The following is a 922,746-nucleotide window of genomic DNA, read 5'->3' as shown; positions in this document are numbered from 1 at the left end:
CGCCGATCACCGTCGCGGCATGGGCGGCGCTGCCCTTGCCGCCGTGGTGGCCGTCCTCGACCAGCTTCTTGGCGTTGTCCCAGGCGCCGCCGGAGTTGGCCAGGAACACCGCCATCAGGGTGCCGGCGCCGATCGCTCCGGCCAGATACGAGGCCAGTGAGCCGACCCCCAGCGAGAACCCGACCGCGATCGGCGCGAGCACGGCCAGCAGACCCGGGGTGGCCAGTTCACGCAGCGCGTCCCTCGTACAGATGTCCACCACCCGGCCGTATTCGGGCAGTTCGGTGCCGTCCATGATCCCCGGATGTTCGCGGAACTGGCGGCGCACCTCGTAGACCACCGCGCCGGCCGACCGCGAGACGGCGTTGATGGCCAGCCCCGAGAATAGGAAGACCACCGCCGCGCCGAAGAGCAGTCCCACCAGGTTGCTCGGCTGGGAGATGTCCAGCGAGAGCCAGCGGGCGTCGGACGCCGCCGGATGCGCCTTGGCCACCGCGGTGTCGACGGCCTCCTTGAACGAACCGAAGAGGGCGGTGGCCGCCAGCACCGCGGTGGCGATGGCGATGCCCTTGGTGATGGCCTTGGTGGTGTTGCCGACCGCGTCCAGGTCGGTGAGCACCTGGGCGCCCGCGCCGTGCACATCGCCGGACATCTCGGCGATGCCCTGGGCGTTGTCCGAGACCGGGCCGAAGGTGTCCATGGCGACGATGACGCCGACCGTGGTCAGCAACCCGGTGCCGGCCAGCGCCACCGCGAAGAGCGCCAGCCACACCGAGGTGCCGCCCAGCAGAAACGCGCCGTAGACGGACAGGCCGATCAGCAGCGCCGAGTACACCGCCGACTCCAGGCCCAGCGAGATCCCGGAGAGCACCACGGTGGCCGGGCCGGTCAGCGAGGACTTGCCGATGTCGCGCACCGGACGCCGGGTGGTCTCGGTGAAGTAGCCGGTGAGCTGCTGGATCAGCGCCGCCAGCACGATCCCGATGGCGACCGCCACGATGGCCAGGGTGCGCGGGTCGCCCGAGTGGGAGGTGATGTCGGCGCCGACGCCCTTGAGGTCGGCGTAGGAGGACGGGAGGTAGGCGTAGACCGCGATGGCCACGCCCACCAGGGAGATAGCCGCGGAGAGGAAGAAGCCGCGGTTGATGGCCGTCATACCGCTGCGGTCCGCGCGGCGCGGGGCCACGGCGAAGATGCCGACCATCGCGGTGAGCACCCCGATCGCCGGTATGAGAAGCGGGAAGGCCAGTCCGGCGTCGCCGAAGGTCACCTTTCCGAGGATCAGCGCGGCCACCAGGGTGACGGCGTACGACTCGAACAGATCCGCGGCCATACCCGCGCAGTCCCCGACGTTGTCGCCCACGTTGTCCGCGATGGTGGCGGCGTTGCGCGGATCGTCCTCCGGGATGCCCTGCTCCACCTTGCCGACCAGGTCGGCGCCCACGTCGGCCGCCTTGGTGAAGATGCCGCCGCCGACCCGCATGAACATGGCCAGCAGCGCCGCCCCGAAGCCGAACCCCTCCAGCACCTTCGGCGCGTCGGCCTTGTAGATGAGCACGACGGCGGAGGCGCCCAGCAGCCCGAGCCCCACGGTGAACATGCCGACCACGCCGCCGGTACGGAAGGCGATCTTCATGGCCCGGTGCGACACGGTGGTCAGATCGGCGGCGGGTTCCCCGGCCGGCTCGTCGGCGGGCGGGGTGGCCGCCCGGGCCGCCGCGGCCACGCGCACATTGCTGCGAACCGCGAGCCACATTCCCACATAACCGGTGACCGCGGAGAACACCGCACCCACCAGAAAGAAGATCGACCGGCCGATTCGCTGCGACATATCGTCGGCGGGCAGCAGCATGAGCAGGAAAAACGCCGCCACCGCGAAGATCGCCAGGGTACGAAACTGCCGTGCGAGGTAGGCATTAGCGCCTTCCTGCACGGCAGCGGCGATCTTTTTCATGCTGTCGGTGCCTTCGTCGGCCGCCAGCACTTGACGTACCAACACCGCGGCGAGCCCCAGAGCGGCCAGTGCGACCAGCGCGATGATCACGACAAGCAGCCGGTTACCACTGGTCAATACCGGATCCGCGGCAAGCGTGTGATGAGTGAGTGGCCCCGCCATTCGTCCTCCTTGACGTTTGGCGCATGGGCGTGCGGCTCCTCTGGCGCACAAGCCGCCACGCTCAGGCGAGCTGAGCAGGATGGACGGATTGTAGGGAGGAGCCGATGATCAAAAAAGAGTCCCCGACAGGAATTGGCGCGGAAACTCGTGGAATCCCGCAATACATGCGGGAGATGATGGGCGGAGTGGCGGAAACTCATCCGAAGAACTCAGATGACCGGAGAGCTCGGACGATCGGAGGGCCGGCTGCCCAGGTGGTCCTGATGCCCCTGATGGCTCGGCGGGCTCGGCCGGCGCGGCGGGCCGGATGGAGAGGCCGGCCCCGACGGAGCGCCTCCGCTCAGATGGAGACGGTCGGCCAGCTCATCCGGATGGTGCCGCCGCTTGCGCCCTCGATGACCTCGACGTCATCGACCAGGCCGCTGATCACGGCAAGACCCATCTCGCCCTCGTCATCGGCCGCCGCGTCGTCACCGCTGTCCGGCGCCGAGCCGGAAGCGTTGCCGGGCACCTCGTCGACCACCTCGATGGAGAATTTCTTCTCCTCCTCGTTGAGCAACACCCGCACCGGCTCCTGGACGCCGTTGTTGCGGTGCAGCCCGACAGCTCGGCTGCACGCCTCGCCCACGGCAAGCCGCACCTCGTCGAGAGCCGCCTCGTCCACCCCCGCTCGGCGCGCCACTTGTGCCGCGACGAGCCGTGCGGTGCGCACATGCTCGGGCTGGGCGCTGAAGAGCAGTTCCACGGTGGGCACGGTCTGGCCTCCCCCTCGGTTCTATGGGTGGGCATCGCGGGGGCCCGGACGGCTGCCCGCCCGGTACCCCACTCGTCTCGACAAACGTCAGTCGGTCGCCGCGACGGCCTCGTCGACCGAGGTGTGGATAGGGAACACCTTGGTCAGACCGGTGATACGGAAAATTTTGAGGATGCGCTCCTGGTTGCACACCAGACGCAGCGATCCTTCATGGGCACGCACCCGCTTGAGCCCGCCGACCAGCACGCCCAGGCCGGTGGAGTCCAGGAAGTCGACGCCTTCCATGTCCACGACCAGGTGATAACTCCCGTCGTTCACAAGCTCCACGAGCTGCTCTCGCAGCTTGGGTGCGGTGTACACATCAATCTCGCCGCCGACCTCGACGATCGTTCGATCGCCGACGGTTCGGGTCGACAGGGACAGGTCCACGGATCCTCCAGCACCTTGCATCGACGCGGCTCCCCCCAGAGCCCCTCCCACCCAACGGTAGTGGGGTTCTCCCCACCGTAAGGCAGGTAGGAGCCTCTCCCACCGAAGGTAGGGGAAGGATCGGCAGCCGCGATGGCATTCAATCACTTCGCGGTGGGCCAGCACGACGCCTTACTGCGATTGTCCGTCACACCGGTGACACACTGAGTGCCGATGGCCCCGGATCAACATTCGCAGTCGGCGCACGGTCGCCCGTCCCCTCGGACCGCTTTGGAGCGGCTCGCCGAGGGGGCGGACCGTGCCGTGCGCGTCACCCATACGGAGCACGTGCCCGCGCGGGTCGGTCGCCATGCGTCCTGGCCGGACTCCATTCGGCCGGAGGTCGTCGAGGCGATCCGGGCGGCCGGTATCGACCGTCCGTGGGAACACCAGGCCCTCGCGGCGGCCCACGCGGCCCGCGGCGAGTCGGTGGTCGTCTCCACCGGCACCGCCTCCGGCAAGTCGCTCGCGTACCTGGCGCCGGTACTCAGCGCGCTGCTGGACGGGGCCGACGCCGGGCCCCGGGGGGCCACCGCGCTCTACCTGTCGCCCACCAAGGCGCTCGCCGCCGACCAGCGGCGGGCGGTGAGCGCGCTGGCCGCGCCGCTGGGCAAGGCGATCCGGCCGGCCGTCTACGACGGGGACACGCCCTTCGAGGAACGTGAGTGGGTCCGCCAGTACGCCACCTACGTCCTCACCAACCCCGACATGCTCCATCGCGGCATCCTGCCCGGCCACGCCCGCTGGGCCTCCTTCCTGCGCGGGCTGCGCTATGTGGTGATCGACGAGTGCCACACCTATCGCGGGGTCTTCGGCTCCCACGTCGCCCAGGTGCTGCGCCGGCTGCGGCGGGTCTGCGCCCGCTACGGCGCCGAACCGGTGTTCCTGCTCGCCTCCGCCACCTCCGCCGACCCCGGCCGGGCGGCCGGACGGCTGACCGGAGTGCGGGTGGCCGAGGTCACCGAGGACACCTCGCCGCGCGGCGAACTGGCCTTCGCACTGTGGGAGCCACCGCTCACCCAGCTCTCCGGTGAGCACGGCGCCCCGGTCCGCCGCACCGCCACCGCCGAGGCAGCCGAGCTCCTCACCGACCTCGTCGTCCAGGGCGTACGCACGGTCGCCTTCGTCCGCTCCCGGCGCGGCGCCGAACTCATCGCCCTGATCGCCCAGGAACGCCTCGCCGAGATCGACGCGTCCCTCCCCCGCCGGGTCGCCGCCTACCGGGGCGGCTATCTCGCCGAGGAACGCCGCCGCCTCGAACGCGATCTGCACTCCGGCCGCCTGCTCGGCCTCGCCTCCACCTCCGCGCTAGAACTCGGCGTGGACATCTCCGGCCTCGACGCGGTGCTCCTCGTCGGCTACCCCGGCACCCGGGCCTCGCTGTGGCAGCAGGCGGGCCGCGCCGGGCGCTCCGGCCAGGGCGCCCTCGCCGTCATGGTCGGCCGGGACGACCCGCTGGACACCTACCTCGTCCACCATCCCGAGGCGATCTTCGAGCGGCCCGTCGAGTCGACCGTCCTGGACCCGGACAACCCCTACGTGCTCGCCCCGCACCTGTGCGCGGCCGCGGCCGAGCTGCCGCTCACCGACGCCGACCTCGAGCTCTTCGGCCCGGAGGCGGCCGATCTGGTGCCGCAGCTCGTCCAGCGCGGGCTGCTCAGACGACGCGCCGCCGGCTGGTTCTGGACCCGCCGGGAGCGGGCCGCCGACCTCACCGACATCCGGGGCGAGGGCGGTACGCCGATCCAGGTGGTGGAGTCCGCCACCGGGCGGCTGCTCGGCACGGTGGACGCCGGTGCGGCGCACACCACCGTGCACGACGGCGCCGTCCACCTCCACCAGGGCCGCAGCTACCTGGTCCGGCGCCTGGACCTGGACGACAACGTCGCCCTGGTCGAGGAGGCCGACCCGTCCTACTCCACGATGGCCCGCGACACCACCGAGATCCGCGTCCTGTCCGACGAGCTGACGGAGCCGTGGGGCGAGGCCCGGATCCACTTCGGCTCGGTCGAGGTCACCCACCAGGTGGTGTCCTACCTGCGCCGCCGGCTGATCACCGGCGAGGTGCTCGGCGAGACCAAGCTCGACCTGCCGCCCCGCACGCTGCGCACCCGGGCGGTGTGGTGGACGATCACCGACGACCAGCTCGACGCGGCCCGTATCCACCCCGAGGAACTCCCCGGCGCCCTGCACGCCGCCGAACACGCCTCCATCGGCCTCCTCCCGCTCTTCGCCACCTGCGACCGCTGGGACATCGGCGGCGTCTCGATACCCCTGCACGCCGACACCGGCCTGCCCACCGTCTTCGTCTACGACGGCCACCCCGGCGGCGCGGGCTTCGCCGAACGCGCCTACCGCACCGCCCATTCCTGGCTCACCGCCACCCGCGAGGCCATCGCCGCCTGCGAGTGCGACTTCGGCTGCCCCTCCTGCGTCCAGTCCCCCAAGTGCGGCAACGGCAACGACCCCCTCGACAAGGCCGCCGCGGTCCGCCTCCTGGACTCCCTCCTCTCTTCGGCCCCAGACTCCGACCTCCCGGAAGCCGCGCCGGACCGGTTGACCGCGCCGGGCGCCGACCTCACGGAAACTCCGCCCGAGCGACTCCCCGCTCCGGGCGCCACCCCGGAGCCGACTCGCCCACCGCTGCCCGCCGCCCGGTCAGAGGGCGAGCCCCTGGCGAACGAGCGGCTGGCCCACGAGGCCGCCGACGGCGAGTGACGCCACCCCGACCTTCCGGAGGGTTGGTCGGCGCTGCGCCGCACCCGACGGCCGACGGCTGACGGCTGACGGCTGACGGCTGACGGCTGACGGCTGACCCACGACGAAGATCAGGCGGACCAGCGGCTGCCCTCGCGGACGGCCGGCGGCGGAGGCCAGACGCCCAGCCCGCGACATCCCGCCGGTGAGGATCAGCTGTGCGCCGCACCCGGCGGACTCCAAAGGCCGCGCGTACCAGCGGCGGCCGACGACCACGGTGCCCCGGACGGGACCGGCTCCACGGGGGGGTGAACATGCCCCGCCACCCGTACGACGCCGGGTACCCGGCCCTGGTCCACGGGCCCGATAGAGAGCACCCGGGCTGCCCGTTCCCCGTGCAAAACGGCATCGGCGGCGGAGCCCGCAGCGAGCGAAGGGCCCGCCCGGGAAGCGACCCTCGCCCCACCGACCTCGGCGACCACATCCGCGACCTCACCCGTCAGCCGACAACCCGTCAGCTCCGCGCCTTGGGTCTTGGCTACCTGGGCGGCCAGGGCGCAGGCCGCCGCCTCACCGTCCAGGGCGTGATCCGCCGCCGCGAGGGCCGCCAGGTCGGCGGCGCCGCCCGCGCGGTGTCGGGCGACGACCGCCCGGTCGAGCCAGAGCACCGCCGCGAAGAGCGCGAGCAGCACCCCGATCAGCCCCAGCGACCACACCGTGGCCGAACCCCGGTCCGCCCGCCGCCCGGCACGGCCGGTCACGGACCGCCACCTCCCTCCACCGTCTCCAGCGTGCTTTCGTCGAGCGCGTCGGCCTGGGCGGTCAACTCGACCGGGAAGCGCGGCAGCGGCACCGTGACCCGCACCCGCACCAGGTCCCCCGTCCTTCCGACGCTCACCTCCGCGCCTTCCGGGGCCGCCGCCCGGGCCACCCGCAACACCTCCGCCGGCGTCTCGGACCGGGCCGCGGCCCGAGCACCCGCCCGGGCCGCGTCCACACACCGCACCTGCGCGGCGCCCGCCAGCAGCCCCCACACCAACAGCGCGGCCAGGCCCACCAGAACGGGAATCACCACGGCCGCCTCCGCGGTCACATACCCGCCGTCCCCGCCACCCGGCGGCCCACCCCGCTCAGAACGGCGCATGGAGGGCCTTCTCGATCACCCCGGTGAGCGCGGCCCGCACCGCACCGCTCGTCACGATCTTGTAGAGCACCGCCGCGAACCCGCACGCCGCGATCGTGCCCACCGCGTACTCGGCCGTACTCATCCCGGCCTCCGCCGCCGCGGCCCGGCACCGCCGCACCCGCCGCCTCACCCTGCCGGTCGACGCCTCGTCCTTCTGCGCCGCCTCACGTGTTTCCTCCGTGCGGATCTCATTCGCGATCTTCGTCATGTCGGATCTCTCCCGTTTCTTGATTCCGCCGGCTCGAACACCGGCTTCAGTGGGTTCTTCTTTCGCATCAGCGCAGCTCAAAGTCCGGAGCCACGCTGTTAGTGCGTCGGCCTGCCAGATGTCGCCGGCTCGGCCCACCCAGCAACCGCCTGGGCGCGCGCCGCCCCAACCACGGGCCCCCACCGGGCCAACCCCACCCGCCCCCAGGCCCACCCGGCGCACCCACTCCGGGCGACACCCCGGGCCCGGGACAACCAGCACCCTCCTGACGGCCCCGCCTGCCCGAAAGCCCGCACCCCGCACGGCTCAGCACTCACCTCAGCGCGGGCGGCCAGAGCGAGGGCGGCGCCCGCCCGGCCGCCAGGGCAAGAGGCCAGGCGGCACGGCTTGGGGGTTGCCGGCGGAGGGGTGGTCAGTGGAGTCGGGGGCCCAGGACTGTGGTGGCCAGGCCCATGACGACGGGGGCCACGCCGACCAGGAGGAAGGCGGGGAGGAAGCAGACGCCGAGTGGAGCTGTGGCCAGGACTGCGGCGCGTCTGGCTCGGGCGAGGGCCGAACGGGAGCGGAGGGCGCGGCACTCGGCGGCCAGCCGGGCCATTTCCGCTACCGGGGCAGTGCCCGTGGTCGCCGCCCGGGCCAGGCAGCGGCCCATCTCCCGGGCCGCCGGGAGCTTGCCGAACCGCTCCCAGCACTCGGCCGGTTCACCGCCGAGCCGCAATTCGGCCGCAGCCCGTATCAGCGCGTCGCCCAACCACCCGCCCAGACAAGGCCCGACGGCTCCCGCCGCCTCGCCCGGTGTGGCGCCCGCTGCCAGGCAGGCCGCCATCAGGTCGGCGCAGAGCGGCAAGTCGGCCCCGTCCCCCTCCCCGTCGCTCCCGGGGCGCTCAGCGGCCGTCTGCCGCCTTCTGAGCCACTTCCTGGCCGCGACGGCCGTCCCCATTCCCGCCAGGGTGCCCAGCGGCCCGCCGAGCAGTCCCGCGGCCGCCAGCCCGACGGCGATCACCGGCGCCCACTCCCGCAGTGGCTTCGGCAGCCGCCGGAGGCGACCCGCCCTCGCCCGCGGTGGTCCAGGCGCTCGCAGCACTCTCCGCAGCCGCCGCAGCCCGCTCGCTCGCCGCCGCGCCTCGGCCAGCGCCAACAGCCCCGCCCCCACAGTCGCCACGACCACCGTTGTCCCCAGGCTGTGGACAATCCAGCCGCCGCCGATCACGACGGCCTCCCTTCCACGGTCGGCGTCGCTCCGAGGCTCCCGGGTCGTTCTTCCGCTCCCTTGGTCCATCCCTCGCCCGAGCCGGGGCCGTTCTCGGCCTCCCGGATGATCCGCGCGGTCCAGGCGAGACCCGCCCACTCCAGGGCCGCGCCCACCAGCAGGCAGCCAATGCCCGCCGGGGTGTGCAGCAGCACCGCGGAAGGGTGTGCGCCAAGCCCCGTGCCCAGGACCAGCCCGAACAGCGGCAGCAGGGCGAGCATCACGGCGGTGGAGCGTGGGCCCGCCAGTTGGGCGCGCAGGTCGTCCCGCTGGTCGGCCTCGGCACGCAGCGCGGCGGCCACCCGGTCGAGGGCGGCGGCCAGTCCCGCGCCGCCGTCAACCGCGACCTGCCAGCAGGCGGCCACCGCGGCCAGCCCCCGGGTACCTTCCCGGAGCTGCGAAGCCGCTCGCAACGCCCGTGGCACATCTCCGCCGAACCGGGCGGCCGACACCATCAACCGTGCCGCTCCGGTCAGTTCGGGCTCCCGCGCCCACCCCGCCGACTCCACCGCCTCGGCCAGGGCGACATGCGGCGGCCGTCCGGCCCGCAGGTCGCCGGCGACCGTGCCGCACAGTGTGCTCACCGCGACCAGCCCGCGCTCGGCGGCGGCCCGTGCCCGGCGCCTTCGCCATGCCCGGCCGAGCAGCGGCGCGCCCGCCACGCCGGCCGCCACCGGCAGTGGTGACCGGGTCACCAACCCCACGGCCAGGCCCACCGGCAGGCACACCACCCCGGGTCTGTCCGCGAGCATCCGTCGCACCCAGCCGGCGCCTTCCCTGAGCCACCGCTCGAACAATCGCCCGGCCTCGTTCTCCGAGTCGCCGACCAACCGCAGCGCCCGTCGGCGAACCGCGCCGCCCGGCCGGGACAGCCTCGACAGGAGTGCCAGCGCGCCCAGGACGGCGGCCCAGGCGAGGGCGACCGGGGTGGGTCCGGGGCTCATCGCGCACCCGCCGCGCACAGTTGGGTCAACCGCTGCCATCCAGGGCCGCGTTCGGCGCCGGACCGACCGTTTCGGACCAGCGCGGGCACGGTGCTGACCAGGCCGTCGGCGCCCCGCCGCAGGACGTGGATCTCCGCCAGGCGCCGCCGCCCCGATCCGTCCCGCACCAGGTGGACGACGACCGACAGCGCCGCCGCCAACTGGCTGTGCAGGGCGGCCCGTTCCAGGCCCGCGGTGGCGCCCAGCGCTTCCAGCCGGGCCGGCACATCGGCCGCCGCGTTGGCATGCACGGTGCCGCAACCGCCTTCGTGCCCGGTGTTCAACGCGCCGAGCAGATCCGTCACTTCGGCGCCACGCACCTCACCGACCACCAATCGGTCCGGCCGCATCCGCAGGGCCTGGCGGACCAGGTCCCGGAGGGTGACCTCCCCCGCGCCCTCCTGGTTGGCGGGCCTGGTCTCCAGACGGACGACGTGCGGGTGATCCGGACGCAACTCGGCCGAGTCCTCGGCGAGCACGATCCGCGCCGCCGGGTCCACCAGGCCGAGCAGGCAGCTCAGCAGCGTCGTCTTCCCGCAGCCCGTGCCGCCACTGATCAGAAAGGAAAGCCGGGCGTCGAGCACGTCCCGGGTCAGCGCCGCGGTCTCCTCGTCGAGGGTCCGGGCGGCGACCAGTTCGGCGAGGGTGAAGGCCCGTGACCGCACCACCCGCAGCGACAGGCACGGCGAGCCGACGACCACCGGTGGCAGGACGGCATGCAACCGGGTGCCGTCGGGCAGCCGGGCGTCCACCCAGGGCCGCGCGTCGTCCAGCCGCCGGCCGGCTGTGGTGGCCAGGCGCTGGGCGAGGCGGCGCACCGCGGCCGTATCGGCGAATCCGATGTCGCTGCGCTCCAGGCCGCGGCCCCGGTCGATCCAGACCTGGTCGGGCGCGTTGACGAGGATGTCGGTGACGTCGGGGTCGGCCAGCAGGGGCTCGAGCGGTCCGGCGCCGACGAGTTCGGATCGCAACGCCTTCACCACGTCGAGCACTCCGGCGTCGCCGAGCAGCCGCCCTCGGGCCCGCAGCGCCGCCGCCACCCGGGCGGGAGTCGGCTCGCCGCCGTGCTCGGCGAGATACAGCCGCACCGCGTCGAGGAGTTCCGCGCTCATACCGGCGCACCCCCGCTGACCGGCAGGGCCTGGGCGAGGAAGGCGCCGCAGAAGCGGGCGAGGGGTCCGCGGCCGGAGGCGCCCGGCGGCCCGGTGCCGCCCAGCGGGTCGGCGAGCGACGGCTCGGCCGGCAGCCCGCCGGCGAGCGGCAGGCCGACGAGACGGGCGATCTCCCGGTCGCGCAGGCCGGAGTCGAAGGGTCCACGGGCGACGATCCTGAGGTCCTTCAGGACGATCGAGATCGCGGACGCCACCCGGGTGGCGGCGGCAACCGCCCGCAGCTCCGCCGGGACGACCAGCAGCCCGACATCGATCTGGGCGAGCGTCTCGGCGACGGCCTCGTCCACCCGGCGGGGCAGATCGACCACGACCACCCCGCCGCGCCGCCGGGCGGCGCCGAGTACTGAGCGCATGGCCTGCGGCGGGATCAGCACGGAATCGCCGCGGTCCCAGCTCAGCACGCTGAGCGAGTCGAGCCTGGGCAAGGACTCCTCCAGCGCCCCGCTGTTGACTCTTCCGCGCGAGTCGGCGAGGTCGGGCCAGCGCAGGCCGCCGGTGCGTTCGGCGCCGAGCAGGATGTCGAGGCCGCCGCCGAGCGGGTCGCCGTCGATGAGCATGGTCCGCCGGCCGGTGCGGGCCGATGTGACGGCGAGTGCGCACGCCAGGGTGCTGGCACCGGCGCCACCGCGACCGCCCACCACACCGATGGTCAGGGCCGGTTCGCCGGTTCCCTCCGCGATGTCGGCGATCCGGTCGACCAGCCAGCTCTCGGCTTCGGGCAGAAACAGCACGTGATCGGCCCCGATCCCCACACCTTGACGCCAGACCTCGGGGTCGTCCAACTCCCGGCCGACGAGCAGCACGCCCTTGCGGCGGGGTGCGTCACGGAGTCTTCCGGACGCTTCCGCTCCGACCAGGACAAGCGGCGCATTGTCCCAACTCGTGGCGCATGGCGGGCTGGAGAAGACAACTTCCGGTTCTGTCCCGGCCGCCGCGCAGAGTCGCAGCAGATCATCCAGCAGACTTTCGTCCTCGGCGACAATCAACGGTCCGCCGGGGCGATCTCCCGGAGTCGCCAACCGGTCGGTCCTGGTGGCTCCTGTCATTTTCCTGTCCCCCGTCGCTTGTGTTGCGAGCACGGTGTGCTGCGCCTGCGATCAGCTTGGGACAGTGCGAGGAATTGAGACGGTCTCGGTCGGAATCTGTGGACAACTCGGCCTTTGTGGATAACTCCACCACCCGGACGGGTGAGTTCCGCTCGACCGGAGAAGCGATTACAGTGAGTCACACGTCATGCACAGTGACCGCACACCCATGCGAAGGAGAGAGCCATGCGCAAACCGGCGGCGGACACGGCCGAGAAGCGGCAACACGTGTCCGGACATGCGACGACCCCCGCCGGGGGGGAGAGCGGGGGTCGTCCCCACGATCTGACTCGGGGGGGGAGGAGCCAGACCGGGTTAGCACGGTCGCGAACGATCCGTGACTTCCATGGTGTACCCGAAGGCCTTCTCAGGCAAACCCACGCGCCTGAGCTTACGCCGAATGGTGGTTGCCTATGCTCATCCCGTGGAAAACCACCTGCCACCGCGCACCGCGGCGTTCTTCGATCTCGACAAGACCGTGATCGCCAAGTCCAGCACCCTCGCCTTCGGGCGCTCCTTCTACCACGGCGGTCTCATCAACAGACGAGCGGTATTGCGTACCGCGTATGCCCAGTTCGTGTACTTGGTCGGCGGTGCGGATCACGACCAGATGGAGGGCATGCGCAAATACCTCTCCGAACTGTGCCGGGGCTGGAATGTGCAGCAGGTGCGAGAGATCGTGGCGGAGACCCTCCATGACCTGATCGACCCGATCATCTACGACGAGGCGGCCTCGCTGATCGAGGAACACCACGCCGCCGGCCGCGATGTGGTGATCGTCAGCGCCTCCGGCTCCGAGGTGGTGGAGCCGATCGGCGAGATGCTCGGCGCTGACCATGTGGTGGCCACGCGTATGGTCGTCGAGAACGGCGCGTACAACGGCGAGATCGAGCACTACGTCTACGGACCGGCGAAAGCTGACGCCATCGCCAAGCTGGCGGAGTCCGAGGGCTACGACTTGGAGAGGTCCTTCGCCTACAGCGACTCGGTGACCGACATCCCCATGCTGGAGACCGTCGGCCATCCGTACGCGGTCAACCCCGACCGCGGGCTGCGCAGGGAAGCCATCGCGCGCGACTGGCCGATGCTCACCTTCAGCCGCCCGGTGCGGCTGAGACAGCGCATTCCGTCGCTGTCGATGCCGACGGGGCCGACGCTCGCGGTCGTCGCGCTCGGGGCCGCGGCCGCCACCGCAGGCCTGGTGTGGCTGGCCGCGCGCCGCCGGCGCCCGATGGTCCTGTCGTGACGGCGAACTGAGTCGACGTCAGGCCGCGCCCCGCTGGAGCGCCTCACAGACGGCGACGCTCTCCCGCACGCCGAGTTCCAGCGCCCGGCCGCAGTGGGCGATCCACTCGGCCATTCCCCCGGGCGTTCCGGTGGAGTAGCCGTCCAGGGCCTTGAGATAGTCCGCCCGGCCCAGCTCCGCCCAGCCGACCTCGGCCGGACAGATGGACTTCGGGTCGAGACCGCTGCCGACCAGCACGATCCGTTCGGCGGCGCGGGCGACCAGGGCGTTGAAGGAACCGAAGGGACGCAGACAGAGCAGTTCGCCGTGCACCACCGCACCGACCACCAGCGCGGGCGCCGCGGTCCCGGCCCGTAGCAGTCCGGCGAGGCCGTCCAGCCGGGCGTTCACTTCGCTGGGTTCCGGCAACGGGATCTCGGCGAGCCCGACCAGCGGCTCGGCCACCGGCTCGCCGGTCAGCCGGGGCCGGCCCACCGTGGGCTCCTCGGCGACGCCGCCGGCCGCCACCAGATGCAGCCGGGCCAGCGCCTGGAGCGGTGACTGCCGCCAGACAGTGATGAGTTGGCCGGCCTCTGCGGTCAACCGGAGCGCCGCGCCGACCGTCCGGGCCTCGTCGTCGGCGGAGAAGTCACCGCGCCGGCGCACCTCTTCCAGCGGCCAGTCGGCGCTGGCCAGAGCTGCCGAGGCCCGGGCGCCGCGCAGGGCCGCCTCGGAGGTCACCTCGTCGGATCGGCGGCGCATCACCCGGTGGCCGTAGACCCGGTCCACCGCCTGCCGTACGGACTCCACCGCTTCGGGCACACCCGGCAGCGCACCCAGCACGGCCAGCGGATCGGCCGGTTGGGGAGCGCCGGATGAAGCTGTGTTCGTAGCCATGCGTCCGACCCTACGCATCCCCTGAGTAGCGCACGACCACGATCGAGTGGCCTTTGCCACTCGGAGTCGGCGGCGGAAAGAGCGCGCCACTACGCTTACCGAACATGAAGATCGCTTTCGTCGGAAAGGGCGGCAGCGGCAAGACCACGTTGTCTTCCCTGTTCATCCGCCATCTCGCCGCCGGGCGTGTCCCGGTCGTCGCGATCGACGCGGACATCAATCAGCACCTCGGCCCCGCGCTCGGTCTTCCCGAGGACGAGGCCGCCGCGCTGCCCGCGCTCGGCTCGCATCTGACGGAGATCAAGGAGTACCTGCGCGGGGCCAACCCGCGGATCGCCTCCGCCGAGGCCATGATCAAGACCACCCCGCCCGGTCATGGCTCCCGGCTGCTGCGATTGGTGGAGGACAACCCCATCTATGCCGCCTGCGCCCGCCCGGTCGTTCTCGATGACGGTCCGGGCGTCCGGTTGATGGTGACCGGGCCGTTCGACGAGGCCGATCTGGGCGTCGCCTGCTATCACTCCAAGGTCGGCGCGGTGGAGCTGTGCCTCAACCATCTGGTCGACGGGCGAGGCGAATACCTGGTCGTCGACATGACCGCCGGCAGCGACTCCTTCGCCTCCGGGATGTTCACCCGCTTCGACCTGACCTTCCTGGTGGCCGAGCCGACCCGTAAGGGCGTTGCCGTCTACCGCCAGTACAAGGAGTACGCCGCCGACTTCGGCGTCAATCTTGCGGTGGTGGGCAACAAGATCCAGGGCGAGGACGACGTGGCTTTTCTGCGTGCCGAGGTGGGCGACGACCTGTTGGTCACCGTGGGCCACTCGGACTGGGTGCGGTCGATGGAGAAGGGGCGCCCGCCGCGCTTCGAGCTGCTCGAAGGGCCCAACCGGCGGGCGCTGCGGACGCTGCACGAGCGAGCGGACGCGGCCTACGAAACCCGGGACTGGGCGCGCTACACCCGGCAGATGGCGCACTTCCACCAGCGGAACGCGGAGAGCTGGGGCAACGCCAGGACGGGCGACGATCTGGGCGCCCAGATCGACCCCGCGTTCGTCCTGGACGAGTCGCTGTCCGCCGCCACGGCGGGGGTCCGAGCGGGAGTCTGACCGCCGGCACCGCGTCTCCCCGCGGTCGCGGGCGCACCTGACGAAGTCCTTACGGCCGGGTCCGACGCGGACCCGGCCGTTTCGCGCTGCCGGGAGGTTCTTGGGGACCGAATCGCCCTCCGACCGGCTGCCGACCGGCCGCCGGTGAATACGGCCGCACCAGCGAGGCCACCGATTTTGCATACTTACTCACCGTATTCAAGTCAGCCAGCTTGGCACACCATTAATTCACTCGATAGGGGCAAATAAACGGCTGATCCAAGCTCCACACTTCACTCTCCGCAGTCAGTCCATTACTCTCCATTTACTGGCACTTGAGAGTAGCGATGACATCACGTCGCGCTGACTCCTCCCGCCGTCCACCGAAGGAGACGGGACATGAGACTCCAAGCACTCGACCGATTCACCTCCCGATTCACCTCCCGCGTCACCCCTCCGCTTACCTCCGACACCACCCCCCGATGGGCTTCCCATCGATCCGATCTGTCCGCCTCGATCACGGTCTTCCTGATCGCCGTCCCCCTCTCGCTCGGCCTCGCGCTGGCGACCGGCGCCCCCTTGCAGTCGGGCCTGGTCGCGGCGGCCGTCGGCGGTATCGTGGCCGGTCTGCTGGGCGGCGCGCCGCTCCAGGTCAGCGGCGCCGCCACCGGACTGGTCGTGGTCACCGCCGGCCTCGTCCAGCGCTACGGATGGCCCGCCACCTGTGCGATCACCGTCCTGGCCGGCCTGGCCCAGCTGCTGCTCGGCGTCTTGCGGGTGGCCAGAGCCGCCCTCGCGGTCAGCCCCGCCATCGTGCACGGCATGCTCGCCGGCATCGGTACGGTCATCGCCGTCGGCCAGCTCCATGTGGTGCTGGGCGGCAGCCCGCAGAGCTCCGCGATCGCCAATATCGCCGGATTGCCCGGCCAGTTCATGGACAGCCACCCCATCACGCCGGTGATCGGCGCCCTGACTCTGGCCGTGCTGCTCGGCTGGCCACGGCTGCGGGGCAGAGCCGGGGCGCTGCGGGCGATCCCCGCCCCGCTGGCGGCGGTGGCGCTGGCCACCGCGGCGAGCATCGGACTGTCCATGCCCAGGGTCGAACTGCCGCGCCTGGCCACCCCCGCACTGCCCACGCTGCCGGAAGGACCGGTGCTCGGAGTGATCGCGGCGGTTGTCACCGTCACCCTGGTGGCGAGCATGGAATCCCTGCTGTCGGCGGTCGCGGTGGACACCCTCCGGGCACAGCGCCCCGGCCCGCCCGCCCCCTCGGCCCGGCTCGACCGCGAACTGCGCGGGCAGGGCGTCGCCAATCTGATCTCCGGGATGCTCGGCGGCATGCCCATCGCGGGCGGCGCGATGCGGGGTTCGGCGAATGTCGAGGCCGGCGCCCGCACCCGGCGGTCCACGGTGCTGCACGGTATCTGGGTGCTGCTCTGCGCCGGCGCCGCCTCCCAGGCGCTGGAGGCGATCCCGCTGGCCGCGCTGGCGGCCCTGGTGATGCTGGTGGGGGTACGGATGGTGAGCTTCGCGCACATCCGGCACATCCACCGGCACCGGGAGTTCCCCGTGTACGCGGCCACGCTGGGCGGGGTAGTGGTCTTCGGGGTGCTCCAGGGCGTGCTGCTGGGCGGCGCGGTCGCCGCCTTCCAGGCGCTGCGCAACCTCACCCACACCCGGGTCACCATCACCGAGGAGCCGGGCTGTCACCGGGTGCGGGTGTCGGGGCAGTTGACGTTCGTGGCCGTGCCCCGGCTGACCCGGGCCCTGGCCCAGGTGCCGGAAGACGCCGATGTGGTGCTGGAGCTGGAAGGCACCTTCATGGATCACGCGGCCTACGAGGCGCTGGACGCCTGGTGCGCCCGGCACCGTTCACGCGGTGGGCGAGCCGTCCTGGGCGACGGCGCCGGACGGACCGTCAGCGAACCGGTGAGCGCGCATGCCTGCCGCCCCTGGACTCCGTGGCGCAACCACCACTGCACCCGCCCGACCGCCGTCCCCGCGACCAGCGGCAGCCAACTGCTCGGCGGGGTGAGCGCGTTCCAGCGCAACACGGCTCCGCTGGTCCGCAAGGAATTGGCCCGGCTGGCGCGGGAGGGCCAGCGCCCCGGCCAGCTCTTTCTGACCTGCGCGGACTCCCGGCTGGTCACCAGCATGATCACCTCCAGCGGCCCTGGCGACCTCTTCACGGTCCGCAACGTCGGCAATCTGATGCCGCCGCCGGGGTCCGACGCGTCCTGCGACTCGGTGGCCGCCGCGGTGGAGTACGCGGTGGAGGTGCTGGCGGTCTCCAGCATCACGGTGTGCGGCCACTCCGGGTGCGGCGCGATGCAGGCGCTGCTCGGTTCGAACCATGAGCCGGGCGCGCAGACCCCGTTGGCCCGCTGGCTGCGGCACGGCCGGCCGAGCCTGGCGCGGCTGGCCAGGACCGGCGCGCTGGGCCGGGGCGATGTCGCGCTCGCCGACCGCGAGATCGCCGATGACCAGGAACGGCTCGCCCTGGTCAATGTGATGACGCAACTCGACCACTTGATGGCCCACCCATGTGTGGCCCGCCGGGTGGCCGAGGGCTCCCTCCAGCTCGATGGCATGTACTTCCATGTGGCCGAGGCGCAGGCGTACATCCTGGACCGTACGACCCATGTCTTCGCCGCGGTGCGGCCCGATGTCCCCCTGCCCGGTGCCGCAACGGCGTTCGGCGCCCCGGCCGCCGCGGCCGACTCCGCTCCGGGCAGCGAGCCGGAGGGAAGGGAGGGCCTCACAAAGGTCTAAACCATTTCCCGGGAGCTCTTGTCAGGGTGGTCAAGGACTGGTGAGGTAGTGCTGGGACGAGTGGGACACCCTGACAAGGAGTTGGTGTGAGCAGCAACGAGAGCCTGGCCAACCTGCTGAAGGAGGAGCGGCGGTTCGCTCCTCCGGCCGAACTGGCCGCCGCGGCCAATGTCACGGCGGCGGCGTACGAACAGGCCAAGGCCGACCGGCTGGGCTTCTGGGCCGAGCAGGCCCGCCGTCTGACCTGGGCCACCGAGCCCACCCAGACCCTGGACTGGTCGAACCCGCCGTTCGCCAAGTGGTTCGCGGACGGGAAGCTCAACGTCGCCTACAACTGCGTCGACCGCCATGTCGAGGCGGGAAACGGCGACCGGGTGGCGATCCACTTCGAGGGTGAGCCGGGCGACAGCCGCACCATCACGTACGCCGAGCTGAAGGACGAGGTGTCCCGCGCCGCCAACGCGCTGACCGAGCTGGGGGTCCAGCAGGGTGACCGGGTCGCGGTCTACCTGCCGATGATCCCCGAGGCGGTCGTGGCGATGCTGGCCTGCGCCAGGATCGGCGCCGTGCACTCCGTGGTCTTCGGCGGTTTCTCCGCCGACGCGGTGGTCTCCCGGATCGACGACGCCGACGCCAAGATCGTCATCACCTCCGACGGCGGCTACCGGCGCGGCAAGCCGGCCGCGCTCAAGCCGGCCATCGACGACGCGGTGTCCCGCACCCCGCAGGTCGAGCATGTGCTGGTGATCCGCCGGACCGGCCAGGACGTGGCGTGGACCGAGGGCCGGGACATCTGGTGGCACGAGATCACCGGTCGCCAGTCGGCCGAGCACACCCCGGAGGCGTTCGAGGCCGAGCAGCCGCTCTTCATCCTCTACACCTCGGGCACCACCGGTAAGCCCAAGGGCATCCTGCACACCTCGGGCGGCTACCTCACCCAGGCCAGTTACACCCACCACGCGGTCTTCGACCTCAAGCCGGAGACCGACGTCTTCTGGTGTACCGCCGACATCGGCTGGGTCACCGGCCACTCGTACATCGTCTACGGCCCGCTCTCCAACGGCGCGACCCAGGTCATCTACGAGGGGACCCCCGACACCCCGCACCAGGGCCGCTTCTGGGAGATCGTGCAGAAGTACGGCGTCTCCCTCCTCTACACCGCGCCCACCGCGATCCGCACCTTCATGAAGTGGGGCGACGACATCCCGGCCAAGTACGACCTGAGCAGCCTCCGGTTGCTGGGCAGCGTCGGCGAGCCGATCAACCCCGAGGCGTGGGTGTGGTACCGGGAACACATCGGCGGCGGCCGTACGCCGGTGGTCGACACCTGGTGGCAGACGGAGACCGGCGCCATGATGATCGCACCGCTGCCGGGTGTCACCCAGGCGAAGCCGGGCTCCGCGCAGACCCCGCTGCCGGGCATCTCCGCCACCGTGGTCGACGACGAGGCCCACGAGGTGCCGAACGGTTCCGGCGGCTACCTGGTGATCACCGAGCCGTGGCCGTCGATGCTCCGCACCATCTGGGGCGACGACCAGCGCTACATCGACACCTACTGGTCCCGCTTCGAAGGCCGCTACTTCGCCGGCGACGGGGCCAAGAAGGACGACGACGGCGACATCTGGCTGCTCGGCCGGGTGGACGACGTGATGCTGGTGTCCGGGCACAACATCTCCACCACCGAGGTCGAGTCGGCGCTGGTCTCGCACCCCAAGGTCGCGGAGTCCGCGGTGGTCGGCGCGGCCGACGCGACCACCGGTCAGGCCATCGTCGCCTTCGTCATCCTGCGCGGCACCGCCGAGGACAGCGCGGAGCTGCTGGTCGAGCTCCGGGACCACGTGGGCAAGGTGCTCGGCCCGATCGCCAAGCCCAAGCGGATCCTCACCGTCTCCGAGCTGCCCAAGACGCGATCCGGCAAGATCATGCGCCGCCTGCTGCGGGATGTCGCGGAGAACAGGGCACTGGGCGACGTCACCACCCTCACCGACTCCTCCGTGATGGACCTGATCCAGTCGAAGCTGCCGTCCGCGCCCAGCGAGGACTGAGCCCCGGCGCCCGAGGCCATGTCGAAGGCCCGCACACCTGACGGCCTTCGCGGCCGAAGAAGCCGAGGGAGCCGAGAGAGCCGAGAGATCTGAGGGAGGGGCGCCCGGCCGACCACCGGGGCGCCCCTCGCTCGTTCGGGTCACTCGTTCGGCTCAAGCGGGCGCCCGCCACGGCCGGGACAGGGCGACGCCCAGGGCCGGATACCCGCAAGGCCGCCCGGATGACACGCCGCCCCGACCCCCGGCCGGCAGCCTCGTCCGACCGGCCGTCCCATCCGGCCGTCCCGACTGGCCGCCCCGAGTGGCCAAGGACGCCGACGAGGAGCACGACCCGTAAGGCATGATCGGGGGACTGACGGACCGAATCGATGACGGAGGACACGATGAGCCCTGCCCCAGAGCACGACGGCGACGGGCGCAGCATCGGGCAACTGTTCGCCGCCGCCACGGCGGAGGTGTCCGCCCTGGTGCACGACGAGATCGCCCTGGCCAAGGCCGAGTTGCGGGCAGACGCCAAGCGCGCCGCGATGGGCAGCGCCGCGCTCGTGGTGGCGCTCGCGCTGGCCGTCTTCGCGATGCCCATGGGCTCGCTGGCGCTCGCGTACGTGATCCACCGGTCCGGTCTGCCGCTCGACGCTTCGTTCGGCATCGTCTTCGGCGGCTTCGTGCTGGTGGCGGTCGTGCTCATCCTGCTCGCCATCGGCCGGTTCAAGAAGGTGAAGAAGCCCGAGCTCTCCATCACCTCGGCCAAGGAGACGGCGGCGGTGCTCCAGAAGGCCAAGCCCCACCCGCGCCCGGCGGAGCCCACGGACGCCAAGGCGATCGAGGCGAAGATGTGACACGCTCTGGTCATGACTGCCGCCGCCCGGACGCCCGGGTCGCACGATCCCTCCCACCCGGAAACCGCCGCTGACGCGGCGTCCTCGGCATCCTCCGCACCGGCTGGGCCGGCTGAGGCCGCGTCAACGGCGGAGCCCACATCACCCGCCGGACCCGTATCACCCGTCGGCGCCGCGTCACTGGCGAAGCCCGCACAGACCCCGATAGGGCCGATGCCACGGATCGACGGACCGTGGACGCACCGGGAGGTCGCCGCCAACGGCGCCCGCTTCCACATCGCCGAAATGGGCGACGGCCCGCTGGTTCTGCTGCTGCACGGCTTCCCGCAGTTCTGGTGGACCTGGCGGCACCAGCTCACCGCCCTCGCCGAGGCCGGTTTCCGCGCGGTGGCGATGGACCTGCGGGGGGTCGGCGGCAGCGACCGTACGCCGCGGGGGTACGACGCCGGCAATCTGGCCCTCGACGTCACCGGGGTGATCCGCTCACTGGGCGAGCCGGACGCGGCGCTCGTCGGACACGACCTCGGCGGCTATCTCGCCTGGACGGCGGCGGCCATGCGGCCCAAGCTGGTGCGCCGGCTCGCGGTCTGCTCGATGCCGCATCCGCGCCGCTGGCGTACGGCGATGCTCACCGATCTCCGGCAGAGCAAGTCCGGCGCCTACATCTGGGGCTTCCAACGGCCCTGGCTCCCGGAACGCCAACTCATGGCGGACGACGCGGCGCTGGTCGGCCGGCTGGTCACCGACTGGGCCGGTACGACGGTGCCGGACCAGCGGTCGGTCGACGTCTACCGGCGCGCGATGCTGATCCCGTCCACGGCGCATTGCGCGGTGGAGCCGTACCGCTGGATGGTGCGCTCGATGGCCCGGCCGGACGGCATCCAGTTCAACCGGCGGATGAAGCGCCCGGTGCGGGTGCCGACGCTGCAGATGCATGGCGCGCTCGACCCGGCGATCGGCACCCGGAGCGTGGCCGGCAGCGGGGAGTACGTCGAGGCCCCGTATCGCTGGCGGCTCTTCGAGGGACTGGGGCACTTTCCGCACGAGGAGGACCCGGCGGCGTTCTCGGCGGAGCTGATCAACTGGTTGAAGGACCCAGAACCGGACCGCTGAACCCCGTCATCGCCCGGCTGAGCTGCGACAAGTTCGGCGGCGCTTGACATGGCCAGGACGGGGCGGGGCAAACCTGCCGATTCCACCACCGGCGAGACCCCCGAGGATCGCGGCATGATCGCCCAAAATGCCGGGCGCATAAGCCAATCGGGCGACCAAACGGCGATTACCGACCCTGAGGCGCGGGCACGTTGCTTCGTATGGGTTGGACGCACGACTACCGTGACGTATCGCGCAATCGCCGCAGCAGCTTCTCCGCCGCCGATCGAGGGGCGGTCACCGCCGTACTCGCCCCGGCGGACAGTCGGCTCGGCATCCCCCGCATCCTCGGCCGCAGAGCCCGCTGGGTCAGTGCCCGGCTGCGGCATCCGCGCGACTGAGCGCGGATGCCGGCTCGGCACGGACCTCACGGCCGAACGCCGGCCTCACCACCGAGCGCCGACCGTACGGCCGAACGCTGACCACACCGCCGAACGCCGACCTCACAACGCGCAGCCTTCGCTGTCCACCTGCCGGTTGGCGGTGTTGCCGGCGGTCGCGTCCGGGGCCACTTCGCCGGCGGTCAGCGCGTAGCCGGTATTGGCGTCGTCCAGCGACTTGGCGAAGACCACGCCCGCGACCCTGCCGTCCGCGGTGAGCAGCGGGCCGCCGGAGTTGCCCTGCCGGACGGTCGCGTACAGCGAGTAGACATCGCGGTGCACGGTACCCCGGTGGTAGATGTCCGGGCCGCTGGCCTCGATCCGGCCGCGGACCCGGGCCGCCCGGACGTCGAAGCCGCCGTTCTCCGGAAACCCGGCCACGATCGCGTCGTCCTTGGAGCGCGCGTCGCTGCCCGCGAAGGAGAGCGCGGGGGCGTTCAGCCCCGGCACGTCGAGGACCGCGATGTCGCGCTGCCAGTCGTAGAGGACCACCCGGGCGTCGTGCAGCCGGCCCACGCCGCCGACCTGCACGGTCGGCTCGCGGACGCCGCCGACGACGTGGGCGTTGGTCATCACCCGGTCCTTGGCGAAGACAAAGCCGGAGCCCTCGAGCACCTTGCCGCAACTCGGCGCGGTGCCGACCACCTTGACGATGCTGCGCCGAGCCTGGGCGACGACCGCGCTGTGCACCAGCGCCGGATCCGGCGCGGGCACCGAGGTGATCGGCTCGGAGCCGAAGGTGCCGAAGACCTGGGGCAGGCCGTTCTGCGCGAGGGTGCTGCCGAAGTTGTCGAACCAGGTGTCGGCCTGGGCCGGCACCACGTGCGAGACGCCGAGCAGCACCTTCGACGAGCGCACCTCGCGCCCTATGGTCGGCAGGGTGGTGGTCGCCAGGGCGCTGCCGATCAGCCAGGCGACCACCAGCATCGCCACCACGTTGACCAGCGCGCCACCGCTGGCGTCCACCGCGCGGGCCGGTGACCAGGTGATCCGGCCGCGGAGCTTGTTGCCGAGATGGGTGGTGAGCGCCTGGCCCACCGACGCGCAGACGATCACGATGACCACACCGACGACCACCGCCGCCGAGCCGGGGGTCGCGTCGCCGGTCGCCCGGTCCCAGATGATCGGCAGCAGATAGATCGCGGCGAGGCCACCACCGAGGAAGCCGATCACCGACATGATGCCGACGACGAAGCCCTGCCGGTAGCCGACCACGGCGAACCAGACAGCGGCGAGGATGAGCAGGACGTCCAGCACGTTCACGGAGAACACGGTCTCACGGCGAACTGTCAGCGGGGGACCGTACGGGGCGGGTGATCGTCCTCATATGCCCGGACCGGTCGGACGATACGAACGCACCGGTCGAACGGTGCGGCTGCACGGGTCGAACGGCGTGCGGCCGCACGGGCCGGACGACAGGGGGCCGCCGGTCGGATCGCAGGGCTTGCACTGATCGGCCGGCAGGACCTGGGCCGGTCGGACGGCAGGACCGGACGGGACCGGACCGGTCGGACGATACGACTCAGCCGAGCGGCACCGTACGGTCCCGGTCCCAGGGCCGCTCCCACCCCGCGTAGTGCAGGATCTTGTCGATCAGGCCCGCGGTGAAGCCCCAGACCAGGGCGCCCTCGACCAGGAAGGCCGGGCCGCGGAAACCGCTGGGGTGAACGAGCGTCGCGCGGTTCGCCGCGTCGGTGAGATCGCTCAGCGGCACCCGGAAGACCCGGGCGGTCTCGGCCGGGTCCACCGCGGCGACCGGGCTGGGCACGCGCCACCAGCCGAGCACCGGGGTCACCACGAAACTGCTGACCGGGATGTAGAGCCGTGGCAGCACCCCGAAGATCTGCACGCCCGACGGGTCGAGGCCGGTCTCCTCCTCGGCCTCGCGCAACGCGGCCCGCAGCGGCCCGTCGCCCTCGGGGTCGCCGTCCTCCGGATCGAGCGCTCCGCCGGGGAAGGACGGCTGCCCGGCGTGGGACCGCAGCGCCGCGGAGCGCTCGATGAGCAGCAGGTCAGGGCCGTGGTCGCCCTCGCCGAAGAGGATCAGCACGGCCGACTGCCGGCCCCCGCCGGGCGGCGGCAGAAAGCGGCTGAGCTGCTCGGGGCGCACCCCGTGGGCCACCGCGACCGCAGGGCGCAGCCAGTCGGGCACCCCCGCGGCGCTGACCTCGACGCCCGCGTCCGCTCCCGGCACCTGAGTCATGAACCGGCCAGCGGTGGCGCGGGCTGCCCCGGGTAGTCCGGCGGCGGCTTCAGCCGCTGGCCGGGGAAGCCGCCCTTCTCGTACTTGAGCAGCTTCTTCGCCTTCTCCGGGTCCGTCTCGCCCTCGCCGAAGGAGGGGCAGAGGTGCGCGATCGGGCAGACCCCGCAGGCCGGGTTGCGGGAATGGCACATCCGGCGGCCGTGGAATATCACCAGATGGGAAAGCATGGTCCAGTCGGACTTCGGGAAGAGCCGGATCACGTCCTGCTCGACCTTCTCCGGGTCGTCCGAGGTGCTCCAGCCGAAGCGGCGGGCGAGCCGGCCGAAGTGGGTGTCGACCGTGATGCCGGGGACACCGAACGCGTTTCCCAACACCACGTTGGCGGTCTTGCGGCCGACGCCGGGCAGCTTGACCAGGTCCTCAAGGCGGCCCGGCACCTCGCCGCCGAAGTCGTCCCGCAGGGCCGCGGAGAGGCCGAGCACGGACTTGGCCTTGGCCCGGAAGAAACCGGTCGGCCGCAGGATCTGCTCCAGCTCCTCCGGGTCGGCCGCGGCCATGTCCTCGGGCGTCGGGAACTTGGCGAAGAGCGCGGGTGTCGTCTGGTTGACCCGCAGATCGGTGGTCTGCGCGGACAGCACGGTCGCGATCAGCAGCTGGAAGGGGTTCTCGAAGTCCAGCTCGGGATGGGCGTACGGATACACCTGGGCGAGTTCGCGGTAGATGCGACGGGCGCGCCGCACCAGCGCCACCGGAGGAGCCTGTTCGCTCACGGCTGAATCGCGTTTGGCGGCCACCCGTTTGGCCGTCTTGGCAGCCCGTTTCTTCTGCGCGCTCGGTGTTTCAGACACCCGGCCAGCCTAAGCCTCGCCACTGACATCCGCCCTCGAACCGCCCACGGGCGCGAAGATCCGATGTCTTTTCCGACCCCCCGGGGGCGGGTGTCCGCTCTGATAAGACATCCTTGTGATTGATCGCACTGTTTGAGACGTCATGCATCATGGGGTAGACCCAGCGATGTCGACAAGGAGAGAGCTCGTGGACGACGTTCTGCGCCGTGCCCCGCTTTTCGCGGCGCTCGACGACGAGCAGGCCGCTGAACTGCGCGCCTCCATGACGGAGGTCACGCTGGCCCGTGGCGATTCGCTGTTCCACGAGGGTGACCCCGGGGACCGGCTGTACGTCGTCACCGAAGGCAAGGTGAAGCTGCACCGCACCTCGCCCGACGGCCGGGAGAACATGCTGGCCGTCGTCGGACCCGGCGAGCTGATCGGCGAGCTGTCGCTCTTCGATCCCGGGCCCCGCACCGCGACCGCCACCGCGCTGACCGAGGTGAAGCTGCTCGGCCTCGGCCACGGCGACCTCCAGCCGTGGCTCAACGTAAGGCCCGAGGTCTCCACGGCCCTGCTACGTGCCGTCGCCCGGCGCCTGCGCCGCACCAACGACGTCATGTCCGACCTGGTCTTCTCCGACGTGCCCGGCCGGGTGGCCAAGGCGCTCCTCGACCTCTCCCGCCGCTTCGGCGTGCAGTCGGAAGAGGGCATCCACGTCGTCCACGACCTCACCCAGGAGGAGTTGGCCCAGCTCGTCGGCGCCTCCCGCGAGACCGTGAACAAGGCGCTCGCCGACTTCGCCGGCCGTGGCTGGCTCCGGCTGGAGGCCCGCGCGGTGATCCTTCTCGACGTGGAGCGGCTGGCCAAGCGGAGCCGCTGAGCCCCGGCGGTCGTCGAATCGGCGGTGCCGTGCCGCCGTACGGCGTCGAGCGGCGGCCCCGGCATCGGCCGGCGGACCCGTTTGGCCCCCGTCGACCCCCGTTCGCCCCGGTCGTCAATCCCAGGACCGCCGTCACCCGCCCAGTGGAACGCCCCTCGTACAGCCCGGCCGCTGCCGGAGCGCTGTGCGGGGGGCGTTTCGCTGCTCGGGGCCGGTACGGGGCCGCGCTACCAGATCAGTTGGCCGATCTCGTTGATGACGGTCACCACCGCCGGATTGGCCGGGTCGATCAACGGAAAGTGACCGGTCGCCGCGAGCCATGCGACCGTCGGCGGCTCCCCCGCAGCCGTCGCCGCCTTCGCGAATTCGTCGCTGACCTGCGGTGGAACCACATTGTCAGTGGTGCCGTGCACGATGGTTGTAGCGATTCCGGTGGGAAGCAGTACGGCTGGATCGGCGTGGGGAATACGGACGGTGACGTGGCTGGTGCCACCGAGCAGTTCGAGGACTGCGCCGGAGCACACCCCCAGCCGGATCGACGAAGCGAAATCGGCGATCGGGGCGAGGGCCACGACGCCGCGGAACGGTGGAGGGGATGAGCGATGCCAGGGGGAATCGGGGGGCAGCACATGACGTGCGGCGGCCCACAGGGCGAGGTGACCGCCCGCGCTGTGTCCGGTGATCACGGTGCGGCAGGGGTCCACGGTGTCGGCGTCCAGCGCCTGGACGGCGAGTTCGGGGAGCCCGTCGAGGGCGGCGGCCACATCGTCGAAGGTGTCGGGCCAGCGGCCGGCGGGCGGGTGCGGACCGCCCGCGCCGGGGCTCTCACCCGGGTCGTTGATCACGTCAGTGGTCGGGTCCGCGGGTGGCGGAAGGGTCGCTTCCGGGCTCTGGGACGGGCCCTGGGCGGTCTGTGGGGAGCCGCCGCGCCGGTATCCGAGCGACGCCACCGCGAAGCCGTGGGCGGCCAGGTGGGCGGCGAGCGGGGAGACATGGGCGCGGTCGTAGGCGGCACGCCAGGCGCCGCCGTGCAGGAGAGCCACCAGGGGCGCGGGCCGGTCACCCGCGATCCGCGGGCGGTAGAAGTCGATCACCTGGTCAGGGTGGTCCCCGTACGCCGCGGTGGCGTCCGGCGGCACCGGCTGGTGTCCGAAAACCGACGCCTCCTCTGCTGCCGACCGATCAACGGGATCGGCTATGGCAGGAGCGGAGGTACGGGGACCGGCTGCGGTCATCGGTTACGCGGTTCCTTCCAGTACGGCGGCCAGGACGCGTGCGGCACGCAGCGCGTCGGTGTAGCGGGTGTAGAGCGGGGTGAAGCCGAAGCGCAGGACATCGGGCCTTCGGTAGTCGCCGACGACACCCCGGGCGGTCAACTCGCCCATCACGTCCGCGGCTTCGGCGCAGCGCAGCGACACCTGGCTGCCGCGTTCCGCGTGCGCCGCGGGGGTGACGGACTCGACCCGCCCGGCCGGCACCAGCGCGGCCACGCACGCCAGGAAGAAGTCGGTCAGGCGGAGGCTCTTCTCCCGCACGTCGGACACGGCCACACCGTCCCAGGCGTCCAGGGCCGCGTCCAGGGCGAGCAGCGAAAGGATCTCTGGAGTGCCGACCCGCCCGCGCGGCGCGCCGTCGGCCGGTTCGTAGCCGGGGGCCATGCCGAAGGGGTCGGCGTGCGAGTTCCAGCCGGGAAGGGGCGAGTCGAAGCGTCCTTGCAGTTCCCGCCGCACGTAGAGGTAGGCCGGCGCTCCCGGTCCCCCGTTGAGGTACTTGTAGGTGCAGCCGACGGCGAGGTCCACCCCGTCGGCGTCCAGGAGCACCGGGAGTGCGCCCGCGCTGTGGCACAGGTCCCATACGGCCAGGGCGCCGGCCCGGTGCAGGGCCTCGGTGACACCCCGGAGGTCGGCCAGCCGGCCGGTGCGGTAGTCGACATGGTTGACCAGCGCGGCAGCGGTACGGGGCCCGGCCTCGGCGGCGATCTCCCCCGCCGGCACCGCCCGTACGGTGCGGCCGGTGAGGCGGGCGGCGGACGCGGCGATGTAGCCGTCGGTCGGGAAGGTGGCGGCGTCGACCAGGATCTCGTCCCGCTCCGGCGGTGCCATCCGTACCGCGGCCACCACCGCTTTGAAGACGTTGACGCTGGTGGAGTCGCCGACCACGATCTGGCCGGGCGCGGCGCCGACCAGCGGGGCGATCCGGTCGCCGATCCGCTCCGGCGCCGTCCACCAGCCGCTCTCCGTCCAGGAGCGGATCCGCAGCTCGCCCCACTGACGGTTCACCACGTCGGCGAGCCGGGGCAGCACGCCGGTGGAGAGGACGCCCAGCGAGTTGCCGTCGAGATAGACGGTGCCGTCCGCGTCGTCCAGCACGAAGCGGTCCCGGACTGCGGCCAGCGGGTCGGCGGCGTCCAGTTCCGCCGCGCGAGCGGCGAGCGCGGCCTCGCCTGGGACGCTTCCTTCGGCCGCTGTTCCTTCGGGGGCGGTCCCGGCGGGGACGGTCCCGGCGGGGACGGTGGTGGTGTCCGGCCGGGCAGCCGGGAGATCGAGGGGCGGTGTGCGGTCGGCGGCGGTGCCCGTGGCGCCCGAACCCGGGAGGGTGCCGTCCGTGCTCGTCTCAGACATGGCTGCGGGCCGTCCACAGCTCGGGGAAGACGTTCTTGGTGGCCCGCTTCTCCAGCCAGGCCACCCCCGCGGAGCCGCCGGTGCCGGTCTTGGCGCCCATCGCCCGGCGGGTCGCCACGAGATGGTCGTTGCGCCAGCGCCAGACGAGTTCGGCGACATCGGTGAGCGCCTCGCCGAGCCGGATCAGCTCGGAGTCCTGGTCGTCCTCGGCGTAGATCCGCTGCCAGACGGCTTCGACCTCGGGGTGCGGCTCGTAGCGCAGTACCGGGTCGCGGTCGAGCACCTCGGCGGGCACGGCGTGGCCGCGGCGGGCGAGGAGCCGCAGCACCTCGTCGTAGAGGCTCGGTTCGGTGAGCGCCTTCTCCAGCTCGGCGTGGGCGCTCGGGGTGCCCCGGTGGGGGACGAGCATCGACGCGGACTTGTCGCCGAGCAGGAATTCCAGTCGACGGTACATCGCGGACTGGAAGCCGGAGCCCTCGCCGAGGGCCGAGCGGTAGGCGTTGAACTGGGCGGGGGTGAGATGGGCGATCGGTTTCCAGGACGCGTTGAGCGACTCGAGTTCCGGGAGGCTGCGCCGCAGCGCCGCCATCGCGGTGGGCAGGTCGTCCCGGCGCAAGGCGCCGGCCGCGGTGCTCCACTCGTGGACGAGCAGGGTGAACCACAGCTCCATCACCTGGGTGGTGACCAGGAACGCCATCTCACCGGGTTCGTCCGAGAGTGGATGCTGCATGTGGGTGAGGGCGGACGCCTGCACATAGTCCTCGTAAGGAGTCGTGCCCTCGAACGCGAGGTTCGGGATCGCCGCCTCGTCGGTCGGTGCGTCGGACATGGGGGTACCTCCTGAGCGTGCCCTCCCAGGATCGCTGGGCCGTGCGGAGATCATCTGCGGTGACGGAGGATCCGGCAAGAGGAGTCAGGCGGTCGGCGGCCCGGAGATGTAGTGCCCGTGGCTGTCGTAGGGCCAAGCGTTGGCCACGCATCCGTGCAGCCCCTTGATCTGCTGCATCATCACCGGGGCGAGTTTGCCGGGGCCGGGGCAGCCCTCGTGGCCGTGGCCGATGCGGTGGCCGACCTCGTGGTTGATGATCAGGGCCCGGTAGTCGTGCAGTGGCCCGGTGAACTCGGGCGAGCCGAGTTCCCACCGCTTGAGGTTGACGACCACGACCGCGCCGACGTCGCAGTTGACCTCGCCTCCGGTGTCGAGCCCGGCGGCGCCGCAGATGGCGTCCACCGTGTCCGGAGTGGCGATCTTGATCACGAAGTCGGCGGGACCGGAGCTCACCAGTTGGAACGCGTCGTGGCCGTCGTCGGTCCAGCCGCGCGGGTCGGCGAGGATCGAGGAGATCTCCCGGGCCGCGTCGGTGGCGGAAAGATCGATACCCCCTTCGACCTCGACCTTGTAGCGGCGGACCTCGCCGTGCCCGGCCGCCTTGCCGGAGGCGTGGGCGGTGCTGAAGGTGCCGGTACCGGAGGCGGGCACCGAGGTCGGCCGGCTCGGGGTCGGGGTCCGCGGCGGAAGGACGTTGGAGCGGCTGGCGGGGGCGGTGTGCGAGGCACCGGGCGTGGTCCGGGGGCCGCCGGGCCGGGCGTCGAGGCTGGCGGCCGCGGCGCCGTTCCTGGTCGCGTGCCAGGCGTATCCGGCGCCGACGACCAACACGATCACGAAGAGGACGACGAGGGGCCCGGTGAGCGCGGCCCGGCCCTTCGCGGTGTGGATGTACTCGCGGCGGCCTTTCGCGGCCAAGGTTCTCCCCTTGCGGCGGCGCAGCCGCGCCCCGGCCTCCGGCCGCTCGTGCGTACTGCGGATCGATCTGACGATGCGCGGCGCGCACGGTGTGGGTGTCGTCTCGTATGCCGATGCATGCGGACGACAGCGCTCACGATCGCACATCCGTACGCGGGCCGGTCGAGCCGGGGCCCGTCGGCAGAGGTCCCGGCACGTCCGGTCACCGCAGGTCACCGCCGGTCGCCGGAGATCACGGTCGGGGCGACGCGTCAGCTCAGCGTGTCGGCCGCGGTCGGGGAGCTGTCGCGGAGGAAGACGGCGCAGCGCTCGTACTCCTCCTGCTCACCGATCGCCTGGGCGGCGCGGGAGAGGGCGTGCAGTGCGCGGAGGAAGCCGCGGTTGGGCTCGTGCTCGAAGGGGATCGGGCCCTGGCCGCGCCAGCCGGCCCGGCGCAGGGCGTCGAGGCCGCGGTGGTAGCCGGTGCGCGCGTAGGCGTAGGACTCGACGGGCTTCCCGGCGTCAAAGGAGTCGTCGGCCAACTGGGCCCAGGCCAGTGAGGAGGCGGGGTACTTGGCGGCGACCTCGGCGGGCGCCGCGCCGGCGGCCAGCAGCTCGCGCGGCTCCGGGTCGTCGGGCAGATGGGTCGGGGCGGGGCCCCCGAGCAGGTTTTCGTGAGTGGCCATGGCCCCCAGTCTGCCCGAGGCGGTCGGCGAAAAGCCCCCGGCGGTCGCCGGGGGCCCCGATCCGCCCGCGAGGGCGCGTCACTTGCGCTTGTTGCCCGCCGACCGCAGGTCCTGCGCGGCGACCACGACCCGCTCGGCCATGCCGGCCTCGGCGGCCTTGCCCCACACCCGCGGGTCGTAGACCTTCTTGTTGCCGACCTCGCCGTCGACCTTCAGCACACCGTCGTAGTTGCTGAACATGTGGTGCACGACCGGCCGGGTGAAGGCGTACTGGAGGTCGGTGTCGATGTTCATCTTGACGACGCCGTTCTCCAGCGCCTCGTTGATCTCGGCGGTGGTGGAGCCGGAGCCGCCGTGGAAGACGAAGTCGAAGGGGTCGGACTTGCCGTACTTCGCGGTCACCGCCTCCTGGAGCTCCTTCAGGATGCTCGGCCGCAGCACGACGTTGCCCGGCTTGTAGACGCCGTGCACATTGCCGAAGGAGGCGGCCAGCAGGTAGCGGCCGTGCTCGCCGAGGCCGACCGCCTCGACCGTGCGGTAGACGTCGTCGACCGTGGTGTAGAGGGAGTCGTTGATCTCGTGCGAGACGCCGTCCTCCTCGCCACCGGTGGGCGTGATCTCCATCTCCAGGATGATGTGGGCCTTGACCGCCTCGGCCAGCAGTTCCTTGGCGATGGCGAGGTTGTCCTCCAGCGTCTCCGCTGAGCCGTCCCACATGTGCGACTGGAAGAGCGGGTTCCGGCCGGCCGCGACCCGCTCCTGCGAGATCTTGAGCAGCGGACGGACGTAGCCGTCCAGCTTGTCCTTGGGGCAGTGGTCGGTGTGCAGCGCGATGGTGACCGGGTACTTCTCGGCGACGACGTGCGCGAACTCAGCGAGCGCGACCGCCCCGCTCACCATGTCCTTCTTGTACTGGCCGCCGAGGAACTCGGCGCCGCCCGTGGAGATCTGGACGATGCCATCGCTCTCCGCCTCGGCCAGGCCCCGCAGCGCGGCGTGCAGCGTCTGGGACGAGGTGACGTTGATGGCCGGGTAGGCGAACTTGCCGGCCTTCGCCCGGTCCAGCATCTCGTTGTAGACGTCGGGGGTTGCGATGGGCATCGTGTCCGCTCCTCAATGGTCTGCGGGTTGTTCGGCTGGCAGTTCGGCTGCCATACGGCTTGGTGGCGCTGTCGGTCACACAGCGACGTCGTCGTCGCTCTCATCTTTCCAGACGCGAACGACGAGACTCCGGGAGAGTTCGCCGGTCACACGGGACATACGTCGCCCCCAGGAGTGTTTCACGTGAAACATCCAGGGCCGCAGAATCCCATCCTGGAGAGCGGACGTCGAGTGACGATCCGGGGAAGGATCAGGCCCCGATCCGGTGGCGATCCGACAGCAGGGCATCGGGACCGGCGGGTGACCCAAACGGTCGAAGGGGGGTTACGGACCGTCGTCGTCAGAGAATACCCAGGTCGGAGAGGGTATAGGCGGCGAGATACGGCAGACCCGTCTCGGTGATCTTCGCCTCCGCGCCGCGATCGACGATCACCGCCACCGCCACGACTTCCCCGCCGGCCTCCCGCACCGCCTCCACAGCGGTCAGCGGCGACCCACCGGTGGTGGAGGTGTCCTCGACCACCAGCACGCGCCGTCCCTTGACGTCGGTGCCCTCGATACGGCGCTGAAGACCGTGCGTCTTGGTGGCCTTGCGGACCACGAAAGCGTCCAGCCGCCGGCCGCGCGCGGCAGCCGCGTGCAGCATCGAACCGGCCACCGGGTCGGCGCCGAGCGTCAGACCGCCCACCGCGTCGTAGTCGAGGTCCGCGGTCAGGTCCAGCATCACCTGTCCGGCGAGCGGCGCGGCCTCCCCGTCCAGGGTGATCCGGCGGAGGTCGATGTAGAAGTCGGCCTCGAGCCCGGAGGAGAGGGTCACCTTGCCGTGCACCACGGCCTTTTCCTTGATGTGCCGCAGCAGCGCAGCGCGTACGTCGTCGCTCATGGGCACGAGATTAGCCGAGGGCCCGATGGGCCCCCGGCCTCGGTTCGGACAGGTCCGGCGCCTCAGCCGATGTCAGCCGATGCGCTGCCAGGACCAGGTGGTGGTGATCTCCAGCGGGTCGATGGGGGTGACCAGACGGGGGGTGGTGTTGAGGCCGTTCGGCGGCCCGGACTGCGGCTCCACACAGACCGCCTCGGGCTGCTCGGTGTAGATCACCGCCCACTCGGTGGGGCTCTCCACCCGCACCCGCATCTCGCCCGGCCAGGTCAGGGTGACCTCGACGCCGTCGGGCATGCCGAAGCAGTCGTCCCACGGGCCCGGCTTGGGGTCGATCCGCTTGCCGGTCGGCAGGTGGTCGGCGCCGCGCTCCTCCTGCCAGGCGGCGGTGAAGGCGAGTTCGACGTCCTGACCGCCCTCGCCGAGGTTGCGCAGCCACCACGGGTGCCAGCCGGCCTGCGCCGGGAAGGAGTCCCCGCTCGCCTCGACGCCGAGCGTCAGCTTGACCGAGTGCGGCAGCAACTCGACCGTCTGCGTCACCCGGCCGGGGTACGGCCAGGGGTCGGCGAGGTCGAAGTAGTAGGAGGCGGTGGTCTCGGTGGCGGGTGCCGCCTCATGCCAGGGGACGTGGCGACCGGTGCCGTGGATGGCGTGCGGTGCGGCGTCGACCGGGAGTTGGTGGGTCACCCCGCCGTTGCGGAACACCCCGTTCTCGGTACGGCCGCACCACGGCACCATGATGAAGGCGCCGAATTTCTCGCCCTGGCGCAGGAGTTCGGTCCCGCCGACCTTCAGCGAGGCGATCCGGCAGCCGTGCTCGGGCTCCAACGTCAGTTCGGCGTCGCCCGCCGTCAGTTTCTTCTCGTTCTCCACGGGACGAGCGTAGCGGCCGTCACTTGCGGCGCCGTAGCACCCGGCCGACGACCACAGCGGACGCGAGCAGGGCGGCTGCCGCCGGCGCGGCCCAGCGCAGGGTCGCGGTCGCGGTTCCGGCGTCGGGTGCGGGGACGGGGGCGTACCGGCCGCGGGGCGGCGCGTGGTCGACCTCTTCCGCGCTGCGGCCGATCATCGTACGGCGGGCGTGGGCGGCTTCGGCGGGCGGCACCAGGTCGTCCAGCGCGGCGGCGCTCTCCGGGACCTCCACCTCGACCTCGACCTCGACGAGTTCGAACTCGTCCAGTTCGGAGGCGGGCAGGGGGTCGCCGAGGTCGTCCACGACATCGGACTCCTCGCCGTCCGCGTCCAGGTCGGCCTCCGGGTCCAGGTCCGCGTCGGCGTCGCTCTGGGCCAGGTCCGCGAGGGCGGACAGATCGGCGAGCTCGGCGATTTCGGCCGGGTCCACGCTGTTGACCTCGTCGAATTCGCTCGGCTTGTCCATCTCGTGCACCCGGTCGGCGCTGTCCGGCCTTTCCGCGGTGTCCGGCCGTTCCGTTGCGTCCAGCCTCTCCGCCGCGTCCAGCCCGTCCAGCCCGGCCGGCTCGGCGTCGGGCTCCGGCAGGCTCGCGGTGGCCTCTTCCGGTACGGCCGCGGTGTCCGGTACGTCGGATACCGGGTCGGCCGGTGGTTCGGGGTGAGCGAGCGGCTCTGTCTCCGCGAACGGCTCGGCGAGCGACTGCGCCCCAGTTCCCGCCCCCTCCGGCCCGGAAGCGGCGTGCTCCCGCCCGGCCACCCCGCCGTCCGTGGCCTCCGACGTCGTGTCCGGCCCGTGCGGCGCCGCGTCCGGGGCGTGCGCGGCCAACCCGGCGGCGAACCGGTCGAGCAGGCGGCGCAGCGCGGCCTCCACCACCGCCGCCTCGTAACCGGCGAGGCGGCCGCCGGCCCGCGCCGTGCCCTGCCAGGTCAGCGTCGAGCCCGGCCCGGGGCGCGTGGTCTCCGCCACAGCGAGTACGGCGGTCGCCTCGACCGTACCCGCGCCGCGGACCTCGGCGCCTTCGGCCACCACGGTGAACGCCGGGCCGTCACCGGTGACCCGGACGGTGCCCCGGTAGGTGATCGTGGAGCCCCCGACGCGCAGCCGCAGCCGGCCCCGCGGCGCCGCCGCCCCGCCCTCGCTCCCGTCGCCCTCGTCGGGCTGCCAGCCGGGCAGACTCGCGGCAACCACACTTGGCGTGCGCAAGGCCCGCAGCAGCCGGGCGGGCGGGATCGGGACGAAGGACTCGTGCTCCATGCGGCGGAGCCTACCCAGGAGTCGCGTGGCATGGCGGCTGCGGGCGGCCATTTTTGTTACCGTCCGCCCCCGTCCCGCCCCCGTCCGGCGTTCGGGAGACCCCTTGGCAGGCTGCCCGGCGACCGCTCGACGCCGGTGCCCCGCACGGGTGGCGCGACCAGGCCGACAACCGGGCCGACAACCGCGCACAGCCGCCCACGGCCGCCCACAGCCGCGCCTACAACCGCGGATGCAGCAGTGTCGACGGCGGCGGCGCGCTCGTGGGCCGGGAGCGGGCGATGCCGAGGGCCGCCGGGCCGAAGGAGGCGGGGAAGGGGCGGGCGGAGGGCGCCGCCAGCAGGAAAGGCCAGCTCGTCGGGGTGGGGCGAAGTCCGGGCGGCGCCGGACAGGCGGGCGCGGCCAAGCGGTACGGCACCGGGTGGAGATGGGCCGCGCGGAGGGTCGCGTCGACCGTCCAGAGCGCCTGGGCGGCGTGCACCGCGAGCCGTCCCGCGGGGCTGAGGGCACGCGCGGCGAGGCCGTAGAACTCCTGGGAGTAGAGCTTGGCGCTGCTGGCCACACCCGCGTCGGGCAGGTCGGCGAGGATGACGTCGTAGGAGCCGGGGGCCCTGATGGCCGCGGTGCGCAGCCAGCCGAAGACATCGGCCGTCGCCGTGCGGACCCGGGGGTCGGCGAAGGCGTGGCCGTTGAGCGCGGTGAGGCCGGGGTCGGTGCGGCCGAGCCGGAGCAGTTCGGCGTCGGTGTCCACCACCGTCACCCGCCGTACGCCGGGGAACCCCAGTACCGCCCGGACGGCGAGCCCGTCGGCCCCGCCGAGGACCAGCACCCGGCCGCGCGGGCCCGCGGTCATCGCCGGGCCGGTCAGCGCCTGGTCGTAGCGGGCCGCGGCCACCCCGCAGACCCGCAGCCGGCCGTCGAGGTAGAGCCGTAACGACGCCGCCGCCCCGGGTTTCCCGGTCAGTACGATCTCCTGCACCGCGGTCTGTTCCGCGACCCGGACCGAGCCGCCGTACATCGCGCGCCGGGCGGCCCGCTCGAAGGGCCCCGCGGTGACGGCGGCGCCGATCAGCACCGAGAGCACGGTCAGGTTGGCGACGATCAGCCAGACCCGCGCGCGCAGCGTGAGATCACCCCGGAAGAGCCACAGCACGGTGGCGCCGCCGGCCACCGCGTTGACGACTCCGGTGACCAGCGCCCCCGTCAACTGCCCGAATTCCGGCAGCAGAAGGAAGGGGAAGGCGAGGCCGCCGACCAGCGCGCCCACGTAGTCGGCGGCGAAGAGATCGGCGACCGCGCCGCCCGCGTCCTGGCGTCTGATCCGCTGCACCAGCGTCATCAGCAGCGGCACCTCGGCGCCGATCAGCACGCCGATGGCGAACGAGCAGCCGACGATGGCCGGTTTGGCCTGCCCGTACCAGGCGAAGACCGCGTAGAGGGCCAGCACCGACAGGCCGCCGACCAGCGCGAGGGCCGTCTCCACGGCGCCGAAACCGAGGGCCGCGCAGCCGCGCAGCCGCTTGGCCAGCAGAGAGCCGCAGCCCATCGCGAAGACCATCACCGAGAGCACGATCGACGCCTGGGTGACCGAGTCGCCCACCAAGTAGGAGGCGAGGGCGACGAGTTCCAGCTCGTAGACCAGGCCGCAGGCGGCGCAGACGAAGACCGCGGCGAGGACCAGCGCACGGGCCGCGCCGGCGGGCACGGGGAGCCGCGGGGCGAGTCGGGGCACACGGGCGGGACCTCGCTGGTCGATCATGAAAGCACGCTAAGTCAGGCGGGCGCCGCTACAAGTCACCCACACGAGTGTAATAAGCGGCCGTGGACGGCGGTTGTGCGCGTACCGCGGCGTAACAGGTCCTGGGTGGTGCGCCCCGCTCGCACTACGGCGGTCGGACCGGTCCGGCTCATGCCGCCTCCGTATTCCGGTGGGCGGGTCCGCCGACGCTCGCGGTCACTTGCGTCCGGGTCGTCACCAGGCGTCCCTCCTGCGGGTACGCGTGCCAGGTGCGCCAGCGCACGCTTCCCTCCGCGCACTGCACCAGCATGGCGGTGAACGCGTGCGGGTCACCGGGAAAGGTGCCGGCCAGGCCGTGCGGATGGTCGGCCACCAGCGCGAGCAGTTCCTGGGCGCGGCGGGCGAAGGAGCCCTGTGACATCGTCTCGATCCGGGCCGCGAAGTCGTAGTCCCACGGTCCGATCCGCTTGGCCACTCCGACTGGCAGGGGAACCTGCCGGCCGGGTATACAGGCCACCGTCTCCGAGCAGTCGCCGTGCGGCGACTCGACCAGCACTTGATGGGAGGCGCCGAGCAGCCGCAGGGCGACCTTGGCCCGCAGATCATGGCCGTCACCGATGTCGACATCGAGCACCGCGAGGGCGGGGAGGGGCTCTTTGCCGAGGCACCACGCGAGGTCTCCGGCACGAGTGTCCGTATAAGCGGTATGAAGGCTGGTGAGCATGGGTCGGCTCCGCAAGCACGCAGTGGATGATGGGCCGACCACACCTGTCCCCCGAATGGGGGGGTGTCCCGACTCGTGCCCACGTGGGGTCCGTGGAGCTACGAAATCACGAAAACCCGATGTTCCTCAGGCTTTTTACCCATCTGAGCCGACTTTCCATCCATTGGAGCGTTTAAGGGTTCAGGTGTTCACGTTTGGCGGGTGTGTTCGCCGTCGGGTTGGGCCGGGACTCGCCGTCGCGCTGGGCTGGGCTGGACTGGGCCGGGCCGGGCCGAGTTGGGCTGGACTGGGCCGGGCCGGGCTTCTTCAGGTGGGGGCCACTTTCGGCCGCCGGACCGCCCGATGCGACAGGATGAGGTGCTGACGCATCGGCTCAAGAGGCGAGGGAACTGGGGGCGACATGAGCGACAGGCCACTGCTCAACCGCGGGCTGCACGGGCTCGGCACGACGATCTTCGCGGAGATGTCGGCGCTCGCGGTGGCGACCGGCGCGATCAACCTGGGCCAGGGCTTTCCCGATACGGACGGCCCGGAGGCCGTCCGCGAAGCCGCCGTCCGCGCGCTGCGGGACGGCCGCGGCAACCAGTACCCGCCGGGCCCTGGAGTGCCGGAGTTGCGCGTCGCCGTCGCCGACCACCAACGGCGCTTCTACGGGCTCGACTTCGACCCCGACACCGAGGTCCTCGTCACCGCCGGTGCCACCGAGGCGATCGCGGCCGCGCTGCTCGCCCTGCTCGAACCGGGCGACGAGGTCATCGCCTTCGAGCCGTTCTACGACTCCTACGCGGCCGGTATCGCCATGGCCGGCGGAGTCCGCGTCCCGCTCACCCTGCGCGCCCCCGACTTCCGCCCCGACCTCGACGCCCTCCGCGACGCCATCACCCCCCGCACCCGCCTGCTGCTCCTCAACTCCCCGCACAACCCCACCGGCATGGTCCTCACCCCCGCCGAACTCACCGCGATCGCCGAACTGGCCGTGGAGCGTGACCTGTTGGTGGTGACCGACGAGGTCTACGAACACCTGGTCTTCGACGGCGAGCACGTTCCGTTGATCTCGTTGCCCGGCATGCGCGACCGCACGGTCTCCATCTCCTCGGCCGGCAAGACCTTCTCCTTCACCGGCTGGAAGGTCGGCTGGGTGACGGGTTCGCCCGAATTGGTCGCGGCGGTCCGCACCACCAAGCAGTTTCTGACGTACGTGGCTTCAGGCCCGTTCCAGTACGCCATCGCCGAGGCACTCGCCCTCCCCGACACGTACTACGACGCCTTCCGCGACGACCTGCGGACCAAGCGCGACCTGCTCGCCGCCGGCCTCACCGACGCCGGCTTCCGCGTCTTCACCCCCCAGGGCACCTACTTCATCACCACCGACATCGCCGACCTCGCACCCGACACCGACGCCCTCACCTTCTGCCGCACCCTCCCCCAACGCGCCGGCGTCGTAGCCGTCCCCAACTCCGTCTTCTACGACCACCCCACCACCGGCCACACCCAAGTCCGCTTCGCCTTCTGCAAACGCGAAAACGTCCTCACCGAAGCCGCATCCCGCCTCCGCAAAGCCTTCAACGGCTGAGCACCACCCTCACAAGGCTGGGCTCAGCCAGGCTGATGCGGACCACGGCGACCCCCGCTACGGCAGGCGGGTGAGCGAGTGCTCCCACGTGATCGGGCTTCGCGGCCGAGCCGCGGTTCCTCAGCCGGTTCTGGTTTCGTGGACCTTTTTCAGCGGGCGTCTGCCTCGGGGCGCGGGAGTTCGTCGAGGTCCAGGGTGAAGGTGCGGCCGTCAGCAAGCGGGATGGAGAGCTTGCCGGTGCCGTACTTATGGGTGTGCGCAGCGATGTAACCGGTGGCGGTCGGCTCGGTATGGAGGACGACTTCCTGGGCGTACGGGTCAACCACCAGGTAGGCGGGAATGCCGTACCGGCCGTACTTCGCCGTGCAGTCGTCGTAGTCCTTGCGCGCCGAGGACGTGGAGACCACTTCCGAGATCAGCAGGACGTCTTCGAAGCTGTAGCGCTTGCCTTCTCGATGAGCATCCTCGCGGAGGATCGCCAGATCGGGCGCTGAGTTCTCATCGGCGGGGAAGTCGATGTAGACGTCAGAGGTGACTTTCGCGTGGCGGCCGAGAGCGAGAGCCGAGTCGATCTGCATCGACCTGATGGTGCTGGAGTGCTCTTCACTCTGCGGGGTCATGATCACCTTTCCGTCGGCCCCGAACAGGACCGTGTACCCCTTGGGGAACTCGGTGTGCACGATCGCATCGACGCTCATGGACGACTCCTTCCCGTGTGTGGTCAGAATACGGCGAACAGTCCGGCCTCACCGGACTCGACGAGTCGGAAACGAGGTCGATCGCACCAGGTGCATCAGGCCGACCGCCGGATGAGGACGGCCGCCCCCTCGTATGTGCCACTGATCAGCGGGCGGTACGTGCTTCGAGCCAGCGTGCCGCGGAGGTCTCATCCACCGAGTAGAACGCCTCCGCCGACTGCTTGCCGTCCACCTCCCCACCCCATGTGAAGGTCATGGGCCAGTTCCCGCGGCCGTAGTGCGCGTGGATATGCCGTGTGAGAGCAGCAAGCGATCCGCGCAGTTGCTCGCGCTCGATGCCGAGCCGATCGACGAGGACCGTCGTGCTGAATCTCGTACCGGGGTGGCCGGCCAACACATCGAGGACCGCCGCGACCCGGCTGATCGACGGCAACTTAGTGGCAGCCAAGGAGCGGAGGTCTGCCACCTCCCACTCGGCATACGGCCGGTTCGCGTCCGGATCGGCGCCCTTCGTACCTCCAGGCAGGGGACTTTCCGCTCCGAGGTCTGCGCTCCCGTCCAGTTCGGCGATGAACGCGTACACCTTCATGACGTACTCCTGCGGCACATGAACAGCGACAAACTGCCGATCTCGGTCTTCCATGACCCGCCTCCTCTCCTGGTACACCATCTACCTAAATAATAGACAGTATATAGACGACAAGATGCTGTCTACAGCATCCAGCAGACGGAATTTCCCGAGGACTGCCATCCGCCGTTTCGTGAGCCCCGCACCGGGTGCCGAGCGTTCACTTGAATGGGTGTGTGAACGAGGAGTGGCCTGGGTGACGGGGTCGGCGGATCTGGTCGCGGCGGTCCGGACCACCAAGCAGTTCCTGACGTACGTGGCTTCAGGCCCGTTCCAGTACGCCGTCGCCGAGGCACTCGCCCTCCCCGACACGTACTACGACGCCTTCCGCGACGACCTGCGGACCAAGCGCGACCTGCTCGCCGCCGGCCTCACCGACGCCGGCTTCCGCGTCTTCACCCCCCAGGGCACCTACTTCATCACCACCGACATCGCCGACCTCGCCCCCACCGACGCCCTCACCTTCTGCCGCACCCTCCCCCAACGCGCCGGCGTCGTAGCCGTCCCCAACTCCGTCTTCTACGACCACCCCACCACCGGCCACACCCAAGTCCGCTTCGCCTTCTGCAAGCGCGAGAACATCCTCACCGAAGCCACATCCCGCCTCCGCAAAGCCTTCAACGGCTGAGCACACCTCACCGAACCAGCACGCGCGGTGGACCACTGGGATGGCCCATGAGTAGAGACCTGGACACGGAGTCCATCGGTCAGAACGACTCTCCGGCGAGGGCTCAGGCTCCGAGTTGGCGTCGGCGCCGTTCGCGGGTGCAGGGCGAGTGTGGAGTGCGCGGGGTACGCGGCCGCAGGACTAGCGAGCGGGTGACTCGGGCCCATGCACCACCAATGGTACATGGACTAGTATTGGTACATGTCGATGAAACGTACGAACGTCTATGCGGACCCTGAGGATCTCGCGATCATCAAGGAGGCCGCTGCCCGCCGCGGTATCAGCGAAGCCGAGATCATCAGGCAAGGCATCCACCTCGCAGCCATGGCAAACCGGGTCTGGGACGAACCACTTTTCTCCCGGACCTTCGAAGGGCCTGGGCGTACTCCGTCCAAAGAGGACGTCCGCAACGCCGTGGCTGATGCCGTCCGGCGTGAGGGCGGCTCCGGAGTGACAGCGTGATCATCGTTGTGGCCGACACCTCGGGCCTGCTGGCCGCGCTGGACTCCACGCACCCCGAGCACCAGGGAGCCAACGAGGCGATCATGGCCGCCGGCCTCCTCGTGATGTCCCCGCTACTGCTCGCTGAGATCGACCACGTCGCGACCCGCGAACTGGGACGGGAAGCAGCCGTCAGCGCGATCGACGACATCCGGCGGTGGATGCGAGCGGGCCGGATCGTCGTACCGGAGATCACCGAGGCCCACCTCTCCGCCGCACAGACCCTGCGAGCCCGGTATGCGGCGCTCAACCTCGACCTCGCGGACGCTGTGAACGTCGCCCTCGCGGCTGAATATGACACGGACGCCGTCCTCACCCTCGACCGCCGCGACTTCCGTGCGGTGCGCCCGCTCGGTCGCCACAAGTCCTTCCGCCTTCTACCTGACGACTTGCCCCTGTGACCGAATGGGTGTGTGGACGAGGCGTGGCCTGGGTGACGGGGTCGCCCGAATTGGTCGCGGCGGTCCGGACCACCAAGCAGTTCCTGACGTACGTGGCTTCAGGCCCGTTCCAGTACGCCGTCGCCGAGGCGCTCGCCCTGCCCGACACGTACTACGACGCCTTCCGCGACGACCTGCGGACCAAGCGCGACCTGCTCGCCGCCGGCCTCACCGACGCCAGCTTCCGCGTCTTCACCCCCCAGGGCACCTACTTCATCACCACCGACATCGCCGACCTCGCCCCCGACACCGACGCCCTCACCTTCTGCCGCACCCTCCCCCAACGCGCCGGCGTCGTAGCCGTCCCCAACTCCGTCTTCTACGACCACCCCACCACCGGCCACACCCAAGTCCGCTTCGCCTTCTGCAAACGCGAAAACGTCCTCACCGAAGCCGCATCCCGCCTCCGCAAAGCCTTCAACGGCTGAGCACCGCCCTCACAAGGCTGGGCTCGGCCAGGCTGGCCTGGACCAGGGCAAGGGGGAGACGGGCGGAACGATCACAGGTGGCGGGCTGCGGCCCGCATGACGTGGGTGATGCGCGTCGATTCCGCTTCGCCCGGCTTTGACGAGTTGGTCTGGGTCGAAAGCCCAACCCCTCTGTTCCGGATGCGGCTCGGGGAGTAGCCTTCCCGGGTCGTTCCACGGCACCGGCGACAGGCCCGGCGGCCGGGGCCGCCCTCAGATGCGGATTCGCTGGTCCGACGGCTTGCGGGTGCGGGACGCTCGTCAACTGACGCGCTCGGCCTCCGATCCGCCGACACACACCTCCGCCGGTCCGCTGTCCAGCTGACCGTTCGAGCAAAGGATCCACACATGGTCAGGCTCTTCCGCGCGCGGGTGATCACGGTACTCACCACCGCGCTGGTCGCGATCGGGATCAGCGCCGCCGCCCCTGCGCTGGCCGATCCGTCCGCGCCGCCCCAGACTCCGACGGCGACCGCGTTCGACGGCACATCCACCGTGGGCCCGCTGTTCCGCGACGGGCTTGGCCAGTCCCATGGCTGCACCGCCAGCGTGGTGGCGAGCCCCCGGCATGATCTTCTCCTGACCGCCGCGCACTGCGTTTCGGGAACGGCCGCCGGCTGGCAGTTCGCCCCCGGCTACCGCGACGGGGACACCCCGGACGGTGTATGGACCGTCACTCACGCCTACGTCGACCCCCGGTGGAGCCGCGGCCAGGACCCACAGTACGACTACGCGATCCTGCAAGTCGCCGACCGGTCGATCAACCGCAAGAGGACAGCGATCGAGGACGTGACAGGCGCCAACGTCCTCGGCCCCGCGCCCCGCGCGGGCCAGACCATCACTGACGTCGCCTACAACGAAGGCATCGACGACCTGCCGATCCATTGCTCCAGCGCGGTCTCCTACACCGCTGAATTCCCCACCTTCAACTGCCACGGCTACGTGGGCGGCAGCAGCGGCAGCCCTTGGCTGTCGGAGGTGCCGGGCACCCGGCTGACCGAGGTGAACGGGATCATCGGCGGCCTGCACCAGGGCGGGTGCTATGAGTACACCTCCTACTCCTCGCCGTTCACCTGGCAGGCGGACACACTGATCCTTCGCGCCACCCTGGGGCTGCACCCCGATGTCGTACCGGCGGCCGGCAGCGACGGCTGCTGAAGCGCCGCCCACCCCGAGCCCGTGGGGTGGGCGCGACAGCAGCCACGAGTCCTGGTCCGGTCGAGGATGTCTTCTCGTGCGGCGTCTGGGTCTCCCTGAGCAAGGACAACTTCACCCGCGCCCTCGAGATGTGGAACACGGAGGGCCGCGAGGCCGAGAAGCCATACTCCGGCCGGCTCAGCACCGAACTCCGCTATCGTGCGGGCGGCGCACCGCGGAAGGAGCAGGGTGGGATCTTCCGGGGATTTGGTCTTTGGCCGCAGTGAGCGTGCGCTGGTGAAAGCGCCCGTTTCCAGCGGCCTCCATCAGGAGGTTCGGGACGGCATTCATGCGTGGCGGCCTCGGCCGGGCGGCTGGCAGACACTGCAACTCGACCACGGGCTATGGGAAGCGGCCGACCTTGCCGCGCTGGTCCAGTGGACCGGAGCCGCGGCCTGTTGTGCCTCCGTCTTCGACAGCGACACTGCGCTCATCACGGGGCTGGGGACCGACGGCCGGCAGTGGGACGCCTACCTGCACTTGGAACTGCTGGCGGCCAGCGAGGCGGGAAACCTCTGGGAGGAAGAGCCCGAGGCGCGGGTGACATGAGCGTATGGGTGACCACCCCCGCCTACGCGGCAGCCACCCGGCGCAAGTTGGCGGAACTGGATGCGACAGTGCCGGCCGATGCGCGGGCCGCTCTCGCCTGGGCCGCCAACGCCGGCTTCCACCGGCAAGGCCGACCCGGCCTCGATCGAGGCAATTCTGCGCTCCCACGAGGTCTTCGTGGAGGAGTCGTTCACGGCGCTGCTGAACAGACTGGGGTTTCCTGAGGCAGCAGAACCTGCTGACCAGGCCACGGTCTGACTGATCTTTTCGGGCCCGCCCGAGAACCGGAGGCGTCGGGCCCCACTGCCCCACCGTGCACGCGGATCTCTTCATACTGCGCGCCGCGAACTGATGTCACGGCAGGAGGCCAGCCGGCTCGCCGCACACGGAGACTGAGCGGGGATCGTCCGTCAGCGAGGCCCTCGGGCAGATATGGCTGCTGCCGAACGGGAGCCGCCTCCCACTTCCTACGCCGGGCCGGGCCGCGCCGGTGAGGCAGCTTTCAGCTGTGGACGATGCCGGCGGCGCGCGCATCGGCCAGCCACTGCGGGAACTCCCCAAGCAGCCGGTCGTAGAGGTCCGCGTCGGCGATGGATTTGGGAGAGCCCCCGGCGGCGAAGAACCCCGCGTTGTCGACCACGCGGCGGCCCGGCGCCGGGAGGTCGTCCAGCTTGTGCAGGAAGCGGAACTCGTCGTCGCCGAACCCGACGAACTGCCAGAAGATCGGCAGCCGAGCGGCCGTGCACAGGACATGCTCGGCCGCGGCCTTGGACGTGGGAGAACCGTCGGTCTGGAAGATGACGAAGGCCGGGTCGTCGGCGCCGCACGCCTCGTAGTGATCGATGACGGCCTGCATGGCGACGTGGTAGTTGGTACGCCCCATGTGGCCCATGGAGTCGTGCAGGGGATTGATCCGGTCGCGATACGCGTCGAGGCTGATCTCGGCGGTTCCGTCGATGTCCGTGGAGAAGAAGACAACGGGCACCACCCCGTCGTCATCGAGGTTGGCGGCCAGGGCGAGAGTCTGCTCGGCCAGGTGCTGCACGGAGCCGTCGCGGTAATAGCGGCGCATACTGCCGGAGCGGTCCAGGACGAGGTACACGGCGGCCCGCTCGCCGCCGATCCGGTTCTTGACCAGCGAGACCGCAGCGGTCTTGTACAGATCGACCAGGCCGGGAGCGTGGTCCGTGACCTTCTCCAGGTTGCTGGCGGAGGCGGTCCCGCCGGGTCTCTTGCGGTAGTCGATCCGCGCCGGCTTGCGGTAGTCGATGGTCATGAATCGTGATTCTCCTCCGATCGAGCCGCCTTCGTCCGGTTTCGCAGGACTCTCTCGGAGGACACCCCCTACCGCTGAGGCGGCGCGTGCACGCATCAGCGCACGAACGTCTACGCCGATCCGGAAGACCTCGCGATCATCAAGGAGGCCGCCGCTCGCCGTGGTATCAGCGAGGCCGAGATCATCCGGCAGGGGATCCATCTCGCGGCCATGGCGAACCGGGTCTGGGACGAACCGCTGTTCTCCCGAACCTTTGAAGGCCCGGGGCGTACTCCTTCCAAGGAGGACGTCCGCGACGCGGTGGCCGACGCGGTCCGGCGCGCAGACCTTGCGAGCCCGGTATGCGGCGCTCAATCTCGACCTCGCGGACGCAGTGAACGTCGCCCTCGCCGCCGAATACGACACGGACGCCGTCCTCACCCTCGACCGCCGCGACTTCTGTGCCGTCCGCCCACTCGGCCGCCACAAGTCCTTCCGCCTGCTGCCCGATGACTTGCCCCTGTGACGGGATGAGGGTGTGAACGAGGCGCTCGCCCTCCCACCCCACCACCGGCCGCACCCGAGTCCGCTTCGCCAGCGGCGGAAGGACGCCTATGGATGATGGCGGCGCCGTGAGCCGAATCCCGGGTGCTGGGTGGTCGCTAGGCTCGCGCCATGTCTGACGATCTCGGCTTTACGTGCTCACACTGCGGCGACCACCACGCAGAGCCCCCCATGGGCTATTCGGCCGAGGCTCCCGACGTCTGGGATCCCAGCTTTGAGACCGATCCGGACAGCATGCTGTCGTCCGACCAGTGCGTGATCAAGGGCTCGCACTTCTTCATTAGGGGCCTGATCGAGATACCGGTGATCGGCGGCGAGGACGTCTTCTCGTGGGGCGTCTGGGTCTCCCTGAGCAAGGACAACTTCGCGCGGGCCCTTGAGGTGTGGAACGCGGCGGGCCGCGAGGCCGAGAGGCCGTACTTCGGCTGGCTCAGCACCGAACTCGCGCTCTACTCCGAGAGCACCACCAACTTGAAGACCAACGCCCATACGCGACCGGTCGGAAGCCGCCCCTTCATCGAACTGGAGCCCACCGACCACCCACTCGCCGTCGAGCAACGCACCGGGATCACGCCGGAACGCGTGCGCGAGATCGCCATGGCTGTGCTGCATCCGGCGTGACCGCTCACCGGGCACGTCCGCGCCCGTCGTCAACACGGGAGGGAGTTCGGCGACCAGTCGCGGTGGGGGCATCCGCTATCGCACGGGGGCGCCCCGTCTCAGGCGGTGCGGGTGAGGACGGCTGCGGTTGGGGTGAGTGAGGTGACCTTGAAGGTGGCGCCGGCGAATTCCAGGGTGTCGCCCACGGCGGCCTGCTTGTAGGCGGCGACCGGGATCGCCGCGCAGTTGGCGCGGATCACCGCGGTTCCGGCGGTGGCGTCGACGGAGTAGAGGGCAGCGGACCAGCCGGTGGGGAGGAGCCGGCGGCCGCCGTTGTTCGACAGGGTCCAGGCCGAGCCCTTGGGCGGGAAGCCGTCGGACGCGGCGGCGCGCACGGCGGCGCCGGTGCTGAAGCACAGGCCGGCGTCGGCGCGGCCGCCCACGGCCTTCATCGAGGCCGGCGCCGCCGCCAGGGCGGTACGGGCGGCGGCGTCCTGCGGGACGAGCACGACGCGGTAGGAGCAGACCTGGGCGACGCGGTAGGTGTGTCCGGAGACGGCGATCCGCCCGCCCGGGGCGACGGTCCGGGCCGCCTGGCCGTCCTGGTAGCTCGCGCCGTCACGCAGCGTCGCGGTACGGGTCCTGCCGTCCGCTGTCGCCGCCGCGTACTGGACCCCTCCGCCGCCCGGCAGTACGAAGCCGCCGCCGCGCAGCACGTGGACGCTGCCCTCGGAGTCGGTGCCCGCGCACTCGGGGCCCTTGTCCCGGACCGGGGCCCCGGTGGCCGACGTGCTCGTGGGCCCGCCGGCGGGCGGGGCGTCCCCTCCCGAGCCGGAAGAGCCGCAGCCGGTCAGCGCCAGCAAGGCGGCGGCAGCCGTAAACCAGTACGCGGAGCGCCGGCCGGCGGGATACGGGTCACGCATCTGCGACCTCCCCGCGCGCCAGGACGATCCGGGTCCGGTACTCCACCTCGGCGACCCGCCAGGTGTCGCCGGTGATCTCGATGACGTCGCCGACCGTCATGTCGTCGTACCGCGCGACGGGCCGACCGCCCAGGGACACGAGGATGCTGCCGTGCACCGCGGGTTTCTGGTAGATGCTGGCCACAACGCCGTAGGTCTGTCCGTCGTGCTCGACGGTATACGGGATGTGGTAGAGCACCGCCCAGCGGCCGGCGTCGTCTTCGAACGGGTATTTCACGTGCTCGGCCATGGGCTCTCTCGTCGATACGTCGGGCGGCGGCTCGGTAGGGGCGAGGGTAAAGGGCAGGGGCATTCGGCACCGGGCAACCAAGGCGCCCAGGATGCTCAGGGCACCCAGAGCACCCGGCGCACCCGGCGCACCGAGTACACCTAAGGCACCTCGTACGCCTCAGGATCCTGAAAGTACTGGTCGAACTGGTCCTGCGTGACGTAGATCGGCGGATAGCCCTGATAACCCCACGGGTTGCCGAGGATGATCCTGCCGTCGGAGGTGAACCCGCGCACGTAGTACGCGTGGTTGCTGTGATACGTACCGCCCCACTCCTCGGGATGGTCCTTGTCCAGGCTCTCGTCGTCGGGCGTGGAGACCGTGACGGCCTTGCCCGCGTCGAACTGCTTCTTGAGCGTCGAGAAGCGCGTGTCCGCCACCGACTGAAGGCCGAGGAATCCGCCGCTCTTGTCGATGTCCGAGCCGGAATGGCCGGTCAGGAAGGGCGCGGCGTTCTTCGGGTCGTCGCCTTCGATCCCGCCGTAGCCGCCCGCTCCGTTCTCGTCCCTGTAGGTCTGCGCGAAGGCCTTCTCGTAGTACGCCGGCCAGGTGTCGCCATTGCCGTACGTGCTGATCGGGTCGCCGTTGGTGTCGCTGGGCAGGTCGGCGGTCACGGTGACCCACCTGGAGTTCCCGCTCTTGTCCCAGATCCGCACGCTGACCGTGCCGTTGGGATTCTGCTTGATGCCGTCCTGGATGAACCGCGGGTCCTTCAGGGCGACGGCGGACAGCGAGGCGACGAACCAGCAGTCGCCGAACTGGCGCTGGTTCACGTCGTTCGCCGAGACCGGGCCGTTGAAGAGCGGGTCGGTGGGGGCCTGCCAGTGGATACCCGAATTGTTCTGGCCGTTCTGGTTGTTGCCGTGGTTCGTGTACGCCGCGGAGTTCTCGAAGGTCGGCTGGATCTCCGGGAAGGCGGTGGTGAATGTGCCGAGGTTGTCGGCGCCGACCTTGGCCAGCATCAGGCTGAGCGCGTTCTCGCGCTCAGCCTCGGGCAGGCCGTTGTGGTCGAACGGGCTGAAGAAGGAGTCGCCGGTGTCGGACAGCAGCTTGTTGTAGTGCGCGAGGTCCGCCGGATCGGCCTTGGTGAACAGCGCGTCGAGCTCGGCCGACGTCAGGCCGGTCAGCTCCTTGGTGACTTTCTCCAGGTCGTCCCGGTTGCCGTTCACGCCGAAGTCGGCCCCGTTCAGGGCTTTGAGGGCCTTGAGGGCGTCGTCGACCTTCTTCCCGTCCGGCCCCGTCTCGTCGAGGAAGGCGACGCTCGGGTCGACGGGGTAGCCGAGCCCGGCGAACTTCTGCAGCGACTCCAGTTGGGTGATGCGGCGCTTCATCGAGGCCTGCATGTCGCCGAGTTCAGCGGTGAGCGACCCGGGCAGCCGGCTGGTCCCTAAGAGCGGGATCTGCGCCACGCCGCCGACAAGGTCCTGCAGATCGGGGTCGCGGGAGGCGCTCTGGCCGGGCGGCAGGTTCTGCTGCGCGGTGGTCAGTACGGTGGCGAGCCTGCTGTGGAGGCTGCCCGCGTTACGGGAAAGGCTGTCGAGTTCGGCCGCGAGGTCCGTCAGCTTGACGGGGTCGAAGCCCTGGAAGCCCATCAGCGGCCTCCCACCGTGCTGGTGGCGTTCTTGGCGGCCTTCGCCTCGCCCTCCAGTCGAGTGGCCTCGCTCTCCCACCGGACGGAATCCGTCAGCAGTGCTGACGCCATGGCGGCGAGTTTCGACTGGCGCTCCATCAGGGTGTGCGTGCACTGGTCGGCGAAGGGTCCCGCCCATATCGCCGGATTCCCGCCGGTGGCTCCTCCGGAGGAGTCACCGGAGGAACCGCCGGCACCGGACCTGCTTTCGCCGCCCCGCGGTGCCGCCTTGCTCACCGCCGCGTCCAGATAGGGCCCCAGGCTCCGCGCGATCGTGCGCGCCTGCGTGGCGCACTCCCGCAGTGTGTCCGCCCGTCGTTTCAACTCCGTGGCGTCGTCCGTCGCTCCCACTCACGTCCCCCGTACTCCGCCGCGGAGCCCGTCGGCTCACCTGGCATGAACCCTCCACAACTCCAGGGGAGCATAGTCACTGCCGCTCGGCCTGGCAGGAGACCGCACGTGTCGATCTATGTCCGGCCGGGTGTGTGAACGAGGTCTGTGCCGGGGTGACGGTGGCCGCGAGGCCGCCGGCGGCCGTGACGCCATAGCGGCCGGGACGGTGGCGAGGGGCTACGGCAGCAAGCTGAAGGCGGCCACGTGCACCGGTCTGACAGCGCCGAAATGCCGTCGGTCCAGTGTGGCTACGCGGTCCACACCGAAGCGCTCGGCGACGGCGATCACTGAGGCGTCGACTCCGCCGAGGGGGAAGTCCGCGTACTGGAGAATCAGCTCGCTCATACGCGTGAGGTCAGCGGGTGTGAGGTGGACAAGCTCGAAGGTGCCGCGGGCGACCTCGGTCAGGAACGCGGCTTCGACCTTCGGCCACCGCTCCAGCAGCCAGCAGACTTCGGTCAGGACCGGGCTGGGCAGCAGGCGGCGCCCGGTGAGCGAGGTCAGCAGCTCGGCGCACTCGGGGTGCCGCCGGTCCGTGGAATTGAACGCGGCGGCCAGGGGACCCGTATCAAGGACCGTGGCGATCACGCCGAGTCGCCGAAACGCTCGCGCATGCGCTCACGGATGTACTCGTCGTGTTCTTCGGCCAGATCTTCCGGGCCGTTGACACTGCCGATCAGGGCCAGGAGCCCGGCCGGCACCGACTCCTCGGCCTCGCGCCCTTCGACAGCGGGCAGCGACCGGGCCACCCGCGACAGCTCCTCGTCCTGAGTGACGAGGAGGCGCAGGCGGCGTACCTGGGTCGGCGTCAGCCGGTCCACCAAGTGGTGCATGTCCTCGTAGTCGAAAGCAGCGCTCACGGGCACAGTCTAGTGCCGCGAAGGGCAATGTTTGCCCGTGAAGGAGCGTCGTCCGGTGCTCCCCCACCTGCCTTCGCGTGGGGGCACCCCCAGATCGCAAGGCGGCCGGAAGTCCTTGTAGCGGAGCTACCAGGGCTTTCGGCCGACGCGGCGAGCGTGCGTGCCGGACGGCGCGACGGGGCAAAGCTTGCCGGGAGGGGCACTAGATCCGCCGCCCAGCTCCGCGAGCGGCACCGCGAGCGTTCATCCGAACGAGTGTGCGCACGAAGCGGGGCTGGGGTGCCGGGGTCCGCGGAGCCGGCCGCTCCCGGCGGTCCGCACCGCCAAAAGGTTCCCCAGCTTCGCCGGCACCGGCCCCTGCCTGCCGGTACGCGGTCACCGAGACCCTCGCCCTGCCCCACACATGAAACAAGCCCTCCCGCGAGGACCTCCGCTGTTCCGAGGTCAGGGACCCGCGTTCGGACAGGCCGGACAGGGCGGCCCGCGAGCCGGGCGCGGCGGTAGGTCCGGGGGGAGGCGCCCATCCTCCTGCCGCACCCTGCGTCACCGCGCCGCTCCCGTGGGTGCTTCCCGCGCCTGCGGGGGCTGGTTTACGATCCGGCGTGCTCTTGGAACACAGCCTGACAATCGCCGGCCGGCTACCGTCGCCGGACTTCGTCGCGGGGAGCAGAAGATGCCGTTGAAGGTGCCGTTACCCAGACCTGCTTCCTTGGCCGCCCACGTGCCGGCTCACGGCGTCGCCTGATGGACGTGTGGGTCGCGGTGGGAACACTCGTGGGAGTCGCCACGGCAGGGACCGCCGCCTGGGACCTGCGGATCCGTATCGCCGAGGCGAACGTACGCCGTCGCGCCGCGTCGGCCGGCCTCGCGGGGACATCGGTGACGCCGCCGCTCGGCGGAGCACCGGAACGGGTGCGCGGACGCGAACAGGTACTGACCCAACTGGAACGGTGGCTCCGCAAGCCGTCAGGATCCGTGGTCGTGATCGGCGGCATGGGCGGTACGGGCAAGTCGACCGTGGCCATGGCCCTCGCCCGCCGTGCCACGCGGACGCGGCGGGCGGTTGGGCGCCGGCACCGGCCTGTCTGGTGGGTGCAGGCCGCCGATTCCATCAGCCTTTCCGCGGGGCTCGCTTCCGTCGCGAGGCAGCTGGGCGCCGAACACACGGAACTCGACGCGATCGTCACCGGTGCCGCCGACGGGGCGGACCGCTTCTGGGAACTCCTGGACAAGGCGCCAGCCGGTTGGCTGCTGGTCCTCGACGGCGCCGACTCCCCGGGGATCCTCGCCGGCACCCGGGGCAGCGGGCTTCCCCCGGCGCCGGTGGGCGACGGGACGGGGTGGGTACGGCCGTCGCGCCGCGGACTGACCCTCGTGACCAGTCGCGACGCCGCCCAGGAGACGTGGGGACGGCACGCGCGGGTGGTGCGGCTGGGGCCGCTCGGCGAGGCTGAAGCCGCCCGGGCACTCCGCGACCTCGCACCCGAAGCGGGCGATGACGCCCAGGCGCGAAGGCTCGCTCGGCGCCTCGGCGGACTGCCGCTCGCCCTCCATCTGGCCGGAACGTACATGCGGTCCTCCGTCGTACGGCTGCCGACTTTCGCCGCTTACGGCGCCGCGCTCGACGAAGACGGGGGCCTGCGGCTCCTCGACCGCTCGCGGACGGACGACCGAGCGGTCGTAGCGCGCACCTGGGAGATCACCCTGGACGAGCTGGCGCGGACCGGAACACCTCACGCGCGTACGCTGCTCCGCCTCCTGTCGTGCTACGCCGCTGACGCCCCGATCCCGCTTGACCTGCTCGACAGCTCACGCGTCAGCCCCCTTCTCCCGGCAGAGCCGTCAGGCCGGGCCATCGATCGCGACCTCCACGTGGAGGACGGCCTGCGCGGACTCGAGAGGCTCGGGCTGATCGAGAGCCGACCGGCCGGCACGGAGCGCGGGATCGCGCTCCACGCGCTGGTGGTGGAGACGAACCGGATGCACTTGCCCGCGATGGTGGCTCCGACCGCCGCCGCCGTGCGGCAGACCGCCGTCGATCTGGTGGTCGACGCGCTGTCCGGACTCGAAGTCGACGCACCCGCGGACTGGCCGCGCTATCGCGTGCTCGGCGTCCACCTGCGCGCGCTGCTCGACACCGCCGCCCCCCACCTCGCAGGGGAGGGTCTGGCCACCCTCCTGCGCGCGACGTGGCTGACAACCCGCGCCTTGGACGAGAGCGGAGCGCACGATGTCAGCGAGCGGCTGAACCGAGCCGCGCTCGCTCATGTGCCGGGACCGGAGGATGTGGTCGGTCTCCACCTGCGCCATCAACTCGCCTGGCAGATAGCCGCACGAGGCGAGTACGCGGCCGCGGCGGCACTGTTCACCGAGGTGAGGGCGCTACGTACGCGGTTGCTCGGCGATGACCACCCGGACACGCTGGGCAGTAGTCACGAGCTGGCCTGGGTGGCCGGCTGCCAGGAGCGGTGGTCGGACGCGGAGGCGCAGTACGACCGTGTCCTGGCGGACCGTCGGCGCGTTCTGGGCGAGCGGCACCGCGACACGCTGCTGACCAGATTCGAACGCGCCTGGTCCATAGCCAACCAGCAGCGGTTCGATGAGGCGAAGGCCGAGTTGGAGCAGGTGTTGCGGGAACGCACCGCGCTGCTCGGCGCAACACACGACCGGACCGTGGGAACCCGTCACGAACTGGCCTGGATCGCCGCCAAGCAGGGACGTCTGGTCGAGGCGGAGCGGCTGTATCGCCAGGTGCTGGCCGACCGCCGGGGTGCGCTCGGCGAGGAGCACCTGCTCACGCTGACGGTTCGGCAGGAGCTGGCGTGGGTGCTGGCCTGTCAGGGACGCTTCCGCAAGGCGAAGGCCCACTACACCCAGGTGCTTGACGCCCGCCGCCGGCGCCTCGGCGCTGAGCACCCCGCGACCAGGGAGACACTCCACGCCCTCGAAGAACTCGGTCACCGCTGTACCGTGGACGCGCGGCATCTCGTCTGAATCAACGACCGAACCGTGCGCTCGGCCGACCGCCCGCGGGAAGCTTGTTCGGCCGATCGTCCGCCGGGCAGACGGCTCGGCTTCCGGTCGGCCGTGTCCGCTTCCATGCCGTCTGTCCGGAGTGACTCCCTTGTGGCATCCTGCTGTTCCGCCCGCGGGGGCCTCGCCCACGGAGCCGAAGGAGGCCGTGCTGTGCCGATATCCACTGGGCAGTTGACGAGTGCGATGGACGATCTCGGCCTCGCCGACCGGCCCGTCATGGTGCACTCATCGCTCCGCTCGTTCGGGGATCGCGTCGACGGTGGCGCGGACGCGCTGCTCGACCTCTTTCTCGCGCGCGGGTGCACGGTGCTGGTGCCCACTTTCAGCGAGTCGCAGTTCGGCGCGGTACCGCCGGCCGCGATGCGTCCGGAACGCAACGCCATCGATTACGCGGAGCTGCCCGCCGACGCGCCGGCCGTCCAGGACGTCCCCGAGTACACAGTCGACTCCACAGTCGTCAACGAGGGTATGGGGATTCTGCCGGCCCGCCTGCTCGCCCGCCCGGACGCCGAGCGCGGCCGGCACCCGCTGAACTCCTTCGCGGCGCTCGGGCCACAGGCCCACGATCTCATCGCGGCGCAGAGCGCGGCCGACGTCTACGGCCCGCTTCGGGAACTGGCCGGACGCGGCGGGGCGGTTCTGCTGATGGGGGTCGGACTGGACCGTATGACGTTGCTGCATCATGCCGAGCAGGCGTCCGGCCGGCGACTCCTCGTCCGCTGGGCGTGCGACTCCGGGGGCCGGGTCTTCATGGTGGAGACGGGGTCGTGCTCCGAGGGTTTCCCGCGGCTGGAGCCCGTTCTCCGACCGCTCGCCCGCACCGCGCGGGTGGGGGAGTCCGGTTGGGCGGCCTACCCGGCGAAGGAAGTGATCGACGCCGCCCGCGACGCCATGTGCGCCGACCAGACGGTGACACGGTGCGCGGACGACAGTTGCCTGCGCTGCCGCGACTCGATCGCCGGCGGCCCGGTCGGCCCCGCCCCCCTCGCCTGCCCCTCCCTTGAGCGTCGCCCTCGCCGCTGAGTACGTCACGGACGCCGTCCCCGCTCTTCGGCCGCCGCGGCTTCCGCGCCGTACGCCCCATCGGCCGGCACGAGGTCTTCCGGACTGCTGGCCGATGGGCTGTGCCTGGAGCCGGATGAGGGTGGGGGCGAGGCGGGAGATGGAGAGGTCGAAGGCTCCGGGGCGGTGGCCGGCGGGGCGAGGGGCTTCGGGTGGGGGCGGGGGGAAACTCGGCTGCGGTGGCGGCGGGGGGGCTTTACGCTCTCGGGCGGGATGGGGCGGGACGCCCGGTCGGTGGGCGTCGGTCAGTGGATTAGGGATGCGTGGGGCAATGGCCTGTCAACTGTTCGCGCTTTGCGTCGATGCCGGCCGGCCGCTGCCGCTCGCGCGGTTCTGGTCCGGGGTCCTGGGGTGGGAGGTGGCCGACGATCCGCGGCACGGGGTCGCGGTGCTGCCCAGCGATGACACCGGGTTCCGGATCCGTTTCCTGCCGAGCCAGGAGCGGAAGGCCGAGCAGAACCGGATGCACTTCGATCTGACGAGTACGTCCCTGGCGGACCAGGAGCGGACGGTGGCCAGATCGCTGGAGCTCGGCGCGCGGCACACCGATGTCGGCCAACTCCCGGAGGAGGGTCACGTGGTGCTCGCCGACCCCGAAGGCAACGAGTTCTGCGTCATCGAGCCGGGCAACAACTTCCTCGCCGAGTGCGGCTTCGTCGGGGCGCTGGCCTGCGACGGTTCGCAGGAGGTCGGGTACTTCTGGAGCAAGGCGCTCGGCTGGCCGCTGGTCTGGGATCAGGACCAGGAGACCGCGATCCGCTCGCCGCACGGCGGACCGAAGATCACCTGGGGTGGTCCGCCGCTGATGCCGACGACAGGCGTGAACCGCCTGCGTTTCGAACTCGCTCCAGCTCTCGACGGTGATCAGCGGGCGGAGGTCGATCGCCTGCTCTCCCTCGGGGCGACCCGGATCGACCCCGGCGAGGGCGTGGAGGACCGGGTGGTGCTGGCCGATCCCGACGGCAACACGTTCTACGTCTCGGCACCCCGGTAGCGCGGCGAGGCCGGCTACCGGCTGGCCGGCGGGGACATGACGGTGCCCCCGAGGTGGGGCTCGGGGGCACCGGGGGAAGCAGGGGCAGGCCGGAGAAACAGGGCTAGCTCTTGATGGTGTAGGTGTCCCCGTAGGTCTTCCAGGTCAGCGGCGGGGTGAGGTCGAAGTTGCCGTTGTTCAGGAAGACGCGCTGCTCGGTGTCGACGCGGCTGGTGTCGTCGTGGGCCGCCTCGGTGAGCATCGCGGCCTTGCGGGCGTCGAGGAAGGCGTTGAGGTACGTGGTCTCGTCGCCGCCCTGCGCCGGGGTCTTGGCCTTCTTCATCGCGGCCTTGCGGATGCCGCCGAAGCTGACACCGTCGTCGCCGGGGCCGTGCATCACGATGGCGTCGTAGTAGATGAACTGGCCCAGCGCGCGCAGGCCGTCGGCCTTCGCCTGGTTGACCGACGGGTTGAAGTAGACCCGGTCGCGCTCGTTGTTCTGCGCGGTCTGGAAGACGGTGTCCTTGGCGGCGGTCTTCCAGTCGTTGACGAAGGCGGTGCCCAGCCCGGTGTGGGAGTCCGTGCCGTCGACCTTCCGCAGCGCGGGCAGGTACTTCGCCAGCGGGTTGCCGGGCTCGGCCGCGGTGTACGCCTGGACCAGTTCCAGCATGTCGCCGGTGCCCGAGCAGAAGCCGATGATGCCCGCCGTGTAGCCGCGGCCGTCACCGATGTCCTCGATGTACGCGTACTGGGCCTTCCAGTCCAGTGAGGAGTTCTCGGCGGAGCTGACCAGCTCCATCGCGATCTCCTTCTCGTGCGGGTCGGCCAGCCCGGTGCCGGGGGCGGCCGTCGTCGGGGCCGCGGTCGGCGTCGCCGAGTGGGTCGGGGTGGGCGTCGCGCTGGGCTTGGGGGTCGCCGAGGCGCTCGGGGCCGGCGTCGGGGTGGCGGTCGGCGGCTTGACCGTGGCGATGTTGGTCAGGCCCTTCCCTCCGCTGGCGGTGTTGGAGGTGGTCACCGTGTTCTTGGTGGCGCACTGGCTGTTGTCGGTGACGTTGATGCCGTAGCCGGGGGCGCCCGACAGGGTGAACTTGTTGCCGCTGAAGGCGTTGCCGCAGCCGTACGCGGCGTTCACGTTGTGCACCTGGAAGCCGTCGGTGTAGGGGTGGCTGACGGTGTTCCCGGAGACGGTGTAGCCGTCGCCCTTGACGTCGATCGTCGAGTCGCCGGAGTTCTGGTTCTTCTCACCGGTGCCGTCGAGGGTGTTGCCGCTGATGGTGCCGGCCTTGGTGCCCTCCTTGACGTCGATGCCCTCGGCGGCGACGTTCGGGCCGATCCGGTTGTCGAGCACCTGGACGTGGTCGGAGGCGTCCACGCCGGTCGGCCCGGCGAACTGGTCCCAGTTGCTGTTGGCCGAACCGATGTAGACGCCCTCGCCGTACTGCGGGGCGGTGGTGCCGGTGTCGTGCACGTACGAGTCGCGGATCACCCCGTACGAGCTGCCGGAGCGGAAGTGCACGCCCTCGGCGTCGATGTGGTGGACGGTGACCGTGTCGATGGTGACGTGCGAGGAGGCGTCCAGCACGATGCCCTTCTTCGCGTGGTCCACGGTGAAGCCGTCGAGGTTCCAGTACGGCGCGCCCTTGAGCCACAGGCCGTAGCCGTTGCCGCCGTTGGAGGTGAGGACGGCGCCGGCGCCGCCGGTCAGGGTGATCGGGGCCGCGGCGGTGCCAGGGCGGGTGATCTTGAACTGGCCCGAGTAGGTGCCGTCGGCCAGCTTGATGGTGGCGCCGGGCTTCGCCGCGGCCAGCGCGGTCCGCAGCTCCGCGGCGGTGGCGACGCTGGTGGTCGCGGCCTTCGCGGCCCTTGAGGAGGCGGCGGAGCCGGCGGACTTCGGGGCGGACGTCGACGCCATCGCCTGGATACCGGTGAGCGCGAGGGCGCCGACGCCGAGGATGGCGGCTCCGGTGATCACCGCGGGGTGCTTGACGCCGCGGCGCCGGTGGCCTTGTGCACGAGGGGCCATGAGGGTGGTCTCCTGTGGGGGTTCCGGGGCGGGCGGGAGCCGCCGGCGCCGCTGTGGGCACCGGGGCCGCGCCGCCGCCTCGACGGGGAACGTTCGGCGGTCCGGCCGGTCGGCCGGATCCTGGCGCAGGGGTCGACGCGGGGGTGCGGACTCCTACGATTAGGAAACTTTCCTAACGCATAGTCGGAGATCCTGGCGGGTCCGCCGGAAGCCCGTCAAGCACGGGGGAAGCGCTCCGGCGCCCCCACCCGCACCCTGGCCGTACCCCTGCCACCGCCCCGGCCGAGCCACGAGCCGATCGGCTTCCAAGCCTCTGACCAGCCATTTCTCGTCCGCCGCCGTCGGCCCCGACCGTACCGATCCTGTCAGGCCGATCCGGCGCCGAGAAATGGAGCGGCCCAGCCCTCATCAGATTTACGTCCTGCTTAAGGCGGGCTTAACCCTCGCGGATGCCCGGCAGCAGACCCCAAGGGGAACTCAGAGAGCGGGAGTTGGGTCCGAGGCGAGCCGGGCGTGCAGGTGGGAGTCGTGGCGCTCGCCCGCCGGGTCGAGGAAGGACTGACGGGCCGTCCCCTCGGGGCGGAAGCCGGCCGCGAGGGCGACGCGGCAGGACGCCTCGTTGGCGAGGGAGTGGTCGAGGCTGAGGCGGTGCAGGCCGAGGCCGTCCGCCGCGGTGGGGGCGAAGGCCCAGCGGGCGACGGCATCGAGGGCGCGGGCGCCGATACGGCGGCCGCGCGCGGCCGGGGTCACCCAGTAGGCGGCGACGGCCTGGTCGGGGACGCGGTTGATGTCCCGCAGACCGACATAGCCGAGCAGGGTGCCGCCGGGGCCGGGGCCGGGGCCAGGGTCGGAGCCGCCGGTGTCCACGACGGCGAAAGGCGCGACCCCGGCCGACCAGCCCGTCAGCCGGGGCAGCAGCCAGACCCGGGCCCGGTCGGCGGCGGGCGCCGCGTTGACCGCCAGACCCGCGGCCCACCGCAGGACCTGCGGATCGGCCATCGCCTGCGCGACCGCGGCTTCGTCGGCCTCATGCAGCGGGCGCAGCCGCAGTTCCCCGTCCACCTCAAGGGTGCGAGGGGCGAGCGGGGCGGTCGACGCCCAGGGTCGCGGCGAGCGTGGAGCAGAAGCCATGGCCAAAGTTTAGAAGCCCGCCGGGGTGGGCGGTCCGGGCGTGTCTTTCGGTCCCCGCCCATCCGATGATCGATAGTCGATTTGTTCGACTTGTCCGACCAGCGCATGGTACGCACCCCGAGGAGTGCTCGTTTGTCCACCGCCGGACCGGCTTACGGACCCCTCTTCGAACCGGCGCCGAAGCCGCGCCCGCCCCTCGCCCGGAACCACCGCGACGCCGAGGACCCCACCGGCGCCGGCCCCTCCCCCGGCCCGCACCCCGCCACCCCCGCCGGGAGCCCCACCGCCACCCCCGCAGAACATCCCCCCGGCACCAGCACCTGGCCCTCCCCCCGCCGTGCCCTCCCCGCACTGATCGCCTTCGCCGTGGCCCGCCTGGCCGGCCTCGTCGCCGTGACCCTGTGGGCGCACTACCGCGGCGGCCACCCCCGTGATCTGCTCGGCCTCACCTGGGACGGCCTCTGGTACCACCGGATCGCCGGCTGGGGATACGGCACCTTCATCCCCGGCGCGGAGGCGCCCGGCCTGCGCTACAGCGACCTGGCCTTCTTTCCGCTCTATCCGATGACCGTACGAACGGTCGACACGGTGCTCCCGATCGGCTCGGTGACCGCCGCGCTGCTGGTGGCCTGGGTCTGCGCGGGGCTCGCCGCCTGGGGCGTCTTCGCCGTCACCGACCACTGCTACGGCCGCCGGACCGCCACCGCGGTGGTGCTGGTGTGGGCGCTGCTGCCGCACGCGATCGTGCTGTCGATGGCGTACACCGAGTCGATGATGTGCGCGCTGGCCGCCTGGGCCCTCTACGCCACGCTGACCCGCCGCTGGCTCGCGGCCGGTCTGCTGAGCGCGCTGGCCGGGCTCTGCCGGCCGAACGCGGCGGCGGTCGCGTCGGCGGTCGTGGTCGCCGTGCTGGCGGACGCGTGGCGTCGCCGCCGGGACGGGCTGCCGCAGCAGCCGCGGGCCTGGCTGGCCGCGGTGATCGCGCCGCTCGGCTGGCTCGGCTACGTCGGCTGGGCCGGCTGGCAGACCGAGGGCGGGCCCGGGGGCATCCCCGGCGGCTATTTCGCGCTGCAAAGGCGCTGGGGCTCGCGGTACGACTTCGGGCGCTACGCGCTCGGCTACCTCGAGCACCTGGCGCTCGCCCGCGGGCCGCTCGCCGCCTACCCGGCCGCCGCGGTGTGCGCGGCCGCCGTGCTGCTGCTGGCGCTGGCGGTGCTTGACCGGATGCCGCTGCCGCTACTGGTGTACTCGGCGGCGCTGGTGGCGATCGCGCTCGGCGGCGCCAATTTCTTCTTCTGCAAGCCGCGCTTCCTGCTGCCGGCCTTCCCGCTCCTGGTGCCGTGCGCCGCCGCACTGGCCAGAGCCCGGCCGCGCGCCGCCGCCGTGGCGGTGGTCACGCTGGCCGGGCTCTCCCTCGGTTACGGGGCCTATCTGCTGACCCTCGTGACCGTGCCGCTCTGAGCGGGGGTCCGGCGACGAGGCCGGCGACCGGGCCGGGGTTCAGCGGATGGGCCGGGACCCACGGGCCGGGGTTCAGCGGATAGGCCGGGCCCCGCGGTCCGGGGCGGCCTACGACTCGGCGTCGTCTCCGCCCTCGGGTCCTTCGCCCTCGGGCCCGCTGTCCGCGTCCTTCTCCAGGCCGAGCGTCTCGCCGACCCACTTGTCGAACTCGATCGACGCCCGCACCCAGCTCACCGTGCTGGACACGAAGTGCTCAAGGCTGACGCCCATGCCGACCACGGTCTGCGCCTCACCGATGAGGCGGACACTGCCGTCGTCGTGGGTGTGGGTGTAGACCTTCGGCCACAGGGTGCGCCGGTTCCAGTCGTCGATCACCTCGTGCAGGTGCGGCTTGTCGTCCACGCTGTACGCGCGCTCGTAGAAGGTCCGGACGGCGAAGACCGCCTGGTCGTCCTCGCCGCGGAACATGAAGTAGGTGCGGAACTCTTCCCAGGGCGCCGCGAGGTCGCCTTCCTCGTCGACCAGGTACTTCAGCTCCATCTGGTCCAGAAGCTGCTTGACCAGCTCCTGGTCCGGGATGACCACGCTGGGGGCGGGTCCGGTTGGCTCGGGGTCCGGCTGGCCCCCGAAATTAGGAATCGAGGACGGATCGATACTCACCGTGAAGTCCCTTCGTGACGTTTCCGCTTCCATCCTCCCCCATCCGCCCCCGCTCGTGACAACCCCCGCCGGTACGCGTTCGGCGTACCGGCGAAGGCCCGGACATGGCCCTGTCACAAACGGCCGGCCCTGGCGCTACCGGGTGCCACCACCCGCCCTCACTTGGTGAGGTCGGGCCCGGTCGCCGCCCCCACGATCAGCCCGTCGAGGGCCTGGTCGACCCGTACGGTCTGGCCGTCGAGCACCTCGCCGGACAGGATCGCGCGGGCCAGCGGGTCGCCGATCGAGGTCTGGATGAGGCGGCGCAGCGGCCGGGCGCCGTACGCCGGGTCGTTGCCCTCCCTGGCGAGCCAGTCGAGCGCCTCCTCGGTGATGTCGAGGGTGAGGCGCCGGTCCCGCAGGCGGGCGGCGAGCCGGTCGGTCTGGAGCCGGGCGATCCGCCGCAGCTCGTCCTTGGCGAGGGTGGAGAAGACCACGATGTCGTCGAGCCGGTTGAGGAACTCCGGCTTGAAGGAGGCCCGCACCGTCTCCAGCACGCTCTCCCGCTTCTGCTCCTCGCCGAGCGTGACATCCATCAGGTACTGGCTGCCGAGGTTGGAGGTGAGGATCAAGATGACGTTGCGGAAGTCGACCGTACGGCCCTGGCCGTCGGTGAGGCGGCCGTCGTCCAGCACCTGGAGCAGCACGTCGAAGACCTCGGGGTGCGCCTTCTCCACCTCGTCGAGCAGCACCACGCTGTACGGGCGGCGGCGCACCGCCTCGGTGAGCTGGCCGCCCTCCTCGTAACCGACGTATCCGGGCGGGGCGCCGACCAGCCGGGCGACCGAGTGCTTCTCGCCGTATTCGCTCATGTCGATCCGGACCATCGCCCGCTCGTCGTCGAAGAGGAAGTCGGCGAGCGCCTTGGCCAGCTCGGTCTTGCCGACGCCGGTCGGGCCGAGGAAGAGGAAGGAGCCGGTGGGCCGGTCGGGGTCGGCGATGCCGGAGCGGGCCCGGCGCACCGCGTCGGAGACCGAGCGGACGGCCTCTTTCTGGCCGATCAGCCGCTTGCCCAGCTCCTCCTCCATCCGCAGCAGCTTCTGGGTCTCGCCCTCCAGCAGCCGCCCGGCGGGGATACCGGTCCAGGCGGCGACCACATCGGCCACGTCGTCCGGGCCGACCTCCTCCTTGACCATCTTCTCCGCGGCGTGCGAGGACTGGGAGGACTGCGACTTGGCTTCCTCCTCCTCGCGGGTGGCCTCCGCCAGCTCGTCCTCCAGCCTGGGCTTCTCGGCGTAGAGCAGCTTGGAGGCGGTCTCGAAGTCGCCATCGCGCTGGGCGCGCTCGATCCGGGTGTCGATGTCGTCCAGGCGCTCCTTGAGCTCACCGACCCGGTTCAGGCCCTGCTTCTCCTTCTCCCAGCGGGCGGTCAGGCCGCGCAGCTCCTCCTCGCGGTCGGCGAGGTCCTTGCGGAGCTTGTCCAGCCGCTGTACGGAGGCGGCGTCGGTCTCGTTCTTGAGCGCCATCTCCTCCATCCGCAGCCGGTCGACCGAGCGCTGGAGCTCGTCGATCTCGACCGGCGAGGAGTCGATCTCCATCCGCAGCCGGGACGCGGCCTCGTCCACCAGGTCGATGGCCTTGTCCGGCAGGAAGCGCGAGGTGATGTAGCGGTCGGACAAGGTGGCGGCGGCCACCAGGGCCGAGTCCGCGATCTGCACCTTGTGGTGGGCCTCGTACCGCCCCTTGAGGCCGCGCAGGATCGCGACGGTGTCCTCCACGGTCGGCTCGGCGACCAGCACCTGCTGGAAGCGGCGCTCGAGCGCGGGGTCCTTCTCGATCCGCTCGCGGTACTCGTCCAGCGTGGTGGCGCCGACCATCCGCAGCTCACCGCGGGCCAGCATCGGCTTGAGCATGTTGCCCGCGTCCATGGCGGAGTCGCCGCCGGCGCCCGCGCCGACGACGGTGTGCAGCTCGTCGATGAAGGTGACGATCTGTCCGTTGCTGTCCTTGATCTCGCCGAGTACGGCCTTCAGCCGCTCCTCGAACTCGCCGCGGTACTTCGCACCGGCCACCATCGCGCCGAGGTCGAGCGCCACCAGCCGCTTGTTGCGCAGCGACTCCGGCACGTCGCCCTTGACGATCCGCTGGGCCAGACCCTCCACGACGGCGGTCTTGCCGACACCGGGCTCACCGATCAGCACCGGGTTGTTCTTGGTACGGCGCGAGAGCACCTGGACGACCCGGCGGATCTCCTGGTCGCGGCCGATCACCGGGTCGAGCTTGCCCTCGCGGGCGGCGGCGGTGAAATCGGTGCCGTACTTCTCCAGCGCCTTGTACGTGCCCTCCGGGTCCTGGCTGGTCACGCGCTGTCCTCCCCTGGCCGTCTCGAACGCGGACAGCAGCGCCTTGGCCTTCGCGCCCTGTCCGGCGAGCAGGTCCGCCGCCGGGCCGCCCTTGACGGCGATCCCGATCAGCAGGTGCTCGGTGGAAAGGTACGCGTCGCCCAGCTCCTTGGCGCGCTGCGAGGCGTCGGCGATGACGGCCAGCAGGTCGCGATTGGCCTGCGGCGGGGCGACCGTGGAGCCCTGCACCTTGGGCAGCGTCGTCACCAGCCGCTCGGCGCCGGTGCGGACGGCGGCCGGGTCGGCGCCCACGGCGGTCAGCAGGTCGAGCACGTTCTCGTTCTCCGCACCGCTCAACAGGGCGAGCAGCAGGTGCGCGGGCGTCAGATCCGGGTTTCCCTCGGCGACGGCCCTGGTGTTGGCGGCGCTCAGCGCTTCCCGGCTCTTGTTGGTCAGCTCGGCGTCCACGGGCGTGACTCTCTCCCTCGTGCGTTGGTCTGTGCGATGGTCAACCTGACGTAAGCAACGTGCAGTAAGTTGAGTCTATTCCACTCAAGGTGAGTTGGCGGCAGACTGGCCGGGTCTGGTTCACCGCGGGCGGCCGATTTTGCGTGATCATTGAAGAAGCCGTCCGGGCGGTGCAAGAATGCGGCCACAACTTCCGGATGGATCAAGGGAGTTGCTCACAGCGCCACCGCGGAACGCGGTGCGGGCCCCCACATCCCGCGCGCCCCGCCCGCTCTGCCTTGCCGCGCACCCCGCACATCTCGTACGCCCCCGCTTATCTCGCGCACCTCGTACGCCCCGCACACCGCGCCACACGTATCGCACACCTCGCAGGTCCCGCAGGTCCCGTACGCCGTCCCGGTGCGCTCGTACCACGTACGTCCGCACCGTCCGCACCGTCCGCACCGTCAATGCCGTCGGCATCGTCGACGCCGTCGGCATCACCGGCATCACCCGTATCGTCCGTGCACTCGTCGCCCATCGTCCGTACGCGCCCGTACCTCCTGTTTGCCCTCGCCCGTGAGGATGCCCATGACCCCCGCCCACGCCATGGACCCGTCCGGCGCCGCCGTCCAGGCGGACGCCGCGAGCCTGCGGGAGACCGCGGCGGCCTGCCCCGTCCTGCTGCCCGACGGCGTACCCGGCATGATCGTCTCCCGGTACAAGGAGCTGCACGACTTCCTGGCCGATCCCAAGGTCGCCAAGAACGTCCGGCACTTCGCCGCCTATCAGGACGGCGCGGTCCCGGCCGAGTGGCAGCTCAACGCCTTCACCCTGGCCAAGGGGATGACGACGGCCGACGGCGACGACCACCGGCGGCTGCGGGGCCTCGCCACCAAGGCGTTCACCCCGCGCCGGGTGGCCGCCATGCGTCCTTCGATCGACCGGCTCACCGCCGAACTGCTGGCCGCGCTGCCCGGCCGCGCGGACGCCGCCGGAGTGGTGGACCTGCGCCGGCACTTCGCGTATCCGCTGCCCATGGGCGTGATCAGCGAGCTGCTCGGCGTCGCCCCCGCCCTCCGGGAGGAGCTGCACCGCCTCACCGGCACGATGGTCGCGACCGCGAGTACGGCCGCCGAGGCGAGGGCCGCGCAGGACGCCGTCGAGGCGATCCTCGGCCGGGTCGTCGCCGAACGGCGGGCCCGCCCCGGCGAGGACCTGACCAGCGCGCTGATCGCGGCGCGCGACGACGGTCTGGACGGCGGCGCGGAGCGGCTCGACGACGCCGAGCTGACCGGCACCCTGCTGCTGATGATCGTCGCCGGACACGAGACCACGCTCAATCTGATCGTCAACGCGGTCCGGGCCCTGTGCGGGCACCCGCGGCAGTTGGCCATGGTGCTCGCCGAGGAGGTGCCCTGGAGCGCGGTGGTCGAGGAGACGCTGCGCTGGGACAGCCCGGTGGCGAACATCCCCTTCCGCTACCCGACCCTCGACATCGACGTGGACGGCGTCACCGTGCCGCGCGGCACCCCCGTACTGGCCGCTTACGCGGCGGCCGGCCGGGACCCGCGTGAGTATGGTCCGACCGCCGACCGCTTCGACATCACCCGCCCGCCGAGCCGCCACCTGGCCTTCGGACACGGCGCCCACTACTGCCTCGGCGCGCCGCTGGCCCGCCTCGAAGCGGTCATCGCGCTGCGCGCCCTGTACGCGGAACACCCGGGGCTGACGCTCGCGGTGCCGGACACCGCGCTGCCGCCGCTGCCCGGGTTCATCGGCAACAGCGTGGCGGAGTTGCCGGTACGGCTGGGGTGAGGGGTGCGGTACGGCTGAGAGTGGGCTGCCGGTACGGCTGGGGTGAGGGGTGCGGTGAGGCTGGGGAGCGGGCTGCCGTACGGCTGGGCCGCCCGGGATGGCGGCGCGGCTTGCGGCGCGGCGGCCAGGGGCAACCGTGCGATCCCACACTTGCCGGAGCCGAACGCGGTGGACTGACCACATTGAGCCAGCCGTCGCGGCGGTGCGAGACTGCGGCTTCACCTCATCCCGAACCGAACCGAAGCGACCTGATCTGACCTGATCCGGACCCGGCCTGATCTGATCCGGCCTGATCCGGCCATGACCCGAGCAGAAACAGCATCGCCTGTTCCACGCCTTGTCCGCACTTTGACTTCCGTCACTTCTGCCGCGCGTGAGGACTCCCGTGACCATTGAGCTGGACTCGACCGGCGCCTCCACCCACCAGCACGCCGCCGAGCTGCGCGAGACCGCGGCCGTGTGCCCGATACTCCTGCCCGACGGCATCCCCGGTGTGATCATCGCCCGCCATCAAGAGCTGCGCGATCATCTCTCCGACCCCCGCGCCATGCGCAACGCCGCCTACTTCACCGCCTACACCGAAGGCCGCATACCCGAGCAGTGGCAGCTCAACGCCTTCACCCTGATCCAGAGCATGACCACGGCCGACGGCGAGGACCACCGCCGGATGCGGGGCCTGACCAACCGCGCCTTCACCGCCCGCCGGGTCGCCGCCCTGCGGCCGTGGATCGAGGGCCTGTCCGGCCGGCTGGTGTCCGAACTGCCCAAGCACGTCGACGCCGACGGCGTCGTGGACCTGCGCCACCACCTGGCGTACCCGCTGCCGATGGGCGTGATCAGCGAGCTGCTCGGGGTGAACCCGGTCTACCGCGAGCGGCTCCACCAGTTGAGCACCCGGATGGTCAGCACCGCGAGCACCGCGGAGGACGCGATGGCCGCGCAGACCGAGATGCACGCCATCCTCGACCAGGTGGTCGCCGAGCGGCGGGCCGAGCCGGGCGAGGACCTCACCAGCGCGATGATCGCCGCCCGTGACGACGAGGGCGCCCGGCTCAGCCAGGACGAGCTGACCGGCTCCCTGGTGCTGATGGTGGTGGCCGGCCACGAGACCACCCTCAACCTGCTCACCAACGCCTTCCGGGCGATGTGTGCGTTCCCCGAGCAGCGGGCCCTGGCGCTGGCCGGCGAGATCACCTGGGACCAGGTGGTGGAGGAGACGCTGCGCTGGGACGCGCCGGTGGCGAACTTCCCCTTCCGCTACCCGGTGACCGACATCGAGATCGACGGCATCCCGGTGCCGAAGGGCACCCCGATCATGGCCGGTTACGCCGGGGCGGGCCGCGACCCGCGCGAGTTCGGCCCGACCGCCGACCAGTTCGACGCCACCCGGCCGCCGGCCCGGCACCTGTCCTTCGGGCAGGGCGTGCACTTCTGCGTGGGGGCGCCGCTGGCCCGGATGGAGGCGCAGATCGTGCTGCGCGACCTCTTCACCGCCTTCCCCGACCTGACGCTCGCCGTGCCGAACGAGGAACTGCCGCCGCTGCCGGGCTTCATCAACAGCAGCGTCGCGGAACTTCCGGTCCGACTGGGGTGAATCCGTACGGTACGCGAGCGCCGCGTACCGTACGCTCCGGCTACCTTCGGTGCCATGGCACCCCTGGATCCGCGCGCCCCCGAGCCCGGCTACCTCGCCTTCTGGCGCGAATACCACCTCTGCACCCTGACCACGTCGCGCGCCGACGGCACGCCCCATGTCGTACCGGTCGGCGTGACCTACGACCCGGCGGCCGGGCTGGCGCGGGTGATCACCCGCCGGTCGAGCGCCAAGGCCGCCCACGTCCGTGCCGCCGGCCCCGGCGGCGCCCCCGTCGCGGTCTGCCAGGTGGAACGCGGCAGATGGGCCACGCTCGAAGGGCTCGCGACCGTCTCCGAGGACCCCGAGCGCGTCGCCGACGCGGTCCGCCGCTACGCCGAGCGGTACGGCCGGACACCGGCGCCCAATCCCGAGCGGATCGTCATCGAGATCGCGCTGACCCGGGCGATGGGCCATGCCTAGCCGGGCGCACCATATGGCGGGTGCGCCACGTATCACGTATCGCGACTTACGTATGGCGACACATAGGGCGGACACGTATGAAGAACGGCCCACACCCTCGGTGAAGAGGATGCGGGCCGTTCCCCGCCTCGTACCGGCCCTTCGGCCGTGCGCTCAGCCGTCCCGCTTGGGCCGCCACACCACCAGCGCGCTGGCCTGCTGCACGTCCTGGTAGGGGACCAGATCGCGGCGGTAGGAGGCGTGGACCGCCGCCTCCCGCTGCTGGATGACGGCCGCGGCGCCCTCGACGGCGGCGGTGAGTTCGGCGACCCGGGCCTGGAGGGCGGCGACCTGGTTCTCCAGCTCGATGATCCGCTTGATGCCGGCCAGGTTGATGCCCTCGTCCTGCGACAGGCGCTGGACCTCGCGCAGTTGCTCGATGTCGCGGGCCGAGTAGCGGCGCCCGCGACCCGCCGTGCGGTCCGGGGAGACCAGCCCGAGGCGGTCGTACTGGCGCAGGGTCTGCGGGTGCAGCCCGGACAGTTCGGCCGCCACCGAGATGACGTAGACCGCGGACTCCTCGGTCAGCTCATACGGATTCCGGCCCCGGGGCCCGCGTACCCCGCCACCGTCGATGCTCATCGCCTCACGCTCCCTTAGCGGCCTTGAACAGCTCCGCCCGCGGATCGATGTCCGCGGTCGCCTCCCGGTAGGACTCCAGTGCGTCGAGCGCCTTGCCTTCGGTCGCGGCGGGCACCGCCACCTCGACGGTGACGAGCAGGTCGCCCCGCGAGCCGTCCTTGCGCAGCGCGCCCTTGCCGCGGGCGCGCATGGTGCGGCCGTTGGGCGTACCGGCCGGGAGCTTGAGCGTGACCGGGGGCCCACCGAGGGTGGGCACCTTGATCTCCCCGCCGAGCGCCGCCTCGACGAAGCTGACCGGCACGGTCACGGTGAGGTTGGCCTCCTTGCGGCCGAAGACCGGGTGCGATCCGACGTGTACGACCACGAAGAGGTCGCCCGCCGGGCCGCCCCGCTCGCCGGGCGCGCCCTTGCCGCGCAGCCGGATCCGCTGCCCGTCGGTGACACCGGCCGGGATACGGACCTGCATGGTGCGCGAACTCTTCGCCCGGCCGCTGCCGTGGCAGACCTCGCAGGGGTTCTCCGCGATCAGGCCGCGGCCCTTGCAGTCCACGCACGGGTCGGTGAGTGAGAAGCCGCCACCGCCGCCGCGCGAGACCTGTCCGGTGCCGACGCAGGTCGGGCACACCCTGGGGGTGCCGTTCTTGTCGCCGGTGCCGGAGCACGCCTTGCAGGGCGCCTGCGAGGACATCCGCAGCGGGACCGTGGCCCCGTCCACCGCCTCGGTGAAGCTGAGCGTCACCTCGGACTCGATGTCCTGGCCGCGGCGCGGCTGCACCCGGGTGCCGGTGCCCCGGTTGAAGAGGCCGCCGAACATGTCGCCCAGGCCGCCGCCGAAGCCGCCGCCCTGGCCGGTGCCGGTGCCCGGGGCGCCGGGGCCCTGGGCGCCCCCGAAGAGGTCGCCCAGGTCGAAGTTGAAGCCACCGGTGCCGCCCGCGCCCGGACCCGGGCGGAAGCCGCCGTTGCCGAAGAGCGCGCGCCCCTCGTCGTACTCCTTGCGCCGCTTGGCGTCGGAGAGCACGTCATTGGCCTCGGAGATCTCCTTGAAGCGCTCCTCGGCCTTGGCGTCGCCCTTGTTGGCGTCCGGGTGGAACTCGCGGGCGAGCTTCCGGTACGCCTTCTTGATCTCGGCCTCGGTGGCGTCCTTCGGGACGCCGAGGACCTTGTAGAGGTCCTTCTCCAACAGATCCCTACTGATGCTCATCCGCGACGTCCCTCCTTCCGGCTTTCATGGCTGTCACCACTGTCACGCTGTCTACCGCTGAAACGCTCTTTCCCACGGACCACCGCGGACGCTGTCGCACCCGCTGTCACCCCGTCAGCCCTCGTCCGGGCCACCGGGCTCCTCGCCGTCGGCGTCGTCCTTGTTCTTGCCCGGCTCGGCGCCGGCGGACTCCTCCTTGCCTTGGATCCCCGCCTGGGCGCCCGGCTGCGGTTCGGCGACCGCGACCCTGGCGGGCCGCAGGTTGCGCTCACCGAGCCGGTACCCGGGCTGGAGGATCCGCACGCATGTGGTCTCCGTGACATCCGGCGAGTAGCTGTGCATGAGGGCCTCGTGCACCAGCGGGTCGAAGGGCTCGCCCTCCTTGCCGAACTGCTGGAGGCCCAGCTTGGCGGCGACCGTCTCCAGCGACTCGGCGACCGACTTGAAGCCGCCCACCAGCTCGCCGTGCTCCCGGGCCCGGCCGATGTCGTCGAGCACCGGAAGCAGTTCGGTGAGCAGGTTGGCGATCGCGATCTCCTTCACCGCGACCCGGTCCCGCTCCACCCGCCGGCGGTAGTTCTGGTACTCGGCCTGGACGCGTTGCAGATCACCGGTGCGCTCGCTGAGAGCGGTACGCACCTGGTCGAGCTGCGCCCTGACGGCCGTCAACTCCTTGGCGTCCCCGCCGGGGGCCGCCGGGCCCGCCTCACCGGGTGTCCCGGCGGCGGTCCCGGCATCCTTCGCGGACTCCGGCTGCTCACTGGCCTCGGAAGGGACGTCGGGCTCCTCGAAGCCCTTCGGCTCCTCCGTCACGCGGCACCATCCCTCTTGTCGGCGTTCTCGTCGTCCACGATCTCGGCGTCCACCACGTCGTCGTCGGCGGCGCTCTGCTCACCGGCGGGCGCGCCGGGGCCGGCCGGGCCGGCGCCGTCGGCCTGGGTGTTGGCGTAGAGCGCCTGGCCCAGCTTCTGGCTGACGGCCGCGACCCGCTCGGTGGCCTCACGGATCGACGCGGTGTTGCCGTCGTCGGGCGACTCGTTCTTCAGCTTCTCCTTGAGGTCGCCGACGGCGCTCTCGACCTCGGACCTGATGTCCTCGGGGAGCTTGTCCTTGTTGTCGGCGATGAACTTCTCGGTCTGGTAGACGAGCTGCTCACCCTGGTTGCGGGTCTCGGCGGCCTCGCGGCGCTTGTGGTCCTCGTCCGCGTACTGCTCGGCCTCCTGGCGCATCCGGTCGACCTCGTCCTTGGGCAGCGAGGAGCCGCCGGTGACGGTCATCCGCTGCTCCTTGCCAGTGCCCAGGTCCTTCGCGCCGACGTGCATGATGCCGTTGGCGTCGATGTCGAAGGTGACCTCGATCTGGGGCATCCCGCGGGGGGCCGGCGGCAGACCGGTCAGCTCGAACATCCCGAGCTTCTTGTTGTACGCCGCGATCTCGCGCTCGCCCTGGTAGACCTGGATCTGCACCGACGGCTGGTTGTCCTCGGCGGTGGTGAAGATCTCGGAGCGCTTGGTCGGGATCGTGGTGTTGCGCTCGATCAGCTTGGTCATGATGCCGCCCTTGGTCTCGATACCGAGGGACAGCGGGGTGACGTCGAGCAGCAGGACGTCCTTGACCTCGCCCTTGAGCACACCGGCCTGGAGGGACGCGCCGATGGCGACGACCTCGTCCGGGTTGACGCCCTTGTTGGCGTCCTTGCCGCCGGTCAGCTCGCGGACCAGCTCGGCGACGGCCGGCATCCGGGTGGAGCCGCCGACGAGGACCACGTGGTCGATCTCGGAGAGCTGGATCCCGGCGTCCTTGATGACGTTGTGGAACGGCGTCTTGCAGCGCTCCAGCAGGTCGGCGGTGAGCTGCTGGAACTGGGCGCGGGTGAGCTTCTCGTCCAGGTGCAGCGGGCCCTCGGCGGACGCGGTGATGTACGGCAGGTTGATCGAGGTCTCGGTGGACGAGGACAGCTCGATCTTCGCCTTCTCCGCGGCCTCACGCAGGCGCTGGAGGGCCATCTTGTCGCGGCCAAGGTCCACGCCGTGGCCGGACTGGAACTGCTTCACCAGGTAGTCGACGACGCGCTGGTCCCAGTCGTCGCCACCGAGGTGGTTGTCACCGTTGGTGGCCTTGACCTCCACCACGCCGTCACCGATCTCCAGCAGCGACACGTCGAAGGTGCCGCCACCGAGGTCGAAGACGAGGATCGTCTGGTCGTCCTTGTCCAGGCCGTACGCCAGAGCGGCGGCGGTCGGCTCGTTGACGATGCGCAGCACGTTCAGACCGGCGATCTCACCGGCCTCCTTGGTGGCCTGCCGCTCGGAGTCGTTGAAGTACGCGGGAACGGTGATCACCGCGTCGGCGACCTTCTCGCCCAGGTACGACTCCGCGTCCCGCTTCAGCTTCTGCAGGATGAACGCGGAGATCTGCTGCGGGTTGAAGTCCTTGCCGTCGAGGTTGATCCGCCAGTCGGTGCCCATGTGGCGCTTGACCGAGCGGATGGTCCGATCGACGTTGGTGACGGCCTGGCGCTTGGCCACCTCGCCGACGAGCACCTCGCCGTTCTTGGCGAAGGCGACGACGGACGGCGTGGTCCTGGCGCCCTCTGCGTTGGTGATGACGGTGGGCTCGCCGCCTTCGAGAACGCTGACGACGGAATTAGTCGTGCCCAGGTCGATGCCGACCGCACGTGCCATGGTGAATCCTCCAGCAGACAACTGACTTGAGTGGAACTCGCTCAAGTGTGCATCAGTCGCGATCTCCTGTCAAAGGAGGTGAGTCGACTGGACTCAACTAAGCGGCGCGGGCCGCGCGCATGCGGGCTTCGGTGGGCTTCGGTGGGCTTCGACGGGCTCCGGCTCGGCGGTGAGCCCGGCCGCCGGAGCCGGGGGCAGGGGCGGCGCCACCTGGGAGCGGTCCGCGACACAGATCACCAGCAGGGCGGCTTTATGGGCCCGGAATTCCCGGGTAACCTCAGCCGAGACCGGAGTAAGTTACCGCTTAGTACGTTTCAGCTCGCGCAGGCCCGAGGAGCCCCCATGCAACTCGCCGCGATCATCGTGTCGCTGGTCCTCACCGCGGTCGGCGTCGCGCTGATCAGCCTCGCCGTCGGACAGATCTACCGGTTCGTCCGGCTGGGCCAGCCGGTCCCCGCGGGCAGCCGCACCAACGACCCGGCGGCGCGGACCAAGACGCTGGCCAAGGAGTTCGTCGGCCACACCCGGATGAACAGGTGGGGCGTCGTCGGCGTCGCCCACTGGTTCGTGGCGGTCGGCTTCCTGACCCTCGGCCTGACGATCGTCAACGCCTACGGCCAGCTCTTCCAGGCCGACTGGATCCTCCCGGTGATCGGCACCTGGCCGCCGTACGAGGTGTACATCGAGTTCATCGCGCTCTTCACCACCCTGGGCATCCTCGTGCTGATGGCGATCCGGCTGCTGAACCTGCCCGCCCGGGCCGGCCGCAAGTCCCGGTTCGCCGGCTCCACGGCCTGGCAGGCGTACTTCGTCGAGTACGTCATCCTGGTGATCGGCCTGGCCATCCTCACCCTGCGCGGCCTTGAGGGCGCCATCCACGGCGTGGACCACTACGAGGCGTCGTACTGGGCCTCCTACCCCCTGGTGGCGGCCTTCCGGGGCCTGAGCACCGGCACCCTGCAAACCCTGATCTACCTCACCGCGATGATCAAGCTGGGCACCACCATGGCCTGGGCGATCACCGTCGGCCTCAACACCGACATGGGCGTCGCCTGGCACCGCTTCCTCGCCTTCCCCAACATCTGGTTCAAGCGGAACGCCGAGGGACCGGTGGCCCTCGGCGCCCTCCAGCCGATGACCTCCGGCGGCGTACCGATCGACTTCGAGGACCCCGGCGAGGACGACGTCTTCGGTGTCTCCCAGGTCGAGCAGTTCTCCTGGAAGGGCATCCTCGACTTCTCCACCTGCACCGAGTGCGGACGCTGCCAGTCGCAGTGCCCGGCCTGGAACACCGGCAAGCCGCTCTCCCCGAAGCTGCTGATCATGTCGCTGCGGGACCACGCCCACGCCAAGGCGCCCTATCTGCTGGCCGGCGGCGGCAAGACGGCGGAGGGCGAGGAGAAGGCGACCGAGGAGCAGCTCGCCGGGGTCCCCGCGACCGCGCTCGCCGAGGCCGAGCGCCCGCTGATCGGCACCCTGGCGGACGGACCCGGCGGCCTGGGCGGCGTGATCGACCCCGATGTCCTGTGGTCCTGCACCACCTGCGGCGCCTGCGTCGAGCAGTGCCCGGTCGACATCGAGCACGTCGACCACATCGTCGACATGCGCCGCTACCAGGTGATGATCGAGTCGGCCTTCCCGTCCGAGGCGGGCACGATGCTCAAGAACCTGGAGAAGAAGGGCAACCCCTGGGGGCTGCCGAAGAAGCAGCGCCTCGCCTGGGTCAAGGAGGTCGACTTCGAGGTGCCGATCGTCGGCGAGGACATCGAGGACCTCACCGAGGTGGATTACCTCTACTGGGTCGGCTGCGCCGGCTCCCTGGAGGACCGCGCCAAGAAGACCACCAAGGCCTTCGCCGAGCTGCTGCACATCGCGGGCGTGAAGTTCGCGATCATGGGCGGCGAGGAGAACTGCACCGGTGACTCGGCCCGCCGGCTGGGCAACGAGTTCCTCTTCCAGCAGCTCGGCATGGAGAACGTCGCCATGCTCAACATGGCGTTCGGCGAGGAAGAAAACGACACGTCGACGTCGACCTCGGCCACCGCCCGCCCCAAGGCGTCGAAGAAGATCGTCGCCACCTGCCCGCACTGCTTCAACACGATCGCCAACGAGTATCCGCAGCTCGGCGGCGAGTACGAGGTGGTGCACCACACGCAGTTGCTCCAGCACCTGGTGGACGAGGGCAGGCTGGTGCCGGTCACCCCGGTCGAGGGCCTGATCACCTACCACGACCCCTGCTACCTGGGCCGGCACAACAAGGTCTACACACCGCCGCGGGACATCATCGCCAAGGTGCCGGGACTCAGGAACGAGGAGATGCACCGCCACAAGGAGCGCGGCTTCTGCTGCGGCGCGGGCGGCGCGCGGATGTGGATGGAGGAGCGGATCGGCAAGCGCATCAACAACGAGCGGGTGGACGAGGCGCTCTCCCTCGACCCCGACATCGTCTCCACCGCCTGCCCGTTCTGCCTGGTGATGCTCTCCGACTCGGTCAACGGGAAGAAGAACGAAGGGGCGGCGAAGGAGTCGCTCCGGGTGGTGGATGTGGCGCAGTTGCTGCTGGATTCGGTACGGGTGCCGGTGCCGGTGCCGGCGGGCGTCGGGGCGGGGTCCGCGGAAGCCTCCGCAGGGGCGGATGAGGCGGGGCCGGAATCCGCCACGGGGCCGGTCGGAGGCACGGGGCCAACCGCCGGTCCGGAATCCGCCGCCGGGCCGGACGGGGGCACGGGGCCGACGGCCGGTCCGGAATCCGCCGCCGGGCCGGACGGGGGCACGGGGCCGACGGCCGGCTCGGGGTCGGCCGAGGAGCCGGCGGGGACGACGGGGCCGGGCGCGTAGACAGCAGAAGACAAGGGGCCGGGCGCGTAAGGGACGGCCTCCCTTGGCTGGCGGTCCTTACGGAGGGGCTCCGGGCCCGGAACCCCGATCCCCTGGCGCCGGAGGGCCGCCCGAAACCCCCCGTCCGGGTGATGTCCGCAAGCCCCGGCGAGCGTGTCACAGCTTGGCCCCAATGAACCCCGCGTCCACAACGCGAGGGCACAAGAACGGGGCGCACCAGGTACGTTCGAAGACGTGGCAGGTTTCAAGGGACGACAGGGAAGCGGCGGCCGGCGGGGCGGTTATCCGCCGCAGTACGGGCAGCAGCAGCCGCCAGGACCGTACGGCGCGCCGGGTCAGCACACGGGTCGCCCGGGTTCCCCCGGTGCGTACGGACCCGGTGGCGGCTACGGACCCGGCGCGGGCCGTGGCCCCGGCGGCGGCGGTCAGGCGCCGACCGGGGAGCCGGAGTACTACGCCCCCGCACCCGGTTACGACGACGCCCCCGGGCAGACCCGGGCCTTCACCCTCGGCGGCGACGCGGCGCTCGCGGACCCGTACCCCGGCGCTGAAGGCGGCGACGGCCCGTACTACGGCGACGACCACGTGGCCACCTACCGCGCCGGCCAGGCCGCGGCCCCGCCCGTAGGACCCCGGCTGCACTGGAAGGACCTGCTGCGCGGCATAGCGCTGCATCCGAGCCGCACCTTCTGGCAGATGCGGGACCACAAGGTCTGGGGCCCCGCCCTCACCGTCACCTTCGTCTACGGCCTGCTCGCCGTCTTCGGCTTCGACGCGGCGCGCAGCGACATCCTCAGCGCCACCCTGGCCAACAGCGTCCCCTGGGTCCTGGTCACGGGCGTCGCGGTGGTCCTGTGCGGTCTCACGCTCGGCGCGGTCACCAACACCCTGGCCCGCCAGCTCGGCGGCGACGGCGCCTGGGCCCCCACGGTCGGCCTGGCGATGCTCATCACGTCGCTGACCGACGCCCCGCGGCTGCTCTTCGCCCTCTTCCTCGGCGGCGGCAACAGCTTCGTGCAACTGGTCGGCTGGCTGACCTGGCTCGGGTGCGCCTGGCTGCTGACCTCGATGGTGAGCACGTCGCACGACCTGCCGCGGCTGAAGGCGCTCGGGGCGGCGTCAATACAGCTGCTGGCGCTGCTGGCGCTGTTCAAGCTGCCGCTGATCTAGAGGGCGCGGGGGCGAGGGGGCGCGGGGCGCGGGACGCGGGGGCGCGGGCCTTCTCAGGTCGGCGGTCGAGCCGTCGCCCGGGTCGGCAAGGAACGTACAAGACGGTGCCCGGTGGCGGGCCGGAAGCTTGCCCCCATGAACAGTGAAGCGCCCCTCGCGCCCTCCGCCGCCCCGCCCGTCCGCTTCGACACGAAGATCGCCGTACTGCTGCGCGTGGACCTGGAGCCGTGGCAGCGGCTGAACGTGACCGCCTTCCTGGTCAGCGGCCTGGGCTCGCGACTGCCCGAGGTGATCGGGGAGCCGTACGAGGACGCGGACGGGACGCCGTACCTGCCGATGTTCCGCCAGCCGGTGCTGGTCTTCGAGGGCACGAAGGAGATCCTCACCGCGGCCCACAGCCGCGCCCTGTCGAGGGCGCTGCCGCGTGCGGTGTTCACCGCGGACCTCTTCGCCACCGGCCACGACGAGGCCAACCGGGCCGCCGTCCGGGCCGTCCACCGCGAGCAGTTGGACGTGGTGGGCCTGTCCGTCTACGGCCCGCGCAACGCGGTCGACAAGGTGCTCAAGGGGGCGCGGATGCATCCCTGATGCCTGCGGGGGCGCTGGGGGAGCGGGGGCTGGGCGCGGCGCGGCGGGGGCCGGGGGCGGCGGGGCCCGGCGGGGGCCGGGCGGACCCGTCAGACCTGCGTACGGTGGAAGTTGAGGTACGAGCGGGAGGCGGTCGGCCCGCGCTGCCCTTGGTAGCGGGAGCCGTACTGCTGCGAGCCGTACGGGAATTCGGCCGGCGACGTCAGTCGGAAGAGGCAGAGCTGGCCGATCTTCATGCCGGGCCACAACTTGATCGGCAGCGTCGCCACGTTGGACAGCTCCAGCGTCACATGCCCGGAGAATCCCGGGTCGATGAAGCCGGCCGTCGAGTGCGTCAGCAGCCCGAGCCGCCCCAGGCTCGACTTGCCCTCCAGCCGCGAGGCGACATCGTCCGGCAGCGTGATCACCTCATACGTGGACGCGAGCACGAACTCCCCCGGGTGCAGGATGAACGCGTCGTCCCCTTCCGGCTCCACCAGCCGCGTCAGGTCGGCCTGTTCGACCGCGGGGTCGATGTGCGGATAGCGGTGGTTCTCGAAGACGCGGAAGAACCGGTCCAGCCGCACATCGATGCTGGACGGCTGCACCATCGACACTTCGTACGGGTCCACGCGCACGCGCCCGTTGTCGATTTCGGCCCGGATGTCCTTGTCTGAGAGAAGCACGCCCCGAGACTAACGCGGCCCCACCCGGGGCCGCGCCACCAACCCCTACTTCACGTACTTCACGTACTTCCCGTGGGTCCCGTGGGTCCCGTACTTCCCGTGCGCCGGGGCTTCCCCTGCTTCTCGCGCTCGCCGCGCTTGGCGTGCGCCGGGGGCTTCCCGTACTTTCCGGTACTCCCCCGGGCTCCCCACCACCGTCCGGCTACTTCTGGGGACCCGCGCCCAGCGGCACCGCGTGCCGCAGCCGCGCACACTTGGGACACCTCAACAGCCGCCCGGGCCCCAGCCGGTCAGCCCCCAGATTCTGCATCGGAAACGAGGCCGTACTGAACACGTGCCCCTCCGCACAACGAACCACAGTGCGCTCCATGAAGTCCCTTCCCCAACTCCGCGTGGCAGACAAACCCACACATTAGGGGATCCCCCACCCTGCTCCAGGACCACCACACCGCACCCCAACCTACCCCCGCTTCCCCTCCCCCACCCACCTCCACCCATGCGCTAGACTCTCCTCCAGACCCCTTCCCCAAGGCCGGTCTAGCGCGGATGTAGTTTAATGGTAGAACATGAGCTTCCCAAGCTCAGAGCGCGGGTTCGATTCCCGTCATCCGCTCCAAAGAAAAGGCCCAGGTCGAAGACCCGGGCCTTCATTGTTGTCTGGACCAATTCGAGGGATGCGTGCCCTCTGCGTGCCCTATCTCGATTAATCGGCGCCTCCAAGGCGTGATGGGCGCACCCATCGAGTTCCGCCGTCTTCAACCGCCTCGGATGGCGAGTCGTGGAACTCCGTTTGCCATTCCTCGCATATGCCGACGTCGGCGAGCCCCCCGATTGATGTCCCCACGGCGGCAGATCCTTGTGCGCTTGGCACCGGTGTCCGCTGCGCGGGTATCGCCGGTGTGGTGTAGGTCCTAAAAGCGGAACCGTCCGGCGCCTGACCCACTCGAACGCCGGGGTGGCTCGTGCCGCCGCGGCAGAGGGTGCCCAGGCGGTCGGCGCCATGCCGCGCGAACGGCCGCGCTGCGACTCTCACGCCGCCGCGACCGGTCTCTGGCCAGCACCTGATCTGCAATCAGCATCCGACGGCTCCGCGGGCGTTGGGCACCATTTGCGTGGTACGTTCTGTGACCGACGAACTCAATAAGGTGACCCCGGCAGCGCGCCAACGCTCCGGGGTCCGGCACAAGGAGCGAACTCTCCTCATGCAGATTCATCGTAGCCGCCATGCGTGCGGCTTCACGGTCCTGCCCAACATGCTGCTGCAAGACCGGCGGCTGTCCTACACCGCCCGAGGTCTGCTCGCTGACCTCCTCTCCCGGCCCGACGGCTGGTCCGAGGACGGCCGGCGGATGGCCGACACCAGCCCGCAGGGCCGCCTGGCCGTCGCGAAGGCACTGCGTGAGCTGACCGCCTTCGGGTACTACCGGGTTGACCGGGTCCGGCGCGGCGACGGGACGTTCGTCAGCGAGGCCCACGTCTACGACATCCCGCAGTCCTCACCTCCGGGTCTCACCCGTCCGGGATCCGGTACGTCGGCGGCCGATGATCGTGGCGCCAACCCCGTTAAGAACCGTGGGAAAGAACCCACCCTCCCCGCCCAGCGGGCACGTCCCGCCGAGGAGTGGCCCGCGACAGGGGAGGACGGGCGGGCGAAGCCCCCGCTCGCACAACCCGCATTGGACAATGCGAGCGGACCGTTCAGCGAGGCGGTCTCGACGCTGTTCCGGGTGATCCGGCCTGAGCCGCGCCTGCGACTGGGCACGGCAGAGGCGATCGAACTCGCGCCAGAGGTCAGCGCGTGGCTGGAGCGCGGCTACGGCGAGCGCGACCTGTCCGAAGCCCTCCTCGGTGGGCTGCCCGCCCGCGTCCACAGTGCCCCGGCGATTCTCCGGGACCGCCTGACCCGCAAGCTCCCTCCGGCACTCGAGCCGGTCGCCGCGGCCAAGCCACGCTGGACGGAGTGCGGCGGGTGTGCCCGCCCCATCCCGCACGAAGGGATCTGCCACACCTGCGCGGGCCTGGCGGACGAGCCCGCCGACACGGCGGTACGCGCGAACATCGCCGCCCGAGGCAGAGCCAGAGTCCGCGCCCAACTGAACGCGAACCCCGACCGTCTCCTTCCCAGCAGAGCGTGACCACCACAGCGTTCGCCGTCACCGCACACAGCGGCTGACAGGCCGACGTACCCTCAGGTCCACGCCCTGACCCGCGCCGGTAGCCGCTGGTCACGCGCCGACACCCCCGTGCGCCCTCGCCGCCCCGCCTTCCTCCGGGATGTCCCGGGGCACTCCGCCACCAGCCCGTCCCTGGAGCCTTCGTACCCGCCACCGCCCAACTGCCCCCTGCCCGCACGGCCACCGCAGCGAGCCTGTGAGCCAACGCCCTGCCCTCGCCGAGTTCCGCTCCCCGCAGCCCGGCACCACACCCGCACCGCTAATCCGGGCGTGCGGACAGACGGCCCCGCCCAGCCAAGAAGCTGGGCGGGGTGGGAGAAGGTGGCATCAGGCAGGATCCAGGGCAGGCCGGCCCTCCGACGTGCCTCGGTCCGATGCGCGGTGCAGGCCCAGAGCGAGAGGCATCCGGGTCGACTCACGGTCGGCCCAATCAGCTCGCACGGCCACCAGTTGCGGACGTATTTCGTGGTCCAGGCGGTCAGCCTGGGCACGTAGCTGGGCCGCGACTTCGGCGAGTCCGTCCGGGTCGAGGGGCCTTGACCCGCACCCCATCCTCCAGACGCTCGTACCGGGTTTCGACCAGCCGATCCTGAGGCGCCCGCACGTGCCGCACCGCGTTGGTGAGCAGTTCCGACAGCACGATCTCCGCCGCATCCGCCAGCTCGACCAACTCCCACCCGACAAGGGCGAGCCGCAGCTCATGCCGGGCCAAGGAGACGCACCGGGCACTACGCGCCCACCTCCTCACCACGGGTGTCTCCGCACCACGTCCGCGCTTTCGAGAGATCACGGCGGCAGTCACCGGGCCTCTCCCCAAGGAGGCCGCGACGTACGGACGCACCAGTCCCAGCGCATCGCCGTCCAGCGCCGCCGCCACGCCGTTCGACGGGCCGCGTAGGTGGATGTGAGGCAACCGAACAACCCCGTCTGAAGGGGAGGTTGAGGCGATCCGATCAGGCGGAGAGATGCCGAAAACGGCCTTCCCCCACCCGAGCAGACGCCCGATAAGATCACGCATGCCAGCCTGCTTTCCGAGAAGCGTCAGGTTCACCACGCCCCCGGACCGTTCACGCGGTCGCGGGGGTCTCGTGGCAATTACTCCGGGGCCGCTCCAAACGAGCCCCGACCCGAGTAGCGTTTCTCGTCAGGAAAGTCCGGCGCATTAGTTACGTGTCCACGCTTGTCCGCGGCTCTGCGGACACAGCGGACAACGGAGAACTCATGAACGAGTCATTCGGACAGGCGTTAAAGCGGCTCCGCGGCAGCCGATCCGTCCGCGATGTGGCCCAGTTGGCCAATTGCAGCAAGAGCCTCGTATCCGATCTGGAGAACGGCAAGCGCAAGCCGACCCCGCAGTCAGCGGCTGCTGTCGACAGGGCGCTCGGCGCCCAGGGCGAGCTGACCGCGCTGGCCGACGCGACGTCCAACCCCACCCCGCTGGACCAGGCGGACGCTCTGCAACGCGGCCTCCACGAAACGCTCGCCGCCGGCCCCCTCTCCGACGCAGGCCTCGACGAGGTCGAGTGGACCGTCACCCGCCACGGTCGAGCAACCCGGTACCGGCCCGAGTCCGAACTCCTCCCCGACCTCATCGCGGACTTCAGCCACCTCCGACTGCTGATGACAGGCCGCCAATCGGTCCCCGTGCGCCGCCGCCTCACCATCGCCGCAGCCCGCATGTCGGGCCTTGTCGCGCTCACGCTGCTCAAACTCGGGGACGAACGGTCGAAGAGCTGGTGGCGTACGGGCCGGACAGCGGCGGCAGCAGCCGAGGACCGGGCCACCCTCTCCTGGATCTACGCCCAAGCGGCGTATCAGCTCTACTACAACGGAGACCTCTACGGCGCCGTCGAACTGGCCATCCGCGCCCAGCAATGCGCCGGCGCCTTCCCCTGCGTGGGACCTGCACTCGCCGCCCCACTGGAAGCACGAGCACACGCCCAACTGTCGCGCCGCGACGCAACGGCCTCGGCCCTTTCCAACGCCCGCACCGCCCTGGACCGGCTCCCGGAAGACGAACGCCAGGAATCGGCGTTCGGCTACTCCGAAGCCCAGTTCGCCTTCCATTCCGGCAATGCCTGGACCCACCTGGAAGACACCAGCCGCGCCGGCACCGAACTGGCGCAAGCCCTCCACCTCTGCCCGAAGTCCGACCACACCGACCGCGCCCTCGTCCGCCTGGACCAGGCGATGTGCGCGGCCATCTCCGGCCACCCGGCATCAGCCGCTGATCAGGCCATGTCCACGGTGGTCGAACTTCCCGAGCAGCACCGAAGCGCCTTGATCATCTTCCGTGCCCGCGAGGTCGCCGATAAGGTGCCAGAGGCCCGAAAAGTGCTGGAGATGAAGGCCCTGCGCGAGATCCTCGCGCTGCCCTCGGAATGAGAGAGGACCGCGGACACCATGCACATCAGCCCGGCCACGGAAGCCGACACCGACGAACTGTCCCTCCTCGTCGCCGAGATCGAGCAGTACTACGGCGGCAACCCCGTTCCCGGCGACCCCGACCAGATCCGCCGTGCCCTCTTCTCCCCCCGCCCGGCCGCCACCGTCCTCCTGGCCCGCGACGGTGACCAGATCCTCGGTCTCGCCTCCTATTCCCTCCTCTGGCCAGCCGCAGGTGCCGACACCTCCCTCTACCTGAAGGAGCTCTACGTCCGCGAGCACGCCCGCCGGCGGCGTCGCCCGAGCCCTCATGACCGAACTCCGCAAAACCGCCGCCAACGCCGGCTGCTCCCGCATCGAATGGACCGCCGACACTAACAACCCAGCGGCCCTCGCCTTCTACGAGGCGCTCGGCGCGGAGCCGCGGGATGGCAAAGTCTTCTACCGAGCCGCGCTCTAAGGGCGTGCAGATTATTAACCCGTCGCTTCTCGTTCAACGGATCGTTTGCCTGGTATGGGTGTTCCGGAGGGTCAACGGGAAGCGCTGGCAGCCAAGTTCGGTGTGATCCTGCCGCATCTCGACGAGCGGCAGAGGCGTCTGCTGATAGGCGCGGAGGCCCGGTCGCTCGGCCATGGCGGGATCAGGGCGGTGGCTCGTGCAGCCGGTGTCCGCGAGGGGACGGTGTCGCTCGGAGTACGTGAACTCGAGTCCGGCCAAGCTCCGCTGGGCCGGTCCGCAGGACCGGAGGTGACCGCAAGCGGGTCGTCGATCTGGATCCGCGTCTTCGGACCGCACTACTCACCCTGGTCGAGCCCGATGTCCGCGGCGATCCCGTGCCGCCGCTGCGCTGGACCACCAAGTCCACCCGCAAGCTCGCGCGGGAACTGGCCCATCAGGGCCACAGAATCCCCCGCGGACACCGTCGGCGACCTCCTGCGCGAGGAGGGCTTCAGCCTGCAGAGCAACGCCAAAACCCTGGAGGGCAGGCAGCACCCCGACCGGGACGGCCAGTTCCACTACCTCAACGAGCAGGCCCGCGAACACCGGGACAGCGGGGCCCCGGTCATCACTGTGGACACCAAGAAGAAGGAACTGGTCGGCCCGTTCAAGAACAACGGCCATGAATGGCAGCCGAAGGGCGAGCCCGTGCGCGTCGACACCCACGACTTCCCCGACCGGGAGCTGGGAAAAGCGGTTCCTTATGGCATCTACGACGTCGCCGCGAACACCGGCTGGGTCAACGCGGGCAACGACCATGACACCGCCTCGTTCGCCGTCGAATCGATCCGCCGCTGGTGGAACAGCGCCGGACGGGCCGCCTACCCACAGCCGACCGGCTGCTGATCACCGCCGACGCGGGCGGCTCCAACGGCTACCGCACCCGCACCTGGAAGACCGAACTCGCCCAGTTCGCTGCCGAGTCGGGCCGGGCAGTCACCGTCTGCCACCTGCCCCCGGGAACGTCGAAGTGGAACAAGATCGAGCACAAGCTGTTCTCCCACATCAGCATGAACTGGCGCGGGAGGCCTCTGACCAGCCACGAAGTCATCGTCGCGAGCATCGCCGCGACCACCACCAGGACCGGCCTGACCGTGCACGCCGAACTCGACACCGACCACTACCCCGCCGGCATCCAAGTCACCGATGAGGAGATCGCGGCCCTCCCGATCACCCGGCACCGCTTCCACGGCGACTGGAACTACACCCTCCAAGCCCAACTGCCCCGAGACGCGGCACCGGTCATCAGCACGACCGACCCGCCGCCGGCGAACGAGCCACATCGCCCGACGCCACGCGCACTTCAAGACCCTGAACTGACCGGTATGACCAGCCAACAGCTCAGCGACCTCATCAGCACGCTGACCCCCGCGCTGGAGGTCCAAGGCGAGCAAGCACTTCACACCCGTCGCGGTCACGAGCGCCTGGTCGCTCCCGGAACCGGTGCCAAGGCCAGACTCGCCCCCGCCGAGGGGATCCTGGCCACCGTGCTGCACCTGCGCAAGCTGGCCACCATGGACCTCTTCGGCCAACTCCTCGGAGTCACCGCCATGACCATCAGCCGGGCGAAACAGGAAGTCCACCCACTTCTCCAAGCACACGGCCATCACATCGACGCACCGCCAGCTTCCACACACCAGCCGACGTCGCAGCATTCCTCGCCCAGAACACCGACCAGGACAAGATCAAGAAAGCATGTTGATGATCTGCATGCCCTAAGGGGTTACTTCTTTCCACCACCGGTCATCGAGAGTCGCCTCATCCAATTCGACAAGTCGATGAAAAAGATGTTCCATAAACTCACCGGGAAGCCTCACCGAATGGGCGAACACATAATGACTCAGCCCCGTCGGCCAGACATACTCTCCGTCCGTCAATTCCGAACTACCATTTGATTCACCACAAATCCGGCAGCGAGAGGAACCCATAAAATTGCGCGCGACTTGCCCATGATCTAGATAATCCGAAACCACAAGGCGCTCCGATTCATCCCACGAAACATCGACCATCGCCAAGGGATCTGGGAGATCTGGCGCCCCTTCCGACCTCCAGTAGCCCAACAGCCTCAGATTCACGACGCCCCTCACCTTTCTGGATCGAAAGGGATCCACCTTCCTTCCACAACCTTCCCATTTTCATCCCACAATACCACCTTGCCACTGTTAGTAATACGAACATCCTCCATGGGAGCCGTGACCACTGTATCGAGTTCGTTGGCGAGCTCCTGTGCGCCCGTTCCGCACGCCGCCCTGCACGCAAGCAACCGGACGGGCTCACCATTCCATCCGGCAGCTCTGATTTCCTGGGCCAACTCCGCAGGGGATACTGGAGTCGAATCGAGCTCAGGGTCTCTCATGAAACCATTCTCGTTATCACCATGAACGGCCACGTCCCACGCCCCCTCAGGCGTCTTAACCTTCGCGAATGGGCTGTATTGACCGCCTCTAATAGGGTAGCGCTTAGGAGGAACGTGCGCCGACTTACCCATCGTAATTCCGGATGTGTCGTGACCCCGTGAGGTATGCCGAGATGCCGGCGTGACCCCATCGTGGACTGACAGCCGATACTCGCGAACGAGGCGCCGTGGAAGACCCGATCACAGGGTGTGGCTGAGGGCTGGACGCTGTCTCGATCCTTGGGCAGCGCCGTCTCTGTGTTCAGGTGGAGTCTGTTGCCTGCTGTGTTCGCGCGCACTCGGTCCCCGCTCTGCACAGTCGCACCACATGCAGAGCCACCGGACGGGACCATCGAATGGGCGGTCATACGGGTGAACTGGACCCGTGTTAGGACTTGCGGCGCCACTCGACATTCGGCTACCGCGGTCCGTCTGGCCTGGGACCCGCCCGGAACCGGTCCTCCCTGTACGAACGTGCGGCCGATTCGGCAAAACATCACCGTCGATCTCGGCATTATGGGGCCGACCGATCTGGCATAATGCCACGTGATCGTTGGGAACTCCCAGGAAATGAGCATGATCGTGGAACACTCTGGCCTGGTCGAGCGGCACCTCGCTGCGGTGATCAGTGAGCTTCTCCAAGAGGAGCCGGTCGTTGTCCTGACGGGTGCCCGCACAGTCGGCAAGAGCACCCTGCTGGCCGCCTGCGCCGCCGCGCACGGGGTCGGCGTAGTTGATCTCGACGAAGTCCAGACCCGTCGCGCGGTGGCAGCGGACCCCGGACTGTTCGTCAGCGCTGACCGCCCCGTTCCGGTCTGCATCGACGAGTTCCAGCACGTTCCGACCCTCTTGGACTCGATCAAGGCCGAGCTCAACCAGGATCTCAGGCCGGGCCGCTACTTGTTGACAGGGTCCACCCGTTACGAGACTTTGCCCGCGGCCAGTCAGTCCCTGACCGGACGCGCCCATGTCGCGACCATGTGGCCACTCTCCCAGGGCGAACTGCGCGCCCGGCGCGAAACCGCCCTCGATACCCTGGTGTCCGACCCTGCCGCGCTGATCGCCGTTGAACCCGCCGAGACGACAAGGGCGGACTATGAGCGGATCGTCCTGACCGGTGGCTTTCCGCTGGCGCTGGCACGACCGGCGGGCCGCTCACGCGACCGGTGGTTCCGCGACTTTGTCACTCTCGTTATCGAACGGGACGTCCTGGAAATCCGCAAGGTGCGCCAGCGCCAGGTCCTCCCCCAGATCCTGCGCCGGCTCGTCGGCCAGACCGCGCAGGTCCTCAACGTCAGCCACGTAGCAGACGCCGTCGGACTGGAAAGCAGCGTCGTCCACGACTACATCGGCCTGCTCCAAGCCGTATTCCTGGTCCACCGGCTTGAGGCGTTCGGACGCTCCGCCACCAGCCGGTCCACCCGCACACCCAAAATCCACGCGGTGGACACCGGCCTGGCCGCCTACCTCCTGGGCGTCACGGAACAGAAGCTCGCAGCCCGAACACCCTCCGTACTCACGCAGTTCGGGCACCTGGTCGAGACCTTCACCGTCAATGAACTCATCAAACAGGCCGGATGGGCCGAAACAGCCGTCACTTTCTCCCACTACCGCACCAAAGACCAGCAGGAGGTCGACCTTGTCATCGAAACCGACGCGGGCGCGGTTGCCGGAGTCGAAGTCAAAGCAGCCTCGACCATCACCGACCAGGACTTCCGTGGCCTCAGAGCACTGCGGGACAAACTCGGTGACGGCTTCGCCGGCGGCGTGCTGATCAACCTGGGCACACGCTCGTACACCTACGAAGACAAGCTCCACGTCATCCCCCTGGAAGCCCTGTGGCGATGACAACCTCACCAGCCACGCACCAGAGCAACCGCTGAACCGCCGGATCGTCCGGACCGCCGTCCGGCGGCGGCCTGTCGAAGCCCTCAACGTAGGAACCACCCTTCCCGCACCAGCGCGCAGGGCCTATCTTTTCCGGCGAGACTTCGACGCTTCCCGCGCCGAGTAGGAAGCCTGAGACCCACGTAGGCTCCGCACCGCATCCGCACCACACACAGCGGTACGGCATGGTCAGCCGCGGTCCCCAACTGCACCGCTCCCGGTGAGCACGTCGGGACCGCACATGCTGCTGACCAGTACGGACGCCGACAAGGCCCCCGTGATTCCCAAGCTCAGAGCGCGGGTTTGATTCCCGTCATCCGCTCCACAATGAAGGCCCAGGTCGAAGACTTGGCCTTCATTTCGTGTTCAGGCGCCGCCCTCTACCGGGTCGGCGGCATCGCACGGCGTGGGTGTGACCGTTGGCCCTCCATAGATCCCGGCGCGGAACTTCAGCTGGAGTTTGAGCTACGCAAACAGGGTCTCACCCAGCTCAATCAGAACCGGGCCGCCTCTTCAAGGACGCCGACGAGAGGCGCGCACGACATAACGTGCAAATTGCGGATGTGCACTTGGGAAGGTTTTAGGAAATACATCCATGCGAACATCGCCGGACAGCACTCCAACCAGGAAACTTACAATACCTCCCTCAAATTTTGGCCAGTTTCTATTACGGGCTCCATTGGCAGTGATTGTCCAGGCTCCGGGGTCCGTATCAGCGGATCCGACCCAATAAATGGTGTCTCCGTTGTCACTGGTCGCCACAGGGTGAAGTGTGTCGATCGGATAAGGGATATCTTCGCCCTCACTTAGCAGTTCCAATACCTCAGTGGATCTCTTCCAGGAATATTCAAGCTGAATCGAAGGAAATGGAGAGGTGGGCTGCAGCACGTGCATAAAGTCGTCAAATTTTCCTGCACCATACGTACTCACCAGCCATTTATAATCCTCTGGGAGCGTTGTGGCCAACCGACCTTCAAGCGAAGTCCAGTCAAAATCAAGCATAACTCCCTCAGGGGGAGGAACCAGTCGGATGAGGTCATCTGCAGAAGACATGAGCAACCTCTACTTGTCGAATCCAAACATACCTGCAGGGTTTTCGATATACCGAGAAAGCCTGAATCCCTTACTTCCATACGCATCAATCTGCAATCCGACCGGCGGCACGTCTCCTTCCTCGCCATATACAACCCTGACGTTGGCCGCTGCCTCGCCGACCCCGCCGCTAACCCCGCACCTGGCACCCAGCAGATCATCTTCACCTGCGGCGCGGGCGGCCAGAACTGGACCGGCGGCACCTCCAATTCGCTGCCGACGGGGACGGCGCAGACCGACCTCGGCCCGCTCCTGCCCGCCCGGGACTATCCCACCATCGCCTCACCGGGCGACATCAACAGCGTGGCGGGACCGGCGGACGGCAACCCGGACCTCTACGCCGTCGACACCGACGGCCAGCTCACCGAGTACCTCGGCGGCACCCCCAGCGGAAACACAGCTCAGCTCACATCCGCACCGACCCCGCTGGGACCGGTCACCGACACCGCGAACCACTGGTGGAACCTGAACGAGGCCACTGGCGCCACCGCCGCGGACTGCGCGGCAGCCACGGACTCCGGGTGCGCAGGCGGTCTGGACGCCACTCTCGCCGGGACCTACGGCCGGACCACCGACGCCACCCGCGGCACAGTCCTGAACCTCACCGGCACCACCGGATACGCCGCGACATCGGGTCCCGCACTGGACACATCCCAGAGCTTCACCGTATCCGCCTGGGTCAAGCTCACCTCGACCGCCGCCAACTCCACCTTCGTCTCGCAGTCCGACACCGCGGGCAACGCCAACGGCATGCAGCTCTACTACTCCTCGGGGACGCAGGTCTGGGCCTTCGGCCGCCACAACGACGACACCACCAGCACGTCCTTCTCATCCGTCTACGGCACCCGCGCCGCCGCCGGCCAGTGGACCCACCTGGTGGGCGTCTACGATGCCGCGTCCGCGCAGCTCAGCCTCTACGTCAACGGCCGTCTGGCCGGAAGCCACGACTACACGGGTGGCGTCTGGAACGCCGCCGGACCTCTCCAGATCGGCCGCCGCCTTTACCAAGGCTCCTACGGTGAATACGCCAACGGCGAGATCAGCGACGTCCGTACCTACCCGACCGCCCTGCCACCCGCCGACGCCGCCGCCGTAGGTGACATCCCGGCCGCGGTCCAGCTCGACTGATCCAGCTCCAGGCATCTGTACGCCCGGTCCCGCCCCGCAGATCGCGGGGCGGGACCGGCCGACTTCCGGCCCGTCGCAGCGCGCCTTTTGCCTGGCCGCCTGCACCTGCACCACTTCCGCACCACGTACAGCGGTACGGTGCGGCCAGCCACGGCCAGCGCTGGAGGCTGCGGCACACCCGCTGGTCAGCCCGAAACCGCGCTGCCCGGCACCTGCTTCACGACGGCTCATGTGATTCCCAAGCTCGGGGCGCGGGTTCGATTCCCGTCATCCGCTCCAAAGAAAAGGCTCAGGTCAATGACCCGGGCCTTTGTTGTTGTCCAGACCAATTCAAGAACCCGCACCACATCTGGCGGTCAATTGGGGCACTCGCTACGGTCATCCGGCCAGCAGCCCGGGTCGCGATACCGCGCGACTGCGCTTGGTCATCTGATGGTGACGACACGCGCCCAGGGCGGCGGGGTGTCCGGGACGTAGTCGGGGTTCTCCTCGTCCACGGGACGGGTGGAACGGGGGAAGAGACCGACGACGGTGCGGCAGGGTGGCTGCGCGGAGGGCCACGGCGTCTGTCCGTCCGTCAGGGCGACGATCACGTCTGGGCGGAGGCGGCCGCGGAGCGCCCGGGAGAACCCGGAACGCAGATCCGTTCCGCCCCCGCCGACCAGTTCGATGTTCTCGGCCCGGCAGAGCGGGACGGCGACTCCGGCCGCCGCGTCGCAGGAGATCACCGAGACCAGGTCACGCCCCCCGCCCACCGTCCGCGAGATCGCCGCCACCTCCAATAGCGCGCTGCCCAGCTCGGCATCGCTCACCGACCCGGAGGTGTCGATCACGACGCAGACCCAGGGCGGTGTACGGCGCAGGCTCGGCAGCAGCACGCCGGGGACACTGGCCGATCGCCGGGACGGGCGCCGGTAGCTGTGGCTTTCGCCCGCCCCTGGCGCGCCCGTCGCGGAGCGGATCGCCGCCCCCAGCAACTTCCGCCACGGTTGCGGTGGATGGAACGCCTCGTCCGCCCAGCGGCGCCATCCCTCCGGAGCGTCGCCGGGCCGGCCCCTGATCCCCTCGGCGACCCGGAAGCGGACCGCGTCGCGCTGCTGCCTGCTCAACCCGTGTGCCCCGTCGGGCCCCAGCTCCCACGGCCGGTGCTGCCCGTCGGCGCCACCGCCGCAGTCCAGCCAGGCCAGCTCCGCGGTGAGCCCTGACATCGACGCCGTCCGCAAGTACTCCTCCATCAGCAGCCCGTCGGGCAGCCGCAGCAGCGACGGCAGCACCGCCCCGGCAGGCAGGGGCAGACCGTCACCATAGATGTCGTCGTTGATCTCGAAGTCGGCGGCGATGTTCCTCCGCAGCCTCCCCCAGCCTTCGGCCGGGGGGACCCCCATCTCGCTTCGCTCGCCCGGCCCGTGCTCCTCGTGCTCCCGCGCATACCGCTCGCCCCGCCCGTGGTGGTCCCGGAGCAGATGGGAGACCTCGTGCACCCAGACGCCCGCCAGCTCCTCCACCGGCATGCGCGCCACGAAGCCGGGGGAAACGTAGCAGCGCCAGTGCGCGTCCACCGCCATCGTCGGCACCGACCGGTCCTCCACCACGTGCAGCGCGAAGAGTGCGCTTGCCAGGTAGGGACGGACCTTCACCGCGTGCAGCCGGGCGGCCAGCAGCTTCTCCAAGTCCAGTGGGAGGCGGGGTGAGTCGTACGGCGTATCGGAGCCCGCCGGCGGCGCCGGAACGGTGGCCCGCACCGGACGTGGCGGCGCGGGCCGGGACATCGGGCGCGGCAGCGGGTGCTTCGCGGCCCCCGTCATCGACTCGCCCCCCTGGCACGCCCGGCGTCGGCCGCCGCCGCGGCCCGACCCACCGACCTGTCCGCCCGTCGGGCGAGACCGATCACCCCGACCAGTCGCTCTATCGCCTCTGGCACCTCCCAGTCGTCGCGCCGCAGCGCGGCCAGCGCCGTCGCCGGGGCGACCAGCAGGTCGGGGGCGCCGGTCTCCAGCGCCCGGACCAGTACCGCCCAGCCCGCCGTCCACCGCTCCCGCTCCGGCCGCGCCCCGACCGCGGCCACCACCGCCTCCAGCGTGGCCTGCCGCAGATCGCCCCGCACCGGCAGCTCCGCTGAGGCCGGATCGGCCAGCAGCGACTCCGGATCCGGCAGCTCCATCCGGTCCAAGTGGGCGAGGAGTTCGAGCCCCGGCCCGTCCCCCACCGCGCCCCGCACCAGCAGGGCCAGCACCTCTCGGGAGACGGAGGCCGCCGTACCGAAGGCCAGCAGGGCCAACGCCGCCTCCCAGCTGCGGGGCGACGGCCAGGGACCGCCGCGCCGCGTCTCGGTGCTCGGCAACCGGTGGATCAGCGTCGGCCGGGCTTCCAGGAATCCGCAGACCGCGCGCCGGGCGAAAGCCACCGCCTCCGGCAACCGCTCCGGCACCAGCCGGGGCAGCTCCGCCCGGGGCCAGACCCCGCCCAACCCGCGCACCACCACCTCCCGGTCGTGCACCCAGTACAGATGCACGAACCGGTTGGCCAGCGGCGGGCTCAGCTCCCAACCGTCCGCCGCCGACGCGCTCGGATTGGCCGCGGCCACGATCCGCACCTCCGGCGGCAGTCGCAGCGCACCGACCCTCCGCTCCAGGACGACCCGGAGCAGCGCGGCCTGGACAGCCGGGGTGGCGGTGGAGAGTTCGTCCAGGAAGAGCAGTCCCCGCCCGGCCCGTACGAGTTCCACGGCCCACTGCGGCGGCGCCATCGGCACCCCCTGCACCGCCGGGTCCTCGCCGACGATGGGCAGCCCGGAGAAGTCGGTCGGCTCGTGGACGCTGGCGATCACGGTCGTCAGTGGCAGGTTGAGGGAGGCGGCGAGCTGCGTCAGGGCCGCGGTCTTGCCGATGCCCGGCTCGCCCCAGAGCAGTACGGGGAGGTCCGCCACGACGGCCAAGGTGAGCGCTTCGAGTTGCTCGTCAGGGCGCGGCTCGGTGGTGGTTGACCGCAAGAGGGCCAGGAGGTCATCGGCGAGGGCGAGTTGGGCGCCGGTTTCGGACACTCCGGCGTTGGCTTGGGCGGGTGCGGACCTGCCGGCGGCCGGGACCGGCGTGGGCAGGAGAGTGCTGGAGGTCATGGGCATCACCTGGAATGGGAGAAGGGGAACGAGACGGCCCGTCCCGGATGTCGTGGGGCGTGCGGCGCCGAATGCGCGGCGCGATCAGGGGACTTGGGTGGGGGCAACCGGTTGGGAGGTTGCCCGGTCAGCAGGTCTGGCCGGTACGGGGCCGGGCCCGGCTGTTCCGCTTGCTGCGCATTGCCTGAGGCGTACGGCGGTCGAGTCGGGGACGGCGGCCCGCCTCCGTGTGCCTCACGTCCGAGGCGTTTCCGCCCCTGGTTCCGCCCCCTGCCGCACCAGCACCGGGGTGCGCGGCCACCAGCCCCGAGCGGAAGAGCCCGTGGTCGACGCGGCGGGCCACGGCCGACTCCAGTTCCTCCCGGAGCGGCCCGTCGCGCAGGACCGCACCGGAACCGAGCAGTTCCTCGACTACGGCCAGCGCCCCGGCGACGTCACCGTGGCCCAGTCGCTCCCGGACCGCGGGCAGTGCCTCCGGGTTACGGTGCACCTCGTCGATCGCCCGCAGGCAGGACAGCGCAGGGCCGCCGAGCGCCACCAGCAGCTTTTCCCGGCGCAGTTGTGCCGGGTCGTGATCGATCGCCGTCAGGGCCCCGTCCCGCAGCGCGATCCGGTGGACCTCGCCCCGGCACTCCACCCGGTGCGGATCGTCGGGCTGGGGGGCGGGGCCGGCCGCCGGTCCCGAGCAGGCCGCCGTCACCGAGCCGGACACCGCCAATGCTCCGGCAACGAGCGGATGCAGCCGATCGGGGGCGACCAGTCCGGCGCGCAGCAGCTCCAGATCCGGAAGGACCCGGGCCGCCGCCTCCGGCAGCACCGGAAGCGCCGCGACCTGCTGCGACGGCAGCGCCTCCCGCAGCGGCCGGAACGTCGGGGCATGGCTGTCGTCGGGGGCGACGACTTCGAGCACAAGGCGGCTCCGCGCGCCGAGCCGCACGGTGAAGGCCCCACCAGCACGACCCTCGGCCCGCAAGAGCAACTCCGCCTCGGCGGCCCAACGTGCCGACGCCCACGCGGAATCGTGGACGGCGGGCCGATCCGGAGGGCCGGGCCGGTCGGGTGCGTGGGGCCGGTCGGGCAGCGCCATGGACGGTGCCTCGCCCGCGCCGCACCGCCGCGCCAGTTCGCCGCTCCGCTCGGAGTCCCAGAGATGCCGGTGCAGGTCGAGCCGGAAACGCCGGTCGGGATACGGGTGCGGGTGCGGATGCGAAAGGTGCCCGCGAGCGCCGTTCCCGGACTCCTCCCACAGGGCCAGGGACATCCGCTGTCCGCCATCCGCCCAGGCCGGCGGCGTCCGCACCACCAGTTGCAGCGGCGTGGCGCCGGAACTCCGGTAACGGGCCAGGGAGATGGTGAGGCCCGGCCGGAGCCACCCGTCGGGGGCGATCCGGGGCATGTGCCAGCGGAGCAGATCTGGCGCCAGCCGGCGCAGATCCGCACGGAGGTGAGTGGTGAGATCGGTGCCGTGGCGGTCACGCACGGCGCGCAGATCGAGATCGACGTCGACCCGGGTGGCGGCGCAGGCTCCCGCCCAGTCACCGACCGCACGCCGTGCGGTCGCGCTCGCGATCATGGACGGTGGCACGGCATACTGGCGCACGCGCTGCCACATCAACAGGTGGGCCGGAATCTGGTCGGCGAAGTGATGTGCCATCAGCACTCACCTTGCGCGAACGATTCCCCCGATCCGTACGAGGAGTAGTTCTTCATCCCCGGCATCATAACCACCACGCTGAGGAGATGTCAGTCCCCCTCGACCGCCCATCGAACTTCCTGGACGGCCGCCGCAACGCCAGGAGCCGCGCGGTGAGTACAGCCGTCGCGGCCCGTTACGGACCGTGCAACCGCACCACATCCGCGCCACGCACGGCGGCACGGTGCGGTCAGCCACGGCCACCAACGGCACCCTCGCGGGCACTTCAAGACCTCACGTGTCGCCGACCTGCATGGACGCCAACAAGGTTACCGTGATTCCCAAGCTCAGAGCGCGGGTTCGATTCCCGTCATCCGCTCCAAAGAAAAGGCCCAGGTCAGTGACTTGAGCCTTTTTTGTTGTCCAGACTAATTCAAGAATCCGCACCACCTACACACCGCCTCTGGCAGTAGATATGCCTACCGATCCATTGCGTGTCGATATCCGCCGGGCAACTGGACGAAGGGTCCACGGCTGATCGGCCGGGATGAGATTCCGCGCCTTGGGGCCTCGTTTGGTTCATCAGGGCTGACTGCGACCGACTCGCCTGCTTCGTCCGCAGCCTCAGGGTGACGAGGTACACCAACCACCACGCCCGGGGCTAGGTTCTGTTTCTCGGATCGGCTGACGTGTGCTGGTGTGCTGGTCCAGGCTGTGTGGTGTGGCTGGTCGAGGAGCTTTGACGAACGCGGAGTGGGAGCGGCTTGAGCCGCTTCTCCCCGGTGGTGGGACGCGTGGCGGTCGGTGGAGTGATCACCGCAGGGTGATCGACGGTGTGCTGTTCCGGGTCCGTACCGGGGTGCAGTGGCGTGATCTGCCGGAGCGTTTCGGGCCGTGGATGACGGTCTACAAGCGGCATCGCCGCTGGTCGGCGGATGGCACGTGGGAGCGTCTGCTGACGCGGGTGCAGGCGGAGCAGGACGCCGAAGGACTGATCGACTGGGAGGTGTCGGTGGACTCCACCACCGCACGGGCCCATCAGCATGCGGCTGGTGCGCCGAAAGCTGCGCCGCCGGCGTTTCCTGCGCCAAAGGGGGCCCATGGCCGGACGAAATCGGGCGATCCGGTATGGCGGAGCCTGTCCGTCCGTCTGGCGGAGGTGGTTAGACAGGCGTGTGCTTAGGGCGCTCGCGAGGTGGGTTCAGCACCAAGATCCACCTGTCCGCCGAGGGACGGTGCCGCGCGCTCTCCCTGTTGCTGACGCCCGGTCAGTACGGCGACAGCCCGCAGTTCGAGGCGGTGCTGGAGAAGATTCGCGTCCCCCGCCTCGGGGCGGGCCGGCCTCGTACCAGGCCCGGCAGCGTGAGCGCGGACAAGGCCTACAGCTCCCGCGGCAACCGGGCCTACCTGCGTAGACGCAAGATCCGGCACACCATTCCCGAACCCCGCGACCAGCGGGCCCATCGCCGCAGACGCGGCTCGGCCGGCGGGCGGCCGACCGGCTTCGACAAGGAGCGGTACAAAAAACGCAACGTCGTCGAGCGGGCGATCAACCGCCTCAAGAACCACCGGGCCGTGGCCACTCGCTACGACAAACGCGCCTACGTCTACCTCGGCACCGTCACCGTCGCCGCACTGATCATCTGGCTCCGCACTTGATCCGAGAAACAGAACCTAACTGCCGGTGGCCTCATGCGGCCGGGTCCCCGTGCGTGAGGGCGGAGAGCCTGCGCCCGGCGTCCATCGTGACCGCGCGCCCGTACCCCGCGAAGTACACACCCGAGGTTGCCACGCCCATCAACGCGCCGTTTCCAGCGGCCCGCTCGTTCACCACTGCCTCGCGCCGCGCGCTGTCCGGCCTTCTCCACTCGAAGGGCGGGGCGGTTCGCGCCGCTGCGGCCGACATCGCCCGCCGCATAGTTGCCGGTGACAAAGGACGATTGGGCCAGTGCGTTACCCCGACACTGGCCGGTGCGGCCGACCGACCAGCTCTCAGTCTACTCGACGAATAATCAGGCCAAGCCTGTCTCTCACGTCGTTCACAAACTCCTCGCCGCCCTTATGCGGAATAATTTTGTGCCACCAGTTCGGAGACTCTCCATCGTCGGCCGAAATAGGCGTGGACGCAATTTCCCTGAACCGACCGTCGATGGACTCGACCATTCTCCGAAAATCATCGTAATCACTCGTGAGATGCAGCGCCTGGCTATCGATCGCTTTCTGCAGACGGTCTCTGACGTAGAGATCGAAGTCATACTCCGACAACGAATCAGAGTAGCCAGATTCACATTCCTCAACGAACTCGAGCCACGATTGGACGTCTGCTTCTGGATCAGCTTCGCCGAGACGTTCATCGCCACCCAAGACATTTGCATAGCAGCGCAGAAATACTTCCTCAAAATTCATCCGCGAGACCCGATCCATCTCCGTCTTGATCTTCATGGCCGCAGGACGCGACCGAGTCCCGGCCACGCCCCGCGGAAACACACCTACAGAATACTTCCTCCGTACTTGGCCTGCTGCGTACTCAGATAGTGTGCGACATCGGATCCACGACGGAAGAATGTCGAGATTTCCCCGGCGGGCGTCCTGAGGCCGTAAAGCCCGTCGACAGGATCAATCCTGTGCAAATAGCCACTTCCGTCAACCAGATCACCCGCCCGCGCGGGACCGTCCATGAACGTTCTGGCATGGTCGACGTACTCGTTGTATCCATCAGGCGTCTGATACTCCGGCATATCGGCCCCCTTTTTTATGTTACTGAACCCGGAGTTGGTCTTCTTCACACCGTATACATGCTTTGAGAAATGCCCCTGCGCCTTGTCCTGCGAGAGGAAATCTGGTCGGCTATCGTTGACCACCGCGTCCTCCGCGACATCGGCGGCTTCCTTGTCCGCGAGGTCCTCGCCCGCTTCGAGCGCGGCGATCTCCAGTTCGTCCTCGCCGCCGGTGACGACGAAGCCCGCGACGAGGGCGCCGGCCTTGAGGCAGCCGCCCAGGGAGGGATCGGAGACACAGCCCACGACGTCGGACGCGCCCGAGGCGTGGTAGACGAACTTGCCCGCGTTCTCCGCGATGCCCGAGGCCTTCTGCCACCAGTGCTTCTTCGGCTTGGGCTTCGCCTTCGGCTTCGGCTTCGGGTGCGTCAGCTCGTACTGGCCGACGTAGTACGAGACGGCCTGCCGGTACACCAGGTTCGCGTACTTCTGCGTGGCGTGCCCGTGGCTGTCGGTGTAGCCCTGGTCGTGATACCAGTCGTGCATGCCCTGGACGGTGCCGAAGCCCATCCCGGACACATCGTCGTAGAGCATCGTGCCGGTCGGGTCGGAGCCGGTGACCGGGTCGTTGCCCGCGTAGTCGTAACCGCCCAACTGCGTCGGATCGTCGGCCTCGAAGACCGGGTCCGGTGACAGGAACCGCCCGCTGGACGGGTCGTACTCCCGCGCCCCCAGATTCTCCAGCCCGGTCGCCGGGTCCGGGGTCCCGCCCACATAACCGTCGTCACCCCCCGGCCAGACCGAAGGCGCCGTACGGGACTGGCCGAACGGCAGGTACGAGCGACGCGTCGGCGCCAGGCTCTGGTAGTCGATCGCCAGGGTGTCGGTGCCCTGCCGGTCCGGAATCAGATACTGCACATCGCCGGTGCTGGAACGCTCGGCGACGGTGTCGCCGCCGAGTTCGTAGTAGCGCGTGCCGGACAGCGCTTGCGTGCCGGTGTTCTCCACGATCTGCTGGCCGTCGGCGAAGAGGGTGGCCTGTCCGGGGTCGGTGCGCAGCACGAGGTTGCCGTCGGTGTCGTACAGGTAGCTGGTGGTGCCACCGGTCGCGGTGTCCGTCAGCGAGCCGAGTTTGCCCTGGTCGTTCCAGGTGAGGGTCTGCGTGCCGGCCTGGGTGGTGATGCCGGTGTCGTCGCCCGCCCCGTCGTAGGTGTAGGAGGCGGTGTGCGCGGTGGCGCCCGGGCCGGTGGACGTCGTGTTGAGCAGGCTGTGCGGGCGGACCGCGTCAGCCCCTTGCGCCGGGTAGTTGTACGTGGTGGTGGTGTCCCCGGCGACCGTCCCGCTCGTGTCGTGGTCGGTCTGGGTGTGCCGGTCGCCGGCCGCGTCGTAGGTCCAGGACTGCCAGTACGGCTGCGGGCCGCCGACCGTCGCGCTGTTTCCCGGTGCGGGCGTGGCGGCGCAGGCGTCGTCGGCGGTCCACGCCGCGGAGAGCCGGGTGGCGTAGTCGTACTGGAAGCACTGGGTGTCGGTGGTCGCGCCGCTGTTCTGCTGGTCGGTGGTCGAGGTGACCAGGCCCGCGCCGCCGGAGACATCGGCGTTGTCGTACCCGTACTTGGTGTCGTCCACGACGGTCGCGGATGTGGCGGTGGTGGTCTGGGCGTCGGTGAGCCGCTGGGTCTGCTCGTCGTAGGTCAGCTTCAGCGCGGCCCAGCTGCCGGAGGTGCCCATCGTGTACTGGAGGGGCTTGCCCAGCTCGTCGTACCCGACAGCCGACACGTAGTCCCACCCGACGGTGCCACTGCCGCTGGCGACGCTGGTCGGCTGGCCGTAGAGGTCGTAGCCGAAGAAGACCTGCTCGGTCGGCAGTCCGCCGGCCGCGGCATAGGAGTGGCTCGCCAGAACGCCCTGGGGGGTGTAGGTGTCACCCGTCACGTAACCGGCTGTGGGAGCGAGCGGGGCCTCCGCGGCGGGCAGGTTGGCCAGCGTCTCCTTCTGGGCGGCCGGCAGTTCGAAACTGTTGTAGCCCAGCACGGCGGTGGTCACCGATGGGCTGGTCGTGCCCTTCTGGTACGACGTGGACGAGGTGAGCAGGCCCTTCTTGACGGTGTCGTAGGTCCAGGCGCCGGTCTCGTTCGCCGCCGAGGGGGTGGCGTTGCCGGTGGTGTCGTAGGTGAACGTCTTGCGGCCGTCGGCGTCGTAGCTGTAGGTGGTCTGCTTGCCCCGGGCGTCGGTCGAGGTGATCAGCTGACCGGCGTTGTCGTAGGTGGACGAACTGGCGCCGGCGTCCGGGTCCGTGGTCGAGGTCTGGTTGCCGAGGAGGTCGAAGCCCCAGGACCACACGTTGCCGGCCGCGTCGGTCTCGCCGATCCGGTTGCCGCTCGCGTCGTAGGTGTAGTGCAGGGCTGAGTAGTCGGCCGCCGGATCGTTCACCGGATCGGCCGGCCCGCCCTTGTGGTATTGGTATTCGGCGATGCTGTTGCCCCGGGCGTCCACGAACGTGCTCTGCGCGACCGCGCCCTGCGGCGGGATCGTGGTGGTGACGTTGCCGCCGTAGACGGTGGTGGTCCGCCAGGTCTCGGTGGCGAGCTTGTAGGAGATCGCCGCGGTCTGCCGGCCGGCGCCGTCGTACAGGTAGCCCGTCTCCGAGGGCACGTCACCGGACTGGGCAGGGTCGATGATGGCCGAGAGCGGCGACCCGTTGTAGTAGGGATCGGTGGTGCTGGCCTGCTGGCCGATGGTGTTGTAGACGGTGTCGGTCAGGACCCGGCCGCCGTCCTGCGTGCTGGCCTGGGTCTCCCGCTGCCGCAGCAGTGTGTCGTAGAGGACTTCGCTGGTGCGGTAGGTGTCGTTCGCGTCGTTGTTGAGCGTCTGGGTGGTGACGATCGACGGACCGGTGTTGGAGATGGTGTACGTGTGCTTGTCGGCCGCCGCGGTGACACCGGGTTTGAAGTCGGCGGTCACCCGGCCCAGCGCGTCGTACTGGTGCGTGGTGACATAGCCGGCCGGATCGGTGGTCTGGAGGGCGAGGTCACGCAGCGGGTCGTAGGTCGTCACCGTCGCGTAGGTCTTGGGGTCGGTGACCTTGACGGAAGTCGGTGCTGCCCCGGTCGCCGGTGTGTACGCGGTGACGGTGGTGCGGTTGTCCGCGTCGGTCGAGTTCAGCGTGCGGCCGTACTCGTCGACGGTGCTGCTGGACATGGTGACGAACGACGGCGTGGAGCCGCTGTACGACGCGGCGTTCTGCTTCATCGTCATGCTGCCGGCCGTCGGCGCCGCGCCGAAGGTGGTCGAACCGTCGTAGTACGTACGGGTGTCGGAGACGGCGTCGCGCGGGAAGACCGGCGTGGTCGCGCACTTGACGGCGACGGTGACGTTCTCGTCCGGGGCGTCGAGGATCCACGCGGTGGTGTTGTCGGCGAACGTCGTCGTGGCGCACTGGTCGTCGGCCGAGGTGGTGACGTCACCGAGGTCGTCCGTCTTGCTGACGCGGCCGTAGGAGTCGTGGGTGTAGTCCGTCTCGATGGCGCCGGTGGTGCCGTCGGAGAACGGTGTGTAGACGCGTTCCTTGCTCTGGCCGGTGAAGTAGGAGTGCTGGGCGGGCAGCGTGCTGCCGAGGCTGTGGGCGGCCTGGGAGGCCGAGGTCCACGGATCGGTGATGGTGTCGGTGACCACCTTGCCGCTGCCGGCGCCGTTGTACTGGATGGTCTCGTAGGGCATGCCGGCGTACTGGTCGAGGTCGGTGACCGCCGGATCGCCACGGGAGTCGGTGACGGTGGCCGAGCGGGTGCCGTTGCTCGGCAGGGTGTCGCCGTCCATACCGCGGAAGTAGGTGTAGTCGGTCTCGGTGACCGGGTCCGGGGCATTGCCGGTGGTGACCTTCATGCCCGGGAAGCCGCGGAAGTCGTTCCAGGTCCGCTGCTTGGCGGGGGTCAGCGGGTTGTCGTCGTAGTGCCAGGCCGGGGTGCCGATCGGGGTGTAGTGCGTGGTGATGTCGTCGTTGTCCGCGGGCAGGCCCTTCGGGCCGATCTTCGTCTGGTCCTGCTCGGTGACGGCGGTGACGACGTACTTGTTGAACCAGTCCAGCGCCGGATCGCTCGCGCCCGGCCGGGTCCAGTACGAGGGGTAGCAGAGCTTGGTGTTCTGGCTCGGGTCGCTGGGGGTGCCTGAGCCGCACGCCGCCGAGGAGTAGTCGACGCTGATGATCTCGTTGGTCTCGGTGGTGATCGTGTTCAGCCGGTGCCGGGTGATCGGAGGGTATCCGTCGGTGACGTCGACCCGGTTGGCCAGGGCCTGGCCGTCCAGGGTGACCGGGGGCAGCGGCACCGCGGTGGTGGGACCGGTGCCCTTGTTGTCCTGACCGGTGCGGACGATGGTCGACAGCCAGAGCGACGGCGTCGTGGAGTCCCCGGTGGGCGGGAAGGAATGAGTGAACGCGTAGGCGTCGACGTTCGTCAGGGTGGTCCCGGTCAGGGCCTGTGTCTGGATGCCGGTCAGCTCGTACTTCGACCAGAAGGTGGGGCTGGTGACCGTGCAGGCGGCGTTCTGGGCGCACTGGAGGTCGAAGGGAACGTCCGGCCAGTCCTTGGCCGTGGACGAGCTGAGGGTGGAGATCGCGCAGCCGGTGGGGGAGGTGTCGCAGCGGCCGTTGACGGAGAATCCGACGCGCCCCGCGGGGGTGGTGGCGTACACCTGGCCGGCCCGCTGACCGTAGTCGATTCGGCTCAGGTAACCACCCCGTGTGTAGGGGGCTTTCGCGGTGGTGCCGTTGTCGGCGGCGTAGTAGCCGGTGTCGTCGGTGTACCAGTAGGACACCGCGTCCTGGTGTGCGTCGACGACGTAGTCGAGGTTCCAGCGATAGGCCTGCTGGCACCAGGAGTTCGCGAACGTGGCGTTGTAGCAGGGCTGTGTGGAGCCGGTCGCGTAAACAGGCTCCGTCCAGACCGAGTTGGTGGTGGTGCCGCCGGAGGCGTAGCCGGGGAGCTGGTTCAGGCCGAAGTAGTACTGGGTGCCGTCATCGGTGGTGACGACCCAGTACTCGCCGTTGTGGGCGCCGTTGACCGCACCGGACTTGAAGTCGATCCGCTCGTTGGCGTCGTCCTTGGCGTGGTATTCACCGGTGGTGTCGTCCTTGATCAGGACGGAGGAGCGGCCGGCCAGCGACAGTGTGAGCGTGTTGCTGTCGGACCAGCAGTTGTCCTCGGTTTTGGTGGACCCTGCCGGGTTCTGGTCGCAGGACTGGTAGGACCGTTCGACGAAGCCGGGGTCGTAGTCGAAACCGTCGCCGATCACGGACGCCTGGTTGTTGGTCGAGGAGGTCAGGCCGTCTTGCGACTGGGAGTTGTAGTCCAGCGAGACCTTCGGGGCCAGGCCGCCGGGGACGGTCGGTGTGACGATGGGGTAGGACCAGTCGAAGCCGTCGGAGCTACCGCCCGCCTGCCAGGTCGATGACTGCTGGAGCGAGGTGGCCGCGAAGTTTCCCCCGCCGCCCGCGGCCGCGCTCGCCGCGGCCAGAACGGTGGCGGGCGACACGGTGGACAAGGCGACATCGGCGGTCAGGGTCTTGCCCGAGGCGTCGTTCGTGGCCGCGATCGGGGTCTGGGTGCGGCAGTCGGCCCGCTCCGGAGTGGTGAGGGCACACGCGGGAAGCGAGACAAGCCGCAGACGTGACGCCCAATCACCACCGAAGCCTTGGGCGAACGCGCTGTAGTCGAGGGTGAGTCCGATGGTCGCGGCGGGCGACGCCCTGTGCTTCCCGGCCGTCGTGGCGGCGCCGGCGGGCTCTTGGCCGGCGGCCGTGCTGTTGCCGTTCGCGGCCCGGCTGGAGGAGCCGGTCGCGCCGCTCCCGGTCAGCGAGAGCAGCACACCGGCGATGCCGGCCGCCTGGGCGTCAGCGCGGGGCAGCACGTGGACGTCCACCGATGTGGGCGCCGCTGAGACCGACCGCGTGGCCCCGGGGGCGGCCCCGGCAGCGGCGCCGGACACCGGGTGCTTGTCGGCGGGGGCGGCGCCGCGCTCCGCGGGACCGACCCACACCGGGAGGGATCCAGCCCTCCTGGCGACGGCCGCGGCACTTGTGGCCAGGTCAACGTCCGCCCTTCCGCTGGGCCATGAGACGGTGCCCGCCTTGACGGAAGGCATGAGCGCCGGCTTGCGGTAGTGCTGGGTGACCGCCGTCACGGGCACGGACGCGGTCTTGGGCGGGCTCGGCGGCCCCGCGGGTGCGGCCGCTTGGGCCGGAACCACTTGCAGGAGCCCTGCGCACACCGCCATCGCGCCGACGACGGCAGTGACCGCTCGCAACGGAAGGCTCTGGCGCCGGGGCGGCGTCGTCGCAGCAGCCGACCGCGCCCTACCCCGCCGGTACCAACTCCCGTGGAAAACCACGTGTCCCCGCCCCTCGCGATCAGCGCAGTCCGCCCTGGACCGAAAGGGAAGCTACCAACGGCCGATCACCTCCTACCTTCCATTGCCAAGTAACCACCAACTCTTTACCCTCACCACTTCACCACACTTCCGCCACAATCAGGCGGAACTGATTGCTCCGTACAACAAGCGCTCTGGTCTGCGGAGTCTCCCTCTCCTAGCGTCGATGCGACCGGAACTCCGGCTTGTGGAACAGGAGAAGTCGTGATGCGCACGCACCACATACCAGCCCGGAAGCGCGAGGGCAGGCGATCAACCCGAGGGAGAACGGGCATCGTGGCCGTCCTCGCGCTGCTCGCCTCCGCGGCCGTGGCGGTCCCCGCTCTCGCCACGGCGCCCCAGCCCTCCACCGGTCCCCAGGGCACCTCCGGTCCCGGCCGGACCGCACCCGTCACGGCGAATCGCGTGGCCGCTCCTAGCGTGCCCCGTCTCGCGAACGGCTACGGACCCAGTGCCGCACAGCAGAAGGCCATGCAGGCGGCCGCGGCCACTGCGAAGACGACCGGCAAACCCACGGTCGTCGCCGCCCTCACCGCCCCCGACCAGCAAGTCACCGCGATGCCGGAAGGCGGTTTCCAGCTCAACGCCACCCCGCTGCCGGTACGTACCGTCAAGCACGGCACCTGGGTCCCCGTGAACACCACCCTCCAGGCGCACGAGGGCGGTTGGATCCCTGCCGCGACGGCCTACGGTTCGGTCTCCTTCTCCGGTGGCGGCTCGACGGCTCTTGCGACGACCAGCTACGGCGGGGTGACCGTGACCGTGCGCTGGCCGCAGCCGCTGCCGGCACCGGTGATCCACGGCAGCACGGCCACCTACCCCGAGGTGTTCCCCTCGGTCGACCTTCGGGTCAGTGCCACGGAGAGCGGCGGCTTCAGTGATGTCCTTGTCGTCAAATCAGCGGCCGCGGCGGCGAATCCGGCGTTGGACCGGCTGCGGGTGAGCACCTCGGTGACCGGGGGCAGCCTTCAGCCGGCCAAGGACGCGCTCACCGTCCTCGACAGCAAGGGCGATGAACTCCTCGCCGCGTCGAGCGCCTTGATGTGGGACTCCAACAAGAAGCTGCCTGCCGCGCAGCATTCGACCACGCCTACGGCGGCGGACCCCTCGGACGCCGGCCACCCCGGTCTCGCCGCACGGGTGGCGCCCGTCGGCACGACGGCCACCTCCTCGGCCGTGACGCTCACACCCGACCGCCGGCTGCTCGACGCGCCGTCGACCGTGTTCCCCGTGTACATAGACCCGACCTTCAACTGGCACCCGACCACGGGCGGCGCCCCGTCGTTCGACGAGGTCAAGCAGGGCTGCCCCAGCGTCTCCTTCTACAACAAGACGACGGACCTCGCCGACAGCGGCAATCTTGGCGTCGGCTACAACGGGTGGCAGGAGGGCGACTGCCACACCGGCGACGAACACGCCGTCTACCAGTGGAAACTGCCCGCCACCCTCTTCGGCGCGCACATCGGCGACGCCACCGTGGAGGCGAGCGAGATCTACACGGCGGCCTGCTCGGGCACGTACCCGGTGAACCTCCACTGGTCGGGCGGCATCGGTTCCGGCACCGACTGGAGCAACCGGCCCAAGTACAACAGCTACTCGACCTCGCTGGACTTCAAGCGCTCCTACAACCCCGACCTGTGTCCCGGCAACGACACGCAGAAGCAGGGCTTCAACGTCCTCACCCCGATCAAGGCCGACGCCTCCGCGCACGCGACGTCCTTCACCGCCACCCTCAGTGAGGACAGCCTGGAGAAGTCCCACAACGACATCGGCTTCTCCCGCTTCTCGCACAACCCCACGCTTGAGATCGACTACAACACCGTCCCGTCGGTGCCCAGCGCCTCGACCATGGCGGCCGTCTCCGGTGGCAGCGACGCGGCATGCGACACCACCGCGCCGTATCCCTACATGGGCAAGACGCTCGCCAGCACCCCGCCGGTCCTCGAAGCCAAGGTCTCGGACAAGGACGGCGACAAGCTCCGCGCGACGTTCCAGTACTGGGTCGACGGCACCACCACCAAGACCACCGGTCTGAGCAACGACAACCTGGCCAGCAACACGTACGCCAAGTACACACTGCCCGCCGCCTTCATCGCCGGCCTCACCAACGGCAAGACCGTCGACTGGCAGGCCGAGGTCACCGACGGCGAGGACTCCACCACCTTCGCCCAATCCCCCACCTGCCACTTCACCGCCGAACCCACCGCACCCGACGCCCCGACGGTCACCTCGGAGAACAACCTGTTCCCCAACACCGACCAGGACGGCGGCGCGGGCGCGACCGCGGGCACCGCGGGGAAGTTCGACCTCGCCACCACCGGAGGCACCAGCGCGACGAAGTTCGTCTGGTCGGTCGACATCCCGCCGGCCACCAGCAACCCACCGGCCGCCCAGACCGTGACGGCCGGCGCGAACGCGGCGACCGTCACCATCACCCCGTACTCCCCCGGGCCGCACACCCTGTGGGTGTACGCGGTGGACGGGGCCGGTGACGACTCCGGCACCACCGGCTACCCGTTCCTCGCCACCGGTAACCCCGGCAAGACCTGCGCCAGTCTGACCGCGTGCTTCGACAACACGGGGATCAGCTCCGACACCAACACCGCGCAGGCCGACATGGACGGCAGCGGCGACAGCTACTCCGCCACCGACCTGGCCGGCGCCGGTTGGGCCAGCGGCGGAAAGGTCACCGTCGACGGCGCGACCTTCACGCTGCCCGCCTACGGAGCCGGGCAGAAGGACAATGTCCTCGCCGCCAACCAGACCGTCGCGTTCAGCGGTTCCGGCAACGCCCTGGAGTTCCTCACCGCCGCCACCGACGCCGGACTCGCCAATCCCGGCGCGATCGACGGCGACCAGACCGCGCCCTACGTACCCGACGGCAAGATCGTCTCCGGCTCCTACTGCTTCGACGGCACCGACCCCCAAGGCCCCTGCGCCGCCCATGGGTCGGTCAATTACACCGACGGCACGTCAAAAGCGTACGATCTGACCGTCCCCAACTGGTGGGACATGAGCGGGTCGCTGCCGGCGGTCTCCCTGCCGCACCGCAACGACAGCACCGGAACACACACCAGCCCGCACGGACTCTTCGCGTTCTCCGTGCCCACCGACCCGGCCAAGACCATCGCCTCCGTCACCCTGCCCGACGTCGGCAACCACATCGGCTTCCAGAGCCAGACGCTCCACATCTTCGGCATGGCCACCCGCGACACCACCACCGGCACCCCCGAGGCCAACGGCACCTACAAGACCCCGGCCGCGGGGCAGTCCTGGACCGGCGCCTGGGCCAACCCCAACGAGAGCAACTCCAATCTGCTCAGCGGCGGGGCCAACTACAGCAACGAGACCTTCAGGACCGTGCTCCAGCCCTCGATCTCCGGCGGCACCGTCCGCGTCAAGCTGGACAACGGCGAGGGCACGAGCAAATTGAGCGTCGGCCACGCCACCATCGCTCTCAGCTCGAACGCCACCGCCTTCACCCCGGTGCCCTCGGGCACTCCGACGACGCTCACCTTCGGCGGCGCGCAGTCGGTGACCGTGCCGGTCGGCGGCATGGTGTACAGCGACCCGATCAACTTCACCGTCACCGCGGGACACTACCTCCTGCTCTCCTACCAGTTGACCAACTCGGTGCCCTACGTGGTGACGCACTCCTACGCCAACGGCTCGTACACCTACGTCTCCGCCGTCGGCTCCGGGGACCTCACCACGAGCACCAGCGCCACCCCCTTCACCACGACGGCCGCCGCCTACGGCAACTTCACCCAACTGGTCAGCGGGCTGGACGTACAGAGCGCCGGCGTACCGACCGAGGCGGTGCTGGGGGACCACCTGGTGGACCCGTTCCAGCCGAACACCACGCCCCCGAACTCCAACGGCTACCGCGTCTCGGACGCCCTGGCCGCGGCCGAGCCGACGACCGCCGCTCCCTTCGGCGTGCTGGCCGAAGGCATCGAGGCGAACCAGCTCATGACCGACAACCCCGAGACGTACCAGGGCGGTCCGATCGGCGGACCGGCCGTCCTGTCGCGGATCGACCGCGACATCCTGGACCAGCCGGGTATCAACACCGTGATCGTGGACGAGGGTCTGGAAGACCTGCTGGGCGGCACCACGACCGGTGCCGACCTGGAGACCAACGGATACACGGCCCTGGTACAGCAGTTGCAGGCCTGGGGTATCAACGTCGTCCTGACCTCCCTGACCCCCTGCCAGGGCTACAGCGGCGACGGCGCCAGTCCCAACAACCCCTGCACCTCGACCGTCGACGACTACCGCACCGACGTCAACGCCTTCCTCGGCGGGATGAACCTGGGGAGTCCCTGGGCCGCCCCTGCCACATACTTCGCGGACCTTGACTCCGCTGTCGCGGTGCCGGACGCCTACAGCGGTGAGGAACGGCTGGCACCGTTCGCGGACAGCGGCGACCATGTCAACCTGAGCCTGCGCGCTTACGGCTCCATCGCCAACGCCCTGCTGACACCGCAGGACACCTGGGCGATGGACGACGGGACCGGCATGCCGGTAGCCACCGACACCGCCGCCACCGACACGGCCCAGACCCCGGGCACCGTGCTGAACCCCAACACCGGCAGCAACACACTCACCCTCTCCGGAACCGGGGCCACGTGGGGCGACGACGCGGTGCGGGGCACCGTGCTGAACCTCGACGGGACCGCCGGCACCGCCACCAGCACAACGCCGACGCTCAACACCAGCGGCAGCTTCACCGTCTCCGCCTGGGTCAAACCGGCCTCACTGCCCACCCGCAACATGACGATCGCCGCCCAGGAGGGAACCCAGGCCAGTTCCTTCTACCTTCAGTACAACTACTCGCATACCAGCGCTCCTACCTGGGCCTTCGCCACCACGAGCGGTGACGTGGCCGCCCCGGCCTTCACCTACGCTTACGCCACCGGCCCGTCCGCGAGCATGTGGACACACCTGGTCGGCGTGTACAACGCGGCGGCCAAGACCACCCAGCTCTACGTCAACGGCGCGCTCGCCGGTTCGGCGAGCGGGGTGACGCTATGGAACGCGCCCGACGCCTTCACGGTAGGCCGTGGCCTCTACAACGGCGCTCCGACCGACTTCCTGTCCGGCTCCGTGAGCGGCGTCCAGGCCTTCGACTACGCCTTGACCGGCAACCAGGCCGGCGCCCTTTACCAGCAGGGCGTCGCGGGCGGCGGACCGTACACCTTCGCCGACACCGTGGACTACAACGGGGACGGCACGCCCGATCTGGTCGCCGAGACTCCGTCGGGAGACCTGTGGATGTTCCCCGGTGACGGCACCCACGGCCCCGACACCACCCAAGGCACCCTGGTCGGCTGGGGCTTCGCCGCCTACACCTTCGCCGGGATCGCCGACTTCAACGCGGACGGCTACCCGGACATCGTGGCGGAGGACGCCGCCGGCCTTCTCTGGCTGTATCCCGGCGACGCCAACCACGACACCTCCACCGCGCGGGTCGAAATCGGCACCGGCTGGGCCAACCACCCCTTCGCCGGGGTCCGTGACTGGAACGGTGACGGGCATCCGGACGTCGTCGCCGCGGATTCCAGCGGCAATCTCTGGATGTACCCCGGCAGCGGCGGCATCAACGGCACCGGCACCCTCAGCGCCCGCGTCCAGATCGGCAGCGGCCTGAGCACCTACACCCTGGAAGGAATAGCCGACTGGGACAAGGACGGGCACGCCGACCTGCTCGCCATGGACTCCACCGGGGTCCTCTGGCTCTACCCCGGCGACGCCGCCCACGACACGTCCACCGCCCGCGTCCAGCTCGGCACCGGGTGGACGAACTTCCCCTTCGCCGGCATCGCCGACTTCAACGGTGACGCGCGTCCCGACATCATCACGCGCGGCCCCGGCAGCATCCTGTGGGACTACCCGGGACAGGGCACCCGGACGACCTACGGCGCCCGCTTCCAGCTCGGCCTGAGCTGGTGACCGGGCCCGACCGGCTTCGGTAACGCCCCGGGGCGGGGCGGACCCACGGGTCCGCCCCGCCCCTGAAAGGGCATCAGCCCCAGGGGCGCACAGCTCGAAGCGGTAATCTGCCGCTCCCAGCACCGGCCGCGCGCGGCCGGCGGGCGGCGCCACCCCCGACGCCCCACTCCGGGACGTCCACCCGACGACAAAAGGCCACCACGATGAACGCCTCCTCCGGACGCCACGCCAAACCCCGCACCCCCGCCGCACGCCGCGCCACCGTCACCGCCGCACTCAGCGCCGCCGCGGCCGTCTCCGCCGTCGCCACCTCGAACAGCGCCCAAGCCGCGAGCACGCCGGCCGGCACCACCCCCGTCACCACTTACACCGTCGCCTCCGGCGACACCCTCTCCGGCATCGCCGTCAAAGAACACGTCCCCGGCGGCTGGACCAAACTCGCCTCCACCAACCACATCGCCTCCCCGTACACCATCCATCCCGGCCAGCACCTCACCCTCCCCGCCGGCTCCTACATCACCACCCCGAGCCCCTTCCCCGTGCCGGTCACGGTGGGCAACGCCACCCAGGTCATCACCGTCAAAGCGTCCGGCACCACCGCCACCGTCACCCTCTGGCAGAAAACCGGCACCACCTGGAAGAAGCAGACCGCCACCACCGGCGCCCGCATCGGCTCCCACGGCATCACCAACGGCGCCACCCGCACCCAGGGCACCGACACCACCCCCACCGGCACCTACACCATCACCCAGGGATTCGGCGTCGGCGCCAACCCCGGCACCAAAATGCCCTACCACCAGGTCACCACCCACGACTGGTGGGTGGAAGACCCCACCTCCGCCTACTACAACCAGATGCGCACCGACACCCAAGGCGGCTTCCACCTCACCGAGGCGGGCGACGACGGCAGCGAACACCTCGTCAACTACCCCACCCAGTACCACAACGCCCTCGTCATCAACTTCAACACCAACCCCGCCGTCAAAGGCCGGGGCGCCGGCATCTTCCTCCACGACCTCGGCCCCCAAGCCGGCCCCACCGGCGGCTGCGTCGCCGTCCCCGCCACCTTCCTCACCCAGATCATGAAATGGATCAACCCCGCCGACCACCCCGTCATCGCCATCGGCTGACCTTCCTGCCGACCGTGCACCGGAAGCTCGCCCCACGGTGCACGCCGCGGTTAGGCGCCCAAGCAGCCTGCGCCACCGTCGGCTGGGCCACCCCCAGAACGTCAGGCGGCCCACCACTTCTACCCGAGTTCCAGCGGTATGGGACCGTTGGCCACCGTCAACAACGGCTCGCGAAGGGTTGGCACTTCAAGCCAGCACGTCACTGACCGGCGCGGATGCCGACAAGGGCCCGTGATTCCCAAGCTCAGAGCGCGGGTTCGATTCCCGTCATCCGCTCCATTGATAAGCCCCAGGTCAAAGAACCTGGATATTTTTCATGGCCGCAAACCACTATCGCCGCTCTGGGGATCCCGGCGATTCTTCGAACAAGCCGCAGGCCGTCCTGATGCCTGTGGAATTACGGCGAAGGCTCACCGCCCAAGGAGCGCACGGCGTTATCGACCAACTCCTTGTAGGTAGGCACCTCCACGCGATTCACATGGGTATTGAAGATGCGAAGTGCCTCGTTGACCGACTCCTCCGGAACGGAGGGCTGAATCGACGGGTGTCCGATCAGCACCATCGCGCTGGTCCGCCGCGTCTCAATGCCGAGTTCCTCGCGGAGCCGCTGACGGTTCTCGTCCATTCACCTGCAAATCCAGAGAAAAATCCGATCTGACACTCATGAGGCGATTCTGATCGCCGGATCTGACAGTTACGGCCCCGAAGTCGCCCGTACACCAGACCCCCGCTCGCAACCACGCGCAGAGCAAGCCTGAGATCTCCGGTCACCTACGACCGGTCGCAGCACGCCGTGCTACGAGGTGCTACCGTGGAGAAATGCCAGCTCAGCCCGAGATTACCCAGCGCGACCTGCGCAGCCGGTCCAAAGAGATCATGGACGCCGTCCAAGGCGGGCAGTCCTTCACCGTCACCCGCGACGGGCACCAGATCGGGGAACTGATCCCGCTGCGCCGGCGTCGGCGGTTCGTCCCGCGCTCGGAGTTCGCCGCGATGTCCCGTACCGCGTCGGAGGTCTCTCTGGAAGCGTTCCGGGCCGACCAGGACGCCACGGCCGAGCAGGAGACGGACGACCCCTATGCCCGCTGAGTACTCCCAGGGCCTGCTCGACACCAACATCGTGATCCTGCGCAAGTGGCTCGACCCCGAGGAACTGCCTGCCGAAGTGGCGATCAGCGCCATCACGTTGGCGGAACTCTCCGCCGGCCCCCACGAGGTGCGCAGGAACGAAGAGCAGGACGACTATGACGAACACGCGGAGCGGGCCCGCCGCCTCGACATCCTGCAACGCGCCGAGAACGAGTTCGACCCCATCCCCTTCGACACCGAAGCCGCCCGCCTCTACGGCCGAGTCTGCGCAGCCGTCATCGGCGCCGGCCGCAAACCACGGCGCCGCGTCGCCGACCTCATGATCGCCGCCATCGCCATCGCCGAAGAGCTACCGCTCTTCACCACCAACCCCGACGACTACAAGGGCCTCGACAACCTCCTCACCGTCGTCCCCGTGACCCGGCCCGTCGTCCTGCACGACCGGTAGCACTCGGCCGCCGCACCACTTCCGCACCAGGTCAGGCGGTACGCACCGGACAGCCACGGACAGCTTCGGGCGCCCGCTCTCGGTGGGGCGACGCCGACACATAGCGTCTGACCTGCGGCTGACCCACGAAAGCCCCCGTGATTCGCAAGCTCAGAGCGCGGGTTCGATTCCCGTCATCCGCTCCAAACAGAAGGCCCGGGTCAATGACCCGGGCCTTTGTTGTCGGCCGGACCAATTCCGGGGCCAGGCACCACTTGCGCGCCACATCTGGCGGCCAATTGGTGCAACAAAGCGGGCTCCGAAGAGCCATCGAATGTCCCTTCGGATGGCCTTGGGCGGGGTTCGGGGGCTGACGCGGCGTCGCGTCAGCCCCCGATCGGGCGGTCGGTCCGGCGTCAGGCCGGGCGCACCACTTCCGCACCAGCGAGGCCGCCATCGCCCTCATCCTGCCGTTCGGCACGCACGAGGGCGTCGAGTCTGGCCGCGACCTTCTTCTGCCGCTCCAGCGGCGAGCGCTGGTAGATCAGGGCCGCCTTCTCCGAGGCTTGGCTGGCGCGAGCCATGGCGTCGTTGAGGGTGCTGCCCGACTGGGTGACGAGCGTGTTCCCGGTGTGGCGGAGGTCGTCGTGAGCACCGGCGGGGTCATGCCCGGGGTTTGTGCGCGAAGATCCACCGGTTGCCCTCCAGTGCGTCGTTGGGCTCGGGGAGGGGGCCACGTCGGTGCCGGCGGGTGAAGTCGAACGGCGTGTACACCGAGGTGGACCAGCCCCGCGCCGTCAGGGTGCCCGCGGAGTCCGGTCGTGGTCCCCTGTCGAAGAGGTCGAGCAGGTCGATGCGGGTCTGTTCCCGCGTCGCCGTGTAGACCGGGCTGTCGCGGTAGGCCAGCAGGTCCTTTTCCAGCTTGGCCTCGAAGGCCAGCGCGCTGCCCGCGGTGGTCAGCCTGTCCACCGTGTCGATGAGGGATGTCTCGGCGGGGCCCGGCAGGTAGAACAGGAGTCCCTCGGCCAGCCAGACGCTCGGTGCGGCCAGGTCGAAACCGGCGGTGGTCAGCGCGCTGACCCAGTCCGCACGCAGGTCGGCCGGTACGGGGACGCGCTCCACCGTCGGCTTGGCCGCCAGGTCCGCGAGCACCCGGTGCTTGAAGGCCAGCACGCCCGCCCGGTCGATCTCGAAGAGCGCGCAGCCGGACGGCCAGTCCAGCCGGAACGCGCGGGTGTCCAGCCCCGCGCCCAGCAGCACCACCTGCCGGGGGCCCGTCCGGACCGATTGGAGCAGGAAGTCGTCGAGGACCCTGGTCCGCAGGCCGAAGTAGCGGGCGAAGCGCCCCCACAGCGGATTGCTGTCCCCGTCCGGGACCTGCTGGATGCGCACCGGCCAGTGCGCGCACGCCGGCGCGGCGCGCACGAAGTGTTCCGCGTAGGGGTCTCGGGCCAGGCTGTCGTCGCGGTGGGTCTCGATCGCCCGTGCCGCGGCGACCAGGAGGGCGGTCAGGCCGACGCCTCCGTCGACCCCTTCCTCGTCCGTGTGCTGCGGCGCCGTACCGGTCATGTCTCCTCCGTTGACGGGAGTGGGGAAGGCGGGCTTCCTGGTCGTCGGATGCGGTGGCTCCCGGTGCCGCGTGCCGCGCTCACCGGCTTCTTCCGGGTGGGAGCAGCACGGGTTTGACCACGCGGCCGGCGTCGCAGTCGCGCTCGGCCTCGTTGATGTCGGCCAGCGGGTAGGTGCGGACGAGCTGGTCGAAGGGGAAGCGTCCGGTCTGCCAGAGCCGGATCAGCAGCGGTATCAGCAGGGCGGGGACGGCGTCCCCTTCGCAGATGTGGCGGATGCTACGGCCCCGGTCGAGCGTGCCCGGTTCGAGCGGCAGCGCGGTGTGGAGCCGTGCCACCAGGCCGAGGCTGCCGGTGGGGCGCAGCGCCCGCAGCGCGTCGTTGATGAGCAGGGCGCAGGCCGTGGTGTCGAGCGCGTACTGCGCGCCGCCCCCGCCGGTGAGCTGCCGGATCCGCTCGGCCAGTCCGGTCGTCGCGGCGGGCAGCGGAATCGCGCCGAACCGCGCGGCCAGGGCCAACCGCCGTGGGTGCCGGTCGACGGCAACGGTCAGCGCGCCGGCGGCGGTGGCCGCCATCACCGCGGCCAGGCCCACCGCTCCCGCGCCGAAAACGGCGAGAGTGTCGCCGGGGCCGACGGCGAAGGTGTTCAGCACGGCCCCGGCACCGGTGAGGAAGCCGCAGCCGAGCGGCCCGAGCAGTTCGAGGGGCAGCCCCGGGTCGACCCGGACGGCGTTGCGCGCCGGGACGAGCGCGTACTCGGCGAAGGAGGACTGGCCGAACCACCGGGGGGCCAGCGCTTCCCCGGCCGCGTCGGTGAGCGGCGGTGCGCCCTCCTCGCGGCCCCCGAAGAGGTTGAGGGAGGCGAAGGACTCGCAGTAGGCGGGAGCCGCGCCGCGGCAGTTGCGGCAGTGCCCGCACGAGTCGAAGCTCAGCACGACATGGTCGCCGACGCCGATCGCGGCGTCCGGGCCGGCGCCCGTCCGCACCACGACCCCGGATCCTTCGTGGCCGAGCACCGCCGGCAGCGGGCTGCTGCCGGCCGATCGCCGGACGGCGAGATCGGTCCGGCACATCCCGCAACCGGCGATCTCGACCAGGATCTCACCGGCCGCGGGTTCCGCGGGCAAGGTCACCTCTTCGACCGCGAACGGATCCCCGTACGAGCGCAGGACTGCCGCCTGGAACCTCAGGACCACGCCTCCTCCCCCGGGCGGTGGACGACGAAGGGCCGCAGGTTGCCGTACAGCCCCCACGGTCCGCCCGCCACGCCGACGCCGCTGTCCTTGACGCCCGCGAAGGGCTGGCCGAGGGACAGTTCGGCGTGGTGGTTGATCCAGGCCGTGCCGCATTCGAGCCGGCCGGCCACCGCCTCGGCCCGGTCGGGGTCGCTTCCCCAGACGGAGCCGCCCAGCCCGAAGCCCGTTCCGTTGGCGGCGTCGAGGGCCTCGTCCAGGTTCCGGTACGGCAGCACCGGCAGGACCGGTCCGAACTGCTCCTCGGTCACCACCTGGCTGTCGGGCGGGACGTGGGTGAGGATCGTGGGTGCGAAGAAGTAGCCCGGTCCGGACAGCCGGTGGCCGCCGGCCGCCACCCGGGCGCCGTCCGCCAGGGCCCGCTGCGTGAGCTGCTCGACTCGGGCCAGCTGGGGGGCGTTGTTGACCGGTCCCAGCCGGGTGTCCGGGTCGAGGCCGGGGCCGACGACGACGGTTCTGGCGCGCTCGGCGAGGGCTTCGACGACCTGGGCGTGGAGCCGCGCCGGTGCGTAGACGCGCTTGACCGCCATGCAGACCTGGCCGCAGTTGCGAAACGCCGACCAGAACAGCCGGTCCGCGATCCGGTCCACCTCCACGTCGTCCAGCAGGACGGCGGCGTCGTTGCCGCCCAGTTCCAGGGTGACCCGGGCGAGCGAGGCGGCCGCCGCTTCGGCGACGGCCCGCCCGGTGGGCACCGAGCCGGTGAAGGTGACGTGGCGGATGCCGGGATGGGAAGCGAGGCGGGCGCCGAGCGGTTCGCGGCCGGTGACGACCGTCAGCACGTCCTCGGGCAGCACGGCGGCGAGGACGGAGCCGAGCAGCCGGGTGGCGAGCGGCGTGAAGGGGGACGGTTTGAGGACCACGGTGTTGCCCGCCGCGAGCGCGGGGGCGAACTTCGCCGCCGCGAGCTGGAGGGGGAAGTTCCACGGCACGATCGCGGCGACCGGCCCGAGGGACCGCCAGCGGATCTCGCTGTGCACCGGCCGGCCGTCAGCGATCCGCCGGGTCTTGGGGGCCAGGTCGGCGAAGTAGCGCAGACGGGCCGCCGTGCGGGCGACCTCCGCGTACGACTCGGCCAGGGGCTTGCCCTGTTCCCGGGTGAGCAGCCGGGCCAGGTCGTCGCCGGCGGCCTCCACGGCGCCGGCCGCCGCGCGCAACGCGGCGGTACGGGCAGCGGGATCGCCGCGCCAGGAACGCCAGGCGCGGCGGGACCGGTCGACGACGGTGTCGAGCAGGTCCGGTTGCAGGTCGGGAGCCTCGTCGAATGCCTCCCCGGTGGCCGGATCGACGACGGCGAGTTGCGCGGCCCGCTGTCCGGGGAGGCGGTCGGGTTCGCGTTCGGGTTCGGGTTCGGGTTCGGGTTCGGGTTCGGATTTCGGCATGCCGGCGGTCAGCTCACGGCGGTGACGCCGGCCGCGTGGACCCGGTCCTGCCGGTCCATCTCCGCGCGGAAGGCGGCCACCAGGTGCGGCTGGATCCGTCCGGCGTTGCGGTCACCGCCCTCGCAGACCGCTCCGCGTACCCCGACGATGTCCGTGCCGATGCGCGTCAGCGGGCCGAGGTCGGCCTGCTTGACACTGCCGGCAAGCGCGGCGAGCAGGCCGGCGGCGTGGGCCAGCCGGACGAACTCCGCGCAGGAGTCCGGCGGCACGTGGTCGAACAGCCGCGTCCCGTCCTTGATCGCGGTGTCGAGCATGGCGGCGTCGGCGCCGGAGCGGGCGGCGATGTCCGGCAGGGCGAGCGGGTTGACGCAGCCGATCCGGTACGCGTCGGCGTAGCCGGAGGCCACGACGAGCGCTTCGGGACGGTGGTCCTTCACCGCCCGGACGACCGCGCGCATGACGTCGACGCCCTGATCGGGCGTGGTGCAACCGTAGAGGCCCACCTTGATGTACGTGGCGCCGGAGACGACCGCGCCGAGCGCGGCCTGCGCCACCGTGCCGGGCTTGTACGGGACGTCCCCCACGGTCGCGGAGACCGGCTTGTCCGCCGGTACCGCGTCGCGGATCTCCCGGATGACCCAGGGGAAGTTCGCGCCGAGCGAGCCCTCGTCAGGCTTCTTGACGTCGACGATGTCGAGATGCTCCGCCGCCTTGGCGCAATCCAGAGCCTCATCGATCCCGTCCGGGGAGATGAGAAGCAGCACGTGAACTCCTTCCGCCGCCGGTCCGCCCGGCCCGAGGACAGGGGGACCGCGGATCACCTGGCTCATACGCGGTCTGCTCATCATTTCCGTCACTCATGGGAACCGAAAGGGCGCACAGAGTATCGACCAGCGCTCGTATCCACCTGCGGAGCGCCGTGCATAACATGGTGAATCGGCATGAGTACTGAGGTTTTCCTGGGTGCGATGGACGGCGTGGGGGCCGACACCGCCGGACGCGGTGGGGAACAGGACGTGGTCGCCGGGCCGCAAAACCGACTGCGGCGGGGACGCCTGGACATCCGCCCGCCCGCCCGCAGGCACACAGCGGCACGCATAGCCACGACCGCCCCCGGCCAGCACCTACGTCGAGAGAGCCCCCGGTGATTCCCAAGCGCAGAGCGCGGGCGGGCCGGTTCGCCGGACAGCGGATCGAATCGATCCGGCGAGGTGCCGGTGTTCACGCGCCGGCGTTTTGCGTCGAGAACGAGTTCGGCCCCGTCCCCTTCGACACCGGAGCCGCGTGCCTCACTCCTGATGGTCGACGCGTCGCAATTGGTCGGCGAGGACCGAGAAGTGGAGCTGGCCGCGCCACGAATCGTTGTCGCCGATCACGATGAAGCGGCGCTTGGCGCGGCTGACTGCGACGTTGAGGAGGTTGGGCTTGGCAGCAGCCCAGCGCCGGGCGCCGTTCGCGTCGGGGTGAGTGCCGAGAACGAGGATCACCACGTCGGCTTCCTTGCCTTGCGCCGTGTGGACGGTACCCACTCGGTCCCACGGCACCAGGCCCCGCAGCCGCTCGGCTGCGTGCGTCGCCACGTCCCGGAAGGGGCTGATGACGTAGAGCTGGTCATTGGGCAGGCCCTCCCTCCGCAGTCGCTCGACAGCCGTGACAAGTGCGCGCCCCTCGGCGGGGACCCACTTGCCCTCCGCCTGTGAGGACCGGACGTGCCACCAGAAGCTCTCCCGCGGCGGCCGGAAGTCGCCCCGGTCGCCGACTCCGTGCACCATCAGACCGCCATAGGCGATGGTGTTGCTGACGGTGAACATCGGGTCGTCGCAGCGACGGTGGACGCGCAGCGGGGAACCGACCCACACCTGCGTCGGACCGTCCGGCGACGACGCCGGCAGGGTCGTGCCCCAGCGTCCCAGGCGGTCGGCCACCTGCTGCGCGGACGTCCACGACGGCGCCCACTCCTGAGCGACGTGCAGGTGCTCGCGCAACCGCTGTTGAGCTGTCCACGGCAGCACGACGACCGGTTCGAGCTGCAGCGGATCACCGACGACCACCGCGCGGCGGGTTCGCCACAACGCTCCCACCGGCATCTGCGGCGATGCCTGCCCGGCCTCGTCGACGAACAGCCATCCCAGGTCCTCCCGCCCCAATCCGGCGAACAGCCGGTCGTAGGAGGCGAAGGTGGTGGAGACCACCGGGACGGTGAGGAAGAGGGTCTGCCATGCGGCACGCACGGCCGCGGGCGCCAGGTCCTTCGGGGCGCCGCCACCGACGACCTCCATGGCGGCCTGCAGGTTCCTGGCCATGGTGTCGCCCGCCGCGCTCAGAAAGGCCCGGTGCAGGCGTAGCGCCTCCAGGAAGAGCCGGGTCCGCGCCTGGGCGAACTCCACGTCGGCCCAGGGTGACGACTTCTCCCGGCGCTCGACGGTCTGCCGATCGGCGTCCGCGGTGAAGTCCGTGGGGGCGGGCATATGAGGGCCCCAGCGGCCCTGGGCTCCTCTGACCTCCTGCTCCACGGCGTCGACCGCGTGTCGCCGTGTTTCCGCGGCATCCACCAGCCGCTGCGCCGCGGCGATCGTGTCCGCGGCATCCTGATACCGGCCGCGCGCCGCCGAGGCGGCCTGCGCGGCGCGCTCGACATCGGCGGAGAGACGTTCGTACTCGTCCTGCCAGAGCCGGTTGCTGCGACCGCCGGTGAAGATGCTCTGGAGGAGGCGCGGTTGACCGGCCTGATGGTCACGGCGGCGTTCGCGACATACCCGCTCGGCTTCTTCCAGGCGCTCGGTCTCGCGTTGAGCGTCGGCGCCCTGCTGCCGCAGTGCGGGCAGGTCCTCGGCGGCCGCCGCGGCGTTCCGGACTGCCTCGGCCAACTCCTGCCGTAAGCCCGCCAGTCCGCCCAACGCCTCTGCCGCCCGCTGCCGTCGGTCTCGAAGCTCTTCGACCTGGCGCCGGGCGGCTTTGAAGCGCCGTGCCGACTCCGCCCAGTCGACCGGTGCGGCCTGCCGGCCGTCGAGCGCGCCGTGCGTACTCTGCCCAACAGGTTTGCGCCTCCCGCCGAGTTCGTGCCACAGGCCCCGATTGGTCGGGGTGGCCCTGCTGTGCGCACCGTTCGAAGTCCTGGTGCGAAGGTTTCCCCACCAGAAGCTCTGCACGAACTCGCCGCGGTTCTTCCGGTTGCCGAGGCGGGCCGCGATGGCTCCCCAGGCCGGCTCTCCCCCAAGCATCAGGCTTGCCTGCTCGGCCAGATAGTCGGCCTCGCCGTGCCACTGCGCCGCTATGGCACCACGGGAAGGTATCTCGTCGGTGATGTTCTCCACCGCGCCGTTGTTGGCCGACGCGACCACTATCTCGTAGCCCGCCAGTTGAGGCGCCAACTCACGCACCGTCCGCGCGTACTGCTCGCTCCGCCAGGTGTGGGTCTCGCCGAACGCCTCTTGCGGGGAACGTAGTTCGGCCAGCGCACAGGCGCGCTGAGTGACCAGTGCGGCGATGACGTCGCGCAGCATGGTCGTCTTGCCGGTGCCAGGAGGCCCGTTCACGGAGAAAACCCCGCTGGCGGCGCCCAGTTCCCCGAGCAGCCGGTTCACGGCGAACTGCTGGCTGAGCACGAGCGACTGGTCGGACGCCGACGGCCACCTCCCCAGCGGGACATGCTGGGGAGAGATGCCCTCCAGCACCTGCTCCGGGTGGTCCTGTACGTCCCGGCGTCGCCCGATGTCAATCCGGTCCGCCTCGGTCAGGTAGGCCGCCAGCGCCCTGCCGGCGCGTCCTTCACCGAGTTCGTCCGCGACCCGGCTGAGGTCTTCGGCTATGAAGCTGTTGAGGAAGCCCTCGCTCACCGTCTCGTCGCCGCGGTTCCCCCTGACCTGGACACTCCGCACCCGCGCTGCGTCCGGCGCCAGGTCGACGGTCACCTTGAACCGCTCAGCGAGCCAGGCGGTAATGGCCGCGACGCCGTCGAGGGTGACCGGGCAAGTACCGAGCTTGACCGGTCGTTTCGGCTCCTCGTCCTCGTCCTCGTCCTCATCCGCCTCTGCATGCTCTGCACGGGCGTCCGCTCCGGGCTCCCCGGTCTCCCGGCCGCGAAGCCGGTCGAACGTTCCTTCCGCGAGCGCCTCAACGGTCTGGCCTGCCGCAGTCTGGACCGCCTGCCCCACGACGCCGCCGACCGCCTCGCCCACCAGGCCGCGTGCGAGCACTCCCAGACCGGAGACCATGCCGCCGGTCACCGAGTCCGCGACCAGCGTCCCCGCCATGGCGAGCAGCCCGGCGCCACCGGAGCGCCCGCCCCGCACGGTGAGCCTGCCGTCCCCCAGGTCCAGCATCCGCTGCTCGCAGGCCGCCGCCTCTTCGTCGAAGTCCTCCAGCCACCGCGCGTCGTCGGGCCCCGGGGCGCGGGTGCGACCGACCGCCCAGGCGCACGAAGAGACGCAGACAGAGTCCTCCAGCAGCAGGCCGTCCTGGTTGACGGTGAAGGACATGAGGGCACTGGAGCCGCCGAGCCTGCCGTCCCGGTCCTCGGTGGCCGCGTCGGGAAAGACCTCGGCGAGTACGTCCCGGACCCGATCGACGGGGAACACACCGCAGTAAACGGTGTGCTGCCAGGTGTGCCTCGGACGGAGAGCCGGCAGTTCCGTCGGGTCCTCCCAGGGGAGGGGCCGGCCCGGCCGGACGGCGAACACCTGCTCCTGCGGCCTGACAGCGGGAACCTTCTGCGGGGAGAAGAGTTCGACCGCCCGCCAGAACCGCACCACGTCGGCCATCCGCCGCCGCTCGCCGAGCCTCGCCGCCAACGGACCCCCTCGAACTCGAAACAGCCTGAGGACGGCCACCCTAGCCACTCGCCGGAAGGCCGGGGAAGTATTCGCTCCCGGCCACCGGGCAGGCCGACAGGCCGGCACTCCGGCTCCGAGTCCAGCCGCATCCTTGGGCAGCCGCTTCGTTGGGGAGCCGCCTCCTTGGGCAGCCGCTTCCTTGCCGGCGACCACCCGCTCGGTACGCCGGGAGCCCCGGACGGACGACCGACGGCCGTCCACCGGACACATGGCTGGGTCACCGGACTCCGTCGAAGCCGCCCGCAGGACCCTCGTCCACCTCCAGGGCGCCTACGAACAGACGGCAGCAACACCCCTGGCCGCCCTCGTCCACCGACGACCTCCCCAGCCGGCCGCCGCAGGCTGGGCACACCAGCTACGCCAGTCCCTGCCCGCCCACGCCGAAACAGATCCTCACCGATTCCGCCTGGCCCGCCCTCGCCACCGCCCTCGCCGATGCCGAAACCGCCGGCCATGACCCAGCAAGCCTCCTCCAGCAAGCCACCGATCAACGCGCTCTCGCCGACGCCCGCTCCCCGGCCCAAGTCCTCGGTCCATCCCCGCGGGCGCGGGGAGCAGACGGCGCGTCCAATGGAGGGGCACCCGTGCCCGGGTCCATCCCCGCGGGCGCGGGGAGCAGGGGTCACCACGACTCGCGCGGCTCACCCATGTGGGTCCATCCCGCGGGCGCGGGGAGCAGCCGATCGGCAGGTGGTCGGCGGCCAACTGCGGGGGTCCATCCCCGCGGGCGCGGGAGCAGGCCCGCTGACCTGGGGTTTTCCTAGCGAGCGAGGCCGCTTCGAGCAAGCTCTAGGGAAATGGACAAATTGGGCAATGCCTGCTCAGAATCCGATGCGAATGTCTCCAGGAACAGGGTACGACCGCCCGCCAGGGCGCCTTTGACCTCCGCTTGCCTGGATAGCCGGGCGGGGCAGCCAGGTTGACCACCTGCGGAGGCACGCCGCCAGCCACCGCACTATCGCCGCACCTGTAACTGCGGCACATCAGGGACAGCCACGGATACACGCCCGCCTGCACACGACAGCCCCAAAGCCACGACAGCCCTCCGACCAGCACCTAGGCCGACAGAGCGCCCAAGATTCCCAAGTTCAGAGCGCGGGTTCGATTGCCGTCATCCGCTCCAAAAGAAAGGCCCAGGTCGAAGACTTGGGCTTTTGTTGTTGTCCAGCCGATTCGAGAACCCGCACTCCACACCAGAGCTGGCGGTCAATTGGCGTACTCACCAGGCTGACGTTGCCGGGTGGAGGGCGAGAGCAGAATTGTTCCGCTCCTGGACGTTGGCTCTGCTCCAGCGTGGCTGTTACAGGTTGAAGTCCCAGGGATTGATTACCGTGGCGCCGGTGCGTTCGAGGTGCTTGATGTTGCGGCTGGCCACGGTCCAGCCGTTGGCCAGTGCGGTGGCGGCAATGAGCGCGTCCGGCGGGTCGATGCTCGTGCCGGCGGCCTTCAGCGCTTTGTGGACGGCGAGGTAAGCCGCCGCCTCTCGCTCGCCGATCGGCGCGATACGGTCCCGGTACTCCAGCCGGGCAGCCGCGAGGACCTCGGCGTACCGGCCTTGCCGTACCGGGTCCGGGGTGGCCGCTACGCCGGCTTCGATCTCGGCGATGGTGATGACGCTCAGGAAGCGGTTGGGCCGCGCGGTCGAACGCAGCCAGGCCACGACACGGGGATCGGGCCGAAGGCGCGTGGTCAGTTCCGCGACGACGTTCGTGTCGAGCAGGTAGATCACCGATCGCCCGCCTGATCGTCGTCGTAGGAGCGCGCGCCGAAGTCCAGCCCCTCGAAGGGCTGGGACAGCAAGAACTCCTCGAAGCCGTCGGTAGCCAGCCGGACCCACCGGCTCAGCATCTCCGGCAGCGCCTCAAGCTCCGTGTCCGCCAGTTCCCCGTCGAAGTGCCGGGCCTGGTCCTCCGGCAGGGACTCGCGGATGTCACGGATGGTCCGCAGCGGATGCGCCGTGCCCGCGGAACCGGACGAGCGCGGTACGCCGCCAGGTGCAGTGGTCATGTTCATCCCCTTCGCCGCATGCGGGCTGCCGTCCCCTACCAGGTTAAGGGCACCAGCCACCTCCACAGGAGAGGATCGCGGCCGAGGGCGCCCCGGGCGGAGAGTCGCCGCACCACCAACGCACCAGTAGCAGGGGTACGCCAGGGCCAACCACAAACACCGCGGACCCGTACCCGCTCACCCTCATCGCGCAGCCTCAACGAGGGTGAGCTGGGCAAACGCGTACCGGGCCCCCGTGATTCCCAAGCTCAGAGCGCGGGTTCGATTCCCGTCATCCGCTCCAGAGAAAAGGCCCAGGTCATTGACCCGGGCCCGTGTCGTTGCCCGGACCAATTCAAGGACCGCACCACTTCCGCATCACATCTGGCGGTCAATTGGTGCACTCACTCAGCGCCCGACGGCAGCCCCGCAGAGTAGCTGGCCACTATTAATTCTCGGGCCTTGACCCAAGGCCCGACGGAGACACCGCCTGACACGTTCCCTGCCCTCGCCGGCAACGTGATCGTCCCCTCACTGCTTGGGCAAGCCTGTTGCGGGCACCGCGGGACGCCACGGGCCGTCACGGTCAGGGGTGTTCACGCGCCAGCGTTCCCGCTGCTCCGCTCGATCGGGATCCACAGCTGGGAGTCGGTATCTTCGCCGATCTCCACCGGCCGCGTCCGCAGGAGTTCCGGGCCTGGCCGGGTCGCGTACGGGTTCGAGGGGAACCACTGGGTGAACACGTCCCGCCACAGCTCTTGGAGCGCGTGTGGATAGGGCCCGTGGTTGTCGAAGACCGCCCAGGTTCCGGCCGGCACATCGAGGGCGTCGAGCTTGTCGGCGGCCGTCTCCGGGCTGGTGGCCACGCCGATCCAGTAGTCCGCCTCGGCGCCCTCTTCCCGGCGGTCGGTCAGGTACGCCGCAGCCGACAGGATCCCCTCCGGCTCACGGTCAGACAGTTCCTTCATTGTGGCGATCGCCTGCTCGTCCAGGCTTTCCACGTGCGCCGCGGCGGCCGCGTTGAGCCCCTCGTGCACGAGGGGGACCCGGGCCTTCCGGCCGACGACCCGAAACGCCTCCTTCTCCACGATCCGGTACCGAATGGTCGTGCTTCCTTCGACCACGACACGGAAGGACATGCGCGGCTGTGCCGTGAGAACCCCGCCCATGCGCCGGGCCTCGCCCGGCCCGATGCCGTGCACCGACCGGAATGCCCGGGCGAACGCCTCGCCCGAGCCGTACCCGTACCGCACCGCGACATCGAGCAGCGTCAGTTCTCCGGCCAGCACGTCGGCCGCAGCAAGCGTCATCCGTCGACGCCGCACGTAGACCGGGAGTGGCATCCCGGCGAGGGCGGAGAACAGCCGCCGGAAGTGGTACTCCGAGACCGCGGCGATCCGGGCCCCCTCGGCCACGTCGACTTCCCGGTCGAGGCATGCCTCCAGGTGGTCCAGCGCCTGATTCAGCCGCTCCAACACGCGCATCTGTCCTTCCTTCCTGTTCCTCACCCGTAAAAACGCTCACCCAGCAGCAGGAGCTGCGGCGGCCGGGCCCCGATCCCAAGCCCGAGCCGTCTGCCACGTGGCCGTCGGACCGCCTTCAGGTGGAGAGACGATTCATTCGCGCCCTGCCCGACAGAATCCGTGCGGGAACTGTCGGGCAGGGAGCCCCGGCGTTATCCCAGGCTTGCGCCCATGACTGATATCAAAGGGCTGTGCGAGCCCCGCTTCACCGCGGTCCGTGCGGCCCTCGCGGCTTCTCTCGGCAAGGATGACGTGGGCGCCTCGGTCGCTGTCTACCTCGACGGCGAGCCGGTGGTCGACATCTGGGGCGGGTATGCCGACGCGGACCGCTCTGTCAGCTGGGAGCGCGACACCCTCACGGGCGTCAACTCGACGACCAAGAACATGACCGCCTTGTGCGCGCTTGTTCTGGCCGACCGAGGACAGCTCGATCTGTCCGCGCCGGTCGCCTCCTACTGGCCCGAGTTCGCCGCGGCGGGCAAGGAGAATCTGCTGGTACGGCACGTGCTGTCCCATACTGCGGGGCTGCCGGACCTGTTGGGGCCGCCGGCGGTCGAGGACCTCTACGACTGGCAGAGTGTCACGGCAGGGCTGGCCGCGCAGGCCCCCGAATGGGAACCGGGGACGGCCGCCGGGTATCACGCGCTCACCTTCGGGTTCCTGATCGGTGAGGTCGTCCGCCGCATCACCGGCCGCAGTCTCGGCGAGTTCTTCGCCGAGGAAGTGGCCGAGCCACTGGGCGCGGACTTCCACATCGGGCTCCGTGCCGACGACGACCGCCGCGTCGCACCGCTCATCCCGCCGCCGTCACTGACCGACGAGTACGCCTCCAGCGCACCGCCCGGACCGGACGGCACCCGTCGGGAGTACGCCGGTGCCGCGATCCGGGTCAGGGATGCCAACTCCGTGGCCTGGCGGCGGGCGCAGATCCCCGCAGTGAACGGCTTCGGCAACGCTCGGTCAGTCGCCCTCATCCAGTCGGTACTGGCGAACCGGGGTTCCGCCGGCGGCGTGCGGCTGCTGTCCCCCCGGGGCTGTGAGCCCGCGTGGCAGGAGGTGTTCCGTGGCGAGGACCGTGTCCTGCGAACGTCGATGTCCTGGACCGTGGGCTTCGGCAAGTTCGGCAGCACCTTCGGCTGGGGTGGATGGGGTGGCTCGCTGGTCGCGAGCGATCCTGATGCACGTATGACGGTGGCCTACGTCATGAACCAGATGATCGACCGAGAGCAGCAGGAGGACAACCGCGGCTTGGAGATGATCATGGCCGCCTACAGCGGACTGCGATGACACCCCCCGTGCGGGGGGAAGTTTGTGCGGGCAGGGACTTCCCCCCGCCGTTCTCGGTTCCGCAAGTGAGCCTTCTCGATCATGATCGCCGCCATCGCCATCGCCGAGGAGCTCCCCCTCTTCACCACCGACCCCGAGGACGACAAAGGCCTCGACGACCTCCTCACCGTCGGGTTCGATTCCCGTCATCCGCTCCACAAACAAGGCCCAGGTCATCGACCCGGGCCTTTGTTACTACCCGGACCAATTCGAGGGCACCTGCCAGTTCCGTGCCACACGGACCTACCGCATCCGCCTTCCCGTCGAGAATCTCCGCGCTTCGGGATCGGTGACGCCGTTGCTCAGCGAGCTTGCTCATGAGGCGGTCTGCCTGCGAGTCTCCCGGCGTGACCGTAGTCCTGGGCAAGAGGCACCGGTTTGCCGTGGCCGTCGGCAGGTGGGACAACCAGCTGTGCCAAGTGGACCTTTGGGCTGCGGGAAAATGGCTGACCTGCGATGACAACATGGCTTTCGTCCAGCAGTTCCGCCTCGCCGTACTGGACACGGCCGCGTGGCTGCGCTCCGGTCAGGGTTCTCCGCTGCCGTTCGAGGGCCTGACTCCCGAGGCAACGCACCGTCGGCTGATGCTCCGTGCCGGAGCTGAGGATGAGCCGCCGAGACTCCGGATGTCGAGAGGCAGAACCATCCCAGCGATCGCGGTCACGCAGGGTCGGCAGCCGGGGTCGTCTCCTCCTCGCCTACTGCGTAGGGATGGACGTAGCGGCCTTCGTTGAAGGGCGTGAACCAGTCCTTGATCCCCATGGGCGCGATTCCCATCTGGGCCAGCGCGGGGTCCTCCTCGATGCCGTCCGCGGCCGGCTCGTAGAGCCATTCGTGATCCAGATCCTCGTACACCCCGTCGGCGAACACGCCCAGCGCGGTGCCGACCTCGTCGTCGAGCAGTCCAAAGGTGTCCGCGGTCACGTTCGCCTGGATGAGGAGCAGCCGCAACAGCAACTCCTCAGCGACGCAGCTCAATTGCACAAAGCCAGACTGCGTGAGGCGGGTGGTCAGCACCACGGCCGTCGTGACCAGCCGCCGGACGAACAGGACGTCGTACTGGAGGACATACCGCTCGGGAAGCTCCTCCAGAACCATGAAGACGGCGTCGCTCTCGGCCACCGACCCGGCGTCGTCGTCCTCTTCGAGTCGCGCGAGGTCGCCGAACAACTCGTCCACCAGGACGTGGATCGCCCAGACGACCGCGCCCGCAGCGACCTCGGCCGCCTCCTTGCTGATGAGGGATCCGTGCTCCTCACCGTCGTTGTCACCGTCACTGTCACCTTCGTCTTCGCTGTAGCCGAAGGAGTCGAGAGAGAACGCCTGGAGTTGGGGCGCCATCGCGCGCAGCCTTCGCCCCATGGTGGCGACTTCCGCATCATCGAGCTTGCCGGACTCCGGCCCCGGGCCGCCTTCCGCGTGCCGTCGGGCCCGCTCGGCGGGATCGTCGGGTGGAGCGTCCGGTCCGTCAGCCGCGTGAAGGCTCTCCTGGGCAAGGTCCGGATGCAGTTCGACCTCACACCGGACGATCGTCCAGTCCGCCAGCAACTCCGTCTGCTCCAGCACATCCGTCATCACCGCACGGACAGCCTCCTCGGCGAACTCCAAGGCCGGCGCATCCACCACCACCTTCACCAGGGCGCCGCCGGGATGCACGGCGATCAGGTGGTCGAGGACATCGACCTCCACCCCGTCCGGCCCCTCGACCGCATCCAGTGCGTGGAGATGCCTCCCCAACAGATTGCCCACACCCTCCCGCTGAAGAGGGTCCAGGTCCGGAGCGCCTGCCGGAATCTCCGATTCCACCGTCACTTCGTACGTCACGCGCCCATCGTGCCGGAAGCGTCAACCATCCGGACCGGATCCCGCCAACGCGGCGGCCGGCAGCAGGGTGAACTGCTATAGCCGCCGCCAAGCGCCAGGCGCCGGGCCTCACGCCTCCCGGGCAGCACTCCCCGGAGACTCCCGCCGAGCGCGGACGTACGCGTCAGACCCAGCCCGTTCGTACGGCAGGCCCGAGCTCGATCAAACGGCTACGCTATGCGGTCCACTGGTGGTCTTCCCCATACGAGGTTGTCAATGAGTGGTTCGCGATCTCACTCACAGTCCGACGACGAGCGGTTAGGTCCCTTCAGCTCCCCAGCCAAGGGCAATCCTCCGCGGCAACCGGCAGGATCCGCGGCGTCCTCGCAGAACACGCGTGCCGAACTGCGGCGCCTGGTAGCTGAACTGACTCGTGCGACCGGACTGAACAAAGGTGTGGTCAATATCGAGATCAACAAGCGGCTGGGGGTCCACAGCAGGGTGGGCGCTGATCTTGAGGTGATCCGCCGGGGGGTCGAAGTGGCGGAGGGTTGGCTGACCGAGCTCGCCGCCGAGGCCGCCCCGTCACAGGAAACGGCCACGAACGACATGGCCTCGCTTCATGTCCCCGCGCCGACCCACGCGGCCTCAGCGGCAAAGCGCCCCGGCATGTCGTGGGTTCCCCCACAGCAAAGCACACCGGGTCTGCGGACCACCGAGGAGCAGGAAGTCGCCGTGGAGATGTTCCTGTCCCGGCAGCACTTGGCCCTGCAGGCAGGGGCGGGGACGGGCAAGACAACGACGTTGACCTTGCTGGCCTCGGCGGACCGGCGGCGCGGCCGATATCTGTCCTTCAACAAGTCGATCGCTACGGACGCGGCTCAGAGATTCCCGTCCTCTGTAGCCTGCCGCACGGCCCACTCGCTGGCCTTCGAGGCCGTCGGTCACCGCTATGACCAGCGGCTGCGGGCACCGCGCAAGCCTGCTTGGAGAGCCGGCGCGGCGTTGGGGATCACGCCGAGGATGCAGGTACGGATCGGCGACCGCACGGTCACCAACAACGGGCTGTCGTACGCGGTTGTCCGCACGGTGCGGCGGTTCTGCCAATCCGCGGACACGGTCCTACGCCCCCACCACGTTCCGCGGCTTCGGGGCCTGGCGGCGGAGGACCTCCACGACCAGCTCACCAGGATCGTTCTGCCGTACGCGCAAAGAGCCTGGGACGACCTCCAAGATCCGGCAGACGGCGCGATGCGCTTCGAACACGATCACTACTTCAAGATGTGGGCAATGGGACAGCCCCTGATCAGCGGCGACTACCTGCTGCTGGACGAGGCCCAGGACACCAACCCGGTCCTGGAAGAGGTCTTCAACGCCCAGCGCGCCCACGCCCAACTCGTCATGGTCGGCGACTCCGCGCAGGCCATCTACGGCTGGCGCGGAGCCCGGGATGTGATGGCCGGCTTCGACGGCGAGCAGCTCACCTTGTCCCAGTCGTTCCGGTTCGGCTCGGCGCTGGCGCGGGAGGCGAACCGCTGGCTGACGGTGGTGGACTCCCCCATACGGCTGATCGGCGCCCCGTCGCTGACCACCACCATCGGCCCGTCGGACACCCCTGACGCGATCTTGTGCCGGACCAACGTCGGCGCGATGGTCGCCATCCTGCGGCTCCTGGCCGACAACCGCCGCGTCGCACTGGTCGGGGGCGGCAAGGCACTGGAAGACCTGGCGGTAGCCGCCGGGCAGCTCAAGGCCGGCCGGCGCGCCACCCACCCGGAACTGGTGTTGTTCAGTACCTGGGGCGAACTCCAGGACTACGCCGAGTTCGACCCGTCCGGCCAGGACCTGCTACCGCTGGTCGACATCATCGACGAGCACGGTGTCGAGGTAATCCTGACCGCCGTACGACGGCTCTCCGACGAGCACGATGCGCACATCGTGGTCTCCACCGTTCACAGGGCCAAAGGCCGGGAATGGCCCTGTGTGCAGATCGCTCCCGACTTCGAACCGCTCCCCGGCGAGGAGACCGACGCCCAAGGGCAGCCGGTCCCGAAACCTATCGACCAAGGCGAAGCCCGCCTGGCCTACGTCGCCGTCACCCGTGCCCGCCGCCACCTCGACCCCGGCGGCCTGGCCTGGTTCGACCGCCACCCCGACGCTCCCCCGCGCGAAGACTTCGCGGCGAAGCCCCCGGTGGTCCCCTGACAGCCGGAGCCGGCGAATAGCCCCGCGATCGCCATCGCCGTCGCCGTCGCCGTCGCCGTCGCCGAAGAACTCTCGCCCTTCACCACCGACCCCGACGGCTGCGAGGGCCTCGACGGACTGCTCACCTTCGTACCTGTACCCGGCCCACCGTCCTGCACGACTGGTAGGACTCGCCCCGTCGCACCACCTCCACACCGTGTACAGCGGTCCGGCACGGTCAGCCGGGGTCACCAACGACCCCGGCGCAGTCGGCACTTCAGGACCGCACCTGCCGCTGAACAGCACAGATGCCGACAGGGCGGCGTGATTACCAAACTCCACACGGCGATCTCGGCCCGTCCGCGGAGAACGCGATACCGCCCCGGGCGGTCCTCCGGCGCGTCAAGGAACCGTGCTTCCTCCGCTAGCGAGCAGGAGTATGCGATCAAATCGTCCACTCCCGCGGGCGCATCTCGTGGTCAGGTCGGCCAGCCAGCGCCCCTGGCTCGGCGACCCTGCGGCGGACGCTCGCCTGACACGGGTAACCAATGCCGGCCGGTGACGCCCGGTACTGAATACCACGGGCGTCACCGGCCGATGCGGTTCTTAACCGATGCCCGTGACGCTGAGGGCGGTGGTCCAGTTGTTCTTGATCGCGGTGCGCGCGGCGGACAGGGTGATGGTGCCCTTGCAGACGGCGTTCTTGAGCTTGGTCTCCACGCCGTCCTTGGTGGTGGCGGTCTTGGTGCCGGAATACGGCTCGGGCCACAGATTGCCGGGATCGCGGGGGGATCCGCCCAGTTCAAGGGGGATATCGTGGTCCTCCTCATAGGAGGACAGGCTCTTGTCCGCGTAGCCGTAGTCGGCGATTCCCTGTGTTTTCAGCGCATTGGTGTACGAGGTGGGCGGGCGTACGGTCGCCGTCCAGCCGGAGACGCAGATCGTGGAGTTGATCGTCGACTGGGTGACGTCAGGGTTGTACACACCCGGCGTACAGTGCGGGTCGGGCAGTGGCAGGTAGGACTGTGAGCAGGTGCTGGCCTGGGCCGTACCGGCACTGAAGCCGAGGATGAGGCCACTGAACGCCAGGGCGAGAGCTGAACCGGCTGCGACCGGTATTCGGGGGATGCGGCGCATGAGCGTCTCCAGGGACATGAGGTTCGACGGGGAACGACGAGGTCATGCCCATGACACTCCCTCCGGATGCTACGCGAGTAGACTTCGGAGGTGAATTCCTTGTGACCGGACAGTTACCGGCTGGTCAACCCCGTTGTGGGGGCGGCTATCCGCCCAGTCGGCGCGCTTCGCGCCCCTCAGCCGGCCCACCGCCCGGCCCAACCGGCAATGCCTGGAAGCCGCGCCACAACAGAGAGGAGCACGTGGTAGCACCCGGTACTACAGTGCGGATATGTCAGCGCAGCCCGAGATCACCCAGCGCGACCTGCGCAGCCGGTCCAAAGAGATCATGGATGCCGTCCAGAACGGGCAGTCCTTCACCGTCACCCGCGACGGGCACCAGATCGGCGAGCTGATCCCGCTGCGTCGGCGCAGGCGCTTCGTACCGCGAAGCGAGTTCGCTGCCATGTCCCGCAGCACATCGGACGTCTCCCTGGAAGCCTTCCGAGCCGACCAGGACGCCACCGCCGAGCAGGAGACGGACGACCCCTATGCCCGCTGAATACGCACAGGGCCTGCTCGACACCAACCTCGTGATCCTGCGTAAATGGCTCAACCCCGACGAACTCCCCGCCGAGGTGGCGATCACCGCCGTCACGCTGGCCGAGCTCTCGGCAGGGCCCCACGAGGTCCGCCGCAACGAGGAGCAGAGCGACTAAGACGACTACGACGAACACGCGGAACGGGGCCGCCGCCTCGACATCCTGCAGCGCGTCGAGAACGAGTTCGACCCCATCCCCTTCGACACCGAAGCCGCCCGCACCTACGGCAGAGTCTGCGCAGCAGTGATCGGCGCCGGCCGCACACCCCGTCGCCGGGTCGCGGATCTCATGATCGCCGCCATCGCCATCGCCGAGGAACTCCCCCTCTTCACTACGAACCCCGACGACTACAAAGGCCTTGACGACCTCCTCACCGTCGTCGCCGTCACCCGCCGCACCGTCCTCCACGACCGATCAGGCGTGCCCGGCGCACCACTCCCACACCATGCGTCCGTCGTCGCAGCCGGTGGGGACGGTGGCGCCGTCCGGGGCGAGGGAAATGGAGCGCACCGCCCCTGGTGTCCCGTCAGTTTGGCGACGTGCGAACCGGTGCCGCGCCACCACAGGCGGACCGAGTCGTCGTCGTTGGCGGTGGCGATCATGTCTCCGTTCGCACTGAACGTCTCCGCCCAGGTGTGATCGGTCCCCACGTCCAGCTCGCGCAGGAAGGCGCCGCTCTCGGCGTTCCACAGGTAGACGTGGCCGGTGCTGGCCGCGGTGGCGAGGAAGCGTTCGGCGGGCGTCCGCTCCGGCCGGCTCGATCCCGCCATACCGGGGCACGGGGAGTGCCTCCGGCGGGGGTGACGGCAGACGGGAGGCTCCGCAAAAAACCGGTTGGTGGGCCGGCACGGCCGCTGCTAGATTTCCGGAGGCCGTGCGAGAGATCGAGGAGGTGGTACCCGTGAACGCAGTATCGACGTGGGTGCTCCCCTCCGGGGTCATGGTCGGGCGATAGGCAGGTCGTCCGGGAGCGCCGTTCCAGTGCGCTCCCGAAAGGTATGACCATGCGTTTCACTTCTGAACAGCGCCTCGACGACGGTGTCCTCGAACGCGGATTCGCCCTCGGCCTCGGTGAGATCCCCGGCCTCCTGTGGACACCCGCCTCGGCATCCGCATCCGCATCCGCGCCGGTGCCGCTGATCATGCTCGGCCACCCTCCCCTCGGGCTGCGCAGGATGTACCCCCGGCTGGTGGCCCGGGCCCGGCACTCCGCGGCGGATGGCTTCGCCGCGGCCACCATCGAGCTTCCCGGAAGCGGCGACCGGCCCCGTTGGGCCGCCGTCGAGCAGGCCCGCGCCGACCTGCGCCGGGCGATGGAGGCGGGCGAGCCGGTCAGCGACGAGATCGTGGACGCTCTCATCCTCCCGTTGGTCGACAAGGCGGTCCCGGAGTGGCAGGCCGCCCTGGACGCCCTCCTGGCGCTGCCCGAGATCGGCGGCCCGGTCGGCTACTCGGGGGGAGTGATCTCCATCGGCATCCGGCTGGCGGTGGTCGAGCCGCGCATCGTGGCCGCCGGTCTGTTCGCCGGGAGTTTCGTGCCGCGCGCCATGGTCGAGGAGGCCCGCCAGGTCACCCTTCCGCTGCACGTCCTGATGCAGTGGGACGACGAAGGGAACAGCCGGCAGGCGGCGCTGGATCTGTTCGACGCCTTCGGCTCCAAGGAGAAGTCCCTGCACGCCAACATGGGCGGGCACACCGGCGTCCCGCAGTACGCGGGGGACGCCGCGGCCCAGTTCTTCACCCGACATCTGAAGTGAGGCGGGGCCGTGGGGCCGGCGGCAGCCGGTAGCTGATGCCGGCCGGGCCTGCCACTCATCGAGGGCCAGGCCCGGCCCGCCGCGGCTCTCTGCACCGCGGGTCCCTTCCGTGGGGCGCGGCGGTCGGCTATTCGCCCGCGGCACCGTCGATGGCCTCTCGGAGGAGGTCCGCGTGGCCGACGTGGCGGGCGTACTCCTCGATCACGTGCGCAAGGACGAACCGCACATCGGTGTCACCGAATTCCGGGTTCGGCACGATGCGCGCGAGGTCTGTGGTCACCGTCGCGAATATCTGCCGCGACTCCTCGCACGCCTTCAGGTAGTCCGCGTAGACGTCCTTGGCCGGCGCCGGGTCCGACTCGTCGTACCACTCGCCACCGTCGGCGGTGGCGTAGGTCCGATAGGGGAAGAAGCGAGGTGTCGCGCCGGCCAACGCCCGCTGGAACCAGGCACGTTCGACCCCCTGTAGGTGGCGCATGAGCCCCAGCAGGGTCAACGCCGACGACTGGACGGGGCGTAGCCGCAGTTGTGCGTCCGAGAGACCCTCGCACTTCCACAGGAAGGTCGCTCGGTGGTAATCGAGATTCGAGGCGATCACCTCCAGCCAGGAGCCCGATACCGCGCGCTCAGGCCTGACGATCTTCTGGACCACGATGTCGCTCACGCTGGGGTCTCCTTACCGGTCAGCAGGCTTGGCCGAGTTCTGTACGCGCCCGGGGTCCGAGGGCGTGGGCGGCCTGCTCGCGGACGGCGTCGGGTCCATCCCCGCGGGGGGCGGGGAGCGGATGGTCGCCGGCGCGGTGCTGCTGATCCGCACGGGTCCATCCCCGCAGGGGCGGGGAGCGGGGTGGCGGGCCTGCGGGTTTTCTGGAGGGGCGGGGTGCTCTGGACCGGCTGGGGGGAAAGCGGCATTTAGGGCATCGAAGCTGCGAAGGCACCCGCCAACTTGTCCTTGCACAGACTACGGTTACGCGAGGCGCACCACTCGGCTCCCAGACAAAGCAGCAGGCATGCCGGTTCGATCCGGCGCTGCCGTGCGTTGTGCAGCGTGCGTTGCTGCCGGACGCACAGCGGGTGAGAGGCCCCCGGGGACGATCCGGGAACCTCTCGCGTCGGGGCGGGTGGCAAGCGGGGTACGGCAACCACGCTGCGGCGCCGCCCCCGTCGGGGGACGGCGCTTGCCGGGAGGCGTGGGCGCCACGCGGTCCGGGAGCACCTCAGGATCGTTCGGCAAACTTCGGCTGTGCGAGCCGCACGAACGCGGGAGACCGGGGCCGGTCCGTCGGCCCCCATGACCGCCCACCGCGCAGGTCACCTCACATCGACGAAGTCGGCCCACCCGATCGTGGCCGTGGTGAGGCTCGTGCCGGCGAAGTTGTAGCGGTAAGCGCCGTCCGCCGTCGCCTTCACGGTGGCCGAGGCCCAGCCGTTGCGGTCGGTCTTGATCTTCTTCACCGTGACGAAGGGGCCACTCGTGCCCTTGCGGTACTGGAGCAGCACCTGGTGCCCGATGAGGGGCGCGTCCGCGCGCTTCTCCCAACTGGCCACCGTCATCCGGGCCTTGACCGTGAGGTTCGCGCCCTTCTTCACCGGCTGCGGCGTGGCGACGGTCTGGGACATGGAGGTATGGCGCGTGATGCGCGCGAGGTAGGCGCCGTTTCCCCGGGTGACATTGCCGTCGCCGTCGACGGCGACGGGGGTGATGGTCCAGACCCCGGCGAGGGCGTTGCTGCGGAGGTTGACCTTCGGGTCGGCGGTCACGAGGGCCTCGCAGAAGGAGGCGGTCTCGTTGAGCGGCACGCAGTGGGCGGCCCCGACCATGAGCCCGTCCGCGCTCGCCCGGCTCTTTCCGTGCCACAGCTCGTACGACACGCTCCGGACGCCGGACGGGTCGGTGACCGTCGCACCGACCGTGAAGACCCTCTTCTGCGTGCTCTCGACGCTGACGGTGTAGTCGCGGTTGTGGTTGACGTCGATGTTCCAGAACTTCGTGCCCGAGTCGATCTTGGGAGCCCCGGTGGCCGGTGCGGCGAGAGCGGTTACGGCGAGGACGGCGCTGAAGGCGGTGGCGGCGGTGGCGGTGGCGGTGGCGGTGGCGGCGCGTCTGCGCATGCTGTTGTTTCCCCACGCTCGATGAATCGGGTGATCACTTCACGAGGTCCAGACCGGAGGGACACCCGGGGGGTTGTGCCCCTCGTGGACCCGACCCAGCTCTTAACCCTGCGGTCGCCCGGGGTTGCCGCAATCACGGGCCGCCGGCCAACTTCCCTGTGCGCGGGCACGGGAGGATCCTGGCCCGCCGCCCGGGGGCACAGGTGGGGGTCGCACGGCAGCCACGGATCGGCCCGGTCCTCACCCCAGGGGGGTGGGGCGCGTCGGTCAGGTCAGGAACCCTTGGCGAATGTGGTGGCGTGGTCGGCGGCCCACTGGCGGAAGGTGTGCGGCGCCGTCCCGAGGATGTCGGCCACGGCGGTGGTGACGTAGGCGGGCTGTCCGACCGCCGCGCTCCATGCGGCGAGCAGCATGTCGACGACCGCGCTGGGCGCCGCGCCCTCCGACAGGCGCCGGAACTCGTCCGGCGTCATCTCCTCGAAGGCGATCCGGCGCCCCAGGGCGTCACCGATGACGCCCACCTGCGCGGCCTGGGTCAGCGACTCGGGGCCGGTCAGGACGTAGTCCCCTCCGGCGTGGCGGTCCTGACAGAGCGTCCGCGCCGCGACGGCCGCGACGTCGCGGTCGTCGACCGGTGCCGTCTCAGCCGCGCCGTAAGGCCAGCGGACACCCTCGCCGGCCCGGATCGCACGCGCCCACCAGGCCAGCGAGTTCGACGCGAGCATCCCCGGCCGGATGATCGTCGACTCGATTCCGGCGGCCGCGATGAGCCGCTCGATGGCGGCGTGCAGCACCGCCATGGGATTGGGCCGCTGGAAGAAGGGGTGGGGCGTCTGGTGCGGGGAGGAGAGGAAGACGACCCGCCGCACGTGGGCCGCCAGCCGCTCGACGACCGCCGCGGCGGTATCGGGCGGGACGGTCCAGACGAGGAAGACCGCCCCGGCGCCCTTCAACGCCGGGTCGAGCGACTCGGGCACGGTGAGGTCGCCGGTGAAGACCTCGACCCGCGTCGGCAGTGTCACCTCCGCCTCGGAGCGATGGGTGAGGGAGCGGACCGGCACGCCCGCGTCCAGGAGTCGGTCGATGACGAGGCGGCCGATCCGGCCGGTCGCCCCGGTCACGAGCACGGGGGACACCGGGGAGGCGGGGGACACGGCGGAGATGTCCTTCGGATGCATGCCGCCCATGAAAACGTTACCCGGTCAAAAAAGCAACCCGGTCATGAATGTTACGGTAGCCCGGTGAGCGAGCCGACGGGACTGCGGGCCCGTAAGAAGGAGCGGACGCGCGAAGCCATCGGCAACGCGGCCGTCTCGCTGTTCCTGGCGCGCGGCTTCGACCGCGTTTCGGTCAACGACATCGCGGCGGCGGCCGAGATCTCCAAGCCGACGCTCTTCCGGTACTTCCCCACCAAGGAAGATCTCGTACTGCACCGGTTCGCGGACCACCAGGGCGAGGCCGCACGTGTCGTACGTGGCCGCGAGCCCGGCGCCGGTCCGGTGGCGGCGCTGCACGGGCACTTCCGGGCCGGCCTCGATCGGTACGACCCCGTCACCGGCCTCAACGATCACCCCGAGGTGGTGGCGTTCCATCGGCTGGTGTTCAGCACACCGAGTCTGGCGGGACGGCTCACCCGCTACCAGCTCGAGGACGAGGAGGCGCTGGCGGACGCCCTCGGTGAGGGCATCCAGGCACGCCTGCGAGCCGCGCAGGTACTCGCGGTCCAACGGGTGCTCGCGCGGAGCAACTGGCAGAAGGTCGCGGACGGTCGAACCGCCCGCGACGTCCACCCCGAGGCTGTGGCCGACGCCGACCTGGCGTTCGGCCAACTGCGCTGACCGACGAAGCTTCAGGTCGCGGAAGGCTCCGGCGCCCGGTGCACGCCTTGGCACAGGCCCGGTCACTGACACCGGTCCCCCGTCCCGCGGTTCCGCCGCCGAAATGCGAGCAGTGGTTCATCAGCGGGCACCGCTCCGGTCGGACGACCGTCAGGAGCACTTTCCGTACGGGGCCTGTCGTTTGGGATGTCCGAGGTGAGAGGAGGCCGCCGATGGCTGCCGACAGTGCGGCGCGGCCCGGCCGGCAGACGCGGCCCGGCCAGGAGTGGTGGCGGTCCGCAGTCGTTTATCAGGTCTACCCCCGGAGCTTCGCGGACTCCGACGGCGACGGCATAGGCGACCTGGCCGGCCTCACCGGCCGGCTGGACCACATCGCGGGCCTGGGCGTCGACGTGCTCTGGCTGTCCCCCGTCTACCCGTCGCCGCAGTCCGACAACGGTTACGACATCAGCGACTACCAGGACATCGACCCCGTCTTCGGAGACCTGGCGGCTTTCGACCGCCTGCTGGCCGCGGTACACGAACGGGGCATGAAACTGGTCATGGACCTGGTCGTCAACCACACCTCCGACGAGCACCCCTGGTTCCAGGAGTCGCGCGACCCGGGCAGCCCCAAGCGGGACTGGTACTGGTGGCGCCCACCGCGCGACGGCCGCGAGCCCAACAACTGGGGCTCGTTCTTCACGGGTTCCGCCTGGGCGCGCGACTCCGCGAGCGACGCCTACTACCTTCACCTCTTCTCGCCGAAGCAGCCGGACCTCAACTGGGAGAACCCGGACGTACGACAGGCCGTCCACGCCATGATGCGCTGGTGGCTGGACCGGGGCGTGGACGGCTTCCGGATGGACGTCATCAACCTCATCTCCAAGGACCCGGCGCTGCCCGACGGGGTGCTGCGCGGCGACGGTCTGTACGGCGACGGCTCGCCCCACTTCGTCTGCGGACCGCGCATACACGAGTACCTCCAGGAGATGCACCGCGAGGTGATGGCCCACTATCCCGAACGGCTGCTCACCGTCGGGGAGATGCCGGGGGTGACCGTCGAGCAGGCGCGGCTGTTCACCGATCCGCGCCGCGCCGAACTCGACATGGTCTTCCAGTTCGAGCACGTCGGACTCGACCACGGCCGCGACAAGTTCGACCCGCGCCCGCTGCGGCTGACCGACCTCAAGGCCTCCCTGGGCCGTTGGCAGACCGGTCTCGCGGACGTCGGGTGGAACAGCCTGTACTGGAACAACCACGACCAGCCCCGGGTGGTCTCGCGGTTCGGCGACGACAGCCCTCGGTACCGCACGCGCTCCGCGACCATGCTGGCCACCGTGCTCCACCTGCACCGGGGTACTCCCTACATCTACCAGGGCGAGGAACTGGCCATGGCCAACGCGCCCTTGCGCTCCATCGAGGACTTCCGGGACATCGAGTCCCTGAACCACTACGCGGAGGCGCTGCGCGCGGGGGCGAGGCCCGAGGATGTCCTGCCCGGGCTGCGGGCGATGGGCCGGGACAACGCCCGGACCCCCATGCAGTGGGACGCCTCGCCGCAGGCCGGATTCACCACGGGCACCCCCTGGCTGCCGGTCAACCCCGACCACACCGAGGTCAATGCCGCCGCCGCCCGCGCGAACCCCGATTCCGTCTACCACCACTACCGCCGGCTGATCGCGCTGCGGCACAGCGAACCGGCGGTCGTACACGGCGACTTCACGATGCTGCTGCCGGACGACGAGCGCGTCTACGCGTTCACCCGCGCGTACGGCGGCACGACCCTGCTGGTCGCCGGCAACTTCACCGGCGACACGGTCACCGCGGAGCTGCCGGCCGGCTGGGAGGGAGCCGAACTCGTCCTGGGCAACGGGCCGTCCGCCGCGGCGGTGACCGGCCGCCTCGCTCTCGCGCCGTGGGAGGCGGTGGTGCGCCGGCTGACCCGGTGACCGTCACGGGGCTCGTCACCGCCGCCGATCCCGCATCCCCCTCGCCCATCCGCGTCCCCGGCACCGATCCCGTATCTGCGAACCGACCCCGTACCCGCCACCGATCCCGGTCACATCCCGATGATCCCGGTGGCAGCGGGTACGCGGACGTCATGACCGCCTACGGATGCCATGTCTCATCAGCGGAGTGTGCCCGATGAGACTGACCCGCACCTCGGACCTGTGGTGGAAGAACGCCGTCGTGTACTGCCTGGACGTGGAGACGTACCAGGACAGCAACGGCGACGGCATCGGCGACTTCGCGGGCCTGACCCAGCGGATCGACCACCTCGTGCGCCTGGGCGTCACCTGCGTGTGGCTGATGCCCTTCTATCCGACCCGGGAGCGCGACGACGGCTACGACATCACCGACTTCTACGCCGTCGACCCGCGGCTCGGCACGCTCGGCGACTTCACCGAGTTCGTACGGACCGCCCGTGACCGGGGGATCCGGGTCATCGCCGACCTGGTGGTCAACCACACCTCCGACCACCACCCGTGGTTCCTGGACGCCCGCTCCAGCCGTACCTCCGCGCACCGCGACTGGTACGTCTGGTGCGACACACCGCCCGAGGACGGCCCCAAGGGCGTGGTCTTCCCCGACGCCGAACAGAGCGTGTGGGAGTACGACGAGGCCACCGACCAGTACTACCTGCACCGCTTCTACAAGCAGCAGCCCGACCTCGACATCGCCAACCCCGCGGTGCGCGACGAGATAGCCCGCATCATGGGCTTCTGGACGCAGCTCGGGCTGTCCGGCTTCCGCGTCGACGCGGTCCCGTTCCTGCTGGAGACGGCCGGCCAGGCCGACGCGGACCAACTGCCCGACCCGCATGAGTACCTCGCCGACCTGCGGGCCTTCCTCGGGCGCCGCTGTGGTGACGCGGTGCTGCTGGGCGAGGTCAATCTGCCTTACCCCGACACCGCGAAGTTCTTCGGCGACCCGGAATCCACCCGGGGCGACGAACTGACCATGTGCTTCGACTTCATCGGCATGCAGCGGATGTACCTGTCGATGGCCCGCGGCGAGGCCGCGCCGCTGGCCGCCGCCCTGCGGGACCGCCCCGCGGCGCCCCGCGACGCGCACTGGGCGACCTTCGTCCGCAACCACGACGAGCTGACGCTCGACAAGCTCGACGAGGACGAACGCGCCGAGGTGTTCGCGGCCTTCGGCCCCGACAAGGACATGCAGCTCTACGGGCGCGGTCTGCGCCGCCGGCTGCCGCCGATGGTCGACGGCGACCCGCGCCGGGTGGAGTTGGCCTACAGCCTGCTCTTCACCCTGCCCGGAACCCCCGTGCTCTTCTACGGCGAGGAGATCGGGATGGGCGAGAACCTCGCCGCCGAGGGCCGGCAGGCCGTGCGCACCCCGATGCAGTGGACGTCCGACAAGGGCGGCGGCTTCTCCACCGCGGACGCCGGCGCCCTGCCCAACCCGGTGGTGGCGGGCGCCTTCGGTCCGAAGCGGGTCAACGTGCACGACCAGGCGCACGACCCCGACTCGCGGCTCGGCCGGATGCGGACGATGGTCGAGCGCTACCGCGAGGCGCCCGAACTGGCCTGGGGCGCCTACGAGATCCTCGACGCCGGCGACCCCGGCGTGCTGGCCCACGTCAGCTCGGTACCGGAAGGAGCGGTGCTGGCGCTGCACAACTTCTCCGACCGGCCGGTTGCCGTGACCACGACGGTCCCGGGACTCAAGGGCGGCCGGCTGCTCACCGACCTCTTCACCCGCGCCGCCGTCAAGTCGGCCGCCGGCGGCCGTGTCGAGGTCGACCTGGAGCCGTACGGGTACCGCTGGCTGCGGGTGAACACACCCCTGGACGACCCGGACCGTACGACCGCGGTCTGAGGGGACACCGCAACGGGGGCGCGGCCGGGCCCCCGTTGCGGTGGGCGGCGGACCTTCCGGCCCACACACCCTGGGCGGGCCCACTGCCGTCGCCCGGCTCTCGGGAATCCCTACCCGGGCCACTCTCACCAGATGCGCGCCACGCACAGCGGTACAGCGTGGGGCTCCGGGCGGTTCGGTGGAGGGGGACGGGAGCGGCTGGGGGATCGGGGCCGCGCCGTAGACGCGGGGTGATCGGCCGGGTCAGTGGGCGAGGCGGTGGAGCCAGTCGTGGAGGAGGGCGGTCTCGGGTGGGCGCAAGGGGAGGGCGGCCTGGTCCGCGGTGGTGAGGGCCGCATCGAGGGCGAGGGCCCGGGAGGCGAGGTCGGGGTCCGCGGTCGGGGGCGGGGGCCGGTCGGTGGTGAGGGAGGCGATGAGGGTGTCGCGCATCCTTCCGGAGATCTCCGGGTCGCGGTCCTCGGCGGGCGTGCCGATGAGCGTCAGGGTGACGCCGGTGACCGCGGCCAGGGTGAGGCGCGCGGCGAGCGCGGGCGGGACCCGGAGGCGGCCCGCGGCGGCGGCGCGGTCGAGGAACTTGAGCAGGAGCTCGTTGGCCTCGTCGGCGGCGGACGGCCGCCGGCCCGGGCGGTCGGTGCCGAACATCAGCAGGTAGAACGCGGGGTGGCGCAGGCCGAAGTCGACATGGATCTCCCAGCCGCGGCGCATGTCGTCCACCGGGTCGTCGGTGTGCGCCAGCGTGTGCTTCTCGGCCAGGTAGATGTCGAAGGCGTGGATGGCCAGGGCCGCGAGGAGGCCGTCCTTGTCGCCGAAGAGCTGGTAGAGGGAGGCGGCGCGAATACCGGCCGCCGCGGCGACCGAACGGGTGGAGACCGCCTGGGCGCCCTCCCGTTCCAGGAGGTCGGCCGCCACCTCAAGGATCTGCTGCCGGGTGCGGGTCTTCGCGTCGTCCACGGTTGCAATGCTACGGCATTCGGCGTATCACTGATTCGTGCAGTGCTACGCGGATTGGCGTGGCAGCGATACATCGAGGGAGAAGCCAGTGAACCGTGTCGGATACGGCGCCATGCAGCTCGCCGGGCCGAACGTATGGGGACTGCCGGACGACCTCGAGTCGGCGCGGCGGGTGCTGCGCCTGGCGGTCGAGCTGGGAGTCACGTTCTTCGACACCGCGAACGCGTACGGGCCGCGTACGGTGAACCGCCTCATCGGGGAGGCGCTCCGGCCGTTCCCGGAGGGAGTGATCGTCGGCAACAAGGTGGGTGCCGGGCGCGGCCCGGGCGGGTCGTGGATCATCACCGACCGCCCGGACACGGTCCGCCGGCAGGTCCACGAGGCGCTGGCCGACCTGGGCACGGAGGCAAGCGAGTTGACGTACCTGCGGCTCGGAGGTGACTATCCGGGACCGCCGAGCGAGGTGCCGCTGGAGGACTCGCTCGGCGTGCTCGTCGAGCTGCGCGACCAGGGGCTGGTCCGCCGCATCGGCCTGTCCGGCGCGTCGCCGGAGATGCTGGCCCGCGCGCAGAAGATGGCGCCGATCAGCGCCGTGCAGAACCGCTTCAACCTGCTCGACCGCAGCGGCGTCCAGGTCCTCGCCGACTGCGAGGCGCAGGGGATCACGTTCGTCCCCTACTACCCGCTGGCCTCGGGACAGCTCAGCAGCTACGACGAGCTGACGGGCCCGGCGGAGCGGCTCGGTGTCACGCCGGCTCAGGTGGCGCTGGCATGGCTGCTGCGCCGCTCCCCCGCCGTGGTCGTCATCCCCGGCACGAAGAACCCCGATCACCTGCGCGCCAACGTCGCCGCGGCCGAGGTCGCCGAGAACCTGACCGACGCCGAGGTGGCCCGCCTGACCGGCCTGGTCGACGAATCGAAAGCCGCCCTCGGCCGCCCGCACCAGTCCACCCTCGACGCGCTCGGTTCCCTGACGGAGCGCGGACGCTGAGCCCCCGGCCGGCTGCGCGCCCGGCGGTCGGCCGTGGCAGTCCGTACGGGTCGCCGTGGTGCGGTTGTTCGGCGGGCTCGGGCCGAACACGGGCGAGGCGGCCGGTCCGGCTCAGGTCGACCCGCCGGCCTTCGACTGATGGGCCGCGGGCTGCTCGGCGGTCGGCAAGTGGTGAATGCCGGGTGCCGGCGGAGCGATGAGTTCGGGGGCGCCCGCGGGTCTACCGTCTGAAACAGGACAACCAACGCAGCGGGAGTACGGCATGGGCCTCATCCACATCGAGATGTTCGCGACCCTCGACCTTGTCGGGCAGGCGCCCGGCGGTCCCGAGGAGGACCCGGCGGGGTTCCCGTTCGGCGGCTGGCAGGCGCCGCTGATCGACGAGGTCGCCGGGGCGCAGGTCGGCGCCGCGTACGAGGGCACGGACGCGCTGCTGCTCGGCCGGCGGACGTACGACATCTTCGCCGCCTACTGGCCGCACCAGAAGGATGGCGCGGACGCCGGGATCGCCACGCTCTTCAACAGCGTCCCGAAGTACGTGGCCTCCCGCGGCGAGCCGGATCTCTCATGGGCCGGGTCCACGCTGCTCGGCCCGGATCTGGCCGCCGCGGTGCGCGAGATCCGCGACCGGCACGAGCACGTGAAGGTCGTCGGCAGCCTGGACTTCGTCCAGTCCCTGCTGCGCGAGAAGCTCTTCGACCGCCTCGACCTCTGGCTGCACCCGATCGTGCTCGGCGTCGGCAAGAAGGTCTTCGACGGCGGCGAGGTCCCCACGAACCTCACCCTCCTCGAACCACCCGCGGCCAGCCAGAAGGGCACCGTGTTCCTGCGCTACGGCCTCGCCGACGGCACCCCGGGCACGGGGGACATGACCGCACCCGATCGCGGCGTCGCGCCCGACGCCTGAGCCCGGCCCTCAGAGCGCCGGCTGTCAAGGGCGCCAGGAGTGGGCGTGGGTCCGTAAGTAAGCCGCCAGCTCGGGGGGTTGGAGGTCGAGCGCGGTCAGTGCCGGGGCGTGCAGCGGGACGCGGATGGGGGTGAAGTCGCCGAGATCGGGATCATCCAGCTCGGGGCCGCCGCGGCGGCTCACGTCCAGGTCCAGCACGTCGGCGCGGAAGTAGTGCTGGACGACGGTGACCCGCTCGCCCGGTTCGGTCAGAGTCAGGAACTCGGTGGCCGGGCCGATGGTGGCGCCGATCTCCTCCATGACCTCGCGGCGCAGGGCCGCTTCGAGGTCCGCGTCATCAGCTTCGACGCCCCCGCCGACGGTCGTGTAGAAGGAGGGGATACCCGGCCATCCCCGGCGCAGGAATATCAGGTGGTCGCCTTCGAGCAGAACCGCGCGAACGTTGCGTCGGACCTTCATGCCCGCCGACGATAGTGCGTCCGCGCTCCCCGCGAGAGTGAACGGCCGAGCCCTCGGTCACCAGGCGGTAGCCTCCCGTGCGCGATGGGTTGACGTGGACACGGCATGGATCAACACTCGGTTCGATCCAAGCGAGAGCGCTCTCAGAAAAGCACGGCGCAACGAGGCAGCCCCCCACCCTGGTGCGCGCGTACCTGTCTCCGCGCCGTGTCCGGCCTCACCACGATCCCGCGCACCCGTAGAAAGGTCAGGATCCGCCGTGAAACCCATGCCGTCGTCCGATGCCGCGCCCGACAGCCCCTTCCGCCCCGCCCACCGCCGCGGGCGCAGCCACCGTCACCATCCGGGCCACCGCCGCGCGCTGCGCGGGCCGCTCGCCATCGCCAGTGCCCTGCTGCTGCTGATCGTGGGCGCCTTGACCCTGGCGGTCTCCGGTGGCTCGGAGGCGGTGGCCGCGGCGGCGCCCCCCACCGGGTGGACCACCGTCTTCAGCGACGATTTCAACGGCGCCTCCGGCACCGGACTCAACCGCGCCAACTGGCTCTACGACCTAGGCACCGGCTACAACTATCCCGGCGCCGCCGGGAACTGGGGTACCGGCGAGCTCGAGACAGCCACCGACTCGACCACGAACGTCTATCAGGACGGCGCGGGGCACCTCGTGATCAAGCCCGTCAAGAACGCCGCAGGGCAGTGGACTTCGGGCCGGATCGAAACCCAGCGGACCGACTTCGCGGCACCGGCCGGCGGGCAGTTGCAGATCAGCGCGTCGCTCCAGCAGCCCAATCCCCAGCACGGACTGGGCTACTGGCCCGCCTTCTGGGCGATGGGCGCGGCGGCCCGACCGGTCGGGGCCACCAACTGGCCGGGCATCGGCGAGCTGGACATCATGGAGGACGTCAACGCGCTGAGCCAGCACTCCACCACCTTCCACTGCGGGGTCTGGGCCGGGGAGTGCCACGACCCGGACGGCATCAGCAGCGGCCTCCAGGCGTGCGCCGGCTGCCAGACCGGCTTCCACACGTACTCGGTGATCGTGGACCGCACCAACACGTCGGCGGAGCAGTTGCGGTTCTACCTCGACGGCAGCCTGACCTACTCCGTCAGCGAGAACCAGGTCTCGACCGCCACCTGGCAGGCCGCCGTCGACCACGGCTTCTTCGCCATCTTCGACGTGGCGATCGGCGGCTCGTACCCCAACAAGGTCTGTGGCTGCACCTCGCCCTCGGCCGACATCAGCTCCGGCGCGGGCATGAGCGTCGACTGGTTCGCGGTCTACCAGACGACCGGCGGCAGCGGCGGCACCACCACCGGCACCACCACGGGCGGCACGACCACCGGCGGAACCACGACCGGCACGACCACCGGGGGTACGACCACCGGCGGCACCACCACCGGGGGCACCACGGGCGGCACCACCACCTCCGACTTCACCGCGGGCGTCACCCGCGTCGACGCCACCCACGCGCGGATCAGCTTCACGCCGACCACCGCCGCGGCCTACGTCGATGTGCACTACCTGGTCAACGGCGCCAACCAGCAGAACTTCCGGATGGCCAACAACGGTGGTACGTGGACCCAGAGCGTCGGCTCCCTGACCGCCGGCTCGGTTCTCACCTATTGGTTCACCTACGAGAAGAACGGCCCCCAGTACGACTCCCCGCACTACACCTACACCCAGAGCTGACCCGACCCGACCTGACCTGGCCTGGCCTGGCCTGACCAGTGACCTGACCGGCCGGCTCCCCCCGACGCACGCGCGCCCGATCCGGACGAGCGGTCGGCGCCGGGGGGAGGACGGCGGCGGAGGGAGAACGTCGGTCAGGCCGGCTCGGTCAGGTGGTGGTGCACACCGTGCCGTTGAGGGTGAAGGCGGTCGGCGGCGGTGCGGCGCCGTCGTTGGCACCGGTGAATCCGATGGACGCTGAGTTGCCGCCGCCTGCGGCGAGGGTGGTGTTCCAGTCGACCGGGGTGGCCACGACCTGCTGGTCGTGTTGCACGATGGTCGAGTTCCAGAAGCCGCTGACGGTTTCGCCGGCGCTGGGGAAGGTGAAGGCGAGGGTCCAGCCGGTGATGGGGTTCGGGCCGGTGTTGGTGACTGTCACGGAGGCGTTGAAGCCGTTGCCCCAGCCGGCGGTGGTCCGGTAGGCGACCTGGCAGGTTGAGGCGGCGGGTGTGCCGGTGCGTACGGTGACCGGGTCGGAGGGCGCTGACAGCCGGCCGTTGGCGTCGCGGGCCAGCACGTTCCAGGTGGAGGTGGAGCCGGGGGTGAGGTTGTGGACGGTGGCGGAGGTGCCGGTGGTGTCGGTGAGCAGTTCGCTGGTGGTGCCGGCCTGCCGGTAGACCTCGTAGCGGGTGGCCGGGCCCCCGGTGGACGGGGTCCAGCTCACGGTGGCGGTGGTGTCGCCGGCCGCGGTCACCTTCGGGGCGCCGGGCGCGGACAGGGCCGATCCCGTTGCGGCCTTGGGGTGCAGGGTGAGGGTGGTCAGCGAGTAGGGCGGCAGGGTCTGGTCCGCGCTGTACGCCGGGGTGGCGGTGGTGATCGCGTCGGCCTGGTCGCGGTAGGTGGCCACGGTCATCGGCGCCGAGGTGTCGGGGGTGAAGCCGGCGTAGTGCAGTGTGACGGTCCGCGCGGCGGCGGGGTCCTTGTTGATCAGCAGGACGCTCAGATCACCGTTCGCGCGGTGCACGGCGTGGACGGCCACCGTGGCGCTGCTGCTGCCCGAGCCGGCCAGCACGTCGCCGGGGCGGCCGAGCTGGCTCAGCATCCTGATCGCGTGGTACGCCGGGAACGGCGTGTTCAGCGGCGGTTCGCACACCGAGCCGACACAGCCGGCGCTGGAGAGGATGCCCCAGTCGCCGTAGTCGGTGGCGCCGTCGGGCGAGGTGGAGATCTGCTGGGCGCCGTTGTGGGTGTCCCACCAGTCGACGGTGAACACCCCGTTCTGCAGGGCGGTGAGGTAGGCGTCGGCGCCGAAGAGGGCGTTGGGCTGGGTGTCCACGCCGGTGCCGCCGTTGACCTCGGTGAGGGCGACCGGGGTGTCACCGGCGCCGGCCGCGGCCAACTCGTCGTGGAGCTGGGCGAGTTCGCCGCTGAGCTGGTTGGGGGTGGCGAGCATGTGCGCGGTGTCCTGGCTGGTCGGGTACCAGTGCACGATCACGAAGTCGGCCCTGCCCGCGATCAGCGGGATCACGGTGTGGTTCCAGTCGGCGGTCTCGGCGCCCGCCATCACCCCGTCCGGCCAGTTGCCCGGCATGGTGAGGACGGCGCCGACCTTGACCGACGGGTCCACCGCCTTCATCGCCGACACGTACTGGAGCACGCTGGCCGCGTACGCGGCGGGTGAGGTGTCCGGGTGGTCGTCGTGCTCCCAGCCGGAGCCGTAGTGCCCGTTGCCGTAGAGCTCGTTGCCCACCTCCCAGTACTTCGCCCCGTACCCCTTGGTGATGTTGGCGTACCGCACCCAGTCCGCGGCCTCCTGCGGCGTGCCCGAGCCGTAGTTGGCGATGAGGATCGGCTGGGCCCCGATCGTGCGCACCGTGCCCATGAACGCGTCGAAGTCCGTGCCGGGCGCGACGTAGCCGCCCGGCGCGGAGTTGGTCTGCCAGTGGTAGATGTCGCCGTAGGAGCCGCCGGGATAACGCAGCATGCCGATATCGGCGGCCTTGAGCAGGTCCTGCACCTGGGGAACGTTCATCTGCGCGTCCCATACCGCGCTGTTCAGGCCGTACGCCGTACCCGGGATCGTGCCCAGGCCCTCGTTGGCGTTGACCGTCACATCGGCATCGGCGGCGGCCGCCGTGGTGGGGGCCGGGCTGGGGGACGGCCCCGCGGCCCGCGCGGACGTGCCACCGACCAGCAGGGCGCCCAGGACCGCGGCGGCCGAGGCGCCCGCGAGAAGACGCCGGCGCCGTCGTAAGGACCGGCCGCGCGAGGGGGCGGCGGAACCAGAGCCAGGGGAACCGGTGAGGCGTGGGGGGAGGAGGAGACGCACGGCGTTCTCACCTTCGAGCGGCGGGATGGGGGGAAGTGTCCGCGTACGCGCTGGGGCTCCATGGCTATGGGAGCGCTCCCACCATGCGGGCGACCGGCCGCACTGTCAATGCTCCGCACACGCCGCCGACGCGGCGGCCACGTCGGGCAGGTCGCGTCGGGCACGTCTCAGCGGCAAGGTCCAACCCACCTGGCCGGCCGACGGAGTGATCAAGCTCGCACCCGCCCCGCCCGCACGGACGCACCGTCCCTGGAAGACTCGGGCCATGAGCGTGGCCACCAGCGCGGCGGGCGCTGCCGCGGACGGCCGCGGCGAGGTCTTCGTCGGGCGCCGTCGCGAGTCCGACCAGCTCGCCGCCTGTGCGGCCAAGGTGCGCGACGGCGAGGCGTGGCTGGCCGTCGTCGAGGGCGAGGCCGGCATCGGCAAGACCGCTCTCGTACGCCAAGTGACAGCCCCGCTCGCGGACTTCACCGTCCTGTGGGCCACCGGCGACCCTTCGGAGACCGACCTTCCCGGCGGTGTCCTCGGCCAGTTGACGCGGCGCGTGGACCGCGATGTGCTGGCCGATTTCCCGCTGCTGGCACCGGTGAGCGCGGTCGGGGTGTCGCCGTACGCCATCGGCGGGCAGTTGCTGCTGCTGCTCGGCGCGCTCCAGGAGTCCCGGGGCCCGGTCGCGATCGTCGTGGATGACGTGCACTGGGCCGATCCGCTCTCCCTCCAGGTGCTGGGATTCGTGCTGCGCCGGCTGTGGGCGGACCGGGTGCTGACCGTACTGCTGGCGAGGTCGGACGCGGAGCGCACCGCCGAGACCCTCGACCGGCTGGTCCGGTCCCTGGACCGGGCGATGCGGGTGGAGGTCGGCGGACTCGACGCGGCCGACGTGGAGTCGATGGTCCGGCGGCTGCTCGACGCGCCTGCGGCGCCCGGCCTGGTCCGGCGCCTGCACGACTACACCAAGGGCCATCCCCTCTATCTCCGTACGGTCCTGGCGGAGGTGCCGGCCCACACGCTGCGGGACGAGGCGGCCGAGCGGTGGCCGGTCCCCCGCACGCTCCGGGTGGGGATCAGGACGCTGCTCGACCGGCTCCCGCCCGATTCCGTCGCCCTCCTGGAGGCGATGGCGGTGCTGGACGCCCGGCTTCCCCTGACGACCGTCGCGCGGGTCGCCGCGCTCCCGGACCCGGCCCGGGCCCTCGGACCGGCGCTGGCCGCCGGGCTGGCGCAGTGGTGGCCGACCGAATCCCAGAGCCCCGTCGCCATGCCGCACGCCCTGCAACGGGACGCGGTCTACGAGGCGATCGACCCCGTACACCGCCGCACCCTCCACGCCGCCGCCGCCGAGGTGGCCGGGACGGCCGCGGCCTGGGCGCACCGGGTCGCCGCGGCCACGTCCGCCGATCCGGGCCTGGCCGCCGAACTGGAGCGGTCCGCGCGGGCCGAGGCGGTCATCGGCCGCAACGCCCTGGCGGCCACGCGGCTGCTGTGGGCCTCGTCGCTGTCCGACGAGCGCGCGGACCGCGAACGGCGCCTGATGACGGCCTGCGCCCAGTCGCTGCTCACTCTTCAGCCGGTGGCGGCCGCGAAGCTCAGGACGCAGGTCGAGGAGTGCGCGCCCGGCACCCTGCGCGCTTGCGTCCTCGGCGTCATGGACCTGCTCGACGGCCGGTTCGCCGCGGCCGAGGAGCGGCTCACCGAGGCCTGGCACCAGGCGCTCGCCGACCCGGACGCGAGCTGGGTCGCGCTCCTGGCCGGTACGTTTCTGACCGTCATCACCATCCGGCACTGCCGCGGCGCCGAGACGGTGGACATCGCCGGCAAGACGCTGGCCATCGGCGACCTCGATCCCGCCACGTCCGACTTCACCCGCGCGGTGCTGGCCACCGGCCGGATGTGGGACCAGGGGCCCCGCGCCGCGCTGCTCGACGTGGCGCACCTGCCGGCCGAGGCCGCCGAGGCGGCCGACCACCAGCTCTCGACGCTGGCCACGCGCGGAGTCATGCACCTGTTCCTGGGCCGGCTCCCGGCGGCGCGCGCCGACCTGGCCACGGTGGCGCACCGTGACCAGCAGGGCGCCGGGTCGAAACTCAGCCATCTGTCCCTGTCGCTGCTGGCGATCACGGAGTATCTGGCGGGCGACTGGAACGCCGGCGAGTCCGCGACGGACCGGGCACTGGCGATCGCCGCGATCCAGGACCATGTGCTCGGGGACGCGGCCACCTGGTTCGCGGCCGTGTGCGTCGAGGCCGGCCGTGGACAGTGGGACGCCGCCCAGGGCCATGTCGACGCACTGACCCGGATCACCGAGGCGCTGGGGTCGCCGCCGGCGGAGACCGTCTACGCCGGGCTCGCCCGGGCGGTGCTGGCCCAGGCCCGGGCCGACCACGCCGCCGTGCTGAGGTCGCTCGAGCCGCTGACCGAGCGCGTGGCCCACCGCGACGGCCCGCGGATCCGCCCGCGGTTCAAGCCGTTCTGGCTGTGGCAGCAGTCGCTGCTGGTCGAAGCGCTCACCGGGACAGGGCAGTTGGCCGCCGCCGCCGGCGCGCTCGATGATTTCCGGCAGGGCTACGACGGGACGGGTTACCTGGGGGTGGTGCTGGCCCGGCTCAGCGGCCAACTGGCCGAGGCCCAGGGCCGGCCGCGCGACGCGCTGGCGATCTACGCGCGAGCCGTCGCGGAGACGGCGGACGAGGGCGGTGCGACGGCTCCGCTGTTCCGCGCGATGCTGGAACACAGCTACGGCAGGCTCCTCGTGGCGACCAACTCAGGCTCCCGGCGCGAGGCGGCGCGGTGGTTCAAATCGGCCCACGACCGGTTCGGCGCGCTGCGGGCGACGCCGTTTCTGGAGCGCTGCGACGCGGATCTGGCGGCGATCGGGCTCACCGCCCCGGCGCGGACCGGCAGCCGCGTACTCGCCCTCACCGAGCGGGAGTTGTCGGTGGCGTACCTCATCGCCGGGGGCCGGACGAACCAGGAGGCGGCGGCGGAGCTGTACGTCAGCCAGAAGACCGTGGAATACCACTTGTCGAACATCTACCCGAAGCTGGGCATAGCGTCCCGCCGCCAGTTGGGGGACGCGCTGCGGGCTCAGCGGCCGGAGCCGCGCCGACCGGCGGACTAGCCGGCAACCAGCCGGTTGGCCGGCCGGCGGACTAGGGATCGTCCCCAGGGTCCCCCAGGCGTCCAGGTGTTTACCTGGGCGGGATGGCCGCAAACGCGCCGGCCGGCACCCGTACCCGCCGGGTCCCGCTCACCGGTCGACACGAAGAGCTGCGGGTCCTGACCGACGTGGTGGCGGGCGTCCGCGACGGCATGAGTTCGGCGCTGGTGCTCGGCGGCGAGGCCGGCATCGGCAAGACCAGGCTGCTCGACCACCTCGCCGAGGCGTCGAAGGACCTGCGCGTCGTCCGCGCCGCCGGGGCCGAGTCCGAGGCGCGGCTGGGCTTCGCCGCCCTGCACCGCCTACTGCGGCCGTTCCTCGGCGGCCTCGACGCGCTGCCGGCTCCGCAACGCGCGGCCCTCGCCTCGGCGTTCGGGCTGCTCGCCGCACCGCGGGCCGACCGCTACCTCGTCGGCATGGCGGCCCTGACGCTGCTGTCCGACGCGACCGCGGCGCACCCGCTGCTGTGTCTGGTCGACGATGTGCAGTGGCTCGACCGCGAGTCCCGCGACGCGCTGGCCTTCGTCGGCCGCCGGCTGGGCGCCGAGGCGGTCGGCCTCGTCGTCGCCGGCCGGGACAGGCTCCCGGCCTCCGCTGCGTTCGAAGGGTTCGCCACGCTGCCGGTCCGCGGCCTGACCGACGCCGACGCGCACGAGCTGCTGGGACGGAACGTGCCGGGACGGCTGGATCCGGCGGTGGCCGCGCGGATCGTCGCCGAGACCGGCGGGAATCCCCTGGCGCTGATCGAGACCGCCGACGCGCTCAGCCCGGCCCATCTGGCGGGGACGGCCCCGCTGCTCGAGCCGCTGCCGGTCGGGGCCCGGCTGGAGAACCACTTCGGGAAGCTGGTCCGGGACCTCCCCGCGGAGACCAGGGCCTTCCTGGTGCTGCTGTCGGCGGCGCCGCCGGACGACGCGCCGCTCCTGTGGCGCGCCGCCGGGGAACTCGGCGTCCCCGCCAAGGCCGCTGACGCGGCGATATCGGCGGGCGTGCTCACCCGCGGCCGCCTCGCCGGGTTCCGGCATCCGCTGATCCGGTCGGCCGTCTACGGCGGCGCCGATCCCGCCGAGCGCCGCCGCGTCCACGCCGCGCTCGCCGCGGTCAGCGATCCGGTCCGCAGCCCCGAACGCCGGGCGTGGCACCGCGGCGAGGCGACGATCGGGCTGGACGACGAGGTGGCCGGCGAACTCGACCGGGCGTCCGAACTGGCCAGGGCCCGGGGCGGCTACGCGGAGCAGGCCGCCTTTCTGGCGCGGGCGGCGGAGCTGTCGGGCACCGACCGGGCGGTCCGGCTGGTCGAAGCCGCGCGGGCGCACCTCGTCCTCGGGGACCCGGCCACCGCGCGGGCCATGCTGGAGCGGGCCGAGCCGCTGCTGGTCTCCGGCGACCCGGTCCGCCGGGCCCGGGCGGCGCACACCAGGGCGACGACCGACATCTACTTCGAGCGGATCGGCGGCGTCCTGTCGCGGCTGCTGGCCGCGGCCGGCACGGTCTCGGCCACGGACCCGGCGCTGACCCGGTCGATGCTCATGGAGGGGCTGCTGGCGACGTTGTGCGGCGACCACGCCACGGAGCCGCGCGCGGAGTTCGCGGCGGCGGTGCTGGCGCTGCCGACCCCGAGGCCGACCACGGAGCCGACCCCGGGGCGGGACATGGGGCGGGACATCGGGCCGGCGATGGGACCGGCTCGGCCGACCAGCGTCGATCTCCTCCTGCGCGGCTTCGCCCTGCGGGTGAGCAGCGGCTACCCGGCGGCGGTGCCGGTGCTCCGGGCGGCGCTCGCCGCCATGGGCCGCGACCGCGAGGTGATCGAGCACGGCGTACGCCCCGCGACCCTCGCGCTCTACGCGGCCGAGGAGGTCTGGGACGACGCCGGCGGCGACGAGGCCGCCAGGCTCGTCGAGGCGCACGAACGCCGGATCGGCGCCTTGGGGGCGCTGCGGTCCACGCTGGTGGTCCGGTCCACCTGGGAGCTGCGGGCCGGCCGGTTCGCCGCGGCCACGGCCTGTCTGGACGAGGCGGAGGACCTCGCGGCCGTGGTCGGACAGCCGTCGCCCGGCCTGGCCTTCCGGGTCGAGATGCTGGCGTGGAGCGGCCAGGAGGAACGCGCCAGGGCGGCGGCGGACGTACTGCTCCGCGACCTGGCGACGCGCCACGGCCACGGTGGCCTGGGCGACTGGGCCCGGAACTGCCTGGCCGTGCTGGACCTCGCCCTCGGGCGCTACGCCGAGGCCGCGGCCCACGCGCGGGTGGCCTTCGCCCACGACAGCGCCGGAGCCGTGCCCCGCGTCCTGCCGGACCTGGTCGAAGCCTCGGTGCGCTGCGGCGACCACCGGACGGCGAAGGAGGCGCTGCGACGGCTTGAGGAGCGCGCGCCGCTGGCCGGTACGCCGTGGGCGCTGGGGCTGCTGGCCCGCTGCCGGGCGCTGATGGCCGACGACGACCAGGCCGAGGCGTTCTTCGCGGAGTCCGCGACCCTGCTCGGCCGCACACGGGTGCGAACGGATCTGGCGCGGACCCGGCTGCTCTACGGCGAGTGGCTGCGCCGGCGCCGGCGCCGCGCTGACGCCCGGGTCGAACTGCGCACCGCGCACGAGATGTTCGCGGGGATGGGCGCGGCCGCCTTCGCCGACCGCGCCCGGGTCGAGCTGCTTGCCACCGGCGAGCGCGCCCGGAAGCGGACCGTACGCACCGAGCACGATCTGACCCCGCAGGAGCGGCGGATCGCCGGACTGGCCGTGAGCGGGTCGACCAACGCCGAGATCGCGGCCCGGCTGTTCATCACCCGGTCGACCGTCGAATATCACCTCAACAAGGTGTTCAGGAAGCTGGACATCACCTCTCGGCGGCAGTTGCGCTCCGTGCTGGACGACGAGGGGTGAGTTTTCGCGGGGCGCCGGGACCGGTTCAGCGGCGGCCGAGGAAGTCGAGCAGCAGGGCGGTCAGTTCGTCGGGGTGCTCCTCGTAGATCCAGTGGCCGGAGTCGGGGATGACGACGCCGGTCACGTCCGAGGCGTACCGCTCGGCCTGGTCGCCCTCGGACGCGCCGAGGCTGCCCGAGGCGCCGATGGCGAGGACCGGCATCCGCAGCGGGGTGCGCTGGAAGCGGGCGTCGTCGCGGATGTCCTGGGGGAACACGCGGAACCAGGCCAGGCTCGCCGCCAGATGGGCGGGGTCGCGCAGGTAGTGGGCGAACACCCGGATGTCGGCCGCGCTCACCGCGCCCTTGACGCCCTCGAACCCGCCGATGAAGCCGGCGGTCCAGGCGACCTCGCGACCCTTGATCATGTTCTCCGGCAGGCCGGAGGTCAGGTTGAAGAACCCGAAGTTCCAGACGCCGGGTCCCTTGGCGGTCAGCGAGGGGATCGTGTAGATGCTCGGGTCCGGGATGGGCGCCTCGCTCAGGACGAGCTTGGTGACGGTGGCCGGGTACTGGGCGGCGTACGAGTAGGCGACCATCGTGCCGATGTCGTGGCCGACGATCCGTACGTCCCGGTCCTTGCCGATGGACGCGAGCAGCGCGTGCAACTCGGTGGCCATCGTCTTCTTGTCGTAGCCGGCGGGCGGGGCGTCGCTCTGTCCGGCGCCGGGCAGATCGGGGGCGATGACCGTGTAATGCCGGGCGAGCGCGGGCATGATGCCGTGCCACTCGTACCATGTCTGCGGGTAGCCGTGGATGAGCAGCAGCGTCGGTCCGTGGCCGCCGATGACGTAGTGCAGGCCGATGCCGGCGACGCGGGCTTTGTGCTCGCGGAAACCGGCGGGGAGCTGCTCGCCGGCGGAGGAGGCCGAGGCGGGGGAGGCGGTCGCGGCAGAGGGCGCGGGGGGCGCGGCGGCGGTGATCGTGGTCGCGCCCGCGACGACGGCGACGGCGAGGGCGGCGCCGAGTAGCTTGCGGTTGCGGGGCGGACGGGGGTTCGCGGGCCGGCGGTCTCCGCGGAGGCGGGGCTGACGGTTTCCGGGCCGGCGGTCTCCGGGCAGGGGAAAGCTCACTCGGTGCTCCAGGATCGGTGGGGGGTGACGGACGGTCGGCGGGGCGGACGGCGCCTCGCCGCGACGATCAGAGGGCGTCGGTCATGCCGCCGTCGATGACGAAGTCGGCGCCGGTGATGTTGCCCGAACGCCGGCCGGCCAGGAACACGACCAGGTCGGCCACTTCGGCGGGCAGGGTGAAGCGCCCGGTGACCGCCGCGGCCGCGGCCTGGTCGGCGACGGCGCTCGGGTCGAGGCCCAGGCCGGCCCCCACGGTCGCCGCGACCCCGCCCGCGCCCTTCCACAGCGAGGTCTCTACGGGGCCGGGGCTGACCGAGTTGACGCGTACGCCCTGCGGGCCCACCTGCTTGGACAGCGCTTTGCAGAAGTTGGACAGGGCCGCCTTCGCGGCGCCGTAGTCGATGACCAGCGGGTCGGGAAGCCGGGCGTTGACGGAGGAGACGGTGACGATACGGCCGTCGCCCGTGGCGATCAGGTGCGGCAGGGCGCTGCGGGTGGCCCGGACGGCGGCCATGAGGTTGATGGTCAGCGTCCACTCCCAGTCCGCGTCGGTCGTGGCCAGGAAGCCGTCGACCCGCGGCCGTACCGCGCCGACGTTGTTCACCAGGACGTCGAGCCCGCCGTGCAGGTCGGCCGCCGCGGCGACGAGCGTGCCCGGGCCGTCGGTGGTGGCCAGGTCGACCTCCACGACGGTCAGTGCCGCGCCCCGCTCGACCAGGTCGTCGAGTGCCTCCGTACGCTTCGTCGTCCCGGCGACGACGCGGGCGCCCGCCGCCAGCAGGCCCTCGGTGACCGCCAGGCCGATGCCCCGGCCGGCGCCGGTGACCACGGCGCGCTGACCGGCCAGGCCGTGATCGTCGGCGGGCGCGGTCACTTGGCCGTCTCCAGGCTCTGCCGCCGCAGCCAGCCGAGTGCCGCGTCGGCGACCTCGCGCCAGCCGCCGTCGATCGTCAGCGAGTGCCCGCGGTCCGGGAAGGTCATGAACTCGGTGACGGCCCCGGAGTGCCGGTACTGCGCCAGCGTGGCGCGGGTGACGCTCTCGGGGACGGTGTGGTCCTTGCCGCCGGACATCAGCAGCAGCGGCCCGCGCCCCGGGTTGGCGGTGTCGACCTTCGCCGGCGAGTGCGGGTTGAAGTTGGCGGCGGCGGCCTCGAACAGCGGCTTGCCCGGCGCGGGGATGGTCCACCGCTCGTACAGCGCGTCGGACTCCTGCTCGGTCAGCGCGTTGCCGAACGCGAAGCGGAACTGCTCGGCGGTCAGGGACACGGCGCGGTGCCGGTTCGCCGGGTTCTTGAACACCGGCAGCGTCGAGCGGAGGGCGGAAAGCGGCAGCGGCAGGACCCCCTTGATCTGGGCCGCGTCGATCGCCACGGCGGCCGCGGCCAGGTCCTGGCCGAGCAGCTTCTGGGCGATCATGCCGCCGAAGGAGTGCCCGATGAGGATCGGCAGCGTGTCCATGCCGCGGATGATCGCCGCGTAGTGGTCGACGACGTCGTCGATGCCGTGGTCGGCGATGCTCTCCGGGTTCTGCCGCGCCTCGTCGACGGTGTCGGGATCGCCGGGCCAGCCGGGGGCGGAGGGTTCATAGCCTTCGCCGCGGAAGAGGTCGATCCACGGCTGCCAGGACGCGCTGTGCAGCCAGAGGCCGTGGACGAAGAGGACGGGGGTCGGGCTGGTCATGGGGGCCTTTCGGGGCGGGGGAATCGGGGGTACGGGTTCGGTCGGGGTGAGGGCGAGGCGGCTCGGGTCGGGGCGGGTCAGCTCGGGTCGGTGGGTCGCACCAGCAGGACACCACCCGGCCGGGCCCGTTCGAACCGTGGAAACACCCCAGTCATCGCGCCCCCCGCTCGCCCGCCGCCGCTGGGGACCGGCCGACCGGGCCCGCGCCGCACCCCCAGCCGACCCCCACGGCCGCCCCCACCTGGTGGGCTCGGCGCGGCCCTGGTGTCTTTCTGGCCGTCGGTCATGGGACAGGTCGTCGCACGCGGGTGTTCACGTGGCGTTGACAGGGTGGCCGGGCGGTCTCACCACGGGCGTACCGGTCCGGCCGGGCGTGCCGTAGAAGCCCCGCGCGGGCGCGTCCGCTGCCCGGGATGCCCGCGTTCGGACGTCAGTTCGGACGTCAGGAGATGAGGAGCCGCCGTGCCCAACGTCGACCGCCGGAGGTTCCTCCAGCTCGCCGGAGCCACCGCCACCGCGTCCGTACTGAGCGGCGGCATCGCCAAAGCCGCCGCGATCCCGGCCGCCACCGGGACCGGCACCCTTCAGGACGTCGAGCACGTCGTCGTCCTGATGCAGGAGAACCGCTCCTTCGACCACTACTTCGGCACCCTGCGCGGCGTCCGCGGCTTCGGCGACCCGCGTCCCGCCACCCTCCCCAGCGGCAAATCCGTCTTCCACCAGGCGAACGCCGCCGGGCACGAGACGCCGCCCTTCCGGCCGACCGCCGACAACCTGGGCATGCGGTTCATCCAGGACCTCGACCACAGTTGGTCCGGCACCCACCAGGCGTGGAACGGCGGCAACTACGACCGCTGGATCCCCGCCAAGACCACCACCACGATGGCGTACCTCACCCGCGCGGACATCCCCTTCCACTACGCCCTCGCCGACGCGTTCACCATCTGCGACGCGTACCACTGCTCGATGCTCAGCTCCACCGATCCCAACCGCTACTACCTGTACACCGGCTTCACCGGCAACGACGGCAAGGCCGGCGGCCCGGTGCTGGGCAACGAGGAGGCCGGCTACGGCTGGACCACCTTCCCGGAGATCCTGGAGAAGGCGGGCGTCTCCTGGAAGGTCTACCAGGACACCGGCACCGGCCTCGACGCCGCCGGGAGTTGGGGCTGGACCAGCGACGCCTTCATCGGCAACTACGGCGACAACTCGCTGCTCTACTTCAACCAGTACCGCAGCGCCCAGCCCGGCAGCCCGCTCTACGACAAGGCCCGCACCGGCACCCACGCCAAGAGCGGCGACGGCTACTTCGACCAGCTCAAGGCCGACGTGCTGGCCGGGAAGCTGCCCCAGGTCTCCTGGATCGCCGCCCCCGAGGCCTTCTGCGAACATCCCAACTGGCCCGCCAACTACGGCGCCTGGTACGTCTCCCAGGTGCTCGACGCGCTGACCGCCGACCCCGACGTGTGGAGCCGTACCGCCGTCTTCCTCACCTACGACGAGAACGACGGCTTCTTCGACCACGTGGTGCCGCCCTTCCCGCCCGCCTCCGCCGCCCGCGGCCTGTCCACCGCCGACGTCACCCAGGACCTCTACACCGGCGGCCTGTCCGGATACGCCGCCGGACCGTACGGGCTCGGGCCGCGCGTACCGATGCTGGTCATCTCGCCCTGGAGCACCGGCGGCTGGGTGTGCTCCCAGACCTTCGACCACACCTCGATCGTGCAGTTCATCGAGAAGCGCTTCGGTGTGCGCAACCCGAACGTCTCGCCCTGGCGGCGCGCGGTCTGCGGCGACCTCACCGCCGCCTTCGACTTCACCCGGGGCAACACCGCCGCGCCCACGCTCCCCGGCACCGCCGGCTACGCCCCGCCGAACCACACCAACCCCGGCGACTACGTCCCCACCCCGCCGGCCGCCGGCGCGGTGCCCAAGCAGGAGCCAGGCCTGCGCAACGCCCGCGCCCTCCCCTACAACCTGGCCGCCGACACCAAGCCGGTCAGCGGGCGGACGCAGTTCACCTTCAGCAACCTCGGCGCGGCCGGCGCGGCCTTCCTCGTCACCTCCGCGGTGCGCACGGACGGCCCCTGGCCCTACACGGTCGAAGCGGGCAAGACCCTCACCGACACCTGGGCGCTGCCCGCCGCCGCCGCCCGCTACGACTTCTCGGTCGCCGGGCCGAACGGCTTCCTGCGCCGCGTCGCCGGCACGGCGGGCTCGGTCGGCCCCGAGGTGACCGCCCGGCACGACGCCGTCACCGGCCACGTCACCCTGGTGTTCGGCAACCCCGGCACCGGTTCGGTCACCTTCACCGCCGCCGACGCCTACGCGCCCACCCAGCACTACACGTACACCGTCAAGGCGGGCGGCTCGCAGAGCGTCCCCGGCTGGGGCGTGGCGGCCGGCAACCGCTGGTACGACATCACGGTCACCTCCAGCGCCGACCCCGCATACGTGCGGCGCTTCGCCGGGCATGTGGAGACCGGCGCCGCGAGCACCAGCGACCCGGCCACCGCTACCACCTGACGGGCTGTCCGCTGCCGCTGCCGGCGTTCAGCATTCGGTGCTCAGCGCCAGGCACTGGAGCCGGCCGTGTGCGGGGTGAGGCCCCCGGAGTAGGCGGCGCACAGGCCGCGCCAGCGGGCCGCCTGCTCGGGGGTGGCCCGTCCCCGGAGGTGGGCGAGCTTGAGCAGACTGGCCTCGGCCGCGCTGCCGAGGGCCTGGGCCTCGGCGAAATAGTGCTCGTCCAGCAGGGCCTGGAGCTCGGCGTCGTCGAGGACCGGGTCGACGCGGGCCGCGAGTTGAGCCATCGTCCGATAGGAGCCCTGGAGCAGGAACGGCGGCTCCACGCGGTCGGCCTCCTCCTGCCCGGCCGAGGCCACATAGCAGCGGTTGACGGCCAGTACGGTGCGCTGGATGGTACGCAGTGCGGCCAGGGTGGCCACGATCCGCGCCAGATCCCCGACCGGGCGGGCGAGTTGGTCGGCGCGGGCGGCGGGGTCGCCGTCGGCCAGCGCGACCAGCAGCCGCAACTCGGCCGGATCGCACCCCGCCAGCGGAGCCAGCACCGGATTGGCGGCGAGCGCGTTCTCCAGGAAGGAGAGCGCGAAGAGGTCCTGGCGCGCGGCCGTCACCTCGCCCAGGTTCCACAGGTCGGCGCGGTTGGCGAGCATGTCGGGGACCTGGAAGCGCCGCCCGCTCGCGGCGTAGGGGTTTCCGGCCAGGCAGACGGCGAAGCGGCGGCCGCGTAGGTCGAAGCTGCGCGGCCGGCCGTCGCTGACCGCCTCGATCCGGCGCTGGGCGTCGCACAGCGGGATGAACTTCTCCAGCAGTCCGGCCGAGACGTGCTGGATGTCGTCCAGATGCAGCAGGACGTTGCTGCCGGCCTCCAGGGCGAAGACGATCTTCTCGACCTCGGCCCGGGCGGCGGCGTCCGGGGCCCGGTCGGGGTCGAGTGAGGTGGTGCCGGCGCCGAGGGCGGGGCCGTCGACCCGGACCATGAGCAGACCGAGGCGGTCGGCGACGTATTCGAGCAGCGTGGTCTTGCCGTATCCGGGTGGCGAGAGGAGCAGCAGCAGGCCGCTTCGGTCGGCGGTGCCGCCGGGCGTGCCGAGCTGCTTGGCCAGGTTGTCGCCGATGACCGGGAGGTAGACCTCGTCGATCAACTGGTTGCGGACGAAGCCGGCCAGCGGGCGGGGGCGGTAGGAGTCCAGGCGCAGCCGGGCGCGTTCGGCGGTCAGCACGTCCGTCCGCCGCCGCTGGAAGGCGCGGAAGGCCGGGGCCCGCTTCTCCCTGAAGTCCCTTGCCCGCTGCGGAAGTCGGTCGACGCGGACGGTGAGCCGGCCGGCGCGCACCCGGGGGTGGGTGCCGAGCAGGCCCTCGACGGTCTCGCTGAGCGGCGCCGCGATGTCGTAGCGGGGCAGGGCGGGGGCGCAGAGCTGGCTGACGGCTTCGGGCAGGCCCTCGTCCGCGCCGACCGAGGCCGCGTACGAGCCCAGCCAGGCGGTGGCGAGCTGGTGGCGGGCGGGCAGGTCGTCGGCGAGAGCGGCGAGGTCGGCGGCGAGCCGGGCGGCGGCGGAGGTGCGCCGGAAGGCGTCGAGCAGGCTTCGGGAGGCGGCGCTGGTGGCGAAGCCCTCGTCGGGGTGGGCGAGCTCCTCGACCAGGTATGCGCCGGCCGGCGGGGTCGCGGGCAGGCCGTTGGCGTGGGTGAACTCGGCGACGGCGGCGGACAGTTCGGCGGCGAGGGCGGTCAGGGCGGTGAGCGGTCCGGGGGCGGACGGTTCGGGGGTGGATGGTGCTGGGGTGGGCTGGTCGGTCGGCTCGGCGGCTGGACCGGCAGCCGGGGCGAAGGCCCCGCGGGCCAGGGTGAGGGAGCCGGCCCGGCGTTGCCAGGCGGCGCGCCGGCCCTCACCCGCCCCGTACGCCCAGAAGAGCTGCGCCGCCGCCCGTACCTCGGCGGGGTGCGCCAACAGGCCCGCGCCGGCCCGCAGTCGGAGCAGCGCGTCGAGGATGAGGGCCGCGTCGTGATCGTGGACGCCCCGCTCGTACCCCTCGTCGTACGCCCGCTCCGCCAGCCGGCGGACCTGGACCAGCGGCGGCTCGCCGGTGGCCGTCGCCAGCAGGCCGCCGGCCAGGTACTCCGCGCGGTAGAGCGCGGGAGACTCGCTGATCAGCGGCTGGTGCCAGAATTCGCGGCCGGCCAGCAGCTCGGGGACGCGGGCGGCGCGCCGGTAGGCCGTCCCGGTGATCGAGAAGACCAGTTCGTCGCCGTCCGGCTGGAGGGTGAGCTCGACCGGTTCGCGGCGGACGGCGAAGCGGTGGCGGCCGAAGCGGACGGTCGCGCCGCCGTCGGAGGAGAGGTCCGCCCGGTCGCGCAGGACACGTAGGGCCGTCCGTCCGGCGCCTGCCAGGCTGTCGGTAAGCTCCTGGGCCCGTACCTGGTCGTCCAGCGTGCGCAACTCGGCGGCGGCGGACCGGACCCGCAGCGCCATGGGATCGGTGGCCAGCGCGGCGTTGACGTCCTCCGCCGAGCCGAGGCCGGAGAGCCGGCGACGCAGCGCCTCCAGTGCGCGCAGCGCGGCGGCGGCGAGGCGGTCGGCCCGGGCGGCGGACTCGTCCAGCAACGCCTGCCTGCGGACGGCGAAGGCCTGTCGCACCTCCTCGCGGCGTACGGCCAGGTCGGCGGCGAGGTCCTCGGCCTCGGCGAAGCGGGCCTCCAGGCCGTCGAACCGCAGCAGCAGCCCGGCCAGTTGGTCATCACAGCCGGCCGGGCTGTCGGCGGCGGCCAGGGCGGCGGTCGTCGCCTGCGCCAGGAGCGCGGACTCGGCGGCGTGGGCGGCGCGGTGCTCACTGTCGAGCAGGGCGCGGCGGCGGGTCTCCAGGACGGCGCGGGCCCGGTTGGCGGCGGCCAGCACCTCGCCGATGGCGAGCAGCACCGCGGTGCCCGCGCTCGGATCGGCGGTCACGGCGCCGGTGACGAGGTCGGTGACCAGGGCCAGGGAGTCGGCCTGCCCGGCGAGGCGGTCGGCCAGCCGGGCGGCTTCGGCGGCGGTGGCGGTCTCGGCGGCCGCGTCGGCCGCCGAACGGGCGGCGGCCAGCGGCGCGGCGAAGGCGTCGGGACCGGCGAAGTACGCGAAGGCCCGCTCGGTGGCCGCCGCCAGCTCGGCGGACAGCCCCGCCTCGACGGAGTCGAGGGCGGCGAGGTCGAGGCGGGGCAGCTCGCGCAGCAGGCGAGTGCGGCCCTGCGCGCGGCGCAGGTCGGCCAGCAGGGCGGTCCAGGTGTCGGCGTCGGTGGGGGGCTCGCCGTGCGACCGGCGGATCAGCGCGGCGGCCTCCGCCGCCGTCCGGCTGAGCGCCTCGGCGGCGCGGGCCGCGAGGAGGTCCATCCGGGCCTGTTCGGCGGCGAGTTGTTCCGCCGCGGCGCGCAGCTCGGTGAGCGGTTCGAGCAGGCCGGCCTCGTCGAGCCAGTAGTGGCGGTCGCCGAGTTTGGCGCAGCCGTCCAGGATCAGGGTGGGCAGGGCGGCTGTGAGGTTCGGGCCGGCGGCCGGGTCGGCAGCCGGGTTCCCTAGGGAGGTCGCCGCCGGGTCGGGGGTCGCGTCCTGACGACCGGCCGACGGGCCCGAACTCCCCGGCGGACGCGCGGCCGAGGCGTCCGATCGGGCCGAACTCCCGTGCGGGCCGCCGTCCGGGAAGGCCCGAGCGGCCGAACCCGCCTCGCCACTGGCCGTGTTCGTAGTGTGCGCCGTGCTCGCCGCGCCCGCCGCCTTCGCCGTACGGACGAGGTCGAGGCAGTCGGCGATGCCGCGTACCAGGTCGGCGTTGCCGATCCGGGCCAGCGGACCGTCACCGACCGGCTGGGCGGCGGCGTACTCGGCGGACAGGAACGGGGTACGCCAGAGCTGGAGTTCATGGGTGCGGACGGGTTCGCGGTCCGGCTTCAGCAGGGTCAGCGTGCCGTCGGGCAGTACGGCGTAGCCCGCGCCGTGCAGCGCGGCGCCGGCCTCGCGGCGGACGGTGTTCCAGGGCAGCAGCAGGGCTTGGGCGCGGCCGGGGCGGCGCAGGACGTAGAGCAGGTCCTCGCCGTTGGGGGAGGCGAGCACCGCGTCGAAGCGCAGTTCGTCCGCCGGGCCCGTCGGGTACGGCGCTGTCGAGGAGGCCGGGCCCGCGGCGGGCGCCGCCGCTCCCGCCGTATGGTCCGGGCCGACCTCGTCCAGGTGGAACGTCCGGTGGCCGCCGGCCGCCAGCTCGTAGCCGCCGGGGAAGATCAGCCCCTGTTCGGCCGGCAGCAGCCTGGCTCCGCGCCCGAGCGAGTCGTGGCGGCGGACGGTTCCGGTGCGGAGGTTGACGACCAGGAAGCGGTCGACGGGCTCGTTGTAGGGGCGGACCCGGAGCAGGAGCAGCGGCCCGGTCTCGGCGTACGCCACCGCCGCGTCGGCCAGGCTCTGGAGCGGGTCGTCCACCGGTTCCTCGAACAGCGGCCTGCCGCCGGGCAGCGCGCGGACGGTGAGGGCGCCGCCGGTGTTGGCGACCGACACCGTACCCGCCGCGCCCTCGATCCTGATCCGCCCCTGGTCGTGGTGGTCGCGCCCGGCCGTCCGCCACGGCAGCTCGAAGGCCGGGGGCAGGGGGAGGTCGCGTTCGCCGTGGTTGTCCAGGTAAGCGGCGCCGGTCTCGGTCACCTGCCAGCGCAGGACCCGGATGTCCCCGTCGTTCTCGCCGGTACGGAAGACGGCGAGCAGCCGGCCCGCGGGGCTACGTACCAGGTCCACCAGCCGGGAGCCGCGGAAGTAGCGGAGCAGTTCGGCCAGGTCGCGATGGAACCGCTCGTCGTCCAGCAGGCCGGGGACGGCGGCTTCCGGCAGCGGCGTACCGTCCGGGCCGTGCAGGGAGAGGAGGCCTTCGGCCAGGCTCGGGGCGGACGTCCCCAGCAGCAGGACGTCCGTCCTGACGACCACGACACCGCAGGCGGTGGCGGCGCCCTGGGTACGCGGCCGGACCGCCCCGGTCAGCTCCAGCGGGCGCGACCCGAAGACCTCCTGCCGCCGAACGTTCAGCTCAGCGGCCCGCCGCCCCAACTCACCGGCTCGCTCCGCGAGACGCCCGCGCAGGATCTGGTAGGTGCCGTCCTCGACGCCCATGGCTCGGGTGCTCCTTGCTCTTTGTGGTGACCGCTGGGGGGTGGGTGGGTGCTCGGGGCGCCGGGGCGCGGCCCCCGGGGCCCGGGATGGGCCTCCGGGTTTGCGGCCCCGGGCCCGGGGCGGGGTCCTTTCAGGGCCCGGTTGACCCGCCGGCTCCTGGCCGCGGCGCTACGCGGGCGGCTGCCGCTTGCCGTTGCTGTTGCCGTTGCCGTTGACCAGGGCCGCCGGGTCGGCGGGGATCCCCTCGGCCGGTCCCGTGCCGGCCAGCAGTTTCATCAGCATCGCGAGGTTCCACGGACCGCCGGCCGCCAAGCTGCCAAGCACCTCCGTCGCGTCCGCGCCGAAGCTCCGTTCCCCGTCGAGCCAGTCCGCCCCCAGGGTCCGTACCGTCTCCGAACTCCGTACCGCCGCGTCAAGGCCCTTGCCGAAGGACACCGCACCGACCAACCGGTCCAGGAACATGCTCTCGCCGCCGACGATGTCGATGTCCGCACTCTCAAGTCCGGCCGCCAGTACCGTCGCCTGCGCCTCGGCCACCTTCTGCTGTACGTCCAGCGCGGCGAGCCGTACCTCCTTGTCCGCGGCCAGCCGCAGCCGGAACTCCTCGTGCGTCCGCGACACCTCGTCCAGCGCCGCCATCGCCGCCGCCTTCTCCTTGAGCCCCACCGCCTCGCCCAGCAGCCGCTCCCTGATACCGGCCGCCTCCGCCCTGGCCTTGCTCTCGGCCACGGCCGCCTCGGCCAGGCCCACCTTCTCGATGGCGATCGCCTTCTGCTTCAGCCCCTCGGCCTCGCCCTCCAACCGGGCCCGTATGCCGGCCGCCTCGGCCGCCGCCTGGCGCTCCGACACCTCGGCCTGCGCCAGCCCCGCCGCGCCCGCCCTGGCCCGCTCGCCCTGCGCCATGAGCGTCGCGGCCGCCGCGTCGAGCTCCGCGCTCTTCTGCGCGGCCTCGGCCAGCACCAGTTGCTCCCGCGCCCGGAAGTGCGCGGACTGCTCGCCGGCCTCGGCTCCCTTGATGTCCTTGACGAGCTGTTCCTGCGCCTCCGCCTCGGCGGCGATGATCACCGCCTGCCGGGTGCGCTCGGCCTCCTGCACGACCCGGACCCGCTTGATCTCCTCCTCCTGCTCCGCGACCGTCCGCTCCACGGCGACCCGCTCCCGTACCACCTCCGCGACGCCGCGCCGCTCCACCTCCACCTGCTTCGCCATCTCCGCGCGGGACAGCTCGACCTCGCGCTCCCGGTTGACGACCTCCAACAGCCGGTCCTTCTCGATGCGCTCGCTCTCCACCGAGATGACCCGCTCGCGGTTCTTGCCGGCGACGGCGATCTCCCGCTGCTGGTTCTCCCGCTGCACGCCGAGCAGTTCCTCGGTGCGCAGCAGCGCACTGTGCGCCTTCAGCCGCTCCTCTTCCTGCACCTGCGCCGTGGCCGCCTCCTCCTGGGCCCGCAGCGTCTCGATCCCCTTGCGCTGCCGGATCTCCGCCTCCGCCCGGCGGCGCTCCAACTCCAGTACGGCCTCGCGGGCGTCGACGTCCTGCCGGGTGATCTCCATCTGCTCGTTGCGCTGGAAGTCGTTGGTCTTGATGTGTTCGAGCGCGGTCAGTTCGGTGATCTTGCGGATGCCCTGCGCGTCCAGGACGTTGGCCGGGTCGAGCTGCGCCATCGGGGTCTGTTCGAGGTGGTCGATCGCGGCGTCCTCGAGGTGATAACCGTTCAGGTCGGTACCGATGGCCGCGATGATGCGGTCCCTGAACTCCTCGCGCTTGGTGTAGAGGTCGATGAAGTCGAGCTGCTTGCCGACCGTCCGCAGCGCCTCCGCGAACTTCGCGCTGAAGAGGGTTTGCAGGGTCTCCTGGTGGCTGGCCCGGTCCGTGCCGATCGCCTGCGCGACCTTGATGACGTCCTCGACCGTCTTGTTGACCCGGACGAAGAAGGTGATCTGGATGTCGGCGCGGATGTTGTCCTGGCAGATCATGCCCTCGCGGCCGGTGCGGGAGATCTCGATGGTCTTCACCGAGATGTCCATCACCTCCGCCCGGTGCAGCATCGGGACGACCAGCGCGCCGGTGAAGGTCACGTCGACGGTCTTGGGCCTGGAGATGATCAGGGCCTCGCCCTGGACCACTTTGCGGAACAGCCTGCCGAAGAGCAGCAGGGCGCCCAGGCCGATGAGCAGGAGGACGGCGATGAGCACGCCGATTCCGATGGTGACGACAGACATGGCTGTTCCCTTGGACGGGCTTGCTGAGGATGGGTGAGGGGTTGTGAGGTGACCGGTTGGGGGCTGGCCGCTGGCTGACGGCGGGGTGGCCGGGCGGCGGCTGGCGGCTGGCGGCTGGCGGCTGGCTGACGGCGGGGTGGCCGGGCGGCGGCTGGCGGCTGGGCGGTGTCGCGGCGTCACCGGGGTGCGGGTCCGAGTGCGGGCCGGGGGCACGGGCGGGGTTCCGCCGCGGCCTCAGCCGGGGTGCGGGTCCGGCTGCGGGTCCGGGTCCGGATACCGACCGGGCTACAGGCGGGGTTCGGCCGCGCCGTCAGCCGGGGTGCGGGTCCGAATACAGGCCGGGGTACAGGTCCGGGTACAGATCGGGCATGACCCGGAAGAACTCGCCCTCGGGGTCGTAGTCGTAGATGAGGGCGGCGGCGCCCGACCTCAGCCCGCCGCCCGGCCCGGCCGCTTCGTCGAGGCTCTGCCGCACCTGTACGAGGGCTGACGAGCCATCAACGGCGTGGACCTCGGCCTGCCCGAAGTCGGGCCCGACGCGGCCGGTGCGGATGACGCAGGTCCGGCCGACGAAGTCGCGCCGCGAGGGCGGCGGGGCGGGCGCGGGCATGAGGCGGCGCAGCGGCCACACCAGGATCCGGGCCCCGGCCCATCCCCCGACGAGGGCGACGCCCAGCACGACCCCGCCACGGGCGCCGCCGTCCCCACCACTTCCGCCGCCGCCGAGCACGACCCGCCCGGCGAGAGCGCTGAACCAGCCGAAGGCGATGAGCAACGAGACCGCCACGGTAACCGGCACTCCCCCGAGCCCCAGCACCTTCTGCATACCCCCGCGCCCGCGCCCCCCGCGGCCCCGCCCGCGCCCGCGAACCGGCCCGCTGTGGCCCTGACCACCGTGAGCCCGACCACCCAGGTGCCCCCGACCGCCACTCCCGTGAGCGTGGCCCTGACCGCCGCCCCCATGGGGGGCGTGCCCACCCCCGGCACCGCGGCCTCCGCCGCCGTGGGCGTGCCCACCTCCGTGAAGGTGCACACCGCCTACGAGCACCACCACCCAGTACGCCACGACGACGCCCAACGCAAAGGTGAACAGCACCGTGGGGAACCTGCTGACGGCCCCCAAAAAATCATCCACCGCTATCCCCCGCCTCGCCGAATCTCCCCCGACCACCCCTCCGGCCGCCGGCCCAGCGTGGCACCACGAACACCCCCCACACACTGCTCGATCCCGGCAGTCTCACCCCCCTCTTAACGTCCCGATTCCCCCCTCCCGGCGCCCCAGTTCACCCCTGATGGGGGGCGGTCCCCGCAGCCGCGAGGAGCAGGCCACCGGCTATGGCAGCGTGTTCACCCTGTGGGGTCCGTCCCCGCAGGCGCGGGGAGTTGCGGGTGCTGCTACCACCCGGATACGGCAGCCGGCGGGTGGTGCTGTACTGCTGCGGCTGTCAGGCCGCCGTGACGCCGACGCACACCAGCACGATCTGCACGACCAGCACCGCGCACCCGGCCAAGGCCCGCCGGTCGTGCGGGGTGAGGTCGCCTCTCCGGCAGTGCGGGACTTCCCCCAAAAGTGGCAGGGCCCGCCATGCGGCTCCCGCCGCCAGGAGCAGGCAGCACGCCGCCGCTCCGGCCAGGCACGTCACTATCCGCAGCACCCCGGGCGGAACGTAAGTGAGGTCCACCCAGTCGAACGCGGCGGGTATCAGGGCCGCGATCGCCCCGCCCAGCAAACCGACATGCGGATGGTCGCGGGCCAAGCGCACGGAATCATCGACCTCTTCGTCGCGCCTGGTCGGCCGCTCGTACGGATAGCAGTCCGGACAGCGGGAGTCGGTCCCGCACTGGACACACAGAACCAGTACCGCACCGCAGTCCTCGCACGGGTCGCCAACCGCCTGCCGTGGCTTGCTCGGGCGCAGCGCCCGTACGACATCCCGCGCGCTCACAGCGGCACCCGGGTGCCGTCGTCGGCGCAGACCGCCCAGACCACTTTCCCGGGGCCGTTCCGGTCGCCAACACCCCAGTGCCCGCCGGTCAGCGTGTCCACCATGCCTAATCCGCGGCCCGACTCCTCCTCCGCGGACGCCTCCCGGCACTCGGGCTTGTGGTCGCTCGTGTCGTGCACCTCGATGCGCACCCCGCACGGCAGCCGCTCGAACCGCGTAGCGATCAGGTTCCCGTACGGCGGGTGCGCGTGCGTAACCGCGTTGGTGATCAACTCACTCAGGATCAATTGGGCGTCATCCCCGAGGTGCGCCAGCTCCCAGGCGTCGAGGTACTGCGCCAGGAACTGACGCGCCCTGCCCACCGAAATAGGCGCCGGCGGCCACATCTTCTCGACAACGGACGGACATTCCCCGGCCGGAACCGCCGGCACAGGCAGGGTCATGACGAGACCCCCGGGCATGCGAACAGGTGGCGGTTACGCTCGTACATGTCTGCGCTCCCTTGAAGCGTGGTCCATGCCCCCGGGCCGGTCGCACGGTCGCGGGGGTCTGTCTTGCTCTAGGCAACCGGTCCGCTACACACAGCGGTACCGTTGAGACGCAGGGCGCTACTAAGAGCGCTAAGCGCGGGGAGTGGGAGCGGGGCACGCACGTGGGCGACCGACAGCCGAACGAGGGTCTGAGGCGACTGCACGCCGCTACGGGTTGGACGCTGCGGCAATTCGCCCAAGAGGTCAACAAGATCGCCACCGAGCGAGGCAAGCCAACCCGTTACCAAAGCCCGTCGGCACACCAGTGGCTGGACGGGCACCTGCCCAGAGAAGAGGTACGCCCCCTCATCCTCGAAGCGCTCGCCCGCCGTCTCAAGCGTCCGGTGACCCACGCTGAGGCTGGCTTCCCCGTTCCCGCCCACGCGGGAAAGGACGTCAGCACAGTTGAGGGCTTACTAGACCTGGGCCGACAGGACATGGACCCTTCACGCCGCAGCGTCATAGGAGCAGGCGCAAAGCTCTTCTCGGTGGCTCTGGCCATTCCCGGATGGCAAGACGTCGTAGGACGTATGGAATCGATCCAGACCGGGCGCATGCAGCGTATCGGAATGCCGGAGGTCGATTCCGTTATCGCCATGACGGAGCGACTTTCCGACCTAGACGATCAATTCGGCGGGCGATACGCACGGCCGATGGCCGCCGCTTTTTTGGTGAACATCGTCGCCCCTTATATGAGCGCAGACGCTCCGAACGAGGTACGCAGGGCGATGATGTCCGCCGCATCCTTCCTGTGCTACCTCACGGGCTGGATGGCGGTAGATGAAGGATCACACGGCACCGCGCAACGCTATTACGTAAAGGGGCTGGAGCTTGCTGGCGCGAGCGGCGACCACTTGACGTACTGCCACATTCTCCGTGGAATGTCGGTGCAGTCGGTCGACCTGGGCCATGGCCCGACGGCGGTGAACTGGGCGAATGCCGCAAGCGAGGCATCCCCCACTACTGGCCCTAGAATGATAGCTTTCATGGCAGGACAACAGGCGCACTCCTACGCCATTGCAGGGGAGCGTGCTAACGCTCTGCGGAGCATCCAGCAGACCGAAAGCGCCATGAGTAAGGCCGAGAGCCAGGCGCAGACATTCGGAGGCTACAGTCCGGCCACACTGGCGTATCACACCGCTCAAGTCAGGCACGCACTGGGTGACGTAGCGGGGAGCGTCGAATCTCTACAACTGCACTTCCGATTGCGGGAGCCCAGCAATGAGTCCCATCGGAGCGGGATGCGGTTCACTTCTATGTTGGCGGAGCGTCAACTAGCAATAGGCCACCTGGATGCCGCATGCAAAACATGGGGTACGGTCCTGGACGATTACCCTGGAATTCAATCCGGTCAAGTCGACAAGCATGTTTCTGAGATGTTCCGACTGATCCGCCCGCACCTCAAGAACGCAGCGGCGCGGGATCTCCACGAACGGGCACGGCTGGTCGCACCGACGCTTGCCGCCTGATCGCTTCCGGCGTGGCGCAATCTTGCGGTTTCCCGCACCTACTTCGCAAGCTTGTGCATGTGCGCCACGGACCGGATAGCGCGGTCGGACCGCCACCACACCAGGGCGTCAAAATCATCGGGGCGCGCGAGCCACCTGCCCAACTCCGGTTGGTCGAACGGGCTCGTCTTGGACGCTCACGTCCAGGTCCGCCGCTTCCCGAAACTGTTCGCCCGCGCCGAAGTCGATGTTGAGCGACGCTGCTGCCCGGTCGTCGGCCTCGCGCTGCCGCTCGGGACTGGTGATCTCATCCGTCAGCACGGACAGCCGGATGCGCCGGAGTCCGCGCAGCCGGTTCGCGCGCGTATCCCTCCCGGCACCCCGCCGGCCCGCGTCTTCTCCATGCCTTCGGTGCGGGAACCTTCGCGCCGCGTGCTGCCATGCCCCAGCACTCCACAACGGTAACTCCGGTGTGTTCAGAGATACGGGGAGCAGCTCGCGATGTCGCCGGAGCCGATGACGTCCTTGGGTCCATCCCCGCGGGTGCGGGGAGCAGTGCGGTGGCTCAGGTGGGGGCGGGGGCGGAGGATGGGGGGTATGCGATACGCGGGATCGTCGAGTTGGCAGATAACGATCGGGGCTCCCTGGCGGCTCCTGGTGGGCCTCTTCGTACGGGACGCCGCCGGTTTGAGCCCGGTGACCGGGATCGATGTGCCGTCCCTTGTGCCGGCCGTCGAGGTGCGGGCGGGGCTGGCGCCATGGGCGGTGGGTGAGGCGGCCGGGCAGTGGGCGCGGTGGTGGGAGGGGGAGTTGGGGCGGCGGGAAGGGTTGGCGCGCGGATTCTCGCTATCGGATGGCGGGTTCGGCGCTGGGCCGGAGCTTGACGCGCTCATGCGCGAGTGTTTCGACGACGCCGTGCGGTGGGGTTCGGCCCGGCGCCGAGAAGAGGTCGAAGCCGTGACGCGGCGCGGATCCGTCAACTCCGAGGCGGAGTTGGTTCGGACGGTCGAGGCGGAGATCGGACGTACCGTCCGTCCGTTCGAGCTCGACGTGACGGAGCTGCCGGTCGCCGGTGCGTACGGTCGGCGGGTCTCCTCCGGGCATGTGGTGGTGAGCCGGGCGCTGCGGGCGGACGCGTCGGCTTATCAGCGGTGGCTGCTGCCGGTGATCCGCGAACTGGCGTAAGCCGCCAGGATGTTGCTGCCCCTTGAGCACCACCCGTCACGGCGGCATGCTGGGGGACGCCGCGGGTGCGGCTGGCAGGGACTCGAGCGGTGAGCGAAAGGGCAACGACGATGACTTCGTCCTCCTCCACCTTTGACTCCACCTTTGACCGGTCAGAACGGTCAGAACGATCCGAGCGGTCCGACCGTTTCAACAGCCTTGACCGGCGCACGCTGCTGCGCGGCGCCTTGGCCGCGGGCGCCGGGGTGGCGCTGGGGCCGGCGCTGTTCGCCGGGTCGGCGTACGCGTACTCCTGGTCGCGGACCCTCACGCAGGGGATGACCGGCGCCGACGTCACCGAATTGCAGATCCGGGTGGCCGGTTGGGCCACCAGCAGCGCCGGGCACACACGGGTGGCCGTCGACGGGGACTTCGGTCCCGGCACCGCGACCGCAGTCCGCCTCTTCCAGTCCGCCTACGGTCTGGCGTCCGACGCCGTCGTCGGGCCCGGTACCCAGGCTCAGCTCAACGCCCTGGAGCAGTCGGACGGCTCCACCGCGCACTTCGACTTCAGCGAGTTCACCGACCGGGTGAGCGGCACCTTCGCCGGCGGCAAGGTCAGCGCGGCCGCCGCCAAGGAGAACGCCCGCCGCACGATGTACAAGCTCGAAGCGCTCCGCAAGAAGCTCGGCAACGTCCCGATCACCGTCAACTCCGGCTTCCGCAGCATCGCGCACAACGCCTCGGTCGGCGGTGCCAGCGACAGCATGCACCTGTACGGCAACGCCGCCGACCTCGATGTCCCCGGCGTGGCCAACAAAACCGTCTACACGAAGGCTGAGACCTGCGGCTTCTCCGGCCTGGAGACCTACACCGAGGACCACCAGCACGTCGACAGCCGGGCGGACCTCGGCCGCGCCTGGTGGTGGGAGAACGGCACCATCTGACGCGGACGCGGACGCGGACGCGGACGCGCGGCCCGCGGACCGCACACCGCGGGCCGCGGGCCCGCGCCGCGCCGGGCACCACAAGTGCCCGCGACCCGGCGCCACCCCGGCCCCGGCCGGACCCCCGAAAGGCCCCAACCCGGCCTCAGGCCGGCCCCCTGAAGGCCCCAACCCGGCCCCGGGTCAGCCCCGTTCACTCCTGGCGGTCGACCCGCCGCAACCCCTCGGCCAGGACGGAGAAGTACGGCTGCGCCCGCCAGGAGTCGTAGTCCCGATCACGATGAGGCGGCGCTTGGCGCGGCTGACCGCCACGTTGAGCAGGTTGGGCTTGCCGGCGGCCCAGCGCCGGGCGCCGCCCGCGTCGGGGTGCGTGCCGAGCACGATGATCACCACGTCGGCCTCCTTGCCCTGCGCCGTGTGCACGGTGCCGACCCGGTTCCACGGCACCAGGTTCCCCAGCACCTTGGCCGAGCGCGTCGCGACCTCACGGAACGGGCTGAGGACGTAGAGCTGGTCACCGGTCAAGCCCTTCTCACGCAGGCTCTCGACCGCCTCGACCACTGCGCGCCCCTCTGCGGCGACCCACTTGCCTTCCGCTTCCGCCGACCGCACATGCCACCAGAAGCTCTCCTGCGGCGGCCGGAAGTCGCCCCGGTCGCCGACTCCGTGCACCATGAGACCGCCGTAGGCGATGGTGTTGCTGACGGCGAACATCGGATCGTCGCAGCGGCGATGGACGCGCAGCGGTGCGCCGACCCACACCTGCGTCGAACCGTCCGGCAGCGACGCGGGCAGCGTCGTACCCCAGCGTCCCAAGCGGTCCGCCACCTGCTGCGCCGACGTCCACGACGGTGCCCACTCCTGCTCGACGCGCAGATGCTCGCGCAACCGCTGCTGAGCGGTCCACGGCAGCACGACCACCGGTTCGAGTTGCAGCGGGTCACCGACGATCACCGCGCGGCGCGAACGCCACAGGGCTCCCACCGGGCTCTGCGGGGACGCCTGCCCGGCCTCGTCGACGAACAGCCAGCCGAGATCCTCCCGGCCGAGGCCGGCGAACAGCCGGTCGTAGGAGGCGAAGGTGGTGGAGACCACCGGGACGGTGAGGAAGAGGGTCTGCCATGCGGCGCGAACTGCGGCCGGCGGCAGGTCCTTCGGCGCGCTGCCGCCGACGACCTCCATGGCTGCCTGGAGGTTCTTGCGCATGGTGTCGCCCGCCGCGCTCAGAAAGGCCCGGTGCAGCCGCAGCGCCGCCAGGAAGAGCCGGGTCCGAGCCTCGGCGAACTCCTCGTCAGCCCAGGGCGACGACGTCTCCCGGCGTTCCACCGTCCGCGGATCGGCCTCGGCGGTGAAGTCCGCGGCGTCCGGCATGTGCCGGCCCCACCGGCCCCGCGCTCCCCTGACGTCCTGCTCGACGGCCTCGACCGCCGCGCGCCGGGTTTCCGCGGCGTCCACGAGTCGCTGCGCCCCGGCCACCGCGTCGTCGGCGGCCTGGTAACGGGCGCGTGCCGCCGAGCCGTCCTGAGCGGCGCTTTCGACGCCGGCGCAGAGGCGTTCGTACTCCTCCTGCCAGACCCGGTTGCTGCGTCCGCCGGTGAAGACGCTCTGCAGAAGGCCGGGTTGGGCCGCCTGGTGGTCCCGGCGGCGTTCGCGGCATATCTGCTCGGCTGCCGCCAGGCGTTCGACCTCCCCACCTGCTGCGGCGACTTGTTGCCGTAGCCCGGGTATGTCCCGCGCGGCAGCCTCGGCATTCCTGACCGCCTCGGCCAATTCCGTACGCGCGTCGGTCAGTTGGCTCAGCGCCTGGGCCGCCCGCTGCCGCCGGTCACGAAGCTGTTCGACCTCGCGCCTGGCGGCTTTGAAGCGCCGTACCGACTCCGCCCAGTCGACCACCGGGGCAGGCCGGCCGCCCTGGCCGCCGCGGCCACCCTGCCCGCCGAGTACGTGCCACAGGCCCCGCCCGGTCTGCGCGGACCGGCCGGACGGGCCGGACGGGCGTGCCGGGCCGGACGGGCGTGCCGGGCCGGACGGGCGTGCCGGACGCGTCAGACATGCCGGACGCACCCGATGGACCGGCCGGCGCGTTCGTGCGCGCGGTTCCCCACCAGAAGCGCGGCACGAACTCGCGGCGGTTCTTGCGGTTGCCGAGCCGGGCCGCGATGGCTCCCCAGGCCGGCTCTCCCCCGAGCATCAGGCCCGCCTGCTCGGCGAAGTAGTCAGCCGACTCGGCCTCCTCGTGCCATTGGGGCGCGATGGCGGCGCGGGACGGGATCTCGTCGGTGATGTTCTCCACCGCGCCGTTGTTGGCCGAGGCGATCACCATCTCGTAGCCGGTCAGTTCGGGTACCAGCTCACGCACCGTCCGCGCGTACTCCTCGCTCCGCCAGGTGTACGTCTTGCCGAACGCCGCCTGAGGGGAACGTAGTTCGGCCAGTGCGCCGGCCCGCTGGGTGACCAGCGCGGCGATGACGTCCCGCAGCATCGTCGTCTTGCCGGTGCCCGGCGGCCCGTTCACGGAGAACACCCCGCCGGCGTCCGACAGTTCGCCGAGCAGCCGGTTCACCGCGAACTGCTGGCTGAGCACCAGCGACCGGTCGGACGCCGACGGCCACCTGCCCAGCGGAACGTGTCGCGGAGCAACTCCGGCGAGCACCTGCGCCGGGTCATCGCGTACGTCGGTACGTCGCCCGGTGTCGATCCGGTCGGCGCCGGTCAGATAGTCCTCAAGTGCCTTGCCTACGCGCCCTTCGCCGAGTTCGTCGGCGACCCGGGCGAGGTCGTCGGCGATGAAGCTGTTGAGGAAGCCCTCGCTCGCCGTCTCGTCGGCACGGTCCTTCCTGACCTGCACGCTCGACACCCGCGCGGCGTCCGGGGCGAGGTCCGCGGTCACCTTTAATCGCCCTGCCAGCCAGGCGGTGAGGGCGGCGATGCCGTCGAGGGTGACCGGGCACGTGCCGAGGTTGGCCGGCGGCTCCTGAGCGTCATCGGGCCCGGCCGAGCCCCCCGCCGAGCCCGCCGGTGAGCCGAAGCCCGCCGAGTCCGCCGGGTCCGCCGGGTCACCGCCCTCAGCCGTACCCGACTCCCCCTCCTCCCGGCCGCGCAGCCGGTCGAAGGTCCCCTGCGCGAGGCTCTCCACGGTCTCGCCCACCGCCGTCTGCGCCGCCTGCCCTACGACGCCCCCGATCGCCTCGCCCACCAGGCCGTGGGCGAGCACGCCAAGGCCCGAGACCAGCCCGCCGGTCACCGAATCGGCGACGAGCGTCCCGGCCATGGCGAGCAGGCCGCCGGCGCCGGCCCGGCCACCCCGTACCTTGCGCCTGCCGTCGCCCAGGTCCAGCATCCGCTGCTCGCACGTCGCGGCCTGGTCGTCGAAGCCGTCGAGCCACCTCGGGTCGGCGGGCCCCGGGGTACGGGTGCGACCGACCGCCCAGGCACACGAGGAGACGCGGACGGAGTCCTTCAGCAGCAGACCGTCCTGGTCGACGGTGAAAGACATCAGGGCACTCGATCCGCTGAGCCTGCTGTCCCGGTCCTCGGCCGCGGCGTCGGGGAAGACCTCGGCGAGCACGTCGCGCACCTTCTCGACGGCGAACACCCCGCAGTAGACGGTGTGCTGCCAGGTCTGTCCGGAACGCAGTGGCGGCAGTCCCGTCAGGTCCTCCCAGGGCAGGGGCCGCCCAGGCTGGACGGCGAACACCTGCTCCCTCGGCCTGACCTCGGGCACCTTCTGCGGAGCGAACAGCTCGACCGCCCGCCAGAACCGCACCACGCCGGCCATCCGCCGCCGCTCGCCGGACCTCGCCTCCACCAGATCGCCCCCGCCCCTCGAAACCGCGTAGGGCGGCCACCCTAGTCACCGAGCGGTACACGGGGCGAGGTTTTGCCCTCGGCCGCCCGGTGGGGCCGCGGACGAGCGCGGCGGCCACCATCCCGTCCGCCGGGATCCCGGCCACCGCGATCCCGGCCACCGCGATCCCGGCCACCGCGATCCCGGCCGCGCGCCAGGAGACGAACCCGGGGACCCTGTCGACGAGCACCCCGCCCCCGCACCGCCGCGGCCGCGCCGAGCCGCGCGTGGGCCGCGACCTCGGTGGCGCCGAGGGCGACGACCGCGCCACCGGACGTGTCGGCGGACGTGTCGCCGAACGTGTCGGCGGTCAGCCGTACCCCGGGGTCGAGCCCGCGCGGCAACCCCTCCGAAGTCGCCCTGGCACGCCGCCGCCAGGAACGCGTGGACCACCTCGCGCCGGCCGCTGACGGAAGGCGGCGACCGCCCCACCGCCCGTGCGGGCAGCGGGGCGGACGCCCGGGCGCGGCGCCCGGTGGATCAGTGGTGCCCGTCCCCGGCCAGGACGCACACCTGGGAGCAGGCGACGGCCGACGAGGGCTTCGAGGTGGCCGGCACCGTGCCGGCCGGGCCCCGCGCGGGGAGGAACGTCGCGCTGGCGGTGTTCGTGAACGGCAGCGCGTTGACGACCGAGCTGCAGTAGACCTGCCTGCTCGCGCCGGCCGGCAGGTCGAAGACGCCCGCGGCGAAGTGGCATCCCGGCTCCGCCGGGTCGTTGACCGTCACACCCAACGCGCCCATCGGCCCGGAGTTGGCGACGGTGATACGCCACTGGACGACCCCCGGCAGGTGGGTCAGGCCGACCGGACCGGCCTTCGCCCACGGTCCGCCACCGCTGAGGCTGCAGTGCGGCGACGGCCCCGGGGCCACGCAGACCTCCTTGTTCACCGACACGTGCGGCCCGCACAGCTCCCCGGGATCGACGTCCAGGGACACCGTGGGCGAGGTGAACGCGCCGGTGCCGTCGGAACCGGTCGCGGCGTCGGCGACCTTGGTCACGCCGCAGTCGGCGGCGACGACGGTGCGCAGGCACACCTGCGGGTCGTCGCCCTCGAAGGCCACCGTCAGCCCCGGGTGGTTGGTGTCGGTGAAGTCGCCGGTGCCGGTGAGCACCAGTTGGACGGTGACCGTGATCGACGGGTGCTGCGCGGCGGAGACGCCGGTGAGGTCGACGCTCCCGTCCGGCTCCAGCGGGGGCGCCGCGACGACGGCGCCGTCCGGGTCGGTCACGGAGACGTGGGAGTCGGCCAGGTCCGCGTGGCTGACGTCGAAGTCCTCCAGTCGCGCCCGGGTGTACCCCCGGACGTGTCCCGCCGCCCCGTCGCAGTAGAAGTCGGCGGGGCTCAGGGTGACGGAGGCGCCGCTGTGCACGCACGGTGAGGCGCCGGTGGCCGGGTCCATGGAGAACAGCACGCCGGCGTCACCGAGCCCGATCAGGCAGCGGGTGGTGGCGTCGTAGGCGTAGCCGTAGTCGCGTGTCGTGCCGCCATTGACCGACGGGTGGCCGGCCGGCGCGGGGAAGCCCGCGCACGGCTGGGCGTGGGTCCAGCTCCAGCACAGGGTGTCGCCGGGCAGCGGCCCGCCCCACACCGCGAAGTAGCTGCGGGTGTCGCCGCCGGCGGCGACGACCTCCGGGTTGAACACCAGCGTCCCGGAGGGCAGGCTGTCCAGGCCGGTCGCGGCGGGCGCGGCCGGGGTCCCGTCCAGGGCGTAGCAGAACGTGGCCGGCACGCCGCCGCTGTCGGTGGTGCAGACCTTGGTGGGGGCGCCCCCCGCGTCATAGGCGGCGAAGGCGTTGTACGTGTACTGGCCGTTGCTCGACCCCGCCGGGTGCGGCGTGGTCCAGCCGGCGCACACCGCGCCGGTCGCCGGGTCGAAGCAGCCGAGCGCGGGCGGTCCGTTGACAGTGGAGGCGGTCTGCGGCGCGGACGACGCGAACACCTTGCCCGCGGCGGTCACCATGGCTCCCTGGTAGAGGGCGTACGTGGACCCGGGCAGGTCGTGGTTGGCCGGCACGATCGCCGCGAAGGGCTGGCCGGCGCAGGGGGCCCGGTCGGCGAGTTCCATGCACAGGACCTGGCCGGTGCTGGCCACGCCGTACACCTCGCCGCCGACAGCCACGATCCCGGCCAGGCCGTTGGCCCGGGAGGAGGCGCCGTCCGAGGCGAGCAGCGGGACGTAGCCGCAGTTGGCGCGCGCGCTCATGTCGAGGCATCCCACGCCCACGGAGGACGCGGTGACCGCCGGGTAGTAGACGGTCCCGGGCCGGGCGGGATCGGTGACGTACTGCGGGGTCAGCGGGCTGTAGACGTCACCTGTGGCGCCGCTGCCGAGCGGGCCCGCCGTGGTGTTGAGCGGCCGCGGCCAGGGTCCGCCCGCGCACGGCTCCCCGGTGGACAGGTCGTTGCACACCACGATGGGGGCGGCCGGGCCGGTGTGGTGGTAGATGTTCCACGCCTCTACGTCGCCCGAGGGCGCGCGGTACAGGATCGGGGTGAACCCGTCGCCGCCCGTGGAGCGGGCGGCGGCCTGCACCGGCGGCAGCAGATCGCCGCGCAGGGAGGTGCCGGCGCCGCTCACCGCGGGATGGGAGGCCCGCACCGCCACGGTGGCGGCGCCCTGGTCGGCCGGCCCGAAGCTCGTTCCGTCGGTGGACCACGAGGGGGTCCAGCCGGGCGGCACGTGCAGCGAGCCCGGTACGTACGACTGGGCCGCGCCCGCCCCCTGCACCGGGTCGGTGATCGTGACGGGGGACGGTCCGCCGGTGGCGGCGTTGTGGTAGCCGACGGCCCAGTTCAGGGTGTCGCCGTGGTCGGCCGTCGGCCGGCCGGGCCGGTTGACGTCGCTGACGGTCTTGGTCAGCGAGGAGGCGCCGGCGTCGGCCGCCGCCCGGGTGGCCAGGGGCGGCGCCGATCCCACGGCGACCGCCAGGAGCGCGGCGCCCAGAGCGACGGCCGCCTGACGTAACGGGGGCCGGTGCCGGGTGTCGGACAAGAGGGATCTGAACACAGATGTGCCCACCTTCGTCTCGGACGGGCGGACCTCTCGGCGAGTCCGCCGGATCACCGTAGGGACGTGCGGTGGGCTGGTCATCCTATTAAGCCGAATCGGTCAACTAATGAGAGCAATTGATATCGTGTGAGCCCTTTCACCCGACTACCGCTTCAAGCCGATCGCCCGCTGGCGGCTTCTGTCGCCGCGCTCCTCCACGCGCGCGGGGCGCGTACCAGCGCGTTCGTTCTGCGGCGCTCCGCCGCCGGCGACCTCACGGCTCAGCCCCGGAGGCGCGCGGGCGAACGCCGCGCAGGCGGGTACTGATCGTTTCGAAACGAGGTTCGCGGGCGGCGGAGGCACCGGCCCGGCGGTGGGCCGGGAAAGCGCGGGGCCGCACCGCGGAAGCGCCGACCCCCGGCTCAGGCCCCCTTGACGGGGCTCCCCGCGCCGCCGGTGCCGATGCCGGTGCCCAGGTCGGCATCGACATCGACGCCGCTCTCGTCGAGAAACCCACCCGACTGGTGCTGCCACAGCTTCGCGTACGCGCCCTCCGACGCGAGCAGCTCCTGGTGCGTGCCCTGTTCCACGATCCGGCCGCGGTCGAGGACGACGAGCCGGTCCATGGTGGCGACCGTGCTCAGCCGGTGGGCGACCACCAGCGCCGTACGCCCCGCCATGAGCTGCCACAGCGCCTCCTGGACGAGCATCTCGCTCTCGGAGTCCAGCGCGCTCGTCGCCTCGTCCAGCAGCAGGATCGGCGCGTCGCGCAGGACGGCGCGGGCGAGGGCGACCCGCTGGCGCTGTCCGCCGGAGAGTTTGACGCCGCGCTCGCCGACCATGGTGTCGAAGCCGTCCGGCAGCGTGTCGGCGAACTCCGTGACGTGCGCGACCTCGGCCGCGCGGCGGATCTCGGCGGGGGTGGCGCCCGGCCGGGCGAAGGCGATGTTGTCGCGCAGGGTGCGGTGGAACATCGCGGGGTCCTGCGGTACGTAGGCGATCAGGCCGCGCAGGTCGGCCTGGCGCAGCCTGCTGATGTCCTGCCCGCCGATCAGGATCCGGCCGGCGTCCACGTCCGTCATCCGCAGCAGCAGCCGGGTCAGCGTGGTCTTGCCGCCGCCCGAGCGGCCGACGAAACCGAACTTCGCGCCGTTGGGCACGGCCAGTTCGAGCCCCTCGAAGAGCGGTTCCGCGCCCTGGTGGGCGAAGGTCACCCGCTCGAAGCGGACATCGGCGGGCCGGGCGAGCAGCGGCTCCGGCGCGGCCGGGTCGAGCACGGTCGGCGGCGTCAGCAGCAGTTCGGTGAACTGCGCCGCCTCCGTCATCGAGCTCTCCAGCCGGCGGTAGATCTGGTTGAACTCGAACATCACCCGGGTGGCGTTGGTGTAGTACGTGAAGGCGACCACGACCTCCTCCACGCCGTGCCGGCCGCCGCCGAGTGCGATCGCGAGCAACAGGCCCAGCGCGTTGGTGAACACCGACAGCGGCGCGACCAATGTGTCGATGCGCAGGTTGCCGTAGTCCCAGGAGCGCAGGGTGAGCCGCCGCGACTCGGCGACGCGGGAGCGGTGTTCCGCGGCCTCGTCCGCTTCCGCGGCGAACGCGCGGACGGTGTCGATGTTCATCAGGCTGTCGGCGACATGGCCCGCGACCCGGGCGATCGCCTCCTCACGCCGGCCGACGAGCGCCTGACGGCGGCGGATGAGGGGCGCCACGCCCACCGCCGTCAGCGCGATCATCGCCAACAGCCCGACGACGAGCAGCGGTTCGTAGCTCCACAGCACCACGGAACCGAAGATCAGCGGTACGAAGCTGCCGACGACCGAGAAGGTCAGCGTGTCGAGGAACTCCTCGAAGCGGGAGGCGAAGCTCAACACCCTTTTGGTGAGCGAGCCGGCGAAGTTGTCGTGGAAGAACGCGGCGTCCTTGGCGAAGAGCCGGTCCATGCCGATCACGTACAGGTGCTCGATGCCGAGGGCGTCCACCCGGTTGAGGCAGTGCAGGCCGACGCGCCACAGCGCCTCGGCGAGCAGCAGGACCCCGGCGAAGGCGAGCACGTACGGCAGCACCGGGCCGACGGCGAGGCCGGCGCCGCCCCCGGCGTGTGCGTCGTCGGCGATCCGGCCGACGAGCTTCGCGACGACCAGCGGCGCGATGTAGTTGATCCCGATGTTGCCGAGCGCCGGCAGCAGCATCGCCGGCGCCGCGAGCCACCGGAGCCGGGCCAACTCCCCTCCGTAGTAGCGCAGTGCGAGGACCACCGAGCCTCGCCCCGGCGAACTGCCGCGCGCTTCAGGCGTTCCCATCCCGTCCTCACCCTGCCTGCTCCACGACGGCGCCCCCGCTCCACCGCCGACACATTACGTAATCGGTTCGTCACCGAAAGACCGGAACCCGCAGTCTCCCGTGCGGACGCGTGCGGCGTCCAAGCGTTTTCGCCCGGCGTTGACGTTTCCGGCCCCAGCGGCCCCACCACGATCGGTGAAACGGTGGAAAGTCACGCGGGATCGGAGAAACAGCACTTTTCGCGCCGAGGGTTCACCCGGGGTCGGCTCGGCGTTCACCCTCGGCCGGGAGGTTCCGGGTATGACTTCACGATTGACTTCACGATCCTTCTCCCGCAAGCGCGCCCGGCTCGCCATCGCGATCGGTGCCACCGTCGCCGTGGTGGGCGCGGGCACGGTCGCGGCGCAGGCCCATGGCTGGCTGTCGGCGCCGTCGCACGACTTCGGCGCGAGCGCCGACTCCTTCTCCGGCCACGGCACGGTGACCGGCGACGTGCTGCGCAACGACCCCGGCGCGACCGCCGTCGTACGGCACACCGACCCGTCCGACGGCAAGGTGGCGGTCAACGCGGACGGCACCTTCACCTACACACCCGACGCCGGCTTCAAGGGCACGGACACCTTCACGTACGCGACCACCGACGCCGTACGGCTCTTCCAGGACACCCGGGCGAACGGCGCCCCGCTGCCGCCGCTCGCGGAGGTCGCCGGGCCCGGTGGCACCACCACCCGGATCTCCGGCGAGGGCTACGGCTCGTCGCTCGCCCCGGTGCCGGGCCACGCCGGCTACTTCTACGGACTCACCGACCGCGGTCCGAACGCCGACGCCCCCGACGGCAACAAGTCCGAGATGGTCCCGGACTTCACGCCCCAGATCGGCGAGTTCAAGCTCGTGGGCGGCAAGGCCGAAATGCTCAGGCAGGTCACGCTGAAGGGGCCGAAGAGCCTCGGCGGCGTGCGGTACAGCGGCCGCCCGCCGCACGACACCAGCGAGGTGATCGACGACGTCGCCGCCACCAACGCGGCCGGCGGCAAGCCCACCCCGATCGCCAGGGATCCGTACGGCTACGACTCCGAGGGCCTGGTGGCGCTGCCGGACGGCACGTTCTGGGTCTCGGACGAGTACGGCCCGTACGTCACGCACTTCGACGCGAGCGGCTACGAGTTGGGCCGGCTGACCCCGTACCGCGACAGCCAGGACAACGCGTCCCACAAGATCGTCGGCTATCTGCCGGCCGAACTCGCCTTCCGCGCCAAGAACAAGGGCATGGAGGGCCTGACGATCACGCCCGACGGCTCGACCCTCGTCGGTGTGATGCAGTCCGCGCTCCAGCAGCCGGACCTCGGCAGCACCAAGGCCGCCAACGTCTCGCCCACCCGCATCATCACCATCAACCTGCGGACGTACCAGACCAAGCAGTATCTCTACCTGCTGGACAACCCGGCGAGCACGGGGGACGCGGGCAGCGAGATCACCGCGCTGTCCAACACGAAGTTCCTGGTCGACGAGCGTGACGGCGGTTTCGAGCCGTTCGCCCAGAAGACGCTCGACGAGGTCGACATCAACGGCGCGACGGACGTCAGCGGCCTGACGATCGGCGGCAAGTCGCCCGAGGCCTTCGTCGGTACGGACACCACCAACGCGGCGCTCACCGCGCTCACCGGGGCCGGTGTCAACGTCGCGCAGAAGCAGCCGTATCTCAACGTGGGCGCGCTGGTGAGCCAGTTCGACCCCAGCGGTGCGTTCTTCGCCCACGACAAGGTCGAGGGCGTCGCCACGACGGACGCCGGCAAGACGCTCTACCTCTCCAACGACGACGACTTCGGCATCGACACGATCGCCGTCGACCCCGACGGCACGTGGACCGTCCACCAGAAGGTGCTGCCGCCCACCGGCCGGAGCGACAACGGCGAGATCCTGAAGGTCGACACGACGAAGCTCCCCGCGGTCATCAAGACCGTCACGGTGACGATCCACGTCCGCTGACCCCTCCCCCTCACCCCCACTCACCCTTTCCCCTCCCCCGCCCCCTCCCGTCGGGCCCGCCCACCCCCGTGGGCGGGCCCGACGGGCGAGCGGTTCGTACGACCGGCTCGCCAGGGCGCGCTGGGAGCCGTCCCGGCGGATGAGACACCAAATGGTGTCCATTGACACTCGGTTGCCCGTGCCCCCAAGATGTGCAGCATGCTCACGACGCACCCCGGTGTGGTGTGCCGCTACGTGGACCTGCGGCGCACTTCCAGCGCTCTCTGTTGCTGACCACTCGCCGCGCACGGCCCGCCGGCGTCTGACCGCTCCTGGCGGTGAGAGCCGTCCGCCGTACGACTGAGCCGCGCTCGCGGCCCGCGGTTTCCGAGCAGCTCCGAGCAGTTCCCGAGCCCACCGTTTCCGGGCCCACCGTTTCCGCGTCGCCGCCGCCGCGCACCGGTGCGTCTCCTTCGCCGGCTCCGCCTCCGCGAACACGCCCGGCCTCGCCCTGCCTTGGGCGCGGCGCGTCTGTGGCGTGCCCACGACCCGTACCGGCCACCCCCTCCGCCTGAGCCCGAGCCCGAACCCGCCCTGCCGCGCCCCGCCATGCCCCGCCGCCCCGGCCGGGCGGGCCGAACGGAACGCGCTGCGCGCACTGCTGCGCACCTGAGCACACCTGACTCCTGGGAACCCTCAGACCCCTGAGACACCCAGCGGCGCCCCACCACACCTCGGAGAGGGAGACACATGTCCCGCAAGATCCACCTCGCCCTGCACCCCTACGGCGTCGGCGGCCCCGGCCAGCACGGCCTGTGGAAGGACCCCCGGGTCGCCAAGAACGCCAGCATCGACATCAACTACTACATCCGCCAGGCCCAGGCCGCCGAACACGCCCTGTTCGACGCCCTCTTCATCGTCGACAGCCAGTTCATCAACGCCACCTACCCGGCGCACTACCTCAACCGCCTCGAACCGCTCACCCTGCTCGCCGCGGTCGCCACCCACACCAGGCACATCGGCTTGGTCGGCACCGCAAGCTCCACGTACAACTCCCCCTTCAACCTCGCCCGCCGGTTCGCCTCGCTCGACCACATCAGCGGCGGCCGGGCCGGCTGGAACGTCGTGACCAGCTTCGACAGCGGCGCGTCCAAGAACTTCGGGCTCGAAGAACACCTCGACTACGCGACCCGCTACGGCCGCGCGCTGGAGTTCGTCCAGGTCGCCCGCGGGCTGTGGGACTCCTACGAGGACGACGCCTTCCCGGCCGACGTGGCGCGCAACATATTTCTCGACCCGGCCAAGCTGCACGCGCTCAACCACACCGGCGAACACCTGAAGGTGGCGGGCCCGCTCAACCTCTCCCGCTCGCCGCAGGGCCAGCCGGTGATCTTCCAGGCCGGCGTCTCCGAGGAGGGCCGCGACCTCGCCGCGCGGGTCGCCGAGGGCATCTACGCCCCGGGCGGCTCGCTGCGGCAGGCCCAGGACTACTACGCCGACATCAAGAAGCGCACCGCCGCGTACGGCCGCGACCCCGAGCACATCAAGATCTTCATCCACGGCAGCCCGATCGTCGCCGCCACCGACGAGGCCGCGGGGCGCCGCGAGCGGGAGATCTTCGAGGAGGACGACGATTTCGACCGCAACCTGGCGCTGCTCGGCCGCTCCTTCGGGGCGTACGACTTCAGCCGGCACGACCTGGACGCGCCGTTCCCCGACGTCGCGCACCTGGCCGAGAAGGGCGGGCGGACCGGCGCGGCGCGGATCATCGAGCGGGCCGCGGCGGACGAGCTGACCTTGCGTCAAGTGGCTGAGTCGCTGCGCGAGTTTCGCCGCTCGCCGTTCGTCGGCGCGCCGCGGACCGTCGCCGACAGCATCGAGGAGTGGTTCAACGCCGGCACCTTCGACGGCATCAACCTCGCCTTCCGCACCGACGACGAGGTCACGGCCTTCGTCGACGGCGTGGTGCCGATCCTCCAGCAGCGCGGGCTGTTCCGCACCGAGTACGAGGCCGACACCCTGCGCGGCAACCTCGGACTGCCCGTCCCGGCCAACCAGTTCACCCGCGAGCCGCAGCTCGCGAACGACTGAGGGCGGGGTCATGACCGAACCCTCGCCGGCGGGCGGCCCCTCGTTCAAGCTCGGCTTCCTCACCCACGTCCAGGGTCGCGGCGACGGCTGGGCCCGGACGTACCGCCACGCCCAGGAACTCTTCGTCGCCGCCGACGAACTCGGCTTCGACGTCGGCTGGGTGGCTCAGCACCATGTGGGCCTGGGCGGCGGCGGGCTCTCCTCGCCGTGGCCGTTCCTCGCCCACGCGGCCGCGCGGACCCGCCGGATCCGGCTGGGCACCGCCGTGACGACGATCCCGCTCGAAGATCCCGTCCGCCTCGCCGAGGACGTCGCCGTCGTCGACACGCTCAGCGGCGGGCGGGTCGAACTCGGGGTGGGCAGCGGCGCCAGCGACACCGAGTACGCCGCTTTCGGCAAGGACCTCGGCCGACGGCGCGAACTGACCACGGAGAACCTCGCGTTGGTCCGCCGCACGCTGGCGGGCGAGGAGGTCCGTACACCCGGCTTCCGTATCCAGCCGGCGCCGGGCGACTTCACCGACCGGATCTGGCAGGGCGTCTTCAGTGAGGCCGGCGCCCGGCACGCCGCCGCCGCGGGCTCGAACCTGCTGCTCAACCGGGCGGCCTACGGCTTCGACGCGCCCACCGACGAGGTGCAGCACCCGTGGGCGGACGCCTACCTCGCCGCCTGGGACCAGCCGCGCCGCCCGCGGATCGGGCTGTCCCGGTTCGTCTTCCCCGCCAAGGACCGGCGCACCGCGCTCAAGCAGATCGGCGACGACGTGCACCGCGCGGCCCTCCGCTTCGCCGCCCGCGGCGCCTTCCCCGAGGGGCCTGGACCGCGACGAGGCGCTGCGCCGTTTCCACTCCTTCTACGGCCACCCCGACGAGATCATCACCGCCCTGCGCGAGGAGCAGGTCCTCCCGGTGGCCACCGATCTGATCACCCAGTTCAACCCCGCCGTCCCCGACCACGACGCCGCGATCCGCGCCCTCGAACTGATCGCCACCGACATCGCCCCCGCCCGCGGCTGGAAACCCACCCCGGCCAACCAGCCGCCCGACCCCGCACCATGAGGTGATCCCCCACCACCCGCTGGTCGGCCGGCGGCATCCTCCTGCCGCCGGCCGACGGCGTCCAGTTGATGTGGGCCGTGTGGCCGCGGCCGGCCTGGACGGTCGTGGTGTCGCCCCAGTTGAAGGCGTACGTGTAGCTCACCAGGAGCCACTCGCCGTTGGTGCCGTCGAGCGTGAGCCGCACCTTTCCGGTGCCGTCCGCCGACGCCTTGACCTCGACGGTCTTGTCGCTCTGGCGGCCGAGCGTGGTGACGGAATAGCGCACGATCGGGCTCTTCGCCGGCGAACCGGGGCGTGCCGCTGGATGTCCGGGAACCCCGAGCCGGGGCCGCGGGGTTTCCGCCGCGTCGCGCCGGTCGCCGGTCGGCGACGTCAGCGGAATCCATTGACCGCGCGGTGCCGGGCTTTATGAATTCACAACTCCAGCTTAAGCAGGAGCTGTTATCAGAGATCATGCGGCAAAAAGTCGTTGGACCTTTTGCAGGGCTTTACCCTTGACTGGCTTCTGGGCCCGTAGTTGAATTCTACTTGCTAGCAAAGGATAGCAAGGGAATGACCGGGAATTCCGTCACCCACCGGGCGCCGCACCGCCCAGGACCCCGGTGACCGGCATACAGCGACCGGAGTCCGTCGCCGCGCCGCCGCGCCGTGTCCGTAGGCCCGCCCCTGCCCTCGGCGGGCTCCCGGCACCCGACTCGGCACCCGCCGCGGGCGCTTACCGCGACTTCCCAGACTGCCCGGTACGGCCCGCTACTGCCCGGTACCGGCCGGTACTGCCCCGGCACACCCCGCACCTCCTGCACATCCCACCCCGGATACGAGGAGACAGCGTTGGCTACCGAAATCATCCGTGGCGCCTCGCGCGGCCGCGACTGGCTGCGCGGCAACGACCAGCCCTACAGCGACGAGATCCCGCTGGTCGCGTCGACCAGCGAATTCCAGGGCGGCGGCCAGTACGGCGTCGAGGTCCCCGTGATCAACTCACTGAAGGTGCTCGAACAGACGGTGGACCTCCTCAAACGGGAGGGCCTTCCGGTCACCCGCTTCAACGAGACGCTGGGCGCCTTCCTGCTCTCGGACAACGAGGTCAGGGAGATGCTCGACGTCTGCCGGGAGAACGGGGTGGGCATGATGTTCGCCCTCGGCCCCCGGCCGGAGTACGACCGCAAGGCGTCCTTCTACCGGGGCGGCTTCGGGGGCTCCCAGGGCCGTCGCGTCAACAACAACGACGCGCTCGCCGTCACGGCGGACGAGGCGATCCGGCTCACCGAACTCGGCTGTCGCGGCCTGATCTTCTACGACCCCGGTGTGCTCCGCATGCTGCGCACGATGCGCGAGCAGGGTGTCGTTCCGGCGGAGACCCAGTTCAAGGCGTCCTCGCACTGCATCGTTTCCAACTCCTACACCTCGCAGCTCTACGCGGAGAACGGCGCGGACAGCGTCACCACGATCCACGACAGCGGACTGCCGGTGCTCCAGGAGATGCGCAAGCACTCGCCGAACCTGGTGCTCGACATCCCGACCGACGTCTACGGGCAGAAGGGCGGGTTCATCCGCTTCACCGAGGTGCCGGAACTGGTGCAGATCGCGGCCCCGATGATGCTCAAGCTGGGCGCCAGCGCCCAGGGCCACCCGGCCGACCCGGTCACCCAGGCCACCGTCGAAAAGCGGGTGCAGCGCGTCGCGTTGGGCCTGGAGCAGCTGGAGCGGTCCGGGGTGAAGGCCAGCTACATCGGTGACACCTCGCTCCAGCGCGCGCTGCCCGTCAAGGCCTGACGGCTCCGCCGCACCGACCGCGGCTGGCCCGCCCCGGGACCGCGGGACGGGACAGCCGCGGCCAGCCCCGCTCAGGGCCCGTACCGGCCCGCACACCGCGGTGCCCGTGCTGCCGAAGTGACCGTAGCCACACACAGCGCCACATAGCCACACATAGCGACCCGCAGTGACCGTAGCGACCCGTAGTGAAGGAGCCCGCCGCCACCATGGATTTCACATTCACCGAAGATCAGGCGCGGTTGAGGAGCGAAGGGCTCAGCCTTGCCGGGCTGGTGCCCCCGCCGACGGATCTTCCCCGCTACCGTGTCGACGGGACCGTGGTCACCGCCCTGGCCGGCAAGGGACTCGGCGGTGTCGCGCTGCCGGTCGGCGAAGGCGGGCGCGGCCTCGGCATCACCGAGGTCTGCGCGCTGTGGGAGGGGTTGGGCGAGGGCGCCGCGGACGCCGCCACCCTCCTGGCGCTGAGCGCGCACGCGCTGCTGACCGCCGTACCGCTGTGGAAGCTCGGCACCGAACAGCAGCGGCGGTACCACCTGCCGCGGGTCGCCGACGGCAGCCGGCTGGGGTCGCTCTCGCTGCGCGAACTGGAGGGCGGTTCCTCGCCCGCCAACCGAGCGGTGACCGCGAGCCCGCTGGCCGACGGCGGTTGGCTGATCGACGGCGCCAAGGACCAGGTGCTCAACGGCGGCCACGCGAACCACTTCCTGGTCACCGCGGCCACGGGCGACGGCGTCGCCTCCGCCTTCGTGCTCGACCAGGACCTGCCGGGACTGCGGATCGAGCAGACCACCGACGGCCTCGACCGGCTGGTCCTCTCCCACGTGCCCGTCCCGGCGGACGCGCTGCTCGGGACCCCGGACGCCGCGTACCGCGAAGTGCTGCCCCTGCTGCTGGCGTTGGACGCCACGGCGGTGCTGGCCCCCTGGCTCGGGGTCATCCGGGCGCTGGCCGACCGGGCCCAGCGCGCCGCGCTCGAAGGCCGCCTCTTCGACCGGCCGGTGGGCCGGTTCCAGAACGTCCGGTTCGCCATCGCCGACATGCGCGCGCAACTGGAACTCAGTACGGGTGTGTTGTACCGCGCAGCCTGGGAGCTGGACCAACTGGCCCAGCCGGGGCGGCAGGACGCGGCCGTGTCCCGGCTCTTCGTCACCCGCGCCGCGCGGTCCGCCGTGCACGCGGCCGCCGAAGTGCTGGCCCTCGCGGGCCGGTTCCCCGATCCGGTCACCGGACGAGCCGCCTGCGATGTCGCCCGGCTGGAACTCGCGGGCGGCGGCGCCGGCCAGGCGCGCTCGGCGGTCGCCGCGTCGCTGCTGAGCCTCGGCTGAGCGCCGGCTGCCGCGCGGCGCCCCCGGGCCGGCGCCGCCCGGATCCGCCCGCACGCGCCCGCACCGCCTCGCCGCCCCGCCGGACCGACACGGACCTCAAGGAACTCAAGGAGCAGGAATGGACTTCTCGCCCAGCGGCGTGGACACCGGTCTCGTCGAGGAACTCGACCGCCGTTTCCGGTCCGGGATCGCGCTGCGCGCCGCCGAGGCCGACCTGGCCGGCGGCGTCCCGCCCGAGAGCTGGCAGGAGATCAGGGACAGCGGCTACCTGCGCGTCTTCCACCCCAAGGAGATCGGCGGCCTCGGTGTCGACGGCGTCACCCAGGCCCAGGCGATGGAGACCCTGGCCCGCGCGTGCTCCGGCACGTACTGGTCGGCGACGATGTCGACGCTGCTCTGCGGCAAGCTGATCAGCGGCTACGGCGACATCGTGGAGCACCGGCGGCTGCTCGACCCGATCCTCAGCGGCGAGAAGATCGGTGCCTTCGCCGTAGTCGAGCGCACCTCGGGCAGCGACGCCGGCACCTACCGCACCCATGTGTCGCGGGCACCGCACGGCGACGGCTGGGTCATCAACGGCGAGAAGGCACGGATCACCAACGCGCCCAACGCGGACATCGCGGTGGTGCTGGCCCGGTTCGACGGCGACGGGTCAGGTGAAGGCGACGGCGAAGGCGAAGGACCGCCGCCGGCCGGTGGCGCGGCCGCCGAGACGGACCCCGCCGTCTCTGAGGACTGGTGTTTCGCCTTCGTCGACCTGCGCCAGGACGGTGTCGGCCGCTACGACATGCCGCACATGGGTCTGCGGGCGATGCCGTGGGGCGGGGTGACCTTCGAGAACGTGCCGATCCGGCGGGAGGACGTCGTCCCGGTGCCGTACACCGAGTTCGCCCAGGGCATGGCCTGGGGTTGGCTGTTCATCTCGGTGGCCGCCATCGCCACCGCCGAGAACGCGCTGCGGGAGACCGTCGAACACGCCTCCCGGCAGGTCGCGTTCGGCCGCCCGCTGGCCCACATGGAAGGCGTGCACGCCCAACTCGCCGACGCCCGGGCCGAGATCGACGCCGCCCGGCTGCTCGCCTGGCGCACCTCGTGGCACCGCACCCAGGGCCGGTCGGTGCACGAACTGATCGCCATGCTCAAGGCGCACGCCACCGAACTCGCCGTCCGCGTCACCCAGGCGGCGGTGCAGATCCACGGCGCCTGGTCGCTCGGCCCCGGCCACCCGGTCGAACGCCACTACCGGGACGCGCCGATGAACGTGATCGGCGGCTTCACCTCCAACCGGCTCAGGGAACTCATCGTCGAGTCGTACGGCATGGACATCAGCACGTACCAGGACTTCGACTGGCTCGCCCCGGCCGGACTGACCGGCGCGCCCGGCGACATCCCGGCGACGTCGCTCGCCACCACGACGGCGGGGGCGGGCGCGTGAGCCGGGATCCGTACCGTGTCGTCCTGCTGCCCGGCGACGGCATCGGGGTGGAGGTCACCGCGGACGCGGTGAAAGCGCTGACCGAGGCCGGGCGGCTGACCGGCTCGCGGTTCGCCTTCGAGGAGATCCCCGCGGGCGCGGACCACTACCGCCGCCACGGCCGTGACTGGCCGGCGGGCAGCGAGGAGCGGTGCGCCGCGGCCGACGCCATCCTGCTGGGCGCCATCGGGCTGCCGGCCGGCGACGGCGCGCACGGCAGCCTGCTGCGGTCGGACGGCCGGATGGCGGGCTGGTCGGCGATCGTCGGCAACCGGCTGAAGCTCGACCTGTTCGCCAACGTCCGCCCGGTCAGGCTCTTTCCGGGCGTCGAGCACTTCATCTCCGGTACGCACAAGCAGGTGTGGGAGCCGGCCAACGTCGACATGGTCTTCGTCCGGGAGAACACCGAGGACCTGTACGCCGGTTCCGGCGGCATCCTGGCCCCCGGCGGGGTCGGGCAGGTCGCCACGGACACCCGTATCGTGACCCGGGCCTCCTCCGAACGCGTGATCCGGCTCGCCTTCGAGCACGCGATGCGGCGCGACGGCGCACCGGCCGACGGGGTGCGGCGGGTGACCTGCGTGGTCAAGGACAACATCCTGCACGGCTGCCGGCTGTTCGTGTCGGTGCTCGACGAGATCGGCGCCGAGTACCCCGAGGTGGAGCGGGAAACCGTGCTGGTGGACGCGTTCACGCAGTGGCTGCTGCGCCGGCCGGAGCACTACGACGTCGTGGTGGCCACCAACATGTTCGGCGACATCGTCACCGAGCTGGCCTCGGCCCTCCAGGGCGGTATGGGCATGTCGGTCGGCTGCAACGTCGGCACGCGGCACGGCATGTTCGAGCCGATCCACGGCTCCGCCCCCAAGCACGCCGGACACGACCGGGTGAACCCCCTCGCCGCGATCCTCAGCGCCGCGGAGGCCGCCCGCTGGCTCGGCGCCCGGCACGCCGACCCCGACGTCAGCAGGGCGGGGGACGCCATCGAGGCCGCGGTCCGTGCCGTGCTCGCGGCGGGCGGTCCGCTCACCTACGACATGGTCGGCCATGACCGGGCCGCGCCCAGGTCCGCGGTCACCGAGGCGGTGCTCGGCCGGCTCGCGGACCACGCCGGGCCCGCGGATCCGGGCGCGCCGACGGACCGGGGACGGGCCGCCGCGCTCGCCACACCGTGATCGTCGACGCCCAACTGCACCTGTGGGGAGCCGACCGCGCCGCGCGGCCCTGGCCGCCCGGCGGAGCGGCGCTCGCCCACCGCGCGGAGCCCTGGGGCGCCGGGGAACTGATCGCCGCCATGGACGCCGCCGGGGTCGACCGGGCGGTGCTGGTGCCGCCGTCCTGGGAAGGCGATCGCAACGACCTCGCGCTCGCCGCCGCCGACCGCCACCCCGACCGCTTCGCGGTGATGGGCCGGCTGCCGCTGACCGACCGGGCGGCGGCCGTGGCCTGGATACGGGAGGTCCGGGACCGCCGGGCGGCGCGGACGGCGGGCGGGCGGCCGGGCCCGCTGCTGCTCGGCCCGCGCTTCACCTTCCACCGCCCACCGCTGCGGGGTCTGCTCGCCGCCGATGAACTCGAATGGCTCTGGGCGGAGTTGGCGGCGTCCGGGCTGCCGGTGGCGCTGTATCCGCCGGGCCGGCTCCGCGCTGTCGCCGCCATCGCGCGCCGCCATCCGGGGCTGCGGCTGGCCGTCGACCATCTCGCGCTGCCCGTGGACGTGCGCGGCCCGGCCGCGTTCGCCGAGCTCGACGACCTGCTCGCGCTGGCCGTCCACCCCAACGTGGCCGTCAAGGCGACCTGCGTATCGGCCAGTTCGGCGCAGCCCTATCCGTTCGCGGACACCACGGCCGTACTCCGGCGGGTTTTCGACGCGTTCGGCCCCGACCGCGTGTTCTGGGGCTCCGACCTCACCCGCCTGCCGCACACTTACCGCTCGTGCGTGGCGCACTTCACGCGGGAGCTGCCGTTCCTGTCCGGCCCCGACCGGGCGCGGGTGATGGGCGGGGCGCTGCTCGACTGGGTGGGGTGGCCGGCCTGACGCAATCCGCGGGCGCACCCCCGCACCGGCACCCGTACGCCCGCCCGCACCCGCACCCGCACCCGCACCGGACACGACGAGAGGGACCCGCAGGACATGGCACTGACCGTACGCTTCCACGAACTCGGCGGCCCGGAGGTCCTCACCACCGAGGATCTGCCGGTGCCGTCACCAGGACCCGGCGAGGTCCTGGTCCGGGTCGCGGCCATCGGGCTCAACCGCGCCGAGGTCAACTTCCGCCGCGGGCGCTACATCGACAAGCCGCGGGCGCTGCCCTCGCTGATCGGCTACGAGGCCGCCGGCGAGGTGGCGGCCACCGGCCCCGGCGTGCCGGGTCTCGCGGCAGGCGAACCGGTCAGCGTCATCCCCGCGTTCTCGATGCGCGACTACGGGGTGTACGGCGAGTACGCGATCGTCCCGGCCACCGCGGTGGAGACCGACACCCAGGTCGGCAAGGTCCTCGTCACCGTCCCCTGAGGCCCCGGCCCCGCCCGCCAACCCGAGGCCCCCGCCCCACCCGTCAAGGCGCTCAACACCCTTGCGGCGCTGAGCCGTTGCGCTACCCTCGCGCACACAGCCTCCGCGAGAGAGCCGGACTCCCATGGCAGCAGCCGACCTTGGGCGCGGCGACGGGTCGGCGCCCCAGCCGCTCGGGCCCTCCTCGCTGGCGTGGCGCTACTTCAGCGACTGGCGGGGCATGCTGGTGAGTCTGTGGGCCGGTTCGATGCAGAACATGCACCCCGGTCTCGGCGCCGGGGTCGAGGAGCACTCGCGGTTCTTCGACGAGCGCTGGGAGCGGCTGTTCCGCTCGCTCTACCCGATCGCCGGGGTGGTGTACGACGGCCCGGGCGCGGCCCGGACCGCGCGCGAAGTGCGCGACTACCACCTCGGCGTCAAGGGCACGGACCGCCACGGCCGCCCGTACCACGCGCTCGACCCCGACACCTTCTTCTGGTCGCACGCGACCTTCGTCATGGTGCCGGTGCTGGTCTGCCAGTACTTCGGCCGGCCGCTGACGGAAAGTCAGAAGGACCAGCTCTACGCCGAGAGCCTCCAGTGGTACCGGCTGTACGGGGTGAGCGACCGGCCGGCCCCGGCCGACTGGCGCGGCTTCCGCGCGTACTTCGACCGGATGTGCGCCGAGGTGCTGGAGGACAACTGGGCGACCCGCGCGGTGCTCGACATCCGGCGGATCGGCAAACCCCCGGCGCTGCCGTGGCTGCCGGACGTCGTGTGGCGGGCGATCCGGGTGCCCGTCACCCGGTCCCTGCTCTGGGTGACCGTCGGGATGTACCCGCCGGCCGTGCGGGCCAGGCTGGGCTACCGCTGGTCGCGGCGGAGCGCGTCAGCGCTGTGGCTGCTCGGCCGCGCGGTCGCGGCCGGGTGGCACCTGGTGCCGTTCGAGCGGCGCTACCACCCCCGCGCCCGCGCCGCCTGGCAGCGGGCCCGGGGCGTCTCCGTACCACCGGTGGAGACGCCCCCACGCAACCTCCCGCCCGCCGAGCACCGGGACGATCCCCGGCACTACACACCGGACGGGTGAGCGGGCGGCACGGGCCGAGGGGCCCGTGCCCCGTGCGCTACTTGGTGAAGTAGAGGTACTTCCACGCCCCCCATGTCGTGGAGTTCACGCTGTCACCGGCGGGACCGCTGACGTAGGAGGAACGCACCCGGGCGCGGATGCCGGACTCACCAGGGGCGCCGAGGCGGACCGCGGACCTGCCGTTGGTGCCCAGGGCGAAGTACTCGGCGCCGGCGTCGTACCACTTGCCCTGGTAGTAGACCTGGAGGTCGAACTGCTGCTTACGGCCCTTGTAGTAGGTCATCGTGGTGGTGAAGACCGGGTCGGTGTTCTTGTGGAACCAGTAGTACGTGGTGGCGCCGATCCTGGCCGTCTTGTAGTGCTTGGCGACGGTGGTGGAGAGCTTCACCCGGGCGAAGGTGTTGATCCGCAGCGTCTTCGGCGCGTTGACGGCGTCGCCCGCGAAGACGGCGGAGACCGCGGTGCTCCGGGTCATGGCCAAGGTGACCGCGAGGTTGCCGCTGGAGTTGACGGTGCCCTTCTTGACCAGCCTCTTCGGTTGGTCGGCGCCGAAGGGGTCGGCCCAGATCTCGACGACGCGGTTCTTGTACGTCTTGCCGAGGTGCGCGGTGAAGGAGACGCGCGTCCCGTAGGCGTAGACACTGCCGTTGTGGTTCAGCGAGAGGGTGGTCGCCGTGCGGGACACCTGCACCGTGGCGGAGCCCGCCGCGCCGAGGTGGGTCGCGTCACCCGCGTACGACACCCGGTAGGTGACCGTGCCGCCGGTGGTCGGGCTGTCCCCGAAGGAGAAGGCGCCGCCGGACGTGGTCCTGACCGGGGCGAGCGCCTTGCCCTTGGGGTAGGTGAGGTCGGTACGGGTCACCGTGAGCGGCGTGCCGGCCGGGACCGTGGTCTTCGACGTCAACTTCCCGCTGACGGTGAGCCTCTTGACCCGGCCGGAGGTGGCGGGAGCCGTCACCTTCAGCGCGGGCAGCTCCTTGGTGGGGTCGGTCAGGGCCCGCAGGGTGTACGTGCCGAGGTCGTTCTCCGACACCGCGAACACCCGGCTGCGGTCCGGCGCCCAGGCCAGCGCGCCGTCGACGAGGGTGTCGGCGCCGCTGCTGTCACCGGTGTTGGGGAAGTCGTACTCCCGGGTCGGCGTGGTGGCACCCGGCTTGAGGATGTGCACATCCGGTTCGTACCAGGAGGAGCTGCCGCCGGCGATGGTGCCGTCCGGGGCGACCGCGACGGCGTTCGGATAGGCGTCGGTCGCGTATCGGCCGATGTGGGTGAGGTCGGTGGCGGAGTAGACACCGAGGGCGTAGCCGTAGCCCCCGGTGTCCCAGGAGGTGAGCACCTGCTGCCCGTCGGGCGTCAGGTCGATCTGGTGCACGCCGCTGTCCATGGCGCCGGTGGCCCGCAGGACCGCGCCGTCCGCCGAGACGTCGAACACGGCGAGTTCGCTGCCGCTGCCGGCCGCCAGGACGCCCGGCACCGCCGGGTCGGCGGCCAGGAGCGGCGCCGCGCCCAGGGTGTCGGCGTCCTGGTCGAGCTTGACGACGGGATCCGCGCCGGAGAGGTCGAGCGATCCGAGACCGTCGGCGTAGCCGAACCACAGCCGGCCGTCCACGATCTCCAGGGTGGTCGGTGCGTCGGCGCCCAACGCGTAGCTGCCGGAGGGCGCGTAGGTCTGGGTGTCGACCGAGACGATACGGTCGTCGCCCTTGACCGCGGCGTACACCTGGCCGGAGTCGGCGGACAGGGCGAGGCCGGACACACCGGGGAGACCCGCGAGGGTGGCCTTGACCGCGCCCGCGTAGTCGGTGACGACGATCTTGCCGCCGGCCGGATCGGAGACGTAGACCCGCTGGTGGCTGCCGTCCACGAGGAGGCCGCCGACGGACCTGACGGCCAGCACCTTGGCGGCATCGGCCGCCGCGGGGCCCGCCGTGCCCACGGCGAGGGCCGCGGAGCCGAAGAGGACCGCGAGCGCTGTCGCGGTCGAGATGGTGCGCGTACGCACAGTGATTCTTACCCCCCACGAAGAAACCCGGCGGTCGCGCCGGGCGAGCACAAGGAGGCCGCGCTTTTCCCCCCGGCACCGACGATCACGGGCGCTCGGCGCGCGGCCGACGCGGGCAGCCTATGACACACCTCCGACACCGGATAACCGGATTTCCCGCCGCCACCTGCTGTTCACCCCCGCGCTGACCTCGCTTTTCCTCTCCGCCGGCCGGCGAACCCGGCGGCGCGGGCACCTGCGCGAGGCGGGGTCGCCGGCTGGTGGCAGGCCGGCTGCGAGTCAGTCGCGGATGTCGGGGTGGGGGTCTTCGCCGGGGGTGGGGTGGCGGGCGTAGGGGTGGACGTGGCGGTCGGTGTGGGAGGGGGTGAACCAGTCCTCGATGTCCATGGGGGCGAGGTCCAGGTGGGCGAGGGCGGGATCCTCGTCGGGTTCGTCGGGGGGCGGTTCGTAGAGCCACTGGTGGCCCATGTCCTCGTAGACGTGCTCGACGAAGATCCGCAGGGCCGAGGTCAGCTCCTCGCCATGCAGTCCGTGGAGTTCGGCGGTCACCTCGGCCTGGGCGACCAGCAGGCGCATCAGCAACTCCTCGGCGACACACGTCAACTGGCCGAAGTGCGGCTGGACGAGGCGGCCGGTCATCGTCACGGCGGTGGTGATCAGCCGGCGGACGAAGCCGACGTCGTAGTGGTGGACGTACTGTTCGGGCAGTTCGTCGAGGAGCATGAACGGCGCCGCGCTCTCGCCGACGTCGGGGCCGTCCCGCTCCAGCCGGGCGAGGTCGCTGAAGAGTTCGTCCACCAGCAGGTCGATGGCGTGGACGAGGGCGCCGGCCGCGGTCTCCGCCGCTTCCCTGCCGACCGGCGACCGCCCGGCGTCGTCGCCCTCGGGCCCGGCGCAGCCGAACGCCGCCAGCGGGAACGCCTTGAGCCGCGGGGCCAGCGCGCGCAACATCCGCCGCATCCCTTCGTCGTCGGCGTCGTCGGCGTCGGCGACGTCATCGGCGGCGTCGGCGACGTCGGCGTCCGCGAGCGGTACGGGGCCGCTCGCGCCATGGCGCCCGGTCCGCTCGGCGGGATCGTCCGGCGGGGCGTCGGGCCCGTCGGCGGCGTCGAGGCTGCGCTGGGCGAGGTCGGGGTGCAACTCGACCTGGCAGCGGGTGATCGTCCAGTCCGCCAGCAACTCGGAGCGTTCCAGCACGTCCGTCATGGCCGCGTGGACCGCGTCCTCCGCGAACTCCAGCGCGGGCGCGTCCACGAAGATCTTCAGCAGGGCCCCGCCGGGATGGACCGCGATCACCCGCTCGAAGACATCGACCTTCACACCGTCCGGCCCCTCGACCGCCTCCAGCGCGTCAAGGTGCTTGTCCAGCAGGTTGATCACGCCCTCGCGTTGGAGTGGGTCCAACTCCGATGCGCCTACCGGGATTTCCGTGTCCACCGTCACCACATACGTCACCCGGTCATCGTGCCGGACGCGGAAATCGCCCGGACCGGTTCGCGGCAACTCCGCGTGCCGCGGCGGCGCGACCTGCTATGGCCGCCGGCGAGTCAACTGCTCATACCGCCGGTCCGAACGGCCGCGCCGCGGGTCGCGGATCAGCCGGCCGTACGGCGGCGGCGGTTGACGACGGCGATGAGGGCCGCTCCGGCGGCGGCGAGGGCGACGGCCAGACCGGCGAAGAGGCCCGAGTGGGAGGCGCCGGTGTGCGCCAGCCGGCCGGTGGCGGCCGGCGGCGGCGTGGACGAGGCGGCGGGGGTCGACGGTGTCGCGGAGGCCGCCGGAGCCGCCGCAGCGGCCGACGTGGCAGCGGACGATGCGGCCGGGGAGGTCGGCGCGGGGGTCGCCGACACCGGGGAGGGCGGGGTGGAGGCCGCCGAGGAGGCCGGTCGGTAGTGCAGTACGGTCTGCGCCGAGGTGATCGGGTTCCCGATCCATGTGGTCGCGGAAAGCCCGAGGTCCTGCGCGGACTTGGGGTTACCCGGGCCGGCCGCCAGGGTGAAACGCAACTGGAAGTCGCGCTCTTGACGGTAGGCGAATCCGGCCGGGATGGCGGGCAGGGACCATTCGCTGCCCGCCACGATCACCCGGGCCTTCTGCCATGGCCCGTTGCCCGTACGGACCTCCAACTGGAGTCCGGCCAGCGGTACTCCGCCGTGGCCGGATGTCCCGGCCGGCCTGGCCTCGACAAGCGTCGAGAGCGGGCTGGTGAAGCTGCCGCCCGCCCCGTTCTTCGTCTCCAGCGTGGTCTGCCCGGGGCGGCCGGGCGACACCGTGGCCGCCTGCGTGAAGTGGTCCGTGAGCTTGCCGTCGGGAAGAGCGGGCGGCAGGTCGAAGTGGACCGGGGTGGACGACCCGTTGACGTCGACGTCGAGGCCGTCGTCGTTGCCGGGGTAGTCCGCGGCGAAGCCGAAGGTCACCTTCCACCGGTAGCTGGACTTGGCCGGGACCTGGAACTGGTCGCGCGAGGCGCTGCCGCCGTGCGGGAAGAACTCCGCGAACAGCCCAGGGGCCTGGCCCCGCACCGCGCTGTCGGTGGCGGGCGCGCTGAGCGGCTCGACGCGGGCCGGCACCTGGCCGACGGCGAGCGGGCTGGGCCCGCCCGTGGGCAGCAGGGAAACATATCCGGTGTACGCCTGCGGGATGTCGGTCGTATTGGTGACGGTGACCGTGAAGCTGTCCTCGCCGTGCCCCCGGGTCAAGGGGCCGCGGACGACGTCGCCGACCGCGACCGTCAGGCCCGAAGCCTTGGGCGCGGCGGAGGCGGCGGCGGGTATCAGCAGGGCGCCGCAGACGGCGGCGGCGACAACGGACGCGGACAAGGTGACAGATCGAGAAGACATGAGGATCCCCCCCAGGGAACACACGGGCGAACGCGGTGGTGAACGCGGTTGGTGACCGCGGCGGTGAGACGCCGCCCGCCGAGCGGTCGTCGGGGCGGCACTCCATGGTCTGCGGTGAACGGTTACCGACACACAAGTGAATGGTCCCTACCGCGCAACAAACACCACGGTTCCGGCACATCCGCCAGCTCTTGAGGTGGGCGAAGCCGTGTTCGACTGGTGCGCGTCCGACGGCGAGGACGCGGTTGGCTTCCTTCTGCCCCGGGGTCAGTGTGTGGGCCGCGACCACCGCGCGCGGCCACGCGGACACCTGGCGGGCTTCATCGGTGAGCGGACACGGGTCGGCCAAGGACCAGGGGGGTATCCCCACCACGGTCGCTGGTATCAACAGCACCACCAGCCGACGTGCCAGCCGGATTCTGTGGGCAGCCAGGTTCCCGAATGATCGGACAGGTACCACAGCGCCCTCAAGCCGTCGAAGGATCAATCGTGTCGCGCACCCCCCGTATGAGCCGTTCCACGTCCCGCGTGCTGTCCTCCCTCGCCCTGCTGGCTTTGGGGGCCGGTGGCATCACTGCCTGCGGCGACAACGATTCCGCCGCCAGCCCCACGGCCTCGTCGTCCGCCTCCACGGGATCGGCCAAGGCGGCCGAAACGAAGCTGCACATGGTCGACAACGGGGGTCACCGGGTTGCCTTCTACGTCACGCGGGGCAACGGCTCCACCATCGTCCTGGACTCGGGCGGCGGTGAGTACTCCACGCAGTGGAAGGACATCGTCCCCAAGCTTCACGCGGCCACCGGTGCCACCGTCATCACGTATGACCGGGCCGGCCTCGGCAAGAGCGACGTGGTGCCTGGCGCGTGGAAGGTTCGGAGCGCCGTCAGCGACCTCAAGGCGGGACTCAAGCAACTGGGCATCGCCAAGGACGTGACCTTGGTGTCTCACTCCCAGGCCGGGGAGATCGCGAACTACCTCGCCCAGGGCAACCCGGAGATGCTCTCCGGCGCGGTCCTGGTCGATGCCAATCTCCCGCAGTTCTTCACGGACGAGGAGATTCCCCGTCTCGTGGCCGGGGCTCAGCCGGAAGTCGATGCGGCGAAGAAGGACCCCGAGAAGCCGGAGAACCGCCAGTTGATCTCCACCGCAGAGGGTTTCGCCGCGGCGCACAAGGCATTCCACCAGGTGACGTGGCCGCCTTCGGTGCCGGTAACGGTCATGGTTTCGGAGAAGACTCCGTTCGCCGGTTCTCCTGAAGACGCCCAGCGCTGGCGCGACGCCGCCGCCTCGTTCGTCCAGCAGGCACCGAACCGGACACTCGTCACTGCCAAGGGCACTTCCCACGAGCTGCCGACGGACCGTCCCGACCTCGTGCTCAAGGAGATCGAAGCCATGTTCGCCGCACAACACTGATCTCCGGGCCCGGGCGCGTCCGCCCGGGCACGCCGCGACCGTTGTTCAACGACCGTTGTTCGGGACGAAGAGGCCGTGGGATGCGCGTTTCGGCCCTCCGGCAAGTGGTCACCCCTCACGTGCTCGCCGAGACCCGGGGCAGCCTCCGGCTCGTCGAGCAGGAGGACGACGGCGAGGCCATGATCTTGGTGGACCCGGAGACGGCCCGCGCGAAGGTCGCCAGCCCCCTCACGAAGAACAGCAACGAGGCGGCCGACCTCCTACATCGGGCCACCGACACGGGCTTCGGCGGGCCGCACAGGCAGGTGCGGCGGATGCTCGTGGAGACTCCCATCGTCCACCTCGACGAGTTGACCGACGCCGACGCTGACTGGCCGCGTACCCGGCAGCGCCACGAGGCTCAGGCCTTCTGCGAATTCCCGGGCCTGGACGCGAGATCCGGGACCCCGCAGCTTTGGGGCCATTGCGTTCTCGCGGGGCTCCGTCGACCACAGGCTACTGCCCGGAGTGGATGAGCCTAATCCCCATAAATGGCATACGCGTGCGATACCTCTCCGTCGGAAGCGACGGGAAACGGCTTGGACGTACAACCTCAGGCTGCTTTCATGTATCTCACATCTTGTACGACTGCCCGTGGGGCCGTCATGTGTCCAAAAGGGGACTCAGTGAGCAGTGTCGGAAGATCCCGTCTGGCTGCCGCGACCGCGGTCGTGGTCACGCTGACGGGCGGTCTCGTCGTGAGCGCCACCTCGTCGGCGTCGGCGGCGGCGTCGTGCGCGACGACGAACACCTACACCCGACAGTTTTTCGCGAACACGGTCTTCTCTGGCGCGGCGAAGCGCACGGACTGCGACGCTGTGATCGGCGAGAACTGGGGCAAGAACTCGCCCGGCGTGTCCGGTGTCGGCAAGGACAACTTCGGCGTCCGGTGGATCGTGAACCGTGACTTCGGCTCCGGTGGCCCCTTCACGTTCGCCGCGTCCGGCCAGGACGGCATCCGCGTCTACCTCGACGGCGCACGCAAGATCGACCTGTGGAAGAACGGCACCACCACCGTCTCCAAGACGGTCAACCTGACCATCCCCAAGGGCACGCACACCCTCCGCGTCGACTACGCCAACTGGAACGGCTCCGCCGCCGTCAAGTTCGCCTACACCCCCCGTACCGGGGACGCGGTGGACCGGGTCGCCCCCCTCACTCCGACCGGGCTGTCGATCGCCCGGGACGCCGGCGCCAAGCGGAACGTCCTGCGCTGGTCGGCGAACAAGGAGATGGACGTGGCCGGTTACCGCGTCTACCGCCGCACTCCTGCCCAGACCTCGTTCGGCAGCCCCATCGGCACGGTCACCGGCACGACCTTCACCGACACCACCGCCGGCACGACCACCCACCTCTACGAGGTCCGCGCGGTCGACAGGTCCGGCAACGCCTCCGTAGGAACAGCCGATGTCTCCGTCACCGGCAACCCGACCTTCCTGCGCCAGTACTTCGCCAACGCCACCTTCACCGGCACCCCCAAGCGCACCGACACCGACACCTCGATCAGCGAGAACTGGGGCGACAACTCGCCCGGCGTGTCCGGTGTCGGCAAGGACAACTTCGGGGTGCGCTGGCAGATCACCCGTGACTTCGGCTCCGGTGGCCCCTTCACGTTCGCCGCGTCCGGCCAGGACGGCATCCGCGTCTACCTCGACGGCGCACGCAAGATCGACCTGTGGAAGAACGGCACCACCACCGTCTCCAAGACGGTCAACCTGACCATCCCCAAGGGCACGCACACCCTCCGCGTCGACTACGCCAACTGGAACGGCTCCGCCGCCGTCAAGTTCGCCTACACGCCCGGCGGCTCCGCCCCGGACAAGGTCGCCCCGCTCCCCCCCACCGGCGCGAAGGTGGTGTACAACGAGGCCACCGAATCCGCCACCCTCACCTGGGCGCCCAACAAGGAGATGGATCTCGCCAATAACCCCTACCGGGTGTACCGGCGGATCGGGGATGGCAACTGGATCTTCCTGGACCTGATCAACAAGACCACCTGGACCGACCCCGACGTGCCACACGACGGCAAGCTCCGCCAATACGCCGTTGAGGCCGCAGACCGCGTGGAAAACGAATCCGTGGGAGCCCCGGTGCTGACGGTCACCCCACGCGACACCATCGTACCGGGGGCGCCCGTCCTCACCGTGTACCGCGACCTGGACGTCGCCCACACCGTCGACATCAACTGGCTCCAGGCCCCCCAGTACACCCAGAGCGAGCTCCAGGACGGCGGCACCCTCACCATCTACCGCTCCACCGGCGACACCCTCGGCGACAACCCCGAACTCATCGCCACGGTGACGGCGGCCTCACCATCGGTCGGCGAATACGTGAACGAACTGCCGGCGTTCGACGGCACCACCTACACCTACGCCGCCGTGGTCACCGACGCGGCGGGCAACGTGTCCCCGATGTCGAAGCCGGTCACCGTGACCCCGGACAGTGTTCCGCCGCCCGCAGTCACCGGCCTGACCGCGACGCCGCGCGCGGACGGCGTCGTACTGAGCTGGGACCCCCTCCCTGCCGAGAGCGGTCTGTCCTACGTCGCCACCCGCGTCATACGGCGCCCTGACGGCAGCATCCACTACAACAGCACCGGGTGCCTGGACGCCGCGACGCCCCAAAAGGATGTGCCGAACGCGCTGCTGTGCGCAGGCCCCCTGGACGGCGAGACGGTGACCTTCTTCGTCGCGGCGATCGACCCGTGGGGCAACCACATCGCCTGGACCGACGCCCCCACCGTCACCATCACCGAACCCGACAACAGGCCCGACGACGCCCGCGGCGAGGAAACCGGCCCGCTCACCATCGTCAACCCCACCACGGCGGGCATGTATGGAAACGTGCAGTGGACGTGCGACGACGCGCCCCTCTGCGCCAGCATCACCGAGTACCACGTGGACAGTTGGAACCCGTCCACCCACACCTACGTACGAGTCAAGACCGTCGCGAGCTCCAAGGGCCCCCACTACGAGGCGAGCCTGCCAGTGGTCCACGGTGGTACGACGTACTTCCGGATCACCGGAGTCCGTGCCGACGACACCACCGCCGCCGTGACGCACGGCGCGGGATACTACGGCGCCACACTGTGAGGACGTGGCCCGTCGTCACCGCTGAACGCCACACCTCCTCGTGGTGATTGGTCTCGGTGCGACCACGCCGAGGACCGCGCTTGACAAAGTCGCGGTCCTCGGCGGCGGTCCGGCCACTCCCCGACGGCAAGCCATTCGGTGAGTTCGGGGTCTCCCCGCACGAGCTGGTACAGCTCTTCGCACACAGACCTCGTCACGGCGCCCGTTCCCGCTGGTGCGAGCAGCGAATACCGGTGGGCGACGCTCGAGTGGACGACGTGGCTCGGACTGGACAAGGCGACACATGGGCGCGACGCGGCGGACGGAACTCTGGGGAGCACACAGAAGTAGGTCCAGACCTGCCTCCGGGAGTTCCGCAGCCCCCTGGCCGAGGCAGTTCTCTCCCGCATCGGCAGGAGCGACGCCCCGCGGACCAAGCCGTCAAAGACTGGCTGCGGGACAGGGGCCGGTTGCTCCAAGGAACCCGGCCATCCATTGGCAGGACACCTTCACCACCAACGCTGCCGGCCAGTACGGCTTCTACGCACCGCCGTTCGGCGAGGGGACCTGGGTCGCGTACGGGCAGACCGACGCCGCTCACGTCTACAGCCAGTCGAAGAGCGTCTGCGACAAGTGTGTCCTCGACATCGGAAACACGCGCCGGATCATGGTCTCCCAGAGGCTCGTCGGCCGGGGCACACCACCGCCCGCGCGAACGTGGTCACCCTGGCGGGCCACCCGCTGCTCGGTCCGCAGCCCGGCGCCCCCGTCAGCGGCGGCCCACCGGTCCTGGCACCCTGCCAAGTTTTCCGCGGCGGGCCGCGCCCTGCCGATGTGGGGTGACCGCCGGAGGCCTTCGTGTGCCCGGCCGTGAGAGGGCGGTTGGCGTTTCCATCTCACGGCCGGGCGGGCCGACGGCTCAGCGCGTGACCATGACGGCGTCGAGGGTGACGGTGGATCGCCCGGATGCGCTGCCGGACAGGACCCGCAACTGCACGTGGTGGGTGTTGATCACCGTGCCGAGCCTGCGGGTGAACACCACTTGCCGGTAAGCGGCCGCGCTCCGCGACGCCTTCACGGCACGACCTGACTGCCACCCGCAGCCGCCACTCTCGTCTGAGCACCCCGCCCCGCACGCCGATGACCACTGATCACCGGCCGTCATGTCACGCCCGAAACCGCCACGCCCCGCGATCACGGTGAACGTTTACATGTTAATCTCAGCCAGTTTCACCGTATCGGACGCGGTGTCGAAGTGACAAAGAGACGGGTTCATGGCAATCAGACGGGCCAAACAGAAGGCTCAGGTCATCGAGAAGCTCTCCCAAGTCGCGCCCGCCGGCGAGACATTCGTCGCCTGCGTGCACCTGGAGACGGGCCCGAGCCCCTGGCTCAATGCGATATTCGACGAGATACCCGTGGTCGGCCTCGTCGTTGCCCTCACCCGAAAGTTCTACTTCGTCACGCTCACCAACTCCTCGGTCGTGATCAACAGCGCGAACCGGTTCACCAACCGTCCCGGCGACATCATCGCTGCCTTCCCGATCGCCGAATTCCCGGTGAGCCAGGTCAAGCGGGCGACGGTGTGGAGCCGGATGTACGTGCGGTTCCCGAACGACGCCAAGCCTCGTCGGCTCAACATCCACCGTTACTGGCGCGGCGAGTTCGACCAGTTGCTGGCCGCCCTCCCGCAAGCCGCGGCCGAGCCCGTGCAGGTCTGACAGGCGGCTCAGCCGAACCTGAGCCGGCCGGTACGGGTGCGCATCGGCTCGAAGACGTCCGGGTACGAGGTCAGTGCTCGCGCCGTCGAAGATGCGGGCGGCTGATGCGCACCGTGCCGGCGGCCGCGTACCTGGTCAAGCGGTTCGGGCGAGACGGGCAACGGCTTGGCGGCGTGCCCTCACCGGTTCCGGCCACCCAGCGGACAGCCGGGCCGCACCCTGATCCGGTCACACCGTCGACGTTCACCCGACCGCCACCGGACGGGCCTTGGCATGCCCCGCAACGGGATCAACAGACGATGTTCTGGCTGAAGGCTTGCCCCCTCAGGACCGGCCGGGGCCAGGTCTGACTCGCTGATCGCGGTTCCGACAGCGGCCTCAGCCACGCCGCGCCCGGCTCCCGCACCTGGTACCTGGACTGGCTCACCACTCACGAGACCGCCCCCACGCTCAGCCCTCGCCCGGTTCGAGGCTGAGCTGACGCGTACGGCAGCGGGCACGCGGGAGGCCGGCCACGACCTCGTCGTCGCGGTACGCGCCATGGACGCTGCAGGCGCGACCCCCGCGGTGCTGCGTCTCCCGGCGGAGCGCCCTACCACGGTGCTGCGCCTCGACGCGGCCGTACAACGGACGCACCCGTACCTCTACGGACACGTTGCCCCAGGTGACGATCAGAGGCGATCTCCGCCCGGTGAGAGCCTCACCCGGCCTGAGCTGGGCAGCCCCGCCGGGCGGCATCCGGTCCGGCATTCTCCCCTGCTATTCCACCGCCGTCGTCACCGTCATTGCCGCGTCCCGGACATCGGGGTGCGCGTGGCGGCGGAGGGCGCGCAGGTGGGTACGCCAGTCCTGCGTCCAGCCGGTGCGGTAACCCAGTGCCTGGGTGATGGCAACGGCGAGCAGGCCTTCGGCATATCGGGCGTTCGCGGTGAGTCGGTCGACCGCGCTCAGCAGTACGAGGGGGTCGCCGGGGCGGCGGGCGGTGTTGAGCCGGTGGCGGAGGGTCTCCGCCGTGCGAACGGCCAGGGCCGGCCGGGAGGCATGGAGGCCCGCCACATGGTCCAGCGCGTCGAGCACTTCGACCGGTCGCGCATCGAAGTTGAGGGCCGCGGCGGCCAAGTGAACGCCCTGAGTCCGGAACTCGTCAGTCGAGCAGAGAAGTTCGGCTGCCCGGACAGCCACCGCCCGCGATGCCTCGGCCTCTCGCGCCAGTACCGCCGCCGACAGCCGCGTGACCAGGTGCCGTATCCGCTGCCGGGCGGGGCGGTCCCGGTCGCCCGCCGCGTCCAGATTGAGGGCGGGGGCCTCGGCTTCAGCGGTGACGAGCTCCGCCAGCGCCGCCAACAGCGGCCCCGCGCCGTCGGCTGAGGCGGTCAGCGCCACCAATCCGTCCGCCGCCGCCCGCCACGAGCGGTTGTCCAGGTCGACGGTGCGCTCCAGCAGCAGCGGTACGGCCTCCGGGTACCACGGCGACCAGCGCCCGAGAAGACCCGTCGCGGTATCGGCGGTCTCCGCGTCGCTGCTCCGCGACACCTCACCCACCAGGCGCGCGTAGCGGGACCGGTCACCGGGCTGGAGCTCGTACGGCTGGATCCGCAGGACCGCGGCCTGGGTGACGGGCGGGCCATCTGCGGCCCCTTCCAGCAACGACCAGGCCGCCGGTGAACGCAAAAGCTCGGCGGCGACAGGTGCGCAGGCCGCCCGCACGTCGGGGTGCTGCCCGGGGATCGCGAAGGCTTCGGCGAGGATCGCTGCCGCGGCGCCGACGGGCAGCCGGGAGGCGGCGAGCCGGACGAATTCCTTGCGGCTGGTGACCTTGGCCGCCGGAGCAGGCGTGCCGTCGCCGGCAGGCAGCAGCGCGGCGCGCAGAACCGTCTCCAGCTGGGACGGGGCGACGAACGCGGTCACTCGGTTGGCTGCGTAGATCGCGACTCTCGCCCGGTCGTCCCCGGCGTGCGCGAGCAGCAGTGGCAGTGCTTCGGCGGGACGGTCCGTCCACGCCAGGGCCCCCAGGGCGGCCTCGGCGAGAACCGTGTCCCGGGAGTCGAGATGGCGGCAGACGACCTGGAAGCCCAGTTCGGGAATCTCGGCGGCAGCGCGGATGTGTCCGGCCCGCGCATGCTTGGGCAGCGAGACATCACCCGCTGCCCGGGCCAGCAGCCCTGCCACGGCGGCCTGTTGACGCGGCAGCCAGGCGCGGATGCCGTCGATGGGCGGGATCCAGCGGGCCCCTGGGACGAGAAAACGCCCGTAGGGTGGCCTGTCGGCGAGGAGCACGTCCAGCAGGTCCGTGCGGCCGCGCGTCAGGACCCGCAGCACGGGGTGAAGCACCGCGGCCGAAGGTTCGAGTTCCAGCACTTGGACGGTCCGCTCGTCCCTGGTCGCGGGGTCGTCGAGCCACAGGTCCACCGCACGGATCACGGTGGAGTCATTGCCGAACTGGACGGCCTGCCAGAGAAGTTCCTGCAGCTCCAACATGTGACGGGCGCGGCGCCCGAGAGCACGCGCCAGCGCGAAGGTCAGCGAGTGGTCGACTTTGTCGGCGCCCGCTTCGAGCCACGGCCGGAGCGCCTCGAAGACCTGGAACTCCTGCCCACGGCGCAGAGTGGTGTCCAGACGGCCCAGGTTGGCGCCGCCGGTGTGTCCGGACAGTTGCGTCAGGGTAGTCAAAGCCCACCCCACCAGGGGCCGTTCGCCGCTCACAGCGTGTTCGCGCAGCATCGCGAGAGCCAGCTCCGACAGGACCTGCCGAGTCCGCCAGGAGCTGTCGCGCGCTTCGATGGCGTCGGTGGCGATGCGGTCGAGCAGGGCGGTGTCCGCGCCGGCGAAGAGCCCTGGCGGGACCTCCGAGAGCGCGGTGAGCGCGGGCGACCGGACAGGTTCCTGCTCGTTGCGGAGCCGCTGCACGTCGTCGAGGAGGGTGGCGATCGCGGCGGCCTCGCCGGACCTGGCCGCGTTGCGGATCAGCAGCGGATACGCCAGCGCCCGGTCCTCTGCCGCGGGGCGGCGGGTGGCGGCAATCAGTTGCGGCCTCGCCTCGGCAACGGGCAAGTAGGAGACGGCGGCCAGCACGGTGGTCCAAGGCTCTCCGCGTTCGGCGGCCTGCGCGGCCATCCGCCGCGCCTCGGACTGCGCGCGACGGCGGGGCAGCGCGTCGAGAAGGCTGCCGCTGAGCGTGCTGTGGCGGAGATCCTGGCCGGCGGTCACCGCGTCGTAGAAGACCTCGCGCCGGGACGGCGGCAGCGCGCGGAGCACCTGTGCGAGGAACTCCGGGGCATGACTCCAGGCCCGGCCGAGGTCGATGAGCTCCGGCGGTGCCTGCCGGGCGAGACGGCTCAGGGCAGTACGGGACACCAGGCCGCGCGTGTCGGGGACGAGACATGCCCGGGCGCTGACCAGACCGATCGTCCGTCCTGGGGCCGCTTTCAGCAGGTGGCCGAGGCAGTCGCTTACGGGGCCGGGTAGGTGTGGAGGGCAGTGCCGTTCCAGTAGTTCCAGAACACGCAGCGGTCGGGCTTCGACGGTGGCCGGGAAAATGTCCGCGTTGCGCCGCCACCAATCCGCGCGCGACGGTTCGGGCAGCTCGGCGAGCTGACGTGCGGCCTCGTCCAGCACCAGGTCCGGGTAGCGACGGCCCAGGGCGTGCCAGCGTGCCACGGCCAGGAAGAGCCCGGGAAGCAGCCGCTCCACGGCTTCGGCTCCGCACCCTGGCAGCAGCCGGGCGGCTTCCTCGTCGCCCCACTGCTCACGTACGGACACGATGAGCCGCTCCGCGAGAGCGGTGCGTCCGCCGGCGACGACCACGGTGGCGACCTGGCGGCGTACGGCCTCCGGGGCGTCGTCCATCGCCCGTTCCAGGGCGGCGTCACTGACCGGCAGGTGGAGCGTAGCTTTGAGCGCGCGGCCACGGACGGTGGCGTCGAGGTCCGCGAGCCGGGCCTCCAGAAAGCCGACGTCCCCTCCGATAACCGCCGCGACGACGGCGAGCCTGCAGCCGTACGCTCCGCGCGTGTCCAGCTCGTCCAGCAGCGGCCGGATTCCACCAGGCCCGGCGCCCTTCCCGACCTGGTTCCGCGTCCACGCGGCGAGCCCGCGCATGCGGGCCGGGTACGCGAGTGGGTCGAGGGTCGCGAAGAGGTCGTCGACGGCTATGCGGGGATCGTGGGGCTCCATGGACATGCGAGCCATTCTGGTGGCGCCGAGCCTCCCGCCCGTAGCGGTTTTAGCACGTCACGCAGACCGAGAACGCCGGAGATCCCGCGCCCCGGCCCGGGTTCCGCCAGTCGCACCGGCAGACTGAGGATTTCGACGAGCTCCTCCGACGTGAAGGTCCGGCCTGGGCGTCCGCGGTTGTCAGTGCGCGCCGATACCGTGGCGGACATGGGGACGAAGATCGACTACGTACGCGGTGACGCGACGACACCGCTGGGCAAGGGCCCGAAGGTGATCGCCCACGTCTGCAACGACATGGGCGGCTGGGGCAAAGGCTTCGTCCTCGCGATCTCCAAGCGCTGGCCCGAACCGGAGGCCGCCTACCGGCACTGGCACCGGGAGCGCGCGAGCAACGACTTCGCCCTGGGCGCCGTACAGGTCATACAGGTGGACCGGCTGCTGTGGGTGGCCAACATGATCGGCCAACACGGCACGCGCACCGGTAGCAAGGGCGTACCCGTGCGCTACGAGGCCATCGACACCGCCCTCGCAACTGTCTCAGCCCGGGCCCGCGAGTTGAACGCGTCAGTCCACATGCCGCGCATCGGCTGCGGCCTGGCAGGCGGCAAGTGGGAGCGCGTCGAGCCTCTGATCCTCGCGCGTCTCGTGTCCGACCACGTACCCGTCACCGTCTACGACCACGGGTGACGGCCCGCTCAACGGTCCACCCGAAGGGTGAGCTGCCCCCGAGGATCGAGCCACCTCAGCCCCCGTCTCTTGCGGGCACGGCCGAAGCGGAGGCCTGGCGCAAAAACCTCGGGTAAGCCCACGCCGAGCGCGAGGAGGGGGCACGGAGAACATCCGGCAACTGCGCGCAGACCGCGTGATGCCCGTCAAGCCCTGGCTTCCGAGCTCCGACGTCCCCCGCCGCGTCGCCGAAGTCGACCAAGCTCCGAACCGATCATGAACGCCGAAAATGCCGGAGCCTCGTTCTGACTCGTCCGGCACGATGGGCCCATGTCCAGGACGCACGAGCCGAAATCCTCCTCCCTCTCCCCATTCGAAGCCCGCGTGGCCTTCGAAGCCGAGCTGACCCGAACGGCAGCCGCCGCCCGCGGGACGGACCGTGAATTCGTCAATGCGGTGCGCGCCATGGACGCCACAGGACAGTCCGCGAGGGCCCTGCGTTCCCTGTCCGCACACCCGCGCATGGTGCTGCGCCTTGACGAGGCCGTACGGCGCGTATCCCAGCCCGCCTACGGGCACGTGGGCTCTACCGGCCGAGCCGAGGTCGACCAGCCCGCCCTGACCGCGGAAACCAGCCCACTCGGCGTCGCCCTGGCGTCCTGCCATCCGGACGGCCGGGTACGCGAGAGGGCCGTGCGCAGGCTGGAGGCGCTGCTGGGTGAACGCGGGCGCCCGGTGGAGCTGTTGCCGTTCCTCGTCCTGCGAACCGCCGACTGGGCCGGGCCGGTGCGCAACCGTGCCCGCGCCGCACTGGCAGTGCTCTTGCACGACGATCCGAAGTCTCTGGTCCCTGCCGCCGTACCGGTCACGCTCCTGATCAGCCGACGGGAGCGGGGAACCTTCGCCCAGCACCAGCTCCTGAGCGCGCTGTTGTCCTCGCCCGGGACCGCTGCCTTCGAACCTCTCCTCGCCTCACCGGCCCCGCGCATTCGACGGTTCACCCTGGAGGCCGCGCTCGCGAGCCGTCGGCTCCCGCTCAGGACGCTGGTGACGATCACGAAGCGGGACGGTGACCGCCGTTGCCGGGGGCTGGCGGCGGAAGCCGCCGTACGCGAAGCCGTATGGACCGAACAGACCGACCTGCTTCGGCAACTCGCGGCAAGTACCCATCCGGAAGTACGCGTCCTGGCGCTCGTCGGACTCCTGAGAGGGAGACTGGCACCCGAGGTCACGGCCTACCTCGGCGACACGTCTGCGCTCGTCCGCGCCGTCGCCCGGGACGCCGCCCGCCGCGCGGGTACGGACGCCGTCGGCTGGTACCGCGCCGCAGTCCGAACGCCCACTCCGGGCGCGATCGCCGGCCTGGCCGAAACCAGCCGCAAGGAGGACGCCGGCCTGCTGACTCCCCTGCTCGGCCACCACCACTCGCCGATCCGCGTTGCTGCCGTTCGTGGCCTGCGCATCCTCGACGCTGTCCCGGTCGAGCAGACCGTCGTGCTGCTGCGCGATCCGTCCACGAAGGTGATCCGAGAGGCCACCGCCGCCCTGCGTACCCGCCTCGACCAACTACCGCCAGGGCTCGCGGAGTCCCTGCTGGCCGACCGCGACCGCCCAGCCGTCCGGCGTGCGGGATACCGCCTGCTCAACGAACCCGACCCACTTCGGCGGCTCCGCACAGCCCTCAGCATCGCTGCGGACCCGGACCCCCGGCTCGCCCGCTGGGCAGCCGACGCGGCCGCCGCACTCATCCGCGGCTTCCACTCCTCGCCCTGGCGCGCCAGGACCAGCAAAACCGTCCCTGCCTTCCAACCGACCGCCGACGAGCGGAGCGAGCTACTCGCCCTCACGGAGGCCGCCTCCGCGCTCCTCCCCTACCGGACTCGTCAACTCCTCCAGGAGCGCCTCGACCCCACCGCCCCCTCGACCGAACTCCTCAGAGTCCGCTACGGCCCGCACCCCAACACAAAGAACCCGCTCATGGACCTGGAGGCCACGTTCACCGCAGAAGACCCCCGCGCAACCGTCGCCCTGATACGCGAGGTCCTGCTCGCCGTCCTTCCGTACGCGGCCGACCCCGACGCCGAATGGCCCGCCGACGAGAAGTGGACAGAGATCCTGCCGACGTGGTTCGTTCAGCGCTGCGCCCCGGAGGCGCCCGAACGCCAGGGCGCCGCCGCCGACTGGCTCACCCGTTGGCGCGGCCTCACAAGGCAGCAGCGCGAGACCGAGACGCAGACGGACGCGGTCGCCGACTGGCGACTGCTGGACTGGATCAACCTCTTCGACCCCGACGGCATGGCCGACAGCCGTAGCTGGCGCTGGTGGCACGGCGGAGTCAGCGGCCGCAACACAGGCTGGGTTCGGTTCGGCACCGACGGGCACCCCTACGGGGGTGGCGGCGCCCTGCGCTGGCTCATCGAAGCGGCCGGCGGATACGACATCGCACTGCCGTGAGGCGGAGCGGCGTTGCCGCGTCGCGCTCGATTATCCGGTGCGCGTCCACGCGGAGAGCCGCCCGGCCGGCGAAAACGGCTTACGAGATGGAGGGGGAGGGCATCGCGTCTCGAGGGGGAGTGGCAGTCGGCCAGTCGCCGCCCGGCGCGAGGCTCACATTGGCCGATTTTCCCTACGGTGACGGCCGCTTGCGTGGGACCAGTGGGTCGGCAGAGGCATTGCCCTACTCGGCCCGGTGTTTCTCACTCTGCCCGTTCGCGATGTCACTGGACGAGGTAAGACCCTGGACGAATGATCCGAAGTTCGGGGCGAGAGCCAACTCCGTTTTGTCGTCGGCGTCGAACCAGGTGACCGACGGCTCCCGGTGCCGACCACAGCCCATCACCCGAATCAGCACCGTCCCAGAAGGAAGGTCCCATTCTTCGACCAGATACGGGCTGTCGAGCATGGACGGCATTCGCTCACGGTTACCGATGCCCATCACGGCATCAAAGGGGACGTGGTCGGCGCTCCACGAGGTCGGCATGCTCGTGGGGAAGACACTGCGGCTGTCGCTGACCTGGCCCCCATTCCGAATGCGCAGCAGGTCGAGTAGGGAGCCAGGAAGTGTGACCGTCAGCAGCCCCTCGGCCTCCACAATCGCCTGATCGGTCAGGGGCGGCTGTACTCCGTAGTCACTGTCTGTGTCCCACAAAGAGCGCCGGAGATCCTCAAAACCTGCCATGGCCAGCATCATAGGTAGCACGCCTGACGCTTCACCGTCCGGTCCGGACCTCACGAGCATCATCAGCGGGTGGCTGCACGCGGGCTTGCCGGACCCGGTCGTTGACTGCTGGGAGCTGGGGAGGCCGACCGGTGGGCTGGGGCTCTGTGTCAGCCCCGACATCTACGATCCGGACCATGAGCATGATCGGTGAGTACGCCCGCCTGACGCCGAGCGAGCTTGAGCGCGCGGTCGCGGATCCAGGCTGGGCCCAGGAATTCATCGAGGAGCTGATCGATGCCGGGATGGACGAGCCTGGCGCCTCCCAGCCCCGCTGCCTCGACGTCGACAAGGCGTGGGACGCCCTGGCCCTGATGCTGCGGCGGATCGACTTCCCCGTCGACATCGTGCATGGCGAGGACGAGATCCCCGGAGCCGACGACTGGGGATACGGGCCGCCTCGCTACCTCACCCCCGAGCAGGTCCGCGCCGCTGCCGCAGCGCTGGCCGGCACACCGACCGACGTGCTCGCTCGGAACGTCACCGCGGCGGACCTTGCCCGAGCCGGCCTGTACCCGGGCATCGCGGTGGACGAGGCCGAGCAGCGGGTGAAGGACGTCGTCCACCACTATCGAGCGCTCGTGCCGTTCTTCGAAGGTGCAGCTCGTGACGGCGACGCGATGATGATCTGGCTGGACTGACCCGCAGGGGACCCGCCCCTGGGCACACATGGCCTCCCTGGCGGCGGGCAGCCATCAGGGCTGGTGGGCGTCGGCTGATGCTGGCATCGCGGTCACACCGGCGGTATGGTCGGTGGTATGGCAACGAAGAAGTACACCGTGACCTTGCCAGAGGAGCTCGCCGAGGAGATCCGCTCCGAGGTCGGCCCCGGCGGTTTCAGCCGCTACGTCACGCAGGCCGTCGAGCGCCAGCGCGAGCGGGAGCGGCTGCACGAGGCCGTCGACTGGTGGGAGACCGAGTACGGTCCTGTCACGGCGGAGGAGCTGGCGGAGGCGGAGACGGAGCGCAGAGACATCGAGCGAGCCCACGCCGAACGCGAGGAGCGAGTTCGGAATACGGCCAATCCGCCCGGAGCGGCCGCGTGAGCGACGGGCAGGTCTACCTGCTCGACAGCGAAGGCCTCTCGCAGTGGGTACGCGGCGACCGCCGCATGGGTGCCCGCCTCAAGGACGCCGACCGCTCTGACATCCCCGTGGTCACGACGTCGATGACCCTTATCGAGGCCTACCACGGCAAGCTCCATCGGCCGGCCTGGCGCTGGGCACTGTCGCGGCTGCGGGTGGAACCGGTGACCGAGCAGATCGCCAACGGCGCCATCGACCTCCTCCAGGAGGCCGGATTGCACGGCCACAAGTACGCGATCGACGCCGCCCTGGCCGCTGTAGCCCTGCGGCAGCCCGGCCGGGTCACGATCTTCACCTCGGACGAGGACGACATGCGCAAACTCTGCGGGGACCGCGTGGTGGTCGTGAAGCTTTGACGCCCGGCGCTCCGGCACCGCACCGCGAATCGGCAGGACACACCTCCGAGGTCGGCCCAACCGAGCAGGTCAGGCGCTGGATTCCCTGGGAGCCGTTTGGGAGCCGAACCGCTCCCCGAGCCCCCGCGACACCGCCCCAGACCCAGCCAGCCCAACCCGCTGACCAGCAACAACGCCAAACGCCCAGCTAGCGATCTTGCCACGACGGCATTCACGGCGAAGTCACGGTGCACTCACGGTGCACGGACCGGGAGGTGCGGGGGCCGGCCGGCCGCCGGGTGGTGCCCGGGCCGGGCCGTGGTGGGCGAGGGCCGGCGCGGCGCCGGTACCGCCACGCCCTGGCGCCCGCCCGACACCGCCTCCTGGGCCAGCGCCGCCAGCGAGCGGCGGTCATGCCCCTCGGGCCGCAGCGCGGGATGCGCGGTGACCAGGACCGAGAGCCCACGGGCGGCCGCGACCCGGCGGAAGGACGCCGTGAAGGTGCCTTCGCCGACGTAAGCGGGGAGCGTGCTGGGGACGCCCTGGCTGGCGTACGTGAGGGTGACCGGCCGCACCGGCGCGCCCGCGTCGAGCGCCGCCTGGAAGGTGGCCCGGCGGAACACGCCCCCAGGCGCCGAGCACCAGGTCGTGCCCTCGGGGAAGACGATCACCGTCTCCCCCGAGCGCAGCAGCGCGCCCAGTTCCCGTACCGTCTCCGGCAGACCCCGAAGACCCGTCCGGTCGATGAACCGGGTGCCGGCCCGCCGGACGAGCGGGCCGACCAGCGGCCACCGCGCCACCTCTCGCTTGGCGAGCAGCGTGGCGGGCTGCACCGCGAGCAGGGCGAGGGCGTCGAGCCACGAGATGTGGTTGGCCACCACGAGCGTGCCGACCCCCGTAACGGGTTCCGGCACCGCGAGCCCGTCCGTCCCGCCCAGCAGGGACACGCCGAGGTCGGCCAGCAGCGCGCGGGCCCGCCGGCGCAGTTCCTCCCCCTCCTGGAGCCGGCCGCCGGCCGCCGCGGCCCCGGCGAGGGTGCTGACGAAGGCCGCGTACCGCCGCGCCGTCAGCGCCCTGGCCGCGCGCGACCGCGGCGGTTCCCCGGTGACGCACGCGGCCGTGCACGGCGAGAGCGCGGCCCAGGGACTGCCGATCACCGGTCCTCGCCGAGGTAGTACCGCCGGTAGCGCTCGTTCATCCGCTCCAGGTCGAGCAGGACGAAGAAGTCGGCGTCCCCGAAGTCCCGGTCGTGCGCGGGCGCCCCGCACATCCAGGCGCCGACCCGCAGATAGCCGCGGAGCAGGGCCGGCAGCGAGGACAGGTTCGGCTCGGCGGACAGCGGCCCCGGCGGCATCCACGGGTCGCGGGGGTGGACGCGCAGCTCGGGCGGGCAGGCGTACTTCCTGGTGCCGAGCAGCCACGCGGCGGCCGCCGCCTCGCCCCCGTCGTCCAGCGGCACCGAGGCGCAGCCGGCGAGGTAGCGGTGGCCGGACAGCAGTACGTAGCGGGCCAGCCCGGACCACATCAGGTTGATGACGGCGCCGTCCCGGTGGTCGGGGTGCACGCAGGCGCGGCCGGTCTCGACCATGGAGTCCCGCAGGCCGTGCAGTGCGCCGAGGTCGAACTCGGCGTCGGAGTAGAGCCGGGTGGAGCGGCCGGGCGGCAGCAGCCGGTAGGTGCCGACGACTTCGCCGCTGGCGCGTTCGGTGACGATCAGGTGGTCGACGAACCCGTCGAACTCGTCGATGTCGTGGCCGGGGAGCGGCGTGTGCAGGACGGCGCCCTTCTCCTCGGCGAAGATCTGGTAGCGCAGGCGCTGAGCGGCGCGGATCTCTTCCTGGGTGGCGGCGATCGAGGTGACGTAGGAGCGGGTCGGCAGTGAGGTGACCATGTCAGAACAACAACTCCCGTGGTCGGAGCCGGGGGTGGCCGGGCGGGGCGAGTTCGAGCCCGCGCCCATTGATGCCCGGGCCCGGTGCCGGGCCGTCGTCCGCGTGATGTCCACCCGATGAACGCCGAACGGGCGGCACCCCCAGCGGCGGGCCCCGGGGGCCCGCCGACCCCCCACGGGCGGCCGCCCGGCGCCCAGCGGAGGCGTGCCTACGGCCCACCGACCCACCACGGGCCGCTACGGTCGGCCGACCCGCGCCGTCGGCGTTGACGCGCGGCGTTCAGCGGTGCCCATCAGGGGCGCGGGGACTGGGCCGGATACGGCAGGAACAGCCCCTCCGGGCCGGTGACGACCTGCGGGTGCGTCGTGGCTGAGCGCGCAGTTCCTCGCACCCCTTCGGGGCACGGCGCCTCCCGCGGAGGTGAGGGTGGCGCCCGCCAGGGGTGCCCCGGCGCACGGCGGCAACCCCCAGGCGAAGCTCTGGGGGCGGAACTGCGCGCGCAACCCACCACCGGCCGGTGGACCGGAAACGACAGCAACAGCCCCTCCGGGCCGGTGACGACCTGCGGGCCGCGTCGTGGCTGAGCGCGCAGTTCCTCGCGCCCCCTTGGGGCACGGCGCCTCCCGCGGAGGTGAGGGTGGCGCCCGCCAGGGGTGCCCCGGCGCTCGGCGGCAACCCCCAGGCGAAGCTCTGGGGGCGGAACTGCGCGCGCAACCGGCCACCGGGCCGGTGGGTCGGAAAGTCCCTACGGGCTACGCCGGGACGACGTAAGGGAAATCCTTGGGGCGGAGGTCCTTCGCGATCGCGGGGGTCAGGCCGGAGGGGACGGGCATGTTGGTGACCAGCGAAAGCATCGCCTCGGGCGCGTTGTCCGCGTGGGTGCGGCCATTGCGGGTGGCGAAGCCGAAGCTGGCGGGGGTGCCGACCACGTACGGCAGCACGTCGGGGAAGAGCTGCCCCGCGACGGTCTGCCCGTAGCCCTTGGGGTCGGCCGACGTCCCGGTCTTGCCCACGACCGCGGCGACCTGGTCGGCGATGACCCCGCCGGCCGCGCCGAGGTCCTCCGACGGATGCCGGGTGTTGGCGGGGTTGGCGAAATCCGTGTCGCCCGGCCAGAAGATCGGCCACATCATGGGGTGCCCGGCACGGTTGATCTGCCGCCAGCCGCCGGCGTCGGTGGCCAGCTTGGTCGCGCTCCACACCCCGATCCGGGCGCCGGGCCGCAGCGGAGCGTGGTCGTGCGGGACCTCGATGACGATCGTCTCCACCGACGTGTCGGCGAACGTGTTCTTCGCATCCTGCGGGCGCCACGCCGACAGGTCCACCGCCGTGCCCTTCCCGACGGCCCCGTTGACCATGGCCAGCAGGGTCAGGTCGATGTAGAACGGGTCGGCGACCCGCCCGGCCCAGACCCGGATACCGTTCACGGTCGCCGGCTGCCCGGTGCGGCCTTCCAGCACCAGCTCGCCCTCGGCCGAGTCCTCCCGCGCCTCGGGCCCGGTCAGCGTGTGCAGGCGCAGCGCCTGGTTGCCGTCCGCGTCGGCGTCGCCGAAGGAGAAGCGGTAGGTCAGGGTCTCGAAGTCGGCGCCGTCGAAGTGCACCTTGAACTCGTAGCGTGCCTCGGGGTGGAAGCCGGGCTGCGCGTAGACGCCGGTGACGTTGGAGTTGACGTCCATGGCGAACACGGTGCTGTTCTCGCCGGGGAAGACGAAGAGGTCGTCGAGGTAGAGCTGGCCGTTCTGGGCCGCCAGGGGTGTGTCGAGATGGTGAGACATGAAGGGTCCGTTCGTGTCGTGGTCTCGGTCTTCTGGCACTGCCGAGCCGCCCGCCCCGCCGGGCCGACCGGCCGTCGCGCGGTCACCCCGACGGCGGAATCCGATCCTCGGTGCTGTCGCGTTCCGTCCCGCCGACAAGCGGCGGGCACCCATGCCGCCCACTGTGCCGCACCTGTCACCGAGCCGCGACATATCGGACGTACCCCTCCAGACGGCTCCGCGGATCGCCGCGGGCCAGCGCGCCGTTCCGCCGGGAGGCGGCGACGGGCTCGCGCCAAGAGGGCCGGCGGGGGCGGCGGGGCCGGCAGGGGCGGCAAGGGCGGCAGCACAATGGCCCGATCCGGTGAAAGGCGGGGGGAGGCACGCGCGAGGACAAGGCGGGGCGGGCGATACCGGGCGCGCGAGAGGCGAGAGTGGGCTCGCCCTGCACCAGTGGTCACTCCCCTGAGGATCAAGAATGCGAAGAAGTATCGCGGCCGCTTCACTCGTCACCGGTGTCGTGACGACCGCGCTGGCCTGCCCGCTGCCCGCCTCCGCCGAACAGAGCGGGACCACGCCGGTGACGCTCTCGGTCACCAGCGGAACCCTCGACATCAGCGTGCCGACGGGGCCGGTCGCCCTCGGTTCCGTCGGCACCAGCGCCACCCCGCAGACGATCAGCAACCAGCTCGGCAACGTGACGGTCACCGACAGCCGCGGCGGTACGGCCGGCTGGGTCGTCACGGCGAACGGCACCGACTTCGTCGGCCCGCAGAACATCTCGGTCTCCGCCCCCGGCTCCAGCAGCTACACCACCCCGGCGGCCAACACCACCGGCACCGTCAACGTCACCCCCAGCAACCTGAGCCCCCTCTACCCGCCGGGCCCCGTCCAGACCGCCACCGGTGTGTCCGGGAACAACACCGCCACCTGGAACCCGATCATCTCCGTCACGATCCCGGCGAACGCCCTGGCCGGCACCTACAACGCGTCGATCACCCACTCCGTGGCCTGATCGCGGCACCGACAACCCGGGGGATGTCCACTTGCGCAGCTTCGCTCCCGTCCTGGCTCCGGTGGCCGCGGCACTGATCGCGGTCGCCGGACCCGCGTCACCGGCGGCCCACGGGGCGGCTCGGGCGACGGCCCCGGCTACGGCTTCGGCGGCGGCTTCGGCCATGGCCCCGGCTCCGGCCGCCGCCATCGCCCACGCCGACCCGCCGGACCCTGGCGACGGCAGCTTCGGCGTACGGCTCGTGGACGTCCCGGCCGCCCTGGTCAACGACCCACGAGCCCGGCACTACGTCATCGACAACCTGACGCCCGGGACGGGGGTGCGCCGCCGCGTCGAAGTGGTCAACTCCTCCGATGCCACCCTGCGGGTGGACGTGTATCCGGCCGCCGCCCGTATCAGCCACGGCTCCTTCACGGGGGCGGCCGGCGCCACACCCAACGAGCTCTCGTCCTGGACCAGGCCGAACCGAAGGACGCTCGACATCCCCGCGCACGGAAGCGCCCGCGACACCGTGACGATCACGGTGCCCCGTGACGCGGCTCCCGGCGAGCGGTACGCGGTGATCTGGGCGCAGGTCACCGGCCAACGGAGCAGCGGTATCTCCCTGGTGAGCCGCTCCGGCATCCGGATGTACCTCTCGGTCGGCGGCCACAACCCCCCGGCCTCGAACTTCACCGCGCACACCATGACGGCCGAACGCGGTCCCGGCGGGCTCCGGTTGGTCCATGCCCGGATCACCAACACCGGGGGTCGCGCCCTGGACCTGTCCGGCGCCTTGACGCTTTCGTCGGCGCGGGGAAGCCTGCACGCGGGGCCGTACGCCGTCGAGTTGGGGACGAGCCTGGCGCCCGGTCAGTCCGAGCCGGTCACCGCCCCGGTCACCGACGAGGTGATCGACGGCCCGTGGCACGCCACCCTCGAACTGAGAAGCGGGCTGCTCGACAAGAAGATCCGGGCGACCATCACCTTCCCGCCCCAGCGGGGCATCACCACCGCGGCGGTCACGGCCTCGAACAGCCCCGACACCCTCGAACTCGGCATGCTGGCAGCGGGCGTGACGCTCATCGCGGGTTCAACGGCCCTGATCGCCACCACCCGCCGCCGCCGACGCCAAGAACCCCGCTGACCCCCGCCACCCGGCGTGCCCCAAAGGGGCGCGAGGAACTGCGCCACCAGCCACAACACACCCCCAGCCGGCAAGCAACCGCAACCCGCAGCACCTGCCCCGAAGGGGCGCGGGGAACTGCGCGACAAGCCACGACGCACCCGCAGCCGACGACGGCCCGCAAGCCGCAGGGCCTCCCGGTAAGCCCCGGCCGGACCCGCGTTCAGTCCACGCAAAGCACCAAAAGGCACAGCCCGTGATGCGTATGCCCCGGCCTTCCCGGTGCGGTACTCGCGGTCGGCGCGGAGGTCGCCGGAGCAGCAGAGTCGGCGGGCGCGGCCGACGAGGTCGCGGCGGGGGCGCCGCCGCTGGCCGCACCGCCGCTGGCGCTGGCGCTCGGACTCGCCACAGGCACCGCCGTCGTGGCCGTCGGCCGCGCCGAGTGACCGTACGCGACCGGCACGGACGACGGGCCCCCGCCGGGCAGCGCCGCCGTACCGGCGTCATCGGTGACCGGGCGCGTGGCCGGCGCGGTCGGCGCGACCGGCCGGGTGGACGTGCCCGCACCAGTGTGCCGCTGCGGCGCCGCGGCGCTGTGCGGCCCCGCCCCGAGCGCACTCTGCCGGGGCGACGACACGGGCGTGGCGGGGAGCGAGCCGTCGGTCCGCAGGGTCACCGGCGCCACCGTGTCGTACGACGAGGCCGCGGCCGTACCGCCCTTGCCCGCGCCGCCGGCCTGCGTGGCCGCGACGGTCACGCCGCCGCCGAACAGCGCGAAGGCCGTGGCCACCCCCGCCCGGCGCCGGTTCTTCTTCCACCGCTCCACCTGGCGGCGCCGGGCCGCGCGGCCACGGTGCAGGGTGGGGGCGATGGACACCGGTCCGAGGACCGACTGCGTCACGTCCACATCGAGCGGCGGCCCCACGACCGGGGTGAAGGCGGCGGGTTCGTACGGGGCCGGAGCCGGCACGTACGGGACGTACGGCGCCTCGGCCGCGTATCCGGTGAAGGCGCCGGCCCCCGGCAGACCGGGGAGCCCGCCGTCCGCCGGATGCGTACCGCCGGGGTGGCCGCCGGAGATGGCGGCAGGGACGTCCACGTCAGGACCGTGGGCCCCGCACCCTGGGCACACCAGAGCCCCGTTGAGCGTCCGTCGGCACGTGTAGCAGTAGTCCATTCGCGGTCTTTCTGTGCTGTTCGCGCAGCCGAGGAGGGCCGCTGGCCTGTCCACGTCCCCCACCAAGGGGCAGCGGCCTGAAGCTAACAGCCGAAACAGCGGAGGATGAAGTCATGTTGTGAGGTTTTTGAAAAACCTCACACCGCGGCAGGCCGTCGATCGAAGCCGGCCGGCTCGGTGGGAGCCCCCGCGGCGAGAAGAACGCGGGCCGGGCGCCCGCGGGGCCGACGGGACGATAGGGGTGCCGTCGGCCCCGGGCGCTCGGGGTTACGGGGCTGCCACGGGGGCAGCGGGGGCGGCTTCCGCCGGGGCAGCGGCAGGGGCGGCGGGGGCCGGCGCGGCAACCGGGTCGGCCTCGGCCGCCGCGTCGTCGGCGTTCAGTTCGGCTATGAACTCCTCACCGAGCACCTCGCGAGCCGCCTCCAGGTGGTCCAGGTCCACCTCGCCGTGTTCGGCCGCGTGGCCGTCGAGGGCGAGCAGGATGCGCTCGACCGGGACGTGCGAGCCGTTGAGGCGCTGTTCCGCGTAGACGGCGATACCGAGCTTGAGGAAGAGCTTCGCGGCGCGGCGGTGCTCGACGTACTCCTCGACAGCCTCGTCACCCGCCTCGAAGCCCTTCGCGGTGACCTCGACCAGCTTCTGGATAAAGCTCATGCTGCACTCCTGGACACGGTGTTTGGATGCCTTCTGCCGGGTGACCTGCTCAGCGCCGCCGCTCCCGTACGCGGCGACCTTATGGCAAAGAACCGTGGCACTCCGCCGCAAGGTCGACTCTTCTGAACCGGCGTCATATTTGCCCTGTTTGAGGCAAGTTGGGGCGGTGACGCGGAACGGTCCGCCGCGGCGACGAGAACGCCGACGAGAACCGCGGACCGTCCCACAAAGCCCCATGAAGCCCCATGAAGAGGGTGCGGAATGCGTACGCCACCGGTTGTGTTTGACCAGGAATGAACGATTCGTCCGCCGACAAGGGATCCCCCCGGGTCGACCGCGACGCCGTCCGGGAGCGGCTGGCGGCCGAGCGGGCCGGTACGCATACCCAGATCGCCGCACTGAGCAGCGACTTCGAGTCGATCGTCGAGGCGAACGCACTGGTGGCGGTAGACGACGAGCACGACCCCGAGGGGTCGAGCACCGCCTTCGAGCGGGCCCATGTCGCCGCCCTGCTGGCCCGGGCGCGGGACCATCTCACCGACCTGGATCAGGCGCTGAAGCGGCTGGAGCTGGGCGACTACGGACGGTGCGAGGTGTGCGGCGAGCCGATCCCGGTGGAGCGGCTGGAGGTACGCCCGGCGACCCGTGTGTGCGTACGGTGTGCCGCGGCCCGGGCCCGGTGATCCTTTCCGGTGGCGGCACCATTGTGTCCCGCGCCACACCCGCCCTATATTCATGAGAGCGAACTCTCATGAAGGGGCAACTCGATGGAAATCGGTCTGCACGTCCCGGACTTCAGCTATCCGAACGGTCCCGGCGGGCTCGCCGACGACCTGACGCGGGTGGTGACCGCCGCCGAGGAGGCCGGGTTCGCACGGGTCAGCGTGATGGACCACGTCTGGCAGATCGACATGGTGGGTCCGCCGGAGCAGGCGATGCTGGAGGCGTACACCACGCTGGGTTACCTGGCCGCCCGCACCTCGCGCGTCCAGCTTCTCGCCTGGGTGACGGCCGTCAGCTACCGGCAGCCGGGCCTGCTCGCCAAGCTGGTCAGCACGCTCGACGTCCTGTCGAAGGGCCGCGCCTGGCTCGGTATCGGCGCCGCCTGGTACGGCGAGGAGGCCGCCGGGCTCGGGCTGCCGTTCCCCGGCACGGCCGAGCGGTTCGAGCGGCTGGAGGAGACCCTCCAGATATGCCTCCAGATGTGGAGCGAGGACGAGAGCCCGTACGAGGGGCGGCACTACCGGCTCGCCCGCACGCTCAACTCCCCGCAGCCGATCCGCCGCCCGCCGATCCTCATCGGCGGGGGCGGCGAGAAGAAGACGCTGCGCCTGGTCGCCCGCTACGCCCAGGCGTGCAATCTCTTCCCAGGACCCGACCTCGAACGCAAGCTCGACGTGCTGCGTGCGCACTGCGAGGCCGAGGGCCGGGACTACGACGACATCGAGAAGACCGTCATGCTGCCCCTCGACCCGGGCGAGAAGGGCGAGAACATCGACGGCCTGCTGACGCGGCTGCGCGACCTCGCCGCCCTGGGCGTCACCGAAGCGCACGGCCTGATCCCGAGGGTCTGGGAGACCGACCGGCTCGCCCTGCTCGGCCGCGAGGTCATCGCGCCCGCCGCCGATTTCCCCACACCCCCCGCGACCCCCCGCCCCACCACAGACCTGCCCGCTGCCCCTCCCCAGCCCTGACCGGGCCGGGCCAGCGCTGGGGATCGGGCCGGGTGGGGGTGGGGCCGCCGAATTTCTCCCACCCCGAGCAACCCCCCGCCCCACCACAGCCTCCCCCGCTGCCCCTCCCCAGCCCTGACCGGGCCGGGCCAGCGCTGGGGATCGGGCCGGGTGGGGGTGGGGGGTTAGGCGAGGGCGGAGGTGAGGGAGATCGTCGTACCGGTGAGGGCTTGGCTGACCGGGCAGTTGACGCTCGCCTCCTCGGCGGCCTCGCGGAAGGTGTCCTCGTCGATGCCCGAGACCTGGCCCTCGACGGTGAGGTGGATGCCGGTGATGCCGGTGCCCGGCTGGAAGGAGACCGCGGCCTTGGTCGTGAGCAGCGTCGACGGGGTGCCGGCTTTGGCGAGGCTGTTCGACAGGGCCATCGAGAAGCAGCTCGAGATGGCGCCGGCGATCAGCTCCTCGGGGCTGGTCTTCCCGTTGGCCTCCTCGGCACGGGAGGCCCAGGTCACCGGGAAGTGACCGACTCCCGAGGAGTCGAGGGTGATCTCGCCCGTGCCCTTGAGCAGGTCGCCTTCCCATTCGGTCTGAGCAGTGCGCGTAGTGGCCACGAACGGTCCCTCCGGTGCTCGGCTGGCTTCTTTTCTCGTTGTCTTGTCTCGGTGTCCGGGTCGTCGGGTCGGCGGGGGCGTCGGGGGCGTCCCGGTTGTGCCGATCAGCCCGCTCGCCCCGGCCCATCCGATCATCGGTGATCATCCGGTTCAACCGGCTTCCCGGCACGCCGGATGGCTCCCCGGGGAGCCATCCGGGGGCTCCGGGCCGTACGTCCGGGCCGTACGTGGCCCCGGGTCGCGCCCGGCGGGCCCGCGCACGGCTCCCCGCGGCCGCCCGGCCGGCGTGCTGTTGAATGAACAACGGGCTCGCGCCGACCCGAGGCGGAAGACCCCTGGTCCGGAGGCTGTCGGCACGACGATTGGCACTGCGCGTGGATCCGCGTCCCGTTTCCCTGAAGAGCCTGATACCCGCGGTGTTCCTGCCCGTCCTGATCTTTGAGACGGGCATGGGCGCCCTCGCCCCCGTCCTCGCGCTCAGCGGCCGGGCGCTCGGCGCGAGTGTCGGCGCCGCCGGGCTGGTGCTCGCGCTGGTGGGGGTCGGCCAGATCCTCGGTGACATACCCGCCGGGGCGCTGGCGGCGCGGCTCGGCGACCGCAACGCGATGCTGATCGCCTCCTGCGTGACCGCCGTGACGCTGAGCGGCTGCGCCCTGGCGCGCAACGTCTGGGAGCTGGGTGTGGCCGTCACCCTGACCGGGGCGTCCAACGCCGTCATCGTGCTGGCCCGCCAGTCCTATCTCACCGAGGTCGTCCCGCCGGCGCTGCGGGCCCGGGCGATGTCGACGCTCGGCGGCATGGGCCGGGTGGGGGCCTTCGTGGGGCCCTTCCTCGGCGCGGCCGTCCTCGCCGGGCATCCGGTACGGGACATCTACTGGCTGGCGCTGCTGTGCACGGCGGTGACCGCCGTGGTCCTGCTCGCCGTACCGGACGTCGGCGGCGCCGCGCCCGCGGCGGGCGGCAAGCCGGTGCCGGTCCGCTCTGTGCTGCGCGACCACCGCCGGGTCTTCCTCACCCTCGGGCTCGCGGTGCTGCTGGTCGGCTCGGTCCGCGCCACCCGGCAGACGGTGCTGCCGCTGTGGGCCGAGCACCTCGGCCAGAGCGCCTCGTCCACCAGCGTGGTCTTCGGGATCGCCGGGCTGATCGACACGCTGACCTTCTACCCGTCGGGCAAGGTCATGGACCGGGCGGGCCGGCTGTGGATCGCGGTGCCTTCCATGCTGGTGCTCGGCGGGGCGCAGGCTTTTCTGCCGCTGACCCACTCGCTGACCACACTGACCGTGGTGGCGATGGTCATGGGCTTCGGCAACGGAATCGGCAGCGGCATCCTGATGACCCTCGGCGCGGATGTGGCGCCGAAGGAGACCCGCTCGCAGTTCCTCGGCGTGTGGCGCCTGTGCGCGGACTCCGGCAGTGCGGGCGGCCCGTTGGTCGTCTCCGCCGCCGCGTCTCTGGGCAGCTTGGCGGCGGGCATCACGGTGATGGGAGCGGTGGGGGTGGCGGCGGCGGGGGCGTTGCTGCGGTGGGTGCCGAGGTATTCCGCTTTTGCGGTGAGTGGTAGCACGGGGCGGGGGGGGTGCGCCTTGCGGCGCGTTGCCGTCTGCCGGACGCGTCGTGGCTGAGCGCGCGGTTCCTCGCGACCCTGACGGGGCACGTGAGAGCCCCTAGCGCGATTTCCCCGTCCGCGGGCCCGCTGTGGCTTGTCGCGCAGTTCCTCCCCCAGAGCTTCGCCTGGGGGTACCCCCAGCGCCTCCTGACGGGGCACGTGACAGCCCCCTCCGCTTGTACCCCGTCCGCCGGGTGCGTCGTGGTTGCTCGCGCAGTTCCTCCCCCAGAGCTTCGCCTGGGGGTACCCCCAGCGCCTCCTGACGGGGCACGTGACAGCCCCCTCCGCTTGTACCCCGTCCGCCGGGTGCGTCGTGGTTGCTCGCGCAGTTCCTCGCGCCCCTTGCGGGGCTCGTAGAAGTGCCGTCGGCGGGTGTGCCCTGGCTGAGCCCGCAGGTGCCTGTCGGGGCGGGGGAAACGTGCCTGAAAGGGGCGCGGGGAACTGCGCGACAAGCCACGATGCGCCCGCAGACGGGGAAAATCGCGCAAGGGGCAGGTACGGGCCCCGCAAAGGGCACCGTGCCGTGCGGGGTGGGGCGGGGCGGGGGAAGATGGCGGGCGGGGGTCGGTGAGGGAGGCGGGAGCGTGGTGTATCGGGACCGTCAGGACGCCGGCCGGCGGCTGGCCGGCGCGCTGCGCACGCTGCGGGACGAGAATCCGCTCGTGCTGGCGCTCCCCCGCGGCGGCGTACCCGTCGCCGAGGAGGTGGCCCGCGCCCTGGACGCCCCGATGGACGTCTGCCTCGTCCGCAAACTCGGCGTGCCGTTCCGGCCCGAGCTGGCCATGGGAGCGGTGGGCGAGGGCGGCGCCCGCGTCGTCAACGACGAGGTCGTACGCGCCACCGGCGTCTCACCGGCCGAGCTGGCGGACGTCGAGGCCAGGGAGCGGGCCGTGCTGGAGCAGCGGGCCGGGACCTACCGGCAGGGCCGGCCGCCCGCCGACCTCGCCGGCCGTACGGTGATCCTGGTCGACGACGGCATCGCCACCGGCGCCACCGGCCGGGCCGCCGCCCAGGTGGCCAGGGCGCGCGGCGCGGCCCGGATCGTGCTCGCAGCGCCGGTGGCACCGCCCGGGTGGACCGATCGGCTCCTCGACGCCGCCGACACGTATGTGTGTCTCTCCACGCCGCCGCAGTTCACGGCCGTCGGCCAGTTCTACACCGACTTCTCCGAGGTCGGCGACGCGGAGGTGATCGCCACGCTGGCAGCCGCCGCCGACCGGGCGGCCGGCCCGACCGACCCGGCCCGCCCAACCGACCAGGCCCACCCGACCGGCCCGACGGAATCAGCCCCCGCCACGCCGCCCCGGCACGGCGTGCTCCCGGCCGGCTCCCTGCACCTGCCGTACGTACTGACCCTGCCGCCCCAGGCCCCCGCCGTCGTGGTCTTCGCCCACGGCACCGGCAGCGACCACCGCAGCGTACGCAACCGGTCGGTCGCGCGGGCGCTCAACGACATCGGCCTGGGCACCCTGCTCCTCGACCTCCTCGCCCCCGGCGAGAGCCCCCTGGCCGGCGCCGACGCGGCGCTCCTCGCCGGCCGGGTCGCCGCCGCCGTCCGCTGGCTGCGCGAACAGCCGGACACCCAGGGGCTGTCGATCGGCTGCTTCGGCGCGAGTACGGGCGCGGGGGCCGCGCTGTGGGCCGCGACCGAACCGGGCACGGACATCGCGGCGATCGTGTGCCGGGGCGGGCGCCCCGATCTGGCCGAGTCCAGGCTGGACCAGGTCACCGCGCCCACGCTGCTGATCGTCGGCAGCCACGACGCCACGGTGGTCGACCTGAACCGGCAGGCGCAGACCCGGCTGCACTGCCCCAACGACCTCGCGCTCGTACCGGGAGCGGGCCATCTCTTCGAGGAGCCGGGGGCGATGGACGCGGTCGCCCGGCTGACCCGTGACTGGTTCGCCCAGTGGCTGGGCGGGGCGGCGACGCCCGGATCGTGAGCGGAACCGGCCGGCGGCGGCCGCGTACCGGCGCTCACGTACGCGCCCCGCACCGGTGGCGCGGCGAAGAGCTTCCGCCGCGCCACCGGTCGCTCAGGCGGACTGGCAGTCGATCGTGAGGCTGGTCGGCGGCGGCCCGCCGTTGACCACGTACCCGAAGGTGGTCGACGCGCCCACCGCCAACTGCCCGTTGTACGCGGCGTTGTGCGCCGTCGTCCGACCGTCGGACGTGCCCTGGACGGCGTTCCACAGATTGGCGATGGTCTGACCCGACGGCTGGGTCCACGCCGTCGTCCAGCCCGACAGCGCCCCGGAACCGGAGTTCAGCACCGACACCTCGACCTGATAGCCCCCGGTCCAGGCGCTCACCAAGCGGAACGCGGCGGTACACCCCTGCCCGGCCGGCGGCGTACCCCCGCCGGTGGCGCCGCCGTTGGTGGTGCCACCGTTGGTCGTCCCGGTGGATGTCCCGCCGTTGGTCGTTCCCGCCGACGTGCCGCCGTTGGTGGTGCCGGCCGACGTGCCGCCGGAGTCCGAACCGCCGAGGGCGGTGAGGACCGCGGTGTAGGCGGCCTTCTTGGCGTAGTTGCCGTCGAAGAGCAGCGGGGTGTCGCCACTGCGCCAGGAGTACTTGTCGGTGATGCCCCACACCGTCATCCCGGTGCAGCGGGAGACGGCCAGGCACGCGTTGACCACCGTGCTGTAGCTGTTGGCCTGCGCGGTGCCGGAGCCGGCCACGTCCAGCTCGGTGATCTGGACGTCCACGCCGAGGTCGGCGAAGCGCTGGAGGTTCTGCTGGTAGTCACCGGGCACCGGGGACTGGCTGTTGAAGTGGCCCTGGAGACCGACGCAGTCGATCGGCACCCCGCGGGCTTTGAAGTCCTTGACCATGGCGTAGACCGCGTTGCTCTTCGCGTTGACGCCGTCGATGTTGTAGTCGTTGTAGCAGAGCTTGGCGTCGGGGTCGGCGGCGCGGGCGGTGCGGAACGCCTCCTCCATGTAACCGTCGCCGAGCTTGTCCTGGAAGGGTGAGCTGCGCCGCGCGCCGCTGCCGCCGTCCTGGAAGGCCTCGTTGGCCACGTCCCAGGCGTAGATCTCGCCCTTGTAGTGGCGCATGACCTGGGTGATGTGGTTGTCCATCGCCGACTTGAGGTCGGTGGCGTTCAAACTGCTGACCCAGCTTGGCAGTTGGGAGTACCAGACCAGCGTGTGGCCGCGGATCTTCATGCCCTTGCTCTGGGCGTGGCCGACGATCTGGTCGGCGGCGGAGAAGGTGAAGGTGTTGCGGGACGCCTCGACGGCGTCCCACTTCATCTCGTTCTCCGGCGTCACCGCGTTGAACTCGGCGTCCAGCGTGGCCGCGTAGGACGCCTCGCCGAGGTGGTTCGCCGCGACGGCGGTGCCGAAGTACCGGCCGCCGGCCGCCGCCGAGGCACCGAGGGTGCTTGCCGCGTGGGCCGTTCCTGACAGAGCGATCAGGCTGACCGCGGCCACCGCGCCGGTGGTGACGGCGGCGAGGGCGATCCGTGGGCCGTGCCGCCGGGCGGGTTTGGTCCGACCTCGGCCGTGGGGGGATTGCTCGGTCACTTCCGATCCCTTCCTCTGGTTCCGCTGGCGGTCGGGCGGCGCGCGGACGCGACCGCCGGACCGGTGGGGGGCCATTCGCGAGGGCCTTGGCGGCCACGGGAGGTGGTGCCGCGGTACGCGGCGTGGCCGGCGAGAGGTGGATCGTTGGCAACAGTGAACCCAGGGCATCGAAATGTCAACGACGTGGATCCGAAACATTCGGCCAGTGAAGTCGGCCCATCAACGGCACGTCACCGGAAAGGACCCGGAGGACTTGGGAGGACTTCGGGACGCATCCCTTGACGGCCCGTCAGGCCCGCCCTATGGTGCCCGAAACATTCGCGAGAAGGTCGAAAACTTTCGAGAAGGTGGCGGGCGCCGAGCGCTCGCCGCGCCGCCGTCGGGTGAGCGGGAGTCTCCCCCGACGGCGGCACCCGGAAAGGACCGCTTGACACCTACGAGGGCCCGCCAGGATCAGCGGGGGACCCCCGAGCACCCGCGGAGCGACACCGCGGCGGACCTCAGCCCGCTGCCGCCACCGCCGTCGCCGCGGCCGGCACCGTGACCGCGGTCGCGGCAACCGCCGTCGCCGTAGCGGCCGCCGCGGCAACCGCCGCGCCCGCCGCCTCGCCGTGCGGGGCTTCGGCGAGGACCGGTGCGCGGGGCGCCACCACCCGGCCGCCGTCGAGACCGGTAAGCGAACGGAAGACCTCGTGGTGGGCGGCCGGGCGTTCGGCGCGGCCGGGGACCGGGGTCACCTCCACTTCCGTCGCGGACTCGGTGACCGCTATCCGGGCGCCGAGCCGGGGCCGGGGAAGCGGGCCGGCGTCGCCGCGCAGCAGCAGCCGGACCGCCGCCCACGGGAGGTTGACGCCGGTGAAGGCGGTCTGGAAGATCCCGGCGGACGCCCGGGGGTTGGCCTCCAGGAGTACGGGTTCGCCGGCCCGGTGGCGCAGTTGGACGTTGGAGAGATAGGCCAGCTCGAAGTGGCCGACGAGCCTGCGGGCGATCGCGGTCACCGCGGGATCGTCCAGCAGCAGCCGGTAACGGCCCTGTTTGGAGCGCGCGATCGCGGTGATCGTCGAACCGCCGGGAGCCGAGAGGCAGTCGACACTCACCTCGGGTCCATCGAGGTAGGGCATCACCAGGAACTCGGGGATGGACTCGCCCTCGTCGGCGGCCCGGCGGAGCGCGTCCGTCACCGCGCCGACCGAGGCCAGCGGGGCGGCCGGCGCCAGCAGATCACGGACGCGCAGCGGCCGGTCGTCCAGGATCCGGAAGCCGAACGCCGAGTACTCACCGGCGGGTTTGAAGCAGACCCGCTCACCGTCCGCCGCCAACTCGGCGGCCGCCGCCCGGAAACCCTCGGCGTCCGAGACCAGCCGCCACGGCGGTACCGGGACGCCCGCGGCGCCGGCCGCCTCGTACGTACGGCTCTTGCTGGTCAGTACGTCGATCGCGGGCGCCGGCGAGCACATCAGGTGGGTGCCGATCTCGGCGAAGGCGCGGGTCAGGCCGGCGAGCGCGGCCAGCCGTCTGGGCGGGATGAGCACGTCGATGCGGTGCCGACGGCAGAAGTCCAGGGCGAAGGCGCCGTATTCGTCGTCACCGACGTATCGGGGCTCGGCCTCACGGACCTCGCAGGCCGTGAGGGCCGGGGCGTCCCGGTCCACATTGGTTCCGTAGATCTGGACGCTTGCGGCGTCCGGGTTGTCGCGCAGCATCCGCATCACCTGGGTCGAGGCGACCCCCGCGCTGCTGAGCCATATCCGTAGGGCTATCGCGAAGCTCCTTCGTCATCGAGGCGGACCCGGGGCGGGGCATGACCCGTCAGACCGCGGAGCGCCCCCTCGGACGCGGAACGAAGGGGGCACACGGTCATCACCGATCATGTGTGGAGCGGATCGTAGCCTGAATCCGTGTCGCCCAGATTTCACCCGCGGGTCGTGCCTGTGCGGGGGCCGTCCGGGGGTGCGCTTGCGGTCGTCGCCGGACCGTCCGGCGGTACGTGGGTGGGCTTCGCCTGGGGGTGCCCCCGGCCCCTGATGGTGCACTTTGGCCGTGAGGGCCGGCCACCAGGGGGCGCGAGGAACTGCGCGAGCAACCAGCCACCGGCCGGTGGTCCGGCGGCCACCGCAAGGGGCACCCCGAGCGGTCCGAGGGCAACCTGGCATCATCGGGGCGACCCATGCCTGGACGATGGAGGTACCGTGCCGCTGACCTCGGAGCCGCTGCGGAAGCTGGGGTTCTTGACGATCGGATTGTTCGACGAGGCCGATCCCCGGCGCGGGCACGAATCGACGCTGGAGATCATCGAACTCGGCGAGCGGCTCGGCTTCGACAGTGCGTGGGTACGGCACCGTCACCTCCAGTACGGCATCTCCTCACCGGTCGCCGTGCTGGCCGCGGCCACCCAGCGCACCAGCCGGATCGAACTCGGCACGGCGGTCATCCCGGTGGGCTGGGAGAATCCACTGCGGCTCGCGGAGGACCTGGCCACGGTCGACATCCTCTCCGGCGGCCGGCTCAACCCGGGGGTCAGCGTCGGCCCGCCGATGCACTGGGACCGGGTCAAGAGCGCGCTCTACCCGGACACCGCGGAAAGCGAGGACTTCGGCTACCAGCGGATCCGGCGGCTGCTCGGCTTCGTCCGCGGTGAGTCGGTGACGGACTTCAGCGGTACGGAGGGGTTCGAGGTGTTCTCGGACCGGGTGCAGCCGCATTCCCCCGGGCTGGGGCGGCGGCTGTGGTACGGCGGCGCGAGTGTGCGGTCGGCCCGGTGGGCGGGCGAGCAGGGGATGAACTTCCTGACCAGCAGCGTGGTGAAGGCGGAGGAGGCCGAGGACTTCGACGAGATCCAGCTCTCGCACGTCCGGGCGTTCCGGGAGCGGCACCCCGATGGTGAGCGGGCCCGGGTGTCGCAGGGGCTGGTGGTCATCCCGACCGACCACGCGACGGCGGAGCAGCGGGCGAAGTACGAGGAGTTCGCGAGGAAGCGGTTGCCGCGGACGGCGGCGCCGCAGGGTCCGGCCCGCATGCTTTTCGCGCCGGACCTGGTGGGGACGTCGGCGGAGATCGCGGAGCGGCTCTACGCGAGGGCGGCTTTCCGGGAGATCGACGAGGTGGCTTTCGCGTTGCCGTTCACCTTCGAGCGGGAGGACTACGTCCAGATTCTGACGGATATCGCGACGGGACTGGGTCCCGCACTCGGTTGGCGACCGGCTGCGCCGGGGGACGAGCGGTAGCCCGACCGCGGGCGGTCGGAAACGACCGGCACCAATGGGGGGGTTCGCGCCGGTTGCCCGACCGCCGGTCGGTGGGGGCTGAGCGCGCAGTTCCCCGCGCCCCTGGGTTGGCGCACCTTGCCCCCGCGGTTCCGTACCCGGCGCGGTTCGCGCCCCAAGTGGAACCATGCGGCACGTCAGGGGCGCGGGGAACTGCGCGACCAGCCCACCACCGGCCCGCACGGGGCCACCGACGGCCCGTTATCCGGCGCGGTCGTGGGTCGCGGCGGCCTTCAGGAAGAGATCGTGGAGGTCGCGGGCGGCCTGGGAAACCGTGCCGGAGATGCGCCGCTGGATGACCATGAGAATCTCGGTCGTACCGTCGTCGAGCGGGCGGCAGGTGATCGCCCCGCTGCGTTCCAGCGGATCACCGATGACGCTGAAGTCCGGCAGCACGGTGGCGCCCAGCCCCTCGGCCACCATCAGCTTGCCCATCTCCGCGCCGTCGGTGGCGTAGGAGAAGGACGGCGCCCGGCCGGCCAGCAACCGGTGCAGGTAGCGGTGCATGACGTAGCCCGCCCGCATGACCACCAGCGGCTCGGTGAGCAGGTCGTCCACCCCGACCGTACGGAGCGCGGCCAGCGGGCTGTCGGGGCGCACGCAGACCACCGGCCGGCCGCGGAGCAGCTCCGTGGTGTGGAACTCCGGCGGCATGTCGTCGCCGTGCAGATAGTTCACCAGGCCGAGGTCGAAGCGGCCCTCGGTGAGTGCCCGGTGGATCTCGGCGCCCTGCGCCGTGACCACCTCGACCTGGGTCACCGGGTGGTCCGCCCGGAACGCCCGGATCACCGGCACCAGCAGCGGCACGGTCGCCGCGTTGACCGTGCCGAGGCGGACCGTACGGCTGGTGTGGTGCTGGTGGTCGGCGGCCCGCCGGAGCCGGTCGACCGCGTCGAGCACCCCGATGATGTGCGGCAGCAGCTCCCGGCCGTCGTCGCTGATCTTCGCCCCGGAGCGCCTGCGGTCCAGCAGGTCCACCCGGAGCTCGCGTTCGAGGTTGCGCACGGTCTCGCTCAACGCGGGCTGCGACAGGTGGAGTTCGTCCGCCGCGCGGCGCAGCGAACCGAGGCGGGTGACCGCCTCGATGTATTCGAGCTGCTCGATCCGCATCCCGGGGCCACCGTCCTGGGGTCCGTCCGGCGCCGCCGTCAAAGGGCCGGTGAAAGGGAAACCCTATCAACCCTTCGCCAACCCCGACTCGACCCCCGCTCCGGCAGACGCCTACTCTGGCTGTTGGACGGACACCCGCGTCAATCGACAGCCGGGACCGCTCCCTACCGGTGAGAGGGGTGATCGATATGCGCAGCCTGACCAAGCGGCTCCACATCGACCTCGCACGCGTCGCCAGCGCCTGCTGTCGCTGACCCCGCCCGACCGCCGCCCCCGGCCCGCCGGGACCCCGCCGTCAATCACCGGTGGGTGACCCGCGCCCGGCCGCCGCGCGGGTCACCCACCGCGGCCCCCGGTCCCCCGCCCGCCCCGCCGTCCGCGGCCGCCGTCCGGTGGGCGTACCAAGCCCCGGAGCCGCCGCCGTATCCGGGCCGGCGCCCGCCGCGGGCCCGAGCACCGCATGACGAATCGAGGGTTCACACCACATGGCCACCGTCCTGTCCGTCTCCGGAAGCCCGTCCGCCACCTCGCGGACGGCGGGGCTGCTGCGCCGGCTCGACGCCACGCTCGCCGCCGACGGCCACACCGTGGTGCCGCTCGACGTCCGTACGCTGCCGGCCGACGCGCTGCTCGGCGCCGCCCTCGGGCACCCGGCGATCGTCCGGGCCACCGAGCTGTTCGCCGCGGCCGACGGGTTGGTCATCGGCACACCCGTCTACAAGGCCGCGTACTCCGGGCTGCTCAAGACCCTGCTCGACCTGCTCCCGCAGTACGCCCTGGCCGGCAAGACCGTGCTGCCGCTGGCCACCGGCGGCTCGACCGCGCATGTGCTGGCCATCGACTACGCGCTGCGCCCGGTGCTCTCCGCCATGGGCGCCGCGCACATCGTCCCCGGCTGGTTCGTCCTCGACCGGCACATCACCCTCGGCGCCGACGGCGCCGTGGCACTCGACCCCGCCGCCGCCGAGCCGCTCGGCCGTGTCGTCGCCCAGTTCTCAGCCGCACTCGACACCCAGGAGACCCTTCGTGACCGCTCCACCCCGGCCTTCCGCTGACCACCACGCGCACGTCATCGCCGACGAGGCGGAGGCGCTGGCCGTCGCCGCCGAGCTCGCCGCCGAGTTCCGGGCGGGCGCCGCACGCCGCGACGCCGAGCGCGAGCTGCCGCGGGCGGAACTGGACCGGCTCACCGCCGCCGGGCTGCTGGCGATCACGGTCCCGGCCGAGTACGGCGGCGCCGATGTGAGTACGGCCACGCTCGCCGAGGTCTTCCGGCTGCTCGGCTCCGCCGACGCCAGCCTCTCGCAGATCCCGCAGAGCCACTTCGCGTATGTGAACGTGCTGCGGGCCCAGGGCACACCGGCGCAGCGGTCCTTCTTCTTCGGGGAGCTGCTGGCCGGCCGGCGCTTCGGCAACGCGCAGTCCGAGGCGGGCACCAAGCACGTCCAGGACATCCGCACCCGGCTGGAACCGGCGCCGGACGGCGCGGGGTACGTACTGACCGGGCAGAAGCACTACGCGACCGGCGCGCTCTTCGCCGACTGGATCCCGGTGCTGGCGCGGGCCGAGGGTGACGCGCTGCATGTCGCCTACGTGCCGGCCGACGCGGACGGCGTCACCGTGGTGGACGACTGGGAGGGCATGGGTCAGCGCACGACGGCCAGCGGCAGCGTGCGGCTCGACGGCGTGCTGGTGCCCGAGGAGCGGGTGGTGCCGCACCACCTGACCTTCAACGGTCCGCAACTGCACGGCGCGGTGGCGCAGTTGCTGCACGCGGCTATCGACGCGGGGATCGCCGGCGGGGCGCTGGCGGAGGCCGGTGAGTTCGTCCGTACGAAGAGCCGCCCGTGGTTCGAGAGCGGCTTCGAGAAGGCCACCGAGGATCCGTTGCTGATCCAGCGGTTCGGCGAACTGGCCATTCAGGTCAGGGCGGCGGACGCGCTGCTGAAGGAGGCGGCCCGCGCGGTGGACGCGGCCCGCGCGGGGCTGACCGACGAGAGCGCCGCCGCGGCGTCGATCGCGGTCGCGGCGGCCAAGGTGTTCGCGGCGGGGGCGGCGGTCGAGGTGTCGGCGGCGCTCTTCGAGGTGGCCGGCACCCGTGCGGCCGCGCAGTCGCTCAACCTGCACCGCCACTGGCGGGACGCGCGCACGCACACCCTGCACGACCCGACACGCTGGAAGGTGCAGCACATCGGCCGCTACGTCCTGAACGGCACGGTGCCGCCGCGGCACGGTTTGCTGTGACTCCGCCGAAACCGCCCGGGGTGCGACCTGCTGTCGTCGCCGGCCCCCCGGCCGGTGGTGGTTGCTCGCGCAGTTCCTCGCGCTCCTGGGGGGCGCCACCCTCACCCCGGCGGGAGACGCCGTGCCCCAAAGGGGCGCGAGGAACGGCGCGACCAGCCACAACGCACCCGCAGGTCGTCACCGGCCCAAAGGGGAGCAACCGCACGACCTGTCGACCCGCAGCGCACGTATGAAACGCCGTAGTGACCAAGCCGATCGGAGAGCTCTCGTGACCTTGACCTTCCACTGGTTCCTTCCCACCTACGGTGACAGCCGGCACGTTGTCGGCGGCGGGCACGGCACCCCGGTCGGCGGGGCCGGCGGGGACCGGCCGGCGACGCTCGGGTATCTCACCCAGATCGCCCGTGCCGCCGAGGAGCTCGGCTTCGTCGGCGCGCTGACCCCCACCGGGGCCTGGTGCGAGGACGCGTGGCTGACCACCGCCATGCTCGCCCAGACCACCGAGCGGCTGAAGTTCCTGGTCGCCTTCCGCCCCGGGTCGGTGTCGCCGACGCTGGGCGCGCAGATGGCGGCGACCTTCCAGCGGCACTCCGGCGGCCGGCTGCTGCTCAATGTGGTCACCGGCGGCGAGAGCCACGAACAGCGCGCCTACGGCGACTTCCTCGACAAGGACGCCCGCTACGCCCGCACCGGCGAGTTCCTGCACATCGTCCGGGAGTTGTGGGCCGGCAAGACCGTCGACCTGGACGGCGAGCACCTGCGGGTGGAGGGCGCCAAGCTGGGCCGGCTGCCCGACCCGGTGCCCGAGGTGTACTTCGGCGGCTCCTCACCGGCGGCCGGCGACGTCGCGGCCCGCTACTGCGATGTGTACCTCACCTGGGGCGAGCCGCCCGCGGCCGTCGCGGAGAAGATCGCCTGGATCCGCGGGCTCGCCGCGAAGGAGGGCCGCACGGTCCGGTTCGGCATCCGGCTGCACGTGATCCCGCGCGACACCGCCGAGCAGGCCTGGGCCGAGGCGCAGCGGCTGCTCGACGGCTTCGACCCGGCCGCGATCGCCGCCATCCAGGCCGGCCTGGCCCGCAGCGAGTCCGAGGGGCAGCGTCGGATGCTGGCGCTGCACGGCGGCACCACCGGCGATCTGGAGATCTCGCCGAACCTCTGGGCCGGCATCGGCCTGGTCCGGGGCGGCGCGGGCACCGCGCTGGTCGGCAGCCACACCGAGGTGGCCGACCGGATCGCCGAGTACCACGCCCTGGGCATCGACGAGTTCATCCTCTCCGGCCACCCGCACGTGGAGGAGGCCTACTGGTTCGGCGAGGGCGTGCTGCCGCTGCTCAAGGCCCGCGGGCTGTGGACGCACCCGCTCGACACGGTCCCCGGCGGCCGGGACACCGCCCCCGCGGCGGTGCCCTTCGCCGGGCAGCGCTGAGGCGCGGGCGCCGGAGCGCCGGTACGGACGCCCGCTCCGGTCCGTCGGTCGGGCCGCCGGGCGGCTCTGCGGCGCCCGGCCGCACCGGTCAGCGGCGCCCGGCCGGCATCCGGAGGAAGAAGCCGGCCACCGAGCCCCGGACATGGTCGCCGGCGTGCGGCTCCACCTTCTTGATCATGTGCGGCACGCCGGAGCGCATGACGACCAGCCGGTTGGGCCGCGGCGCCACGTAGTGGCCGATCCGCGTGGTGAGGTGGGCGTTCTGCTCGGCGGGCCGCAGTCCGGGGGCGGCGGCGGAGATCAGCAGCTCCGCCCCCCAGGACGCCTGCCACTCGGGGTGGGCGTAGAAGACGAAGGACGCGGCCCGGTCGCCGGAGTCGTCGTGCCAGGCGAGCCCGGCGCCCTGCGGGTAGAGGAAGGAACGGCAGCTGAAGGCGTGCCAGTCCGCGCCGAACCTGCCGGTCCACGGCTCGATCTCCGGTGCCGCCTCGGTGAGTTGCTTGACCACGCTGTCGGTCGCGGTGCCGGACGGATACACGGCGTGGTCGGGGAAGCGCCCGGCGAAGAGGTCGGCCGGGTCGTTGAGCGTGCCGGGGCCGCTGAGCGGGCTGCCGTCGAGCAGGCCGTAGACCTTGTTCCACGAGCCGTCCCGGCGCCCGTGCACGAAGTGGTAGTCCTCGGTGCGCAGTTGGTCCCACAGCGCGGCCGCGGCATCGTGGCCGAGGAAGTCGTCGAAGACGGCGAAGTCCTCGGTACGGAAGGTCAGCTCCATGGGTGTCCTCCGGTGAGTCGGGGCGGGCGGCGGATGGGTGCCCGGGCGGCGGCCCGGGTCAGGCGGTGAGGGCCTCGGCGGGGGCGGGGACCGGCGGGTGGGCCGGCTCCGACGGCCGCGCGGCCGGTGCGGCCGGTACGGCCGGCGTGGCGACCTGCTGGAGCAGCCGCTGCGCCATCCGGACGCCCAGGCCGTCACCGGAGCGCAGCACCAGCCGCAGCATCTCGGCGGCGGCGCCGGCCCGGCCGTGCGCGAGGTGCACGGTGGCCACGTTGAGCGGGCGCAGCCAGGCCGGCTGCCGGGCCTCCTTCACCGGGCCCTCGTCGATGAACCCCACGTTGGGGCAGTCGGCGAGCCGCTCGGAGAGGTAGGCGGCGAGCTCGCGCGGCGGCATCGGTTCGCAGTACACCAGCGGCGTCAGCAGCTCGGCCGGCGTCAGCACGCGCGGCGCCGCGCTCGCCGGTGCGAGGGGTCCGGCCGCCCGGTAGAGGTGCCGCGGGTCGAGCGGGGTGCGGGCCAGCGGGGTGTGCGGATAGACCCGCAGCCCGCAGGAGTACGCCACCGATACCCCCTGTTCGGCGAGGCGGCGGATGCGCTGGATGGCGTTCTCCAGGGTGGCTGCGCTCTCGCCCGGCTGGCCGAACAGCACCCCGACCTGTGCCTCCATCCATGCCGGCTTGCGGCGCAGCAGCAGCCCGAAGGTGTCGTCCAGGTCCCGCAGCCGGTAGTTCTTGTGGTGGCCGCGCAGCATCCGGTCGTCGAAGGCGTCCACCGAGAAGCTGGGGCGTACGCAGCGGGAGCGGATCAGGGCGTCCATCAGCCGCTCGGAGAACGGCTTGACGTTGAAGTAGCCGTGCCAGGTGATCGCGTCGCCGTGCCGGCTGCCGGCCAGCGTGTCGCACACCTCGATCAGCGCCCGCTCGTACGGCAGGTTGACCTCGGGGGCGGCCAGGTGGAAGTGGGTCAGACCGTACCGCTCGACATACCGCGTCGCCTCGGCGGCGACCGCCGACGCCGGGCGCTCGTCCACCCGGCGGGCGTTGAGCGGGTCGATGCAGTAGGAGCAGCGCAGCGGGCAGCCGGAGTGGCTGCGCAGGGCGGTGGGGATGGCGCGGGCCTTGGCGAAGAGCACGTACTCCGGCGCGATGCTCGGCAGGGTGAGGGACGGCCGGGACAGCACGCCGGGCTCGGGCCGCTTCTCGAAGCTCAGCACGCCCGCCGCGGTACGGACCAAGCCGCCGGGCAGGTCCGCCAGCGTCTCGGCGATCCGCCGCCTGACACCCGCCGGGCCGCCGCCCGCCCCCACGGTCGCGGCCACCCGCGCCACCAGGGTGGCGAAGCCGCTCTCGCCGGGACCGGCCAGACCGAAGTCGAGCCCCAGCCGGTCCATCACCTCCACCGGGCAGGAGGTGAACGCCGCGCCCCCGGCCACCACCGGCAGGGCCGGGTTCCAGGCGCGCAGCACCTCGGTCAGCCCGGCGATCGGCGCGAGATAGTCCACGACGTCGATCCACCGGCCGTCCGGTCCGGGCTCCGGGTCGCAGGCGACCACCGCGTTGTCCATGTTGCGGACCGTCATGGCCACCAGGTCCGGCCTGACCCGGTCCAGCACGTCGGCGAGCAGGCCCGGCGCGTCGAGCGATTCCAGGAACGGGTTGCACAGGGTGATCTCGACCGGCAGCCCGAGGTCCACCACCGAGGCCCGCAGGATCTCAAGACCGTACGGGCTCACCGGCAGGACCTGGTGCGGATTGGCGTACAGCAGCAGCAGGCGCACGGGCGGCAGCTTTCTGTCGGGGGACGTTTCCCGGCGGGGACGGCGGGGACGAGGGGGACGGCGGGGACGAGGAGGACGGCGGGGACGGGGCCGGGCCGGGGGTCCCGGCGCAGCCGGCCGGCGTCATGGGGCGCCGGGCGGCCCGGTGGTGGGCGGGGTCATGGGAGCGGGCGGGGTCACGGGAGCGGGGCCGCACCGCCGATGGGGACGGCGCCGCGGTCCTCCTTGGCGGTGAGGGCCCGCTGGAGGGCGGTCCTGGCGCGGTCGGCGATGGGCAGCCCGGTGTGGCGGGCGAGGGCGGCGGCGCACAGCAGCGGGGAGATGACGGCGCCGCTGCCGCGGACGGTGGCGAGGTGGTGCAGCGCGGTGTCCAGGTGGGCCGCGGCGGTTTCCGGCTCGCCGGCGCCGAGGGCGCGGGCGGCGCGGGCCTGGATGACGACGGTGTGCTCCGCCCACGCCTCGGCCGGGGTGCCGGCCGCGGCGACGATCTCGGGCAGCGTCCGCGGGTCGGCCGGTTCCGCGCCGCCCGCCGCTCGGGCCAACTCGGCCTGGAGCCGGGAGATCGACGCCTGCCGGGCCATGCCGAGCGCGTCGCACCGCGCCGCCTGGACGGTCGACCACTCGGCGGCGGCGCCCCACTCGCCGGACCGGGCGGCGAGCACGGCGCGCCAGCCGGCGATGGTGGCGGCGCCGGTGCCCTGGCCGAGGTCGCGCAGCACCCGCTCGGCCTCGTCCATCGCGGAGTCGGCTCCGGCGCGGTCGCCGGACATGTGCCGGACCAGCGCGAGGGCGACACCGATCGCCGAGCCGAGCAGCCGGGAGCCGGCCACCTCCTGGTGCAGCCGCTCGCAGTCGGCGAGCGCGGTGGGGACGGGGGTGTCGCCGTTGACCAGGGCCATCGCCAGGTTGGCGTAGACCTCGGTCAGGCCCAGGCAGTGGCGTACGCCGTCGGCGGCCCGCAGCGCCGAGCGCAGCGCTCGCTCGGCGGCGGGGTGGTCGCCGGCGCGCAGCGCCTGGAGCCCGGCGTAGAGGTGGGCGCCGAGCCGCGCCTCGGAGTCCGGGGCATCGACGGCGGCCAGGTAGTGGGGGTCGTCCAGTACGGCGGGCGCGGCGCCGGTCAGATAGGTGCGGGCGTAGAGGGCGTTGAGCCGGGCGTGGATGCCGGCCGCGGGGGTGAGCCGGCCGGGGTCGACCGACAGGACTCGCTGGACCCGTTCGAGAGCGGCCTGCGGCCTGCCGCGGCTGCCGAGCGCGTACGCCTCCAGGACGTCGAGTTCGTAACCCTCGGGGCCGTCCTCGGTGGCGAGCCGGCGGGCCCGGTCGGTGAGCGAGAGGACGAGTTCCGGGCGGCCCCGGGAGAGGGTGAAGCGGGCGGCGGCGCCGAGCGCGGTCACCGCGGCGGTGGCGGCTTCCGCCGTGGTCCGCGAGCCCGGCGCCACCCCGCGCAGCGCGGTGTGCGCGGCTTCCCAGTGTCCGGCCAGCAGTTCGGCGGCGGCCGGGCGCTGTTCCGCGACCGGTTCGAGGGAGCGGGCCAGGCGGGTGTGGACGGTGGCGGTCTCGGCGAGGGTCAGCCGGCGCAGCGCCACCTCGGCGACCACGGGGAAGGCGGGGGCGAGCCGGCCCTGGTGGGCGCCGTCGGCGGCGAGCAGACCGGCCTCCTGGAGCGCGGCCACGGCGGCGGCGAGCCGCACGGCGGGCATCAGGGCGGTCAGGTCCTCCAGCGAGAGGTCGCGTCCCGCGGCGGCGAGCAGGGTCAGCAGCTCCCTCGCGCCGCTGTCCAGTTGATCGAGCCGCGCGCCGAGCGCGGCATGCGCGCTCGGCGGCACCCAGTCGTCCCCCGGCTGCGCGAACCGCCGCAGCGCGACCATCTGCTCGATATACAGCGGGTTCCCCCCGGCCCGCCGCGCGATCTCATCCGCGGCGTCCCGCACCCCGGCGCCCCCCACCGCACCCGCCCCCGGAGCGAGGTGCGCGACCAACTCGTCGTCCCTGGCGGCCGACAGCGGGCCGGCGGCGGGCTGCGGCGGCGCCGACGGATCGGAGGGGGCGGCCGGTGGCGTCCCCGCGGCCGGCGGAGCCGCGTCGGCGGAATGGGTCACCGCGCCCTGCTGGGCGGTCAGGAGGCGGTCCGCCAGCAGGCGGGCGTCCGGGTGGCGGAGGGGTGGGACGGTGACGTGGCGGGCGGCGCGGGCGGAGAGGGCGGGCGGGGTCTCGACGCCGACGAGGAGGACCACCGTGCCATGGCGGTCCGGCGCGGTCAGCTCACCGAGCAGGTCGGCGAGCACCTCGGGTATCCACTCGCTGTGCTCGATCACCAGCACCAGCGGGCGGGATCGCCGAAAACGTTCCAGCGCGTCGGCGAGCGCGCGCCCCAGCTCGCCCCGGTCCTGCGCGGGCGCCAGCTCCGCTCGGCTTAAAGGACCGGTGAGATGGGCCGCGATGTCCGCGTGGTCCACGCCGCGATGGGCGGCGGCCTCGATCTCCTCAAGGAAGAGGTAGCAGGCCAGCAGGCCGAGCCCCGCCCCCACCGGCGGGCAGCGGAGCACCACCGTGGCACTTCCGGGACCCCGGTCGAGCGTCTCGGCGACCAGCCGGGTCTTGCCCACGCCGGGCGCGCCGCCGACCACGATCAGCGCGGGTCCCGGCGCGTCGACGGCCGCGCCGACCGCGGCGGCCAGTTCGCCGACGAGTTCACCGCGTCCGACCGTCCCGACCGCGCCGGGACGCGGCGCGGCACCGGCCGGGCTGACCACCCAGGCCGGTACGGCCTGGCTGAAGCCCTTGGCCGCGACCGGTTCGACCGCCCGCAGCGGCAACTGCTCGGGAAGCTGCAACCGGGTGGCCAGGTCCACGATCACCCCGTCGTCGGGGGCGTGGCTCTGGAGCCGGGCGGCCCGGTTGAGCACCGAGCCGATCACGAAACTCGATGTGCGCGCGCTGACCGCGACATGCCCGGAGGCGACCGCCGCCCGCACCGGGAAGTCACCCAGCAGCAGCTCGCCGAGCCCGGCCGCGTACTCCCCGGTGCCGCGCACGATCGCGGACGCGGCGGCCACGGCGGTGGCGGCGGCGGACTCCCCGTGCCCGTCGACCCCGAAGACCGCGACCACCGCGTCACCGATGAATTTCTCGACCTTGCCGCCGTAACTCTCGACCAGCGAACCGACCAGCGTGAAGTAGCCGTCGAGCACCGCCGCCCACCGGTCGGGTTCGAGGGCGGTGGCCAGCACGGTGGAGCCGACCACGTCGCAGAAGACGACGGAGACGAAGCGCAGCCCACTGGCCGGCGCCGCGGAGCGGACGATCTCGGCGCCGCAGGCCATACAGAAGCGGGCGGCTGACGGATTGTCGACGCCGCAGCTCCCGCAGGGGCCTATCGTGGAGAGGGTGGGACCGGTCGGATTGCTCATGCTCTCCTGCCCGTTCGCTCAACGACGACCGGGTGGTTCACGGCGCTTGCACCGTCGTGAACCACCCGGTCTGTGCGACATGTCCGTGACGTCGGCGACCTGGGCCGGGGTCACAACCGCCGGTGCGCGCTCCGGCGGCGGGTGGCGATTACCAGAGGTAGCCACCGCTGGGGTCCGAGACCGCGACGTGGCCCTCGACGTCCGAGGCGGCGGCCTCGACACGGGACTTGACGCTGAGCAGTACGCCGATCTCGTCGTCGCTCAGGGACTTGAGCACCTCCTGCTGGGCGGGGTTGGCCTGGTCAAGGGCGAAGCCGGCCTCGGCGAGCTTGTCGATCTTCTCTGTCATGGCGTTCTCCTCAGGTGGCGTGCCCGCGCGTTCGACGCGCGGAACTGCGGTTTCCCGGCGTGACGCGCCGGAGTTCAGGGGGGCCGGGCCGGGTTCGGCGGCCGGCCGGTGCGGGTTGGGCACGTCGCCCAGGCGGGCGGCGACCACGAGACTGGTCAGCAGCAGGGCCGCGCCGGCGCTCAGCAGCAGCCACCCGAGTCCCATCCAGGACACGAGAGCCGCCGCGAGTGCGGGGGCCAGCACATTCAGAACGGCGGGCACCGAATTCATGAGCGCCCATACGCGGCCGGTCAGTTCGACCGGTGTCTCAGAATGTACGACGCTCGGGAAGGTAACCAATATCCCGGCACTCGCAATTCCCAGAACGAAAATAGCACACACCCACACGGCGGCGTCAACACGAATTTCCTGCCGAATCGCGATACCGATGACGGCGATGACGCAGCCGATCACCAGCACCGCCCCCGCCATCGTCAGGAACGGCCGCAGACGGGCGGTGAAGCGACCCATGAGCAGGGAACCCAGCACGCCGCCCAGGCCCACGGCAGAGACCATGTAGCCGATGTACGACGACCCCATACCGAGCGCGGGCACGATCAGGGCAGCCATCGAGTCATAAAGGAAGACCACAAACATGAGGCAGCACATGACGAGCAGCAGAGAACGCAGCACACGCGATCCGAATACGTGCCTGAATCCTTCCCCGAGTTCCGCCAGATAATGCGACTCACTTTTTCCGGCCGGTACGGAAGTGGCCCGCAGCGCCCGCGCGGCGAACACCGCGACGACAAAAGTGCAGGCATTCGCGGCGAACACCGTACGCGGCGACATCAGGACGACCAGCACACCGCCGAGCGCGGGACCGAGGATCTTCACCGACTGCATCGCCGTTTGCAGCAGCACGGTGGCGGACGGGATGTCCTCCCCCCGCACCGACACCCGCAACTGGGTCTGGCCGGCGACGCCGCTGAGCGAGCCGAGCGCCGAGCGGACCAGCACCAGGGCCGCCGCCCAGCGCACCCCGGGCGCCACCACCAGGCCGAGGGTGAGCGCCGCCTGTGCCAGATCGGTGAGCACCAGCACCTGACGGGACGGCCGGCGGTCGATCAGCACCGCCAGGAACGGCGTGGCCAGCAGCGGCAGCATGCTCGCGCTCACCACCAGCGCCAGATCGCTCGCGCCGCCGTGCCAGACGGTGGTGACCAGCACGAGCAGCGCGACCTGGTCGAGCCAGTCGCCGAGTCCGGAGATCGCCGAGCTGACGAAGAGCAGTCGGAAGTCCCGGCCGGCGAGTAAGCCGAGGGCGCGCGGGGGTCTCATCCGGCCAGCGCCACCGGGGCGTCCCGGTGCACCCGGTCGAGGATGGCCTCCATCACCTCGATCAGCCCCCGCATGGTGTGCAGGGCGCTCAGGCCCAGCAGCTCGTTCTGCGCGGCGTCGAGCGGCAGCCGGTCGATCAGCCGGTGCACGTCGTCGCGGTGCTGTACGTCCAACTGGGCGTGCCGGGCGATGGTGCGGAAGGAGTCCTCGGGCAGTCCGGTCCTGGCCGCCAGGTCGGGAGCCAGGCCGGGGCCCGGCGGGTTGCCCTCCAGCACCGCGATATGGCCGATCAGCGCCACCGGGTGCACATGGCGCAGCCAGTAGTACTGCGAGCCGACCAGTGCGGCGATGGCGGGCCCCGGCAGCGCCGAGCGGAGTTCCTCGGGGTCGCCGCCGGCCACCACGTAGTCGTCGGCGACCCATTGGTCGTGGCCGTACTCCTCGCGGATGTGCTTGGCGAGGTAGCGGCCGAGCAGATCGGCCGCCGGGTCGCCCTGGCGGGCCACGCAACTCTCGGTGGCCGCCAGCATCAGCGGCACGGTGGCCCGGATCATGCCGTGCAGCGCCTTGAGCCACTCCAGGTAGACCAGGTCGTTGCGCGGATGGGTCCACATGCGCCGGGACGTGGCGTCCACGGTCGGCATCAGCAGCCCCACCTTGCGGCGCAGCGCCTCGGACCGCGACCGCTCCGGCGAGGCCGCCCCCGCCGTGCCCGTCATAGCCGCCATATCCGTCATCCCCTTCCGTTCAGGGTTCCGTTCAGGGTTCCGTTCGGACTGCCGATCGGACTGCCGTTCAGATTCCCGCTCAGACCGGGTCCGGGTCCGGGGCGAGCCCCGGTGAGAGCCGCGCCCAGTGCCTGGACCGAGTCGGCGGCCCGCGCCGAGCCGCGGGCGATGTCGTACGCCTTCCAGCAGCCGCCGCAGACGTTCTCGAAGCGCTCCTCGCGCAGCGCCTCGAACCCGGGCAGATCCGCCGCCGCCCCGGGCCCGAGGCTGCCCATCACCGTCAGCAGCGGGTCGCCCCCGAAGGCCTCAAGCGCGTCGGCGACCCCCTGCGGGCCGCGGACCGGGGCCCGCAGCGCCACCGGGCCATGACCGGTGATCAGCCCCTCGTTGCAGCAGGGGATGAGCACCCCGTCGTAGCGCACGGTCGGTGAGCCGAGCAGCGAGCAGGCGGCCAGCGTGCCCACTTCGTGCCGGCTGCGGATGGCGAAGACGCCGGAGCCGCGGCCGTAGCGCAGCGGGGTGATGACTTTGGTCTCCGCCCACTCGCTCCACCCCGGGCCGAGCGCCTCCTTGAGCAGCGCCTCGGCGGCGGCGCCGCCGTCGCCCGCGCCGCCCGGCTCGCCCCCCTGATCGAGCGCCTGCACCACGATGTGGCTCCCCGCGTCCCGGACCGCCCGCAGCGCGGAGACGAACCGGGCGCCGGACACCCCGCCCATGTGGAAGCCGTCGGTGCTGAGGAAGACGGTGGAGATCCGCGGCAGCAGCTTCCGTACCCAGCCAGGTGTGCCGCCGTCCTCGCGGGCCCAGTAGCCGCTGGTGAAGACGACCGTGTCGAGCCCCGCGTCGGCGAACGCCCCGATCGCGTACGGCAGCGCCCGCTGCTCGGCGAAGGGCTCGCCGCCGGAGACCGCGACCGAGCGCAGCCCCGGCAGCGCGACGATGCCGGCGACCACGTCCCGGAAGACGTCCCAGTCGGCGACGCGTCCGCCGTCGGCGCGGGCGTCCACCGAGCAGTGGGCGCAGCCGACCGGGCACTGGTCGGTGATGTACAGCAGAATCGATTCTCCACGGCGGCGGCGCATCGCCTCGGTGTCAGCCAGCGAGGGACGGCTGTTCACGGCCCGCCTCCGATCCCAGGGCGACCAGATCCCCGTAGCGCCCGGAGCGACGGCCCGAGAAGGCGGTCGCGGCCTGCCGCTCCACCACTTCACGCGCGGCGATCTCCAGCAGCCGGCCGGATTCGGTGCGCAGATACTCCGCCAGCCCGCGCTGGGCCCGCTCGTCCCCGGCCAGGGAGACGCAGTTGCCGCACATCCCCTTGTCGCAGGCGCCCTCGGAGAACCGGCCGGCCACGAAGCTGGGGCCGAGCACCCGCAGCGCCCGGAACAGCTCGCGCTCCAGGAAGATCCGGCGCAGCTCCGGCCAGGACTGGCGGGCCGCGTGCCCGAGGATCAGGTGCTCCGGCTGCCGCCGCTCGACCAGATCCTGGTTGCAGCAGGCGTAGACGGTCCCGTCGTAGGTGACCAGCGGCCAGGTGACCCGGTCGCACGGGTCGACCGCCGCCACCGGGACGTTGGACGTGGGTGTCGCGGTCAGCCCGGCGAGGTCGCGGCCGCGGCCGATCGCGCTGAGGGTGCCGACCAGGATCGGCACCTGGTCATCGAACTCGCGGCGCACATCGGCGATCAGATCGGCGAGGTAGGGGTCGTCGTCACCGCGCCCGGTGAGCTGGAAGCTCACATCCGGCACGATCTCCCGGACCTGGTGCATCGCCCGGAAGACCTCGGCCCGGCTCACCTCGCGCTCGTGGAACTCGTCCAGGCTGGCGGCGAAGTGGTCCACCTCGCGGATCGCGGCGGCCACCGGCGCCGGCAACCGCCGGTCCTCACGGGCGAACCACATGCCGGAGAGCACATAGGACCGGGTGCCGACCGCCCGGGCGGTACGGGCCAGGTCGGCGACGAGCGCGGCCCGCAGCAGCGCCTCACCACCGGACATCAGCAGCAGATCGGGCCGGGTCTCCCGGTCGAAGGACTCCACCAGCTTGCGGAACGGGGTCTCGGGATGCTGCTCGCTGGTGGACGAGGAATCGGTCGAGCAGTGCGCACAGGACAGCGGGCAGCGGCGGGTCAGCGCCAGATAGAGGCCAGCGGCGGGCTTGTTGCGGCGAGCGCCGATTTCCAGCAGATGCATCTGATCACCCCTTTCTCAGCGCCAGCGCGCTGGCGATCTCCTCCAGGGAGGCGAGTGTCCGCGCGGCGGACGGATCGTCGGTACGGGCCAGTCCGGCCACCAGTGCGGTCAGCCGGTCGGCCGCCGCCGCGTGCCGGGCGGGCGGGCCCGGTAGTTCGCCCGCGAGCGCCAGCGCCGCGGAACACTGGCGGGCCAGCTCCGAGACCAGCTCGATCACCGCCGTAGCGCTGCGCGAACCCAGGACCGGATCGAGGATCTCCATCGTGCCGAAGACCGAACCCCCGGTCTCCAGCGGCGCGGCGATGATGCTGTTGGGCACCAGGCCGGTGGAGACGGCGAAGTCCCGGTTGAACTGCGGATGATGGTCCAGATCGTCGGCGATCACCGCTTCCCCGCTCTGGAAGACCCAGCCGGCGATACCGCTGTAGTCGGGGATCTTCCACCCCAGCAGATGGTCCTCGAGCGGGTCGGAGGTCGCCTCCAGGACGAGGGATCCGGCCCCGGGGTCGTGCAGGAAGATCGACGAGGCGGGCGCGCTGAAGACGAGCCGGGCCAGCCGCACGGTGGAGCGCAGCACCTCGTCGCGCCGGGACAGCGGGGCGCCGTCGTGCGCGGCGCCGTCCTGCGGTCCGGGGAAAGGGTCTTCATTCGCCGGTGGGGGCATGGCCGGCTCCTTCGGCGGAGTGGTCGGGTTCGTGGATTGCGTCGCGTTGATCAGGTCGAACTGGTCGGCCGAGCCGGTCGGGGGTGTGGAGTGCGCTGAGTTCGTCGAGTGACGTGAGCGCCCCGAGTTCGGAGCGGGCGCCGATTTCCTTGAGTTCGCCGGATTCCCCGGATTCACCGGATTCACCAGGTGGAACAAGTTCGATGAGATTGTCGGAGAGAGCGGCGAGCACATGTTTTATCTCGCCGACCGGAAGATGTGGGTGTTTGCCGAGAAGGCGGGCCACAAAACCAGCGACATGAGGCGTGGCGAAACTGTTGCCGGAAAGTGTCGAATGCCCTCCGTTTGTCCACGGGACGTCGATGTTGACGCCGGCCGCGAAGAATTCCACCGGTGGCTCGGGGCTGACCTCGATACGTTCCCTGTCATCGCTTTCGTGCGATCCGACGGAGATCACGGAGGGGAAGGTCCAGGGGTAGCTGCGCACCGGGCTGTTGTGGGCAGCGGCCACGATGGCCACCCGGTTGAAGTACGCCTCGTCGGCGATCTCGTGCAGGGACGCCTTGAAGTCCGGCTTGCGTGAGGAGAGGCTGAGATTGACCACGTCGAAGCGCTCCGCGACCGCCCAGCGGAGCGCGGCGAGCAGCGCGTTCCCGTCGCCGCCGAGGCCGGGGCCGAGGATCCGTATGCTGGTCAGCGCCACATCGGGGGCCACCCGCCGGATGATCGCGGCGCACGCGGTGCCGTGTCCCGCGGCGTCGCCCTCCTCGTCGGGAACCAGCCGGTAGCCGCCCGCGGCACCAGCCGGATCTCCCGGGTCTCCCGCGTCGAAGCGCTCCACCGCGTACGCCGCCACCAGTGGACCGATTTCCGGGTGCCCCTGAGTGACGCCGCTGTCGATGACGCAGACCCTGACCCCCGCGCCGCGTGAACCTCCCCAGGCCCATTCCCGGTCGACCGCCGCGGCGGCCGGGAAATGGGACCGGTCCACCGATTGACCGGCATTCATATGGGCGAAACGGACAGAAGCGCGACGTGTTCCGGTTGTCAAGTGCACCGTCCAGTTCAGTCAAGAAAAACCCACATCGAACCGGCGATTGTCCAGTTCGACGTTCTTGCGGAAGCGAGGTGCTGACTTGACCGGCCGAGTCGATCGACCGCTGGCTGCCAGGAAGAGACTAAGGCGGTTTCCATGGACCTTGCAAGGGCTGTCGGATTATTTGGTTCCGATGATCTCCAGGGCCGCCGAGCTACCCGTCCCCTCTTCGATCCAAACCTCGGGCCAGATCACCGTTCGGCGCTTGGGAAGCACGGGTGCGCCGCTTTGTGCGCCCTCTTTTTTTGCCATCCGGGGCGGGCGGCAACACCACCGCTGTAATCTAATTCATCCCCAGGCGAATCTCACGCATCAAGAGTAACTCGAACACCAACGTACGTCATCGTCCGCGTAATTGGCGGAACATGCGGACCCGGCAATGGCGGCGCCGGGATTCAGCCGGACGGCCGGATCGCGCGTGCGAACACCGGCCACAGGGAAGGTCGATGAGAACCCGCGCCCGGACCCCCGCCGACCGACCAGTCCCGCACCCCGCACCGCACCCGCACCCGCGCCCGCACGGCACCGTTCAGCCCTTTCGTCCCCCGCCTCGTATGAAGGGACCGTGCCATGTCAGCAACCACCACCCCCACCGACCGGACCGGCGATCCCGGCGACCGCGTCGAACTCCCCGAAGGCGCCGCCCCCGTAGGCCGCTACGCCAACGCGGACCTGCTCCCCGTCCCGCTCGCCCAGCGCCGCTGGACCACGTACAACTTCGCCGCGCTGTGGGTCGGCATGGCCCACAACATCGCCTCCTGGACGCTCGCCTCCGGCCTGGTCGCCCTCGGCATGGACTGGAAGCAGGCGGTCCTGACCATCGCCGCGGCCAACGTGATCGTGCTGGTGCCGATGCTGCTCACCGGGCACGCCGGGCCCAAGTACGGCATCCCCTTCCCGGTCTTCGCCCGCGCCGCCTTCGGGGTGCGCGGCGCCAACCTGCCGGCGCTGGTGCGCGCCGCGGTCGCCTGCGCCTGGTTCGGCATCCAGACCTGGATCGGCGGCTCCGGCATCTTCCTGCTGGCCGGGCGGCTGCTCGGCGACTGGTGGTCGGGCGCGGGGCACATCGGCGGCTACCCGTGGACCCAGTGGCTGTCCTTCCTGCTCTTCTGGGCGGTGCAGATCGCCATCATCGTGCGGGGCATGGAGACGGTCCGCCGCTTCGAGAACTGGGCCGCGCCGTTCGTCATCGCCGGCGCGCTCGCCCTGCTGGCCTGGATGAGCGTCAAGGCCGGCGGCCTCGGCCCGCTGCTCGACCAGCCGTCCAAGCTCGGCTGGGGCAGCGGCTTCTGGAAGGTCTTCTTCCCGAGCCTGATGGGCATGATCGGCTTCTGGTCGACGCTCTCGCTGAACATCCCCGACTTCACCCGCTACGCGGCCACCCAACGCGCCCAGTTGTGGGGCCAGTCGCTCGGGCTGCCCACCACGATGACCGCCTTCGCCCTGCTGTCGGTACTGGTGACCTCCGGCTCCCAGGCCGTCTACGGCACCGCGATCTGGGACCCGGTGGCGCTCGCCGCGAAGCTGGACAACTGGGCCGCGATCCTCTTCGCCCTGGTGACGGTCCTGGTGGCCACCTTGTCGGTGAACATCGCCGCCAACACCGTCTCGCCCGCCTTCGACCTCTCCAACGTGGCGCCGCGGCTGATCAGTTTCCGCGCCGGGGCGCTGATCACGGCGGCCGTCGGCATCGTCATCCTGCCGTGGAAGCTGATCTCCAGCCCGCAGGCGTACATCTACACCTGGCTCGGCACGGTCGCGGGCCTGCTCGGCACGGTCGCCGGGGTGCTGATCGCCGACTACTGGCTGATCCGCCGCACCCGGCTCGACCTGCCCGATCTCTACCGGGCCGGGGGCCGTTACTGGTACGACGGCGGCTGGAACTGGCGGGCGGTGCTCGCCTTCGCCGTCGGCGGTGTGCTCGCCATCGGCGGCTCCCACTCCGCCCCCGGCGCCGGCCCCTTCCCCTCCGGCGGCCTGATCCCGGCCCTGAAGCCGCTCGCCGACTACGGCTGGGCGGTCGGCCTCGGCGCGGCCCTCGTCCTGCACACGGCGCTCAGCCGGCTCATCCCCGACCGCCGGGCCGCCCAACTGGACGGTCTCGCCGAAGCCCCGCTGACGGAGCCGCGCGGCTGACCACCGCGGCCGTGCCCGCCGCCCCGGTGGGGGTGGCGGGCACGGCGGGCAGCGGGGACTGCGGGCAGGGGGGACGGTCTGGACGGCGTACCGCTCAAGAAGATACCTTTGCAAAGGTTTCTTCCCTGCACGGCAGGCCGAGAGGACGTCCCCACGTGACCGTCACCACCGCCACCGCCACCGCCGCTACCACCGCCACCCATCGAGTGCCGTACCTGGTCTTCAGCGATGTCGACGAGACCCTCGTCAACGCCAAGAGCATGGTCGAATTCCTCCGCTTCCGGCTGACCCGGCGTTACGGCGAGGCGGAAGGCACCAACCGTTTTCTGGGCATCGCCCGGGAGTTGCAGGCCCAGGCGGCCGCCGGCACGCCGCGTGACGAGATCAACCGCGCCTACTACCGCCACTACGCGGGGGAGGACGCGGCGGCGACCGAGCGACTGGGCGAGGAGTGGTTCGCCGAACGGTCGGCGCGGCCGGATTTCTTCATCGGGTCCACGCTCGCCTCGCTCAGCAGGCACCGGGCCGCGGGCGCGGGGCTGGTGCTGGTCTCCGGCTCCTTCCGCCCCTGCCTGGCCCCGATCGCCCGCCATGTCGGAGCGGCCTATGTGCTGGCCACCACCCCGCTGGTACGGGACGGCAAATACACCGGCGAGGTGGCCGAGCCGATGATCGGCAACGGCAAGCGGGCGGCGGTGCTGCGGCTGCTCGCCGAGCACCCGACCGTCGATCCGCGGGAGTGCTACGCCTTCGGTGACCATCCCTCCGACCTCCCGATGCTGGAGTGCGTCGGGAATCCCCGCGTGGTCGGCGACCATCCGGAGCTGGTTCGGCACTTCCGGCCGAGCGAGCCGGTGGCGGCCGACGGCTGCGGCGGCCTGCGGTCCGCCGCCATGTGAGAGCTTCGCCTGGGGGTACCCCTGGCGGGCGCCGCCCTCACCCCGGCGGGAGGCGCCGTGCCCCTAGGAGGCGCTGGGGGTACCCCCAGGCGAAGCTCTGGGGGCGGAACGGCGCGACCAGCCACAACGCACGCGCGGGTCGCCACCGGCCGGGTGGGGCTGTTGCTGTTGTTGCCGGTCCACCGGCGGGTGGTGGGTTGCTCGCGCAGTTCCTCGCGCCCCTGCTGGGCGCCGCCAGGCGCCGCGGCGCCCCCGGATGGGCGTGGCCTTCACCTGGGCGGGAGGTGCCGTGCCCCAAAGGGGCGCGAGGAACGGCGCGACCAGCCACAACGCACGCGCGGGTCGTCACCGACCCAAAGGGGCTGCCGCTGCCGCATCCGGCCCACCGGCCGGTAGGTGGCTGAGCGCGCAGTTCCCCGCGCCCCTGGATGGTTGCCGCCAAGCGCCGGGGCGCCCCTAGGAGGCGCTGTGGGTCCCCCCGGGCGCTACGCCCCGCCCACTGCAAAAAGTGCGGCCGCGTACGCGCCGGCGGCCGGCTCGAGGCGGAGCACACCGTGCGACCCGATCGTGTGCACATCGCGCCACAGCCGCTGGAGTTCGCCCCCGCCGTCGCGGACATGGGCGCCGCCGGTGCGCAGGAGCCGCTCCACCACCGTGACCAGCAGATCCGCCGCCACGGCGGCATCGCGCCAGTTGCGGGCGACGGCCAGTTCCGTGACGGGCTCGTCGTCGGCGCGGCGGGCGGCCTCGGCGAGCAGCAGATGCGCGGCGTCGATCCCGGCCGACGCTCGGGCCAGCGTCTCCCGCACCGAGGGGTCCTCGTGGTTGGGCCGGCCGTGCGCGTCGGCCTTGCCCGCCGCCCAGTCCGACCAGAGCTGAAGGGCCCGCCGGGCGGCGCCGAGGGCGGGCGCGCAGAAGAGCAGCCCGCCGGCCAGGTGGGTGGGGGCGGTGTGGCACCTCGGCGCGGCCGGATCGGAGTCACCGCGGGTCAGATCGGCGAGCAGGAAGGACCGGTGACCGGGGACGAGTACGTCGTCGGCGAGCACGGTGTTGCTGCCGGTGCCGCGCATGCCGACGCTGTCCCAGGTGTCCCGTACCGTGACCTCGCTTCGCGGGACCGCGAAAACGCGCGGGCCGCGGCCGCTGTCGTGCGCCTCCCGCGCGGTCAGCAGCACCCACGCGGCCAGGTCCACCCCGCTGGCACGACCCCACTCGCCGCTCAGCCGCCAGCCACCGCCGTCACCGGCCGCGGCCGGCACGGCCGTGCCGAACGGCGGCGCGACGGCCGCCGCGATGCGCACATCGGGCGAGGCCCCCCAGATGTCCCGCTGCCCCGCCGGCGGAAGATAGCGGGCGAAGCGGGCGTGCGCCGCCCACAAGGCGGCGCACCAGGCGGCGGAGGCGCAGCCCTCGGCCACCTCGGCGGTGCGCTCGGTCAGTTCGGCGAAGCCGCCGTCCACCCCGCCCCAGCCGCTGGGCACGAAGTGCCGGGCGAAACCGGCCGCCGTGAGGACATCCGCGACCTCGGCGCCCAAGCGCCGCTCGCGCTCGGACCGTTCGGCGTGCGCTGCCACGGTCCTGGTGGCCCGGCCTATAGGGGAATCGTCCATGTTCCAGCTCCTCGTTTCGGGGATGCGACCTATTTCAACAATTCCTTTGCGAAGGTATCTTTGGTGGAGACTCCACGGCTTCAGGGCTTCGGGAAAGGAGACCCGGCATGGCGCAGCAGGCGCGTTCCCCGGTGCGGATCGGGTCCGACGCGGGTCAGGCGGAGTGATGAGCGAGCAGCCAGCCGGTGGTGGAGGTGGCGAGCACCTTGCCGTTCTGCACGGCGTCGATCACGAACCGGCGGACCGGGGCGCCGCGGTCGTCCGGCGCGGTGCGGTCCTCCCGTACGACGAGGCCGATCGGCGCGTCGAGTTCGCCGAACGCCAGGCAGTCGGTGGCCAGCGAGACCAGGGCGGGCGGTTCGCCGGGAGTCCCGGCGCCCTGGGCCGACTCGCGGACCAGCAGGTGGCCGAGCTGGCGGAACCCCTCCAGGGTGGCCATCAGCGGTGTGTGGTCGGACGGGTGGTCGAAGAGGATGGCGTGATCGAGGTCGAGGGCCAGCCACCACTGGTTGAACTCGTCCTGTCGCGGCACGGGTTGACCGGGCTGGGCGGTCTGGCCGGACTGAGCGGGCTGGTCGGACTCAGCGGTCTGGCCGGACTGACCGGGCTGAGCGGGCCGACCGGCCGCGCCGGGTGCGCCCGCCTCTCCTGGTACGCCCACCCCTCCTGGTACACCCGTCGCGCCGTACGCCTCATGCGCGCCGCGGGCCAGCACGCTGTCCTTGACGCGGAGCCGCCCGACCGCGGCGGCCGGCATCTTGCGGCCGGGCGTGCGGTACGTCGCCGCCGGCCCGGATCCCCCGGCGCGAGCGGTCGCGTGACTTCGGGCGGCCTTCCCGCGCAGCAGCGCGTACCGCTTGTCGTCGACGGCGATGACACGCAGCCCGCCCCGCCCGCATGCCTGTCCGTCCACGGTCAGCGTGACCTCCAGCCGCATGCCGTACCGGTGCGGCGGCTTGTTGGCCGCCCAGGTCCAGTGCGCCTCGAGCACCACCGGTATCGGCGCGGCGCCGACCCGCAGCCGGGCGGGGTCGGTGATCTCGAAGTCGATGTCGGAGCCGATGAAGCGGTGGCTGAGCGGTACTCCGTAGTACCGGTGCGCCAGGTACACCAGCGCCTGCCGGATGGTTTCCGCGAAGAGCAGCGGATCGCTGATCCCGGCCTCGTCCGGGTAGTACATGGCGTGGTCGCGCGGCCATTGCGCGGCCACCAGGAAGCGGTCCTCGGCCACCGCGACCGCGTCCGTGATGAACACCTCCGCCACCGCCTGGCGGTGGACCAGATAACGCGGGATCGGCTGGAGGAAGCTGAGTTCGCCGCCGCTTTCCGGCAGCGGACCCTCCGGTCCCCGCGGCGGCTCCGCGCGATGACCGATCCCGGCGGTGGACGCGATTGCGGGCTGCTGAGGCATGACTTCCCCCAAAGTGAGAACTCAGGTAACTGGGCGTCAGGTGCGGTTGCGTCTCCCGTAAAATATACCTTTCGGAAGGTATATTTCAAGGTGTCGTACGGCAGTGCCCGACAAGGCCCGACGACGTGAAACACGATCCGCGACACCGAGCCGGAGATGAAGCCATGCCAACTGGAAGCGATCGACGGCCCCCGGGCGGGAAACGCCGCCTCACCACGGACCGCGCCAGGACCGGCCTCAAGCAGGAGCGCGCGGTGCGCACCAGGGGCCAGGTCCTCGACGCGGCGGCGCAGGCGTTCGCCGCCAAGGGCTTCCCCGGCGTCACGATCCTCGAGGTCGCCGAACGCACCGGTATGACCAAGGGAGCGGTGTATTTCCACTATCCGAGCAAGGAAGCGCTGGCCATCGCCGTCGCCGAGGAGTTCTACGACCGGCTGCCCGCGATCGCCGCGACCGTGAGGGAACGGGCGCTGCCGCCGCTCGAATCGGTCGCCGAGCTGCTGACCTCCACGGCGGTGGCGTTCCGGGACGACACGGTGATCCAGGCCGGCGCGCGGTTGCAGATAGAGCGCTCGCTGATCGGGGCGTCCCTGCCGATGCCGTACGTCGGCTACACCGAGACGGTGACCGCCTGGCTCCAGGAGGCCAGCGACGCCGACGAGTTGACCGCCGCCGACCCCGGCCTGGTCGCACGCGTCCTGATCTCCGCGTTCTTCGGGGCGCAACACCTTTCGTGGGTGCTCAATGACCGGGTGGACATCGCGGAACGGGTCAACGAGATCGTCGGTGTCGTCCTCGGCGTCCCCCGGCCCGGCTGACCGGCCCCGTGGTCAGCGTTCGAAGGTGCCGGTCAGCCGGCCTCGGGCCAGGACGGGTGCGGTGAGGGAGGAGAGCAGGGCACGGGGCCGGGTCCGCTCGGGCGCCGCGCGGCCGGGGGCGGCGCCCAAGGCGTCGGCGAGCGCGAAGAGCTGGAAGGTGTAGTGGTGCGGTCCGTGGCCCTTGATGGGTGCGGGGCCCTGGTACCCGCGGCCGATGGTGGAGCGCAGCACCCGTACGCCGGCCGCGGGCTGCCCAGCGGCGAGGGCGCCGGAGTCGAGGTGGGTCAGCGCCGGATCGATCAGGGCCACGCAGTGCGCGGCGGGCCTGGCCATGGGTACGTCGATGTCCTCGACGACCAGCAGCAGTTGCGCGGCGCCGGCCGGCGGCGGGCTCCAGGCGAGGTGCGGGGACAGGTTCCGGCCGCCGATCGGCTTGGCGCAGTGCTCAAGCGGGATCGGACCGCCGTCGGCGAACTGATCGCTCGTCACGGTGAGCAGGTCGGGGCCCTGGAAGTGCGGCAGGTTCCACGCGGCGCGGGCCTCGCCCGCTCTGCGGTTCCGCAGCAGCCGGCCCAGCGGGCTCATCGCGCCGCCTCGACCGTGTCGGTGCGCTCGACCATCGCCGTGATCTCGGCGGTGGTGGCGCATTCGCCGGTCTTGGGGAAGATCCGCTCGACGCTGTTGCGGTGCGCGTCGGGGTCGGAGTCGCTCATGGCGTCGGTCGCCAGGACGACGTGGTAGCCGTAGTCGTAGGCCGCGCGTGCGGTCGATTCGACGCCGCTGCTGGTCGAGAGGCCGGCCAGTACGACCTGGGTGACGCCCAAGTCGCGCAGGAGCGTGTCGAGTCCGGTGTCGTGGAAGGCGTTGCGCCGCCGCTTGGTGATCAGGTGGTCGGTCGGTCGTACGTCGAGCTCGTCGACGAGGTCGGCCCAGCCGGGCGGGAACGCGGTGATGCCGGCACCACCTGCGCCGTTTCCGCCGCCTGGGCCGCCTGCGCCATTTCCGCCGGACCGGCCGGACCCACCGTCGGTGCGTCCTGGGGCCCGACCGGTGACGTTGACCAGGACCACCGGCAGGCCGCGCCGGCGGAAGGCGGTCGCCAGCTCCGCCGCACGCTGGACCACCGGGTCGGCGGGAGCGTCCTCCCGGGGCCGGACGATCCCTTTTTGCAGGTCGATCACGACGAGTGCGGACATCGGGTCGATTGTTGTCAGCGCCATGGTGCTCTTTCTGTGGGCGTCGGGGTGTCGGGGCCGGCCGGGGTCGCCGGTTCGTCCGCCGCGGGGGCGGAGTTGGTGCCGCGCAGTGCGGAGGCGATCGCGGCCAGGAGGGCGAGGACCGCGCCGAAGGCGAACACGACGACCAGGCCGGAGTGGAAGGGCCCGGAGATCAGGTTCGGGAAGAACTCCCGTCCGGTCAGGGCGTGTTGCTGCGCGGGCGTCAACCTGGCCAGCACGCCGCTGGGTTGGAGCAGGTGGCGGACCGGATTGACACCCAGTTGGGCGGCGAACAGCGACGAGACCGGGGGCAGGCCGCCGACCTGGCCGGCCACTTGGGCCGGCACACCTTGCTGCTGGAGCCCGCTGCTGAGGCTGTGCGGGAGGTTGCCCGCCAGCCCGGCGATCATCAGGGAGAAGAACACGCCGATCGAGACGGCGGTACCGGAGTTCTGGAAGGTGGCGCGCATGCCCGAGGCGACGCCGCGCGAGTGGGCGGGGACGGAGCCCATGATCGAGGAGGAGTTGGGCGAGGCGAACATCCCGCTGGCTATCCCGTTGAGCGCGATGAGCACCGCGAAGATCCAGTAGCCGAAGTCGATCGGCAGCAGCATCAGACCGATGAAGCTGGCACCGAAGAGCAGCGCGCCGCCGGTGGCCAGGCCGCGGGAGCCGATCCGGTCGGAGAGGTATCCGGAGACGGGTCCGGCGGCGAGGAACCCGGCGGTCAGTGGCAGCATGAAGATGCCCGCCCACAGCGGCGTGGCGCTGTAGTCGTACCCGTGCAGCGGCAGCCAGATGCCCTGCAACCAGATGATCAGGACGAACTGCATCCCGCCGCGGCCGATCGAGATGCCAAGGCCCGCCAGGTTGCCGAAGGTGAAGGCCCGCAGCCGGAAGAGGCCGAGCTGGATCATCGGCGCGGCGACCCGGTTCTCGATGGCCACGAACGCCGCGAGCAGCGCGAGGCCGCCGCCGACCATGGCCAGTACCAGCGGGTTGGTCCAGCCCATGGTGTGGCCGCCGTAGGGCTGGAGGCCGAAGGTGACCGCGATCAGGACCGCGCTCAGGCCCACCGCGAAGGTGACGTTGCCCCACCAGTCGATCCGGCCGCCGCCGCGCCGCCCGCTCTCGCGCAGGGTGCGGTAGGCCCAGACCGTGAAGAAGACGCCGACCGGCACGTTGACCCAGAACACCGCCCGCCAGTCCCAGGCCGACAGCAGCCCGCCGGCCACCAGGCCGATGAACATCCCGCCCAGCCCGGCGACTTGGTTGATGCCCAGGGCGAAGCCGCGCTGCTCCTTGGGGAAGGCGTCGGTCAGGATGGCGGCCGAGTTCGCCATCAGCATCGACCCGCCGACCGCCTGGACCACCCGCCAGCCGATCAGCCACAGCGCGCCGTGGCCGCCGTCGAAGGGGTCGAAGGAGAGCAGGATCGAGGCGAAGGTGAAGACCGCGAATCCGGCGTTGTAGATCCGCACCCGGCCGAACATGTCGCCCAGGCGGCCCACGGTGACCACCAGGACGGCCTGCACCAGCCGGTATCCCATGATCATCCACAGCAGATAGGCGATGTTGCCCGGGGCGAGCGGGTCCAGGTGCACGCCGCGGAAGATGGCCGGCAGCGCGATCAGCACGATGGAGCCGTCGAGGGCGGACATGAAGACGGCGGCGGTGGTGTTGGTCAGCGCGGTCCACTTGTAGCGGTCATCGGCCGTGCGGGGTGCGGTGCGGGGCACCGCGGGAGCGGTCATCGGGGTTCACTCCTCGGCCTGCGGTTCTGCTGTCTTCGCTCTGTCCGGTACGTCAGATGTTCTGCGCCAGCCGCTCCAGCAGCGGCGCGGCGGCGGCGAGTTGCTCCTGCTCGGCGGGGGTGAAGCCGCCGGCGAGGGTCCGGGAGATCAGTTCGGCCCTGGCGTTGCGCTTGTCGCTCAGCTCCTGCCGCCCCGCGTCGGTCACGGTCAGGATCACCCGCCTGCCGTCGTCGGGATCCGGCCGCCGTTCGACCAGCCCGCGCGCCTGCAACGCGCCGAGCGTGGTCCCCATCGCCTGCGCGGTGATCTGCGCCTGCCGGGCCAGCTCCGACGAGGTGGCGGGCCCGCCGCGGTCGAGCTGCGACAACGCCTGCCGCTCGGGCATCGTGAGCCCACCTTCGACGGGGACCTGCCGGATCCGCCGCACCAGCAGGCTGACGCTCGCGAACAGGGCCGCGGCGATCCCGTCGGTGTCCACCTCTTCACTCATATTATCAACCTACCTTATCAACCTCCCTTAGCAAATCCCCCACACCAGCCTCGTCGGCGGCGCCGCGGATCCAGCAGACGCGGGAGCCGGCGGCGCCACGGATGGCCCGGGCCGGGGCTGGAATAGGGCGGAGGCCTGACCAGGTTAGGGTGGTTGAAAGTTTGATTAAATCGGGGGCCGGTGAGGTGGGAGGGGTTATGGGCGAGCGGTTCGGCGGGTACGGGGCCGACGGGGAAGCCAGTGAGGATCGGTGGAGCGGGGCGGTGCGGCTTTTCGCGGAGGGGGGCGGGGAGGCGGTGCTGCGGGAGGAGGAAACGGCGGAGCGGTGGGAGCGAGCGGGGATGCTCTTTGGGGAGCGGAAGTACGCCGACGCCGCCGCCGTGCTGGTTGACGTGGTGGCGGAGTTTCCCGAGCAGGTCGCCGCGCGGATGCTGCTGGCCCGCGCCTACTACCACTCGGCCCAGCTCCGGCGCGCCGAGCGGGAGCTGCGGGCGGTGATCGAGCGCGATCCGGTCGAGCACTACGCGCATCTGATGCTGGGCCGCACCCTGGAGCGCCAGGGACGGAAGGACGAAGCGGCCCCCTGGCTCCGGCTGGCCGGCGCGCTGTCCGGGGACGCCGACACCTAGAACGCGGGCCGCCGGCCCTCGGCCGCCGCGCTCGGACTCTTTGCGGGCCGGCGGGGGCCGCCGCCCTGTCGGGTCCCGCGGGCGTCCCCCTGCGTGTGCGCGGGGAAGGAAGCAGACGGGCGTTTTACGGTGGTCTGATGCGACTTGTAGCGTGGCCGGCCCTGCTCTCCTCCAGCTTCGCTCCCGTCGTACTGATCGTGGGCTGGACGACCGGCGCGATCATCGAAGGGCGCAGGTACAACCCCGTCACCGAGACGATCAGCGTGCTGGCGGCCGGCGGCAGAACGGGCTACTGGGTGCTGACCGGGACCCTGATCGCCGAGGGGGTCTGCCATCTGGTGACCGCGTGGGGGCTGCGGGCGGCCAAGCGCGCCGGACGGCTGTGCCTGGCCGGCGGCGGCGTGGCGGCGATCCTGCTGTCGCTCTTTCCGGCCCCGCGCACCGGGGGCTCGCTGCCCCACGGCTGGGTGGTCGGGGTCGGGTTCTCCCTGCTGGCGGTGTGGCCGGTGCTGGCGGTCGATCGCCGGCTCGACCGCGACCGGATGCGGAGCACACCCTGGGGGCTGCGGCTCAAGCCGTCGGTCACGGCGAGCGTCGTGATGTGGGGCCTGGCCCTGTGGTTCGTGATCCAGCTCGAATTCGTGCACGCCGCCATCGGTGTCGCCGAGCGGGTGGTGACCTCCGTGCAGTCCGTCTGGCCGCTGGTGGTGGTCGCCTCCTGCCTACGGGTACGCCGATCCGGCCGGGAAGGGCAACTGCCCTGATCACGGCCGGCGGCAGCGTCTACCGCCGGTCAGCCGCGCCGAAGCATCATGACGACGAGGACGATGACGACGATGAGGACGATGGTGCCGAGGCCGATGTACATGTGAGGCTCCTTCAAGCGGTAGGTCGTGCTGACGGGTTCCTCAGAAGAGCTGCCCCCTGTTCACTCGTCCAAGTGAAAGTCGCCCAAGCTGGGTTGGCCGACGAATTCCCGGGTAGTCCGGCGTCGGCCCTGTCGCCCCGCCCTCGCCCCCGCTCTACGACGAAGCCCGCCGATCCCGCACCGCGATGCGACGCGGAACCGCCGGGCCCGTGAAGCGACGTAAGGCACTCCGAGGCACCCTCAGGCACCCCCAGCCGATGTAAGGACAAACTGCTCAGCCGGTCACACTGTCCGAGCCGTCCTCCAGGTGGCCCACGTACCGCCGCGACCAGGACGCGTCACCCCCGAGCGTCACCGACAGGTCGTACCAGCCGTCGCTCTTGGCCCGCGCGTCCACCGTGTGGGTGGTGTGGCCGTGCGCGGGGACGTGGTAGGTCGCCGGACGGTCGGTGCCGTAGTGGTTCGACACCACCGTGAAGGTCACCGGGCGCGAGCCGCCGTTGGTCAGCTTCAGCGACAGCTTGGGCCGGGCGCCGCGGTCGTCCTCGTAGTACGCCGCGCTGACCTGCGCGGACTTGCCCGCGGCGGCGACATCACCGGTGAAGTGCCGCAGGAAGCGGTTGGGGCCGACGACCGTGATGTCGTACGCGGAGGCGGCGGAACCCGCGGAACCCGCAGAACCCGAGGAGCCCACCCCTGCCGTGCCGACCGGCGCCGATCCGCGTACGGTCCTGGACAGCCGCCGCGAGGCGTCCACCGTGTACTGGCCGGGGAACTTCGCCGGGTACTCGGTCAGCGCCGGCGCGCCCGCCGTGTTGTCGTAGACCGAGAAGTGGCTGGCCTTGCTCACCCGCGGCCCGTTGTTGCTGAACTCCAGGTCCGCGGTGACCTCGCCATGGGCGTCCGTGGTGAAGCCGACGAGGTTGGCGTTGGGCTGGTAGGGCAGCGCCCGCGCCCGCTTGGTGCCCGGCTCCTGGCGCGGCAGCGCGTTGGTGGTGACCGGCGGGTTGTAGCCGGCCGGCTCGCCGATGGGGGCGAGCTCCGGCAGCTTCGGCAGCCCGTAGACCGGCGCGGTGAAGTCGAAGGCGCCGGTGAGGTCGCCGCAGACCCGGCGGCGCCAGTCGCTGATGTTCGGGCAGCGGGCCGGCTTGCCGTGCGCGTCGGTCCACCGCTCCAGGAACTGGATGACCGAGGTGTGGTCGGAGACCTCCGAGGTCACCCAGCCGCCGCGGGTCCACGGCGAGACCAGCAGCAGCGGCACCCGGAAGCCCAGGCCGACCGGCGCCGGCGCGGTGAAGCCGTACTGGGAGAGGTCGGTGCCGGCCACGAACTCGTCGGTCTCGCCAGGCGCGGGCACCGGCGGGGGCACGTGGTCGAACTGGCCGTCGTTCTCGTCGAAGTTGATGATGACGAGAGTGGAGTTGAAGACGTCCGGGTCGGCGTTGAGCGCCTTGAGCACCTCGTGCACGTAGTACGCGCCGTCGGTCGGGGCGCCGTCCGGGTGCTCGGAGTAGCGCTGGTTGGTGACCACCCAGGAGACCTCGGGCAGCGTGCCGGCCAGCACGTCCTTCCTGATCGCCAGCACCAGGTTGTCGGCGTTGCCGGTCTCCGGGTCGTTCGGCTCGGGGACGACCGCGACGCCGTTGTCGTAGAGCACGTTGCCGGGCGCGGGCGTGCCGCCCTGCTCGGGGTCGTACTGGGCGAAGCTCTTGAAGTACTCCAGGCCGTTGTCGCCGTAGTTGTCGGAGCCCTGGTAGACCTTCCAGCTCACCCCGGCCTTCTGGAGCGTCTCGGCGTACGACTCCCAGGCGAGGTTCCGGCCCAGCTCGTCGCCGCCGCTGTACGCGGTGAAGGTGCCGTACTTCTTCCGCGCGTCGATCGTGCCGCCCCAGTGGTAGGTGCGGTTCGGGCCGGTCGCGCTGAGAACCGAGCAGTGGTAGGCGTCGCCGATCGTGTACGCGTCGGCGAGCGCGTAGTGGAAGGGCAGGTCCCGGCGGTCCAGGTAACCCAGCGTCGTCGGGCCGCCCTTGCTGACGTACCAGGCGTTCATCAGACCGCCGTACCACGCCGTGTGCTGGCTCTCCCAACTGTGGTCGGTGCCGCCGTAGTTCTGCGCGCCGACCTCGGAGCTGGGCGGCTGGTGCCCGGCGGGGTAGGCCGAGACGGGCGCGTCCGCCAGCCGCCAGGGGAACTGGGTGGCGGTGATCGGCTGCCCAGGGGTCGTCGTGGGCTGCTCGAAGACCGACAGGCCGCCGGGCAGCGTGATGGTGGAACGGTCGCCGAAGCCGCGCACACCGCGCAGCGAGCCGTAGTAGTGGTCGAAGCTGCGGTTCTCCTGCATCAGGATCACCACCCGCTTGATGTCGCGGATGTCGCCGTGCGGTCGCGGCTTCGGAGCCGGCTTGTGCTGCGGCTTCGCGTCCGACGCGGCCTCGGCCGCCGGCGCGGTGACGCCGATCGCCGCCGCGCCGGTGATCGCGGTGGCCGCGCCGAGGAAACCTCGTCGGGACAGTTCCGACATGGATCAACACCTCCGGGAGGGATGTGGGGGGTGTCGCGAACCTATTGATCACATCGGGCGGCCCGGAGAAGCGGGGATTAATGGCAGCGGAAATTATCTGTCCGCCGGTGGCTTTTCCACCCGGCGTACAGATCGGTTCCCCGCGGCGGTGCGGCGGAAATGAGCGTGCGTCAGCGCAGGTGGGGGCAGGGTGTCGGCGCCGGTCGGGGCACGGGTCGGGGCGGGGGTCGGCGCGGGTCGGGAACGCCCCGGGAGTCGAATGCCCGGTCAGTAAAGATCCGTTCGCCGGTCGGCGAAGAGGTGATTACGAGGGGTGATCGCCTTGTCCCGGCCCTCGATGAGATCCGTCTCCGCGCTCGCCACATGGCTGCCGCCCGCCGCCGAGACGATCCAGCCGTTGTGGTCGACGATCGCGGTTCCCTCGGTCCAGCGCTGGCCGCGTTCGGTTCCGGTCCGGTCGCAGCAGGCGATGGTGACCCGGTTGACCCGCGCCGCGGCCTGCGCGATGACCACCTCGGGCGGCCGCTCCCCCTCGGGGACCCGGACGTGCGGCCAGTTGGTGGGGACGGCGATGAGGTCGGCGCCGTCGAGCGCGATCCGCCGGGTGTACTCGGGGAACTCCAGGTCGTAGCAGATGAGCACGCCGATCCGGCCGAAGCGGGTCTCCACCACCGGCGGGCGCCCGGTGCCGGGGGTGAAGAAGAGTTTCTCCCGGTCCCAGAGGTGGGCCTTGCGGTAGTCCGCGAGCACCCCGCCGGAGTCGAGGACGACCGCGCTGTTGTAGACCGCGCCGTCGTCGCCGCGCTCGGCGTAGCCGCAGACCACGACCGACGGTCCCTGGATCGCCGCCGACCAGGCGGCGATGAGCGGGTCGCGGGAGGGGATCGCGCACGTGTCGACCTCGGTGCGCGAGGCGAAGACGTAGCCGCTGCTGGCGAGTTCCGGCAGGACGAGGATGTCCGCGCCGGCCGCGGTGGCCTCGGCTATGGTCCGCAGCATCCGCTCGTGATTGGCCGCCAGATCCCCCACCCGCGGGGCGATCTGGCGGCAGACGATCCGGGTCACTCCGCGTCCTGGAGGGCGGGCTCGGGGGCGGCGCCGGGCTCGTCGGCGACACCCGGGTCGGCGATCCGGCCGCGTACCCGCTCGGCGAGACCCGGCACCAGCGCCACCACGGCCGTGGCCACGACCAGCACGCCGAGGACCACGAACGGGAAGACGCGGTACGGGCCGTGCACGCCGACGGAGTTCTTGTAGATGGTGTAGAGCACGAAGGCCAGCGCCAGCACCGGGATCACGGCCTGCCAGCGGGGCGCCTTCGGGGCGCCGCCCAGGAAGAGGAAGCGGAAGGCCCCGACGGTGGACATGGCGTACGCGACCAGCAGGGCGATCGAGCCGATGGTGAGCCAGTAGAAGGTGGCTTCCAGTACGCCGGTGCCGGCCAGCCGCTGACCGACGGCGAAGCACAGCACAAAGGTGCAGGTCAGGCTGATGGTGCCGATGGGGGCGCCGCGCTTGCTCAGCTTGACGAGCGGGCCGGAGACCCCGGCGTCGCGGATCAGCGCGTAGCCGACCCGGGCGGCGCCGTTGACGGTGCCGAGGGTGATGGCGAAGAGGCTGACGCTGGCGACGAGGTCGAGCAGGACGCCCATCGCGGTGCCGATGTACTGGCCGGCCAGGTCGCCGTACGGGTCCTCCGCCCCGGCGAACGCCTTCACCCCGGCCGGGTCGGTGCCGTAGCCGACGGCCTGCCCGACGATGGTCAGCAGGAAGAAGGCGCCGACCACCAGCATGGTGATCTTCAGCGCGCGGGGTATCTCCCGCTTGGGGTTGAGGGTCTCCTCGCCGAGGGCGGCGGCGCCCTCGAAGCCGGCGAAGGCGAGGAAGCCGAAGACGGCCGCGGCGGCCACGGTGCCGAATCCGGTGCCCGCCGGCAGGTGGATGAAGTCCGCGTTCAGGTGCCGGCCGTGCGGGGCGTCGCCGACGCCCACCCGGACCAGGATCACCACGCTGAGCACGACCACGAGGGCGGCGCCGACCAGTTCGCAGATCAGCAGGATCCGGGTGATCACCCGGATCTCGCTGAGCGACAGCGCGACGACGAGGGCGAGGGCCACCAGACCGGTCCAGATCCACTCGGTCGAGCCGTCGCCGATCACATTGATCCTGGCCAGCACCTTGTCGAAGAAGAGCGCGATCTCGATGGTGGAGCCGGTGCCGATGGTGGCGTAGGCGGTGAAGAGGGCGCAGCCCGCCACGAAGCCGGCCCGGGGGCCGAGGGTCCGGCCGACCAGCGCGTAGACCGAGCCGGTGTGCGAGATGTGCTGGGAGAGCTTGACGAAGCCGTAGCCGACGAGCGCGACCCCGAGGATCGCGAAGACGAACGCCCAGGTGGCGCCCTGTCCCAGCAGGCCGGCGGCGCCGACGCCGAGCAGCGCCATGGCGCCCACCGGGCCGATCAGCCCGACCGAGAAGGCGGCGGCGTCGGTGACCTTGAGTTCGCGGCGCAGCCCGGTGGGGGCGGGCGCGGCCTGTTCCAAGACGGTTCTCGCGGACATGTGGGGACCTCGTCCTCGCTCCGGTGCGGCCAAATGGCTTGGCCAGACCCTAGAGAGGGTGATCGCCGGGGGACAGGGGGCGGGTCCACCGAAAAAGCGGTCGGATCTTACGGGGTTGGGGAGTTGCCGGGGGCGGGTGCGGTGCGGCAGGGCGAGGGGGGTTCGGCGGGGCGGTGCGGCCGGGCGGTACGGCAGGCGCGGGCCCCGGGTCGGACGGTCAGAGCTCTCCGGCGGCCCGGCGGCGCGAGGCGTCGATCTCCTCGTACGCCCGGTCGCGTCCCTCCCAGTGCGAGCCGGCCACGGACTTGCCGGGCTCCAGGTCCTTGTAGACCTCGAAGAAGTGGGTGATCTCCAGCAGGTCATAGGGCGAGACGTCGTCGATGTCCTGGAGCCCGGCGTAGCGGGGGTCGTGCGCGGGTACGCAGAGCAGCTTCTCGTCGGGGCCCATCTCGTCGCTCATCATGAACATCGCCACGGTCCGGCAGTTGATCACGCAACCGGGAAAGGTCGGATCACCGCCGAGCACCAAGGCGTCCAGCGGCTCGCCGTCGCCGCCGAGGGTGCCGTCGACATAGCCGTAGTCGGCCGGGTAGCGGGTGGCGGTGAAGAGCATGCGGTCGAGCCGGATCCGGTGGAGCGTGTGGTCCATCTCGTACTTGTTCCGCGATCCCTGGGGGATTTCCACGGTGACATCGAAATCCATGAGGCCCTCCCGGTGCGGCACTCGTTCCCCCCGACCGGCGGTGCGGTCCCGCGGTGACGTGCCCTTCCAGTGTGCCGCAGATGGGTCATTTCTGGTGATATTGACCCTCCGGGCTACCCCTCGCCGCCCCGGTAGGCGCCGCCCTCACCTGGGCGGGAGGTGCCGTGCCCCGAGGAGGCGCTGGGGGTACCCCCAGGCGAAGCTCTGGGGGCGGAACTGCGCGACCAGCCACGACGCAGCCCGCGGGTTGTCACCGTCCCGAGGGGGCTGTTGCTGTCGTTGCCGGTCCACCGTCCGGTGGTGGGTTGCCCGCGCAGTTCCCCGCGCCCCTGGGGGTTGCCGCCGAGCGCCGGGGCGCCGCCTTGTCCTGCGGTACGGGGTGGGTGGGCGGGATTGGTCCTGGCAGGGCGAGGACTCGCAGCGGGCGCCGGGTCACGCTCGACACTGGTGGGCCGTGTGCCGGATCCGTGCGGGCGCGGGCGCTCACCGGTGCGCGTCGGGGCGGTGACGGACGGCGACGGAGGAGAACCAGGATGGCGAAACCCACAGGCCCCACCAACGCGGGGACCGCCGAGCCGACGGCCGCCGCACTGGCCTACCGGCTGCACAAGAAGACGTACGAGACCGTACTCGTCCTCGACCTCGGCGCCCGCACCTTCGACGTCACCGTGCTGGACGTCGGCGACGGGGCGGTGGACGTACGCGGCACGGCCCGCGACCCCCACCTCGGCGGCGACGACTTCGACCGGCGGCTGGCCGACCACCTCGCCGAGGGGTTCCAGCGGGCCGAGGGGATCGATCCCCGCGAGGACCCGCGGACCTCGCAGCGCCTGTTCGAAGCGGCCGAGAAGGCCAAGACCGAGCTGAGCTCGGTCACCCGGACCCAGGTGAGCCTGGCGTTCGCCGACGCCGACACCGCCAGCCCGAAGCACCTCACCGAGACGCTCCACCGGCCCACCTTCGAGCAGCTCACCGCCGACCTGCTGGAACGCTGCCGGGAACCGGTCAAGCAGGCGATGTCCGACGCCGGGGTCAGCGCCGAAGACCTCGACAAGGTCATCCTGGTCGGCGGCTCGACCCGGATGCCGGCCGTACACAGCCTGGTGAAGCGGATGACCGGCGGCCGGGACCGGCGGACGAGCGTCAACCCCGACGAGGAGGCGACGCTGGGCGCCGCCGCCCGGGCAGGCGTGCTCACCGGCGAGGTCACCGACGTCCTGCTGCTCGACGTGACGCCGCTGTCCCTCGGCGAGGAGACCGCCGGCGGTGTGATGACCAGGTTCATCGAGCGGAACACGCCCCTCCCCGTGCGCCGTTCGGAGATCTTCTCCACCGCCGAGGACGACCAGCCCGCGGTGGACGTCGTCGTGCTCCAGGGCGAACGCGAACTCGCCGCGGGCAACCGGGTGCTCGGCCGATTCCGGCTGGAGAACCTCCGGCCTGCGCGGCGCGGCCGGACCCGGATCGAGGTCACCTTCGACGTCGACGCCGACGGCATCCTCACCGTCGGAGCCAGGTACGCCGAGGACGCCAGGGACGCCGGGCACGCCGGGCACGCCGGGCACGCCGAGAACACCCTCGCCGGCGGCGAACAGTCGATCACCGTCAACGAGAACGCCAACCTCGACCCCTACGACGTCGAGCGGATGATCGCCGAGGCCGACCAATGCCGGGGCTCCGACCTGGCCGAGCGGGAGGCGATCGACGCCCGCAACGAACTCGACGCCGCCGATCACCAGGTCGAACGCCGCCTTGCGGGACTCGGCGACCGCGCGCCCGAGCAGGAGAAGGCCCGCGCCGAGAGGCTCGTCGGTGAGGCGCGTGCCGCCGTCGAGGAGGAGGCCCCGGCCGACCGGGCCCGCACCCTCACCTCCGAACTCCAGCGGGTCCATGCCGGGCTGGCCGACCGCGCCGCCGAGCGGCCGGCGTCCGAAAGCTCGGCCGCGAGCGGGTCCACGACAGCCGACGACGACGTCATCGACCCCGTCTTCCATGGGAGCTGAGGCAGCGCCATGTCAGAGCCAGCAGAGCAGCAGAGCCGTCCGGCCGAGGACGTTCCGCCGCCGGAGGGGCCGGCCGCGACCGGGCCCGTACCTCCCGTACCGCAGCGCCCGGACGGCGCGGACGGTGAGAGCGCCGGGACGGCTCCCGGGCCCGAAAGCCCGCAGGCCACCGGGACCGTACCGCGGGCCCCCGACCGCGCCGAAGCCCCCGACCGCGCTGAGCTGGCGGACCGGTGGAAGCGGGCGGTCGCCGACCTGGACAACCTCCGCAAGCGGTACGCCCGTGAACTGCCCCGCGAGATCCAGGCGGAACGGGCCAAGGTGGCCCGCGCGTTCCTGCCCGTCATCGACCACCTCGACCTGGCGCTCGCCCACGCCGACGTCGACTCGGGGGCGATCGTCCAGGGCGTCCAGGCGGTACGCGATCAGGCCGTCGAGGTGCTGCGCGGCCTCGGTTACCCGCGCCACGACGAGACCGGTATCCCCTTCGACCCGGCGCGGCACGACGTGGTGACCGTCATCGACACCCCTGGTGCCGACCCCGGCGCCGTCGTCCAGGTGCTGCGCCCCGGGTACGGCGACCCCGGTCGCCAACTGCGCCCCGCCGCGGTGGCGGTCAGTCCCAGGGAGGAGTAGGTGCCTGATGGCACGTGAGCGCGTGCCGCCCCGGGCGGCGAGGAGCGGACCCCGTGAGCCGGCGCTCCGAGCGTCGGCATCCAGGACCAACGGAACCGGCAGGACCAACAGGACCGACGAGAGGAGTCGCCATGAGCGCGACACCGGCTGAAGGCACGGGCCATCCCGGGCAACCCGAGCGGCCTGAGCAACCCGACCGGGACAGCCGAATCGTCCGCTGTGCCACCTGCGGAAAGAGCAACCGCGTACCCGCCGCCGCCGACGGCCTCCCCACGTGCGGCAACTGCCACAGCGCGCTGCCCTGGATCGCCGAGGCGGGCGACGCCGAGTTCGGCGTGGTCGCCGACCAGGCAGACCTGCCGGTCCTGGTGGATCTGTGGGCCACGTGGTGCGGCCCCTGCCGTATGGTCAGCCCGGCCCTTGAGCAGGTCGCGTCGGAGTTGGCCGGCCGGATCAAACTGGTCAAGGTCGACATCGACACGTCGCCCGCGCTCGCGGAGCGCTTCGAGGTACAGGCGGTGCCGACCCTGCTGGTCCTCGACCACGGCAGGACCATCGCCCGCCAGGCCGGCGCCGCCCCGGCGCCCGTCCTGCGCCAGTGGGTGGCGGACGCCCTGGGGGACGACGCCCGTGCCGCCTGACCACGACCGGAAGGTGCATCGCATGCCTGTCATGGGAGCCGCCGAGTTCGAGCGTTTCTTCGAGGCCGCCGCGGACCTGGAGGTCAGTGGGCGGGACCTCGGGCGCTACAACGATTTCGTGGACCGCAAGCTTTACGATTTGCTCCTCGTCGGGGCGGCGCACGCCGGGGCCGGCCGCCGGGAGGCCATCGAGCCGCGGGACCTTCCGGTCACCAAGGGGCTCCAGGAGAGCGCGCACGCGTACCGGAAGATGGCGGAGGTTGTCGGCGGCGCCGGCGACAGCGGGGGTGACCGGCCGTGGACCGAGCCCGGCCCCCTGCTCGGCTCCGACCCCGGCCTGGCCCTCGCCGAGGAGACCGCGGCCCGCCTCCCCGAACTCGCCGGCGGCATCAGCGTCGCCCTGGCCCGCGCGCTCCGAGCCCTCGACACGGCGGACCGAACCCCCACCACCGAGGACTGGGACCTCGCGTTCGAACTCTTCGACCTCCTCATCTAACGCTTCCCGCCTCCGGCGCGCCGATCGGCAACCCCAGGGCGCCCCGGCGCTCGGCGGCAAACCCCCAGGAGGCGCTGGGGGTCCCCCCAGGCGAAGCTCTGGGGGCGGAACTGCGCGAGCAACCCACCACCGGCCGGTGGGCCGGGCACGACAGGAACCGCTCCTCAGGAGGGATTCGACCTCACCAGCCACAGCCCGGTGAGCACAGCCGCAGCCAAGGTGACACCACCGGCCACAACAAAAGCACTGGTGAGCCCCGCCGCGAAGGAACCGCCGCCCGATTCCTCGCCGCGCACGATCGCTCCGAGCAGTGCCACGCCGAACACCGCGCCGATCTGCCGGGTGGTGCTGCTGATCCCCGAGGCGAGGCCGCTTTCCTGGGGGCTGACGGCCTGGATGGCGGCGCCGGTCAGGGGGGACAGGGTCAGCGCGAAGCCGATGCCGATGACGGCCAGCCGCCACCACACTTCGCCGTAGCCGGTGTTCGCGTGCACGAAGCCCAGGGCCAACAGTCCCAGCCCGGCCAGTGTCAGGCCGGTGGTGACCACGATCCGGAAGCCGTACCGGGCGGCGAGCCGGCCCGCGTAGGGGCTGAGGATGACCATGCCGAGTGAGGTGGGCAGGGTTTGCAGGCCGGCCCGCAGGATCGAACTCCCCTGCACGTAGACGAAGAACTGGGAGAAGAAGAACGACGAGCCCATCAGGGCGAACCCGACCACGACCATCGCCGTGTTGGCCACCGTGAACAGCCGCTGCCGGAACAGCCGCAGCGGGAACATCGGCGCCGCCCGACGGCTCTCAACAGCGAAGAAGACGCCGACGAGTACCACCGCCGCCGCGAAGCTGCCCAGGATCAGCGGCGAGGTCCAGCCGCGGGAACCACCCTCGATCATGCCGTAGGCCAACGCCCCCACTCCCAGGACGGACAGGACCGTCCCAGGGATGTCGATGGCGGGGGCGCTCGGATTACGGGACTCGCTCAGGAACCGGCGGCCGGCCGGTAGCAGGGCGACACCGATCGGCAGGTTGACGAGGAAGATGGCGGGCCAGCCGAAGGCGTCCGCCAGCACTCCACCGGCCAAGGGCCCGGCGGCCAGGCCGATTCCGCTGATTCCGGCCCACAGCCCGATCGCCTTGACCCGCTCCTGCGGCACTGGAAACGCGGCGACCAGCAGCGCCAGCGAGGCCGGGCTGAGCGCCGCGGCACCGATGCCCTGGAGCACCCGGCCGGTAAGCAGCCAGCCGATCGAGGGTGCGAGGGCGCACACCGCGGATGCGGCGGTGAACAACGCGATGCCGGACAGGAACACCCGCCTGCGGCCGAACCGGTCGGCGAAGACGCCGCCGGACAGCAGCAGCATGGCGACGAGCAGCACGTAGGCGTCGACGATCCATTGCAAGCCGGTCAGCCCGGTGTGCAATCGCTGCCCCATGTCAGGCAGCGCCGCGCCGACGATCGTGTTGTCGAGCAGCACCATGAACTGCCCCAGGCAGGTCACCGTGAGTAGCGCGACCTGCTTCGAACGGCTGCCTGCCGCCACCGGCGGGGTAGCCGTCGTCGTGCCCTGAGATGCCGTCAAAACCGTTCCCTCCGTGGGGCTGTGGCCTTCGGCACGAGGCAGGGAAATCCGTGGGAGCCGCCAAACGCGGCTCGCTCCTGCGTTAGTGGATAGTAGGGAGGCTGCGACGCAAACGCAAGGGCGAGCTGCGTTAAGCTGGCCACCGTGGACGATCGACAGCCGGTCAAGAGGCCCGGCGGGCGCAGCGCCCGCGTCACCGCGGCGGTGCATCAGGCTGTCACCGACCTGGTCGGTGAGCGCGGCTACGGCAACTTCACGATCGCCGACGTCGCCGCTCGTGCGGGCGTGGCCGACAGCAGCATCTACCGCAGGTGGGACGGCATGGAAAAGCTGCTCGCCGACGTGCTGCTCACCTACCTCAACACGCAGTCGCCGATGCCCGACACCGGCAGCCTGGCCGGCGACCTGCGCGCTCTCGCGGCCAACACGGCCCGCGAGATCACCGGACCCGACGGCCTGGCGCTGCTGCGGCTGATCGTCGCCCTGACCAGCAGCGGCCGGCAGGGCTTGCGGGCACGTGACGACCTCCTCGCCGAACGCTCCCTGCAAGTGCAGACCGTGCTCGATCGCGCCCGGGAACGCGGCGAGAACCCTCCCGACGCGCACGGCGTGCTGGACCACGTCATAGCCCCGATGTACATCCGCGTGCTCTTCGGTGCGGACCCGCTCACCCCGGAGTACGTCAACGGACTGGTCGACCGGCTGCTGTAAGGCAAACCGGCGTTCAGACACACGACACGACACGCGGCCGGCCCCGCCCGCCGGAGGCGATCCCGGCCCCGCCCTCCGGGGCGAGGCCGGCCGAGCCGCCAGTGCCCGGGAAGGCCTCGCCGCCCTCCCAGGAGGTCTCCAGCGGCAGCCGCTGCCACGGGCCCATGGCCGGCGCCCCGCGCGGCGAGATGCCGAAGAGCGCCGAGTCGAACTCGGTGGCCCGGCGCAGGAGGCCGCCCTCGTCTCCCACCCCGCCCATCGCATGCCGCTGTCTCGGATGACGGTCAGGGCCGAGACGCCTCACCCCCTGTCCGGCCCCTACCTCGGCCGCAGCGACCAGGTCGGGTGCCCGGCGGGGAGGGACGAAGGGGCCGGGGCCGCACCGGATGGCAGCTACCTGATCGGGTACACCGGTGGCCCATGCGGGGGCCCGGTCGAGGGCCCCGTTGGCCCCTTGGCGCTCGGCCCGGCTGCCGGGAGGCTGACCACCGTCCGTGCAAGACGGGGGTCTCCATCGGGGGCTTCCGCGCATCGAATGGAGGTCGCGATGGTCGATCCGGCCGAGTTACCGACGGGCGGCTACGTCGCCGAGATCCTGGCGGTCCTGACTGCCGATCCGGACCGCACCGTGCTGCGCCGGCACGGCGAGCCCGTGTCGGCCGGCGAGTTCGCCGATGCGGTGGCGGGCGCGGTCCAGGTGCTGCGCGGCCTCGGGGTCGGCCCCGGCACGATGACGGGCATCCTGGTGGCGCCCAACAGCCCCGACATGCTCGGCGCGCGTTACGCCGCCCACCTGCTCGGCGGGGCGGTCTGCTACCTGGGCACCACCAACCCGGGCTCGGCCAAGCGGCTGCTGCCGATCGAGGGTCAGCTGGAGATCCTGCGGAACACCGGCGCCACCGTGCTCTTCACCGACACCGAGAACGCCTCCCGCGCACAGGAGTTGGCCGAGTCGCTGACCGGCTCACTGGTGCTCACCGGCTTCGGGGTGGACGTGGCGGAGGCCGTCCCGGTGACCCCGGTGCCGGCCGCGGAGCTCGGCGACCCGGCCGAGGCGCAGGTCGCGGTGGACGAGCAGGATGTCGCGGTGGTCGCGTTCACCAGCGGCAGCACCGGCCGGCCCAAGGGCATCCGGCTGTCGAACCGGGCCTGGCACAGCATCGTCGCGATGAACCGGAGCTTGATGCTCGAGGCCGACCACCCCCGGATACTGGTCACCACCCCGCTGAGCCACACCGTCGCGCCGATGGCCGACGCGGTGCTGATGGCGCGCGGCGTGGTCGTGCTGCACGAGGAGTTCGAGCCCGGCGCGGTGCTGCGCGAGATCGCGGAGCAGCGGATCACCCGGACCTTCATGGCAACCGAACACCTGTACCGGCTGCTCGACCACCCGGACACCCGCACCACCGACCTGACCACGCTCTGGCTGCTGATCTACGCCGGCAGCGCCGCGGCCCCGGCCCGGGTGGCCGACGCCGTCGAGACGTTCGGGACCCGCCTGTCGCAGGCCTACGGCGCCAGCGAGGGCGGCCCGATCACCAGGCTCAATCCGGTCGAGCACCTGGAGCCGCGGCTGCACTCCTCGGTGGGGCGCCCGTTCGCCGGGGTCGAGGTCAAGGTCTGCGCCCCGGAGACCGGCGCGGAGATCAAGATCGGCGACACCGGCGAGGTCTGGTTCCGCTCCCCGCACATGATGGACTGCTACTGGGGCGAGCCCGAGCTGACCGCGAAGGTGCTGAGGGACGGCTGGATCCGCACCGGCGACATCGGCCGGCTCGACGAGGAGGGCTACCTCTATCTGGTCGACCGGATGGCCGACGTGGTGAAGACCAAGGGCGTCAAGGTCCACCCGGCGGTGGTCGAGCGGGAGATCCTCACCCTGCCCGGCGTGGCGCACGCCGCGGTCTTCGGCATCCGGGACGCGGACAACATCGAGCACCTGCACGCCGCCGTGGTGCTGCGGCCGGGCGCGCCGACCACCGTGGAGCAGATCCGCGCCCACGTGACCGAGGCGCTCTCGGCGGTGCACGCACCCGAGCAGATAGCGGTGCTCGACGAGCTCCCGCTGAACTCCGCCGGCAAGCCGGACAAGCCTCGGCTGCGCGCCCTGCGCACCGTCACCTCAGAGAGCGAGTGACCACAATGACCGCACACCTGGACTTCTTTACCCAGGAAATGCAGGAGTTCGCCCAGGAGAGTCGGCAGTTCCTGGAGATCGGCCGGCACGCCGGCCGGTTCCCGAGCGCCAGCGTGCGCGAGGGCCACGCGGGCGGCGAGCGGGAGATCAGCGTTTGGTGCAGCAACGACTACCTCGGCATGGGCCAGCATCCCGCCGTGCTGGCCGCCATGAAGGAGGCCGTCGACGCGTTCGGCGCCGGCTCCGGCGGCTCCCGCAACATCGGCGGCACCAACTACTACCACGTCCTGCTGGAGCAGGAGTTAGCCGCGCTGCACGGCAAGGAGGCCGCGCTGATCTTCAGCTCCGGCTACACCGCCAACGACGCCGCGCTGACCGTACTCGCGGGCCGAATGCCGGGCACCGTGGTCTATTCGGACCAGCTGAACCACGCCTCGATCATCGACGGCCTGCGGCACGCCGGCGCCGAGAAGCGGATCTTCCGCCACAACGACGTCGCACACCTGGAGGAGCTGCTCCAGGCCGACGGCGACCGCCCCAAGCTGCTGGTGCTGGAGTCGGTGTACTCGATGTCCGGTGACGTCGCGCCGCTGGCCGAGCTCGCCGCCGTGGCCAAGAAGTACGGCGTCACCACCTACATCGACGAGGTGCACGCGGTCGGGATGTACGGTCCGCGCGGCGCGGGCATCGCCGCCCGCGAGGGCATCGCCGACGAGTTCACCGTGGTGATGGGCACCATGGCCAAGGGCTTCGGCACCTCCGGCGGCTACATCGCCGGCCCCGCCGCGATGGTGGACGCGGTGCGCAGCTTCGCCCGCGGCTTCATCTTCACCACCTCGCTGCCGCCGGCGGTCGCGGCCGCCGCGCTCGCCGCGGTGCGCCACCTCACCGGCTCGGACCAGGAGCGCGAGCGGCTGGCCGCCAACGCCCAGTTGCTGCACCGCCTGCTGACCGCGCGTCAGATTCCCTTCGTGTCACCGATGTCGCACATCGTCTCGGCCTTCGTCGGCGAGGACGCCCGCTGCCGCCGGGCCTCCGAGCTGCTGCTGAAGCGCTACGGCATCTACGTGCAGTCGATCAACGCCCCCAGCGTCAAGGAGGGCGAGGAGATCCTGCGGATCGCGCCGTCCGCCACCCACACCACCGCCGACGTGGAGAAGTTCGCCGAGGCGCTGAACACCGTGTGGGAGGAGCTGGACATCCCGCGCGCCCGGGCCTGAGCCCCGCGCCGGCGGTCGGAGCGATCGCGCTGCCGACCGCCGGCGCCCGTCCTTTTCCGACCAGCCATCATGAGCGGAGGAACGGTGACCTTCTCACTCGCGGCCGTGCTCGCCGAGTCGGCGGCGCGACGGCCGGACCACCCGGCGATCGACTTCGCCGGCGAGCGCCTGACGTACCGCCAACTCTGGGTCCGCGCACGGCAGTACGCGACGGTGCTGGGCGAGCAGGGGATCGGCCCCGGCGACCGGGTGGCGCTGCTGCTGCCGAACGGTCTGGAGTTCCCCCCGGTCTACTTCGCGGTGCTCTCGCTCGGCGCGGTCGTGGTGCCGATGCACGCGCTGCTCAGGGCCGGTGAGATCGAGTACGTGCTGCGCGACAGCGGCGCCCGGGCGCTGGTCTGCGCGGGTCCGCTGCTGGCCGAGGGCCGCAAGGGCGCGGCGGTCGCCGACGTGCCACTGCTCACGGTGCGGGCCGAGCAGGAGTACGAGGCGCCGCGCCTCGACCTGCTGGCCGAGCGGGCCGAGCCGATCGCCGCCCATCTGCCGTGCGCGCCGGACGACTTGGCGGTGATCCTGTACACCTCCGGCACCACCGGCCGGCCGAAGGGCGCGATGCTGACCCAGTTGAGCGTCACCATGAACGTCACCGTCGGGATGCTCTCCCCCTTCGACTTCCAGCCGGACGACGTGCTGTTCGGCTGCCTGCCGCTGTTCCACACCTTCGGCCAGATCTGCGGGATGCTCACCTGCTTCCGGGCCGGCGCCACGATGGTGCTGACGGACCGCTTCGAGGCCGCGAGCGCGCTGGAGCTGATGACCGAGCACGGCTGCACGGTGTTCATGGGCGTGCCGACGATGTACCTGGCGCTGCTCGACGCGGCCGCCCGCACTCCCCTGCGCCCGCCGCTGGACCGGGCGTTCTCCGGCGGCTCGGCGCTGCCGGTCAAGGTGCTGGAGGAGTTCCAGGCCACCTTCGGCTGCACCATCTACGAGGGCTACGGGCTGACCGAGACCTCGCCGGTGGTCGCCTACAACCAGCGGGCCTGGCCGTGCAAGCCGGGCACGGTGGGCCGACCGATCTGGGGCGTCGAGGTGGAGATCGCCCGGGCCGAGCTGGAGGGCCGGATCGAGCTGCTGCCGGCCGGCACGGTCGGCGAGATCGTGGTGCGCGGCCACAACGTGATGGCCGGCTACCTGGGGCGGCCGGAGGCGACCGCCGAGGTGCTGGTGGACGGCTGGTTCCGCTCGGGCGACCTCGGGGTCAAGGACGAGGACGGCTACCTGTCGATCGTCGACCGGAAGAAGGACCTGGTGCTGCGCGGCGGGTACAACGTGTACCCGAGGGAGATCGAGGAGGTGCTGGTTCACCACCCGGCCGTCGCGCAGGTCGCGGTGATCGGCGTCCCGGACGAGCGGCTCGGCCAGGAGGTGTGCGCGGTGGTGATCCCGCGTGCGGGGTTCGCGGCGGACGCGGTACTGGGCGCGCAGATCGTCGCCTGGAGCAAGGAGCGGCTGGCGGCGTACAAGTACCCGCGCCTGGTGGAGTTCGCCGACGCTTTCCCGCTGGGGCCGAGCGGCAAGGTGCTCAAGCGGGTGTTGGCCGAGCGGATCGACAACGCCGGTGCCGTCGCCGTTCGCTGAGGCCGTGTCAGACCGCGAGCAGCCCGTCCTCTAACGCGCGCACCACGGCCAGCGTGCGGTTGGGGCAGTTCAGCTTGGTCAGCACGTTGCCCACGTGCCGCTTCACACTGTGCTCGGAGATCTGCAGCTCGCGCGAGACCTGCTTGTTGCTCATCCCCTGCGCCACCAGTTGCAGCACGTCCAGCTCGCGGGCCGTCAGCGCGGCCCCCTCGGCGTCGGCCGGCTGCTGGCTGCGCGGCGGCGGCATGCTGGCCCGTACCAGGAGCTGCTGGGCCAGCGCGGCGGAGACGTAGAACGCGCCGGCCAGCACGGCGGAGACCGCCTCGCGCAGGGTCTCCGGCTCCAGCTCGGACCAGGTCAGGAACCCCTGCGCCTCGCACCGCGCCAGCGCCTGCGGGTCGATCTCCTCGGGCCCGTCGACCAGGAGCAGCAGCAGCCGGGCGCCGTCGGCGCAGAGCGCCTGGACCAGCTCCGGGGTGCCGTCGTTGCCCAGCTCGGCGGCGGCGGTCAGCACCAGGTCGAAGCGCTGCCCGGCGGCCGGCCGGGAGTTCAGTAACTGGACGGTGCCGGCCCCGTCCAACACCCGGATCATGCCTTCCAGGGCGAATCGGTGCAGCGTGTTCTCCAGCACCAGGGCGATGCTGAGTCCGGACTCGTCCAGCTGAGTTCCCAATGTTTGCGTTCCTTCGACGGAGGTGCTCGGGGATGTGCGGCCAGCACCGGCCAAGGCTAGCCGTGGATCAGCCGACCGCCCACCCATTTAGACCCCGTGGCCGCGCGCGCAGTTCCGCCCCCGGAGCTTCGCCTGGGGATACCCCCAGTGCCTCCTGAGGGCACGACACCTCCCCCCAAGGTGAGGGCCTCGCCCATCAGAGGCGCTGGTCAGAGCGGCGGGAGCGGAGCGCTATTGGCCCGCGCTGACGTACATGTGAGCAGGGAGATCAAGCCACCAGCGGGCAGCGGAGCGGACCGGGGCGAGGGGGTGAACCGCGGCGATGCGGCGCAGCTCCTCGGTGTGGCGGCGGATCGCCAGCGAGTACACCGCGTGATGGAGCAGATCCCTGCTGCCCTCGCTGCCGCCGGCGGTCGCGGCGGTCGTATGCCGGGCCACCAGGCCCCGCCACAGCTCGGGCCGACTGGCCCCGCCCATGTGCCCGAGCGCCTGCACCGCCGCCGTGGGCACGGCGATCGGCAGCCCCGGCCGCGCGGCCAGCGCCTCCACGGCGGGCCGTTCGACGGGCGTGCCGACCACCCGCAGCGCTTCCAGCAGCCGTACCGTCCACGCCACGGCCTGCGCGGGCCGCTGCCGCCCCAGCTCCCACACCAGCGCGTCGGCGACGGACGCCCGGTAGGGCGTGGCCCGGATCAGGAAGGCCGCGTAGAGGCGGTCGTCCGACACCGGGGCGTCCAGCAGCTCGCCGATCAGGACCGGGAGCAGCAGATCCTCGAAGCCCGGGTTCTCCCGGGGCAGTAGGGCCGTGCTGCGCGCGGCCACCAGCGAGTGCGGCCGCCCGTCGGCCGGTCGGCCGGCCGGCGGCCGCGCCCCGGGAAATCCCGCGGGTACGGATCCGGGCAGCCGCAGCCGCCCGGAGAGCCGGCGGGTGGCGTCCGGCGGCAGCAGCGCCAGCGCCGCCGTGGCCAGCGGATAGACCGGGTCCTGCGTACGTGACGGGTCGGCCAGGATGTCCAGTACGGCCTCGGTGACCTTCTCCCGCTGGGCGGGCGAGAAGTGGTGGTCGCGCAGTTTCCGTACGCAGGCGAGCAGCGCGCCGACGAAGGCGTCACCGTTGGTGGGCGCGTTGAGCTGCGCGACCACATGCCGGGCCGCGTCGGGGTGCGCGCTGGCGTCCAGCATGCTGATGGTCTCGATGTAGACCTGGCTGCCGGGGCTGGCCGCCCAGTCCGCGCAGGTGGCGATGGCCGCCTCCCGGCTGCCGGGATGGTTCAGCAGCCGCAGGAACGATTCGAACCGGGGTTTCCACGCCTCGCCGTCGGCCGCCACCGTCTCCACCAGCAGCCGGTGGCAGATGCTGTCCCACTCCCTGCGGCGCAGCCGCAGCCCTGGCTCACTGGTGATCCAGGCGGTGGCCTCGTCCCAGACCTGTCCGGTGACCGTGTCGGTGGAGTCGAGCCGCTCCAGCAGCTCCTCGCCCCGCTGAGCGGCGCCGCCCCGGTCGCTCCGGCCCCGCCCGCTCCCGCCCCGCCCGGGTTCCACCGCCGCCGGGGCGGCGGCCATGTAGCGGGTGATCACATCGACCGTCGACAGCAGACTGCCGGTCTCCAGCGTGAGGAGTTCCTCGTAGCGGCGGACCGCCTGGCGCGGCACCGCCACCAGGCCGTTCTCCCACCGCGAGATCTTGCTGGTGCTGACCGCACCGGGGTGGGCGCCGCCCGCGAAGGCCGCGGCGAAGGTCGCCGCGCGGGTCCATCGCTCCTCCGCCCCGTAGAGCCGGTTGACCCGCAGCAGCCAGCCGACCCGGCTCCGTAAGTCCCCGGCGCCGCCGCCCCCGTCGGCCCCGTCACCTCCACTGCCGCCACCGGCCTGGCCCGCCGGTTTCAACGGCCGCCCTCGCATCGCCATATACCACCCCAGGTCACTCGGCCCCTGATTTATTGCAGGCGGATTCTCACCGTGCAACGCACCCGCCCCACCCCGTGCGCGGCGCCTAGTCTCGCCTAGATCCGCGGGCCATTCCCGCATTCCCCCCATTCCCACACCATTTCCCCCGCCGGCTGCGGTTCGCCGCCGCGGCCGGGGGCAGCAGACCACGCCCGCGCCGGCCCCGCGACCTGGGGGGGAACGCGAGAGGTGCCGGCGGGCGGGCGTGCGGGGTGGCGGCGCCCCTCTCCTGCGGGGCGCCGCCCCCAGTCGCGGCCGGGCGCCCGGCGCGCGCCTACCGGGGGTGCCTTTGCGCTCGGCGGCAACCATCAGGGGCGCGAGGAACTGCGCGCTCAGCCACCCACCGGCCGGTGGGCCGGATACGACAGCAACAGCCCCTTTGGGCCGGTGACGACCCGCGGGCCGCGCCGTGGCTGGTCGCGCAGTTCCTCGCGCCCCTGCGGGGCACGACACGTCCCGCCGAGGTGAGGGCGACGCCCACCAGGGGCGCCCCGCGCTCGGCGGTAACCCCCAGGAGGCGCTGGGGGTCCCCCCAGGCGAAGCTCTGGGGGCGGAACTGCGCGCTCAGCCACCCACCGGCCGGTGGGCCGGATAACCAAGCAAACGCCCCTTTGGGCCGGTGACGACCCGCGGGCCGCGTCGTGGCTGGTCGCGCAGTTCCTCGCGCCCCTGCGGGGCACGTCCGCCGAGGTGAGGGCGGGCGGGGCGGCGTAGCGTGGGTGGGGTGGGGGGAAAGGGGGGCGGGCGAACGGACGTGCGATGGGAACTGTGCCCTCTCGGCTGGCCGCCTACCAGCGGGCCCTGAACTTTCGGCCGCTTCCGGACACCGGCCCGTGCGACGCGCTGTGGGCCGCGATGGCGGCGGTGCCGGCCGTCGGGCCGGTCGAGGCGAGGAACCACGCGAGCAACCGCCCACCGGCCGGTGGTCCGGCAGCGACCCCGGGGCGCACCGCCGGGCGCGCGCTCGTGGGCGGGGCGGCGACCACGGAGAGTAGCCCGCCGCCCGCGTTTTATGACGCACTGCTGCGTGCCGCCGCGTCCGGGGACGCGGAGGAGGGGATCCTCCGGACCCTGTACGACGGGACCGGGCTGCCCGCCCTCACCGAGGACCCCTTCGGCAACCCGCGGGCCCGGGCCGGGCCCGGCGCACCCGACGGAACCCACGAACGCGCCGGCGCCGCCGCTCCGCACAAGGGATACAGCGGCTCCGAGGTGTATAAGGCGTACGAAAACCACGACAGGTGCGACGGGGAGCGCGGCCGGCTTCTCCAGAGCGCCCGGCGGCGCTCCCGCGCGGTGCGCGACCGGGACCGGCTGATCGCGCCCGTCGAGATGGCCGGTGACCTGGTCGGACTGGTCGCGCTGGTCGATCCGGACCGCCGGGCCGGGCCGCAGGACATGGCCGCCCTCGAACACGCCGCCCTGGCGCTCGCCCCCGGCCTCGCCCACCAGCGCGGGCTCGCCGCGCTCCAGCCCCGGTTGCGGCACGACCTGGTCGAGCGGCTGATCTCGGGCGGCGGGGCCCACGGCGACCAGGGCAACCACGCCGACCTCGGCGAGTTCGGCGACCTCTGCGCCCACGCCGCCGCGCTCGGCCACGACCTGCGGCGACCGCACCGGGTCGCCGTACTCCAGTGGTCAGGGCCCACCGAGCGAGCCCGGCTCTGCGACACCGTGCCGCGGGTGGCCGGGCGGCTGCGGCTCGACGTGCTGGTCAGCACCCGGGGCGAGACCACCGTCGCGCTGGTGGCGGGCGCGGATCTGCCGACCGCAGGGGAGCGCCTCCACACCGCCCTCGCGGCCGAACTCCGTACCGGCGCCGGGGCGATCGGCATCGGTGGCCAGTGCGACCTCCCGACCGGCCTGCCGCACTCCTACGCCGAGGCCGTACGGGCGCTGACCGTGCGGCGCCGGTCCCACGACCCGGCGGGCAGCACCAGCTTCGAAGAACTCGGCCTCTACCGGATGATGGGCACCGGCGACGGCCAACGCGAGGCCGACACCTTCGTCGCCGAATGGCTCGGCCCGCTGCTCGACTACGACGCCCGCCACCACACCGAGCTGGTCACCACGCTGTCGCGCTATCTGGAGAGCGGCGGCAGCTACGACACGACCTCGGAGACGCTGCTCATCCACCGCAGCACCGTCCGCTACCGCCTTCAGCGCATTCGCGAGATCACCGGCCACGACCTGGGCGATGTGGAGACCCGGCTGAATCTGCACGTCGCGACGCGGATCAGGAACGTGCTGGTCGACCCGCGCTGAACCGCGCCCAGGCAGCGGTGAAGCGGGCTTTGGCGAGACTTTGGCGAGGCGCTGGCGGGCGCGCGCACTCTGGGGACCCACCTTCATTCCCCTACGACCTGGAGACGGCGATGAAGGACATCGTGATCCACACGGCCGGTACCGAGGCACGACCGCCCAGAGGCGGCCCATAAGAGGGGCCTCCGTACCCCCGACACACCCGCCGCACCCACTGCATCAGCTACACCCGCCCCACCCGCCCCACCGTCCCCGCGCTCACCTTCCCAGGATTCCCGTTCGCATTCACATCCTCATCATTCATTCATTCGAAAGGCAGGCCCATGCGCAGCCACCACTGGATTTCGGCGCCGAGGCGCGCGGAACGCGACCGGCTGCGGGCCGATCTGGCCCTGCCGCCCGTACTCGCCGAGGTCAGCGCGCACCAGAATCTCCGTGGCCCGTACACGGCGGTCGGCACGATGCTCCGGCAGATCGGCCCCGACATCATCAGGGAGCGGCCCGAGCTGGCGCACCGCCACCGTGTCGAGTTGCAGGAGACCACCCCCGAACTGGCCGACCTGGTACCGGCGATACCCAGCCTGCTGGAGAAGTCCGGGCGTAAGCCGGCCTCGGTGACCCGCTACCCGAACCGGCTGCACACGCTGCGGGTGACCCACGGCCTCATCGACTTCCTTGAGACCTACCTGGGCGAACTCGCCGGCGGCCCCCGTACGTTGATCGTCGAGGATGTCCACTACGCCGACCCCACCGACCAGGAGTTCCTCGCGGTACTCCTGCGGCGGATCTCGCCCGATCTGCTGACCGTGGTGATCGCCACCGGCGCCGACCTCCCCGCCGAACTGCCCGGTACCAGGACGGAGTCGCTGCCCCAGGCGCTGCTGCGCTACACCGCGCGGACGACCGGCACGGTGACGGACCTCACCTCCGCCGACGCCTGGGCCGACACCGAGCGGATGGGCTGCGACTACGTCATCTCCGACGGCACCGACGACGACCCGGCGCTGATCACCGCGTACGACGACCTCGACCCGGTGCGGCGGGCCAAGATGCACGACATCCGGGCCACCCAGTTGGCGATGGCCGCCGAGTCCGAGCCGTCGCTGCGGCTCGGCGCGCTCCCCTACCACCTGGAGCGCGGCAGCAACCGGGCCACCGCCGGGGTCGAGGCACTGCGCTTCGCCCAGACCCGCAGCAAGCAACTCGGCTTCTACCGGGCCGCGGTGTCGTTCGGCGAACGCGGACTGCGGCTGGTCGACCCGAAGAAGAACCAGCAGATCTGGTGGGCCTTCACCCGGGACACCGCCGTCTCGCTCGCGTCGGCGGGCCGGCCGGAAGAGGCCGCCACGCTGCACGACATCGCCCGGCGGACCACCCTCGACCCGCTGGTGCACATGAAGCTCGCCTACGAGACCGGCATGCTCTACGCCCGGCACTTCGCCCCCGAGAAGCGCGACCCGGCCATCGCGCGGGCCTGGATCAACCAGGCGATCGCCATCGCCGCGCTGCTGGAGGACCCGGAGGAGCGCACCTTCTTCTCGGTCTTCAACCGCAGTGGGCTCGCCCTGGTGGCGACCCGCACCGGCGACACCGACGAGGCGCTGCGGCTGCTCAACGAGGGCATGGACATGCTCGACCAGGACATGGCCCTGGACGGGCGGAGCTGGTGCCGGGTCGGCCTGCGCTACAACCGCGCCCAGGTCAACACGATGCGCGGCAAGCTGGACGAGGCGCTCGCGGACTACGACACCGTGATCGACCTCGACGAGGACTTCTCCGACCACTACTTCAACCGCGGCAACATCCTGCGCAGGATGGGCCGTACGGAGGAGGCGCTCGCCGACTACGAGCGCGCCCAGCGGCTGGAGGCGCCCTTCCCCGAGGTGCACTTCAACATCGCCGACGCGCGGCTGGAACTCGGCGACCTCGAAGGGGCGCTCGCGGAGTTCGACCGCACCCTGGTCCTCGAGCCGGAGAACGTGGACGCGCTGCTCAACCGGGCCGGCATCCACGCCGATCTCGGTGACCGGGAAACCGCGCTGCACGATGTGGAGACCGGCTTGGCGCTGGCCCCGAACCACGCCCGGCTGCTGTCGCTCAAGGGCCGGCTGCTCGCCGAGCAGGGCCTGATCGTCGAGGCGCTCGACACGCTCACCGCGGCGGTGACGAGCGACCCGAAGCTCGCCGAGGCCTGGGGCCTGCGGGGCGAGGTCGAGTTCGGACGGGGCGATCTGGAGCGGGCGCGGGCCGACTTCGACCAGGCCATCGGTCTCGGGGACAGCCCGGAGATGCGCTTCAACCGCGGTCTGGTGCACGAGGCGGCGGGCGATTTCGCCCTGGCCGCCGCCGACTTCGAGGCGGTGCTGGCCAGTGGAGCGGACGCGGAAGCCGACGCGCACTACAACTCCTGCGTCCGTGCCGGAGGCCTGCACGCCGAGCGCGCCGGGGTGTGACGCGTGACGGCGGAGGCGTACACACACCGGCCGGTCGACCAACCGGCCGGTGTGGCGGCGGCGTTCACCGAGGCGATGGCTCACCTCGCCTCGGGGGTCGCCGTCGTCACCGCCCGGCAGCCCGACGGCGCCCCCTGCGGGCTGCTGATCTCCTCGGTCTGCTCGTACAGCGTGGCGCCCCCGTCGGTCCTGATCGCCGTCGCCGAGCAGGCACGCTCCTACTTCGCCCTGGTCGGCTCCACGGGCTTCGGTGTCCATCTGCTGAACCGGTCGGACACCGATCTCGCCGGGGTGTTCGCCGGCCGGGGTGACGACAAGTTCCGTCACCTTCGGTGGAGTTGGGACGGACCGGTGCCGCGTATCGCCGGCGTCGGCGGCTATCTGCGGTGTGCGCCGAGCGCCGTCTTCCACCACGGCGATCACGCCATCATGGTCGGCGAGGTGCTGCACTGCCAGGTCGAGGCGGGCGAGCCGCTGGTCTACTTCGGGCGGCGGCTCGGCTGGTCGCTGGCCATGGCCGACGACCAGGACCGCGCCGCGAACTCCGCACCCGTGAACTCAGCACCCGTGATCCCGTCGCGCGATCCCGCCGGCGGACCCGGTGAGACCCGCCCGCCCCATGGATCACCGCGGGCGCGGTGACGGCTCACCCACGAGACACGCTTCGGGCCGGCGCCGTCGGTGGCCGGCACCGGCCCGAAGTGTTGAGCCGGTTCACCTCCCCGGCTGATCGGGGGCGAAACAGGCGGTCACCGCGGCGGCGTAGATCCGCTCGGCGGTCGCGTGGTGTTCTTCTGCCTGGTCGCTGAAGTGCTCAAGGGTCACCCCGCTGTTGACCTCGATGACGGCGAGCGCGCCGTCGACCTCGACGATGTCGACGGAGCCGAAGGCGAGGCCGAGCGAACGCATCGCCCGCAGTGCCAATTCGGCCAGCGCGGCCGACAGTTCCGGCTCCTGCCTGGCGGTGACCGGGATCGCGGCGGCGCCCCGGTTGAGATTGTGCCGCCACTCACCTGACTCGTCGCCCCACGCGTCGGCGTCGGATTCGGCATCGGTTTCGGCGCGCGCCGGCCGCGCCGGGACGCGCTTTTCGAAGACCAGCTCGACGCGGCCGTTCAGCGCGATGATCCGGTACTCATGGCCGACCGGCACCCAGGGGGACACCGCGAGCGCCGGATAACGCCCGGCGAGGTGGTGCAGTTCGGCCAGCAGCCCGGCGCGCGAGCGGGCCCGGCGGACGTCATGGCCGCCGCTGCCGCTGAGCGGTTTGACCACCAGCGGCAGTGGCAGCCGGTCGGCCCAGTGCGCCAGCTCCTCTTCGCCGCGCGGGCGCAGCAGCGCGTGCGGCACGTTGGGCACGCCGTCATCGGACAACAGGGCCGACGTGGCGACCTTGTCCGAGGCGATGGTGGCGGAAGCGGCGTCGTTGAGCGGGAAGTTGTAGCCGACCACGTGCCGGCGGCGCCCGTCGGCGCGCAGCTCGGCCACCCAGTGCCCGGAGTGCCAGCGCAGCTCCGCGCCGGCGAGCTCGGCGGCCCGGCCCAGACACGCGACGAAGTGCGGCCGTCTGGACACGCCGGGCCCCGCCCCGGCCGCGGACAGCGAAAGCGCCAGCCGCTCCATCGCGCTCGCCGCGTCCGCCACCTTCGCCGCGTTCGGTGCCACCGGGTCGACCCCTTCCCGCACGCTTCCTCCCCGGCCACCGCCGTCCGCCCAGCCACGGACAGCGGCGACTCTAACCGAGCGGCGGCCTTCGGAGCGGAAGGCGCCGCCCTCGGCAAAGCGGCCCCCGGGCCGGGCGGGACCGGGACCAGGGCCAAGGTCGGCGCCGGGCGCTGCCCCGGCCTGGGCGGACGGGTCAGAGCTGGTCGTCGGACGGGGGACAGGGCAGGTGCCAGACGCCGGGCCGTACCTCGATCGTGGCGTCGAGATCAGGGCCCTCGCCGGCCGACAGCCACTCGGCGAGCTGCTCCGCGTAGCCGGTCCAGCGCCGGTCGCCGACCGAACGGGCGCCCTCCGCGCAGGCGTCGAGGGCCCGCAGCGCGGCCGGGATGTTGCCTGAACCGGCCTCCACCAGGGCCAGGCCGCGCAGCGCGTCATAGGCGCTGTGCGGATGTTCCTCGCTGCGGCTCAAGGTGAGCGCTTTGGTGTAGAGGCGGCGGGCCGGGGCGAGGTGGCCCCAGCCGTAGTCGGCGTCGGCCAGCCCGATCAGCGAGAGGATCTCGCTGTGCCGGTGCGAGGTGTGGCGGGCCCGCCGGTGGGCGAGGTCGAAGCGGGCGGCGGCCAGGTCGAACTGGTGCCGCTGCCAGGCCAGGCTGCCGCGGGCGCACAGGGCGACCGCCTCGGCGCGCGCGTCCCCGTCCCGGCGGGCGGCGTCGAGCGCCAGTGAGCTCACCTGGTCCCAGGTCTCCCAGAGCGATCCGGCCTCGCAGTAGGGCACCAGGCTCTCGGCGAGCGTCCCGGTCCAGGTCCACAGCCCGGCCTGGTGGGCCAGGCCGGCCAGGTCGAGCAGCCCGTCCCGCTCCTCGCGGAACCAGCGCAGCGCGGCGGCCGTACCGGACGGGCCGGTCCTGGCCGCGGCGATGCCGGGCTGGTGGGCCGGGCGCCAGCCGGGCAGCAGATGCCGCAGCGCCTGCCGGGCGTGGGCGGTGTAGGCGGCGCTGAGGCGCTGGATGGCGGCCCGCTTGAGCCGGCCGTCCGGGTCCAGCGGGGCGGGCAGTTCGTTGGCGAGCACCCGGACCAGCCCGTTCATCCGGTAGCGGACAGGGCCGCCCGGCATCGCGGTGGCCTCCAGCAGCCGGGCCTGGAAGAGCGTTTCGAGCACGCCGGCCACCCGCGCGGTGCCGGGGGACGGCGCGTCGAGCAGCGCGGCGGCGCCCCACGCCTCGAAGCCGGCGGCCGGTGCCAGCGCCAGCAGCCGCAGCGCCTGGCAGACGGGGGACGGCACCTCGTCCAGCGCGGCGGTCAGCCGGGCGCGGACGTCGACGTCGCCGACGGCCAGCGCGTCGAGCCGGGTGTCCGGGTCCCGCAGCCGGGTGAGCAGCACCCGGGCCGGCCAGGAGGGATGGGTGCTGAGCCAGTCGGCCGCCGCCCGCAGGGCCAGCGGCAGGTGCTCGCACAGCTCGGCTATCTCCGCGGCCGTCTCCGGGTCCTGCTGCACGGCGGGACCCGCCGTCCGGGAGAGCAGGCTGACCGAGTCGTCCGGCTCCAGCGGGCCGATGGACACATGGACGGCGCCTTCGAGCGCGAGCGCGGCCCGGCGGCTGGTCAGCAGCAAGGTCGCGTCGGTCAGGGTGAGCGGGCGGACCTGTGCCTCGTGCCGGACACCGTCGAGGGCGATCAGCACCCGGCGGCCCAGCAGCACCGAGCGCAGGTGGTCGGCGAGCTCCTCGGTGTCGGGCTCGCCCGTCCCGGCGTACCGCTCGGCCTGGTCCGGCGCGAACTTGCGCAGCAGCCGCAGCATGATCCGGCCGGGGGTGAGGTGTTCGCCGTCCGGTGTCCGCAGCGGCAGGAAGACCCGGCCGTCGGGGAACAACGCGGCGGTGCGGTGGGCGAGTTCAGCGGCGGCGGCCGAGGTTCCTGAGCCGGGTCCGCCGGTGAGGACCAGGATGCCGGGGGCGGGATGGGGTTCGCGCAGCGCGGCCTCGGCCTCGTCGAGTTCCCGCTTGCGCCCGGTCAGCGCCGGGGAGGTACGCGGCAGGTACACCACCGGCGCCACCGGCACCGGCGGCCCGCTGGGGGCGACCAGCACCCGGGAGCGTACGGGGGCGGGCTGCGGGGTGAGGCACTGCTCGATGTGCCGCACCTCGGCCGACCGCAGCACCCGCAGATGCAGCTCGCGCAGCGCCGGTCCCGGGTCGGTGCCGAGCTCGTCGGCGAGCCGGCTGCGCAGCGCCTCGTACCTGGTCAGAGCCTCGGAGGTCTGCTGGGAACGGTAGAGCGCCACAATGAGATGGGCGTGCAGCGACTCGCGCAGCGGATGGGCGCGCGCCAGCGCGGTCAGCTCCGGGATGAGCTGCCGATGGCGCCCCAGCCAGATATCGGCGGAGATGGCTAGCTCAAGTGCCTCCAGATGGAGCAGATCGAGCCTTTCCGCGGCGGCGCGCAGATGCACGCCCTGCGGTATGTCGGCGAGCGCCGGCCCGCGCCACAGGCCGACGGCCTGCCGCAGTTCCAGCGCCGCCCGGTCGTAGGCGCCGGCCGCGTAGGCCCGTTCACCTGCGGCGCTGAGCTCCAGGAAGCGGTGCAGGTCCAGCGAGCCCGGCTCGGGGTCGAGCCGGTAGCCCGACGGCCGGGTGAGCAGGGTGGCGGCGGCTCCGTCGGCCAGGTTCTTGCGCAATTGCGAGACGTAGACCTGGAGGGTGCCGCGAGCGGTGCGGGGCGGGGTGGCGCCCCACAGTTCCTCGATCAGGGTGTCGGTCGAGACGAGCTGGCCGGCGTCGACGAGCAGGCAGGCCAGGATGGTCCTCGGCTTCGCCGCGGACGGGGTATGCGGGTGGACCTCCAGCGGCCCGAGGATGCGCAGCCGCATCGGTCAGCAGTCCTGGACCACGGTGACGGTGACGGTGCCGACCGGGGCGTCCTGGCCCCAGAGGCTGATCTCCACGGTCGTCGCCGGGCGCCCGTGGGCGTCGCGGACGACGGGACCGAGGACCGCCCGGCAGCGTGTCGGCAGGCCCTGGCGGGCTCCTGAGAAAGGCAGTTCGGCGCTCCAGTGGGTGGGGACGCAGTGCGCGGGCAGGAATCCGTGCACCTCGCCGGCGGCGAGTACCGCGGCCTGCCGGGTGGCTTCCGCGACGAGGGCGGTACGGGCCCGGCCGGTCATCGCCGGGTCGAAGGCGGCGTTGGCCGGGTCGGGCGCGATGTCGGCGCGCAGCTCGCGGTCGGCGCCGAGCCGCGCGGCGGCCAGCACCACATTGCGGGCGTCGTGCCGGCCCACCTGGGACGGGGACGGCCGGTCGGCCGTGCGCCCCGGCGTGCGCTCCGCCGACAGGCCGACGCCGGCGCCGATGTCGCCGCCGTCGCCGATGTCACCGCCGGCGCCGTGCAGCAGCAAGTAGGCGGTGGCGTACGGGATGTCCTCGATGAAGAGGCAGGCGTCGCACCGGAGCGAGGCGGGTTCGGCCGAGGGGAAGGAGCCGCGCAGGCGCAACTCCATCGTGGCGTGCCCCGGCTTGCGGGTGCGCCGCCAGAGCTCACCGCCCTCGATGGTGACCCCCGCGCGGACCGCGGTGAGGGCACCGAGGCCGGGCAGGCCCGGTATCCGCCGGGCGGCGAGTGCGGCGACGCTGTGCATCGCCTCGGTCACGTAGTGCAGATCGAGGGTATGGCCGACGGGCCCCTCGAACGGCAGTTCCGCACGGGGCAGTTGGTCGGTGAGGGCGAACCGGCCGTCACCCGGGGACACGGTGCCGAGCAGGAACTCCTCGGGCGTGGTCGGGCAGTGGGCGATCCGCCGGAAGCCGGCCACCGACCGGCGATGGCGCGGTGGCGCTGGAGCGGTCGTCATGGCTCATTCCTCTCGACTTGGGGAGACGGGAGAGCATGCCGGGCTAACGTAGTCCACCACAGTAACCAACCGCGCATGCGGTTTTTAAGAGCTTCTGCTTTAACGTCTGGTTAAAGCCCTCCGCAGAGCCTCGCTCAACCCGCCGCCTGGCGCGCCGCGGCGCGCAACCCCTCGGGCCGAATGCGCTCCAGCCACGACTCGGTGACCAGCCCAGGCAAGGTCATCCGCCACATCGCGGTCACCTTGGACTCCAGGTCAGCCCGGTGAGTCAGTACATCCGAGACCAATTGGACACCGGTGAAGGACGCCACGAGCACTTGAGCGCTCTGGTCGATGTCGACGTCCGGCAGCAACTCGCCACGCTTGCGCGCCTCCCGTAGCAATTCAGCCACTTGGCCGATCCAGGAGAGGTACGGACCGGGGTCGGGTTCGGCGAACGAGCCGTGCTCGATGGCGAGCCGGACGGCGCCGCGGGCGATCGGGTCGTCCTTCAGCCGGCGGGCGAAGGCGTGCGCGGTGTCCACCACGGCCTGCACGCCGCCGTAACCCGGCGGCAGGTCGAGCGGTGGTTCGGCGCCGGGCCCGAACCCCCCGTCCTCGCCGGGGTCACCGGCCTCGGCGTCGCCGTCGGCGCCGTCGCCGTCCAGCGCGGCGAACCCGGGATTCTGGAACTGCTCCTGGACCACCGCTTTGGCCAGCGCCTCTTTGCCGGGGAAGTGGAAGTACAACGCCCCCTTGGTGACTCCGGCGGCGTCAAGGATCTCCGCCATGCTGGCGCGGGCGAAGCCCCGCTGGGCGAAGACGCCGGCCGCCGCTACGAGAACCCGGCGTCGTGTCCGCTGGGCTCGCTCCTGTATGGGCATGTACCTGAGCCTCTCTCGACCATCACAAACCGCTCAGATGGTTTGATCGGACCTTACCCGGCCTGCGGCACCAGGCCAAGATCCATCACCGCGCCGGACGCTTCCGGCCAGCACCGCCGGGCGCCGCCCGGGCCCGCCCACACCCCCCGAACGGCCGCCGGTTGGGCCGACCGGCGCGAGGGCCCCGGAAGCGACGCTGCCCCATTTGGCGGGAACTCAGCCCTGAAGGTGTTGCGTCATCGATGATGTGTGATGCATGATGAGACATCGATTCCGCATCATCAATGCGGCGTCATTGAATTGGCTTACCGACCGACGTGATCCCCCACCAGACATCGGACCGCCCGCCCGCCGGGCACCACAGGGCCTGACCCAGGAGCAGAGATGAACAAGCTGACCACGTTTTCCATCGCACGACCCAAGGCGGTCATCGCCGCCTGGTTGCTGCTGCTCTTCCTGGCCGCGCCGTTCGCGCTCCAACTCGAAGGGGCGTTGAAGACGGGCGGCTTCTCCAATCCGCGTGGCGAGTCGGTGCACGCGCAGCACACGCTTGAGACCGCCTTCAAGGAAGCCCCGAACTCCCTGCTCGTCGTGCTGCACGACAAGGCCGGCGCGGTGCAGGGCTCGATCGACGAGGCGCGCAAGGCGGCGCAGCGTACCGGGGTCTCCGCGATCGTCGATGACAGTGCCCATCCCGAATGGCTCTCCAAGGACGGCCGGACCACCTTCCTCCAGGTCGGCTTCACCAGTGACAGCACCACGGTGCAGAACCTGGTGCCGGACGTGGAGAAGGACGTCCAGCAGGCCGTCGGCAAGGACGTCGAGGTCGACGTCACCGGCGCCCCGGCGCTCGACCGCGCGCTGAACGTGCACTCCAAGGAAGACGTCACCCGGGCCGAGATGATCGCCTTCCCGGTGCTCTTCGTGGTGCTGCTGCTGGTCTTCCGCTCGGTCGCCGCGATGGCGGTGCCGCTGGTCATGGCCGGTGTGACGCTGGCGTCCACCCAGGCCATCGGCTACGGGATGACCAAGTTCACCGACGTCAACAGCCTCTTCGCCAACATCGTCTCCATGGTCGGCCTGGCGGTCGCCGTCGACTACTCGCTCTTCATCATCAAGCGCTTCCGGGAGGAGCTGGCCGAAGGCCGCAGCGTCCCCAGCGCACTTGAGCGCACCATGCGCACCGTCGGACACTCGGTCCTCTTCAGCGGTATCGCCGTCGTGGTCGCCCTGTCCGCCCTCTTCATCCCGCGCGCCATGTCCTTCACCAGCATCGCGCTGGGCGGTGTCGCCGTCGCGGTGGTCGCCGTCGCCATGGCGATGACCCTGCTGCCCGCCGTGCTGATGCTGCTCGGCCACCGGATCAACTGGGGCTCCCTGCGCCGTCGCGGCAAGGCCGCCGCGGCCACCCAGGACGTCACCACGGCCGGCGCCCCCGCCCCGGTCAAGGGCGGCCGGTTCGTCAAGCGTCCCGGTCTGGTCCTGGTCGGCCTGCTGATCGCCTTCGTCGCCCTCGCCTCCCCCGCCGCGATGCTCACCCTGCGGGTGCCGGTCGCCAGCGCCAACATCCTGCCCGCCGGCGACAGCGCCCGGGTCGGCATGGAGCGCGTCAAGCAGGACATCGGCGTCCGGGCCATGTTCCCGGTCGAGGTCGTCCTCACCGCCGACGCGAAGAACTCCCCCTCGCTGCTCAAGGCCGCGTCCGGCATCGCCGGCTACGCCAAGACCGCCAAGGGCGCTGACGGTGTGCAGGCGGTCACCACGCTGGGCGTGCCCGCCGCGGCGCTGCCGCAGGCCCTCGCCGACGGCACCGGACTCGACGCGGCCGGCAAGGCGGCGCTCAGCCAGGTGTGGACCCACGACGGCGGCAAGGTCGTCACCCGGGTGGTCGTGACCCCGGCTTCCGACCCGGACAGCGCCTCGGCCCACCACCTGGTCGACGAACTGCGCTCGCAGCTCAAGAAGGAGACCGGCCCCGGCGTCAAGGGTGAGCTGGCCGGTGCCACCGCGACCGGTTCCGACTTCGACACCCTGGTGCTGCACTCGGTCCCGCTGGTCGTCATCACCGTCGCCCTGCTCAGCTTCGTGCTCCTCTTCCTCGCCTTCCGCTCGGCGCTGCTGCCGCTGCTCGCCCTCGGCTTCAACTTCCTGGTCGTCGGTGGCGCCCTCGGCTTCCTCGCCCTGGTCTCCAACACCTCCGACCACTCGATCAACAGCGTGACGCCGCTGATGCTCTTCGCGGTGATGTTCGGTCTGAGCATGGACTACATGGTGATCATGTTCGGCCGGATGCGGGAGATGTACCTGGGCGGCGACTCGCACCGTGAGGCGGTCCTGGGCGGCCTGGCCCGTACGGCGGGTCTGGTCAACGGCGCGGCGGCCATCATGGTCGCGGTCTTCGTCTCCTTCACCAGCGCGCAGATCAGCATCGTGCGGGAGCTGGGCATCAGCCTCGCGGCCGCCGTCATCCTCGACGCGATCGTCATCCGCCGGCTGCTCATGCCGGCCGCGATGCTGCTGATCGGCGACCGGATCTGGGGCCACCTGCGCCGCACCTCGGACGAGGCGGCCAGCGCCGCGGACCAGAGCACCCCGGTCACCGGCACGCCGACCGACGCGGAATCCCCGGCGGCCCCTGTCGTCCAGGCGGCCCAGGCGGCCCAGGGCACCGGGCAGAACACGGCGGAGGTGAGCTGAACCGTAACGCCGACACCCGTCAACGGACCCGCTGCAACCACCCGCCCACAACCCACCGTCCACCCCCAACCACCTACCCGCCCACAACCCACCGTCCACCCCCCACCACCTACCCGCCCACAACCAATCATCCGACCACCGGCCCACCCGCCACATCACTTCTCCACCGAGTCCACCCACCCACCCAGCCGCCGTTCCGTCGGCCGGCCCGCGCAACGGCGGACGGCGGAACGGCGCCCGATCCCACCACCGGCCCGCTCAGGGCCCCCGCACCGTCCGGCCGACGCAATTGCACCGCCCGCCTCGGCCGGCCCCCGGCACGTGAGACAACCGCAAGCCAGTGCGGAACCAGCGCCGCGAGCCAGTGAAGAGCCAGAACCCCGCAGGCAGCCAGACCCCAGCAGACAGCCGGCACCCCGCAAGCAGCCGGCGCCCCGCAGCTCCCCGCCCAGCCCGGTCTCTCCGAGAAGAGGTTGACTCCCATGACGACAGCCCTCGCCCCCCAGCCCCAGGCCACCACCACCCCCGCCCCCGAACTGCGCGGCATCTTCCAGCGCAGCGCGGCGCTGATCGCCGAGCGCGGCTGGTGCAAGGGCGCGGAACTCCTGTACGTCGGCAGTCCGCACAACCCGCAGGCGGCGACCCTGGCCGGCGCGCTCCAGTGGGCCGCCACCGGACACGCGGAGCAGCCCAACTCCGAGTCCGAGCAGGCCCTGGCGATACTGCGGGACCGGATCGACCCGGACCGCAAGGCCCCCTTCGACGACTGGGAGCTGTTCTGCGCGTGGAACGACTCGCCGTCCAGGACCCGGGCCCAGACCATCGCCCTGCTGGTGTCGGCACGCAACGCCGTCGAGCGGGACGGCCCGGGCGGCGGCCTGGTCTACCGGCGGGCGCTGCCCGCTTCGCTGAGCCAGGTCCCCGTCTCGCGGACCGTCTGAGCGAAGAAGGCCGCCGGATCCTCGACCACCTGGTTGAAGTGCCCGAAGAGCTCGAAGCTGATCAGGCCGAACAACTGGGCCCAGCACTCGACCAGTCGAGCCGCGGCCCAGCCCGGCAGCCCGGCGGCGGCCGTCTCGGTGACACCGCCCCTGGCACTGCCGCCCGCGACACCGCCCGCCGTACCGCCCGACCGCTCCACCGGCCGCAGCGTCCCCCGCAGTTCGGCCTCGCGGACCAACTCGGTGAGTACCAGGCCGACTCGGGCCGCGGGGGCCACGGTGTCCGGGGGAGCCGCGTAGTCCGGCACCGGCGAACCGTAGAGCAGCGCGTACTCCTGCGGATGCTCGACCGCCCAGCCCCGTACCGCCGTCCACACCGCCACCCAGCGATCGGCCGGCGCGCCACCAGGCGCGCCGGCCGCGGCGCGTTCCGCGCACCCGCCGAGCGCGTCGAAGCCGTCCACCAGGAGCGCGGTCAGCAGGTCGTCGCGGCTGGGGAAGTAGCGGTACACCGCGGAGGAGGCCATCCCCAACTCCCGTGCCACCGCCCGGAGCGAGAGGCCGGTCGCGCCGTGGACGGCGAGTTGCCCGCGGGCCGATTCCTTGATCTCCCGGATCAGTTCCGCGCGGGCCCGGGCTCTCGCGGTGCGTATGGCGTCCATTGCACGGATGCTGGCAGTCCGGCCGGGGCGCGGCAAGGTAGGGGCGCGATAGGGGCGCACTCGACGGCGAGAAGGGCGCATTGAGGGGCGGTTGAGGGTGGTTGGGGGCAGTCGGGCGGGAAGTCCGGTTCTCACCAGTTCGCACATGCCATGAGCATGCTTATTCAGCCGTTAACCCGAAGCGACTTGTAAAACCGCACGGCTGGTATTTATTTTCGTCCGGCAGCTCTCTGTTGTGTGATGCCGAACTGGGGGTCCCGCCATCGTGCCTTACGTGCCCACCATGCCTTCGAGAGAGACCGTCTCCGCTGTAGTCCCGTCCGTGGCTTCCGCGCCGTCCGTGGCCACCGTGCCAACCGTGCCGTCGATCACCACCGTGCCAACGATGGCCGCCGCGCCAACGGTGGCCGCCGCGCCGTTGATCGCCACCGTGCCCCTGACGGACTCGTCTCTCCTCGCCGTCGGCCCCATGCCGGACGACGTGCTCGACATGCACCAGCAGACCGTGCCCCGACGCTTCGTACACCGCGGCGACATCTCCGGTGTGCTGCTCACCGGCTTCCGGAACGACGGGGGCGACCGTTTCACCTTCGGCGTCCAATGGCCGCGCAGCCACGGGTTCTACGGACCCGTCAACGGGCGCCACGACCCGATGATGGTCGCCGAGACCGTCCGCCAGGCCGGCCTGGCGCTCGGCCACCTCGGCTACGGGGTGCCCGAGGGGCACGTCTTCATGATGCAGAACCTCCGCTACCGGATGACCGCCCACGGGCTGTCGCTGACCGGTACGCCGAGCGACGTGCTCGCCCGTGTGGTCTGCAAGAACGTCCGCAGGCGCGGCACCCAGCTCGTCAGCCTCACCTTCGACATCTGGTTCGAGCGGGAGGGCAGCGTCGTCGGCAGCGGCAGCGGCTCCTTCCGCTGCGTCGCGCCGCAGGTCTACACAAAGCTGCGGGCGAGCCAGGAACGGCCCCCGACGCCCGGAATCCCGGGCTCGCACCCGCTGCCGCCGGCCTCCGTGGGCCGCCTGTCGCGCGGCGACGTGGTGGTGGCCGCGACCGAGCAGGAGGGCCGCTGGCTGATCCGGGCCGACCCGCGGCACCCGGTGCTCTTCGACCACCCCGCGGACCACATCCCCGGCATGCTGCTGATGGAAGCGGCCCGCCAGGTGATGGTGCTGGTCTCAGGACCGGGCGCCGCGGCGCCGCTCGCCCTGCGGGGCACCTTCGAGCACTACGTGGAACTCGACGAGCCGGCCTACCTGCGGCTGGTCGCCGACCAGCGCGGCGGCGGCGACGCCGGGGCGCGTTTCCTGATCGAGCAGCGGGGCTCGGTATGCGCGGAGATAACACTGAACGCGCCGACGGATCCCTCATGACCGCCGCCGACCGCGTTCCGCTCCGGAAGACCCGGCTCGCGGTCGCCGGCGGTACCGGGTTCCTCGGCGGATACATCGTGCGCGCCCTGCTGGACGCCCGGCCCGCCGGCATCACCGTACTGAACCGCCGTCAGCTCTCCGGCCCGCCACCGGCCGGTGTGACGGCGATACGGGGCGACCTGGACGACGAGAGGTCGTTACGGCGGCTGTGCGCCGGGGCGGATGTCCTGGTGCACGCCGCCAGCCGGGTGGACGGCACCCTCAACGAGTGCGCCGCGGTGAACGTGCGCGGTACCCGGACACTGCTGCGCGCCGCCGCCGGGGAAGGCGTCGGCCGGGTGATCTACATCAGTACGACGGGGGTCTACGAGGACGGCGTCCATCGCGGGCCCGCGGAGGACGCGCTGCCGACGCGGCCCGCCTCACCGGCCAGTGTGACCCGGCTGCGGGCCGAGAAAGAGGTACTGGCGGCCGGCGGCACGGTCATCAGGCCGCACCTCGTGTACGGGGCGGGGGACCGGTGGGTGGTGCCGGCCGTGGCCGGTCTGCTGCGGTCCGTGCCGGCCTGGATCGAGGGGGGACGCAGCCGGATGTCGCTGATCGCCGCCGACGACCTCGCCGGGGCGGTGGCCGCGCTCGCGGTGTCGCCCCCGGCGGACCCAGACCCGCCTGCCGTGCTCCACGCGGGCCACCCGGCGCCTGCCAGCTCCCGTGAGCTGCTGACCGCCGTGGCCGACGCGCTGGGCCTTCACACGCCCAGTGGTGACATCTCCCTGGCGAAGGCAGGGGCCTTGCTCGGTACGGATCGGTCGCCGCGCAGGGCCAGGTTGCTGTCCCTGCTCGCGGTGGACCACTGGTACGACTGCGACAAGCTGTGGACGGTGACGGGCCGCGCGCCCGGTGCCGATCTCGCCGCCGGGTTCGCGCGCCATGCTTCCTGGTACCAGCAGGCGTACGGCCTTCAAGTCGCCGCCTGAGGACTTCCGTACGGCGCCACGTCCCGTGCCGGGGTGGCGCCGTACCAGCGGCGGGTCGCCCGACGCGGCGGCCCGCCGCCGCGTCCGGTGCCCGCCCTGGCCGCCGACCTGGTCGTGCCCGTCGCCGTTCTCGTCGCCGTTCTCGTTGCCGTTCTCGTTGCCCCGGCCGCTGTCCTAGCTGTGCCGGGGGAAGCGGACCGTAAGCGCGGTCCCACTGGCGGTACCGTCGATGATCTTGCGAAGCGCACGGATCATCACACCCTTCTCGTCCGGCCCCAGCGTGGACGCGATCATCGCGTCCACCCCCATGTCGACCTCCCGCAGCTCGGGCAGCAGGTCCTCGCCGTGCGGCGTCAGTCCCAGGTAGACGACCCGGCGGTCGATCTGTCCGGGCTCCCGGCTGACCAGGCCCCGCTTGACCAGCGTGTCGACGATCCGGCTCGGGCTGTGGCTCTCGCAGACGATCAGACGCCCCACCTCCGCGAGGGTGAGCGGCGCGCGCTGCGAAAGCACCAGCAGGATCTCCGCCTGCGCGGGCGTCAGACTCAGCGACTTGAGCAGGCCGGCCATGTAGCGGGCCCCCTCTCGCTGGGCGGCGAGCACCAGGTAGCGCAGTTCCGTGTCGTCCCGGCCGCGCGCCGCGAACTGCGCCTCGCCTGGTGGCGCGTCGACTACAGCCTGTGAAGATGCCATGTCAATGACCTTCTCTCGGTGGATCCCGGTGGGTTCTTCGGGGTTCTCTGGGGTTGCGATGCGGTTGTTCTGCCGACTACCGCCGACCGCTGACGGACGGCGTGCCCGCCCCGTTGGTCGCGGGCTGGCTGTCCAACCCATAGTCAACCATTCGTTTCGATGATGCAACATCCATGCGCTGTCATTCGATGACGCGCAACACATAAGCCTTGCCGACACCCCTAACCGGAGAGTTCTCTCTCACTTCGGGAAATCGGACCGAACAGTGTTGCATCACCGATGACATGACATGCATGATGAGTCATCGGTGCTGAAGCATCGATGACCAAACAACGGTTACCTGAAGATCACCCACTACGAGAAAAGGACCCCTCCCATGACCGTTCAGCCCCTGGACAGCACTTACGCCGTCAACGCCGAGGTCGAGTCGGCCCTCCCCGTCATCCTGGACGAGGCCGAGGTGGCCGTCGCCGCGATCGGCCGCGGCGAGCTCATCGTGGTCGTCGACGACGAGGACAGGGAGAACGAGGGCGACCTGATCGTGGCCTCCGAGTACGCGGACGCCGACGCGATCAACTACATGATCACCCACGGCCGTGGCCTGGTCTGCGTCTCCATCACCCCGGAGCGCGCCGCGGAACTGAACCTGCCGCCCATGCTCGAGTACAACGAGGACCACAACGGCACCGCGTTCACCGTCAGCGTCGACGGCACCCTCGCCCACGGGGTGACCACCGGAATATCCACCTGGGACCGCGCCAAGACGATCGAACTGGTCGTCAAGGGCACCGCGGACGACCTCCAGCGCCCGGGCCACATCTTCCCGCTGATCGCCCGTCCGGGCGGCGTGGTCGAGCGCCCCGGCCACACCGAGGCCGCGGTCGACCTGGCCCGCTTCGCCGGCCTGGAGCCCTCCGGCGTGATCGTCGAGATCATCAACGAGGACGGCACCATGGCGCGGCTGCCGCAGCTCGCCGAGTTCGCCCGCCGCGAGGGCCTCGTCCTCACCAGCATCGAGAAGCTGCGGGAGTACGCCGCCGCCCGCCAGAACGCGCAGGGCAAATGATCCGCATCAACCGGCTGACGGCCGGTGCCACCTCGGCCGTGATCCGTCCGGCAGTCGTGCACCGGTCCCCCGCCGGTGCACGACGAGCACAGCACATATCCACGGGCAGACCCTTCCCGGCCGGCCGCCGGGAGACCTACTTCCGTCTTTGTGAGGTGAATTGCTGATGAGTTCGTCACCGACCCTGCGGTGCGGCAACACGCTGGTGGTTTTCGACGGCAGCCGCCGGCTCGTCTGGTCCGCCTCCTCCACCACCAACTACACGCCCGTCGCCCTCTGGCCCACCCCCGAGCAGGCCGCCGAGGTCCTCGACCATCTGGCCGGTGGCGGAAACCTGCTGGTGATGGTGGAAGAGGAGACCACCACCGTCCCGATGTACGCCGAGGAAGCCGCCAGGATGCCGGCCGAACTGACCGAGCGGATCTCGCTCACCAGCGACGGCGTACTGAGCGAACTCCAGATCCCCGCCCTCGACTGGCTGCCGGAACCGCTCCGGCAGCGGGGGCTCCGCTTCCTGCGGGACTCCGCCCGCAGGCTCGCCCACTACCCCGACCTGCTGCTTCCGCCCCTGCTGATGGAGGAGCCCGGAACTGAGCCCGAATCGGCCGACACCCTGGACAGCGCGGACACCAACGTCCGCTTCGCCCGCCGCCGCACCGTCCGCCCCTACTCCGACGACCGTCTCGCCCCCGTCAGCGACCACCTCTTCCCGAGCCTTTCCTACGAACCCTATGAAGCCGTACTGGAGACCACATCATGACCACCGCCCGAGGCCCGGCCTCGACACTGATCCCGCCCGGCCCCCATGACGGGCGCGTGGTCGTCCTCACCGGAGCAGGCCGCGGCCTGGGCCTGGTGACCACGCAGACCCTCCTCGACCAGGGCGCGAAGGTGGTCGCCAACCACCGCTCGCCCTCCGACGAACTCGCCACGCTGGCCGAGAAGTACACCGACCGCCTGCGGCTCGTCGCCGGAGACGCGTCGAGCGACGAGGTCGCGGCCGAGATGGCCGCCGAGGCCCGCCGGTTCGGCCGGCTGGACGCCCTGATCCACAACGCCGCGATCACCCGCGACCAGCCGCTGGTCCGGATGCCGGTGGAGGACTGGGACGAGGTGCAGCGGGTCAACCTGCGCGGCGCCTTCCTCACCACCAAGCACGCGCTCAAGATCATGATGCGGGCCCGCTACGGCCGGATCATCTACGTCTCGTCCGTCACCGCCTGGACCGGGAACGCCGGCCAGTCCGCCTACTCGGCCTCCAAGGCCGGCCTGCACGGTCTGGCCATGGCCGTCGCCCAGGAGTACTCCTCCTACAACGTCCGCACCGTCACCTTCGCCCCCGGAGCCCTCAACGCCGGGCTCGGTGCCGCACTGCCCCCCGCACAGCGCCGCCGCCTGAGCGACCGCTCACTGCTCGGACTGGGTGAGGCCCAGCCGACCTCCGAGACGATCGCGTTCCTGGCCAGCCCGGCCGCCGACTACATCAACGCCACCCTGATCCGCGCCGATGGAGGAATGAGGTACTGATGAACACCTTCGACTCGCACATACTGATCGACGCACCGGTGCACGTGGTCCGGCAGCTGCTCCTGCAGCCCACCGGAATGAGCGACTGGAACCCCACGTTCCTCTCGGTCTCCGGCTCGCAGCAGGCGGTCCTCGGGGAGCAGTACGCGATCCAGACCCGTGGCGGCCTGACCGGCCACTTCGAGTACCGCAGCATCGTCGGCACCCGGATCGAGGCCCACTGGGCGGTGCCCGGCTTCAGCGAGACCCAGCGCTGGGAGCTGAGCCCCTACAACTACGGCACCCACGTCCGGCACACCTTCGAGCACCACGGTTCGCTGACCTCACTGAACCGCCCGGCCTTCGCCGAGGTCGCCCCGCTGCGGCTGAACCGGCTCGCCGCCCGCGCCGAGAGCCGCGTCGCGGTGGAGAGGGTGGCCTGACATGGAATCCACCGCCCTGTTGAGCCCGTCGGCCGTGGCCGCCACGTCCGCGACGCTCGCCGAGACCGACACCGCCGACCACTGGTCGCACCCGCTGCCGCTCCACTTCGCCCGGCTCGCCGGCGACCCGGCGGAACCGCACATCCTGCGCGGTCTGGACTGACCACGAACAGCGAGCTTCCTTCCAGCGCCCCAGCCCCATCGATCCAACAGCTTGGGTACGTGAGCCACTTGAGCCACTTGAGCCGCATGAACCGTTACAGCACGTACAGCACGTACAGCCCGTACCACCACAGTCATCTTCCCCAAGGAGATCCGCAGTGTCCGCCCTGAACCCCTCGCTCCGCCCGCCGGTCGGTCCGGCGCACGCCCGCATCCTCGGAGTGGGCGGCTACCGCGCCTCGCGTGTGGTGCCGAACGACGAGATCGCGCCCCGGATCAACTCCAGCGACGAGTGGATACGCGAACGCTCCGGCATCGTCGAACGACGGTGGGCGGAAGCGGACGAGACGGTCGCCGAGATGGGAGTCGCGGCAGCGGGCAAGGCACTCGCCCAGGCCGGCGTCACCCCTGAGGACATCGGCGCCGTGATGGTCGCCACCTCCACGCACTTCAAGCAGATCCCCGCGGTCGCCACCGAGATCGCGTACAAGGTCGGCGCGGTCAACGCCGCCGCCTTCGACATCTCGGCCGCCTGCGCCGGCTTCACCCACGGCGTCGCGCTCGCCGGTGACATGGTCCGCGGCGGCAGCGCCGACTACGTCCTGCTGGTCGGTACCGAGCGGATGTCCGACCTGATCGACCACGACGACCGCGGCACCTCCTTCCTCTTCGGCGACGGCGCCGGAGCAGCCGTGATCGGCCCCTCGCCCACGCCAGGCATCGGCACCGTCGTCTGGGGAGCCGACGGCTCCCAGCGCGAGGTGATCGACCAGAGTTCGTCCTGGCTGGAACAGCGCGGCCCCGGCATCCCCGAACGCTTCCCCGCACTCACCATGCAGGGCCCCACCGTCTTCCGCTGGGCGGTGTACGAGATGGCCAAGGCCGCCCAGCAGGCGCTGGACGCGGCGGGCGTCACCGCCGACCAGCTCGCGGCGTTCATCCCGCACCAGGCGAACCTGCGGATCATCGAGACGCTCGCCCGCACCCTCAAACTGCCCGGGAACGTGGCCATCGCGCGTGACGTGGTCGACAGCGGCAACACCTCCGCGGCCTCCATCCCGCTCGCCATGGAGCGCCTGCTGGAAACCGGCCAGGCCCCCAGCGGCGGTCTCGCGCTCACCATCGGCTTCGGCGCGGGCCTGTCCTACGCCGCCCAGGTCGTCACCCTGCCCTGAGCGGGCATACTCCCCGTGTCCCTTCCGTCACTCAGATACCCCCTGAACCTCAGGAACCCGCAGCAACTCTGAACTCTCCCGCCCCACACAGCACTTCCGCCCCATAGCTCAAGCACCACCCCGGCGCCATCGCCTCCGAAGCCTATTCACCCGCCGTCAACATCCCCGTCAACATCCCCGGCCAACCCCGCCAACCCCGCCGACCGTCCCCGGACACGTGCGTACCAGGAGGTCCCCATGTCCGACGCCTTCACCCCCGAGGCGATCATCACCGCCGGACTCGTGGAGATCATCCAGGAGATCGCCGACGTACCCATCGAAGGCATTCTCCCCGAGACCGATCTCACCGACGGCCTCGGCATCGACTCGCTCACGCTGGTCGAAGTCGTGGTCGCGGCCGAGGAGCGCTTCGCGGTCAAGATCCCCGACCACCGAGTCAAAGACCTCAAGACAGTCGGCAACATCGTCGACCACATCCTCGGTATCGCATGAGTCCCGCTGATCCCGGCCGGCGACACCCGGCTCCGCCCCGCACCGCTCAGCCATTTTGTCCGCACCCCTGAAAGGACCGAGATGCCCACCACCGACCGCACCGTGCTCGTCACCGGACTCGGTGCCACCACCCCGCTGGGCGGCGACGTACCCACCACCTGGGAAGCACTGCTCGCCGGCCAGTCCGGCGCCCGCCCCCTCACCGAAGACTGGGCCACCGACCTCCCCGTCCGCTTCGCCGGCCGCGCCGCCGTCGAACCCGCACCCCTCATCGGCAACGCCCTCGCCAGAAAAACCGACCGCTCCGCACACTTCGCCCTCACCGCCGCCCGCGAAGCCTGGAAAGACGCCGGCACCCCCCACATCAACCCCGAACGCCTCGGCGTCGTCGTCTCCTCCGCCCTCGGCGGCCTCACCTCCCTCCTCACCTCCTACGACTCCCTCAACAACCGCGGACCCCGCCACGTCTCCCCCCACATGGTCCCCATGTTCATGCTCAACGGCCCCTCCGCATATGTGGGCCTCGAACTCGGCGCCCGCGCCGGCATCCACGCCACCGCCTCCGCCTGCGCCTCCGGCGCCGAAGCCATCGCCTACGGCATAGAAATGATCCGCTCCGGCCGCGCCGACATCGTCGTCGCCGGCGGCACCGAAGCCGGCATCCACCCCGTCGTCATCAGCGCCTTCGCCAACATGATGGCCATGTCCAAACGCAACAACGACCCCCAGACCGCCTCCCGCCCCTACGACAAAGACCGCGACGGCTTCGTCATGGGCGAAGGCGCCGGCATCGTCATCCTCGAATCCCGCGAACACGCCCACGCCCGCGGCGCCCGCGTCTACGCCGAAGCAGCCGGCCTCGGACTCACCTCCGACGCCCACCACATCGCCCAACCCGAACCCCACGGCCGCGACGTCGCCCGCGCCCTCCAAGCCGCCCTCACCGACGCCCACGCCAACCCCACCGACGTCATCCACATCAACGCCCACGCCACCTCCACCCCCCAAGGAGACCTCGCCGAACTCCAAGCCCTCCACCACGTCCTCGGCCCCACCGCCGGCCAAGCCCCCATCTCCGCCACCAAATCCATGACCGGCCACCTCCTCGGCGCCACCGGCGCCGTCGAATCCATCGCCGCCATCCTCGCCCTCCACCACCGCATCGCACCCCCCACCATCAACATCGACACCCTCGACGAACGCGTCGACCTCGACATCATCCGCGACAAACCACGCGAACTCCGCGCAGGCGACGCCATCGTCCTCAACAACTCCTTCGGCTTCGGCGGACACAACGTCACCCTCGCCTTCAGGAACCACTGATGCCCCGCGCACTACCCGTACGGCCTCGGCAGGAGAAGCGGTGACACGAGCCCCTCGGGCTCCGTGTCACCGCTTCTCCGCTTCTTCACGTTCCGCGCTTCTTCACGTTCCGCGCGTCTCCCGGCTTCGCCGGCCGCCGGGTCAGGGAGCGGCGACCTTGTCATGTGCCTGGAGGTGTCCGGCGGTGGTCCCGTCCGGGGCCGACGACCGCTGGGCCGACGACCGGGCGCCGATGAGCTGGTCGGCGAAGATCTCGGTGAGCCACAGGTGCATCTCCTGCTTGCTGAGCAGGACGGGAAGCTCGGAGTTCTCAGGCATGACGCTCTCCTTCGGACGGAACGGGAGGGACATGTGCGTAAGCCCTGCGATGGGACGTGATCGTGGGACGGAGGATCAGGAAGGCCGGCGAGACCGGCAGGACCGGCGAGACCGCGCGGATCGGGGAGACAAGAGGTGGGGGGACCCGGGCGGGGGGGACCGGGTCCCGGGGCCGACCCGGCCTGGGCCAGGGGGGCACTGAGCCCAGGGGGCCGTTCAGTGGCCACCGCGCCGTTCCCCGGCGAGCCGGGGGGAGATCTTCGGCGGCCGGCGGGGGGTTCGCCGGGGGGCGTGGCGACTGGGCGGGGAAGTGCCGGGTCGGGGATGCCGGTGGGGGACCGGCTGGACGTGATGAGAACTTTCCGGGCGGCCGGTTGGGAATCGCTTGGCCCCCTGGCGGCGCGTCCGCACAGCCCGCGCGCAAGAACGGCTTTCTAACGTCGCGTCCGCGCCACTGTGTGCGACGACACCGCCCCGCCGAGCGACTAAGAACGGACATGGAGACAGACCGGGCCCGTCATCGCCCACCTTTGCCGTTTCATTCCGGCCCGGGCCCGCTGCGCCGACGGCGGACCGTCCGCGGCCTGCCGAATTCAGGAGAGCAGCATGCACGTGATGGAGGTATCGATCTTCCGCTCGCACCAGCCCCGCGCCCTGTGGTGCGCCCTCACCGTGCACGGCGCGGGCGGCCCCTCCGTCGGGGAGAGCGGCCCGTCACAAGTACCGGAGACCCCCGACGGCTGGCTCTTCGCGACCGGTTGGGCGCCAGGCAGGGGCGGCGCCGAGACGCCGCTTGAGGATCACCCACTCGGCGACACCACCGAGGCACGGCATCTGGTGACCCGGCTCGTCGGGCACGCACTGCGGGAGGCGTCGCCGGTGCCGCGCTGGTATCTGCTGGGCGAGCCGGAACAGGATGCCCATCCCGGCATCCTGGACGACGCGCTCGGCCTGCTGGGCTCGGCCTTCAGCGACCACGCCTTCCACCACGACGCGGTGGAGGCACTGATCGCGCGGGCCGAGCTGACCGTCATGTGCTCGGGACGCTTCGAGCCGCCCGGTCAGGCGGGCGGCGCCGCGACGCATCCCGACTACTACCCGCTGCTCCTCGAGCGCATCTCCCAGCTGGCCGAACAGGGCCTGCGCACCCCGGAGATCACCCGGCTGCTCCGGCAGGAGGGGTTCACCCTCGCGCCCGGGCGCGCGGACAGCATCAGCCTCACCGCCGTCCAGCGGCTGCTGCGGGAGGACGTCAAACCGGCCACCGCCGTACGGGCCAGGCCGGAATCACCACCGGGCGAGGCCCCAGGCCCCGGCGAGTGGTGGCTGCACGACCTGGCGGCCGAGCTCAACATGCCGATCATCACGCTCTACGGCTGGATGCGCCGCGGTTGGGTGACGGCTGTACGCAAGGAGAGCCACCCGCCGTACCGCTGGATCCTCCGCGCCGACCAGGCCGAACTCGACCGGCTCCGCCAGCGCCGCTCCCCCGGCTCCAGGGCGGTCGTTCCGTCGCCCACCCGTCTGCCGCCGACCGAGGCGACCCCGATGCCGCCGGCGACGCCCGACGTGCTGCCGCCCGCGCCATCGCTGCCGCCCGTACCGCCGGCGCCACCCGGCTCGCCGGTCCTGCCCGCACTGCCCATACCACCTGTTGTCATCCCGCAACCGAGCACGGACCGCGGCGCGGACGAGCCGCCCCTGCTCGGCGAACCGGCGGATGCCTGAACGCCACGTCCGGCGGCCCGACCGCCGACCGAGTCGCCGACCCCCCGTTAGGAGCCCGGGTCCGCACCATCCCGCGCCACCCCCCACAAGGCCCAGGTCACCGACCCGGGCCTTTGTTGTCCGCCGAGCCGTCCGCCGCGCTGTCCGTCGTGACGCCTGGTGTGCGTGCCGCTCCCGGCGCGGGAACGCCCGGCGGCGGTGCGCCGAGCGCCCGGGTGTAGCGGGTCCAGATGGAGATCGGGTAGGTGCTGCCGCTCCTGGTCGCGGCCGGCTGCCCGCTCGTCCCGGTCAACGGCATCAGCTCCTGCGTCGCCGGATCGATCCGGAAGAGCGCCACGGCCGTCGCCATCTTCGGTGTGTAGCCGACGTACCAGGCGGCCATGTCGCCGAGCGCGGTGCCGGGGATCCCGGCAACACCGGGACCGGCCGCCGCGGCGGGTGACGCCGCGCCGCCGCTCACCGCGGCGTGCAGCGCGTCGTCCACCTCACCGGCGACCTCGGGGGTGAACGGGTGCCTGGCGGTGGGCTGTCCGCCGCCGGCCGGCTGCCCGTCGTGGGTGATCCGCAGCACCGAGTACGGATCGGTGTGGGCGCCGGCCGCGGCGAAGGTCCCGTAGGCGCCGGCCATCCGGATCGGGCTCGGGGTGGCGGTGCCGAGGGAGAAGTCGGGGATCTGCTCTCCGAAGCTGTCCGGCAGCAGCCCAGCGTCGACCGACGCGCGCCGTACCCGGTTGAGCCCGGTGTCCATCCCGAGTTGGACGATCGGGCTGTTGACCGACTCGGCCACCGCCCGGCGCAGCGGGATCGGACCCCAGGAGCGCCCGCCCTCGTTGACGGTCGTGACGATCTTTCCGTCCCGGCTCCAGTACGGGCCTTCCGGCGTTTGGACGGGCGCCTTGTTGTCGCCGTCGTAGACGGCCTCCGGGGTCACCGGGGTGCGCGGCGCGTCGCGTTTGAGCAACACACCGTCGCGCAGGGCCGCGGCGTAGACGAAGGGCGCGAAAGTGGTGCCGGCCGGCACGATGGCGATGTTGGCGTCGTCGAAGCCCTGCCGGACGTAGTCGGGGCCGCCGTAGAGGGCCACGATCCGGCCGTCGGTGGCGACCGAGGCGGCGCCGACCCGGACATCGCGGTCGGCGGCCCGGGTCGTCGGGCGCAGACCGGCCAACTGCTGCTTCACCGCCGAGGTCAGGGCCTCTTCCTCGGGCCGCCGGAAGGTCGTGTAGACCTGGTATCCGCCGAGGTCGAAGAGCTCGTCCGAGATGCCGCCGTGCGCGGAGATCCAGGCCCGGGCGGTGTCCACCAGATAGCCGGTCTGCCCGCTGAGACCGGCCGGCCTCGGCGGCTCCTTGGGCTCGGGGAAGACCGTGTACGAGGCGCGCTCGGCCGGTGAGAGCCGGCCGATCTTCACCATCCGGTCGAGCACCCAGTTCCACCGCAGCACCGCGCGGCGGTGGTTGGCCGGGCTCACCGAAGGGTCGTAGAGCCCGGCGCCCTTGAGCAGTGTGGCGAGGAAGGCGCCCTGGCTGGCGTTGAGTTGGGACACGTCCTCGCCGTAGTACGCCTTCGCGGCGCGCTGCACCCCGTAAGCGCCCCGGCCGAACCAGCTCGTGTTGAGGTAGCCGTCGAGGATCTGCGGCTTGCTCATCTTGTCGTCCAGCTTCACCGCGATGAAGATCTCGCTGATCTTGCGGCTCAGCGTCTGGTTCTGGTTGAGGTAGACGTTCTTCACGTACTGCTGGGTGATGGTCGAGCCGCCCTGCGTCTCACCGCCGGTCGCCATGGCGGTCACCGCCCGCGCGATACCGCGCGGCGATACGCCGTGGTCGGTGTAGAACGAGGCGTTCTCGGCGGCGAGCACCGCCCATTGGACCGAGGAGGGGATGCGGTCCAGGGGCATCGCCTGCCGGTCCACCGGGCCGACCCTGGCCATCTCGGTGCCGTCGGCCCAGTAGTAGACGTTGTCCTGCTGGGTGGCGAAGGCGTTGAGGTCGGTGGGTACGCGGGTCCGTTCGTACGCGACGAGGACCAGCGCGGTCAGGGTGAGGGCGGCCCACGCGCAGAGCAGCAGTGACTGCCGCGCCGAGGGCAGCCAGCGGCGAAGGCCCCGGCGGCCGGGGCGCGGATAGCGCGGGCGCAGCAGGGTGAGCACGCGGCGCGGTCGGGCGGCAGGCGCGGAAAGTACCGATAAAACCCGCCGCAATGTGCGACGACTTTTCGCCATGAGCCGCCTCGGAAACATCCGCAACTCCCGCCACATCCACGCAATGGGCTCGCCGCCCGGGAGCGCCCACGGTAGGCAGGCATTGGGCGGGGCATTCGATGAAAGTGCGACGGATCTGTAACAGCGGTCGCTCGCAGGCCTGTTACGGTTCCGTGACGGTACGGGCCAAAGGCTGTCATGCGCCGGATTCAGCGTGGACGCCACCCAATGAACCGGCCGCCATACGGGGCCGGCCGCCCGTATTCGAGCGGCGCTCGTATGCCCTCATCCGTCAAGAGAGCTGCCATGCGCCGTTTACGGAATCGCGAATTCCGCATTTCCGCGAGGACCGAGACCGCGACCGAGACCGCGGCCGTGCCGGAAAACCGGACCCGGGCGCCGGGCGCCCGGCGGTATCTGCGGCGCGGCACCGCCGTGCTCTGCGGTCTGCTGTCGGCCGGTCTGCTCGGCGCGGTGGCCGTGGCGGGTGACGGGGACTCCGCCGCGAACGGGACCGCTTCGGCCGACCGGGCGGCCGCGGCCCGGCACCCCGGCGCCCTGCCGCCGACCCGGGTCCCGGTCCGCCACGCCCCGACCGCCGCCCCGAGCCCGAGCTGGGACGGCACGACCAAGGTGATCGGGGACGGTTCCACCTCGGACACCGGGCCGCAGCCGCACCAGCCGAAGCCGGAGAAGCTCAAACCCGGCGAGGAGCCACCGCAGTTCGTGGTCTTCTCCTGGGACGGCGCGCTGGAGAACGACGACCACCTGTTCTCCCGCTTCCGCGAGGTGGCCAAGGAGAACAACGCCGATATGACGTTCTTCCTCAGCGGCCTCTATCTGCTGCCGAAGTCGAAGCGGACCCTCTACCACCCGCCGCGGCACGCCCCCGGCGAGTCCGCCATCGACTTCCCCACCGACGAGCACATCAAGTGGACCCTCCAGCAGCTCCGGCTGGCCTGGGCGGACGGTGACGAGATCGGCACCCACTTCAACGGGCACTTCTGCGCCCCCGACAAGGGCGCGGGACTGCACTGGACCACCCAGGAATGGCGGAGCGAGATATCCCAGGCGTACTCCTTCGTCCAGAACTGGAAGACCGACACCGGCTTCACCGACATCCCGCCGCTGCCCTTCGACTACGCCCAGGAACTCGTCGGCGGCCGCGCCCCCTGTCTTGAGGGTCAGCAGAACCTGCTGCCCGCCGAGAAAGCGCTCGGCTGGCGCTACGACGCCAGTTCGCCCGGCGACTTCCAGATCTGGCCGTCGAAGGAGGACGGCGTCTGGAATTTCCCGCTGGAGCTGATGCCGTATCCGGGCGAGAACTTCCAGGTCCTCTCGATGGACTTCAACTTCCTTTACAACCAGTCCGGCGGCGATGTCACCGAGGGCGACCCCGCGATGTATCCGACCTGGGAGAAGGAGACCCGGCAGGGCTATCTCAACGGCTTCGAGCGGGTCTACAACGGCAGTCGGGCGCCGCTCTTCATCGGCAATCACTTCGAGACCTGGAACGGCGGGATCTATATGCAGGCCGTCGAGGACGTGGTGAAGGACGTGTGCCACAGAAAAGGCGTGCGGTGCGTGTCGTTCAAGGAACTCTGCGACTGGCTCGACGTGCAGGATCCCCAGGTCCTGGCGAAATTGCGGAATCTGGACCCGGGTGAGGCGCCGGACTGGACGACGTTCCTGAAGAAGTGACCACCCTCCCCCGGCACGCCGGACCGGGTTTCAGCCGGCGTCGGCCGCGACGTAGACCGTGTTGGTGGAGGTGCCGCCCCGCAGCGGATTGTCGAAGGTGACGATGTGCGCCTCGGCGTCGGGGAAGACCGAGCGGAGCGTGGTGGTGAAGTGCTCCTCGGGCGGGTCGTTGGACCAGAGCGCGAACACCCCGCCGGGGCGCAGGTGCTGGGCGAGGCGGCGCAGGCCGTCCGGCTGGTAGAGGGCCGCGTGGCGCGGGTGCAGTACGTGGTCGGGCGCGTGGTCGATGTCCAGCAGCACGGCGTCGAAGCGGCGGCCGGGAGCCGCCGGGTCGAATCCGGCCGGATCGGCGGCGAGGGCGAAGAAGTCGCCCTGGACCAGGCGGCAGCGCGGGTCCGCGGTCAACCGGGCGCCCAGCGGCACGAGATGCTTCTCATGCCAGCCGATCACCTCGCCCAGCGCCTCGACCACGGTCAGCGAGCGGACCCGCGGGTCGTCCAGCGCGGCGGCGGCGGTGTAACCGAGGCCGAGGCCGCCCACCACGACGTCCCACTCGCCCTTGCCGTCGTCTTCACCTTTGCCTTCACCTTCACCCTCACCTTCACTCGCCGACAGCTTCGCCAGGCCGAGCCGGGCGAGGGCGATCTCGCCCGCGGTGAAGAGGCTGGACATCAGGAAGTCGTCGCCGAGTTTCACCTCGTGGATGTCCTCGCCGGTGCCGGGGTCCCGGCGGCGCCGCAGGCTGATCTCGCCCATCGGGGTCGGACGCCAGTCGATCTCCTCGAAGCGGGGGGTCATCGGTTCTTCCTTCGGCTCGGCGGTGGCGTCAGCCGAAGTGGAGGTCGCCGTTGATCGTGCCGGTCTGGATGACCGGGCCGCGGATGTCCCCGCCGCTGACGGTGTTCTGCACAGTAGTCGTGCCTGGCTGCTCCGCGTGCGCGATCAGCGCGCGCAGGGCGTCGGCGGCGGCCGGCTCGTCCCGCAGCAGGAGCAGCAGCCGGGCCTGCCAGTGCGCCTCGATTTCGGCGAGGGTGCCGTCGGCTTCGCCGTCATCCGTGGCGGCCAGCAACTCGACTCGGGTCTGGTCGAGTTCGGCTTCCACCGCCTGGGCGGCCGCGGGCCCCGACCGGCCGAACAGCGCCCGTACCCGGCTTCTGGTCGCGGCCCAGGCGTCCCCCACGATCAGTTGCACCAGCGAGTTCGCCCCCGCCGCGGCCAGCGCGGTCAACTCAGCCTCCACAACCCCTCCCGTCTTCCCCCGCCCAGCCTAGAACCCCGCCCCTGCGGGTCGCCCCGACCGGAAGGGGCTGTTGCTGTCGTCTCCGGCCCACCGGCCGGTGGGTGGTTGCCACCGGACCAAAGGGGCTGTTGCTGTCGTTGCCGGTCCACCGGCGAGCGGTGGGTTGCGCGCGCAGTTCCTCGCGCCCCAGGGATGCCGCCGAGCGCCAGGGCACCCCCGGTGGGCGCTCCCCTCACCTCGGCGGGAGGTGCCGTGCCCCGAGGAGGCGCTGGGGGTACCCCCAGGCGAAGCTCTGGGGGCGGAACTGCGCGACCAGCCACAACGCACCCGCGGGTCGCCACCGACCAAAGGGGCTGCTGCTGCCGCATCCGGCCCACCGGCCGGTGACCGGTTGCCCGCGCAGTTCCTCGCGCCCCTGGGGGTTGCCGCCAGGCGCCGGGGCGCCCCCGGATGGGCTCCGCCCTCACCTCAGCCGGAGGGCGCCGTGCCCCGAGGAGGCGCTGGGGGTACCCCCAGGCGAAGCTCTGGGGGGCCACGACGCACCCGCGGGTCGGCAGGGTTTGTCCAGTAATATGCTGCTATCGGACCCTCGGGCAGGAGCGAGAGTGGACGCAAGGAGACACGCCGTCGTGCGGCTCGGCGCGCGGGCCGCCGCGCCGCTGGGCGCGGCCCTCGCGGCCCTCGCCCTCCTGACCGCTCCCGCCACGCCCGCCGCGCCCGCCGCCGCGCAGGCGACCGTCGACACCGTCGCCGCCGCACTGCGGAAAGGGCCCGTCTACGTCGACCCCCGCGCGGAGCGCCAGCTCTCGCCGGCGCAGGCCGCCACGCTGGCCGACCGGATCAGCCGGGCCGACAAGCCGCTCTTCGTCGCCGTCCTGCCCGCCGCGCCGGAGTTCCCCGCGGCCACGGTGCTCCAGGACCTGCGGTCCGCGGTCGGCATCACCGGTGTCTACGCCGTCCACCTCGGCACCCGCTTCAACGCGGGAGCCGACCCCCAGGTGATGTCCCGCACCGCGGTGGTCAACCTGGTCGGCCAAGTGCAACGCTCAGGCGGCGGCACCGCCGCCGAACTCGAGAGCTTCGTCGACCAGGCCCTCCCGCAGGCGAGTGGCAGCGCGCCGACGTCATGGCGGGGCGACCCGGCCGGTTCCGGCTCCCTCGGCGCGGGCCCGACCGCCCTCATCGTCCTCGCGGGCCTGGCCCTCCTCGCCGCCGGCGGCAGCTACGTGTTCTTCGGGCGCCGCCGCAAGGCCAGGGCCGAACGGGAGCGGGCCCAGCTCCAACGGCTGCGCACCGTCATCGACGAGGACATCACCGCCTTCGGCGAGGAGCTGGACCGGCTGGACTTCCGCCCCGCGGAACCGCACGCCGACGACCTGATGCGGAGCGACTACGCCCGGGCCCTGGACTCCTACGAGCGGGCCAAGTCGCAGATGGCCGCGGCCCGCCGGCCCGACGACGTGGAGCCGGTCACCGAGGCGCTGGAGGACGGGCGCTTCGCGCTGGCCACGCTGGACGCCCGCCGGGCCGGCCGGCCGCTGCCGGAACGCCGGCCCCCCTGCTTCTTCGACCCCCGGCACGGCCCCTCCGTCCGCGACGTGGCGTGGGCGCCGCCCGGCGGCATCCCCCGTGACGTACCCGCCTGCGCCGCCGACGTGGTCAGGATCGAGGACGGCGAGGCCCCGCTCTCCCGCAAGGTGCAGACCCCGTCGGGCCCCGAGCCGTACTGGAACGCCGACCCCGCCTACGGCCCCTACGCGGGCGGCTACTTCGGCGGCGGCCTGCTGCCCGGCCTGCTGATCGGCACCCTGCTGGGCGGCTCGCTCTACGGCCCGGGCTACGGCGACGGCTACGGTTACGGCGGTTACGAGGGCTACGACGGCGGGCCGGGAGACGGCCCGGGCGGCCCGGACGGCGGCGACTCCTCCGGCTCCGGCTTCGACCCGGGCGACTTCGGCGGCGGCTCCGACGGCGGCGGCTCGGACGGCGGGGGCTTCGACGGCGGCGGCTTCGGCTGAGGGCGCGCCGCGTGCGGTCAGCCGGCCGCGCTCACCAGCGGCGCGAGCAGCTCCAGCGCTTCCTCCCAGCGGTAGCCGGCCGCGGCGTCGCCGGTCCCGGGGGCGTGCGGCGGCCGGCCGCCGATGAGGACGCCCATGCCGCGCAGCCGCGCCAGGCTCTCGCCGTACGCGGGGTGGGCGGCCATCGCCGCGCTGACGCACGGCAGCGCCGCGGTGGGGACGCCGAGCCCGTACGCCTCGCAGAGGATGCCGAGGGCGAGGGTGTCCGCGACGCCGGCCGCCCACTTGTTGACGGTGTTGAAGGTGGCCGGCGCCACCGCGATCGCGTCGGGCGGCGGCAGCGGACGCGGCTCCCCCGGCTTCCGCCAGGCCGACCGGATCGGCAGCCCGGTCCGCTCCTCGATCGCCGCCGCGTCGATGAACCCCATGGCCAGGGGGGTGGCGACCACCCCCACGTCCCAGCCTCGGCGCTGGGCCGCCGTGATCAGCGTCCCCACGTCGCCGGCCACCCCGGCGGCGCACACGACGACGTAGAGAAACGGCCGCTTCGGTTGATCACTCACGCGGGGACTCCCAACGGGGGCGGGCGGGAAAACTGACGGGCTGACGGGCACGGCACCGGCGCCGGCGCCGTACGAGAACCGGCACCGTGCGGGCGCCCGCACCCCACCGGCACCCTACGAGACGCTTCCCGGCGGCGGCACGGGGCGCCCGCGTGCTGGGCGGTAATCACCTGGGCCGGTGGCGACCCGCGCGTGCGTCGTGGCTTGTCGCGCGGTTCCGTCCCCAGAGCTTCGCCTGGGGGTACCCCCAGCGCCTCCTAGGGCGTGTTTTAGAAGTCCCGTCTGTCTCACGGCGTCTGGCACGCACGCTCGCTGCGTTGTCGGGCTCGTCCGAGTACGCCCACTACGAGGACGACCCTCCGCCTTGCGATCGCACGCACCAGACGCCGTGAGCCCCGCCCTGCGGGCGGACGACGCTACTTCTAAAACACGCCCTAGGGTCACGACACCTCCCGCGGAGGTGAGGGCGAGGTGGCCCCGCCCCATGCCGCCGTCCGGGGCGGTGGTCACCTGCCTGCATCACCCGGCCCGTCCGGTTTGCTGACGGCGGGAAAGCTGACGCCGCCCCCGGAACGACGGGCCTGACCGTCCCTCACTCCCCGCCGGAACGCCGTCCGGACCGCGTCGGCCGCCACCGGTTCCGCTCCCGGCCCGCCGCCCTTCTGATCCAATGGTCACGCCGGGTGCTTTCCTACCGGTTCGCCCGTATACGTCCTGGGCCGCCACGCCCGCGCCAAGGAACGAACCCCACCTTGGAGACACACATGCTCGACACCCGACGCGTTTCACCCCACCGATCACCGCTGCGCCGCTCACTCACCGGAGTCGGCGGCGCCCTGTTCGTCCTGCTGGTCCTGGTGACCGCCGTCCCCGGCGCGGCCACCGGCGCCACCCCGGTCAGCCGCCACGAACCGGCCCACCCCGGCCGCGACTGGATGGGTTCCACCGTCGCCGCGCACGAGGGCAGGTCGGGGACGGCCGGCACCACCACGTCCGCGACGAAGACCCCGGGCTTCGACGTCAGCAACTGGCAGGGGACCGTCGACTGGGCCGGTGCCTACAAGAAGGGCGCCCGGTTCGCGTACATCAAGGCCACCGAAGGCACCACGTACCGCGATCCCAGATTCAACACCAACTACACCGCGTCGTACAGCGCCGGCTTCATCCGCGGCGCCTACCACTTCGCCACCCCGGACAGCTCGACCGCCAAGGCGCAGGCGGACTACTTCGTCGCGCACGGCGGCAACTGGTCGAAGGACGGCAAGACGCTGCCGCCGATGGTCGACGTCGAGTACAACCCCTACGGCGCCACCTGCTACGGCCTGAGCAAGACCGCGATGGTCAACTGGATCGCCGCCTTCATCAACGAAGTGCACACCAAGACCTCGCGCTGGGCGACCATCTACACCTCCACCGGATGGTGGACGAGCTGCACCGGCAACAGCTCCGCCTTCGCGGCCAAGAGCCCGCTCTTCGTGGCCCACTACGCCGCCACGGCCGGCACCCTTCCGGCCGGCTGGCCCTTCTACTCCTTCTGGCAGTTCGCCGACGCCGGCACCTTCCCCGGCGACCAGGACTACTTCAACGGTCCGGTCAGCGGGCTGAAGAACCTCGCCAACAACACCTGAGTCGCCGGCGCCGCTCGACCTGGCAGCCGAAAGCCCCAGGCGGCAGGCCTGGGGCTTCGCTGTGCTGAGCGATCCTCCACGGGTGCGCGGCACACCGCGGGTCGCGGGGCGGGTGTCAGACCCGCGGGGCTCCGTAGTACGAGCCGACGCTGTCGTGGTAAGTCGGGTCGTCCGTGTGCTTGTCCTTGTCGAACTCCGGGGAGTCCTTGATCTCGTCCTTGGTGCGGGAGACGAAGACCTGGCGGGCGTCGACGTCGATGGACTGAATCGTGCCGGCCGGGAGCAGTACGCTCTTGCCGAAGATCCACGGTCCGGTGTCGACGACGATGTAGGCGGACCCCACGAGGTCGGAGTGCTTGTCGACCTTGCCGATGCTGCCGTCGGTCGCCTCGACCTTGAAGCCGGTCAGGTCCATGCCGTCCTGGTACCCGGTCGTAGCCTGGTATGTCCACATGGTGTCAGTCATCCTGCGACCACCTTTCGTTGCGTGATGTGCGCTCCGCCGAAATCCTTGCGGGAGACCGGTGAGCGCCCCTCAAAAAGGCGCCTGCCCCGCCTTCTTCGGCATACGCACATCACCACCCATCAATTCACCGGCGGCGCCATTCCGGTGGGCTTTCCCGGTGGCCCGTGCGCCAATTCAGCGGACGCGACCTGGGAATGCGCAATGCGCCACCGATGGCCCGCGGAAGGGGTCGCGGCCGGGATCACGGCCGGGATCACGGCGGCAGTCCACCCCATACCTCCTGCCGGGCGGCTGCGGAGGGTTATGCTTCGGGTGCGTCCCAGACCCCGGCGGCACTCTTCCCATGAACCGATGCCCGGCGGCAGGGATCCGTCTGCGTGCCGGTGTGTCCTCGAAGGGAGCCGGCCCATTCCCGCCAGCCCTGTCGCTCCGCGACAAAGGCCGCCGGACCGGTCATCGACCTGCCTGACGACGTCTGGCCGCGCCGGAACCATCGGACGGCCTCGTGAACCGAGGCGCACCATGACCCCGCCCAGCCTGCCCAGCCTGCCCAGTCCGCCCGGCCTGCCCAGTCCGCCCCGCCCGCCCCGAGCGGCCTCGCTGCTGCACGTCCACCGCCGCGATACCAAGAACCGTGCCCTGATCACCTTCACCGGCGAGATCGACATGTCCTCGGCCCATCTGGTGCGGGAGTCACTGGCGCGCTGCCGCCGCGACGGCATAGGCGTCATAGACGTCGACATGAGCAAGGTGACCTTCTGCGATTGCAGCGGCCTCAACGCCTTTCTCGAGGCGTCGACGCTCTCCTACGCGGCGGGCGGCTTCCTGCGCCTCCAAGGCCCGGGGCCCCTGACCGCACGCCTGTTCCAACTCACGGGTTCCGCGCTGCTGCTCAGCCGGTCCCCCGACTACCAGCGGCCGGCCGCCGGGCCGGCGCGTTCACCCGTACGGCAGCGCGAGTCGCCGGCCGCCCAGCGGTGCGCGGGTCCCGGCGACCCCAACAGCCCAAAAGAAGGTGCCCACCATGGATGAACGCCTCCTTGCCAAGACGTTCGTCCAACTGGCGGACAGCCTGGTGGCGGACTTCGACCTGATCAAGGTGCTGCGGCTGCTGACCGACCGGTGCGTGGGCGTGCTGGGCGTCGCGGGGGCCGGCGTACTGCTCGCCGACCAGAAGGGCGAGCTGCGGGTGATGGCCGCCTCCGACGAGCGGGTCCGCCTGCTGGAGCTCTTCCAGGTCCAAAGCGGCGAGGGCCCCTGCGTGGACTGCTTCCAGCACGGCCTGCCGGTCACCGTTCCCGACCTCGCCGCCGAGGCCCACCGCTGGCCGCGCTTCGCGGCCGAGGCCGGACGCGGCGGATACGGCTCGGTGTGGGCGCTGCCGATGCGGCTGCGCGACGAAGTGGTGGGCACCTTGAACCTCTTCGGCACCGGGACGGGACCTGACGACCCGGCCGGCCTGCAGGTCGGCCAAGCGCTGGCCGATGTCGCCACCATCAGCCTGCTCCAGCACCGGTCGAGCCAGCGCAGCCGCCTGCTGAACGAGCAGTTGCAGACCGCCCTCAACAGCCGGGTGCTCATCGAGCAGGCCAAGGGGAAGCTCGCCGAGCGCCTGGGCGTCGACGTGGAACAGGCCTTCAGCGCGTTGCGCCGCCATGCCCGCGCGCACAACCTCAGGCTCGCCGATCTGGCCCGCTCCTTCGTCGACGGTGAGGAACCGCTGACCGATCTCAGCGCCTGACACCGCCAAGGGCCGACGGCGGGCTCCTGACGGCGGTTCACAACCGACGGGCCGTCGGATCGGGTGGCTCGCCCGAGTCTGCGCCGATATAAGGACGTCGCATTCTTTTTATTCGGTAAAGGCCCGGCTCGGGAACCCGGACGACTGTTTCCAGCCGCTACGTGTGGCGTGCACACTACAGCGCAAACGCTCAGGCAGCGGTCGTCCCGCATACGACTCGGTGCTGTCCCTACGAACTTCACGTTGGAGTCGTCATCACCGTCATACAAAAGCCCGGCGTCGCGCGGACGCGCATCGGCGTGGTCGCGGCGGCCTCGTTCGCCCTGGTCTCCGGCTCGCTGATGCTCGCCGTGCCGTCACAGGCCGCCGGGCCGACGCCGGCCGCCAAGACCATCGCCGGCAGCCACCCGGACTGGGCCACCGCCTCGGCCGACGCGGGCGCGCTGCCCGCCGCCACCGAGATCACCGGCACCGTCTACCTCGCCGGCCAGGACGCCGCGGGGCTCACCGCGTACGCGACCGGCGTCTCCGACCCGGGCAGCGCGAGCTACGGCCACTACCTGACCCCGGCGGCCTACCAGGCACGCTTCGGCGCGACCGCGGCGCAGACGTCGGCGGTCAGGACCTGGGCCGAGCACTCGGGCCTCAGCGTGGTGCGCACCACCGACCACGCGATCACCGTCCGGGGCACCAACGCCGCGATCACCAAGGCGTTCGGCGCCGGGATCCACCAGTACCGGGTGGCCGGCAAACTGCGCCACGCGCCGACCCGCGATGTCGTGGTGCCGGCCGCCGTCTCCTCAGCGATCCTCGGCGTCACCGGCCTCACCTCGGCCGGCGCCAACGTGGTGAAGCCGGACTCGGTCAAGGTCAGCGGCGGCGCGCCCGCCGCCGGGCTGCCGACCGAGGCCACCTGCTCCGACTACTGGGGCCAGAAGATCGCCACCGGCGCCCCGGCCGGCTACACCAAGGCGCCGTCGCCCTTCGACCAGTGCTCGTTCTACCCCTCGAAGCTGCGCAAGGCGTACGGCATCACCGCCTCCGGTCTGACCGGCAAGGGCGCGACGGTGGCCATCGTGGACGCGTACGGCAGCTCCACCATGCTCGCCGACGCGAACCAGTACGCCACCGGGCACGGTGACAAGGCGTTCCGGCCGGGCCAGTACCGCGAGGTCGTGGACCCGTCCCAGTGGAGCGACCAGACCCTGTGCGGCGGCCCCGAGGGCTGGGCGCCCGAGGAGGCGCTCGACGTCGAGATGGCGCACGGCCTGGCGCCGGACGCCAACGTCGTCTACGTGGGCGCGAACTCCTGCAACGACGACGACCTGCTGGGCGCGATCAGCACCATCGTCGACAACCACCTCGCCGATGTCATCTCCAACTCGTGGGGTGAGATCATGCACACCACGGACGACGCCGACGTCACCGCCTCGGAGATCGCCGCCTACGAGCAGGTCTTCAAGCAGGCCGCGGTCGAGGGCATCGGGATCAACTTCTCGGCCGGCGACTGCGGTGACAGCAGCCCGCTGGCGGCCGCCACCGGCGCCAACTGCCAGCCCGACACGGCCCGGGCGCAGGCCAACTGGCCCGACTCCGACCCGTGGGTGACCTCGGTCGGCGGTACCGCGCTGGGTCTGGCGAGCAAGAGCGGCGCCTACGGCTTCGAGACCGACATGGGCACCCAGCGCTCCGCGCTCTCCGCCGACGGCAAGAGCTGGACCCCGCTGCCCGCCCCCTTCTACTTCGGTGGCGGCGGCGGCACCAGCGAGGACTTCGCGCAGCCGGCGTACCAGCGCGGTGTCGTACCGAGCGCGCTGTCGCACACCCTGATGACCGGGGCGAGGAGCCGGACCGCCCAGCGCGTCACCCCGGACGTCTCGATGAACGGCGACCTGTACACCTCGGTCCTCGTCGGCATCTCCGACGGAGCCCCGTACAGCGAGGGCGGCTACGGCGGCACCAGCGTCTCCTCCCCGGAGTTCGCGGCGGTCCAGGCCGACGCGATCCAGGCCAGGCACCGGCCGGTCGGCTTCGCCAACCCGGCGATCTACGGCCGCTCCGGCCTCTTCACGGACGTGGTGGACCAGCAGGCCCGGCACAGCAGGATCCCGCTCACCAATGTCACCGACTTCGGTGTCGTCAACGGGACGCTGTCGGTCCGGCTGATCGCCTTCGGCCAGGACACCTCGCTCAACGCCGTGCGCGGCTTCGACGACGCGACGGGTGTCGGTTCGCCGACGCTGTCCTTCCTGCGGTCCTTCCGGTAACCCAACGCTTCACCCAGGACGCACCGCGGTTGGCACCGGGCCCGGCGGGGATCACTCCCCGCCGGGCCCGGTGCCGTGCCGGGCGCCGGCCGGCGCCCCTGTGCGGCTCAGCCCTGGTGGGGGTGCTGGCCCTGGGCCTGCCCGTACGGCTGCTGCGCGGCGCCCTGCTGTCCGGGCACCTGCTGCGGCTGGGCCTGGGCGCGGGCCTGGGCCTGGAGCTGCTCGGCCTGCTCCTTCGGCAGCTTCTGCTGGGTCCCGCAGAAGGTGCACTGCGTCGTGTACTTGACGCCGATCGGGAAGAGCGGCACGAAGAAGAGGGTGAACTTGGTGACCCGCTTCTTGAGCGCGTGGGCGGCGGGGTTGCCGCAACTCCCGCAGACCAGCGTGATCATGGCCAGGGTGTAGAGATAACTGCGGGTACCGAAGATGATCATATGAGTGTGCCCTGCTCCCGTGGTCTAGCGTGGCCGCGTCTGCTGACGGGCCCGGCGGTCCGGTGTGTTCCCGCTCGCGCGGGAGCCTCGCTGTCCGTGCCGAGTGTGCCGTACCTGAATGAAGATCAGATGATGGGGTGGCCTCACTCGAAAGGGTGGGCGGAGGCGGCTCGCCGGTGGCGGCGCGCTCGGCCGTACTAGCGTGACGATGTGCCGACGTGCCGCTGCTCGTATCGGGTCCGGTCCGCCTGGGCACGGGCGCGATACCGCTTCGACACCGTCATGGCCCGGGGCACCCCCGCGCTGCTGGGCTGGCTGCTGCTGCTCGGCCTGACGGTGGTGGTGCCGGCCAGCGTCGGCCTGGTCTGGGCCGAGCGGAACACCCCGGCCACCCGGTCGGCACAACTGGTCGCGGTCTGGCAGCAGGTGACGACCACCCTGCGGCTCGGCGGCGCGGTCGGGCCGCCGGTCTACGTGGTGCTGTCGGTGCTGCTCGCGCTGGTGACGCTCTTCTTCGTCTCGACGCTGGTCAGTGTGATCACCAGCGGGCTCGACCGGCGGATCATGGCGCTGCGGCTCGGGCGTTCCACCGTGCTGGAGAAGCGGCACACTGTGCTGCTCGGCTGGTCGGAGCAGGTCTTCCCGGTGCTCGCCGAGCTGGTGGCCGCCAACGCCAACCGGCGCAAGGCGGTCGTCGCCATCCTGTCGGCCAGGGACAAGGTCGGCATGGAGGAGGAGATACACACCAGGGTCGGCCGGACCGGCACCACCCGGGTGATCTGCCGCAACGGCTCGGTCACCGACCCCGCGGTGCTGGTCCGGGTCAGCCCGCAGACCGCCGACGCGGTCGTGGTCCTGACCCACGGCACCGGAAACGACGACGCGCTGGTGGTGCGGACGCTGCTGGCCCTCAACGCGGCGGTGCCGGACTGCGGGCGGAAAGTGGTGGCCGCGGTGCGCGACGGCCGCCACCATCTCGCGGCCACGCTGGCCGCGGGGCCCGGCGGGCGGGTGCTCAACATCGACGAGATCACCGCCCGGCTCATCGTGCAGACCTCGCGCCAGCCCGGACTCTCGCTGGTCTACCTGGATCTGCTCGACTTCGCCGGGGACGAGTTCTACACGGTCGGCGAACCGGCCCTGGTCGGGCGGACGTTCGGCGAGGCGCTGCTGGCTTACGCCACCTCGTCGGTGGTCGGGCTGGTCCGGCCGGACGGCACGGTCGAGCTCAACCCAGTGTCGGCCGAGGTGATCGGGCCGCAGGACCAGCTCGTGGTGATCAGCCGGGACGACGACACGGCGGTACCGGCCGGTCACCCCCTCGCGGTGGACGAGACCGCGATCGCCGAGCCACGGCCGCGGGCGCCGGCGCCGAAACGGCTGCTGCTGCTCGGCTGGAACCGGCGGGCCCCGATGATCGTGGACCAGCTCGGCGGTTATGTGGACCCCGGCTCCGTGCTCGACGTGGTGGCGCGCCGGCCGGCCGGGCTGGACGAGGCGGCCGCCCGCCGCGACGGCGTGCCCGAGGGGTTGGCGGGGCGCCACCTCTCGGTCGTCTTCCACCGCGGGGACATCGCCGAGCCGCACGTGCTCAATCGGCTGGACATACCGTCGTACGACCGGGTCATCGTGCTCGGGTACGACCCTTTGCCGTGGGCCTCGGGCGGGGTGGGTGGGGTGGGCGCGGGTGGCTTGGGCGGCGCGGGCGGCTTCGGCGGGTGCGGGGGTGCCGGTTCCGCCGGCCCGTGCGGGGCTCTTGGGACCGGTGACTTCGGTGACGGGGGCGGCCCCGACGACGCGACGCTGGTCACCCTGCTGCACCTGCGGGCCCTGGAGGACGCGACCGGGCAGGAGTTGTCGGTCGTCACCGAGCTGACCGACGACCGCAACCGGCTGCTCGCGCCGCTGCGCGAGGGGGCGGACTTCATCGTCAGCGGCCGGCTGATCAGCCTGCTGATGACGCAGATCTCGCAGAACCGCCACCTCGCGGATCTCTTCGACCGTCTGCTGACGGCGGGCGGCAGCGAGATTCATCTCAAGCCGGCGAGTGATTATGTGCGGTCCGGGCGGGAGGTCACGTACGCCACCGTCGTGGAATCGGCCCGCCGCCGCCACCACTGCGCGATCGGCTACCGCCTCCAGCGGGAGGCGCCCTTGGCGCCGGCCTACGGGGTGTACCTCAACCCCGACAAACGGGCCCGCGTCCTTCTCGGCGAACGCGACTGGCTGATCGTCCTCGCCGAACGCTAGCCCCGACGGTGCCCCCACGGCACCCCCTTTCCGCCCGCACCTCGACTGCGCGCCCGCCGTGGTTGCCCGCGCCCCCTTCGGGGCCCGTGACAGCCCCCACCGGCCACACCCCGTCCGCGCCGCCCGCCGTGGTTGCCCGCGCAGTTCCCCGCGCCCCTTTTAGCCACGCTTCCCCCGCCCCAACAGGCACCCACGGACCCCGTCTGGAGGCGCTGGGGGTACCCCCAGGCGAAGCTCTGGGGGAGGAACTGCGCGACCAGCCACAACGCACCCCGCACACGGCAAAACCACGCACGGGGCACGCACCTGCCCCGAAAGGGGCTACCGCCGCGGAGCGGACCCGTGGGCGTAGAAGGGAAGACTCGCCGCGAGGGTCGAGAAGAAGGGGTGCGCGCTCCACGCCGTGTGGTTGCCGATGACGACGAGGCGGCGTCGCGCGCGGGTGACGGCGACGTTGAGCAGGTTGGGCCGGGCGGCAGCCCACCCCCGCGGCCCCGGCGCCGCCGGATGCGTGCCGAGGATCAGGACGACCACATCCGCCTCCCTCCCCTGAGCCGTATGCACCGTCCCCACCCGCCCCGGCGGAACCATCCCCCGCAAAACCTCCCGCGCCCCGGCCGCCACCTCGCGAAAAGGGCTGAGCACGAACAGCCCGTCAGCCGGCAACCCATCCGCGGTGAGCCGCCGAACCGCGTCGGCCAGAGCGACCCCCTCCGCCGGCACCCACGTGCCGACCGCCTCGCGGGACCCCACATGCCACCAGAAGCTGCCCCGGGGCGGCGCGAAACTCCCCCGCTCGCCAACCCCGTGGACCATCAGCCCGTCGTACGCGATCGCATTGCTCACCTCGAACATCGGGTTGTCGCACCGGCGATGCACCCGCAGCGGCGCACCCACCCACACCGGCGCCGCGCCATCCGACACCGCACCCTCCGAGACCGTGCTCGCCACGCCCGCCGCACCCGCCAGCACCGTGCCCCAGCGGGCCGACCGGTCGGCGACCCCCTGCGCCGAGGTCCGCGACGGCGCCCACTCCGGCGCCACCCCCTGGTGTTCGAGCAGCGTGCGCTGCGCCCGCCACGGCAGGACGACCACCGGTTCGAGTTGGCGCGGATCGCCGAGGAACACCGCCCGCCGCGACCGCCACAGCGCCCCGACCGGCAACTGCGGCGCCGCCTGCCCCGCTTCGTCGACGAACAGCCAGCCCAGATCCTCCCGGCCGAGCCCGGCGAAGAGCCGGTCGTACGAGGCGAACGTGGTGGAGACGACCGGGACGACGAGGAAGAGGCTCTGCCAGGCGGCCCGTACGGCGGCGGCCGGCAGGTCCTTGGGGGCGTGGCCGCCGACCACCTCCATCGCGGCGTCGAGATTCTTGAGCATGGTCGGGGCCGCCGCCCGCACAAACGCCTCGTGCAGCCGCAGCGCTTCGAGGAAGAGCCGGGTCCGCGCGGCGGTGAACTCCTCGTCGGCCCACGGCGACGACCGCTCGCGCCGCGCCACGGTGTCGGCGTCGGCCGCGCTCGTGAACGCCGCCGGATCGGGCACCCGCTCGCCCCAACGCGCTCGCGCCGCGAGCACCGTGTGCCACGGCCCGCTCTCCTCAAGCACGGCCTGCTCGGCCCGATGCCGCCCCGACGTGCCCCCTTCCGACCCGGCGCCGTCGGCCGCCGGACCGGTGACGGCGGCGTCGGCGTTAGCAGTGGCGGCGTCGGCGTCGGCGTCGGGCAACGCCTCAGCGACCCGCTGCCGCGCGCGGCGCAGCCGCTCGACCTCCCGCCGCGCGGCCTTGAAGCGGCGTACGGCGGCGGCCCAGTCGACCGGCTCGCCCGCTCCCTCGGCGAGGACCTGCCGCAACCCCCGATCCGTACCGGCGCCGACGCCGGACCCGCGCGGCCCGCGCGCCGCTCCCCACCAGAAGGCGGCGGTGAAGTCGTCGCGGTTCGCGCGGTTGCCGAGCCGGGCGGCGACGGCGCCCCAGGCCGGGACCCCGCCGAGCATCAGCCGGGCCTGCTCGGGCAGATACCCGGCCTCGTCCCACCACTCCTCGGCGACGGCGGTCCGCGCCGGGATCTCGTCGGTGACGTTCGCCACCGCCGCGTTGTTCGCCGAGGCCACCACCATCTCGTAGCCGGTCAGTTGGGGCCGCAGCTCGCGCACCGTCCGGGTGTACTCGCCGCGCCAGGTGTGGGAGCCGCCGAACGCCTGCTGCGGCCGGGCCAGTTGGGCCAGGGCGCAGGCGCGGCGGGTGACGAGCGCGGCGATGACGTCCCGCAGCATCGTGGTCTTGCCGGTCCCGGGCGGCCCGTTCACCGGGAACACCCCGGCGGCGCGTGCCCCGCCCAGGCTGTCCAGCAGCCGGTTGACCGCGAACTGCTGGCTGAGCACGAGGGGTTGACCGGTGGCGGACGGCCAGCGGCCGAGCGGGACGAGGGCGGGCGCGACCCCGGCCAGCAGCGCTTCCGGGTGCGCGCGGAGGTCCTCCCGCCGGGCCAGGTCGAGGCGTTCGGTGCCGGTCAGATAGGAGGTCAGCGCCCGGCCGGCCCGCCCGGCCCGCAACTCGGCCGCGACCAGGTCGAGATCGGCGGCGACGAAGCTGTTCAGAAAATCCGGCCCGGCCGCTTCCCCGGTCCGGTCCGCCCGCACCTGGACGCTGCGGATCCGCGCCCCGGCCGGCACGAGATCCCCGGTCACCCCGAGGTGGCCGGCGAGCCATGCGGTCAAGGAGGTGAGTGCGGCGACGGTCAACGGGCGGCGGCCCGGCTCCTCTTCGGTGTCGTCCGCGCGGCCTTCGGTGTCGTCCGCGCGGCCTTCGGAGTCGTCCGCGCGGCCTTCGGAGTCGTCCGCGCGGCCTTCGGCGTTCGGTGGGCCGGCCGCCGGCGCGTCGTCGCGGGGCGCCGTACGGCCCTCCGCCACGTCGAAAACCCGCCGTTCGCAGCGCGCGGCCGCCGCCGTAAACCCTTCGAGCCAGCGCGGGTCGGCCGGTCCCGGTGACAGGGTGCGGCCCACCGCCCAGGCGCAGCTCGACACGCTCACCGAGTCGGCCGCGAGGAGGCCGTCCTGATCGACGGTGAAGGCCAGCAGCGCGCTCTCCCCCGCGGACCGGCCGAGGCGTGCACCGCTGTCCCGCGCCCCCTCGGCGTCCTCGGACTCGGACTCGGGGTCGGAGTCCGGGTCGGGGAACACCTCGGCCAGCACCCGCCGTACCCGGTCCACCGCGAACACCCCGCAGTACACGGTGTGCCGCCACACCGAGCGCGGCCCGGCCGCCGGCAGCCCAGCCCCGTCCTCCCACGGCAACGGCCGCCCGGCCCGCACGGCGGACACCCGCTCCCCCGCGCCCACCGCCGGCACCCGCTGCGGACCGAACAGCTCCACCGCCCGCCAGAAGCGGACCACTTCCGCCATCCGGGCCCGCTCCGTACCCCCCTTCCCGCCCATCCCGCGCCGCCCCTCGTCTTGCCGCCTTCCGCCCAGGCTGACCAGCCTAAACGGCTCCCCGCGCGGCGGCGGCCCCAGCCCGGGGCAGCCCCAAGGCCGAGCCCGGGACCGCTGTGGCAGGGTCGGGGGATGCCGTTCGACCACAACGACCACTACCACCGGCTGCTGTCCCGCCATGTGCCGCGCGGCGGCGGCAGCGCGCTGGACGTCGGATGCGGGACCGGCCGGTTCGCGCGGCGGCTCGCCGCGGCCGGGCTGACGGTGGACGCGATCGACCCCTCGCAGGAGGCGATCACGGAGGCGCGGGCCCGGTCAGGTCCCGGCGACGGCGGCCCGCGGTTCGAGCGGGCCGATATCAGGGAGGTCGAACTCCCCACCGCGCGCTACGACCTCATCTCCTGCCTGGCCAGCATCCATCACCTGCCGTTCGGCACGGTGACCGCGCTGCGGGAGGCGCTCGCCCCCGGCGGGGTGCTGCTGATCCTCGGCTGCTACCCGGAGCGGACCCGCCTGGACTGGGCCTGGAGCCTGGCGGCCGTGCCGGTCAACGCGTTGGCCCGGCTGGCCGTTGCCGCGGTGGACGCGGGCCGGCCCCGCCCCCGGGACCGGGTACGGGCGCCCGTGGCGCCGCCGACCATGTCGCTGGACGAGATCCGCGCGGCGGCGGCCGTCCTGCTGCCCGGGGCGCGCGTCCGCAGGCTCCTTTTCTGGCGCTACCTGCTCGTCTTCCGCGCCGGCGGCTGAGCCGACCGCCGGGCCGCCCGGCCACCCCGCCGGACTTCAGTGCCGGGCCGCGCGAGCGGACTTCAGTGCCGGACCGCGCGCCTGGACCGGCGGACGGGGGCGGCGGTGAGCGATGTGCTCAGCGGGCGAGCCCGCTTGGGCGGGGCGAGCGAGCGGGCCAGGGAGCCGAGGCGTTCGAGGAAGATGCCCTCGCGCAGCGCCCACGGGCAGACGGTGAAACGCTCGACGCGCAGCAGGTCCATAACGACGTCGGCGACGACCGCGCCCGCCAGGATCTGGGCGGCGCGGGACTGGGAGACGCCGGGGAGCTGGGCGCGCTCGGCCGGCGTCATGGCGGCGAGCCGCGGGATCCAGCGGACGAGTTCGGCCCGGTCCAGGGTCCGTACCGCGTACGGTCCGGCCTTGGCCGCCGGCGCGCCGGTGAGCCTGGCGAGTTGGGTGAACGTACGGGAGGTCGCGACCCGCAGCTCCGGCAGCGGCTCCTCGGCGAGGGTCGCCACCGAGTCGGCGAGCACCGACCTGACATGGTCCTGGAGGATCCTGAGGTCCTTCTTGCCGTACGGCGGTTGGGCCTGGGCCAGCAGCCGCCGGGTGAGATGGCCCGCGCCCAGCGGCAGCGACACCGCGAAGGCCGGCTCGACACCGCGGCCGCAGGCGATCTCCAGCGTGCCGCCGCCGAGGTCGGCCAGCAGCATCGGCCCGGCCGACCAGCCGAACCAGGAGCGGGCGGCCAGAAACGTCAGCCGGGCCTCCTCCTCGCCGGTCATGGTGGCGAGTTCGACGCCGCACGCGGCGCTCACCGCCCGCAGCACGTCGTCGCGGTTGGCGGCGTCCCGTACCGAGGAGGTGGCGAAGGTGTAAAGGGTGTCCACCCGGTTCTCCCGAGCGGCGGCCACCGCCCGGGTCACCGCCCCGACCAGGCGGCGGATCGCCTCCGCCCCGATCACCCCGGCCCCATCGGTGCCTTCGGCGAGCCGCACGGGCTGCTTCACCGTGGCCACCGGCTGCGGCGGCAGACCGGGCTCCAGATCGGCGATCCGCAACTGCGCCGACTGCGAACCGATGTCGAGAACTCCTACCCGCATGGACACCGGCTCCCCCCAAACAAGCAGATCAGACCCACATCACCTAGGGCACCTTCGCATTACCAGAAAATACGAGCATACGTGCTGAGCTTGTGAACGCCATGGGGTGATGCCGGACAACCACCCATTCAGGCGCCAACCATGCCCCGTCCCTTCGCCGCCACCTCCCCGCCCACCCCGAACACCAACGCCACCGCCAATGCGCACAAAGCCCCCGCAAACCCGCCCGCCCGGCGCTACTGTGCGGCACACCGCGCCCGGGGGAACGCGGGCACGGACACAGAGCAAGCGTGGGTGGGGGCGGACGTATGCGGGACATGGTCAAAGGGATGAATGTCGGACTGGCCGAGCTGAGCGAGGACGCGGGCGCGGTGATCGCCGGCCTCGGCTGGAGCAGCGCCAGCGGCGACGGGGACGCCGACGTGTCGGTGCTGCTCCTCGACGGCGACGGCAAGGTCAGCGGCGAGGACGACTTCTACTTCTACAACCACCCCTCCGCGGCCGACGGCAGCGTCCAGCTCCTCGGCAAAGCGCCCACGGCCAACGGCAGCGAGGACCGGATCAGCCTTGATCTGGCCGCGATGCCGGCGAGGGTCGAGCGGATCGTCCTCGCGGCCAGCCGCTACGGCGGCGCCGGCTTCGGCGACCTCGACGATCTGCGGCTCACCCTCGCCGACCGCGGCGGCCAGGCGCTGCTCGGCTTCTCCGTCGACGACGCGGGCGCGATGCGCGCGGTCATCTTCGGCGAGCTGTACCGGCGCGCGGGCGGCTGGAAGTTCCGCGCGGTCGGCCAGGGTTACGACTCCGGTCTCGCCGGGCTCGCCACCGACTTCGGCATCGACGTGGACGACGACGGCGAGACGGCCACGGAGCCGGGCCCGCTGACCGAGGCGGCGCCGCCGCCGGAGCCCGTCGCACCCGGCCCCCTCCCCGGGAAGGTCCTCGTCCCCATCCCCGAGGCGCCGGCGGCCCGCCGACCGGAACCGGCCACCCCGCGACGCCCCCGCACCGCCCGCAAAAAAGTCACCCTGCCGGCCGTCGCCCGCACCTCGCTCGCCGAGAACGCCTCCTGGCGGTCGGCCCGCCTCTTCCCCGCCGGGTCGCTGAAGAGCGATCACGAGCGGGAGACCCGGGCCACGTCAGTGCTGCTGGCCGTGATGGCCCAGGTCCCGGAGCTCGGCCGGCGGCTGACCGCCGGGTTCGGCGCGCCGGCCGGGCGGATGGAGACCTTCACCGAGGTCTCGCTGCCGCACGGGGACACCCCGCGGCGGCCGGACGGACTGCTGCGGGTGGAGCGGGCCGGCAAGCTGTGGACCGCGCTGGTCGAGACGAAGACCAACGGCAACCCGCTGCGGCCCGCCCAGGTGCAGGACTACGTGGACATCGCCGCCCGCCGCGGCTACGAGGCGGTGATCACCCTCTCCAACGACGTCGCCCTGGACGGCAGTCCGCTGGTGAACGTACGGATCGACGGGCGCCGCAAGCACAAGGTCGCGCTGTGGCACCTGTCCTGGGCCGAGGTCGCCCACCAGGCGCAGTTGCTGATCCGGCACGAAGGCGTCGGCAACGCGGCGCACGCCTGGCTCCTCCACGAGCTGCTGCTCTACCTCCAGCACGACAACTCCGGTTGCCACGGCTTCCAGAACATGGGACCCGCCTGGGTGCCGGTCCGCAACGGCATCGACACCGAGACCCTGTGCGAGGGCGACCCGAGGGCCGTCGAAGTGGTCGAGAGCTGGGAGCGGCTGATCCGCCAGGTCTGTCTCCGGCTCGGCGGCGAACTCGGCCAGAAGGTGCTGCCGGTGCAGAAGGCGCGGCGCGGCAGCGACCCGCACTCGCGCCGGGTCGCGCTCGCCGACCGGCTGTGCCGTGAGGGGCTGCTGCACGCCGAGGTGAAGATCCAGGACACCCCCGGTGTGCTCGCCCTCGGCGCCGATCTGCGCACGGGCAAGCTGCGGACGTCCATCGAGATCCCGGCGCCCGACCAGGGCCAGCCGCTGACCTGGGTGAAGCGGCTGGTGCGGCAACTCGCCGACGCGCCCGCCGACCTGCATGTGGAGACGCTGGTGGAAGGTCCCGGCGGCGGCCCGCGCGGCACCCTGGAGAAGCTGCGGCCCGAGCCGGCTGATCTGCTGCCCAAGCCGCCCGCCGTCATCACCGGTTTCCGGCTGTCCCTCTTCAAGGGGATGGGCAGCACCCGGGGAAACGCCGAGTCGGGCTTCATCCGCAGTGTGGACGAGGCGGTGGACCGTTTCCACGCGTCCGTCGTCGTAGCGCTCTGACCGAGGCCGCTCTGGCGGAAGCCGACCCGACCGAAGCCGCCCCGACCGGAGCCGTCCGCCGGATCTCCGGTCAGGACTGGGGCGTTGAGGGGAGGCGGATGCGGAAGGTGGCGCCTTGGGCGGGGGTCGTGTCGAGTTCTACGTAGCCGGCGTGGGCGGCGATCAGGGCGGCGGCTATGGAGAGGCCGAGGCCGGCGCCGCCGCCCTGGTGGCGGCTGCGGGAGGCGTCGACGCGGTAGAAGCGTTCGAAGACGCGGGCGGCCTGGTCGGGGGTGAGGCCGGGGCCCGCGTCGGAGACCTCGAGGATGCCGTGGCCGGCCGCGGTGCCGACGCCGATCCGGACCGGGGTGCCGGGCGGGGTGTGGGCGACGGCGTTGCCGACAAGGTTGGCGACGACCTGCCGCAGCCGGGCCTCGTCGCCGAGGACCGGGGCGGGGCCCGGCGGGGTGCCGGGGCCGCCGGGGCCGGTCAGCGAGACCGCGCGGGACGGGTCGAGCGCTGTGGTGTCGTGCAAGGCGTCGACCGCGAGGGTGCGCAGGTCCATCGGGGCGAGCTGGAGCGGCCGCTGTTCGTCCATCCGGACCAGGGTCAGCAGGTCCTCGACCAGGCCGCCGAGGCGGACGGCCTCGCTCTCGATCCTGGCCATGGTGCGTTTGACGTCCGCCTCGTCCGGGAGGGCGCCCATCCGGTAGAGCTCGGCGAAGCCGCGGATGCCGGCCAGCGGCGTGCGCAGCTCATGGCTGGCGTCGGCGACGAACCGCCGCATCTGCTCCTCGGAGGCTGCGCGGGCCGCGAACGCGGACTCGATCTGAGCGAGCATGCCGTTGAGCGCGGCGGAGAGCCGGCCGGTCTCGGTCCGCGGTGACGCGGCCGGCATCCGGTGCGAGAGCGGGCGGCCGGCCGCGATCTCGGCGGCGGTCGCCTCGATCTGCCGCAGCGGCCGCAGCCCGGCCCGGATCGCGAACCAGGCCGCCACGCCGAGCAGCGCGGCCACCACCGCGCCGATTAGCAGAAAGCCGGTGCTGAGCCGGCTCGTGGTGGACGACACGTCGTCGAGCGAGGCGGCGACCACCACCCCGGCGGGCGGTGCGGAGACCGTGCCGCTGCCACCGGTCACCGCGCCCGAAGCGCCCGAAGCGGCGCCGACGGGCGCCTTCACCGGCACGATCAGCACCCGCCACCGGCCGCCGCCATGGTCGCTGGAGACGTCGAACGGCTGGTCCAGGTGGGCCCGGAGGCTGCTCGCGTCCATGGTCGGCCACAGCGGGCGCGGGTCGCCGGCCGCCACCGGCAGCCGGAACTGATCGGAGACCGCGCCGTCGGCCGCCGCGACGGCCACCACGAACTGACTGGGCAGCCACGGCCGCGCCCCGCCCCGGCCCGCCCCCGGCTGGACATAGCGCGGCGCCGGGATGCCCTCGGTGCCGAGCCGCCCGGCGAGCGGGCGGCCGTACCGCTGGAGTTGCTGGTCCACCCGCTGGACCAGCCGGCCGCGCACCGAGCCGAGCACCACGGTGTCGCTCACCGCGAGCCCGAGCAGCACCAGGACGAGAGAGAGCAGCACCAGCCGGGAGCGCAGGGATATCGCGGAGGGCTCCAGCCGGCGGCGCGACAGCGGCGCCCGGAGCCGGGAGAAGGGGGACACCTTCACGGGCCCCGGCGGCCGCGACGGCACCGGCGGCACGGGCGGTACGTTCCCGGGCGCCCCCGACGGCACGGGCGGCCGCGACGGCCCCGAAGGCCCCGGCGGCACCTGCCTGGACACGGACATGACCGCCTCAGCCCTGCGCCACCGGAGCGGGCCGGCGCAGCACGTAGCCGATCCCCCGCACCGTATGGATCAGCTTCTGCGCCCCGTCCGCGCCCGAGTCGACCTTGCGCCGCACATACGAGATGTACGACTCGACGATGCTGAGGTCGCCGCCGAAGTCGTACGCCCACACGTGGTCCAGGATCTGCGGCTTGGAGACGACCCGGTCGGTGTTGGCCATCAGGTACGCGAGCAGCTTGAACTCGGTCGGGGAGAGCGAGATGGGGCGCCCGGCGCGGGTCACCTGGTGGCCGACCGGGTCGAGTACGAGGTCGCCGGCCATCAGCCGCCCGTCGTCGGTGGGGCCGCCGGTACGGCGCAGGATCGCCCGGATGCGGGCGATCAGCTCCTCCAGGCTGAACGGCTTGGTCACGTAGTCGTCGCCGCCCGCGGTGAGCCCGCTGATCTTGTCCTCCACACCGTCCTTGGCGGTCAGGAACAGCACCGGCAGCCGGTCGGGGACGCCGGCCGCGGTGCGGGCGTGCGGGCCCGACTCCTCGCGCAGCCGCTGGACGACCGCGAAACCCGACATGTCGGGCAGCATCACATCGAGGACCACCAGATCGGGCCGCTCCCGGGCGACGGCGGCCAGCGCGTCGGCCCCGCTGGCGGCGGAGACCACCTTGAAGCCGACGAAGCGCAGGGAGGCGGAGAGCAGTTCCCGGATGTTGGGTTCGTCGTCCACGACGAGCAGGCTGGCCTCGGGTGCGGTGTCCATGGATCAACCTCCTTGGGGCCGTGCCGTCATACCGGAGCGGGGGCCGGGTGGTGCGGGCGCGGGGGGGTGATGTGGCGGAACCGGGTCGGATCACGTCAGATCGGAGCACGTCACGGTCAGATCACGTCAGGGTCAGATCAGGTCGGCGAAGGTCAGGTCGGGTCGTCCGGTGACCGGTCCGGCCGACGGGATCGCGGGCCCGTAACGCCGGACGGGGCGTACGGCGCCGCGCCGAAATGTCGGCCGCTGCACCGTACGCCCTGGAAGGTAAGCGCGGAATCAGTTCCCGCCGCCGCTTCCGCCGGCCGCGCCCGTACCGCCGCCCCGGCCGCCGAAACCGCCGAACCCGGCGAAGCCGCCGGTGCCGCCCTGGGTGACGGTGGTCGCCGCGATGTCGCCGTTGGACCCGGCGGTGCCCCGGACCGTCACCGTCTGGCCGGCCTTGAGGTCGGAGACCTTGCCGTCCTTGGTCTCGCTCACCTTGGTGGAGCCGCCGGTGGTGACCTTGACGATGTCCCCCTGGGCGTCGGTGACGTAGAGCGTGCTGCCGTCGACCAGCTTGACGGTGCCGAAGGTCACACCGCCGCCCGCGCCCGTACCCGTGCCGGTTCCGCTGCCCGTACCCGTACCCGTACCGCCGCCGAAGCCGCCGAACGTCCGGCCGCCCGCTCCGGTGCCGCCACCGCCTCGCGCGCCCGCGGCCGCCGCGAACGGGTTGGCCCGGCCGCCGCCCGGCAGGTTCTGGAGGTGGTTCTTCTCCACCAGCGCGCCGCCCGCGAAAGCGCCCGCGGCGACGACGCACGCGGATAGCACCAGCGTCAGCCACGGCAGCTTGCGCCGCGGCGGCGCCGCCAGCTCCGCCGAGATGTCCCGGGCGTCCGGCGGCTGCGCCAGCACGTCCTCCGGGCGCTCGGCGGGCGGACCGCCCGGGCCCGTCATGACCTCGCCCCGGCCCAGGATCTCCAGGCCGCCGCCGTTCTCCTCCTCCGGGACCATCGGCAGCAGCTCCGTCGGGGCCTCACCGGTGTCCGCCTTGATCAGCTCACCACCACCACGGCGTCGCGCCATCTCCGCTGCTCCCTTGCTCCCTCGTCCGTACTCCGGGTCCGCCGGCCGCGCTGTGCGCGCGGTTCGCGCCGATCTCGTCCCGCCGGTCCGCTCACTCATGCCGCAGCGCCTCGATCGGCCGCAGGCTCGCCGCCCGGTTGGCCGGGTAGCTGCCGAAGAAGAGTCCGATGGCCACCGCGATCACGAACGCGCCCACCACCGATTCCGGAATGACCACCGGCTTGATGCCGACGATGGTGAAGCGCGAGCCGATCAGCCCGGCCACCACCCCCAGACCGCCGCCGACCAGTGACAGCAGCGTCGACTCGGCGAGGAACTGGCCGAGGATCACGCCCTTGGGCGCCCCGATCGCCTTGCGGATACCGATCTCGCGGGTCCGCTCGGTCACCGTCACCAGCATGATGTTGGTGATGCCGATCCCGCCGACCAGCAGCGAGATCGCGGCGACCGCGCCCAGCAGCACGGTGAAGGTCTTGTTGGTGTCGGCCTGCGTGCTCAGCAGCGACGCCTGGCTGCTGACCCGGAAGTCCAGCGCGTTGGCGTCCCTGATGCCGTGCGTGCCCATCAGCACGGTGGTGATCTCGTTCTGCGCCGGTGTGGTGGCGTCCGCCGACTTGGCCTCGACCAGGATCTGGCTGACCGGGCCGAAGCCGGTGAACGCGTTCTGCACCGTAGGCAGCGGCGCGATCACCGTGTCGTCCGGGTCCTGGAAGCCGGTGCCGCCCTTGGTCTCCAGCTCGCCCACCACGGTGAAGGGGGTGCCGCCGATGACGATCTTCTTGCCGACCGGGCTGGCCGTACCGAAGAGGTCGGTCGCGGTGGTCGAGCCGATCACCGCGACCTTGCGGGAGTTGAGCACGTCGTCGGCGCTGAAGTAGTCGCCCTTGCCCTGGGCGACCTTGCTGTTGGACGCCTTGAAGTAGGCCGGGTAGGTGCCGACGACCTGGCCGACGGTGTGCGAGGTGCCGTCGTAGAGCGCGGTCTGCGAGGTGGTGACCTCGGGCGCGACCGAGTCGACGTCGGGGGCGTCCGCGGGGTTCGCCAGCGCCCGGGCGTCGTCCACGGTCAGCGGCTTGGTGCTGGTCGCCCCGCCGCCGGAGCGGCCGCCGGCGCCACCGCCGAAGCCGCCGGACGAGCCACCGGAGGAGACGGTGAGCGAGTTGGTGCCCAGCTTCTCGATGGAGTCCTTGACCGACTGCGAGGAGCCGTTGCCGACCGCCAGCAGGATGATCACCGCGGCGACACCGATCAGCACGCCGAGCATGGTCAGCCCGGAGCGGACCTTGTTGGCGGCGAGCCCGCCGACGGCGAACCGCAGCGTCTCGAACGGGTTCACCGGACACCCCCGGTGAGCGCCCGCGGGTGGTCGGCGGCGAAGCCGGCCGGGTCGCGCAGCGCCGGCGGCGGCCCGTCGGCCGGCCCCTGCCGTACGTCCGAGACCACCTGTCCGTCCACCAGCCGGATCACCCGCTTGGCGTGCCGGGCCACTTCGTCCTCGTGGGTGATCAGGACGACGGTACGGCCGGAGGCGTTGAGCCGGTCGATGATGCCGAGGACGTCCTCGGTGCTGTGGCTGTCGAGGTTGCCGGTGGGCTCGTCGGCGAGCAGCATCGCCGGGGCGGTGACCAGGGCACGGGCCACGGCGACGCGCTGCTGCTGGCCGCCGGAGAGTTCGTTGGGCCGGTGGTCGACCCGGTCGGCGAGGCCCACCAGGGAGAGCGCGGCCAGCGCCCGGCGGCGCCGCTCGGCGGTCTTCACCCCGGCGTAGGCGAGGGGCAGTTCGACCTGGGCGAGCGCGGGGGTGCGCGGCACCAGGTTGAAGGACTGGAAGACGAAGCCGATCTTGCGGTTGCGGACCAGCGACAACTGGTGCTCGTCCAGACCCCCGACGTCAATGCCGTCCAGCAGGTAGCGGCCCGAGGTCGGCACGTCGAGGCAGCCGAGGATGTTCATCAGGGTGGACTTGCCGGAGCCCGAGCTGCCCATGACGGCCACCAGGTCGCCCTGCTGGACGACCAGGTCGACGCCGGGGGACGTACCGGTGCGCGGGTCGGGCGGGCCGCCGAGAGCGCGGACGGCCGCGTCACCGTGGCCGTACGTCTTCAGCAGCGCGCGGACCTCGATGACGGGGGCCGGGCCCCAGAGGCTGTCGCCGTCCGGCACCTCCCGGGCGGTGGCCTCTCCCTTGGAGGCGTCCCTGTCGTCGGCGTCCGCCGGCCGGCGGTGCAGGCCGGTACGGGCCCGGCCCAGCCGCTCGGCCAGCGTCTGTTTTCCCCTCACTGGCGGCCTCATTGGCGGGCACCTCCGCCGCCGAAGCCGCCGGTACGGGCGCCGCCGCCGAAGCCACCGCCGAACCCGCCGGTACGGCCGCCGCCGAAGCCGCCGGAGAACGCGCCGCTCGGGAAGCCGCCGTTGCCCGACGTGGCGACCTGCGGGATCTGCACCTGCTGGCCCTGGCTGAGGCCGCTGGTGATCTGGTCGGCGCTGTCGCCCTCGACGCCGACGGTGACATTGGTGCGGGTGGCGGAGCCGTCGGGGTTGACCACCAGGACCGTACGGTTGGCGCCGGTGCCGGAGACGGCGGCGGTCGGCACGCTGAGCGCGTTGTCCGCCTGGCCGGTGGTGACCTGGATGCTGGCGCTCAGGCCGGTCCGCAGGTTGGCGGTGTCGCTGGTGATGGCGAGGGTGGCCGCGTACTGCACGGCGCTGCCGGTGGACGCGCCGCCGCCGGAGCCGGAACCGCTGGAGACCGGCAGCGAACTGATCGACAGCACCTTGGCGTCGAGTACGGTGCCGGGCTCGGCGTTCAGGGTGACGGTGGCGGTCTGGCCGGCCTTGATCTTGAGCGAGTCGGCCTCCGAGAAGTCGGCCTTCACCTGCATGCCGGCGGGGTTGGTCAGGACGATGAAGCCGGTGGTGGTGGTGGACGAGGTGGTGCTTGAGCCGCCGGAGCCGCCGGAACCGCTGGAGCCGGCCGCCGAGCCGGAGCCCGAACCGCCGCCCGCGCTTGAGCCGTTGCCGCCCGTCCCGGAGACCGTGTCGCCGGTGGCGCCGGCCACCGAGGCGACCGTGCCGGCCACCGGGGCCTTCAGCACACAGCCGTCCACCGCCCGCTGGGCCGCGTCCACCGCGTTCTGCGCCTGGCTCAACTGAGCCTCGGCCTGCGCGAGTTGGGCCGGGTCGACGGTGGGGGTCGGCGCGGGGGTCGGGTCCGCGGCGCCGCGGCCACTGCCGCCGGACGAGCCGGAACCGCCGGTGGACACGGGCAGTTCGCCGGCCTCCACCTTCGTGAGGTTCGCCTGGGCCGCGGTCAGCGAGGCCTGGTCCTCTTGCAGCGTCTCGTCCGCCGCGGTCGGATCGACCTTCGCCAGTACCTGGCCCTTCTTCACCTTGTCGCCCGGCTTGACGTCCACCGCGCTGAGCGTGCCGCCGGTGGTGAAGTTCACCCCGGCGTCGCTGGGGGAGGCGAGGGAGCCGGAGCCGGAGACGGTGGAGAGCACGGTGGCCCGGGTGACGGTCGCCACGCGGGCGGTGCCGCTGCCGGCGGAGCTCCCGCTGCCGTCGCTGTGCACCGCCGCGTAGGCACCGCCGGCGCCCGCGAGGACCACCACGCCGAGCACCGAGTTGATCAGGACGGCCCTGCGCCGTCGTGGGAGCACCTTCATGCCCCGCATCTTGGTCGCCATGGCCTTTGAAGCCCTGGGAGAACCCTGGGAGTTCGCTGGGAACGGCGGCTTCGCGGAGGGCGCTGCGCAGGGTGACGAATCGGGGCCTTACCGGCATAACGGGCCGGAAGCCGGGGTTCCGGGGGCGGGTGGGGCGGGATGTTCCCCGGGAACTCACAGCTCGATCCCGGACAGTCCCCACGTGCGTGGGGTTCATTGTGGTCCGTCGCCTGTGTGCACCCGTGTCCCGCGCGTGCGCATGGGCGACGCGACGCGGACGGTTCGGCCCGGTCGGCCCTGGCGGCGCCGCTCGCCGAACGCCGCGGAGCTTTTCCGTGCCGAGACTGGGATTCACCGAGGGGACCTGCGGACATGACCTGGAAGACCGGCAAGGCCGGCAAGGCTCGAAGCGCGGTACGGGCCGGCGTGTCCGTGACGGTGCTCGCCGCGTCGGGAGCGCTGCTGCTGACCGCGTGCTCGTCGTCGTCCGGCTCCAGCGCGGACGCGGCGAAGCCGTCGGGGTCGGCGTCGGCACGCGCCGCGAGCCCTTCCGGGGCGGCGGGCGGGGCGAACAACGCGGCGGCGATGGACAAGTACCGGCAGTGCCTGTCGCAGCACGGGGTCAACCTGCCGACGTTCAACCGGCCCTCGGGCGGGGCGCGGCCTTCCGGCCGGCCGTCGGGCGGGGCGGGGCGCGGGGGTTACGGGGGTTACGGCGGCGGCTTCGGGGGTGGTGGGGGCGGCGGGTTCCCCGGCTTCGGCGGGGCGTCGCCCGACGCGGCCACGCAGAAGGCGCTCACCGCGTGCGCGTCGCTGCGGCCGCAGTTCGGTGGGCGGGGCGGGGCCGGCGGTGGCGCCGGCGGGGCCGACAGCAGCGCGTTCCAGGCGTTCACCAGTTGCCTGAAGGACCACGGCGTCGTCCTCCCCACGCCCAGCACCACCAACCGCCCCGGCGCAGGCGGCGGCTTCGGCGCTTTCCGCGGCCTCAACACCAGCGACCCCAAAACCGCCAAGGCCTACACCACCTGCAAGCCCCTCCTCCCCCAACGCCCGCCCGGCGCATCCTCCGCAAGCCCCTCTGCATAGCCCTGCCACCGGCCGGCGACGACCCGCGGCAGCATCGTGGCTGAGCGCGCCGTTCCTCGCGCCCCTACAGGCCACGGGCCCCTCCCCCCGAAGCAAGGGCGCCGCCGAAGGGGCGCGAGGAACGGCGCGAGCAACCCACCACCGGCCCGCGGCCCGGCAACGACCCCAACAACCCCACCCGCCCGGTGACAACCCGCAGCAGCACCGTGGCTGAGCGCGCAGTCCCTCGCGCCCCTTTTGGGCCACGACACCTCCCCCCGAGACGAGGGCGCCCCCGGTGGAACCGGGCCCGGCCCGGGGACGTGGGTGCTGGTGTAAGAAGAGATGTGACTTCGGGGGATGTCGACATGAGCGAGCCTTGGGGTTTGAGCGGGCCCGAGTTCCTGGGGGTCTACGCCGCAGCCCTCCTCGTCGCGTCATCGGCGGCGCTGGTGGTGCGGGCCGCGCTGCGGGCGGGGCCGAGGAAAAGCGGGCCCGCAGGGCCACCGACCGTGGACGTATACACGCTCGCCCTGCTCAGAGGCGGCACCGCCCGAGTCATCGACACAGCCGTACACGCCCTGGTCGACGCCGACCGCCTGCGGGCCGCACGCGACCACACCATCACACCGTGCGGACACCGCACCCCCGACGAACCCGTCCAACGCGCCGTCCTCACCGCCGTACAAAAAGTACGCAGCACCAACCTCCGCGGCGTGCGCCGCCTGGCCGGCGCCACCGACGCCGTGCGCGACGTCACCGACACGGCCGTAGCCCGCGGCCTGCTGCTCAGCCGGTCCCGGCTGCGCGCCGTCCGCGCCACCACCCTGCTGCCCGCCGCCGTCTTCGGCCTCGGCATCGCCCGGCTCGTCAACGGCATCCGCCTGCACCGACCGGTGGGCCTGCTGGTCCTGCTGCTGCTCGCCACCGCGGTCCTGCTGCTGGTCATGGCGATCCGCCCACCCCGCCTCACCCTGCCGGGAGCCCGAGCCAGGGACCGCGCCGAGACCCGCTCCAAGGAGACCCTTCGCGCCTACGCCTTCTACGGGACGACCGGAGCCACCGTCCCGGTGACCGTACTGAGCGTCGCCGCGCTGGGCGCCGCCGGCATCGAGGATCCGGTGCTGCGGTCGGCGGTCTACGGTTCCGTCGCGTCGTCGGGGTCCGGCGGGGGCGGCTCCTCGTGCGGCGGCGGCTCGGGCTGCGGCGGTGGCGGCTGCGGAGGAGGGTGCGGCGGTGGCTGCGGCGGCTGAGAAACCCCCGGTGCCCGCCGACCTCGGCTTCGGCATCGGCTGGCGGCCGGAGATCGACCTGACGGTGGAGCGGCTGCCGGGCGTCGACTTCGTCGAGGTGGTGGCCGAGAACGTGGATCCGGCGCGGCTGCCGGAGTCGCTGATCGCGCTGCGGAAGCGGGGCACCGAGGTCGTACCGCACGGGGTCTCGCTCTCGCTCGGCGGGGCCGCCCGGCCGGAAGCGCCGAGGCTCGCCCGACTCGCCGCCTGCGCCGAGGCGTTGGGCGCGCCGCTGGTGAGCGAGCATGTGGCGTTCACCCGGGCGGGCGGCCTGGACGCCGGGCATCTGCTGCCGGTGCCGCGGACCCGCGCCGCACTCGGCGTGGTCGCCGAGAACGTACGCATCGCGCAGGCCGAACTGCCCGTGCCGCTGGCCCTGGAGAACATCGCCCCGCTGCTCGCCTGGCCGGAGGAGGAGTTGACGGAGGGCGAGTTCCTGGCCGAACTGGTCGAGCGCACCGGGGTGTCGCTGCTGCTGGACGTCGCCAATCTGCACACCGCCCGCGTCAACCTCGGCATCGATCCGCTGGCCGTGCTCGACCGGCTGCCGCTGGAACGGCTCGCCTACGTCCATGTGGCCGGCGGCACCGAGCGGGACGGTGTGTGGCACGACACGCACACCCACCCGGTGACCGCGCCCGTCCTCGCCCTGCTCACCGAACTCGCCGGGCGCACCACTCTCCCCGGTGTCCTGCTGGAACGCGACGGCGACTATCCGCCGACCGCCGAACTCACCGCCGAACTCGCCTCGATCCGGGCGGCGGTGGCCGTAGGAGCCGCCCAAAACCGGGTCGGCGCGACCCGGGTCGGCGCAACCCGGGTCGCGGTCGAAGGGCCGTGCCGGTGACCGGGGTCGACCCCCGCGAGGCCCTCGCCGCGTCCCAAGAGGCGCTGCTCGCCGCCCTGGTGGGCGACGGCGGGATCCCGCCGGGCTTCGACGCCGACCGACTGCGGATCCAGTCGCTGGCCCTGCTCATGAAACGGTCGCGCACCGCCGCCGCCCATCACCCCTGGCTCCGCCTGGCGTTGGGCGACACCTACGTCCCGGCGTTCGTGGAATTCGCCCGCGCGCACCCCAGAACCCCGGGCACCCGGGGACACGACGACGCGACGGCCTTCGAACAGCACCTGCGCGCCCGCGGCGAACTCCCGGCGCGCCCGCGCGAACCGCTGCTCGGCCGGCTTCGCCGCGGCCACCCGACGAACTGACGGTACGTCAGTCATGACCGCCGCCGGCCCGGAGCGAGCCCGGCGGCTCCCCGACGCCCCGGCCGGGAAGCCGCCCACCAAGGAGCCGCCGGAGAGCCACCAGAGAGCCACCGGGAAGCAGCCGAAAAGCCGCCGGGAAGCTCGTAGGAAAGCCGTAGCAGAGCTGCCAGACCCGTGGATCAGACCAGGCTCACCCGATACACCTGCTGCGTCCCATCCCGCTGCGTCCTGGTCGCCGCACGGTCGCTGGTGAAGACGACGACGCCCCGGTGCAGCGCGGGCCAGGTGTTGTTGCCCCGGGTGGTCACCTGCCGGACGGCGGACCAGCCGGCCCCGGCGTCGAGCGTCGCGGTGAGGATCTTCCAACGCCAGTCCGCCGCGCGGGAGTCGTACCAGACCGCCCGTACCGTACCGTCGGGGTCCGCCGCGAGCCTGGCCCGCTGGCTCATCGCGTCGGGCGCGAGCGCGACCTGCTCGAACGCCGCCCAGGTGGCGCCGCCGTCGGTCGAACGGCTCGCCCGGAGCTGGAGGTTGACGCCCGAGCTCTGGAGCGCGCCGCTCTCCCAGATCGCCACGAGGGTGCCGTCGGCGCCGAAGGCCAGCCCGGGATGCCGGTCGGCGCGATCGGTCACCCGGCTGACCTGGACCGGAAGGCCCCAGCTCTTACCCGGTGTCTTGCGGACCGCGGCGAGGATCTGCCAGTTGTCGGGGTCGGTGCCCCCACTGGCCGGCTGACCCGCGGGCGGGGTGTGGCCGGTCCACAGCGGGTCCGGGTCGTAGCGGTCGTCCTGCCAACTCACCACGGCGTGCTTGTCCGGGCCGACGGCCACCACGGGGAAGAGCGAGGCCGGGCAGCGGGGCGAGCGGGCGTCGGTGGCCACTCCGGCGCTGACCGTCTTGCCGGCCGCGGAAAGGTTCACCGCGGCCTTGTCGATCCCGATGATCCGCGCGTAGACGTCGAACGCGCCATCGCTGTTGTCCGACCAGGCGACCAGCGGGTGCGCGTCGTCGATCAGCGCGAGCGCCGGGTTGATCGCCCGGCCCTTGCCCTTGCTCACCTTGCTCGGCGCCTTGAAGGACTGCCCGCCGTTGGTGCTGTGCGCGAGCAGGATCACCGGCTGGTGCGGCTGCTCCTTGCCGAGTTCGTCCTGCCACACCACCCATACGTCGTGGCCTGCGGCGGCGATCCGCGGGAAGCGCGCGGTGGCCGAACGCCCGGACAGCGTCAGGGACTTGCCTGCCCTGCCCTTGGCGTCGAGCCGCCGGTAGACCACCTTGGTGGCCTGCTTCTCGTGCACTTCGGCCACCACGTGCGTGAACTTGCCGACGACCGCCACATCGGCGAAGCCGGTGAAGCCGCCCTGGTCGCCGGTGACCAGGACCGCCGGATCGGCGCTGGTGTCGGCGGCCGGCAGCGCGATCTCGGGCCGGGGCTCCGCGAGCGCGCCGACCGAGAGGAAGATCGGCGAGGTCGCGCCGCGCAGTTGGTCGGGCAGGGTGGGGTCGGCCTCGGAGCCGGCGGCGCTGCCGGGGGAGCGCGCCTCGACGCGGTACCAGGTGTGGTCCGCGCCCTTGAGCACCAGCGGCAGTTCGTACGTCTCGTCGGACTTCTGCGGGGTGAAGGTCGCGACCGGGCCCGCCGAGCGGCCGGGCGCCGCGTAGACATGGACGGTCATCCCCTTGGCCGCCTTGACCCGGACCCGCAGCGTCGCCTTCTTGGGCAGCTTGCGGTCGGCCACCAGCACCTCGTCGCCGCCCATCGCCTCGAACACCCCGTCACCGTCGGCGTCGGCCGCGACGGTGAGGAAGGGGCCGGTGATGTTCTGCGACACCGTGGTCCGGCCGCCGCGGAAGCCGTCGAGGATGCCGCGGACCGAGCGCGCGGCGGTGAAGACGTGGGTGGTCGGCTCACCGGGGCTGTCGATGTCCCACAGCTCGCGGAAGTGGCAGTCGCTGGCGGCGGACACGCCGAAGCGGAAGCCGGCGTTCCAGCGGTTCTCGGCGTAGTCGACCTCGGCGTCCGGGTCGCTGGCCACGTTCAGCACCTCGACCAGATCGGCGCCCTGGACACTGGCGTTGTCGTTGACCCCGGCGGCCGGGGTGTACTCGCCGTCGTCGGGGTGGGCCTGCGACCACACCGCGTCCTGGGCGTGCGCGTCCCAGACGGACTGCTGCACATGGCGGAAGCTCGCGGAGCCGGGCGGGTTGGCGCCGTCCACGATGACGTCCACATTGCCGAGCACGATGGCGTGCGGGGAGCCGTTGGCCTCCTCGCCGGGGAGCAGCAGCAGCTTCGAGGACTTCCACTGCGGGTCCCACACCTGGTCGTACGTGCGGTGGTCGGTGAGCGGCATGAAGTCGAGACCGACCTTCTCGCCCTGCCCGATCTGGTCGCCGACCGGGAGGTTGCCCGGCAGGGTCTGCTTCGAGGTCTGCCGGGGGCCGCTGCCGTCCGACGAGTGGTCGTCGTGGACGTGGGTGTCGCCGGCCAGCCACTGGCCCTTGGGCGCTTTCACCTTGGCGGCGGCCTTGGTGGTGGCCGTGGTGGTGCCGACGGTGCTGGTGGCCGGGGCGCCCGTGTCCGCGCCTGCCCCCGTGCGCCCGGCTCCGGTCGCCGCTTCCGCGCTCCCCGCGCCGATACCGGCCACCGCGACCGCCGCGCCCGCCGCGACCACGAATCTGCGGCGGCTCAGCTCGGCCGGCTCGACCGGTTCGGCCGCTGTCTCCGAACCGCTGGGTTCCCTCGGTGTTTCCATCTCGCGCGCGCCTTTCGTCCACCGCTCCCCTGCGGAGCGGTGTGCATCTTTAGTGACGCTAAGAAAACTCATATGCCGCGAAATGAACCCGCCCCGAAGCGTTCGTGCCGATCACCGGAACATCGCGAGCGGCGAAGTGTCCGGATCGCGCCCCCACGGGCCCGGCGACGTGAACACGCGGTGTACGCGGCACAACTTTCCGGTACGGACGCGGGTCTATCCATCGATCCCGATAGATGACACAGCGTCAGAAGGCGGTCCGATGAAGACGATGCGGCGGGTGGCGGCGCTGATCACGGCCGCGCTGCTGGTGTTCTGCGGCGAACTGGCCGGCGGTATCGGCACGGCGCGGGCCGCCGACCCGGGGCTGTCGATCTCGATCGCCGGGACGTACTACATCCCGACGGCGGCCAGTCCGCCGGACCGGGCCGACTCCTTCATCTTCACCGATCACAACGCCGACGGATCGACGCCGGCCGAGAGCGACGTCACGATCGACGCCTCGGCGTTCGCCGGCAAGGTCGGCCTCTCCGACGTGGAGTACGGCTGCGGGCACACCGGGCTCGTCTCCACCTGCGTGCTCGACGCCTCGCACACGTACGTCGAGCCCTTCACCATCCAGGCCCTCGACGAGAGTTCGATCGGTTTCGCGGCGGACATCGTACTGACGCTGAGCGCCCCCGGCGCCGCGCCGGCCACCGCCCGCGTCCACGCCGTCATCGGTCTGCCCGACCTCCAGGCGCCGGAACTGCCCGCCCGTACGGACGTGGCGCCGGGCACCCTGATCTCCCAGCAGCCGGTGATCGCCAACACCGGCCAGGTCGCCGCCACCACGAGCTTCAGCTTGATGTTCACCACCTCGGACACCCAGACCAACCGCGAACAGCCGGGCTTCACGCCCGTGGGCACGCGGTACAGCAACTGCCATTACCGGCAGCCCGCGGCCGTCGACTTCGTCTGCGTCTTCACCCAGGCGCTCGCCCCGGGGACGGCCTGGACCACGGACGCGCCGATCACGTACCGCACGGAACCGCCCCTGATGGTGGGCGACATCCAGTACCTGCCGGCCCTCAACGACGGTTATACGAGCTGGCGGGTGGGGCCCGGCACGTCCTTCCCCGAGACCGGCGACGGACCGGCACTCGGACTGGTCCCGGCGGCGGTTCCGACGGACACGACCAACACCGGTTATCTCAAGGTCACGTCCACCCAGAGCGCCGACTTCCAGGCAGTCGGCGCCGATCTGGCCGGCAAGCCGGGCGACACCGCCGAGATCTCCGTCGGTGTCCGCAACGCGGGTCCCGGCGTCCTCGGCATCGCCGCCCTCGGCGGCTTCTACGAGATCACCCTCCCTGCGGGCGTCACCCTGACGTCGAGCGCGCCGTGCGAGCCGTGGACCAAACCGGCCGACACCTACCACTGCATCACCGCGGGCTCGCTGCCCGTCGGCGGGAAGAGCACCGTACGGCTGACGGTCCGCCTCGACCGCGCGGTGGCCGGCGCGGTGGGCGAGGTGAAGGTGATCCAGCCGGTCGACACGGACACCGGCGAGGTGCTCACGCACGACCCGGACCGGGCCAATGACGTAGCGCCCATCACGGTGCGGGTGACCGGATCGGGGAGCACGTCCGGTGCCTCCGGCGGGGGTACGGACGGGGGCGGTACGAACGGCGGCGCCACGGCCGGCACGGGGGGTTCCGGCGGGGCCGGTACGCCGCCGCCCACCACCGGCGCCCCCGCCCCCGGGTCCGCCGGCGGCCCCTCGGCAGGCCCCGGCGGCTCCCCCGACGGCTCACTGGCGGCCACCGGTTCCGGCGAAACCTGGCCGCTCACCGCCGCCTCGGCCGGTGCGCTGCTGCTCGGCACCGCGGTCTTCCTGGCAGCACGCCGCCGCCGGGTCTAGGTCGTCACCGGGCCGAAGGGGCTGTTCCTGTCGTCCCCGGACCACCGGCCGGTGGCCGGTTGCCCGCGCAGTTCCTCGCGCCCCTGACGGGGCACGACACCTCACCCGGAGCGAAGGCGGCGCCCACCAGGGGCGCGACCTCGGCGTTGCGGGTGGCGGCGCCCACCAGGGGCGCGAGGAACCGCGCGCTCAGCCACAGCGCGGCCCGCAGGTCGTCACCGGGCCGAAGGGGCTGTTCCTGTCGTCGCCGGACCACCGGCCGGTGGCCGGTTGCTCGCGCAGTCACTCGCGCCCCTGACGGGGCCCGACACCTCACCCGGAGCGAAGGCGGCGCCCACCAGGGGCAGCGAGGAACCGCGCGCTCAGCCACGACGCGGCCCGCAGCTCGTCACCGGTGTAACCGGACCACCGGCCGGTAAGCGAAGGGTGCCCTATATGCGGTGAAAAGATAAAAACTTCCGTTTCCGCCCGCAGCAATTGGAAAGCCGCACGACAGAAGCCGGGTCGTCCCGGGTACCGCCTGGCACGGACGACGGTGAATTCGGAGGTGACGGCCGTGACGTATGTGGACGGCTCCGACCGCTCGGTCGGCACGCTGGTCAAGCAAGGCACCGAGCAGCTCTCCCTGCTGGTCCGCCAAGAGCTCAAACTCGCCCAGGCCGAACTGACCAAGAAGGGCAAGCGGGCCGGCGTCGGCGGCGGCCTCTTCGGCGCGGCCGCCCTCTTCGCCTTCTTCGGCGTCGCCGCCCTCGTCGGGACGGTGATCGCCGCGATCCCGCTGGCGGTCTGGGCGGCGACCCTGATCGTGGCCGGCGGCCTCCTCCTCCTCGCCGCGATCCTCGCGCTGATCGGAAAGCGCGAGGTCAAGCAGGCCGTACCGCCGATGCCCGAGGAGACGGTCGGCAGCATGAAGCACGATGTGGAAACGCTGAGGGAAAGGGCGAAGCGATGACACAGGGTGAGGAGAGGACGCCTCGGTCCGCCGTCACCGGCCGGTTCGGCGATTCGGCCATGGCGGAGCTGGAGGAGCAGATCGCCCAGACCCGGGAGCAGCTCGGCAGGACGGTCGAGGAGCTTGCCGCCAAGGCGGATGTCCCGGCCCGCGCCAAGGCCAAGGCCCGGGAGACCGCGGCCCGGGTCCGGGCGAGCGCCCACCGGGGCGGCGAGAAGGGGGCCGGCCCCCGGGCGGGAGCTGACGGCGGGGCCGCGGGTCAGGCGGCCGCCCAGGCCGCCGTGGCCAGGGAGAAGGCCGCGGCGAAGCTGGCCGCGGCCAAGGAGAAGGCGGCCGGCCGGGTCGACGCCGTCCGGCACCACCAGAACGGCGAGGCCGCACCCGACGAGCACGACAGGGGCGGCAAGAGCGGGGGCCGGCTGGCCGCCGCTTCGGGCGCGGCGCACTCCGCCGGCTCCCATCTCGCCGGCACCGCCCACGCGGCCGGCGCCAAAGCCGGGATCTCGATGAACGGTGTGTCGCAGGACCAGTGGCGCGGGACGTACCTCCCCGCCGCCGCGGGCGTCACGGCCGCCGCCGGGGCGGGCGCGATCTACTGGGTCACCCACCGGGGAGGTCACTGATGGAAGCGGCCAAGGTTGCGTACTCACCGGTCGGACTGCTCGCGCGCTTCGCGGGCGGCATGCTGGCCGGGGTGGTCTTCACCCGGCTCTGGAAGCTGGTCACCCACGGTGACGCCCCTGATGTACTGGACGAGGAGCGCGGCTGGGGCGAGGCGCTGGCCGCCGCCGCCCTGCACGGGGCGATCTTCGCGGTGGTCAGGGGCGCGATCAAGCGCTCCGGCGCGGTGGGCGTCCGCGGCCTCACCGGCACGTGGCCGTCCCACTGACCCGCCGGGCCGTTCCCGGCCCGGCCCCACCACCGGCCGGTGGCCCGGCAATAGCCCCTCCGGGCCGGTGACGACGCGGTGGGCCGCGCCATGGCTTAGCCCGCCACTCCCGCACCCCGAACAGGGGCCCCAAAGGGCGCGAGGAACTGCGCGAGCAACCACCCACCGGCCGGTGGCCCGGCAACAACAGCAACAGCCCCTTTCGGCCGGTGACAACCCGCACCGACGCCGTGGCCGAGCACCCCACTCCCGCGCGCCTACGGGGGCGACCCCTCCGATATCCGGCGATGTATAATCAATCGCATCCTTGATATCTAGGGAGGTATCCGCGTGAGTCGAACCGTGATCGACCTCGATGACGAACTGCTGGCCGATGTGGCGCAGGCCCTGGGAACGAACACCAAGAAGGACACGGTCAACACCGCCCTTCGCGAGGTGCTGGACAACCGGCGGCGCGCCCTGGCACTCACCCGGCTGCGGGCATCGGCCGACGAGGGCGGCTTCGACCTGGATCTGTTCGAGGACAAGAGGAACTACCGCCGGTGAGCGCGGCACAGTTCCTGATCGACACCAGCGCCCTGGCGCGCTTCCTGCGCGGGGACGCCGAGCAGTACGGCTGGGACCGGGCGGCGTCAGCCGGACTCATCGCGACCTGCCCGGTCACGGAACTGGAGTTCTTCTACAGCGCCCGTTCCGCCGCCGACCGGGCCCGAGGCATCGACGACATGCGACTGCTCTTCGGCTGGGTACCGGTGGACGACAGAACCTACGAGCGGGCCTGGCGCGTTCAGGACCTGCTGACCCGTAAAGGGCAGCACCGCAGCGCCGGCCCCGTGGACCTCATGGTCGCCGCGACCGCGGAACTCCAGGGACTGACTCTCCTCCACCGCGACCGGGATTTCGAATGCATCGCGGCCATCACCGGCCAGGCCCTCCAGTGGTACGGCCCGGACCCCGGCAAGTAAGCCGGGGTCCGGGCAACACGGTGCGGAGAGCCTCGCCGTACGGGCCAGGCGGGCGCCTCGCCCGCCGCTATCCGCCGAAAACGGTCAGTAGCGCTTATTGCTCAAGGTGACGTGCTCCGCCCCCTTCCCGCTGACGTTGTGGCACACGTGATCGGGCAAGCTGCCGTCATAGCCCCACACGGCCGTCAGGCAGGAGGCGAGGGCGCGTTGGCCGTAGAAGTTGGGGTGGACGGACTCGTCCTGGTCACCCTGCTTGAGGGGGCCGGCCGCGTCGAGGAAGCGGGCCCACTCCGCGTTGTTGCCCAACTGCGGTTTCAACCGGTAATTCTCGGACGCTGCCTGCTCCGCCCCCTTGGCACAGACCTCGTGCCCGTCGAAGAGGTCGGTGACGTCGAGGTATTCGGCGCCGCTCTGCCCGGCGGCGTAGCCGACCACATTGCCGATCAGTGGCACCACGTCCCCGCGCACCCACGTCGCGTCGGAGTCGAAGACGGGGCATCCGCCGTTCAGGGCGCGGCCGTTGTACGTGGCGGGGTAGCGGAGGTCATCGCCGTCCGGCAGGGGTGAGGGGTAGGACTGGATCACCAACCGGTAGTCGCCGTTGGCGTAGCCGGCCGCGCCCATGACGGACCTGACCTTGGCGATGGCCGCCGCGATACCGGTCTTGGCCCGGTTGACGCCGTCCATCAGCACCTGCTCCTGGGTGGACTGGCAGGGGGCACTGCCGTAGAGGAATGCCTCGACGCACGCCCTGATGACGCCGCGGAAGCCGATGTCGTTGCCGCCGATGTCCAGCACGACCATCTTGACCTTGTAGTGCGCCGCCAGCGCCGCGAGTTGGACGGACTGGGCCGGCTCACCCTTGAGCGGCTGGTCGATGATGTTCTCGGTCTCGGCGCCCGAGCAGGCGATGTTGATCTTCCGGTACACCGGAACGTCGGCGCTCTGGGCCTCGGCGGAGTACGAGCGCATGCACCCCGCGGCGTCTTTGTAGGAGGTTCCGTAGACCAGCCGTGGATCCGAGCTGCACACCGAACTCACGCCGCTGGTAAGGCAGTTGTAGACGGACCGGTCCGTGCCGTGCACATCGGTGTAGGCGGAGGAGCGCTGCCCGTTGCCCTGCCAGCGTCCCGCCACGCCGGAGATGAAGCTGTCGCCCATGGTCACCACCGCGGACAACTCCTGCGGCACCCCGGTGGCCACCGCCGCGGGACCGCTGTCGACGTCCGAGGTGCTGACGCTGTTGTCGTCGGTCTTGATGACCGAGGTCTTCTTGCCGCCGTTGTCGGGGACGTAGACCTTCTCGCCGTCCGGGCTGACCGCCACGCCGAGCGGATGCGACCCCACGCCGATGGTGGCCCCGCGGTCGATGGAGTACACCTGCTGCACGTCGGACTTCAGCACGGTGACGTCGTTGGAGTCCACGTTGGACACGTACGCGCGGGTGCCGTCAGGGGTGACGGCGATACCGGAAGGGCCGCTGCCGGCGGCCACGGTCTGCGTCACCTTGTCGGTGCCGACGTCGAGCACGGACACGTTGTTCGACCCGTTGTCGGCCACCAGCACCTTGCTGCCGTCCGGCAGCACGGCCAGGGCGATCGGGCGCTTGCCCACGGAGTCGTCGGTGAGCTTGGTGTTCGACGAGGTGTCGATCACGCTCACCGTGTTGGCGCTGTTGTTGGCGACGTACAGGCGCGTCCCGTCCGGGGTGACCGCCATCGCGCTTGGCCCCGAGCCCACGCCGATGGTGGCGACGACGCGCCGCTGAGCGGTGTCGATCACCGAGACGGTGTTCGCCCCGGCGTTCGCCACGTAGGCCCGGGTGCCGTCGGCTCCGAAGGCCACACCGGACGGCCGGGAGCCGACCGGAATGGTGGCGACCTGGCGCTTGTCGCCGGTGTCCAGGACGGAGACGCTGTCGGACCGCCCGTTGGCGACGTACGCCTCCTCGCCGTTCGGCGCGATGGCGACCGCGGTCGGCCCGGTGCCGACCTTGATGGTCGCGGTCCCGCCGGTCGAGACGCTGATCGTGGTGACACTGTCGGACTGGTTGTTCACCACGTAGGCGAAGCCCTTGGGCGTGTCGGCACGGGCCTGGTGGGCGACCGGGCCGGCCAGCCCGGTCGCCGTCAGCGCCGCGCCCAGGGCAGCGACGGACAGCACTCGGGAACGTAAACGTAAGCGCATATGCGCCTCCATGAGCAGCTTTCAGGATGGAAAGCCCAGAACACGAAAGAACGGTACGGGTAACCGCTCAAACTATTTTTCCGGGACGATCCGCCAGTCTGGCCGCCCCTCGCCCGCCCCACCAGCGCCACGGCCCCCACACTCGCAGCACGCACGGCGCAGAGCCGACGCTCGCGATCTGGGCCGCCCGCCCCCACCACGCGCCGGGACACGCCCCGGTTGACCACGGGAGCGCGGCTTCACCACCCGCCGGGACCGACGAGGGCCCAGACGAACTTGCCGATCGCGCCGGCGCCCTCCCGGGGGGAGCGCGGCAGAACTCCCCAGCGGCCGTCGGTCAGCGCGTCCACGATGGACAGGCCACGGCCCGACTCGTCGTCCTCGGCCGCGCGGCGCATGACCGGGAGCCGGTCGTCGTCATCGTGGACCTCGATGCTGAGGCTGCCGTCCGGCATCGGCTGGTAGCGGATCTCGATCAGGCGGTCCGAGTTGTGGGAGTGCCGTGCGGCGTTGGTGACCAGCTCCGACAGCACGACCTCGGCGGTCTCGCTGATCCTGGCGGTGCCCCAGCGGTCCAGAACCCCGCGGAGGTGACGTCTGGCCAGGCCCACCGACTCGGGGTGCTTGGGCCAGTTGCAGACCACCACCGGGGCGCAGGGCGGTACGTTCATGATCTTTCGTTCCGTTCCTGGGCCCGGGGCGGACCCCGGCGGCATACGGCGGTCGCTCAGCGGTGCCGACCCGAAGGCCGGCGGCTGAAAGGGGGTGCTCTTCCCGGACAACGTCAACTCCTCTCCGTAGTGGTTCCACTACCAAGGCGCTTCAGCGTGACGTAGAGTCAGAGTCCCTTCAACTGATCGTGAACGAAGGAAGGGCGGGGGGACCCCATGGTCAACCGCAAGGAGTTGAACCCGGAGAGCAGTCCACGAGCGGCCTACGGTGCGCGGTTGCGCAGATGGCGCGAGGACCGCGGCTGGAACCAGGAAGAATTCGCCGCAGCCGCGGCATGTTCAAGTCAACACATTTCGGCCGTCGAAACTGGTCGCAAACCTCCGACCCTCCCGTTCTGCCGCAAGGTCGATCTGGCCTTCGGGACAGCCAACTCCGTGGACTCCTTCGAACGCGAGTGGCATGAGATGCGGCGCGGCTCGCTGCTGGAGGGCTTCCCGGAGTACGTGGCGCATGAGGGCCGGGCGTCCGAGATCCGGGTGTTCGAGATCGGGATCGTGCCCGGCCTGCTCCAGACACCGGACTACGCCTGGGTGTTGGCGAACAGCGCCGTCAAGCGGGGAGCCATCACGCCCGAACAGGCTGACGAACGCGTCTCGTTCCTGGCGGAGCGGCAGGCGGCGCTGCTGCGGGCCCAACCGCCCATGCTGTTCGTGACCATGGATGAAAGCTGTATCCGTAGGCCCGTCGGTGGAGCTGCCGTGATGGACGCCCAACTGGCACGGCTGGTCGAGTTCGCCGAGCTGCCGAACTCGCTGCTCCAGGTCGCACCGTACGGGATCGGCGAGCGGCGCACGTTCGACCTGCCCGTCTACCTTCTGACGCTGCCGGATCGGTCCGTAGTCTCCTATGCCGAATCACAGGCCCAGGGACACCTGGACCGGGTAAGTGCGTCTGTCCTGCCCATGTTGACGGCCTACCATCAACTACAGGCCGAAGCGCTATCCCAGGCGGACACCGTGGCCATGATCACAGAGGTACGAAAGGGCACCCCGTGACGACCGAGTCCCCCCGTTGGTTCAAGTCCTCGTACAGCAACAACGGCGGCGCCTGCGTTGAAGTCGCCGCCAACCTCGCCGCCACCCGCGGTGTCATCCCCGTCCGCGACTCCAAAGACCCAAGCGGCCCGGTACTGGCCTTCCCCACCGACTCGTTCACCTCCTTCGTGACCAGCGTCAAGGCAGGCGAGTTCGGCACCGTCTGATACCGCGCCCCCGGATCGGCAACGCCGATCGGCCTCGCTACCCGTGACTGGTAGCGAGGCCGATCGGTTGATGCCCACCTCCGGACGGGAGCCCGGAGGTCAGTCGGTGGGTGGGGGAGCCGCAAGGGTCGGGAGGCCGAGGTCGACCGGGCCCGCCGCAGGCGACTTGCAGGCGTCGTGGCAGTTCTTGTCGAGGCTGCAACACAGGGAGCAGATGGCGCCCGCGTGGAAGGGGCAGCCGGCGATGTCGGGCCGCTCGAACTCCTCCGCGCAGACCGCGCAGGTCATCAGCTCCGCCGAGAGCAGCCCGTTCTCCAGGAAGAGCGGCTCCTCCTGGTCATCGACGCGGGCGATGTAGTACTTGCCCTTGGTCACGACCGCGAGGAGCGGCGAGAGCACCATCGCCACCGCCAGCGCGATGAAGGGCGAGAACGCCTTCCCGTAGGCACCGAAGGCGTGGAAGTACGCGGCGATGGAGATGCCGGAGGCGATCAGCATCGAGCCGAAGCCGACCGGGTTGAAGTTGTAGAGGTGGGCCCGCTTGAACTCGATGAACGAAGGACTCAGCTTCAGCGGCTTGTTGATGACGAGGTCCGCGACCACCGCGCCGATCCAGGCGATCGCCACGTTGGAGTAGAAGGCCAGCACGGTGTTGAGGAAGCCGAAGACGCCGAACTCCATCAGGGCCAGCGCGATGCCGACGTTGAGGAAGATGTAGACGACCCGGCCGGGGTGCCGGTGGGTCAGCCGGGAGAAGAAGTTCGACCAGGACAGCGAACCGGAGTACGCGTTGGTCGTGTTGATCTTGATCTGGGAGAGGATCACGAAGAACGTGGCCAGGCCCAGCGCGACCGGCGCGGCGAAGGTGTGGATGCCGGAGACGTACTGCTGGATCGGCTCATTGGCCTTGGCGAGGCCGACGCTGTCGGCGATGTAGAAGGCGAGGAAGGCGCCGCCGAGTTGCTTGGCCGCGCCGAGCACCACCCAGCCGGGTCCGGCGCTGAGCACCGCGGCCCACCACCTCTTCGCGTTGGCGGCGGTCTTGTCCGGCATGAAGCGCAGGTAGTCGACCTGCTCACCGATCTGCGCGATGAGCGACAGCGCGACACCCGCGCCCGCGCCGACCCCCAGCAGACTGAGCGACGAACCTGTGGGGGAGTTGCCGGCGAAGTGGGTGAACCGCTCGTACTTCTCCGGCTTCTGGATCGCGATGGAGACAAAGGGCGCGACCATCAGGATCAGCCAGACCGGCTGCGTCCACACCTGCATCTTCGACAGCGCGGTCATCCCGAAGAAGACCAGCGGCAGGATGATCAGCGAGCAGATCAGATAGCCGACCGCCAGCGGGATGTGCAGGCCCAGATCGAGTGCCTGGGCCATGATCGAGCCTTCGAGCGAGAAGAAGATGAAGGTGAAGCTGGCGTAGATGATCGAGGTGAGGGTCGAGCCGAGATAACCGAATCCGGCGCCCCGGGTGAGGAGATCCATGTCGATCGAGTACTTCGCCGAGTAGTACGAGATCGGAATTCCGGTGAGGAAGATGGTGACCGCGGCGGCGAGAATCGCGACCAGCGCGCTGTGGAATCCATTGGAGATCGCGATGGAGCCGCCGATGGCGAAGTCGGCGAGATAGGCGATGCCGCCGAGCGCGGTGGTGGCGACGACGTAGGGCGTCCAGCGGCGGAAGGACTTGGGCGCGTAGCGCAGCGAGTAGTCCTCGAGGGTGGTGTTCTGCGTCCAGCCGTTGTAGCGGCGGGTGGTGGCGCCTTCGCCGGCGCCCGGCGGTGCTTGCGTGTCGATGATCTCCGTCACGGTGATCCCTCTTCCGCCCACAGGGTTTTCGCCGCCCGGACACCCCGGGTGGCGATGGAAGAATCCCGCCGCTTTGTTTCTCCGCAGTTTCCGGTCCTTTAAATTGCCGGACCCGGAAAGGGGGTTTGGCGACGCGCGTAGATATCGCGCGACAGCAGGCATTTTCATACGCGCGCGGGGCTTTTCGGCGAAATGACCGCGCGCATTGGGGTCGCGCCTGTCCGGCCGAACTCCTCCGGCCGAGCCCTACCAGCCGAGCCCCTTCGGCCCAGCCCTTCCAGCCGAACCTCTTAGGCCGTCCCCGGGTCGGCGGGCACGGGCCCCCTCGGCCGGGCCCGCCGGATCCTTCCCGTAGAAAATATTTCGTGGGGAAGTTATTGTCAACGCCCGACCCCCGGAGGGGAGTTCACAGTTGGGCGATGACGTCGAAGTCGAAGCCGTCCGCCCGCGCGAGGTAGACCCGCTGGTCGAGGTGGTTGCCGCGCAGCCGCAGCATCCCGCGCGGGCCCTCGTACGCGACCGGGCCGCGCACCGCCCGCATCGCGCCCACATCCAGCGAACCGGCCCGTTCGGCCAGCGCGGCCAGCAGCCGCACCCCCTCGTAGCAGGACTCCCCCAGGCTGCCGACGACCGGCGCCGACACCCCGAAGCGCTGGGCGTAGCGGCGGTTGAAGTCGAGCGACTCGGCGGTGGCCAGGGTCTCGAAGTAGCCGGCCGCCGCCCAGAGTCCGGCGGTCCCTTCGACGCCCGTGGCCAGCAGCATGTTCTCGTCCATGTGCGTGCTCAGCCGCAGACAGCGCTCATGCAGTCCGTACCCGGCGAAGGCCCGGTTGAAGCGGACCGCGTCCGCGCCCACCAGCAGCATCAGCACGGCGTCCGCCGAACCGCGGTCGATCCGGCGCAGCACCGGGGTGAAGTCCTCGGTGCCCAGCGGTACGAACGCCTCGCCCAGCATCCGGCCGCCGCACTCCCGGGCGTAACCGCGGGCGGCGCGGGCCGTGACGCGCGGCCAGACGTAGTCGTTGCCGACCACACACCAGCGCCGCACGCCGGTCGACTCGGCCAACAGCCGCATCGCGGGCAGCAGTTGGCGCAGATCGGTCTCGCCGGTCAGAAACACCCCGGGGGTGCGCTCGCCGCCCTCGTACTGCGCGGTGTAGACATACGGCACCAGGTGCGCGATCCGCGGCGCGAGCGCCTCGCGGACCGCCGAGATGTGCCAGCCGACCACCGCGTCCACCGCGCCGAGCCGGACCAGCGCGGACACCTCGGTGGCCACCTGCTCGGGGGCGCCGCCGCCGTCCACCGGCACCAGCCGCACCTCACGGCTCAACACGCCGCCGTCCGCGTTGAGTTCCTCGGCGGCCAGCCGGGCGGACAGTTCGCAGGAAGGCCCGAGGATGCCGCCGGGCCCGTGCAGCGGCACCACGAGCGCGACGTTCAGCGTGTCGTCCGCGCCGAGCCGTACGGGGGCCGCCTGCGGGGCGGCTCTCGGGTCCCGTACCGGCCGCGCGGGTCCGTCCGGGCGGACTTGCGGTCGGCTGTTCGGTCGGCCCTGTCCCGGGATCAACAAGCCACCTCCGGGCGGGAGTCGTGGGCGGGCGGGCATCGGCCCGGCCCCGCCTCCCTCGCCAGGACCCCTAATGTGGCCGAACAGTAGACCTACGGAAGGACCCCGGCAATCATGCGCACCGAGTCGTCGCACCAGCGGGCCGCCGAGCTGCCGTACGACCTCGCGCACCTGCTCAGCCACGCCGAACGGCGGCTGGTGCGGCGGCTCGCCGAGCTGCTCGCGGTCGAAGGCTGCACGGTGGAGCAGTGGCGGGTGCTGTCCGCGGTGGCCGACGGCGGCGGGCATCCCATGACCGAGATCGCCGAGTACGCGCTGCTGCCCGCGCCGAGCCTCACCAAGCTGGTCGACCGGATGGTGGCCGACAACCTCGTCTACCGCGGGCCCGACCCCGAGGACCGCCGCCGGGTGCTGCTCTATCCGGCCGCGCGCGGCCGGGCCCTGCACCGGCGGGCGGCGCAGCGGATCGCCGCCGATCAGAGCGCCCTGCGCGCCGCCCTGCCGGCCGACCCCGCCGATCTGGCCCGCGCGCTCGCGGACTTGAGCGAAGCCCTCAACTCCTCGTTCGACGCGACGACTTCGCCGGGCGGACAGGGGGGTTGAGGGCTTCACGGAGCGGTTTGCGGACCGGTTCGCGGACCGGTCATGGTGGCCGGCGGGTCAGCGCCGGGTCGGGCCGGTCAGGACCAGCGGTAGAGCTCCTTGAGGCGGTTGACCACCAGGTTGAAGCGGCCCCGGTCGAGGGCGCAGGCCTCGCGCCGCATGCCCTCTTCGTACAGGCGCATGACGCGGTCCACGGCCACCCAGGAGTCGCGGCCCTCGCGGTCCCAGGGGCCGGCGCCGATGGCGACCCAGTCGCGGTCGCGGTCATGGCGCTTGCTGGAGAGCTGGACGGCGAGCAGCGTGCCCGCGGGCTCGCGGGCCACCACCAGCACCGGGCGGTCCTTGCCCCGGCCGTCGTTCTCCTCGAACGGCACCCAGGTCCATACGATTTCGCCCGGATCGGGATCCCCGTCGTGCGCCGGGGCGAACTCGGTCCGAACCGGGCCCACATCGAGCGGGTCGGCCTCAGTGGTCGCATACGGGCCGCTCGCGCCCGGGAATTCGGCGTGGTCGTCAGTGAAGGTCGTCACCCCGAAGACGGTAGAGCGTCCGAACCCACCCTCGAACACCAGGGGTTCCCTCCGGGGGAACAGGGGGCGACGGTGCCCGATGCTTTTCAGGGGCGCGGGGAACCGCGCAACGGCACCCCCGCCGCCGGGCAAGCTGACGCAGGGCGGTGCGAGAGCTTTTCAGGGGCGCGGGGAACCGCGCAACGGCACCCCGGCCGCCGGGTGAGTCAGCGTCGGGCGGCACCCGAGCTTTTCAGGGGTGCGAGGAACCGCGCGACGGCACCGTGGTAGGCCGGTGAGCTGACGTCGAGCCGCACCCAACGCTTCTCAGGGGCGCGAGGAACCGCGCAACGGCACCCCCGCCGCCGGGCAAGCCAGCACGGGGCGGCACCCAGCGCCGCCCCGCTGAGCCAGCGCCCAGCGCCCAACTACCAGCGACCGTGCACCTGCCCCCGCACCCGCCGATCATAAAGATCCCGCACCGCGTCCAACGTGCCCTGATCCAGCGGATCAATCCCCGCGGCCGCCGCGTTCCCGCGCGCCTGCTCCACCGAGCGGGCGCCCGGGATGACCGAGGTGACGCCGGGCTGCTGAATGACCCAGCGCAGCGCCGTCTGCGCGGGCGTAGCACCCGCGGGCGCCAGCCCACTGAACTCCGCCGCCGCTTCGAGACCGGTCTCGTAGTCGACGCCGGAGAACGTCTCGCCCTGGTCGAACGCCTCGCCGTGCCGGTTGTAAGTGCGGTGGTCGTCGGCGGCGAACACGGTCTCGCGGGTGTACTTGCCGCTGAGCAGCCCGGACGCCAGCGGCACCCGCGCGATGATTCCGACGCCGGCCGCCTCCGCGGCGGGCAGCACCCGCTCCAGCGGCTTCAGCCGGAAGGCGTTGAGAATGATCTGCACGCCCGCCACGCCGGGACGGGCGATCGCCGCCAGCGCCTCGGCGACCGTCTCGACGCTGACCGCGTAGTTGGCGACGCGCTTCTCGGCGACCAGCGTGTCCAGCGCGTCGAACACCGCGTCGGTGGAGTAGACGGCGGTCGGCGGGCAGTGGAGCTGGACCAGGTCGAGGGTGTCCACGCCGAGGTTGGCGCGGGAGCGGTCGGTCCAGGCGCGGAAGTTGTCCAGGCTGTAGTTCTCGGGGCGCTGCTCGGCGCGGCGGCCCATCTTGGTGGCGACGAAGAGGTTCGCCTCCGGCCGCTGCCGCAGATACCGTCCGATGAGCTGCTCGCTGCGGCCGTCGCCGTACACGTCCGCGGTGTCGAAGAAGGTCACGCCCGCCTCGACGGACGCGTCCAGCACCGCGAGCGCGTCCTCCTCACGTACGTCGCCCCAGTCGGCACCCAACTGCCACGTGCCGAGACCGACCACCGACACGGTGCGACCCGTCCTGCCCAGTACTCGCTGCTCCATGCCCCCGACTCTACGTCGGGCGCCCGCCCCCCCGGCAACCGCCCACCGGCCCGGTGGCCCGAACCCGCCAGCAATTAGGACACAGTCGGCGAGGGTGTACGACTCCGCTTACGCAGATGATGAGCGCGGCGGCTCCATGGCCTCTGTCGGGTCGACGTCCGTGAGGTGAGCCGCGACGGCGGCCGGCACGCGGCCGGCGAGCACCGGCGGGTCTTCGGCGATGTCCGGGGCTCGCCCGGCGGCCGGGGTTTTTTTGCTGGCATCACCTCGGCCGAGGGGCGACCGCGCGCCGTCCGTGTGTCCCTCCGACGGCTGTCCTCGGGTCGCGGGCGTGCTCCGGGCGGGTTTGTCTGAGGCGGGTACGAGTTTCAGGCAATCGCGAGACAGGGAACGACGTGACGATCAAGACCGCGCGCTCGACGATGACCATCGGCGACTTCCTGCTGCGCCGCCTGCGCGAGGCGGGCATATCGCATCTGTTCGGGGTGGCCGGAGACTACAACCTCCAGCTCCTGCTACAGATGGAGAACAGTGACGACTTCACCTGGGCGGGCAACTGCAACGAGCTGAACGCCGCCTACGCGGCAGACGGGTACGCGCGGCTCAACGGCATCTCGGGACTCGTGGTGACCCACGGCGTCGGGGCGTGGAGCGCCATCAACGGTGTCGCCGGGGCCTACAGCGAGCACGTGCCCGTCGTCTGCGTCTGCGGGTCCGTTCCGCTGAAGGCGCTGGACCGGAAGCTGCTGATGCACCACACCTCGGGCGACAGCGAGTACGACGACGTCATGCGCGGCTACACACAGGTCACCGCGGCGCAGGCGAGGCTGACACCGCAGAACGCCGTCACCGAGATCGACCGGCTCATCACCACCGCCTGGCAGCGCAAGCTCCCGGTCTACCTGGAAGTGCCGTCCGACATCTCCTACCTGGATGTCGAGGTCCCGGAAGAGCCGCTGCGGCTCACCATGCCGGCGAGCGATCCCGAACGGCTGAGCACGTGCGCCGACGCGATCGTGGCCCGGCTCGCCAACGCCGGCTCCCCCGCGATCCTCCTCGACATCGACGCGGACCGCTTCGACGTGGCCGGCGAGGTGGTGGAGCTGGCGGACAAGATGCGTCTTCCGATCGCCGTCATGAACACCGTCAAGGGCCTCATCGACGAGACCAGCCCCCGCTTCCTCGGCCTGTACGCCGGCGCCGGCAGCAAGCCCGAGGTCCGCGAGACGGTGGAGAACAGCGACGGCCTGCTGGCGATCGGCGTGCGGCGGGTGGACACGACGTCCGGGAGCTTCAGCGACGCGCTCCCCGCCGGACGCATCGACGCTCGCGGTGACGCCGTGGACATCGGTTCGGACAACTACCAGGGCGTGTACCTGAAAGAACTGATCCGCGAGGTCGTCAACAAGGCTCCTTCCAGGAGCTCCGGATACTCCAGGCAGGCCGAGAAGGCGCAAGGACCCAGCTCAGCCGTGATGAGCAGCCCTCTCACCCAGGCGGCGTACTGGAGCATCGTCCAGGACTTCATCCGCGAGGGCGACGTGCTCATCTCGGAGGACGGCACCTCGGAGGCCGGCTGCTGGGGGCTGCAACTGCCGCCGAAGTGTCCGATCGTCACCCAGGCCGTATGGGGCTCGATCGGCTACAGCGTGGGATCACTCCTCGGCACCCTGATGGCGGCGCCCGAGCGGCGGCACCTGCTCTTCGTGGGCGACGGTTCCTTCCAGCTCTCCGCGCAGGAGGTGTCGACGATCCTGCGGCACGACCTCAAGCCCATCATCTTCCTGATCAACAATGGCGGCTACACGGTCGAACGCACGATCTGTGGCAAAAAGGGGAAGTTCAACGACGTCGCCAACTGGGCCTACGCCGAACTACCGAAGGTCCTGCACCCGGGGACGACCGCCCGGACCTTCGTCGTGAAGACACCGGGCGAACTGAAGGAGGCCCTGGCCGCTCCGCACGACGGCATGATCTTCATCGAGGCGGTCATGGACAAATTCGACGCGCCGCCGCTCATCATGGACTCCGGCCACGGCATGGCGGAGACTGACTACGGCTCCCGCGGCCCGCAGCACAGCGCCGGTGTCCAGCTCTGACAACAAGGACCACGAACCGGAGGACTCCGGGGAGGGCGTGCCCACGGGATACGCTCCAACCGGTATCCCGAGGGGCCTCCCCGCCCGGTGAAACGGGTGCCCGCGACCCGTACCCGCGTCCAGGTGTGCGGAAGGCCGATCAGCCCTCTTTTCCGTCCAGGGCGTCGTCCAGCGCCCTGGCGGCGCTGATCAGCGACAGGTGGGTGAACGCCTGCGGAAAGTTGCCGAGTTGCTCACCGGTCGAGCCGATCTCTTCGGCGAAGAGGCCGACGTGGTTGGCGTACGTCTGCATTTTCTCGAAGGTGTAGCGCGCCTTACGCAGGCGTCCGGAGCGCGCCAGGGCGTCGACGTACAGAAAGGTGCAGAGGCTGAAGGTGCCCTCTGATCCCCGGAGGCCGTCCGGGGACGCGGCCGGGTCATAGCGGTGGACCAGACTGTCCGAGACCAGGGTTCGTTCCATGCCGTCCAGGGTCGACAGCCACGAGGGGTCCCGCGGGGCGAGAAATCCCATCCCTGGCATCTGCAGCAGCGAGGCGTCCAGCACATCGGGTCCGCCGTACTGCTGGACGTACGCCTGCTGCCGGTCACTCCACCCCTGCTCGGTCACCCGCTGGAGCAGGGCGTCACGAGCACCGGTCCAGCGCCGTGTGTCCGCCGGCCGGCCGAACTGCGCCGCTATTTTGACGCCGCGGTAAGCCTTCGCGACTGAATAGAGCGCCTCGCCGTAGATGTCCAACTGGAGTTGGTCGGAGGCGGCGTTGCCCACGCCGAGACCTCGCCCGGTCGCTGAGCGACCCCCGCCTGCTCCGATCGACCGGGCGGCGGGTCTCGGGGATCACCCGGGGACTGGACGTGGATCCGACCGGAAACGCCGCCCATCTCACGGCCCAGTCCATTCTCCAGGTGGTCGAGAGGGATGTGCTGGTCTTCAGCGGAAATGCCTCGACGGCCGGACCGGGATCCCGACGGTCGGAGGTCTACTGATACTCCGTTTCGCCGCGGCGTTCACGTATCAACCGAGTGGCATCGGCGAGGCAAGTACGGCGAAATCCACCGGCCGGGTGTGCTGAGAGGCCGACGCCCCCGGAGGCGGTGCACTGGAACGACCGTGCGTGCAGCCACTTACGACGCCCCGCAGGTGACACGGGTGAGGAAGCCTGCGCCCGGCGCGAAGTGGGCCGAAAGACACCCTGCGCGGCGCGATCGTGTGCCGGATAGTGGGATGCCCGATCCGGGTCGAGTCAAGGAGCCCCCGTGCGGACACCTCGATTACTCCTCGCGGCGGCACTTGCCGCCCTGCCTCTGCTTGCCTGGACGCCGAACGCGTCAGCCGACCCAGCCCCGGAGGCGGTGTTCTCTTGCTACACACCCGCACCGGACTATTGGGACGTCGACCTCACGCCCGAGCATCCCACGGCGACCTTGGTCTTCCCCGAGGAGACCGTAAGTGCCGACTGCTACAGCCTGCTGGACCAGAACGCCGCGATCTCCATGACCGAGGACATCACCTTCACCGTTCCATATGTCCACTACGGCCACGGCACCGGAGCCTTCTCGGGGACTTGGCACGAAGTCCTCGGCGCACCGACCGCCGGCTACGTTACCGGTGTCACCTTCACTCTTCTCTGACAATGGCGAGCGGTCGGGATTCAGTGAGGCTTTTTCAGGATGCTTGCTGATCGGGTAGGCATGGCGCGACTGAAGGCGACCCGCGGGCCGCGGTCTGGCCGAGCGGGCCGCCCCTCGCATCGGTGGCGGGGCGCGGGCCTACGCGGTGAGGAGCGACGCGGTCTCGCGCAAGCGGTGGTGGAGGTCGCGGTGGGGGGTGCCGGGTGGGAGCCATGCCTTGCGGATCTTCGACAGCGCCGTGTAGTTCGTGTCACAGACGTTCGCCAGCGGCGACTCCCCCGCCTGGGTAAGGAACTGGTACGCGTCCAGCTCGGCGAAGCCGTAATCCCGCTCCAGCCACCGCACCATGTCGAGCTGGGCGATCCGAAACGCGTCCTCCAGCGGCCGGGCCGAACCGGTCGACATGATGTACGTGTCCGACTCCAGCCGGGGCCACGGCGTGGCCACCCCCTTGAGCAGCTCCACCACGACCACCGTGTTCATCGCGCACTCCACCGCCACCCCGCAGGTCTCCCCCTCACCCTGCCGGGCGTGGCCGTCGCCCAGGCTGAGCAGCGCGCCCTCGACGTTCACCCCGAGGTAGCAGGTCGTACCGGCCCGCATCTCGGGGGTGTCCATGTTGCCGCCGTGCGCGTCGGGGACGAGCGCGGAACGTACCTCCAGATTGGCCGGGGCCACCCCCACCGTGCCGTGCATCGGGTCCATCGGCAGTTCGAGCCGCATATCGCCGTCCCGGGTGGTGAAGGCGCAGGTCCGCCGCTCCCGGTCGAGTTCCCACATCCAGACCACCTCGGGCAGCGGCGGCTGGAGGGTGGCGGTGGTGTGGGTGGAGGTCAGCGCGCCGAAGAGCGGCACGGTGGTGGAGGCCGCCCAGTCGCGGGCCGGCTCCACCGAGACGAAGTGCACCGCCACCGTGTCGCCGACCTCGGCGCCCTCGACGTAGAAGGGCCCGGTCTGCGGGTTGAGGAACGGGAACTCGCACACCTCGGAGACCAGATCCCGCGCGGAACGCACCCGTCCCGCGAAGCAGTCCTCGGTGTAGAGGTCGAGTACGGTCCCGGGCGCGATCCGCGCGACGGGCGCGGCGCCGCCGAAGGTCCAGGCGTACGAGCCGGGTTCCGGGCGGACGGTGAGGATGATGGGGTCGGCCATGGGCACGGAGCCTAGGCCCTGGCGGTGGCCTCGCTGAAGGGGCCGGGTGCCCGGGACCGGCGGGGGTCCGGGGTGAGCGCGGGCTCGGGGCCCGCGCGGGCCCGGGGTCAGCGGAGGTCGGCGGACTTCAGGAGGGCGCGGGCCTCGGCGGTGTCGATCTCGTCGGTGAGGACCCGCAGGCCGCGGGTGTCGTGCAGGAGTCCCGCTGAGCGGGAGCGGCGGGCGCCGCGGTCGAGTTCGTGCCACAGGAAGGGGTTGGCGGCCAAGGCGCGGGGGTCGACCTGCGCGCAGGAGCCGAGCGCGTCCCGTAGGTAAAGCCGGCGGTCTATTGCTCCGTCCAGGCGGAGGGTGACCAGCAGGTCGGTACGGACCCGGCGCTTGCGGAAGAGGCCGCGCACCGCGAGCCAGCCGTCGCCTGCGCTGGTGCGGGGCGGCAGCAGGACGGCGAGGAGCAGGCCCGACAGGGCCGTCCAGAGGGCCGCGCGCGGCCAGGTGAGTGAGCCGGCGAGCCCGTCGAGGACCAGGGTGAGGGTGAGCATGATCCCCGACGAGAGGAGGGCCGTCCGCAGCCGACCGGTCCAGCGGCGGTCTTTCGCGCGGGGGGCGCTACCGCCGTTCCGCTCGGAGGGACGGTGGCTGACCTCGGAGAAGGGGTGGCCGTGTCTCATAGGCTCGCACGGTAGGGCTTGTGCGGCCCCGGGAGCAGAGCGTTGGCGCTGCGTTGACGGTGCCCTGACGCGGGGCTCGCGGCTCTTGTCGCCAGCCTAATACGTGGCCTGGCCTGGCGGGGGCTCCCGCGAGCTTGGCGGTGGAGCGGGAGCGGCAGGTGCAGCCCCTTCGGGCCGGTGACGACCTGCGGGCCGCGCTACGGCTGAGCGCGCAGTTCCTCGCGCCCCTTCGGGCCACGGCACCTCCCCCTGGAGCGAGGGCCAAGCCCCAAAGGGGCGCGGGGAACTGCGCGAGCAACCACCCACCGGCCGGTGGACCGGACACGACAGCAACAGCCCCGCCCGGCCGGCGACGACCCGCGGGCCGCGCTACGGCTGAGCGCGCGGTTCCTCGCACCCCTTCGGGCCACGGCACCTCCCCCCGGAGCGAGGGCCAAGCCCCAAAGGGGCGCGAGGAACTGCGCGAGCAACCACCCACCAGCCGGTGGACCGGACACGACAGGAACCCCATCCGGCCGGTGACAAAGCACGGCTCAGGGGACGAGGTGGCCCGCCGCGCGGAAGAGTTCGTACCACTCGGCCCGGGTGAGCGGAAGTTCGGAGCCCTGAGCGGCGCCCGCGACGCGCTCGGGGCTGGTGGTGCCGAGCACAACCTGCATCTGAGCGGGGTGGCGGGTGATCCAGGCGGTCGCGATCGCGATGGCGGGGACGTCGTAGTGGCCGGCGAGCCGGTCGATCACGGCGTTCAGCTCGGGGTAGTCCGGCGAGTCGAGGAAGACACCCGTGAAGAAACCGGCCTGGAAGGGCGACCACGCCTGGATGGTGATGTCGTTCAGCCGGCAGTAGTCGACGATCCCGCCGCCGTCGAGGGTGACCGACTGCTGCTCGGCGAGCATGTTCGCGGAGACGCCCTGAGCGACGATCGGCTGGTGCGTGATCGAGAGCTGGAGCTGGTTGGCCACGATGGGCTGCCGCACGTGCTTGCGCAGCAGGTCGATCTGGCGCGGGGTCTGGTTCGAGACGCCGAAGGCGCGGACCTTGCCCGAGGATTCGAGCTCGTCGAAGGCGCGGGCGACCTCTTCGGGCTCGACCAGCGCGTCGGGGCGGTGCAGCAGGAGGATGTCGATGCGGTCGGTGCGGAGGGCGGCGAGTGAGCCCTCGACGGATTCGATGATGTGCTCGTAGGAGAAGTCGTAGTACGGGCCGTCCGTCACGATTCCCGCTTTGGTCTGGATCGTGATCTCGTCGCGCTGCGAGGGGGTCAGGGCCATCGCGTCGGCGAAGCGGCGTTCGCAGTCGTGGAGTTTGGCGCCGTAGACGTCGGCGTGGTCGACGAAGTCGATGCCCGCGTCGCGGGCGGTGCGGACGAGGTCGCGGACCTCGTCGTCTGTCTTGTCGCCGATACGCATGAGGCCGAGCACGACGTTGGGGGCGAGGATGTCGGTGCCGGGGAGGGTGAAGGTCTTCACGAAGCTTTTCCTTTCAGACGCTCAGCTCCGCACACTACGCGCGCCCCCTCCGCGCGTGGGTTTTGACCGGGGCTCGCGCCCCCGGCGGGGCGCCCCGCAGCAGCGCGGGGCAACCCACCACCGGCCGGTGGTCCGGATACGACCGGAACAGCCCCACCCTGCCGGTGACAACCCGCGGCAACGTCGTGGCTCAGCGCGCAGTTCCTCGCGCCCCTGGCGGGGGGCGCCCCCGCCGGGAGGCGCTGGGGGTACCCCCAGGCGAAGCTCTGGGGGCGGAACGGCGCGAGCAACCGGCCACCCGCCGGTGGACCGGCAACGACAGCAACAGCCCCACCCTGCCGGTGACAACCCGCGGCAACGTCGTGGCTCAGCGCGCAGGTTCTCGCGCCCCTGCGGGGCACGGCTATTCGCTGACGTCGCGCGCGCTCATGTCCTCGAAGGACTCGCGGCGGATCAGGAGGCGGGGGTGGGCGTGGGAGACGGCGACTACTGGGGGGCGGCCGACCATGTTGTACGTGGAGGCCATGGAGAGGTGGTACGCCCCCGCCACCGGGAGGGCGAGGAGGTCGCCGGGGCGTACGTCCTCGGGCAGCGGGACATCCGCCGCGAGGATGTCGCCCGCCTCGCAGTAGCGGCCGACGACATCGACGTTCGCGCGCGCGGCGGCGTGGGTGCGGCCGACGAGCCGGGGCGCGTACCGCACGCCGTAGAGAGCCGGCCGCGGGTTGTCGCTCATGCCGCCGTCGACCGCGACCAGCGTGCGACCCGCCGCGCGCTTGACCGTGAGGACGCGGTAGACGGCGACCCCCGCCGGACCGATCACCGCCCGCCCGGGTTCGAGGGTGAGCCGCGGCACCGGCAGCCCGGCCCGCGCGCAGCCCTCGGCCAGCTCCGCCCGGATCCGGGTGGCGAGCGCGGTGATGTCGAGCGCGCTCTCCCCTGGCCGGTAGGCCACCGCGTGGCCGCCGCCGAGGTCGAGTTCCGGCAGCACCACCCCGTACTGGTCCCGGATCCTCGCCATCAGCCCGATCAGCCGCCGCAGCGCCGCAACGTACGGCTTGACCGTGGTGATCTGCGAGCCGATGTGGCAGTGCAGACCGGCCAGTTCGAGGCCCGGCTGGCCGAGAACCCGGTCCACCGCGTGCTGCGCGGAGCCGTCGGTGATCGACAGGCCGAACTTCTGGTCCTCGGTACCCGTACGGATCGACGGGTGACCGCCCGCCGCCACCCCGGGCACCACCCGCAGCAGCACCCGTTGCCGGTCGCCCGGCGGGACCAGGGCGGCCAGCCGGGCGATCTCGCCGGCGCTGTCGATGACGATCCGGCCGACGCCGAGCCGCAGCGCCGTCCGCAGGTCCTCCGGGCTCTTGGCGTTGCCGTGCAGCAGGATGCGGTCCGGCGGGAAGCCGGTGGTGACCGCGAGTTCCAGCTCGCCGGCCGACACCACGTCGAGGCCGAACCCCTCCTCGCGCACCCAGCGGGCCACCGCCCGGCACAGATACGCCTTGGCGGCGTAGACCACGTCGGCGTCGGGGAAGGCGGCCCGGTACGTACGGCAGCGGGAGCGCACCTCCTCCTCGTCGAGGAGGTAGACCGGGGTGCCGAAACGGTCGGCGACCTCGGCGAGCGGCACCCCGCCGACGGCGAGATCGCCGTCGGCCAGGGCCAGGGTGGACGCGGGCCACACCGAGAGGTCGTCGTCGGCGGGCACGTGCGGAGGCGCGGGGAGCGCCGCGGGGGTCACAGAGATCGACACGGTGCCCTCTCAGCCGATCAGCAGGTGATGGGTGGGCCGCTCGGCCGCTTCGGCCAGGGCGGGGCGGTCGACCGGTACAGCCGGTACGGGCCGTACGCGCCGGTCAGCCCGGGTCTCGGGCCGGAAGGCAGCCACGGCAGGTACGGACGCGGGCGTACTTGCCCGCTCGGCCGCTTCGGCCGGTACGGGGCGGTCGGCCGCTTCGGCGGGTACGACCGGTACCGGCCGCACGCGCCGGTCAGCCCGGGTGTCGGGCCGGACGGCGACCACCGCGGGTACGGACGCGGGCGTACGAACGGGCGCGGCGGCGGATTCGGCCCGAGCCCCGGCCACGGAAACCGCAGCGCGCACAGGCTCGGCCACGCCAACCGCAGCGCGGGCGGGCTCGGCCACCGGCGCCGGCGTCGGCTCGCTCAGCCCGAGCGGCAGCGACCCCGCGTGCCGCGCGGCCGGGGCCGACAGCCGGGGGTCGATCCGCAGCGTGGCGACGCCCAGCGGCGCGGCCAGCGCGCGCAGCGCCGGCTCGGAGAGCCTGATCCACTCCTGGCCGGCGCCCAGCGTACGGATCAGCCGCTGCTCGGAGGTGAAGGCGACGGCGGTACGGCCGCCGAGGGGGGTGCGGAAGAAACGGGCGGCGTAGCCCAGGGGCCCCGACCGGACCGGGACGTAGAGGGGGTGTCCGGCCGGGACCCGATCAAGGGGCTCGGCGTCCTCCGCCGTGCGACTCGACGACATGTGCTTTCTCCTTACACGTTCGGCCGGAACCCACGGGGAGGGGTTCGTGGCACTGCCGAAAACGCTATGCCCGGCCCCGCCCCACCCCGGGTGCTCGCTGACGCCGACTTGACGCGGCACCCCGTTCCCTGACGCGCGCTTGACGCGGCGTCCGCCGCCCGACTGACCCCCGACGGCCCCGGCCGGCGCCGACCGGCCCCGGAGCTCGTAAGGCGGGCCCCCACCCCACCGTCAACGGCGCGTCAACGTACTGCCGGGAGGTGCAAGGAAAGCGTTAACGCGCTGGTAGCCGCGGCCCCCGCCCGTTTGCCTTGAGGAAGCCGCACCGCGCCCCGCACCACGCCCCCGCCCCGCCCCGCACGAACTGCTCGACCACCGGAGAAGCGCCATGTCCGAACCCCGGCCCGGCCGGCTGAAGGTTTTCCTCGGGGCCGCTCCCGGTGTCGGCAAGACCTACCGGATGCTGGACGAGGGCCGCCGCCGGATGGCACGCGGCACCGACGTGGTGGTGGCGTTCGTGGAGTGCCACAACCGGCCGTACACGCTGGCGAAGCTGGCCGGCCTGGAGGTCGTGCCCCGGATCGAGCGGGAGTACCGCGGCGCCGTGCTCAGCGAGCTCGACCTGGACGCCGTGCTGGCGCGCAGGCCCGAGGTCGCGCTGGTGGACGAGCTGCCGCACACCAATCCGCCGGGCAGCCGCAACGCCAAGCGCTGGCAGGACGTGGAGACGCTGCTCGCGGCCGGGATCGACGTGGTCACCACCGTCAACATCCAGCATCTGGAGTCGGTCAACGACGTCGTCGAGAAGATCACCGAGGTGCCGCAGCGGGAGACCGTGCCGGACGAGGCGGTCCGCCGGGCGTTCCAGATCGAGCTGGTCGACATGCCCGCCGACGCGCTGCGGCGCCGGCTCGCGCACGGCAACGTCTACGCCCCGGAGAAGATCGACGCGGCCCTCGCCAACTACTTCCGGATCGGCAACCTCACCGCGCTGCGCGAACTCGCCCTGCTGTGGGTGGCGGGACGGGTGGACGAGGCGCTCCAGAAGTACCGCAGCGACCACGGCATAGGGGGTGTCTGGGAGACCAGGGAACGTGTCGTGGTGGCGCTCACCGGCGGCCCCGAGGGCCAGACGCTGATCCGCCGGGCGGCCCGTATCGCCGACCGCTCGGCCGGCGGCGACCTGCTCGCGGTGCATGTGGCCCGCAGCGACGGCCTGGCCACCGGCTCCTCGCCGGTGGCGCTGGCCCGGCAGCGGCAGTTGGTGGAGAGCCTCGGCGGCAGCTACCACTCGGTGGTCGGCGACAACGTGCCCGGCGCGCTGCTGGAATTCGCCCGCGGCGCCGGCGCCACCCAGCTCGTGCTCGGCTCCAGCAGGCGCGGCCGGCTGGAGAAGCTGCTGACCGGGCGGGGCATCGGCGACACGACCGTGACCAGCTCGGACGAGATCGACGTGCACATCGTCACCCACGAGCGGGCCGGCCGGGGGCGGCTGCTGCCGTCCCGCCGCCGCACCCTGAGCACCTCGCGGCTGATCGCCGGGCCGGTGGCCGGTCTGGTGCTGCCGTTCGCGCTGGCCGCGATCCTCGCGGGCAACCGGGGCAGTCTCAACCTGACCAGCGAGGCGCTGCTGTTCCTGCTGACCGTGGTGGCGGTGGCGTGCGTCGGCGGCGTGCTGTCCGCGGTGGTCGCGTCGATCACCGCGTCGCTGGTGCTGAACTACTGGTTCATCCCGCCGATCGGGAAGTTCACCATCGCCGAGCCCAACAACATCCTGGCGCTCGCGGTGTTCGTGGTGGTCGCCGGTACGGTCGCGGCGATCGTGGACCGCTCGCTGCGGCTCTCGCGCCGGGCGGCCCGGGCCACCGCCGAGGCGGAGACGCTGTCGTCGCTGGCCGGCGGCATCGTCCGGGGCGGTGACGTGCTGCCCACGCTGCTGGAACGGGCCAGGGAGACCTTCGGGATGGACAGCGCGGAGCTGGCCCCGGGACCGGTCGATGACGACTCGGCGGTGCAGGTGCCGGCCGGCGGCGGTTCGGTGCTGGTGCTGCGCGGGCGGTCGCTGCCCGCCGCCGACCAGCGGGTGCTGGCCGCCTTCGCGGCGCACGTCTCGGTGGCGGTGGAGCGGGCCCGGCTCGCCGAGGCGGCGGCGGAGATCGAACCGGTGAAGGCCGCCGACCGGATGCGGACCGCGCTGCTGGCCGCGGTCAGCCACGATCTGCGCACCCCGCTGGCGGTCGGCTGGGCCGCGGTCAGTTCGCTGCGCAGCCAGGACGTGCGCTTCTCCGACGAGGACCGGGACGAACTGCTCGCCACCGCAGAGGAGTCGCTGAGCCGGCTCAACCGGCTGGTGGACAACCTGCTGGACATGAGCAGGCTCCAGGCGGGCGCACTGTCGCTCAAGGTGCGGACCACCACCCTGGAAGAGGTGCTGCCGGCCGCCCTGGAGTCGCTGGAGGCCGCTTCCGACGTGGTCGCGCACGGTCTGGAGCAGGCGCCGGCGGTACGGGCCGACCCGCCGCTGCTCGAGCGGGTCGTCGCCAATCTGATCAGCAACGCGGTCCGGCACGCGCCGCCCGGCAAGCCGGTGCTGCTCACCGCGAGCGCGCTCGGCGACCGGGTGGAGTTGCGGGTCATCGACCGCGGGCCGGGGCTGGCCGAGGAGAACCGGGAGCGGGTCTTCGAGGCGTTTCAGCGGATGGGGGACACGGACAACAGCACGGGGCTCGGGCTCGGCTTGGCGCTGGCGCGCGGCCTGACCGAGGCGATGCGCGGCACGCTCACCCCTGAGGACACGCCTGGCGGCGGGCTGACCATGGTCCTGTCGCTGCCGGCGGCGCCCGACCCCGGGCCGGTTCCGCCCCAAAGGGGCGCGGGGAACGGCGCGAGCGACCCACCACCGGCCGGTGGGCCGGACACGACAGCGACAGCCCCTCCGGGCCGGTGACGACCCGCAGGGACGCCGTGGCTGAGGGCGCAGTTCGCCGCGCCCCTGGCGGAGCGTCTCAGCCGACGTGGACGCGGGGGCGGCGGGTGCGGTCGGACTCGGCCTCGCGGAGCACCTCACGGGTGACCGGAGCCACCTCACCGTGGCCGAAAAGGAAGAAGCGGAGGAAGTTCGCGAACGGACTCCCCTCCGTCCACTCGAAGTAGATGTGCGGCTGGCATCCGGTCACGTCACGCACGTGCAGCAAGAGAGCCGCCAGCGCGTTCGGAATGGACGAGCTCTCCAGCGACAGCACCCGGTAGCGCCCGTGCAGCACATGCCCGTGCACGGTCACCGCCGACTCGAACTCCGACGCGTCCAGCACCGTCACCTCGACGAAGACCAGATCGTCCTCGGTCGGGATGTCGTTGTCCGCCCTGATCTGCTTCACCTTGTCGCGGTACTCCGCCGCGTCCCGCTCCCCCGGCTCATTGGCGATGAACCGGATCCGGCGGCTGGCGATGTCCCGTACGAACCGCGCCGCCATGTCGTCCAGCTCGACACTCGTCACCCGCAGCTCGAAGGCCCGGGCCAGCCGGGACAGCAGCGACACCAGCACGATGCCGCCGATGAAGCACGCACCGATCTTCACACCGTCCGGCCGCTCCACGACGTTGACCACCGTCGTGTAGAGGAAGACCACCGCGATGACCCCGAAGCCGACCGTCCAGCCGCGCTGCCCGGCCTTGCGGGACGCGATGGTCACCGCGATCGCCGCCGAACTCATCAGCACCAGCACACCCGTGGCGTACGCGCCGCCCTGCTTGTCCACGCTGGCGTCGAAGATCCACGTCACCAGGAACGCGACCAGGGTGAACACCAGCACCATCGGCCGTACCGCCCGCGCCCAGTGCGGCGCCATCCCGTAGCGCGGCAGATAGCGCGGCATCAGGTTGAGCAGCCCGGCCATCGCCGAGGCGCCGGCGAACCAGAGGATGGCGATGGTCGAGAAGTCGTAGACCGTGCCGAAGGCCGATCCCAGGTACTGATGGGCGAGGAACGCCAGCGCGCGGCCATTGGCCTGGCCGCCGACCTGGAAGTCGGCCTTGGGTATCAGCACGGTGGTGATGAAGCTGGTCGCGATCAGGAAGACGCTCATGATCAGCGCCGCCGTGGTGAGCAGCTTCTTGGTGTCCCGGATCCGGCCGGCCGGATTCTCCTCGGAGTCGCCGGGGTCCCCCTGGACGTGCGGCATGACCGCGACACCGGTCTCGAAGCCGGACATGCCGAGCGCCAGCTTCGGGAAGATCAGCAGGGACACACCGATCATCACGAAGACGTTGCCGCGCTCCATGGTCAGCCCGTGGCGCCAGTCCGTCACCAGGTGCGGGGCGCTGAGCACGTGCCACAGCCCGACGCCGACCACCACCACGTTGAGCACCAGATAGAGCGCGACGAGCACCACCGCGACCCCGATGGCCTCCAGGAAGCCCTTGAGGAAGACCGCGCCGAGCAGCGCCACCAGCACCAGCGTGATCAGCAGTTGGTGGCTGTGCAGGGCACTGGTGAAGTGCGGGTTCTCCACCAGGTGGGTGGAGGCGTCGGCCGCGGACAAGGTGATGGTGATCAGGAAGTCGGTCGCCGCGAAGCCCAGCAGCGCCAGGACGAAGAGCTTGCCCTTCCAGAACGACAGCAGCCGTTCCAGCATCGCGATCGAGCCCTCGCCGTGCGGACTGTCCTCGGCCACCCGGCGGTAGACCGGCAGCGCGCCGGCCAGGGTGACCACGACCAGGACGACGGTGGCGATCGGCGAGAGCAGTCCAGCGGCGAGCGCGGCGATGCCCGGCTGGTAGCCGAGGGTGGAGAAGTAGTCCACGCCGGTGAGGCACATCACCCGCCACCAGCGTTGGCCCTGGTGCTCGGCCGATTCCGCCGCGTCGGCCGCATCCACCGCGTCGGACGCCGTGAGCTGCTCCGGCCGGCCGGGCTCCAGCGTGCCGCCGGCCCCCTGACGGCCGCCCTGCCGTCCGCGCGGCGGGGTCTTGGCCATGTCGGACATGCCCTTCAACATCCAGGCACGAAGGCCGCCGGTCGAGGCGGTGGTGGCCAAGGTCGAGCTCCTGTTCTTACGGCTGCCGGGCGGCATCCGAGGTCCGGAAGGTTCCGGGGCGAAGGGTCCGGGGCGCGGGTCCGGCCTCCCCGGGGCCGTGCCGACGTCAACACAGCGCGGGTCAGCGTACGCACAGCGTATGTACGCGGGGGAGGGCGGCCCCCGGGTCCTTAGCGGGTTCTTAACGCGTGAGATGCGTCTCCATCGGGGGCGGCGAGGCGGCGGCGAGAGGTGGGGCAGGGGGCCGGCGGACGGGTCCGCGGACATGGGTCGGGGGCAGGCGCGGATGGCGCCTGCCCCCGATCTGGATTGCTAACGGGCGGACTTCGGACTACGGATCAAGCCTTCGACTCGGTCCCGGCCTTGCCGGTCGCCTTGGCGGGCTTTTCCTCGACCTCGGCGTCGGCGTCCCCGTCGACCTCAGCGTCAGCTTCGGCTTCGGCTTCCGCTTCCACCTCGGGCCGAGCATCCGTTATGTCAGCTTTGTCCGCCGAAACCCCGGGCTCGGACTCCTCCTCCGTACCGCCCTCCTCGAAGCGGGCGTCGAGCACCGCGTCGAGTTCGGCCGTCCACTGCTTCAGGACGGCGCGGGAGGGGGCCTCCACGTCCGTCTGGAACCAGCGGCGGGTGGAGGTGTAGACGGTGACCGAGAAACGGCGGCCGAACCGGGGCGTGTCGATCTCGACCGCGCCGATCTCGTCCCAGCCGAACTCCGCCTCCTGGTCGTCCAGCCGGAAGGTGACGCCGGCGGCGTCGGCGATGATCGCGCCGCGCCGGTCGGTGACCTCGAAGACCGGGAGGCCGTCCGCGGCGCTTTCGTCGGCGTCAGCGACATCCCCGTCGACATCGGCATCGCCGTCAGCCGCGCTCTCGGACCCGGCGGCCGCGTCCTCGGGACCGGCGTCGTCGGCGACGAGGGCACCCTTGTCAAGCCGGGGCGCCCCCTCGGCAGACTCGTCGGCTTCCGGGGCGGTGGCGGACCGCGCCGCCTTACCTGGTTTACCTGGGGTGATTTCGGCCGCTTCGGGCGGAATGTCCGCCGTCGGCACCGCGTCGTCGGCCCGCCCCTCGGCCGGGGGCGGGGGCGTGAGGCCGGGAATGTACGCAGGATCGATCCCTGCGGGTGGCACCGGCGGGCTGCTCGAACCTATGCGCTGCTCCACGCCGGGCAGTATGGCCGATAAACCTGTGCCGTCAAGTTCACCTCGTCAACTTGGCGCCCAGGCCGGGACATTCGGGTACTCACCGGTCACCCAGACCCGCCTCCGCCAGATCCAGCTCGTGCTGGAGCCTGCGCCGGGTCGTGTCGCTGATCCGGTGCGCCGTGTAGAGCTGCCGCAGCTCCTCGTTGGCCACCCGGATCACCTCCCGCCGCAGGCCGACGTAGGCCTCTTCGAGGCGGTCGCCCGTCGGGCCGTCCTCAGTGTTGTCCAGGCGGGCGACCAAGTGCCGGCGGATGCCGAGCAGCGCGGCCTCCGGGTGCGTCTCCAGGCCCGCGAGCTGGTCGACCCGGGCCAGCGCGGCCCGGTCGAGCGCGTCGCGGGCGCCGGCCTCCTCCCGGGCGGTGTGCTCGGGCTCCAGGGCGAGCCCCGACCGGCCGACCACCCCGCCCAGCGTCAGGCCCTGGACGACGAGGGTGAGGACCACCACGGCGGTGGTCAGCACCAGCACCAGCGGGCGCCCCGGCAGGGCACTGCCGTCGTGCGCGGTGAGCGGGATGGACAACGCGGCGGCCAGCGGCATCACGCCCCGGGTGCCGGCCCAGGTGACCACGCCCGCCACCCGCCACGCCGGCTGCCCGCGCCGCGGCCCGACCACCGAGGCCATCGGCAGCACCCACAGCACCCGCAGGCAGAGCAGCGCCCCGGCGACGGCCAGCGCCTGCACCGGCCAGGCGCCGGTGCCGTCCGGCAACGCCCGCACCAGGGTGGGCAGTTCGAGCCCCACCACGCTGAACACCACGCTCTCCAGCAGAAACACCACCACCGCGTTGACCGCCGAGAGCTGGAGCCGTATCCGCGCGTCGGACAGCCGGTGGCCCGACCGGCCGAGCATCACGCCCGCGACCACCACCGCCGTCACGCCCGAGGTGTGCGCCGACTCCGCGAAGACGTACGCCGTATAGGGGGTGACGAGGGCGATCACCGTCTCCAGTACGGGGTCGGTGGTGCGCCGCCGGATCAGCCCGACCAGCCCGGCCACGACGGCGCCCACCGCCGTACCGCCGCCGGCCAGCAGGACGAACTCGCCGGCCGCCGCGCCCGCGTGGACCGCGCCGGCGGCGACCGCGGCGGTCACCGCGACCTTGAAGAGCACCAGTGAGGTCGCGTCGTTGAAGAGGCTCTCGGCCTGCACCAGCGTCTGCACCCGCCCCGGCAGCGCCAGCCGCCGGCCGAGCGCGGTCACCGCCACCGGGTCGGTGCTTGCCAGCACCGCGCCCAGCACGAAGGCCATCGGCCCGGACAGCGGGGTCACCGCGACCGCCAACGCGCCGACGGCCGCCGCGGACGCCAGCACCAGCCCGAACGCCAGCACGGTCACCGGCCGCCACACCGCTTTGAGGTCACGCGGCGACAGTTCCTCGGCCGCGGCCTGGAGCAGCGGGGGCAGTACGAAGAGGGCGATGGCCTGCGGCGGGATCCGGAAGGGGGGCACCCCCGGTATCAGCGCCACCGCGAGACCGGCGAGTACGAGCAGCGGCGGTGCGGGGATCCGGCCGCGCCGGGCGAAGGTGGCCACGGCGGTGGCGAGCACCACCAGGCCGAGTACGGCTCCGACGTCGCGCATCCGGACACCCCAGGTCGTCACCGGGGCCGCGGGGGCCGCTTCCCGGCCGCCGTTCCTTACCCCGCGCCGACCAGACTTCCCGGCACACCACGGCCAGATTATCGGACTTTCCGCCCCCACGGCCTTCGCGCCGCTCCACCCGTCCGTGCTGCCCCGAGATCCCTCGAACGAATGAAGCGCCCGCCGGGACCCATCCGTGAACGCCACAGCCCCGAAGGGAGGTTGTGAACGATCCCCGACCCACCAGCCCCCCTGATGCGCTCCAGCCCCCCGCGCCCCAGCGCCCTCCTGGCGCCCCAGCCGCGGCGCCGAGCGGCGTGTTCGAGGCGAGCCCGGGCGCTGGCCCGGGGGCCGGTGCCGGTCCGACCGGCGGCGCCGGACGTCTGGTGGCGCGGGGCGTACGGGTCGGGTTCGGGGCGCTGGCGGGGCTGCTCGCGGCGGCGGCCTCACTGGGCGTGGCGGAGCTGGTCGCGGGGGCGGTGCGGCCGGCCGCGAGTCCGGTCACCGTGGTCGGCGGGGTGGTGATCGACCGCACACCGGTGTCCTTGAAGGACTACGCGGTCCGCCACTTCGGCACCAACGACAAACTGTTCCTCCAACTCGGCATCGTGGCGATCCTCACCCTCTTCGCCCTCGCCCTCGGCGTGCTCGCGCTGTACTTCCGCCGGACCGGCTGCGCGGGAGTGCTCGCCTTCGGCCTGGTCGGCGCGCTCGCCGCCTGGAGCCGGCCCGACCGCCACCGGCTCGACGTCCTCCCCTCGCTGGCCGGAGCCGTGGCCGGAGTGGCCGTGCTGTGGCTGCTCACCGCCCGGCTCGCCCTGGCCGACCGACAGCGCGGCGACGGCGTCGGGACCCAGGTCGGCGAGACCCGGGTCCCCGACGCGGCGGCCCCGGTGCCGGCCGGGGTGGCCGGTCCCACAGCCGGTCCCACAGCCGACGAAGCGGCCGGCCCCGCGGCTGACGAATCGGCTGACGAATCGGCCGACCCAACCGCCGAGCCCGGGGCGCCGTCCGACGGCGACACCGCACCGGCCGAGGGGCCGGGCCCGGAAGGCGAGCCACCGGCGATCCCGGGGCAGACCGGGTCGGCGCCCCGGCAAGCCCCGGCCCCCGGCCCCCGGCCAGGGCCCTCCTTCGACCGGCGCGGCTTCCTGATCGCCGCGAGCGCCGCCGCTGCCGCCTCCGGCGGAGCCGGCCTGCTCGGGCGGAAGCTTGGGGAGCGGCGCGGCGCGGCGGCCGTCGCGTCCCGTAGCGGCGTCATATTGCCGAGGCCCGCCTCCCCGGCGGCGGCGGTCCCGGCCGGCGCCCAGCTCCGGGTCCCCGGCATCAAGCCGTTCCTCACGCCCACCGCCGACTTCTACCGGGTCGACACCGCCCTCGCCGTCCCCCGGATCGACGCCACCACCTGGCGCCTGCGGCTGCACGGCCTCGGCGTCAAGCGGGAGTTGACGTTCAGCTACGCCGACCTGCTGCGCCGCGAGCTGATCGAGCGCGACATCACCCTGACCTGCGTGTCGAACGAGGTCGGCGGCCCCTACGTCGGCAACGCCCGCTGGATCGGCGTCCGCCTCGCCGATCTGCTCCGGGAGGCGGGGGTGGTCGCCCCCTCCAGGGGCGGACCCGCCGACCAGCTCGTGGCGCACTCGGTGGACGGCATGACCATCGGCTCCCCGGTCGAGACCGTGTTCGACGGCCGGGACGCGATGCTCGCCCTCGGGATGAACGGACAGCCGCTCCCCTTCGCCCACGGCTTCCCGGTCCGCGTGCTGATCCCCGGTCTCTACGGCTATGTGTCCGCCTGCAAGTGGCTGCGCGAGCTGGAGCTGACCACCTTTGCCGCGTACGACGCCTACTGGGTCCGGCGGAGCTGGTCCCGGCAGGCGCCGATCAAGACCGAGTCGCGGATCGACACGCCCAAGCCGTTCGGCAACCCGAAGCCCGGCCTGGTGCCGGTGGCCGGGGTGGCCTGGGCGCAGCACCGCGGCATCGACCGGGTCGAGGTGCGGGTGGACGGCGGCGCGTGGCAGACCGCCCGGCTCGCCGCTGAGGACACCACGGACACCTGGCGGCAATGGATGTGGCCGTGGCAGGCCACCTCCGGCCCCCACCGTCTTGAGGTCCGCGCGACCGACCGGGACGGCGTCACCCAGACCGAGCACCGCGTCGGCACCGTGCCGGACGGCGCCACCGGCTGGCACTCGGTGGTGGTCAGCGTGGACTGACGCGCGGCCCGCCCCCCTGACCCACCTCCCAACCCCTTAGCCCACCACTGACCAACCCCGAAGGAGCAACCGTGAACACTCTCACCGTCCGCCGGATCGCCGTCACCGTAAGCGCCGCCGCCGTCCTGCCGCTCGCGCTCACCGCGTGTTCCAGTGACAGCAAGGGCTCGGCCGCCTCGGCGCCGTCGGCGTCGGGCATGCCGAGTACCACCGCTCCCGCCACGAGCGCGATGCCCTCCTCGGCCGCCGCGATGGACCAGCCCTTCGGGCCCGGCTGCGCAGGTGTGCCGAAGAGCGGCGCCGGCAGCTTCGACGGCATGTCGAAGGACCCGGTGGCCACGGCGGCCTCCAACAACCCGGCGCTGTCCACGCTGGTCACCGCGGTGAAGAAGGCCGGACTCGTCGACACCCTCAACAGCGCGCAGCACATCACGGTGTTCGCGCCGACCAACGACGCCTTCGCCAAGCTCCCGAAGGCCACCCTGGCCAAGGTGCTCGCGGACAAGGCGATGCTCACCAAGATCCTGACGTACCACGTGGTCGGCGAGCCGGTGACGGCGCCCGACGGCCTGGCCAACGGCAGCTACACCACCCTGGAGAAGGGCAAGCTGACCACTTCGGGCTCCGGCGAGTCGTACAAGGTGAACAACGTCGCCAACATCGTCTGCGGCAATGTGACCACCTCCAACGCGACCGTCCAGATCATCGACACGGTCCTGATGCCCCCGGCCTAACCGACCCGGCTGCTCCCTGGCTGCTCCCGGCCGGCTCCCATCCCCTTCGCCGTCCCCCGCCATCCCCCGCCCGCCCCGGGAAGCCGGGCGGGAAAGATCGGGAGAGAATCGGAAGAGCTGCCAAAGTCCCACCCATCCGGACGTCGCGCGGCGCCGAATCACCGTAGACCGCGTGACAGTCCCGGAGGTGTCGATGCGCGTGACAGCAGAGAACAGCCCGGCGCCCGCGTCCCCGACAGGGGCGCTGGAGTCGCTGCTGGAGCGGGTCGCCCTGGGCGACCAGGGCGCCTTCGAGAGCCTCTACACGGCGGTGGCCGGCTCGGTGCTGGGCCTGGTGCGCCGGGTGGTGCGGGACCCCGCCCAGTCGGAGGAGGTGGCGCAGGAGGTGCTGATCGAGGTCTGGCGCCAGGCCGCCCGGTTCGACGCGGCGCAGGGCAGCGCCATGGCCTGGATCATGACGATGGCCCATCGCCGGGCCATCGACCGGGTGCGCTCGGCGCAGGCCGCCGCCGACCGGGAGCACACCGCGGGGCTGCGGGACCACAGCCCCGCTTTCGACGAGGTCACCGAGCAGGTCGAGCGGCGCCTGGAGCGCGAGCAGGTACGCCGCTGCCTCGGCCAGCTCACCGAGTTGCAGCACGAGTCGGTGACCCTCGCCTACTACCGCGGCTACACGTACCGGGAGACCGCCGAGGTGCTGGGCGTGGCGCTCGGCACCGTCAAGACCCGACTGCGGGACGGACTGATCCGGCTCCGCGACTGCCTGGGGGTGACTTCATGACCATCGCCGACCTGCACACACTGACCGGCGCCTACGCGGTCGGCGCGCTCCCCGAGCGGGAGGCGGCGGACTTCCGGGGCCACCTGACGCGCTGTGCGGCGTGCGCGCAGGAGGTGCGGGAGTTCCGGGAGACGGCGGCCCGGCTGGCGCTCGCGGTGGCCGAGGTGCCGCCGGCCGCGCTGCGGGTCCGGGTGATGGCGGCGCTGCCGGAGGTACGGCAACTGCCGCCGGTGCCCGCCGGGGCGCGCGGCCGTGTCGTGTCGCTGCGCGACCGGCGGTGGCGGCACCGGCTGCCGTATCTCGCCGCCGCGGCCTGCCTGGTGGCCGCCGCGGTCGCCACCGGAGTGGCCGTGGAGGCCCGCCGGGACGCGGACACCCAGCGGGACCGGGGTGTGGTGGCCGAGCAGCGGGCGCGGGTGGTGAGCGCGCTGGCCGCGGCGCCGGACGCGGCCTTCCACACCGGGGCGCTGACCGGCGGCGGGTCCGCGACCGTGGTCTCCTCCACCCGCCTGGGAGCGGCCGCGATCCTCTACCGCGACCTGCCGCCCCTGCCCGGCTCGCGCGTCTACGAGCTCTGGTACAGCCGTGACGACGTGATGGTGCCCGCGGGTCTGGTCGACACGAAGGACCCGTCCGGTTCGCTGCTGCTCCAAGGGCACCCGAACGGCGCCGTCGGGGTGGGCGTCACGGTGGAACCGCACGGCGGCTCGGACACACCCAGCGGCTCCCCGCTGGTCGTCGTACCCCTCTGAGATCCCGCCCGCCCCGGGCGCCCGCCCCTGGGCGCCCGGCTCACCCGTCCGATGTGCCCAAGATCACCCGCCCGCACCGGCTCTCACCCATCCGGCCCACCCATCCGATCCGGCCACGGCGCCGAATCCCTGACACCGAGGCAGAACCGCCGCCGGGAGCACCCGGCGGCGGACGCGAGAAGCGGCGGCGAGCAGCGGCGGCGAGAAGGAGCGTGCGGTGGAGCGGCGACAAGTGGCCGTGGTGGGCGGCGGGGTGGCGGGCCTGACCGCCGCCCATGTGCTCCAGCGGGTGTACGACGTCGCGCTGTACGAGGCGGACGACCGGCTCGGCGGCCACGCGCACACCCATGACCTGGCCGGGGCCGACGGCCGGACCACCCGGGTGGACTCCGGCTTCATCGTGCACAACGAACGCACCTACCCGAACCTGCTGCGGCTCTTCGCCGAACTGGGCGTGGCCACCCAGGACGCGGAGATGAGCATGTCGGTGCGGTGCGAGGGCTGCGGCCTCCAGTACGCGGGCGCCCGCGGCGCCGCCGGGCTCTTCGCCCGGCCCGGCAGCGCGCTGAGCCCCCGTTACCTGCGGATGCTGGCGGAGATCCCGGCCTTCCACCGCGCCGCCCGGGCGGCCCTGGCCGCGGACCCGTACGCCCAGGACACCCGTACGCTCGGCGCCTTCGTCGCCGAGCACCGCTGGTCGCGGTACTTCAGCTCGCACTTCCTCACTCCGCTGGTCTCCGCCGTCTGGTCCTGCGCCCCCACGACCGCGATGGTCTACCCGGCCACGTACCTCTTCCGCTTCCTCCAGCACCACGGGATGCTCTCGGTCACCGGCTCCCCGCGCTGGCGGACCGTCACCGGCGGCTCGGTCGAGTACGTCCAGCGGGTCGGCAAGCGGCTCTCCGCGGTGCACACCGCCACCCCGGTCCGGGCGGTGCGCCGTGGCGATCTCGGCGCGGAGGTGACGACCCAGGACGGCACCTCGCGGACTTTCGACGCGGTGGTGCTCGCCGTCCACCCCGACCAGGCGCTGCGCGTCCTCGCCGACCCCACCGCCGCCGAGCGCCAGGTGCTCGGCGCCTTCGGCTACTCCCGCAACCCCACGGTGCTGCACGGGGACACCTCGCTGCTGCCCTCCGCCCCGCGGGCCCGCGCGTCCTGGAACTACCTGATGCCGTCCTGCGCGACCACCGCCGAGGGCGTCCGGGTCTCCTACGACCTCAACCGGCTGCAACGGCTCGACACCGGCGAGCGCTATGTGGTGACCCTCAACGGCGCCGACCGGGTCGACCCCGAGCGGGTGCTGGCCCGGATGGTGTACGAGCACCCGATCCACACCCCGGAGTCCGTCGCGGCCCAGCGGCTGCTGCCCGCGCTGAACACCGACGTCACCGCGTACGCAGGCGCCTATCACGGCTGGGGCTTCCACGAGGACGGCTGCCGCTCCGGGGTCGAGGCGGCGGCGGCGCTCGGGGTGCGCTGGTGACCCCCGCGACCGGCGCCGCCCCGGACACCCCGGCTCCGTACGGGCCGGGTCCCGGCGAGCCGGATCGTGCTCCGTACGGCCCGGGCCACGCCCCCGGGCTCTACGCGTGTGTCGTCGCGCACGCCCGCACCCGGCCGCTGCGGCACTCCTTCCGGCTGCGCACCTATCTGTGGCTGGTGGACGTCGACCGGCTGCCGGCGCTGCCCCGCGCGCTGCGCCCGCTGGCCCGCTTCGACCCCCGCGACCACTTCGCCGGCACCGCGCCGACGCTGCGGGCCGGACTCGACCGCTATCTGGCCGGCCAGGGACTGCCGCCGCCCGGGGGCAGGGTGGTGATGCTCGCCAACGCGCGGGTGCTCGGCTACGTCTTCAACCCGCTGTCGGTGTTCTGGTGCCACCACCCGGACGGCGCCCTCGCCTATGTCGTCGCCGAGGTGCACAACACCTTCGGCGAGCGCCACTGCTATCTGCTGCGGACCGACCCGCAGGGGCGTACCGAGGTGCCCAAGGAGTTCTACGTCTCGCCGTTCTTCCCGGTCGACGGCTCCTACGAGATGCGGCTGCCGGAACCCGGCGACCGGCTGGCGCTGACCGTACGGCTGCGGCGGGCGGACGGCGTGCCGTTCACCGCGACCGTACGCGGCGCCCGGCGGCCCGCCACGCCGGGCCGGCTGCTCGCCATGGCGGTACGGCATCCCGCGGCGACGATGGTGGTCGCGGCCACCATCCGGCTGCACGGCATCCGGCTGTATCTGCGGGGCCTGCCGGTACGGCCCAGGCCCCGCCATCACCCGCAGGAGGGAATGAAGTGAGCGGACTCCTCTCGGACCTGACCGCGGCGGCGGCCGTCCGCGGCGCCACGGACCGTGCCCAGGTGGACCCCGCCGCCTGGCCCGACGTGGCCCGGCTGCCGCGCGGCTCGGCGGCGCGCACCGCCGTCGCCCGGCTGATCGTGCGGCAGGCGCTGAGCCGGCTGCCGCTGCGGGTACGGCTGCCGGACGGCACGGAGACCGGCGCCGCCGGGCCGGTGCTGCGGCTGCGCGACCCGGCCGCCTTCCACCGGCGGATCGGCGCCGACGGGCTGATCGGCTTCGGCGAGTCCTACATGGCGGGGGAGTGGGACGCTGACGACCTGGTCGGGGTCCTCACGGTGCTCGCCGCCCAGGTGGGCGATCTCGTCCCGCCGGGACTGCAACGGCTGCGGGGTATGTGGGCCCGGCGGCTGCCGCGTACCGAACGCAACACCCGCGACGGCGCCGCGCGGAACATCCAGCGCCACTACGACCTGTCCAACGAGCTGTTCGCGCTCTTCCTCGACGACACCATGACCTACTCGTCGGCGCTCTTCCCCGCCCTGCCGGCCGACCCGGACGCGCTCGGCGCGGCTCAAGGGCGCAAGATCGACCGGCTGCTCGACCTGGCCGGCGTCGGCGAGGGCACCCGGGTGCTGGAGATCGGCACCGGCTGGGGCGAACTGGCGCTGCGCGCGGCCCGGCGCGGCGCCCGGGTCAGGACCGTCACCCTCTCCCGCGAACAGCGCGAGCTGGCGCTGGCCCGGATCGCGGCGGCCGGGCTCGGCGAGCGGGTCGGCGTCGACCTGCTCGACTACCGCGATGTGCGCGGCCGCTTCGACGCGGTACTGAGCGTCGAGATGATCGAGGCGGTCGGCGCCGAGTTCTGGCCGGTCTACTTCGGCTCGCTGGCCCGGCTCGCCGCGCCCGGCGGCCGGATCGCGCTCCAGGCCATCACCATGCCGCACGCCCGCATGCTCGCCACCCGCGACACCTACACCTGGATCCACAAGTACGTCTTCCCCGGCGGCGCCCTGCCCTCGCGGGAGGCGATCGCCGACACCGCGGCCGGCTCCGGCCTGCGGGTCATCCGGGACGACGGTTTCGCCGCGCACTACGCCGAGACGCTGCGGCTGTGGCGGGAGCGGTTCACCGCCCGGTCGGCCGAGGTGTCCGCGCTCGGTTTCGACCGGACGTTCCAGCGGCTGTGGGAGTTCTACCTGGCCTACTCGGAGGCCGGCTTCCGCTCGGGCTACCTGGACGTACGCCAGGTGCTGCTGACGCGGGCGGCCGGCGCGTGAGCGGCTACCCGTGGGCCGCCTTCGCGGTCAACCTGGGCTGCGCGGCCGGCGCCGCGCTGGTCGTCATGCTGGTGGCCTTCGCGGTCGGCGTGGCCAGGAGCCTGCACCGGGTGGTGGACATCGCCTGGGGACTGGCCTTCGCCGCGGTCGCCGCGGTCTCGTACGGCGTCTCGGCCGGGCACGGCGACGACGGACGACGGCTGCTGGTGCTGCTGGCCACCCTGGTGTGGGGGCTGCGGCTGGCCACCCACATCGGCTACCGGGGGCGCGGGCGCGGCGAGGACCCGCGCTACAAGCGGATGCTCGACAAGGCCCCGCACGGCCACCGCGCCAGCTACGCGCTGCGGGTGGTCTATCTGCGGCAGGGCGCCCTGGTGTGGCTGATCTCGCTGCCCGTGCAGGCCGCCTGCTACATCCGCGGCCCGATCGACACCGCCGCCCGGGCGGGGGCCGCGGTGTGGGCGGCCGGGCTGGTCTTCGAGGCGGTCGGCGACCGGCAGCTCGTCCGCTTCACGTCCGACCCGGCGAACCACGGGCGGATCATGGACCGCGGCCTGTGGTCCTGGACCCGGCACCCCAACTACTTCGGCGACTTCCTGGTGTGGTGGGGCCTGTTCCTGATGGCGTGCGGCGCCTGGCAGTCCGTTGTCGTGTCACTGGTCTCCCCGCTGCTCATGTCCTTCCTCCTCACCCTGGGAAGCGGCAAGCGGCTGCTGGAGCAGCACATGGCCGACCGGCCGGGGTTCACCGCCTACAAGGCCCGTACCAGCGGGTTCTTCCCGCTGCCGCCGCGCCGCGGGGCCTGAGGGGGGAACTGCGGGACGGCGCGGACCCGGCCGCCGATTCACCCGATCGTTGGGATCTGCGGGCAAAGGATTTCACAGAGCGTGTGCGAGGCGCTACTTTCCGTAGTGACACCTCGTCGCGGGCGTTCTCGCGGCGGGCGTGCCGTCCGTCAGGTCCCGCACACGCGAACTCCCGGAGTCACACGCATGCGCCGCATCCTCAGCAAACTCGGCACGCTCGCAGCGGTCGCGCTGCTCGCCTGCACCGCCACCCAGTCGACCGCGGGCGCGGTCGCGGCGCCGGCCGCGGCCACCGCGGTCACCGCGGTCACCGCCGCCGACAGGCCCGCCTACTTCACCCTGCGCGACGTCCAGGGCTCGCACTTCATCATCGAGATCACCAACCACGCGACCATCGCGGAGGCACGGGAGATCATCCGGGAGGGCGAGCGCAAGATCGTCATCGGCCGGATCGTGAAGCGGCCGGCCCCGTACAACCCGCAGTGGAGCTTCCACTTCAACCCGGACACCATCGCCTTCGCCGACATGGCCATCGAGGTCTGCGACGCGACGACCAGCTATGTCGAGGACCATCTCGACGAGGCCGGCGGCCCCTTCCTGCCCGGTCTGTACTGGTGCCCTTGGACGGGCCGCCTGATCAACGAGGTCACCCCCGACTGATCCGATGACTGATCCGAAGTCGCCGGGCGATCCAAGTCGCCAGGTGACCGGAGTCGCCGGGCCGTCCGTCCCGCCGACTGATCCGGCCGCCGGTTCAGTCGGCGCGCACGCCGATGGTCAGCAGCAGGTTGGCGTAGGTGCGGCGGTCGCCGGTGGCGATGACGAGGGCGGTGTCGGCGCGGCGGGCGGTGTCGTAGAAGGCGAAGCGGTCCAGGCCGTCGAGGGCGACACCGGGCAGCGCGGCCCGGAAGTCCGCGAAGACCGGCGGCTCGGGCTGGTCGGCCGGAGGGGTCATCACCGCGGCGGCCTCGATCGCGATCGCGTCCACCAGCGCGTCGAGCACCTCGGTGACGAGCAGCCGGTCGGGGGCGAGGTTGAGATAGACCCGCTCGGCGGCCGGGTGGGCGCCGGTGGTGTGCGGATAGTGGCCGTCGCTGATCAGCACCCGGGAGCCGTGGCCCGCCGAGGCGAGCGCGGCCAGGATCGTCGGGTGGGTCAACCGGTAACGCAGCATTGACGTGGTCTCCTCGCAACGGCACCCGGACCCCCGCGGCATCGCGAGACGTCCGATCTCTACGGATCAGCGGAAGCGTAGAGACCGGACGTCGTCCGCGTAAAGGCGCGGCTCGCGTCAGGCGTGGCCCGGGTGAAGGGGCGGCCCGCGTCAAGCTGGGGTCCGCGTCAAGCTGGGGTCCGCGCGGCGGCTACGGCAGGGTGAGGATCTGGTAGGAGTCGCCGTAGGTCTTCCACTTCAGCGGCGGGTCGAGGTTGAGGTTGCCCGCCTGGAGGAAGACCCGCTGCTCGGTGTCGACCCTGCTGGTGTCGTCGTGCGCGTCCTCGGTCTTCATCGCGGCCTTGCGGGCGTCGAGGAAGGCGTTGAGGTACGTGGTCTCGTTGCCGCCCTGGGCCGGGGTCTTGGCCTTCTTCATCGCGGTCTTGCGGATGCCGCCGAAGCTCACCGGGTCGCTGCCGGGGCCGTGCATCACGATGGCGTCGTAGTAGATGAACTGGCCGAGCGTGCCGACACCGTCGGACTTGGCCTGGTTGACCGAGGGGTTGAAGTACACGCTGTCGCGCTCGTCGTTCTGCGCCTGCTGGAAGACGGTGTCCTTGGCGGCGGTCTTCCAGTCGTTGACGAAGGCGGTGCCGAGCCCGGAGTGCGAGTCGGTGCCGTTCACCGCCTCCAGCGCCGGCAGGTATTTGGCGAGGACATTGCCGGGCTTCAGGTCCTGGTAGTGCTGGACGAGTTCCAGCATGTCGCCGGTGCCGGAACAGAAGCCGATGATGCCGGCGGTGTAGCCGCGGCCGTCACCGATGTCCTCGATGTACTTGTACTGGGCCTTCCAGTCGAGCGAGGAGTTCTCGGCGGAGCTGACCAGCTCCATCGCGATCTCCTTCTTGTGCGAGTCGGCCAGCCCGGCCGCGGCGTCCTTCGGCTGGACCGCGGCGGCGGGGCTCACCGGGACGGCGACACCGGGAGTGGCCAGCGCGAGCGAGGCGCCGCCAGCGGCGAGCACACCGGCGGCGGTGATGAGGGCTATCCGCCGGGTGGCGCGCGGGCGGTGGATGGCGCGGTGGGGGGAAGGCTGCATGTGCGTCTCCGTTCAGGGGGAGGCTCAACTGCCCAGTTAGGAAAGCTTCCTAACCAATGCGGAGTATTGAAGCACCACCGGGCCCGCTCGCCAAGGGGCTGGGGTGAAGCCGGTGATCGGAGCACACTTGGGGTATGTGCCGAAGCATCAAGACCCTCCGTGCCCCGATGACGCCCGAGGTCCACGACGAGGACATCAGGGCCGCCGCGCTCCAGTACGTCCGCAAGATCTCCGGCTTCCGCGCGCCCGCCGCGCACAACCAGGAGGTCTTCGACGCCGCGGTGGCGGCGGTCGCCGCGGCCACCGCCGAACTGCTCGACGGCCTCCAAGTCCGCGGCACCCCCGGCCCGGCCACCCGACACCCCGCCGCGTAGCGGCCTACCGGGGTGGGGTGCCGGGAGGCTCTAGCCTGCGGTTCATGGAGCAGATGACCGCCACGCAGTGGCAATCCTTCGTGTCCGCCGGCACCCGCACCGGCAAGTTCGGCGTCACCCGCAAGAACGGGCGGCCGCATGTGACGCCCGTCTGGTTCCTGCTGGACGACACCGATCCCAGCGACGTCCGGGTGATCATCAACACCGGGCACGACAGCGCCAAGGGCCGGGCGCTCCGCCGGGACCCGCACTTCGCGCTGTGCGTGGACGACCAGGAGCCGCCGTACTCCTTCGTGCTGCTGGAGTGCACCGCGGAGCTGATCGAGGACCTGGAGCCGCTGAAGTACTGGGCCACCCGGCTCGGCGCCCGCTACATGGGCGAGGACCAGGCCGCGGAGATCGGCCGCCGCAACGCCGTGCCGGGCGAGTACCTGATCCGCGGCCGGATCGACAAGGTCACCGCTGTCGCAGCGCTGGCCGGATAGCGCCGGCCGGACAGCACCCGGCCGGCCGGCGCGGCCGGCAGCGCCGGCTCACCCGTAGGAGAGCTTGGAGCAGGGGTTGGCGTCCGCGCTGCGCGCCTGCTGGGTGAGCGAGGTCGGCAGCGGCTTCGGCGGCGCCGTCGCGGCGGTCTTGGCGAAGTCCTGGCCGAGGACCACGTTGATGCCGGGGATGTCCAGCATGACGAGCTGCGCGCCGGGGAAGAGCTGCGCCACGGCCTTGGCCTGGACGGCGTCCGTGGAGCCGTACTCGATCCTGGTCGTCGCGTGGTCCTGCGACTTGGCGGTCGCGGTGCCGGTGACCGTGAAGTGCTTCGCCGCCAGCTCGTCGGCGCCCTTGCCGGCCAGGCCGTCGGTGGTGGTGCCGTTGAAGACGCTGACGTTTATCCCGGTGCCGTCGACCACGGGGGTCGGCTTGGCCGGGGTGCTCGGCTTGCCGGAGGCGTTGACGCCTTGCAGCGTGCGGTCGGCGCGCAGCTCGGCGAAGAGGTCGTCCACGTCCGGGTGGACCAGGTCTATCCGGGCGCCGGCGTACTTCCAGGGCGCGGTGATGAACTGGATGTTCTTCAGATCGATGTTCTTCATCGTGAGCGCGAACTTGGCCAGCTTCAGACCGCTGTTGAGCGCCGGGTCGACGGTCAGCGACTTGGTGACCGCGCTGGCCAGCGGCAGGATGTTGGTCAGGCTCATCCCGCCGCCCTTGACCTTCGCGATCAGCGCGGACAGGAACGCCTGCTGCCGCAGCATCCGGCCGACATCGGAGTTGTCGCCGACCCCGTGCCGTACCCGCACGTAGTCCAGCGCCTGCTGCCCGGACAGGTTCCGCAGGCCCTTCTGGAGCACGACCTTGCCCTTGTACCCCAGGTTGGGGTTCATGTCCCCCTGGTAGATGTCGTTCGGCACGCAGACGTCGACGCCGTGCACGGCGGAGGTCATGGCCGCGAAGCCGGCGAAGTCGATCACCAGGGTGTGGTCGATCCGCAGTCCGGAGAGCTTCTCCACGGTGTTCTGGGTACAGGCCGGGTTGCCCTTGGCGGTGTCGCCCATCGAGAACGCCGAGTTGAACTGGGCGCTCGGCTGGTCCGGCGACCAGGTGCCGTTGGGCAGCAGACACGGCGGTATGTCGACCAGCGAGTCACGGGGTATGGAGACACCCACCGCGTGCTGGTGATCGGGATAGACATGCAAAAGGATCGTGGTGTCCGAGCGGCCGACCGGGCCCGAGGCGGAGCCGCCGAGCTTTCCGTTGGCCCCCGAGCGGGTGTCGGAACCGATGAGCAGAAGGTTGACCGGCTTGTCACCGTTGGCGTCCGCCTGCGCGGCCTCCGGGCGGTTCTTGCTCAGCCCGGCCGCGTCAAAAGTACTGATATTCGAGTTGAGCTTCAGATAGACCGCACCGGCCGCGCCGACCGCGAGCACCGCCAGGGACGCGACGATCGCGATGACCCAGCGTTTGCGGCTGCGCTTGCGCTTGAGCCCACGAACGCCCATTTCCCAACCTTCGGTCCGGTGGCTCGCGCGCACACGACGAAGCCCAACGTTTACCACTTGCCTCGGGCGGAAAGTATGACCCCGGTCACATGTACCGGCAACATCCCGGCAAGCCACTGTACGCGGTCTATTTGTGGGTGACAGGGAATGTGAGGAGCGTGACGGAACGAGCAGCCTTTCCGGCATTTACGAATTCGGCACCCGGCGGCGCTCAGGGGCGGCGCAGGTTCCGGAGACCCGCCGCCGGAGCGGGAGTTGGGGCGGGACGGAAGCGGGACCCGAAGCGGGAGGGGCGCGGGAGCGGGAGCGGGAGCGGGGGCCGGAGGCGAGCTGGAAGGTCCGGCGCGCTCAGGATTCCAGCGCCTGGCCCAGGGTCTGGACGGGGTGGAAGACACCGTCGAGGCCGGTGAGGGCGAGCAGTTTGCGGGTCGGCTGATGCGCGCACACCATCCGGATCCGCCCGCCGCGGTCGATGATCCGGCGGCGGGCGCGTACCAGCAGGGAGAGCCCGAAGCAGTCGATGAAGTCCAGCCCGCCGAGGTCGAGCACCACCACCTGCGGGGCCGGCCAGGACGCGGCGGCCTCCAGGTGCACATCCACCAGTTCGGCGCTGCCGAGGTCCACCTCACCGCTCAGCTCGACCACGATGAATCCCCCCGACCAGTAGGTCCGGGCATAGCGGGATGACGGCGGGACCGCGTCGCCGAGCCTGCGCGCACGCTCCGGCGGCTCGCCCTGATCGCGCACCCGGTGTTCCCCCTCGTCCCCGTCGGTCACCTCTGGCGTGACCTGCGGTTACCGTAGCGGGGCGGCGGTACCGGGTGGGAGGCCGTCCGGGATATCAGCGGTGCTCATTCACCCGGAAGGATGAAAATCACAGCTCATCGCGACAGGCGACCAGCCAGTTCACCGAATCGGTGGGCGTCAGCGCGACCTTGTCGAGGGCGTCCATCGCCTTGGTGTACTCCACCACCTCGTCGTGCTTGTCGATGTAGAGGGCGCCGGTGAGCTGCTCCAGATAGACCAGGTCCGGCAGATCGGACTCGGGGAAGCTGAGCAGGGTGAAGGCGCCGCCGCCCGCCGCGTGGCCGCCGGTGGCGAAGGGCAGGACCCGGACATCGACATTGGGGGCTTCCGCCGCTTCCAGGATGTGCCGGATCTGGCCGCGCATCACCTCGCGGTCGCCGAACGGCCGGCGCAGGGCGCCTTCGTCCATCACCGCGATGAAGTGGGGTGCCTGCTCCGATACGAGGAGCTTCTGCCGCTCCAGACGTAGACCGACTCGTCTTTCCACCCAGGAGCCGACCGCGTCGGGGTGACCGAGCCGGATCACCGCTCTTATGTAGTCCTCGGTCTGCAGAAGGCCGTGCACGAACTGCACCTCGAAGGTGCGGATGAGCGCGGCGGACTCCTCAAGACCCACATAGGTCTGGAACCAGGTCGGCATCACCTCGCCGTAGCCGTGCCACCAGCCGGCCGCGTTGGCCTCCCGGACCAGTCCGAGCATGGCGAGCCGCTCGCCGCCCTCGGTGACGCCGTAGAGCGTCAGCAGGTCGGCGACGTCCCGCTCCTTGAAGCTGACTCTGCCCAGCTCCATGCGGCTGATCTTCGACTCGGAGGCGCGGATCGAATAGCCCGCGTCCTCCCTGCTGATGCCACGGGACTCACGCAGCCGCCTCAACTGCGCCCCGAGCAGCATCCGTCGCACGATGGACCCGCCTCCCGGCTGTCCTGCGCTCATAGGTCACGCTCCGCCCTTGGTTCATCAGCAGTCTGCCACTAATGGACTGCGCGCAGTACCCGTTCGGTCACTCTCCATCGACACGTGCATTGTTCTTTGCAGATGCACGTGCAGACGCTCTTGCATCCCCGGGTCCTGATCCATGAGCATGGACGACGTGGAGATACCTCGGGGGCTTGCATGAGGACAGAGGCCGCAGCCGTGCTGGAACCGTTATGGCAGGGCGTGCTCGAGCCCGAGCGACTCGCCGCCGCCAACGGGGCCACCTGCGAACTGCGAGCCCATCTCGAGTCGGTGCGCGAGGCGCGCCGGTTCACCCGCTGCACCCTCCAGCGGTGGGACCTCGGCGGCTTGCGGGACTCCATGGAACTGGTCGCGTCGGAGCTGGTGACCAACGCGCTGCGCTACGCGGTGCCGGTCGGTGCGACCGGGGCGCCGGTGCGGTTGAGCCTGGTCCGCTGGACGTCCCGGGTGGTGTGCGCGGTGCGCGACCCGAGTACGGCGGCGCCGGTCACCAAGGAGCCGGACTTCGTCGCGGAGACGGGCCGCGGGCTCCACCTCGTGGACTCGTTCAGCGAGAACTGGGGATGGCACCCGCTGAGCGGCGCCGGCAAGGTCGTCTGGGCGCTCTTCCTCGCCCCCGGCGGCCACTGTTAGTCAAGGGCCCGCCAGCAAGGGTGTCAGTGAAGCGATCCGTGCGGCAGTCGGTGAAGCTGTCGGTGAGGCTCTCAGTAAAGAGGGACAAGCCCGAGGGGCACCACGCCAGGACGCGGCGGCGGCAGGACGCCGCGCCAGGGACGGGGTGCGGTCGCGCAGTGGGGGCGGACCGTTCTTACGGGGACGGTTCGCCGGTCGCGCGGCCGAAGTGGTAGCAGTAGCAAGTAGCGAAACTGCATCGGAAGTGATCGCAGCCGATCGAACCGATCGGTCGGCGACCGGTTATGGCATGAGATGGTCGAACTCACCGGCTTTGACCCCGATGATCATGGATTCGATCTCCGCCCGGGTGTAAATCAGGGCCGGGCCGTCCGGAAAGCGTGAATTGCGCACCGCGACCTCGCCGTCAGGCAGGGCCGCAAACTCCATGCACGTGCCATTGGCATTACTGTGCCGACTCTTCTGCCAGGCGACTCCTGTCAGGTCTTCTGCGGCCATTCCATTGTGCGTCCGGCGCATCAGCCACTCCCCATAAGTGCCTTGTGTCTTGGCGGTGATGATAACTCGTTGCGCGCGCACGTGCATGTGCACGTGCACGCGCACGTGCGGTCACACGCCGTCATCTTGGGGGGTGACCCGGCGGCCCAGGCCGCCCGCGCAACCTGCGCGTAGTCACGGCGTAACCGCAGGTCGAAAAGGGGCGGCGTATAGCCCCGTTCGGTCCGATACGATATTGGCGATCGATACCGGTCGATCCCGTCGATCCCGTCGATCCCGTCGATCCCGTCGATCCCGTCGATCCCGTCGCCCGTCGATCCCGTCGATCCCGTCGATACGTTGGCCTGTATCGGCACGGAATTACTCACTCCACGCTACGAATTGGGAGCAGCCTGCAATGGCTCGTCACCTCATCACCTCCGCCCTGCCCTATATCAACGGGATCAAGCACCTGGGCAACATGGTGGGGTCCATGCTCCCGGCGGACGTCTACTCCCGGTATCTGCGCCGGCGCGGCCATGACGTCCTCTTCATCTGCGCCACCGACGAGCACGGCACCCCGGCCGAGCTGGCCGCCAAAGAGGCCGGATTGCCGGTGGATGTCTTCTGTGCGCAGGCGCATGACGCCCAGCGGGCCATTTACGACGGGTTCGAGCTGTCTTTTGACCACTTCGGGCGCAGCTCCTCGCCGCAGAACCGCGAGATCACCCAGCAGTTCGCCCGCCGGCTGAACGAGAACGGGTTCATCGAGGAGCGCTCGGTCCGCCAGGTCTTCTCGCTGACCGACGACCGTTTCCTGCCCGACCGGTACATCGTCGGCACCTGCCCGCACTGCGGATACGACAAGGCGCGCGGCGACCAGTGCGAGAACTGCACCCGGGTGCTCGACCCGACCGATCTGATCGACGCGCGCTCCGCGATCAGCGGCAGCAGCGCCCTGGAGGTCCGGGAGACCAAGCACCTCTTCCTCCTCCAGTCGAAGCTGGCCGACGAGGTCGAGGCGTGGATCGACGCCAACAGCGCCGAGTGGCCGACCCTGGCGTCCTCGATCGCCCGCAAGTGGCTCACCGAGGGGCTTCAGGACCGGGCGATCACCCGTGACCTCGAATGGGGCGTCCCCGTCCCCGCGGACACCTGGCCGGAGCTGGCCGCCGCGGGGAAGGTCTTCTACGTCTGGTTCGACGCCCCGATCGAGTACCTCGGTTCCACCAAGGAGTGGTCGGACGAGGCACCCGCGGGCGAGGAGCGCGACTGGCGGTCGTGGTGGTACGAGGTGGACGACACCGTGCGCTACACGCAGTTCATGGCCAAGGACAACGTGCCCTTCCACACCGTGATGTTCCCGGCGACGCAGCTCGGGACGCGGGACCCGTGGAAGAAGGTCGACTACGTCAAGGCGTTCAACTGGCTGAACTACTACGGGGGCAAGTTCTCCACCTCGCAGCGGCGCGGCATCTTCACCGACGCGGCGCTCGACCTGCTGCCGGCCGACTACTGGCGCTACTTCCTGATCGCCAACGCGCCCGAGTCGGACGACACCTCCTTCACCTGGGAGCTGTTCACGTCCTCGGTGAACAAGGATCTGGCGGACACCCTGGGGAACTTCGTCAACCGGGTGCTCTCCTTCTCGCGCAAGCGGTTCGGGGACGAGGTGCCGGCCGGTGCGGCGCCCGGAGCGGTCGAGGCGAAGCTCGGTGAGCAGATCGCCGGGCTGCTCGCGGAGTACGAGGGGCACCTGGAGACGCTTCAGTTCCGCAAGGCGGCGCAGGCGCTGCGGGCGCTGTGGAGCGCGGGCAACTCCTACCTGGAGGAGAAGGCCCCCTGGCTGGAGATCAAGACGGACCCGGAGGGTGCGGCGCTGACGCTGCGCACCGCGATGAACCTCATCCACCTCTACGCCATCGTCTCCGAGCCCTTCATCCCGTCCTCGGCGGCGGCCATGCGGTCCGCCTTCGCCCTCCCCGGCGACGACGCCCCCTGGGTCACCCCCGACGAGGCCCGCTCCCTGTCCGCCCTCCCCCCCGGCACCCCCTTCACCGTCCCCCCCGTCCTCTTCGCCAAAATCACCGACGACGACCTCGCCGCTTACACCACCCGCTTCGGCGGCGACCCGACCACGACCGCGTAGCCCGGTCTGACCGCGTGCACACGAGCGGCGAGCGCGGCGCACCGGACGAGTACGCGGCGGCTTGGGACGAATGGGACGGCTCGCAGGACGCGGGCCTGTGGGAGGCGGTGACCGCCGACGGCACGGTGGGCCGGCCGGCGGTCTGAGGCCCGGTTCGGTCAGCGGGCCAGGGCGGCTGCGTCGCCCATGACGATGACCGGGTGGAGGGCCGGGTTCAGGGTGCGCAGCAGGGACTTCATCACGGGGCGCGGCAGCGAGACGCAGCCCTGGGTGGGGCCGCCGTGGTCGACGTGGAGCCAGATGCCGCCGCCGCGGGACTCGCCGAGGGGACGGGTCCAGTCGCGGGGGGACGTACCCGGCTTGCGGTTGTAGTTGATGGCGATGACGTAGTCGAAGGCCCCGGTGAGCGGTTCGCCCAGTGAGCCGGTCCCGTTGACGGTGAAACCGATCGGCGCGTGGTCGTAGGTGAGCCTGGTGCCCGGGTCGGGCAGCCGGCCGCCTCCGTCGGTGAGCGTGAAGACCCCGATCGGCGAGCGCAGATCACCGGTGTGATGGTGGTCGGTCCAGCCGTGCAGCGCGTTGTGCGCCTGCCAGGTCGGACCGGCCGGCACCCAGCCCGCCGTGTCGTCGTAGCGGTAGAGCGTCACCTTCGCGTTCGGGGAGTCCTGGCCCGCGCCACTGACCAGGACCAACTGCCGCGCGCCGGCCGGGATCTCCGCGAGCGTCCGCGCCCCGACACCCGGTAGCGCGGCCGGCACCGGCGACGGCGAGGACACCGGCAGCGGCGCCGAACGCCCCGCCTGGCCGCCGACCTGCGTGCTCAGCGGACCCTCCGCCGCCAACCGCGACGGGCGCGCGCCCGAGGCGGAACCGGCGCAGCCGGAGAGGACCAGCAGGGCGGACGCGACCAGCGAAGCGGCGGCCAGGGTGCCGCCGCGGCGGGCTATGCGCATGTCGTACGGGCCTTTCATGAGATTCACGAGAAGTTCGCGGTCAACAGGAGATCCCGGACCAGGGCCGTCTGCGGCTCCGTCGGCCGGGCGAGGCACGCCTCCGCCACGATCAGGACGTCCGACCCGGTTCCGTCGCCGAAGCTGGCGGCCAGCTGGGTGGTGCCCAGCACCGTCCGGCAGGCGCTGACCACGGCCGCGGTGCCCACCAGCCGGTCGTGGGCGTTCATCTTTTCGGCCAGCGGCTGGTTGTGCTGGAGCTCCAGCCTCATCAGCACCCCGCCCGTCCGGAGGGTGACCGCCAGTGGGGTGCAGAAGTCGTCCAGCGGGTGGAGGCAGTGGTCAGGGGGCAGGGCCAGCCGCTGCGAGGAGACGTAGACCGTCTGCTGACCGGGCGGTACGAGCGTGTACCAGTCGGCGGGCAGCCGCAGATCCAGCCCGGACAGCTCCGGAAAGTGGTGGAGCGGGTTCTCGGCGAGCGAGGTCGGCGGCCGCGTGGCGCCGTTCGACGAGCCGGCGCCGCTCGTGGTGAGCGGCGCGAGCGGGGCGCGGGTCCGCGCCGCTGACGGGCCGGCCTCGTCGGCCGGGTGGCTCAGCCCGGGCAGCACCAGGCCGGCCGCGGCGATCACCAGGACGGCGGCTACGGAGAGCCCGGCCGTACGGCGCCGCGCCCGCCGCCGGACCCGCGCCCGTACCTGCGCCAACCGCCCCGGGGGCGAGGGGAGTTGGGGGACGGCCCGCTCCAGCAGGACGCGCAGCTCGTACGGGTCGGGTTCGGCTGTCGGTTCGGCGCGGGCCTCGGTGGGCGGGCCGGGTGGATACCCGGCGCCGGCCCCGTGGTCCGAACTGTGCCCGGACCGGGGGTCCGCCCGGCGGCCGGCCGCCTCGTCGCCGGCGCCCTCGTCCGCGGGGCTCGTACTTCTTCTCACCACGGCTCACCCCCTTCCGCCGCGGTGACGGCCGCGGGCAGTCGGCCCCGCAGTGTCCGCAGCGCCTTGGACGTCTGGCTCTTCACGGTGCCCTCCGAGCAGCCCAGTACCTCCGCCGTCTCGGCGATGCCCAGGTCCTCGAAGAAGCGAAGGACGATCACCGACCGCTGGCGTACCGGCAGCGCGCGTATCGCCGAGGCGAGCGTCTGCTCCAGGTCCACCTCCGCGAACGGGTCCTCGGGGGCCGCCCGGTCCGGCAGGTCGTCGCCGTGCGGCACCTCGCCCCGCCATCTTCGGCGCCACCAGGAGGCGTGGGTGTGCACCAGCGCCTTGCGGACGTACGCCTCGGGGTTCTCGTCCGCGATCCGGGCCCACTTGGGCCAGACCTTGGCCAGCACGGTCTGCAACAGGTCCTCCGCCAGGTGCCCGTCGCCGGTGAGCAGCCAGGCCACCCGGAGCAGCCTCGGCCCTCTGGCCGCGACGAACTCCTCGAATCCGGCTGTGCCCACCGCTCACCTCTTCTTCTCCCACATCCCTCCAACGCGTCGGGGTCCCCGCCGGGTTGCCTCGTTCCCCGCCGGGTCCCACCGGGTCCCGCGAAAGGGCCGTGCCCAACGAAAAACCGGCGGGGCCGAAGGCGGCCCCGCCGGTGTGCGCGTACGTGCTGGACGTGCTGGGACGAGCCGACCGTACGAGCCGACCGTACGTGAAGGACCGCGTCAGCTCTTCGGGTTGGTCTTGCGCAGCGACAGGTTCAGCTCACGCAGCCGCGTGTCCGGCACCTCCGAGGGCGCCCCCATCAGCAGGTCCTGGGCGTTCTGGTTGAGCGGGAAGGCGATCGTCTCGCGGATGTTGGGCTCGTTGGCGAGCAGCATCACCATCCGGTCCACCCCCGGGGCGATCCCGCCGTGCGGCGGGGCGCCGAAGTGGAAGGCCCGCAGCATGCCGCCGAACTCCGCCTCCACCGTCTCCCGCGTGTACCCGGCGATCCCGAACGCCTTGTACATCACCTCCGGTTCGTGGTTCCGGATGGCGCCGGAGGACAGCTCCACTCCGTTGCACACGATGTCGTACTGCCAGGCCAGGATGTCCAGCGGGTCCTTGGTCTCCAGCGCCTCAAGACCGCCCTGCGGCATGGAGAACGGGTTGTGCGAGAAGTCGATCGCGCCGGTGTCCTCGTCCCGCTCGAACATCGGGAAGTCCACGATCCAGCAGAAGCGGAAGGCGTTGTCCTCGAACCGGCCGACCCGGCGGGCCGCCTCGACCCGGACCGGCCCCATGATCTTGGAGACCTCGTCGAACTCTCCCGCGCCGAAGAAGATCGCGGTGCCGGGCTCGGCGCCGACCGCCGCGACCAGCGCCGCCACGTCCTGCGGGGTGAGGAACTTGGCGATCGGCCCGGTGAGCGCGTTCTCCTCGCCGACCCGCACCCAGGCCAGACCCCTCGCGCCGAGCGAGACCGCGAACTCGCCGAGCGAGTCGAAGAACTTGCGCGGCTGGTCGGCGGTGTCCGGCACCGCCAGCGCCCGTACGTGCTTGTCGGCGAACGCCTTGAACTCCGAGCCGGCGAACACCGAGGAGACGTCGACCAGTTCGAGCGAGGTGCGCAGATCCGGCTTGTCGTTGCCGTACTTGACCATCGACTCGCGGAACGGGATCCGGGGGAACGGCGAGGTGACCGTACGGCCGCCGCCGAACTCGGTGAAGAGGTCGGTCATCACCTTCTCGATCACGCCGAACACGTCCTCCTGCTCGACGAAGCTCATCTCGACGTCGAGCTGGTAGAACTCGCCGGGCGACCGGTCGGCGCGGGAGTCCTCGTCGCGGAAACAGGGCGCGATCTGGAAGTAGCGGTCGAAGCCGGAGATCATCAGGAGCTGCTTGAACTGCTGCGGGGCCTGCGGCAGCGCGTAGAACTGGCCGGGGTGCACCCGGGAGGGCACCAGGAAGTCGCGGGCGCCCTCGGGGGAGGTCGCCGAGAGGATGGGGGTGGCCATCTCGTTGAAGCCGAGGGCGGTCATCTCGCGGCGCAGGAAGGAGATGACCTGGGTGCGCAGCATGAGGTTGCGGTGCATGCGCTGGCGGCGCAGGTCCAGGAAGCGGTTGGTGAGCCGCATCTCCTCGTTGGCGTTGTCCTCGGGGAAGACCGGGAACGGCAGCGGGTCGGCGGCGCCCAGCACCTCAAGGGAGGTCACCTCGACCTCGACCTCGCCGGTCGGCAGCTCCGGGTTGACGTTCTCCGGGGAGCGGGCGACGACCCGGCCGTCGACGCGCAGCACCGACTCCTTGGACTGGCTGCTGAGCTGGTCGTAGACGGCCGAACCCGGCCGCACCACGAGCTGGGTGAAGCCGTAGTGGTCGCGCAGGTCGACGAAGAGGATGCCGCCCAGGTCACGGCGATTGTGCAGCCACCCGGACAGCCGGACGTCGGCGCCGACGTCGGTGGCGCGCAGCTCGCCGCAGGTGTGGGACCGGTACCGGTGCATCAGCTTCGTCCTAGGCATGGGTTGGTGCTTGCGGGAAGGGGGTGGCCGGAGCGACGGCCCGGACGCGGCCGGAAGGGCGGACCGAGCCGGTCCGCCGGACAGGCCGTAGCACAGCCTACCGGCGCGCCGGTCCGCTCCCCCATCCGGATAAAACGGCTCTTCGCCCGCGGGGGAAGCCGGACCGGACCCCCGGGCACGAGGGGATCGGCGCGGGCATCGCAGGCATCGCGGGTATTACGGCTCGGGCGCGGGGGTGGTCGGGCTACCGTCCTGGTACGGACGGAGACGACGGTTGGGGGTCCGGGGTGTTCGGTGCGGAGATCGCGGTCGGGTACCTGTGCGCGTATCTGGTGCGCAAGGCGCGGCGGGCGGGCGGGGCCGTGGACGGTGAGGTCGACCGGGTGGTCGACGCCGGGATGGAGCGGGTGCACGACCTGGTGACGCGGGCGCTGGGCGACGATCCGGCGCTGGTGCTGGCCGCCCGGCAGGCCGGTGGCGTCGATGGCGCGAACGGCGGCGACGGCGAGGTGTCCGAGCGGACCCGGGCGCGGCTGACCGGCGCGGTGGAGGAGGCGGTGGAGAGCGACGCGGAGCTGGCGCGGGCGCTGGCGGAAGCGGTGGCCGCGCTGGAGGCGGCCTTGAAGGCGGCTCTGGAGGCGGGGGTGCGGGCCGCTCCCGGCGGCGTCGTGTCCGGTAACACCTTCCACGGCCCGACGGCCTTCCAGGTCGGGCAGCACAACCGGCAGGACAACCGGTTCGGGAGCTGAGCGTGTCCTCGCCGTATTCGCCGTCCTCGTCGGCCTCACCGTCCTCGCCGCCCACGTCGTCGGACTCGCTCGACTTCAGTGGGCCGACCGGCGCCCAGTGGGGTGACCGCAACACCCAGCACAACTACTACGGGGGCGCACCCCGCCCGGCTGCCGCGTTGCCCCATCAGGTGGGCGTCATCCCGCCACGGGCCGGCGCCTTCCAGGACCGTGCCGAGCGGGCGCGGCTGCGGGAGGTGGTGGCAGGCGAGGAGACGGCCGTACTGGGGCAGGTGCTGCGGGGGCTCGGCGGGGTCGGCAAGACGCAGTTGGCCGCGGACTACGCCCGTACCGTGTGGGCCGCCGGTGAGGTGGACCTCCTGGTGTGGGTCACAGCGGTGGACCGTCCGGCGGTGGTGGCGGGGCTGGGGCGGGCCGGGGCGGAGGTGACGGGCGCGGATCCCGGCGACCCGGAGGCCGCGGCCGAGGCGTTCGTGGCGTGGCTCGAGCCGAAGGCCGGGCGGGGCCCGTGCCGGTGGCTGGTGGTGCTGGACGACGTCGCCGACCCGGCGGACCTGCGCGGGCTGTGGCCGCCGGCGAGCTCCCACGGGCGGACGGTGATCACCACGCGACGGCGGGACGCGGCGCTGACCGGTCCCGGCCGGCGCCGGATCGACGTCGGCGTGTTCTCCCCCGCGGAGGCCGCGGCTTACGTGGCCGCGGTCCTGGCGACGTACGACCGCACCGAGCCGGCCGCTGAGGTGCGCGGGCTGGCCGCCGACCTGGGCCATCTGCCGCTGGCGTTGTCGCAGGCGGCGGCGTACGTGGTGGACGCGGGCATTCCGTTGACCACCTACCGCACCCGCCTGGCCGACCGCACCCGCACCCTGACCGAGGTCAGCCCGGACGCCCTCCCCGACGCCCAGACCCGCCCCATGGCCGCGGCCTGGGCCCTGTCCGTCGAGTACGCCGACCGCCTCCGCCCCGCCGGCCTCGCCCGCCCCATGCTCCAACTGGCGGCATTCCTGGACCCCAACGGCATCCCGCTGGACGTCCTGACGAGCGAGCCGGCGCTGGCGTACCTCACGGAGCACCGGACGGAGGGTGCCGCCGACGCGCCCGGCGGTACCGAGGCTGCGGTCGGCCCGGACGACGCGCTGGGCGCCTTGCGGGCCCTGCACCGCCTCAGCCTCGTCCAGGCCCCGGACCTCACCGATCTCCCCAGCCAGGGGGCGAGCATCCACCGCATCGTCCAACGCGCCACCCGCGACGCGCTCGTCTCCGAGCTATACGAGGAAATCGCCCACACGTCGGCGGACGCCCTGATGGCAGTGTGGCCGAGGGTCGAACGCGACACCGCTCTCGCTCAGGCGCTGCGGGCCTGCGCGATTTCTCTGGCCGCCTACACCGAGAACAACGCTTGCCTCTACCGACCGGATGCCCACCTGGTGCTGTTCCGGGTCGGCCGCAGCCTGGGCGAGTCCGGCCAGGTCACGACGGCCATCGGCTACTCCCGACACATGGCCGACATGGCCCGCCTCCACCTCGGCCCCGACCACCCCGACACCCTCAACACCCTCAACAACCTCGCCTACTGGCAAGGCGAGGCAGGAGAGCCAGCCGAAGCCGTACAAGCCCTCGCCGGTCTCGTGACCGACTACCTGCGGGTACTGGGCGCCGATCACCCCCGCACCCTCACCACCCGAAGTAACTTCGCCCATTGGCAGGGGGAGGCGGGGAATCCGGCCGAAGCCGCCGAAGCCCTCGCCAATCTCCTCACCGACCGACTACGGGTCCTCGGTCCTGACCACCCCGACACCCTCACCACCCGCAACAACCTCGCCTACTGGCGAGGGGAGGCAGGGGACCCGGCCGGAGCCGCAGAAGCCCTCGCCAACCTCCTCACCGACCGGCGGCGACTGCTGGGCCCCGACCACCCCAGCACCCTCGTCACCCGTGGCAATCTCGCGACCTGGCGGGGAGAGGCTGGAGATCCGGCCAAAGCTGCATCCGACACTGCCGACCTCCTGAAGGATTTTTGCCGGATACTTGGCCCCGACCATCCCCGCACCCTCACCACCCGCAACAATCTCGCCATTTGGCAAGGGAGGGCAGGGGACCCGGCCGCAGCCGCAGACGCCTTCGCCGGACTCCTCACCGACCAGACACGCGTCCTCGGACCCGACCACCCCAACACCCTCACCACCCGCAATAACCTCGCCATTTGGCAAGGGGAAGCGGGGAACTCATCCGGAGCTGCAGCAGATCTCGCCGCCCTCCTCACCGACCAGATGCGCGTCCTCGGCCCTGACCACCCCAACATCCTCAGCACCCGCAACAACCTGGCCTACTGGCGTAAACGAAGCGCCGAAGCCCCAAGCCCACCGACCTGACGCGGCCACTCACCCCCCGGCGGCAGCCATCTCCGCGCGGGCCGCGGCGAGAGCCGGACCGACCTCGCCTTCGAGAAGGGCCGCCTGCGCCCGCAACTGCTCAGCGAAGGCGGCCAAGCCGTCCTCGTCAAGGCCGTTGATCCAGTAGTCGTCGATGATCCGTATGTTGGCGACGGGCCCACGGGGGTCGGGGTCTTCGGCGTAGGGAGTGCAGTCGATGCTTCCCGAGAGGATCTCGGCGGTCTCGGCAAGTCCACTGCCGTGCACCGCCGCCACGCACTGGCCCTCGAAGGGTGCGCGATGGGTGATGTCGGCGAGGGTCGCGGGCAGCCGACCCAGCGGTATCCCGCTCTCGCTCGGGTCCTCCTCCGCCCACGTGGGCAGGTAGCCCGTCGCGGTGTACCCGCCGCTGGTCTCAATGGTCCAGGTACCGCCGGGCGCCTCCGAAGGAGTGCGGCAGGCGGGGAGTTGCCCCTCCGCCGCGGCCGCGGAAGCAACTACCGGGCCGTACCCGGTCGTCGTGGTCCTCACTCGGCACCACCGTCGGCCTCGCACACGGCGTTGTCGGACACGATCGCCCATACGCGTTTGCCGACACCTTGGCGGCCGGTCACGCCCCAGCACCCTCCGGTGAGGACGTTCACAAGCTCAAGTCCCCTGCCCGACTCCGCCTCAGCGCAATGGAGTTGTGGGACCGGCCGCCTCTCGTCGGCGTCATGCACTTCGATCAGCACGCCACCACTCGGCGTCCGCGCGTATCGGGTGCCGATCTGCCGGTCTTCGGGCACATCGCCGTGCACCAGCGAATTGGTGAACAGCTCCGAGAGGACGAGTTCCGCCGGATCCGCCAGCTTCGCCATCCCCCAAGCATCCAGCCTCCCCCGCAGCTCCCGCCGTGCCTCCCCCACAAACCGAGCCTCCCGCCCCCACCGACGCACCGGCGCCCCTTCTTCTTCCCCCAACGGCACAGGATTCTCCGGCGCGTTCACCGCTCCACCCCCTGCCCCGCCGACAAAACCCCGGCCGATGACGCCGACCAGGTGAAAGCACACGCCAGGAACGCGATCACGTACCGATGTGCCAGCACTTGCCCCCCAACCGGCACCACCCCGGCGGAGGCACAGAGGACGGCCCTCACCGTCCCGAACCACCGCCCGATAAACTTGCGCATGTCAGCCTGCCTTCCAGGTTGGCCACGCCCCCGGGCCGTTCTCGCGGTCGCGGGGGTCCGTCACTACAACCATGGAGGTAGACGAATTGGCGGACTAGTGCCATGCCTAGTGCCACTATGGTGACGTGGCGATTGCACAGATGATCCGGGATCTCAGACTGGCCAAGGGGTTTTCCCAAGGAAAGCTGGCCCTGCGCCTTCAAGAAGCGTCGGGAGTTTCAGTCGGACGCGAGCACATCAGCCGTTGGGAACGGCCGCAGGGCGGGGTCATCCCCTCGGATTACTGGCTCCGGTTCCTGGCTCAGACTTTAGAAGTCCCCTTCTCAGCCTTGGAGTACGAAGCTAGCCTCAGCCGCATGGACCGTAGAGCCTTCATGCGCCTGTCAGCCCTCACCGCCACACATGGCACACTCGCCTCCGAGATGGTGTCGAGCATCGCCGGAAGCGACTCGGGGCCCCTCACCACAGTGCAGACCACGCACGGTACCGACACCGTCATCGCCTCCCTCGCAGACAAGGCCTGCCTGGCCAAACTGCGACGCTGGATGTACGACGGAGCCAACCCCGTACTCCGGGTCAACGCGGCGGGGATCCTCGCCAAAGTACCTGGTCAGGCCCTGGCCACCGATGTGTGCACCGTATTGACCAACGACGGCGATGCCCGCCACCTGTACATGACGGCCGTCACCGCGCGAACTTGCGGTTTCGACTGGAGTGTCGCCGCCTCGCTGGCGGCTGACCCCCGAACAGCGCGTCCGCGTGCGGCCTTCGTCGCCGCTCGTCTCGCGGACGAGGTGACGAACCCGCGTGATGCGGGCGCGCGTTGGTGCGCGGCTGTCATGCTCCGCGACATCAGTCCCCTACTCGGCGAGGAAGCATCGCGTGCACACGATCGAAATCAAGAACGCTGAGCTTCTGGAAGCGATCACCCTGCGGGCCAAGGAGTTGGGCATCGTCAATGGGGCGATCGTCTCCCTGATCGGTGCCGTAGACCACTTTACCGTCTCGACAATGCCCGCCGACAACGCTTCGGCGGACGTGCTCACGGAGTACCGTCAGCCAGCCGAAATGCACGGGTCCGGCGAGATCACGGACGGCGTGGTCCACATTCACGCCACGCTGGGCATCGAAGGAGACCGAGGCGTATGCGGCCACCTGCACCGCGCCGAGGTGGGAACCTGGTTCGTTCGAGCGTACGTTCTCCCGAATTGACCAATTGCACTGGACTTCGGTTGCTCACCGCTGAGGCTGTACCTGACCGCCGCCCGGCGCACACATGAGTGCGCGACTCGGCGCGCCGGGTGAAGGGGAACCCGGGCCGTGTCAGCCGGGGGGTGGCTGACGCGGCGCGGCAATGTGGGGATCAGGGGGTCAGAGGGGAGTCCGTGGGGATCGTGCCGAGGCGGCCCGCCTGGAAGTCGTCGAAGGCTTGGGCCAGTTCGGCGTGGGTGTTCATGACGAAGGGGCCGTACTGCATCATCGGCTCGCGGATGGGGAGGCCGCCGAGGAGGACGACCTCGAAGTTGGGGGAGCGGGACTCCTGGCTCTCGTCGGCGCGGATGGTGAGCGCGTCGCCCTTGCCGAAGACGACCGCCTGGCCCATCCGGAACGGGCGGGCGCCGGGGCCCGCGAAGCCTTGGCCGGCCAGACCGTAGGCGAGGGCGTTGAAGTCCGCGCGCCAGGGGAGGGTGACGGAGGCGCCGGGGTTGAGCGACAGGTGGATCATGGTGATCGGCGTGTGCGTGGCGCCGGGGCCCTGATAGCCCGCCAGGTCACCGGCGATCAGCCGGATCAGCGCGCCGCCGTCCGCCGAGGTGAGCAGCTTGAGGCCGCCGGCCCGGATGTCCTGGTACTTGGGCGGCATCATCTTGTCGGACTTCGGCAGGTTCACCCAGAGCTGGAGGCCGTGGAAGAGGCCGCCGCTGGTGACCAGCGACTCCGGCGGGGTCTCGATGTGCAGCAGCCCGGACCCGGCGGTCATCCACTGGGTGTCGCCGTTGGTGATGGTGCCGCCACCGCCGTGCGAGTCCTGGTGGATGAAGGTGCCGTCCATGATGTACGTGACGGTCTCGAAGCCGCGGTGCGGGTGCCAGGGCGTGCCCTTGGGCTCACCTGGCGCGTACTCCACCTCGCCCATCTGGTCCATCATGATGAACGGGTCGAGGTCCCGGTAGGCGATGCCGGCGAAGGCGCGGCGGACCGGGAATCCCTCACCCTCGAAGCCGCTCGGTGCGGTGCTGACGGCCAGCGCGGGGCGCACCCGCGCATCGGTCGACACGGTCACCCGGGGCAGGGTCAGCGGGTTTTCTACGGTCACAGCGGGCATGACGGCCTCCTTCGGCGATGCTCTGCGCTCAATTTAGTTGAAGGCTTAACATCTTGCAAGGCGTAACCATTCCATCACCCAGCCGATCCTTCCCCTGCGCGGCCGGATCGACGGGCGCGGGGTCGGCCGGACCTCAGCCGTACACCCGGACCTCAGCCGTACATACGGCGCATGGTGAAGTCGATCATCTGCTCGACGGCCTTCGCGTCGAAGACCATCCGGTGCTGGCCGTCGATGTCGAGCACGAAGCCGTAGCCGGTCGGCAGCAGGTCGAGCACCTCGGCGCCGGTGATGACGAAGTACTTGGACTCCTTGCCCGCGTACCGCCGCAGCTCCTTCAGCGTGCTGAACATCGGGATGACCGGCTGCTGGGTGTCGTGCAGTGCCAGGAAGCCGGGGTTCTCGCCGCGCGGGCAGTAGACCTTGGAGGTGGTGAAGATCGCCTGGAAGTCCTCGGCCGCCAGTGATCCGGTGGTGAAGGCGCGTACCGCGTCGGCCAGCGACGGCGGCGAGGGCTCCGGATAGCCGGTGGGCGCCTCCTGGTAACCGGGCGACGGCTCGGGGTAGCCGCCGCCCATCGGTGCGGCACCCATCGGGCCGCCGGGTCCAGCGTTCACGCTCTGCTCGTAGCCGTACACATGACCAGCCTAACCAACCGCAGCAGGCGCCAGGGAGCGCCGGGACGCCGGGAAGAACGGCCCAGAGCGGAAAGCGGCCGCCGAACGCCCCCCGACCCGGCCCCCGGACCCCGCCCCGCCCCCCGGACCCGGCCCCGGCCCCAAAGACCCGGCGGGCAAAGAGGAACGGGTCACATCCGGCCGGTAGGGGTTGCGCCTTATTACTCACGGGTAGCATGATTTCGCGGGACTGCCCCCGCGCATCCCCCAGCACTCCCCCGAACAACCCGGCACACCCCGCACCTCCGCTCGACACCCCCTGTCCCCCTAACGACCGCAGCAGCGGCGATTCGGAGCCGTCGTCATGGGCCACTACAAGTCCAACCTCCGCGACATCGAGTTCAACCTCTTCGAGGTCCTCGGCCGCGACCAGCTCTACGGCACGGGTCCGTTCGCGGAGACAGACGTGGAAACCGCGAAGGACATCCTCGGCGAGCTGACCCGCCTGGCGGAGAACGAGCTGGCCGAGTCCTTCGCCGACGCCGACCGCAACCCCCCGGTCTTCGACGCCGCGGCCGGCACCGCGCCGGTCCCCGCGTCGTTCAAGAAGAGCTACCAGGCGTTCATGGCCGCCGAGTACTGGCGGCTCGGCCTGCCCGAGGAGATCGGCGGCACCACCGCCCCCCGCTCGCTGATCTGGGCGTACGCGGAGCTGATCCTCGGCTCCAACCCGGCGCTGTGGATGTACTCCTCGGGCCCGGCCTTCGCCGGCGTCCTCTTCGAGGAGGGCACCGAGGAGCAGCAGCGGATCGCCGCCCTCGCGGCGGAGAAGCAGTGGAGCGCGACCATGGTGCTCACCGAGCCGGACGCCGGCTCGGACGTGGGCGCCGGCCGGACCAGGGCCGTGCGGCAGGAGGACGGGAGCTGGCACATCGAGGGCGTCAAGCGCTTCATCACCTCGGGCGAGCACGACCTGACCGAGAACATCATCCATTACGTACTGGCCCGCCCCGAGGGCGCGGGACCCGGCACCAAGGGCCTGTCGCTCTTCATGGTGCCCAAGTACGAGTTCGACTTCACCACCGGCGAACTCGGCGAGCGCAACGGCGTCTACGCGACCAACGTCGAGCACAAGATGGGCCTCAAGGCGTCCAACACCTGCGAGCTGACCTTCGGCGACCGGCACCCGGCCAAGGGCTGGCTGATCGGCGACAAGCACGACGGCATCCGGCAGATGTTCCGGATCATCGAGTTCGCCCGGATGATGGTCGGCACCAAGGCCATCGCCACCCTCTCCACCGGCTACCTCAACGCCCTTGCGTACGCCAAGGAGCGCGTGCAGGGCCCGGACCTGGCCCAGTTCACCGACAAGGCCGCGCCGAAGGTCACCATCACCCACCACCCCGACGTCCGCCGCTCGCTGATGACGCAGAAGGCGTACGCCGAGGGGATGCGCGCGCTGGTGCTGCACACCGCCTCTGTGCAGGACGCGATCCAGGTCGCCGAGGCGACCACCGGTCAAGAAGCGCTCGCCGCCCAACTGCACAGCCTCAACGACCTGCTGCTGCCGATCGTCAAGGGCTACGGCTCGGAGAAGTCCTACGAGCAGCTCGCCCAGTCGCTCCAGACCCTCGGCGGCTCCGGCTACCTCCAGGAGTACCCGCTGGAGCAGTACATCCGCGACGCCAAGATCGACACCCTCTACGAGGGCACCACCGCGATCCAGGGCCAGGACTACTTCTTCCGGAAGATCGTCCGCGACCAGGGCCAGGCGCTGACCGCGCTCAGCGAGGAGATCAAGAAGTTCCTCGCCGAGGCGACCGGCGGCGAGGAGCTGGCCGCCGCCCGCGACCAGCTCGCCAAGGCCGCGGTGGACCTGGAGGGGATCGTCGGCGTGATGCTGACCGACCTGGCCGCCACCGAAAAGGACGTGCGCTCGATCTACAAGGTCGGCCTGAACACCACCCGGCTGCTGCTGGCCTCCGGCGATGTGGTCGTCGCCTACCTGCTGCTCCGGGGCGCCGGCGTGGCCGCGGACAAGCTGCCGAACGCCTCCGCCAGGGACCGGGCGTTCTACACCGGCAAGATCGCGGCGGCAAAGTTCTTCGCCACGGACATTCTGCCGGGGGTCGGCGTACAGCGGGCCATCGCGGAGAACATTTCGCTCGATCTGATGGACCTGCCGGAAGAGGCTTTCTGATCGGCGCTTGAGCGACAGAGCCGGCCGGACCGGCTGACCAGCCCGATCGGCCCGGCGCGCCCCGACCCCCGGCGCGCCGGGCGCCCCGCGGAACCGCCGCGTTCCCCGCGCCTTTCCGGCGCGCCCCCCGCGCCGGCGGCCGGCTGCCGGAAGGGGACGGCGCAGGCACGGCAGCGGGACGATCCACCGCCACCAGCACGGTTGCGGCACACCCCGCCCCACCCTTCCCCGCCCTTCCCTACCGGTCCCCCCGAAGTCCCTTCGCCGTCTTTTCAGCGGCCTTTCTATGCTGACCGGTATGAGCCACCACCCGCGGACCTTCGACCGCTCCCACACCACCGACCTGGCCTCATTCGTGCAGGACAGCCCGTCCCCTTACCACGCCGTGGCCACCGCCGCCGGCCGGCTGGAGCAGGCGGGGTTCCGCCGGGTCGCCGAGACCGAGGCCTGGGACGGCGAGCCCGGCGGTCGGTACGTACGGCGCGGCGGGACGACCATCGCCTGGTACGTGCCGGAGGGCGCGGCCCCGGAGACCCCCTTCCGGGTGGTCGGCGCGCACACCGACTCCCCGAACCTGCGGGTCAAGCCGCGCCCCGACCTGGGGAGCGCGGGCTGGCGCCAGGTGGCCGTGGAGCTCTACGGCGGTCCGCTGCTCAACAGTTGGCTCGACCGCGACCTGGGGCTGGCCGGCCGGCTGTCGCTGCGGGACGGCTCCACCCGGCTGATCAGCGTGGACCGGCCGCTGCTGCGGGTCGCCCAGCTCGCCATCCACCTCGACCGGGGGGTCAACGACAACGGGCTCACCCTCGACAAGCAGCGCCATCTCCAGCCGCTGTGGGGCCTCGGCGAGGCCGAGGACGGCGACCTGATCGAGTTCCTGGCCGACGAGGCGGGGATCGCCGCCGAGGACGTGGCCGGCTGGGACCTGATGACGCACGACGTCCAGCCGCCCGCCTACCTCGGCCGGGACCGCGAACTGCTCGCCTCGCCCCGGCTGGACAACCTGCTCTCGGTGCACGCCGGCCTCGCCGCGCTGATCGCCGTCGCCACCACCGGGCACGACCTGCCGTACATCCCGGTGCTCGCCGCCTTCGACCACGAGGAGAACGGCAGCCAGTCCGACACCGGCGCCCAGGGCCCGCTGCTCGGCCAGGTGCTGGAGCGCTCCGTGCACGTCCGCGGCGGCGGCTACGAGGAGCGCCTGCGGGCGCTGGCCGGCAGCGTCTGCGTCTCCTCGGACGTCGGCCACGCCGTCCACCCCAACTACCCGGAGCGGCACGACCCGACGCACCGGCCGCGCGCCAACGGCGGCCCCATCCTCAAGACCAACGTCAACCAGCGCTACGCGACCGACGGCGCCGGACGGGCCCTCTTCGCCGAAGCCTGCGAACGCGCCGGCGTGCCCTTCCAGCACTTCGTGTCGAACAACGCGATGCCCTGCGGTACGACCATCGGCCCCATCACCGCGGCCCGGCACGGCATCACCACGGTCGACGTCGGGGTGCCCGTCCTGTCGATGCACTCGGCCCGCGAACTCTGCGGCGCCGACGACCCGCACCTGCTGGCGAGCGCGCTGCGGTCGTTCCTCGAAGGCTGACCCGAGGAAGCCCGTCAGATTCGTCGAACGATTGGCTGATTGGATGTCAAGCGCACGGGAAGGCGCCCTATTGGCACCACCAGGCAGTCAAGTCGACCAACGGAGGCGGGCATTGTGGGCATCGGAGGCTGCATCATCCTGATCGCGGTCGGAGCGATCATCACGTTCGCCACCGACTGGCACGCCAAGGGCGTCAACATGGATCTGCTGGGGCTGATCATGATGGCGGTCGGCTTCGTCGGTCTGGCCGCCTACGTCAGCATCTTCAAGCGGCGCCGGATCCCCCCGACGGCAGACGGCGACCTGCCGCCCGTCGTCGAGGAGCGGTACTACCCGGGCAGCCGTTACTGAGCCACCCCGGCGTCACCCGGTCAGCCGGATCCAGCGGCACCGGCAGCGCCGGCCGCACTATCGAGACCGGCCAGCACCAGCGCCAGCCGTGAGTCCCCGTCCGGAGTGAGCCGGACGGGGACTCCCCAGTCCTGCTGGTGTACGTGGCAGGCGGGATACGGGTTCGGGTTGTCGCTGGTGTCCTCGTCGCAGGACGCGGCCATCGCCGAGACGTGCAGCACACCTTCCGGTACGGCCGGGTCGAGCACCAGGTCACGGAAGAGGTCGGTGCCCTTGCCCGCGCCCGCCGCGAGGAGTTCCGGCGGGGTGGCGCTGACCAGCAGCCGGGTGGAGGGCCCATAGCGGTCGTCCAGCTTCTGGCCGGCCGGCGCGGAGAAGACCACCTCAAGCCGGAACGCCCCCGCGCTCACGTCCGTGGCGGCCCGCCGGGTGCGGTGCGCGACCGCGTCGACCCGTACCGCCTCCTCCGGCAGGTGCAGCCGGGTCAGCCGGTGGGCCGCCGACTCCACCACCACGATGTCGCCGTCGACCACCGCCGCGTCGGACGGCTCGCGCAGCTCGGTGGCGAGGGTGGAGACCTCGCCGGTCACCGGGTCGTAGCGGCGCAGCGCGTTGTTGTAGGTGTCGCTGACCGCGACCGAGCCGTCCGGCAGCGCGGTGACACCCAGCGGATGCTGGAGCAGCGCCTGGCCGGCCGGGCCGTCCCGGTGCCCGAAGTCGAAGAGTCCGGTGCCGACGGCGGTCCTGATCACGATGCCGCCACGGTCCGGGCTACGGTCCGGGTCACCGGCCGGGCTACGGTCCGGGCCGCCGTCCGGGTCGGCACCCTCCGGCGCCCGCTCGGCCCAGCGGAGCGCGGACGTCTCGGAGTCGGCGATCCACAGCCGCCCGCCCGCCGCGGACAGGCCCGACGGCTGGGCGAACCAGGCGTCCGCCGCGTGCCCGTCCACCAGACCCTCGTTGGTGGTACCGGCCGCGACCCGCACCCGCCCGGTGGCCGGGTCGTAGGTCCACAACTGGTGCACGCCGGCCATCGCGATCCACACCCGGTCCTCGAACCAGGCGACGTCCCACGGTGAGGACAGCGCCACCTCGCGGGCCGGGCCGTCGGTCGGTGAGCCCTGCCACCACTGCTTGCCGGTGCCGGCCACGGTGGTGACCCGGCCGCTGTCCAGGTCCAGCGCGCGCAGCGCGTGGTTCACGGTGTCGGCGACGATCACCGTCCCGCCCGTACCGCCCCCGGGAGCCCCGCCGGGCAGCAGGGCCAGGCCCTGCGGCTCGCTGAAGCGGGCGGTGGCCGCGTCCCCGTCGACCAGCCCGCGCTCACCGGTGCCGATCCGGCGTACGACGGTGTCGCCGTCGGCGGCCAGCTCGACCAGCGCGTGCCGGGTGGAGTCCGACACCAGGTAGTGGCCGGTGCCGGGCAGCGCCAGCACCTTGCCAGGGAAGCGCAGGTCGGTGGCCACCGGCTCCGGCGGCACATAGGGGCCGTCACCGCGCCGCAGGGTGCCCTTGGCGGCGTGCTCCTCCTCCAGCCGGGTGACGAGCCGCTCCAGCGCGTGCGCGTGGCCCTCGCCTGCGTGCTGCGCGACGACGTACCCCTCGGGGTCGATGACGACGAGCGTCGGCCAGGCCCGCACCGCGTACTGCTTCCAGGTCACCATCTCGGGGTCGTCGAGCACCGGGTGGTGCACCCCGTACCGCTCCACCGCGTCCACGACCGCGCCGTGCTCGGCCTCGTGCACGAACTTCGGCGAGTGCACCCCCACGATCACCACGGTGTCGCGGTGGCGCTCCTCCAGCTCCCGCAGCTCATCCAGGACATGCAGACAGTTCACACAGCAGAAGGTCCAGAAATCCAGGATCACGATGGATCCCCGCAGGTCCGCCAGGGTGGGTTGCTTGTCGCCGGTGTTCAGCCAGCCGCCCTTGCCGACCAGCTCGGGGGCCCGGACGCGTGCACGTGCAGTCATGAACCCATCCAACAGCATCGTCCGGGGTAGGCATTCCCCCATGAAATACGTGGTGCGGGAGAAGATGTTCGCCATCGGCGACGACTACTGGATCGAGGACGAACGCGGCGAGCGCGCGTTCTACGTCGACGGCAAGGTGATGCGGCTGCGGGACACCCTGGAGATCCAGGACCGCGACGGGGCCGTGGTGGCCGTCATCCACAAGAAGCTGGTCAGCCTGCGGGACACGATGACCGTGGAGCGGGACGGCCAGGTGCTGGTCAAGGTGCGGAAGAAGCGGCTGACGCTGCTGCACGACGTCTACCGGGCGGAGCTGGCCTCCGGCGAGGAGCTGGAGGTGCGCGGCGACCTGATCGGCAAGGAGTACGACATCGAGTACGACGGGGAACGGCTGGCCCGGATCTCCCGCAAGTGGTTCACGCTGCGGGACGCGTACGCGATCGACGTGGAGCGGGAGGACGCCGATCCGGGCATGCTGATCGCGATCGCGGTGTGCGTGGACCGGCTGGCGGAGCGGGAACACCAGGAACACGAGGACAAGTGAGGGCGTAGGGAGCGGGGGCGCCGGGCCGAAGCTGAGGCGCCGACCGGGCGCACGGCCGGCTATGGGGTCGGCAGGCCGAGGACCCGGTCCCGCAGCACCGGGAAATCCGCCCGGGTGGCCGTCACCCGGGCGGGATCCAGCTCCACGGTCAGCGTTTGCTCGCCCGGGCCCGCCTCGGCGAGCACCTCGCCCCACGGGTCCACCACCATGCTGTGCCCGGCCTGCTCCACTCCCGCGTGGGTGCCGGCCGTGCCGCAGGCGAGGACGTACGCCTGCGACTCCACGGCCCGTGCCCGCACCAGCACCCGCCAGTGGGCGAGCCGCCTGGCGGGCCAGCCGGCCGGGAGCACCAGCACCTGCGCGCCCGCGTCCACCAGCAGCCGGAAGAGTTCGGGGAAGCGCAGGTCGTAGCAGGTGGCCAGGCCCAGCACGGTCCGCGGTAGCTCGGCGGTGACGACGGTGTCGCCGGCCACCATCAGCGTGGCCTCGCCCCGGTCGAAGCCGAACCGGTGGATCTTGCGGTAGGTGGCCCGCAGTCCGCCGTCGGGCGCGAAGAGCAGCGAGGTGTTGTAGAGCGCGCCCACCGCCGTGGCGCCCGCTGCCGCCGCTGCCGACGCTGCCCCGGGGGCCCGTTCAACGATCGAACCCGCGTGCAGCCACACCCCCGCGTCCCGCGCCGCCGCGCTCATCGCCGCGGCCGTGGGGCCGCCCTCGACGGCCTCCGCCTCGGCCGCGAAGGAGTCCGCGGCGAAGGCGCCGACCGGCCACAACTCCGGCAGCACCACAAGATCCGCACCGGCCTGGGCGCGCACCAGCGCGGCCGCGCGTTCCCTGCGGTCGGCCACGGTCTCCGCCGTGTCGACGTCGATCTGCACCAGCGTTGCGCGCACCGGGTCACCGCCCATACGTTGGGTCGTCAAGTCGGGCCTACCATCGTCACTCGAAAGCACTGCGTGGGCGCCCGCGCGCAGCGTAACTTAGGCGCCAACCACCACGACCGCGCACCGAATGTCGAGGGGTCCCGTCCCGTGACCGTCCACAGCAAGCTCCAGCCGTCCATCGACGCCTGGACCCACTCCATCGAATCCATCAACGAGATGGTCTCGCCGCTCACCGAGGGGGAGTGGAGCCGGGCCACCGAATGCCCTTACTGGTCGGTCCGCGACATCGTCTCGCACATCATCGGTTTCGAGTGCGAACTGCTCGGCGACCCGCGCCCGATCCACAGCCTCCCCAGCGATCTGCGGCACATCACCAGCGAGACCGCCCGCTACACCGAGGTGCCGGTGGACATCCGCCGCCACCACACGGCGCCCGAGATGACCTCGGAGCTCGAGTACACCATCATCCGCAGGTCCCGGCAGCTCCGTAACGAGACCCGGCAGCCGGACACCGAGGTCCGCGCGATCGGCGGCGGTGAGATCACCCTCGAGGAGCAGTTGCTCACCCGGGTCTTCGACGTGTGGGTGCACGAGCAGGACCTGCGCCGGGCGCTCGACAAGCCGGGCAACCTCGCCTCGGCGGCGGCCGTGCTGTCCCGGGACCGCTTCCTGCGCGCGCTGCCCAAGCTGGTCGCGCACGACGCGGGCGCGAAGCCCGGTTCCGCGGTGGTCTTCGACGTGCACGGGCCGCTGGAGTTCATGCGGACGGTACGGGTCGACGCCGATGGCCGCGGCACCATCGACTCGGCGGTCTCGCTCGGCCCCGCGGTGACCTTCGTGGTCGACTGGGAGACCCTGCTGCGGCTGCTGGCCGGGCGGGTCAGGCCGGCCGCCGTGGCGGACCGGCTGAAGATCGAGGGCGACCCGGAACTGGCCGACGCGATCCTCGCGCACATCGCGGTCACCCGGTAGCGGCCGCCGACGGCGGGCGGCTCTGCGGGCGCCGACCGGGTGTGCGGGCACCCGGGCCGGTGGTCGGATGCGTCCGAAAGACACGTGGCGCGGCGGCTGTCCGGGGCAATGCGGACTGCCGCCTCTCACTTTTGTGACCCCGGGTACCGGTGGGCCCGGATGTGGCACAAGCTGTGATGATCCGGTGACGGTACGGCGATGAAAGACCGGCGTTCTGCCCGAGAAGGCTGAGTTGGGCGAGTAAGGTGTGGCGCAATAACACGCACCCGCACTGCTCGTACGTCAACGTCCCCGGCACGGCGGTGGGTTGTCGGCCTCCCGCCATGAGGTACCGATTGATGTCAGCCCAGACTTCGCCGTTATCGCCTCCTTCTCCCGGCCGGCGCCCCGTGCGCACCGCCTGGGCCGTCGTGTTCCCGTTGTTCGTGGTGGTCGCGGCCGGCGCCGCCACCGTCTGGGCGGCCTCCCGTGCCGCCATGGACGACCGTCCGGTGATCGAGGCGACCGGCGGGGCGGGCGCCCTGCTGCTCGGCGTCGTGGTGGCCCTCGCCATGTCCCGCTTCCGGCTCTCCCGCGAACTGCGCTTCCGCACCGCGGAGTTACGGGCTGAGGCGTTCGAGGAGGCGGAGCGGCACGCGGAGGCGGCCCGGCTCGCCGGGATCGATCTGGAGGCCGCCCAGCGGGCCGCGCGGGCCACCGAGGTGCAGCGCAGGACCGCCGCGGAGGCGCAGTTGTCGCTGCGGGCCGCCCTGAAGGTGGAGACCGCGCGGGCGGCGGCGCTGGAGGGCGAGACGGCCCGGCTGGCCGAGGTCACCATTCCGCTCGCCGTGGACCGGCTGCGGGCCGGCGGCTCCGCCGACACCGTGATGTCCCGGCTGCCGCAGCCCACCGGACCCGCGCACCAGCGGCTGCTCGGCGTGCTGATCCGGGAGATCGCGGCCAGTGAGCGGATGCGGGCGGCCGGGATGGCCGCGTGCGCCAGCGCGGCGAGCCGGTTGCAGGCGCTGACCACCAGCATGCTCGCCGATCTGCGGGACATGGAGGACCGCCTCGGCGAGGAGGTGCTCGGCGATCTGCTGCACCTGGACCACTGCACCGCGCAGGCCGGCCGGCTGGCGGACAGCGTGGCGGTGCTCACCGGCTCCCGCTCGGGCCGCCGCTGGACCAAGCCGATCGTGATGGAGAGCGTGCTGCGCGGCGCGATGGGCCGGATCGGCGCCTACCAGCGGGTGCGGCTGCACTCCACGAGTACGGCCGCCGTCGCCGGTTACGCGGCCGAGGGCGTCATGCACGCGCTGGCCGAACTCATGGACAACGCCTGCAACTTCTCGCCGCCGACCGAGGAGGTGCACGTCTATGTGCAGGAGACCCACTCCGGCGTGGTCGTCACCATCGAGGACGCGGGGCTGGTGATGCCGGACCCGACGCTGGCCAGGGCGCAGAAACTGGTGGCGGGTGATCCGCTGGACCTGCGGTCGCTCTCCGGCACCCGGCTGGGCCTCGCCGTGGTGGGCGTACTGGCCCGCAAGCACGGGCTGTTGATCTCCTTCCGGCCCTCCTCGCGCGGCGGCACCGGCGTGGTGGTGCTGATCCCGCCGAAGATCCTCACCCTCTCCCCGGCCGAGCAGGCCGCCGACTACCCGGCGGAGGACGGCGGTTACGGCTATCCGGCGGGGGACGCGTACCCGGCGGGCCCCGGGGCCGCCGAACACTCCCCCACGCACGCCCGGCCCGGCCAGGGCCACCCGGGGGGCATGCGGCGTCCGTCGCCCGCCGTACCGCTGCCCAAGCGGGCCCGCGGGCAGACGCTGGCCGCCGCGCAGCACGGCGATCTGACCGGGGACCCGACGGCGGCCTGGCTCGACCCCTCGCCGGAGGACATGGCGCGGGCGGCCCGGTCACGGGCCGGGGCGGGCGCCAGGTTCAGCGCGTTCCGCGACGCGGCGGCGGGCCGCACGGTGCCGGAAGGGCGCACGGGCAGCGGCAGCGGCGCTCCCGGGGACCCCGCCAGCCCCGACAGTTCCGGCAGCCCCGGCAGCACCCACAACGGACGCGGCACCGAAGCGCCCACCGGCCGTACCGCCTCCGGCGAGGGCAGTTTCGGCGGCGTGTTCGGCGGCGCCACGCCCTACCCGGCCGAACCGGGGCACGGACCCGGCACCGACTATCTGACCGAGGACTACCCGGCCGACTACGGCGACGCCGCATACGGCGGTTACAGCGGTTACGGGGGTAACGGCGGTAACGGCGCGGCCGCCGACAACGCCGGATATCAGGGCGGCGCCGGCGGCCGGGGCGGGTTCGTCGGCTTCGACCAGTTCGACAGATCCGGCGGATCCGGCAGATCCAGCGGATTCGACGGGGTCGGCGGCTTCGACGAGGCGGGCGAGTACGGAGACTACGGCGAGTTCAGCGGGGAGGGCGGGGGAGCGGGCGACACGGTGCCGACCGGGCCGCCGTCGGGAGGGGACAACGGCAGATGACCACGGACCACGGCAGCCTGGACTGGCTGCTGGAGACACTCCTCGCGAAGACACCGGGCGCCCGGCACGCCCTGGTGCTCTCCCGCGACGGCCTCAAGCTGTGCCTGTCGTCGGGGCTTTCCGTCGACCGGGCGGACCAGCTCGCCGCGATCGCCTCCGGCATCCAGGCCCTCGCGCACGGCGCCTCGATCGAGTTCGGCGACGGCAGCGGCGGGGTACGGCAGTCGATGACCGAGTTCCACGGCGGCATCCTCTTCATCGTGGAGGCCGGCGAGGGCGCTCATCTGGCCGTGATAGGCGAGGAGTACGCCGACGCCGGGGTCATCGGGCACCGGATGAACGAACTGGTCGAGCAGATGGGCACCCGGCTGCGGGCCGACCCGCGCACCGGGGCCCGCGCCGAGCCGCCGGCCGGCGTCGCCGAGGCGGCCCCCCGCGCGCACCCGCGCAACGACTTCCCTGACGGCACGCGCGGGAAGCGGCAGGCATGAACCGCGGGCCGGTCGACAGCGGCGAACCTGACCGGCTCTATACGGTGACCGGCGGCCGAAGCCATGCCGGTGACTCGCCGTTCGACCTGGTGACGATCGTGGTCGCGGAGAGCGAACCGGCCCTGGGCATGCAGTCCGAGCACATCCGCATCCTGCGGCTGTGCCGTAATCCGACCGCCGTGGTGGAGGTGGCCGCGCATCTCGGGCTGCCGATCACGGTGGTGAAGATCCTGCTGGGCGATCTGCGGGAAGCGGGCCGGATCAGCGCCCGCCATCCGCGGGCCGCGCTGTCCGGCGACCGCCTGCCGGAGCCGGAGATGCTGAAGAAGGTGCTGCGTGCCCTCCAGAACCTCTGAGCCGCCGGAGCCGTACACGTCCTGGGGCGGTGCCGGTGGCGCGGACGCGATACCCGGCCAGGCCGGACCGCCGCTGCGCGACACCGCGTCCGACGGTCTGAAGGTGGTGATCGTCGGCGGCTTCGGCGTGGGCAAGACCACGCTGGTCGGCGCGGTGAGCGAGATACGGCCGCTGAGCACCGAGGAGACCATGAGCCGCGCGGGCGTCGGCATCGACGACCCGACGGGCCTGGGCGGCAAGCAGAGCACCACCGTCGCCTTCGACTTCGGCCGGATCACCCTGGACGACGAGATGGTGCTCTACCTCTTCGGCGCCCCCGGGCAGGAACGTTTCTGGTTTCTCTGGGACCGGCTCTTCTCCGGCACACTCGGCGCGGTGGTGCTCGTCGACACCCGGCGGATCGAGGACTCCTGGTACGCCATCGACCGGCTGGAACACCACGGGCTGCCCTTCGTCGTGGCCCGCAACAACTTCGGTCCGCCGCAGCACTCGCTCGACGACCTGCGCGAGGCGCTGTCGCTGTCCCCCGGGATCCCGCTGGTCGACTGCGACGCCCGCAGCAGGGAATCCGCCAAGCGGGTCCTGATCACCCTCGTCCGCCATCTGCTGAGCTATGCCTCGCCCGCCTGGGAGTCCATGCCGTGACGTCGTACCAAGGGCACCCGGGGCCCCCGGGGCCGGGCTCCGCGCCCGACGCCCCCTCGGAAGCGCCCGGCGCCTGGACCATCCCGACCGCCCCCGACGACCCGGCGCCGGGGGAGCCCGACACCGGCCCCTACCCGCACCCGGCGGGGCAGCCGACCCCGTATCCCGGCGTGCCGCTCGCCGCGCCGCAGAGCCCCTACCAGACCCGGCAGCCGGCGTCCCCGGGATACCCGGTGGCTTCGGCGTCCGGCGCGCCGGAGGGGTATCCGGCGTATCCGGCCGCCTATCCGGCCGGGAACGGACCATCCGGGCCGGGCGGCCAGGAGGTTACGCCCGGCACAGGCGGGCAGGACGTGCCGGGCGCACCGGCGGCGTACGCGTACCAGGGGCCGCAGAGCCCCTACCAGGCAGCGAGCCGCCCCCAGGTGCCCACGCCGCTGCCCGGCTACCCGGCAGGCCACGCCCCGCGGCAGCCGGGCCCGCTCGCGCCGGCCCAGACCACGCCACCCGGCATACCGCCCGGCCCCGGCCTGCCGCCCGAGCTCAATCCGGCGCTGCCGCTGCACCCGGACGCCGCCCCCGTACGGCTGCACTCGCCCGCCTTCCAGCGCGATCCGGCCGGGCTCTACACGATGCTCCGCCAGGTGCACGGGCCGGTGGCGCCGGTGCTGCTCGACGGCGATCTGCCCGCCTGGCTGGTGCTCGGCTACCGCGAACTGCACTACGTCACCGGCAACCCCGAACTCTTCGGGCGCGATTCGCGGCGCTGGCACTCCTGGGGCCGGGTGCCCCGCGACTGGCCGCTGCTGCCCTTCGTCGCGCACAACGCGTCGGTGCTCTTCACCGAGGGCGCCGACCACCGGCGGCGGGCCGGCGCGATCTCCGACGTGCTGGCCGCCCTCGACCAGTACGAGCTGCGGTACGAGGCGGAGCGGGCCGCGGACGAGGCCGTCGACTCCTTCGCGGGCGCCGGGCGGGCCGAGTTGGTGGCCGAGTACGCGGGCCGAATACCGCTGCGGGTGCTGGCCGGCCTCTTCGGGCTGCGCGACGACGAGACCGCGGAACTCCACCGGGACAGCGCCGCCGTACTGGAGGACGGGCCGGACGCGGGGGCCGCCTTCGCCCGGATCCACGGCCATATGGAGCTGCTGCTGGAGCGGGCAAGGCACCGGCCGGGGACGGATCTCGCGTCCCGGCTGCTGGCCCACCCGGCGCGGCTGCGGGACGAGGAGATCGTCCAGGACCTGATCGCCATCATGGCGACCGGGCAGCAGCCCACCGCCAACTGGATCGGCAACACCCTGCGGCTGATGCTCACCGACGACCGTTTCGCGGTCTCGCTGTCCGGCGGGCGGCGCAGTGTCGGGCAGGCGCTCACCGAGGTGCTGTGGATGGACACGCCCACCCAGAACTTCATCGGCCGCTGGGCCACCCGCGACACCCAGCTCGCCGGCCGGCACATCCGGGCCGGCGACCTGCTGGTACTCGGGCTGGCCGCGGCCAACACCGACCCGCAGGTCTGCCCGGTCACCGGGGCCGGCGGCCGGGTCTCCGGGCGGGGGACGACCGGCGCCGGCGGCAACCAGGCGCATCTGTCCTTCAGCCACGGCGACCACCGCTGCCCGGCGCCCGCCCCCGAGATCGCCGAACTCATCGCCACCGCGGCGATCGAGGTACTGCTCGACCGACTGCCGGACCTGCGCCTGTCCCGCCCGCCCGAAGACCTCTCCTGGCGCCCCTCAGTATGGCTACGCGGCCCCGCAGCCCTGCCAGTGGAGTTCACCCCACTGATCTAAGAGCTCCCCCCGCCCGCCCCGGCACGGCGGTGGGGCCCGACTCAACACCGGACAGCACCAGGCCTCTTGGGGACAACGGCAGGGTGGCGGGGCCCGACTCAACGCCGAACGCCACCAAGCTTCCTGGGGGCGCGGGGAACTGCGCAACGGCACGGTGGTGGGGGCCCGGGATCAACGCCCGACGGCACCAAACTTCCTGGGGGCGCGAGGAACCGCGCAACGGCACCGTGCTAGCCGGCCAAGTCGACGCCGAACGCCACCAAGCTTCCTGGGGGCGCGGGGAACTGCGCAACGGCACGGTGGTGGGGGCCCGGGATCAACGCCCGACGGCACCAAGCCTCCTGGGGGCGCGAGGAACCGCGCAACGGCACCGTGCTAGCCGGCCGAGTCGACGCCCGACGGTACGCGGGTTACCGGTCAACCGGCGGAGCCCTACTCGCTGACCGACGCCGCCGTCCGATGCACGCTCTCCACCCGGCTGACCGCGATCCGCTCCCGTTCGAGGCGCTCGGTCTCGCAGCGCAGCCGCAGCATCCGCACCACGCCAAAGGCCTGGAGCACGAAGATGCTGCTCCAGGCGATCCGGTAGTCGTCGCCGGTGGCGTCGAGCAGCACCCCGATCGCGAAGAGGCAAAGCACCGAGGCCGTGAAGCCGCCGATGTTGACGATGCCGGACGCGGTGCCGAAGCGCTCCGGCGGGTTGGCCGGGCGGGCGAAGTCGAAGCCGATCATCGAGCCGGGGCCGCAGGCGCCGAGCACCACGCAGAGCGTCACCAGCACCCAGAGCGGGTCCTGGCCGCCCGGCCAGGTCAGCGTCACCGCCCAGGCGACCGCCGTCGCGCCGATCACCCCGAAGCTCAGCGGCACCCGCAGCCCGTGGTGACGGGCGATCAACTGCCCGAAGAGCAGCCCGAACACCATGTTGGCGACCACCACCACGGTGAGCAGCCCGCCGCCCGCGCCCCGCGAAAGCCCCTGGTCCTCGACCAGGTACGGCAGCCCCCACAGCAGCAGGAACACCATCCCCGGGAACTGGGCGGTGAAGTGCGTCCACATGCCGAGCCGGGTGCCGGGCTCCCGCCAGGCCGCCGCGATCTGCCGCCGCACCGAACCGAAGCCGGCGTGTTCCACCGGCGCGGGCTCGTACCCCTCCGGGTGGTCCTTGAGGAACAGCGCGACCAGGATCAGCACCAGCGCGCCGCCCAGCGCGGTGCCGAGGAAGGTCGGGGTCCAGCCGGCCGAGTGCAGCAGCCGGGAGAGCGCGACGGTCGACACCAGGTTGCCCGCCACCCCGAAGAGCGCCGCGCCCTGCGAGATCATCGGCCCGCGCCGGGCCGGGAACCAGCGGGAGCCGAGCCGCAGCACGCTGACGAAGGTCATCGCGTCGCCGCAGCCGAGCACCGCGCGGGCGGCGAGCGCCATGCCGTAGGAGTGCGAGAGCGCGAACGCCCCCTGGCCGGTGGTGAAGAGCACCGCGCCCAGCATCAGCACCCGCTTGGTGCCGAGCCGGTCCACCATCAGGCCGACGGGTATCTGCATGCCCGCGTACACCAGCACCTGGAGGATCGAGAACGTCGACAGCTCGGAGGCGCCGATGTGGAAGCGGTCGGCGGCGTCGATGCCGGCCACGCCGAGGCTGGTGCGGTGCACCACGGCGACGAAGTAGACGAGGGTGCCGACCCCCCAGACCAGGACCGCCCGCCGGCCACCGGGTGGATCCCCGGGCAGCGCCTTCGCCCCGGGACTCGTCACGACTCGCCCCTGGCCAGGGTCTTCACCCACGACACGTGCCGGTCGACGACTTCGGCGGCGGTCCCGGCGGCCCCGTCGCGCAGTGCCTGGAGTATCTCGGTGTGCTCGGCGATGTTCTTGGCGACCCGGCTCGGTTCGGCATGCATGGTGGCCACTCCCATCCGCAACTGTCGGTCGCGCAACTGGTCGTAGAGGTTGGCGAGGATCCGGTTGCCCGCGGCGCGCACGATCTCGGCGTGGAAGCCGCGGTCGGCGGCGGCGAAGGCCGCCAGGTCCCCGGTTGCCGCGTGCCCGCGCTGCTCGGCCAGCGACTCCTCCAGCCGGTCGATCAGCCGGGCCGGCACCGCGCCGACCACCTTGGCCACCGCGTGCTGCTCCACCAGCAGCCGCGTCTCGACCACGTCGGCGATCTCCTGCGCCGACACCGGCAGCACCAGGGCGCCCTTCTTGGGGTAGAGCTTGAGCAGTCCCTCGGCCTGCAACCGCAGCAGCGCCTCGCGGACCGGCGTCCTGGACACCCCGACCGCCTCGGCGAGATCGCCTTCGGTGAGCAGCGTGCCGCCTTCGTAACTCCGGTCGAGCACGCCGGACTTGACGTGCAGATAGACCCGCTCGGCGGCGGGCGGGGCCTTGCCGCTGACCGGACCGACGGAACTGGCGGGACTGGCGGCAGTGCTGACGGTCGCGGTATTCATGATGCGCACATCATAGATACAACAGCCGGGCCCAAACAGCCGCGTCCCGCGATGCGGACGATCAGCCGGCCGGGCGGGCCGGGCCGGTGTGCGGGGACCTCATCGGGCTCCGCTCTGCGGCGAACCGCCGATCTGAGCGCGGACCGTGGTGGAGAGCAGGGCCACCGCCTCGACGCCGCTGGTGCGGTCGCGGTGGTCGAGCGCGGCGAGCGCGTCGGCGGCCGCCCTGCGGACGGGCTCCGGCAGGTCGTCGTGGGCCGCCATCCGGTAGGCCTCGGCGCGGGCGGCGGCGCGCCGCTCCTCGTACCCGGGTCCGAGGGGGCCGAAGACCGCCTGCTCGTAGACCATGACCCCGCGCAGCACCCGCAGCGAGAGCCGGGCGGCGCTGCCGACCACGAGCGAGTCGTGCACCGCCGGGGGCACCGCGGCCCTGGCCCGGACATTGAGCAGCACGACAAAGCTCATCCACGCGCCGCCGATCCCGACCAGCAGCGCGCGGTCGAAGCCACCACCCAGATAGCCGGCGGCGAACATGAAGCAGCCCCCGAACGCGACCACGGCGATATTCGCGCCCGGGTGGCCCGGCGGCAGCCAGCTCATGCGCGCGGACTCACCACCGCGCACGTCTGTCGGGAATCCGGCGCCATACGGGAGATCAGAGCTTGTTCATTCCGTTGTACGGGCTGACGACCCGGGTCTGGCGGTCGCCGCCGAAGTCGACGAGCATCGCGATTCCGTCCTCGACACCGACGATCCGGCCCAGGCCGTACCTGTCGTGCGAGACGCGGTCTCCCAGCTCGAAACGCTTGGCCGGCGGTGCGACCGGGACGGAGAAGGGGCTTGTCGGCAGGTGGCGCCGGGGCGCGGCAGGTTTAGTCATCGTGTACCCAGTATGCGCTGCCCGGCCGCGAACCGGTCCGTCCCGCAGGCGACGATTACGACTCGATGCCGATCGGGGGCCGACCGAGGGCCGATCGGATCCCGACTCGATGCGCCTCGATCCCGTCCGGCGGCCCCGCCATGGGCCCGTGCCAGGGCTCGCGAGCGGCGGCACGCCGGGGGGACCGGCCACCCGGACAACGGTGCGGGCCGGCTGGGCCATCGGGGGAATGATCAGGGACGCATGGTGCTGACCAGGTCCGCGGTCGAGTTCATGGTGGACTGGATGGTGGGCGCCAGGCTGCTCGACGCGAGCACGAAACCGAGCATCACACAGGTCACCGCGTGACTCGGCTTGAGGGAGCGATTGCGCATGTGCATCGCCGCGAAGAGAAGCAGCAGCAGGACGACGGAGACGGAGACGACCATACGGCGATGGCAGCACGAAATCGGCCATAAGCGGGCGCAACACGCACAAACCGGAGACCCGGACGTTTGTACGTCCGGGCCCCGGCGACGCGCCGAACCGCGCCCGTGCGCGCGGCCCGCTGTCACGCCGGCCCACCCGCTGTCACACCCTCGGTACGGCCGTCACACCTGCGGTACCGCCGTCACGCCGTCACGCCCAGGTGATCAGCCGCTTGGGCTCCTCCAGGATCGCCGCCACGTCCGCCAGCACCCGTGAACCCAACTCGCCGTCGACCAGCCGGTGGTCGAAGGAGAGCGCGAGCGTGGTGACGTGCCGCGCCTTCACCTTGCCCTTGTGCACCCACGGCTGGAGCTTCACCGCGCCGAAGGCGAGGATCGCCGACTCGCCGGGGTTCAGGATGGGCGTACCGGTGTCGATGCCGAAGACACCCACATTGGTGATGGTGACGGTGCCGCCCTGCATGGCGGCCGGCGAGGTCCGGCCCTCGCGTGCGGTGGCGACCAGCTCGCCGAGCGCCGCGGCCAGCTCGGGCAGCGTCTTGTCCTGCGCTTCCTTGATGTTGGGGACGATCAGGCCGCGCGGGGTGGCCGCGGCGATCCCCAGGTTGACGTACGACTTGTGCACGATCTCCTGGTTCGCCTCGTCCCAGGCCGCGTTGACCTGCGGGTTGCGCCGGATGGCGACCAGCAGCGCCTTCGCGACCAGCAGCAGCGGGCTGACCTTGAGGCCGGCGAAGGCCCGGTCCTCCTTCAGCTCCTGGACCAGCCGCATCGTCCGGGTGATGTCGAACGTCACGAACTCGGTCACATGCGGGGCGGTGAAGGCGCTGGCCACCATCGCCTGGGCGGTGGCCTTGCGGACGCCCTTGATGGGGACCCGGGTCTCCCGTGCCGCGGCGGCGCCGACTCCGGCGATCGCGCTGGCCCCGTTGGTACCGGAGGCGCCGTTGACCGCCCCGGCGCCGTTGGCACCGGCCGTACGGCCGAGTCCGCCCGGCACCGGCTCCTGCGTGCTGGGGAGCAGCGCCGGCGGGGAGGCGGCGGCACGGATGTCCTCGCGGGTCACCTCGCCGTGCGTACCGGTGGCCACCACCGTCGCCAGATCGATGCCCAGCTCCTTGGCGAGCTTGCGCACCGGGGGCTTGGCGAGCGGCCGTTCCCCGGTGGGCGCGCCGTTCGCCGGCGCCGCCGCGGGGGCCTGCGGGGAGACGGGAGCGGGAACGGGAGCGACCGGGGGAGCGGCGTCGGACACCGCGCCGCCGCCCGCCGGGCCCTGCGGCTTGCGCGGCCGCCGGGTCGTGGCGGCCTGCGCCACGCCGTAGCCGACCAGCACCGCCTCCCGCTTGGTGGCCGGGGTCGACGGCTCGGGCTCCACCGTCAGGGGCCCGGCGTCCCCCGCCGCCGAAGCGACAGCGGCGGCGGCGCCCTCAGCGCCCTCCGCGGTGCCCCCGGCGCCCTCCCCGGCGTCCACCACGATGATCGCCGTGCCGACGTCCACCGTCGATCCCTCGTCGAAGCGGATCTCGCTGACCACCCCGTCGAACGGGATGGGCAGCTCGACGGCGGCCTTCGCCGTCTCCACCTCGCAGATCACCTGGCCGTCGGTGACCGCGTCACCGACCGCCACGTACCACTTGAGGATCTCCGCCTCGGTCAGTCCCTCGCCGACGTCCGGCATCCTGAATTCGAGGAAGCGCCGCGTCTGTGCGGTCATGGTCGTCACAACCCTCTCCTCAGAACGCCAGCGCGCGGTCGACGGAGTCGAGTACGCGGTCGAGACCTGGCAGATACTCATCCTCCAGCCGGGCCGGCGGATAGGGCGCGTGGAAACCGCCCACCCGCAGCACCGGCGCCTCCAGGTGGTAGAAGGACCGCTCGGTGATCCGGGCGGCGATCTCCGCGCCGGCCCCGTAGAACACCGGCGCCTCGTGCACCACCACCAGCCGGCGGGTCTTCTCCACCGAGGCCTGGATCGTGTCGAAGTCGATCGGCGAGAGCGACCGCAGGTCGAGGACCTCCAGGTCGCGGCCTTCGCCCGCGGCCGCCGCGGCGGCCTCCAGACAGACCTTGACCATCGGCCCGTAGGCGGCGAGCGTCAGGTCCGTGCCGGGCTTGGCGACGACCGCCTTGTGCATGTCGCCGGGGAGCGCGGTGACGTCGACCATGCCCTTGTCCCAGTAGCGGCGCTTCGGCTCGAAGAAGATCACCGGGTCGTCGCACTCGATGGCCTGCTGCAACATCCAGTAGGCGTCCGACGGGTTGGAGGGCGAGACCACCTTGAGCCCGGCGACGTGCGCGAAGAGCGTCTCCGGCGACTCGCTGTGGTGCTCGACCGCGCCGATGCCGCCGCCGTAGGGGATGCGGATGACGACCGGGAGCTTGATCTTGCCCAGCGCCCGGGCGGGCATCTTGGCGAGCTGGGTGACGATCTGGTCGTAGGCCGGGAAGACGAAGCCGTCGAACTGGATCTCCACCACCGGGCGGTACCCGCGCAGCGCGAGCCCGATCGCGGTGCCGACGATGCCGGACTCGGCCAGCGGGGTGTCGATCACCCTGCCCTCGCCGAAGTCCTTGTAAAGGCCGTCGGTGATCCGGAAGACGCCGCCGAGCTTGCCGACGTCCTCCCCCATGATGAGCACCTTGGGGTCGCTCTCCAGCGCCTTCCGCAGCGACTCGTTGAGCGCCTTGGACAGGGCCATCTGGGTGGCGGTGGCCGTCTCGGTCATGTCAGTGCCCCTTCCGGGCGGCGGCCTCGGGACTCGCGGCATGGCCTTCCGTGTCGTCGAAGGAGGCCAGATAGGTGGCGAACTGCGCCCGCTCCTCGTCGACGAGCGCGTGCCCGTCGGCGTAGATGTGCTCGAAGATCGCCATCTTGTCGGGGTTCGGCATCCCCCGTACGCCGTCCCGCACCCGCTTGGCGAGCACGTCGGACTCGGTGGCCAGACCCGCGTAGAAGTCCTCGTCGGCCAGACCCTGCTTGTCGAGGTACGTACGCAGCCGGGCGATGGGGTCCTTGGACTCCCACTGCTCGCGCTCCTCGTCGTTGCGGTAGCGGGTCGGGTCGTCGGTGGTGGTGTGGGCGCCCATCCGGTAGGTGAACGCCTCCACCAGCATCGGGCCCTGGCCGCTGCGCACGTGCTCCAGCGCCGCCCTGGTCACGGCGAGCACCGCCAGCACGTCGTTGCCGTCCACCCGGACGCCGGGGAAGCCGTAGCCGGCCGCCCGCTGGTAGATCGGCACCCGGGACTGCTTCTCGGTCGGCTCCGAGATGGCCCACTGGTTGTTCTGGCAGAAGAACACCACCGGCGCGTTGTAGACGGCCGCGAAGGTGAACGCCTCCGCCACGTCGCCCTGGCTGGACGCGCCGTCGCCGAAGTACGCGATGACCCCGGCGTCCGCGCCGTCCTTGGCGACCCCCATCGCGTAACCGGCGGCGTGCAGCGTCTGCGAGCCGATCACGATGGTGTAGAGGTGGAAGTTGTTCTCGTTGGGGTCCCAACCGCCGTGGTTCACACCGCGGAACATCCCCAGCAGATTGAGCGGGTCGACGTCCCGGGTCCAGGCGACGCCGTGCTCGCGGTAGGTGGGGAAGATGTAGTCGTCGGGGCGGGTGGCCCGGCCGGAACCGATCTGGGCGGCCTCCTGGCCCAGCAGCGAGGCCCACAGCCCCAGCTCACCCTGCCGTTGCAGGGTGATGGCCTCGGCGTCGAAACGGCGGGTCAGCACCATGTCCCGGTACAGGCCCCGCAGCTCTTCCGGCGTCAGGTCGATGGCGTACTCGGCGTGCTCGACGCGCTCGCCCTCCGGGGTCAGCAGTTGCACGAGCCCGGGCTCGTCCCCACGGCGCTTCGCGCCGCCGCGGGTCGGCCTCCGCGCGGCAGTGCTCTTCACGCTCACGTTCACTCCTCCGTCTGTCCGGCCCCCGGGGTCTGCCGGGGAAACCAGTGCGGCTCACCTGGTCCGGCGTTCCGCACGGGGTGTGTGCGGCATGGCCGAACCAGACGTCATGATGCCCCGGCGAACGGCCTGCGAGTACAGACGTTACCTACAAGTTCCACGATCGCGCGCAGCCGTCCTACCTGCGGTTTTGCTTTGATTTCCTAGTAAACGGCGTTCCCGCAGGCCATCGGGACAATCGCACCGTATCCCGAATGCGAAAAGTACGTAAGCGACGGGACACGACCGCGGGCCGCCGGAAGAGGCACGAGGCGCGCCGCGGTGCGAAGCTGGGCAGGTGAGCGAAGAAGGACATATAAGGGTATTCCTCCTCGACGATCATGAAGGGGTCAGACGGGGCGTCCACGCCCTGCTGTCCACCGAGCCCGTCATCGACATCGTCGGCGAGGCGGCGGCCACCGCGGACGCGATGGCCGGCATCGCGAGCACCCACCCCGATGTGGCGGTGCTCGACGTACGGCTGCCGGACGGCTCCGAGGTGGAGATCTGCCGGGAGATCCGCTCCCGCGACCCCTCGGTGAAGTGCCTGATGCTGACGTCCTTCGCGGACGACGAGGCGCTGTTCGACGCGATCATGGCCGGCGCGGCGGGCTATGTGCCGAAGGTGGTCAGGGGCGGTGAGCTGATCGAGGCGGTCAAGCAGGTGGCCGCGGGCACGTCGCTGCTCGATCCGTCGGCCTGCGGGAAGGTGATGGCGCGGCTGCGGGAGGGCGGCACCCGCTGGTCCGGGTCGCCCGGGCCCTCGGGCGGGGACGAACGGCAGCCGGGCGAGATGTCGCGGCAGGAGCTGCGGATGCTGGACCTGATCGGGCAGGGCCGCACCAACCGGCAGATCGGCGAGCGGCTGGACCTGTCGGAGAAGACGGTACGCCGTCGCGTCTCGTCGCTGCTGGCGCGGCTGGGGATGAGGCGGCGGACCCAGGCGGCGGTCTACGTGGCGCGGGCGGCCCGGGGCCGGGGCGGCCGGGGGGCTTGAGGGGGAGCGGGCCCGCGGCGGCCGGGTGGGCCGAGGGCTTGGGGGAGCGCGCCCGTGGTCGTCGGGGGCCGGGGGCTTGGGGGGAGCGCGCCCGCGCGGGTGATCCGCACCGGGGCGCACCGGGGAGCACCGGCCTCGCCGCACCGAGCGGGGGCACGACCACCTGCTTCTTTCGAGCGGGAGCACGGCCTAGCAGGTTCTGATGCCCGCGCGCCACTCCGTCGGGGGGTGATCTCCCGGTGATCTACGCTGAGCCGCGTGACGGGCACGGCATCGGCGCCGCCGCTGACGGCTGTGCTGCGCCGCTATAACGACGCGGGAACCCCACTCACCTGCGAAGCCGTCCCCCGTGGCCTGCTGAACCGGGGCTGGCGGGTGACGACAACGGGTGGCGATTTCTTCCTCAAGCAATACGTGGCGGCGGACACCGCGGTGCCCGGCGTCATCGTCCGCCAGCACCACGCGACCCGCCGGCTGGCATCGCTCGGGCTGCCCATCGCCGCGCCCCTCTCCGACACCCGCGGCGACACCGTGACCCACGCCGACGGCGCCGGCTACGCGCTCTTCCCCTGGATCGAGGGCCGCCACCGCGAAGGCACCGAACTGAGCCCGGCCCAGTCCCGGCGGCTCGGCTCGCTGCTCGGCCGGGTGCACACCGGCCTCGCCCGGGTCCAGCCGGAGCCCCCCGTCCGCCGGCACCCCAGCGCCCACCCGAGCCGTACATACGCCCATATCGACCAGTTATTGGCGCTGGTCCGGGGCAACCGCCCCTACGACGCCTTCGACGCCCTCGCCGAGCACCGCCTGCTGGAGCGCAGGGCCCTGCTGCGGCAGTACGCCCACCGCCGGCCGCCGGACGCCGAGGGGCCGGTGAGCGGCTGGGTGCACGGCGACTTCCACCCGCTCAACCTGCTCTACCGGGGTGAGGAACCGGCCGCGATCGTCGACTGGGACCGGCTCGGCGTACAGCCCCGGGCGGAGGAGGCGGTACGGGCCGCCGCGATCTTCTTCGTACACCCGGTGAGCGGCTGGCTCGATCTGCGGAAGGTGCACGGCTACGCACGGGCGTACCGGCGCGCCGCCCGGGTCGGAGCCGCGGAGATGGCCGGGGCCGTGCACCGGGTGTGGTGGGAGCGGCTCAACGACTTCTGGATGCTGCACTGGCGCTACCAGCGGCGCGACCGCCGCTCCGACCCGCTCTTCCCGGCCGCCTCCGCCCTCGCGGTGTGGTGGACGGAGGAGTACGAGGCGGTGCTCGACGCCTTCGCCGGGTGAGCGGTCGGCGCGGTGGGTGAGCGGCGGGCGACCGGTCACCTCGGGCGGTCGGTCGGCGCCGGGGCTCAGTGGTGGCCCGGCTCAGCCGGCGCCTCAGTCCGCCTCAGGCCGGCTCAGCCGTCGTCGCCGTCACTCAGCCGCCCCCTCAGCCGTCGCCGCCGCCCGTGTCGGCGCCGCCGTCCGTCGGGGTCTCGACCGGGTCCGTCGGCGGTGCCGGCGGCGTCGTGGTGACCGTCGGCGGCGGAGTCGTCGGCGGCTTGGTGGCCGTCTTCGTCGCGGTCGGGGTCGGCTTCGTCGTCGGCTTGGTTGCGGTCGTGCTGGGCGTGGCGGACGGGGTGTCCGTCGCCGTCGCGGTCGGGGTGTCCGTCGTGTTCTCGGTCGGCCCGGTGCTGATCTGGCCGCCGTCGTCATCGCCGGTCGACTCGTCCGTCGGCTGATGGTCGGTGGGCTGACCGGGCTGCTGCGGAGCGGTCGACGGAGGAGTGTCCGAGTGCGTACCGCCGCCGTCGCCGTTGCCGCGCGTGGCCGCGAAGACACCGCCCGCGATGATCACCACCGCGATGACGGCGAAGAGCAGCGGCTTCCACCAGTGGTTGCCGCCCGAGGGCGGCGGCGCGCCGTATCCGTGCACGTCATCGGGGCCGCCGGTGCCGCCCAGGCCCGCCATCAGCGGGAGTCCCAGCTCCGCGGTGTTCCCCGAGCCCTGGCCCAGGCCGCCGTAGGCCACCTGGGTGGGCGCCGTGCCGGCGGGTCCGGGGGCGATCGCGGTGATCGGCCCGGTGTTCCAGCGGCCGCCGGTCCAGCCGCCCTGGTCGGTGAGCGCCTGGTGGGCGTAGCCGACGACGGCGCGCATCTCCTCGGCGCTCTGGAACCGGTCCTCCGGCTGCTTGGCCAGGGCCCGCAGCACCATGCCGTCCAGCTCCGGGGGCACCCGGTTGTTGACCTGGGACGGGATGCGGGGCTGGTCCTGCACATGCTGATAGACCACGGACAGCGGCGTCTCACCGGTGAACGGGGGCCGCAGTGCGAGGAGTTCGTAGAGCAGACAGCCGGTCGCGTACAGGTCGCTGCGGTGGTCGACGGTCTTGCCGAGCGCCTGCTCGGGTGACAGATACTGCGGGGTGCCCATCACCATGCCGGTCTGCGTCATGGTGCTCGCGGCGCCGTGCAGGGCGCGCGCGATGCCGAAGTCCATCACCTTGACCTGACCCGTCGAGGTGATGATCACATTCGCGGGCTTGATGTCGCGGTGCACGATGCCGTGCTGGTGGCTGTAGGCGAGGGCGTCGAGCACACCGGAGACGATCAGCAGCGCCTGGTCGACGGGCGGCGGGGTCGGCCCGGTCAGCAGGTCCTTGATGGTGTGGCCCTCGACCAGCTCCATCACGATGTACGGCACGGTGCCGGTGGCGGTGCGGTCCTCGCCCGAGTCGTAGACGGCGACCACCGCGTGGTGGTTGAGGCCGGCCACCGACTGTGCCTCACGGGTGAAGCGGGCCTTGGAGATCGGATCCTCGGCCAGATCGGTGCGCAGCAGCTTCACCGCGACGGTCCGGCCGAGCCGTACGTCCTCCGCGGCGAACACCTCGGCCATGCCGCCACGGCCGAGCTTGCCGCTCAGCCGGTACCGGCCGTCGCCCACCAGGGATCCCACGCCCCACTGGCCGGAGTTCTCCGACGCCCCGGTGCCGGTGGTCGTCTCGTTCCGGTCGGCCATCAGTCCTCGCCGTCGTTCGTCCATCGGTCCTACGGGCAGCCTTGCCTCTGGTGCGCCACCGTACCGTCTTTTGAGCCACGGATTCATCGCTGTCCACAGGGCCGGCTCCCGGCCGACCGGGCGGCACCCCGAAGGGGCCGCCCACTCCGCCTGTCCCACCGGCCGGTCGGTGCCGCGCGAATTCCGGCGTCCTCCCTCGTACTCCGGCCTCCTCTGTCGTCCTCTGTCGTCCTCTGCCGTACTCCGTCGTATGTTCCGGATGCGTACGCGTATGCGTAGGCCGGGGCGCGGGCGCGGGCGCGGGCGTATGCCTGGAGCGCGGGCGTGGGCTTGAGCGGCCTACAGGTACGGCCCCGACCGGACGCCCTGCTGTTCCTGCTGCTCGTCGTCCTGCGGGGACGCCCCGGGCGGCAGCGCGCGGCGCATCTGCTCCAGTTGAGCGCGGGCCGCCATCTGCTGGGCGAAGAGCGCGGTCTGGATGCCGTGGAAGAGACCTTCGAGCCAGCCCACCAACTGGGCCTGCGCGATCCGCAACTCGGCCTCGCTGGGCACGCTCTCCTCGGTGAACGGCAGCGACAGCCGCTCCAACTCGTCCACCAGCTCGGGCGCGAGGCCCGCTTCGAGCTCCTTCACCGAGCTGGCGTGGATCTCCTTCAGCCGCACCCGGCTCGCCTCGTCCAGAGGCGCCGCCCGCACTTCCTCCAAGAGCTGCTTGATCATGCTGCCGATCCGCATGACCTTGGCCGGCTGCTCGACCATCTCGGTCACCGGGATCTCGCGGGGCTCGTTCCCGCCGTCCCCGTCCCCGCCGGTGACCTTGTCTCCGCCGCCGAGGGCCATACCGTCAGGCCCGACGATCAGAACGCGCTGGTTCTGCGAGCCCGGCTGGTTCTCCGGCGACCGTTCATTCATCGGCATCTCCATACCTCCATTGTCCCGTACCTTCTTGCCGCGCCTGCTCCCGGCAGCCCTTTCGGGCCGCGGCCGGACCGGGCGGGCCGAGGGGGTCCGTTCCGGTCCCGTAGCGGTGGGTCCCGTAGCGGGCGGTGCCCGTACGGGCCGGCGCCGGGGTCGGCGCGGACCCGGGGCCCCGGGCCGGCCCCGGTGGCCCGACCCGCCGACGCGGGGCCGGCGGCCCGTGCGGCCTGTTGTGCGTCCCGTTCCCGAAGAGCCTGCCACGGCGGCGAGTTGGCGCGTCGGCCAGGTCTTCCAGGCTGACCGGCGTCTTCCTGACCGCGGGGCTTCCTGCCGCGCGGGTTATGGCCGCGCGGGTCTACCGGGGGCTTCTGGCCGCTGCCTCCGACTCAAGGGGTGCCGGGAGACCAGTCGCCTGCCGCCTTCGCCGAAGTGCACCCGCCTGTCCTCCTCGGCGGTCGGGCTGCCCGCCGCCAGGGCCGCGACGGCGCCTTGCGCGCCGCTACAACCCCCGCCCTTCGAGTCTCACTCGCATCCGGCCCGCATTCCAGTCGCATCCACGCCGCATCGCCGGATCGCCGCATCGCCGTATCGCCGACGTGAGCTGACGCTTGCCGGGATCCGCTGACGTCTGCTTGTGAGGTAATCGAACAAATGATCGGCGAGCCGGGCTACCGGCCGCGCAGCCGCAGCCCCAGAAAGCCGATTCCGAGCCCGACCATCAGCAGGCCCGCGCCGAGCGGCAGCACCCGCAACGCCCGCTGGACCGGCACCGCCGCGGCGACCGACCGCCCATCGGCCGGCGGCTCGGCCTGGGCCGCCGCCTTGGGCACCGTCGGCGCGTCCGCCGCCACCACGGGCCGTACCGGCTCCCCTCGACCGCGCCCGTACCCGTACCGGGGGTCTCGCGTCATCCGCCGGAGGCGGGCCTCCCAGCGACGGGTGGCGGCATCGGCCGCGTACGGCGTGGCCGAAACCGGCGTACGCGACGAGGGGGGCGAGCCCGGTACACCCGATGGGTGCGGTGCCGTCGGCGCGTCCGCTGATGTCGGCGGACGCGATCCGCCCTGCGGCGGCCCCCCAGAACCGAACCCGCGGCCGGGCCCGGGTTCGGCGGGGGCCGGCGGGGCGGCGGGTCCGTGCTCGGCCGGTACGGGTGCCGCCGGCGGCTGTGCCCCGGGTACGGATTCCGCCGCCACGGGATCGGCGGCCGGCTCTTCGGCGTCAGCGGGTACGGGCCTCGCCGGTGCGGTGGGCGCCGGGCGGCCCGGCGGCGCGGCGGGCTCCTCACCGGGCGTACCAGCCGTCCCGGCGGCGTTTTCGCCATGGGCGCGCGCGGCGAGCGGGCCGGGTGAGGCGGGGGACCCCGGGATCTGCGGCTGCCCTCGCACCAGGCGCTGGGCCGACACCGGCGGCAACTCCTCGGCCGCGGCGGAATTCACCGGCACCACCACGGCACCCGCGGCGAGCAGAAGCAGCGCCCCCGCCCGAAGCCCTGTCCACCTACCCGCTACCACCCACACACCCATCCACCTCCACCAACCCATGTCCCTCCACCCTCACACACCCCACCCTCCCCAGCACCCCGACCACCCCACCAGCGGCCGCGAGCAACCCACTACCCGCCGGTGCCCACCCCCGCCAGCAACAACCCCTTCAGCCCGGTGACAACCCGCGCGTACCCCGTGACCGAGCGCGCCGTTCCTCGCGCCCCTGACGGGCCGCCCCAAAGGGGCGCGAGGAACTGCGCGAACAACCCCCCACCCGCCGGTGGTCCGGCCTCGACAGCGACAACCCCACCCAGCCGGTGCCCACCCCCTGACAGGGCACCCCGAAGGGGCGCGAGGAACTGCGCGAACAACCCACCACCGGCCGGTGGCCCGCCCACAACCGAACCACCCCCAGCGGCCCCGTCCCCGCCGCCAGGCCCAAGCCCAGGCACAAGCCCCCTCACCCCACCTCAAGCACAATCTTCCCAATATGCTCACTGCTCTCCATCAGCCGATGAGCCTCCGCCACCTCCCCCAGCGGCACCACACTGTCCACCACCGGCCGTACCGCCCGCGCAGCGACCAGCGGCCACACATGCTCCCGCACCGCCGCCACGATCGCCGCCTTCTCGTTCAGCGGCCGAGCCCGCAACGTCGTCGCGATGACCGCACCCCGCTTGCTCATCAGCCGGCTCAGATTCAGCTCCGCCTTGGCGCCGCCCATCATGCCGATCACCACCAACCGGCCGTTCACCGCCAACGCCTCGACGTTCCGCGCCAGATACTCCGCCCCGATCACGTCCAGGATGACGTCCGCGCCGTGCGAGCCGAGTTCCGCCACGAAGTCCTGTCCGTGATAGTCGATCAACACCTCGGCGCCCAATTCCGCGCAAGAGCTGAGCTTTCGCGCGTTGCCGGCCGTCACCGCCACCTTCGCGCCGATCGCCCTGCCGAGCTGAATCGCCATGGTGCCGATGCCGCTCGACCCGCCGTGCACCAACAGCGTCTCGCCCGCCCGCAGGTGCGCGATCTGGAAGACGTTCGACCACACCGTCGAGGTGACCTCGGGCAGCGCCGCCGCCGTCACCAGATCGACGCCTTCCGGGCGGGGCAGCAACTGGCCCACCGGCACGGCGACCTTCTCGGCGTAACCACCTCCCGCGAGCAGCGCGCACACCTCGTCGCCGACCGACCAGCCCGCCACCCCGGGGCCGAGCGCGGTGATCCGGCCCGAGCACTCCAGACCCGGATAGGGCGAGGCCCCGGCGGGCGGCTCATAGCGCCCTTGCCGCTGCATGACATCCGCGCGGTTGACGGCCGTAGCCGCCACCTCGACCAGTACCTCGCCCGGGCCCGCCACCGGATCCGCTACTTCCGCCAGGACCGGCGCCTCGGGGCCGCCCGGCTCGGGAATCGTGATCGCTCGCATGCGCCCGACGTTAGCCCCGCCTCCCCCGCACCCGTACGGCGGCACCCTCCCCCACCGGTGCGCCCCCGCGGCCACTCGCCCTGGTTCGGACTGGTTCGGACCGCCGCGACCTTGTGATCAACGCCGCCCGCGGCGAAGCTGATCCGATGACCGGGACCACCACGCAGCCCGTCGACCGGCGACAGCGCGCCGTCGCACTGCTGATCTCCGGTTGCTTCTTCATGGAGAACCTCGACGGCACCATCGTGTCCACCGCCGCCCCGCGGATGGGCGTCGCGCTCGGCGTCTCGGCCACCGCGATCGGTCTGGTCGTCACGGCGTATCTGCTGACGCTCGCCGTACTGATCCCGTTGAGCGGCTGGCTGACCGCCCGCTACGGCGCCCGGCGCGTCCTGCTCTCCGCCATCTGCCTCTTCACCCTGGCGTCGCTCGCCTGCGGCGGTGCCTCCACCCTGGGCGAACTCGTCGCGCTCCGGGTGGTGCAGGGGGTGGGCGGCGCCATGATGGTGCCGGTCGGGCGCATGGTGGCCCTCTCCGGCGTGGCCAAGCCGGACATCCCCCGGATCGTCTCCTACATCGTGTGGCCCGCCCTGCTCGCCCCGGTCGTCGCGCCCCTGCTCGGCGGCGTGATCACGACGTACGCGAGCTGGCGGTGGCTGTTCCTGATCAACGTGCCGCTGGGGGTGGTGGCCTTCGCGGTCGCCTTGCGGCTGATCCGGGGCGGTCCGATGGCGGGGGTCGGCCCGCTGGACTGGGTGGGCCTGGTGTGGACCTCGGCGGGGCTCGGGACGCTGACGTACACCGGGCATCTGCTGTCGCGGAACGGCGGTGCATGGCAGCCGGCCGCGGCGTTCGGAGCGGCCTCGGTGGCGCTGCTGGGGCTGGCGGTACGTCACCTGCTGCGGTCGAATCGGCCGCTGGTCGATCTGGGGACGCTGCGGGTGCCGTCTTTCCGGACGACGGTGTCGAGCGGTTCGTGCTTCTGGCTCGTGGTGGGCGCCGTACCGTTCCTGCTGCCGTTGCTCTTCCAGGAGGTGTTCGGCTGGAGCGCGGTCAAGTCGGGCGCCCTGGTGCTCTTCGTCTTCGTCGGCAACATCGGCATCAAACCGGCGACGACCTCCCTTTTCCTGCGCTTCGGCTACCGGTCGCTGCTGACGGTGTCGGGGGCGACCCTGGCCGCGTCACTGGCGGCCTTCGCCTTTCTGACCGCCGCGACACCCCTCTGGCTGATCGCCGCCCTCGCGACGGTCAGCGGCGCCGCCCGGTCCCTGGGCCTGACCGGCTACGCGGCGCTGGCCTTCGCGGACATCCCCCACCACCGGATGCGCGACGCCAACGTCCTCAACGCCACGGCCACCCAAGCGGCCGCGGGCCTCGGCGTCGCGGCGGCCACGGTCGCCCTCCGCCTCGGCACCCCGCTCACCCACACCCTGCTCGGCCACACCTCCCCATCCCTCTCCTACGCCGCCGCCTTCTGCCTACTGGCCCCACCCGCCCTGATCGCCGCGGCGGGCGCGGCCCGAATGCCGCGCGGAACGGGAGATGCCCTCCGGACACCCGACGCGGCCACCACCACCGACACCGACACCACCCGACGCCCCGAGCCGGCGTCCTCACCCGAGTAACCGCCCAAACGCAACGGCCCCGTCCGTACCCACCCGGGCAGGCGCCTGCAGCACCTTAAGGGCGCGAGGAACCGCGCGCCTAACCACACCGCACCCGCAGACCGCCACCCGCCCAAACGGGCAATTACTGCCGTATCCGACCCACCGGCCCGGCGGCCGGTTACCGTCACCCCCCGGGCAGGGCCCATCACCCACCTTCCCCCCAAGCAAACCCAAGCACCGCCACCTCCACCCCCGCACCAGCGCCCCCCGGCGGCACCACCGCCATACCCTCAGCGGCAGCCAGCCCCCGCAACATCGCCGGGCCCGCGAAGTGCAACGGCCTCGCGGCGGACTCGTCGTCGAAGACGACCGGGACGAGCCGGGTATCGACAGGGTGCCCAGGCACATCCGCGGTGAGCGCCGCCGCGTAAGGAGCCGGCGCGGGCCGGCCGGACAGGGTGCCCAGCAGCGGCGCCACCAGCGTCAGCACCCCGGAAACCGCGGCCAGCGGGTTACCGGGCAGCCCGATGAGAAAGGGCCCCCCACCCTCACCCGCCGCCCGCCCCGCAGGCGCAGCGCCGGCCCTCCTACGCGCCGCCGCACCCGCCCGCCCCCGCCCCGTACCAACCCGGGCCGGCAACTCAGCGACCAGCATCGGGTGCCCCGGACGTACCGCCACCCCGTCCACCAGCAAGCGCGCCCCGATCTCGGCCAGTACGGGATGCACATGATCGACCGGACCGCCCGCGGTCCCCCCCGTAGTGATGATCAGATCGGCCGAACTGCCGACCATCGCCTCCCGCAGCGCACCGGCATCGTCCACGAGCCGCCGTACCGAGGTCACCTCGGCGCCCAACGCGCCCAGCCACGGCGGCAGCATCGGTCCGAGCGCGTCCCGTACCCGGCCCTGCCGTGGCAACCCGCGGTCGAGCAACTCATCGCCCAGCACCAGCAACTCCACCGTCGGCCGGGCGGTGACCGTCAACTCGTCGTAACCAGCCGCCGCCGCCAAACCCAGCACCGCCGGGCTCACCACGGTGCCGGCCGGCAGCAACTCCTCACCGATCCCGCACTCCTGCCCCCGCCGCCGCACCTCCTGACCCGGTCGCGGTGCGAACCGCCGCTCCCGGACCCGCAGCCACTCACCGTCGGCGCGGTGTTCGGTCCGGCCATGCTCGCTGCGGAGTACGGCGACCGTGCCGGGCGGCAGGAGCGCGCCGGTGGCGATATGGGCGGCGTGGCCGTCCGACAGCGGGTCCGCCTCGTGCTCCCCGGCGAGCTGGCGGCCCTTCAGCCGCCACGGACCGGTCCCGGCCACCGCCCAGCCGTCCATCGCGGAGGAGTCGAACGGGGGCAGGTCGGTGAGCGCCACCAGCCCCTGAACCAGCGCCGTCCCGATCACCTCCCCGCCCAGCGGCCGCACGTGGGCGGGGAGCCGACGCGCCGCTTGCCGCGCGATCCGCCGGGCCTCCGGCCAGGAGACGTCTTGAGCGTGGTGTCCGCGCTCATGGCCGTGCTCGTGGCCGTGCGCTGGCCGGTTCCCGCGCTCGTGGCGGCCGGAGGGCTCCGGGTCAGCGGCGAGGTCGCTGTCCGCACCCTGGCCCGCCGGGGCGGCGGCGGCCGGGGGGACAGACGCCCGGGCGAGCTCCTCCTGGCCATGCCGCAACGCCACCGCGAGCGGATCCGTCGGCGCCGGGCGGGGCGGCCGTGGCGGGGCCGCCGGGCGCGAGGGGCGGGTCGCGGAGGGCTGCGGCGGGCGACCAGTGGCCGCCGACGGCGGGATGCCCAGGCCGAGGGCCACGGTCAGCGGGTCGTTGGCGGCGGGACGCCTCCGGTCAGGGGCGTCGTCCCGCCGGTCGTTGGCCAGCGCGAGGGCGTCGTCCAGGGCGCGGTCGGCGGCGTCACCGCCCGAACCGGTCATCCCGCCGGTTCCGCTTCGGCGCCGGCCTTCTCACTCGGCCCCGTCTGCCCGGTCCGCGCTGTCCGCCCCGTCTGACCGTCCGGCTCCGCGCTCTCGGCCGCCGCCGCCCAGCGCTGAGCCAGGGCCACGGCCTTGGCCGCCGCCTCCCGTACGGCGTCCGGCCCGCCCCCCGTGCTCGCCGCCGCGTAACCCACCAGGAAGGTGGTCAACGGCGCGGCCGGCCGGGCGACCCCGTGCGCGGCGTCCCGGGCCAGATCGAGCAGGACGCCGGTGTCCACGTCCAGCTCGATACCCAGTTCGGTCTTGGCTGCTGCGATCCATTCGTCCAACACAAGCCCCATGGTCTCCGATCCGTGGCTCGTCCGAGGGCAGGCTCACCCCTCGGAGGCGGTATCCAGCCGGGCCCGCGCCGCCGCGACGTCCGCCCAGGTGTCGCAGTCGAAGGTCGCCTCACCCGTCGGATCCGCGATCCGCCGCAGCTCCAGCTCGCCAGTCAGCAACCGCAGCGGCAGCCCGGCCAGACCACCGTGCTCGGCCCGCAGCAGGGCGAGTTCGCGCCGCAACGGCTCGATCCGATACGCCGCCGCCAACGGCTGATCCCGCCCGTCGCCATCCACCAGCAGCACGCCATCGCCCCCGGCCGCTGCCCCCTCCCGGTCGTCCGGCTCCCCGGTCAGCGTGTCGACCAGCGCGTGCACGGTGTCCGCCGCCAAGAACGGCAAATCGGCGGCGAGCACCAACACCACCCCGGACCGCCCAGCCCCGAGCCCCGCCAGCCCGGCCGCGAGCGCGGGCAACGGACCACCACCGGCCGGCTCCTCCCGGGCCCACCCCACCGGCCGAGCCGTCGGCCGACGCGGCCCCACAACCACCGTGCTGCCCGCGCCCGCGCACGCCGCCAGCACCCGATCAAGCAGCATCCGACCGCCAACCGACAGCGCCGGCTTGTCGACCCCCCCAAGCCGCCTCCCCGCACCCCCGGCAAGCACCACCGCGTCGTAGCTCCTCGTCATACCCGCGAGTATCCCCTCACCCACCGACACCCCCAGCGACCCCTTGCCCCCGCCAATCGAGCCCCCGGCCACCCCCAACGTGCCCCGACCGGCGATCCCGTAGCCACCGCGACCGTCACCGCCCCAGCCGTCATCGATCGCAACCCGGCCGGATACCACCCACCGCCGAACCCGCCGCGCACGTACCCACAAACGTCCCCCCACCACCCGCCGATACGCCCGCTCTCCCACACGGCCACCAACGCCACCACCAGTGAAACCGGTCAAGCCAAGAGTCGCCCCCCGGCGGACCCGGTACAGCCCGCCCAGGCCGGCCAGCCCGCCCAGCCCGTACCGCCGGTGCAGCCGGCCCCCGCCGCACCGGCGGCGCGGCCGGTACGGCGGGACCCCCGTCGGTCACACGGCAGCCAGCAGCACCGCCGGGTTCTCGACGCAATCAGCGACGAACCGCAGGAAGCCGCCCGCGACGCCGCCGTCGCACACCCGGTGGTCGAAGGTGAACGAGAGCTGCACCACCTGCCGTACCGCCAACTCCCCTCGATACACCCACGGCTTGGGCACGATCCGGCCGATCCCGAGCATCGCGGCCTCCGGGTGATTGATGATCGGCGTGGAACCGTCCACCCCGAACACCCCGTAGTTGTTCAAGGTGAAGGTCCCACCGGTCAACTCCCCCGGCGTCAACACCCCTTCCCTCGCCGCCCGCGTCAACCGGCCGATCTCCGCCGACAGCCCCGCCGTGCTCCTGGACCCCGCGTCCCTGACCACCGGCACCACCAGCCCGCGCTCGGTCTGCGCTGCGAAGCCGAGGTGTACGGCCGGCAGCCGCACGATCTCGTTCCGCTCGGTGTCCACCGTCGCGTTCAACTCCGGGTGCCGGGCAAGCGCCGCCGTGGTGATCCGGGCCAGCAGCGCGAGTACCGATATCCGCTCGGCCCCCGCCCCCTGTCCGGCCGCGTTCATCGCCGCCCGCACCGCGAGCAGTTCGGTGGCGTCCGCGTCCACCCAGCAGGTCGCCTCCGGGATCTCCCGGCGGCTGCGCGCCAGCTTCTCGGCGACGGCGCCCCGTATGCCACGCAACGGAATCCGCTCGGCACCGTCCTGCGTCCTCACCTGGCCCACCGGCTTCCCGACGCCGACCGTCGGCGCCTCCGATACCTCCCCGTCGACCTCACGCGCCGCCGCCCGCTCGACATCCGCCCGCAGAATCAGCCCGTCCGGACCACTCCCGCTCACCCTGCGCAGATCCAGCCCGCGCTCCCGGGCCAACCGCCTCACCAACGGCGATATCACCGCCACCGGCCCGTCCTGAGGACCACCGTCCTGCGGAGAACCGTGCCGACGGCCGTGCGGGCCGACCTCCGGCGCCAAGGTCCCGGCGGACGGGTCATCCGCTGCCCCGCCTGTGGGCCCAGACTCCGGCAACGGCCTCCGCACGGACGGCCCCCGGCCGGTCCGGGCGCCCCCGACATCCGGGCCGAGGGCATCCGGACCGGCGACAATCTCGCCGCCGACAGCCGACCCGATGGCGGCCGCGCCGCCGGCAGGCAGACCGAAGGCATCGGTCCTGCTGACGGTCGGATCACCTGCCGGCGTGCCCGAGGTGGCCGAACCGCCACCATGCGCGCCGCCGACAGCCGGGCCCCGGGCAGGCAGCCCGGTGCCGACCTGACCGGCCGCGGGCGGACCGTCCAGTGGCGACCCCGAGGGTGACCGCCCCGGCAGCGGCGGATCCTGGCGCACCCGGCCGTTGACCGAACCCGGCACCCCCGAGGCCCCCGTCTCCCCGTGCCCCGTCGCCGCGCTGACCGGCCGTACCCGGTTGCGCCGCCGCGCCACCGCCGGACCCGTGCCATAACCGACCAGGACATTGCCGGAGCCCTCGTCGGCGGAAGCGCCCGAACCGCCCGCGCCGGTCCCGGCGTCCTGGCTCCTGCCGCCGCTCGACCCGTCCGACCCGTCCAGTCCGCCAGACCGCCCCGACCCGGCGGGACCGCCCGACCCACCGGACCTACCGGACCTGCCCGACCCACCGGACCCACCGGACCCGCCCGATCCACCGGACCCGTCAGAACTCTCAGAGCCGACCGCCACCGTGACCAGCGGGCGCCCGACCGCGAGGCTCTCCCCCTCCTCCCCATAACGGGCGGTGACCACTCCGCCGTAGGGGCAGGGCACTTCCACCACCGCCTTGGCGGTCTCCACCTCGACCACGGGCTGGTCGATCGCCACCACTTCGCCGACCTCCACCAGCCACCGGACGATCTCCGCCTCGGTGAGCCCTTCGCCCAGATCGGGAAGGGTGAACTCCTTGACGACGGCCATCACTCCTCCTCCCACTGGAGCCGGCCCACAGCGTCCAGCACACGGTCGACCCCGGGCAGGTGGTGTCGTTCCAACATCGGCGGCGGGTAGGGGATGTCGAACCCGGCGACCCTCAGCACCGGCGCCTCCAGGTGGTGGAAGCACCGCTCGGTGATGCGGGCCGCTATCTCGGCGCCGACCCCGCCGAAGCCGGACGACTCGTGGACCACGACCGCGCGCCCCGTGCCCCGCACCACCGCGGCGACCGTCTCCTCGTCGAATGGGACCAGGCTCCGCAGGTCCACCACGCCCAGGTCCCAGCCCTCCTCCTTCGCCGCCTCGGCCGCCTCCAGGCAGACCGGCACCGAGGGGCCGTAGGTGACGAGGGTGGCGGTGCGTCCGGTGCGCCGGACCACGGCCTTGCCGATCGGTGCCACCTCGGCGGGCGCCTGCGGCGACCAGTCGGCCTTCGACCAGTACAGCCGCTTCGGTTCCAGGAAGACGACCGGGTCGTCGGAGGCGATGGCCGCTCGCAGCAGCCCGTAGGCGTCCTCCACCGTCGCCGGGGTGACCACGTGCAGCCCGGGGGTGTGCGCGTAGTACGCCTCGGAGGAGTCGCTGTGGTGCTCGACGCCGCCGATGCCGCCGCCGTAGGGGATGCGGATGGTGATCGGCAGCGGCAGGGCGCCACGGGTCCGGTTGCGCATCTTGGCGACATGGCTGACGAGTTGCTCGAAGGACGGGTAGGCGAAGGCGTCGAACTGCATCTCGACCACCGGCCGCAGCCCGTACATCGCCATGCCGACCGCGGTGCCGAGGATGCCGGCCTCGGCGAGGGGGGTGTCGGTGCAGCGCTCCTCGCCGAACTCCTTGGCCAGGCCGTCGGTGATCCGGAAGACCCCGCCCAGGGTGCCCACGTCCTCACCGAGCACGTGGACCGACGGATCGGCCCTCAGGGCGTCCCGCAGCGCCTGGTTGAGTGCCTGCGCCATGGTCGCGGGTTTGCGGGCGGTCTCGGCCGGGCGGTCGGCCGCCCGGGTGACGGTGGTCATGACTGCCGCTCCGCTTCCAACTCGGCCCGCAACTGGGCTTCCTGCTGGCGCAGTTGCTCGGTCGGCCGGTCGTAGACGTGTGCGAAGAGCTCCATCGGGTCGAGCGCCGGCGTGGCGTGCATGCTCTCCCGCAGCGCGGCGGCCATCGTCTCGGCCTTGTCGGTGGTGGTGCGCCGCAGGTCGTCGTCGAGCAGTCCGCGGCCGGTCAACTCGCGTTCCAGCAGGGCGATCGGGTCGTGTGCCCGCCAGGCTGCCACCTCGTCGTCCTCCCGATACCGCGTGGCGTCGTCCGCGTTGGTGTGGGCGTCGATCCGGTAGGTGATCGCCTCCACCAGGGTGGGTCCGCCGCCGGCGCGGGCCCGGTCGAGGGCGGCGGTGAGCACCTCGTGCACGGCCGCCACATCGTTGCCGTCCACCAGCCGGCCCGGCATTCCGTACCCGACGGCCTTGTGGGCGATGGTCGGGGCCGCGGTCTGCTTCGCCAGCGGGACGGAGATGGCGAAGCCGTTGTTCTGCACCAGGAAGACCACCGGCGCCCGCCACACCGCCGCGAAGTTCAGCGCCTCGTGGAAGTCGCCCTCACTGGTGCCGCCGTCACCGACCAGGGCGAGGGCCACCACGTCGTCGCCGCTGAGCCGGGCGGCGTGGGCGAGTCCGACGGCGTGCGGCAACTGGGTGGCGAGCGGGGTGCTGAGCGGGGCCACCCTGACCGCGCGCGGGTCGTATCCGGTGTGCCAGTCCCCGCGGAGCAAGGTGAGCGCCTGCACCGGGTCCACCCCGCGGGCGGCCACGGCGAGGGCGTCTCGATAGCTGGGGAAGAGCCAGTCCTGCGGCCGCAGGGCGAGCGCCGCCGCGATCTGGCACGCTTCCTGACCGGTGCTGGAGGGGTAGACGGCGAGCCGGCCCTGCTTGGTCAGCGCGGTGGCCTGCTGATTGAACCGCCGGCCGCGGACGAGCTGGCCGTACAGCGTCCGCAGCAGCTCGGGGTCGAGCCGGGCGGCGTCGGGGGTGCCGAGCAGCCGGTAGGGCTCCTGGTCGGGCAGCAGCGGCGCGGCATCGGTGCGGGGGCGCCAAGCAGGGGTGTCCAGCACGGTCATCGCAAGCACCTCCTCGTGATCGTGACCGACGTTCGGTCGGGCGAGAGCGGGTTTCGCTCTCCCAACCGATTGTTCGGTCGTCGGAGGCATTTTGGCTACAGGGTGGTTTCGCCTGTGGACAAACGGTTCTGCACAGCCTGAGATGGTGCCAGGACGTCCATGGTATGGAGCTTTCGGGGGATGGCGAGCGAACAGATGGCCGATGAGGAACCGGCGGTCCGACCTCTGGACCCCATCGACCGCAGAATTCTGCGGTTGCTCCAGGAGGACGGACGGGCCTCGATACGCTCCGTGGCCGAGCGTGTGCACGTATCGAGGGCCAACGCGTACGCCCGGATCAACCGGCTGATCGAGGACGGAGTCATCCGAGGTTTCACCGCCCGGGTCGACCATGAGCGAGCCGGGCACGGACTGTCGGCGTACATCACCCTCAAGATCGTGCAGAACTCGTGGCGAACCGTCCGGGAAAAACTCATCACTCTTCCGGGTGTTGTGCACATTGCCCTGGTGAGCGGCGATTTCGATGTGCTTCTGCTGGTGCACACCGTGGACAACCGCAGTCTGCGCGAGTTGGTCCTGACCCGGCTCCAGGCGATAGAAGAGGTGCTCAGCAGCCGTACGCTGCTGGTCTTCGAGGAGACGGACCTGGTCGTCGGCGAATGAGGCCGACCTGCCGCCGAAGTCCGGATCAGGCCCGGCCGCCCGACCCGAAAACCGGGCCCGCCGCTCCGAAAAAACGCCGGAACGTTTCCGCACCACGCCGCACGTCCCGGAAATTCACCCGGTCCGCCTTCGCCTGTCCGAGTGAGCGGCACCCCTGGTCACCGCCCGGAGGCGGACCCGACCGGCCACGGCCCCGGCAAGAGACCGAGCGGTCAGGTCCGGAGTCCGTCGAAGGCGAGCCGCACCACCGCGTCGGCGACCTGGACGTCGTCAACATCGCCCTTGCCATCGGGCCGGTACCACTCCACGATCGAATTGATCATCCCGAACAGCAGCCTCGTGGCGAGCCTGGCCTCGACGTCCCCGCGCAGATCGCCCTCGGCCACCGCGGCCTTGAGCAGCGCCGACACCCGCTGGTCGAACTCCCTGCGGCGCTCCATCGCCCACCGCTCGGTGCCCGTGTTGCCCCGCACCCGCAACAGCAACGTGACGTAGGGGAGTTCCGCCATCAGCACCTGGGTCGTGCGCCGGGTCACGTGCTCAAGGCGTACGACAGCGCGCCCTTGGCGCGCGCCGGGCTCCTCCAGGATGCCGAACAGACCCTCCAGCGCCCGGCCGACCGCCCTGTTGAGCAGTTCCTCCTTGCCGCGCACATGGTGGTAAATGGAGGACTTGGAGATGCCCGCCGCGCGTGAGAGGTGCTCCATCGAAGTGCCGTCGTAACCACGCTCGTTGAAGACCTCCACCGCGACGGCGAGAAGCGAGTCGGGCGTATAGGTGTCGCGCTTGGACATGGTCATGAGGAGATCACATCTTCGGCCGCGGCCGCACGCGATCGCAGCTCCGGGCAGGGCGCATAACGCCCGGTGGGGTACCAGTCGTGCAAGGCGTCCAGGAGACCGCGGACAAAGGACGCGGAAAGGCGCTCGCCCCACTCCAGCGGACCGACCGGATAGTTGACGCCCATCCGCATCGCGGTGTCCACGTCCTGGGTGGACGCCACCTCTCTGGCGACCGCGTCCACCGCCAAGTCCACCAGCATGGCGACCGTCCGTGCCACCACCATTCCGGGCACATCCTTGATGACGCTCACCTTCTTGCCCATCGCCTGGAAGAGGCCCGTCGCCTGGGACACCGCGTCGGCGCTCGTCCCCGCGGCGGGCGCGAGGCCGATCCGGGTGGCAGCGCGGTAGTCGAGCGCCAGGTCGAACTGGACGGCTGCCCCTCCCGGCGGACGCCCGTCGGCCAGGTGAAGGCTCGTGCCGACAGGGAGGACGATGGCCCCCCGCGCGGCCGGCTCCCTGCGTACCTCAACGCCGGACTCCTCGGCGAGCGCCGCGAGTTCACGCGCCGGCCCGAGGTCGCCCTCGACCGTGATGAACGACGGCGCGGCCACGGGCTCGGCGGTCCGCGGCTCGGGCCCCGCTGCGCCCTCCTGGTAGGAGAACCAGCCGCGGCCGGTCTTCCGGCCGAGCCGCCCCGACTCCACCAACCGGCGCTGGGCCAGGGACGGGGTGAACTTGGGATCGCGGAAGAACGCCTCCCACACCGAACGGGTGACGGCCTCGTTGACGTCCTGGCCGATCAGGTCCATGAGCGCGAAGGGCCCCATGGGGAAGCCGCCGCTCTCGCGCAGCAGCGCGTCAATAGTGGCGGGATCGGCCGCCCGCTCCTCATGGACGCGCAATGCCTCGGCGTAGAAGGGGCGCGCGATCCGATTGACCAGGAAGCCGGGGGTGTCGGAGCAGCGCACCGGGACCTTCCTCCAGGCGGCGGCCGTCGCGTAGGCCACGTCGACCGCGCCCGGGTCGCTGGCCGCGCCCGCGACGACCTCGACCAGCGGCAGAAGGGGCGCCGGGTTGAAGAAGTGCAGGCCGACAAGGCGGCCGGGCAGGCGGAGCGCCCCGGCGACGGCGGTGACGGAGAGTGAGGAGGTGTTGGTCGCCAGCAGGCATCCGTCGCCCACCACCGCCTCCAGTTCGGCGAAGAGGCGCCGCTTGACGGCCAAATCCTCCACCACGGCTTCCACCACCAGCCCCGCGCCGGCGAGATCCGCGATGCCTTCGGCGGCCGAGAGCCGGGCGAGCGCAGTCTTCATCTCCTCAGCCCCGAGGCGGCCCTTGGCCACCAGCCTGTCAAGGCGGCCCGCCACAGCGTCCGCGGCGCCCCTGGCCTGCCCGGGAGCGGCGTCGTGCAGCAGCACAGGATGGCCCGCCAGCAGCGCGACCTGCGCGATCCCCTGGCCCATGGTGCCCGCGCCGACAACGCCCACGACGCCGTCCCGGTCAAGTGCGCTCACGGTGTTACGACTCCCAGCCCGGGTTGTCCCCGAATCGTCCGTTGTGCCGATGTCCAGAAGTTGTCCACAGGCCGCAGAACGTGCCTTGTCCCGACCGAACATTCGGTTAATCTAGCGGTGTCGCCCCTATCCCGCCCAGCTCGACGAGGAGTTGGTCCCATGCCCGCCGATCTCTCCACGGTGCTCTTGATCGAACGCCATCGCGGCACGCTCGACAAGGCGCTGGAGACCATCAGAACCCGTGAGTACTGGTCGCCTTACGCCGAGCACCCCAAGGCGTATCCCGACGCGGAGGCCGGCAAGGCCGCCTTCGAGGCGCTTCTGGGCCACCCCTTCGAGCTGGACCAGCCCGGCACCGACGAATGGACGGGCGGTGAGCGGTCACCGTTCGGAGTAGAGCTCGGGGTGCGGTATCCGCACCCCGACCCCGCCGTGCTGCTGCCCGCGATGCGCGCCGCCGTGCCCGCCTGGAGGGACGCGGGTCCGGAGGCGCGCGCCATGGTGTGCCTGGAGATCCTGGCCCGGATCAACGCCCGGACGCCTGAGTTCGCGCACGCGGTGATGCACACCTCGGGCCAGGCCTTCACGATGGCTTTCCAGGCCGGCGGCCCGCACGCGCAGGATCGCGGCCTGGAGGCGGTGGCGTACGCGTACGCCGAGCAGGTCCGTGTCCCGGAGACGGCCGAGTGGACCAAGCCGCAGGGAAAGCGGGAGCCGATCGGCCTGCGCAAGACCTTCACCGCGGTGCCTCTCGGCATCGGCCTGGTGATCGGCTGCAACACCTTCCCGACCTGGAACGGCTATCCGGGGCTGTTCGCCTCGCTCGCCACCGGAAACGCGGTGCTGGTCAAGCCCCATCCCCGGGCCGTGCTGCCGCTCGCGCTCACCGTGGCCGTGGCCCGCGAGGTGCTGGCCGAGGCCGGCTTCCCGGCCGACCTGGTCTGTCTGGCCGTCGACCGGCCCGGTGAGGGCCTGGCCAAGACCCTCGCGGTCCGGCCGGAGATCCGCGTCATCGACTACACCGGGTCCACCGCCTTCGGCGACTGGCTGGAGGCCAACGCACGGCAGGCACGGGTCTTCACCGAGAAGGCCGGTGTCAACAGCGTCGTCATCGATTCCACCGACGACTACCGGGGGATGCTCGCCAACCTCGCCTTCTCCCTGTCGCTCTACAGCGGCCAGATGTGCACCACCCCGCAGAATCTGCTGATTCCCAGGGACGGCATCAGCACCGACGCCGGACCGAAGTCCTACGACGAGGTGGTCGCCGACCTCGCCGCCGCGGTGGACGGTCTGCTCGGTGACGATGCCAGGGCCAACGCGCTCCTGGGCGCCCTGGTCAACCCGGAGGTCAAGGAGCGGGTCGAGACGGCGGCCGGCATCGGCGAGGTCGCTCTCGCGTCCCGCAGCGTCGCCCACCCCGATTTCCCGCGGGCGGTGGTCCGCACGCCCACGGTGATCAAGCTCGACGGGGCCAAGCCGGACGCGGAGGCGGCGTACATGTCGGAGTGCTTCGGCCCGGTCTCCTTCGCGGTGGCGGTGGACTCGACGGCCGACGGGCTCGAGCTGCTGCGGCGCACCATCCGGGAGAAGGGCGCCATGACCGTCGGCGGCTACACCACCTCACCCGAGGTGGAGCGGTGGCTGGAGGAGGTCTGCTGGGACGAGCGCGCTCAGCTCTCGCTGAACCTCACCGGTGGCGTCTACGTCAACCAGACCGCCGCGTTCTCCGACTTCCACGGTTCCGGCGGCAACCCGGCGGCCAACGCGGCCCTGTGCGACGGCGCTTTCGTCGCCAACCGCTTCCGGACGGTGGAGGTGCGGCGGCCCGCCTGACGGCGCCAGGTGACCGGAGGGCCGACCGGTTGGCTCAGGAACGTCCCGGGACCAGTGGGGAACGGGACGTGGCCGCCCAGTGGTAGAGCGTCATGCCGACGCTGGTGGCGAGGTTGTAGCTGGAGACGTGGGCCCGCATCGGCAGCGCCACCAGTGCGTCGGCGCGCGAGCGCAGCTCGTCCCCGACCCCGTGCCGCTCCGAGCCGAAGACGATCAGCGCGTCGTCGGGCAGTTCGGCGGCGCGGATGTCCCTGCCCTCCGGGTCGAGGACCCAGAGCGGGCCGGGCGGCAGTTCACCGACGTCGCGGCGCTCCACGGCCGTCGCGTAGTGCAGCCCGGCGCCGGATCGCACGACGTTCGGGTGCCATGGGTCGAGGTCGCCGGTGGTGACGACCCCGGTGATGCCGAAACCGGCCGCGAGGCGGACGACCGCGCCGACATTGCCCAGGTTGCGTGGCTGGTCCAGGACCACCACCGGCGAGCGGCGGGGCCGCCGGGTCAGATCGGCCAGGTTGGTCGCCCGGTCCCGGCGGGCGGCGAGCGCGGCCACCCCGGTGGGATGGACCCGGGGCACCAGATCGCGCAGTCCCGGGCCCGGCAGCTCGACGAGGATGCCGGTGAGGTCGCCGACGAGGTCGGGAGCCAGCTCACCGGCCAGCCGCAGCGTGGCCGCCTTGTCGGTGGTGACCGCGACCCGGACCGCGGCACCGAAGCGCAGGGCGTGCTTGAGAGCGTGGAAGCCGTCGAGCAGCACCGAGCCGGGAGCGGCCTCGCGCCAGTGCCGTACGGCCTCGTCCTCGCTCATGGGCGTCAGCCTACGGTGCCGCCGACAGGGCGCCGTTCTCCTGCCGTCCTGCCGTCCTGCCGTCCTGCCGTCCTGTCGGATCAGGACACCGTGCTGGGCGGCGGAGGTCCCACCGCGGGCTGCGTCGCACCGCCGCCCGGGATCACGTCGGGGGTCACCGCTTCCGCCGCGGGGCGCTTGGGACCCAGAAGGCCGGCCGCCCGACCGCCGGCCCACAGCAGGAAGCCGGTCGGCAGGAACACCGCGTCGGCGGCGATCATCGCCAGTGAGAAGAAGGGCAGCCCCAGCAGGATCGCGATCGAGGCGTGCTCCACGATCATCACGCACAGCAGCACGTTCTTCACCCGGCGATTGAAAAGGGTGAAGGGGAAGCCGACCTGGACGATGACCGTCCCATAGGTGATCAGCATGACCATGATGTCGCTGCCGGCCAGCAGATGCGACAGCGCGGGCCAGGGGGTGAAGTCGTCCAGGTGGAGTGGGTAGTAGAGGGCGGTGCCGTCCTGCCAGCGGCTGCCTTGGATCTTGTACCAGCCCGCCGTGGAGTAGATCAGGCAGACCTCGGCGGCGATGACCAGCATCGCGCCGTTGTGGACGATGTTCGCGATGATGTCGAGCACGGTGCGGGGCTCGCCGGGCGCGTAGCGCCGCACCGCCCACCACACCGCCTGTCCTCCCCAGAAGCCCCAGAAGATGAGCCCCCACCCGGCGGTGAGCTTGCCGGCGAGCGTGGCGGCGATCAGGGCCGCGCCCAGCACCGTCCACAAGGCGACGCCGACGGGGTCGAGGCTGGCGCGTGCCTGATCGATCGCGCCGTCGTCGCCGCCAGCGTCGGCGTCGGCGTCCGTCCGGGCTGCCTTGGCCGCCCTCCGGCTGTCGAGGGACCACACCTGGCCGCAGCGGGTGAAGACGAGGTAGATGGCCATGATGTGGACGACGTTGTCTCCACCGTCGCCCATGAAGACGGACCGGTTCTGAAGTGAGAGCACCCCGAGCATGAAGAGCAGCGCCGAGGTCCGGGTCCGCCAGCCCAGCAGCAGCGTGGCGCTCGCCACGATCGCCAGCGCGTAGACCAGCTCGAACCAGCCCCGGCTGTCGCTCCACATCAGCGCGCTGAAGGCGTGGCTGCCCGCGATGATCCGCCGGGCCAGGTCGAGGCCCCAGGGGCTGTCGGGGCCGTAGAGCTCGTCGCGGTGCGGGAATTCGCGCAGCAGATACAGCAGCCAGGTCAGCGAGAACCCTATCCGTACGATCGCGCTCTGGTACGGGCCCAGCGCGCTCTCGGTGAGCCGGCGCAGACCACGGGCCAGGGACCGGTCGAGGCCCGCGCCGAAAGCCGCGAGGGGCGAATCGGCACCGGGATCGGATCCGGCGGCCTTGGCGGGGACGGGGGCGTGACTGCCGGGGGCGCTCACGAGGCGTTCTCCTGCCTGGCCGACTGGCTGGCCGACTGCCCGGCCGCCGTGGCCTTAGCCGCGCTGTCCACGGACCACCACGGGAGCTGGCGGTACTGGGGGCTGGTGAGACTGTTGCCGGCGATCCAGGCGGGTTGGGGTACCGGGGTGGTGGCGGCCCGGGCCTGGACCTGGGTGACGTCGCCGCCGTTGAGTCGTGGGCCGAGACGCATTTCCAGGATCCGCTGGAGGTACTCGCGGCTTATGTCGCTGCGATCGCCCGAGGTGGCCTGCTCCTGCTGGTCGTGGGTGTCGGTGTAGTAGCTCCAGGCGCGGCGCAACTCGTTCTGCTGGGTGTGGCTCGGCACCGGGTCGTGTCGCATGGCGGCCACGTCCATGCCGGTCAGGTCGACCCAGCCGGTGGTCTCGACCACGCCGCCGGGCTTGCGGACCTGGGCGCGCGCCTGGATGTGGATGTTCTGTTGCAGCGGGTCCGGCGCGAACAGCTTCCAGTTCTGCTCGAACTCCGGATAGATGTAGTCGCTGACCGCCGTCGCGTGCTCCTTGCTGAGCGTGTTCGACGGCGCGACGTGCAGAAACACCATGGCCAGGTGGAAAAGCGCGGCCACGGTGACGGCGCCCACCGTCAGCGCCACGAGTATGCGCGCGGGCACCGACAGTCCGCTCACCCGGGGCGGCGGCCCCTCCGTTGACTCCATGGTCTCTCCGCTCTGCCCGCTGCCCATCACCCGGCTGCCGCGGAGCACGCTATCCACCCCGGGCCCCGGCGGTGACCTTACCCAGTTATCCACAGCCTCCGGAATGGGTTGACACTCCCCGCTCGCGCCATCGACCATAGAGTGAACCGAACGATCGGTCGGTCGGGATGGATCGATCGGGAATCTCACCGAGGAGAGGGAGGGGTCCGATGACGACCACGGCGCAGCCTCCGTCCACCGTCGCGGCGGCGGACGCGGCGAACACCGGGAGCACGGCGGCGGACGAAGGAGCGATGCTGGCGGCCTTCGACGCCGCGGTGGCCGCCGACACCCGGATCGAGCCCCGCGACTGGATGCCGGACGCCTATCGGGCCACACTCGTCCGCCAGATGGCCCAGCACGCGCACTCGGAGATCATCGGCATGCAGCCGGAGGCGAACTGGATCAGCCGGGCGCCGTCACTGCGCCGCAAGGCGATCCTGATGGCCAAGGTCCAGGACGAGGCGGGCCACGGCCTCTATCTGTACAGCGCGGCCGAGACCCTCGGAGTGAGCCGGGACGAGCTGCTGGACAAGCTGCACGCGGGCCGCCAGCGCTACTCCTCGATCTTCAACTACCCCACCCTTACCTGGGCCGACGTCGGCGCCGTCGGCTGGCTGGTGGACGGCGCCGCGATCACCAACCAGGTCCCCCTCTGCCGCTGTTCGTACGGTCCTTACGCCCGCGCCATGGTGCGGATCTGCAAGGAGGAGTCCTTCCACCAGCGGCAGGGGTACGAACTGCTGCTGACCCTGAGCCGCGGCACCCCCGCCCAGCACGCCATGGCCCAGGACGCGGTGAACCGCTGGTGGTGGCCGTCGCTGATGATGTTCGGCCCGCCGGACGACGAATCGGCGCACTCCGCCCAGTCCATGGCGTGGAAGATCAAGCGGCACTCCAACGACGAACTGCGCCGCCGCTTCGTGGACATATGCGTCCCCCAGGCCGAGGTGCTCGGGCTCACTCTGCCCGACCCGGACCTGCGGTGGAACGAGGCGCGGGGCGGATACGACCACGGACCGATCGACTGGACGGAGTTCCAGGAGGTGCTGCGCGGCAACGGTCCCTGCAACGAGCAGCGGCTGGAGCGGCGCCGCACCGCACACGAGGACGGTGCCTGGGTCCGTGACGCGGCGGTCGCGTACGCCGCCAAGCACCAGGAGGCACAGGCATGAGCGGAGAGGAAGCCGACCGGCCGGCCGCGCAGTGGCCGCTGTGGGAGGTCTTCGTCCGCAGCCGGCGCGGACTCAGCCACACGCACGCGGGCAGTCTGCACGCGCCCGACGCGGAGATGGCGCTGCGCAACGCCCGCGACCTTTACACCCGGCGCGCCGAGGGCGTCTCCATCTGGGTGGTGCCGTCGACCGCTGTCACCGCCTCCTCGCCCGACGAGCGGGACCCGTTCTTCGAGACGGCCGCCGACAAGCCCTACCGGCACCCGACCTTCTACGAGATCCCGGAAGGGGTGAAGCACCTGTGACGCCCACCGACACGACCGGACCGTCCGGCGCCATCGGACCGGCCCTTTCCGCCGCCGCCCGCGCACTGGGCGACGACGCCCTGGTACTCGCCCAGCGGCTGGGGGAGTGGGCCGGAAACGCGCCGGTGCTCGAAGAGGACGTGGCCCTCACCAACATCGCCCTGGACCTGCTCGGCCAGGCCCGCACCCTGCTGTCGCTGACCGGTGACGAGGACGAGCTGGCGTTCCGGCGCGCGGAGCACGAGTTCCGCAATGCGCAGTTGGTGGAGCGTCCCAACGGGGACTTCGCCGACACCATCGCCCGCCAGTTGTGCTTCTCGGTCTACCAGGAACTCCTCTACGCCGAGCTGGCCAGGACCGAAGGCCCCCTCGCACCGCTCGCCGCCAAGGCGGTCAAGGAGGTCGCCTACCACCGGGACCACGCCGAGCAGTGGACGCTGCGACTCGGTGACGGTACCGAGGAGAGCCACCTCCGCATGCAGCGAGCCCTGGACAGCCTGTGGCGGTACACCGGCGAACTCTTCGAGCCGCTGGACGGCCTGGGTATCGAACTGCCTGCGCTGCGTGGGCCGTGGCTGGAGCGGGTGACAGCGATCGCGGAACGGGCCACGCTGGCGATACCGGTAGGCGCCGACAGCACCTCCTGGTCGGCCGGCGCGGGGCGGCAGGGCGTCCACACCGAGCCGTTCGGTCTGCTGCTGGCCGAGATGCAGTACCTGCACCGCGCCCACCCCGGAGCATCCTGGTGACCGCCGCCCACGTCGCCACGACGGCCGACACCCATGAGGACGCCGCCACCACCGCGCTGGAGCAGGAGCTGCTGCGACTGGCCGGCGCGGTGCCCGACCCCGAGCTGCCGGTGATCTCGCTCGCCGAACTGGGAGTGCTGCGCGGGCTGCGGATCGTCGGCCCCGGCCGGGTGACCGTGGAGCTGACCCCGACCTGGACCGCCTGCCCCGCCCTCGACACCATGGCCGACGACGTCACCGAAGTGCTGAAGGCGCACGGCGTTGCCGAGGTGGAGGTGCGAACCGTGCTCTCGCCCGCCTGGTCGACCGACGCGATCAGCGCGGAAGGGCGCCGCAAGCTGACCGAGGCCGGAGTGGCGCCGCCGCGTCACTCCTCCGGCGCCTCCCCCACGGTCCCGTCCTCCCCCGGACGGCACCCGGGAGCGGATCGTACGGCCCCGGTGAGCGTTGAGCTGGCGATCCGCTGCCCGCACTGCGGCTCCACCGACACCCGGCTGCTGAGTCCCTTCTCCTCAACGGCCTGCAAGGCGTTGCGGCGCTGCGCGTCGTGCCGCGAGCCGTTCGACCACTTCAAGGAGGTGTGAGTGTTCCATCCGCTCCGGGTGGCGGAGGTCCGCCCGCTCACGGACGACTCGGTGACCATCTCCTTCGAGGTCCCCGAGGAACTGCGCGCCGCCTACCGCTACACCCCCGGCCAGCACATCGCCATCCGCCGCCGGATCGCCGACAGCGAGATCCGGCGGACCTATTCCCTGTGCGACCCGGTACCCGGTTGGTCGGCCGGAGGGGAGCCCGGTGACGGGCCACGGCTGCTGCGGGTGGGCGTGCGGGCGGTCAAGGACGGGGAGTTCTCCACCTACGCCCTGAAGGAGTTGCTCGCCGGAGAGGTGCTGGACGTGATGACCCCGGCGGGTCGGTTCGTGCTGGAGCCGCGCCCGGGACGGTTCGCCGCGGTGGTGGGCGGCAGCGGCATCACCCCGGTGCTGTCACAGGTCGCCACGCTGCTGGCCCGGGAGCCGGAGGCGAGCTTCTGCCTGATACGCAGCGACCGTACGGCCGCGTCCACGATGTTCCTGGAGGAGGTGGCCGATCTGAAGGACCGGTGGCCGGACCGGTTCCAGCTGGTCACCGCCCTGTCCCGGGAGGAGCAGCAGTCCGGGCTGCCGACCGGCCGTCTCGACGCGGACCGGCTCACTACGCTGCTCCCCGCCCTGCTGCCGGTTCCCTCGGTCGACGGCTGGTATCTGTGCGGTCCGCTGGGTCTGGTCGCCGCCGCCGAGCTGGCGCTGCGCACCCTCGGCGTCCCCCGCTCGCGGGTCCACCAGGAGATCTTCCATGTCGATGAGGCACCGACAGCCCTGATGGCGGCCGAGTCGGCCGTGGCGACCGGAACACTGCCCGGGATCGCGGGCACCGTACGGGCGACGCTCGACGGGCGGGGCGGAAGCTGGCCGTCGACAGCCGGCGAGTCAGTGCTGGAGACGGTGCTGCGCAACCGGTCGGACGCGCCTTACGCCTGCAAGGGCGGCGTGTGCGGCACCTGCCGGGCCAAGCTGCTCTCGGGCGAGGTGCGGATGGACCGGAACTTCGCGCTGGAACCCGAGGAGACAGCGGCCGGTTATGTGCTGGCGTGCCAATCCCACCCGGTGACACCGGTGGTCGAGGTCGACTTCGACGCCTAGCCGAGGCGGGCCGAAGTTGACCTCGATGCCCGGAGGATCTCCGGCGGGCGGACGCCTAGAGGACGTAGCCTTCGGCGCCGCTGCCGTCCACCACCGGGCGGCCGGCGGCCTCCCAGTCGAGCATGCCGCCGCTGACGTTGACGGCGTCGACGCCCTGTCCGATCAGATACTGGGTGACCTGGGCCGACCGCCCGCCGACGCGGCAGACCACGTGGACCCGGCCGCCCTCCGGCACATCACCCATGCGGGCGACGATCTCGTTCATCGGGATGTGCACCGCGCCCTCGGCGTGCCCGGCGGCCCACTCGTCGTTCTCCCGGACGTCGAGCAGGATCGCGTCGGCCGGTACGGCGGTGGCATCCACCGCGGGTAGCTGGGAGCGGAACATGGGGCGCGGCCTCCTGGAACGGCGACAGTCGCGGTCGCGAGGCGCGAACCGCAGCGGGGTACGGAGAAAAGCTACCTCAGCCGTCACCGGGGCCGACCGCACTGCACCGGCTCCGGCGCCCGGCGCCTCCTGCCCAGAGGGCAGCCGCTCGCGGCCGACCATGACACCCGATGCGACCGGCAGAAGCCGTCGGTCAGCTTCCCGACTTCTGGCGGACGAGTTCGGCGAGCCGGGCCTCCCGCTGGGCGACCTGGGTGAGGAGTTGCTCGGCGATCTCGTTGAGCAGCGCGTCCGGGTCGTCGGGCGCCAGTCCCATCATCTGCCCGATCGCGCTGTCGGCCAGCTCGGCCGCCGTCGCCGCCAGCTTCTCCTTGCGCTCGGCCAGCCAATCCAGCCGGGCGTAAAGGACCTCGGCCTCGCCGGGCAGTTCCTCCTCCGGCACCGGCCCGGCGTCCCACTCCTCCGACAGCGCCCGCAGCAGATCCTCGTCGGCGTAGGCGTACGCCTCGTTGACCCGGGCGATGAAGGCGCTGCGGCGCTCCTTCTCGGCTTCGTCCTGGGCCAGGTCCGGGTGGGCCTTGCGGGCCAGCTCCCGGTAGAGCCGCTGAGCCTCCTTGCCGGGGCGTACCCGGCGCGGCGGGTTGGGGTCCTCGACCGGCCGTACCCCGTCGGCGCCCAGCAGCCCGTCGAACAGCTCCTCGACCCCGGGCATCGGCATCACCAGGGCGCGCGCCTCCCAGGCGCGCTCTATGTCCGCGCGTTCACCGCTGTGCGCCGCCACCGCCTCGGCGATCAGCGCGTCCAGCTCGTCGAGCCGGGCGTACATCGGGCCGAGCCGCTGATGGTGCAGCCGGGAGAAGTTCTCCACCTCGACCCGGTAGGTCTCCACCGCGATCTCGAACTCGATCAGGGCCTGCTCGGCCGCGCGCACCGCCTTCGCCAGCCGATCCTCGGCGCCCGGCGCGGGCGCGGAGGCGGCGGACGATTCGGTTCCGGAGGTGTTCGTCACTCGGACAGCCTAGGCCCTGCGCGGCTTGTACCCGTCAAGCGGCGAATCGGGGCGCGATCGCGATCTCCGCCGTCGGCCGCCTGTCCCGTGTCGTGCCGGGTCACTCCCCGTCGCGGCGGACGGATCCGTGCGGTCGACTCCCCGATCCCGGGATCCCCCTGCCGACGGCCCATGATCGGCCGGAAAGGATCCGCAGACGGTTCCCGTGAGCGTGATGTTCCACGTGGAACCATGCTCCGACGCACCGTCCCCGCTCACTCTCCCCGCCGACCCCCTGAAGGGCCTGTTCACCGCCGCCACCCGCCGCCCCGGGAGGGTTGTTCGGCGGCTCGTCAGCGGATGACCTGTCAGCATCCACCGGTGGGGGGCAATCCGGCAATTCGGTCGTCCTCCCTCGCGATTTCGTGCTTGCCTTGAATCCAGGACCCTACTCAGCGCCGAACTGCAGGTGCACGACGTTGGACGAGATCACCAGGCAATCCGCATCCCCTGACGCAGATCCATACACCGGCATTCCAGCGGACCACCAACAGCGCCCCGACCAGGAGCCGGAGCAGCGGGAGTCCGAATTTCCGGTCCGGGACCTTCCGCGGCGGACCCGCCCGAAGAGCCCGCAAGCCACCGATCGCCCCGAGCGCGCCACCGCCTCCGGGCCGGACGCCCAGGCCACGCCTCTGCCGCCGCTCGACGGGTCGACCGAGTCCGTACCAGGCACCCCCATCGCCCTGCCGACGGGGCAGATCCCAGGAATGGCCGCGCTGGTCCGCCTCGCCGTCCTCTGCGTCGACCCGGACGGCCGCGTCTCCTATTGGAACCGGGGCGCCGAGGAGCTCTTCGGCCACCGCTGGGAGCACGTCTTCGGCCACCGCGCGTCCGGCCTGCTCTCGGCCGGCCCCCGGACGCCGAGTGCGGCGGTGCGATCGGCCACCCAGCACCAGGACACGATGGACCTGCTCGAGGACCTCACCAACCCGGCGTGGGCCGGCGCGCTGGCGGCCACCGACCGGGACGGCACCCTCAAAGACGTCCTGTGGTGGACGTATCGCGTGGTGGAGCCGGGCGGCCGGAGCCTGCTGGCCATCGCGACCCACGCCAAACCGCTGCGCACCGGCGGCCTGCGGATCGCCCTCGGCGGACGGCTGCTGCCGTACACCGCGGAGGGCCCGACCCGGCAGGACATCGCGGTCGCCGCCGTGCTGAGCCCTCCCGCCGATCCGGCCGGCGGGTTGGCGCTCGCCAGCCGGCTCGGCAGTGTGCTGCCCGGGGTGAGCCCCGGCCGTTTCGACCGGATCGTCCGCCACATCTCCTCGCTCGGCCATCCCGGCCTCGAGGTCGAGGGCGGGACCCGGCTGCCTGTCGTGCCGCACGACTACGCCCGGGCTGCCGAGGCCTCCCGCGCCACCGGACCGGTCGTCCGACGGGAGCTCCTGCCGCCTCAGCCCGATGAGCCGACCGGCGAGAACACCTCACCCGACGCCGATCTCTCCAGCGCGTCCGCGCTCACCGCCGTCCCATCGGTCGGCCGGCCGTCAGGCCCCTCGTCCTGGCCGTCGCCGTCGACGCTCTTCGCCCCCGTGCTGCCCGGTGACAACGGCCTGCCACCAGGCCAGGAGGCCCCGGCCGTCCCCCGCCCCCTCGCGGGCAACGCGCTGGACGAACAACTCTCGCTGCTCCGCGAGACCGGCGCGGTGGTCGGCTCCACCCTCGATCTGCACACCACCGCGCGCGAGCTGTGCTCGGTGACCGTGCCGCGCTTCGCCGACTTCGCCGGCGTTCTCGTGGTGGACCAGCTCTTCTCCGACACCGAGCCGCCGAAGGACGACCGGCCCGGCCACGGCGTCCTCGTCCGCCGGGTCGCGATCGTCCACAACGGACCGCCCGGAGCGTGGGAAACGGCGCTGCCGGAGGGCGAGTTGATGCTGCTGGCGGCTGACGAGATCGTGCCGCGGCTCGGCGACCCGGTACTCGTCCCCGTCGTGGATCCCACCCTCGCCCCCGACATCGCCCTCGACCTGGGCGTGCCGGCCCTCGGCCCGCTGCTCGCCGGCCACTCCATGATCATCGCGCCGCTGACCGCCCGGGGCACCGTGCTCGGCCGGGTCTGTTTTCTGCGCGGGCCGGGCCGCCGCCCGTTCGACGCGCGGGACGCCGCCACCGCCACCGAGGTGGTGGCCCGCGGCGCCGTGCACATCGACAACGCCCGGCTGCACCGCCAGGAATCGCGTGCGGCGGCCACCTTGCAGCGCTCGATGATGCCGACCCGGCCGCCCCGGATCCCCGGCGTGCGCATCGCCCACCACTACATGCCGGGCGACCGCCAGGCCCAGGTCGGCGGCGACTGGTTCGACGCGATCCAGCTCCCCGGCGGCCGGGTCGCCCTGGTCGTCGGCGACGTGATGGGGCACGGGTTGCAGGCCGCCGCGGTGATGGGCCAGTTCCGCACCGCGGTGATCACCATGGCGGCTCTCGACCTGCCGCCCGCCCAGTTGCTGCGCCACCTCGACAACCTGGCCCACCGGCTCAGTCCGGAACACCTCGCCACCTGCGTGTACGTCGTCTACGACCCGATCAGGCGCTCCCTGACCCTGGCCAACGCGGGCCACATCCCGCCGGTGCTGGCCCATGACGGGCGCAGCGAACTGCTGGAGATCCCCGGCGGCGCGCCGATCGGGGTGGGCGGTGTGCCGTTCGAGACGGTGGAAATCCATGTGCCGGACGGCAGTTGGCTGGTGCTGTGCACGGACGGGCTGGTGGAGGTGCGGGGGCAGGGTATAGACGCGGGCCTCGCGGCCCTGTGCGCGACCGTGATCGAGCCGGAGCAGTCACCGGAGGACGTGTGCGCGCAGATCCTCGGCCAGGTGCACTCGGAGGACCGCAGGGACGATGTGGCGCTGCTCGTCGCCCGGTTCGAGGGCATCGCACCGGAGGACGTGGTGCGCTGGACGCTGCGCCTCGACAACCGCGAGGTGGCCGCGGCCCGTGACCTGACCCGTCGCCAGCTCGCCCAGTGGGGTCTTCAACGGCTGAGCGACACGGCCGAGTTGCTGGTCAGCGAGCTGGTCACCAACGCGATCAGGGCCGCTTCCTACGAGGTGGAGCTACGGCTGATGCGCGTCGGCAAGCTGCTGGTCGAGGTGAGCGACGACAACCACAATCTGCCGCACCTGGAACGGGCCGACGCCGATGACGAGCAGGGCCGCGGGCTGGGGCTGGTGTCGCATCTGTCCCAGCGGTGGGGGACCAGCAGAAAGGCGGTCGGCAAGGTCGTCTGGTTCGAGTTGCCGCTGCCGCCGGCCCCCGACGAGCGCTGAGCCGGACACACCCGACCCGGAACCCGGACCCGAAGGCCCCGGAACCCGGAGCGAAGCCCCATCGACGTCCGGACCCGGCCGCCCCGGTCATCACGCGGACGCAGCACCGCGTCCACGGCCGAAGCCACCCACCGGTGGTCATGCCATCGGTGGGCCGGCTCCGTTGCTCGGGCGACGACCCGCCGTACGACGGCCTCGCGGCCGGTGCCGCTCGATCAGAGGTTGACGCCGAAGTCCTGGGCGATGCCGCGCAGGCCCGAGGCGTAGCCCTGACCGACGGCCCGGAACTTCCACTCGGCGCCATTGCGGTACAGCTCGCCGAAGACCATGGCGGTCTCGGTCGAGGCGTCCTCGGTGAGGTCGTAACGGGCGATCTCGGCGCCGCCGGCCTGGTTGACGACGCGGATGAACGCGTTGCGGACCTGGCCGAAGCTCTGCTGGCGCGTCTCGCCGTCGTAGATCGAGACCGGGAAGACGATCTTTTCCACCTCGGCGGGCACGGTCGCCAGGCTCACCTTGATCGCCTCGTCGTCGCCCTCGCCCTCACCGGTGAGGTTGTCACCCGTGTGCTCGACCGACCCGTCGGGGCTCTTGAGGTTGTTGAAGAAGATGAAGTGCTTGTCCGAGACGACCTTGCCCGAGGAGTCGAGCAGCAGCGCGCTCGCGTCCAGGTCGAAGTCCGCGCCGGTGGTGGTGCGTACGTCCCAGCCCAGGCCGACGGTGACCGCCGTGAGTCCGGGGGCCTCCTTCGTCAGCGAGACATTGCCGCCCTTGGAGAGGCTGACACCCATGGTGGATCTCCCTGCTCGGTTCGGCGCGGGCCACGCCTCTTGACGATTCCTTTGCCCGATTACTTCAACGGAAACCAGCCTGCCCCGGTTCCCCGCCGTGTGCCACCGTTCTCCCCGAGGCGTGTCGATTGCTTGACGTACCTTTAACCCGTTATCTCCCGGAAAGTGGAGGCATCCCCGGGCGAGGCCACCGACGGGCCGTTCCCGGGTGAGGCCGACGCCGGGCCGGCATCGCCCCCGGACTCGACCCGCTGGACCCGCTCGACGGCCCAGCGGGCCCACTCCTCCTGCATGGCGGTCAGCCGCAGCCCGTACTCCAGCGCGAGCCGGCCGTAGACCGACAACGCGTCGTCACCCCATTCCACCGCCGCCTCCAGCTCTTCCAGAGCGATATGCCCGGCGGCCGCCCGATCCGCCTCGAGACCGAGATACACGGTGGCCTCCACCCGGGTGAGCACGCCCAGGAAGAAGACCCTGAGCAAGGTCTCGCTGCGGCGGATCCGATCGGGCTCGGTCTCGGTGAGCCAGTGGCGCAGCTCGGCCACGCCCTGGTCGGTGATGGCGTACTCCTTGCGCCCGCGTGGGCCCTCGGCGGACACCGTCAGCAGGCCGGAGGCGGCCAGCTTGCCCAGCTCGCCGTACACCTGGCTCTGCGTGGCCGGCCAGACATTGGCGAGCGACGTCTCGAACAGCTTCATCAGGTCGTAGCCGCTGGCCGAACGTTCGGCGAGAAGGCCCAGGACCGCGTGGCGAAGACTCATACAGGACATCTTACCTTCCACTCTTGACAGGTCAAGCGATGACATTCTACTTTTGACATGTCGATAGTGGAATGAAGGTCTGGCCGGTCCGGTCCAGTCCGGGCTAGTCCAGGCCAGGCCAATCCACGCCAGCTCAGTCCAGCCCAGCTCAGCCCAGCCCAGGCCGGTCCAGCACGACCGTCCCCGCACCCGGAGGAATCTCATGAACTACCTGCGCGGCTTCGTCCCGTGGATCGCGTTCGCCGCCGTATCCACCCTCGGCTGGCAGTGGGGCGCGCTGGCCGGGCTGGTGCTCGGTGTGCGACTGGTGGTGTGGGACCGCCGGGCCGGCGTCGCCGCGGACGCGCTGATCCTGGAGCAGAGCACCGCGGTGTATTTCGCGGCACTGACCGCCATCGCCTTCGCCAGGACCGACAGCGGCCTCCACCACTACACGGCCGCCATGTCCATGGCCTGGCTCGCCCTCACCGCGTGGGCCACGCTCGCCGTCCGGCGCCCCTTCACCTCGGGCATAGCCCGCCGCCAGGCACCGCCCGAGGTGTGGAACAGCCCGGTGTTCATACGTCTCAATGTGGTGCTCACCACCGTGTGGGCCGCGGCCTTCACCGTCACCGCCGCCGCGCTCGGCGCGGTGTCCGCCGCCGATCTCGGCGACGCGGTCTCGGTCCCGGTGCAGATAGCCGGGTTCGTGCTCCCCGCGGTCTTCACCGCCCGCTATCCCGAGAAGGTCAAGGCCCGCGCCATCGCCGCCGCGACCGCCACCGCGAAGCCGGCCGCCACCGCCGACCCCGCCGCGACGTCCTGACCCCATCCCCCACAGCGCTCCCCGCACAGCGGGGGCCGGGCACCAAGAGGGCGGGCGACGAAGGCGGGCGCCGGAGCGGCGCCCGCCCAGCAGCACCCCCTGCTCCGGGTCCGAGCAACGAAAACGGACCCCCGGCGATGATTTTCGTCACCGTCGGAGGTCCGTTTTGTTACTGCTTCGCTGTGCGCGAGGGGGGAGTTGAACCCCCACGCCCTTTCGGGCACTGGAACCTGAATCCAGCGCGTCTGCCTATTCCGCCACCCGCGCATGGGTGTTGTCGTTCGGGTCCCGCACACCAGGTGGACTGGCCGGTCCTGTTGGTGGGGGAGCGCCTCCCGACATGCAGAAGATTAGCACGACGCCCGGAGTGGAATCACATGTGTTTGGCCTGGAGCGGGGGAGGCGGGGGTACGAGGAGTCGGGGCGCACACCGGCGGGGGTGCGGCGGAGTGGAGGCGCGCGGCGGTGCGGGACACTAAGGAGACGGGATTGGGAACACTGGCCCCGGGGACCGGTGAAGTGGGGACCGCACATGGATGCCGCATCTACCATCGCTGTTGGCAGGAGCGCTGTTGGCAGGGGTCGCAGACGTGGCGTGGTGTGAGTGTTGACACTGGCCTGCCCAGCAAGATCGGGGAACCAGCTCTTTTTCCCGTGCGTGGATACGATCAGTAAGCAGTATCGGAAATGACGCGAAGAAAGGCCCGGAGGAGGGAGGTGCCCGGTGGGTGTAATGAAGCGCTTTGAGCAGCGGCTGGAGGGCCTGGTGAACGGGACCTTCGCCAAGGTGTTCAAGAGCGAGGTGCAGCCCGTGGAGATCGCGGGCGCGCTGCAGCGTGAGTGTGACAACAACGCGACGATCTGGAACCGCGACCGCACCGTGGTGCCGAACGACTTCGTCGTCGAGTTGAGCACCACGGACTACGAGCGGCTCAGCCCGTACGCGGTCCAACTCGGTGATGAGCTGGCCGGCATGGTCAGGGACTACGCCAAGCAGCAGCGCTACACCTTCATGGGTCCCGTCAAGGTCCACCTGGAGCGGGCCGACGACCTGGACACCGGCCTGTACCGGGTGCGCAGCAGGACCCTCGCCTCCAGCGAGTCCCAGAGCCCCCAGCACGGCGCGGCGCCCTACCAGCAGGCCCCCCAGGGCTACCCGCAGCAGCCGGGGTACGCCCAGCCCGGACCGGCCGCCGTCGACCGGCAGCGCCCCGGCGGCGCTCCTCCGATGCCGCCGGCGCCGCCTCCCGGCGGTGCCAGGCCCGGCGGCGGAGCCCTCGCGGGTGCCGCTCCCGTCACCCGGCTCCCCGGCACCGGCTTCCCGGCCGGCTCCCCCGCGGCCGGCGTTCGCCGCTGGATCGAGATCAACGGCACCCGCCACCAGATCTCCCGCTCGACCCTTGTGCTCGGCCGCTCCACCGAGGCCGATGTCCGGGTCGACGACCCCGGAGTTTCGCGCAAACACTGTGAGATCCGGGTCGGTACGCCCTCTGTTGTCCAGGACCTCGGGTCCACAAACGGCATCGTGGTGGACGGACAGCACACCCAGCGCGCTACGCTCCGCGACGGCTCCCGCATCGTCGTGGGGAGCACCACCATCGTGTACCGGCAAGCCGAAGGGTGAAGCGGGGGCAATGTCAGAGCTGACCCTGACGGTCATGCGGTTGGGTTTCCTTGCCGTGCTGTGGCTGTTCGTGATCGTCGCAGTCCAAGTCATCCGCAGTGACCTCTTCGGCACGCGGGTGACCCAGCGGGCGGCGCGCCGCGGCGACGGCCAGTCCCGTCCGCCGCAGCAGCGCCAGCAGCAGGCCCAGCCCGCGCCCCGCCAGCAGCCGCAAGGCAACCGGCAGCGGCGCGGTGCACCCACCAAACTGGTGGTCGCAGAGGGCTCGCTGGCCGGCACCACCGTCGCGCTCCAGGGCCAGACCATCACCCTCGGCCGGGCGCACGACTCCACGATCGTGCTCGACGATGACTACGCGTCCAGCAGGCATGCCAGGATCTACCCGGACCGCGACGGCCAGTGGATCGTCGAGGACCTCGGATCCACGAACGGCACCTATCTGGACCGGAACCGGCTGACCACGCCCACGCCGGTCCCGTTGGGTGCGCCGATCCGCATCGGCAAGACCGTCATCGAGCTGCGGAAGTAGTCGCACAATGGGCGAGCGGAGCCACGACGCGCGAGCGAGAGGGTGGGCAGCGTGCGGATGTACCCGGAGCCGACGGGGGAGGTACGCATGTCTCTGAGCCTGCGTTTCGCCGCCGGTTCGCACAAGGGCATGATCCGCGAGGGGAACGAGGACTCCGGCTACGCCGGCCCCCGTCTGCTCGCGATCGCCGACGGCATGGGCGGCCAGGCCGCCGGTGAGGTCGCCTCCTCCGAGGTCATCTCGACCATCGTCACTCTCGACGACGACATCCCCGGCTCCGACATCCTCACGTCGCTGGGCACGGCGGTGCAGCGGGCCAACGACCAGTTGCTGCACATGGTCCAGGAGGATCCGCAGCTCGAAGGCATGGGCACCACGCTGACCGCCCTGCTCTGGACCGGCCAGCGGCTCGGCCTGGTGCACGTCGGCGACTCCCGCGCGTATCTGCTGCGCGACGGCGTACTGACCCAGATCACCCAGGACCACACCTGGGTGCAGCGGCTGGTGGACGAGGGCCGGATCACCGAGGAGGAGGCCACCACCCACCCGCAGCGCTCCCTGCTGATGCGCGCGCTGGGCAGTGGCGAACACGTCGAGCCGGACCTGTCCATCCGGGAGGTGCGGGTCGGCGACCGGTATCTGATCTGCTCCGACGGCCTGTCCGGCGTCGTCAGCCACCAGACGCTCGAGGACACCCTCGCCGGATACCAGGCACCGCACGAGACGGTGCAGGAGCTGATCCAGCTCGCCCTGCGCGGCGGCGGCCCCGACAACATCACCTGCATCGTCGCCGATGTGCTGGACACCGACGACGGCGACACGCTGGCCGCGCAGCTCAACGACACCCCGGTCGTGGTCGGTGCCGTCGCGGACACCCAGCTCCCCCTCCAGGACGCCCGCCACCTGGAGACGCCGGCCGGCCGTGCCTCCGAGCTCGGCCGCACCCCGCAGCAGGGCGGCGGCGCCGGGACCTTCGGGCCGCCCGGCAGTGGCGCGGCGGCCGACGGCGGCGTCCTCGGCTCCTTCGGGTCGTACGACGACGAGGATTTCGAGAAGCCGGGCAAGAGCCACCGGGCGCTGAAGCGCAGTCTGGTCAGCCTCGTGGTGCTCGCGGTGATCGGCGGCGGCCTCTACGGCGCGTACGCCTGGACCCAGACGCAGTACTACGTCGGTGCGAACGACAACCACGTCGCGGTCTACCAGGGCATCGACCAGAAGCTGGCCTGGATCAGCCTGTCGAGGGTCCACAAGGACCGCCCCGACATCGAACTCAAGTACCTCCCGACCTACCAGCAGAACCGGCTTCAGGACACCATCGCCGTGGCGAGCCTCGGCCAGGCCAACGACAAGGCCGATGAACTGGCCCTCCAGGCCACTGTGTGCAAGAAGGTCGCCGACGCCAAGGCCGGCGCCAAGACGTCAGGCGGCGCGGCCACCGGCTCGGCGAGCGCCAAGCCCACCACCAAGCCGAACGTGAACCCCAGCGCGAAGCCCGGCGGCAAACCCGCCGGCTCGAAGCCCACCACCAGTCCCACCCCGACGACCGCCCCCACCCCGTCCCTGACGCCGGAAGAGAAGAATCTGGCAGGGGAATGCGGTACGGGCCAGCAGTAGCAGGAGGGGTCGGCTCGTCATGAGCGCCAGCAATACCACCACCATCACGTCCATCGGCGCCCCCAACCGGCGCAACACCGAGCTGGCGCTGCTCGTCTTCGCGGTCGTCATCCCGCTCTTCGCCTACGTCAACGTGGGCCTCGCCAAGAACGACTCGGTCCCCGCCGGGCTGCTCGGCTACGGCGTCGGCCTCGGCGTGCTGGCCGGCGGCGCCCACCTCCTGGTGCGCAAGTACGCCCCGTACGCGGACCCGCTGATGCTGCCGATCGCCACCCTGCTCAACGGCCTCGGCTTGGTGCTGATCTGGCGGCTCGACCAGGAGCCGTCGCTCGGCGCCGCCATGGCGCCCAACCAGCTCATGTGGTCCGCCCTCGGTCTGGTGCTGTTCGTGCTGGTGCTGGTGTTCCTCAAGGACCACCGGATCCTCCAGCGCTACACGTACATCTCGATGGTGGTCGCGCTGGTCCTGCTGATCGCGCCGATCTTCTTCCCCGGCGTCAACGGCGCGAAGATCTGGATCACGCTGCCGGGTATCGGCTCGCTCCAGCCCGGCGAGTTCGCCAAGATCATCATCACCGTCTTCTTCGCCGGCTACCTGATGGTCAAGCGGGACGCCCTCGCCCTGGCCAGCCGCCGCTTCATGGGCCTGTACCTGCCGCGCGGCCGCGACCTCGGCCCGATCCTGGTGGTCTGGGCGATCAGCCTGCTGATCCTGGTCTTCGAGACCGACCTCGGCACCTCACTGCTCTTCTTCGGCCTCTTCGTGATCATGCTCTACGTGGCCACCGAGCGGACCAGCTGGATCGTCTTCGGCCTGCTGCTCAGCGGCGGCGGCGCGGTGCTCGTGTCGATGACCGAGCCGCACGTCCAGGTGCGCGTGCAGAACTGGCTGCATCCGCTGGCGCTGGAGAACGGCGGCGTCACCGAGACCGCGCAGGCCATGTACGCCTTCGGTTCCGGCGGGATCTTCGGCTCCGGCCTCGGCCAGGGCTACTCCCGGCTCATCCTCGGCATCGCCCCCAAGAGCGACTACATCCTGGCCACCGTCGGCGAGGAGCTCGGCCTGGCCGGACTCATGGCCGTCCTGCTGCTCTACGGCTTGCTGATCGAACGCGGCATCCGTACCGCGCTCGCCGCCCGCGACCCGTTCGGCAAGCTGCTCGCCATCGGCCTGTCCGGCGCGTTCGCGCTCCAGGTGTTCGTGGTGGCCGGCGGTGTCACCGGCCTCATCCCGCTGACCGGTATGACCATGCCGTTCCTGGCCCAGGGCGGTTCCTCGGTGATCGCCAACTGGGCGCTCGTCGCGATCCTGCTCCGGATCAGCGACACGGCGCGGCGGCCGGCGCCGAGCCCGGCCCCCTCTCCCGATGTCGAAGCGACCCAGGTGGTGCGCAGCCAGTGAACAAGCCTCTGCGACGGGTCGCGGTCTTCTGCGGTCTGCTCGTCCTCGCCCTGCTGGCCCGGGTGAACTACGTGCAGTTCGTCCAGGCCGACCAGCTCTCCAACGACCCGCACAACCGCCGGGTCGCCATCAACCAGTACGCCCAGCCGCGCGGCGACATCATCGTGGACGGCAAGCCCGTCACCGGCCACACCACGACCACCGGCAGCGACTTCAAGTACAAGCGCACCTACGTCGACGGCCCGATGTGGGCACCGGTCACCGGCCACGCCTCGCAGGCCTTCGGCACCTCCTTCCTGGAGGGTGTGGACGACAAGTTCCTCACCGGCAATGACGACCGGCTCTTCTTCAACCGCACCATCGACCTGCTCACCGGCAAGCAGAAGCAGGGCGGCAACGTCGTCACCACGCTCAATGCCAAGGCGCAGCAGGCCGCCTTCGAGGGCCTGGGGAACAAGAAGGGCGCGGTCGCCGCGATCGACCCCCGCACCGGCGCGATCCTCGCCATGGCGAGCACCCCCTCGTACGACCCCTCGACCATCGCCGGCAACTCCAAGACCGATGAGAAGAACTGGGTCGCGCTCGACAAGAAGAACGATCCGGACGACCCGACACAGAACCGGGCGCTGCGCCAGACCTATCCGCCGGGCTCGACGTTCAAGCTGGTCACCGCCGCCGCGGCGCTGGAGAGCGGCAAGATCACCGATCCCGACCAGGCCACCGACTCGCCCGATCCGTACATCCTGCCGGGCACCACGACCGCGCTCCGCAACGAGGGCACCATCCCGTGCAAGAACGCCACGCTGCGTAACGCGCTCAAGTACTCTTGCAACACGGTCTTCGGCAAGCTCGGGGTCCAGGTCGGCCTCGACAGCATGGTCGGCGAGGCGGAGAAGTTCGGCTTCAACAAGGAACAGTTCATCCCGGTCCGGGCGGACGCCAGCAATTTCGACACCAAGATGAGCGCTGACCATGTCGCACAGTCCTCCATCGGACAGTTCGACACCGCGGCCACCCCGCTCCAGATGGCCATGGTCGCCTCGGCCATCGCCAACAACGGCGTCCTGATGAAGCCCTACGAGGTGGAAAAGCTGGTCGCCCCGAATCTGAGCACCATCTCCCAGACCACCCCGAGCAAGCTGAGCACGCCGCTGTCCCCGGAGAACGCGCAGAAGCTCCAGTCGATGATGGAGACCGTGGTCAACTCCGGCACCGGCACCAACGCCAAGATCCCCGGCGTCACCGTCGGCGGCAAGACCGGTACCGCCCAGCACGGCATCAACAACGAGGGCGTCCCCTACGCCTGGTTCGTGTCGTACGCCATGACCGACCAGGGTTCGCCGGTCGCCGTGGCCGTCGTGGTGGAGGACGCGGCCGCCGACCGCGAGGAGGTCTCCGGTGGCGGCTTCGCCGCGCCGATCGCCAAGAAGGTGATGCAGGCGGTGCTCAACAAGTAGCTGGTCAATACATAAGCGAATTCGGTGGCGCGGCGGACGCGGCCACATACCGGTCCTGTATCGGCGGACGGGCAGGGCGCTGAGACGCGATGTACGCCCGGTAGCGTATGCCCGAGCAGGTAAAGGGCAATGGTTAACGGATTCGGTTGAGATCGGGTTTGAGAGAGGGCAGAGCTATGGAAGAGCCGCGTCGCCTCGGCGGCCGGTACGAGCTGGGCTCGGTGCTCGGCCGCGGTGGCATGGCCGAGGTCTATCTCGCCCACGACACCCGGCTCGGCCGTACCGTCGCCGTGAAGACGCTCCGGGTGGATCTTGCCCGCGACCCGTCCTTCCAAGCCCGGTTCCGCCGCGAGGCCCAGTCGGCCGCCTCACTCAACCACCCGTCGATCGTCGCCGTCTACGACACCGGTGAGGACTACGTCGACGGGGTCTCGATCCCGTACATCGTGATGGAGTACGTGGACGGCTCCACCCTGCGTGAGCTGCTCCACTCGGGCCGCAAGCTGCTGCCCGAGCGCGCCATGGAGATGACCGTCGGCATCCTCCAGGCCCTGGAGTACAGCCACCGGGCGGGCATCGTGCACCGCGACATCAAGCCGGCCAACGTGATGCTGACCCGTACCGGTCAGGTCAAGGTCATGGACTTCGGCATCGCCCGCGCCATGGGCGACTCCGGCATGACCATGACACAGACCGCCGCGGTCATCGGCACCGCCCAGTACCTCTCCCCCGAGCAGGCCAAGGGCGAGCAGGTCGACGCCCGCTCCGACCTGTACTCCACCGGCTGCCTGCTCTACGAGCTGCTGACCGTACGGCCGCCCTTCGTCGGCGACTCACCGGTCGCGGTCGCCTATCAGCACGTACGCGAGGAACCGCAGCCGCCGTCGGTGTACGACCCCGAGGTCACCCCGGCGATGGACGCCATCGTCCTCAAGGCCCTGACCAAGGACCCCAACTACCGCTATCAGTCGGCCGACGAGATGCGGGCCGACATCGAGGCGTGCCTGGACGGCCAGCCGGTCGCCGCGGCCGCCGCGATGGGCTCGGTCGGCTACGGCTACCCGCACCAGTACGGCGACGGCGGCGCCGCCACCGCGTTGCAGCCCCAGCCGGACGCCCAGCACACCTCGATGCTGCCGCCGCTGCGCGACGACGACGGTGGCTACGGCTACGACGACCGCCCGGACCGGCGCCGCCAGAAGAAGAACAAAAACACCTCGACGGTGCTGCTCGTCGTGGCGGGCATCCTGGTCCTGGTGGGCGCGATCTTCCTCGGCAAGGCGATCTTCCCCGGTAACTCACCCGGTTCGGGCGTCACCGTGCCCAACCTGAGCGGCATGTCCCTCGCCGATGCCAGGACCACCGCCGCCAACGTCAATCTCCAGATCGTCCAGGGCCCGGCGACCTTCTGCGACAACGTCGACAAGAACGACGTCTGCAAGCAGACGCCGGCCGCCGACGCCAAGGCGCCGGCCGACAAGACCATCACCGTGAACCTCTCCAAGGGCGCGGCCCCGGTCAAGGTCCTCGACGTCACCCATGACAAGTTCGACGCGGCCCGGCAGCAGCTCCTCGACCAGGGCTTCCAGGTCAAGGAGAAGACGCAGACCTCGACGACCGACGAGGAGGACACCGTCCTCAAGCAGGACCCCGACGGCGGCTCGCTGGCCGCCAAGGGCTCGACGGTCACGCTGACGGTGGCGCAGCAGCCGACGCAGAAGCAGGTTCCGAACGTGCAGAGTCTGCCGCTCTCGACCGCCCAGTCGACGCTGGCGCAGGCCGGCTTCACCAAGGTCACGGTGCAGCGCCAGCCGGACGCGGCGGCCAAGGACACGGTCATCAAGCAGAGCCCTGATGCGTTGAGCTCCCAGACGCTGGACACCCAGATCGTGCTGACCGTCTCCGACGGCCCGCAGACGCAGGCACCGCAGCAGACGATGCCGCCGCTGACGTTCCAGACCGTGGGACAGGCCAAGGCGGCGCTGAACGGGCTCAACCTCAACCTCCAGATCAGCGTCGACAACAACGCGGGCGACGACGCGCGGGTCATGGGAACCGACCCGCAGGCCGGTACACCGCTCCAAGAAGGCCAGACGATCACCCTGCACGTCTTCGGCGGCCAGGGCGGCCCGGGCGCCGGCCAAGGGGACAACCAGGGAGACGGCCAGGGCTGACCCGGCCGGACCGGAAGTCGTACCGACCGGACCGGAAGTCGTACCGACCGGACCGGAAGTCGTACTGAAGGGGGCGGCCCGCACACCATGTGCGGGCCGCCCCCTTTCGGCTTCCCCGGTACCGGGAACTGCCGGGATCTACCGCGTCAGCTCCACCGGCGGCGTCCGGTGCTGGTCCACCTTCTGCGTCCGCACCAGCTCGCCCCAGACGATGTAGCGGTAGCGCGAGGTGTAGACCGGCGTGCAGGTCGTCAGCGTGATGTAGCGGCCCGGCCTGGTCTTGCCCGACTCCTTCGGCACCTGGTCGGTGACGGCCACGTTGTACTTCGAGGTCTGGTCGAGGATCTTGTAGACCTTGTAGACGTACCAGGTGTCCTTGGACTCGAAGACGATCGGGTCGCCGTCCTGGATCTTGTCGATGTTGTGGAACTTGGCCCCGTGTCCGTCCCGGTGGGCGGCGAGGGTGAAGTTGCCGAGGCTGTCCCAGGGCATCGCGGCCGGGGTCGGGTCGGTGTAGTAGCCGGCCACGCCCTCGTTGAGCACCTCCGTCGAGGTGCCCCTGTCGACCAGGACCTCGTAGTGCTTGCCCATCGCCGGCACGTGCAGGAAGCCGATGCCGTTCTTGGTGTCCAGGCTGCCCGGCGACCCGGGGGCGGCGGCGCCGCCGCTCCCGGTGGGACCCTGCGCCCACTGCTCCCGCACCCGGTCACCGGCCTGCTTCTCATGGCGGTCGGCGATGACATTCGTCCACCACAACGAGTAGACGACGAAGAGGGCGAGCAGGACACCGGCGGTGATCAGGATCTCGCCGAGGAAACTGACGGTGGCCGCGACAGGCCCCCGCCCCGGAGGCTTGCTGCTCGTCACGCTGTTCCGTTCTACGTGGCCGGTCGGGGTGGCGGCCGGCTCGGCGGCGGGGGCCGGCTCGGCGGCTCCGGTCGGCACTAGCCCCCGACCAGCGCGTCGGGCTTGCCCTTGCTGCGCGGCCGTTCCTCGGTCAGTTTGCCCCAGACGATCAGCCGATTGGTGCTGGTGAACTCCGGCGTACAGGTGGTGAGGGTCAGATAGCGGCCGGGCTTGGTGAAGCCGGACCCGGTCGGCACCGGCTGGAGCACGCTGATGTTGGAAGGCGGGGTGGACGCCAGCGAGCTGGTGATCTCGTAGGTGTAGTAGGTGGTGGCCGTCTCGACCACCACCTTGTCGCCCGGCACCAGGTGGTTGATGTAGCGGAAGGGCTCGCCGTGGGTGTTGCGGTGGGCGGCGACCGCGAAGTTACCGGTCTTGTCCCACGGCATCGCGGTGGCCAGCGACCCGTCGTAGTGGCCGATCATGCCCTTGTCGAGTACCGAGCCCTTGTCGACGCCCTGCGCGATCGGCGCCTTGACGTCCAGCTTGGGGATGTACATGATCGCGAAGCCCTGGCCCGCTGAGAAGGTGCCGGCCGCCCGGCTCGGGTCGGAGGTGCCGGTGTCCCACTGCTGTTCCAGCTTGTTGGAGGCGCTGTTGGCCTGTTGATGGGCCCGGACGTTGGTCCACCAGAGCTGGTAGGTGACGAAGAGCAGCATGATGACGCCGGTGGTGATGAACAGCTCACCGACGACGCGGCTGATGACGACCGAGGGACTGTCCTTGGCCGCCTTGGCGGCCCGGCGCGCCTCGATCCGGCTGAGCGGGGCGGACGGCTCCGCCGGGGAGGCGTCGGCCGGTCCCGCGGTACGGCCCCGCGCCCGGTGGCCGCCGCCCTGCCGCGCGGCCTTCCGCCGGGCGGCCCGGCCGCCGTCCTCCGACGGGGAGGTCGGGGTCGCCGCGTCCTCGCCCCCCGCCAGCAGCGGGGTGCTCTCCACCGGGCCTACCGGGTCCACCGGGCTTGCCGGGCTTGCCGGGTCCACCCGGGCCGGGTCGGCCACCGGCTCTTCCGCCGGTTCCGCCGCCGGCCGCGTCGCCGCGGGAGGCGGCATCCGCACCACGGGAAGCTGCGTGGTCGCCGCGAGGTCGAGGTCGGGGTCCTGCCGGAGGGCTCGCCGCCTCCGTACGGTCTCGGGCGGCTCGAAGGCTTCCGGGGGGACGTCCGGTACGGTCTCCGGCGGCTGGAAGGCCGCCGGCGGTACGTTCTCCGGCAGTTCGTGGACCGCCGGCCGTACCGGCTCGGGCGGTGCGAACGCCTCCGGCGCTCCCGCCGCCGAGCCGAACCAGGGCGACGCGCCGGACGGAGCCGAGGGGACGTCGGTGACGAAGGGCCTGGCGTAGAACGGTGCGGGCGGCTCCCGCCGCTGCGCCTGCGGAGCCGGCCGCTCCCGTACCTCGGGGACCGCCGATGGCCCCCGCTCCTCGTTTTCGTCGTCGGGGAGCTTGGGGAACTCGGGGAGCGCTGGGGGTTCCGGGGCCTCTGGGGGTTCGGGGAGCTCGGGGGGTTCTGCGGGGAGGTCGGGCGGCTCCTCCCGGACCACCGGCGGACGGCCGGGCAGCGGGTCGTTCAGGGGGTCGTCGAGTTGCTGCACGACAGCGGCGAACTGCCCGGTGTCCTCATAGGACATCGGGCCGTCGGCGGGACGCTCCGGTCGGAGCGTGGTCACGCCCCCGCCCTCCCCGTGAGCCCGCCCGCCCCGACCACCGGGGCGAGGCCGCGGGAACGGTCCACCGCCTCCAGGTCACCGCATTCGGCGAGCCAGTTGGCCAGCATCAGGTGGCCCCATTCGGTGAGCACCGACTCGGGATGGAACTGCACGCCCTCGACGGCGGCGTCCCGGTGCCTGAGTCCCATGATGATGCCGTTGTCGGTCCAGGCGGTGACCCGCAGCTCATCGGGCAGGCTGTCCCGTTCGACGGCCAGTGAGTGATAGCGGGTGGCGGTGAACGGCGTCGGCAGCCCGGCGAAGACCCCGGTGCCCTCGTGCGTCACCGGCGAGGTCTTGCCGTGCAGCAGCTCGGGCGCGCGGCCCACCACGCCACCGTAGGCGACCGCCATCGACTGCACGCCGAGACAGACGCCGAAGACGGGCACCGCGGTTTCCGCGCAGTGCCGGACCATGTCGACGCAGATCCCGGCCTCCTCGGGGGTGCCGGGGCCGGGCGAGAGCAGCACGCCGTCGAAGCCGTCCTGGGCGTGCGCGAGTTCGACCTCGTCGTTGCGCAGCACCTCGCACTCGGCGCCGAGCTGATAGAGGTACTGGACGAGGTTGAAGACGAAGCTGTCGTAGTTGTCGACGACAAGGATTCGAGGACTCATAGGGACGCTGCCACCCCGCTCACGGCGGCCATGCCGCTGTTGTTGTTGTCGACGGTCACCTGGTTGAACGGCAGCAGCGGCTCGGCCCATGGGAAGACGTACTGGAACAGAAGATAGACGATGACGAGCGCCAGCACGACCGAGGTGAACGACCTCACCCACGCGTTACCTGGCAGGTGCCGCCAGATCCAGCCGTACATGCGCTGCCTTCCTTCTCAGTCCCCGCAACAGAGTAAAGGGCGATCGGTCTTACCGGGGGTTCCGCTGGTCAAAGCTTCGGCTTCGGTTCATCTCCCGTTGCCGGACCACAGTTGACCCATTCCTCATACACAGGTGAATCACAGCCGAATCGCACCTCGGTCACTGACCGCTCACCGGCTTGGCGTAGTGAAGATCGACCGAGCCCGCGTAGCCCGGGAGGGTGGTCCGGCTCTGCGCCGCCACCTTCCAGCCGAGGCCGTACGCGCGGACGTACTGGAGGTAGTTCTGGATGGCCGGGCTCTTGTCGAGGGCCTGCCGCAGCTTCGTACGGTCGCCCACCGCGGTGATCCGGTACGGCGGGGAGTAGACCCGGCCCTGGAGGATCAGGGTGTTGCCGACGCAGCGGACCGCGCTGGTGGAGATGAGGCGCTGGTCCATCACCCGGATGCCCTGGGCGCCGCCCTGCCAGAGCGCGTTGACCACGGCCTGGAGATCCTGCTGGTGGATGACGAGGTCGTTGGGCTGCGGGTCGGGGACGCCCGGGACCAGGGCGGTGGCGTTGGGCGGAGCGTCGTCGAGGGTGACGTCCAGGGCGGCGCCGGTGAGCGGCTCGGTGCCGGCCGCCGCGGCGAGGGCGTCGATCCGGGCCCGCTCGGCGGGGGAGAGGCCGCCGCCCTGGCGGGCCAGCCGGTCGACGTCCTGGCGGACCCCGGCGACCTGCGCCTCGAGTCGCCCGTTCTGGCCGCTCTTGGCCCGGACGTTGTCGGAGAGCTTCGGCAGCGGGTCGTCGCTGCGGATGTCGACGCCCTTCGCGGTGTCGAAACTCGTATAGAAGATCAATCCGGCCAGCGCGAAGACTCCCGCGCTGAGCACCCGCAGCGCTACGGTGCGATGGACAGACCGGGAAGAAGAAGCGGTGGGGGTGGTGCCACCGGTACTGGTCACCAAATACCCTGTCTCCTTAACAACCCGAGGAAGCACTACGCTAACGGACGCCCGGAAGCGGTAGTGCCGCCACTGGCATCCATCCGCCCGGCTCGACCCCGACACCCGCGCGGTTACGCAGCGCATCGACAGGAGAGTTCCTCGTGCCGAAGTCACGGATCCGCAAGAAGGCCGACTTCACCCCGCCCCCGGCCAAGACCGCCACCGCCATCAAGCTCGGCACCCGCGGCTGGGTGGCGCCGCTGATGCTGGCGTTCTTCATCGTCGGCCTCGCCTGGATCGTGCTGTTCTATGTGACCCAGGGCAGTCTGCCGGTGGACGCGCTGGGCAACTGGAACATCGTGGTCGGTTTCGGCTTCATCGCGGGCGGGTTCGTGGTCTCGACGCAGTGGAAGTAGGGGCCCCGACGCCGGTGGGCGACGGCCTCCGGCCTGGGCCCACAGGTTTTTCCACACAGTTATCCACAGTGGGGAAAAGGTCGGAAGATCTGTGGATAACCTCTACGAGGTTGACGCCGGTACGATCGGCGACAAGACCGGTGGCAGCACGGCGGCCACCGGTCTTTCGTTGATCTTGCAGGGAAAACGTGGATCGGTGACCATCCACACCACCCGACCCACCAGTTGTGCACAGGTCGCGGCGCTACCCCCATACGTTGTGGATAACGTCTGATCAACGCCAGCGGACACGGCCGCTAGGATGTGACCTGGGCCACAGCGATCGCGCTCACCACCAGTGCGGCGACCAGCACCGCGGCGGATGTCCCCCACTGCACCAGCGCCCGGCGCTCGCGCGGCGCGTACGCCATACCGATGGCGACCAGCGTGCCGCCGACCAGCCCGCCCATGTGCCCCTGCCAGCTCACCCCGGTCCAGGTGAAGCTGAAGACGATGTTCAGCACGAGCAGGGCCAGGATCGGGCGCATGTCGTAGCGGAGCCGCCGCATCAAGACCGCCGTCGCGCCGAAGAGGCCGAAGATCGCGCCCGAGGCACCGAGGGTGAGCGCGTCCGGTGCGAGCAGCAGCACCGCGGCGCTGCCGGCGATCGCCGAGACGAAGTAGAGGACCACATAGCGGCTGCGGCCCAGCATCCGCTCCAGCGGGGCACCGATCCACCACAGCGACAGCATGTTGAAGCCGATGTGCCAGTACTGCTGATGCAGGAAGGCCGAGGTCACCAGCCGATACCACTGGTCGGGCCCCTGGGCGACACCGATGCACACCTGGCCGCCGGTCGGGTCGTTGCCGCAGAGCGCGTACAGCCCCAGATCCAGCGCGATCCGGTTGCCGACCGCCTGGACCAGCAGGAAGACCGCGATGTTGAGGCCGATGAGGATCTTCGTCACCAGGAACGGGTCCGCGGCCACCGAGCCGCCGGCCACCGTACGGGGCTGGACCCGCGCGCTCGACGCCTGTTCGACGCACTCCCGGCACTGGAAGCCGACCGACGCGTTCACCATGCACTCGGGGCAGATCACCCGGTCGCAGCGGGTGCAGTGTATGCCGCTCTCCCGGTCCGGATGCCGGTAGCAGGTCACCTGCTGCTGGTCCATGTGACGTCCCAATCCCCTGCTGATCCCCTGGCGCGAATGCCGTCGAAACGCTCACGCGCCCCGCCCACTGACTACGTGCGGACGGGGCGCTGTGTTCCCGAAGCGTACGGGATCACGCGCTCCCGGCGGCGTACGGACCCGACTGGACCAGCAGGGGCGCCGGGGATCAGGCGCCCTGCTGGTCCAGCCGGACGGAACTGTCGCGCTTCTCCACCACCACGGTGCTGATGACCACTTCCTCCAGCGGACGATCGGTCCTGGGGTTGGTCGGCGCGCTGAGGATCGCGTCCACCACCTTCTTGCTGGCGTCGTCGGCGACCTCGCCGAAGATGGTGTGCTTGCGCGACAGCCAGGTGGTGGGGGCGACGGTGATGAAGAACTGCGAACCATTGGTGTGCGGTCCCGCGTTGGCCATCGCCACCAGATAGGGCCTGTCGAAGGCGAGATCGGGGTGGAACTCGTCGGCGAACTCGTAGCCCGGGCCCCCCGTGCCGTTTCCGAGCGGGTCGCCGCCCTGGATCATGAAGCCCGAGATCACCCGGTGGAACACCGTGCCGTCGTAGAGCCTGTCATGGGACGGCTTGCCGGTGCGCGGGTCGGTCCATTCGCGGGTGCCCTCGGCGAGGCCCACGAAATTGTCCACGGTCTTGGGGGTGTGGTTCGGCAGCAGCCGGATCACGATGTCCCCGTGGTTGGTCTTCAGGGTGGCGTAGAGCTGCTCGGCCACGATCTACCTTCCATAGTCCTCACTGACAGGGCACAAATCCTTTCACGCCCCGGCGGTCGACCGCCGGGTTCCCCGCGATCACAGGCGCTCCTACCTCCGGAAAGGGGCTCTCTGACCCTTATGCCGTGCCGCGCATGCCGTAAGACGTCCGGCCAGGCATGATTTCAAACCGGGTGGACAGGCGGAAAACGTACGCCACCGAGGAGGAGGTTCCTGTGACCCGCATTGACAGCGTGCGCCACGCGGCTGACGTGACCAAGGACAGCGTGCGGCACGCCGCGGAGGTGGCGGCACCGTACGCGAGCACGGCCAAGGACGGTGCCGTGCACTACGGCAAGCAGGCCGGCGTCTATGGCAAGCAGGCCGGGCTGTTGGCGAAGCAGCAGTACGACGCGAAGCTCGCGGATCGCGTCGAGCACGTGGTGGAGCAGGTGCGTGACCAGGCTGCCGCGGCCGTACCGCCTAAGGCCGCGACGGCGATCGAGACCGTGACCACCGCTACGAAGAAGGGCGCGAAAGCGGCCGCCGAGTACACCGCGCCGAAGGTCAGCACGGCGGTCGCCGCCACCCGCGCCAACGCTGGCCCGGCCAAGGACGAGGTGGTGCTGCGTGGCGGCGCCGCCCTTCAGGCGCTGCGGGGTTCGGTGTCCGCGGCGGACATCGAGCGTCTGGTGCGGCGGAAGATCCGCCGGCAGCGGACGGGCCGGGCGTTCCGGGGACTGGTCGTCATCGGGCTGGCCGGCAGCGCGGCGTTCGCGGCCGTCAAGTGGTGGAGCAAGCAGTCCAACCCGGACTGGCTGGTGGGTCCTGACGAGTCGGCCGAGCCCATGGAGAGCGACCGGGTCGCCACCAACGGCACCGGCACCCTGACGGTGGTCGACCCCATGGACGAGACGCTGGCCGCCGAGGCCGACGGATCGGTCAACGGGTCGGCGCCCCAGAAGAGCGCCGACGCCCTCGACCCGGAGGTGGAAGCGAAGCAGGCGGACGCCGCACGGCGGGACGAGGACCGCTGAGGCGGTTCTTGTCGAGTCCTCGGCACGGCGGGAGGGCGGTACCCCAAGGGGGTGCCGCCCTCCCGCCGTTGTGCCGCGGCCGCACGATCAGGCGAGGCCGCGCCCGGCACCAGGCACCAGGCACCAGGCACCAGGCACTCTTCAGCACGCCAGCCCGGCACCAAGAGCCGTCCACCGCACCGAAGAACATCCGATGTCACCCGTGTTCCACGTGGAACATGAGCCCGGAGCGTCCTATCTGCACCGCCCCGTAGCGCACACAGCCGCGCCCGCGACCAAAGCGCCCCCTGACAGGGATCCGGCGGGGTAACGACGCGGAGGGCGCACTGGCGGGCCGAATTGCGCGCCTCCCGCACGCCGGTGCGCTCGGGTAAATGGGTGACTTCCAGTCAAATCGATTGCCCCTGGATACCTCGGATGGGTCAATGAACTCATCCAAACCGGTGGGCCGCCCATCCCTCTCCGGGGGAGCGCGGCAACCGGCCCCGATCGCCGACTGTCCATGCTTGCACGGACCCAGACAGCGTTTGACGCCGTTCTGTCGCGATGGGCACCCCCGTAGAGGGCTGTTGGATCGTCAGCCGGTGTCACCACGACACCGGCTGACGTGGCCTCCGGTGCCACCCATGAGCCACCGCCTTTCCCAAGCCAGCCCTCCACTGCCGCGTTCCCAGGCGGCGCGGAGCGGTGAGTCGACAGTTTTCAGCGGGACTTATTCCGTCCGGGACGGGCGCGGCAGACCCTTCCCCACCGGTCCCGACGACACCTCCCGGGGAGTGGCATCAGTCCGATTCACGCGGCACTAGCAGGAGGACAACCATGCCTATCAGCCCGAATCAGGGGTCTACCGGCGGCGGCACGACCGTCACCATCACCGGCACCAACCTCAGCGGGACCACCGCGGTGCGCTTCGGCAGCAAGCTCGCCACCGCTGTCACCAACGTCTCGCCCACCCAGGTCACCGCGGTCTCCCCGTCCGGCGCCGGCACGGTCGGCGTGACCGTGACGACCCCTGGCGGCACCAGCAACCCGATCTCGTTCTTCTACGTCGGGGCGCCGTTCAAGTCCAATCTCAGCGCCAACTCGGGCGCCACCGCCGGCGGCGACACCATCCTCATCAACGGCACCGGCCTGTCGACGGCCACCAGCGTCGCCTTCGGCGCCAACGCGGCCACTCCGACCGTGGTGTCGGACAGTCAGCTCAGCGTCGTGGTGCCCGCGGGCGCCGCGGCCGGACCGGTGGGGGTCAGCGTGACCACCGCCGGCGGCACCAACAACGGCCTGACGTACACCTACATCGACGCGCCGACCGTCGCCACGCTCGTCCCGGCCAGCGGCCCGACATCCGGTGGCACCGCGGTGACCATCACCGGCACCAACCTGGACAGCACCACGCAGGTCGCCTTCGACGGCACACCGGCCCCCTTCTCGGTCATCAACGCGACCACCGTGTCGGCGGTCACGCCGCCCGGAGCCGCGGGCGCGGTGGACGTCACCGTCACCAACCCGGCCGGCACCGCCACCGACGTCGGCGCCTTCACCTATCTGGCCGGCCCCGGCATCTGATCCGCACGCGCGACAGCCCGCCGCACACCGCACTCAGCGGTGCGTCCCGCCGGGAGCCGCCGGCTCCCGGCGGGACGCACCCGCCCCGATCGACCACCGCCGCCCGGGACCGTCCGGGCGGCGGTGGCACAGGTGCAGGACCTTTCCCCTGAGGAGAACAGCCATGGAGACCCCGGAGAACCCACCGTCCAACGCCACCCGCCCACTGGCTGCCCTGGTGGCCCCCCTCATCACCGTGAGCCAACCCTTCTCGGGACTCGCGGGCACCACGGTCACCCTGACCGGCAGCGGCTTCACCGGCGTCACCTCGGTCACCTTCGCCGGTGTGCCCGCGACCTCGTTCACCGTGATCTCCTCGACCAAGATCACGGCGGTCGCGCCTGCCGGCTCGGGTACCGTCCCCATCGTCGTCACCACCACCGGTGGCGTCAGCAACGGCATCGGCTTCACCTATTCGATCCCCACCCCGGTGATCACCACGCTCTCGCCGAGCCAGGGACCGCCCGCGGGCGGCAACCTCGTCACCCTGACCGGCAGTGGCTTCACCGGCGCGACGGCGGTCCGCTTCGGAGCCACGCCGGTCGCCTTCACCGTGGTGTCACCTACCCAGATCACCGCCACCGCCCCCGCAGGCACCGGAACCGTCAACGTCACGGTCACCGCCCCGGGCGGCACCAGCGCGGGCGTCCCGTACACCTACGTCACCGCCCCCGTCATCACCACGGTCAACCCCGCGCAAGGACCGGTAGGCGGCGGAAACACCGTCACCCTCACCGGCAGCGGCTTCACCGGCGCCACCGCCGTCACCTTCGGCGCCACCCCCGCCACCTCATTCACCGTCGTGTCGCCGACCCAGATCACCGCCACCGCCCCCGCAGGCACCGGAACCGTCAACGTCACCGTCACCGCCCCGGGCGGCACCAGCAACAGCGTCCCCTACACCTACGTCACCGCCCCCGTCATCACCACGGTCAACCCCGCGCAAGGACCGGTAGGCGGCGGAAACACCGTCACCCTCACCGGCAACGGCTTCACCGGCGCCACCGCCGTCACCTTCGGCGCCACCCCCGCCACCTCATTCACCGTCGTCTCGCCGACCCAGATCACCGCCACCGCCCCCGCAGGCACCGGAACCGTCAACGTCACCGTCACCGCCCCGGGCGGCACCAGCAACAGCGTCCCCTACACCTACGTCACCGCCCCCGTCATCACCACGGTCAACCCCGCGCAAGGACCGGTAGGCGGCGGAAACACCGTCACCCTCACCGGCAACGGCTTCACCGGCGCCACCGCCGTCACCTTCGGCGCCACCCCCGCCACCTCATTCACGGTGCTGTCCCCCACCCAGATCACCGCCACCGCCCCCGCAGGCGTGGCCGGCGGGGTCCCCGTCACCGTGACCACCCCCGGCGGGACGACCCCCGGCACCGTCTTCTACTTCTACGTCGCCCAACCGACGCTCACCAGCGCGACACCCACGTCCGGGCCCACGGCCGGCGGCAACACCGTGACCCTCACCGGAACCAACCTCCTCACGGTGACCGCGGTCAACTTCGGTGTCACCCCGGCCACCTTCACCATCGTCTCCAACACCCAGATCAACGCGGTCGCCCCCGCCGGATCGGCCGGGACCAGCCCGATCACCGTGGTCACCGTCGGCGGTACGAGCAACGCCATCCCGTACACCTACGTGGCGGGCCCTGTCCTCACTTCGCTGATCCCCAACCAGGGCGCCGCAGCCGGGGGCACCATCGTGACCCTCACCGGGACCAATCTGACCGGTGCCACCGCGGTGCTCTTCGGCGGTGTCCCCGCCCCCTTCACCGCTGTCTCCGACACCCAACTCGTCGCCACCGCCCCCGCGGGGGCGGCGGGCCCGGTCACCGTCACCGTCGTCACCCCCGGCGGCACCACTGGCGGCCTCACCTTCACCCGCCTGGCGGGGCCGGATATCTGACCGGCGGCGGACGCGATCGGCGGCGGGCCGCACCGGGTCCGGATCGTACGGGTCCGGGCGGCCCCGCCCCCGTGTGCCACCTAGCCCGCGGTGATGCCCTCGCCGCCGACCGCGCCCGGCACGGTGACCGACCCGATCTGGGTCAGCGAGCCGTCGTGGCCGACCCGGAACTCGTCGACGACGCCCTGCGCGCCGGTCTGGGCGTAGAGGTTCCGGCCGTCGGGGGAGAGGGCGACGTCGACGGTGCCGGGGTCGGTGGCGGTCGCGCCGAGCGGGGTGAGCGTGCCGTCGGGCCGGACGTGGTAGCCGGACAGGGTGCCGCTGCCCGCGTTGGAGGCGTAGACCCCGCTGTCGGTGGCCACGATCCAGCAGGTGGCACTCTGTCCGGTGGCCACCCGGCCGAGCGAGGTGAGCGTGCCGTCGCGGTGCAGTGCGAAGGTCTCGACGGCGTTCGGCCCCGCCTCGGTGACCTGGAGGCGGCCGGCCGGGTCGAAGGTGAAGCCGAAGGGTACGGCGTCGGGGGTGGCGGTCACCACGGGGTGCGCCGCGGGCGCGCCGCGGTGGTCAAGCGCGAAGACGTCGATGGTGTTGGCGCCCGCCTTGGTGGTGACGACCAGCTTCGAACCGTCGGGCGTGAAGGAGATCTGGCCCGGGGTGTGGGTGAACTGCGGTGCGGCATCGGGGTCCAGGCCCAGTCCGCGGTGCCAGGAGTCGACGCCGGCCAGCCGCTGCCCGACCCGTACGAAGCCCTGCACGGAGCCGCCGCCCAGCGCGTTGAGCACCCATACCCGGTCGTTGTGGAAGGTGACGCTGACCGGGAAGTCGCCGCGGGTGGGGACGGTCTGCCGCCAGTGCAGGCGGTCGCCGTGCACCGAGAAGACGGTGAGGGTGTCGCTTCCCGCGTTGACCGCGTAGAGCAGCCCGGCCGCGCGGTCGTAGGCGAGCGATCCCTGCGCGGCCAGGTGATCCACTACCGAGCCCTCCAGTACGCCGCCGCGCCCGCCGGTCCCGTACACCCCGCGCCTGGTGAGGGTGCCCTCGGCGGAGCGGTGGTAGGCGACGACGGTGTTCGCGGCGGTGTTGTCGCTCTGGACGAACACCGCGCCGCTGTCCGTACGCGCCGGGTCGGCATGGCGCGGGGCGTAGGAGTTGGCGAAGGCGGCGGGACCGGCGAACAGGGTGGCCGCGGCGGCCACCGCGGCGCCGACCGCGGCGATACGGAGTGTGTGGACGGTCATGGTGCGGCTCCTTGACGGGGGCGGGATCGGGCGGGATCCGGCGAGATGGAGCGGGATCCGGCGCGTCCGGGCAGGCCGAAATGGCCGTCAACTCCCCGTGCGAGCTGGGAAGTTCTCGGCGCTGACGCGCTGCCGGACGGGTTTCACGCTAGCCCGCGTCGTACGGGTCGGCCCGGACGAATGCCGCGTATCACCCCGACGTCCCGGTTCCGTAAGAAGCGGCCACCCGCCGGGGGCGACGCCCGTATCCGGCGCCGTTTGTCGGGCCACCCGGCCGTTTGTGGGTCTGCCGAGCCGTTTGTCCGTCTGCCGGCCGTAGCGAGGGGCCCGGCGGTCGCGGGTGGCCCGGCGGAGGCGGGTCGCGGGTGGCCCGGCGGAGGCGGGTGGCGGGTGGCGGGTGGCGAGTGGCCCGGCGGTAGTCGGTGGCCGGCCGTAGCGCACGGCCCTGCCCTATCAGGTGGCCCGCTCCCCGCCGAACCCCCGCCGACGATCACGCCCGGCTGCCAGACTGAAGCCATGGATCGCGGTGGCTCCGGTGAGGACGTACGGAAGCGTCGAGAAGAGAACCTGGAACGCCTGATGCGGTCATTCCGGGCGAGCCCGGACCCGATGTACCAGTTGCGCTCCCCATGGCTCGCCCCCTGCGCCCTGGGCGAGGCCCACACCGTGGGCGGCTCCCTCCAAACGGTGACCCTCATCTACGGCTCCTGGGACCCCGACCAGCCGCATATCCGGGTCACCACCTGGCGGGACCTGCCGGGCCAGGACTTCACCCCCGACACACCCGCCGCACTGCTGACCGCCTCACCCGACGCGGTCACGGTCGACATCGACGGGCACCCCACCCCCGCCACCCTCACCCGCCTTCCCCCCGAAACCTGGTTGCTCCGCGCGGACCCCACCCCCCTCCACCACCTCCAAGCCTCCGGCCACGGCCCCCTCGGCGACCTCTCCTTCCACCCCCTGACCGACCTCGCCCCCACCCTCACCACCCGCCCCACCTCCCTCCCGCCCCACCACCCCAACCCGTAGGTAGCCGCCCCGGCGGGAGGCGGATGGCGAGCCGACGACCGCCCGACATCGTCGTCCGTTTCACTCAACGGTCAGTGCGGTGAGGTCGAGGACCATCGCGTCGTAGACGGGTGAGCCGGGGAAGGGCTGGGCCGTTGCTACCGCTTCGTAGCCCCAGCGTTCGTAGGTGGCGCGGACACGGGGGTGGGTGCGTTCGACCAGGAGTGAGGCGCGCGGGGTTCGGGGCGGGCGCGCATCAACTCGTCGTGGGGGTGCGGGCGATCCCGGCGCCTCGCCAGGGCTTCCTGACCATGATCTCGCACAGGCCGAACATGGTTTCGCCGACGCCGTAGTCATGTACAGCCGGGCTGGTGACCCTGGTCATGGTCCGCCACTCGTCCTCGGAATCGGGGCGCCCGTAGGCGTAACCGACGATCTCGTCACCGATCAAGCCGACCGCGCAGGCCCAGCCGGGGTGACGGGCGTGTCCGTCGAGGCGGGCGGTGAAGCGCGGCAGGGAGAAGAAGGGGTCGGTCCGCGCCTCGTGCGCGTACACCTCGGCGTAGACGTCGAGGAGTTGCTGCCGGAGGCAGGAGAATTCGGCCGGCGTGCGGTGGGTGACGGTCAGGACCTGCGGCGCGTTCATCGGATCGCGGCCCGGTATCGCTCCCCGAAGTCAGCGGCGGCGGGGGATGCCCCAGGCTGCCGCACGGCCTGGGCGAAGTCCGCCAGGTGCGCCGCCCAGCGAGGGCTCTGGACGGTCGGCAGAAGGTCGAGTGCGCGCTCTCCGGCCTGGAGTGCTTCTTCCTGGCAACCGGCAGCGAGGCAATTGCGGGCAAGCGAGACCTGCGTGGCGAAGCTGTTCCCGGCCGAACCCCACGGGCAGGAGGATGAGTGCGTCCACGTCGCGTTCGGCGGCGTCCCCGAACCGGCCCAGGTTGTAGTCGCACAGCGCCGCCTGCCCGGCCAGTTCGGCCGGACCGCAGAAGGCGATCCACGGCGTGGTCGTTGTGGGGGCTCGGTCGAGAGCCTGCTCCGCGCGGTGCAGCGACTGGCCGGTGCGCGAGCGTTCTCCGCCCAGGGAATGACCGAGAGCGACCCGAGCGTGCAGGAGCGCCGACAGCCGCGCGTCGCGTCGCGTGCGGGTGCGGTCCAGGGCGACGCGAGCCAGCGCCACGGCCTCGCCGCCGTGCCCGAGGTCGCACGCCTGCCGGGCCACGGTGGTCGTCACCGTGATCGACCGACAGCGGCGCAGGCTGTCTCTCTCCGGACGACAGGTCTCACCCGACTGCCGGTGACGCGGCCAGGCGCTGGAGCCGGGCTCCGGCCTGATGTGTACGGAATGCGTACCGGACGCCAACGGCCCCCTCACCCGCACTGGGTGAAGGGGCCACTGACCTGCACAAACACTGTGGAGCCTAGGAGATTCGAACTCCTGACATCTGCCTTGCAAAGGCAGCGCTCTACCAGCTGAGCTAAGGCCCCGCGTGGAGTAAAGCGTAGCGGGTCGTGGGGTGGGGGTGGAGCGGGGATGGGGGTCCATAGGATGGTTTGCGATTTCGCAGTCGCAAACGGGAGGGTTGATGGAGGGGTCGGGTGGGCCGGAGGCCGGGCCAGCGGTCGGGGCGGGGCCTGGTGAGCCGAGGACGGGGTTCGGTGGCCCGAGCGGCGGGGCGGCGTCGGGTGGGGCGAGGCCCGGTGGGCCGGCAGTCGGCGCCGGGTCGGGCGGGCCGACGGGTGAGCTGGCGGATGGGGCGGGGCCTGGTGGGGCAGCAACCGGGGCGGAGGTGGGCGGGGTGAGCGGCGGGGCGGGGGCCGGTGGGCGGGGGGTAGGAGCCAGGGAGTTGCAGCGGGGGTGGTACGGGGAGCCGTTGGGGGATCTGTTCCGGCGGCTCATCGGGGACCTCGGGCTCAATCAGGTGCGGCTCGCCGGTGTGCTGGGGCTGTCGGCGCCGATGTTGTCGCAGTTGATGAGCGGGCAGCGGGCGAAGATCGGCAATCCGGCGGTGGTGCAGCGGCTCCAGGCGCTCCAGGAGCTGGCGGCCGAGGTGGCCGGGGGCCAGACCGAGGCGCTGGAGGCGGCCGCGCGGATGGCCGAGATCCGGGAGTCCGCGGGGACATCGGTGCTGAGTACGACGCATTCCACCGCGGTGGCGGGGGCCGGGGCGCCCGCGCCGCCTCGGCAGGTGGTGCGGGGGATCCAGACGGTGCTGCGGTCGATGGCGTCGGCCGACGAGATCGAGGGCGCGGCGGACGCCCTCGCGCCCGGCTACCCGCACCTGGCAGAGTTCCTCCGTGTGTACGGCGCCGGCCGCACGGGCGACGCCGTCGCGCACTACGAAGCGCACCAGGACTGAACGGACCCGAACGGCTGAGGGGGCGGACGGCACACCATGGGCGAGGTCTTCGCGGGCCGCTACGAGCTGGTGGACCCGATCGGGCGGGGCGGGGTCGGCGCGGTCTGGCGCTCCTGGGACCACCGGCGGCGCCGCTACGTCGCGGCCAAGGTGCTCCAGCAGCGGGACGCCCACGCGCTGTTGCGGTTCGTCCGCGAGCAGGCGATGCGGATCGACCACCCGCATGTGCTGGCCCCGGCGAGCTGGGCCGCGGACGACGACAAGGTGCTGTTCACCATGGACCTGGTGTGCGGCGGTTCGCTCGCGCACCTGGTGGGCGACTACGGCCCGCTGCCGCCGCGCTATGTGGTGGTGCTGCTCGACCAGTTGCTGGCCGGGCTGTCCGCGGTGCACGCCGAGGGCGTCGTCCACCGGGACATCAAGCCGGCGAACATCCTGCTGGAGGCGACCGGCACCGGCACCCCGCACATACGCCTCGGGGATTTCGGGATCGCCATGCGCACGGGGGACGCGCGGCTCACCGAGACCGACTACGTGGTCGGCACCCCCGGCTACTTCGCACCCGAGCAACTCATCGGCAGCGAACCCGACTTCCCCGCCGATCTCTACGCGGTCGGGCTGGTCGCCCTCTATCTGCTCGGCGGCCAGAAACCGGACGCGGAGGCGATCAAGGAACGTTTTCTCGCGGTGGGTACGCCGTCGGCGCCGGTGGGCGTACCCGAGCCGCTCTGGCAGGTCATCGGGGCGCTGCTGCAACCGGACCCGCACGCCAGGTTCCGTACCGCGACCGGCGCCCGCAAGGCCCTGGCCGCCGCCGCGGAACTGCTTTCCGAACCCCCGGCGGGCGAGGAGCCGGTGGAGGTCTTCGACCAGGTGGGGCCGCTGCCGGAGGGCTTCGGCCCGCAGGGTCCGCTGGTGGCGGCGGCGCCCCGGTCCCCGTCGACGGCCCCGGCCGGCGATCGCGCGCCGCACCCGCCCCGGCCCGCACCCCCGCGCTCCAAGGGCCGGCACGCGGCGCCGCTCCCGGCGTACGAGCCGCTGACGCACACCAGGACCAGGGCAGACCCGGAGCCGCATGCCCTGCCCCTGCCGGAGGCGCAGCCGGAATCACCGCCGCAGTCGGCCGCCGCCGCATCCCCGGCCGGGCACGCGCACCCGCCGCAGACGCCGCTGTCCGTTGGCGGGGCGAACGCCGGGCCGGCCGAACCGCAGCCGCAGAGCCCGTCCCAGCCCCATCCGCTGCCGGCGCCGCTGGACCCAGGGCAGACCCCGGCGGCCCAGCCCCCCCTCGCCGCGCCCCCGCCCACCCTGCCGCTCCTCGCGGCCGACCCCGTGGCCCCCGCCGCCCGGCGCACAGCGGGCCCACCGGCGAAGGTGGCCGTCCCGCTGCTCGTCCTGGCCCTGATCTGCTTCGCGGTCGGCATCGCCGCGCTGCTCGCCTCCTGAGCCGACGAGGCTGACGGGAGCCGGCTGGAGCCGACCGGAGCCGACCGGAGCCGACAGGGGCCGACGAGCCGGCTGCCCGAACCGAAGGCCCGAAAAGCCGAAGGCCCGAAAAGCCGACGATCCAACGGCCCAACCGCCGCCCATCACAAGCCCCCGCCAGCTCCCATAACCCTCACCCCGCCCGCCGCCCCCCGAGCCCCGACCCCGGCGGCACCGCGTCGGCTGTCCCCCGGCCCGGCCGCCGCCACCCCGCCGTCACGTACCACGCACCCAGCACGAGCAGCAGCACCGTGCCCGCGCCCATCGCCCCGAAGGCGAAGACCCGCAGCGGGCTCTCGGCCGGCGGACCGGCCCCCGCCGCCGTCCCGTTGGCGGCGGACAGATCGCGCGCGTGCACGCCGATCCCGGCCGCCCCCGGGTCACCGGCGTAGGCGGGCGCCGGCCGCGCGTCCCCGCTGACGTCGATCCGCAAGGTGACCGGCACCGCGCCGCTCACCGCCTTCGCCACGTCCGGGTGCACGGAGACCGCGAGGTAGTACCAGCCCGCGTAACGGACCCGCGCGACCTGCTCGTCGTCGGCCGCGCGGTTGGCGTACGCGACGGGCGCGAGCTGTTCGCCGATCGAAGCGGGGGCGCCCTGGTACGCCTTGGCGTCGCCGTCGACGAACTCCCGGACCGGGCTGTAGACGGCGAGCCGCACCCCGGAGCCGATGTAGACGGAGCTGTCGGTGATCCGGGCGCTGGAGAAGTCGGCGAAGACGGTTGCCCGTTGGCCCCAGTCGACCGGGATCTTGTAGAAGCGGGTCTCGCCCGGCAGCACCCGGCCCTGCCAGATGCCCGTCTTGACGGCCGCCGCCGTCTCGAAGCCGGTGCCGCCCTCGGCCTGCCGGGTGGTGCCGGTGGTGAGCGGCGTCGGCGAGGCGGTGCCGGTCGCGCCCGGCGCGGCGCCGAGGTCCGGCGGGGTCCCGGCGCCGGACTTGAGCGGCGGTTCCCGTACGTAGCGCAGCTCCAGCGGCCAGGGGCCGGGGTCGGAGGTGGCGTCGCTGGTCCGGTGCACCTGGAGGGTGTACTGGTTGGCGTCCTGGCAGGAGGAGCCCACGCCGATCAGCCGGGAGACGGCGGTGCCGATCGGCCGGGCGTCGCCCTCGTCCCCGAAGTGGGCGTTCTGGCTGTCGCACCGGGAGCCGTCGGCGCTGAGCAGTTCGAGTTCGACGCCGTCGCCGTAGGAGACCCGCGCACCGGGCGCGGGCACGGCGAACGCCGAGGCGTAGGCGGAGGAGGCGGCGTCGAGCGCGATGCCGTAGAACTTGGTCTGGCCGGGGGCGATCGTGTCGCGGTACGTGACGGCGGGGGCCATCGCGGGGGCGTCGGCGGTGGTGGCGGCGCCGGCCAGCGGCTTGCCCTGGAGCTGCCATGCCGCGGGGGCGGCCCGCGTGGCGGAGGTGACCGGGCCGGGCGAGGTGGTGGCCGCGCCGTCCGCCACCGCCTGCCCCTGGAGCGCCGCCAGCGCCAGCACGGCCGCCGTCGTCGCCGCTACGGTGAACGCCGTCCGCCTCATATGCCGCCCCTGTCCGTACGGGTCCGTATCCGCCGTACCAGCGCCGCCACGGCGAGCCCGGCGAGCGCCACCGCCCCGCCGCCGCCCGCCGCGATCCAGTCCTTGCCGGTGACCCCCCGGACCTCGGCGCCGACGGGGCCGGAAGCCGAGGCCCCGGCGTCCGCCGCCTTGGCGCCGGCCGAGCTGCCCACGGCAGCGGGCGTACCGGTCGAACCGCCGGCGGCGCCCTTCCCGGCCGCGCCGGCCCGACCACCCACCGCCGGCGCCCGGTACTGCGGCCCCGCGAGCTCCTGCCCGCTCACCCGCACCCGGAGGACGAAGCCGACCTCGGTGTCCGCCGGCAGGTGGGGCGTGCCCGGGCCGAGGCCGACCGCGATCCAGTAGTCACCCGCCTGACGTACCTCGTGCGCCGCGCTGTCGTCCACCCAGCGGTTGGTCCAGGTGACCGGGACCGTACCGAGGCCGACGGAGACCGGCGAGCCGTCGTAGAGGCGGTTGTCGCGGCCGTCGGAGGCGTCGTGGACGAGGAGCCGGCCGGGTGCGTAGAGGGTGGTGCCGACGAAGGTGGGGTCGGCGCCGGACGCGGTGTCCGCGAGCGCCGGGTCGTTGGCGAACTCGGCGCTGTAGGTGAGCTGCTGGCCCCAGCCGAGCCGCACCTTGTAGTAACGGATCCGGCCCGGCCCTATCCGGTCCCGCCAGACCCCGGTGTCCAGCCGGGTCGCGTCGTTGAAGCCGGTGCCGCCGGTGATGTCCTTCGGGGCGCCGGTGACGGGGGCGGGCGGCGGGCCGTAGTCGGTCCGCGCGGCGGCCGGTACGGTGCCGGCCGGCAGCGGGGGTTCGGTGCCGTAGACCAACTCGACCGGCCAGCGGGCGGGGTCGGAGCCGGCGGCGGCGGTGCGGTGGACGGCGAGCAGATAGCGGCCGGCCCGGTCGCAGTCGCCCTCGTGCTTCTCGCTGGGGATCCGGCTGACCGCGCCGGTCAGGTTCATCGCGCCCTCGTCCTGCTGGAAGTGCGCGGATCGGTTGGCGCAGGTGTAGCCGTACGTGCCGGTGGTGATCAGCTTCAGCTCCAGGCCGTCGCCGAAGTCGGCGGCGGCGCCCGGGCGCGGGGCGGCGGTGACGGAGAGGTCGGCGGTGGAGACGGCGTCGAGCCGGACGGCGTACCAGCGGGTCTGACCGGGGTCGATGGTGTCGGTGTAAGTACCGGGGGCGAGCAGCGGGGCCTGGCCCGGCCGGGGGGCGCCGCTGGTCCCGGTGCCCTCGAAGCGGTAGTCGCCGGCGGCGGGCGGGGAGGTGTGGGCGGGGTGGCCGAGGGCGGCGGCCTGGGGGCCGGCGGCGAGTGCGGCGCCGGCCAGCGTTAACAGGGCCAGCAGGCGGAGGCGGGGGCGCGGGCGGCGGCAGGGTCGGGAGCGGTGCAGGGTGGGGCCGAGCGGGCCCCACGGGTCGGCCGGTCCTGGCAAGCCGCCTGCTCCTGGCGAGGCGCCGAGGCCGGCCCGGCCGCCCTGGTCCGTGCCCACGGCCCTACGTATCTTCCGTGTCCGTCGCGTCCGCCCGGTTCCGGCGCCGCCGCGCCCCGGCGGTGGTCTCCGTGCCATGGACGTCCCATCCCCTCGACCCGCACCGCACCCGGAGCCGCATCCGCGACCGAGCCACAGCCGTACGCCTAGCCATAGCCGTACCCATAGCCGTAGCGACAGCCGTAGCCACCGGTGATCCCGCGCGTACGTTCCCACACCACCGGCCGTCCGCGCCGGGAAAACGACAAGGGCCCCGACCGCACACTGTGCGGCCGGGGCCCCAGGGACGCTCCCTCGCGCCTGACACCGCCTCAGCGCCTCTCAGCGCTTCCCGGTGCGGCGCGATGCGTCCGACTGGCTTCTCACACGTCCGCGCCGGACCCCGTCGTCGGAACCGCGTCAGTGGCTTCCGTCCACAGGTCCTGTTCGGCGCGGTCCGCCTGGATCTGCCGGTACACGAACAGCCCGGCGACGGCGGCCAGTGCGACCAGGAGAATCTTCTTCATGGCGTGACCTCCTCCTTCTACTGGGGACAGCTTCTGACGCGCCCGACTATACAACGCGGCCGAGACCGAACAGTGACCTACCATCCCTTACCGCGATCGACCGGCCATCGACCGGCGATCGCCCCGAGATCGACACCAGATCGGCCCGCGATCTCCGACGACCGCCCCATGACCGCGGGCAACTCCCGGCATTCCCGCACAACGCGAAGACCCCCGGCCATTCCGGCCGGGGGTCTCGCTGCGAGTGGGGCTACCAGGACTTGAACCTGGGGCCTCTTCCTTATCAGGGAAGCGCTCTAACCGTCTGAGCTATAGCCCCGCGCTGCATCGAAAGATTAGCGCACACAGGGCCACGGCCCAAAATCGGTTACTCGTCCTCCGCGAGGGTCAGCTCGACGCCGCCGACGAACCCCGCGGAGAGGTTGTAGATGAAGGCGCCGAGCGTCGCCAGCGCGGTGGCCAGCACCACGTCTATGACCGCGATGATCGTGGTGAACGTCATCACCCGGGACAGGGACAGGAAGGACACCAGGTCGAATCCGCCGCTGCCGCCCTGCTCCGAGGTGGTCGCCTCGCTGATCGTCGAGCCGACGGTGCTGAAGACGCCGATGGTGTCGAGCACCATCCACAACACCGCGACCGCGACGATCGTGCAGACGCCCAGCGCGATGGAGAGCAGGAAGCTCACCTTCATCACCGACCAGGGGTCCGCCTTCGAGACCCGCAGCCGCGCCTTGCGGGTGCGCGGCGCGGTACGGGCGGCGGGCCGCGGCCTGCGCACCCCGGCCGCCGTGGGCGATCCCGGCTGGGTGCCGGGTCCGCCGGACGAGCCCAGCCCACCAGGTCCGCCGAGCCCGCCGGGGCCGGTCGGTCCGGCAGGTCCGGCCGATCCGCCGGAAAGGGCACCCGGTGCCCCCGACGGCGGTGGCGGCGGGTATGCCGACGGCGGCTGATGCGGCGACGGCTGACGGGTGTCCGTCACGGTGTATCCCCCCTCTTGAGGGCCGTTGAGGTTGGACGAGCCAGGGGCACCTCCGGTCATCCCGGCACCACCCGCGGCGCCCGTGGCTCCACTCACGGCTTACTCCTCCGGTTCACCGGCCGCGGGCACGTCACCCTCGGCCGCAGTGTCGGGCTCTCCCTCGCCGACCACAAGGGCCACCTCAGGATCATCCTCCGCCTCGGCGTTGCGCGCGATGCCGACGACGGCGTCGCGCTTACCGAGATTGATCAGTTGAACGCCCATGGTGTCACGGCCGGTCTCCCTGACCTCATTCACCCGTGTCCGGATCACGCCGCCGCTCAGGGTGATGGCGAGGATTTCATCGGTCTCCTCGACCACCAGCGCCCCGACCAGCGAACCGCGGTCCTCCACGATCTTCGCCGCCTTGATGCCGAGTCCGCCGCGACCCTGGACCCGGTACTCGTCGACCCGGGTCCGCTTGGCGTAGCCGCCATCAGTGGCTGTGAAGACGAACGTACCTGCCCGCACGACATTCATGGAGAGGAGTTCGTCACCCTCGCGGAAACTCATGCCCTTAACACCGGAGGTGGCCCGGCCCATCGGGCGCAGCGCCTCGTCCGTCGCGGTGAACCGGATGCACTGCGCCTTCCGGCTGACCAGCAGCAGATCGTCGTCGGCCGACACCAGTTCGGCGCCGATCAGCTCGTCGGACCCGCTGATGCCGCTCTCGGCGGGCTCGGAGTCCCGCAGGTTGATGGCGATCACGCCGCCGGCCCGCGGGGAGTCGTAGTCCTTGAGCGAGGTCTTCTTCACCAGGCCGGACTTGGTGGCGAGCACCAGATACGGCGCCGCCTCGTAGTCCTTGATGGCGAGGATCTGCGCGATCCGCTCGTCCGGCTGGAAGGCCAGCAGGTTGGCGACGTGCTGACCGCGCGCGTCCCGCCCGGCGTCGGGCAGCTCGTATGCCTTGGCGCGGTAGACGCGGCCCTTGTTGGTGAAGAACAGCAGCCACTGATGGGTGGTGGTGACGAAGAAGTGGTCGACGATGTCGTCCTGCTTCAGCTTCGTGCCGCGTACGCCCTTGCCGCCGCGCTTCTGCGACCGGTAGTCCTCGGTCTTGGTGCGCTTGACGTAGCCGCCGCGGCTGATCGTGACGACGATGTCCTCCTCGGCGATCAGGTCCTCCATGGACATGTCGCCGTCGAAGGGCACCAGCTTGCTGCGCCGGTCGTCGCCGAACTTGTCGACGATGGCCTGGAGCTCCTCGCTGATGATCTGCCGCTGCCGCTCGGGCGAGGCCAGGATCGCGTTGTACTCGTTGATCTTCGCCTGCAACTCGTCGTGCTCGGCGACGATCTTCTGCCGCTCCAGGGCGGCCAGCCGGCGGAGCTGCATCTCCAGGATCGCGTTGGCCTGGATCTCGTCGATCGTGAGCAGGCCCATCAGGCCCTCGCGCGCGGTCTCGACCGTGTCGCTGCGCCGGATCAGCGCGATGACCTCGTCGATCGCGTCGAGCGCCTTGAGCAGACCGCGCAGGATGTGGGCGCGCTCCTCGGCCTTGCGCAGCCGGAAGCGGGTGCGCCGGACGATGACCTCGACCTGGTGCGCCACCCAGTTGCGGATGAAGGCGTCGAGCGACAGCGTGCGCGGCACCCCGTCGACCAGGGCCAGCATGTTGGCGCCGAAGTTGGTCTGCAGGTCGGTGTGCTTGTAGAGGTTGTTCAGCACCACCTTGGCGACCGCGTCGCGCTTGAGCACGATGACCAGGCGCTGGCCGGTACGGGAGGAGGTCTCGTCGCGGACGTCCGCGATGCCGCCGATCTTGGCGTCCTTCACCAGGTCGGCGATCTTCTGCGCCAGGTTGTCCGGGTTGACCTGGTACGGCAGCTCGGTGACGACCAGGCACTGCCGGTTCTGGATCTCCTCGACCTCGACGATCGCCCGCATCGTGATGGAGCCGCGGCCGGTGCGGTAGGCCTCCTCGATGCCCTTGCGGCCCACCACCAGGGCGCCGGTCGGGAAGTCGGGGCCCTTGATCCGCTCGATCAGCGCGTCGAGCAGCTCCTCGGCGGTCGCCTCCGGGTTGGCCAGGAACCACTGGGCGCCGTCGGCGACCTCGCGCAGGTTGTGCGGCGGGATGTTGGTCGCCATCCCGACCGCGATCCCGGCGGAGCCGTTGATCAGCAGGTTCGGGAAGCGGGCCGGCAGGACCGTCGGCTCCTGGTTGCGGCCGTCGTAGTTGTCCTGGTGGTCGACGGTCTCCTCGTCGATGTCCCTGACCATCTCCATGGACAGCGGCATCATCTTGCACTCGGTGTACCGCATGGCGGCGGCCGGGTCGTTGCCCGGTGAACCGAAGTTGCCGTTGGAGTCCACCAGCGGCATCCGCATCGACCACGGCTGCGCCAGCCGGACCAGCGCGTCGTAGATCGAGGAGTCGCCGTGCGGATGGTAGGTACCCATCACGTCACCGACGACGCGGGCGCACTTGTAGAAGCCCTTCTCCGGCCGGTAGCCGCCGTCGTACATCGCGAAGAGCACCCGGCGGTGCACCGGCTTGAGGCCGTCCCGCACGTCCGGCAGGGCGCGCGAGACGATGACGGACATCGCGTAGTCGAGGTAACTGCGCTGCATCTCCGTCTCGAGCCCGACCGGCTCGATCCGCAGCCCGCCGGAGGCGTTGCGCAGATCCATCTCGGACTCGGGAAGGTCGGGTACGGGTGGGACGTCGGGAAGGTTGGAAGACTCGTCGGCCATCGCTGTCAGATAGTCCTTTCACACGGCACACATGACTCACCCGGCTGACGCAGCCGTGGCGGCCAAAGTCAGGCCGACTCAGATGTCCAGGAAGCGGACGTCCTTGGCATTGCGCTGGATGAAGGTGCGCCGTGCCTCCACGTCCTCGCCCATCAGCACCGAGAACAGGTCGTCGGCCTGCGCCGCGTCGTCCAGGGTGACCTTGCCGAGCACGCGGTGATCGATGTCCATCGTGGTGACCCGCAGCTCCTCGGCGTTCATCTCGCCGAGGCCCTTGAAGCGCTGGATGGAGTCCTCACGGATCCGCTTGCCGCTGTTCTTGCCCAGCACGACCAGGGCGTCGCGCTCACGGTCGGAGTACGCGTACTCCCAGTCCTCCCGGCCCCACTTGATCTTGTAGAGCGGCGGGCGGGACAGGTAGACGTGCCCGGCCTCGACCAGCGGCCGCATGAAGCGGAAGAGGAAGGTCAGCAGCAGGGTGTTGATGTGCTGGCCGTCGACGTCGGCGTCCGCCATCAAGATGATCTTGTGATAGCGGAGCTTGCCGATGTCGAAGTCCTCGTGCACGCCGGTGCCGAAGGCGGAGATCAGCGCCTGGATCTCGGTGTTCTGCAGGATCTTGTCGATCCGCGCCTTCTCCACGTTGAGGATCTTGCCGCGGATCGGGAGGATCGCCTGGTACTGCGGGTTGCGGCCGGACTTGGCCGAGCCGCCGGCCGAGTCGCCCTCGACGATGAAGATCTCGCACTTCGTCGGGTCGTTGGACTGGCAGTCGCTCAGCTTGCCGGGCAGTGACGCCGACTCCAGCAGCCCCTTGCGCCGGGTCAGGTCCCGGGCCTTGCGGGCCGCGACCCGGGCGGTGGCCGCCTGGATCGACTTGCGGATGATGTCCGCCGCCTCGTTGGGGTTGCGGTCCAGCCAGTCGGTCAGGTGCTCGTGCACGACCTTCTGCACAAACGTCTTGGCCTCGGTGTTGCCGAGCTTGGTCTTGGTCTGGCCCTCGAACTGCGGCTCGCCGAGCTTGACCGAGATGATCGCGGTCAGACCCTCGCGGATGTCCTCACCGGTGAGGTTGTCGTCCTTCTCCCGGAGCAGCTTCTTGTCCCGCGCGTAGCGGTTGACCAGGCCGGTCAGCGCCGCACGGAAGCCCTCTTCGTGGGTGCCGCCCTCATGGGTGTGGATGGTGTTGGCGAAGCTGTAGACACCCTCGCTGTACTGGGTGTTCCACTGCATGGCCACCTCCACCGAGAGCAGCCGCTCCTTGTCCTCCGCCTCGATGTCGATGACGGTGGGGTGGATCAGCTCGCCCTTGCGCGAGTTGAGGTACTTCACGAAGTCGACGATGCCGCCGTCGTAGCGGTACTCCGCGTGCAGCGGCTTGCCGTTCTCGTCCAGCCGGTCGGCGCGCTCGTCGGTGAGCGAGATCCGCAGGCCCTTGTTGAGGAACGCCATCTCCTGGAAGCGCCGGGACAGCGTCTCGAAGGAGTAGTCCGTGGTCTCGAAGATGTCCGCGTCAGACCAGAAGGTGACGGTGGTGCCCGTCTCCTCGGTCTCCTCGTTGCGCGCCAGCGGCGCCGTCGGCACACCCAGCTTGTAGTCCTGCGTCCAGCGGTGGCCGTCGCGGCGGACCTCCACCGCGACCCGGGCGGACAGCGCGTTGACCACCGAGACGCCGACGCCGTGCAGACCGCCGGAGACCGCGTAGCCGCCACCGCCGAACTTGCCGCCGGCGTGCAGCACGGTGAGCACCACCTCGACGGCGGGCTTCCCCTCCGACGGGACGATGTCCACCGGGATACCGCGGCCGTTGTCCACCACGCGGACCCCGCCGTCGGGCAGGATCGTCACGTCGATGGAGTCCGCGTGACCGGCCAGCGCCTCGTCGACGGAGTTGTCGACGACCTCGTACACGAGGTGGTGCAGGCCCCGTTCACCGGTCGAGCCGATGTACATACCGGGGCGCTTGCGCACCGCGTCGAGTCCTTCGAGCACGGTGATCGCGCTGGCGTTGTAGGACTTGTTGGAGTTCTCGTTGGGGTTGCCGGAATCGGCCACGAAGCGCCCTTTCTGGCACAGCACGAGCCGGCTCCCGCGGACGGGATCGGCTGCGTCGTTCGACAGGTTCCGCTGAGGTACCCCTGCCGGTTCTGCCAGGGGAGGGCGGTCTGGAGTCAGTCTACCGGTAGCGGCGACATGAGTGGGGCTTTGCCGGTACCTCAGTTCCCATGTGCCGACCGAACCCGCAGCCGTCCGACTCCCTACACGCGGCCCCGGTGCCAAAACCGCTCACACGGGCATTCAGGGCTTCCGGCTGTCAACCCCCGACTACGCTGAGCAGGGGCACTCTGGTCCCGTCCGCATCACGCCTGCACCAGGGCCACCATCCAGGCCGTGGCGGGCCGCGGAGGGCCATGGACTGCCGGGGACGGCCTGGGACGGTGGTGTCACAGGCATCGACTGCCCGGCATCGGCACCCGCCATGCACGGCGGCTGGGCGGCGGCTGGGCCGGTTGAGCCGATGGGGCCGCTCGGGCCACTGGGGCCACCGGGGCCGCTCGGGCCGCGACCTCAACGGCGGGCGGCAGCGGCACGGCGGCAGCGGCCGGCCGGCGGCTCATCCGTAGGTGTCACCCGGGCCGCGGCTGCCCGGCGCCCGCAGCCGGCCGTAGGAACGCGGCGGCGCGGCCGGGCCCAGTACCTTGATCAGCTTCACCGTGCCGTGGCCGAGATCGGCGTTCAGCCGGGCCACCAGGGTCGGCGCCAGCAGCCGGAGCTGGGTCGCCCAGGCCGTTGAGTCGCAACTCACCGTGAGAATGCTCTCGTCCTCGTCGTAGCGCTCCGGCGAGCAGTGCAGCGCCACCTCCGGGCCGACGAGCTGCGGCCAGCGGCCCATCACACCGCCGACCGCGGCCGGTGCCTCCCAGCCGCGCTCGGTGATCAGCCGGCTGATCGCCGCGCCGAGCGGCAGCGGGTCCCGGCCGTCGGCCCGGGCGCCGCTGCGCAGGCCGCCCCGCCTGGCCTGCTTCTTCTGCACGGCGGCGGCGCCCCTGGCCCTGGCCTGCTCCTTGGCGGCGCGCAGCGCGACCCGGGCGAGGTCCACACCGGCGGGCTCGGCGCCGGAGCCGGGGGGAACGGCGGCGGGGTGAGCGGGGGCGGCGGCATCGGCGGCGGCGGGAGAAGAAGACCGCCTGGCCGCGGCGGGCACGCCCGCCTGCCGCGCGCCCGGTACGCCCGTCCCCGCCGCGCCCAGCGGTTCCTGCTCGCTCACTGCCGCACCACCGTCCCGTTCTCCACCGAGAACCGGGTACCCGCGAGCACACCCGGCACATCGTCGTCGACCGCCGCCGTCACCAGCACCTGCTCACCGGGCGCCACCAGCTCGGCCAGCCGCTCCCGGCGCCGCGCGTCCAGCTCAGCGAACACATCGTCGAGCACCAGCACCGGCTCACCGCCGTCCGCGCGCAGCAGCTCGTACGACGCCAGCCGCAGCGCCAGCGCGTACGACCACGACTCGCCATGACTGGCATAGCCCTTCGCGGGCATCGCGCCCAGCTTCAGCACCAGATCGTCACGATGCGGACCCACCAGCGTCACACCACGCTCGATCTCCTGGCGCCGCGCCTCGGCCAGCGCCTCGAGCAGCCGCCCGTAGAGCTCCTCCCGGCTGCCGGGGCCGGCCGGCCGCTCCCGGCCGGTGACCGAGCCGGTGATCGAGCCGGTGATCGAGCCGGCGGCCGACGGATCCCCGGCGCCGCCCCGCTCCGCACCGATCGAGCCGCGGTACTCCAGGCCGACCGGGCCACCGCCGGGGGCGAGCTGCTCATACGCCTTGTCGGTCAGCGGCTGGAGCGCGGCCACCAGATCAAGCCGCTGGGCCAGCAGCTCCGATCCCACCCGGGCCAGATGCTGGTCCCACACATCGAGGGTGGACAGATCCGCGCCGCGGCCGCCGTGCCTACGGGCCAGCGCCGCGGTCTTCAGCAGGGTGTTGCGCTGCTTGAGCACCCGCTCGTAGTCGCTGCGCACCCCGGCCAGCCGTGGCGCGCGAGCGGTGATCAGCTCGTCGAGGAAACGGCGGCGCTCCCCCGGATCGCCCTTCACCAGGGCCAGATCCTCGGGGGCGAAGAGCACACTGCGGACGATGCCCAGCACATCACGCGGCTTGGCCTGGGACGAGCGATTGATCCGGGCCCTGTTGGCCCGGCCCGGATTGATCTCCAGCTCGACCAACTGCCGCCGGTCGTCCTGCACCACCTGGGCCCGCAGCACCGCCCGGTCCGCGCCGACCCGGATCAGCGGCGCGTCGGTGGCGACCCGGTGGCTGCCGAGGGTGGCCAGATAGCCGATCGCCTCGACCAGATTGGTCTTGCCCTGCCCGTTGGGGCCCACGAAAACGGTGACGCCCGGGTCGAGAGGGACCTCGGCCCGGGCATAGGAGCGGAAGTCGGCGAGCGACAGGTGCGCTACGTGCATCGCGTGCTGTGGCGCTGGGCGCGCCGACCTCCCTGCTCTGGCGTGCGGTGCGGCTGACCGGGGGACCGGCGGGCGGGGCCGGCGACCGCTACGGCCACCGGGCCCGCCCGCCGGTCCCCCGGCCCAGCGGCCTATTCGGCCGCGGTGACCGCGTGGCCGCCGAACTCGTTACGGAGCGCGGCCACCATCTTCATCTGCGGCGAGTCGTCCTGACGGGACGAGAAGCGGGCGAACAGCGAGGCGGTGATCGCCGGCAGCGGCACCGCGTTGTCGATCGCGGCCTCGACCGTCCAGCGGCCCTCGCCGGAGTCATCGGCGTAACCCCGCAGGTTGTGCAGGTGCTCGTCCTTGTCCAGGGCGTCCACCGCGAGGTCGAGCAGCCAGGAGCGGATGACCGTGCCGGACTTCCAGGAGCGGAAGACCTCACGGACGTCGGTGACGGAACCGACCGCTTCGAGCAGCTCCCAGCCCTCGGCGTAGGCCTGCATCATCGCGTACTCGATGCCGTTGTGGACCATCTTGGCGAAGTGGCCCGCGCCGACCCGGCCGGCGTGCACCGCGCCGGAGTCGCCCTCGGGCTTGAGGGCGTCGAAGATCGGCTGCGCCTTGGCGACGTCCTCGTCGGTGCCGCCGTACATCAGGGCGTAGCCGTTGGCCAGGCCCCAGACGCCGCCGGAGACGCCGCAGTCGACGAAGCCGATGCCCTTCTGCTTGAGCTGCTCCGCGTGCTTCTCGTCGTCCGACCAGCGGGAGTTTCCGCCGTCCACCACGACATCGCCGGGGGAGAGCAGCTCGCCCAGCTCGTCGATGGTCGACTGGGTGGGGCCGCCGGCCGGGACCATCACCCACACCACCCGGGGGGCCTGCAGCGAATCCACCAGCGCCTTGAGGCTGTGGACATCGGCAAGATCCGGGTTCCGGTCGAACCCGATGACCGTGTGGCCGGCGCGGCGGATGCGCTCGCGCATGTTGCCACCCATCTTGCCGAGACCGATGAGACCGAGCTCCATCACTGATCCTTCGTTTCGGGGCCGTTTCGAGGCGTTGGACGCGTGCCTGGGATTGAGCAGCCTGACCTGAGGGTGAGCCTACGTGGGCCCCGCCGTGACGGCTCAGCCGGACAGCCGCACCGGCATGATCAGGTACTTGTACGCGTCGTCGGCCTCGGCGTCCGCCGCCGGGCGACCGCTGAGCAGCGCGGGCTTGGTGGAGGTGGTGAAGGAGAGCTGGGCCACCGGGGAATCGATCGCGCTCAGACCGTCGAGCAGGAAGGTCGGGTTGAAGGCGATCGAGATGTCGTCGCCCTCCAGCTTGGCGTCGACCCTTTCCACAGCCTGTGCGTCGTCGCTGGAACCGGCCTCCAGCGTCAGCACACCCTGCTCGAAGCTCAGCCGCACCGGGGTGTTGCGCTCGGCCACCAGGGAGACGCGCTTGACCGCCTCCACGAAGGGGGCGGTGTCGATCACCGCGATCGAGGCGAACTCGGTCGGGAAGAGCGTCCGGTACTTCGGCAGGTCGCCTTCGAGCAACCGGGTGGTGGTGCGGCGGCCCGCGCCCTCGAAGCCGATCAGGCCCTCACCGGCGCCGGAGCCGGCCAGCGCGATCGAGACCGTGTCGCCGTTGGTCAGCGACTTGGCGGTGTCGAGCAGCGTCTTGGCGGGCACCAGGGCGACCGCGGAGATGTCGGACTGCTCGGGCTTCCACAGGAACTCGCGGACCGCGAAGCGGTAGCGGTCGGTGGCGGCCAGCGTGACGGTGTCGCCCTCGATCTCGATCCGCACCCCGGTGAGCACCGGCAGCGTGTCGTCCCGGCCGGCCGCGATGGCCACCTGGGCGGCGGCCGCGGCGAAGACCTCGCCGGGGACGGTGCCGGAGGCGGTGGGCATCGCGGGCAGCGTCGGATACTCCTCCACCGGCAGCGTGTGGAGGGTGAACCGCGAGCTGCCGCAGACGACGGTGACCCGTACGCCATCGGTGGAGATCTCCACCGGGCGGTTGGGAAGGGCGCGGGAGATGTCGGCGAGCAGCCGGCCGGAGACGAGGACGGTGCCCTCCTCGTCCACATCGGCGTCCACCGCGACCCGGGCCGACACCTCGTAGTCGAAGCCGGAGAGGCTGAGCCTGCCCTCCTCCGCCTTCAGCAGCAGCCCGGCGAGGACCGGCACCGGGGGACGGGCCGGGAGGCTGCGGGCTGCCCAAGCCACTGCCTCGGCGAGTACGTCGCGCTCCACCCGGATCTTCACCGGAACCGCCTCCTGCTTGTTGCTGGCTGTCGGGGACCAGTCTGACCTACCGGACTGACAGCAGGTGCGGGTTGGCGTCAAGCCGCGACACGGCGGCAGGGCGGCGGCGGCCCGAGTTGTACACAGCCCCCGCTTCGAAGCCGTTTCCCCCTTCTCTACGTGTAGTCGTAGTAGTAGGGGTTGTGGATACCGTGGATAAGTGGTTCCCGCGCAGGTCAGACCCGATTTTTTGTCCACCGCGCCTGTGGACGGCGGCCGTGGATAAACAGGGCCTGTTGTGGACGGACGGAAGTTGTGCACACCCGCTCCACAGGGCACCCCGGGTTCTCCCCAGGTCCGTCCCCAGAAATACCCGGGTTCTCCCCAGCCCAACCCACCACCTTGGTGTGACGCCTTTCACTCTTCCAGGGGACAGAGCGCATTTCCTTGCCGAACAGTGGACAAAGGTGTGGAGAAGTGGCTCCGAGCTGTGCACAACAGCCGCCATCCTGTGGGCGAGCGGTGGACAACTCTGCCCGGCCGGTGTGCGCGCCTTTTGCGTCCACAGCCTGTGGATGACGGTTGCCCACATATCCACATCCTGCTGAGCTGGGCGGATACCTCCGGCAGGAGGCTACCTGTGGACGCAGCTGGGACAACTTGGCTGTCCCCAGGGTGTGGACGCCGGGATCCCCGATTTTCTGTGGAGAACTGCCCCTGGTGGAGAGCGAATCGAACAGCGCCTCCTCGGACGAGTGAACAAAAAGCGGCGCCCCGGGATCGATCCCGGGGCGCCGCCGGCGCTGAGGCCGCCGTCGAGAGCCGACGGCGCGGCCGTCAGCTCTTGATGCGGTTGGTGAGTTCCGTCACCTGGTTGTAGATGGACCGCCGCTCCGCCATCAGCGAGCGGATCTTGCGGTCGGCGTGCATCACCGTGGTGTGGTCCCGGCCGCCGAAGAGCGCGCCGATCTTCGGCAGCGACAGATCGGTCAGCTCACGGCAGAGATACATGGCGATCTGCCGCGCGGTGACCAGCACCCGGCTGCGCGAGGAGCCGGACAGGTCCTCCACCGCGAGACCGAAGTACGCCGCCGTCTCGGCCATGATCGCGGTGCCGCTGATCTCCGGCACCGAGTCGTCGCCGCCCGGGATCAGATCCTTCAGCACGATCTCGGTGAGCTGGAGATCCACCGGCTGCCGGTTGAGGCTGGCGAAGGCGGTGACCCGGATCAGCGCCCCCTCCAGCTCGCGGATGTTGCGGGAGATCCGCGAGGCGATGAACTCCAGTACCTCGGGTGGCGCGTTGAGCTGCTCCTGCACCGCCTTCTTGCGCAGGATGGCGATCCGGGTCTCCAGCTCGGGCGGCTGGACGTCGGTGATCAGGCCCCACTCGAAGCGGTTGCGCAGCCGGTCCTCCAGGGTCACGAGCTGCTTGGGCGGCCGGTCCGAGGAGAGCACGATCTGCTTGTTGGCGTTGTGCAGGGTGTTGAAGGTGTGGAAGAACTCCTCCTGCGTCGACTCCTTCTGCGCCAGGAACTGGATGTCGTCGACCAGCAGGATGTCCATGTCCCGGTAGCGCTTGCGGAACGCGTCCGCCTTGCCGTCCCGGATCGAGTTGATGAACTCGTTGGTGAACTCCTCGGAGCTGACGTACCTGACCCGGGTGCCGGGGTACAGGCTGCGCGCGTAGTGCCCGATGGCGTGCAGCAGGTGCGTCTTGCCGAGGCCGGACTCGCCGTAGATGAAGAGCGGGTTGTACGCCTTGGCCGGCGCCTCGGCGACCGCCACCGCGGCGGCGTGCGCGAAGCGGTTCGAGGCGCCGATGACGAAGGTGTCGAAGAGGTACTTCGGGTTCAGCCGGGCGGTCGGCTCGACGGCGCCGCCCGAGGAGCCGCCGCCGTGCGCCCCGTGGCCGCCGGGACCGGCGTGGTTGCCCGGCCCGCCGGACGGCCCGCCCGGCGACTGCTCGGCGCGGGAGGACGGCACCTGTCCCTGCGGCTGGTACCCGGCGGACGGGTAGGACGGACGGCTCTGGTGGCCCTGGTGCGGTACCGACGGGTAGCCGTCATGGGGCTCCGGCCGGTAGCGGGACTCACCGCGCGGCCCCTCGTAGGAGCCGGGCTGGGCCTCGTACGAGCCGGACTGCCCGTCGTAGGGGTCGCGCCTGCGGTCGGCCGGACCGTACTGCTCCCGCTGACCGCCGTACGGTCCCGGGTCGCGGTCCTGGAAGCCGCCGCCCGGCGGACCCCAGCCGGCCGGGCCCGACTGCTGCCAGTCGCTGTGCTCGGGGTAGGCCGGGCGCATCCGCGGGCCGCCCTGGTCGTAAGGGTCCTGCGCCGACGGATCGGGCCGGTCGGGCCGCTCGGGCGGCGGCTGCTCCTGGTCGCCGCCGGAGGCGACGGCGATGGCGATGCCGACGGAGTGACCGAACTCACGGCTGAGCACCTCGGTGATCAGGGGCAGCAGCCGCCCCTCCAGCACGCTCTTGGCGAACTCGTTGGGCGCCGAGAGCACCGCGGTGCCGGCCACCAGGGCGAGCGGCTGGGTGCGCTTGAGCCACTCGGCGTCCTTGGGCTTCAGATCCTCGCTGTCCACCAGGAGTTTCTGGAGGACCCGCGGCCACACTGCGGCAAGATCGGCAGTCACGTCGGCCACGGTGCACGCTCTCTCGGTGTCTGGTGGTGCTGAGAACTCCCGCGAAAGTGTGATCGTCGGGACGGGCGGGAAGGGTACGAAGTTCGGTGCCGGCTCAGTACCGAGTCCCGTCACGGTAGTCAGGGCGACCTGCGCGGTTCAAGTCGTTGTCCACAGGCTGTGTACAAATGGCGGGGCGCCACCGCCTGGTTTGACCGGATGGCCTAGCCGCACGTACCGTATCGAGGTCGAGTTGTCGATGGCTGCTGCCGCCTGCCTACCGATGGGCGAAGATCTTCCGGATACGTTCGGACGGTCGTTGAAGCGGTGCACCCGATTGTTCCGCGAGTTTTTCGTGGGCGCACGGTGACAGCCAGGCGACTCCCGTCGGACCCTTCGGACCCACGATTCCCCCTGGAGCCCCCGAGTGAGCAAGCGCACCTTCCAGCCGAACAACCGCCGTCGTGCGAAGACCCACGGCTTCCGTCTGCGTATGCGCACCCGCGCCGGTCGCGCGATCATCGCGACCCGTCGCACCAAGGGCCGCGCCAAGCTCTCCGCCTGATCGCCACAGGTCCCATGCCGTGCTGTCCACCGAGAATCGGCTGAGGAGACGGCAGGACTTCGCAGAAGCGGTTCGCCGCGGACGCCGAGCGGGCCGCCCGCTTCTGGTTGTCCATCTGCGCCGGGACACAACGGACCCGCATGTGCCAGGGGGGCGCACCCCCCCGGCGCGTGCGGGTTTCGTCGTGAGCAAGGCGGTGGGTGGCTCCGTGCAACGCAATCTGATCAAGCGCCGACTGCGTCATCTCGTCCGCGACCGTCTGTCACTGCTGCCCCCCGGTAGCCTGGTGGTAGTACGCGCGCTGCCGGGAGCCGGCAGCGCGGACCATGAAGAGCTGGCCCTCGACCTGGATGCCGCACTGTCGCGGCTGCTGGGTCGTGACACCCATGGCGACGCCGAGGGGAGGGTGGCCCGATGAAATATCCGTTGCTGGCGCTGATCAAGCTGTACCAGTGGACGATCAGTCCGCTGCTCGGCCCGGTGTGCCGGTACTACCCCTCCTGCTCGCACTACGGGTACACCGCCATCGACCGGCACGGTGCGATCAAGGGCACCGTACTGACCGCGTGGCGCATCCTGCGGTGCAATCCGTGGTCGCCGGGTGGTGTGGATCATGTCCCGCCGCGTAAGCGACCGCCATGGCACGATCGGCTGCGCCGCTATCTGCGGGGCGGCTCCGACGGGCCCGTCACGCCCGAGCCCACCGGACCCTCTCACGCACAAGGAGCCTGACTGTGGGGATCCTCAACCCCCTCTATGACGCCGTCTCGTGGATCATCGTTCAATTCCACTCCTTCTACAGCCTGATCTTCCAAGCGAACAGCGGCTGGGCGTGGGGTCTGTCGATCGTCTCGCTGGTGGTCCTGATCCGCACGGCCCTGATTCCGCTCTTCGTGAAGCAGATCAAGTCCACGCGGAACATGCAGGTGCTCCAGCCGAAGATGAAGGCGATCCAGGAGCGCTACAAGAACGACCGCCAGAAGCAGTCCGAAGAGATGATGAAGCTGTACAAGGAGACGGGCACCAACCCGCTCTCCTCGTGCCTGCCGATCCTCGTCCAGTCACCGTTCTTCTTCGCGCTGTACCACGTGCTGAGCAACGTCGCCAAGGGCAAGCCGGTCGGCGTCATCCACGAGAACCTGGTGGAGAGCGCCCAGAGCGCGCACATCTTCGGTGCTCCGCTGCCCGCCAAGTTCCTCGACAGCGCGGCCACGCTGACCCACCTCGGCACCACGCAGACCGAGGTGCGCATTGTCACGCTCATCATGATCGTGCTGATGTCGGCGTCCCAGTTCTACACGCAGCGCCAGCTCATGACCAAGAACGTGGACATGTCGGTGAACACGCCGTTCATGCAGCAGCAGAAGATGCTGATGTACGTGTTCCCGCTGGTCTTCGCGGGCTTCGGCATCATCGCCCCGGTCGGTGTGCTGGTCTACTGGCTGACCACGAACGTGTGGACGATGGGCCAGCAGCTCGTCGTCATCCGGCGCAACCCCACCCCGGGCAGCCTGGCCTTCAAGCAGCGCCAGGAGCGGCTGCGGGCCAAGGGCAAGCTGGTGGAGCCGCCGGAAGAGGTCAAGGCCAAGGAAGCGGTCGAGGCCGCGCGCGCCAACCGCACCCAGCCCAAGCGGCAGTCGAAGTCCCAGCGCACCACGGGCGGCGCCGCCGGTACGACCACCACCGCGGGCGGCTCGGCGCCGCAGGCCGGCGGCAGCTACCGGGCGGACGGCCCCGCGGCCTCCGGTGAGGAGTCCGCCGCCGGTGGCGGGGCCACCAAGAGCTCGGCCGCGCCGAAGGGCGCCGGTAACGGCGGTAACGGCGCGCCCAGGGCCGGCGGCACCGGTAAGCCGGGTGCGCCCAGGGCCGGCGCGCCGCGGGCCGGGTCCGGCCGGGGCGGCAGCCCCAAGGCGGGCCAGAAGTCCAAGCCGGGCAATGCCTCGAAGAAGAAGTAGGCGCGGCACCACTCGCGAGTACCGGCGCACCGGCGAACACCGCCGACGGCAGCAAGAGCTCTAAGAGGAAGTAAAGGGAGAGGTCAGGCGTGAGCGACGTCAACACCACCGCATCCACCGGGGCGGCGGCCGACAGCGGCTCGTCCGCGACCCTCACCCGCCTGGAGCAGGAGGGTGAGATCGCCGCGGACTACCTGGAGGGGTTGCTCGACATCGCCGACCTCGACGGGGACATCGACATGGATGTCGAGGGCGAGCGCGCTTCGGTGTCGATCGTGGGTGACCCCGCCAGCCGCGAGCTGAACAAGCTCGTCGGCCGGGAGGGCGAGGTGCTGGAGGCGCTCCAGGAGCTGACCCGGCTCGCGGTGCACCGGGAGACCGGTGAGCGCAGCCGGCTGATGCTGGACATCGCCGGGTTCCGGGCCCGTAAGCGGACCGAGCTGGCCAAGCTCGGCGCCGACGCGGCGACCGAGGCGAAGGAGACCGGGCTTCCGGTGAAGCTGGACCCGATGACACCCTTCGAGCGCAAGGTGGTGCATGACGCGGTGGCCGCCGCCGGGCTCCGCAGCGAGTCCGAGGGCGAGGAGCCGCACCGCCGAGTGGTCGTGCTTCCCGTCTGACCCTGTCGTCCGTTCTGTCGGCCCCGTCTGTTCGCAGGCGGGGCCGAGGCTTATAAGCCCGATCGAGTCCGCTTGACTGTGTCCGGTGTCTGGCGCCGGACCGAGGAAAGGACAGCACCCCGTGACCGAGGCAGCAGCGGAGCTTCCCCCGCCGCCGGAGCAGGTAGGGACGGTCTTCGGTGACCGCTCCGAGGCTGTGCTGCGCTATGCCGAACTGCTCGCTGACGCGGGGGTGCGCCGTGGGCTGATCGGTCCCCGGGAGGTGCCCCGGCTGTGGGAACGGCATCTGCTGAACTGCGCGGTGCTCTCCGAGGTGATCGACGAGGAAGTATCGGTCTGCGATGTGGGCTCCGGCGCCGGGCTGCCGGGGATTCCGCTGGCACTGGCCAGGCCGGATCTGCGGATCACGCTGCTGGAGCCGCTGCTGCGCAGGACCATGTTCCTCGAAGAGGTGGTGAAGCTGCTCGGCATGACCAATGTCACGGTGGAGCGTGGTCGCGCCGAGGAGATGATGGGCAAGCTGCCGGCGGTGGATGTGGTGACCGCCCGGGCGGTGGCCCCGCTGGAGCGGCTGGCCGGCTGGGGGCTGCCGCTGCTGCGGCCGCACGGTGAGATGGCCGTGCTCAAGGGCGACACCGCGGAGCAGGAGCTGAAGGCCGCCCGTGCGGCGCTGAGCCGGCTCGGCGCGGTGGACGCCCGGGTGGTCCAGGTTGGCGAAGGCATCGTCGACCCGCTGTCCACGGTGGTACGGGTCCTGGTGGGCGAAAGCCCGGGCGGCGTGCGGGCGGCGACCCGGCGGGCGAAGGCGGCACGTGCCCATCGCACCCCGCGGGGTGGGAACGGCGGCCGTCGTCGTCGCTGAGGGCGGCGAGCCACGCTAGGCAACGCCATACCAACGGCAAACCGTCATAATGCGGAGTGTCTGCGGAGATAGTGCCGTGGCGCTGTGCATCGTGTTCCACGTGAAACGTCGCTCGCTGCTCCCCGGAGTGCTCAGCCGTGGTCGCGCCGCTGCTGAAGCCCGTGTCAGTAAACCCGCTCAGAAGACCGGTCCTGTGGACAATTCTCGGGATTTATCCACAGGCAACCGGGCCTCGCTGGTTCAGCACCCCTCCGACATGGCAGGCTCTTCTCATTGCGAGCCTGAAGTCGAGGAGAGTGAGTCCTTGCGGTCCGACGCCAACATCGCGGGGCCGATGGCCGACCCGGTCCCCGGCCCCCGCACAGAAACAGCCGGAGGACCCTTCCCGGGGCCCCCGGGGTTCGGAGGCGATGTTTCACGTGAAACATTGCCTCCCATGGATGACACCCCCATCGGTCGCGCGGCCCAGTTGGCCGTCGAGACGCTGAACCGTGCCGGGGAGGGCCTGCCGCGACCCGCGCAGACCCGGATCATGGTGGTCGCCAACCAGAAGGGCGGGGTCGGCAAGACCACCACAACGGTGAACCTCGCGGCCTCACTGGCTCTGCACGGCAGTCGGGTGCTGGTGATCGACCTCGACCCGCAGGGCAACGCCTCGACGGCGCTGGGCATCGACCATCACGCCGAAGTCCCGTCCATCTACGACGTGTTGGTGGAGAGCAGACCCCTCTCGGACGTTGTCCAGCCGGTCATCGACGTGGAGGGCCTGTTCTGTGCGCCGGCCACCATCGACCTGGCGGGCGCCGAGATCGAACTCGTCTCCCTGGTCGCTCGTGAGAGCAGGCTGCAACGGGCCCTGGACGCCTATGAACAGCCGCTCGACTATGTTCTGATCGACTGCCCGCCCTCTCTCGGTCTACTCACCGTCAACGCGATGGTGGCCGGTGCCGAGGTGGTCATCCCGATCCAGTGCGAGTACTACGCCTTGGAAGGGCTGGGCCAACTGCTGAAGAATGTGGACCTGGTCCGCGCCCACCTCAATCCGAAGCTCTTCGTCTCCACCATCCTGCTGACGATGTACGACGGCCGGACCCGGCTGGCGGCGCAGGTCGCCGAGGAGGTCAGGACGCACTTCGGCAAGGAGGTGCTGCGGACCAGCATCCCGCGGTCGGTCCGCATCTCGGAGGCCCCCAGTTACGGCCAGACCGTGCTGACGTACGACCCCGGATCCAGTGGTGCGCTCTCCTACCTGGAGGCGGCGCGTGAGATGGCGCTGCGCGGCCTGCCGGCCGGCGTGGCCTTGGAGTACGACCCGCAGGGCGAGCAGAGTGAGCACAACCCGCACAGCATGTCGGAGGGCATCCAGTGAGTGATCGACGCAGAGGGCTCGGCCGTGGTCTCGGCGCGCTGATCCCGGCCGCGCCGCAGCCGAACGGCTCGTCGCCGTCGGCGGCACCCGTCCTGACGCCGGAGCGCGGCGTCGCGGCGGCCAAGGTGGCCGGTCTGACGGACCGCAGACCGGCCGAGGCCGCGCCGCCGGTGGTGAGCATCCCTGTTTCACGTGAAACAGAGCCGGATGTCTCCGCGGCGAGAGCCCCGGTCCCCGGGGCCTACTTCGCGGAGTTGGAGCTGGACTCCATCACGCCGAACCCGCGCCAGCCGCGCGAGGTGTTCGACGAGGAAGCGCTCAATGAGCTGATCACTTCCATCAAGGAGGTGGGTCTGCTCCAGCCGGTGGTGGTGCGCCAGATCGGCGCGGACCGCTTTGAGCTGATCATGGGTGAGCGGCGGTGGCGGGCCTGTCGGGAGGCGGGTCTGGAGCGGATCCCGGCGATCGTTCGGGCCACCGACGACGAGAAGCTCTTGCTCGACGCCCTGTTGGAGAACCTGCACCGGGCGCAGCTCAACCCGCTGGAAGAGGCCGCCGCCTACGACCAGTTGCTGCGGGACTTCGCCTGCACCCATGAGCAGCTCGCCGACCGGATCGGGCGCTCCCGTTCCCAGGTGTCCAACACCCTGCGGCTGTTGAAGCTGCCGGCGCCCGTGCAGCGGCGGGTCGCGGCCGGGGTCCTCTCCTTCGGCCATGCCCGGGCGCTGCTCGGTCTCGATGGCGCCGAGGAGCAGGAGACGCTGGCCGGTCGGATCGTCGCCGAGGGGCTTTCGGTGCGGTCGGTCGAGGAGATCGTCACCCTGATCAATGGCGAGTCCAAGTCGCCAAGGAAGTCCGCGACCCCGCGGGCAGGGCGACGGGTCTCCCCGGCGCTGACGCATCTCGCCTCCCGGCTCTCCGATCGATTCGATACCCGGGTGAAGGTCGATCTCGGCCAGAAGCGGGGAAAGATCGTAGTGGAGTTCGCGTCGCTGGAGGATCTGGAGCGCATCCTCGGAGCCATGGCTCCCGGGGAGGGCAAGGTACTGGAGACTCCACTGGATGAGGAGTCCGAGGACGCCGAGGAAACGGACGAGGATTACGAGTGAGGGACGGGCACCCCGGTGAGCCGCCGGGGTGCCCGGGGGCTGCCCGCCCGAGGGCTGTTGGGTTCGCGACAGAGATGGGGTCTTGGCCACATGGGACGTCGATTGGTACCACTCACCCTGGACAATCTCCCGGACCTGCCCAAGCCCTGTCGCCGCTGTGTCTTCTGGGAGCTGGACCCGGTCAGCGGTGAGGCGGCGATCCAGACGGGCAAACCCGAGCTGGAGAAGGAAGCCTGGATCTCGGCGGTTCTGCTGGAGTGGGGTTCCTGCGGCCGGGTCGTCTATGTGGACGAGCTGCCGGTCGGCTTCGTGCTCTACGCGCCGGCCGCCTATGTGCCGCGCTCGACGGCTTTCCCCACCAGTCCGGTCTCGGCGGACGCCGTGCAACTGATGACCGCCCGGATTCTGCCGGGCTATCAGGGGCAGGGCATTGGCCGGGTACTGGTGCAGACGGTGGCCAAGGATCTGGTGCGGCGCGGCTTCAAGGCGATCGAGGCCTTCGGGGACGCGAAGTGGGACGGGCCGGGCTGTGTACTGCCGAGCGACCATCTCACCGCGGTGGGCTTCAAGACGGTCCGCCCCCATCCCCGCTATCCGCGGCTCCGACTGGAGTTGCGCTCCACGATCTCCTGGAAGGAAGACGTGGAGATGGCGATCGACCGATTGCTGGGTGCCGTACAGAAGGAGCCGGCGTTGCGGCCGCTCTAGCGGCGGTCCCCGCAGGGCGGCGCTCCCGCAGGATGGCGCACAGCGAAACGACGGCGGCCGGTGGTGTTCCACGTGGAACACCACCGGCCGCCGTTATGGGTGCCGCGAAGGTAGGTCAGCCGATGAAGTCGGCGAGGTCACGCTCAAGGGCGGCCCGCGGCTTGGCACCGACGATGGTCTTGACGACCTCGCCGCCCTTGTAGACGTTGAGCGTCGGGATCGACATCACGCCGTACTTGGCCGCGGTCTCCGGGTTCTCGTCGATGTTGAGCTTCACGATGGTGATCTCGTCCGCGTGCTCGGCGGCGATGGCCTCGAGCGACGGCGCGATCTGACGGCACGGGCCGCACCACTCGGCCCAGAAGTCGACCAGGACGGGCTTGTCGCTGTTGAGCACCTCGTCGGTGAAGGTCGCATCGGTTACGTGCTTGGTGTTGGCGGCCACGGCAATCTCCTCAGGTTCTGATGCTTGCGGGGTGGGGTGAACTGGGGCGGGGCGAAGGCGGGTCAGACGGTCTTTTCGGCGTCGGCGAGCGCCGCCAGATAGCGTTCGGCGTCCAGAGCGGCGGAACATCCGGTGCCGGCCGCGGTGATCGCCTGCCGGTAGGTGTGGTCCACGACATCGCCGGCGCCGAACACACCGGGGATGTTGGTGCGGGTGGTGGGGGCCTGCACCTTGAGATAGCCCTCGGCGTCGAGATCGAGCACACCCTTGAAGAGCTCGGTCCGCGGGTCGTGGCCGATCGCGATGAACAGTCCGGTGACGGGCAGCTCGGAGGTCTCACCCGTCGTGGTGTTGCGGAGGGTCAGGCCGGTGAGCTTGCCCTCGCCGTGCACCTCGGCGACCTCGCTGTCCCAGACGAAGGAGATCTTCGGGTCGGCGAACGCCCGCTCCTGCATCGCCTTGGATGCCCGCAGACTGTCCCGCCGGTGCACGATCTTCACCGTCTTGGCGAACCGGGAGAGGAACGTCGCTTCCTCCATTGCGGTGTCACCGCCGCCGATCACCGCGATCTCCTGATCGCGGAAGAAGAAGCCGTCACAGGTGGCACACCAGGAGACGCCGCGGCCGGAGAGCTGGTCCTCGTTGGGGAGATTGAGCTTGCGGTGCTGCGAGCCGGTGGTGACGATGATCGCCTTGGCCCGGTGCACGGTGCCGGCCGAGTCGGTGACCGTCTTGATGTCGCCGCTGAAGTCGATCGCGACGACATCGTCCGGGATCAGCTCGGCGCCGAAGCGCTCCGCCTGGGCCCGCATGTTGTCCATCAGGTCCGGGCCCAGGATGCCGTCACGGAACCCGGGGAAGTTCTCCACGTCGGTGGTGTTCATCAGCGCACCGCCGGCGGTCACCGAACCCTCGAAGACCAGCGGATTGAGCGAGGCACGCGCCGTGTAGAGCGCGGCGGTGTAGCCCGCCGGCCCCGAGCCGATGATGATGACATTACGGACGTCACTCACGGGTGTCTTCCTCGTCTCTGCGGACTGCTGCGGGGGTCCTCGCTGGACTCTCGCCCTCCCTAACGGATCCTACGGGCCAGGCATTCCCAAGCCCCGCACGCCGCCACGTCACCGTGAATAGCTGCTCCGGAAGAGGACCGTTCCGGGGCGGCCGGCCGGGCAGGAGGCGTTGACGACATAAGCGTCCACCGTCGAGGGATCGCCGGGATGCGGCAGCACCAGGAGGTAGGCATCGGTGCCCTCGAAGAGCTCACGCTCGCTGGCGAGCGGTGGCTGCGAGCGCTGGGTGGCGCCCAGCACACAGGGGGGCACCCCGGGGGAACCTTGGGGTGGCTGGCCGCCTGCCTTCCCGGGGGCGTTGAACATCGGGGAGTCGGCTCCCCTGGTGGCGCCGCCGCTGGGAGCGGCCCCGGCCAGCAGGAGCCGCACCTGGTCCGCCACCGGATCCTGGCGGGAGACGGACCCGGTGTCCTTCTTGGCACTGGCGGCGGCATCGCTGCCGGCCGAGCCACCGCCCGCGGACCCGGCCGCGTGCAGCACCCCGCCGATGAGCACCGCCCCGGCCACCGAGGCGGCGGCGATCAGCCCCACCTTCCAGGGGTGCCTGCGGCGGTCACGGTCACCGAGCTGCACGACGGGCGATGTTTCACGTGGAACACGGGTCACCGACGATGTTCCACGTGGAACACGGGGGCCGGGAAGAACGGTGTCGAGGTGTGCCTCGGCGGCGAGCGCGGCGTCGATCCGCCCCGCGATGTCGGCGGGGATCCGCTGGGGTCCGGGCAGGGTGCCCAGCAGACCGCGGATCTCCTCCAGGGACGCGAGCACATCCGCGCACAGCGCACACCTGGCGATGTGCTCCCTGACCTCGACAGCCCGATCGGGGGGAAGCAGCCCCTCCGTCAGATCGGAGATCTCGGTGACCTCCGGATGCGGGTCCGTGCCCGCACCTGTCGTTGTCGTCATCGGTGGCCACCTCCGCCCTGTTCCGTTCCCGTCTCTGGGACGGATGTCCTGTCCGTCCGGTTCCTTCCCCTCTCGTCGAAGGCGCTATCCCTGCCGTCGGCGCGTAGATGGGTGAGGAGCGGCAGCAACCGGGCGCGGCCTCGCGCGCATCTGCTCTTCACGGTGCCGACCGGCACCGCCAGCACCTGGGCGGCCTCCGCGACCGGATAGCCCTGCATGTCGACCAGCACCAGAGCGGCGCGCTGATCGGCGGGCAGGGTGGCGAGGGCGGCCAGCAGCTCCCGGTGGAGTTCGCCGCGCTCGGCCGGCGCCTCGGCGGATTCATGCGGTTCCAGCAGAGACTCGAAGTTCTCCCCGTCGGCGACCGAGTCGGTGCGCCGGGAGGCGGCCCGCCGGGCCCGGTCGAGACAGGCGTTCACCACGATGCGGTGCAGCCAGGTGGTGACGGCGGACTGGCCGCGGAAGCCGGCCGCCCCGCGGAAGGCCGACACAAGGGCGTCCTGGAGGGCGTCGGCCGCCTCCTCCCGGTCCCCGAGGGTGCGCAGCGCCACCGCCCAGAGCCGGTCGCGGTGACGCCGGACGAGCTCCCCGAAGGCATCCGGCTCCCCCGCCACATGGCGGGCGAGCAGCCCGGCGTCGTCGGTGTCACCGAAGGGCTTTCCCACCACGGCCAGACTCCCCCCGTCCGCCCTCTGCCGGTCTCAGCCGGTGACGCTGATCTCGGCGATCTTTCCCCGGTACGCGCCGTCGGACGGCGGCAGCTTGGTCAGCCAGACCAGCAGATAGCGGGAGTTCACCTTGGATGTGGGCTTCAGCGTGACCTCGGTGCCGTCGGTCGAGGCCACCTTGGTGAAGTCGTCGAGCTCGGTGGGCATCGTCCCGCCGTTCCGCTCGGCGGCCATCAGCTCGACGGAGGTGTCCCCTCCTATGAAGTCGACCTTCACCCCGCTGACGTTGTGGGCGCTGCCCAGGTCCAGGATGACCCCGACGCCGGACTTCAGACCGCCGAAGTCGGGTCGGCCCAAGTACATCTGGGTCTGCCAGAAAGTGCTCGGGTCGTGGTCGTAGACGTTGTCTATCGTCTGATGGCTCTCGGTGTGATCACCCAGGGGGTCGAAATCCTCGGCGCCGACGATCTTGACCGGCCCCACCGGCGGCGGGGTGGTGGCCTGGCCCGACTGCTGCCCGGTGGACGGGGTGCGGGCCGACCGGTTGTCCCGGGACTGGAGGGCGTCCGCGAGCTGCCAGCTGCCGAGACCGATGGCCACGGTCAGCAGTCCTGCCACCGCGCCCTTGAGCGCCTTGCCGGTACGTCCGGAGAGCGGCGGTGGCGGCGCGGGCGCGGCCAGCGGTGCCCGGGTAGGGGCGCCGGGTGGTGGCGGCGGCTGCTGGAAGGCGGTCGGCCGGTAGACCGGTGCGGCGTGCTCCGGCGGTCTGATCCTGGGCACCCCCGCGACGGCCTTGGCCAGCTCCTCCGGGGTGGTGCACGGCGACTCCTCGCGGGAGGCGGTCGCCCCGTCGTTCACCAGGGCGCGCATCGCCACCTCGGACAGGCCCCGGTGGACACCGGCCCTGACCTGGTCGGGGGCGACCAGGCCGACCCCCTTGGGCAGCCCGGCCAGACCGTGCGCGTCCTCCTCGTAGGGCCACCGCTGGGTGAGCGAGGCGTAGAGCAGGGCGCCGATCGCCTCGGTGTCCTGGCGCTGCGGCTGCTCGGAGCTGAGACCGCGCAGCGCCGCCGCGACGGCGAGGCCCCGGATGCGGTACTGACCGGAGACAGTGCGCAGCACCGCGCCCGGGTCGAGCCGGAGATGCGCGAGGCCCTCGCGGTGCGCGGCCGCCATGCCCTGGGAGACCTGGCTGGCCATCTGGTACGCCTCGTGCGGTTCCAGCGGCCCGGCGGCCAGCAGATCGGCCAGCGAGGTCGCGTCGGGCAGCCACTCGTGGATGACGTACACCAGGTCGTCCTCCTCGACGGCGTCGAGGACCTGGACGAAGCGGGGGTCGCCGAGCAGGGCGGCGGAACGGGCCGCCGCCAGCACGTTGCGGGCCTGCTGGTGGTCGGCGGGGAGCAGGTGGATGCCGACCGCCCGGCGCAGTTTCTCGTCGACCGCGCGCCAACTGCTGAAGCCGTCGACCCGGGTGACGCACTCCGCCAACTGGTAGCGGCGGGCCAGCTTGTGGCCGCTGTGCAGCTCCGGTGGCGCGGCGCGGGGGACCGGCTTCTTCTTCGCCGGCGCGTCGGTGGCCTTGTCCGACGCCTTGACCGTGCTGAGTTTGGTGGTGTCCCGGTCGACGACGACCGGGCCGGGGGCGGTCTGATCGCCGGCGGGTACGGCGTCGGCGGGTACGGTGGTGGGGGCCCGGTGCTCCTTGGGTGCGTCGTCGGCCATGGCGCCGTCAGGTGTGCTTCCGGTCTGGTCGTCCGTCGTCGTACCGCCGGATGTGGCGCCGCTGAGTTCCGCGGCGGGCAGCGTCTCGCCGCCCTCATTGGCCACTCCGACGGCGGCCGTGCTCCGATCCGCCACCGTCGTTCCTGCCTCCCCATCCATTGCGCGATCTCACGTCCAGCCGAAGACAATTGTGCCCACACTCCGCCGCTATGCACGACACGCGGTGGGCGGTGAAGGTTGCGCGGCAGCGCACCACAAGTGACGCGCTGCCCGGATCAGCGACCGAGGCGGCCGCGCACCATACCGATCATGGCGGTCATCTCCTCGATCCTCATCCGCTTGGCCGCGACCACGAACAGGCCGAGCAGCAGAACGCCGCCGACCACCAGGGAAGCCAGTGAGCCGACCGCGCCGCTGCCCAGCGCACCCATGATGACGTAAACGGCGATGCCCGCGATCGCCGCGGCCGGGATACAGGCGCCGACCAGCCGCGCGTAGGTGCGGATCACCCGCCGGCCGTCCAGATCGCCGCGCAGCCGCGCCCGCAGCCGCTTGGCGGCCACTCCGACGCCGACCGCGTAGGACAGGCCGTAGGCGAAGCCCATGCCCACCACGGCCCATCGGGCGGGCAGCACCAGGAAGCAGATACCGGAGGCCGCCGCGTTGACGGCGGCCACGATCACCGTGTTGTAGAAGGGGGTGCGGGTGTCCTCGAAGGCGTAGAAGCCGCGCAGGATCACGTACTGCACCGAGAAGGGGATCAGACCGACGCCGAAGGCCATCAGGATGAAGCCGATGTTCTGCGCCGACTCGGCGCCGGTGCTGGCGTAGAGCAGGCCGCACATCGGCACGCCGAGGGCGAGGAAGGCGAAGCCGGCCGGCACCATCGCCACCGCCGAGGTGCGCAGACCGTAGGAGATGTCGTCGCGGACCGCGGTGATGTCGCCGTCGGCGGCGGCCCGGGAGATCCTCGGCAGCACCGCCGCCATCACCGAGACGGTGATGATGGCCTGCGGCATCTGCCAGATCAGCAGCGCGTTGTTGTAGGCGGTGATGCCGGTGCCCTGGTAACCGTCCTTGTCGGCGTTGGAACCGGCCCAGGTGGCCAACTGGGTGACCGCGATCAGACCGGCCTGGTTGGCCAGCACGAAGAAGAAGGTCCACTTGGCGAGCTTGGCGGCCTTGCCCAGGCCGTGGCCGCGCCAGTCGAAGCGCGGCCGGAATTTGAAGCCCGCGTCCCGCAGATAGGGGAGCATCGCCAGCGACTGCACGACCAGGCCGAGCAGGGTGCCGATACCCAGCAGCCGGGCGCCCTCGGGCGTGATGGTCGTGGCGTCCATCCGGGTGGTGCTGTAGGACCCGTAGACCCAGATGAACATCAGGAAGGTGAAGATCACCACGATGTTGTTGAGGACCGGGGTCCACATCATGGCGCCGAAGCGGCCGCGGGCGTTGAGCACCTGGCCCATCACCACATGGACGCCCATGAAGAAGATGGTCGGCAGGCAGTACCGGGCGAAGGCGATCGCCACGTCGTAGGTGTCCGGGTTGTCGGCGATCTTCGCCGACATCAGCCGGATGAGCACCGGGGCGCCGAGCACGGTGACCGCGACGATGCCGCCGAGCAGCACCATGACGACGGTGAGCAGCCGGTTGGCGTACGCCTGGCCGCCGTCGTCGTCGTCCTTCATCGCCCGGACCAACTGCGGCACGAAGACGGAGTTGAGGCCGCCGCCGATGGTGAGGATGTAGATCATCGTCGGCAGGGTGTTGGCGACCGCGTAGGAGTCGCCGAGGGTGGCGACGCCGATCGCGGCGGCGATCACCAGGGTCCTGACGAAGCCGGTGACCCGGGAGACCAGGGTGCCGGCGGCCATCAGCGCGCTGGACTTCAGGACGCTGCCGCCGCGGCCGCCGCTCGTCGCGGGGGCGGCGACCGGCACGGTGGCGGTCGCGTCCACCGGCGCCTCGCCGAGGCTGTCGAGGCCGGCCGCCGCCGGTCCGGCCGGGACCGGCTGCGCCTGGGGCTGCTGGTACGGGTAGCCGTACCGCGGGTCGGCGTATCCCTGTTGGCCCTGTTGGCCCTGCTGCCCGTGCCGGCCCTGTTGCTGGCCGTACCCCTGCTGGCCCCCGTACGGGGAGTCGTCGCCGTACTGCGGTTCGACGTAAACGGCGAACTGGCCGGTCTGGTAAGGGGCCTCGCCGTAGGTCGGGCCCGAGTAACCGGTACCGGTGTTGTCGGCGGGCACCTGCGGATACTGCTGGTACTGGGAATAGTGCTGATAGTCGTACGGCTGCTGCGCGGGGTAGCCCTGCTGGGGGTAGTCGCCCTGCTGAGGCTGCTGGTGGCCCTGGTGATCCTGCCGGCCGTAGTCCTGCCGGGGGTCTTCCTGCCGGGACGGCTCCGGCGGCGGCGCCGCGGCGCTGCCCGCCGCCTGGTCGCGGAAGAGGTGGGCGTAGGGGTCGTACGGCTGCTGCTCGGGACCCGGCCGGCCGCCGGCGTCGTTCATCCCCGCGTACTGGTTCGCCGTACCGTCCCCGTACGGCGTCTCCTGGTAGCCGGACCGCTGCCAGTGCCTGTCGCCGTCCTGGGCGGGCGGAGGCGGCGGATGGGCGGCCCGGTCGTAGGGTGCCTCGTCCACCGGGTCCTGCGCGGTCGGCCCCTGCTGCTGGTAGGGCTCGTAGGCATAGGTGTTCTGCTGATACGGGTCAGGTGGCGAGGGACGCTGCTCGGGCTGGGGAGGCATCTGGCCCGCAGAGTCGCGATCACCGTCATACGGCGCGTTCATCAGTGCCCCACCTTATTGTCCGCCGGCTATCCGTCCACCTTCTCATCCGCCGGGGACGCCTCCGGACTATGCGCGGCGGTGTCAGCGGCAGGGTCACCCGGGTGCCCGGGCCCCGGATCGTCCGCCTCGCCGTCGTCCCCGTCGTCGCCGCCGTCGTCCTCGGAACCACCCTCGCCGACGCTGTCGGCCGCCTGGCGCTTACGTTGACGGTAGATCCGGACCCCCGCGAGCACCAGCAGCAGGAGGCCGCCCCCGATGATCAGCATCACGAGATCGGTGACCTTCGTGATTTTGACCTCGAACTGGATGGGCTCCCCGTAGAGAGCGCCGTCCTTGGTGTAGAGGTGAGCGGTGAGGGCGACCCTGCCGTTGGCGTTCGCCGACGTCTGGAACTTAAGGGTACGGGTGTGCCCGCCGTCGATGTCGATCGGCTGGAGCTGGCTCTTGATCTTCAGCCTGATCGTGGTGCCCGAGGTGAGCCGCAGTTGCAGCCCGGTGATGGGCTGGCCGAGGTCGTTCTTGACGGTGATCGGGACGGTGCCGCTGCGGCCGGACAGGGTGAGGGTGGTCTTGTCCAGGATGTGCACCGCGTTGATCAGGTCCTTGAGGTAGTCCCCGATCGCGTTGCGGAAGTCACCGGCCCGGACCCGGTTGCCCCGCCACCCGCTGGACAGCGCCCGCAGCACGGCGTTGCCGAACGGCACGGTCACCTTGTCCTTGCGGGTGAGGATGACCTCGAACTCGCTGAGGTGGTTCTGCGTCACCTGGAGCTGGAGGAAGGCCTCCTTGGGCAGTTCCTGGCGGCTCAGCGACTTCGGGTAGGCGCGGGCCTGCGGCACCTGGTGGGCCGCCTGGGGATCGGGCTTCGACGCGGCGATCGTGTCGAAGGAGACCATCTCGCCCCAGGGGCTCTTGTCGATCTCGCTGATGGCCTTGGCCATCGTCCGTGCCTGGGAGATCGACGGCGCGCGCTGCGGGGCCACCAGCAGGTTCCGCTGCTGCTGCGGGGTCTGCATGGTGATCAGCAGGGTCTGGGCGACGAAGCTCCGTATCGCGGCCTCGGCGTTGGCTGGCGGCAGCATGTTGCCGGTGAAAGCGCCGGATAGCTGGGCGTCGGCGACCACCGCGGTGGTGCCGCCGCCGATCGGCCGGGGCGCGCTCGGGGTGTAGTCGAGCTGGCCGTCGGCGAAGGTGTCGCTGCGGGCGATGATCCGCTTGGCGCCGCCGGTCCTGGCCACCGAGACGATGGACGGGTCGAGCGCTCCGTCCACCGGCCAGGCGACGTTGGCGGCGGAGTTGACGGTGAGGATCGTGTCGGTGGTGATCTTGCCCAGGCTGACCGCGGTCTTGAGGTGGTCGACGCTGCCGGGGACCGACCTGCCCTGGTGGGCGAGCGAGGCGATGTCGGTGTCGCCGAAGGGGAGGGAGATCACCTGGGCGCCGGAGACCGCCGTCCGCAGCGCGTTGAGCCACGCCTTGGCGGCGGTGGTACCGGTGCCGGGGGTGGTGTGGGTGGTGTCCCCACCGGGGCCCAGTACGCGATACGGCTTGGTCATCGCCTCCACCGAGGCGAGCAGGTCGGGGTCGACCACCCAGGTGACCGGGAGGTTCTTCGCCAGGTCGACCATCTGCTGGAGCCGGCCGCCGGGCCCCAGTTCCTTGGCCAGGTCGTCGTCGAGGAAGATCGGGCTCTGCTGGGAGTCGGTGTCGCCCCGGGCGGCGATGTGCGGCCGGTCGGTCAGCGGCCACAGGAAGTCGATCTGGGTCGACTTGACGTTCTCCCCTTGCGCGTAAAAGGGCAGGAAGGTGCGGCCGATGCCGAGGACGTGCGACCAGTTCTCCACCGACGTCTGGCCGTCCAGGGTGACCGCCAGCGCGTAGACACCGGTGGGGCCGAGGTCGAAGGCGCTCACCGGCACCTTGAGGCTGAAGGCGGCGGTGCGCCCGGCGCCGAGGTCGGCCACCTGCGAGGTGTGCCCGTCGAGTTCGTCACCGTCCAGCGCGTTGTTGTAGAGGCCGCGGGACGTGACGTCCGTCATCGCGCTGCGCGAGGCCAGCGGGGTGCCGCTGTTGCCGATCCGGACGCCGATGTGGGCGGCGGTGATCTTCACCTTGCTGTTGTTGGTGACCGTGCCGGAGACGGTCACCGACTCGTCCGGGGTCGGTACGCGCGGTGTGAGGCCGTTCAGGGTCACGGTGGCCGTACGGGAGCCGGTGGGCGTCCGCGCCTGGGAGGGGGTCGCCTGGGTGGCTTGCAGCAGCCCTGTCAGCAGGACGGCGCCCGTCACGAGAGCGGAGAGCCGCAGCAGCCGCCTTCGCGGGCTCGACGGGGCTCGTCCCGGTGCCTGTGCCGCCTCGCCCACGCGTTCGCCTGTCCCTCGTCGTCATCGATCGTCGCTCGTCCGTCGGAAGTGCGTGCTGGCATGTTAACGAGCGGCGCTGTGCCGAAGTGCTCTGGATCCAGCATGCGGCACACCGTGCGAGGGGCCGGAAAACCCGGGCGCCGAGCGGTGCCGGGGACCCGTACCCTCTTACGTTGTGCCGAATGCCAACAATGCCGCTCAGACCCAGCAGTCCCACCACCGGGTCGAGCCCGTGGCCGAGGATCTCGGCCGTCGTTTCCGTGCCGCCGGATTCCGTCTCGCCCTGGTGGGCGGGTCGGTCCGGGACACCCTGCTGGGGCGGCTCGGTCATGACCTCGACTTCACCACCGACGCCCGGCCCGAGCAGGTGCTGAAGATCCTGCGGCCGTGGGCGGATGCCGTGTGGGAGGTCGGCATCGCCTTCGGCACCGTCGGCGCCCGCAAGGACGTCCCCGCGACCCCCGCCGGCCCCGGCGGTGAGGCGGCCAGAAGCTTCCAGGTCGAGGTGACCACCTACCGCTCCGAGGCCTACGACCGCGCCTCGCGGAAGCCGGAGGTGTCCTACGGCGACACCCTCGAGGAGGACCTGGTCCGCCGCGACTTCACGGTGAACGCGATGGCGGTCGCGCTGCCCGGCAACGACTTCGTCGACCCCTACGGCGGTCTGGACGATCTCGCGGCCCGGACGCTGCGCACCCCCGGCACCCCCGAGGCGTCCTTCTCCGACGATCCGCTGCGGATGCTGCGGGCGGCCAGGTTCGCCGCGCAGCTCGACTTCGAGGTCGCCCCCGAGGTGGTCGCCGCGATGACGGCGATGGCCGACCGGATCGGGATCGTCTCGGCCGAGCGGGTCAGGGACGAGCTGAACAAGCTGATCCTGTCCGACCACCCCATCAAGGGGCTGCGGCTGCTGGTGGACACCGGCCTCGCCGATCGGGTGCTGCCCGAGCTGCCGGCGCTGCGGCTCGAGCGTGACGAGCACTTCCGCCACAAGGACGTCTACGAGCACTCGCTGACGGTCCTGGAGCAGGCCATCGACCTGGAGGAGGACGGCCCCGATCTGATCCTGCGGCTGGCGGCGCTGCTGCACGACATCGGCAAACCGAAGACCCGGCGCTTCGAACCGGACGGCCGGGTCTCCTTCCACCACCACGAGGTGGTGGGGGCCAAGCTGACCAAGGCCCGGATGACCGCGCTGAAGTACCCCAACGACCAGATCAAGGACGTCTCCCGGCTGGTGGAGCTGCACCTGCGGTTCCACGGGTACGGCAGCGGGGAGTGGACCGACTCCGCCGTCCGCCGCTACGTCCGTGACGCCGGGCCGCTGCTGGCACGGCTGCACAAGCTGACCCGCTCCGACTCCACGACGCGCAATCAGCGCAAGGCCGCGGCGCTGTCCCGGACGTACGACGGTCTGGAGGGCCGGATCGCCGAGCTCCAGGAGCGGGAGGAGCTGGACGCCATCCGCCCGGACCTGGACGGCAACCAGATCATGCGGATCCTGGATGTCCCGCCGGGACCGGTGGTCGGCAAGGCGTATCAGCACCTGCTGGAGCTGCGGCTGGAGAACGGTCCGCTGGGCGAGGAGGCCGCCGTCACGGCGCTCCGGGAGTGGTGGGCGAGCCAGGCCTGAGCCCGGCGGAAAGCGTTGTTCCACGTGGAACACCCGGTCGTGTTCCACGTGGAACATCGTCGGCGTCTGTGCCGACTCGCGCCGAAGCCTCCGGCGAGGATCCCGATGTTCCACGTGGAACATCGGGCCGGGCCGCGGTGGCCGCCACAACGGCGTAGATCACGGACAGGGCGATGATCATGACCGGGGAACGGCCGTCCGACGGGAGGATCAGCGCGGAGACCGCGGCGGCCCCCACGAAGGCGACATTGAAGGCGACGTCGTACAGGGAGAAGACCCGGCCCCGGTAGCCGTCCTCGACCCCGGTCTGCACCACGGTGTCGGTGGCGATCTTGGCGCCCTGCGTCGTGACGCCGAGCGCGAAGGCGGCCACCATCATCGGGACCGCGGTGAGGGTGAGCGCGAGCGGCGGCAGCAGCACCGCGGAGGCCGCACAGCAGCTGGTGATCCAGTTGGTGGTGCCGAAGCGCTGAGTGGCCCACGGGGTGACGAGTGCGGCGGCGAAGAAGCCGGCCGCCGAAAGCGCGACGGCCAGGCCCAGGAGCGGCAGCCCGGCGTCGCTGTCCGACGGGTCCGACCAGGTGTAGCGGCAGAGCATCAGCAGCGTCACGGTGAGAGCGCCGTAGCAAAAACGCATCGCGGTCATCGCGGTCAGAGCCTGGCGGACCGTCGGCCGCTGCCGCAGATGCCGCAGTCCCTCACCGAGTCCCCTCGCGGTGGACAGCAGAGCGGCGCCGAGGCGGGGTCCGTTCCCGGTGAGGTCGGGTCCCAGCGCGTCGCGGCCGAGAGCGAGCGCGGACAGTCCGGCGCACAGGTAGAGCGCCGCGCCGAGCAGCACGGTGGTCGCGTCGGCGCCCGCGCCGTCGGGAAGGAAGAGGTGCACCGCGAAGGCCGCGCCGCCGCCGACGCTCGCGGCGAGGGTCCCGGCGGTCGGCACCAGCGAGTTGGCGGTCACCAGCCGGTCGGCCGCCACCACCCGGGGCAGCGCGGCGGAGAGGCCGGCCAGGACGAAGCGGTTGACGCCGGTGACCGACAGCGCGGAGAGATAGAAGAGCCAGTCCGGCACCTGGAGCAGGATCAGCACGGCGGTGCCGCAGGACAGCACCGCCCGCAGCAGATTGCAGTGGAGCAGCACCTGGCGCCGCCGCCAGCGGTCCAACAGCACCCCGGTGAACGGCCCGAGCAGCGAGTACGGCAGCAGCAGTACGGCCATCGCGGAGGCCACCGCGGCCGGGGAGGCCTGCTTCTCCGGGGAGAACACCACGTAGGCGGCGAGCGCGACCTGGAAGACGCCGTCGGAGAGTTGGGAGACCAGTCGCACCACCAACAGCCGCCGGAAGTCGGGCAGCTTCAGCAGTACGCGGAGATCCCGCACAACGGACATGGACACAGCCTCACATGACAAGGAAGGCCCCGGGCAACCGCCCGGGGCCTTTCACCTGTGCTGGGATCAGCGAATCATGCGGACCCGGTCGATCAGCGCTCGACCTCGCCGCGGATGAACTTCTCCACGTTGTCGCGGGCCTCGTCGTCGTAGTACTGCACCGGCGGGGACTTCATGAAGTACGAGGACGCCGACAGGATCGGGCCGCCGATGCCGCGGTCCTTGGCGATCTTCGCGGCGCGCACCGCGTCGATGATGACGCCGGCGGAGTTCGGGGAGTCCCAGACCTCCAGCTTGTACTCCAGGTTCAGCGGGACATCGCCGAAGGCACGGCCCTCAAGGCGGACGTACGCCCACTTGCGGTCGTCGAGCCACTGGACGTAGTCCGAGGGGCCGATGTGCACGTTCTTCGCACCCAGGTCGCGGTCCGGGATCTGCGAGGTGACGGCCTGCGTCTTGGAGATCTTCTTGGACTCCAGGCGCTCGCGCTCCAGCATGTTCTTGAAGTCCATGTTGCCGCCCACGTTGAGCTGCATGGTGCGCTCGAGGACGACGCCGCGGTCTTCGAAGAGCTTGGCCAGCACGCGGTGCGTGATGGTGGCGCCGACCTGGGACTTGATGTCGTCACCGACGATCGGCACACCGGCCTCGGTGAACTTGTCCGCCCACTCCTTGGTGCCGGCGATGAAGACCGGGAGGGCGTTGACGAACGCGACCTTGGCGTCGATGGCGCACTGCGCGTAGAACTTGGCCGCGGCCTCGGAGCCGACCGGCAGATAGCAGACGAGGACGTCCACCTCGCGGTCCTTGAGGATCTGGACCACGTCGACCGGGGCGTCCGCGGACTCCTCAATGGTCTCGCGGTAGTACTTGCCGAGGCCGTCGAGGGTGTGACCGCGCTGCACGGTGATACCCGTCTGCGGCACGTCGGTGATCTTGATGGTGTTGTTCTCACTGGCACCGATGGCGTCCGCGAGGTCGAGACCGACCTTCTTCGCGTCGACGTCGAAGGCGGCCACGAACTCGACGTCCCGCACGTGATATTCACCGAACTGCACGTGCATGAGCCCAGGCACCCTGCCGTCCGGGTCGGCGTCCTTGTAGTACTCGACACCCTGCACCAGCGACGAGGCGCAGTTGCCTACGCCAACGATGGCTACGCGAACCGAACCCATACCGGTTGCTCCCTGTGTAATCGTCACGCGGTTCCCCGGTCCCCGGGTCGGCCGCCGTTCTCTTGGTTGTTGTGGTCGTGGTCCTGCTCGGCGGCCGGCCGCTCGACGCGTCCGGCCCGCTCGGTCTCGATCAGCTCGTTGAGCCAGCGGACCTCGCGCTCCACCGATTCCATGCCGTGCCGCTGGAGCTCCAACGTGTAGTCGTCGAGCCGTTCGCGGGTGCGTGCCAAGGAGGCGCGCATTCTCTCCAGGCGCTCCTCCAGCCGGCTGCGCCGCCCTTCCAGGACACGCATCCTGACGTCTTTCGACGTCTGGCCGAAGAAGGCGAAACGCGTGGCGAAGTGTTCGTCCTCCCAGGCGTCGGGGCCGGAGTGGGCGAGCAGCTCTTCGAAGTGCTCCTTGCCCGCGGCCGTCAGCCGGTAGACGATCTTCGCCCGGCGGCCGGCGAGGGGCGTGGTCAGCGGATCGCTGTCCAGCGCCGACTCCTCGATCAGCCACCCCTGGGTGACCAGCGTCTTCAGACAGGGATACAGAGTCCCGTAACTGAAGGCGCGGAACACTCCGAGCGAGGTGTTGAGCCGCTTGCGCAGCTCGTAACCGTGCATCGGGGACGCCCGAAGCAGCCCGAGAATCGCGAATTCCAGGATTCCGGAGCGCTTGCTCAATGCTTCGTCTCCTTCGTCCCCTTCGTTCCCGCGTTCGTGTATCGAGCGGCCCGCTGTCGTTCGTGCCCAGCACGGCTATGTCGTGCACTGCCTACACCCACTGTGCTGGCTGGATGTCGGCGCGATGTATCGAGTCGATACATCGTGACGATAGAACGGGCCGAGACATCATGCAAGGCGACCCGTGGTGACCGGCGTCACATCCGTGAACCGGTGGACCGTAAACCGACCGATATGCGGTGAACGTTCGCGCCAACCGCCTTTTGGCGGTGCGTACTCTGTTCGGCATGCGAAGCACCGGGAACCCCTTGACGCCCGCCCGCGTCTTGGTCCTCGGTGCGGTGCGACCCGACACAGTCGCACTCAGGGGGACCGACCCGGATGTCATCGTTGCCTTCAGGCCATCCCGCCTGTCGAGGAGTAGCTGTTCATGAGCGAGCACCGTCGCAAGCTGCCGCAGTCGTCGCCGCCCCCCGGCGGCGGTCGGGCTGCCGCCAGGCGTGGAGGGCCACCGTCGCCGCCTCCGCCGTCCGGCGGACGGCGAGCCGCCGGCGGCCCCGTGTCGAGCGGGCAACCGTCCGCGGGCCACGCCTCCGACGCCCGGCCGGCCGGCGGATCACCGACCGCCGGATCACCGGCCGGTGAGGAGCGGCCCGGCGGCGCCGGGGTGCCCTACCAGGGCCGCGCCGCCGCCCGGCGCGCCGCCCAGGGCCGCGGCAGCAGGCGCAAGGGCGCTCCGAGCAGCGGTCCGGCCGGACCCGGCGGACCCACCGGCCCCGGCGGCCGCGGTCCCGGACGCCGCCCGGCCAAGAAGCGCTTCATCGACTACCCCCGCTTCGGCAAGGAGGGTTGGCGCCACTGGATGCCGTCCTGGCGGCAGGTCACCGCGCTCCTCGTCGGCTTCTTCGGCGCCGTCGTCGGGGTGATCGGCATCGCCTACGCCATGGTGGGCGTCCCGGACGAGAACCTCGCGGCGAAGGCGCAGAACAACGTCTACGAATGGTCCAACGGCGAGCAGATGATCGCCACCGGCGGTGAGGTCAACCGCCAGATCATCCCCATCGGGCAGATCCCCCAGGCCATGCAGAACGCGGTGATCTCGGGTGAGAACAAGACGTTCCTCACCGACTCCGGCGTCGACCCGATGGGCATCGCCCGCGCCGTGGTGAACATGGCCAAGGGCGGCGAGACGCAGGGTGGTTCGACCATCACCCAGCAGTACGTCAAGAACACACGGCTCAATCAGCAGCAGACGTTCAGCCGCAAGTTCAAGGAACTCTTCATCTCCATAAAGGTCGGCGCGACCCTGTCGAAGTCCGAGATCATGGCGGGCTACCTCAACACCTCGTACTTCGGGCGCGGCGCGTACGGCATCCAAGCGGCGGCGCGCACGTACTACGGGGTCGACGCGAAGCAGCTCAACCCGAGCCAGTGCGCCTTCCTCGCCGCGCTGCTCAAGGGCCCCACGTACTACGACCCGGCGGGCAACATCGGCATCGACCCGGCCGCGACGCCCGCCAGCAACAAGGCGAACTCCCAGTTCCGCTGGAACGCGATCCTCGACCTCGAGGTCAAGGACGGGCTGATGACGCCGGCCGAGCGCGCCAAGTGGACCAAGTACCCCATGCCGCTGCCGCCGAAGAAGAACGCGCAGATGGCCGGGCAGATCGGCTACATGGTCGACCTGGTCAACCAGTACATGGTCAGCAAGAAGATCATCACCACCGACCAGCTCGCCCAGGGCGGCTACACGATCCGTACCACCTTCGACAAGAGCAAGGTGACCGCACTGGAGGCGGCGGTCAACAAGGTGCGGGCGGCCAACATCAAGCCCGGCGGCGCCCACAAGAACTCCAAGGGCGAGGACGCCGACAAGTTCGTCCAGTTCGGCGGTGCCTCGGTGAACCCGTCCGACGGGGCGATCGAGGCCATCTACGGCGGCACCGACGCCACCAAGCACTTCACCAACAACGCCGACGAGACCGGCGCCCAGGTGGGATCCACCTTCAAGCCCTTCGTGCTGGCGGCCGCGATGACCCACGGCGTGCGCGACAAGGACGGGCCCCCGGAACAGAGCGACGCCGAACGCACCAAGGTCTCCCCTGACAGCTGGTTCAGCGGTAAGGACAACCAGCTCATCAAGGACTACACCGGCAAGCCGTGGATCGGGTACGACAAGGACAACAAGCCGTTCGAATGGCACCAGCCCAACGACGACGGTGACAACTTCCCGAAGGTCACCCTGCGCACCGCGTTGGACAAGTCGCTCAACTCCCCCTACGTCCAGCTCGGCCAGGACGTCGGCACGGATCTGGTCTCCCAGGCCGCGATCAAGGCCGGCCTGGTGGCCAACGGCAACAACGGTCTGCTCGACTACAAGAACAGCGTGACCTACTCCATCGGCACCTCCTCGCCCAGCGCGATCCGGATGGCCGACGCGTACGCCACGTTCGACAACCACGGGGTGCAGAACAACCCCTACTCGGTGACCACCGTGATCCACGACGGCACGGCGATCTGGAGCGCGAAGAGCCACCTCAAGCCCACGCCGGCCTTCGAGCCCAAGGTCGCGGACACCATCACCGGCATGCTCACCGACGTGATCAAGAAAGGCACCGGTACCACCGCGCAGCTCGACGGCGGCCGGATCGCGGCCGGCAAGACCGGTACCACCGACGACAACAAGTCGGCCTGGTTCGACGGCTACACGCCGCAGTTGTCCACCTCGATCGTGATGTTCCGCCGCGACGACCAGGTGCACACCGACAAGAAGACCGGCAAGGCGATCACCAACCCGTTCCTGTCCATGTACGGGACGGCCGGCGCACCGACGATCCACGGTAATTCCTTCCCCGCGCAGATCTGGAAGGACTACATGAACGTGGCGCTCGGCAACCAGCCGAAGGTCGGCTTCGACAAGCCGTCCGGTGACGTCGGCGAGGTCATCTGGGGCAATGTGCCGAGCCCGACGCCCTCTCCGACGGCCACCACGCCGCCGCCCACCACACCGCCGCCGAGCCCGACGACGACCACCTCGTCGCCGAGCCCGAGCTGGACGCCGCCGACCACCCCGGCCACCCCCACGGACACGCCCAGCACGCCGTGTTTCCCGTGGAACCCGGAGTGCCAGCAGAGCAGCCCGCCGACCAGCCCGACCGGTACGCCGAGCGGCTCGCCGACCACCAACCCGGGAAATCCGGGAAACCCGGGCCACGGACCCAACAACCCGGGTACGGGCGGATGACGGCTTGACGGCCACGGGGGGCTCTCGCGGACACCGTCGCGTACGGCAGGATGGCGCCATGACGAGCGTGCGCGACCGTGCAGAGGACGACCGGCGAGAGCTTCCCGTGCGCCCCACCGATGAGGACCCGCTGGCCGCCGCGGCCAGCGGTCTCGTCGGCGGCCCGGCCGGCCGCTGGGCCAGGATCGGCGGCCACCGCTGGTGGAACCCGCTGCGGGTGATGGTCCTGATCGCGATCGGCATGTTCGCGCTCGGCATGGCGCAGAAGGCGTCCTGCTACTCCGCCGGCTGGTTCCATGGCGGCGACGGGCAGTACATCCACGCCTGCTACTCCGACATCCCGCACCTCTACACCCAGCGCGGCTTCGCCGCCGACCTGGTGCCGTACTTCGACCGCATCCCCGACGCGATGAGCGGCTCGCCGGACATCCACTACCTGGAATACCCGGTGCTCACCGGCCTCTTCATGGAGGTCGCGTCCTGGTTCACCCCGCACGGTACCGCGCAGCACAGCGCGCAGATCTACTGGATCGTCAACTCCGCGATGCTGATGATCTGCGCGGTGGTGCTGGTGGTGTGCGTGGCCAGGACCAACCGGCGGCGCCCCTGGGACGGCCTGCTGATCGCCCTGTCCCCCGCGCTGGCGCTGACCGCGACCATCAACTGGGACCTCTTCGCGGTCGCGCTGGCCGCCGCGGGCATGATGCTCTGGTCACGCGGCCGGGCGGTGCCCGCCGGTGTGCTGATCGGACTGGCCACCGCCGCCAAGCTCTACCCGGTGCTGATCCTCGCCGCGCTCTTCGTGCTGTGCCTGCGGGCCGGCCGGCTGCGCCAGTGGTCGGGGGCGCTGGGCGGGGCCGTGGTGGCCTGGCTGCTGGTGAACCTGCCGGTGATGCTGCTGGCGCCGGACGGCTGGGCGCAGTTCTACACCTTCAGCCAGGAGCGCCACACGGACTACGGCTCCTTCTGGCTGATCATCATGGAGCGCTCCGGCGACCCGCTCTCCGGCGTGAACGCGTACGGCACCGCCGTGATGCTGCTGCTGTGCGCCGGGATCGCCGGGCTCGCCCTCTACGCCCCGCGCCGGCCCCGGGTCGGCCAGCTCGCCTTCCTCGCGGTGGCCGCGCTGCTGCTCAGCAACAAGGTCTACTCCCCGCAGTACGTGCTGTGGCTGCTGCCGCTGGCGGTGCTGGCCCGGCCGCGCTGGCGGGACCTGCTGATCTGGCAGGGCGCCGAGGTGGTGTACTTCCTCGGCATCTGGATGCGGCTCGCCTACGTCACCGGCACCAAGCACCACGGGCTGACCGCCGACGCGTACCACCTGGCCATCGGCGCGCACCTGCTGGGCGTGCTTTATCTGTGCGTCCTGGTGGTTCGCGACATCCTGCTGCCGGAGTACGACGTGCTGCGGCTCGACGGTGCGGACGATCCGGCGGGCGGGGTGCTGGACGGCGCGGAGGACGTGTTCGTGCTCGGCCCGCTGCCGGACGAGCCGAAGCACGCCGCCTGACCGCGGACCGGCGGTCCTAGGCGGGCTGCCGGTCCACGACCCGGTCGAACTGGGTCGTGGTGTGCCGCAGGTGCGCCACCAGCTCGTCCCCCACCGCCGGCGGTGCCACATCGCTGGGCAGGAAGAGGATCGACACCTGCATGTGCGGCGGCTCGGCGAACCACCGCTGCTTGCCCGCCCACACGAACGGCGACAGATTGCGGTTGACGGTGGCCAGCCCGGCCCGCGCCACGCCCTTGGCCCGCGGCATCAGCCCGTGCAGCGCCTTGGGCGCCTCGAGCCCGACGCCGTGCGAGGTGCCGCCGGCCACCACCACCAGATGCCCGTCGGCCGCGGACCGCTCCTGCCGGTAGCCGTACCGCTCGCCCTTGGCGATCCGGGTGACGTCGAGCACCGCGCCCCGGTACTCGGTGGCGTCGTGGTCGCCGAGCCACAGCAGGGTGCCGATACGGGCCCGGAACCGGGTCTGCGGGAACTGCTGCTGGAGCGTGGCCAGCTCGGTCGCCTTGAGGTGGCTGACGAACATGGTGTGCAGTGGCAGCCGGGCCGCCCGCAGCCGCTCCATCCAGGCGAAGACCTCCTCCACCGCGTCGCTGCCGTCGGTACGGTCGAGCGGCAGGTGGATGGCGAAGCCCTCGAGCCGTACGTCGTCGATCGCGGTGTGCAGCTTCACCAGGTCGTCCTCGGAGACGCCGTGCCGCCGCATCGAGCTCATCACCTCGACCACAACCCGGGCGCCGACCAGTCCGCGCACCCCCTCCACCGAGGAGACCGAGCGGATCGCCCGGTCGGGCAGCGGCACCGGCTCCTCGCCGAGCCGGTACGGGGTGAGCACCAGCAGATCGCCGCCGAAGAAGTCCTTGATCCGGGCGGCCTCGTACGTCGTGCCGACGGCGAGCATGCCCGCGCGCAGCCGGGTCGCCTCGTCGGCGAGGCGCTCGTGGCCGAAGCCGTATCCGTTCCCCTTGCAGACGGGCACGATGCCGGGGAACTGGTCCACCACGGACTGGTGGTGGGCACGCCAGCGGTGGGTGTCGACGTACAGAGTGAGCGCCATGGCCTGGTCAGGACCTTCCTTGTGCGAGTCGGCCGGTCAGCGGCGCGACATGTAGATGTCGAGTGCCTTGTGGAGCAGCTTGTTGAGGGGGAAGTCCCACTCGCCCAAGTATTCGGCAGCCTGGCCGCCGGTGCCCACCTTGAACTGGATCAGGCCGAACAGATGGTCGCTCTCGTCCAGCGAGTCGCTGATGCCGCGCAGGTCGTAGACGCTGGCGCCCATCGCGTAGGCGTCGCGCAGCATCCGCCACTGCATCGCGTTGGACGGGCGCACCTCGCGCTTGTGGTTGGCGGAGGCGCCGTAGGAGTACCAGACGTGGCGGCCGACGGTGAGCATGGTGGCGGCGGCGACCGCCTCGCCCTCGTGGACCGCCAGGTAGAGCCGCATCCGGTTGGGGTCCTCGGCGTTGAGCCTGGTCCACATCCGCTGGAAGTACGACAGCGGGCGCGGCCGGAAGTGGTCGCGCTCGGCGGTGATCTCGTAGAGCTGCTGCCAGACCGGCAGATCGTCGTAGCCGCCCTGGATCACCTGGACACCGGCCTTCTCGGCCTTCTTGATGTTCCGGCGCCAGAGCTGGTTGAAGTTCTTGAGGATGTCGTCCAGGGTGCGGTTCTCCAGCGGAACCTGGTAGACGTAGCGCGGCTGTACGTCGCCGAAGCCCGCGCCGCCGTCCTCGCCCTGCTGCCAGCCCATCCGGCGCAGCCGCTCGGCCACCTCGAAGGCGCGCGGCTCGATGAAGGTCGCCTCGACGTCCCGCAGCCGCTTGACGTCCGGGTCGGCGATGCCGGCCTTGACCGCGACGGCGTCCCAGCGGCGGATGACGACCGGCGGGCCCATCTTCACGGTGAAGGCGCCCTGCGTCTTCAGGTGGCTCAGCATCGGCTGGAGCCATTCGTCCAGATTGGGCGCGTACCAGTTGATGACCGGGCCCTCGGGCAGATACGCCAGATACCGCTTGACCTTGGGGAGCTGGCGGTAGAGGACGAGGCCGGCGCCGACCATCTGTCCCGACTTCTCGTCGAACCAGCCGAGGCTCTCCGACCGCCACTCGTTCTTCACATCAGCCCATGCCGGGACCTGGCAGTGGCTCGCCGACGGCAGGCTCTGGATGTAGGCCAGGTGCTGCTCGCGGCTGATGGTCCTCAGGGTCAGGCTCATGCGGGGCGCTCCCCATGCTCAGACTGCGGGCTTTTCTGGCCCGAAGCCTACTGTGAGGGCGAAGCGCCGCCACTACTACCCGGCCGGGGCTGCCTGGCCGGGGGCACCTGGTCGGAGGCCTGGCTGAGGCGGGTGGCTGGAGCGGGGGCCTGGCCGAGGTGGGTGGCTGGAGCGGGTAGCCGGGGCGGGCAGCCGGCTGGGGCGGGCGCTACACCAGGCCGCCGCGGGACACGCCCAGGTAGAAGCCGACGCCCGACAGGCCCAGGGCGATGATCAGCCCGAACCGGCCCGCCGTGGTCTCCGAGAGGAAGAGACCGAGTCCGCCGGCGAGGACCCCGGCCACGCCGGTCCAGGCCGTGGTGATGTGCAGGCTGAAGAAGCCCGCCGTGCAGACGGCGATCACCCCGAGCACGAAACTCAGCGCCATCAGTGTGTTCTGGAGCGGGTGGGGCCGGCCGTCGGTGTTGAAGGTGAGGCGGTGGAGCCGGTCCTGGCCGCGATCCTGCCGGGCGGGCGGGTTTTCCGGGCCTTGCCGGGCTTGAGGGTCTCGCTGGTCCTGCTGGGATTGCCGGGGTTTACGGGCCGCGTGCTGGGTCATGGCGCACCTCCGTGGCGGAGCGGCGGCGGGGATGCCATCAGCCGCACCCGATATGTACAGATTGGGGGCATAAGGGACCGGATTTCAACCGGAGGGGCGAGCCCGGGTAGTCTGTACGGTCTGCACCGGTTATCCACGCGGGTGCCGGCACGGGCGCCGGATCGTCGGACGGCCCTGTCGGTGGTCCGCGCTACCGTTGCGACGCAAGCCAAACCCTCCTGCCACGGAAATGCCGTGGCCGCTGAGTCCAAAGGAGGTGGGTTCCCCTATGCGTCACTACGAGCTCATGCTCATTCTCGACCCCGATCTCGAGGAGCGCGCTGTCTCCCCGCTGATCGAGTCCTTCCTCGCCGTCGTCCGCAATGGCGGCGGCAACGTGGAGAAGGTCGACACCTGGGGCCGTCGTCGTCTCGCCTATGAGATCAACAAGAAGCCCGAGGGCATCTACTCGGTGGTCGACCTCAAGGCCTCGCCCGAGGTCGTCAAGGAGCTCGACCGTCAGCTCAACCTGAACGAGTCGGTGCTGCGGACCAAGGTCCTCCGTCCGGAACTGCACTAGTCCACCTGCCCCGGCAGGTGACTTAGTCGCTGGTCCCGGAGTCCGAGCGGCAGCCAGTACCACCACAGGCACAGCCTGCACACCCCTGCACAGCCAGCACAGCCACAGCCAGTCGAGAGGTCATCCCATGGCAGGCGAGACCGTCATCACGGTCGTCGGCAATCTCGTCGACGACCCCGAGCTGCGCTTCACCCCGTCGGGTGCGGCGGTCGCGAAGTTCCGTGTCGCGTCCACTCCCCGCACCTTCGACCGTCAGACCAATGAGTGGAAGGACGGCGAGAGCCTGTTCCTGACCTGCTCGGTCTGGCGGCAGGCGGCGGAGAACGTCGCGGAGTCGCTTCAGCGCGGTATGCGCGTCATCGTCCAGGGCCGCCTGAAGCAGCGGTCGTACGAGGACCGTGAAGGCGTCAAGCGGACGGTCTACGAGCTGGACGTCGACGAGGTCGGCGCCAGCCTGCGGAGCGCCACTGCCAAGGTCACCAAGACCGCGGGCGGCGGCGGCCGCGGCGGTCAGCAGGGTGGCTACGGCGGTGGCCAGGGTGGCGGTGCCGGTGGCGGCCAGGGCGGCGGCTCCTGGGGCGGCCAGGGCGGCGGGGCTCCCGCCGACGATCCCTGGGCGACCAGTGCGCCGGCCGGCGGTGGCCAGGGTGGCGGTGCCGCTGGTGGAGGCGGCTGGGGCGGCGGCTCCGGTGCCTCCGGCGGCGGTTTCTCGGACGAGCCGCCCTTCTAGGGGCGGACCCCACAACTTCTTGATCGCATAGGAGAATCACCATGGCGAAGCCGCCTCCGCGCAAGCCGAAGAAGAAGGTCTGCGCGTTCTGCAAGGACAAGACCGTGTACGTGGACTACAAGGACACGAACATGCTGCGGAAGTTCATTTCCGACCGCGGCAAGATCCGTGCCCGCCGCGTCACTGGCAACTGCACCCAGCACCAGCGTGACGTCGCCACGGCCGTGAAGAACAGCCGTGAGATGGCGCTGCTGCCGTACACGTCGACCGCTCGATAAGGAAGGGTGACCGCAGCATGTCCAAGATCATCCTTACCAACGAGGTCAGCGGCCTCGGTGCCGCCGGCGACATCGTCGACGTCAAGCCGGGTTACGCCCGCAACTACCTGATCCCGCGGGGCTTCGCCATCGCGTGGACCAAGGGTGGCGAGAAGGACGTCGAGCAGATCCGGCGCGCGCGTCGTATCCGCGAGATCCACTCGCTGGAGGACGCCAACGCCGTCAAGGCTCAGCTCCAGTCCGTCAAGGTCAAGCTGAGCACCCGGGCGGGCGACACCGGCCGTCTCTTCGGCTCGATCACCCCGGCCGACATCGCTTCGGCGATCAAGGCCGCGGGTGGACCGGTGGTCGACAAGCGCCGGGTCGAGGTCGCCGCGCCGATCAAGACGCTGGGCGCGCACAAGGTCTCGGTGCGTCTGCACCCCGAGGTCGCGGTTGTGCTCGACCTGGAGGTCGTGGCCGCGTAACGCGGTTTGTTCCACGTGGAACGTGTTCGTGCGATTGGCGCGGGATGTTCCACGTGGAACACAGAGGGTCGGACGTCCCGTTTTCCGGGGGTCCGGCCCGCTGCTTTTCCTTTGGCCGCGCGGTGTGAGCGGAGTTCATGCGCCGGTTGCGTGTCTTCGGCTCGGCTGCCGCTTACCGCGCCGCGCCGGTGACGATCCAGCGGCCGGAGCGGGCCCGCAGGGTGAGGGCGACGAGGCGGCTGACCATCATCAGGGCCATCGCCCACCACAGCGCCGTCAGGCCCTGGCCGAGGGCGGGCACGGCGAAGGCCGCCGGGGTGAAGACGGCCAGTGTCGCCAGCATCGACCAGGCCAGATACGGCCCGTCGCCCGCGCCCATCAGCACCCCGTCGAGGACGAAGACCACCCCGCAGACCGGCTGGGCGAGGGCGCCCACCAGCAGCGCGGACATCAGCGCGTTCCGAACCTGCGGGTCGGTGGTGAAGAGCGGCCCGATCAGCGGCCGGCCCGCCACGACCAGCACGCCCAGGGCGACCCCGCACACCACCCCCCACTCGATCATCCGCCGGCAGGCCGCTCGCGCGCCCTCGCCGTCGCCCGCACCCAGATAGCGCCCGATGATGGCCTGGCCGGCGATGGCGATGGCGTCCAGAGCGAAGGCCAGCAGCGACCAGACGGTGAGGATGATCTGATGGGCGGCGATCTGGTGGTCGCCGAGCCGGGCGGCGACGGCGGTGGCGATCAGTCCCACCGCGCGCAGGCTCACGGTGCGTACCAGCAGCGGGACGCCGGCCCTGGCGCACGCCCTGATCCCGGCGGCGTCCGGGCGCAGGAAGCTCCACCAGTCGCTTTCCGCCCCGTCGCCGCTCTGGCGGCGGATGCCGCGCACCACCACGGTGAGGTAGATCGCGGCCATGCCGTTCTGGGCGATCACCGTTCCCCAGGCGGAGCCGGCGATGCCGAGCCCGGCGCCGTAGACGAGGGTGGCGTTGAACGCCGCGTTGACGGTGAAGCCGCCGACGGCCACGGCGAGCGGCGTACGGGTGTCCTGGAGGCCGCGCAGCACCCCGGTGGCCGCCAGCACGACCAGCATCGCGGGGATCCCGAGCGCGCTGATCCGCAGATAGGTGATGGCGTAGGGGGCTGCCGTGCCGGAGGCGCCGAAGAGGTGGACCAGGGCGGGGGCGGCCGGCAGCACGATGGCGATCACCGCGGCGCCGATCAACAGGGCGAGCCAGATGCCGTCCACGCCTTGGCGCAGGGCGGCGGGGAGGTCGCCGGCGCCGACCCGGCGGGCGACCGCGGCGGTGGTCGCGTAGGCGAGGAAGACGAAGATGTTGACCGCGGTGGTGAGCAGGGCGGCGGCGACGCCGAGTCCGGCGAGTTGCGGGGTGCCGAGGTGGCCGACAACCGCGCTGTCCACCATGACGAAGAGCGGTTCGGCCACCAGGGCGCCGAAGGCGGGCAGCGCGAGGGCGACGATTTCCCGGTCGTGGCGACGCCGGACCGATCGCGCGCGGCGCGCCGGGGGCGCCGGGTCCTGCTGCTCGGGGGGTTCCACGACCGGATTCACAGGCACAGCTTAATCGTCCACAAGTAAGAGGTGAAGATGGAGTCGGGCTATTACGGATGACTGCGTAGAGTGATCTCCTCCGCGTTGTTTGTGGCGATCTTGATCCGGGCGAAAAAGTTTTTCTCCTGCACAGGCTATGGATGAGGAAAGGGCAGGTCGGGGCGGGTTTCGCTGGCTGATTGTCAGCTTGTCCACAGCACTGTCCCAAGGGCTGTACACAGGATCGGGGCAGTTCTCCACAGGTATGCGGCGACTGTCCACACCCCCTGTGGATAACGGGGTTGGTCAGGGTGCCCACTGGCCCTACCGTGGAGCCTCCCCGACGCACTCGACGCGCCCACGAGCCGAAGCCGGGTGGCGCGATGGTGGCAGTCGTGCCGTGAAAGAGTGGCACGCACGCGGGGTCCGGAAGGACCGGTCGGAGGGGAGGGAGTGACGGGAATGAGCCAACCCCGGATGAGCCAACCCGAGCCCTCCGACGACCGTTGGGACATCCCGACCGACGAGCCCGCGGCCGTCAGCCCCTTCCGCAAGAAGTCCGTGAACTCCGGGAACGACGACGGGCCGGGCGCCGGCCGCTTCACCGAGGGCGGCGGCGGCTTCGAGCGGGTCCCCCCGCAGGACCTCGACGCCGAACAGTCCGTGCTCGGCGGCATGCTGCTCTCCAAGGACGCCATCGCCGACGTGGTGGAGGTGCTCAAGGGCGCCGACTTCTACCGCCCCGCGCACGAGACCATCTACAACGCGATCCTCGACCTCTACGCCAAGGGCGAGCCGGCCGACCCCATCACCACCGCGGCCGAACTCACCAAGCGCGGTGAGATCGCCCGGGTCGGCGGCACCCCCTATCTGCACACCCTCGTCAACGCGGTGCCCACCGCCGCCAACGCCGAGTACTACGCGGAGATCGTCCACGAACGGGCGGTGCTGCGGCGGCTGGTGGAGGCCGGCACCCGCATCACCCAGATGGGGTACGCGGCCGACGGCGACGTCGACGACATCGTCAACAACGCGCAGGCGGAGATCTACGCGGTCACCGAGCAGCGCACGTCCGAGGACTATCTGCCGCTCGGCGACATCATGGAGGGCGCGCTCGACGAGATCGAGGCGATCGGCTCGCGCAGCGGCCAGATGTCCGGCGTCCCGACCGGCTTCACCGACCTGGACTCGCTCACCAACGGGCTGCACCCCGGTCAGATGATCGTCATCGCGGCCCGCCCCGCGATGGGCAAGTCGACGCTGGCGCTGGACTTCGCCCGCACCTGCTCGATCGCCAACAAGATGCCCAGCGTCATCTTCTCGCTGGAGATGGGGCGCAACGAGATCGCCATGCGCCTGCTCTCCGCCGAGGCCCGCGTCGCCCTGCACCACATGCGCTCCGGCACCATGACGGACGACGACTGGACCAAGGTGGCCCGACGGATGTCCGACGTCACCGAGGCGCCCCTCTACATCGACGACTCCCCGAACCTGTCGATGATGGAGATCCGCGCCAAGTGCCGCCGCCTCAAGCAGCGCAACGACCTGCGCCTGGTCGTCATCGACTACCTCCAGCTCATGCAGTCCGGCGGCTCCCGGCGCCCGGAGAGCCGCCAGCAGGAGGTCTCCGACATGTCCCGTAACCTCAAGCTCCTCGCCAAGGAGCTCGAGGTCCCGGTGATCGCCCTCAGCCAGCTCAACCGCGGTCCCGAACAGCGCACCGACAAGAAGCCGATGGTCTCCGACCTCCGCGAGTCCGGCTCCATCGAGCAGGACGCCGACATGGTGATCCTGCTGCACCGCGAGGACGCGTACGAGAAGGAGTCCCCCCGCGCCGGCGAGGCCGACCTCATCGTCGCCAAACACCGCAACGGCCCCACCGCCACGATCACCGTCGCCTTCCAGGGCCACTACAGCCGCTTCGTCGACATGGCCCAGACCTGAGGAATCGACGGCGTCCGCCTAGGCGGTGGGATCGCTCGTGTCTGAGGTCACGACCGTGATGTCTGCGGGGATCCGGGCCAAGTCGGTGGACTTAGGCGCACTCAAGGCCGAGGCTGGTGACGGCTGTCGGGACTGGTCAATCCCCGGGCTCGTCGCGCGGTGGACGCCGGGCGGACTCCAGTGCCCGCGCCAGCCGCTCCTGGGCGCGGCGGCGCACGCCCTCGCCGTCCAGCAGTTCCCGGGTCTCCTCGGAGGTGAGCGGCGCGGGCGGCGGCCAATGGTAGGTGAGCAGCGCGTAGAGGCCGCGGCAGGCGCGATCCTCGTCGGGGAACCGCTCCAGGATGCGTCGGACACCACGCTCCTGGACGCCGACCACCCACCCCCCACCCGCCTCTTCGAGGTAGAGACGGTCCGTCGGCCAGGGGCCGCCCGGCCGGTCGGCGATCTCGTACCGGGCGGCCGGCACCCCGGCCGCCCGCAGCTCCTCGTCCAGTTGGTGACGGTTCATGCACCGACCCCCGTGTGCCGGGAGGAATCAGTTGGCGCGCTCAAGGTTGCCACTACGTACCAGGGAGCTCACCGTCTTGCCCGTCTGCACAGTCGGGCAGTAGCTGCTGCCGGGCGTCACCGAGGTCACGTACTGCACCCCCTGGCCCGGCTGATCGAAGAAGGGTGCCACCGGACCCGCGCACACCACCGTGTCGGTCTTCACCCGGAAGAGGTGGTAGTTGTACGGGTAGCGCGGGTCCTCGGTGTTGAGGTTGCTCGGCGGGATGGAGCGCGCGCCGTACTTCGCGCCCGCCGGTGCGAGGAAGCTGCCGAACTCGTTGCCGAAGCGGTCGAGCAGTTCGCCGGGGTGGAGGGTGAGGGGCGCGGCGATGGCCTGGCCCGTGGTGTCGTGCGAGAAGCCGTCGTCGCTCGGGAACTTCCAGTTGCCCCGGCCCAGGTCGGCGGCGGGGTCCCAGTAGTGGTTGAGGAACTCCACCGGGGTGCCCGGGCCGAACCGGTCGTAGCCGTCGAGGATGCCGCCCAGGATTCCGGTGTGCGGCAGCACGGCCGGGCCGAACCGCCAGTCGTTGCACACGAAGGATGTCTGGGCGAAGGGATAGGGCGAGGGCACCAGCCCCAGGCACCGCGAGTCGTCGCGGCCCCCGTCCTTGATGCCTACGGCGACCGTGGTGTCCTGCGGGGCCTTGGCGTCCTTGGTGTCCTTGGCATCCTTCGGCCGGACACCCGCCGAGGTCGACACGGGGGCGGTCGCGGTGGTGGACAGGCGGTCCGAGGCGGATGCCCCCGCCGCCACGGCGGAGGACGTGGGCGTACCGACGAGCAGGGAGCCGGCCAGCCCAGCGGTCAGGGCCAGGGCAGCGGACAACCGACGGGATCTCACTGAGTACCTCCGCGGAAGACGGTCCTACGGGGCATCAGGTGACACCCTCTCTCATCACAGACCTATCAGCGGAAGAGGGGCAATCGCGGTTCGTCCGACCAGGTGCACAGGTCACTCGTTGAGCCCTGCGGCCGGTGACCGACCGACGGCCGGTGGCCCCGTGACCCACCCGCCCGGTGGCCGCGCCCGCCCGCCGCCCCGTATATGGGGGTGCCCCCGGCCTGGATGAGGCCGGGGGCACCGAGGGATGGGGGAGAGCCGGGGTCAGGAGGTCGTGGTCCAGACGAAGGTGACCGCCCCGGTGGAGCCGGTGGCGTTCTTGCCGGTGACGGTCACGGTGTATGTGCCCGACTTGGTGGCCGCGCCGGCGAAGTGCCCGGCGGGGCTGAAGGTGATGCCGGGCGGCAGACCGGTGGCCGTGTAGCTGAGGCCGGCCGCGTTCGGGTCGAAGGTCCAGTCCACGGCGGAGTGGAGCAGGCTGCTCATGCCGTATGGGTTGGGCAGCGACAGCGGCGCGGTGGCCGCTCCGGCCGCCTGACCGGTTGCCCGGCCGGCCGCCTTCGCAGCGGGCTGGCCGGCCGCCTTCGGAGTAGCCGCCCCCGCGACCTCCGCGGCCGCGTTGACGGTGGTCGGCACGGTAAGCGTCCCGGTCACCGGCAGGTTCCGCGAGGAGTCGCCGGCCAGGATCTGGTAGGTGCCGGCCGCGGTGGTCCAGTTGCTGGTGCCGGTGTTCCAGTACGCCAGGTCGTGCGTGCTGACCGTGAAGGTCAGCGTCTGCGCCTGCCCCGGGTTGAGCGTGACGCGCTGGTAGCCCCTGAGCTGGTGGACCGGCTCACCCGTGGCCGCCGGATCGCCGACGTAGAGCTGGGCGACATCCGTGCCGGCCCGCGACCCGGTGTTGGTCACCGTGACATGGACCGTGGCGTTGCCCCCGGAGAGCGCCCCCACCTGGAGGTTGCTGAAGCCGAAGGTGGTGTACGAGAGCCCGAAGCCGAACGGGAAGAGCGGCGTGATGTTCTTCGCGTCGTACCACTTGTAGCCGACGTTCAGCCCCTCGCTGTACTGGACCTGGCCGTTGGTGCCCGGCCACTGGGCGGGGGTGTTGGCCGGCACGTCGGCCAGCGACTTCGGGAAGGTGACGGGCAGCTTGCCGGACGGGTTGACGTCTCCGAAGATCAGCGCCGCCATCGCCGTGCCGATCTGCTGGCCCGGGTAGAAGCCCTCGAAGACGCCCGCGACCGAGTTGAGCCACGGCATGTTGATCGCCGAGTTGTTGTTGAGCACCACGATGGTGTGCGGGTTGGCCGCCGCCACCTGGGCGATCATGTCGTTCTGGCTGACCGTGCTGCCGCCGTTGTTGGGCAGGTCCAGCGTGGTGGTGTCGTGCTCCTCGTTGCCGTAGTTGTCGCTGGCGAAGACGATCGCCACATCGGAGCCGCGGGCCAGGGTGACCGCGGAACTCAGGTTGGTGGCGTCGTTGTACTGCACGGTGGTGCCGGTGCCCGCCACCCGGTTCTGGATGCCGGTGATCGGCCACACCGTTCCCGAACTGGTCACGGTGGCGCTACCGCCGCCGATGGACTGCACACCCGCGCCGCCGTCCCAGCCGATCACCGCGATCGAGTGGGTGGTGGCGGTGGACAGCGGCAGGATGCCGTTGTTCTTCAGCAGCACCGTGCCCTCTTCGGCCCCCTGGAGGGCCACCTGGACATGGGCCGGAGTGGTGACGGTGGCGTCGTGCGAACCGCTGGACGCCTTGTCGAAGAGGCCGAAGGCGAAGAACTGGGTCAGCAGCCGGCTCACCATGGTGTTGAGCGTGGTCTGGCTGACCGTGCCGTTGGCCACCGCCTGGGCGAGGAAGTCGGCGTAGAAGTATCCGTTGGGCATCTCCACCGTCAGACCCGCGTTGGCCGACTCGACCGTGGAGTGGGTGCCGCCCCAGTCGCTGGTGACGAAGCCGCCGAAGTTCGCCTGCTGGTAGAGGCCGGTGTTGAGCAGATCCGGGTTCTGGCAGGCCGGCACGCTGTTGACGATGCTGTACGCGCACATCGCCGCGGCCGGTGAGCCCTGCTGGATCGCGGCCTGGAAGGCCGGCAGGTAGAGCTCCTGCATCGTCCGCTTGTCGACGATGACCGTGCCCGCGGGGTTCTCGATGTTGTAGACGGCCACATGCTTCATCTCGGCCATCACCCCTTGGCTCTGGATGCCCCGGATGTCCGCGGCGGCCAGCCGGCCGTTGAGGTAGGGGTCCTCGCTGAAGCTCTCGAAGGAGCGGCCCCAGCGCGGGTCCCGCACGATGTTCAGCGTCGGGCCGAGCGCCACCTGGACGCCCTTGCCGGCGAACTCGGCGCCGATCGCCGCGCCGTACTGCTGCTCCAGCGTGTCGTCGAAGGTGGCCGCCGACGCGTTGCCCGAGGGCATCTGGGTGACCCCGCCGACGCCGTCACCCACACCGGCCGGGCCGTCCTGGAGGCCGATGTTGGGGATGCACAGGGAGGGGATGCCGGTGATGTTGCCGATGTACGGTGTGGCGCTGTTGTTGCCGTGCAGGATCGAGACCTTCTGCGCGGTGGTCATCTGGGCCATGACCTGCGAGACACGGGTGGCGACCGGCGCGGTCGAACCGACCCACGGGCAGCTTCCGTTGCCGCCGCCGGGCGGGGGCGAGGTGCTGGTGCCGCCCGGGGTCAGCACGGTGAACTCCCAGAGCGAGTAGCCATACGCGGTGGCCCGTGCCGTGCCGTACATCCGCACATAGCGGCCGGTGGCGTTGAAGGAGAGGTTCTCCACGCCGCCCGGGCCGATGGTGGTCGAGTAGACGGTGTTCCACGTGGAACCGTTGTCCGAGACCTGGATCTGGTACGCCTTCGCGTACGCGGTCTCCCAGGTCAACTGGGCGCCGCACAGGGTCTGTGAGGAGCCGAGGTCCACCTGGACCCACTGTGGGTCGGACGCCGTGCTCGACCACCGGGTGCCGGCGTTGCCGTCGAAGGCCGCCGACGCGGGGGTGCCGGCGTTCTCCGTCGAGGACGCGGTGGCGGGCTTGCCGAGCGCCGCGGTGGTGGTGGCGCAGGTGGTTGGCGTGGTACCGCCGCCGGAGCCGCCGTAGACCTGGAACTCCCAGAGCGAGTAGCCCCACTGGGTGGCCCGCTGGGTTCCGTAGAAACGGACGTAACGACCCGTGCCGGAGACATTGAGGGTCTGGATGCCGCCGGTGCCGGTGGTCGTGCTGTAGATGTCCGTCCAGGTGGCGGCGTCGGCGGAGGTCTGGATCTTGAACGCCGTGCCGTAGGCCGTCTCCCAGTTGAGGACCACCTGGGTGATCGACTGGCTCGACCCGAGGTCGACCTGGAGCCACTGGGGGTCGGACGCGGTGCTCGACCACCGGGTACCGGTGTTGCCGTCCACCGCGGCGCTCGCGGTGAAGGCGTCCTGGACGGAGGACGCGGTGGCCGGCTTGCCCTGCGAGAGCAGGACCGGGGTCGCGGCGTGCGAGGAGGTCGGCATCAGCGAGAGATACGCCGAGGCGATCAGTACCAGGGCGAGCAGCACGATGCCCTGGGGAGATCGGAAACGTTTACGGACGATGGAGAGCCCAAGTGGGGTGACCCTCATGTGTGCTCCTACAGGTCGGGATCCGGCTCATAGAGGTGGGGGAACCGATACCGCGACAGGTGCGCCGCGGCTGTTGCGGTGAAGCGGTGGCCGCCGGGCACCCTGGACTGAGAGCGCTCTCTGGCCGAGGGGATGTCTACGCCCGCCCCCAAGTGGTGTCAACACTTTCAACCAGCAGTGGGCGGTGGGATTTTCCGGTGCCCGGGATACGGTCGTGGCGGCCGCGCCGAGCCGTGGCGGCCGAGAAGGAACCGCCGATCGAGAGGTGTACGACGCGTGACCGCCGAGTCAGGGCCCGTTCCACCCGCTTCACCGCTTTCGTCCCGCCCGATTCCGCCGGACGCGGCCGAAGTCCCGCTCGCAGAGGAGCTGTTGCCGGCCACCCGGCGCGCGCTGGCGCACCGGATCGCGGTGGGCCAGTCCGAAGGCCGCACCCCCTCGCTCGTCGGCGCGGTGGTACGGGACGGCCGGCTGGTGTGGACCGGGTCGAGCAGCATGATCGAGGGGCACGCGCCGGACGCGGACACGCAGTACCGGATCGGCTCGCTGACCAAGACCTTTGTGGCCGTCCTGGTGCTGCGGCTGCGGGACGAGGGGCTGCTGGCGCTCGGCGACCCGCTGGCCCGGCACCTGCCCCCCTCCGTCGACGTGGACGAGGCGGTCGGCGCGCTGACGATCGGGCAACTGCTCAGCCACACCTCGGGGTTGGCCTCCGAGACCCCGGGCCCGTGGTGGGAACGCACCCCGGGGGAGCTGCGGCCCGAGGTGGCCGACCTCCTGGGTCCGGCGCCGGTCAAGCATCGCGCGGGAAGCCGCTACCACTACTCCAATCCCGGGTTCGCCCTGCTCGGCGCCGTGGTGGAGCGGCTGCGGGGCAGGCCGTGGGACGACGTACTGCGCGCCGAGGTGCTCGAACCGCTGGGTATGCGCCGTACGACACCGCTGCCGCGGGCACCGGCCGCCGGCGGTTTCGCCGTCCATCCGTGGGCCGATGTGATGCGCCCCGAGACCGTCGTGGAAACCGGGCGGATGGCGCCGGCCGGCCAGTTGTGGTCCACCGCCGAGGATCTGGCGCGGTGGGCCGCCTTCCTCGCCGCCGGCGACGAGCGGGTCCTCGCACCGGCCACCGTGGAGGCGATACGGCTGCCGGCCGCGCCGCCCGAGGCCACCGACCCGGACGGCGGCTACGGCCTCGGTTTGCAGTTGTGGCAGCGGGACGGCCGCTCGCTCGCCGGTCACACCGGATCGATGCCGGGCTTCCTGGCCGCGCTGTGGGTGAGCGTCGAGGACGGGGTGGGCGCGCTGGCGCTGGCCAACTGCACATCGGGCCCCGCCGTGAGCGAGATCGCCGCCGATCTGCTGGCCATCACCGCGGCTGCCGAGCCCGGGTTCCCCACGCCCTGGCGTCCCGCCGATGCCCTCGATCCCGCGGTGCTGGACCTGGCCGGAATCTGGCACTGGGGGACGACCCCCTTCGCGCTCCGGCTCCGATCGGGCGGCGAGCTGCGGCTCGGCCCGCTGAACGGCGCCGGTCGGGGATCACAGTTCCACGTGGAACACGGCGGTACCTGGACCGGTCGCGAGGGATACTTCGCGGGCGAGACGCTGCGGGCGGTGCGCCGGGAGGACGGCTCGGTCAGCCATCTCGACCTGGGCTCCTTCGTGTTCACCCGGGAACCCTACGATGCGGCGGCTCCACTGCCCGGGGGATTTCCGGGCTGGCCGGACCGCTGACGGGCTGACGGGCTGGCCGGACCGCTGACCCGCCGCCGGCCCACCCGCGGGGCGATCACGCTGCGTGTTCCACGTGGAACAATGCGCACGCGCGACGGATAGTACGCGAACCTGCGCACCGGACGGAGGTCCTTCGGGCTATTCGTCCGGTGCGACTGCCGGGCATGTCACGCTCGCCCATCATGGACGCCAAGCCTCCGTCGCCGGATGCCTTCCTGATCCGGCGCACGCTACAGGAGATCGCACCCGTCGCGGACAAGGCGACTTCGTATTTCTACGCCCTGCTCTTCGTCCGCCATCCCGAGTTGCGGGAGATGTTCCCTCCCGCCATGGACGCCCAGCGCGACCGTCTGCTGAAGGCGCTGCTCACCGCGGCGGAGCGGATGGACGCCCCGCTCGCGCTCACCGCGTACCTGTCCGCCTTGGGCCGGGGCCACCGTAAGTACGGCACCCGGCCCGAGCACTATCCGGCCGTCGGCGAGGCGCTGATCGGCGCGCTCTCCCGCTACGCGGCCCCGCTGTGGACCCCGCAGACCGAGGCCGCGTGGGTACGGACGTACACCGTGATCTCACAGATCATGATCGACGCGGCGGCGGCCGACGAGCGGACCGCGCCCCCCTGGTGGCAGGCGGAGATCGTCGGGGTCGAGCGCCGCACCTCCAACGTCGCCGTGATCACCCTGCGGCCGGACCAGCCCTATCCGTTTCTCGCCGGGCAGTACACCACCGTCGAGACACCGTGGTGGCCCCGGGTGTGGCGGCACTACTCCTTCGCCGCCGCGCCCCGCGACGACGGGCTGCTGGTCTTTCATATTCGGGCGATCCCGGCCGGCTGGGTGAGCAATGCCCTCGTCAACCGGGCCGCTCCCGGCCATGTGATCAGGCTCGGGCCGCCGGCCGGCTCGATGACGGTCGACCACGACACCGACGACGGCCTGCTCTGTCTCGGCGGCGGCACCGGTATCGCCCCGATCAAGGCGCTGGTCGAGGACGTGGTCCGGCACGGCCGCAGCCGTGACGTCGAGGTCTTCTACGGGGCCCGGCATCAGTGCGACCTCTACGACCTGGACACGCTGACCGAGCTGCAACGCGAGAACTCCTGGCTGTCGGTGCGCACGGTGGTGTCGGACACCCCGTCCGACGCGCTGACCGGGCCGCTGCCCGACGCGGTGGCGCACTGCGGTCCCTGGGAGAAGTACGACGCGTATCTCTCCGGGCCGCCGGGGATGGTCCGCAGCAGCGTGGACACCTTGGTGCGGAGCGGGATGCCGGCCCACCGGATACGCCACGACGACCTGGAGCAGGGGCCGTTGGTGACCGCCCTGGACTGAGGCCCCGCCCCGCCGCCCCGCCGCCGCATCGCCCTGTTGCCGTCCCGTCGCCCCCGCCGTCCCGCTGCCGCGTCGCCGCCGCCCTGCCGCTCCGATCAGCGCAGGTCCCGGCCGAGCAGCCCCAGCACGCCCTCGATGTTCGCGTCCAGGTAGTGGCGCAGCGTCAGCGGGACGATGTCCACCGAGGCGAGGCCCAGTCTGGTGAACGGCACCCGCACCACGTCGTACTCGCCGACCGGTTGCTCGACCTCCGGGCCGTGCCGCCGGGAGAGGTCCATCGACTCCAGCCGGCACACGAAGAAGTACTGCACCTTCACCCCGTGCGAGCCGTCGTCCGCGATGTGCTCGGTGGTGTCGACGAAGGCGGGGACGGCGTCGCTGACCTTGCCGCCCAACTCCTCGTCGATCTCTCGGTCGAGCGCGGCCAGGATGTTCGGGTCGGAGGTCTCCACGCCGCCGCCGGGGGTGAGCCAGTAGGGGGCGATGCCGGGCTTGGTGCGCCGGATCAGGATCAGCCGGTCACCGTCGATGATGATGGCGCGGGCGGTGCGCTTGACCACCGGGCGGGTGGCGGCGCCGGCAGGGGTGTGCGGATGCATGCCTGAAATGTGCCGCGAGGGCGCCGGGGGCAAACGTGCCGGCGGCGGGGAATCGCGGCCTTCGCCCGCTTCCCCGCCGCCCACCACTCCGCCTCGCCCCGGAGTACGCCCGGCCGCCCATCCGTAAGCTCATCCGTAAGCTCGCCCGGCCGCTCAGCCGGCCGCCTCGTCGAGCGCCCGCAGCACGTCCGCCACGATGTCCTGCGGATCCTCCACACCCACCGAGAAGCGGATGAAGCCGGGCGCCACGGCGTCGCCGCCCCAGCGGGCCCGGCGTTCCGCGGTGCACTGCACACTGCCGAAGCTGGTCGCCTCCGCGGTGAGCCGCAACGCCGCCAGGAAGCGCTCGGCGTGCGCCTGGTCGGGCAGGGTGAACGACACCACACTGCCGAACCGCCGCATCTGGGCCGCCGCCACCTGGTGCGCGGGGTCCGACGGCAGCCCCGGGTGCCGTAGACCCGTCACCTCGGGCCGCTCCAGCAGCGCGTTCGCCAGCGCCAGCGCGTTGCCCGCCTGCCGGTCCACCCGCAGCGCGAGCGTGGCCAGCGAGCGGTGGGCCAGCCACGCCTCCATCGGGCCCGGGATCGCGCCCACGGTCTTGCGCCACTTCCGCACCCCCGCGGTCAGTTCGGGGTCCCGGGTGCTGACGTAGCCGAGCAGCAGATCGCCGTGCCCGGTCAGCGCCTTGGTGCCGCTGGCGACCGAGAAGTCCGCGCCGAGGTCGAGCGGGCGCTGGCCGAGCGGGGTCGCCAGGGTGTTGTCGACGGCGACGAGGGCACCCGCCGCGTGGGCGGCGTCGGCCAGTCGCCGGACATCGCACACGTCCAGCTCGGGGTTGGACGGGGTCTCCAGCCACAGCAGCCGGGCGCCGTCGAGCGCGTCGAGCTGCGCGTCACCGGCGGTGGGGGCCAGGCGCACCTGGACGCCGTACGACTCCAGGCGTTCCTGGAGCGAACGGGTCGCCTGGTAGCTGTCCGAAGGGAGGACGACGACCTGCCCGGCGCGTACCTGCGACAGCAGCACGGCCGCGATCGCGCCCATTCCCGAGGCGAAGGCCAGCGTCGTCACGGCCGGGTCGCCGGGCGCCTCCAGCTCGGAGATCGCCTGCTCCAGCCGCTCCCAGGTCGGGTTCTCGTCGCGGCCGTAGGTGTACGGTCCGGCCGCCTCGCCCGGCAGATGGTAGTGCGAGACGAAGACCGGCCCCGGCAGCGACGGCTGGTAGGCGGTGGCCGGCGGCCGGCCGGCGTGCACGCTGCGGGTGCTGTCCCCCCGGTCGCCGATCCGGTCGTCTCCCATCGGCGTCCCCCCGATCCCGGCGTTCACTCGTCGTCCGGGAGAACGACGTGCAGAGCCCACGACACGACGCTGACGATCAGGCCGCCGAGGACCGCGATCCAGAAGCCGTGCACATGGAAGTCGAGGTCGAGCTTGCCCGCGAGCCACGAGGTCAGCAGCAGCATCAGGGCGTTCACCACCAGGGTGATCAGGCCCAGGGTCAGGATGAACAGCGGGAAGGAGAGTACCTGCACGACCGGCTTCACCAGCCAGTTGACGACGCCGAAGAGCAGGGCGACGAGGATCAGGCTCAGGACCTTGCGCGTGGTCGAGCCACCGCTGAGCGTGATGTCCTTGATCAACCATATGGCGACGCCGAGCGCCCCGGCGTTGGCCAGGGTCTTGACGATGAAATTCTTCATGGGTGTGATCGTCGCAGACGCGATCGGCCGGGCAAGAGACCGGACAGAACCGTAGTGGGATCGGGACGTCCCGGTCGGTACCGTGTGGAAACCGCGGAAACGTTGGAAACGGCGGAAACCATGGGAATGGCGGAGGAGTGGCGATGAAGGTGTTCCGGCTGGATGACCTGGACGCGGAGCGGGCGGCCAATCAAGGCGCCTACCTGCGCTTCCTGAAGGAGCGCACGATGTCCGCCGGGCTGTACGCGCTCAAGGCGGGCGACACCGATCCGCAAGGCCCCCACGACCAGGACGAGATCTACCTGGTGGTCAGCGGCCGGGCCGCGATCACCGTGGGGGAGGAGACCACCGCGGTCGCCCGGGGCAGCGTGGTGTACGTGCCGGCCGGGACACCGCATCGCTTCCACCACATCAGCGAGGATCTCCGGGTCATGGTGGTCTTCTCGCCGCCGGAACCCTAAGGGTCGGTTCAGGGTCCTATCCGGTCCCCGATCCCGCCGCGGCGGACCTGGGTGGCTTTACAGTCGAAGCAGTGCGGTACTCCGGGTACTCCGGCTTCTCGGGGGTACCACGGAGCATTCGAAAAGCACCGGCGGAAGGCCGTCCGGGAACGCGCAGCGACCTAGGAGTGTTGAGACGGTCATGGAGAAGCTGTTCAAGAGCCTGCCCTGGTGGGTGAAGTGGGTCGGCATCCCGATCATCGCCCTGGTGGTGTTCGGCTCGCTCATCGCCAGCCTGGTGAGCATCGTCGTGGGTCTGCTCTTCAAGGTGCTGGTCTTCGTCATCCTGGTCAGCGCGCTGGTGTTCGTGGTGAAGCGGGTCACATCGGGCGGGTCGGGGTCCAAGAGGCGCGACTGGTGAACCGGCCGGCGGGCGGATCACTTCGCCCGGCGGTGACCGTGGGCCGGCCGGGCGGCGCCGGCCTCGGCGGTGACCGGGCCAGCGGCGTCACGCCGGTCCTTGCCGCCACGGCCTGAGTGCCGGTCCGCGCTGACCACGAGTGCCGCGAGCACGGTGGTCAGCGGTACGGACGCCACCAGACCGATACTGCCGACCAGGGTACGGACGATCTCCTCCGCGACGAGTTCGCTGTCGGCGACCCGCAAGACCCCGCTGCGCGCGATGGAGAAGAGCAGCAGCAGCGGAAGCGCGGCCCCGGCGTACGCCATCACCAGGGTGTTCACCACCGAGGCGATGTGGTCCCGGCCGATGCGCATCCCGGCCCGGTAGAGCTCGCGCCAGTTGGCGCCCGGGTCGGCGGCCCGCAGTTCCCACACGGCGGCGGTCTGGGTGACCGTGACATCGTCCAGCACCCCGAGCGAACCGATGATCACCCCGGCGAGCAGTACGCCCTTGATCTGGATGCCCGGGTAGAGGCTGTGGATCACACCGGTCTCGTCCGAGGTGTTGCCTGTCAGACGGGCCCACGAGATGAAGACCGAGCCCAGCACACCGATCAGGAACAGCGAGCAGAGCGTGCCGAGGACCGCCACCGAGGTGCGGGCATTGAGTCCGTGGCAGAGGTAGAGCGCGATCAGCATCATCGCGCTGCCGCCCACGACCGCGACCAGCAGCGGGTTGTCGCCGTGCAGGATCGCCGGGAGGACGAAGAGCGTCAGGACCGCGAAGGAGATGACCAGCGCGATCAGGGCGGTCAGGCCGCGCAGGCGGCCGACGAGGACGACCGCGAGGGCGAAGATCCCGGCGAGCAGCGCGATCGGCAGGCCCCGGTCCACGTCGGTGACCGAGTAGCGCAGTCCTGGCGGGGCGTAGGGGGCGTACGCGAGGACCACGCCCTCACCCTTGGTGTAGCGGCGTGTCTGGTCGGGCTGGACGACCTCGGTGAAGGTGGTCCCTTTGTCGGGCCCCGCCGTGACCTCGATGGTCGCCTTCTGGCAGGCGTCATCCTTGGCACCGCTCGCCGCGCCGGCCCTTGACGGACCACTCGACGCATCACCCGACGAGCCGTCCGATCCTCCGCCGAAGGAGCCGGGACCCGACGGCGCCGCCCCGGCCGCCTTGCACGAGACGTTCACGAGCCGGGCCACCGTGCCGCCGCGCGTCTGCTGGTCGAAACCGACGCCGGTACGGGCGTGGCCCGGCGCGCCGCCCGGCCACAGCAGGATCAGCCCGGCGAGCACCGCAGCGGCGAACGGCACCAGGATCGCGGCGATGACCTTGCGGAGATGGCGCGAGGCCGGCGGCACCGGACCGTGTCCATGTCCATGGCCATGCGCGTGGCCGTGGCCACGCCCATGGCCATGACCGTCACCCTGACCGGGCACCTGTCCCGTTTCCGGCACGGAGCGCCGGCCACGGTCCGGGTCGGGCCCCGCGCCGTGGCCGTCCGGCTGCGCCTGGCGGGAGTCCACAGCCCCGATCATCGCAAACCACCCTGGTGCGTGTCGGCAGCCAACCGTTACGGTGGGGTCACCTTTGCAACGCGGGAGCTCGGAGCACCGGGCTGAGAGGGCGCTGACCCGTCGGAGCGGCTGACACGGCCGCGACGCGACTGCTGCGCCGACCGCCGAACCTGTTACCGGGTAATGCCGGCGTAGGGAGTGGGTCCTTTGACCATGCAGGATGCCCGCACGCGTGAAATCGGCTGGCACAAGTCGTATCTCACGGATCCGACCGGATCACGGCCGGACCTTCTGGTCCCGGTCCGGCAGGTGCATCTCACCAACGGGAGCGACGTGACGCTGTACGACACGTCGGGCCCGTACACCGACCCGTCGGTGCGGACCGATGTCCGGCGGGGGCTCGCCCCGGTCCGGGACCGGTGGATCGCCGCCCGCGGCGACACCGAGGAATATCCCGGCCGGCCGGTCCGCCCGGAGGACGACGGCGTCAAACCGAGCGCCCGGCACAGCGGTCTGCGCAACCTCGACGCGGTCTTCCCCGGCCGCCCGCGGCTCCCCCGCCGCGGCCGCTCCGGCGAGCCGGTGACCCAGCTCCGCTACGCCCGGCAGGGCGAGATCACCCCGGAGATGGCGTACGTGGCCCTGCGGGAGGGCGTCCCGGCGGAGGTCGTCCGCGAGGAGATCGCGGCGGGCCGCGCCGTGCTGCCGGCGAACGTCAACCACCCGGAGATCGAGCCGATGATCATCGGCAAGCGGTTCCTGGTGAAGGTCAACGCCAACATCGGCAACTCGGCGGTGACCTCCTCCATCGAGGAGGAGGTGGAGAAGATGACCTGGGCCACCCGCTGGGGAGCCGACACCGTCATGGACCTCTCCACCGGGCGGAACATCCACACCACCCGGGAGTGGGTGCTGCGCAACTCCCCCGTGCCCATCGGCACCGTCCCCCTCTACCAGGCGCTGGAGAAGGTGGACGGCCGCGCCGAGGAGCTGAGCTGGGAGGTCTACAAGGACACGGTCATCGAGCAGGCCGAGCAGGGCGTCGACTACATGACCGTGCACGCCGGTGTGCTGCTGCGCTACGTACCGCTGACCGCGCGCCGCAAGACCGGCATCGTCTCGCGCGGCGGCTCGATCATGGCGGCGTGGTGCCTGGCCCACCACAAGGAGAACTTCCTCTACGAGAACTTCGAGGAACTCTGCGACATCCTCGCCGCCTACGACGTCACCTACTCCCTCGGCGACGGCCTGCGGCCGGGATCCATCGCGGACGCCAACGACGAGGCGCAGTTCGCCGAGCTGCGCACCCTGGGCGAGCTGAACACCATCGCCAAACGGCACCAGGTGCAGACCATGATCGAGGGCCCGGGCCACGTGCCCATGCACAAGATCAAGGAGAACATCGACCTCCAGCAGGAGATCTGCGAGGAGGCGCCGTTCTACACCCTCGGCCCCCTCACCACCGACATCGCACCCGCCTACGACCACATCACCTCGGGCATCGGGGCCGCGATGATCGCCTGGTGGGGCACCGCGATGCTCTGCTACGTCACGCCCAAGGAGCACCTGGGCCTGCCCGACCGCGACGACGTCAAGACCGGGGTGATCACCTACAAGATCGCCGCCCACGCCGCCGACCTCGCCAAGGGCCACCCGGGCGCGCAGTCCTGGGACGACGCGCTCTCCGACGCACGCTTCGAATTCCGCTGGGAGGACCAGTTCAACCTGGCGCTCGACCCGGACACCGCGCGCGCCTTCCACGACGAGACGCTCCCGGCGGAACCCGCCAAGACCGCCCACTTCTGCTCCATGTGCGGCCCCAAGTTCTGCAGTATGAAGATCTCGCACGACATCCGCCGCGACCACGCGGGCGACGGCATCACCGTCGACGGCGGCGCGGTCGGCGCCGTCGCCGCCGGCGGCTCACCGGACCGGGAGGCCACCGCGACCGACATCGCGGCCGGTATGGCGGCGAAGTCCAAGGAGTTCGCCGCCGCGGGCAACCGCGTCTATCTGCCGCTGGCCGAGCCGCTGGCCGACTGACGCCCGGTCGGTGCGGGGCGGGGCCGCGCCGGGCGCCCTTCCCGGGCTGTCCGCTGCGGCCCCGCGCACTCAGTTGACCGGCACCGGCGGCGGCCATCCCGTGGTGGCGAAGCTGCGCCAAGGCGTCTGGGTGGGGCCCGCGGTGGCCCTGAGGGTGGCGCCGACATAGGCACCGCGCTGCTTGCCGGGGTCGGTGCAGTCGGCGTTCTTGTGCAGGATGATGTCGGCGCCGGTGCTGTTGGTGACCGCGGTGATGCCGCCCGCGGCGAAGCGGTAGCACCTGTTCTGTACCGGGGCGGAGAAGGTCTGGGTGCGGCCGCGGCTGTCGGTGCCCATGATCAGGCCGCCCGAGAAGTCGGAGCAGCCCGCGGCGGCGAGGACGAGCGGGACGGTGGTGCACAGCGCTATCAGCGGACGTCGGACGCGCATCGGCTCTCCCGTTCTGGCCGCGTTCCGAGCGCGCCCGGGCCCGCTTCCCTGCTCGGTCCCGGCACGCTCCGACCATGTCTGACCCTGCGGAAGCAGTCAAACAAGGCGCGGCGCCCCGGGCGACCGGGCGGGGCCGTCCGGGCTACTCCGGCGCGTGCTCCGGGCCGCCCCAGTCGGGGCTGCTGTAGTCGGGCGAGCTGAAGCGCGGCGCGGTCGGCCGGGGGTCGTGGGGCGAGGAGAAGGTCGGCCGGGAGTAACCGAGGCGGGGTATCCGCGAGGCGGCCGGCGGCACCGGGACGTCCGGACCGGGGGCCGCCCGCCGGGTGAGAGCCTCGTCCAGGACCTCGTCCAGGAACGGCAGCATCCCCGAGCTGAGCAGGGTCTCGCGCCAGTGCAGCCGCGCCCGGCCGACCTCGGGCGGCAAGGAGTCGGGTGCGTCGTGGATCGCGCCCGACCCGTCGCGCACCGCGGTGAGCAGCAGTCCTACCACCCCGAGCACGACCGCCGCCGCGGTGATCACGGCGAAGAACCAGCCCGCGGTACGCAGCGGCCCGGCGATGGCGGGCTCGGGGGAGACGGCCGCCAGGGCGTAACCGATGATCAGGAAGATGACCGCCGCCGCGCCGGCGAGCAGCGGGGTGAGGACCGCCAGCACGGGCGCGAGCCCCGCGCCTGATCCCGCCCGGTCCGCGACACCCATGGCCGCGTAGCCGAAGTGCCGGTTGGCCCGGTTGCGCGCCGCGTCCTGAGCGGCCTCCCGCGACTCGATACGGATCGCGCAGTACGCCTCGTACTCCTTCGCCGCGGCCTGGTTGATCGCGTCGACGGAGGCCAGCGCCAGGGTACGCAACTGCTCGGCGTTCAGCGGCGGGTCGGCCCGCGCGGCCGCGCCGGGAGCCGGCCCGGAACCGCCGTCCATGGCGTCGTCCAGGACGGTACGCAAGGCGTCGTCGAGGGCGTGCTCGAAATCCGGGCGGTCCTCGTTGAGTAGGTGTGGAGCGCTGGTCATGTGCGTCCCCCGATGCTCCGACTCTCCGCGCGCGGCCGGTGTTCCACGTGGAACCGGCTCGGCTGACCGGATGGCCGGAGAGCGGTGGGCCTACGGATACAGCCGATGGTAGGGCGGTGCGGGGGGCCGTGGCAGGGTGGAACCAGGAAATGTGGCGCGGCGCAGGTTGCCGTTCCTAGCCCACCAGGGGGAGTTGGGCCACGAGCAGCCGTCCGTCCATGGTCACGCCGCCGTCCATCGCGACGGCCAGATTGTCCGCGTAGATCATCGGCCCCCGTACGGTGTGGTTCTGCTCGGCACCGTCGGCCGCCACGTACTCGCCGCCGACCTGGCCGAGCAGATACGGGATCGGGCTGTGGCCGTGCACCACCTGGCTGCCCCCGAAGGCGCCGAGGAGTTCGCGGGCGGCGTCCGGTCCCTCGTCGCCTCGGAAGGCGAAGCGCTTGGTGAACTTGCGGAACAGGTCCCAGCATTCGTCCGCGTCGCCCCGTTGCAGCACCCCGGTGATGGCGTCGTTCATCTCCTCGATGCTGCTGCCGTAGTCCAGATACGCGGTGGTGTCCGAGTGCAGCAGCAGGTGGTCGTCGGTGAGGTGGGCGGCGTCCAGCCGGGAGATCCAGGTCAGGTGCCGGTCCTCCAGCCGCTCCATGTCGGAGGGCTGACCGCCGTTGAGCCGCCAGGCGGCCAGGAAGGAGGCGGTGCCGCCGACGGAATTGACCGGCGTGTCGCCGAACCGGTGGGCGCCGAGGAGCAGCAGCTCGTGATTGCCCATCAGCGCCCGGCAGTAGCCGCCGGCGGCGGCGGCCTCCGCGGAGAGCTGCATGACGAGCTCGATGACGCCGATGCCGTCGGGGCCGCGATCGGTGAAGTCGCCGAGGAACCACAGTCGGGCGCTGCCCGCCGACCAGTGGCCCTCCTTGTCGACCAGACCGGTCTCGTACAGCGCGTCCAGCAACTCGGTGAGATAGCCGTGCACATCACCGACCACGTAGAGCGGTCCCGGGCGGTCGCCGTTCTCAGCCGCGACGCTGATCACCGGCAAGTCACGCTCGGTCGGCGTGTATTCCGGCGGCAGCGGCTCGTCCGGCCGCGTCGGATCGAAGCCCGCTGCCTGCGGCGGGTGTCCGCCGGGCGCGGCATCGTAGCCGGGTTCGTACCGGGATCCGGGGTCGTACCCCTGACCTGCCCCCTGAGTCATCGACCCCTCCACGATCGCGCCGCCATCCGCCCATCATAGGAATGACGGTGGCGCGTTGTGACATACCCAGGCACCAGGTTTTCAGAAGGTTCAGACAAACCATCCCTTAGTCCCCGTGTGCCGTCGGGCAATCCGTCCGTCGGTTCGGTTCAGCCGTCGCGGCGGGCGGGCGCCCGCGGCGGGCTGACGGTGGTGCGGTGGGCGCGTCGCTGCGACGAGGCCCGGACGATGAGTTCGGTGGGCATCACCTGCTGCACGGGGTGGGCGGGTCCGATGCCCTCGATGGCGTCGATCAGCAACTGGACCACGGCCGTGCCGATGCGGCGCGGTTGCAGCGAAAGGGTGGTGATCGGGGGGTCGGTGCCGGCGTACCCGCCGCTCTCGCTGCAACAGACCAGCAGCAGGTCGTCGGGGACCCGCAACCCGTAGCGGCGGGCGGCGGCGAGCAGATCGGTGCCGTTGGGGTCGAAGAGGCCGTACACGGCGTCCGGCCGGTCCGGACGGGCGAGTAAGCGGTCCGCGGCCACGCCCCCCGCGCAGGGATCGTGGGCGGGATACGCCTCGTAGACGGGTTCCTGGCCGACGCGTTCGCACCATTCCAGATACGCGGTGGTGGACAGCCGGGTGTAGGTGTCGGTGCTGGTGCCGGTGAGCAGCCCGATCCGGCGGGCGCCGGCCGCGGCGAGGTGGTCGAGGATGCCGAGCACGGCCTCCTCGTGGTCGTTGTCGACCCAGGCGTGCACCGGCAGGCTGCCGGCCGGGCGGCCGTCGCTGACCACCGGCACGCCCTGCCGGACGAGTTCGGAGACCACCGGGTCCTGGTCGGAGGGGTCGATCACCACGGTGCCGTCCAGTGCCACATTCCCCCACACGTCGTGCCGGGAGGACGCGGGCAGGATGACCAGCGCGTAGCCGCGGGCGAGCGCGGCCGAGGTGGCGGCCCTGGCCATCTCCGCGAAGTACGCGAATTCGGTGAAGGTGAACGGTTCTTCGCCGTATGTCGTCACGGTGAGGCCGATCAGCCCCGACTTGCCGGTGCGCAGTGTGCGCGCCGCGGCGGACGGCCGGTATCCGAGCCGGTCCGCGACCTCGCGGACATGGCGACGGGTGGCATCGGGCAGTCGGCCCTTGCCGTTGAGCGCGTCGGAGACCGTCGTGATCGAGACTCCGGCGGCAGCGGCGACGTCCCTGATCCCCGCCCGCTCCAGCCGGCGTCCGACGGGCCGGCTCGCCTGATGTTTCCCTGCTCCAGTCATGGCGTGCCGATAGTAGGGGGGTGCTGGTCCATCCAGCCTCCGGCAGCGTGACCCCTCAGAAGAACGGTTTCTGCAAGATCGAAACCGGTATGCAAGGTGGAATATGCGGTTGGCAGGCACATCTCCCGGACAATACGGTCCCGCGCACGGCGATCACCCGGCCATTGGTCACTAGTGGGGGCTTCCGGCAACTCACTCCTACGGGGGACGCGCGCCACCGCGCACGCCACCCGTGCACACCGGAAGCCCGGGTGGCCGCGCCGCTCTCCGGCCGAGGTCCGGCCGCCGATCAGGCCGAGGTCCGGCCGCAGATCAGGCTGCGCGCCCGGCGGCGCCTCCGGCGCGGATTTCCCGCCCACGCAGGTGGCGCACGCACACTCCCCAGCGGCTCCCGCCGCTCGTAGGGTGTGGCCATGACCACACCGAAGCTGCGTCTGGAACTGGACGGCATCCCTACCTACCTGCCCGGGCGACCCCCGGTGGCGGGGGACGATGTGCCGGCTTTCAAGCTCTCCTCGAACGAGAACCCGTATCCCCCGCTGCCCGGTGTTCTGGAGGCGGTCGCCGCGGCCGCGGCCACCTTCAACCGCTACCCGGACCACGGCTGTTCCGAGCTCACCGCCGAACTGGCCAAGCGCTTCGACGTGCCGGCCGGTCATGTCGCGACCGGTACCGGCTCGGTGGGTGTGGCCCAGCAACTGCTCCAGGTGACCTCCGGGCCCGGCGATGAAGTGATGTACGCCTGGCGGTCCTTCGAGGCGTATCCCATCGTGACGCAGATCAGCGGCGCCCGTTCGGTGCGGGTGCCGCTGGACGCCGATGAGGCGCACGACCTGGACGCGATGGCGGACGCGATCACCGAGCGGACCCGGCTGATCTTCGTCTGCAACCCCAACAACCCGACCGGCACGGTGGTCCGCCGGGCGGCGCTCGAGCGTTTCCTCGACCGGGTGCCGGCTGACACGCTGGTCGTACTGGACGAGGCGTACCGGGAGTTCAACACCGACCCGGATGTTCCGGACGGCATCGACCTCTACCGGGACCGTCCCAACGTGGCCGTGCTGCGCACCTTCTCCAAGGCGTACGGGCTGGCCGGTCTGCGGGTCGGTTTCGCGGTCGCGCACGAGCCGGTGGCGGCGGCGCTGCGCAAGACGGCGGTGCCCTTCGGGGTGAGCCAGGTCGCGCAGGACGCGGCGGTGGCCAGCCTGCGGGCCGAGCCGGCCCTGCTGGAGCGGGTGGCGAGTCTGGTCACCGAGCGCGCCCGGGTGGTGCGGGCGCTGACCGGGCAGGGCTGGACGGTGCCCGAGACGCAGGCGAACTTCGTCTGGCTGCGGCTGGGGGACCGGACGCTGGACTTCGCGGCGGCCTGCGAGCGGGCCGGTGCCTCCGTCCGGCCCTTCGCGGGTGACGGGGCGCGGATCACCGTGGCCGAGCCCGAGGCGAACGATCTGCTGCTGCGGGCGGCGGAGGAGTTCCGCAAGGAGCTCTGACCGGGACAGGGATCGGGACCGGGCCGGCGCCAGGGCCGAGGTCCCCCCGCCCGCCGTCCGCCGCTGAGCGCCCTCGACCCCCACCGCACCCCTTGTGAGCTGCGCTTTCGCCCTCTGACCACCCCCCGGTGGCAGGGGGCGAACTGCTGTGCGTGATACTGCTTGTGAATGAGTTCACGTTCACAAGCGGGGGTCGAAACGTCGTAAAGGAGACGTGTCGTGCAACAGCTCGCCCTGGGCACACTGGACGTCGCCAGGTGGCAGTTCGGTGTGACCACCGTCTACCACTTCCTCTTCATACCGCTGACGATCTCGCTGTCCGCGCTCACCGCGGGCCTGGAGACCGCCTGGGTGCGCACCGGCAAGGACACCTACCTCAGAGCCACCAAGTTCTGGGGCAAGCTCTTCCTGATCAACATAGCCATGGGCGTGGTGACGGGTATCGTCCAGGAGTTCCAGTTCGGCATGAACTGGTCGGACTACTCGCGCTTCGTCGGCGACATCTTCGGCGCTCCGCTCGCTTTCGAGGCGCTGATCGCCTTCTTCTTCGAATCGACCTTCGTCGGTCTGTGGATCTTCGGCTGGGACAAGCTGCCCAAGCGGATCCACGCCGCCTGTATCTGGATGGTCTCGATCGGGACCATCCTGTCCGCGTACTTCATCCTCGCCGCCAACTCCTGGATGCAGCACCCGGTCGGCTACCGCTACAACCCCACCACCAAGCGTGCCGAGCTCACCGACTTCTGGGCCGTGCTCACCCAGAACACGGCGCTCGCCCAGTTCTTCCACACCATGTCCGCGTCGTTCCTCACCGGCGCCGCGTTCATGATCGGCATCGCCGCCTACCACCTGGCCCGCAAGCAGCACATCTCGGTGATGCGCTCCTCGCTGCGGCTGGCGCTGGTGGGCGCGGTCGTGGCCGGCGCCCTCACCGCGATCAGCGGTGACACGCTCGGCAAGGTCATGTTCAAGCAGCAGCCGATGAAGATGGCCGCCGCCGAGGCGCTGTGGGACGGCCAGAAGGGCGCCCCCTTCTCGATCTTCGCGGTCGGCGACGTGGACAAGGGCCACAACGAGGTCGCGATCGACATCCCCGATCTGCTCTCCTTCCTCGCTGACGACACCTTCACCAGCTATGTGCCGGGCATCAACGACGTGAACAGGGCCGAGCAGGCGAAGTACGGCCCCGGCGACTACCGCCCCAACATCCCGGTCGCCTACTGGGGCTTCCGCTGGATGATCGGCTTCGGCGTGGTCTCCATCGGGGTCGGCGCCGCCGGGCTGTGGCTCACCCGGCGCCGATTCTGGGTCGCCCCGGAGCACCGTACGGACGACGAAGAGGTGCCGCGGCTGATGCTCACCCGGGAGATCCGGATCGGCGAGCGGCTCGGCCGGTGGTACTGGCGGATCGCCCTGTGGACCATGGTGTTCCCGCTGCTCGCCAACTCCTGGGGCTGGATCTTCACCGAGACCGGCCGCCAGCCATGGGTCGTCTACGGGGTGCTGCGCACCAAGGACGCGGTCTCCCCCACCGTCTCCACCGGCGACGTCATCACCTCGCTGACCGTCTTCACCCTGCTCTACGGCGTGCTCGCGGTCGTCGAGGTGCGGCTGCTGGCGAAGTACGCCAAGGCCGGGCCGCCCGAACTCACCGACGACGACCGCCGTCCGCCCATCAGGATCGGTGGTCCGCGCGACGGCGAGGACGCCGGCACCGACCGGCCGATGGCCTTCTCCTACTAGGCCGCGAGGAGCGCGAGATGCATCTGCACGATGTCTGGTTCGTTCTGATCGCCGTCCTGTGGACGGGCTACTTCTTCCTGGAAGGGTTCGACTTCGGGATCGGCGTCCTGACCAAACTGCTGGCCCGCGACCGCGCCGAGCGGCGCGTGCTGATCAACACCATCGGCCCGGTCTGGGACGGCAACGAGGTGTGGCTGCTCACGGCGGGCGGCGCGACCTTCGCCGCTTTCCCCGACTGGTATGCCACCCTCTTCTCCGGCTTCTATCTGCCGCTGCTGATCATCCTGGTCTGCCTGATTGTGCGCGGGGTGGCCTTCGAATACCGTGCCAAGCGGCCGGACGAACGCTGGCAGCGCAACTGGGAGCACGCGATCTTCTGGACCTCGCTGCTCCCAGCGGTGCTGTGGGGCGTGGCGTTCGCCAACATCGCCCGAGGCGTGAAGATCGACGCCAACAAGGACTACGTCGGCGGGTTCTTCGACCTGCTGAACGGCTACGCCCTGCTCGGCGGGGCGGTCACGCTCGCCCTGTTCACCTTCCACGGCGCGGTCTTCGCCTCGCTGAAGACACTCGGGCCGATCCGGGAGCGGGCCCGTGCCACCGCCACCCGGGTGGGGGCGGTCGCGGCCGTGCTCGCGGTGGTCTTCCTGATCTGGACCCAGGCCCACACCGGCAACGGGCGCAGTCTGGTGGCACTGATCGTCGCCGTCGTCGCGCTGGTGGCGGCGCTGGGAGCGAATCTGGCCGGGCGTGAGGGATGGTCGTTCGCCTGCTCCGGAGTGACGATCGCGGCCACCGTGGCGGTGCTCTTCCTCGCCCTCTTCCCCGATGTCATGCCGTCGTCCCTGAACCCCGCCTGGAGTCTCACCGTCGGCAACGCGTCCGCGACTCCGTACACGTTGCGGATCATGACCTGGTGCGCGGGCGTCGCCACTCCGCTGGTGCTGCTCTACCAGGGTTGGACGTACTGGGTGTTCCGCAAGCGGATCGGTACCCAGCACCTCGCGGAAGCCGCGCACTGATGTCCCGGATCGTCCCGATGTTCCACGTGGAACAGTCCGCACGCACGGCACGCACGACTCACCCGGGATCCGCCGGAGCGACCGGACTTGGCGGATTCACCGGAGTCGCCGGAATCGCCGAAAGGGGATGTTCCACGTGAAACCTGTCGATCCTCGGCTGCTGAGGTACGCCCGGGGCACGCGCTTCTTCCTCGTCGCGTCGGTGGTATTGGGGCTGTTCGGGGCCGGGCTGATCGTGGCCCAGGCGGTGCTCATCGCCGATGTGGTGGTGGGCGGCTTTCAGCGGGGTCACGGCACCGGTGCGCTTGGCGGCGATCTGCTGGGGCTCGCGGGCGTGGCGGTGGGGCGGGCGCTGGTCGCCTGGCTCACGGAACTGTGCGCCTACCGGGCCGGCGCGGCGGTGAAGTCGCAGCTCCGGCTACGGCTGCTGGCACACGCCACGGCGCTCGGCCCGGCCTGGCTCACCGGGCGCCGCAGCGGTGAACTCACCACGCTGGCCACCCGCGGTGTGGACGCGCTCGATGACTACTTCGCCCGTTACCTGCCGCAACTGGGTCTCGCGGTGGTGGTCCCGGTGGTGGTGCTGGCCAGGATCGGCGCCGCGGACTGGGTGTCCGCGCTGATCATCGTGGTCACCCTGCCGCTGATACCGCTCTTCATGGTGCTGGTCGGCTGGGCCACCCGGGAGCGGATGGACCGTCAGTGGCGGCTGCTCGGCCGGCTCTCCGGGCACTTCCTTGATGTCGTCGCCGGGCTGCCCACCCTCAAGGTGTTCGGGCGGGCGAAGGCGCAGACGGAGAAGATCCGGGAGATCACCGGGGACTATCGGCGGGCCACGCTGCGCACCCTGCGGATCGCCTTCCTCTCCTCCTTCGTGCTGGAACTCCTGGCGACGATCTCGGTGGCCCTGGTCGCGGTCGGCATCGGCATGCGGCTGGTCCACGGCGACCTGGATCTGCGGACCGGGCTGATGGTGCTGGTCCTGGCGCCCGAGGCGTATCTGCCGCTGCGGCAGGTGGGGGCGCAGTATCACGCGGCGGCCGAGGGACTGGCCGCCGCCGAGCAGGTCTTCGAGGTGCTGGAGACGGCGCCCCGGTCGCCGGCCGGAAGCGTGCCCGCGCCGGATCTGCGGACGGCCACGTTGCGGATCGAGGACCTGGAGGTGTGGCGCGACGGGCTGCTCGGCGCCACCACCTTCACGCTGGCGCCCGGCGAGACGCTCGCCGTCACCGGGCCCAGCGGCATCGGCAAATCCACCCTGATCAGCGCGCTGCTGGGCTTCGCGGCTCCTTCTGCCGGAAGGGTGCTGGTCGACGGGACGGATCTCGCCGAACTGGACCCGGCCTCCTGGCACCGGCAGATCGCCTGGGTGCCGCAGCGTCCGCATCTCTTCGCCGGGACCGTCGCCGACAACGTACGGCTGGCCCGGCCGGAGGCGACCGCGGCCGAGGTGCGGGCCGCGCTCACCGCGGCCGGCGCGGCTTCCTTCGCCGGTCCCGACGACCTGATCGGGGAGGACGGCGCGGGCCTGTCCGCCGGGCAGCGCCAGCGCCTCGCCCTGGCCCGCGCGTTCCTCGCCGACCGGCCCCTCCTGCTGCTCGACGAACCGACGGCGAACCTCGACGGTGAGACGGAGGCGGAGGTCGTCGCGGCGCTGCGGACCCTGGCCGCGACCCGGACGGTCGTATTGACCGCCCACCGGCCGGCGCTTCTGGAGCTGGCCGACCGGGTATTGCCGCTGTCCCCCGCGCCCTTGGCGGGGCTCCGTCCGGTCGACGGGTCGCCAGTAGAGGGGCCCTCGGCGGCGGAGCCGCGGGTCGGCAGCGCGCCCGGCGGGCTCGACGAGACGCCGGTCGCGGGGGAGCAGCGGCCGGCGGTGGGAGCGGACGTGGGCGGCCGTTTTCGGGACACCGGCCCGCGGCGTGGGCGCCGCGGTGTCACCGGGCTGATCAGGGGCGCCGGCTTCTGGCGGCGGTTCAGCGGCGCGGTGGCCCTCGGGGTGCTGGCCCTCGGGTGCGCGGTGGGACTGATGGGCACCTCCGGCTGGCTGATCAGCCGGGCCTCCCAGCAGCCCCCGGTGCTCTATCTGATGGTGGCGGTGACGGCCACCCGCACCTTCGGCATCGGGCGGGCCGTCTTCCGCTACGGGGAGCGGCTGGTCGGACACGACGCGGTGTTCCGGGCGCTGGCCGAGATACGGGCAGGCGTCTTCTCCCGGCTGGAACGGCTGGCTCCGGCCGGGCTGCGCAAGGTCCACCGAGGAGATCTGCTCTCTCGGCTGGTCGCCGACGTGGACAGCGTGCAGGACCACTTCCTGCGCTGGCTGCTGCCCGCACTCGCCGGCGGGGTGACCGCCGTGGCGGCGGCCGCGTTCACCGGGTGGCTGCTGCCCACCGCGGGGGTCATCCTCGGCGCCGGGCTGCTGGCGGCCGGGGTGCTGGTGCCCGCGCTGGCCGTGGCGGTGGCCCGCCGCACCGAGAGCCGGGTCGCTCCCGCCCGGGGCGAGCTCTCCGCCCGGGTGCTCGGCCTCTTCACCGGCACGGCCGAACTCACCGTGGCCGGGGCGCTGTCGGAGCGTCGCGGCGAGGCGGCCCGCGCCGACCGTACGCTCAGGGCGATCGCGGCCCGGTCGGCCGCCGCCACCGCGCTCGGCGCCGGACTGACCGCGCTGATCAGCGGTCTCACCGTGGCGGCCGGTGCCTGGGCGGGGGTCAGGGCGGTGGCCGGGCACGAACTGTCCGGCGTCCTGCTCGCCGTCCTCGTGCTGCTCCCGCTGGCCGCTTTCGAGGCGGTCACCGGAATGCCGCTCGCCGCACTGCAACGACAGCGCGGCAGGCAGGCCGCCGACCGGGTACGGGAGGTGCTGGACGCGCCCGTGCCGGTCACCGAGCCGGACGTCCCGCGGGAGCCGCCGGCGACACCGTATCCGCTGGTCGTCAGGGGACTGACGGCCCGCTATCCCGGGCAGGCCGAACCCGCCCTCGCGGACGTCGATCTGACCCTGACCGCAGGGCGCCGGGTCGCCGTCGTCGGCCCGTCCGGCGCGGGCAAGACCACCCTGGCGCAGGTGCTGCTCCGCTTCCTGGACGTGCAGAAGGGCACGTACACGCTCGCCGGGCAGGACGCCGCCTCGCTCGACGGCGACGACGTACGCCGCCTGGTGGGTCTGTGCGCGCAGGACGCGCACGTCTTCGACAGCACGGTGCGGGAGAATCTGCGGCTGGCCCGGCCGGAAGCGGACGACGACGACCTGCGGGAGGCACTCGCGGCCGCCCGGCTCGACATCGACCTGGACACGGCGGTGGGCGAGCACGGCGCCCGGCTGTCCGGCGGGATGCGGCAGCGGCTCGCCCTGGCCCGCGCGCTGCTGGCCCGCTTCCCGGTGCTGATCCTGGACGAACCCGCCGAGCACCTGGACCTGCCGACCGCCGATGCCCTGACCGCCGACCTGCTGGCCGCCACCCGCGGCCGTACCACGCTGATCGTCACGCACCGCCTCGCCGGGCTGGCCGACGACGCGGTGGACGAGATCGTGGTGCTTGCGGCGGGGCGGGTGGTCCAGCAGGGCACGTACGAGGAACTGGCGGCGGCGCAGGGGCCGTTCCGGCGCACGCTGGAGCGGGAGCGGGCGGCGGATCTGCGGGTGGCGGCGCCGGGCGGGCGGGGCGGTGTCGGGGTGGCGGCCTGAGGGAGAGCCCTGGGGGGCGGAGGCTGAGCCCTCGCGGGCGGAGGGGTCGGCGGTCAGCCGCGGCGGGCGGCGGATCAGCCCTGGCGGGCGAAGGGGTCAGCGGTCAGCCCTGGCGGGCGGCCACGATCCGCTCGATGACCTGGGCCACACCGTCGTCCTGGTTGGCGGCGGTGTGGCGGGTGGTGGCGGCGAGCACCCGCGGGTGCGCGTTGGCGACCGCGTACGACGTACCGGCCCAGTCCAGCATGGCCAGGTCGTTCGGCATGTCCCCGAACGCCACCACCTCGGAGGCGGTCACCCCGCGCTCGGCGCAGCACTTGGCCAGTGTGGTGGCCTTGCTGACGCCGGCCCCGCTGATCTCAAGCAGCGCGGACTCGCTGGAACGGGTGATCTCGCCGTGCCGGCCGGCCACCGCGAGCGCGGTGGCGAGGAATTCGTCCGGGTCGAGCGAGGGGTGCTTGGCCAGCAGCTTCAGCAGTGGTTGTGACCTGTCCTCGGTGAGCAGCCGCTCGACGGGGAGCGTCTCGTCGGACAGCGTCGGCCCGGGCAGCGGGACCTCGGCGCCGGGATGATCGCCGAGCAGGTATTCCGTCTCCCGCCGGAACCCCCAGGTGCGCTCGACCGCGAAGACCGTGCCGGGCACCTCCGCCCGCAGCGCCAGGGCCACCGCGAGGGCGTCGTCCTCGGGCAGCGGGAACGCCTCGATCAGCCGGCCCGCCCGCAGGTCGTACACGGCGGCCCCGTTGGCGAGGATGGCGATCCCGTGCCCCGCCAGGTGCTGGGCGACCACCCCCATCCACCGCACCGGCCGCCCGGTGACGAAGAAGACCTCGATCCCGGCGGCCTCGGCGGCCGCCAGCGCCGCCACCGTCCGCGGCGACACCGTCTTGTCGTCCCGCAACAGCGTCCCGTCGAGGTCGGTGGCGATCAGCCGGGGCAGGGGATCGGCGAAGGTCTTCTCGATGTTCTCGCTGGCAGAGGTCACGACGCCCATCCTCCCCTACCCCACCGATGCACCATGCAACGGTGCGGATGCCGCACGAACCGAGCCGGAAAGCGGGCACATCACGGGGCCGAGGAGCATCGCGACATCCCCGTTTCCGTGCGTGGTCACGATCAGCAGATCGGCTCGGCACCCTGGTGGCCTCGGTCAAGCCGCGTTCATGCATCATGGGCTGAGCTGCGGGAATGGTGATCAGATGCCGATGAGCCGGACCTGGTGGCCGCACAGGCGGGTCATGTCGTCGATGTCCGACGTGAGAAGGGCGACCGGACCGGGTTGGCGGAGGGCGGCTTCTGCGACGGTCGCATCGATGGCGTACTTGTGGCCGTGCAGCCCGGCTGCTTTGAGCAGGGTCGCGGCAGCGTTGGCCGTCTGCTCGGTGACCGGTTCCACTTTGACTCTGGACAGGGTCCACTGCAGGCGGGGCAGGTTCACGCGTGTGTGGCTGGCCTCCACGATGGTGTTCGCGCTGATGACCAGATCGGCGCCCATCTCGTGGAACACCTTGAACAGGGCGAGGACTTTGCGATCCTGCGCGATCCAGGCGGACAGGCCCTCGCTGTCCAGAACGACTGTCTCGACGTGCTGGCTCACGCGGCGCTCGCGCCGCCAGCGGTCTCCGTCGGGCCGGAGATCCGTGTCCGGGCCTCCGCCAGTTCTTCTTCGGTGAAGACTCCGTGGTCTTCTTCGTGGCTGCGCAGATCCGCGCCGAGCAGCTGGTGCCGGATCTGTCGGGCCACTGCTTCCGCGACATAGCCGGAGACGTTGTCCGTGATTCTCTTCAGCTCCGCCACCTGCTCGGTAGGAAGCGTCACCGTGATGCGAGTGGTGTCAGCCATAAGGCCATCATACCGTGGTATGCACGCGGTCGGCTCCGCTGATCGGGCTTGCCCCCCTTGTCCTGGAGTGATCACCATGCCCTTCCGGTTCTCCTTCACCGGGCCTTCGCCGGCCGCCGTCGAACGCGCACGAGCGGTACCGGTGGAGCCCCTCGAAGACCCTGAGGACTACTGGTACCTGGCTGTACGGGCATGCGGTGTCCTGGCTGACACGGACGCGCTTTTCCGCATCGGGGGTTTCGGCACGGAGGACTGGTCGTTCGACCTGGGCTACGACATGTCGGCCTTCGTGGAGGGGCTGCCCCACCTGATCGAGGCTCTGCGTGCGGGAAGCGAGGCGGAGATCGACCTCTACCCGCAGGGCGTGGAGCGAACGTTGAGGTTCAGCCCGGTGGGCGATCAGGTGCGCATCACGTGCGTCTCACGCACCTCCTGGGTGCCGAGGCCGGGCATCGAGGTGTGTGGCCTCGACGAGCTACTGGGCATGTGCGCGCGGCTGGCTCAGGATTTCAGCGAAGCCCTCTCCGCCGTGGCTCCGGCTATCGCCCAGTCGGCCGTGCCGACGTTGACGGCGGCGGCGGGGGTGACCGAGCGGATCAGGCGACGCGGAGCAGCTCACTGAGCCGGTCGCCGATCACGGACACCCCGGGGCGCGGATCGTTCTCGTAGTACCAGGGCTTGCGTCGGCGCAGCAGTGCGTCACCGTGCTCGCTCCAGATGAAGCCGGGCTTCCTCAGTAGTCTCCGGAAAACCGCGTCGACGGTCTCCGGGTGTGCGGCGGCCAGCCGACGGATCGGCAGTGGTGCGATCGACTCCTCGCGCAGGTACGCGCGGAGCAGGTCCTGGTGCCGTTTGCGCCCCGCGAGGGCCGGCTTCGCGAAGAGGTCCAGCAGCGTCCCGTAGTCGGCGTAGAAATTGAGCCCGTCGACCTCGTCGTAGATGACGCCGACGGTGTCCGAGTCAGCGAGCTCCGGCGGCAGCTCGAAGACGGGCGGGTCCGGACTACGGCGCCGCTTGCCTTGGGGAGGGTTGGGCTGTCCCGTGACGATGGCCGCCTGCCGGTGGCGGTAGTAGGCATTGACGAGGTCCTCGGCTTCGGCAGGCGGAAGGATCAGTTCGTCGCTGCCGCAGAACTCGGCGAAGGCGGCCCGGTCCTCCCGCATCCGCTGTCAGCCCTGCTCGATCTTCGCGGGGTTGCGGAAGACCAGGTGGGGTCGGCTGGTGGCCAGTTCGAGTGCCGCACCGGCGATCTCCGGCGCGCTGGACCGAGGGTAGGCGGACATCACACCGGAGACGAGCCACGTGCCGGGTACCGCCGCCAGGGCGACCAGTCGGGCGCCGAGGAAATGTCCCTTCGTCACCGCGCGGAAGGCCCACCGCCCCGCGTTGGTGTACGTCCGGTACTCCAAGTCGTCCAGCAGGTTGAGCAGGAGCAAGGAGTCGCCGTCCTTGTCGCGCACCTCGAAGAGCCCCTCTACCGGGTCGCGCCACGCCAGGACCGTCTCCCGGTCGGCATCGGCCAGGCCCGTTCGCCGGTCGACGAAGCGGTCGGCGACCGTCTTGCCGTCCGGCAGGCGGTACCGCAGCAGGAAGTGGTCGATGACGCTGATCGCGGTGGCTTCGTCGACCATGCCGTCAGGGCCGCCGGCCTCCGACAGGAGGGGCGTGAGAAATCGTTCGAAGGCGCGGCTCTCCCCGAACGCGACGAGCTCCTCCTTCAGTTCGGCGCTGCGACGCAGGGCGTGTGCGAGATCTGGGACGGTGTTCATGTCGTGCTCCGATTCGCTGCGGCTTTCGTCCTGGCCCACTTCCTCAGCAGCCGGACCAGCGCCGGTACGCCTCGACCCAATGCGCTCCTTCCGGAGGCGGTACCGGCAGGGGGAGTTCCAGCAAGCCGACGTCCAGTTGGTGCCCCTCCCGGACGCAACGAGCGACCACACGGAAGTCGTTCGTGAGATCGACCTTGACCACCTTCACCTCGACGCCCAGGACGGTCGTGGAGAACGGGACCGCCAGGTGGTCGTCGATGACCGCCAGGAAACCGTTGACCGCCTCGATGTCGTCGTACGTGTCAACCGTCGCTTCCTCGATCAGCGCGTCCAGTTCGGCGGTGCTCATTGTGCTCACCTTCGCCACGTTAGCGAGCGGGTGCGGGTTCCGTCGTCCGGTTTCCCGAACGATGGCCGTCCGCTCCGAGTGCCGGGAGTCGGCGCTTGGTTGGGTGCGGGAGCCGAGTTACGGGGGTGCCACGCCGCCTACACCTACGACCACCTGTGGTGGCGGACCTTTCGGGACGGGTCGGGCCGTGGTTCGGAGCCGGTGACAGCGGCGGGACGAGTCAGCTGAGCTGGGCCGGAGTCTCGGTGGCGATCCGCTCGAAGACATCGGGGTCGTGGCCGAAGATCGTGTCGGCGACCGGCCAGTGCAGCACGATCTCGTCGATGCCGGCCTCGGCATGGCGTCCGGCGAAGTCCACGAAGGCGTCGACCGAGGTGAAGGGCTGGGTGTAGTCGGGGGTGAAGCCGGTGAGAAAGATCTTCGGCACGTCCGCGGGGTCGCGGCCCTCGGCGGCCAGGGCCGCGGCGACGCGCTCGACCTGGCCGCGGATGGCGGCGAGGGACTGCTCCGGGGTGCCTTCCTCGAACAGGCTCGGGTCGCCGGTGGTTACCCACGCCTGACCGTACTTCGCGGCGAGCCGCATGCCGCGCGGCCCGGTGGCGGCCACCGCGAACGGCAGCCGGGGGCGCTGCACGCACCCGGGGATGTCGCGCGCCTCGAAGGCCGAGTAGAAACTGCCGCTGAAGCTGCTGTCGCCCTGGGTTAGCAAGCGGTCGAGGAGAGCCACGAACTCGGCGAAGCGGTCGGCGCGCTCCTTCGGCGACCAGGGTTGCTGCCCGAGCACCTCCGCGTCGAACCCGGTCCCGCCCGCCCCGATCCCCAGCGTCAGCCGCCCATCACTGACGTCGTCCAGCGTCATCAGCTCCTTCGCGAACGGCACCGGGTGGCGGAAATTAGGAGAGGTTACGAGGGTTCCCAAGCGCAGGCGTTCCGTGACGCCGGCCGCGGCGGTCAGCGTCGGGATGGCTCCGAACCATGTCCTGTCCCGGAAGGGCACCCGCCACGACAGGTGGTCGTAGGTGTAGGCGGCGTGGAACCCCAACGCCTCGGCCCGCTTCCACACCTCCCGGCCCTGCTCCTTCCAGCGATAGATCGGCAGGATCACAGTGCTCAGACGCAGGCTCATGCGGCCGAGCCTACGGGGCTGTATATCCAGGTGACCGCACGGTCCTGCCGTCCGCACCCGTGGCGTCCATCCGCCGGATCGCGGTCCGCGCCGGGCTGCCTGCCGCCACCGCGCTCGGCGACCGCTTCCCCAGCGTCCGGTTCGTGACCAGAGTGGTCTCGCCCAACTTCAGGCACCCGGTGACCTTGGCGAAAGATCTGATGACGCTGGACGACGTGAGCGGTGGGCGGATCACGCTTGGGATCGCGTTCGTGGACTTCGCGGGCAGGCACCAGGAGGCCGGCATCACCGAGATCGTCATCCACTGGCCGATCCCGGACTCCTACTTCGCGGTCGACCACGGCGTCTTCGAGCGGATCGCGACCGAGGCACCGGCCCAGCTCGGCTAGCCTGCTCGGTCAGCCGGGTCAGCCGGGTCAGCCGGGTCAGCCGGGTCAGCCGGGTCAGCCGGGTCAGGACGCCGGGACACCCGCTGGTCAGGTCGCGGCCGGTGCGCTGAGGGCCAGCAGGTCGCGCATCGACCGCGCGGCGCGGACGGCCGCGTCGGCGCAGCAGTTGTTGAAGAGCACGTGGACCTCGGCCGCCTGCTCGGCCAGCGCCCGGACGCGGGGCACCCACTCGGCGAGTTCGTCGGGTGTGTAGGAGTGGCGGAACCTCTCCTCCTTGGTGCCCGTGCCCCAGGCGCTGTTGCGACCGTGAAAGCGCACCACCGCGAGGCTGGGGGTGGTGACGCGCGCGACCGGCGGTACGGAGGTGGGCAGCGTCTGCGTCATGTCGACCGCCACCGCGGCCAGGTCCAGCTCGGTCAGCAGCGCGGTCGTCGCGGCGATGTGCTCTTCGCGCCACCAGGCCGGGTGCCGGAACTCGACGGCCATCGGCCACCCCGCCGCGCGCTCACGGCACTGGCGCAGGAACGCCGCCGCCGGGCGCCCCGGTGCGAGCCCCGGCGGGAACTGGAACAGCAGGGTGCCCAGGCGGTCGGCTCGGCGCAGGGGGTCGAGGGCCCCGCTGAACCGCTGCCACACCTCGTCGAGCAGTCCGGGATCGGTGCCGGCCAGGCCGGGCCGCCGGGCGAGGGCCGGGCGCAGCTCCGCCGGCATCGCGCTCGGCCGCGTCGGATGCCCGGTCAGCAGCGAGAACACCTTGACGTCGAAACGGAAGCCGGCGGGGGTGCGTTCGGCCCACAGCAGGCTGTTGCGGGTGCTCGGCAGGCCGTAGTAGGTGGCATCCACTTCCACCACCGGGAACTGCGAGGCGTAATACCGCAGTCTGGTCTCCGCCTCGCGCTGACCCGCCGGATACCACCCGCTGTACACCAGCGCCTTGTCCGTCCACGAGCACGTGCCGACCCTGATCTCTCCCATCCCGCCCGTCTGCCCCGAGCCGAGGACGCCAACGCGAGTTCCCTGGCTGCCGTCGGGTCATCGGCCGGTGTTCCCGCTGTGGACCGGCCGGGCGAGCGTGCTCGGGTGACCCGGGGACGCGCCCCATGGCCGTACGCGGGTACCCGGCGCGCACCGGAGCCGGCGCCCGTGGAGACGCAGTCCGCCGTTCGATCGCCGGCCCGGCCCGGGACGTGTGAACGAGCCCTGGCCGAGGGGCTGTGCGGTCGCGCCATGGCGGATCAGCGCGAGGGCGCACGCGCGGGGGGCGGCGCTGGGGAGAATGCGCACATGGATGCGAAGCGGGCGGGGAGTCGGCGGGACGCGGTCGCCAATCGCACGGCGCTGCTCGACGCGGCGGCCGTCGTCCTGTTACGCGAGGGGCCCCGGGTCTCGCTCGATGTGGTCGCCCGGGAGGCCCGGGTCGGGATAGCCACCCTGTACCGCAACTTCGCCAACCGCGACGAACTCTTCGGTGCGGTGGCGCGGCGGGCCTACGAGACGGTCGCCGCGCTGGCCGATGAGGCCGCGAGCAGTGAGCGGGCTCCGCTGGAGGCCGTCGCGACCTTCTTCTCCCGGGTGGTCGAAGCGGAACCCTTCTCGGCCCTGCCGCTGATCGGAGCGTCCGCCGAGGGGGAGTACGAGCCGATAGGGGAGCGGATCAGCGACGCGCTCGACGCCGTGCTGCGGCGGGGGATGGAGGACGGCAGCATACGCGCGGACGCCAGCTCCGATGATCTCGTGGTGGCCGGTGCGATGCTCGCCCGGGCCCAACTGCCCGCGGCCGACTGGGGTCCGGCCGCCGGCCGGCTGATCGGCATCATCGTGGACGGCCTGCGCGAACGCCCCGACGTCCGCCCGCTGCCGCCGCCCCCGGGGGACACCTACACCGACCCGGACGGACCATGAGGCCCCATCGGTCACCGGCCGCCTGACCTTCGCCACAAAACGCCTGTTCACCGCCGTCACCGGCGGTCCGGATCGCCCCGCTTGGTCCGAACGGGTGGCGTTGATGTGAATATCGCCGATCTCGGGGTGCGGCTCCGCGCAATCTGTGGTCGCTTCCGCATGATCGGACTAATCACTTCGCCGCATCACGGGAAAGCGAGAGGTTGTCAGGTCATGGCTGCTGTAGTAGAGATCAGGAAGTTCTGGAGTGCGCTGCTCAGCGCGCTCCTCAGTGTGCTGCTCAAGTGCCTCGCGGGACTGGGCTTCGCGGTTCCCGCCGCCTGCTCGGGCGCGGCTCGGGTCGAGGCGCTGGGCGCCGGCCGTACGAAGGCGACGGAAGGTGCCGCCGCCGGCGTGACCGTGCCGATGCCCAGAGGACGGGCGGTGCCGAGGATTCCGGCGCCGCGCGGCTGCGAGCCGGTGCGCCGGGAGCGGGAACGCACCCTGCCGCCCACGATGAAGCAACGTATCCGCGCCGAGGCGCACGGCTCCTCGCCCAGCGCCCGAAGCGTCCGGGACAGTGATCTGACGGACGAGATCACGTCGGCGCTCGCTCTCGTCGAAGCCGCCGCCAGCTCGTCCCGTGGCAGGTCGGAGGCGCGACCGGCACCGGAACACCGGGCCCTGTCGGGTACGGCGCCGGCCGGTACGGCCCCCGCTCGCACGGCCTCCACCGGGTCGGCTGCCGCTCGTACGGCCTCGACGCGTACAGCCCCCACTCGTACGGCCCCCACGAACACCGCTCCCGCGCGTACCGCCGCGGCACGGGCGGCGACCGGACGGGCCACGACGCGTACCGCCGGTTCGCGTACCGCCCTTTCCCGTAGCGCTGGTTCGCGGCGTGCCCTGGCGCGTACCGCTCCCACCGGCCCCGCCTCGCGGCGCCTCGTCGCAGGTCCGGCGCGCCGCCCTGCCGGAGGCCCCGTCGCAGGTCCGTCGGCGCGTCCGTCGGCCGGTCCGTCCGCGCGCTGGGCCGATCGCCGCGCCGCCGGTCGGTTCACCCGGCCCGGCAGCAACAGGAACGTGCGAACCGCCGCCGCCACGGCAGGGTTTCCGGCCGGCCGCCGTTGATCGCCGCAGTCCCGTCGCGCTCGATCCCGACGCGCTGCTCGACGCGTACGCGTTCATGTCCCAGCGCCACGTCACCGGCACCTGGTAGCGGGTCATCCGGACGACGACGGTGGCGACGGCCAACGACGGCCACCCACGCCCAACCCGGCTCGGCAAGGGACGGCGCCGGTCGAGATGGCGGACACCAGACGGCTCGGCAGGCGGAAACCCAGCACCACAGCGGCGACGGTCACCAGCACCGGGCGGACCTCCGGCCCGACGGCCGGTATCGACCGATCATCCGCTTGACGGGACACCGGACCGTCACATCACCAGTACCGGAAGCATGAAGCCCGCGATCAGGCGGCAGAACGGACGGACCCAGGCGGAAAAGCACCACCGTGGACAGCACCGGCGTGGTCCAGGCCGTACGCGACACCCCGGCCGACCGTGCTGTTGAGCAGGCTCCACACCATCACCAGTACCGGCAGTAGCCACAGCGCCGCGCCCGACGAGGCGCGGGACGCAGGCCGCTGACCGGATGCCAGGCTGTGCACCGAGTGCGCAGGCGCCGTGCCGCGGTACGTGCTGACGCGCGACAGCGGTACGAGGAGCAGGACCAGCCCCGCGTCCCGTGCGGTGGCCGGCGCGTGATCATCCCGCGCCCGCTCCCTGACGCCCCGCGCCCGGACCTGCCCCGGCCGCCCCCATCACTCTTGCCGTCGTGCCCGCGCTCAGCAGCGGAGTCACGCCGACTGCTCCCGCGTGCCCTCGCCGCCCCGCGCCCTGTGGAGCGCGGACAGCCGTGGCCTCCACCTGCCACAGCCCGGACTCGGTGGTGCTCGCCAGGATCGACTCGCCGCCTTCGCCGGGCGAGCCGTACAGCCGGGCCTGGCGCAGATGGGTCCGGTCGGAGGTGTGGGGCTCGTAGTTCAGGATCGGGTGCGCGCCGTCCGTGTCGTGCTCGGCGAAAACCTCGGTGCGACCCCAGCGTTCCCGGGCCAGGACGCGCAGCACCGGAACCGGCACCCGGCGCAGGGCGGACGCGCGGCGACGGGAGAGCAGAACCGAGACGAGCAGGGGCAGCCCGAGCCCGGCCAGGCCCAGCGCGACGATCTGCCGGCCGGAGCGGTCGCCGTACGGTTCCGCGGCGAGCCGCACCCACGAGCCGTGCGTCAGCACCCGCACGGTCTTGACACCGCGATAGGCGCCGCCGACGTCGAACCGATGGCGGCTTCCGTCGGCGAGTCGAACCGTGAGGGCGTAGTCGTCACCGCTGTACGCGACGACCCGCGCCTCCTGCGCCGAGGCCGTTCGGGCTGTACGGTCGTCGCCCGGTCGTCCAGCACGATGCTGGTGACGAGCGCGGCGGCCACCGCGCAGATGAGGGCGCCGACGACATACCGGATCAGCCCTCGTTGCCATGGGCGGAAGCCGTCCGGCGCCGGGGCGATGACCTTGATGCCGCCGGCGGCGTCGAGGATGACAGAGCGCCGGCGCCGGCGCGTCCGGAACCGGGCCGCCACGGCCGCCCCGCCCCAGCACAGCGCCGCGACGATGACGCCGTCCGCGATCTTCTCGGCGGTCCCACCGCGCCACTGACCTGGCTCGGCCATGTGGAGGAGCAGCAACGGCGTCGAGATCAAGGTCAGTTCGGGCAGCACGACCAGCGAGAGCAGGTGCGGCAGCAGGAGCATCGTGCCCGTCGCGCCGACCCAATCCGCCCCACAGGGCCGACCGACCGTGCACATCTCGTCGGGCGAGGCGAGCACCGCGACGAACACGGCGGCCAGCAGTACCGCCGCCGGCCCCACCGGCCGCGCCCACCCGGGCAGCCGCACCCTCATCCACCGCCTGGCGTCGGCCGGCAACCAAGGCCGCACCAGGACGTCCCCGTGCGGGGCTGAACTCATCGTCACCCGCGCAGTATGCGGCCACGACGCGGGCGCGTCGTCACCGAGGGACCGGCGCCGCTGGGGGGTTGGGGGGTCGGTCGGGTCGGTGCCGGTCGGTGAGGGTGTCCAGCCGGCGGGCGGCGACCTCGCGGTCCGCTGCGGCGGCCACGAAGGCCGATACGTCGTCCGTCCCGACGAGGTCGCGGACGGCGGCGACGGTGGCGGCCGGGAGCGGGACCGGTACGGGCGGGTCGTCGGCGGGCCGCGGCGGCTTGGGATGCTGGAGCGGCTGGAGCGGCTGGAGCGGCTGGGACGGCTGGGACGGCTGGGGGAGCACACGAGCCGGCATCGCCGCGGGGGCGGGCGCGGCGGGGGACCCGGGCTGGAGGTCGGCCAGTTCACCGGGCGGGAGGATGTCGCCGAGGCTGCGGCGCATGTGCTCGGTCGCCAAGATCCGCATCGCCCGGGCGAGTTCCACGTCGACGATCTGCTGGGCGAGCGGGCGCAGCCGGCGGATCAGGCCGACCACCTCCTCCGCCTCCCCCTCGTTCGGCGGCTGCTGGAAGAACCGCTGGAAGACGTACTCGGTGGTGAACTCCAGGAACCGCTCGGAGATGTGCTCCACCTGTCCGCGCAGTTCACGCAGATGCCCGGTGATCGCCGACAGGGGCACACCGGCGGCGTACAGCTCCACCGCGACGGCCAGCTCCTTCGGACTCGGCACCACAAACCGGTCCTCGGTCCCCGGCACCGGCTCCAGCACGCCGAGCCGCAGCGCCTCCTCCACCGCCTCCAGGTCGGTGACCCCGCCGAACGCCTCCACCAGCTCGTCCAGGCTCACCTGCGCCGACTGCTCGTCGGACCAGGGCCGGTCCACCTCGTCGACCAGGCCGAGCACCCCGCCGAGGTCGGTGCCGGCGTCCCAGGCGGCCAGCAACTCCTTGATGCTGGCCAGGGTGTAGCCGCGCTCCAGCAGCCGGGCGATCTGGCCCAGCCGGATCAGATGCGCGTCGCCGTACACATTGGCCCGGCCGCGGCGCTCCGGCTTCGGCAGCAGCCCCCGATCGGTGTAGGCGCGGATGTTGCGGACGGTGGCCCCGCTGAGGTGGGACAACTCCTCGATCCGGTACGCGCGCTGCTGCTCGGCGGCGGTGCTCACGCCTTCACTCCTCGGTCGCCCGGCTCCGACAGGTCATGGGGTCCCCGGCGATCCCCGTCGACCAGGCACGACGGCTCGCGCCGCCGGGGACATCGTCCGGCACCTGGCGGTCCTACCGCAATGACCCCTACCGGGAACCCCTTCCGGGACGGACGCGACGACCGGCGTCGGCACCGGGTCGGGCGCTCACAGCGGAGGGTCGATCCGGGCGAGGGCGCGGGTCGCACCGGGGGACAGCCGGGACAGCAGCCGGGCGGCGCGCGCCTCCGGGGTGACCGGAACCACCGCATGATTCCGCTGCACGGCCCGCACCACCGCTCTGGCCACCTTCTCCGGCGGATAGCCACGCAGCCGGTAGAGCCTGGCGCTCTTGGCCCGACGGCGCCGCTGCTCGGCCTCGTCGACCCCGGTGTGCCGGGCGCTGCCGGTGATCGGGGTGTTCACCGGGCCGGGGCAGATCGCGCTCACCCCCACGCCGTGCCCGGCCAACTCCGCCCGCAGGCACGCGCTGAGCATCAGAACGGCCGCCTTGGAGGTGCTGTAGGCGGGCAGCGCCCGCGACGGCTGGAAGGCCGCCGCCGAGGCGATGTTGACGATGTGGCCGCCCTCTCCCCGGTCCACCATCTGCCGGCCGAAGAGCCGGCAGCCGTGGATGACGCCCCACAAGTTGACGTCGAGCACCTCCCGCCACTCCTCGGGTGTGGTGTCGAGGAAGGGGCCGGCCACGCCGATGCCGGCGTTGTTCACCACCACGTCCGGCACGCCGTGGCTGTCAGCGGTGCGTACGGCCAGCCGCTCCATCGCCTGCCCGTCGGATACGTCCACGGTCTCCGCGCATGCCGCGGTGGCACCCTTCGACCGGGCCAACTCGACGGTGTGTGATGCCTCTTCGGCGTCGCGGTCCACCGCCACCACCCGGGCGCCGGCCTCCGCGAAGGCGAGCGCGGTGGCCCGGCCGATGCCACTGCCCGCGCCGGTGACCAGAATCAACTGCCCGGCGAATCGCTGCCGGGCGTCGACAAGGCCCTTGCCCAGCACGGACGTCGACCCGCGCCCGCCCGCGGGCCCACCCCGAGCGCTCGCACCGCCGGCCCGCCCGCCACGCACAGGCCCGCTCCCGCTGCCGCCGCCTTTGCCACCGTCCGACAGCTCGGGCACCCCTGGAGCCTCACCCGCACCCTTGTCCGCACCCTCATCCGCACCCTCGCTCCCGCCCTCCGTCCCCGCGACGAACTCCGCCACCCAGCGGGCCAGTTGCTGCGGCCGGGACCGCGGCACCCAGTGCTTGGCGGGCAGCGTGCGGCGGGTCAGCCTCGGCACCCAGCGGTCGAGGTCGTCGTAGAGCCGCGCCGAGAGGAAGGGATCGGCGGTCGGCGTGACGAGCTGGACCGGCACATGGGCGGCCGGATCCGGGCGCGGATTCCGCAGCCGCCGCCGCACGTTGTCCCGGTAGAGCCAGGCGCCGTGCGCGGCGTCCTCCGGCAGCGAGGCGGCCGGATAGCCGTCGCCGGAGACCTTCTCGGCGCGGGCCAGCAGCTTGGGCCAGCGCCTGCCGAGCGGGCCGCGCCAGGCGACTTCGGGCAGCAGGGGAGTGTGCAGCGCGTACACATACCAGGACTTGGCGCCCTGGCCGAGCATGTGGAGGAGTCCTCGCGGGGTGGGGCGCCGCACCCGGCGGCGGATCCAGTGGCCGAAGTGGTCGAGGCACGGACCCGAGACGGAGGTGAAGGAGGCGAGCCGGCCCCGGGTGGCGTCGACCGTCGCGAACTCCCAGCCCTGCACCGAACCCCAGTCGTGCCCGACGAGATGGACCGGCCGGTCCGGGCTGACCGCCTCGGCCACCGCGAGGAAGTCCTCGGTCAGCTTCTCCAGGGTGAAGCCGCCCCGGAGCGGCTCGGGCGGCTCCGAACGGCCGTGCCCGCGCACGTCGTAGAGGACCACGTGGTAGCGGTCGGCCAGCAGCCCGGCCACCCGCGACCAGACCTCCTTGCTGTCGGGATAGCCGTGCAGCAGCACCACCGTCGGCCGCGCCGCCGACCCGGCGCCGTACTCCACCACACACAGCCGCACCCCGTCCGCGCCCGTGACGAACCGCTCCCGCGCCGGGATGCCCACATCGCCGCCCCCGCCGCCCCCGAAGGCACCGTCGACGCCGCCCGCACCGCTGTCCCGCACCATGCCGCTCACCCCCGCTAGCCCCACACCACGCTGACATCAACCAATGTGACATAGCCGGACGGCAGCCGGTCAAGACCCGCACCCCCGCCTGTGGATAACCCTCCTCCCCTTACGGGAGGGTCAGCCCCGAGAAGGAGCCGGATCCGGGCCTCCGGGGGGACGACCGGCCGTCGCGCCGAGCACTACCGTCGGTACGTGACAGTGATCGCTACCGAGAGCCTGAGCAAGCGGTACCCACGGGTGACCGCGCTCGACCGGCTGACCGTCGACATCACCCCGGGCGTGACCGGCCTGGTGGGAGCCAACGGCGCCGGAAAATCGACCCTGATCAAGATCCTGCTGGGGCTGTCCCCGGCGACCGAGGGTCGCGCCGCCGTGCTCGGGCTCGACGTGGCCACCGCGGGCGCCGAGATCCGCGCCCTGGTCGGCTACATGCCCGAGCACGACTGTCTGCCGCCCGATGTCTCGGCGACCGAGTTCGTCGTGCACATGGCCCGGATGTCGGGGCTGCCGCCGACCGCCGCCCGGGAGCGCACCGCGGACACACTGCGCCATGTGGGCCTCTACGAGGAGCGGTACCGCCCGATGGGCGGCTACTCCACCGGGATGAAGCAGCGGGTGAAGCTCGCCCAGGCCCTGGTGCACGACCCCGAACTGGTGCTGCTCGACGAACCCACCAACGGCCTCGACCCGGCCGGCCGGGACGAGATGCTCGGCCTGATCCGCCGGGTGCACACCGACTTCGGCATCTCCGTGCTGGTCACCTCCCACCTGCTCGGCGAACTGGAGCGCACCAGCGACCAGATCGTCGTCATCGACGGCGGCCGGCTGCTGCGGGCCTCGTCCACCAGCGCCTTCACCCAGGCCACCGGCTCCCTCGCGGTGGAGGTCACGGATCGCGAGCGGGAACTGCTGGCCCTGCTGACCGCGGCTGGCCTGACCGCCAAGGCGGGTGGCCACCTGCTGCTGATCGACATCGCGAGCGAGGAGACGTACGACCTCGTCCGCGACAAGGTGGCCGAACTCGGCGTCGGCCTGGTCCGGATGGAGCAGCGCAGGCACCGCATCGCCGAACTCTTCACCGACGAAGCGGGCCACGCCCCGAACCAGGAGCCCGGTCGGGCCCCGAGCCAGGACCCGGCTCACACCCAGGGCCCCGACCAGAGCCACGCCCCGAGCCAGGAAGGAGAAGGCCGTGACGCAGCCTGACATCGTCCCGCCGCCCTCCGACGGCACGCCGGCCTCTGCCACGCCGGCCCCCGTCACACCATCCGCCGGCACACCGTCCGCCGGCCCGGGCACCCCTACCACCTCCGCCCCGCCCACCGACGTCATCCACAACATCGGCTACCGGAAGTACGACGGCCCCCGGCTCGGCCGCGCCTACGCCCGCCGCTCCCTCTACAGCCAGAGCCTGCGCGGCGCCTACGGCCTCGGCCGCAGCGCCAAGTCCAAGGTGCTGCCGATGATCCTGCTGGGCGTGATGTGCGCGCCCGCGCTGATCATGGTGGCCGTCACCGTCTTCACCGACATGAACAAGCTGCCGATCGAGTACACCCGGTACGCCGTCGTGCTCCAGGCCGTCATCACCCTCTTCCTCGCCTCACAGGCACCCCAGGCCGTCTCCCGCGACCTGCGGTTCAAGACCACCCCGCTCTACTTCTCCCGGCCCATCGAACGGGCCGACTACGTGGCGGCGAAGTACGCGGCGCTCACCACCGCGCTGTTCCTGCTGACCGCGCTCCCGCTGCTCATCCTCTACGTCGGCGCCCTGCTGGCGAAGCTCAGCTTCGGCACCCAGACCGCCGGGTTCGCGAAGGGACTGCTGACCGTGCTGCTGCTGTCGCTGCTGTTCGCGGGGATCGGCCTGGTCATCGCCGCCGTCACGCCGCGCCGCGGCTTCGGCGTCGCGGCGATCATCGCGGTGTTCGTGATCACCTATGGCGCGGTCTCCGCCGTCCAGGGCGTCGCCGACGCCCAGGAGAACTACCACGTCATCGGCTGGCTCGGGGTCTTCTCGCCGATCACCTTGATCGACGGCTTCTCCTCCTGGTTCCTCGGCGCGACCTCCGCCTTCCCGCACGCCTCGGGGCCGCCGAACGCGCTGGCGGGAGCGGTGTACCTGCTGGCGGTCGTGGGGATCGTGGCCGGCTGCTACGGCCTGCTGATGCGCCGCTACCGGAAGGTTGGCCTGTCGTGACGACGATCGGTATCGACAAGGTGTCCCGCTGGTTCGGGAACGTGGTGGCCGTCAACGACATCACCATGACCATCGGCCCGGGGGTCACCGGACTGCTCGGGCCCAACGGCGCCGGGAAATCCACCCTGATCAACATGATGGCGGGCTTTCTGGCCCCCTCCACCGGCGCGGTGACCCTGGACGGCGTCTCCATCTGGCGTAACGAGCAGGCGTACCGGGAGATCGGCATCGTCCCCGAACGGGAGTCGATGTACGACTTTCTGACCGCGCATGAGTTCGTGGTCGCCAACGCCGAACTGCACGGCCTGGCCGACCCGGGGGCCGCCGCCCAGCGCGCCCTGGCCACCGTGGAGATGGAGTACGCGCAGCACCGGCGGATCGAGACGTACAGCAAGGGCATGCGGCAGCGCGCCAAGATGGCGTCCGCGCTGGTCCACGACCCCTCGGTGCTGCTGCTCGACGAGCCGTTCAACGGCATGGACCCCAGGCAGCGGCTCCAGTTGATGGAACTGCTGCGCCGGATGGGCGCGGACGGCCGGACCGTCCTGTTCTCCTCGCACATCCTGGAGGAGGTCGAGCAGCTCGCCCACCACATCGAGGTGGTCGTGGCCGGGCGGCACGCGGCGTCGGGCGACTTCCGCAAGATCCGCCGGCTGATGACCGACCGCCCGCACCGCTACCTCGTACGGTCGAGCGACGACCGCCTGCTCGCGTCCGCGCTCATCGCGCACGCCTCCACCGCCGCGATCGAGCTGGACCGGACCGAGCGCGCGCTGCGGATCCAGGCGGTCGACTTCGCCGGCTTCACCGAGTTCCTGCCCCGGATCGCCCGCGACCACGGCATCCGGCTCTACACGGTCTCGCCCTCCGACGAGTCCCTGGAGAGCGTCTTCTCCTACCTGGTCACGGCGTAAGGAGCCGACTCAGATGCCCGCCAACACCGCCGGGGCCGCCGCGCCCGGCTCCCCGAGTTCGCCCGGCTCCCCCGGTTCCGCCGGCGCCCTCGCCTCCCCAGGTGCCTCTCCCGGCGCCTCCCCAGGCAACGGCTCCCCGGCCGCCGGCCGGACCGGCCCCCGCCCGCCACTGGTCCGGTCCGCGGGCCCGGCCTTCTACCATCCCACTGTCGCCCGCCTGACCTACCGCGCCCTGCTCGGCCGCCGCCGCGCCCTGCTGCTCTTCGGCCTGCCGCTCCTGCTGCTGATCATCTCCGCCGCGGTCCGTTCGCTGACCGGCGCGGACGACGCCACCACCGCGCACCTGCTCCAGGGCTTCGCGCTCGGTTCGATGGTGCCGCTGGTCGGGGTGATCGCCGGTACGGGCGCGATCGGGCCGGAGATCGACGACGGCGCGATCGTCTACCTGCTGGCCAAGCCGGTCAAACGGTCCACGATCATCGCCACCAAGCTGGTGGTGGCGATCGGCGTCACCATCGCCTTCTGCGCCGTCCCGACCCTGCTCGCCGGGTACGTCCTCGGCGGCAACAGCCAGAACCTCGCGGTGGCCTTCGCGGTCGCGGCGGCGGTGGCCTCCGTCGCCTACTCCGCCATCTTCCTGATGCTCGGGGTCATCACCCGGCACGCGGTGGTGGTCGGCCTCGTCTACGCGCTGGTCTGGGAGTCGGTGATCGGCAACATCGTGCCGGGCGCCCGTACCCTCAGCGTCCAGCAGTGGTCGCTCGCGATCGCGCAGAAGGTGGCCGACGGGGGCCAGGTCAGCTCCGACGTGGGGCTGACGACCTCGGTCGTCCTGCTGGCCGCCGTCACCGCGCTGGCCACCTGGTTCGCCGGCCGCAAACTGCGCACCCTGAAGCTGGCCGGCGACGAATAGCCGCGATCCCGCCCCCTGGCTGAAGGGAACCCGGCCCCGGTCCCGGCCGAACACGGTGCCGTCGGGTGCCGTCCGATAGTCACCCGGTGCCACCGCTGCCGCCCGCTGCCACCCGGTGAGCCCGCTCGTCCGGCGGGCGCACCGGGTGTCGGCTATGACTGGTGGGGATGGCCCCCAAGTCGCCGGAGGTCGAGCGGACCTCCCCGCCCCCGCAGGGCCGCGCGTGCCGGCCGGCCGCCTCGCGCCGCCGGCTCACCCCCGGTGACGCGCGGCGGCTTCTCGCCGACTGGGTCCGCTCGGCGCCGGGCACCCACATCTGGCTGGCGGTGCTGGCCCTCACCAGTTGCCTGGCCGCCGGGCTGTCGCCGCACCTACGCTCCTATCTTCTGCACAGCGTCAGCACCAATCTGGTGGAGCTGCGCCGTCACCCGGTCAGGGTGCTGATCTCCAGCGGCCTGTGGATCGAGACCCCGGTCGGCCTCGCCTGGTATGCCATGCTCTTCGAAGTGGTGCACGCGACCGCGGAACGCTGGCTCGGCACCGCCCGCTGGCTGCTGGTCGTCGCCATGGCCCACGTCGGGGCCACACTCGTCAGCCAGCGGGCGGTGCTCTTCGGCATCCGCGACGACCGGCTGCCGCGCTCACTGGCCCACACCCTCGACATCGGGGTGAGCTACGGGCTGGCCGGTGTCGTCGGTGTGCTCGCCTACCGGGTGCCGCGGCCCTGGCGCTGGGGCTATCTGGCGGCGGTGCTGGGCTACCCGGCGGATCAGCTCGTCCGGCACCGCACCTTCACCGACCTGGGCCATCTGACGGCCGTGGTGATCGGCCTGTGCTGTTACGCGGTCACCCTTCCAGGGCGAACACCCGGCGCAGCACTTTCGCGATCCCGTCCTCCTCGTTGGAGGCGGTGACCTCGTCGGCGACCGCCTTGAGATCGCTGTGGGCGTTGGCCATGGCCACCCCGTACCCCGCCCAGGCGAACATCGGGATGTCGTTGGGCATGTCGCCGAAGGCGATGGTCTCGGCGGGTGTGCGGCCGAGCCGCCGGGCGGCCAGCGACAGGCCGGTCGCCTTGGTCAGCCCCAGCGGCAGCAGCTCGACCATGCCCGCGCCCGCCATGGTGACGCCCACCAGGTCGCCGGCGACCGTCCGCGCCGCCTCCGCCAGCTCGTCGTCCGAGAGGCCACCGGGATGCTGGATGTAGACCTTGTTGATCGGTTCGGTCCACAGCTCCTCGACCCGGGCCACCCGGGTGACCGGCAGCTCCGGAAGATGGACGTAGCCCTCGCCGACAAGCACCTCGCCGGTGAGCCCGTCCCGGCTGGCGGCCACCGCGAGCCGCCCCACCTGGGCCTCGATCTTCGCCACCGCCAGTGCGGCGAGCTGCCGGTCCAGCGTCACCGAGGTCAGCAGTTTGCGCGCGCCCGCGTCGTAGACCTGCCCGCCCTGGCCGCACACGGCCAGGCCCTCGTAGCCGAGGTCGGCCAGGATGTCCTGCGTCCAGGGCACGGCCCGGCCGGTGACGACGATGTGCGCCGCGCCCGCCGCGGCTACGGCGGTGAGGGCGTCCCGGGTGGGCTGCGAGACGGTGTGGTCGGCGCGCAGCAGCGTGCCGTCCAGATCGGTGGCGACCAGTCGGTACGGCAGGGCGTCCGAGGTGGAACCGTCGCCGGCGCTCACTTGGCGGTGGAGGCCGCGGCGGGCCGGACGGGTTCCAGTACCTCGCGGCCACCGAGATACGGCCGCAGGATCTCCGGTACGCGCACCGAACCGTCGGCGAGCTGGTGGTTCTCCAGGATCGCCACGATGGTCCGCGGCACCGCGCACAGCGTGCCGTTGAGCGTGGCCAGCGGCCGGGTGCCGTCGCTGTCCCGCAGCCGGATGTTGAGCCGCCGGGACTGGAACTCGGTGGTGTTGGAGGTCGAGGTCAGCTCGCGGTATTTGCCCTGGGAGGGGATCCACGCCTCGCAGTCGAACTTCCGCGACGCCGAAAGGCCCAGGTCGCCGGAGGCCAGCTCGATCACCTGGAACGGCAGCTCGAGCGCGGAGAGCCACTGCTTCTCCCAGGCCAGCAGCCGCTGGTGCTCGGACTCGGCGTCCTCCGGCGTGGTGAAGACGAACATCTCCACCTTCTCGAACTGGTGCACCCGGATGATGCCGCGGGTGTCCTTGCCGTACGAGCCCGCCTCGCGCCGATAGCACGGCGAGAAGCCGGCGTAGCGCAGCGGCAGTCGGCCGGCGTCAAGGATCTCGTCCATGTGGTAGGCGGCGAGCGGCACCTCGGAGGTGCCGACCAGATAGAGGTCGTCCTTCTCCAGGTGGTAGACGTCGTCGTCGACCTGGCCGAGGTAGCCGGTGCCGGCCATCGCGGCCGGCTTGACCAGGTTGGGGGTGAGCATCGGGGTGAAGCCGGCCGCGCCGGCCTGCGCCACGGCCGCGTTGACCAGGGCAAGCTCCAGCAGGGCGCCGATGCCGGTCAGGAAGTAGAAGCGCGACCCGGACACTTTGGCGCCGCGGTCCATGTCGATGGCGCCCAGCAGCTCGCCGAGCTCCAGGTGGTCCTTGGGCTCGAAGCCCTCGGCGGCGAAGTCGCGCGGCACGCCGTGCTGCTCCAGGACGACGAAGTCCTCCTCGCCGCCGATCGGCGTTTCCGGGTGGATGACGTTGCCGAGCTTGAGCAGCAGTTCCCGCGCCTGCTCGGCGGCCTCGTGCTGTTCGGCGTCGGCCGCCTTCACCGCGTCGGCCAGCTCCTTGGCGCGCTTGAGGAGATCGGCCTTCTCGTCGCCCTGGGCCTTGGGGATCAGCTTGCCCAGTTGCCGCTGCTCGGCGCGGAGCTGGTCGAAGCGGGAACCGGACGACCTGCGCGCTTCGTCGGCGGAGAGCAGGGCGTCGACGAGGCCGACGTCCTCTCCACGGGCGCGCTGGGAAGCGCGCACACGGTCGGGGTCCTCACGGAGCAGGCGAAGGTCAATCACGGTTCCAGGTTACCGGGGCGCGGCTCCGGGACGCGACGCGGAAACAACGGAATATTAGCTTTTGTCCGTTTGGCGAAGAAAGCGAGATGTGTCAGTAAAAGTAATGAAAAGCCACTCGTCAACGTTATGGGGTCGCTCCCACGTCCGAGTCAGCGGCCTTGTGGAGAACCGGAGTTGATTGACCGGCCGATGGCCTCTGGCGGCGGCTTTCTGTGTGAGTTATCCACAGGGCGGCCGGGATTCCTGTTCGTTGTCCACAGGGTGTGGGGAAGATCTGTGGAGAAGGGCGAAGATCTTTTTCCGGGCCCGATGCTCGGCCATGGATTCCCCGTCCAAACCCGACTCACACTCTCTTTGGAGTGAGAAATCTTCCCTTCGGGGGATTGCCGGGGGGAATTGGGGTGACGTGAGTGCGGTGGGCCACTCTGGCCTCGGGTGATCGATGTGTACCAATTTGTCGACAAGATCAGCTTGGGCCGGGTTGCTGTATCGACTTGTCCGCAACTTACCCACAGGCAACCGGGTCAGCCTGTGGATAACTTGGTGGACAACTCACCCACCGGCTCGGTAGCCCGCTCACCCGTCCGTTCCCCGCCCGATCAGCGGGTCGCGCGACAGGGCCTCAGCCACGACCGTCCAGGGTGCGGTTCAGCCAGTCCGCGGCCTCGGTGAACTCGGTGTCCGTGGTCCCCCGCCGCACCTGAACCCCCACCTCGTCGGCCCGGGGATACGAACCGAGGAATCGTACATTCAGACAGCGTCGCCGTAGTCCCATCAACGCATCGCCGACCCGGCGGTCGGTGAGATGCCCCTCGGCGTCCACCGAGAAGCAGTAGCGGCCCAGCCCCTCACCGGTCGGCCGGGACTCGATCCGGCTCAGATCGACGCCGCGGATCGCGAATTCCTGGAGCAGTTCGAGCAGCGCGCCCGGATGGTCGTCGCGCAGCCAGAAGACCGCCGAGGTCTTGTCGGCGCCGGTCGGCGCCGCCAGCCGGGACGGCCGGCCGACCAGGACGAAGCGGGTGGTGGCGTTCTGCGCGTCTCTGATGTCGGTGGCCAGCGGCTCGAGCCCGTACGTCGGCCCGGCGAACTCGCCGGCGAACGCCGCGTCGTAACGGCCCTCCTGCACCAGTCGGGCGCCGTCCGCGTTGGAGAGCGCCGACTCCCAGTGGGCATCGGGCAGATTGGCGGCCAGCCAGTCGCGTACCTGCGCCTGCGCCGCCTGGTGGCCCGCGACGGTCTTGACGTCCGACAGCCCGGTACCGGGCCGGACCAGCAGCGCGAAGGCGATCGGCAGCAGCACCTCGCGGTAGATCATCAGCGGCTCACCGAAGGCGAGTTGGTCCAGGGTGGCGGTGATGCCGCCCTCCACCGAGTTCTCGATGGGGACGAGCGCCCCGCCCGCCTCCCCGGTGCGCACCGCGTCCATCGCGGCCGGCACCGACGCCATCGGGATCAGCTCACGGGTGGCCGACTCGGGCAGCGTACGGAGCGCGGCCTCGGTGAAGGTCCCGGCCGGTCCCAAGTACGTGTAGCGGCTCGCGGCTGACATGACGTCAGCCTAATGGCCCTGCGCGGCGGTGCGGTCCGGCTGCCGGTGCCGGCTGGTCGCCCTGCTACTGCTCTGGCAGCCCTGCCTGTTCCGGCGGCCCGACATGCCGGTGGGCCGGGGCGGGCCCGCCCCGGGCTCCCCCTGCCGTGCCGTGTTCCACGTGGAACACGGCACGGCAGGGCGGTTGGTCACCCCTCCAGCAGTCGCTGGCCGACGTACTCGCCGGGACCGGCGCCGCCCGGCACCGCGAACAGGCCGCTCGCCTCGTGCCGCAGGAAGCGCGAAAGACCGTCGGCCCCGTCGAGCTTGCGCTGCACCGGCACGAAGCCGCGCAGCGGATCCGCCTGCCAGGCGACGAAGAGCAGGCCGGCGTCGGGCGTGCCGTCGTCGCCGATGCCGTCGTGGTACGAGAAGCCGCGCCGCAGCATGGCCGCGCCACTGTTGGAGGCCGCGGCGGCCACCCTGATGTGCGCGTCACCGGCGATGGCGAGCGAGCCGTCGACGGTGAGCTTCGCCAGGTCCACCTTGGTGGTCTCGGTACCGCCGGAGAGCGGCGCGCCGTCGGACTTGCGCCGCCCGATCACCTTCTCCTGGCGCTCCACCGAGAGGTGGTCCCAGGAATCCAGCAGCATCCGGATCCGCCGCACCACCGCGTACGACCCCTGGGCCATCCAGGCCGGGGAGGAGTCCGGCAGCCCGCCTGCCGGTACGAAGACCTTGCGGTCGAAGTCCGGGTCGGTCGGCTTGGGGTTGTTGGTGCCGTCGATCTGCCCCATCAGGTTGCGTACCGTCATCGGCCGGGCCGTGGCGCCCGGGGTGCGGTTGAAGCCGTTCATCTGCCAGCGGACCGAGGCCGTGCCGCGGGCCGCCTTCTGGAGCACCCGCAGGGCGTGGAAGGCGACGAGCGCGTCATCGGCGCCGATCTGCACCCACAGGTCGCCGTTACTGCGCCGCGGGTCGAGCGCGTCGGCCGGGAAGTCCGGCAGCGGGGCGAGCGCCTGCGGGAGGTGGGCGGTCAGCCCGGTGCGGCCGAAGAAGGTGCGGCCGAAGCCGAAAGTGATGGTCAGCGAGGAGGGGCCGGCGTCGTCGGCCACCTGGTCGTCGTAGAGAGCCGGGGTCGCCGGCCGGCCCGCGCCGGTCATCTCCCGGGCCGCGTCCGACCAGCGCCGCAGCAGGCCGGCGGCGGCCCGCCGGTCCGCCCCGGGCGCCAGGTCGAAGGCGACCAGATGCCCGCGGGCCTGCGCGGGCTCGACGATACCGGCCTGCCGGGCCCCCTCGAAGGGAATGTGGCCGCTGCCCACGCTGTCCAGCGCGGTCGGCTCCCGCCGGGCGGCGACCGCGGTCCCGGCCCCCGCCCCACCACCGATCACCAGCCCGGCCGCGCCGGCCGCACCCACGGAGCCGAGCAGCCGCCGACGAGTGGGCCCGCCGCTCTGTCCGGCGCCGCCGTCCCCACCCGTGCCGCCGCTGTGTCCGGTGCCGCCGTCCTGCCGCGCGCCGCCGCTCTGGTCGGTGCTGCCGCCTCGACCGGCACGGTCGCCCTGCCGGGTACGGTCACCCCGCTCGGTGCCGCTGTCCCGGCCCGCGGACGCGGCGGGCTTGGGCGGCGGGACCGGATTGCGCTTGCTCATGAACCCACCCGTACGTTCTTGGTCACGGTCACTTCGTCGATGTCGGAGGTGCGGACGGTCACCGACAACTGCCAGTCGCCCGGTAGCGGAAGCTGCACGCCGCTCGCCGTCCAGTGGCCGTTGTCGAGGCGGTGCAGCGGGACCTGGATGGGCCCGAGGTGCTGCGCGGGCAGGGTGAAGGCCACCCGCACCTCGGGCACGTCCACCGGCTTGTTGCCCGGGTCGGTGAGGAGCAGATGGATCTCGTTGGGGGTGCCGGCCCGGGCGGGCGACATCGCGAAGCCCGCCGTGCCCTTGCCGTTCGGACCGCCGGTGTCGTAGGGGATGTCCAGCGCGATCTGCGTGGGCACCCCCGTACCGGCCGAAGGCGCGCCCGCCCCGGCCGCGGGTGCGGTCGGTGCCGCCGCCAGCCCCTTCTGCTCCTCCGCGGCCCGGCCCGGCTGCGCACCGGTCAGCAGCGTGGTGACCGTGAGCAGTGCGGCGGCCACCACCACCTCGGCCAGTACCGACCGGCGCAGCGCGCCGCGTGCCGGGTCGGCGTCCCGCACTTTGCGGGCCTGCGCGGCGCTGCGGGCGGCCTGCTGACGCCGCAACTGGACGGCGCGCTCGGCTCCCCCGGCCCCCGCGCTTCCCCCGCCGCCCCCGGTCTCCGGACCCCCGCTTCCGGCGCCCGCGCCCACCGGCTCCGCTACGCCGGACGCCACGCCCGCCGCCTCTTCTGCCTTCACCGGAGCCGACTTGACGCGGGCCGCCGGTACCGACGCCGTCGCCATCCCCGCCGCCCCCCGCTGCCCGATCTCCCGCGTCCAGCGCCGGGAGAACCACGCCACCCCCACCAGCACGCACACCAGGCAGATCTTGATCAGCAGCAGCCGCCCGTACGAGGTGTCGGTGAATGCCCGCCAACTGCCCATCTGCCGCCACGCCTGATACGTACCGCTGGCGATCAGCGCGGTGACCGCGCTCAGCGCGAGGGTGGAGAAGCGGCGGATCGCCGACCGGTCGACCGCGCCCGCCATCGACGGCGCCCACAGCGCCGTCAGCAAGGTGATCAGGCCGCCGAGCCAGACCGCCATCGACAGCAGGTGCACCACGTCCACCGGCATGGCCACCTTGCGCTGGATGCCGACCGAGGCGTGCTCGGCCATCGCCCAGGTGGCGGCGATGCCGACCGCGACCACGCCGCCGCCGATACCCAGCCCCCAGGCCAGATCGGCCCGCTCGGCCGGGTCCTCGCGTTTGGCGTAGCTGCCGAAGAGCACCGCGAGGAAGACGGCCGCCGCGGCGAGCAGCAGCAGCCGGGAGATCAGGGCGGCGCCCGGTCTCGTCTCCAACTGGGCCCGCATCACCTCCACGTCGAAGGCCTGGCCGAGGCCCTTGCCGTTGACGTAGGGGCCGCGCAGCATGATCAGCGCGATGGTCGCCACGACCATGGTGACCCAGCCGGTGGTGGCGATCCGCCGCATCGGGCGCAGCAGGGCGCCCTTGGGCCAGCACACCGACAGGAACACCGAGCCGCCGACCAGCAGCGCGAACCCGGCGTACGCGAGGAAGCGGCCGATCCCGTAGAGGGTGCCGGCCGCGCCCCCGCCGACGGCCGCCTGGTCCGACAGGTCGACGGTGGTCTTGGAGGGCGCGCCGACGGAGAAGGTGAACGCCCCCGCGACCGGGTGGCTGTCCTGCGAGATCGCCCGCCACGCCACGGTGTACGTGCCCTGCGAGAGCCCGGTGCGCAGCGCGATCGTGGCGGTCGCCCCCGCGTCCTTGCCGGTCGCGTGGCCGGGGGCGCCCACCGCCACGTTCGTGCCGCGCGGATCGAGCACCCGCAGACTGTCCGAGGAGAGCAGTACGCCCTCGGAGTAGGTGAGCTCCACCCGCTGCGGCGCCGTTTTGACCACCGAGTTCTGCGCGGGGTCGGTGCCGATCAGCGCGGCGTGCGCGGATGCCGGGGCGGCGGTGCCCAGCAGCAGTCCGAGCAGCGCGCCGAGAGCGACCGCGAGGGCGGCGAGCCGGCGCGGCAGCGATCGGCGGGCGGGCCCGCGCCCAGCCGCCGTGGGCGCTCCCGGCGCGGGGCGGGGGATCGCGTACGACCGTGGATTCATCGGCTTCTCAGCCCTCCGGGTGGTACGTCGTCGGTCGCACCGGCACGGTGACGGTCATCGTGGCGGGCGTGGCATGGGTGAAGCGCAGGGTCAGCGTCACCTTGGCACCGACCCGCGGCTTGCGGTCGAGGTTCTCCAGCATCAGGTGGTTGCCGCCGACGCCGAGGGTGAGCCGGCCGTGGGCCGGCACGGTCAGCGCGCCGACCTGTTCCATGGTGGTGCCGGTGGTGGTGTGCAGCGTGACGTGCGCGGCGAGCGGCGTGCTGACCGAGGTGAGTTCGGCCGCCGAGCCACCGGAGTTGGTGACGGTGAAGTACGCGGCGGCCAGGTCGGTGAGGAGCGGCTGGGGTATGTAGCCGCCGCTGACCGAGAGCTTGGCCGGGGTCTGCGCCGAGGCGCTGCCGGCGGTGTAGTGGGTCAGCACCAGCCCGGCGGCCGCCGCGACCAGCACGGCCGCGCCGCCGCCGAGCGCGCCGGCCAGCGCGGCCCGCCGCCTCACGGGGCCTCACTCCTGATGATCTTCGGCAGGTCGTGCTGGAACTGCTCGGCGGTGGTGCCGGACATGTAGAGCACATGGCCCTTGTTGTCCTTCGGCCAGAAGGCCAGCACCTCGGCGCCGTGGGTGACGGTGACGCTGCCGTCCTTCTCCTTCACCGGCGGGTCGATGCCGACCCCGACCGTCCGCGCGGCGGCCTGGATGGTGGCGAACTTGCCGGTCAGGCCGATGAAGCTCTTGTCCATCGCGCCCAGCCACTCGTTGAGCCGGGCCGGGGTGTCCCGCTCGGGGTCGGAGCTGACGAAGACCACCCGCAGCTTGCTCTGGTCGGCCTTGGGGAGGTGGGACTTGGCGAGCGCGATGTCGCTCATGGTGGTCGGGCAGACGTCGGGGCAGTGCGTGTAGCCGAAGAAGAGCAGCATCGGGTCGCCCGCGGTCTGCTTCACCAGGTCGAAGGGCTTGCCGTGGTTGTCGGTGAGCACCAGGTTCGGCTTGGCGAACGGGGTGTCGAGCAGCGTGCCGGCCTGCTGGGAGCCGGCCACGGCCGCCACGTTGCCCGCGTCCGAGGTGACGCCGGCGTTGTCCGACGAGCCGCCGCAGCCGGTCAGCAGCAGGGCGGAGGCGGCGGTGAGCGCGGCGACGGCGCTGCCGAGCTTGAGGGTGGTGCGCATGAAGGCGGTTCCTTTTTCAGGGGCTTCAGGGGGCTTGAGGGGTTGAGGACGCTTGGGGCATTGCGGAGCTTGGGGCTTCAGGACTTCGAGAGGCTTCGAGGGCTTCCAGCGGCGTCCGGGGCCCGGGGCCGCAACGGCCGGGGGCTCGGAGCTTGGCCCCGGGGGCCGGGCGGCCCCGCGCGGAGGCGGGACCACCCGGCTTTGCCGACGAACCTGACGACGACCCTGATAAGGGGTCGGGCGCGGCGGGTCGAACGGATCAGACCGCCGGTCCGGACGGCGAACCGCCGGACGGCCCGGTGCCCGCCGGCGCGCGGCGCCGGCCCGCGAACAGCCCGAAGCCGACGCCGATGACGCCGACGACGATCCCGACGATGCCGAGCGCCCTGGCCGTACCGTCACTGCTGTCGACGGAGGCGGGGGCGGCGTCGGCGGCCGGTGCCACCGTCTTGCCGCCACCGGAGTCGCCGGCCGGCGCCTGAGCGGCGGTGCCCGCCGTGCTCCCGGCCGTCGTCCCGGCCGTCGCGGGCGCCGTGCCCGCGGCCGCGGTCAGCACCAGCGTGGGCGCCGGGTTCTCCGGTTCCGCCTGGCCCGGCTGCGGGACCTCGATCCAGCGCACGACGTCACCGTTGTCGTACGTCTGGAGCGCCTTGAAGGTCAGCGCGTCGGCGTCGGACGGCAGCGGGCCCAACGACACCGGGAACTGCTGGAACTGCCCGGGCGCGATCTTCCCGCCGCTCCAGGTGATCTTGGTGACGGCCTGGTCGACCGTGCCGTCGTCGTTCTTGAGCGGCGTGGCCAGCTTGGACGTCGTGACCCGCGCGGTCCAGCCGGGCACCGGCTGAATGGAGACCGACGCGATCGGGTGGTCCACCGGCAGGTTGACCTCCAGCTTGACGGTGGCGGCGCTGTCCTCCTCGTTGGGGACCTTGAAGGACACCGTGCTGTAGCCGCCCTTGGGGGCGGTGTTCGGCGTCACGGTCACATGCGCGAAAGCGGGCGCGGCGGCCAGCGCGACGGCCGACCCCGCGAGTACGGCGACGGTCGCGGCCCGGCCGCGGGTACGTGAGCTGCTCATGGCAGTGGTTTCTCCACGGTGAAGTGGTGCTGACGGTGACGTGGCACCCGCGCACCGCACCGGGCGGTGGCGGGACTCGGGCCGCCACCTGACCCGCGGATCACCCCTCGGGTACGCGGCGGCGGCCGGCGGCCACCCGCGCCGTCGGTCCACCACAGGGGAGCGAGCGGGCGCGTCAGGCCGCGAGGACCACCGACGGCGGCCCGCGTCTGGCCAGACCGTGCCGTAGCCAGACCGTACGGTGCCGGACGGCCGCTCCCCGGGTGACGCACCGGATCCGCCGCCACGCGTACGGCACGCCGGCGGAGAGCGCGGACAGCAGCGCGTACGCGAGGCGCAGCGTGGCCGGGGAGAGCCCGGACCGGTCCGTCAGGCTCGCCGCGCCGCGCACCGAGAGCCGGACCAGCCGCCAGAGGGCCGCTTCGCCGCGGCGCAGCAGCCAGCCCGCGACCAGCGCGGCCAGCAGGTGGCCGAGCAGCATGGGCACCGAGCACATGGTCATCGCGACCGCCATGGCGGGCCGCCCGCCGCCGGGCACACCCGTGACATGAGGGACGCCCGCCATGCTCGGCATACCTGGCATACCGGGCATACCGGCAAGGCCCGACGCGGCCGCCGACCGAGCCCCCGTCAGGTCCGTCCCGGGCAGGTGGAGCTGGGCGCCGAGCGCCGCCGGGTCGAGCCCGGCCCGTACCACCACCTGGCGGGCGGCCGAGGGGGTGAGCCGCGGTCCGTTGTTGCCGCACACCAGACGGGCGGCGACCGCCATCAGCCCACTCGGCGAGGAACCGGCTGCCCCGGACCCAGCGAGCCCGGAAGGCCCAGCAGCTCCCGCAGCCCCCGAGGGGAGCGCCGAAGCCGCACAGATCTGCCCGATGTTGAAGACCGCGTGCAGGGCCACCTGCCCCACCGCGAGCAGCGCCGCGATCCCCGGCAGGGTCCGTTCCCGGCCGGCCAGCGGGGCCACGACCGCGAAGACCGCGAGCCAGCCGAAGGCCAGTGCCCAGGCGGGCACCGTACGACCGGAGGCCATGGTGTGTCCGGCCGCGGCCAGCACGACACAGACCGCGGTGAACACCGCGGCCCGCAGCAGGCGCATACCGGCGCCTGCGCGCACGGCAGGGGCGGGGACGGAACTGGCAGCCATGACGGCGGCCATCTTCTCACCGCGCGTTCGCGCTGGAAACACCGGGTGCCCGGCTCGCGGGGGTGTGCGCGGCTCGTCCCAATACACCCATACGCCGGGGTGTCGCATCCGCCGAAAGAGGGGTTAGTCGTCAACACCACGCTTACCGAGGCCCCTTCGCGGCAATACGTAACCGTATGTCGAGCCGCAGCCAGGAGGCTGGAGCATGAGCATCTGGTGGTCACTCCATTTGCGGCGCGAGGCTGCGAGCGTTCCGCTGGCCCGGCGGCTGCTGCTGGGGACGATGGAGACGGCCGGGGTCGATCCCGACATCTCCTTCGATCTCTCGGTGGCCCTCACCGAGGCCTGCGCCAACGCCGTGGAACACGCCGGAACCGCCACGGGCTACAGCGTCACCGCCCAGATCGACGGCGACCACTGCCGGATCGAAGTGGCCGACTCCGGGCCGGGTTTCTCCCGCGACCGCGTTCTTTGTCCGGCCCGTCCGACGCCGCGCAGCCAGTACGCCGAGCACGGGCGGGGGCTCTGTCTGATCGAAGCGCTCGTGGACCACGTCCAGTTCCACGACCGACCGGGGCACGGGACGGTCGTGGCCTTCGACAAGGTGCTGAAGTGGCGGGACGGCGCGCTGCTGAAGGCTTCGTAAAGCTCTCCAGGGTCCCAGCTCCCCAGGTCCGTGGCCCGGTGGCTCCCCGGCCCGGGTAGCTTCGCGGCCCCGCGGCTTCGCAGCCCCGCGGCTTCGCGGTGGCGGGCCGGGCCGGGGTCCCCGCATCAGGCGGCGTACGGCCCCCGGCCCCCCTTCAGGACCCGCTCAGCCGCGCAGGCCCGCCATCCACGCCTCGACCTCGTCCGCCTGTCGCGGCAGACCGTCCGAGAGATTGCGGGCGCCGGACTCGGTGACCAGGATGTCGTCCTCGATCCGCACCCCGATGCCGCGGTACTCGGCCGGCACCGTCAGGTCGTCCGGCTGGAAGTACAGGCCCGGCTCCACCGTGAGCACCATGCCCGGCTCCAGCGTGCAGTTCACATAGGCGTCGGTCCGCGCCTGGGCGCAGTCGTGCACGTCGAGGCCGAGCATGTGACCGGTCCCGTGCAGCGTCCAGCGGCGCTGGAGGGCGAGTTCGAGCACCCGCTCGACCGGCCCGTCGAGCAGTCCCCAGGCCACCAGCCGTTCGGCGAGCACCCGCTGGGCCGCCTCGTGGAAGTCGCGGTAGTTCGCGCCGGGCTTGACCGCGGCTATCCCGGCCTCCTGCGCGTCGTAGACCGCGTCGTAGATCTTCCGCTGGACGGGGGTGTAGCGCCCGTTGATCGGCAGGGTGCGGGTGACGTCCGCGGTGTAGAGGGAGGTGGTCTCCACCCCCGCGTCGAGCAGCAGCAGTTCGCCGGAGCGGACCGGGCCGTCGTTGCGCACCCAGTGCAGGGTGGTCGCGTGCGGGCCGGCCGCGCAGATGGAGCCGTAGCCGATGTCGTTGCCCTCGACGCGGGCCCGCAGGAAGAAGGTGCCCTCGATCCAGCGCTCCGAGGTGGCCTCGGCCCGGTCCAGCACCTTCACGACGTCCTCGAAGCCGCGGGCGGTGGAGTCGCACGCCTTCTGCAACTCGCCGATCTCGTACGCGTCCTTGATCAGCCGCAGCTCGGAGAGGAAGGTCTTCAGCTCGGCGTCGCGCTCGGCGGTCACCTTGTCGGCGAGGGCCGCCTCGATCCCGGCGTCGTGCCCGCGGACCACCCGGACCGGGCCGGTCGCCTCGCGCAGCGCCGCGGCCACCGTGCGGACGTCCTCGCAGGGGAGCCCGAGCAACTGCTCGCCCTCCGCCAGGCTGTTGCGGCGGCCGACCCACAGCTCGCCCTGGCCGTCCAGCCAGAACTCGCCGTTCCCCCGGTCGGAGCGCGGCAGCAGGTACGCGGTGGCCTGGTGGCCGCCGTCGGCCAGCGGCTCCAGGACGAGCACGGCGTTCTGCGTCTGGTCGCCGGTGAGGTGGACGTACTCGGTCGAGGCGCGGAACGGGTACTCCGTGTCATTGGACCGGGTCCGCAGTCGGCCGGCCGGGACCACGATCCGCTCACCCGGGAAGCGGGCGGACAGGGCGGCGCGGCGGGCGGCCGCGTAGGGCGCCTGCTCTATGGGGTCGAGCCCGTGGCGCTCGGTGTCGGCCCAGCCGGTCTTCATGACGGCCGCCAGTTCGTCGGACACTGCCGGGTACAGCCCGTTCTTCCGCTGTTTGATGGGCTTGTCCTGCGCCGCCACCGGCGTGTCCCGGGCTTCCGCCACTTCTTGCCTCCTGGTACGTCGTGGTACGTCCCGATGAAACCTTCCACTCATCGTATGTGCGGCGGCAAGGGGGACAAGAAGGCGGCGGCGGGCCCGCTGTCATCACCGGCCCGCCCCCGCCATCACTCGCCCGCCCCCGTCTGCCGTCGCCCGCCCTCGCCCCCCAGGCACCTTCACTCGAAGCGGGCCACCAGCAGCACCAGGTCCTCCGCCCCGCCCGCCCGGTCCAGACCGCCCGGCAGTACGGCGTCCAGGACGTGGTCGGCGAGCCGTTCCGGGTCCGCGCGTACGGAGTCCGGCGCGCTCCGCGCGGCCGCGCGCAGGCCGGCGAAGGCCAGGTCGGCGGACTCGCCGGTACGGTGCAGCAGGCCGTCGGTGAAGAACAGCAGGCTCTCGGCGGGCCGTACCCGCAGCTCCACGCTGGGCGCCTCCCAGCAGCTCAGCATGTTCAGCGGGGCGGAGAGCGAGGTCTCCACGTATTCGCAGCGGTGCTCGCCGACCAGCAGCGGCGGACAGTGTCCGGCCCCGGCCAGGGTCAGCTTGCGGCCACCGGCGGCCTCGGCCGACACATAGCCGAAGAGGGCGGTCGCCGAGCGGGCCGGCTCGGTCAGCCGCATCAGCAGTTCCAGGTCGGAGAGCACGGCCACCGGGTCCTCGCCCTCCATCACCGCGTACGCCCGCAGCGACGCGCGCAGCCGGCCCATCGCGGCGACCGCGCCCGGACCGGTGCCGGTCACCCCGCCGACGGTCAGGCCGAGCGCCCCCTCGGGCAGCGGCAGCGCGTCGTACCAGTCGCCGCCGCCGCGCGGCCCCGCGCTGTGCCGGACGGCCATCCGTACCCCGGGCACCCGCGGCAGCCGGGCGGGCAGCAGTTCGGCGGCGAGCGCCGCGGTGACCCGCCGGGCCCGGCGCAGGTCGAGGCAGCGCGCGATGTGTTCGGCGGCGAAGCGCAGATAGAGGCCGGCCAGCCGGCGCCTGCGGTCGGTGGGCGCGGCGGGTTCGTCGAAGAACCAGACGGCGGTGCCGAGCCGGCCATCCGCGGCCATCAGGCCGAGCGCGTAACTGGCGCCGAGGCCGAGATGGGCGGCGACCTCGCGGTGGCGGGGGGTGAGCGCCGGATCGTGCCGCAGGTCGCGCAGCAGCGTCTCCTCAAGGCCGGGCCCGAGGCTGAAGCCGACGTCGGCATCCTGGAGACGGTCTGCCCCGATGTGCCGGACCGTCTCCAGGGTGCCGAGATCGGCATGGCCGAGGCCGAGGCCCACCGTGAGGTCGGGGCCGAGTCCGTCCGCCGGATCCAGGGCCACCAGGCCGCGCCCGGCGCCGACCAGGGACGCCCCGGCCCGCAGCACCTCACGCAGCGTCTCGTCCAGGGTGCTGGTCCGGGCGAGGCACTCGGTCAGCTCGTGCAGCAGTGACAGATCGCAGACCCAGGCGGCAAGCCGGTCCCGTACGGCCAGATCGTGGTCGGTGTCGGCGCCGGGGGCGAGCGCCGAGGTGCGGGGGCCGGCCGGGCCAGCCGTTCCCGGTGCGGCGATGGTGGCGGATGTGCTCGACGTGGCGCCGATCGGGGCCGACGGGGGAAACGGGGCGGCCACATTTTGCGCCGATCCGGAAGCCGGTGGCTTCGTTCCAGCCACTTTTCTCACGTGGGCGGGGCTCATGGCCGGAGGCTCGCGGTCGGCGGCCGACGGGCGGGGCAATGAGCGTTTTTCGTCCGCAATACGCGGAGTTTCCGCACGAATAGCATTGCAAACCCCCATGTCGTGCTGCGCCGCTATCAGGAACCCACTTCTACACGCACGCTAATGGGCATGTCCAGGATTGTCCCGGTAGCGGGAAAGGTGTCGGAGTTGAGCACGGGCCTTGCGGTGGGCGGGGTCCTGGCCGTAAGTTGGCGGAAACGGTGGCCGGAAGTTGGCTGGAAAAGGCCACCCCCGCCTCATGCGCGCTGTCGACTGATCCCAGCCAACAGCGCGTCATATCGCGGGTGATGGGTAGGAACCCGGAGTCCGGCTCAAGCGTCGTAGTGCGTAGGCAGTTGACGGCCGACCCGACCCTTGGGTGACCAAGGAGTCGTTGCGCCCGACGAGGGTCACGAACGGTGATCCGCTCAGGGCATCGAGAGCACGAAGCGCCAAGCGCACACCACCCTCCGCATGTTCCACGCTCGGCTGGCCGCGTGATGCGCTGCCTCGTATGCGGTGTGCTCGACAGTTACGTTGTGTAATGGGCAGATCCATGGGCGTTAACGGAAAGGAACGAGCGCTGATGCGCGAGATCCTCGGAAGGCGACGCAAGCACTCACTCCAGCGAAGGGGGCGGTCCGTGTTGCTCAACGCGGTGGTCACCTATGCCGGGGAGTGGAAATGGCGCGTGGTCCCCGGTGTCGGATACGACGACCGGGGCGGCACCTGGCGCGCCGGCGACGAACAGATGTGCGCCTGCCCGCGGCCCAACTGCCCGGTGCCCGGTGCGCACCCGCTCGACCCCGGACTGCTCGCCGCCACCCGGGACCCGCGGATGGTCCGCTGGTGGTGGACGCGCCGGCCGGACGCGCCGGTCGTCCTGGCGACCGGGGACCAGGTCTCTGCGGCGAGTCTGCCCGCGGCGGCCGGGGAGCTGGCCCTCTCGGCGCTCGACAAGCTCGGGTTCCGGCTCGGGCCGGTCATTGCCACCCCCACCCGGTATGTCTTCCTGGTGGCTCCTTACACATTGCCTGAGCTGGGAGAACTCCTCGACAGCCAGGACTGGGTGCCGACGTCGCTGCGCTACCACGGGGACGGCGGCTATGTGCCGCTGCCCGGGGCGGCGATGGATGCCGGGCAGCCGCGCTGGGTGCGGGAGCCCGCACCGGGGGCCGGCGGTTCGGCTCCTTGGCTGCCGGGGATCGGCACGCTGGTCGAGGCACTGGTGCGGGCCGGGCGGACGGCTCCTGACGGGGACCGGCTGACGTACTGACATGTCATACGGGGGCGGGCCGGTCGGATTGTCGCCGGTACGCCCCCTTTTTCGCGGGCGCGCGCTGTGCATAACTTTTGAGAACGTTACGACCATCATGAACGTGATGTAACCGGTCGAACGGTACGAACCGTGTGAAGCCTGTGAAGCCTGTGAAGGCTACAAAGGCTACGAGGGCCACGAAGCTTACGAACCCGAAGAGGTGGGGCATTGAAGCTTGAGCAGTCGCACGATGACCAGGCCCGGGTGTACGCACAAGCACTGCGCCGGGTCGCGGTCGCCAGCGTCCTCGCGCTGGCCGTCGTCCTCCCGCTGGCGGTGATCACGGCACAGCACGAGGACGGACATCGGGGCAACTCGGTGCACAGCGCCGGATACCACCGCGCGGGGCGCCCGGCGGCGGGCCCGGCGAGCGACTGACGCCGTCGGCGGGCCCTGAGGGCCCCGACCCGAACCGGACATGAAAAGGCCCGGTCGCTGGCGACGGGGGATGCACCAGCGACCGGGCTGTTCAAACGGTAACAAGACTTCGTCCGATAGCAAATTCCCCAACCCGTGGGCCAGGTGGTTCTCCTGGGGTTTCCGAGACGCTGTGATCGGAATCACCGCGGACGGTATCCGACCGGTGTGAGACCGGCCGTGGCCGGGCGCACCGGGCCCCTCGCCGGCCCCGCCGAACCGGCCGGCCCTCGTCCGCCCCCGCGAGGCCCGCCCCCCGAGGACCCGGCCCCGACCAAGCCCCCACCGAGCCGGGCCGACGACTCCCCCTAGGCCGTGTCTGACAAATAGCGTCGTCCGCCCGCAGGGCGGGGCCCGCGGCGTCTGGTGCGTGCGCTCGCAAGGCGGAGGGTCGTCCTCGTAGTGGGCCTACTCGGACGACTCCGACAACGCAGCGAGCGTGCGTGCCAGGCGTCGCGGGGCAGGCGGGATTTGTCAGACACGGCCTAGCCCCGACCGCCCCGAGCCCGCCCGGCTCCCCACCCACACCGGGGCGACCCGCCGGGCCGGGTCGGGGTCCGGTCGGGCCTTCGGCCAGGTGGTTCTGGGCCAAGCGTCCGGAGTCGGCGGGGCGACTCGGCTCGGGCGCCGCGCGCTCTGTGTCCGCAGCCATGACGGGGCGACCCGCCGGGCCGGGTCGGGCCCCGGCCGGGCCTTCGGCCAGGCAGTCCTGGGCCAAGCGTCCGGAGCCGGCTGGGCTCGGACCGGGTCCGTAGGCGCGGCAGCCTGCCGGGTCGGGTCGCGGTCGTTTTCGATCTGCGGGCAGCCGGGACCGCTCGGCTCGGGTTCGGAGGCAGGGGGTAGGGGGGCGGCTGCCCGGACCTGATCGGGGGTCTTGGGGCCGAAGGACCAGGTCAGGTCGGCCCCCGCCGCCTGGCGGAGGCTTGACCGGTCCGGCTGGTCAGGCCCGCGGGGCCGGTCCCAGTCCCGGCGGCTCGGAGCGGGGGGTCCGGGCCGGAGGCCCGGGAGCTTGCCGGGGGCGGGCCCCCGGCGTACCGGTCAGCCCGCCCGGCCAGGGGCTAGCTCAGGGTGATCTGGCGGTTGGTGAACCCGCCGCGGGCCCTGCGCTCCTCCGACGTGAGCGGGGCGGTCCGGTCGAGCGCCTCGGTGAGCCGCTCGCCGAAGGCCGCCGCGGGCTTCTCCACCTCGTCGGCGCTCATGCCGACCGGCAGGTCCCACACCGGCACCACCAGACCGTGCGCCCGGAAGGACCCGACCAGCCGCGTACCGTCGCCGAGCGAGGACGTACCCGCCGCGTGCAGCCTGGCCAGCGCGTCGAGCAGCGCCTCCTCCGCGTGCGGCATGACCCACCGGAGGTGGTTCTTCTCCGGGGTCTCGCACCAGTACGCCGCGTCCACCCCGCCCAGCCGCACGGTCGGGATCGCGGCCTGGTTCGCCTGCTCCAGCGACGCCGCCACCTCGCCGGTCGCGGCCGCCGCGTCCTCCAGCCAGAACTCGAAGCCGGTCCGTACCTCGGGCACGAAGGGCGCGGTCAGGTCGAGCAGATCCTGCAACCGGGGCCCGTCCGGCGCGGGCCGGCGGCCCTCGACCGGGTTGCCGGGCTCGGCGGTCAGCGCCCGCCGGAGGGTGTCGGCCAAGTCGCGGCTGACATCGCCCGAGGCCGTGTCGTTCTGCAGGCCGAGCAGTACGGCGCCGGTGTCACGGCGCAGCCCCGGCCAGGCCATCGGGAGCACGGTGGCGAGCGTCACCGACGGCACTCCGTCGGGCAGCGGGTCCTTGAGGGTGAGCGGCACGGTCGCCGCCGGGACGAGTTCGCGCAGGGCGACCCAGTCGCACTCGCCCGGCAGTCCCTCGAACGGGCGGCGGACCAGCTCGGTGATGGCGTGCGCGGCCTCGCGGCCGTGGCACGCCTTGTACCGGCGGCCGGACCCGCACGGGCAGGGTTCACGCGCACCGACAACCGGAACGGCTGCCTCCGACGCGGCCCTGGGACCCTTGGTGCCCTTCGTCTGGGTGGCGGTCGCGCGCTTCTTGGCCATGGCTCGGTCTCTCCCGTTCCGGCGGTGTTCCGGCCGCGAGCCTAGCGCCAGGCGGGTGCTCCACCGGACCACGACGGGCCGTTCCCCCGTACGCCGGGAATCTTCCCACCGGGACAGGCCCATTCCCTCCCGCCGTCCCACCTGGCCGACCGCGGCCCGGCGCGGGCCCACCTGGCCGGCCGCCCACCGGTCGCACCGGATCGGCCACCCGCCACCGCTCGCCGGCCACAGGCCACCGCGCTCGGTCAGCGGCCGCCAGCGACCCCGCTCAGGCCATGTCGTCCAGCGACTCCGCCAGGTCCAGCGGAAGATCGAGCGGTACGCCCATCGGCAGACCGATGCCCGTACCCGCCGACTCGTCCCGCCGGGCATGCCGCCCCCGGACCGGGATCAGCACCCAGACCGTCACCTCGCCCGGCGCGTCCCGTACGCCCCAGCTCAGCGCGAGGCTCTCGACGATGCCGAGGCCGCGACCGCCGTGCGCGGTCAGCGAGGGGCTGGCCGGGCGCGGCCGGGTGGGTCCGCCACCGTCGGTGACCTCCAGGACCAGCAGTCCGTCCTCGCCGATGTACCACGACGCCCGTATGCCACCGGCACACAGGCCGCCCGCCTCACCCGTACCCAGCCGTCCGGCCGCCGCCGGTCCGCCAGGGGCGCCCGGGTGACCGGCTCTCTCGCCGTACTCCCGCTGCCCGTAGACCCGGGGCCGCGCCCGCGCCGCGTCCGCCGCCCCCCCGTATTCGGAGTACCCGGAGTAATCGGGGCGATCGGGCTCGTCGTCCGCGCCCAGCGGGCGGGCGTGCCGACAGGAATTGCTGAGCAGCTCGGAAAGGATCAGCACGGCGTCGTCCGTCACCGAATCCGGCACATCCCGGACGCACATATCCGTCCGCAGTTTTCGCCGTGCTTCCGCGACGCCTCTCGGACCATGGGGTAGGGCCATGGTCGTGGACGTCGGCACCTCTTGCGCCACCATCAACGACACCCCCGGATACCTCCTTCACCCCACGCCACAGACTGAATGCCCCCTGTGACTCGACCGGAAACAGGCCAACCCGATCTATTGACGCACTCCGTACGCGCGTAGGTGAAATGCGCATGCCAGTGGCACGATCCGGCTTGAAACCTCCCGATCCACCGCGCTCCGCGACCGCCGGAGTACGCCCTGTGACCGTTTGGTGATATCGCGCGACCGATGTGACGAGAGGGATAACAGCCAATCTGTGGGAGGCGACCGGCAATCCTCGTGACGCGAACCGGCAATCCTTTTGGCGCGATCCGATCCCGTCCCCGCGTGACTCGTTCCGTCGAGGCGTTCAGCGACCGAGCTGGGCCAGCACCTGTAGCGGGCGGTTGGTGATGATGGCGTCCACCCCGAGCCGTTCGCACAGCTCCACGTCGGCCGGGTCGTCCACCGTCCACACATGCACGCGGTTCCCCGCCCGCTGCAACCGCGCCACGTACCCCGGGTTGGCCCGCACGATCCGCATACTCGGCCCGGCGATGCGCACCCCCGCGGGCAGCCGCCCGTCACGATGGCGCGGGGACACGTACTGCATGAGATAGACGGTCGGCAGCTCGGGCGCGGCCAGCCGGATCCGGCGCAGCGAGCGCGACGAGAAGCTCATCACCTGGACCCCGGACGGCTCGCCGGGCGGCGGGCGGTCGAGGCCGAAGCGGCGCAGCAGCTCCAGCAGCCGCTCCTCCACCTGGCCCGCCCAGCGCGTGGGGTGCTTGGTCTCGATGGCCAGCTCGACCCGGCGGTCGGTGTCGGCGATCAGCTCCAGCAGGCGCTGGAGGGTGAGGACGCGGGTGCGTTCGTCGTCGTCATCGATGGCGTCAGCATCGGCGTCGGCGTCGGCGTGGCCGCCGTATCCGTTGCCGGAGCGGTCGGTGCCTTCGGCGGCCCCCGGCAGCGCGAGCCCGTAGCGCTCGGGCGCCTCCGGGTCGGCGTGCTGCCCCTTCCAGGAACCGAAGTCGAGTGCCGCCAGGTCGGCAAGTTCGAGCGAGGAAACCGCGCCGCGCCCGTTGGACGTACGGTTGATCCGCCAGTCGTGTACGCACACCAGGTGCCCGTCAGCGGTGAGCCGCACATCGCACTCCAGCGCGTCGGCGCCGTACTCGATGGCCTTGCGATAGGCGGCGAGCGTATGTTCTGGTACATCCTCGGAGGCGCCCCGGTGAGCGACGACCTGCACCGGCCGTCGCGCCGGGTGCACATCGGGGACGGCGCGCGCATACGTCACCGGGCCATGGTGCCACCGTGACCCCGGGACCGGGATGCGCGGAGTACGTGAACCGTTGGGCGAACGGATGCGCGAACGCGTACGTGACGGCGGGTGGGAGGGCACGTGTGAACAGCTCCGAACGCCCGCGCGAAGATGTGCGATCGGCGTACCGCCCCGGCCGCCCCGGCGCGCACGGTCTGCACACAGGTACCGCTTACGGCGGTCCGACACGCCGTGAGAAATGCTGTACCCGTTGAATGTTTTGTCCTGACCCTGAGGAGAATCGCTGTGAGCACCGAGAACGAAGCCGGGTCGTCGCTGCCGGCTGCGGAACCGGCGGCGGGCGCACACGAGAGTGCCGCGCGCGACGGTGCCTCGGCGGCCCCCGCGCCCTCTGAGTCGTCGACCCCGCCCGCTCCGGCCGCTCCCCCCGCGGCCCCCACGACCCCCGCCGCCCCGCCGGCCGAGGAGTCCAGGACCGAGGTGCTTCCGACCCAGGCGCCCGCAGGCCGTACCGAGCACGTGACGTCCTCGCCCGCGCCGATCCAGGCGCCGCCGCCGGTGGGACCGCCGTCTCCTTACGGGGCGCCACCGAGCGCGCTGGCGGGTTCGGGGGCGGGTAGGGCCGGTTCGGGTTCGGGTTTCGCGCCGGGTGCGGGTGCGGGTGGGGGTGCAGGTGCGGGCTCGGGTGCGGGCTCCACCCCGGACGGCCCCGCGCCGTCTCCCTCGCCGTACCAGCCGCCGGCGCCCGGCCCCTACCAGCCGCAGCAGCCCGAGCCCACCTCGCCGTTCGAGCCGCCGCGCCCCGCGCCGTCGCCGTACGACCCGCAGCAGCCGGCCCCCTCGCCCTATGAGCCGCCGCGCCCCGCGTTCGACGCCCAGAAGCCGTCGCCGTACGACTCCCCGGCTGCCCCGGCCTCTCCTCCCGCTCCCCCCTCTCCCTCGTACGACTCCCCGGCCCCCTCCTACGGCTCGCCGCGACCGGCCTACGGTGCCGAGTCCGCGGGCCACGGGCAGCCGCAGGACCGGCCGGGCGCGCCCACCTCCGTACCGGACCCGTACGCCGTGCCGGCCACGCCCGCCTACGCCACCTCTTCCGCCCAGCCGGGCGGGGACGGTTACGGCGGTGGCGGGCCGGTGTGGGGCGCGCAGTTCCCGGCCGCTCCGAACCCGGCCGACGGCGGCCGCCGTCGCCGCGGCGCCGGTCTGCTGATCGTCGCGGTCGTCGTGGCCGCGCTGGTCGCGGGCGGCGTCGGCAGCGCCATCGGCTACAACGCGGCGAAGAACGACGACAACTCCTCCTCCACCACCGTCTCCGCCCCCAAGGACGCGGCCGCCCTCAACCGCGCGCCCACCTCGGTGGCCGGCATCGCCAACAAGGCGCTGCCGAGCGTCGTCACCATCAAGGCCAGCGGCAGCCAGGAGAGCGGCACCGGCACCGGGTTCGTCTACGACACCCAGGGCCACATCCTCACCAACAACCACGTGGTGGCCCCGGCGGCCGACGGCGGCAAGCTCACCGTCACCTTCTCCAACGGCAACACCTACGACGCGGAGGTCATCGGCCGCGCCCAGGGCTACGACGTGGCGGTCGTCAAGCTGAAGAACCCGAGCGGCGTCAAGCTCACCCCGCTGCCGCTCGGCAACTCCGACCAGGCCGCGGTCGGTGACGCCACCATCGCCATCGGCGCCCCCTTCGGCCTCTCCGGCACCGTCACCACCGGCATCGTCAGCGCCGTCCACCGCCCGGTCGCCTCCAGCGACGGGCAGGGCTCCACCGCGTCCTACATGAGCGCGATCCAGACCGACGCGTCGATCAACCCCGGCAACTCCGGCGGCCCGCTGCTCAACGCCGACGGCGCGGTGATCGGCATCAACTCCGCGATCCAGCCCGGCGGCGCCACCGAACCCGGCACCCAGGGCGGCAGCGTCGGCCTCGGCTTCGCCATCCCGATCAACCAGGCCCAGCGCGTCGCCCAGCAGCTCATCAGGACCGGCCAGCCGGTCTACCCGGTCATCGGGGTCAGCCTCGACACCCAGTTCGACGGCGACGGCGCGAAGATCTCCACCGACACCAGCAGCGCCATCACCAGCGGCGGCCCGGGCGCCAAGGCCGGCCTCCGGCCCGGCGACGTGATCACCAAGTTCGACGACACGATCATCGACAGCGGCCAGACGCTGATCGGCGAGATCTGGCAGCACCAGCCCGGCGACAAGGCCACCCTCACCTACACCCGCGGCAGTGCCACCCACACCACCACCGTCACCCTCGGCAGCCGCACCGGCGACTCCGGCAACTAACCCGTTAAGCTGTCCCCGCGCGGCTCACCCACCCGGGCCCCCTCCCCCCGAGGGAGCCCCACCCCGAGCCCCGCGGGGAGGCTTGCCCGAGCGGCCTAAGGGAACGGTCTTGAAAACCGTCGTGGCAGCGATGTCACCGTGGGTTCAAATCCCACAGCCTCCGCGGTAGTAGTGCTTTTAGCAGGTCAGAGCGGGTGCCCCGAGGTTGGGGGCACCCGCTCTGACGTTGGCTGTCTCACCCTGAGTCGCTGCTATCCCGCTCCGGATCAGTCTGTGCGGGCCATACACGGGCCAGATTCCGCGACTACGCTCCGTCGCTGGGCTCGGCATCGTCGCTGTTCAGCGCGCGGGTGATGCGGGCGTTGTCCTGGTCCTGGCGTCCCTTGATGACTTTCGCGTAGAAGCGGTAGAGCACGGTGACGCTGTGGCCGGCGCGGCGGGCGACCTCTACGGGGTCGACCCCGGCCTTGAGCCACAGGGACACGCACGCGTGCCGCAGCGAGTACGGGACTTCCGCCAGGGGCGTTCCCCGGTCGGCAGCGGAGAGCGCCACGCGCCTTGCGACCTGCCAGACGTCGGCGTACTCGGTGGAACGTAGGCGACCGCCTCCGGCAGCCCGGAAGAGGCGGCCATCCTCGGTCGCGCCGTACTGCTCGATGTGAGCGCGGAGCATGGCCACGAGCACGGGCGGTATGGGTACCGGTCGCGTCGTCTTCCTTGCCCGTCGCTTCAACCCGCGCTTCTCGTAGGAGAGTCCGTCGTCGGTCCATCCGGCGCCCACCTCGGGACGGCTCTCGGAGAGAACGAGTTCGCCCCATGCGTCCGGCTCGGTTTCCTCGGGCAGCAGGCACGCCGATTCGCTCAGCGCGGCCACCTCGGACGGGCGCATGGCGGCGTAGTACATGCAGCCGAAGAACGCTTCCAAGTGCTCGCCGCGAACGCCTTGTTCCGCGACCGCCCGGATAAGAGAGCGTGCGAGTCGTGGATCCGGGACGTATCGGAAATCGATCTCGTCGTCCGTCTGCGGGGGACTCCAGTCGATCCGGGTAAGCGGATTGACCGGGAGGAGATCGCGCTCGACCGCGTACCGCAGGGCGTTGTTGAGGACGCTGTACTTGCGGCGGGTGGTGTTCTCGGCGGCCACGGTGCCGTCGAGTCGATGCGAGAGAGCGAACAGGGCGCCTCGGAGGGCGTCGGAGTCCTTGAGGTCGCCGACTTTCATGGAGTGCTTGGCCATCCATGCCAGCGCTGCCGCAACGTCCTCCGGGGGCGTTTCAGCGTCCTTCCGCGCCATCGGTCGGCCGTCATCGCCGAGTACCACCTTTCCGCTCTCGTCTCGGGCGGCCTGGAATGCGTACGTCTGGAGGGCCCGCCGAAGCGTTGCCGTGTCTGGCCGCTTGTCCCTGCTGGTGGTGACCAGCGCGGGCGTCACCGTCGTGAGCGCGTCGGCGATGCTGGCCCGGTGCTTGGCTGCGATGTTGGGCCATTTCATCAGGACGTAGGCGCCCGCGTGGTCGTACCAGGTCGGCGACTTCAACTCGTGCAGTTCGGAGGCTGGTAAACCGGTGCCGATGTCGAACTGCTCGCGCCGCCGTAGGGCTTCCAGGAGTTGGGACTGCCGTCCCTCGGCTTGCGTCTTCAACCGGTAGCTCTGAGAGTGCTGCCGATCTCCGACGCGCCAGCGCAGTTCGAACGGCTTCCGCCGGTTCTTGCGCTGGCGGATGGCCCAGAATTCCACCTCGTAGCTGAGGCTCATGGTTCTCCATTCCGAAGCCGCCCGGCCGCAGCAAGGCCGGGCGGCTTCAAGGGGGGATGGTCAGCCGACGCGCTGCTCGCAGGAGTTCAGCCAGGCGTCGAGATCGCCGCGGCGGATACGGAGCTGACCGTTCGGGAGCTTGATGCACTTCGGGGCTTGGCCGCGGGCGCGGAGGCGGTAGAAGGCGGCGCGCGACATGCCGAGTTCATCGAGGACTTCGGGGAGCTTGAGGTTCCGTCGTGCCGAAGCCGTCTGATATCCGTTCGGCCGGCCGGAGGGCGGGGGTGTTGTGGTGCGCGGCATCCTGTTGGTTCCTCCTGTGCCTGGGTGGTGTTGGCTGGAGGCAGCGGGCGTGTGTGGCGCGTGGACGTCCGCTGTGGGGTGGGGTCAGGTGCCGGGGGTGTGGGGTGTGACGGTGGTGGTGGCGATGAGGGAGACGCTGCCTTCGGGGTCGCCTTCGAAGGTGGTTTCCATCCATTCCCAGGTGTGGTGGTCGTCGGCGGTGGGGGTGTAGCCGAGGGTGTTGAGGGCGGCCTGCCGTGCGGCGGGGGTGGGGATGCCGTCGGTGGTGGGGAAGGGGACGCGGGGCCAGCGGGCTTCGTCGGGCAGGGCGACGAAGACGTGCCATTCGGTGCCGTCCCATGAGGTGATCATGTGGGCTTTGAGCGGGCGGTTCAGGGGCAATGGGCCTCGATTCATGGTGGTGGGGTCGAGTCAGACGAGGTGGTGGAGGGCGGCGCGGAGATCAGTGCCGATGGCGGCGAGGCGCTGCTCGATGGCGTGCCACGACTCGGCGTCGATGGCCATGAGCGCGGCTATGGCGGTGGGGCCTTGGCCGCGTTCGAGGGCGGTGAGGAGGTCGCGGAGTTCGCCGGCGGCCATCAGGGAGATGCGGGGTTCGGCACACATGTCGGTTCCCTTCGGGGTCAGTTGCCGGGGATGGCGTCTTTGAGTGCGGTCATGATGTGGTCGATGGAGGGTGCGGCGGTGCTGCGGGCGAGGTAGAAGCCGAAGAGCAGGGCGACGATCGCGGCGCCGGTGGTGAGAGCGCGGTAACGCATGAGCAGGGTGAGCAGGACGCCGAACAGGACGAGCGCGGAGACGGTGAAGGCCAAGGGATCTTCCTTCCGGGTAAGCGGGGTCAGTGGTTGCCTTCGCGGTGGAGCCGGGTGGCGAGGTTGTAGAGGTGGCGTCCGACCCGGACGCGTTGCCCGTAGCCGCGGCAGCGTCGGCAGTTCCGGCCGCGGACGAGCCGGCCGCGCCGGTTGTGCTTGACCTTGAAGCCGAAGCCTCCGCATCGGCGGCAGACTCCGAGCGGGCTGAGCGCGCAGAGGGCGGCGTAGCCGAGGATCGCGATGAGGGCGAGGGGTATAGCCGTGAAGGGTGAGGGCATGCAGGACCCTTTCCAGGGCGGAATGAGGGCGTGCGCGAGGGGCCGCTAGCGGCTAGAGGCCAGGTCAGACCTGGTATGCACCGCTAGCAGGGGCGCTAGACCTAGCGGGGGCCGATGCTAGGGCGAGGGCCTTACGGCGGTGGTTCAGCCGTCTTGGCGAGCGGCGGTGGCCAGCACATCGGCGCGGCGGAGGCCGCGGCGGTTGGCTCCCTTGCCGTCGTCGGTGGTGCCCCAGACTTGGACGGTGCGGATGCCGTACGGGCGGACGGCGGTGGCGAGGTGTTCGGGGGTCCACTGGGCGTAGACGTCGGGGCGGAGTTCGGTGAGGCGGGTGATGATGGCCTCGCTCCATGCCTTGTCCGTGCCGGGCGGGAAGGTGGCCGTGAGGTCGGCGATGAGGTCGTAGGCCGGCCCGGTCGCGGGCTGCTCGCCGAGGGCGTGGCCGGTGAGGGTGCCGGCCTTCTTCCGTAGTGCGTGGATGTGCTGGGTGAGGTTGTCGGCGGTGGGGGCGTTGATCTGGACGCACCGGACGATGCGCGCGTCGGCGCCTTCGCCGACGAACCAGCAGATGCCCTTGTCGCCCCAGGCGAGGGTGTTGGCGCGGATGCCGCGTTTGTAGGAGCCGGTGCCGAGGACCATGTCGTTTTCGATCTGGCCCATGACCTTGAGGCACCAGCGCAGCGTGGCGTTCGCGGAGATCCCGGTCGGCAGGGACTTGGAGTCCGGGCGCTGGGTGGCCAGGAGAAGCGTGATCCCGAGGGCTGGCCCTCGCTTGACGAGGTCGGTGCAGTGTTCTTCGAACTCGGCGCCGTGCTTTGGGTCTTCGAACCACTTCTGGCACTCGTCCACACCGACGACGATCGGGTGGAGACCGAGTTTCCTCATGTCCGCGAGCGCGGAGGTGACCTTGGATTCGGGGCAGAGGTCTTTGGGGAGTTCGCGGATCACCTTGGCCCGGCGCCGCAACTCCGTACGCAGCTCGCGGAGATCGGCCAGGGCGTACGCGATGTCCTCTTCTTCCTCACCTGCCCGGTAACGGTGGGCGACGCGGGCGAGTGCGGACAAGTCGCCGGTGCCCTTGAGGTCGTACACGTGGAGTTCGGCCCGGAGATCCATGGCGGCGACGAGGAGGATGAGCCGGAGGAGGAAGGTTTTTCCCATCCGGGGCACTGCTCCGACGATCCCGGAGACGTACATCAGGGATTGTGCGACCCATCGTCCGCGCTGGTCGGTGGCGAACGGCTGAACCTTGAAGAGATCGAGCGGCTCGCCGCCCAGCAAAGGCCACTTGGCTTGCCGGGTCTGGGACATGTCCTGATCCCCGACCCACAACCTGAGCCGGCCGGTGTGTTCATCCGGCACGGCCTCGGGCCATACGCACCCGAGCGGGCGCCGCAAGCCGGATGCCAACTTCTCCCGCCGGTCGATGACGTCGGTGACGGTGACGCCGTAGGGGAGGTCACCTTCGGCGAGCCAGCCGGGGCCGTCGCGCGTGATGGGCGCGGTGAAGGCGAAGCCCGGACCGCCTTTGGCCTGGCTCTGGTTGATCGCGGGGATACCGAGCGCGCCCAGGGCCCGGAGAACGATGTCGCTGGTGAGTTTTGTGGTGCGCGGGATTTCCACAGCCCTGTGGATGACTGGTGTGTCGGCGGGTTGGCCGAGCCGTCCGAGGGCCAGAGCTGCCAAGGCCCCCGAGATGGCGAGCAGCCAACCCGGTGCGAGCACGTACACCGCGGTGGCCATGATCGTGCCCAGTACCCCGGCGACCGCGCCGACCGCCGTCCGCCACCGAACCCGCCGGTCACGCTGCCGGGAGAGCTTCAGGTACTCCTCGATGTCCTCCCGGGTGGCCGCTCCCTGCCGTAGCGGCTCCCCCTCGGCGTCGACCACCCACCGCAGCGACCCGCCGACGAAGCGGGCGACCCCGCGCGGGACATGAAGGCCGAGCCGGAGGGCGTACCAAGGTGCGCGCACCGCGTGATACGCCGCGACGTGCCCGGCGTACGTGATGACGTACTTCGTCGTGATGCCGAGTTCTCGCCGCGATCGTGCCCAGGCGGGTATGACCGGCCGCCGTTTCGAGCCACGTACGCGCCCCAAGAGCCCCGGACCGGCGGCCGTGTCGGGCGCGTCCACGGGGAGCGGCGATTCGGAGCCGGCGGGCTGAACTTCCTTCTCCGCGCGCGGCGGTAAGGGTGAGCCTTGCTGTGTGGTGCCGTGCTGCACGGGCGGTTCCTTTCGAGGCCGGTGCGGAGTCAGGGCTTGGCGGTGCGGGTGTTCGCCGGACGCGGGCCGCGTTCGGCGTCGAGGCGTACGAACACGGTGTGGACGTAGCTCGGCGCGCGCGTCGCGCGGCGGGCCGTTTCCCGGACGCTGAGGCCATCCGCCCAACCGCGTTCCATAGCGGCGAGAGCGTCGGCGGTGCTGAGCTTGGCGGGTGGACGTTCGGGTGATCGGGCGGCGCTGTTCCGCGGGGGCACGGGCGGGTGGTCGGTGAACAGCAGCCGCGGGTAGTGGCGGACGTTCGCGGTCGCCCGCGCCATCTGCGTACGCACCTGGCCGGCGAGGGCAGAGGCCGCCGGATCGGTCGGCCGTGACCAGGGCGCGGTGAGGGCGATGGTGGCGAGAGAGGCGGCGTTCCGCCGGGCGGCAAGCTGGTCGAGAAGCCTGGCGCGCTGTTCCGCGTCCGTGCCGACGTTGGCCCTGGCGACCGCGATGGACAGTTGCCGGGTGATGCGGCGGGCGCGGCGGCCGTCGCGCTGGGCGGGAGGGATCTCGGCGAGCCGTGCGGCCAGAGCGACGGCCCGCACGGTGGCACGGTCGCGGGTGATCTGTTCGGCGTCGCGCTTCCGCCGGGCGACACCGAGCCGGGAGAGGAGTCGTTCCCGCAACTCCCGTGCGAGCAAGGCTCCGAAGCCGTTGGACGACGCTTCGGGCTTGTGGTGGCGTAGTTCGATGCCCATGGCGAGGTGCCAGAGCATCGCGGCCATGACCGGGCCGACGAACGCGCGGACGGTGCCGCCGACCGGTCCGGACTCGGCGTACGCGGGGATGATCTGCACTCCGGTGATCACCCAGACCAGCACGCCGGGGACGCCGGGGGCGCCGCTCGGGCCGTTAAGGTTCTGCCGGGCCATCAACGCGGTTGCGAAGAGGGCAAGTTCGGCGGCCCCGAACATCGCGGCCCGCTCGACCGTGCCGGCCATGTCGAGGTAGTCGGCGGCGAACCGCCACGACGTGTCCGCGCTATAGGCGGTGCAGCCGGCGGCGGCCAGCGCGGCGACACGAACAGCGGGGGTTCCGCGCCTGAGCTGCCGGACGGTGAGCCAGGCGAGGCAGAGGGCGAGCACCCCGCCGAGGATGTACCCGGCTTCGATACCGATGGCGGGGGAGTTCATGCCGCCTCCCTCGTGAGACGGCGGTCGCGCAGCAAGTCGCCTCCGCCGAGCCGTACGGCGTACAGCGCGTCCTGCATGGCGATGGCATCCGACGCGCCTTCGTCCAGCAGTTCCGCGAGCACTTCACGCGCTACGGCCACCCGGGCGGCGCGCTGCTCGCCGGTCTCGATAGGCGGTCCGTGGAACAGGTCCCGGAAGCATCCGGGGAGTTCGGCTAAGCCGAGGTCGTCGCCGCATGCGCAGCGACCCGTACACGTACACATGACGCTCCTGATCATTGACGGGACGAGTGGCCATGACTCCCGGCACCGCCAACCGCCGAGGTGGCGGCCGTGCCGGGATCAAAAACACTCGATCGCTCAGGTGGCGCTATGGAGTTCTCAAGGTGCGGGCGCTGCCTTCGGGTGCGCGGTGTGCGGGAGCCATCTGGGCGCTCTTCGGGTGTGCGACTCCTCAAGAGATCCTGTCTTCAGGTCCTCTTTAGGAGTGAGGAAGACTATGGGGCACTGGACACCAACTCGTCAAGACTTCTTGAGGACTTGCTATGCTGAGGCGGCCCGATGATCTGGACGGTGAGCCGCATGGCCAAGGCGTACGAACGCATCGCTGACGATCTCCGTCAGCGCATCCGCGCAGGTGAGTTGAGCCCAGGCGACCGCCTGCCGGCCGAGACGACGCTCGTGGAGGAGTACGCGAAGAGCCTCCCGACGATCCGCCAGGCGCTCAGCCTCTTGCAGGCCGAGGGGCTGGTCGAGAAGCAGCACGGGCGCGGCAACTTCGTCCGCCGGCCGCGTACGCCCGTCCGCCGCTCGAATCTCCGCCACCAGTGGGAGAAGGGCCGAGCGCGCGACCCCGAGCCGGATCGGGCTCAGACCGGAGCCACTGAGCACGACACGGGCCTTGAGATGAGCGACCTCGTCTTCCGCGCGGTCTACCGCGAGGTGCCCGCGGAGCCGGAGATCGCCAAGGAGTTCGGCGTCCCGGCGGGTACGACCCTGGTCGAGCGGACGTACCGCACCCGCTACCGCGTCGAGAACGCACCCTTCACGCTCGTACGGTCCTACCTCGTACGGGACATGGTCGCCGAGAACCCCGCCCTCCTGGACGACTCCAACGAGCCCTGGCCCGGCGGAACACAGAGCCAACTCTTCACCATCGGGATCGAGTTGGACCGCATAGAGGAGCTGGTCACCGCCCGACCGCCGACGGCGGAGGAAGCGGAGGAACTGGCCCTGCCGGCCGGTACGGCGGTCATCGTCATGCGCAAGTCGTCGTATGACACCGACGGGCGCGTGGTCGAGCACTCGGAGGTCATTCTCCCGGGCGACCGTACGGAAATGCTGTTCACCACCCACCTCGAAAGGTGGTGACCGGCGTGCCGGTCCGCCGTATCGACGTCATCACGGCCGTCCACGGGCCCGCCGCGCCGTACCTCGCGGATGCCTACAAGTCGCTGTGCGCGCAGGAACTCCCGGACGGGTGGGAATGGCACTGGATCATCCAGGAGGACGGGCAGGGTTCCGAGGTCGCGCCCCACGTCCCCGATGATCCACGGGTGACCTTCCACCAGGGCCGCGCGGGAGGGCCGGGCGTCGCCCGCACGACGGCCCTCGCGTACTCGACCGGCCCCTACGTCAAAGTCCTCGACGCCGACGACCAGTTGACCCCGGGCACCCTCGCCCGCGACCTCGCCTTGCTGGAAGCCGACCCCGCCCTCGGCTGGACCACGTCCCGCGTCCTCGACCTTCTCCCCGACGGCTCCACCGCCGGCTTCGACCAGGACCCCGCCGACGGCCCGATCGAACGCGGCGCCGTCGTCACCTTCTGGAAGGCCAACAACTACCGCGCCCAGGTCCACCCCGCGACCCTCTTCATCCGCCGCGACCTCCTCTTGGCGCTGGGCGGCTGGATGGCCCTCCCTGCCTCGGAAGACACCGGCCTCCTCCTAGCCCTCAACACTGTCGCGCGAGGCTACTTCATCCGCGAGTACGGCCTCCTCTACCGCAAATGGCCAGGCCAGGCCACGGCCCAAATCACCCATACCGACGACGGCGAACGCGATGCGCGCATGGCCGTGATTGATTCCCGAGTGAGTGCTCTTCGGCAAGCCGTAAGGGATTTGCGTCCCTGACGAACATCCTTGTGTCCGGCAGCGGCCGGGGCGTCACACGATGTCTTTCCTGGCGTTCGACGCACGCAGAGTCCATCTGTATGCCAAGCTATCCGAAGTCTGAGTGATTCGTGAGCCTGCTACCTGCGTTCTCCCAATCTGGGTACCGCTAAACATGGCCACGAAGTCGGGCTCGGGTTATCCGCCAAGTATCTCTTGGTGCAGGGACGATCATAATTATGATTCACGGGGGGTTCTGAATGGTCGCTTATATCATCGCAGCAAATACGGCCGCCCCCGATTCGCACATAACGAAGAGGGTGGTACTTTCGGCGGTAGTTATCGTCATTTCTGTTGTAATGGATCTCCTGTTAAAGCTCGTTTCGACTAATAGTGGTGGCGCGTCGCCTCTCAATAAGGAAGACGCTGTTCTCTGGGCGGATCTGACGGTATCCGCTGTTATCTCATTTTCCGTATTTGCGGCGGGCAGTGTGAAGTCTGCGACCTTCAATCAAGGGCAGTTGCTTGCTTTGGTTGGGGTAGTCGTTTTCTCCTTTGCTGTAATTCCCACCTACGTGCGATGGTACGGGTTGGACGCGACGGGAACCCCGCATCTATGGCGAGGGATAATAATCCCGAACGTCCTGGGCTGCCTGACGGTTGGCGTGGCGATCAACTACGGCGTAAATTTCGCAGGTTAGGGGGAGAAGATGAGAGGCTCGACGCGAACATCCGTCACTGTCCCGCTTGTCCTGTGCTTGCTCTACTTCGCTGTTTCCGGATATGCGATCTATCGATATTCGGATTTTATCGGCGCCTTGGCCCTGATGGCAGTTCTCGCCGGTTTGGCAGTCGTCATCGGACTGAGTTTTGTTGAATTGATAAAATTCCAACACGCTCTAGCGTTCATTCGGCTTTCGAATGATGCGGATTTGGAATGGTTGCCCGACTACGCGCGAGGCCTTCGGCAGTTCTCTGATCGCGAGCTTCGCCGTATAACGAGCATGATCATGCGAAACCTTGGATTGAGTCCTCAAGCATACCGGGAGATAAACGGTCTACTCGAATCTCTCGCGGAGCAGTCTCGTGACCGAGACGCTCGAATTCAGGCGCTCGTACGGGAACTCGTTGACATCCGTTACGGCAGGGGTGCAGTTAGCGATTAAAAGGTTTCTCTCACCGAGTGCAGGGATTTCGCCTCTAACTGCGAACCGGCACTTCGTAGACAAGCTCGCAGATTGAAGTCGGCACGACGATGTCGGCCGTCTCTACGGGCCGGCCGTCTTCGGCGTAGTACGTCCGCTCGATGTGCGTGGCCAGCGTGCCCTTCTGGACGCCGAGCAGCGCGGCCTCTTCTGCCGTCACGGCCCGCGGTGAGGGCTGTTCCACCGCGCGCGTGATCGTGATGCCGATCTCGGCCATCCGCCGGACGACGCCGAGCCCCGCGAAGGGGCCGCCTTCCGGCAGGACGACGAGCGTGCCGGACGTGAGGGCGTACGGCTCCCAACTGGTCGATAGCTGGACCGGCTTGTCGTCGGCGAGGAATTCGTAGGCCGTCCGGACGCACAGCTCCCCCTCGGCGATGCCGAGCCTCGCCGCCACCCCGGCCGGCGCCGGCACCTTCGCGTCGGTGCGGCTCTCCCAGCTTCCCCGCTTCCCGAGCGCCGCCATGTCCGCCTGGAAGGGCGATCCGCCCGGCTGCTCGCGGTGCATGCTGCGCACCATGCGGACCCGTGCGCGCGGCTCGGCCACGTACGTACCTGACCCCGCGCGGCCTTCGAGTGTTCCGACGGAGATCAGCAACTCCTGAGCGCGGCGGATGACGTTGTCGCCGACGCCGTACTGCTGGGCGAGTTCGGCGCGGGAGGGGAGTCGGTCCCCGGGTGCCCAGTCCTGGGCCGCGATGCGCTCGCGGAGCACGTCGGCGATGCGGAGGTACGGCGGCTGCTCAGGCATGTGGACAATCTAGTCCACTAGCTCTAATCTAGTGAACCAGCTTCACTCACCGTGCCTACTCGGCAACGGAGGACGCCTTGTGTCGCCACGCGACGCCCGCATCGCCGCTCTCTCCGCGCGCCTCGCCGCGACCGGACTCGTACCGGAACTGAAGGAGTACGCCGACCGAACCTCGATCGAGGCCGAAGTCCCGACGCCCTTCCCTGACGCGTCCTGGCCGGCCGTCCTGGCGGTGCTCGAAGCAGCCGACACGTTCGGCTTCGCCGACAACTCGACGCGGGGCCGTTCGCTGTGGGCCGTTGTCTACCGGGGCGCCGCCTCCCCGCCATCCGATCCACCCGACCAGCCATAGGAGCCGATCACCGTGTTCCACCAACTCCTCAGGGCAGCAGCCTGGTTCGCGCTGCGGGTCTTCCCCGCGACGAACCACCACCGTCACCGCCCACCCACCCACGGAACCCCGCACCGCGCGGCCGACCGCACGTCCTCGACGCCCTCACGGTTCGCCGCCCGCGAGCGGCGGATCCGCGCCGACGACATCCCGCTCGTCCGCCCGTACGTCCTCAACCCGGAGGAGTGGGCGCGGTGGCGGGAGATGGCGGTCCCCGTCGGATGACCGCCCGCCATCAGCAAGTCGCCGACGACCTCCGCCGCCTCATCCTCTCCGGGGCCTTGCCGGTCGACTCGCGTCTCCCACCCGAGACGCAACTCGCCACCCGCTACCGCGTCAGCACCCCGACGCTCCGCGAAGCCCTCGAACTCCTGCGAGCGGAGGGGTTGGTGGAGAAGTTCCAGGGCCGCGGCAACTACGTACGCCGACCGCCGCGCCGCCTCATCTACCCCGGGCCCGGCGACGGCCTTCACGTGATCGTCAGCGCCGCCGACATCAAGGCGCCGCCCGAACTGGCCGCGCGGCTCCGTGCGCGGCCCAACTCGCCCACCACCGAATACGTATGCCTGAGCCACCGCGACGATTCCCCGCAGAGCCTCGCCCACCTGTACGTACCGCGCCGCGCGGCCCACGCCGACCCGCCCCCGACCTGTTCGTCACCGTGGGGCGACGACCTCCTCACCGCGGCCGGCGTGACCGTGGACAGCAGCAATGACCAGGTCACCGCCCGGTTCCCCACCGCGGCGGAAGCACAGTCATTGCGCATCCCCACCCGCACACCGGTCCTCGCCGTCGAGCGCACCTTCACCACGCACGACGGACGGGTGGCCGCATACGCCCTGCTCGTACTCCCCGGCGACCGCGCGGAGATCGCGTTCATCAGCCGGAACGACAAGAAAGCGGAAGCGTGATGAACGACGTTCCAACGGCCGACCCCTTCGCGCCGCCCGAAGCGGGTCCAACCAGCGCGCTGCGGCTGCTCCCGTGGCCGGGCGCGGAGGGCCAACCCGCCTTCCTGAGCAGTAACGGAGGCTTCCTCGCAGAACTCGCCGACGAGATCGAGGACATGCAACTCGACTCGGCAAAGGACGTGTTGAACGCGACACACGTCGTCACCGACAACCCCGCCGCAAGTGCCGACGAGCTGCGGTTCGCGGCTCGCAGGCTCGGCGAATCGCTGCGGGAGACATTGCAGGTCGCCCTGAGTCGGGAGTTGCGTGGCCACTCGATGGCGGACCAGACGGTCCTGGTCGCCAAGTGGCCGCACGATCCGAAGTCGGTCGGTCGGGCCCGGCGCGAGCTGCGGCGCGCGCTGGAGACGTGGGGACTCGCGGAGTGGACGGACCGAGCGGAACTCGTCCTCTCCGAGCTGTTCAGCAACTCCGTTCGCCACGTCCGCTCTCCTGAGGGCAGCCCGATCGAGACTCGGTACGAGCGGCTGCCCGGCGGTCTGCGCATCGAAGTGCGCGACGCCGGGGCGGAACTGCCGGTACTCCAGAAGCCCTCGGCCGACGCTGAATCCGGGTACGGGCTGGGCCTGGTCGAGATGCTGACGGACGGTCGTTGGGGAGCGGGCACACGCGACGGGGTCGCGGGCAAGGTGACGTGGGCGGTCGTCGCGGACGAGGACGCCGACGAGCAGCCGAAGGCCGCCGAAGAAAAGGGGGGCCTGTGAACAGCACGGCAACGAGCCTCCGCGGTCATGACGGCGCTGACCGGGCACCGTCCGCAGAGCCGACCACGGGGGCCGCACCCATCGAGGCGGGCAGTACGTGGACCGTCTCCACCACCGCCGGCTACCGGGCGAAGGGATATCTGCCGTCATGGGCCGACGAGGACCCGAGCGAGGAAGGCGTTCCGCTCGACCGGCTCCCCATACGCCTGATCGACATCAGGCACTGCGAGTTCTTCGACGGCCAGTCCTTGCCGGTCCGCTCACCCGCGGCCGGCGGCGAGGCTGCCTCGCGGGCGTGGAAGGAACAGGTGCTGTGGGGCAACATCGTTTGCAGCCCGTACGCCGAAGACCCCGGCCTCCGCATCCCCGTAGCAAACGTCGCCGTGGTCGATGACTACTGGATCAGCGATCTGGACCCCGAAGGCGTGGCCGCGCTCGCCGCCGCGCTGCGAGCCCAGGCAGACCGCCTCGACCATGAGGTACACCCTCGCCTCATCGCCATCCGCGCGGACTGGGAACAACAGCACACCGTATGAGCGACTTCGCCCTCTGACCACCGCCCTTACAAGGCGGATGTCAGAGGGCGAAGTCGTGTCCCGGGCCGGCCGAGCTACGGCAGCGTCTCGGCGTCGACCCGCGAAAAGATGAGGTCGCTCTCACCGGTCACCGGCCCGCGCCACCGGACCGGGACGGCTGACTCCCCGCGCAGGGCCGAGGGGTACGTGGCCGCCGCGTACTCATTGGCGAGCCGGTAGACGTTGAAGCCGGCCCCGCGCATGGTGTCGAGCAGCTCCTCGACCGAGTCGCCGAGCTGCGCCATACGTTCCGGCGTCACCTCTACGGTGATCTCCGCATCGGGCCGTAGCCGGTCGAGCAGCGCCACCATGCCCCGTACGACGCTGCCCTCCGCGCCCTCGACGTCCACCTTGATGACCCGGGCGCTGGTGATCTCGTCCTCTTCGAGCACATCAGGCAGCGGAAACGCCTCGATCTCGAACGTCGACTCCGCCGGCCCGTCGTACGGCACGATGCTGTTCGCGCCCATGTTGTGGGAGCTGGCGAGTATGAACGTGAGCGTCTGGCGCTTGTCGGACACCGCGGTGTGCAGGGCGCGGATGTTGGTGCAGCCGTTGAGGCGGGCGTTCTGCTCCAGGCGGTCCTGGAAGGCGCGGGACGCCTCTATGGCGACGACCTTGCCCTCCGGGCCGACCAGTTCGGACGCGATCACGCTGAAGTAGCCGATGTTCGCGCCGACGTCCACGAAGGTGTCACCGGGGCGGAGCCGTCGCCGTAGCCACTGGGTCATACGGGGTTCCCAGGTACCGAAGAGGTAGAGGTACCGCTGGATGAGGTCTTGCGTATCGAGTGCGAACCGGGCGCCGGTCTCGGTCGTGCTCACGCGCCGGCGCGGGTTGTCGCGCAGGTGCGGGTTCAGGAAATCGCCGGCGAGGGGCGCCTTGCCGAGCGTGCCGGGGGCGTTGCGCACGTACCACCGGCCCAGGGTGACCAGGGCCTCTGTCGTGGGGTTGCTCATCCGCTCGCCTCTCCGCCGGGTGCCATTGGCACCGTAACACCGCGGACCTGGCCCACCCCGAGTTGTCCACAGCACCCTGTAGCCGGAGACCGATAACCGCGAACCGCGCCCCCGCTACGCCCGCCCCCTCCTAAAATCCTCAAGACGTCTTGACGACTCCGGGGCGGGGGATGGGCTTGGGGACCTCCGAGCAGCTACTGACGATCGTCGCCGTGCTCCTGGGCGCGCTGACCACCTACGTCACCAACTACTGGACCGAACGCCAGCGCCTGCGCCGCGAACTCCTCACCCGCTGGGACGACAAGAAGCTCGACGCCTACGAGGGGTACATCGACCGCGTCCGCGCCGCCGTCTTCCTCGCCGTCGAGCTGTACGAGCACCGCGAGGGCCTCCGCCCCAGCGACGACCCCGAACCCCAGATCCGCGCCGAACTCTCCCAGGCCACCCACTTACGTGGCCGCGCCTTCGAACGCATCATGCTCCTGGCCGGCGACGACGTCGTAGAAGCCGCCCACGACCTCAACGCAGCAGCCCTCGAAGTCGACTGGCAAGCCACCGGCCGAACCCCCGGCACCCTCGACGCCTGGCGCGACCGCAACCGCGCCGTCTTCCGCGCCATCAACGCCTTCCACGAAGTCGCCCGCCAAGACCTCGGCGTAAGCGGCTCCATCTCCGGCGACACCCACCCCGCCCGCGACCTTCTCCTCCCACCAGCCCGGAGTGACGAGAACTGACGACGTGGGGATAGCCATCTGATACTCCGATCTAATTCGCGTCAGCTAAGGGCTGTCCCGTATGAATCTTGAAGTCGCCTCGGGCATGGTGGGCCACTGTTGCCTATCCGGCGAGGGTGAGGTTGTCCATCCGGGCGATGCCGAGCATGGCGTGGTGCACGCCGTCGCCTTTGAGGCGGCAGTCGCGGAGGATCTTCCAGGTCTTCATACGGGCGAAGACGTGCTCAACGCGGGCTCGGACCTGCCTGTGGGACCTGTTGTGCTCCTCTTTCCAGTCCGGGAGTTCGCTCTGGCCGCGCTGCCGGCGGTGCGGGATGACGAGTCCGGAACCCGGGTAGCCGCCGTCGGCGATCGTGACGGTGTTGCCCACAGCGGCCCTGGCGCCGGACTCCTCCCACGCCTTGCAGTCGTTGCGGTTCCCGGCGAGCGGCCGGCCGACCACGACGACCCGCCGGGTGTCGGCGTCGATGACGACCTGGTGGTTGGTGGAATACCTGTAGTTCTTCGACCGCTCGGCGACGGTGTGGTCCCGGGTGGGGACCAGGGTGCCGTCAACGATGAGGACGGTGTCCCTGGCGAATCGCTTGGGGCGCTTGAGAGCGAGCAGGGGTCCGAGGTGGTTGATGACTCGGCCGGCCGTGGACTTCGAGACGCCGAACAGCGGAGCGAGCTGCCGCAACGTCAGATTGGTGCGCCAGTACGCCGTGACCAGCAACACCCGGTCCTCCAGTGGCAGACTCCACGGCCGGCCTCGGTGGACCACATCCGCTCGTCGCGCCGCAGCGTGGTCAGTAGTTTGCCGAAGCAGCGCGGGCTCAGACCCGCGAATGGGGTTATCCAGGACAGCTCCGATGCCGTGATCACACTCGCCACATCATGATCATCACTCAGGCTCGCTCAATGCCGAGACGCTCCCACAGCTACGCTGATCAGCCCAGTCCACAGTGCGCAAGACCGGGGGAAACCGTGAACCGACCACTGCTGTTCCTCGACGTGGACGGGCCACTCAACCCCTACGCAGCCCAGCCGGAGAGGCGTCCCGACGGCTACACCACACTCACAGTTCCCGGGAACGACGCCCAACAGGACGACAGGGGCCTGTCGTCCCGACGGCGCCCAATGCGAGTCTGGCTCAACCCAGAGCACGGCCGAATCCTGCTCCAGCTCGGCTTCGAGCTGTGCTGGGCCACCACATGGATGGACGACGCCAACCGGTGGATCGCACCGGTCCTCGGCCTTCCGGGACTTCCCTTCGTAGGCTTCGGCGACGCCCTACTCCAAGAACGCCCTGACGGAGTCCACTGGAAGACCGGACCGCTGGTGGACTACGCAGGCGGCCGTCCCTTCGCCTGGGTGGACGACGAGCAGAGCGAGCTGGATCAGACCTACGTGACCGCCCACCACCAAGGGCCCGGGCTCCTCCACCACGTCAACCCGCGGATCGGCCTACGGGAGAACGACTTCCACACGCTCGCCGACTTCGCCGGGTCCCTGGGCACCTCATGAACCACCGGCTGAGCACCTCGCCAGCTCTTCAGGCCGCTCCCCACCCGGAGCCAAAATCTTTGCGGGACAGCCCTTAGCGGGATTTGAATGGCATGAGTGTGACCGCAGAGTGGCAGCGTTGAGCCATGGTCTAATTTCGTCGCCGTCGATGCGTTTCTTGTTATCCTCTTGGAATAGTAATACGTCAACATGGCTTTAGAGTGGGCGCGTCTCTTCAAAAGAAATGTTCGTGGGAGCTCCAGATTGAATTGAAATCAACCGCTCGTAGGTAAGGATTGCGTCGTAATGATCCATTCCATCGGAGAAGTTATCCAGTAGCCCCGTGATTAGGTTTCGGCTTGGTGAGAGATGATCGAGAGCGACTTGGCGCACAACATCCGTATAGTAAACCATCTTATCTTTAATAGCTGCGACTAGTAGCTGGAGTGTTACCTCGGCCTCTACTTCATCGGTTGGAGGTCGGAGCATGCTCGAAGTAAGGGCCAGTATTCGATCTTTATCGGAAGTTACCTGCGTGTCGTACTTGACACGCTCCCATTCAAGAAGAATTTTCCTGCCGACTTCAGACGGAATACCATGACGCTGAGCGGCGCTTACAACGATACGACCCAGCCCAACGAATTCAAAACTCTCAACCCATTTTTCAGCTACCGCAATCGGGAGTTCGTTCACCCATATTCCACTGACGGCACATTCACCGCCGATTTCATTCAGCACCGCGAGCCACTCTTCGTCCGTATGGGCATGTGATAGCCACGTCAGGGTAACGTACGAAGTCTTGCTGGACTGGTATAGGAATCTCATGAAGTCGGGCGACAGAAAGGATTCCAATTCTATCCTGTATGGGATGGAATGAAGACTAGCTAGTATATGGTTAGCGATCTTGGTACGTCCATCCTCATCAGAGACCTCACGACACAAATTCGCGAGGCCTACGAAGCCAGGTGATCCGGGTTGACCAGGGAGCGTCCGCCGGGTCAATTCGGATTGTGCCAAGCTCGTCAAGAATGGCAAGAACGGAGATCTATCTTCACACCACTGAGAGAATGAGCCCTTGAGAAAATTCGAAGGGTCTTCGGTTGACCACTTTCGTTCGAGTTCTATCCAGTCGGAAAGATCCCCCAGGATTCCTTCGCGTATACTTTGAATTGCAGAACCATCGATTTCCTCGAACATAAAGAGGGAGTAAGAAATGATCCATGGGAATCGAGTCACCGAAGATCTGAAGTCCGTGCGGTAGGGCGAAAGGGCCAGGACGACCTCCGCCAGCGTGTCCTTAGATGGAGCAAGCTGAAAATCGTAGATCCGACAGAGCCAGTGGGAATTTGGAAGTCCCGATGTTACGGTATCAACTAGACGCTGCGAGCCCTGCTCGACTGAAACGTAGTCCAGGCTGAATCCATTGACCTCGCCCCGAAAAATAATTTTTGTTTCGGATCTTTCGCGACCGGAAAACAATCGCAGAAGGTGTTCTAGCCAATCCGGTGCAAGAAAGATGCCGGACGGTCGCATATCTTCTTTGTAGTTGAGAAGGACGCTACTGTTCCGGGCCATTCTGATAGTGGAGGCAGGGTTCTCCATAGCTGAGGACGCCAAATCTATTAGTACAGGAGATGCGAGCTCCAGACCGGTAGAATGTATATATTCCCTTTCTTCATCACTTGCTCGCTCGTAAATCTCAAGTAGTTTCTCTTTAGCCCACTCATCTCCGTACACAGCGCGAACACTCAGGAATTCTAGGACCCCCGGGTTGGGAACTGCTCCAGCTAGATCTGCGTCGAGGTAGTCGTGAGCGATACTTGCGCCGAGTTCGCTCAGAGAAGACGCGAGGAGTTGTATGTGCTCACCCGGAGGCAGCTTAAGCAATTTGAGCGATTCCTCAAGAAGAGTCATCTCATAACGAGGGGCCCGGACCATCCCATCTCCGAGGATTTCGACGGCTAGACGTGATCCCGTCAGAATTCTCCTTTGCAGAGTGCCAAATTCTACGGAATATGAATTCAACTCTGCAACGAGTGCGATGGCGCTGTCTCTAAGGGTACGTCGATGCGCGAATATATTCCCGAGAGCAAAGAGAAGAACATTGCGCCAGTGAGCACTGATGGACATTGACCGAAGTCGCTGACTGATCTGCTCCTCTGTACAGTTCATGAGTGCATCTGCGGCCCAAAATTCTTGCAGTGATCGAATCTCAAAGCTGACTTCGCCGCCTCGGCTCGGTACTAGGAAGACCAACCGATCGGTCGCGGCGAGGCTGATGGCAGAAGTCAATTTATTCAAACGTTCTCCAGAGTGTCCCTCGCCAGCCAGACGATCGCTTATAATACTGTTCAATTCGTCCAAAGTGAGTCTGGATTCCGTTTCCCCTGACCTCTCGCTGCGTGTTTGGAGCATCAGACCAACATCTGCATGGATCGAGCTAATATCTGAACTATGGTCGCGTAGGAGATTACTAGCCGGGCCCTCTTTTTCCAATTCGCGCTCATAGATGACCCTATAGTAGTCCCTGAATAGTGTGTAGCGATCCTTAGGTGCTTTGCCGACACGATCAAGGAGGACGGCCATGATTGTGACCTGGAGCGGCGTCGCCATCAGATGAACGGTGGACGCTTCGTCAGCCGCCTGCTCCAAGCGAAACATTAGGCGGGTTACCCTATCAAAGGCAGATCCATATCTTGCTTGTGCCAGTTTATGTCCGTATTTTAGAGCCTTTTCTCTACTGAGTGGCGTTAGGGAAAAGTGCCGATAATTCTTAGGAGAGAAATCATCCGTATAACCCTGCGGTCTGGTTGTGGCGACGACTACTAGATCTGCATTGCACTCGTCGGCCTCGATCTGAAAATCACTGATGCGGTCGAGAACCTGGGATCTATTGCTGGAACTCGGCACCTCGTCTAGGCCGTCAAGGATCACGAGCCAAGGAAATTTGCAGAGCCAGTCCCTCATATCGGAACTCGTCACATCCGTTGAGCCCGCTTCTGAAATTCGCTGCGCAGTATAATCCAGCAGATTTTTACATTTACCTTGTGCGAGTTCGTCTGCGAGGCGTGTCAGAGGTATCTTTATAGGCCAACGCCTAGCCCGTGGACTCAGGTTCTCTTTTTCTGCCTGCGAGGCTATCTGCGTTACCGTCGATCGCACATCTGCGTTGCGCATCGAGGTTGTATCTTGCACCAAGAGAGCTCGATAAAGCTGGCAGATAAATTGGCTTACTGTACTCTTGCCCTGGCCTGGACCACCGACTAGGACAAATCTGTTGGGCGGCAGCGAATGATGGGTCGATTCTTGATTCGCTTCGTCTTCGGGAGAGTGCCTGATATCGCAAGCTGCTATAAGCGTTTCTAAGCACATTCCATCTTGCTCACGGGGCCTATCATTTGTGCTTCCTATTGGAAGATCGACAAAAACCTGCGCGAGGGAAATCATCCTGTCGTCAGATGCCCCAGCTTGGTCAAGGTTTGCATATCTGTCTTTGACGATCTCTCGGGCCAGGTAAGAGTTTATTGCTTTTGCAACATCTGTTCCTCTCGTCTGCATCTGATCGTATATTGCTGAAAGTATGTCGCCCGGAAGCATCCATGCACTATAAGACGTCCGAATTCCATTATGAATATCCAGGAAGCGAGAGATATTTTCTGCGTGCCAAACTATCCAGTTTTTTATCCCTAATTTTTCGCATTCCTCCTTCATGACTTTTTCCACCCTGTCATAACCTCCCGATTTGGGTGTGGGAGATAGAGTGACGTTGGTAGCGAAGATGATAAATTCCGGTTTTTTAGTGCGTTTGGCCGATGTGCGCCATTCCTTGAATTCCTTTCGAATTTCGGAGATGAGCCACGATGCCTCATTTCGGGGATTGGAGGGTGATTCTTTATATTTCGACTGCAGAATTCCGTATCCATCCCAGCCGTCTCGTCTCCAAGCCGGCGAGGTACTGCCCTCAAAGGTTGCTTCGCGTCCTCCGTCGGGCCCGGCCCCGAACAAAGACACTGTTGGCCCCAGCTCTGCCACCGTGATTGCTTGGGTCAGGTTCTCGAACTCGCGTGGGCCGAGGCGATAGAGCTCATATTTCATGCCTCCATTGTGCAAGGTGCGTGCCTGACCTCGCCTGCAGTATGCGAAATTTACTTTTAGTGATGTTTTGGTCAGATATCGCACCTGCGGTGAATGCCGAATCGACTGCGCCTGATGTGACGAAATAGTGCGTGTGGGACCTCTGGGCCCAACGCGGATATAGTCGGCGCCTCCGCGCTGGGCCTCCGTCTGCTGCATCCCACGTCCAGACATCCGACCCGGCGTAGGCGTATTGCCCTGTGAGGTTGGGAGCGCGAGGGCCGGAGGTTGTCTGTTCAGGGGCAGTGTGTCCGTGGTGGTAGGTGTGGTGCCATCGCAGGAACGCTTGGCGGCGTTCGGTCCCTCAGCGGTAGGGCTTGGCCTTGGCCCGTTCGTAGGGGGGAGGTTGAGGCGTTCGACCTTGCCGTTGGTCTGGGGTAGGTAGGGACGGGTGCGTTCGTAGGTGATCCCGGCTACGGTGCGGTGTAGCGCCAGAGGCGGGATGTATAGCAGGAGCCGTTGTCAGTCAGGACGCGTTCGACGGTGACGCCGGCCGAGGCGAAATAGGCCCGTGCGCGGGTCCGGAAGGCTGTGATGGTCTCCTGCTTCTCGTCGGTGTGCTGAAGCTATAGCCCGCTGCGGAGGGCTTCCTAAGCTGGCCTGGCGGCCGAGGACCTTGTGGCCGCCAGCGTTGGGGAAGCTGCCGACCTTGAGCTCAACGCGTACGAGTTCGCCGGGCCGCTCGCGTCCGTCGCGGCGTACTACGCGACCGTGGCTGGTCCAGGTGGGCCAGAAGGGCCAGGCCGAAATGGGGTCAGGACCCCGGCGCACGGTGGAGGGGTTCAGGTCAATTAGGAGGGCGATGCGGACTTGTACTCAGCGCCGCAGGACGCAGGCGTCATCCCTAGGACGCTGGAGGCGTTCCCGATTCGGCGGATGATGGAACGGCCCATCGTCAGCGAGGGGTCCAGGCGTCAGGGCTCCTCAACGGTCAGGTGTGGGCCGGGCCGGATCATGGGCTCCGCGCTGCTCGGTACGCCCAGCCCGCACCTTCGAGACTCACCCCATCGTGGAGCTAGTGAGAGCTGCGGGGACGATAGGCTCTGCCGCCCGCTGGCCTTGCGGGTGACGTTCTCCGTAGTGGCCCGAGGAGCGGTAGTCGCAGGCGAGTCACCACGACTCTTGCTGGGAAGGGGTTACTCCTCCGTGGCCATCCACGGGAGCTGCGCGTCGAATAAAGCTCAGCGGCCGAGTTGCTCACCGGCGCCGCGTGGACCATACGTGGACCAGGGGGTGTGTGGATCAGCGGTGCCCACAGGTGAGGCCAGGTCGGAAGCTTTCTGTTGCCCGAGGGTCTGCCCGGCTTGAAAACCGTCGTGGCAGCGATGTCACCGTGGGTTCAAATCCCACAGCCTCCGCGGTAGTTGGTGAACGTGCAGGTGGGGGCGGCTTCCGGTGCTTCCGGAAGCCGCCCCCACCTGTTGTGCGTCCCGCCCCTGTGCCAGCGAATCCCGGTGTCGACCAGTGCGTGTGGTCAACCTGTGGTCAGGTTCTGGGGGTCGTGGTGCCGGTCACCTTCGGTCATATCCGCTGTTTGGTGAGGGCTTGGCCGATGAGTTCGTTGGCGTGGTCCTTCGAGCCGCGCAGGATCTTCGCGTAGAAGCGCCAGAGCACGGCGGGGCTGTGTCCGGCGCGGCGTGCGACCTCTACGGGGTCGACCCCGGCTTCGATCCAGAGGGATACGCCGGCGTGCCGGAGCGAGTACGGCACGGCCGCGAGGGGCGTCCCCTGATCCTCGTGCGGCAGCGCCTTCTTGCGGGCCGCTTGCCAGATGTCGGTGTACTCGGTCGACCGGACCCGGCCGCCCCCGGCAGCCCGGAAGAGCCGGCCGTCCGGGGCGACGCCGTATTGCTGCCGGTGCTCGCGTATCAGGCGTACGAGGACGGGCGGGATCGGCACTGGCCGGGTGGCCTTACGTGCCCGACGCTTCAGACCCCTCTTCTCGTACGACAATCCGTCGTCGGTCCATCCCGCTCCGACTTCGGGGTGACTCTCGGCGAGGATGAGTTCACCCCATGCGGTCTCGTCCGACCCGTCCGGGAGAACGCATGCCTTGGCGCCGAGGGCCGCGATTTCGGACGGGCGCATGGCCGCGTAGTACAAGCAGCCGAAGAAGGCTTTCAGGTGCTCGCCGCGGGGTCCTTGTTCGCCAACGGCTTGGATCAGGTCGCGGGCGAGGTGGGGATCGGGAACGTACCGGAAGTCGACTTCGTCATCGGTGGCGGGCGGTTCCCAGTCGATCCGGCTGAGCTGATTCACGGCGAGCAGGTCGCGTTCAACCGCGTACCGCGGGGCGTTGCTGAAGACCGTGTGCGTGCGGTGGATATCGGTTCCGCCGTTTTGGGGATGCTGCGCCTTGAGTTCCACGCCACCGTCCCGAAGGAAGCGGATCGTCCAGGAGTAGTAGAGGACGAGCCGCAACGTCTTGCGGTCCGGGCGTCCCGGGACTCGCGTACGAGAACAGAGGTGATGGGCCAAGACCTCGGTGTCTCATATCTAACGCTCGTCGAGCAGGCCAGAACACGGCAAGGAGCCGTCATGGAGGTGGTATCGGGCAGATTTAGGGCGCGACGTGATGTAAAGACGTCAAGGAGCGGTTCACCTTTCGGTTCGCTAGATTTGAAGAGTACTTGATTGCGACCGTACCAGAAGTGGTGGTGTTCTCTAGCGCGGTCAGTAGATCCCCCACTATCTTGTTGAGCTGCTGAGAGATGTTCAGCAGCCTGCGTAATTGCCGCCTTTTGCGTAAGTCGAGGGGGCCCATTTTTGTTTGAAGATCTGAGATTGCCGGTTCGAGTCTGTCGCGCGAGTGCTCCATGAATTCTCTGAAGCACTTGATTGCGAGCTCTTTCTGCTCTTCCAGTGATCCCCGCGGCTGATTTCTTATAGCGTTAAAATGGCCTGCTGCATAAAAGAATTTTTCGATGTTCTCCAGAAGTGCATCCTTGAGGGCATTTTGAGCGACTTGCCTAGCTTCCTTTATATCGTCCAGTTCATCTCTCGTGGGTAATTCGTACCCTGGTCCACTGTGAGTCAGGGCGCTCCAGGCGCGGTCCCGCGCTTGCCGCTTTTGGCCCGCCTGACTTTCGCTAACAACTTCGTAGCCCGGTCCTCGGTGTGTCAAGGCGTCGATGAGGCGAGTGTTCATGCTTAGGCTCCGTTTTCTTCCGTTGCTGGAATAGCTGGGATGCTTCGAGTGTGAGATGGTGCCTCGTGAGCGCCCGGATGCGAAGTAGCTCGGTCCGTAGGCGCCACCCGTTGCCACTTATCAATAATTGCTAGTGCCCCGGCACCGCACATTAAGGCACCCCCTATGCTGAGGGGTCCGGATGCCGCCAAACCTAACGCGACACCGCCACCTAATGATATGCGAATTAATTCCATAGTTATGAACATGGGTGCGGTTGGGCCATTTTTCACCTTCCAAGGCCATTCGTTTCTGACTGCGAGATAGCGGTATAGAGTGGCAAGGGAAACAAGAAGCCCACCCCCGCTTCCGCAGCAGAGCATGACTTGCCAATGTGACACCGCATCATCCCCCCAACTCACCCAGAGTAACACCGCAACGCGATATAGTAGCGAGCTTTGGCGCATCTGTCACACGAACCGTGCACGCGGAGCCCCTAAGCGATCTAGGCGAAAAGATGATCTAGACATCGTCGCAACACTCATTCGATTCTGGCGTAATGGCGTTGAACGCAGGGGAGCAATGATGCTCCAAATGGGTTGGTTCGTTCGCCTCGGCAGAAGCAAGTGAGGGCGTATGCGACCAGGCGTGATTGTCGCGAGCGGATGCGAGCAGGCCCGTGCGCGTCAACGAGACCCCTACGGGCCATCGACGGGCCAAGGCCCGCTCGCGCCGACAAGTCTCGGGAAACGGTGCAGGTGAGGGGCGATCAGATCTTGTCCTCAGCGTGCTCTTGAAAACCGTCGTGGCAGCGATGTCACCGTGGGTTCAAATCCCACAGCCTCCGCACAGGTGAACGTAGTTGCAGGTCAGGTGGGGTGCCCCTCCCGAAGGGGCACCCCACCTTTCTGTGCCCGTCTCACCTCCGGCCCCCCGTATCCCGCTGTCGACCAGTGCGTGTGGTCAACCTGTGGTCAGGTTCTGGGGGTCGTGGTGCCGGTCACCTTCGGTCATACCCGCTGCTTGGCGAGGGCTTGGCCGATGAGTTCGTTGGCGTGGTCCTTCGAGCCGCGCAGGATCTTCGCGTAGAAGCGCCAGAGCACCGCGGGGCTGTGTCCGGCGCGGCGGGCGACCTCTACGGGGTCGACCCCGGCCTCGATCCACAGGGATACGCCGGCGTGGCGGAGGGAGTACGGCACGGCCGCGAGGGGTGTCCCCTGATCCTCGTGCGGCAGTGCCTTCTTGCGGGCCGCTTGCCAGATCTCTGTGTACTCGGTGGAGCGGACCCGGCCGCCCCCGGCAGCCCGGAAGAGCCGTCCGTCCGGGGCGACGCCGTAATGCTGTCGGTGCTCGCGTATCAGGCGTACGAGGACGGGCGGGATCGGCACCGGCCGGGTGGCCTTACGTGCTCGCCGCTACAGACCCCGCTCCGTAGCACGGTCTTGTGGGGTGCTCCCGTCGAGGACGAGGCCAGGACGATGGTGACGGTGGTCAGCGCTTCCGCGATGTCGGCCCGGTGTTTGGCGGCTGCTCGCGGTCGCTTCATCAGGGCGCAGGCGTGGTCCTACCAGGTGGGTGACGTCTTCTCGCGTAACTCACTGACGGGCGGGCCACATTCGAGCTGCTCGCCGCTCCTTACGGTGGACATCAGCTCGGAGCGTAGGCCGTAGCCAAGGGCGAAGCTGGTGAAGCTCTCGTAGTGGGTCCGTGTTCCTACGCGCCAACACGGTTGGGCTGGCGCGCCCTGCTCGGGCGGCTCCTGGCACTCCAGGTCCGTACGGCGTAGGTCAGCATGGAGCACCTCCGGGCGAGCACCTCCGGGCGCGCGCCCCGATTGAGGATCAGGTCGACAGGTCCTCGCAGTTGGTCGGTCACCACTGGAGGGGGGTGGTCACCGCGGCGCTATCACGTGGCCTGACCGCAGAGCCTGGTGAGCGCCTGCCGTTCTCCGTATCGGGCCACCGACGGCCTTCAGGTTCAGCTGTGTCTGTCACCCGCACAGGCCGGGGTCTCGTGTCCATCCCCCGAGGGCAGGACCGGGTTTTCGGTCGTCCCGCTCCCTGCCGAGCCCTTCTCCGCCCAAAGCTCCCAAGGCACGGCCACATCAAACGTTGGTTTACGGACTATTTTTGAGGATTGGTATAGTTATTAACCGGTTTGGTCGACTCGTCTGCTTGTCAAGGATGTGGGCAGGTACGGATGCGAGAGAAGGCGAGTTCGGCATGGCGGATTGGGTGAAGATCGCGGGCAGTCTCACTGCCATCTCGGCGGGGTCCAGGACCACTGTGTGGGGCGTGAACGCGGCGAGCGCCATCTACCGGTACACCAACTACGACGCTAACCCCTGGATCAACATCCCGGGGGGCCTGAGTGACATCGGCGCGGGCGCCGACGGCACCGTGTGGGGCGTCAACGGCGGCAACCAGATCTACCGGTACGCCGGGGATCAGGGGGCGCCGAACCCGTGGGTGGGCATCAGCGGCAGCCTGGTCCGCATCGACGCGGGCTCGCGGACGAACGTGTGGGGGGTGGACTCCGCCGGCGCCATCTACCGGTACACGAACCATGACGCCAACCCCTGGATCAAGATCCCCGGCGCGCTGAGTGACATCGGCGCGGGCGCCGACGGCACGGTGTGGGGCGTCAACGGCGGGAACCAGGTCTTCCGCTACACCGGGGACCAGGACGGCGCCAACCCGTGGGTCAACGTCTCCGGCAGCCTCAAGCGGATCGCGGTGGGCTCACGGACGAACGTGTGGGGCGTCGATCCCGCCGGGAGCATCTACCGGTACACCAACAACGATGCCAGCGGCGGCAACCCGTGGATCAAGATCCCCGGCACCGCCACCGACATCGCCGCCGGCGCCGACGGCACCGTATGGCACATCAACAGCGGCGGCGCCATCTACCGGTACACCGGCGACCAGCCGAGCTGACCCCTGCCCTTGCCAGCACCGAGGCCCCGGGTTGGGAACAGGCCGGGGCCGCAATGCTGCCCATGGCCGGGGCCGCGTCAGCGGGCATCCCCTACGGGCCATCGACGGGCCAGGGCCGCTCCCGCCGACAAGTCTCGGGAAACGGTGCAGGTGAGGGGCGATCAGATCCTGTCCTCAGCGTGCTCTTGAAAAACCGTCGTGGCAGCGATGTCACCGTGGGTTCAAAACCCGCAGCCTCCGCGGTAGTTGGTGAAGTTGCAGTTCAGAGCGGGTGCCCCGAGTCTCGGGGTACCCGCTCTCGCGTTGTGTGTCTCACCCCCGGCCGCCCGTATCCCCCCGGGCGGAGCTCCAGCCGCTCGGAGGCCGGCTGCCGTTCGGTTGGAGGTGAGTGGTCGCCGTCGCAGGGGGCGCCCGGCGGCGTTGCGGCCCGAGTACGGGTGGCGGCGAGGGCGGTAGCGGTGACGGGGGTGGCACAGCGTGGACGCATGGGGTTCCCTCCCGTTGCCGGTATCGGTGCGGAAGGGAGCTGCCCATGCCTGAGCCCGGTGGTGTGGCCCGTCAAACGAAGGGGTGCCGGCGAATCGATCCGTCCAGCGCTGTACGGGACGTCGGTCTCGGGTCACCCGCCGGGAAGGGGCCAATCATCGTCACAGCGCGGGGAGGGTGGAGGTGGCGATCCGGCCCAGGAGAGTGGCGAGTTGCCCGGGCATGGAGAGGAACGGCGAGTGGCTGCTGGGCAGCTGGTAGACGGATCCGGCGCGCGTGGCGAGCTCGCGTTGCCGGGACGGGTCGAGCGCCCGGTCGCGGTCGCAGACGACGTAGCTGGAGGGCACGGTGCGCCATCCTGCCGTGGTCACCTTCTCCGCGAAGGACCGTACGCTCTGCGGGCGCAGTCGCGCCACGGCACGGGCGGCATCGGCCTCGGGCACGTCGTCGAAGAGTATCCGCCGGGCGGCCTCATACGGCGGGGCGTGGTCAGTGTCGTCGTCCGGCACGGGCTTTCCGAGGTACGTGAAGACGCTCTCGCCCGCGTCCAGTTGGAAAGCGGCGAGGAACACCGCCTCGACCACGTTCGCGGCATCGGCGATGGCCTCCGTGGTGGGGACGCCGCCGTAGGAGTGGGCGACCACCACCACCGGGCCGTCGATACACCGGAGGCTGTCCCGGATGGCATCCGCGTCGTCCAGCATGCCCACCGGCCGGGCGCCGTCGGGCCGGCCGGCCGGGGGGTTGGCGCTGGGCAGGTCGACGGCGTGGGACCGCCAGCCGTCGGCGTCGAGCGCGGCGCGTACGCCGTCCCAGCACCAGGCTCCGTGCCAACCTCCGTGCACCAGCAGGAAGGTCGGTCGGCCGGTGTCAGCGTTCATGTGCGCTACCTCCGTTGTCCTAACTGTGGATGGCGCGAGACCGTGGCGCGCGAGCCGCCCCACCCACGGGTCGCGGGCCGAGTTGGCCGCACTCAGGGCCCCCGACGATACTGCGCGGCCCCCGCACCATCGGCGGCCGGATCGAACGTCCGGGGTGGCCGGCACGATAGGCGGCCGGAGAGCTGCGTGGTTGTGGACTCCCGTCGTCGCGACGGCTGTTGGGGTAGCCCCGCCGCTGAGCAGCGGGGGCGGTTTCGGTGACGGGTGGGTGGGTGGGCTGTCAGTTCAGGACCTGGGTTGTCCAGGCGTGCCGGTCCGTTCCGAGCAGGGTGAACTTCTTCAACCAGGCCTCGGGGCCGCCTACGGCGCGGTAGGCGTTGACGCCGTATTGCGATTCGGTGCAGACGCTGAGGCCGTGTGCCTGGAGGCAGGTCTGCTTGGCCTGCGGACGGTGGAGGCTGGGGGCGGTCGGGCCCTTTGCGGAGGGGGGCGGGCCCGGGCGGATCGTGGTGGTGATGGACATTCCGTCGACCATGAAGCCGACGCTGCTGGCCCAGGGCACGTGCTCGTCGTTCAGGATCCATTGCGCCTCGACGAACTCGGCGCTGGAGAGCCTCACCGCCGTGGGCACGCCACTGATCCGGTACGGCAGCGGAACCGCCCGGCGGGCCACCACGACTCCCTCGGCGATCCGGTGCATCGTCTGCGACGCGTCGGTCCCGGTCAGATAACTGGAGTTCATCTCGGCCCACCGGCCGTCCGCGGTCCGCCAGCGCAGGTACCACTCGCCCCCGGGTGCCCAAGCGGTCGTCGGGCCCTTCCCCACCCAGTAGGCGGGGCGGCCGTCGACGGGCGCCGCCGCTACCCGGTACTGCCGCGGGCCTCCCGGGTACCAGGGTCGCCCGGTGGACGGCGTGGTCCCCGCCGGGTAGACCCTGAGCGAGATGAGGGGCCCGGACGAACCGCCCTCGGGGACAGCGCCGTTGGCCCGTACGATCGTGCCGCCGTGATCCGGGAGGTAGTCGACCGCGTCGAAGCCGGCGGGGAGCCACCCGTAGGACGCCTCTACGACCAATGGGTCCGCGGTCGGCGCGGCGGAGGTGGTGGCCGCGGTCTGCGCGGGCCGCTGGGTGCCGCCGCCGGAGGGGATCAGGGACACCGCCGCGGTCGCGGCCACGGCGACCGCCACCGTGCCGACCGTCGCGAACCGCCTGCGGCGCAAACGGAGTCGGCCGTCCCGCACCGCCCGGGTCACGTCGATGCCCCTGCCCGGTGCTGCCGAGCCGGCCAACTCATCAAGCCCCCCGGCCAGTTCGTCGAGCATCTCGTCGGTCAGGTTGTCGGTGGCGTGGTCGTGCATCACAGGGTCCTCCCGGCGGCAGTGACGGAACGGGTGTCGAGCACCCGGCGCAGCGCCTGAAGTCCGCGCGCGGTCTGGCTCTTGACGTTTCCCGTGGAGCAGCCGAGCGCGTCGGCGGTCTGCTCGACGGACAGGTCGTGGTAGTAGCGGAGGACCAGGGTGGCGCGCTGCTTGGGAGGGATCGCGGCCAGCGCCCGCCGCAGGTCCAGCGATCCTTCCGGGTCGGTCGGCGGCGCCGGGGCCTCCGTTCCTTCGCGGGCCGACCGGCGCGACGTCCACCGCTGCCACGCTGAGCGTTGCTCCGCCAGAAAGGTGTTCACCAATACGGTCCGGGCGTAGCCGTCCGGGTTCTCCACGTGGCGCATCCGCCACCATTGGACGTACAGCTTGGTGAACGTCTCCTGTACGAGGTCGTCGGCCCGGTGCCAGTCGCAGCAGAGCAGAAAGGCCACTTTGCGCAGCCAGTCCGCTCTGGACTCGGCGAACTCCCTGAACTCCACTTCGCGCCCCTGCTCCGCCATGGATGGGTACTCCTTTCCGGGCGTACGACGCCGCTCGACACCCTGATGCGGGGAGGGTGGTGAAAGGTTGCAGGGGCCTGCGGCGCTTGTGGTCCGGGGCCGCGCCGGGCTGGCGGGCTGGCGGGCTGGCGGGCCGCCGCGCCCGGGCCGGGCCGGCCGGGTCCCGGAGGCGGTCCGGTGCGGTCCGGCGCCGAGCGGAAGGCTCTACGTTGCCGCTTGCGTGAGGGGCTAGGTGCGTTGGTGGGGCTGAGGGTTGTTTCCGGCGGGGTGGGGGTGTTGCTGTTGTTGCCGGGTCACCGGCCGGTGGGTGGCTGAGCGCGCAGTTCCTCGCGCCCCTTCGGGGCCCGTGGGTTGCTCGGGGGTTGGGTTGCTTGCGCCCCCTCGGGGGCCCTGGGTTGCTTGCGCGGTTGGGTTGCTTGCGCCCCCTCGGGGGCTCTGGGTTGCTTGAGCCGTTCCTTGGGGGCGGGCTACTGCGTTCTCGGTCAATCGTGTTGCGCGCTGTGCCGATGACCCGCGCTCGCGGGTCGCGCGAGGCTGGGCGTCGGGCCATGCGGGCCGGTGGGGAGGGGGCGCGCGGTGCGGATCGTCTGTGTCGACCAGGGCCGGGAGTGGGACGTCGACGTGCGGTTCGGGCGGCCCGATGCCACCCTTGCCGATCTGGCCGCCGCCGTCGGGATGCGAGGCCGGGTGCTCGCCGTCGACGGACGGGTGATGCCGCCCGAGACAGTGGTGCGCGAGTCCGGTCTCGTGCACGGATCCCGGGTGGCCGCCGCCGGTGGGCCCGTGGTCGGCCGGGCCGGGACAGGGGAGTCCGTCGTCGGTCGGTACGCCGCGGCCGGGCCGTCGATCGGCGCCCCCCTGACCGACGGCCCCATGACCCGCGGGCCCGCCGACGCGCTGCGGAAGCCGGGGCCCGTCCTGTCGCTGATCGGCGGCCTGGAGGCGGGCCGCAGCGTCCCGTTGCCGGCAGGCCGTACCGTCGTGGGGCGCGGCGAGGAAGCCGACGTGCGGGTGGTGGCCTCGGGTGTGTCACGCCGCCACGCCGCCTTCGACGTGCTGCCCGACGGCCGGGTCACCGTCACCGATCTCGGCTCGGCGAACGGTACGGACGTGGCCGGCCGCAGGATCCGCGCGACCGCGCCGGTGCGCCCCGACGACCTGGTCTCGCTCGGCGGTGAGCTGCTGCTCCGCGTCCTTCCCGCCGACCGGCTCGGACCGGTGCAGCGGATCAACGCCGTACGCGAGGCCGGGCCCGGCGGGACGCTGCCGTTCAACCGCCCGCCACGGGGCGGGCGTCCGGCCGCCGCCGCGCCGATCGCGGTTCCCGCGCCCCCGGCCCGTACGCACAAGGCCCCCTTCAGCGTCGCCGCCCTGCTCGGCCCGCTCGCCATGGCCGCCGCGATCGTCGCGCTGACCGGCGACCCGCGCTACGCGGCCATCGCGGCGCTCACTCCCGTGATGTTCCTGGGCAACTTCGCCGAGGAGCGGCTGCGCGGCAGGTCCACGCTCCGCCGGGGGAGCCGGGAGTACGCGGCCCGGCTCGCGGAGTTCGAAAGCGCGGTGGAGCGCCGGCACGCCGAGGAGGTGCGCCTGCGCCGCGCCGCGCACCCCGATCCGGCCGAGGTACGGTACCGGGCGGCGGCCCCCGGGACCGCGCTGTGGGAGCGGCGCCCGGCCGCCGCGGACTTCCTCCACCTCGTGGCGGGCACGGCCGACCTGCCCTGGGATCCGCCGCTGGAACGGGGCTCCGCCGAGCCGGCCCCGGAAGCGGCGGCCGTAATCGCGGGCAGATCCGTATTGCCGCAGGTGCCCGTGGTGGTCGGTGTCTCGGCGGGTGAGGCGGTGGGCTTCGAGGGCGACCGCAAGGCGTGCCTGGCCGTCGCCCGGTCCCTGCTGTGCCAGGCCGTGGTGGGCAGCGGGCCCGCGGACGTCACGGTGGCGGTGTTCACCGACGCCGACCGGCTCGCCGACTGGGACTGGACGAAGTGGCTGCCGCACGGCGCCGACGTACGGTCAGGGACCACCCGCCTGGCCGCCGTCGGCCATGAGCAGGCGGACACCCTCGCCCAGTACCTCCTCGCCGCGGGGCCGCCCGGGAAAGGCGGGTCGCCGATGAGAGCCGCGTCGCCGTCGAGAGCGGCGCCGAACGCCGCGACCGGCGGATCCGACCCCGGCCCGGTCCTGCTGGTGGTCGTGGACGGCGCCACTCTCCTCGAGGGCCGCCCCAACCGCCTGCGCGACCTGATCGCGAGCCCCTCCGTACGCTGCGGCGCGCTGGTGCTGACCACCCGGCTGCCCGCGCTGTGCACCTCCGTGGTCACCGCCTCGTCCGAGGGGACGGGGCAGGTCCGCGACGTCGCCCTCGGCACGACCGTGGAGCGCGTGCTGCTCGACGGCATGCCGGCGGCCGAGGCGCGGGACACCGCACGGGCGCTGGCCCGCTTCGAGGATCCCGAACTGCGGATCGAGGGCGCCGGGCTGCCGGACCGGATCGCGCTGCTCCCGCTGCTCGACCTGGAGCGGGTGGACGGCGCGGCGGTGGCGGGACACTGGAAGAAGCGGGCGCCCGAGCTGCGGGTCCGGGCGGTGCTCGGCGTCACCGAACGGGACGTGTTCACCGTGGACCTCGACGACGACGGCCCGCACGCGCTCATCGCCGGGACGACCGGCTCCGGCAAGAGCGAACTGCTGCGCACCCTCATCGCGAGCATGGCGGTCGACGCCGACCCGGAGCACCTCACCTTCGCCCTGATCGACTACAAGGGCGGCGGCGCGCTGGACGAGTGCGCCGCGCTGCCGCACACCGTCGGGCTGGTCACCGACCTCGACGAACAGCTCGGCGAACGGGCCCTGCGCTGCCTGGAGGCCGAACTCCACCACCGCGAACGGCTGTTGCGCGAGACGGGGCTGAGCCACGTACGCGACTACCAGCGGCTGCGGGACACCGGACGCGGCGAGCTGGAGCCGATGCCGCGGCTGGCCGTGGTCATCGACGAGTTCGCCACGCTGGTCAAGGCCCTGCCGGACTTCGTGGACGCCCTCGTGGGCATCGCGCAGCGCGGGCGCAGCCTGGGCGTGCATCTGATCATGGCGACCCAGCGGCCGGCCGGCTCCGTCAGCGACGCGATCAAGAACAACGTCAAGCTCCGTATCGCACTGCGGCTGGAGTCGGCCGGCGACTCGCAGGACGTCATCGACGACCCGGCCGCCGCGGCGATCGGCAGCCGGCAGTGGGGCCGGGCCTTCTACCGGCTCAGCGCCCGCGAAGTCCTGCCGGTGCAGACCGCCTTGGCCACCGGCGTCACCCCGGAGACGGCCGGCACGGTCCCGGCGACCGCCGTCCCGTTCCTGCTGGGCCTGCCCGCCACCGGGCCGGACGCCGGGCCGGGCGCCGGGCTCGCCACCGGCCCGGACTCCCGACCCGCCTCCGCGCTCGCCTCCGGACCCGCTTCCGGACCGCACGCGGCGGATTCCGGCGGCCCGACCGACCTGCCGACCGACCTGCGACGCCTGGTGGCGGCCACCGGGCACGCGGCGAAGCTGGCCGGTTTCGCCGCGCCGCGCCGCCCCTGGCCCGACCCGCTGCCCGCCGTCGTACCCGCCGCCGCTCTGCCGCCCGTGGCGGACCGCGCGCTCCAGACGGAAGCGGCGGGACTGCCGGCGTACGCCCTCGCCGACGACCCCGAGCGGCAGCGGCAGTACGCGGTCGGCTGGGATCCCGCGGCGGGGAACCTGCTGATCTACGGCGGCGGCGGTTCGGGCACCTCCACCGCGCTGGCCGCCCTGGCGCTGGCCGTCGCGCGGGCCCAGCCGCCCGAGCGGTGCCACATCTTCGCCCTCGACATGGGCGCGGGCGACCTCGCCCCGCTGGGCGGACTGCCGCACACCGGGGCCCACATCGGGCCGGCCGAGCGCGAGCGGCAGATCCGCCTGATCCGGCTGCTGCGCAGGGAACTCGACGAGCGCAAGGCACGCGGGGCCGGCCCGGCGCAGGCCGCCGAGCCGCCGACTGCCAGAGCGCCCGCTGCCGAGCCGCCGACCGCCGGGGCACCGGCCGCCGGATCGCCCGCCACCGACGCGCCACCCGCCGCCTCACCGCCCGCCCCCGACTGGCTGGTGCTCCTGGACAACCTCGGGGCGCTGCTGTCGGACTTCGACAAGGACCTCGCCGGGATGAACCTCATCGACGAACTCGCCCGGGTCTACGCGGACGGCCCCGCCGTCGGCATCCGCTTCGTCGTCACCGCGGACCGCTCCGGCGCGGTGCCGTCCGCGTGGGCGGCGCTGACCCAGCAGAAGCTGCTGATGCGCATGGCGGACCCCGGCGAGTACGGCTACTTCGACGTGCCGCGCGGCGCGGTCCCGGCGTACGTTCCCGGGCGGGCGCTGGTCGCCGCCACCCGCCAGGTGATCCAGATCGGCCTGCCCGCCGGGGACCTCGCCGCCGCGGTGGCCGCCTGCGCCGCCGGCCGGCCCGGCGCCGTCAGCACCGCGCCCCGCGTCGGCCTGCTGGCCGCCGAGATCCCGCTCCGCGCACTCGCGGCACCGGCGGAGGTGGCCGGCGAGCCCTGGCTGATCCCGGTCGGCCTCGACGCGGACACCCTCGGCGGCACGGCGCTGCGGCTGTACGAGCAGGAGCACGCGCTCATCGCCGGGCCGCAGCGGTCCGGCCGCTCCACCGCGCTGTGCACGATCGCCCGCCAGGTGACGGCCGCGGGGGACGGGCCGGGCGCCGCGCACGCGTTGGCCGCGGGGGACGCGCCGGCCGTCGTCGCGTTCGCCCCCCGCCGCTCGCCGCTGCGCGAACTGCCCGGCCTGACCGCGCTCGTCACCGGGTACGGCGCCCTCGAAGCGGCCCTCGCCCCGTACCCGGGCCCCACCCTCCTCCTCGTCGACGACGCCGACACGGTGGCGGACGACCTCGGGGTCCTGGACCGCTGGCTGGCCGCGGCCGGCCCCGGACACCACCTCGTGGCCGCCGGTCGCGCCGACGCCCTGCGCCGTACCTACGGCCACTGGACCCAGCACGCCCGCGGCAGCCGCTGCGGCATCCTGCTCGCCCCCGACCACGACCTCGACGGCGACCTGCTCGGCGCGACCCTGCCCCGCCACGACCGCCTCGCACCCCTCCCCGGCCGCGGCTACCTGGTCATCGACGGCATCGCGACCGGCGTCCAGGTGGCGCGCTGACAGCCGAGAACGGCTGCGCGCGGCGTCAGGAGCGTGCCAACGCCCCGGGAAACCGTGGACACCGGCGGGGGCGCCCGGAGGAGGCCGGAGCGTTGCGCCCTGGGACAACGACCGTGCGCGCGCTGCCAACGACATCGTCCGCGGTCTCCGACAAGCTGGCAGGTGGACGTGCACCGAGGCCGGGAAGGTCCAGGACCCACGCCTCGCCGTCGGCGGCCGGACCGGTGCCAAGGCCTGGCCCAGCCGCCGTTCGTGACACACCGCGAAGACGCGAAGAGGAATCGAGGTATCCGCTCCATGCCGCACCCGCACAAGCCGGTCGCGTACGACTTCGCGGCAGCCGCCGACATCATCTGGGCCTTGGGATATCTGAGCGAAAAGCTGCACGACCTCAACCGGAAGCGGCGGGAACTCGGTGGATCGGACCTCGACTGCCCTGACCATCCCGCGGTTTCCGTGCCCTGGCGCGGCAACAACAGGGACGAGTTCGACGCCAAAGTCGGTCGTGAGCATGCCGAGCTCACCCATCTGGCCGATGAAGCGCGCCGGCTCCAGACACTGGTGCAGGCGGCGACCGATTCCGCTCAGCGCGCACATTCCGGAAGTCGATGAGGGGACACGCATGAGGGCACACAAAGCGGGTGAGGCATCGGCGACACCGGGCAAACTGTTCGACTATTCGGACCGGACCACGCAGGCGACCGGCGAACTCGCCGCGTGGGTCCGCGGAACGCTCCGGGAGTACATCACCGCGTACCAGGCGGGCGCGGTCGACTTCGGCAACGACATCCGCGGTATCAGCGGGAGCCACCGCGGTGGAGACACGATCGGCATCGAGGTCGACTCCCTGCTCACCCGGGTGTACGCGACCGATCGAAGCGTCAGGCACACCGGACACGCCTTCGCCGCGGCAGGTGGCGGGTCGGCGCGCGGCGACCTCGGCATCGCGCGGCCGACGACCGGGCCCGTGAAGACCACCGACGCGGCCCTCCTGGCTCAGGAGCACTCCGACGACATGGCGGCTGGCGCTCGCCTGGCGGCCGGCCTTCCCGGAATCGACGGCGACGACCCGATGTCCCGGCTCACCGCCGAACTGGCCGAGCACGGCCACGACCCCTACTTCGCCGCGGGATTCTTCAACGCCCTCACCCCGGCTCAGTTGAAGACGCTGCTCCCGATCGATGAGAAGACCATCCCGCCACTGGTGAGCGCCTACCGGAGCGGTGCGCTGGACCAGAGCGTCACCGATACGCTCATCCACAAGATCGTGTCCCGCATTCCCAAGAGCGTGCACGCGGTGGATTTCCTGAGCGACCTGGCCGCCGATCCGGTGGCTTCGGCGCACTTCGCGGACGCTCTCGACTCGGCGCAGATCTTCGGCATGCTGGCCCCCAGCCGAGCCCCCGAGGGCCTGCCGGTCGCGCTGATCAAGGTGCTCACCAGCGCGACCAGGCACGCCGAGGATCCTGAGCAGATCACATCATGGGTGAGCAAGCTCTCTTCGGCCCTGCTGACGATCCCGGATCCGAGATCCGGCGGTGCGCCGACCTTGAAGCTCCACTACACCGAAGCCCAACTCAAGGCGATCACGCCGCATCTCATGGCCTTCGCACGTGCCTGTCAGGTCCATCTGCTGGTGCCTCCGCCGAAAGCCGACGCCGATCCTGAGAAGTACGGCGACGCGTTGACGCGATGGGCCGACGCCAGCGGACAGAACATGGTGCCGCTCCGCATGCTCGGCACGTGGATCGAACTGGACTACCAGGATCTGGCGCAACGCGAACAGGACGTCGCGGGAACACGTTTCGGGCTGATCACCTCACTCGTGGCCGACGGCCTGTTCATGCTCCCCGAGCTGGCGGCGGTCGGGGAGGTGAGCGAGATGCTGATCCAGGCGGGTCTGGGTGTCGCCACGAACGACCTTCAGCCGATCGTCGCGAGCATGTGGACCGAAGACGGCGTGGGCGAACTCGACAAGGAGCTCGCGGGCGAGATCAACCACGACATCAGGGCCGGGCGGCTTCCGCCTGACGAGGCCATGAACGAGGTGCTGAAACGCAGGGCGAACGTGCTCTTCGCGCTGCGAGCGGTCGCGTCGGGCACGCTCGTGGCCGATGACGGCAAAACCCTCCAGGTGGGGGATCTCCGGGGCCCAGGAGGTATGGCGGAGCTGGCCAAGCTGCTGAACAAGCCGGGCTGGGCCCGCGCGCAGCGCGTGAAGGCCGACCGGGGGAGGAGCCTCGAAGAACTCCTCAAGCTTCTCGACGGCCCCATGCCGTGAGCCCGTCGCCCGAGATCCGAAGGACGTCCGCCAAGCGCCGCGAGGACGTCGGACGCATCCATCAGGGCCGGGAGGGTGGTGGGGCGTGGCGCGCAGCGTCAACGGGTCTGCGCTGGACGTCAACGACAGGCCGGATACGGCGGCGGAGGATGTCCGTGACGGCAGTGGCCTGGGAAAGGACCGGAAATGGCGACCGTTAAATCGACCGACCTGGCGCATCAGGAAGCGGCGAAAATGCTCAGCCTGATCACCAATCAGCTTCCCGGACTCATCCAGCAGCTCAACAGCCACGGCCAGACGCTGAGCGACCCCAGCCACTGGGACGGCCCGCTGGCCCAGAAGTTCAGGGGTGAGGTGTGGCCGCAGGCCAAGGGCGACCTGGACAAGATGAAGGCGTCGCTCGAACACCTTCAGCAGCAGGTCCAGAAGATCCTCACCAACATCTCGCAGGCGGGCGGCGCGTAACGGCCGGATAGAAGCCGCGCAGAGGACGGACGAGGACCGAGGACGCCGCATGCCCGAGACGAACCCCGCCTCCGCTGACGACGCGCGTGCCGACGCCCATGCCAACGCTCAAGCCGCCGCCGGCCGGCCGGACGGGGGCGAGCTGGACGCGGCCGACCTGGCGCTTCTGGGGGCAGGCCCGCTGCGCGGGTCCGACCCCTCCCGCATCGGCCCCTACCGGGTGCTCGCCCGGCTGGGCGGCGGGGGCATGGGCCGGCTGTACCTCGGCAGGGACGCCGAGACCGAAGGGACGTACGCGGCCGGGTCGCTCGTCGCGGTCAAGGTGATCCGTTCGGAGTACGCCGAGGACGAGCGGTTCCGCCGCCGCTTCGAGCGCGAGGTGGCCGCCGTCCGCCGGGTGCACGGGACGTACACCGCCGAACTGCTCGGCTCCGGTTACGACGATGACGAGCTGCTGTGGATGGCGACCGCCTACGTACCCGGGCTCAGTCTGGCCGACGCGGTCGTACGGTGCGGGCCGCTGCCCGCGGCCGTCGGGTGGCGGCTGGCGTACGAGATCGGCCAGGCGCTCACCGCGATCGCCGCCGTGGGCATCGTCCACCGCGACCTGAAGCCGTCCAACGTCCTGCTGGGGCCGGACGGCGCGCGGGTCATCGACTTCGGGGTGGCGCACACCGCCGACGCCAGTTCGCTCACCATGACCGGTCAGCACCTGGGCACCCCGGCCTTCATGTCCCCGGAACAGGCGGACGGCCGAAAGGTCGGCACGGCGTCCGACGTGTTCTCCCTCGGCTCGCTGCTCGCCGTGGCGGTCGCGGGCTCGGCCCCCTTCGGTGAGGGCACCACCGGCGATGTCATCCACCGGATCATCTACGCGCCGCCGAGCGAGGAGGTGCTCGCCGAGGTCGCCCGGCGCGATCCCGAACTCGCCGCACTGGTCGGCCGCTGTCTGGACAAGGACCCGGAGCGGCGCCCCGGCCCGCAGGACGTGGTCGAAGCCGCGCGGGACCACGCCGCCGGCGCCGAGTGGCCGGGCATGGTCGCCGGGACGGTGACGGCGCGGGCGGGCTGGAGCGGTACGGCGCCGGTGGTGCGGCCCATGGACCAGCAGACGATCCTGCGGCGCACCAAACCCGAGGACCGGCAAGCGGGGGCGGCCCGCCGGCGCCGATGGCCGCTGGCCGTGGGCGCGGCGGCCGCGCTGGCGCTCGCCGGGACGGCCGTCGCGCTGGCGGCCTCCGGTGGCGCCCCGCACCAGGAGGCCGCGCCTCCGCCCACCGGAGCGCACTCCGCCGCGCCCGCCACGACGTCACCGCACGCCACGCCCACCTCACGTACCACGCCGCCTTCGTCGCCGCCGCGCGCCCGCAACCCGGCCGCCGTCGTGACGGTCACGGTCGTACCCCCGGCCGGGAACGCGCCGGCCGGCGACGGGACGCTCCCGGCCCGGCCGCGGCCGACGCGCGTAGCCCCGCCGGCCGCACCGCACACCACCTCCGCCGCGGCGCCGCGACCCGCTCCGTCGGCCGCGCGGACCACCACCCCGGCCCCGGCCTGGAAGTCCTGCGCGTACTACTCCGGCACGACCCTCACGGTCTACGGCCAGCAGAACTCCCGCGTGAAGGAGGTCCAGTGCGTGCTCAAGGCCCGCGGGTACAACATCGGCCCCAGCGGCGTGGACGGGATCTTCGGTGCCGACACGCTGACCGAGGTCAAGAAGTTCCAGGGCAAGCACCACCTCAAGGTCGACGGCGAGGTGGGCGCCAACACCTGGGCCGCGCTGCGGTCGTGAGCCGCGTATCGCGTCACCCCGGCCTCACCCCGATGTCACCCCCGTGGCCGCTGCCCGCGATACGTGCCGGGCGTGACCCCGTACGCCGACTTGAAGGTGCGGTTGAAGACGGCGGGGTCGCCGAAGCCCCAGCGTCTCGCGATCTCGCACGCGCTGCGCCGCGTCTGGGCCGGATCGGCCAGGTCCGCCCGGCAGTGTTCCAGGCGGCGTTCGCGCAGGAAGGCGCCGACGGTGCGCCCGTCGCGCTGGAAGAGGTGGTGCAGGTAGCGCAGCGAGATGTGACTGGCGGCGGCGATGCGGGTCGGGGACAGGCCGGGGTCGGGCAGGTGGTGTTCGATGTACGCCTTGATGTCGCGCAGCAGCAGGTCGGTGCCCGAGGGGGCGGGGTACGGGGCCGGTACGGACGCGGCGTCGGCCGCGCCTTCGAGCTTGACCGCCCCTTCCACCTCGGCCTCCCCTTGGGCCCCGACCTCCCGTTCGACGTGGGGGAGGGCGGTCCGGGGGAGGGCGGTTTCGTCGGCGAGGAAAGCCGTCAGGAGGTTGACCGCGGCGCTGCCCAGCCAGGCGGTGTGGCGGGCCTCGGCGGACGGGGCGTGTGCGGCGAGTCCGTGGAGGAGGGCCGCCAGGAGCGCGGCAGGCCCCGACCCGGTCGGTGCCGGACGTCCGGACATGGCGCGAAGCACCTCGGCGGGCAACGGCAAGGCGGCGCCGGGCACATGGAGGACCAGCGCTCGGACCGGGGAGCCGGCCGTGTCGGCGCGGAGCCACAAGCGGGCGGAGGGCTCCCACAGGATCAAGCTGCCGGGCTTCAGCCGGACGCGTGGCCGGCCGCGGCCGAGGAGGAGCGGCCCGTCGCTCGCGAAGACCAGGTGCCAGGTGGGCGAGTGGCTGCCCGCCGGGCGGCCCGCGCCCGCCGCCTTGATCTCCGCCTTGATCTCCACCGCGGCCGGTGGCGCGGGCGTGTCCAGCAGCGAGAGCCGGACCGGCCCGAGCGCGACGGGTTGTGGGGCCGTCGGCGCGGCCGTACCGGTCCAGGCCCAGGCTCCGAGCGGAGCATCGCCGGTCAGCAGGGTCGCCACCGCCGGAACTGCCAAGGCCTGCGGGGCTCGCGGACGGTCGGCGGCGTACGGCGGCCCGACCCGCGCGCCGGGCCTGCCGACCGCGGGTGGCCGGTGGCGCCGGTCGGCGATGGCCGATGGAGCGTTCGCGTTCTCGTGCCCGCCCGAGCCGGACGAGGTGTCATGTGCCGTCATGTTCGGTTTCCCCCGCGGTGCGTGAAGTGCCGTGCGCACCTGCGGCGCCGCCACCGGCGGCCGCGCGGAAGCCCGTGCCGTGGCCGGGTGTTCGCGGGGCAGCGGCGTTGTCTGTACCGTCTGTACCGTCCGTACCGTCTGAAACGCCCGAACTGCCCGTACCGCCGCCCGGTCCCCTCCGGCAGGGCGGCGGTACGGCGGCCGGGGCCGTCGCGCAGGTGCCGACCCCGAGTCTGGGACGGGCGGGCGTGGGGCGGCCAGCGCTGCCCGCCAGGTGCCGCAATCTCGGGACGTCCACCCATCTGACCTGCGAGAACACCCCGCCGCCGGGTCACGGAACGGGACACCTGTGAGATAGTGGCCGCGCGGGAGAAGGGGGGCGCCGTCGTGGCACGCTGGCAGCCGCTGGGGAGCGACCTGCCGGCCGAAGTGGTCCGGCTGGTACGGGAGCTGCGCCAGTGCGTGGACCGGCACGGGCTGACCACGGCGACCGTCGCGAGCAAGACCGCTTACAGCCGGAGTTCCTGGCTGCGCTACCTCAACGGCCGCAGGCTGCCGCCCTGGCAGGCGGTCGAGGGTCTGGGCCGGCTGACGCAGGCCGAGGCCGAGCACCTTCGCGTGCTGTGGGAGTCGGCCGTCCACGCCTGGACGGGGGAGAACCCGACCGGTGACGCCGGCCTTCGCCCGGCGAGACATGACCGGAACCCGGAAGCTCGGGTCCCGCGTACGCCCGCCGCGCCGGGTGCGCCCGGCCGTTCGCACGCGTCCGCCGCTCCGGATGCGCCTGACGCCTCGCAGGTGACCGCCGCGTCCAACGCGCGAACCACGCCGGGCCGTTCGCACGCGTCCAACGCGCCGACTACGCCCGGCCGTTCGCACGCGCCCGTCGTGCCGGGTGCGCCTGACGCCTCGCACGCGAGCGCCGCGCCCAACGCGCCGACCACGCCCGGCCGTTCGCACGCGACCGACGCGACCGACGCGACCGACGCGACCGACGCACCGACCACGCCCAATGTCCCTGCCGGCCGGGGCACTTCGGCGGCCGGCTCCGTACCGGCGGCCCGAGCGCCCTCGCCGAGCCGCCGCCTCGGCACCCGCCCCCGCCCCCGCCCCCGCGCCGGCCTGCCGTTGGCCGCCGCCGCGGTCTGTTCGCTGCTGGCCGCCCTCCTGCTCGCCCAGCCGTGGCACACCGGGACGAAGGCCGCCCGCCCGCCGGCCGGCGCCCCCTCCGGAGCACCGGCGTGGCCGTGGCCGTTGCTGAGCGCGGCGGGCCGGGCGGAGGCCGGCTGCCAGTTGGCCGGCTGCCGGGGTCTGGACCCGTACCGCGAGCGGTGCGATCGCGACCGCGTCGTCGTCCACCGGCTGCGCGCGTACGACCATGTCCTGACCCTTCAGTACAGCCCGGCCTGCCGGGCCAGTTGGGCGGAGGTCGAGACTCCGGCCGGGGCCGCCGGGTTGCGGGTCACCACGACCGGCGGCGACCAGCAGGCGGCCGTCGCGGGCGGCGCGTACACCGCGATGGTGGGCAGCGGGCCGGACGCGGCGCGCGCCACGGTCGTCGTCGACGGCCGTCAACTGGGCGTGGCGCGGTACGACAGTTGGATCGACGCCGTCAGCGGCAGTCCGTGAGGGTGACGGAGTCCGTACGCAGCGGGTGGAACCGGCCGGCGTCGTAGACCTCGTAGGCGCCGCCCGGGGCCGGGCGCAGCGGAAGACCGTAGCGTTCGCCCTGGTAGACCAGCCAGCCGCCCGCCGGGACGATGCGCGCCGCCGCCGCACCCCAGGTGGCCGGCCCGACGATGCCGTCCGGGATCAGGTGGTGGTTGCTCTGCCAGACGCGGGTGGTGGCGGCGGTCGTCTCGTCGTACGCGCAGGTGACGGCGGAGGGCGCGGAGTAACCGTCGGCCCACAGCACGCTCTGCCACAGGCCGACCAGGTCGCTCGGCCGGCTGACGCCGACGACGAGCTGCGGCTCGGTGGGCAGTCCGCCGGCGACGACCACGCGGTCACCCGGGTCGCCGGACCGACGGTCCGCCGGGGCACCGGCCCCCGCGCACACCGCCGCAAGAAGCAGTACGCACAGTGCGGCGCGCGCCGCGGTCTCTCCGCCCATGGCACCGTCATCATGCCAACTGAGCCGTCTGCGCGCGACGTTGTACGAAAGCACTGCTGAGGTTCGGCCGGTGGTGGATACAGTGTGGACACACGAGGGATCCGTACGGAACGCACTGGGGCACCGGAGGGCGTGCGTGAGCGAGTCAAAGCCGCTACCCGACGGTCTGGCCTCCGACATCCGGCACCTGGTCGTCGAGCTGCGGGTGTTGAAGGAGCGCGGCGGACTCAGCCTGGCCGCACTGGCGGTGCGCACCCCGTACAGCAAGTCCTCCTGGGAACGCTATCTCAACGCCAAGGCCCTGCCGCCGCTGCACGCGGTGGCCTCGCTGGGCAAGCTGGCCGACGCCGACCCGGGCCGGCTGGCGGCGCTGTGGGAACTGGCGAACGCGGCGTGGCACGACCGCGAGGCCCGGGAGAGCGGGGCGGGCCGGGAGGTCGGGGCGGCCGGAGAGGCCGATGAGCTGGCGCCCGAGGCATCCGCTCCGGGGCCCGGGCCGGAGCCGGTGGCCACGGCGGGGACGGGAGAGCCGGAGTACCCGGAGCAGCCGGAGCAGCCGGAGCGGTCGGAGTACCCGGAGCAGCCGGAGCTGATCGCCGGTCGTGGCTTCAGCCGGCGGACGCTGGTCTGGGCGGCGGTCGTGCTGGCCGTCGCCGCGGCGTTGTCGGCCTTCCTGACCGGCGCGTTCAGCCCGCACGCGGCCGTCGGCGCCGACCGGGTCGCCACACCGGGTCCGGACACGCCGACCAGGCAGCTCGACGTCAACTGCTTCGCGGACAGTTGCGACGGCAAGAACCCGGGTCCGGCGGGCTGCGGCGGCGACGCGTGGACATCCGCCCTGCGGCGGGTCGACGGGGTCTACCTGGAGCTGCGCTACAGCGACGCCTGCAAGGCCGCCTGGGCCCGCATCAGTTGGGGACGCCCCGGCGACATCGCCCGGGTCGTCGCCACGGGAGGCCGGAGCCACCAGGACAAGGTCCACTACGACACCGACATCTACAGCCCCATGGTCGCCGCCCCCAGCCCTTCGGCGGCCAAGGCCTGCTTCCAGCTCACCTCCGGCCTCCGCGCCTGCACTCTCCCGGGCGGCACCGAACACCTCACCGAGGCCCCCAACCCACCGATCCCTCCCTCGGCCCGGCCCGCGACCACCCCCGCCAAATGAGCACCTGCCCGCCGCCGCGCCCCCGCCCGGAGGTGATCCGAGGGGACCTCACCTACGCGATGCGCGGATGCGCCGCCACTCCGCCGGCAGCGTGCCGCCCACCGACCGCGAGCCCCATCCGGGGCTGACCCCGAGAACCAGGCATCGGGCACGCACGGCGACCCGGGCCGGGCCTCTTTCGGGCGGCCTCCATGTGCTGCGGCCCGGCAACAGGCCGCGCCCGGCCGCTTCCCCGTGAAGGGGGCGCGGTCGGGCGCGGGTCGGGCGGGCAGGCCCCGGAGTAACCCGAGGTCAACCCGGGATCAGCCGAGGAGGTTGTACTGCTGCCAGCCCGTACCGATCTTGATGGCGGTGCCGAAAGCGGCCGAGGTGGTCTTTCCGGTGCCGTCGAAGAGGTAGAGCGTGCCGGCGGGGGTGCGCGCGAGCAGGTCCGCGCGGCCGTCGCCGGAGATGTCGCCGGTCGAGATGATGGAGTTGTAGCCGGTCCAGGCCTTCTCGATCAGCAGCCGGGTGCCGAAGGGCGCGGACGCCTTGCCGGTGCCGGGGGTCAGGTAGATGTTGCCGGTCTTGGCGTCACGGGCGTAGATGTCGGCCTTGCCGTCGTTGGAGAAGTCGCCGTGCGCGGTGACCAGGTTGTACTGCTGCCAGCCGGTGGCGACCAGGGTGGCGCCGCCGATGGTGCCGTTGCCCTTGCCGGGGTAGAGGTAGACGCGGCCGCTGGAGTCCTCGGAGATCACGTCGGGCAGGCCGTCACCGGTCAGGTCGCCGGGGACCAGGATCGCCCGGCGGGTCTTCCAGTTGGTGCCGATCAGCGTGCCCTTGTACGTGGCGTTGGTCGCCGTGCGCCGCACCGAGTAGACGTTGCCGGTGCTGGTGTTGCGGACCACGTAGTCCTGGTAGCCGTCCCGGTCCAGGTCGGCCTGGACCACCACGTTGTCCGCCTTGACGTTGTACGGCGCGGTGACGCGGGACTTGAAGCCGCTGCCGGTCGAGCCGTAGGCGTACGTGGCGCCGGCCGAGGTGCGGACCAGCAGGTCGGCCTTGCCGTCCCGGGAGATGTCCGTGTCGTCGACGCGCGGCTGGATGGCCGCGCCGTAGGTCGACACGTTGGTGAACACGTCGTACGTACCCGAGACGTTGCAGTCCTGCGACTGCGTGGAGACACCCCAGGAGACGATGCCGAGGATCTTCCCGCCGGCCACCAGGGGCCCGCCGGAGTCCCCTGAGCAGGTGGACTTGCCGGTGGTGTCGTCACCCGTGCCGGGCTGGCCCGCGCACATCATGTGCCCGCTGACGAAGGAGTTGGGGCCGAGGACCGAGTCGAGCTCGGTCTTGCAGGTGGCGTCGGCGTTCACCGGCAGGGTGAGCTGCTGGAGGGTGTCGGCCAGGTTGGGGCTGTCCGGCGTGGAGTCGGTGACGCCCCAACCGTAGACGGTGGCCTGGGTGTTCGGCGCGTAGAGCGCGGTGTCGGTGTTCTTCGCCGTGGTCAGCGTCTTGTACGGCAGCGGCTGGGCGAGCGTGAGCACCGCCATGTCGTTGTCGATCGTCGTCGGGTTGAACGAGGAGTAGTGCCAGACCCGGCTGACGGTCGCGACGGTGCCGGCGGGGTTCGAACCGCCGCCGCCGACCAGCTTGTTGGTGCCGCCGAGGACCAGGCCCTGGTGGACCCAGTCGAGCGCGGTGCCGTCCTCGTTCTCGACGCAATGCGCCGCGGTGAGCACCTTGTTGGGCGCGACGAGGGTGCCGCCGCAGGTGAAGTAGTAGTTGTCGTCGTTGTCCCAGGCGAAGAGGAGCTGCACCATCCAGGGTGCGGCGCTCGCCGCGGCCGGGGTGCCGCCGACGATCTGCGGTTTGATGGCGTGGCCTGACCCACCGGGTGTGGTGGTGTATCCCTTCGGTGGCAGCAGGTGGCGGGTGGTGGTCCCGGTGGCCTGTCCGTCGGCGTGGGCGGTGACCGTGAGGCCGGTGCCGAGCAGCGCGGCGGCCGCCACCGAGGCGGTCAGCAGCCGGCGTACGAGCGGCAGACGCCGCGATCCCCCATTGTGGTGCGTGAAAAGCACGCGGAACTCCTGAGAGTGGAAATGTGTGCGCGGACGGCCGCGAAGGCGCGGCGGCGGCACGGATGTTGGGCCGCAGGAGCGTCCCCCCTACCTGCGGCTGGCAGATCATATGACAGACGTAGGAATGCCGCCTGTCCTTTCCGCGGACGATGGGCAAAGTTCCGATAAAGCGCCACGTCGTGCGGTCGGCCGCCGGTCGCCTGGCTCGATATTTTTTATCGACGGCGGCCGGCCCAACGCTGCTGCGATCGAGTGGCGGGTCGGCCGGTCCGGCGGCCGAGGGGAATCACAGTTTGTCCACACCCTGTGGACAAACTTTCGCCGGGTTGCCGCAGCGCGCTGTACGGCAGAAGGGTGGGTGGCGGCGTGTCTGCGCCGCCCCGGCCACGCCCTCATCGTTGACTCGCAGAATGCGCCATAAAAATACGGTTATCGGATATTTCCGCTCCGGCCTCTCCGGGACGCTCACCCTGACCTGCCTGGTCCTCACGGCGGCCACCGCGACCGCGGCGGGACCCCTCCCGTCGAGCCGCACCACGCACCCCGCGCCCCCCGGACCCGCGCACCGCGCCCTCGCCGCCCGCATCTACCACGGCGACGGGTTCGACACCTGTCAGGCCCCCGACCTCAGCACGATGGACGCCTGGCTGGCCCATTCCAGCTACCGGGCCATCGGCGTCTACTTCGGCGGCCGGGCCCGCGCCTGCTCGTCCCAGACCAATCTGACGGCCGACTGGGTCCGCCGGACCAGCGCGTCCGGCTGGAGCCTGCTGCCCATCTTCGTCGGCTCGCAGAGCCCCTGCGTCAGCGGCGCCAACAAGAACCCGTACCGCATCGACACCAAGCACCCCGACGCCCAGGGCGCCGCCGAAGGGGCGGACGCGATCGCGGCCGCGCGGGCCATCGGGCTCGACCCGGGCAGCGCGCTCTACCTGGACATGGAGACGTACGACATCAGGGACACCGCCTGCACCACCGCCACCTTGAAGTTCATCCAGGGGTGGGACCGGCAGGTGGCCGCCGGCGGCTATCTCTCCGGCTTCTACAGCAGCGCCGACTCCGGGGCGCAGCACATGGAGAACGCGCGGCTGGCCGGCGCCGCCGATCTGCCGGACGCCCTCTGGTACGCCCGCTGGGGCGTCGCCGCCGATCTGACCACCGAGCCGAGCCTGGCGCCCGGCGCGTGGACGCCGGACGCCCGGATCCACCAGTACGTCGGCAGCGCCACCGAGACGCACGGCGGCAAGCGGCTGAACATCGACCGGGACGCGATCGACGCGCCGGTCGCGGTGGTGGGCTGACGGCGCCCGGTCCCCGGGTCATCCCTTCCGGGTCCCCGCCCCCCGGCTCCGACCTCGGAAGGTGGGGACACCCCCCGGCCTACGACCTGAGAGTGATTCCCGGTCGGCACCTGCGGCCGATCCGCGGCGGCCCGTCCGCTCCTAGCGTTGAGCCATGACCACGCCTGTGTGCACCAGCGCCAATACGACACAGTTCACGGCCTACGTCCGCACCAAGGGCCCGACGCTGCTGCGCACCGCGCGCGCCCTCACCCCCAACCCCGCCGACGCCGAGGACCTGCTCCAGACGGCGCTGACCAAGACGTATCTGGCCTGGGACCGGATCGACGACCACCGGGCCGTCGACGGCTACGTCCGCAGGACCCTGGTCAACACCCGCACCTCGCAGTGGCGCAAGCGCAAGGTCGACGAATTCAGCACCGACGAACTGCCCGAGCGCCCCGGCACCGGGCCCGACCCGGCCGAGCAGCAGGCGCAGCGCGACGCCCTGCTGCGCGCCATAGTCCGGCTCCCGCCGCGCCAGCGCGCGATGGTGGTGCTGCGCTACTACGAGGACCTGAGCGAGGTGCAGACCGCGGAGCTGCTCGGGGTGTCGGTGGGCACCGTGAAGAGCGCGGTGTCGCGGGCGCTCGGCAAGCTGCGGGACGACCCGGAGCTGGAGCCGCTGCGCGAGAGCGGCGCCGGACCGGCGGGCGGGGAGCGGGAGTTGACCGCGCCGGCGGCAGCCTGACGGGAACGTGCCGTACCAGGTAGTGACGTACCGCTTGGTATGCCAGCACAATCACGGGAAACGACCTCGTCGACGTCGCCGGAGGCCCGTGTGCTGAGCACCATGCAGGACGTTCCGCTGACCGTCACCCGCATCCTGACCCACGGGACGCTCGTGCACGGCAGATCCACGGTCACCACCTGGACCGGGGAGGACGAACCCCAGCGCCGCACCTTCCGGGAGGTCGGCGAGCGGGCGATCCGGCTGGCCGGCGCGCTGCGCGACGAACTCGGCATCGAGCGCGGCGATCGCGTGGGCACCCTCATGTGGAACAACGCCGAGCACCTGGAGGCGTATCTCGCCATCCCCGCCATGGGCGCCGTGCTGCACACCCTCAATCTGCGGCTCCCCGCCGACCAGTTGGTCTGGATCGTCAACCACGCCTCGGACCGGGTGATCCTCGTCAACGGCAGCCTGCTGCCGCTGCTCGCCCCGCTGCTGCCCCGACTGGGCTCGGTGGAGCACCTGGTGGTCGTCGGTCCCGGCGACCTCTCCCTGCTCGACGGCGCGCTGCCCACCGTGCACGGGTACGAGACGCTGCTCGACGGGCGGCCGACCACGTACGACTGGCCGGAGCTCGACGAACGCGAGGCCGCGGCCATGTGCTACACCTCCGGCACCACCGGCGACCCCAAGGGCGTCGTCTTCTCGCACCGTTCGGTCTATCTGCACTCGCTCCAGGTCAACTCGACCGAGTCCATGGGCCTCACCTCGCACGACATCTCGCTGCCGGTCGTCCCGATGTTCCATGTCAACGCCTGGGGGGTGCCGCACGCCGCGTTCATGTCGGGCATCAACCTGCTGATGCCGGACCGCTTCCTCCACCCCGGGCCGCTCGCCGAGATGATAGAGAGCGAACGGCCCACCCACGCCGCCGCGGTGCCCACCATATGGCAGGCCCTGCTCGCCGAACTGACCGCGAAGCCACGGGACATCACCTCGCTGAAGCGGGTCACCATCGGCGGCTCGGCGTGCCCGCCCGCGCTGATGAAGGCGTTCGACGAGCAGTTGGGCGTACGGCTCTGCCACGTCTGGGGCATGACCGAGACGTCGCCGCTCGGCACGGTGGCCCAGCCGCCCGCCGGGCTGAGCGCCGAGGAGGAGTGGGCGTACCGGATCACGCAGGGGCGCTTCCCGGCCTCCGTCGAGGCCCGGCTGATCGGTCCTGACGGCTCTGTGATGCCGTGGGACGGCGCGTCGGCCGGTGAACTGGAGGTGCGCGGGCCGTGGATCGCCGCCGCGTACTACGGCGGCCCGGGGGCGGAACCGCTGCGCCCTGCGGACAAGTTCAGCCCCGACGGCTGGCTGCGTACCGGTGATGTCGGGGTCATCTCGGACGACGGGTACCTCACGCTCACCGACCGGGCGAAGGACGTCATCAAGTCGGGTGGCGAGTGGATTTCGTCGGTCGACCTGGAGAACCACTTGATGGCCCACCCGGACGTGATGGAGGCGGCGGTGGTCGCCGTCCCCGACGAGCGGTGGGGGGAGCGCCCGCTCGCGACCGTGGTGCTGCGCGCGGGCGCCACCGCGGACTACCCGGCGCTGCGGGACTTCCTGGCGGGGCGGATCGCCCGCTGGCAGGTGCCGGAACGGTGGGCGGTGGTGGCGTCGGTGCCGAAGACGAGCGTGGGGAAGTTCGACAAGAAGGTGATCCGTAAGTCGTACGCGGCGGGCGAGCTTGAGGTGACCCTGCTCTAGCGGGGCGGCGTGCGGGCCCGGCGGATCGGCCGGGGCCGGCCCGGGTCGGCCACGTCCGCCCGGCGGCTCCCACGGCGGGTGCGGCCGGTCGGCGTGCCCGTCCGGCGGGCGGGGTCGGTGCGGGCCGGGTGCCGTTCCGGGGCCGACCCGCGGCGGGGGAGACGGGTCAGGTGCCGATCTTGCCCAGCAGGTCCACGATCCGCGACTGCACATCCATACTGGTCGACCGCTCCGCCAGGAACAGCACCGTCTCGCCCGAGGCCAGCCGGGGCAGCTCCGCCGGGTCGATGTCGGCCGAGGTGTAGACGACCAGCGGCGTGCTGTTGAGCCGGGAGTTGCCGCGCAGCCAGTCCACGATGCCCTGCCGGCGGCGCCGGATCAGCATCAGGTCCATCACCACCAGGTTCGGGTGGACCTGCGCCGCCTTCGTCATCGCGTCGGACTCGGAGTCGGCGTGCGTGACCTGCATGCCGCGCCGCTCCAGCGTCGCGGCGAAAGCCTGCGCTATCGGTTCGTGGCTCTCCACCAGCAGCACGCGCGGCGGGTGCTGCTCGCTGTCGCGCGGGGCGAGGGCCTTGAGCAGTACGGCCGGGTCGGCGCCGTACGCGGCCTCGCGGGTGGCCTGGCCGAGGCCGGCGGTCACCAGGACGGGGACGTCGGCGGCGGCCGCGGCCTGCCGGAGCGACTGCAAGGCGGTACGGGTGATCGGGCCGGTCAGCGGGTCCACGAAGAGCGCGGCGGGCGGCTCCGCGACCTGGGCGTCCACCTCTTCGCGCGATCGTACGATCACCGGACGGTAGCCACGGTCGGTGAGCGCCTGGCGGGTCGACACGTCCGGCTCCGGCCACACCAGGAGGCGGCGCGGCTCGTCGAGCGGCTCCTCCAGGCGATCGTCGGCCACATCGGTGACGTCCACCGCGCCGTTGGGGCCGTCCAGCGGCTCCGGGCCCTCGTCGGCGCCCTCGGCCGGGGCGCCTATCGCGTACGAGCGGCCGCCCGGCTCGGGGAACCGCGGCGCGGGGCGCGGCTGGGGCTGGGCCTGGCGGGCGTCCTGAATCTGGGGCTGCGGCAGGTGCTGAGGCTGTGGCTGGGGTTGCTGCGGGTGGAGCTGCGGCTGGGGCTGGGCCGGGGGGTTGAGCGGGGGGTTGAACTGGGGCTGCGGCTGGGGTTCCGGCTTCTGCGCCGGTACCTGGCCGCTGTCCGGATCGGCCTGCGGGTGCTGGCGGGCCTGGGCCTCGCCGCCCGGGGCCGGCAGCCGGCTCGGCACCTGCGGCAGGATCGGGCTCTGCATGGACGGCGGTTGGGGCTGCGACTGCGGGGGGCTCGGCGGCGCGGCCTCGGCGCTGCCCTGGTCCGTGCCTTCGGCGCCGTTCTGTGGGGCCTGCGGGGCCTGCGGGGCGTTCTGCGCGGGCGGGGCGAGGCGGCGGCGCCGGCCGGAACCGCCGGCCGCGACCTGAGCCGGCAGCCCCTGCGGGCTCTGGGCCTGTACCGCCTGGGTCGGGGTCTGCTCGCCGGTGAAGGGCACGCCCTGGCCGAGGGTGCGAACGCTTATGGCACGGCCGTGGCTCTGGTGCGAGGGGTCCTGGGGACGCGCCCCGTTCACCGGGGCACCGGGGGAGGGCCAGGACGACTGGGCGGGCAGCGCGGGCCGCCCCGGCGACTGCTCCGGGGTGAGGGAACCGGGGGCCGGCCAGGTGGTGGGCGCGGCGACTTCCGCGGCGGCCGGGGGTTGCGGCTGCGGCTGGGGTTGGGGCTGCGGCTGGGGTTGGGGCTGCGGCTGGGGCGCCTGCGGCGGTACGGGAACGGGTGCGTCCTCCGCCGCGACGGGTTCCAGGGCGCGGCGGGCCCGGCGGCCGGTGGATTCGGGGTGGGTGGGGCCACCCGGGCCGGTGGGTCCGTTGGGACCGGAGGGGCCAGGCGGGCCGACGGGGCCGGACGGGCCGGAAGGGGCGGAAGGCGGGGCCGGTTGCGGGGCGTGCTGCGCGGCGGGGAGGGCGGGTTGGCCCCCTCCGCCGGGATCGCCCGGGGCACCCGTACGGTCGGGCTGGACCCCGCCGGGGCCGCGGTGACCGCCTTGACCCGGACCGCCCTGACCGCCCTGACCGAACGGTTCGGCGGGCTGGACCCCGCCGGGGCCGCCAGGGCCGCGGTGGCTGCCTTGACCCGGGGCGCCCTGACCGAACGGTTCGCCGGGCGCGCCGGGCTGACCGCCGGGCCCGCCGGTCGGGATCCCGCCCGGGCTGACCGCACCGAGCCGGCCGCCGGACCGGTCGTCCGCCCGCCCCGGAACCCCGTGCTGCGCGGCCGGGTTGAGCTGTGCGGGCAGGTGAAGCGGCTGGCCGCCGAGGCCCTGCCCCTGCTGCCCGTCCGGATCACCCTGCTGGGGGCCGGAGCCGGGCCCGGAGCCGAGCTGACCGACCGGCTCACCGCGCCGGTCCACCGCGTTCGGCTGCCGCCCGGCCCGCTCGCCGCCGCGCCCGCTCACCTCAAGCTGCCCGCCGGATCGGCCGCCACGGCCGCCCAGTTCGAGCTCGGCGCCGGGCTGACCCTGCTGATCCTGCTGACCAGATTGACCCTGCCGGCCGGGCTGACCAGGCTGAAGCTGCCGGCCCGGCTGCATCTGCCGGTCCGTTCGGCCCCCCGGGCCGAACCGCTCCCCCGCTTCCTGCTCCGCCCGCCCCGCCGCGGCGTCCCCGCCGCGCTCCTCGCGCTCGTCGCGTCCCTCCGCCCGTACCCGCCGCGCCCTGCGGCCGGTCGGCGGGACGTTCTCGGCCGGCGCCGCGTCCCCCGGGGGGTTCGCCTCCTCCTCCGGCCGCCGCAGCGCCCGGCGCCGCCCCGTCGGGGCCTCGCTCTGGTCCGCCGCCGCCGGGATCGCCCAGGGAGCGAGCACCGTCCCGGTGTCGTCCGCCGTCGACCGCTGCTGGTCCGCCGCGGCCGAGGACGTACCCGGGCCCGACGACCCGGCCGGATCCGTACCGTCCGAGCCGCCGGACCCGCCGGAGTGCTGCGCGCCGTCGCGCCCGCCCCGCCGCGTACCGTCCGAGCCGCCGAGGCCCCCGGAGCCTTCCTGGCCCCCGGAGCCCTCCGCGTCCTCGTCGGCCGCCTTCGACCCGCCGGTCGGACCCGTACCCGGCCCGACCGGCACCTCCAGCACGTACGCGCTGCCCTGCCCCGGCACCTCGTGCGTCTGGAGCACGCCGCCGTGCCGTTCCACGATCCCCCGGGCCAGCGGCAGATGCACCGGATCGCCGCCCGCGCTCGGTCCGCGTACGTCGATCCGTACGACATCGCCGCGCTGCGCCGCCGCGACCACGATGGTGGAGTCGCCGCTGTACGCGACGGCGTTGCCCGCCGCGTCCACGCCGGCCACGTCGGCGATGAGGTGGGCCAGCGCCTGGGCCATCCGGGGTCCGTCCACCGACGCCTGGATCGGCGGCGCGTGCACCGCGTACTGCGCCCGGCCGGGACCGATCAGCTCCACCGCGCCGTCCACGGCCGCGCCGATCACCTCGTCGAGGCCGGCCGGCGCCCGGTTGATCTTGTCCTCGCCGCGGTCGAGCCGCTGGAAGTCGAGCACGTTGTCGATGAGCGTGGTGATCCGCGCGTAGCCGGCGGCGAGGTGGTGCAGGATCTGGTTGGCCTCGGGCCAGAGCTGCCCGGCGGGGTCGGCCGCCAGCCCGGTCAGCTCACCCCGCAGCTCCGCCAGCGGCCCGCGCAGCGACGTGTCGAGCAGCGCGCGGAGCTGGAGCGTGCGCGCCGCCAGCGCGTCGTACTGCGACCGGTCGGTGAAGGTCATCACCGCGCCGACCAGCTGCTCGCCGTCCCGTACCGGCGCCGTCGTCAGGTCCACCGGCACGGCCTTGCCGTCCTTGCGCCACAGCACCTGGCCGCGGACCCGGTGCTTGCGGCCCGAGCGCAGCGTGTCGGCGAGCGGGGTCTCCTCGTACGCGAGCGGCGAGCCGTCCGGCCGCGAGTGGTGCACCAGCGGGTGCAGCTCCTTGCCGCCCAGGTCGGTGGCCCGGTGCCCGAGGATCTGCGCGGCCGACGGGTTGACGAGCACGATCTTGCCCGCGGTGTCCACGCCCACCACGCCCTCGGCCGCGGCGCGCAGGATCATCTCGGTCTGCCGCTGCTGCCGGGCGAGTTCGGCCTCGGTGTCGACGGTCCCGGAGAGGTCGCGCACCACCAGCATCAGCAGTTCGTCGCCGGTGAAGTGCGGGATGCCGTCGCCGTAGTCCGCGTACGGCGTACGGCCGTCCTCCAGGTTGGCGCTGGTCACCTGGACCGGGAACTCGGTGCCGTCGGTGCGGCGGGCGGTCATCCGGGTCGGCTTGGTCCGGGTGTCCTCCTCCGCCTCGCGCGGGCTGCGCATCGAGCCCGGGATGCGCTTGGGGTCGAAGGACGGCAGCAGGTCGAGCAGACCCCGCCCCACCAGCGCCGTACCCGGCGTCTCGAACGTCTCCAGCGCGATCGCGTTGGCGTTGACCACGGTGCCGTTGGCGTTGACCAGAAGCAGCGCGTCAGGAAGGGCGTCGAGTATCGAGGCGAGGCGAGCAGCGCCTCGGGATGGCCTGCTGCTCACGGACGCGTCCTCCTTGTTACCGCATGTGTTGCCGCGCTGCCCTGCGCTCCCGGGCGGCCCCCCGCGCGTCCTGCATCACGCGTCGCGGTCGGCTGTCGTCACGGGCGGCCCATCTTGCCGCCACCCCCGGGACATGTCACTAGACCGAGTGTACGGGTCGGGCCTCCCCCCGTGGCCTCGGATCGCCATGTGCGGCCGGGTGTTTGGGAGTTGGGGGACGTCGGAGGGTTGTACGGGGTGGGTGTGGTGTACGTCACGGGTGGGGGATTCTGCTGGTGGGTTGCGGTTGGCGGTGGGCTCTTGGTCGTTGGCGGTCGGCGGTCGGCCGTCGGCGGTCAGTGGTTGCGGTCCCGGCGTGTCAGCCGAGGAGTTGCCGGGGCGGGAGGCTGCTCTCCGGGCTCGGCAGCGCCGGGACCATCCGGGACCAGCGGGCGACCTCGCAGCCGTTCGTCCTGCGGTACCGCTCGCTCACCTCCCGCCCGGCCCACACCCCCGTGAGCTGGGCGGTCTGCGCCCCGCCGAAGATCATCGAGCAGGCCTGCCCGGACGGTACGGGGCCGACCGGACCGCCGATCTCGCGCAGCCGCAGGCACCCTTCGCTGTCCCAGCCGCGCCCGCAGACGAGTCCGTACGTCCGGGTGTGGCCCTGCCCGTCGTCGTACGTCACCACCAGGTGCCCGGCGGTGGCCGTCCTGGGCAGGCCGGTGCCGTGCGCGGGGGTCTGCGTGAGGCCGATGGCGACCAGCCCGAGAAGGAGGGCGCCGAGGGCGGTGGAGCGGGGGGAGGGGGGTGGCGGGAGCAGGCGGGTGACCGACCGGCCGCTTTTTCCTGGCGGGCGGCCGGGGGTGGTGGGGGCGGTCGGGACCGGGCGGCCGGGGAGGTTCGGCGGGGCCTGCCGGGCGGTGGTGGGGGCCGGCGGGTGCGGGTGGCCGGGGAGGCTTGGGGTGGCCGGGAGCAGTCGGCCGAGGAGGGTGCGGGCGAGGGACCGGCGGACGAACGACGTCCCGGGCCCGGTACTGAGGGGCACGCGAGCGGAAGAGTTGGCGTAGGACATACCCCCTCACTACCGCCCAACCCCCCGCACCCCCGGCACTCACCCTTCCGTGGGCGCGCCCAGCTCCGAACGGCCCCGAACCCCGCCACTGCGACCCTCGCCACCCCCGAACCCCTTTGCCCTGCCCAGCTCGCGCCTTGTACCGTAGTCTGCGATTGGTCGCGGCCCTCCAGGCTGTGCCATGATTTCCCCCACGCGCCCACGCTCCACCTGGGCACGTAACCAGGAGGCGTCGCCTAGTCCGGTCTATGGCGCCGCACTGCTAATGCGGTTTGGGCTTTACCGTCCATCGAGGGTTCAAATCCCTCCGCCTCCGCCATCTGACCAGGGAGTCCCCGCCCCACCGGCGCGGACTCCCTGCGTCGTTCCCCGCCTCACCGGCGCGGCTCTCTGCACCATCTCCCGCCCGCCTGGCGCGCACTCTCTGAGCCGTCTCCCGCCCCACCGGCGTGCACTCTCTGAGTCGTCTCAACCCCGCCCCGCACCCCGCACCCACCCGCACGGCCCCTGCCTCCCTGGCCGCCCCCTCCCCACCCTTATGGATTTCACCTCCCGCGCGACCTCATGTAATGTTGTCCACGCGAAGCCGACCGGCCCAAACCGCCGCGAAGCACCCTCGCACTCGTAGCTCAACGGATAGAGCATCTGACTACGGATCAGAAGGTTGCAGGTTCGAATCCTGCCGAGTGCACACAGCTCAAAGGCCCCCCGGACAATGTCCGGGGGGCCTTTGACATCACCGGCTGACATCAACGCAGTCTGGGAGCTTCCGTCAGGCGGCGGTTTCCGGCCCCGTGTCGTCGGTCTCGGCTTCATCCGGGTCGTCCACCCCGAGAGCGTCATCCATGCGGTCGGCGGCAGCTCGCAGAGTCGTCTGCATCACGTGCGCGTAGGTGTCCAGGGTCATGGTGATGGTGCTGTGCCCGAGCGTCTCCATGATGGTCCGGGCGTCGACCCCCTGCGCGAGCAGCAGCGAGGCACAGGTGTGCCGGAGGTCGTGCACGCGGACCCGGCGAACCTTGGCGTCCCGGCACAGGAGGGTGAGCATCCGGTTCAGGCTGCGCGGATCGGTCGCTCTGCCGGTGGCGGTGGTGAACACCAGGCCGCTCGGCTGAGCCGCAACCGGCTTCCACTTCGGGCCGGCCACCTTCCGTTCCCGCTCCTGAACCTCGCGGTGCTCGTTGAGCGCCTGGACACACCGCTTGGGGAGGGAGATGGTGCGGAGCGAACGGGCTGTTTTCGGGGTGCCGAAGATCAGCTCTCGCTTGATCCGCTGGAGGTTCCGCCGTACCCGAAGTTGGCCGTTCGTGAGGTCGATGTCCGACCAGGTGAGGCCCAGGACTTCACCGCGCCGCAGCCCTGTGGAGACCAGCAGCAGCCACAGGGCGTAGAGCCTGTGCGCACGGGCGGTCTTGAGCAGCATCCGGGCTTCCGCAGCGTCCAACGGGCGGACCTCCTGACGTTCGACGGTGGGGGTTTCCACGATTCGGGCGACGTTGCGCGCGATCAGTTCTTCCCGGACCGCCTGTTGCAGCGCGGACCGCAACACGGCGTGTACGTACTGGACGGTCCGGGCGGACGGCCGGCGCTCGCAGCAGCGGCCCACCGCGCAGCAGTGCCGTTCTTCCTGTGGGCGCGCTTTATCCACCCCGCGCAGACAGCACAGGCAGCCGTCCTTGAACTGCGCGAGAAAAAGCCGGATGTCGGCGGGTGAAAGGCGGTTGAGTTTTTTCTTTGCCAGCGCCGGGCGGATGTAGAGGCGGGTCAGACCCTCGTAACTGTTGAGCGTTGCCGGCTTGAGCCGGGTGGGCGCGATGGTGGCCAGCCAGTAGGTCAGGTACTCACCGAACGCCATGGCGGAAGTCGCGGCGGGGATGCCCTGCCGGGTCTTCTCCTGGATCTCAGTCAGCTTGCCGGCCACTTCTTCGCGTGTCCGGCCGTAGACGAACTTCCGTACCCGAGTGCCGTCGGGACGAAAGACGTACGCGGCAGCGTGGTACCTGCCGTCTGAGCGTTTCGTGATGGTGCCTTCACCGTTGGCGCGGCGCTTGGCCATCAGTCGTTCTCCTCGGTTCGGTGCTGCATGTAGGCGGCCAAGGCGCTTTCGGCGACCCGGCGGGAGCGGCCGACGGTGAAGCTGGGGAGTTCGCGGGCGCGGAAGAGGTCGTAGACCTTGCTCCGACTGATGCGGAGTGCGGTCATGACTTCGGGGACGGTCAGGGCTTGCGGTGGGGCGGTGGTCACCGTGTCCTCCTGGTCCGGACGTGGACCGTGCCCCGCAGCGGTTGGAGCTGCGGGGCACGGCGGGGTGCGGTGGGTCTGTCCGAGGTTCGGATTTCTGCGTCATTGCGTCATGTGCGTCATGCGGGCTCTTGACCTGCGGGTTTTGCATGACGCAGGGGTGGGGGTCTGCGTCATGGCTGCGTCATGGGCTGCGTCACGGATGACGCAGCCCATGACGCACATGACGCAGCATGACGCAGGGTTTTCCGTCTGCGTCATGGTCGTTCTCGCTGGTGGAGGGCGGTTTTTCGGCTCGCATGACGCACATGACGCAGCGCTTTCCCTGTTAGGAAAAAAGAGGGGGTGTCTGTAGTCGCCTGGGCGGGTCTCAGGGCGTGAGGAAGGAGCCGCTTCGCGGCGCGACCTTCAGGCGGGCCAGGGCCCGAACAGCAAGAGGAGCACCCCGTCGCGGCGGCGGTGCTCTTCTTGCTTGTCCGCATGTGCCGGGTTGGTCAGAACGCTTGCTGTTGTTCGGCGGGCGGCGGTGTGGTGGGTCGGGCCATTTCGAGGTAGCGGCCTTCGAAGGTGCGGCCGGTGTCGATGAGGACGCCTCGGGCGGCAAGGGTGGGCTGGAGGCGTTTGAGGCGGTCGGAGAGGACTTTGCCGGTGGTGGGCCAGCCTTTGGGCAGGGGGCGCAGTTCGTCGCCGTTGTAGAGGCGGCTGAGGCAGTGCAGCCATTGGGTTGAGGTCATCTGCTGGGCGGTGCCCGGTTCGATGGTCTCGGCGTGCTTGAGGACGGTCTGGGCGAGGAGATCTCCCTCGATCACGTCGTCGTTGAGGTCGTCCAGACTGGCCCGGTAGGCGCCCAGCGCTCCGAGACCGGCGGCAGCGTCGAGCTGCGCGCACAGGTGCGCGAAGTCGGCCATCCGCAGGTCGGTGGGGGTCTCTGCCTGAACCGATCGGACCTTGACGGTGAGGTCCAGCAGCGACCCGAGCACGACGGGCAGTACCTCCGCGTACTCGGCCCACAGTTCCGCCTCGGTGCGGCGGACGCGGGGGCGTTCCAGGCGGAGCGGGAGGAGGCGTTCGGCGAGGTCGGGGCGGATGACTCCGACGTCGATGCCGGTCAGGAGCAGGGGGCGGCGGTAGCGGGCGCGGAACACGTCCCCGTCGGTGAACAGGGCACGCTTGACGCTTTCGGCGCCGGTGACGATGCAGCACATGGCGTCGGACAGGTCCGGGGTCATGTGGGACAGGTTGTCCAGGGCGGTGACCCATCCGGCCGCTACCGCCGCGATGAGGTTCTCCTCGTCTTTGGGGGCGCGGCGCAGGTCTCCGGTCATGCCCTCGATGATGCGGATGAGCATCCGGCCGCCGGTGGACTTGCCCGCGCCCTGGGGGCCGGTGAGGAACGGGGCGGGGACGGGCACGGACGGCCCGAGACACCCGATGAGCCAGGCGATGGCCAGGCATTCGGTCTCGGCGTTGGCGAAGTTGCACAGTCTGAGCAGCAGGTCGATGCCCTTGCCGTCGGTGTCCTTGACCGGCAGGGGGAGTTCTCCGGTGAGCTGCGTTCGGCGCCAGCACACTTCGCGAGGGTCGGGGACGGTGATGTCCCACCCGGTGGGATGGATACGGATCGACCGGCCATCATTGCGGCCCAGGTCCAGCCATGTCGCCCCGTCGAATCCGGGGGCCACGCGGATGTGGACCGGCTGCACGTCCTCGGTCAGCGCGAGCGCCTCGATCAGGTCCAACGCTTCCTTGAGCGCGGTCCCGTTGAACACGCCGCGCCCGTCGCGGAACAGGCCGACCATGAGTTCCTGGCGGTGGCTGCCGGTAGTGCCCTGCGAGCGGATGGGGCGGGCCACCGGGTGGGAGTTCTTCTGCGCGTACACGGTCCCCTCGGCGGTGCGGAAGTACCGGAAGTGCGCTTGCGCGTAGTCGGTGATGACCTCGCGGGCGGGGTTCTTCTCGTCGTCCGACACGGCTACACCCCCAGCCGTGCGCGGGCGTTGGTCCACGCGTCGGTGCAGTGCCGGGCCGACTCGCCCTTGGTCTGCGCGGCGCTGAACAGGCGCGTGATGTGGTCCTCGGTGAGGCAGCCGCACCGGCCGTGCGCGGACAGCACCGCGAGAAACGTGGCGTAGACGGTGGAGTGGACCGCGCTGGTGGCCTCGGTGATGCGCTGCTCGGCCATGGCAACGCCACGTTCCAGGAAGGCGGGCGTGCGGTGCCGGCACATCCCACCCCCGGTGAGCGCGGGCACCGTGACACTCGCCGGCCGGACGGCGTGAGGCTTCTTCACGACCAGCGCGCGCACGGCGTCCGGCAGGGTCGTCATGGTGCCGGTTCCGGGTCCGAGCCACCGGGCGTAAGCCATGGTGGACTTGATGTCTACCCCGGGCCGCACGGCGTTGGCCGACTGCATGGCGCCCCGGTAGAGCCAGTGCTCACCGCGCGTCGTCCGCACGGTCCGGGTGGCGGGCAGGTGCTCGCGGGCCCACGCGACGGCTTCCGCGTGGTCGAGATCCACGACGGTGAGACCGGCGCCGCCGGGGTGGTAGGCCACCGCTGCGGCCTCCCGCCAGGCGGAGCCCCAAGGGCGGGAGGTGATGACGGCGGGATCGGTGGTGGCCGCAGCCCATCCGTGGCAGGGGTGCGGGCAGGTGCAGGGGCCGGGCGTCTTCATGTTCGGCCGGCCACCACACGCGTTTCCGGTGCAGGTCGGGCAGTTCCCGAACGGCACCTTCCCCACCCGCAACGACAGAACGGGGACGGCACCGGCTGCGAGGCGCAGAGCGTTGCGCAGGTGCTCGCTCATGCCGCCACCCCCGCCCTGATCTGTGCGAGGAACGCGCGGCCGATGAAGTGGGTGTAGGCGGGTGGGATGGCTTCGGTCAGTTCCTCGCGCACGTCGGTCCAGGTGATGCCCATGGCGGTCTGCAACTCCGCAACGGTGGGCTTGCCGCCGCCGTTGCCGTAGGCGGCGACGTACGGGCCGTCGTAGAACATGCCGTGCCGGTATCCGCGCACCCGTCCCCGGTGCTGCACGTGTACTGGCTGCGCGACGGTGCAGCGGCCCAACTCGAAGTTACGGTGCCGGATGACACCGAGACCGAACATCTCTCCGCACAGGGTCAGATCCTTGCGGATCTCGGCCTGTCCGTTGGGCTGCTCGATCACGTAGGGCAGGCCGGTGGCGTCCAACAGGGTACGGGTGTCGGCGACCAGATCCTCATGGTCCCCGCCCCACCCACGGGAGTTGTTCGTGCCCACGGTGAGGCTGCATTTGCCCTGGCAGGGCGGCGACGCGTGCACCATCGCGTAACGGTGGATGTGACCGGTGGCGATCAGATGAGCGAGGCGTTCCAGCGCATCGGCGCGTGTGAAGGTGAATGGGTAGTTGGGGCGGTCGGTGTGGTCGATGCCGTCGACATCGAATCCGGCTCGGTGGTAGCCGGTGGCGGCGCCGCCGGCGCAGCAGAACAAGTCCAGCAGGCGCGGCCGGTTCGGCCGTCGCCGGATGGCGTCGGGATCGGTCATGCTGGTGGTTCTCCTGTCCCTTCGGGGATGGGTGGAGGACCGTGGCGGCGGATTGTCCTTGGTCGGGAGCCGTCGCCACGGGTCTGGTCAGCCTGTGCAGAGCCACGTGAGGGGGATGGCCCCCGGGGTTCCCGGGGCGAGGCTGAACGCGGCTTGCCAGTCGTTGAACTCGTCAGGGGTGAAGATCGCGTAGCCGTGCAGGACTTCCCGCAGGAGCCCGCCGGTCGGCCCGCAGCGCGCGGTGAGGGTGTGGTCGGTGTAGGTGGCGTGGGCGTGGGCGAGGAACGCCGCGAGCGCCCGGCGGGGTTCCTGGTGCCCGAGGGTCAGCCAGGTGTCGTCTTCGTCGCCCCAGCGCATGACGGGAAGGCCACAGTGGGTGGTCATGTGCGGCGCGAGGTCGGCGGCGGTCAGAGCTGTGGTCGGTGGCCGGGCGGTGCTGGGATGCGTCATGCGGCGGTCTCCTTGAACGCGTCGATGTGGTCGAGCGCCGGGTCGTGGCAGGGCCAGCACTCGCCGAGGGAGGTGGGGATGACGTATCCGCGATCCATCCGGCAGGTGGGGCAGGTGCGGCGGGCGCGCATCATCGCGGCGTGCGAGCGCCAGCGGCCCGGGGTCATGGGCTGGACGGGGCGGGCGGTGGCGGGGTCGTAGAGGTAGGCGATGCGCCATCCGCCGCAGTGGCGGGCCTTGCGGGAGCGCCAGTGGATCTCTGCGACGACTTCGGCGCCAGCGGCGCTCAGGCCGTGCTGCCGGAGCTGAGCGCGGGTCATCAGGCCGTGCGGGGCGAGGCGGTAGCGGTACACGGGCAGGGTCACAGCGTCGTTCCTTCCTGACGCCGGAGTGGTGACTGTGCGTGCAGGGAGGGAGGCAGGGGCCACCCCGGGACCTGTGTTTCCGGGGGTTTCCGCAGGTCGCGGAGGGGTGGCTCCCTGCCTCCCTGAGTGAGCGTTGCCGCTGCTCAGGTCAGGGAGGCGGGTCAGGGAGGGGGTGAGGGAGTTCTCCCTGCCACCCTGGACGCCTCACTTTACTCTCCGTGACTTTCGGCGCTGTCAGCGTCCCGCACGGCGAGCGCGGTACGGACCTTGGTCCGGTCCACGACCATCACGCCGTCGGACTTGTGCGGGGCCGCGCCGACCGGTTCCAGCACCTCGCGCAGGTCCCCGAACTTCCAACCCCGGTACTCGGTGGGCCGCAGTTCGGCGAGGCGCTGCAACACCTCCTGCGTGCGCATCCGGTCGGCGTCAGCGAGCACGGCGGCGATGTCGGCGAGCGCGTCCACCTGCTCTCCGGTGTCGACCGCCGCGCGGGTGGTCACCCCGGTACGCCGGGACTTGGCCCGGTCGGCGATCTCAGCGGCGGCGGTGCCGTCGATGAAGTGGGTCCGGACGGTGATGCTGCTCTGCCCGGGGGCGAGCTTCACGCCGTCGCCGGCCACCACGACGGTGCCCTTGTCCAGGCCCTGGCGGAGCTTGTGGGGGGCGGCGCCGCCGTCGATGGCCTTGTCTCCCAGCGCCATCCGCGCCTGTGACTCGGTGCCGAGCACGAGCGAGGCGCGGATGTGGGCGCCTTCCCGGACGAGCTTGGGGAGGTTCTGGTCGGTGGGGTCCTGGGTGCCCTGCCACAGCAGCACGTCGACCGCGCGGCCCTGGTTGTGGATCTTCCGCGCGGCCTGGAAGTACCGGGACGTGGCCTTGGTGCCGCCGTACGGCCGCTTGTCGGGTCCGACCGCCGGGCACATGAACGCCACCTGCGCTTCGTCCACCAGCAGGATCAGCGGGTCCCAGCGGGTGCCGGCCGGGGCCATCAGGCGCCGCTCCATCTCGGCAACGCCCTCTTCGAGCATCTCGGTGGCGTCGATGACCCGCTCATCGGTGGGGCCCTCGATCAGGACCGTGGCCAGCCCGGTGAACATCCGCCAGTCGCCAACGCCCTTGAGGTCGGCGATGCGGACTTCCACGGTCGGGTCGAGCACCAGCCACAGCAGCAGCGCCCGCAGGCTCGCGGTCTTGCCCTGGTTGGACAGACCAGTGATAAGCAGGTGGCGTTGGAACAGGCTGATCAGCGCGGCGTCCCCGCGCAAGTCCTGTCCCCACGGGGCCCGACCGGTCGCGTAGTTGCCGGACAGGTCCGTGTCGATGGCCAGAGGGGACGGGCCGATGGGCTCGTCCAGCGCCCCGGAGTCCGCGATCCACAGGCGCACGGTGCGCGCGGCTTGGGGGATGCTGATGAACACCTCGTGCTCATGCCGCCCCAGGTTCTCCGCCAGCTTCCGGCGCCGTCCCTGGACTTCCTCCGTCGACACCCCGGAGGGCAGGGTCACGTCGACCTCGACACCGCATCCGGCGATCCGGATGGGTCCGAGCATCGCGGCGCCGTTGTCCTCCATCGCGCGGATCGCTCCGCGCAGTGCGGCGATGCCCAGGTCACGCAGGGCGGTAACGACGATGGACGGGGTGATCGGGGCACCGTCGTTGGAACGCTGCACTGCCGGGAGCGCCCACTGGGGTGCGGCCTGCCCGCGCCGGCCGGTGTTCCACAGCCCGAACAGGACCAGCCAGGGGGCGAGGAAGACGGCCGGGCCCCACACGATCGACGCCAGCCATACCAGCGTGCGCACGGCGTCGATGGTGAACGCCATCGGGGCGATGACCTGCGACACGTCGCGCTCGGCGAACGCCAGCACGGTGCCCAGGGCGAGCAGGCCGCCGGCGGTGGTGGCGGTGCCGGCCATGGCGGCTTTGGCGATGCGCTGCGGTGCGGCGAGCAGGTCCATGCGCCGCTGGTGGCGGGCGGCGCGGAACTGCCGGCCCCGCTCTTCCCACTCCATCGCGGTCTCGTGCTGCCCTGCGGCTTCGGCGATACGGATCATCCGCTCGTAGCGGGCGGCGGACCGGCCGTCCCACGTCCGCTTGGCGAGGATGCCCGCACCGCCGGCCACGTAGGCGCCGTGCCGGGCCGCCGCGCGGGCGGCGGTGCGGGTGCGCTGGTCGGTGGCGACCACCCGCACTGTGCGGGCGGTGCGCCGCCACAACGGAGCTGGGGCGGGCGCAGCCGTGCCGGCCGGGAGGATTGCGCCTTCCAGCACTTCGCGCGGCGGTGCGGCGGGCGGAGCATCGTGGCTTTTGGTCAAATCGGGTGTGGATTTGGGCCGGTACGCGTCCAGGTCGATGACTTCGGTCATGCTGGGGTTACCTGCTCTCTGATGTGAGGTGCGGGGCCCGGACCGGCCGGTGTCTTGGCGGATAGGCGGCCGGTCCGGGGCGGAGCTACTTGGCGTCCTGATCAGCGCGCTTGCGGGCGCCGTCCAGGACGCGGTCCAACTTGGCCTGGAGGTCGGTCTGGTCGACCTCTTCACCGGCCAGAGCGCGTTTGGCCATACGCGCGATCAGCCACGCGGCCTTGGCGGCTTCACCCCCGGTGAGGGGCGGGTCGTCAGGGTGGGTGCGAATCATGGGGGTCACCGCTTCCTGATGTCGCGGTAGATGCCGTAGACCACCAGCGCCACCAGCGCGATGCACGCCGATGCGATAGCCAGTGCGACAGCGGCGAACGCGACCGTGACCATGAGCATGGAGCCACCGGCGCCGATGGCCAGCCACTTGCCGGCCGTGCCCGCGCCGGACTGCTGCGGAACGACCACGAGCGCCGCCGGGGCGGTGTGCTGTTGTGCCTGGATGATCTGGGCGGCCTGGATCGCGGCGAGGAACACCGCGAACTGCTCGCCCTGCTTCGCGGCTTCGACCGCTTCGGCGGACGCCTTGCTGATGTCGGTCATGAGCAGGTCTCCCGTTCTCACCGGGCCGCAGCGGAGTCGGCGTGCTGGTCGGTGTCGACCAGGTGCAGGGGCGTTGGGGCGGTGCGTTCGGCGCGCAGGGCGTCGCGGAGCGTCCGGCCGTTGGCGGACGAGGTGTGGACGGCCCGGCGGATCGCCTCGCCGGTCAGCGCGTCGTCCGACCAGTCGGCGGTTGCCTGCCGTGCCTCGGTGAGCAGTTGATCGGGGGTGCGGGTCGGTCGGGGCGTTCGGGCGACCTTCGGGACCGGGCCGGTCGGGCGACGCGGACCGGACGGGGCAGCCACGGCCGGCGCGGGAAGCGGCGCCGGGTCGGCCGACTTCGGCACGGGCGAATCCACGGGCCTAGGCGCGGTGGGGGGAGCCGACTCCCGCAGGTCAGACCCCAACCGATTTACGGTAGAGGAGATGATCTGATCCTCATTTGTGACCGGCGCGGGCCGGTGATGGAGAACCTTGGCCACCAGGTCGGAGCCGAAGAAAATCGACCCGACCGGCAGCGAGGTGGCCAGCAGCACCAGCGCCCAGTTGGCCGGGCCGTAGTCGACCAGGTGCAGCCGACCGGCGGCGTGTGCGTGCAGGGCGGGGACCAGACCGTGCACGTAGTTCAAGACCAGGGAGGCGGCGGTGTAGCCGGCCAGCACCCGCAGCGCGAACTTCCGGTCCGGGCCGGTCAGGACCAGCGTCGCCACCAGCGCGAGGGCCATCAGGCCGTCGACCACGAACGGGTAGAGCAGGGCGGCGGTCGAGTCCGCGCCGACCGTGCTGGCGATGTCGCGCAACGCGTTCCAGGACACCCGGAACGCCAGCCCGACCACGACCACCAGCGCCGTGACCAGAAGAACCTTGGCCGTCCCCTTCATGCCGCACCGCCGATCACGATCGCGGCGGCGATCAGCAGCAGCACACCAGCGACACAGGTCAGGTCGACCGCCCACCGCAGGTGCGTGAACTTGCCGACCGCGATCCGCGACAGCACCGCGATGTGCTCGGCCCGGTCGTCACCGGAAAGGTCAGCGGTCACCTGCTCAGCCGCGAGGGTCGCCCACCGGGGGAACCCGACCGGCCGCCCGCCGCCCAGGTTCGGGCGCACCGCCCACAGCAGCACACCGGCCGCACCGGCCAGCATCAGCACCGCCGCGCCACCGATCAGCAGCACCGCCAGCGGCAGGCGCCGGCCGGACGCCACCGCCCACACACCGGCCAGCAGCGCACCGACGAACGCCAGTAACAGCGAAGCCTTGGTGTCCGTGCGGCTGATCTCGGCTTTCACGTCCGCGCGAGCGGCATCCAGGTTCGCATCCGTGCGGGCAGTGACCGCACCCGAGGTCGGTTCGGTGGTGATCATGCCGCCAGCCCCTTCCTGCCCGACCGGCAGCGAACCACCGTGGCGGGGCGCGGCGCCGGGGCGAGGTGCAGCAGCTCCGGCATGGTCCGGCCGATCGTCTCCACCGCCAGCGCGGTGGTGCGGTCGACCATGCCCGGGTCGTCGGCGAGGATGTCCCGGGCCGCCGCCTCACGCACCGCCCGGTCCTGCTCGCTCTCGCCCTCGACGCCCAGCCACAGGTCCAGCGGGGTGCCCAGCGCGAGTTCGATGAACTCGTCTGTACTCAAGGCCCGATGGGGCCCAACGAAGTCGTACACGGGTCGTCTCCTGACGAAGTGGTGGAGGAACCCGGAACGGCGGAATGTCCTTGGTCGGGAGCCGCCGAACCAGGCAAGCGGGTGGTGCAAGTGCCCCGGGCCGGATCTGATCCGGCGCCCTCACGGCGTGGATACCGGGGCTGACGTGCATGTCTCCTTCGGGGACACGAGCCCCCGTTTGAGGCGTGTGGAGACGGCCTTTCGGCCTAAGCCCTCCGGTTGACCAGGGGTCCGGGTCCCTCGGCCTGATCTGTCCCAGGCCCCTTCACCACGGCCTGCCAAGCGGAGCCGGCATGCCGAGGTTCCGCGCCCGCCGGTCGGCTGCACCGACCGGCGGGCACATGCCTAGGGTTCCCTAGGGTTCCATGCGGTGTCAAGCGGTAAGGTAGGGAACCTCAGGGATGTTGCGAGAGGAGCAGTCGTCATGGCAGGCCAGGCCAGCAATCGGGCGCCATACGCGAGGATTGCCGCGCACTACGCGGAGCTGATCTCGTCTGGTCAGCTAGAGCCGGGATCGCTTTTGCCGAGCATCAAGAACCTCGCGGAAGAGTGGAAAGTCAGCACCGCGACAGCCGAGAAGGCGCTGCGCAAGCTCCGCAATGACGGGCTTGTGCAGGGCATTCACGGTATCGGGACGGAGGTCCTGGACAGGCCGGGGCCGATGTCCTCGGGTGCTCAGCGCCTGGACCGGGGACGCCGTACCGGGTCTAGCTGGGGGGATGGCGAGAAGTCCGATTCGCATCAGGCAGCCGTCGTCCCTGCGCCCGCCGATGTGGCGCAAGCGCTCGATATGGAGACCAGCGCCGATGTGATCCGCCGCAGCCGGGTCTACCGGGATCGGCACGGCATCGTGGCTCACAGCACGTCGTGGATTCCCGCTCGCTACGGCAAGCTGGTCCCCCAGCTAGCAGCCAGTGAGCGCCTTGCAGGTGGGACATCCCTGCAACTCATCACTGAAGCGACCGGTCACCCGATCAGTCATCGCATCGACACAGCATCAGCACGCACACTTACCCGAGAGGACGCGCGCCTACTGGAGCTTGACCCCGATGACTTCCCCTCGGAACCGGTGGTGGTGATGACCGCGAAGTTCTTGGACACCGAGGGTGACATCGTTGAGTACGGCGTGGACCTTGGTGGTCCGGGCCGCACGTGGCGCACTGAATCGGAGGTCTCCCCGTGATCGCTCCTCGTCCACCATTCTGCGTCCTGATGGTAGGGCTGCCCGGTTCCGGCAAGACCACCCTGTCGCGCGTGCTCACCGGTCGAGGGTTCGTGCGGTTGTGCCCGGACGAAGAGATGTACCGCCGGCACGGTGTCTACGGCGTGGACTTCCCTCGCGGCACCTTCCCCGCTCTTGAAAGGCCAGTCCTCGAAGACGTGGCTGCCGAGCTGAGGGAGCAACTTAAGGCGGGGTACGACGTCGTAGTGGACCACGGCTTCTGGACCCCGGAGGACCGAGCCAGATGGCAAACTGTTGCCGTCGATGCTGGCGCCATCCCAGTGCTTGTCTACCTCGCGGTCAGCCACGATGAGCTGTGGGCAAGGGTCAGCAAGCGCAACGACTTTCACAAAGGCGATCCGAATTCTATCTATTTCTCGGAGAGCGACCTCAAGCGCTACCGCAACCGGTTCGTCCCGCCCCAGACAGATGAACCGCACCTCCTGTACGAGGGTGACGCTTCGGCCTTGCTGGCGGTGCTGGACGCCGCAAGCCCCCGAAGTATGGAGCGCTAAGCCACAGGTCAGGTCAAACGGGGGACCCTCTTCCAACGCCCCGCGAACCCTTCAGGATCGCTTACAATTTCCGGGCGCGAATTTCAGCCCGAATGAAGCTATTGAACCAGTCGTAGTCGCCTTGGCTGACTCACGGGGGACTCTTCTTGGTCGATCACCGATGTTGCCATAAGGCCAAACACCCAAGTGTTCAACTCGCCAATAGAAGTATTTAGTTCATTTGCAATGTGGAGTGGCCTTACGCCGTCTTCCCATAGGGAGCTAAAAACTTTCTGCAAAAGCATTGAGGCTTCACGGGGGGAATCTCCGGGTTCGGCAGTTCGGAATCCAAGTCGTCCGAGTTCAATGACGGACTGCCTGTATTGCCAGTCTGTGATCCTGCCGAGCGAGTGCAGGCGGTAAGTCAAGGCTAGGGCAGACACGTTCCAGTGCTTCTTAAGCCTTATGATTTGATCCGTAGTAGGGCTCTCTGGGATTCGTGACGCGATGCTTCGGCGTGGCATTAGAAGATTGGATGCAAAATCGTCTGCTTCCTTTTCTGCGGCCCGAGTCCGAACTCCGGACTCATCGTCGCAATGCATGATGAGATGTCCGAGTTCGTGTGCGACATCGAATCTGCTGCGTGCTGCTGATTTCAACGTGTTGAGAAAGATATAGGGTCGGCCATCACGCCAGAACGAGAATGCGTCAACCTCTTTGTACTCTGGGGCGAGGGAAAAAACTCTGACTCCGTGTGCTTCAACCAAGTGAATCATATTCCGAATCGAAGCATTTTCGCCCATATGCCAAGCTGACCGCAAGTAATCTGCATTCAGTGCCGGAGTCATTTTCCTTCCTGGAGTTGGGATTTGCACGACAGGTAGACTGAAAAATTCATCCATCCAATTGCTGAACTCTACAGCTAGGCGTGACTCCGACAAGGCGGCGTCACGAATGTATGCTGAAAGTTTACTGCGAGCGCGAAAGCTCACGGATGCTGGGTCGATTTCATCAATCTCGGGAGCCGAAAAGAAAGAAATCGGAAAGTCTAGAACTTCCGCGATCTTTTGCAGAGTTTGAAATGTTGGCTGCTGCCGATCGTGTTCATAGTTCGAAATACTTTGGCTGCTCACGCCAACCCGATCGCCAAGCTCAACAAGTGTCATGGCGCGACGCTTGCGAGCGAGGGTCAATCGGGATGGCGTGAACATTTACCCGTCTTTCTGTCTGGGTCGTCAGGGCTTCCGCTTCTCGACGGGCACATCGGAGGGCGGACCAAATCCATCATTGGGATCATTGCCGCTACCACCGAACTCCTCGCCGTCAACGGAGTAGGGTTCCATCGGGAGAATGCGGTCATACCAGTCCTTCACGTACCCCTTGGCGTTCAGGCGCTCGGGGAGCGAGACTTCGTGCCGGATCTCCTTCAGCTCTTGATCAAAATAGACCAGCATGAGCCAGAGGTTGTAGCCGGCCAGCTCGTCCGGCTCCTCCTCCACCTGGAAGGCGGAGCGCTCAAGGAGGGCGATCTGGCCAAGTGGGTCATTGCGTCCCACCAGCTTCTTGGTGAGCTCCCCCTTGGGGTACCGCGAGCTCGGCTGAAGCTTTCCCGACCTGCGTCCGGTCATCTGGTTGCCGCTCGTCACGCCTAGGGCCACTCGCGTGCGGTCGTTGAGCATGATGGGGAGCACTCCCGCCAGGTCGATGCGGCGCCAGTCGTTCACACCGTCCATCTGCCGGCTCAGGCTCGTGACAAGCCCGTTGTAGGCGTAGATGCCAGGTGCGATCTTGGCGGCGTGTTCTTTCGAACACAGGCTCCGCTCCGTGTTGCTCGCCCCCAGGGCTTGGCGCAGCGTGCCCCCTTCGAGACCGAGGCCGACAAGCCGTGCCTCGTACTCTCGGGCGTCACCTGCTGCTAGCGGTTCGATCATCCTGCCTCCAAGGCGCTTAGGGAATCAGTCCCTCGGATGAGGGTCCGAAACCATAAGTCACCCTACAGGGCTGCACCGACAGTCAGCGTTGTGACAGTGTATTCAAACATGCGTTCCTATATCTAGGCCCTGCTCGCAAGGCCGAAGTTCGGCAACCGTGACATCAGCGGTGACATCAACGTGGGCGCACGTCGATGCGCACGGACGCTCTTCGTGACCGTTCGGCCGTCCTGTGGGTACCGGTGGTAGCGACTTGCCAAGGACCGCACACCCGCCTACGGATCAGAAGGTTGCAGGTTCGAATCCTGCCGAGTGCACAGCACGCCAGAGGCCCCTGCGGAGTCATCCGCAGGGGCCTCTGCTTTATGCCTTGACGGCAGTGACGGCGACGCCCTCGGAGGAGAGGGCGCGGATCGGTCACACGGTTACCTGTACACCGGCCGTGTCCTCGTCATCGTCCGGCTTGTCGCCGTCACCCCGCAAGGCATCGCCGACGCGGTCGAAGGCGGAGCGCTGGGAGTTTGCAGTGGCCTCCAGGAGTGTCCGGTATGCCGCACATGGGCGACCCAGAACCGCCGGGCGTCCGCTCACCACACGCAGTGAATACGCCTCCGGGACTTCTCCCAAAAGTTCCTGGAACGGCATGGAACGCCAGAAAACACGGTACCGACCACCGACAACACCTCCCAGCAGATTTGCCTCCGCCACCGCACCGGGCCGTGCGGCTTCCCGTCGTCCGTGGGGAGCGATACGACCGAGCCCCCGGAGCGCCACGCTGCTCATCTGGAAGCCGCTCGCACTCCCGGGGCATCTCGGCCATATGGGTGATGAGCCGTCAAATTCGTTGTGACGTAGCCACTCTGCTGGCTTTACTTGCCTCATCCGCTCCCGGTGGGCCGCCCATTTTCCCGGAGCAGCACTCGGCATGAACCCCGGTTATGGGGCTGCGAAGGCACAAGCCCGGTGCTGTGCAACGCCTGAGCCTCCTGCCGCGCCCAGCATGTCGCCCGCCGACCTGCCCATGATCCCGGCGGACCCCCTCTCACCACCGACCGCGAACGCAGGCCCGTCCGCGTGGTCCCCGCACGTCCTCGCACACACCCGCGTCGAACGAAGGGCACAGCCATGCCTATCTCCCCCAACCAGGGATCAACCGGTGGCGGCACCGTCGTCACCATCACCGGCACCAACCTGAGCGGCGCCAGCGCCGTGCGCTTCGGTACGAAGCTGGCCACCATCACGGCCAACACGCCCACCTCGGTCACGGTCACCTCTCCCTCCGGCGCCGGCACGGTCCCGGTCACGGTGACCACCCCCGGCGGCACCAGCAACCCGCTGTCGTTCTTCTACGTCGGCGCGCCGTTCAAGTCCAACATCAGCCCGACCTCCGGCGTCACCGCCGGCGGCGACACCGTCACCATCAACGGCACCGGCCTGTCCACCGCGACCTCGGTGCACTTCGGCGCGGCCACCGCGACCCCGACCGTGATCAGCGACGCCCAGCTCACCGTGACCGCCCCGGCCGGCGCAGCCGCCGGCCCGGTCGGCGTCAGCGTCACCACCGCCGGCGGCACCAACAACGGCCTCACCTACACCTACGTCGACGGCCCCACCGTCACCACGCTGAACCCGACCTCCGGGCCGCCCACCGGTGGAACCGCGGTGACCATCACCGGCACCGGCTTCACCACCACACAGTCGGTCACCTTCGCCGGCGTCCCAGCCCCGTTCACCGTCGTCAACGACACCACCCTCGCCGTCGTCAGCCCGCCCACCCCGGACGGCCAGCCCGGCCCCGCCAGCGTCGTCGTGACCACCAGCGGAGGCACCGCCGCAGGCGACTTCACCTACGTCAACGGCCCCGGCATCTGACCCTCCCGGCACACCCGCCCAGGCCAGCAGCTCCCCTTGCCCGGGCGGGTTCAGATCAGTCCAACGGATGCCGCTCAGGCCACGCCGGGCCATCCACAGACGGGCACCACACCCTTCACAGCCGGGACCCGTCTGTGAACCGGTCGCCCTGCCCACGCTGAGCATCCGCTGCACAAGGCCGCCCGATTCCACCGCACCTGTCCCATGCCCAGCAGTACCGGCGTACGTACCTCGTAGCCGAGAGGCTGTTCAGAGTTTCTTTACTGGATCAAGGCGGCCCGCTGGCGCGGACCACGCACGACGGCGCAGCCGAGGTGCCATCAAGACCCGCAGGGCTGCCGCATACGAGTGCCCAGGGTAGAACGGACCCGAGCTGGCCAGCGGCTACAAACAGATCAGCTGCGCGGGTGACCATTGGGTTCCTGGTGGAGTCGTGTCGCTCAGGGCCGGGTGCCGGGAACCGCTGTGCTCACCCGGTCGGTTCCTTCTCGCCCGGACTGTGGTGGACGTTCCAGTCCTCCCGGGCCGCGATCAGGGCGGGCAGCACCTCGTTGTCGAAGCGGTCCGCCTGCGCCCGGAGCTTGGCCGAGAACTTCACGAGGCCGTCGGGATCGAGGTCGGCGATCCAGCAGTCCGCGGTGATGTTGATGTTGACGGTGGGGACGCGGGAGTCGGGGTCTTCGGCGTATGGGTGGCAGTCGATGCTGCCGAACAGCACTTGTTCATCGGCCGCTTGCCCGTTCCGGTCAGCGGTGAGGACGCAGGCGGTCTGTCCCTCGAACTCGGCGTAGTGGCTGATGTTGCTGAGCCGGACGCCCAGTCGTTCGACGGGTACGTCGGCTTCGCTGGGGTCCGTGGCGGCCCACGCGGGCAGATAGCCGGTGACGGTGGGGCCGGTCGTGGTGGCGATCCTCCACTGTCGACCCGGACTGCGTAATGCGGCGCGGGTTCCGGCGGGAGCGGGGAAGGGGGGAGTGCTGATCATCTACGTGTTCCTTCTCATTCGGGTGGATGACGACCGCATGCCAAGGGCGAGGGCCGGTGTCAGACAGAAGGGGCGCCAGCGCCCCCGGGCGGGTCGGCCAGTTCCCAGCTGTGCCCGCCGGGATGCCCCAGGAACTCGGAGCAGGCGTCCTCGTGCATGCCGACCGTGCAGTCCGGGATCTCGATGACCGCGTTGGGAGGACCGTCGCCCCAGAGGGCCCACAGGGTTCCCGCCTCGGGACCGCGCAGGTTCAGCGCGGCGCCGTAGTGCACCGGGCTCTCGTGCGCCTCGATCGCGCAGACGAGCGTGGCGAACACGTCCTCGCGGGTGTATGCGTACTGGTCGTCCGCCCGTGCCAGGTCCAGCACCGTACGGACCAGGCCGTCCGGCAACAGGCTCTGCCGACCGCAGATGAAGCGCTGCGTGCGTTGAAGGGACATGTCCCCCAACTCCTCAAGTTCTTGGTGCGGTGCGAGAGAGATCAACGGCGATGGCCGGGCCGCTCGGCAACCCACGGAGCGCGGCGAGCTCAGCCGGCACGATGACTTCGGTCCAGCCCGTCAGGAGCGCCGAGCCGCGTTCCCCGATCCCTCGGGCACCTCGCGGGTGAGCAGGCCCCATACCTGTTTGCCCGAGGGCAGGAAATCGGTGCCCCAGCGCTCGGTCAGGCCGCGCACGAGGGCCAGACCGCGCCCGCGCTCGTCGTCGGGGCAGGCGACTCGGGGCTGGGGTGGAGCGGGCGACCGGTCTTCCACAGCGATCCGTACGCTGCCAGGCGGCGGAGCCCCCAAGCCTGGCAGCAGGCGGCTCGGAGGATGCTTCCGCCGGACGGCATGCCTCCTCGTCGAGGGGCTCCCGCATGGCCCTGGTGACCATCGGGCGTGCTCGGCACGATCGGGGTGCGCCGGTCAGTACGCTCCGCCATTCGGCTGATATGCCGTCAGGATCATTGTCGAGTTTCCGCCCGGATGGGTTACTGAAGACTCACCCGGCGGGCCGCCCATTCCTCCCTGGGGAGCGTGGCAGCCGGCACCCAATCGCCGTCTGTCTCAGACACAGACGAAGACAGCATTTGATGATGTTCTGTCGCGATGGGCCGCATGCAGAGGGATCTGGATCCATCAGCCGATGCCTGTTCCAGGATCCGGGGAGGCTGCTCCCGCCGCTTTCGACTAACCGTTTTCGGCCGCGCGGATTCTCCAGGGAGCACGATCATGTCCATGTCCCCGAACCAGGGGTCCACCGGCGGTGGCACCCTGGTCACCTTCACCGGTACGAACCTCGCCGGGGCCACCGCGGTGACGTTCGGTACCAAGCCGGCTACCGGCGTCACCCAGGTCTCGCCGACACAGGTGACCGCGATCTCCCCGGCCGGCTCCGGCACGGTCGGCGTGACGGTGACCACCGTCGGCGGCATCAGCAACCCGGTCCCGTTCTTCTACGTGGACTCACCGTTCCTGTGCTCCCTGAGCGCGGCCTCCGGACCTCTGGCCGGGGGCGGCACGATCACCATCACCGGCGTCAAGCTCTCTACCGCCACAAGCGTGCGCTTCGGCGCCAACTCCGCGGTCCCGACGGTCGTCTCCGACCGCCAGCTCACTGTCACCGTGCCGGCGGGGGCCGCCGTCGGCCCTGTCGCGGTGAGCGTCATCACCCCGGGCGGCACGAGCAACAGCCTGACCTACACCTACGTCGGTCTACCCACGGCCACCGCGATCTCGCCCATCACCGGTACGTCCGCCGGAGGCACCGCCTTCACCCTCACCGGCACGAACCTCGTGGGCGCCGGCGTCACCTTCAACGGGGTGCCGGCCACGGCGATCTCCGTCAACCCGGCGGGAACCTCGCTGACCGGTACCACCCCGGCCGGCACCTCTGGCAACGCCTCACCCCGGGCGGCACGAGCAACAGCCTGACCTACACCTACGTCGGTCTACCCACGGCCACCGCGATCTCGCCCATCACCGGTACGTCCGCCGGAGGCACCGCCTTCACCCTCACCGGCACGAACCTCGTGGGCGCCGGCGTCACCTTCAACGGGGTGCCGGCCACGGCGATCTCCGTCAACCCGGCGGGAACCTCGCTGACCGGTACCACCCCGGCCGGTACCCCCGGCAACGCCACCGTCCAGGTCACCACCCCGGGCGGCAGTGCGACGGTTCCCGGCGGATTCACCTACGTCCTGCGGCGCGTCTACGTCAGCAACGCTTTCTCGAACACCGTCTCGGTGATCAGCACCGCCACCAACGCCGTCCTCACCACCGTCACCGTCGGCAACAACCCGAGCGGGATCGCGGTCTCCCCGAACGACACCCGAGCCTACGTCGCCAACTCCGGGGCGAGCACCGTCTCGGTGATCAATACCGCCACCAACACCAGTACCGGCACCCCCATCGCCGTCGGTACCAATCCACGCCGCGTGGCCATCACGCCGGACGGCGCCCGTGCCTACGTCACCAACTCCGGTTCCACCACGGTCTCGGTGATCGCCACCGCAACCAATACCGTCACGAGCACCATCACGTCCGGCGCCGCCCCGTACGGCGTGGACATCACGCCGGACGGCACCCGTGCCTACGTCACCAACTCCGGTTCCACCACGGTCTCGGTGATCGCCACCGCGACCAACACCGTCACGAGCACCATCACGGTCGGCACCACCCCGCGTAGCGTGGCGATCACGCCGGACGGCACCCGTGCCTACGTCACCAACAACGGCTCCAACACTGTCTCGGTGATCACCACCGCGACCAACACCGTCACGAGCACCATCACGGTCGGCGCTGGCCCGCACGGGATCGCTATCACCCCGGATGGCACCCGCGCCTATGTCACCAACAACACCGCCGGGACGGTGTCAGTGATCGACACCGCCACTAACACCGTCACCGGCTCGCCGATCACCGTCGGCGCGAATCCATACGGCGTGGCGATCATCCCGGACGGCACCCGTGCCTACGTCGCCAACCAAGGCTCGAACACGGTGTCGGTGATCACCACCGCCACCAACACCACCAGCTCCATCACCGCCGGCACCGGCCCGTTCGGCGTGGCAGCCGCCTGACCGCCCGACGCGGCCAGCCCCCCAGAAATCAGCCATCGGGTGTGCGACACGTGCTCGACGCCGACGGGCACGCGTTCTCCGCGTACGCGGCTTCGGCCGGCGACAGCTTCCTGGTGCGCCCGGACGGTCACCTTGCCTGACGGCCGCGGTCGTCGAGTTCGGCCGGGAGGTGGTGGTGGCGGAGGCGGGTGAAGGCGGTGGGGGTGGGGCGGTGGGGGAGGAAGTCGCGGATGCGTAGGGCGCATTCGTAGGGGGTCGCCGTGCTGGTGTCGCACTCCAGGTCGTAGTCGCCGTGGGCGTGGACCCGGGTGTGCTGGTACGCCGCGAGGCCCGGCGGGCGGTCGCCGCGGAGCTGTTCGCGGCGGGTCAGTTCGTCCAGGGGGCAGCGGACGCCGACGAAGAGGACGTTCTCAGGTCGCAGTACGGTCAGGCAGTCGAGCAGGCGCCAGGGCTCGCTGAGCACGTGGTCGACCACGATGTCGTTGCCCGCCTCGGCCATGGCCGCGATCGAACGGTGGAAGCCCATCCTGGTCCGTCGCAGCGCGGCATCGAGCTCCTCGGCTTCGAGCGCCCGCTTGGTGCGCATCGCGTTGAAGTCGTCGACCGCCATGTGGAAGAAGACCCCGTCGTCCAGGACGTTCAGCAGTTCCCGGGCGATGCTCGACTTCCCCGAGCTGGAGGTGCCGTTGAGAAAGACGATCCGTCCGGGTGCCATACCGGGATGGTCACATGGGGCGGAGTCTCGCTGATCGCCGGGGCCCGGCGGGGGCATGGAGATGGACGACTCGCTGCCCGGGGCGGCTGTGCGGGAGGTCAAGGAAGAGACAGGCCTTGAGGTGGAGATCACCGGGCTTGTCGGTACGTACACCGATCCTCGGCACGTGATCGCATACGCGGATGGTGAGGTCCGCCGCCAGCTCAACGTCTGCTTCACCGCCCGCGTCACTGGCGGGGAACTGGCCATTTCCGAAGAGTCCACCGAGCTCCGATTCGTGCCCCGCGATGAGATCGACGCGCTCCCGATGCATCACACGCGGCGGCTGAGGCTGCGCCACTTTTTCGAGGGCCGTGACCGGCCCTATCTGGGCTGAGTCCTGGCGGCAACCTGGGTGGCGGGAACCGGGGTGGCGAGGTCGGTGGGATGGGGAGTCAGGGGCTGCCCATGGTGCGGAGGGATTTGGTGACCACGGCCAGGTGGTGGGAGGTGGCCCAGGCGCGCCAGTACGTGGCGGTGGCTGCCTTGGGGCGTCCCTGGCGGGCGCACAGAGCTATCTCGGCGTCGCCCCAGGACAGCTTCTCGCCGAGGGCGGGCCAGTCTGCCGAGTGTACGAGGGACTGGCAGATGGTGAAGAAGTCGTTGTTGCCCGGGAGTTCGCCGGGGGCGACGTGGACGAGCCAGGCGTCGGCGACGGTGTAGCGGAGGTGCGGAATGGCCCCCCGGCCGGCGCGGACCGGCGGGACGGGGTGGCTGACGCCGTAGTCGGCGAACTCCGGGAATTCGCCGTCGATGCTCCCGGCGAGCTTGCGCCACAAGGCCGCGTCCCAGCGGGGCAGGAGGTTGGGATGGCCACGGGGGAGCGCTCTGATCGAGCGCGGGAACGCGCCTGAGGCCGCCACCACGCTGCGCCAAGGCCGCGTACGGGCCCAGCGTAAGGTGTCCCGCAGCAGGGGGACCGCTTCCGTCAAAGCGGTGTCGCCCGGCACGTAGCCGGCGTCCAGTACGACGTCGACGCTCTCCGGGGGCAGGCACAAGCGGTCCAGAGCGGCGCGGACCACGCGTTCCAGGTCCCGAGGGTCCGACGGGCCGGCGAAGAGATCGAGCCTGAGCACGGCTCCCCTACCGTGGGCACGCTGTACGTCGCGAATCTCGCGGAGCGCGCCGGGCGGATCGTCCGGGCGGAAAACCGGGATCAGCGGAAGCAGCCACGCGCCGAACGCCTCACTCAGCCAGTTCATCGAATGGCCGGTCCACAAGCCGCCCACCGGTCCCGCCCGCCACAGGGCTCCGCAATCCACCCCGACGACCAGCCCTTTCGGCAGGTGACGGCAGGCGTGCTTCACGAATGTCTCCAGGACATCGCGCACGCGGCTGTCATCGACGACGACTTCCAGCACCGGGTGGACGTCGGCCTGTACCTCGGGAGCCATCTCGCCGAGCGCGAGGAATTCGCCCAGCTTGCCTTTCAGGATCGGCATGTACGCCATCGCCGCCCCAACGATTCGCGCGCACCCGTCCCTCCGTACGAGGGCTCACCACTCAGCGTGAGCTTTCGACGCGGCGGCCGACAGATCAAAAACCGGACATCGTGCTCGAAGTCCGACGGCTGCGGGCGACTCGCATCTCGCGCCCGGCCACCTCGGGTAATCACGGTGCTCCCAGGGGGTTGGGCAGCGGGGCGTCCGCGGAGGGGGCGGTGGGGGTGAGTGGGGGGTTTGGGGGATAATGGGAGGTTAGGGAGGATAAATCCGGGGTGTGGTGGAAAGCCGTTGAGGGGTGAAAGGTGGGACGATGCTACGTATGGACCGAGAAGAAGCCCGTCGCGTAGCCGTCGCGCATTTCACCGATGACGGCACCCAGAACGCGGGGTGGACGATTACTGGTCCGACCTCGCAGGCCATCACCACGTTGACCGGGGAACGGGCCGCGCTGGTGTTCAAGTTCCGGCCGCCGGTCACGGACGCCTGGACGCGGCGGTCGTCGCCGATGAGCGTCGCCGTCGACGTCGAGACGGGCGTACCGCAGACGCTCGAGTGAGGACCGGGGTCTCGGACCCCGACCCTGCGACCCCGTACGCCACACCCCCCGTGCCTGGCGACCCGCCGCGCGGCAGCCCCCCGGCGGGCTCGGCCCGAGCGCCAGCAGGCCACCCCCCGGCGGGCTCGGCCCGAGTGACGCAGGCACCCCTGGTCAACCTCCGGCGCCCTTCGCCGGCCGCCCCCCCGGGCAGTCCTGCCGGTCAGACCCCAGCAGCCTTCGCCGGCCAACCCCCGGCGGCCACTCGGGTCAAAGCTCAACCGCCCCCTCACCCCTCCGCGTTCGCCTCCATGCACGTCAAGTCGATGTCATCCAGCACCGCCTCATTCGTGCGGCCCGACAACTTCGCGTCCTGCTCGATGAGTACGGCCGCCCAGCCGGTCAGGCTCATCGTCAGGATGCGGAGGCCGTCCGTGCCGTACTCCGCCAGGACACGGTCCGCGGTGTCCAGTGCCTGCTCCGGGATGCGTTCGGCCGGTTCCAGGCCGACGACCTGGCGCAGCAGGTCGACCGTGGTCCGGGAGATCACCGGCGTGAGCGCCGCGAGCCGGCGTTCCTCTTCCTTGTCCACCTGTGGCTCTCCCCTCGGCCTTCGGCCTGGCTGTTGGCCCTCGACTACGAAGCGTGCTGACTCCATCACAGCAGAAGGCCGGTGGCGGCGGCAGCGGATTCGGCGTTCTGGCCCCCGATGACAACCCGGGCGCGCGGCGACCCGCACAGTTCGAGCAGCCGTCCCTGCGCGGCCGTGCACTCCAGGGTCACGCCGCGACCGAGCCGCAACAGCGCCCGTACGCAGAAGGCGTCGATGAACGCCAGCCCGGTCAGGTCGATCACGGCCAGGCCCGGCTGCCGGAGCGCCCGTTCGAAAGCGCCCCTGGTGGCCAGGTCCGCGTCCCCGGTCAGCCGCAGCGCGTCCCCCTCCCGGCGGGCGTAAAGGCTGCCGGGGACCGGCAGGACGCTCAACGGGTGCGCGGCCCGCACCTGTCGCAGCACCTGGTCGCGGGTGCCACCCGTCCCCCGCCCGGGCGGCCCGTCCGGCACCCGGTCCGGTCCGTACCCCCCGCGGTCGTACTCGCAGACGCCGGTGAGGCCCAACTTCGCCAGCAGGCCGGTCATCGCGGCCTCGTACGCCGCCAACTCCCCGCCGTCCACGTCGGCTCCGACCGCCCACGTCATGTCGCCTGCCGCGCGCAGCCCGGTGAAGCCGTGGGCGAGCGTCTCGCCGGAGACCTTCGTCCAGTGCCGGATCCGGGCGGCTACGTCGAGACCGCGCCCGCGTACGTAACCGGGCTGGACATCGATCACCTCGACGTGGCCGCCGGGCCGGGCGGACCCGGGACGGCGGATGGGCGCCTCCGCCCCGGCCGACGGTCCCGCCGCCGGCACGCCGAAGGCGGCCAGCCGCTCGATCGCCTCCTTCGCCGGGGTGCCGGGGCCGGGGAAGAACATCACGCGCTCACCGCGGGCCAGGCCCACGGTGGCGAAGGCGGCCCGCAGCGCCCACCGGTCCTCGTGGCCGTCGAACCACACACAGGCGTGATCGCCCCGGCCCAGCGTCTCGACGGCGGCCATCCGGGGCGGCCGCGGTTCGGCCGGCTCATGGACTATCGCCGCCTCGGCGATCGGGTCGGGCCGCTTCCCGCGTGTCTGCTCGCCGATGGTCTTTCCCGCCATACCGATGAACGTACGCCGGGACGTGCGCCGGCCGAGGCGGCCGACCGCTTATCTCCCGGCCGTGGCCGCAACTGACCAGCCATGACCGGAAAATGTCCGCTTCCTCGGGGCGGGTGACCGAGTCTCCCCGCGTGGATTCTCAGACGTTTCACAGAATCGGCCAAGACTCCTTTCATAGCGGGCCCACAGGGTGGTCAGCATGCCTTCCACCTCACCGTTCACCGGTACCGCGAGCACCCAGGCCCCCGCCCAGCGCCAGGCCCCGGCCCATCCCATGGCTCCGGCCCACCCCACGGCCCCGCACCCCATTGCCCCGCCCCTCGGCCAGCCCCCCGCCGCCGCCGCGACCGCCACCCCCGCCGACCTCGCCCGCCCCGACGGCTCCCCCGTCCGCGTGCTGGTCGTGGACGACGAGACCCCCCTCGCCGATCTGCTCTCGATGGCGCTGCGCTACGAGGGCTGGCAGGTCCGTACCGAGGCCGACGGCGCCAGCGCCCTGCGTGCGGCCCGCGAGTCCCGCCCCGACGCGGTCGTCCTCGACGTGATGCTGCCCGACATGGACGGCCTGGAGGTGCTGGCCCGACTGCGCCGCGAGACCCCGGACGTACCGGTGCTCTTCCTGACCGCGAAGGACGCGGTGGAGGACCGGATCGCCGGCCTCACCGCCGGCGGTGACGACTACGTGACCAAGCCCTTCAGCCTGGAGGAGGTGGTGGCCCGGCTGCGCGGTCTGCTGCGCCGCTCGGGCGCCGCCGCCGCCCGCAACGAGTCGCTGCTCGTCGTCGGCGACCTCGTGCTCAACGAGGACAGCCACGAGGTCAGCCGCGGCGACACCAACATCCACCTGACGGCCACCGAGTTCGAGCTGCTGCGCTACCTGATGCGCAACCCGCGCCGCGTGCTCAGCAAGGCGCAGATCCTCGACCGCGTCTGGAGCTACGACTTCGGCGGCCAGGCCAACGTCGTCGAGCTCTACATCTCCTACCTGCGGCGCAAGATCGACGTCGGCCGCCCGCCGATGATCCACACCCGGCGCGGCGCCGGCTATCTGATCAAGCCCGGCGAAGCGGTGTGATGCGGCGGGACCGCCAGAGCCACCCGGTTCGGGAGCACCAGGCCCGCGTCCCCCGGCGCTGGTCCCTGCGCCGACGGCTCGTGCTGTCCTGCGTGGCGCTGGTCGCCGCGGTCTGCTCGGTGATCGGCGTGGTCACCATCTTCGCCCTGCACGACTTCCTCTACGGCCAGCTCGACGGCAAGGTACGGGAGTTGGCGGCGCGGGCCGGGCCGCGTGTGCCCGGCCAAGGTGGTCCCGGCGGCCCGGGAGGCCCCGTTCAGGGCGCCGGGCGCAGCGGCCCGCAGCTCCCCCGCCCCGGCAGCCTCGACCCGCTCGAATTCCTCCTCGGCGGCGGGCAGCCGGGTGAGACGGTCGGCGCCGTGCTCACCCCCGGCGGCGCGATCGGCCATGCCGCGGTCAGCGCCACCAGCAACGGCAGCCTCGGCCTGGTCGCCGACGACCTCACCACCACCCAGGCCGCCGTCTTCACCCGGGTGCCGCTCGACGGCGCCCCGCACACCCTGCACGTCCCCGGCCTCGGCGACTACCGGGTGGAGTCCGCGCTGCCCGCGGCGAGCGGCACCACCACGCTCGTCGGCCTCTCCGTCGCGGGGGCGCACGACACCATGACCACCCTGGTGTGGGTCGAGGTCTCCGTCACCGTGGCGGGACTCGTCGCCGCCGGACTGGCCGGCGCCGCCCTGATGAGGATCGTCCTGCAACCACTGCGCCGGGTGGCCGGCACCGCCACCCGGGTCTCCGAACTGCCGCTGCACAGCGGCGAGGTGGCGCTGCTCGAACGCGTCCCCGACACCGACACCGACCCGCGCACCGAGGTCGGCCAGGTCGGCGCCGCCCTCAACCGCATGCTGGGGCACGTCGGTTCGGCGCTGCACGCCCGGCAGGAGAGCGAGACCCGGGTCCGGCGCTTCGTCGCCGACGCCAGCCACGAACTGCGCACCCCGCTCGCCTCGATCCGCGGCTACGCCGAACTCACCCGCAGGGGACGGGAGTCGATCGGGTCTGACACCCAACACGCGCTGGGCCGGATCGAGTCGGAGGCGAAGCGGACGACCACGCTCGTCGACGACCTGCTGTTGCTCGCCCGATTGGACGCGGGCCGGCCGCTCGACCTCACCGTCACCGATCTGTCCCCGCTGGTGGTGGACGCGGTGAGCGACGCCCGCGCGGCCGGCCACGACCACCACTGGCGGCTCGACCTGCCCGACGATCCCGCCACGGTCAGCGGCGATCCGCAGCGGCTGCACCAGGTGCTCACCAATCTGCTGGCCAACGCGCGCACCCACACCCCGCCGGGATCCACCGTCACCGCCCGGGTGATACGGCGGGGGCCCGGCATCCTGCTCCAGGTCGAGGACGACGGGCCCGGCGTCCCCGAGCCGCTGCGCGGACACGTCTTCGAACGGTTCGCCCGCGGTGACGCGTCCCGGTCGAGGTCCGCCGGGCCGTCAGGGGCGACCGGGTCCACCGGGCTCGGCCTCGCCATCGTGCACTCGGTGGTCAGCGCGCACGGCGGCCAGGTGGCGGTCGAAAGCGCCCCGGGCCGTACGGTGTTCACGGTCACGCTGCCCGCCGCGCACTCACAGCCCGCGCCCAGGTACGCCATACGGTCGTGACAGCGGGGCCGCCGAGTGTCGTGGCATGCGAACCCACCTCGGCGAACTGCCCGCCCGGCAGCACCTGTCGGCCACACCGGTCCCGGCCGTGGCACCCGGCGGGACCACACCCCTCGACCCGGCGGCCGGGACACCCGTCCTCGACGTCGTCATCCCCGTCCACAACGAGGAGCGCGACCTGGAGCGGTGCGTCCGCCGGCTGACCGCCCACCTCTCGGGCACCTTCCCCTATCCGTACCGGATCACGGTCGCCGACAACGCCAGCACCGATCTGACCCCCGCGCTCGCCGCCGAACTGCCGGAGGTCGAGTCCTTCCGGCTGGAGCAGAAGGGCCGCGGCCGGGCGCTGCGCACGGTCTGGACCGCGTCCGAGGCACCGGTCCTCGCGTACATGGACGTGGACCTGTCCACCGACCTCAACGCGCTGCTGCCGCTGGTCGCCCCGCTGATCTCCGGCCACTCGGACCTGGCCATCGGGTCCCGGCTGGCCCGCTCCTCCCGGGTGGTGCGCGGCGCGAAGCGGGAGTTCGTCTCCCGTGCCTACAACCTGATCCTGCGCGGCTCGCTCGCCGCCCGCTTCTCCGACGCCCAGTGCGGCTTCAAGGCGATCAGGGGCGATGTCGCGCAGCGGCTGCTGCCGATGGTCGAGGACGCCGGCTGGTTCTTCGACACCGAGATGCTGGTGCTGGCCGAGCGGGCCGGGCTGCGGATCCACGAGGTGCCGGTGGACTGGGTCGACGACCCGGACAGCAGCGTCGACCTGCTCCGTACCGCGGCCGACGACCTGCGGGGTGTCTGGCGGATCGGCCGGGCCCTGGCCAGTGGGCGGTTGGCGCTCGACCGGCTGCGCCGCCCGTTCGGTGACGATCCCCGGGACCGGCGGCTCTCCGGCGTCCCCTCGGGTCTCGCCCGCCAACTCGTCGGCTTCTGCGCGGTCGGCGCCCTCAGCACGCTCGCCTACCTCGCCCTGTACTTCCTCTTCCGCCTCGGCGTCGGCTCCCAACTCGCCAACGTGGGGGCGCTGTTGATCGCCACGCTGGCCAACACCGCGGTCAACCGCCGGCTCACCTTCGGCATCCGCGGCCCGGACCGGGCGGTCCGCCATCAGGCGCAGGGCCTGGTGGTCTTCGCCATCGGCCTCGCGCTGACCAGCGGCTCCCTCGCCGCCCTCCACACGGCGGCCCCGCATCCGTCCCACACCACCGAGCTGGCCACCCTGATCAGCGCCAACCTCGCCGCGACCGTGCTGCGCTTCCTGCTCTTCCGGGCCTGGCTCTTCCCGGACCGGGGCGCGGCCGTCCCGTACGACGTGGATCACCCTGATGAGTACGCGGCGCACGCGGCGCACGCCGACGAGCACGACGAGCACGCAACGCACCCGGACGAGCACACCGAAGCGCACGACGCCCAGTTGAGGAGCGCCCGATGAACCGGCCGACCAACACGCCTCCCGGCGGCACGACTTCGCCGGTGACCTCCGTCCTCGGCGACCCGCCCCGCTCATGGCCGCCCGCTTCCCCCGCTACCGGCGACGCACTTACCCGCGAGGCGGCGCGGGGTGGTTGGGACCGGCTGTGGCGCGGACGCCCCGAGGATCCGGTCTGGGCCCGCGGCGGGCTGCTCGCCCTGCTGCTGGGCACCCTGGTGCTCTACCTCTACGACCTGGGCGCCTCCGGATACGCCAACTCCTTCTACTCGGCCGCGGTCCAGGCCGGGAGCGAGAGCTGGAAGGCGTTCTTCTTCGGGTCCTCCGACGCGGCCAACGCCATCACCGTCGACAAGCCGCCCGCCGCGCTGTGGCCGATGGCCCTTTCCGTACGGGTGTTCGGCCTCGGGGCGTGGCAGATCCTGGTGCCCGAAGCGCTGATGGGGGTCGCCGCGGTCGGGGTGCTCCACGCCGCGGTACGGCGCCGGTTCGGCGCGGGCGCGGGGCTGCTGGCCGGCGCGCTGCTGGCGCTGACCCCGGTCGCCGCGCTGATGTTCCGCTTCAACAACCCCGACGCGCTACTGGCGTTGCTCATGGTCACCGCCCTCTACCTGACGCAGCGCGCGCTGGAGGACGCCAGGACCACGTGGCTGCTGTGGGCCGGCGCCGTCCTCGGCCTCGCCTTCCTGACCAAGACGCTCCAGGCGTGGCTGATCGTGCCCGCGCTGACCGCCGTCTACGCGGTGTGCGCGCCGACGCCCCTGCTCCGCCGACTCCGCCAACTCCTCTACGGCGGGGGCGCGATGGTGCTGGCCGGCGGCTGGTGGGTGGCGATCGTCGAACTGTGGCCGAAGTCGTCCCGCCCGTACATCGGCGGTTCGCAGGACAACAGCTTTCTGTCGCTGACCTTCGGCTACAACGGCTTCGGCCGGATCACCGGTGACGAGACCGGCAGCGTCGGCGGCGGTGGCGGCCGGGGGGCTGGTCCCGGTGGCGGGCAGTGGGGCGCGACCGGGATCGGGCGGCTCTTCGGCACGGACATGGGCGGCCAGATCGCCTGGCTGCTGCCGGCCGCGTTCCTGCTGCTGGTCGCCGGGCTGTGGATCACCCGGCGGGCCCGCCGGGACAACCCCGAGCGGTCGGCCCTACTGCTCTGGGGCGGCGCGCTGCTGATCACCTTCGTGACCTTCAGCTTCATGTCCGGGATCTTCCACCAGTACTACAACATCGCCCTGGCCCCGTACATCGCGGCGCTGGTGGCCATGGGCACGGTCCTGCTGTGGCGGCGGCGCGCGCACATCGCGGCGGCGGCGACACTGGCGGCGACCGTGCTCGGGACGGCGGTCTGGTCCTCGGTGCTGCTCGACCGGTCCGCCGACTGGCATCCCTGGCTGCGGGGGGCCGTCGTCGTGGCCGGCCTCGTCGCGGCGGCGGGGCTGCTGGCGGGGGCGCTGCCGGGGCTTTCCGGCCGGCCGGCGGCGGGGCTCGCGGGAGCGGGCGGCGGGGCGGCTGCCCCGATCGGGTCGGTCGGGCCGGCGGTGACGGCCGGGACAGCGGTGGCGGTCGGGACAGCGGTGGCGGTCGGGTCGGCTGGGCCGGCGGAGTCGGCCTACGCGGTGGGCGATACGCCTGCCGGGCGGGCCCACGGGCGGCTCGGCGCGCGGATCGGGCTGGTCACCGGAGTGGTCGCGCTCGCCGCGGTGCTCGGCGGACCGGTCGCGTACACCCTCGACACGGTGACGACGCCGCACGCGGGCTCCATCGTGACCGCCGGGCCCACGGTGCAGGGCGGCAGGGGCGGTTTCGGCCGCGGTTTCGGCGGCGGCGGTCCGCGCGGGAACTTCGGCGGCGGCACCGGCGGCCGGGCAGGCGGTTTCCCGGGCGGTTTCCCGGGCGGTTTCCCGGGCGGCGGGCAGGGCGCCGCGGGTCAGGGCGGCCAAGGCGCACCCGGCCAAGGTGGTCAGGGCGGTCTGGGCGGCAACGGCTTCCCCGGCGGCGCCACCGGCGCTCCCGGCGGAGGCGGCGGTATGGGCGGTCTCCTCAATGGCACCAAGGTGAGCGCCGCCATGAAGACCCTGCTCACCAAGGACGCCGGCCACTACACCTGGGCGGCCGCGGCCATCGGCTCGCAGAACCAGGCGAGCTACCAACTCGCCACCGGCAAGCCGGTGATGTCCATCGGCGGCTTCAACGGCAGCGACCCCTCACCCACCCTCGCCCAGTTCCAGCGGGACGTGGCCGGCGGCCGGATCCACTACTTCATCGGCGGCGGCACCGGCGCCGGCCTGGGCGGCGGTCCGGGAGGCGGCATGGGCGGCAGCGGCACCGCCGCCCAGATCACCGCCTGGGTGGAGGCGCACTACACGGCGAAGACGGTCGGTACCACCACCGTCTACGACCTCACCGCCCCCCGGACCACCGGCTGACCGGAAGAGATCGTCAGCGGATCAGGAGCGACCAGCCCGGGTCAGCAGGGGACCGGCAGGGCTCAGCAAGGTCCAGGAAACAGCGGCTTCCCGGTCAGGCCAGCCTGGCCGGGAAGCCCCCGGTCGCGACCGGACCCCACCGCTCGGGGGTGATCCGGATCAGCGACTTGCCCTGCCGGACCATCGCCTCCCGGTACTCCGCCCAGTCCGGGTGCTCCCCGGAGATGTTGCGGAAGTACTCCACCAGCGGTTCGACCGACTCGGGGCTGTCGATGACCTCGGCGGTGCCGTCCACCTGGACCCAGGGGCCGCCGAAGTCGTCGGAGAGGACGATGACGCTGACCCGCGGGTCGCGCTTGGCGTTGCGGGTCTTGGCCCGCTCGGGGTAGGTGGAGACGACGATCCGCCCGGAGTCGTCCACCCCGCAGGTGAGCGGGGAGCCCTGGGGCCGGCCGTCCGCCCGGGTGGTGAGCAGGATGGCGTGGTGCCGCGGCCGGACGAAGTCCAGCAGCGCTTCCAGCGTGACCGTGGTGTTCGTGGCGATAGTGGGAGCCATGCCCGCACTGTACGACGCGCCGGTGTACGACGGTCCGGGTACCCGGGGCTCGGGCGCGGTGGCGTGCGGCCGGCGCCGTCCCTTGCGCCGGCCGCCTCCGCATCCGCCGAGGGTCCACTTACCCGTGGTGCCGGGCGTCAAAACCGGTGCCGCGCTCGGCGGATGGGCGGCCGTTCCGTACGGCGCGGACCGCCGCGCGAAGCACCCGGCCGCCGGTCGGCCGAGTAAAATCCCGGCCACGAGTCCGCCCGCTTCCGGTCAGGGGAGGCGGGCGGATTCCGCGCTCACCCAGGGGTCACCCAGAGGTCACGCGGACGCCGCGGTCAGCGCCGCCAGCTCCTCGTCGGTGAGCTTGAGCTCGACGGACGCGAGCAGCGCCGGCACCTGCTCCACCGTACGGGCGCTGGCGATCGGCGCGACCACGGTCGGCTGAGCGGCCAGCCAGGCGAGGGCGACGGAGGCCACCTCGGCGCCGTGCGCGGCCGCGATCTTGTCCAGGGCGTCCAGGACCTTCGGACCGCGTTCCTGGGTCAGATACACCGCCGCCCGGTCGGCCCTGGTGCTGTCGACCGCGGGGCCGCCCGGCCGGTACTTGCCGGTGAGGAAGCCGAGGGCGAGCCCGAAGTAGGGGGCCGAGGAGAGGCCGCGGGCGGCCACCAGATCGGCCAGCGGGCCCTCGTACTGCTCCCGCTCGACCAGGTTGTAGTGCGGCTGCACGATCTCGTAGCGGGCCAGGCCCTCGCGCTCGGAGAAGTCCAGCGAGGCGGCGAGGCGCTCGGGCGAGATATTGGAGGCGCCGATGACCCGGACCTTGCCCTCCTTCACCAGGCCGTCCAGCGCGGTGACGATCTCCTCGACCGGCACCTCGGGGTCGTCGAAGTGGGTGTAGTACAGGTCGATGTGGTCGGCGCCGAGGCGGCGCAGGGAGGCTTCCGCGCCCCCGCGGATGGTGTCGGGCTTGAGACCTTTGAAATCGGCGTGCCCGCCCACCTTGGTGGCGACCACGATGTCGTCGCGCCGACCGCGGCTGTCCAGCCACTTGCCGATGATCGTCTCGGAGCCGCCGCCGTTCCCGTAGAGGTCGGCGGAGTCCACGAAGTTCCCGCCGCCGGCGGCGTACGCGTCGAGTACCGCGAACGACTGCGCCTCGTCGGCGTTGCGGCCGAAGGTGTTGCCACCGAGGGAGAGCGGGAATACGTCGAGTTCTGAGTTGCCGATGCGTGCCATGAACTATTCAAACCGGTGGGGGGTGCACGGTATTCCGCCGACACGCTAGGGTCAGGCCCCATGTCGAACCCCACGCCGCAGCCGGACAACAACTACGACCCGGCGGGCAACACGCAGATGTTCCGCGCCTTCGTCGATGAGCAGCCGCCGCCCGCCCAGGTGCAGCGGGCCGAGACCCGTAGCCGGGCCGGACTCATCATCGGCGTCATCGTCGCCCTGGTGGTGGTTGTCGGAGTGGTCGCGCTCGCGATGAAGTGACGCGGGCGGGTCGGCCGCCCGTCAGGCGACCACTCCCCTCATGTCCTCATGCCTCCGAGGTGAGCCCGTCCCGAAGCTGGGCCAGGGTGCGGGTCAGCAGCCGGGAGACGTGCATCTGCGAGATGCCGACCTCCTCGCCGATCTGCGACTGCGTCATGTTCGCGAAGAAGCGCAGCATGATGATCTGCCGCTCACGCGGCGGCAGTTGGGCCAGCAGCGGCTTCAGCGACTCGCGGTACTCGACGCCTTCGAGTGCGGTGTCCTCGTAGCCGAGGCGGTCGGCGAGGGTGCCCTCGCTGCCGTCGTCCTCGGGCGGCGGGGAGTCGAGCGAGCTCGCGGTGTAGGCGTTGCCGACGGCGAGGCCGTCGACCACGTCCTCCTCGGAGACGCCGAGGCAGGTGGCGAGCTCCGCCACGGTCGGGGAGCGGTCGAGCCGCTGCGACAGCTCGTCGCTCGCCTTCGTCAGCGCCAGCCGCAGCTCCTGGAGCCGGCGGGGGACCCGCACCGACCAGGAGGTGTCGCGGAAGAACCGCTTCACCTCGCCGACGATGGTCGGCATGGCGAAGGTCGGGAACTCCACGCCCCGCTCGCAGTCGAACCGGTCGATGGCCTTGATCAGGCCGATGGTGCCGACCTGGACGATGTCCTCCATCGGTTCGTTGCGGCTGCGGAAGCGGGCCGCCGCATAGCGCACCAATGGCAGGTTCAGCTCGATGAGCGTGTCACGCACGTAGATGCGTTCCGGGCTGTCCACCGGCAGTTCCGCCAGACGCAGGAACAGCGAACGAGACAGCGTACGGGTGTCGATGGCCTCGGTGTGAAGAGACTCGTGCGGTGCGTCAGTGACGGGACGGAGCACCTTGGGACTGCCCACCTGTACGGACATGCCACCCCCTTGAGGTCGCGGACGGGTGCCGCGAGCGACGGTTGTTCCTCCTCTGGAATACCGGAGGCTCGCTCGCGACAAACGCGGTATCCGCAGAATGTCACATGTCGGCAACGCGCTGTAGCGCCAAGTCGACATTATTGACCGGGTGGCTTCATCCCGTTCGGTTACGTTTCGAGCTGGTTCGCGGACCGCAGCCGGGCGAAGCTGCGCGACAGCAGCCGGGACACGTGCATCTGGGAAACGCCCAGCTCAGCGCTGATCTGGGACTGGGTCAGGTTGCCGAAATAGCGAAGCAGCAGAATCCGCCGTTCCCGCTCAGGCAGTTGGACGAGCAAATGCCGTACGAGGTCGCGGTGTTCGACCCCGCTGAGCGCCGGATCCTCGTAGCCGAGCCGGTCGAGCAGCCCGGGGGCGCCGTCGCCCTCCTGGGCGGCTTCCAGGGAGGTCGCGTGGTAGGCCCGGCCCGCCTCCAGGCAGGCCAGCACCTCCTCCTCGGAGAGCTTCAGCCGCTCGGCGATCTCGGCGGTGGTGGGGGAGCGCCCGTGCAGCACGGTCAGATCCTCGATGGCGCCGCTCACCTGGACCCACAGCTCGTGCAGCCGGCGGGGTACGTGCACGGTCCGCACGTTGTCCCGGAAGTAGCGCTTGATCTCGCCGACCACGGTCGGCATCGCGAAGGTGGGGAACTGGACCCCGCGGTCCGGGTCGAACCGGTCGATGGCGTTGATCAGCCCGATGGTGCCGACCTGGACCACGTCCTCCATGGGCTCGTTGCGGCTGCGGAAGCGGGCGGCGGCGTACCGCACCAGCGGCAGGTTGACCTCGATCAGGGCGGCCCGTACCCGGGTGTGTTCGGGGGTGCCGGCCTCCAGCTTGCTGAACTGCTCGAACAACACCTGGGTGAGCGCGCGGGCGTCCGCCGCGTTGGTGCTCGGCGCTCGCGTCCTGCCGCGGGGATACGTTGTTGACGCCGTACGGGCCGGCACCGGCACTCCACACCCCTTATCGGTCCACACTTCGGCGAAACCACCAGCGGCACCACGAGCGAAACCACTAGCAAAAGCGGTCATAGCATCACAATTCATGTGCGCTTTGTGCAAGCACCGCATATTGCCGTGTTGTAGGACCCGGGGGTGGGAAAGGGGCCGCGAGGCGTGCTGACGGAGGGCCGGGAGGCAGGGGGCGAGAGGCGGGCGGCACGGAAAAAGCCCTCCGCAAGGGGTGCGGAGGGCGGCGGCCCGGGGAGGCCGCGGGGTCGGGCGGGACCCGGAAATCCGTTCGGGCGTCAGATCTCGTAGTCGGCGATCACCCAGGTGGCGAAGTCGGTCCACGGCGCGACCGCGGCCTGGTGCGCCGGGTGCTCCAGATAGCGGCGCAGCGCGTCGGTGTCGGCGACCGAGGAGTTGATGGCGAAGTCGTAGGCGATCGGGCGGTCGCTGAGGTTCCAGCCGCACTCCCAGGAGACCACCTCCGGGACCACGGAGCCGAGTTCGGCGAAGCCCGCCGCCCCCGCGACCACCCGCGGCTCCTCGCGCCGCACGCCGTCGTTCAGCTTGAACAGCACCAGATGCCGGATCATGAAACCCCTCGCCGTCCGGGGCCGCTAGTTGGCCAGGTCGTGCATGAACTTCCCGACGCTCTTGGCGGCGTTCGATATCCCCTCGAACCCTACCTGTACAAGATCGGCGGCTCGGGCCGGCTGGTCGATGATCGTGTAGAGCACGAAGATCACCAGTACGTACATGGTGATCTTTCTCGCCTGCGCCATGCTCCTTGCCCTCCCCAGCCGCAGCCCCGCACCGGTCACAAGCGTGCAATCCGTGGAGTGTATCCACCGAACGGCGTACGCAGACGGGCACCGCTCCCATCATCGTTCAAACGATGAGCGGTTGATATCCCTCCAGGGTCCGTACCTGCCCGAAGGGTCCGGAGCCGCGCCGGGCCCGGGCGCGCCGCAGGGCTCGGACATGCCGAAGGGCCCGACCGGCATCCGGTCGGGCCCTTCAGTGACGCACAGAGCGGTAGCGGTGGGATTTGAACCCACGGAGGAGTTGCCCCCTCACACGCTTTCGAGGCGTGCTCCTTAGGCCGCTCGGACACGCTACCGAGAAGAATCCTAGCCCACTCGGAGGTGTGGTCCGACAGACTTGTTCCGTCGGCAGGGGTGGGGCCGGTCGGCCGCCGCGCGGTGTCAGGCGGTCGGCGGGCGGAAGAAGCGGGTGAGAAGGGCGGCGGCCGGGGCCGGGAGGACGGTCGGGATGACCTCGGGGCGGTGGTTGAGGCGGCGGTCCCGGACGAGGTCCCAGAGGGAGCCGGCGGCGCCGGCCTTGGGATCGGGGGCGGCGTAGACGACGCGGTCGAGGCGGGCCAGCACGATGGCGCCCGCGCACATCGTGCAGGGTTCGAGGGTGACCACGAGGGTGCAGCCGGTCAGCCGCCACTGCCCGAGGTGGGCGGCGGCGCGGCGGATGGCGAGGACCTCCGCGTGCGCGGTGGGGTCGCCGGTGGCCTCGCGCTCGTTGCGGGCCCGCGCGATCACCGGACCGGGCACGCCGCCCGGACCCTCCGGGCCCAGCACGACCGCGCCCACCGGGACATCGCCGGTGAGCGGGGCGTGCTCGGCCTCCGCGAGGGCCAGCCGCATGGCGGGCGCCCAGCGGTCACGCACGGGGTCGGGGGTATCGGCTGGGGTCAGCGGACCGCCTCCAGCACGTCACCGCAGCCCAGCGCGTCCGCGACCTCACCGAGAGCCTCGCCGGTGAGCGCGCCGTCGCCGCTGAGCGCCAGCAGCTCCTTGCCGTTCATGCCCAGGTCGGCCAGCAGATCGCTGTCCCCGACCGGGCCGGTCGGCACATGATCCCCGGCGGGGCCGGCCTCGGCGGCGTCGTCATCGTCGCCGTCCTCGGTACCGTCGAGATCGACGAATTGGTCGATCTCGTCGAGGTCGACGAGATCGTCGAGGTCCGCCGGGTCGCGGCCGAGCACCTCGTCGGTGAGCAGAATCTCCCCGTACGAGCTGCGGGCAGCCGCCGCCGCGTCGGACACATAGATTCTGGGGTCCTCTTCACCGTCGACCCGGATGACGCCGAACCAGGCGTCCTCCTGCTCGATGAAGACCAGAACCGTCTCCTCCTCGTCGCCGGCCGCGCGGGCCAGATCGCTCAGATCGGCGAGGGTTTCCACATCGTCGAGATCGGGTTCGCTCGCTTGCCAACCGTCCTCGGTGCGCGCGAGCAGTGCGGCGAAGTACACCGTGACTCTCCCACAGGTCTCAGGCCGTCCGGACCGGGTAGGCCCATCGGCCGGTTCATGATGGCCTCATGATGGTCCCACCCACTCGGCATCGTGGCAGATACCGGGGCGCCGCGGGGAGTCTTCTCCACCGCGACGTGCCAGGTCTTCGTCAGATCCAGGTAAATCCGCGCCCTTGACCGGCCGTTCCGGCGCCCGGGAAGCCTCCGTCGTCACCAGCGGAACGTCCGCATCCGCATCTGCCGGCGCATCCGCGCGGCCCGGGCGCGGCGCGGCTGGACCCGGTCGCGCAGCTCCTTGGCCTCGTTGAGTTCGCGGAGGAAGGCGGCGCGTTTGCGGCGCCGCTCGGGGCCGCCGTCGTCGGGTTGGCTCAGGTCAGCGGGGTTGTTCGGGTCGCTCGGGCGACCGGCGCCGGCTGCGGCGCCCAGGGAAATCTCCGTCTCACGCTCGGGCACGTCGTCCGGCATACGCCGTCACCGTCCTCGCTGCTCGGGGTCGTTCGGGTCACTCGGGTCACTCGGAACCGCGCGGGTTGGCTCGCTCTGGGGTCGTTTCGTCGCTCGGGGCCGCTCACCCGGAAGGCGGCGCCGGGCACGGGGGAGAACTTTCCCTCCGACGGGCGGTTTATCCCGGGTCGGGCGCAGAAGGGCGCGCGGTCGCGGGAGGCCACAGGCCCCGGGCGGACGGGGGCGGGCGGCGGATACAGTCATGCCCATGCGTCTCCACGTTGTCGACCACCCGCTGGTCGCGCACAAGCTGACCGCCCTGCGCGACGAGCGCACCGACTCGCCCACCTTCCGGCGGCTCGCCGACGAGCTGGTCACCCTGCTCGCCTATGAGGCGACCCGCGATGTCAGGACCGAGCCGTTCGACATCCGTACCCCCGTCGCGCCGACCACGGGCGTACGGCTCTCGCACCCGCGCCCGCTGGTGGTGCCGATCCTGCGGGCCGGGCTCGGCATGCTCGACGGCATGGTGCGGCTGCTGCCGACCGCCGAGGTCGGCTTCCTGGGCATGGTGAGGGACGAGGAGACACTGGAGGCGAAGACGTACGCCACCCGCATGCCGGAGGACCTCTCCGGGCGGCAGGTGTACGTGGTCGATCCGATGCTGGCGACCGGCGGCACGCTGGTGGCGGCGATCCGGCTGCTGATCGAGCGCGGCGCCGACGATGTCACCGCCCTGTGCCTGCTCGCCGCGCCCGAGGGCGTCAAGGTGATGGAGCGGGAGCTGGCGGGCAAGCCGGTCACCGTGGTCACCGCGGCACTGGACGAGCGGCTCAACGAGCGCGGCTTCATCGTCCCGGGCCTCGGGGACGCGGGTGACCGGTTGTACGGGACGGTGAGCTGACCGGCTGACCGGCTGATTACCTGACCGGCGGACCTGGCGGACCCTGCCGACCGGCCAGGTGGCCCGGTCGCACGAACGGCGGCCCGAGCGATGTGACGCCCGGGCCGCCGTTCGTCTCTCCGAAGTCCTGGGCCGCTGAGCCCGACCCCCCACGTGCGACGTACCACGCACGACATGCCACGTACGACCGTGCCGCGCGGGAACGATTCAGCGGCGGCCGTCAGTGCTTGGTGGCCGCCTTGCCGCTGCCGCCCGCCGTGCCGCCCTTGCCGTTCTTGCCCTGGTCGCCGCCCGCGGCCGTGACCGGTACGCACACCGGCTTCGGCGGCGGCGGATTGGCCGCCACGACCCGCGCTTTGGCCGCGTCGGCGGGTGACGCCAGCGCCGCGAACCCGTCACCGATGAAGAGGTCGACCGCCTTGTCCTTGCGGGCCGGGTCGATCTTCACCGTCGAGCCCGCCACCTGCGTACCGGCCTCGCGGGCCGCCGCCTCGCCCGCCGGGCCCGCGACCAGCAGCGCGGACTGGGTGACCTTCTGGTCGTAGGGCGCGGTCGCGTTGCCGAACTTGGCGACCTTGAAGCCGCGGCTCGCCAACTGGTCGGCGGTCGTCTTGGCGAGGCCGCCGCGCGAGGTGGCGTTGAGGACGTTCAGGGTGACCCCGGGCGGCTGCGGCATGGGGGCGAGTTTGACGGGGCGCGAGGGAGTGGGGGCGGGCTTGCAACTCGGCTGGTTCTGCGGGCCGGCGTTGGCCGCGGTGCTGGTGCCGTCACCGCGGAAGACATGGAAGAGCTGCAACGCCCCCCAGCCGAACAGGCCGAGAACGACGACCGCGGCGATCAGGACCGCCACGATACGGCCGCGGCGTCTGGGCCGGCGCATCCTCGGATACGCGTTCCCAGTGACCCGGTACTTCCCACCCATCCCGGAGGGGGTCAGCATGCTCATGAGCGCAGCGTAAGCGGATTGTCAGTCCATCTCCAGGACCCGGGCATGGAGCACCTGCCGCTGCTGGAGCGCGGCGCGCACGGCCCGGTGCAGGCCGTCCTCCAGATAGAGGTCGCCCTGCCATTTGACGACGTGGGCGAAGAGATCGCCGTAGAAGGTGGAGTCCTCGGCCAGCAGCGTCTCAAGGTCGAGCTGCCCCTTCGTGGTCACCAACTGGTCGAGTCGCACGGGACGTGGGGCGACGTCCGCCCACTCGCGCGTGCTGACCCGGCCGTGGTCCGGGTACGGCCGCCCGTTTCCGATGCGCTTGAAGATCACACGGAAAGCCTACCGGCCCGGCTCGGCCGGGCGCAGCAGTGGCGCTGTGCGGCAATGCGGGCAAAAGCCACGCTTTTCAGCCGACAGCGGGTGGAGAAACGGTCCTGCTTGGTCGATTCAGCGGTGATTCCGTGGATCGGGTGGACCGTGACGGTTGTGGCGACGGTGCGGTTCCGGGACGCCGGAGCCGGTTTTCCGGGTCCTTCCCGGGTCCGGGTCCGGGTCCGGTTCCGGTTCCGGGAGCGGGCCCGGGGGCCGGCCGGGGCAGGTTCGTACGGGCTCGCACGGGCTCGGCGCGGAGCCGGGCGCCCGGCCTGGAGCGCGGTGCCGGGCGCGGGATCGGCGGGGTCCGTGCGACCAGCACGGTCATTGGGACCGGCAGGTCGGTGGGGCCAGCGGGGCCGGCAGGATCAGTGGGGCTCGCGCGGGTGGGTCCAGGCCTGGCGGGCGGGGGAGCCGGCCGGGCCCGGCCGGACGTCGCCGATGTAGGTCCAGCCGAGCGCCCGCAGGGCGGCCCCCGCGGCGGCGCTGTGCGGATCGACCAGCGCGGTGGCCAGTGTGGCCTCGCTGCGGAGGAGGAGCTGGTCGAGCAGCTTGCCCGCGACACCCTGCCGGCGGTAGGCGGGCAGCACCATCAGCTCGGCGACGGCGAAGACCTGTCCCGAGGCGGTGAGTTCCTCCAGCCGGGGCGGCGCGTTGCCGGTGAAGCTCCGCCACCAGTTGTCGGAGCGGTCCAGTTGGAATCCGTACGCCGCGGCGACCGTGGCGCGGTCGCTCGCCGCCACCATGTCGAAGCCGGTACGGCGGCTGTCGCGGTCGAAGCGGTCGAGGAACGCCTGCCGGAGGTGGAACTCCTGGCCGATGGGGCCGTGGTACGCCTCGATGTACACGTCGGCGACGTCGTCCCGCTGCTGTTCCGCCTGCCACCTGGACAAGCGGCGGGTGAAGACCTCGGCCACGTGTTCCTCCCCAATGGGCGCCTCGTGCCCGCGCGCCCTCGTGCTCCTGGTGCCCGCGTCCGGCGACGCGCGTGGCGCCTGCCGGACCCCGGCTCCATCGTCGCAGGCGGACGCGGTCCCCGGATACACCGCCTGGGGGCCGGATCGGGTACCGCGGGCCGCGGTGACCGATCGTCGAGCCGGCGTCGACCGACGGTTATCCGCCGTATTTGCGGTATATGTCGTGAACGGGCCAGGTGTAGTGTTGGGAGCACCGAGGGCATATCGCATGCCGGCATTCATGCCGGTGTCGTTCGCGGCGAACGGCATCGCCGGGCCCGCGGGTTCGGAGACAGGTCGCGGACATGTCACCCTCCACTCTTCCCACGCCCCATGGCCCCACCACGGTCGTGACGTCGGCTGCCGCGGCGCCGGTCCGGCGGGCGCCCGGCGCCGAGGCCGGCCCGTCCGGGGACGACGGCCTGACGGCTCGGCTGTCCCTCACGGCGGCGAGTACCGGTCCCGGCGCGCCGATGCCGGGACACGCGCCGCTGGACGGCGCGTGGTGGCCGCGCTCACGCGATCTCTTCCGTGAACTCCCGCCGCTGATCATGGCGTTGGAGTCGCGCTGGCCGCGGGTCACCCGGGTCGCGGTCAACCCCACCTACTGGCCGGTCGTCCCCAAGAAGGTGCCGGTGCCCGGCGGTCTGCTGCACGTCGGCTGGTTCGGACCCGAGCAGGACCCGAACCAACTGCTGCTGCTCGGCTCCCGGGTGGGCCGCTGGGACCTGCTGGTCATCCCGCCGCAGACGCCCGAGGAGACGGCGGTACGGCTGATGGCCGCCGCGTCCGATCCGGCGAACACCCTCAGGGCGGGTGCGTTGATCGCCCGGATGGACACGCGGCGCGCGGAACTGGCCGCCTGACCCGGATCCGGACCGTCCGATCCGATCTGAGCCAATCCGATCCGATCCGAACCGAGCCGAACCGGGGCCGGGACGCAGAGCCGGTACCGGGGCGCCCATCCGGCGCCGCGAGGGGCTCGGCCGCCATCGTCAGCGCGGGTCCGAGCCCGAAGGGATTGAGAGCCATGTGGGAGTTCATCATCGCCGTGATATTCGTCGTGCTGATCGCCGCGGGGGCCGTGCTGATCAGGCGACTGGACCGACTCCGCGACAATCGCGTCGAGTCGTTCCACTACGAGCAGTCAGCGCCGACCCGCCACAGCGCCGAACGGAATACGGGAGGCCGCCGCCCGGCCGAACGCTCCCCCGGCGAACCTCCGCCCAGCACCCCCGACGACGGTGGTCCCACCCCTGAGGACCGCTCATGACCCACTCCGACCCCCAGGACCCGACTTCCACGGCCGCGCCGGGCGCCTCCCCAGAACCGGGCGCCTCGCCCGACCCGGGCACCTCGCCGCCGACCGCGCAGGCGACGGGCGAAGCCGCGCGGCGGTTGCCGCGGGCGGGACACGCCGAGGTCGAGATCGTGGCCGCGTCGCCCGGTGTGGCCCGGAAGGTCGCGGAGGCGCTGCGGTTGCGGTTCGCCGCCGCGGAGGAGCGGAGCTACCCCGCGGGCGGCGAGAACGGCGGTACGCGGCTGGTGCTCACCGTCGACACGATTCACCTGCCGCCGACAGAAGGGTCCAGAAACCTCTGGCTGGTCGGGGACGAGCGCTCCAGGACCGCCGCCGCGCGTCCCACCGCCCGGGGCCGCGGAAAGCGGCCGCCCACCCCCACACCGAGCCCGGACGAGCCGTCCGGAGACGGGCCCACCCCATGACGCCTTCGCACTACCGCACCACCGCCGACCTCGACCGGCCGGCACCGATGCTCGCCTCCGGCCTGCCCGCCTTCGAAGGGCCGCCGGTCAGGCTCTCCCTGGTGCCCCCGGACCGGGGCCCGGTGCGGATCGACGGGGCCTGGTGGCCGCGTACGGACGACCTGACCAGGGAGCTGCTGCCGCTGCTGGCCGCGCTGGGCGTTCGCTGGGGGCGGATCAGCCATATAACCGTGGACGGATCGGCCTGGAGCGACGGCCCGCCGGCCATCGTGCTCGGTGGTCATACGATCCGGGTCAACCGGTCCGCGAACACCGCTCACCGGGACGCGATCTGCCTGGTGTGCCGGGGCGTCGGCCGCTGCGACCTCATCGTCGTACCGCCCGAGACCGCGCGGGTCCAGGCGGACCGGACCCTGGCCGCGGCGGTGCTGCGCTGGTGAGCCGCTCGTGACCCCGCCGGTGGGCGGCCGGCGTCCCCGCCCCTGCCTGCCTGCGGGTATTGCGGGTGCGGCGGGCGACGGGGGTACCGTTGCGTAGGGGGCGGGGCGTTGCGCTCGCGACACCCGCGTACGGGGTGGCCGACACCGGCCCGCCGCCCGCGGCTCCCAGCACACCGGCGCGGAACCGTACTCCGGGAAGGCCCGCCGCCACCGAGGAAGCCCGGCGGCACTCCCCCGCCCTCCCCGGATAGCCGATCGGCCGCGCTGCCCGCACTGTGGAACCTACGGGAACCCGGACAGCCGACAGCGCCTCGGGAGGAGGAGGACACCGCATGCCCATGGACCCCGCGCCGAAGGGCCCGGGCGCTGGTCCGCCGTTCGGCGACTGGCTGTGGAAGTCGCTGCTGCGCGGCACTCAGGCCGGGATCGCCATCCTCGACACCGAGCTGCGCTTCCGCTACGTCAATCCCGCCATGGCCCAGATGCACGGCCTCCCCGGCGAGGAGCACACCGGCCGGACCCTGGCCGAGGTCCTCCCCCGGATGGAGCTCAGCGAGGAGATGCTGCTCGCGGTGCTGGCCGACGGCGTGCCGCGGGAGATCATCTCCAGCGGGCAGACCCGCGCCGACTCACCGCACTCGCGGCGCTACTGGCAGGGCAGCTACCACCGGCTGACCGACCCGGACGGCCAGGTGGTGGGCATCGGCGCGGTGGTGCTCGAGGTCAGCGCGGACCGGGAGATCCAGCGCGAGCTGGAGCGGGCCAGGGAGCGGTTGCTGCTGCTGGACGCCGCCGCGGTCCGGATCGGCTCGACGCTGGAGATGGAACGTACCTGCCAGGAGCTGGCCGATCTGCTGGTCGAGGTGCTGGCGGACGCGGCCGGCGTGGACGTGCTGGCCTCGGGCCGGGGCGAGGGCCCGGGGGCGCCACCGCCCGGCACCCTGCGGCTGCGCCGGGCCGCGCTCGCCGGGCGCCCTGAACTCTGGGCCCACGCGGGCGCGTTCGGGAAGCCGGGCGACTTCATCGACTACGAGGCCGGCACCTCGGTGCCGCGCTGCCTGGAGACCGGACTGCCGGTGGTGCTGAACTTCGTGCCGGACGAGGAGATCAGCCGGGCCGTGCCCAACGCCGAGCGGGTCGAGGCCTACCGCGCCGCCGACATCCACTCCGGGCTGATCGTGCCGCTGTCCGCCCGGGGCGAGGCGGTCGGCACGGTCACGCTGGTCAGGGCGGGCGCCTCGGCGGCCTTCGACGACGAGGACGTGGCGGTGGCCGGCGTCCTCGCCGACCGGGCGGCGATCAGTCTCGACAACGCCCGCCGCTACAGCCGCGAGCACGGCATCGCCGTCGAGTTGCAGCGCGCGCTGCTGGCCGCGCCGGGCGCCCCGCACCCCCGGATCGACGTGGCCACCCGCTATCTGCCCGCCGGGGCGACCGACCTGGTGGGCGGCGACTGGTTCGACACCCTGCCGCTGCCCGGCGGGCTGACGCTGCTGGCCATGGGCGACGTGATGGGGCACGGCGTGGGGGCGGCGGTCGAGATGAGCCACTACCGCTCGATGCTGCGAGTGGTGGCGGGCGACGGCGATCTGCCGGGGCGGGTGCTGCGCCGGATGGACCGGGTGCTGTCGGCGGCCGGCGCGGAGCGCCCCGCCACGTGCCTGCTCGGGCTGGCCGACCCGATCCGGGGCGGCGCCTGGTTCGCCAGCGCGGGCCACCTGCCACCGGCCGTGGTCGCGCCGACCGGCACCGTCACCCTGCTCGACGTACCGCCCGGACCGCCGCTGGGGGCCGATCTGCGGGGCGAGTACGAGACGGTGTACGTGCCCTGGGAGCGGGAGCACACGCTGCTGCTCTACACCGACGGCCTGGTCGAGCGGCGCAGCGAGGACATCGACACCTCGCTCGCCCGGCTGGCCGGGCTGGTCCTGCCGCACGCCACCGGGCCGCTCGACGCCCTGCTGGCCGGCCTCGTCCAACGGCTGGCCCCGGGCGCGGCGGAGGACGACGTGGCCGCCCTGGCCGCCCGGGCGCTTCCCTAACGAAAACGGCACCCGGACGTCCGGCGTATCGCCCGGGGCGTACGGTCCGGGCGGCGCTCCGGGTCCGGTCGGGCCGCGCTCCTTGTAGCCTCGGAAGTGCGCGCGCCGGTCCCCGAGCCGAGGAGTGAGCGATGACCGAACGCAAGCCGCCCGGTATCCCCTTCGAGACCTGGGTGGACAAGCAGATCCGCGAGGCGGAGGAGCGCGGGGCCTTCGCCGAACTGCCCGGCGTGGGCAAGCCGCTGCCGTCGCTCGACGCCCCCTACGACGAGTTGTGGTGGATCAGGGGGAAGATGCGGCGCGAGGGCCTTTCGGTGCTGCCGCCGACGCTGGTGCTGCGCAAGGAGGCCGAGGACGCGGTGGCGGCGATCGCCGAGGCCCGGTCCGAGCAGCGGGTCCGGCGGATCGTCGCCGACGTCAACAAGAAGATCGAGGCCGCGATCCGGCGTCCGCCGCAGGGCCCGCCGCTGAATCTGGCGCCGTTCGACGTCGAGGAGACCGTCGCGCGCTGGCGGGACGAGCGGAACGCGAGTGCCGACCGCGACACCGAGGACGATCCGCCGCCGGACCGGCGCCGGGACAACCGTGCGGTTTGACGAGATACCGATGCCGTCCGCCGTGGCGGCGCGGCCGAGGGACGTGCGCGGCTACCCGGTGCCCGCCATCACCCCGTGGCACGGCGAACAGCCGCAGTTCGCCCTCACCGACTACGACCGCAGCGCCGACTGCGCGCGGGAGCGGCTGTGTTCGGTGTGCGCGGTGCTGATGCCGCGCGGCCCGGTGTGGCGGGTGGTCGGCGCCGCGGAGAGCGCGGCGATCGGCGCGGCGCGGGCGGCGGGGAAGCCGTACCGCAACATGGCGCCGACCCTTGAGGGCCCGGGTCACCGGGCGTGCATGCTCTACGCCTCGATGGTCTGCCCGTACCTGGCCCGGCCCAACGCGCGGCGCGGCCTGGCGGCGGCGGTTCCGGACGACATGACCGCTCATGTCGTCCGGGGCGCGGCGCGCGGGGCGATGGGCGCGGTGGTGGGGTACGCGGACTACGAGTTCGCGGTCACCGCGACGCAGGTGCTGTTCCGGTTCCTCGACGTGGTGGAGTTCCTGCCGCACGACACGGGCGACGCCCATCTGGACGCGCTGCGGGCGGAGTTGGCCCGCTGAGCCGCGCCGCTCAGGAGGCGCGGTAGGCGGGCAGGCCCAGGTAGTCGGAGACCTTCACCGGCGTGTGCCGGGAGTCGGCCACCGGCACGGTGACGATGCCGTCCGGCGTACGGGCGGCGATCACCGAGCCGTCCGGGGACCAGGCGGGCTCGGTGTAGTCGGTGGTGGCCTTCGGCGTCAGGTCCTGGTAGACGGGGCCGTGGTCGGTGGAGGTCTCCACGAAGAGGTGGTCGTGGCCGCCGACCGAACGGACGAACACGATGTCGCCGGCACCGCCGTTGCCGCTGTCACCGCCGTTGCCCTCGTTGCCCGCCGCCGGGTTGACCGCGGGCTGCGAGCCCTTGGTGAGGGCGCTGCCCTGCTGCCGCAGATAGTCGTCGCGGATGTAGACCCGGCCGTCGTCGGTGTTGGCATAGACCGCGTCGCCGTGCCCGTCCGCCGCGTTGGGCCAGACATTGCCGGTCTGCGGCAGCGCGGGCACGTCCTCGCCCGGCTCCTTGCCCAGGCCGAGCACCTTCGGTGTGCCGTGCGCGGAGGTCGAGGGGACGGTGTAGAGCCTGCTGACGCCCGCGGTGGTGCGGACGGCGAAGAGCAGGTTGCTGAGCGCCCGCATCTCGTATTGGGAGTCGCTCGGCCGCACCTGCCAGGTGGGATGCGACCAGTTCTGGCCGCCGGGGTTCTCGGCGACCACCACCCGGCCGCCGCCGTCGGGCCGGGTCACCACGAGGTCGCCGTCGCCGTCGATGAACGCGGCTTTCTTCCCGTCGGGGGACCAGGCCAGGTCGCGGACGGCGGTGCCGAAGTCGACGCGGGTCCCGTTCATGACGACGTAGCGGCTGCCGTCACTGATCGTCAGGCCGGTGTGGGCGGTGCCGTTGCGCGGTGCGGCCGTGGCGGTGAGCGGCCTGGCACTGGCGCTGCCCTTGCTCCCGCTGATGCCCTTGCCGGTGCCCGGGCCGCCGGAAGCCGAGGCGGCGGAGGTCGCGGAGCCGGCCGGGGCCGGTCCGTTGCCGCGGGCGGCCGTGGTGGCGCCGGCTTTCGCCGCGCCGGCCGCGCTGTCGGCCGCCGGGTCGTCCGGGCCGCAGGCGCAGAGCAGCAGGGCGGCGCCCGCGGTGAGACTCGCGGTCAGCGCGATCGCGGTGGCGGTGCCCCGGCGCCGGGAGCGGCGGCTTCGAACGGACATAGCGGTTCCCCCATGGATGTGACGGCTGTCGCGCGGACCCAGGTGCCCGACAGTTCACCTCCAGCGTGCCAAGCCGAGGTCCGCGGCCGGTCCGACGGCTGTCACGGCCCGGCAACAGAGCGCGGGTCCTTCCACCGTCCCGAGGGGGCTGTTGCCGTCGTTTCCGGTCCACCGACCGGTGGCTGCTCGCGCAGTTCCTCGCGCCCCCAGTGGTTGCCGCCCTTGTGCCCGCGGGAGGCGCTGTGCCCCGAAGGGGACGCCGGTGCTCCGGTGGCCGCCGGCCGGCCGGCGGCCTACGGTTTTGCTGGTGGCGGGCTTCGGCCGACGCCGGTCGCCCCGTTCGCGACCCGGACGCGGCACAGCGGTCCGCCGTCCGGGAGCGCGGGCGGAACGCCGAAGGGGCCGAGCGGGTCGGCGGAGCCACGAGAGAGCCGGCGGTCGTCAAAGGGAGCGCACGTGATGTCAGAGCCCTCGGCGGCGCCGCCGATCATGCTGATCCACGGGCTGTGGATGTCCCCGCACAGCTGGCGGCCGTGGATCGACCGCTTCACCGCGGCCGGGCACGTCGTACACGCCCCGGCCTGGCCCGGCGTCAGCGAACTCGACCAGGAACTCCACCACGACCGGGCCCCGGCCGACATCGGCGTCACCGAACTCGTCGACCACTACCACGCCTGCATCCAGGGCCTGGGGCGGCAGCCCATCATCGTCGGTCACTCCTTCGGCGGTCTGGTCACCGAGATGCTGCTCGACCGGGGCCTGGGCCGCGCCGCGGTCGCCCTGCACCCGGCGCCGCCGCGCGGGGTACGGCGGCGGCCGGTCGCCGCCCTGCGGTCGGCCTTCCCGGTGCTGGGCAACCCGGCGAACCTCCGCCGGGCCGTCACCCTGGACGAGGACCAGTTCCGTTACGCCTTCGCCAACGCGGTCCCCGCCGCGCAGGCCGCCGAGGAGCGGGCCCGGCTCGCGGTGCCCGGCCCCGGGCGGCCGGTGTTCCAGGTGGCGCTGGCCAACCTCACGCGCGGGCGCCGCGCCGCCACCGTGGTCGACTTCGCCAACCGTGACCGGGTGCCGCTGCTGCTGGTCTCCGGCGGCGCGGACCATGTCGTGCCGGCTGAGGTGGTGCGGGAGAACTTCACCCGCTTCGGCGGGTCGACGGCGGTCACGGCGTACCGGACCTATCCGTACCGGGACCACGGAACGGTCTTCCACCAGGGCTGGGAGGAAGTCGCCGACCACGCGCTGTCCTGGGCGATGGAACACCAGGTGCCGGCCCCGGCGCCCCGACCCCCGAAAACGGCGGACGCGACGGACGCGGCGGCCACGACGGACACGGCGGACCGCGCCGACGGGTCCGGTGGCTGACCGGCGGTCGAGCGGCGAGGGGGCGCTCCTGGGCCGGGAGCGCCCCCTCGCCGGTCCGGTGGGGTGTCAGCCGCGGAGCGAACTCAACGGCACCAGCAGGTGAGCGGCGGTGCCGAGCACCTCCGGGTGGCCGGCGAAGGCCCGCAGCGTCTCCTCGTCGACCACCGAGCCGGGTGCCGCCTCCGGCCACGGACGGCTGGCCAGGATCACGTACACCGCGCCGCGGGAGCGGGCCGCGGCGGTCCACTGGTCGGGCACCGGGCAGGCCGCGTGCAGATAGCGCATGGTGAGCACCGCCTTGCCCGCCTCCACCAGCATCGTCACGGCGACCTTCGGCGCGTGCGCGACATCGAGGATCGTGCCGCCCACCGGCAGCCCGATCTCCTCGGCCATGGCCAGCACCGCGCTCTCGCCCGCGTCCGGCCCCGCCACGCCGTCGCCGAGCGAATAGGCCATCAGAAACGGCATGTCGGCGCCGTCCTCGCTGTACTCACCGGCCCACGGGATCACCATCAGGGTGCCGAGGCGGCTCTGGAGCGACGACTTGGCCGACGCGGCAGCGGCGGCGGTATTGGTCTGGCTCATGCGCCGGACCCTAACGGCCCACCGGGCCGGAAATGGGCGGATATCACCTCAGCGGCGGACGGTGTCGGACCGGATTCCCCCGTACGTGGGATTTTCGCCGATCCCGCGCATCGCCGGCAGCGCCCGGCGGCACTGGGGGCCCGGCGGCACTCGGGGGCACTCGGCGGCCCGGCGGCGCGCGGCCCGGTCAGCGCTCGTAGCGCAGCAGCACCACGCCGTTGCCGAAGGTACGGGATTCGGTCAGCCGCAGCGGGCGGAGGCCGGCGGCGGGCGGGAAGAGCCGCTTGCCGCCGCCGACCAGCACGGGATGGACATAGATCCGGTACTCGTCGACGAGGTCGAGCCGCATGAACGCGGCGGCCAGTCCGGCGCCGCCCAGCGTCAGGTCCCCGCCGGGCTCGGCCAGCAGCCCGCGGACCTGCCCGGGGTCCACCTCCCGGAAGACCGTGGTGTTCCAGTCGGCCCGCTCCAGGGTCCGGGAGTAGACGAACTTCGGCTTCTCCCGCCAGATCCGGGCGAACTCCCGTACCTCCGGCGGGGCGGCCGGATCGGCGTCGGCGGTCGGCCAGTACGCCGCCATCAGCTCGTGCGTCACCCGGCCGTCGATGAAGCCGCCGGCCGCGGCGAGCACCTCGTTGAAGTGGGCGTGCACCTCCGCGTCCACCTGGTGCCAGTCGAGATCGCCGTCCGGACCCTCGATGAAACCGTCCAGTGACACCGACATGAAGAGGACGAGCTTCCGGGTCTTCGGGGTCTGCTGGGTCCTTGGGGTTTTTGGGGCAGCCGTCATCGGCCCGCTCCTTCCGTCGTTCCGCCGGCTCATTCTGATTCAGCGTCACTGGTTCAGCCCAACTTGCGTGACTATTGGTGATCTCGGCCCGTTGCGCAGAGCGTCAAAAGCCGCAGGTAGTCGCGGCTGGTTTTCGTCTCAGGGAGATTTTGATGTCGCGTATCGCGAAGGCTGCGGCTGTCACCGCCGCCGCGGGTGCCGTTCTTGCCGTCGGTGCCGGTATGGCTTCGGCGGATGCCGGTGCCCAGGGTGGCACGGTGGGTTCTCCGGGCCTGCTGTCCGGCAACCTGCTCCAGGCCCCGGTCCACATCCCGGCGAACGTCTGCGGGGAGACGATTGACGCCGTCGGCATGCTGAACCCGGCATTCGGGAACACCTGTGCGAATGTCTCTTCGCACCCTCTCAGCGCCACCGCCTGGTAACCAGTGGCCCAGTGAGCGGCCTCCCGCCCTTCGCGGGCGCGGGAGGCCGGCTTTCAGCTCACCTCGTACACATAGAACGCCCGGTGGTCCATGACCTCCGAAGGCCGCACGCCCCACGGGGGCATCGGCTCCTGACTGCTCACCACCCGCCCGTGCTCCTTGTCCCGGGTGGCCAGCGGGCGGTCCGGCAGATAGGCCGACCGCGGGTGCATCCGCTGCCAGCGCACCCAGATCAGGTCGATGAAGGCGTGGTGCAGCCAGAAGACCGGGTCATTGGGCGAGGCGGCGCCGATCATGTGCCCGCCCACCCATTGGTGGACCCGGTTGTGCAGATAGCCGCCCTTGGACTCGCTGACCGTCCAGCCCTCGATCCGGTTGCGGAAACCCTTGGTCGACGGCGCGGAGTTCCACGGCGAGGTGTCGTAGACCGGCATGGCCAGCGCGTCGTCCAGCTCCGCCTGGGAGGGCAGCCCGATCGGCCGGTCCGGGCGGCCCATATTGCGGGTGAGGTACTTCTCCTCGGTGACGCCGAAGCTGATCGGCCAGTAGCCGTTTCGGTACGCGAACGGACCGGTCATCACCTGGCCGTCGCTGCCGCGCCCGTTGCCGCCCATGAAGTCGTCGGCCCACAGCGCGGACGACGCGCTGTTGTCGACCGTCCAGTCCCAGTACGGAATGGTGACGCGGGCGTCGATGGTGCGCAGTTCGCGCTCGAAGGTGAGCAGGAACTGCCGGTGCCAGGGAAAGAAGGTGGGCGCCATGTGCGCCATCCGCAGGCCGTTCTCCCCGTCGGCCGCGAAGTACTTGCTGTGCAGCGTGACGTATTTGTCGTAGCCGCCCCGGCGCTTGAGTTCGAGGACCGCCTCGACGAACCGGGTGCGCTGCTCGCTGGTCAGGTATCGCTGATTCACACGGATGTACTCGGACACGGGTACCGGCCCTCTCGGCAGTCGTCAGTGGTGGTGGCCGGAGTCCATGGACAGGTCGGCCCGTCCGATGACGTCGACGGCTCCCCGGGCGGTGGCCAGCGGGGTGAGATAGGGCTGGAAGTGGTTGGCCACACTGATCCAGCTCCCGTCGACCCGGCGCATCAGCTCCAGCGGCCGGCCGTCGATGTAGAGGTCGACGCCCTCCTCCGTGTCCGAGGGGAAGCCCTGGATACGGCGGTCGCGGTACACCTCGTCGAAGAGCGGCGGGGTGGCGCCCTCCGCACCGACGCCGTGCTGGTGCGGCCGGCCTTCCTGATCCGGCCGACCCACCGCCGCGGCTTTGTCGTCGGCGATCACGGCGGCGCTGCCGCTGGTCGCCGTCAGCATCGGCCGTAGTGCCGCGGTGGTGCCGGCGGCAGCGGCAACGGTGGTCAGGCCGGTCGCCAGCACTCTTCTGCGCGTCACCATGGCCAGGCTCCTTTCACTCTCTCGTGTTCAGCAGGCGCCCAGCCTTGCGGGGGTCGGGTTCACTTTTCGCTGTTCGCCCTTGACTGTTCGCCTTATCGGTTTACCGTGTGCCGCCGCACATCATGCCGTCGCGGGGGTCAGTGACGGCGAATGGTCTGTCGGCGGTAGCGGAAAATTCACCCGCCGGAGTGAGATCGCCCGTTACTTGGCCGCGCTGTTGACGGGTCGGCAGGAAGTCGGCAAGAAGGAGGCGGCAAATGGGAGCTGACGCATTGCCGCTGACGGCCTACGGATGGGGCACGCCACCGACGGCCCAATCAGCGGGCGCAGCAATTTGCATACGTTATGACTGGGCATCAGGAGGCGTGATAGCGCGCCACCGCTGATGAGTAAGGAGTGACCGTGGCGGACCCACGCCAATGGTTGACGAGGACAGGCGTCGGTGCGGTAGCCGTCGCGCTGCTGCTCTCCGGCCTCACCACGAGCGCGAACGGCGATGAGACCTCCCCGTCGGCGGCAGCCCCGTCCCCGGCCCCCGGCTCGGCGCGGCCCGGCGACACGACGGCGGGCACGGCCACGTCAGCGGGCGCGGGGCAGACCCCGGCCGCCCCGGCCACTGCCGCCGCCCCGATCGCACCGGCCGAGGCCGGCACCCTCCCGGCCGCACTCCCCCCGATGGGTGTCTTCACCGACTCGGGGCCCGACGGCATCAGCAGCATCGGCAAGCTGGAGAACTGGCTGGGCGGCACCCAACTGCGCGTCGGCCACACCTACTTGTCCGGCGACCGGTGGGACTCCATCGAGGGCGGCGGCGGGCTGCTCCAGCCGTGGGCGGACTGGAAACGGGCCGTGGCGGACCGGATGTTCGTGCTCAACGTCCCCATGCAGCAGGACAACGAAGGGCACCTGTCCGACCCGCGGGTCCGCCGGCTGATCCAGGCCGGGGCGAGCGGCGCCAACGACGTCCACTTCACCCGGCTCGCCGAGCGGCTGGTCCAGCTCGGCGTGCCGGACACCGTGATCGTGCTGGGCTGGGAGATGAACGGGACCACGTACAGCCACCGTTGCGGGCCCGACCCGGAGGGCTGGAAGTCCTACTGGGACCGGATCGTCACCGCCATGCGGGCGGTCCCCGGCCAGCACTTCCGGTTCGACTTCGCGCCCAACCGCGGGCAGGACGACATCGGCTGGACCGCGTGCTACCCCGGTGACAAGACGGTCGACATCATCGGGATGGACTCCTACGACCAGCCGGCCGGCGAGTCCTTCTACGACGAGGTGACCGAGCCGTTCGGCCTCCAGGCGCAGGTGGACTTCGCGGCGGAGCACGGCAAGCCGATCTCGTACCCGGAGTGGGGGCTCTACCGGGGCGGCGACAACCCGGACTACATGAGCCTGATGCTGGGGTGGGTGACCTCGCACAAGCCGGTGTACCAGACGATCACCGACTACTGCCCGCACGGGGTGTGGGAGTGCGGGGACAATCCGAAGGCGTCCAGCGTCTACAAGACGCTGCTCTTCGGGCGGAAGGTGTCGGGGGCGGCGCTGCCGCCGGCGGCCACGCCCCCGGCGCCCGCCGCACCCTCGGCGCCGCCCGCGCCGCCTTCGCCGACCCCGGCGCCGACCGGCGGCTCCGCCGCCACCGCGGTGCCCACCCACCCGGTCAAACCCACCCCGCGCCCGGCCAAGCCACCCCGCCCCTCGGCGGCCACCCCCATCGAGACCTGCCTCTCGATGCGGCTCCCCGAGATCATGGGCCAGAGCTACACCACCGGCCAGGTCTGCATGAAGTTCCGCCCCAGCGCGTCGACCCCACCAAAGAAGAAGTAACGGCCCTGCGAGCGCCCCGACCCCGCCCCGGCTGAACCGGTCCAGTGCCTGCTCGGCCCGCCCCGCCCCGCGCGGTCGCCGACGGCGGCGAACCCCGACGGGGAGACGGTCAGTCGACAACGAATTCGCACGGGTGGTGCGGGTGGGAACATCAGTGCGCCGTAGGCGCGGGGCCTGCTCACCCGGTGGGGCGCGGGGGCCGGCGGCCTGTGAGGTGGGCGTGGAAGGTGCGGAGGCGGGGGTGGGCGGCCGCGGCCGCGCGGGTGCGGGCCGCGGCGTGGCGGAGCAGCAGCAGGGGGGCCGCGGGACCGCCCGAGAGCAGAAAGCGCTGGTTGGCGGCCGCACTCGGCCGCCAATGCGACTTGTACGGTTCCGCGCCCCGCAACAAGCTCAGCGTCGCCCGCCCCCCACCGGCCGCCTGCCGTACCCCGTGCCGCATCAGCAGCGTGTTCACATCCACCTTGGCGCGCCGCAGATCCGGGTCCGCCCCGTACAGATAGCCGCCGGCCAGCCCCGGCGACAGCACGGTCAGATTCACCGCCACCACCTCACCCGCACGGCGGAACTCGGTCACCACCGCCTCGCCCGCGGCCGTCATCAGCGCCGCCGCGCGCCCCAGGTGCTCGGCGAACCTCGCCCGCGCGTGCTCCGGGTTCACCCCGCGCCCCCGCCATTGCAGCAGATGCAGCCGCAGCATCTCCCCGACGGCGGAAGCCACCTCCGCGGCCGGCACATCGCGCTCGGTGACCCCGGCCGCGTCCAGCTTCCGCAGCGTGGACCGGATGCGCTGGCCGCGCGAGCTGCCCACCCGGGCGATCAGCCCGTCCATGGGCAGCCCGGGCAGCTCCAGGCAGACGGAGTCCGCCAGCCGCCGCTTCGGCCCGCGCCACACCGCGTAGAGCCGCTCGGCCGCCGCCCCCGCCCGTACCTCGCGCAGGTCGACCACCGCGCCGCGCGCCGCCCGCCGCACCGCGCGGGCGAGCGCGGCGGTCACTTCGCCCCCGGTGTCGGCGCGGCCGTCGATCAGGACGTCCGCGTAGTCGGTGATCGCGCCGCCGATCGGTACGAGCACCGGGTACGGCCGAAGGACCCGCATCAGCGGTGCGGCGGCGACCAGTTCGGGACCGCGCCAGACCAGGGCGAGCCGGAGCCGGCGGGGGACGCCGTAGGACAGCCACCAGGAGTGCAGCCAGGCGTGCGACTGGAAGGGAGTCGCCGGGCCGCACGCGCGGTGCAGCCGGGTCCAGTCGGGGGCGAGGGCGGCGAAGGCCCGCGGGTCGCGGCAGACGCTCACCCGGAGGTCGGTCGCGCCGCCGGCGGGACCCGGGCCGGTCGCCACGGGACCGGTCGACGGGGTGCCGGTTTCGGCCGGCGGCCCCGGCTGGGGCAGCGGCGGCGCGGACACGGCGCCGGTCACACCGAGCTCCTGGCGGGCTCGTGCGGGGCGGCCGACGGCGTGGGTACGGGGGCGGCCGGCGGGACACGGGGGGTCGCACGGGGACGGACCAGCAGGACGAGCGCGCCGAGCAGCCCGCCCAGGCTGACGCCGAGCGCCGCGCAGAGCGGGACGGAAGGGGAGCTGGGCGAGGCGGGGGCGACCGCGGGGGCGAAGACCAGCAGGCGGACGCCGGTGGCGGTCGCGTCGCGGTTGCCGGTCGCGGCGAGCGAGGCGGCGACCGCGTTGGCGATGATCGCGGCGGCCTTGCCGTGGTCGGCGGTGCCGGTGATCGAGATCATCGGCGCGTCGGGCGAAGTGGCCGCCCGTACCCGGTCCTTGAGGTCGTCCGCGGCGGTCCGCGCGGTGGCCTGCGCGCCGGCCAGCACCGCGGACCCGGTGACGATCCGGCCGTACGCCTGCGCGAACCCGAGCGTCACCGAGGGATCACCGGAGTGCTGCGGTACGACCATCACATAGCTGGTCGCGGAGTACTGCGGGGTCGCCAGCAGTCCGTAGCCGAGGCCGCCGAGCAGCCCGATCCACAGGCCCAACGGCAGCGGCAGCCAGCGCGGCAGGCCCCGCCACCAGCCGCCGCGCTGCTGTGCGCGGCGCTTCTTGACGGCGTCCAGGGTGTCCATCGGGTCCCTCATTTCTCGGCGGAGAGCTGGTCGGCGTGCGGGACGGCGGTGCCGTCGGCCCGGGGAGCGGGGGCGTGGGCAGCGGCGGGGACCGGAGCGGGGGCCGGCGCTTGGGCCGGGGCGGAGGCCGGAGCAGCAGCCGGAGCGGAGGCGGGCGCGGTACGAGCGGCCGCCGTGACGCCCTCCGCGGTGGACTGGCCGGGGACCGCGGGCACGGGTCCGCGCCGCTTCCCGCGGACGGCCTCCTCGTAGAGCGCCATCACCTGCTCGGCGGTGCGCGCGATGTGATACCGCTCGACGGCCGGCGGCACCGGCTGTCTGGCCGCCCCGGCGGCGCGGTCCGCGATGAGGGTGGGGTCGAGTTCGTACGGGGCGATCCGGCGGGCCGCGGGCGCCTCCTCGGCCGGCAGGTCCTCGAGCGCCGGGCAGGAGACGTAGCGCACCGGCAGCCCGGCGGCGAGCGCCTCGACCACCGAGAGCCCGAAGGTCTCCTCGGGGCAGAGCGAGACGAACAGGTCCATGGCGGCGAGCAGCCCGCCGAGGTCCGTCCCGGTGCCGGTCGAGGCCGCCATCCGCACCCGGCCCGCCACGCCGAGCTGCTGTACGAGCTGGAGCAGCGGCACCCGTTCCGGGCCGTCTCCGACGAGCAGCAGATACGTGTCGGGCAGGGCGGCGACCGCCCGCATGAGGTCGTCGAACTTCTTGCCGGGCACCTGCCGCCCCATGCCGCCCACGACATAGGCGTCCGCCGGGATGCGCAGGTCGGTGCGGACCACGGCGCGCGCCCGTGCGGAGAAGCGGAAGGCGGCCGGATCGATGCCGTTGGGGACGAGCCGGACCCGGGCGGCCGGCACCCCCCACCTGCGGAGGCGGCGCTCCACGGTCCCGGACACCGCCAGGGTGCCGGCGCCGAGCCGCTCGGTGGTCCGGTACAGGGCGCGGGTGCCGAGGGTGAGCGGGCGGCCCTCCAACTGGGTCGCGCCCAGGGAGTGTTCGGTGGCGACCGACGGAACCCCGGCCAGCCGGGCGGCGACCCGGCCGTACACACCGGCCCGGTAGAGGTGGGTGTGCACCAGGTCGTAGCCGCCGGACCTGATGAACCTGGTCAGCCGCGGCAGTACCGCCAGATCACGGTTGCCGCGCATCTCCAGATGGGTGACGGAGACGCCGTCCGCCCGCAGCGCCTCGGCGACCGCCCCCGGGTTGGTGAGGGTCACCACCTCGCAGTCGGCGGGAAGTTGGCGCAGCAGCAGGCGCAACTGGACTTCGGCGCCACCGATGCCGAGCCCGGTGATGACGTGCAGAACCTTCACGGGTGCCCTCCGGGTGAGTCGGTCAGGGGGTCCGGCCCGGCCGGGGGCGGCGGGTCGGAGTGGTGCCCGGCGTGATGCCGGGGGAGCGTCGGGGCGGACCGCAGGCCGCCGGCCGCCCCGGACCGCGGTGGTCCGCCGGCGAGTACGGTCGCGTCCGCCTGCGCCACCTCCGGCAGGCCGCGGCTCCGGAAGTCGTGCAGCAGCCGCTTGGCGTGCAGCCGGGAGGCCGTGTCACGGTCGCCGACGTGGGTACGGGGCAGGGCCAGCAGCGAGGTGAGCGGCCCGGGGGCGATCGCGCAGCCGTAGACGTAGCCGGCCCGGCGGACCGCCTCGACCGCGCGCGGGTCGATCGCCCCGTACGGGTAGCAGAAGCCGGCCGGTGTGATGCCGGTGATGTCGGCCAACAGGGCCCGGCTCTCGCTGACTTCGGTGGTGAGCGTGGTGTCGTCCACCGAGGTGAGGTCGCGGTGGAGGAGGCCGTGGGAGCCGATCTCCAGGCCGGCGCCGACCACCTCCCTGACCCCGTCGGCGTCGAGCAGCGGTTTGCGCGGGCCGTCCGGGTCCCACTCGTTGCTGCCGCCGAGCCGGCCGGGGAGCACGAACAGCGTTGCCGTGTGCCCGTGTTGGCGCAGCGCGGGGACGGCGTGCCGCAGGAAGTCGGCGTAGCCGTCGTCGAAGGTGAGCCCGACCAGCCGCCGGTCGCGCCCGGCCGCGCGGGCGGCGAGGAGTTCGCGCATGCTGACCCCGGTCAGCCCGTGCCGGTTGAGCCAGCGGAGCTGCGCGGCCAGCCGCTCGGGTCCGACGGTGATCAGATACGGGTCGTCCCGGGGATTGCCGACCGAGTGGTACATCAGCGTCCAGGGAGCGCGGCGCACCGTACGGGGGCGGCGGCGGAGCACGAACGGATCAGCGGTCATCGGCGGCCTTCCGGGTCACGGTGGCGAGCAGATACGGCAGTTCCGGCACCCGCAGGACGAAGGCCGCGAGCGCGAAGACGGCCGGTACGACCGCCGCGCAGCCGACCACGGCGGCCAGGGCGCCGGGCGCGCGGGCGGCGACCAGCGCACCCGCCGGCGTGGCGGCGGCGGCGGCGAGCACCGTACGGGCCAGGCCCGGCGCGATCGTGCGGGCCCTGACCGCGAGGCTGTGGGCGCCGAGACCGCGCAGCAGCAGTCCGGCGGTGAGGGTGATCCCGGCCGCGTTGCCCGCCGCGATCCCGTACGCCCCCCACCGGCCGACCGCGGCCGCGTCCGCCACCGCGGTGACCAGCAGGCCGACCGCCATGGCCGCCGCCGGATACCAGGTGGGCCGGCCGGTCGAGAAGTACGGCCGCACCAGCGCGCCGACCAGGCTCTGGCCGAGCAGACCGAGCGCGTACACCCGCATCACGGAGGCGGTCGCGGCCGTGTCGGCCGCGGTGAACTCGCCGCGCTGGAACAGCACTTCGGTGATCTGCGGGGCGCAGGCGATGACGTAGGCGGAGCCGATCAGCACCACGACGCAGACGAGGGCGAGGTCGCGTTCGACCCGCCGCCTGGCCCGGTCCCGGTCGCCCTCGGCGAGCGCGCGGGAGACGGCGGGGAAGGTGACCGTACAGATCATCACCGACAGCGCCATCGGCAACTGGGCGACTTTCTGGGCGTAGTTGAGGTGGGAGATGGCGCCGGCCGCCAGCGGGGCGGCGAAGAACCGCTCGACCAGCACTTGGGCCTGCCGGCTCACGGTGAAGAGCACCACCGGAGCGAGCAGCGCCAGGCCGAGCCCGCGGGTCGGCGGTGCCTGGGTGTCCAGGGCCGGCCGGTTGCCGCGCAACTCAACCAGGGCCGAGGGGAGTTGAACGGCCACCATGAGGATTCCGCCGACCGCGACGCCGGCCGCGGCGGCCCGGATCCCGTAACGGCCGTGCAGCGCGAGGAGGGTGGCGACGATGCCGACGTTGTAGGCGACGTAGATCGCCGCGGGGGGCAGGAAGCGGCGGTGCGCGCGCAGCGCGGCGGACAGATAGCCGGCCAGTCCGAAGGTGAAGACGCTCACCGCGGTCAGCCGGGTGCAGGCCACCGCGGCCGAGGGGTCGGCGAGGCCGGGCGCCAGCACGTCGACCATCTGTGGCGCCCCCGCCACCAGCGCGGCGGACAGCACCCCCAGCAGCGCGAGCAGCCGCGGCAGCGTCCCCCTGACCACGTCGCCCGTCCCCGCGCCCCGCGCCAGCGCCGCGCTGAACGCGGGCACCATCAGCAGCGCCATCGCGTCCTCGATCAGCACGGTCGCGGCCACCTCCGGCACCGTCCACGCGACCAGAAACGCGTCCGACTCCGCCCCGGCCCCAAAAAGATGCGCGATGGCCTGATCCCTGGCCAGCCCCAACACCGACCCGGCGATACTCAGCCCAACAGTGACCCCAGCCGCCCGCGCCAGCCCCGCCGCCCCCCCGCCCCCGCCCGAACCAACCGCCGCCTCGGCCGCGACCGTCCCCCTCACCACCCGCCCCCACCGCCGGGGCCCGCGCCAGGGGCGCGAGGAACCGCGCGAGCAACCACGTCGGACGCGCACCCGGTCCGCGACCGATCCCCCCCGTCGCTCCCGGGTGCCGCCCCACCGTCAAGGGCCCCACCAGGGGCGCGAGGAACTGCGCGAGCAACCACGTCGGACGCGCACCCGGTCTGCGACCGATCCCCCCCGTCGCTCCCGGGTGCCGCCCCACCGTCAAGGGCCCCGTCAGGGGCGCGAGGAACTGCGCGAGCAACCGAATCCGGCCCGCAGCTGGCAGGCGACGCCAACCCCCACCACCCGGTCAACCCCAAAAGCACCGCACTCAACACCGTGACCGGCCCGCCGATATCCGCGTAAAGAAAATCAACGCACGTCCACAGCAGCAGCCCGACCGCCGTCAGCCCCGTCCCGGAAGCGCCACCCCGACGCAGCCGGGCGACAGCGGCGGTGAGCAGCGCCGCCAGGAACCCGGTGAGCAGCACACAACCGAGAAGCCCCTGCTCACCCAGCGCCAGCAAGTACATGTTGTGCGGCGAGAGCAGCGGCTCGCGCCGGTACGCCTGCCCCGCCCCCGCCGTGTCAGAACCGGACGACAGCGCCAGCGAAGCGTGACCGTCCCGCTCCGCCGGAAAACTCTTGAGCCCCACCCCGGCCACCGGATGCCCGCGCCACATCGACAGCGCCGCCGCCCACAGCGCGTAGCGATCCGTCACCGACGCGTCGGGCGCGTCCGTCACCCGGGAAATACTGGCAACGCGCGCACCGATCACCTGCGAGCCGACCCCGACCCCGCCGACCAGCAGCACCGCGCACGCGGCCAGCACCCCGAACACCCGCACCGCCTGCCGGCGGCCCGCCAGCACCGTCATCGCGCCGCAGGCGACCGCGGTCGCGATCCACGTACCCCGGCTGAAGGACACCGCGAGCGGCACGGTGAGGGCGGCGGCGCAGCCGAGCGCGGCCAGCCGCACCCGGACCGGACCGGGGGCCAGCGCCCGCCCGGCCGCGATCACCAGCCCGTACGCCACCACCGTGGCCATGTCCATGATGCCGGAGGGCCCGAAGGTGCCGACCGCCCTGATGTCCTGGCCCATGTACGAGGCACCGGTCGCGGTCACGTACTGCCACACACCGACCGCGCCCTGCGCCAGGGCGAGCACCACGACGCTGCCGGCCACCACCGCGAAGTCCCGCCGGTCGCGCAGCAGCAGCACGATCGCGGCCGGCACCAGGACGAACACCTGGGCGTAGCGCAGGAATCCGGCCGCCGCCGCGCCCGGGTCCCGCGACACGGCGGCGGACACGGCGAAGCCGATCAGCGGTGCCCCGAGCACGATCGCCGCGGTCGGGGTCAGCGGTCGCCGCCGCGCCCGCGCCAGCCGGACCGCGACGGTCAACACGAGGACGGCGGAGGCCGCGTCCGCCGGGGTGACCTTGCCGGACCGGCTGACATCGCCGGCCGCGACCGGCAGGGCGAGCAGCAGGATCGTGGCCAGCACGGGCAACAGCGGCGCGAGCCAGGCTAGTTCCCTGAAATGCCGCGACATCACATCGGGCCGGGGCGGGCGCGCCGTCGCGGGCCCACGGCTGAGGGTCAGCGCCATCAGCTACCGCCGAACCTGAAGACCGAGCAGACCGTACGGACCAGGATCGTCACGTCCTGCCACAGCGACCAACTGTCGATGTAGTGGTTGTCGAAACGGGCCCGGTCGGCGATCGAGGTGTCGCCGCGCAGCCCGTGGATCTGGGCCAGGCCGGTGATACCGGCCGGCATCCGGTGCCGGTCCTGGTAGCCGGGGTACGCCGCGCTGAACTGCCGTACGAAGTGCGGGCGTTCGGGCCGCGGACCGACCAGGCTCATGTCGCCGCGCAGCACGTTCCAGAACTGCGGCAGCTCGTCGAGGGAGGTACGGCGCAGCAGCCGGCCGATCCCGCTCAGCCGCAGGTCGTGCGCGATGCTCCAGCGGGTCGCGGCCTCCCCTTCGTCGCTGGGCCGCAGCGTGCGGAACTTCAGCAGCGTGAACGGGCGTCCGCCCAGCCCGATCCGCTCCTGGCGGAAGATCACCCCGGGCCCGTCGGCGACGCGCACCGCGAGCGCGCAGCCCGCGAGCACCGGTGCGAGGAAGCAGAGCGCGGTACCGGCGGCCACCGCGTCCAGCGCCCGCTTGGCCCGGCGCCCCGGCGGTCCCGGCAGCGGACCGTACGGCGCCAACTCCAGTTGGCGGCAGGCGAATCCCCAGAGGTGCCCCGGCGTCACCGGACCGCCCCGGGTACTCAACCGCCAGACCCGGCAGCCCTGCGCGGCCAGGCGCCGCAGGGCCGCGGTGGTGGTGGCGTCGAGCGCGGGCGGGTCGGCGACGACGGCGTACCGCACGGCGTTCAGGACCACCGCTCGGGTGATCTCGCTGTCCCCGGCGAGCAGCGGCAGTGGCTCCGACGGGGGTTGGCCGCCGGCCGGCTGCCGTACCGCTAGGTCGCCGTGGTCCGCCGCCGAGGTGGGGACGACGCCGGCGACCGGCCGCATCCCGTACTCGGGATGGGCCCGCAGCACCGCCGCGATCCGCGCCACGGCCGGACCGGAGCCGACGATCAGCGTCGACGCGGGGTGGCGGCGGGCGGCGACCCGCCAGGCGCGGTAGGCCAGCCCCCGCAGCGCGCACGCCGTCAGTACGGTCAGGGCGACCGCGGCCGCCAGACAGGCCCGGCTCGGCCCGCCGCCCAGCACCGCGACCGCCAACCCCCAGCCGAGCACCGCCCGGACCACGATCGTCGGCACCTCGCGCAGTGCGCCGGGGTCGAAACCGGGGCGGTAGAGGTCGGCTTGGTGGCATCCGACGAGCAACAGCCCCAGCGCGAGGGCCCCGCACCGCAGCGCCTCGATCCCGCTCCCGGCGGCGGCCAGGGCCGTCCCGGCGAGCACGGCGGCGCAGTCGACGCCGACCAGCACGGACCGGCCGCGCCCCCGAAAGACCCGCCGCCCACCGCGGGCGGGCCCTCCCGGCTGCGCGACCAGCCGATCGCCGACCCGCTCCCCCGCGCGGTCCAACGTGCGTTCGGCGCCGCGCTCGCCCGTACGGTCGCCCAGCAGGGTGCCCACCCGGTCGTCCAGGCGGGTTTCGGGGCGGCGGGGGGATGGGCCGGGGGCGGTCAGCGGTTCGGCCGGGCGGGCGGTGGACGTTCGGGGCAACTCGGCCGTCCGGTCCGGGGCGGGGGCGACGGGCGGCGCCGCGGAGGTGATGGGTGCCGTAGCCGGTGCCGCGCCGGAAGGCGTGGCGAGGCTTTCGGGGGGCGGCGGTGGGAGGTGGATGCCCGGGTGGGGGACCTGGGAGCGGGTCATCGGGAGGCCCTCTCCGCCGGGTACGGATACGGGTTCGGGCGCGGAATGGCGAGCAACTCCCGGTAGAGGGCGCTCACATCGGCCGCCGCTCTGCGTACGTCATGGCGACCGCGCACATGGGTGAGCGCCCGCTTCGCGGCGGCGGCCCGCAGCGGCGGATCGGTCAGCAGCCCGAGCAGCGCGTCGGCCAGCGCCACCTCGTCGGCGACGGGAACGAGGCAGCGGGCCGCGTCGGCCGCCGGCAGGCTCTCCCGCGCCCCCGAGACATCGCTGAGCACCACCGCCCGGCCGCACGCCATCGCCTCCAGCGGGGCGAGCGCCATGCCCTCCCAACGGGACGGCTGCACCACGAGGTCGGCGGCCAGATACCAGGGCCGCGGGTCGGCGGCCGGACCGGCCAGTACCACCCCGGGGGGCGCTTCCCGGAGCAGCCGGTGGCGGTCGGGACCGTCCCCGACCAGGGCGAGCCGGGCCAGGGGGAGCCGGGCGGTCACCCGGGGCCAGGCCCGCAGCAGGATGTCCTGCCCCTTCTGCGGGCAGAGCCGGCCGACGCAGACCACCAGCGGTGTGCCGGGCGCGAGGCGGCGCAGGGCGGCCAGTTCGGCTCGTACGGCCGAGGGATCGGCGGCGGAACCAGCGGCGGAGCCCTCGGGGGACCCCCCGGCGGAATCAGCGGCCGGGCTGAAGTGCTCGGTGTCCACCCCGTTCGGCACCACCGCCCAGCGCGCCCGGACGCCCTGCCGCCGGCCGGCCGCGCGTTCCGCCTCGCTGACGCAGAGCACCCGGTCGGTCCAGCGCGCCGCCGCGTACCGCTCCCAGCGCACCGCGGCCCGCGCGAGCGGCCCGCTCGCCGCGTCGTACGACCAGGCGTGCGGCTGGAAGACGGTGGGGAGGCGGCCCCGCGCCGCGAGCCGGCCGGCCAGTCCGGCCTTGGCGCTGTGCAGATGGAGCAGGTCGGGGCGTACCGCGCTCAGTACGCGTCCGGCGGCGGCGGTCTCCCGGGCCAGGTCGGGCCCGGGGGAGCGGCGCGCGGGCCACCGTACGGCTTCGGCGCCGGCCGCGGTGACGGCGCGAACGAGTGAATCCGGCGTGTCCGTCCCGCCGCTCGGCCCCTGCGGCCCCTGCGGCCCCCGCGGGCCCCGAGGATCCGGCGGGGAGGCGACCACGACCCGCGCCCCGGCGCTCACCTGGGCCCGTACCAGGTCGGAGACGACGCGGGCGACGCCGCCCTCGACCGGCTGGGTCATATGGAGGACCGTCAGCCCGGCGAGGTCGTTCTGGTGTTGCGGCATCGCGCGCCGTTCTCCCTCTCGGCCATCCGGAGAAGCCGAAGTCCGGTCAAGTTGCGCTGTCGCGTGATCGGGCGGCGATCAGCGGCTCCGTGCTGTCAACGAATCACATGCCTGTCAGGTAATCCAGACGAATCACGAATGCACGCTGGCAGACACGGCGGGGTGATTCACGTAAGGCGCGCGGGGCCTTGACCTGGTCAGACTTCTTATGACCATCGCAAGAGTGATGGCGACGGAACGTCAACGTTTATATGCGCCGTACTCATATCGAGTGGAGGTACGCTGCCCGCCCCGCGCCGGCCGGCCACGCCCCGCTGACCCTCGGCATTCGGGTGAACGATCATTACCAACCGGACCCGACGGTGTTGGTCAGTCTGCCTCTGGTACCGGGGGCAGTCTCTCGTCAGAAGGACCATCAACCGTGATCAAGAAGATCTTCGCCGTGGCTGCCGTCGCCGCGTCCCTCGCGGGCGTCTCCGCGGTCATCGCCCCGCAGGCGATGGCCATCGGCAGCGACTCGGGGACCACCACGGCCAACGGCAACGGCTCCGAGCAGGCCTACGGCAACACGTACACCAGCGGCTATATGAGCCCCTCCTTCGCGCTGGTCCAGGGCTCGCTCAACAAGCCCTGCGTCGCCCTGCCGGCCAAGGCCAACCTCGGCACGCTGGCCGGTGCCACCCCGATCAACCTCCAGGACGTCAACGTGCTGTCCTCGCCGCAGAACCAGCAGTGCGTGGAGAACTCCACCCAGTCCAAGGGCGACGAGGCCCTCTCGCACCTCCTGGACGACATCCCGGTCCTGTCCGCGAACGGCTCCGCGAACCACTGAGGGGCCTGCTCGGCCCCTTGCGGGGGTGGCACACGCGGCCCTGGTCACCGTCTTCGGGCGGGCGACCGGGGCCGCGCCGGTTTTCCGGTCGACGGTTCATTTTTTTCTGGTTCACCGGTTCTGCCGGTTCTGCCGGTTCCGGCGATTCTGCTGGTTCTGTGGCTTCGCCGGTCACCGTGGGCCGAATTCCGAGCGGACCCGCCTGTTTCCGTGCCCACGATCCACCTGCGTCGAAACACCATTCCGGGGTCCATTCGGGTGGATAGTGCGGAACCCGCCCCGCTCGGGAGTTGCTTCCGGTGATCGGCGGTCGTTAGCCCTCCGTAGCGGTGTTCGGGCCATGGGAATACGTGACCGGCCGCCACGAGGGTCGTGGTGGTGTCAGACACCGTTCAAGGAAAAAGGAGCCACTCGTGAAGTTCTCGAAGGTCGCTGCCGTCACCGCCGGCACGCTGCTCGCGATGGGCGTCGCCGCTCCCGCGTTCGCCGACTCCGACGCGGCCGGTGTCGCCGCCCACTCCCCGGGCGTGCTGTCCGGAAACGTCCTCCAGGCGCCGGTCGAGATGCCGCTCAACCTGTGCGGCAACACCGTCGATGCCCTCGGATCCATGCTCAACCCGGCGCTCGGCAACACCTGCGTCAACGCGAGCGCCTGACCTCACCCTGTCGGGCCGCGAGGTCGTGAGGGCCGCGAGGCACTGAACAGGGACCGCCTCGGAGTGCTCAGCGCGCCCGGGGCGGTGCGCCGGACCGTGGTGCCGTCACGGCACCGCGGGTCCGGCGCGACCGACTGTGACAGATGCGGAGAAGAAGACTCGATGCGACAGATCCTGAACTGGAGCCTGTTCACCGTCGCTGCCGCCGGCAGCGTGCTCGCCATCAGCGGGGGGTACGCGAGCGCGGACAGCGCAGCGGAGGGCGTGGCGGCCGGTTCGCCCGGCCTGCTCTCGGGAAACAGCGTCCAGACCCCCGTCGACGCGCCGGTGAACGTGTGCGGCAACACCGTTGACGCGACCGCCGTGGCCAACCCGGCCTTCGGCAACCAGTGCGCCAACACCTCGCAGCGCCCGGCCGGTGCTCACTCGACGCTCGGCGCGGGCGCGGTGGGCAGCGGCGTCACCAAGGGCTCTCCCGGTGTGCTGTCCGGGAACTCGGTGGATATCCCGGTGAGCGCGCCGGTCAACGCGTGCGGAAACACGGCGGACGCGGCGTCCCTGCTGAGTCCGGCGCTGGGGAATTCCTGCGTCAACGACGAGCAGTCGTCCTCGATCCACCAGCCAGGACAGGTGCCGCCGCCGGCCGTCACCCCGCCGCACACCCAGCCTCCGCAGACCGGCACACCGCCGGCCGGTGAGACGCCGCCGGTGCCGCAGGTGCATACGCCCGGCTGGCCCGCCCCGGCGCCGCCGGCCCAGCCCGGCCTGGCCGAGACCGGTTTCGACAGCCGGGCGATCGGCGCGGCCGGCGCCACCAGCGCGGCGCTGCTGCTCGGCGGCGCGATGCTCTACCGGCGCGGAGCGCGTCCGGCGCACGCCGGGCACCGCCGCTGACCGACAGCGGTTTCCGTTGTTCTCCATGGTCATTGACCATTTCGAAGGACCGCCGAGGGATTTCGGCGTCAGCTACTGAAAGGGTGGCCAGTGAAGTACTCAAAGGTTGCAGCGGTCGTGGCCGGTTCCGTGATGGCGGTCGGCCTGGGCGCCCCCGCCTTTGCCGCCGACTCCCCGGTCGCTTCGCCGGCCGCCTCGCCGGCCGTGACTCCGACGGTCGCCCCGGCCGTCTTGCCGGCCGCCGTCCCGGGCATGGCCTCCCTCAGCGCGCCCGCCGCCTCCCTCGTCGCCACCCCGGCGATGCCCTCCGTGCCCTCGATGCCTGCGACACCCGCGATGGCCACGACGCCCGCGACACCCTCGCCGGCCGCGACACCGGTGATGGCGACGAGCATCAACGGCGGTGTGGAACAGGCGCTCGCCCAGCAGCCGGTCCAGAAGACGGTGGACGGCACACAGCTCGGGGACACACTGACGGGCGCCACCGGCACCGCGCAGAGCCTCCGGCAGCAGACCCTGGCCGCCACCGTGCTCGGTCGGACGGGTGACGCGGTCAAGAGCGGCGGCCTCTCGACGGTCACCGGTGCCATGCCCGGCGCCTCGCTCCTCGGCGGGCTTCCGTTCGGCGGCTTCGGCGGCGCCTGAGCCGCCGGCGCGGTCCGGTCGGCCGGTCCGGCCTGTGGGCCGGACCGCGCTCACTTCGCCGCCGAATGAACGCGTACCAGAACCGTGCATCCATGCACCAAAAAGGACAACCATGATCAAGAAGATGCTCGCCGGCGCCGCGCTCGCCGCCTCCGTTGTCGCGATCGGCGCCACCGCCGCCCCGCAGGCCATGGCCATCGGCAATGACTCGGGGACCACCACCGTGAACGGCAACGGCGCCTTGCAGACCTACGGCAACACCCACACCGGTGGCTCGCTGAGCCCGCAGATCGGCCTCGTCCAGGGCACCCTGAACAAGCCCTGCCTCGCGGTGCCGGTGAAGGCCAACGCCAGCACGCTGGCCGGTGCAGCCACCCCGCTCAACGTGCAGGACCTCAACCCGCTGTCCTCGCCGCAGAACCAGCAGTGCGCGGAGAACTCCACCCAGTCCAAGGGCGACGAGCCCCTCTCGCACGTCCTCACCGACCTCCCCCTCCTCTCCGGCAACGGCTCCTTCAGCGGCTGACCCCGCCACCTACCCCCACCCCCCGCGGGCCGCCCCCCTTCCCCTCCCGGCGGCCCGCTTCGCCATGCCCTGGGGCACCCCACAGCCCCGTGTCCATCGTTCGGTGGACAGAGGAGGGTCCTGGCGGTCGATCCGATGGGGGGAGAGGTGAGGGGAGAGTGGGGGCATGACGGGATATGCGGTGCGGGCGCGGGGGGTTCGGAAGAGGTATGGCGAGGTCAGAGCGGTGGACGGGGTGGATCTCGATATCCGGCGGGGGGAGGTGTTCGGGATCCTCGGGCCCAATGGGGCCGGGAAGAGTACGACCGTGGAGATCCTCCAAGGGCACCGCGGGCGCGACGGCGGTGAGGTGACGGTGCTGGGTGAGGACCCGGAAACCGCCGGGCGCGACTGGCAGGCCCGGGTGGGGATCGTCTGGCAGGACGAGTCCGCGCCCGCGGAGTTGACGGTCGCCGAGACCGTACGGCACTTCGCGCGCTACTACCCGCGGTCCCGGGACCCGGACGAGGTGATCGCGCTGGTCGGGCTCGAAGCGAAGGCGCGCAGCCGGACGAAGATGCTGTCGGGCGGCCAACGACGGCGCCTCGACGTCGCGTTGGGGGTGATCGGCCGGCCCGAGCTGCTGCTGCTCGACGAACCGACGACCGGCTTCGACCCGGTGGCGCGGCGGCAGTTCTGGGGGCTGATCCGTGAACTCGCCGCCGAGGGGACGACGATCGTCCTCACCACCCACTATCTGGAAGAGGCCGAAGCCCTCACCGACCGCCTCGCGGTGATCGCCGCCGGCCGGGTCCGCGCCCTCGGCGAGGCCGCGACGCTGGCCGGCCGGGCCGCCGCGCGGGCCACCGTGCACTGGACCGAACCGGACGGCTCCGTACGGGCCGAGGAGACCGACACGCCCACCCGGGCGGTAGCCGAACTGGGCCGCCGATTCGACGGGGAGATACCGGGGTTGCGGGTCACCCGCCCCACCCTCGAAGACGTCTACCTGCGGCTCATCGAAGCGGAGAACGCGTCATGACCGCCACCGGGTCCGGCCACTCGCCCGCCGCCGACGCCGCGGACCTCACCGGCTCCGCCGCCGCGCCCCGCCCGCGGACCGGCGCCGCCCCGCCCCGGCTGCCCGGGGTCTGGCAACTCGGCCTGCTGCGCGGCGGCCTGGAGCTCCGCCTCTTCTTCCGGCAGCGCGAGCAAGTCGTCTTCACCTTCGCCTTCCCGGTGGTGTTCCTCTTCCTCTTCGCGTCGATCTTCGGCGACGACATGGCGAACTCCGGCGCCACCGCCTCCCAGTACTACGTGGCGTCGATGATCGCCGCCGGAATCATGTCCACCAGCTTCCAGTCGCTCGGCATCTCGATCGCCATCGAACGCGACGAGAAGGCGCTGCGGCGGCTGCGCGGCACCCCGATGCCGCCGGCCGCGTACTTCCTCGGCAAGATCTGGCTGGTCCTGGTGACCGGCGTGCTGGAGACCGCGGTGCTGCTGCTCTTCGGCACCACCGTCTACGGTGTCGACCTGCCGTCGGACCTCGCGGGCTGGCTGACCTTCGGCTGGATCTTCGTCCTCGGCCTCACCGGCTGCGCGCTGCTCGGCATCGCGATCAGCAGCGTGCCCAAGTCGGGGCGCAGTGCCACCTCGGTGGTCGTCCTGCCCTTCCTGGTGCTCCAGTTCATCTCCGGCGTCTACATCCTCGTCGACACCGTGCCCAACTGGATGCTGACCGTAGGATCGTTCTTCCCGCTGAAGTGGCTGTGCCAGGGGCTGCGCGGGGTGTTCCTGCCGCAGGCCGCCGCCGCCCTGGAACCGGCGGGGAGTTGGGAGTACGGCAGGATCGCCCTGGTGCTGGGCGCCTGGTGCGTCGGAGGATTGGTGCTGTGTCTGCTGACCTTCCGCTGGAAGAGCCGGAGCGACGGCTGAGGGCGCCCGCCGGGCCGGTCGCCGACACCCATGTCTGGGAGCGCCGTTTCCTGCCCTGGGACTGCTACTTCGCGGTGGTGTGGGTGGCGACCGTGCTCTTCGCGCTCGCCGCGGAGAGTCCGGGACCGCACATCCGGCTGATCGCCGCCGGGCTCTTCGGGCTGCTGGTCCCGTGGTACGCCGTGGCCGGGCGCCGGCTGCTGACCGCCGCGGATCCGGGCGGCGGGCGGCGGCAGGTCGGCTACATCACCGGCCTGGTCGTGCTGTTCCTGCCGCCGGCGATCCTGGTCGGCGAGACCCGGCTGGCGACCTTCGCCCTCGTACCGCAGTGCTTCATGCTGCTGCGGATCCGGGACGCGCTGGCGGCGGTGGCCGTCATCAACGTCACGCCGGTGCTCGGCTGGGCGCTGGTGTGGCGTCCGGACGCGCACGTCGTCTACTACAACTCGGTGTTCGCCGCGGTCACGTTGGCGTTCTCCGCGGTGCTCGGGAGCTGGATCATCCGGATCATCGAGCAGAGCGCCGAACGTGCGGAGCTGCTCGCGGAGTTGCGGGCGAGCCGGGAGCAGATCGGCCGGCTCTCGGCGGAACGCGGCGCGCTGGCCGAGCGGGAACGGCTCTCCCGGGAGATCCACGACACCCTTGCCCAGGGCTTCACCAGTCTGCTGATGCTGGTCCAGGCGGTGGACTCCGAGCTGGACCGTGATCCGGACCAGGCTCACCGCCATCTGGAGCTGATGGCCCGCACCGCCCGGGAGAACCTCGCCGAGGCCCGCGCCCTGGTGGCCGGCGGCGCGCCCGCCGGGCTCGACGGCAGCTCGCTGGCCGACGCGGTCCGCAGACTCGCCGCCCGGCACGCCGAGCAGACCGGGGCGCCGGCGGTCGTGGAGGTCACCGGCACCGTACGGGGGCTGCCGGCCGCGGTCGAGGTGGTGGCGCTGCGCACCTGCCAGGAGGCGCTGGCCAACGTCCGCCGGCACGCGGGCTCCGGCGCCGCGGCGACGTTGCGGCTGCACTACGCCCCGGACGCGCTGGCGCTCTCCGTCCAGGACGACGGCCGCGGCTTCTCCCTTGCCGCCCCGGTAGGACTTGGCGGCGCCCCGGCCGCGTCGCCGTCCTCCGGCTACGGCCTGCCGGGACTGCGGGCGCGGGCGGCGGAGCTCGGCGGCACGGCGGACGTGGCCGGCGCGCCGGGACGGGGCACGACCGTGAGCGTGACGCTGCCGCTGGAGCGGGTCGCCATGGCGGAGGGGGCCGACGTGGCCGACGCGTCCGACGTGTCCGACGTGTCTGATGACGCTGCACTCGCCCGCCGCGCCGATACCGCCGCCCCGCTCGGCAACCGACGGAGGCCCCGGTGAACCGTCCCGCGGCAGCGATCCGGGTGCTGCTCGCCGACGACCACCCCGTGGTACGGCAGGGGCTGGCCGCCATGCTGGGGGCGGAGGCGGACCTGGAGGTGGTGGGCGAGGCGTCGAGCGGCCCGCAGGCGGAGGCGCTGAGCGCGGCGCTGGCGCCGGACATCGTGCTGATGGACCTGCGGATGCCGGACGGCGGCGGGGTCGAGTCGATCGAGCGGATGACGGCCGCCGGGCTGCCCTGCCGGGTCATCGTGCTGACCACGTACGAGACCGACGGCGACATCCTGCGGGCGGTCGAGGCGGGGGCGGCCGGCTATCTGCTCAAGGACGTCGCCCGGGCCGAGCTGGCCGACGCCATCAGGGCCGCGGCCCGGGGCGAGACCGTACTGGCGCCCTCCGTCGCGGCCCGGCTGGTGGACCGGCTGCGCACCCGGCCCGAACGCCCGCGGCTCTCCGACCGGGAGACGGCGGTGCTGCGGCTGGTCGCCGAGGGCTGCACGAACGCGGAGGTCGGCCGCAGGCTCTTCATCGGCGAGTCCACGGTGAAGACCCATCTGCTGCGGGCCTTCACCAAACTGGGCGTGGCCGACCGCACGGCCGCGGTGACCAGCGCGATGCGTCACGGTCTGCTCTAGGCGGGGGAACTGCGCGCCCGCGGATCGTCACCGGCCGGGTGGGGCGGTTGCTGTCGTTGCCGGTCCACCGCCCGGTGGCGGGTTGCTCGCGCCGTTCCCCGCGCCCCTTCGGGGGCGCCCACCTGGGGGCGCCCCGCCAGGGGCGCGAGGAACTGCGCGCTCAGCCACGGCGCACGCGCGGGTCGTCACCGGCAGGGTGGGGCTGTTCCGGTCGTACCCGGTCCACCGCCCGGTGGCGGGTTGCGCCGGGGCGGGTGACTTCCCTCACCCATAGGGGAGCGGATCCGGGGAATCCGGGCCCAGAACCGTAATCCTTTGGCCGTGGACAACCGCTACCTGCGCAATCCGGGCTGAGCGGCGGCTGCCCCTCGCGCGCCGCGCGCAGTAATGTTGCCCTGGGCAAGCAAAAAATCTGGAGGAAGACCACCGATGAGCGCCGAAGCAGATGCCGTCTCGACCCGCACCGGACCACCACCCGCGACGGCCTATTCGCACCGCCAGATCATGGTCATCCTGTCCGGGCTGCTGCTCGGCATGTTCCTGGCCGCGCTCGACCAGACGGTCGTCTCCACCGCCATCTACAAGATCGGCGAGAGCCTCAACGGTCTGACCGCCCAGGCGTGGGTGACCACCTCGTTCCTGATCACCTCGACGATCGCCACCCCGCTCTACGGCAAGCTCTCCGACCAGTACGGACGCAAGCCGTTCTTCCTCTTCGCGATCGCCGTGTTCATCGCCGGTTCCGCGCTGTGCATGCTGTCCACCTCGATGTACATGCTGGCCGCGTTCCGCGCGTTCCAGGGCATCGGCGCCGGTGGTCTCTTCTCGCTCGCCTTCGCCATCGTCGGCGACATCATCCCGCCACGTGAACGGGCAAAGTATCAGGGCTACTTCATGGCGGTCTTCGCCACGTCCAGCGTGCTCGGGCCGGTCGTCGGCGGCGCGCTGGCCGGCCAGAACCAGCTCCTGGGCATCGACGGCTGGCGCTGGATCTTCCTGATCAACGTACCGATCGGCATCGTGGCCCTGATGGTGGTCGGCAGGGTGCTGCACGTCAAGCACGACCCGCGCCCGCACCGCGTGGACTACCCGGGCGCGGTGGCGCTGATCATAGCGCTGGTGCCGCTGCTCATCGTCGCCGAACAGGGCCGGGAGTGGGGTTGGGGCAGCGGTACGTCGTTCGCCTGCTACGTGGTCGGCGCGATCGGCATCGTCGGCTTCCTCCTTGCCGAGCGCAAGGCGGGCGACGAGGCGCTGCTGCCGATGCGGCTGTTCCACAACGGCGTCTTCGCGATCGGCTCCGCGCAGTCCGCGATCATCGGTATCGGCATGTTCGGCGGCATCACCCTGCTGCCGCTCTACCTCCAGCTCGTCAAGGGCAACTCGCCGACCAAGGCGGGTCTGCTGACCCTGCCGCTGGTGCTCGGCATCATGATCCTGTCGATGGTCTCCGGTCAGATCACCTCGCGGACCGGCCGCTACAAGATCTTCCCGATCATCGGCTCCGCGCTGCTGGTGCTCGGCATGCTGATGCTCTGGCGGCTGAAGGCGGACAGCGGGCTGGTCTACGCCGACCTGTCGATGTTCGTCGTCGGCGCCGGTCTGGGCCTGAACATGCAGACGATCGTGCTCGCCATGCAGAACGCCGTGCCGCCGCGGGACATCGGCGTGGCCACCTCGTCGACCACGTTCTTCCGCCAGATGGGCGGCACGCTCGGCGTCGCGGTCTTCCTCTCCATCGTCTACTCGCTGGTCGGCAGCAAGATCGGGTCGGCGTTCGCCGACGCGAAGGGCAGCGCCGCGTTCCAGGCGGCCGCCAAGGCGCACCCGGATCAGCTCAAGACGCTCACCTCGGCGTCCTCCGGCGGCACCGGAACGCTCAACGACACCTCGTTCCTGAAGAACGTCGACCCGGTGCTCGGCCACCCGTTCAAGGTCGGCTTCACCGGTGCGATCGACGTGGCCTTCCTGGTCGGTGCGGCGGTGCTGGTGGTGGCGTTCGTGCTCTCCTTCCTGATCAAGGAGGTGCCGCTGCGCACCACCGGGGCGGCCTTCGCGGAGACGCCCGGGTCGGAGCCGGGGCCGAAGGCGTCGGAACCCGCCGCCGATCCGGCGTCGTGACCCGCCCGTCCTACGGTCGTGGGTTTCGGACGGATCGAGGCCGAGGGCGGCCGGGTGATCGTGGCCGGTGTGGACGGCTCGGACTCCTCCTGGCGGGCCACCGCGTACGCGGTCGGTCTGGCCAGGAGGCAGGACGCGCTGCTGGTCCTGGTCCACATACTGCCGGTCCACTCGTCGGCGGGGATCGGGGGCGTGGCGTGGATGCTCCAGCAGGACGATCTGGTCATCGCCGAGGAGCTGCGCGCGCGGATCGCGGAGGGGCTCGCCCGCACGGTTGAACTGCGCGGCCTGCGCTGGGAGTTCCACGTCCTGCGGGCGGCCGACGTGGCGGCCGGCCTGAGCCGGATGGCCGATGATTTACGCGCCGACTCGGTGGTCCTCGGCGCCTCCAGGGGCCTGCGCCACCGGCTCTTCGGCTCAGCGGGCGTGCGGTTGGTGAAGGGCGGGAAGTGGCCGGTGATAGTCGTCCCGTGAGCCCCCGCCCGCGGCTCCGCCCGGGCCACCGACCCGCGCCGCCCGCCGGCACCGATCGTCCAGGCCGAGCCGGGTGGCCGGGGCCCGCCGCGCACGGCCGGTCGGGCGACGACGGCTGCTGGTCCGGGGCACGTCTGTTGGTACGCGGTACGCGGTGAGGGCCGCCGCCCGGTCGGGCCGCCCGCTGGGTCGTCCCTCGGGGTGCGTCAGCCGGTTGGGTCGGGGGTCCCGGGTCGCTCCTCCGGCGGGAGCCGGGACGCCAGGAGTTGGGTCAGGTGGGTGCCGGGGAGGGGAGAGAGGTGGGTGAGTTGGGTGCGGCAGGAGAAGCCGTCGGCCAGGACGACCGCTCCGGCGGCTGCCTGCCGGACGGCGGGCAGCAGGGCGGTCTCGGCGACGGCGACCGAAACTTCGTAATGGCCCTTCTCCACACCGAAGTTGCCGGCCAGGCCGCAGCAGCCGCCGACCGGGCGGACCTCGGCGCCGGCCGCGCGCAGCAGGGCCGCGTCCGCGTCCCAGCCGAGCACCGCGTGCTGGTGGCAGTGGGGCTGGGCGACGCCGTGGACGCCGCCGAGGTCGGGCGGGGTCCAGCCGGGGGTGGCGGTGAGGAGTTCGGCCAGGGTGCGGGTGGCGGTGGCGGCGCGGACCGCCCGGGGATCGTCCGGGAGCAGCTCGGTGAGGTCGCCCCGCAGGACCGCCGTGCAGGAGGGTTCCAGGCCGACGATCGGCCAGCCGGCTTCGAGGGCCGGCGCCAGCGCGTCCAGGGTTTCGGTCAACCGTGCCTTGGCCGCGTCGAGTTGGCCGGTGGAGAGCCAGGTCAGACCGCAGCAGACCGGGCGGCCGGTGAGCCGTACGTCGTACCCGGCGTGCTCGAGCACCCGGACCGCGGCCTGGCCGACCTCGGGTGAGAAGTGCTCGGTGAAGGTGTCCACCCACAGCAGCACCGGCGGCCGCCCGGCCGCGGCGGACCCCACCGACCCCGTTGCCCCTGCGGCGGCCGCGCCGGCCGCTGCCCTGGCGCTGAACCACTGGCGGAACGTACGCGTGGCGAAGCGCGGCAGCGGGCGCCGTGGGTCGATGCCGCCGCCGCGCTTGGCGAGCGCCGCGACCGGACCGATCGCCAGCAGCGCGTTGACCAGTCGCGGGGCGCGCGCCGAGAGCCGGGCCCAGCGGGGCAGCCAGCCGAGGGCGTAATGGGCGGCCGGCCGCGGCCGGTGCCGGTAACGCCGGTACAGCGCCTCCGCCTTGTACGTGGCCATGTCCACCCCGGCCGGGCAGTCGCTCGCGCAGCCCTTGCAGGACAGGCACAGGTCCAGCGACTCGGCGATCTCCGGTGCCCGCCAACCACCCTTGACCAGGCTCCCGTTGGCCAACTCCTGGAGCACCCGGGCGCGACCGCGGGTGGAGTCCTTCTCGTCCCTCGTGGCCAGATAGGACGGGCACATCACGCCGCCGGAGCCGGTGCCGTCCGCCCGGCACTTGCCGACGCCGACACAGCGGTGCACGGCGGTGGCGAAGTCGCCGCGGTCCTCCGGGTACGCGAAGGACAGCGCTCCGAGCCGAGCGGTGGCGGCGGGCAGCCGCAGATCGGCGTCGACCGGGCGGGGCCGCACGATGACGCCGGGGTTGAGCACGTCGGCCGGGTCGAAGAGGTGCTTGACGGCGGCCAGTGTCTCCAGCGCCGGCGCCGAGTACATGTGGTGCAGCAGCGCGCCGCGGGCCCGCCCGTCACCGTGCTCGCCGGACATCGACCCGCCGTGCCGCCCGGCCAGCGCCGCCGCGGCCGCCAGGAACTCCCCGAAGACCGGGGGCCGCGCGGCCAGCGGGAAGTCGATCCGCACATGCAGGCAACCATCCCCGAAGTGGCCGTACATCAGCCCGTCGAGACCGAACTCACCCATCAGGGAGGTGAGTTCACGCAGGTACGGGCCCAGCCGCTCGGGCGGCACCGCGGAGTCCTCCCAGCCGGGCCAGGCCGGTTCGCCCGCCGGGGTCCGGCCGCCGAGGCCCGCGCCGTCCTCCCTGATCCGCCACAGCGCCGTGGCCTCGGCGCCGGTGACGACCGTGAAGTCCAGACTGTTTCCGTCGGCGGCCAGCCGCCGGGCCGCGGCGACCGCCTCGGCCTCGGTGGCACCGGCGGTCTCGGCGAAGATCCAGCCGTCACCGCGCGGCAGTCCGCCCGGTACCGCCGCCTGGCCGCGCCGCCGGCGCACCACGTCCACCAGCCGGGAACTCATGCCTTCGAGGGCGACCGGGTGGTGCGGGAGCAGACCCGGTACGGCGTCGGCCGCGTCGGCGATGCCGGGGTAGCCGAGTACGGCCATCGCGGTGTGCGCGGGCGCTTCGACCAGCCGGACGGTGGCCTGGAGCAGGAGGGCGAGGGTGCCTTCGGTGCCGACGAGGAACTTGGCGAGGTCGGCGCCGCGCTCCGGAAGCAGGTGCTCCATCGAGTAGCCGGAGACCTGGCGGGTGAAGCGGCCGAACTCGGTGCGGATCAGGGCGAGTCGGCTGGTGACGAGGGTGTCGAGGCCGGCCATCAACTCGGCCGCGGGTCGCGGGGCCGTCGCTCCGGCGGCGCCCAGCCCTTCCCGGTCCAGCCGCCGGGCGGTGAGGCGCACACCGGCGCCGGTGACCACGTCCAGCTCGACCGTGTTGTCGGCGGTACGCCCGTAGGCCAACGCCCGCGCCCCGCAGGCGTTGTTGCCCAGCGCACCGCCGATGGTGGCCCGGGCGTGGGTGGAGGGGTCGGGGCCGAAGCGCAGGCCGTACGGGGCCGCGGCGGCGCTGATCGCGTCCAGTACGGCGCCGGGTTCCGCGACGGCGGTCCGCGCGCCGGGGTCGACGGCCAGCACCCGGTTCATGTGCCGGGAGAAGTCGAGGACGACGCCCTCGCCCACCGCGTTCCCGGCGATCGAGGTGCCCGCGCCGCGGGCGGTGAGCGGGACTCCCCGGTCGCGGCAGACATCGAGGGCGGCCAGTACGTCGGCCGCTTCCCGGGGGAAGACGACGGCTTGCGGGATGACCCGGTAGTTGGACGCGTCCGCGCCGTACTCGGCGCGCCGCCTGGAGCCGGCGTCCACCTCTGCGAGGCCGGCTCGCCGCAGGGCGCTGACCAGGTCTTCGTCCCTTTTCGCAGGCGGCACGGGACCCTCCGGGGGCTTGCCCGAGCGCGTCGGGGTATGGCAGCGGGTACGGTGATTGATCCTAATACGGGGGTTCTTGCGGTTGTGGTTCGTCTGCCGGTCGGTGCGGGCTGGTCGCTTGCGCCCCTGGGGTGGTGGCGGGTTGCGCCGGGTCGTTGTCTGCGGGTGCGTTGTGGCTGGCCGCGCAGTTCCTCCCCCATAGCTTCGCCTGGGGGGACCCCCAGCGCCCCTGATGGTTCCCGCCGGGCGCCTGGGCACCCCTCGACGGGCGTCGCCCTCACCTCTGCGGGAGGCGCCGTGCCTCGCAGGGGCGCGGGGAACGCCCAGCCGCAGCGCGACCCGCGGGTCGCCACCGGCCCAAAGGGGCTGTCGCTGCCGTGTCCGGACCACCGGCCGGTGGCCGGTTGCCCGCGCCGTTCCTCCCCCATCGCTTCGCCTGGGGGGACCCCCAGCGCCCCTGATGGTTCCCGCCGGGCGCCTGGGCGCCCCTCGACGGACGTCACCTCACCCCTGCGGGAGGTCCCGCGCCACGCAGGGGCGCGGGGAACTGCGCGGTCAGGCCCCACCGGGCCGAGGTCCGAACACGACCGCGAGGGTCGCCGCCCGGCGGATCCGGTGGCGCACGGCGCGCGGGCGTAATCTGCCGGGAGAAAGAAAAAGATCACCGCGAGGGAGAACCCGCCGTGTCCGTCCGGATCGCCGTATTGGACGACTATCAGCACGCCGCATCGACCATGGCGGACTGGTCCGGGCCGCTGCCCGGCACGGACGTCACCTTTTTCGACCGCGCCATCACCGACCAGGCCGAACTGATCGCCACCCTCACCCCCTTCCAGGTGATCGTGGCCATGCGCGAACGCACCGCCTTCCCCCGCTCGGTGCTGGAGAAGCTGCCCGAGTTGAAGCTGCTGGTCACCACCGCGGGGAGCAACGCCGCCATCGACCTGGTCGCGGGCGGCGAACTCGGCGTCACGGTGACCGGCACCCGGGCGCACCCGCCGGGTACCGCCGAGCTCACCTGGGCGCTCATCCTGAACCTCTTCCGCGATGTGGCGGGCGACGACGCGCGGATCCGGGCCGGACAGTGGCAGACCACCGTCGCCGGGGACCTCGACGGCGAGATCCTCGGCGTCGTCGGCCTCGGGCGGCTCGGCGCACGGGTCGCCAGGATCGGCGCCGCCTTCGGTATGGACGTCGTCGCCTGGAGCCCCAACCTCACCGCCGAACGCGCCGCCGAGCACGGCGCCCGCCTGGTCACCAAAGCCGACCTCTTCGCCACCGCCAAGGTCGTCACCGTCCATATGATGCTCAGCGACCGTTCCCGCGGCCTCATCGGCGCCGCCGAACTCGGCGCCATGCGCGAGGACGCCTACCTCGTCAACACCTCCCGCTCGCCGATCATCGACGCCGAAGCCCTCCGCACCGCCCTCACCACCGCGACAGGCCCCGCCAAGGTCGCCCTCGACGTCTTCGACACCGAGCCGCTGCCCGCCGACCACTGGCTCCGCAGCTCCCCCCGCACCCTCCTCACCCCCCACATGGGCTACGTCACCGAGAAGACGTACCGGATCTTCTACGGCGACGCGGTCGAGGACATCGCGGCCTTTCTCGCCGACCCCACCACGCCGCTGCGTCCCCTCGTCCCCTGAACCCCGGCCCGCCCCGCCAGGGAACGGCGGCGCCGGCGGTCGGACGTGTTGCCGACCGGCGGCGGGGACGGGGCGCGTAGCGTGCGTACGGGCGGACCCGGACGTAGCGGAGAGGCGAGGACACCGGATGGTGACGCACGTGTGGAAGGAACTGGACGCCGAGGTGGCCGGCCGGCTCGGCGCCGTCTCGGAAGGCGAGCGGGCGGTGTTCGCCACCGGGGTGGCGCAGCGGCTGATCCAGGCACACGAGGCACAGCCGACCGCCGACCAGCGGGTTTTCACCCTGAGCCTGCGGCCGCTGCTGGAGGCGGTCTGGTCGGCCGCGCTCGGTGACGCGACCGCCTTCGGCACCATCAAGCAGGGCCTGGGCGCCTTCTACGTCAGCGACTACTGCCACAACGACGGCCGGCACGGCCCGGACGACGCCGACGAGCCCGCCGCGGCGGCCGTACTCCACGCCGCGCACGCATACATGCACGGCTGCGCCGACTTCGCCGTCTTCGCCAGCGGCCGGGCCGTCGAGGTGGTGGACGAACTCGCCCAGGAGGCGGACGACTTCGCCGCCGACCCGGACGAACTCCGCGCCGAGGAACTCCGCCGCCAACTCCGCGACCTCGATCTCATCACCCCCCACGCCACCGCCCTCCGCCGCGCCCGCTTCGGCCTCCCCCCGGCGACCAGCACACAACTGCGCACGGCGCTGCGGCCCCCGCTCTCCCTCCCGGACGACCTCAACTAGCGCCGAGGGCACGGCGGACGGATCCGACCCATGAAGTGGAGTTACGGCCATGGCGGCTGATCCCATCGGCGCATTCCTGGACCGGGTCAGGGCGTTGCCGGCCCCGGCGGACGCGGAGGCGCTCTACCTGGATGATCCGGCGGACCCGGCGGGGAGGTTGCGCGGCCGGAATCTGACCCGGTATCTGGAGCTGATGCGGGAGATCGGCCCGAAGGTGATGCTGGTCGCCGAGGCGCCCGGCTACCGGGGAGCGACGATCACGGGCGTGCCGTTCATGGGCGTACGGCAGGTCGGCGCGCGGCCCGGGCTGATCACCGGGCGACCCGAGGGCGACGGGTTCCTGGTGCCGGAGAACCCGGTGGTCGACTGGGAGGCGTCGGCGTCCGCGGTGTGGGGCGCGCTCGCGGTGTGGAAGGGGCGGCTGCCGCTGCTCTGGGGGATCTACCCGCACCATCCGTTCCTGGCCGGAGACGTCCACACCAATCGCACGCCGCGGGCCTCCGAGGTGGCCGCGGGCGCGCCGATCGCGCTGGCGCTCGCCGAGACGTTCGGCATCACCACCTTTGTCGCGGTCGGCCGCAAGTCGCAGGGCGCGCTCGCCGCGGGCGGCATCACCGCGACGGCGGTGCGCCACCCGGCGCAGGGCGGCGCGCGGATCTTCGCCGAGCAGGTCGCGGCGCTCAACGCGCGGCAGGAGCGGGAGTAAGAGCACGATGAGCCCGCGGACCACAGCCGAGTGCCCCGGTCCGCCGGGGGTGCGGCGGACCGGGGCACTCAGGGTCGACCAGCGGCCGATCGGGCGCCGATCAGGGTGTCGATCAGATGCCGATCAGGTGCCGAAGACCTGGAACTCCCAGAGCGAGTAGCCGTACTGGGTGGAGCGGGCCGTGCCGTACAGCCGTACGTAGCGGCCGGAGCCGGTCACCGGGATCGTCTGGACGCCGCCGGTGGCGTTGGTGGTGGAGTAGACGGATGTCCAGGTGGTGCCGTTCGCCGAGGTCTGGATCTGGAAGGCGGTGCCGTAAGCGGCCTCCCAGTTCAGCACCACCTGGCTGATGGTGTGGGTGGCGCCGAGGTCGACCTGGAGCCACTGCGGGTCGGTGAAGGCGCTCGACCAGCGGGTGCCGGTGTTGCCGTCCACCGCGTTGGCCGCGGCGAAGCCGGCGTTCTCGCTCGACGAGGCGGTCGCGGTCTTGCCCTGCGACAGCAGCGTGGTGGTGCCGCCGCCGCCACCTCCGCCTCCGCCTCCGGACGACGGGGAGCCGTAGAGGGCGAGTTCGTAGAGCGAGTCACCGTACTGGGAGGCTCTGCCGGTCGCGTAGACCCGGACATAGCGGCCGGTGGCGTTCAGCGCGGTGTCCTGGATGTCCGCCGGGCTGTTGCTGTTGGCGTAGACGGTGGTCCAGTTGGTGCCGTCGGTGGATGTCTGTAGCTGGTAGGCCGATGCTGAGGCCGCCTCCCAGGTGACGGTCGCGTGGTTGATGTTGTAGTTCTGGCCGAGGTCGACCTGGACCCACTGCGGGTCGGAGAAGGCGCTCGACCAGCGGGTGGTGATGTCCCCGTCGGTCGCGTTGGAGGCCGGGAAGGTGGCGCTCTCCACCGAGGAGGCGGTGGTGGGCTTGCCCTTGGCGATGTTGGTGCCCGAGATGGCGGCCGGCGCCTTGTTGTAGACGGCCACGTAGTCGATGTTCATCTGGCCGCCGGAAACGGTGGCGGCGTTGGGGCCGCCGCCGAACGCGGCGGGGAAGCCGCCGCCGATCGCCAGGTCGAAGATGATGTAGTAGCTGTGGTCGACCGCGTTGGCCCAGGCGGTGGCGTCGACCTGGTTGGAGTTCAGGGTGAAGAAGTTGGCGCCGTCGAGGTACCAGCGGATCTGCTCGGGCGAGGTCGAGCGGTCGACCTCCACCGCGTAGGTGTGGTAGCCGGTCTGGCAGCCGGAGCACGCGCGCTCACCGCTGCCGACGCCGCTGGTCTCGTTGCACGGACCGCCGCTGCCGACACCGCAGTGCAGGGTGCCGAAGACGGAGCTGCGGCCGTTGATGTCCTCCAGGATGTCCACTTCGCCGGAGCCGGGCCACGGCACGCCGACCCGCAGCGGCGAGCCGAGCATCCAGAACGCGGGCCAGTAGCCTGCCCCGTTGGCGGTGGTCACGTTCGGCTGCTGGATGGACGCCTGGATCCGTACGACGCCGCCGGGCTGGGCGCCGAAGCCGTCGGCCTGCGTCTCGACGCGGCCCGAGGTCCAGTTGGCGGCCGGGTCGGTGCCGGTGTGCAGGGCCTTCAGCACGAGGTGGCCGCTGCCGTCCTGGTAGACGTTGGCCGTGCTGTTGGTCATGGTCTCGATCTCACCGGTGCCGAAGGTCCAGCCGGCGCCGGCGTCGTAACGCCATGTGTCGGTGTTCAGGCCGGTGTTGGCGGCGCCGTTGAAGTCGTCGCTCCAGGTGGTGGAGAAGCCGGAGGGCGCGGCGGGGACGGCGTTGGGCTGGACGGCGGCGGCCTGGGGTGCCGCGGCCTGGTGGGCGGTGGTCGCGCCGGACGTGCCCGATGAGACGGTTGACGAACGGGCGGCGGATGTGGACGCGGTGGCGGCGGGGGTGCCGGCGAGGGTGACCGCCGCGACGGCCGCGACGGCCATCAGCCCGACCGCGAGCCGTCGTCCGTCCGGCCTGCGGCGCGACAGGCGCAGCCGCGTGCCTCTGATCGACATGCGTACCTCTTCTTCTGTGTGGGGGGTGGGTGGGTCAGCGCGTCCCGCCGGAGGTGGGGGTGGTGAGAGCGCTCTCAGGAGAGTCCGCCTCCGGTCCGAGGGCTGTCAAGAGAACCGGCAACGTTTACGGTCGGCGCGGGGGCGCTCGCGCTTGCGTGGCGTGGTGGGCCGCACCCGGCGGGTGGGCTTGATGCGGCAGCGACAGCCCCTTTGGGGCGGTGGCGGTGCGCGGGGCGCGTTGTGGCTGGGCGCGCAGTTCCCCGCGCCCCTGGGTGGCGGGGGACCTCCCGCGAGGTGAGGGTGACGTCCGTCGAGGGGCGCCTTGGCGCTCGGCGGCGACCATCCGGGGCGCGGGGAACGGCGCGCTCAGCCACCCACCGGCCGGTGGGCCGGGTGCGGCAGCAACAGCCCCACCCGGCCGGTGCCGATGCGCGGGTCGCGCTGCGGCCGGGCGCGCAGTTCCTCGCGCCCCTGCGGGGCACGGCACCTCCCGCAGGGGTGAGGGTGACGACAAGCGAACAGCCCCGGCCCGTTGACTCAACCTGACCACGAAACCCGTGGCCTCGGCGGACGGCCTCCATGACTTCGGCCACCAGCGCCCGGCATCACCCTGAGCCAGTGACTGGCCGAAGCCCCTCCGGCCGGCCGCCACCCGCACCACCACGCCGCAGCAATGGAACGGCACGGTAGGGCCCGGGGCGGGTTCTCCTCATCCGGAAACGCTGGCCATCGGGCCCGATGATCTTGCCGTTCCGCCTTCGGACAGCGTCCGAAGAACGTGTGCCGTGCCGGTGGAGCTGTGTGCGGCCCAGTCGCTACGGGCAGCCGCCAGCAGTCCCGCGGCCTGACTCATGACCAGCTCGCCGAGCACCCGTAACCGCTCGCCGAACGCGACAGCCCCTGCGGGGTCCAGGTCCCTGATCCAGAAGTCGTCAACGATCTGCACATTCATCACCGGGACACGCGACGGAGAGTCCTCATTCCCGTCGAAGGGCTTGCAGCCGATCGTGACCACCAGCACCCCGGCCTCCTCTGCCTCCTCCTCCGCGTGCGATACCGGCATCACCAGGCCACCCACGTCAGCCCGGTGCGCGACATCGGCCAGTTCGAGGGGAAGCCGGTCGATCGGCACATCCGCTGTGCTCGGGTCCTCCCCGGCCCATCCGGGCAGATACCCCGTGGTCGTCGAGCCGCTGGTGGTGGTTATGGCCCAGGTCCGGCCGGGAGCCAGGACCGAAGAAGAGCTGCCGACCGTCATCGGACCACCTCACGACTGTCACCGTCGGCGCAGACAGCCCAGACAATCTTCCCGGGCCCTTCCCGGTCGCACACTCCCCAGCGTCCGCCGGTCAGCACGTCCACCAGGCCCAACCCCCGGCCGGACTCCTCTTCGGCCGCCGCATCCCGAACCTCCGGCCTGCCGCGACTGGAGTCGTGCACCTCGATGCGCACCCCGCACTCCAGCCGCTCGAAACGCGTCGAGATCAAAGACCCGTACGGCGGGTGCGCATGAGTGATCGCGTTGGTGACCAACTCGGACAACACCAGAGCGGCACTGTCCCTTAGGTGCGGCAGCCCCCAGACACCAAGGTGATGGGCGAGTAACCGACGCGCCCTGCCCACCGAACGAGGCGCAGGCGGCCACAACTTCTCAACACTGTAAGGACGTTCTGCGGCCAGAGCCGCCGACCTACCAGGGGTCATCGAACTACCCCCGCCCATTCGAACGAGTGGTGATTATGCTTCCGCACTGTCGGCGCTCCTCAACAGCGTTGGCCACGCCCCCGGCCGTGTCTGCGGTGCGGGGGTCCTTGCGTCTCACCACGCTCCCGGGGAAGGCAGGACAGGGCCACGGCAGAAGTGCCGCATCTCCGCTGCGTCTTGGCTGCACGGGGTACGCTGACGTGGGAAGACGGCTCCCGGATGGAGTACCGGTATGGCAGAGAAGCGGCAGCGCCTGGCAGATCGGCGGAAGGCGTGCGGCTACACCCAAGAAGGTTTTGCGGAGGCGCTGAGAGCGGACCGCACCACGGTGCAGCGCTGGGAGCGCGGAGAAGTCGACCCCCAACCGCATCAGCGCCCGAAAATCGCCAAGCTTCTACAGCTCACCTCAAAAGAGCTGGACGAATATCTCACGCCCGAGAAACTCGTGCCTACAGCTCTGAGCGATTGGACGGTCAGCGACTCCCCGGCCCATGACGATGAGATGGACGCATGGGAACTGGCACGCCGTGTACAGGCAAGCGATGTGGGACCCGAGACGCTCACTCGGTTGGAGCAAGCTTTCAATGAATTGGCGATCTCGTATCCGCAATCATCCCCTCAGGATTTATCGCAGCGCGTACGGCGACACTCGGCGTACGTAGCCCGCTTGCTGGACGCTAGAAAGACTCTCGCAGAGCACCGCCGCCTGCTGGTCATTGGGGGTTGGCTGTCTCTTCTGGGTGCCACCGTCCACATTGACTTGAAGCAGGACGATGCCGCAACCGCCCGTCTTCAAACCGCTGCCACGCTTGCCCGACACGCGGATCATCCGGAGATTGAGGCGTGGTGCTACGAAACTGAAGCGTGGCGTGTTCTGACAGCGGGTGACTACCTCCGCGCTATCGAACTGAGTCAAATAGCTCAGCGAATTGCCCCAGCTGGAAGCTCGGCGTTGATCCAGTCAACCGCACAAGAAGGGCGGGCTCACGCCCGACTCGGCCAAGCGCAGGATACGTACGCTGCCATTGATCGAGTACAGAAGATGTCGGCCAAGCGAGAACAGCCGGATCAGCCCGAGCATCATTACCAATACGACCCTGCCAAGTCGCTGTCTTACACGGCGACGACCTTGGCGTGGGTGGGTGATCCAGTTGCAGAAACATATGCACGGGAAGTCATCACCCGGTTGAGCCCGGCCGATGACGTGAGCAAATGGCCACGACGAGTAGCGTCAGCAAACATCGATTTGGCGCTGGTGCTGACGTCGGGGAACCGACTTGACGAAGCCTCCCATGTAGCCCAGAAAGCCATACTTTCTGGTCGTGTCGTCCCATCGAACCATTGGCGAGCGTTGGAAGTCGTCAACTCGATCGAGGCAAAACGGCTACCGGAAGCGACGGATCTACGGGAAGCCTACGAAAGTCTGAAGTCGCCTGGTGCCTGAGGTGCCAAGGGCATAAAACGAGGACCTGCCGAGAACCGGTCACCTCCCGCCGCCGTTCACCTGAGGCTCCGGCAGCTAACCAAAACCGAAGGGCCCTCCCCGCGCCCCTGGTGGGGCGGCCCGGAGGGGCGCGGGGAACGGTGCGGGCAATCGGCCATCGCGCCCCTGCGGGGGCTAGCTACTTCTTGAAGGCGTAGTCCATCAGCTTCTTGGCGTCCGCCGTGCGGTTCGCCTCGGAGGTGGAGGAGAGGACCGTGCCGATGACGGTCTTGCTGCCCCGGGTCGCGGCGAAGACCAGGCAGTAGCCGGCCGCGTTGCCCGAGCCGGTCTTGACGCCGATGGTGCCGGAGTAACTGCCCAGCAGCTTGTTGGTGTTGGTCCAGGACATGTAGCGGTAGCCACCGCTCTTGGTGGTGACCTTCTGCTTGGTCGAGACCGTCTTCACCACGCTTCTGAAGGTCGAGTACTTCATCACGTTGCTCGCCAGCTTGGTCAGGTCGCGCGGCGTCGAGTAGTTGGCCCCGTTCCCTATTCCGTCGAACGAGTCGAAGTGGGAGTTCTTCAGGCCGAGCGCCTTGGCCGCGTTGTTCATCGAGCCGATGAAGGACTTGACCCGCGCGGCCCGGGTGGAGCCCACGCCGAAGTGGTCGGCCAGGGCGTACGCGGCGTCGCAGCCGGACGGGAGCATCATCGCGTACAGCAACTGGCGGACGGTGAGCTTGTCGCCGACGATCAGATGGGCCGAGGACGCGCCCTTGGCGACGATGTAGTCGCTGTACGCCTTCTGCACGGTGATCTTGGTGTCCAGGTTGAGGTGCCGGTTGGCCAGCACCACCCGGGCGGTCATGATCTTCGTGGTCGAGCCGGTGGAACGGCGGGTGTCCGCCGCCTTGGTGAACAGGCTGGCCCCCGTGCCGTTGTTCATCACATAGCCGCCCTTGGCGACGATGGACGGCGCCTTGGGCGCGGCGGCCTGCGCGGGGGCGGCGAGCGCGCCCGCCGTCAGCACCGCACCCGTGGTGACCGCGACAGCGCAGGCGCGGCGGGCGGTTCTCATGTCCGTTCTCAAGTGAATGCTCCCAGTTGGTCGGAAAACTCGTGGCATCTCACGGCATCTCATGGCATCGCACCGGGGCCGTACGCGTGCGGCACCGCTCACTATGAGACCTGTAGCGGGGTGGACGGATGCGCATGGGGGTCGATTTTTTCCGACGGCTGCCCGATCCGGCAGCCGTGCGCCCCCATTTGCGCCCCCGGACGATCTTTCTGCGCCGTCCGCGATGCGATCGAGACCCTATCGAGGCAAACTCAGAGCGGACACCGGGCGGACCGGGGGGAGGGAGGTGGTTTCCGTGCACAGCAGTCCCCTGCTGACCGCGCGTGGGATCTCCAAGCGGTTCGGCGCGGTGCAGGCCCTGCGCGAGGTCGGCATCGACATCGAACCGGGCGAGGTCGTCGGTCTGGTCGGGAGCAACGGGGCGGGGAAGTCCACCCTGGTGAAGGCGATAGCCGGGGTGTACCCGCCGGACAGCGGGGTCATCGAGTGGAAGGGCGGGCCGGTCGACATCCGCCGGCCGTCCGACGCCCAGCGGTTGGGCATCGCCACCGTTCACCAGAACCTGTCGCTCTGCGACAACCTCGACACGGTCGACAACCTCTATCTCGGCCGCCCGCTGCGCCGGTTCGGCATGCTGGACGAGGTACGGATGGAGAAACGTTCCCGCGCGCTGCTCGACACCCTGGCGGTACGGATCCCCAGCCTGCGGGTCCCGGTCGCCTCGCTCTCCGGCGCCCAGCGCCAAGGCGTCGCCATCGCGCGGGCGTTGATCGGCGAGCCGGAGCTCATCGTGCTCGACGAACCCACCGCCGCGCTCGGCCCCCGGCAGGCCGCCGTGGTCCTGGAACTGATCCGGCGGCTGCGCGACCAGAACCTCGGCGTCCTGCTGGTCAGCCACGACATGGACGAGGTCCGCTCGGTCGCCGACCGGGTCGCGGTGCTGCGGGTCGGCCGCAACCGGGGCCTGTTCGAGACCAAGTACGCCACCCAGGAGCAGATGGACTCCGCCATCACCGGCAACCACGCCATCGCCGTCAACCTCCAGCAGAGCCTGCTGCCGCACGGGTTGCCGGAGCAGGACGGCCTCGACGTGGCCTATCGCTATCTGCCCGCGCAGGCCGGGGTGGGCGGCGACTGGTTCGACGTCATCCCGCTGCCGGGGGCCCGGGTCGCACTGGTGGTCGGCGACATCGTCGGGCACGGCATGCACGCCGCCGCCACCATGGGCCGGCTGCGCACCGCGGTGAACAACTTCACCATGCTGGACCTGCCGCCCGACGAACTCCTAGCGCACCTGGACGACTTGGTCGGCCGGATCGACAAGGACGAGGCGGACGCGGGCGGCGCCACCATCGCCGGGGCCACCTGTCTCTACGCGATCTATGACCCGGTCTCGCGCCGCTGCGAACTGGCCAGGGCCGGGCACCTGCCGCCTGGGCTCGTCCATCCCGACGGCACAGTGGAGTTCCTCGACATCCCGGCCGGGCCGCCGCTCGGTCTCGGCGGCCTGCCCTTCGAGTCGGTGGAGCGGGAGCTGCCCGAGGGCAGCCGGCTCGTCCTCTACACCGACGGGCTGGTGGAGGACCGCAGACGGGACATCGACGTGGGGCTGGAACTCCTGCGCACCGCGCTGGGCGGCCCGGACCGTACGCCGGAGGAGACCTGCCAGGTCGTCCTCGACGCGCTGCTGCCCGCCCACCCCAAGGACGACATCGCGCTGCTCATCGCCCGCACCCGGGCGCTGCCGGCCGACCGGATCGCCGGCTGGGAGGTGCCGTCGGACCCGGCGGCCGTCGCCTCCGTACGGGAGCGCGCCGAGCGGCAGTTGGCCGCGTGGGGACTGGACGACCTGGCGTTCACCACCGAGTTGATCCTCAGCGAACTGGTCACCAACGCGATCCGGTACGCGTCAGGACCGATCCGGGTCCGGCTGCTCCACGACCGCGCCCTGATCTGCGAGGTGTCCGACACCAGCAGCACCTCACCGCACCTCCGGTACGCGGCCAGTACGGACGAGGGCGGTCGCGGCCTCTTCCTGGTGGCCCAGATCGCCGAACGCTGGGGGACCCGTTACACCCCCACCGGGAAGATCATCTGGGTCGAACAGCGGCTCCCCGCCGCCCGGGCCGGCGCCGGCTGACCGGGCCGGCGGCCCCGCCGCTCCCCGGCCCCGCTGTCGGACCCGCCCCTCCCCCCGGCCTCAAAGCTCCACCTCCTGGCCGGTGATGAGATCCGTGAGCGCGGGCAGCCCGCCGGTGGCCATCGCGCGCCGCTGCCGGTCGGCGGGTGTGCCCTCGCGCAACAGGCGGTGGACGAGCGAACTCACCTCCCGGGTGTCGCCGGACTCCGCCAGGTCCGGCTCGACATGCTCCAGCAGCGCGGCCACCATCTCCCCGGCCCGCCGGGAATGGCCCCGCGGATCGATCAGCGTGCTGTCCAGGCCGTGCCGGGCCGCGTGCCAGTCCGCCGCCCGCAGCAGCTCGGGCGGACAGTGCCCGAGGGGTTCGCCGGCCCGCTCCGCGCGCAGGGCGGCGGACACCAGGGCGCGGACCAGCCCGGCGAACATCACCGCGTCCTCGGCGGTGAGCTGGACGTCGAGACAGCGCACCTCGATGGTGGGGTAGCGCTCCGACAGGCGCGCCTGCCAGTAGAGCTGCCGTACGTCGTTCACCGCCCCGGCCGCCACCAGCACCTCGATCCTGCGGTCGTAGTCGGCGGCGCCGGTGAACGACGGCGGCGGCCCGCTCACCGGCCAGCGGCCGAAGATCACCGTGCGCCAGCTCGCGAAGCCGGTGTCGTGGCCCTCCCACAGCGGGGAGTTGGCGCCCATCGCGACCAGCACCGGCAGCCAGGTGCGGATCCGGTTCAGCACGGCCACCCCCGTCTCCCGGTCCGGCACCGCCGCGTGCACATGCATCCCGTTGATCAGGTTCTCGTCGACCAGCCGCGGCGCCAGGATCTGGAGCGAGAGATAGCGCGGATTCTGGGTCACCGGCACCGGCAGGGTGCCGCGCAGCGGCGCCGCGCCGCAGGCCGCGACCCGGCAGCCGACCGACGCCGCCGCCGTCGCGACCGCGTGCCGCAGCCGCAGCAGATGGCCGCCGACCTCGTCCAGCGTGGAGCAGATCGGGGTGGCCACCTCCACCTGGGCCTGGAGCAGCTCCGACTGCACCTCGCCGGTCTCCGCGATCGGCGCCAGCCCCGCCGCCGCCCTGACCTCTTCCGCGAGCGCCACCGGGAGCGCGGTGACCGGGTCAAGCAGCAAGTACTCTTCCTCGACGCCGACAGTGATCATGGCCACGGACTACCCATCGGACTCGCCGGAATCACCCCGCGCTCCGTCCGGCTCCCCCAACGGATGCACGGCGGCCGGGCCCGAAGGCGGGCGGGCGGCGGGCGACCTGCGGCGCTGCCGCGTGGCGGCTCCGGGCGCGGCTCCGGCGCCGGGCTGTGGTTGTTGTCACCCCCGCCGCGGGCATACCCGCCGCGGTGATCGCCCGGCTCACCCGTACGCAGGACGAGCTGATCCGACGGCGGAGCGAAAAGCTGTCGCGGCCGCAGTAGAGTCGACGGGGTACGGCAGCGGCCGTGCGGCGACAGAGAGGCGCGCAGCGCCCGTAGAAGAGGTGCAAGTGCCCCCCGAGTCCACACCGCGTGTCCCCGATCCGCTGGACGACGACGACTATCCCGCGTACACCATGGGCCGGGCGGCCGAGATGATCGGCTCCACGCCCGCCTTCCTGCGCGCCATCGGCGAGGCCCGGCTCATCACGCCGCTGCGCTCGGAGGGCGGCCACCGCCGCTACTCGCGCTATCAGCTCCGGATCGCCGCCCGGGCCCGTGAGCTGGTGGACGCCGGCACCCCCATCGACTCCGCCTGCCGGATCGTCATCCTGGAGGACCAGCTCGAAGAGGCGCTGCGGCTCAACGACGAGCTGCGCCGGCCCGCCGCGGGCCCCGGCTCGGGTGACGCCACGGGCGCGGTGGGTGACACGGGCGGCACGGGCGACACGGATGGCACGGCCTGACGCCCGCCGAGCGAATATCTGTCGTCGCAGTGGCAGAATTAAGGGTTATGGCAGGGCGAGAATTTTCCGGGCCGGGATCCGGCGCTCCGAAAGTCGCCGGGCCCCGATCTTGCTTCCGTGCTATCGTCGCTCTCAGTTGCAGTTGTGGTTCCCAAAGACTTCAGGTGCTCTTGCCGGCCTCAGTTCCGGTAGGCGCACTTTTCTGTGTCCGGTGTATTTTTCTCCGGATGGGGCAATCATTGCGGCGACGCGGAGTCCGCACAGTGCGGGCACCGGGCACTGCCCCAAAGGAGATTCAATATGGCATCTGGCACCGTGAAGTGGTTCAACGCGGAAAAGGGTTTCGGCTTCATCGAGCAGGACGGCGGCGGCGCTGACGTCTTCGCCCACTACTCGAACATCGCCGCCCAGGGCTTCCGCGAGCTTCAGGAAGGCCAGAAGGTTAACTTCGACGTCACGCAGGGCCAGAAGGGCCCCCAGGCGGAGAACATCACTCCCGCCTGACGCTTGACACGCACGACGAAGCTGGGGCCCGCACCTTGGGGTGCGGGTCCCGGCTCGTCGGCTTTTTGGCGGTACCCCGTGGACGGTGAGCCGCGAGTCGTGTCCGCACGGCCGTGACCCCCGGAGCCACGCGCAGCCTCACGTACGGCTGTACGAACCGCGCGGGACGGTGTGCTCAGCACTTCTCAGCACCGGAACCGCCCGGCGCCGGGCAGCGGACCTCCGCACCCGGCTCCCGTGATCCGGCACAGCGCCCGGCTTCGGTCCGGTCGCCCCCGTCCCCCTTTTCGACACCGACGTCGACTTCGAAACGCCGGGCCGGTTTATTCCGTCCCGTTTCGTCTCGCCATTTTCTTCGGCTCGTTTCTTGCGATTCCCAGTGCGGCCACTGTGCCGCCGGAATGCCTCGACGCGTGCCGTATCGAGGAAGGTTTCGCATGAATCGCACAACTCGTTCGAACGACCGCTTCTCCCGTACCCGCTCCGGCGGTGGCTCGGGCGGCTACGCGGGCTCCGGTGGCTACGCGGGCTCCGGCAACTCCGGCGGCTCCGGCCGGGGCGGTCGCTACGGCGCGCCGTCCGGCAACCGCTCCGGTGGTTACGGGCGCCGATCCACCCCCGTACAGGGCGAGTTCGCGTTGCCGGTGACGGTCACCCCGGCGCTGCCGGCGGTCGAGGCCTTCGCCGACCTCGACATGCCCGCGCCGCTGCTCGCCGAGCTGACCCGGCAGGGCGTCACCGTGCCGTTCCCGATCCAGGGCGCCACGCTGCCGAACTCGCTGGCCGGCCGGGATGTGCTGGGCCGCGGCCGTACCGGCTCCGGCAAGACGCTCGCCTTCGGTCTGGCGCTGCTGGCCCGTACCGCCGGACAGCGCGCCGAGCCCCGCCAGCCGCTGGCGATGGTGCTGGTCCCCACCCGGGAACTGGCCCAGCAGGTCACCGACGCGCTCACCCCGTACGCCCGCACGCTGCGTCTTCGGCTCACCACGGTCGTCGGCGGGATGTCGATCGGCCGCCAGGCGAGCGCGCTGCGCGGCGGCTCCGAGGTGGTCGTCGCGACGCCCGGACGGCTGAAGGACCTGATCGACCGCGGTGACTGCCGGCTCGACCGGGTCGCCATCACGGTGCTCGACGAGGCCGACCAGATGGCCGACATGGGCTTCATGCCGCAGGTCACCGAGCTGCTCGACCAGGTACGTCCGGACGGTCAGCGGATGCTCTTCTCGGCGACCCTGGACCGCAACATCGACCTGCTGGTCCGGCGCTACCTGTCCGACCCGGTGGTGCACTCGGTGGACGCGTCGGTCGGCACCGTCACCGCGATGGAGCACCACGTGCTCCAGGTGCACGAGGCGGACAAGTACGCGACGATCACCGAGATCGCGGCGCGCGAGGGCCGGGTGCTGATGTTCTTGGACACCAAGCACGCGGTCGACAAGCTCACCCAGCACCTGCTGAAGAGCGGGGTACGGGCGGCGGCGCTGCACGGCGGCAAGTCGCAGCCGCAGCGGACCCGGACGCTGGCGCAGTTCAAGACCGGGCATGTGACGGTGCTGGTCGCCACCAATGTGGCGGCCCGCGGTATCCACGTCGACAACCTCGACCTGGTCGTCAACGTCGACCCGCCGAGCGACCACAAGGACTATCTGCACCGCGGCGGTCGTACGGCGCGGGCCGGCGAGTCCGGTCTGGTCGTCACGCTGGTGGTGCCGAGCCAGCGGCGCGGGATGAGCCGGCTGATGGCCGACGCGGGGATCACTCCGCAGACCACGTCGGTCCGCTCGGGTGAGGCGGAGCTGAGCCGGATCACCGGGGCGAGGACGCCTTCGGGGGTGCCGGTGATTATCAGTGCGCCGGTGGCGGAGCGGCGGGTGGCTTCGCGCGGCCGTCGCAGCAGGCCCTCGCAGGGGCGCGGGCGGGCGGCGTACAGCAACGCGGCGTGAGTTTTTGAGCGGGTGAGGTGGGGGCCGGCCGCGGTTGGTGGTCGGCTCTCCGCCGTGGGGGGCTGAGCACGCGGTTCCTCGCGCCCCTTGGGGCGCCCCCGTTTGCTCGTTGAGGGCGCGGTCTTCCCGGTTGGGGGGGCCGCGCCCTTTGGGGTTAGAGGGCGCCGGTGAAGAGGAGCTGGTCGGGGGTGTTCTGGGCGACGGTCAGGACGTTCTTGGTGGACTGGTCGGTGAGCCAGGTCGATACGGCCGCCGGGGTCGCCGTCGGGTTGGCGGCCGTGTAGAGCAGGGCGACGCCCGCGACGTGCGGGCTGGCCATCGACGTGCCGTCCATCGCGATGCTGCCGCCGCCGAGCTTGGCCGAGACGATGGCCTTGCCGGGTGCGAAGAGCGACACGCACGAACCGAAGTTGCTGAAGCCGGCCTCCTTGTCGTCCCGGTCGCTCGCCCCGACGGCGATCGCGTCGTCGGCGCTCGCCGGGGACACCTGGCAGGCGTCCTTGGCGTCGTTGCCGGCCGCGACCACCGGCAGGACACCGCTGTCCCACACCTCGCCGACCGCCTGGTTGAGCGCCGGTGAGGGGTCGCCGCCGAGCGAGGCGTTGAGCACGGCGGGCTGCTTGGCGTGGCCGGCCACCCAGTCGAAGCCGGCGATGACGCCGGCGAGCGTGCCGTTGCCCTGGCAGTCGAGCACCCGGACGCTGACCAGCGCGGCCTGGCGGGCGATCCCGTACGTGGCGCCGCCGACCGTGCCGGCGACGTGGGTGCCGTGGCCGGCGCAGTCCTGGCCGGCGCGGCCGTCGTCGATCGCGTCGAAGCCGGGGACCGCCCGGCCGCCGAACTCACTGTGCCCGTAGTCGATACCGGTGTCCACGATGTAAGCGGTGGCGCCCTTGCCGGTGCCGGTCGCGGTGAACTGGTTGTCCAGCGGCAGCAGATGCTGGTCGATCCGGTCAAGTCCCCATGAGGCGGCGGCCCCCCGGTTCGTCCGGTGCGCGTCCCCGGTCCCGAAGGCGGTGACGGTGGCGTTCTCCTCGACCGCCGCCACGCCGGGGGAGTTGCGGACCAGGTCGAGCTGGGTCGCGGTGAGCGTCGCGGCGAAGCCCCGGAACACCTTGCTGTAGGTGAAGAACGGGGAGAGCGCGGACTGCTGGGCGAAGGACGACGGGTCGAGGTTCTTGTGCAGGGTGACGATGTACTGCCCCGGCACGGCCCGCTCCGCGAGGTGCAGCGGCGCGGGCACCCGGGCGGTGGCGGACGGGGCGGTGAGGAAGGGGGCGGTCAGCAGGGCGGCCGCGGCGAGGCCGCGCGCGAGCAGACGCATACGAGGACTCCGTACGTGGGCGGGAGCGATCAGGGGGACCAGCGGCGATCGGCGGGCCGGGGGCGGGGCAGTCAGCGGTGGGGGCTGGGGGCCGGCGGACCGAGGCCCCGCCGCCGGCGGACGACGCGAAGCCGCGACCCGCTCCCACCGTCCGCCGTCCCCCACACCCCCGCCCCCACGACACACCGCCCCCCACCTCCGCGTCAGCCCCATGGCCGCGCGTGCTCGATCCTGTGAAGCCGGATCGCCCCGGCCGTACCTTCGGTCAGACCTTGCGGACGGCGATGTGGGTGGGGAGCAGGCGTTCCAGGTCGTCAACGTCGGAGGTGAAGACGGTGACGTCGCCCGGGCTGCGGCGGGCGATGACGGCGAGGATCGCGTCGATCGCGTATTTGTGACCGTGGAGCTGGGCGTCGGCCAGCAGGCGGCGGGCTTGGCGGGCCTCGTCCTTGCCGATCTCGGCGACGGTGAGGCGGGAGAGTATCCAATCCCAGCGCTGCTCGGTGGTTCGGCCGTCGTACGCCTCGACCAAGGTCATGGGTGAGGTCACCACCTCGGCCTGCCCCCGGGCCGCCAGGTCCAGCCGGGCGATCATCATCCGGTCGCCCCGCACGGCCAGTGAGAGCGCCTCGGAGTCGAGGACGAAGGTCCTGAGCAGGGTCCGGCGCTCATCGCCCGCCCTCTGACCCTTCTTCGGGTTCCTCACGCCGCCTCGCCCGTACGACTCCGCGCGGCGGCACGGCGGCGTTCGTGCTCGTCGTCGAGGTCGGCCAGCTCCGCCGCCGCCCTTGCCCGCTCGTCCTCGGTGACGGGGCCGTGCTCCTCCTCCAGCCAGTCGACCAGCTCCTGGAGCTGGTCGCGGTCCCGCTTCAGCCGCAGCGCATCGGCCACATAGGCCGACAGGCCGCGTTCCGCCGCGTCGCCGCGGATCTCTTCGAGGAGTTCCTCGGGAATCGTCACCGTTACCTTCTTGGTCGCCATATAGGTGACCATACTCCACGTATCGAGCCCCTTACCACCGTGCCGGTGGGGCGGGGCCCGGGACACCCCGGTCCCGGTTGTCGGGGTGGGCGGGGAGGCGTTAGCTGGAAGGGTCCGGTGGTTGGACGAGAAGGGGCGTGCCGCGGGTACGGCGCCGCCGACGGCGTACGTGTGTGCCCGTCGCCGGCCGATGGGCCGGACCCTCGCGGGCTGTCCGCCGCCGCGCGTCCGCAGCACTCCTCACGGAGGTGGGAGCATGAAGGCAGTTGTCTACCAGAAGCCCTACGCCGTCAAGGTGTCCCAAGTCGACGATCCAGGAATCCAGCATCCCAACGACGTGATCGTACGGGTCACGTCGACCGCGATCTGCGGCTCCGACCTGCACATGTACGAGGGCCGTACCGCGGCCGAGCCGGGCATCGTGTTCGGGCACGAGAACATGGGCGTCATCGAGGAGACCGGCCCCGGTGTCGTCTCCCTGAAGGTCGGCGACCGGGTGGTCATGCCGTTCAACGTGGCGTGCGGTTTCTGCAAGAACTGCATGGCGGGCAACACCGGATTCTGCCTGACGGTGAACCCCGGCTTCGCCGGCGGCGCCTACGGATATGTGGCGATGGGCCCCTACGAGGGCGGTCAGGCCGAGCGGCTGCGGGTGCCGTTCGCCGACTTCAACTGCCTCAAGCTGCCGCACGGCGAACAGTTCGAGACCGACTTCGTGCTGCTCGCGGACATCTTCCCGACCGGCTACCACGGTTGTGAGCTCGCGGAGGTCTCACCTGGCGAGAGCGTCGCCGTCTACGGCGCCGGCCCGGTCGGCCTGATGGCCGCCTACTCCGCGCTGCTGCGCGGCGCCTCCAAGGTCTTCGTCGTCGACCGGGTGCCCGAGCGGCTGGCCAAGGCCGAGCAGATCGGCGCCATCCCGATCGACTTCTCCCAGGGCGACCCCACGGAGCAGATCCGCGAGCAGACAGGCGGTGACGGCACCGACAAGGGCATCGACTCGGTCGGCTACCAGGCCAAGTCGCAGGACGCCGAGCACGAGGTGCCGGCCGCGGTGCTCAACGCCTTGGTCGAGACGGTCCGCGCCACCGGCATGATCGGTGTCCCGGGACTCTACGTGCCGTCCGACCCCGGCGCCCCGAACGAGGCCGCCTCGCACGGCCAACTGCTCTTCTCCATCGGCAAGTTCTTCGAGAAGGGGCTGCGGATGGGCACCGGTCAGTGCAACGTCAAGAAGTACAACCGCCAGTTGCGCGACCTGATCATCGCCGGGCGGGCGAAGCCGAGCTTCGTCGTGTCGCATGAACTCCCGCTGGAGCAGGCGCCCATGGCGTACGAGAAGTTCGACAAGCGGATCGAGGGCTACACCAAGGTGGTGCTGCACCCCGCGCTGGCGGCGTGATCCCCGTGATCGCCGCCCGCTCGTGACCCGGGCGGGTACGGACCGGGGTCCGTACCCGCCCGGGTCAGGCCGTTCGCAGTGGATCAGGCGGTCATCAGCCGAGGCTCCACTGCTGGTTGGACCCGCCGTTGCACGTCCACAGCTCGAGCGCCGTCCCGTTGACGTTCCCCGCGGCCTGGTCGCCGCCGGTGACGTCGAGGCAGAGCCCGGACTGGACGCCGGTGATCGTCCCGTTCGGGTTGAGCTGCCACTTCTGGTTGGCGCCGCCGTTGCACGTCCAGAGTTGGATCTTCGTCCCCGAACTCGTCTGGTTGTTGTAGGCGTCCAGGCACTGCGTTCCGCCGTAGAGCCGCAGTTCACCGGCGGCGGTGAGGGTCGCGGCCTGGTTGGTGCCGCCGCCGCAGTCCCAGATGTCGATCGCCGTGCCGGGGGCGGTCGCGCCGCCGTTGGCGTCGAGGCAGCGGTGGGAGGACGCGCCGATCAGCGGATGCGTCGTCCCGGTGCTGCTGCCGCTGCCCGCCGAGATCCGGTACATCACCGTGCCGTGCCCCGGCACGGAGGCCGAGATGGTGCCGCTCGTACTGCTGACCGCGTTCGACCAGAGGTTGGTGAGCTTGTACGAGGAGGCGGCCGGCAGTCCGACGGTCGCTGCCGACGTACTGATGGTGGCGGCCGAGGCGTTCTCGTTGAAGAGCACCACCGACACGTCGCCGTTGGCGAGCGGCTTGGCCAGCACGTCGAGCCCGCCGGACGAGGCCACCTGCCGGCCCTGCTTGCCCAGGGGGTCCTGGTCCACCGCGATGACCGCCTTGTTGCCGTAGAGCGAGAGGGTGGCCGGTGTCGCGGTGCGCAGATCGGTGCCGGAGATCAGCGGCGCCGCCATCTCGGACCACAGGCTGAACTCGGCGCGGTCCTCGGTGAAGGACATGCCGTTGCCGACCTCCAGCATGTCCGGGTCGTTCCAGGCGCCGGGCCCGGCGTACTGGGCGAGCCGCACATTGCTGTGGTAGATCGACAGCATCGAACCGTAGGAGGCGTTGATGTCACCCGTCGTACGCCACAGGTTCCCGGTGCCCGCGCCCCAGGTCCAGACGTTGTCCTCGCCCCACTCGCACATGCTGAAGACGATGGCGCGGCCGGTGCTGTGCAGGGCGTCCCGCATGGCGTTGTAGCGCTGCTCCCACGGCACGCCCTGGTTGTTGCAGTTGTCGTACTTCAGGTAGTCGACGCCCCAGGAGGCGAAGCTGTTCGCGTCCTGCTGCTCGTGGTTGAGGCTTCCGGGGTAGCCGGCGCAGGTCGCGGTGCCGGCGCTCTCGTAGATGCCGAGCTTGAGGCCCTTGCCGTGGACGTAGGCGGCGGTGCCGGTGATGCCGTCGGGGAACTTGGTGTGGTCGGGCACCAGGTTGCCGCCGGAGTCGCGCTGCGAGGCCATCCAGCAGTCGTCGATGTTGACGTACTGGTAGCCGGCGTCCTTCAGCCCGGAGGAGACCAGGTAGTCGGCGGTCTGCTTGATCAACTGCTCGCTGACGTTGCAGCCGAAGGCGTTCCAGTCGTTCCAGCCCATGGGCGGTGTTCTGGCCAGCCCGTTGTCGAGGGCGTGCGCGCGGGGTGCGGCGCCGAAGAGGGCGAGGGCGGGGAGCAGCAGGAGGAGGAGCGCGGCGCCGAGGGCGGTCCGGGACAGGTGGGGGGAAGCGTGCGGGGGGACGCTGGGCGACAGGTGCGGGGAAGGGTGCATCGAGCCTTCTCCTTCGATGGGGGGAGAGGGTGCGGGAGCCGCCAACCATGTTGCAAAATGAGGAGGGTTGTTGATTGTTGGCCATTCGCAGTGTCGGCGCGCCGGGAAGGTCCGTCAAGGAGGCTGACACAAGCTGGCACACGGTCGGGTGCGGAAAATCCGATGAGGGCGTAGGGCTGGGTAGGGCTGTGTAGGCATGATTCCAACAAATTCAAACGCCGGTGGCTCAGGGACGGGCGGGATCGGCGAGGAGACCCGAGCGGTCGGGCAGGCCGGCGGCGAGGCGGAGCCGGGCGAACTCGGTGGCGAGGGCGGCCGGCGGGTAATGGGCGTTGAGGCCGCTGGGGTTGGGCAGCACCCACAGCCGGGTGGCGCCGACGGTCTCCCGCTGGGGGCCGACCGCCGCCTCGGGGGCGTCGAAGGCGGCGCGGAAACCGGTCACGCCGAGCACGGCGAGCCAGTGCGGCCGGAGTTCCAGCACCCGGCCGCGCAACTCGGCGCCACCGGCTTTCAGTTCGGCCTTGGTCAGTTCGGCGGCGCGGGCGGTGGGGCGGCGCACGATGCTGGTGATGCCGATACCGAGGTCCAGCAGCTCGGCCTCCTCGGGCGCGGTGAGCTGCCGCGGGGTGAGCCGGCGCGGTGCAGGGCCGGCCAGAAGCGGTTGCCGGGAGTGGCGAAGTGGTGTCCGTCGGCGGCCGAGGTCAGGCCCGGGTTGATCCCGGCGATCAGCACGGTGAGGCCTTCGGCGACCAGGTCGGGGAGGCGGGCCTCCCGGGCGCTCTCCAGCCGAGCCCGGGCGCGGGCGCGGCGGTGAGCCGGCGGCTCGTCGGGGTGACGGTCGGGGTGGGGATCGGGGTGGGGGTCGTCCGGCAGATCGTGACGGCCGGGGGGACCGGGGTCGTCGGGGAGGGCGAGGTGGCCGGGGCGCCGGGCGCGGCGGGGGCGGTCGGGCGGGGTGGCGCCGTCACCGGGTGGGCGCGGTGGCGTGTCGGTCATAGCGGCCATCCTCCTCCCCGCAGGCGTTCCTTCGGCGTCGTACGGTGTGCTGGGGGTGGGAAGCGGACCTCGAATCGGGAGTTGGCAGTGATCGACACCAGACCTGGTAGGCCCACCGTGAGCAGCGGCGACGCCGGAAACCCGGGGTGCCCGCCGGGGCCGGTCAGCCGCCGGAGCGGGTGCCCGGCCGGCGCGCGGCGGACCGCCGGCGGTGCGGTGTGACCCCGCGCACCGGCCTGATCCTCGACTTCGGCGGCGTTCTCACCACCAGCGTCGCCGCGTGCGCGCTCGGCTTCGACCGGCGCGCGGGTCTGCCCGAGGGCACGTTCCTGAAGGCCATCACGAAGGACCCCGTGGGTGTCGCCCTCTACGCGGACCTCGAACGCGGCGCGATCACCCAGGCGGAGTGGAACGAGGGTACGGCCGCGCTGCTCGGCGTGGACGGCGCGGATCTGCTCGCGCGGGTGCTGGAGGATCTCCATCCCGAGCCGACGATGATCGCCGCGGCCCGCGCCGCGCGAGCCGCCGGGATCACCGTCGGAATCCTCTCCAACAGCCTCGGCGCCGGCCCCTACGACCCCTACGACGGCTACGACCTGACCGCGAACTACGACGCGGTGCTGCTCTCCGACGTCCACAAGCTGCGCAAGCCGGAACCCGAGATCTACGCGATCATGCTCGACCTGATGAAGCTCCCCCCGCGAGCCTGCGTCTTCGTCGACGACACCCCCCGTAACCTCCCCCCGGCCGAGGCACTGGGCATCACCACGATCCTGGCGACCACCCCCGCCGCGACGATCGCCCACCTGGAGTCCCGGCTGAACATCAGCCTGCCGGGCGCCGCGTAGCCCGTCCCCGGCGGCGTTAAGGGGGTGTCAGGCGGGGGCGGACGGGCGTAGGGGATGTGTCAGGGGAGGGGCTGGGCCGGGGCTGGGGGATTCGCTGAGGGGGTGGCGCGGCGGACGGCGTGCCGGGCGGTCCCGGGAAGGAAGCGGAGCGAGATGGCGCAGGGCGGGCGGGTCGTGGTCGGGGTGAGCGGGTCGCTGCGCAGCCTCGCCGCGCTGCACCGGGCGGTGGACGAGGCGCGGGGCCGGGACGCGGAGCTGCTGGTGGTGATGGCGTGGACCCCGCCCGGCGGCGAGATGGCGTATCACCGGTCGCCCTGCCCGCCGCTGCTGAGGTCCGCGGAGGACGGCGCCGCCGACCGGCTCGCCCGTGTCTTCCGGGAGGCCCTCGGCGGCGTGCCCCGAGGCGTGGCCGTACGGGCGGTGGTGGTGCGCGGTGACGCCGGGGCCGCGCTGGTACGGATCGCGGACCGGGCGGACGATCTGCTCGTGGTCGGCACCGGCCGGCAGGGCGGCATCCGCCGGCTCGTCCACGGCGCGGTCAGCCGCCACTGCCTGTCCCACGCCGCGTGCGCCGTCCTCGCGGTCCCGCCACTCGCCCTGATGCGCGACCTCGAACGCGGCCCCCGATCCCTTGTCCCCCGCCCCCTGGGCCGCACGACCTGACCCGGGTTGCCCCCGCGGGGGACCCGGAGGGGCGGGCGGAACGGCCCGCTCAGCCGAGGTGCGGGCGGCGGCAGCAGGGGTCAAGGCGGGCAATTCGGCAAGTGCCAGACGCGGAAAAGGGCGGGCCCGTAATCTGACGGGCAGTCGGCACCCGGCCGCTGCCGCTCTCTCCGCACATCTCGGTGCGGTGTACGAGGAGAGGAGCAGCAACCAGATGAAGCACCGGAAGCCGAACAGCCTCCGGAGTGCCGATCGCTTACGTGTTGCCTGGTGGATCATCCAGATTGCAGTCTGGACCTACCAGCGCGTCAGCGACCGGTAAAACCGGCTGTGCGGGGGCCGTCCTCTTTAGCCGGTGGCGGCCTCCGCGTCCTTGCCCGTACGAGCTGGTCGTACGTGCCACGTGCTCACTTCATCATGGCCAATGGCCGCCGGTGGGCACCCCAGGTCCCACGACTTGGCATATGCCACCTTGGCGTCATCCGCCGCCCCGCCGCCGCAGCCACCGCGCCGCCGCAGGCGCCCTCACTCCGCCGCGGCGGCCGGAGCGGCCGCCGCCGCCCCCGCCGTACCGTCCGCGTCGGCGCACCGCTTCCGCTCCAGTACCACGATCGGGCAGTTCAGCGCCTCGGCGATCTTGGTGAGGTTGGCCGGGGTGGCGCTGCGCCAGCCCGACTCGATCTCGCCCATGAGCTGCTCACTGATGCCGACCAGGTCGGCGAGCGCCCGCTTCGTCAGCCCCGACTTCACCCGCGCCCAGGTGACCGCTTCCGGCTCCTGATGGAGCCTGCTCGGCCGGGTGCGGGTGCGCGATGTCATACAGAAAAAGTAGCGCGTAGTAGCGCGTGTCACAAGTAGTACCAGCAAACTACGCACAATAAAACAGCTACTAGCGCGTAGATGTGCAAGTCCGCCCAGCGTCCGCCTCACCCTTCACCCATCCGAGGTGGACGCTGAATGCGTAGTTGTGCGAAGCTCGCCGCATGACTGAGCGCCCACCCGCGCCGCCCGAGGGGGAGCTGATCAAGGCAGCCCTCAAGACATCACCGTTCTCCCAACGCCAGGCCGCACTGCGCGCCGGCATCAGCGAGACCAGGTGGCGGCAGATCGTCTCCGGCTACCAGGCGGTCGGCGGCGAGAAGGTCCCCTTCCGCAGCCGCGACGAGACCCTGGCCCGGATGGCCCACGTCGTCGGCGTCTCCCCCGGCGACCTGACCGAGGTCGGCCGCCCCGACGCCGCGGCCGCGCTGCTCGCCATCGAGGCGGACAAGCCGGACCAGGACACCGCCGCCGCTCTCCAGGCCGGCTCCCAGATCCGCGTCGACGAACGCTGGTACATGCTGGAGGCGCTCCTGCGCCAGGCCCGCAACGGCCTGAGCCGCGCCGAGTACAGCACCCTGGTCGACCGGATCAACGTCTTCTTCGCCCAGACCCCCGACTGGCAGCCCCCGGACCCGCTCCCCGTTCCCGGCGAAGCCCCGGAGGACCCGGAAGGCGCGGAATCCCGGTAAGGCCCGGAAGAAACCGCCGAGGAAGCCGCCGCGCCCCCGCCGCCCCCGCCGGCCCCAAGTGGTGGGGCGCGGCGGCCTCTGCGAGGGTGAGGGCGTGGAGGACCGGAACCCCGGACCGGTGACGGCGGACGCGCCGCCCGGCGCCGTCGACAAGACGCTGCTGACGCAGACCTGGCTCGACCTCGCCTTTCTGCACTGGCCGGTGGCGCCCTCCGTGGTCGCCCCGCTGCTGCCGCCGGGGGTGCGGCCGGACACGCTGGACGGCGTCACGTACGTCGGGCTGATCGCCTTCCGGATGTACCGGATCGGCTGGTTCCGGCTGCCGGGCGTGCCGTATCTGGGCACCTTCCCCGAGACCAACGTCCGGCTGTACTCGGTCGACGCCTCCGGCCGGCGCGGTGTGGTCTTCCGTTCCCTCGAAGCCGCCCGGCTCATCCCGGTCGCCGTCGCCCGCGCCACCTTCCGGCTGCCCTACGTGTGGTCGCGGATGGCGGTACGCCGGGACGGCGACATGATCACCTACGCCAGCAGCCGGCGCTGGCCGGGACCGCGCGGCGCCCGGACCCGGCTCTCGATCCGGATCGGCGCGCCGCTGGACCGGCCGACCGAACTCGACCACTTCGTGACCGCCCGCTGGGGCATGCACAACGCGATCCTCGGCCGGTCGGTCTACGTGCCCAACGCGCATCCGCGCTGGCCGCTGCACCGGGCCGAACTCCTCTCCCTGGACGAGGACGTGATCGTCGCCGCCGGCCTGCCCGCCACGTCAGGACCGCCGCCCAGCGTCCTCTACTCACCCGGCGTCCCGGTCCGCTTCGGCCGTCCGCGGCGCCTGGGCGGCGGCCCCACCCCCTGATCGCCAGGGTCGCGGCAGGTCGCGATGCGGAAACGAACAAGATCAAACGCAGAAGCCCGATGGAAGAATCAAAAAGTGATCGAATATTGATCGAATATTGACGGAATCGACCAACCGCCTTTATTTTCATGGCTGACGTCGATTCCCCATGATCCCCATGCTCCCCGCATGTCTGCCATGCCGGCCGCCGCGCAGACGAGATACAGCTCCCACCCCCCATCAAGGAGCACATCGACATGCGCAGACATCGCCGCTCCGCCATACCGGCCCCGGCCCCGTCGGCCCGCCCGCCCCGCTCCCGGCACCCGCGGCGCACCGCCCGCTCCCTCGGCGGGATCCTCGCCCTCTTTCTCGGCTTTCTCGGCTTACTCGGCCTGCTCATCGCGGTGCCGGGAACCTCACAGGCCGCCGGATCGCTGCCCTGCGACATCTACGCCGCCGCCGGCACCCCTTGCGTCGCCGCGCACAGCACGGTCCGCGCGCTCTACTCCGGCTACAACGGCAGCCTCTACCAGGTCACGCGCGGCTCGGACAACACCGCGCGCGACATCGGCCTGCTGGCCGCGGGCGGGTACGCCAACGCCGCCGCGCAGGACACCTTCTGCGCCGGCACCACCTGCGTCATCACCAAGATCTACGACCAGTCGCCGCAACACAACGACCTGCTCATCGAGCCGGCCGGCACGGCGGGAGCGGCCGACCGCGGCGCGTCCGCGAGCGCGCTGCCGATGACCATCGCGGGCCACTCCGTCTACGGCGTCTACATCTCGCCCGGCACCGGCTACCGGCGGACCTCAGCGGCCGGCGTCGCCACCAACGGGCAGCCGGAGTCGATGTACATGGTGGCCAGCGGCACCCACGTCAACGGCGGATGCTGCTTCGACTACGGCAATGTCGAGCACGAGGTCACCGACACGGGCAACGGCCACATGGACGCGGTGAACCTCGGCACCACCTGCTATTTCCCGCCCTGTACGGGCATCGGCCCCTGGGTGGCCGGCGACCTCGAGAACGGCCTGTTCCAAGGGCGCGGCTCCAATACCGCGAACCAGGGCAACGCCAGCAACTACGTGACCGCCCTGCTCAAGAACAACGGCCAGACCACCTTCGCGCTCAAAGGCGGCAACGGGCAGTCGGGCGGACTCACCACCTGGTACAACGGCCCCCTGCCCACCGGTGGTTACACCCCGATGCACCAGGAAGGCTCCATCGTCCTCGGCACCGGGGGCGACAACAGCAACGCCTCCATCGGCTCCTTCTTCGAGGGCGTGATGACGGCCGGCTACTCCACGGACGCCGCCGACAACGCCGTGCAGGCCAATATCGTCGCGGCCGGCTACTCCGGCAGCAGCGGCGGCAGTTCGGGATCCACCGTCACCGGGCCCGGTGGCAAGTGCCTCGACGTCGCCGCCGACGACACCGGCGTCAACGGTACGGCGGTGCAGTTGTGGGACTGCCAGTCCTACGCCCTCGACCAGCACTGGACCCACAACGCCGACAACTCGCTGAGTACGCTGGGTCGTTGTCTGGACGTCGTGGGCAACGGTACGGCGGCCGGCGCCCAGGTGGAGCTGTGGGACTGCAACGGCGTCGGCGGCCAGAAGTGGGTCCAGCAGGCCGACGGCTCGCTCCGTAATCCGCAGTCGGGGCGGTGCCTCGACGCGCCGAGCGGCGCGACGGCGAACGGGACCCGGCTCCAGATCTGGGACTGTAACGGCAGCACGGCGCAGAAGTTCTCCGTCAACGGCGGCGGCCCGATCGTCGGCCCCGGCGCCAAGTGCGTGGACGTCGCGGCCGACGACACCGGCGTCAACGGTACGGCGGTGCAGTTGTGGGACTGCCAGTCCTACGCCCTCGACCAGCACTGGTTCCACAACGCCAACGGCTCGCTGAGCACGCTGGGTCGTTGCCTGGACATCGTCGGCAACGGTACGGCGGCCGGCGCCCAGGTCGAGTTGTGGGACTGCGACGGGGTGGGCGGCCAGGTCTGGAACCAGCAGGCCGACGGCTCGCTCCGTAATCCGCAGTCGGGGCGGTGCCTCGACGCGCCGAGCGGCGCGACGGCGAACGGGACCCGGCTCCAGATCTGGGACTGCAACGGCAGCACGGCGCAGAAGTTCGCACTGAGCTGAGCCGAACTGATTCAGCCTGGGTTGAGCTGCGTCGGGCTGAGTTGAGCTGAGCTGCGCGTTGAGCGGCGGGTACGGGGGTCGGCCCTGTGCCCGCCGCCGTGCCGTTGACCCCCGCCGGTCAGCCGCCCCGCGGCCAGGCCGCCGCCGTAGTCGCGGTCGCCGTCGCGACGCTCGCCAGGCGCTCGTAGTCAAGGGTGTCGGGGGTGTCACCGGCGCGGTGGTACCGGTCGTTGCGGAAGTTGGCCGTATTGGTCAGCATCAGCGCGGGGACGCGGTGGTTCCAGAAGGGGGCGTGGTCGCTGCGGTCCAGGTTGCCGAGCGCGGGCAGCGCCAGGCCGAGCAGGGCGCCCAGCCGGCCGTCGGGGCGCGGGTCGCGGAGGCGGACCGTCGGCAGCACCGGGCTCGCCGCTGCCGCCGCCGCGCTCCAGGTGTCGGCGAGAGCGCGGGACGAGGCGCGGTGCACGATCAGCGTGAAGTCGCCGCGACCACCCGATCGCCGTACCGCCTTGACCGCTTCCGGCATGGCCAGGCGGGCACCGGACGGCAGTCGTTGGCTGTCGGGCTCGGTGGAGAAGTAGCCCACCGACTCCAGGCAGATCATCCCGCCGAGGGCGCGCCGCTCGCCCAGCAGCCGGCGGACGGCCTCGCGCGAGCCGATCAGCCCCAGCTCCTCCATGTCGAAGACCAGCAGAGTGACCGGCGGCGGTACGGGGAGGGCGCCGAGCAGCCGGGCCACCTCCAGGACGACGGCCACTCCGGAGGCGTTGTCGTCCGCGCCGGGGCTGTCCACCACGGTGTCGAGATGGGCGCCGACGACCAGCGTCGGCGGGGGCGGGCCGCCGGTGCTCGCGGGCAGGTCGGCGCCGGGCAGCTCGGCCCGCAGATTGGCGCCGGACAGGCCCCGGTGCAGCCGGACTTTCAGCGGGGTGGCGCGCGTGCCGGGGCGGTCGGTCGACCCGACGCGCACCGGTACGTCGAACGGTTCGCGGAAGACCTGCCAGCCCGCGGCGCGCAGGGCCTCCGTGACGTATGCCTCGGCGGCCGCCATGGCGTGCGGGGCGTGCCGACGGCCCCGGGGGCCGTGCGCGAGGGATTCGACATGGCGGCGGAGCAGGTGGGGGGTGGCTTGGCCGATGGGTTGCATGGCACCTCGCAGGGGGTTTCGGTTGTCACGATACGGGGTGGTTTTTTCTGGTGGGGGCGGGGCGGGGCGGTGCGGGGCGGTTGGTGGGTGGGGCGGGGTGGGGCGGTTGTCTTCGGGGTGCGGGTGCGTTGTGGTTGTTCGCGCAGTTCCTCGCGCCCCTGGTGGGGTGCCCGGCGCGGTTGCTCGCTCCCTGGCAGGGCGCCCGGCTCGGTTGTTTGCGGCTCTGAGGGGGCGCGTCGGCGGGGGATGGGGTTTTGCGCTACCCCTGAGTGCGTCCGGGCGCCGTTGGCCGGGGTGGGTTGGGCTGGGATGTTTGACGGAGGGGCCGGAGCTGAGGGGGATCATGGGAAGACGTTGGCTGGTGACGGGGTGCTCGTCGGGGCTCGGGCGGGCGCTGGCGGTCGCGGTGGCGGAGGCCGGCGACTCGGTGCTCGCGACGGCCCGCAAGCCCGCCGCGCTGGACGAACTCGCCCGCCGGTATCCCGGCCGCGTCACCACGGCCGCGCTCGACGTATGCGATCCGCGGCAGTGCGCGGCGGCGGTGGCGTACGCGGTGGACCGCCTCGGCGGGATCGACGTGCTGGTCAACAACGCCGGGGCCGGGCTCTTCGGCGCGGTCGAGGAGGTCTCCGACCATGAGGTGCGCGAGCAGTTGGAGACCTTGGTGGTCGGGCCCTGGCGGCTGGCCCGGCTGGTCCTTCCGCTGATGCGGGCCCAGCGCTCCGGCCACATCGTCAATGTCTCGTCGGTCGTCGGCCGGCTGGCCCTGCCCGGTCTCGCCGCGTACGTCACCGGCAAATACGCGCTGGAAGGCCTCAGCCAGGCGCTCGCCGCCGAGGTCGGCGGCTTCGGGATCCGCGTCACCGTGCTCGAACCCGGCATGTTCGACACCGGCTACGCACGCGCGCTGACCGAGACGGCCACCCGGATCGGCGCCTACGAGGCGGTGGGCGGCCCGGTACGCACCGGCATCCGCGACATGGCGAAGCAGCCCGGCATCGGCAGCCCGGAAGACTTCGCGGCGCTGGTGCTCCGCGTCGTCGCCACCCCCACCGCCCCCTCACGTATCCCGATCGGCCCCGACGCCTACACCTACCTGGAGGCGGCCGACGCCACGGCCCGCCGCGAATTCGCCGCCGCGAAGGACTTCGCTCACCCCGCGGAACCCCGCCCCTGACCGGCTTCGACCGGCCCTGACCACTTCTGCTCGCCCGCCGACCGGCCCCGTCCGCCCGCTCGCCCCCAACACCCGCCATGTCAACCAGGCCCAGGGCCGATTACGCTGACGCCGACACGGGTTCGCCAGGGGGAGAGGGGCACTGCTGTGACGACGGGGCGGCGGAGCTTGAGGTCCGGCACGGTGGTGCTCGGCGGCATAGGGCTGCTCGCCGCGACGCTCGTCTCGTGTTCCTCGGAGCCCGACCGGCGCTGCGTCGATCCGCACACCCACAAGACGCTGGACGGCAAGGAGTGCCGGAGCGGTGGCAGCGGCCACTGGTATTACGGCGGTTCGGTGCACGACCACAAGGTGTCGGGGGGCGGTTTCACCAAGCCGGGGGTCGAGCGGGGCGGTTTCGGGCACGGGGACTCGGACTCGGTCGGCGGCTGAGCGGCCCGGCAGCACCGGAGAGCACGAGAGCCAGCGACCCCGAGAGCCGCAGCGCCGCCCGATGAGACGCCACACCATCACGCCCCGCCCCGACTGGCAGCGGATCGTCGAGGAGCAGGGACTGGTCTATCCGCTGACCCGCTACCCCGACGACTCGCTGCGCCCGTACTGGGACGAGAGCGCGTACTACTCCTTCACGCTGCCCGAGGTCGAGGCGCTCGAAGAGGTCGTGGCGGAGCTGCACCGGCTGTGCCTCGACGCGGCGGAACACATCGTGGCGCGGGGCCGGTTCGCCGATCTCGGCATCACCGACCCGCGACTGGCCGCCCTGGTCGCCGAGTCCTGGCGGCGGCGTGCGCGACTGCCGTCCGTCTACGGGCGGTTCGATCTGCGGTACGGCGGGGTGGACGGCGGTCCGGCGAAGCTGCTGGAGTACAACGCGGACACCCCCACCTCGCTGGTCGAGGCGGCGGCCGCCCAGTGGTTCTGGATGGAGGAGCGGTTTCCCGGCGCCGACCAGTGGAACTCGCTGCACGAGCAACTCGTCGCCACCTGGCGGCGGCAGGCGCCGCTGCTGCCGCCGGGCCCCGTGCACTTCGCGCACTCGGCCGCCGACGAACTCGGCGAGGACCTGATGACCGTCGCCTATCTGCGGGAGACCGCCGAGCAGGCGGGCATCGCCACCGAGGCGCTGCCCATGGAAGAGATCGGCTGGGACGAGCTGTCGGGGCGGTTCGTGGACGAGCGGCTCGGCTTCATCCGCAGTTGCTTCAAGCTCTACCCGTGGGAGTGGCTGGCGACGGACCGCTTCGGCCCGCACGTGCTGGACACGCTGGACACCGGGGGCGGCACCGGCACCACCTGCTGGATCGAGCCGGCCTGGAAGATGCTGCTCTCCAACAAGGCGCTGCTCGCCATCCTTTGGGAGCTGAACCCCGGCCACCCCAACCTGCTGCCCGCCTACCTCGACGGACCCCATGACCTCGCCGAGGCCCCCGGCTATGTCGCCAAACCGCTGCTCGGCCGGGAGGGCGCGGGCGTCACCGTCCATCCGGCGGGCGCACCGCCGGTGATCCGCGCGGAAGAGCCCTGCTGCTACCAGGAGTTGGCCCCGCTCGCCGACTTCGACGGCAACCGCGTGGTGCTGGGCGCGTGGGTGGTGGGCGACGAGCCGTGCGGCCTGGGCCTGCGCGAATCCCCGGGCCTGATCACCGACGGCTACGCCCGCTTCCTCCCGCACATCATCGACTGACCGGTGCCCCCGATCGAATGACCCGTGCCCCCGCGATCCGCGGTGATCTACACTGCGCCGGTGACCTCGCCACGCGGACGCGGACGCCTGCGCGGCTCCCGTCCCGCGCCGCCCGCGGGAGAGCCACGGGCAGGCCGCCGGGGGCCGGCCGGCCCGGTGGCGGCGCGCAGGGGGCGGGACCGGAACGGCGGGTTGACCTGGGCACCGACGGTGTGCGGGATGGTTTCCATCAGTGGATCCTGTGGGGGGATTTGATGCGTTGGTCCAGGACTTCGGTCACGACGGCCCTTGCCGTCCTGCTCGGGGTCAGCGGCGGTATCGGGGTGGCCGGGACGGCTTCGGCCGGCACGCCGGCGCCCCTCGGGCTGCCCGGCTACTCACACATGGTGGTGGACGGCCCGCACCGCCATGTGTTCATCAGCGGCGGTCCCGGCAGTACGGGCCTCGCCGTCACCGACTTCGACGGCGGCCGGGTGGGCACGGTGACCGGCGAGCCCGGCGCCACCTCGATGGCGCTGTCCCCCGACGGCGGCACGCTCTATGTGGCGCTGCCCGGCAGCGACGCCGTGTCGGCGGTGGACACCGCGACGCTCACCGAGACCGCCCGGTACAGCACCGGAACCGGCCCGCAGGAAGCGGCGCGATACCTCGCCTTCGCGGGCGGCCGGCTCTGGTTCGGCTACGGCGAGGGAGGCCGCGGCGGCATCGGCTCGATCGACGTCGGCGCCGCGCGGCCGACCGTCTCACCGGCCGACGGCGGCTTCTGGTACGCGGCGCCGGTGCTGGCGAGCAGCCCGGCCGCGCCCGGCGTCCTGGTGGCCGGCGACAACACCAGCGAGCCGTCCCAGGTGAAGGTCTACGACGTCTCGGCCGGCTCCGCGGTCACCACCGCCTACCGCTCCGACGGCGGCGCGTTCGTGCAGGACCTGGCGATCACGCCGGACGGCAAGGACGTCCTGGTGGCGACCGGATACCCGTACTACCAGCAGGTCTTCAAGCTGGGCGACCTCTCGGACGACGGGCGCTACACCACCTCCAACTACCCCGACTCGGTCGCCGTGGCCCCGGACGGCACGGTGGCGGCGGGCGTCCACTCCGGGCGGCCGGACATCTACGTCTTTCCGGCCGGTACGGACACCGCGCTGCACAGCTACGACGTCTCGTCCGAGAACAACAACGTCGACCTCGCCTCGGCCGGACTGGCCTGGGCACCGGACGGCAGCCGGCTGTTCGCGATCACCGAGCAGCTCGGCGGCGGACCGCCGATCCTGCACGTACTCGCCGACCCCCGTAAGGCCGGCACCCAACTCTCGCTGCCGATACCGCAGTTCGGCTACACCGGCCAACCCGTCACGTTGAGCGGGCAGTTGACGTCGGAGCTGCCCTTCGACGACGGCCAGGTGCTGCACCTCGTGCGGACCGATCCCGCGCACCCGGACGGCGTCCCGCTCGCTGACGTCCCCGTCGCGGCCGACGGCACCTTCGCCTTCACCGACACACCCACCGTGAACGGCACCAACACGTACACGGTGACGTACCCGGGCGACACCACCCACGCGGGCGCCACCGAGACCGCTCAGGTGGTGGTCGACCGGGCGGCGGCCCAACTGGTGCTGAACGGACCGGCGAAGGCGACCCGGGCCACCGCGGTGAAGCTCAGCGGCACGCTGACCTCTCCGCTGGCCCTCCCCGCCGGACAGGTGGTGAACGTCAGCCGTGCGGACGCCTCGGGCACGACGAAGCTGCCGGCCGTACGCGTCGCCGCCGACGGCACCTTCGCCTTCACCGACACCCCGCAGATCGGCGGCGCCGACAACTACGCGGTCACGTATGCCGGGGATGGCTCCCACGGGTCGTCGGCCGCCAACCACGTGGTCCAGGTGTCCCGGTCCGCCACGGCGGTGTCGGTCACGGCGAACGCCGCCGACTACACCTACGGCGCCACCGCGAGGATCACCGCGCACCTCGGCGCCACGTACAACGGCCGTACGCTGTCGATCTACGCGCAGCCGTACGGCGGCGCGAAGACGCTGATCAAGGCGGGCAAGGTCGACGCCCACGGCAATCTGGCCGTCGGCTACCAGGTCACCCGGCGCACCGCCTTCACCGCCGCCTTCGCCGGCGACTACCGCTACGCGCCCGCGACCACCGCCGCGCACTACGTCTGGTCCTACGCCCGCGTCACCGAGGCGCAGAAGAGCTACTACACCAGCGCCCGGATCGGCGCCGCCACCTACCGGGTCTACCACCACAAGACCAACCCCGTGACGGGGGCGACCATCGCGCCGGTCAAGCGCGGCGAGTGCGTGGCCTTCACCGCCCAGGTCCTGTCGGGCGGCGCCTGGCACACCATCGCCACGGCGAGCTGCATCCGCACCGGCACCACCGGCGCGGCCTGGGCCACCCTCTCCGGCACCCACGTGATCGGCTACCACTACCGCTTCCGCGCCGAGTACGTCCGGCCGGCCGCGGACCCGGCCAACCTCAGCACCTACGGATCCTGGCAGTACTTCCTCTTCCGCACCTGACCGTCCGGCCGACGGGGGCGCCGACCGGAAACCCCGGTCGGCGCCCCCGTTTCGGTGCCGCCCTAGAGGTCGTGGTGGACCGTGCGGGCGACGGCCTCGATGGTGCCGATGCCGTAGCTCATCGTGCTGTCGTCCTGGGTGAGCACCACGATGCCGTAGTCGCGGCCGCCGCCGGTGAAGGCGCCGACGCTGTGGACGCGCCAGGCGTGGGTCGAGCGGGAGAGCCAGCCGTTCTTCACGTGGACGCTCACACCTTTCGGGGCGCCGGCCGGCACACCCCAGCGCTGGGCGGGGATCACCTTGTTCATCAGCCGGAGCGCGTAATCACGCGAGTCCGGTCCGAGGACGGAGTTGTTCGCGGTGAGGAGCTGCATCAGCTTGAGCTCGTCGCCCGCGGTGATCTGGGTGAGGCCCCAGTATCCGTTCGCGCCCGGCGTCGTCTGCGTCATCTTCGCCAGGGTGAGGAAGTGCTTTATGCGGGTCAGGCCGAGCTGCTTCCACAGCGCGGTGGTCGCGTTGTTGTCCGACTTGGTGATCATCGCGGTGGTGAGGCTGACCTCCCGCGCGGTCAGCTTGCGGTTGGCCTCCTTGGCCTGCCGCAGCAGCGCGCCCAGGACGGTCACCTTGACGGCGCTGGCGGAGTCGAAGCGGCGGCCGGCGTCGAGCGTGCAGTGGGTACCGGTCCTGCGGTCGTAGAGGGCCACGGCCGTCGTGCTCTTCCGCGAGCCGAGCGCCGCCTTGATGTCCTTGGTCAAGGTGGCCGCGAGTCCGGCCTTCGCCGAGGTGCAGACGACCTTCGGCGGTGTCGCGGCGGCGGCCGGCACCGCGCCGGCGACGACCGGCACCAGTGTGCCGACGGCGATCGCCAGGGGCAGCGCGCGGCGGGCGCCGCCGGTTATCAGGCGTGGCAGCATGCGGGGATTCCATCCTCGTCGTCACCTCGGGCAGGTGGCTCGGCACGTCGGGTATACCGGTCGGGCCCGGCATCGCGCCACAAGACTCCGGTGAGCCGGCCCCGTACGGCGGCGGACGCGTGGACGTCGAGCGTCGGCCCGGCGCCGTACATGCCGCTCAACGGCCCGTCAGGTTGTGCGGAGCCTGCGGCGATTCGGCGCTCCCGGGCCCCCGGGTCACGGCAGCCCCCGGCACAGGGAGGGGTGGGCGGAACCGGTCCCGGCTCCGCCCACCCCTGTGCCCTTCCGGGCCCCGCACGGCCTCTCATCCCCGAGCCGCCATCCGGCGGACGACCGTACGTACTTCACCTGCCCGTCCCACACGCCGCCAGCCGGGGCCATCCGGGTGATTCCGCCGGAACAAGCCTCCTGAGCACCCGGCAACCGACCTCCTCCCACTGCGACGCGGGAGGCCGCTGGGGCGGCCGGGACGGACATGACGATTCGTCACATCGTACGGAGAACAGGGTGGACGGCAGCCATTCGTTGTTCACCGGGACGTCGCCCGCCGGCCGCCGGACACTGCGACATTGCGCGCCATGGACACACCTAACACGGGTATCGACGCCAGACTCGCCGCCACGATGAGCATGGCGGAGCAGCACGAGTATCTGCGGTCCAAAGTGACGCGCCGTCGGATGGTGCTCGGCGGGATCGCGACCGCCGGTACCGTCGCCGCGTCCGGTCTGCTCAGCGGGGTCGCCCAGGCGCAGACCCCCGCTCCCGCACTGCTGACCCGGCCGGCCACCGGTCACCACGTGGACGGCGCGCTGGTCGCCCCGTTCGGACGCCACCTCCAGTTCGGCGCCGACCCCAAGACGCAGTTCACCATCTCCTGGCAGGTCCCGCTCGCGGTCCGCAAGCCGTTCGTCCGGATCGGCCTCCAGCCGTGGTCGCTCAGCCACAAGATCGAGGCCGAGGTCCGGGACCTGCACACCCCGCAGCTTCTCAACAGCAAGCTGCCGCCGGTCGACCAGTACTACCTGCACGCGCGGATCGGCGGACTGCGCCCCGGCACCACCTACTACTACGGCGTGGGCCACCAGGGCTTCGACCCCGCCGAGTCCGCCGCCTTCGCCACCATCGGCTCCTTCACCACCGCCCCGGCGCACAACGAGCGCTTCACCTTCACCGCCTTCGGCGACCAGGGCGTCAGCTACCACGCGCTGGCCAACGACTCGCTGATCCTGGCCCGTAACCCGGCCTTCCACCTGCACGCGGGCGACATCTGCTACGCCGACCCGGACGGTTCGGGACAGGCGAGCGACGCGGCCGACTACGACGCGCGCACCTGGGACCAGTTCCTGGCGCAGACCGAGTCGGTGGCGGCCCGGGTGCCGTGGATGGTGACCACCGGCAACCACGACATGGAGGCCTGGTACTCGCCGAACGGCTACGGCGGCCAGCAGGCCCGCTGGTCGCTCCCGGCCACCGGCCACGCCCCGGAGACCCAGCCGGGCGCGTACTCCTTCGTCTACGGCAACACCGCGGTGATCGCGCTCGACGCCAACGACGTGTCCTACGAGATCCCGGCCAACTACGGGATCACCGCGGGCAAGCAGACCGCGTGGCTCGACCGCACACTGGCCGGGTTCCGCAAGCAGCGCGGCATCGACTTCCTGGTGGTGTTCTTCCACCACTGCGCGTACTCCACCACCACCTCGCACGCCTCCGACGGCGGTGTGCGGGCCGAGTGGGTGCCGATCTTCGAGAAGCACCAGGTGGACCTGGTCATCAACGGCCACAACCACGTCTACGAGCGGACCGACGCGATCCGCGAGGGCGCGGTCTCCCACCAGGTGCTGATCGGCGACACCACCCGCCCCGCCACCGACGGCACGGTCTACATCACCGCGGGCGGCGCCGGCCGCAGCCTCTACAGCTTCCCGGTGCCCGACACGTACGAGGACCACGAGAACCGGGTCGACACGGTGACGACGTGGCACTCGGCCAAGGGCGGCGGCCAGGTCGCGGACACCGTGCACTGGTCGCGGGTCCGCTACACCGGCTACTCCTTCATCTCGGTGGACGTCGAGCCGGCCCGCTCGGGCCGCGAGTCGACCCTCACGGTCTCCGCCATCGCCGAGACCGGCGAGCGGGTCGACCACTTCACTGTGGCCCGCCGCGCCAAGTGACACCCGGCGCGCGGTAGCGCGGCCGCACCGACCGCCGCGCACGGCGCCGCGCCGAGCCGCGCCGAGCCGCGCCGCACCGACCGGCGGACGGTCCCGCACCCCGGGGCCGTCCACCGGCTTCCTCCGGCGGGACCGCACCGGGCGGCGCGTACGCTCGATGAGGGCGGGGCCTGGATCGGGAGGTGGGCGGTGCGGCGGACGTATCTGCTGTGGGCGACGGCGGCCGCCGGGCTGGCGGTGGACCAGAGCACGAAGGCGATCGCGGCGGTCGCCGTCGAGGGCCGGGAGCCCCGCCACGCGCTCGGCGGCGAAGTGACCTTCACCACATTCCGCAACTCCGGCGCGGCCGGCTCCTTCGCACCCCACGCCACCCTGGTCTTCTCGCTGCTCGCGGTCGGCGTGCTGATCTTCATCGCGCGCGTCTCGGGATCCGTACGGTCGGCCGGCTGGGCGGTCGGCCTCGGGCTGATCTTCGCCGGAGCCGGCGGAAACCTCACCGACCGGCTCTTCCGCACCCCCGGCTTCGGCCGCGGCGCCGTGCTGGACTTCATCCAGGTCGGCCACTCGGGGATCTTCAACCTCGCCGACCAATGTGTCACCGCGGGCGCCCTGGTGATCCTCTTCCAGACCTTCCGAGGGGTCCCGATGCGCGCCAAGGAGCCTACGTACAGCCCGTCGTGAAGGTCCACCGAGCGGTGAACCACGGAATCCCGGATTGCGTGGTAGCTGGTATCAGGGCACCCACAGGTGACTCGCGCACCGCCCGCCCCGCTCGATGAACGGACACATGTGAAGAGGAAACCGGCGCTCGGCGCCACCCTGCTGGCCGGCGCACTGATCACGGCGATAGCGGGCACCGCACCCGCCTTCGCGGCGGGCCACCACGCGCGCGGCCTCGACTACGTGGCCCTGGGGGACTCCTACGCCTCGGCTCCGGTGGTCCCCACGCAGGTGGACGCCGCCTGCGCCCGCTCGGACCACAACTACCCCTCGCTGGTGGCGGCCGCGAAGAAGGCCACGCTGACGGACGTGAGCTGTTCCGGCGCGACCACCGCGGACATGACCGCGCCGCAGGGCAGCGTGCCGCCGCAGTTCGCCGCGCTCGACCGGCACACCGACCTGGTCACCGTCACCATCGGCGGCAACGACATCGGTTTCAGCACCATCCTCGGCACCTGCGCGCAGTTGACCGCGACCGACCCCGCCGGGGCGCCCTGCCAGGCCCACTTCACCAGCGGCGGCACCGACCAGCTCAAGCAGGTCATCGACCGGACCGCGCCCAAGGTGGCGAAGGTGCTGCGCGGCATCCAAGCGCGGGCGCCGCACGCCCGGGTCCTCCTCGTCGGCTACCCGGACCTCTTCCCGAACGACGGGGTCGGCTGCACCTCCCAGACCACCCCCTTCGCGGCCGGTGACTTCGCCTACATGCGGGACACCGAGAAGCGGCTCAACGGCATGCTGGCCCGGACGGCGGCCTGGAACCACGCGGGCTACGTCGACACGAACACGCCGACCATCGGCCACGACATGTGTCAGCTCCCGGCCGACCGCTGGATCGAGAACCTGGCCCCGGCCTCTCCCGCGGCCCCCGCCCACCCCAACGCTCTCGGTGAGCAGGCCATGGCGAAGGCGACCGCCCGCCACCTCGCCGCCCACCGCTGACCCTTCCCGTCGAAGCGCCGCCTGTCGTGCGGACGAGCCGGTGGCTTGTCCACAGGGCGGGCCGTGCCGGGGCGTACGCTCGTGCGAGAAGGTTCCGAGGCCCGTTCGGAGGGAGGCGCCGTGCTCACGCTCGATCTGCACCCGATCTTCCGGAACAACCGGGACATCGATCTGGCGCTGCGGGAGACGCTGTTCCGGGCCGCGCGGACCGGGGTCGACGTCGTGGAGATCATCCCCGGGAAGGGCACGGGCAAGCTGAAGAAGCGGGTGCTCGCCTTCCTGGCGCAGAAGCACATCAAGAAGCTCTACGTCCGGGTCGAGACGGACGAGACCAACACGGGCCGGGTGCTGGTCCACCTCCGCCCCCCGGACCCGAAGGCCTGACGCCCGGGGCGGCCCCGGGCGGGTGCCGGATGCCGGGTCGGGTGCCGCCCGCCGGCCCTCGGGGCCGGGCGCCGCGGCCGCCGGATCGCCTGTCGGCCGCCGGCCCTCGGGGCCGGGGGCAGCCCGCCGCCGGGTGCCGGGAGCGGGTCCAGCCCGCCCGCCGTCGCCCCGCCGTCGGCCGCTCGCCGGCTCAGCCGGCCGGGGTCAGCAGGACCTTGCCGCGGATCCGGCCGGCGGCACTGAGCTCGTGCACCAGCGCCGCCTCCGCCAGCGGATAGGTCGCGCTGACCTCGACCCGCAGCTCGCCGGCGTCGACCTTCTTGGCCAGGGTCGCCAACTGATCCGCGTCGGCTCGCAGTTGCATGGCGACGGACCGTACGTCCCGGTCCTCATCCGCCGGTGCGGGTGTCGCCGTCGTGACGATCACACCGCCGGGCCGTACCAGCCCGGTCAGCGCGGCCAGTTGCGCCGCCGAGCCCATCGCCAGGCTGACCACGACGTCGACCTGCTCGATGAGCGCGTCGGCCGGGTCGGTGACGGTGTAGTCGACGAGCTGGTCGGCGCCCTGGGCGCGGACCGCGTCCGCGCTGCGCGGGCTCGCCGTCGCGATGACGAACGCGCCCGCCTGCTTGGCCAGTTGGACGGCGAACCCGCCGACTCCGCCGCCGGCGCCGCTGATGAGTATCCGCTGCCCGGCGAGCAGTCCGGCGTGCTCGAAGAGCGCCTGCCAGGCGGTCTGCGCGGCGGCGGGCAGCGCCGCGGCCTCGGTCAGCGGGATCGTGGTCGGGGCCGGCGCCAGCACATCGGCGGGGGCGACGACGAACTCGGCCGCCGCGCCGTCGGCCACCATCGGCAGGAACCCGATCACCTGGTCGCCGACGGACCACCGCGTGACGCCGTCACCGAGCCCCACCACCGTCCCGGCCACGTCGATGCCGGGGATGTGCGGGAAGGCCACCGGGAACACCGGCTGGAGGTAGCCGGCCCGGATCCCCGCGTCGACCGGGTTGAAGGAGGTCGCGGCGACTTCGATCAGCACCTGTCCCGCGGCCGGGGCGGGCCGCTCGGCGTCCTCGTAACGCAGCACACCGGTGTCGCCGTACTCGTGGAAACGCACTGCCTTCATGGAAGCTCTCCTCAGTCGTCAAGTGCTACGAATTCGAAGCACATGACGACTGTAGACCTACTTCGAATTCGTAGCAAGTAGAATCCACGCATGCCGCAGACCCCATCCCTCGATGCCGAGCAGTTGGCCGCCTACTTCGCCCTGACGGAGGTCGGCAGCCTGCTAGAGCACGCCGTGGAACAGCAGCTCCGCGAGGACGGCGGACTCAGCCAGATCCAGTTCCAGATCCTCGCCGTGCTCGGAGAGACCCCCGAGGGGCGGAGCCGGATGACCGACATCGCCGACCGGCTGGTGCACAGCCGCAGCGGACTCACCTACCAGGCGGGCCAGTTGGTCAAGGCCGGGCTGGTCACCCGGACACCGTCCAGCGACGACGAACGCAGCGTCATCGTCACCCTCACCCCGCAGGGGCGGGCGCGGCTCGGACAGGTCATGGGCGGCCATGTCGAGGTCGTGCGCCGGCTGCTGCTGGCGCCGCTCGACCGGGCGGACATCGTCACCCTCACCGGCATCCTCGGCCGGGTCCGTACCCACATGCGCGCCACCCCGCCGCGCTCGGCCGCGCCGCGCCGTAAGCCCGCAGGCGGTTCCGGCGGTTCCGGCGGCTCGGCCGCCTGACCTCACCCGAACGGCAGCGCGATGGCCCGCAACGGCACGGTGACGCTGGACGGCAACGACATCACCTGGACCTGCTCCCGACCCCGTCCGCGCCCGGGCGCGGCGCCGTCCGGCAACGGGCTTCCGCGCATGCGGTCATACGGGACGACCGGCTGATCTACAGTGCTGAGGTCAGTACCTGTCACCTGGTGACCTCAGAAGGACCTACGGATTATGCCGACCGAGACGTTCGAGTTTCAGGTGGAAGCGCGCCAGCTTCTCCAGATGATGATCCACTCGATCTACTCCAACAAGGACGTGTTCCTGCGCGAACTCGTCTCCAACGCCTCCGACGCGCTCGACAAGCTGCGGCTCGAAGCGCTCCGCGACGACTCGCTCGGCGCGGACGTGTCCGACCTCCACATCGACCTCGAAGCCGACCCGGAGGCCCGGACGCTGACCGTCCGGGACAACGGCATCGGCATGTCGCGTGACGAAGTGGTCCAGCTCATCGGCACGATCGCCAACTCGGGCACGGCGAAGTTCCTGCGGGAGCTCAAGGAGGCCGAGGACGGCGCCGCGACCGAGGGGCTGATCGGCCAGTTCGGCGTCGGGTTCTACGCCAGCTTCATGGTCGCCGACGAGGTCACGCTGCTGACCCGGCGGGCCGGCGAGAGCCAGGGCACCCGCTGGGTGTCGAGCGGCGCGGGCACGTACACCGTCGAGGACGTCGAGGACGCGCCGCAGGGCACCTCGATCGTGCTGCGGCTCAAGCCGGTGGATACCGAGGACCAGCTCCACGACTACACCTCCCGGTGGAAGATCAAGGAGATCGTCAAGCGGTACTCGGACTTCATCACCTGGCCGATCCGGATGGCCGCGCAGCCCGCCACGACGGTTGGGGCGGACGGGGATTCCGACACCGACACCGACACAGCCGCCGGCACCGACGCGGACGCCGAGGTGTCCGGTGCCGCCGCCGCGGAACCCGAGACGCTCAACTCCATGAAGGCGCTCTGGGCGCGCTCGCGCGACGAGGTCACCGACGAGGAGTACAGCGAGCTCTACAAGCACATCAGCCACGACTGGACCGATCCGCTGGAGACGATCAGGCTCCAGGCGGAAGGCACCTTCGAATACCAGGCGCTGCTCTTCATCCCGACCCACGCCCCGCAGGACCTCTTCATGCAGGGCTACAAGCGCGGTGTGCAGCTCTATGTGAAGCGTGTCTTCATCATGGACGACTGCGAAGAGCTGATGCCGTCGTACCTGCGCTTCGTCAAGGGCGTGGTCGACGCGCAGGACCTGTCGCTCAACGTGTCCCGCGAGATCCTCCAGCAGGACCGCCAGATCCAGTTGATGCACCGCCGGCTGGCCAAGAAGGTGCTGTCGACGGTCAAGGACATGATGTCCGCCGCGCCCGACCGTTACGCCACGTTCTGGCGGGAGTTCGGCCGGGTGCTGAAGGAAGGGCTGCTCGGCGACTTCGAGAACCGCGACGCGATCCTCAACGTCTCCTCCTTCGCCACGACCCACGACAAGGACGAGCCGACCACGCTCGCGCGGTACGTGGAGCGGATGAGGGACGGCCAGGAACACATCTTCTACCTCACCGGCGAGTCCCGGCAGGCGATCGAGAACTCGCCCCACATGGAGGCGTTCCAGGCCAAGGGCATCGAGGTGCTGCTGCTCACCGACCCGGTCGACGAGGTGTGGGTCGACGCGGTGCCGGAGTTCGACGGCAGGCAGCTCCGGTCCGTCGCCAAGGGCGAGGTCGACCTCGGTACCGAGGAGGAGAAGCAGGAGGCGGACACCGAGCGGGAGAAGGAGCAGCAGGAGTACGCGGACCTGCTGACCTGGATGACCGGCCGGCTGGGCGAGAACGTCAAGGAGGTACGGCTCTCCTCGCGCCTGACCGTCTCACCCGCCTGCATCGTCTCGGACACCCACGACGTGACCCCGGCGCTGGAGAACATCTACCGCGCGATGGGCCAGAAGATCCCGCAGGTCAAGCGGATCCTCGAACTCAACCCCAAGCACCCGCTGATCACCGGCCTCAACCGGACCCACACCGAGCGCCCGGCCGAGGCCGGCCTCGAAGAGACCGCCCAACTCATCTACGACCTGGCCCTGTTGGCCGAGGGCGGCGAACTCGCCGACCCGTCCCGCTTCGTCAGGCTGATGGCGGACCGCCTCGAACGCACGCTCTGAAGCTCGCGATCGACGGGCGGGTGCCGGGCTGGCACCCGCCCGTCCGCGCCCGCCGTGGACGTCCGCCGCCGGGGACATCCCCGGCCGGCTCAGTCCGGGCCCAGCCAGCGGTAGTGGAGTTCGGGCCGCCCCACCTGGCCGTACGCGGGGGTGCGGGCGGCGCGGCCCGCCTCGACCAGGTGTTCGAGGTAACGGCGGGCGGTGATCCGGGAGATGCCGACCGACTGGGCCGCCGCGCTGGCGGTCAGGCCGAGCGGCGCCACCCGCAGCGTCTGGATCACGGTGGCGAGGGTGGGCGCGCTCAGCCCCTTCGGGAGGACGGCCGGGCCCGGTGCGCGCAGGGTCGCCAGGGCGCGGTCGACCTCGTCCTGGCTGCCCGCCTCGCCGGCCGAGGCACGGAAGTGGGCGTACCCCTCAAGACGGTCGCGCAGGGTGGCGAAGGCGAAGGGCTTCAGGATGTACTGGACGACGCCGAGCGAGACACCGGTGCGGACCACGGACAGGTCGCGGGCGGAGGTCACCGCGATGACGTCCATCCGGTGTCCGGCGGCGCGCAGCGAGCGGGCGAGTTCCAGCCCGTGGCCGTCGGGCAGATAGAGGTCGAGCAGGATCAGGTCGACCGGCACCCGCTCCAGCGTCCGCCGCGCCTCCGCCACCGAACGGGCCGTGCCGACGGCGGCGAAACCGGGCACCCGGCCGATGTAGAGGACATGGGCGTCGGCCGCGACCGGGTCGTCCTCGACCACGAGGACACGTATGGCTGCCTCGATCATGGGTTGTCTTTTACCACACCTGTGCCGGTTTGCCGCCGGGCCCGCCGGCGGGGAGCAGCGGGCGGCGAAACCCCCTGCCGCGCCCGCCTCATGACAGCGTCGCGGCGGGCCGCAGCGGCAGCCGTACGGTGAAGACGGCCCCGCCCGTGGGCGGCACCGTCAACCCCAGGGTGCCGCCGTGGCGCGTCACGGTCTGGCGGACCAGGGCGAGCCCGAGGCCGCGCCCGCCGCCGGCCGGGTCCTTGGTCGACCAGCCGTGCTCGAAGACCGCCTCGGTGTCGCCGGAGGGGATGCCGGGGCCCGTGTCGGCGACCCGCAGGACGAGATGCTCCGGATCCGTATCGGCGGTGACGGTCACGGTGACCCGCGCGGCCGGCCGTCCCTGGGTGGCGTCGAGCGCGTTGTCGATCAGATTGCCGAGGATCGTCACCAGGTCCCGGGCCGGGATCGCCGCGGGCAGCAGTGTGTCGTCCAGCACGCGGTCATACGGCGGATGGCCGTCGAGCCGGTGGTCGTCGAGGCGGCCGTTGTCGGGCCGCCGGTTGCTGAGGGAGCCGTCGTCGAGCCGGCCGTCCGTGCTGACCACCAACTCGACGCCACGCTCGTTGGCCTGCGCCGCCTTGCCCAACAGCAGCGCCGCCAGGACGGGTTCGTGGACGGCCGCGACCACCTGATCGGTCAGCGCCTGCGCGAGCCGCAGTTCGGCGGTGGCGAACTCGACCGCCTCGGCCGCGCGGCCGAGTTCGACCAGGGACACGACCGTGTGCAGCCGGTTGGCCGCCTCATGGGCCTGCGCGCGCAGCGCCCGGCTGAAGTCGCGTTCGGAGTCCAGCTCGCCCAGCACCACCTGGAGTTCGGTGTGATCCCGCAGGGTCACCATCGTCCCGCGCTGCTCCCCGCCGGATACCGGTGAGGTGTTGACGACCAGGACGCGCTCCGCGGTCAGATGGAGCTCGTCCACGCGGGCGTCGGGGGAGAGCAGGGCCGCCGTCAGGGCCGCGGGCAGGCCGAGTTGGGTGACCCGGCGTCCCACCGCGTCCTCCCGCAGGCCGAGCAACTCCCGTCCGCCGTCGTTGATGAGCGCGATGCGCTGATCGCCGTCGAGCAGCAGCAGCCCCTCGCGTACGGCGTGCAGCGCCGCCTGGTGGTAGTCGTACATCCGGTGCAGCTCACGGGCGTTCATGCCGCGGGTGTGGCGGCGCAGCCGCGTGTTGACCAGATACGTGCCCAGTCCGCTGAGGGCGAGCGCGGCCGCGGCGACACCGATGAGAGCGGTCAACTGCTCACGGGCCCTGGCGCTGATCGCCCGCACGGTGATCCCGGCGCTGACCAGACCGACGATCCGCGGGCCGGCGCGGATCGGGGTGATCACCCGTACCGAGGGGCCGAGCGTCCCGGTGTACGTCTCGGCGAAGGTCCGGCCGCGCAACGCGGGCCCGATGTGGCCGAGATAGCGCCGGCCGATCTGCGCGGTGTCCGGATGCGTCCAGCGGATCCCGTGGGTGTCCATGATCGTGACGAAGTCCACCCCGGTGGCGCCCTGCACCGACATCGCGTACGGCTGGAGGAGCGCGGTCGGATCGCCGGGGTCGCCGATGGCCCGCACCACCGAGGGGGAGGCGGCCACCGCGCGGGCCACCGCGGTGGCCTGGCGGCGGGCGGCTTCGGTCGACTGGCGGCCGTCGCTGACGTAGGTGAAGATCGCGCAGCCGGTGACGGCGAGCGCGACCAGTACCGTCTGCACCGCGAACAACTGCCCCGCCAGGCTGCGGGGCCGGGGGAGGTGCGGGCGCACCCGGAGGTACGGCACACGCGGCCATCTCACGGTGTCGGTCCGCCCTTCGCGTCGGCGTGAACTCAACGAACGCAATGGTGACGGCCCGCACCGGCTCGGCGATAGTCGCGGGAACCGCCAGGGCGTGAGCCGCACGCACGGCGCCACCCGGTTCCGGTGCGCCAGCGCCGGGCCCCGGGTGTGCCCATGATGTCGTCAAGGAGGACACCCATGTCCCAACCACCGGTGGCCCAGGCCGTCCGGCGCGACCGCACCCACTACCTCTACATCGCCGTGATCGTCGCGGTGCTGCTCGGTATCGGCACCGGCTTTCTGTGGCCGCACTTCGCCACCGAACTGAAGCCGCTGGGTACCGGGTTCGTCAATCTGATCAAGATGATGATCTCGCCGATCATCTTCTGCACCATCGTGCTGGGGGTCGGTTCGGTGCGCGACGCGGCGCGGGTCGGCCGGGTCGGCGGGCTGGCGATCGCGTACTTCCTCGTCATGTCGGCGGTCGCGCTCGCCATCGGCCTGGTCGTCGGCAACATCCTGCACCCGGGTGACGGCCTGCACCTCACCGAGGCGGCGAAGAGCGTGGGCCACACCGCGGCGGCCGACGCCCACGAGGGGCCGGTCGACTTCCTCCTCGGCATCATCCCGACCACGCTGGTGTCGGCCTTCACCGAAGGCGAGGTGCTGCAAACGCTGTTGGTCGCGCTGCTGGTCGGCTTCGGCCTCCAGGCGATGGGACGCGCGGGCGAACCGGTGCTGCGGGGCATCGGCAGCATCCAGAAGCTGGTGTTCCGGGTGCTGTCCATGATCATGTGGGCGGCGCCGATCGGCGCTTTCGGGGCGATGGCGGCGGTCATCGGCGAGACCGGCACCGACGCGCTGAAGGCGCTGGGCACCATTATGCTCGGCTTCTACCTCACCTGCGCGCTGTTCGTCCTGGTGGTGCTCGGCGTCCTGCTGCGGCTCACCACCGGGGTGAACCTCCTGCGGCTGCTGAAGTACCTGGGCCGGGAGTTCCTGCTGATCCTGTCCACGTCGTCGTCTGAGTCGGCGCTGCCGCGGCTGATCGCGAAGATGGAGCACCTCGGGGTGAGCCGCCCGGTGGTCGGCATCACGGTGCCGGCCGGCTACTCCTTCAACCTCGACGGCACGATGATCTATCTGACCATGGCGTCGCTCTTCATCGCGGACGCGCTCGACCAGCCCCTGGCGCTCGGTCAGCAGATCGGGCTGCTGCTGTTCATGATGATCGCCTCCAAGGGGGCGGCGGGGGTGTCGGGTTCGGGCATCGCCGTACTCGCCAGCGGCCTCCAGTCCCACCAGCCGGCCCTGGTGGACGGTGTCGGCCTGATCGTCGGCATCGACCGTTTCATGAGCGAGGCGCGGGCGCTGACAAACTTCGCCGGCAACGCCGTCGCCACGCTCGTGATCGGGACGTGGATCCACGAGGTGGACGCGGAGCGGGTGAAGCTGGTGCTGGCGGGCGGGCTGCCGTTCGACGAGACGACACTGGTCGATGAGGGGGATGACTCGGCAGACGGGGACGGCACGGCCGGCGGCGAAGGCGGCGACGCCGGCGGTCCCGGTCCGGAGGGGAGCGCCCAGCCGGCTCCCGCGGCGCACCCGGCCCCGCAGCCGGCCGGGTAGCGGGGCTCACCCGCGTACGAGAGCCCTCGAACCGCGAACGTCCGGGCCGGCCCGCGCGGGCCGGCCCGGACGCCGTTGGTCGACCGGCGAGCGGACGTCGCTCAGCAGGTCAGGAAATCAGCAGGTCGGCCGGTCAGGCCACATCGAACCGGTCGAGGTCCATGACCTTGCTCCACGCCGCGACGAAGTCGTTGACGAACTTCTCCTTCGCGTCGTCGCTCGCGTAGACCTCCGCGACCGCGCGCAGCTCGGAGTTGGACCCGAAGACCAGGTCGGCCCGGCTGCCGGTCCACTTGACCTCGCCGGTGGCGGCGTCGCGGCCCTCGAAGGTGTTGGCGTCCTCGGACGTCGCCTGCCACGTGGTGCCGAGGTCCAGCAGGTTGACGAAGAAGTCGTTGGTCAGCGACCCGGGGGTCTCGGTGAGCACACCGAGCGACGACTGCTGGTAGGTGGCGCCCAGCACCCGGAGGCCGCCGACCAGTACCGTCGTCTCGGGGGCGCTCAGCGTCAGCAGGTTCGCCCTGTCGATCAGCAGGTACTCCGCCGACAGCCGGTTGCCCTTGCCGAGGTAGTTGCGGAAGCCGTCGGCGGCCGGTTCGAGCGCGGCGAAGGACTCCACGTCGGTCTGCTCCTGCGAGGCGTCCGCGCGGCCCGGCGTGAAGGGGACCTCGACGTCGAAGCCGGCCGTCTTCGCGGCCTGTTCGACGGCGGCGGCGCCGGCGAGCACGATCAGGTCGGCGAGCGAGACCTGCTTGCCGCCGCTCTGGTCCGCGTTGAAGGACTCCTGGATGCCTTCGAGCGTACGCAGCACCGCGGCCAACCGGTCGGGGTCGTTGACCTCCCAGCCGCTCTGCGGTTCCAGGCGGACGCGCGCGCCGTTGGCGCCGCCGCGCTTGTCGCTGCCGCGGAAGGAGGAGGCCGACGCCCAGGCGGTGGAGACGAGTTCGGACACCGACAGGTCCGAGGCGAGGATCCGCTGCTTGAGGGCGGCGATGTCCGCGGCGTCGACGAGTTCGTGGGTCACCGCGGGCAGCGGGTCCTGCCACACCAGCGTCTCGCTCGGGACCTCGGAGCCGAGGTAGCGCACCACCGGGCCCATGTCGCGGTGGGTCAGCTTGAACCACGCCCGGGCGAAGGCGTCCGCGAACTCCTGCGGGTTCTCCAGGAAGCGGCGCGAGATCTGCTCGTAGGCCGGGTCGACGCGCAGCGCCAGGTCGGTGGTGAGCATCGTCGGGGCGTGGGTCTTGGACGCGTCGTGGGCGTCGGGGACGGTGCCCGCTCCCGCGCCCTCCTTCGGCTTCCACTGGTTGGCGCCCGCCGGGCTCTTCGCCAGCTCCCACTCGTACCCGAAGAGGATCTCGAAGAAGCTGTTGTCCCAGCTCACCGGGGTGTTGGTCCAGGCGCCCTCAAGGCCGCTGGTGATGGTGTCGCCGCCCTTGCCGGTGCCGAAGGTGTTCCGCCAGCCGAGGCCCTGCTCCTCCAGCGTGGCGGCCTCGGGGTCGGCGCCGACGTTCTCCGTCGGACCGGCGCCGTGGGTCTTGCCGAAGGTGTGGCCGCCCGCTATCAGGGCCACCGTCTCCTCGTCGTTCATCGCCATCCGGCGGAAGGTCTCCCGGATGTCGCGAGCCGACGCGAGCGGGTCCGGATTGCCGTTGGGGCCCTCGGGGTTGACGTAGATGAGGCCCATCTGGACCGCGCCGAGCGGGCTTTCCAGCTCGCGGTCGCCGGTGTAGCGCTCGTCGCCGAGCCAGGTCTTCTCCGGACCCCAGTAGACGTCCTCCTCGGCCTCCCAGACGTCCGCGCGGCCGCCGGCGTAACCGAAGGTGGTGAAGCCCATCGACTCCAGTGCCACGTTGCCGGCGAGGATCAGCAGGTCGGCCCAGGACAGGCTCTGCCCGTACTTCTTCTTGACCGGCCACAGCAGGCGGCGGGCCTTGTCGAGGTTGGCGTTGTCGGGCCAGCTGTTGAGGGGGGCGAAGCGCTGCTGGCCGGCCCCGGCGCCGCCGCGGCCGTCGCTGATCCGGTAGGTGCCGGCGCTGTGCCAGGCCATCCGGATGATGAACGGGCCGTAGTGGCCGTAGTCGGCCGGCCACCAGTCCTGCGAGGTGGTCAGCACCTCCGCGATGTCCTGCTTCACGGTGGGGAGGTCGAGGGAGGAGAACGCGGCGGCGTAGTCGAAGTCCGCGCCGAGGGGGTTGGCCACGGCGGGGTTCTTGGCGAGGATCTTCAGATTGAGCCGCTCCGGCCACCAATCCCGGTTTCCACCGCCGTGCGTCGGGTGCGGGGCGCGGCCGTGCGCGACGGGGCAGCCACCTCCGCCCTGCGCCTGCTCGTCCTTCGCGTCGACGACGACTGCGTCATGGTTCTCGGTCATGGTTATCCTTCCGGACCTGGCGGATCACGGTGCTCAGCAACTGCGGGGAACGAACGGGGCGATGAGCCGCGGGGGCCGGACGTCGCGGATGGGCCGGGGGCCGGAAAGCCGTACGAAGGCGCGGACCTTCACGGCCTCGGCGGCGCGGTCGCGGCACGGGCGGCCGTCATCCGCGGGCCGGCACCGCGCGGTGCCTCGGCGGTGGTCCCTTGACGTCTGTGTCTCCTGCCGTACGGGAGTCGGAGTCTTCCTGTCCCTTGGCTATCACCGGAACCGATCCTACAATGGACGGAGTCCAAGTCAAGAAGTGGGCCAAACGCATATCTCATCTGATTCCGGATATCCGTTGGTAAACTCCGGGCATCCCACGAACCTGAATAGGTGAACCGATATGAGTGACCTGCTGGAGCGACTGCGGGGACGTGGCTGGCGGATGACCTCCCAGCGGCGCGTCGTCGCGCAGGTCCTCGACGGCGACCATGTGCACCTCACCGCGGACGAGGTGCACGCCCGCGCGGCCCAGCGGTTGCCCGAGATCTCCCGGGCCACCGTCTACAACACGCTGGGCGAACTCGTCTCCCTCGGCGAGGTGATGGAGGTCGCCACCGACGGCCGCGCCAAGCGGTACGACCCCAACGCCCATCACCCGCACCAGCACCTGGTGTGCTCCGCCTGCGGCACCATCCGCGACGTCCACCCCGCCGGCAACCCCCTCGCCGATCTCCCCTCCGACCAGCGCTTCGGCTTCACCGTCGCCACCGCCGAGGTCACCTACCGCGGGCTGTGCCCTTCCTGCACGTAGCCGCCGCCGCGGATTGCCGGTCGAACGGCGGCCGGTTGCCGGTTGCCGGCCCGATGGCTCGCGGCCGGTTCGGCCTCCGTCGCACCGACCGCGGCGCGGTCGCCCCGGACGGTCACGGCCCGAGACGGCGGATGCGGGCCGGGAAAGCGGGCAGACGGTCGTGCGACGAGACCAGGAGGAGGCAACCGTGGCGGACACCGAGGCCGAGGCTGCGGCCGGACGCGGGGCCGAGGCGGGCGAGTCGTCCGGGCGGCCCGTAGGGGCGGAGGCTCCGTATCGGGCCGAGGTCGTACGGGGAGACGGGCAGTGGCATCTGACGGTGTCCGGACTCGACGACCACCCGGACCGCGGCGAGGTGGACGCCCTCGTCGTCACCGTGCCCCAGGACGGCGCGGGCGAGGCGCTGCCCGCGAAGGACCTCGACCGGATGCTCCACAAGTGCGGCTTCGCCCGGGACGCCGACTGGACCGGCCACGACGACCGCTGGACCGCCCCCTGCCGCCAATCCACCACCTGGGCCGCCCCACCCGCCCCACCCACCACCCCCTGACCCGCCCGGCCCACCGCACGCCGCTGTAGCCGCGGCCGCCGTACCCCTGACCGGCCCCGGCGCCCGGCCGCCGCCCGTCCGGCACCGGAGGCTCAGGCGGAGGCAACCCTGACGCCCGGTCCGCCGGATCCGGCCGAAGACACGTGCGGGCGCGCCATTTTCGCGCCGGAACCCGCGGCGGGGCCGGCCCGTGAGCCCATGCTGCATCAGGCGCGCATCCCGCGCCACGACACGGGGGCACCACCGTGCCCGGCGGCGGAGGGCGGACACCGATGAAGCAGGGGCAGCGGCACCGTACGAAGGGCACGAGCCGCGCGCGTTTCGCGGTGGGGACCGCCATCGCGCTCACCGCGACCCTCTGGGCGGGCGCCGCCGACTCGGTGGCCGACTCGCCGGCGCTGGGCTCGGGGACGGGCGTGTACGACGGAACCGTGCCGCTGACGACGCTCAGGACCGCGACCACGTATCTGCTCAAGGACCCGACGCGGGGCGACACCGCGACCACGGACGGCAAGACCAGCGCGATCCTCACCGACCCGGACAACGTATGGGGCAACGGACTCGCCTCGAACCGGCAATCGGCAGGGGTGGACGCCCAGTTCGCGGCGGCCTCGGTGTGGGACTACTTCAAGTTCACCTTCAGCCGGGTCGGCGTCAGGAACGACGGCCAGGGCATCCGCAGCGTCGTCCACTACGGCACCAACTACGGCAACGTCTTCTGGGACGACACGTGCGGCTGCGTGCGGTACGGCGACGGGGCGGGCAACACCCATCCGCTCACCGAACTGGACCTCGCCGCACGGGAGATCACCCACGGCGTGACCTCGGCCACCGCCGGCCTCGGGTACACCGGCGAGGCGGGCGCCCTCAACGAGGCGACCTCGGACATCTTCGCGACGATGGTGGAGTTCGCGGCGAACATCCCGGCCGACGTCCCCGACTACCTCATCGGCGAGAAGGCCGACCTGAACGGTGACGGCACCCCGCTGCGTTTCATGGACCGCCCCTCCCGCGACGGCGCCTCCCCCGACTACTACTCCTCGGCCATCCCCGGCATGGATCCGTATCTCGCCTCGGGCGTCGCCGACCACTTCTTCTTCCTCCTCGCCGAGGGCAGCGGCCCCCGCACGATCAACGGCATCGCCTACGACAGCCGCACCGTCGACGGCGCCCCCGTGACCGGCATCGGCCGCACCGCCGCGGCCGCCATCTGGTACCGCGCGCTGACCGTCTACCTGACCCCCACCGCCACTTACCACACCGCCCGCACCGCCACCCTGAACGCGGCCCGCGACCTCTACGGCACGCTGAGCCCCCAATACGCGGTGACAGCGGCGGCCTGGTCCGCGGTCAACGTCCCCACCTGACCCGCCCGGACCGCCTGCCTCACCTCTGCGTCAGGCAGCCGCCGTACGGCGGTGTGCGGGGCGCCGGGCGATCGGCGGGAAACACGTGGTCGGCCCGCGGAGGTGGTCGTTACACTGCGCAGGCCCCGAAGGGCCCGGTGGCTGTCACCGGGGCCGGGGCTGCGTTTCCAGGGGGGATCGTATGTCTCGACTGTTCGGTGGGCGACGCCACAGGCGTCTCCGGGGGAGAACGGGCGCCGTCGCGCTCACGGCACTGGTCACGAGCGCGGCCGTCGCGTTTGCCGGATGGGTGGGGCCCGCTTACGCCACCGCCGGACCGGCGGCCGCGAAGGCCACGGCCGCCGCCGCCTCGGCCCACAGGCCCGCGGCCGGTCCGGCGACGTCCCCGGTGACGGCCCCGGCGGGGACCGCTTCGGCGAAGGCCGGGGGCACGCCCAAGGCCGGGGGCACGGTGAAGCAGCGGAAGACCGCCGCGCCCGCGCCCGGGCCCACCAAGCCGGCCGCCCCCGCCAAGAAACCCCCGGCTCCCGCCGCCCCCTCCGCCGCCAAGGTGAAGACCCTCCGCGCCAAGGCCGCCGCGAGCGCCACCACCGCGGCATCCGCGAAACGCAGCCAAGCCACCGACTGCGGCGGCCCGTTGCCGCTCGACACCGTGCACGTCTGCGCGTCCATCGCGGTGAACGGCAGCGACACCTACACCGTCACCACCTCCGCCGCCGACGACCTCCTGACGATCCAGCTCACCGAGACCGACGACGCCGAGGTCACCGGGCAACTCACCGGCCCGGACGGCGCCGAGGTCAACTGCTCGATCACCGGCTGGTACGGCCCGGCGAGTTGCCCGACGGGGGCGGCGGGCGCGTACACGCTCGTCATCACCGACTCCTACGGCAGCGGCGGATACACCCTCGCGGTCTCCTCGCTCCGGACCTCCCCCTGCACGGCGCTCACCGAGAATGAACTGGCCTTCGGCGCCGCGCCGTTGACCGGATCGATCGCCGCGGGCGGCGCCTCCGCCTGCTACGCCCCCGCTACCGGCGCCGCCACCAGCGGCGACCTGCTGCGGATCGGCGGCCTGTCGTACGAACTCCAGGCCACCGTCTACGACGCGAGCGGCACCTCGGTCTGCACCGTCGGGCCGTACGGCGACACCTGCACGCTGTCGGGCACCGGTCCGTACCGGGTGGTCCTGCGCGACACCTACGCCCAGGCCGTCTCCTACGACGTGACCCTGAACCGGCTCTCCCACCCCGCCGGTTGCGCGGCACTCCCCGCGGCGCCGTTCGGCGACCCGGGCGAGGCGGTCGCGTCGGGATCGCTGCGAGTCGGCGAAGTGGCGTGCCGCACCGTGACGTTGCCCGACGGAGCCGCGGCGGTCTCCCTCCAGGGCGGGGAGTCGACCAGCGGCACCACGTCCTGGACGCTCTACACCGCGGACGGGCAGCAGGTCTGCGCCGGAAACGACGACGCGACCTGCGACACCCTCCCCGGGGCCGGCGCCTACACCCTCCTGCTGGAGAACACCTCGGTCTTCGACCCGGCCGCCTACGCCGTGGCCGTCCTTCCCCTGACCAGCACCACCGGTTGCGCCGCCACGGTGGGTACGGCCTACGACCTGCCGCTGCTGCACGGCACACTCGCCTCGCCGGTGCAGACGGACTGCCGGCCGTTCAGCGGTACGGCCGGCGACCGCGTCGATCTCGCCGCCTCGGGTGTCCGCGCCACGATCGTCGACCCGTCGGGCACACCCAGTTGCTCACGCGACACCGGCGACGGGTCGAGCCAGGACGGCTGCGTGCTGACCGGCGCCGGCCCGTACCGGGTGATCACCGCCGGCACGTACGACTTCACCGGCGCGTACGTCCTGCGCATCGCCAGGCTCTCGCAGCCGGCGGGCTGCACACCGCTGCCGCCCCAGGCGTACGGCACCGACCCGGCCATCTCCGCCGACCCCTGCTGGCTGCTCCAGGTGCCCGCGGCCGGTACGTACGACGTCGGCGGGACGGGGGTCTACCACCAGGACGGCACGCGGTTCTGCGCCCAGGGCGCCGACTCCTGCACCTTCCCGGCCGCCGGCACGTACGCCATGGTGTTCCGGCCGGACTACCTCGACGACACCCCGTTCGCGCCGGTCTTCGTCTCTCCCACCCAGACCGCGGGGTGTGTGCCGGGGTCCGACACGGGCTTCACGAGCGGCCCGCTGAGCTTCGATCTGACCGCCCCGGGCCGGCGGGACTGCCTGACGCTGCCCACCGCGGCCGGCAACGGCCTCTACCTGGCGGCGAGTCCGTCCGACACCGGGACGAACCCGGTCGAGACGGTCTACGACGCCAGGGGAGTCCAGAGCTGCGAGAACCAATACTCCTTCTCCGTCTGCAAGTTGACCGGCACCGCGCCCTTCCACCTCGTGCTGACGGCGCCCCAGCCGGGTGTCTACGGGCTGACCGTCCAGCGCACCGGTGACGCCACCGGCTGCGCCGCCTGGCCGCGGACCTCGTTCGGCGGCTCCACCGGCACGCGGGTCCAGCTCACCACGGCGATCCAGACCGTCTGTCTGGCCCTTCCGGCGAACGGCCACTCCACTGCGGAGATGATCGACTGGACCAACACCGCCAACCGGGTCAACGCCTCTGTGCAGGTGTTCGACGCCGCGGGCAACCAGGTGTGCGCCACCATCGGCAGCTCCACGACGACGTGCCGCTACACCGCCGGCGTCAGCTACACGGCCGTCCTGGTCGGCGCGGCCGGCGCCGACACCTACCACCTGGTGCGCCGCGACGTGTCGTCCACCGCGGTGTGCGCCGCCCCGCCGTCGCTGACCGTCGGCGGTCCGTCCACCGGCTACACCTTCACCTCCGCCCTGGACTCACGCTGCCTGCGCGTCCAGGCCGCCACCACCGACAAGTTGTGGCTGTCCGTACGGACTCCCGCCGCCGCGGCGGACAGCGGCGCGGAACTCCTCGTCGTCGACGCCGGCGGTGCGATCGTGTGCTGGCAGCACGGGGCCTCGTGCCGGGTGAGCGGCTCGTCGTCCTATGTGGTCGCCGTCCTCGCTTCGGGATACGCGGGTACGCCGATCGCCGCGCACGTGGACACCTGGCGGATGGGTACGGCGGCCGGCTGGGTGCCGCAGTGCGCGGCCAACTCCCTCTCCCCGGACGGGTTCGCGCTCCGCGGCGGGACCTTGACCGAGAGCGCCACGGCCTTCTGCGGGGTGATGCAGGTCAAGCCCTTGCAGGGGTTCGATGTGTACGGGACCGACAGCGACCCGGCGGCCACCCCGGCGTTGGGCCTCTACAGCAGCGCCAACTGGAACGGCACGTCCATCGACTACGCCTACCAGTGCGGCGGGGAATACGGCGCTTTCGACTACCACTGCTCGGTCGACGGCAACGCCGCGCCGGCTCAGGTGGTGTTCGTCCTCAGCCCGGGCGCCGCCAGGACCCCCGTCGCGTACACGATGCAGGGCGTGTGCAGCTTCCAGTGCTCGACGCCGCCCAGGACCGCGGACCTGACCTCGGTGGCGCCGGCCTCCGGGCCCGCCGAAACGGACAACAAGGTGGTGATCCACGGCAGCAACCTGACGCTCGGCACCGAGGTGGAGCTGGCACAGAACGGCGTGCGGGCGAGCTACAACCGGATGACGACGCCCGTCTCGGTCAGCGCCGACGGCACGACGCTGACGGTGCTGCTCACCACCCGGGGGGTCGCGCCCGGCGCGTACGACGTCGTCCTCGATCAGGCCGGCTACACCACCGGCACGAGGTCGCCCGGCTATCTGCCGGGCGGCTACACCGTGACGGCGGCGAAGCCCTATGCCAAGGGGGGCGGGCCGGTGCACATCACCGATCCGGCGCGGGCGGTTGTCCACAACCGGCCGAGCTGAGCCCTGCCGAGGGGCCTCGCCGGGCTGCCCGGCGGGGCCCTCGCCGGGGGGCTTTATACGTCAGGGTGCGGCGGCCCAGGAGACGGTGAAGTTCCCGGCGGCGGTGATCGGCGAGACGACCGTGCCCGCGGCCTGCTGGACCCGCGGGCCGGCCAGGGCGAGGCTCCTGCCGTTGGCGGTGGCCGAGGTGAAGGCGGCGATGACGGCGGAGTGGGAGATCGGGCGGGTCGGCCCGGCCGACGGGACGTCGGTCAGCACCTCGGCGGAGGCCAGGCCGGCACCGGCCAGGGTCTTCCTGGCCGACGCGGTCCAGCCGGCCGTGACGTCGGCGACGGTCAGGGTGAACGTGCCGCTCCCGTCGGTCGTGACACTCGCCCGCATGGCGTCGCCGGCCCGCACCGGGTTCGCGAAGGTGACCGGATACGCCGGATACAGCTCGTACCAGGCGTACATGGTGCCGCTCGTACCGGAACACTGGCCGCTGGTCCCGGCCTGCTCGACCGTCTGATCGGTGGCGCCGTCCAGGCCCACCCAGTACGAGGTGTCGTTCGCCGTCCCGGCCGAACACGTGAGCTGCGGCTGCGTCCACCCGGCGGCCACGGACGTGAACCGCCCCCCGACGGCTACATACCCCGACTCCCCGCCCCCCGCGACGACCGACCCACCCGGCCCCCCGACGGCGCCCGCGGGCCCGGCGGCCCACCCGGCGACGAGAGCGCCTCCGGCGACGGTGATGGCGGCGACGGCTGGCATACGTCGTAAGCATCTCATCAGGCAGCTCCTCGTCACGGGGCTCCGGGCTTCTCCCGGCGCGTTCGGCGGTTCGACGCGCGTACGGATCCGGGCCCCATGCTCCCCGGTCGCCCGCCCCCTGAAAACCCCACCACCCCCGGCCCCTTGCGCCTCCGACACCCTTGCGCGGACCCGCCCCGGGAAAACCCACAACTCGGGCTGATCCTCCGGCGTGACCGCCACGCCGTGCGGAACCGGGCCGAGGCGCCCGGCCCGCAGAAAGGTGAACATGCCCCGCAGGATCGCGACCGCCAGCAGGACGGTGACGGCCACGACCGCGCCCTGGAACTCGGCCACCCGCGAGAACAGCCGCGTCACCAGCACCCAGTCGAGCGCCGCCATGGCCGCCAGCAGCACCAGGCCCAGCAGATAGAAACCGGCCAGCAGGACGAGCGCGCGGACAGCGCGCAGCCGGAACGTCATCGAAAGGTCCCCCCACAGGACTCGGTCGGCCCGGAAAGGCCGCCAACGACCGCGGACTATACCCAAATTCAACCAACACAGGCCGCCGGCCTTTTCGCTGACCGGGCCGCGTGCTCCGGTGGGATCGGCGGGGCGGCGGAAAGCTCATTCAAAGCCAGTTGGCGGCGCGGTACTTGTGGAGCCCAGCGCCGGCGTGGTGCCCTTGTGGCTCCTAGGGCAACTGATGCTGAGGGGGCACACGAGTCTCATGATCAAGCGAATAGTCGCCGTGTCGGCGCTGATCCCGGCCATGCTCGGCGTTACCTCCGGCGTCGCCTCGGCGCAGTCCGCGCCGAAGGCGACCGCCGCGGTGGTCACCCTCACCTACGACGCCAGCCAGGCGGCGCAGTGGGCGAGCGCCATCACGCTGGGCGCGCAGAACTGGAACGGCGCGCTGCACAACGTACGCCTCCAGCCCGCCAGTTCGCGCAGCTCGGCCAACTTCGTCTACAAGGCGACCAGCGGCTGGCCCCAGACGACGCTCGGACCGTTCTTCCCGGGCGGCAGCAGAGGGCAGGTGCAGCTCGGCCAGGAAGCGGTCGACGAGGGGTACGACATGACCCGGATCGCGGCGCACGAAACCGGACACATCCTGGGGCTGCCCGACCACTACACCGGCCCCTGCTCGGAGTTGATGTCCGGCCACGGCCCTGGCACGTCGTGCACCAACGCCAAGCCGACGGCGGCCGAGGCGGCCCAGGTCGACCGGAACTACGCGGGCCGGATCGCGGCGCGGACCGCCAACCACCAGATCGTGATCGACATCTGGTCCGCACCGGCACCCGCCCGCGCCCACTGAGCAACCACCCGACATCGAGGGGCCCCACCGCGTGCGCGGTGGGGCCCCTCGATGTTGTGCGACGCACCGCGGCGGCCCCTTCCGTTGCCGAAGTTTGACGCAACCTTGGAGAGCGCTCTCCCATCTCTCCCGGCCCGCCCGGAGGACACTCTCCATGGTTGGCGGGATGGCATCCGGCGAGCTCAACGGCCGCTTCCCGCCGCTCCGATCAGCCATGCCCTGCCGCACCCCGCCATGCCCGGCCGCACCCTCGTCATGCCCGGCCCTACCCCCGCCGCGCCCCCTGATGTCCCCCCACGTGCCCCACGCCCAACCACCCCCCACCGCCTCCGCGACCGAAAGGAATGCAATGAGGCTGCTCCACCTCCACCTCCCCCTCCCACGACCACGACCGCGACCGCCGGCCGGCACCCGCGGCCGCTCGCACCCCACCCCCCACCGCCCCTCCCCCCACCGCCCCACCTTCCGCGCCCTGTTCGTGGCCGCCGCCCTCTCCGCCCTCTCCCTCGCCGGTGTGCACACCGCGGCACACGCCGCCGGCAGCGGCCCCTTCGGCGGCACCGCGGCCCCCGTCCCCGGCACGGTCCAGGCCGCGAACTACGACACCGGCGGCCAGGGCGTCGCCTACAGCGTCGTCTCCACCAACGGCAGCGCCAACAGCTACCGTTCGGACGGCATCGACCTGGAGAGCACCGCGGACACCCAGGACACCACCGTGGCCGGCGGGGCGTACGACATGGGCTGGACCACTCCCGCCCAGTGGTTCAAGTACACCGTCAACGTCGCGACCGCCGGAAACTACACGGTCGGCTTCCGGGTCGCCTCGCCGTACGGGCTCACCGACGCGCTGCACATCGCCAACGCCGCCGGCACCAATCTGACCGGCGCGGTCGCCATTCCGAACACCGGTGGCTACGAGACCTGGACCACGGTCACCGCCGCCGTCACCCTGCCGGCCGGCCAGCAGACTCTCACCGTCGACCAGGACTCCAACGGCTGGAACTTCCACTACCTGGACTTCGCCCAGGGATCCGGAGGCAGCGGTGGCGGTGGCGGAGGCGGCAGCGGCGGCACCGGCCCGACCGAGTACTGCGGCACGCAGGACCTCGCGCTCGACCAGCCGACCACCGCCTCCTCGACCCAGGACGCCACCGCGTACCCGGCGTCCGGCGCCACCGACGGCGACCCCGGCAGCCGTTGGTCGAGCGCGGCCGGTGACCCGCAGTGGCTGGAGATCGACCTCGGCGCCAAGCAGCAGCTCTGCGGTATGGGCATCCTGTGGGAAGCCGCGTACGGCAAGGCGTTCACGGTCCAGGTGTCCAGCGACAACGCGAACTGGACCACGGTCTACTCCACGACCACCGGCACCGGCGGGAACCAGACGTTCAGCGTCTCCGCGACCGCCCGCTACGTCCGGCTGAACGGCACCGCGCGCGGCACCACGTTCGGCTACTCGATCTTCGAGTTCGACGTCTACGGCCTGACCACCGTGGCCCCGGTCGGCGGCGGCAACGGCAACGGCGGCAACGGGGTCTGCCCCTGGGTCGGCTCCACCGCGCCGGTCGCCCAGCGGGTCCAGCAGGTGCTCGACACCATGGACCGGGCCGAAGAGGTCACCCTGGCCTCGGGCGACGGCAGTTCGGCCTACATCGGCCAGGTCGGCGCCATCCCCAACCTGTGCGTACCGGCGCTGAACCTGGAGGACGGCCCGTCCGGGGTCGGCGACGGAAACGGCGGTGTGACGGCTTTCCCCGACGGTGAGAACGCCGCCGCGACCTGGGACCCGGCACTGATCAACCAGGAAGGCGCGGCCAAGGGAGCCGAGTTCGCCGGCAAGGGCGCGAACGTCTCGCTCGGCCCGACGACCAACCTGGTGCGCGACCCGCGCTGGGGCCGGACCTACGAGACCTACGGCGAAGACCCGTACCTGGCGGGGCAGATCACCTCGGCCGAGGTCCAAGGGCTCCAGAGCCAGGGGGTGATGGCCGAGGTCAAGCACGCCGCCGCCTACGACCAGGAGCGGTACCCGAACGGCGGCGACAATGAGACGGTCAGCCAGAAGGCGCTCGAAGAGCTTTATCTGGCGCCCTTCCAGACCGCCATCGAGCAGTCCGCACCGGGCTCGGTGATGTGCTCCTACGCCGTGGTCAACGGCGCGCCCTCGTGCGCGAGCGCGCAAATGCTCCAGCGCGGACTGGATGACGAGGCGGACTACGGCGGCTTCGTGGTCTCCGACTGGGGCGCCGCGGGCAACGCGGTCGCGGACGCCATGGGCGGTATGGACATCGCGATGCCGTTCTCCGACGCGAACGACGTGTCCGCCGCCCTCGCGGCCGGCACGCTGAGCCAGGGGACCCTGAACGCCATCGTGGCCAGGATCCTGACCCAGATGTTCGCCTTCGGCCTCTTCGACAACCCGCAGACCGGCTCGCTCGCGGCCACCGTCACCACCACCGCGCACCAGCAGACCGCGCTGAAGCTCGGTGAGGAGGGCTCGGTGCTGCTGAAGAACAACGGCCTGCTGCCGCTCAACCCGAACATGACCGGGTCGATCGCGGTGATCGGCACCGACGGCGGCGCCGGGGTCGAACTCGCCGGCGGCGGCAGCGGTGGCGTCGACAGCGCCACCACCGTATGGCCGCTGACCGGCGTGCAGAACGCGGTCGGGCCGAACGTCAAGGTCACCTACACGGCGGGCGACGACAACGGCACCGCCGACATCCCGCAGGCGGTCGCCGCGGCCCGGGCCGCGACCGACGCGATCGTCTACGTCAGCGCCCCGGAGGGCGAGGAGAGCGACCTGGCCACGCTCGACCTGTCCAGCGCCGACGAGACGATGATCAACGACGTGGCGGCGGCGAACCCGCACACCATCGTGGTGATCAACAGCGGTTCGCCGGTGGTCATGCCGTGGCTGAACAACGTCGCGGGCGTGTTCGAGAACTGGTACGGCGGCGGAGAGACCGGCGCCGCGACGGCCGCGCTGATCTTCGGCGCCGCCAACCCGTCGGGCAAGCTCCCGGTCACCTTCCCCGGCGGCCTCAGCCAGGTCCCGGCGCAGACCACCGCGCAGTGGCCGGGCACCCCGACCGGGCCGATCTACAGCGAGGGGGTGGACATCGGCTACCGCTGGTATCAGTCCCAGAACATCACCCCCGCCTTCCCGTTCGGCTTCGGCCTGTCCTACACGAAGTTCTCCTTCAGCAACCTCAACGTCGGCGGTTTCAACGCCAACGGCAAGGCGACGGTGACCGCGACGATCACCAACACCGGCTCGGTGGCGGGCGCGGACGTGGCCCAGATGTACGTCGGTGATCCGGCGGCCGGACAGGACCCGCCGGAGCAGTTGGGCGGTTTCCAGCGGGTCACGCTCAACCCGGGACAGAGCGCGACGGTCACCTTCCCGCTGACCGTCCACGCGTTGGCCTCCTGGTCGGCGACGGACAACCAGTGGGAGGCGCCGGCGGGCGCGTACTCGATCAAGGTCGGGGACGCCTCCAACAGCCTGCCGCTGACCGGCTCGACCAGCCTGGCCCAGACGCTGACCGGGCAGGTCGCCGCGGGTGCCTCGGGCGCGGGCGTCTCGTTGGCCAACACGGCGGTCAGCGCGAACGTCACCGCCAACTCGGGTGTGCCGGGCGCGGAGACGGTCGGCGTGGTCAACCCCTTCGGCTACAGCAGCCCGAAGGGCAAGGCGGTCTCCTTCGCCCTCCAGGCGGTGGACTCCAACCCGGCGCAGAGCCTCACCTTCACCGCGACCGGGTTGCCGCCCGGCATCACGATCGCGTCGAACGGCACGGTCTCCGGCACCGGCGGCACCCTCGGCACCTCCACGGTGACGGTGACGGCCACGGATACGAAGGGGGTCTCCGGTACGGCCACCTTCATGTGGTCGGTGGTGCAGTGAGCGGGGTGCTCCGCTGACCGGGTGCGCATGAGCGCCGCCGCGCGGGCCAGGCCCCACCGCCTGCCCCGCGCGGCGGCCCGTCCGTCTCCGGGTCAGTGGGCGCGCGGGGCGCCACGCGGGCAGCCCGGTGGGCCTGCGGCCCGATCCCGACCGATCCACCCGCTGTCCGGGCCCAGGCCGGTGCCGTGCCGCGCCGGGGGACGGGACGGCAACTGTCGGACCCGGGTGGCAGAGTGCGGAGTCATGGGAACGGATGACTTCTGGCACCTCGTGGAGACCGCGCGCTCGCGCATGACGGCGGCCGGTGGCTTCGACCGGGCGCTGGTCGAGCTGCTGGCGGCCGGTTCGCAGCGCGAGGTGCTCGGGTACCACGAGCGTTTCGAGGAGCTTCTCGGCGCCCTGTACCGCTGGGACGTCTGGGCGGCGGCGTACCTGATCGGCGGCGGCTGCTCGGACGACGGCTTCACGGACTTCCGCGCGGGCGTCATCGCCGAAGGGCGTGCGTGGTACGAGCGGGTCGCCGCCGATCCGGACAGTCTGGCCGGGCACCCGTCGGTCGCCGCGGCGGCGGCACGGGTCGGCGGGGCCGGGGGAGGCGGGGGAGATCGCGTGCTGTTCTCCGAGGAGGTGAACTACGCCGCGGCCCAGGCGTTCGAGCGCCTCACCGGTGACGAGGACGACTTCTACGAAGCCTGGGACCAGTACTCCTGGGAGACCGGGCCCGACGAGAACGGCGACAACCCCGAGAAGGGCTCGGGCGCCGAGATGGACATGGGCGAGGACTTCCAGTTCGCGGACCCCGACCAGATGCACCGCCGCCTGCCCCGACTCGCCGCGCTCTACCTCCCGCGCGGCCGCCAGGCCGATCCGTGTTTCGGCGGGGCGTCCGCCCCGAGGGTCACGTGTCCAAGCGGACCGGCATCAGGATCGAGAAGCTCTCCTCGGTGTCGGTGCGCCGAATCGCCACCGGTGCCGTAGGCGCGCCGAACTCCAGGATCAGCTCGTCCCGAGCCCCGGCGGCCAGCGCCTGAAGCAGGAAATCGCGGTTGACGGCGACGCAGTCCGAATCGTCGTCGCCTTCCGCGCGGACGGCGACCGTACCGTCGCCCGCCATCTTGAGCACGCTGAGGTCGCAGCGGCCGGCGCCCGGCTCGGGCGCCTCCGCGGTACGGACGGGGCCGGTTTCCACGGCCTTCCGGAAAGCCGCGACATCGACAAGAGCACGTGTCCCCGCCGGCAGGCGGACCAGTCGGCGGTAGTCGGGGAAGTCGTGGTCGAGGCAGGGCCCGGCCGCCTGCCGGGCTCCCGCTTCCAGGGTCACCTGGTTCCCGTCCACGCCGAGCCGTACGGACCCCCCGTCACTCAGCAGCGCGCGCATCGCGTCGGCCAGCGAAGACGGCACGACGACCCGCGCACCAAGCGCCCCCGCACTGGTGCCGCGGGCTTGCGCCACCGCCATCCGGTACCGGTCGGTGGCGACCGCGTGGAGCGACTCGCCTTCGACGTCGAAGAGGACACCGCCGAGCATCGGCAGCTCCGGGTCGGTACTGGCGGCGAACCGGACCGCGTCCAGCGCGGCGGCCAGTTCGGGCGCGCCGACGGTGAGGCGGACGGTCGCGACGTGGTGCGTTGCCATGGGATTCTCCCGGTGATCGAGTAGCGCTCGGACCGTGGAGAGCTCGCCGCGGGCATCGGACAGGTCCCGCTCAAGACGGCGCAGATGCGTCCGAAGCAGCCGGCGTACCAGCTCGGTCTCGGTGCTGGACCAGCCGGCCAGCACGAGCCGGATGTCGGCCAGCGGCATACCGGCCCGGCGCAGATGTGCCAGCAGCCTGGCCTCGTCGAGCTGCTCGGGGCCGTACCAGCGGTACCCGTTCACCGGATCCACCCGCGCCGGGACCAGCACACCGGCGCCGTCGTAGAACCGCAGGGCACTCACGCTCAGCCCGCTGCTCCGGGCCATCTCGCCGATGCTGCGCATCTCGCTCTCCACTCCCCGCACTTTCGGCTCTCGACCAGGTCGAGGGTCAAGCTCTTCGTGCCGCACCGGGCACGACGTTCGGGGGACCCGCACCATTGGCGGCCACCGGGCGATGCGGAGCCCGAGGCGCACGCCGTCGTCGGAGGTCGCCAGCACGGCGAGCGCCTCTTCCCGGGTGGGCAGCCGGCACGGGGCCGCCACCGAGCCATTAGGAAACTTTCCTTACCACCTTGACCTGGCGTCACCGCCCCTAGTTAACTGCGGGAGCGACGCAGACCGAACACGCTTCCCAGGCCAGAACCCCGGCCTCCGGACATCAGGTTCAGACCCGGTTGCGGGTTCGGTCCGCCGCCGACTCCCCTCGCCCGCTGACGAGACGTCGGACGCTGGACGGTCCAGCGGCGCCATGGCGGTCAGGGCCATCGACCCGGCTCGCCGGAATTCAGCCCACCCCCCACCATCTCACCCCCCCACCACCCCCCACTTTCGCACCGCACTTTCGCACCGCACCTTCCGACCGCGGCCTTGGCGCGGCTGGCCCCTGGCGTTTTCAGGGCCCTGCGGCGCGGGCGGTCCGCGGAAGAACCCCACGCTTCCGTCAGCACCAGGAGAAACCCCTGTGACTTGGTCACGTAGAAGGAAAATGCTTGTCGCCTCGACGCTGCCGGTGGCAGCGGTGGCGATGGCCTTCTCCGCCACCGCCTTCGCCTCGCCCTCCACCGCGAGTTCCGCCGCGGCCGCCGCGAGCTTCCCGGCCCACTTCGCCGCGCCGTACCTCTACATCAACAGCGGGAACGCCGGTGACATGGCCGCCGACATGGCCGCCACCGGGCTCAAGGACTACTCGCTGGCCTTCCTCGTCCCCCAGTCCGGCTGTACCCCGCAGTGGGGCGCCGGCGGCTCGGTGGGCTCCTTCACCTCGCAGATCAACGCGCTCAAGGCGGCCGGCGGCGACGTGATCCCCTCGTTCGGCGGCGAGCCGGACGGCAACAACCCCAACGAGATAGCCCAGACCTGCACCTCGGTCAGCTCCCTGACCGCCGCGTATCTCAACATCGTCAACACGTACGGGGTCAACCGCCTGGACTTCGACATCGAAGGCAGCGTGATCAGCGACTCGGCCGCCAACACCCGGCGCAACCAGGCCCTGGCCGCCCTCCAGGCCGAGGACCCCTCGGTGCAGATCGACTACACCCTCGCGGTCGACCCGAGCGGCCTGCCCTCGACGCAGCTCAACCTGTTGAAGGACGCCAAGAGCAAGGGCGTCAACGTCAACCTGGTCAACATCATGACCATGGACTTCGGTGACGGCCAGAACGCCTTCAACGACGCCGAGTCGGCCGCCAAGGCCACCGCCGCCCAGCTCGCCAGCCTGTACGGGATCTCCACGTCCGCCGCCTACGGCAAGATCGGGCTGACCCCGATCGCCGGGCAGAACGACGACAACGAGAACTTCACCCAGGCCAACGCCACCGCGCTGGAGTCCTTCGCCGCCACCAACGGCGTCCAGGAGCTGTCCTTCTGGGAGGTCGACGGGTACGACAAGGGCACCGGTTACGCCTACTCGCGGATCTTCAACAAGATCACCGGCGGCACCTCCACCCAGCCGCCCCCGCCCACCGGTGGCGGCCAGATCACCGGGTACGGCGGCAAGTGCGTCGACGTCGCGGCCGCGAGCAGCGCCAACGGCACCGCCGTCCAGCTCTACACCTGCAACGGCACCACCGCGCAGCAGTGGTCGTCCGCCAACGGCACGCTCCAGTCGCTGGGCAAGTGCATGGACGTGACGTCCGCCGGCACGGCGAACGGCTCCAAGGTGCAGCTCTACGACTGCAACGGGACCGCCGCGCAGCAGTGGGCGCACCAGTCCAACGGTGAGTTCGTCAACGCCGGCTCCGGCAAGTGCCTCGACGCGACCGGCCCCAGCTCGGCCGACGGCACCCGCCTCCAGATCTGGACCTGCTCCGACAGCGCCAACCAGCAGTGGACCCTGACGAGCTGACCCCCCTCCCGCCCACCGCCCGCAGCTAAGCCCCCGGCCAACCGCCACCCACCGTTGACCCCGGCGGCCCCCCTGCAGCAACTGAGCCCCGGCCCGCCCCCCGGCAGCCGGGGCTCAGCGGTTGACGGCGCGAGCAACACACCAGGGCCGACCACCGACAAGCCCCGATCCTGTCAGCCGATGCTCGGGGGAGCGGGCCGACGGCGGTGCGCGAAGTCGACCCGGTCACCACCGCCGCGCCGGCCGGTCGTCGTAGGAGCGGTGCGGGCACGGCACGGGCTGGCAGGGTTCGGAAAAAGTGGTGGGCGGTTGTCGATCCGGTCGGGTTCCGTTCGACGTCATGGTGTGCGGCGGTACCTCGCCGTGCGGTGGCTGGACAGGATCGGACGAGGAAACCCGTGAATCAACTGCTGAGAGTGATGAATTTCGGTGTCTCGAGCGACGGCATCGGTGCCGGCGAGGAGCAGAGTCTCGAGCGGCCGTTCGGTCATGTCGATCCCGGGAGGCTGTTCGCCTGGGCGGGCGCCACGGCGAGCTGGCCCATGCGCACGGCTCCCGGGGGGAGCCGGGGTATCGACGACTACTTCACGCGGGACTTCGCACGCAACATCGGTGCGGAGATCATGGGCCGCAACAAGTTCGGCCCGCAGCGCGGGCCCTGGCAGGACCACGACTGGCGCGGCTTGTGGGAGGAGGAGCCCCCGTTCCACACACCGGTTTTCGTCATGACCCACCACGAGCGTCCGTCGTTCACGCTCTCCGACACCACGTTCCACTTCGTGGGCGGCGACCCCGCGGCGGTCCTCGATCAGGCCCGGGACGCGGCGCAGGGCCAGGACGTCCGGCTCGGCGGCGGGGTCAGCGTCATCCGGCAGTTCCTCGACGCCGACCTCGTCGACACCCTGCACATCGCGGTCTCGCCGGTGAAGCTCGGGTCCGGGCTACGGCTCTGGCAATCGCCCGACGAGCTGCTCGACCGGTTCCACCTGGAGGTCGTGCCCAGCCCGAGCGGTGTGACCCACCACCTCTTCTGGCGAAGGTGACGCGAGGGCCCACTTCCGGCAGTGGCCCGGCACCGAAGAGCGGCAAACCGAGAGCGCGCGTCGATGGGCCCCACCCCGTACGGTGGGGCCCATCGTCCGTCGTGCCCGGTCAGGCGCTGGGGCAGTACACCTGGGCCGGCCCGCCGGGGTCATCCGCGATCCGCCCCGGTGCGTCCAGGCACACGGGCACAGGCACGGGCACGGCGTCGACCAGCGTGGCGAGGGGCGTCTCAAGGCTCCGGCCTCAGCGCCGTAACCAACCGATGGGAGTAGAGATGGGCGAGCTGAAGCAGGTGGCCGACGGTGTTTGGGTCCGGCAGAGCGAGTGGGTCTGGACCAATTCCATCGTTGTGCGCGCGGCGGACGGGCTGATCCTGATCGATCCCGGCATCGACGGCTCCGAGTTGGACCGGCTCGCCGATGACGTGGACCGGCTCGGCGTTCCGGTGGTCGCCGGGTTCGCCACCCACCCCCACTGGGACCACCTGCTCTGGCATCCCCGGTTCGGCGACGTGCCGCGCTACGCCACCCCCGCCACCGCCCACCTTGCCGGTCAAGCCCGGGAGCGGGCGCAGGCGATGGCGGCGGAGAGCGCGTCCGGTATCCCGCTCGACCTGGTCGCGCTGGTCACCCCGCTGCCCGCGGACGGCGCACCGGTGCCGGGTGAGGTCATCGAGCATCGGGCACACGCCGTCGGCCACGCCGCGGTCCTCCTCGCGGACCGCGGCGTCCTGCTCGCCGGCGACATGCTCTCCGACGTCCTCATCCCGCTCCTCGATATGCGCCAGGACGATCAGGTACGAGCGTACGAGGCCGCGCTCGACCGGCTCGGTGAGGCCGCTGAGCATGTCGATGTCGTGGTCCCCGGACACGGCGCCGTTGCCGAAGGCCCCGAGGTGGCGGCCCGCCTCGCCGCCGATCACGCCTACATCGACGCGCTACGGCGAGGAGAGGAACCGGTCGACGCACGTCTGGGGCCGCACGCGGACTGGCTCTCCCGCCCCCACCGCTCGAACATCGAGCAGGCCCGCGGGCGCTAGGTGTATTGCCCGGTGAGGTTGGGGACGCGGGTGGCGGGTGGTTGGCCTCCGAGGGCGGTGTGTCCGCGGTGGTGGTTGTAGGTGGGGTCCGCTCGGTCCACCAGCCGGACAAGCCGTCCAGCGTGGTCAGCGCGTCGTACACCTGCTCCGGCGAGGACCGCTCGACTGCCGTCGCGGCGTCACCCGACCCGACCCGGCGTGCCGATCGATCACCTGTCGGACGTATAGATTTCGTAAAACTGATGAACGAGACGATTGCGTGACGGGGCTCACAGGTGGTTCGATTAGTTAGGAAGTTTTACTAACGATTGATGGAGGTCCCCCACCCGCCATGACATCGACCCGTACGCGCCTCGCTCTGGCAGCCGCCGCAGCCATCGCGCTCGCCATCCCGCTCGCCGTCGGGAACGCCGACGCCGCCACGACGCACACCGCCGTCAAGGCGGGCCCGGCTGCCGCGTCGACCGCCGCCACGTACACGGCCGCTCAGGTACTGGCCGGCGTCCAGCAGAACTCGACGACCGCGAACAAGGTCAACACCAAGCCCCACATCAACACCATGACGCGGGCCCAGAACGTGAACGTGTACCAGGTCGCGTCGGGTGTCTACGCCTACTCCTCCAGCATGGCCATCGACACCGACGGCAGCGACTCCGACCCCGATCCCGATCACCAGGGCGAGACGACCTGGGAGGACAGCAACGGCCAGGCCCTGGGCGCGCACCACGTGCCGTTCTACGTGCTGGGCGACGACTGCTGGGACCGTACGACCCCCTGTCCGCACTTCTTCTACAAGGAACGCGGCATGACTGGGCGGCAGTTCGCGCTGATGTTCTACAACGGCAAGGTCATCGGCTCGATCTTCGGCGACACGCAGACCGCGAACAACCAGACCACCTCGGACAACGACTCCCGCGAACTGGGCGAGGCGTCCGTGAAGGCCGCCCAGTTGCTCGGCATCCCCAGCAGCGGCACCACCGGCGGGGTGGACAACGGCGTGACCGTGGTGATGTTCTCCGGTTCGTCCTGGGTCGTGAACGGCACCAACGCCAACCTGAACGACAACGCCCAGGCCCTGGTCCAAAAGGCCCTGGACAGCCTCGGCGCGAGCATGGCGGGTACGACTCCGCCGTCGGGCGGCACGCTGTTCGAGGCGGAGACCGGCACACTGTCCAGCGGTGGCACGTTCGACTCCAACCACCTCGGCTTCACCGGTACCGCTTTCGCCAACCCGGCCAACGCGGCCGGCTCGTACGTCGACATCCCGGTCACCGCGACCGCCGCCGGCACCAAGACCCTGAGCTTCCGGTACTCCGACGGCACCACCGCGGCGCGACCCGCGACCATCTCGGTCAACGGCACCTCGCGCGGCACACTGAACTTCCCGACCACCGCCAACTGGGACACCTGGACCACCGCGTCCATCTCGGTGCCCCTGACGGCGGGCACCAACACCATCCGGGTCACCGGCACCACCGCGGACGGCCCCGCCAACATCGACTCGGTGACCGTCTCCCAGTAGCTGCACGACCACCTGCGTCCCGGCGCCGGCCGGCGGGCCACCACCCGTCGCCCGGCGCCGGTGTCGTCCCACCGGCCGGCCGGCCAGCTGAACACGCGGCCCCACCAACTCGCGCCGCCGCCTGGCCATTTGACCGTCCCGATCACAGGGGCGGAAGTTCACCCGGGTCCGGGAGCATCGGCGGCCATGAGCAACCTCAGTCGCCGCATCTTCATCCTAGGCGGGCTCACCACCGCGGGCTCCGCCGCGGTCCAACTCGGGGCGATGGCCCAGCCGTCGGCCGCCGCCTCCATTCCCTTCCCCTTCACCCTCGGTGTCGCCTCCGGGGAACCCGACGACAGCAGCGTGGTGCTCTGGACGCGGCTGGCTCCCACCCCGACCAACGCGGACGGCCAGGGCGGCATGCCCAACGCCGACGTCGCCGTCGACTGGCAGGTGTCGGCCAACCAGAACTTCACCACCCTCGTCAGCTCCGGAACGGTCACCGCCCACTACGCCCAGGCCCACTCGGTGCACGCGCTGGCCGGCGGACTCGCCCCGGACTCGGAGTACTACTACCGGTTCCGGGCCCAGGGATTCATCTCCCCGGTGGGCCGGACCCGCACCGCGCCGGCGCCGAACACGGTCGGGCGCGACTTCACGATGTCCTTCGCCTCGTGCGCCCACTACGAGCAGGGGTACTACACCGCCTACCGCCGCATGGCCGACGACCGCCCCGACCTGATCCTGCACCTGGGCGACTACATCTACGAGGGCGGCGCCACCTCCGGCGCCCTGCGCCAGCACCTCGGCAGCGAGATCGTCTCGCTGGCCGACTATCGCCGCCGCTACGCGCTCTACCGCAGCGACCCGGACCTGCAAGCCGCGCACGCGATCGCGCCGTGGCTGGTGGTGCCGGACGACCACGAGGTGGAGAACAACTACGCCGGCATGGTCCGCGCCGACAACAGCCCCGTATTGACGGCGGCGCAGTGGACCGCGCGACGTACCGCCGCCTACCAGGCCTACTTCGAGAACATGCCGCTGCGGGCCGCCGCGGCGCCCGCCGGCAACAGCATCCAGCTCTACCGCCGGGTCCGCTGGGGCACCCTCGCCACGTTCCACATGCTCGACACCCGCCAGTTCCGCGACGACCAGGCCTGCGGCGACGGGACGAAGGTGTGCGCCGACGCCGATCTGCCCAGCCGCTCGATCACCGGCGCGGCCCAGGAGGCGTGGCTGCTCGACGGACTCGGCCAGCACCTGAGCACCTGGGACCTCATCGGCCAGCAGGTCTTCTTCGCCCGCAACGTGGACTCGACCGGCGCGATGAACATGGACGCCTGGGACGGGTACCGGGCCGGCCGCGCACGGATCCAGCAGGGCATCATCGACCGGGCCGTACGCAACCCGGTCGTCCTCACCGGTGATGTGCACGCGTCGTGGGGCAACAACCTCAAGGCCGACTACGCCAATCCGTCGTCGGCGACCTTCGGTTCCGAACTCGTCTGCACCTCCATCACCAGCGGCGGCAACGGAAGCGCCACCACGACGATCCCCAACGGATCGCTCAACCCGCATCTGCGCTTCTACTCCGATCGGCGCGGCTACGTCCGCACACACATCACGCCGTCGCAGCTCACCGCCGACTTCCGGTCGGTGGCGACGGTGACCGAGCACGGCGCGGCGGCGACCACCGCCAGGACCTTTGTCATCCACGACGGACAGCCGGGGTTGGCCGATGCGTAAGCTCTCCGCTCTCGGCGCGGCCGTCGCCGGCCTCGTCGCGGTCCTCGCCATGGTCGCCCCCGCCTCGGCGGCGGGGCCCACGTCCTGGGTGACCGCGAACAGCGACTCCGCCGGCGACCAGGACTCCTCCTCGATCGCGGCCAACCGCCTCGGCGATGTCGCGGTGGTCTGGGAGGACGACCGCGACACGACCGCCCCGGACGACAACGCGCACAGCGACGTGTGGGTGCGGATGTTCCGTAACGGCACCTCGGCCTACGAGAAGAAGCTCTCGGCCGGCGGGACCGCGGGCGCGGCCTGGCGGCACCTCCAGCCCGACGTGGGACTCGACGACCGGGGCAACGCCGTCGTCGTGTGGGCGGAGGACCCGGACGGCAACGGGTTCTACAACATCACCTACCGTGTGCTCTCCCCGGCCGGTGCGGTCATCGGCTCCGGCCAGGCCAACGCGAGCGCCGACGGCCAGCAGATCCATCCGCGCGTCGCGGTCGATCCGGACGGCGCGCCGGGCAGCACCACCGCGGTCGCGTTCACCGTGGTGTGGGAGGACATCCAGGGCACGGCGCCGGCGACGGTGAAGGCGGCGGGGTTCACCGGGACCACGACGAAGGCCTACGAGGTGACGGTCAACGCGCCCGGCGGGTCACACCACAACCCCGACGTCGCGACCTCCGCCTCGGGCGACGCCGTCGTCGTCTGGGACGAGGACACCGACAACAACGGCCTCTACCAGATCGGTCTGGTGAAGCTGGCCAAGGCGAACGGGGCCGTCGTACTCACCCGCCGCAGCGCCAACAGCCTCGCCGGCGGGCAGCAACAACGCCCGGCCGTGGCCGCCGACTTCAACGGCGACTTCGCCGTGGCATGGGAGTCCGACCGCACCGGCACCCGGGGCGTCTGGGCCCGGTCGTTCACCGCGACCGGCACCGCCGGCCCGGCCGAGGTCGAGATCTCCGGCGGAGCCGGAGCCGGCAACCCCACCATCGGCATCGACGACCAGCGCGACGCCGTGGTCGGCTGGAGCGTCGCCGGCACCGATCCGGCGGTCGCGGCCCGGGGCCTCAACCCCGACGGCACCTTCGCCGGCCGGCTGCCGGCCCAGTCCGTCAGCCAGGTCACGACCGGTCGGCAGGAGCAACTCGCCGTGGCCTCCTCCCCGTTCGGCACCCTCGCGATGTCGTACACCGACGACAACGACGGGAACTCCTTCGACCAGGTGCTGATGGGTCTGGGGGCGAGCAACTCGGACTGGTAACGCCCTTTCTTTCCCCGGACGTCCCCCGGGCGGGCCCCGGCGGACGTCCCCCGGGCCGGCGCCGGCCGGGGTGATCCGACAGCAGGCCCCGGAACCGCGCGCCAACGCGGCCCCCCGGCACCGCTGTCGGATCACCTCCGCCCACGGAAGCGGCTCCCAGACATACCCCCACGTCGGCGGGGCTGGTCCGGGGACTGCCTGATGTACGGGTGCGGACGGTCTGCCGGCGTCCCGACCACGATTCCGAGAGGTGCGGTCGGCCCGGTGCGACCTCCTCTCGCGACATCGGCTCGGGTGAGGGCTTTGACCGGTAGCCTGCCCTGCATTGGCGACTTTCGCCGCTTCTTGTGGTGCCGGGGGGCAGCAGATGATCGGTCTTGTTGTGGCATTCGTGGCGGGGTGCCTGGTGACATTCGGTGTGCTGCGGGCGTTCGGCGCCCGGGGGCCGCGTACTCCAATCGAGCCGCCCCGTGGCGCGGTGCGTGTGGGGGAGGCCGTCACGGTCTTCGGCGAGGAACTGGAGAGTCTGGCCTTCGATCCCGCGAGCCCCGCCGCCACCGCCGCCATGATCACCGACTACGGGACCGCACTGGACTGCTACGAGCAGGCGAAGGCCGCACCTGTCGGCGATGAACCGGAGATCGCCCGCGCTCTGGACCGCGGCCGTGCCGCTCTCATCCGGCTCTCCGCACGAATCGACGGCCGCCCGATCCCCATCGAAGCCCTGGAGAGCCTGCTGGCGCCCGCGCCGCCGGTGCTGGTGAGCGAGGACCGCTACCTGCACTCGGGCACCGCGCCGGGCGAGTTCGACGTTCTTATCGACCGTCCTGAGCCCGGGAGCCCGGTCATCGCCGACATCGCCTTCGAAGGACACGGAAACTTCTTCGTCCGACCGCTCACGCGTACTGAGGGACGGCTGACCACCGGCCAAACCTTGGTGAACTTCCAACACGCCTACCAGGGACGCCATCTCGTCGACACCTCGGTCACCCACCTGAGGGTCGGAGTGAAGAATACCCAAGGCCCGTGCCGCTGGACGGTACGCTTCCTGCCGGTCGACCGCGCTCTGTCCTTCACCGGTGCGGCGCACGGCACTACCGCGCACGAAGTCCTCGCCCACACCGGCGGACGCGCCCGGATCGTCGTCCAGGCCAGGACCACCGGCACCTGGCGTGTGACCTACCGCGCTCCACGCCGGGACAGTGGCACGGACTGGATCCACGGACTCGGCGACGGATCCCAGGACCTCGTCGTTCCCGCGGCGGGCTGGATACTCGTCCAGGTCCCCGACGGCGGCTCCTGGTCGCTCCAGACCCGCGACGTCGTCCCGTCCGGTGGCGGATGGGCGTAGCGTAGCCCGCCGGATCCGCATCCTCGCCGCTACCGACCAGATCATGGCTCTCCAAGAGCTCCAGCGCGACGGCCGCCGCCGTCGCTGGCGAAGAGCGTGCCCGGCTCATCCCCGTCCATCTGGACAGCCCCGTACTCGCGGAGCTTGTGCCGTGGCTGTTCTGACCGGCCGGGACACCGGGATCGCGTTCCCGCGCACGATAGCCGCGCTGCCCAGCGACCGGGCATAGCCGATTTCCGCTCGGCGACCGCCGAGACCCCCGGATGATCTCCGACTCCGGTCAGCTGCCGCCATCGCTCGTGTGCGGAGCGGGTCATGACAGCGGCGGGTATCACGCCAGATCCGGGGGACTCGATCGTGCCGTGCGGTCGGTGAGCCTTCCCCGCCGGGAGGGCGGGCGGCTCAGCGCAGTCCGGCGAAGAGGTCGTTCTCGGGTTCGGCCGGGCCGGCCGCGCCGGTGGTGTCGACACGTACGAAGGTCTCCACGCCCATCAACTCGCCGAACCTCTCCTTGCCCATCTTGAGGAAGAAGATGTTCTCGCCCTGACTGGCGTGCGCGGCCAGCGCGTCGAACTTCTGACCGCTGAACGCGGTGGCGTCCACCCACGTGGTGATCTCATCGTCGGGGAGGCCGATCTCGGCCAGCGCGGCGGCCTCGGCAGGATCCGGTGCGGGCATGTCCTCGCCGAACTCCCGCATGACCTCGCCGAACCGCCGCATCGCCGAGCGGGGCATCGTCGTCCAGTACACCTTCGGTGTCAGCGCGGTCATCTCCAGCGCCGCCATCGTGATGCGGTGCGCCTGGATGTGGTCGGGGTGGCCGTAGAAACCGTTCTCGTCGTAGGTGACGACCACGTCGGGCCGGTAGTGCCGCATGAGCTCGGCGAGTCGGGCGGCGCCTTCCTCGACCGGGGTCCGCCAGAAGGATCCAGGGGCGTCGTTGGTCGCCCAGCCCATCATCCCCGAGTCGGCGTAGTCGAGCGTCTCCAGATCGCTGATCTTCAGGACGTCACAGCTCGCCTTGAGTTCTTCCCGGCGCATCGCGGTGACCGCGGCCGCATCGTGCCCGGGCTCGCCGGGCTTGACACCCCCCGGTCCGTCACCGCAGCCGCCGTCGGTACACGTCACGAGAACCGTGCGGATGCCCTCCGCCGCGTACCGTGCGAGGACTCCGCCGGTTCCGGTGGCCTCGTCGTCGGGGTGGGCGTGTACTGCCATAAGCGTCAAGGGCCGGTCAGTCATGAAACAGTCCTCCTGCGGACATACGTCTTGATCCGAAGCGCGTAGCGGGCGTCCACGATGCGGGGGCCCGGATACCGGCGCGACGGGCGACCTGCGGCCGTCGTGTTTCCCGCCCGTGCGGCGCGCTTCCTTCGACCAATGCAACCACGCCGGCCGGCCCGACTGTTCCCGCGCCCGGGCCGCTGGGCGGCTCGGACCTTCCATCAACGCGGAGGATACAAGATTCGAACGCGTGAGCGGTCCACTGGTGGCGTGCGCGAAGCACGTGTCGGGTGCGCGCCCCACCGGATCTATTCGGCCCAGGCGTGTTCCAGCAGGGTGCGGAAGGTGGTGGGCGCTCGGCCGATCAGGTCGGCCAGCGTCGGGTCGACGGCGCTGAACTCGCCATCCAGCGCGGCCGCGAAGATGCTCAGTATCAGGTCGGCGACCGGTGCCGGGGCGCCGTGCGCCAGGGCCTGCTCGCGGAAGTCGTCGGCGGCGACGACGGTACGGGTGAAGGGCCGACCGGTGACCTGGGCCGCGACCTCGGCGACGGCGTCGAAGTCGAGCGCCGCGGGGCCGGTGAGCGGCGGGGTGGGGCCCTCGAAGCGGCCCTCGTCGGCGAGGATCGCCGCGGTGGCCTCGGCGAGGTCGTCGTGGCCGGTCCAGGCGACGGGTCCGTCGGCGGGGAGGGAGATGTCGCCGGTGTGGCGGGCGGACTCCAGGAAGTGCAGGGCGCTGGCCGCGTAGAAGCCGTTGCGCAGTGCGGTCCAGGGCAGGCCGGTGGCCCGCAGCAGGTCCTCGGTCCGGGCGTGGTCGCGGCATGCCTGGAAGCGGGAGTCGTGGGCGGCGCCCATCTGGCTGGTGTAGAGGATACGGCCGACGCCGGCCCGCACGGCGGCGTCGATGGCGGTGCGGTGGCCGGTGACGCACTCCTCGCCCGTGCGGTCGAGGGAGACAAGGAGCAGTTGCTCGGCGCCCTCGAAGGCGTGGACGAGTGAGGCGGGGTCGTCGAAGCTGCCCTGCCGGACGCGGACGCCGCGGTCGGCGAGGTCCTGTGCCTTGCCGGGGTCGCGGACGCTGACGCCGACACGGCTGGCGGGAAGGCGCTCCAGGATGCGCTCGACGGTGCGATGTCCGAGCTTTCCGGTGGCTCCGGTCACGATGATCATGGGTTCTCCCCGTAGCGTTTCCAGTGGAATCATTCTCAGGATAACACTGAAACTAACAGTGGAAGCAGACACCCGATATCATCGATACATGACCAACCGCGACCCCGCCGACGGACCCCGCCGGCGCATTATCGAGGCGACCATCGAGCTGCTGGAGAGTGGTGGCCCCGACGCGGTGAGCACGCGCGCGGTCGCCGCCGCGGCCGGCATGCAGCCGCCGGCCATCTACCGAAACTTCGGCGACAAGGACGGGTTGCTGGAGGCGGTCGCCGAGTACGGCTATGCGCAGTTCCTGGAGGACAAACGCGCGCGGCTCGACCTCACGCCGGAGGACCCGGTGGAGGAGCTGCGCCGCGGCTGGGACATGACGGTGGAGTTCGGGGTCAAGCGTCCAGAGCTGTTCGCGGTGATGAACAGGGCCGCCGGCGAGGGGGCGGACGCGGCACACCGCGCGGGCCTGGAGATCCTCCACGGGCGGGTGCGCCGGCTGGCGGCCGGGGGGTGGCTGCGGGTCGATGAGGAGCTGGCCGCCCAGATCATCCAGGCCACCGGCCAAGGCGCGGTCATCACCTGGAACGCCACGCCCGCGGAACGCCGCGATCCGGCGCTGCTCACCATCCTGCGCGAGTCCATGGTCGCCGCCGTCACCCGCGCCGAACCGACGATCTCCGCCGCGGAATCCGGCCCCGCCCCGGCGGCCCGCGCGCTGCGCGCGGCCCTCACCGATGACGCCGACGTCCTGAGCGAGGCCGAGCACCTACTGCTGCGCGAATGGCTGACGCGACTGGCGGCGGACGGTGGCGCGCCGCGGGCGTAGGCGTTCCGAGCTGGGGCGGAGCAACACTCGGGCGGACGTCGGGACGACGCAGGACACCGACGAATGGGACCGGCCGTGGGTCCGGACGTGAGACCGGCCGTAAGACCGGTACGCGGCCTTGGGCCGGATGGTGAGGCATCCGGCGTCGGGGGCTGATCCCAACTGTCAGGACAGGCCCCAGGGGAGGGCCATAGGCTTCGGCCATGCAGAGTCTGGGGGCGGCCGATCCGCAGTCGGTCGGGGGCTATCCGCTGTTCGCGCGGTTGGGCGCCGGTGGCATGGGCCAGGTGTACTTGGCCCGAACACCGGCTGGGCGGCCGCTCGCGCTGAAGACCGTGCGGACGGAGTTCAGCCTCGATCCCGCCTTCGCGGAGCGCTTCGCCCGCGAGATCCGGCATGCCGATCGGGTGCGGTCGCCGTGGACCGTCGCGGTGATCGACTTCTCCCCGGCCGGCTCCAGTACGCAGTGGCTCGCCACCGAATACGTGGCCGCGCCGTCGCTGGCCGATTGGGTGGCCGGGAACGGGCCGCTGCCGGAGGCGAGCCTGACCGCGCTGGCCACCGAACTGTGCGAGGCGCTGCAGGCGGTGCACCAGGCGGGCCTGGCCCACCGGGACGTCAAGCCGTCCAACGTCCTTCTGGCGAGCACGCGTCCGCTGCTGATCGATTTCGGTATCGCCCGTGCGGCGGAGGACTCCCGGCACACCCGGACGGGCGGAGTCATCGGCTCGCCGGGGTACATGGCACCCGAGCAGGCCACCGCGGGCATATCGGCGGAGCCCGGCGATGTCTTCGCTCTGGGCGCGGTGCTGGTGCACGCGGCGACCGGGCGCGGCCCGTTCAACCGGCTCGGCGAGAATCCCTCGGTGCCCGCACTGCTCTACCGCGTGGTCCACGAGGAGCCTGACCTGCACGGGGTTCCGCAGGCACTGCTGCCGCTGATACGGGCCTGCTTGGCCAAATCACCGGCAGACCGTCCGACGGCCCGGGCGGCCGCGGAATTGCTGCTGGAAGCTGACCGGCCGGTCGGGCGCTGGGCGCTGCGGCAGCCGCCGGGCCTCGCGGCTGAACTGGCCGCTCGGCAGGCGGAGATGCGGGTGGCGCTGGACGTCTCACCCGCCGTGCGGTCATCGACCCACCCCATCACTGTCGTCGATGCCGGCGCTTCGCCTTCGGATCCGCCTCGCGATGGCACCGGCGGCGTTTCGGAGGCCGAGTACCACTTCTCCGGCACGAGGACGGCGGACGACCGTCCGGCCCGCGGTGACGGCCCTGCCCCGACGCCCGCACCGGGACCCGCACCGGGACCGGGACCGGGCGAGGACGGCGCCGACCTGGACGCGACCTCGCCGGTCCCGCAGCCGATCCCACAACCGGTCCCACTGCCAGTCCCCCTGCCGGTCCCGCAGCCGCCGGTCGGCCGACGAAGAGCGCAGCTCGCCATCGCGGGCGGTGTCGTCCTGGTGGCGCTGGCCGGACTACTGGTGCACAGCGTGCTGGATGGCGGATCGGACCACTCCGACTCGGGCGGCGGCAGCGGCGCGTCAACCGATCCGGCCGGAACCCCGAGCACAGCCCCGTTCTCGCTCCCGGCCTCCTGGGTCGGCACCTGGGTCGGTACCGGTCCGGGCAATCCGGACGGAAACTACTCCCTCGCGCTGCACACCGAGGGTTACCGGGTCACCTTGACCCTGCACGCCGGCCGGATCGGCCAGATGGTCGGACAGCAGGTGACCGACGTCCGCGACCAGGACACGGGTCAGAACGTCGGCTGCACGGAATCGCTGGAGCTGAAGGGGATGGATGCCGGGACCGCGGAGTTCGCCGCGAAATCGCCGCACCCCACCGACCCGACCAGCACGCTGACGTGCGTACCCGGCAACTCCTACCAGGTGACCATGGTCGACGGCACGCTCCAACTGGGCCCCGGCTCCCAAGGACTGGGCGCCCCGACGACCTTCACCCGCCGCTGACACCCCGGGCCGCCCGGCTCCCTCCCATCCCCACCTCCCCTCGCACGACGGGCGTGCACAGGACGCCGCTGAACGCAGGCGAATGAGACCGAGAACTGGGACCGCCGGGCAGCTCCACGCTGCGGCAAGGTGTGTTTGCGCCTTGTACGTTTCCCGGCGGTATTTCTCCGCCTCCTTCTGAAGACGGTGGGTCTCCTTCGCCGTCCTGCGGGCGTCGTCCAGGATCACCTTGGCCACGTCCCGGGCGTCGTCGCGGATGCCCTCGGCCTCCCGCTGGGACTCCACCCTCAAAGCCGCTGCCTCAGAACTACTTGGTGGATGAGCCCGGCGGTCTGCTCCGCGTTCGCGCCCTGCGTCCTGGCGATCCACGCACGTAACTCGGCCGCCTCGGAAGGTTCGTCGCGCCGCCGACGACCGAACAGACCGCCGCGTTGCGGCGGTAGCGCCGTCGGTGCCGCGATCTGAGGCGCGCCGTTCTGCGAGGGCCCGGCGGTCACACCGCGGTTGTCCGGCGCCGCCCGCGCTGTCGCGCCCGCGCCCGCGCACGCCGAGGGGCCCCGCAGCGGAACTGCGGGGCCCCTCGACCGTCGTGCCCGGTGAGGCACTGGAGGGTGCTGCGGAAGGGCGGGGTCGGGGCAGGCGCCGCCGCGGCCCTCAGCAGCCGATCGGCGACGAGCCGGCAGCCACGTCGTCGAACCACAGGGTGTCGTCGCCGGTGCTGTAACTCTCCCAGCCCAGCCGGAGCGCGGTCGGCCTCGGCGGCGTGGTGCGCGAGAGCCACTGCTGGTCGATGTCCTGGGTCGGTACGCCGTCGGCGTGCAGCCCCGGGATCTGCCGATCGTCGAGCCAGGTGTCGAGCTTCGGCGCCGAGGTGTCGATCGCGAACCGCAGGCACTCCCACGTCAGTGTCGGCAGCGGGCTGCTGAGCGCGACCCCGGTCGGACTCTGCGCCGGAAGCGTGGCGTCGTCGCTCTCCCGGTTCCACTGCAGGGCCCCGTTCTGGCCGCCGATCCGCAGCGCCCGGCCGCCCTGGGAGGAATCCGGCATGGAGACGAAGGCGACATGCCCGGTGGGCAGGGCGGTGGTGTGCCGCACCCACATCCGGATGTAGAGCACGGGGACGACGGACGACAGGTCCGTGGTGGAGGCCACGAAAGCGTGGTTGCAGTAGCCGGCCCGCCCGTTCACCCGGAGCGACTTCGAACCGCTGTGCGCGACCGCCGTGTCGACGGTGACCGTTCCCGTGCCCTGGCAATCGGGCGCGGTGAACTGCCAGTTGCCGGACGGAGTGGAACCACTCTGGTCCTCGAAGTCCGAGCAGATGGTCGCGCTGCCGCAGCCCGCGGACGGCGTGGTGGGAGGCGGCGTGGTGGGAGGTGGCGTGGTGGGAGGTGGCGTGGTGGGCGGCGTCGTCGTGGGCGGCGGCGTGGTGCTGTTGTCGCCGCAGGACACGCCGTTGAGAGCGAAGGCGGCCGGCTGCGCGCCGCCCGCCTGCATGGTGCCCTGCACACCGAAGTCAACGGTGCCGCCGCCCACCACCGTGCCGTTGTACGACGTGTTGACGGCGGTCACGGCGTGCCCGCTCTGGATGACGGCCGCGTTCCACCCGGAGGTGACCTGCTGGTCTCCGGCGTAACTCCAGGTCAGTCGCCAACTGCTCAGCGCGGCACCGAGGTTGGTGACGTGCAGCTGAGCGGTATAGCCACCCGTCCACTCGTTCGCCGAGTAGTCGACCCGGCAGCCGGACGTCGATGCCCCGAAGCCGTTGGTGGGCATTGAGATCAAAAGCGAAAGGGCCAGGGCGGCAACGGCTGCGATCGCCGTCCAGGGTCTGCTCGGTAAGCGGAAGGTCCGAGTGGGCATGGGGCGCCTCTTTCGGGAATACGGCGTGTGGGGGGAGTACAGCCGCGGCTGTATGGGAGCGCTCCCATACATGACAGCGCCACGCCTGCGTACTGTCAACGCATTGGCTGCGCCGAACTCGCGGCATCATCTCGGACCGTCTTGTCCCCGCGTATTTACAGGATCTTGATCCGCTGTTAGCTTCGCGCATGGGAGCGCTCCCATTTGGACCGTTCCCTCCCCCCACGCCCCCCGGCGGCCCGGCCACGGCGGACCACGGCCCCGGGGAGGTTTCCTGAAAGGTCTGTACTGTGAAGAAAAACAGGAAACTGTCCTTATTCGCCGTCCTCACCCTGGTGCTCTCGGCCCTCGGCCTGCTCTTCCTCGGTCAGGGCACCGCGCAGGCGCACGGCGTCGCGATGATGCCCGGTTCCCGTACGTATCTGTGCTACGAGGACGCGCTCGGCTCCAACGGCGCGCTCAATCCGACCAATGCGGCCTGCGCCGCGGCCATCGCGCAGAGCGGATCGACATCCCTGTACAACTGGTTCGCGGTTCTCGACTCCAACGCCGGCGGCCGCGGCCAGGGTTACGTTCCCGACGGGACGATCTGTAGCGCCGGGAACAAGTCGCCGTACGACTTCAGCGGCTACAACCTCGCCCGCGACGACTGGCCCCGCACGCACCTGACGTCCGGTTCCACGATGCAGCTGCAGTACAGCAACTGGGCCGCGCACCCGGGCACCTTCCGGGTGTACCTGACCAAGCAGGGCTGGTCCCCGACCACCCCGCTGGCGTGGGCGGACCTGGAGCAGATCGGGAGCGCCACCAACCCGCCCGCGGTGGGCTCGCCGGGCACCACCGGCGGCCACTACTACTGGGACCAGGCACTGCCCTCGAACCGCTCGGGCAACGCCATGATGTTCATCCAGTGGGTCCGTTCGGACAGCAATGAGAACTTCTTCTCCTGCTCCGACATCACCTTCGACGGCGGCCACGGCGAGGTGACCGGCATCCACAACAGCGGGTCCACGACGGGTGGCACGACCACCAGCGGGTCCACGACGGGTGGCACGACCACCAGCGGGTCCACGACCGGGGGTACGACCACCGGTGGCACTACTACGGGCGGTACGACCACGGGTGGTACGACCACCGGCGGCACCACTACGGGTGGGACCACCGACGGCGGTACGACCGGTGGCACCGATACCGGCTCCTGCATGGCCATGTACGCGATTACCAGTGCCTGGAGCGGCGGCTTCCAGGGCGAGGTCACGGTGATGAACCACGGCACCTCGCCATCGAGCCACTGGAAGACGACCTGGACGCTCGGTACCGGCACGCAGATCAACAGCGTGTGGAACGGCGCCCAGTCCATCAGCGGCGGCGTCATCACCGTCACCAACGCGGCCTACAACGGTACGATCCCGCCGGGCGGCGCTTCCACCACCTTCGGCTTCACGGCCAACTCGACCGGCAACAATCTTCCCGCCGGCTCGATCAGTTGCACCTTCGCCTAACGCGCTGACGCGCCTCGACCCGACGTCCGCCCCGCACGGCCCCTTGAGCCGTGCGGGGCGGCGGTCCGCGCCGCACCATCAGGCAGCAGGCCGGCACCGCCGCGCCTTCGTCCGGAGGCGGCGTCGTACTCAATGGTGATCGCCTGGCTGTCGGGCCTGCCCGACGGCACCGGACAGAGACCGTGAGCCGAAGCCGCTGCTCGCACGGCGGGGAGCGGTAATTGGCAGGACGGCCCGACGTCGCTCCTCCTTGCGACGCGTACGGTTCCGTGGTGGGAATACTGTCGACGGCCGCCCCCGCCTGAGCCACCGCCCGTGAAGAACGCACCAGCGAGGTGGGGCGTCGGCCGCCAGGCATGGGAACGGCGAACCAGGGCTCGGGGTGCTGACCGTGGTCCGCATGAGACCGTTTGCGGGCTTCAGCCTGCCGACGTGCGTGCGGTGTCCCTGGTGCGGATGTGCTGGCTGAGAAAGAGAGCGGCGCGGTCCAGTGCCTCGTCGGCTTCGTCCAGGATGCCGGTGAACGCCTGGAAGACATGTGGAACGTCAGCGGTGATGTCCAGGATGACGTCCACTCCGGCGTCCCTCGCGCGCGTGGCCATGCGTGTGGAGTCGTCCAGGAGCATTTCGTTGGTGCCCGCCTGCAGAAGCATCGGGGGGAAGCCGGTCAGGTCGGCGAGGGTGGCGGGGCTCAGCATGGGCTGGTGGGGGTCCTGTCCCGCGCGATACATGGCCCCGGTGTGTTGCAGGCCCTCACGCGTGAAGAACGGATCGATGCTCGCTTTGGTGTCCATGCTCTCGCCTGTCCGGGTTCCGTCGAGTCCGGGGGAGAACGCCACGATCGCGGCGGGCATGGGCAGGCCCGCGTCGCGAGCGGCGAGGCAGGTGGTGACAGTGAGGCCGCCCCCGGCGGAGTCGCCGGCGAACACGGTCGCCGAAGGGTCTTCGCCGCTGTCGAGAAGTGCGCGGTAGGCGCTCAGCCCGTCCTCGATCGCGGCTGGGAACGGGTGCTCGGGGGCAAGCCGGTAATCCAGCGAGAACGCCCTGAACCCGGTTCTGGTCACCAGGTTTCCGGTCAGCGACATCGCCGTCTCCGGTGAACCGACCACGTAAGAGCCGCCGTGAAAGTAGAGGATCGTCCCTGCCTTCGCAGTGCCGGCTGGCTCGACGAGCACCGCGGGCCGATCGCCGAGCGTCACCGTCCGGGTGCGGATCCCAGCCGGGACGATCATTTCCCCCATCACCGCCCTGAACCCGGCGCGGAGCTCCTCCACCGACCGAGGGCTCTCCGACTGAGGCCGTCGGACCATCGCGTCGATCTTTGCCCGCTGTTGCCTGCTCATTCTCGCCTCCGTCGCAAGTGCATGTCAAAGAACTATATGCCATGGCATGTATATTAGAATATATGCCATGGCATCCAAGTCAAGCCGTGGCCCGATCGACCTCCCAGGCTTCTTCGCCGATCTCGTCCGCTGCGAGACCCGCCTCTACAACGCGCTGAACGACCGCCTTCGAGAGCGGCACGGGATCGTCACCTCGCAGTTCGAGTTCCTGCGCTTCCTGCGTGACCACCCCGGATCCCGGGTGGCGGACCTCGCCACCGAATTCGCCATCGGGATCGGCGCGACCAGCAAGGGCATCGACCGCCTGGAGAAGCAGGCATGGGTCATACGGCGAACCAATCCATCGGATCGCCGCTCATCACTGCTGGACCTGACCGCGGGAGGCCTGCAACTCGTCAAGGCGGCGGAGGCGACCTTCACCAAAACACTGGCCGAGCTGACCGCGGACGTCCTCGGCGGTCCCTCAGGACTGGCCGCCGTACAGATCCTCTCGGAGCTGCGCTCCGTGCTCGAACGCGACCAGATCGGCCTGCCCACTGGCTGACCGGCATGCGCATCCAGTGCGACTGCCCATTCGCTGTGTGATCAGCGTCCGTGACGAGGGTGAATCCCGCGGATCGATCACGACTCGATACGCACCCTGGTAGCCCATGTGGAGGACGGCCGTCCCAAGTACCTGCCCCGCCGGTGCGAACCCGGCCGCTTCGACTGCCCGCATGCGCCGCCGCTACCTGACCGACCGCGTCCTCAAGGACACCGCCGCCAAGGTCGGCGGACTCCTCTGGACCGGGCCCGAATCCAACTCCCGCAGCGGCAGTAGGGCGTCGCGCGTCAGCAGTCCCGCTGACCTCTCCCGCTCTCACCGCATCTCGTTCTGGGATGATGCACTGTCAGTTACCCGGAGGGCTGTGCCGTTCGCCGAGGAGGGGCCGTGTTCGACGTGCTGGAACCGGAGGATCCACGGCAGGTGGGGCGGTACCGGATCGTAGCGCGGATCGGCGCGGGCGGCATGGGGCAGGTTTTCCTGGGTCGTTCGCCCGGCGGGCGGCCGGTCGCGGTGAAGGTGGTGCGCCCGGAACTGGCCAGGGATGGTGACTTCCGGCGGCGCTTCGCCCGCGAGGTGATCGCGGCCCGCAGGGTCAACGGGGCCTACACCGCGGGCGTGGTGGACGCCGACCCCGACGGCTCGCCGGCCTGGCTGGCGACCCTGTACGTGTCCGGCGTTTCGCTGGCCGACGCGGTCGCCGTGCACGGGCCCTGGCCGGCTGCGTCCGTGCTGGCGCTCGGCGCCGGGCTGGCGGAGGCGCTGGAGGCAATCCACGCGGCGGGCGTCGTCCACCGCGACCTGAAGCCGTCCAACGTGCTGCTCGCCTCCGACGGCCCCCGGGTGATCGACTTCGGCATCTCGACGGCGAGCGAGGCCAGCGCGCTGACCCACACCGGCATGACGATCGGCACCCCCGGCTTCATGTCGCCGGAACAGCTCACCGGGAAGCCGGTCGGACCCGCGAGCGACGTCTTCGCGCTCGGCGCGGTGCTCGCGCACACCGCTGCGGGCGTCGGCCCGTTCGGCACCGGCACACCGCACGCCCTGCACTTCCGCGCCGTGTACGAGCAGCCCGACCTGGACGCCCTGCCGTCCGGGCTGCGCGAACTCGTGGCGGCCTGCCTGGCCAAGGAGCCCGAGCAGCGGCCGACCGTGGCCGACCTGCTGCACCGTATGACCGAACGGGGCCAGGACGAGACGGCCGACGCGACCCTGCTGCTCACCGAGCCGGGCTGGATGCCCGAGGCAGTCGACCGGCTGGTCCGGGAGAAGTCCGCCACACCCCTGCCCCGCAACCCCACCCCGGCCCCCGCTCCGGCGGTGGCCCCGACGCCGACCACGCCGGACGTACCCGCCGCCCCGCCGACGTCCACGCCGCAGGCAGCCCCACCGCCCACGCCCGCCGCCGGCGAACCCGCGGTCCCGGACCCGCCTCTGCACGACGCGCCCACCCAGACCGCGGGGCACGCCGCGCAGACCGCCGAGGAGACGCCCCTCTCCCGGCGCAGCGCCCTCTTCGCACTGGCCGGTACCGTGGTCGCCGTGGGAACCGCCATCGCCGCGTGGAAGGCGTCCGACGGCGGTTCCGGCTCCGCGACCGACGGCTCGCCCTAGCGTCGCAGAGCCGCCTCGCGATGCCTGGAGGAGGAGCGAAGATCGCCCGTTGCCTCATTGCTCGGCGCTGCTGATGTCCGAGGTGCCATCGGCACCTTGGTCATCGGGCTTGGACCCGGCCAACTGCAACGTCGGGTGGGTCCTCGCGCTGGCCGTGGCCGCCACCTCGATCGTGCCGCTCGCTTCCGGCGCGGATGCGAACTCGCACAGCCAGCCCGCCACCTGGACGCAGTGGCTGAAGCCCGCGCTGGGCGTGGTCCTCGCTCTGCTGGCGTCGAGCAGGGGCGGGACCGGCCGCGTGCGGGCCGGCAAGCCGAGTCCCCGGGCTGGATGCGGGCCATCGACCAGTTCACGCCGGGCAAGTCTGCCGGACTAGTACTGCAACGGCGTTTGGTGTGACTGGTGGCCAGGACAGTCGTTGATCCGATTATGGGTGGGGAACTCGGTGAGGTCAGGACGTGGGCAGCGGGTCTGGGCGAGTTGCACGAGCGGTTCGTGCACCGATTCGCTCGGTCGGAGCCGCGGGAGTCGGCACTGGCCTACATGCAGGGGCTGATCGCTCCGTTGGAGCGGAAAAACGGCTGGACGCTCGCGGAGGAGGCCGGCCACGCGGCTCCCGACCGCATGCACCGGCTGCTGAACCGGTGCGACTGGGACGCCGATGAGGTCCTCGACGACGTCCGCGATTACGTCGTGGAGCACCTCGGCGACCCGGACGCGGTGCTGATCGTGGACGACACCGGATTCCTGAAGAAGGGCGTCCGCTCGGCCGGCGTCCAACGCCAATATTCGGGCACCGCGGGGCGGACAGAAAATTGTCAGGTCGGTGTCTTCCTCGCCTATGCCGGAGAACGCGGCCGCACCTTGATCGACCGCCGCCTGTATCTGCCCACGTCATGGACGGACGACCGCGAACGCTGCCAGGCTGCCGGCGTCGGCGACGACGTCGCCTTCGAGACCAAAGTCGTCATCGCCAAAGCGATGGTCCGACGCGCGATCACCGAGAAGATCCCGTTCCGATGGGTGACCGCGGACGCCGCCTACGGCTTCTCCAAAGGCTGGCGGACCGAACTCGAGCAGGCTGATGTCTTCCACGTCATGGCCACCACCCGCCACGACACCGTCGTCACCCGCTGGGCCATGGACCACCCGGTCCACGACCTGTTTCCCCACCTGCCCCGGCAGAAGTGGAAACGCCGCTCCTGCGGCAACGGCGCCCACGGCCCACGCGTCTACGACTGGGCCAGGGTCGAGGTCCGTCCCTGGCACCGCGAGGACCGCCGGCACTGGGTCATCGCCCGCCGCAGCATCGCCAGGCCGCAGGAGATCTCCTACTACATCGCCTACTGCCCCGCCGAGACCACGCTCGATGAGCTGATCCGCGTCGCCGGCAGCCGGTGGGCCGTCGAGGAATGCTTCCAAACCGCCAAGCAGGAATGCGGCCTGGACGATTACCAGGTCCGCCGCTACCCCGGCTGGCACCGCCACATCACCCTCGCCATGGCAGCCCACGCCTGCCTGACCGTCCTGCGGGCCCGCGCGCTCGACACGGAGAAAGCAGAAACGGATCCTCCCAGCTCATCGGCCTGACCCTCCCCGAAATCCGGCGACTGACCACCCGCCTGACCCGGCCCCGCGCCAACCTCATCGACCACGTCCTGCACTGGTCACGCTGGCGCCGCCGACGACAATTCCAAGCCCGCATCAGCCACTACAAACGACGCGGCCACACACCACCAGAAACTGCCCACACATCAGAACAAAGACCGTTGCAGTACTAGGGCGTGTTTTAGAAGTCCCTCCCCCAGCTACCGCTGGGAGGTGCCCCCAGTCTCACGGCGCCTGGCACGCACGCTCGCTGCGTTGTCGGGCTCGTCCGAGTAGGCCCACTACGAGGACGACCCTCCGCCTTGCGATCGCACGCACCAGACGCCGTGAGCCCCGCCCTGCGGGCGGACGACGCTACTTCTAAAACACGCCCTAGCTGCCGGGCTCGCGCCCCTTGTTGTCGGCCGACCATGCAAGCGGCCACGGTCTCCTTTACGCGGACTGCATTGCCGCACACCAGGGTCGCGTCCGGACAGGCTCTCCGGGGAGCCCCGCAAACGACCCTGTGGACAAAGACACAGGCCAACGGTGTCGGACAGACGCCGTAGGACCCCGCAGCGGACTGCGGGGCCCTACGACGTCGTGCCCGGTGAGGCACTGGCGGAGGATGCGAGATGCGAACTCGTGAGGGGTTGCCCCCAACACGCTTTCCGGCTGCTCGTTCGGGGGTCCGGGCGGGTTCACCAGCGTCCTGATCTGCGGCGCTGCGGCCGACACCGGGGCACTTGGGCAACCGTGAACGGGGCTGAACGCGACCCGAACCGCACCCCTCCGGCGAGTCAGCCGGCTGGCGTCCATCGCTTGATCATGACCGGCGAGCTGTAGGGCGCCGGCCGGATCCGGAGGTGAACCTGCTCGGCGGCTTCTGGCGCATCGTGACCCTCTTCACCTGCTTGGCAGACATCGAAGCCAGGTTCGCGCGCGACGCGCGGACGCGCACAAAGCCCTTGGCGGCCTCGAACTCGAACCGCGCGGCGTCCGGTAGAGGCCGACAGTCCGGGGCTCCGGCGCTGTCAGACTTCTCCGTGGCCGCGAGCGCTGTTCGCATCCTCCCCCGGCATGTCCGACCATGCCCGGGGCGGCACCTGTGTCTGCCGGGTTGCCCGGTTGAACCGGTTGCCCCAGTCGTCGATCCGGTCGAGCAACTCGGGCGGCCCGACGACGTGGAAATCCGCGCCGAGTGCGCCGAGCGCCATCGTCGGCCAGTCCAAGGAGTCGGTGGTCATGCGGACCCGGCAGTGCTCGGCATCGACTTCCTCGACCGTGCTCCACCGGCCGATCCGTTCGCGCGCGGTCGCGGCCGGGGCGTCCACCAGGACCTCGACCCGGTACGGACGGGGCGCGCTGTTGAGCCCGGCCCGGACGAATTCGGCGGCGTCGGCGGCGGGCAGGCTACGGGACCTGAACTGGATACCGGTGCCCCGGGGTGCGGTGAGCCGGTCGAGCCGGAAGGTGCGCCAGTCGTGCCGGATGCGGTCGTACGCGACCAGGTACCAGCGGCGGTTGAGGCAGACCAGCCGATGCGGTTCGACGTGCCGCTCGGCGTGTCGGCCGTCGGCGGCGGTGTAGGAGAAGCGGAGCTGTTCGCTGTCCCGGCAGGCCAGTGCCACCACGGTGAGGTCGTCCGGGTTGACGCCCGCGCCGGCGGGGTCGCCCCAGTCGGCGGGTACGGTCATCGCGCGCAGGGCCTCGACCCGGCGCCGCAGCCGGGCCGGCATCACCTGCACCAGCTTGGCAAGCACCCGAACCGAGGCCTCGGCGATGCCCTCCACCGGACTCTCCGCGGTAGCCCGCAGGCCCACGGCGAGCGCGACCGCCTCCTCGTCGTCGATCACCAGCGGCGGCAGCGCCGCGCCCGCGGCGAGCTGATAGCCGCCGTCGACGCCGCGTTGCGCCTCGACCGGATAACCCAGCTCGCGTAGCCGGTCGATGTCACGGCGCAGGGTGCGGATCGAGATGCCCAGCCGATCGGCCAGTTCGTCGCCCGGCCAGTACCGATGGGTCTGGAGCAGGGAGAGCAGTCGCAGCGTTCGGGTGCTGGTGTTCGCCATGGCTCCGATCCTCTCGGGAATTCAGGTCAGAAAGTGACCGCTGTGGCTCCTAGCGTGGACCTTGTCCGGCGGAGCAAGAAACCACCGAAGGCGGAGACCATGAACGAGACCCTGACCGTCAAGGAGCCGACCACCGACGCGCCGGCCGCTGTCGACGAGCGCGCCGACCTACTGGTGGCTCTGGCCAAGCAGCGGCACTTCCTGCGCTTCACGACCCGAGACCTCACCGACGAGCAGGCCGGACTGCGGACCACCGCCAGCGAGCTGTGTCTAGGCGGCCTGATCAAGCACGTGACCTCGGTCGAGCGTCTCTGGGCCAACTTCATCCTGGACGGCCCGTCGGCGATGCCCGACTTCACCGCCTGGACCGAGGCCGACTACGCCCGACGGGCTGAGGAGTTCCGGCTGCTGCCCGGCGAGACGCTCGCCGGCGTGCTGGCCGACTACGACGAGGTGGCCCGCCGGACCGACCAGTTGGTCTCCGTTCTGCCTGACCTCAGCGCCACCCAGCCGCTGCCGAGGGCTCCGTGGTTCGAGGCCGATGCGGAATGGTCGGCCCGCCGCGTGCTGATGCATGTCATTGCCGAGACCGCCCAGCACGCCGGCCACGCCGACATCATCCGTGAGTCCCTGGACGGCGCCAAAAGCATGGGGTGACCAGTCTCCGCGACCCAGGCCGGCCGCGTGCTGCCCGAGGCGGAACGAAGAAGGCCCGGGGGGCAAGCGGTCCGGCGAGGTCGAGCCAGGCGATCATCTTCCGGTCACCGCGCACTGCGAGGGACGAGGCCTCGCCGTCGAGGACGAAGACTCGGAGTGCGGGCCCGTGCTCACCGCCGCGCTTCTTCACGCGGTTTCGCCGGCGCTGCCCGTCCGGCGCTGCCCGTGTTCGGCGTCGAGTTTGTGCAGCTCGTCGAGGGCTGCCCCGCGTTCGTCCTCGGTGACGGGGCCGTGTTCTTCCTCCAACCAGCCGACGAGTTCCTGGAGCCGGTCCCGATCGCGCTTGGCCCGCAATGCCTCGGCGACGTAGGTGTTCGTAGACTTACCAGTCAAGTGAGCTCAAAGGTGTCCGGCGATCCCCCCGTCGCGGCGGGGCGGGGGGCTCCGTGGAAGACCTGCCGCGAGTGCCAGGAACGGTGGGCCGCCGCGACCGGTAGCGCGCCCGGCTCCGGACCTATCAGCGGGCGCCCCGCAAGCGCGACCACGTGCTCGCGTGCGACAGCGCTCCGCCCCACGAAGGCCCAGATCCGACTCCACCGCGCTGTACGGCAGTTCAACCTCGGCATCATCCTGGAACCTGCCGAGGGCGTACAGGAGCAGCAGGGGCTTGTGCGGAGCTCGCATCCCATTCCCGGTCCACTGCCTCAGATTCGCGGCCCGCTCCAGCCAGTCCATGAACGGCGATCCTAGGGGCGGTGCGGGCATGACGCCTCGGATACGGGAGAGCGGGAAGACGCGCTCATCTGTGGTCCCGTCAGCCGGAGACAGATGCGATGACGTCGTCGAGGTCCATGGCCAGGTCGACGATGAGGCCGGTCTCTGCCCAGGAGTCCTCCCGCGTGAGCATGGTGCCGATGGCGAAACGGTCGCGGCTGGTGGTGAGTTCAGTGAGCTGGGACCTGCCGGGTGGGACCGTCACGACACGGTCCTGCTGCCCGGTGTGCTGGCGTACGAGGCGTACGAGGCGTATCCGGCGGACGGTGCCGTCCAGCGCTTCCCAGTCGGCCACGAACACCGGCAGCGAGTCCATGCGTCCATTGTGAGCGACATACGGTCGCGTCACGCAGCTCGTGGAGGCGCGGATCTCGGCGGCCGGGGCAGCGGATCTCCTGTTCGGCCATAGGCCCTAGGAAGAGATGCCGGCGGACCTCGCCGTGCGCTGATATCCCTTGAAGCGCAGGGAACATCGGAGCGAGAAGGAAGAGGTCGCTGTGCCGCTTGAGTTCGGGTTGTGGCGCGTGGACGACCGACCAGTACGGGTCACCACGACGCCGATGCCGCTGGAGTCCAGGCTGGAGGAACTCATTGTGGCGGACCCAGCGATCCTGGGCCGGCCGATCCTGCTCATCGGTCGGCAACTGCTGACCCGCCACGGCAAGGTCATCGATCTGCTGGGCATGGACGCCGAGGGCTGCCTGCACGTCCTGGAGCTGAAACGGGACCGCACTCCCCGGGATGTCGTGGCCCAACTTCTCGACTACGGAAGCTGGGTTCAGGATCTGAGCAACGAGCAGGTGCGTGAGATCTATGCGGCCTACGCGCGAGATACCGGGGCGGCGAAGGAACTGGACGAGGCGTTCGCCCTCCGGTTCGGGACCAGCCCGCCGGATGCCCTGAACGGGGCCCACACACTCACGGTGGTCGCGAGTGAGGTCGACGCCGCGACCGAGAGAATCGTCACCTATCTGGCATCGGGCTTCCAGGTTCCGATCAACGTGCTCTTCTTCCGCTACTTCGTCGATGAGGGCCGTTCGTACCTTGCCCGCTCCTGGCTGATCGACGATGTCGACGCTGCGGAGTCGTCCGTGGGAGTCAAGACCGGCGGAAAGCGGGAACCGTGGAACGGCACGGACTGGTATATCTCGTTCGGCGACGAACCCGGCGGCCGTAGCTGGGACGATGCACGCCGCTACGGCTTCGTATCCGCCGGCGGTGGGGACTGGTTCTCCCGCACCCTTCGTGCCCTGCCCGTCGGGGCGCGCGTCTTCACCCACATACCCAAGGCCGGCTATGTGGGCGTCGGGACCGTGTCCAGTGAGGCGCAGCCGTTCGAGAGCGCGGCCCTCACCGTGGATGACGAGGTGGTGCCCATGAGCCGGCTCCCTCTCAAGGGAACCTACCAACATGCTTCCGGCACTCCGGCGACGGAATCCGGTGAGGACCGCCGCGAATGGGTCGTCCCGGTCGATTGGGAGAAGGCCGTCCCCCGCGATCAGGCGCTGTGGCGGGCGGGCTTCTTCGCTAACCAGAACTCCGCATGCAAGCTTCGAGCTCACTTCACCATCGACGAGGTCTCCCGCCACTTCAACATCGCCTGACGCCATCCGACCGGGCACGACGCCCGATGGGCCCCACCGCGACCGGTGGGGCCCTTCAACGTCGTGCCCGGTGAGGCACAGGCGGAGGATACGAGATGCGAACTCGTGAGGGGTTGCCCCCAACACGCTTTCCAACTGTCCGTCCGGGGGTTCGGGTGGGGTCGTCACTGTCCTGATCTGCGGCGCTGCGGCCAACGCCGGGGCACTTGGGCAACCGTGAACGGGGCTGAACGCAACCCGAACCGCAAACCTTCCGCCCGGGGGCGCGCCCTTGTGGGCCGTAGTGATCATGTGTGACTGGCGCGAGTCCTGAGGAGGGCGTCCCACGGTCCCGAAAGACCGATAGGGGATCACGGGGGCTGAAAGCCCTCGCGGGGGAATGCCGGGCAGCGGGATTTCTCGGAGTGCCCCCGGCGGGATCGCGGCCGGAGCGCGGTGGCGAACCAGGCCGCGATCCACTTCCTGCGGCCTGGCGAACCTGGCCGCGATCCACTCCGGCGGCGCGAGAGCGCGCAGGTGGACAGGGTGCTTCCCGCAGTGGACCGCTAAGGCGGTCTGATGAGAATCTCCGGCATCAGCACCTACGGCTCCCATCTGTCGGTACTCGAACGCGACGTCTCCGCCCCCGCGTTCGGATCGGCCGGAGGACGGTATCCGCCCTGGTCGGCCACACAGCCACGGGTGATATCTTCCGCCTCGCATCCGACACTCGGCGTCGACCCGCGCGGGTATGCCGATGGCGGGTCAGGACCCAGGGGGGAACACCGTGTCCGGATCTCGCAGAGCGAGTCTCGCCGTGCTGTCGCTGCTCGCGGCAGGCATGATCATGCCGGTGGCCACGGCTGCGGCGGACAGCGCCACGCGATACGTGGACATCAACAACACGTCGTGCTCCGACACCGGCACGGGCGCGCAGGCACAGCCGTACTGCACGATCCAGGCCGCGGCGGACGCCGCCCAGCCGGGGGACACCGTCCAGGTCGCGCCCAACGGGAAGTATCCGGCGACCACGATCACCACCTCGGGGGCGCCCGGGAAACCCATCACCATCGGCGGTGGTTACTCCTACCTTCGCGGGTTGGGTATCAGCGGCGCCCACGACGTCACACTGCGCGGCTGGCAGGCCATTCTGTCCGCGGGGAGCCTCGGCATCCACGATGCCGGCGACATCACGCTGGACCAGATGCTCATCGACACACCGTCGGGCAGTACCGGCGTGGAGGTCTCGGGCCTCAGCAGCGACGTGACCGTGAGCCGCACTTCCATCAGCACCACCGGTGTCCCGGGGATCGAAGTCGGCGCCGGCGTCCGGCGGACGGTCGTCACGACGGACGTGATCGATGCCACCAGCAGTTCGGGCGTCTCGCTCGACGGGGCCGTCGACACCGCGGTCACCAGCAACACCTTCGAACTGACGCCCCACGCGATGTCGGTCTCGGCCGGCTCTACCGGGACCACCGCGGAGAACAACGTCTTCTACGGCTCCGACATCGTGGTGAGCGAAGACTCCGCCGCCACGTCGACCGTCGGGTACAACCTCTTCGCCCTGCCCGCGGGCAGATCCCCGTACCAGTGGGCCGGTACCGCCTATCCCGATCCGGCGGCCTTCCTGGCGGCGACCGGGCAAGGACAGCGGGACATCCTGATCGACAGGACGGGCCAGATCGCCCCGGCGCCCACCCAGGGGTCGGCCACCGTGGACTCCGCCGACGCCGACGCGCCAGGAGAGCTGCCGACGGACTTCAACGGCTGGCCCCGCGTGGACGACCCGCTGACCCCTGACACGGGCAACGGCGCCGGGTCCCCCGACCGGGGAGCCCTTGAACTCCGCGACCCGATTTTCTACGCCCCGCCCGTGGTCTCACCCGGCGCGACCGCCGTCGGTCACCCGGTCACGGTCGCCCCGGGGGACTACAACCCGTGGGGCACAGCCGTAACGCGCACCTACGACTTCGGGGACGGCACCCCCGCGGTGACCTCCACCGCCGGCTCCGTCGGGCACACCTACACCAAGCTGACCGCCGGCAAGGCCACCGACTACACCATCACCGTCAAGGAGCCGACGAAGACCTTCACGTGGACGGTCACCATCAGCCCGGCGGGACCGCTGGTCGCCGGAGTCAGCGCGGAGGGGAGAGACCCGGCCACGCCGCTGGCCATGACCTTCCATGACAGCTCCCGCAGCCCCTTCTCGCTTTCCACCTGCAAGATCGCTTTCGGGGACGGCACGTCGGCGGTCGGCGGATCGGGCTACGGGTGCGAATCCCTGCAGCACACCTACCGCGCGGCAGGAACATATACCGCCACGATCACCGAGACCGACGCGGGCGGACGGTCGGCGAGCGCCAGCACGAAGGTCTTCGCCGGCGGGCTCTTCGTCCCCTTCGGACCCACCCGAATCCTCGACACCCGCACCGGCCTGGGAGCACGCAAGGCACACGTCGGCCAGGGCAAGGTGGTCAGCCTCAAGGTGAACGGCGTCGCAGGCATCACCGGCGCCACCTCCGTCCTGCTCAACGTCACCGCCACCTGGTCCACGGGCGACGGGTCCATCACCGCCTACCGGTCCGGCGGCGCCCGCCCCGGGTCGACGAGCCTGACGTACCGCAAGGGGCATGCCACCGGGAACCTGGTGAGCGTCCCCGTCGGAGCGGACGGGAAGGTGAACCTCTTCAACTCGGCGGGCTGGGTGGACATGACCGCCGACGTCGAGGGCTACACCACCCTCAAGCCCGGCCCGGCGGGTGGCGCCGTTCTGATGGACGACACCTCCGTGTGGGGCGAGTTCCGGCCGGTCATGGACACCACCGGCGGACCGTTGAAGCTGCCCAAGCTCGGCAAGCTCACCGCCGGCAAGGCGCTCACGTTCACGGCGACGCTCCCGAACGTCAACAACACCAGCTACATCGAATACCAGGCCACCGCGGTGGTCCTCCAGGTGACCGCGAGCCACGCGACGGCGGGGACCTTCGTCACCGCCTACAAACCGGGCAGCAAGGTGCCGAGCGCGACCGAGCTCAGCATCGGTCCGGGGGAGACCCGTTCGGCGACGATCGTCGTACCCGTGGACAGCAAGGGCCGGGTCTCCCTGTACACCCACGCCGGATCGGTGGACGTCAAGGCCTCGATGGAGGCCTTCTACCTGCCGTTCCCCGTGGCCACGGACATCAACAGGCCGATGACCGCGATCACCGCGGTCCGGGTCCTCGACACGCGCACAGGCAAGGGCGCCCCCAGGAGGCCGATACCAGCCACCGGCCGCATCACCTTCAAGACCACGGGTTTCACCGGGGTCCCCGCAACGGCCACCGGGGTGTGGATGAACGTGACAGCATTCGGTCCCACGGCCAACGGCTCGCTGACCGTCTGGGGTGACCGCACGTACCAGCCGTCCGAGCCGGCGGTGACCTTCCTGCGCGGGCAGACCGTGTCCACCCTCGTCTACCTGCCGCTCACCCACGGCCGCGCGAGCATCTACAACCCGTACGGCGCGGTCAACGTCGCGGCCGACGTGCAGGGTTACTCGACGAACTGAGCGACGAATCGAGCGACGAACTGAGCGACACGGCTCGGCGGCAGCACGTGCGCCGGGCCGGTCGCCCGGGATCACAGCTCGTCGCGCACCCCGAGCCCGGCGGCGGCAGTATGAGCAACGGGGCACTGAAGCGGGTATGTTCGACCGCGAACGCAGCCCTGGATCTTGCCACCTACGTGGACTCCCTGTCGTGCATCGGTGCGGGGCGCAGGAACGGTCGGTCCGCGTCGGAGAACTGGTGAAGCGGTCCTGTGGCGCCGAGGATGACGTCCAGGACATGGTCGGGGTCGGCTGCGTAGCTGTTGGCGAACCAGGGCATGTTGGCCTCGACCGCGGCCCAGCTTTCGCGGCCGGTTTCGGGGTCGGGGAGGAACCCGACATCGACTGAGACCGCGCCCGGCAGATCCTCGCCCGTTGCGGCGAGCAGCCGTTCGGTGAACGCGCGGACCTCGCGCTCATGGCCGTCGCGGTGAAGCGGTGCGGTGTCGAGTCGGCCGTGGACGGCGTACCGGCTGGCGGTGACGATCCGCCGGTCGAGCAGGAACAGCCGGTACTCGACGGTGAAGGTGACCACCTCGGAGACCAGGACCGAGGTGTCTGGACCGACACCCTCCCCGGAGCGGGGCAGGCGTGATCCGTCGGCGTACACGGCGGCCGGGAACGACTTGTCGCTGGGTGGCTTGACGAAGACCGGGGTGCGCGCCGACCACGCCTCCGAGAGGGTGGTCAGCTCGATTCGCCGCCCGCTGAACTCCGCCGGCAGCCGTACCAGCCAGTCGTCGGGTGGTTCCAGCAGCCCGAGACCGAGCCGGCCGGCGATGCGGTCGGCGGCGAGCGACCCGCCGTACCAGTGCACCGGCCGGGACCCAGCCAGTTCCTCCAGCTCATGAAGGTCGCCACCCAGCGGCCGTACGTCCATGCCGCGGCGGACCGCCGCGTCGGTGAGGAGTGCGGTCGTACTGGTCCGCTGCCGCGAGGTGAGGAGGATATCGGCGTGGCCGTCGCCGGTCATGACGCGCCCCGGAAGGTGTGGACGACCTCGATGAGGCCGACGATATGGCGGTTGAACTCCGGCACATCGTCGGCCGGCACCCACAGTTCGAGGATGGTGCGGCCGCCAGCCTGCTGGATCGGGTAGCGCGCGAGGAATCCGGTGTCGACGTCGAAGCGGGTCACGTAGCCGACGCCGGAGGCAGGCACGTTCCAGTCGCGGGCGATCCGTATCGCGTAGTCCTCATTGAGCACCGGGTAGAAGATCGGCTGCTCCGGCAGCCGTGGCGGCCACCGGGTCCAGCCCGACGCCTCGACCAGCGCCAGCTCCTCGGGTCCGGTGGGCCGCCACAGAGTTGTCGTGCCCGTCATCGCTGTCCCCCTGACCGTCTCCACCGGCCGCCGACGGTACCGGCTCGTACCGTCGGCCTCCAGCGAATTCGTGCCCTGTTGCTGGGACAGCAGCGGCACGCTTCGAGCGGCTCCGGTAGACGAACCAGGCGTCGCGCTCTCACCGCGACCGTCGAAGAGGGTAGGGATGACGCGAACGGTGGCGGACAACGTCGAAGGGCCCCACCGCGGACGGTGGGGCCCTTCGACGTCGTGCCCGGTGAGGCACTGGCGGAGGATACGAGATGCGAACTCGTGAGGGGTTGCCCCCAACTTTCCAATTGTTCGTTCGGGGGTCCGGGCGGGTTCACCAGCGTCCTGACCTGCTGCGGGGTGCCTCGCCCCTCTCCTTGTGGACCTCCGCGGACGCGGCTGAATGCAACCCGAACTGCAACCCTCGGGTCCCCCGGCCTGCTGGCGGCACAAGAACCCTGGCGGCCCTTGGCCGAGCGAACGGCGGGACCAGGCGGCCGTCCCTGTTCGTCCTGCGCGTGGTCGTCACGCGAAGGTTACGTCGGCCAGGTCGCAGGAGACGTCCCACAGCCGGGCAGCCTCCCCGACTTCCTGCGCCGCCGCCGCGAGGCGTTTCAGCCGGAGGGGGCCGCTCTTCCCTCAGGCGCGCGTCGGCGGGCTCGGGGTCTCGGCGTGAGGAGGTCGCGTCCCTCGCCGTGATGTCGACCGACTACTACACGCGGCTGGAGCAGCAGCGCTGTCCGCAACCCAGCGAGCACATGCTGGCCTCTCTCGCCCGGGCGCTGCGGCTGACGGGCAACGAGCGCGACTGCCTGTACCGGATCGCCGGCCACGACGCACCGGCGCCGAGGAGCGGGGGAGCAGCGGCGACGCTGAGTGTGCGCCGCATGATCGCCGGCGAGTCGGACGGCAGGTGGCCCGGTCGGGCCGTGAGGGTGTGGTCAGGGGGCGAGTACGACCGTCTTGCCGGGCAGTCGCCCGGCGGCGGCGTCCTCGTGGATGGCGGGGAGGTCGGTCACCGGACGGCGGGCGGCCACGTGGATGTGGAGCTTGCCTGCGTCGATCTTGGCGGCCAGTTCGGTCAGCTGGGTTCCGTCGGGGCGGACCCACAGGTTCGCGCTGCGCACTCCGCGGGCGGGGTCCTCGGGAACCGGGCCGGCGCTGCTGGCGGCGGTGCCGCCGTCGGCGACGTAGTCCGTCAACCGCGCGAGCCCTTCCGGGGAGAGGCGCACGTGGTTCACCACGACCTGGAACGGGCCGCCCACGGCGGCCGGGCCCGCGGCGAGATCGAGGGGGCCGGTGACCCGCTCCGCGCCGTAGCCGCGGAGGCGGTCGGCGTGCTGCGGGCCGTCCACCGCGGTCACGTGCGCTCCCGCGTCGACGGCGAGCTGCACCACGAGGCTGCCCACCGCGCCTCCCGCCCCGTTGACCAGGACGGTCTGGCCGGGCTTCAGCTCGGCCAGTTCGAAGACCAGCTGCCAGGCCGCGAGGCCGGTCAGGGGCAGCGCGGCGACGTCGGCCAGCTCGACGGTCTTGGGTGCCGGGGCCAGGGATTCGGCCGGGACGAGGGCGTACTCGGCGGCGCCGCCGGCGGAGTCCAGGGGCAGCATGGCCACGACCGGGTCGCCGACCGTCAGGCCTGTCACACCCACGCCGAGTTCGGCGACGGTGCCCGCCAGGTCGATCCCCATCACGTAGGGGAAAGTGATCGGCATCAGCTCGGCCAGGTGGCCGGCGCGGATGTGGTCGTCGACCGGGTTGAACGACGTGGCCGCCATCCGTACCAGCACCTGCCCGGTGCCGGGAATCGGCCGGTCCACGTCCTCGTAGCGCAGGACCTCGGTGCTGCCGTACTCGTGGAAGCGCATGGCCTTCATGACAGCTGTCTCCAGGGTGTGTTGATGTTGTCGCCACGGGATTGAGGCGATCGGACGGATAGGGGGAGCCACGTCGACGAGGTGTCGAGGTGCTCAGGTCAGCTGCAGCGACCGGGTCGAGTTGCCCATCACCATGCGGTCGATGGCGCTGATCGCGCTGGCGGGGTCGTCGGCGCCGCCGACGGTGCACAGCAGCGGGACGAAGTGGTCGGCCGTCGGATGGGCGACGGCGGCGCCGGGCGCCTTGCGGCGGTAGTCGGTGAGGGCGTCGGCGTCGCCCCGGGCGAGGGCGTCGACGGCCCATGCGTCGAAGGCGGTGGTGTCGGAGGCGAGCTCGGGTCGGTGGAAGACGGCGAAGCTGTGGGTCATGAAGCCCGAGCCGAGGATGAGGATGCCTTCGTCGCGCAGGGGCCGCAGCCGTGCCCCGAGGGCGAGCAGGGCGGCGGGTTCGAGGCTGGGCATGGACAGCTGTACGACCGGGACGTCGGCCGCGGGGTACATGGCCATGAGCGGGATGAAGGCGCCGTGGTCGAGGCCGCGGCCGGCGAACTGGTGCACCGGCGTCGGGCCCAGCAGGCCGGTGAGGCGCCGGGCCAGGTCGGTGGCGTCCGGGGACGCGTAGGGAAGGGTCTTGTAGCGGGGGTGGAAGCCGCTGAAGTCGTAGTACAGCGGGGTGCCGGCCGCCGCTCCGGAGATTGCGACCGGTGCCTGTTCCCAGTGGGCCGAGACGACGACGATGGCCCGCGGTTTGGGCAACGACCGGCCCCAGTCGAAGAGGGCGTCGAGCCACTGCGGATCGTCGAGGGTGAACGGGGCGCCGTGACTGACGAAGAGGCTGGGTAGGGGCCCGTCCGAGGGTTCCCATATCCGCTGGTCGCGCGCCTGTCGCAGCACCCGGGCGAGGAGGTCGTCGTACGCCGCGGCTGGCCCGCGTGATGTAAAAGGTGAGGTCAGATTGGTCGCTGGAGTCACAGAGATCAGCTCCTTTACTTGCCTAGGCACATGAAGAAACTTGCCTGGGCAAGTGGAAGGTACCGCGCATTGAGTTGCCTGGGCAAGTGAGAAGCTACCCCGCAATGAGTTTCCTGAGCAAGTGACGCGAGTTGCCGGGGCAAGTATGATGGGACTCATGGACACGCGGTCACCCTGGCTTGACGACGAACAGCAGGACCTGTGGCAGGCGCTGCTGACGGTCGTCATCGCCCTCCCCGCGACCCTCGACCGCCAGTTGCAGCGAGACGCGGGCATCTCCAACTTCGAGTACGGCGTGCTGGCCCGGCTGTCCATGGCCGACGAGGCCACGATGCGGCTCAGCGACCTGGCCCGGGTCTGCGACAGCACCCAGCCCCGCCTGTCAAAGGTCATGGACCGCTTCGAAATCCGCGACTGGGTCACCCGCCGACCCGACCCCGGCGACGGCCGGTACACCCTCGCCACCCTGACCGACGCCGGCCGGCAGAAGCTCGTCGAGAGCGCGCCGGAACACGTGGCACAGGTCAAACGGCTCGTGTTCGACCCGCTCAGCGCCGCTCAGCGCCGCCACCTCACGGCCGCCCTCACCCGCATCGCCGCCACCCTGCGCCAGGAACTCGCAAACGGATGAGCACCGCCTCGGACGCGATCCTGTGCCGCTCCGTCGCTGTCCGTCTCTCGCGGCGTTGCCGGTCCAAGTCGGCCCCGGTCGCCGTCGCTGATCTTCCACTCGGACCGCGGGAGCCCTGGCGATCAACAACCGGCCCCGCAAGATCCTCGGTTGGCGGACACCAGCCGAGGTCTTCGAGGAGCAGCTACGCTCGCTTAAACAGCCAGGTGTTGCAACGACCGGTTGAACTCGCCCAGTACACCAGCCGGCATTTCGCCTCCCTGGCAGACCGGTTCGGGATCCGTCTGTCGGTCGGCCGCACCGGCCGGTGCTGGGACAACGCACTCGCCGAATCGTTCTTCGCCACCATCAAACGGGAACTGCTCGACACGACGACCTGGCCCAGCCGGGCCGCCGCCCGCACCGCGATCTTCGACTTCATCGAGGGCTGGTACAACTTGCACCGACTACAGCAGCCTCGGCTACCTCAGTCTCGCCGACTACGAGACCGCACTCGCAGCCTGACCACCACACCAATGGTGTCCGTCAAAGCGGAACAAGCTCACGGCGGCCCACTGGTAGCTTCACCCTCCCAGGAAGCCGGCGCAGCGGTCCCGAAACCCGAAGCTGATGACGGCCATCGAGCGGGCGGCTGTCTCCGCCGCGATGGGCTGCCCGCCGTGGGAACTCGGGCCGTGCACCGAGTGAGGCCGGCTGTTGCGGGACGCCACCATGTTCTGTGATGCGTGCCGCGCCGGCCGGTGGCTCCGACATCGCGTCGGCGGGGAACTGAGACCACGCACGTCGAAGGGCCCCACCGGTCGCGGTGGGGCCCTTCGACGTCGTGCCCGGTGTGGCACAGGCGGAGGATACGAGATGCGAACTCGTGAGGGGTTGCCCCCAACACGCTTTCCAACTGCGCACATCTGCATACGGGTTGGGTCGTAAGCGTCCTGACCTGCGGCGTATCAGCCTGCGAGCCGAGGCCCGGACGCCTCCGAACGCAGATGAACGAGACCAGTACTGAGACCAGGGAGTCTGTGTCAGACCCTCCTGATGACGGTCGTTTCCCGCTCGGTTCCGCCACCTCGATCGAGTTATGAGAAGGGCAGCGCAGTCTGCTGTGGCGGTGGTGGTAGTTGCATGACCCGAAGCACGTCATTGCAGGCGAAGATTCGTCCGTAGTTACCCTCGGACCGTTGCTGGAGAATCCCCAGATCGGCGAGTTTAGCCACTGCCTGATTGGCAGCCTGGTAGGTAACCCCGTAACGCTCGGAGGCATCCCTCACCGTGAGCATCGGGTAACCGATCAAGTCTTCCGCGATCTCCAGTGATACCCCCTTTGTTCGAAGTGCCCGCAGCTGGTCCATGAACTTTTGCTTGATTTCGATCAAGCCGCTGACCTGGCGAATCGCTTCGTGTGCCTGTGCCTCGACCGCCTGGCAGAAGAACGAAACCCAAGGGTTGAAGTCGCCGGTGACACTGACATTGAGCAGGTGGTCCTGGTAGGCGCGGCGACGCACTTCGAGCCAAGGGGACAAGTTGAGGATAGGAAGCTGCAACTCACCAGCTGCCATCAGCTGGAGTATGACCACGAGTCGCCCGAGACGTCCGTTGCCGTCGTTGAAGGGATGAAGAGTCTCAAACTGGTAGTGGCCGAGGGCCATCTTCACGAGTGTGTGAACGTCATGGGGGCGGTTGACCCATCCCTCCCACATCAGCAGACCATCGCGGAGTCGGTGATCAGGCGGCGCCGGGACGAAGCGCGCGTCCTCGACGTTGGCACTGTTCAGCCCGATGAACACCTGGGTCGTCCTTACGCGGCCAGCGTCGCGGGTCTCGCTTGGGGTTCCCCGAACGAGGATTCCCTGGAGGTGCTGTAGCAGTGCCAAAGTGATCGGGCGTTCGTGAATCCAGGCGATAGCTTCCTCGGCCGCATGGACGTAGTTCAGCACCTCGGCAACGGAGGCAGACAGTTGGGCCTGGTCCTTGAAGTCGGCTTCGAGGACGTCGGTGAAGGCGGCGTAGGTGCCTTCCAAGGCGGAGGTGCTCACCGCTTCGCGCCGGATGGCAGGCCGGACGAGGAGCCGTGGGTTCGGTAGTTGACGAGCCGCTTGGTCGGCTCTTGCGACTGCGGCGGCTGCCGTCGCGACTGCTAGGTGAGTTGCTCCAGCAAGCTCGACGATGTCCGGCAGGTTGTCAGGTACGTAGGCGGTGGCACGGTAGTCACGGCCGGCGCGAGGGTCATGGCCCCCGATGGGCACCAGGGTGCCGATCGGGGAGCCTCTCAGGAGTTGTGCGTCCACAATTAAAGGATACTTCCTCATCCTTTAATTGTGGTGGTGGGTTTTCAAGGTTGCGTCTCGCGCTTCGGGGGGCGACGGAAACTCTCTGACCTGCAACTTTGGTCGCACGGAGTCGGCGGTTCGACGCTCGGCCGACTTGAAGTCCCGAGGGCTAAGTTCAAGGATGGACATCGTCACGCATTGTCAAAGAAATATTGTGTCCCATCACTCACCGTAGTTGTCCTCCTGGTGTGCCACCACGGTACGTGTTGATCAGAACACTTGGCTCTGAGCGTGGAAGCACAGAGACACCGAACCTACGTTGCTGACGCTGACCCGCGAGAACGTCGGCTGCCCCGCACTGCGTCACGGGTCGTCGGTGCCCTTGATCGACCGTAGCTCACCGCTCTATCGGGCACGGTCGTCAGATAAGCCGCCAGCGCCAGCACCACGGTTCGACGTCGCCTGGTGGGTGCTCCAACTGGCCTGCAGCTCGTCGGAGACTGAGACGATTTCCGTCCATCCGCACTTGGTCACCTGGCATGAGGAACAGCGGTCGGTTAAGTCGGAAGATCCAGTCCGGGTCGAACCGCACCTCGTTGAGCAACAGCATCTTTGGCGCCGTGGCAGGCTCGCCGATGACCCACATGGCTCCATTATGACTGCCGCATGCCCTGAGAGCTCCTCATTACAACGGAAATAGCCGAGCGCGGCCAGAACCTCTTTGGCTCGCCGGGGTGATCTTCAAAGACTTCATGATCTCGGATTCCTGAACGAGGTGTAACGAAACCGGGCTACTGCAAGCAGCGTGTCCGTAGGAACGAGGAGGCGGCCAACACGAAGTCGCTCGCTGGCCGCCGTGTTGTTGGCCTCCCCAACGAACGCGGTCGCCTGCTGCAACTCCACAAGGGGAGCCGGCGCGCGACCGTCAGCACGCTGGGCGCTGTCTCGTAGTCAGTTCTGCCGTCGCCGTTCCTCGGTTGGCTTCCATGGCCTGGCTGTAGCGCAGGCTGCCCCAGTGCTCGGCGAGTCCTCGCCCCGCGTCCTGGCGGGCGGAAGCGGCTCCAAGGCTGATGGCATGGATGACCTGCCAGGTGTGAGTGTCAGTGATCGCGGAGCTGTCCGGACGGCTCGGTAGTCGGTGCGTCGGCGCAACGGACCCCGCCTGTCCTCTATCCGCTTCTCGTCCTCCTCCGCCGATGTCGTCTGGCATGGGCCGGAGGACGGTAGGACGGGGAGGGGGAGCGCAAACAAGTACGCACGAGGAGGCGCAGACCGGGATTCGGCCAGACCCGGCGGCCCTGCCGGCGACGATCCGGTGAGCACCGCTATTCGCCGCGCAGCCACTTTTCAAGAGCGCCGAAGTCCGCGGCGCTGAGGCCGTGACGGTGGTCGACGCGGTGCAGGAAGGTTCGGGAGGGGTGGTGAACCTCGGCCCAGGTGCGGTCGGCGTCGGTGATTTCGTCGTCGAGCCAGGCGAAGGGGCGCCCGGCAGCCCAGTCGAGAAGAGCACGGGTCTTCCAGTGCAGGCCGTACGGTTCGGGCTTCTCGGACGGCTCCGGCCAGGTGACCACGGGGAGTTGCGGCAGACCCAGGAGCGGCGCGAGGCACTCGTTGGCCTCGGACTCCCACGTGGTGGCCCACACCAGATCACACGGAAGAGCCAACAGCCGCGGCCCGAGGGTGGGATCGACCCTCGCCAGCAATGGATTCCCGCCAGCCTCCTGCGGCGAATACGTCGGATAACCGTCCGGGCACTGCTCCCGCGTCGCCCCGAAAGGGATCAGCGGTCCGTCCACGTCGAGGAAGAGGATGGGTTGCGGCGGGGAAACGATCACATCTGCACCGTACGGTCAACAAGGCCATCCCGGAAACGGACCGACGCCGCCCGCCCGGACATGGCCGCGCCGCTGGCGCAACCCCGAACGTTGATGGCCCCCACCGCGAACGGTAAGGGCCATCAACGTCGTGCCCGGTGAGGCACTGGCGGAGGATACGAGATTCGAACTCGTGAGGGGTTGCCCCCAACACGCTTTCCAACTGTTCGTCCGGGAGTTCAGGCGGGTCCGCCACAGTCCTGACCTGTGCTGATGTGCGTCTCTGACGGGTGACGGACGTCGCTGAACGGGGATGAACGCAACCCGAACTGCAACCCCTCCGTCCGGGCCCCAGCGATACCGGGTGGGTGGAGGGGCTCAGCGGCGGGCCGAGGGTCTCAAGCACATCACTCTCAGCCCCAGCCGGATCGGCAACATCGTCCGCGCCGCACTCGTCCTCAACGCAATCTTGAAATGATCTTCGTTGCGAAAACCTCAGTCAGTACTGCAAGGCATGCCCACTATTGATGGGGCACCTCCGACTCATACCTTCGTGTCGACTGGGAGGTGCCCCACGACGCCGCATTATCGCTGCCGGAGCCTACGGTAGCTGACGCGTCTTTTGGCGCTTCGGTCGTTTCTCAACCGGTACCAAGCCTCGACGAATTCTCATCAGATGCTCGTCTTTTGTGTTCTCGCGGACTGCGAGACGACTTAGGATTCGATGCTGGGTTTCTGGAGTCCAGAACACTTCCAGACGCTTCCGAGCGCGTGTGATCGCAGTGTAGAAGATACTGTGGGAGATACTCTCTTCGTTGGCATCCGTGATGACAACCTTCACCGAATCGTACTCGACACCCTGCGCCTTGTGGATCGATACAGCATAAGCGATTTGAAACGGCACGATGGTTGTGACGGAGTCGTCATCATCGTCACTATTCCCGCGCTCGAATACATCAAACTGGACAGTCGAGCCTTCCACCCATCGTAGACCTGCGAAGAGCGCGTCGTCTTCATCGACATCCCGTTCGAGATGTACATCAAAAGTGATACGGCCGGGCACACGGTCGATCTTGGTGATCCTTCCCTTTAGGTTATTGAAAATGACAGGGCTGAATCGATCAGACTCGTTGAAAAGAACGGGATCCCCGACCTTGTAGGTAGACTCGCTCCAGGTGACAGCTGGACGAGGGTTGCTCGCTTGCAGGAACCGATTGACATTGTTGATACCATACAGGCCATCATAATTAAGGCAGAGCACGATCTCGTCGTCGCTTCTATGTTGAAATAGCGATTCCCCTAGAACCGTTGCGTAACCATTCTTGGAGAGCGACTCCTCGATGTGGTCGTCCAGGTTCCGCACCCTGTCCCATAGCGTGAGAAGGTTCTGATCCGTAGTCCTGAAGGGCTGAGTGAGTTCAAATACGGACTCGTTCGGGATATATGACCGGATAATACTGAACCAGTTGCCAAACTCAATCGACTCGATCTGATACACGTCACCAACAAGCACAAGCAGATCGAAGGATGTATTCTCAAGCACATTGAGCAGGCTGGCGTTGCTAACGGTACTGCACTCGTCGATGACCAGTACGTCGTACGTGGCTCCGAACGACGCACTGTTGCGCATGTGTTTGCTGATCGTGCTGAATTCGGTGTTCGGCGCCTGTACTCGCCTCTTCAAGTTGTCGACGGCCGGATTGGTGTGCGCCAAGAAAAGCTTCCGCGCGCCCTCGAAGTAGTTTGCAATGTGATTCACCATCGTCGATTTTCCCGTACCGGCCGCGCCGTACACGAGGGCGACATTCGAGTGCTCGAACAACCTGGTCAAGGCTATAGCCTTTAGCGGATCATCGATAACGCCGGGATTCGCATCAATCCACTTCTGCACGTCGCTGCTGTGGTGCGGCACGCCACTAGCAGAGATACTCTGGAGCTTGTTTATGATCGAGACCGTGTCGTCCTCGTAACCTACAATGAACACATGCCCATTTGCTTGGGCCAGCTTCCTCGGCGCGTGTCGTTCAGTAGGTGGAAGCATACTGTTGTGGCGAGCGATCAGCTCGTTGAGGTCACCGAGGTCGTCCAGCTCAGCTGCCGGCGTATAGATCATGCCGCGCTGCTCGACATTGCTCCTGACGCGTCTGGCCAGCAGCTCATGAGGCCGAGTCCTCGCGTCCAGACTCTCTGCAAGGTCCCCAAAGCGCGGGTTATGTCCACGTGGTGATGTGCAGAACGGCATCGTGTCGAAGGGCCTACAACCCCAAGATACGCGCAGCCCGGAGAGCTTAGAGCACTGGTCGAAATCGAACTGTGCCTTGATGATGCGGTTATTCATCCGCAGCATGAGGTAGCGCAACAGACGAGAACCTGGCCGGTTGCTGCGGATGAGTGAGCGCGCGCGGTCTAGAACTGGGAAGATGACCGCATCTCGTTGAGCGCCGTCTAGTGCCCAGGAGCGGAGCGAGCTGTAAGCCGCATCTGTCATATCCATGAGATCAAGCAGACTTGATCGTGTTGATGTGAGGTACCGCATCAGTTTGCGGTACTCGGTATGTGACCTACTGACCTTTCCGTGCGAGGCGTCGAAGAGGCGTGCGAAGTTGTCGAACTCGCACGGTCGGATTGACACCTCCCATGAGCGGATCAGCGTGATAGGCATTTTCTTGCCGAGAACCCCAATTGTGTCGCTTGCCAGCTCCAAACTGGCCGCGTATTTGTCGGTGACGTCGATGTCGGTAAACCCAATTATGCGATCGAACTTGCTCGTCCGGTTGTGGGCGAGGTGAAATGTAACCTCATAATAGATCCGGCCGGCGACGAAGAACGGCCACGAGCTGTGAATATAGTATCGCTCGCTACGTGGATTTGAAGACTGCCTTGCTTTTCCCTGCTCGATACAGGAAGCGATCTTCTCGTAGTACTCCCGCAATGAGGGGTCGAGGTCGATCGGAAACTGCTCGATGTTGGTCAGGATTGCTATTCCGAGCTGAGCCTGCGCGAGGTCGCGGGTGCGGATTAGGTACTCGTAGTACTTCAGCATCAAGCGCTCGGATGGGTCGCGATCCAGCGTATAGTGCGAGACGCTGGCCTGAAGTAGGCCATGGAATCTACTCAAGAGCCTGAACTTAGCGAGCGCCTTAACGGCATCCAGGGCTGACCCTACCTGGTTGTAGTGAAACTCAGCCGAGCGATCATTAAGGTGCGCCCAGACGGCGAGACCCTCGACAAGATTCCGAAGTTGCCCCAGTACGTTTTGCGAGAGGAATCCTCGGTCGCCTATCTGGTTGGCAAGGTTCTGGCAGATCACGTTGTCGGTGCTCTTGACTTGTTGTTCTACTGTTGCCATCGCTCCCGCTCTACTTCCTCGAACGAATGCACTCACCTTCAATATCGGGGCATGAAGTTCCAGTCACCTGGCCCGAGCGCTACTGAGGTACATTCGCACGGGCGTTCGTTCCGCTGTGGAACATCGAGCGCCGCCCCGACATCATCAGACGACCATAGAACCACTCAAGAGCTCTCGAAACGCCTTCTTTTCTACAACTGCCCTGCTTGACCCCACCGGCTCCGGACCGGCTCGGTGCGCGCCCAGGGCAGCTGTCGGGCACTGAACCTGCACGGACGCCGCACGATGCCCCGCAGCGCTATCGCGAGTTGGCTAAAGCGGTGCCCTCAGGGCTTCGATGCTTCCAACGGTCGGGCCAGCGCTGCCATGGCGGTAACTACTACGTCGGCACCCGCTTCACTCAGGGCACGTTCCTTACCGGGCTTGTTGGCAAAGCCGATGGAGCGCTCGCCGGCTGCCTTGGCTGCCTGTACGTCTGTCACAGAGTCCCCGATGAGCGTGCAGTAGCGCGGGGGTGTCTCCAGTTCGCTGGACGCCAGTAGGAGCGAGTGCGGGTCGGGCTTCATCGCGTCCGGCCGGTACGGGGCTCGGCCGACGACCGTGTCCACTAGGTGACGAAGCCCGTGGAGCATCAGGAACGCTCGGACGCACGCCGTCGAGTTGTTGCTGACGATGCGACCTTCCGCCCGGAAGTGCGGGCTGCTTCGAGCGCAGCTACGGCACCCTCAACGGGCAGGCCCGCCAGTCGGACGGCCGACACTTCGACCTTCGTCAACTCGTCCTCGATCGCCCGGAGACCACACTCTCCACCCTGTGGGGCGAGACGAAGGATCTCCATCGGGTCGTCAGTACCGCGCGCCTTACTTCCCAAGGCTCCGTTACGGCTCACCAGGCCCACCGCACCGCCCGAACCGCGCTGGGGGAGGCGGTCCGGTGCGGCTACGCGGCGAGGAACGCTGGCGCACTGGCGAAGCCGCCGTGGATGGAGGAGGACGAAACAGAGGTAGAACCGTACTCCGTGGAAGAGGTGCAGCGCCTGTTGCTCGAAGCCGGCAAGCGCCGGAACAGCGCGCGTTGGATGCTCACCTTGGCGCTCGGACTGCGGCAGGGCGAAACGCTCGGCTTGCGCTGGTCTGACGTCGACCTCGACAACGAGTACCTGAAGCTGCGCCGGAACCGCCTGCGCCCCAAGTACGAGCAAGGTGCCCGGAAGCCCCACTGTGCGGCCGGAAGGCGGGCTACTGCCTCGGCAGGGTGCAGGTCCGGCGCGAGACGAAGAACACCAAGTCCCGAGCGGGCCGACGCGCGGTGCCCCTGCCCGGCCCTCTGGTCGCCGTGCTCCGTGCACACCGCGACACGCAAGAACGCGAGCGCATGGCCGCCGGCAACCTGTGGGCTGAATCGGACTACGTGTTCACCAAGCCGCTCGGTGGCCCGCTGAGCCCGAACACGGACTGTCACGACTGGAAGCAGCTGCTGGAGGACGCGTGGGTTCGGGACGGTCGGCTGCACGACGCCCGGCACACGGCCGCCACCGTGCTCATGCTGCTCGGTGTCCCGGCCCGCGTCATCGATCAGATCATGGGGTGGGAACCGGGCACGTCCGCGACGTATGCGGGCCCGGTACCTCCACGTGCCGGACGCCATGCTCAAGGACGTCGCCCGGAACATCGCCGAAGCCATCTGGGGAGCCCCGGAGACCCCCGCTGTTGACAAAAACCAGGACAACGGGAGCTGAGGACAACGTCGAAGGGCCCCATCGCGAGCGGTGGGGCCCTTCGACGTATTTCCCGGTGAGAGCAATGGCGGAGGATACGAGATTCGAACTCGTGAGGGGTTGCCCGCAACACGCTTTCCAACTGTTCGTCTGGGGATTCGGGTGGGTTCGCCAGCGTCCTGACCTGCGGCTGAACCAGCCCATCGGAGTGCGTAGAGCGGGCCTGACGGAGCTGAACGCAACCCGAACTGCAGCCCTCAGGCCGCCAGATACGGTGTGGCGACCTTCCGGTGTGGCGCTCGGGAAACTCGACACTCCACGATCGCCAAGAGCCGTGCCTGCGCTTCTGTACGCCGATCCATCACCATCACCAACAGGGGCCAAGGTCGGCTCGGTCGGGGCCAACTAGGACAACAATGGAGCCCTGCCCACGACCTCGCGGCCGCGGAGGACGAGTAGTCCTGCCAGCGAGGAGCGGAAGCTAAGGAGACCCGCATGACCGACTGGCATCCTCTCCCATTTGGATCGTCACTCAATGGCACACCGTCGACTCCTGCGCCCGCGCCGGTGATCGGAAAACTCGAGCTGCTTCCTTTCAATGCCCTGTCATGGGAGGACTTTGAACGTCTTCAGTGGCGGGTGATGCGTGACGTGGAGGGCTTGCGTCATGCTCAGTTGTATGGAGATCGCGGGCAAGCACAGTTCGGTCTCGACATCGTTGCCCTAGCGTCAGATGGCAGCGGAACCGCACTCCAAAGTAAGAAATATAAACGAGTCGGTGCGGCAGAGATTAAGGCGGCTGTTAAGAAATTTTGCAATACGACACGCCCCTTCTCGGTTGATCGTCTCATCATCGGAATGGCTTGCACCGTCCGCAGCACCGGAGCGGTCGAAGAGCTCGCGGTCCAGCGTAAAGCGCTCCAGCCCATCGGTTTGGAGTTGTGGGATGCTCAGGAGTTGTCATACCTCCTTAGGGGGCGGCCGGAGATCGTTATCGAGTTTTTCGGAATGCCTACTGCTGAGGCATTCTGCCTCCCCTTCAAGGTAGACGTGACCGTCGTCCCTAATGCGGAGGTCGTGGCTGTTCGTGAAGCGATTTCTCGGACGCCTGAAGTCGTTACCGGGGCACAGAAGTTCTTCGATGATGCAGCCGCAACCCCCGACGCTTCGAAAGCGCTCTCACTCATCGAGGTGGGACAAGTGAAATTACGTGACGCGGGATTCGGGCCGCATGCCGCGCAACACGATAGGGATCGCATTCGACTGCTTGCGAGCGTAGGCCGAGTTGACGAAGCTGCGCGCCATGTACTGGATGACTTCTGGGCCGCTCTTGATCAAGGATTGTCGGCGACTGCACAGATCACGCGATCTCGGCTCGACGAGCTATCCAGGTCTGCGGCGGAGAACGAGCAGGTTAAGCTCTATCGACGCGTCAGCAAGATTGCTATCGATCTCTACGTGAATCCTACCGCGTACGTTCCAGATATCGAGATCCTCCGGTTCGGAGATCTCTTCGACCGGATTCGACTCGTGCTACTCGCTGGTGAGACAGCTTTGTCCAATGATGACCGGGAATGGCTAGCGAAAGCTATTCCGGTTTTTGCTGATCTCTCAAATGCATCTGGGATTGACCGGGCGTTGCGCACGCGGTTGAGACTGCTTCATGCGGAGGCCACCGCAGACTGGTCAGACTTGCTTACCGACGCCAGAAAGCTAAATCTCGGACATGACCTATTGGGCCTAGTGACAGCACGTTACGCGCGCCACTGCGCCCTACACCAGAAGTTCGAAGAAGCCGATCTCGCATGGGACGAAGCCTCCGGCTCTGCATCGCTGGCACGACAATGGGGCGAAGCATCCACTTGGATCTTCAGCCGCCGAGCTTTCCGCGCCCGATGGAACCCTTTCACCAGCGATGATCTACTTCCTCTGCAGACGGCGATCCGCGGGATGGGGACTTCTTCGCCTTTGGTGCCGACAGCCAACGGCGCCTACGAGGATTCGCTGGCGGCGTTGAGTGATCAGAAACTCCGGTCCGCAGCGATTTCGGCCCAGCGTGCACTGCGTGACGCCGTGACGGTCAGTGACTGGGTTGGAGAAGAGCGGGCCCGGCGGATTCTTGCCTCGATTCTCATTGAGTCCAATGAGCCCGCGCTGGCGGCTCGGCACCTAATCCGAGCGGGCGCGGCCAAAGCTATCGAGGCTCTTGGCAAGTCGCTTCCGCGCGATTTCATCGACATTCTTGACGAGCTGGACGCGCCCAATTATTGGGCAGTCGGAACAGGCTACCGCCTGCTCGCAACACAGGCAGACCTTGTACCAGATGACCTCATCGATGCTGTGTCAGAGCGCCTCGTCAATGAACTAGCAGCGGCAGAGACGGGATCCAGTCCAGATCTACGGGCATTCACCGCGTCTAGATACAATAATGCAGTAAAGGCGTTGGCTGGAATCGCCGACCGTCTCGATGCGACTCGCGCGGACAACGTGCTAAGCCATTTTGAGAGGCAGCCTCCCGTAGAGGAGAACCACTACCGATATCACGACGAGGACGAAGCCGTCGTTGTTGCCAAGGTTGCGCTCAACTACCTTCCGCTCGCAGCTCGCGCCATCACGCATTTGGTAGCGCTGCTCGGACGTTCTCAAGCGGCGCACAACAGCATCACGCTCGAAGCAATTGAAAAAAACCAACCGCTGGCCCATGATGCCCTCACTGCCCTTGCGGAAACAGGTAATCAATGGGCAAGCCAGATGCTGTCATGTGAGGATCCAGCGGATCTCGACGTCAGCAACATCTCCGAGGCTCTGGCAAGACTTACAACGCCGCTCAAACACGCAAATGGAGTTTATTCCACTGGTACTAATGCGATCGGCGACTCGCTTCTGATCTGCCATCTCTCGCCAGATGTCATTGATCTGGCCGTCGTCGAACTCCTATCGCGGGCCGATGATCCTCACATCGGCTCGAGCGACAGGGGCGACTACCTGATCGCTGCCGCCAACCTTGGTCCTCATCTCGACAAGTCTAAGCAGCATGAATACTTTGAGGCCGCAATACGGCTAGCCACTTCTCCCACGCCCTCAGACCACGACAGACTCGATGCGCAGTTTACTCACAAGCTCGGGGGATTTCGCATCGACGGAAGGCCACGTGACAGTCGCGGTCAAGCAGCCGTACTTGCGGCCACGTTCGCGACAGATGCGGATCAACGTAACCAGGTGAGACGGCTCGTGTACACGTTGCTGGGCGAGGAATCTGATTATTGGCCGGCCCGGGCTCTCCAGTGGATCGGCGACACAGTAAAGGATGATCTCGCCTTTCTCGCCAGCCAAGGATGGGCAATCCGTTGCCTCGCGGCAATCTTGTGGGCCGATTACGGAGAGCCAGTGCACCTGGGTCGCCGCCTGGCTGCTGATCCTGACGTGCGCGTTCGCCGCGCTCTTGCTTCCTCATTGAACCGGAAGATCGACGCATCCTATCAGTCTGTGCGTGAACAGCTGGCTGTAGATCCAGCTTACAGTGTAAGGGAAATTCTCGGCGCTTCTCCGATTGAGTCACCCACCGGCAATATTCCCGTACAGGGCGCTGAATAGAATGAGAGTCAAGGCTAGGGCCCCATTCTGTTCAGCGCTCTGAAGAACCTATTGATCAGAAGCCGCTGGGTTCCTTTTCGAGAGGTTGGATAGGTGGTCCGCCGAAGTTGGCGGTGACGTGACCTTGACGTCTGCGAGGGATCAGGCGGTCTGTGTGGTGAGTTCGACGCCCTTGTCGGCGGGACACAGACGATCTGAAAGAGCGTGTTAGCCGACAGGACCGCGACCGCGCACCAGACCCCCGAGCGTGGAGGCATCCAGTTCGTGTACACCCTGTTGCAGTGACTCTTGTCCGTCGGTGGCCGCCGACGGGGCGGCCCTGACGCTTGTTCTTGCCCAGTGTGCCGTGGCGCTCGGCGCGGGGGCACAGCAGGGCGTGGGCCGCAGCTGACCAGCGGTCGCTGCAACAGATGGAAGACTCCTGGTAGGAGGATCGGTCGCCTGGCGGTCTTCACCTGGCCGATGTGCGGATAAGACCCAGTCAGTTGCCGCTAGGCATGGAAAGGGAAACCGATGATGGGCAAGATTCCTGGAGCCCACCCGTACGCCACGGGCGGGGGCGGTACCCGGCTTGAGCACCAGCAGGGGGCGGTGTTGCTGTCCCACCTGCTGACGAGGGCACCGGTTCCCGGTCTCGGTGACGGCGTGAGTCCGGAGTCGGTGCGTTTCCAGGCGTTGTCGGACAGCAGCGTGGATGACCTGCTGGTACGAGGTGTGGGGGTGCACGGCACTCCTCATGTGCTGGCCATCGGGGTCCGGCGGCGGCCCAAGCTCACCGCGGCGGACGAGTCCTCCGTTCGGCTCATCGGCGCGTATCTCGACGTTGTCCATGAGCGGTGGCCGCTCCTGAGAAGCGGGCGTTGGGCCCTCGGGTTGGCGGTCGCGCCCGGGTGCGTGCCCGCGCACGAACTGGGGGCGTTGGCGACGATCGCGGCTTCGTCCGGAACCGAGGGCGTCTTCCGCGCCAAGGCCGCGAGCGATGCTGACAGCAAGGCTCGTCGTCGGCTTGCGCAGTTGGACGCGATCGTCGAGGCGGTAGTCGCGGGCGGAAAATGGACCGCGGATGTGTTGGTACGGGAGCTGACCTGGCGCCTGCTGTATCGACTCAGCCTTCTGACGATCCGTCTTGAGGGAGCTGACCTCAGCGACAGGACGAGCGCGGTCGAACGACTTTTGCCCAGCACGCCGAACCGGTCGAACCACGAGGCTGATGCACTGTTCTCGCGCCTGGCGGAACTGGCCGGCACCTACGCCTCACGGGGAGCCGAGGTCACGCGTTCGATGATCCGCGCCGACCTGTACGGACACGCCGCCTTTGCCGGCGAGCCTTCTGCGCTCCCGGAACCGAACGGATCCCGGGCCGCCACTCCCGTGGCGAAGCGGACGTCACGTGGCACCAAAGGGAGATCCGTCCGTGACAGTGCTGACCTCTGGCCGCCCCTCAAGGTCGGCGAGGGCGCGACCCAGCCGCAGTTCTCCGAAGGGGTCCTTGTCGTGCGCGACCGCAGTCTCTTGCGCGCCGTCGACGCGGCTACCGGGGAGGAACTGTGGAAGCACCCACGCACGTCGGGCCTTCCGGTGGTCGGAGCGGGGACGGTCTACGAGATCGCTGCCATGCGGCAGTTGCGTCCCCGGGATCTTCGGTCGGGACAGCGTCGGGGACCGTTGCCGTTTCGGGTCCGAGAGGGTGCGGTCGTTCACGATCGCGGAACCCTGTACTTCGCGGGTGAAGCCGGCGGACTGATGGCGATCGACTGCCGGCCCAGGGAACGGCTTTGGTCGTGGCGCGATAGCACCGGAACGATTGGGTCCCCGCCTGTCGTTCGCGGCGAGAACCTGTACGTGCTGGTGACGGGCAGCTCCGCCTCCTCCCAGCCAGGGGCGTCCCACCTTGTGGCATTGGACGCGACCGTCGGCAAGGAACGCTGGCGATCGGTCGATCTGCCTTCGATCCGGCACTGGACGGTTGGACAGACATCCGCCTACATGGTGTTGAGCGCTGGCAACTCCTGCGACAGGACAGTTGCCCTCAACCTCGACGACGGCACCGCTCGGTGGGAACACGCCACGGCGCAGGCAGCGATGGCACCGCAGGAGGCGGGCCCCGTGGTGTTCCTCGTGGACAGGGAAGGCCGGCTCTTCGCCGTGGACGCGACGAAGGGGACCACCCGGTGGGGTATCGAGGTCGGCGCGAGAATAAGCGCTGCTCCTCTGGCGACGAGCCGGACCGTCGTTGTTCCCACCCGGGATCCTCATCGGCTCACCTCCTACGACTACCGCGCCGAAGAAGTCCTTTGGACCCACCGCGGCCCGGGCGCATTCGACAAGCAGCCCTTCGCTGTCGGCGAAACCGTGTTCGCCGCACACCGCGCCGGTCAACTCCTCGCATTCGACGAGAGCACCGGTAAGAGGCGCACCGTCGCAGATGTGCTCTGGTCCCATGATCCCGCGCCGCCACCCCCCGTGGTCGACGGAGTCCTCTACGTGGCGAGTGGGGGTTTTCTCCGAGCGCTACCGCTTGTATGAATCGACGCACGTTGGTCGGTGATCTTGAGGTCGATACGGCTCCTCACCGCACGAGTCTTGGTTACCCGGCGGTGAGTACCCGTCCGGCGGTGTCCAGGGCGCCGGAGAGCGACGCCTGGAACTCATCAGGGATGGCGCCGACTCCCAATGTGCAGGATCGGATCAGGTCACGACAATTCTTGGCCTGCGTGGCCGTAGCGAGCGCGACGGCCGCAGGATGCATCACGAGCTCGAGAGCCGCGTATCCGTCGTGGGCGTCTGTAGTTCGGCGGATGATGCTCTCGATGAGGTTGAGCGCTTCGGGATGCTGTGATGTGCCCATTGCGTCCAGGACGGTGAGGCCGAGGCGGATGTCGAAGATGGTCAGGCCCGGTTTAGCTTCGTGGCTCAGGTAGAGGTTGAGCAGAGCTGCGACTTGGCTGTCGGCTGCTTGGCCGGCGTCACGGCAGCAGATCACCGTCAGGCAGGCGGTGACGGCCTGCTCCCACGGTTCGCCCCTTGCCGTGTTGCTGAGCAGTTCAGCGGCGTGGTGGGTGTCGCCTTCGGTGAGGGCGGCGACGATGGCGACTTGGCGGCCGTCGAGCATGCGGGTGCCGATGCCGTGGTGCTGCTCGATGTGGGCGAGGGCTTCTGACCAGCGTCCTGTGGAGGTGAAGGTGCGGGTGCCGTCGGCGAGGAGGACGCGCCATAGCCACGCACGGACTTCGCGTCGGTCTTCGTCGGTGTGGGTGAGGTCGGCTGGGACGGTGATGCCCTCGAACGTGGCAGGGGTGCCGGTGCCGACGGCTTCGTACAAGTCCAGGAGGCGTTGGCGGGCGTCGTCGGGGTGGCCGGCGCGGATCTGTAAGCGGGCGAGGTTGATCAGGGGTTCGAGGCCGCGGATGGCGCTCATGGCGGGCAGTGGGCCTGCGGTCAGGTATGCCTGGGCGTGGCGGTGGCATATCGACCGGGCGAGGTCGGGGAGGCCGATGTCGGAGGCGAGGAGGGCGGCCTGGTTGAAGACGGTGGAGGCCAAGCCCTGGTCGTTCTGCTCAGCGGCCCGGCTGGCCAGGTCCACCAGTGCCCGCACACGGTCGGGCAGCGGCAGACAGGCAGGGCGGAAGCGGGCGACGAGCGGGAAGCGTCGTGCTATCGGGCCGTACGGGTCCATGGGTCCGCCTGTAGGTGACGGTGTGGGTAGGGACCGGGGGAGCCCGTCGGCTACGCCTGCGGGCTCCCCCCATGTGAGCTGGCGTTACCGCCAGTCGGCGACGATGCGGTTCAGCGGGGTGTCGATGGCGAAGAGGCCGGGCCGTTGTTCGATCGCGGGTGCGTCGAGTCGCTGGATCTCGAAGGTGGCTTCGCGGCCTCGGTGGTCGCGGTCCCAGGTGTGGATCGCGTCGGCGACCCGGGCGGCCAGTTCGTCGCTGCCGGGGCCGTGGCCGATGACGCCGAACTCCCAGAGCTTTCCGCCCTCGGGGGTCTTCTCTTCTGACAGGCGGCGGGCGAGGTAGGTGACCGCGCCCTTGTCGACGGCTGCTGTGGATGACGGGTACGGGTCCTCCGTGAGCAGTGTGCCCTTGGCGTCGGCCGGGAACAGCATCCGGATCAGGCCGGAGGGCAGGGAGCAGGAGACGAACAGCTCCATCCACTCCGGGGACTCCATGGCGCGGACGGTCATGCCGGTCCACTCCTCGGTGCGCGGCTGGTCCAGCACTCCGGCCAGGGCCTCTGCGTCGATGAGCTGCCCGGCGGGGGCCTGGAGCCGCACGGTGCCGTCCGTGCTGAGGGGGATGACGCGGCGGTCGTCATCGGCGATGCCGCGTCGCAGCGGCATGAAGGTGTTCATCTCGCTGCTGACGCTGGTCCAGCGCCCGTCGTGCTGCTCGTAGGCGATGGAGCGCGACACGCTGCCTTTGAGGCGCTGGGGAACGACGAGCCGTCCACCGGGTGCGAGCTGGGCGAGCCAGGCGTGGGGGACGCCGTGTGCGCCGACGGTGGCGATAATCCGGTCGTAGGGGGCACCTTCGGCGTTGCCGAGTGCGCCGTCACGGGTCAGCACCTCCACGTTGCTGAACCCGGCGGTGGCCAGGTGGGTGCGGGCGCCTTCCACGAGGTCGTCATCGACGTCGATCGTGGTGACGTGACCGCTGTCGCCGACGAGGTGGGCGAGGAGGGCGGCGTTGTAGCCGGTGCCGGCACCGAGTTCGAGGATGCGTTCGCCGGGGCGGGCGTCGAGTTGGTCGAGCATGAGGGCGACGACTCCGGGCTGAGAGGCGCAGGAGATCGACGTGCCGTCGGTGTCGTACTTGATGTTGACGGGGCTGTTGGCGTAGGCGTCTTCGAGGGAGGCGTCGGGTACGAACAGGTGGCGGGGCACGGTGCGCAGGGCGTTCTCGACGGTGGGCGAGCGGGCGTATCCGTACGCGCGGATCTGGTCGACCAGGGCGTTGCGGAGTCGTGCGGCCTCGGCCCCGTTGGGGGCGATCGTGTCGGTGGTCACCGCTTTGACGCTAGTGGTTTCCGGCGTGGCGTCGGCGGACGACGCCGTGATGTCACTCGATCCCATGACTGCCTCTCGTGCGGTGGTGAACAGGGCGCTTTGGTCCGCTGGGAGGAGACCGGCGCGGTTGGCGTGGAAGATCACGTGGTGGGCGATGACGGCGCGCAGGCCGCGCGAGAGGTCGCCCACCATGGTGAGGTAGGCCAGCGTCGTTCCGGTCCGCTCGAAGGCGGCCACCCACTCGGCGTGCCCGTCGAGCGGGTGGTCCGGACGGCACAGGCTGCGGGCATCAACGGTCATCAGCGTGCGCATCGCCGGTATCAGGGTGGCGGCCCGTTCCGAGGTGAAGTCGGTGGCCGGTCGTAGTGCGGCGGCCTTCGCCCACACGTCGCCCTGCTCGAACCAGTCCAGGTTGGCGGCGCGCATCATGGCGCTGAGTAGGAGGACGGCGGTCTCTCGGCGGCCCACGTGTCCGGGGCCCAACTCGTAGGTGAGCAGGTGCTGGCTGTCCTCGTGGAACAGGTAGTGGGCGGCGTCCATTGCGAGGGCGCCGCCAAAGGCGGTGGATTCCGGCTCGTAGATGCCAGGCAGCCAGGACTTCACTGTGCCGTCGTCGACGAGTTCGCTCAGGACCGACTGGACCAGCGGCGACGGCCGCGCGGCGCGGTACCGCAGCGGCCAGGGCTGCTTGTTCATGAACCACCAGCCGGCGAGCTGCCCAGCCTCCTCGGCCGCGAGCAGGGCAGGGCCGAGGCGTTCGGTAATGGCGCGCTTGCCGCTCTCGCGGTCGGTGAAGATGACGTTGTGCTGGTACCAGCGGTCCGGGTCCATGGGCGGGGGTCCTTCGATCGGCGAGGTCAGGCGAGCAACAGGCAGGAATCCCAGGGGGATGTGGGCGGAGTGGCGGTGGCGGGAGAAAGGAGCGCCAGGGCGATACCGGCGGCGCCGTTGAGGAACCCGGGCCCGGCCTTCTCGTCCTGTATCAAGGCGGCAGCCACGGCGGCGGGGTTGGTGTCCGGCGGGCACACCGCGGTCAGGAGTGCCGGGATCGCCGCGCGGAGCTGGGCGGCGGTCGAGGGATGGGCGTCGGTGGCGGTGCGGGCCGCCACGTGGGCGAGCCCCGCGAAACCGTGGCACAGGCCGTTGTCCGTGGTGGCCTTGAGCTGCGAGGGGTCGGTGAGGGCGGCAACGAGCGTGTTTTCCGCCTCGGCTTGACGGCGGGTGTCGCCGAGGGCGAGGGCTGCGAGTTGCTGGGCGCGGGCGAGGCCGGCGGTGCCGTAGCACCATGAGGGGCGGCGGGGTGCTGAGGGGGCGGAACGCCCTTCGCGGAGTTCGGCGCGGGTGACCCAGTACGGCCAAGCAACGCCGGGGCCGACCTCCTCCTGCCAACGGTCCAGCCACGCCAGGATTGTTCGGATCGCTTCGAGGTGGCCGTCGACGGTGTTGCCGTGCCGGGCGGCGAGGGCCAGCAACGCGAGCACTCCGCCGATGCCGTGCGCCATGCCGCTGTTGGCGTGCCCGCCGGGGAATCGTTCATCCAGGCGGCCGGAGGGCCCGGAGGCTGTCCACCAGCCGGGGAGCGTCTCGCCGTCGTGGCTGACCGGTTTGGTGAGGCGGACGCAGTAGTGGAGGAGCGTGCTGAGGGTGGGGCTGAGCGGGTTGCGGTGAAGCAGGTAGGCGCCGTAGCCGGCGAGTCCCCGGATCACGTCGAACTCGCCCAGCTCAGGCAGGGCGCCGGCGTCGATCCGGCGGTGTGCGGCGTCGAGGCGCCGATGGACATCGCGGTCGATCTGCGGGTCGAGTTGGAGGAGGGCGCGCGGGTAAGGGTCGGGCTGGTGCTCGGCTGCGCAGGCCACGGCGTGGGCGAGGGCCGGGGCGCCGTAGAAAGGGTGGCTGTCGGGTCCGCTGGTAAACGGCTCCCGGGCGGCGGCGGCGAGCCAGGCGTGTGCGCGTTGCCACGGGCCCAGACCGGCTGCGGCGCGTTCGATGTGCAGCAGCGCGATCCCCAGCGGCCCGTACGCGAGCTGCTGCCGGTCGGCGGTTGTGGTGCGCGGACTCACGAGGGCGGTGTCGGGGTCGGCCAGGAGGTCGGAGACCGCGTCCGCCACCTTCAGCGCGAGGGGATCGGTCACCGAGCCCTCCGGGACATCCAGGCCAGGGCGGCGGCGCGGGTGAGGTAGAGGCAGATCTCTTCCTCCGGGAAGTCGACCGCGACGTGCCGTACGAAGTGGACGTGCAGGAGTGAGGAGAGGACGTCGTCCAGGCGGATGCCTTGGGTGTCCGGGCCGGGGAGGTGGGGCCGGTATGCGGCGAGTGTCGTGTCCCGGTCGGCCCACGCGTTCACGATGGCCTGGCCACCGGGTACGTCGCGCAGCGCCGCCCAGTCGTTGGACGGGTCGGCCAGCCGTACGGTCTCGGCGAACTGTGGGCGCGTAACCGGTGCGGGCGCGGCGGACGGAACGTGGTCGGTCAGCCAGCGCATCGCGGCCTCGGTGCTGCCAAGAAACGCGGCGGCGATTGCGATGGTGTGCGCGGCTACCAGCACGCGCTGCGCGGGACGTTGGCGCTGGGCAAGTTGGGTGACGACGGCCCGCGAGTCGGCACGGAACACCTCCTCGGCGGCGTCCCAGGCTGAGCCGGAGCCCCAGCGGCCCATCTCGCGGTAAGAGGTGGGGAAGCGCAGGTCCGACAGCAGTCCGGCGGCGCGCAGTTCGTTGGTCCAGGCGCCGACTGTACGGGCGGTCTCGGCGAAGGCGCCGGGATCGGGTAGGGCGATGCGCAACCGTAGGTGGTGGTCGGGGTCGCGGAAGCGGATGAACCACCAGGGCGGGCCGCCGAGCCGGTCCAGCAGGTCGGAGATGTGCTGGACGAGGAGGGTGTCCTGTCGGCGGGGGTCGCCGTAGAGGGTGGCCAACAGCAGCGAGGAGACGCTGGGCGTCTGGATCTGCGCTGGCGAGAAGGTCCGGGAGGGGGTAGGCGTCGGTAGCACGGGCCACGACGGGGGCCGGGTCGCCTTGAGCGGGATGACGACCTCGTGCGCGCGGCCGTCGCACCACCCGTACGCGTCAACGTCCGGAGCCTCTACGAGGACTGCCAAGGGGGTGCGGTTCAGGTGCTGGCGCAGCAGGGTTCGATGCGCAGTCTGGTCAAGGTCGAGGAGCAGACGCCGATCGCCATCGGCCAGGTGAACCCGCAGCGGCATCCGCCGCCGGGTTCGCCAGTCCTCAAGGGCGGTGTCCCAGTGGGCTTGCGGGCGGTCGCGGCCGGGCAGCTCGGTGGCCTCCAGCCGCCACCGGGCCGGGGCGAGCACCGTACGGCCGTAGCGCAGCCGGGGCAGGAACGGCATCGCGTTCGCGGCGCCCCAGTCAAACAGGGTGACCTGCGCGCACTGGGCGCGGGACAGCTCGGTGAGGAAGCGGACCAGCGGCGGCGTGTGCTCCTTGAGGTTCAGCGCGTGCATGCCCACGGCCTCGATCCGCTGCCCGCGTGCGAGCGCGGCCAGGTACATGCGGCGGCCATCGCAGGCCACTGCCAGGTCGGCCGGGGTGAGCACGTCGCCGTTTGTGGCGCGATGCTCCTGGACGCTGATCACGGTGGGCAGGATCTGCGGAGTGCGCGTGACGTGTGCGCTGGTGGGATGCAGCGGCGGGAAGGACAACTGGGCGGCGACGGTGCCGGCGTCGGCGGTCGGGAGGGCGGCCAGCTCTGCCGCCAGCCGCTCGCGGTCCTCGGGAGCCAGCACGCTAAGGAACCGGCCTATGGTGACGCCGAAGCCCCGGGAGACGCTCGCCACTTCCAGCCGGAACCGACCACGCTGCAACTCCTCGGCACTGGCAGCGTGCACCCGAACACCGACCTCCAGGTGCGGCGGCACCCTGGGACGTGCGGGCCCCAGGTCCATCGCGGCGATCAGATCCTCGGTGAGGACGACTTCGTCGCGGCCGTCGAGGACGGCGGTCTGCGCCAGTCGCACCAGCGTGTCGTCGCGTACGGAGAGACGGGAGCGGCGCCCGTCGGCGGGTGCTCCCGGGTATCCGTCGGGGAAGCCGGTGCCGCTGTCGGCGACGACCTCGGTGAGCGGCACCATCGTGCCGATGCCGTACTTCTCGTAGAACCTGCGCTGATACGCCTTCCACGCTGCTGTCCCATACGGCAAGGCGCTGACCCGGGTCAGGACTTCTGCGGCGCGCTCGACCTCGCGGGCGACCTGATCCGGCAGCTTGATCTCGGCGTGCAGGCGTAAGTCGAGCGCGAGTGGGTGGCGGTGCAGCCCGGCGACCACCGACCGCATCCGTCTGGCGGCGCGGTTCCGGCCGCCGGCGGAGCCGCAGCCCCTCAGGGCGGCTCGTACGGCTCGCAGTTCGCGGATGGTGTCGGCGACCGGAGCGACCGTGTCGGCGTTGACGGTGTCGAGCTGGCCCAGTAGGTAGTCCAAGGCGTCGGTCTCAGTGCTCGGTGCGTGCAGGCTGGTGATCAACACACGGTTGAGGATCAGCCCCTGCACGAGCCGCTGCGCCCTTCCCGGACCTGCCCCGGGGAAGCCCGCAGCCAGCTTGTCGGCGAGGACGCCGACACAGATGGGTTCGCGGGCCGCGTCCAGGATCAGCCGCAACGGTTCGGTCAGCGCGATGGATGCCTCGACCGCACCCCTTCGGTCGCTGCGGGTGTCGGACTTGTACGGCACGACCAACTGTCCGCCACGCACCTGCGCGGTGTTGTTGAGGATGACCGGAAGGCGTTCCAGCAACTCGGGGCACGACTCCAGCCGTTCCACAACGGCCGTCAGCCACTCCGCGCTCGCCCGCGCGATGACCGTATGGTCCGAACCCCAAGTCGTCTCAGCCTGAGGCCCGAAGGCAGCCGGAGCGACGCCAGCGAGCAGACCGAAGGGCGTTGCCCGCTGCTCGGCACGCGACACGTAGCGGGCCACTGAGGCGGCGGCACGCCGAACATCACGGTCTGCCGGACCGCCCGAGGAACACAAGGCCCGCACCTTGGACGCGAGGACCGGGCTTGCGTGCTCCAGCGCCTCGGCAACGTCCTCCTCGGACCAGACCTCCCGCAACCACCCCAGTCGGATAGCCGCGCCATGAGGCGAAGGGTCGTCGAGATCAGGGACCGGCGGCACGGGGAGTTCCGGCCGGGCGACCGCACGCACGAGCGCGGTCCTACCGGCACGGAACACGGGGCTCGAAGCCATCACAACCTCCTGGTCCAGGCGAGCGGCCGGTGCCTTCCCACTGCGGGTCACGAAGACACCGGCCTGAGGTCCGTATGCCTTCGGTCAGGCCACGTTGGTGGTGCAGGCGCCGCAGGTCTCACCGCAGCCGTCATCCGTCAGGCTGATCAGCCCGGCGATGTCGCCGACCTCGACCAGGGTGACGTCCAGGTCGAAGCCGTCCGACGCTGTCGTGCCCGCAGCCGACGGGCTCGCTTCGGTGGTGTGCGTGATGCTGGGGCTCATGCCGATTCCCTTTCGAGGGACATGGAACACGGACGATGCATCTGATGACCGCCTGTGCGCGCGGATGACCTCCGCAGCGGGAGGGGTCGACAGACGCCTTGAGCCTGTCGCGCCCGAGGTCCGCTGGGAATGAACGCACGTTGCACTTCTGTGGCACTTCCGTGGCTCCTCGCTCACCGTCCGTGCTTCCATTGCGGCAGGAGGTAGACCCCCGTGGTGAGCGTGAGGCGATGGACTGGCCGCGAGGCGGCTTTGCTGCGGCAGGCCCTCCGTATGAGCGTGCGTGCCTATGCAGCGCACCTCGGCGTCGCCATCCGCACGGTGTCCAAGTGGGAGAAGTTAGGCACGGCTACCTGCCCCTGGCCCGATACTCAGGCCATCCTGGACACAGCTCTCGTCCGCGCTGATGCTGCCGCCCAGTCCCGTTTCGAACAACTCCTCGCCCAGGGACCGCCGGAGCGACGACCAGGTGGGGCAGCGTCACCCACGCTCGCCGACCACGAGACCTGGGCGGAGGACCTGGAGCGGATCGTGGTGTGTCTCGACCGTCAGGACTTCGCCTTCGCGGCCACCTTGCTGGAGCGCTGGCTCGGCCGCGCCCAGCCCCGCGAGCTCGATGATCGGGGCTTGTACCTGTACGGGCGCTCATTGGTCTTGTCCGGCGACCTGCGGCGGCTCCAGGGCACCCTCCAGGACCTGATGACTGCCAGGCGGCTTTACTGCGACGCGCACAGCCTCTTCACCGAACTCGGCATCCCCCGTCGAGCGGCGCAGATCGAACTGTCCCTCGCAGTCGTCAGCGAAATGGCCGGACACCTCTCCGCGGCTGCCGCCCGCTACCAGCAGCTCACCGACGACGAAAGGCTCGCCCCGGCCGACCGCGCTCGGGCCCTCCTGTGGATCGGCACTGCCCTGGCAAAGGACGGCCGTAACGCGTTCGCTATCCAGGTCATGCGCCAGGCGGCTGAGCGGTTCGAGGAACTGAACGAGCCGGAGGAATGGGCGACCGCCCAGCAGAAGCTCGCACTGGCCCACCGCGGTGCCGGCGATCTCACGCGGGCCCTGGCCTACATCGACACGGCCCGCAGCAACGGCCGCTTCGAGACCCCGCTTCAGCGCGTCCAGATCGAAACGGCGCACGCCCACGTCCTGCTCACCGACCCGGCCACCCGCAGCGGCGGGCACGTGGTGCTGGACCGGGCCTCGGACATCGCCGCCCGATACGGCCTGAAACACCAATTGCGCAGCATCAAGACCGTTCGCACCAGCGAGGAGAACACGTGACCGCCGCTCATGAGGTCGTGACCAGTGACACGGACCGGGCTGACGCGCGCACCATCTGGGACTTCCACCAGATGGGCCACGAGCTGCGGCCCTGCTCCGCCGCGATCACCCTGGGCAGTCTCGATCTCGGCGTGGCCACCACCACGGCTGAGCTCTACCGCGCCGGCATGTTCCCGGTCGTGGTGTTCACCGGCGACACCAGCGCCGCCACCCTCAAGCGGTTTCCCCGGGGGGAGGCCAACCACTATCGAGAGCACGCGCTCTCCCTCGGGGTGCCGGACGAGGCGATCCTGCTGGAGCCGAGGGCCACCAACACCGGCCAGAACATCGACTTCTCACGTGAGGCGCTGGAGAACGCGGGCGTCGAGGTGACCACGGTGCTGTTGATCTCCATGCCGTACATGCAGCGCCGCGCCTACGCGACCTGCCGCAAGCTGTGGCCCGAGGTGACACCGGTCTGCGTCTCCCAGCCGCTGTCCTTCGAGGAGTACGTCAAGACGCACGATGACGAGAAGCAGCTCATCGACATGCTCATGGGCGACATGCAGCGGGTGATGGATTACCCCAAGCGCGGGTTCGCCATCGAGCAGCACATCCCGGAAAGGGTCCGCGATGCCTTCGACCGTCTCCGCACCCGCGGCTACGACAGCTGGCTCCTGCCCACCTGACCCGGCCACGGTTCCGAACGCGCAGCTGGTGCGCTCGTGCGCGATCCACCAGCCCAACCTCCTGCCGCGCCTGTCCACGCTGGCGAAGCTCTACGCGTCCGACATCTGGGTCATCCTCGACGACGTTCAATTCACCCGCCACGACTATCAGCACCGAGCCCGCCTCGCCGTACTCGATGACCCCGCGCAGCAGCAGTGGCTGTCGATGGAGACCCATCTCCCCCATGGACGAGCCACGTTGATCCGCGACGCCCGACTTGCCGACCCGCGGCGCGCCGCCCGCCGCCTCTGCCAACTGCCCCCACAGCACTACCGCACCAGCCCGCACTGGCCGTTACTGGACGCCGCGCTCCAACCCGTCGTCCGCGCCGCCACCGAGACCGCCGCCACCGCGGCCGTCGCCGAAGCCACCACCCGCGCCCTGCTGAACCTCCTCGGCTGGCGCGGCACCATCGTGCGCAGCAGCGACCTCGCCACCTCCCTGGACCGCTCGGCCCGTCTGGCCGACCTCACCACCGCCGTGGGCGCCACCACCTACCTCTGCGGCACCGGCGGCATGCGCTACCTCGACCCCCGCCCCTTCACGGAGCGGCGACTCAACGTCCGCGCCTTCCGCCCGCCTGTCACCGACCACGGCCTGTGGACCGGGGCGGCCAGGATCACAGCCCTCTGGGCACTCGCCGCACACGGTCCCGCCGTCGTGCGGGCGGCGTTCGACGACCTGCGCACGGCCGTCTGACCCGACCGGTACTTCTGCCTGGCCGGCGGAGCGCGGGCAGCCGGGCGGTAAGGGTGAGTGCGGGTTGCCGGGGAACTCGGATATCCATCGCCACACCGACGGCCGGGCCGTGGCTCCGAGGAGCGGCAGGCCGGCGGCCGGACGGCCCCTTCGTCCGGGAGCGGGCTCGTGGTGCCCCCGGGGGGTGAGACAGTGTGCCGCTGCAGGGTCAGCCGGTGGTTTCCGGGTCGACGCCCTTTGCGCGGGCGAGGGCGAAGAGGATGCGTTCGATCGAGCCGAGCCGTTGTTCCATCGTGTCGAGCCGCGCGGCAACCGTGTCTTCCCCCAGCCCGCCCGTGGCGTGGCCAGGGGAGTTGATGTTTCCGGGGGCGCTGGGTGGCCGCTCTGGCATGGTCCGCAGTCGGTCGCTGTGTTCGGCGAGGGTGCGGCCGGTACGGAATGCTTGCGCCTCCAGGGACCCTCTCGCCGGGGTGGGCCGATGAGACCGTGATGTACGACAGTTGCAAGAGCGCGGTGGCGCCGAGGGTGGCGTTGCCTGCCGAATTGGCGGTGCTGGTGGCCGCCTGGGCGCGCTTGGTGGCCTGTAGCAGCTTACCGGCATCGGAGGCCGTCCAGCTCGTAAACTCCCAGCTGGGCTGCCCCGTTGGAGCGATGGTGCAATCGTCCGACGCCGATCAGGTTCCAGACGCTGCGGTGATCAGAACGGTGACCAGGCGGTTGTCGATGGTCCCCGGCTTCTTCCCCAGTTCCGGGCAAGCGGGGAGGTCCCCGCGGAGCTCCTCCATTGCCGCCGCGAAGCGCCGAGCGACACGTAGTAATCGGCAGATGCCCTCGAACCGGTCGGTCTTGTTGTCGGATACCCATGGTCGGCGCCGGCACTGGCCCTCCACGTTGCCCTCGCGCTCGGGCTCATCCATAATGCCGCCGGCCGGGGTGGTGTAAGCCTCTCCGACAGCCGTGACACCGCACAGGACACAAACTGTCGGCCCCTACGACGACACCGCGGACCAACTTCGGTGAGTAATTACTATTGTCACTTTAAACATAGAGGATGTGCCTCTTCGAAGGTAGCGAGATCCTCCTGGGCCATGCTTCAATATCGGACGGAACGGCGTCACGGAGATTAGGATGATCGCAGCAATGGTAGCGGTGTGCGCCAGCCTCTTGATTGCCCTCATGGCCTACTGGCTGAACCACCAAGGAGAGATTCGCAGGTCCATCAGGAAAGCGCTCATCGACCGGAATAGCAGCCAATTGAAAGACTTGTACGGCCCACTTCTCGTTCTTGCGGAAACAAACGAAAAGGCCTGGATCGAGTACCGCAGACGCTTCATTCCAGCCAATGGTATGGGCTTGAGCGGGATTCCGCTGTCGGAACTGGATGAGGCACAGTGGCACAGATGGGTACAAGAAGTGTTCGCCCCGACGGCTCGGAAGATACAGGAGATCATCACTGCCCGGGGCGACCTGATCATTGGAGGAGAAATGCCTACCGTAGTCTTGGATTTTTGCGCGCACGCAGCGACTTATGATGTCCTTCTGGCGGATTGGGATGGAGCAGGTCCAGGTAAATGTACTCTGATTGGTCATCCGGGAAGCAGGCTCCTGTCCTACATTCGCGATTCGTACAAATCGCTCAAAGCAGAACAGGCCCTCCTGCTGAGGGCTGCACGTTAGGCCGGATGATGGGGATTCGACCAGTCAACACATCTACAAAAATGAGAGGAAATTCGCTATCAAAGTATTCTTGAGCTGGTCAGGAGAGCGCTCCATGAAGACCGCTGAGGCCTTGCGATCCTGGTTGCCTGACGCCCTTCAGTACGTCAACCCCTGGCTCTCCAGTCAAGATATTTCTGCGGGAAGGAGAGGCGTTCGAGAGATTACTAACGAGCTTTCTGAAACAAATTTTGGGATCATCTGTATAACTCCGGAAAACCAATCTTCCACGTGGATCAACTTTGAGGCTGGCTCCCTCGCAAAGCAAGTTGATGACGGCTATGTCGTCCCGTTCCTGATCGGTATGAAAGCTAAGGATCTCATCAGTCCCATCAGCCAATTTCAGGCCGTCATCGGCGATAGTAAAGATGACGTACAAAAACTGCTTTTCGACATCAATGATGCTTCGGGAGACTTGGCGATCCCGCGCGAAAGACTGGAGCGCGCTTTTCGGAGAAGCTGGTCGGAATTCGAGCAAGAGGTGAGGAATATCACTGCAATTCCATCCGAGGATAACATTTCGGACACGGTTCAGCGATCTGAAGCCGACATGACGGAGGAGATTCTCCTCATTACCCGACAGCTCGATCACCGCATGGCGGAGATCGAGGGATACGCGCTGAGGGCAGAAGGGACATTGAGACGGCCACCTCGAGAAATTCGCCGGATCAGCGAAGAGAAATTCATCGCGTCGTCATTTGCGAAGATTGGTTGGGAGGCTATCCGCTCTTCTTGGGAGGGTGAGAGGGTAGTTATCGTTACACAGAGTTCAGACGTGTCGACGCGGTTGATTTCGCGCGATTTTGTCGAGCGGCTCGCCAAGACGCTGGGCCGGGAAGTAGTTGTACGAGGAGAGGACGGAAAGATGATGGTTCGAAGCAATATTTCCTAAGCACCGGTGTGCTCTTAATGCTTGAATCCCACCTCCACCGGCATCGGCATCTTCTCCCGTTTCCTCAAACGGCGAAGGTGCAATTCTCCGGATTTTTCCGACTGGACCCAGGCGTTCCATGCCTTGATATAGATCGCTACCTGGTCCCGCAAGCCCATCCTGCGCTTGGAGCCTCGCTTCTGTACGTCCCTCGGGACCTCTCGTAGAGCGAGCCGCGCATCGCCAGGGTCCAGACTTGCGCCTGACTTGAGACCCGAGATCCACTCTTCGATTTCTTCGGGATGTACACCGGGCGCAACCTCAGTGGTCAAGAAAAACCCCACCGCCACTGCCGTCTGACTAGCAAAAAGGTATTTGGAAAGCTCACGCCCGGTGGCCACCGCCTCCCCGTACCTATTTTTATCACCTTAGTATGCGGCCAGGATCTGATCATTCGATACGTAAGCCCGGGCCCCGCTCCAGGGTTCATTCGGCATTGCCTTGAAGAGGAGCACATGACGAATGGTGGAAGAAAGTAAAGGAAGATGTTTCTCGCCTGTCGACAACAGTGTATCCGCTGCGCTCCGCCGCTTCCCGGTATCGAGAACCGGGAAGACGTCTTCTGACAATCCATCGAAAACGAACATCTCTACGGGGATATTTGCCTCAATAATCGCGTGGAGGCGGTGCTGGCCATCGAGAAGTACACCAGCCTCGTCGAAGGCGATTCCCTGATGAGTCAGTTTCCATTCTTTACGCAGAATGCTCCCCGCAAGGGATCTCACCCGGCCCATGTCCAGACGTCTATTGACCGAGGCTCGGGAAAGAAAAGTTTCGGCGAGCGCAGGGGTTACTTTGACGATTCGTGAGACCGGGTTTTGTTTCGGTTCTTCGGGCTCGGCATGAGCAATAGTCATCCTCTTATCCTAAGCCCGTCAATTCCCGGAACCCCCGCTTTATTCAAAAGTGATCAATTCTGATCACTTAAGCACTATTCGAAGGCCTATCGGTGTCAGCTTCGATCTTTCGTGATGGTCTGCCAGTGGAGTCGGCAAACCATTTCCCTTTCCGTGGCTGCTGAGTGGCACGTTGATGGCCTGGCTGTCGCGTCGGGTGGGTGCCGGGTTCCACGGCTCGTCGGGCGGCTCTGCTCGCAGGGAGGAACGTTCTGGTCAGCCCGGGTTCGGGAGAGCCTCAAGTCGTGCGAGGGCGCCAGTGATCACGCTCGTCCAGGGCCAGTGGAATGCGAATCTCAGGTGCCATCGGCGGGTGATTGTGCCGAGTCGGGCGGCAACCGGCACCTCTTAGCTTGACTCTGTCGGTGATCTTGGTGTTCCCCGGTGCGGTGGCCTGATCGTCAGGCATGCTCGGGCTGTTCCGAAGGCCGATGCAGCTGCCGCGGTGTCCGTTGTCGCTCCGTTCCCGTTCCGGTGAGCAAGTCCCGTCTCTGACCGCGCGGGTCGCGCGGGCGAGCAATCCGGGCGGCACGACGGCGATATGGGTACGTGATCGCCTCGACGGGCTGTTGAACGATGAAGACTTCGCCGACTGGTATCCACGTGACGGTCGTCCGGGCCTCTCACCTGCCCAACTGGCCACCATCTGTGTGCTGCAGTTCTTACTCGGTTTGTCGGACCGGCAGGCCGCCGAGGCGGTGCGCTGCCGCATCGACTTCAAATACGCCCTCGCGCTGGAACTCGATGACCCCGGCTTTCACCACAGCGTGCTGTCCGACTTCCGAGAGCGCCTCACCGTGGGAGACCGTGCCGACCGGCTCTTGGACCTCGCGCTGGTCCGACTCAAGGACGCCGGGCTCGTGCGTGAACGCACCACGCAGCGCACCGACTCCACGCACGTTCTGGCAGCGGTGCGCGACCTGACCCGGCTGGAACTGGTCACCGAGGCGGTCCGTGCCGCGCTGGAAGAAGCAGCCCGCACGGCCGAACACCTGCTGGCCGGACTGGTCGACGAAGAATGGGGGCGCCGCTACGGCCGGCCGGTCCGGTTGGGGAAGAACCCCACCCGGCCCAAGACCCGGATCCTGGCCGCTGGCGAGGACGCCTGCCGGCTGCTGGAGCACCTCCACCGGCACCGGCCGGGCTACCCGCCCGGCCCGCAGGCCGAGGCGCTGCGGGAGATCGTCGTGCAGAACTACTACCGCGACGAGGCGGGTCGACTGCGCTGGCGCACCGCTGATGACGGCGGCCTGCCGCCCTCCTCCTGCGCGATCGTCTCCCCCTACGACATCACGGCGCGCTACGTCCGTCACGGCCACATCATCCGCTGGAAAGGGTTCGCCGCGCACGTCACCGAGACGTGTGACCCCGACAGCACCAACGTGATCACGGACGTGGCCACCACCTCGGCCGCCACCAACGACGGCCAGGCCCTGCCCGGCATCCACACCCGCCTCGCGCGTCGCGAGCTGCTGCCCGGCGAGCACCTGGTCGACGGTGGCTACACCTCCCCGGTCCACCTGGAACGCGCCGCCCGCGAACACCAGATCACCGTCAGCGGCCCGCTACCGGGCAACCCCACCCGCCAGCACAGGAAAGGCGAAGGCTTCGACCGGGACGACTTCCACATCGACTCCGACCGCCGCCAGGTCACCTGCCCCCAGGGCCAGGTCAGCGCGGGATGGCACGGCCCCTACCCGACCTCCTCGCCCACCGCCGCCCCGCTGATCGTGGCCCGGTTCACCAAGAGCCAGTGCCGTCCCTCCCCGGCCCGCACCCGCTGCACCACCACCGCCGACAGCGCCCGGACCGTGGGTTTTTCCCCCGCGGGAACTCCGTGACCTGCAACTCCGTGTCCGGGCTGACCAGCAGACACCCGGCTGGAAGGCCCGCTACGCGGTCCGCTCCGGAGTCGAGGGCACCATGAACGAGTTCGCCCACGGACACGGCATGCGCCACTGCCGCTACCGAGGACAGCCGAAAGCCCACCTGCAATACGTCCTCACGGCCATCGCCGTGAACATCGAACGCCTCAGCAGCCGGTCAGAGACAGGGGAACTCTCATCACCGAGACCGCCGACCGCCTTCCAGACCTTCCTGGACCATAAGGAGATCCCCCGGTCGAAGTCCTGGCGAACCCTCGGCACCTGAGCCCAAGCAACCAAGATCACCGACAGAGTCAAGCGCCTGACCGGGCGCAACATCCTGGCCGAGCCCGAACCGGGCCTGTTCGCCCCACCACGACCGTATCTGTCCGGCAAGCAGCACTGACCAGCGCGCCTACCCGAGGTCTGAGCTCGAATCGGCCGATGACTCAAGGCCCGTCGCCTCGGACGGCGTGGCCTTGATGCTCCCCGGAGCCCAACCGAGGACTTCCTCGAACGTGCGGGCAACGGTCGGAGTGGGCAGGTCCCCACAGTCGCGTTCGAAGGTCCTGATGGTCGCGTGACTCAGCCAGGTACGTCGTGCGAGCTCGCGCTCCGAGATACCTTCGGCTTCACGGAACTCGACGAGGGCTCGCGCCAGCCGTGCCGATTCCTCACTCATGACCGCAGTATGCCGCTGAGTCCTGGCTGCGACAGCCTTCTGTCTCGATCCCAGACCGCAAGGGCAGCGGGAGGCCCGCTAACTGCCCTGCCCTGCACGTCAATCCCGCGACAGAGAGAAATCGGGGAACAGCGGAAATGGATCGCTCGCCCCGCAACTTCATCATGATCGAAAACCCCGGAAACCAAGATCCACGACAGCGTCAAGCTCAGGTAACTCACACCAGAGGGAGGGAATGCCCAGGACGCCGAGTTGACGATCACATCGGCTGGAGTGCGCGCGATCCTCTGAACGGTGGGGAGCCACGTCGATGATCGATGAGTCCTCGCCGTTTGGACTGGGAGAAGCTCTACGCTCTCAAGCGGCGATGCGGAACCTCGCTCAAGGCCATCGTCTACCGCGCACTCTGTCGGCGTGTTTCGCGAGACAATCTACAATAGAGCGATGATGACGCTGTCCCAGCATGGGGGTCCGGAACCTTGCGACCTTGGGCCCCGCGAGTCCCCGCTGCTTCTCGAGTCCGCCGTTCGCCTCTGCGAGTACACTGGCGTGACCTTCGGCGACATCGTTGCCAGGTCCGGCCTGCCTCTGGAACTGGCCGATCAGGTCTGCACCACGGCGACGATGACCCGCCTCCGCCTCACTCTTCCGTCCTCCGAGGCGGATGGGGACAATGCCCCGCTTGATGACGGATCAGGATTTCTGCAACTCGTCGAATGGTGAGTGGCTCGTCGTATCGAAGATAGGTAAGTGAGGCTCCCGCAAAGCCTTTCGGCTGCTGCGGGGGACTCGCATACCGGCTGTTTTCTCGGCGGTGCGGCGGCGGCACCCTGGTGCCGCGAAGCTGCTCAGTCTTCCTCTCGGGCTTTCTCCACGTCACTCGCCCGGAGAATGGCGGTCTTCAGCCGGCCCATCTTGCTCGCCGTGGTCGCAGGCGGGCATGCCCGCACGACCACGATGTACACGCGGACGCCTGCCATGTCGAAGTACGGCGGCCAGGAATCTGCCGGGCCGTCGCCGTCGACCACCAGAGTGCGGTTGTCCGTACGGTTGAAGACGACCAGGTAGGCGACGTGCTTCCCGTAGTCCAGGGCGTACTCGTACACCTGCCGGACGCCTCTGGCGACGTAGGCGACGTCCCCCTTGAACAGCTTGCCGTCGAGGACGATCGGGTCCTCACCTTCGAGTTCACCGACCAGGTCGGGCTCTCCGGTGGTCGAGCGCGGCTTCGCGTAGGTGACGTAGTGGGCGTCCTGGAACAGGAATTTCTGCAGGTCGTCGTTGTACAGCTCCTCACCGGTCGAGGTCCTCTCCAGGTACTGGGCGTTGAGAGCGACGCGATTGAACCGCTCGGTGAGGTAGACGTAGCGGCGCAGGGCGGCGACGACGCTGCTGCGATTCTGCAGCTGCTCGGCAAGCCAGTCGAACAGCGGGGTGAAAGCGTCGTGGGCGAACTGCCGGATCATATCGTCGATGTTCCTGGTCGTCCGGGCGCAAATCTGGACGGCCAGGTTTTCCGCCTGATCGGGCTGAAGGCTGCTCAGTAGATCCCAGGCGAGCACGGCACGGCCTTCTTCGGTCTGCGTCGGCCAGACGATGCCGTCTTCGTCCTGGCACTGGCGCAGCCAATCCTCCTGCGGCGGCGGCTCCTCGACCTTGCGAGCCTCAGCGATAATCGCAGCAAGGGGCGGCTGCTTGCCGATCCAGGCGGCGGTGTACTTGACCTCGCTGCCGAAGTTCTGCCGCCTCGAGCTGACCACCTGCCGGTAACGCCTGGCGAGAGATTGCTGCAGATCATCCAGTAGACGCATGTGGTTCGTCCTTCCGCCGACAGTGACCTGCTGAGAATCGCAGATCTCGCCGACAACGCGAGTACAGGGCGCTGAGATCTTGCTCCTCGCCCGTCAGGTGGACTCCTATTCGGTTCCGCGACGAACCCCCGGCCGGGACAGGCGGCCGGACATCGCCGGCCCCTTGGGCAGTGGTGCCGGCAGGCCGAGATGCTCCTGGTGCTGGAGGAGATCGAACCAGCCGGTCCGCGTGCCTCCAGGTTCGGCCCGTGCCGGCTTTTCCCCTCCACCACCGGCGTCCTCGGCCTCACAGGTGCCTGCGGCCGGATGCTCGGCCAGCCCGCCGCGGCGGCTGGTCCCACGAGCACCACGGGGTCTTCGCACGGCTGGGCGCGCCACGGCAGCGGTGCGCGGTCCGTCGGCTTCGCCCCCGATCGGTTTGGGGAACCGTGGATTGCCGGGCGTAAGCGGCTGTAAGTGCTATGAATGGTGGGCATGCAGTGAGACGCAGCCGCTCAACGCTGTTCAAACGGGTACAGCCCAGTACGCGGGGCATCGAATGGGACCAGAACTGAGACCACGCAACGACGAAGGTCCCCACCGCGCAGCGGTGGGGACCTTCGTTTCGGCTGGTCAGCCGGTGCGGAGGATACGAGATTCGAACTCGTGAGGGGTTGCCCCCAACACGCTTTCCAAGCGTGCGCCCTAGGCCACTAGGCGAATCCTCCGGGGGGAACAGTACAGGGCCTGAGGGGGTGGGTGCGAACTCGATCCGGGTGGGGGGATCGGGTAAGGTTGCGGTCAGCCCCTCACGTGGCGCTATCTCGCTGAACTCCCCCAGGGCCGGAAGGCAGCAAGGGTAGGTGGGCTCTGGCGGGTGCGTGGGGGGTCTTTGCTTGCCCCGGCGCCGGGCCCGGGGCAGGTGCCTCGACCCCCAAGAGGTGCGCACGGGCCGGGTCGTGGTGGGGCCAGGGAAACCGCGCAGCCCGACTTCGGGGGCAAACGATCTCGCGGGCCCGGAAACGGGGTGGGGCCGAGGGGATCGCCGGGGCCGGGGCGCCCCCCGGGGGGGCGATGGGGGCCGCGGGGGCTGATCGCGGTGGGCCCGATGGGGGCCGCGGGGGCTGATCGCGGTGGGCCCGATGGGAGCCATGGGGCCGAGCGTGGGGGCCGGGGCGCTCCGGGTGCTGAGGAGTCGCCCGGGGCCAATCGTGGTGGGCCTCAAGTGAGCCGCGGGGGCTGATCGTGCTGGGCCCGATGGGAGCCGCGGGGGCTGATTGCGGTGGGGCCGATGGTGGATCGCGGGTGGGATGTCGGTGGGCACGGATAGGGTCGTAGACGTGTCCCTCGCTCTGTATCGCCGCTATCGTCCCGAGACCTTCGCCGAGGTCATCGGGCAGGAGCACGTCACGGGCCCGTTGCAGCAGGCGCTGCGGAACAACCGGGTCAATCACGCGTACCTGTTCAGTGGGCCGCGCGGGTGCGGGAAGACGACCAGCGCGCGGATTCTCGCCCGCTGTCTCAACTGCGAGCTGGGGCCGACGCCGACGCCGTGCGGGACGTGTCAGTCCTGCCGCGACCTGGCCAGGAACGGCCCGGGGTCGATCGATGTGATCGAGATCGACGCGGCCTCTCACGGCGGTGTGGACGACGCCCGTGACCTGCGGGAAAAGGCGTTCTTCGGGCCCGCGGGCAGTCGGTACAAGATCTACATCATCGACGAGGCGCACATGGTCACCCCGGCGGGGTTCAACGCCCTGCTGAAGGTGGTCGAGGAGCCGCCGGAGCACCTGAAGTTCATCTTCGCGACCACCGAGCCCGAGAAGGTCATCGGCACCATCCGGTCGCGTACGCACCACTATCCCTTCCGGCTGGTCCCGCCCGGCACCCTGCGCGACTACCTCGCCGAGGTGTGCGAGCGCGAGGCGATCCGGGTCGAGGACGGGGTGTATCCGCTGGTGGTGCGGGCGGGCGCCGGCTCGGTGCGGGACTCGATGTCGGTCATGGACCAGCTCCTCGCCGGGGCGGGTGCGGACGGCGTGACGTACGCGATGGCCACCGCGCTGCTCGGTTACACGGACGCCGCGCTGCTCGACGACGTGGTGGACGGCTTCGCGGCCGGGGACGGCGCGGCGGTCTTCGAGATCGTGGACCGGGTGATCGAGGGCGGCCACGATCCGCGCCGTTTCGTCGCCGACCTGCTGGAGCGGCTACGGGATCTGGTGATCATCGCGGCCGTGCCCGACGCCATGGAGAAGGGGCTGATCGACGCCCCCCGCGAGGTGGTGGAGCGGATGTCGGCCCAGGCCTCGGTCTTCGGCGCCGCCGAGCTGAGCCGGGCCGCCGATCTGGTCAGCACCGGGTTGACGGAGATGCGCGGTGCCACCTCGCCGCGGCTCCAGTTGGAGCTGATCTGCGCCCGGGTGCTGCTGCCGGCGGCGTACGACGACGAGCGGTCGACGCAGGCGCGGCTGGAACGGCTGGAGCGGGGGATCGCCTCGGGCGCCATCGGCCTCGGGTCGGGGTCCGCGCAGCCGGGTTACGGGGCGGGTGGCGGCGGTACGGGTACGGTCCCTGGCGTGGGCGGCGGCATGCCCCCCGGTGCGGGCGGCGGGCCCGCTGCCGCGCGGGCGGCCCTCGGGCGTACGGCTCCGGAGGCGGGCCAGCAGGGCTCCCCACAGCAGCCGTCGGCCCAGCAGCGGCCGCCGGTAGCGCAGAGCCCCGGACCGCAGTCGGCGCAGCAGCCCCCTTCCCAGCAGGCCCCTACAGCGGCCCCCGTACCGCAGCCCGCTGCTGTGGCGCCCACCTCGCCGCCGCAGCAGCAGAACCAGCACCAGAACCCGCCGCAACCGCAGGGCGCCCCCGTCGACGAGCCGCCGGCCGCCCCCCGCCCGGGTGCCTGGCCGGTGGCCCAGAGCGGCGGCGCGGGCGGCTCGTCGGCTGGAGCGCCGGCCACCGCGGCTCGCCCCGGTGCCTGGCCGACCGCGGCGGCCCCCGGCGCACCTCAGCCCGTACAGTCGGCCCAGCCCCTACAGCAGGCCCAGTCCGCCCAGGCCCCGCGATCCCCGCAACCGCCGCAGTCCCCGCCGGCCCAGCCGCAGGCGGCCCCCCCTTCGGGCAACCGCCAGCCCGTCCAGGGGTCCGGCGACTCGGCCCGGGTCCGGCAGATGTGGCCGAACATCCTGGAAGCGGTGAAGAACCGCCGCCGGCTGACCTGGATGCTGCTGTTCAACAACGCCCAGGTCGCCGGGTTCGACGGGGAGACCCTGCAAATCGGGTTCGACAACCCCGGCGCCCGGAACAGCTTCACCAACAACGGCAGCGAGGACATCCTCCGGCAGGCGATCAACGACGCGCTCGGCGTGGAGTGGCGGATCGAGGCCATCGTGGATCCGTCCGGCGGGGGCGGCGGCAATGGCGGCCCGGCCGGCGGTTCCGGGGGCTATGGCGGCCCTGGCGGTACGGGCGGGCCCGGCGGGTTCGGCTCCGGCGGCGCGCAAGGCGGCTTCGGCGCCGGTGGGCCCGGCGGTTCCGGTGCCCCGGGCTTCGGTTCCGGCGGCGGCTCACCCCGCCCGCCCGCCGCACCCCCCGCGCAGCCGCAGCCGCCCGCCGGCCCCTCCGCGTACGGCGGCGGCGCCCCCGCCCCGGCGTCCTACGGTCAGGGCCCCGGCGGCGGAAGCGGCGGCGCCCCCGGCTCCGGCGCCCCCGGCTCCGGCCCGGCCGCCTCCCTCGCCGAGCGCTCCGGCCCCGCCTCGCCCGGCGCCCCCGCGGGCCCGCCGCCCCCGCCGCCCGACGACTACTCGGACTACGGCCCGATCGAGGACGACATCCCCGAGGACGACGACCCCGATCTGGTCGACTCGGTGCTCAGCGGCCACGACCTGTTCATCAAGGAACTGGGCGCCACCGTGATCGAGGAGATCAGCCACGGCTGACCGGGCGGCCGGACCAGCCGCCGTACCCGCTGACCCCGTACTCACCGGCCCCGTACCCGCTCACCCCGTACCCACCGGCCCCGTACCCGCTGACCTGGACGCTGACCTGCGGGTTCGCCGGCCAGAGCCTGGCCGGGCGCCGATGCCCTCCTTCGGGCGGACATCGGGTCGCGTTGATCCTTCGCAGGGTGTAGGGCGTTGCGCCGTACGAGCACGTAGGCTCGCACTGTCACGTAGTCGCGCGACGGGTGGGCACCCCGGTCACGCGGTCACGGCCATGCCCATCACCAGGGCCATGACCGGGCCGTGGCCCTGCCGGATCCGTCGGCCGCGACCCAAGTCAAGCCGTAAACGCAGCACGTCAGGAGCGAAACCGTGATCCCTGGTGGCCAGCCGAACATGCAGGCGCTGCTCCAGCAGGCGCAGAAGATGCAGCAGGACCTCGCCGCGGCCCAGCAGGAGCTGGCCGAGTCCGAGGTCGAGGGCACCTCGGGCGGTGGCCTGGTGCGGGCGACGGTGACCGGTGCGGGCGAGCTGCGCGCGCTGGTGATCGACCCCAAGGCTGTCGACCCCGAGGACACCGAGACGCTCGCCGACCTGGTGGTGGCGGCCGTCCACCACGCCAACGAGGCCGCGCAGAAGTTGCAGCAGACCAGGCTGGGCCCGCTCACCGAGGGGCTTTCCGGTATGCCAGGACTGCCGTTCTGACCGCTCTGGCGGCTCCGCCTGGTCTGGCGGCTCTGCCCGGTCCGGCCGCTCTGGAAGTTCCGGCCGGTCCATGACCGGCTCGCCCGGTTCCGGCCCGCTCCGGCAGCTGCGAACCGGGTTTCGATTGACCGACTGACTGATGATCCCAAGGAAGGCGCGTCGGCGTGTACGAAGGCGTGGTTCAGGACCTGATCGACGAACTGGGCAGGCTGCCCGGCGTGGGTCCCAAGAGCGCGCAGCGGATCGCCTTCCACATCCTCCAGGCCGACCCCGCCGACGTACGGCGCCTCGCGCATGTGCTGTCCGAGGTCAAGGCCAAGGTGCGGTTCTGTGCGGTGTGCGGGAACGTCGCCCAGGACGAGCAGTGCCGGGTGTGCCGTGATCCGCGCCGGGACCCCGCGGTGATCTGCGTGGTCGAGGAGCCCAAGGACGTGGTGGCGGTCGAGCGCACCCGTGAGTTCCGCGGGAAATACCACGTGCTGGGCGGTGCGATCAGCCCGATCGAGGGCGTGGGGCCTGACGACTTGCGGATCAGGGAATTGCTCGCCCGCCTCGCGGACGGCACCGTCACCGAGCTGATCCTCGCGACGGACCCCAATCTGGAAGGGGAGGCCACGGCCACGTATCTGGCCCGGATGGTGAAGCCCATGGGTCTGCGGGTGACCCGCCTCGCCAGTGGGCTCCCGGTGGGCGGGGACCTGGAGTACGCGGACGAGGTCACGCTGGGGCGGGCCTTCGAAGGAAGGCGGTTGCTGGATGTCTGACACCGCGGTGAACAAGAACGCGCCGAAGGGCGTGAACAAGAGCGCGCCCGAGCACGTTGAAAAGAACGTGACCAACGACGTGGCGAGCGATACGACGATCAGCGCGGCGAGTGATCCGGCGGGTGATCCGGCGAGCGATCCGACCAGTAGTGACCTGGCGAAAGACGTGGCGAAAGACGTGGCCAACGACGTGACGACCAAGACGACAGCGGACGCGACGACGAGTGTGACGACGGGGACGACGAAAAACCGGGCCGGAAACACGACGCACGCGCCGCACACCCCGCCCGCGACGGACACCGCGGGCAAGGCCGCGAGGAGCGCGGCCGCACGGACCGCGGCGGCGGGCGCCGGCTCCGGGCGCGGCGAGGAGCCGGACGAGTTCGCGGTGCAGATCTCGGACCAGATCGAGAGCTTCATCCTCGCGGTCCGTGAGGTCGCCAAGGGCGACGATCCCGACAGCGCGGTGCCGTACCTGCTGCTCGAGGTCTCCCAGCTCCTGCTGGCCGGCGGCCGGCTCGGCGCGCACGAGGACATCGTGCCGGACGAGCGCTACGAGCCGGATGTGGGCCCGGAGCCGGACGAGGACGATCTGCGGCAGCGGCTGGCGGCCCTGCTGGAGCCGATAGACGTCTACTCCGAGGTGTTCGACCCGTACGTGCCCCGGTCCACGCCGGTGGCCTGCCGGATCTCGGACGACATGGCCGATGTGGTGGCCGACCTCACCCATGGGTCCGCGCATTTCCGGGCCGGGCGGATATCCGAGGCGCTGTGGTGGTGGCAGTTCTCGTACCTGTCCAACTGGGGCTCCACCGCGAGCGCGTCGCTGCGGGCGCTCCAGTCGCTGGTGGCCCACGTACGGCTGGACAGCCCGCTCGACGAGCTGGACGGTCTGGACACGGGTGGCGAAGGGGACGACGAGGAGAAGCTCGCGCAGGAGGCGGGCCTGGTGATGGAGGCCGAGCTGGGGACGATCGGCCGGCGCCGCGGCAGGTGACCGCGGCGGGGTCCCCGACATCAGGCGGCATCCGGCGGGGTCCGGGGGGTCGCCCGGCGTCAGGCGGCGTCCAGCGGGTCCTCGCCGTCCGGCGGCACCCTGTGACAACTGGTGTCACCCGCTGCTACCCGATGCCGCTCGGCCGTGTCGCTCCGGCGCCCGCCGATCGACGCCTTTTGATCACGTACTGAACGCCCTGTCTCACCATGCAAGACGTACGGGGCGGACCCGACCTGCTCGTTAAACTGGGCTGACCGCATTCACCCCTGAGCGAGGAGCGCACGTGGGCCTTGTCGTGCAGAAGTACGGCGGCTCCTCTGTCGCCGATGCCGAAGGCATCAAGCGGGTCGCCCGACGGATCGTGGACACCAAGAAGGCGGGCCATCTGGTCGTCGTCGTGGTGTCGGCGATGGGCGACACGACGGACGAACTGATCGATCTCGCGGAGCAGGTCTCACCCATCCCGGCCGGTCGCGAATTCGACATGCTGCTGACCGCCGGCGAGCGGATCTCCATGGCGCTGCTGGCGATGGCGATCAAGAACCTCGGCCACGAGGCGCAGTCCTTCACCGGCAGCCAGGCCGGTGTGATCACCGACTCGGTGCACAACAAGGCGCGGATCATCGATGTGACCCCGGGCCGTATCCGCACCGCGCTCGACGAGGGCAACATCGCGATCGTGGCCGGCTTCCAGGGGGTGTCCCAGGACAAGAAGGACATCACCACGCTCGGGCGGGGCGGCTCGGACACCACGGCGGTGGCGCTGGCCGCGGCGCTCGAAGCCGAGGTCTGCGAGATCTACACGGACGTCGACGGGGTGTTCACCGCGGACCCGCGGGTGGTGAAGAAGGCTCAGAAGATGGAGTGGATCGCCTTCGAGGACATGCTGGAGCTGGCCAGCTCCGGCTCGAAGGTGCTGCTGCACCGCTGTGTCGAGTACGCGCGCCGCTACAACATCCCGATCCACGTCCGGTCCTCCTTCTCCGGGCTGCCGGGCACCTGGGTCAGCAATGAGCCCCCGGCGGGATACCGGGCGCCGCGGCGGTCGATGCGCGGTTCCGCCCAGGGGTCAGGGCAGGCGGCGGGGCAGGGATCAGGGCACGGAACAGCGCAGGGATCAGGGCACGGGTCAACTCAAGGGGACAAGTCGATGGAACAGGCGATCATCTCGGGTGTCTCGCACGACACGTCCGAGGCCAAGATCACGGTCGTCGGGGTGCCGGACAAGCCGGGCGAGGCGGCGACGATCTTCCGGGCCATCGCGGACGCCGAGATCAACATCGACATGGTGGTGCAGAACGTGTCGGCTGCGGCCACCGGGCTCACCGACATCTCCTTCACGCTGCCGAAGTCCGAGGGGCACAAGGCGATGGAGGCGCTGACCAAGGCGCAGACCCTGATCGCCTTCGACTCGCTGCGCTACGACGACCAGATCGGCAAGATCTCCCTGGTCGGGGCCGGGATGAAGACCAATCCCGGGGTCACCGCGACCTTCTTCGAGGCGCTCTCCAACGCCGGGGTGAACATCGAGCTCATCTCGACCTCCGAGATCCGGATCTCGGTGGTGACGAGGATCGACGATGTGAAGCCGGCGGTGCAGGCGGTGCACTCGGCGTTCGGGCTGGACAGCGACAACGACGAGGCGGTCGTGTACGGCGGCACCGGCCGCTGAACCGGCGGGAGCCCGGGGAGCCCGGGGGCTCGGGACCGAAGGTTACCGGCGGGCACACCGACCGTGGCCGGAACCGGCGGCCGACCGGCGGGAAAACCACGCGGGGCGTGACGATGAAATCGTTGCGCCCCGCAAGCGTTTCGGCTGAAACCGCAGGTCTGGACCACTTGAACATCGCCTCCACCCGTTGGACAATTTGCTCTTCCCCGGCTGCAACCGACCGTCGGGGAAGAGCGTCTTTGTGTCAGCGCACCATGCCTATGGCGCTGCGCACCGAGCGTGATCCGGGGAGAACGCCGGTGCAAACAAGGCATTGAGGAAGAGCTGGTACGCATGGGGATAACTGGCGCTCGGTGGGGCGGCTTGTCTTGCGCGTACAACCCTGACGGGGGGATGCGTGTCCAACTGGCGTGGCGGAGGCTTTGGGTTTCGAGACGGTGTTCGGACGGCGTGGCGGCGTACTCGCGCCGTCACGAGCCGGGGGGCTGCCGGTGATCGCGCCCTGGCCGGTCCGGGTGGCCGGTACGACCGTCGACAGTGGGGATACTGACACCGCGATGGCAGTCGGCACCACGGTCGACCACCTCACCGAGACCTACCGTGCGCATTACCGCTCACTGCTCGGCCTGGCCGCCCTCCTGCTGGACGACACCGCCTCCTGCGAGGACGTGGTCCAGGAGGCCTTCATACGGGTGCATTCGGCGCGGGGCCGCGTCCGTGATCCCGAGAAGACGCTGGCCTACCTGCGGCAGACGGTGGTGAACCTCTCCCGGTCCGCGTTGCGCCGGCGCATTCTTGGCCTCAAACTCCTCTCGAAGCCCATGCCCGACATGGCCAGCGCGGAGGAGGGGGCGTACGAGATCCTGGAGCGTGATCAGCTCAAGGCCGCCATGCGTCTGCTCCAGCGCAGGCAGCGCGAGGTGCTGGTGCTGCGGTACTTCGCCGACATGACCGAGGCACAGGTCGCCGAGACCCTCGGAATTTCCCTGGGCTCGGTGAAGGCGTACGGTTCACGAGGCCTCGCGGCGCTCCGCGTCGCGATGGAGGCACCGGCATGACCACCCCCAACGCTCCGGACGACGCACACGGTATGGATCCGAAGAACCCGCGCCACCCCTGCGACGACCTCCTCGCCCCGAGCGACGGGACGGGCGGCGCCGACGCGCCGACCCACCCCTTCGACCTGACGGCCGGCCCCGGTCCCGACGCTCTCGACCCCTTCGGCGAGTCGGCCGACGAGGCGGCGCTGCGTGCTCTGCTGCGGGACGCCGTCTCCGGTCTGCACGGGTCGCCGCAGGCGCTCGACCACTTGCGCCGGGCCATCCCGATCCGCCGGCAGCGCCGCAGGCAGGCCCTGGTCGGGGCCGCTGCCGCCGTGGTCCTGGTGGGCCTGGCGGTACCGGCGCTGGTCCGGGCCACCGGCAGCAGCCGCGGCGCCGGCGTCACCGCGGCGAGCGCGTCCAGCTCCCACACCGGCGCGCCCGGCGAGGACGGACACACCACGGCCTGGGGCGACTCCCACGGCCACCCCGGGCAGAAGTCCCCGGCGCCGGGCGCCGGGCAGCAACCGACACCGCCCCCCGCCGGCGCCGGCAAGGCCACCAGCGCGGCGCCCACTCCCACCGGCACGGCGCCGGACGCACCGGTCTGCGCCAGCACCCAGCTCGGCCAGGGCACCAGCCAGGCCGACGCCCCCGACTCCGGCGGCCGGGTCTACGGGTGGTTCCGCCTCGCCAACGTCTCCGACACCGCCTGCACGGTGCCCAGCGGCGGCGTGGTCCAGGCGGTCGCCCAGGGTGCCGCCGACCTCTCCAGGATCCAGGTCGTGGACCACACGGCGGGCGACCCCGCCGCCGGACTGCCCGCCGCGCCGTCGAACGGCCCGGTCGTGCTCAGCCCCGGTCAGCAGTACGAGGTCGCCTTCGCCTGGGTGCCCTCCGGCGACGGCCCGGGCGGCTGTCCGGTGCCGCCCACCACCCCGCCGCCCACCACTCCGCCGCCGACGGACACGCCGAGCGATCCGCCGACCACCGGTACGGCGGGGGGCGCCACCGATCCGAGCAGCACGGGCAACGCCGCCTCGACCCAGCTCGGCGAGGACGCGCCCACCTCCCCGGCGGCCGGCAGCGTGGTCCTGAACCACACTCCGTCGGTCGGCGGCCCGGTGGTCGAAGGACCGGTCATCGAGGACGTCTGCGCGGGCACCGTCTACACCACCCCCGTCATCCCGGAACCGGCCGACTCCCCGTCCTCCTGACCGCGGGCCGCCCGGGCGACGGCACGGCGGCCCCCCCGGGGGACGCCCTCGGGGCACGGCACGGCGCCCCCGGGAGGCCGTGCCGGGGCGCCCGGCCGCTCACCCCGGTTCCCCTTTTGCCCGGGGTCGGTTGCGGCCGCCCCGGCGAGTGCCCGTACGGTGGGGGCGTGTACCGGTTCCTCCTCACTCGTGGCTGGCTGGCCGTAAGCGCGCTCGCCCTGCTCGCCGTGCCGCTCTGCGTGTTCATGGGGAGTTGGCAGCTCAGCCGGTTCGAGGTGCGGGTGGACCAGCACAAGAACGCCCAGCACGACGAGCGCCGTACCGCCGCGGCGGCTCCCGTCTCGCTGCGCCAGGTGCTGCCGGACACCCGGGCGACTCTCTCCGGTGACGACTCCGGACGGATCGTCAGCGCCACCGGCCGCTACGACAGCGGGCACCAACTCCTCGTCCCCGGCCGCACCCTCGACGGACGGGGCGGCTTCTACGTCCTCACCCCGCTGCGGGTCGCCGACGGATCCGCGCTGCCGGTGGTCCGGGGCTGGCTGCCCGGCGACGCGTCCGCCGCCGAGCGCTCCGGTACGGTGCCGACCGCCCCGGCCGGTCAGGTCACCGTGGCCGGAGCGGTGCAGTACCCCGAGACCACCGACACCGCCGACGTCGAGACCGGGGTGATGCCGGCCGGTCAACTCGGCATGATCAGTGCGGCTTCCCTGGTCAATGTCCTCCCTTATCCCGTGTACGGCGGCTGGCTCACCGCCTCGCACCCCGCGCCCCCGCTCAAGGCGGTGCCGCCCGTCGCGCCCCCCAACAGCGGCCTCGACCTGAAGGCCTTCCAGAACCTCGGCTACACCGGGCAGTGGTTCGTCTTCGCCGGCTTCGTCGTCTTCATGTGGTTCCGCCTCGTGCGCCGCGAGGCGGAGGCCCGGGCGGACGCGGCGCTCGGGCTGCTGCCGGAGGGCGAGGAGAGCGCTGACCCGCGGGAGGACCAGCGGGAAACCGAGCCGGCGAGTGCCGAGCCCGCCGCGAGCCAGGCGCGTTAGGGAGCAGTCCGCCGGTGGGACGGCCCGCCAGAGGACCCCGCCGGCGGCCCCCCCGCCGGGGAGCGGCCCGCCCGATCGGCCGACCGCCCCCGACGGCGGACTCGATCAGCCGCCCACGTGGCGCAGAGCGAAGGCCAGTTCAAGCCGGATCTGCTTGATCCGCTCCTCCACCACCAGCGAACCGTGCCCCGCGTCGTACCGGTACACCTCGTGCGGCTTCTCCAGCTTCCGCAGTCGCTCGACGTAGTTCTCGATCTGGCGTATCGGGCAGCGCGGGTCGTTGGTGCCCGCGCTGATGTAGACCGGCGCGGAGACCTGATCCACATAGGTGAGCGGCGAGGACACCTGGTAGCGCTCCGGGACCTCCTCGGGGGAGCCGCCGAAGAAGGTGCGGTCCAGGGACTTCAGGGCCTCCATCTCATCGGCGTACGCCGTCGGGTAGTCGGCGACGGGGACGGCCGCGATGCCCACCGCCCAGTCGTCCGGCTGGGTGCCGAGGCCCAGCAGGGTGAGATAGCCGCCCCAGGAGCCGCCGGTGAGCACCAGCCGCTCCGGGTCGGCCAGGCCCGAGGAGACCGCCCAGCCGCGGACCGCCGCGATGTCCTCCAACTCGATCAGGCCCACCCGGTGCTTGAGGGCGTCCGTCCACTCCCGGCCGTAACCGGTCGAGCCCCGGTAGTTGACCCGGACCACCGCGAAGCCGTGGTCGAGCCAGGCGGCCGGTCCGGCGGCGAAGGCGTCGGAGTCGTGCCAGGTGGGGCCGCCATGGATCTCGAAGACGGTCGGGAACGGGCCCGCCCCGCTCCCGGCCGGGCGCTGCACCAGCGCGTGGATCTGTCCGGCCGGGCCGTCCACCCACACGTCCTCCAACGGCACCGAGTCGGGTGCCCGCAGACCCGGCGCCTCCAGCACGACCGCCCCGGTCGTGGACCGTACCGACGGCGGTTGGGCCGCGGACGACCACAGGTACTCGACGCTGCCGTCCGGCCGGGCCGTCGACCCGGCCACGGAGCCCGCCGGGGTGTCGAGCGGCGTCAGCCCGCCGGCCGCCAGGTCATACCGGAACATCTCGCTGCGGGCGTGGAAGTCGTGCACCACCAGCAGCGCGGCGCCGTCCGGATACCACTCGGCGTGCACGTCCCCCGGCAGGTCGATGGCGAGTGCGGTCTCCTCGCCGCTCGCCACGTCCCAGATCATCGGCAGCCAGCGGTCGGCGCGCTGGTGGCCGACGAGCAGCCGGGTGTCGCCCGGCACCGGGGCGAAGCCCAGACAGTCGAGTCCCAGCTCGCGGCTGCCGCCCTCGGTGTCGTCCAGCTCGGCGACCGCCGAGCCGTCGGCCACCCGGATCACCCGCAGCGCGCTGTGCATCGCGTCACCGTGCTCGGTGTGCTCGATGACGAGCAGCGTGCCGTCCTCGGAGAGATCCCCGACGCCCGCGGACTCCTCGTGGCGGTAGATCTCATAAGGAGCCGTGGCGTCGGGCCGCACCACGTGCACGGAGGTGCCCTCGTCGTCCGTCGAGCGGCCCACCACCGCGAGGCCGCCGACGCCGAGCGCCAGCCCGGCCGGATAGGAGGGGGTGAGGTCCGGCGCCGCCGGTATGTCCTCGCCGCCGCCGAACGGCTGCTTCATCCAGACGCCGAACTCGTCCCCGTCGGTGTCGGAGAACCACCAGACCCACTCGCCGTCGCGGCTGAGCGCGCCTTCCGTCGTCCCGTTCGGCCGGTCGGTCACCTGGCGGCGGCCGCCCGTCGTCCGGTCCCACGCATACAACTCGTACGTACCTGTCACATTCGACACGAACAGGCTGCGGTCAGGGGCGTCGGCCGCCCATTCCGGCAGACCGACGCGCGGTGCGCGGAACCGCTTCTCCCAATCGGGCATGGACCCGTTGGCGGGTCCGGTGATCTCGTTCATGCCACCATCATGCTCTGCCCCACGCACATTCGGTGAGAGGTCCTTCGCAGGCTGTGGATAACTTCTGGCCGTCGCGGGGTGGCGGAGGAGGGGGTTGACAGGAGCGGAGTGTGTGGTTTTGACTACAGAGAGTGTTCGACGGCATGCGAGAAGTCGGCCGGCCCCCACCGGTCTCGCTGCCGCGTCAGTCCGCCCGGGTCGCTCCGCCCGGGTCAGTCTGTCCACCTCAGTCCGCTCGGGTCGCTCCGCCCGACCCCAGGCCCGTCGTGTCGTCGCGCACCACGACTACCGGGCAGGACGCGTGGAGGGTGACCGTATGACTGACTGAGCCGAGCAGGGTGTCGCGGAAGGTGCCGTGGCCGCGGGCGCCGACCACCAGGAGTTCGGCGTCCTTGGAGCGGTCGAGCAGGGCGTGTGTCGGGTTGCCGATCACCACGAGTTCGGTGACGGGCACCGCTTGCTCGCCCGGCAGGGCGGCGGCGACCGCCTTGGCCAGCGCGCTACGGGCAGGTTCTTCCAGGTCGAGGTGTTCGGGCAGCTCGGGTAGGTCGGACCAGCCCAGCGCGCCCGGCAGCTCCCAGGCCAGCACGGCCTCGACCGTGGAGCCGCTCAGCGCGGCTTGGCGGGCGGCCCACCGGAGCGCTTGCAGGGACGGTTCCGAGCCGTCGACGCCGACCACGATCCGGCCCGGGCCGCCCGCCGACTCGCCGCTCGGCTCGGGGGCGGGTGCGCTCAGCCGTTCGGCCGCGGTCAGTCCGGTGGACCCGGTCGACCCGGTGGCTCCTGGGGGTCCGGTGGGTTCGGCCGGGCCGCCCAGCGGCTGCTCGACGGGCTCGCCCTCGGGGTCCGCGATCGGCTCGACCATGGCGGTCATCTCCTCGTTCGGTGCTTATCCGCGTTCAGCCCGTTCACCGCGTCCAGCGCGTTCACCACGCCGCCGGCTCAGCAGCGGTGAGCAGCGCTGATTCACGTTTCGTCCACGCGCGGCCGGGCGTGGGCCCGTACGCGGACCGGCTGCCCCCGGGGGTGTGGCGCAAACCGGCGGCAGGGCGCGGGGAGCTGCTCGGGGACGGCGGAGAGGGGGTGGGTGATCCGTACGGCGCCGGGGCCTGGCATCGCTCAGCCCCGACCCTTACCCTCGGCCGTCACGCCCCCCGGGCCGTCACCCCGGCCCTCATCCGCTGCCTCCTCGGCGGTGCCGTCCGACGGGCCCGAAGGTCGTGTCTCTTGGCCCCGCCGCGAGGCGAACTCCCCGGCGGCACGGGCGTACGCGGCGATCCACGCCTCCGCCTCGGCGAGCCGGCCGGGGGCCGCGCGCAGGAAGTGGTCGCGGCCGCGGACGTCCCGGCGTACCAGCCCGGCCCGTTCGAGTACGCCGATGTGCTTGGAGACGGCCGCGAGCGACATGGGCAGCGGGCGGGCGAGGTCGGTGACGCGAGCCTCCTCCATGTGCTGGAGACGGCGCAGGATCTCCCGGCGGGTGGGGTCGGCGAGGGCGGCGAACGTCAGGTCGAGGGCGGACGGGGCCGCGGATCGGTCAACCATGTCGTTCAACGTTACGCGTCGTGCCCAGGCGCAGCCGGCCGGTCGCGGGCGGGCGGCCGAAGCCGGTGTCGGCGGGACGCCCGGGGCGCCGCGCCGGGGTGCGTGCGGGTGGGAGCGGGGGTGTTGGTAGTGGCCACGGCCTCGGGCTAGTTCCCGGGGTGGGTGCGGGTGGGGAGCGAGGGGTGTCGGTCACGCCCTTGGGCTAGCTCCTGGGGTGCGTGGGCGTGGGGAGCGGGGGAAGGGGGGAGGGGCGCGCCGTAGGATCGCGGGGCCGGACCGCATTCAGGGGAGAGCACGTGAACATCGACCACACCGCCGGGACCGTCGCCGCTCAGGACCTCAACGGGGCCTTTGTCGGGCGGACGTTCTCCTACGAGACCACTCAGGGCTTTCCCGTGTTCGGCAGGGTCGCCTTCATCGAGATCAAGCCGACCGAGGTGCTGCTGACGCTCGACGGCGTGCTGCACGAGGGGTCCAGCGTGGTCATGACGCTCGCGCCCACCGACGAGCTGTCGTTCAGCGCCGTCGCGGGCTGACCGCCCACGCGGCGCCGATCGCAGCACCTATCGCAGCGCCGATCGCCCACCCACCGGCGGTGGGCGCCGGTCCCGCGGTCAACTCTTCGGCGCGGCGGCCACGATGACGACGCAACCGTCGAGCATCGGTCCCAACTCGGCGGCCACGGTGGTGAGCGGGCGGATGTCCTGTTCCGAGCGGGCGATCAGCAGGGCGCCCTCCAACGCGCTGATCATGAGCGTGGCGAGGGCGGGGGCCTGGGTGGCAGGCACGCCCATGGCGCAGAGGGCCTCGGCGACCGGGGCGTTCCAGGTGGCGAAGGCCGCGGCGGCGGCAGTCCGGGTGGAGGCGGTCGACTCGGCGCAGTCCACCGTGGCGGCGGCCACCGGGCAGCCCAAGGCGTAGCCGGCGGACTGGAGTTCGTCCGTCCACTGCCGCACCATCGCGGCGAAGAGCAGGCTCGGTCTCGGCTCGGGCATGGCGGCGAGGAAACGGGCGATCCGGTTGCCCGCGTAGCGGCCCGACCAGGCGACCGCCTCGTTGACCAACTGCTCCTTGCCGCCTGGGAAATAGTGCTGGAGGGAGCCGCGCGGCGCCTCGGCGTGCGCGGCGACGTCCCGCATACCGGTCGCGCTCACGCCGTCGCGGCGGATGAGCTGGGCGGCGCTGAACACCATGCGTTCGCGCGGGCTGTACGTGCGGCGCCCCGCCGGGTCCGCCATCGCCGACCGCCACCTCTCCTGAATCCGTGCCGTGCCGTACGGGCGGTACGCGCCGCGCCGTCCGGCCTGTACGTGCCGCACGTCCGCACGTGCCTGCTGCTGGGCCGACCAATTACGCAGTCGCGGTCAGGCCAGCTTATAGACGCCGGTCAGCCCCTCGCGGGTACGCACACCGCCGTCCCGCTCCAAGTGGCGGGTGAGCGCGGCCAGTAGAGCGGTCCGGTCGGGCAGGACCGAGGCGGCCACCCGCTCGACGCCGCGGGCCCGGGCCCGGCTCAGCAGCAGTTCGATCATCGCGGTGCCGACGCCCTGCCGCTGCCAGGCGTCGCCGACGAGCACGCCGAGTTCGCCGACGCCTGGGCCCGCGCCCGCGCCCAGACCCGACCCCGCGCCCGAGCCCAGACCCGCGCCCGGACCCGACCCCGCACCCGATTCCAAGGCTGTGGCGAGGCTGGCCAGCCCCAGCAACTCGGCGCGCCCGGTCGCGTACGCCACCACCGCGTCGTGTTCCTCGGGGCGCCCGGCGAGCGCGCTGTCGAGGTATTCGCGGGGCCAGCCGCGCAGCCGTCCGAAGAAGCGGAGGCGGACGGTTTCGGCGGAGCAGGCGGCGAACAGGGCGGTGAGGCCCGGGCGGTCGGCGGCGTGGACCGGGCCGACCCGCCACCCTGGGGGAAGGGCGGTGAGCACCGCGGTACCCGCTATGACAGTCGTCATAGGAGCCAGTATTATGACGCTCGTCATAGAGGGCAACCCCCTCCGCTCAGCAGAAGACGGCGGTACGTGATGACGGCGACGGAGACGGTGCCCGTGGGCTTCCTCGGCCTGGGCGTCATGGGCCGCCCGATGGCCCTCAACCTGGCCCGGGCCGGTACCCCCCTCACCGTCTGGAACCGCACCTCCGCCCGCTGCGCCCCCCTGCGCGCGGCCGGCGCGACGGTCGCCGCGTCCCCTGGCGAGGTCTTCGAGCGGTCCGGCACCGTCCTCCTGATGCTCGCCGACGAGGCCGCCATCGACGCCACCCTCGGCCGCCGCACCCCGGACTTCGCCCGTTACGTCGCCGGCCACACCGTCGTACACATGGGTACGACCTCCCCCGGCTACTCCCAGGCGCTCGAAGCCGATGTCCAGGCGGCGGGCGGGAGTTACGTGGAGGCACCGGTCTCCGGCTCCCGGGTCCCGGCCGAGAAGGGCCGGTTGGTGGCGATGCTGGCCGGCGCGGACCCGGCCGTCGAGACCGTACGCCCGCTGCTCGCGCCGATGTGCCACGAGACCTTCCGCTGCGGGCCGGCCCCGAGCGCCCTGCTGATGAAGCTCTCGGTGAACCTCTTCCTGATCACCCTGGTCACCGGGCTCACCGAGGCGTTCCACTTCGCCGACCGACACGGCCTGGACAAGCGCCAGTTCCTCGATGTCCTCGACGCGGGTCCGATGGCGAGCGGGGTCTCCCGGATGAAGTCGCCGAAACTGATGGACCGTGACTTCGCCGTTCAGGCCGCGGCGTTGGACGTGCTGAAGAACAACGAGCTGATCGCCGAGGCGGCCAGGGAGTCGGGCATCGCCTCGCCGCTGCTCGACGTCTGCCATGCCCTCTTCGCCGAGACGGTCACCCTGGGCCACGCGGAAGGCGACATGGTCTCCGTTCTGCATGCCATCGAGGCTCGTACCGCGACGGCCCGCGCCCTTAGGCTTCGTCGGGCACACATTCCAGGCGGGTCGACGTGAAGGGCGGGGCCGGACGATGGGCGTACCGATTCGGAGGGCCGGGGCGGACGACCGGGACGCGGTGGTCGGACTGCTGCACCGGGCTTTCTCGGCAGACGCGGTGAGCCGCTGGGTCTTTCCGGACCCGGACCGGATGGAGCGCGACCACGGGATCCTGATGGGCGCCTTCTTCGACATGGCCCTCGAAGCCGGTTACGTCGATCTGGCCGAGGACGGTTCGGCCGTCGCGCTCTGGCAGTCCCTGCCGGCCGGCGGCCACGGGCCCGAGGACGAGGACGGCCCGGCCGCCTTCCGGGAGTCGATCGACCCGGCCAACGGGCGGATCGAGCAGATCGCCCGCCTCACCGGCGCCGCGCACCCCACAGAACGCGCGCACGAGTACCTTTCAATGATCGCCGTGGACCCGGCGCTGCACGGCAAGGGCCTCGGCTCCGAGCTGCTCGGCAACGCGCTGGCCCGCTGCGACCGGGAGGGCCTGCACGCGTATCTGGAGGCGACCAGCAGCCGCAGCCGGGCCCTCTACGAGCGCTTCGGCTTCACCTTCATGGGCCAGGCCATCCAACTCCCGGACGGTCCGGTGATGTTGCCGATGTGGCGCGAACCCGCGCAGTAGCGTGGGGACATGGCGGAACTCCTGCACATCACCGAGCGCGACCTATGGGAAGCGGCCCGGCCGACCGGGCAGTACACCTGGTCCACCCGTGGCCGCACGCTGGCGGAGGAGGGTTTCATCCACTGCTCGCTGCGCCACCAACTCGGCTCCGTGGCCGCCTTCCTGTACGGGTCGCCGCCGGTCAGGGACGACCTGATCGTCCTGGTGATCGACGACGCGCTGCTCACCAGCCCGGTGCGCTACGAGTCCGCCGTCACCGACGGGCCCGAGTTCCCGCACATCTACGGTCCCCTCCCGGTGGGCGCGGTCCGCTCGGTGGAACCCTGGCCGCCCAACGGCTCCTCCTAGCGGCCGGGTTCAGCGCGCCGGGCAGCCGCCCCACCCGTACCGCCGTCGCCGTACCCGCCCGCGAGGAGCCGCCGTACGTCCGCCGCCGTCCAGTGCCCGGCGGCGCCGGGAAGTGCGGCGAGGTAGCGGGCGATCGCCGCCGGCCGCCAGGCGCCCGCCTCCAGGAGGCCGAGCGCCAGGTGGCGCAGATAACCGGCGGACGGCGGGCACCACTCGATCTCGCGCAGGCGCCAGGGGGCGGTGAAGGTGAGCAGGGGGAAGCCGTCCACCGTGCCGGGGTGGACCAGCGTTTCGTAACGGCCGGGGCCGAGCCGGGTCCGGCCGCCGGTGAGCACCGGGGTGAGGTCGAGATCCGTGCCGGGCGTCCGGTACATCTCCTGGGCGGCGATGTCGGCGAACTGCCCCGCCGTGACGAGATGCGCCCGCGCCCACACCCAGCCCGGCTCGGCCGGATCGTAGAAGGCCCGGCCGCCGCCCCAGACCGGCGACTCGGTGGCGAAGTAGACGGTGCCGGGCAGTTCGACGGCCACCGAGCGCTCGGGCGGCCTGGGGTCGCGGCACCCCGGGTAGGTACGCGAACCGCCGGGCGCCCGGCCGCCGGTGAGGTAGGAGCGCAGCCTCGCGAGGTGGGTGTTGGAGCCGTAGGAGGCGTACCAGACCCGTTCGGCCGGCGGGCTGCCCCCGGGGGCCGCCCGATCCCCGCCGCCTCCTGGACCGGCCTCGACCCGGTGGACGCCGCTCACGTCTTCCTCCGCGACAACACGCTGCTCACGTTCTCCTCCGCGCGAAAAGAGCGGCGCGCGCCCGCGACCACCGGCTAGGTTCGGCCCTCGCACCCGAGCACCCCCGGCACCCCGGCACCCCCCAGCACCCCCAGCACCCGAGGAGCACGACACATGACCACCGACCACCGCATCGGTCCGCCGCACTTCGCTCCTGAGCGGGAGATGCTGCGCGCCTTTCTGGACTACCATCGCGCGACGCTCGCCATGAAGTGCGAAGGACTCACCGACGACGAGTTGCGAGACCGGTCGATGCCGCCCTCCACGCTCTCGCTGCTCGGCCTGGTCCGGCACCTGGCAGAGGTAGAACGCACCTGGTTCCGCCGGGTCTTCGAGGACAACGCGGCGCCGTTGGTCTGGTCGGACACCGGCGACTTCCAGGCGGCGTACGACGACTCCGCCTCGTCACGGGCCGAGGCGTTCTCCGGCTGGCAGGCGGAGGTCGAGCACTCCCGCCGTATCGAACGTGCGGCCGATTCGCTCGACGTGGCCGGTTATCAGCCGAGATGGAAGGAAGAGGTCTCGCTGCGCATGGTGATGATCCACGTCCTGGCCGAGTACGCCCGCCACAACGGCCACGCCGACTTCCTGCGCGAGGGGGTCGACGGGACGGTCGGAGCGTAGGTAAGGCAGGGTACGGGGGGCGACCGCCGCCCGTACCTGGAGGAGCGCCGATGTCCGGGGGCTCGCCTTCTACCTGATGGTCTTCGTGGGCGGCCAGGGCATCGGCACGCTGCTGTGGGGTCTGCTCGCCGCCGCGACCGGGACCCGTACGGCCCTGCTCGTCGCCACCGGACTGCTTCTGCTCGGCGCCGCGTCGCTGGCCCGCCGGCCGATATGGCGCTGGGGGAGCCGGTGGTACGGCATGGTGCCGCCGCCGCCGAGCTGAGCGGCGGTCGTACGAGCTGGGCGGCGGTCGGGCGCCGCAGGAGCGCGCTTGGCGTGCCGCGGGCCCCTCGGCGCGGCCGTGTGCGGCTCCCGTACGGCCCCCGCAGGGTCCCGTAGGACCTCCGTACGGTCCCCCCTACCGCCCCCGGACGGCCCGCCACCGGTGGCGCGGGCGGTCCGGCGTACCGAGGATGGCCGGGGAGACCCCGGCAGGGGGTCCCGCCCGGACCGGTCCGCCGACCCTGGAGAGCGACGTGGAACTCTTCCCGACCATCCCCCTGGAGTCCTGGCGGGACACGAAGGAGACCCTGCACCGCTTCCTCCAGGTGGTCGGCAAGATCCGGCTCGCCGCGAGCCCCCGCCGCAACCACTGGTGGAACGTGCCGTTCCATCTGACCGGCGAGGGCGTCACCACCCGGCCGATGGGCCCGATCGCGGGCGGCGACGCCTTCTGTGTCGACTTCGACTTCGTCACGCACCGCCTGGTCGTGCGCACGCTGGCCGGCCGGGCGGTGTCCTTCCCGCTGGCGGGGCGCTCGGTCGCCGACTTCACCCGGGATCTCGCGGCGGCCCTGGTCGCCCTCGATGTCGACGTGGCGCCGGAGCACCCGTACCCGTACGACCTGCCCGACGCCGGCCGGCCCTTCGCCGAGGACCACGAGCACCGCGCCTACGACCCGGCGGCCGTCACCCGCTACTGGCGGGTGCTGAGCCAGGTGAACCTGCTGCTCGAAGAGCACGCCGCGGGATTCTCCGGGAAGATCAGCCCGGTGGCCCACTTCTGGCACACCTTCGACATCGCGGTCACCCGCTTCTCGGAGCGGCCGGTGCGGCCGGCCGCCGGCGCCGATCCGGTCACCCGGGAGGCGTACTCCCAGGAGGTGATCAGCGCGGGTTTCTGGTTCGGCGACGACAAGGTCCCGGCGCCCGCCTTCTACTCCTACACCGCGCCGGAACCGGCCGACCTGGCGGAACGCCGGCTGCGACCGGACGCCGCGCGCTGGGCGGACAACCGGGGCGGGCACATCGCCCTGCTGATGTACGACGAGGCGCGGGCCACCGGTGATCCGTGGCGGGCGGCGCTGGACTTCTACGACAGCGCCTACCACCAGGGGGCCGATGTCGCGCACTGGGACGGCGGGCTGGAGTGCCCGGGTGGCGTGACCGATCCCGTGCTGCGGGGCGCGTCGGCGTCGGCGTCCTGAGGGCTTCGTGTGGAGGCGGTCGGGCGGGCCCGCGCCGCGGCTGCCGCCGGGGGGTGGGACGGGGGTGAGGCTGGGGCCGGGACTGGGACTGCGCGAAATCGCCTCGCTGACCTGCGAGTCGGCCGCATAATGCACGGGTGACGACGACTTCGGTGGCGTTCGGCGAGATACCCGCGCGGCCGTGGTCGTCCGCTGACGCCGAGCGCTGGGGTGGCGCGGGCCGGCCGGAGTGGGCGTCGCCGTGGTGGCCGGTAGTGCTGTCGGTCGTCGCCGTGGCGGCGGCGGTCGGGCATCAACCCGACCGGGTCTGCACCACCGGGGCTCCCTGCGGGGCGGGTTGGCCGCACCTCGCGGTGTGGGCGTTCTTCGTGCCGCATCTGCTGTGGCTGGTGGCGCTGCCGGAAGTCGCCGTGGGTTCTTCGGTGTTGCTGCTGGCCTGGCTGGCGGTTCCGGGCCAGTGGGCGGGCGGCACGATCGAGAGGGTCGCGGCTGGCTGCGTGGTCGCCGGTCTTGTCTGGGGGTTGGCGTCCGCAGTGGCGGAGCTGCGGGCACGGCGTCGGCAACGAGCGTACGTGCGGGCGGCTTCGGGCGGGGTCACCGCTATCAGCCCGCCGCCGGAAAGCGCTTCGCCCTCCCCCCGGCGGGGCCTCGCCCGCGCCGTCCTGGGTCTGCTGCTGTGCGGGGCCGCCGGGATCCTGGTCGCCACGCTGGTGAGCGAGGACCGCGCGGACGACCGGCGGGCGGCCATCTCCGTCGCCGCCGCGGCCGCCGGCGCCAACGGTGCTGTTTACGCCCGGGAGTTGCCCGTGGTCGCCAACGAGCACGGGGCACTGACCGTCCGACTGCCGGACGGCACACGGCACCGCTTCCCCGTACGCGGCGACTACCGGCACGTGAGGACCGTCCGGGTGCTGGCGGACGGCGGCTGGTCGCGGCTCGCCGCCGAGCCCTACGGCCACGGTCGCTCTCAGACCCGGGCGCTGGCTCTGGGTCTGGCGGGCCTCGGCGCGGCCTTCCTGACCTGGGGTTTGTCGGTACGGCTCCGGGTGGTACGGCTGCGCGGCAGGCCCGTTCCCGTACTGAAGGTGCTGGCCCGGTCGAACGACGACGACACGGAGGTGTTCGCCCACGACGACGCGGCGGGTCTGCGGCCGGTGCTGCACTTCAGACCGCACACGGCGGTCGACGCCGAGGACGACGACGCGGCCGAGGAGCCCGACCCGGCGCTCGACGTCCCGCCGCGGCCGGCACTGCTCTACGGCGCTGTCACGGTGGGCGGCGAACTGGTGCTGGCGCGGGCGTCGGAGGCGGGCGGCCCCTGGCTGGTCGAGGTGACGGCGGGCGCGACAGCGCGAGGGTCCGTCCTCGGGGTGTCCGAGGCCGAGGAGGAGGCCGAGCGGCGGCACCGCCGACAGGCTGAACGCCGCATCCAGGAGGCACTCGACACCATGCGGCCCGCCGAGGGCCCGGTGCGCTGGCAGGCGAGCCCGGTGGGAAGGATCGCGGCGGTGGTGGGCGCCGTGGCGGTTCTCTCGGCGCTGGGGTCGCGGGTCGCGGACAACTGGCTGGGCTCGATCGGCCTCATCGGCCTGGGTGCCCTGATCCTCAACCGCCTGGTCCGTATGGCCACCTGGCGCGTCACCGCGGACCCGGCCGGCCTCCGCGTCCGCGGCCAACTCCGTACCCGCTTCGTCCGCTGGGCGGATGCCACCGCCGCCGACTACACCCCAGAAGCCGAACTGGTCATCACCTGCCGCAAGCCCGCCCGCGAAGTGGACCTCGGCCGCCTCGGCTTCCCCCGCCTGGAACGCGCACTCCACCTCACCCCCCAGGCCCGCACCGCCGCGGCCGAGATCACCGCGATGATCCGCAACCCGACCCTCCGCCCGACCGGTTGAGGCATCCCAGCCCTGGGCGGTCGCGCCGACGCGGAGTTGGCGGACGCCTCAGGGGGTGCGGGAGAGGCGGTGGAGGGTGCGGGCGTATTGGTGGGCGAAGAAGAGTTGGATGGGGTGGGCGGCGGGGGCGAAGGCGCGGAGGTACCAGGCGGCGGGGTGGCTGAAGGCGAGGACGGTGAAGTCGACGGAGCCATCGGGGGTGCGGCGGAGGACGAAGGACTCCTCGCCGCATTCGGGGTGGCCGGGGAGGCTGCCGTAGGCGAAGCCGGTGCGGTGGGGCTCGTGGATGGTCCAGACGACCTCGCAGGGGATCCTGATCGGACCGGTGCGCAGCAGTACGCGGACGCCGGAGGCCGCGTCCCCGTCGGCGGACACGACGCGCAGCAGCGGGGTGGCGCGGTGCATCCGCCAGCCGAAGAGGGCCTCGGCGGCCCGGTCGTAGGAGCCTGCGGCCAGCCGGGTGCGTACCCGCAGCGCGCGGAACCCGGGCGGCGGCGCCGCGACCGGCCCGCCGTCCGGGCCCGCCTCAGCCGCTGCCGCCGCGGTCATGCCCACGGTCGCGTACGTGAGGTCGCTCATGGCCGCACCGTACCGGAGCGCCCACGGAGGCGGCGGGAACGCCCCGCCGGCCGCGAAACCCCCGCCGCCTCTTCCGCCCCGGCGCCGCTGACCAGGAACTGACGACTTCCAGCAGGGCCAGCCAGCGGGCCGGGTCTCCGGTCACGGCGCGGCCGGTCCGGCGGGCGCGGCGGGCGCGGAGGGCGCGGACCGGATGGAGGAGGAGACGGCCGCGCACGAGCGGCTGTTCGGGGATCGCGATCATGGCCCAGACGCGCTTGCCGTGCCGGGTGAGATCCGCGCCGCTGATCGCCGCCAACTGGTCGATCAGCCACATGCCCCGGCCGCCCTCCGCGTCGGCGGCGGACCGGGTGCGGGGGAGGACGGGCACGGCGGGCAGGGTGGCCAGGCCGTCGTGCACCTCGATCAGGATGCGGCGCGCCCCGGGGCTCGCCCGCACTTTGACGGTGAACTCCCGGCAGCCGCTGTGCCGCGTCGCGTTGGTGACCATCTCGGAGACCACCGTCGTCAGCGCCAGGGTGCTCTCCTCGTCCAGGCACAGGCCCCAGCCGGTGGCCAGGCCGTGGACCCGGTGGCGGGCGGCCGGGACCGATGAGGGGTCGCTGACCATGGAGAAGCTGGTGCGGTAGGCGCGCATGGCGGTGGGGTCCTTCGACCGTTGGGGCCGTGAACTGACACAGCCGCGGCCGGAAAGTCCTCCGATCGCGTGCAGTTGCCGCTGTTCCTGCCTTCAGTCAACTGCCGACTGTGCATCATTGCGGGTGCCGACAGGGGGTGCGTTTTCCGTCAGGGGGCCGCATCCGGGGGCCAGGATCGGCTGCCGGACTTTGAGACGCCGGGGAGGCGGGCATGATGGCACCTGATGGCATCGGGGCCGTGCTGCGGGCCATGCGCGAGTCGGCCGGGCGTACCCGGGAGGACCAGGCGCTGCTCCTGCAAGAGGCCCAGGGCGGGCGGTGGTTCGACCCGGAGAACCTGAAACGCTGGGAGACCGAGCGCCGGTTGCCGATTCCCGCCTGGCACACCGTGCTGGCCCAGGCGTACGGCCTGCCGGTGGAGGAGATCGCCCGGGCCGTGAAGGCGAGCAAGCAGCGGCGGCGGCTTCAGCGGCTCGCGGGCGCGAGTCGGGGAAGGGAGGGCGCGGAGGTGAACCGACGACGGTTCCTGGGCACGGCCGCGGCCGCGATGACGGGGTCGATGGCACTGGCCGGCATGGCCGAGGCACGGCAGGGCATCGACGCGGCGCTGTCCGGCTCTGACGCCGGCGATCTCGCCTATCTGGACGGGGCGTTCGAGCGGCATCGCTGCGGCTATCGCGGCCTGCCGCCCACCACGGTCCTGGCCCAGATGCGCGGTGACCTCGAACTGCTGCGCGAAGTGCTCACCCGTCCGCACGCCGCCGCCGTCCGGGCCGACCTGGCCCGTACGGCGGCCGGGATCACCGGACTTGTGGCGATCATCCAGCACGACCGCGGCGACCAGCGCGACGCACACCGCTGGTTCGCCACCGCCGAGCAGGCGGCCCGGGAGTCGGGCGACCGGCGGATGCTCGCCTGGGCGCTGGCCCGGCACGCGATGGTGCCGCTGAACTACGGGGCTCCGGGCGCCGCGGCGGATTTCGCGGTGCGGGCCCGGGCGGAAGCCGGGCGGCGGCCGTCCGCCGCGGCCGCGCTGGCCGCCGCGGTCAGCGCCAGGGCGCTCGCCGCGGCCGGCGACCAGCGGGGCGCCCGCGGCGCGATCGCGGACGCCCGGCTGATCGCCGAGCACCTCGACGGCGCCCAGGCCGCCGACACCTGGTTCGGTTACCCGCGTCAGAAGCACCATGTCCACCTCTCCCAGGCGTTCACCCTGCTCGGCCGTACCCGGGAGGCGTACGCCGAGCAGGAGGCGGCCCTGGCCCTCACCCGCTCACCGTCGGTGATCACCCGCGCCCTGCTGGAGATGGACGCGGCGACCTGCCTGCACGCCGACGGCGAACCGGCGGCGGCCGCGGACCGGGCCGTCGACATCTGGGAGCGGCTGCCGGAGCCGTACCGGGACGGGCTGGTCCGGAGCCGCGCCGTCACCCTGCACCAGGTGCTTCCCGGCGCGGCGCGCTCCCGGCTGGGCGAGGCGCTGGCGGGATGAGCGCCGGCTCCGGCGGGACGGCGTCGGCGTCTCCCGTGTTCTGACGATGGGCTCATCGGGTGAATAAAGCTATGAACTGATAAGCGATCTTCGGTGGTGGTGACACTCAGGGGGACCTGGGCTGGAGCCCGTGGCCCATCAGAGAAGAAGGATGTGACCTCCATGCTGCTGACCGACCTGATCGCCTCGCTGTCGGAACTCCTCACCACGCTGATCGGCAACCTGTTCTGACACTGGTGAGCCCTGTGCTCCGCGGCCGCCTCGGTTCGTAGCGCGAAGCCGTCCGCCGGTTCCACCCGGTGCGGCGGCCGGGCCGCGGCACCGAGGCGGCCGCGCGTCCCGGCGTGGCCCGCGCCGGCGCGTCCCCGCCTCCCGGCGTCCCGGCGCCGATCGTCAGGCCGCGTGCCGGTGGGTCGGGTACGTCAGATAGCCCGCGTCGCCCCCCTGGTAGTACGTGGCCTCGTCGACCGGGGCGATCGGGAGGCCGCCGCGCAGCCGTTCGACCAGATCGGGGTTGGCGAGGAAGCCGCGGCCGAAGCTGATCAGGTCGGCGCCCAGGCCGAGCCAGCGCTCCGCGTCCGCCCGGCCGGTCTGCCGCGGCCCCATCGGGAGCACCGGGTTCATGATGAGCGTGCCCGGCCACTCCTTGCGCAGAGCGGTCAGCACCTCGTCCGCCGCGGTGGCTTCGAGGTGCACATAGGCCAGGCCGAGGCCGGCGAGTTCGCTGAGCAGCGCGGTGTAGAGCTCGGGGACGTCGGTCTCCTCGACGCCCCAGAAGGTGCCGCCCGGCGAGAGCCGGATACCGGTCCTCGCCCCGCCGACGGCCTCGGCGGTGGCGGCGGCCGCTTCGACGGCGAACCTGATCCGGTTGGTGATCGGGCCGCCGTAGCGGTCGGTGCGCAGATTGGCGTTGGAGGAGAGGAACTGCGAGATCAAGTAGCCGTTGGCGCCGTGCAGTTCCACCCCGTCGAAGCCGGCGTCGACGGCGCGCCGGGCGGCCCGCGCGTACGACTCGGCGTGCTCGGGCACTTCCGCCGTGTCCAGGGCCCGCGGCGTCGGTGCGGGCCGCGGCCCGGTCGGGGTGAACACGTCGCCGACGGCGGCGACTTCGGAGGGGCCGACCGGCCGTTGGCCGATGGTGTCGGGGTGCGAGACCCGGCCGCCGTGCATGAGCTGGGCGAAGATCCGGCCGCCGTTGGCGTGCACCGCCGCCGTGGTGGTGCGCCAGGCGATGACCTGCTCGTCGGTGTGCAGCCCCGGCGTGCCCGGGTTGGACTGGCCGATCGCGCTCGGCTGCACCCCCTCGCTCACGATCAGTCCGGCCGTGGCGCGCTGGGCGTAGTAGGTCGCCATCGACGGCGTGGCCAGACCGCCGGCGGCCGCCCTGACCCGGCTCATCGGGGCCATCACCAGGCGGTTGGGGAGTGTCAGCGGGCCGAGCCGGTAGCTGCTGAAAAGGGTCGTCACGTCAGGATTCCTCCGCGGTCCGCGGTGCCCGGACCTCGGGCACGGCAGTACGCTAAAACCTGACACGGATGTCAGGGGCAAGTCCTTTGCCGCGGGAGATGCGGGCGACAAGGGCGGCCACGGCGATCCGGGCGACGTGGGCGACGTGGGCCGTGGTGACGGCACGGAAAGCAACCGGGAGGACAGCGTGCGGATCGGGGAACTCGCGCAACGGGCCGGAGTCAGCGTCCGGTCGGTGCGCTACTACGAGCAGCAGGGGCTGCTCACCAGCACCCGTAGCCCCAGCGGGCAGCGGCACTACACGGAGAGCGAGGTGGAACGGGTCGGGTTCATCCAGCGGTTGTACGCCGCCGGGCTGTCCAGCCGCACCATCGCCGATGTGCTGCCCTGCGTGGAGGCGCCCAGCGAGGCCAACTCCGACTACGCGCTGGAGCGGATGGCACGGGAACGCGACCGGCTCACGGCGCACATCGCCGATCTCGTACGGACCCGGGACGCGCTGGACGGACTGATCGTCACCGCCTCGGCGTTCCGGGAGGAGATGCTGGCGGCCGCGGGCCAGCCGGCGGGCTGACCGGTCGACCGGCGGCGTCGCGAAACGCCGCCGGGCGCGGGGTGTTCAGGCCCGGTTCAGGCCCGGCTCATGCAGTTCAGGCACGGTTCAGGCGCGGCTCAGGACCGGTTCAGAACGGGTTCAGGACCGGTTCAGAACGGGTTCAGGACCGGTTCAGCTCCGGGCGCCGGTCGGGTCGGTGAGGAGCGCGGCGGTACGGGTCAGGCCTGCGGCGACGGAGTCCGCGTCGACGCCCGGGACGACGCAGCCCAGCAGGATCACTCGCCGGGTGGCGTCGGTGACCATCTGGTGCACCCCGTCGCGGTGGCCGAAGAGCGACAGCACCCGGAGGTCGTCGGCGAGGACGAGCCTGCCGGGTTCGAGTCGGGTGACCTCGTCGGCGCCGAGCGCGAGGAACTCCTCGCCACCCTGACTGGTCGTCAGGCGTACCTCGCCGGTGACCTGTTCGGCGTCGAAGACACCGAGCGCGGCCAGGTCGGTGACGGCGACGGCGTTGACCGCGTCCACCACCGGGTTGACGTGCGGCCAGCCGCCGGCCGGCTTGTTGCGCAACCCGCGGTCGATCAGCGCCTGGATCGACGGGGGGAAGCGATCCGGGTCCACCCCGATCCGCTTGGAGAAGGCGCGATAGGCCGCCACCCGGGGGTGGTTGCGGATCTCGGCCCGGCTCCGGCCGTGCCAGATCGCGTGCTGGGCCAGCCAGAGCCGGTCGGTGGCCTCCGCCAGCGCCCCCTTGGTCCCCGCACCGGTCGCCTCGCCGTTGGCGCCCGCGGCCACGGCGGCGGGCAGGGTCAGCACCTTGACCCCGGACAAGGCCGCCGGGTCCGCCTCGCTCGACGGCACGGTTGACGGCACGGTTGAGGGCACGGTCGCGAGCGAGGTCGCCGGCCCGGCCGGCCGGCCGGTCAACGGCGGCGCCGGCGGGGGATTTTGGGGCGTCGGGCGGTGCGTCACGATGCGGGCTCCCTGAAGACGACCGGGTCGCCGACCCGCAGGTCCGCGGTCTCGGCCGTCACCAGTCGTTCGGTCTCGATGAGGATGTTGTAGTGGTTGGGGAAGTGGCACTCGTCGAAGCCGGCCACCACCCCCACCAGCTTCCCACCGAGCCGCACCTCGTCGCCGCGTTCCACCACCGTGGCGGCGCCGAACTCGGCGAAGCCGAGGAAGCCCACCGCGTCCACCCGCTGCCCGGGCACGGAAGGACGCTCCGTGGTGCTGACCAACTCGTGCACCTCGCCCGCCCGTACACAGCGCGAGAACCACGGGGACAGCGTCATGCCCCGGTCGCCGCGGCGGTGGAAGAGCAGCTTGACCAGGGCCGCCTCGGCCGGGGTCTTCGACGGCATGCGCAGCCGCGCTTCCTTGGCGCGGGCGACGCGGTACGCCCGGTCCACCAGGTCGACGACCACCGGACCGTCGTCACGGCGGCTCGGACCGGCCGCGACGGCCGCGCGGAAGTCGGCCATGATGCCGCGGTATTCGTGGTCGAGCGAGGACTTGAAGCCGTCGTACCCGGCGAGCATGTCGGCGGTGACCGTCGTGCCGTCCTTGAGGTGCAGGGTGATGTCCTTGACCTCTCCGGTGGGCAGTGCCCAGTCCAGCTCCACGGTGACCGGGATGCCGTCGTCGGTGGTGAGCCACAGCTCCGCGCAGAACTCGACGCCGCCGCGGACGTCGCCGATGACCGCGTCCTTCAGGGTGAGTTCGCCGAGGACGTGGCGCAACGCGTCCAGCGCGTTGGGGCCGTTGTCGATGACGCACCCGCCGCCGCAGCGCTCGGCGTCGAGGTACCAGCGGTCGTTGCCGGTGTGCTCCTCGATCCGCTCCTGGTAGCGGCCGACCACCCGCTCGATCGTGGAGCGGTCGGGCAGCTCGGCCGCCAGCCGGTCCACGTTGCTGTTGTAGCGGCGGTGGAAGGCGGTGAAGAGGGTGCGGCCGGTACGCTCCGCGACGGCGGCGAGCGCTCGCGCGTCGGCGCTGTGCACGGTCAGCGGCTTCTCACAGCAGACGTGCGCGCCGGAGTCGAGGGCGTCGGTGACGACCGAGGCGTGCAGGTCGTTGGGGAGTGTGACCACGACCGCGTCGACCAGCCCGGAGGCGAGCAGGTCGCGGTGGTCGGTGAAGCGGGCGACGCCCGAGGGCAGTCCGGCGAGCTTGACCGGGTCGAGGTCGCAGCCCGCGGTGAGGCGCAGGTGCCGGTCCTCCTCGATGGCGCGCAGGAAGAAGGGGGCGATGACGCCCAGGCCGATGACGCCGATACGCAGCGGTCCTTCGGTGCCTGTCGCCGCCGCGGCTTCGGGGCCGATGGCCGGCGGCGTCATGCCGGCACCGCCACGGCGGCGAACTCCGCCGGCGCCTCGATCGCCAACCGGTCAGCCAGCGGTACGAGTTGGGCCACGACATGGTCGGGCAGCGCGACACCGTCGCGCAACGACTCCGCGGCCCGCAGCGCCTCGGGGGCCCCGGGGTAGGTGACGGTGCCGCCGGGCACCGCGGGCCGGTCGGCGGCCAGGGTGTCGAGCAGTTCGCGGGCGCCCGCGCCGAACCGCGCGCCGGCGCCGAGCGCGACCGGGTCGATCACCAGCACGGTGTGGCCGATGTCGGTGTCGGGGCGTTCCTCGCCGTCCACCAGCAGATCCGGCGTCGGACCCCAGGAGGCGCCGGCCAGCGGGCCGCAGAGCAGGTCCACCAGGATGGCCAGACCGTAGCCCTTGGCGCCGCCGGTGGCCGCCGGGCCGCCCAGCCAGGTGACGTCCGCGTCCCCCGCGAAGAACGCGTCCGGGCTGGTCACCGAGGTGCCGTCCGGGGCGGTCAGCCAGCCCCGCGGGACCGCGCGGCCCTCGCGCTGGGCGGCCCTGATCTTGCCGGTGGCGACCGTCGTGGCGCTCATGTCGAGGACGAAGGGCGCGCCGCCGGGGGCCGGGGCGGCCGCCGCCAGCGGGTTGGTGCCCAGCATTCTGGTGGTGCCGCCCAGCGGCGGCGCGACTCCCTGGGCGCCGCAGTTGGTCATCGCGATCCCGATCATGCCGGCCTCGGTGGCGCGGTGGGCGTAGTACCCGGCGCTGCCGAAGTGGCTGCTGTTGCGGACCGCGACCACCGCGACACCCGTCTCGCGGGCCTTGGCGATCGCCAGGTCGGTGGCGGCCACGGTGCTGACCAGGCCGAGTCCGCGGTCGCCGTCGAGCACCGCGCCCGACACCGTCTCGCTCACCGTACGGAGGCGGGCGGCCGCGTTGATCCGGCCGTCGAGCAGCCGGGGCGCGTAGATGCCGGCCATCGCGTTGGTACCGTGCGTGGTGAAGCCGTGCACGTCCGCGTAGAGCACGACCTCGGCGGCCGTGGCGGCGTCGGCGTCGGCGAGCCCGGAGCGGCGCAGGACCTGCTGGGCGAAGGCGCGGAGCGTCGGTACGGGGATCTTGACGGTCATCTGTTCGTCTCCTCGGTGAGGGCCGCGCCGAAGCGCAGCACGAGTTCCTTGATGCGTCGCGCGTAGTCGGCCAGGTCGGCGAGGGCGACGAACTCGCCTGGGGTGTGGGCGCCGTTGGTGTCGAGCCGGCCGGGGCCGCACACGGCGACGTAACGGCCGGGGCCCGGCGCCCAGATGGCGTCGCAGGTGAAGGCGGAGCCGTCGGCGAGACCGTCGTGGCGGGCGAAGCCGACGTCGGCGAGCAGCGATTCCATGGCCGGGTCGCGGTTGTCGAGCACCGGCAGGCCGCGCTTGAGCCAGTCGAGGCTCACCACGGTGTCCCAGTCGGCGACGGCGACCGCCGTCAGCGGGTTGTCGGCGTGGGCGGCGGCGAACTCGGCGCGGGCCAGGGGCAGCAGGGCTTCGAGGGCCTGCGCCAGCTCGGCGGCCTGGCCGGCGTTCTGGTAGGCGATGTTCAGCAGCAGTTCGCCGGTGCCGTAGACCCGGTTGTGCGCGTCGCCGGTGTGCAGGCCGGCGACGCAGAGTTTGGCGCCGAGTTCGGCGGCGCGCGGGCCGAGCCTGCGGGCCAGGAAGTCGGCGAGGAAGCCGAGGATGACGGTGGCGTTGTGTCCGTAGGCCGGGTGGTCGTCCGTGCTGTCCTTGCCGTTGACGCGGAAGCGGGGGGTCATGGCCGCGGTGCAGGCGTCCATCACCCGGCCGCCGGTCGGCTCGGCGAAGAGCATCAGCCGGCCGGTCAGCCCGCGCGAGACGAGCCACCGGGTGCCGTAGCTGCCCATGGCGCCGCCCTCCTCGCCGGCCACCGCCTGGAGTTGCACCTCGATGGTCTCGGCGAGCCAGGGCGCCGCCGCGAAGGCCGCGGCGATCCCGGCGGCCGCGGCGATGCCGGGACCCTTGTCGTCGACCGCGCCCCGGCCGCGCAGCACGCCGAACGGCCCGGTGGTGACCGACGGGTCGATGTGCGGGCCGACGGTGTCGAGATGGAAGTTGACCACCAGCCGCCGCTCGGGCCCGGCATCCGCACGCCCCAGGGCCACCACCGAGCTGGGCTGCCCGGCCAGGAACCCCGCGGGTTCGTCCCGTACGGCGTCCCGCACGGTGGCGGGTACGTCCGGGGCATCGAGAAAGTCCGCCGGCGGGCTCCCCAGCAGCACCTGCCGGAAACCGCGTGCGCGGGCTCCCGCCAGGAACACCCCCTGCGCCACCCCGGTCGCCTCCGCCCGCCCCCCTTCGAACGGCGACACCGACGCGACGGCCATCAACTCGACCAGCCACTCCAACTCCGCCCGCCCGAAGGGCTCCCGCTCCGTCACGGTCGGACCGGCCCCGGCAACCTCCCGCTTCACCGCACACCTCCCTCGAACGCGGCCTCGGCCGCTGAGAACCGGGCCGCCGGGCCGGAGAGCTCCGCGACCGTCTCGGACCAGACGCGGCGGAAGGCCGCCGCGCAGCTTCGGTAGCCCGCGGCCAGCGCCTCGGGGGTGGCGGTTGTGGAGAGGTGCGGGATGTGGGCGACGTGCGGCTCCAGGCTGTAGAAGCCCTGGTAGCAGGTGGTTTCGAGGAGGCGGAGGCAGGCGGGGATGTCGATGCTGCCGTCGCCGGGGAGGGTGAAGACCGGTCCCTCGGGGGTGAGATGGCCGTCCTTGATGTGGACGTGGTCGACCCAGGGGAGCACCTCGGCCAGGTAGGCGACCGGTTCATAGCCGTAGGCGAGGCCGTTGCCGATGTCGAAGACCAGGCGGAGGGCGGGGCTGTCGACGTATTCGAGCAGCCGCAGGGTCTCGCGGGGGCCCTGGCCCGCCCAGCCCTGGCAGTTCTCGTGCAGCAGCAGGACATCGAGCCGCTCGGCCTCCCGGGTCAGCGCGGCCAGCCGGCGCAGCGACTCGGCGGCCCAATCGGATTGTGGGCGGCCGTCGTTGGGATAGGACATCACCCGCAGCCAGGGCGCCCCGAGCACGTGCGCGGCGGCGGCCGAGCCGGCCAGCACGGCGAGTTCGGCGTCGAAGTCGTCGCCGACGGTCCGCGACCAGTTGCCGATCGGGGTGTCCACCACCGGCACGGTGAGCCCGGCGTCGGCCACCAGCTTCGCCGCCTCGGAGAGCGCCGCCGGGCTCAGCTCGTGCAGGCCGAGCCCGTCGATGGTGCGCAACTCGATCGCGCCGATGCCCAGTTCGCGGTGGAGCGCGATCTGCCCCGGCAGATCGGGCGCCGCCTCGTCACCGATCCCGCAGGCCCGCTCGGTCCAGCTCACCGCCCCGCACCTCCGTAGAACCGCGCGATCGAGTCCGTGACGCGGGCGATCGCGCCGGCCGGCATGCCGGGGTGGAGCGGCAGCGCCACGCACTCCTCGGCCAGCTTCTCGGCGACCGGGAAGTCGCCCGGCCGGTGCCCGAGCCCGGCGAAGGCGGGCTGGAGATGGAGCGGCTTGGGGTAGTAGACGACCGTCTCGATCCCGTCGGCGGCCAGGTGCTCGCGCAACCGGTCACGCCGCGCGGCGCGTACCACGTACGTGTAGACGGCCCGCCCCTCGTAGCCGGGCAGCGGTGTGAGCACGTCGGGCGCGAGCGGGGCGAGTCGCTCGTCGTACTCCTCGGCGAGTCGGCGCCGGGTGGCGAGGAAGTCGTCCAGGTGCGGCAGCCGGCGCAGCAGGAACCCGGCGGTGATCTCGTCCATCCGGGAGTTGAAGCCGACCTTGTGGTGCAGGAAGCGGGTGGTGAGGCTCTGCCCGTGGTTGCGCAGCATCCGCACCTCACGGCCCAGTTCGGGGTCGTCGGTGACGATCATGCCGGCGTCGCCGATCCCGCCCACCGGCTTGGCGGGGAAGAACGAGTACACCCCGGCGGTGCCGTGCCGCCCGGCGGGCCGGCCGTCCACGACGGAGCCGAGCCCGACCGCGCTGTCCTCGACCAGCGCCACCCCCCGCTCCCGCGCCAGCGTGGCGAGTTCGCCCATCGCGGGGTGGCCGGTGAAGAGATACGCCGGCAGGATCGCCCGGGTGCGCGCGGTGACGGCCGCCGCCGCGGCCGCGGTGTCCAGGCAGGCGGTGTCGTAGTCGACGTCGGCGAAGACCGGCCGGGCGCCGCGCAGCGCGACCGTGCTTGCGGTGGAGATGAAGGAGAAGGCGGGGGTGACCACTTCGTCGCCGGGTCCGACACCCAGCGCGGCCAGGATCACGCTGAGCGCGCCGGTGCCGCTGGCCACCGCCACCGCGTGCGCGGCGCCGGTGCGCTCGGCGACCCGTGCCTCCAGCTCGGCCACCCGCGACTTCAGGATGAACTCGTCGCTCTCGGCGACCTCACGGACGACCGCGAGCACGTCGTCGGTCCAGCCCCGGTAGCGGGTGTCCCAGTCGAAGTACGGTACGGCGGGGGCCGGTCCGGCGCCGGCCGGCGGCGGGGAGGCGGGCGTGGCAGTGGTCACGAGTGCTCCTTGTGAAATCGCCGCAGCAGCTCGCAGACGCGGTCCACCTGCTGGTCGGTGAGGTCCGGGTAGAGCGGCAGGCCCAGGGCGCGCAGGCTGGCGGCCTTCGCGACCGGCACCGGGTGCCGGGCGCCGGCCAGGTGGGCGAGGGCGGGCTGTTCGGTGAGCGGGCGCGGGTAGTACGCCTCGGTGCCCACCCCGTGCCGCGCCAGGTACGCGGCCACTTCGTCGCGGTGGTCGGTCTCGACGAGGTAGACGTAGTGCACCGGGTTGCCCGGCTCGGTCTGCCGGGCCTGCCACGGGATGTCCAGCGCCGGTGCCAGCGCGGCCAGTTCGTGGTCGTAGCGGGCGGCGAGCTCCGCCCGGCGGGCGATGTCGGCGTCCAGGTGCTCGAGCCGGGTCAGCAGGACCGCCGCCTGCACCTCGTCGAGCCGGCTGTTGTAGCCCAGCTCCAGGTACTCGTACGACCCGTCCCGCGCCTGCCCGTGCACGCGCAGCCGGCGGGCCCGCTCGGCGATCGTGTCGTCGTCGGTGAGCACCATCCCGGCGTCGCCGAGCCCGCCGAGCGTCTTGGTCGGGAAGAACGACAGCACACCGCCGCTGCCCCACAGACCGGCGTGCCGGCCGCCCATCTCCATGCCGATCGCCTCGGCGCTGTCCTCCAGCAGCACCAAGCCGTGCTCGTCGGCGAGTTCACGCAGCGGGACCATGTCGGCCATCTGCGAGAAGAGGTGTACCGGCATGATCGCCCTGGTCCGTTCGGTGAGCGCGGCACGCGCCGCCGCCGGGTCCATGGCGTAGGAGCCGGGCAATACGTCGACCAGGACCGGCTCGGCGCCCACGTGCACCACGGCGGAGGCGGTGGCGAAGAAGGTGTACGCGGGGACGATCACCTCGTCGCCGGGGCCGATGCCGGCCGCGCGCAGCAGGATGACCAGGCCGTCGGTGCCGTTGCCGACCGCGATCGCGTGCCGGGCGCCGGTGCGCTCGGCGATCGCCGCCTCCAGCTCCCGCCCGAGCGCGCCGAAGGTGAAGCGCCCGCTGTCGGCGGCCTGCCGGAGCCGGGCCTCCAGCCGGGGCCAGTCGTGGCGCAGCGAGGCCGCGCCGGTGAAGAACGGGATCTCGTCGGTGGCCGGCGCGCCGCTCATCGGCAGGCCGCCTTGAGATCGCCGATCAGCTCGGCCGCGGCGAGCACGCGCCCGCTGGGGCTGTCCGCCTCCTTGATGGCGTTGAGCAGGGCGCTGCCGACGATCACGCCGTCGGCCTTGCCGCGCAGCGAACGGACGTGCTCGGGGCGGGAGATGCCGAAGCCGACACAGACCGGCAGGTCGCCCGCGGCCGACGTGACCCGTTCCAGGTACTGGTCGATGCCCGGGTCCAACTCGGCCCGCACCCCGGTGACCCCGTTGGCGGCGAGCGCGTAGAGGAAGCCGCGGGAGCGGTCGGCGGCGGTCTGGAGCCGTTCCTTGCCGCTGCCGGGGGCGGAGAAGAAGACCTGGCCGAGGTCGTGGGTCTCGGCGGCCGCCAGCCACTCGTCGGCCTCGTGCGGCGGCAGGTCGGGGACGATGAAACCGTCCGCGCCACTCGCCGCGGCGTGCTCGTAGAGCTGTTCGAGGCCGTAGCGCAGGAACGGGTTGCAGTACCCCATCAGCATGATGGGCGCCTCCACCCCGGCGTTCCGCGCGCAGTCGACCACTTCGAGCACCGCCGCCGCGGTCGTCCCGCCGGCCAGCGCCGCCTGGGTGGTGGCCTGGATGACGGGGCCGTCGCCGAGCGGGTCGGAGAAGGGGACGCCGAGTTCCACGATGTCGGCGCCGGCCGAGCAGACCGCCTCGATGAGGGTGCCGACCTCGGCCATATTCGGCCATCCACCGGTCAGGTAGGCGACCAGCGCGGTCTCGTCGCGCTCGGCGAGCCGGGCGAAGGTCTTCTCAAGCCGGTTCATCGATGTGCTCCTCACGCAGGGCGATGGCCGCGAGGGCCGAGGTGAGGTCCTTGTCGCCACGGCCGGACAGATTGACCAGGACCTGGCTGCCGCGCGGCAGTTCGGGGGCGAGCCGGAGCGCGCCGGCCACCGCGTGCGCCGACTCCAGGGCGGGCACGATGCCTTCGGCCCGGGAGAGCAACTGGAAGGCGGCCAGGGCCTCGTCGTCGCTGCACGTGGTGTACTCCACCCGGCCGATGTCCTTCAGGTGGCTGTGCTGCGGGCCGACCCCGGGGTAGTCGAGGCCGGGCGCGATGCTGTGGGTGAGCAGCACCTGCCCGTCGTCGTCCTGGAGCAGATAGGTGCGCATCCCCTGGAGGATCCCGGGCTCGCCGTAGAGCAGCGGCGCCGCGTGGTGGCCCATCCGGCCGCTGCCGTCGCCGGCCGCCTGCACACCGACCAGCCGCACCTCGTCGTCGAGGAAGCCGCTGAAGACGCCGATCGAGTTGGAGCCGCCGCCCACACACGCCACCACGGCCTCCGGCAACTGCCCGACCGCGTCGAGGAACTGCGCCCGCGCCTCGCGGCCGATCACCGACTGGAAGTCGCGCACGATGGTGGGGAAGGGGTGCGGGCCGACGACCGAGCCGAGCAGGTAGTGGGTGCTGTCGGGGTGCGCGATCCAGTCGCGGATCGCCTCGTTGACCGCGTCCTTGAGGGTGGCGGTGCCTGCGTCGACCAGGTGCACCTCGGCGCCGAGCAGCTTCATCCGCTGGAGGTTGGGCGCCTGCCGCTCGGCGTCGACCCGGCCCATGTAGATGGTCGCGTCCAGGCCCAGGTGCGCGCAGGCGGCGGCCACGGCGACACCGTGCTGGCCCGCGCCGGTCTCGGCGATGATGCGCCGCTTGCCGAGCCGGTGGGCGAGCAGCGCCTGCCCGATAGCGTTGTTGATCTTGTGGGCGCCGGTGTGGGTGAGGTCCTCCCGCTTGAGCCACAGGGTGACCCCGTACTCCTCGATGCCGAGCCGGCGCAGCCGGGTGATGGGGGTCGGGCGGCCGACGAACCGGGCCAGCAGATCCTGGAGTTCGGCCTCGAAGCTGGAGTCCTCGCGGGCCTGCTGGTACGTCTCCCAGAGCTGCTCCAGCGGACCGACCAGCGTCTCGGCGACGAACTGGCCGCCGTGCTCTCCGAAGTGGCCGTTCACAGCGCCGCCTCCGGGCGCAGCACCGGCACACCGAGCAGGTCGCGCAGCGCGTCGCCGGGCCGGCTCGCGGTCAGCAGTGTCTCGCCGATCAGGCAGGCGTCGAAGCCGTGGCCCGCCACCCGGGCCAGGTCCGTCCGGCCGCCGATGCCGCTCTCGCTGACCGTGGCGACGTCCGCCGGGATCAGCCCGCGCAGCCGGGCGGAGTTGTCCAGGTCGACGGAGAACGTCTGCAGATCGCGGTTGTTGACGCCGACGATCCGCGCGCCGGCCGTCAGCGCCCGCTCGATCTCGTCCTCGGTGAAGGTCTCCACCAGGGCGTCCAGGCCCAGCGCGGCCGCGGCCTGCACCAGGTCGACCAGCAGCGGGTCGTCCACCGCGCGGACGATGAGCAGCACCGCGTCCGCGCCCGCCCGGTGGGCGAGATGGACCTGCCGCACGTCCACCAGGAAGTCCTTGTAGAGCACCGGCACGGTCACTTCGGGATCGGCCGCGATCTGGGCCACCAGATCGGGCGACCCGCCGAAGAACGGGGCGTCGGCGAGCACCGAGACGGCGGCGGCGCCGGCGGCCGCGTAACCGCGGGCGGTCGACACCGCCCGGTCGAGCGGCAGCAGATCGCCCTTGGACGGCGACTTCGGCTTGACCTCGGCGATCACCGAGATGTGCGGGCCGCGCAGCGCGGCGGCGAAGGTGCCGGCCACCGCGGGCCGGACCCGCTCGCCGCCGACTTCGGGCACACCGGTGGTGTGGTTCCACAACTCGCGCTTGCGCGCGACGATCTCATCGAGATGCACGACGGCACTCCTTGGCTGGGTCGGGTCACGGCGTACGGGGGCGGTGCGGCGGCTGGGCGGCCGGGGGTACGCGGCTGGTGCGGATACGTGGCGGGTCCGGCGGGGCGGTCCGGCGGACCGGGGTGCCGGCTCAGCTCCCGGGGCGGGCCGATGCGGCGGCCAGCGCGCCGACCAGAGCGGTGGCGCGGCCGTCCTCGACCGCGCCGCGGGCCAGTTCGAGGCCGGCGCCGAGGTCGGCCGCGCGGCCCGCGAGAAGCAGCGCCGCCGCCGCGTTGAGCAGGCAGGTGTCGGTCACCGGGCGCGGGGCGTCGCCGCTCAGCACCCGGCGGACAGCGGTGGCGTTCTGCTCGCTGCCGCCGCCGCTCAGGTCCTCCACCGTGGCGGGCCGCAGCCCGTGATCCGCCGGGTCGAGGACCGACTCGGTCAGCCGTGAGCCGTCCACGGCCACCACCAGGTTGGGGCCGCCCGTGGTCAGTTCGTCCATGGCGCCGTGGCCGTGCACGACCCAGGTCCGTTCCATGCCCAGCAGGGCGGCGGCCCCGGCGAGCACCATCTGGTCGCGGCGGTCGGCGGCGCCGACCAGCCGGGCGGTCAGCCGGACCGGATTGGCCAGTGGGCCGACCAGGTTGAAGAGCGTCCGGAAGCCGAGCCGGCGGCGGATCGGGGCGATCCGGCCGATCGCGGGATGGACGGCGGGCGAGAAGAGGAAGGCGAAGCGGTGCGCGGCCAGCAGCTCCGGCACCAGGTCGACCGGGCCGAGCGGGATGCCGAGCGCCTCCAGCACGTCCGCGCTGCCGCACCGGCTGGTGGCCGCCCGGTTGCCGGCCTTGGCGACGGTGGCGCCGGCCGCTGCCGCGATCAGCGCGGCGATGGTGGAGATGTTCACCGAGTCGCTGCCGTCGCCGCCGCTGCCGACCACGTCGACCGCGGGCCCGTCCCAGGCCACCGGCGCGGCGCGCTCCCGTACCACCCGCACGGCGGCGGCCACTTCGACCGGGCCGGGGCGCTTGACGGTCATCGCGGTGAGGAAGGCGGCGATCTCCGCCTCCTCGGCCCGCTCGTCGAGCAGGGCGCGGACGGCGTCAGCCGCGGTGTCGGCGGACAGGTCGCGGCCGCGCACCAACTCCCGGGAGGCGGCGGCCAGTACCGCGGACGGTACCGGCTCGGAGGGGGGAGCGGACGTGGGAGCGGACGTGGGCTTGGACGCGGGTGCGAACGCGGGCGCGACCGGGGCAGCGGACGCCGCCGTGGTGAAGGGGGCGATGACGGCCGGTCCGGGCGCCGAAGCGCCGGACGCCGGGAGAACCGGTGTCGGGGCCGCCGCGGCGGCGATGAACGTCGGCGTCGGCGGCGCCACCGGGACGGGCCCGCCGACCACGGC

758 protein-coding genes, 9 tRNA genes, 1 other RNA gene, 31 pseudogenes and 1 riboswitch (2 of these 800 running past the window's edge) are annotated in these 922,746 nt (G+C 71.2%); of the genes and pseudogenes, 380 read left to right on the top strand and 419 right to left on the bottom strand.

Translation table 11 applies throughout. The features are described 5' to 3' along the window. The 3 genes from OG519_RS18970 to bldG form a co-directional block, all read right to left on the bottom strand. On the bottom strand, positions 1 to 2,116 hold the 5' portion of the coding sequence (locus OG519_RS18970) for a sodium-translocating pyrophosphatase (RefSeq protein ID WP_405585168.1). 326 nt of this gene lie to the left of the window's left edge; the window shows 2,116 of its 2,442 coding nt (coding positions 1–2,116); the start codon lies at positions 2,114 to 2,116; its stop codon lies beyond the left edge, outside the window. Positions 2,117 to 2,456: 340 nt separating this feature from the next. Next, positions 2,457 to 2,870, bottom strand: a complete 414-nt coding sequence (locus OG519_RS18965) for an ATP-binding protein (RefSeq protein WP_405585165.1) — start codon at positions 2,868 to 2,870, stop codon at positions 2,457 to 2,459. A gap of 87 nt (positions 2,871 to 2,957) precedes the next feature. Then, complete coding sequence (gene bldG / locus OG519_RS18960; RefSeq protein ID WP_031520166.1) at positions 2,958 to 3,299, bottom strand: anti-sigma factor antagonist BldG; 342 nt, start codon at positions 3,297 to 3,299, stop codon at positions 2,958 to 2,960. Between the two features lie 213 nt (positions 3,300 to 3,512). On the opposite strand from bldG, the gene OG519_RS18955 reads away from it, so the two are divergent. Further along, positions 3,513 to 6,056 (top strand): DEAD/DEAH box helicase, encoded by a 2,544-nt coding sequence (locus tag OG519_RS18955; RefSeq protein WP_405585162.1) that lies wholly within the window; start codon positions 3,513 to 3,515, stop codon positions 6,054 to 6,056. Positions 6,057 to 6,247: 191 nt separating this feature from the next. On the opposite strand, the gene OG519_RS18950 is transcribed toward OG519_RS18955, so the two are convergent. The 7 genes from OG519_RS18950 to ssd form a co-directional block, all read right to left on the bottom strand. Further along, entirely contained in the window at positions 6,248 to 6,796 is a 549-nt protein-coding gene (locus OG519_RS18950; protein ID WP_405585160.1) for an Rv3654c family TadE-like protein, read from the bottom strand. Continuing rightward, on the bottom strand, positions 6,793 to 7,110 hold the full coding sequence (locus tag OG519_RS18945; RefSeq protein WP_405585157.1) for a TadE family type IV pilus minor pilin: 318 nt from the start codon (positions 7,108 to 7,110) through the stop codon (positions 6,793 to 6,795). The genes OG519_RS18950 and OG519_RS18945 overlap by 4 nt, the downstream gene beginning before the upstream one ends. A 55-nt stretch (positions 7,111 to 7,165) precedes the next feature. Further along, positions 7,166 to 7,429, bottom strand: coding sequence for a DUF4244 domain-containing protein (locus OG519_RS18940; protein WP_405585155.1), 264 nt, complete (start codon positions 7,427 to 7,429; stop codon positions 7,166 to 7,168). Between the two features lie 412 nt (positions 7,430 to 7,841). Beyond that, entirely contained in the window at positions 7,842 to 8,591 is a 750-nt protein-coding gene (locus tag OG519_RS18935; RefSeq protein ID WP_405585152.1) for a type II secretion system F family protein, read from the bottom strand. A gap of 44 nt (positions 8,592 to 8,635) precedes the next feature. Then, positions 8,636 to 9,622: a type II secretion system F family protein gene (locus OG519_RS18930; RefSeq protein WP_405585149.1), complete on the bottom strand. Its 987-nt coding sequence runs from the start codon at positions 9,620 to 9,622 to the stop codon at positions 8,636 to 8,638. Beyond that, entirely contained in the window at positions 9,619 to 10,773 is a 1,155-nt protein-coding gene (locus tag OG519_RS18925) for a TadA family conjugal transfer-associated ATPase (protein WP_405585146.1), read from the bottom strand. Before OG519_RS18925 ends, OG519_RS18930 begins: the two co-directional genes overlap by 4 nt. Next, positions 10,770 to 11,879, bottom strand: coding sequence for a septum site-determining protein Ssd (ssd, locus tag OG519_RS18920; RefSeq protein WP_405585143.1), 1,110 nt, complete (start codon positions 11,877 to 11,879; stop codon positions 10,770 to 10,772). Before ssd ends, OG519_RS18925 begins: the two co-directional genes overlap by 4 nt. A gap of 439 nt (positions 11,880 to 12,318) precedes the next feature. On the opposite strand from ssd, the gene OG519_RS18915 reads away from it, so the two are divergent. Then, positions 12,319 to 13,164 (top strand): HAD family hydrolase, encoded by an 846-nt coding sequence (locus OG519_RS18915; protein ID WP_405585141.1) that lies wholly within the window; start codon positions 12,319 to 12,321, stop codon positions 13,162 to 13,164. A gap of 18 nt (positions 13,165 to 13,182) precedes the next feature. Here the strand turns inward: OG519_RS18915 and OG519_RS18910 are convergent, their stop codons facing one another. Continuing rightward, positions 13,183 to 14,058, bottom strand: a complete 876-nt coding sequence (locus OG519_RS18910; protein ID WP_405585138.1) for an oxidoreductase — start codon at positions 14,056 to 14,058, stop codon at positions 13,183 to 13,185. Between the two features lie 86 nt (positions 14,059 to 14,144). On the opposite strand from OG519_RS18910, the gene OG519_RS18905 reads away from it, so the two are divergent. The 6 genes from OG519_RS18905 (at position 14,145) to OG519_RS18880 (ending at position 22,277) form a co-directional block, all read left to right on the top strand. After that, entirely contained in the window at positions 14,145 to 15,149 is a 1,005-nt protein-coding gene (locus OG519_RS18905) for an ATP-binding protein (protein WP_405585135.1), read from the top strand. A gap of 378 nt (positions 15,150 to 15,527) precedes the next feature. Next, positions 15,528 to 17,900 (top strand): SulP family inorganic anion transporter, encoded by a 2,373-nt coding sequence (locus OG519_RS18900; RefSeq protein ID WP_405585133.1) that lies wholly within the window; start codon positions 15,528 to 15,530, stop codon positions 17,898 to 17,900. Positions 17,901 to 17,986: 86 nt separating this feature from the next. After that, a complete protein-coding gene (gene acs, locus OG519_RS18895) occupies positions 17,987 to 19,945 on the top strand; it encodes an acetate--CoA ligase (protein WP_405585130.1) in 1,959 nt (652 codons plus the stop codon). A 383-nt stretch (positions 19,946 to 20,328) separates the two neighbouring features. Next, positions 20,329 to 20,784: a phage holin family protein gene (locus tag OG519_RS18890; RefSeq protein ID WP_405585127.1), complete on the top strand. Its 456-nt coding sequence runs from the start codon at positions 20,329 to 20,331 to the stop codon at positions 20,782 to 20,784. 213 nt (positions 20,785 to 20,997) lie between these two features. Then, complete coding sequence (locus OG519_RS18885) at positions 20,998 to 21,897, top strand: alpha/beta fold hydrolase (protein WP_405585124.1); 900 nt, start codon at positions 20,998 to 21,000, stop codon at positions 21,895 to 21,897. A gap of 200 nt (positions 21,898 to 22,097) precedes the next feature. Next, complete coding sequence (locus OG519_RS18880) at positions 22,098 to 22,277, top strand: hypothetical protein (RefSeq protein WP_405585122.1); 180 nt, start codon at positions 22,098 to 22,100, stop codon at positions 22,275 to 22,277. A 102-nt stretch (positions 22,278 to 22,379) separates the two neighbouring features. Here the strand turns inward: OG519_RS18880 and OG519_RS18875 are convergent, their stop codons facing one another. From OG519_RS18875 to nth, 3 genes are all read right to left on the bottom strand, one after another. Then, a complete protein-coding gene (locus OG519_RS18875; RefSeq protein ID WP_405585119.1) occupies positions 22,380 to 23,579 on the bottom strand; it encodes a MarP family serine protease in 1,200 nt (399 codons plus the stop codon). Positions 23,580 to 23,838: 259 nt separating this feature from the next. After that, positions 23,839 to 24,519, bottom strand: coding sequence for an NUDIX hydrolase (locus OG519_RS18870; RefSeq protein WP_405585116.1), 681 nt, complete (start codon positions 24,517 to 24,519; stop codon positions 23,839 to 23,841). Then, positions 24,516 to 25,313: an endonuclease III gene (nth, locus tag OG519_RS18865; protein WP_405592826.1), complete on the bottom strand. Its 798-nt coding sequence runs from the start codon at positions 25,311 to 25,313 to the stop codon at positions 24,516 to 24,518. Before nth ends, OG519_RS18870 begins: the two co-directional genes overlap by 4 nt. Positions 25,314 to 25,554: 241 nt before the next feature. Here nth and OG519_RS18860 point away from each other — a divergent pair, with 241 nt between their 5' ends. Further along, a complete protein-coding gene (locus OG519_RS18860; RefSeq protein WP_031520125.1) occupies positions 25,555 to 26,229 on the top strand; it encodes a Crp/Fnr family transcriptional regulator in 675 nt (224 codons plus the stop codon). Positions 26,230 to 26,456: 227 nt separating this feature from the next. Here OG519_RS18860 and OG519_RS18855 read toward each other — a convergent pair whose 3' ends face one another. From OG519_RS18855 to OG519_RS18805, 11 genes are all read right to left on the bottom strand, one after another. Then, entirely contained in the window at positions 26,457 to 27,464 is a 1,008-nt protein-coding gene (locus OG519_RS18855; protein WP_405585112.1) for an alpha/beta hydrolase family protein, read from the bottom strand. 3 nt (positions 27,465 to 27,467) lie between these two features. Continuing rightward, positions 27,468 to 28,850: a kynureninase gene (gene kynU / locus OG519_RS18850; RefSeq protein WP_405585110.1), complete on the bottom strand. Its 1,383-nt coding sequence runs from the start codon at positions 28,848 to 28,850 to the stop codon at positions 27,468 to 27,470. After that, positions 28,843 to 29,679: a tryptophan 2,3-dioxygenase family protein gene (locus OG519_RS18845; protein ID WP_405585107.1), complete on the bottom strand. Its 837-nt coding sequence runs from the start codon at positions 29,677 to 29,679 to the stop codon at positions 28,843 to 28,845. The genes kynU and OG519_RS18845 overlap by 8 nt, the downstream gene beginning before the upstream one ends. Before the next feature lie 84 nt (positions 29,680 to 29,763). Continuing rightward, positions 29,764 to 30,594, bottom strand: coding sequence for a DUF3152 domain-containing protein (locus tag OG519_RS18840; protein WP_405585104.1), 831 nt, complete (start codon positions 30,592 to 30,594; stop codon positions 29,764 to 29,766). Positions 30,595 to 30,845: 251 nt separating this feature from the next. After that, the gene (locus OG519_RS18835; protein WP_405585101.1) at positions 30,846 to 31,259 is read right to left on the bottom strand and encodes a DUF3151 domain-containing protein; all 414 of its coding nucleotides are present in this window, start codon (positions 31,257 to 31,259) and stop codon (positions 30,846 to 30,848) included. A 78-nt stretch (positions 31,260 to 31,337) separates the two neighbouring features. After that, the gene (gene fbaA, locus OG519_RS18830) at positions 31,338 to 32,360 is read right to left on the bottom strand and encodes a class II fructose-bisphosphate aldolase (protein ID WP_405585099.1); all 1,023 of its coding nucleotides are present in this window, start codon (positions 32,358 to 32,360) and stop codon (positions 31,338 to 31,340) included. A 340-nt stretch (positions 32,361 to 32,700) separates the two neighbouring features. Continuing rightward, entirely contained in the window at positions 32,701 to 33,243 is a 543-nt protein-coding gene (gene pyrE / locus OG519_RS18825; protein WP_405585096.1) for an orotate phosphoribosyltransferase, read from the bottom strand. A gap of 72 nt (positions 33,244 to 33,315) precedes the next feature. After that, a complete protein-coding gene (locus OG519_RS18820) occupies positions 33,316 to 34,113 on the bottom strand; it encodes an aldose 1-epimerase (protein WP_405585093.1) in 798 nt (265 codons plus the stop codon). Positions 34,114 to 34,132: 19 nt separating this feature from the next. Then, a complete protein-coding gene (locus OG519_RS18815) occupies positions 34,133 to 35,407 on the bottom strand; it encodes an SRPBCC family protein (protein ID WP_405585091.1) in 1,275 nt (424 codons plus the stop codon). A 217-nt stretch (positions 35,408 to 35,624) separates the two neighbouring features. Next, a complete protein-coding gene (locus OG519_RS18810; protein WP_405585088.1) occupies positions 35,625 to 37,163 on the bottom strand; it encodes a polyamine aminopropyltransferase in 1,539 nt (512 codons plus the stop codon). Positions 37,164 to 37,311: 148 nt separating this feature from the next. Further along, entirely contained in the window at positions 37,312 to 37,866 is a 555-nt protein-coding gene (locus OG519_RS18805; protein WP_405585086.1) for a DUF2617 family protein, read from the bottom strand. 400 nt (positions 37,867 to 38,266) lie between these two features. Between OG519_RS18805 and OG519_RS18800 the strand changes: the two genes are divergently transcribed. Beyond that, entirely contained in the window at positions 38,267 to 39,439 is a 1,173-nt protein-coding gene (locus OG519_RS18800; RefSeq protein WP_405585083.1) for a pyridoxal phosphate-dependent aminotransferase, read from the top strand. Positions 39,440 to 39,588: 149 nt separating this feature from the next. Here OG519_RS18800 and OG519_RS18795 read toward each other — a convergent pair whose 3' ends face one another. Together OG519_RS18795 and OG519_RS18790 are read right to left on the bottom strand one after the other, a co-directional pair. Beyond that, the gene (locus tag OG519_RS18795; protein ID WP_405585081.1) at positions 39,589 to 40,137 is read right to left on the bottom strand and encodes a Uma2 family endonuclease; all 549 of its coding nucleotides are present in this window, start codon (positions 40,135 to 40,137) and stop codon (positions 39,589 to 39,591) included. Positions 40,138 to 40,282: 145 nt separating this feature from the next. Next, positions 40,283 to 40,780 carry a DUF6416 domain-containing protein gene (locus OG519_RS18790; protein ID WP_405585078.1) on the bottom strand — a complete coding sequence of 166 codons (498 nt, stop codon included), beginning with the start codon at positions 40,778 to 40,780 and terminating at the stop codon, positions 40,283 to 40,285. A gap of 172 nt (positions 40,781 to 40,952) precedes the next feature. Between OG519_RS18790 and OG519_RS18785 the strand changes: the two are divergent. From OG519_RS18785 to OG519_RS18755, 7 genes and pseudogenes are all read left to right on the top strand, one after another. Next, positions 40,953 to 41,393, top strand: a pseudogene (locus OG519_RS18785) (aminotransferase class I/II-fold pyridoxal phosphate-dependent enzyme); the annotation flags it as partial. A 240-nt stretch (positions 41,394 to 41,633) separates the two neighbouring features. Then, positions 41,634 to 41,894: a CopG family transcriptional regulator gene (locus tag OG519_RS18780; protein WP_393670196.1), complete on the top strand. Its 261-nt coding sequence runs from the start codon at positions 41,634 to 41,636 to the stop codon at positions 41,892 to 41,894. After that, positions 41,891 to 42,334 carry a PIN domain-containing protein gene (locus tag OG519_RS18775; protein WP_405585075.1) on the top strand — a complete coding sequence of 148 codons (444 nt, stop codon included), beginning with the start codon at positions 41,891 to 41,893 and terminating at the stop codon, positions 42,332 to 42,334. The genes OG519_RS18780 and OG519_RS18775 overlap by 4 nt, the downstream gene beginning before the upstream one ends. A gap of 14 nt (positions 42,335 to 42,348) precedes the next feature. After that, positions 42,349 to 42,801 (top strand): annotated as a pseudogene (locus OG519_RS18770) (aminotransferase class I/II-fold pyridoxal phosphate-dependent enzyme); the annotation flags it as partial. Positions 42,802 to 43,188: 387 nt separating this feature from the next. After that, on the top strand, positions 43,189 to 43,998 hold the full coding sequence (locus OG519_RS18765) for a trypsin-like serine peptidase (protein WP_405585072.1): 810 nt from the start codon (positions 43,189 to 43,191) through the stop codon (positions 43,996 to 43,998). Between the two features lie 26 nt (positions 43,999 to 44,024). Next, positions 44,025 to 44,264, top strand: a complete 240-nt coding sequence (locus tag OG519_RS18760; protein ID WP_405585069.1) for a DUF2199 domain-containing protein — start codon at positions 44,025 to 44,027, stop codon at positions 44,262 to 44,264. Next, positions 44,227 to 44,586, top strand: a complete 360-nt coding sequence (locus OG519_RS18755) for a hypothetical protein (RefSeq protein ID WP_405593207.1) — start codon at positions 44,227 to 44,229, stop codon at positions 44,584 to 44,586. The genes OG519_RS18760 and OG519_RS18755 overlap by 38 nt, the downstream gene beginning before the upstream one ends. Before the next feature lie 502 nt (positions 44,587 to 45,088). On the opposite strand, the gene OG519_RS18750 is transcribed toward OG519_RS18755, so the two are convergent. Further along, on the bottom strand, positions 45,089 to 45,862 hold the full coding sequence (locus OG519_RS18750) for a vWA domain-containing protein (RefSeq protein ID WP_405585066.1): 774 nt from the start codon (positions 45,860 to 45,862) through the stop codon (positions 45,089 to 45,091). Between the two features lie 96 nt (positions 45,863 to 45,958). On the opposite strand from OG519_RS18750, the pseudogene OG519_RS18745 reads away from it, so the two are divergent. The 3 genes and pseudogenes from OG519_RS18745 to OG519_RS18735 form a co-directional block, all read left to right on the top strand. Further along, a pseudogene (locus tag OG519_RS18745) lies at positions 45,959 to 46,183 on the top strand (CopG family transcriptional regulator); the annotation flags it as partial. Next, positions 46,182 to 46,367, top strand: a pseudogene (locus tag OG519_RS18740) (VapC toxin family PIN domain ribonuclease); the annotation flags it as partial. The pseudogenes OG519_RS18745 and OG519_RS18740, both read left to right, overlap by 2 nt. A gap of 209 nt (positions 46,368 to 46,576) precedes the next feature. Next, positions 46,577 to 47,026 carry a DUF2199 domain-containing protein gene (locus OG519_RS18735; RefSeq protein WP_405592824.1) on the top strand — a complete coding sequence of 150 codons (450 nt, stop codon included), beginning with the start codon at positions 46,577 to 46,579 and terminating at the stop codon, positions 47,024 to 47,026. Positions 47,027 to 47,124: 98 nt separating this feature from the next. Here OG519_RS18735 and OG519_RS18730 read toward each other — a convergent pair whose 3' ends face one another. The 6 genes from OG519_RS18730 to OG519_RS18705 form a co-directional block, all read right to left on the bottom strand. Next, complete coding sequence (locus OG519_RS18730) at positions 47,125 to 47,928, bottom strand: hypothetical protein (protein WP_405585064.1); 804 nt, start codon at positions 47,926 to 47,928, stop codon at positions 47,125 to 47,127. Continuing rightward, on the bottom strand, positions 47,921 to 48,217 hold the full coding sequence (locus tag OG519_RS18725; protein ID WP_405585062.1) for a hypothetical protein: 297 nt from the start codon (positions 48,215 to 48,217) through the stop codon (positions 47,921 to 47,923). Before OG519_RS18725 ends, OG519_RS18730 begins: the two co-directional genes overlap by 8 nt. A gap of 140 nt (positions 48,218 to 48,357) precedes the next feature. Further along, positions 48,358 to 49,848: a C2 family cysteine protease gene (locus tag OG519_RS18720; protein ID WP_405585059.1), complete on the bottom strand. Its 1,491-nt coding sequence runs from the start codon at positions 49,846 to 49,848 to the stop codon at positions 48,358 to 48,360. After that, positions 49,848 to 50,237 (bottom strand): hypothetical protein, encoded by a 390-nt coding sequence (locus OG519_RS18715; protein WP_405585056.1) that lies wholly within the window; start codon positions 50,235 to 50,237, stop codon positions 49,848 to 49,850. The genes OG519_RS18720 and OG519_RS18715 overlap by 1 nt, the downstream gene beginning before the upstream one ends. Positions 50,238 to 50,456: 219 nt before the next feature. Continuing rightward, the gene (locus OG519_RS18710; RefSeq protein WP_405585054.1) at positions 50,457 to 50,867 is read right to left on the bottom strand and encodes a type II toxin-antitoxin system VapC family toxin; all 411 of its coding nucleotides are present in this window, start codon (positions 50,865 to 50,867) and stop codon (positions 50,457 to 50,459) included. After that, positions 50,864 to 51,139 carry a hypothetical protein gene (locus OG519_RS18705; RefSeq protein ID WP_405585051.1) on the bottom strand — a complete coding sequence of 92 codons (276 nt, stop codon included), beginning with the start codon at positions 51,137 to 51,139 and terminating at the stop codon, positions 50,864 to 50,866. Before OG519_RS18705 ends, OG519_RS18710 begins: the two co-directional genes overlap by 4 nt. A gap of 774 nt (positions 51,140 to 51,913) precedes the next feature. Here OG519_RS18705 and OG519_RS18700 point away from each other — a divergent pair. The 3 genes from OG519_RS18700 (at position 51,914) to OG519_RS18690 (ending at position 56,231) form a co-directional block, all read left to right on the top strand. Further along, positions 51,914 to 54,133: a tetratricopeptide repeat protein gene (locus tag OG519_RS18700; RefSeq protein ID WP_405585048.1), complete on the top strand. Its 2,220-nt coding sequence runs from the start codon at positions 51,914 to 51,916 to the stop codon at positions 54,131 to 54,133. Between the two features lie 192 nt (positions 54,134 to 54,325). Beyond that, positions 54,326 to 55,198 (top strand): AAC(3) family N-acetyltransferase, encoded by an 873-nt coding sequence (locus OG519_RS18695; RefSeq protein WP_405585045.1) that lies wholly within the window; start codon positions 54,326 to 54,328, stop codon positions 55,196 to 55,198. Positions 55,199 to 55,508: 310 nt separating this feature from the next. Next, entirely contained in the window at positions 55,509 to 56,231 is a 723-nt protein-coding gene (locus OG519_RS18690; RefSeq protein ID WP_405585042.1) for a VOC family protein, read from the top strand. Between the two features lie 103 nt (positions 56,232 to 56,334). Here the strand turns inward: OG519_RS18690 and OG519_RS18685 are convergent, their stop codons facing one another. From OG519_RS18685 to OG519_RS18675, 3 genes and pseudogenes are all read right to left on the bottom strand, one after another. Beyond that, on the bottom strand, positions 56,335 to 57,180 hold the full coding sequence (locus OG519_RS18685) for a chitosanase (protein WP_405592822.1): 846 nt from the start codon (positions 57,178 to 57,180) through the stop codon (positions 56,335 to 56,337). Positions 57,181 to 57,465: 285 nt separating this feature from the next. After that, positions 57,466 to 58,122: pseudogene (locus OG519_RS18680) on the bottom strand (right-handed parallel beta-helix repeat-containing protein); the annotation flags it as partial. A gap of 588 nt (positions 58,123 to 58,710) precedes the next feature. Next, on the bottom strand, positions 58,711 to 59,364 hold the full coding sequence (locus OG519_RS18675; protein WP_405585039.1) for a GNAT family N-acetyltransferase: 654 nt from the start codon (positions 59,362 to 59,364) through the stop codon (positions 58,711 to 58,713). A 132-nt stretch (positions 59,365 to 59,496) separates the two neighbouring features. Here OG519_RS18675 and OG519_RS18670 point away from each other — a divergent pair, with 132 nt between their 5' ends. Continuing rightward, entirely contained in the window at positions 59,497 to 60,825 is a 1,329-nt protein-coding gene (locus OG519_RS18670) for a glycosyltransferase family 39 protein (RefSeq protein WP_405585036.1), read from the top strand. A 108-nt stretch (positions 60,826 to 60,933) separates the two neighbouring features. On the opposite strand, the gene OG519_RS18665 is transcribed toward OG519_RS18670, so the two are convergent. Next, positions 60,934 to 61,485 (bottom strand): YbjN domain-containing protein, encoded by a 552-nt coding sequence (locus OG519_RS18665; RefSeq protein WP_405585033.1) that lies wholly within the window; start codon positions 61,483 to 61,485, stop codon positions 60,934 to 60,936. Between the two features lie 158 nt (positions 61,486 to 61,643). Next, entirely contained in the window at positions 61,644 to 64,274 is a 2,631-nt protein-coding gene (clpB, locus tag OG519_RS18660; RefSeq protein ID WP_405585030.1) for an ATP-dependent chaperone ClpB, read from the bottom strand. A gap of 570 nt (positions 64,275 to 64,844) precedes the next feature. Here clpB and OG519_RS18655 point away from each other — a divergent pair. The 3 genes from OG519_RS18655 (at position 64,845) to OG519_RS18645 (ending at position 68,127) form a co-directional block, all read left to right on the top strand. Beyond that, a complete protein-coding gene (locus OG519_RS18655; protein WP_405585027.1) occupies positions 64,845 to 66,071 on the top strand; it encodes a cytochrome P450 in 1,227 nt (408 codons plus the stop codon). A gap of 385 nt (positions 66,072 to 66,456) precedes the next feature. Then, entirely contained in the window at positions 66,457 to 67,665 is a 1,209-nt protein-coding gene (locus tag OG519_RS18650) for a cytochrome P450 (protein WP_405585024.1), read from the top strand. 54 nt (positions 67,666 to 67,719) lie between these two features. Next, a complete protein-coding gene (locus tag OG519_RS18645; RefSeq protein WP_405585022.1) occupies positions 67,720 to 68,127 on the top strand; it encodes a pyridoxamine 5'-phosphate oxidase family protein in 408 nt (135 codons plus the stop codon). Between the two features lie 153 nt (positions 68,128 to 68,280). Here the strand turns inward: OG519_RS18645 and OG519_RS18640 are convergent, their stop codons facing one another. From OG519_RS18640 to dnaK, 4 genes are all read right to left on the bottom strand, one after another. Next, complete coding sequence (locus OG519_RS18640; RefSeq protein WP_405585019.1) at positions 68,281 to 68,748, bottom strand: heat shock protein transcriptional repressor HspR; 468 nt, start codon at positions 68,746 to 68,748, stop codon at positions 68,281 to 68,283. Positions 68,749 to 68,752: 4 nt separating this feature from the next. Then, positions 68,753 to 69,949, bottom strand: coding sequence for a molecular chaperone DnaJ (gene dnaJ / locus OG519_RS18635; RefSeq protein ID WP_405585016.1), 1,197 nt, complete (start codon positions 69,947 to 69,949; stop codon positions 68,753 to 68,755). Between the two features lie 114 nt (positions 69,950 to 70,063). Further along, entirely contained in the window at positions 70,064 to 70,762 is a 699-nt protein-coding gene (grpE, locus tag OG519_RS18630) for a nucleotide exchange factor GrpE (protein ID WP_405585014.1), read from the bottom strand. Further along, positions 70,759 to 72,633 carry a molecular chaperone DnaK gene (gene dnaK / locus OG519_RS18625; protein WP_405585011.1) on the bottom strand — a complete coding sequence of 625 codons (1,875 nt, stop codon included), beginning with the start codon at positions 72,631 to 72,633 and terminating at the stop codon, positions 70,759 to 70,761. Before dnaK ends, grpE (OG519_RS18630) begins: the two co-directional genes overlap by 4 nt. A 342-nt stretch (positions 72,634 to 72,975) precedes the next feature. On the opposite strand from dnaK, the gene OG519_RS18620 reads away from it, so the two are divergent. The 3 genes from OG519_RS18620 to OG519_RS18610 all read left to right on the top strand — a co-directional run bounded on the left by OG519_RS18620 (position 72,976) and on the right by OG519_RS18610 (position 77,229). After that, positions 72,976 to 75,471 (top strand): heterodisulfide reductase-related iron-sulfur binding cluster, encoded by a 2,496-nt coding sequence (locus tag OG519_RS18620; RefSeq protein ID WP_405585008.1) that lies wholly within the window; start codon positions 72,976 to 72,978, stop codon positions 75,469 to 75,471. 234 nt (positions 75,472 to 75,705) lie between these two features. Next, on the top strand, positions 75,706 to 76,641 hold the full coding sequence (locus OG519_RS18615) for a Yip1 family protein (protein WP_405585005.1): 936 nt from the start codon (positions 75,706 to 75,708) through the stop codon (positions 76,639 to 76,641). A 135-nt stretch (positions 76,642 to 76,776) separates the two neighbouring features. Further along, positions 76,777 to 77,229 (top strand): DUF2000 family protein, encoded by a 453-nt coding sequence (locus tag OG519_RS18610; protein ID WP_405585003.1) that lies wholly within the window; start codon positions 76,777 to 76,779, stop codon positions 77,227 to 77,229. Between the two features lie 89 nt (positions 77,230 to 77,318). Here OG519_RS18610 and dcd read toward each other — a convergent pair whose 3' ends face one another. Then, the gene (gene dcd / locus OG519_RS18605; RefSeq protein ID WP_405585000.1) at positions 77,319 to 77,894 is read right to left on the bottom strand and encodes a dCTP deaminase; all 576 of its coding nucleotides are present in this window, start codon (positions 77,892 to 77,894) and stop codon (positions 77,319 to 77,321) included. Positions 77,895 to 78,436: 542 nt separating this feature from the next. Here dcd and OG519_RS18600 point away from each other — a divergent pair. Both OG519_RS18600 and OG519_RS18595 read left to right on the top strand, forming a co-directional pair. Further along, positions 78,437 to 78,510 (top strand) — tRNA-Gly (locus tag OG519_RS18600). 508 nt (positions 78,511 to 79,018) lie between these two features. Further along, positions 79,019 to 80,029 (top strand): hypothetical protein, encoded by a 1,011-nt coding sequence (locus OG519_RS18595; RefSeq protein WP_405584997.1) that lies wholly within the window; start codon positions 79,019 to 79,021, stop codon positions 80,027 to 80,029. Positions 80,030 to 80,395: 366 nt separating this feature from the next. On the opposite strand, the gene OG519_RS18590 is transcribed toward OG519_RS18595, so the two are convergent. Next, the gene (locus tag OG519_RS18590) at positions 80,396 to 80,620 is read right to left on the bottom strand and encodes a DUF6907 domain-containing protein (protein ID WP_405584994.1); all 225 of its coding nucleotides are present in this window, start codon (positions 80,618 to 80,620) and stop codon (positions 80,396 to 80,398) included. 669 nt (positions 80,621 to 81,289) lie between these two features. Here OG519_RS18590 and OG519_RS18585 point away from each other — a divergent pair. The 5 genes and pseudogenes from OG519_RS18585 (at position 81,290) to OG519_RS18565 (ending at position 87,195) form a co-directional block, all read left to right on the top strand. Beyond that, positions 81,290 to 82,453 (top strand): helix-turn-helix domain-containing protein, encoded by a 1,164-nt coding sequence (locus OG519_RS18585; RefSeq protein ID WP_405584991.1) that lies wholly within the window; start codon positions 81,290 to 81,292, stop codon positions 82,451 to 82,453. An 18-nt stretch (positions 82,454 to 82,471) separates the two neighbouring features. Continuing rightward, on the top strand, positions 82,472 to 82,831 hold the full coding sequence (locus tag OG519_RS18580) for a hypothetical protein (RefSeq protein ID WP_405593205.1): 360 nt from the start codon (positions 82,472 to 82,474) through the stop codon (positions 82,829 to 82,831). Beyond that, positions 82,764 to 82,913, top strand: coding sequence for a GNAT family N-acetyltransferase (locus OG519_RS18575; protein WP_405584988.1), 150 nt, complete (start codon positions 82,764 to 82,766; stop codon positions 82,911 to 82,913). The genes OG519_RS18580 and OG519_RS18575 overlap by 68 nt, the downstream gene beginning before the upstream one ends. Positions 82,914 to 82,967: 54 nt before the next feature. Further along, positions 82,968 to 84,553, top strand: a pseudogene (locus OG519_RS18570) (ISAzo13 family transposase); the annotation flags it as partial. A 1,370-nt stretch (positions 84,554 to 85,923) separates the two neighbouring features. Beyond that, on the top strand, positions 85,924 to 87,195 hold the full coding sequence (locus OG519_RS18565) for an ATP-binding protein (protein ID WP_405584986.1): 1,272 nt from the start codon (positions 85,924 to 85,926) through the stop codon (positions 87,193 to 87,195). Positions 87,196 to 87,747: 552 nt separating this feature from the next. Here the strand turns inward: OG519_RS18565 and OG519_RS18560 are convergent. Then, on the bottom strand, positions 87,748 to 88,236 hold the full coding sequence (locus tag OG519_RS18560) for an SMI1/KNR4 family protein (protein ID WP_405584983.1): 489 nt from the start codon (positions 88,234 to 88,236) through the stop codon (positions 87,748 to 87,750). A gap of 393 nt (positions 88,237 to 88,629) precedes the next feature. On the opposite strand from OG519_RS18560, the gene OG519_RS18555 reads away from it, so the two are divergent. Continuing rightward, entirely contained in the window at positions 88,630 to 89,454 is an 825-nt protein-coding gene (locus OG519_RS18555; RefSeq protein ID WP_405584980.1) for a LamG domain-containing protein, read from the top strand. Positions 89,455 to 89,879: 425 nt separating this feature from the next. Here OG519_RS18555 and OG519_RS18550 read toward each other — a convergent pair whose 3' ends face one another. From OG519_RS18550 to OG519_RS18540, 3 genes are all read right to left on the bottom strand, one after another. After that, positions 89,880 to 91,259 (bottom strand): DUF2201 family putative metallopeptidase, encoded by a 1,380-nt coding sequence (locus tag OG519_RS18550; protein WP_405584977.1) that lies wholly within the window; start codon positions 91,257 to 91,259, stop codon positions 89,880 to 89,882. Next, complete coding sequence (locus OG519_RS18545) at positions 91,256 to 92,569, bottom strand: AAA family ATPase (RefSeq protein WP_405584974.1); 1,314 nt, start codon at positions 92,567 to 92,569, stop codon at positions 91,256 to 91,258. The genes OG519_RS18550 and OG519_RS18545 overlap by 4 nt, the downstream gene beginning before the upstream one ends. 127 nt (positions 92,570 to 92,696) lie before the next feature. Next, positions 92,697 to 94,223 (bottom strand): hypothetical protein, encoded by a 1,527-nt coding sequence (locus OG519_RS18540; RefSeq protein ID WP_405584972.1) that lies wholly within the window; start codon positions 94,221 to 94,223, stop codon positions 92,697 to 92,699. A gap of 700 nt (positions 94,224 to 94,923) precedes the next feature. Here OG519_RS18540 and OG519_RS18535 point away from each other — a divergent pair. Next, positions 94,924 to 95,861, top strand: a protein-coding gene (locus OG519_RS18535; RefSeq protein WP_405584969.1) for an IS5 family transposase whose coding sequence is annotated in 2 segments (ribosomal slippage) — positions 94,924 to 95,376 and positions 95,379 to 95,861 — 936 coding nt in all. Because the reading frame shifts where the segments join, the coding sequence is not laid out codon by codon here. Positions 95,862 to 95,892: 31 nt separating this feature from the next. Here OG519_RS18535 and OG519_RS18530 read toward each other — a convergent pair. From OG519_RS18530 to OG519_RS18520, 3 genes are all read right to left on the bottom strand, one after another. Further along, positions 95,893 to 96,120: an ADP-ribosylglycohydrolase family protein gene (locus OG519_RS18530; protein ID WP_405592820.1), complete on the bottom strand. Its 228-nt coding sequence runs from the start codon at positions 96,118 to 96,120 to the stop codon at positions 95,893 to 95,895. A gap of 74 nt (positions 96,121 to 96,194) precedes the next feature. Continuing rightward, a complete protein-coding gene (locus OG519_RS18525; RefSeq protein ID WP_405584966.1) occupies positions 96,195 to 96,644 on the bottom strand; it encodes a hypothetical protein in 450 nt (149 codons plus the stop codon). A gap of 47 nt (positions 96,645 to 96,691) precedes the next feature. Continuing rightward, positions 96,692 to 103,102: an RHS repeat-associated core domain-containing protein gene (locus tag OG519_RS18520; RefSeq protein ID WP_405584963.1), complete on the bottom strand. Its 6,411-nt coding sequence runs from the start codon at positions 103,100 to 103,102 to the stop codon at positions 96,692 to 96,694. 516 nt (positions 103,103 to 103,618) lie between these two features. On the opposite strand from OG519_RS18520, the gene OG519_RS18515 reads away from it, so the two are divergent. After that, the gene (locus tag OG519_RS18515; protein WP_405584959.1) at positions 103,619 to 109,297 is read left to right on the top strand and encodes a LamG-like jellyroll fold domain-containing protein; all 5,679 of its coding nucleotides are present in this window, start codon (positions 103,619 to 103,621) and stop codon (positions 109,295 to 109,297) included. A 203-nt stretch (positions 109,298 to 109,500) separates the two neighbouring features. Further along, entirely contained in the window at positions 109,501 to 110,427 is a 927-nt protein-coding gene (locus tag OG519_RS18510) for a LysM peptidoglycan-binding domain-containing protein (protein WP_405584956.1), read from the top strand. A 397-nt stretch (positions 110,428 to 110,824) separates the two neighbouring features. On the opposite strand, the gene OG519_RS18505 is transcribed toward OG519_RS18510, so the two are convergent. Next, a complete protein-coding gene (locus OG519_RS18505; RefSeq protein WP_405584953.1) occupies positions 110,825 to 111,052 on the bottom strand; it encodes a hypothetical protein in 228 nt (75 codons plus the stop codon). A gap of 194 nt (positions 111,053 to 111,246) precedes the next feature. On the opposite strand from OG519_RS18505, the gene OG519_RS18500 reads away from it, so the two are divergent. Next, positions 111,247 to 111,516: a type II toxin-antitoxin system Phd/YefM family antitoxin gene (locus OG519_RS18500; RefSeq protein ID WP_405584950.1), complete on the top strand. Its 270-nt coding sequence runs from the start codon at positions 111,247 to 111,249 to the stop codon at positions 111,514 to 111,516. After that, the gene (locus OG519_RS18495) at positions 111,506 to 111,964 is read left to right on the top strand and encodes a type II toxin-antitoxin system VapC family toxin (protein WP_405584947.1); all 459 of its coding nucleotides are present in this window, start codon (positions 111,506 to 111,508) and stop codon (positions 111,962 to 111,964) included. Before OG519_RS18500 ends, OG519_RS18495 begins: the two co-directional genes overlap by 11 nt. A gap of 395 nt (positions 111,965 to 112,359) precedes the next feature. On the opposite strand, the gene OG519_RS18490 is transcribed toward OG519_RS18495, so the two are convergent. From OG519_RS18490 to OG519_RS18450, 9 genes are all read right to left on the bottom strand, one after another. Then, positions 112,360 to 112,527, bottom strand: coding sequence for a hypothetical protein (locus OG519_RS18490; protein WP_405584945.1), 168 nt, complete (start codon positions 112,525 to 112,527; stop codon positions 112,360 to 112,362). A 79-nt stretch (positions 112,528 to 112,606) separates the two neighbouring features. Continuing rightward, on the bottom strand, positions 112,607 to 113,512 hold the full coding sequence (locus OG519_RS18485) for a class I SAM-dependent methyltransferase (RefSeq protein WP_405584942.1): 906 nt from the start codon (positions 113,510 to 113,512) through the stop codon (positions 112,607 to 112,609). 79 nt (positions 113,513 to 113,591) lie between these two features. Continuing rightward, positions 113,592 to 114,701, bottom strand: a complete 1,110-nt coding sequence (locus tag OG519_RS18480) for an NAD(P)-dependent alcohol dehydrogenase (RefSeq protein WP_405592818.1) — start codon at positions 114,699 to 114,701, stop codon at positions 113,592 to 113,594. Beyond that, on the bottom strand, positions 114,698 to 116,146 hold the full coding sequence (locus tag OG519_RS18475) for an aldehyde dehydrogenase family protein (RefSeq protein WP_405584939.1): 1,449 nt from the start codon (positions 116,144 to 116,146) through the stop codon (positions 114,698 to 114,700). Before OG519_RS18475 ends, OG519_RS18480 begins: the two co-directional genes overlap by 4 nt. An 8-nt stretch (positions 116,147 to 116,154) precedes the next feature. Beyond that, entirely contained in the window at positions 116,155 to 116,910 is a 756-nt protein-coding gene (locus OG519_RS18470; RefSeq protein WP_405584936.1) for a (5-formylfuran-3-yl)methyl phosphate synthase, read from the bottom strand. A gap of 525 nt (positions 116,911 to 117,435) precedes the next feature. Next, the gene (locus OG519_RS18465; RefSeq protein WP_405584933.1) at positions 117,436 to 120,936 is read right to left on the bottom strand and encodes a DEAD/DEAH box helicase; all 3,501 of its coding nucleotides are present in this window, start codon (positions 120,934 to 120,936) and stop codon (positions 117,436 to 117,438) included. A 1,342-nt stretch (positions 120,937 to 122,278) separates the two neighbouring features. Further along, positions 122,279 to 122,707: a type II toxin-antitoxin system VapC family toxin gene (locus OG519_RS18460; protein WP_405584931.1), complete on the bottom strand. Its 429-nt coding sequence runs from the start codon at positions 122,705 to 122,707 to the stop codon at positions 122,279 to 122,281. Further along, positions 122,704 to 122,985, bottom strand: coding sequence for a hypothetical protein (locus OG519_RS18455; RefSeq protein WP_405584928.1), 282 nt, complete (start codon positions 122,983 to 122,985; stop codon positions 122,704 to 122,706). The genes OG519_RS18460 and OG519_RS18455 overlap by 4 nt, the downstream gene beginning before the upstream one ends. A gap of 575 nt (positions 122,986 to 123,560) precedes the next feature. Continuing rightward, entirely contained in the window at positions 123,561 to 124,442 is an 882-nt protein-coding gene (locus OG519_RS18450; protein WP_405592816.1) for a GyrI-like domain-containing protein, read from the bottom strand. A 216-nt stretch (positions 124,443 to 124,658) separates the two neighbouring features. On the opposite strand from OG519_RS18450, the gene OG519_RS18445 reads away from it, so the two are divergent. Further along, a complete protein-coding gene (locus tag OG519_RS18445; protein WP_405584926.1) occupies positions 124,659 to 125,774 on the top strand; it encodes a serine hydrolase domain-containing protein in 1,116 nt (371 codons plus the stop codon). A gap of 78 nt (positions 125,775 to 125,852) precedes the next feature. Further along, positions 125,853 to 125,945, top strand: a pseudogene (locus OG519_RS18440) (VapC toxin family PIN domain ribonuclease); the annotation flags it as partial. Positions 125,946 to 126,473: 528 nt separating this feature from the next. Here OG519_RS18440 and OG519_RS18435 read toward each other — a convergent pair. Next, positions 126,474 to 127,637: a hypothetical protein gene (locus tag OG519_RS18435; RefSeq protein ID WP_405584923.1), complete on the bottom strand. Its 1,164-nt coding sequence runs from the start codon at positions 127,635 to 127,637 to the stop codon at positions 126,474 to 126,476. 648 nt (positions 127,638 to 128,285) lie between these two features. Between OG519_RS18435 and OG519_RS18430 the strand changes: the two genes are divergently transcribed. Further along, positions 128,286 to 129,821: a UvrD-helicase domain-containing protein gene (locus OG519_RS18430; RefSeq protein ID WP_405592814.1), complete on the top strand. Its 1,536-nt coding sequence runs from the start codon at positions 128,286 to 128,288 to the stop codon at positions 129,819 to 129,821. Between the two features lie 585 nt (positions 129,822 to 130,406). On the opposite strand, the gene OG519_RS18425 is transcribed toward OG519_RS18430, so the two are convergent. Further along, positions 130,407 to 130,937: a hypothetical protein gene (locus OG519_RS18425; RefSeq protein ID WP_405584920.1), complete on the bottom strand. Its 531-nt coding sequence runs from the start codon at positions 130,935 to 130,937 to the stop codon at positions 130,407 to 130,409. Positions 130,938 to 131,208: 271 nt separating this feature from the next. On the opposite strand from OG519_RS18425, the gene OG519_RS18420 reads away from it, so the two are divergent. The 3 genes and pseudogenes from OG519_RS18420 (at position 131,209) to OG519_RS18410 (ending at position 133,275) form a co-directional block, all read left to right on the top strand. Continuing rightward, a complete protein-coding gene (locus OG519_RS18420) occupies positions 131,209 to 131,478 on the top strand; it encodes a type II toxin-antitoxin system Phd/YefM family antitoxin (protein ID WP_405584917.1) in 270 nt (89 codons plus the stop codon). Next, a pseudogene (locus tag OG519_RS18415) lies at positions 131,468 to 131,932 on the top strand (type II toxin-antitoxin system VapC family toxin); the annotation flags it as partial. The gene OG519_RS18420 and the pseudogene OG519_RS18415, both read left to right, overlap by 11 nt. A 590-nt stretch (positions 131,933 to 132,522) precedes the next feature. Further along, positions 132,523 to 133,275 (top strand): alpha/beta hydrolase, encoded by a 753-nt coding sequence (locus tag OG519_RS18410; RefSeq protein WP_405584915.1) that lies wholly within the window; start codon positions 132,523 to 132,525, stop codon positions 133,273 to 133,275. A 127-nt stretch (positions 133,276 to 133,402) separates the two neighbouring features. On the opposite strand, the gene OG519_RS18405 is transcribed toward OG519_RS18410, so the two are convergent. The 3 genes from OG519_RS18405 to OG519_RS18395 form a co-directional block, all read right to left on the bottom strand. Next, entirely contained in the window at positions 133,403 to 133,939 is a 537-nt protein-coding gene (locus OG519_RS18405; RefSeq protein ID WP_405584913.1) for a DinB family protein, read from the bottom strand. A 647-nt stretch (positions 133,940 to 134,586) separates the two neighbouring features. Then, positions 134,587 to 135,387, bottom strand: a complete 801-nt coding sequence (locus OG519_RS18400; RefSeq protein WP_405584910.1) for a hypothetical protein — start codon at positions 135,385 to 135,387, stop codon at positions 134,587 to 134,589. A 272-nt stretch (positions 135,388 to 135,659) separates the two neighbouring features. Further along, positions 135,660 to 136,565 carry an SDR family oxidoreductase gene (locus OG519_RS18395; protein WP_405584907.1) on the bottom strand — a complete coding sequence of 302 codons (906 nt, stop codon included), beginning with the start codon at positions 136,563 to 136,565 and terminating at the stop codon, positions 135,660 to 135,662. 63 nt (positions 136,566 to 136,628) lie between these two features. On the opposite strand from OG519_RS18395, the gene OG519_RS18390 reads away from it, so the two are divergent. The 3 genes from OG519_RS18390 (at position 136,629) to OG519_RS18380 (ending at position 141,047) form a co-directional block, all read left to right on the top strand. Continuing rightward, the gene (locus tag OG519_RS18390; RefSeq protein ID WP_405584904.1) at positions 136,629 to 137,225 is read left to right on the top strand and encodes a TetR/AcrR family transcriptional regulator; all 597 of its coding nucleotides are present in this window, start codon (positions 136,629 to 136,631) and stop codon (positions 137,223 to 137,225) included. A gap of 212 nt (positions 137,226 to 137,437) precedes the next feature. Beyond that, positions 137,438 to 139,156, top strand: coding sequence for an alpha-glucosidase (locus OG519_RS18385; protein ID WP_405584901.1), 1,719 nt, complete (start codon positions 137,438 to 137,440; stop codon positions 139,154 to 139,156). A 196-nt stretch (positions 139,157 to 139,352) separates the two neighbouring features. Continuing rightward, complete coding sequence (locus tag OG519_RS18380) at positions 139,353 to 141,047, top strand: alpha-amylase family protein (RefSeq protein ID WP_405584898.1); 1,695 nt, start codon at positions 139,353 to 139,355, stop codon at positions 141,045 to 141,047. A gap of 243 nt (positions 141,048 to 141,290) precedes the next feature. Here the strand turns inward: OG519_RS18380 and OG519_RS18375 are convergent, their stop codons facing one another. Continuing rightward, positions 141,291 to 141,998: a TetR/AcrR family transcriptional regulator gene (locus OG519_RS18375; RefSeq protein ID WP_405584895.1), complete on the bottom strand. Its 708-nt coding sequence runs from the start codon at positions 141,996 to 141,998 to the stop codon at positions 141,291 to 141,293. Positions 141,999 to 142,086: 88 nt separating this feature from the next. Here OG519_RS18375 and OG519_RS18370 point away from each other — a divergent pair, with 88 nt between their 5' ends. Beyond that, on the top strand, positions 142,087 to 142,989 hold the full coding sequence (locus OG519_RS18370; protein ID WP_405584893.1) for an aldo/keto reductase: 903 nt from the start codon (positions 142,087 to 142,089) through the stop codon (positions 142,987 to 142,989). Positions 142,990 to 143,251: 262 nt separating this feature from the next. Beyond that, a complete protein-coding gene (locus tag OG519_RS18365) occupies positions 143,252 to 143,896 on the top strand; it encodes a dihydrofolate reductase family protein (protein ID WP_405584890.1) in 645 nt (214 codons plus the stop codon). Positions 143,897 to 143,920: 24 nt separating this feature from the next. On the opposite strand, the gene OG519_RS18360 is transcribed toward OG519_RS18365, so the two are convergent. Beyond that, positions 143,921 to 144,355, bottom strand: coding sequence for an NUDIX domain-containing protein (locus tag OG519_RS18360; RefSeq protein WP_405584887.1), 435 nt, complete (start codon positions 144,353 to 144,355; stop codon positions 143,921 to 143,923). A 268-nt stretch (positions 144,356 to 144,623) separates the two neighbouring features. Between OG519_RS18360 and OG519_RS18355 the strand changes: the two genes are divergently transcribed. Further along, entirely contained in the window at positions 144,624 to 146,042 is a 1,419-nt protein-coding gene (locus OG519_RS18355; protein WP_405584884.1) for a glycoside hydrolase family 16 protein, read from the top strand. 148 nt (positions 146,043 to 146,190) lie between these two features. Here OG519_RS18355 and OG519_RS18350 read toward each other — a convergent pair whose 3' ends face one another. Beyond that, positions 146,191 to 148,350 carry a cellulose binding domain-containing protein gene (locus tag OG519_RS18350; protein ID WP_405584881.1) on the bottom strand — a complete coding sequence of 720 codons (2,160 nt, stop codon included), beginning with the start codon at positions 148,348 to 148,350 and terminating at the stop codon, positions 146,191 to 146,193. Between the two features lie 265 nt (positions 148,351 to 148,615). On the opposite strand from OG519_RS18350, the gene OG519_RS18345 reads away from it, so the two are divergent. Together OG519_RS18345 and OG519_RS18340 are read left to right on the top strand one after the other, a co-directional pair. Next, positions 148,616 to 151,468 (top strand): AAA family ATPase, encoded by a 2,853-nt coding sequence (locus OG519_RS18345; RefSeq protein WP_405584879.1) that lies wholly within the window; start codon positions 148,616 to 148,618, stop codon positions 151,466 to 151,468. 83 nt (positions 151,469 to 151,551) lie between these two features. Beyond that, complete coding sequence (locus tag OG519_RS18340) at positions 151,552 to 154,389, top strand: AAA family ATPase (RefSeq protein WP_405584877.1); 2,838 nt, start codon at positions 151,552 to 151,554, stop codon at positions 154,387 to 154,389. 25 nt (positions 154,390 to 154,414) lie between these two features. Here the strand turns inward: OG519_RS18340 and OG519_RS18335 are convergent, their stop codons facing one another. The 3 genes from OG519_RS18335 to OG519_RS18325 all read right to left on the bottom strand — a co-directional run bounded on the left by OG519_RS18335 (position 154,415) and on the right by OG519_RS18325 (position 157,180). Further along, a complete protein-coding gene (locus OG519_RS18335; protein WP_405584874.1) occupies positions 154,415 to 155,500 on the bottom strand; it encodes an alpha/beta fold hydrolase in 1,086 nt (361 codons plus the stop codon). A gap of 67 nt (positions 155,501 to 155,567) precedes the next feature. Next, positions 155,568 to 156,374: an SDR family NAD(P)-dependent oxidoreductase gene (locus tag OG519_RS18330; protein WP_405584871.1), complete on the bottom strand. Its 807-nt coding sequence runs from the start codon at positions 156,372 to 156,374 to the stop codon at positions 155,568 to 155,570. Next, positions 156,371 to 157,180 (bottom strand): alpha/beta hydrolase, encoded by an 810-nt coding sequence (locus OG519_RS18325; RefSeq protein ID WP_405584868.1) that lies wholly within the window; start codon positions 157,178 to 157,180, stop codon positions 156,371 to 156,373. The genes OG519_RS18330 and OG519_RS18325 overlap by 4 nt, the downstream gene beginning before the upstream one ends. Before the next feature lie 462 nt (positions 157,181 to 157,642). On the opposite strand from OG519_RS18325, the gene OG519_RS18320 reads away from it, so the two are divergent. Continuing rightward, the gene (locus OG519_RS18320) at positions 157,643 to 159,706 is read left to right on the top strand and encodes a phosphocholine-specific phospholipase C (protein WP_405584865.1); all 2,064 of its coding nucleotides are present in this window, start codon (positions 157,643 to 157,645) and stop codon (positions 159,704 to 159,706) included. 41 nt (positions 159,707 to 159,747) lie between these two features. Here OG519_RS18320 and OG519_RS18315 read toward each other — a convergent pair whose 3' ends face one another. The 5 genes from OG519_RS18315 to OG519_RS18295 form a co-directional block, all read right to left on the bottom strand. Next, on the bottom strand, positions 159,748 to 164,817 hold the full coding sequence (locus tag OG519_RS18315) for a DNA repair ATPase (RefSeq protein ID WP_405584862.1): 5,070 nt from the start codon (positions 164,815 to 164,817) through the stop codon (positions 159,748 to 159,750). Positions 164,818 to 164,985: 168 nt separating this feature from the next. After that, a complete protein-coding gene (locus OG519_RS18310; protein WP_405584859.1) occupies positions 164,986 to 167,040 on the bottom strand; it encodes an SPFH domain-containing protein in 2,055 nt (684 codons plus the stop codon). Between the two features lie 310 nt (positions 167,041 to 167,350). Next, positions 167,351 to 167,827 (bottom strand): hypothetical protein, encoded by a 477-nt coding sequence (locus OG519_RS18305; RefSeq protein ID WP_405584856.1) that lies wholly within the window; start codon positions 167,825 to 167,827, stop codon positions 167,351 to 167,353. A gap of 658 nt (positions 167,828 to 168,485) precedes the next feature. Next, positions 168,486 to 168,986: a hypothetical protein gene (locus OG519_RS18300; RefSeq protein WP_405584854.1), complete on the bottom strand. Its 501-nt coding sequence runs from the start codon at positions 168,984 to 168,986 to the stop codon at positions 168,486 to 168,488. Continuing rightward, positions 168,983 to 169,372, bottom strand: a complete 390-nt coding sequence (locus OG519_RS18295; RefSeq protein WP_405592812.1) for an ATP-binding protein — start codon at positions 169,370 to 169,372, stop codon at positions 168,983 to 168,985. The genes OG519_RS18300 and OG519_RS18295 overlap by 4 nt, the downstream gene beginning before the upstream one ends. 266 nt (positions 169,373 to 169,638) lie before the next feature. Here OG519_RS18295 and OG519_RS18290 point away from each other — a divergent pair, with 266 nt between their 5' ends. Continuing rightward, positions 169,639 to 170,985 (top strand): tetratricopeptide repeat protein, encoded by a 1,347-nt coding sequence (locus tag OG519_RS18290; protein WP_405584851.1) that lies wholly within the window; start codon positions 169,639 to 169,641, stop codon positions 170,983 to 170,985. Between the two features lie 41 nt (positions 170,986 to 171,026). Here OG519_RS18290 and OG519_RS18285 read toward each other — a convergent pair. After that, a pseudogene (locus OG519_RS18285) lies at positions 171,027 to 171,315 on the bottom strand (recombinase family protein); the annotation flags it as partial. A gap of 246 nt (positions 171,316 to 171,561) precedes the next feature. Between OG519_RS18285 and OG519_RS18280 the strand changes: the two are divergent. Beyond that, on the top strand, positions 171,562 to 172,149 hold the full coding sequence (locus tag OG519_RS18280; RefSeq protein WP_405584848.1) for a hypothetical protein: 588 nt from the start codon (positions 171,562 to 171,564) through the stop codon (positions 172,147 to 172,149). Positions 172,150 to 172,238: 89 nt separating this feature from the next. Next, a complete protein-coding gene (locus tag OG519_RS18275) occupies positions 172,239 to 173,075 on the top strand; it encodes a D-Ala-D-Ala carboxypeptidase family metallohydrolase (protein WP_405584846.1) in 837 nt (278 codons plus the stop codon). A gap of 183 nt (positions 173,076 to 173,258) precedes the next feature. Here OG519_RS18275 and OG519_RS18270 read toward each other — a convergent pair whose 3' ends face one another. The 4 genes from OG519_RS18270 to OG519_RS18255 all read right to left on the bottom strand — a co-directional run bounded on the left by OG519_RS18270 (position 173,259) and on the right by OG519_RS18255 (position 182,219). Beyond that, complete coding sequence (locus tag OG519_RS18270; RefSeq protein ID WP_405584843.1) at positions 173,259 to 174,968, bottom strand: DEAD/DEAH box helicase; 1,710 nt, start codon at positions 174,966 to 174,968, stop codon at positions 173,259 to 173,261. Further along, a complete protein-coding gene (locus OG519_RS18265; protein ID WP_405584841.1) occupies positions 174,901 to 176,883 on the bottom strand; it encodes a hypothetical protein in 1,983 nt (660 codons plus the stop codon). Before OG519_RS18265 ends, OG519_RS18270 begins: the two co-directional genes overlap by 68 nt. 519 nt (positions 176,884 to 177,402) lie before the next feature. Next, positions 177,403 to 179,931, bottom strand: a complete 2,529-nt coding sequence (locus tag OG519_RS18260) for a hypothetical protein (protein ID WP_405584838.1) — start codon at positions 179,929 to 179,931, stop codon at positions 177,403 to 177,405. Positions 179,932 to 180,335: 404 nt separating this feature from the next. Then, complete coding sequence (locus OG519_RS18255; RefSeq protein WP_405584835.1) at positions 180,336 to 182,219, bottom strand: ABC transporter ATP-binding protein; 1,884 nt, start codon at positions 182,217 to 182,219, stop codon at positions 180,336 to 180,338. Positions 182,220 to 182,511: 292 nt separating this feature from the next. On the opposite strand from OG519_RS18255, the gene OG519_RS18250 reads away from it, so the two are divergent. The 10 genes from OG519_RS18250 to OG519_RS18205 all read left to right on the top strand — a co-directional run bounded on the left by OG519_RS18250 (position 182,512) and on the right by OG519_RS18205 (position 195,469). Beyond that, complete coding sequence (locus OG519_RS18250) at positions 182,512 to 184,185, top strand: esterase-like activity of phytase family protein (RefSeq protein ID WP_405584833.1); 1,674 nt, start codon at positions 182,512 to 182,514, stop codon at positions 184,183 to 184,185. 729 nt (positions 184,186 to 184,914) lie between these two features. Then, complete coding sequence (locus OG519_RS18245; RefSeq protein WP_405584830.1) at positions 184,915 to 186,255, top strand: NtaA/DmoA family FMN-dependent monooxygenase; 1,341 nt, start codon at positions 184,915 to 184,917, stop codon at positions 186,253 to 186,255. Between the two features lie 10 nt (positions 186,256 to 186,265). Beyond that, the gene (locus OG519_RS18240; protein ID WP_405584827.1) at positions 186,266 to 187,318 is read left to right on the top strand and encodes an LLM class flavin-dependent oxidoreductase; all 1,053 of its coding nucleotides are present in this window, start codon (positions 186,266 to 186,268) and stop codon (positions 187,316 to 187,318) included. Positions 187,319 to 188,144: 826 nt separating this feature from the next. Further along, positions 188,145 to 189,089 carry a hypothetical protein gene (locus tag OG519_RS18235; protein WP_405584825.1) on the top strand — a complete coding sequence of 315 codons (945 nt, stop codon included), beginning with the start codon at positions 188,145 to 188,147 and terminating at the stop codon, positions 189,087 to 189,089. A 206-nt stretch (positions 189,090 to 189,295) separates the two neighbouring features. Next, positions 189,296 to 190,414 carry an acyl-CoA dehydrogenase family protein gene (locus OG519_RS18230; protein ID WP_405584822.1) on the top strand — a complete coding sequence of 373 codons (1,119 nt, stop codon included), beginning with the start codon at positions 189,296 to 189,298 and terminating at the stop codon, positions 190,412 to 190,414. Positions 190,415 to 190,532: 118 nt separating this feature from the next. Continuing rightward, on the top strand, positions 190,533 to 191,849 hold the full coding sequence (locus OG519_RS18225) for an acyl-CoA dehydrogenase family protein (RefSeq protein ID WP_405584820.1): 1,317 nt from the start codon (positions 190,533 to 190,535) through the stop codon (positions 191,847 to 191,849). Continuing rightward, positions 191,846 to 193,063 carry an isocitrate/isopropylmalate dehydrogenase family protein gene (locus tag OG519_RS18220; RefSeq protein WP_405584817.1) on the top strand — a complete coding sequence of 406 codons (1,218 nt, stop codon included), beginning with the start codon at positions 191,846 to 191,848 and terminating at the stop codon, positions 193,061 to 193,063. The genes OG519_RS18225 and OG519_RS18220 overlap by 4 nt, the downstream gene beginning before the upstream one ends. Continuing rightward, on the top strand, positions 193,060 to 193,926 hold the full coding sequence (locus OG519_RS18215; RefSeq protein WP_405584814.1) for an amidohydrolase family protein: 867 nt from the start codon (positions 193,060 to 193,062) through the stop codon (positions 193,924 to 193,926). The genes OG519_RS18220 and OG519_RS18215 overlap by 4 nt, the downstream gene beginning before the upstream one ends. A 96-nt stretch (positions 193,927 to 194,022) precedes the next feature. Then, the gene (locus tag OG519_RS18210; protein ID WP_405584811.1) at positions 194,023 to 194,403 is read left to right on the top strand and encodes an alcohol dehydrogenase catalytic domain-containing protein; all 381 of its coding nucleotides are present in this window, start codon (positions 194,023 to 194,025) and stop codon (positions 194,401 to 194,403) included. Between the two features lie 124 nt (positions 194,404 to 194,527). Beyond that, positions 194,528 to 195,469, top strand: a complete 942-nt coding sequence (locus tag OG519_RS18205; protein ID WP_405584809.1) for an oxygenase MpaB family protein — start codon at positions 194,528 to 194,530, stop codon at positions 195,467 to 195,469. Between the two features lie 37 nt (positions 195,470 to 195,506). Here the strand turns inward: OG519_RS18205 and OG519_RS18200 are convergent, their stop codons facing one another. The 3 genes from OG519_RS18200 to OG519_RS18190 form a co-directional block, all read right to left on the bottom strand. Then, entirely contained in the window at positions 195,507 to 197,471 is a 1,965-nt protein-coding gene (locus tag OG519_RS18200) for an Ig-like domain repeat protein (protein ID WP_405584806.1), read from the bottom strand. Between the two features lie 279 nt (positions 197,472 to 197,750). After that, positions 197,751 to 198,926, bottom strand: coding sequence for a hypothetical protein (locus OG519_RS18195; RefSeq protein WP_405584803.1), 1,176 nt, complete (start codon positions 198,924 to 198,926; stop codon positions 197,751 to 197,753). A gap of 140 nt (positions 198,927 to 199,066) precedes the next feature. Continuing rightward, positions 199,067 to 200,311, bottom strand: coding sequence for a hypothetical protein (locus OG519_RS18190; protein ID WP_405584801.1), 1,245 nt, complete (start codon positions 200,309 to 200,311; stop codon positions 199,067 to 199,069). 489 nt (positions 200,312 to 200,800) lie between these two features. Here OG519_RS18190 and OG519_RS18185 point away from each other — a divergent pair, with 489 nt between their 5' ends. The 4 genes and pseudogenes from OG519_RS18185 to OG519_RS18170 form a co-directional block, all read left to right on the top strand. Next, on the top strand, positions 200,801 to 201,724 hold the full coding sequence (locus OG519_RS18185) for an alpha/beta fold hydrolase (protein WP_405584798.1): 924 nt from the start codon (positions 200,801 to 200,803) through the stop codon (positions 201,722 to 201,724). A gap of 80 nt (positions 201,725 to 201,804) precedes the next feature. Then, positions 201,805 to 202,239 carry a DUF2398 family protein gene (locus OG519_RS18180; protein ID WP_405584795.1) on the top strand — a complete coding sequence of 145 codons (435 nt, stop codon included), beginning with the start codon at positions 201,805 to 201,807 and terminating at the stop codon, positions 202,237 to 202,239. Between the two features lie 150 nt (positions 202,240 to 202,389). Further along, a complete protein-coding gene (locus tag OG519_RS18175; protein WP_405584792.1) occupies positions 202,390 to 204,855 on the top strand; it encodes a PA14 domain-containing protein in 2,466 nt (821 codons plus the stop codon). Positions 204,856 to 205,462: 607 nt separating this feature from the next. Beyond that, positions 205,463 to 205,677: pseudogene (locus OG519_RS18170) on the top strand (restriction endonuclease); the annotation flags it as partial. Positions 205,678 to 205,753: 76 nt separating this feature from the next. On the opposite strand, the gene OG519_RS18165 reads toward OG519_RS18170, so the two are convergent. Further along, the gene (locus OG519_RS18165; protein WP_405584791.1) at positions 205,754 to 205,912 is read right to left on the bottom strand and encodes a hypothetical protein; all 159 of its coding nucleotides are present in this window, start codon (positions 205,910 to 205,912) and stop codon (positions 205,754 to 205,756) included. Between the two features lie 196 nt (positions 205,913 to 206,108). On the opposite strand from OG519_RS18165, the gene OG519_RS18160 reads away from it, so the two are divergent. Further along, positions 206,109 to 206,555, top strand: coding sequence for a hypothetical protein (locus OG519_RS18160; protein WP_405584789.1), 447 nt, complete (start codon positions 206,109 to 206,111; stop codon positions 206,553 to 206,555). A 759-nt stretch (positions 206,556 to 207,314) separates the two neighbouring features. Here the strand turns inward: OG519_RS18160 and OG519_RS18155 are convergent. Then, positions 207,315 to 210,734 (bottom strand): hypothetical protein, encoded by a 3,420-nt coding sequence (locus OG519_RS18155; protein ID WP_405584786.1) that lies wholly within the window; start codon positions 210,732 to 210,734, stop codon positions 207,315 to 207,317. A gap of 201 nt (positions 210,735 to 210,935) precedes the next feature. Between OG519_RS18155 and OG519_RS18150 the strand changes: the two genes are divergently transcribed. Next, positions 210,936 to 211,415, top strand: coding sequence for a macro domain-containing protein (locus OG519_RS18150; RefSeq protein ID WP_405584783.1), 480 nt, complete (start codon positions 210,936 to 210,938; stop codon positions 211,413 to 211,415). Positions 211,416 to 211,724: 309 nt separating this feature from the next. Continuing rightward, complete coding sequence (locus tag OG519_RS18145) at positions 211,725 to 213,848, top strand: hypothetical protein (RefSeq protein WP_405584780.1); 2,124 nt, start codon at positions 211,725 to 211,727, stop codon at positions 213,846 to 213,848. Positions 213,849 to 214,071: 223 nt separating this feature from the next. Here OG519_RS18145 and OG519_RS18140 read toward each other — a convergent pair whose 3' ends face one another. Continuing rightward, complete coding sequence (locus OG519_RS18140) at positions 214,072 to 214,572, bottom strand: SMI1/KNR4 family protein (protein ID WP_405584778.1); 501 nt, start codon at positions 214,570 to 214,572, stop codon at positions 214,072 to 214,074. Between the two features lie 176 nt (positions 214,573 to 214,748). Here OG519_RS18140 and OG519_RS18135 point away from each other — a divergent pair, with 176 nt between their 5' ends. The 3 genes from OG519_RS18135 (at position 214,749) to OG519_RS18125 (ending at position 216,052) form a co-directional block, all read left to right on the top strand. Then, positions 214,749 to 215,252, top strand: coding sequence for a YfbM family protein (locus tag OG519_RS18135; RefSeq protein WP_405584775.1), 504 nt, complete (start codon positions 214,749 to 214,751; stop codon positions 215,250 to 215,252). Positions 215,253 to 215,369: 117 nt separating this feature from the next. Beyond that, positions 215,370 to 215,657, top strand: a complete 288-nt coding sequence (locus OG519_RS18130) for a hypothetical protein (RefSeq protein ID WP_405584772.1) — start codon at positions 215,370 to 215,372, stop codon at positions 215,655 to 215,657. Next, complete coding sequence (locus OG519_RS18125) at positions 215,654 to 216,052, top strand: PIN domain-containing protein (RefSeq protein WP_405584770.1); 399 nt, start codon at positions 215,654 to 215,656, stop codon at positions 216,050 to 216,052. Before OG519_RS18130 ends, OG519_RS18125 begins: the two co-directional genes overlap by 4 nt. A 233-nt stretch (positions 216,053 to 216,285) precedes the next feature. Here OG519_RS18125 and OG519_RS18120 read toward each other — a convergent pair whose 3' ends face one another. The 3 genes from OG519_RS18120 to OG519_RS18110 all read right to left on the bottom strand — a co-directional run bounded on the left by OG519_RS18120 (position 216,286) and on the right by OG519_RS18110 (position 219,698). After that, the gene (locus OG519_RS18120) at positions 216,286 to 217,188 is read right to left on the bottom strand and encodes a lysophospholipid acyltransferase family protein (RefSeq protein ID WP_405584767.1); all 903 of its coding nucleotides are present in this window, start codon (positions 217,186 to 217,188) and stop codon (positions 216,286 to 216,288) included. Next, a complete protein-coding gene (locus OG519_RS18115; protein WP_405584765.1) occupies positions 217,185 to 217,922 on the bottom strand; it encodes a GNAT family N-acetyltransferase in 738 nt (245 codons plus the stop codon). The genes OG519_RS18120 and OG519_RS18115 overlap by 4 nt, the downstream gene beginning before the upstream one ends. A 753-nt stretch (positions 217,923 to 218,675) precedes the next feature. Beyond that, a complete protein-coding gene (locus OG519_RS18110; protein WP_405584763.1) occupies positions 218,676 to 219,698 on the bottom strand; it encodes a DUF4331 family protein in 1,023 nt (340 codons plus the stop codon). A 457-nt stretch (positions 219,699 to 220,155) separates the two neighbouring features. On the opposite strand from OG519_RS18110, the gene OG519_RS18105 reads away from it, so the two are divergent. Next, positions 220,156 to 220,692: a hypothetical protein gene (locus OG519_RS18105; protein WP_405584761.1), complete on the top strand. Its 537-nt coding sequence runs from the start codon at positions 220,156 to 220,158 to the stop codon at positions 220,690 to 220,692. A gap of 163 nt (positions 220,693 to 220,855) precedes the next feature. Next, positions 220,856 to 221,818: a hypothetical protein gene (locus OG519_RS18100; protein WP_405584758.1), complete on the top strand. Its 963-nt coding sequence runs from the start codon at positions 220,856 to 220,858 to the stop codon at positions 221,816 to 221,818. 202 nt (positions 221,819 to 222,020) lie between these two features. Here OG519_RS18100 and OG519_RS18095 read toward each other — a convergent pair whose 3' ends face one another. After that, entirely contained in the window at positions 222,021 to 222,896 is an 876-nt protein-coding gene (locus OG519_RS18095; RefSeq protein WP_405584755.1) for a hypothetical protein, read from the bottom strand. Between the two features lie 345 nt (positions 222,897 to 223,241). After that, positions 223,242 to 223,628, bottom strand: a complete 387-nt coding sequence (locus OG519_RS18090) for a hypothetical protein (protein WP_405584752.1) — start codon at positions 223,626 to 223,628, stop codon at positions 223,242 to 223,244. A gap of 293 nt (positions 223,629 to 223,921) precedes the next feature. Here OG519_RS18090 and OG519_RS18085 point away from each other — a divergent pair, with 293 nt between their 5' ends. Further along, positions 223,922 to 224,311: a TraR/DksA family transcriptional regulator gene (locus OG519_RS18085; protein ID WP_405584751.1), complete on the top strand. Its 390-nt coding sequence runs from the start codon at positions 223,922 to 223,924 to the stop codon at positions 224,309 to 224,311. Between the two features lie 84 nt (positions 224,312 to 224,395). Further along, positions 224,396 to 225,322 carry an LLM class F420-dependent oxidoreductase gene (locus OG519_RS18080; protein WP_405584748.1) on the top strand — a complete coding sequence of 309 codons (927 nt, stop codon included), beginning with the start codon at positions 224,396 to 224,398 and terminating at the stop codon, positions 225,320 to 225,322. Positions 225,323 to 225,486: 164 nt separating this feature from the next. On the opposite strand, the gene OG519_RS18075 is transcribed toward OG519_RS18080, so the two are convergent. Further along, positions 225,487 to 225,912, bottom strand: coding sequence for an OsmC family peroxiredoxin (locus OG519_RS18075; protein ID WP_405584746.1), 426 nt, complete (start codon positions 225,910 to 225,912; stop codon positions 225,487 to 225,489). Between the two features lie 374 nt (positions 225,913 to 226,286). Here OG519_RS18075 and OG519_RS18070 point away from each other — a divergent pair, with 374 nt between their 5' ends. After that, on the top strand, positions 226,287 to 227,534 hold the full coding sequence (locus OG519_RS18070) for an MFS transporter (protein WP_405584743.1): 1,248 nt from the start codon (positions 226,287 to 226,289) through the stop codon (positions 227,532 to 227,534). A gap of 568 nt (positions 227,535 to 228,102) precedes the next feature. Further along, entirely contained in the window at positions 228,103 to 229,461 is a 1,359-nt protein-coding gene (locus OG519_RS18065) for a phosphoribosyltransferase family protein (protein ID WP_405584740.1), read from the top strand. Positions 229,462 to 229,554: 93 nt separating this feature from the next. Here OG519_RS18065 and OG519_RS18060 read toward each other — a convergent pair whose 3' ends face one another. Continuing rightward, positions 229,555 to 231,048: an endo-1,4-beta-xylanase gene (locus OG519_RS18060; protein WP_405584738.1), complete on the bottom strand. Its 1,494-nt coding sequence runs from the start codon at positions 231,046 to 231,048 to the stop codon at positions 229,555 to 229,557. Positions 231,049 to 231,548: 500 nt separating this feature from the next. Then, positions 231,549 to 232,751 carry an ATP-grasp domain-containing protein gene (locus tag OG519_RS18055; RefSeq protein ID WP_405584736.1) on the bottom strand — a complete coding sequence of 401 codons (1,203 nt, stop codon included), beginning with the start codon at positions 232,749 to 232,751 and terminating at the stop codon, positions 231,549 to 231,551. Between the two features lie 486 nt (positions 232,752 to 233,237). Here OG519_RS18055 and OG519_RS18050 point away from each other — a divergent pair, with 486 nt between their 5' ends. Then, on the top strand, positions 233,238 to 234,272 hold the full coding sequence (locus OG519_RS18050; protein WP_405584733.1) for an LLM class flavin-dependent oxidoreductase: 1,035 nt from the start codon (positions 233,238 to 233,240) through the stop codon (positions 234,270 to 234,272). Positions 234,273 to 234,512: 240 nt separating this feature from the next. Here OG519_RS18050 and OG519_RS18045 read toward each other — a convergent pair whose 3' ends face one another. Further along, on the bottom strand, positions 234,513 to 235,421 hold the full coding sequence (locus OG519_RS18045; RefSeq protein ID WP_405584731.1) for a LysR family transcriptional regulator: 909 nt from the start codon (positions 235,419 to 235,421) through the stop codon (positions 234,513 to 234,515). 188 nt (positions 235,422 to 235,609) lie between these two features. Between OG519_RS18045 and OG519_RS18040 the strand changes: the two genes are divergently transcribed. From OG519_RS18040 to OG519_RS18025, 4 genes are all read left to right on the top strand, one after another. Continuing rightward, a complete protein-coding gene (locus OG519_RS18040) occupies positions 235,610 to 235,675 on the top strand; it encodes a putative leader peptide (RefSeq protein ID WP_405592810.1) in 66 nt (21 codons plus the stop codon). Between the two features lie 231 nt (positions 235,676 to 235,906). Continuing rightward, entirely contained in the window at positions 235,907 to 236,476 is a 570-nt protein-coding gene (gene ssuE, locus OG519_RS18035) for an NADPH-dependent FMN reductase (protein WP_405584729.1), read from the top strand. Next, complete coding sequence (locus tag OG519_RS18030) at positions 236,448 to 237,665, top strand: SfnB family sulfur acquisition oxidoreductase (protein WP_405584726.1); 1,218 nt, start codon at positions 236,448 to 236,450, stop codon at positions 237,663 to 237,665. The genes ssuE and OG519_RS18030 overlap by 29 nt, the downstream gene beginning before the upstream one ends. A gap of 268 nt (positions 237,666 to 237,933) precedes the next feature. Then, the gene (locus OG519_RS18025) at positions 237,934 to 239,094 is read left to right on the top strand and encodes an LLM class flavin-dependent oxidoreductase (protein ID WP_405584723.1); all 1,161 of its coding nucleotides are present in this window, start codon (positions 237,934 to 237,936) and stop codon (positions 239,092 to 239,094) included. A gap of 88 nt (positions 239,095 to 239,182) precedes the next feature. On the opposite strand, the gene OG519_RS18020 is transcribed toward OG519_RS18025, so the two are convergent. The 9 genes from OG519_RS18020 to OG519_RS17980 all read right to left on the bottom strand — a co-directional run bounded on the left by OG519_RS18020 (position 239,183) and on the right by OG519_RS17980 (position 251,358). Further along, positions 239,183 to 239,866 carry a 2OG-Fe(II) oxygenase gene (locus OG519_RS18020; protein ID WP_405584720.1) on the bottom strand — a complete coding sequence of 228 codons (684 nt, stop codon included), beginning with the start codon at positions 239,864 to 239,866 and terminating at the stop codon, positions 239,183 to 239,185. Positions 239,867 to 239,924: 58 nt separating this feature from the next. Further along, positions 239,925 to 241,643, bottom strand: a complete 1,719-nt coding sequence (locus tag OG519_RS18015) for a B12-binding domain-containing radical SAM protein (RefSeq protein WP_405584718.1) — start codon at positions 241,641 to 241,643, stop codon at positions 239,925 to 239,927. Between the two features lie 176 nt (positions 241,644 to 241,819). Further along, on the bottom strand, positions 241,820 to 245,053 hold the full coding sequence (locus OG519_RS18010; RefSeq protein ID WP_405584716.1) for an AAA family ATPase: 3,234 nt from the start codon (positions 245,051 to 245,053) through the stop codon (positions 241,820 to 241,822). Between the two features lie 148 nt (positions 245,054 to 245,201). Next, positions 245,202 to 246,722, bottom strand: a complete 1,521-nt coding sequence (locus tag OG519_RS18005; RefSeq protein ID WP_405584713.1) for an MFS transporter — start codon at positions 246,720 to 246,722, stop codon at positions 245,202 to 245,204. Next, positions 246,719 to 247,450: an iron-containing redox enzyme family protein gene (locus tag OG519_RS18000; RefSeq protein WP_405584710.1), complete on the bottom strand. Its 732-nt coding sequence runs from the start codon at positions 247,448 to 247,450 to the stop codon at positions 246,719 to 246,721. The genes OG519_RS18005 and OG519_RS18000 overlap by 4 nt, the downstream gene beginning before the upstream one ends. A 5-nt stretch (positions 247,451 to 247,455) precedes the next feature. Then, on the bottom strand, positions 247,456 to 248,568 hold the full coding sequence (locus OG519_RS17995; protein WP_405584708.1) for a radical SAM protein: 1,113 nt from the start codon (positions 248,566 to 248,568) through the stop codon (positions 247,456 to 247,458). After that, positions 248,543 to 249,643: a radical SAM protein gene (locus tag OG519_RS17990; protein ID WP_405584706.1), complete on the bottom strand. Its 1,101-nt coding sequence runs from the start codon at positions 249,641 to 249,643 to the stop codon at positions 248,543 to 248,545. The genes OG519_RS17995 and OG519_RS17990 overlap by 26 nt, the downstream gene beginning before the upstream one ends. 4 nt (positions 249,644 to 249,647) lie before the next feature. After that, positions 249,648 to 250,307: a GAF domain-containing protein gene (locus OG519_RS17985; protein ID WP_405584703.1), complete on the bottom strand. Its 660-nt coding sequence runs from the start codon at positions 250,305 to 250,307 to the stop codon at positions 249,648 to 249,650. Continuing rightward, a complete protein-coding gene (locus OG519_RS17980; protein WP_405584701.1) occupies positions 250,288 to 251,358 on the bottom strand; it encodes a S8 family serine peptidase in 1,071 nt (356 codons plus the stop codon). The genes OG519_RS17985 and OG519_RS17980 overlap by 20 nt, the downstream gene beginning before the upstream one ends. 615 nt (positions 251,359 to 251,973) lie before the next feature. Between OG519_RS17980 and OG519_RS17975 the strand changes: the two genes are divergently transcribed. Together OG519_RS17975 and OG519_RS17970 are read left to right on the top strand one after the other, a co-directional pair. Next, positions 251,974 to 253,539, top strand: a complete 1,566-nt coding sequence (locus OG519_RS17975; protein ID WP_405584698.1) for an NCS1 family nucleobase:cation symporter-1 — start codon at positions 251,974 to 251,976, stop codon at positions 253,537 to 253,539. Positions 253,540 to 253,694: 155 nt separating this feature from the next. Beyond that, positions 253,695 to 254,438: an HAD family hydrolase gene (locus OG519_RS17970; RefSeq protein WP_405584696.1), complete on the top strand. Its 744-nt coding sequence runs from the start codon at positions 253,695 to 253,697 to the stop codon at positions 254,436 to 254,438. A 485-nt stretch (positions 254,439 to 254,923) separates the two neighbouring features. Here OG519_RS17970 and OG519_RS17965 read toward each other — a convergent pair whose 3' ends face one another. Further along, positions 254,924 to 256,048: an acyl-CoA dehydrogenase family protein gene (locus OG519_RS17965; RefSeq protein ID WP_405584693.1), complete on the bottom strand. Its 1,125-nt coding sequence runs from the start codon at positions 256,046 to 256,048 to the stop codon at positions 254,924 to 254,926. Positions 256,049 to 256,202: 154 nt separating this feature from the next. Continuing rightward, entirely contained in the window at positions 256,203 to 257,459 is a 1,257-nt protein-coding gene (locus OG519_RS17960) for a ScbA/BarX family gamma-butyrolactone biosynthesis protein (RefSeq protein WP_405584691.1), read from the bottom strand. 164 nt (positions 257,460 to 257,623) lie between these two features. Here OG519_RS17960 and OG519_RS17955 point away from each other — a divergent pair, with 164 nt between their 5' ends. Continuing rightward, positions 257,624 to 258,277: a ScbR family autoregulator-binding transcription factor gene (locus OG519_RS17955; RefSeq protein WP_405584688.1), complete on the top strand. Its 654-nt coding sequence runs from the start codon at positions 257,624 to 257,626 to the stop codon at positions 258,275 to 258,277. Between the two features lie 12 nt (positions 258,278 to 258,289). On the opposite strand, the gene OG519_RS17950 is transcribed toward OG519_RS17955, so the two are convergent. The 4 genes from OG519_RS17950 to OG519_RS17935 are packed head-to-tail and all read right to left on the bottom strand — an operon-like array spanning position 258,290 to position 261,738. Continuing rightward, complete coding sequence (locus OG519_RS17950; RefSeq protein ID WP_405584686.1) at positions 258,290 to 258,862, bottom strand: YbhB/YbcL family Raf kinase inhibitor-like protein; 573 nt, start codon at positions 258,860 to 258,862, stop codon at positions 258,290 to 258,292. Then, complete coding sequence (locus OG519_RS17945) at positions 258,859 to 259,497, bottom strand: cysteine hydrolase family protein (RefSeq protein ID WP_405584683.1); 639 nt, start codon at positions 259,495 to 259,497, stop codon at positions 258,859 to 258,861. The genes OG519_RS17950 and OG519_RS17945 overlap by 4 nt, the downstream gene beginning before the upstream one ends. Beyond that, positions 259,488 to 261,248, bottom strand: a complete 1,761-nt coding sequence (locus OG519_RS17940; protein ID WP_405584680.1) for an MFS transporter — start codon at positions 261,246 to 261,248, stop codon at positions 259,488 to 259,490. Before OG519_RS17940 ends, OG519_RS17945 begins: the two co-directional genes overlap by 10 nt. A gap of 52 nt (positions 261,249 to 261,300) precedes the next feature. Next, entirely contained in the window at positions 261,301 to 261,738 is a 438-nt protein-coding gene (locus OG519_RS17935) for a MarR family winged helix-turn-helix transcriptional regulator (protein ID WP_405584677.1), read from the bottom strand. A gap of 197 nt (positions 261,739 to 261,935) precedes the next feature. Between OG519_RS17935 and OG519_RS17930 the strand changes: the two genes are divergently transcribed. Together OG519_RS17930 and OG519_RS17925 are read left to right on the top strand one after the other, a co-directional pair. Then, on the top strand, positions 261,936 to 262,367 hold the full coding sequence (locus OG519_RS17930; RefSeq protein WP_405584674.1) for a tetratricopeptide repeat protein: 432 nt from the start codon (positions 261,936 to 261,938) through the stop codon (positions 262,365 to 262,367). A 137-nt stretch (positions 262,368 to 262,504) separates the two neighbouring features. Then, positions 262,505 to 263,131 carry a DUF998 domain-containing protein gene (locus OG519_RS17925; protein ID WP_405584672.1) on the top strand — a complete coding sequence of 209 codons (627 nt, stop codon included), beginning with the start codon at positions 262,505 to 262,507 and terminating at the stop codon, positions 263,129 to 263,131. A gap of 378 nt (positions 263,132 to 263,509) precedes the next feature. On the opposite strand, the gene OG519_RS17920 is transcribed toward OG519_RS17925, so the two are convergent. The 4 genes from OG519_RS17920 to OG519_RS17905 all read right to left on the bottom strand — a co-directional run bounded on the left by OG519_RS17920 (position 263,510) and on the right by OG519_RS17905 (position 269,017). After that, positions 263,510 to 265,756 (bottom strand): phosphocholine-specific phospholipase C, encoded by a 2,247-nt coding sequence (locus tag OG519_RS17920; RefSeq protein ID WP_405584669.1) that lies wholly within the window; start codon positions 265,754 to 265,756, stop codon positions 263,510 to 263,512. A 267-nt stretch (positions 265,757 to 266,023) separates the two neighbouring features. Continuing rightward, positions 266,024 to 266,821: a nitrilase-related carbon-nitrogen hydrolase gene (locus tag OG519_RS17915; protein WP_405584667.1), complete on the bottom strand. Its 798-nt coding sequence runs from the start codon at positions 266,819 to 266,821 to the stop codon at positions 266,024 to 266,026. After that, a complete protein-coding gene (locus OG519_RS17910; RefSeq protein ID WP_405584664.1) occupies positions 266,818 to 268,314 on the bottom strand; it encodes an APC family permease in 1,497 nt (498 codons plus the stop codon). Before OG519_RS17910 ends, OG519_RS17915 begins: the two co-directional genes overlap by 4 nt. A 217-nt stretch (positions 268,315 to 268,531) precedes the next feature. Further along, positions 268,532 to 269,017: an inorganic diphosphatase gene (locus OG519_RS17905; RefSeq protein WP_405584661.1), complete on the bottom strand. Its 486-nt coding sequence runs from the start codon at positions 269,015 to 269,017 to the stop codon at positions 268,532 to 268,534. Between the two features lie 572 nt (positions 269,018 to 269,589). On the opposite strand from OG519_RS17905, the pseudogene OG519_RS17900 reads away from it, so the two are divergent. From OG519_RS17900 to OG519_RS17885, 4 genes and pseudogenes are all read left to right on the top strand, one after another. Next, positions 269,590 to 271,020, top strand: a pseudogene (locus OG519_RS17900) (Hsp70 family protein); the annotation flags it as partial. A 9-nt stretch (positions 271,021 to 271,029) separates the two neighbouring features. Further along, on the top strand, positions 271,030 to 271,656 hold the full coding sequence (gene grpE, locus OG519_RS17895; RefSeq protein ID WP_405584658.1) for a nucleotide exchange factor GrpE: 627 nt from the start codon (positions 271,030 to 271,032) through the stop codon (positions 271,654 to 271,656). Between the two features lie 131 nt (positions 271,657 to 271,787). Next, on the top strand, positions 271,788 to 272,297 hold the full coding sequence (trxA, locus tag OG519_RS17890) for a thioredoxin (RefSeq protein ID WP_405584655.1): 510 nt from the start codon (positions 271,788 to 271,790) through the stop codon (positions 272,295 to 272,297). A gap of 22 nt (positions 272,298 to 272,319) precedes the next feature. After that, positions 272,320 to 272,793: a DUF1931 family protein gene (locus OG519_RS17885; protein ID WP_405584653.1), complete on the top strand. Its 474-nt coding sequence runs from the start codon at positions 272,320 to 272,322 to the stop codon at positions 272,791 to 272,793. Between the two features lie 164 nt (positions 272,794 to 272,957). Here the strand turns inward: OG519_RS17885 and OG519_RS17880 are convergent, their stop codons facing one another. Then, entirely contained in the window at positions 272,958 to 274,271 is a 1,314-nt protein-coding gene (locus tag OG519_RS17880; protein WP_405592808.1) for an MFS transporter, read from the bottom strand. 246 nt (positions 274,272 to 274,517) lie between these two features. Here OG519_RS17880 and OG519_RS17875 point away from each other — a divergent pair, with 246 nt between their 5' ends. Then, positions 274,518 to 275,084, top strand: a complete 567-nt coding sequence (locus tag OG519_RS17875) for a TetR/AcrR family transcriptional regulator (RefSeq protein ID WP_405584651.1) — start codon at positions 274,518 to 274,520, stop codon at positions 275,082 to 275,084. A 13-nt stretch (positions 275,085 to 275,097) separates the two neighbouring features. Here OG519_RS17875 and OG519_RS17870 read toward each other — a convergent pair whose 3' ends face one another. Further along, positions 275,098 to 275,343 (bottom strand): beta-ketoacyl synthase N-terminal-like domain-containing protein, encoded by a 246-nt coding sequence (locus OG519_RS17870; RefSeq protein WP_405584648.1) that lies wholly within the window; start codon positions 275,341 to 275,343, stop codon positions 275,098 to 275,100. Positions 275,344 to 275,631: 288 nt separating this feature from the next. Between OG519_RS17870 and OG519_RS17865 the strand changes: the two genes are divergently transcribed. From OG519_RS17865 to OG519_RS17855, 3 genes are all read left to right on the top strand, one after another. Further along, the gene (locus tag OG519_RS17865; RefSeq protein ID WP_405584646.1) at positions 275,632 to 277,221 is read left to right on the top strand and encodes a class I adenylate-forming enzyme family protein; all 1,590 of its coding nucleotides are present in this window, start codon (positions 275,632 to 275,634) and stop codon (positions 277,219 to 277,221) included. A 5-nt stretch (positions 277,222 to 277,226) separates the two neighbouring features. Beyond that, positions 277,227 to 278,441 carry a 5-aminolevulinate synthase gene (hemA, locus tag OG519_RS17860; protein WP_405584644.1) on the top strand — a complete coding sequence of 405 codons (1,215 nt, stop codon included), beginning with the start codon at positions 277,227 to 277,229 and terminating at the stop codon, positions 278,439 to 278,441. Between the two features lie 84 nt (positions 278,442 to 278,525). Further along, positions 278,526 to 280,082, top strand: a complete 1,557-nt coding sequence (locus tag OG519_RS17855; RefSeq protein ID WP_405584643.1) for a long-chain-fatty-acid--CoA ligase — start codon at positions 278,526 to 278,528, stop codon at positions 280,080 to 280,082. Between the two features lie 7 nt (positions 280,083 to 280,089). On the opposite strand, the gene OG519_RS17850 is transcribed toward OG519_RS17855, so the two are convergent. Both OG519_RS17850 and OG519_RS17845 read right to left on the bottom strand, forming a co-directional pair. Continuing rightward, entirely contained in the window at positions 280,090 to 280,755 is a 666-nt protein-coding gene (locus OG519_RS17850) for a response regulator transcription factor (RefSeq protein WP_405584641.1), read from the bottom strand. A gap of 231 nt (positions 280,756 to 280,986) precedes the next feature. Next, entirely contained in the window at positions 280,987 to 282,663 is a 1,677-nt protein-coding gene (locus tag OG519_RS17845; RefSeq protein ID WP_405584639.1) for an XRE family transcriptional regulator, read from the bottom strand. A gap of 798 nt (positions 282,664 to 283,461) precedes the next feature. Here OG519_RS17845 and OG519_RS17840 point away from each other — a divergent pair. The 3 genes from OG519_RS17840 (at position 283,462) to OG519_RS17830 (ending at position 288,059) form a co-directional block, all read left to right on the top strand. Next, positions 283,462 to 284,967 (top strand): helix-turn-helix domain-containing protein, encoded by a 1,506-nt coding sequence (locus OG519_RS17840; protein ID WP_405584636.1) that lies wholly within the window; start codon positions 283,462 to 283,464, stop codon positions 284,965 to 284,967. A 320-nt stretch (positions 284,968 to 285,287) separates the two neighbouring features. Beyond that, complete coding sequence (locus OG519_RS17835) at positions 285,288 to 287,417, top strand: tetratricopeptide repeat protein (protein WP_405584633.1); 2,130 nt, start codon at positions 285,288 to 285,290, stop codon at positions 287,415 to 287,417. Positions 287,418 to 287,420: 3 nt separating this feature from the next. Then, entirely contained in the window at positions 287,421 to 288,059 is a 639-nt protein-coding gene (locus OG519_RS17830; protein WP_405584630.1) for a flavin reductase family protein, read from the top strand. Positions 288,060 to 288,131: 72 nt separating this feature from the next. Here the strand turns inward: OG519_RS17830 and OG519_RS17825 are convergent, their stop codons facing one another. The 4 genes from OG519_RS17825 to OG519_RS17810 all read right to left on the bottom strand — a co-directional run bounded on the left by OG519_RS17825 (position 288,132) and on the right by OG519_RS17810 (position 293,789). Beyond that, positions 288,132 to 289,103, bottom strand: a complete 972-nt coding sequence (locus OG519_RS17825; RefSeq protein WP_405584627.1) for a RimK family alpha-L-glutamate ligase — start codon at positions 289,101 to 289,103, stop codon at positions 288,132 to 288,134. A 172-nt stretch (positions 289,104 to 289,275) separates the two neighbouring features. After that, positions 289,276 to 291,948, bottom strand: coding sequence for a BTAD domain-containing putative transcriptional regulator (locus OG519_RS17820; RefSeq protein ID WP_405584624.1), 2,673 nt, complete (start codon positions 291,946 to 291,948; stop codon positions 289,276 to 289,278). A gap of 3 nt (positions 291,949 to 291,951) precedes the next feature. Further along, complete coding sequence (locus OG519_RS17815) at positions 291,952 to 292,926, bottom strand: hypothetical protein (RefSeq protein ID WP_405584621.1); 975 nt, start codon at positions 292,924 to 292,926, stop codon at positions 291,952 to 291,954. A gap of 134 nt (positions 292,927 to 293,060) precedes the next feature. Beyond that, entirely contained in the window at positions 293,061 to 293,789 is a 729-nt protein-coding gene (locus OG519_RS17810; RefSeq protein ID WP_405584618.1) for a TetR family transcriptional regulator, read from the bottom strand. Positions 293,790 to 294,173: 384 nt separating this feature from the next. Between OG519_RS17810 and OG519_RS17805 the strand changes: the two genes are divergently transcribed. Further along, positions 294,174 to 296,486, top strand: a complete 2,313-nt coding sequence (locus OG519_RS17805; protein ID WP_405584616.1) for an MMPL family transporter — start codon at positions 294,174 to 294,176, stop codon at positions 296,484 to 296,486. A gap of 482 nt (positions 296,487 to 296,968) precedes the next feature. Continuing rightward, on the top strand, positions 296,969 to 297,427 hold the full coding sequence (locus OG519_RS17800) for a hypothetical protein (protein ID WP_405584613.1): 459 nt from the start codon (positions 296,969 to 296,971) through the stop codon (positions 297,425 to 297,427). On the opposite strand, the gene OG519_RS17795 is transcribed toward OG519_RS17800, so the two are convergent. Then, entirely contained in the window at positions 297,370 to 298,089 is a 720-nt protein-coding gene (locus tag OG519_RS17795; RefSeq protein WP_405584610.1) for a TetR/AcrR family transcriptional regulator, read from the bottom strand. The two genes, OG519_RS17800 and OG519_RS17795, sit on opposite strands and share 58 nt — an antisense overlap. Before the next feature lie 385 nt (positions 298,090 to 298,474). Here OG519_RS17795 and OG519_RS17790 point away from each other — a divergent pair, with 385 nt between their 5' ends. Together OG519_RS17790 and OG519_RS17785 are read left to right on the top strand one after the other, a co-directional pair. After that, positions 298,475 to 299,467: a ScbA/BarX family gamma-butyrolactone biosynthesis protein gene (locus OG519_RS17790; protein WP_405584609.1), complete on the top strand. Its 993-nt coding sequence runs from the start codon at positions 298,475 to 298,477 to the stop codon at positions 299,465 to 299,467. Next, positions 299,464 to 300,444: an NAD-dependent epimerase/dehydratase family protein gene (locus OG519_RS17785; protein ID WP_405584607.1), complete on the top strand. Its 981-nt coding sequence runs from the start codon at positions 299,464 to 299,466 to the stop codon at positions 300,442 to 300,444. Before OG519_RS17790 ends, OG519_RS17785 begins: the two co-directional genes overlap by 4 nt. Positions 300,445 to 300,618: 174 nt before the next feature. Here the strand turns inward: OG519_RS17785 and OG519_RS17780 are convergent, their stop codons facing one another. Continuing rightward, entirely contained in the window at positions 300,619 to 301,137 is a 519-nt protein-coding gene (locus OG519_RS17780) for a MarR family winged helix-turn-helix transcriptional regulator (protein ID WP_405584604.1), read from the bottom strand. Between the two features lie 376 nt (positions 301,138 to 301,513). Between OG519_RS17780 and ribB the strand changes: the two genes are divergently transcribed. The 8 genes from ribB (at position 301,514) to fabF (ending at position 307,304) form a co-directional block, all read left to right on the top strand. Next, entirely contained in the window at positions 301,514 to 302,203 is a 690-nt protein-coding gene (gene ribB / locus OG519_RS17775) for a 3,4-dihydroxy-2-butanone-4-phosphate synthase (protein ID WP_405584601.1), read from the top strand. 166 nt (positions 302,204 to 302,369) lie between these two features. Then, complete coding sequence (locus OG519_RS17770) at positions 302,370 to 302,963, top strand: hypothetical protein (RefSeq protein ID WP_405584598.1); 594 nt, start codon at positions 302,370 to 302,372, stop codon at positions 302,961 to 302,963. Further along, positions 302,960 to 303,730 carry an SDR family NAD(P)-dependent oxidoreductase gene (locus OG519_RS17765; protein WP_405584595.1) on the top strand — a complete coding sequence of 257 codons (771 nt, stop codon included), beginning with the start codon at positions 302,960 to 302,962 and terminating at the stop codon, positions 303,728 to 303,730. The genes OG519_RS17770 and OG519_RS17765 overlap by 4 nt, the downstream gene beginning before the upstream one ends. Continuing rightward, the gene (locus OG519_RS17760) at positions 303,730 to 304,152 is read left to right on the top strand and encodes an SRPBCC family protein (protein ID WP_405584592.1); all 423 of its coding nucleotides are present in this window, start codon (positions 303,730 to 303,732) and stop codon (positions 304,150 to 304,152) included. Before OG519_RS17765 ends, OG519_RS17760 begins: the two co-directional genes overlap by 1 nt. A 1-nt stretch (position 304,153) precedes the next feature. Continuing rightward, the gene (locus OG519_RS17755; RefSeq protein ID WP_405584590.1) at positions 304,154 to 304,315 is read left to right on the top strand and encodes a hypothetical protein; all 162 of its coding nucleotides are present in this window, start codon (positions 304,154 to 304,156) and stop codon (positions 304,313 to 304,315) included. 166 nt (positions 304,316 to 304,481) lie between these two features. After that, the gene (locus OG519_RS17750; protein WP_405592806.1) at positions 304,482 to 305,489 is read left to right on the top strand and encodes a beta-ketoacyl-ACP synthase III; all 1,008 of its coding nucleotides are present in this window, start codon (positions 304,482 to 304,484) and stop codon (positions 305,487 to 305,489) included. Positions 305,490 to 305,726: 237 nt separating this feature from the next. Further along, complete coding sequence (locus OG519_RS17745; RefSeq protein ID WP_405584588.1) at positions 305,727 to 305,981, top strand: acyl carrier protein; 255 nt, start codon at positions 305,727 to 305,729, stop codon at positions 305,979 to 305,981. Positions 305,982 to 306,062: 81 nt separating this feature from the next. Next, a complete protein-coding gene (fabF, locus tag OG519_RS17740) occupies positions 306,063 to 307,304 on the top strand; it encodes a beta-ketoacyl-ACP synthase II (RefSeq protein WP_405584585.1) in 1,242 nt (413 codons plus the stop codon). Positions 307,305 to 307,445: 141 nt separating this feature from the next. Here the strand turns inward: fabF and OG519_RS17735 are convergent, their stop codons facing one another. Beyond that, positions 307,446 to 307,622 carry a hypothetical protein gene (locus tag OG519_RS17735; RefSeq protein WP_405584582.1) on the bottom strand — a complete coding sequence of 59 codons (177 nt, stop codon included), beginning with the start codon at positions 307,620 to 307,622 and terminating at the stop codon, positions 307,446 to 307,448. A 606-nt stretch (positions 307,623 to 308,228) separates the two neighbouring features. Between OG519_RS17735 and OG519_RS17730 the strand changes: the two genes are divergently transcribed. Beyond that, positions 308,229 to 309,350, top strand: coding sequence for a hypothetical protein (locus OG519_RS17730; RefSeq protein ID WP_405584579.1), 1,122 nt, complete (start codon positions 308,229 to 308,231; stop codon positions 309,348 to 309,350). Between the two features lie 97 nt (positions 309,351 to 309,447). On the opposite strand, the gene OG519_RS17725 is transcribed toward OG519_RS17730, so the two are convergent. After that, complete coding sequence (locus tag OG519_RS17725; protein ID WP_405584576.1) at positions 309,448 to 311,502, bottom strand: transglycosylase domain-containing protein; 2,055 nt, start codon at positions 311,500 to 311,502, stop codon at positions 309,448 to 309,450. A 426-nt stretch (positions 311,503 to 311,928) separates the two neighbouring features. Here OG519_RS17725 and OG519_RS17720 point away from each other — a divergent pair, with 426 nt between their 5' ends. Continuing rightward, entirely contained in the window at positions 311,929 to 313,254 is a 1,326-nt protein-coding gene (locus OG519_RS17720) for a hypothetical protein (RefSeq protein ID WP_405584573.1), read from the top strand. A 30-nt stretch (positions 313,255 to 313,284) separates the two neighbouring features. Here OG519_RS17720 and OG519_RS17715 read toward each other — a convergent pair whose 3' ends face one another. After that, on the bottom strand, positions 313,285 to 314,052 hold the full coding sequence (locus tag OG519_RS17715; RefSeq protein WP_405584571.1) for a spermidine synthase: 768 nt from the start codon (positions 314,050 to 314,052) through the stop codon (positions 313,285 to 313,287). A gap of 28 nt (positions 314,053 to 314,080) precedes the next feature. Further along, positions 314,081 to 314,494, bottom strand: coding sequence for a hypothetical protein (locus tag OG519_RS17710; protein ID WP_405584568.1), 414 nt, complete (start codon positions 314,492 to 314,494; stop codon positions 314,081 to 314,083). Between the two features lie 605 nt (positions 314,495 to 315,099). Between OG519_RS17710 and OG519_RS17705 the strand changes: the two genes are divergently transcribed. Continuing rightward, positions 315,100 to 316,512, top strand: a complete 1,413-nt coding sequence (locus OG519_RS17705; protein ID WP_405584566.1) for a hypothetical protein — start codon at positions 315,100 to 315,102, stop codon at positions 316,510 to 316,512. 17 nt (positions 316,513 to 316,529) lie between these two features. Here the strand turns inward: OG519_RS17705 and OG519_RS17700 are convergent, their stop codons facing one another. Next, positions 316,530 to 317,075 (bottom strand): flavoprotein, encoded by a 546-nt coding sequence (locus OG519_RS17700; RefSeq protein WP_405584563.1) that lies wholly within the window; start codon positions 317,073 to 317,075, stop codon positions 316,530 to 316,532. Positions 317,076 to 317,839: 764 nt separating this feature from the next. On the opposite strand from OG519_RS17700, the gene OG519_RS17695 reads away from it, so the two are divergent. Then, positions 317,840 to 318,703 carry a lysozyme gene (locus OG519_RS17695; RefSeq protein ID WP_405584560.1) on the top strand — a complete coding sequence of 288 codons (864 nt, stop codon included), beginning with the start codon at positions 317,840 to 317,842 and terminating at the stop codon, positions 318,701 to 318,703. A gap of 115 nt (positions 318,704 to 318,818) precedes the next feature. Here OG519_RS17695 and OG519_RS17690 read toward each other — a convergent pair whose 3' ends face one another. Further along, a complete protein-coding gene (locus tag OG519_RS17690) occupies positions 318,819 to 319,169 on the bottom strand; it encodes a PRC-barrel domain containing protein (RefSeq protein WP_405584557.1) in 351 nt (116 codons plus the stop codon). 522 nt (positions 319,170 to 319,691) lie between these two features. Between OG519_RS17690 and OG519_RS17685 the strand changes: the two genes are divergently transcribed. From OG519_RS17685 to OG519_RS17675, 3 genes are all read left to right on the top strand, one after another. After that, positions 319,692 to 320,201, top strand: a complete 510-nt coding sequence (locus OG519_RS17685; protein WP_405584554.1) for an STAS domain-containing protein — start codon at positions 319,692 to 319,694, stop codon at positions 320,199 to 320,201. Then, the gene (locus tag OG519_RS17680) at positions 320,194 to 320,910 is read left to right on the top strand and encodes an ANTAR domain-containing protein (protein ID WP_405584552.1); all 717 of its coding nucleotides are present in this window, start codon (positions 320,194 to 320,196) and stop codon (positions 320,908 to 320,910) included. The genes OG519_RS17685 and OG519_RS17680 overlap by 8 nt, the downstream gene beginning before the upstream one ends. Before the next feature lie 299 nt (positions 320,911 to 321,209). Beyond that, positions 321,210 to 323,177 carry a protease pro-enzyme activation domain-containing protein gene (locus OG519_RS17675; RefSeq protein WP_405584549.1) on the top strand — a complete coding sequence of 656 codons (1,968 nt, stop codon included), beginning with the start codon at positions 321,210 to 321,212 and terminating at the stop codon, positions 323,175 to 323,177. A 107-nt stretch (positions 323,178 to 323,284) separates the two neighbouring features. On the opposite strand, the gene OG519_RS17670 is transcribed toward OG519_RS17675, so the two are convergent. After that, positions 323,285 to 323,611: a zinc-ribbon domain-containing protein gene (locus tag OG519_RS17670; protein ID WP_405584546.1), complete on the bottom strand. Its 327-nt coding sequence runs from the start codon at positions 323,609 to 323,611 to the stop codon at positions 323,285 to 323,287. 282 nt (positions 323,612 to 323,893) lie between these two features. Here OG519_RS17670 and OG519_RS17665 point away from each other — a divergent pair, with 282 nt between their 5' ends. Beyond that, positions 323,894 to 325,861: a CASTOR/POLLUX-related putative ion channel gene (locus OG519_RS17665; protein ID WP_405584544.1), complete on the top strand. Its 1,968-nt coding sequence runs from the start codon at positions 323,894 to 323,896 to the stop codon at positions 325,859 to 325,861. Between the two features lie 321 nt (positions 325,862 to 326,182). Here OG519_RS17665 and OG519_RS17660 read toward each other — a convergent pair whose 3' ends face one another. Continuing rightward, positions 326,183 to 329,266 carry a DEAD/DEAH box helicase gene (locus OG519_RS17660; RefSeq protein WP_405584541.1) on the bottom strand — a complete coding sequence of 1,028 codons (3,084 nt, stop codon included), beginning with the start codon at positions 329,264 to 329,266 and terminating at the stop codon, positions 326,183 to 326,185. A gap of 162 nt (positions 329,267 to 329,428) precedes the next feature. Here OG519_RS17660 and OG519_RS17655 point away from each other — a divergent pair, with 162 nt between their 5' ends. Continuing rightward, entirely contained in the window at positions 329,429 to 330,043 is a 615-nt protein-coding gene (locus tag OG519_RS17655) for a class I SAM-dependent methyltransferase (protein WP_405584538.1), read from the top strand. A 62-nt stretch (positions 330,044 to 330,105) separates the two neighbouring features. Here OG519_RS17655 and OG519_RS17650 read toward each other — a convergent pair whose 3' ends face one another. Then, complete coding sequence (locus tag OG519_RS17650) at positions 330,106 to 331,128, bottom strand: Ppx/GppA phosphatase family protein (RefSeq protein ID WP_405584535.1); 1,023 nt, start codon at positions 331,126 to 331,128, stop codon at positions 330,106 to 330,108. A 317-nt stretch (positions 331,129 to 331,445) separates the two neighbouring features. Between OG519_RS17650 and OG519_RS17645 the strand changes: the two genes are divergently transcribed. Beyond that, positions 331,446 to 333,410 (top strand): TerD family protein, encoded by a 1,965-nt coding sequence (locus OG519_RS17645; RefSeq protein ID WP_405584532.1) that lies wholly within the window; start codon positions 331,446 to 331,448, stop codon positions 333,408 to 333,410. Positions 333,411 to 333,480: 70 nt separating this feature from the next. On the opposite strand, the gene OG519_RS17640 is transcribed toward OG519_RS17645, so the two are convergent. The 6 genes from OG519_RS17640 to OG519_RS17615 all read right to left on the bottom strand — a co-directional run bounded on the left by OG519_RS17640 (position 333,481) and on the right by OG519_RS17615 (position 340,671). Continuing rightward, a complete protein-coding gene (locus OG519_RS17640; protein ID WP_405584530.1) occupies positions 333,481 to 335,061 on the bottom strand; it encodes a sensor histidine kinase in 1,581 nt (526 codons plus the stop codon). Between the two features lie 127 nt (positions 335,062 to 335,188). Beyond that, positions 335,189 to 335,938: a response regulator transcription factor gene (locus OG519_RS17635; protein ID WP_405584527.1), complete on the bottom strand. Its 750-nt coding sequence runs from the start codon at positions 335,936 to 335,938 to the stop codon at positions 335,189 to 335,191. 279 nt (positions 335,939 to 336,217) lie between these two features. Then, positions 336,218 to 337,006 (bottom strand): hypothetical protein, encoded by a 789-nt coding sequence (locus OG519_RS17630; RefSeq protein WP_405584524.1) that lies wholly within the window; start codon positions 337,004 to 337,006, stop codon positions 336,218 to 336,220. A gap of 91 nt (positions 337,007 to 337,097) precedes the next feature. Next, positions 337,098 to 338,342: an ABC transporter permease gene (locus tag OG519_RS17625; protein WP_405584521.1), complete on the bottom strand. Its 1,245-nt coding sequence runs from the start codon at positions 338,340 to 338,342 to the stop codon at positions 337,098 to 337,100. Then, positions 338,339 to 339,169: an ABC transporter ATP-binding protein gene (locus OG519_RS17620; RefSeq protein WP_405592804.1), complete on the bottom strand. Its 831-nt coding sequence runs from the start codon at positions 339,167 to 339,169 to the stop codon at positions 338,339 to 338,341. The genes OG519_RS17625 and OG519_RS17620 overlap by 4 nt, the downstream gene beginning before the upstream one ends. 125 nt (positions 339,170 to 339,294) lie before the next feature. Next, positions 339,295 to 340,671: an efflux RND transporter periplasmic adaptor subunit gene (locus OG519_RS17615; protein ID WP_405584518.1), complete on the bottom strand. Its 1,377-nt coding sequence runs from the start codon at positions 340,669 to 340,671 to the stop codon at positions 339,295 to 339,297. Between the two features lie 372 nt (positions 340,672 to 341,043). On the opposite strand from OG519_RS17615, the gene OG519_RS17610 reads away from it, so the two are divergent. From OG519_RS17610 to OG519_RS17600, 3 genes and pseudogenes are all read left to right on the top strand, one after another. Continuing rightward, positions 341,044 to 341,757: a hypothetical protein gene (locus OG519_RS17610; protein ID WP_405584515.1), complete on the top strand. Its 714-nt coding sequence runs from the start codon at positions 341,044 to 341,046 to the stop codon at positions 341,755 to 341,757. A 347-nt stretch (positions 341,758 to 342,104) separates the two neighbouring features. Beyond that, the gene (locus tag OG519_RS17605; RefSeq protein WP_405584512.1) at positions 342,105 to 342,989 is read left to right on the top strand and encodes a TIGR04222 domain-containing membrane protein; all 885 of its coding nucleotides are present in this window, start codon (positions 342,105 to 342,107) and stop codon (positions 342,987 to 342,989) included. A gap of 10 nt (positions 342,990 to 342,999) precedes the next feature. Further along, positions 343,000 to 344,237 (top strand): annotated as a pseudogene (locus OG519_RS17600) (DUF692 domain-containing protein). Positions 344,238 to 344,416: 179 nt separating this feature from the next. Here OG519_RS17600 and OG519_RS17595 read toward each other — a convergent pair. After that, the gene (locus tag OG519_RS17595; RefSeq protein ID WP_405584510.1) at positions 344,417 to 346,993 is read right to left on the bottom strand and encodes a CehA/McbA family metallohydrolase; all 2,577 of its coding nucleotides are present in this window, start codon (positions 346,991 to 346,993) and stop codon (positions 344,417 to 344,419) included. A gap of 262 nt (positions 346,994 to 347,255) precedes the next feature. Between OG519_RS17595 and OG519_RS17590 the strand changes: the two genes are divergently transcribed. Next, the gene (locus OG519_RS17590; protein ID WP_405584507.1) at positions 347,256 to 348,896 is read left to right on the top strand and encodes a hypothetical protein; all 1,641 of its coding nucleotides are present in this window, start codon (positions 347,256 to 347,258) and stop codon (positions 348,894 to 348,896) included. Between the two features lie 4 nt (positions 348,897 to 348,900). On the opposite strand, the gene OG519_RS17585 is transcribed toward OG519_RS17590, so the two are convergent. After that, positions 348,901 to 349,182 (bottom strand): hypothetical protein, encoded by a 282-nt coding sequence (locus OG519_RS17585; RefSeq protein ID WP_405584505.1) that lies wholly within the window; start codon positions 349,180 to 349,182, stop codon positions 348,901 to 348,903. Between the two features lie 270 nt (positions 349,183 to 349,452). Between OG519_RS17585 and OG519_RS17580 the strand changes: the two genes are divergently transcribed. The 5 genes from OG519_RS17580 (at position 349,453) to OG519_RS17560 (ending at position 351,702) form a co-directional block, all read left to right on the top strand. Continuing rightward, a complete protein-coding gene (locus OG519_RS17580) occupies positions 349,453 to 349,848 on the top strand; it encodes a phage holin family protein (RefSeq protein ID WP_405584502.1) in 396 nt (131 codons plus the stop codon). A 59-nt stretch (positions 349,849 to 349,907) separates the two neighbouring features. Further along, complete coding sequence (locus tag OG519_RS17575; RefSeq protein ID WP_405584500.1) at positions 349,908 to 350,471, top strand: DUF3618 domain-containing protein; 564 nt, start codon at positions 349,908 to 349,910, stop codon at positions 350,469 to 350,471. Then, a complete protein-coding gene (locus OG519_RS17570; protein ID WP_405584497.1) occupies positions 350,471 to 350,737 on the top strand; it encodes a DUF4235 domain-containing protein in 267 nt (88 codons plus the stop codon). The genes OG519_RS17575 and OG519_RS17570 overlap by 1 nt, the downstream gene beginning before the upstream one ends. Positions 350,738 to 351,067: 330 nt before the next feature. Further along, positions 351,068 to 351,283, top strand: a complete 216-nt coding sequence (locus OG519_RS17565) for a type II toxin-antitoxin system VapB family antitoxin (protein WP_405584494.1) — start codon at positions 351,068 to 351,070, stop codon at positions 351,281 to 351,283. Further along, positions 351,280 to 351,702 (top strand): PIN domain nuclease, encoded by a 423-nt coding sequence (locus OG519_RS17560; RefSeq protein WP_405584491.1) that lies wholly within the window; start codon positions 351,280 to 351,282, stop codon positions 351,700 to 351,702. The genes OG519_RS17565 and OG519_RS17560 overlap by 4 nt, the downstream gene beginning before the upstream one ends. A gap of 84 nt (positions 351,703 to 351,786) precedes the next feature. Here OG519_RS17560 and OG519_RS17555 read toward each other — a convergent pair whose 3' ends face one another. Both OG519_RS17555 and OG519_RS17550 read right to left on the bottom strand, forming a co-directional pair. Then, positions 351,787 to 353,865, bottom strand: coding sequence for a beta-propeller fold lactonase family protein (locus tag OG519_RS17555; RefSeq protein WP_405584489.1), 2,079 nt, complete (start codon positions 353,863 to 353,865; stop codon positions 351,787 to 351,789). A gap of 263 nt (positions 353,866 to 354,128) precedes the next feature. After that, positions 354,129 to 354,560, bottom strand: coding sequence for an ATP-binding protein (locus OG519_RS17550; protein ID WP_405584486.1), 432 nt, complete (start codon positions 354,558 to 354,560; stop codon positions 354,129 to 354,131). A gap of 216 nt (positions 354,561 to 354,776) precedes the next feature. Here OG519_RS17550 and OG519_RS17545 point away from each other — a divergent pair, with 216 nt between their 5' ends. Together OG519_RS17545 and OG519_RS17540 are read left to right on the top strand one after the other, a co-directional pair. Further along, positions 354,777 to 355,616 carry a helix-turn-helix domain-containing protein gene (locus OG519_RS17545; RefSeq protein ID WP_405584483.1) on the top strand — a complete coding sequence of 280 codons (840 nt, stop codon included), beginning with the start codon at positions 354,777 to 354,779 and terminating at the stop codon, positions 355,614 to 355,616. Beyond that, a complete protein-coding gene (locus OG519_RS17540; protein ID WP_405584481.1) occupies positions 355,613 to 355,822 on the top strand; it encodes a DUF397 domain-containing protein in 210 nt (69 codons plus the stop codon). The genes OG519_RS17545 and OG519_RS17540 overlap by 4 nt, the downstream gene beginning before the upstream one ends. A 99-nt stretch (positions 355,823 to 355,921) precedes the next feature. On the opposite strand, the gene OG519_RS17535 is transcribed toward OG519_RS17540, so the two are convergent. Then, entirely contained in the window at positions 355,922 to 357,634 is a 1,713-nt protein-coding gene (locus tag OG519_RS17535) for a purine-cytosine permease family protein (protein ID WP_405584478.1), read from the bottom strand. A 406-nt stretch (positions 357,635 to 358,040) separates the two neighbouring features. Next, positions 358,041 to 359,078, bottom strand: a complete 1,038-nt coding sequence (locus OG519_RS17530; RefSeq protein ID WP_405592802.1) for a substrate-binding domain-containing protein — start codon at positions 359,076 to 359,078, stop codon at positions 358,041 to 358,043. 240 nt (positions 359,079 to 359,318) lie between these two features. On the opposite strand from OG519_RS17530, the gene OG519_RS17525 reads away from it, so the two are divergent. Then, complete coding sequence (locus OG519_RS17525) at positions 359,319 to 359,807, top strand: MarR family winged helix-turn-helix transcriptional regulator (RefSeq protein ID WP_405584476.1); 489 nt, start codon at positions 359,319 to 359,321, stop codon at positions 359,805 to 359,807. A gap of 77 nt (positions 359,808 to 359,884) precedes the next feature. On the opposite strand, the gene OG519_RS17520 is transcribed toward OG519_RS17525, so the two are convergent. Both OG519_RS17520 and OG519_RS17515 read right to left on the bottom strand, forming a co-directional pair. Beyond that, entirely contained in the window at positions 359,885 to 360,337 is a 453-nt protein-coding gene (locus tag OG519_RS17520; RefSeq protein WP_405584474.1) for a type II toxin-antitoxin system PemK/MazF family toxin, read from the bottom strand. Positions 360,338 to 360,744: 407 nt separating this feature from the next. After that, complete coding sequence (locus OG519_RS17515; protein ID WP_405584471.1) at positions 360,745 to 361,728, bottom strand: aldo/keto reductase; 984 nt, start codon at positions 361,726 to 361,728, stop codon at positions 360,745 to 360,747. A gap of 395 nt (positions 361,729 to 362,123) precedes the next feature. Between OG519_RS17515 and OG519_RS17510 the strand changes: the two genes are divergently transcribed. Then, entirely contained in the window at positions 362,124 to 363,827 is a 1,704-nt protein-coding gene (locus tag OG519_RS17510) for an alpha-keto acid decarboxylase family protein (RefSeq protein ID WP_405584469.1), read from the top strand. A gap of 139 nt (positions 363,828 to 363,966) precedes the next feature. On the opposite strand, the pseudogene OG519_RS17505 reads toward OG519_RS17510, so the two are convergent. Beyond that, positions 363,967 to 364,593: pseudogene (locus OG519_RS17505) on the bottom strand (glycoside hydrolase family 15 protein); the annotation flags it as partial. Positions 364,594 to 364,679: 86 nt separating this feature from the next. On the opposite strand from OG519_RS17505, the gene OG519_RS17500 reads away from it, so the two are divergent. Beyond that, on the top strand, positions 364,680 to 364,811 hold the full coding sequence (locus tag OG519_RS17500) for a hypothetical protein (protein ID WP_405584466.1): 132 nt from the start codon (positions 364,680 to 364,682) through the stop codon (positions 364,809 to 364,811). A 270-nt stretch (positions 364,812 to 365,081) separates the two neighbouring features. Further along, on the top strand, positions 365,082 to 365,456 hold the full coding sequence (locus tag OG519_RS17495; RefSeq protein WP_405584463.1) for a hypothetical protein: 375 nt from the start codon (positions 365,082 to 365,084) through the stop codon (positions 365,454 to 365,456). Positions 365,457 to 365,594: 138 nt separating this feature from the next. Here OG519_RS17495 and OG519_RS17490 read toward each other — a convergent pair whose 3' ends face one another. The 5 genes from OG519_RS17490 to OG519_RS17470 all read right to left on the bottom strand — a co-directional run bounded on the left by OG519_RS17490 (position 365,595) and on the right by OG519_RS17470 (position 371,236). After that, entirely contained in the window at positions 365,595 to 366,608 is a 1,014-nt protein-coding gene (locus OG519_RS17490) for an acetamidase/formamidase family protein (protein WP_405584460.1), read from the bottom strand. 107 nt (positions 366,609 to 366,715) lie between these two features. Then, positions 366,716 to 367,276: a hypothetical protein gene (locus OG519_RS17485; RefSeq protein ID WP_405584457.1), complete on the bottom strand. Its 561-nt coding sequence runs from the start codon at positions 367,274 to 367,276 to the stop codon at positions 366,716 to 366,718. A 533-nt stretch (positions 367,277 to 367,809) separates the two neighbouring features. Further along, positions 367,810 to 368,745 (bottom strand): aldo/keto reductase family oxidoreductase, encoded by a 936-nt coding sequence (locus OG519_RS17480; RefSeq protein WP_405584454.1) that lies wholly within the window; start codon positions 368,743 to 368,745, stop codon positions 367,810 to 367,812. 403 nt (positions 368,746 to 369,148) lie between these two features. After that, positions 369,149 to 370,501 (bottom strand): diaminopimelate decarboxylase, encoded by a 1,353-nt coding sequence (lysA, locus tag OG519_RS17475; protein WP_405584452.1) that lies wholly within the window; start codon positions 370,499 to 370,501, stop codon positions 369,149 to 369,151. Between the two features lie 9 nt (positions 370,502 to 370,510). Further along, a complete protein-coding gene (locus OG519_RS17470) occupies positions 370,511 to 371,236 on the bottom strand; it encodes an SAV_915 family protein (protein ID WP_405584450.1) in 726 nt (241 codons plus the stop codon). Between the two features lie 388 nt (positions 371,237 to 371,624). Between OG519_RS17470 and OG519_RS17465 the strand changes: the two genes are divergently transcribed. After that, positions 371,625 to 374,183, top strand: coding sequence for an ATP-binding protein (locus OG519_RS17465; protein ID WP_405584447.1), 2,559 nt, complete (start codon positions 371,625 to 371,627; stop codon positions 374,181 to 374,183). 58 nt (positions 374,184 to 374,241) lie between these two features. On the opposite strand, the gene OG519_RS17460 is transcribed toward OG519_RS17465, so the two are convergent. The 3 genes from OG519_RS17460 to OG519_RS17450 all read right to left on the bottom strand — a co-directional run bounded on the left by OG519_RS17460 (position 374,242) and on the right by OG519_RS17450 (position 379,059). Further along, on the bottom strand, positions 374,242 to 376,233 hold the full coding sequence (locus tag OG519_RS17460; protein WP_405592800.1) for an amino acid transporter: 1,992 nt from the start codon (positions 376,231 to 376,233) through the stop codon (positions 374,242 to 374,244). A 377-nt stretch (positions 376,234 to 376,610) separates the two neighbouring features. After that, the gene (locus OG519_RS17455; RefSeq protein WP_405584445.1) at positions 376,611 to 377,435 is read right to left on the bottom strand and encodes a hypothetical protein; all 825 of its coding nucleotides are present in this window, start codon (positions 377,433 to 377,435) and stop codon (positions 376,611 to 376,613) included. 79 nt (positions 377,436 to 377,514) lie between these two features. Next, positions 377,515 to 379,059: a Na+/H+ antiporter gene (locus OG519_RS17450; protein ID WP_405584443.1), complete on the bottom strand. Its 1,545-nt coding sequence runs from the start codon at positions 379,057 to 379,059 to the stop codon at positions 377,515 to 377,517. A 386-nt stretch (positions 379,060 to 379,445) separates the two neighbouring features. On the opposite strand from OG519_RS17450, the gene OG519_RS17445 reads away from it, so the two are divergent. The 9 genes from OG519_RS17445 (at position 379,446) to OG519_RS17405 (ending at position 388,592) form a co-directional block, all read left to right on the top strand. Continuing rightward, positions 379,446 to 381,281 carry a molybdopterin-dependent oxidoreductase gene (locus OG519_RS17445; RefSeq protein ID WP_405584440.1) on the top strand — a complete coding sequence of 612 codons (1,836 nt, stop codon included), beginning with the start codon at positions 379,446 to 379,448 and terminating at the stop codon, positions 381,279 to 381,281. Between the two features lie 71 nt (positions 381,282 to 381,352). After that, entirely contained in the window at positions 381,353 to 382,015 is a 663-nt protein-coding gene (locus tag OG519_RS17440; protein WP_405584437.1) for a fasciclin domain-containing protein, read from the top strand. Positions 382,016 to 382,208: 193 nt separating this feature from the next. Then, a complete protein-coding gene (locus tag OG519_RS17435; RefSeq protein WP_405584435.1) occupies positions 382,209 to 382,796 on the top strand; it encodes a sigma-70 family RNA polymerase sigma factor in 588 nt (195 codons plus the stop codon). Continuing rightward, on the top strand, positions 382,793 to 383,548 hold the full coding sequence (locus OG519_RS17430) for an anti-sigma factor domain-containing protein (RefSeq protein ID WP_405584433.1): 756 nt from the start codon (positions 382,793 to 382,795) through the stop codon (positions 383,546 to 383,548). The genes OG519_RS17435 and OG519_RS17430 overlap by 4 nt, the downstream gene beginning before the upstream one ends. Before the next feature lie 217 nt (positions 383,549 to 383,765). After that, the gene (locus tag OG519_RS17425) at positions 383,766 to 385,034 is read left to right on the top strand and encodes an NAD(P)/FAD-dependent oxidoreductase (protein WP_405584429.1); all 1,269 of its coding nucleotides are present in this window, start codon (positions 383,766 to 383,768) and stop codon (positions 385,032 to 385,034) included. A 137-nt stretch (positions 385,035 to 385,171) separates the two neighbouring features. Further along, a complete protein-coding gene (locus OG519_RS17420; RefSeq protein ID WP_405592798.1) occupies positions 385,172 to 385,846 on the top strand; it encodes a DUF1365 domain-containing protein in 675 nt (224 codons plus the stop codon). Next, the gene (locus tag OG519_RS17415) at positions 385,843 to 387,126 is read left to right on the top strand and encodes a class I SAM-dependent methyltransferase (protein ID WP_405584426.1); all 1,284 of its coding nucleotides are present in this window, start codon (positions 385,843 to 385,845) and stop codon (positions 387,124 to 387,126) included. Before OG519_RS17420 ends, OG519_RS17415 begins: the two co-directional genes overlap by 4 nt. Beyond that, on the top strand, positions 387,123 to 387,932 hold the full coding sequence (locus tag OG519_RS17410) for a DUF1295 domain-containing protein (protein WP_405584423.1): 810 nt from the start codon (positions 387,123 to 387,125) through the stop codon (positions 387,930 to 387,932). The genes OG519_RS17415 and OG519_RS17410 overlap by 4 nt, the downstream gene beginning before the upstream one ends. A 186-nt stretch (positions 387,933 to 388,118) precedes the next feature. After that, positions 388,119 to 388,592 (top strand): calmodulin-binding protein, encoded by a 474-nt coding sequence (locus OG519_RS17405; RefSeq protein WP_405584420.1) that lies wholly within the window; start codon positions 388,119 to 388,121, stop codon positions 388,590 to 388,592. Positions 388,593 to 388,686: 94 nt separating this feature from the next. Here OG519_RS17405 and OG519_RS17400 read toward each other — a convergent pair whose 3' ends face one another. Together OG519_RS17400 and OG519_RS17395 are read right to left on the bottom strand one after the other, a co-directional pair. Next, complete coding sequence (locus tag OG519_RS17400) at positions 388,687 to 389,106, bottom strand: RbsD/FucU family protein (RefSeq protein ID WP_405584417.1); 420 nt, start codon at positions 389,104 to 389,106, stop codon at positions 388,687 to 388,689. Positions 389,107 to 389,296: 190 nt separating this feature from the next. Further along, entirely contained in the window at positions 389,297 to 390,184 is an 888-nt protein-coding gene (locus OG519_RS17395) for a chitosanase (protein ID WP_405584415.1), read from the bottom strand. A gap of 134 nt (positions 390,185 to 390,318) precedes the next feature. On the opposite strand from OG519_RS17395, the gene OG519_RS17390 reads away from it, so the two are divergent. Together OG519_RS17390 and OG519_RS17385 are read left to right on the top strand one after the other, a co-directional pair. Beyond that, positions 390,319 to 390,558: a DUF2277 domain-containing protein gene (locus OG519_RS17390; protein WP_405584412.1), complete on the top strand. Its 240-nt coding sequence runs from the start codon at positions 390,319 to 390,321 to the stop codon at positions 390,556 to 390,558. 44 nt (positions 390,559 to 390,602) lie between these two features. Continuing rightward, positions 390,603 to 391,043, top strand: a complete 441-nt coding sequence (locus tag OG519_RS17385) for a PPOX class F420-dependent oxidoreductase (RefSeq protein WP_405584410.1) — start codon at positions 390,603 to 390,605, stop codon at positions 391,041 to 391,043. A 48-nt stretch (positions 391,044 to 391,091) separates the two neighbouring features. Here OG519_RS17385 and OG519_RS17380 read toward each other — a convergent pair whose 3' ends face one another. The 3 genes from OG519_RS17380 to OG519_RS17370 form a co-directional block, all read right to left on the bottom strand. Next, positions 391,092 to 392,549 carry an LCP family protein gene (locus OG519_RS17380; protein ID WP_405584407.1) on the bottom strand — a complete coding sequence of 486 codons (1,458 nt, stop codon included), beginning with the start codon at positions 392,547 to 392,549 and terminating at the stop codon, positions 391,092 to 391,094. Between the two features lie 348 nt (positions 392,550 to 392,897). Continuing rightward, positions 392,898 to 393,326, bottom strand: a complete 429-nt coding sequence (locus OG519_RS17375) for an anti-sigma factor antagonist (RefSeq protein WP_405584404.1) — start codon at positions 393,324 to 393,326, stop codon at positions 392,898 to 392,900. A 97-nt stretch (positions 393,327 to 393,423) separates the two neighbouring features. Continuing rightward, the gene (locus OG519_RS17370; RefSeq protein ID WP_405584401.1) at positions 393,424 to 394,290 is read right to left on the bottom strand and encodes a helix-turn-helix domain-containing protein; all 867 of its coding nucleotides are present in this window, start codon (positions 394,288 to 394,290) and stop codon (positions 393,424 to 393,426) included. A gap of 180 nt (positions 394,291 to 394,470) precedes the next feature. Between OG519_RS17370 and OG519_RS17365 the strand changes: the two genes are divergently transcribed. Next, positions 394,471 to 394,947, top strand: coding sequence for an ATP-binding protein (locus tag OG519_RS17365; RefSeq protein WP_405584398.1), 477 nt, complete (start codon positions 394,471 to 394,473; stop codon positions 394,945 to 394,947). A gap of 282 nt (positions 394,948 to 395,229) precedes the next feature. Here the strand turns inward: OG519_RS17365 and OG519_RS17360 are convergent, their stop codons facing one another. Then, complete coding sequence (locus tag OG519_RS17360) at positions 395,230 to 395,466, bottom strand: DUF397 domain-containing protein (protein ID WP_405592796.1); 237 nt, start codon at positions 395,464 to 395,466, stop codon at positions 395,230 to 395,232. 376 nt (positions 395,467 to 395,842) lie between these two features. Here OG519_RS17360 and metG point away from each other — a divergent pair, with 376 nt between their 5' ends. Then, positions 395,843 to 397,573 carry a methionine--tRNA ligase gene (gene metG, locus OG519_RS17355; protein WP_405584395.1) on the top strand — a complete coding sequence of 577 codons (1,731 nt, stop codon included), beginning with the start codon at positions 395,843 to 395,845 and terminating at the stop codon, positions 397,571 to 397,573. 14 nt (positions 397,574 to 397,587) lie between these two features. Then, entirely contained in the window at positions 397,588 to 397,719 is a 132-nt protein-coding gene (locus OG519_RS17350; protein WP_405584392.1) for a hypothetical protein, read from the top strand. 12 nt (positions 397,720 to 397,731) lie between these two features. Here the strand turns inward: OG519_RS17350 and OG519_RS17345 are convergent, their stop codons facing one another. The 4 genes from OG519_RS17345 to aspS all read right to left on the bottom strand — a co-directional run bounded on the left by OG519_RS17345 (position 397,732) and on the right by aspS (position 401,938). Then, positions 397,732 to 398,544 carry a hypothetical protein gene (locus tag OG519_RS17345; RefSeq protein ID WP_405584389.1) on the bottom strand — a complete coding sequence of 271 codons (813 nt, stop codon included), beginning with the start codon at positions 398,542 to 398,544 and terminating at the stop codon, positions 397,732 to 397,734. Between the two features lie 5 nt (positions 398,545 to 398,549). Next, positions 398,550 to 399,452 carry a hypothetical protein gene (locus OG519_RS17340; protein WP_405584387.1) on the bottom strand — a complete coding sequence of 301 codons (903 nt, stop codon included), beginning with the start codon at positions 399,450 to 399,452 and terminating at the stop codon, positions 398,550 to 398,552. Next, complete coding sequence (locus OG519_RS17335) at positions 399,449 to 399,961, bottom strand: SigE family RNA polymerase sigma factor (RefSeq protein ID WP_405584385.1); 513 nt, start codon at positions 399,959 to 399,961, stop codon at positions 399,449 to 399,451. Before OG519_RS17335 ends, OG519_RS17340 begins: the two co-directional genes overlap by 4 nt. Before the next feature lie 210 nt (positions 399,962 to 400,171). Next, entirely contained in the window at positions 400,172 to 401,938 is a 1,767-nt protein-coding gene (gene aspS / locus OG519_RS17330) for an aspartate--tRNA ligase (RefSeq protein ID WP_405592794.1), read from the bottom strand. Between the two features lie 305 nt (positions 401,939 to 402,243). Between aspS and OG519_RS17325 the strand changes: the two genes are divergently transcribed. Continuing rightward, positions 402,244 to 402,705: a hypothetical protein gene (locus tag OG519_RS17325; protein WP_405584383.1), complete on the top strand. Its 462-nt coding sequence runs from the start codon at positions 402,244 to 402,246 to the stop codon at positions 402,703 to 402,705. Positions 402,706 to 402,707: 2 nt separating this feature from the next. Further along, positions 402,708 to 405,077 carry a tetratricopeptide repeat protein gene (locus OG519_RS17320; RefSeq protein WP_405584380.1) on the top strand — a complete coding sequence of 790 codons (2,370 nt, stop codon included), beginning with the start codon at positions 402,708 to 402,710 and terminating at the stop codon, positions 405,075 to 405,077. A gap of 9 nt (positions 405,078 to 405,086) precedes the next feature. Here the strand turns inward: OG519_RS17320 and OG519_RS17315 are convergent, their stop codons facing one another. Then, the gene (locus tag OG519_RS17315; RefSeq protein WP_405584377.1) at positions 405,087 to 405,608 is read right to left on the bottom strand and encodes a DUF6907 domain-containing protein; all 522 of its coding nucleotides are present in this window, start codon (positions 405,606 to 405,608) and stop codon (positions 405,087 to 405,089) included. Continuing rightward, entirely contained in the window at positions 405,605 to 405,937 is a 333-nt protein-coding gene (locus OG519_RS17310) for an ATP-binding protein (RefSeq protein ID WP_405584374.1), read from the bottom strand. The genes OG519_RS17315 and OG519_RS17310 overlap by 4 nt, the downstream gene beginning before the upstream one ends. Positions 405,938 to 406,373: 436 nt before the next feature. Here OG519_RS17310 and OG519_RS17305 point away from each other — a divergent pair, with 436 nt between their 5' ends. After that, positions 406,374 to 407,159 (top strand): helix-turn-helix domain-containing protein, encoded by a 786-nt coding sequence (locus tag OG519_RS17305; protein WP_405584371.1) that lies wholly within the window; start codon positions 406,374 to 406,376, stop codon positions 407,157 to 407,159. After that, the gene (locus tag OG519_RS17300; RefSeq protein ID WP_405584369.1) at positions 407,131 to 407,460 is read left to right on the top strand and encodes a PCC domain-containing protein; all 330 of its coding nucleotides are present in this window, start codon (positions 407,131 to 407,133) and stop codon (positions 407,458 to 407,460) included. Before OG519_RS17305 ends, OG519_RS17300 begins: the two co-directional genes overlap by 29 nt. A 151-nt stretch (positions 407,461 to 407,611) precedes the next feature. On the opposite strand, the gene OG519_RS17295 is transcribed toward OG519_RS17300, so the two are convergent. Then, on the bottom strand, positions 407,612 to 408,574 hold the full coding sequence (locus OG519_RS17295) for a pirin family protein (protein ID WP_405584366.1): 963 nt from the start codon (positions 408,572 to 408,574) through the stop codon (positions 407,612 to 407,614). Between the two features lie 152 nt (positions 408,575 to 408,726). Next, complete coding sequence (locus OG519_RS17290; protein ID WP_405584364.1) at positions 408,727 to 409,212, bottom strand: SseB family protein; 486 nt, start codon at positions 409,210 to 409,212, stop codon at positions 408,727 to 408,729. Between the two features lie 343 nt (positions 409,213 to 409,555). Here OG519_RS17290 and OG519_RS17285 point away from each other — a divergent pair, with 343 nt between their 5' ends. The 3 genes from OG519_RS17285 (at position 409,556) to OG519_RS17275 (ending at position 413,339) form a co-directional block, all read left to right on the top strand. After that, positions 409,556 to 411,391 carry an acyl-CoA dehydrogenase gene (locus OG519_RS17285; protein WP_405584361.1) on the top strand — a complete coding sequence of 612 codons (1,836 nt, stop codon included), beginning with the start codon at positions 409,556 to 409,558 and terminating at the stop codon, positions 411,389 to 411,391. 298 nt (positions 411,392 to 411,689) lie between these two features. Beyond that, positions 411,690 to 412,988 (top strand): M18 family aminopeptidase, encoded by a 1,299-nt coding sequence (locus OG519_RS17280; protein ID WP_405584358.1) that lies wholly within the window; start codon positions 411,690 to 411,692, stop codon positions 412,986 to 412,988. Positions 412,989 to 413,102: 114 nt separating this feature from the next. Beyond that, positions 413,103 to 413,339: a hypothetical protein gene (locus OG519_RS17275; protein ID WP_405584356.1), complete on the top strand. Its 237-nt coding sequence runs from the start codon at positions 413,103 to 413,105 to the stop codon at positions 413,337 to 413,339. Positions 413,340 to 413,359: 20 nt separating this feature from the next. On the opposite strand, the gene OG519_RS17270 is transcribed toward OG519_RS17275, so the two are convergent. Beyond that, positions 413,360 to 415,312 carry an NHL domain-containing thioredoxin family protein gene (locus OG519_RS17270; RefSeq protein ID WP_405584353.1) on the bottom strand — a complete coding sequence of 651 codons (1,953 nt, stop codon included), beginning with the start codon at positions 415,310 to 415,312 and terminating at the stop codon, positions 413,360 to 413,362. A 40-nt stretch (positions 415,313 to 415,352) separates the two neighbouring features. Here OG519_RS17270 and OG519_RS17265 point away from each other — a divergent pair, with 40 nt between their 5' ends. Beyond that, positions 415,353 to 415,856, top strand: coding sequence for an LURP-one-related/scramblase family protein (locus tag OG519_RS17265; RefSeq protein WP_405584350.1), 504 nt, complete (start codon positions 415,353 to 415,355; stop codon positions 415,854 to 415,856). A gap of 59 nt (positions 415,857 to 415,915) precedes the next feature. On the opposite strand, the gene OG519_RS17260 is transcribed toward OG519_RS17265, so the two are convergent. Beyond that, positions 415,916 to 416,746 carry a carbon-nitrogen family hydrolase gene (locus tag OG519_RS17260; RefSeq protein WP_405592793.1) on the bottom strand — a complete coding sequence of 277 codons (831 nt, stop codon included), beginning with the start codon at positions 416,744 to 416,746 and terminating at the stop codon, positions 415,916 to 415,918. A 138-nt stretch (positions 416,747 to 416,884) separates the two neighbouring features. On the opposite strand from OG519_RS17260, the gene OG519_RS17255 reads away from it, so the two are divergent. The 6 genes and pseudogenes from OG519_RS17255 to OG519_RS17230 all read left to right on the top strand — a co-directional run bounded on the left by OG519_RS17255 (position 416,885) and on the right by OG519_RS17230 (position 423,481). Continuing rightward, a complete protein-coding gene (locus OG519_RS17255; RefSeq protein ID WP_405584347.1) occupies positions 416,885 to 417,709 on the top strand; it encodes a maleylpyruvate isomerase family mycothiol-dependent enzyme in 825 nt (274 codons plus the stop codon). A gap of 389 nt (positions 417,710 to 418,098) precedes the next feature. Further along, entirely contained in the window at positions 418,099 to 420,192 is a 2,094-nt protein-coding gene (locus OG519_RS17250) for an ATP-binding protein (protein WP_405584344.1), read from the top strand. Then, positions 420,189 to 420,587: pseudogene (locus tag OG519_RS17245) on the top strand (roadblock/LC7 domain-containing protein); the annotation flags it as partial. The gene OG519_RS17250 and the pseudogene OG519_RS17245, both read left to right, overlap by 4 nt. Before the next feature lie 92 nt (positions 420,588 to 420,679). Next, positions 420,680 to 421,039 carry a DUF742 domain-containing protein gene (locus OG519_RS17240; RefSeq protein WP_405584341.1) on the top strand — a complete coding sequence of 120 codons (360 nt, stop codon included), beginning with the start codon at positions 420,680 to 420,682 and terminating at the stop codon, positions 421,037 to 421,039. Positions 421,040 to 421,112: 73 nt separating this feature from the next. After that, positions 421,113 to 421,685, top strand: coding sequence for a GTP-binding protein (locus OG519_RS17235; RefSeq protein ID WP_405592791.1), 573 nt, complete (start codon positions 421,113 to 421,115; stop codon positions 421,683 to 421,685). Between the two features lie 530 nt (positions 421,686 to 422,215). Next, the gene (locus OG519_RS17230; RefSeq protein WP_405592789.1) at positions 422,216 to 423,481 is read left to right on the top strand and encodes a cytochrome P450; all 1,266 of its coding nucleotides are present in this window, start codon (positions 422,216 to 422,218) and stop codon (positions 423,479 to 423,481) included. 432 nt (positions 423,482 to 423,913) lie between these two features. On the opposite strand, the gene OG519_RS17225 is transcribed toward OG519_RS17230, so the two are convergent. The 8 genes from OG519_RS17225 to pdhA (OG519_RS17190) all read right to left on the bottom strand — a co-directional run bounded on the left by OG519_RS17225 (position 423,914) and on the right by pdhA (OG519_RS17190) (position 431,133). Then, positions 423,914 to 425,233 carry a nitrate/nitrite transporter gene (locus OG519_RS17225; protein ID WP_405584338.1) on the bottom strand — a complete coding sequence of 440 codons (1,320 nt, stop codon included), beginning with the start codon at positions 425,231 to 425,233 and terminating at the stop codon, positions 423,914 to 423,916. Beyond that, entirely contained in the window at positions 425,230 to 425,928 is a 699-nt protein-coding gene (locus tag OG519_RS17220) for a GntR family transcriptional regulator (RefSeq protein WP_405584335.1), read from the bottom strand. The genes OG519_RS17225 and OG519_RS17220 overlap by 4 nt, the downstream gene beginning before the upstream one ends. A 99-nt stretch (positions 425,929 to 426,027) precedes the next feature. After that, entirely contained in the window at positions 426,028 to 426,528 is a 501-nt protein-coding gene (locus OG519_RS17215; protein ID WP_405584332.1) for a hypothetical protein, read from the bottom strand. A 55-nt stretch (positions 426,529 to 426,583) separates the two neighbouring features. Beyond that, positions 426,584 to 426,808, bottom strand: a complete 225-nt coding sequence (locus OG519_RS17210; RefSeq protein ID WP_405584330.1) for a hypothetical protein — start codon at positions 426,806 to 426,808, stop codon at positions 426,584 to 426,586. 233 nt (positions 426,809 to 427,041) lie between these two features. Continuing rightward, on the bottom strand, positions 427,042 to 427,236 hold the full coding sequence (locus OG519_RS17205; protein ID WP_405584327.1) for a hypothetical protein: 195 nt from the start codon (positions 427,234 to 427,236) through the stop codon (positions 427,042 to 427,044). A 190-nt stretch (positions 427,237 to 427,426) separates the two neighbouring features. Next, a complete protein-coding gene (locus OG519_RS17200; protein ID WP_405584325.1) occupies positions 427,427 to 428,959 on the bottom strand; it encodes a dihydrolipoamide acetyltransferase family protein in 1,533 nt (510 codons plus the stop codon). Between the two features lie 10 nt (positions 428,960 to 428,969). After that, entirely contained in the window at positions 428,970 to 429,962 is a 993-nt protein-coding gene (locus tag OG519_RS17195; protein WP_405584322.1) for an alpha-ketoacid dehydrogenase subunit beta, read from the bottom strand. A gap of 1 nt (position 429,963) precedes the next feature. Next, on the bottom strand, positions 429,964 to 431,133 hold the full coding sequence (pdhA, locus tag OG519_RS17190) for a pyruvate dehydrogenase (acetyl-transferring) E1 component subunit alpha (RefSeq protein WP_405584319.1): 1,170 nt from the start codon (positions 431,131 to 431,133) through the stop codon (positions 429,964 to 429,966). Positions 431,134 to 431,470: 337 nt separating this feature from the next. Between pdhA (OG519_RS17190) and OG519_RS17185 the strand changes: the two genes are divergently transcribed. Beyond that, positions 431,471 to 432,169 carry a response regulator gene (locus OG519_RS17185; RefSeq protein WP_405584317.1) on the top strand — a complete coding sequence of 233 codons (699 nt, stop codon included), beginning with the start codon at positions 431,471 to 431,473 and terminating at the stop codon, positions 432,167 to 432,169. A gap of 258 nt (positions 432,170 to 432,427) precedes the next feature. Continuing rightward, positions 432,428 to 433,444, top strand: a complete 1,017-nt coding sequence (locus OG519_RS17180) for a phosphotransferase (RefSeq protein ID WP_405584315.1) — start codon at positions 432,428 to 432,430, stop codon at positions 433,442 to 433,444. A gap of 145 nt (positions 433,445 to 433,589) precedes the next feature. Here OG519_RS17180 and OG519_RS17175 read toward each other — a convergent pair whose 3' ends face one another. From OG519_RS17175 to OG519_RS17160, 4 genes are all read right to left on the bottom strand, one after another. Continuing rightward, on the bottom strand, positions 433,590 to 435,161 hold the full coding sequence (locus OG519_RS17175; RefSeq protein WP_405584312.1) for a protein kinase domain-containing protein: 1,572 nt from the start codon (positions 435,159 to 435,161) through the stop codon (positions 433,590 to 433,592). Between the two features lie 339 nt (positions 435,162 to 435,500). After that, the gene (locus tag OG519_RS17170) at positions 435,501 to 436,085 is read right to left on the bottom strand and encodes a bacterial proteasome activator family protein (RefSeq protein ID WP_405584310.1); all 585 of its coding nucleotides are present in this window, start codon (positions 436,083 to 436,085) and stop codon (positions 435,501 to 435,503) included. Between the two features lie 662 nt (positions 436,086 to 436,747). Then, the gene (locus OG519_RS17165; RefSeq protein ID WP_405584307.1) at positions 436,748 to 436,990 is read right to left on the bottom strand and encodes a hypothetical protein; all 243 of its coding nucleotides are present in this window, start codon (positions 436,988 to 436,990) and stop codon (positions 436,748 to 436,750) included. Positions 436,991 to 438,026: 1,036 nt separating this feature from the next. Further along, positions 438,027 to 438,995, bottom strand: coding sequence for an NAD(P)H-quinone oxidoreductase (locus OG519_RS17160; RefSeq protein WP_405584306.1), 969 nt, complete (start codon positions 438,993 to 438,995; stop codon positions 438,027 to 438,029). 146 nt (positions 438,996 to 439,141) lie between these two features. Here OG519_RS17160 and OG519_RS17155 point away from each other — a divergent pair, with 146 nt between their 5' ends. After that, a complete protein-coding gene (locus tag OG519_RS17155; protein ID WP_405584304.1) occupies positions 439,142 to 440,620 on the top strand; it encodes an MFS transporter in 1,479 nt (492 codons plus the stop codon). A 187-nt stretch (positions 440,621 to 440,807) separates the two neighbouring features. Here OG519_RS17155 and OG519_RS17150 read toward each other — a convergent pair whose 3' ends face one another. From OG519_RS17150 to pdhA (OG519_RS17125), 6 genes and pseudogenes are all read right to left on the bottom strand, one after another. Further along, on the bottom strand, positions 440,808 to 442,523 hold the full coding sequence (locus OG519_RS17150) for a molybdopterin molybdotransferase MoeA (protein WP_405584301.1): 1,716 nt from the start codon (positions 442,521 to 442,523) through the stop codon (positions 440,808 to 440,810). Then, positions 442,520 to 443,536: pseudogene (locus OG519_RS17145) on the bottom strand (NTP transferase domain-containing protein). The gene OG519_RS17150 and the pseudogene OG519_RS17145 overlap by 4 nt, the downstream one beginning before the upstream one ends. Before the next feature lie 396 nt (positions 443,537 to 443,932). Beyond that, complete coding sequence (locus OG519_RS17140; protein WP_405592787.1) at positions 443,933 to 445,303, bottom strand: 2-oxo acid dehydrogenase subunit E2; 1,371 nt, start codon at positions 445,301 to 445,303, stop codon at positions 443,933 to 443,935. A gap of 387 nt (positions 445,304 to 445,690) precedes the next feature. Beyond that, a pseudogene (locus tag OG519_RS17135) lies at positions 445,691 to 445,861 on the bottom strand (biotin/lipoyl-containing protein); the annotation flags it as partial. Continuing rightward, complete coding sequence (locus OG519_RS17130) at positions 445,861 to 446,892, bottom strand: alpha-ketoacid dehydrogenase subunit beta (protein WP_405584298.1); 1,032 nt, start codon at positions 446,890 to 446,892, stop codon at positions 445,861 to 445,863. The gene OG519_RS17130 and the pseudogene OG519_RS17135, both read right to left, overlap by 1 nt. Then, on the bottom strand, positions 446,889 to 447,989 hold the full coding sequence (gene pdhA, locus OG519_RS17125) for a pyruvate dehydrogenase (acetyl-transferring) E1 component subunit alpha (RefSeq protein ID WP_405584295.1): 1,101 nt from the start codon (positions 447,987 to 447,989) through the stop codon (positions 446,889 to 446,891). Before pdhA (OG519_RS17125) ends, OG519_RS17130 begins: the two co-directional genes overlap by 4 nt. A gap of 180 nt (positions 447,990 to 448,169) precedes the next feature. Between pdhA (OG519_RS17125) and OG519_RS17120 the strand changes: the two genes are divergently transcribed. Continuing rightward, positions 448,170 to 448,652, top strand: a complete 483-nt coding sequence (locus OG519_RS17120) for an Lrp/AsnC family transcriptional regulator (protein ID WP_405584292.1) — start codon at positions 448,170 to 448,172, stop codon at positions 448,650 to 448,652. A 212-nt stretch (positions 448,653 to 448,864) separates the two neighbouring features. Here OG519_RS17120 and OG519_RS17115 read toward each other — a convergent pair whose 3' ends face one another. Continuing rightward, entirely contained in the window at positions 448,865 to 449,452 is a 588-nt protein-coding gene (locus tag OG519_RS17115) for a TetR/AcrR family transcriptional regulator (protein WP_405584289.1), read from the bottom strand. Next, entirely contained in the window at positions 449,449 to 450,951 is a 1,503-nt protein-coding gene (locus OG519_RS17110; RefSeq protein ID WP_405584287.1) for a 3-hydroxyacyl-CoA dehydrogenase, read from the bottom strand. Before OG519_RS17110 ends, OG519_RS17115 begins: the two co-directional genes overlap by 4 nt. A gap of 159 nt (positions 450,952 to 451,110) precedes the next feature. On the opposite strand from OG519_RS17110, the gene paaN reads away from it, so the two are divergent. Next, positions 451,111 to 452,787 carry a phenylacetic acid degradation protein PaaN gene (gene paaN, locus OG519_RS17105; protein WP_405584285.1) on the top strand — a complete coding sequence of 559 codons (1,677 nt, stop codon included), beginning with the start codon at positions 451,111 to 451,113 and terminating at the stop codon, positions 452,785 to 452,787. Between the two features lie 34 nt (positions 452,788 to 452,821). On the opposite strand, the gene OG519_RS17100 is transcribed toward paaN, so the two are convergent. From OG519_RS17100 to OG519_RS17090, 3 genes are all read right to left on the bottom strand, one after another. After that, on the bottom strand, positions 452,822 to 453,592 hold the full coding sequence (locus OG519_RS17100) for a TrmH family RNA methyltransferase (RefSeq protein WP_405584283.1): 771 nt from the start codon (positions 453,590 to 453,592) through the stop codon (positions 452,822 to 452,824). Between the two features lie 80 nt (positions 453,593 to 453,672). Beyond that, positions 453,673 to 455,007 (bottom strand): HTTM domain-containing protein, encoded by a 1,335-nt coding sequence (locus tag OG519_RS17095; protein ID WP_405584280.1) that lies wholly within the window; start codon positions 455,005 to 455,007, stop codon positions 453,673 to 453,675. Next, complete coding sequence (locus tag OG519_RS17090) at positions 455,004 to 455,705, bottom strand: DUF5819 family protein (RefSeq protein ID WP_405584278.1); 702 nt, start codon at positions 455,703 to 455,705, stop codon at positions 455,004 to 455,006. Before OG519_RS17090 ends, OG519_RS17095 begins: the two co-directional genes overlap by 4 nt. A gap of 293 nt (positions 455,706 to 455,998) precedes the next feature. Here OG519_RS17090 and paaA point away from each other — a divergent pair, with 293 nt between their 5' ends. Genes paaA through OG519_RS17065 form a run of 5 tightly spaced genes read left to right on the top strand, consistent with a single transcriptional unit; the run spans position 455,999 to position 459,655 of the window. Beyond that, positions 455,999 to 456,919 carry a 1,2-phenylacetyl-CoA epoxidase subunit PaaA gene (gene paaA, locus OG519_RS17085; protein ID WP_405592785.1) on the top strand — a complete coding sequence of 307 codons (921 nt, stop codon included), beginning with the start codon at positions 455,999 to 456,001 and terminating at the stop codon, positions 456,917 to 456,919. After that, complete coding sequence (paaB, locus tag OG519_RS17080; RefSeq protein ID WP_405584275.1) at positions 456,916 to 457,224, top strand: 1,2-phenylacetyl-CoA epoxidase subunit PaaB; 309 nt, start codon at positions 456,916 to 456,918, stop codon at positions 457,222 to 457,224. The genes paaA and paaB overlap by 4 nt, the downstream gene beginning before the upstream one ends. After that, entirely contained in the window at positions 457,221 to 457,973 is a 753-nt protein-coding gene (gene paaC / locus OG519_RS17075) for a 1,2-phenylacetyl-CoA epoxidase subunit PaaC (protein ID WP_405584273.1), read from the top strand. Before paaB ends, paaC begins: the two co-directional genes overlap by 4 nt. Then, entirely contained in the window at positions 457,970 to 458,557 is a 588-nt protein-coding gene (gene paaD, locus OG519_RS17070) for a 1,2-phenylacetyl-CoA epoxidase subunit PaaD (protein WP_405584270.1), read from the top strand. Before paaC ends, paaD begins: the two co-directional genes overlap by 4 nt. Continuing rightward, positions 458,558 to 459,655, top strand: coding sequence for a 2Fe-2S iron-sulfur cluster-binding protein (locus OG519_RS17065; RefSeq protein ID WP_405584267.1), 1,098 nt, complete (start codon positions 458,558 to 458,560; stop codon positions 459,653 to 459,655). Between the two features lie 55 nt (positions 459,656 to 459,710). On the opposite strand, the gene OG519_RS17060 is transcribed toward OG519_RS17065, so the two are convergent. Both OG519_RS17060 and OG519_RS17055 read right to left on the bottom strand, forming a co-directional pair. Further along, the gene (locus OG519_RS17060) at positions 459,711 to 460,043 is read right to left on the bottom strand and encodes a rhodanese-like domain-containing protein (protein WP_405584265.1); all 333 of its coding nucleotides are present in this window, start codon (positions 460,041 to 460,043) and stop codon (positions 459,711 to 459,713) included. A 193-nt stretch (positions 460,044 to 460,236) separates the two neighbouring features. Then, entirely contained in the window at positions 460,237 to 461,052 is an 816-nt protein-coding gene (locus tag OG519_RS17055) for a hypothetical protein (RefSeq protein WP_405584262.1), read from the bottom strand. A gap of 749 nt (positions 461,053 to 461,801) precedes the next feature. Between OG519_RS17055 and OG519_RS17050 the strand changes: the two genes are divergently transcribed. Next, the gene (locus OG519_RS17050; RefSeq protein WP_405584259.1) at positions 461,802 to 464,363 is read left to right on the top strand and encodes a SpoIIE family protein phosphatase; all 2,562 of its coding nucleotides are present in this window, start codon (positions 461,802 to 461,804) and stop codon (positions 464,361 to 464,363) included. A gap of 215 nt (positions 464,364 to 464,578) precedes the next feature. On the opposite strand, the gene OG519_RS17045 is transcribed toward OG519_RS17050, so the two are convergent. Next, complete coding sequence (locus OG519_RS17045) at positions 464,579 to 465,154, bottom strand: TerD family protein (protein WP_405584257.1); 576 nt, start codon at positions 465,152 to 465,154, stop codon at positions 464,579 to 464,581. Positions 465,155 to 465,297: 143 nt separating this feature from the next. Then, a complete protein-coding gene (locus tag OG519_RS17040) occupies positions 465,298 to 465,915 on the bottom strand; it encodes a PadR family transcriptional regulator (RefSeq protein WP_405584254.1) in 618 nt (205 codons plus the stop codon). 202 nt (positions 465,916 to 466,117) lie between these two features. Between OG519_RS17040 and OG519_RS17035 the strand changes: the two genes are divergently transcribed. Then, on the top strand, positions 466,118 to 466,720 hold the full coding sequence (locus OG519_RS17035; RefSeq protein ID WP_405584251.1) for a hypothetical protein: 603 nt from the start codon (positions 466,118 to 466,120) through the stop codon (positions 466,718 to 466,720). Positions 466,721 to 466,903: 183 nt separating this feature from the next. Here the strand turns inward: OG519_RS17035 and OG519_RS17030 are convergent. After that, a tRNA-Leu gene (locus tag OG519_RS17030) sits at positions 466,904 to 466,987 on the bottom strand. A 457-nt stretch (positions 466,988 to 467,444) separates the two neighbouring features. Between OG519_RS17030 and OG519_RS17025 the strand changes: the two genes are divergently transcribed. From OG519_RS17025 to pknB, 6 genes are all read left to right on the top strand, one after another. Next, entirely contained in the window at positions 467,445 to 468,344 is a 900-nt protein-coding gene (locus OG519_RS17025) for an FhaA domain-containing protein (protein ID WP_405584248.1), read from the top strand. Between the two features lie 10 nt (positions 468,345 to 468,354). Next, positions 468,355 to 468,873: an FHA domain-containing protein gene (locus OG519_RS17020; RefSeq protein ID WP_405584245.1), complete on the top strand. Its 519-nt coding sequence runs from the start codon at positions 468,355 to 468,357 to the stop codon at positions 468,871 to 468,873. A gap of 87 nt (positions 468,874 to 468,960) precedes the next feature. Continuing rightward, positions 468,961 to 470,487 carry a Stp1/IreP family PP2C-type Ser/Thr phosphatase gene (locus OG519_RS17015; protein WP_405584242.1) on the top strand — a complete coding sequence of 509 codons (1,527 nt, stop codon included), beginning with the start codon at positions 468,961 to 468,963 and terminating at the stop codon, positions 470,485 to 470,487. A 19-nt stretch (positions 470,488 to 470,506) separates the two neighbouring features. Next, positions 470,507 to 471,889, top strand: coding sequence for an FtsW/RodA/SpoVE family cell cycle protein (locus tag OG519_RS17010; RefSeq protein ID WP_405584239.1), 1,383 nt, complete (start codon positions 470,507 to 470,509; stop codon positions 471,887 to 471,889). After that, positions 471,886 to 473,346, top strand: coding sequence for a peptidoglycan D,D-transpeptidase FtsI family protein (locus OG519_RS17005; RefSeq protein WP_405584236.1), 1,461 nt, complete (start codon positions 471,886 to 471,888; stop codon positions 473,344 to 473,346). The genes OG519_RS17010 and OG519_RS17005 overlap by 4 nt, the downstream gene beginning before the upstream one ends. Before the next feature lie 176 nt (positions 473,347 to 473,522). Then, a complete protein-coding gene (pknB, locus tag OG519_RS17000) occupies positions 473,523 to 475,520 on the top strand; it encodes a Stk1 family PASTA domain-containing Ser/Thr kinase (RefSeq protein WP_405584234.1) in 1,998 nt (665 codons plus the stop codon). 138 nt (positions 475,521 to 475,658) lie between these two features. Here the strand turns inward: pknB and OG519_RS16995 are convergent, their stop codons facing one another. From OG519_RS16995 to OG519_RS16975, 5 genes are all read right to left on the bottom strand, one after another. Then, the gene (locus OG519_RS16995) at positions 475,659 to 476,387 is read right to left on the bottom strand and encodes a class E sortase (protein ID WP_405584231.1); all 729 of its coding nucleotides are present in this window, start codon (positions 476,385 to 476,387) and stop codon (positions 475,659 to 475,661) included. 77 nt (positions 476,388 to 476,464) lie between these two features. Next, on the bottom strand, positions 476,465 to 478,093 hold the full coding sequence (locus OG519_RS16990) for a class E sortase (protein WP_405584229.1): 1,629 nt from the start codon (positions 478,091 to 478,093) through the stop codon (positions 476,465 to 476,467). Next, positions 478,090 to 478,746, bottom strand: a complete 657-nt coding sequence (locus tag OG519_RS16985; RefSeq protein ID WP_405584226.1) for an aminodeoxychorismate/anthranilate synthase component II — start codon at positions 478,744 to 478,746, stop codon at positions 478,090 to 478,092. The genes OG519_RS16990 and OG519_RS16985 overlap by 4 nt, the downstream gene beginning before the upstream one ends. Continuing rightward, complete coding sequence (locus OG519_RS16980) at positions 478,743 to 478,946, bottom strand: hypothetical protein (RefSeq protein ID WP_405584223.1); 204 nt, start codon at positions 478,944 to 478,946, stop codon at positions 478,743 to 478,745. The genes OG519_RS16985 and OG519_RS16980 overlap by 4 nt, the downstream gene beginning before the upstream one ends. Positions 478,947 to 479,106: 160 nt before the next feature. Beyond that, entirely contained in the window at positions 479,107 to 479,892 is a 786-nt protein-coding gene (locus OG519_RS16975; protein WP_405584221.1) for a DUF881 domain-containing protein, read from the bottom strand. Positions 479,893 to 480,035: 143 nt separating this feature from the next. On the opposite strand from OG519_RS16975, the gene crgA reads away from it, so the two are divergent. Beyond that, the gene (gene crgA / locus OG519_RS16970; RefSeq protein WP_405584218.1) at positions 480,036 to 480,290 is read left to right on the top strand and encodes a cell division protein CrgA; all 255 of its coding nucleotides are present in this window, start codon (positions 480,036 to 480,038) and stop codon (positions 480,288 to 480,290) included. A 296-nt stretch (positions 480,291 to 480,586) separates the two neighbouring features. On the opposite strand, the gene OG519_RS16965 is transcribed toward crgA, so the two are convergent. Together OG519_RS16965 and OG519_RS16960 are read right to left on the bottom strand one after the other, a co-directional pair. Further along, positions 480,587 to 481,444 (bottom strand): rhomboid family intramembrane serine protease, encoded by an 858-nt coding sequence (locus OG519_RS16965; protein ID WP_405584216.1) that lies wholly within the window; start codon positions 481,442 to 481,444, stop codon positions 480,587 to 480,589. Between the two features lie 166 nt (positions 481,445 to 481,610). Then, on the bottom strand, positions 481,611 to 482,171 hold the full coding sequence (locus tag OG519_RS16960) for a peptidylprolyl isomerase (protein ID WP_405584214.1): 561 nt from the start codon (positions 482,169 to 482,171) through the stop codon (positions 481,611 to 481,613). Positions 482,172 to 482,386: 215 nt separating this feature from the next. Here OG519_RS16960 and OG519_RS16955 point away from each other — a divergent pair, with 215 nt between their 5' ends. The 3 genes from OG519_RS16955 to OG519_RS16945 all read left to right on the top strand — a co-directional run bounded on the left by OG519_RS16955 (position 482,387) and on the right by OG519_RS16945 (position 486,710). Continuing rightward, positions 482,387 to 483,187, top strand: a complete 801-nt coding sequence (locus OG519_RS16955; RefSeq protein WP_405584211.1) for a DUF5324 family protein — start codon at positions 482,387 to 482,389, stop codon at positions 483,185 to 483,187. A gap of 819 nt (positions 483,188 to 484,006) precedes the next feature. After that, the gene (locus OG519_RS16950; RefSeq protein WP_405584208.1) at positions 484,007 to 484,753 is read left to right on the top strand and encodes an IPT/TIG domain-containing protein; all 747 of its coding nucleotides are present in this window, start codon (positions 484,007 to 484,009) and stop codon (positions 484,751 to 484,753) included. 163 nt (positions 484,754 to 484,916) lie between these two features. Next, the gene (locus tag OG519_RS16945; protein WP_405584205.1) at positions 484,917 to 486,710 is read left to right on the top strand and encodes a beta strand repeat-containing protein; all 1,794 of its coding nucleotides are present in this window, start codon (positions 484,917 to 484,919) and stop codon (positions 486,708 to 486,710) included. A gap of 80 nt (positions 486,711 to 486,790) precedes the next feature. Here OG519_RS16945 and OG519_RS16940 read toward each other — a convergent pair whose 3' ends face one another. Beyond that, positions 486,791 to 487,948, bottom strand: coding sequence for a lactonase family protein (locus OG519_RS16940; protein WP_405584202.1), 1,158 nt, complete (start codon positions 487,946 to 487,948; stop codon positions 486,791 to 486,793). 516 nt (positions 487,949 to 488,464) lie between these two features. On the opposite strand from OG519_RS16940, the gene OG519_RS16935 reads away from it, so the two are divergent. Continuing rightward, positions 488,465 to 488,980, top strand: coding sequence for a hypothetical protein (locus OG519_RS16935; RefSeq protein ID WP_405584200.1), 516 nt, complete (start codon positions 488,465 to 488,467; stop codon positions 488,978 to 488,980). A gap of 235 nt (positions 488,981 to 489,215) precedes the next feature. Here OG519_RS16935 and OG519_RS16930 read toward each other — a convergent pair whose 3' ends face one another. Both OG519_RS16930 and OG519_RS16925 read right to left on the bottom strand, forming a co-directional pair. Next, the gene (locus tag OG519_RS16930; RefSeq protein ID WP_405584197.1) at positions 489,216 to 489,605 is read right to left on the bottom strand and encodes a hypothetical protein; all 390 of its coding nucleotides are present in this window, start codon (positions 489,603 to 489,605) and stop codon (positions 489,216 to 489,218) included. A gap of 766 nt (positions 489,606 to 490,371) precedes the next feature. After that, a tRNA-Ala gene (locus OG519_RS16925) sits at positions 490,372 to 490,444 on the bottom strand. Positions 490,445 to 490,755: 311 nt separating this feature from the next. Between OG519_RS16925 and OG519_RS16920 the strand changes: the two genes are divergently transcribed. After that, complete coding sequence (locus tag OG519_RS16920) at positions 490,756 to 491,316, top strand: helix-turn-helix domain-containing protein (RefSeq protein ID WP_405584195.1); 561 nt, start codon at positions 490,756 to 490,758, stop codon at positions 491,314 to 491,316. 36 nt (positions 491,317 to 491,352) lie between these two features. After that, positions 491,353 to 492,762, top strand: coding sequence for a protein kinase domain-containing protein (locus OG519_RS16915; RefSeq protein ID WP_405584193.1), 1,410 nt, complete (start codon positions 491,353 to 491,355; stop codon positions 492,760 to 492,762). 172 nt (positions 492,763 to 492,934) lie between these two features. Here the strand turns inward: OG519_RS16915 and OG519_RS16910 are convergent, their stop codons facing one another. The 12 genes from OG519_RS16910 to dnaA all read right to left on the bottom strand — a co-directional run bounded on the left by OG519_RS16910 (position 492,935) and on the right by dnaA (position 509,414). Further along, entirely contained in the window at positions 492,935 to 494,320 is a 1,386-nt protein-coding gene (locus OG519_RS16910) for a hypothetical protein (RefSeq protein WP_405584190.1), read from the bottom strand. Next, positions 494,317 to 495,837: a hypothetical protein gene (locus OG519_RS16905; protein WP_405584187.1), complete on the bottom strand. Its 1,521-nt coding sequence runs from the start codon at positions 495,835 to 495,837 to the stop codon at positions 494,317 to 494,319. The genes OG519_RS16910 and OG519_RS16905 overlap by 4 nt, the downstream gene beginning before the upstream one ends. Before the next feature lie 362 nt (positions 495,838 to 496,199). Beyond that, positions 496,200 to 496,343: a DLW-39 family protein gene (locus tag OG519_RS16900; RefSeq protein ID WP_405584184.1), complete on the bottom strand. Its 144-nt coding sequence runs from the start codon at positions 496,341 to 496,343 to the stop codon at positions 496,200 to 496,202. 245 nt (positions 496,344 to 496,588) lie between these two features. Beyond that, a tRNA-Ile gene (locus tag OG519_RS16895) sits at positions 496,589 to 496,662 on the bottom strand. A 48-nt stretch (positions 496,663 to 496,710) separates the two neighbouring features. Then, a complete protein-coding gene (locus tag OG519_RS16890; protein ID WP_405592783.1) occupies positions 496,711 to 497,385 on the bottom strand; it encodes a DUF3566 domain-containing protein in 675 nt (224 codons plus the stop codon). A 39-nt stretch (positions 497,386 to 497,424) separates the two neighbouring features. After that, positions 497,425 to 500,064 carry a DNA gyrase subunit A gene (gyrA, locus tag OG519_RS16885; RefSeq protein WP_405584183.1) on the bottom strand — a complete coding sequence of 880 codons (2,640 nt, stop codon included), beginning with the start codon at positions 500,062 to 500,064 and terminating at the stop codon, positions 497,425 to 497,427. A 78-nt stretch (positions 500,065 to 500,142) separates the two neighbouring features. Beyond that, positions 500,143 to 502,143 (bottom strand): DNA topoisomerase (ATP-hydrolyzing) subunit B, encoded by a 2,001-nt coding sequence (gene gyrB / locus OG519_RS16880; protein ID WP_405584180.1) that lies wholly within the window; start codon positions 502,141 to 502,143, stop codon positions 500,143 to 500,145. 535 nt (positions 502,144 to 502,678) lie between these two features. After that, the gene (locus OG519_RS16875; protein WP_405592781.1) at positions 502,679 to 503,164 is read right to left on the bottom strand and encodes a DUF721 domain-containing protein; all 486 of its coding nucleotides are present in this window, start codon (positions 503,162 to 503,164) and stop codon (positions 502,679 to 502,681) included. A gap of 164 nt (positions 503,165 to 503,328) precedes the next feature. Beyond that, entirely contained in the window at positions 503,329 to 504,537 is a 1,209-nt protein-coding gene (gene recF / locus OG519_RS16870) for a DNA replication/repair protein RecF (protein WP_405584178.1), read from the bottom strand. A gap of 131 nt (positions 504,538 to 504,668) precedes the next feature. Further along, entirely contained in the window at positions 504,669 to 505,547 is an 879-nt protein-coding gene (gene gnd / locus OG519_RS16865; protein ID WP_405584175.1) for a phosphogluconate dehydrogenase (NAD(+)-dependent, decarboxylating), read from the bottom strand. Positions 505,548 to 505,649: 102 nt separating this feature from the next. Next, positions 505,650 to 506,780 carry a DNA polymerase III subunit beta gene (dnaN, locus tag OG519_RS16860; protein ID WP_405584172.1) on the bottom strand — a complete coding sequence of 377 codons (1,131 nt, stop codon included), beginning with the start codon at positions 506,778 to 506,780 and terminating at the stop codon, positions 505,650 to 505,652. An 816-nt stretch (positions 506,781 to 507,596) separates the two neighbouring features. Then, positions 507,597 to 509,414 (bottom strand): chromosomal replication initiator protein DnaA, encoded by a 1,818-nt coding sequence (dnaA, locus tag OG519_RS16855; RefSeq protein ID WP_405584169.1) that lies wholly within the window; start codon positions 509,412 to 509,414, stop codon positions 507,597 to 507,599. 406 nt (positions 509,415 to 509,820) lie between these two features. Between dnaA and rpmH the strand changes: the two genes are divergently transcribed. The 9 genes from rpmH (at position 509,821) to OG519_RS16810 (ending at position 516,581) form a co-directional block, all read left to right on the top strand. Continuing rightward, positions 509,821 to 509,958 carry a 50S ribosomal protein L34 gene (gene rpmH / locus OG519_RS16850; RefSeq protein WP_405584166.1) on the top strand — a complete coding sequence of 46 codons (138 nt, stop codon included), beginning with the start codon at positions 509,821 to 509,823 and terminating at the stop codon, positions 509,956 to 509,958. Positions 509,959 to 509,977: 19 nt separating this feature from the next. Further along, positions 509,978 to 510,376, top strand: coding sequence for a ribonuclease P protein component (rnpA, locus tag OG519_RS16845; RefSeq protein WP_405584163.1), 399 nt, complete (start codon positions 509,978 to 509,980; stop codon positions 510,374 to 510,376). Beyond that, positions 510,373 to 510,690, top strand: a complete 318-nt coding sequence (gene yidD, locus OG519_RS16840) for a membrane protein insertion efficiency factor YidD (protein WP_405584160.1) — start codon at positions 510,373 to 510,375, stop codon at positions 510,688 to 510,690. The genes rnpA and yidD overlap by 4 nt, the downstream gene beginning before the upstream one ends. A gap of 2 nt (positions 510,691 to 510,692) precedes the next feature. Beyond that, a complete protein-coding gene (gene yidC / locus OG519_RS16835; RefSeq protein ID WP_405584158.1) occupies positions 510,693 to 511,913 on the top strand; it encodes a membrane protein insertase YidC in 1,221 nt (406 codons plus the stop codon). A gap of 89 nt (positions 511,914 to 512,002) precedes the next feature. Continuing rightward, positions 512,003 to 512,533, top strand: a complete 531-nt coding sequence (locus OG519_RS16830; RefSeq protein ID WP_405584156.1) for a protein jag — start codon at positions 512,003 to 512,005, stop codon at positions 512,531 to 512,533. Between the two features lie 121 nt (positions 512,534 to 512,654). Further along, on the top strand, positions 512,655 to 513,395 hold the full coding sequence (rsmG, locus tag OG519_RS16825; protein ID WP_405584154.1) for a 16S rRNA (guanine(527)-N(7))-methyltransferase RsmG: 741 nt from the start codon (positions 512,655 to 512,657) through the stop codon (positions 513,393 to 513,395). Positions 513,396 to 513,651: 256 nt separating this feature from the next. Then, on the top strand, positions 513,652 to 514,764 hold the full coding sequence (locus OG519_RS16820) for a ParA family protein (RefSeq protein WP_405584151.1): 1,113 nt from the start codon (positions 513,652 to 513,654) through the stop codon (positions 514,762 to 514,764). Then, a complete protein-coding gene (locus tag OG519_RS16815) occupies positions 514,761 to 515,873 on the top strand; it encodes a ParB/RepB/Spo0J family partition protein (RefSeq protein WP_405584148.1) in 1,113 nt (370 codons plus the stop codon). Before OG519_RS16820 ends, OG519_RS16815 begins: the two co-directional genes overlap by 4 nt. Before the next feature lie 90 nt (positions 515,874 to 515,963). After that, on the top strand, positions 515,964 to 516,581 hold the full coding sequence (locus OG519_RS16810) for a GNAT family N-acetyltransferase (protein ID WP_405584145.1): 618 nt from the start codon (positions 515,964 to 515,966) through the stop codon (positions 516,579 to 516,581). Between the two features lie 115 nt (positions 516,582 to 516,696). Here the strand turns inward: OG519_RS16810 and trxA (OG519_RS16805) are convergent, their stop codons facing one another. From trxA (OG519_RS16805) to OG519_RS16775, 7 genes are all read right to left on the bottom strand, one after another. Next, positions 516,697 to 517,026, bottom strand: a complete 330-nt coding sequence (gene trxA / locus OG519_RS16805; RefSeq protein WP_405584142.1) for a thioredoxin — start codon at positions 517,024 to 517,026, stop codon at positions 516,697 to 516,699. 62 nt (positions 517,027 to 517,088) lie between these two features. Next, positions 517,089 to 518,039 carry a thioredoxin-disulfide reductase gene (trxB, locus tag OG519_RS16800; protein ID WP_405584139.1) on the bottom strand — a complete coding sequence of 317 codons (951 nt, stop codon included), beginning with the start codon at positions 518,037 to 518,039 and terminating at the stop codon, positions 517,089 to 517,091. Positions 518,040 to 518,147: 108 nt separating this feature from the next. Beyond that, on the bottom strand, positions 518,148 to 519,005 hold the full coding sequence (locus OG519_RS16795; RefSeq protein ID WP_405584136.1) for an anti-sigma factor family protein: 858 nt from the start codon (positions 519,003 to 519,005) through the stop codon (positions 518,148 to 518,150). Further along, entirely contained in the window at positions 519,002 to 519,670 is a 669-nt protein-coding gene (sigM, locus tag OG519_RS16790; RefSeq protein WP_405592779.1) for an RNA polymerase sigma factor SigM, read from the bottom strand. The genes OG519_RS16795 and sigM overlap by 4 nt, the downstream gene beginning before the upstream one ends. A 36-nt stretch (positions 519,671 to 519,706) precedes the next feature. Then, positions 519,707 to 521,398 carry a protein kinase family protein gene (locus tag OG519_RS16785; RefSeq protein ID WP_405592777.1) on the bottom strand — a complete coding sequence of 564 codons (1,692 nt, stop codon included), beginning with the start codon at positions 521,396 to 521,398 and terminating at the stop codon, positions 519,707 to 519,709. Positions 521,399 to 521,673: 275 nt separating this feature from the next. Further along, positions 521,674 to 524,187, bottom strand: a complete 2,514-nt coding sequence (gene murJ, locus OG519_RS16780) for a murein biosynthesis integral membrane protein MurJ (RefSeq protein ID WP_405584134.1) — start codon at positions 524,185 to 524,187, stop codon at positions 521,674 to 521,676. Between the two features lie 26 nt (positions 524,188 to 524,213). Further along, positions 524,214 to 526,550, bottom strand: coding sequence for a DUF6049 family protein (locus OG519_RS16775; RefSeq protein ID WP_405584131.1), 2,337 nt, complete (start codon positions 526,548 to 526,550; stop codon positions 524,214 to 524,216). Between the two features lie 175 nt (positions 526,551 to 526,725). Between OG519_RS16775 and OG519_RS16770 the strand changes: the two genes are divergently transcribed. Further along, entirely contained in the window at positions 526,726 to 528,183 is a 1,458-nt protein-coding gene (locus OG519_RS16770; RefSeq protein WP_405584129.1) for a CCA tRNA nucleotidyltransferase, read from the top strand. Here the strand turns inward: OG519_RS16770 and OG519_RS16765 are convergent. The 3 genes from OG519_RS16765 to OG519_RS16755 form a co-directional block, all read right to left on the bottom strand. Continuing rightward, complete coding sequence (locus tag OG519_RS16765; protein WP_405584126.1) at positions 528,146 to 529,567, bottom strand: MFS transporter; 1,422 nt, start codon at positions 529,565 to 529,567, stop codon at positions 528,146 to 528,148. The genes OG519_RS16770 and OG519_RS16765 overlap by 38 nt on opposite strands. 92 nt (positions 529,568 to 529,659) lie before the next feature. Then, the gene (locus tag OG519_RS16760; RefSeq protein WP_405584123.1) at positions 529,660 to 530,742 is read right to left on the bottom strand and encodes an inositol-3-phosphate synthase; all 1,083 of its coding nucleotides are present in this window, start codon (positions 530,740 to 530,742) and stop codon (positions 529,660 to 529,662) included. A 23-nt stretch (positions 530,743 to 530,765) separates the two neighbouring features. Next, complete coding sequence (locus OG519_RS16755) at positions 530,766 to 531,407, bottom strand: helix-turn-helix transcriptional regulator (RefSeq protein ID WP_405584121.1); 642 nt, start codon at positions 531,405 to 531,407, stop codon at positions 530,766 to 530,768. Positions 531,408 to 531,966: 559 nt separating this feature from the next. On the opposite strand from OG519_RS16755, the gene OG519_RS16750 reads away from it, so the two are divergent. Both OG519_RS16750 and OG519_RS16745 read left to right on the top strand, forming a co-directional pair. Then, a complete protein-coding gene (locus tag OG519_RS16750) occupies positions 531,967 to 534,651 on the top strand; it encodes a transglycosylase domain-containing protein (RefSeq protein WP_405584119.1) in 2,685 nt (894 codons plus the stop codon). A gap of 58 nt (positions 534,652 to 534,709) precedes the next feature. Then, entirely contained in the window at positions 534,710 to 536,161 is a 1,452-nt protein-coding gene (locus OG519_RS16745) for a glycosyltransferase family 87 protein (protein WP_405584116.1), read from the top strand. Positions 536,162 to 536,177: 16 nt separating this feature from the next. On the opposite strand, the gene OG519_RS16740 is transcribed toward OG519_RS16745, so the two are convergent. The 3 genes and pseudogenes from OG519_RS16740 to OG519_RS16730 form a co-directional block, all read right to left on the bottom strand. Continuing rightward, positions 536,178 to 537,218 carry an alanine racemase gene (locus tag OG519_RS16740; protein ID WP_405584113.1) on the bottom strand — a complete coding sequence of 347 codons (1,041 nt, stop codon included), beginning with the start codon at positions 537,216 to 537,218 and terminating at the stop codon, positions 536,178 to 536,180. Positions 537,219 to 537,254: 36 nt separating this feature from the next. Then, a complete protein-coding gene (locus OG519_RS16735; RefSeq protein ID WP_405584110.1) occupies positions 537,255 to 538,376 on the bottom strand; it encodes a lipid II:glycine glycyltransferase FemX in 1,122 nt (373 codons plus the stop codon). A gap of 208 nt (positions 538,377 to 538,584) precedes the next feature. Next, positions 538,585 to 538,845: pseudogene (locus OG519_RS16730) on the bottom strand (hypothetical protein); the annotation flags it as partial. 397 nt (positions 538,846 to 539,242) lie between these two features. Here OG519_RS16730 and rpsF point away from each other — a divergent pair. From rpsF to rplI, 4 genes are all read left to right on the top strand, one after another. Continuing rightward, on the top strand, positions 539,243 to 539,533 hold the full coding sequence (gene rpsF / locus OG519_RS16725; protein ID WP_329134108.1) for a 30S ribosomal protein S6: 291 nt from the start codon (positions 539,243 to 539,245) through the stop codon (positions 539,531 to 539,533). Positions 539,534 to 539,660: 127 nt separating this feature from the next. Continuing rightward, positions 539,661 to 540,263 (top strand): single-stranded DNA-binding protein, encoded by a 603-nt coding sequence (locus tag OG519_RS16720; RefSeq protein ID WP_405584107.1) that lies wholly within the window; start codon positions 539,661 to 539,663, stop codon positions 540,261 to 540,263. A gap of 41 nt (positions 540,264 to 540,304) precedes the next feature. After that, the gene (gene rpsR / locus OG519_RS16715) at positions 540,305 to 540,541 is read left to right on the top strand and encodes a 30S ribosomal protein S18 (protein WP_031512678.1); all 237 of its coding nucleotides are present in this window, start codon (positions 540,305 to 540,307) and stop codon (positions 540,539 to 540,541) included. A 17-nt stretch (positions 540,542 to 540,558) separates the two neighbouring features. Next, positions 540,559 to 541,008, top strand: coding sequence for a 50S ribosomal protein L9 (gene rplI / locus OG519_RS16710; RefSeq protein ID WP_405584103.1), 450 nt, complete (start codon positions 540,559 to 540,561; stop codon positions 541,006 to 541,008). Positions 541,009 to 541,180: 172 nt separating this feature from the next. Here the strand turns inward: rplI and OG519_RS16705 are convergent, their stop codons facing one another. Further along, on the bottom strand, positions 541,181 to 542,569 hold the full coding sequence (locus OG519_RS16705; protein WP_405592775.1) for an MATE family efflux transporter: 1,389 nt from the start codon (positions 542,567 to 542,569) through the stop codon (positions 541,181 to 541,183). Positions 542,570 to 543,037: 468 nt separating this feature from the next. Here OG519_RS16705 and dnaB point away from each other — a divergent pair, with 468 nt between their 5' ends. Beyond that, on the top strand, positions 543,038 to 544,504 hold the full coding sequence (dnaB, locus tag OG519_RS16700; protein ID WP_405584101.1) for a replicative DNA helicase: 1,467 nt from the start codon (positions 543,038 to 543,040) through the stop codon (positions 544,502 to 544,504). 136 nt (positions 544,505 to 544,640) lie between these two features. Here the strand turns inward: dnaB and OG519_RS16695 are convergent, their stop codons facing one another. The 3 genes from OG519_RS16695 to OG519_RS16685 form a co-directional block, all read right to left on the bottom strand. Continuing rightward, positions 544,641 to 545,012: a hypothetical protein gene (locus tag OG519_RS16695; protein WP_405584098.1), complete on the bottom strand. Its 372-nt coding sequence runs from the start codon at positions 545,010 to 545,012 to the stop codon at positions 544,641 to 544,643. Positions 545,013 to 545,039: 27 nt separating this feature from the next. Then, positions 545,040 to 545,879, bottom strand: a complete 840-nt coding sequence (locus OG519_RS16690) for a TNT domain-containing protein (protein ID WP_405584095.1) — start codon at positions 545,877 to 545,879, stop codon at positions 545,040 to 545,042. A gap of 279 nt (positions 545,880 to 546,158) precedes the next feature. Further along, positions 546,159 to 549,509, bottom strand: coding sequence for a discoidin domain-containing protein (locus tag OG519_RS16685; protein ID WP_405584093.1), 3,351 nt, complete (start codon positions 549,507 to 549,509; stop codon positions 546,159 to 546,161). A gap of 372 nt (positions 549,510 to 549,881) precedes the next feature. Here OG519_RS16685 and OG519_RS16680 point away from each other — a divergent pair, with 372 nt between their 5' ends. Both OG519_RS16680 and OG519_RS16675 read left to right on the top strand, forming a co-directional pair. Continuing rightward, positions 549,882 to 551,243: a serine hydrolase domain-containing protein gene (locus tag OG519_RS16680; RefSeq protein ID WP_405584090.1), complete on the top strand. Its 1,362-nt coding sequence runs from the start codon at positions 549,882 to 549,884 to the stop codon at positions 551,241 to 551,243. Between the two features lie 164 nt (positions 551,244 to 551,407). Continuing rightward, positions 551,408 to 552,574: a globin domain-containing protein gene (locus OG519_RS16675; protein WP_405584087.1), complete on the top strand. Its 1,167-nt coding sequence runs from the start codon at positions 551,408 to 551,410 to the stop codon at positions 552,572 to 552,574. Positions 552,575 to 552,669: 95 nt separating this feature from the next. On the opposite strand, the gene OG519_RS16670 is transcribed toward OG519_RS16675, so the two are convergent. From OG519_RS16670 to OG519_RS16660, 3 genes are all read right to left on the bottom strand, one after another. Next, positions 552,670 to 553,173: an NUDIX domain-containing protein gene (locus OG519_RS16670; protein WP_405584084.1), complete on the bottom strand. Its 504-nt coding sequence runs from the start codon at positions 553,171 to 553,173 to the stop codon at positions 552,670 to 552,672. 153 nt (positions 553,174 to 553,326) lie between these two features. Continuing rightward, entirely contained in the window at positions 553,327 to 554,469 is a 1,143-nt protein-coding gene (locus OG519_RS16665; RefSeq protein ID WP_405584081.1) for a cystathionine gamma-lyase, read from the bottom strand. A gap of 23 nt (positions 554,470 to 554,492) precedes the next feature. Next, positions 554,493 to 554,870, bottom strand: coding sequence for a phage holin family protein (locus tag OG519_RS16660; RefSeq protein WP_405584078.1), 378 nt, complete (start codon positions 554,868 to 554,870; stop codon positions 554,493 to 554,495). 143 nt (positions 554,871 to 555,013) lie between these two features. Between OG519_RS16660 and OG519_RS16655 the strand changes: the two genes are divergently transcribed. Beyond that, complete coding sequence (locus OG519_RS16655) at positions 555,014 to 555,331, top strand: cupin domain-containing protein (protein WP_405584075.1); 318 nt, start codon at positions 555,014 to 555,016, stop codon at positions 555,329 to 555,331. Between the two features lie 181 nt (positions 555,332 to 555,512). Beyond that, positions 555,513 to 555,731, top strand: coding sequence for a DUF5326 family protein (locus tag OG519_RS16650; protein ID WP_405584072.1), 219 nt, complete (start codon positions 555,513 to 555,515; stop codon positions 555,729 to 555,731). Between the two features lie 17 nt (positions 555,732 to 555,748). Here the strand turns inward: OG519_RS16650 and OG519_RS16645 are convergent, their stop codons facing one another. Further along, complete coding sequence (locus OG519_RS16645) at positions 555,749 to 557,254, bottom strand: YibE/F family protein (RefSeq protein ID WP_405584070.1); 1,506 nt, start codon at positions 557,252 to 557,254, stop codon at positions 555,749 to 555,751. Positions 557,255 to 557,303: 49 nt separating this feature from the next. Further along, positions 557,304 to 557,448: riboswitch (TPP riboswitch) on the top strand. On the opposite strand from OG519_RS16645, the gene thiC reads away from it, so the two are divergent. Continuing rightward, positions 557,441 to 559,276 (top strand): phosphomethylpyrimidine synthase ThiC, encoded by a 1,836-nt coding sequence (gene thiC, locus OG519_RS16640; protein WP_405584067.1) that lies wholly within the window; start codon positions 557,441 to 557,443, stop codon positions 559,274 to 559,276. Its footprint overlaps the riboswitch before it by 8 nt. A gap of 69 nt (positions 559,277 to 559,345) precedes the next feature. On the opposite strand, the gene OG519_RS16635 is transcribed toward thiC, so the two are convergent. The 4 genes from OG519_RS16635 to OG519_RS16620 all read right to left on the bottom strand — a co-directional run bounded on the left by OG519_RS16635 (position 559,346) and on the right by OG519_RS16620 (position 563,168). Next, positions 559,346 to 559,705 (bottom strand): hypothetical protein, encoded by a 360-nt coding sequence (locus tag OG519_RS16635; RefSeq protein WP_405584064.1) that lies wholly within the window; start codon positions 559,703 to 559,705, stop codon positions 559,346 to 559,348. A 142-nt stretch (positions 559,706 to 559,847) separates the two neighbouring features. After that, positions 559,848 to 560,714 (bottom strand): hypothetical protein, encoded by an 867-nt coding sequence (locus OG519_RS16630; protein WP_405584062.1) that lies wholly within the window; start codon positions 560,712 to 560,714, stop codon positions 559,848 to 559,850. A gap of 175 nt (positions 560,715 to 560,889) precedes the next feature. Then, entirely contained in the window at positions 560,890 to 561,912 is a 1,023-nt protein-coding gene (locus tag OG519_RS16625) for a metallophosphoesterase (protein WP_405584059.1), read from the bottom strand. A 149-nt stretch (positions 561,913 to 562,061) separates the two neighbouring features. After that, positions 562,062 to 563,168, bottom strand: a complete 1,107-nt coding sequence (locus OG519_RS16620) for a LacI family DNA-binding transcriptional regulator (RefSeq protein ID WP_405584056.1) — start codon at positions 563,166 to 563,168, stop codon at positions 562,062 to 562,064. Between the two features lie 407 nt (positions 563,169 to 563,575). Here OG519_RS16620 and hisC point away from each other — a divergent pair, with 407 nt between their 5' ends. The 4 genes from hisC to cydD all read left to right on the top strand — a co-directional run bounded on the left by hisC (position 563,576) and on the right by cydD (position 571,111). Then, positions 563,576 to 564,658, top strand: coding sequence for a histidinol-phosphate transaminase (gene hisC / locus OG519_RS16615; RefSeq protein WP_405584053.1), 1,083 nt, complete (start codon positions 563,576 to 563,578; stop codon positions 564,656 to 564,658). Between the two features lie 219 nt (positions 564,659 to 564,877). Beyond that, complete coding sequence (locus OG519_RS16610) at positions 564,878 to 566,401, top strand: cytochrome ubiquinol oxidase subunit I (protein WP_405584050.1); 1,524 nt, start codon at positions 564,878 to 564,880, stop codon at positions 566,399 to 566,401. A 17-nt stretch (positions 566,402 to 566,418) separates the two neighbouring features. Beyond that, the gene (gene cydB / locus OG519_RS16605) at positions 566,419 to 567,423 is read left to right on the top strand and encodes a cytochrome d ubiquinol oxidase subunit II (protein ID WP_405584047.1); all 1,005 of its coding nucleotides are present in this window, start codon (positions 566,419 to 566,421) and stop codon (positions 567,421 to 567,423) included. Between the two features lie 136 nt (positions 567,424 to 567,559). Then, entirely contained in the window at positions 567,560 to 571,111 is a 3,552-nt protein-coding gene (cydD, locus tag OG519_RS16600; protein WP_405584043.1) for a thiol reductant ABC exporter subunit CydD, read from the top strand. 103 nt (positions 571,112 to 571,214) lie between these two features. Here cydD and OG519_RS16595 read toward each other — a convergent pair whose 3' ends face one another. The 3 genes from OG519_RS16595 to OG519_RS16585 form a co-directional block, all read right to left on the bottom strand. Next, positions 571,215 to 572,105 carry a Cof-type HAD-IIB family hydrolase gene (locus tag OG519_RS16595; RefSeq protein WP_405584041.1) on the bottom strand — a complete coding sequence of 297 codons (891 nt, stop codon included), beginning with the start codon at positions 572,103 to 572,105 and terminating at the stop codon, positions 571,215 to 571,217. Positions 572,106 to 572,306: 201 nt separating this feature from the next. Then, positions 572,307 to 572,708 (bottom strand): DNA-binding protein, encoded by a 402-nt coding sequence (locus OG519_RS16590; protein WP_405584038.1) that lies wholly within the window; start codon positions 572,706 to 572,708, stop codon positions 572,307 to 572,309. Continuing rightward, positions 572,705 to 572,953, bottom strand: a complete 249-nt coding sequence (locus OG519_RS16585) for a hypothetical protein (RefSeq protein WP_405584036.1) — start codon at positions 572,951 to 572,953, stop codon at positions 572,705 to 572,707. The genes OG519_RS16590 and OG519_RS16585 overlap by 4 nt, the downstream gene beginning before the upstream one ends. Before the next feature lie 76 nt (positions 572,954 to 573,029). Here OG519_RS16585 and OG519_RS16580 point away from each other — a divergent pair, with 76 nt between their 5' ends. Then, on the top strand, positions 573,030 to 573,575 hold the full coding sequence (locus tag OG519_RS16580) for a hypothetical protein (protein ID WP_405584033.1): 546 nt from the start codon (positions 573,030 to 573,032) through the stop codon (positions 573,573 to 573,575). Here OG519_RS16580 and OG519_RS16575 read toward each other — a convergent pair. The 3 genes from OG519_RS16575 to OG519_RS16565 are packed head-to-tail and all read right to left on the bottom strand — an operon-like array spanning position 573,550 to position 575,071. Next, positions 573,550 to 574,116 carry a hypothetical protein gene (locus tag OG519_RS16575; RefSeq protein WP_405584030.1) on the bottom strand — a complete coding sequence of 189 codons (567 nt, stop codon included), beginning with the start codon at positions 574,114 to 574,116 and terminating at the stop codon, positions 573,550 to 573,552. The genes OG519_RS16580 and OG519_RS16575 overlap by 26 nt on opposite strands. Positions 574,117 to 574,122: 6 nt before the next feature. Further along, positions 574,123 to 574,722 (bottom strand): hypothetical protein, encoded by a 600-nt coding sequence (locus tag OG519_RS16570; protein ID WP_405584027.1) that lies wholly within the window; start codon positions 574,720 to 574,722, stop codon positions 574,123 to 574,125. Positions 574,723 to 574,765: 43 nt separating this feature from the next. Then, complete coding sequence (locus OG519_RS16565; RefSeq protein WP_405592773.1) at positions 574,766 to 575,071, bottom strand: hypothetical protein; 306 nt, start codon at positions 575,069 to 575,071, stop codon at positions 574,766 to 574,768. 111 nt (positions 575,072 to 575,182) lie between these two features. Between OG519_RS16565 and OG519_RS16560 the strand changes: the two are divergent. Then, positions 575,183 to 575,296 (top strand): annotated as a pseudogene (locus OG519_RS16560) (LLM class flavin-dependent oxidoreductase); the annotation flags it as partial. On the opposite strand, the gene OG519_RS16555 reads toward OG519_RS16560, so the two are convergent. Further along, the gene (locus OG519_RS16555) at positions 575,292 to 576,197 is read right to left on the bottom strand and encodes an LLM class flavin-dependent oxidoreductase (protein WP_405584025.1); all 906 of its coding nucleotides are present in this window, start codon (positions 576,195 to 576,197) and stop codon (positions 575,292 to 575,294) included. The pseudogene OG519_RS16560 and the gene OG519_RS16555 sit on opposite strands and share 5 nt — an antisense overlap. 59 nt (positions 576,198 to 576,256) lie before the next feature. Here OG519_RS16555 and OG519_RS16550 point away from each other — a divergent pair, with 59 nt between their 5' ends. After that, positions 576,257 to 576,586, top strand: a complete 330-nt coding sequence (locus OG519_RS16550) for an LLM class flavin-dependent oxidoreductase (protein ID WP_405584022.1) — start codon at positions 576,257 to 576,259, stop codon at positions 576,584 to 576,586. Positions 576,587 to 576,673: 87 nt separating this feature from the next. Here the strand turns inward: OG519_RS16550 and OG519_RS16545 are convergent, their stop codons facing one another. Beyond that, positions 576,674 to 577,561, bottom strand: a complete 888-nt coding sequence (locus tag OG519_RS16545) for a DUF72 domain-containing protein (RefSeq protein ID WP_405584019.1) — start codon at positions 577,559 to 577,561, stop codon at positions 576,674 to 576,676. A gap of 309 nt (positions 577,562 to 577,870) precedes the next feature. On the opposite strand from OG519_RS16545, the gene OG519_RS16540 reads away from it, so the two are divergent. Together OG519_RS16540 and OG519_RS16535 are read left to right on the top strand one after the other, a co-directional pair. Continuing rightward, entirely contained in the window at positions 577,871 to 578,488 is a 618-nt protein-coding gene (locus OG519_RS16540) for a TetR/AcrR family transcriptional regulator (protein WP_405584016.1), read from the top strand. 159 nt (positions 578,489 to 578,647) lie between these two features. Further along, entirely contained in the window at positions 578,648 to 579,598 is a 951-nt protein-coding gene (locus OG519_RS16535) for a DUF6344 domain-containing protein (protein WP_405592771.1), read from the top strand. Between the two features lie 633 nt (positions 579,599 to 580,231). On the opposite strand, the gene OG519_RS16530 is transcribed toward OG519_RS16535, so the two are convergent. From OG519_RS16530 to OG519_RS16515, 4 genes are all read right to left on the bottom strand, one after another. Beyond that, entirely contained in the window at positions 580,232 to 580,765 is a 534-nt protein-coding gene (locus OG519_RS16530; protein WP_405584013.1) for a hypothetical protein, read from the bottom strand. Beyond that, positions 580,753 to 581,496: a hypothetical protein gene (locus tag OG519_RS16525; protein WP_405584011.1), complete on the bottom strand. Its 744-nt coding sequence runs from the start codon at positions 581,494 to 581,496 to the stop codon at positions 580,753 to 580,755. Before OG519_RS16525 ends, OG519_RS16530 begins: the two co-directional genes overlap by 13 nt. A gap of 34 nt (positions 581,497 to 581,530) precedes the next feature. Then, complete coding sequence (locus tag OG519_RS16520) at positions 581,531 to 582,631, bottom strand: MerR family transcriptional regulator (RefSeq protein ID WP_405584008.1); 1,101 nt, start codon at positions 582,629 to 582,631, stop codon at positions 581,531 to 581,533. A 186-nt stretch (positions 582,632 to 582,817) separates the two neighbouring features. Continuing rightward, positions 582,818 to 584,809, bottom strand: a complete 1,992-nt coding sequence (locus tag OG519_RS16515; protein ID WP_405584005.1) for an SDR family oxidoreductase — start codon at positions 584,807 to 584,809, stop codon at positions 582,818 to 582,820. A 201-nt stretch (positions 584,810 to 585,010) separates the two neighbouring features. Here OG519_RS16515 and OG519_RS16510 point away from each other — a divergent pair, with 201 nt between their 5' ends. From OG519_RS16510 to OG519_RS16490, 5 genes are all read left to right on the top strand, one after another. Continuing rightward, the gene (locus tag OG519_RS16510; protein WP_405592769.1) at positions 585,011 to 586,018 is read left to right on the top strand and encodes an ABC transporter ATP-binding protein; all 1,008 of its coding nucleotides are present in this window, start codon (positions 585,011 to 585,013) and stop codon (positions 586,016 to 586,018) included. A gap of 124 nt (positions 586,019 to 586,142) precedes the next feature. Next, complete coding sequence (locus OG519_RS16505; RefSeq protein WP_405592767.1) at positions 586,143 to 587,009, top strand: ABC transporter permease; 867 nt, start codon at positions 586,143 to 586,145, stop codon at positions 587,007 to 587,009. Then, on the top strand, positions 587,006 to 587,923 hold the full coding sequence (locus OG519_RS16500) for an ABC transporter ATP-binding protein (RefSeq protein WP_405584002.1): 918 nt from the start codon (positions 587,006 to 587,008) through the stop codon (positions 587,921 to 587,923). Before OG519_RS16505 ends, OG519_RS16500 begins: the two co-directional genes overlap by 4 nt. A gap of 169 nt (positions 587,924 to 588,092) precedes the next feature. Then, on the top strand, positions 588,093 to 588,836 hold the full coding sequence (locus OG519_RS16495) for an ABC transporter permease subunit (protein ID WP_405592765.1): 744 nt from the start codon (positions 588,093 to 588,095) through the stop codon (positions 588,834 to 588,836). Between the two features lie 167 nt (positions 588,837 to 589,003). Continuing rightward, positions 589,004 to 589,750 (top strand): rhomboid-like protein, encoded by a 747-nt coding sequence (locus tag OG519_RS16490; protein WP_405583999.1) that lies wholly within the window; start codon positions 589,004 to 589,006, stop codon positions 589,748 to 589,750. On the opposite strand, the gene OG519_RS16485 is transcribed toward OG519_RS16490, so the two are convergent. The 9 genes from OG519_RS16485 to OG519_RS16445 all read right to left on the bottom strand — a co-directional run bounded on the left by OG519_RS16485 (position 589,683) and on the right by OG519_RS16445 (position 600,491). Continuing rightward, a complete protein-coding gene (locus OG519_RS16485) occupies positions 589,683 to 590,519 on the bottom strand; it encodes an HAD family hydrolase (RefSeq protein ID WP_405583997.1) in 837 nt (278 codons plus the stop codon). The genes OG519_RS16490 and OG519_RS16485 overlap by 68 nt on opposite strands. After that, positions 590,516 to 591,814, bottom strand: coding sequence for a serine--tRNA ligase (gene serS, locus OG519_RS16480; RefSeq protein WP_405583995.1), 1,299 nt, complete (start codon positions 591,812 to 591,814; stop codon positions 590,516 to 590,518). The genes OG519_RS16485 and serS overlap by 4 nt, the downstream gene beginning before the upstream one ends. Positions 591,815 to 592,436: 622 nt before the next feature. Then, a complete protein-coding gene (gene pheA, locus OG519_RS16475) occupies positions 592,437 to 593,366 on the bottom strand; it encodes a prephenate dehydratase (RefSeq protein WP_405583993.1) in 930 nt (309 codons plus the stop codon). A 188-nt stretch (positions 593,367 to 593,554) separates the two neighbouring features. Then, the gene (gene efeB / locus OG519_RS16470) at positions 593,555 to 594,997 is read right to left on the bottom strand and encodes an iron uptake transporter deferrochelatase/peroxidase subunit (protein ID WP_405583991.1); all 1,443 of its coding nucleotides are present in this window, start codon (positions 594,995 to 594,997) and stop codon (positions 593,555 to 593,557) included. Then, the gene (locus OG519_RS16465; protein WP_405583989.1) at positions 594,994 to 597,099 is read right to left on the bottom strand and encodes a copper resistance protein CopC; all 2,106 of its coding nucleotides are present in this window, start codon (positions 597,097 to 597,099) and stop codon (positions 594,994 to 594,996) included. Before OG519_RS16465 ends, efeB begins: the two co-directional genes overlap by 4 nt. A 7-nt stretch (positions 597,100 to 597,106) precedes the next feature. After that, positions 597,107 to 597,598 (bottom strand): copper chaperone PCu(A)C, encoded by a 492-nt coding sequence (locus tag OG519_RS16460; protein ID WP_405583986.1) that lies wholly within the window; start codon positions 597,596 to 597,598, stop codon positions 597,107 to 597,109. After that, complete coding sequence (locus OG519_RS16455) at positions 597,595 to 598,266, bottom strand: SCO family protein (protein WP_405583983.1); 672 nt, start codon at positions 598,264 to 598,266, stop codon at positions 597,595 to 597,597. Before OG519_RS16455 ends, OG519_RS16460 begins: the two co-directional genes overlap by 4 nt. Positions 598,267 to 598,525: 259 nt before the next feature. Further along, positions 598,526 to 599,344: a YcnI family protein gene (locus tag OG519_RS16450; protein WP_405583981.1), complete on the bottom strand. Its 819-nt coding sequence runs from the start codon at positions 599,342 to 599,344 to the stop codon at positions 598,526 to 598,528. A gap of 175 nt (positions 599,345 to 599,519) precedes the next feature. Continuing rightward, positions 599,520 to 600,491: a hypothetical protein gene (locus OG519_RS16445; protein ID WP_405583978.1), complete on the bottom strand. Its 972-nt coding sequence runs from the start codon at positions 600,489 to 600,491 to the stop codon at positions 599,520 to 599,522. Positions 600,492 to 600,696: 205 nt separating this feature from the next. Between OG519_RS16445 and OG519_RS16440 the strand changes: the two genes are divergently transcribed. Then, positions 600,697 to 601,137: an ATP-binding protein gene (locus OG519_RS16440; RefSeq protein WP_405583975.1), complete on the top strand. Its 441-nt coding sequence runs from the start codon at positions 600,697 to 600,699 to the stop codon at positions 601,135 to 601,137. Positions 601,138 to 601,302: 165 nt separating this feature from the next. On the opposite strand, the gene OG519_RS16435 is transcribed toward OG519_RS16440, so the two are convergent. Further along, positions 601,303 to 602,760, bottom strand: a complete 1,458-nt coding sequence (locus tag OG519_RS16435) for an aminopeptidase P family protein (RefSeq protein WP_405583972.1) — start codon at positions 602,758 to 602,760, stop codon at positions 601,303 to 601,305. A 173-nt stretch (positions 602,761 to 602,933) separates the two neighbouring features. Further along, the gene (locus OG519_RS16430; RefSeq protein WP_405583969.1) at positions 602,934 to 604,421 is read right to left on the bottom strand and encodes a SpoIIE family protein phosphatase; all 1,488 of its coding nucleotides are present in this window, start codon (positions 604,419 to 604,421) and stop codon (positions 602,934 to 602,936) included. Between the two features lie 607 nt (positions 604,422 to 605,028). On the opposite strand from OG519_RS16430, the gene OG519_RS16425 reads away from it, so the two are divergent. After that, positions 605,029 to 605,718: a bifunctional DNA primase/polymerase gene (locus OG519_RS16425; protein WP_405583966.1), complete on the top strand. Its 690-nt coding sequence runs from the start codon at positions 605,029 to 605,031 to the stop codon at positions 605,716 to 605,718. Between the two features lie 210 nt (positions 605,719 to 605,928). After that, positions 605,929 to 606,138, top strand: coding sequence for a hypothetical protein (locus OG519_RS16420; RefSeq protein WP_405583964.1), 210 nt, complete (start codon positions 605,929 to 605,931; stop codon positions 606,136 to 606,138). Positions 606,139 to 607,235: 1,097 nt separating this feature from the next. Here OG519_RS16420 and OG519_RS16415 read toward each other — a convergent pair. The 3 genes from OG519_RS16415 to OG519_RS16405 form a co-directional block, all read right to left on the bottom strand. Further along, positions 607,236 to 608,216: a DUF5926 family protein gene (locus OG519_RS16415; protein WP_405583961.1), complete on the bottom strand. Its 981-nt coding sequence runs from the start codon at positions 608,214 to 608,216 to the stop codon at positions 607,236 to 607,238. A 268-nt stretch (positions 608,217 to 608,484) separates the two neighbouring features. Then, positions 608,485 to 609,072 (bottom strand): ATP-binding protein, encoded by a 588-nt coding sequence (locus tag OG519_RS16410; protein WP_405583959.1) that lies wholly within the window; start codon positions 609,070 to 609,072, stop codon positions 608,485 to 608,487. Positions 609,073 to 609,532: 460 nt separating this feature from the next. Then, on the bottom strand, positions 609,533 to 610,462 hold the full coding sequence (locus OG519_RS16405) for a glycerophosphodiester phosphodiesterase family protein (protein ID WP_405583957.1): 930 nt from the start codon (positions 610,460 to 610,462) through the stop codon (positions 609,533 to 609,535). Positions 610,463 to 610,966: 504 nt separating this feature from the next. Between OG519_RS16405 and OG519_RS16400 the strand changes: the two genes are divergently transcribed. Together OG519_RS16400 and OG519_RS16395 are read left to right on the top strand one after the other, a co-directional pair. Beyond that, positions 610,967 to 612,745: a trypsin-like peptidase domain-containing protein gene (locus OG519_RS16400; RefSeq protein WP_405592763.1), complete on the top strand. Its 1,779-nt coding sequence runs from the start codon at positions 610,967 to 610,969 to the stop codon at positions 612,743 to 612,745. Positions 612,746 to 612,821: 76 nt separating this feature from the next. After that, positions 612,822 to 612,908 (top strand) — tRNA-Ser (locus OG519_RS16395). A 141-nt stretch (positions 612,909 to 613,049) separates the two neighbouring features. On the opposite strand, the gene OG519_RS16390 is transcribed toward OG519_RS16395, so the two are convergent. The 9 genes and pseudogenes from OG519_RS16390 to OG519_RS16350 all read right to left on the bottom strand — a co-directional run bounded on the left by OG519_RS16390 (position 613,050) and on the right by OG519_RS16350 (position 619,555). Next, positions 613,050 to 614,501: a tyrosine-type recombinase/integrase gene (locus OG519_RS16390; RefSeq protein ID WP_405583954.1), complete on the bottom strand. Its 1,452-nt coding sequence runs from the start codon at positions 614,499 to 614,501 to the stop codon at positions 613,050 to 613,052. Positions 614,502 to 614,561: 60 nt separating this feature from the next. Continuing rightward, positions 614,562 to 614,732, bottom strand: a pseudogene (locus OG519_RS16385) (helix-turn-helix transcriptional regulator); the annotation flags it as partial. Positions 614,733 to 614,888: 156 nt separating this feature from the next. Beyond that, positions 614,889 to 615,155, bottom strand: a complete 267-nt coding sequence (locus tag OG519_RS16380) for a DUF6303 family protein (RefSeq protein ID WP_405583951.1) — start codon at positions 615,153 to 615,155, stop codon at positions 614,889 to 614,891. Positions 615,156 to 615,215: 60 nt separating this feature from the next. Then, entirely contained in the window at positions 615,216 to 615,410 is a 195-nt protein-coding gene (locus OG519_RS16375) for a hypothetical protein (protein ID WP_405583948.1), read from the bottom strand. 17 nt (positions 615,411 to 615,427) lie between these two features. After that, the gene (locus OG519_RS16370) at positions 615,428 to 615,616 is read right to left on the bottom strand and encodes a hypothetical protein (protein WP_405583946.1); all 189 of its coding nucleotides are present in this window, start codon (positions 615,614 to 615,616) and stop codon (positions 615,428 to 615,430) included. 26 nt (positions 615,617 to 615,642) lie between these two features. Beyond that, positions 615,643 to 615,894 (bottom strand): hypothetical protein, encoded by a 252-nt coding sequence (locus tag OG519_RS16365; RefSeq protein WP_405583943.1) that lies wholly within the window; start codon positions 615,892 to 615,894, stop codon positions 615,643 to 615,645. 144 nt (positions 615,895 to 616,038) lie between these two features. Beyond that, positions 616,039 to 618,120, bottom strand: coding sequence for a cell division protein FtsK (locus OG519_RS16360; RefSeq protein WP_405583940.1), 2,082 nt, complete (start codon positions 618,118 to 618,120; stop codon positions 616,039 to 616,041). Positions 618,121 to 618,149: 29 nt separating this feature from the next. Then, a complete protein-coding gene (locus OG519_RS16355; protein ID WP_405583937.1) occupies positions 618,150 to 619,292 on the bottom strand; it encodes a hypothetical protein in 1,143 nt (380 codons plus the stop codon). Continuing rightward, the gene (locus OG519_RS16350; protein ID WP_405583934.1) at positions 619,289 to 619,555 is read right to left on the bottom strand and encodes a hypothetical protein; all 267 of its coding nucleotides are present in this window, start codon (positions 619,553 to 619,555) and stop codon (positions 619,289 to 619,291) included. Before OG519_RS16350 ends, OG519_RS16355 begins: the two co-directional genes overlap by 4 nt. Before the next feature lie 318 nt (positions 619,556 to 619,873). Here OG519_RS16350 and OG519_RS16345 point away from each other — a divergent pair, with 318 nt between their 5' ends. From OG519_RS16345 to OG519_RS16335, 3 genes are all read left to right on the top strand, one after another. After that, the gene (locus OG519_RS16345; protein WP_405592761.1) at positions 619,874 to 620,662 is read left to right on the top strand and encodes a GntR family transcriptional regulator; all 789 of its coding nucleotides are present in this window, start codon (positions 619,874 to 619,876) and stop codon (positions 620,660 to 620,662) included. Continuing rightward, a complete protein-coding gene (locus OG519_RS16340; RefSeq protein WP_405583931.1) occupies positions 620,659 to 621,423 on the top strand; it encodes a glycosyltransferase family 2 protein in 765 nt (254 codons plus the stop codon). Before OG519_RS16345 ends, OG519_RS16340 begins: the two co-directional genes overlap by 4 nt. A 239-nt stretch (positions 621,424 to 621,662) precedes the next feature. Continuing rightward, a complete protein-coding gene (locus tag OG519_RS16335) occupies positions 621,663 to 622,103 on the top strand; it encodes a hypothetical protein (RefSeq protein ID WP_405583928.1) in 441 nt (146 codons plus the stop codon). Between the two features lie 499 nt (positions 622,104 to 622,602). Here the strand turns inward: OG519_RS16335 and OG519_RS16330 are convergent, their stop codons facing one another. Further along, positions 622,603 to 623,358: a GntR family transcriptional regulator gene (locus OG519_RS16330; RefSeq protein ID WP_405583925.1), complete on the bottom strand. Its 756-nt coding sequence runs from the start codon at positions 623,356 to 623,358 to the stop codon at positions 622,603 to 622,605. A 79-nt stretch (positions 623,359 to 623,437) separates the two neighbouring features. Between OG519_RS16330 and OG519_RS16325 the strand changes: the two genes are divergently transcribed. The 5 genes from OG519_RS16325 to OG519_RS16305 are packed head-to-tail and all read left to right on the top strand — an operon-like array spanning position 623,438 to position 625,960. Further along, positions 623,438 to 623,710, top strand: a complete 273-nt coding sequence (locus OG519_RS16325) for a hypothetical protein (protein WP_405583923.1) — start codon at positions 623,438 to 623,440, stop codon at positions 623,708 to 623,710. A 12-nt stretch (positions 623,711 to 623,722) separates the two neighbouring features. Beyond that, positions 623,723 to 623,974 carry a hypothetical protein gene (locus OG519_RS16320; protein WP_405583920.1) on the top strand — a complete coding sequence of 84 codons (252 nt, stop codon included), beginning with the start codon at positions 623,723 to 623,725 and terminating at the stop codon, positions 623,972 to 623,974. After that, a complete protein-coding gene (locus OG519_RS16315; RefSeq protein ID WP_405583917.1) occupies positions 623,971 to 624,660 on the top strand; it encodes a GntR family transcriptional regulator in 690 nt (229 codons plus the stop codon). Before OG519_RS16320 ends, OG519_RS16315 begins: the two co-directional genes overlap by 4 nt. Beyond that, positions 624,660 to 625,424, top strand: a complete 765-nt coding sequence (locus tag OG519_RS16310; RefSeq protein WP_405583915.1) for an ATP-binding protein — start codon at positions 624,660 to 624,662, stop codon at positions 625,422 to 625,424. Before OG519_RS16315 ends, OG519_RS16310 begins: the two co-directional genes overlap by 1 nt. Beyond that, positions 625,421 to 625,960, top strand: a complete 540-nt coding sequence (locus tag OG519_RS16305; RefSeq protein WP_405583912.1) for a DUF6907 domain-containing protein — start codon at positions 625,421 to 625,423, stop codon at positions 625,958 to 625,960. The genes OG519_RS16310 and OG519_RS16305 overlap by 4 nt, the downstream gene beginning before the upstream one ends. Positions 625,961 to 626,034: 74 nt before the next feature. On the opposite strand, the gene OG519_RS16300 is transcribed toward OG519_RS16305, so the two are convergent. Next, positions 626,035 to 626,958, bottom strand: a complete 924-nt coding sequence (locus OG519_RS16300) for an FkbM family methyltransferase (protein ID WP_405583909.1) — start codon at positions 626,956 to 626,958, stop codon at positions 626,035 to 626,037. 170 nt (positions 626,959 to 627,128) lie between these two features. Between OG519_RS16300 and OG519_RS16295 the strand changes: the two genes are divergently transcribed. Beyond that, positions 627,129 to 627,692, top strand: coding sequence for a hypothetical protein (locus OG519_RS16295; RefSeq protein ID WP_405583907.1), 564 nt, complete (start codon positions 627,129 to 627,131; stop codon positions 627,690 to 627,692). Positions 627,693 to 627,795: 103 nt separating this feature from the next. Here OG519_RS16295 and OG519_RS16290 read toward each other — a convergent pair. Continuing rightward, positions 627,796 to 628,565 (bottom strand): annotated as a pseudogene (locus tag OG519_RS16290) (transposase). 93 nt (positions 628,566 to 628,658) lie between these two features. Here OG519_RS16290 and OG519_RS16285 point away from each other — a divergent pair. Further along, the gene (locus tag OG519_RS16285; RefSeq protein ID WP_405583904.1) at positions 628,659 to 629,198 is read left to right on the top strand and encodes a hypothetical protein; all 540 of its coding nucleotides are present in this window, start codon (positions 628,659 to 628,661) and stop codon (positions 629,196 to 629,198) included. Positions 629,199 to 629,393: 195 nt separating this feature from the next. Here OG519_RS16285 and OG519_RS16280 read toward each other — a convergent pair whose 3' ends face one another. The 4 genes from OG519_RS16280 to OG519_RS16265 form a co-directional block, all read right to left on the bottom strand. Then, positions 629,394 to 633,272 (bottom strand): NACHT domain-containing protein, encoded by a 3,879-nt coding sequence (locus tag OG519_RS16280; protein WP_405583902.1) that lies wholly within the window; start codon positions 633,270 to 633,272, stop codon positions 629,394 to 629,396. A 1,560-nt stretch (positions 633,273 to 634,832) separates the two neighbouring features. Continuing rightward, a complete protein-coding gene (locus OG519_RS16275) occupies positions 634,833 to 635,732 on the bottom strand; it encodes a tyrosine-type recombinase/integrase (protein ID WP_405583900.1) in 900 nt (299 codons plus the stop codon). Between the two features lie 139 nt (positions 635,733 to 635,871). Beyond that, positions 635,872 to 636,459 carry a hypothetical protein gene (locus OG519_RS16270; RefSeq protein WP_405583898.1) on the bottom strand — a complete coding sequence of 196 codons (588 nt, stop codon included), beginning with the start codon at positions 636,457 to 636,459 and terminating at the stop codon, positions 635,872 to 635,874. 989 nt (positions 636,460 to 637,448) lie between these two features. Next, the gene (locus OG519_RS16265) at positions 637,449 to 637,826 is read right to left on the bottom strand and encodes a hypothetical protein (RefSeq protein WP_405583895.1); all 378 of its coding nucleotides are present in this window, start codon (positions 637,824 to 637,826) and stop codon (positions 637,449 to 637,451) included. 834 nt (positions 637,827 to 638,660) lie between these two features. Here OG519_RS16265 and OG519_RS16260 point away from each other — a divergent pair. After that, entirely contained in the window at positions 638,661 to 639,374 is a 714-nt protein-coding gene (locus OG519_RS16260) for a tectonin domain-containing protein (protein WP_405583892.1), read from the top strand. A 647-nt stretch (positions 639,375 to 640,021) separates the two neighbouring features. Here the strand turns inward: OG519_RS16260 and OG519_RS16255 are convergent. From OG519_RS16255 to OG519_RS16245, 3 genes are all read right to left on the bottom strand, one after another. Next, the gene (locus OG519_RS16255) at positions 640,022 to 640,741 is read right to left on the bottom strand and encodes an alpha/beta fold hydrolase (RefSeq protein WP_405583890.1); all 720 of its coding nucleotides are present in this window, start codon (positions 640,739 to 640,741) and stop codon (positions 640,022 to 640,024) included. A 280-nt stretch (positions 640,742 to 641,021) separates the two neighbouring features. Beyond that, positions 641,022 to 642,101 (bottom strand): hypothetical protein, encoded by a 1,080-nt coding sequence (locus tag OG519_RS16250; RefSeq protein ID WP_405583888.1) that lies wholly within the window; start codon positions 642,099 to 642,101, stop codon positions 641,022 to 641,024. Next, positions 642,101 to 642,622, bottom strand: a complete 522-nt coding sequence (locus OG519_RS16245) for a SigE family RNA polymerase sigma factor (protein WP_405583886.1) — start codon at positions 642,620 to 642,622, stop codon at positions 642,101 to 642,103. The genes OG519_RS16250 and OG519_RS16245 overlap by 1 nt, the downstream gene beginning before the upstream one ends. A 576-nt stretch (positions 642,623 to 643,198) precedes the next feature. Between OG519_RS16245 and OG519_RS16240 the strand changes: the two genes are divergently transcribed. From OG519_RS16240 to OG519_RS16220, 5 genes are all read left to right on the top strand, one after another. Then, on the top strand, positions 643,199 to 647,812 hold the full coding sequence (locus OG519_RS16240) for an FtsK/SpoIIIE domain-containing protein (RefSeq protein WP_405583884.1): 4,614 nt from the start codon (positions 643,199 to 643,201) through the stop codon (positions 647,810 to 647,812). A 297-nt stretch (positions 647,813 to 648,109) separates the two neighbouring features. Next, positions 648,110 to 648,424, top strand: coding sequence for a hypothetical protein (locus tag OG519_RS16235; protein WP_405583882.1), 315 nt, complete (start codon positions 648,110 to 648,112; stop codon positions 648,422 to 648,424). Further along, entirely contained in the window at positions 648,348 to 650,093 is a 1,746-nt protein-coding gene (locus OG519_RS16230; protein WP_405583880.1) for a hypothetical protein, read from the top strand. Before OG519_RS16235 ends, OG519_RS16230 begins: the two co-directional genes overlap by 77 nt. Positions 650,094 to 650,279: 186 nt before the next feature. Next, on the top strand, positions 650,280 to 650,558 hold the full coding sequence (locus OG519_RS16225) for a hypothetical protein (RefSeq protein ID WP_405583878.1): 279 nt from the start codon (positions 650,280 to 650,282) through the stop codon (positions 650,556 to 650,558). 49 nt (positions 650,559 to 650,607) lie between these two features. Beyond that, entirely contained in the window at positions 650,608 to 652,350 is a 1,743-nt protein-coding gene (locus tag OG519_RS16220) for a protein kinase domain-containing protein (RefSeq protein WP_405583876.1), read from the top strand. A 35-nt stretch (positions 652,351 to 652,385) separates the two neighbouring features. Here the strand turns inward: OG519_RS16220 and OG519_RS16215 are convergent, their stop codons facing one another. Further along, entirely contained in the window at positions 652,386 to 653,603 is a 1,218-nt protein-coding gene (locus OG519_RS16215; RefSeq protein WP_405583874.1) for a helix-turn-helix transcriptional regulator, read from the bottom strand. Positions 653,604 to 653,990: 387 nt separating this feature from the next. Between OG519_RS16215 and OG519_RS16210 the strand changes: the two genes are divergently transcribed. Beyond that, positions 653,991 to 655,232 (top strand): DUF2690 domain-containing protein, encoded by a 1,242-nt coding sequence (locus OG519_RS16210; protein WP_405583872.1) that lies wholly within the window; start codon positions 653,991 to 653,993, stop codon positions 655,230 to 655,232. On the opposite strand, the gene OG519_RS16205 is transcribed toward OG519_RS16210, so the two are convergent. Continuing rightward, positions 655,216 to 655,716, bottom strand: a complete 501-nt coding sequence (locus OG519_RS16205) for a peptidoglycan-binding protein (protein ID WP_405583870.1) — start codon at positions 655,714 to 655,716, stop codon at positions 655,216 to 655,218. The two genes, OG519_RS16210 and OG519_RS16205, sit on opposite strands and share 17 nt — an antisense overlap. Before the next feature lie 136 nt (positions 655,717 to 655,852). Between OG519_RS16205 and OG519_RS16200 the strand changes: the two genes are divergently transcribed. Beyond that, entirely contained in the window at positions 655,853 to 656,881 is a 1,029-nt protein-coding gene (locus tag OG519_RS16200; RefSeq protein WP_405583868.1) for a DUF2690 domain-containing protein, read from the top strand. Positions 656,882 to 657,183: 302 nt separating this feature from the next. On the opposite strand, the gene OG519_RS16195 is transcribed toward OG519_RS16200, so the two are convergent. Next, the gene (locus OG519_RS16195) at positions 657,184 to 658,941 is read right to left on the bottom strand and encodes a trypsin-like serine protease (protein ID WP_405583866.1); all 1,758 of its coding nucleotides are present in this window, start codon (positions 658,939 to 658,941) and stop codon (positions 657,184 to 657,186) included. Between the two features lie 410 nt (positions 658,942 to 659,351). Here OG519_RS16195 and OG519_RS16190 point away from each other — a divergent pair, with 410 nt between their 5' ends. The 3 genes from OG519_RS16190 to OG519_RS16180 all read left to right on the top strand — a co-directional run bounded on the left by OG519_RS16190 (position 659,352) and on the right by OG519_RS16180 (position 662,712). Next, positions 659,352 to 660,242, top strand: a complete 891-nt coding sequence (locus OG519_RS16190; RefSeq protein WP_405583864.1) for a DUF1906 domain-containing protein — start codon at positions 659,352 to 659,354, stop codon at positions 660,240 to 660,242. A gap of 154 nt (positions 660,243 to 660,396) precedes the next feature. Then, the gene (locus OG519_RS16185) at positions 660,397 to 660,972 is read left to right on the top strand and encodes a SigE family RNA polymerase sigma factor (RefSeq protein ID WP_405583862.1); all 576 of its coding nucleotides are present in this window, start codon (positions 660,397 to 660,399) and stop codon (positions 660,970 to 660,972) included. A 90-nt stretch (positions 660,973 to 661,062) separates the two neighbouring features. Then, positions 661,063 to 662,712 (top strand): long-chain fatty acid--CoA ligase, encoded by a 1,650-nt coding sequence (locus OG519_RS16180; protein WP_405583860.1) that lies wholly within the window; start codon positions 661,063 to 661,065, stop codon positions 662,710 to 662,712. Positions 662,713 to 662,878: 166 nt separating this feature from the next. Here the strand turns inward: OG519_RS16180 and OG519_RS16175 are convergent, their stop codons facing one another. Together OG519_RS16175 and OG519_RS16170 are read right to left on the bottom strand one after the other, a co-directional pair. Continuing rightward, positions 662,879 to 667,294: a PAS domain-containing protein gene (locus OG519_RS16175; RefSeq protein WP_405583858.1), complete on the bottom strand. Its 4,416-nt coding sequence runs from the start codon at positions 667,292 to 667,294 to the stop codon at positions 662,879 to 662,881. Positions 667,295 to 667,652: 358 nt separating this feature from the next. After that, positions 667,653 to 668,321 carry a hypothetical protein gene (locus OG519_RS16170; protein WP_405583856.1) on the bottom strand — a complete coding sequence of 223 codons (669 nt, stop codon included), beginning with the start codon at positions 668,319 to 668,321 and terminating at the stop codon, positions 667,653 to 667,655. Positions 668,322 to 668,573: 252 nt separating this feature from the next. Between OG519_RS16170 and OG519_RS16165 the strand changes: the two genes are divergently transcribed. Both OG519_RS16165 and OG519_RS16160 read left to right on the top strand, forming a co-directional pair. Then, positions 668,574 to 668,667 (top strand) — tRNA-Ser (locus tag OG519_RS16165). Positions 668,668 to 668,966: 299 nt separating this feature from the next. Then, positions 668,967 to 669,039 (top strand) — tRNA-Arg (locus OG519_RS16160). An 81-nt stretch (positions 669,040 to 669,120) separates the two neighbouring features. On the opposite strand, the gene OG519_RS16155 is transcribed toward OG519_RS16160, so the two are convergent. The 13 genes from OG519_RS16155 to OG519_RS16095 all read right to left on the bottom strand — a co-directional run bounded on the left by OG519_RS16155 (position 669,121) and on the right by OG519_RS16095 (position 679,521). Beyond that, entirely contained in the window at positions 669,121 to 670,404 is a 1,284-nt protein-coding gene (locus tag OG519_RS16155; protein ID WP_405583854.1) for a tyrosine-type recombinase/integrase, read from the bottom strand. Further along, positions 670,404 to 670,592, bottom strand: a complete 189-nt coding sequence (locus tag OG519_RS16150; RefSeq protein WP_405583852.1) for a helix-turn-helix domain-containing protein — start codon at positions 670,590 to 670,592, stop codon at positions 670,404 to 670,406. Before OG519_RS16150 ends, OG519_RS16155 begins: the two co-directional genes overlap by 1 nt. Before the next feature lie 491 nt (positions 670,593 to 671,083). Continuing rightward, entirely contained in the window at positions 671,084 to 672,559 is a 1,476-nt protein-coding gene (locus OG519_RS16145; protein WP_405583850.1) for an ATP-binding protein, read from the bottom strand. Between the two features lie 2 nt (positions 672,560 to 672,561). Continuing rightward, entirely contained in the window at positions 672,562 to 673,395 is an 834-nt protein-coding gene (locus OG519_RS16140; protein ID WP_405583848.1) for a bifunctional DNA primase/polymerase, read from the bottom strand. Beyond that, complete coding sequence (locus tag OG519_RS16135) at positions 673,392 to 674,117, bottom strand: DNA methylase (protein ID WP_405583846.1); 726 nt, start codon at positions 674,115 to 674,117, stop codon at positions 673,392 to 673,394. Before OG519_RS16135 ends, OG519_RS16140 begins: the two co-directional genes overlap by 4 nt. Positions 674,118 to 674,204: 87 nt before the next feature. Next, the gene (locus OG519_RS16130) at positions 674,205 to 674,567 is read right to left on the bottom strand and encodes a hypothetical protein (RefSeq protein ID WP_405583844.1); all 363 of its coding nucleotides are present in this window, start codon (positions 674,565 to 674,567) and stop codon (positions 674,205 to 674,207) included. Then, positions 674,564 to 674,932, bottom strand: coding sequence for an RRQRL motif-containing zinc-binding protein (locus OG519_RS16125; protein ID WP_405583842.1), 369 nt, complete (start codon positions 674,930 to 674,932; stop codon positions 674,564 to 674,566). The genes OG519_RS16130 and OG519_RS16125 overlap by 4 nt, the downstream gene beginning before the upstream one ends. 209 nt (positions 674,933 to 675,141) lie before the next feature. Next, positions 675,142 to 677,298 (bottom strand): ATP-binding protein, encoded by a 2,157-nt coding sequence (locus OG519_RS16120; protein WP_405583840.1) that lies wholly within the window; start codon positions 677,296 to 677,298, stop codon positions 675,142 to 675,144. An 85-nt stretch (positions 677,299 to 677,383) separates the two neighbouring features. Then, complete coding sequence (locus OG519_RS16115; protein ID WP_405592759.1) at positions 677,384 to 677,569, bottom strand: DUF6257 family protein; 186 nt, start codon at positions 677,567 to 677,569, stop codon at positions 677,384 to 677,386. A 5-nt stretch (positions 677,570 to 677,574) separates the two neighbouring features. Beyond that, a complete protein-coding gene (locus OG519_RS16110) occupies positions 677,575 to 677,892 on the bottom strand; it encodes a hypothetical protein (RefSeq protein WP_405583838.1) in 318 nt (105 codons plus the stop codon). 17 nt (positions 677,893 to 677,909) lie between these two features. Beyond that, entirely contained in the window at positions 677,910 to 678,770 is an 861-nt protein-coding gene (locus OG519_RS16105; protein WP_405583836.1) for a DUF2637 domain-containing protein, read from the bottom strand. Next, positions 678,767 to 679,255 (bottom strand): Pycsar system effector family protein, encoded by a 489-nt coding sequence (locus tag OG519_RS16100; RefSeq protein WP_405583834.1) that lies wholly within the window; start codon positions 679,253 to 679,255, stop codon positions 678,767 to 678,769. The genes OG519_RS16105 and OG519_RS16100 overlap by 4 nt, the downstream gene beginning before the upstream one ends. Then, positions 679,252 to 679,521 carry a hypothetical protein gene (locus OG519_RS16095; RefSeq protein ID WP_405583832.1) on the bottom strand — a complete coding sequence of 90 codons (270 nt, stop codon included), beginning with the start codon at positions 679,519 to 679,521 and terminating at the stop codon, positions 679,252 to 679,254. Before OG519_RS16095 ends, OG519_RS16100 begins: the two co-directional genes overlap by 4 nt. 454 nt (positions 679,522 to 679,975) lie before the next feature. On the opposite strand from OG519_RS16095, the gene OG519_RS16090 reads away from it, so the two are divergent. Continuing rightward, complete coding sequence (locus OG519_RS16090; RefSeq protein ID WP_405583830.1) at positions 679,976 to 680,734, top strand: GntR family transcriptional regulator; 759 nt, start codon at positions 679,976 to 679,978, stop codon at positions 680,732 to 680,734. Further along, entirely contained in the window at positions 680,731 to 681,288 is a 558-nt protein-coding gene (locus OG519_RS16085; protein WP_405583829.1) for an AAA family ATPase, read from the top strand. Before OG519_RS16090 ends, OG519_RS16085 begins: the two co-directional genes overlap by 4 nt. 98 nt (positions 681,289 to 681,386) lie before the next feature. On the opposite strand, the gene OG519_RS16080 is transcribed toward OG519_RS16085, so the two are convergent. Next, positions 681,387 to 682,478: a helix-turn-helix domain-containing protein gene (locus OG519_RS16080; RefSeq protein WP_405583827.1), complete on the bottom strand. Its 1,092-nt coding sequence runs from the start codon at positions 682,476 to 682,478 to the stop codon at positions 681,387 to 681,389. 24 nt (positions 682,479 to 682,502) lie between these two features. Then, on the bottom strand, positions 682,503 to 683,198 hold the full coding sequence (locus OG519_RS16075; RefSeq protein WP_405583825.1) for a hypothetical protein: 696 nt from the start codon (positions 683,196 to 683,198) through the stop codon (positions 682,503 to 682,505). 1,125 nt (positions 683,199 to 684,323) lie between these two features. Here OG519_RS16075 and OG519_RS16070 point away from each other — a divergent pair. Continuing rightward, entirely contained in the window at positions 684,324 to 685,070 is a 747-nt protein-coding gene (locus OG519_RS16070; RefSeq protein WP_405583823.1) for an IPT/TIG domain-containing protein, read from the top strand. 469 nt (positions 685,071 to 685,539) lie between these two features. Here OG519_RS16070 and OG519_RS16065 read toward each other — a convergent pair whose 3' ends face one another. From OG519_RS16065 to OG519_RS16055, 3 genes are all read right to left on the bottom strand, one after another. Beyond that, positions 685,540 to 686,055: a DUF6907 domain-containing protein gene (locus tag OG519_RS16065; RefSeq protein ID WP_405583821.1), complete on the bottom strand. Its 516-nt coding sequence runs from the start codon at positions 686,053 to 686,055 to the stop codon at positions 685,540 to 685,542. Positions 686,056 to 686,114: 59 nt separating this feature from the next. Next, positions 686,115 to 686,495, bottom strand: a complete 381-nt coding sequence (locus OG519_RS16060) for a hypothetical protein (protein ID WP_405583819.1) — start codon at positions 686,493 to 686,495, stop codon at positions 686,115 to 686,117. A gap of 120 nt (positions 686,496 to 686,615) precedes the next feature. After that, entirely contained in the window at positions 686,616 to 686,810 is a 195-nt protein-coding gene (locus OG519_RS16055; RefSeq protein ID WP_405583817.1) for an ATP-binding protein, read from the bottom strand. A 459-nt stretch (positions 686,811 to 687,269) separates the two neighbouring features. Between OG519_RS16055 and OG519_RS16050 the strand changes: the two genes are divergently transcribed. Continuing rightward, a complete protein-coding gene (locus OG519_RS16050; RefSeq protein ID WP_405583815.1) occupies positions 687,270 to 687,971 on the top strand; it encodes an IPT/TIG domain-containing protein in 702 nt (233 codons plus the stop codon). Then, on the top strand, positions 687,968 to 689,119 hold the full coding sequence (locus OG519_RS16045) for a beta-propeller fold lactonase family protein (RefSeq protein WP_405592757.1): 1,152 nt from the start codon (positions 687,968 to 687,970) through the stop codon (positions 689,117 to 689,119). Before OG519_RS16050 ends, OG519_RS16045 begins: the two co-directional genes overlap by 4 nt. Positions 689,120 to 689,246: 127 nt before the next feature. Here the strand turns inward: OG519_RS16045 and OG519_RS16040 are convergent, their stop codons facing one another. Then, positions 689,247 to 689,834, bottom strand: coding sequence for a chloramphenicol phosphotransferase CPT family protein (locus OG519_RS16040; RefSeq protein WP_405583813.1), 588 nt, complete (start codon positions 689,832 to 689,834; stop codon positions 689,247 to 689,249). 43 nt (positions 689,835 to 689,877) lie between these two features. On the opposite strand from OG519_RS16040, the pseudogene OG519_RS16035 reads away from it, so the two are divergent. Then, a pseudogene (locus tag OG519_RS16035) lies at positions 689,878 to 690,210 on the top strand (NUDIX hydrolase); the annotation flags it as partial. A gap of 58 nt (positions 690,211 to 690,268) precedes the next feature. Here the strand turns inward: OG519_RS16035 and OG519_RS16030 are convergent. After that, on the bottom strand, positions 690,269 to 691,315 hold the full coding sequence (locus OG519_RS16030) for a beta family protein (protein WP_405583811.1): 1,047 nt from the start codon (positions 691,313 to 691,315) through the stop codon (positions 690,269 to 690,271). A gap of 322 nt (positions 691,316 to 691,637) precedes the next feature. On the opposite strand from OG519_RS16030, the gene OG519_RS16025 reads away from it, so the two are divergent. Further along, positions 691,638 to 691,874, top strand: coding sequence for a hypothetical protein (locus OG519_RS16025; RefSeq protein ID WP_405583809.1), 237 nt, complete (start codon positions 691,638 to 691,640; stop codon positions 691,872 to 691,874). Positions 691,875 to 692,142: 268 nt separating this feature from the next. Here the strand turns inward: OG519_RS16025 and OG519_RS16020 are convergent, their stop codons facing one another. Both OG519_RS16020 and OG519_RS16015 read right to left on the bottom strand, forming a co-directional pair. After that, positions 692,143 to 692,445: a hypothetical protein gene (locus OG519_RS16020; protein WP_405583807.1), complete on the bottom strand. Its 303-nt coding sequence runs from the start codon at positions 692,443 to 692,445 to the stop codon at positions 692,143 to 692,145. A 65-nt stretch (positions 692,446 to 692,510) separates the two neighbouring features. After that, positions 692,511 to 693,548, bottom strand: coding sequence for an MEDS domain-containing protein (locus OG519_RS16015; RefSeq protein ID WP_405583805.1), 1,038 nt, complete (start codon positions 693,546 to 693,548; stop codon positions 692,511 to 692,513). Between the two features lie 199 nt (positions 693,549 to 693,747). On the opposite strand from OG519_RS16015, the gene OG519_RS16010 reads away from it, so the two are divergent. Genes OG519_RS16010 through OG519_RS15995 form a run of 4 tightly spaced genes read left to right on the top strand, consistent with a single transcriptional unit; the run spans position 693,748 to position 700,091 of the window. Further along, entirely contained in the window at positions 693,748 to 694,623 is an 876-nt protein-coding gene (locus tag OG519_RS16010) for a response regulator transcription factor (RefSeq protein ID WP_405583803.1), read from the top strand. Next, positions 694,623 to 696,239 carry an ATP-binding protein gene (locus tag OG519_RS16005; RefSeq protein WP_405583801.1) on the top strand — a complete coding sequence of 539 codons (1,617 nt, stop codon included), beginning with the start codon at positions 694,623 to 694,625 and terminating at the stop codon, positions 696,237 to 696,239. The genes OG519_RS16010 and OG519_RS16005 overlap by 1 nt, the downstream gene beginning before the upstream one ends. Positions 696,240 to 696,264: 25 nt before the next feature. Continuing rightward, a complete protein-coding gene (locus tag OG519_RS16000; RefSeq protein WP_405583799.1) occupies positions 696,265 to 697,668 on the top strand; it encodes a glycosyltransferase in 1,404 nt (467 codons plus the stop codon). Continuing rightward, complete coding sequence (locus OG519_RS15995; RefSeq protein WP_405583797.1) at positions 697,665 to 700,091, top strand: ArnT family glycosyltransferase; 2,427 nt, start codon at positions 697,665 to 697,667, stop codon at positions 700,089 to 700,091. The genes OG519_RS16000 and OG519_RS15995 overlap by 4 nt, the downstream gene beginning before the upstream one ends. 94 nt (positions 700,092 to 700,185) lie before the next feature. Here the strand turns inward: OG519_RS15995 and OG519_RS15990 are convergent, their stop codons facing one another. Further along, positions 700,186 to 700,647, bottom strand: a complete 462-nt coding sequence (locus tag OG519_RS15990) for a PPOX class F420-dependent oxidoreductase (protein WP_405583795.1) — start codon at positions 700,645 to 700,647, stop codon at positions 700,186 to 700,188. Between the two features lie 306 nt (positions 700,648 to 700,953). Then, positions 700,954 to 701,874: an aldo/keto reductase gene (locus tag OG519_RS15985; RefSeq protein ID WP_405583793.1), complete on the bottom strand. Its 921-nt coding sequence runs from the start codon at positions 701,872 to 701,874 to the stop codon at positions 700,954 to 700,956. A 60-nt stretch (positions 701,875 to 701,934) separates the two neighbouring features. On the opposite strand from OG519_RS15985, the gene OG519_RS15980 reads away from it, so the two are divergent. After that, a complete protein-coding gene (locus OG519_RS15980) occupies positions 701,935 to 702,132 on the top strand; it encodes a hypothetical protein (protein WP_405583792.1) in 198 nt (65 codons plus the stop codon). Between the two features lie 46 nt (positions 702,133 to 702,178). On the opposite strand, the gene OG519_RS15975 is transcribed toward OG519_RS15980, so the two are convergent. The 8 genes from OG519_RS15975 to OG519_RS15940 all read right to left on the bottom strand — a co-directional run bounded on the left by OG519_RS15975 (position 702,179) and on the right by OG519_RS15940 (position 706,740). Then, positions 702,179 to 703,018: an RNA polymerase sigma factor SigF gene (locus OG519_RS15975; RefSeq protein WP_405583790.1), complete on the bottom strand. Its 840-nt coding sequence runs from the start codon at positions 703,016 to 703,018 to the stop codon at positions 702,179 to 702,181. 167 nt (positions 703,019 to 703,185) lie between these two features. After that, entirely contained in the window at positions 703,186 to 704,013 is an 828-nt protein-coding gene (locus OG519_RS15970; protein WP_405583788.1) for an RNA polymerase sigma factor SigF, read from the bottom strand. 293 nt (positions 704,014 to 704,306) lie between these two features. Next, complete coding sequence (locus OG519_RS15965; protein WP_405583786.1) at positions 704,307 to 704,600, bottom strand: Dabb family protein; 294 nt, start codon at positions 704,598 to 704,600, stop codon at positions 704,307 to 704,309. A gap of 24 nt (positions 704,601 to 704,624) precedes the next feature. Further along, positions 704,625 to 704,789 carry a hypothetical protein gene (locus OG519_RS15960; protein WP_405583785.1) on the bottom strand — a complete coding sequence of 55 codons (165 nt, stop codon included), beginning with the start codon at positions 704,787 to 704,789 and terminating at the stop codon, positions 704,625 to 704,627. A gap of 251 nt (positions 704,790 to 705,040) precedes the next feature. Next, a tRNA-Ser gene (locus OG519_RS15955) sits at positions 705,041 to 705,127 on the bottom strand. Between the two features lie 85 nt (positions 705,128 to 705,212). Continuing rightward, complete coding sequence (locus OG519_RS15950) at positions 705,213 to 705,665, bottom strand: nucleoside deaminase (RefSeq protein WP_405592755.1); 453 nt, start codon at positions 705,663 to 705,665, stop codon at positions 705,213 to 705,215. Between the two features lie 47 nt (positions 705,666 to 705,712). Next, positions 705,713 to 706,273, bottom strand: a complete 561-nt coding sequence (locus tag OG519_RS15945; RefSeq protein WP_405583783.1) for a hypothetical protein — start codon at positions 706,271 to 706,273, stop codon at positions 705,713 to 705,715. Between the two features lie 212 nt (positions 706,274 to 706,485). After that, positions 706,486 to 706,740 (bottom strand): hypothetical protein, encoded by a 255-nt coding sequence (locus tag OG519_RS15940; protein ID WP_405583781.1) that lies wholly within the window; start codon positions 706,738 to 706,740, stop codon positions 706,486 to 706,488. 247 nt (positions 706,741 to 706,987) lie between these two features. On the opposite strand from OG519_RS15940, the gene upp reads away from it, so the two are divergent. Continuing rightward, a complete protein-coding gene (gene upp / locus OG519_RS15935; protein ID WP_405583779.1) occupies positions 706,988 to 707,623 on the top strand; it encodes a uracil phosphoribosyltransferase in 636 nt (211 codons plus the stop codon). A 220-nt stretch (positions 707,624 to 707,843) separates the two neighbouring features. On the opposite strand, the gene OG519_RS15930 is transcribed toward upp, so the two are convergent. From OG519_RS15930 to OG519_RS15920, 3 genes are all read right to left on the bottom strand, one after another. Then, on the bottom strand, positions 707,844 to 708,569 hold the full coding sequence (locus tag OG519_RS15930) for a LytR C-terminal domain-containing protein (RefSeq protein ID WP_405583777.1): 726 nt from the start codon (positions 708,567 to 708,569) through the stop codon (positions 707,844 to 707,846). 21 nt (positions 708,570 to 708,590) lie between these two features. Further along, entirely contained in the window at positions 708,591 to 708,887 is a 297-nt protein-coding gene (locus tag OG519_RS15925) for a type II toxin-antitoxin system VapB family antitoxin (protein ID WP_093712089.1), read from the bottom strand. A gap of 410 nt (positions 708,888 to 709,297) precedes the next feature. After that, the gene (locus tag OG519_RS15920; protein WP_405583774.1) at positions 709,298 to 709,846 is read right to left on the bottom strand and encodes a GNAT family N-acetyltransferase; all 549 of its coding nucleotides are present in this window, start codon (positions 709,844 to 709,846) and stop codon (positions 709,298 to 709,300) included. Positions 709,847 to 710,190: 344 nt separating this feature from the next. Between OG519_RS15920 and OG519_RS15915 the strand changes: the two genes are divergently transcribed. The 7 genes from OG519_RS15915 (at position 710,191) to OG519_RS15885 (ending at position 715,253) form a co-directional block, all read left to right on the top strand. Further along, on the top strand, positions 710,191 to 710,751 hold the full coding sequence (locus tag OG519_RS15915; protein ID WP_405583772.1) for a DUF5994 family protein: 561 nt from the start codon (positions 710,191 to 710,193) through the stop codon (positions 710,749 to 710,751). 164 nt (positions 710,752 to 710,915) lie between these two features. Further along, the gene (locus tag OG519_RS15910; protein WP_405583770.1) at positions 710,916 to 711,158 is read left to right on the top strand and encodes a hypothetical protein; all 243 of its coding nucleotides are present in this window, start codon (positions 710,916 to 710,918) and stop codon (positions 711,156 to 711,158) included. Beyond that, on the top strand, positions 711,155 to 711,610 hold the full coding sequence (locus tag OG519_RS15905) for a hypothetical protein (RefSeq protein WP_405583769.1): 456 nt from the start codon (positions 711,155 to 711,157) through the stop codon (positions 711,608 to 711,610). The genes OG519_RS15910 and OG519_RS15905 overlap by 4 nt, the downstream gene beginning before the upstream one ends. Continuing rightward, positions 711,607 to 712,050, top strand: coding sequence for a DUF5994 family protein (locus OG519_RS15900; protein ID WP_405583768.1), 444 nt, complete (start codon positions 711,607 to 711,609; stop codon positions 712,048 to 712,050). Before OG519_RS15905 ends, OG519_RS15900 begins: the two co-directional genes overlap by 4 nt. A gap of 332 nt (positions 712,051 to 712,382) precedes the next feature. Next, the gene (locus tag OG519_RS15895; RefSeq protein ID WP_405583766.1) at positions 712,383 to 714,092 is read left to right on the top strand and encodes a SpoIIE family protein phosphatase; all 1,710 of its coding nucleotides are present in this window, start codon (positions 712,383 to 712,385) and stop codon (positions 714,090 to 714,092) included. A gap of 131 nt (positions 714,093 to 714,223) precedes the next feature. After that, positions 714,224 to 714,688, top strand: a complete 465-nt coding sequence (locus tag OG519_RS15890; RefSeq protein WP_405583764.1) for a DUF1992 domain-containing protein — start codon at positions 714,224 to 714,226, stop codon at positions 714,686 to 714,688. Positions 714,689 to 714,698: 10 nt separating this feature from the next. Further along, the gene (locus tag OG519_RS15885) at positions 714,699 to 715,253 is read left to right on the top strand and encodes a hypothetical protein (RefSeq protein ID WP_405583762.1); all 555 of its coding nucleotides are present in this window, start codon (positions 714,699 to 714,701) and stop codon (positions 715,251 to 715,253) included. Positions 715,254 to 715,263: 10 nt separating this feature from the next. On the opposite strand, the gene OG519_RS15880 is transcribed toward OG519_RS15885, so the two are convergent. After that, on the bottom strand, positions 715,264 to 716,436 hold the full coding sequence (locus OG519_RS15880) for a hypothetical protein (protein ID WP_405583760.1): 1,173 nt from the start codon (positions 716,434 to 716,436) through the stop codon (positions 715,264 to 715,266). A gap of 459 nt (positions 716,437 to 716,895) precedes the next feature. Here OG519_RS15880 and OG519_RS15875 point away from each other — a divergent pair, with 459 nt between their 5' ends. Beyond that, the gene (locus tag OG519_RS15875) at positions 716,896 to 717,798 is read left to right on the top strand and encodes an alpha/beta hydrolase (RefSeq protein ID WP_405583758.1); all 903 of its coding nucleotides are present in this window, start codon (positions 716,896 to 716,898) and stop codon (positions 717,796 to 717,798) included. 66 nt (positions 717,799 to 717,864) lie between these two features. Here OG519_RS15875 and OG519_RS15870 read toward each other — a convergent pair whose 3' ends face one another. Together OG519_RS15870 and OG519_RS15865 are read right to left on the bottom strand one after the other, a co-directional pair. Next, complete coding sequence (locus tag OG519_RS15870; RefSeq protein ID WP_405583756.1) at positions 717,865 to 718,383, bottom strand: DUF5949 family protein; 519 nt, start codon at positions 718,381 to 718,383, stop codon at positions 717,865 to 717,867. Between the two features lie 187 nt (positions 718,384 to 718,570). After that, complete coding sequence (locus tag OG519_RS15865; protein ID WP_405583754.1) at positions 718,571 to 719,173, bottom strand: dihydrofolate reductase family protein; 603 nt, start codon at positions 719,171 to 719,173, stop codon at positions 718,571 to 718,573. Between the two features lie 152 nt (positions 719,174 to 719,325). Here OG519_RS15865 and OG519_RS15860 point away from each other — a divergent pair, with 152 nt between their 5' ends. After that, on the top strand, positions 719,326 to 719,595 hold the full coding sequence (locus tag OG519_RS15860) for a chaplin (protein ID WP_405583752.1): 270 nt from the start codon (positions 719,326 to 719,328) through the stop codon (positions 719,593 to 719,595). Between the two features lie 53 nt (positions 719,596 to 719,648). On the opposite strand, the gene OG519_RS15855 is transcribed toward OG519_RS15860, so the two are convergent. Both OG519_RS15855 and OG519_RS15850 read right to left on the bottom strand, forming a co-directional pair. Beyond that, the gene (locus OG519_RS15855) at positions 719,649 to 720,506 is read right to left on the bottom strand and encodes a tyrosinase family protein (RefSeq protein ID WP_405583750.1); all 858 of its coding nucleotides are present in this window, start codon (positions 720,504 to 720,506) and stop codon (positions 719,649 to 719,651) included. Between the two features lie 42 nt (positions 720,507 to 720,548). Beyond that, positions 720,549 to 720,992 carry a tyrosinase family oxidase copper chaperone gene (locus tag OG519_RS15850; protein ID WP_405583748.1) on the bottom strand — a complete coding sequence of 148 codons (444 nt, stop codon included), beginning with the start codon at positions 720,990 to 720,992 and terminating at the stop codon, positions 720,549 to 720,551. A gap of 402 nt (positions 720,993 to 721,394) precedes the next feature. Between OG519_RS15850 and OG519_RS15845 the strand changes: the two genes are divergently transcribed. Then, the gene (locus OG519_RS15845) at positions 721,395 to 722,822 is read left to right on the top strand and encodes a glycoside hydrolase family 26 protein (protein WP_405583746.1); all 1,428 of its coding nucleotides are present in this window, start codon (positions 721,395 to 721,397) and stop codon (positions 722,820 to 722,822) included. A gap of 178 nt (positions 722,823 to 723,000) precedes the next feature. Here OG519_RS15845 and OG519_RS15840 read toward each other — a convergent pair whose 3' ends face one another. The 8 genes and pseudogenes from OG519_RS15840 to OG519_RS15805 form a co-directional block, all read right to left on the bottom strand. Then, the gene (locus OG519_RS15840; RefSeq protein ID WP_405592753.1) at positions 723,001 to 724,161 is read right to left on the bottom strand and encodes a GNAT family N-acetyltransferase; all 1,161 of its coding nucleotides are present in this window, start codon (positions 724,159 to 724,161) and stop codon (positions 723,001 to 723,003) included. Positions 724,162 to 724,235: 74 nt separating this feature from the next. Next, positions 724,236 to 724,898 carry a lipopolysaccharide biosynthesis protein gene (locus OG519_RS15835; protein WP_405583744.1) on the bottom strand — a complete coding sequence of 221 codons (663 nt, stop codon included), beginning with the start codon at positions 724,896 to 724,898 and terminating at the stop codon, positions 724,236 to 724,238. An 8-nt stretch (positions 724,899 to 724,906) separates the two neighbouring features. Beyond that, positions 724,907 to 726,211, bottom strand: coding sequence for a glycosyltransferase (locus OG519_RS15830; RefSeq protein ID WP_405583742.1), 1,305 nt, complete (start codon positions 726,209 to 726,211; stop codon positions 724,907 to 724,909). After that, the gene (locus OG519_RS15825; protein ID WP_405583740.1) at positions 726,208 to 727,128 is read right to left on the bottom strand and encodes a polysaccharide deacetylase family protein; all 921 of its coding nucleotides are present in this window, start codon (positions 727,126 to 727,128) and stop codon (positions 726,208 to 726,210) included. The genes OG519_RS15830 and OG519_RS15825 overlap by 4 nt, the downstream gene beginning before the upstream one ends. Next, positions 727,118 to 728,689 carry a lipid II flippase MurJ gene (locus OG519_RS15820; protein WP_405583738.1) on the bottom strand — a complete coding sequence of 524 codons (1,572 nt, stop codon included), beginning with the start codon at positions 728,687 to 728,689 and terminating at the stop codon, positions 727,118 to 727,120. Before OG519_RS15820 ends, OG519_RS15825 begins: the two co-directional genes overlap by 11 nt. Positions 728,690 to 728,943: 254 nt before the next feature. Next, a pseudogene (locus OG519_RS15815) lies at positions 728,944 to 730,248 on the bottom strand (O-antigen ligase family protein); the annotation flags it as partial. A gap of 56 nt (positions 730,249 to 730,304) precedes the next feature. Next, entirely contained in the window at positions 730,305 to 732,038 is a 1,734-nt protein-coding gene (locus OG519_RS15810; RefSeq protein WP_405583736.1) for a sugar transferase, read from the bottom strand. Beyond that, positions 732,035 to 733,330 (bottom strand): glycosyltransferase, encoded by a 1,296-nt coding sequence (locus OG519_RS15805; protein ID WP_405583734.1) that lies wholly within the window; start codon positions 733,328 to 733,330, stop codon positions 732,035 to 732,037. The genes OG519_RS15810 and OG519_RS15805 overlap by 4 nt, the downstream gene beginning before the upstream one ends. Positions 733,331 to 733,751: 421 nt before the next feature. On the opposite strand from OG519_RS15805, the gene OG519_RS15800 reads away from it, so the two are divergent. From OG519_RS15800 to OG519_RS15790, 3 genes are all read left to right on the top strand, one after another. Then, a complete protein-coding gene (locus OG519_RS15800) occupies positions 733,752 to 734,162 on the top strand; it encodes a rodlin (protein ID WP_405583732.1) in 411 nt (136 codons plus the stop codon). Positions 734,163 to 734,575: 413 nt separating this feature from the next. Then, positions 734,576 to 734,818: a chaplin gene (locus OG519_RS15795; protein ID WP_405583730.1), complete on the top strand. Its 243-nt coding sequence runs from the start codon at positions 734,576 to 734,578 to the stop codon at positions 734,816 to 734,818. 162 nt (positions 734,819 to 734,980) lie between these two features. Then, positions 734,981 to 735,712, top strand: a complete 732-nt coding sequence (locus tag OG519_RS15790; RefSeq protein WP_405583728.1) for a chaplin — start codon at positions 734,981 to 734,983, stop codon at positions 735,710 to 735,712. Between the two features lie 68 nt (positions 735,713 to 735,780). Here OG519_RS15790 and OG519_RS15785 read toward each other — a convergent pair whose 3' ends face one another. Continuing rightward, positions 735,781 to 736,107: a hypothetical protein gene (locus OG519_RS15785; RefSeq protein ID WP_405583726.1), complete on the bottom strand. Its 327-nt coding sequence runs from the start codon at positions 736,105 to 736,107 to the stop codon at positions 735,781 to 735,783. Between OG519_RS15785 and OG519_RS15780 the strand changes: the two genes are divergently transcribed. From OG519_RS15780 to OG519_RS15745, 8 genes are all read left to right on the top strand, one after another. Then, entirely contained in the window at positions 736,094 to 736,357 is a 264-nt protein-coding gene (locus tag OG519_RS15780) for a hypothetical protein (protein WP_405583724.1), read from the top strand. The two genes, OG519_RS15785 and OG519_RS15780, sit on opposite strands and share 14 nt — an antisense overlap. Before the next feature lie 112 nt (positions 736,358 to 736,469). Continuing rightward, entirely contained in the window at positions 736,470 to 736,883 is a 414-nt protein-coding gene (locus OG519_RS15775; protein WP_405583722.1) for a rodlin, read from the top strand. 166 nt (positions 736,884 to 737,049) lie between these two features. After that, a complete protein-coding gene (locus OG519_RS15770; RefSeq protein WP_405583720.1) occupies positions 737,050 to 737,904 on the top strand; it encodes an ABC transporter ATP-binding protein in 855 nt (284 codons plus the stop codon). Continuing rightward, positions 737,901 to 738,800, top strand: a complete 900-nt coding sequence (locus tag OG519_RS15765) for an ABC transporter permease (RefSeq protein ID WP_405583718.1) — start codon at positions 737,901 to 737,903, stop codon at positions 738,798 to 738,800. The genes OG519_RS15770 and OG519_RS15765 overlap by 4 nt, the downstream gene beginning before the upstream one ends. Further along, a complete protein-coding gene (locus OG519_RS15760; protein WP_405583716.1) occupies positions 738,758 to 740,161 on the top strand; it encodes a sensor histidine kinase in 1,404 nt (467 codons plus the stop codon). Before OG519_RS15765 ends, OG519_RS15760 begins: the two co-directional genes overlap by 43 nt. Then, on the top strand, positions 740,158 to 740,796 hold the full coding sequence (locus tag OG519_RS15755; RefSeq protein WP_405583714.1) for a response regulator: 639 nt from the start codon (positions 740,158 to 740,160) through the stop codon (positions 740,794 to 740,796). Before OG519_RS15760 ends, OG519_RS15755 begins: the two co-directional genes overlap by 4 nt. Positions 740,797 to 741,225: 429 nt before the next feature. After that, positions 741,226 to 742,917, top strand: coding sequence for an MDR family MFS transporter (locus OG519_RS15750; protein WP_405583712.1), 1,692 nt, complete (start codon positions 741,226 to 741,228; stop codon positions 742,915 to 742,917). Between the two features lie 18 nt (positions 742,918 to 742,935). Further along, positions 742,936 to 743,391: a universal stress protein gene (locus OG519_RS15745; RefSeq protein ID WP_405583710.1), complete on the top strand. Its 456-nt coding sequence runs from the start codon at positions 742,936 to 742,938 to the stop codon at positions 743,389 to 743,391. Positions 743,392 to 743,597: 206 nt separating this feature from the next. Here OG519_RS15745 and OG519_RS15740 read toward each other — a convergent pair whose 3' ends face one another. Then, positions 743,598 to 746,531 (bottom strand): FAD-binding and (Fe-S)-binding domain-containing protein, encoded by a 2,934-nt coding sequence (locus OG519_RS15740; protein ID WP_405583708.1) that lies wholly within the window; start codon positions 746,529 to 746,531, stop codon positions 743,598 to 743,600. 683 nt (positions 746,532 to 747,214) lie between these two features. Here OG519_RS15740 and OG519_RS15735 point away from each other — a divergent pair. The 3 genes from OG519_RS15735 (at position 747,215) to OG519_RS15725 (ending at position 749,625) form a co-directional block, all read left to right on the top strand. After that, positions 747,215 to 748,180 (top strand): D-2-hydroxyacid dehydrogenase family protein, encoded by a 966-nt coding sequence (locus OG519_RS15735; RefSeq protein ID WP_405583707.1) that lies wholly within the window; start codon positions 747,215 to 747,217, stop codon positions 748,178 to 748,180. A 127-nt stretch (positions 748,181 to 748,307) separates the two neighbouring features. After that, positions 748,308 to 748,919, top strand: a complete 612-nt coding sequence (locus OG519_RS15730; RefSeq protein ID WP_405583705.1) for a hypothetical protein — start codon at positions 748,308 to 748,310, stop codon at positions 748,917 to 748,919. A 49-nt stretch (positions 748,920 to 748,968) separates the two neighbouring features. Next, complete coding sequence (locus OG519_RS15725) at positions 748,969 to 749,625, top strand: uracil-DNA glycosylase (protein ID WP_405583703.1); 657 nt, start codon at positions 748,969 to 748,971, stop codon at positions 749,623 to 749,625. A gap of 123 nt (positions 749,626 to 749,748) precedes the next feature. Here the strand turns inward: OG519_RS15725 and OG519_RS15720 are convergent, their stop codons facing one another. From OG519_RS15720 to OG519_RS15710, 3 genes are all read right to left on the bottom strand, one after another. Continuing rightward, positions 749,749 to 751,626, bottom strand: a complete 1,878-nt coding sequence (locus OG519_RS15720; protein ID WP_405583701.1) for a discoidin domain-containing protein — start codon at positions 751,624 to 751,626, stop codon at positions 749,749 to 749,751. A gap of 709 nt (positions 751,627 to 752,335) precedes the next feature. Further along, a complete protein-coding gene (locus OG519_RS15715) occupies positions 752,336 to 752,884 on the bottom strand; it encodes a DUF6907 domain-containing protein (RefSeq protein ID WP_405583699.1) in 549 nt (182 codons plus the stop codon). After that, on the bottom strand, positions 752,881 to 753,330 hold the full coding sequence (locus OG519_RS15710; protein WP_405583697.1) for an ATP-binding protein: 450 nt from the start codon (positions 753,328 to 753,330) through the stop codon (positions 752,881 to 752,883). The genes OG519_RS15715 and OG519_RS15710 overlap by 4 nt, the downstream gene beginning before the upstream one ends. 232 nt (positions 753,331 to 753,562) lie before the next feature. Here OG519_RS15710 and OG519_RS15705 point away from each other — a divergent pair, with 232 nt between their 5' ends. Then, the gene (locus tag OG519_RS15705; RefSeq protein ID WP_405583696.1) at positions 753,563 to 754,774 is read left to right on the top strand and encodes a helix-turn-helix transcriptional regulator; all 1,212 of its coding nucleotides are present in this window, start codon (positions 753,563 to 753,565) and stop codon (positions 754,772 to 754,774) included. Between the two features lie 178 nt (positions 754,775 to 754,952). Here OG519_RS15705 and OG519_RS15700 read toward each other — a convergent pair whose 3' ends face one another. Beyond that, positions 754,953 to 755,831 carry a D-alanyl-D-alanine carboxypeptidase family protein gene (locus OG519_RS15700; protein WP_405583694.1) on the bottom strand — a complete coding sequence of 293 codons (879 nt, stop codon included), beginning with the start codon at positions 755,829 to 755,831 and terminating at the stop codon, positions 754,953 to 754,955. A 16-nt stretch (positions 755,832 to 755,847) separates the two neighbouring features. On the opposite strand from OG519_RS15700, the pseudogene OG519_RS15695 reads away from it, so the two are divergent. Beyond that, positions 755,848 to 756,630, top strand: a pseudogene (locus OG519_RS15695) (ATP-binding cassette domain-containing protein); the annotation flags it as partial. A 213-nt stretch (positions 756,631 to 756,843) separates the two neighbouring features. Continuing rightward, positions 756,844 to 757,971 (top strand): annotated as a pseudogene (locus OG519_RS15690) (SpoIIE family protein phosphatase); the annotation flags it as partial. Between the two features lie 60 nt (positions 757,972 to 758,031). Here the strand turns inward: OG519_RS15690 and OG519_RS15685 are convergent. Beyond that, a complete protein-coding gene (locus OG519_RS15685) occupies positions 758,032 to 759,126 on the bottom strand; it encodes a glutamate--cysteine ligase (protein ID WP_405592752.1) in 1,095 nt (364 codons plus the stop codon). Between the two features lie 403 nt (positions 759,127 to 759,529). Here OG519_RS15685 and OG519_RS15680 point away from each other — a divergent pair, with 403 nt between their 5' ends. The 3 genes from OG519_RS15680 to OG519_RS15670 all read left to right on the top strand — a co-directional run bounded on the left by OG519_RS15680 (position 759,530) and on the right by OG519_RS15670 (position 762,306). Further along, a complete protein-coding gene (locus OG519_RS15680; RefSeq protein WP_405592750.1) occupies positions 759,530 to 759,859 on the top strand; it encodes a MerR family transcriptional regulator in 330 nt (109 codons plus the stop codon). Between the two features lie 300 nt (positions 759,860 to 760,159). Then, the gene (locus OG519_RS15675) at positions 760,160 to 760,363 is read left to right on the top strand and encodes a cold-shock protein (protein WP_401818435.1); all 204 of its coding nucleotides are present in this window, start codon (positions 760,160 to 760,162) and stop codon (positions 760,361 to 760,363) included. 437 nt (positions 760,364 to 760,800) lie between these two features. Continuing rightward, positions 760,801 to 762,306, top strand: coding sequence for a DEAD/DEAH box helicase (locus tag OG519_RS15670; RefSeq protein ID WP_405583691.1), 1,506 nt, complete (start codon positions 760,801 to 760,803; stop codon positions 762,304 to 762,306). 154 nt (positions 762,307 to 762,460) lie between these two features. Here the strand turns inward: OG519_RS15670 and OG519_RS15665 are convergent, their stop codons facing one another. From OG519_RS15665 to OG519_RS15655, 3 genes are all read right to left on the bottom strand, one after another. Further along, positions 762,461 to 763,630 (bottom strand): S8 family peptidase, encoded by a 1,170-nt coding sequence (locus OG519_RS15665; protein ID WP_405583690.1) that lies wholly within the window; start codon positions 763,628 to 763,630, stop codon positions 762,461 to 762,463. Positions 763,631 to 763,895: 265 nt separating this feature from the next. Further along, positions 763,896 to 764,336 (bottom strand): hypothetical protein, encoded by a 441-nt coding sequence (locus OG519_RS15660; RefSeq protein WP_405583688.1) that lies wholly within the window; start codon positions 764,334 to 764,336, stop codon positions 763,896 to 763,898. After that, positions 764,333 to 764,611 (bottom strand): CopG family transcriptional regulator, encoded by a 279-nt coding sequence (locus OG519_RS15655; protein ID WP_405583686.1) that lies wholly within the window; start codon positions 764,609 to 764,611, stop codon positions 764,333 to 764,335. The genes OG519_RS15660 and OG519_RS15655 overlap by 4 nt, the downstream gene beginning before the upstream one ends. Positions 764,612 to 764,867: 256 nt before the next feature. Between OG519_RS15655 and OG519_RS15650 the strand changes: the two genes are divergently transcribed. Beyond that, positions 764,868 to 766,013, top strand: coding sequence for a glutathione-independent formaldehyde dehydrogenase (locus OG519_RS15650; RefSeq protein WP_405583684.1), 1,146 nt, complete (start codon positions 764,868 to 764,870; stop codon positions 766,011 to 766,013). A gap of 94 nt (positions 766,014 to 766,107) precedes the next feature. Here OG519_RS15650 and OG519_RS15645 read toward each other — a convergent pair whose 3' ends face one another. Together OG519_RS15645 and mug are read right to left on the bottom strand one after the other, a co-directional pair. Beyond that, positions 766,108 to 767,748, bottom strand: a complete 1,641-nt coding sequence (locus OG519_RS15645; RefSeq protein WP_405583682.1) for a glycoside hydrolase family 27 protein — start codon at positions 767,746 to 767,748, stop codon at positions 766,108 to 766,110. Between the two features lie 226 nt (positions 767,749 to 767,974). Then, positions 767,975 to 768,534 (bottom strand): annotated as a pseudogene (gene mug / locus OG519_RS15640) (G/U mismatch-specific DNA glycosylase). A gap of 428 nt (positions 768,535 to 768,962) precedes the next feature. Here mug and OG519_RS15635 point away from each other — a divergent pair. After that, entirely contained in the window at positions 768,963 to 769,592 is a 630-nt protein-coding gene (locus tag OG519_RS15635) for an HAD-IA family hydrolase (protein ID WP_405583680.1), read from the top strand. 153 nt (positions 769,593 to 769,745) lie between these two features. Continuing rightward, positions 769,746 to 770,255: a universal stress protein gene (locus tag OG519_RS15630; RefSeq protein WP_405583678.1), complete on the top strand. Its 510-nt coding sequence runs from the start codon at positions 769,746 to 769,748 to the stop codon at positions 770,253 to 770,255. Positions 770,256 to 770,780: 525 nt separating this feature from the next. Here the strand turns inward: OG519_RS15630 and OG519_RS15625 are convergent. Then, positions 770,781 to 771,074, bottom strand: coding sequence for a helix-turn-helix domain-containing protein (locus OG519_RS15625; protein WP_405583676.1), 294 nt, complete (start codon positions 771,072 to 771,074; stop codon positions 770,781 to 770,783). A 164-nt stretch (positions 771,075 to 771,238) separates the two neighbouring features. On the opposite strand from OG519_RS15625, the gene OG519_RS15620 reads away from it, so the two are divergent. Beyond that, entirely contained in the window at positions 771,239 to 771,766 is a 528-nt protein-coding gene (locus tag OG519_RS15620) for a helix-turn-helix domain-containing protein (protein ID WP_405583674.1), read from the top strand. A 94-nt stretch (positions 771,767 to 771,860) separates the two neighbouring features. Next, positions 771,861 to 772,622 (top strand): YqjF family protein, encoded by a 762-nt coding sequence (locus OG519_RS15615; RefSeq protein ID WP_405583672.1) that lies wholly within the window; start codon positions 771,861 to 771,863, stop codon positions 772,620 to 772,622. Between the two features lie 68 nt (positions 772,623 to 772,690). Here the strand turns inward: OG519_RS15615 and OG519_RS15610 are convergent, their stop codons facing one another. Next, a complete protein-coding gene (locus tag OG519_RS15610) occupies positions 772,691 to 772,870 on the bottom strand; it encodes a hypothetical protein (RefSeq protein WP_405583670.1) in 180 nt (59 codons plus the stop codon). Between OG519_RS15610 and OG519_RS15605 the strand changes: the two genes are divergently transcribed. Beyond that, positions 772,859 to 774,754, top strand: a complete 1,896-nt coding sequence (locus tag OG519_RS15605; protein WP_405583668.1) for an arabinofuranosidase catalytic domain-containing protein — start codon at positions 772,859 to 772,861, stop codon at positions 774,752 to 774,754. The genes OG519_RS15610 and OG519_RS15605 overlap by 12 nt on opposite strands. 118 nt (positions 774,755 to 774,872) lie before the next feature. Here the strand turns inward: OG519_RS15605 and OG519_RS15600 are convergent, their stop codons facing one another. Further along, positions 774,873 to 775,898 (bottom strand): M28 family peptidase, encoded by a 1,026-nt coding sequence (locus OG519_RS15600; RefSeq protein WP_405583666.1) that lies wholly within the window; start codon positions 775,896 to 775,898, stop codon positions 774,873 to 774,875. 343 nt (positions 775,899 to 776,241) lie between these two features. Between OG519_RS15600 and OG519_RS15595 the strand changes: the two genes are divergently transcribed. The 4 genes from OG519_RS15595 to OG519_RS15580 all read left to right on the top strand — a co-directional run bounded on the left by OG519_RS15595 (position 776,242) and on the right by OG519_RS15580 (position 781,287). Beyond that, complete coding sequence (locus tag OG519_RS15595) at positions 776,242 to 777,075, top strand: SDR family oxidoreductase (protein WP_405583664.1); 834 nt, start codon at positions 776,242 to 776,244, stop codon at positions 777,073 to 777,075. Positions 777,076 to 777,243: 168 nt separating this feature from the next. Further along, positions 777,244 to 777,507: a hypothetical protein gene (locus tag OG519_RS15590; protein ID WP_405583662.1), complete on the top strand. Its 264-nt coding sequence runs from the start codon at positions 777,244 to 777,246 to the stop codon at positions 777,505 to 777,507. A gap of 61 nt (positions 777,508 to 777,568) precedes the next feature. Next, positions 777,569 to 778,759: a glutathionylspermidine synthase family protein gene (locus OG519_RS15585; RefSeq protein ID WP_405583660.1), complete on the top strand. Its 1,191-nt coding sequence runs from the start codon at positions 777,569 to 777,571 to the stop codon at positions 778,757 to 778,759. Positions 778,760 to 779,013: 254 nt separating this feature from the next. After that, positions 779,014 to 781,287, top strand: a complete 2,274-nt coding sequence (locus tag OG519_RS15580; protein WP_405583658.1) for an Ig-like domain repeat protein — start codon at positions 779,014 to 779,016, stop codon at positions 781,285 to 781,287. Positions 781,288 to 781,349: 62 nt separating this feature from the next. On the opposite strand, the gene OG519_RS15575 is transcribed toward OG519_RS15580, so the two are convergent. Further along, positions 781,350 to 782,201, bottom strand: coding sequence for a serine hydrolase (locus tag OG519_RS15575; RefSeq protein WP_405583656.1), 852 nt, complete (start codon positions 782,199 to 782,201; stop codon positions 781,350 to 781,352). Between the two features lie 578 nt (positions 782,202 to 782,779). Between OG519_RS15575 and OG519_RS15570 the strand changes: the two genes are divergently transcribed. From OG519_RS15570 to OG519_RS15555, 4 genes are all read left to right on the top strand, one after another. Beyond that, a complete protein-coding gene (locus tag OG519_RS15570) occupies positions 782,780 to 784,375 on the top strand; it encodes a purple acid phosphatase family protein (RefSeq protein WP_405583654.1) in 1,596 nt (531 codons plus the stop codon). A 189-nt stretch (positions 784,376 to 784,564) separates the two neighbouring features. Next, positions 784,565 to 785,056, top strand: a complete 492-nt coding sequence (locus tag OG519_RS15565) for a signal peptidase II (RefSeq protein ID WP_405583652.1) — start codon at positions 784,565 to 784,567, stop codon at positions 785,054 to 785,056. Positions 785,057 to 785,164: 108 nt separating this feature from the next. Further along, positions 785,165 to 786,037: an SGNH/GDSL hydrolase family protein gene (locus OG519_RS15560; protein WP_405583650.1), complete on the top strand. Its 873-nt coding sequence runs from the start codon at positions 785,165 to 785,167 to the stop codon at positions 786,035 to 786,037. Between the two features lie 120 nt (positions 786,038 to 786,157). Further along, positions 786,158 to 786,421 (top strand): Smr/MutS family protein, encoded by a 264-nt coding sequence (locus OG519_RS15555; RefSeq protein WP_405583648.1) that lies wholly within the window; start codon positions 786,158 to 786,160, stop codon positions 786,419 to 786,421. A gap of 190 nt (positions 786,422 to 786,611) precedes the next feature. Here the strand turns inward: OG519_RS15555 and OG519_RS15550 are convergent, their stop codons facing one another. Beyond that, the gene (locus OG519_RS15550; protein ID WP_405583646.1) at positions 786,612 to 787,547 is read right to left on the bottom strand and encodes an NADP-dependent oxidoreductase; all 936 of its coding nucleotides are present in this window, start codon (positions 787,545 to 787,547) and stop codon (positions 786,612 to 786,614) included. Positions 787,548 to 787,637: 90 nt separating this feature from the next. Here OG519_RS15550 and OG519_RS15545 point away from each other — a divergent pair, with 90 nt between their 5' ends. Further along, positions 787,638 to 788,165, top strand: coding sequence for a MarR family winged helix-turn-helix transcriptional regulator (locus OG519_RS15545; RefSeq protein ID WP_405583644.1), 528 nt, complete (start codon positions 787,638 to 787,640; stop codon positions 788,163 to 788,165). A gap of 213 nt (positions 788,166 to 788,378) precedes the next feature. After that, on the top strand, positions 788,379 to 790,355 hold the full coding sequence (htpG, locus tag OG519_RS15540) for a molecular chaperone HtpG (protein WP_405583642.1): 1,977 nt from the start codon (positions 788,379 to 788,381) through the stop codon (positions 790,353 to 790,355). Between the two features lie 89 nt (positions 790,356 to 790,444). Here the strand turns inward: htpG and OG519_RS15535 are convergent, their stop codons facing one another. Both OG519_RS15535 and OG519_RS15530 read right to left on the bottom strand, forming a co-directional pair. Further along, positions 790,445 to 791,128 carry a response regulator gene (locus OG519_RS15535; protein ID WP_405583640.1) on the bottom strand — a complete coding sequence of 228 codons (684 nt, stop codon included), beginning with the start codon at positions 791,126 to 791,128 and terminating at the stop codon, positions 790,445 to 790,447. A gap of 88 nt (positions 791,129 to 791,216) precedes the next feature. Further along, the gene (locus tag OG519_RS15530) at positions 791,217 to 792,923 is read right to left on the bottom strand and encodes an ATP-binding protein (protein WP_405592748.1); all 1,707 of its coding nucleotides are present in this window, start codon (positions 792,921 to 792,923) and stop codon (positions 791,217 to 791,219) included. Between the two features lie 210 nt (positions 792,924 to 793,133). Between OG519_RS15530 and OG519_RS15525 the strand changes: the two genes are divergently transcribed. Then, a complete protein-coding gene (locus OG519_RS15525) occupies positions 793,134 to 794,564 on the top strand; it encodes a cation:dicarboxylate symporter family transporter (RefSeq protein WP_405583638.1) in 1,431 nt (476 codons plus the stop codon). Between the two features lie 133 nt (positions 794,565 to 794,697). Here the strand turns inward: OG519_RS15525 and katG are convergent, their stop codons facing one another. Next, a complete protein-coding gene (gene katG, locus OG519_RS15520; RefSeq protein ID WP_405583636.1) occupies positions 794,698 to 796,938 on the bottom strand; it encodes a catalase/peroxidase HPI in 2,241 nt (746 codons plus the stop codon). A 391-nt stretch (positions 796,939 to 797,329) separates the two neighbouring features. Here katG and OG519_RS15515 point away from each other — a divergent pair, with 391 nt between their 5' ends. The 3 genes from OG519_RS15515 (at position 797,330) to OG519_RS15505 (ending at position 799,657) form a co-directional block, all read left to right on the top strand. After that, the gene (locus OG519_RS15515) at positions 797,330 to 797,740 is read left to right on the top strand and encodes a Fur family transcriptional regulator (protein WP_405583634.1); all 411 of its coding nucleotides are present in this window, start codon (positions 797,330 to 797,332) and stop codon (positions 797,738 to 797,740) included. A gap of 187 nt (positions 797,741 to 797,927) precedes the next feature. Then, positions 797,928 to 798,290 carry a hypothetical protein gene (locus tag OG519_RS15510; protein WP_405583631.1) on the top strand — a complete coding sequence of 121 codons (363 nt, stop codon included), beginning with the start codon at positions 797,928 to 797,930 and terminating at the stop codon, positions 798,288 to 798,290. A 272-nt stretch (positions 798,291 to 798,562) separates the two neighbouring features. Continuing rightward, entirely contained in the window at positions 798,563 to 799,657 is a 1,095-nt protein-coding gene (locus tag OG519_RS15505) for a M4 family metallopeptidase (RefSeq protein WP_405583629.1), read from the top strand. A gap of 300 nt (positions 799,658 to 799,957) precedes the next feature. On the opposite strand, the gene OG519_RS15500 is transcribed toward OG519_RS15505, so the two are convergent. Further along, positions 799,958 to 800,107, bottom strand: coding sequence for a hypothetical protein (locus OG519_RS15500; protein WP_405583627.1), 150 nt, complete (start codon positions 800,105 to 800,107; stop codon positions 799,958 to 799,960). Between the two features lies 1 nt (position 800,108). Between OG519_RS15500 and OG519_RS15495 the strand changes: the two genes are divergently transcribed. Beyond that, positions 800,109 to 803,543, top strand: a complete 3,435-nt coding sequence (locus tag OG519_RS15495) for a hypothetical protein (protein WP_405583625.1) — start codon at positions 800,109 to 800,111, stop codon at positions 803,541 to 803,543. 60 nt (positions 803,544 to 803,603) lie between these two features. Here the strand turns inward: OG519_RS15495 and OG519_RS15490 are convergent, their stop codons facing one another. After that, positions 803,604 to 804,758 carry a G1 family glutamic endopeptidase gene (locus OG519_RS15490; RefSeq protein WP_405583623.1) on the bottom strand — a complete coding sequence of 385 codons (1,155 nt, stop codon included), beginning with the start codon at positions 804,756 to 804,758 and terminating at the stop codon, positions 803,604 to 803,606. 247 nt (positions 804,759 to 805,005) lie between these two features. Here OG519_RS15490 and OG519_RS15485 point away from each other — a divergent pair, with 247 nt between their 5' ends. The 3 genes from OG519_RS15485 to OG519_RS15475 all read left to right on the top strand — a co-directional run bounded on the left by OG519_RS15485 (position 805,006) and on the right by OG519_RS15475 (position 810,481). Then, the gene (locus tag OG519_RS15485; protein WP_405583621.1) at positions 805,006 to 805,596 is read left to right on the top strand and encodes a snapalysin family zinc-dependent metalloprotease; all 591 of its coding nucleotides are present in this window, start codon (positions 805,006 to 805,008) and stop codon (positions 805,594 to 805,596) included. Positions 805,597 to 805,945: 349 nt separating this feature from the next. After that, positions 805,946 to 809,503, top strand: a complete 3,558-nt coding sequence (locus OG519_RS15480) for a glycoside hydrolase family 3 C-terminal domain-containing protein (RefSeq protein ID WP_405583619.1) — start codon at positions 805,946 to 805,948, stop codon at positions 809,501 to 809,503. Positions 809,504 to 809,746: 243 nt separating this feature from the next. Then, a complete protein-coding gene (locus OG519_RS15475; RefSeq protein WP_405583617.1) occupies positions 809,747 to 810,481 on the top strand; it encodes a DUF4240 domain-containing protein in 735 nt (244 codons plus the stop codon). Here the strand turns inward: OG519_RS15475 and OG519_RS15470 are convergent. Continuing rightward, a complete protein-coding gene (locus OG519_RS15470; protein WP_405583615.1) occupies positions 810,402 to 811,484 on the bottom strand; it encodes a MerR family transcriptional regulator in 1,083 nt (360 codons plus the stop codon). The two genes, OG519_RS15475 and OG519_RS15470, sit on opposite strands and share 80 nt — an antisense overlap. 643 nt (positions 811,485 to 812,127) lie before the next feature. Between OG519_RS15470 and OG519_RS15465 the strand changes: the two genes are divergently transcribed. The 7 genes from OG519_RS15465 (at position 812,128) to OG519_RS15435 (ending at position 821,425) form a co-directional block, all read left to right on the top strand. Further along, positions 812,128 to 813,486: a ricin-type beta-trefoil lectin domain protein gene (locus tag OG519_RS15465; RefSeq protein WP_405583613.1), complete on the top strand. Its 1,359-nt coding sequence runs from the start codon at positions 812,128 to 812,130 to the stop codon at positions 813,484 to 813,486. Positions 813,487 to 813,884: 398 nt separating this feature from the next. Continuing rightward, positions 813,885 to 814,529 carry a dihydrofolate reductase family protein gene (locus tag OG519_RS15460; protein ID WP_405583611.1) on the top strand — a complete coding sequence of 215 codons (645 nt, stop codon included), beginning with the start codon at positions 813,885 to 813,887 and terminating at the stop codon, positions 814,527 to 814,529. Positions 814,530 to 814,804: 275 nt separating this feature from the next. After that, positions 814,805 to 815,569, top strand: a complete 765-nt coding sequence (locus OG519_RS15455) for an MBL fold metallo-hydrolase (RefSeq protein ID WP_405583609.1) — start codon at positions 814,805 to 814,807, stop codon at positions 815,567 to 815,569. Between the two features lie 331 nt (positions 815,570 to 815,900). Then, positions 815,901 to 817,091 (top strand): glycoside hydrolase family 75 protein, encoded by a 1,191-nt coding sequence (locus OG519_RS15450; protein ID WP_405583607.1) that lies wholly within the window; start codon positions 815,901 to 815,903, stop codon positions 817,089 to 817,091. A 186-nt stretch (positions 817,092 to 817,277) separates the two neighbouring features. Next, positions 817,278 to 818,819, top strand: coding sequence for an alkaline phosphatase D family protein (locus OG519_RS15445; RefSeq protein ID WP_405583605.1), 1,542 nt, complete (start codon positions 817,278 to 817,280; stop codon positions 818,817 to 818,819). Beyond that, positions 818,812 to 820,074, top strand: coding sequence for a hypothetical protein (locus OG519_RS15440; RefSeq protein ID WP_405583603.1), 1,263 nt, complete (start codon positions 818,812 to 818,814; stop codon positions 820,072 to 820,074). The genes OG519_RS15445 and OG519_RS15440 overlap by 8 nt, the downstream gene beginning before the upstream one ends. A gap of 484 nt (positions 820,075 to 820,558) precedes the next feature. Beyond that, positions 820,559 to 821,425 carry a hypothetical protein gene (locus tag OG519_RS15435; RefSeq protein ID WP_405583601.1) on the top strand — a complete coding sequence of 289 codons (867 nt, stop codon included), beginning with the start codon at positions 820,559 to 820,561 and terminating at the stop codon, positions 821,423 to 821,425. 402 nt (positions 821,426 to 821,827) lie between these two features. Here OG519_RS15435 and OG519_RS15430 read toward each other — a convergent pair whose 3' ends face one another. After that, positions 821,828 to 822,667 carry a PIG-L family deacetylase gene (locus OG519_RS15430; protein ID WP_405583599.1) on the bottom strand — a complete coding sequence of 280 codons (840 nt, stop codon included), beginning with the start codon at positions 822,665 to 822,667 and terminating at the stop codon, positions 821,828 to 821,830. A gap of 290 nt (positions 822,668 to 822,957) precedes the next feature. Further along, a complete protein-coding gene (locus tag OG519_RS15425; RefSeq protein ID WP_405583597.1) occupies positions 822,958 to 823,818 on the bottom strand; it encodes an SDR family oxidoreductase in 861 nt (286 codons plus the stop codon). Between the two features lie 88 nt (positions 823,819 to 823,906). Between OG519_RS15425 and OG519_RS15420 the strand changes: the two genes are divergently transcribed. After that, positions 823,907 to 824,635, top strand: a complete 729-nt coding sequence (locus OG519_RS15420) for a TetR/AcrR family transcriptional regulator (protein ID WP_405583595.1) — start codon at positions 823,907 to 823,909, stop codon at positions 824,633 to 824,635. Between the two features lie 203 nt (positions 824,636 to 824,838). Then, a complete protein-coding gene (locus OG519_RS15415) occupies positions 824,839 to 826,608 on the top strand; it encodes a serine/threonine-protein kinase (RefSeq protein WP_405583593.1) in 1,770 nt (589 codons plus the stop codon). 654 nt (positions 826,609 to 827,262) lie between these two features. Here the strand turns inward: OG519_RS15415 and OG519_RS15410 are convergent. Then, positions 827,263 to 828,471: a cellulose binding domain-containing protein gene (locus OG519_RS15410; protein WP_405583591.1), complete on the bottom strand. Its 1,209-nt coding sequence runs from the start codon at positions 828,469 to 828,471 to the stop codon at positions 827,263 to 827,265. 290 nt (positions 828,472 to 828,761) lie between these two features. On the opposite strand from OG519_RS15410, the gene OG519_RS15405 reads away from it, so the two are divergent. Further along, positions 828,762 to 829,973, top strand: coding sequence for a lytic polysaccharide monooxygenase (locus OG519_RS15405; RefSeq protein ID WP_405583589.1), 1,212 nt, complete (start codon positions 828,762 to 828,764; stop codon positions 829,971 to 829,973). Positions 829,974 to 830,392: 419 nt separating this feature from the next. Here the strand turns inward: OG519_RS15405 and OG519_RS15400 are convergent, their stop codons facing one another. Further along, positions 830,393 to 831,316, bottom strand: a complete 924-nt coding sequence (locus OG519_RS15400; protein WP_405583587.1) for an alpha/beta hydrolase — start codon at positions 831,314 to 831,316, stop codon at positions 830,393 to 830,395. Positions 831,317 to 831,383: 67 nt separating this feature from the next. On the opposite strand from OG519_RS15400, the gene OG519_RS15395 reads away from it, so the two are divergent. Beyond that, positions 831,384 to 831,860 carry a MarR family winged helix-turn-helix transcriptional regulator gene (locus OG519_RS15395; RefSeq protein ID WP_405583585.1) on the top strand — a complete coding sequence of 159 codons (477 nt, stop codon included), beginning with the start codon at positions 831,384 to 831,386 and terminating at the stop codon, positions 831,858 to 831,860. Positions 831,861 to 832,247: 387 nt separating this feature from the next. Further along, entirely contained in the window at positions 832,248 to 833,477 is a 1,230-nt protein-coding gene (locus OG519_RS15390) for a serine/threonine-protein kinase (protein WP_405583583.1), read from the top strand. 54 nt (positions 833,478 to 833,531) lie between these two features. Here the strand turns inward: OG519_RS15390 and OG519_RS15385 are convergent, their stop codons facing one another. Next, positions 833,532 to 833,789, bottom strand: a complete 258-nt coding sequence (locus tag OG519_RS15385; protein WP_405583581.1) for a hypothetical protein — start codon at positions 833,787 to 833,789, stop codon at positions 833,532 to 833,534. A 117-nt stretch (positions 833,790 to 833,906) separates the two neighbouring features. On the opposite strand from OG519_RS15385, the gene OG519_RS15380 reads away from it, so the two are divergent. Continuing rightward, positions 833,907 to 835,067, top strand: coding sequence for an IS701 family transposase (locus OG519_RS15380; protein ID WP_405583131.1), 1,161 nt, complete (start codon positions 833,907 to 833,909; stop codon positions 835,065 to 835,067). 1,031 nt (positions 835,068 to 836,098) lie between these two features. Here the strand turns inward: OG519_RS15380 and OG519_RS15375 are convergent. After that, a complete protein-coding gene (locus OG519_RS15375) occupies positions 836,099 to 837,136 on the bottom strand; it encodes a helix-turn-helix transcriptional regulator (RefSeq protein WP_405583579.1) in 1,038 nt (345 codons plus the stop codon). A gap of 99 nt (positions 837,137 to 837,235) precedes the next feature. Here OG519_RS15375 and OG519_RS15370 point away from each other — a divergent pair, with 99 nt between their 5' ends. Further along, on the top strand, positions 837,236 to 837,793 hold the full coding sequence (locus OG519_RS15370; RefSeq protein ID WP_405583578.1) for a DinB family protein: 558 nt from the start codon (positions 837,236 to 837,238) through the stop codon (positions 837,791 to 837,793). A 186-nt stretch (positions 837,794 to 837,979) separates the two neighbouring features. Here the strand turns inward: OG519_RS15370 and OG519_RS15365 are convergent, their stop codons facing one another. From OG519_RS15365 to OG519_RS15350, 4 genes and pseudogenes are all read right to left on the bottom strand, one after another. Then, positions 837,980 to 838,186: a hypothetical protein gene (locus OG519_RS15365; protein WP_405583576.1), complete on the bottom strand. Its 207-nt coding sequence runs from the start codon at positions 838,184 to 838,186 to the stop codon at positions 837,980 to 837,982. Further along, positions 838,183 to 838,371, bottom strand: a pseudogene (locus OG519_RS15360) (hypothetical protein); the annotation flags it as partial. The pseudogene OG519_RS15360 and the gene OG519_RS15365, both read right to left, overlap by 4 nt. Before the next feature lie 4 nt (positions 838,372 to 838,375). Further along, positions 838,376 to 838,528 (bottom strand): annotated as a pseudogene (locus OG519_RS15355) (restriction endonuclease); the annotation flags it as partial. 79 nt (positions 838,529 to 838,607) lie between these two features. Next, on the bottom strand, positions 838,608 to 838,883 hold the full coding sequence (locus OG519_RS15350; RefSeq protein ID WP_405583574.1) for a hypothetical protein: 276 nt from the start codon (positions 838,881 to 838,883) through the stop codon (positions 838,608 to 838,610). Between the two features lie 181 nt (positions 838,884 to 839,064). Here OG519_RS15350 and OG519_RS15345 point away from each other — a divergent pair, with 181 nt between their 5' ends. Next, positions 839,065 to 840,171, top strand: coding sequence for an endonuclease NucS domain-containing protein (locus tag OG519_RS15345; protein ID WP_405583572.1), 1,107 nt, complete (start codon positions 839,065 to 839,067; stop codon positions 840,169 to 840,171). A 766-nt stretch (positions 840,172 to 840,937) separates the two neighbouring features. Next, positions 840,938 to 843,706 (top strand): PKD domain-containing protein, encoded by a 2,769-nt coding sequence (locus OG519_RS15340; protein WP_405583571.1) that lies wholly within the window; start codon positions 840,938 to 840,940, stop codon positions 843,704 to 843,706. A 172-nt stretch (positions 843,707 to 843,878) separates the two neighbouring features. On the opposite strand, the gene OG519_RS15335 is transcribed toward OG519_RS15340, so the two are convergent. Then, a complete protein-coding gene (locus tag OG519_RS15335; RefSeq protein ID WP_405583569.1) occupies positions 843,879 to 844,718 on the bottom strand; it encodes an ATP-grasp domain-containing protein in 840 nt (279 codons plus the stop codon). Further along, positions 844,715 to 845,068, bottom strand: a complete 354-nt coding sequence (locus OG519_RS15330; protein WP_405583567.1) for a hypothetical protein — start codon at positions 845,066 to 845,068, stop codon at positions 844,715 to 844,717. The genes OG519_RS15335 and OG519_RS15330 overlap by 4 nt, the downstream gene beginning before the upstream one ends. A 582-nt stretch (positions 845,069 to 845,650) precedes the next feature. Here OG519_RS15330 and OG519_RS15325 point away from each other — a divergent pair. After that, positions 845,651 to 845,904: pseudogene (locus tag OG519_RS15325) on the top strand (helix-turn-helix domain-containing protein); the annotation flags it as partial. Between the two features lie 96 nt (positions 845,905 to 846,000). Here OG519_RS15325 and OG519_RS15320 read toward each other — a convergent pair. Continuing rightward, entirely contained in the window at positions 846,001 to 846,936 is a 936-nt protein-coding gene (locus tag OG519_RS15320; RefSeq protein ID WP_405583565.1) for an NADP-dependent oxidoreductase, read from the bottom strand. A 93-nt stretch (positions 846,937 to 847,029) separates the two neighbouring features. Then, positions 847,030 to 847,908, bottom strand: coding sequence for a DODA-type extradiol aromatic ring-opening family dioxygenase (locus OG519_RS15315; protein WP_405583563.1), 879 nt, complete (start codon positions 847,906 to 847,908; stop codon positions 847,030 to 847,032). Between the two features lie 157 nt (positions 847,909 to 848,065). Here OG519_RS15315 and OG519_RS15310 point away from each other — a divergent pair, with 157 nt between their 5' ends. Both OG519_RS15310 and OG519_RS15305 read left to right on the top strand, forming a co-directional pair. Beyond that, positions 848,066 to 848,539, top strand: coding sequence for a MarR family winged helix-turn-helix transcriptional regulator (locus OG519_RS15310; protein WP_405583561.1), 474 nt, complete (start codon positions 848,066 to 848,068; stop codon positions 848,537 to 848,539). 206 nt (positions 848,540 to 848,745) lie between these two features. Further along, positions 848,746 to 849,261, top strand: coding sequence for an integrase core domain-containing protein (locus OG519_RS15305; protein WP_405583559.1), 516 nt, complete (start codon positions 848,746 to 848,748; stop codon positions 849,259 to 849,261). Positions 849,262 to 849,615: 354 nt separating this feature from the next. Here the strand turns inward: OG519_RS15305 and OG519_RS15300 are convergent, their stop codons facing one another. The 4 genes from OG519_RS15300 to OG519_RS15285 all read right to left on the bottom strand — a co-directional run bounded on the left by OG519_RS15300 (position 849,616) and on the right by OG519_RS15285 (position 856,601). Further along, a complete protein-coding gene (locus OG519_RS15300; protein ID WP_405583557.1) occupies positions 849,616 to 850,824 on the bottom strand; it encodes a Fic family protein in 1,209 nt (402 codons plus the stop codon). 1,307 nt (positions 850,825 to 852,131) lie between these two features. Beyond that, positions 852,132 to 852,641: an HAD domain-containing protein gene (locus OG519_RS15295; RefSeq protein ID WP_405583555.1), complete on the bottom strand. Its 510-nt coding sequence runs from the start codon at positions 852,639 to 852,641 to the stop codon at positions 852,132 to 852,134. A 580-nt stretch (positions 852,642 to 853,221) separates the two neighbouring features. Next, positions 853,222 to 855,969: an ATP-dependent RecD-like DNA helicase gene (locus tag OG519_RS15290; protein WP_405583553.1), complete on the bottom strand. Its 2,748-nt coding sequence runs from the start codon at positions 855,967 to 855,969 to the stop codon at positions 853,222 to 853,224. A 326-nt stretch (positions 855,970 to 856,295) separates the two neighbouring features. Beyond that, positions 856,296 to 856,601, bottom strand: a complete 306-nt coding sequence (locus tag OG519_RS15285; RefSeq protein WP_405583551.1) for an HAD family hydrolase — start codon at positions 856,599 to 856,601, stop codon at positions 856,296 to 856,298. 248 nt (positions 856,602 to 856,849) lie between these two features. Here OG519_RS15285 and OG519_RS15280 point away from each other — a divergent pair. From OG519_RS15280 to OG519_RS15270, 3 genes and pseudogenes are all read left to right on the top strand, one after another. After that, positions 856,850 to 857,707, top strand: a pseudogene (locus OG519_RS15280) (tyrosine-type recombinase/integrase); the annotation flags it as partial. A 474-nt stretch (positions 857,708 to 858,181) separates the two neighbouring features. After that, on the top strand, positions 858,182 to 861,280 hold the full coding sequence (locus tag OG519_RS15275; RefSeq protein ID WP_405583550.1) for a hypothetical protein: 3,099 nt from the start codon (positions 858,182 to 858,184) through the stop codon (positions 861,278 to 861,280). Between the two features lie 513 nt (positions 861,281 to 861,793). Further along, positions 861,794 to 863,806 carry a PQQ-binding-like beta-propeller repeat protein gene (locus OG519_RS15270; protein ID WP_405583548.1) on the top strand — a complete coding sequence of 671 codons (2,013 nt, stop codon included), beginning with the start codon at positions 861,794 to 861,796 and terminating at the stop codon, positions 863,804 to 863,806. Positions 863,807 to 863,867: 61 nt separating this feature from the next. On the opposite strand, the gene OG519_RS15265 is transcribed toward OG519_RS15270, so the two are convergent. The 5 genes from OG519_RS15265 to OG519_RS15245 all read right to left on the bottom strand — a co-directional run bounded on the left by OG519_RS15265 (position 863,868) and on the right by OG519_RS15245 (position 871,752). Continuing rightward, positions 863,868 to 864,956, bottom strand: coding sequence for a hypothetical protein (locus tag OG519_RS15265; RefSeq protein ID WP_405583546.1), 1,089 nt, complete (start codon positions 864,954 to 864,956; stop codon positions 863,868 to 863,870). An 84-nt stretch (positions 864,957 to 865,040) separates the two neighbouring features. Further along, positions 865,041 to 867,119, bottom strand: coding sequence for a methyltransferase, FxLD system (gene fxlM / locus OG519_RS15260; protein WP_405583544.1), 2,079 nt, complete (start codon positions 867,117 to 867,119; stop codon positions 865,041 to 865,043). 26 nt (positions 867,120 to 867,145) lie between these two features. Next, entirely contained in the window at positions 867,146 to 868,420 is a 1,275-nt protein-coding gene (locus OG519_RS15255; RefSeq protein ID WP_405583542.1) for a lanthionine synthetase C family protein, read from the bottom strand. Continuing rightward, the gene (locus OG519_RS15250; RefSeq protein WP_405592746.1) at positions 868,417 to 871,362 is read right to left on the bottom strand and encodes a lantibiotic dehydratase; all 2,946 of its coding nucleotides are present in this window, start codon (positions 871,360 to 871,362) and stop codon (positions 868,417 to 868,419) included. Before OG519_RS15250 ends, OG519_RS15255 begins: the two co-directional genes overlap by 4 nt. A 210-nt stretch (positions 871,363 to 871,572) precedes the next feature. After that, positions 871,573 to 871,752 (bottom strand): FxLD family lanthipeptide, encoded by a 180-nt coding sequence (locus OG519_RS15245; RefSeq protein ID WP_405583540.1) that lies wholly within the window; start codon positions 871,750 to 871,752, stop codon positions 871,573 to 871,575. A 273-nt stretch (positions 871,753 to 872,025) separates the two neighbouring features. Between OG519_RS15245 and OG519_RS15240 the strand changes: the two genes are divergently transcribed. The 3 genes from OG519_RS15240 (at position 872,026) to OG519_RS15230 (ending at position 874,443) form a co-directional block, all read left to right on the top strand. Beyond that, a complete protein-coding gene (locus OG519_RS15240; RefSeq protein ID WP_405583538.1) occupies positions 872,026 to 873,036 on the top strand; it encodes a hypothetical protein in 1,011 nt (336 codons plus the stop codon). 71 nt (positions 873,037 to 873,107) lie between these two features. Further along, positions 873,108 to 873,704, top strand: coding sequence for a YdcF family protein (locus OG519_RS15235; RefSeq protein WP_405592744.1), 597 nt, complete (start codon positions 873,108 to 873,110; stop codon positions 873,702 to 873,704). A gap of 28 nt (positions 873,705 to 873,732) precedes the next feature. Then, positions 873,733 to 874,443 (top strand): WbqC family protein, encoded by a 711-nt coding sequence (locus OG519_RS15230; protein ID WP_405583537.1) that lies wholly within the window; start codon positions 873,733 to 873,735, stop codon positions 874,441 to 874,443. Positions 874,444 to 874,651: 208 nt separating this feature from the next. Here OG519_RS15230 and OG519_RS15225 read toward each other — a convergent pair whose 3' ends face one another. After that, complete coding sequence (locus OG519_RS15225) at positions 874,652 to 874,834, bottom strand: hypothetical protein (RefSeq protein WP_405583535.1); 183 nt, start codon at positions 874,832 to 874,834, stop codon at positions 874,652 to 874,654. Between the two features lie 737 nt (positions 874,835 to 875,571). Between OG519_RS15225 and OG519_RS15220 the strand changes: the two genes are divergently transcribed. Next, positions 875,572 to 876,120, top strand: a complete 549-nt coding sequence (locus OG519_RS15220; protein ID WP_405583533.1) for a hypothetical protein — start codon at positions 875,572 to 875,574, stop codon at positions 876,118 to 876,120. Between the two features lie 70 nt (positions 876,121 to 876,190). Further along, positions 876,191 to 877,051: a TIR domain-containing protein gene (locus tag OG519_RS15215; protein WP_405583531.1), complete on the top strand. Its 861-nt coding sequence runs from the start codon at positions 876,191 to 876,193 to the stop codon at positions 877,049 to 877,051. A 407-nt stretch (positions 877,052 to 877,458) separates the two neighbouring features. On the opposite strand, the gene OG519_RS15210 is transcribed toward OG519_RS15215, so the two are convergent. Beyond that, a complete protein-coding gene (locus OG519_RS15210; protein ID WP_405583529.1) occupies positions 877,459 to 877,947 on the bottom strand; it encodes a hypothetical protein in 489 nt (162 codons plus the stop codon). A 608-nt stretch (positions 877,948 to 878,555) separates the two neighbouring features. Between OG519_RS15210 and OG519_RS15205 the strand changes: the two genes are divergently transcribed. Together OG519_RS15205 and OG519_RS15200 are read left to right on the top strand one after the other, a co-directional pair. Then, positions 878,556 to 879,827: a transposase gene (locus OG519_RS15205; protein ID WP_405583527.1), complete on the top strand. Its 1,272-nt coding sequence runs from the start codon at positions 878,556 to 878,558 to the stop codon at positions 879,825 to 879,827. Position 879,828: 1 nt separating this feature from the next. After that, positions 879,829 to 880,137, top strand: coding sequence for a transposase (locus OG519_RS15200; protein ID WP_405592742.1), 309 nt, complete (start codon positions 879,829 to 879,831; stop codon positions 880,135 to 880,137). Positions 880,138 to 880,266: 129 nt separating this feature from the next. Here the strand turns inward: OG519_RS15200 and OG519_RS15195 are convergent, their stop codons facing one another. Then, the gene (locus OG519_RS15195) at positions 880,267 to 880,533 is read right to left on the bottom strand and encodes a multiprotein-bridging factor 1 family protein (RefSeq protein ID WP_405583525.1); all 267 of its coding nucleotides are present in this window, start codon (positions 880,531 to 880,533) and stop codon (positions 880,267 to 880,269) included. Between the two features lie 549 nt (positions 880,534 to 881,082). Here OG519_RS15195 and OG519_RS15190 point away from each other — a divergent pair. After that, positions 881,083 to 881,256: a hypothetical protein gene (locus tag OG519_RS15190; RefSeq protein ID WP_405583523.1), complete on the top strand. Its 174-nt coding sequence runs from the start codon at positions 881,083 to 881,085 to the stop codon at positions 881,254 to 881,256. 125 nt (positions 881,257 to 881,381) lie between these two features. On the opposite strand, the gene OG519_RS15185 is transcribed toward OG519_RS15190, so the two are convergent. Beyond that, positions 881,382 to 882,344 carry a hypothetical protein gene (locus OG519_RS15185; protein WP_405583521.1) on the bottom strand — a complete coding sequence of 321 codons (963 nt, stop codon included), beginning with the start codon at positions 882,342 to 882,344 and terminating at the stop codon, positions 881,382 to 881,384. Positions 882,345 to 882,966: 622 nt separating this feature from the next. Further along, positions 882,967 to 883,051 (bottom strand) — tRNA-Ser (locus OG519_RS15180). Positions 883,052 to 883,123: 72 nt separating this feature from the next. Here OG519_RS15180 and ffs point away from each other — a divergent pair. From ffs to OG519_RS15135, 9 genes and pseudogenes are all read left to right on the top strand, one after another. Beyond that, positions 883,124 to 883,220, top strand: an RNA gene (ffs, locus tag OG519_RS15175) — signal recognition particle sRNA small type. Positions 883,221 to 883,663: 443 nt separating this feature from the next. Further along, a complete protein-coding gene (locus OG519_RS15170; RefSeq protein WP_405583519.1) occupies positions 883,664 to 886,258 on the top strand; it encodes a DNA polymerase III subunit gamma and tau in 2,595 nt (864 codons plus the stop codon). 375 nt (positions 886,259 to 886,633) lie between these two features. After that, a complete protein-coding gene (locus OG519_RS15165; protein ID WP_405583517.1) occupies positions 886,634 to 886,966 on the top strand; it encodes a YbaB/EbfC family nucleoid-associated protein in 333 nt (110 codons plus the stop codon). 164 nt (positions 886,967 to 887,130) lie between these two features. After that, positions 887,131 to 887,730, top strand: coding sequence for a recombination mediator RecR (recR, locus tag OG519_RS15160; protein ID WP_405583515.1), 600 nt, complete (start codon positions 887,131 to 887,133; stop codon positions 887,728 to 887,730). A gap of 370 nt (positions 887,731 to 888,100) precedes the next feature. Beyond that, a pseudogene (locus OG519_RS15155) lies at positions 888,101 to 888,727 on the top strand (DUF5063 domain-containing protein); the annotation flags it as partial. A gap of 283 nt (positions 888,728 to 889,010) precedes the next feature. After that, complete coding sequence (locus tag OG519_RS15150) at positions 889,011 to 890,399, top strand: aspartate kinase (protein ID WP_405583513.1); 1,389 nt, start codon at positions 889,011 to 889,013, stop codon at positions 890,397 to 890,399. 491 nt (positions 890,400 to 890,890) lie between these two features. Beyond that, positions 890,891 to 891,457: a SigE family RNA polymerase sigma factor gene (locus OG519_RS15145; RefSeq protein WP_405583511.1), complete on the top strand. Its 567-nt coding sequence runs from the start codon at positions 890,891 to 890,893 to the stop codon at positions 891,455 to 891,457. Further along, the gene (locus tag OG519_RS15140) at positions 891,454 to 892,656 is read left to right on the top strand and encodes a hypothetical protein (RefSeq protein WP_405583509.1); all 1,203 of its coding nucleotides are present in this window, start codon (positions 891,454 to 891,456) and stop codon (positions 892,654 to 892,656) included. Before OG519_RS15145 ends, OG519_RS15140 begins: the two co-directional genes overlap by 4 nt. Positions 892,657 to 892,823: 167 nt before the next feature. Then, positions 892,824 to 893,696 (top strand): SURF1 family protein, encoded by an 873-nt coding sequence (locus OG519_RS15135; RefSeq protein WP_405583507.1) that lies wholly within the window; start codon positions 892,824 to 892,826, stop codon positions 893,694 to 893,696. A gap of 105 nt (positions 893,697 to 893,801) precedes the next feature. Here the strand turns inward: OG519_RS15135 and OG519_RS15130 are convergent, their stop codons facing one another. From OG519_RS15130 to OG519_RS15120, 3 genes are all read right to left on the bottom strand, one after another. Next, entirely contained in the window at positions 893,802 to 895,613 is a 1,812-nt protein-coding gene (locus tag OG519_RS15130) for a prolyl oligopeptidase family serine peptidase (RefSeq protein WP_405583506.1), read from the bottom strand. Between the two features lie 226 nt (positions 895,614 to 895,839). Continuing rightward, on the bottom strand, positions 895,840 to 896,349 hold the full coding sequence (locus OG519_RS15125) for a universal stress protein (protein WP_405592740.1): 510 nt from the start codon (positions 896,347 to 896,349) through the stop codon (positions 895,840 to 895,842). Positions 896,350 to 896,732: 383 nt separating this feature from the next. After that, the gene (locus OG519_RS15120) at positions 896,733 to 897,158 is read right to left on the bottom strand and encodes an ArsR/SmtB family transcription factor (RefSeq protein WP_405583504.1); all 426 of its coding nucleotides are present in this window, start codon (positions 897,156 to 897,158) and stop codon (positions 896,733 to 896,735) included. 296 nt (positions 897,159 to 897,454) lie between these two features. On the opposite strand from OG519_RS15120, the gene OG519_RS15115 reads away from it, so the two are divergent. Beyond that, positions 897,455 to 897,694, top strand: a complete 240-nt coding sequence (locus tag OG519_RS15115; protein WP_405583502.1) for a hypothetical protein — start codon at positions 897,455 to 897,457, stop codon at positions 897,692 to 897,694. Positions 897,695 to 897,772: 78 nt separating this feature from the next. On the opposite strand, the gene OG519_RS15110 is transcribed toward OG519_RS15115, so the two are convergent. Then, positions 897,773 to 898,351, bottom strand: coding sequence for a TetR/AcrR family transcriptional regulator (locus OG519_RS15110; protein WP_405592738.1), 579 nt, complete (start codon positions 898,349 to 898,351; stop codon positions 897,773 to 897,775). A gap of 171 nt (positions 898,352 to 898,522) precedes the next feature. Next, entirely contained in the window at positions 898,523 to 899,110 is a 588-nt protein-coding gene (locus tag OG519_RS15105; RefSeq protein ID WP_405583500.1) for a GNAT family N-acetyltransferase, read from the bottom strand. Between the two features lie 87 nt (positions 899,111 to 899,197). Between OG519_RS15105 and OG519_RS15100 the strand changes: the two genes are divergently transcribed. The 3 genes from OG519_RS15100 to OG519_RS15090 are packed head-to-tail and all read left to right on the top strand — an operon-like array spanning position 899,198 to position 901,079. Further along, complete coding sequence (locus tag OG519_RS15100) at positions 899,198 to 900,118, top strand: NAD(P)-dependent oxidoreductase (protein WP_405592736.1); 921 nt, start codon at positions 899,198 to 899,200, stop codon at positions 900,116 to 900,118. A 16-nt stretch (positions 900,119 to 900,134) separates the two neighbouring features. Further along, positions 900,135 to 900,731 carry a GNAT family N-acetyltransferase gene (locus tag OG519_RS15095; protein ID WP_405583498.1) on the top strand — a complete coding sequence of 199 codons (597 nt, stop codon included), beginning with the start codon at positions 900,135 to 900,137 and terminating at the stop codon, positions 900,729 to 900,731. A gap of 9 nt (positions 900,732 to 900,740) precedes the next feature. Then, a complete protein-coding gene (locus tag OG519_RS15090) occupies positions 900,741 to 901,079 on the top strand; it encodes a DUF952 domain-containing protein (protein WP_405583496.1) in 339 nt (112 codons plus the stop codon). Here OG519_RS15090 and OG519_RS15085 read toward each other — a convergent pair. Next, a complete protein-coding gene (locus tag OG519_RS15085) occupies positions 901,076 to 901,822 on the bottom strand; it encodes a histone deacetylase (protein WP_405583494.1) in 747 nt (248 codons plus the stop codon). The genes OG519_RS15090 and OG519_RS15085 overlap by 4 nt on opposite strands. A 153-nt stretch (positions 901,823 to 901,975) precedes the next feature. Between OG519_RS15085 and OG519_RS15080 the strand changes: the two genes are divergently transcribed. The 4 genes and pseudogenes from OG519_RS15080 to OG519_RS15065 all read left to right on the top strand — a co-directional run bounded on the left by OG519_RS15080 (position 901,976) and on the right by OG519_RS15065 (position 905,852). Beyond that, positions 901,976 to 902,485 (top strand): DinB family protein, encoded by a 510-nt coding sequence (locus tag OG519_RS15080; protein ID WP_405583492.1) that lies wholly within the window; start codon positions 901,976 to 901,978, stop codon positions 902,483 to 902,485. Between the two features lie 61 nt (positions 902,486 to 902,546). Then, positions 902,547 to 902,750: pseudogene (locus OG519_RS15075) on the top strand (hypothetical protein); the annotation flags it as partial. A 253-nt stretch (positions 902,751 to 903,003) separates the two neighbouring features. Then, positions 903,004 to 903,954 (top strand): DUF5996 family protein, encoded by a 951-nt coding sequence (locus OG519_RS15070; RefSeq protein ID WP_405583490.1) that lies wholly within the window; start codon positions 903,004 to 903,006, stop codon positions 903,952 to 903,954. Positions 903,955 to 904,091: 137 nt separating this feature from the next. Beyond that, the gene (locus tag OG519_RS15065) at positions 904,092 to 905,852 is read left to right on the top strand and encodes a PH domain-containing protein (RefSeq protein WP_405583488.1); all 1,761 of its coding nucleotides are present in this window, start codon (positions 904,092 to 904,094) and stop codon (positions 905,850 to 905,852) included. 48 nt (positions 905,853 to 905,900) lie between these two features. Here OG519_RS15065 and OG519_RS15060 read toward each other — a convergent pair whose 3' ends face one another. Together OG519_RS15060 and OG519_RS15055 are read right to left on the bottom strand one after the other, a co-directional pair. Continuing rightward, positions 905,901 to 906,431: a DUF1990 family protein gene (locus OG519_RS15060; protein WP_405583486.1), complete on the bottom strand. Its 531-nt coding sequence runs from the start codon at positions 906,429 to 906,431 to the stop codon at positions 905,901 to 905,903. Then, complete coding sequence (locus tag OG519_RS15055; RefSeq protein ID WP_405583484.1) at positions 906,379 to 907,068, bottom strand: ATP-binding protein; 690 nt, start codon at positions 907,066 to 907,068, stop codon at positions 906,379 to 906,381. Before OG519_RS15055 ends, OG519_RS15060 begins: the two co-directional genes overlap by 53 nt. Before the next feature lie 212 nt (positions 907,069 to 907,280). On the opposite strand from OG519_RS15055, the gene OG519_RS15050 reads away from it, so the two are divergent. Both OG519_RS15050 and OG519_RS15045 read left to right on the top strand, forming a co-directional pair. After that, positions 907,281 to 908,558, top strand: a complete 1,278-nt coding sequence (locus OG519_RS15050; RefSeq protein WP_405583482.1) for a transcriptional regulator — start codon at positions 907,281 to 907,283, stop codon at positions 908,556 to 908,558. A gap of 99 nt (positions 908,559 to 908,657) precedes the next feature. Then, entirely contained in the window at positions 908,658 to 908,789 is a 132-nt protein-coding gene (locus OG519_RS15045) for a hypothetical protein (RefSeq protein ID WP_405583480.1), read from the top strand. Positions 908,790 to 908,951: 162 nt separating this feature from the next. On the opposite strand, the gene OG519_RS15040 is transcribed toward OG519_RS15045, so the two are convergent. After that, positions 908,952 to 910,025, bottom strand: a complete 1,074-nt coding sequence (locus OG519_RS15040) for an alkene reductase (protein ID WP_405583478.1) — start codon at positions 910,023 to 910,025, stop codon at positions 908,952 to 908,954. A gap of 187 nt (positions 910,026 to 910,212) precedes the next feature. Between OG519_RS15040 and OG519_RS15035 the strand changes: the two genes are divergently transcribed. Then, complete coding sequence (locus OG519_RS15035) at positions 910,213 to 910,599, top strand: MerR family transcriptional regulator (protein ID WP_405592734.1); 387 nt, start codon at positions 910,213 to 910,215, stop codon at positions 910,597 to 910,599. A gap of 153 nt (positions 910,600 to 910,752) precedes the next feature. Here the strand turns inward: OG519_RS15035 and OG519_RS15030 are convergent, their stop codons facing one another. The 11 genes from OG519_RS15030 to trpD form a co-directional block, all read right to left on the bottom strand. Then, positions 910,753 to 911,466 carry a phenylalanine--tRNA ligase beta subunit-related protein gene (locus OG519_RS15030; protein ID WP_405583477.1) on the bottom strand — a complete coding sequence of 238 codons (714 nt, stop codon included), beginning with the start codon at positions 911,464 to 911,466 and terminating at the stop codon, positions 910,753 to 910,755. A gap of 83 nt (positions 911,467 to 911,549) precedes the next feature. Further along, positions 911,550 to 912,920, bottom strand: a complete 1,371-nt coding sequence (locus OG519_RS15025; protein WP_405583475.1) for a Gfo/Idh/MocA family protein — start codon at positions 912,918 to 912,920, stop codon at positions 911,550 to 911,552. Next, complete coding sequence (locus tag OG519_RS15020; RefSeq protein WP_405583473.1) at positions 912,917 to 914,026, bottom strand: Ldh family oxidoreductase; 1,110 nt, start codon at positions 914,024 to 914,026, stop codon at positions 912,917 to 912,919. Before OG519_RS15020 ends, OG519_RS15025 begins: the two co-directional genes overlap by 4 nt. Then, complete coding sequence (locus OG519_RS15015; RefSeq protein WP_405583471.1) at positions 914,023 to 915,369, bottom strand: M20/M25/M40 family metallo-hydrolase; 1,347 nt, start codon at positions 915,367 to 915,369, stop codon at positions 914,023 to 914,025. Before OG519_RS15015 ends, OG519_RS15020 begins: the two co-directional genes overlap by 4 nt. Further along, entirely contained in the window at positions 915,366 to 916,274 is a 909-nt protein-coding gene (locus OG519_RS15010; protein WP_405583469.1) for a sugar phosphate isomerase/epimerase family protein, read from the bottom strand. The genes OG519_RS15015 and OG519_RS15010 overlap by 4 nt, the downstream gene beginning before the upstream one ends. Next, positions 916,271 to 917,443: a DegT/DnrJ/EryC1/StrS family aminotransferase gene (locus tag OG519_RS15005; protein ID WP_405583468.1), complete on the bottom strand. Its 1,173-nt coding sequence runs from the start codon at positions 917,441 to 917,443 to the stop codon at positions 916,271 to 916,273. The genes OG519_RS15010 and OG519_RS15005 overlap by 4 nt, the downstream gene beginning before the upstream one ends. Next, positions 917,440 to 918,591, bottom strand: a complete 1,152-nt coding sequence (locus OG519_RS15000; RefSeq protein ID WP_405583466.1) for a DegT/DnrJ/EryC1/StrS family aminotransferase — start codon at positions 918,589 to 918,591, stop codon at positions 917,440 to 917,442. The genes OG519_RS15005 and OG519_RS15000 overlap by 4 nt, the downstream gene beginning before the upstream one ends. Continuing rightward, positions 918,588 to 919,388, bottom strand: a complete 801-nt coding sequence (trpA, locus tag OG519_RS14995) for a tryptophan synthase subunit alpha (protein ID WP_405583464.1) — start codon at positions 919,386 to 919,388, stop codon at positions 918,588 to 918,590. The genes OG519_RS15000 and trpA overlap by 4 nt, the downstream gene beginning before the upstream one ends. After that, positions 919,375 to 920,571 (bottom strand): tryptophan synthase subunit beta, encoded by a 1,197-nt coding sequence (trpB, locus tag OG519_RS14990; RefSeq protein ID WP_405583462.1) that lies wholly within the window; start codon positions 920,569 to 920,571, stop codon positions 919,375 to 919,377. Before trpB ends, trpA begins: the two co-directional genes overlap by 14 nt. After that, positions 920,568 to 921,365, bottom strand: coding sequence for an indole-3-glycerol phosphate synthase TrpC (locus OG519_RS14985; protein ID WP_405583461.1), 798 nt, complete (start codon positions 921,363 to 921,365; stop codon positions 920,568 to 920,570). Before OG519_RS14985 ends, trpB begins: the two co-directional genes overlap by 4 nt. A gap of 130 nt (positions 921,366 to 921,495) precedes the next feature. Beyond that, on the bottom strand, positions 921,496 to 922,746 hold the 3' portion of the coding sequence (gene trpD, locus OG519_RS14980) for an anthranilate phosphoribosyltransferase (protein WP_405583459.1). 9 nt of this gene lie beyond the right edge of the window; the window shows 1,251 of its 1,260 coding nt (coding positions 10–1,260); its start codon lies beyond the right edge, outside the window — the gene reads right to left on this strand; its stop codon occupies positions 921,496 to 921,498.

Source organism: Streptomyces sp. NBC_01190 (genome assembly GCF_045039895.1).
Lineage (GTDB): Bacteria > Actinomycetota > Actinomycetes > Streptomycetales > Streptomycetaceae > Actinacidiphila.
The sequence above is the reverse complement of the archived record's forward strand: the minus strand, read 5'-3'. Positions and strand labels throughout refer to the sequence as shown.

Coding starts and splice junctions, on each gene's coding strand:
- OG519_RS16025 (WP_405583809.1), top strand. CDS start 691,638: ATGGACCGAGAAGAAGCCCGTCGCGTAGCCGTCGCGCATTTCACCGAT.
- OG519_RS16075 (WP_405583825.1), bottom strand. CDS start 683,198: ATGATCGAACCGCTAGCAGCAGGTGACGCCCGAGAGTACGAGGCACGG.
- OG519_RS18610 (WP_405585003.1), top strand. CDS start 76,777: ATGAACAGTGAAGCGCCCCTCGCGCCCTCCGCCGCCCCGCCCGTCCGC.
- OG519_RS17680 (WP_405584552.1), top strand. CDS start 320,194: ATGGATGAACGCCTCCTTGCCAAGACGTTCGTCCAACTGGCGGACAGC.
- OG519_RS18835 (WP_405585101.1), bottom strand. CDS start 31,259: ATGGCCACTCACGAAAACCTGCTCGGGGGCCCCGCCCCGACCCATCTG.
- OG519_RS15975 (WP_405583790.1), bottom strand. CDS start 703,018: ATGTCCGTACAGGTGGGCAGTCCCAAGGTGCTCCGTCCCGTCACTGAC.
- OG519_RS16650 (WP_405584072.1), top strand. CDS start 555,513: ATGGAGAAGCTGTTCAAGAGCCTGCCCTGGTGGGTGAAGTGGGTCGGC.
- OG519_RS18110 (WP_405584763.1), bottom strand. CDS start 219,698: ATGTCTCACCATCTCGACACACCCCTGGCGGCCCAGAACGGCCAGCTC.
- OG519_RS17645 (WP_405584532.1), top strand. CDS start 331,446: ATGGTCAAAGGGATGAATGTCGGACTGGCCGAGCTGAGCGAGGACGCG.
- OG519_RS15625 (WP_405583676.1), bottom strand. CDS start 771,074: ATGACATCGCGCACCCGCACCCGGCCGAGCAGGCTCCATCAGGAGCCG.
- OG519_RS18940 (WP_405585155.1), bottom strand. CDS start 7,429: ATGACGAAGATCGCGAATGAGATCCGCACGGAGGAAACACGTGAGGCG.
- OG519_RS16315 (WP_405583917.1), top strand. CDS start 623,971: ATGACCGCCCGCCATCAGCAAGTCGCCGACGACCTCCGCCGCCTCATC.
- OG519_RS15490 (WP_405583623.1), bottom strand. CDS start 804,758: ATGACGTTCCGGCTGCGCGCTGTCCGCGCGCTCGTCCTGCTGGCCGGT.
- OG519_RS17845 (WP_405584639.1), bottom strand. CDS start 282,663: ATGGCGATGCGAGGGCGGCCGTTGAAACCGGCGGGCCAGGCCGGTGGC.
- OG519_RS16090 (WP_405583830.1), top strand. CDS start 679,976: ATGGCAGGCCAGGCCAGCAATCGGGCGCCATACGCGAGGATTGCCGCG.
- OG519_RS17985 (WP_405584703.1), bottom strand. CDS start 250,307: ATGCCCCCACCGGCGAATGAAGACCCTTTCCCCGGACCGCAGGACGGC.
- OG519_RS18145 (WP_405584780.1), top strand. CDS start 211,725: ATGTCCAGGACGCACGAGCCGAAATCCTCCTCCCTCTCCCCATTCGAA.
- OG519_RS16050 (WP_405583815.1), top strand. CDS start 687,270: ATGTCCATGTCCCCGAACCAGGGGTCCACCGGCGGTGGCACCCTGGTC.
- OG519_RS18105 (WP_405584761.1), top strand. CDS start 220,156: ATGCGAAGAAGTATCGCGGCCGCTTCACTCGTCACCGGTGTCGTGACG.
- OG519_RS17655 (WP_405584538.1), top strand. CDS start 329,429: ATGCCGTTCGACCACAACGACCACTACCACCGGCTGCTGTCCCGCCAT.
- OG519_RS15395 (WP_405583585.1), top strand. CDS start 831,384: ATGGCATCCAAGTCAAGCCGTGGCCCGATCGACCTCCCAGGCTTCTTC.
- OG519_RS16445 (WP_405583978.1), bottom strand. CDS start 600,491: ATGGCTGCCAGTTCCGTCCCCGCCCCTGCCGTGCGCGCAGGCGCCGGT.
- OG519_RS16120 (WP_405583840.1), bottom strand. CDS start 677,298: ATGACCGAAGTCATCGACCTGGACGCGTACCGGCCCAAATCCACACCC.
- OG519_RS15570 (WP_405583654.1), top strand. CDS start 782,780: ATGGACACACCTAACACGGGTATCGACGCCAGACTCGCCGCCACGATG.
- OG519_RS18730 (WP_405585064.1), bottom strand. CDS start 47,928: ATGCGTGACCCGTATCCCGCCGGCCGGCGCTCCGCGTACTGGTTTACG.
- OG519_RS16215 (WP_405583874.1), bottom strand. CDS start 653,603: ATGACGGCACATGACACCTCGTCCGGCTCGGGCGGGCACGAGAACGCG.
- OG519_RS16945 (WP_405584205.1), top strand. CDS start 484,917: ATGGAGACCCCGGAGAACCCACCGTCCAACGCCACCCGCCCACTGGCT.
- OG519_RS16820 (WP_405584151.1), top strand. CDS start 513,652: ATGGCAGGCTCTTCTCATTGCGAGCCTGAAGTCGAGGAGAGTGAGTCC.
- OG519_RS15240 (WP_405583538.1), top strand. CDS start 872,026: ATGAGCGTGCGTGCCTATGCAGCGCACCTCGGCGTCGCCATCCGCACG.
- OG519_RS17360 (WP_405592796.1), bottom strand. CDS start 395,466: ATGCGCCGGACGCACAATGGAATGGCCGCAGAAGACCTGACAGGAGTC.
- OG519_RS18135 (WP_405584775.1), top strand. CDS start 214,749: ATGAGCATGATCGGTGAGTACGCCCGCCTGACGCCGAGCGAGCTTGAG.
- OG519_RS17040 (WP_405584254.1), bottom strand. CDS start 465,915: ATGAGTCTTCGCCACGCGGTCCTGGGCCTTCTCGCCGAACGTTCGGCC.
- OG519_RS18720 (WP_405585059.1), bottom strand. CDS start 49,848: ATGGGCTTCCAGGGCTTCGACCCCGTCAAGCTGACGGACCTCGCGGCC.
- OG519_RS16675 (WP_405584087.1), top strand. CDS start 551,408: ATGTCACGCTCGCCCATCATGGACGCCAAGCCTCCGTCGCCGGATGCC.
- OG519_RS17090 (WP_405584278.1), bottom strand. CDS start 455,705: ATGGAGTCAACGGAGGGGCCGCCGCCCCGGGTGAGCGGACTGTCGGTG.
- OG519_RS16205 (WP_405583870.1), bottom strand. CDS start 655,716: ATGGGCGGAGAGACCGCGGCGCGCGCCGCACTGTGCGTACTGCTTCTT.
- OG519_RS16030 (WP_405583811.1), bottom strand. CDS start 691,315: ATGCCGATCCTGAAAGGCAAGCTGGGCGAATTCCTCGCGCTCGGCGAG.
- OG519_RS15415 (WP_405583593.1), top strand. CDS start 824,839: ATGCAGAGTCTGGGGGCGGCCGATCCGCAGTCGGTCGGGGGCTATCCG.
- katG (WP_405583636.1), bottom strand. CDS start 796,938: ATGACCGAGAACCATGACGCAGTCGTCGTCGACGCGAAGGACGAGCAG.
- OG519_RS18000 (WP_405584710.1), bottom strand. CDS start 247,450: ATGGCGGCTATGACGGGCACGGCGGGGGCGGCCTCGCCGGAGCGGTCG.
- OG519_RS17690 (WP_405584557.1), bottom strand. CDS start 319,169: ATGACTGACACCATGTGGACATACCAGGCTACGACCGGGTACCAGGAC.
- OG519_RS17195 (WP_405584322.1), bottom strand. CDS start 429,962: ATGACCGAGACGGCCACCGCCACCCAGATGGCCCTGTCCAAGGCGCTC.
- OG519_RS15210 (WP_405583529.1), bottom strand. CDS start 877,947: ATGACTATTGCTCATGCCGAGCCCGAAGAACCGAAACAAAACCCGGTC.
- OG519_RS18445 (WP_405584926.1), top strand. CDS start 124,659: ATGACTGATATCAAAGGGCTGTGCGAGCCCCGCTTCACCGCGGTCCGT.
- pdhA (WP_405584295.1), bottom strand. CDS start 447,989: ATGACCGTGCTGGACACCCCTGCTTGGCGCCCCCGCACCGATGCCGCG.
- OG519_RS16440 (WP_405583975.1), top strand. CDS start 600,697: ATGAGCATCTGGTGGTCACTCCATTTGCGGCGCGAGGCTGCGAGCGTT.
- OG519_RS15455 (WP_405583609.1), top strand. CDS start 814,805: ATGGGCGAGCTGAAGCAGGTGGCCGACGGTGTTTGGGTCCGGCAGAGC.
- OG519_RS16745 (WP_405584116.1), top strand. CDS start 534,710: ATGACGAGCGTGCGCGACCGTGCAGAGGACGACCGGCGAGAGCTTCCC.
- OG519_RS15270 (WP_405583548.1), top strand. CDS start 861,794: ATGATGGGCAAGATTCCTGGAGCCCACCCGTACGCCACGGGCGGGGGC.
- OG519_RS15765 (WP_405583718.1), top strand. CDS start 737,901: ATGACCGCCACCGGGTCCGGCCACTCGCCCGCCGCCGACGCCGCGGAC.
- OG519_RS15440 (WP_405583603.1), top strand. CDS start 818,812: ATGCGTAAGCTCTCCGCTCTCGGCGCGGCCGTCGCCGGCCTCGTCGCG.
- OG519_RS16330 (WP_405583925.1), bottom strand. CDS start 623,358: ATGCCTGAGCAGCCGCCGTACCTCCGCATCGCCGACGTGCTCCGCGAG.
- OG519_RS17215 (WP_405584332.1), bottom strand. CDS start 426,528: ATGAGCTGGCTGCCGCCGGGCCACCCGGGCGCGAATATCGCCGTGGTC.
- OG519_RS15710 (WP_405583697.1), bottom strand. CDS start 753,330: ATGACCCCTGGTAGGTCGGCGGCTCTGGCCGCAGAACGTCCTTACAGT.
- OG519_RS18090 (WP_405584752.1), bottom strand. CDS start 223,628: ATGAGCTTTATCCAGAAGCTGGTCGAGGTCACCGCGAAGGGCTTCGAG.
- OG519_RS16465 (WP_405583989.1), bottom strand. CDS start 597,099: ATGAATCCACGGTCGTACGCGATCCCCCGCCCCGCGCCGGGAGCGCCC.
- OG519_RS15105 (WP_405583500.1), bottom strand. CDS start 899,110: ATGACGACTGTCATAGCGGGTACCGCGGTGCTCACCGCCCTTCCCCCA.
- OG519_RS18870 (WP_405585116.1), bottom strand. CDS start 24,519: ATGACTCAGGTGCCGGGAGCGGACGCGGGCGTCGAGGTCAGCGCCGCG.
- OG519_RS15650 (WP_405583684.1), top strand. CDS start 764,868: ATGAAGGCAGTTGTCTACCAGAAGCCCTACGCCGTCAAGGTGTCCCAA.
- OG519_RS17790 (WP_405584609.1), top strand. CDS start 298,475: ATGGCCGCCGCGCCAACGGTGGCCGCCGCGCCGTTGATCGCCACCGTG.
- paaN (WP_405584285.1), top strand. CDS start 451,111: ATGCCCGCCGATCTCTCCACGGTGCTCTTGATCGAACGCCATCGCGGC.
- hemA (WP_405584644.1), top strand. CDS start 277,227: ATGACCGCACACCTGGACTTCTTTACCCAGGAAATGCAGGAGTTCGCC.
- metG (WP_405584395.1), top strand. CDS start 395,843: ATGGCTCGTCACCTCATCACCTCCGCCCTGCCCTATATCAACGGGATC.
- OG519_RS18490 (WP_405584945.1), bottom strand. CDS start 112,527: ATGGCTCGCGCCAGCCAAGCCTCGGAGAAGGCGGCCCTGATCTACCAG.
- OG519_RS16910 (WP_405584190.1), bottom strand. CDS start 494,320: ATGAGGCGGACGGCGTTCACCGTAGCGGCGACGACGGCGGCCGTGCTG.
- OG519_RS18360 (WP_405584887.1), bottom strand. CDS start 144,355: ATGAAGGTCCGACGCAACGTTCGCGCGGTTCTGCTCGAAGGCGACCAC.
- OG519_RS18640 (WP_405585019.1), bottom strand. CDS start 68,748: ATGAGCATCGACGGTGGCGGGGTACGCGGGCCCCGGGGCCGGAATCCG.
- murJ (WP_405584134.1), bottom strand. CDS start 524,187: ATGAACGCGCCGTATGACGGTGATCGCGACTCTGCGGGCCAGATGCCT.
- dnaB (WP_405584101.1), top strand. CDS start 543,038: ATGAGCCAACCCGAGCCCTCCGACGACCGTTGGGACATCCCGACCGAC.
- OG519_RS18530 (WP_405592820.1), bottom strand. CDS start 96,120: ATGCGGCGGGCGATGTCGGCCGCAGCGGCGCGAACCGCCCCGCCCTTC.
- gyrA (WP_405584183.1), bottom strand. CDS start 500,064: ATGGCCGACGAGTCTTCCAACCTTCCCGACGTCCCACCCGTACCCGAC.
- OG519_RS16645 (WP_405584070.1), bottom strand. CDS start 557,254: ATGATCGGGGCTGTGGACTCCCGCCAGGCGCAGCCGGACGGCCACGGC.
- ribB (WP_405584601.1), top strand. CDS start 301,514: ATGACCGTTCAGCCCCTGGACAGCACTTACGCCGTCAACGCCGAGGTC.
- OG519_RS15550 (WP_405583646.1), bottom strand. CDS start 787,547: ATGAAGGCAGTGCGTTTCCACGAGTACGGCGACACCGGTGTGCTGCGT.
- OG519_RS17940 (WP_405584680.1), bottom strand. CDS start 261,248: ATGACCGCTCCCGCGGTGCCCCGCACCGCACCCCGCACGGCCGATGAC.
- OG519_RS18580 (WP_405593205.1), top strand. CDS start 82,472: ATGCACATCAGCCCGGCCACGGAAGCCGACACCGACGAACTGTCCCTC.
- OG519_RS17165 (WP_405584307.1), bottom strand. CDS start 436,990: ATGACGCGAGACCCCCGGTACGGGTACGGGCGCGGTCGAGGGGAGCCG.
- OG519_RS16620 (WP_405584056.1), bottom strand. CDS start 563,168: ATGACTGGAGCAGGGAAACATCAGGCGAGCCGGCCCGTCGGACGCCGG.
- OG519_RS18955 (WP_405585162.1), top strand. CDS start 3,513: ATGGCCCCGGATCAACATTCGCAGTCGGCGCACGGTCGCCCGTCCCCT.
- OG519_RS15810 (WP_405583736.1), bottom strand. CDS start 732,038: ATGACCCGCTCCCAGGTCCCCCACCCGGGCATCCACCTCCCACCGCCG.
- OG519_RS15275 (WP_405583550.1), top strand. CDS start 858,182: ATGACCGACTGGCATCCTCTCCCATTTGGATCGTCACTCAATGGCACA.
- OG519_RS16270 (WP_405583898.1), bottom strand. CDS start 636,459: ATGAACACTCGCCTCATCGACGCCTTGACACACCGAGGACCGGGCTAC.
- OG519_RS15930 (WP_405583777.1), bottom strand. CDS start 708,569: ATGAGCATGCTGACCCCCTCCGGGATGGGTGGGAAGTACCGGGTCACT.
- rplI (WP_405584103.1), top strand. CDS start 540,559: ATGTCCAAGATCATCCTTACCAACGAGGTCAGCGGCCTCGGTGCCGCC.
- OG519_RS17010 (WP_405584239.1), top strand. CDS start 470,507: ATGAGCGCCAGCAATACCACCACCATCACGTCCATCGGCGCCCCCAAC.
- OG519_RS15235 (WP_405592744.1), top strand. CDS start 873,108: ATGGGCCACGAGCTGCGGCCCTGCTCCGCCGCGATCACCCTGGGCAGT.
- OG519_RS17905 (WP_405584661.1), bottom strand. CDS start 269,017: ATGGATTTCGATGTCACCGTGGAAATCCCCCAGGGATCGCGGAACAAG.
- OG519_RS18930 (WP_405585149.1), bottom strand. CDS start 9,622: ATGAGCCCCGGACCCACCCCGGTCGCCCTCGCCTGGGCCGCCGTCCTG.
- OG519_RS18345 (WP_405584879.1), top strand. CDS start 148,616: ATGAGCGTGGCCACCAGCGCGGCGGGCGCTGCCGCGGACGGCCGCGGC.
- OG519_RS15910 (WP_405583770.1), top strand. CDS start 710,916: ATGTGGGAGTTCATCATCGCCGTGATATTCGTCGTGCTGATCGCCGCG.
- OG519_RS18525 (WP_405584966.1), bottom strand. CDS start 96,644: ATGAAGATCAAGACGGAGATGGATCGGGTCTCGCGGATGAATTTTGAG.
- OG519_RS16255 (WP_405583890.1), bottom strand. CDS start 640,741: ATGAACGCTGACACCGGCCGACCGACCTTCCTGCTGGTGCACGGAGGT.
- OG519_RS15780 (WP_405583724.1), top strand. CDS start 736,094: ATGGCGACGAGCATCAACGGCGGTGTGGAACAGGCGCTCGCCCAGCAG.
- OG519_RS16300 (WP_405583909.1), bottom strand. CDS start 626,958: ATGAGCAACCCCACGACAGAGGCCCTGGTCACCCTGGGCCGGTGGTAC.
- OG519_RS15915 (WP_405583772.1), top strand. CDS start 710,191: ATGTCACCCTCCACTCTTCCCACGCCCCATGGCCCCACCACGGTCGTG.
- OG519_RS18925 (WP_405585146.1), bottom strand. CDS start 10,773: ATGAGCGCGGAACTCCTCGACGCGGTGCGGCTGTATCTCGCCGAGCAC.
- OG519_RS17380 (WP_405584407.1), bottom strand. CDS start 392,549: ATGGGCGTTCGTGGGCTCAAGCGCAAGCGCAGCCGCAAACGCTGGGTC.
- OG519_RS15575 (WP_405583656.1), bottom strand. CDS start 782,201: ATGCTGCCACGCCTGATAACCGGCGGCGCCCGCCGCGCGCTGCCCCTG.
- OG519_RS17885 (WP_405584653.1), top strand. CDS start 272,320: ATGCCTGTCATGGGAGCCGCCGAGTTCGAGCGTTTCTTCGAGGCCGCC.
- OG519_RS16015 (WP_405583805.1), bottom strand. CDS start 693,548: ATGGCGGGAAAGACCATCGGCGAGCAGACACGCGGGAAGCGGCCCGAC.
- OG519_RS18315 (WP_405584862.1), bottom strand. CDS start 164,817: ATGGGCGTCGAGGACGGCACCTACCAGATCCTGCGCGGGCGTCTCGCG.
- OG519_RS18150 (WP_405584783.1), top strand. CDS start 210,936: ATGGGGACGAAGATCGACTACGTACGCGGTGACGCGACGACACCGCTG.
- OG519_RS18430 (WP_405592814.1), top strand. CDS start 128,286: ATGTCGTGGGTTCCCCCACAGCAAAGCACACCGGGTCTGCGGACCACC.
- OG519_RS16140 (WP_405583848.1), bottom strand. CDS start 673,395: ATGAGCGAGCACCTGCGCAACGCTCTGCGCCTCGCAGCCGGTGCCGTC.
- OG519_RS15420 (WP_405583595.1), top strand. CDS start 823,907: ATGACCAACCGCGACCCCGCCGACGGACCCCGCCGGCGCATTATCGAG.
- aspS (WP_405592794.1), bottom strand. CDS start 401,938: ATGCACCGGTACCGGTCCCACACCTGCGGCGAGCTGCGCGCCACCGAC.
- OG519_RS18550 (WP_405584977.1), bottom strand. CDS start 91,259: ATGACGGGGGCCGCGAAGCACCCGCTGCCGCGCCCGATGTCCCGGCCC.
- OG519_RS18560 (WP_405584983.1), bottom strand. CDS start 88,236: ATGCTTGATTTTGACTGGACTTCGCTTGAAGGTCGGTTGGCCACAACG.
- OG519_RS16545 (WP_405584019.1), bottom strand. CDS start 577,561: ATGGGAGAGATCAGGGTCGGCACGTGCTCGTGGACGGACAAGGCGCTG.
- OG519_RS15195 (WP_405583525.1), bottom strand. CDS start 880,533: ATGAGTGAGGAATCGGCACGGCTGGCGCGAGCCCTCGTCGAGTTCCGT.
- OG519_RS18500 (WP_405584950.1), top strand. CDS start 111,247: ATGCCAGCTCAGCCCGAGATTACCCAGCGCGACCTGCGCAGCCGGTCC.
- OG519_RS15715 (WP_405583699.1), bottom strand. CDS start 752,884: ATGACGGTCGGCAGCTCTTCTTCGGTCCTGGCTCCCGGCCGGACCTGG.
- OG519_RS18310 (WP_405584859.1), bottom strand. CDS start 167,040: ATGTCTGTCGTCACCATCGGAATCGGCGTGCTCATCGCCGTCCTCCTG.
- OG519_RS17650 (WP_405584535.1), bottom strand. CDS start 331,128: ATGCGGGTAGGAGTTCTCGACATCGGTTCGCAGTCGGCGCAGTTGCGG.
- OG519_RS17990 (WP_405584706.1), bottom strand. CDS start 249,643: ATGCATCTGCTGGAAATCGGCGCTCGCCGCAACAAGCCCGCCGCTGGC.
- OG519_RS16245 (WP_405583886.1), bottom strand. CDS start 642,622: ATGGCGGAGCAGGGGCGCGAAGTGGAGTTCAGGGAGTTCGCCGAGTCC.
- kynU (WP_405585110.1), bottom strand. CDS start 28,850: ATGTCTGAGACGAGCACGGACGGCACCCTCCCGGGTTCGGGCGCCACG.
- OG519_RS17395 (WP_405584415.1), bottom strand. CDS start 390,184: ATGCAGCCTTCCCCCCACCGCGCCATCCACCGCCCGCGCGCCACCCGG.
- OG519_RS16555 (WP_405584025.1), bottom strand. CDS start 576,197: ATGAGCCTGCGTCTGAGCACTGTGATCCTGCCGATCTATCGCTGGAAG.
- OG519_RS16890 (WP_405592783.1), bottom strand. CDS start 497,385: ATGACCGGAGGTGCCCCTGGCTCGTCCAACCTCAACGGCCCTCAAGAG.
- OG519_RS15610 (WP_405583670.1), bottom strand. CDS start 772,870: ATGTCTGCGCATGTCGATGTGCTCCTTGATGGGGGGTGGGAGCTGTAT.
- OG519_RS15080 (WP_405583492.1), top strand. CDS start 901,976: ATGACCACCGACCACCGCATCGGTCCGCCGCACTTCGCTCCTGAGCGG.
- OG519_RS17840 (WP_405584636.1), top strand. CDS start 283,462: ATGGGAACTGTGCCCTCTCGGCTGGCCGCCTACCAGCGGGCCCTGAAC.
- OG519_RS17045 (WP_405584257.1), bottom strand. CDS start 465,154: ATGGGTGTCAGCCTCTCCAAGGGCGGCAATGTCTCGCTGACGAAGGAG.
- OG519_RS17150 (WP_405584301.1), bottom strand. CDS start 442,523: ATGACCGGTTCGGGCGGTGACGCCGCCGACCGCGCCCTGGACGACGCC.
- OG519_RS15720 (WP_405583701.1), bottom strand. CDS start 751,626: ATGTCGATCAGAGGCACGCGGCTGCGCCTGTCGCGCCGCAGGCCGGAC.
- OG519_RS15525 (WP_405583638.1), top strand. CDS start 793,134: ATGTCCCAACCACCGGTGGCCCAGGCCGTCCGGCGCGACCGCACCCAC.
- OG519_RS18180 (WP_405584795.1), top strand. CDS start 201,805: ATGCGCGTTTCGGCCCTCCGGCAAGTGGTCACCCCTCACGTGCTCGCC.
- OG519_RS15960 (WP_405583785.1), bottom strand. CDS start 704,789: ATGGCGCAGGCGAGAAAGATCACCATGTACGTACTGGTGATCTTCGTG.
- OG519_RS17285 (WP_405584361.1), top strand. CDS start 409,556: ATGGGCCACTACAAGTCCAACCTCCGCGACATCGAGTTCAACCTCTTC.
- OG519_RS16010 (WP_405583803.1), top strand. CDS start 693,748: ATGCCTTCCACCTCACCGTTCACCGGTACCGCGAGCACCCAGGCCCCC.
- gnd (WP_405584175.1), bottom strand. CDS start 505,547: ATGGAGCTCGGTCTCATCGGTCTCGGCAAGATGGGTGGCAACATGCGC.
- OG519_RS15665 (WP_405583690.1), bottom strand. CDS start 763,630: ATGCGTCTGCTCGCGCGCGGCCTCGCCGCGGCCGCCCTGCTGACCGCC.
- OG519_RS18910 (WP_405585138.1), bottom strand. CDS start 14,058: ATGCGTAGGGTCGGACGCATGGCTACGAACACAGCTTCATCCGGCGCT.
- OG519_RS17920 (WP_405584669.1), bottom strand. CDS start 265,756: ATGTCGGAACTGTCCCGACGAGGTTTCCTCGGCGCGGCCACCGCGATC.
- OG519_RS17760 (WP_405584592.1), top strand. CDS start 303,730: ATGAACACCTTCGACTCGCACATACTGATCGACGCACCGGTGCACGTG.
- OG519_RS17935 (WP_405584677.1), bottom strand. CDS start 261,738: ATGAGTGAAGAGGTGGACACCGACGGGATCGCCGCGGCCCTGTTCGCG.
- OG519_RS15805 (WP_405583734.1), bottom strand. CDS start 733,330: ATGCCGCAACACCAGAACGACCTCGCCGGGCTGACGGTCCTCCATATG.
- OG519_RS16585 (WP_405584036.1), bottom strand. CDS start 572,953: ATGGCTGACACCACTCGCATCACGGTGACGCTTCCTACCGAGCAGGTG.
- OG519_RS15990 (WP_405583795.1), bottom strand. CDS start 700,647: ATGGCTCCCACTATCGCCACGAACACCACGGTCACGCTGGAAGCGCTG.
- OG519_RS16655 (WP_405584075.1), top strand. CDS start 555,014: ATGAAGGTGTTCCGGCTGGATGACCTGGACGCGGAGCGGGCGGCCAAT.
- OG519_RS15430 (WP_405583599.1), bottom strand. CDS start 822,667: ATGACTGACCGGCCCTTGACGCTTATGGCAGTACACGCCCACCCCGAC.
- OG519_RS18645 (WP_405585022.1), top strand. CDS start 67,720: ATGGCACCCCTGGATCCGCGCGCCCCCGAGCCCGGCTACCTCGCCTTC.
- OG519_RS17385 (WP_405584410.1), top strand. CDS start 390,603: ATGGAGCAGATGACCGCCACGCAGTGGCAATCCTTCGTGTCCGCCGGC.
- OG519_RS16965 (WP_405584216.1), bottom strand. CDS start 481,444: ATGGACCAGCAGCAGGTGACCTGCTACCGGCATCCGGACCGGGAGAGC.
- OG519_RS17610 (WP_405584515.1), top strand. CDS start 341,044: ATGACCTGGAAGACCGGCAAGGCCGGCAAGGCTCGAAGCGCGGTACGG.
- OG519_RS17835 (WP_405584633.1), top strand. CDS start 285,288: ATGCGCAGCCACCACTGGATTTCGGCGCCGAGGCGCGCGGAACGCGAC.
- OG519_RS16190 (WP_405583864.1), top strand. CDS start 659,352: ATGCGCCATAAAAATACGGTTATCGGATATTTCCGCTCCGGCCTCTCC.
- OG519_RS15485 (WP_405583621.1), top strand. CDS start 805,006: ATGATCAAGCGAATAGTCGCCGTGTCGGCGCTGATCCCGGCCATGCTC.
- OG519_RS16930 (WP_405584197.1), bottom strand. CDS start 489,605: ATGAACGCGCCGCAGGTCCTGACCGTCACCCACCGCACGCCGGCCGAA.
- OG519_RS17590 (WP_405584507.1), top strand. CDS start 347,256: ATGAAGACGATGCGGCGGGTGGCGGCGCTGATCACGGCCGCGCTGCTG.
- OG519_RS18880 (WP_405585122.1), top strand. CDS start 22,098: ATGGGTTGGACGCACGACTACCGTGACGTATCGCGCAATCGCCGCAGC.
- recF (WP_405584178.1), bottom strand. CDS start 504,537: ATGCACGTAGCGCACCTGTCGCTCGCCGACTTCCGCTCCTATGCCCGG.
- OG519_RS17695 (WP_405584560.1), top strand. CDS start 317,840: ATGCTCGACACCCGACGCGTTTCACCCCACCGATCACCGCTGCGCCGC.
- OG519_RS18540 (WP_405584972.1), bottom strand. CDS start 94,223: ATGGCACATCACTTCGCCGACCAGATTCCGGCCCACCTGTTGATGTGG.
- OG519_RS17120 (WP_405584292.1), top strand. CDS start 448,170: ATGGCGAGCGAACAGATGGCCGATGAGGAACCGGCGGTCCGACCTCTG.
- OG519_RS18085 (WP_405584751.1), top strand. CDS start 223,922: ATGAACGATTCGTCCGCCGACAAGGGATCCCCCCGGGTCGACCGCGAC.
- OG519_RS15400 (WP_405583587.1), bottom strand. CDS start 831,316: ATGAGCAGGCAACAGCGGGCAAAGATCGACGCGATGGTCCGACGGCCT.
- OG519_RS16080 (WP_405583827.1), bottom strand. CDS start 682,478: ATGTTCACGCCATCCCGATTGACCCTCGCTCGCAAGCGTCGCGCCATG.
- OG519_RS18455 (WP_405584928.1), bottom strand. CDS start 122,985: ATGACCACTGCACCTGGCGGCGTACCGCGCTCGTCCGGTTCCGCGGGC.
- OG519_RS16155 (WP_405583854.1), bottom strand. CDS start 670,404: ATGGCCAAGCGCCGCGCCAACGGTGAAGGCACCATCACGAAACGCTCA.
- OG519_RS18805 (WP_405585086.1), bottom strand. CDS start 37,866: ATGCTCACCAGCCTTCATACCGCTTATACGGACACTCGTGCCGGAGAC.
- OG519_RS16670 (WP_405584084.1), bottom strand. CDS start 553,173: ATGCATCCGCACACCCCTGCCGGCGCCGCCACCCGCCCGGTGGTCAAG.
- OG519_RS16115 (WP_405592759.1), bottom strand. CDS start 677,569: ATGATTCGCACCCACCCTGACGACCCGCCCCTCACCGGGGGTGAAGCC.
- OG519_RS15600 (WP_405583666.1), bottom strand. CDS start 775,898: ATGCAACCCATCGGCCAAGCCACCCCCCACCTGCTCCGCCGCCATGTC.
- OG519_RS18780 (WP_393670196.1), top strand. CDS start 41,634: ATGTCGATGAAACGTACGAACGTCTATGCGGACCCTGAGGATCTCGCG.
- OG519_RS17205 (WP_405584327.1), bottom strand. CDS start 427,236: ATGGTCGTCTCCGTCTCCGTCGTCCTGCTGCTGCTTCTCTTCGCGGCG.
- OG519_RS15985 (WP_405583793.1), bottom strand. CDS start 701,874: ATGGCACGCATCGGCAACTCAGAACTCGACGTATTCCCGCTCTCCCTC.
- OG519_RS16625 (WP_405584059.1), bottom strand. CDS start 561,912: ATGACTCAGGGGGCAGGTCAGGGGTACGACCCCGGATCCCGGTACGAA.
- OG519_RS16940 (WP_405584202.1), bottom strand. CDS start 487,948: ATGACCGTCCACACACTCCGTATCGCCGCGGTCGGCGCCGCGGTGGCC.
- OG519_RS17660 (WP_405584541.1), bottom strand. CDS start 329,266: ATGGCGGAAGTGGTCCGCTTCTGGCGGGCGGTGGAGCTGTTCGGTCCG.
- OG519_RS17755 (WP_405584590.1), top strand. CDS start 304,154: ATGGAATCCACCGCCCTGTTGAGCCCGTCGGCCGTGGCCGCCACGTCC.
- OG519_RS18475 (WP_405584939.1), bottom strand. CDS start 116,146: ATGCCGAAATCCGAACCCGAACCCGAACCCGAACCCGAACCCGAACGC.
- OG519_RS16040 (WP_405583813.1), bottom strand. CDS start 689,834: ATGGCACCCGGACGGATCGTCTTTCTCAACGGCACCTCCAGCTCGGGG.
- OG519_RS18205 (WP_405584809.1), top strand. CDS start 194,528: ATGGCAGCAGCCGACCTTGGGCGCGGCGACGGGTCGGCGCCCCAGCCG.
- OG519_RS18735 (WP_405592824.1), top strand. CDS start 46,577: ATGGGCTATTCGGCCGAGGCTCCCGACGTCTGGGATCCCAGCTTTGAG.
- OG519_RS17770 (WP_405584598.1), top strand. CDS start 302,370: ATGAGTTCGTCACCGACCCTGCGGTGCGGCAACACGCTGGTGGTTTTC.
- OG519_RS17490 (WP_405584460.1), bottom strand. CDS start 366,608: ATGGCCGACCCCATCATCCTCACCGTCCGCCCGGAACCCGGCTCGTAC.
- OG519_RS17345 (WP_405584389.1), bottom strand. CDS start 398,544: ATGAAAGGCCCGTACGACATGCGCATAGCCCGCCGCGGCGGCACCCTG.
- OG519_RS17270 (WP_405584353.1), bottom strand. CDS start 415,312: ATGACTGCACGTGCACGCGTCCGGGCCCCCGAGCTGGTCGGCAAGGGC.
- OG519_RS18810 (WP_405585088.1), bottom strand. CDS start 37,163: ATGATCGACCAGCGAGGTCCCGCCCGTGTGCCCCGACTCGCCCCGCGG.
- OG519_RS15285 (WP_405583551.1), bottom strand. CDS start 856,601: ATGCTCCACGGGCTTCGTCACCTAGTGGACACGGTCGTCGGCCGAGCC.
- OG519_RS16785 (WP_405592777.1), bottom strand. CDS start 521,398: ATGGCCGACGACGCACCCAAGGAGCACCGGGCCCCCACCACCGTACCC.
- OG519_RS17050 (WP_405584259.1), top strand. CDS start 461,802: ATGGCCGCGCTGGTCCGCCTCGCCGTCCTCTGCGTCGACCCGGACGGC.
- OG519_RS18230 (WP_405584822.1), top strand. CDS start 189,296: ATGGATTTCACATTCACCGAAGATCAGGCGCGGTTGAGGAGCGAAGGG.
- OG519_RS18545 (WP_405584974.1), bottom strand. CDS start 92,569: ATGACCTCCAGCACTCTCCTGCCCACGCCGGTCCCGGCCGCCGGCAGG.
- OG519_RS16110 (WP_405583838.1), bottom strand. CDS start 677,892: ATGACCGACATCAGCAAGGCGTCCGCCGAAGCGGTCGAAGCCGCGAAG.
- OG519_RS15225 (WP_405583535.1), bottom strand. CDS start 874,834: ATGCCAGAGCGGCCACCCAGCGCCCCCGGAAACATCAACTCCCCTGGC.
- OG519_RS17175 (WP_405584312.1), bottom strand. CDS start 435,161: ATGGCCGACCGGAACGAGACGACCACCGGCACCGGGGCGTCGGAGAAC.
- OG519_RS17020 (WP_405584245.1), top strand. CDS start 468,355: ATGTCAGAGCTGACCCTGACGGTCATGCGGTTGGGTTTCCTTGCCGTG.
- OG519_RS16760 (WP_405584123.1), bottom strand. CDS start 530,742: ATGGGTTCGGTTCGCGTAGCCATCGTTGGCGTAGGCAACTGCGCCTCG.
- OG519_RS18420 (WP_405584917.1), top strand. CDS start 131,209: ATGTCAGCGCAGCCCGAGATCACCCAGCGCGACCTGCGCAGCCGGTCC.
- OG519_RS17615 (WP_405584518.1), bottom strand. CDS start 340,671: ATGAAGGTGCTCCCACGACGGCGCAGGGCCGTCCTGATCAACTCGGTG.
- OG519_RS18590 (WP_405584994.1), bottom strand. CDS start 80,620: ATGGGGTGCGGGTCAAGGCCCCTCGACCCGGACGGACTCGCCGAAGTC.
- OG519_RS15330 (WP_405583567.1), bottom strand. CDS start 845,068: ATGACGGGCACGACAACTCTGTGGCGGCCCACCGGACCCGAGGAGCTG.
- OG519_RS18795 (WP_405585081.1), bottom strand. CDS start 40,137: ATGAGCGTCGATGCGATCGTGCACACCGAGTTCCCCAAGGGGTACACG.
- OG519_RS18395 (WP_405584907.1), bottom strand. CDS start 136,565: ATGCATCCGAAGGACATCTCCGCCGTGTCCCCCGCCTCCCCGGTGTCC.
- OG519_RS18365 (WP_405584890.1), top strand. CDS start 143,252: ATGGGCCTCATCCACATCGAGATGTTCGCGACCCTCGACCTTGTCGGG.
- dnaJ (WP_405585016.1), bottom strand. CDS start 69,949: ATGAGCATCAGTAGGGATCTGTTGGAGAAGGACCTCTACAAGGTCCTC.
- OG519_RS17525 (WP_405584476.1), top strand. CDS start 359,319: ATGCGCACCGAGTCGTCGCACCAGCGGGCCGCCGAGCTGCCGTACGAC.
- paaB (WP_405584275.1), top strand. CDS start 456,916: ATGAGCGGAGAGGAAGCCGACCGGCCGGCCGCGCAGTGGCCGCTGTGG.
- OG519_RS16185 (WP_405583862.1), top strand. CDS start 660,397: ATGACCACGCCTGTGTGCACCAGCGCCAATACGACACAGTTCACGGCC.
- OG519_RS18885 (WP_405585124.1), top strand. CDS start 20,998: ATGCCACGGATCGACGGACCGTGGACGCACCGGGAGGTCGCCGCCAAC.
- OG519_RS17630 (WP_405584524.1), bottom strand. CDS start 337,006: ATGGCGCGACGCCGTGGTGGTGGTGAGCTGATCAAGGCGGACACCGGT.
- OG519_RS16935 (WP_405584200.1), top strand. CDS start 488,465: ATGGATCGCGGTGGCTCCGGTGAGGACGTACGGAAGCGTCGAGAAGAG.
- OG519_RS15980 (WP_405583792.1), top strand. CDS start 701,935: ATGTCGAACCCCACGCCGCAGCCGGACAACAACTACGACCCGGCGGGC.
- OG519_RS17210 (WP_405584330.1), bottom strand. CDS start 426,808: ATGACTAAACCTGCCGCGCCCCGGCGCCACCTGCCGACAAGCCCCTTC.
- OG519_RS18725 (WP_405585062.1), bottom strand. CDS start 48,217: ATGGCCGAGCACGTGAAATACCCGTTCGAAGACGACGCCGGCCGCTGG.
- OG519_RS16985 (WP_405584226.1), bottom strand. CDS start 478,746: ATGAGTCCTCGAATCCTTGTCGTCGACAACTACGACAGCTTCGTCTTC.
- OG519_RS15595 (WP_405583664.1), top strand. CDS start 776,242: ATGGGAAGACGTTGGCTGGTGACGGGGTGCTCGTCGGGGCTCGGGCGG.
- OG519_RS18190 (WP_405584801.1), bottom strand. CDS start 200,311: ATGTCTTCTCGATCTGTCACCTTGTCCGCGTCCGTTGTCGCCGCCGCC.
- OG519_RS15850 (WP_405583748.1), bottom strand. CDS start 720,992: ATGGTGACGCGCAGAAGAGTGCTGGCGACCGGCCTGACCACCGTTGCC.
- pknB (WP_405584234.1), top strand. CDS start 473,523: ATGGAAGAGCCGCGTCGCCTCGGCGGCCGGTACGAGCTGGGCTCGGTG.
- OG519_RS15995 (WP_405583797.1), top strand. CDS start 697,665: ATGAACCGGCCGACCAACACGCCTCCCGGCGGCACGACTTCGCCGGTG.
- OG519_RS16280 (WP_405583902.1), bottom strand. CDS start 633,272: ATGAAATATGAGCTCTATCGCCTCGGCCCACGCGAGTTCGAGAACCTG.
- OG519_RS17435 (WP_405584435.1), top strand. CDS start 382,209: ATGCGCGTGACAGCAGAGAACAGCCCGGCGCCCGCGTCCCCGACAGGG.
- OG519_RS15875 (WP_405583758.1), top strand. CDS start 716,896: ATGTCAGAGCCCTCGGCGGCGCCGCCGATCATGCTGATCCACGGGCTG.
- OG519_RS16735 (WP_405584110.1), bottom strand. CDS start 538,376: ATGAGCCTGACCCTGAGGACCATCAGCCGCGAGCAGCACCTGGCCTAC.
- trxA (WP_405584655.1), top strand. CDS start 271,788: ATGAGCGCGACACCGGCTGAAGGCACGGGCCATCCCGGGCAACCCGAG.
- OG519_RS15310 (WP_405583561.1), top strand. CDS start 848,066: ATGGACACGCGGTCACCCTGGCTTGACGACGAACAGCAGGACCTGTGG.
- OG519_RS16260 (WP_405583892.1), top strand. CDS start 638,661: ATGGCGGATTGGGTGAAGATCGCGGGCAGTCTCACTGCCATCTCGGCG.
- OG519_RS16250 (WP_405583888.1), bottom strand. CDS start 642,101: ATGCACGACCACGCCACCGACAACCTGACCGACGAGATGCTCGACGAA.
- OG519_RS15675 (WP_401818435.1), top strand. CDS start 760,160: ATGGCATCTGGCACCGTGAAGTGGTTCAACGCGGAAAAGGGTTTCGGC.
- OG519_RS15060 (WP_405583486.1), bottom strand. CDS start 906,431: ATGAGCGACCTCACGTACGCGACCGTGGGCATGACCGCGGCGGCAGCG.
- OG519_RS17910 (WP_405584664.1), bottom strand. CDS start 268,314: ATGTCCGCGAGAACCGTCTTGGAACAGGCCGCGCCCGCCCCCACCGGG.
- OG519_RS15620 (WP_405583674.1), top strand. CDS start 771,239: ATGACTGAGCGCCCACCCGCGCCGCCCGAGGGGGAGCTGATCAAGGCA.
- OG519_RS18080 (WP_405584748.1), top strand. CDS start 224,396: ATGGAAATCGGTCTGCACGTCCCGGACTTCAGCTATCCGAACGGTCCC.
- OG519_RS17460 (WP_405592800.1), bottom strand. CDS start 376,233: ATGTTGAAGGGCATGTCCGACATGGCCAAGACCCCGCCGCGCGGACGG.
- OG519_RS16900 (WP_405584184.1), bottom strand. CDS start 496,343: ATGAAGAAGATTCTCCTGGTCGCACTGGCCGCCGTCGCCGGGCTGTTC.
- OG519_RS16365 (WP_405583943.1), bottom strand. CDS start 615,894: ATGCCCTCACCCTTCACGGCTATACCCCTCGCCCTCATCGCGATCCTC.
- ssuE (WP_405584729.1), top strand. CDS start 235,907: ATGGCCACCGTCCTGTCCGTCTCCGGAAGCCCGTCCGCCACCTCGCGG.
- OG519_RS15885 (WP_405583762.1), top strand. CDS start 714,699: ATGCCGTCCGCCGTGGCGGCGCGGCCGAGGGACGTGCGCGGCTACCCG.
- OG519_RS15750 (WP_405583712.1), top strand. CDS start 741,226: ATGAGCGCCGAAGCAGATGCCGTCTCGACCCGCACCGGACCACCACCC.
- OG519_RS15585 (WP_405583660.1), top strand. CDS start 777,569: ATGAGACGCCACACCATCACGCCCCGCCCCGACTGGCAGCGGATCGTC.
- OG519_RS17960 (WP_405584691.1), bottom strand. CDS start 257,459: ATGCCTCAGCAGCCCGCAATCGCGTCCACCGCCGGGATCGGTCATCGC.
- OG519_RS18005 (WP_405584713.1), bottom strand. CDS start 246,722: ATGAGACCCCCGCGCGCCCTCGGCTTACTCGCCGGCCGGGACTTCCGA.
- OG519_RS15835 (WP_405583744.1), bottom strand. CDS start 724,898: ATGGACACCCTGGACGCCGTCAAGAAGCGCCGCGCACAGCAGCGCGGC.
- OG519_RS17170 (WP_405584310.1), bottom strand. CDS start 436,085: ATGGAGATGCCGATGAATGAACGGTCGCCGGAGAACCAGCCGGGCTCG.
- OG519_RS17060 (WP_405584265.1), bottom strand. CDS start 460,043: ATGTTCCGCTCCCAGCTACCCGCGGTGGATGCCACCGCCGTACCGGCC.
- OG519_RS17545 (WP_405584483.1), top strand. CDS start 354,777: ATGGTCAACCGCAAGGAGTTGAACCCGGAGAGCAGTCCACGAGCGGCC.
- OG519_RS18280 (WP_405584848.1), top strand. CDS start 171,562: ATGCGATACGCGGGATCGTCGAGTTGGCAGATAACGATCGGGGCTCCC.
- OG519_RS17405 (WP_405584420.1), top strand. CDS start 388,119: ATGCGCCGCATCCTCAGCAAACTCGGCACGCTCGCAGCGGTCGCGCTG.
- OG519_RS15410 (WP_405583591.1), bottom strand. CDS start 828,471: ATGCCCACTCGGACCTTCCGCTTACCGAGCAGACCCTGGACGGCGATC.
- OG519_RS15950 (WP_405592755.1), bottom strand. CDS start 705,665: ATGCGGCTGGCCCTCGCGGAGGCCGAGCACGCCCCGCTCACCGGCGAT.
- OG519_RS18505 (WP_405584953.1), bottom strand. CDS start 111,052: ATGGACGAGAACCGTCAGCGGCTCCGCGAGGAACTCGGCATTGAGACG.
- OG519_RS15445 (WP_405583605.1), top strand. CDS start 817,278: ATGAGCAACCTCAGTCGCCGCATCTTCATCCTAGGCGGGCTCACCACC.
- OG519_RS15890 (WP_405583764.1), top strand. CDS start 714,224: ATGACCGAACGCAAGCCGCCCGGTATCCCCTTCGAGACCTGGGTGGAC.
- pyrE (WP_405585096.1), bottom strand. CDS start 33,243: ATGAGCGACGACGTACGCGCTGCGCTGCTGCGGCACATCAAGGAAAAG.
- OG519_RS15790 (WP_405583728.1), top strand. CDS start 734,981: ATGCGACAGATCCTGAACTGGAGCCTGTTCACCGTCGCTGCCGCCGGC.
- OG519_RS17800 (WP_405584613.1), top strand. CDS start 296,969: ATGACGACAGCCCTCGCCCCCCAGCCCCAGGCCACCACCACCCCCGCC.
- OG519_RS15130 (WP_405583506.1), bottom strand. CDS start 895,613: ATGAACGAGATCACCGGACCCGCCAACGGGTCCATGCCCGATTGGGAG.
- OG519_RS15705 (WP_405583696.1), top strand. CDS start 753,563: ATGGCAGAGAAGCGGCAGCGCCTGGCAGATCGGCGGAAGGCGTGCGGC.
- OG519_RS15535 (WP_405583640.1), bottom strand. CDS start 791,128: ATGATCGAGGCAGCCATACGTGTCCTCGTGGTCGAGGACGACCCGGTC.
- OG519_RS17485 (WP_405584457.1), bottom strand. CDS start 367,276: ATGAGACACGGCCACCCCTTCTCCGAGGTCAGCCACCGTCCCTCCGAG.
- OG519_RS17815 (WP_405584621.1), bottom strand. CDS start 292,926: ATGACGACCGCTCCAGCGCCACCGCGCCATCGCCGGTCGGTGGCCGGC.
- OG519_RS17715 (WP_405584571.1), bottom strand. CDS start 314,052: ATGACCCCCCGCTTCGAGGAGATCGACTGGCGTCCGACCCCGATGGGC.
- OG519_RS15905 (WP_405583769.1), top strand. CDS start 711,155: ATGACCCACTCCGACCCCCAGGACCCGACTTCCACGGCCGCGCCGGGC.
- OG519_RS15480 (WP_405583619.1), top strand. CDS start 805,946: ATGAGGCTGCTCCACCTCCACCTCCCCCTCCCACGACCACGACCGCGA.
- OG519_RS17575 (WP_405584500.1), top strand. CDS start 349,908: ATGGCGGAGCTGGAGGAGCAGATCGCCCAGACCCGGGAGCAGCTCGGC.
- OG519_RS16980 (WP_405584223.1), bottom strand. CDS start 478,946: ATGTACGGCTGGATCTGGCGGCACCTGCCAGGTAACGCGTGGGTGAGG.
- grpE (WP_405584658.1), top strand. CDS start 271,030: ATGTCAGAGCCAGCAGAGCAGCAGAGCCGTCCGGCCGAGGACGTTCCG.
- OG519_RS15090 (WP_405583496.1), top strand. CDS start 900,741: ATGGCGGAACTCCTGCACATCACCGAGCGCGACCTATGGGAAGCGGCC.
- OG519_RS16060 (WP_405583819.1), bottom strand. CDS start 686,495: ATGTCCCTTCAACGCACGCAGCGCTTCATCTGCGGTCGGCAGAGCCTG.
- OG519_RS15025 (WP_405583475.1), bottom strand. CDS start 912,920: ATGACGCCGCCGGCCATCGGCCCCGAAGCCGCGGCGGCGACAGGCACC.
- OG519_RS16665 (WP_405584081.1), bottom strand. CDS start 554,469: ATGGGAGACGACCGGATCGGCGACCGGGGGGACAGCACCCGCAGCGTG.
- OG519_RS16455 (WP_405583983.1), bottom strand. CDS start 598,266: ATGCGCACCACCCTCAAGCTCGGCAGCGCCGTCGCCGCGCTCACCGCC.
- OG519_RS17240 (WP_405584341.1), top strand. CDS start 420,680: ATGAACCGCGGGCCGGTCGACAGCGGCGAACCTGACCGGCTCTATACG.
- OG519_RS17605 (WP_405584512.1), top strand. CDS start 342,105: ATGAGCGAGCCTTGGGGTTTGAGCGGGCCCGAGTTCCTGGGGGTCTAC.
- OG519_RS18155 (WP_405584786.1), bottom strand. CDS start 210,734: ATGTCCATGGAGCCCCACGATCCCCGCATAGCCGTCGACGACCTCTTC.
- OG519_RS17665 (WP_405584544.1), top strand. CDS start 323,894: ATGGCCCGGGGCACCCCCGCGCTGCTGGGCTGGCTGCTGCTGCTCGGC.
- OG519_RS16380 (WP_405583951.1), bottom strand. CDS start 615,155: ATGATCACCTCATGGGACGGCACCGAATGGCACGTCTTCGTCGCCCTG.
- OG519_RS18245 (WP_405584830.1), top strand. CDS start 184,915: ATGTCCCGCAAGATCCACCTCGCCCTGCACCCCTACGGCGTCGGCGGC.
- OG519_RS15730 (WP_405583705.1), top strand. CDS start 748,308: ATGGTGACGCACGTGTGGAAGGAACTGGACGCCGAGGTGGCCGGCCGG.
- OG519_RS15580 (WP_405583658.1), top strand. CDS start 779,014: ATGCGTTGGTCCAGGACTTCGGTCACGACGGCCCTTGCCGTCCTGCTC.
- OG519_RS17400 (WP_405584417.1), bottom strand. CDS start 389,106: ATGCTGCGTTACCGGTTGACCCACCCGACGATCCTGGCCGCGCTCGCC.
- OG519_RS17870 (WP_405584648.1), bottom strand. CDS start 275,343: ATGGGCGGGGTGGGAGACGAGGGCGGCCTCCTGCGCCGGGCCACCGAG.
- OG519_RS18225 (WP_405584820.1), top strand. CDS start 190,533: ATGGACTTCTCGCCCAGCGGCGTGGACACCGGTCTCGTCGAGGAACTC.
- OG519_RS15785 (WP_405583726.1), bottom strand. CDS start 736,107: ATGCTCGTCGCCATCACCGGTGTCGCGGCCGGCGAGGGTGTCGCGGGC.
- OG519_RS16795 (WP_405584136.1), bottom strand. CDS start 519,005: ATGACGACAACGACAGGTGCGGGCACGGACCCGCATCCGGAGGTCACC.
- OG519_RS16595 (WP_405584041.1), bottom strand. CDS start 572,105: ATGGGCGTCGTGACCTCTGCCAGCGAGAACATCGAGAAGACCTTCGCC.
- OG519_RS15425 (WP_405583597.1), bottom strand. CDS start 823,818: ATGATCATCGTGACCGGAGCCACCGGAAAGCTCGGACATCGCACCGTC.
- OG519_RS17130 (WP_405584298.1), bottom strand. CDS start 446,892: ATGACCACCGTCACCCGGGCGGCCGACCGCCCGGCCGAGACCGCCCGC.
- OG519_RS17310 (WP_405584374.1), bottom strand. CDS start 405,937: ATGGCGAAGCTGGCGGATCCGGCGGAACTCGTCCTCTCGGAGCTGTTC.
- OG519_RS18210 (WP_405584811.1), top strand. CDS start 194,023: ATGGCACTGACCGTACGCTTCCACGAACTCGGCGGCCCGGAGGTCCTC.
- OG519_RS18765 (WP_405585072.1), top strand. CDS start 43,189: ATGGTCAGGCTCTTCCGCGCGCGGGTGATCACGGTACTCACCACCGCG.
- OG519_RS17430 (WP_405584433.1), top strand. CDS start 382,793: ATGACCATCGCCGACCTGCACACACTGACCGGCGCCTACGCGGTCGGC.
- OG519_RS15375 (WP_405583579.1), bottom strand. CDS start 837,136: ATGGCGAACACCAGCACCCGAACGCTGCGACTGCTCTCCCTGCTCCAG.
- OG519_RS17880 (WP_405592808.1), bottom strand. CDS start 274,271: ATGGTGCTGCTCGACAACACGATCGTCGGCGCGGCGCTGCCTGACATG.
- OG519_RS16565 (WP_405592773.1), bottom strand. CDS start 575,071: ATGAGCACCGCCGAACTGGACGCGCTGATCGAGGAAGCGACGGTTGAC.
- OG519_RS15880 (WP_405583760.1), bottom strand. CDS start 716,436: ATGTCCGTTCGAAGCCGCCGCTCCCGGCGCCGGGGCACCGCCACCGCG.
- OG519_RS18355 (WP_405584884.1), top strand. CDS start 144,624: ATGCCGTCGTCCGATGCCGCGCCCGACAGCCCCTTCCGCCCCGCCCAC.
- OG519_RS18620 (WP_405585008.1), top strand. CDS start 72,976: ATGCAACTCGCCGCGATCATCGTGTCGCTGGTCCTCACCGCGGTCGGC.
- OG519_RS17390 (WP_405584412.1), top strand. CDS start 390,319: ATGTGCCGAAGCATCAAGACCCTCCGTGCCCCGATGACGCCCGAGGTC.
- OG519_RS16230 (WP_405583880.1), top strand. CDS start 648,348: ATGAAGCGCGCCGGCTCCAGACACTGGTGCAGGCGGCGACCGATTCCG.
- ssd (WP_405585143.1), bottom strand. CDS start 11,879: ATGACAGGAGCCACCAGGACCGACCGGTTGGCGACTCCGGGAGATCGC.
- OG519_RS18565 (WP_405584986.1), top strand. CDS start 85,924: ATGATCGTGGAACACTCTGGCCTGGTCGAGCGGCACCTCGCTGCGGTG.
- OG519_RS16070 (WP_405583823.1), top strand. CDS start 684,324: ATGCCTATCTCCCCCAACCAGGGATCAACCGGTGGCGGCACCGTCGTC.
- OG519_RS16310 (WP_405583915.1), top strand. CDS start 624,660: ATGAACGACGTTCCAACGGCCGACCCCTTCGCGCCGCCCGAAGCGGGT.
- OG519_RS18380 (WP_405584898.1), top strand. CDS start 139,353: ATGAGACTGACCCGCACCTCGGACCTGTGGTGGAAGAACGCCGTCGTG.
- OG519_RS18675 (WP_405585039.1), bottom strand. CDS start 59,364: ATGGCTTCTGCTCCACGCTCGCCGCGACCCTGGGCGTCGACCGCCCCG.
- OG519_RS15095 (WP_405583498.1), top strand. CDS start 900,135: ATGGGCGTACCGATTCGGAGGGCCGGGGCGGACGACCGGGACGCGGTG.
- OG519_RS17730 (WP_405584579.1), top strand. CDS start 308,229: ATGCACGTGATGGAGGTATCGATCTTCCGCTCGCACCAGCCCCGCGCC.
- OG519_RS17820 (WP_405584624.1), bottom strand. CDS start 291,948: ATGCGGCTGCGCATCCTCGGGCCGCTGGAGGTCCACCCGCATACCCCG.
- OG519_RS17950 (WP_405584686.1), bottom strand. CDS start 258,862: ATGAGCCCGCTGGGCCGGCTGCTGCGGAACCGCAGAGCGGGCGAGGCC.
- OG519_RS15350 (WP_405583574.1), bottom strand. CDS start 838,883: ATGGACTCGCTGCCGGTGTTCGTGGCCGACTGGGAAGCGCTGGACGGC.
- htpG (WP_405583642.1), top strand. CDS start 788,379: ATGCCGACCGAGACGTTCGAGTTTCAGGTGGAAGCGCGCCAGCTTCTC.
- OG519_RS18115 (WP_405584765.1), bottom strand. CDS start 217,922: ATGGTCACCTCACTGCCGACCCGCTCCTACGTCACCTCGATCGCCGCC.
- OG519_RS18855 (WP_405585112.1), bottom strand. CDS start 27,464: ATGACCGCAGCCGGTCCCCGTACCTCCGCTCCTGCCATAGCCGATCCC.
- OG519_RS17035 (WP_405584251.1), top strand. CDS start 466,118: ATGAACTACCTGCGCGGCTTCGTCCCGTGGATCGCGTTCGCCGCCGTA.
- OG519_RS18020 (WP_405584720.1), bottom strand. CDS start 239,866: ATGGAGCTGACCTTCCGTACCGAGGACTTCGCCGTCTTCGACGACTTC.
- OG519_RS15545 (WP_405583644.1), top strand. CDS start 787,638: ATGCCGCAGACCCCATCCCTCGATGCCGAGCAGTTGGCCGCCTACTTC.
- OG519_RS18800 (WP_405585083.1), top strand. CDS start 38,267: ATGAGCGACAGGCCACTGCTCAACCGCGGGCTGCACGGGCTCGGCACG.
- OG519_RS18655 (WP_405585027.1), top strand. CDS start 64,845: ATGACCCCCGCCCACGCCATGGACCCGTCCGGCGCCGCCGTCCAGGCG.
- OG519_RS17955 (WP_405584688.1), top strand. CDS start 257,624: ATGCCAACTGGAAGCGATCGACGGCCCCCGGGCGGGAAACGCCGCCTC.
- OG519_RS17780 (WP_405584604.1), bottom strand. CDS start 301,137: ATGGCATCTTCACAGGCTGTAGTCGACGCGCCACCAGGCGAGGCGCAG.
- OG519_RS15380 (WP_405583131.1), top strand. CDS start 833,907: ATGGGTGGGGAACTCGGTGAGGTCAGGACGTGGGCAGCGGGTCTGGGC.
- OG519_RS17930 (WP_405584674.1), top strand. CDS start 261,936: ATGGGCGAGCGGTTCGGCGGGTACGGGGCCGACGGGGAAGCCAGTGAG.
- OG519_RS17570 (WP_405584497.1), top strand. CDS start 350,471: ATGGAAGCGGCCAAGGTTGCGTACTCACCGGTCGGACTGCTCGCGCGC.
- OG519_RS18575 (WP_405584988.1), top strand. CDS start 82,764: ATGACCGAACTCCGCAAAACCGCCGCCAACGCCGGCTGCTCCCGCATC.
- OG519_RS17280 (WP_405584358.1), top strand. CDS start 411,690: ATGAGCCACCACCCGCGGACCTTCGACCGCTCCCACACCACCGACCTG.
- OG519_RS15140 (WP_405583509.1), top strand. CDS start 891,454: ATGACCACCCCCAACGCTCCGGACGACGCACACGGTATGGATCCGAAG.
- dnaK (WP_405585011.1), bottom strand. CDS start 72,633: ATGGCACGTGCGGTCGGCATCGACCTGGGCACGACTAATTCCGTCGTC.
- OG519_RS18485 (WP_405584942.1), bottom strand. CDS start 113,512: ATGACCGGTACGGCGCCGCAGCACACGGACGAGGAAGGGGTCGACGGA.
- OG519_RS17635 (WP_405584527.1), bottom strand. CDS start 335,938: ATGGACACCGCACCCGAGGCCAGCCTGCTCGTCGTGGACGACGAACCC.
- OG519_RS15655 (WP_405583686.1), bottom strand. CDS start 764,611: ATGGCGACCAAGAAGGTAACGGTGACGATTCCCGAGGAACTCCTCGAA.
- efeB (WP_405583991.1), bottom strand. CDS start 594,997: ATGAGCAAGCGCAATCCGGTCCCGCCGCCCAAGCCCGCCGCGTCCGCG.
- OG519_RS16225 (WP_405583878.1), top strand. CDS start 650,280: ATGGCGACCGTTAAATCGACCGACCTGGCGCATCAGGAAGCGGCGAAA.
- OG519_RS15290 (WP_405583553.1), bottom strand. CDS start 855,969: ATGGCAACAGTAGAACAACAAGTCAAGAGCACCGACAACGTGATCTGC.
- OG519_RS15465 (WP_405583613.1), top strand. CDS start 812,128: ATGCTTGTCGCCTCGACGCTGCCGGTGGCAGCGGTGGCGATGGCCTTC.
- OG519_RS16740 (WP_405584113.1), bottom strand. CDS start 537,218: ATGGCGCTCACTCTGTACGTCGACACCCACCGCTGGCGTGCCCACCAC.
- OG519_RS17115 (WP_405584289.1), bottom strand. CDS start 449,452: ATGACCATGTCCAAGCGCGACACCTATACGCCCGACTCGCTTCTCGCC.
- fabF (WP_405584585.1), top strand. CDS start 306,063: ATGCCCACCACCGACCGCACCGTGCTCGTCACCGGACTCGGTGCCACC.
- OG519_RS16000 (WP_405583799.1), top strand. CDS start 696,265: ATGCGAACCCACCTCGGCGAACTGCCCGCCCGGCAGCACCTGTCGGCC.
- OG519_RS17595 (WP_405584510.1), bottom strand. CDS start 346,993: ATGGAAACACCGAGGGAACCCAGCGGTTCGGAGACAGCGGCCGAACCG.
- OG519_RS16660 (WP_405584078.1), bottom strand. CDS start 554,870: ATGAAGAATTTCATCGTCAAGACCCTGGCCAACGCCGGGGCGCTCGGC.
- OG519_RS15700 (WP_405583694.1), bottom strand. CDS start 755,831: ATGAGAACCGCCCGCCGCGCCTGCGCTGTCGCGGTCACCACGGGTGCG.
- OG519_RS18690 (WP_405585042.1), top strand. CDS start 55,509: ATGGCCTGTCAACTGTTCGCGCTTTGCGTCGATGCCGGCCGGCCGCTG.
- OG519_RS16515 (WP_405584005.1), bottom strand. CDS start 584,809: ATGGTGCGGGACAGCGGTGCGGGCGGCGTCGACGGTGCCTTCGGGGGC.
- OG519_RS16580 (WP_405584033.1), top strand. CDS start 573,030: ATGCCCTTCCGGTTCTCCTTCACCGGGCCTTCGCCGGCCGCCGTCGAA.
- OG519_RS18890 (WP_405585127.1), top strand. CDS start 20,329: ATGAGCCCTGCCCCAGAGCACGACGGCGACGGGCGCAGCATCGGGCAA.
- OG519_RS17265 (WP_405584350.1), top strand. CDS start 415,353: ATGAAATACGTGGTGCGGGAGAAGATGTTCGCCATCGGCGACGACTAC.
- OG519_RS17670 (WP_405584546.1), bottom strand. CDS start 323,611: ATGATCATCTTCGGTACCCGCAGTTATCTCTACACCCTGGCCATGATC.
- OG519_RS15055 (WP_405583484.1), bottom strand. CDS start 907,068: ATGCGCGCCTACCGCACCAGCTTCTCCATGGTCAGCGACCCCTCATCG.
- OG519_RS17465 (WP_405584447.1), top strand. CDS start 371,625: ATGTCCGAACCCCGGCCCGGCCGGCTGAAGGTTTTCCTCGGGGCCGCT.
- OG519_RS17450 (WP_405584443.1), bottom strand. CDS start 379,059: ATGCGCGACGTCGGAGCCGTACTCGGCCTGGTGGTGCTCGCCACCGCC.
- upp (WP_405583779.1), top strand. CDS start 706,988: ATGCGTCTCCACGTTGTCGACCACCCGCTGGTCGCGCACAAGCTGACC.
- cydB (WP_405584047.1), top strand. CDS start 566,419: ATGCATCTGCACGATGTCTGGTTCGTTCTGATCGCCGTCCTGTGGACG.
- OG519_RS16450 (WP_405583981.1), bottom strand. CDS start 599,344: ATGAGCAGCTCACGTACCCGCGGCCGGGCCGCGACCGTCGCCGTACTC.
- OG519_RS15605 (WP_405583668.1), top strand. CDS start 772,859: ATGCGCAGACATCGCCGCTCCGCCATACCGGCCCCGGCCCCGTCGGCC.
- OG519_RS16105 (WP_405583836.1), bottom strand. CDS start 678,770: ATGAAGGGGACGGCCAAGGTTCTTCTGGTCACGGCGCTGGTGGTCGTG.
- OG519_RS15450 (WP_405583607.1), top strand. CDS start 815,901: ATGACATCGACCCGTACGCGCCTCGCTCTGGCAGCCGCCGCAGCCATC.
- OG519_RS15050 (WP_405583482.1), top strand. CDS start 907,281: ATGATGGCACCTGATGGCATCGGGGCCGTGCTGCGGGCCATGCGCGAG.
- OG519_RS15515 (WP_405583634.1), top strand. CDS start 797,330: ATGAGTGACCTGCTGGAGCGACTGCGGGGACGTGGCTGGCGGATGACC.
- OG519_RS15370 (WP_405583578.1), top strand. CDS start 837,236: ATGAACGAGACCCTGACCGTCAAGGAGCCGACCACCGACGCGCCGGCC.
- OG519_RS16065 (WP_405583821.1), bottom strand. CDS start 686,055: ATGATCAGCACTCCCCCCTTCCCCGCTCCCGCCGGAACCCGCGCCGCA.
- OG519_RS17805 (WP_405584616.1), top strand. CDS start 294,174: ATGAACAAGCTGACCACGTTTTCCATCGCACGACCCAAGGCGGTCATC.
- OG519_RS16345 (WP_405592761.1), top strand. CDS start 619,874: ATGGCCAAGGCGTACGAACGCATCGCTGACGATCTCCGTCAGCGCATC.
- OG519_RS16570 (WP_405584027.1), bottom strand. CDS start 574,722: ATGAACACCGTCCCAGATCTCGCACACGCCCTGCGTCGCAGCGCCGAA.
- pheA (WP_405583993.1), bottom strand. CDS start 593,366: ATGTCAGCCGCGAGCCGCTACACGTACTTGGGACCGGCCGGGACCTTC.
- OG519_RS18295 (WP_405592812.1), bottom strand. CDS start 169,372: ATGTGGCCGCCGGCGCCTATTTCGGTGGGCAGGGCGCGTCAGTTCCTG.
- OG519_RS17550 (WP_405584486.1), bottom strand. CDS start 354,560: ATGAACGTACCGCCCTGCGCCCCGGTGGTGGTCTGCAACTGGCCCAAG.
- OG519_RS17975 (WP_405584698.1), top strand. CDS start 251,974: ATGTCAGCAACCACCACCCCCACCGACCGGACCGGCGATCCCGGCGAC.
- OG519_RS15725 (WP_405583703.1), top strand. CDS start 748,969: ATGGCGGCTGATCCCATCGGCGCATTCCTGGACCGGGTCAGGGCGTTG.
- OG519_RS17925 (WP_405584672.1), top strand. CDS start 262,505: ATGCGACTTGTAGCGTGGCCGGCCCTGCTCTCCTCCAGCTTCGCTCCC.
- OG519_RS16915 (WP_405584193.1), top strand. CDS start 491,353: ATGGGCGAGGTCTTCGCGGGCCGCTACGAGCTGGTGGACCCGATCGGG.
- OG519_RS16335 (WP_405583928.1), top strand. CDS start 621,663: ATGGTCGCTTATATCATCGCAGCAAATACGGCCGCCCCCGATTCGCAC.
- OG519_RS15870 (WP_405583756.1), bottom strand. CDS start 718,383: ATGAGCCAGACCAATACCGCCGCCGCTGCCGCGTCGGCCAAGTCGTCG.
- OG519_RS17155 (WP_405584304.1), top strand. CDS start 439,142: ATGACCGGGACCACCACGCAGCCCGTCGACCGGCGACAGCGCGCCGTC.
- OG519_RS18750 (WP_405585066.1), bottom strand. CDS start 45,862: ATGACCATCGACTACCGCAAGCCGGCGCGGATCGACTACCGCAAGAGA.
- OG519_RS17015 (WP_405584242.1), top strand. CDS start 468,961: ATGTCTCTGAGCCTGCGTTTCGCCGCCGGTTCGCACAAGGGCATGATC.
- OG519_RS17100 (WP_405584283.1), bottom strand. CDS start 453,592: ATGAGCGAGGACGAGGCCGTACGGCACTGGCGCGAGGCCGCTCCCGGC.
- OG519_RS16535 (WP_405592771.1), top strand. CDS start 578,648: ATGATCGGACTAATCACTTCGCCGCATCACGGGAAAGCGAGAGGTTGT.
- OG519_RS15245 (WP_405583540.1), bottom strand. CDS start 871,752: ATGAGCCCCAGCATCACGCACACCACCGAAGCGAGCCCGTCGGCTGCG.
- OG519_RS18510 (WP_405584956.1), top strand. CDS start 109,501: ATGAACGCCTCCTCCGGACGCCACGCCAAACCCCGCACCCCCGCCGCA.
- OG519_RS17515 (WP_405584471.1), bottom strand. CDS start 361,728: ATGGAGCAGCGAGTACTGGGCAGGACGGGTCGCACCGTGTCGGTGGTC.
- OG519_RS16220 (WP_405583876.1), top strand. CDS start 650,608: ATGCCCGAGACGAACCCCGCCTCCGCTGACGACGCGCGTGCCGACGCC.
- OG519_RS18585 (WP_405584991.1), top strand. CDS start 81,290: ATGAACGAGTCATTCGGACAGGCGTTAAAGCGGCTCCGCGGCAGCCGA.
- OG519_RS17865 (WP_405584646.1), top strand. CDS start 275,632: ATGGTCGATCCGGCCGAGTTACCGACGGGCGGCTACGTCGCCGAGATC.
- fxlM (WP_405583544.1), bottom strand. CDS start 867,119: ATGGACCCGGACCGCTGGTACCAGCACAACGTCATCTTCACCGACCGC.
- OG519_RS16630 (WP_405584062.1), bottom strand. CDS start 560,714: ATGACCAGCGCTCCACACCTACTCAACGAGGACCGCCCGGATTTCGAG.
- OG519_RS15220 (WP_405583533.1), top strand. CDS start 875,572: ATGATCGCAGCAATGGTAGCGGTGTGCGCCAGCCTCTTGATTGCCCTC.
- OG519_RS15630 (WP_405583678.1), top strand. CDS start 769,746: ATGGCGCAGGGCGGGCGGGTCGTGGTCGGGGTGAGCGGGTCGCTGCGC.
- OG519_RS15000 (WP_405583466.1), bottom strand. CDS start 918,591: ATGAGCGGCGCGCCGGCCACCGACGAGATCCCGTTCTTCACCGGCGCG.
- OG519_RS17365 (WP_405584398.1), top strand. CDS start 394,471: ATGAGGACAGAGGCCGCAGCCGTGCTGGAACCGTTATGGCAGGGCGTG.
- OG519_RS18790 (WP_405585078.1), bottom strand. CDS start 40,780: ATGGAAGACCGAGATCGGCAGTTTGTCGCTGTTCATGTGCCGCAGGAG.
- OG519_RS15265 (WP_405583546.1), bottom strand. CDS start 864,956: ATGGACCCGTACGGCCCGATAGCACGACGCTTCCCGCTCGTCGCCCGC.
- OG519_RS18410 (WP_405584915.1), top strand. CDS start 132,523: ATGCGTTTCACTTCTGAACAGCGCCTCGACGACGGTGTCCTCGAACGC.
- OG519_RS16355 (WP_405583937.1), bottom strand. CDS start 619,292: ATGAACTCCCCCGCCATCGGTATCGAAGCCGGGTACATCCTCGGCGGG.
- OG519_RS16295 (WP_405583907.1), top strand. CDS start 627,129: ATGGGCTTGGGGACCTCCGAGCAGCTACTGACGATCGTCGCCGTGCTC.
- OG519_RS17765 (WP_405584595.1), top strand. CDS start 302,960: ATGACCACCGCCCGAGGCCCGGCCTCGACACTGATCCCGCCCGGCCCC.
- OG519_RS16235 (WP_405583882.1), top strand. CDS start 648,110: ATGCCGCACCCGCACAAGCCGGTCGCGTACGACTTCGCGGCAGCCGCC.
- OG519_RS15965 (WP_405583786.1), bottom strand. CDS start 704,600: ATGATCCGGCATCTGGTGCTGTTCAAGCTGAACGACGGCGTGCGGCGC.
- OG519_RS16430 (WP_405583969.1), bottom strand. CDS start 604,421: ATGAGCCCCGCCCACGTGAGAAAAGTGGCTGGAACGAAGCCACCGGCT.
- OG519_RS17470 (WP_405584450.1), bottom strand. CDS start 371,236: ATGTCGTCGAGTCGCACGGCGGAGGACGCCGAGCCCCTTGATCGGGTC.
- OG519_RS16415 (WP_405583961.1), bottom strand. CDS start 608,216: ATGGCCAAGAAGCGCGCGACCGCCACCCAGACGAAGGGCACCAAGGGT.
- OG519_RS17785 (WP_405584607.1), top strand. CDS start 299,464: ATGACCGCCGCCGACCGCGTTCCGCTCCGGAAGACCCGGCTCGCGGTC.
- OG519_RS18845 (WP_405585107.1), bottom strand. CDS start 29,679: ATGTCCGACGCACCGACCGACGAGGCGGCGATCCCGAACCTCGCGTTC.
- OG519_RS18815 (WP_405585091.1), bottom strand. CDS start 35,407: ATGGAGCACGAGTCCTTCGTCCCGATCCCGCCCGCCCGGCTGCTGCGG.
- OG519_RS17795 (WP_405584610.1), bottom strand. CDS start 298,089: ATGGACGCCATACGCACCGCGAGAGCCCGGGCCCGCGCGGAACTGATC.
- OG519_RS18425 (WP_405584920.1), bottom strand. CDS start 130,937: ATGCGCCGCATCCCCCGAATACCGGTCGCAGCCGGTTCAGCTCTCGCC.
- OG519_RS18010 (WP_405584716.1), bottom strand. CDS start 245,053: ATGAGCAATCCGACCGGTCCCACCCTCTCCACGATAGGCCCCTGCGGG.
- OG519_RS18100 (WP_405584758.1), top strand. CDS start 220,856: ATGGCCCCGGCTCCGGCCGCCGCCATCGCCCACGCCGACCCGCCGGAC.
- OG519_RS15645 (WP_405583682.1), bottom strand. CDS start 767,748: ATGCACCCTTCCCCGCACCTGTCGCCCAGCGTCCCCCCGCACGCTTCC.
- OG519_RS16635 (WP_405584064.1), bottom strand. CDS start 559,705: ATGCGCGTCCGACGTCCGCTGATAGCGCTGTGCACCACCGTCCCGCTC.
- OG519_RS17160 (WP_405584306.1), bottom strand. CDS start 438,995: ATGCGAGCGATCACGATTCCCGAGCCGGGCGGCCCCGAGGCGCCGGTC.
- OG519_RS16685 (WP_405584093.1), bottom strand. CDS start 549,509: ATGAGGGTCACCCCACTTGGGCTCTCCATCGTCCGTAAACGTTTCCGA.
- OG519_RS15825 (WP_405583740.1), bottom strand. CDS start 727,128: ATGACCGCTGATCCGTTCGTGCTCCGCCGCCGCCCCCGTACGGTGCGC.
- OG519_RS16575 (WP_405584030.1), bottom strand. CDS start 574,116: ATGCGGGAGGACCGGGCCGCCTTCGCCGAGTTCTGCGGCAGCGACGAA.
- OG519_RS15895 (WP_405583766.1), top strand. CDS start 712,383: ATGCCCATGGACCCCGCGCCGAAGGGCCCGGGCGCTGGTCCGCCGTTC.
- OG519_RS15020 (WP_405583473.1), bottom strand. CDS start 914,026: ATGACCGTCAAGATCCCCGTACCGACGCTCCGCGCCTTCGCCCAGCAG.
- OG519_RS18340 (WP_405584877.1), top strand. CDS start 151,552: ATGGCCGCAAACGCGCCGGCCGGCACCCGTACCCGCCGGGTCCCGCTC.
- OG519_RS17370 (WP_405584401.1), bottom strand. CDS start 394,290: ATGAGCGCAGGACAGCCGGGAGGCGGGTCCATCGTGCGACGGATGCTG.
- OG519_RS18130 (WP_405584772.1), top strand. CDS start 215,370: ATGGCAACGAAGAAGTACACCGTGACCTTGCCAGAGGAGCTCGCCGAG.
- OG519_RS16490 (WP_405583999.1), top strand. CDS start 589,004: ATGGCCCCCAAGTCGCCGGAGGTCGAGCGGACCTCCCCGCCCCCGCAG.
- OG519_RS17295 (WP_405584366.1), bottom strand. CDS start 408,574: ATGCCCGCTGTGACCGTAGAAAACCCGCTGACCCTGCCCCGGGTGACC.
- OG519_RS16720 (WP_405584107.1), top strand. CDS start 539,661: ATGGCAGGCGAGACCGTCATCACGGTCGTCGGCAATCTCGTCGACGAC.
- OG519_RS18240 (WP_405584827.1), top strand. CDS start 186,266: ATGACCGAACCCTCGCCGGCGGGCGGCCCCTCGTTCAAGCTCGGCTTC.
- OG519_RS18915 (WP_405585141.1), top strand. CDS start 12,319: ATGGTGGTTGCCTATGCTCATCCCGTGGAAAACCACCTGCCACCGCGC.
- rpsF (WP_329134108.1), top strand. CDS start 539,243: ATGCGTCACTACGAGCTCATGCTCATTCTCGACCCCGATCTCGAGGAG.
- OG519_RS15505 (WP_405583629.1), top strand. CDS start 798,563: ATGAAGCAGGGGCAGCGGCACCGTACGAAGGGCACGAGCCGCGCGCGT.
- OG519_RS17945 (WP_405584683.1), bottom strand. CDS start 259,497: ATGGCGCTGACAACAATCGACCCGATGTCCGCACTCGTCGTGATCGAC.
- paaA (WP_405592785.1), top strand. CDS start 455,999: ATGCTGGCGGCCTTCGACGCCGCGGTGGCCGCCGACACCCGGATCGAG.
- OG519_RS15900 (WP_405583768.1), top strand. CDS start 711,607: ATGACGCCTTCGCACTACCGCACCACCGCCGACCTCGACCGGCCGGCA.
- OG519_RS15475 (WP_405583617.1), top strand. CDS start 809,747: ATGGGAACGGATGACTTCTGGCACCTCGTGGAGACCGCGCGCTCGCGC.
- OG519_RS15775 (WP_405583722.1), top strand. CDS start 736,470: ATGATCAAGAAGATGCTCGCCGGCGCCGCGCTCGCCGCCTCCGTTGTC.
- OG519_RS15680 (WP_405592750.1), top strand. CDS start 759,530: ATGGGCCGGGCGGCCGAGATGATCGGCTCCACGCCCGCCTTCCTGCGC.
- OG519_RS16765 (WP_405584126.1), bottom strand. CDS start 529,567: ATGTCCGTTGTGCGGGATCTCCGCGTACTGCTGAAGCTGCCCGACTTC.
- OG519_RS16390 (WP_405583954.1), bottom strand. CDS start 614,501: ATGAGCCTCAGCTACGAGGTGGAATTCTGGGCCATCCGCCAGCGCAAG.
- OG519_RS18055 (WP_405584736.1), bottom strand. CDS start 232,751: ATGCTGCGCGACAACCCGGACGCCGCAAGCGTCCAGATCTACGGAACC.
- OG519_RS15185 (WP_405583521.1), bottom strand. CDS start 882,344: ATGCGTCTACTGGATGATCTGCAGCAATCTCTCGCCAGGCGTTACCGG.
- trpA (WP_405583464.1), bottom strand. CDS start 919,388: ATGAACCGGCTTGAGAAGACCTTCGCCCGGCTCGCCGAGCGCGACGAG.
- OG519_RS17220 (WP_405584335.1), bottom strand. CDS start 425,928: ATGAATACCGCGACCGTCAGCACTGCCGCCAGTCCCGCCAGTTCCGTC.
- OG519_RS15120 (WP_405583504.1), bottom strand. CDS start 897,158: ATGGTTGACCGATCCGCGGCCCCGTCCGCCCTCGACCTGACGTTCGCC.
- OG519_RS18385 (WP_405584901.1), top strand. CDS start 137,438: ATGGCTGCCGACAGTGCGGCGCGGCCCGGCCGGCAGACGCGGCCCGGC.
- OG519_RS18900 (WP_405585133.1), top strand. CDS start 15,528: ATGAGACTCCAAGCACTCGACCGATTCACCTCCCGATTCACCTCCCGC.
- OG519_RS18905 (WP_405585135.1), top strand. CDS start 14,145: ATGAAGATCGCTTTCGTCGGAAAGGGCGGCAGCGGCAAGACCACGTTG.
- OG519_RS16005 (WP_405583801.1), top strand. CDS start 694,623: ATGCGGCGGGACCGCCAGAGCCACCCGGTTCGGGAGCACCAGGCCCGC.
- OG519_RS18495 (WP_405584947.1), top strand. CDS start 111,506: ATGCCCGCTGAGTACTCCCAGGGCCTGCTCGACACCAACATCGTGATC.
- OG519_RS18325 (WP_405584868.1), bottom strand. CDS start 157,180: ATGACCAGCCCGACCCCCGTCCTCTTCGTCCACGGCCTCTGGCTGCAC.
- OG519_RS16695 (WP_405584098.1), bottom strand. CDS start 545,012: ATGAACCGTCACCAACTGGACGAGGAGCTGCGGGCGGCCGGGGTGCCG.
- OG519_RS15685 (WP_405592752.1), bottom strand. CDS start 759,126: ATGATCACTGTCGGCGTCGAGGAAGAGTACTTGCTGCTTGACCCGGTC.
- OG519_RS17735 (WP_405584582.1), bottom strand. CDS start 307,622: ATGCCTGAGAACTCCGAGCTTCCCGTCCTGCTCAGCAAGCAGGAGATG.
- OG519_RS15865 (WP_405583754.1), bottom strand. CDS start 719,173: ATGACGGCTGCCCCAAAAACCCCAAGGACCCAGCAGACCCCGAAGACC.
- OG519_RS16540 (WP_405584016.1), top strand. CDS start 577,871: ATGGATGCGAAGCGGGCGGGGAGTCGGCGGGACGCGGTCGCCAATCGC.
- OG519_RS16100 (WP_405583834.1), bottom strand. CDS start 679,255: ATGATCACCACCGAACCGACCTCGGGTGCGGTCACTGCCCGCACGGAT.
- OG519_RS15320 (WP_405583565.1), bottom strand. CDS start 846,936: ATGAAGGCCATGCGCTTCCACGAGTACGGCAGCACCGAGGTCCTGCGC.
- OG519_RS17965 (WP_405584693.1), bottom strand. CDS start 256,048: ATGGACGATTCCCCTATAGGCCGGGCCACCAGGACCGTGGCAGCGCAC.
- OG519_RS15335 (WP_405583569.1), bottom strand. CDS start 844,718: ATGACCGGCGACGGCCACGCCGATATCCTCCTCACCTCGCGGCAGCGG.
- OG519_RS17745 (WP_405584588.1), top strand. CDS start 305,727: ATGTCCGACGCCTTCACCCCCGAGGCGATCATCACCGCCGGACTCGTG.
- rpsR (WP_031512678.1), top strand. CDS start 540,305: ATGGCGAAGCCGCCTCCGCGCAAGCCGAAGAAGAAGGTCTGCGCGTTC.
- OG519_RS16350 (WP_405583934.1), bottom strand. CDS start 619,555: ATGTGTACGTGTACGGGTCGCTGCGCATGCGGCGACGACCTCGGCTTA.
- OG519_RS17810 (WP_405584618.1), bottom strand. CDS start 293,789: ATGCCCATACAGGAGCGAGCCCAGCGGACACGACGCCGGGTTCTCGTA.
- OG519_RS16375 (WP_405583948.1), bottom strand. CDS start 615,410: ATGTGTGCCGAACCCCGCATCTCCCTGATGGCCGCCGGCGAACTCCGC.
- OG519_RS15670 (WP_405583691.1), top strand. CDS start 760,801: ATGAATCGCACAACTCGTTCGAACGACCGCTTCTCCCGTACCCGCTCC.
- OG519_RS16810 (WP_405584145.1), top strand. CDS start 515,964: ATGGGACGTCGATTGGTACCACTCACCCTGGACAATCTCCCGGACCTG.
- OG519_RS15470 (WP_405583615.1), bottom strand. CDS start 811,484: ATGCGCAGCATCGGCGAGATGGCCCGGAGCAGCGGGCTGAGCGTGAGT.
- OG519_RS16950 (WP_405584208.1), top strand. CDS start 484,007: ATGCCTATCAGCCCGAATCAGGGGTCTACCGGCGGCGGCACGACCGTC.
- OG519_RS16130 (WP_405583844.1), bottom strand. CDS start 674,567: ATGACGCATCCCAGCACCGCCCGGCCACCGACCACAGCTCTGACCGCC.
- fbaA (WP_405585099.1), bottom strand. CDS start 32,360: ATGCCCATCGCAACCCCCGACGTCTACAACGAGATGCTGGACCGGGCG.
- yidD (WP_405584160.1), top strand. CDS start 510,373: ATGAAATATCCGTTGCTGGCGCTGATCAAGCTGTACCAGTGGACGATC.
- OG519_RS15940 (WP_405583781.1), bottom strand. CDS start 706,740: ATGCCGGACGACGTGCCCGAGCGTGAGACGGAGATTTCCCTGGGCGCC.
- OG519_RS17685 (WP_405584554.1), top strand. CDS start 319,692: ATGACCCCGCCCAGCCTGCCCAGCCTGCCCAGTCCGCCCGGCCTGCCC.
- OG519_RS18160 (WP_405584789.1), top strand. CDS start 206,109: ATGGCAATCAGACGGGCCAAACAGAAGGCTCAGGTCATCGAGAAGCTC.
- OG519_RS15110 (WP_405592738.1), bottom strand. CDS start 898,351: ATGGTGTTCAGCGCCGCCCAGCTCATCCGCCGCGACGGCGTGAGCGCG.
- OG519_RS16135 (WP_405583846.1), bottom strand. CDS start 674,117: ATGACCGATCCCGACGCCATCCGGCGACGGCCGAACCGGCCGCGCCTG.
- OG519_RS15770 (WP_405583720.1), top strand. CDS start 737,050: ATGACGGGATATGCGGTGCGGGCGCGGGGGGTTCGGAAGAGGTATGGC.
- OG519_RS18400 (WP_405584910.1), bottom strand. CDS start 135,387: ATGCGCAGACGCGCCGCCACCGCCACCGCCACCGCCACCGCCGCCACC.
- OG519_RS18140 (WP_405584778.1), bottom strand. CDS start 214,572: ATGGCAGGTTTTGAGGATCTCCGGCGCTCTTTGTGGGACACAGACAGT.
- OG519_RS18255 (WP_405584835.1), bottom strand. CDS start 182,219: ATGGGAACGCCTGAAGCGCGCGGCAGTTCGCCGGGGCGAGGCTCGGTG.
- OG519_RS16425 (WP_405583966.1), top strand. CDS start 605,029: ATGCGCGAGATCCTCGGAAGGCGACGCAAGCACTCACTCCAGCGAAGG.
- OG519_RS18045 (WP_405584731.1), bottom strand. CDS start 235,421: ATGCGGATCGAGCAGCTCGAATACATCGAGGCGGTCACCCGCCTCGGT.
- OG519_RS15860 (WP_405583752.1), top strand. CDS start 719,326: ATGTCGCGTATCGCGAAGGCTGCGGCTGTCACCGCCGCCGCGGGTGCC.